At 71.3% G+C, this 912,120-nt stretch carries 836 protein-coding genes, 2 tRNA genes, 3 rRNA genes, 20 pseudogenes and 2 riboswitches (1 of these 863 running past the window's edge); of the genes and pseudogenes, 401 read left to right on the forward strand and 460 right to left on the reverse strand.

From position 1 onward, the window contains the following. Positions 1-116 carry the start of a DinB family protein gene (locus KIS93_RS47060; protein ID WP_080041796.1) on the reverse strand. It extends 388 nt beyond the left edge of the window, so 116 of the gene's 504 nt are visible here — the first part of the coding sequence; the start codon lies at positions 114-116; its stop codon lies off the left edge, out of view. Positions 117-157: 41 nt separating this feature from the next. On the opposite strand from KIS93_RS47060, the gene KIS93_RS47065 reads away from it, so the two are divergent. Both KIS93_RS47065 and KIS93_RS47070 read left to right on the forward strand, forming a co-directional pair. Further along, positions 158-538 (forward strand): hypothetical protein, encoded by a 381-nt coding sequence (locus tag KIS93_RS47065; RefSeq protein WP_155128348.1) that lies wholly within the window; start codon positions 158-160, stop codon positions 536-538. A 79-nt stretch (positions 539-617) separates the two neighbouring features. Continuing rightward, positions 618-1,289 carry a DUF6766 family protein gene (locus KIS93_RS47070; protein WP_080041798.1) on the forward strand — a complete coding sequence of 224 codons (672 nt, stop codon included), beginning with the start codon at positions 618-620 and terminating at the stop codon, positions 1,287-1,289. On the opposite strand, the gene KIS93_RS47075 is transcribed toward KIS93_RS47070, so the two are convergent. Next, positions 1,233-2,144, reverse strand: a complete 912-nt coding sequence (locus KIS93_RS47075) for a 1-aminocyclopropane-1-carboxylate deaminase/D-cysteine desulfhydrase (protein ID WP_080041799.1) — start codon at positions 2,142-2,144, stop codon at positions 1,233-1,235. The two genes, KIS93_RS47070 and KIS93_RS47075, sit on opposite strands and share 57 nt — an antisense overlap. Before the next feature lie 43 nt (positions 2,145-2,187). Here KIS93_RS47075 and galK point away from each other — a divergent pair, with 43 nt between their 5' ends. Continuing rightward, positions 2,188-3,303 (forward strand): galactokinase, encoded by a 1,116-nt coding sequence (gene galK / locus KIS93_RS47080; protein WP_080041800.1) that lies wholly within the window; start codon positions 2,188-2,190, stop codon positions 3,301-3,303. Between the two features lie 5 nt (positions 3,304-3,308). On the opposite strand, the gene KIS93_RS47085 is transcribed toward galK, so the two are convergent. Then, a complete protein-coding gene (locus KIS93_RS47085; protein WP_080041801.1) occupies positions 3,309-4,088 on the reverse strand; it encodes an enoyl-CoA hydratase-related protein in 780 nt (259 codons plus the stop codon). Between the two features lie 47 nt (positions 4,089-4,135). Here KIS93_RS47085 and KIS93_RS47090 point away from each other — a divergent pair, with 47 nt between their 5' ends. Continuing rightward, complete coding sequence (locus KIS93_RS47090; protein WP_080041802.1) at positions 4,136-4,891, forward strand: tyrosine-protein phosphatase; 756 nt, start codon at positions 4,136-4,138, stop codon at positions 4,889-4,891. On the opposite strand, the gene KIS93_RS47095 is transcribed toward KIS93_RS47090, so the two are convergent. The 3 genes from KIS93_RS47095 to KIS93_RS47105 all read right to left on the reverse strand — a co-directional run bounded on the left by KIS93_RS47095 (position 4,863) and on the right by KIS93_RS47105 (position 7,120). Next, complete coding sequence (locus KIS93_RS47095) at positions 4,863-5,993, reverse strand: nitric oxide synthase oxygenase (protein WP_080041803.1); 1,131 nt, start codon at positions 5,991-5,993, stop codon at positions 4,863-4,865. The genes KIS93_RS47090 and KIS93_RS47095 overlap by 29 nt on opposite strands. Before the next feature lie 238 nt (positions 5,994-6,231). Continuing rightward, positions 6,232-6,648, reverse strand: a complete 417-nt coding sequence (locus tag KIS93_RS47100; RefSeq protein ID WP_080041804.1) for a hypothetical protein — start codon at positions 6,646-6,648, stop codon at positions 6,232-6,234. 169 nt (positions 6,649-6,817) lie between these two features. Beyond that, entirely contained in the window at positions 6,818-7,120 is a 303-nt protein-coding gene (locus KIS93_RS47105) for a hypothetical protein (protein ID WP_080041805.1), read from the reverse strand. A gap of 583 nt (positions 7,121-7,703) precedes the next feature. Between KIS93_RS47105 and KIS93_RS47110 the strand changes: the two genes are divergently transcribed. Beyond that, entirely contained in the window at positions 7,704-8,498 is a 795-nt protein-coding gene (locus tag KIS93_RS47110; protein ID WP_155128350.1) for a hypothetical protein, read from the forward strand. 490 nt (positions 8,499-8,988) lie between these two features. Here KIS93_RS47110 and KIS93_RS47115 read toward each other — a convergent pair whose 3' ends face one another. Together KIS93_RS47115 and KIS93_RS47120 are read right to left on the reverse strand one after the other, a co-directional pair. Then, the gene (locus KIS93_RS47115) at positions 8,989-9,705 is read right to left on the reverse strand and encodes a creatininase family protein (protein WP_080041806.1); all 717 of its coding nucleotides are present in this window, start codon (positions 9,703-9,705) and stop codon (positions 8,989-8,991) included. A gap of 28 nt (positions 9,706-9,733) precedes the next feature. After that, entirely contained in the window at positions 9,734-10,927 is a 1,194-nt protein-coding gene (locus tag KIS93_RS47120; protein ID WP_155128352.1) for an NsdA family TPR-like regulatory protein, read from the reverse strand. A 205-nt stretch (positions 10,928-11,132) separates the two neighbouring features. Here KIS93_RS47120 and KIS93_RS47125 point away from each other — a divergent pair, with 205 nt between their 5' ends. From KIS93_RS47125 to KIS93_RS47180, 12 genes are all read left to right on the forward strand, one after another. Beyond that, complete coding sequence (locus KIS93_RS47125) at positions 11,133-11,450, forward strand: hypothetical protein (RefSeq protein WP_080041807.1); 318 nt, start codon at positions 11,133-11,135, stop codon at positions 11,448-11,450. Positions 11,451-11,590: 140 nt separating this feature from the next. Next, positions 11,591-11,734, forward strand: coding sequence for a hypothetical protein (locus KIS93_RS47130; RefSeq protein ID WP_155128354.1), 144 nt, complete (start codon positions 11,591-11,593; stop codon positions 11,732-11,734). Between the two features lie 220 nt (positions 11,735-11,954). After that, the gene (locus tag KIS93_RS47135; RefSeq protein WP_080041808.1) at positions 11,955-12,902 is read left to right on the forward strand and encodes a hypothetical protein; all 948 of its coding nucleotides are present in this window, start codon (positions 11,955-11,957) and stop codon (positions 12,900-12,902) included. Positions 12,903-12,997: 95 nt separating this feature from the next. Then, positions 12,998-13,858 carry an FtsK/SpoIIIE domain-containing protein gene (locus KIS93_RS47140; protein ID WP_080041809.1) on the forward strand — a complete coding sequence of 287 codons (861 nt, stop codon included), beginning with the start codon at positions 12,998-13,000 and terminating at the stop codon, positions 13,856-13,858. A 234-nt stretch (positions 13,859-14,092) separates the two neighbouring features. Next, positions 14,093-14,464, forward strand: coding sequence for a hypothetical protein (locus KIS93_RS47145; RefSeq protein ID WP_080041811.1), 372 nt, complete (start codon positions 14,093-14,095; stop codon positions 14,462-14,464). Positions 14,465-14,558: 94 nt separating this feature from the next. Next, positions 14,559-14,909 (forward strand): RRQRL motif-containing zinc-binding protein, encoded by a 351-nt coding sequence (locus KIS93_RS47150; protein WP_155128356.1) that lies wholly within the window; start codon positions 14,559-14,561, stop codon positions 14,907-14,909. Next, positions 14,906-15,163: a hypothetical protein gene (locus KIS93_RS47155; protein ID WP_080041813.1), complete on the forward strand. Its 258-nt coding sequence runs from the start codon at positions 14,906-14,908 to the stop codon at positions 15,161-15,163. The genes KIS93_RS47150 and KIS93_RS47155 overlap by 4 nt, the downstream gene beginning before the upstream one ends. Beyond that, complete coding sequence (locus tag KIS93_RS47160) at positions 15,160-15,636, forward strand: GIY-YIG nuclease family protein (protein WP_186404836.1); 477 nt, start codon at positions 15,160-15,162, stop codon at positions 15,634-15,636. Before KIS93_RS47155 ends, KIS93_RS47160 begins: the two co-directional genes overlap by 4 nt. Before the next feature lie 13 nt (positions 15,637-15,649). After that, the gene (locus KIS93_RS47165; RefSeq protein ID WP_222107908.1) at positions 15,650-16,201 is read left to right on the forward strand and encodes a hypothetical protein; all 552 of its coding nucleotides are present in this window, start codon (positions 15,650-15,652) and stop codon (positions 16,199-16,201) included. A 3-nt stretch (positions 16,202-16,204) separates the two neighbouring features. Continuing rightward, positions 16,205-17,830 carry a replication initiator gene (locus tag KIS93_RS47170; RefSeq protein ID WP_080041815.1) on the forward strand — a complete coding sequence of 542 codons (1,626 nt, stop codon included), beginning with the start codon at positions 16,205-16,207 and terminating at the stop codon, positions 17,828-17,830. Between the two features lie 32 nt (positions 17,831-17,862). Then, complete coding sequence (locus KIS93_RS47175; protein ID WP_080047114.1) at positions 17,863-18,078, forward strand: helix-turn-helix domain-containing protein; 216 nt, start codon at positions 17,863-17,865, stop codon at positions 18,076-18,078. Continuing rightward, positions 18,075-19,256 (forward strand): tyrosine-type recombinase/integrase, encoded by a 1,182-nt coding sequence (locus KIS93_RS47180; RefSeq protein ID WP_080041816.1) that lies wholly within the window; start codon positions 18,075-18,077, stop codon positions 19,254-19,256. The genes KIS93_RS47175 and KIS93_RS47180 overlap by 4 nt, the downstream gene beginning before the upstream one ends. 91 nt (positions 19,257-19,347) lie before the next feature. On the opposite strand, the gene KIS93_RS47185 is transcribed toward KIS93_RS47180, so the two are convergent. Next, positions 19,348-19,419: transfer RNA gene (locus tag KIS93_RS47185), tRNA-Asn, on the reverse strand. Between the two features lie 128 nt (positions 19,420-19,547). Between KIS93_RS47185 and KIS93_RS47190 the strand changes: the two genes are divergently transcribed. Beyond that, entirely contained in the window at positions 19,548-19,865 is a 318-nt protein-coding gene (locus tag KIS93_RS47190; protein ID WP_080041817.1) for a hypothetical protein, read from the forward strand. A gap of 73 nt (positions 19,866-19,938) precedes the next feature. Here KIS93_RS47190 and KIS93_RS47195 read toward each other — a convergent pair whose 3' ends face one another. From KIS93_RS47195 to KIS93_RS47205, 3 genes are read right to left on the reverse strand one after another with little or no spacing between them, the layout of a single operon-like run. Continuing rightward, positions 19,939-20,442 carry a hypothetical protein gene (locus tag KIS93_RS47195; protein ID WP_246005470.1) on the reverse strand — a complete coding sequence of 168 codons (504 nt, stop codon included), beginning with the start codon at positions 20,440-20,442 and terminating at the stop codon, positions 19,939-19,941. Beyond that, positions 20,439-21,713 (reverse strand): amylo-alpha-1,6-glucosidase, encoded by a 1,275-nt coding sequence (locus tag KIS93_RS47200; protein ID WP_186404837.1) that lies wholly within the window; start codon positions 21,711-21,713, stop codon positions 20,439-20,441. The genes KIS93_RS47195 and KIS93_RS47200 overlap by 4 nt, the downstream gene beginning before the upstream one ends. Before the next feature lie 32 nt (positions 21,714-21,745). After that, entirely contained in the window at positions 21,746-21,904 is a 159-nt protein-coding gene (locus tag KIS93_RS47205; protein ID WP_168009438.1) for a hypothetical protein, read from the reverse strand. Between the two features lie 177 nt (positions 21,905-22,081). Here KIS93_RS47205 and KIS93_RS47210 point away from each other — a divergent pair, with 177 nt between their 5' ends. Genes KIS93_RS47210 through KIS93_RS47240 form a run of 7 tightly spaced genes read left to right on the forward strand, consistent with a single transcriptional unit; the run spans position 22,082 to position 30,318 of the window. After that, the gene (locus KIS93_RS47210) at positions 22,082-23,251 is read left to right on the forward strand and encodes a coiled-coil domain-containing protein (protein WP_080041820.1); all 1,170 of its coding nucleotides are present in this window, start codon (positions 22,082-22,084) and stop codon (positions 23,249-23,251) included. Further along, positions 23,248-25,383 carry a serine/threonine-protein kinase gene (locus KIS93_RS47215; RefSeq protein ID WP_080041821.1) on the forward strand — a complete coding sequence of 712 codons (2,136 nt, stop codon included), beginning with the start codon at positions 23,248-23,250 and terminating at the stop codon, positions 25,381-25,383. The genes KIS93_RS47210 and KIS93_RS47215 overlap by 4 nt, the downstream gene beginning before the upstream one ends. After that, positions 25,374-26,222, forward strand: a complete 849-nt coding sequence (locus KIS93_RS47220; RefSeq protein WP_080041822.1) for a PP2C family protein-serine/threonine phosphatase — start codon at positions 25,374-25,376, stop codon at positions 26,220-26,222. Before KIS93_RS47215 ends, KIS93_RS47220 begins: the two co-directional genes overlap by 10 nt. After that, the gene (locus tag KIS93_RS47225; RefSeq protein ID WP_080041823.1) at positions 26,215-27,501 is read left to right on the forward strand and encodes a vWA domain-containing protein; all 1,287 of its coding nucleotides are present in this window, start codon (positions 26,215-26,217) and stop codon (positions 27,499-27,501) included. Before KIS93_RS47220 ends, KIS93_RS47225 begins: the two co-directional genes overlap by 8 nt. After that, positions 27,501-28,133, forward strand: a complete 633-nt coding sequence (locus KIS93_RS47230; protein WP_080041824.1) for an FHA domain-containing protein — start codon at positions 27,501-27,503, stop codon at positions 28,131-28,133. Before KIS93_RS47225 ends, KIS93_RS47230 begins: the two co-directional genes overlap by 1 nt. Next, positions 28,130-29,515, forward strand: a complete 1,386-nt coding sequence (locus KIS93_RS47235; RefSeq protein WP_080041825.1) for a hypothetical protein — start codon at positions 28,130-28,132, stop codon at positions 29,513-29,515. Before KIS93_RS47230 ends, KIS93_RS47235 begins: the two co-directional genes overlap by 4 nt. Next, complete coding sequence (locus KIS93_RS47240) at positions 29,512-30,318, forward strand: glutamate ABC transporter substrate-binding protein (RefSeq protein WP_080041826.1); 807 nt, start codon at positions 29,512-29,514, stop codon at positions 30,316-30,318. Before KIS93_RS47235 ends, KIS93_RS47240 begins: the two co-directional genes overlap by 4 nt. A 76-nt stretch (positions 30,319-30,394) precedes the next feature. On the opposite strand, the gene rpoD is transcribed toward KIS93_RS47240, so the two are convergent. Together rpoD and dnaG are read right to left on the reverse strand one after the other, a co-directional pair. Further along, positions 30,395-31,498 (reverse strand): RNA polymerase sigma factor RpoD, encoded by a 1,104-nt coding sequence (gene rpoD / locus KIS93_RS47245; protein WP_241563834.1) that lies wholly within the window; start codon positions 31,496-31,498, stop codon positions 30,395-30,397. Positions 31,499-32,033: 535 nt separating this feature from the next. Beyond that, positions 32,034-33,878, reverse strand: a complete 1,845-nt coding sequence (gene dnaG / locus KIS93_RS47250; protein ID WP_080041827.1) for a DNA primase — start codon at positions 33,876-33,878, stop codon at positions 32,034-32,036. Positions 33,879-34,107: 229 nt separating this feature from the next. Here dnaG and KIS93_RS47255 point away from each other — a divergent pair, with 229 nt between their 5' ends. Then, the gene (locus tag KIS93_RS47255; RefSeq protein WP_246005471.1) at positions 34,108-34,953 is read left to right on the forward strand and encodes a M23 family metallopeptidase; all 846 of its coding nucleotides are present in this window, start codon (positions 34,108-34,110) and stop codon (positions 34,951-34,953) included. Here the strand turns inward: KIS93_RS47255 and KIS93_RS47260 are convergent. Beyond that, complete coding sequence (locus KIS93_RS47260; RefSeq protein WP_186404839.1) at positions 34,919-36,076, reverse strand: NAD(P)/FAD-dependent oxidoreductase; 1,158 nt, start codon at positions 36,074-36,076, stop codon at positions 34,919-34,921. The genes KIS93_RS47255 and KIS93_RS47260 overlap by 35 nt on opposite strands. A gap of 168 nt (positions 36,077-36,244) precedes the next feature. Further along, positions 36,245-37,465, reverse strand: a complete 1,221-nt coding sequence (locus tag KIS93_RS47265) for a deoxyguanosinetriphosphate triphosphohydrolase (RefSeq protein ID WP_080041830.1) — start codon at positions 37,463-37,465, stop codon at positions 36,245-36,247. A gap of 80 nt (positions 37,466-37,545) precedes the next feature. Between KIS93_RS47265 and KIS93_RS47270 the strand changes: the two genes are divergently transcribed. Continuing rightward, positions 37,546-39,045 carry a M48 family metallopeptidase gene (locus KIS93_RS47270; RefSeq protein ID WP_080041831.1) on the forward strand — a complete coding sequence of 500 codons (1,500 nt, stop codon included), beginning with the start codon at positions 37,546-37,548 and terminating at the stop codon, positions 39,043-39,045. Positions 39,046-39,110: 65 nt separating this feature from the next. Here KIS93_RS47270 and KIS93_RS47275 read toward each other — a convergent pair whose 3' ends face one another. After that, entirely contained in the window at positions 39,111-39,842 is a 732-nt protein-coding gene (locus KIS93_RS47275) for a phosphotransferase (RefSeq protein WP_080041832.1), read from the reverse strand. Between the two features lie 128 nt (positions 39,843-39,970). Here KIS93_RS47275 and KIS93_RS47280 point away from each other — a divergent pair, with 128 nt between their 5' ends. The 3 genes from KIS93_RS47280 (at position 39,971) to KIS93_RS47290 (ending at position 43,270) form a co-directional block, all read left to right on the forward strand. Further along, positions 39,971-40,450, forward strand: a complete 480-nt coding sequence (locus tag KIS93_RS47280; RefSeq protein ID WP_186404840.1) for a DUF6194 family protein — start codon at positions 39,971-39,973, stop codon at positions 40,448-40,450. A gap of 257 nt (positions 40,451-40,707) precedes the next feature. Beyond that, complete coding sequence (locus tag KIS93_RS47285; RefSeq protein WP_080041833.1) at positions 40,708-41,376, forward strand: protein-L-isoaspartate O-methyltransferase family protein; 669 nt, start codon at positions 40,708-40,710, stop codon at positions 41,374-41,376. 442 nt (positions 41,377-41,818) lie between these two features. Next, entirely contained in the window at positions 41,819-43,270 is a 1,452-nt protein-coding gene (locus KIS93_RS47290) for a DUF4832 domain-containing protein (protein ID WP_080041834.1), read from the forward strand. A gap of 77 nt (positions 43,271-43,347) precedes the next feature. On the opposite strand, the gene KIS93_RS47295 is transcribed toward KIS93_RS47290, so the two are convergent. Beyond that, positions 43,348-43,842 (reverse strand): tautomerase family protein, encoded by a 495-nt coding sequence (locus tag KIS93_RS47295; protein WP_080041835.1) that lies wholly within the window; start codon positions 43,840-43,842, stop codon positions 43,348-43,350. A 93-nt stretch (positions 43,843-43,935) separates the two neighbouring features. On the opposite strand from KIS93_RS47295, the gene KIS93_RS47300 reads away from it, so the two are divergent. Together KIS93_RS47300 and KIS93_RS47305 are read left to right on the forward strand one after the other, a co-directional pair. Then, positions 43,936-44,430, forward strand: coding sequence for a winged helix-turn-helix transcriptional regulator (locus tag KIS93_RS47300; RefSeq protein WP_080041836.1), 495 nt, complete (start codon positions 43,936-43,938; stop codon positions 44,428-44,430). Between the two features lie 84 nt (positions 44,431-44,514). Further along, positions 44,515-45,060, forward strand: a complete 546-nt coding sequence (locus KIS93_RS47305; protein ID WP_080041837.1) for a GNAT family N-acetyltransferase — start codon at positions 44,515-44,517, stop codon at positions 45,058-45,060. Here the strand turns inward: KIS93_RS47305 and atpE (KIS93_RS47310) are convergent. Together atpE (KIS93_RS47310) and KIS93_RS47315 are read right to left on the reverse strand one after the other, a co-directional pair. Next, positions 45,050-45,283 carry an ATP synthase F0 subunit C gene (gene atpE, locus KIS93_RS47310; RefSeq protein WP_080041838.1) on the reverse strand — a complete coding sequence of 78 codons (234 nt, stop codon included), beginning with the start codon at positions 45,281-45,283 and terminating at the stop codon, positions 45,050-45,052. The two genes, KIS93_RS47305 and atpE (KIS93_RS47310), sit on opposite strands and share 11 nt — an antisense overlap. A 304-nt stretch (positions 45,284-45,587) precedes the next feature. After that, on the reverse strand, positions 45,588-46,049 hold the full coding sequence (locus KIS93_RS47315) for a MarR family winged helix-turn-helix transcriptional regulator (RefSeq protein WP_080041839.1): 462 nt from the start codon (positions 46,047-46,049) through the stop codon (positions 45,588-45,590). A 58-nt stretch (positions 46,050-46,107) separates the two neighbouring features. Here KIS93_RS47315 and KIS93_RS47320 point away from each other — a divergent pair, with 58 nt between their 5' ends. From KIS93_RS47320 to KIS93_RS47330, 3 genes are all read left to right on the forward strand, one after another. Then, the gene (locus tag KIS93_RS47320) at positions 46,108-46,884 is read left to right on the forward strand and encodes an alpha/beta fold hydrolase (protein ID WP_080041840.1); all 777 of its coding nucleotides are present in this window, start codon (positions 46,108-46,110) and stop codon (positions 46,882-46,884) included. Positions 46,885-46,938: 54 nt separating this feature from the next. Then, positions 46,939-47,598 (forward strand): hypothetical protein, encoded by a 660-nt coding sequence (locus tag KIS93_RS47325; protein WP_186404841.1) that lies wholly within the window; start codon positions 46,939-46,941, stop codon positions 47,596-47,598. 113 nt (positions 47,599-47,711) lie between these two features. Then, complete coding sequence (locus KIS93_RS47330; RefSeq protein WP_080041841.1) at positions 47,712-48,095, forward strand: VOC family protein; 384 nt, start codon at positions 47,712-47,714, stop codon at positions 48,093-48,095. A 60-nt stretch (positions 48,096-48,155) separates the two neighbouring features. On the opposite strand, the gene KIS93_RS47335 is transcribed toward KIS93_RS47330, so the two are convergent. Continuing rightward, positions 48,156-48,719, reverse strand: a complete 564-nt coding sequence (locus KIS93_RS47335) for a flavoprotein (RefSeq protein WP_155128358.1) — start codon at positions 48,717-48,719, stop codon at positions 48,156-48,158. Between the two features lie 95 nt (positions 48,720-48,814). Next, on the reverse strand, positions 48,815-49,663 hold the full coding sequence (locus KIS93_RS47340; RefSeq protein WP_080041843.1) for an Ig-like domain-containing domain: 849 nt from the start codon (positions 49,661-49,663) through the stop codon (positions 48,815-48,817). A gap of 238 nt (positions 49,664-49,901) precedes the next feature. Here KIS93_RS47340 and KIS93_RS66400 point away from each other — a divergent pair, with 238 nt between their 5' ends. The 5 genes from KIS93_RS66400 to KIS93_RS47355 all read left to right on the forward strand — a co-directional run bounded on the left by KIS93_RS66400 (position 49,902) and on the right by KIS93_RS47355 (position 52,271). After that, entirely contained in the window at positions 49,902-50,588 is a 687-nt protein-coding gene (locus KIS93_RS66400; RefSeq protein ID WP_230465478.1) for a helix-turn-helix domain-containing protein, read from the forward strand. Further along, positions 50,576-51,043 (forward strand): hypothetical protein, encoded by a 468-nt coding sequence (locus KIS93_RS66405; RefSeq protein ID WP_230465479.1) that lies wholly within the window; start codon positions 50,576-50,578, stop codon positions 51,041-51,043. The genes KIS93_RS66400 and KIS93_RS66405 overlap by 13 nt, the downstream gene beginning before the upstream one ends. Before the next feature lie 281 nt (positions 51,044-51,324). Beyond that, a complete protein-coding gene (locus tag KIS93_RS67915; RefSeq protein ID WP_268966886.1) occupies positions 51,325-51,450 on the forward strand; it encodes a hypothetical protein in 126 nt (41 codons plus the stop codon). A 110-nt stretch (positions 51,451-51,560) separates the two neighbouring features. Beyond that, complete coding sequence (locus tag KIS93_RS47350; protein WP_080041844.1) at positions 51,561-51,776, forward strand: DUF397 domain-containing protein; 216 nt, start codon at positions 51,561-51,563, stop codon at positions 51,774-51,776. 78 nt (positions 51,777-51,854) lie between these two features. Continuing rightward, positions 51,855-52,271 carry a hypothetical protein gene (locus KIS93_RS47355; protein WP_080041845.1) on the forward strand — a complete coding sequence of 139 codons (417 nt, stop codon included), beginning with the start codon at positions 51,855-51,857 and terminating at the stop codon, positions 52,269-52,271. A gap of 554 nt (positions 52,272-52,825) precedes the next feature. On the opposite strand, the pseudogene ppdK reads toward KIS93_RS47355, so the two are convergent. Beyond that, a pseudogene (gene ppdK / locus KIS93_RS47360) lies at positions 52,826-55,461 on the reverse strand (pyruvate, phosphate dikinase). Positions 55,462-55,690: 229 nt separating this feature from the next. On the opposite strand from ppdK, the gene KIS93_RS47365 reads away from it, so the two are divergent. Next, positions 55,691-57,055, forward strand: a complete 1,365-nt coding sequence (locus KIS93_RS47365) for a cytochrome b (RefSeq protein ID WP_186404842.1) — start codon at positions 55,691-55,693, stop codon at positions 57,053-57,055. Here the strand turns inward: KIS93_RS47365 and KIS93_RS47370 are convergent. From KIS93_RS47370 to KIS93_RS47405, 9 genes are all read right to left on the reverse strand, one after another. Next, positions 57,009-58,157, reverse strand: a complete 1,149-nt coding sequence (locus KIS93_RS47370; RefSeq protein WP_186404843.1) for a HAMP domain-containing sensor histidine kinase — start codon at positions 58,155-58,157, stop codon at positions 57,009-57,011. The two genes, KIS93_RS47365 and KIS93_RS47370, sit on opposite strands and share 47 nt — an antisense overlap. Further along, on the reverse strand, positions 58,154-58,819 hold the full coding sequence (locus KIS93_RS47375) for a response regulator transcription factor (protein ID WP_080041847.1): 666 nt from the start codon (positions 58,817-58,819) through the stop codon (positions 58,154-58,156). Before KIS93_RS47375 ends, KIS93_RS47370 begins: the two co-directional genes overlap by 4 nt. Positions 58,820-58,829: 10 nt before the next feature. Continuing rightward, positions 58,830-59,438 (reverse strand): S1C family serine protease, encoded by a 609-nt coding sequence (locus tag KIS93_RS47380; protein ID WP_246005472.1) that lies wholly within the window; start codon positions 59,436-59,438, stop codon positions 58,830-58,832. Then, complete coding sequence (locus KIS93_RS47385; protein ID WP_186404844.1) at positions 59,411-59,680, reverse strand: hypothetical protein; 270 nt, start codon at positions 59,678-59,680, stop codon at positions 59,411-59,413. Before KIS93_RS47385 ends, KIS93_RS47380 begins: the two co-directional genes overlap by 28 nt. Then, complete coding sequence (locus KIS93_RS47390; RefSeq protein ID WP_080041848.1) at positions 59,677-60,621, reverse strand: VWA domain-containing protein; 945 nt, start codon at positions 60,619-60,621, stop codon at positions 59,677-59,679. Before KIS93_RS47390 ends, KIS93_RS47385 begins: the two co-directional genes overlap by 4 nt. Next, the gene (locus KIS93_RS47395) at positions 60,618-61,595 is read right to left on the reverse strand and encodes a DUF58 domain-containing protein (RefSeq protein WP_080041849.1); all 978 of its coding nucleotides are present in this window, start codon (positions 61,593-61,595) and stop codon (positions 60,618-60,620) included. Before KIS93_RS47395 ends, KIS93_RS47390 begins: the two co-directional genes overlap by 4 nt. Continuing rightward, positions 61,592-62,605: an AAA family ATPase gene (locus tag KIS93_RS47400; RefSeq protein WP_230465483.1), complete on the reverse strand. Its 1,014-nt coding sequence runs from the start codon at positions 62,603-62,605 to the stop codon at positions 61,592-61,594. Before KIS93_RS47400 ends, KIS93_RS47395 begins: the two co-directional genes overlap by 4 nt. Next, positions 62,602-62,748: a hypothetical protein gene (locus KIS93_RS66410; RefSeq protein WP_230465484.1), complete on the reverse strand. Its 147-nt coding sequence runs from the start codon at positions 62,746-62,748 to the stop codon at positions 62,602-62,604. Before KIS93_RS66410 ends, KIS93_RS47400 begins: the two co-directional genes overlap by 4 nt. A gap of 254 nt (positions 62,749-63,002) precedes the next feature. Continuing rightward, on the reverse strand, positions 63,003-66,113 hold the full coding sequence (locus tag KIS93_RS47405) for a M14 family metallopeptidase (RefSeq protein WP_080041851.1): 3,111 nt from the start codon (positions 66,111-66,113) through the stop codon (positions 63,003-63,005). A gap of 516 nt (positions 66,114-66,629) precedes the next feature. Here KIS93_RS47405 and KIS93_RS47410 point away from each other — a divergent pair. Beyond that, positions 66,630-67,895: an IS110 family RNA-guided transposase gene (locus tag KIS93_RS47410; protein ID WP_222107909.1), complete on the forward strand. Its 1,266-nt coding sequence runs from the start codon at positions 66,630-66,632 to the stop codon at positions 67,893-67,895. A gap of 257 nt (positions 67,896-68,152) precedes the next feature. Here KIS93_RS47410 and KIS93_RS47415 read toward each other — a convergent pair whose 3' ends face one another. Further along, positions 68,153-69,538 (reverse strand): glycine--tRNA ligase, encoded by a 1,386-nt coding sequence (locus KIS93_RS47415; protein ID WP_186404845.1) that lies wholly within the window; start codon positions 69,536-69,538, stop codon positions 68,153-68,155. A 94-nt stretch (positions 69,539-69,632) separates the two neighbouring features. Then, a complete protein-coding gene (locus KIS93_RS47420) occupies positions 69,633-69,920 on the reverse strand; it encodes an antibiotic biosynthesis monooxygenase family protein (protein WP_080041853.1) in 288 nt (95 codons plus the stop codon). Between the two features lie 82 nt (positions 69,921-70,002). Between KIS93_RS47420 and KIS93_RS47425 the strand changes: the two genes are divergently transcribed. Beyond that, positions 70,003-70,359: a DUF6703 family protein gene (locus KIS93_RS47425; RefSeq protein WP_080041854.1), complete on the forward strand. Its 357-nt coding sequence runs from the start codon at positions 70,003-70,005 to the stop codon at positions 70,357-70,359. On the opposite strand, the gene KIS93_RS47430 is transcribed toward KIS93_RS47425, so the two are convergent. From KIS93_RS47430 to sucC, 6 genes are read right to left on the reverse strand one after another with little or no spacing between them, the layout of a single operon-like run. After that, positions 70,356-71,891 (reverse strand): aldehyde dehydrogenase family protein, encoded by a 1,536-nt coding sequence (locus KIS93_RS47430; protein ID WP_080041855.1) that lies wholly within the window; start codon positions 71,889-71,891, stop codon positions 70,356-70,358. The genes KIS93_RS47425 and KIS93_RS47430 overlap by 4 nt on opposite strands. 58 nt (positions 71,892-71,949) lie before the next feature. Next, positions 71,950-73,671, reverse strand: a complete 1,722-nt coding sequence (gene gcl, locus KIS93_RS47435) for a glyoxylate carboligase (protein WP_222107910.1) — start codon at positions 73,669-73,671, stop codon at positions 71,950-71,952. Then, positions 73,668-74,528: a 2-hydroxy-3-oxopropionate reductase gene (locus KIS93_RS47440; protein WP_080041857.1), complete on the reverse strand. Its 861-nt coding sequence runs from the start codon at positions 74,526-74,528 to the stop codon at positions 73,668-73,670. Before KIS93_RS47440 ends, gcl begins: the two co-directional genes overlap by 4 nt. A 28-nt stretch (positions 74,529-74,556) precedes the next feature. Then, a complete protein-coding gene (locus KIS93_RS47445; RefSeq protein WP_080041858.1) occupies positions 74,557-75,336 on the reverse strand; it encodes a hydroxypyruvate isomerase family protein in 780 nt (259 codons plus the stop codon). Further along, entirely contained in the window at positions 75,333-76,217 is an 885-nt protein-coding gene (gene sucD / locus KIS93_RS47450; RefSeq protein ID WP_080041859.1) for a succinate--CoA ligase subunit alpha, read from the reverse strand. Before sucD ends, KIS93_RS47445 begins: the two co-directional genes overlap by 4 nt. After that, positions 76,218-77,351 carry an ADP-forming succinate--CoA ligase subunit beta gene (sucC, locus tag KIS93_RS47455; protein ID WP_080041860.1) on the reverse strand — a complete coding sequence of 378 codons (1,134 nt, stop codon included), beginning with the start codon at positions 77,349-77,351 and terminating at the stop codon, positions 76,218-76,220. A gap of 90 nt (positions 77,352-77,441) precedes the next feature. On the opposite strand from sucC, the gene KIS93_RS47460 reads away from it, so the two are divergent. The 3 genes from KIS93_RS47460 (at position 77,442) to KIS93_RS47470 (ending at position 79,829) form a co-directional block, all read left to right on the forward strand. Beyond that, positions 77,442-78,680 (forward strand): MFS transporter, encoded by a 1,239-nt coding sequence (locus tag KIS93_RS47460; protein ID WP_155128360.1) that lies wholly within the window; start codon positions 77,442-77,444, stop codon positions 78,678-78,680. Between the two features lie 150 nt (positions 78,681-78,830). After that, entirely contained in the window at positions 78,831-79,571 is a 741-nt protein-coding gene (locus KIS93_RS47465; protein WP_080041862.1) for a GntR family transcriptional regulator, read from the forward strand. Between the two features lie 81 nt (positions 79,572-79,652). After that, complete coding sequence (locus KIS93_RS47470) at positions 79,653-79,829, forward strand: hypothetical protein (RefSeq protein WP_155128362.1); 177 nt, start codon at positions 79,653-79,655, stop codon at positions 79,827-79,829. Between the two features lie 122 nt (positions 79,830-79,951). On the opposite strand, the gene KIS93_RS47475 is transcribed toward KIS93_RS47470, so the two are convergent. The 7 genes from KIS93_RS47475 to KIS93_RS47505 form a co-directional block, all read right to left on the reverse strand. Next, positions 79,952-80,926 (reverse strand): TerC family protein, encoded by a 975-nt coding sequence (locus KIS93_RS47475; RefSeq protein WP_080047118.1) that lies wholly within the window; start codon positions 80,924-80,926, stop codon positions 79,952-79,954. A gap of 12 nt (positions 80,927-80,938) precedes the next feature. Further along, positions 80,939-81,439: a hypothetical protein gene (locus KIS93_RS47480; protein ID WP_080041863.1), complete on the reverse strand. Its 501-nt coding sequence runs from the start codon at positions 81,437-81,439 to the stop codon at positions 80,939-80,941. Then, positions 81,439-82,929: an Nramp family divalent metal transporter gene (locus KIS93_RS47485; protein ID WP_230465485.1), complete on the reverse strand. Its 1,491-nt coding sequence runs from the start codon at positions 82,927-82,929 to the stop codon at positions 81,439-81,441. Before KIS93_RS47485 ends, KIS93_RS47480 begins: the two co-directional genes overlap by 1 nt. A 79-nt stretch (positions 82,930-83,008) precedes the next feature. Next, a complete protein-coding gene (locus tag KIS93_RS47490) occupies positions 83,009-85,123 on the reverse strand; it encodes an acetate--CoA ligase family protein (protein ID WP_080041865.1) in 2,115 nt (704 codons plus the stop codon). After that, positions 85,124-86,347 (reverse strand): formyl-CoA transferase, encoded by a 1,224-nt coding sequence (frc, locus tag KIS93_RS47495; protein ID WP_080041866.1) that lies wholly within the window; start codon positions 86,345-86,347, stop codon positions 85,124-85,126. A gap of 13 nt (positions 86,348-86,360) precedes the next feature. Beyond that, positions 86,361-88,034, reverse strand: coding sequence for a thiamine pyrophosphate-binding protein (locus KIS93_RS47500; protein ID WP_080041867.1), 1,674 nt, complete (start codon positions 88,032-88,034; stop codon positions 86,361-86,363). A gap of 86 nt (positions 88,035-88,120) precedes the next feature. Further along, positions 88,121-89,260 carry a molybdopterin molybdotransferase MoeA gene (locus KIS93_RS47505; protein WP_080041868.1) on the reverse strand — a complete coding sequence of 380 codons (1,140 nt, stop codon included), beginning with the start codon at positions 89,258-89,260 and terminating at the stop codon, positions 88,121-88,123. 111 nt (positions 89,261-89,371) lie between these two features. Here KIS93_RS47505 and KIS93_RS47510 point away from each other — a divergent pair, with 111 nt between their 5' ends. The 9 genes and pseudogenes from KIS93_RS47510 (at position 89,372) to KIS93_RS47550 (ending at position 99,206) form a co-directional block, all read left to right on the forward strand. Then, a complete protein-coding gene (locus KIS93_RS47510; protein WP_080041869.1) occupies positions 89,372-90,349 on the forward strand; it encodes a 2-dehydropantoate 2-reductase in 978 nt (325 codons plus the stop codon). 38 nt (positions 90,350-90,387) lie between these two features. Then, positions 90,388-92,289 carry a molybdopterin oxidoreductase family protein gene (locus tag KIS93_RS47515; RefSeq protein ID WP_080041870.1) on the forward strand — a complete coding sequence of 634 codons (1,902 nt, stop codon included), beginning with the start codon at positions 90,388-90,390 and terminating at the stop codon, positions 92,287-92,289. 4 nt (positions 92,290-92,293) lie between these two features. Further along, entirely contained in the window at positions 92,294-94,102 is a 1,809-nt protein-coding gene (locus KIS93_RS47520) for an NAD(P)H-dependent oxidoreductase subunit E (protein WP_080041871.1), read from the forward strand. Next, the gene (locus tag KIS93_RS47525; protein WP_080041872.1) at positions 94,099-94,941 is read left to right on the forward strand and encodes a 2Fe-2S iron-sulfur cluster-binding protein; all 843 of its coding nucleotides are present in this window, start codon (positions 94,099-94,101) and stop codon (positions 94,939-94,941) included. The genes KIS93_RS47520 and KIS93_RS47525 overlap by 4 nt, the downstream gene beginning before the upstream one ends. After that, a pseudogene (fdhD, locus tag KIS93_RS47530) lies at positions 94,934-95,743 on the forward strand (formate dehydrogenase accessory sulfurtransferase FdhD); the annotation flags it as partial. The gene KIS93_RS47525 and the pseudogene fdhD, both read left to right, overlap by 8 nt. 302 nt (positions 95,744-96,045) lie before the next feature. Further along, positions 96,046-97,002 carry a metal ABC transporter substrate-binding protein gene (locus tag KIS93_RS47535; protein ID WP_080041874.1) on the forward strand — a complete coding sequence of 319 codons (957 nt, stop codon included), beginning with the start codon at positions 96,046-96,048 and terminating at the stop codon, positions 97,000-97,002. After that, positions 96,999-97,778 carry a metal ABC transporter ATP-binding protein gene (locus KIS93_RS47540; RefSeq protein WP_080047119.1) on the forward strand — a complete coding sequence of 260 codons (780 nt, stop codon included), beginning with the start codon at positions 96,999-97,001 and terminating at the stop codon, positions 97,776-97,778. The genes KIS93_RS47535 and KIS93_RS47540 overlap by 4 nt, the downstream gene beginning before the upstream one ends. A 166-nt stretch (positions 97,779-97,944) precedes the next feature. Next, positions 97,945-98,817, forward strand: a complete 873-nt coding sequence (locus KIS93_RS47545; protein WP_080047120.1) for a metal ABC transporter permease — start codon at positions 97,945-97,947, stop codon at positions 98,815-98,817. Next, the gene (locus tag KIS93_RS47550; RefSeq protein WP_080041875.1) at positions 98,814-99,206 is read left to right on the forward strand and encodes a Fur family transcriptional regulator; all 393 of its coding nucleotides are present in this window, start codon (positions 98,814-98,816) and stop codon (positions 99,204-99,206) included. The genes KIS93_RS47545 and KIS93_RS47550 overlap by 4 nt, the downstream gene beginning before the upstream one ends. Positions 99,207-99,289: 83 nt before the next feature. Here KIS93_RS47550 and KIS93_RS47555 read toward each other — a convergent pair whose 3' ends face one another. After that, positions 99,290-100,222, reverse strand: a complete 933-nt coding sequence (locus tag KIS93_RS47555) for a DMT family transporter (protein WP_186404846.1) — start codon at positions 100,220-100,222, stop codon at positions 99,290-99,292. Positions 100,223-100,293: 71 nt separating this feature from the next. Between KIS93_RS47555 and KIS93_RS47560 the strand changes: the two genes are divergently transcribed. The 5 genes from KIS93_RS47560 to KIS93_RS47580 all read left to right on the forward strand — a co-directional run bounded on the left by KIS93_RS47560 (position 100,294) and on the right by KIS93_RS47580 (position 104,287). Next, positions 100,294-100,842, forward strand: coding sequence for a CGNR zinc finger domain-containing protein (locus tag KIS93_RS47560; protein ID WP_080041877.1), 549 nt, complete (start codon positions 100,294-100,296; stop codon positions 100,840-100,842). A gap of 242 nt (positions 100,843-101,084) precedes the next feature. Continuing rightward, complete coding sequence (locus KIS93_RS47565) at positions 101,085-102,206, forward strand: helix-turn-helix domain-containing protein (protein ID WP_080041878.1); 1,122 nt, start codon at positions 101,085-101,087, stop codon at positions 102,204-102,206. After that, on the forward strand, positions 102,203-102,736 hold the full coding sequence (locus KIS93_RS47570; protein WP_080041879.1) for a hypothetical protein: 534 nt from the start codon (positions 102,203-102,205) through the stop codon (positions 102,734-102,736). The genes KIS93_RS47565 and KIS93_RS47570 overlap by 4 nt, the downstream gene beginning before the upstream one ends. A gap of 80 nt (positions 102,737-102,816) precedes the next feature. Further along, entirely contained in the window at positions 102,817-103,329 is a 513-nt protein-coding gene (locus KIS93_RS67920) for an NUDIX domain-containing protein (protein WP_155128364.1), read from the forward strand. 709 nt (positions 103,330-104,038) lie between these two features. Further along, positions 104,039-104,287, forward strand: a complete 249-nt coding sequence (locus tag KIS93_RS47580; RefSeq protein ID WP_155128366.1) for a hypothetical protein — start codon at positions 104,039-104,041, stop codon at positions 104,285-104,287. 357 nt (positions 104,288-104,644) lie between these two features. Here KIS93_RS47580 and KIS93_RS47585 read toward each other — a convergent pair whose 3' ends face one another. Both KIS93_RS47585 and KIS93_RS47590 read right to left on the reverse strand, forming a co-directional pair. After that, positions 104,645-106,249, reverse strand: a complete 1,605-nt coding sequence (locus tag KIS93_RS47585; RefSeq protein ID WP_080041881.1) for an ABC transporter permease — start codon at positions 106,247-106,249, stop codon at positions 104,645-104,647. 135 nt (positions 106,250-106,384) lie between these two features. Beyond that, a complete protein-coding gene (locus tag KIS93_RS47590; RefSeq protein WP_080041882.1) occupies positions 106,385-107,470 on the reverse strand; it encodes a saccharopine dehydrogenase family protein in 1,086 nt (361 codons plus the stop codon). Positions 107,471-107,600: 130 nt separating this feature from the next. On the opposite strand from KIS93_RS47590, the gene KIS93_RS47595 reads away from it, so the two are divergent. Continuing rightward, on the forward strand, positions 107,601-108,527 hold the full coding sequence (locus tag KIS93_RS47595; protein ID WP_080041883.1) for an AraC family transcriptional regulator: 927 nt from the start codon (positions 107,601-107,603) through the stop codon (positions 108,525-108,527). A gap of 62 nt (positions 108,528-108,589) precedes the next feature. Then, the gene (locus tag KIS93_RS47600) at positions 108,590-109,372 is read left to right on the forward strand and encodes a bestrophin-like domain (RefSeq protein WP_080041884.1); all 783 of its coding nucleotides are present in this window, start codon (positions 108,590-108,592) and stop codon (positions 109,370-109,372) included. Here the strand turns inward: KIS93_RS47600 and KIS93_RS47605 are convergent. Together KIS93_RS47605 and recO are read right to left on the reverse strand one after the other, a co-directional pair. Beyond that, complete coding sequence (locus tag KIS93_RS47605; RefSeq protein WP_230465486.1) at positions 109,369-110,196, reverse strand: isoprenyl transferase; 828 nt, start codon at positions 110,194-110,196, stop codon at positions 109,369-109,371. The genes KIS93_RS47600 and KIS93_RS47605 overlap by 4 nt on opposite strands. Continuing rightward, positions 110,139-110,873 (reverse strand): DNA repair protein RecO, encoded by a 735-nt coding sequence (recO, locus tag KIS93_RS47610; RefSeq protein WP_080041886.1) that lies wholly within the window; start codon positions 110,871-110,873, stop codon positions 110,139-110,141. The genes KIS93_RS47605 and recO overlap by 58 nt, the downstream gene beginning before the upstream one ends. Before the next feature lie 151 nt (positions 110,874-111,024). Here recO and KIS93_RS67925 point away from each other — a divergent pair, with 151 nt between their 5' ends. The 4 genes from KIS93_RS67925 (at position 111,025) to KIS93_RS47630 (ending at position 115,825) form a co-directional block, all read left to right on the forward strand. Beyond that, positions 111,025-112,566 carry a CDP-alcohol phosphatidyltransferase family protein gene (locus tag KIS93_RS67925; protein ID WP_080041887.1) on the forward strand — a complete coding sequence of 514 codons (1,542 nt, stop codon included), beginning with the start codon at positions 111,025-111,027 and terminating at the stop codon, positions 112,564-112,566. Continuing rightward, positions 112,563-113,285: a DUF5941 domain-containing protein gene (locus KIS93_RS67930; protein WP_080041888.1), complete on the forward strand. Its 723-nt coding sequence runs from the start codon at positions 112,563-112,565 to the stop codon at positions 113,283-113,285. Before KIS93_RS67925 ends, KIS93_RS67930 begins: the two co-directional genes overlap by 4 nt. A 166-nt stretch (positions 113,286-113,451) precedes the next feature. Then, a complete protein-coding gene (locus KIS93_RS47625; RefSeq protein ID WP_080041889.1) occupies positions 113,452-114,834 on the forward strand; it encodes a glycoside hydrolase family 16 protein in 1,383 nt (460 codons plus the stop codon). A gap of 37 nt (positions 114,835-114,871) precedes the next feature. Continuing rightward, positions 114,872-115,825 carry an isopenicillin N synthase family dioxygenase gene (locus KIS93_RS47630; protein WP_080041890.1) on the forward strand — a complete coding sequence of 318 codons (954 nt, stop codon included), beginning with the start codon at positions 114,872-114,874 and terminating at the stop codon, positions 115,823-115,825. Here KIS93_RS47630 and KIS93_RS68505 read toward each other — a convergent pair. Next, a complete protein-coding gene (locus KIS93_RS68505) occupies positions 115,822-118,173 on the reverse strand; it encodes a GH1 family beta-glucosidase (RefSeq protein ID WP_080041891.1) in 2,352 nt (783 codons plus the stop codon). The two genes, KIS93_RS47630 and KIS93_RS68505, sit on opposite strands and share 4 nt — an antisense overlap. 92 nt (positions 118,174-118,265) lie before the next feature. On the opposite strand from KIS93_RS68505, the gene KIS93_RS47640 reads away from it, so the two are divergent. From KIS93_RS47640 to rocD, 3 genes are all read left to right on the forward strand, one after another. Then, positions 118,266-118,751, forward strand: coding sequence for an Lrp/AsnC family transcriptional regulator (locus KIS93_RS47640; protein WP_080041892.1), 486 nt, complete (start codon positions 118,266-118,268; stop codon positions 118,749-118,751). 126 nt (positions 118,752-118,877) lie between these two features. Next, on the forward strand, positions 118,878-119,675 hold the full coding sequence (gene ddaH, locus KIS93_RS47645; RefSeq protein WP_080047122.1) for a dimethylargininase: 798 nt from the start codon (positions 118,878-118,880) through the stop codon (positions 119,673-119,675). A gap of 2 nt (positions 119,676-119,677) precedes the next feature. Further along, entirely contained in the window at positions 119,678-120,892 is a 1,215-nt protein-coding gene (gene rocD / locus KIS93_RS47650; protein ID WP_080041893.1) for an ornithine--oxo-acid transaminase, read from the forward strand. A gap of 120 nt (positions 120,893-121,012) precedes the next feature. On the opposite strand, the gene KIS93_RS47655 is transcribed toward rocD, so the two are convergent. The 4 genes from KIS93_RS47655 to KIS93_RS47670 all read right to left on the reverse strand — a co-directional run bounded on the left by KIS93_RS47655 (position 121,013) and on the right by KIS93_RS47670 (position 125,229). Further along, the gene (locus KIS93_RS47655) at positions 121,013-122,311 is read right to left on the reverse strand and encodes a CU044_5270 family protein (RefSeq protein WP_080041894.1); all 1,299 of its coding nucleotides are present in this window, start codon (positions 122,309-122,311) and stop codon (positions 121,013-121,015) included. Continuing rightward, complete coding sequence (locus KIS93_RS47660) at positions 122,304-122,879, reverse strand: RNA polymerase sigma factor (RefSeq protein ID WP_230465487.1); 576 nt, start codon at positions 122,877-122,879, stop codon at positions 122,304-122,306. The genes KIS93_RS47655 and KIS93_RS47660 overlap by 8 nt, the downstream gene beginning before the upstream one ends. An 80-nt stretch (positions 122,880-122,959) precedes the next feature. Continuing rightward, entirely contained in the window at positions 122,960-123,676 is a 717-nt protein-coding gene (locus KIS93_RS47665) for a class I SAM-dependent methyltransferase (protein WP_080041896.1), read from the reverse strand. Positions 123,677-123,681: 5 nt separating this feature from the next. After that, the gene (locus tag KIS93_RS47670) at positions 123,682-125,229 is read right to left on the reverse strand and encodes an alkaline phosphatase D family protein (RefSeq protein ID WP_186404847.1); all 1,548 of its coding nucleotides are present in this window, start codon (positions 125,227-125,229) and stop codon (positions 123,682-123,684) included. Between the two features lie 216 nt (positions 125,230-125,445). On the opposite strand from KIS93_RS47670, the gene KIS93_RS47675 reads away from it, so the two are divergent. Further along, positions 125,446-126,723, forward strand: coding sequence for a Glu/Leu/Phe/Val family dehydrogenase (locus KIS93_RS47675; RefSeq protein ID WP_080041897.1), 1,278 nt, complete (start codon positions 125,446-125,448; stop codon positions 126,721-126,723). Positions 126,724-126,825: 102 nt separating this feature from the next. Further along, positions 126,826-127,029 (forward strand): hypothetical protein, encoded by a 204-nt coding sequence (locus tag KIS93_RS47680; RefSeq protein ID WP_080041898.1) that lies wholly within the window; start codon positions 126,826-126,828, stop codon positions 127,027-127,029. Positions 127,030-127,077: 48 nt separating this feature from the next. On the opposite strand, the gene KIS93_RS47685 is transcribed toward KIS93_RS47680, so the two are convergent. Further along, positions 127,078-128,073: an MBL fold metallo-hydrolase gene (locus tag KIS93_RS47685; protein ID WP_080041899.1), complete on the reverse strand. Its 996-nt coding sequence runs from the start codon at positions 128,071-128,073 to the stop codon at positions 127,078-127,080. A 67-nt stretch (positions 128,074-128,140) separates the two neighbouring features. Between KIS93_RS47685 and KIS93_RS67935 the strand changes: the two genes are divergently transcribed. Then, a complete protein-coding gene (locus KIS93_RS67935) occupies positions 128,141-128,800 on the forward strand; it encodes a TetR/AcrR family transcriptional regulator (RefSeq protein ID WP_080041900.1) in 660 nt (219 codons plus the stop codon). 107 nt (positions 128,801-128,907) lie between these two features. Here the strand turns inward: KIS93_RS67935 and KIS93_RS47695 are convergent, their stop codons facing one another. Beyond that, positions 128,908-129,354 carry a MarR family winged helix-turn-helix transcriptional regulator gene (locus tag KIS93_RS47695; protein ID WP_168009308.1) on the reverse strand — a complete coding sequence of 149 codons (447 nt, stop codon included), beginning with the start codon at positions 129,352-129,354 and terminating at the stop codon, positions 128,908-128,910. A 47-nt stretch (positions 129,355-129,401) separates the two neighbouring features. Here KIS93_RS47695 and KIS93_RS47700 point away from each other — a divergent pair, with 47 nt between their 5' ends. The 4 genes from KIS93_RS47700 to KIS93_RS47715 are packed head-to-tail and all read left to right on the forward strand — an operon-like array spanning position 129,402 to position 133,785. Continuing rightward, complete coding sequence (locus tag KIS93_RS47700) at positions 129,402-130,481, forward strand: substrate-binding domain-containing protein (RefSeq protein WP_230465490.1); 1,080 nt, start codon at positions 129,402-129,404, stop codon at positions 130,479-130,481. 51 nt (positions 130,482-130,532) lie between these two features. Next, positions 130,533-131,900 (forward strand): APC family permease, encoded by a 1,368-nt coding sequence (locus KIS93_RS47705; RefSeq protein ID WP_080041901.1) that lies wholly within the window; start codon positions 130,533-130,535, stop codon positions 131,898-131,900. After that, positions 131,897-132,904 carry an acetamidase/formamidase family protein gene (locus tag KIS93_RS47710; protein WP_080041902.1) on the forward strand — a complete coding sequence of 336 codons (1,008 nt, stop codon included), beginning with the start codon at positions 131,897-131,899 and terminating at the stop codon, positions 132,902-132,904. The genes KIS93_RS47705 and KIS93_RS47710 overlap by 4 nt, the downstream gene beginning before the upstream one ends. 56 nt (positions 132,905-132,960) lie before the next feature. Then, positions 132,961-133,785, forward strand: a complete 825-nt coding sequence (locus KIS93_RS47715; protein WP_080041903.1) for a trypsin-like serine peptidase — start codon at positions 132,961-132,963, stop codon at positions 133,783-133,785. A gap of 13 nt (positions 133,786-133,798) precedes the next feature. Here KIS93_RS47715 and KIS93_RS47720 read toward each other — a convergent pair whose 3' ends face one another. From KIS93_RS47720 to KIS93_RS47730, 3 genes are read right to left on the reverse strand one after another with little or no spacing between them, the layout of a single operon-like run. Next, positions 133,799-134,689, reverse strand: a complete 891-nt coding sequence (locus tag KIS93_RS47720; RefSeq protein ID WP_080041904.1) for a Gfo/Idh/MocA family protein — start codon at positions 134,687-134,689, stop codon at positions 133,799-133,801. Then, a complete protein-coding gene (locus KIS93_RS47725; RefSeq protein WP_080041905.1) occupies positions 134,686-135,597 on the reverse strand; it encodes an NAD-dependent epimerase/dehydratase family protein in 912 nt (303 codons plus the stop codon). The genes KIS93_RS47720 and KIS93_RS47725 overlap by 4 nt, the downstream gene beginning before the upstream one ends. Before the next feature lie 2 nt (positions 135,598-135,599). Next, entirely contained in the window at positions 135,600-135,953 is a 354-nt protein-coding gene (locus KIS93_RS47730) for a YrdB family protein (protein ID WP_080041906.1), read from the reverse strand. Positions 135,954-136,069: 116 nt separating this feature from the next. Here KIS93_RS47730 and KIS93_RS47735 point away from each other — a divergent pair, with 116 nt between their 5' ends. The 3 genes from KIS93_RS47735 to KIS93_RS47745 are packed head-to-tail and all read left to right on the forward strand — an operon-like array spanning position 136,070 to position 138,000. Next, the gene (locus KIS93_RS47735; protein WP_080041907.1) at positions 136,070-136,762 is read left to right on the forward strand and encodes a TetR/AcrR family transcriptional regulator; all 693 of its coding nucleotides are present in this window, start codon (positions 136,070-136,072) and stop codon (positions 136,760-136,762) included. A 24-nt stretch (positions 136,763-136,786) separates the two neighbouring features. After that, positions 136,787-137,113: a PadR family transcriptional regulator gene (locus KIS93_RS47740; protein WP_080041908.1), complete on the forward strand. Its 327-nt coding sequence runs from the start codon at positions 136,787-136,789 to the stop codon at positions 137,111-137,113. Then, positions 137,110-138,000, forward strand: a complete 891-nt coding sequence (locus KIS93_RS47745) for a hypothetical protein (protein WP_155128368.1) — start codon at positions 137,110-137,112, stop codon at positions 137,998-138,000. Before KIS93_RS47740 ends, KIS93_RS47745 begins: the two co-directional genes overlap by 4 nt. Before the next feature lie 20 nt (positions 138,001-138,020). On the opposite strand, the gene KIS93_RS47750 is transcribed toward KIS93_RS47745, so the two are convergent. The 5 genes from KIS93_RS47750 to KIS93_RS47770 all read right to left on the reverse strand — a co-directional run bounded on the left by KIS93_RS47750 (position 138,021) and on the right by KIS93_RS47770 (position 143,189). Then, positions 138,021-138,620, reverse strand: coding sequence for a TetR/AcrR family transcriptional regulator (locus KIS93_RS47750; protein WP_080047126.1), 600 nt, complete (start codon positions 138,618-138,620; stop codon positions 138,021-138,023). Positions 138,621-138,630: 10 nt separating this feature from the next. Beyond that, on the reverse strand, positions 138,631-140,241 hold the full coding sequence (locus KIS93_RS47755; RefSeq protein ID WP_186404848.1) for a PEP-utilizing enzyme: 1,611 nt from the start codon (positions 140,239-140,241) through the stop codon (positions 138,631-138,633). Beyond that, positions 140,157-140,984, reverse strand: coding sequence for a PEP/pyruvate-binding domain-containing protein (locus KIS93_RS68510; RefSeq protein WP_186404849.1), 828 nt, complete (start codon positions 140,982-140,984; stop codon positions 140,157-140,159). Before KIS93_RS68510 ends, KIS93_RS47755 begins: the two co-directional genes overlap by 85 nt. Then, entirely contained in the window at positions 140,981-142,357 is a 1,377-nt protein-coding gene (locus tag KIS93_RS47765) for an MFS transporter (RefSeq protein ID WP_230465491.1), read from the reverse strand. Before KIS93_RS47765 ends, KIS93_RS68510 begins: the two co-directional genes overlap by 4 nt. A 73-nt stretch (positions 142,358-142,430) precedes the next feature. Continuing rightward, a complete protein-coding gene (locus KIS93_RS47770; RefSeq protein ID WP_155128370.1) occupies positions 142,431-143,189 on the reverse strand; it encodes an AraC family transcriptional regulator in 759 nt (252 codons plus the stop codon). 56 nt (positions 143,190-143,245) lie between these two features. On the opposite strand from KIS93_RS47770, the gene KIS93_RS47775 reads away from it, so the two are divergent. Continuing rightward, complete coding sequence (locus KIS93_RS47775; RefSeq protein ID WP_080041912.1) at positions 143,246-143,818, forward strand: class I SAM-dependent methyltransferase; 573 nt, start codon at positions 143,246-143,248, stop codon at positions 143,816-143,818. 110 nt (positions 143,819-143,928) lie between these two features. On the opposite strand, the gene leuA is transcribed toward KIS93_RS47775, so the two are convergent. Next, complete coding sequence (gene leuA / locus KIS93_RS47780; protein ID WP_080041913.1) at positions 143,929-145,635, reverse strand: 2-isopropylmalate synthase; 1,707 nt, start codon at positions 145,633-145,635, stop codon at positions 143,929-143,931. Positions 145,636-145,838: 203 nt separating this feature from the next. Beyond that, positions 145,839-146,585, reverse strand: coding sequence for a dimethylargininase (gene ddaH, locus KIS93_RS47785; protein ID WP_155128372.1), 747 nt, complete (start codon positions 146,583-146,585; stop codon positions 145,839-145,841). A 38-nt stretch (positions 146,586-146,623) separates the two neighbouring features. Here ddaH (KIS93_RS47785) and KIS93_RS47790 point away from each other — a divergent pair, with 38 nt between their 5' ends. The 7 genes from KIS93_RS47790 to KIS93_RS67940 all read left to right on the forward strand — a co-directional run bounded on the left by KIS93_RS47790 (position 146,624) and on the right by KIS93_RS67940 (position 154,360). Further along, positions 146,624-146,869, forward strand: coding sequence for a DUF2630 family protein (locus KIS93_RS47790; protein WP_080041915.1), 246 nt, complete (start codon positions 146,624-146,626; stop codon positions 146,867-146,869). An 88-nt stretch (positions 146,870-146,957) separates the two neighbouring features. Continuing rightward, the gene (locus tag KIS93_RS47795) at positions 146,958-147,392 is read left to right on the forward strand and encodes a GNAT family N-acetyltransferase (RefSeq protein WP_186404850.1); all 435 of its coding nucleotides are present in this window, start codon (positions 146,958-146,960) and stop codon (positions 147,390-147,392) included. Further along, the gene (locus KIS93_RS47800) at positions 147,377-147,970 is read left to right on the forward strand and encodes a hypothetical protein (RefSeq protein WP_186404851.1); all 594 of its coding nucleotides are present in this window, start codon (positions 147,377-147,379) and stop codon (positions 147,968-147,970) included. The genes KIS93_RS47795 and KIS93_RS47800 overlap by 16 nt, the downstream gene beginning before the upstream one ends. An 11-nt stretch (positions 147,971-147,981) precedes the next feature. Then, positions 147,982-150,858: a glycoside hydrolase family 6 protein gene (locus KIS93_RS47805; RefSeq protein ID WP_080041917.1), complete on the forward strand. Its 2,877-nt coding sequence runs from the start codon at positions 147,982-147,984 to the stop codon at positions 150,856-150,858. 197 nt (positions 150,859-151,055) lie between these two features. Next, the gene (locus KIS93_RS47810) at positions 151,056-152,366 is read left to right on the forward strand and encodes an MFS transporter (RefSeq protein WP_222107912.1); all 1,311 of its coding nucleotides are present in this window, start codon (positions 151,056-151,058) and stop codon (positions 152,364-152,366) included. Between the two features lie 9 nt (positions 152,367-152,375). Further along, positions 152,376-153,041: a response regulator transcription factor gene (locus KIS93_RS47815; RefSeq protein ID WP_080041918.1), complete on the forward strand. Its 666-nt coding sequence runs from the start codon at positions 152,376-152,378 to the stop codon at positions 153,039-153,041. Further along, positions 153,038-154,360, forward strand: a complete 1,323-nt coding sequence (locus KIS93_RS67940) for a sensor histidine kinase (RefSeq protein ID WP_080041919.1) — start codon at positions 153,038-153,040, stop codon at positions 154,358-154,360. Before KIS93_RS47815 ends, KIS93_RS67940 begins: the two co-directional genes overlap by 4 nt. 3 nt (positions 154,361-154,363) lie before the next feature. Here the strand turns inward: KIS93_RS67940 and KIS93_RS47825 are convergent, their stop codons facing one another. Together KIS93_RS47825 and KIS93_RS47830 are read right to left on the reverse strand one after the other, a co-directional pair. Continuing rightward, positions 154,364-155,542: an FAD-dependent monooxygenase gene (locus tag KIS93_RS47825; protein WP_080041920.1), complete on the reverse strand. Its 1,179-nt coding sequence runs from the start codon at positions 155,540-155,542 to the stop codon at positions 154,364-154,366. Continuing rightward, positions 155,539-156,936 carry an MFS transporter gene (locus tag KIS93_RS47830; RefSeq protein WP_080041921.1) on the reverse strand — a complete coding sequence of 466 codons (1,398 nt, stop codon included), beginning with the start codon at positions 156,934-156,936 and terminating at the stop codon, positions 155,539-155,541. The genes KIS93_RS47825 and KIS93_RS47830 overlap by 4 nt, the downstream gene beginning before the upstream one ends. A gap of 102 nt (positions 156,937-157,038) precedes the next feature. On the opposite strand from KIS93_RS47830, the gene KIS93_RS47835 reads away from it, so the two are divergent. The 4 genes from KIS93_RS47835 (at position 157,039) to KIS93_RS47850 (ending at position 160,254) form a co-directional block, all read left to right on the forward strand. Then, positions 157,039-157,674, forward strand: a complete 636-nt coding sequence (locus KIS93_RS47835) for a TetR/AcrR family transcriptional regulator (RefSeq protein WP_080041922.1) — start codon at positions 157,039-157,041, stop codon at positions 157,672-157,674. A 91-nt stretch (positions 157,675-157,765) separates the two neighbouring features. Continuing rightward, positions 157,766-158,245 (forward strand): hypothetical protein, encoded by a 480-nt coding sequence (locus tag KIS93_RS47840; RefSeq protein ID WP_186404852.1) that lies wholly within the window; start codon positions 157,766-157,768, stop codon positions 158,243-158,245. Beyond that, positions 158,242-158,580 (forward strand): hypothetical protein, encoded by a 339-nt coding sequence (locus KIS93_RS47845; RefSeq protein WP_080041924.1) that lies wholly within the window; start codon positions 158,242-158,244, stop codon positions 158,578-158,580. Before KIS93_RS47840 ends, KIS93_RS47845 begins: the two co-directional genes overlap by 4 nt. 36 nt (positions 158,581-158,616) lie before the next feature. Next, entirely contained in the window at positions 158,617-160,254 is a 1,638-nt protein-coding gene (locus KIS93_RS47850) for an ISAzo13 family transposase (protein ID WP_080038912.1), read from the forward strand. An 80-nt stretch (positions 160,255-160,334) separates the two neighbouring features. Here KIS93_RS47850 and KIS93_RS47855 read toward each other — a convergent pair whose 3' ends face one another. Next, positions 160,335-161,243 (reverse strand): TAXI family TRAP transporter solute-binding subunit, encoded by a 909-nt coding sequence (locus KIS93_RS47855; RefSeq protein ID WP_230465492.1) that lies wholly within the window; start codon positions 161,241-161,243, stop codon positions 160,335-160,337. 26 nt (positions 161,244-161,269) lie between these two features. Here KIS93_RS47855 and KIS93_RS47860 point away from each other — a divergent pair, with 26 nt between their 5' ends. Continuing rightward, entirely contained in the window at positions 161,270-161,989 is a 720-nt protein-coding gene (locus KIS93_RS47860; RefSeq protein WP_080041925.1) for a Mut7-C RNAse domain-containing protein, read from the forward strand. Positions 161,990-162,044: 55 nt separating this feature from the next. Here KIS93_RS47860 and urtE read toward each other — a convergent pair whose 3' ends face one another. From urtE to urtA, 5 genes are read right to left on the reverse strand one after another with little or no spacing between them, the layout of a single operon-like run. Then, a complete protein-coding gene (gene urtE / locus KIS93_RS47865) occupies positions 162,045-162,734 on the reverse strand; it encodes an urea ABC transporter ATP-binding subunit UrtE (protein ID WP_080041926.1) in 690 nt (229 codons plus the stop codon). Beyond that, positions 162,712-163,464 (reverse strand): urea ABC transporter ATP-binding protein UrtD, encoded by a 753-nt coding sequence (gene urtD / locus KIS93_RS47870; protein WP_080041927.1) that lies wholly within the window; start codon positions 163,462-163,464, stop codon positions 162,712-162,714. Before urtD ends, urtE begins: the two co-directional genes overlap by 23 nt. Beyond that, complete coding sequence (urtC, locus tag KIS93_RS47875; RefSeq protein ID WP_080041928.1) at positions 163,448-164,470, reverse strand: urea ABC transporter permease subunit UrtC; 1,023 nt, start codon at positions 164,468-164,470, stop codon at positions 163,448-163,450. Before urtC ends, urtD begins: the two co-directional genes overlap by 17 nt. After that, on the reverse strand, positions 164,467-165,315 hold the full coding sequence (gene urtB / locus KIS93_RS47880) for an urea ABC transporter permease subunit UrtB (protein ID WP_080047129.1): 849 nt from the start codon (positions 165,313-165,315) through the stop codon (positions 164,467-164,469). The genes urtC and urtB overlap by 4 nt, the downstream gene beginning before the upstream one ends. After that, positions 165,315-166,523, reverse strand: coding sequence for an urea ABC transporter substrate-binding protein (gene urtA, locus KIS93_RS47885; RefSeq protein ID WP_080041929.1), 1,209 nt, complete (start codon positions 166,521-166,523; stop codon positions 165,315-165,317). Before urtA ends, urtB begins: the two co-directional genes overlap by 1 nt. A gap of 188 nt (positions 166,524-166,711) precedes the next feature. Here urtA and KIS93_RS47890 point away from each other — a divergent pair, with 188 nt between their 5' ends. From KIS93_RS47890 to KIS93_RS47920, 7 genes are read left to right on the forward strand one after another with little or no spacing between them, the layout of a single operon-like run. After that, positions 166,712-167,014, forward strand: coding sequence for an urease subunit gamma (locus KIS93_RS47890; RefSeq protein ID WP_080041930.1), 303 nt, complete (start codon positions 166,712-166,714; stop codon positions 167,012-167,014). Continuing rightward, positions 167,011-167,322 (forward strand): urease subunit beta, encoded by a 312-nt coding sequence (locus KIS93_RS47895; protein WP_080041931.1) that lies wholly within the window; start codon positions 167,011-167,013, stop codon positions 167,320-167,322. The genes KIS93_RS47890 and KIS93_RS47895 overlap by 4 nt, the downstream gene beginning before the upstream one ends. Then, complete coding sequence (gene ureC, locus KIS93_RS47900) at positions 167,315-169,021, forward strand: urease subunit alpha (protein ID WP_281262000.1); 1,707 nt, start codon at positions 167,315-167,317, stop codon at positions 169,019-169,021. The genes KIS93_RS47895 and ureC overlap by 8 nt, the downstream gene beginning before the upstream one ends. Then, positions 169,021-170,256 (forward strand): urease accessory protein UreF, encoded by a 1,236-nt coding sequence (locus KIS93_RS66455; protein WP_230465493.1) that lies wholly within the window; start codon positions 169,021-169,023, stop codon positions 170,254-170,256. The genes ureC and KIS93_RS66455 overlap by 1 nt, the downstream gene beginning before the upstream one ends. A 16-nt stretch (positions 170,257-170,272) precedes the next feature. Then, positions 170,273-170,947 (forward strand): urease accessory protein UreG, encoded by a 675-nt coding sequence (gene ureG / locus KIS93_RS47910; protein WP_080041933.1) that lies wholly within the window; start codon positions 170,273-170,275, stop codon positions 170,945-170,947. Further along, on the forward strand, positions 170,947-171,897 hold the full coding sequence (locus KIS93_RS47915) for an urease accessory protein UreD (RefSeq protein ID WP_230465494.1): 951 nt from the start codon (positions 170,947-170,949) through the stop codon (positions 171,895-171,897). The genes ureG and KIS93_RS47915 overlap by 1 nt, the downstream gene beginning before the upstream one ends. A 53-nt stretch (positions 171,898-171,950) precedes the next feature. Continuing rightward, entirely contained in the window at positions 171,951-172,427 is a 477-nt protein-coding gene (locus KIS93_RS47920; protein ID WP_080041934.1) for a hypothetical protein, read from the forward strand. A 27-nt stretch (positions 172,428-172,454) separates the two neighbouring features. Here the strand turns inward: KIS93_RS47920 and era are convergent, their stop codons facing one another. The 11 genes and pseudogenes from era to KIS93_RS47960 form a co-directional block, all read right to left on the reverse strand. Then, complete coding sequence (gene era / locus KIS93_RS47925) at positions 172,455-173,363, reverse strand: GTPase Era (RefSeq protein ID WP_230465495.1); 909 nt, start codon at positions 173,361-173,363, stop codon at positions 172,455-172,457. Between the two features lie 17 nt (positions 173,364-173,380). Next, a complete protein-coding gene (locus KIS93_RS47930; RefSeq protein ID WP_080041936.1) occupies positions 173,381-173,863 on the reverse strand; it encodes an NUDIX domain-containing protein in 483 nt (160 codons plus the stop codon). Between the two features lie 4 nt (positions 173,864-173,867). Next, the gene (locus KIS93_RS47935) at positions 173,868-174,179 is read right to left on the reverse strand and encodes a cytidine/deoxycytidylate deaminase family protein (RefSeq protein WP_080041937.1); all 312 of its coding nucleotides are present in this window, start codon (positions 174,177-174,179) and stop codon (positions 173,868-173,870) included. 9 nt (positions 174,180-174,188) lie between these two features. After that, positions 174,189-174,821 (reverse strand): hypothetical protein, encoded by a 633-nt coding sequence (locus KIS93_RS47940; protein ID WP_155128374.1) that lies wholly within the window; start codon positions 174,819-174,821, stop codon positions 174,189-174,191. 382 nt (positions 174,822-175,203) lie between these two features. Next, positions 175,204-176,349, reverse strand: coding sequence for a hemolysin family protein (locus KIS93_RS47945; RefSeq protein WP_246005473.1), 1,146 nt, complete (start codon positions 176,347-176,349; stop codon positions 175,204-175,206). Beyond that, on the reverse strand, positions 176,346-176,498 hold the full coding sequence (locus KIS93_RS69570) for a hypothetical protein (RefSeq protein WP_246005474.1): 153 nt from the start codon (positions 176,496-176,498) through the stop codon (positions 176,346-176,348). The genes KIS93_RS47945 and KIS93_RS69570 overlap by 4 nt, the downstream gene beginning before the upstream one ends. Further along, a complete protein-coding gene (ybeY, locus tag KIS93_RS47950; protein WP_080041940.1) occupies positions 176,495-176,971 on the reverse strand; it encodes an rRNA maturation RNase YbeY in 477 nt (158 codons plus the stop codon). Before ybeY ends, KIS93_RS69570 begins: the two co-directional genes overlap by 4 nt. After that, positions 176,968-177,303: pseudogene (locus KIS93_RS66465) on the reverse strand (PhoH family protein); the annotation flags it as partial. The gene ybeY and the pseudogene KIS93_RS66465, both read right to left, overlap by 4 nt. A 258-nt stretch (positions 177,304-177,561) precedes the next feature. Continuing rightward, positions 177,562-178,392, reverse strand: a pseudogene (locus KIS93_RS68515) (LAGLIDADG family homing endonuclease); the annotation flags it as partial. Next, positions 178,375-179,004: pseudogene (locus tag KIS93_RS66475) on the reverse strand (PhoH family protein); the annotation flags it as partial. The pseudogenes KIS93_RS68515 and KIS93_RS66475, both read right to left, overlap by 18 nt. A gap of 232 nt (positions 179,005-179,236) precedes the next feature. Next, positions 179,237-179,581 carry a histidine triad nucleotide-binding protein gene (locus KIS93_RS47960; RefSeq protein WP_080041942.1) on the reverse strand — a complete coding sequence of 115 codons (345 nt, stop codon included), beginning with the start codon at positions 179,579-179,581 and terminating at the stop codon, positions 179,237-179,239. Positions 179,582-179,873: 292 nt separating this feature from the next. On the opposite strand from KIS93_RS47960, the gene KIS93_RS47965 reads away from it, so the two are divergent. Both KIS93_RS47965 and KIS93_RS47970 read left to right on the forward strand, forming a co-directional pair. Next, entirely contained in the window at positions 179,874-180,386 is a 513-nt protein-coding gene (locus KIS93_RS47965) for a SigE family RNA polymerase sigma factor (RefSeq protein WP_080047132.1), read from the forward strand. Then, complete coding sequence (locus KIS93_RS47970) at positions 180,383-181,027, forward strand: hypothetical protein (RefSeq protein ID WP_080041943.1); 645 nt, start codon at positions 180,383-180,385, stop codon at positions 181,025-181,027. Before KIS93_RS47965 ends, KIS93_RS47970 begins: the two co-directional genes overlap by 4 nt. Positions 181,028-181,036: 9 nt before the next feature. Here the strand turns inward: KIS93_RS47970 and KIS93_RS47975 are convergent, their stop codons facing one another. Genes KIS93_RS47975 through hrcA form a run of 3 tightly spaced genes read right to left on the reverse strand, consistent with a single transcriptional unit; the run spans position 181,037 to position 183,920 of the window. After that, positions 181,037-181,762 (reverse strand): 16S rRNA (uracil(1498)-N(3))-methyltransferase, encoded by a 726-nt coding sequence (locus tag KIS93_RS47975; RefSeq protein WP_080041944.1) that lies wholly within the window; start codon positions 181,760-181,762, stop codon positions 181,037-181,039. Next, complete coding sequence (gene dnaJ, locus KIS93_RS47980; protein WP_080041945.1) at positions 181,759-182,898, reverse strand: molecular chaperone DnaJ; 1,140 nt, start codon at positions 182,896-182,898, stop codon at positions 181,759-181,761. The genes KIS93_RS47975 and dnaJ overlap by 4 nt, the downstream gene beginning before the upstream one ends. Before the next feature lie 11 nt (positions 182,899-182,909). After that, positions 182,910-183,920 (reverse strand): heat-inducible transcriptional repressor HrcA, encoded by a 1,011-nt coding sequence (hrcA, locus tag KIS93_RS47985; RefSeq protein ID WP_080041946.1) that lies wholly within the window; start codon positions 183,918-183,920, stop codon positions 182,910-182,912. 480 nt (positions 183,921-184,400) lie between these two features. On the opposite strand from hrcA, the gene KIS93_RS47990 reads away from it, so the two are divergent. From KIS93_RS47990 to KIS93_RS48000, 3 genes are read left to right on the forward strand one after another with little or no spacing between them, the layout of a single operon-like run. Continuing rightward, positions 184,401-184,889: a hypothetical protein gene (locus KIS93_RS47990; RefSeq protein ID WP_230465496.1), complete on the forward strand. Its 489-nt coding sequence runs from the start codon at positions 184,401-184,403 to the stop codon at positions 184,887-184,889. Between the two features lie 17 nt (positions 184,890-184,906). After that, complete coding sequence (locus KIS93_RS47995; RefSeq protein ID WP_080041947.1) at positions 184,907-185,716, forward strand: DUF3097 domain-containing protein; 810 nt, start codon at positions 184,907-184,909, stop codon at positions 185,714-185,716. Further along, entirely contained in the window at positions 185,713-186,429 is a 717-nt protein-coding gene (locus KIS93_RS48000) for a DUF4870 domain-containing protein (protein ID WP_080041948.1), read from the forward strand. Before KIS93_RS47995 ends, KIS93_RS48000 begins: the two co-directional genes overlap by 4 nt. Here KIS93_RS48000 and hemW read toward each other — a convergent pair. After that, a complete protein-coding gene (gene hemW / locus KIS93_RS48005; RefSeq protein ID WP_080047134.1) occupies positions 186,426-187,646 on the reverse strand; it encodes a radical SAM family heme chaperone HemW in 1,221 nt (406 codons plus the stop codon). The genes KIS93_RS48000 and hemW overlap by 4 nt on opposite strands. Before the next feature lie 61 nt (positions 187,647-187,707). Between hemW and KIS93_RS48010 the strand changes: the two genes are divergently transcribed. After that, a complete protein-coding gene (locus tag KIS93_RS48010) occupies positions 187,708-188,946 on the forward strand; it encodes a styrene monooxygenase/indole monooxygenase family protein (protein WP_080041949.1) in 1,239 nt (412 codons plus the stop codon). A gap of 51 nt (positions 188,947-188,997) precedes the next feature. Further along, positions 188,998-190,245, forward strand: coding sequence for a glycoside hydrolase family 18 protein (locus KIS93_RS48015; protein ID WP_080041950.1), 1,248 nt, complete (start codon positions 188,998-189,000; stop codon positions 190,243-190,245). Positions 190,246-190,479: 234 nt separating this feature from the next. On the opposite strand, the gene KIS93_RS48020 is transcribed toward KIS93_RS48015, so the two are convergent. Next, positions 190,480-191,106, reverse strand: coding sequence for an MOSC domain-containing protein (locus KIS93_RS48020; RefSeq protein WP_080041951.1), 627 nt, complete (start codon positions 191,104-191,106; stop codon positions 190,480-190,482). A 135-nt stretch (positions 191,107-191,241) separates the two neighbouring features. Between KIS93_RS48020 and KIS93_RS48025 the strand changes: the two genes are divergently transcribed. The 3 genes from KIS93_RS48025 to KIS93_RS48035 are packed head-to-tail and all read left to right on the forward strand — an operon-like array spanning position 191,242 to position 193,753. Next, positions 191,242-191,730: a hypothetical protein gene (locus tag KIS93_RS48025; RefSeq protein ID WP_155128378.1), complete on the forward strand. Its 489-nt coding sequence runs from the start codon at positions 191,242-191,244 to the stop codon at positions 191,728-191,730. 50 nt (positions 191,731-191,780) lie between these two features. After that, positions 191,781-192,947: a sensor histidine kinase gene (locus tag KIS93_RS48030; RefSeq protein WP_155128380.1), complete on the forward strand. Its 1,167-nt coding sequence runs from the start codon at positions 191,781-191,783 to the stop codon at positions 192,945-192,947. Then, positions 192,944-193,753 (forward strand): response regulator transcription factor, encoded by an 810-nt coding sequence (locus KIS93_RS48035; RefSeq protein ID WP_080041954.1) that lies wholly within the window; start codon positions 192,944-192,946, stop codon positions 193,751-193,753. The genes KIS93_RS48030 and KIS93_RS48035 overlap by 4 nt, the downstream gene beginning before the upstream one ends. Here the strand turns inward: KIS93_RS48035 and KIS93_RS48040 are convergent. Continuing rightward, positions 193,713-194,030, reverse strand: coding sequence for a hypothetical protein (locus tag KIS93_RS48040; RefSeq protein WP_080041955.1), 318 nt, complete (start codon positions 194,028-194,030; stop codon positions 193,713-193,715). The genes KIS93_RS48035 and KIS93_RS48040 overlap by 41 nt on opposite strands. Positions 194,031-194,842: 812 nt before the next feature. Between KIS93_RS48040 and ccmA the strand changes: the two genes are divergently transcribed. Continuing rightward, positions 194,843-195,466: a heme ABC exporter ATP-binding protein CcmA gene (gene ccmA, locus KIS93_RS48045; protein ID WP_080041956.1), complete on the forward strand. Its 624-nt coding sequence runs from the start codon at positions 194,843-194,845 to the stop codon at positions 195,464-195,466. Between the two features lie 193 nt (positions 195,467-195,659). Beyond that, positions 195,660-197,240, forward strand: coding sequence for a DUF6297 family protein (locus tag KIS93_RS48050; protein ID WP_080041958.1), 1,581 nt, complete (start codon positions 195,660-195,662; stop codon positions 197,238-197,240). 20 nt (positions 197,241-197,260) lie between these two features. Here the strand turns inward: KIS93_RS48050 and KIS93_RS48055 are convergent, their stop codons facing one another. Both KIS93_RS48055 and lepA read right to left on the reverse strand, forming a co-directional pair. Beyond that, positions 197,261-197,752, reverse strand: coding sequence for a GNAT family N-acetyltransferase (locus KIS93_RS48055; protein ID WP_080041959.1), 492 nt, complete (start codon positions 197,750-197,752; stop codon positions 197,261-197,263). A 40-nt stretch (positions 197,753-197,792) separates the two neighbouring features. Continuing rightward, positions 197,793-199,664, reverse strand: coding sequence for a translation elongation factor 4 (gene lepA / locus KIS93_RS48060; protein ID WP_080041960.1), 1,872 nt, complete (start codon positions 199,662-199,664; stop codon positions 197,793-197,795). Positions 199,665-199,678: 14 nt separating this feature from the next. On the opposite strand from lepA, the gene KIS93_RS48065 reads away from it, so the two are divergent. The 6 genes from KIS93_RS48065 (at position 199,679) to KIS93_RS48090 (ending at position 208,499) form a co-directional block, all read left to right on the forward strand. Next, complete coding sequence (locus tag KIS93_RS48065) at positions 199,679-200,665, forward strand: glycoside hydrolase family 18 protein (RefSeq protein ID WP_080041961.1); 987 nt, start codon at positions 199,679-199,681, stop codon at positions 200,663-200,665. 109 nt (positions 200,666-200,774) lie between these two features. Further along, positions 200,775-201,047, forward strand: a complete 273-nt coding sequence (rpsT, locus tag KIS93_RS48070; RefSeq protein WP_080041962.1) for a 30S ribosomal protein S20 — start codon at positions 200,775-200,777, stop codon at positions 201,045-201,047. A 220-nt stretch (positions 201,048-201,267) separates the two neighbouring features. Then, entirely contained in the window at positions 201,268-204,324 is a 3,057-nt protein-coding gene (locus tag KIS93_RS48075) for an ABC transporter permease (RefSeq protein ID WP_080041963.1), read from the forward strand. After that, a complete protein-coding gene (locus tag KIS93_RS48080; protein ID WP_080041964.1) occupies positions 204,321-206,897 on the forward strand; it encodes an FtsX-like permease family protein in 2,577 nt (858 codons plus the stop codon). Before KIS93_RS48075 ends, KIS93_RS48080 begins: the two co-directional genes overlap by 4 nt. Next, complete coding sequence (locus KIS93_RS48085) at positions 206,894-207,814, forward strand: ABC transporter ATP-binding protein (protein ID WP_080041965.1); 921 nt, start codon at positions 206,894-206,896, stop codon at positions 207,812-207,814. Before KIS93_RS48080 ends, KIS93_RS48085 begins: the two co-directional genes overlap by 4 nt. Next, positions 207,807-208,499, forward strand: a complete 693-nt coding sequence (locus KIS93_RS48090; RefSeq protein ID WP_080041966.1) for an ABC transporter ATP-binding protein — start codon at positions 207,807-207,809, stop codon at positions 208,497-208,499. The genes KIS93_RS48085 and KIS93_RS48090 overlap by 8 nt, the downstream gene beginning before the upstream one ends. 48 nt (positions 208,500-208,547) lie before the next feature. On the opposite strand, the gene KIS93_RS48095 is transcribed toward KIS93_RS48090, so the two are convergent. Further along, positions 208,548-209,738, reverse strand: a complete 1,191-nt coding sequence (locus KIS93_RS48095) for an MFS transporter (RefSeq protein ID WP_155128386.1) — start codon at positions 209,736-209,738, stop codon at positions 208,548-208,550. A gap of 68 nt (positions 209,739-209,806) precedes the next feature. On the opposite strand from KIS93_RS48095, the gene KIS93_RS48100 reads away from it, so the two are divergent. Continuing rightward, positions 209,807-210,292, forward strand: coding sequence for a MarR family winged helix-turn-helix transcriptional regulator (locus KIS93_RS48100; protein ID WP_080041967.1), 486 nt, complete (start codon positions 209,807-209,809; stop codon positions 210,290-210,292). 3 nt (positions 210,293-210,295) lie between these two features. On the opposite strand, the gene holA is transcribed toward KIS93_RS48100, so the two are convergent. The 13 genes and pseudogenes from holA to KIS93_RS48165 form a co-directional block, all read right to left on the reverse strand. Continuing rightward, positions 210,296-211,267, reverse strand: a complete 972-nt coding sequence (holA, locus tag KIS93_RS48105; protein ID WP_080047135.1) for a DNA polymerase III subunit delta — start codon at positions 211,265-211,267, stop codon at positions 210,296-210,298. A gap of 42 nt (positions 211,268-211,309) precedes the next feature. Beyond that, positions 211,310-211,768 carry an aminoacyl-tRNA deacylase gene (locus KIS93_RS48110; RefSeq protein WP_080041968.1) on the reverse strand — a complete coding sequence of 153 codons (459 nt, stop codon included), beginning with the start codon at positions 211,766-211,768 and terminating at the stop codon, positions 211,310-211,312. A gap of 9 nt (positions 211,769-211,777) precedes the next feature. Then, on the reverse strand, positions 211,778-213,181 hold the full coding sequence (locus KIS93_RS48115) for an amino acid permease (protein WP_080041969.1): 1,404 nt from the start codon (positions 213,179-213,181) through the stop codon (positions 211,778-211,780). Positions 213,182-213,183: 2 nt separating this feature from the next. Continuing rightward, entirely contained in the window at positions 213,184-214,413 is a 1,230-nt protein-coding gene (locus KIS93_RS48120) for an MFS transporter (protein WP_080041970.1), read from the reverse strand. 21 nt (positions 214,414-214,434) lie between these two features. After that, entirely contained in the window at positions 214,435-215,448 is a 1,014-nt protein-coding gene (locus KIS93_RS48125; protein ID WP_080041971.1) for a GNAT family N-acetyltransferase, read from the reverse strand. Between the two features lie 2 nt (positions 215,449-215,450). Continuing rightward, the gene (gene tsrT / locus KIS93_RS48130) at positions 215,451-217,157 is read right to left on the reverse strand and encodes a tryptophan 2-C-methyltransferase (protein ID WP_080041972.1); all 1,707 of its coding nucleotides are present in this window, start codon (positions 217,155-217,157) and stop codon (positions 215,451-215,453) included. 949 nt (positions 217,158-218,106) lie between these two features. After that, positions 218,107-219,321 carry a ComEC/Rec2 family competence protein gene (locus tag KIS93_RS48135; protein ID WP_230466555.1) on the reverse strand — a complete coding sequence of 405 codons (1,215 nt, stop codon included), beginning with the start codon at positions 219,319-219,321 and terminating at the stop codon, positions 218,107-218,109. Positions 219,322-219,942: 621 nt separating this feature from the next. Next, a pseudogene (locus tag KIS93_RS68520) lies at positions 219,943-221,709 on the reverse strand (ComEC/Rec2 family competence protein); the annotation flags it as partial. A 153-nt stretch (positions 221,710-221,862) separates the two neighbouring features. Continuing rightward, positions 221,863-222,330, reverse strand: coding sequence for a ComEA family DNA-binding protein (locus KIS93_RS48145; protein ID WP_155128388.1), 468 nt, complete (start codon positions 222,328-222,330; stop codon positions 221,863-221,865). A gap of 1,371 nt (positions 222,331-223,701) precedes the next feature. After that, positions 223,702-224,775: a DegV family protein gene (locus tag KIS93_RS48150; RefSeq protein ID WP_080041974.1), complete on the reverse strand. Its 1,074-nt coding sequence runs from the start codon at positions 224,773-224,775 to the stop codon at positions 223,702-223,704. A gap of 13 nt (positions 224,776-224,788) precedes the next feature. Continuing rightward, the gene (hutI, locus tag KIS93_RS48155) at positions 224,789-225,997 is read right to left on the reverse strand and encodes an imidazolonepropionase (RefSeq protein ID WP_080041975.1); all 1,209 of its coding nucleotides are present in this window, start codon (positions 225,995-225,997) and stop codon (positions 224,789-224,791) included. A gap of 481 nt (positions 225,998-226,478) precedes the next feature. Next, a complete protein-coding gene (gene hflX / locus KIS93_RS48160; protein ID WP_080041976.1) occupies positions 226,479-227,900 on the reverse strand; it encodes a GTPase HflX in 1,422 nt (473 codons plus the stop codon). A 99-nt stretch (positions 227,901-227,999) separates the two neighbouring features. Beyond that, on the reverse strand, positions 228,000-228,695 hold the full coding sequence (locus KIS93_RS48165) for a DUF4097 family beta strand repeat-containing protein (protein WP_080041977.1): 696 nt from the start codon (positions 228,693-228,695) through the stop codon (positions 228,000-228,002). Between the two features lie 147 nt (positions 228,696-228,842). On the opposite strand from KIS93_RS48165, the gene aceB reads away from it, so the two are divergent. The 5 genes from aceB (at position 228,843) to KIS93_RS48190 (ending at position 234,974) form a co-directional block, all read left to right on the forward strand. Beyond that, the gene (gene aceB / locus KIS93_RS48170; RefSeq protein WP_080041978.1) at positions 228,843-230,420 is read left to right on the forward strand and encodes a malate synthase A; all 1,578 of its coding nucleotides are present in this window, start codon (positions 228,843-228,845) and stop codon (positions 230,418-230,420) included. Between the two features lie 10 nt (positions 230,421-230,430). After that, entirely contained in the window at positions 230,431-231,867 is a 1,437-nt protein-coding gene (locus KIS93_RS48175; RefSeq protein WP_155129906.1) for an FAD-linked oxidase C-terminal domain-containing protein, read from the forward strand. Continuing rightward, on the forward strand, positions 231,864-232,946 hold the full coding sequence (locus tag KIS93_RS48180; protein WP_246005475.1) for an FAD-binding oxidoreductase: 1,083 nt from the start codon (positions 231,864-231,866) through the stop codon (positions 232,944-232,946). The genes KIS93_RS48175 and KIS93_RS48180 overlap by 4 nt, the downstream gene beginning before the upstream one ends. A gap of 88 nt (positions 232,947-233,034) precedes the next feature. Beyond that, positions 233,035-234,237, forward strand: a complete 1,203-nt coding sequence (locus KIS93_RS48185) for a (Fe-S)-binding protein (RefSeq protein ID WP_080041981.1) — start codon at positions 233,035-233,037, stop codon at positions 234,235-234,237. Between the two features lie 2 nt (positions 234,238-234,239). After that, the gene (locus KIS93_RS48190; RefSeq protein WP_230465497.1) at positions 234,240-234,974 is read left to right on the forward strand and encodes an IclR family transcriptional regulator; all 735 of its coding nucleotides are present in this window, start codon (positions 234,240-234,242) and stop codon (positions 234,972-234,974) included. 14 nt (positions 234,975-234,988) lie between these two features. Here KIS93_RS48190 and KIS93_RS48195 read toward each other — a convergent pair whose 3' ends face one another. The 3 genes from KIS93_RS48195 to KIS93_RS48200 are packed head-to-tail and all read right to left on the reverse strand — an operon-like array spanning position 234,989 to position 236,969. Continuing rightward, positions 234,989-235,660, reverse strand: coding sequence for a response regulator (locus KIS93_RS48195; protein ID WP_080041982.1), 672 nt, complete (start codon positions 235,658-235,660; stop codon positions 234,989-234,991). Then, the gene (locus KIS93_RS63915; RefSeq protein WP_222107913.1) at positions 235,657-235,863 is read right to left on the reverse strand and encodes a sensor histidine kinase; all 207 of its coding nucleotides are present in this window, start codon (positions 235,861-235,863) and stop codon (positions 235,657-235,659) included. Before KIS93_RS63915 ends, KIS93_RS48195 begins: the two co-directional genes overlap by 4 nt. Further along, entirely contained in the window at positions 235,860-236,969 is a 1,110-nt protein-coding gene (locus KIS93_RS48200) for a sensor histidine kinase (RefSeq protein WP_222107914.1), read from the reverse strand. Before KIS93_RS48200 ends, KIS93_RS63915 begins: the two co-directional genes overlap by 4 nt. A 172-nt stretch (positions 236,970-237,141) precedes the next feature. On the opposite strand from KIS93_RS48200, the gene KIS93_RS48205 reads away from it, so the two are divergent. From KIS93_RS48205 to KIS93_RS48240, 8 genes are all read left to right on the forward strand, one after another. Continuing rightward, complete coding sequence (locus KIS93_RS48205) at positions 237,142-237,870, forward strand: ABC transporter ATP-binding protein (RefSeq protein WP_080041984.1); 729 nt, start codon at positions 237,142-237,144, stop codon at positions 237,868-237,870. Beyond that, entirely contained in the window at positions 237,867-238,943 is a 1,077-nt protein-coding gene (locus KIS93_RS48210) for an ABC transporter permease subunit (RefSeq protein ID WP_080041985.1), read from the forward strand. Before KIS93_RS48205 ends, KIS93_RS48210 begins: the two co-directional genes overlap by 4 nt. A 46-nt stretch (positions 238,944-238,989) precedes the next feature. Beyond that, complete coding sequence (locus KIS93_RS48215) at positions 238,990-240,306, forward strand: S41 family peptidase (RefSeq protein ID WP_246005476.1); 1,317 nt, start codon at positions 238,990-238,992, stop codon at positions 240,304-240,306. 11 nt (positions 240,307-240,317) lie between these two features. Next, entirely contained in the window at positions 240,318-241,439 is a 1,122-nt protein-coding gene (locus tag KIS93_RS48220) for an alpha/beta hydrolase family protein (protein WP_080041986.1), read from the forward strand. A 15-nt stretch (positions 241,440-241,454) separates the two neighbouring features. Next, positions 241,455-242,195 carry an IclR family transcriptional regulator gene (locus tag KIS93_RS48225; RefSeq protein WP_080041987.1) on the forward strand — a complete coding sequence of 247 codons (741 nt, stop codon included), beginning with the start codon at positions 241,455-241,457 and terminating at the stop codon, positions 242,193-242,195. A 4-nt stretch (positions 242,196-242,199) separates the two neighbouring features. Then, on the forward strand, positions 242,200-242,412 hold the full coding sequence (locus tag KIS93_RS48230) for a DUF2277 domain-containing protein (RefSeq protein WP_080041988.1): 213 nt from the start codon (positions 242,200-242,202) through the stop codon (positions 242,410-242,412). Between the two features lie 63 nt (positions 242,413-242,475). Further along, complete coding sequence (locus tag KIS93_RS48235; protein ID WP_080041989.1) at positions 242,476-244,380, forward strand: hypothetical protein; 1,905 nt, start codon at positions 242,476-242,478, stop codon at positions 244,378-244,380. Between the two features lie 66 nt (positions 244,381-244,446). After that, positions 244,447-245,250 (forward strand): endonuclease/exonuclease/phosphatase family protein, encoded by an 804-nt coding sequence (locus KIS93_RS48240; RefSeq protein WP_186404854.1) that lies wholly within the window; start codon positions 244,447-244,449, stop codon positions 245,248-245,250. Positions 245,251-245,352: 102 nt separating this feature from the next. On the opposite strand, the gene KIS93_RS48245 is transcribed toward KIS93_RS48240, so the two are convergent. Continuing rightward, entirely contained in the window at positions 245,353-245,778 is a 426-nt protein-coding gene (locus KIS93_RS48245) for a hypothetical protein (RefSeq protein WP_080041990.1), read from the reverse strand. A 93-nt stretch (positions 245,779-245,871) separates the two neighbouring features. On the opposite strand from KIS93_RS48245, the gene KIS93_RS48250 reads away from it, so the two are divergent. From KIS93_RS48250 to KIS93_RS48260, 3 genes are all read left to right on the forward strand, one after another. Continuing rightward, complete coding sequence (locus tag KIS93_RS48250) at positions 245,872-246,552, forward strand: response regulator transcription factor (RefSeq protein ID WP_080041991.1); 681 nt, start codon at positions 245,872-245,874, stop codon at positions 246,550-246,552. Beyond that, positions 246,549-247,787, forward strand: coding sequence for a sensor histidine kinase (locus KIS93_RS48255; protein ID WP_080041992.1), 1,239 nt, complete (start codon positions 246,549-246,551; stop codon positions 247,785-247,787). The genes KIS93_RS48250 and KIS93_RS48255 overlap by 4 nt, the downstream gene beginning before the upstream one ends. Before the next feature lie 89 nt (positions 247,788-247,876). Then, positions 247,877-248,251, forward strand: a complete 375-nt coding sequence (locus KIS93_RS48260; RefSeq protein WP_080041993.1) for a PepSY domain-containing protein — start codon at positions 247,877-247,879, stop codon at positions 248,249-248,251. Between the two features lie 71 nt (positions 248,252-248,322). On the opposite strand, the gene KIS93_RS48265 is transcribed toward KIS93_RS48260, so the two are convergent. From KIS93_RS48265 to KIS93_RS48295, 7 genes are all read right to left on the reverse strand, one after another. Next, the gene (locus tag KIS93_RS48265) at positions 248,323-249,060 is read right to left on the reverse strand and encodes an endonuclease/exonuclease/phosphatase family protein (protein ID WP_186404855.1); all 738 of its coding nucleotides are present in this window, start codon (positions 249,058-249,060) and stop codon (positions 248,323-248,325) included. A 137-nt stretch (positions 249,061-249,197) separates the two neighbouring features. Then, complete coding sequence (locus KIS93_RS48270; RefSeq protein WP_080041995.1) at positions 249,198-249,875, reverse strand: HNH endonuclease family protein; 678 nt, start codon at positions 249,873-249,875, stop codon at positions 249,198-249,200. 60 nt (positions 249,876-249,935) lie between these two features. After that, positions 249,936-253,259, reverse strand: a complete 3,324-nt coding sequence (locus KIS93_RS48275; RefSeq protein ID WP_080041996.1) for a 2Fe-2S iron-sulfur cluster-binding protein — start codon at positions 253,257-253,259, stop codon at positions 249,936-249,938. After that, the gene (locus tag KIS93_RS48280; protein ID WP_080041997.1) at positions 253,256-253,498 is read right to left on the reverse strand and encodes a sarcosine oxidase subunit delta; all 243 of its coding nucleotides are present in this window, start codon (positions 253,496-253,498) and stop codon (positions 253,256-253,258) included. Before KIS93_RS48280 ends, KIS93_RS48275 begins: the two co-directional genes overlap by 4 nt. Next, positions 253,498-254,700, reverse strand: coding sequence for a sarcosine oxidase subunit beta family protein (locus KIS93_RS48285; RefSeq protein WP_080041998.1), 1,203 nt, complete (start codon positions 254,698-254,700; stop codon positions 253,498-253,500). Before KIS93_RS48285 ends, KIS93_RS48280 begins: the two co-directional genes overlap by 1 nt. Further along, positions 254,697-257,126 carry a GcvT family protein gene (locus tag KIS93_RS48290; protein WP_080041999.1) on the reverse strand — a complete coding sequence of 810 codons (2,430 nt, stop codon included), beginning with the start codon at positions 257,124-257,126 and terminating at the stop codon, positions 254,697-254,699. Before KIS93_RS48290 ends, KIS93_RS48285 begins: the two co-directional genes overlap by 4 nt. Positions 257,127-257,208: 82 nt before the next feature. Then, positions 257,209-257,826 (reverse strand): GNAT family N-acetyltransferase, encoded by a 618-nt coding sequence (locus KIS93_RS48295; RefSeq protein WP_080042000.1) that lies wholly within the window; start codon positions 257,824-257,826, stop codon positions 257,209-257,211. A 31-nt stretch (positions 257,827-257,857) separates the two neighbouring features. Between KIS93_RS48295 and KIS93_RS48300 the strand changes: the two genes are divergently transcribed. Next, positions 257,858-258,871 (forward strand): helix-turn-helix transcriptional regulator, encoded by a 1,014-nt coding sequence (locus KIS93_RS48300; RefSeq protein WP_230465499.1) that lies wholly within the window; start codon positions 257,858-257,860, stop codon positions 258,869-258,871. Between the two features lie 3 nt (positions 258,872-258,874). On the opposite strand, the gene KIS93_RS48305 is transcribed toward KIS93_RS48300, so the two are convergent. After that, on the reverse strand, positions 258,875-259,441 hold the full coding sequence (locus tag KIS93_RS48305) for a cupin domain-containing protein (protein WP_080042002.1): 567 nt from the start codon (positions 259,439-259,441) through the stop codon (positions 258,875-258,877). Positions 259,442-259,528: 87 nt separating this feature from the next. On the opposite strand from KIS93_RS48305, the gene KIS93_RS48310 reads away from it, so the two are divergent. Then, positions 259,529-260,089 carry a TetR/AcrR family transcriptional regulator gene (locus KIS93_RS48310; protein WP_080042003.1) on the forward strand — a complete coding sequence of 187 codons (561 nt, stop codon included), beginning with the start codon at positions 259,529-259,531 and terminating at the stop codon, positions 260,087-260,089. 69 nt (positions 260,090-260,158) lie between these two features. Here KIS93_RS48310 and KIS93_RS48315 read toward each other — a convergent pair whose 3' ends face one another. The 6 genes from KIS93_RS48315 to KIS93_RS48340 all read right to left on the reverse strand — a co-directional run bounded on the left by KIS93_RS48315 (position 260,159) and on the right by KIS93_RS48340 (position 266,882). Further along, the gene (locus KIS93_RS48315) at positions 260,159-260,917 is read right to left on the reverse strand and encodes an SDR family NAD(P)-dependent oxidoreductase (protein WP_080042004.1); all 759 of its coding nucleotides are present in this window, start codon (positions 260,915-260,917) and stop codon (positions 260,159-260,161) included. A gap of 597 nt (positions 260,918-261,514) precedes the next feature. After that, positions 261,515-263,791 (reverse strand): hypothetical protein, encoded by a 2,277-nt coding sequence (locus KIS93_RS48320; protein ID WP_080042005.1) that lies wholly within the window; start codon positions 263,789-263,791, stop codon positions 261,515-261,517. A gap of 19 nt (positions 263,792-263,810) precedes the next feature. Continuing rightward, a complete protein-coding gene (locus KIS93_RS48325) occupies positions 263,811-264,566 on the reverse strand; it encodes an SCO6745 family protein (protein ID WP_230465500.1) in 756 nt (251 codons plus the stop codon). Between the two features lie 48 nt (positions 264,567-264,614). Further along, positions 264,615-265,427, reverse strand: a complete 813-nt coding sequence (gene dapF, locus KIS93_RS48330; protein WP_080042006.1) for a diaminopimelate epimerase — start codon at positions 265,425-265,427, stop codon at positions 264,615-264,617. A gap of 9 nt (positions 265,428-265,436) precedes the next feature. Further along, positions 265,437-266,345, reverse strand: coding sequence for a tRNA (adenosine(37)-N6)-dimethylallyltransferase MiaA (miaA, locus tag KIS93_RS48335; protein ID WP_080042007.1), 909 nt, complete (start codon positions 266,343-266,345; stop codon positions 265,437-265,439). 12 nt (positions 266,346-266,357) lie between these two features. Beyond that, on the reverse strand, positions 266,358-266,882 hold the full coding sequence (locus tag KIS93_RS48340) for a methylated-DNA--[protein]-cysteine S-methyltransferase (RefSeq protein WP_080042008.1): 525 nt from the start codon (positions 266,880-266,882) through the stop codon (positions 266,358-266,360). 1 nt (position 266,883) lies between these two features. On the opposite strand from KIS93_RS48340, the gene KIS93_RS48345 reads away from it, so the two are divergent. Continuing rightward, a complete protein-coding gene (locus KIS93_RS48345; protein ID WP_080042009.1) occupies positions 266,884-267,801 on the forward strand; it encodes a ribonuclease Z in 918 nt (305 codons plus the stop codon). Here KIS93_RS48345 and KIS93_RS48350 read toward each other — a convergent pair. The 3 genes from KIS93_RS48350 to KIS93_RS48360 form a co-directional block, all read right to left on the reverse strand. After that, positions 267,774-268,427 carry a class III extradiol ring-cleavage dioxygenase family protein gene (locus tag KIS93_RS48350; protein WP_080042010.1) on the reverse strand — a complete coding sequence of 218 codons (654 nt, stop codon included), beginning with the start codon at positions 268,425-268,427 and terminating at the stop codon, positions 267,774-267,776. The two genes, KIS93_RS48345 and KIS93_RS48350, sit on opposite strands and share 28 nt — an antisense overlap. Before the next feature lie 35 nt (positions 268,428-268,462). Next, positions 268,463-269,206 carry an isocitrate lyase/PEP mutase family protein gene (locus KIS93_RS48355; RefSeq protein ID WP_080042011.1) on the reverse strand — a complete coding sequence of 248 codons (744 nt, stop codon included), beginning with the start codon at positions 269,204-269,206 and terminating at the stop codon, positions 268,463-268,465. 75 nt (positions 269,207-269,281) lie between these two features. Continuing rightward, a complete protein-coding gene (locus tag KIS93_RS48360) occupies positions 269,282-269,878 on the reverse strand; it encodes a hypothetical protein (RefSeq protein WP_080042012.1) in 597 nt (198 codons plus the stop codon). 411 nt (positions 269,879-270,289) lie between these two features. On the opposite strand from KIS93_RS48360, the gene KIS93_RS48365 reads away from it, so the two are divergent. Beyond that, on the forward strand, positions 270,290-270,682 hold the full coding sequence (locus tag KIS93_RS48365; protein ID WP_155128390.1) for a hypothetical protein: 393 nt from the start codon (positions 270,290-270,292) through the stop codon (positions 270,680-270,682). 57 nt (positions 270,683-270,739) lie between these two features. Here the strand turns inward: KIS93_RS48365 and miaB are convergent, their stop codons facing one another. Next, positions 270,740-272,236, reverse strand: coding sequence for a tRNA (N6-isopentenyl adenosine(37)-C2)-methylthiotransferase MiaB (miaB, locus tag KIS93_RS48370; protein ID WP_222107915.1), 1,497 nt, complete (start codon positions 272,234-272,236; stop codon positions 270,740-270,742). 137 nt (positions 272,237-272,373) lie between these two features. Between miaB and KIS93_RS48375 the strand changes: the two genes are divergently transcribed. The 6 genes from KIS93_RS48375 (at position 272,374) to KIS93_RS48400 (ending at position 278,519) form a co-directional block, all read left to right on the forward strand. Beyond that, a complete protein-coding gene (locus tag KIS93_RS48375; protein ID WP_080042014.1) occupies positions 272,374-273,129 on the forward strand; it encodes an amino acid ABC transporter ATP-binding protein in 756 nt (251 codons plus the stop codon). A 20-nt stretch (positions 273,130-273,149) separates the two neighbouring features. Continuing rightward, positions 273,150-274,010 carry a glutamate ABC transporter substrate-binding protein gene (locus tag KIS93_RS48380; RefSeq protein WP_080042015.1) on the forward strand — a complete coding sequence of 287 codons (861 nt, stop codon included), beginning with the start codon at positions 273,150-273,152 and terminating at the stop codon, positions 274,008-274,010. A 58-nt stretch (positions 274,011-274,068) separates the two neighbouring features. Beyond that, positions 274,069-274,737: an amino acid ABC transporter permease gene (locus KIS93_RS48385; RefSeq protein WP_080042016.1), complete on the forward strand. Its 669-nt coding sequence runs from the start codon at positions 274,069-274,071 to the stop codon at positions 274,735-274,737. Continuing rightward, on the forward strand, positions 274,734-275,651 hold the full coding sequence (locus KIS93_RS48390) for an amino acid ABC transporter permease (RefSeq protein ID WP_080042017.1): 918 nt from the start codon (positions 274,734-274,736) through the stop codon (positions 275,649-275,651). Before KIS93_RS48385 ends, KIS93_RS48390 begins: the two co-directional genes overlap by 4 nt. Before the next feature lie 97 nt (positions 275,652-275,748). After that, complete coding sequence (locus KIS93_RS48395) at positions 275,749-276,591, forward strand: glutamate ABC transporter substrate-binding protein (RefSeq protein ID WP_080042018.1); 843 nt, start codon at positions 275,749-275,751, stop codon at positions 276,589-276,591. A gap of 149 nt (positions 276,592-276,740) precedes the next feature. Further along, complete coding sequence (locus tag KIS93_RS48400; protein ID WP_230465501.1) at positions 276,741-278,519, forward strand: S9 family peptidase; 1,779 nt, start codon at positions 276,741-276,743, stop codon at positions 278,517-278,519. Positions 278,520-278,532: 13 nt separating this feature from the next. Here the strand turns inward: KIS93_RS48400 and rny are convergent, their stop codons facing one another. After that, complete coding sequence (rny, locus tag KIS93_RS48405) at positions 278,533-280,155, reverse strand: ribonuclease Y (protein WP_080042020.1); 1,623 nt, start codon at positions 280,153-280,155, stop codon at positions 278,533-278,535. Positions 280,156-280,929: 774 nt separating this feature from the next. Between rny and KIS93_RS48410 the strand changes: the two genes are divergently transcribed. Beyond that, entirely contained in the window at positions 280,930-283,380 is a 2,451-nt protein-coding gene (locus KIS93_RS48410; protein WP_155128392.1) for a tetratricopeptide repeat protein, read from the forward strand. 479 nt (positions 283,381-283,859) lie between these two features. Here the strand turns inward: KIS93_RS48410 and recX are convergent, their stop codons facing one another. Next, entirely contained in the window at positions 283,860-284,399 is a 540-nt protein-coding gene (gene recX / locus KIS93_RS48415) for a recombination regulator RecX (protein ID WP_246005492.1), read from the reverse strand. Between the two features lie 150 nt (positions 284,400-284,549). On the opposite strand from recX, the gene KIS93_RS48420 reads away from it, so the two are divergent. Further along, positions 284,550-285,185, forward strand: a complete 636-nt coding sequence (locus KIS93_RS48420; protein ID WP_155128394.1) for a hypothetical protein — start codon at positions 284,550-284,552, stop codon at positions 285,183-285,185. 388 nt (positions 285,186-285,573) lie between these two features. Here the strand turns inward: KIS93_RS48420 and recA are convergent, their stop codons facing one another. Beyond that, on the reverse strand, positions 285,574-286,668 hold the full coding sequence (gene recA / locus KIS93_RS48425; RefSeq protein WP_080042022.1) for a recombinase RecA: 1,095 nt from the start codon (positions 286,666-286,668) through the stop codon (positions 285,574-285,576). Between the two features lie 1,182 nt (positions 286,669-287,850). Between recA and KIS93_RS48430 the strand changes: the two genes are divergently transcribed. Next, the gene (locus tag KIS93_RS48430) at positions 287,851-288,171 is read left to right on the forward strand and encodes a hypothetical protein (protein WP_230465503.1); all 321 of its coding nucleotides are present in this window, start codon (positions 287,851-287,853) and stop codon (positions 288,169-288,171) included. Positions 288,172-288,366: 195 nt separating this feature from the next. On the opposite strand, the gene KIS93_RS48435 is transcribed toward KIS93_RS48430, so the two are convergent. Next, a complete protein-coding gene (locus KIS93_RS48435) occupies positions 288,367-288,561 on the reverse strand; it encodes a DUF3046 domain-containing protein (RefSeq protein ID WP_080042024.1) in 195 nt (64 codons plus the stop codon). A 44-nt stretch (positions 288,562-288,605) separates the two neighbouring features. Between KIS93_RS48435 and KIS93_RS48440 the strand changes: the two genes are divergently transcribed. After that, positions 288,606-288,800: a hypothetical protein gene (locus KIS93_RS48440; RefSeq protein ID WP_155128396.1), complete on the forward strand. Its 195-nt coding sequence runs from the start codon at positions 288,606-288,608 to the stop codon at positions 288,798-288,800. A 177-nt stretch (positions 288,801-288,977) separates the two neighbouring features. Here the strand turns inward: KIS93_RS48440 and KIS93_RS48445 are convergent, their stop codons facing one another. Next, complete coding sequence (locus KIS93_RS48445; protein ID WP_230465504.1) at positions 288,978-289,364, reverse strand: VOC family protein; 387 nt, start codon at positions 289,362-289,364, stop codon at positions 288,978-288,980. Between the two features lie 186 nt (positions 289,365-289,550). Here KIS93_RS48445 and KIS93_RS48450 point away from each other — a divergent pair. From KIS93_RS48450 to KIS93_RS48510, 13 genes and pseudogenes are all read left to right on the forward strand, one after another. After that, positions 289,551-294,218, forward strand: a pseudogene (locus KIS93_RS48450) (ATP-dependent helicase). A 198-nt stretch (positions 294,219-294,416) separates the two neighbouring features. Then, the gene (locus KIS93_RS48455) at positions 294,417-295,025 is read left to right on the forward strand and encodes a TetR/AcrR family transcriptional regulator (RefSeq protein WP_080042026.1); all 609 of its coding nucleotides are present in this window, start codon (positions 294,417-294,419) and stop codon (positions 295,023-295,025) included. Continuing rightward, positions 295,022-295,774: an ABC transporter ATP-binding protein gene (locus tag KIS93_RS48460; protein WP_080042027.1), complete on the forward strand. Its 753-nt coding sequence runs from the start codon at positions 295,022-295,024 to the stop codon at positions 295,772-295,774. The genes KIS93_RS48455 and KIS93_RS48460 overlap by 4 nt, the downstream gene beginning before the upstream one ends. Next, positions 295,765-297,519, forward strand: coding sequence for a hypothetical protein (locus KIS93_RS48465; protein ID WP_155128398.1), 1,755 nt, complete (start codon positions 295,765-295,767; stop codon positions 297,517-297,519). The genes KIS93_RS48460 and KIS93_RS48465 overlap by 10 nt, the downstream gene beginning before the upstream one ends. A 9-nt stretch (positions 297,520-297,528) precedes the next feature. Then, positions 297,529-298,308 (forward strand): hypothetical protein, encoded by a 780-nt coding sequence (locus KIS93_RS48470; RefSeq protein ID WP_080042029.1) that lies wholly within the window; start codon positions 297,529-297,531, stop codon positions 298,306-298,308. A 25-nt stretch (positions 298,309-298,333) separates the two neighbouring features. Continuing rightward, on the forward strand, positions 298,334-299,011 hold the full coding sequence (locus KIS93_RS48475) for a GntR family transcriptional regulator (protein ID WP_080042030.1): 678 nt from the start codon (positions 298,334-298,336) through the stop codon (positions 299,009-299,011). Positions 299,012-299,102: 91 nt separating this feature from the next. Next, positions 299,103-300,719 (forward strand): ABC transporter substrate-binding protein, encoded by a 1,617-nt coding sequence (locus KIS93_RS48480; protein ID WP_186404856.1) that lies wholly within the window; start codon positions 299,103-299,105, stop codon positions 300,717-300,719. Continuing rightward, positions 300,719-301,678: an ABC transporter permease gene (locus KIS93_RS48485; protein ID WP_080042032.1), complete on the forward strand. Its 960-nt coding sequence runs from the start codon at positions 300,719-300,721 to the stop codon at positions 301,676-301,678. The genes KIS93_RS48480 and KIS93_RS48485 overlap by 1 nt, the downstream gene beginning before the upstream one ends. Next, positions 301,671-302,498, forward strand: coding sequence for an ABC transporter permease (locus tag KIS93_RS48490; protein ID WP_155128400.1), 828 nt, complete (start codon positions 301,671-301,673; stop codon positions 302,496-302,498). Before KIS93_RS48485 ends, KIS93_RS48490 begins: the two co-directional genes overlap by 8 nt. Further along, a complete protein-coding gene (locus KIS93_RS68525) occupies positions 302,495-303,460 on the forward strand; it encodes an ABC transporter ATP-binding protein (RefSeq protein ID WP_080042034.1) in 966 nt (321 codons plus the stop codon). Before KIS93_RS48490 ends, KIS93_RS68525 begins: the two co-directional genes overlap by 4 nt. Continuing rightward, entirely contained in the window at positions 303,457-304,419 is a 963-nt protein-coding gene (locus tag KIS93_RS68530) for an ABC transporter ATP-binding protein (protein WP_329607622.1), read from the forward strand. Before KIS93_RS68525 ends, KIS93_RS68530 begins: the two co-directional genes overlap by 4 nt. A gap of 48 nt (positions 304,420-304,467) precedes the next feature. Then, on the forward strand, positions 304,468-306,222 hold the full coding sequence (locus tag KIS93_RS48505; RefSeq protein ID WP_222107950.1) for a gamma-glutamyltransferase family protein: 1,755 nt from the start codon (positions 304,468-304,470) through the stop codon (positions 306,220-306,222). Next, positions 306,219-306,959 (forward strand): sulfite exporter TauE/SafE family protein, encoded by a 741-nt coding sequence (locus tag KIS93_RS48510; protein ID WP_186404857.1) that lies wholly within the window; start codon positions 306,219-306,221, stop codon positions 306,957-306,959. The genes KIS93_RS48505 and KIS93_RS48510 overlap by 4 nt, the downstream gene beginning before the upstream one ends. Here the strand turns inward: KIS93_RS48510 and KIS93_RS48515 are convergent. The 3 genes from KIS93_RS48515 to KIS93_RS48525 all read right to left on the reverse strand — a co-directional run bounded on the left by KIS93_RS48515 (position 306,956) and on the right by KIS93_RS48525 (position 309,928). Continuing rightward, positions 306,956-308,041 (reverse strand): carboxylate-amine ligase, encoded by a 1,086-nt coding sequence (locus KIS93_RS48515; RefSeq protein WP_080042036.1) that lies wholly within the window; start codon positions 308,039-308,041, stop codon positions 306,956-306,958. The genes KIS93_RS48510 and KIS93_RS48515 overlap by 4 nt on opposite strands. Positions 308,042-308,116: 75 nt before the next feature. After that, the gene (locus KIS93_RS48520) at positions 308,117-308,767 is read right to left on the reverse strand and encodes a M15 family metallopeptidase (protein ID WP_080042037.1); all 651 of its coding nucleotides are present in this window, start codon (positions 308,765-308,767) and stop codon (positions 308,117-308,119) included. Positions 308,768-308,779: 12 nt separating this feature from the next. Then, positions 308,780-309,928 (reverse strand): ROK family transcriptional regulator, encoded by a 1,149-nt coding sequence (locus KIS93_RS48525; RefSeq protein WP_080042038.1) that lies wholly within the window; start codon positions 309,926-309,928, stop codon positions 308,780-308,782. A gap of 136 nt (positions 309,929-310,064) precedes the next feature. Between KIS93_RS48525 and KIS93_RS48530 the strand changes: the two genes are divergently transcribed. The 4 genes from KIS93_RS48530 to KIS93_RS48545 all read left to right on the forward strand — a co-directional run bounded on the left by KIS93_RS48530 (position 310,065) and on the right by KIS93_RS48545 (position 314,756). Continuing rightward, entirely contained in the window at positions 310,065-311,387 is a 1,323-nt protein-coding gene (locus KIS93_RS48530; RefSeq protein ID WP_080042039.1) for a sugar ABC transporter substrate-binding protein, read from the forward strand. Between the two features lie 2 nt (positions 311,388-311,389). Continuing rightward, entirely contained in the window at positions 311,390-312,403 is a 1,014-nt protein-coding gene (locus KIS93_RS48535; RefSeq protein ID WP_168021660.1) for a carbohydrate ABC transporter permease, read from the forward strand. Further along, positions 312,400-313,251 carry a carbohydrate ABC transporter permease gene (locus tag KIS93_RS48540; protein WP_080042040.1) on the forward strand — a complete coding sequence of 284 codons (852 nt, stop codon included), beginning with the start codon at positions 312,400-312,402 and terminating at the stop codon, positions 313,249-313,251. The genes KIS93_RS48535 and KIS93_RS48540 overlap by 4 nt, the downstream gene beginning before the upstream one ends. Positions 313,252-313,316: 65 nt before the next feature. Continuing rightward, a complete protein-coding gene (locus KIS93_RS48545) occupies positions 313,317-314,756 on the forward strand; it encodes a glycoside hydrolase family 3 protein (RefSeq protein ID WP_080042041.1) in 1,440 nt (479 codons plus the stop codon). A 589-nt stretch (positions 314,757-315,345) separates the two neighbouring features. Here KIS93_RS48545 and KIS93_RS48550 read toward each other — a convergent pair. Next, a complete protein-coding gene (locus tag KIS93_RS48550) occupies positions 315,346-316,527 on the reverse strand; it encodes an ROK family transcriptional regulator (RefSeq protein WP_080047143.1) in 1,182 nt (393 codons plus the stop codon). Positions 316,528-316,686: 159 nt separating this feature from the next. Here KIS93_RS48550 and KIS93_RS48555 point away from each other — a divergent pair, with 159 nt between their 5' ends. Then, a complete protein-coding gene (locus tag KIS93_RS48555) occupies positions 316,687-317,136 on the forward strand; it encodes an RrF2 family transcriptional regulator (RefSeq protein WP_080042042.1) in 450 nt (149 codons plus the stop codon). A gap of 19 nt (positions 317,137-317,155) precedes the next feature. Here KIS93_RS48555 and KIS93_RS48560 read toward each other — a convergent pair whose 3' ends face one another. Further along, complete coding sequence (locus KIS93_RS48560; RefSeq protein WP_155128402.1) at positions 317,156-319,243, reverse strand: ATP-binding protein; 2,088 nt, start codon at positions 319,241-319,243, stop codon at positions 317,156-317,158. Positions 319,244-319,392: 149 nt separating this feature from the next. Here KIS93_RS48560 and KIS93_RS48565 point away from each other — a divergent pair, with 149 nt between their 5' ends. Then, a complete protein-coding gene (locus KIS93_RS48565) occupies positions 319,393-320,448 on the forward strand; it encodes a PP2C family protein-serine/threonine phosphatase (RefSeq protein WP_080042044.1) in 1,056 nt (351 codons plus the stop codon). Between the two features lie 54 nt (positions 320,449-320,502). Then, on the forward strand, positions 320,503-321,282 hold the full coding sequence (locus KIS93_RS48570) for a DNA-formamidopyrimidine glycosylase family protein (protein ID WP_080042045.1): 780 nt from the start codon (positions 320,503-320,505) through the stop codon (positions 321,280-321,282). Here the strand turns inward: KIS93_RS48570 and KIS93_RS48575 are convergent. From KIS93_RS48575 to KIS93_RS48610, 8 genes and pseudogenes are all read right to left on the reverse strand, one after another. Further along, a complete protein-coding gene (locus KIS93_RS48575; RefSeq protein ID WP_080047144.1) occupies positions 321,279-321,635 on the reverse strand; it encodes a helix-turn-helix domain-containing protein in 357 nt (118 codons plus the stop codon). The two genes, KIS93_RS48570 and KIS93_RS48575, sit on opposite strands and share 4 nt — an antisense overlap. A gap of 286 nt (positions 321,636-321,921) precedes the next feature. Then, on the reverse strand, positions 321,922-322,413 hold the full coding sequence (locus tag KIS93_RS48580) for a CinA family protein (RefSeq protein ID WP_080042046.1): 492 nt from the start codon (positions 322,411-322,413) through the stop codon (positions 321,922-321,924). Between the two features lie 3 nt (positions 322,414-322,416). Beyond that, on the reverse strand, positions 322,417-322,989 hold the full coding sequence (gene pgsA / locus KIS93_RS48585) for a CDP-diacylglycerol--glycerol-3-phosphate 3-phosphatidyltransferase (protein WP_080042047.1): 573 nt from the start codon (positions 322,987-322,989) through the stop codon (positions 322,417-322,419). After that, positions 322,986-324,398 (reverse strand): 30S ribosomal protein S12 methylthiotransferase RimO, encoded by a 1,413-nt coding sequence (gene rimO / locus KIS93_RS48590; RefSeq protein WP_080047145.1) that lies wholly within the window; start codon positions 324,396-324,398, stop codon positions 322,986-322,988. Before rimO ends, pgsA begins: the two co-directional genes overlap by 4 nt. Positions 324,399-324,457: 59 nt before the next feature. Then, positions 324,458-325,219 carry a helix-turn-helix domain-containing protein gene (locus KIS93_RS48595; protein ID WP_080042048.1) on the reverse strand — a complete coding sequence of 254 codons (762 nt, stop codon included), beginning with the start codon at positions 325,217-325,219 and terminating at the stop codon, positions 324,458-324,460. An 83-nt stretch (positions 325,220-325,302) separates the two neighbouring features. After that, positions 325,303-327,669 (reverse strand): DNA translocase FtsK, encoded by a 2,367-nt coding sequence (locus KIS93_RS48600; protein ID WP_418113072.1) that lies wholly within the window; start codon positions 327,667-327,669, stop codon positions 325,303-325,305. A 211-nt stretch (positions 327,670-327,880) separates the two neighbouring features. Then, positions 327,881-328,495 carry a response regulator gene (locus KIS93_RS48605; protein WP_080042050.1) on the reverse strand — a complete coding sequence of 205 codons (615 nt, stop codon included), beginning with the start codon at positions 328,493-328,495 and terminating at the stop codon, positions 327,881-327,883. Beyond that, positions 328,492-332,506, reverse strand: a pseudogene (locus KIS93_RS48610) (HAMP domain-containing protein). The gene KIS93_RS48605 and the pseudogene KIS93_RS48610 overlap by 4 nt, the downstream one beginning before the upstream one ends. A 95-nt stretch (positions 332,507-332,601) precedes the next feature. Here KIS93_RS48610 and KIS93_RS48615 point away from each other — a divergent pair. Further along, the gene (locus KIS93_RS48615) at positions 332,602-335,067 is read left to right on the forward strand and encodes a SpoIIE family protein phosphatase (RefSeq protein ID WP_080042051.1); all 2,466 of its coding nucleotides are present in this window, start codon (positions 332,602-332,604) and stop codon (positions 335,065-335,067) included. Here KIS93_RS48615 and KIS93_RS48620 read toward each other — a convergent pair. The 3 genes from KIS93_RS48620 to KIS93_RS48630 form a co-directional block, all read right to left on the reverse strand. Further along, on the reverse strand, positions 335,060-335,995 hold the full coding sequence (locus KIS93_RS48620; RefSeq protein ID WP_080042052.1) for an aldose epimerase family protein: 936 nt from the start codon (positions 335,993-335,995) through the stop codon (positions 335,060-335,062). The two genes, KIS93_RS48615 and KIS93_RS48620, sit on opposite strands and share 8 nt — an antisense overlap. Continuing rightward, on the reverse strand, positions 335,992-336,954 hold the full coding sequence (locus KIS93_RS48625) for a LacI family DNA-binding transcriptional regulator (protein ID WP_080042053.1): 963 nt from the start codon (positions 336,952-336,954) through the stop codon (positions 335,992-335,994). Before KIS93_RS48625 ends, KIS93_RS48620 begins: the two co-directional genes overlap by 4 nt. A 203-nt stretch (positions 336,955-337,157) precedes the next feature. Next, the gene (locus tag KIS93_RS48630; RefSeq protein ID WP_230465508.1) at positions 337,158-337,952 is read right to left on the reverse strand and encodes an NAD-dependent epimerase/dehydratase family protein; all 795 of its coding nucleotides are present in this window, start codon (positions 337,950-337,952) and stop codon (positions 337,158-337,160) included. A gap of 136 nt (positions 337,953-338,088) precedes the next feature. Between KIS93_RS48630 and KIS93_RS48635 the strand changes: the two genes are divergently transcribed. The 4 genes from KIS93_RS48635 (at position 338,089) to KIS93_RS48650 (ending at position 342,021) form a co-directional block, all read left to right on the forward strand. Further along, on the forward strand, positions 338,089-339,399 hold the full coding sequence (locus KIS93_RS48635; RefSeq protein WP_080042054.1) for a sugar ABC transporter substrate-binding protein: 1,311 nt from the start codon (positions 338,089-338,091) through the stop codon (positions 339,397-339,399). Next, on the forward strand, positions 339,396-340,325 hold the full coding sequence (locus KIS93_RS48640) for a carbohydrate ABC transporter permease (RefSeq protein ID WP_080042055.1): 930 nt from the start codon (positions 339,396-339,398) through the stop codon (positions 340,323-340,325). Before KIS93_RS48635 ends, KIS93_RS48640 begins: the two co-directional genes overlap by 4 nt. Beyond that, the gene (locus tag KIS93_RS48645) at positions 340,322-341,182 is read left to right on the forward strand and encodes a carbohydrate ABC transporter permease (protein WP_080042056.1); all 861 of its coding nucleotides are present in this window, start codon (positions 340,322-340,324) and stop codon (positions 341,180-341,182) included. The genes KIS93_RS48640 and KIS93_RS48645 overlap by 4 nt, the downstream gene beginning before the upstream one ends. A gap of 68 nt (positions 341,183-341,250) precedes the next feature. Continuing rightward, on the forward strand, positions 341,251-342,021 hold the full coding sequence (locus KIS93_RS48650; protein WP_155128404.1) for an IclR family transcriptional regulator: 771 nt from the start codon (positions 341,251-341,253) through the stop codon (positions 342,019-342,021). 237 nt (positions 342,022-342,258) lie between these two features. On the opposite strand, the gene KIS93_RS48655 is transcribed toward KIS93_RS48650, so the two are convergent. After that, positions 342,259-343,092: a helix-turn-helix domain-containing protein gene (locus KIS93_RS48655; protein WP_080042057.1), complete on the reverse strand. Its 834-nt coding sequence runs from the start codon at positions 343,090-343,092 to the stop codon at positions 342,259-342,261. A 116-nt stretch (positions 343,093-343,208) separates the two neighbouring features. Between KIS93_RS48655 and KIS93_RS66490 the strand changes: the two genes are divergently transcribed. Continuing rightward, the gene (locus KIS93_RS66490; protein ID WP_246005477.1) at positions 343,209-343,667 is read left to right on the forward strand and encodes an NADPH-dependent F420 reductase; all 459 of its coding nucleotides are present in this window, start codon (positions 343,209-343,211) and stop codon (positions 343,665-343,667) included. A gap of 152 nt (positions 343,668-343,819) precedes the next feature. Beyond that, positions 343,820-343,951 (forward strand): hypothetical protein, encoded by a 132-nt coding sequence (locus KIS93_RS67950; protein ID WP_281262001.1) that lies wholly within the window; start codon positions 343,820-343,822, stop codon positions 343,949-343,951. A 663-nt stretch (positions 343,952-344,614) separates the two neighbouring features. Here KIS93_RS67950 and KIS93_RS48665 read toward each other — a convergent pair. Beyond that, a complete protein-coding gene (locus tag KIS93_RS48665; RefSeq protein WP_080042059.1) occupies positions 344,615-346,084 on the reverse strand; it encodes an aldehyde dehydrogenase (NADP(+)) in 1,470 nt (489 codons plus the stop codon). Between the two features lie 103 nt (positions 346,085-346,187). Between KIS93_RS48665 and KIS93_RS48670 the strand changes: the two genes are divergently transcribed. After that, positions 346,188-347,444 (forward strand): glucarate dehydratase family protein, encoded by a 1,257-nt coding sequence (locus KIS93_RS48670; RefSeq protein WP_080042060.1) that lies wholly within the window; start codon positions 346,188-346,190, stop codon positions 347,442-347,444. Positions 347,445-348,322: 878 nt separating this feature from the next. Further along, positions 348,323-349,702, forward strand: a complete 1,380-nt coding sequence (locus KIS93_RS48675) for a hypothetical protein (RefSeq protein WP_186404858.1) — start codon at positions 348,323-348,325, stop codon at positions 349,700-349,702. 115 nt (positions 349,703-349,817) lie between these two features. On the opposite strand, the gene KIS93_RS67955 is transcribed toward KIS93_RS48675, so the two are convergent. Further along, the gene (locus tag KIS93_RS67955) at positions 349,818-349,940 is read right to left on the reverse strand and encodes a hypothetical protein (protein WP_268966888.1); all 123 of its coding nucleotides are present in this window, start codon (positions 349,938-349,940) and stop codon (positions 349,818-349,820) included. Between the two features lie 698 nt (positions 349,941-350,638). Between KIS93_RS67955 and KIS93_RS48680 the strand changes: the two genes are divergently transcribed. Further along, on the forward strand, positions 350,639-351,127 hold the full coding sequence (locus KIS93_RS48680; protein ID WP_230465510.1) for a DUF402 domain-containing protein: 489 nt from the start codon (positions 350,639-350,641) through the stop codon (positions 351,125-351,127). A 55-nt stretch (positions 351,128-351,182) separates the two neighbouring features. Here the strand turns inward: KIS93_RS48680 and KIS93_RS48685 are convergent, their stop codons facing one another. Continuing rightward, positions 351,183-351,824: a response regulator gene (locus KIS93_RS48685; RefSeq protein WP_080042064.1), complete on the reverse strand. Its 642-nt coding sequence runs from the start codon at positions 351,822-351,824 to the stop codon at positions 351,183-351,185. Continuing rightward, positions 351,821-354,121, reverse strand: a complete 2,301-nt coding sequence (locus tag KIS93_RS48690) for a sensor histidine kinase (RefSeq protein ID WP_080042065.1) — start codon at positions 354,119-354,121, stop codon at positions 351,821-351,823. The genes KIS93_RS48685 and KIS93_RS48690 overlap by 4 nt, the downstream gene beginning before the upstream one ends. 112 nt (positions 354,122-354,233) lie before the next feature. Between KIS93_RS48690 and KIS93_RS48695 the strand changes: the two are divergent. The 3 genes and pseudogenes from KIS93_RS48695 to KIS93_RS48705 form a co-directional block, all read left to right on the forward strand. After that, positions 354,234-354,883, forward strand: a pseudogene (locus tag KIS93_RS48695) (ABC transporter ATP-binding protein); the annotation flags it as partial. 65 nt (positions 354,884-354,948) lie between these two features. Continuing rightward, positions 354,949-355,713: an ABC-2 transporter permease gene (locus KIS93_RS48700; protein ID WP_186404859.1), complete on the forward strand. Its 765-nt coding sequence runs from the start codon at positions 354,949-354,951 to the stop codon at positions 355,711-355,713. A gap of 376 nt (positions 355,714-356,089) precedes the next feature. Further along, a complete protein-coding gene (locus KIS93_RS48705) occupies positions 356,090-356,866 on the forward strand; it encodes an ABC transporter permease subunit (RefSeq protein ID WP_080042069.1) in 777 nt (258 codons plus the stop codon). 241 nt (positions 356,867-357,107) lie between these two features. On the opposite strand, the gene KIS93_RS48710 is transcribed toward KIS93_RS48705, so the two are convergent. The 5 genes and pseudogenes from KIS93_RS48710 to KIS93_RS48730 form a co-directional block, all read right to left on the reverse strand. Next, positions 357,108-357,272, reverse strand: a complete 165-nt coding sequence (locus KIS93_RS48710) for a hypothetical protein (RefSeq protein WP_155128406.1) — start codon at positions 357,270-357,272, stop codon at positions 357,108-357,110. 102 nt (positions 357,273-357,374) lie between these two features. Next, a pseudogene (locus KIS93_RS48715) lies at positions 357,375-359,059 on the reverse strand (ribonuclease J). Positions 359,060-359,113: 54 nt separating this feature from the next. Continuing rightward, the gene (gene dapA, locus KIS93_RS48720) at positions 359,114-359,989 is read right to left on the reverse strand and encodes a 4-hydroxy-tetrahydrodipicolinate synthase (RefSeq protein ID WP_418113080.1); all 876 of its coding nucleotides are present in this window, start codon (positions 359,987-359,989) and stop codon (positions 359,114-359,116) included. A 234-nt stretch (positions 359,990-360,223) separates the two neighbouring features. Beyond that, the gene (locus KIS93_RS48725; protein ID WP_418115087.1) at positions 360,224-361,552 is read right to left on the reverse strand and encodes an IS256 family transposase; all 1,329 of its coding nucleotides are present in this window, start codon (positions 361,550-361,552) and stop codon (positions 360,224-360,226) included. Positions 361,553-361,991: 439 nt separating this feature from the next. Continuing rightward, the gene (locus KIS93_RS48730) at positions 361,992-362,435 is read right to left on the reverse strand and encodes a GNAT family N-acetyltransferase (RefSeq protein WP_080042072.1); all 444 of its coding nucleotides are present in this window, start codon (positions 362,433-362,435) and stop codon (positions 361,992-361,994) included. A 1,262-nt stretch (positions 362,436-363,697) separates the two neighbouring features. Here KIS93_RS48730 and KIS93_RS48735 point away from each other — a divergent pair. Then, positions 363,698-364,414, forward strand: coding sequence for a GntR family transcriptional regulator (locus KIS93_RS48735; protein ID WP_080042073.1), 717 nt, complete (start codon positions 363,698-363,700; stop codon positions 364,412-364,414). A gap of 499 nt (positions 364,415-364,913) precedes the next feature. Here the strand turns inward: KIS93_RS48735 and KIS93_RS48740 are convergent, their stop codons facing one another. After that, positions 364,914-365,339, reverse strand: coding sequence for an MDR/zinc-dependent alcohol dehydrogenase-like family protein (locus KIS93_RS48740; RefSeq protein WP_080042074.1), 426 nt, complete (start codon positions 365,337-365,339; stop codon positions 364,914-364,916). Between the two features lie 381 nt (positions 365,340-365,720). Here KIS93_RS48740 and KIS93_RS48745 point away from each other — a divergent pair, with 381 nt between their 5' ends. The 3 genes from KIS93_RS48745 (at position 365,721) to KIS93_RS48755 (ending at position 369,767) form a co-directional block, all read left to right on the forward strand. After that, positions 365,721-366,437 carry a JAB domain-containing protein gene (locus KIS93_RS48745; protein WP_246005478.1) on the forward strand — a complete coding sequence of 239 codons (717 nt, stop codon included), beginning with the start codon at positions 365,721-365,723 and terminating at the stop codon, positions 366,435-366,437. Positions 366,438-368,761: 2,324 nt separating this feature from the next. After that, positions 368,762-369,265 carry a GntR family transcriptional regulator gene (locus tag KIS93_RS48750; RefSeq protein ID WP_230465511.1) on the forward strand — a complete coding sequence of 168 codons (504 nt, stop codon included), beginning with the start codon at positions 368,762-368,764 and terminating at the stop codon, positions 369,263-369,265. 25 nt (positions 369,266-369,290) lie between these two features. Beyond that, a complete protein-coding gene (locus KIS93_RS48755) occupies positions 369,291-369,767 on the forward strand; it encodes a GntR family transcriptional regulator (protein ID WP_080042076.1) in 477 nt (158 codons plus the stop codon). 250 nt (positions 369,768-370,017) lie between these two features. Here the strand turns inward: KIS93_RS48755 and KIS93_RS48760 are convergent, their stop codons facing one another. The 4 genes from KIS93_RS48760 to KIS93_RS48770 form a co-directional block, all read right to left on the reverse strand. Next, positions 370,018-370,431: an ASCH domain-containing protein gene (locus KIS93_RS48760; RefSeq protein WP_080047150.1), complete on the reverse strand. Its 414-nt coding sequence runs from the start codon at positions 370,429-370,431 to the stop codon at positions 370,018-370,020. 14 nt (positions 370,432-370,445) lie between these two features. Beyond that, entirely contained in the window at positions 370,446-371,468 is a 1,023-nt protein-coding gene (locus KIS93_RS48765) for a hypothetical protein (RefSeq protein WP_080042077.1), read from the reverse strand. 359 nt (positions 371,469-371,827) lie between these two features. After that, positions 371,828-372,220: a DMT family transporter gene (locus KIS93_RS66495; RefSeq protein ID WP_246005493.1), complete on the reverse strand. Its 393-nt coding sequence runs from the start codon at positions 372,218-372,220 to the stop codon at positions 371,828-371,830. Then, positions 372,121-372,744, reverse strand: a complete 624-nt coding sequence (locus KIS93_RS48770) for an EamA family transporter (RefSeq protein ID WP_246005479.1) — start codon at positions 372,742-372,744, stop codon at positions 372,121-372,123. Before KIS93_RS48770 ends, KIS93_RS66495 begins: the two co-directional genes overlap by 100 nt. Here KIS93_RS48770 and KIS93_RS48775 point away from each other — a divergent pair. The 6 genes from KIS93_RS48775 to KIS93_RS63925 all read left to right on the forward strand — a co-directional run bounded on the left by KIS93_RS48775 (position 372,743) and on the right by KIS93_RS63925 (position 378,092). Beyond that, positions 372,743-374,170, forward strand: coding sequence for an aminotransferase-like domain-containing protein (locus KIS93_RS48775; protein ID WP_080042079.1), 1,428 nt, complete (start codon positions 372,743-372,745; stop codon positions 374,168-374,170). The two genes, KIS93_RS48770 and KIS93_RS48775, sit on opposite strands and share 2 nt — an antisense overlap. A gap of 74 nt (positions 374,171-374,244) precedes the next feature. Further along, the gene (locus tag KIS93_RS48780; protein ID WP_080042080.1) at positions 374,245-374,757 is read left to right on the forward strand and encodes a CGNR zinc finger domain-containing protein; all 513 of its coding nucleotides are present in this window, start codon (positions 374,245-374,247) and stop codon (positions 374,755-374,757) included. A gap of 164 nt (positions 374,758-374,921) precedes the next feature. Further along, the gene (locus KIS93_RS48785; protein ID WP_080042081.1) at positions 374,922-375,410 is read left to right on the forward strand and encodes a GNAT family N-acetyltransferase; all 489 of its coding nucleotides are present in this window, start codon (positions 374,922-374,924) and stop codon (positions 375,408-375,410) included. A gap of 15 nt (positions 375,411-375,425) precedes the next feature. Further along, on the forward strand, positions 375,426-376,301 hold the full coding sequence (locus KIS93_RS48790) for a 1,4-dihydroxy-2-naphthoate polyprenyltransferase (RefSeq protein WP_080042082.1): 876 nt from the start codon (positions 375,426-375,428) through the stop codon (positions 376,299-376,301). A gap of 17 nt (positions 376,302-376,318) precedes the next feature. After that, a complete protein-coding gene (locus KIS93_RS48795; RefSeq protein ID WP_080042083.1) occupies positions 376,319-377,317 on the forward strand; it encodes an adenosine deaminase in 999 nt (332 codons plus the stop codon). Positions 377,318-377,372: 55 nt separating this feature from the next. After that, positions 377,373-378,092 carry a GAF and ANTAR domain-containing protein gene (locus tag KIS93_RS63925; protein WP_222107916.1) on the forward strand — a complete coding sequence of 240 codons (720 nt, stop codon included), beginning with the start codon at positions 377,373-377,375 and terminating at the stop codon, positions 378,090-378,092. Between the two features lie 29 nt (positions 378,093-378,121). Here KIS93_RS63925 and KIS93_RS48805 read toward each other — a convergent pair whose 3' ends face one another. From KIS93_RS48805 to KIS93_RS48830, 6 genes are all read right to left on the reverse strand, one after another. Continuing rightward, complete coding sequence (locus KIS93_RS48805; protein ID WP_080042085.1) at positions 378,122-378,613, reverse strand: GNAT family N-acetyltransferase; 492 nt, start codon at positions 378,611-378,613, stop codon at positions 378,122-378,124. Between the two features lie 153 nt (positions 378,614-378,766). After that, positions 378,767-379,504 (reverse strand): 4-hydroxy-tetrahydrodipicolinate reductase, encoded by a 738-nt coding sequence (gene dapB, locus KIS93_RS48810; protein ID WP_080042086.1) that lies wholly within the window; start codon positions 379,502-379,504, stop codon positions 378,767-378,769. Between the two features lie 10 nt (positions 379,505-379,514). Further along, complete coding sequence (locus KIS93_RS48815; RefSeq protein ID WP_080042087.1) at positions 379,515-380,825, reverse strand: M16 family metallopeptidase; 1,311 nt, start codon at positions 380,823-380,825, stop codon at positions 379,515-379,517. Then, positions 380,822-383,155, reverse strand: coding sequence for a polyribonucleotide nucleotidyltransferase (locus KIS93_RS48820; RefSeq protein ID WP_080042088.1), 2,334 nt, complete (start codon positions 383,153-383,155; stop codon positions 380,822-380,824). Before KIS93_RS48820 ends, KIS93_RS48815 begins: the two co-directional genes overlap by 4 nt. A gap of 298 nt (positions 383,156-383,453) precedes the next feature. Further along, on the reverse strand, positions 383,454-383,723 hold the full coding sequence (gene rpsO / locus KIS93_RS48825; protein WP_020545762.1) for a 30S ribosomal protein S15: 270 nt from the start codon (positions 383,721-383,723) through the stop codon (positions 383,454-383,456). A 157-nt stretch (positions 383,724-383,880) separates the two neighbouring features. Further along, a complete protein-coding gene (locus tag KIS93_RS48830) occupies positions 383,881-384,288 on the reverse strand; it encodes a VOC family protein (protein WP_080042089.1) in 408 nt (135 codons plus the stop codon). 81 nt (positions 384,289-384,369) lie between these two features. Between KIS93_RS48830 and KIS93_RS48835 the strand changes: the two genes are divergently transcribed. Then, complete coding sequence (locus KIS93_RS48835) at positions 384,370-384,984, forward strand: TetR/AcrR family transcriptional regulator (RefSeq protein WP_080042090.1); 615 nt, start codon at positions 384,370-384,372, stop codon at positions 384,982-384,984. Here KIS93_RS48835 and KIS93_RS48840 read toward each other — a convergent pair. After that, positions 384,974-385,900 carry a bifunctional riboflavin kinase/FAD synthetase gene (locus KIS93_RS48840; RefSeq protein ID WP_080042091.1) on the reverse strand — a complete coding sequence of 309 codons (927 nt, stop codon included), beginning with the start codon at positions 385,898-385,900 and terminating at the stop codon, positions 384,974-384,976. The two genes, KIS93_RS48835 and KIS93_RS48840, sit on opposite strands and share 11 nt — an antisense overlap. A 94-nt stretch (positions 385,901-385,994) precedes the next feature. Here KIS93_RS48840 and KIS93_RS48845 point away from each other — a divergent pair, with 94 nt between their 5' ends. Together KIS93_RS48845 and KIS93_RS48850 are read left to right on the forward strand one after the other, a co-directional pair. Next, positions 385,995-387,014: a TRM11 family SAM-dependent methyltransferase gene (locus KIS93_RS48845; RefSeq protein ID WP_080042092.1), complete on the forward strand. Its 1,020-nt coding sequence runs from the start codon at positions 385,995-385,997 to the stop codon at positions 387,012-387,014. A gap of 383 nt (positions 387,015-387,397) precedes the next feature. Continuing rightward, the gene (locus KIS93_RS48850; protein WP_080042093.1) at positions 387,398-387,790 is read left to right on the forward strand and encodes a DUF6223 family protein; all 393 of its coding nucleotides are present in this window, start codon (positions 387,398-387,400) and stop codon (positions 387,788-387,790) included. On the opposite strand, the gene truB is transcribed toward KIS93_RS48850, so the two are convergent. From truB to rimP, 8 genes are all read right to left on the reverse strand, one after another. Next, positions 387,787-388,659 carry a tRNA pseudouridine(55) synthase TruB gene (gene truB / locus KIS93_RS48855; RefSeq protein WP_080042094.1) on the reverse strand — a complete coding sequence of 291 codons (873 nt, stop codon included), beginning with the start codon at positions 388,657-388,659 and terminating at the stop codon, positions 387,787-387,789. The genes KIS93_RS48850 and truB overlap by 4 nt on opposite strands. After that, a complete protein-coding gene (locus KIS93_RS48860) occupies positions 388,660-389,700 on the reverse strand; it encodes a DHH family phosphoesterase (RefSeq protein ID WP_080042095.1) in 1,041 nt (346 codons plus the stop codon). Continuing rightward, positions 389,697-390,155 (reverse strand): 30S ribosome-binding factor RbfA, encoded by a 459-nt coding sequence (rbfA, locus tag KIS93_RS48865; RefSeq protein ID WP_080042096.1) that lies wholly within the window; start codon positions 390,153-390,155, stop codon positions 389,697-389,699. Before rbfA ends, KIS93_RS48860 begins: the two co-directional genes overlap by 4 nt. Positions 390,156-390,194: 39 nt before the next feature. Continuing rightward, entirely contained in the window at positions 390,195-390,491 is a 297-nt protein-coding gene (locus KIS93_RS48870; RefSeq protein ID WP_080042097.1) for a DUF503 domain-containing protein, read from the reverse strand. 117 nt (positions 390,492-390,608) lie between these two features. Next, positions 390,609-393,785 (reverse strand): translation initiation factor IF-2, encoded by a 3,177-nt coding sequence (infB, locus tag KIS93_RS48875; protein ID WP_080042098.1) that lies wholly within the window; start codon positions 393,783-393,785, stop codon positions 390,609-390,611. A gap of 125 nt (positions 393,786-393,910) precedes the next feature. After that, entirely contained in the window at positions 393,911-394,210 is a 300-nt protein-coding gene (locus KIS93_RS48880) for a YlxR family protein (protein ID WP_080042099.1), read from the reverse strand. Then, positions 394,194-395,198, reverse strand: coding sequence for a transcription termination factor NusA (nusA, locus tag KIS93_RS48885; protein ID WP_080042100.1), 1,005 nt, complete (start codon positions 395,196-395,198; stop codon positions 394,194-394,196). Before nusA ends, KIS93_RS48880 begins: the two co-directional genes overlap by 17 nt. Before the next feature lie 12 nt (positions 395,199-395,210). Next, positions 395,211-395,696: a ribosome maturation factor RimP gene (gene rimP / locus KIS93_RS48890; protein ID WP_080042101.1), complete on the reverse strand. Its 486-nt coding sequence runs from the start codon at positions 395,694-395,696 to the stop codon at positions 395,211-395,213. 233 nt (positions 395,697-395,929) lie between these two features. Between rimP and KIS93_RS48895 the strand changes: the two genes are divergently transcribed. Beyond that, positions 395,930-396,391, forward strand: coding sequence for a hypothetical protein (locus KIS93_RS48895; RefSeq protein ID WP_080042102.1), 462 nt, complete (start codon positions 395,930-395,932; stop codon positions 396,389-396,391). A gap of 7 nt (positions 396,392-396,398) precedes the next feature. After that, entirely contained in the window at positions 396,399-396,899 is a 501-nt protein-coding gene (locus KIS93_RS48900) for a ferritin-like domain-containing protein (protein ID WP_080042103.1), read from the forward strand. Between the two features lie 875 nt (positions 396,900-397,774). On the opposite strand, the pseudogene KIS93_RS48905 reads toward KIS93_RS48900, so the two are convergent. Together KIS93_RS48905 and KIS93_RS48910 are read right to left on the reverse strand one after the other, a co-directional pair. Further along, positions 397,775-399,519: pseudogene (locus tag KIS93_RS48905) on the reverse strand (proline--tRNA ligase). A 128-nt stretch (positions 399,520-399,647) separates the two neighbouring features. Then, positions 399,648-400,319 carry a hypothetical protein gene (locus KIS93_RS48910; protein WP_080042105.1) on the reverse strand — a complete coding sequence of 224 codons (672 nt, stop codon included), beginning with the start codon at positions 400,317-400,319 and terminating at the stop codon, positions 399,648-399,650. A 135-nt stretch (positions 400,320-400,454) separates the two neighbouring features. Between KIS93_RS48910 and KIS93_RS48915 the strand changes: the two genes are divergently transcribed. Then, complete coding sequence (locus KIS93_RS48915; protein ID WP_155128408.1) at positions 400,455-401,405, forward strand: acyl-CoA dehydrogenase family protein; 951 nt, start codon at positions 400,455-400,457, stop codon at positions 401,403-401,405. Between the two features lie 389 nt (positions 401,406-401,794). Here KIS93_RS48915 and KIS93_RS48920 read toward each other — a convergent pair whose 3' ends face one another. After that, positions 401,795-402,280 carry a hypothetical protein gene (locus KIS93_RS48920; RefSeq protein WP_080042108.1) on the reverse strand — a complete coding sequence of 162 codons (486 nt, stop codon included), beginning with the start codon at positions 402,278-402,280 and terminating at the stop codon, positions 401,795-401,797. A 94-nt stretch (positions 402,281-402,374) separates the two neighbouring features. Here KIS93_RS48920 and KIS93_RS48925 point away from each other — a divergent pair, with 94 nt between their 5' ends. From KIS93_RS48925 to KIS93_RS48950, 6 genes are read left to right on the forward strand one after another with little or no spacing between them, the layout of a single operon-like run. Then, positions 402,375-403,445: an LLM class flavin-dependent oxidoreductase gene (locus KIS93_RS48925; protein ID WP_080042109.1), complete on the forward strand. Its 1,071-nt coding sequence runs from the start codon at positions 402,375-402,377 to the stop codon at positions 403,443-403,445. Beyond that, positions 403,445-404,506 carry a hypothetical protein gene (locus KIS93_RS48930; RefSeq protein WP_080042110.1) on the forward strand — a complete coding sequence of 354 codons (1,062 nt, stop codon included), beginning with the start codon at positions 403,445-403,447 and terminating at the stop codon, positions 404,504-404,506. Before KIS93_RS48925 ends, KIS93_RS48930 begins: the two co-directional genes overlap by 1 nt. 13 nt (positions 404,507-404,519) lie before the next feature. Further along, positions 404,520-406,058 carry an AMP-binding protein gene (locus tag KIS93_RS48935; RefSeq protein ID WP_230465512.1) on the forward strand — a complete coding sequence of 513 codons (1,539 nt, stop codon included), beginning with the start codon at positions 404,520-404,522 and terminating at the stop codon, positions 406,056-406,058. A gap of 33 nt (positions 406,059-406,091) precedes the next feature. Next, positions 406,092-407,273, forward strand: coding sequence for a class I adenylate-forming enzyme family protein (locus tag KIS93_RS48940; protein WP_080042111.1), 1,182 nt, complete (start codon positions 406,092-406,094; stop codon positions 407,271-407,273). A 9-nt stretch (positions 407,274-407,282) separates the two neighbouring features. Then, positions 407,283-408,584 (forward strand): FAD-dependent oxidoreductase, encoded by a 1,302-nt coding sequence (locus KIS93_RS48945; RefSeq protein WP_230465513.1) that lies wholly within the window; start codon positions 407,283-407,285, stop codon positions 408,582-408,584. After that, the gene (locus tag KIS93_RS48950; RefSeq protein WP_080042112.1) at positions 408,568-409,725 is read left to right on the forward strand and encodes a DUF6986 family protein; all 1,158 of its coding nucleotides are present in this window, start codon (positions 408,568-408,570) and stop codon (positions 409,723-409,725) included. The genes KIS93_RS48945 and KIS93_RS48950 overlap by 17 nt, the downstream gene beginning before the upstream one ends. Positions 409,726-409,732: 7 nt before the next feature. On the opposite strand, the gene KIS93_RS48955 is transcribed toward KIS93_RS48950, so the two are convergent. The 5 genes from KIS93_RS48955 to KIS93_RS67960 all read right to left on the reverse strand — a co-directional run bounded on the left by KIS93_RS48955 (position 409,733) and on the right by KIS93_RS67960 (position 415,450). Further along, on the reverse strand, positions 409,733-410,413 hold the full coding sequence (locus tag KIS93_RS48955; RefSeq protein WP_080042113.1) for a copper homeostasis protein CutC: 681 nt from the start codon (positions 410,411-410,413) through the stop codon (positions 409,733-409,735). 99 nt (positions 410,414-410,512) lie between these two features. Next, positions 410,513-411,730, reverse strand: coding sequence for a S8 family peptidase (locus tag KIS93_RS48960; protein WP_080042114.1), 1,218 nt, complete (start codon positions 411,728-411,730; stop codon positions 410,513-410,515). A gap of 98 nt (positions 411,731-411,828) precedes the next feature. Next, positions 411,829-413,841 carry an NACHT domain-containing protein gene (locus KIS93_RS48965; protein WP_186404860.1) on the reverse strand — a complete coding sequence of 671 codons (2,013 nt, stop codon included), beginning with the start codon at positions 413,839-413,841 and terminating at the stop codon, positions 411,829-411,831. A gap of 243 nt (positions 413,842-414,084) precedes the next feature. Beyond that, positions 414,085-415,290, reverse strand: a complete 1,206-nt coding sequence (locus KIS93_RS48970) for a YcaO-like family protein (protein WP_186404861.1) — start codon at positions 415,288-415,290, stop codon at positions 414,085-414,087. A 37-nt stretch (positions 415,291-415,327) separates the two neighbouring features. Further along, on the reverse strand, positions 415,328-415,450 hold the full coding sequence (locus tag KIS93_RS67960) for a hypothetical protein (protein WP_268966889.1): 123 nt from the start codon (positions 415,448-415,450) through the stop codon (positions 415,328-415,330). A 205-nt stretch (positions 415,451-415,655) separates the two neighbouring features. Here KIS93_RS67960 and KIS93_RS48975 point away from each other — a divergent pair, with 205 nt between their 5' ends. Together KIS93_RS48975 and KIS93_RS48980 are read left to right on the forward strand one after the other, a co-directional pair. Next, positions 415,656-417,710 (forward strand): trypsin-like serine peptidase, encoded by a 2,055-nt coding sequence (locus KIS93_RS48975; RefSeq protein ID WP_230465514.1) that lies wholly within the window; start codon positions 415,656-415,658, stop codon positions 417,708-417,710. Continuing rightward, entirely contained in the window at positions 417,707-418,750 is a 1,044-nt protein-coding gene (locus KIS93_RS48980; RefSeq protein ID WP_222107917.1) for an endonuclease/exonuclease/phosphatase family protein, read from the forward strand. Before KIS93_RS48975 ends, KIS93_RS48980 begins: the two co-directional genes overlap by 4 nt. Here KIS93_RS48980 and KIS93_RS48985 read toward each other — a convergent pair. The 7 genes from KIS93_RS48985 to KIS93_RS49015 form a co-directional block, all read right to left on the reverse strand. Further along, on the reverse strand, positions 418,737-420,464 hold the full coding sequence (locus KIS93_RS48985) for a thiamine pyrophosphate-binding protein (protein WP_080042117.1): 1,728 nt from the start codon (positions 420,462-420,464) through the stop codon (positions 418,737-418,739). The two genes, KIS93_RS48980 and KIS93_RS48985, sit on opposite strands and share 14 nt — an antisense overlap. After that, positions 420,461-421,849, reverse strand: a complete 1,389-nt coding sequence (locus KIS93_RS48990) for a hypothetical protein (protein WP_080042118.1) — start codon at positions 421,847-421,849, stop codon at positions 420,461-420,463. The genes KIS93_RS48985 and KIS93_RS48990 overlap by 4 nt, the downstream gene beginning before the upstream one ends. 13 nt (positions 421,850-421,862) lie before the next feature. Continuing rightward, a complete protein-coding gene (locus KIS93_RS48995; protein ID WP_080042119.1) occupies positions 421,863-424,778 on the reverse strand; it encodes a peroxidase family protein in 2,916 nt (971 codons plus the stop codon). A 210-nt stretch (positions 424,779-424,988) separates the two neighbouring features. Next, positions 424,989-425,591: a GNAT family N-acetyltransferase gene (locus tag KIS93_RS49000; RefSeq protein ID WP_080042120.1), complete on the reverse strand. Its 603-nt coding sequence runs from the start codon at positions 425,589-425,591 to the stop codon at positions 424,989-424,991. 203 nt (positions 425,592-425,794) lie between these two features. Continuing rightward, positions 425,795-426,532: a GntR family transcriptional regulator gene (locus KIS93_RS49005; RefSeq protein WP_080042121.1), complete on the reverse strand. Its 738-nt coding sequence runs from the start codon at positions 426,530-426,532 to the stop codon at positions 425,795-425,797. Between the two features lie 812 nt (positions 426,533-427,344). Then, positions 427,345-427,779, reverse strand: coding sequence for a Zn-ribbon domain-containing OB-fold protein (locus KIS93_RS49010; protein WP_080042122.1), 435 nt, complete (start codon positions 427,777-427,779; stop codon positions 427,345-427,347). Next, on the reverse strand, positions 427,779-428,942 hold the full coding sequence (locus KIS93_RS49015) for a thiolase C-terminal domain-containing protein (RefSeq protein WP_230465515.1): 1,164 nt from the start codon (positions 428,940-428,942) through the stop codon (positions 427,779-427,781). The genes KIS93_RS49010 and KIS93_RS49015 overlap by 1 nt, the downstream gene beginning before the upstream one ends. 140 nt (positions 428,943-429,082) lie before the next feature. Here KIS93_RS49015 and KIS93_RS49020 point away from each other — a divergent pair, with 140 nt between their 5' ends. The 7 genes from KIS93_RS49020 to KIS93_RS49050 all read left to right on the forward strand — a co-directional run bounded on the left by KIS93_RS49020 (position 429,083) and on the right by KIS93_RS49050 (position 435,134). Beyond that, positions 429,083-429,697: a flavin reductase family protein gene (locus KIS93_RS49020; RefSeq protein ID WP_186404862.1), complete on the forward strand. Its 615-nt coding sequence runs from the start codon at positions 429,083-429,085 to the stop codon at positions 429,695-429,697. Beyond that, positions 429,684-430,811 carry an acyl-CoA dehydrogenase family protein gene (locus KIS93_RS49025; RefSeq protein ID WP_080042124.1) on the forward strand — a complete coding sequence of 376 codons (1,128 nt, stop codon included), beginning with the start codon at positions 429,684-429,686 and terminating at the stop codon, positions 430,809-430,811. Before KIS93_RS49020 ends, KIS93_RS49025 begins: the two co-directional genes overlap by 14 nt. A 25-nt stretch (positions 430,812-430,836) precedes the next feature. Next, complete coding sequence (locus KIS93_RS49030) at positions 430,837-431,610, forward strand: SDR family oxidoreductase (RefSeq protein ID WP_080042125.1); 774 nt, start codon at positions 430,837-430,839, stop codon at positions 431,608-431,610. Positions 431,611-431,642: 32 nt separating this feature from the next. Beyond that, positions 431,643-431,972, forward strand: a complete 330-nt coding sequence (locus KIS93_RS49035) for a PadR family transcriptional regulator (protein WP_329607623.1) — start codon at positions 431,643-431,645, stop codon at positions 431,970-431,972. Next, complete coding sequence (locus tag KIS93_RS49040) at positions 431,969-432,982, forward strand: hypothetical protein (RefSeq protein WP_080042127.1); 1,014 nt, start codon at positions 431,969-431,971, stop codon at positions 432,980-432,982. Before KIS93_RS49035 ends, KIS93_RS49040 begins: the two co-directional genes overlap by 4 nt. Positions 432,983-433,046: 64 nt before the next feature. Beyond that, entirely contained in the window at positions 433,047-434,342 is a 1,296-nt protein-coding gene (locus tag KIS93_RS49045; RefSeq protein ID WP_080042128.1) for a DUF2252 domain-containing protein, read from the forward strand. A gap of 45 nt (positions 434,343-434,387) precedes the next feature. Continuing rightward, positions 434,388-435,134 (forward strand): SDR family oxidoreductase, encoded by a 747-nt coding sequence (locus KIS93_RS49050; protein ID WP_080047156.1) that lies wholly within the window; start codon positions 434,388-434,390, stop codon positions 435,132-435,134. A 9-nt stretch (positions 435,135-435,143) separates the two neighbouring features. Here KIS93_RS49050 and KIS93_RS49055 read toward each other — a convergent pair whose 3' ends face one another. The 3 genes from KIS93_RS49055 to KIS93_RS49065 all read right to left on the reverse strand — a co-directional run bounded on the left by KIS93_RS49055 (position 435,144) and on the right by KIS93_RS49065 (position 436,696). Next, a complete protein-coding gene (locus tag KIS93_RS49055) occupies positions 435,144-435,938 on the reverse strand; it encodes an ATP-grasp domain-containing protein (protein ID WP_230465516.1) in 795 nt (264 codons plus the stop codon). A gap of 171 nt (positions 435,939-436,109) precedes the next feature. Next, on the reverse strand, positions 436,110-436,367 hold the full coding sequence (locus KIS93_RS49060; protein ID WP_080042130.1) for a hypothetical protein: 258 nt from the start codon (positions 436,365-436,367) through the stop codon (positions 436,110-436,112). 41 nt (positions 436,368-436,408) lie between these two features. After that, the gene (locus KIS93_RS49065; protein WP_080042131.1) at positions 436,409-436,696 is read right to left on the reverse strand and encodes a hypothetical protein; all 288 of its coding nucleotides are present in this window, start codon (positions 436,694-436,696) and stop codon (positions 436,409-436,411) included. Positions 436,697-436,909: 213 nt separating this feature from the next. On the opposite strand from KIS93_RS49065, the gene KIS93_RS49070 reads away from it, so the two are divergent. Beyond that, a complete protein-coding gene (locus KIS93_RS49070; RefSeq protein WP_080042132.1) occupies positions 436,910-437,563 on the forward strand; it encodes an NIPSNAP family protein in 654 nt (217 codons plus the stop codon). 53 nt (positions 437,564-437,616) lie between these two features. Here the strand turns inward: KIS93_RS49070 and KIS93_RS49075 are convergent, their stop codons facing one another. Continuing rightward, a complete protein-coding gene (locus KIS93_RS49075; protein WP_080042133.1) occupies positions 437,617-438,333 on the reverse strand; it encodes an SDR family oxidoreductase in 717 nt (238 codons plus the stop codon). Positions 438,334-438,370: 37 nt separating this feature from the next. Between KIS93_RS49075 and KIS93_RS49080 the strand changes: the two genes are divergently transcribed. Genes KIS93_RS49080 through KIS93_RS49095 form a run of 4 tightly spaced genes read left to right on the forward strand, consistent with a single transcriptional unit; the run spans position 438,371 to position 441,645 of the window. Then, positions 438,371-439,099, forward strand: coding sequence for an enoyl-CoA hydratase family protein (locus KIS93_RS49080; protein ID WP_080042134.1), 729 nt, complete (start codon positions 438,371-438,373; stop codon positions 439,097-439,099). A gap of 44 nt (positions 439,100-439,143) precedes the next feature. Then, complete coding sequence (locus tag KIS93_RS49085; RefSeq protein ID WP_206068224.1) at positions 439,144-439,905, forward strand: CoA transferase subunit A; 762 nt, start codon at positions 439,144-439,146, stop codon at positions 439,903-439,905. After that, a complete protein-coding gene (locus tag KIS93_RS49090) occupies positions 439,892-440,614 on the forward strand; it encodes a CoA-transferase subunit beta (protein WP_080042136.1) in 723 nt (240 codons plus the stop codon). The genes KIS93_RS49085 and KIS93_RS49090 overlap by 14 nt, the downstream gene beginning before the upstream one ends. Next, the gene (locus tag KIS93_RS49095; protein ID WP_080042137.1) at positions 440,611-441,645 is read left to right on the forward strand and encodes an NAD(P)H-dependent flavin oxidoreductase; all 1,035 of its coding nucleotides are present in this window, start codon (positions 440,611-440,613) and stop codon (positions 441,643-441,645) included. The genes KIS93_RS49090 and KIS93_RS49095 overlap by 4 nt, the downstream gene beginning before the upstream one ends. A 35-nt stretch (positions 441,646-441,680) precedes the next feature. Here KIS93_RS49095 and KIS93_RS49100 read toward each other — a convergent pair whose 3' ends face one another. Genes KIS93_RS49100 through KIS93_RS49115 form a run of 4 tightly spaced genes read right to left on the reverse strand, consistent with a single transcriptional unit; the run spans position 441,681 to position 446,393 of the window. After that, entirely contained in the window at positions 441,681-442,352 is a 672-nt protein-coding gene (locus KIS93_RS49100; protein WP_080042138.1) for a pentapeptide repeat-containing protein, read from the reverse strand. Positions 442,353-442,355: 3 nt separating this feature from the next. Continuing rightward, a complete protein-coding gene (locus tag KIS93_RS49105) occupies positions 442,356-443,834 on the reverse strand; it encodes a glycoside hydrolase family 3 protein (protein WP_080042139.1) in 1,479 nt (492 codons plus the stop codon). 26 nt (positions 443,835-443,860) lie between these two features. Further along, entirely contained in the window at positions 443,861-445,225 is a 1,365-nt protein-coding gene (locus KIS93_RS49110; protein WP_080042140.1) for an alkaline phosphatase D family protein, read from the reverse strand. A 4-nt stretch (positions 445,226-445,229) separates the two neighbouring features. Next, positions 445,230-446,393, reverse strand: coding sequence for an acetyl-CoA C-acetyltransferase (locus KIS93_RS49115; protein ID WP_080042141.1), 1,164 nt, complete (start codon positions 446,391-446,393; stop codon positions 445,230-445,232). Between the two features lie 97 nt (positions 446,394-446,490). On the opposite strand from KIS93_RS49115, the gene KIS93_RS49120 reads away from it, so the two are divergent. Together KIS93_RS49120 and KIS93_RS49125 are read left to right on the forward strand one after the other, a co-directional pair. After that, on the forward strand, positions 446,491-447,159 hold the full coding sequence (locus tag KIS93_RS49120; RefSeq protein WP_080042142.1) for a TetR/AcrR family transcriptional regulator: 669 nt from the start codon (positions 446,491-446,493) through the stop codon (positions 447,157-447,159). Next, entirely contained in the window at positions 447,156-447,836 is a 681-nt protein-coding gene (locus KIS93_RS49125; RefSeq protein ID WP_080042143.1) for a DNA alkylation repair protein, read from the forward strand. The genes KIS93_RS49120 and KIS93_RS49125 overlap by 4 nt, the downstream gene beginning before the upstream one ends. Positions 447,837-447,910: 74 nt before the next feature. On the opposite strand, the gene KIS93_RS49130 is transcribed toward KIS93_RS49125, so the two are convergent. Then, positions 447,911-448,750, reverse strand: coding sequence for a LysR family transcriptional regulator (locus KIS93_RS49130; protein ID WP_080042144.1), 840 nt, complete (start codon positions 448,748-448,750; stop codon positions 447,911-447,913). Between the two features lie 83 nt (positions 448,751-448,833). On the opposite strand from KIS93_RS49130, the pseudogene metE reads away from it, so the two are divergent. Beyond that, a pseudogene (metE, locus tag KIS93_RS49135) lies at positions 448,834-451,096 on the forward strand (5-methyltetrahydropteroyltriglutamate--homocysteine S-methyltransferase). 218 nt (positions 451,097-451,314) lie between these two features. Here the strand turns inward: metE and KIS93_RS49140 are convergent. Continuing rightward, positions 451,315-451,770, reverse strand: coding sequence for a MarR family winged helix-turn-helix transcriptional regulator (locus tag KIS93_RS49140; protein WP_230465517.1), 456 nt, complete (start codon positions 451,768-451,770; stop codon positions 451,315-451,317). 95 nt (positions 451,771-451,865) lie between these two features. Between KIS93_RS49140 and KIS93_RS49145 the strand changes: the two genes are divergently transcribed. Beyond that, positions 451,866-452,312: a nuclear transport factor 2 family protein gene (locus KIS93_RS49145; RefSeq protein ID WP_080042147.1), complete on the forward strand. Its 447-nt coding sequence runs from the start codon at positions 451,866-451,868 to the stop codon at positions 452,310-452,312. A 3-nt stretch (positions 452,313-452,315) separates the two neighbouring features. Here KIS93_RS49145 and KIS93_RS49150 read toward each other — a convergent pair whose 3' ends face one another. The 8 genes from KIS93_RS49150 to KIS93_RS49185 all read right to left on the reverse strand — a co-directional run bounded on the left by KIS93_RS49150 (position 452,316) and on the right by KIS93_RS49185 (position 460,778). After that, the gene (locus tag KIS93_RS49150) at positions 452,316-452,852 is read right to left on the reverse strand and encodes a GNAT family N-acetyltransferase (protein WP_222107918.1); all 537 of its coding nucleotides are present in this window, start codon (positions 452,850-452,852) and stop codon (positions 452,316-452,318) included. 135 nt (positions 452,853-452,987) lie between these two features. Beyond that, a complete protein-coding gene (locus tag KIS93_RS49155) occupies positions 452,988-454,475 on the reverse strand; it encodes an ATP-binding protein (protein ID WP_222107919.1) in 1,488 nt (495 codons plus the stop codon). A gap of 445 nt (positions 454,476-454,920) precedes the next feature. Further along, the gene (locus KIS93_RS49160; protein WP_186404863.1) at positions 454,921-455,826 is read right to left on the reverse strand and encodes a phosphotransferase family protein; all 906 of its coding nucleotides are present in this window, start codon (positions 455,824-455,826) and stop codon (positions 454,921-454,923) included. Positions 455,827-455,917: 91 nt separating this feature from the next. Continuing rightward, a complete protein-coding gene (locus tag KIS93_RS49165) occupies positions 455,918-456,835 on the reverse strand; it encodes a carbohydrate ABC transporter permease (RefSeq protein ID WP_080042151.1) in 918 nt (305 codons plus the stop codon). Then, on the reverse strand, positions 456,835-457,746 hold the full coding sequence (locus KIS93_RS49170; RefSeq protein ID WP_080042152.1) for a carbohydrate ABC transporter permease: 912 nt from the start codon (positions 457,744-457,746) through the stop codon (positions 456,835-456,837). The genes KIS93_RS49165 and KIS93_RS49170 overlap by 1 nt, the downstream gene beginning before the upstream one ends. Next, positions 457,746-459,155 carry an N-acetylglucosamine/diacetylchitobiose ABC transporter substrate-binding protein gene (gene ngcE / locus KIS93_RS49175; protein ID WP_080042153.1) on the reverse strand — a complete coding sequence of 470 codons (1,410 nt, stop codon included), beginning with the start codon at positions 459,153-459,155 and terminating at the stop codon, positions 457,746-457,748. The genes KIS93_RS49170 and ngcE overlap by 1 nt, the downstream gene beginning before the upstream one ends. Positions 459,156-459,174: 19 nt before the next feature. Further along, a complete protein-coding gene (locus KIS93_RS49180) occupies positions 459,175-459,909 on the reverse strand; it encodes a sugar isomerase domain-containing protein (RefSeq protein WP_080042154.1) in 735 nt (244 codons plus the stop codon). Continuing rightward, complete coding sequence (locus KIS93_RS49185) at positions 459,906-460,778, reverse strand: MurR/RpiR family transcriptional regulator (RefSeq protein WP_080047157.1); 873 nt, start codon at positions 460,776-460,778, stop codon at positions 459,906-459,908. The genes KIS93_RS49180 and KIS93_RS49185 overlap by 4 nt, the downstream gene beginning before the upstream one ends. Before the next feature lie 79 nt (positions 460,779-460,857). Here KIS93_RS49185 and KIS93_RS49190 point away from each other — a divergent pair, with 79 nt between their 5' ends. Then, positions 460,858-461,925 carry an N-acetylglucosamine kinase gene (locus KIS93_RS49190; protein ID WP_186404864.1) on the forward strand — a complete coding sequence of 356 codons (1,068 nt, stop codon included), beginning with the start codon at positions 460,858-460,860 and terminating at the stop codon, positions 461,923-461,925. A 223-nt stretch (positions 461,926-462,148) separates the two neighbouring features. Beyond that, complete coding sequence (locus tag KIS93_RS49195) at positions 462,149-462,625, forward strand: GntR family transcriptional regulator (RefSeq protein ID WP_186404865.1); 477 nt, start codon at positions 462,149-462,151, stop codon at positions 462,623-462,625. 15 nt (positions 462,626-462,640) lie between these two features. Here KIS93_RS49195 and KIS93_RS49200 read toward each other — a convergent pair whose 3' ends face one another. The 6 genes from KIS93_RS49200 to KIS93_RS49225 all read right to left on the reverse strand — a co-directional run bounded on the left by KIS93_RS49200 (position 462,641) and on the right by KIS93_RS49225 (position 468,677). Beyond that, positions 462,641-463,459 (reverse strand): carbohydrate ABC transporter permease, encoded by an 819-nt coding sequence (locus tag KIS93_RS49200; protein WP_080042157.1) that lies wholly within the window; start codon positions 463,457-463,459, stop codon positions 462,641-462,643. After that, the gene (locus KIS93_RS49205) at positions 463,456-464,334 is read right to left on the reverse strand and encodes a carbohydrate ABC transporter permease (RefSeq protein ID WP_080042158.1); all 879 of its coding nucleotides are present in this window, start codon (positions 464,332-464,334) and stop codon (positions 463,456-463,458) included. The genes KIS93_RS49200 and KIS93_RS49205 overlap by 4 nt, the downstream gene beginning before the upstream one ends. Then, entirely contained in the window at positions 464,334-465,581 is a 1,248-nt protein-coding gene (locus KIS93_RS49210) for an extracellular solute-binding protein (protein WP_080042159.1), read from the reverse strand. The genes KIS93_RS49205 and KIS93_RS49210 overlap by 1 nt, the downstream gene beginning before the upstream one ends. Before the next feature lie 57 nt (positions 465,582-465,638). After that, entirely contained in the window at positions 465,639-466,991 is a 1,353-nt protein-coding gene (locus KIS93_RS49215; RefSeq protein ID WP_080042160.1) for a cellulose binding domain-containing protein, read from the reverse strand. Positions 466,992-467,073: 82 nt separating this feature from the next. Beyond that, a complete protein-coding gene (locus tag KIS93_RS49220) occupies positions 467,074-467,811 on the reverse strand; it encodes a sugar isomerase domain-containing protein (RefSeq protein WP_080042161.1) in 738 nt (245 codons plus the stop codon). Continuing rightward, on the reverse strand, positions 467,808-468,677 hold the full coding sequence (locus KIS93_RS49225) for a MurR/RpiR family transcriptional regulator (protein WP_230465518.1): 870 nt from the start codon (positions 468,675-468,677) through the stop codon (positions 467,808-467,810). Before KIS93_RS49225 ends, KIS93_RS49220 begins: the two co-directional genes overlap by 4 nt. A 60-nt stretch (positions 468,678-468,737) precedes the next feature. Here KIS93_RS49225 and KIS93_RS49230 point away from each other — a divergent pair, with 60 nt between their 5' ends. After that, the gene (locus KIS93_RS49230; RefSeq protein WP_080047159.1) at positions 468,738-469,745 is read left to right on the forward strand and encodes an N-acetylglucosamine kinase; all 1,008 of its coding nucleotides are present in this window, start codon (positions 468,738-468,740) and stop codon (positions 469,743-469,745) included. Between the two features lie 20 nt (positions 469,746-469,765). Here the strand turns inward: KIS93_RS49230 and KIS93_RS49235 are convergent, their stop codons facing one another. From KIS93_RS49235 to KIS93_RS49250, 4 genes are all read right to left on the reverse strand, one after another. Continuing rightward, complete coding sequence (locus KIS93_RS49235; protein ID WP_080042162.1) at positions 469,766-470,644, reverse strand: hypothetical protein; 879 nt, start codon at positions 470,642-470,644, stop codon at positions 469,766-469,768. Continuing rightward, positions 470,641-471,174 (reverse strand): RNA polymerase sigma factor, encoded by a 534-nt coding sequence (locus KIS93_RS49240; protein WP_080042163.1) that lies wholly within the window; start codon positions 471,172-471,174, stop codon positions 470,641-470,643. The genes KIS93_RS49235 and KIS93_RS49240 overlap by 4 nt, the downstream gene beginning before the upstream one ends. 124 nt (positions 471,175-471,298) lie before the next feature. Beyond that, positions 471,299-472,369 (reverse strand): thiolase C-terminal domain-containing protein, encoded by a 1,071-nt coding sequence (locus KIS93_RS49245; RefSeq protein ID WP_080042164.1) that lies wholly within the window; start codon positions 472,367-472,369, stop codon positions 471,299-471,301. 657 nt (positions 472,370-473,026) lie between these two features. Further along, a complete protein-coding gene (locus tag KIS93_RS49250; protein WP_080047160.1) occupies positions 473,027-473,455 on the reverse strand; it encodes a MarR family transcriptional regulator in 429 nt (142 codons plus the stop codon). 82 nt (positions 473,456-473,537) lie between these two features. On the opposite strand from KIS93_RS49250, the gene KIS93_RS49255 reads away from it, so the two are divergent. The 3 genes from KIS93_RS49255 to KIS93_RS49265 all read left to right on the forward strand — a co-directional run bounded on the left by KIS93_RS49255 (position 473,538) and on the right by KIS93_RS49265 (position 475,961). Next, positions 473,538-474,341: an alpha/beta fold hydrolase gene (locus tag KIS93_RS49255; RefSeq protein ID WP_222107920.1), complete on the forward strand. Its 804-nt coding sequence runs from the start codon at positions 473,538-473,540 to the stop codon at positions 474,339-474,341. A 111-nt stretch (positions 474,342-474,452) separates the two neighbouring features. Then, a complete protein-coding gene (locus tag KIS93_RS49260) occupies positions 474,453-475,301 on the forward strand; it encodes a LysR family transcriptional regulator (protein ID WP_080042165.1) in 849 nt (282 codons plus the stop codon). A gap of 15 nt (positions 475,302-475,316) precedes the next feature. Beyond that, a complete protein-coding gene (locus KIS93_RS49265) occupies positions 475,317-475,961 on the forward strand; it encodes a MerR family transcriptional regulator (protein WP_080042166.1) in 645 nt (214 codons plus the stop codon). Between the two features lie 2 nt (positions 475,962-475,963). On the opposite strand, the gene KIS93_RS49270 is transcribed toward KIS93_RS49265, so the two are convergent. Beyond that, positions 475,964-476,851 carry a hypothetical protein gene (locus KIS93_RS49270; protein WP_080042167.1) on the reverse strand — a complete coding sequence of 296 codons (888 nt, stop codon included), beginning with the start codon at positions 476,849-476,851 and terminating at the stop codon, positions 475,964-475,966. Positions 476,852-476,903: 52 nt separating this feature from the next. Continuing rightward, entirely contained in the window at positions 476,904-477,305 is a 402-nt protein-coding gene (locus tag KIS93_RS49275; protein WP_080042168.1) for a nuclear transport factor 2 family protein, read from the reverse strand. Between the two features lie 53 nt (positions 477,306-477,358). Here KIS93_RS49275 and KIS93_RS49280 point away from each other — a divergent pair, with 53 nt between their 5' ends. Next, the gene (locus tag KIS93_RS49280) at positions 477,359-477,913 is read left to right on the forward strand and encodes a TetR/AcrR family transcriptional regulator (protein WP_080042169.1); all 555 of its coding nucleotides are present in this window, start codon (positions 477,359-477,361) and stop codon (positions 477,911-477,913) included. Then, positions 477,910-478,305, forward strand: a complete 396-nt coding sequence (locus tag KIS93_RS49285) for a TIGR03668 family PPOX class F420-dependent oxidoreductase (RefSeq protein ID WP_080042170.1) — start codon at positions 477,910-477,912, stop codon at positions 478,303-478,305. The genes KIS93_RS49280 and KIS93_RS49285 overlap by 4 nt, the downstream gene beginning before the upstream one ends. Here KIS93_RS49285 and KIS93_RS49290 read toward each other — a convergent pair. After that, positions 478,295-478,969, reverse strand: a complete 675-nt coding sequence (locus KIS93_RS49290) for a ThuA domain-containing protein (protein WP_080042171.1) — start codon at positions 478,967-478,969, stop codon at positions 478,295-478,297. The two genes, KIS93_RS49285 and KIS93_RS49290, sit on opposite strands and share 11 nt — an antisense overlap. Before the next feature lie 93 nt (positions 478,970-479,062). Here KIS93_RS49290 and KIS93_RS49295 point away from each other — a divergent pair, with 93 nt between their 5' ends. Next, positions 479,063-479,920, forward strand: a complete 858-nt coding sequence (locus tag KIS93_RS49295) for an RNA polymerase sigma-70 factor (RefSeq protein ID WP_230466557.1) — start codon at positions 479,063-479,065, stop codon at positions 479,918-479,920. A 20-nt stretch (positions 479,921-479,940) separates the two neighbouring features. Continuing rightward, positions 479,941-480,702: an SDR family NAD(P)-dependent oxidoreductase gene (locus KIS93_RS49300; RefSeq protein WP_080042173.1), complete on the forward strand. Its 762-nt coding sequence runs from the start codon at positions 479,941-479,943 to the stop codon at positions 480,700-480,702. On the opposite strand, the gene KIS93_RS49305 is transcribed toward KIS93_RS49300, so the two are convergent. Then, positions 480,692-481,264: a TetR/AcrR family transcriptional regulator gene (locus KIS93_RS49305; protein ID WP_186404867.1), complete on the reverse strand. Its 573-nt coding sequence runs from the start codon at positions 481,262-481,264 to the stop codon at positions 480,692-480,694. The genes KIS93_RS49300 and KIS93_RS49305 overlap by 11 nt on opposite strands. Before the next feature lie 85 nt (positions 481,265-481,349). Between KIS93_RS49305 and KIS93_RS49310 the strand changes: the two genes are divergently transcribed. The 4 genes from KIS93_RS49310 (at position 481,350) to KIS93_RS49325 (ending at position 487,203) form a co-directional block, all read left to right on the forward strand. Beyond that, entirely contained in the window at positions 481,350-482,999 is a 1,650-nt protein-coding gene (locus KIS93_RS49310; RefSeq protein ID WP_080042175.1) for an NAD(P)/FAD-dependent oxidoreductase, read from the forward strand. Continuing rightward, positions 482,996-484,417, forward strand: a complete 1,422-nt coding sequence (locus KIS93_RS49315) for an ATP-binding protein (RefSeq protein WP_080042176.1) — start codon at positions 482,996-482,998, stop codon at positions 484,415-484,417. The genes KIS93_RS49310 and KIS93_RS49315 overlap by 4 nt, the downstream gene beginning before the upstream one ends. Positions 484,418-484,505: 88 nt before the next feature. Next, the gene (locus KIS93_RS49320) at positions 484,506-486,050 is read left to right on the forward strand and encodes an AbgT family transporter (protein WP_080042177.1); all 1,545 of its coding nucleotides are present in this window, start codon (positions 484,506-484,508) and stop codon (positions 486,048-486,050) included. A gap of 19 nt (positions 486,051-486,069) precedes the next feature. Beyond that, positions 486,070-487,203, forward strand: a complete 1,134-nt coding sequence (locus tag KIS93_RS49325) for a M20 family metallopeptidase (protein ID WP_329607624.1) — start codon at positions 486,070-486,072, stop codon at positions 487,201-487,203. A gap of 101 nt (positions 487,204-487,304) precedes the next feature. Here KIS93_RS49325 and KIS93_RS49330 read toward each other — a convergent pair whose 3' ends face one another. Next, positions 487,305-488,321, reverse strand: a complete 1,017-nt coding sequence (locus tag KIS93_RS49330) for an ROK family transcriptional regulator (RefSeq protein ID WP_222107921.1) — start codon at positions 488,319-488,321, stop codon at positions 487,305-487,307. Positions 488,322-488,393: 72 nt separating this feature from the next. Here KIS93_RS49330 and KIS93_RS49335 point away from each other — a divergent pair, with 72 nt between their 5' ends. Next, positions 488,394-489,575: an MFS transporter gene (locus KIS93_RS49335; RefSeq protein WP_080042179.1), complete on the forward strand. Its 1,182-nt coding sequence runs from the start codon at positions 488,394-488,396 to the stop codon at positions 489,573-489,575. Here KIS93_RS49335 and cpt read toward each other — a convergent pair. Next, positions 489,572-490,105 (reverse strand): chloramphenicol phosphotransferase CPT, encoded by a 534-nt coding sequence (cpt, locus tag KIS93_RS49340; protein ID WP_080042180.1) that lies wholly within the window; start codon positions 490,103-490,105, stop codon positions 489,572-489,574. The two genes, KIS93_RS49335 and cpt, sit on opposite strands and share 4 nt — an antisense overlap. 97 nt (positions 490,106-490,202) lie before the next feature. Between cpt and KIS93_RS49345 the strand changes: the two genes are divergently transcribed. Then, positions 490,203-491,261 (forward strand): LLM class flavin-dependent oxidoreductase, encoded by a 1,059-nt coding sequence (locus KIS93_RS49345; RefSeq protein ID WP_080042181.1) that lies wholly within the window; start codon positions 490,203-490,205, stop codon positions 491,259-491,261. Then, a complete protein-coding gene (locus KIS93_RS49350; RefSeq protein ID WP_080042182.1) occupies positions 491,262-492,746 on the forward strand; it encodes an AMP-binding protein in 1,485 nt (494 codons plus the stop codon). Positions 492,747-493,572: 826 nt separating this feature from the next. Here the strand turns inward: KIS93_RS49350 and KIS93_RS49355 are convergent. After that, positions 493,573-494,166, reverse strand: coding sequence for a TetR/AcrR family transcriptional regulator (locus KIS93_RS49355; protein WP_080042183.1), 594 nt, complete (start codon positions 494,164-494,166; stop codon positions 493,573-493,575). Positions 494,167-494,955: 789 nt separating this feature from the next. On the opposite strand from KIS93_RS49355, the pseudogene KIS93_RS69575 reads away from it, so the two are divergent. Both KIS93_RS69575 and KIS93_RS69580 read left to right on the forward strand, forming a co-directional pair. Next, positions 494,956-495,120, forward strand: a pseudogene (locus KIS93_RS69575) (cytochrome P450); the annotation flags it as partial. Positions 495,121-495,232: 112 nt separating this feature from the next. Then, positions 495,233-495,403: a hypothetical protein gene (locus tag KIS93_RS69580; protein WP_268967021.1), complete on the forward strand. Its 171-nt coding sequence runs from the start codon at positions 495,233-495,235 to the stop codon at positions 495,401-495,403. A 48-nt stretch (positions 495,404-495,451) separates the two neighbouring features. On the opposite strand, the gene KIS93_RS49365 is transcribed toward KIS93_RS69580, so the two are convergent. Next, positions 495,452-496,372, reverse strand: a complete 921-nt coding sequence (locus tag KIS93_RS49365; protein ID WP_186404868.1) for a cyclase family protein — start codon at positions 496,370-496,372, stop codon at positions 495,452-495,454. A gap of 30 nt (positions 496,373-496,402) precedes the next feature. Here KIS93_RS49365 and KIS93_RS49370 point away from each other — a divergent pair, with 30 nt between their 5' ends. Further along, entirely contained in the window at positions 496,403-497,641 is a 1,239-nt protein-coding gene (locus KIS93_RS49370) for a serine hydrolase domain-containing protein (RefSeq protein WP_080042185.1), read from the forward strand. 12 nt (positions 497,642-497,653) lie between these two features. On the opposite strand, the gene KIS93_RS49375 is transcribed toward KIS93_RS49370, so the two are convergent. Together KIS93_RS49375 and KIS93_RS49380 are read right to left on the reverse strand one after the other, a co-directional pair. Beyond that, complete coding sequence (locus KIS93_RS49375; RefSeq protein ID WP_080042186.1) at positions 497,654-498,367, reverse strand: SDR family NAD(P)-dependent oxidoreductase; 714 nt, start codon at positions 498,365-498,367, stop codon at positions 497,654-497,656. After that, positions 498,367-498,960: a cysteine hydrolase family protein gene (locus tag KIS93_RS49380; protein ID WP_155128414.1), complete on the reverse strand. Its 594-nt coding sequence runs from the start codon at positions 498,958-498,960 to the stop codon at positions 498,367-498,369. Before KIS93_RS49380 ends, KIS93_RS49375 begins: the two co-directional genes overlap by 1 nt. A 141-nt stretch (positions 498,961-499,101) precedes the next feature. On the opposite strand from KIS93_RS49380, the gene KIS93_RS49385 reads away from it, so the two are divergent. Then, positions 499,102-500,856, forward strand: coding sequence for a serine/threonine protein kinase (locus KIS93_RS49385; RefSeq protein WP_186404869.1), 1,755 nt, complete (start codon positions 499,102-499,104; stop codon positions 500,854-500,856). Positions 500,857-500,901: 45 nt separating this feature from the next. Here KIS93_RS49385 and KIS93_RS49390 read toward each other — a convergent pair whose 3' ends face one another. After that, on the reverse strand, positions 500,902-501,867 hold the full coding sequence (locus tag KIS93_RS49390) for a helix-turn-helix transcriptional regulator (RefSeq protein WP_080042189.1): 966 nt from the start codon (positions 501,865-501,867) through the stop codon (positions 500,902-500,904). A gap of 52 nt (positions 501,868-501,919) precedes the next feature. On the opposite strand from KIS93_RS49390, the gene KIS93_RS49395 reads away from it, so the two are divergent. The 8 genes from KIS93_RS49395 (at position 501,920) to KIS93_RS49430 (ending at position 511,586) form a co-directional block, all read left to right on the forward strand. Then, a complete protein-coding gene (locus KIS93_RS49395) occupies positions 501,920-503,065 on the forward strand; it encodes an epoxide hydrolase family protein (protein WP_080042190.1) in 1,146 nt (381 codons plus the stop codon). Between the two features lie 300 nt (positions 503,066-503,365). After that, complete coding sequence (locus KIS93_RS49400) at positions 503,366-503,737, forward strand: Zn-ribbon domain-containing OB-fold protein (RefSeq protein ID WP_080042191.1); 372 nt, start codon at positions 503,366-503,368, stop codon at positions 503,735-503,737. Continuing rightward, entirely contained in the window at positions 503,724-504,047 is a 324-nt protein-coding gene (locus KIS93_RS49405; protein WP_418113103.1) for a VOC family protein, read from the forward strand. Before KIS93_RS49400 ends, KIS93_RS49405 begins: the two co-directional genes overlap by 14 nt. Before the next feature lie 45 nt (positions 504,048-504,092). Next, positions 504,093-505,601 carry a class I adenylate-forming enzyme family protein gene (locus KIS93_RS49410; protein WP_080042193.1) on the forward strand — a complete coding sequence of 503 codons (1,509 nt, stop codon included), beginning with the start codon at positions 504,093-504,095 and terminating at the stop codon, positions 505,599-505,601. Next, positions 505,598-507,673: an acetate--CoA ligase family protein gene (locus KIS93_RS49415; RefSeq protein ID WP_080042194.1), complete on the forward strand. Its 2,076-nt coding sequence runs from the start codon at positions 505,598-505,600 to the stop codon at positions 507,671-507,673. Before KIS93_RS49410 ends, KIS93_RS49415 begins: the two co-directional genes overlap by 4 nt. Beyond that, the gene (locus KIS93_RS49420) at positions 507,660-508,409 is read left to right on the forward strand and encodes a glucose 1-dehydrogenase (RefSeq protein WP_080042195.1); all 750 of its coding nucleotides are present in this window, start codon (positions 507,660-507,662) and stop codon (positions 508,407-508,409) included. Before KIS93_RS49415 ends, KIS93_RS49420 begins: the two co-directional genes overlap by 14 nt. A gap of 263 nt (positions 508,410-508,672) precedes the next feature. Continuing rightward, complete coding sequence (locus KIS93_RS49425) at positions 508,673-510,778, forward strand: CHAP domain-containing protein (protein WP_186404870.1); 2,106 nt, start codon at positions 508,673-508,675, stop codon at positions 510,776-510,778. Positions 510,779-510,809: 31 nt separating this feature from the next. After that, positions 510,810-511,586 carry a hypothetical protein gene (locus tag KIS93_RS49430; protein WP_080042197.1) on the forward strand — a complete coding sequence of 259 codons (777 nt, stop codon included), beginning with the start codon at positions 510,810-510,812 and terminating at the stop codon, positions 511,584-511,586. Here the strand turns inward: KIS93_RS49430 and KIS93_RS49435 are convergent. From KIS93_RS49435 to KIS93_RS49445, 3 genes are read right to left on the reverse strand one after another with little or no spacing between them, the layout of a single operon-like run. Next, complete coding sequence (locus tag KIS93_RS49435) at positions 511,570-512,400, reverse strand: TIGR03619 family F420-dependent LLM class oxidoreductase (protein WP_080042198.1); 831 nt, start codon at positions 512,398-512,400, stop codon at positions 511,570-511,572. The two genes, KIS93_RS49430 and KIS93_RS49435, sit on opposite strands and share 17 nt — an antisense overlap. Next, positions 512,397-513,341, reverse strand: coding sequence for an acyl-CoA dehydrogenase family protein (locus KIS93_RS49440; protein ID WP_080042199.1), 945 nt, complete (start codon positions 513,339-513,341; stop codon positions 512,397-512,399). Before KIS93_RS49440 ends, KIS93_RS49435 begins: the two co-directional genes overlap by 4 nt. Next, complete coding sequence (locus tag KIS93_RS49445) at positions 513,338-514,432, reverse strand: acyl-CoA dehydrogenase family protein (RefSeq protein WP_080042200.1); 1,095 nt, start codon at positions 514,430-514,432, stop codon at positions 513,338-513,340. Before KIS93_RS49445 ends, KIS93_RS49440 begins: the two co-directional genes overlap by 4 nt. Positions 514,433-514,484: 52 nt before the next feature. Here KIS93_RS49445 and KIS93_RS49450 point away from each other — a divergent pair, with 52 nt between their 5' ends. After that, on the forward strand, positions 514,485-515,642 hold the full coding sequence (locus KIS93_RS49450; RefSeq protein ID WP_155128416.1) for a helix-turn-helix domain-containing protein: 1,158 nt from the start codon (positions 514,485-514,487) through the stop codon (positions 515,640-515,642). A gap of 6 nt (positions 515,643-515,648) precedes the next feature. Here the strand turns inward: KIS93_RS49450 and KIS93_RS49455 are convergent, their stop codons facing one another. Both KIS93_RS49455 and KIS93_RS49460 read right to left on the reverse strand, forming a co-directional pair. Beyond that, the gene (locus KIS93_RS49455; RefSeq protein WP_080042202.1) at positions 515,649-516,611 is read right to left on the reverse strand and encodes an alpha/beta hydrolase; all 963 of its coding nucleotides are present in this window, start codon (positions 516,609-516,611) and stop codon (positions 515,649-515,651) included. Positions 516,612-516,705: 94 nt separating this feature from the next. Next, on the reverse strand, positions 516,706-517,374 hold the full coding sequence (locus tag KIS93_RS49460) for a type 1 glutamine amidotransferase domain-containing protein (protein ID WP_080042203.1): 669 nt from the start codon (positions 517,372-517,374) through the stop codon (positions 516,706-516,708). A 71-nt stretch (positions 517,375-517,445) separates the two neighbouring features. Here KIS93_RS49460 and KIS93_RS49465 point away from each other — a divergent pair, with 71 nt between their 5' ends. Then, positions 517,446-518,303 carry a LysR family transcriptional regulator gene (locus KIS93_RS49465; RefSeq protein ID WP_080042204.1) on the forward strand — a complete coding sequence of 286 codons (858 nt, stop codon included), beginning with the start codon at positions 517,446-517,448 and terminating at the stop codon, positions 518,301-518,303. Here KIS93_RS49465 and KIS93_RS49470 read toward each other — a convergent pair. Then, entirely contained in the window at positions 518,300-519,097 is a 798-nt protein-coding gene (locus KIS93_RS49470; RefSeq protein ID WP_080042205.1) for a helix-turn-helix transcriptional regulator, read from the reverse strand. The two genes, KIS93_RS49465 and KIS93_RS49470, sit on opposite strands and share 4 nt — an antisense overlap. An 87-nt stretch (positions 519,098-519,184) precedes the next feature. Here KIS93_RS49470 and KIS93_RS49475 point away from each other — a divergent pair, with 87 nt between their 5' ends. Then, a complete protein-coding gene (locus tag KIS93_RS49475) occupies positions 519,185-519,910 on the forward strand; it encodes a dienelactone hydrolase family protein (RefSeq protein WP_080047163.1) in 726 nt (241 codons plus the stop codon). Between the two features lie 38 nt (positions 519,911-519,948). Here the strand turns inward: KIS93_RS49475 and KIS93_RS49480 are convergent, their stop codons facing one another. From KIS93_RS49480 to KIS93_RS49490, 3 genes are read right to left on the reverse strand one after another with little or no spacing between them, the layout of a single operon-like run. Next, positions 519,949-520,689, reverse strand: coding sequence for an ABC transporter ATP-binding protein (locus tag KIS93_RS49480; RefSeq protein ID WP_080042206.1), 741 nt, complete (start codon positions 520,687-520,689; stop codon positions 519,949-519,951). Between the two features lie 2 nt (positions 520,690-520,691). After that, the gene (locus KIS93_RS49485) at positions 520,692-523,283 is read right to left on the reverse strand and encodes an ABC transporter permease subunit (RefSeq protein ID WP_080042207.1); all 2,592 of its coding nucleotides are present in this window, start codon (positions 523,281-523,283) and stop codon (positions 520,692-520,694) included. Next, a complete protein-coding gene (locus KIS93_RS49490; protein ID WP_080042208.1) occupies positions 523,280-524,542 on the reverse strand; it encodes an ABC transporter substrate-binding protein in 1,263 nt (420 codons plus the stop codon). Before KIS93_RS49490 ends, KIS93_RS49485 begins: the two co-directional genes overlap by 4 nt. A 156-nt stretch (positions 524,543-524,698) precedes the next feature. Here KIS93_RS49490 and KIS93_RS49495 point away from each other — a divergent pair, with 156 nt between their 5' ends. The 7 genes from KIS93_RS49495 (at position 524,699) to KIS93_RS49525 (ending at position 529,126) form a co-directional block, all read left to right on the forward strand. Continuing rightward, entirely contained in the window at positions 524,699-525,787 is a 1,089-nt protein-coding gene (locus KIS93_RS49495; protein ID WP_080042209.1) for an alcohol dehydrogenase catalytic domain-containing protein, read from the forward strand. Between the two features lie 57 nt (positions 525,788-525,844). Continuing rightward, positions 525,845-526,744 carry an LLM class flavin-dependent oxidoreductase gene (locus tag KIS93_RS49500; protein ID WP_080042210.1) on the forward strand — a complete coding sequence of 300 codons (900 nt, stop codon included), beginning with the start codon at positions 525,845-525,847 and terminating at the stop codon, positions 526,742-526,744. 31 nt (positions 526,745-526,775) lie between these two features. Beyond that, on the forward strand, positions 526,776-527,267 hold the full coding sequence (locus tag KIS93_RS49505) for a cupin domain-containing protein (RefSeq protein ID WP_080042211.1): 492 nt from the start codon (positions 526,776-526,778) through the stop codon (positions 527,265-527,267). Continuing rightward, entirely contained in the window at positions 527,267-527,908 is a 642-nt protein-coding gene (locus tag KIS93_RS49510; RefSeq protein WP_080042212.1) for an ArsR/SmtB family transcription factor, read from the forward strand. The genes KIS93_RS49505 and KIS93_RS49510 overlap by 1 nt, the downstream gene beginning before the upstream one ends. 48 nt (positions 527,909-527,956) lie before the next feature. After that, positions 527,957-528,280, forward strand: coding sequence for a hypothetical protein (locus KIS93_RS49515; RefSeq protein ID WP_155128418.1), 324 nt, complete (start codon positions 527,957-527,959; stop codon positions 528,278-528,280). A gap of 13 nt (positions 528,281-528,293) precedes the next feature. Continuing rightward, positions 528,294-528,677 carry a hypothetical protein gene (locus KIS93_RS49520; RefSeq protein WP_155128420.1) on the forward strand — a complete coding sequence of 128 codons (384 nt, stop codon included), beginning with the start codon at positions 528,294-528,296 and terminating at the stop codon, positions 528,675-528,677. 68 nt (positions 528,678-528,745) lie between these two features. Further along, on the forward strand, positions 528,746-529,126 hold the full coding sequence (locus tag KIS93_RS49525; RefSeq protein WP_080042215.1) for an effector-associated constant component EACC1: 381 nt from the start codon (positions 528,746-528,748) through the stop codon (positions 529,124-529,126). On the opposite strand, the gene KIS93_RS49530 is transcribed toward KIS93_RS49525, so the two are convergent. Continuing rightward, the gene (locus tag KIS93_RS49530) at positions 529,110-531,335 is read right to left on the reverse strand and encodes an MMPL family transporter (protein ID WP_080042216.1); all 2,226 of its coding nucleotides are present in this window, start codon (positions 531,333-531,335) and stop codon (positions 529,110-529,112) included. The two genes, KIS93_RS49525 and KIS93_RS49530, sit on opposite strands and share 17 nt — an antisense overlap. Before the next feature lie 99 nt (positions 531,336-531,434). Between KIS93_RS49530 and KIS93_RS49535 the strand changes: the two genes are divergently transcribed. After that, a complete protein-coding gene (locus KIS93_RS49535; RefSeq protein WP_080042217.1) occupies positions 531,435-531,962 on the forward strand; it encodes a TetR/AcrR family transcriptional regulator in 528 nt (175 codons plus the stop codon). Positions 531,963-532,037: 75 nt separating this feature from the next. Here KIS93_RS49535 and KIS93_RS49540 read toward each other — a convergent pair whose 3' ends face one another. After that, complete coding sequence (locus KIS93_RS49540) at positions 532,038-533,135, reverse strand: ROK family transcriptional regulator (protein ID WP_080042218.1); 1,098 nt, start codon at positions 533,133-533,135, stop codon at positions 532,038-532,040. 102 nt (positions 533,136-533,237) lie between these two features. Between KIS93_RS49540 and KIS93_RS49545 the strand changes: the two genes are divergently transcribed. The 5 genes from KIS93_RS49545 (at position 533,238) to KIS93_RS49565 (ending at position 539,477) form a co-directional block, all read left to right on the forward strand. Continuing rightward, a complete protein-coding gene (locus tag KIS93_RS49545; RefSeq protein ID WP_080042219.1) occupies positions 533,238-534,470 on the forward strand; it encodes a Gfo/Idh/MocA family protein in 1,233 nt (410 codons plus the stop codon). Next, positions 534,467-535,708, forward strand: coding sequence for an ABC transporter substrate-binding protein (locus tag KIS93_RS49550; protein WP_080042220.1), 1,242 nt, complete (start codon positions 534,467-534,469; stop codon positions 535,706-535,708). The genes KIS93_RS49545 and KIS93_RS49550 overlap by 4 nt, the downstream gene beginning before the upstream one ends. Continuing rightward, positions 535,705-536,628 (forward strand): carbohydrate ABC transporter permease, encoded by a 924-nt coding sequence (locus KIS93_RS49555; RefSeq protein WP_222107922.1) that lies wholly within the window; start codon positions 535,705-535,707, stop codon positions 536,626-536,628. The genes KIS93_RS49550 and KIS93_RS49555 overlap by 4 nt, the downstream gene beginning before the upstream one ends. Beyond that, the gene (locus KIS93_RS49560) at positions 536,618-537,424 is read left to right on the forward strand and encodes a carbohydrate ABC transporter permease (protein WP_222107923.1); all 807 of its coding nucleotides are present in this window, start codon (positions 536,618-536,620) and stop codon (positions 537,422-537,424) included. Before KIS93_RS49555 ends, KIS93_RS49560 begins: the two co-directional genes overlap by 11 nt. A 67-nt stretch (positions 537,425-537,491) precedes the next feature. Then, a complete protein-coding gene (locus tag KIS93_RS49565; protein WP_080042222.1) occupies positions 537,492-539,477 on the forward strand; it encodes a hypothetical protein in 1,986 nt (661 codons plus the stop codon). Here KIS93_RS49565 and KIS93_RS49570 read toward each other — a convergent pair. The 3 genes from KIS93_RS49570 to KIS93_RS49580 form a co-directional block, all read right to left on the reverse strand. Then, entirely contained in the window at positions 539,391-540,485 is a 1,095-nt protein-coding gene (locus KIS93_RS49570) for an NAD-dependent epimerase/dehydratase family protein (protein WP_222107924.1), read from the reverse strand. The two genes, KIS93_RS49565 and KIS93_RS49570, sit on opposite strands and share 87 nt — an antisense overlap. Then, complete coding sequence (locus KIS93_RS49575) at positions 540,482-540,919, reverse strand: MerR family transcriptional regulator (protein ID WP_080047165.1); 438 nt, start codon at positions 540,917-540,919, stop codon at positions 540,482-540,484. Before KIS93_RS49575 ends, KIS93_RS49570 begins: the two co-directional genes overlap by 4 nt. A 429-nt stretch (positions 540,920-541,348) precedes the next feature. Continuing rightward, positions 541,349-542,269 carry an alpha/beta hydrolase gene (locus KIS93_RS49580; protein ID WP_230465519.1) on the reverse strand — a complete coding sequence of 307 codons (921 nt, stop codon included), beginning with the start codon at positions 542,267-542,269 and terminating at the stop codon, positions 541,349-541,351. Between the two features lie 72 nt (positions 542,270-542,341). On the opposite strand from KIS93_RS49580, the gene KIS93_RS49585 reads away from it, so the two are divergent. Further along, positions 542,342-543,412, forward strand: a complete 1,071-nt coding sequence (locus KIS93_RS49585; RefSeq protein WP_080042225.1) for a PucR family transcriptional regulator — start codon at positions 542,342-542,344, stop codon at positions 543,410-543,412. A gap of 28 nt (positions 543,413-543,440) precedes the next feature. Here the strand turns inward: KIS93_RS49585 and KIS93_RS49590 are convergent, their stop codons facing one another. The 9 genes from KIS93_RS49590 to KIS93_RS49630 form a co-directional block, all read right to left on the reverse strand. Next, positions 543,441-544,259 (reverse strand): M55 family metallopeptidase, encoded by an 819-nt coding sequence (locus tag KIS93_RS49590; RefSeq protein ID WP_080042226.1) that lies wholly within the window; start codon positions 544,257-544,259, stop codon positions 543,441-543,443. 36 nt (positions 544,260-544,295) lie between these two features. Then, positions 544,296-545,300 (reverse strand): zinc-dependent alcohol dehydrogenase family protein, encoded by a 1,005-nt coding sequence (locus KIS93_RS49595; protein WP_080042227.1) that lies wholly within the window; start codon positions 545,298-545,300, stop codon positions 544,296-544,298. Between the two features lie 88 nt (positions 545,301-545,388). Continuing rightward, positions 545,389-546,588, reverse strand: coding sequence for an NAD(P)/FAD-dependent oxidoreductase (locus tag KIS93_RS49600; RefSeq protein ID WP_080042228.1), 1,200 nt, complete (start codon positions 546,586-546,588; stop codon positions 545,389-545,391). A 104-nt stretch (positions 546,589-546,692) separates the two neighbouring features. Then, positions 546,693-547,637 (reverse strand): RNA polymerase sigma-70 factor, encoded by a 945-nt coding sequence (locus KIS93_RS49605; RefSeq protein ID WP_080042229.1) that lies wholly within the window; start codon positions 547,635-547,637, stop codon positions 546,693-546,695. A 75-nt stretch (positions 547,638-547,712) separates the two neighbouring features. After that, positions 547,713-547,913 carry a DUF6203 family protein gene (locus KIS93_RS49610; protein WP_080042230.1) on the reverse strand — a complete coding sequence of 67 codons (201 nt, stop codon included), beginning with the start codon at positions 547,911-547,913 and terminating at the stop codon, positions 547,713-547,715. Positions 547,914-547,942: 29 nt separating this feature from the next. Continuing rightward, positions 547,943-550,012, reverse strand: a complete 2,070-nt coding sequence (locus KIS93_RS49615; protein ID WP_080042231.1) for a serine/threonine-protein kinase — start codon at positions 550,010-550,012, stop codon at positions 547,943-547,945. A 106-nt stretch (positions 550,013-550,118) separates the two neighbouring features. Further along, positions 550,119-551,714 carry a serine/threonine-protein kinase gene (locus tag KIS93_RS49620; RefSeq protein WP_080042232.1) on the reverse strand — a complete coding sequence of 532 codons (1,596 nt, stop codon included), beginning with the start codon at positions 551,712-551,714 and terminating at the stop codon, positions 550,119-550,121. A 48-nt stretch (positions 551,715-551,762) separates the two neighbouring features. After that, positions 551,763-553,163 (reverse strand): serine/threonine-protein kinase, encoded by a 1,401-nt coding sequence (locus KIS93_RS67975; protein ID WP_080042233.1) that lies wholly within the window; start codon positions 553,161-553,163, stop codon positions 551,763-551,765. Between the two features lie 30 nt (positions 553,164-553,193). Next, positions 553,194-554,000, reverse strand: a complete 807-nt coding sequence (locus KIS93_RS49630) for a TIGR03619 family F420-dependent LLM class oxidoreductase (RefSeq protein WP_080042234.1) — start codon at positions 553,998-554,000, stop codon at positions 553,194-553,196. 89 nt (positions 554,001-554,089) lie between these two features. Between KIS93_RS49630 and KIS93_RS49635 the strand changes: the two genes are divergently transcribed. Then, positions 554,090-555,337: an LLM class flavin-dependent oxidoreductase gene (locus KIS93_RS49635; protein ID WP_080042235.1), complete on the forward strand. Its 1,248-nt coding sequence runs from the start codon at positions 554,090-554,092 to the stop codon at positions 555,335-555,337. Next, positions 555,334-556,206 carry a TIGR03619 family F420-dependent LLM class oxidoreductase gene (locus KIS93_RS49640; RefSeq protein ID WP_080042236.1) on the forward strand — a complete coding sequence of 291 codons (873 nt, stop codon included), beginning with the start codon at positions 555,334-555,336 and terminating at the stop codon, positions 556,204-556,206. Before KIS93_RS49635 ends, KIS93_RS49640 begins: the two co-directional genes overlap by 4 nt. Here KIS93_RS49640 and KIS93_RS49645 read toward each other — a convergent pair. Together KIS93_RS49645 and KIS93_RS49650 are read right to left on the reverse strand one after the other, a co-directional pair. Beyond that, positions 556,190-556,738 (reverse strand): TetR family transcriptional regulator, encoded by a 549-nt coding sequence (locus tag KIS93_RS49645; protein WP_168015194.1) that lies wholly within the window; start codon positions 556,736-556,738, stop codon positions 556,190-556,192. The two genes, KIS93_RS49640 and KIS93_RS49645, sit on opposite strands and share 17 nt — an antisense overlap. Positions 556,739-556,854: 116 nt before the next feature. Further along, positions 556,855-557,820 (reverse strand): ArsR/SmtB family transcription factor, encoded by a 966-nt coding sequence (locus KIS93_RS49650; protein ID WP_080042238.1) that lies wholly within the window; start codon positions 557,818-557,820, stop codon positions 556,855-556,857. A 93-nt stretch (positions 557,821-557,913) separates the two neighbouring features. Between KIS93_RS49650 and KIS93_RS49655 the strand changes: the two genes are divergently transcribed. The 3 genes from KIS93_RS49655 to KIS93_RS49665 are packed head-to-tail and all read left to right on the forward strand — an operon-like array spanning position 557,914 to position 560,841. Further along, on the forward strand, positions 557,914-558,726 hold the full coding sequence (locus tag KIS93_RS49655) for a HipA family kinase (protein WP_155129927.1): 813 nt from the start codon (positions 557,914-557,916) through the stop codon (positions 558,724-558,726). Next, entirely contained in the window at positions 558,723-559,100 is a 378-nt protein-coding gene (locus tag KIS93_RS49660; protein WP_080042239.1) for a DUF3037 domain-containing protein, read from the forward strand. Before KIS93_RS49655 ends, KIS93_RS49660 begins: the two co-directional genes overlap by 4 nt. 55 nt (positions 559,101-559,155) lie before the next feature. Further along, positions 559,156-560,841 (forward strand): SpoIIE family protein phosphatase, encoded by a 1,686-nt coding sequence (locus KIS93_RS49665; RefSeq protein WP_230465520.1) that lies wholly within the window; start codon positions 559,156-559,158, stop codon positions 560,839-560,841. Between the two features lie 57 nt (positions 560,842-560,898). Here the strand turns inward: KIS93_RS49665 and KIS93_RS49670 are convergent, their stop codons facing one another. The 3 genes from KIS93_RS49670 to KIS93_RS49680 all read right to left on the reverse strand — a co-directional run bounded on the left by KIS93_RS49670 (position 560,899) and on the right by KIS93_RS49680 (position 564,247). Then, positions 560,899-561,723, reverse strand: a complete 825-nt coding sequence (locus tag KIS93_RS49670; protein WP_080042241.1) for an NmrA family NAD(P)-binding protein — start codon at positions 561,721-561,723, stop codon at positions 560,899-560,901. Between the two features lie 2 nt (positions 561,724-561,725). After that, positions 561,726-562,568 (reverse strand): GNAT family N-acetyltransferase, encoded by an 843-nt coding sequence (locus KIS93_RS49675; RefSeq protein WP_080042242.1) that lies wholly within the window; start codon positions 562,566-562,568, stop codon positions 561,726-561,728. Between the two features lie 107 nt (positions 562,569-562,675). After that, positions 562,676-564,247, reverse strand: coding sequence for an alpha/beta hydrolase (locus KIS93_RS49680; protein ID WP_080042243.1), 1,572 nt, complete (start codon positions 564,245-564,247; stop codon positions 562,676-562,678). Between the two features lie 332 nt (positions 564,248-564,579). Between KIS93_RS49680 and KIS93_RS67980 the strand changes: the two genes are divergently transcribed. Then, positions 564,580-566,415, forward strand: coding sequence for a glucuronyl esterase domain-containing protein (locus KIS93_RS67980; RefSeq protein ID WP_268966890.1), 1,836 nt, complete (start codon positions 564,580-564,582; stop codon positions 566,413-566,415). Between the two features lie 554 nt (positions 566,416-566,969). On the opposite strand, the gene ispG is transcribed toward KIS93_RS67980, so the two are convergent. Both ispG and dxr read right to left on the reverse strand, forming a co-directional pair. Next, on the reverse strand, positions 566,970-568,136 hold the full coding sequence (gene ispG, locus KIS93_RS49690) for a flavodoxin-dependent (E)-4-hydroxy-3-methylbut-2-enyl-diphosphate synthase (RefSeq protein ID WP_080042246.1): 1,167 nt from the start codon (positions 568,134-568,136) through the stop codon (positions 566,970-566,972). A gap of 39 nt (positions 568,137-568,175) precedes the next feature. Then, positions 568,176-569,366, reverse strand: a complete 1,191-nt coding sequence (gene dxr / locus KIS93_RS49695; protein WP_080042247.1) for a 1-deoxy-D-xylulose-5-phosphate reductoisomerase — start codon at positions 569,364-569,366, stop codon at positions 568,176-568,178. 389 nt (positions 569,367-569,755) lie between these two features. Between dxr and KIS93_RS49700 the strand changes: the two genes are divergently transcribed. Next, a complete protein-coding gene (locus KIS93_RS49700) occupies positions 569,756-570,850 on the forward strand; it encodes a trypsin-like serine peptidase (protein WP_230465521.1) in 1,095 nt (364 codons plus the stop codon). Between the two features lie 242 nt (positions 570,851-571,092). Here the strand turns inward: KIS93_RS49700 and KIS93_RS49705 are convergent, their stop codons facing one another. Further along, positions 571,093-572,520, reverse strand: a complete 1,428-nt coding sequence (locus tag KIS93_RS49705) for an aldehyde dehydrogenase family protein (protein ID WP_080042248.1) — start codon at positions 572,518-572,520, stop codon at positions 571,093-571,095. Positions 572,521-572,811: 291 nt separating this feature from the next. Between KIS93_RS49705 and KIS93_RS49710 the strand changes: the two genes are divergently transcribed. Then, positions 572,812-573,438, forward strand: coding sequence for a TetR/AcrR family transcriptional regulator (locus KIS93_RS49710; RefSeq protein ID WP_080042249.1), 627 nt, complete (start codon positions 572,812-572,814; stop codon positions 573,436-573,438). On the opposite strand, the gene KIS93_RS49715 is transcribed toward KIS93_RS49710, so the two are convergent. Next, the gene (locus KIS93_RS49715) at positions 573,404-574,951 is read right to left on the reverse strand and encodes a PucR family transcriptional regulator (protein WP_335673936.1); all 1,548 of its coding nucleotides are present in this window, start codon (positions 574,949-574,951) and stop codon (positions 573,404-573,406) included. The genes KIS93_RS49710 and KIS93_RS49715 overlap by 35 nt on opposite strands. A 77-nt stretch (positions 574,952-575,028) precedes the next feature. Between KIS93_RS49715 and gabT the strand changes: the two genes are divergently transcribed. Then, positions 575,029-576,357 carry a 4-aminobutyrate--2-oxoglutarate transaminase gene (gene gabT, locus KIS93_RS49720; RefSeq protein ID WP_080042251.1) on the forward strand — a complete coding sequence of 443 codons (1,329 nt, stop codon included), beginning with the start codon at positions 575,029-575,031 and terminating at the stop codon, positions 576,355-576,357. A gap of 218 nt (positions 576,358-576,575) precedes the next feature. Continuing rightward, a complete protein-coding gene (locus tag KIS93_RS49725; protein ID WP_080042252.1) occupies positions 576,576-576,776 on the forward strand; it encodes a hypothetical protein in 201 nt (66 codons plus the stop codon). Between the two features lie 126 nt (positions 576,777-576,902). Here the strand turns inward: KIS93_RS49725 and KIS93_RS49730 are convergent, their stop codons facing one another. The 3 genes from KIS93_RS49730 to KIS93_RS49740 all read right to left on the reverse strand — a co-directional run bounded on the left by KIS93_RS49730 (position 576,903) and on the right by KIS93_RS49740 (position 580,921). After that, positions 576,903-578,069, reverse strand: a complete 1,167-nt coding sequence (locus KIS93_RS49730; protein WP_186404872.1) for an extracellular solute-binding protein — start codon at positions 578,067-578,069, stop codon at positions 576,903-576,905. A gap of 66 nt (positions 578,070-578,135) precedes the next feature. Beyond that, a complete protein-coding gene (locus KIS93_RS49735; RefSeq protein WP_080042254.1) occupies positions 578,136-579,644 on the reverse strand; it encodes a CoA-acylating methylmalonate-semialdehyde dehydrogenase in 1,509 nt (502 codons plus the stop codon). Continuing rightward, positions 579,641-580,921, reverse strand: a complete 1,281-nt coding sequence (locus KIS93_RS49740; RefSeq protein ID WP_080042255.1) for an aspartate aminotransferase family protein — start codon at positions 580,919-580,921, stop codon at positions 579,641-579,643. Before KIS93_RS49740 ends, KIS93_RS49735 begins: the two co-directional genes overlap by 4 nt. A gap of 139 nt (positions 580,922-581,060) precedes the next feature. Here KIS93_RS49740 and KIS93_RS49745 point away from each other — a divergent pair, with 139 nt between their 5' ends. Continuing rightward, positions 581,061-583,283 (forward strand): NACHT domain-containing protein, encoded by a 2,223-nt coding sequence (locus KIS93_RS49745; RefSeq protein ID WP_080042256.1) that lies wholly within the window; start codon positions 581,061-581,063, stop codon positions 583,281-583,283. Here the strand turns inward: KIS93_RS49745 and KIS93_RS49750 are convergent. Continuing rightward, positions 583,228-584,676: an MFS transporter gene (locus tag KIS93_RS49750; protein ID WP_155128422.1), complete on the reverse strand. Its 1,449-nt coding sequence runs from the start codon at positions 584,674-584,676 to the stop codon at positions 583,228-583,230. The two genes, KIS93_RS49745 and KIS93_RS49750, sit on opposite strands and share 56 nt — an antisense overlap. A gap of 55 nt (positions 584,677-584,731) precedes the next feature. On the opposite strand from KIS93_RS49750, the gene KIS93_RS49755 reads away from it, so the two are divergent. The 4 genes from KIS93_RS49755 (at position 584,732) to KIS93_RS49770 (ending at position 589,150) form a co-directional block, all read left to right on the forward strand. After that, the gene (locus tag KIS93_RS49755; RefSeq protein WP_080042258.1) at positions 584,732-585,433 is read left to right on the forward strand and encodes a TetR/AcrR family transcriptional regulator; all 702 of its coding nucleotides are present in this window, start codon (positions 584,732-584,734) and stop codon (positions 585,431-585,433) included. Between the two features lie 13 nt (positions 585,434-585,446). After that, positions 585,447-587,075, forward strand: coding sequence for an AMP-binding protein (locus KIS93_RS49760; RefSeq protein WP_080042259.1), 1,629 nt, complete (start codon positions 585,447-585,449; stop codon positions 587,073-587,075). A gap of 65 nt (positions 587,076-587,140) precedes the next feature. Then, complete coding sequence (locus KIS93_RS49765) at positions 587,141-588,757, forward strand: PucR family transcriptional regulator (protein WP_080042260.1); 1,617 nt, start codon at positions 587,141-587,143, stop codon at positions 588,755-588,757. Positions 588,758-588,775: 18 nt separating this feature from the next. Continuing rightward, on the forward strand, positions 588,776-589,150 hold the full coding sequence (locus tag KIS93_RS49770) for a cupin domain-containing protein (protein WP_080042261.1): 375 nt from the start codon (positions 588,776-588,778) through the stop codon (positions 589,148-589,150). Between the two features lie 25 nt (positions 589,151-589,175). On the opposite strand, the gene trpS is transcribed toward KIS93_RS49770, so the two are convergent. Next, positions 589,176-590,138 (reverse strand): tryptophan--tRNA ligase, encoded by a 963-nt coding sequence (gene trpS / locus KIS93_RS49775; protein ID WP_155128424.1) that lies wholly within the window; start codon positions 590,136-590,138, stop codon positions 589,176-589,178. Positions 590,139-590,401: 263 nt separating this feature from the next. Between trpS and KIS93_RS49780 the strand changes: the two genes are divergently transcribed. Next, positions 590,402-591,871 carry a phosphodiester glycosidase family protein gene (locus KIS93_RS49780; protein WP_080042263.1) on the forward strand — a complete coding sequence of 490 codons (1,470 nt, stop codon included), beginning with the start codon at positions 590,402-590,404 and terminating at the stop codon, positions 591,869-591,871. An 87-nt stretch (positions 591,872-591,958) separates the two neighbouring features. Here KIS93_RS49780 and fxsT read toward each other — a convergent pair whose 3' ends face one another. The 4 genes from fxsT to KIS93_RS49800 all read right to left on the reverse strand — a co-directional run bounded on the left by fxsT (position 591,959) and on the right by KIS93_RS49800 (position 600,784). Further along, positions 591,959-595,441 carry an FxSxx-COOH system tetratricopeptide repeat protein gene (gene fxsT, locus KIS93_RS49785; RefSeq protein ID WP_186404873.1) on the reverse strand — a complete coding sequence of 1,161 codons (3,483 nt, stop codon included), beginning with the start codon at positions 595,439-595,441 and terminating at the stop codon, positions 591,959-591,961. A gap of 226 nt (positions 595,442-595,667) precedes the next feature. Next, a 5S ribosomal RNA gene (gene rrf / locus KIS93_RS49790) occupies positions 595,668-595,784 on the reverse strand. A gap of 77 nt (positions 595,785-595,861) precedes the next feature. Further along, positions 595,862-598,968: ribosomal RNA gene (locus KIS93_RS49795) — 23S ribosomal RNA — on the reverse strand. A gap of 294 nt (positions 598,969-599,262) precedes the next feature. After that, positions 599,263-600,784: ribosomal RNA gene (locus KIS93_RS49800) — 16S ribosomal RNA — on the reverse strand. The 16S, 23S and 5S rRNA genes sit together here, the layout of an rRNA operon. Positions 600,785-601,272: 488 nt before the next feature. On the opposite strand from KIS93_RS49800, the gene KIS93_RS49805 reads away from it, so the two are divergent. Beyond that, positions 601,273-602,277, forward strand: coding sequence for an AI-2E family transporter (locus KIS93_RS49805; protein ID WP_080047167.1), 1,005 nt, complete (start codon positions 601,273-601,275; stop codon positions 602,275-602,277). A gap of 4 nt (positions 602,278-602,281) precedes the next feature. Here KIS93_RS49805 and KIS93_RS66525 read toward each other — a convergent pair whose 3' ends face one another. From KIS93_RS66525 to KIS93_RS49850, 10 genes are all read right to left on the reverse strand, one after another. Next, on the reverse strand, positions 602,282-602,524 hold the full coding sequence (locus KIS93_RS66525) for a helix-turn-helix domain-containing protein (protein ID WP_246005480.1): 243 nt from the start codon (positions 602,522-602,524) through the stop codon (positions 602,282-602,284). Continuing rightward, on the reverse strand, positions 602,521-603,066 hold the full coding sequence (locus KIS93_RS66530; RefSeq protein WP_246005481.1) for a DUF6597 domain-containing transcriptional factor: 546 nt from the start codon (positions 603,064-603,066) through the stop codon (positions 602,521-602,523). Before KIS93_RS66530 ends, KIS93_RS66525 begins: the two co-directional genes overlap by 4 nt. A 158-nt stretch (positions 603,067-603,224) precedes the next feature. Then, positions 603,225-603,986, reverse strand: coding sequence for a hypothetical protein (locus KIS93_RS49815; protein WP_222107925.1), 762 nt, complete (start codon positions 603,984-603,986; stop codon positions 603,225-603,227). 92 nt (positions 603,987-604,078) lie between these two features. Further along, on the reverse strand, positions 604,079-605,287 hold the full coding sequence (locus tag KIS93_RS49820) for an ABC transporter permease (protein WP_080042268.1): 1,209 nt from the start codon (positions 605,285-605,287) through the stop codon (positions 604,079-604,081). Continuing rightward, positions 605,284-605,946 carry an ABC transporter ATP-binding protein gene (locus KIS93_RS49825; RefSeq protein WP_080047168.1) on the reverse strand — a complete coding sequence of 221 codons (663 nt, stop codon included), beginning with the start codon at positions 605,944-605,946 and terminating at the stop codon, positions 605,284-605,286. Before KIS93_RS49825 ends, KIS93_RS49820 begins: the two co-directional genes overlap by 4 nt. Before the next feature lie 65 nt (positions 605,947-606,011). Beyond that, the gene (locus tag KIS93_RS49830) at positions 606,012-606,911 is read right to left on the reverse strand and encodes a peptidoglycan-binding protein (RefSeq protein ID WP_186404875.1); all 900 of its coding nucleotides are present in this window, start codon (positions 606,909-606,911) and stop codon (positions 606,012-606,014) included. Continuing rightward, positions 606,908-607,069: a hypothetical protein gene (locus KIS93_RS67985; protein WP_186404876.1), complete on the reverse strand. Its 162-nt coding sequence runs from the start codon at positions 607,067-607,069 to the stop codon at positions 606,908-606,910. The genes KIS93_RS49830 and KIS93_RS67985 overlap by 4 nt, the downstream gene beginning before the upstream one ends. After that, positions 607,066-607,599, reverse strand: a complete 534-nt coding sequence (locus KIS93_RS49840; RefSeq protein ID WP_080042270.1) for a hypothetical protein — start codon at positions 607,597-607,599, stop codon at positions 607,066-607,068. The genes KIS93_RS67985 and KIS93_RS49840 overlap by 4 nt, the downstream gene beginning before the upstream one ends. 23 nt (positions 607,600-607,622) lie before the next feature. Beyond that, positions 607,623-609,017, reverse strand: a complete 1,395-nt coding sequence (locus KIS93_RS49845; protein ID WP_080042271.1) for a sensor histidine kinase — start codon at positions 609,015-609,017, stop codon at positions 607,623-607,625. After that, complete coding sequence (locus tag KIS93_RS49850; protein WP_080042272.1) at positions 609,014-609,703, reverse strand: response regulator transcription factor; 690 nt, start codon at positions 609,701-609,703, stop codon at positions 609,014-609,016. Before KIS93_RS49850 ends, KIS93_RS49845 begins: the two co-directional genes overlap by 4 nt. 253 nt (positions 609,704-609,956) lie before the next feature. Between KIS93_RS49850 and erm the strand changes: the two genes are divergently transcribed. Further along, positions 609,957-610,784, forward strand: a complete 828-nt coding sequence (erm, locus tag KIS93_RS49855) for an ErmE/ErmH/ErmO/ErmR family 23S rRNA (adenine(2058)-N(6))-methyltransferase (RefSeq protein ID WP_080042273.1) — start codon at positions 609,957-609,959, stop codon at positions 610,782-610,784. On the opposite strand, the gene KIS93_RS49860 is transcribed toward erm, so the two are convergent. Continuing rightward, positions 610,756-612,147 carry a hypothetical protein gene (locus KIS93_RS49860; RefSeq protein ID WP_080042274.1) on the reverse strand — a complete coding sequence of 464 codons (1,392 nt, stop codon included), beginning with the start codon at positions 612,145-612,147 and terminating at the stop codon, positions 610,756-610,758. The two genes, erm and KIS93_RS49860, sit on opposite strands and share 29 nt — an antisense overlap. Before the next feature lie 126 nt (positions 612,148-612,273). Between KIS93_RS49860 and KIS93_RS49865 the strand changes: the two genes are divergently transcribed. After that, positions 612,274-613,845 (forward strand): molybdopterin-dependent oxidoreductase, encoded by a 1,572-nt coding sequence (locus KIS93_RS49865; RefSeq protein ID WP_080042275.1) that lies wholly within the window; start codon positions 612,274-612,276, stop codon positions 613,843-613,845. Here KIS93_RS49865 and KIS93_RS49870 read toward each other — a convergent pair. From KIS93_RS49870 to KIS93_RS49895, 6 genes are all read right to left on the reverse strand, one after another. Then, positions 613,838-615,628: a chitinase gene (locus tag KIS93_RS49870; RefSeq protein WP_080042276.1), complete on the reverse strand. Its 1,791-nt coding sequence runs from the start codon at positions 615,626-615,628 to the stop codon at positions 613,838-613,840. The genes KIS93_RS49865 and KIS93_RS49870 overlap by 8 nt on opposite strands. After that, entirely contained in the window at positions 615,625-617,259 is a 1,635-nt protein-coding gene (locus tag KIS93_RS49875) for a carbohydrate binding domain-containing protein (RefSeq protein WP_080042277.1), read from the reverse strand. The genes KIS93_RS49870 and KIS93_RS49875 overlap by 4 nt, the downstream gene beginning before the upstream one ends. Before the next feature lie 56 nt (positions 617,260-617,315). Continuing rightward, positions 617,316-618,758: a carbohydrate-binding protein gene (locus tag KIS93_RS49880; protein WP_080042278.1), complete on the reverse strand. Its 1,443-nt coding sequence runs from the start codon at positions 618,756-618,758 to the stop codon at positions 617,316-617,318. Continuing rightward, entirely contained in the window at positions 618,755-620,338 is a 1,584-nt protein-coding gene (locus KIS93_RS49885; protein ID WP_186404877.1) for a chitinase, read from the reverse strand. The genes KIS93_RS49880 and KIS93_RS49885 overlap by 4 nt, the downstream gene beginning before the upstream one ends. Positions 620,339-620,636: 298 nt before the next feature. Beyond that, the gene (locus tag KIS93_RS49890; protein WP_222107926.1) at positions 620,637-622,466 is read right to left on the reverse strand and encodes a M14 family metallopeptidase; all 1,830 of its coding nucleotides are present in this window, start codon (positions 622,464-622,466) and stop codon (positions 620,637-620,639) included. A gap of 89 nt (positions 622,467-622,555) precedes the next feature. Further along, positions 622,556-623,230 carry a nitroreductase family protein gene (locus tag KIS93_RS49895; RefSeq protein ID WP_080042279.1) on the reverse strand — a complete coding sequence of 225 codons (675 nt, stop codon included), beginning with the start codon at positions 623,228-623,230 and terminating at the stop codon, positions 622,556-622,558. A 94-nt stretch (positions 623,231-623,324) separates the two neighbouring features. Here KIS93_RS49895 and KIS93_RS49900 point away from each other — a divergent pair, with 94 nt between their 5' ends. The 4 genes from KIS93_RS49900 to KIS93_RS49915 are packed head-to-tail and all read left to right on the forward strand — an operon-like array spanning position 623,325 to position 627,169. After that, positions 623,325-623,795, forward strand: a complete 471-nt coding sequence (locus KIS93_RS49900) for an Lrp/AsnC family transcriptional regulator (RefSeq protein WP_080042280.1) — start codon at positions 623,325-623,327, stop codon at positions 623,793-623,795. 37 nt (positions 623,796-623,832) lie between these two features. Then, the gene (locus tag KIS93_RS49905; RefSeq protein ID WP_080042281.1) at positions 623,833-624,744 is read left to right on the forward strand and encodes an ATP-binding cassette domain-containing protein; all 912 of its coding nucleotides are present in this window, start codon (positions 623,833-623,835) and stop codon (positions 624,742-624,744) included. Beyond that, positions 624,741-625,607 carry an ABC transporter permease gene (locus KIS93_RS49910; RefSeq protein ID WP_080042282.1) on the forward strand — a complete coding sequence of 289 codons (867 nt, stop codon included), beginning with the start codon at positions 624,741-624,743 and terminating at the stop codon, positions 625,605-625,607. Before KIS93_RS49905 ends, KIS93_RS49910 begins: the two co-directional genes overlap by 4 nt. Continuing rightward, positions 625,604-627,169 (forward strand): CocE/NonD family hydrolase, encoded by a 1,566-nt coding sequence (locus tag KIS93_RS49915; RefSeq protein ID WP_080042283.1) that lies wholly within the window; start codon positions 625,604-625,606, stop codon positions 627,167-627,169. Before KIS93_RS49910 ends, KIS93_RS49915 begins: the two co-directional genes overlap by 4 nt. On the opposite strand, the gene KIS93_RS49920 is transcribed toward KIS93_RS49915, so the two are convergent. Further along, positions 627,142-630,204, reverse strand: a complete 3,063-nt coding sequence (locus KIS93_RS49920; RefSeq protein ID WP_080042284.1) for an AfsR/SARP family transcriptional regulator — start codon at positions 630,202-630,204, stop codon at positions 627,142-627,144. The genes KIS93_RS49915 and KIS93_RS49920 overlap by 28 nt on opposite strands. Positions 630,205-630,265: 61 nt before the next feature. Further along, positions 630,266-631,132 carry a TIGR03619 family F420-dependent LLM class oxidoreductase gene (locus KIS93_RS49925; protein ID WP_155128428.1) on the reverse strand — a complete coding sequence of 289 codons (867 nt, stop codon included), beginning with the start codon at positions 631,130-631,132 and terminating at the stop codon, positions 630,266-630,268. A gap of 91 nt (positions 631,133-631,223) precedes the next feature. Here KIS93_RS49925 and KIS93_RS49930 point away from each other — a divergent pair, with 91 nt between their 5' ends. The 3 genes from KIS93_RS49930 (at position 631,224) to KIS93_RS49940 (ending at position 634,003) form a co-directional block, all read left to right on the forward strand. Further along, positions 631,224-632,420, forward strand: a complete 1,197-nt coding sequence (locus KIS93_RS49930; protein ID WP_080042285.1) for a serine hydrolase domain-containing protein — start codon at positions 631,224-631,226, stop codon at positions 632,418-632,420. Positions 632,421-632,472: 52 nt separating this feature from the next. Continuing rightward, positions 632,473-633,147, forward strand: a complete 675-nt coding sequence (gene leuE / locus KIS93_RS49935) for a leucine efflux protein LeuE (RefSeq protein WP_080042286.1) — start codon at positions 632,473-632,475, stop codon at positions 633,145-633,147. A 214-nt stretch (positions 633,148-633,361) separates the two neighbouring features. Next, the gene (locus KIS93_RS49940) at positions 633,362-634,003 is read left to right on the forward strand and encodes a VC0807 family protein (protein ID WP_080042287.1); all 642 of its coding nucleotides are present in this window, start codon (positions 633,362-633,364) and stop codon (positions 634,001-634,003) included. Here KIS93_RS49940 and KIS93_RS49945 read toward each other — a convergent pair. Beyond that, positions 633,911-634,960, reverse strand: coding sequence for a DUF1700 domain-containing protein (locus KIS93_RS49945; RefSeq protein ID WP_155128430.1), 1,050 nt, complete (start codon positions 634,958-634,960; stop codon positions 633,911-633,913). The genes KIS93_RS49940 and KIS93_RS49945 overlap by 93 nt on opposite strands. Positions 634,961-635,001: 41 nt before the next feature. Beyond that, a complete protein-coding gene (locus KIS93_RS49950; protein ID WP_155128432.1) occupies positions 635,002-636,153 on the reverse strand; it encodes a sensor histidine kinase in 1,152 nt (383 codons plus the stop codon). A gap of 389 nt (positions 636,154-636,542) precedes the next feature. Here KIS93_RS49950 and KIS93_RS49955 point away from each other — a divergent pair, with 389 nt between their 5' ends. The 8 genes from KIS93_RS49955 (at position 636,543) to KIS93_RS49990 (ending at position 646,063) form a co-directional block, all read left to right on the forward strand. After that, positions 636,543-637,160 (forward strand): DedA family protein, encoded by a 618-nt coding sequence (locus tag KIS93_RS49955; protein ID WP_080042291.1) that lies wholly within the window; start codon positions 636,543-636,545, stop codon positions 637,158-637,160. 36 nt (positions 637,161-637,196) lie between these two features. Beyond that, positions 637,197-638,009, forward strand: a complete 813-nt coding sequence (locus KIS93_RS49960; protein WP_206068474.1) for a DMT family transporter — start codon at positions 637,197-637,199, stop codon at positions 638,007-638,009. 55 nt (positions 638,010-638,064) lie between these two features. Next, positions 638,065-639,276 (forward strand): glycosyltransferase, encoded by a 1,212-nt coding sequence (locus KIS93_RS49965; protein ID WP_080047172.1) that lies wholly within the window; start codon positions 638,065-638,067, stop codon positions 639,274-639,276. After that, entirely contained in the window at positions 639,273-639,950 is a 678-nt protein-coding gene (locus tag KIS93_RS49970) for a DUF998 domain-containing protein (RefSeq protein ID WP_080042292.1), read from the forward strand. The genes KIS93_RS49965 and KIS93_RS49970 overlap by 4 nt, the downstream gene beginning before the upstream one ends. 81 nt (positions 639,951-640,031) lie before the next feature. Further along, positions 640,032-640,757 carry a cytochrome P450 family protein gene (locus tag KIS93_RS49975; protein WP_080042293.1) on the forward strand — a complete coding sequence of 242 codons (726 nt, stop codon included), beginning with the start codon at positions 640,032-640,034 and terminating at the stop codon, positions 640,755-640,757. Then, the gene (locus KIS93_RS49980) at positions 640,754-641,503 is read left to right on the forward strand and encodes an isocitrate lyase/PEP mutase family protein (RefSeq protein WP_080042294.1); all 750 of its coding nucleotides are present in this window, start codon (positions 640,754-640,756) and stop codon (positions 641,501-641,503) included. Before KIS93_RS49975 ends, KIS93_RS49980 begins: the two co-directional genes overlap by 4 nt. A gap of 7 nt (positions 641,504-641,510) precedes the next feature. Further along, positions 641,511-644,516: an AfsR/SARP family transcriptional regulator gene (locus KIS93_RS49985; protein ID WP_230465523.1), complete on the forward strand. Its 3,006-nt coding sequence runs from the start codon at positions 641,511-641,513 to the stop codon at positions 644,514-644,516. A gap of 35 nt (positions 644,517-644,551) precedes the next feature. Then, positions 644,552-646,063 carry a DHA2 family efflux MFS transporter permease subunit gene (locus KIS93_RS49990; RefSeq protein WP_080042296.1) on the forward strand — a complete coding sequence of 504 codons (1,512 nt, stop codon included), beginning with the start codon at positions 644,552-644,554 and terminating at the stop codon, positions 646,061-646,063. Positions 646,064-646,328: 265 nt separating this feature from the next. On the opposite strand, the gene KIS93_RS49995 is transcribed toward KIS93_RS49990, so the two are convergent. The 8 genes from KIS93_RS49995 to KIS93_RS50035 form a co-directional block, all read right to left on the reverse strand. Then, positions 646,329-647,300: a serine hydrolase gene (locus KIS93_RS49995; protein ID WP_155128434.1), complete on the reverse strand. Its 972-nt coding sequence runs from the start codon at positions 647,298-647,300 to the stop codon at positions 646,329-646,331. A gap of 210 nt (positions 647,301-647,510) precedes the next feature. Next, positions 647,511-648,368 (reverse strand): alpha/beta hydrolase, encoded by an 858-nt coding sequence (locus tag KIS93_RS50005; RefSeq protein WP_080042298.1) that lies wholly within the window; start codon positions 648,366-648,368, stop codon positions 647,511-647,513. 10 nt (positions 648,369-648,378) lie between these two features. Then, entirely contained in the window at positions 648,379-649,773 is a 1,395-nt protein-coding gene (locus KIS93_RS50010; RefSeq protein ID WP_080042299.1) for an NAD(P)/FAD-dependent oxidoreductase, read from the reverse strand. Positions 649,774-649,931: 158 nt separating this feature from the next. Further along, on the reverse strand, positions 649,932-650,717 hold the full coding sequence (locus tag KIS93_RS50015; protein WP_080042300.1) for an ABC transporter permease: 786 nt from the start codon (positions 650,715-650,717) through the stop codon (positions 649,932-649,934). Further along, on the reverse strand, positions 650,714-651,565 hold the full coding sequence (locus KIS93_RS50020) for an ABC transporter permease (protein ID WP_080042301.1): 852 nt from the start codon (positions 651,563-651,565) through the stop codon (positions 650,714-650,716). Before KIS93_RS50020 ends, KIS93_RS50015 begins: the two co-directional genes overlap by 4 nt. A gap of 3 nt (positions 651,566-651,568) precedes the next feature. Continuing rightward, positions 651,569-652,762, reverse strand: a complete 1,194-nt coding sequence (locus tag KIS93_RS50025) for a polyamine ABC transporter substrate-binding protein (protein WP_155128436.1) — start codon at positions 652,760-652,762, stop codon at positions 651,569-651,571. 30 nt (positions 652,763-652,792) lie between these two features. After that, entirely contained in the window at positions 652,793-653,860 is a 1,068-nt protein-coding gene (locus KIS93_RS50030; protein ID WP_080042303.1) for an ABC transporter ATP-binding protein, read from the reverse strand. A gap of 21 nt (positions 653,861-653,881) precedes the next feature. Then, complete coding sequence (locus KIS93_RS50035; protein ID WP_080047173.1) at positions 653,882-655,315, reverse strand: gamma-aminobutyraldehyde dehydrogenase; 1,434 nt, start codon at positions 655,313-655,315, stop codon at positions 653,882-653,884. A 200-nt stretch (positions 655,316-655,515) separates the two neighbouring features. Between KIS93_RS50035 and KIS93_RS50040 the strand changes: the two genes are divergently transcribed. After that, the gene (locus KIS93_RS50040) at positions 655,516-656,010 is read left to right on the forward strand and encodes an Lrp/AsnC family transcriptional regulator (protein ID WP_080042304.1); all 495 of its coding nucleotides are present in this window, start codon (positions 655,516-655,518) and stop codon (positions 656,008-656,010) included. Here KIS93_RS50040 and KIS93_RS50045 read toward each other — a convergent pair. The 3 genes from KIS93_RS50045 to speB are packed head-to-tail and all read right to left on the reverse strand — an operon-like array spanning position 656,007 to position 659,046. Then, on the reverse strand, positions 656,007-656,612 hold the full coding sequence (locus KIS93_RS50045) for a cyclase family protein (RefSeq protein WP_080042305.1): 606 nt from the start codon (positions 656,610-656,612) through the stop codon (positions 656,007-656,009). The genes KIS93_RS50040 and KIS93_RS50045 overlap by 4 nt on opposite strands. After that, positions 656,612-658,117: a purine-cytosine permease family protein gene (locus KIS93_RS50050; RefSeq protein WP_080042306.1), complete on the reverse strand. Its 1,506-nt coding sequence runs from the start codon at positions 658,115-658,117 to the stop codon at positions 656,612-656,614. Before KIS93_RS50050 ends, KIS93_RS50045 begins: the two co-directional genes overlap by 1 nt. After that, the gene (gene speB, locus KIS93_RS50055) at positions 658,114-659,046 is read right to left on the reverse strand and encodes an agmatinase (RefSeq protein WP_080042307.1); all 933 of its coding nucleotides are present in this window, start codon (positions 659,044-659,046) and stop codon (positions 658,114-658,116) included. Before speB ends, KIS93_RS50050 begins: the two co-directional genes overlap by 4 nt. Before the next feature lie 70 nt (positions 659,047-659,116). Here speB and KIS93_RS50060 point away from each other — a divergent pair, with 70 nt between their 5' ends. Further along, positions 659,117-660,307 (forward strand): PucR family transcriptional regulator ligand-binding domain-containing protein, encoded by a 1,191-nt coding sequence (locus KIS93_RS50060; RefSeq protein ID WP_246005482.1) that lies wholly within the window; start codon positions 659,117-659,119, stop codon positions 660,305-660,307. A gap of 17 nt (positions 660,308-660,324) precedes the next feature. Beyond that, positions 660,325-660,573 (forward strand): helix-turn-helix domain-containing protein, encoded by a 249-nt coding sequence (locus KIS93_RS66540; protein ID WP_246005483.1) that lies wholly within the window; start codon positions 660,325-660,327, stop codon positions 660,571-660,573. Here the strand turns inward: KIS93_RS66540 and KIS93_RS66545 are convergent. The 5 genes from KIS93_RS66545 to KIS93_RS50080 are packed head-to-tail and all read right to left on the reverse strand — an operon-like array spanning position 660,563 to position 666,498. Next, entirely contained in the window at positions 660,563-660,922 is a 360-nt protein-coding gene (locus KIS93_RS66545; protein ID WP_246005484.1) for a hypothetical protein, read from the reverse strand. The two genes, KIS93_RS66540 and KIS93_RS66545, sit on opposite strands and share 11 nt — an antisense overlap. An 11-nt stretch (positions 660,923-660,933) precedes the next feature. After that, positions 660,934-663,294 (reverse strand): glycoside hydrolase family 38 N-terminal domain-containing protein, encoded by a 2,361-nt coding sequence (locus KIS93_RS50065; RefSeq protein WP_246005485.1) that lies wholly within the window; start codon positions 663,292-663,294, stop codon positions 660,934-660,936. After that, positions 663,291-664,370, reverse strand: a complete 1,080-nt coding sequence (locus tag KIS93_RS50070; RefSeq protein ID WP_080042310.1) for a Gfo/Idh/MocA family protein — start codon at positions 664,368-664,370, stop codon at positions 663,291-663,293. Before KIS93_RS50070 ends, KIS93_RS50065 begins: the two co-directional genes overlap by 4 nt. Beyond that, positions 664,367-665,260 carry a TIM barrel protein gene (locus KIS93_RS50075; RefSeq protein ID WP_080042311.1) on the reverse strand — a complete coding sequence of 298 codons (894 nt, stop codon included), beginning with the start codon at positions 665,258-665,260 and terminating at the stop codon, positions 664,367-664,369. Before KIS93_RS50075 ends, KIS93_RS50070 begins: the two co-directional genes overlap by 4 nt. After that, positions 665,251-666,498, reverse strand: coding sequence for a CehA/McbA family metallohydrolase (locus tag KIS93_RS50080; RefSeq protein WP_186404879.1), 1,248 nt, complete (start codon positions 666,496-666,498; stop codon positions 665,251-665,253). The genes KIS93_RS50075 and KIS93_RS50080 overlap by 10 nt, the downstream gene beginning before the upstream one ends. Before the next feature lie 219 nt (positions 666,499-666,717). On the opposite strand from KIS93_RS50080, the gene iolC reads away from it, so the two are divergent. The 6 genes from iolC to KIS93_RS67990 all read left to right on the forward strand — a co-directional run bounded on the left by iolC (position 666,718) and on the right by KIS93_RS67990 (position 672,321). Then, positions 666,718-667,668: a 5-dehydro-2-deoxygluconokinase gene (gene iolC, locus KIS93_RS50085; RefSeq protein ID WP_080042312.1), complete on the forward strand. Its 951-nt coding sequence runs from the start codon at positions 666,718-666,720 to the stop codon at positions 667,666-667,668. Between the two features lie 11 nt (positions 667,669-667,679). After that, positions 667,680-668,594 (forward strand): Cgl0159 family (beta/alpha)8-fold protein, encoded by a 915-nt coding sequence (locus KIS93_RS50090; protein ID WP_080047175.1) that lies wholly within the window; start codon positions 667,680-667,682, stop codon positions 668,592-668,594. Further along, the gene (iolB, locus tag KIS93_RS50095) at positions 668,591-669,433 is read left to right on the forward strand and encodes a 5-deoxy-glucuronate isomerase (protein ID WP_080042313.1); all 843 of its coding nucleotides are present in this window, start codon (positions 668,591-668,593) and stop codon (positions 669,431-669,433) included. Before KIS93_RS50090 ends, iolB begins: the two co-directional genes overlap by 4 nt. Next, positions 669,382-671,277 (forward strand): 3D-(3,5/4)-trihydroxycyclohexane-1,2-dione acylhydrolase (decyclizing), encoded by a 1,896-nt coding sequence (gene iolD, locus KIS93_RS50100; RefSeq protein ID WP_080042314.1) that lies wholly within the window; start codon positions 669,382-669,384, stop codon positions 671,275-671,277. Before iolB ends, iolD begins: the two co-directional genes overlap by 52 nt. A gap of 61 nt (positions 671,278-671,338) precedes the next feature. Next, positions 671,339-672,112: an AI-2E family transporter gene (locus KIS93_RS50105; RefSeq protein ID WP_281262002.1), complete on the forward strand. Its 774-nt coding sequence runs from the start codon at positions 671,339-671,341 to the stop codon at positions 672,110-672,112. Next, on the forward strand, positions 672,073-672,321 hold the full coding sequence (locus KIS93_RS67990; protein ID WP_281262003.1) for an AI-2E family transporter: 249 nt from the start codon (positions 672,073-672,075) through the stop codon (positions 672,319-672,321). The genes KIS93_RS50105 and KIS93_RS67990 overlap by 40 nt, the downstream gene beginning before the upstream one ends. 50 nt (positions 672,322-672,371) lie before the next feature. Here the strand turns inward: KIS93_RS67990 and KIS93_RS50110 are convergent, their stop codons facing one another. After that, positions 672,372-672,965, reverse strand: coding sequence for a PadR family transcriptional regulator (locus tag KIS93_RS50110; protein ID WP_080042315.1), 594 nt, complete (start codon positions 672,963-672,965; stop codon positions 672,372-672,374). A 64-nt stretch (positions 672,966-673,029) separates the two neighbouring features. Here KIS93_RS50110 and KIS93_RS50115 point away from each other — a divergent pair, with 64 nt between their 5' ends. Next, entirely contained in the window at positions 673,030-674,559 is a 1,530-nt protein-coding gene (locus KIS93_RS50115) for an FAD-dependent oxidoreductase (RefSeq protein WP_080042316.1), read from the forward strand. Here the strand turns inward: KIS93_RS50115 and KIS93_RS50120 are convergent. Then, positions 674,548-675,030: a GNAT family N-acetyltransferase gene (locus KIS93_RS50120; RefSeq protein ID WP_186404880.1), complete on the reverse strand. Its 483-nt coding sequence runs from the start codon at positions 675,028-675,030 to the stop codon at positions 674,548-674,550. The genes KIS93_RS50115 and KIS93_RS50120 overlap by 12 nt on opposite strands. A gap of 19 nt (positions 675,031-675,049) precedes the next feature. On the opposite strand from KIS93_RS50120, the gene KIS93_RS50125 reads away from it, so the two are divergent. Then, on the forward strand, positions 675,050-675,706 hold the full coding sequence (locus KIS93_RS50125; protein WP_155128438.1) for an HAD family hydrolase: 657 nt from the start codon (positions 675,050-675,052) through the stop codon (positions 675,704-675,706). Positions 675,707-675,760: 54 nt separating this feature from the next. Here KIS93_RS50125 and KIS93_RS50130 read toward each other — a convergent pair whose 3' ends face one another. Further along, on the reverse strand, positions 675,761-676,285 hold the full coding sequence (locus KIS93_RS50130) for a DivIVA domain-containing protein (protein ID WP_168017403.1): 525 nt from the start codon (positions 676,283-676,285) through the stop codon (positions 675,761-675,763). Positions 676,286-676,401: 116 nt separating this feature from the next. On the opposite strand from KIS93_RS50130, the gene KIS93_RS50135 reads away from it, so the two are divergent. Both KIS93_RS50135 and KIS93_RS50140 read left to right on the forward strand, forming a co-directional pair. Continuing rightward, positions 676,402-677,226 carry an ABC transporter ATP-binding protein gene (locus KIS93_RS50135; protein ID WP_080042318.1) on the forward strand — a complete coding sequence of 275 codons (825 nt, stop codon included), beginning with the start codon at positions 676,402-676,404 and terminating at the stop codon, positions 677,224-677,226. Further along, positions 677,223-677,891, forward strand: a complete 669-nt coding sequence (locus KIS93_RS50140; protein WP_080042319.1) for a hypothetical protein — start codon at positions 677,223-677,225, stop codon at positions 677,889-677,891. Before KIS93_RS50135 ends, KIS93_RS50140 begins: the two co-directional genes overlap by 4 nt. 15 nt (positions 677,892-677,906) lie before the next feature. On the opposite strand, the gene rlmN is transcribed toward KIS93_RS50140, so the two are convergent. Continuing rightward, a complete protein-coding gene (gene rlmN / locus KIS93_RS50145) occupies positions 677,907-679,007 on the reverse strand; it encodes a dual-specificity RNA methyltransferase RlmN (protein ID WP_080042320.1) in 1,101 nt (366 codons plus the stop codon). Positions 679,008-679,131: 124 nt separating this feature from the next. Here rlmN and KIS93_RS50150 point away from each other — a divergent pair, with 124 nt between their 5' ends. Then, positions 679,132-680,148 carry a suppressor of fused domain protein gene (locus tag KIS93_RS50150; protein ID WP_080042321.1) on the forward strand — a complete coding sequence of 339 codons (1,017 nt, stop codon included), beginning with the start codon at positions 679,132-679,134 and terminating at the stop codon, positions 680,146-680,148. Between the two features lie 3 nt (positions 680,149-680,151). Here the strand turns inward: KIS93_RS50150 and KIS93_RS50155 are convergent, their stop codons facing one another. The 6 genes from KIS93_RS50155 to KIS93_RS50180 all read right to left on the reverse strand — a co-directional run bounded on the left by KIS93_RS50155 (position 680,152) and on the right by KIS93_RS50180 (position 686,311). Beyond that, complete coding sequence (locus KIS93_RS50155; protein WP_186404881.1) at positions 680,152-680,991, reverse strand: phosphatidate cytidylyltransferase; 840 nt, start codon at positions 680,989-680,991, stop codon at positions 680,152-680,154. Between the two features lie 103 nt (positions 680,992-681,094). Continuing rightward, a complete protein-coding gene (gene frr / locus KIS93_RS50160) occupies positions 681,095-681,652 on the reverse strand; it encodes a ribosome recycling factor (protein ID WP_080042323.1) in 558 nt (185 codons plus the stop codon). Between the two features lie 43 nt (positions 681,653-681,695). Further along, positions 681,696-682,394, reverse strand: coding sequence for a UMP kinase (gene pyrH / locus KIS93_RS50165; protein WP_206068471.1), 699 nt, complete (start codon positions 682,392-682,394; stop codon positions 681,696-681,698). 161 nt (positions 682,395-682,555) lie between these two features. Then, on the reverse strand, positions 682,556-683,389 hold the full coding sequence (tsf, locus tag KIS93_RS50170; RefSeq protein WP_080042324.1) for a translation elongation factor Ts: 834 nt from the start codon (positions 683,387-683,389) through the stop codon (positions 682,556-682,558). A gap of 992 nt (positions 683,390-684,381) precedes the next feature. Next, a complete protein-coding gene (rpsB, locus tag KIS93_RS50175; protein ID WP_080042325.1) occupies positions 684,382-685,311 on the reverse strand; it encodes a 30S ribosomal protein S2 in 930 nt (309 codons plus the stop codon). Between the two features lie 373 nt (positions 685,312-685,684). Continuing rightward, a complete protein-coding gene (locus KIS93_RS50180) occupies positions 685,685-686,311 on the reverse strand; it encodes an ArsR/SmtB family transcription factor (protein ID WP_080042326.1) in 627 nt (208 codons plus the stop codon). Between the two features lie 69 nt (positions 686,312-686,380). On the opposite strand from KIS93_RS50180, the gene KIS93_RS50185 reads away from it, so the two are divergent. Then, positions 686,381-688,105 carry an MFS transporter gene (locus tag KIS93_RS50185; RefSeq protein ID WP_246005486.1) on the forward strand — a complete coding sequence of 575 codons (1,725 nt, stop codon included), beginning with the start codon at positions 686,381-686,383 and terminating at the stop codon, positions 688,103-688,105. 55 nt (positions 688,106-688,160) lie between these two features. Here the strand turns inward: KIS93_RS50185 and KIS93_RS50190 are convergent, their stop codons facing one another. Beyond that, on the reverse strand, positions 688,161-689,102 hold the full coding sequence (locus KIS93_RS50190) for a hypothetical protein (RefSeq protein WP_080042328.1): 942 nt from the start codon (positions 689,100-689,102) through the stop codon (positions 688,161-688,163). Positions 689,103-689,627: 525 nt separating this feature from the next. Next, on the reverse strand, positions 689,628-689,969 hold the full coding sequence (locus tag KIS93_RS50195) for a hypothetical protein (protein WP_155128440.1): 342 nt from the start codon (positions 689,967-689,969) through the stop codon (positions 689,628-689,630). 188 nt (positions 689,970-690,157) lie between these two features. Here KIS93_RS50195 and KIS93_RS69310 point away from each other — a divergent pair, with 188 nt between their 5' ends. After that, positions 690,158-691,528 (forward strand): M23 family metallopeptidase, encoded by a 1,371-nt coding sequence (locus KIS93_RS69310; RefSeq protein WP_222107927.1) that lies wholly within the window; start codon positions 690,158-690,160, stop codon positions 691,526-691,528. Between the two features lie 844 nt (positions 691,529-692,372). Here the strand turns inward: KIS93_RS69310 and KIS93_RS67995 are convergent. The 18 genes and pseudogenes from KIS93_RS67995 to KIS93_RS50290 all read right to left on the reverse strand — a co-directional run bounded on the left by KIS93_RS67995 (position 692,373) and on the right by KIS93_RS50290 (position 710,921). After that, positions 692,373-693,301 (reverse strand): annotated as a pseudogene (locus KIS93_RS67995) (tyrosine recombinase XerC). A gap of 1,335 nt (positions 693,302-694,636) precedes the next feature. Beyond that, positions 694,637-695,878 (reverse strand): DNA-processing protein DprA, encoded by a 1,242-nt coding sequence (dprA, locus tag KIS93_RS50210; RefSeq protein ID WP_186404882.1) that lies wholly within the window; start codon positions 695,876-695,878, stop codon positions 694,637-694,639. Between the two features lie 643 nt (positions 695,879-696,521). Next, positions 696,522-698,054 (reverse strand): YifB family Mg chelatase-like AAA ATPase, encoded by a 1,533-nt coding sequence (locus KIS93_RS50215; RefSeq protein WP_080042333.1) that lies wholly within the window; start codon positions 698,052-698,054, stop codon positions 696,522-696,524. Then, positions 698,055-698,414 carry a YraN family protein gene (locus KIS93_RS50220; protein WP_080042334.1) on the reverse strand — a complete coding sequence of 120 codons (360 nt, stop codon included), beginning with the start codon at positions 698,412-698,414 and terminating at the stop codon, positions 698,055-698,057. 1,117 nt (positions 698,415-699,531) lie between these two features. Beyond that, positions 699,532-699,855, reverse strand: a complete 324-nt coding sequence (locus KIS93_RS50225; RefSeq protein WP_026215037.1) for a DUF2469 domain-containing protein — start codon at positions 699,853-699,855, stop codon at positions 699,532-699,534. A gap of 39 nt (positions 699,856-699,894) precedes the next feature. After that, entirely contained in the window at positions 699,895-700,563 is a 669-nt protein-coding gene (locus tag KIS93_RS50230; protein WP_080042335.1) for a ribonuclease HII, read from the reverse strand. 52 nt (positions 700,564-700,615) lie between these two features. After that, positions 700,616-701,209: a signal peptidase I gene (gene lepB / locus KIS93_RS50235; RefSeq protein ID WP_080042336.1), complete on the reverse strand. Its 594-nt coding sequence runs from the start codon at positions 701,207-701,209 to the stop codon at positions 700,616-700,618. Next, positions 701,209-702,069, reverse strand: a complete 861-nt coding sequence (gene lepB, locus KIS93_RS50240; RefSeq protein WP_080042337.1) for a signal peptidase I — start codon at positions 702,067-702,069, stop codon at positions 701,209-701,211. Before lepB (KIS93_RS50240) ends, lepB (KIS93_RS50235) begins: the two co-directional genes overlap by 1 nt. 142 nt (positions 702,070-702,211) lie before the next feature. Beyond that, complete coding sequence (gene rplS, locus KIS93_RS50245) at positions 702,212-702,574, reverse strand: 50S ribosomal protein L19 (RefSeq protein ID WP_080042338.1); 363 nt, start codon at positions 702,572-702,574, stop codon at positions 702,212-702,214. Between the two features lie 153 nt (positions 702,575-702,727). Then, on the reverse strand, positions 702,728-703,573 hold the full coding sequence (gene trmD / locus KIS93_RS50250) for a tRNA (guanosine(37)-N1)-methyltransferase TrmD (RefSeq protein WP_080042339.1): 846 nt from the start codon (positions 703,571-703,573) through the stop codon (positions 702,728-702,730). Next, positions 703,573-704,073 carry a ribosome maturation factor RimM gene (gene rimM / locus KIS93_RS50255; RefSeq protein ID WP_080042340.1) on the reverse strand — a complete coding sequence of 167 codons (501 nt, stop codon included), beginning with the start codon at positions 704,071-704,073 and terminating at the stop codon, positions 703,573-703,575. Before rimM ends, trmD begins: the two co-directional genes overlap by 1 nt. Before the next feature lie 69 nt (positions 704,074-704,142). Beyond that, on the reverse strand, positions 704,143-704,388 hold the full coding sequence (locus tag KIS93_RS50260; protein WP_043634919.1) for an RNA-binding protein: 246 nt from the start codon (positions 704,386-704,388) through the stop codon (positions 704,143-704,145). A 1-nt stretch (position 704,389) separates the two neighbouring features. Then, positions 704,390-704,830, reverse strand: a complete 441-nt coding sequence (gene rpsP / locus KIS93_RS50265) for a 30S ribosomal protein S16 (RefSeq protein ID WP_080042341.1) — start codon at positions 704,828-704,830, stop codon at positions 704,390-704,392. 233 nt (positions 704,831-705,063) lie between these two features. Further along, complete coding sequence (gene ffh, locus KIS93_RS50270) at positions 705,064-706,617, reverse strand: signal recognition particle protein (RefSeq protein WP_080042342.1); 1,554 nt, start codon at positions 706,615-706,617, stop codon at positions 705,064-705,066. A gap of 57 nt (positions 706,618-706,674) precedes the next feature. After that, the gene (locus tag KIS93_RS50275; RefSeq protein WP_080042343.1) at positions 706,675-707,262 is read right to left on the reverse strand and encodes a GTP-binding protein; all 588 of its coding nucleotides are present in this window, start codon (positions 707,260-707,262) and stop codon (positions 706,675-706,677) included. Next, a complete protein-coding gene (locus KIS93_RS50280; protein ID WP_080042344.1) occupies positions 707,243-707,638 on the reverse strand; it encodes a DUF742 domain-containing protein in 396 nt (131 codons plus the stop codon). The genes KIS93_RS50275 and KIS93_RS50280 overlap by 20 nt, the downstream gene beginning before the upstream one ends. Positions 707,639-707,643: 5 nt before the next feature. Further along, a complete protein-coding gene (locus KIS93_RS50285; protein ID WP_080042345.1) occupies positions 707,644-708,066 on the reverse strand; it encodes a roadblock/LC7 domain-containing protein in 423 nt (140 codons plus the stop codon). After that, positions 708,063-710,921, reverse strand: a complete 2,859-nt coding sequence (locus KIS93_RS50290) for a sensor histidine kinase (protein WP_155128442.1) — start codon at positions 710,919-710,921, stop codon at positions 708,063-708,065. The genes KIS93_RS50285 and KIS93_RS50290 overlap by 4 nt, the downstream gene beginning before the upstream one ends. A 392-nt stretch (positions 710,922-711,313) precedes the next feature. On the opposite strand from KIS93_RS50290, the gene KIS93_RS50295 reads away from it, so the two are divergent. The 7 genes from KIS93_RS50295 (at position 711,314) to KIS93_RS50325 (ending at position 717,531) form a co-directional block, all read left to right on the forward strand. Beyond that, the gene (locus KIS93_RS50295; protein ID WP_230465526.1) at positions 711,314-712,300 is read left to right on the forward strand and encodes an ABC transporter substrate-binding protein; all 987 of its coding nucleotides are present in this window, start codon (positions 711,314-711,316) and stop codon (positions 712,298-712,300) included. Then, positions 712,300-713,076, forward strand: a complete 777-nt coding sequence (locus tag KIS93_RS50300) for an ABC transporter permease (RefSeq protein ID WP_080042348.1) — start codon at positions 712,300-712,302, stop codon at positions 713,074-713,076. Before KIS93_RS50295 ends, KIS93_RS50300 begins: the two co-directional genes overlap by 1 nt. Next, positions 713,073-713,876: an ABC transporter permease gene (locus tag KIS93_RS50305; RefSeq protein ID WP_080042349.1), complete on the forward strand. Its 804-nt coding sequence runs from the start codon at positions 713,073-713,075 to the stop codon at positions 713,874-713,876. Before KIS93_RS50300 ends, KIS93_RS50305 begins: the two co-directional genes overlap by 4 nt. An 18-nt stretch (positions 713,877-713,894) precedes the next feature. Then, positions 713,895-714,899: a methyltransferase gene (locus KIS93_RS50310; protein WP_080042350.1), complete on the forward strand. Its 1,005-nt coding sequence runs from the start codon at positions 713,895-713,897 to the stop codon at positions 714,897-714,899. A gap of 78 nt (positions 714,900-714,977) precedes the next feature. Continuing rightward, positions 714,978-715,937, forward strand: coding sequence for an ABC transporter substrate-binding protein (locus KIS93_RS50315; RefSeq protein WP_186404883.1), 960 nt, complete (start codon positions 714,978-714,980; stop codon positions 715,935-715,937). Then, positions 715,937-716,743 (forward strand): ABC transporter permease, encoded by an 807-nt coding sequence (locus tag KIS93_RS50320; RefSeq protein WP_080042352.1) that lies wholly within the window; start codon positions 715,937-715,939, stop codon positions 716,741-716,743. Before KIS93_RS50315 ends, KIS93_RS50320 begins: the two co-directional genes overlap by 1 nt. After that, positions 716,740-717,531: an ABC transporter permease gene (locus KIS93_RS50325; protein ID WP_080042353.1), complete on the forward strand. Its 792-nt coding sequence runs from the start codon at positions 716,740-716,742 to the stop codon at positions 717,529-717,531. Before KIS93_RS50320 ends, KIS93_RS50325 begins: the two co-directional genes overlap by 4 nt. Here KIS93_RS50325 and KIS93_RS50330 read toward each other — a convergent pair. The 7 genes from KIS93_RS50330 to KIS93_RS50360 form a co-directional block, all read right to left on the reverse strand. Continuing rightward, a complete protein-coding gene (locus KIS93_RS50330; protein WP_186404884.1) occupies positions 717,528-718,508 on the reverse strand; it encodes a nitrilase-related carbon-nitrogen hydrolase in 981 nt (326 codons plus the stop codon). The genes KIS93_RS50325 and KIS93_RS50330 overlap by 4 nt on opposite strands. Then, the gene (locus KIS93_RS50335) at positions 718,505-718,942 is read right to left on the reverse strand and encodes a DUF3598 domain-containing protein (RefSeq protein WP_168022208.1); all 438 of its coding nucleotides are present in this window, start codon (positions 718,940-718,942) and stop codon (positions 718,505-718,507) included. The genes KIS93_RS50330 and KIS93_RS50335 overlap by 4 nt, the downstream gene beginning before the upstream one ends. Before the next feature lie 5 nt (positions 718,943-718,947). Next, positions 718,948-720,327: an aldehyde dehydrogenase family protein gene (locus KIS93_RS50340; protein ID WP_080042355.1), complete on the reverse strand. Its 1,380-nt coding sequence runs from the start codon at positions 720,325-720,327 to the stop codon at positions 718,948-718,950. Positions 720,328-720,414: 87 nt separating this feature from the next. Beyond that, the gene (locus KIS93_RS50345) at positions 720,415-721,002 is read right to left on the reverse strand and encodes a GTP-binding protein (protein ID WP_080042356.1); all 588 of its coding nucleotides are present in this window, start codon (positions 721,000-721,002) and stop codon (positions 720,415-720,417) included. Next, complete coding sequence (locus KIS93_RS50350; protein ID WP_080042357.1) at positions 720,983-721,402, reverse strand: DUF742 domain-containing protein; 420 nt, start codon at positions 721,400-721,402, stop codon at positions 720,983-720,985. The genes KIS93_RS50345 and KIS93_RS50350 overlap by 20 nt, the downstream gene beginning before the upstream one ends. Then, on the reverse strand, positions 721,402-721,824 hold the full coding sequence (locus KIS93_RS50355) for a roadblock/LC7 domain-containing protein (RefSeq protein ID WP_080042345.1): 423 nt from the start codon (positions 721,822-721,824) through the stop codon (positions 721,402-721,404). Before KIS93_RS50355 ends, KIS93_RS50350 begins: the two co-directional genes overlap by 1 nt. Next, a complete protein-coding gene (locus KIS93_RS50360) occupies positions 721,821-724,622 on the reverse strand; it encodes a sensor histidine kinase (protein WP_186404885.1) in 2,802 nt (933 codons plus the stop codon). Before KIS93_RS50360 ends, KIS93_RS50355 begins: the two co-directional genes overlap by 4 nt. Positions 724,623-725,228: 606 nt before the next feature. Between KIS93_RS50360 and KIS93_RS50365 the strand changes: the two genes are divergently transcribed. The 7 genes from KIS93_RS50365 to KIS93_RS50395 all read left to right on the forward strand — a co-directional run bounded on the left by KIS93_RS50365 (position 725,229) and on the right by KIS93_RS50395 (position 732,728). Beyond that, the gene (locus tag KIS93_RS50365) at positions 725,229-726,230 is read left to right on the forward strand and encodes an ABC transporter substrate-binding protein (protein WP_080042359.1); all 1,002 of its coding nucleotides are present in this window, start codon (positions 725,229-725,231) and stop codon (positions 726,228-726,230) included. After that, positions 726,227-727,039, forward strand: a complete 813-nt coding sequence (locus tag KIS93_RS50370; RefSeq protein ID WP_080042360.1) for an ABC transporter permease — start codon at positions 726,227-726,229, stop codon at positions 727,037-727,039. The genes KIS93_RS50365 and KIS93_RS50370 overlap by 4 nt, the downstream gene beginning before the upstream one ends. A gap of 43 nt (positions 727,040-727,082) precedes the next feature. Continuing rightward, positions 727,083-727,886, forward strand: coding sequence for an ABC transporter permease (locus KIS93_RS50375; RefSeq protein WP_080042361.1), 804 nt, complete (start codon positions 727,083-727,085; stop codon positions 727,884-727,886). Positions 727,887-727,934: 48 nt separating this feature from the next. Then, positions 727,935-729,161 carry a flavin-dependent oxidoreductase gene (locus tag KIS93_RS50380; RefSeq protein ID WP_080042362.1) on the forward strand — a complete coding sequence of 409 codons (1,227 nt, stop codon included), beginning with the start codon at positions 727,935-727,937 and terminating at the stop codon, positions 729,159-729,161. Between the two features lie 160 nt (positions 729,162-729,321). Beyond that, entirely contained in the window at positions 729,322-730,092 is a 771-nt protein-coding gene (locus KIS93_RS50385; protein ID WP_222107928.1) for an ABC transporter ATP-binding protein, read from the forward strand. Positions 730,093-730,135: 43 nt separating this feature from the next. Continuing rightward, entirely contained in the window at positions 730,136-730,981 is an 846-nt protein-coding gene (locus tag KIS93_RS50390; RefSeq protein WP_080042364.1) for a DUF4429 domain-containing protein, read from the forward strand. Between the two features lie 85 nt (positions 730,982-731,066). Beyond that, complete coding sequence (locus KIS93_RS50395; RefSeq protein WP_186404886.1) at positions 731,067-732,728, forward strand: alpha/beta fold hydrolase; 1,662 nt, start codon at positions 731,067-731,069, stop codon at positions 732,726-732,728. A 147-nt stretch (positions 732,729-732,875) separates the two neighbouring features. On the opposite strand, the gene KIS93_RS50400 is transcribed toward KIS93_RS50395, so the two are convergent. Both KIS93_RS50400 and KIS93_RS50405 read right to left on the reverse strand, forming a co-directional pair. Continuing rightward, the gene (locus tag KIS93_RS50400) at positions 732,876-733,511 is read right to left on the reverse strand and encodes an NAD(P)-dependent oxidoreductase (RefSeq protein ID WP_080042366.1); all 636 of its coding nucleotides are present in this window, start codon (positions 733,509-733,511) and stop codon (positions 732,876-732,878) included. Further along, positions 733,508-733,969 carry a DUF6640 family protein gene (locus KIS93_RS50405; RefSeq protein WP_230465527.1) on the reverse strand — a complete coding sequence of 154 codons (462 nt, stop codon included), beginning with the start codon at positions 733,967-733,969 and terminating at the stop codon, positions 733,508-733,510. Before KIS93_RS50405 ends, KIS93_RS50400 begins: the two co-directional genes overlap by 4 nt. A 96-nt stretch (positions 733,970-734,065) precedes the next feature. Here KIS93_RS50405 and KIS93_RS63945 point away from each other — a divergent pair, with 96 nt between their 5' ends. The 4 genes from KIS93_RS63945 to KIS93_RS50425 all read left to right on the forward strand — a co-directional run bounded on the left by KIS93_RS63945 (position 734,066) and on the right by KIS93_RS50425 (position 737,386). Further along, positions 734,066-734,704, forward strand: coding sequence for a TetR/AcrR family transcriptional regulator (locus KIS93_RS63945; protein WP_080042367.1), 639 nt, complete (start codon positions 734,066-734,068; stop codon positions 734,702-734,704). 166 nt (positions 734,705-734,870) lie between these two features. Next, positions 734,871-735,347, forward strand: coding sequence for a helix-turn-helix domain-containing protein (locus tag KIS93_RS50415; protein WP_080042368.1), 477 nt, complete (start codon positions 734,871-734,873; stop codon positions 735,345-735,347). Positions 735,348-735,377: 30 nt separating this feature from the next. After that, positions 735,378-736,040: an alpha/beta fold hydrolase gene (locus KIS93_RS50420; protein ID WP_080042369.1), complete on the forward strand. Its 663-nt coding sequence runs from the start codon at positions 735,378-735,380 to the stop codon at positions 736,038-736,040. A gap of 569 nt (positions 736,041-736,609) precedes the next feature. Continuing rightward, positions 736,610-737,386, forward strand: coding sequence for a MerR family transcriptional regulator (locus KIS93_RS50425; protein ID WP_080042370.1), 777 nt, complete (start codon positions 736,610-736,612; stop codon positions 737,384-737,386). Positions 737,387-737,570: 184 nt separating this feature from the next. On the opposite strand, the gene KIS93_RS50430 is transcribed toward KIS93_RS50425, so the two are convergent. The 8 genes from KIS93_RS50430 to KIS93_RS50465 all read right to left on the reverse strand — a co-directional run bounded on the left by KIS93_RS50430 (position 737,571) and on the right by KIS93_RS50465 (position 748,111). After that, positions 737,571-738,215 carry a DUF4276 family protein gene (locus KIS93_RS50430; RefSeq protein ID WP_080042371.1) on the reverse strand — a complete coding sequence of 215 codons (645 nt, stop codon included), beginning with the start codon at positions 738,213-738,215 and terminating at the stop codon, positions 737,571-737,573. Further along, entirely contained in the window at positions 738,212-739,639 is a 1,428-nt protein-coding gene (locus KIS93_RS50435) for an AAA family ATPase (RefSeq protein ID WP_080042372.1), read from the reverse strand. The genes KIS93_RS50430 and KIS93_RS50435 overlap by 4 nt, the downstream gene beginning before the upstream one ends. Positions 739,640-740,479: 840 nt before the next feature. Next, positions 740,480-741,010 (reverse strand): GTP-binding protein, encoded by a 531-nt coding sequence (locus KIS93_RS50440; protein ID WP_230465528.1) that lies wholly within the window; start codon positions 741,008-741,010, stop codon positions 740,480-740,482. Between the two features lie 28 nt (positions 741,011-741,038). After that, complete coding sequence (locus tag KIS93_RS50445) at positions 741,039-741,446, reverse strand: DUF742 domain-containing protein (RefSeq protein ID WP_225272260.1); 408 nt, start codon at positions 741,444-741,446, stop codon at positions 741,039-741,041. A 21-nt stretch (positions 741,447-741,467) separates the two neighbouring features. After that, on the reverse strand, positions 741,468-741,890 hold the full coding sequence (locus KIS93_RS50450; RefSeq protein WP_020546551.1) for a roadblock/LC7 domain-containing protein: 423 nt from the start codon (positions 741,888-741,890) through the stop codon (positions 741,468-741,470). Further along, positions 741,887-745,222 carry a nitrate- and nitrite sensing domain-containing protein gene (locus KIS93_RS50455; RefSeq protein WP_155128444.1) on the reverse strand — a complete coding sequence of 1,112 codons (3,336 nt, stop codon included), beginning with the start codon at positions 745,220-745,222 and terminating at the stop codon, positions 741,887-741,889. Before KIS93_RS50455 ends, KIS93_RS50450 begins: the two co-directional genes overlap by 4 nt. 176 nt (positions 745,223-745,398) lie before the next feature. Next, a complete protein-coding gene (locus KIS93_RS50460) occupies positions 745,399-746,796 on the reverse strand; it encodes an aminobutyraldehyde dehydrogenase (protein ID WP_080042375.1) in 1,398 nt (465 codons plus the stop codon). Positions 746,797-746,839: 43 nt separating this feature from the next. Then, the gene (locus tag KIS93_RS50465; RefSeq protein WP_080042376.1) at positions 746,840-748,111 is read right to left on the reverse strand and encodes a glycosyltransferase; all 1,272 of its coding nucleotides are present in this window, start codon (positions 748,109-748,111) and stop codon (positions 746,840-746,842) included. 125 nt (positions 748,112-748,236) lie between these two features. Here KIS93_RS50465 and KIS93_RS50470 point away from each other — a divergent pair, with 125 nt between their 5' ends. Then, positions 748,237-748,842: a TetR/AcrR family transcriptional regulator gene (locus tag KIS93_RS50470; RefSeq protein WP_168011486.1), complete on the forward strand. Its 606-nt coding sequence runs from the start codon at positions 748,237-748,239 to the stop codon at positions 748,840-748,842. Here KIS93_RS50470 and KIS93_RS50475 read toward each other — a convergent pair. The 4 genes from KIS93_RS50475 to KIS93_RS50490 are packed head-to-tail and all read right to left on the reverse strand — an operon-like array spanning position 748,836 to position 752,644. After that, positions 748,836-749,885 carry an ABC transporter ATP-binding protein gene (locus KIS93_RS50475; protein WP_080042377.1) on the reverse strand — a complete coding sequence of 350 codons (1,050 nt, stop codon included), beginning with the start codon at positions 749,883-749,885 and terminating at the stop codon, positions 748,836-748,838. The two genes, KIS93_RS50470 and KIS93_RS50475, sit on opposite strands and share 7 nt — an antisense overlap. Further along, on the reverse strand, positions 749,872-750,651 hold the full coding sequence (locus KIS93_RS50480; RefSeq protein ID WP_080042378.1) for an ABC transporter permease: 780 nt from the start codon (positions 750,649-750,651) through the stop codon (positions 749,872-749,874). Before KIS93_RS50480 ends, KIS93_RS50475 begins: the two co-directional genes overlap by 14 nt. Then, on the reverse strand, positions 750,644-751,510 hold the full coding sequence (locus KIS93_RS50485; RefSeq protein ID WP_230465529.1) for an ABC transporter permease: 867 nt from the start codon (positions 751,508-751,510) through the stop codon (positions 750,644-750,646). Before KIS93_RS50485 ends, KIS93_RS50480 begins: the two co-directional genes overlap by 8 nt. Positions 751,511-751,522: 12 nt before the next feature. Further along, on the reverse strand, positions 751,523-752,644 hold the full coding sequence (locus KIS93_RS50490; protein ID WP_080042379.1) for a polyamine ABC transporter substrate-binding protein: 1,122 nt from the start codon (positions 752,642-752,644) through the stop codon (positions 751,523-751,525). 385 nt (positions 752,645-753,029) lie between these two features. On the opposite strand from KIS93_RS50490, the gene KIS93_RS50495 reads away from it, so the two are divergent. Both KIS93_RS50495 and KIS93_RS50500 read left to right on the forward strand, forming a co-directional pair. Further along, on the forward strand, positions 753,030-753,935 hold the full coding sequence (locus KIS93_RS50495) for a hypothetical protein (RefSeq protein WP_080042380.1): 906 nt from the start codon (positions 753,030-753,032) through the stop codon (positions 753,933-753,935). Further along, a complete protein-coding gene (locus KIS93_RS50500) occupies positions 753,932-754,891 on the forward strand; it encodes an SIS domain-containing protein (RefSeq protein ID WP_080042381.1) in 960 nt (319 codons plus the stop codon). Before KIS93_RS50495 ends, KIS93_RS50500 begins: the two co-directional genes overlap by 4 nt. Positions 754,892-754,908: 17 nt before the next feature. Here KIS93_RS50500 and KIS93_RS50505 read toward each other — a convergent pair whose 3' ends face one another. From KIS93_RS50505 to KIS93_RS50520, 4 genes are read right to left on the reverse strand one after another with little or no spacing between them, the layout of a single operon-like run. Further along, on the reverse strand, positions 754,909-755,475 hold the full coding sequence (locus KIS93_RS50505) for a GTP-binding protein (protein WP_080042382.1): 567 nt from the start codon (positions 755,473-755,475) through the stop codon (positions 754,909-754,911). Next, entirely contained in the window at positions 755,456-755,824 is a 369-nt protein-coding gene (locus KIS93_RS50510) for a DUF742 domain-containing protein (RefSeq protein WP_080042383.1), read from the reverse strand. Before KIS93_RS50510 ends, KIS93_RS50505 begins: the two co-directional genes overlap by 20 nt. 14 nt (positions 755,825-755,838) lie before the next feature. Continuing rightward, complete coding sequence (locus tag KIS93_RS50515; protein ID WP_080042384.1) at positions 755,839-756,261, reverse strand: roadblock/LC7 domain-containing protein; 423 nt, start codon at positions 756,259-756,261, stop codon at positions 755,839-755,841. Continuing rightward, positions 756,258-758,918 carry a sensor histidine kinase gene (locus tag KIS93_RS50520; RefSeq protein WP_080047184.1) on the reverse strand — a complete coding sequence of 887 codons (2,661 nt, stop codon included), beginning with the start codon at positions 758,916-758,918 and terminating at the stop codon, positions 756,258-756,260. Before KIS93_RS50520 ends, KIS93_RS50515 begins: the two co-directional genes overlap by 4 nt. A 340-nt stretch (positions 758,919-759,258) precedes the next feature. Here KIS93_RS50520 and KIS93_RS50525 point away from each other — a divergent pair, with 340 nt between their 5' ends. Genes KIS93_RS50525 through betA form a run of 5 tightly spaced genes read left to right on the forward strand, consistent with a single transcriptional unit; the run spans position 759,259 to position 765,755 of the window. After that, entirely contained in the window at positions 759,259-760,299 is a 1,041-nt protein-coding gene (locus tag KIS93_RS50525) for a quaternary amine ABC transporter ATP-binding protein (protein ID WP_230465530.1), read from the forward strand. Then, positions 760,296-762,212 (forward strand): ABC transporter permease, encoded by a 1,917-nt coding sequence (locus KIS93_RS50530; RefSeq protein ID WP_080042386.1) that lies wholly within the window; start codon positions 760,296-760,298, stop codon positions 762,210-762,212. Before KIS93_RS50525 ends, KIS93_RS50530 begins: the two co-directional genes overlap by 4 nt. Next, positions 762,209-763,186: an ABC transporter substrate-binding protein gene (locus KIS93_RS50535; protein ID WP_080042387.1), complete on the forward strand. Its 978-nt coding sequence runs from the start codon at positions 762,209-762,211 to the stop codon at positions 763,184-763,186. Before KIS93_RS50530 ends, KIS93_RS50535 begins: the two co-directional genes overlap by 4 nt. Before the next feature lie 38 nt (positions 763,187-763,224). Continuing rightward, positions 763,225-764,127, forward strand: coding sequence for an ABC transporter substrate-binding protein (locus KIS93_RS50540; RefSeq protein ID WP_246005487.1), 903 nt, complete (start codon positions 763,225-763,227; stop codon positions 764,125-764,127). Beyond that, positions 764,124-765,755: a choline dehydrogenase gene (gene betA, locus KIS93_RS50545; protein WP_155128450.1), complete on the forward strand. Its 1,632-nt coding sequence runs from the start codon at positions 764,124-764,126 to the stop codon at positions 765,753-765,755. The genes KIS93_RS50540 and betA overlap by 4 nt, the downstream gene beginning before the upstream one ends. Before the next feature lie 13 nt (positions 765,756-765,768). Here betA and KIS93_RS50550 read toward each other — a convergent pair whose 3' ends face one another. After that, a complete protein-coding gene (locus KIS93_RS50550; protein WP_080047187.1) occupies positions 765,769-766,539 on the reverse strand; it encodes a TetR/AcrR family transcriptional regulator in 771 nt (256 codons plus the stop codon). Between the two features lie 78 nt (positions 766,540-766,617). On the opposite strand from KIS93_RS50550, the gene KIS93_RS50555 reads away from it, so the two are divergent. Both KIS93_RS50555 and KIS93_RS50560 read left to right on the forward strand, forming a co-directional pair. Beyond that, a complete protein-coding gene (locus tag KIS93_RS50555) occupies positions 766,618-767,556 on the forward strand; it encodes an ATP-binding cassette domain-containing protein (protein WP_080047188.1) in 939 nt (312 codons plus the stop codon). Further along, complete coding sequence (locus tag KIS93_RS50560; RefSeq protein ID WP_080042388.1) at positions 767,553-768,365, forward strand: ABC transporter permease; 813 nt, start codon at positions 767,553-767,555, stop codon at positions 768,363-768,365. The genes KIS93_RS50555 and KIS93_RS50560 overlap by 4 nt, the downstream gene beginning before the upstream one ends. Before the next feature lie 9 nt (positions 768,366-768,374). On the opposite strand, the gene KIS93_RS50565 is transcribed toward KIS93_RS50560, so the two are convergent. Beyond that, the gene (locus tag KIS93_RS50565; RefSeq protein ID WP_186404887.1) at positions 768,375-768,824 is read right to left on the reverse strand and encodes a MarR family winged helix-turn-helix transcriptional regulator; all 450 of its coding nucleotides are present in this window, start codon (positions 768,822-768,824) and stop codon (positions 768,375-768,377) included. 74 nt (positions 768,825-768,898) lie between these two features. On the opposite strand from KIS93_RS50565, the gene KIS93_RS50570 reads away from it, so the two are divergent. Then, positions 768,899-769,699 (forward strand): nitroreductase/quinone reductase family protein, encoded by an 801-nt coding sequence (locus KIS93_RS50570; protein ID WP_080042389.1) that lies wholly within the window; start codon positions 768,899-768,901, stop codon positions 769,697-769,699. 88 nt (positions 769,700-769,787) lie between these two features. On the opposite strand, the gene KIS93_RS50575 is transcribed toward KIS93_RS50570, so the two are convergent. From KIS93_RS50575 to KIS93_RS50605, 7 genes are all read right to left on the reverse strand, one after another. Beyond that, positions 769,788-770,366, reverse strand: coding sequence for a GTP-binding protein (locus KIS93_RS50575; protein WP_230465534.1), 579 nt, complete (start codon positions 770,364-770,366; stop codon positions 769,788-769,790). Continuing rightward, the gene (locus tag KIS93_RS50580; protein WP_080042390.1) at positions 770,347-770,709 is read right to left on the reverse strand and encodes a DUF742 domain-containing protein; all 363 of its coding nucleotides are present in this window, start codon (positions 770,707-770,709) and stop codon (positions 770,347-770,349) included. The genes KIS93_RS50575 and KIS93_RS50580 overlap by 20 nt, the downstream gene beginning before the upstream one ends. A 26-nt stretch (positions 770,710-770,735) precedes the next feature. Next, positions 770,736-771,158 carry a roadblock/LC7 domain-containing protein gene (locus KIS93_RS50585; RefSeq protein WP_043616017.1) on the reverse strand — a complete coding sequence of 141 codons (423 nt, stop codon included), beginning with the start codon at positions 771,156-771,158 and terminating at the stop codon, positions 770,736-770,738. Between the two features lie 21 nt (positions 771,159-771,179). Continuing rightward, positions 771,180-774,023 (reverse strand): sensor histidine kinase, encoded by a 2,844-nt coding sequence (locus KIS93_RS50590; RefSeq protein ID WP_186404888.1) that lies wholly within the window; start codon positions 774,021-774,023, stop codon positions 771,180-771,182. A 252-nt stretch (positions 774,024-774,275) separates the two neighbouring features. Next, positions 774,276-776,501 (reverse strand): [protein-PII] uridylyltransferase, encoded by a 2,226-nt coding sequence (locus KIS93_RS50595; RefSeq protein ID WP_080042392.1) that lies wholly within the window; start codon positions 776,499-776,501, stop codon positions 774,276-774,278. A 100-nt stretch (positions 776,502-776,601) separates the two neighbouring features. Then, complete coding sequence (locus KIS93_RS50600; protein WP_080042393.1) at positions 776,602-776,940, reverse strand: P-II family nitrogen regulator; 339 nt, start codon at positions 776,938-776,940, stop codon at positions 776,602-776,604. Continuing rightward, a complete protein-coding gene (locus tag KIS93_RS50605) occupies positions 776,937-778,289 on the reverse strand; it encodes an ammonium transporter (RefSeq protein ID WP_080042394.1) in 1,353 nt (450 codons plus the stop codon). Before KIS93_RS50605 ends, KIS93_RS50600 begins: the two co-directional genes overlap by 4 nt. Positions 778,290-778,499: 210 nt before the next feature. Here KIS93_RS50605 and KIS93_RS50610 point away from each other — a divergent pair, with 210 nt between their 5' ends. Further along, positions 778,500-779,426 (forward strand): ABC transporter substrate-binding protein, encoded by a 927-nt coding sequence (locus KIS93_RS50610; RefSeq protein ID WP_080042395.1) that lies wholly within the window; start codon positions 778,500-778,502, stop codon positions 779,424-779,426. 122 nt (positions 779,427-779,548) lie between these two features. On the opposite strand, the gene KIS93_RS50615 is transcribed toward KIS93_RS50610, so the two are convergent. Then, positions 779,549-780,310: an MOSC domain-containing protein gene (locus tag KIS93_RS50615; RefSeq protein ID WP_186404889.1), complete on the reverse strand. Its 762-nt coding sequence runs from the start codon at positions 780,308-780,310 to the stop codon at positions 779,549-779,551. Positions 780,311-780,320: 10 nt separating this feature from the next. Next, the gene (locus KIS93_RS50620; protein WP_080042396.1) at positions 780,321-781,124 is read right to left on the reverse strand and encodes an alpha/beta fold hydrolase; all 804 of its coding nucleotides are present in this window, start codon (positions 781,122-781,124) and stop codon (positions 780,321-780,323) included. 78 nt (positions 781,125-781,202) lie between these two features. Here KIS93_RS50620 and KIS93_RS50625 point away from each other — a divergent pair, with 78 nt between their 5' ends. Continuing rightward, the gene (locus KIS93_RS50625; RefSeq protein WP_080042397.1) at positions 781,203-781,772 is read left to right on the forward strand and encodes a TetR/AcrR family transcriptional regulator; all 570 of its coding nucleotides are present in this window, start codon (positions 781,203-781,205) and stop codon (positions 781,770-781,772) included. Between the two features lie 158 nt (positions 781,773-781,930). Here KIS93_RS50625 and KIS93_RS50630 read toward each other — a convergent pair whose 3' ends face one another. From KIS93_RS50630 to KIS93_RS50655, 6 genes and pseudogenes are all read right to left on the reverse strand, one after another. Next, positions 781,931-782,872 carry a sigma-70 family RNA polymerase sigma factor gene (locus tag KIS93_RS50630; RefSeq protein WP_080042398.1) on the reverse strand — a complete coding sequence of 314 codons (942 nt, stop codon included), beginning with the start codon at positions 782,870-782,872 and terminating at the stop codon, positions 781,931-781,933. Between the two features lie 106 nt (positions 782,873-782,978). Beyond that, positions 782,979-784,127, reverse strand: coding sequence for an imidazolonepropionase (gene hutI, locus KIS93_RS50635; RefSeq protein ID WP_080042399.1), 1,149 nt, complete (start codon positions 784,125-784,127; stop codon positions 782,979-782,981). Further along, positions 784,124-785,449, reverse strand: coding sequence for a formimidoylglutamate deiminase (locus KIS93_RS50640; protein WP_080042400.1), 1,326 nt, complete (start codon positions 785,447-785,449; stop codon positions 784,124-784,126). Before KIS93_RS50640 ends, hutI (KIS93_RS50635) begins: the two co-directional genes overlap by 4 nt. After that, the gene (locus KIS93_RS68545; protein WP_335673937.1) at positions 785,440-786,042 is read right to left on the reverse strand and encodes a M20/M25/M40 family metallo-hydrolase; all 603 of its coding nucleotides are present in this window, start codon (positions 786,040-786,042) and stop codon (positions 785,440-785,442) included. The genes KIS93_RS50640 and KIS93_RS68545 overlap by 10 nt, the downstream gene beginning before the upstream one ends. Beyond that, positions 786,021-786,905, reverse strand: a pseudogene (locus tag KIS93_RS66565) (allantoate amidohydrolase); the annotation flags it as partial. The pseudogene KIS93_RS66565 and the gene KIS93_RS68545, both read right to left, overlap by 22 nt. A gap of 33 nt (positions 786,906-786,938) precedes the next feature. Beyond that, positions 786,939-787,625, reverse strand: a complete 687-nt coding sequence (locus KIS93_RS50655) for an SDR family oxidoreductase (RefSeq protein WP_080042402.1) — start codon at positions 787,623-787,625, stop codon at positions 786,939-786,941. A 169-nt stretch (positions 787,626-787,794) separates the two neighbouring features. Here KIS93_RS50655 and KIS93_RS50660 point away from each other — a divergent pair, with 169 nt between their 5' ends. Next, the gene (locus KIS93_RS50660; protein ID WP_222107957.1) at positions 787,795-788,748 is read left to right on the forward strand and encodes an ATP-binding cassette domain-containing protein; all 954 of its coding nucleotides are present in this window, start codon (positions 787,795-787,797) and stop codon (positions 788,746-788,748) included. 72 nt (positions 788,749-788,820) lie between these two features. Next, on the forward strand, positions 788,821-789,570 hold the full coding sequence (locus tag KIS93_RS50665) for an ABC transporter permease (protein ID WP_080042403.1): 750 nt from the start codon (positions 788,821-788,823) through the stop codon (positions 789,568-789,570). Here the strand turns inward: KIS93_RS50665 and KIS93_RS50670 are convergent. The 3 genes from KIS93_RS50670 to KIS93_RS50680 all read right to left on the reverse strand — a co-directional run bounded on the left by KIS93_RS50670 (position 789,550) and on the right by KIS93_RS50680 (position 793,897). Continuing rightward, entirely contained in the window at positions 789,550-790,395 is an 846-nt protein-coding gene (locus tag KIS93_RS50670) for a MurR/RpiR family transcriptional regulator (protein ID WP_080042404.1), read from the reverse strand. The two genes, KIS93_RS50665 and KIS93_RS50670, sit on opposite strands and share 21 nt — an antisense overlap. 46 nt (positions 790,396-790,441) lie before the next feature. After that, positions 790,442-792,091 (reverse strand): urocanate hydratase, encoded by a 1,650-nt coding sequence (gene hutU / locus KIS93_RS50675; RefSeq protein ID WP_080042405.1) that lies wholly within the window; start codon positions 792,089-792,091, stop codon positions 790,442-790,444. Between the two features lie 69 nt (positions 792,092-792,160). Then, positions 792,161-793,897, reverse strand: a complete 1,737-nt coding sequence (locus tag KIS93_RS50680) for an ABC transporter ATP-binding protein (protein ID WP_080042406.1) — start codon at positions 793,895-793,897, stop codon at positions 792,161-792,163. Between the two features lie 204 nt (positions 793,898-794,101). Here KIS93_RS50680 and KIS93_RS50685 point away from each other — a divergent pair, with 204 nt between their 5' ends. From KIS93_RS50685 to KIS93_RS50700, 4 genes are all read left to right on the forward strand, one after another. Beyond that, complete coding sequence (locus KIS93_RS50685) at positions 794,102-795,478, forward strand: DUF4331 domain-containing protein (protein WP_080042407.1); 1,377 nt, start codon at positions 794,102-794,104, stop codon at positions 795,476-795,478. Between the two features lie 154 nt (positions 795,479-795,632). Next, entirely contained in the window at positions 795,633-796,832 is a 1,200-nt protein-coding gene (locus tag KIS93_RS50690; protein ID WP_080042408.1) for a tetratricopeptide repeat protein, read from the forward strand. Then, positions 796,829-798,274, forward strand: coding sequence for a nickel/cobalt transporter (locus tag KIS93_RS50695; RefSeq protein WP_155128452.1), 1,446 nt, complete (start codon positions 796,829-796,831; stop codon positions 798,272-798,274). The genes KIS93_RS50690 and KIS93_RS50695 overlap by 4 nt, the downstream gene beginning before the upstream one ends. An 87-nt stretch (positions 798,275-798,361) precedes the next feature. After that, on the forward strand, positions 798,362-798,832 hold the full coding sequence (locus KIS93_RS50700) for an SRPBCC family protein (RefSeq protein ID WP_080042409.1): 471 nt from the start codon (positions 798,362-798,364) through the stop codon (positions 798,830-798,832). Here the strand turns inward: KIS93_RS50700 and KIS93_RS50705 are convergent. From KIS93_RS50705 to KIS93_RS50720, 4 genes are read right to left on the reverse strand one after another with little or no spacing between them, the layout of a single operon-like run. Beyond that, positions 798,829-799,521 carry a nucleotidyl transferase AbiEii/AbiGii toxin family protein gene (locus KIS93_RS50705; protein ID WP_080042410.1) on the reverse strand — a complete coding sequence of 231 codons (693 nt, stop codon included), beginning with the start codon at positions 799,519-799,521 and terminating at the stop codon, positions 798,829-798,831. The genes KIS93_RS50700 and KIS93_RS50705 overlap by 4 nt on opposite strands. After that, positions 799,521-799,841: a hypothetical protein gene (locus KIS93_RS50710; protein ID WP_080042411.1), complete on the reverse strand. Its 321-nt coding sequence runs from the start codon at positions 799,839-799,841 to the stop codon at positions 799,521-799,523. The genes KIS93_RS50705 and KIS93_RS50710 overlap by 1 nt, the downstream gene beginning before the upstream one ends. Before the next feature lie 3 nt (positions 799,842-799,844). Then, the gene (locus KIS93_RS50715) at positions 799,845-800,597 is read right to left on the reverse strand and encodes a hypothetical protein (RefSeq protein WP_080042412.1); all 753 of its coding nucleotides are present in this window, start codon (positions 800,595-800,597) and stop codon (positions 799,845-799,847) included. 45 nt (positions 800,598-800,642) lie between these two features. Beyond that, the gene (locus tag KIS93_RS50720; protein ID WP_080042413.1) at positions 800,643-801,347 is read right to left on the reverse strand and encodes a FadR/GntR family transcriptional regulator; all 705 of its coding nucleotides are present in this window, start codon (positions 801,345-801,347) and stop codon (positions 800,643-800,645) included. Between the two features lie 124 nt (positions 801,348-801,471). On the opposite strand from KIS93_RS50720, the gene KIS93_RS50725 reads away from it, so the two are divergent. From KIS93_RS50725 to KIS93_RS50755, 7 genes are all read left to right on the forward strand, one after another. After that, positions 801,472-802,842 (forward strand): glutamine synthetase family protein, encoded by a 1,371-nt coding sequence (locus KIS93_RS50725; protein WP_080042414.1) that lies wholly within the window; start codon positions 801,472-801,474, stop codon positions 802,840-802,842. A gap of 42 nt (positions 802,843-802,884) precedes the next feature. After that, a complete protein-coding gene (locus tag KIS93_RS50730) occupies positions 802,885-804,228 on the forward strand; it encodes an aldehyde dehydrogenase family protein (protein WP_080042415.1) in 1,344 nt (447 codons plus the stop codon). Positions 804,229-804,230: 2 nt separating this feature from the next. After that, positions 804,231-804,995, forward strand: a complete 765-nt coding sequence (locus KIS93_RS50735; protein WP_186404890.1) for a 3-oxoacyl-ACP reductase — start codon at positions 804,231-804,233, stop codon at positions 804,993-804,995. A gap of 14 nt (positions 804,996-805,009) precedes the next feature. Further along, complete coding sequence (locus tag KIS93_RS50740) at positions 805,010-805,699, forward strand: gamma-glutamyl-gamma-aminobutyrate hydrolase family protein (protein ID WP_080042417.1); 690 nt, start codon at positions 805,010-805,012, stop codon at positions 805,697-805,699. Positions 805,700-805,772: 73 nt separating this feature from the next. Continuing rightward, positions 805,773-805,870, forward strand: a riboswitch (glycine riboswitch). After that, a riboswitch (glycine riboswitch) is annotated at positions 805,871-805,967 on the forward strand. A 34-nt stretch (positions 805,968-806,001) separates the two neighbouring features. After that, positions 806,002-807,087: a glycine cleavage system aminomethyltransferase GcvT gene (gene gcvT, locus KIS93_RS50745; protein ID WP_080042418.1), complete on the forward strand. Its 1,086-nt coding sequence runs from the start codon at positions 806,002-806,004 to the stop codon at positions 807,085-807,087. Next, entirely contained in the window at positions 807,084-807,473 is a 390-nt protein-coding gene (gcvH, locus tag KIS93_RS50750; protein WP_080042419.1) for a glycine cleavage system protein GcvH, read from the forward strand. The genes gcvT and gcvH overlap by 4 nt, the downstream gene beginning before the upstream one ends. Positions 807,474-807,527: 54 nt before the next feature. Further along, positions 807,528-808,904 carry an L-serine ammonia-lyase gene (locus KIS93_RS50755; RefSeq protein ID WP_080042420.1) on the forward strand — a complete coding sequence of 459 codons (1,377 nt, stop codon included), beginning with the start codon at positions 807,528-807,530 and terminating at the stop codon, positions 808,902-808,904. Between the two features lie 18 nt (positions 808,905-808,922). On the opposite strand, the gene KIS93_RS50760 is transcribed toward KIS93_RS50755, so the two are convergent. Next, complete coding sequence (locus KIS93_RS50760; RefSeq protein ID WP_080042421.1) at positions 808,923-809,417, reverse strand: hypothetical protein; 495 nt, start codon at positions 809,415-809,417, stop codon at positions 808,923-808,925. A 22-nt stretch (positions 809,418-809,439) separates the two neighbouring features. Beyond that, positions 809,440-810,039: a DUF6286 domain-containing protein gene (locus KIS93_RS50765; RefSeq protein WP_080042422.1), complete on the reverse strand. Its 600-nt coding sequence runs from the start codon at positions 810,037-810,039 to the stop codon at positions 809,440-809,442. 137 nt (positions 810,040-810,176) lie between these two features. Here KIS93_RS50765 and KIS93_RS50770 point away from each other — a divergent pair. Continuing rightward, a pseudogene (locus KIS93_RS50770) lies at positions 810,177-811,363 on the forward strand (amino acid deaminase/aldolase). Positions 811,364-811,486: 123 nt separating this feature from the next. On the opposite strand, the gene KIS93_RS50775 reads toward KIS93_RS50770, so the two are convergent. Next, positions 811,487-811,819: a DUF3618 domain-containing protein gene (locus tag KIS93_RS50775; RefSeq protein WP_080042424.1), complete on the reverse strand. Its 333-nt coding sequence runs from the start codon at positions 811,817-811,819 to the stop codon at positions 811,487-811,489. Between the two features lie 150 nt (positions 811,820-811,969). Here KIS93_RS50775 and bcp point away from each other — a divergent pair, with 150 nt between their 5' ends. Beyond that, the gene (gene bcp / locus KIS93_RS50780; RefSeq protein WP_080042425.1) at positions 811,970-812,443 is read left to right on the forward strand and encodes a thioredoxin-dependent thiol peroxidase; all 474 of its coding nucleotides are present in this window, start codon (positions 811,970-811,972) and stop codon (positions 812,441-812,443) included. Between the two features lie 108 nt (positions 812,444-812,551). Then, positions 812,552-812,634: transfer RNA gene (locus tag KIS93_RS50785), tRNA-Leu, on the forward strand. A gap of 60 nt (positions 812,635-812,694) precedes the next feature. On the opposite strand, the pseudogene KIS93_RS66570 reads toward KIS93_RS50785, so the two are convergent. After that, a pseudogene (locus KIS93_RS66570) lies at positions 812,695-812,895 on the reverse strand (HNH endonuclease); the annotation flags it as partial. Between KIS93_RS66570 and KIS93_RS66575 the strand changes: the two are divergent. Then, the gene (locus KIS93_RS66575) at positions 812,867-813,115 is read left to right on the forward strand and encodes a hypothetical protein (RefSeq protein ID WP_230465536.1); all 249 of its coding nucleotides are present in this window, start codon (positions 812,867-812,869) and stop codon (positions 813,113-813,115) included. The pseudogene KIS93_RS66570 and the gene KIS93_RS66575 sit on opposite strands and share 29 nt — an antisense overlap. 607 nt (positions 813,116-813,722) lie before the next feature. On the opposite strand, the gene KIS93_RS50795 is transcribed toward KIS93_RS66575, so the two are convergent. Beyond that, a complete protein-coding gene (locus KIS93_RS50795) occupies positions 813,723-814,220 on the reverse strand; it encodes a hypothetical protein (RefSeq protein WP_080042426.1) in 498 nt (165 codons plus the stop codon). Between the two features lie 191 nt (positions 814,221-814,411). Between KIS93_RS50795 and KIS93_RS50800 the strand changes: the two genes are divergently transcribed. The 4 genes from KIS93_RS50800 (at position 814,412) to KIS93_RS50815 (ending at position 819,598) form a co-directional block, all read left to right on the forward strand. Continuing rightward, positions 814,412-815,557 carry a sensor histidine kinase gene (locus tag KIS93_RS50800; RefSeq protein WP_420895890.1) on the forward strand — a complete coding sequence of 382 codons (1,146 nt, stop codon included), beginning with the start codon at positions 814,412-814,414 and terminating at the stop codon, positions 815,555-815,557. Beyond that, positions 815,558-816,211, forward strand: coding sequence for a response regulator transcription factor (locus KIS93_RS50805; RefSeq protein WP_080042428.1), 654 nt, complete (start codon positions 815,558-815,560; stop codon positions 816,209-816,211). It begins immediately after the preceding gene. A 152-nt stretch (positions 816,212-816,363) separates the two neighbouring features. Further along, positions 816,364-817,116 (forward strand): ABC transporter ATP-binding protein, encoded by a 753-nt coding sequence (locus tag KIS93_RS50810; RefSeq protein ID WP_230465538.1) that lies wholly within the window; start codon positions 816,364-816,366, stop codon positions 817,114-817,116. A 1-nt stretch (position 817,117) separates the two neighbouring features. Next, positions 817,118-819,598, forward strand: a complete 2,481-nt coding sequence (locus KIS93_RS50815; RefSeq protein WP_080042430.1) for an ABC transporter permease — start codon at positions 817,118-817,120, stop codon at positions 819,596-819,598. 197 nt (positions 819,599-819,795) lie between these two features. On the opposite strand, the gene KIS93_RS50820 is transcribed toward KIS93_RS50815, so the two are convergent. The 3 genes from KIS93_RS50820 to KIS93_RS63950 all read right to left on the reverse strand — a co-directional run bounded on the left by KIS93_RS50820 (position 819,796) and on the right by KIS93_RS63950 (position 822,164). After that, positions 819,796-819,990: a hypothetical protein gene (locus KIS93_RS50820; protein WP_186404891.1), complete on the reverse strand. Its 195-nt coding sequence runs from the start codon at positions 819,988-819,990 to the stop codon at positions 819,796-819,798. Positions 819,991-820,060: 70 nt separating this feature from the next. Continuing rightward, complete coding sequence (locus KIS93_RS50825) at positions 820,061-820,957, reverse strand: toxin glutamine deamidase domain-containing protein (protein ID WP_080042432.1); 897 nt, start codon at positions 820,955-820,957, stop codon at positions 820,061-820,063. A 115-nt stretch (positions 820,958-821,072) separates the two neighbouring features. Then, positions 821,073-822,164 carry a molybdopterin-dependent oxidoreductase gene (locus tag KIS93_RS63950; protein ID WP_418113105.1) on the reverse strand — a complete coding sequence of 364 codons (1,092 nt, stop codon included), beginning with the start codon at positions 822,162-822,164 and terminating at the stop codon, positions 821,073-821,075. 669 nt (positions 822,165-822,833) lie between these two features. Between KIS93_RS63950 and KIS93_RS63955 the strand changes: the two genes are divergently transcribed. Next, positions 822,834-823,100 carry a hypothetical protein gene (locus KIS93_RS63955; RefSeq protein ID WP_222107929.1) on the forward strand — a complete coding sequence of 89 codons (267 nt, stop codon included), beginning with the start codon at positions 822,834-822,836 and terminating at the stop codon, positions 823,098-823,100. Between the two features lie 59 nt (positions 823,101-823,159). On the opposite strand, the gene rdgB is transcribed toward KIS93_RS63955, so the two are convergent. Both rdgB and rph read right to left on the reverse strand, forming a co-directional pair. After that, complete coding sequence (gene rdgB / locus KIS93_RS50835; protein ID WP_080042434.1) at positions 823,160-823,750, reverse strand: RdgB/HAM1 family non-canonical purine NTP pyrophosphatase; 591 nt, start codon at positions 823,748-823,750, stop codon at positions 823,160-823,162. Continuing rightward, positions 823,747-824,466 (reverse strand): ribonuclease PH, encoded by a 720-nt coding sequence (gene rph, locus KIS93_RS50840; protein ID WP_080042435.1) that lies wholly within the window; start codon positions 824,464-824,466, stop codon positions 823,747-823,749. The genes rdgB and rph overlap by 4 nt, the downstream gene beginning before the upstream one ends. A gap of 68 nt (positions 824,467-824,534) precedes the next feature. Here rph and KIS93_RS50845 point away from each other — a divergent pair, with 68 nt between their 5' ends. Next, positions 824,535-825,773: an MFS transporter gene (locus KIS93_RS50845; RefSeq protein ID WP_230465540.1), complete on the forward strand. Its 1,239-nt coding sequence runs from the start codon at positions 824,535-824,537 to the stop codon at positions 825,771-825,773. A 7-nt stretch (positions 825,774-825,780) separates the two neighbouring features. Here KIS93_RS50845 and KIS93_RS50850 read toward each other — a convergent pair whose 3' ends face one another. The 3 genes from KIS93_RS50850 to KIS93_RS50860 all read right to left on the reverse strand — a co-directional run bounded on the left by KIS93_RS50850 (position 825,781) and on the right by KIS93_RS50860 (position 828,286). After that, on the reverse strand, positions 825,781-826,533 hold the full coding sequence (locus tag KIS93_RS50850; RefSeq protein ID WP_080042437.1) for an MBL fold metallo-hydrolase: 753 nt from the start codon (positions 826,531-826,533) through the stop codon (positions 825,781-825,783). Next, the gene (gene murI / locus KIS93_RS50855; RefSeq protein ID WP_080042438.1) at positions 826,530-827,354 is read right to left on the reverse strand and encodes a glutamate racemase; all 825 of its coding nucleotides are present in this window, start codon (positions 827,352-827,354) and stop codon (positions 826,530-826,532) included. The genes KIS93_RS50850 and murI overlap by 4 nt, the downstream gene beginning before the upstream one ends. Positions 827,355-827,494: 140 nt before the next feature. After that, positions 827,495-828,286: a thioesterase family protein gene (locus tag KIS93_RS50860; RefSeq protein ID WP_080042439.1), complete on the reverse strand. Its 792-nt coding sequence runs from the start codon at positions 828,284-828,286 to the stop codon at positions 827,495-827,497. 102 nt (positions 828,287-828,388) lie between these two features. Between KIS93_RS50860 and KIS93_RS50865 the strand changes: the two genes are divergently transcribed. Beyond that, entirely contained in the window at positions 828,389-828,715 is a 327-nt protein-coding gene (locus tag KIS93_RS50865) for a hypothetical protein (protein ID WP_155128456.1), read from the forward strand. Between the two features lie 85 nt (positions 828,716-828,800). After that, a complete protein-coding gene (locus tag KIS93_RS50870; RefSeq protein WP_080042441.1) occupies positions 828,801-830,750 on the forward strand; it encodes a DUF3352 domain-containing protein in 1,950 nt (649 codons plus the stop codon). Between the two features lie 57 nt (positions 830,751-830,807). Here the strand turns inward: KIS93_RS50870 and KIS93_RS50875 are convergent, their stop codons facing one another. The 5 genes from KIS93_RS50875 to clpS form a co-directional block, all read right to left on the reverse strand. Then, positions 830,808-831,755 carry a PLP-dependent cysteine synthase family protein gene (locus KIS93_RS50875; RefSeq protein ID WP_080042442.1) on the reverse strand — a complete coding sequence of 316 codons (948 nt, stop codon included), beginning with the start codon at positions 831,753-831,755 and terminating at the stop codon, positions 830,808-830,810. Between the two features lies 1 nt (position 831,756). Then, positions 831,757-832,029 carry a MoaD/ThiS family protein gene (locus tag KIS93_RS50880; RefSeq protein WP_080042443.1) on the reverse strand — a complete coding sequence of 91 codons (273 nt, stop codon included), beginning with the start codon at positions 832,027-832,029 and terminating at the stop codon, positions 831,757-831,759. A gap of 141 nt (positions 832,030-832,170) precedes the next feature. Next, positions 832,171-832,572, reverse strand: coding sequence for a M67 family metallopeptidase (locus KIS93_RS50885; RefSeq protein ID WP_080042444.1), 402 nt, complete (start codon positions 832,570-832,572; stop codon positions 832,171-832,173). Between the two features lie 9 nt (positions 832,573-832,581). Beyond that, complete coding sequence (locus tag KIS93_RS50890) at positions 832,582-833,106, reverse strand: DUF2017 domain-containing protein (RefSeq protein WP_186404893.1); 525 nt, start codon at positions 833,104-833,106, stop codon at positions 832,582-832,584. A gap of 40 nt (positions 833,107-833,146) precedes the next feature. Then, entirely contained in the window at positions 833,147-833,440 is a 294-nt protein-coding gene (gene clpS, locus KIS93_RS50895) for an ATP-dependent Clp protease adapter ClpS (RefSeq protein WP_080042446.1), read from the reverse strand. Between the two features lie 46 nt (positions 833,441-833,486). Between clpS and KIS93_RS50900 the strand changes: the two genes are divergently transcribed. The 3 genes from KIS93_RS50900 (at position 833,487) to KIS93_RS50910 (ending at position 836,103) form a co-directional block, all read left to right on the forward strand. After that, a complete protein-coding gene (locus KIS93_RS50900; protein WP_186404894.1) occupies positions 833,487-834,770 on the forward strand; it encodes a nicotinate phosphoribosyltransferase in 1,284 nt (427 codons plus the stop codon). Between the two features lie 15 nt (positions 834,771-834,785). Beyond that, positions 834,786-835,355, forward strand: coding sequence for a nicotinamidase (locus KIS93_RS50905; RefSeq protein WP_080042448.1), 570 nt, complete (start codon positions 834,786-834,788; stop codon positions 835,353-835,355). 139 nt (positions 835,356-835,494) lie between these two features. Next, a complete protein-coding gene (locus KIS93_RS50910) occupies positions 835,495-836,103 on the forward strand; it encodes a hypothetical protein (protein ID WP_080042449.1) in 609 nt (202 codons plus the stop codon). A gap of 28 nt (positions 836,104-836,131) precedes the next feature. Here KIS93_RS50910 and KIS93_RS50915 read toward each other — a convergent pair whose 3' ends face one another. From KIS93_RS50915 to KIS93_RS50950, 8 genes are all read right to left on the reverse strand, one after another. Further along, entirely contained in the window at positions 836,132-836,509 is a 378-nt protein-coding gene (locus KIS93_RS50915) for an STAS domain-containing protein (RefSeq protein WP_080042450.1), read from the reverse strand. A gap of 183 nt (positions 836,510-836,692) precedes the next feature. Next, positions 836,693-836,917: a hypothetical protein gene (locus KIS93_RS50920; RefSeq protein ID WP_080042451.1), complete on the reverse strand. Its 225-nt coding sequence runs from the start codon at positions 836,915-836,917 to the stop codon at positions 836,693-836,695. Between the two features lie 173 nt (positions 836,918-837,090). Further along, entirely contained in the window at positions 837,091-838,842 is a 1,752-nt protein-coding gene (locus tag KIS93_RS50925; RefSeq protein ID WP_186404895.1) for a DEAD/DEAH box helicase, read from the reverse strand. Positions 838,843-838,966: 124 nt separating this feature from the next. Next, entirely contained in the window at positions 838,967-840,184 is a 1,218-nt protein-coding gene (locus KIS93_RS50930; RefSeq protein ID WP_155128458.1) for a hypothetical protein, read from the reverse strand. A gap of 82 nt (positions 840,185-840,266) precedes the next feature. Continuing rightward, positions 840,267-841,652 (reverse strand): MFS transporter, encoded by a 1,386-nt coding sequence (locus tag KIS93_RS50935; RefSeq protein ID WP_080042453.1) that lies wholly within the window; start codon positions 841,650-841,652, stop codon positions 840,267-840,269. 27 nt (positions 841,653-841,679) lie between these two features. Continuing rightward, the gene (locus tag KIS93_RS50940; RefSeq protein WP_080042454.1) at positions 841,680-842,675 is read right to left on the reverse strand and encodes a zinc metalloprotease; all 996 of its coding nucleotides are present in this window, start codon (positions 842,673-842,675) and stop codon (positions 841,680-841,682) included. A 77-nt stretch (positions 842,676-842,752) separates the two neighbouring features. Continuing rightward, on the reverse strand, positions 842,753-843,010 hold the full coding sequence (locus KIS93_RS50945) for a DUF3039 domain-containing protein (RefSeq protein WP_080042455.1): 258 nt from the start codon (positions 843,008-843,010) through the stop codon (positions 842,753-842,755). A gap of 91 nt (positions 843,011-843,101) precedes the next feature. Next, positions 843,102-844,697 carry a DHA2 family efflux MFS transporter permease subunit gene (locus tag KIS93_RS50950; protein WP_080042456.1) on the reverse strand — a complete coding sequence of 532 codons (1,596 nt, stop codon included), beginning with the start codon at positions 844,695-844,697 and terminating at the stop codon, positions 843,102-843,104. Positions 844,698-844,848: 151 nt separating this feature from the next. Here KIS93_RS50950 and KIS93_RS50955 point away from each other — a divergent pair, with 151 nt between their 5' ends. Further along, positions 844,849-845,466, forward strand: a complete 618-nt coding sequence (locus KIS93_RS50955) for a TetR family transcriptional regulator (protein ID WP_080042457.1) — start codon at positions 844,849-844,851, stop codon at positions 845,464-845,466. A gap of 3 nt (positions 845,467-845,469) precedes the next feature. On the opposite strand, the gene KIS93_RS50960 is transcribed toward KIS93_RS50955, so the two are convergent. Then, positions 845,470-846,048 carry a YqgE/AlgH family protein gene (locus tag KIS93_RS50960; RefSeq protein WP_080042458.1) on the reverse strand — a complete coding sequence of 193 codons (579 nt, stop codon included), beginning with the start codon at positions 846,046-846,048 and terminating at the stop codon, positions 845,470-845,472. Between the two features lie 111 nt (positions 846,049-846,159). Here KIS93_RS50960 and KIS93_RS50965 point away from each other — a divergent pair, with 111 nt between their 5' ends. Next, positions 846,160-846,687, forward strand: a complete 528-nt coding sequence (locus KIS93_RS50965; protein WP_080042459.1) for a hypothetical protein — start codon at positions 846,160-846,162, stop codon at positions 846,685-846,687. Between the two features lie 16 nt (positions 846,688-846,703). Here KIS93_RS50965 and KIS93_RS50970 read toward each other — a convergent pair whose 3' ends face one another. Then, positions 846,704-847,315: a TetR/AcrR family transcriptional regulator gene (locus KIS93_RS50970; protein ID WP_080042460.1), complete on the reverse strand. Its 612-nt coding sequence runs from the start codon at positions 847,313-847,315 to the stop codon at positions 846,704-846,706. Positions 847,316-847,406: 91 nt separating this feature from the next. Between KIS93_RS50970 and KIS93_RS50975 the strand changes: the two genes are divergently transcribed. The 4 genes and pseudogenes from KIS93_RS50975 (at position 847,407) to KIS93_RS50990 (ending at position 851,811) form a co-directional block, all read left to right on the forward strand. After that, positions 847,407-848,153 carry an IclR family transcriptional regulator gene (locus KIS93_RS50975; RefSeq protein WP_155128460.1) on the forward strand — a complete coding sequence of 249 codons (747 nt, stop codon included), beginning with the start codon at positions 847,407-847,409 and terminating at the stop codon, positions 848,151-848,153. A gap of 73 nt (positions 848,154-848,226) precedes the next feature. Beyond that, positions 848,227-849,704 (forward strand): annotated as a pseudogene (gene glpK, locus KIS93_RS50980) (glycerol kinase GlpK). After that, positions 849,701-851,260 carry a glycerol-3-phosphate dehydrogenase/oxidase gene (locus KIS93_RS50985; RefSeq protein WP_206067443.1) on the forward strand — a complete coding sequence of 520 codons (1,560 nt, stop codon included), beginning with the start codon at positions 849,701-849,703 and terminating at the stop codon, positions 851,258-851,260. The pseudogene glpK and the gene KIS93_RS50985 overlap by 4 nt, the downstream one beginning before the upstream one ends. Before the next feature lie 47 nt (positions 851,261-851,307). Further along, entirely contained in the window at positions 851,308-851,811 is a 504-nt protein-coding gene (locus KIS93_RS50990) for a hypothetical protein (RefSeq protein WP_080042463.1), read from the forward strand. 123 nt (positions 851,812-851,934) lie between these two features. Here the strand turns inward: KIS93_RS50990 and KIS93_RS50995 are convergent, their stop codons facing one another. The 4 genes from KIS93_RS50995 to KIS93_RS51010 all read right to left on the reverse strand — a co-directional run bounded on the left by KIS93_RS50995 (position 851,935) and on the right by KIS93_RS51010 (position 855,537). Continuing rightward, positions 851,935-853,344 carry an NAD-dependent malic enzyme gene (locus KIS93_RS50995; RefSeq protein ID WP_080042464.1) on the reverse strand — a complete coding sequence of 470 codons (1,410 nt, stop codon included), beginning with the start codon at positions 853,342-853,344 and terminating at the stop codon, positions 851,935-851,937. Between the two features lie 77 nt (positions 853,345-853,421). Continuing rightward, positions 853,422-854,051: a cytidylate kinase-like family protein gene (locus tag KIS93_RS51000; RefSeq protein ID WP_080042465.1), complete on the reverse strand. Its 630-nt coding sequence runs from the start codon at positions 854,049-854,051 to the stop codon at positions 853,422-853,424. A gap of 9 nt (positions 854,052-854,060) precedes the next feature. Continuing rightward, positions 854,061-855,002: a tetratricopeptide repeat protein gene (locus KIS93_RS51005; protein WP_080042466.1), complete on the reverse strand. Its 942-nt coding sequence runs from the start codon at positions 855,000-855,002 to the stop codon at positions 854,061-854,063. After that, the gene (locus tag KIS93_RS51010; RefSeq protein WP_080042467.1) at positions 854,986-855,537 is read right to left on the reverse strand and encodes a MarR family winged helix-turn-helix transcriptional regulator; all 552 of its coding nucleotides are present in this window, start codon (positions 855,535-855,537) and stop codon (positions 854,986-854,988) included. Before KIS93_RS51010 ends, KIS93_RS51005 begins: the two co-directional genes overlap by 17 nt. Positions 855,538-855,765: 228 nt before the next feature. Here KIS93_RS51010 and KIS93_RS51015 point away from each other — a divergent pair, with 228 nt between their 5' ends. Beyond that, entirely contained in the window at positions 855,766-857,229 is a 1,464-nt protein-coding gene (locus KIS93_RS51015) for a hypothetical protein (protein WP_186404896.1), read from the forward strand. A gap of 76 nt (positions 857,230-857,305) precedes the next feature. Here KIS93_RS51015 and KIS93_RS51020 read toward each other — a convergent pair whose 3' ends face one another. Continuing rightward, positions 857,306-857,521 (reverse strand): hypothetical protein, encoded by a 216-nt coding sequence (locus KIS93_RS51020; protein WP_186404897.1) that lies wholly within the window; start codon positions 857,519-857,521, stop codon positions 857,306-857,308. A gap of 67 nt (positions 857,522-857,588) precedes the next feature. Here KIS93_RS51020 and KIS93_RS51025 point away from each other — a divergent pair, with 67 nt between their 5' ends. Continuing rightward, positions 857,589-858,260, forward strand: coding sequence for a DUF4230 domain-containing protein (locus KIS93_RS51025; protein WP_080042469.1), 672 nt, complete (start codon positions 857,589-857,591; stop codon positions 858,258-858,260). Between the two features lie 153 nt (positions 858,261-858,413). Further along, on the forward strand, positions 858,414-858,566 hold the full coding sequence (locus tag KIS93_RS51030; RefSeq protein WP_168011410.1) for a hypothetical protein: 153 nt from the start codon (positions 858,414-858,416) through the stop codon (positions 858,564-858,566). A gap of 212 nt (positions 858,567-858,778) precedes the next feature. On the opposite strand, the gene KIS93_RS51035 is transcribed toward KIS93_RS51030, so the two are convergent. From KIS93_RS51035 to KIS93_RS51045, 3 genes are all read right to left on the reverse strand, one after another. Next, positions 858,779-859,885, reverse strand: a complete 1,107-nt coding sequence (locus KIS93_RS51035) for a terpene synthase family protein (protein ID WP_080042470.1) — start codon at positions 859,883-859,885, stop codon at positions 858,779-858,781. A gap of 158 nt (positions 859,886-860,043) precedes the next feature. Further along, positions 860,044-861,378 carry a PI-PLC domain-containing protein gene (locus tag KIS93_RS51040; protein WP_230465541.1) on the reverse strand — a complete coding sequence of 445 codons (1,335 nt, stop codon included), beginning with the start codon at positions 861,376-861,378 and terminating at the stop codon, positions 860,044-860,046. 478 nt (positions 861,379-861,856) lie between these two features. After that, on the reverse strand, positions 861,857-862,228 hold the full coding sequence (locus KIS93_RS51045) for a beta/gamma crystallin domain-containing protein (RefSeq protein WP_080042472.1): 372 nt from the start codon (positions 862,226-862,228) through the stop codon (positions 861,857-861,859). Between the two features lie 161 nt (positions 862,229-862,389). Between KIS93_RS51045 and KIS93_RS51050 the strand changes: the two genes are divergently transcribed. Beyond that, positions 862,390-863,235 carry a helix-turn-helix transcriptional regulator gene (locus KIS93_RS51050; protein WP_080042473.1) on the forward strand — a complete coding sequence of 282 codons (846 nt, stop codon included), beginning with the start codon at positions 862,390-862,392 and terminating at the stop codon, positions 863,233-863,235. Between the two features lie 106 nt (positions 863,236-863,341). Here the strand turns inward: KIS93_RS51050 and KIS93_RS51055 are convergent, their stop codons facing one another. Next, positions 863,342-863,905, reverse strand: coding sequence for an NUDIX hydrolase (locus KIS93_RS51055; RefSeq protein WP_080042474.1), 564 nt, complete (start codon positions 863,903-863,905; stop codon positions 863,342-863,344). Between the two features lie 59 nt (positions 863,906-863,964). After that, complete coding sequence (locus KIS93_RS51060) at positions 863,965-864,420, reverse strand: hypothetical protein (protein WP_080042475.1); 456 nt, start codon at positions 864,418-864,420, stop codon at positions 863,965-863,967. A 109-nt stretch (positions 864,421-864,529) separates the two neighbouring features. Here KIS93_RS51060 and KIS93_RS51065 point away from each other — a divergent pair, with 109 nt between their 5' ends. After that, entirely contained in the window at positions 864,530-864,910 is a 381-nt protein-coding gene (locus KIS93_RS51065) for a hypothetical protein (protein ID WP_080042476.1), read from the forward strand. A 30-nt stretch (positions 864,911-864,940) separates the two neighbouring features. Here the strand turns inward: KIS93_RS51065 and KIS93_RS51070 are convergent, their stop codons facing one another. After that, entirely contained in the window at positions 864,941-865,561 is a 621-nt protein-coding gene (locus KIS93_RS51070) for a TetR/AcrR family transcriptional regulator (protein WP_186404898.1), read from the reverse strand. A gap of 134 nt (positions 865,562-865,695) precedes the next feature. On the opposite strand from KIS93_RS51070, the gene KIS93_RS51075 reads away from it, so the two are divergent. Then, positions 865,696-866,070, forward strand: a complete 375-nt coding sequence (locus KIS93_RS51075) for a PNPOx family protein (protein WP_080042478.1) — start codon at positions 865,696-865,698, stop codon at positions 866,068-866,070. A 92-nt stretch (positions 866,071-866,162) separates the two neighbouring features. Here the strand turns inward: KIS93_RS51075 and KIS93_RS51080 are convergent, their stop codons facing one another. Both KIS93_RS51080 and KIS93_RS51085 read right to left on the reverse strand, forming a co-directional pair. Next, positions 866,163-866,519 (reverse strand): ester cyclase, encoded by a 357-nt coding sequence (locus KIS93_RS51080; RefSeq protein ID WP_186404899.1) that lies wholly within the window; start codon positions 866,517-866,519, stop codon positions 866,163-866,165. A 752-nt stretch (positions 866,520-867,271) separates the two neighbouring features. After that, positions 867,272-868,453 carry an acetyl-CoA C-acetyltransferase gene (locus KIS93_RS51085; RefSeq protein ID WP_080042480.1) on the reverse strand — a complete coding sequence of 394 codons (1,182 nt, stop codon included), beginning with the start codon at positions 868,451-868,453 and terminating at the stop codon, positions 867,272-867,274. 86 nt (positions 868,454-868,539) lie between these two features. Between KIS93_RS51085 and mce the strand changes: the two genes are divergently transcribed. The 3 genes from mce to KIS93_RS51100 all read left to right on the forward strand — a co-directional run bounded on the left by mce (position 868,540) and on the right by KIS93_RS51100 (position 871,792). After that, positions 868,540-868,965 carry a methylmalonyl-CoA epimerase gene (gene mce, locus KIS93_RS51090; RefSeq protein ID WP_080042481.1) on the forward strand — a complete coding sequence of 142 codons (426 nt, stop codon included), beginning with the start codon at positions 868,540-868,542 and terminating at the stop codon, positions 868,963-868,965. Between the two features lie 200 nt (positions 868,966-869,165). Next, complete coding sequence (locus tag KIS93_RS51095; RefSeq protein WP_080042482.1) at positions 869,166-870,458, forward strand: DivIVA domain-containing protein; 1,293 nt, start codon at positions 869,166-869,168, stop codon at positions 870,456-870,458. A gap of 137 nt (positions 870,459-870,595) precedes the next feature. Continuing rightward, entirely contained in the window at positions 870,596-871,792 is a 1,197-nt protein-coding gene (locus KIS93_RS51100; protein WP_418113106.1) for an AI-2E family transporter, read from the forward strand. A 1-nt stretch (position 871,793) separates the two neighbouring features. Here the strand turns inward: KIS93_RS51100 and KIS93_RS51105 are convergent, their stop codons facing one another. Beyond that, on the reverse strand, positions 871,794-872,579 hold the full coding sequence (locus tag KIS93_RS51105) for an alpha/beta fold hydrolase (protein ID WP_080047195.1): 786 nt from the start codon (positions 872,577-872,579) through the stop codon (positions 871,794-871,796). 176 nt (positions 872,580-872,755) lie between these two features. Between KIS93_RS51105 and KIS93_RS51110 the strand changes: the two genes are divergently transcribed. Then, complete coding sequence (locus tag KIS93_RS51110; RefSeq protein WP_080042484.1) at positions 872,756-873,229, forward strand: CAP domain-containing protein; 474 nt, start codon at positions 872,756-872,758, stop codon at positions 873,227-873,229. Here the strand turns inward: KIS93_RS51110 and KIS93_RS51115 are convergent, their stop codons facing one another. From KIS93_RS51115 to KIS93_RS51135, 5 genes are all read right to left on the reverse strand, one after another. Continuing rightward, complete coding sequence (locus KIS93_RS51115) at positions 873,230-873,988, reverse strand: SDR family NAD(P)-dependent oxidoreductase (RefSeq protein WP_080042485.1); 759 nt, start codon at positions 873,986-873,988, stop codon at positions 873,230-873,232. Between the two features lie 116 nt (positions 873,989-874,104). Next, positions 874,105-880,338, reverse strand: coding sequence for an RHS repeat domain-containing protein (locus KIS93_RS51120; protein ID WP_080042486.1), 6,234 nt, complete (start codon positions 880,336-880,338; stop codon positions 874,105-874,107). Positions 880,339-880,369: 31 nt separating this feature from the next. Then, on the reverse strand, positions 880,370-883,561 hold the full coding sequence (locus KIS93_RS51125) for a LamG-like jellyroll fold domain-containing protein (RefSeq protein ID WP_230465542.1): 3,192 nt from the start codon (positions 883,559-883,561) through the stop codon (positions 880,370-880,372). A 239-nt stretch (positions 883,562-883,800) separates the two neighbouring features. Continuing rightward, the gene (locus tag KIS93_RS51130) at positions 883,801-884,505 is read right to left on the reverse strand and encodes an alpha/beta hydrolase (protein WP_080042488.1); all 705 of its coding nucleotides are present in this window, start codon (positions 884,503-884,505) and stop codon (positions 883,801-883,803) included. 12 nt (positions 884,506-884,517) lie between these two features. After that, positions 884,518-884,808, reverse strand: coding sequence for an ATP/GTP-binding protein (locus tag KIS93_RS51135; RefSeq protein WP_080042489.1), 291 nt, complete (start codon positions 884,806-884,808; stop codon positions 884,518-884,520). A 92-nt stretch (positions 884,809-884,900) separates the two neighbouring features. Here KIS93_RS51135 and nucS point away from each other — a divergent pair, with 92 nt between their 5' ends. The 5 genes from nucS (at position 884,901) to KIS93_RS51160 (ending at position 889,719) form a co-directional block, all read left to right on the forward strand. Beyond that, positions 884,901-885,563 carry an endonuclease NucS gene (gene nucS / locus KIS93_RS51140; protein ID WP_080042490.1) on the forward strand — a complete coding sequence of 221 codons (663 nt, stop codon included), beginning with the start codon at positions 884,901-884,903 and terminating at the stop codon, positions 885,561-885,563. Between the two features lie 102 nt (positions 885,564-885,665). Next, positions 885,666-886,967, forward strand: coding sequence for a carotenoid oxygenase family protein (locus KIS93_RS51145; RefSeq protein ID WP_080042491.1), 1,302 nt, complete (start codon positions 885,666-885,668; stop codon positions 886,965-886,967). Positions 886,968-886,972: 5 nt separating this feature from the next. After that, the gene (locus KIS93_RS51150; protein ID WP_080042492.1) at positions 886,973-887,521 is read left to right on the forward strand and encodes a GNAT family N-acetyltransferase; all 549 of its coding nucleotides are present in this window, start codon (positions 886,973-886,975) and stop codon (positions 887,519-887,521) included. Positions 887,522-887,559: 38 nt separating this feature from the next. Further along, positions 887,560-889,032, forward strand: a complete 1,473-nt coding sequence (locus tag KIS93_RS51155) for an aldehyde dehydrogenase family protein (RefSeq protein WP_080042493.1) — start codon at positions 887,560-887,562, stop codon at positions 889,030-889,032. Between the two features lie 144 nt (positions 889,033-889,176). Next, positions 889,177-889,719 (forward strand): TetR/AcrR family transcriptional regulator, encoded by a 543-nt coding sequence (locus tag KIS93_RS51160; RefSeq protein ID WP_230465543.1) that lies wholly within the window; start codon positions 889,177-889,179, stop codon positions 889,717-889,719. A 121-nt stretch (positions 889,720-889,840) separates the two neighbouring features. Here the strand turns inward: KIS93_RS51160 and KIS93_RS51165 are convergent, their stop codons facing one another. From KIS93_RS51165 to KIS93_RS51180, 4 genes are all read right to left on the reverse strand, one after another. Further along, positions 889,841-890,158 carry an STAS domain-containing protein gene (locus tag KIS93_RS51165; protein ID WP_080042495.1) on the reverse strand — a complete coding sequence of 106 codons (318 nt, stop codon included), beginning with the start codon at positions 890,156-890,158 and terminating at the stop codon, positions 889,841-889,843. Positions 890,159-890,322: 164 nt separating this feature from the next. After that, positions 890,323-891,492, reverse strand: coding sequence for a sensor histidine kinase (locus tag KIS93_RS51170; RefSeq protein WP_080042496.1), 1,170 nt, complete (start codon positions 891,490-891,492; stop codon positions 890,323-890,325). Further along, positions 891,493-892,602: an ABC transporter permease gene (locus tag KIS93_RS51175; protein WP_080042497.1), complete on the reverse strand. Its 1,110-nt coding sequence runs from the start codon at positions 892,600-892,602 to the stop codon at positions 891,493-891,495. Next, entirely contained in the window at positions 892,599-893,495 is an 897-nt protein-coding gene (locus KIS93_RS51180; protein ID WP_080042498.1) for an ABC transporter ATP-binding protein, read from the reverse strand. The genes KIS93_RS51175 and KIS93_RS51180 overlap by 4 nt, the downstream gene beginning before the upstream one ends. A 159-nt stretch (positions 893,496-893,654) precedes the next feature. Here KIS93_RS51180 and KIS93_RS51185 point away from each other — a divergent pair, with 159 nt between their 5' ends. The 4 genes and pseudogenes from KIS93_RS51185 to KIS93_RS51200 all read left to right on the forward strand — a co-directional run. Next, positions 893,655-894,245: a cob(I)yrinic acid a,c-diamide adenosyltransferase gene (locus KIS93_RS51185; RefSeq protein ID WP_080042499.1), complete on the forward strand. Its 591-nt coding sequence runs from the start codon at positions 893,655-893,657 to the stop codon at positions 894,243-894,245. Between the two features lie 244 nt (positions 894,246-894,489). After that, a pseudogene (locus KIS93_RS51190) lies at positions 894,490-895,104 on the forward strand (IS256 family transposase); the annotation flags it as partial. 181 nt (positions 895,105-895,285) lie between these two features. Further along, positions 895,286-896,764, forward strand: coding sequence for an ISL3 family transposase (locus tag KIS93_RS51195; protein ID WP_230466492.1), 1,479 nt, complete (start codon positions 895,286-895,288; stop codon positions 896,762-896,764). Beyond that, positions 896,725-897,498 (forward strand): annotated as a pseudogene (locus KIS93_RS51200) (IS256 family transposase); the annotation flags it as partial. The gene KIS93_RS51195 and the pseudogene KIS93_RS51200, both read left to right, overlap by 40 nt. Positions 897,499-898,163: 665 nt before the next feature. Here the strand turns inward: KIS93_RS51200 and KIS93_RS51205 are convergent. From KIS93_RS51205 to KIS93_RS51275, 15 genes are all read right to left on the reverse strand, one after another. Further along, positions 898,164-898,544 (reverse strand): DUF2550 domain-containing protein, encoded by a 381-nt coding sequence (locus KIS93_RS51205; protein WP_080042500.1) that lies wholly within the window; start codon positions 898,542-898,544, stop codon positions 898,164-898,166. Between the two features lie 30 nt (positions 898,545-898,574). Beyond that, complete coding sequence (locus KIS93_RS51210) at positions 898,575-898,976, reverse strand: F0F1 ATP synthase subunit epsilon (RefSeq protein WP_080042501.1); 402 nt, start codon at positions 898,974-898,976, stop codon at positions 898,575-898,577. Between the two features lie 69 nt (positions 898,977-899,045). Further along, complete coding sequence (atpD, locus tag KIS93_RS51215) at positions 899,046-900,494, reverse strand: F0F1 ATP synthase subunit beta (RefSeq protein ID WP_080042502.1); 1,449 nt, start codon at positions 900,492-900,494, stop codon at positions 899,046-899,048. A gap of 1 nt (position 900,495) precedes the next feature. Then, positions 900,496-901,398: a F0F1 ATP synthase subunit gamma gene (locus KIS93_RS51220; protein WP_080042503.1), complete on the reverse strand. Its 903-nt coding sequence runs from the start codon at positions 901,396-901,398 to the stop codon at positions 900,496-900,498. 3 nt (positions 901,399-901,401) lie between these two features. After that, positions 901,402-903,051 carry a F0F1 ATP synthase subunit alpha gene (atpA, locus tag KIS93_RS51225; protein WP_080042504.1) on the reverse strand — a complete coding sequence of 550 codons (1,650 nt, stop codon included), beginning with the start codon at positions 903,049-903,051 and terminating at the stop codon, positions 901,402-901,404. A gap of 24 nt (positions 903,052-903,075) precedes the next feature. Further along, positions 903,076-903,885: a F0F1 ATP synthase subunit delta gene (locus tag KIS93_RS51230; protein ID WP_080042505.1), complete on the reverse strand. Its 810-nt coding sequence runs from the start codon at positions 903,883-903,885 to the stop codon at positions 903,076-903,078. Continuing rightward, positions 903,885-904,439, reverse strand: a complete 555-nt coding sequence (locus tag KIS93_RS51235; protein ID WP_080042506.1) for a F0F1 ATP synthase subunit B — start codon at positions 904,437-904,439, stop codon at positions 903,885-903,887. Before KIS93_RS51235 ends, KIS93_RS51230 begins: the two co-directional genes overlap by 1 nt. 34 nt (positions 904,440-904,473) lie before the next feature. Further along, positions 904,474-904,704, reverse strand: coding sequence for an ATP synthase F0 subunit C (gene atpE / locus KIS93_RS51240; RefSeq protein WP_080042507.1), 231 nt, complete (start codon positions 904,702-904,704; stop codon positions 904,474-904,476). Between the two features lie 72 nt (positions 904,705-904,776). Next, on the reverse strand, positions 904,777-905,571 hold the full coding sequence (gene atpB, locus KIS93_RS51245; RefSeq protein WP_080042508.1) for a F0F1 ATP synthase subunit A: 795 nt from the start codon (positions 905,569-905,571) through the stop codon (positions 904,777-904,779). A 67-nt stretch (positions 905,572-905,638) separates the two neighbouring features. Next, the gene (locus tag KIS93_RS51250) at positions 905,639-905,854 is read right to left on the reverse strand and encodes an AtpZ/AtpI family protein (RefSeq protein ID WP_230465544.1); all 216 of its coding nucleotides are present in this window, start codon (positions 905,852-905,854) and stop codon (positions 905,639-905,641) included. 65 nt (positions 905,855-905,919) lie between these two features. Further along, positions 905,920-906,342 (reverse strand): Cg1360 family ATP-synthase-associated protein, encoded by a 423-nt coding sequence (locus KIS93_RS51255; RefSeq protein ID WP_080042509.1) that lies wholly within the window; start codon positions 906,340-906,342, stop codon positions 905,920-905,922. Between the two features lie 130 nt (positions 906,343-906,472). Next, a complete protein-coding gene (locus KIS93_RS51260) occupies positions 906,473-907,765 on the reverse strand; it encodes a glycosyltransferase family 4 protein (RefSeq protein WP_080042510.1) in 1,293 nt (430 codons plus the stop codon). Between the two features lie 57 nt (positions 907,766-907,822). After that, a complete protein-coding gene (locus KIS93_RS51265) occupies positions 907,823-909,088 on the reverse strand; it encodes a serine hydroxymethyltransferase (RefSeq protein WP_080042511.1) in 1,266 nt (421 codons plus the stop codon). Between the two features lie 63 nt (positions 909,089-909,151). Further along, entirely contained in the window at positions 909,152-909,520 is a 369-nt protein-coding gene (locus KIS93_RS51270) for a hypothetical protein (RefSeq protein ID WP_080047197.1), read from the reverse strand. Further along, positions 909,520-912,075: a hypothetical protein gene (locus KIS93_RS51275; RefSeq protein ID WP_186404900.1), complete on the reverse strand. Its 2,556-nt coding sequence runs from the start codon at positions 912,073-912,075 to the stop codon at positions 909,520-909,522. The genes KIS93_RS51270 and KIS93_RS51275 overlap by 1 nt, the downstream gene beginning before the upstream one ends. Between the last annotated feature and the right edge of the window lie 45 nt (positions 912,076-912,120).

Here is a 912,120-nt window from a genome sequence, read left to right on the forward strand (position 1 = left end):
GCGTCCTCGTCGCTCAAGCCTTCGCATTTCGCCACGACGGTGGCGCGCGCGTAGTCGTGGAAGGTGGTCAGCGTGCTGCGCTCGTCCCAGGAGGTGGGGGTGTCGGTTCTCCGCATCGGACCAGCATGCCTGATTCTCCTGTGGGTAGCAGGGGCCCATGAGGATGGCGTTCGTCGTGCTGATGCTGACTCTGACTACTGTCGGTTGCGCCGTGGACACGGCCTCGCCCGCGCGCGCGGCCGAGCGCTTCCACGCCGCGCTCGCCGCGCACCAGGAGGAGGCGGCGTGCGCGATGCTCGCCCGCAAGACCGCCGACAAGCTGCCCGACCCCGGCCAGAGCTGCGCCGACGCGCTGCGCGAGCTGCGGTTCGGACCGGGCGGCCAGGTCACGTCCGTGGCCGTGTGGGGCGAGGACGCCCAGGTACGGCTGGCCGGCGACACGCTCTTCCTGCACCGCTTCACCGACGGCTGGCGGATCAGGGCCGCGGGCTGCGAGCCGATGGGCGACCTGCCGTACGACTGTGAGGTGGACGACTGATGCGGGTGATGTTCACGCTGACCATGCTGGTGATCGTGGTCGGCCTGGCCTGGTTCTTCGCCATGGGGTGGTCGAAACTGTGAGGTGGCTCAAGGAGAACTCGCTGTCACTGGCCTTTCTGATCATGTTCCTGCTGGCGGTGGGCGGGCAGGCCGTGGCCGGGATGATGCAGTTCAACGACCAGCAGGCGGCCGAGGGCTCCGAGCCGGTCTCACTGCTGCAGTACGTGACCTCGTCGTCGTTCGCGGTGGACGTGGCGGAGAACTGGCAGTCGGAGTACCTGCAGTTCTTCCTGTTCATCGTGCTCACCGTCTGGCTCGTGCAGAAGGGCTCGCCCGAGTCGAAGGAGCTGGACAAGGCCGGGGCCGAGTCCGACGAGGACCAGCAGATCGGTCCCTATGCCGACGAGGACTCGCCCGCCTGGGCCAAGGTCAAGGGGATCAGGCTGTGGCTGTTCAGCAACTCGCTCGGGCTGGTGATGGGGGCGATCTTCCTGCTGTCGTGGCTGGCGCAGTCGGTGGCGGGGCAGGCGGCGTACAACGCGGAACGGCTCGGCGACCTGCGGGATCCGGTCTCGTGGGGCGCGTACGTCACCTCGCCCGAGTTCTGGAACCGCAGCCTGCAGAACTGGCAGTCGGAGCTGCTGGCGGTGCTGTCGATGGTGGTGCTGGCGATCTACCTGCGCCAGCGGGGCTCACCCGAGTCGAAGCCCGTCGGCGCGGCCCACTCGTCGACGGGGGTCGAGGGCTGAGTCGTCGGCAGCAGGTGGGACGGGCCGGCCCCGGTCGAGGACCGGCTCTCCGGTCGGCGGGAAGGGCCGGCCGGTGACGACCGCGACGACGCGGGTGCCGGGGGCGAAGGCGCCCCGGCCGGCGAGGTCGAGGATGCCGTGCAGCATCTTCGCCACGTAGATCCGCTCCACGCCGTGCCGGGCGGCGAAGGCGTCGAGTGCGGGGGTCGTCCTGGCGTACCCGCCGAAGTGGTGGTCGAGGTCGATCGACCAGTTGTCCCACGTCCGCCCGTACGCCTCCCGCTGCAGCCTGGCCACCTCCCCCTCCAGGAACCCGGCCCCCTTCAGCACCGCGAACCCGAGCGCCCGCTTCCCCGGGGGCAGCCCCGCGGAGATCCCGGCCAGCGTGCCGCCGGTGCCCACGGGGCAGCAGATGACGTCGTAGTCGTGCCCGATCTCGGCGGGCAGCTCCGCGCAGCCGCGCACGGCCGCCGCGTTGCTGCCGCCCTCGGGCAGGATCACCACGTCGCTCCCCCAGCGCGCCCGCAGCGACGCCTGCACCTCTTCGGTGTGCTTGCGCCGGTAGGTGGAGCGGTCGAGGTAGGTGAGGGTCATGCCGCAGGCCGCCGCGCGGGCGAGCGTGGGGTTGAGCGGCAGGTGCTCCTCGCCCCGGATCACGCCGATCGTCTCGATGCCGTGCCGCGCCCCGGCCTCGGCCACGGCCCTGATGAGGTTGGAGTGGGCGCCGCCGAACGCCAGCACCCGGCGGCCGGCCTGCTCGGGCCCCAGGTTGTACTTGAGCTTGCGCGGCTTGTTGTCGTCGTGCACCAGGAACACCCGGACCTGACCGAGCCGCGGGTCCAGGAGCTCGTCCATGGCGCTAGTCTACGGTCGGGCCTTTGTTGAGGAGTGTTTGGTTATGCGCGTTGTTGAAGCTTTTCGTGCCGCCTATGGCGCGTCCCCGCAGACCGTCTGGCGGGCTCCCGGCAGGGTCAACCTGATCGGCGAGCACACCGACTACAACGACGGCTTCGTCCTGCCGTTCGCGGTGCCGTGGGGCGTCACGGCGGCCCTGACGCCGCGCGACGACGACACGATCCGCCTCCTCTCCCTCCAGTCCGGCTCCGGCGAGCCGGTCACCATCCCCACGCACGCCGACGCCCAGGGCTGGACCCGCTACGTCGTCGGCGTCCTCGACATGCTCGGCGACAAGGTGCGCGGCGCCGACATCGCGATCGACGGCGACGTCCCGCAGGGCGCCGGCCTCAGCTCCAGCGCCGCGCTGGAGGTGGCCGTCGCCTCCGCGCTCAACGACGTGCACGCCCTCGGCATGACGCCGATGGAGCTGGCCCTGCTCAGCCAGAAGGCCGAGAACGACTTCGTCGGCATGCCCTGCGGCATCATGGACCAGGCCGCCTCCGCCCTCTGCGAGGAGGGCAAGGCGCTCTTCCTCGACTGCCGCTCCCTCGGCTCCCGTACGATCCCGCTCGACCTGGCCTCCCACGGCCTGAGCATGCTCATCATCGACACGCAGGTCCACCACGAGCACGCCGGCGGCGAGTACGCCAAGCGCCGCGCCGAGTGCGAGTCCGCGGCCCGCAAGCTCGGCGTCGCCGCGCTGCGCGACGTCACGGACCTGGCCGGCGCGCTCGCCCAGCTCCAGGGCGACGAGCGCAAGCGCGTGGAGCACATCGTGACGGAGAACCACCGCGTCGAAGCCCTCGTCGGCCTGCTGCGCGCGGGCGCCGTCACCGAGATCGGCGCCCTGCTCAACGCCTCCCACCTGTCGCTGCGCGACCTGTACGAGGTCTCCTCGCCCGAGCTCGACCTGGCCGTGGAGGCGAGCATCAGGGGCGGGGCCCGCGGCGCCCGCATGACCGGCGGCGGCTTCGGCGGCTCGGCGATCGCGCTGGTGCCGCTGGAGCGCCTGGAGAGCGTCAAGGAGTCGGTGTCGAACGCCTACGCCGAGCGCGGCTTCAAGGCCCCCCGCTTCCTGCCCGCCACCCCGGCCCAGGGCGCCCACCGCCTCGCCTGAGGACGTCAAGGAAGGGGCGGGAAGTTCGGCGGGCGGCGCTCCAGGAAGCTGGCGACGCCCTCCGCGAAGTCCGGCCGCCCGAAGGAGGCGAGCATCTCCTGCGTGGCGGCCTTGGCGGCCTCCTCCAGCGTGGCGTCCCAGTCGTGCCACACCTGCCGCTTGATGATCGCCATGGACGCCGGCGAGCTGTGGGAGGCCAGCTCGGCGGCGTACTCCTGGGCCTCGCGCAGCAGCGACTCGCCCGGCACCGCCCGGTTGGCCAGCCCCATCTCGTACGCCTCCCGCCCCGTGAACACCCGCCCCGACAGCAGGACGTCCATGGCCCGCTGCTGGCCCATGACGCGCGGCAGCACCCAGGAGAGCCCGTACTCGGCGATCAGCCCGCGGCGCGCGAAGGCGGTGGTCCACTTGGCCTGCTCGGCCGTGAAGACGAGGTCGCAGACGAGCGCGTGCACCATGCCGAGCCCCGCGCAGGCCCCGTTGACGGCGGCGATGATCGGCTTGCCGATGGTCGTGGGGAAGGTGTTGGGCCGCGGGTCGGGCACCTCGTCGTACGAGCCGGTCTGGAGGGCGTTCAGCGTCTTGAAGTCGGCCCCCGAGCAGAAGCCCTTGCCCGCGCCCGTGACCACGACGGCCCGCACTGCGGGGTTCTGCTCGGCCTCGGCCAGCAGGTCGAAGTAGCGCCGCCCCATGGCGCCGGTCCACGCGTTGAGCGTGTCGGGCCGGTTGAAGGTCAGGGTGAGCACGCCCTGGTCGTCGAGCGTCGAGAGTACGAGGTCCACCATGCCCCCAACAGAACCATGTTCTAGGCGGGGAAGGCAAGGATGAGGGCATGGAACGGGACCTGTCCTGGGACGGCTGCCACAACGTGCGCGATCTCGGCGGCCTGCGCGCCGCCGGCGGGAGGCGGACCCGGTGGGGGGCGGTGGTGCGCTCCGACACGCCCGACCGGCTCACCCCCAAGGGCTGGGAGGCGGCGGCGGCCCACGGCGTACGGACCATCGTCGACCTGCGCGACCCCGGCGAGCACCACGCGTTGCCCGGCCTGCGCCCGCCCGGCATGACCGTGGTCAGCGTGCCGCTCGACCGCCGCGGCGGCCCCGACCCGGTCCGCGAGCGGGACGGCGGCACGCCGCTCTACCTGGCCCCGTTCATGGAGAACTGGCCCGACGCCTGCGTGCTGCCGCTGCGCGCCATCGCGCGGGCCCGGCCCGGCGGCGTGCTCGTGCACTGCGTGGCCGGGCGCGACCGCACGGGCCTGGTCGCCATCCTGCTGCTCGCGCTGGCCGGGGTGGCGCCCGAGGACATCGTGGCCGACTACGAGCTGTCGGCGACCCGCCTCAGCCCCTTGTACGCCCTGCTGGGCGAGGCCGACGACGGCCTGCGCGTGCAGGCCCGCATGACGGCCGCCGGGAAGACCACCGCCGAGGTCGTCACGGCGCTCCTGGCGGGGCTCGACGTGGAGGCGTACCTGACGGCGGCCGGCCTGACCCCGGCCGAGCTGACCGCCCTGCGCGACCGCCTCACGGAGCCGGACGACGGCACCCCCGGTGAGCCCTTCAGCGGTGGTGGACGAAGGCCGGGGTGAGCACGCTCGTGTCGTAGTAGCGGTGGAAGACGGGCGTGGCGCTGCCCGACAGCGGCGGCACGATCCACGACCAGTCCGCCGGGCACACCCGCCCCGCCTTCTCCTCCTTCGACAGGTGGGTCAGGAAGCGCCGCGACTCGGTGTGGTGATCCGTCATCGTGACGCCCGCCCGCTCGAACGAGTACAGCACCGCCACGTTCAGCTCCACCAGCGCGTGGTCGCGCCACAGGGTGCGCTCGGTGGAGGTGTCCAGGCCGAGCCGCCGCGCCACCACGGGCAGCTGGTCGTACCGGTCGGCGTCGGCGAGGTTGCGGGCGCCGATCTCGGTGCCCATGTACCAGCCGTTGAAGGGCGCGCAGGGGTAGCAGATGCCGCCGATCTCCAGGCACATGTCCGAGATGGCCGGCACGGCGTGCCAGCGCAGCCCCAGCTCCTCGAACCACCCGTAGTCGGGATGCGCCAGCGGCACCTCCAGCACCGCGTCCCCCGGCACGTGGCACAGGAGCGGGTCGCCGAGGGGCGGCTGGATGATCAGCGGCAGCACGTCGAACCGGCCGCCCCTGCCGCGCCAGCCCAGCGCCCTGGCGGTCTCCGTGAGCGCGACGTTGCGCGGATCCCCCACGACGCCGTCGGAGGTGCGGTAGCCGGCGTACCGGATGAGCTGGTCGTTCAGCAGCCGGGGCCCGCGCCGGGCGGGCAGGTCGGGAGGCAGGACGGTGACGGTGGGCCTGATCTTGCCGTTGCCCGTGGCCTCCCGCAGGTGGGCCACGCACTCGAGGGCGACCCCCTCGGCCGTGCTCACCTGCCTGCGGTCGCGCACCTTCAGCGAGCGCCAGTACAGCCGGCCGATGCACCGGTTGCTGTTGCGCCAGGCCACTCTGGCCCCGAACTCCAGCTCCTCGTACGTGTGCGTGTAGGTTCCGTAGCGGGCCACGTCCCTGGAGACGTCGCGCAGGCGGGCGTTGAGGCCGCGCACGGAGGGGTTCTCGGCGTGGAAGAGCCTGATGAAGCGTTCGGCCTCCCGCAGGTCGGTGGTGCGCTCCAGCACCGCCTGGGCGGCGAGCACGTCGAAGGGGCGAAGGTTCCTGATCCAGGTACGCACGCGGCAACCAGCACTTCTCCGTCGTCGGATCGCCCCGCCGATTCCGGGTCGGCGGCACGTCCTGGTGGCAGCGCCCTCTCCTCGCCGCCGACATGACTTCCCGCGGCTCCGGCCCTTCGGACCGGCGTTCCCATTTTCCGTACCCCGGCCCGCTTTGTCCGCCGATCCGGCAAAAGCGTCACCATCGCGTCACACACGGTCGCGCCCCCGGGGAACCCCGGGGGCGCGGCCATGACTTCTACCTCTCCCAGACGCAGGTGAGGTGGACGACGACCCGGCTGTGATGCCGGTGCTTGCCCGCGAGCTTCCGCTTCACCACCTCGGGAGGCAGCTTGTCGGCCGGGACGCTGATGGACAGCCGGTCCTCCGGCACGACCGCCACACCGTCCTCGACGACGGTCTCCTCAGGCTCGATGTACCTCTCGTCGACCAGCTCGGCCACCTTGGCCCTGGACAGCGTCACGGCCTTGCCGTCGCTCATCCAGCACGTCAGCCTGCGGCCCTGGAACCCGCCCTCGCCGTGCCCCTTCACCACGACGTCGCCGGACCTCCCGTGCACCCGCACCGGCCCGTCGTCGGCCAGCGCCGACCCCGCCATGACCCCGAGCCCGAGCACGGCGGACGTGACGACGACCGCGAGGCGTCGCTTCAACATGGGAACTCCCTCCCCGAGACGATTCGACAGCCCCGAGGGTCGCTCCCCACCCCTGAACCCAACCTGAAGAGCGCCGAAGCCTCCTTCAGGTACGCGCCGTCATGCCGTCAGACGCAACGGGCACCGGCGACGGCGGCCACCAGCAGGGCAGGGGCGCGGCCGATCATGGCTAGAGCGTGTCCACCACCTGATACAGCAGGCCGACGCCGACCGCGATCGCTCCCACGACCAACCCCGCGAATGACCTGCTCCGGTTGGACACGGTGGAGGTCGTGGGCTTTCCGCGCAGCCCAGGCCATGCCAGCAACATCGCGACGCCCCCGGCAGCCACCGTCGTCCAGATCGGCGCTTCCAGGGCCATGACGACCGGGTTGCCGACGAATAGGACCAGACATGCAACGACCAGAGACGGGACACCCAAACGATCCGACCATCGCGTCATGGTGAGCGAGTGTAGATCGCTCACCTCCATGGACGACTTCCTCGCCACCGATCGACTCCTGGCGCCCGGAACGACTCAGGCCCTCCCACCTGTGATCGGTGAGAGGGCCTGAGCGAGAAGCTCCCGCGATAGGACTCGAACCAGGCTCTTGTTGTTCTGGTCGATTCAAAGGGGTTCAGAGGTACTGGTGGTCGATCAACCGAGTCCAGTCGGGTTCAGACTCGTTCACCCGACATGGCTCCCTACTTGGCTCCCCTGTGGCTCTCGCGCCAATCACGGCTGCTGAGTGGGAGGGTCCTTGTCGTTGCTGCTGGATGGCAATGCTGGGGGTTCGTGGCGGTGGCGAACCAGGGCGCTGAAGATCTTCCAAGCCGCGTCCAAAGGGGCAGCGGGATAGCTGCGTAGTGCTGCCTCGGTGTGGGGGTCCCAGTGCCAGGATTGTGGTGGAAGCGGAGGCCGGGCCCTGCTGCCAGCCTGCGAATGGTGTTCCTCCAGTGCTATCAAGCTCCCGCGATGGGGCTCCGAAATCAGACTGGCGAATGAACCTGTCTGAGCTGTTGGCTCGTGCAAGAATCCGACAGGCATGAGAGGGGAGCGGAGGAGGTGGCATGGGATGTTGGATGTGCTGGCTAGCATAGGGGACACGATAAGTGGAGTTGGTGCCATTCTTGCAGTACTGGCAGCACTTTACGTCTCCAATAAAACTCGCCAAGACGTTCAAAGAGATAGAGATATACAGATTCTTCCAGTTCTCGCATTTCAGCCTGGAGGGATACCATTACCGTTGCATGAGCGCAACTTCGGCCATCGAATCGGCGGAATGAATCCGACCTATGTAGAGAGCGCCTTCCAGCGAATACCTGCGGATGCGAAGATTCTTGACCTAGGAAAGAAAAAGGGCGACAATAACGTCACGCAAGGCGATTACGGAGAACTATTCAATTACGGCCACGGTCCCGCATTTGATGTGAGGGTCACGTGGCAAGCTGAGGTGTTAGAAATAAGCACAGACAGTTTCCCCATAACAAAGGAGCAACGCTCTTCCCCGCGATTCGCAGAAGGATCAAATAGATTGCCAAGTGTCTCGCGACACATTCCTCCGGGGGCGAAGGGCCAACTCACAAGACTTCCCACCTTCTATATCCTTGACCTGCAAAGGGTCATTGATTCCATAGAATGTAGAGTCGTTATTCGCTACAAGGACATGCTTGGACGTCCGCTGGAAACTGTCCAGAACGCACGAATTTCGTCATTTCGCAGCGCCGATGAACCTTACTGTATTGTAACGTTCAGCGATGTGATTGGCCTTCCCGAACCACTCAATTCAGGAAGACGACCATCCGCATCCGCTGAAAGAATTTCCTGGATTAACAGACTTTTATCAAAGAGGCAGACAAGTACCGAATAGATCAGCCAGTCGCCTATGCCCCTCCTGGCCTGCCCGTCTGCCGTCGTCCCACCTGCAGAGGTAGCGGGCCAGCCGCGGGGCTGCCCCGCCGCGCGCCCGGTGTCAGTGCCCGTGATGGAGCGTAGGCGGCCCCGCGGCTGGTCTGCTAGGGCTTGCTCTGGAACGGCGGCAGGCGGGCAGGCCCTTTCCAGCCCAGCCCCATACGGCGGCTCGTTTGCGATCTCGGCTGCCCGGAGCCGGAGTGCCCCCGCCGGAGGCATGTTCTAACCCCGGCCCCGTTGCCGGCGACCGGGTGCGCTGATGAACTCGGCCCCGTAACCGGAGTAGTGCGCTTCCTCTTGCGGCCCTGTCCTTCGTCCGCGCCAGCCGACCGGCGTTGTGCGGGTCGGGGCATGGGAGCCCAAGCGGGAGTGCCCCGGCCCGTGCCGCGTCGGCGGCGCGTGCGGCCCGGTCAGGGCCGCTTTAAGTATGTGAAGAAAGTTCTCACATGTCACACGACTATGTCCATGCTCCGGAGGCAGGAACGGAATGCCGTGCCAAGGTGGTCGAGGACGGCTCGGCCTTTCTCGGCGGTAGCCAGCGAGGGGCGGCCGATGACACCCGATTTGGTGTAAGCCTCCATACCGACCGTAAGAAGATCCTTGCGATTATCTGCAAGATGGTCAACCGTGGCGTAACCGTCCAACACCAGCTCAGGATTAGACGCCAGGAGAATGGAAACCTCTAGTTCACCTGCATGCATGTCGTCGTGTGTACTGGTTGCCATGTTGGCCGCAGCTCGTGCCGTCTTCCAGTCGGTGTTCGTCGGGAAAAGAGCCATGCATCGTTCGGAAACGGTAGCTTCTTGGACAATGTTGGAAAGGACGTAATTGCCGCCATGAGCATTGAGCAGCACTAGCTTGTTGATGCCTGATGCTCGCAAGGACTCCTGAATATCAACAACGAGCGCGAAGAGGGTTCTAGCCGAGATGCTTACAGTTCCAGGCCAAGCCTTGTGCTCGTGGGAGCAGGAGATAGTAATTGGTGGCAGATGGCGTACGGGATAGAGCTGAGCGATCTCGCGGGCGATGATCGAAGCGATGGCCGCGTCAGTGGCTAGGGGAAGATATGGGCCGTGTTGTTCGAAGCTGCCAATGGGCAGGATGGCCACTTGCGCATTGCGCTCATGCTCATCCTTGGTTGTCTGAGTTGGCAGCAAATGATTCACAGAGTCTCCTTTTGTGGAGTGGTGTCCCCTACGTGATGCGGTGTGTGAGCTGGGCTAAGTCCTTCATCAAGTCTCGCACGGGAGGAAGTTTGGCGACAGGTGCGAGGCGACCAGCTAGGGCTTCGAGCTGTGTTCGGATACGTGAAGAACCGGTTCTCATCGCGATGGAGAGGGCTTCCGTCCCAGCTTGAAGGGCTCGCTCGATCTCGCCTTGAGCTGCGGCAGCGGTGGCCAGCCGGGCAAGACACAGACCTTTGTCGCGTACTTGGGTCGCTTCGGGCCACTGCGTAAGGCTGTGTTCGAAGACTGACACGGCTGCGTCCGGGTTGCCGAGAAGCACCCATGACATCCCGGCTTCCATCTCGATGTAGGACGGAGTGCAGTAGCGGGCTCTGTCTGGTGCGACCTGGTTCAGCCCGTCAGCGGCATGCTGGATGGCTTGAGCTGTGGCGGATTCGAACTCGCGAGGTTCGGCGAGAAGAGCGTGTGCGTTGGCCAGCTGCCGGAGAGAGACTGCACGAAGCCGTGGTGTCAGGTCGGGTGAGGCGTTGAGCGCGGCGTTGGCCAGACCTAGACCTTGCCCGGGTTGGCCGGCCTCGGTGGCGATGTTGCTTTTCCGCATGAGGACGTAGGCCAAGAGTTGCGGGTCGGCGAGTTCCTGGGCGTAGTCGAGTGCTTGGTTAGTCCAACGCATCGCGCACTCAGGGTCGCCAGAATCCTGGTACAGCCAGCCACAGAATTCGGCGAATTGAGCAGCGATTCTGAGTATCCGATGGCGATCGGCTCCACGTGTTGACTGTACTAGACGGTCTATCAGCGGAAGTTGGGCTTGAACGGTCGGCACCAAGTAGAGCGGGCCAAGAAGGGCGTCTGCGCGAGTGTGCTCAGCCAAGATATTTGTCAGGTAGGTGATCACCTCAGGGGAAGCTGCGCCTGGCAGGGCTGGAGGCAGCGTGGTTGGTGCTGCCATGATGACTTCGGTTTGTGCAGTGAACCCGAGGTCGGTATCCGAAGCGCGGTAGAGCTCGCAGAATATCTGTCGGTAGCTCTCCGGGACGTCTCGACGGTTGTTCTCAAACATGGAGAACAAGGTGCGCAAGCTGGAACGGGACGGGATGTCGATCTCCAGCCTGCGGCCAATCTGCTCGAACCGGACGATGGCTTGCTCCTGAGACCAGCCATGTTGCTTCCGTGCCTGCTTGAGCAAGTTCGGAATACCCATCGCACCTCGCAATGGTCCGGATTACCGTTGTCAACCCAGTGCACCCATGATGCCCCATATTTGCGCTGATCGCGCGGGGTTAACAACTTCCGTTAAGTTATGTTGGGTTTTGTCAGTCTGTCGGATCCTGATCGATAACAGTTCTATGGAGCTCACAGGGAGTTCGCACTACAAGGGGTGCGGCCCTCAATTCGGAGGTGAGCTCGTGAAGCTCCTCATCGACGTCACCGGCAAGTCGTTCATGGTGACGAAGGAAGCGGTCGAGAAGGCCGACCAGAACGGGCGTCAGAAGTCCGAGCGGGAGACCGGCCGACCGATGTGGGTCACGCAGGTCATGGCGCTGGACGAGACGGGCGGCGAGATGATCAACGTCACCACGGCCGGGGAAAGGCCCACGGTGAGCGTTGGTTCCCAGGTCGCCCTGTTCAAGCTGGAGGCTCTGCCTTGGGCGACCAACGGTCGCAACGGCGTGGCCTTCCGCGCGGCTGACATCAAGCCCGCTGGTGCTCCGGCCAGCAAGTAGACCGCACTCCTCATCTGCGCCAAGCAATAACGGCGTGAATGGTGAGCCCATGCAGGTTTTCACCTGCTGTACAAACGCGATCAACTCCAACACGGTCCACCACAACCCTGTATCTCCGATCAACGATCAGGGAGGTCGTCATGGGGATCAACATTGCTGGCAAGGACATCGTTTGTCCCGAGTGTCACCAATGGGACAGCTTCCAGATCACGTTCATGGACTCGCGCGGCGGAGAAGTCACCTGCCTCATCTGCGGTACCGACTTCTACTTCACTCCGAACTAGCCGCGCATCACAGGCTCTGCCCATGGCCTGATCACATCGTCATCCGGAGGGTTTCCACCACCTCTCCGGCCTGATCGCTCAGTCGTCTGAGATCGGCTCTGGCATTCAAGTGAGGGCCGATCTCGACGTCGATCCCTGGGATAACGCAAGCGGGACCGTATCGCCTACCACAACGCACGGCCCCGCTCCCAACCCCCGCCTCGTCAGGAGGAGGAGAGTCATGCCTCAGCGTACCTTCGGGTCGCCCAACAAGAACAGAGGCGGCTACGGCCGTCGTGGTAGCGCCGTCACGATCATTCAGACCAACGTGCACTACAGCTACCTGCGCACAGCAAAGATCACCTTCTATGTGGTGCTGATCGTCGTCGCCCTCGTCACCGCCGTGATCTCGGCGGAGCACCTGCACGGCATCCTCGTCGTGCCGTTCTCCCTCGCCGTCGGTACCGTCATCGGCGGTCTGGTCGCCTGCGTCATCGCAATCTGGCCTGTCCTGCGTGCCATCTGGTGGTGGCTACCAGAGATCACGTTCGTTCTGCTGCTTGTCGGCGGCTGGGCGTACCTGCAAGAGCAGACCAGCCCGATCATCACCGGCGTCATCTACGCCAGCATCATCGCCCCCATCAGCCTGATCCCGGTGCTGCGCCGCAGCACGCTGGCGCTGGCCTGGTGCGTCATCGTCCGGCACCGCCTGCGCGCCTGCTTCATTTCCTTCCTTCCCACTGACCGGCACGGTCACCTACCGTTCATCGGTCTGGCCATCCCCACCCCGGTCGGGGAACGCGTCCGCGTCTGGCTCCGCCCCGGACTGTCGGCAGACGAGATCGAGAAGCAGCTCGGCAAGATCGCCGTAGCCTGCTGGGCCGCCTCCGTCACAGTGACCAAGGCCCGCAAGACCAACGCCGCTTCCATCTACTTGGACATCAAACGGCGTGAAGTCCTTGGCGGCATGGTCGGCTCTCCTCTCACCGAGGACCTACCGACCGCCGAAGTGCCGGCCATCACCCCGCCGGTTGCTGCCGTTCCGGCTCAGCTCGATCTGGCTGACGTGCCGGACATCGACGACACCGACACCACGGAGCGTCCGGCCAAGAAGAACGGCCGATCCCCGGCCGCAGGCGGCACCTTCGCCCCGACGGCCCCGGATAACCCCGACCTCGACTGGGTCTGACGCGCGTCGTCCGCTACCGGGAGAACTCCTGTTCAGCTCTCCCGGTAGCACCTCTCGCATTCGTCTCAGAGACACGTAAGAGGTGTGACGCTGCCATGAATGTGGCGCTTCCCGAACTCCCGGTCACGATCCCGGTAGCGCCGTCCCTGTCCATGTTCGATCCGGTGTTCATCGGAATCGATGAATTCAGCAATCCGGTCTACCTCGACCTGGTGTACCACAACCTCTTGGACGCCGGAGAACCTGGCGGCGGCAAGTCCGTACTGATTCAAAATCTCGTCGGGCACGCCTTCATGTGCCACGACTTCACCCCGGTCCTGCTGGACCCCAAGTGGGTCGAACTGGGGATGTGGATGGACGCCGCTGAAGCGGCTGGAGGCGTGTTCGTCGGCCCCGACATCGACAAGGGCCTACGCGTCCTGCGACGCCTGCAAAAAGTGATGGATCGACGCTACGTCTGGCTGCTGGCCAACGGTCGTCGCAAGTTCCTGCCGCGTGACCACATCAAGGTCATCGGTGTCTTCATCGACGAACTCGCCTACTACACCGCCACCATCGGCACGCCCGAGCAGCAAAAAGAGTTCATCGCTCTGGTACGTGACCTGGTGGCCCGAGGCCGGGCCTGCGCCATGCCGGTCATCGCCGCCACCCAGCGGCCCAGCGTGGACATCATCCCGACGTCGCTGCGCGACCTGTTCGGCTACCGGGCAGCCTTTCGCTGCACCACCCCCAACAGCTCCGACATCATCCTCGGCCACGGCTGGGCCTCGGCCGGATACAACGCCCAGGCCATCAGCCCGGACACCCCGGGCGTGTTCTACCTCATCGCCGAAGGCGGCATCCCGCACCTCGCCAAAGCCGCGTACCTCAGCGACGCGCAGATCCACCAGCTCGTCGAGTACGTCACCTGGATCCGCCGAACCGGCGATCCAGCATCCCTACCCCTGGCTGCCTGAACGGAGAGCCACCATGTCCCACGACCCTGACACGGTCCCGGCCTTGAGTGAGGTGCCCTGGCCCGACCAGCCACCCCACAACCCGGAGGTCCGCGCCGTGTGCTGCCCCGAGTGCGGCAACACGGACTTCATCGAAACGTTCATCTCCACCGACCAGGGCTCTGAGAACGCCCTGCAATGCGACCACTGCGGAGAGGTCGTTTCCGTCTCTCACAACCTCCACCGGAGGCCACGATGATCCGCAAGGCATACCACGCCAACGGCAGTCCCGATCTTCGCAACTGGACAGTCCAATGCGACAACAGCTGCCCCAACACCGTCCCCATCCTCAACGCGACACCGTCCGGCTGGGTCATCGGCAGACGTGAGAACGGCCGGTGTTACTGCCCCGCCTGCGCCTACCTGTTCGCCGCGCGCCTGATCTCCTGGGCCCTGGTCTGCCCGGTCTGCGGCTCCCCGCAACTCACCATCGGCACCGACAGCAACGGCACCGCCGAATTCGCCCTGTGCGACGGAGAATGCCGCACCACCTACCTGGCCGACGACGGCTGGCACTGCACCTGCTGCGGCGACCTGATCATTCCGCCGCCAGACGGCACCAACTGAACACACGCGAGGGCCGGACCAATCCGCCAAGATCCCCGGCCCTCGCCTCAACCCATTCCACTCCTCAGCGATCAAGCAAAGGAGCAGAACCGTCATGCACTCTATCCCCGCTCCGGCTGCACGCATACCGCAGCTCGACCGGTTGAACGCCACCCCCGGTACCCGAGTGCTCTTCTACGACCCCACCGGCAGCCAGCACACGCTCCCCACCTATCCGTGGAAGTGGGCGCCCAAGAACCTCAAGACCCGGCGCCAACTCGCCGCCCTCGGCCTGCGCCCCGGCGGACAAACCCCCGTCGCCCAGATCCTCTGGCGCAACGGCGGACGCGTCGCCTACCTCTACGACGTCACCCGCGCGCTGCCCAAGCGCAAGCCCACCGGCAAGCAGCTGGCCGCGCTCGACAAGGCCATGCGTGCACGTCGCGCCAAGCGGAGCGCATCATGAGTCGCCCGGTCGAAAATCCTGACTACGCCGCCTTCCTCAAGCGCATCATCCGCGCCTACAGCAAGCGCATCGCCGAAGGCGACATCGAAGCCCTCGCGGACTTGTCCGGCATCGTCGCCGAGCTGGACCACGCCATCGCCCAAGCCGTCCTCCAGCTACGTGCGCAGCACGGCTACTCCTGGGCCGACATCGCCCGGCCTCTCGGCATCACCCGTCAAGCCGCCCAACAACGCTGGGGCGGTGACAGCTCATGACCGTCAGCGGAACCGTCTACCTGCTGCACTTCGACCGCCCGTACAAACACGCCCGCCACTACATCGGCTGGACCTCCGGAGAGCTCACCCAGCGACTCCGGCAGCACCGCAACGGCACCGGCGCCCGACTCCTGCAAGTCATCGCCGCCGAAGGCATCGGATTCGCCGTCGCCCGCCTCTGGGACGGCGGACGCAACCTCGAACGCTCTCTCAAGAACCGGGGCGGAGCCTCACGAGCCTGCCCTCTATGCGGAGTGCGGCCGCGCGTCACCGGATGGGAGCCGATGATGCCGGCAGACCTTCCCATGCCGCACGCGAGCACCTTCATGGACGCCACCTGCGCCTGCAACCGCATCATCACCGTCGCCGCAAACCTGCTCACCACAGCCACGTTCACTTGCCGCGACTGCGGTCAACCCGTCGTTCCCCTCACCCAGAACGGCCAAGGAGACCACCATGCCGCAACCGTGTAGCCGCACCGAACGCATGGAAACAGCCATCCAGCTCGTCATCCTGCTCCTCGTCGGCCTCATGGCCGGAGCAGCCTCCTTCACCCACGTCCACGACTGGACCATGGCCAACAGCCCCGAAGGAACCAGCGACTGGTTCGGCTGGGCCAACGCCATCATCTCCGAACTCACCCCCACCGCCTCCGGCCTGGAAGTCCGACGACGCAAGCGCAACGGCCAACCCATCGCCTACCCCATGGCCGTCCTCATCGCCTCGGCCCTGCTGTCCGTCGCAGCACAAATCGCCATCGCCCAACCACACCCCACCGGCTGGCTGATCGCCGCCATACCGGCCCTGGCCTTCCTCGCCCTCACCAAACTCGTGCTCTCACGCACCCCCACCGCTCAGGCGACATCCGAACCAGCCACCGCGCCGGAACCCACCCCGGAAATCCCACCTCAACCTGCGGAAACGTCCCCCGGCAACGAGCACCAGGACGACATGCCCACCAACCGCGACATCCAAGAGCGCACCCCGGCCTTGCCGGTCCTGCAGCTATCCACCCCCGCCTTGGAAGGACAGCACTGACCCATGACCCTCCAGCTCGACACCGCTTCGGCGCTGGCTCTCACCCCCGGAACCGCTTCCCCGGTCCCGGGCGTGGGGGCGAGCACCGAAAGCCTCCCGCACGACCCCTTCCGGCACGAAGTCCGCCAGCACGTCCGCACGGCCCTGGAACGCGCGACGCGTCCCCACTACACCGCTTGGCTCAGCCATATCGAATCAGCTGCAGCCTGCACGCAACCCGTCCGGCTCCACGGCAACCTGGCCACCGTTGACCTCCGTACCGGCGAAATCCTCACTGTCCGGCACACGTCCACGCTGCCGGACGGCGTCGTCTACAAAGCCTGCGGCAACCGACGCCACACCGTCTGCCCTGCCTGCGCCAGCACCTACCAACACGACGCCTACCACCTGATCCGCGCCGGACTGGTCGGAGGCAAGACCGTTCCCGACACCGTCCGCACCCACCCGGCGGTGTTCGCCACCCTCACCGCGCCTTCCTTCGGCTCCGTCCACACCCGCGACGTACGCCACTGCGCCTGCCGCGACAAAACCCGCTGCACCTGTCGCCCCACCCCCTGCCACGCCCGCCGCGACAACCCGACCTGCCCCCACGGAACCCCGCTGGCTTGCTGGCAACGGCACCCCCCGGGCGACGAACAACTCGGCCGGCCTCTCTGCCCCGACTGCTACGACTACGCCCACCACGTCGTCTGGAACCACCACGCCGGAGAACTCTGGCGACGCACCAAGCAACACGCCGAACGACAGCTCAACCAGCTCGCCCGGCGACGCGGCCTGCCCCGCATCCGGCTCGCCCACGGCAAAGCCGCCGAATACCAAGCCCGAGGAGCCGTCCACTTCCACATCCTGCTCCGCCTGGACGGCTACGACCCCGGAATGCCTGAGGTCATCCTCCCGCCTCCGCACGGCATCACCACCGACGACATCATCACCGCCGTTACCCTGGCCGCTACCACGATCACTTACACCACCCCCGCTCACCCCGACCAGCACGGCGGCTGGCACATCACCTGGGGTGAACAACTCGAAGTCCGGCCCATCACCTTGTCCGCCTCCGGAGACGCGCTCGACGACCAAGCCGTAGCCGCCTACCTCGCCAAGTACTCCACCAAGGGCACCGAAGCCACCGGCCACACCTCCCGGCGGCTCACCACCGACACCATCGGCCTGTACGCCAACCCCACCGGCACCCACCCCGAACGACTGATCGCCACCGCATGGAAACTCGGCCACCCTCCCGAATGGAGAGGATTACGCAGGTGGGCGCATATGCTCGGCTTCGGCGGACACTTCCTCACTAAGGCCCGCCGCTACTCCATCACCTTCGGCGCCATCCGCGAAGAACGAGCCGCCTACAGACGCGTACACGCCCTCAACGACCGCCACCCAGGGATAGAGGGACACCCCGGCGCAACGCGATTCCAGCGTCAACCAGACCTTGACACCAAAACCGAGGAAACCACCCTCGTCATCGGATTCCTCACCTACGCAGGCACCGGCTGGCACACGACCGGTGACCAGCTCCTCGCCAACACGGCAGCGGCCCAAGCCCGCGAACGCACCCGAGCAGGACGCGAAGAACTCGCCCACCAACAGGCATGCAGTTCGTCCACACCGCTCGCCGCCTGACCAACCCTCAGAACGCGAACGGAGTCACCACCATGTCCACCTCTGATCAACGCCTCACCGGGACGGCGGTCGTGCCGTTGCTCTACAAGCCCGAGGAGGTCGCCGTCCAGCTTCGGATCAGCCGGACGAAGGTCTACGCCTTGCTTCGGAGCGGAGACCTTCGCTCGGTGAAGATCGACGGCTGCCGTCGCATCCCGGTCGCTGCGCTCTTCGAGTACGTCGCGCACCTCGAAGGACGGGCAGCATGAGCAAGGAGGACCTCGACTACTCGCTCTACTTCGACGCCAGCAAGAACGCCTGGGTCGCCGCCGTGTCTCTCGGTTTCGACGGAGCAGGCCGCCGCGTCCGTCGCAAGGTGTCTGCGGTGTTACCCCGCAAGTGGCAAGATCGCCCGGTCGACGATCAGCGGGCCCAAGCCGTCAAACTGCTGGCGCCCAAGGTCAAGAAGCTTCGCGAGGAAGCCGAGAAAGGCATCAAGACCAAAGCCAACTACCGGGTCAGCGACGCCGTGGAAGACTTCCTCGCCCACGGGCTCAAAGGTCGTAGTCTCGGCACCATCACGCACGCCCGGTCGATGGCAGAGAACCAGATCAAACCGAAGATCGGCAACTACCGGCTCAAGGACCTCCGCGCCGAGCACGTCGATCTCTGGCTCGACGAACTGGCCGAGATCCTCGCCACCAAAACGATCGTCCAGGTGCACAACCTGCTGACTCGCGCCATCCGCATGGCCGAGAAACGCGAACTCGTGGGCCGTAACGTCTCGGCCCTGTGCGAGACCCCACACGGCCAACAGGGACGTCCTAGCACCTCTCTCACGCTCGACCAGGCCGTCATGCTGCTCCGGGCTTGCGAGGGAGAGAAGTTCGGCGCATACGTCATCACGGCGCTTCTCACCGGCATCCGGCCGGAGGAGGCACGCAAGCTCTTGTGGGAGGTTGTAGACCTCAAGGGGAAGCCGCCGTCCATCTCGGTTCTGCGCGCCGATCGGGTCGGTGGAGACACCAAGACCAAGAAGTCGCGTCGTGCGCTCGCCCTGCCGGCCATCGTGGTCGAGGAGCTCAAGCGGCATAAAGTCCGCCAGAACGCTCAACGACTGGCGGCCGGTGAGGCATGGCAGGAACACGGCCTCGTCTTCACCCGCGATGACGGGACCATGCTCGACCCCATGCGGGTCCTGCGCGGTCTGCGGGTGATCACCAAGAAGGCGGGCATCGGGAACCGCTGGAAGGTACGGGAGCTCCGTCACTCCTTCGTCTCGATTCTGAGCGACGGGGACGTCTCGGTGGAACGCATCGCCGATCTCGTCGGGCACTCGACGCCAAACACGACGCAGACCGTCTACCGGCACCAGATCAGACCCGTGATCGTCCACGGCGCGGAAACCATGGATGCCGTGTTCGGGACCGACAAGCCGACTGAGTGATGGCTCCCCTACTGGCTCCCGGAACGACTCAGGCCCTCCCACCTGTTAGCGGTGAGAGGGCCTGAGCTGCCAACCTCTTGCTTGAGAGCAGCTCCCGCGATAGGACTCGAACCTATAACCTGCCGGTTAACAGCCGGCTGCTCTGCCGTTGAGCTACGCGGGATCGAACTCGTTTGCCCACTTCGCCGGGGCTCTTCGGCCCCTTCGCTGTGCGCAGGAATAGATTAGCGCACTCCTGGAGTGCGTGTCGCATCGCGAGCGGGGTAGGCCCGGAGACAGCGGAGGTGCAAAATGCGTTATCGGATGACATTCGCTGTTGGTCTGGCTGTTGGTTACGTGCTCGGCAGCCGGGCCGGACGCGAGCGGTACGAGCAGATCAAGCGGACGGCGCAGCGCGTCGCCGACAACCCCCGGGTGCAGGAAGTGGCCGGGATCGTCGGGGCGCAGGCCTCGAAGGCGGCGGGGATGGCCCGGTCGAAGGTGGGGGGCACGCTGCAGCAGCGGATCCCGTTCCTCAACTCCGACGGGCACCAGCCCGAGACCGGCACCGGCTGGCCCGATGAGGAGGTCGCGGACCAGAAGGCCCGGGAGAGCGGTATCCCCTACTGATCGGCGCACGTACGAGAGCGGCATGGACGTGACCGGCCTCACACCCCCGCACGCACGCCTGGGACCGGTCCGTTCATGCCGCTCGCGGCCGTGGTTCACCTGGTTCAGACGCCCATGCTCCGCCGCACGCCCTCGAGGGCCTGCTCGGCCTGTGCGCGTATCCCGGGTCGGAGGGGTCGAGGCCGTCGTCGAAGACGAGGGTCCAGCCGAGCACTTCGCCGCCGGGCCGGCGCCGGGCGACGAGGCGCACCCCGCCCCTGCCGGGCAGGCTGACGTGCTTGTTGACCACGATCGTGGAGTTGACCCGCTCGCGTACGGTCTCGGGCAGCATGCGCGGCTCGGAGATGCGCTCGAAGTGGCGGGCGCCCGCGGTGGTGAGCACCCGCACCCCCTCCTCGTCCCACGACGCCTTGTCGATCTCCTCGTACGGCACGCGGGTGCCGTCGGACAGGTGGAGGGCGAGGTTGGTGGCCACCACGTGGCCGTCGGCGCTCTGGGCGAAGGTCAGCACCCGCTCCCCCCGCTCGGTGTCGAGGGATTTGCGCACGTCGGCGGGCAGGCGACGGAAGATGCTCATTCCCCTACGTTATCCGCGAGCAGATCCAGGGTGAGCGCCGCGCTCCAGGAGAAGTCCCGGCATCCCCGCCCGCTCCCGTCGAAGGGGTCGAAGCACTCGCGGAACCCGGCCTGGCGGACCAGGCGCAGGGTGCCGTTGGTGAGCTGCTGGCCGAGGTGGTCGAGGGAGTGGACGGCGGCGGCGCGGCGCAGCAGCCAGTTGGTGTTGATCCAGGAGGGGCCGCGCCAGTAGCGGGTGCGGTCGAACTGGGAGGCGCGGATCTCGCAGCTGGGCACGGGATAGCCGGTGGCCCCCATGAACCTGGCCGATTCGAGCAGCTCGACGGCGGCCTGGAGCCGGTCGGCGGGCAGCCCGGGGTCGAGCAGCGGCCCGAACGAGCCGACCGTGCACACGCGGATGAGCCGCCCGGCCCGCAAATCTCTGGCGTAGAAGCAGCCGTCCCACAGGCGGTCGAGCATGGCCTGCCTGAGATGCTCGGCGTGCTCGGCGTGCGGTACGGGGTCGGCGCCGGCCAGGGGCGCCAGCTCGGCCATGGCCTGGCAGGAGGCGAGCCAGATCCCGTTGAACATCGGGTCCTCGATGGCGAACGGGTGCTCGTCGCACAGGTATTCGGGGCTGTAGCCGGCGTCGCGGTAGCGCATGGCGAGCCAGACGTAGCGGTCGTGGTCGCTGTCGGGGTGCCGCTCCTCCAGGTCGACGTTGCGGTAGCCGTACCTGATGACGGGCAGCGCGTCGAGCGGGGCGTCCCAGGCGGGGCTGTCGTCCATGCCCGACTCCCAGGGGTGCACAATCGCGGCGAGCCCGGCGCCGCCGAGGTCGCGGGCGGTGGCGAGGTATTCGTGCTGGGCGGCGAGTGCCGGGTAGGCCTTCCTGACGAACGCGGCGTCGCCGGTGTGCCGGTAGAGCCACCACAGCGCCAGCGCGTGCAGCGGCGGCGCGGTGAGGCCGGAGGTGAGCACGTGCGGCGCGGCGGCGTTCTCCTGGGAGCGCCACACGGACGGCCCCGGGAAGTACGCCTCGCGCGTGTGGAAGACGATGTGCGGCACCATCCCGGTGGCCCACTGGCCCCGCAGCAGGCTGAGCAGCTCGTCGCGGGCCCGGTCCGGCCGGTGCCTGGCCAGGCCGATGACGACGAACGCGGAGTCCCAGCTCCATTGGTGGGGGTAGAGCCCTGGGGCGGGCACGGTGCCGGCGCCCGTCCAGTTGGCTTCGAGCACGGCCAGTGCCTCGCGCCCGAGCGCGGCATCGTCCACCGCGGGCCGTGCTTCCATCACCCAACTATGACTGGGGATCTGTCAGGAAGCTATGTCCTCTTCAGCCACTTCGACAGGAACATGACGCCGAGCACGGCGGCGCCGATGACGAGTGCCCATTTGAGCAGCGTGAGGGCGACGCCCACGAGGGGGCCGAGCAGCATGAGCGCGGCGATGACGGCCGCGACGATCAGAATTATCCGTCCCATGCATGAAACGCTAAGAGATCGTTAAGCGGTTTGCAGGCGAGCCGGGGTTCAATCAGGGACAAGTCAGGGGTCCCCCCGAGCCAAAGGAACTAAAGCCCGCGAACCCGCCGTTGGGCGGGTATAACGGGGGCATCGGGGGGCCTCTTCACGGGGAGCGTGATGAGCCTGGGACCACCAATGAGCAGGGAAGGCGCAGAGCATGCGCTCCGTGCCCGCGCCGACGAGCGTGATCGCATCTCGGGCGACCTGCTCGATCTCGAATCGCACACCACCTACCAGGTGGTCAAGGGGGCGTCCTTACGGGGGGCGACCGAGCGCCGCTGGGCCGCCGCCCAGGAGGCGCTGGGCGCGCTGTGGTCGCTGAACGACGCCTATCGCGCGGTGCTGCGCGAGGCGGAGCAGGTCAGGGCCGAGCGTACGCGGCTGGGCGCCGACCAGCTCGCCCGGCTCACCGAGCTGCTGGGCGGGAAGTCCGTGGTGCTGCGGGCCGCGGCCAAGCCGGTCGAGCAGCGCTCGCTGCTTCCGCAGGCCGAGGAGCGGCTGACATTGGACGAGGCCGTGACGCGGATGGACACCGCCTTCCGCGAGGTCACGGCGGCGCTCACCGACATCGACGATGTGTGGGGCTCGGTGCTGCCCCGTCTCGACGCGGCCGACGCCGACCTGCGCAGGATCGGGGAGCTGGAGCGGGAGCTGGGCGAGCCCGCCGCCCAGGGCGCCGATCACGAGGCCGAGCTGCGGCGGATCCGCGCCTCGGTGGTGGAGGACCCGCTGGGCCCGTCCGTCGAGCCGGATCTCGACCGGGTGGCCCGCCTGCTGGCCGGCCGCCGCGCGGAGGTCGAGCTGGCGCTGGTGGTCAAGGGCGAGTACGCCAGGCGGCGCGAGAACCTGGTGGCCGAGCTCGACCGGGTGCGGGCGGCCGAGAGCGAGGCCAGGCTGGCGCATGGCGCGGTCGTCGTGAAGATCGCCCTGCCGCCGCAGGCGCAGCCGCGCAGCAGGGTGCAGGGGCTGGCTGACGCGCTGGACGCGCTGGACGTCTCCGCCGATTCCTGGGTGCTGCGCGCCAAGCGCCTGGCGGCCCTGGAGGACAGCGCCCGCCAGGCCGCCGAGCAGTCGCTGGCCACGGCGAAGGCCCTGTACGGGCTGGTGGGCCGGCGCGACGAGCTGCGCGGCCGGCTCGGCGCCTGCCAGGTGATGGCGGTGCGCAAGGGGCTGGCCGAGGACCCGGCGGCGGTGGAGCTGTACGAGCGGGCCCGCGTTCTGCTGTGGAGCGCGCCCTGCGACCTGACGAGGGCGGCGGCGGCCGTCGAGACCTACCAGCGCGCGATCTCCGGAGGTAAGCGATGACCCGCTGCGCGCAGCCCGGCTGCACGGGAACGATCGAGGAGGGCTACTGCGACCTGTGCGGCACGGCGGCGTCCTCGCCGCCCGTGCCGGCCGCTGTGTCGGCGCCGGCTCCCTCCGGGCCGGTGGCGACCCAGCCGGTGGGCAGCCGGCCGATGAGCGGCCCGGTGAGCAGCGGCAGGTCGCGGGCCGGCGTGCTGGCGACCGTCGCCGACCTGCCGTCCGTCCCCTACCGGGACCCGGCGACCGCCGTCATGGCGAACCCGGAGGTGCCGGAGGAGAAGCGGTTCTGCGCCAACCCGGCGTGCGCGAAGCCGGTGGGGCGTTCGCGTGACGGGCGTCCCGGGCTGACGGACGGGTTCTGCCCGCACTGCCGCACCCAGTTCTCCTTCACCCCGAAGCTGGACAAGGGCGACCTCGTGGGCGGCCAGTACCGCGTGCTGGGCTGCCTGGCGCACGGCGGGCTCGGCTGGATCTACCTGGCCTCCGACGAGAACCTCGACGGCCGCTGGGTGGTGCTGAAGGGCCTGCTCAACACCATGGACCCGGAGGCGATCGCGGCGGCGGAGGCCGAGCGCAGGTTCCTCACCGAGCTCGACCACCCCAACATCGTCAAGATTCACAACTTCCGGCGCTCGGGCGGCCACGGCTACATCGTCATGGAGTACGTGGGCGGCCAGTCGCTGCACGAGCTGCGCCGCCAGGGCCCGCTGCCGATCCGCGAGGCCCTCATGTACGGCAGGGAGATCCTGCACGCGTTCGCGTACATGCACGAGAACCAGAAGGTCTACTGCGACCTCAAGCCCGCGAACGTGATCAGGGTCGGCAAGCGGCTCAAGCTCATCGACATGGGTGCGACGCAGCCGTTCGGCTCGCCCGTGGGCTCGTCGTGGGGGACGGTCGGCTACCACGCCCCCGAGCTGGACGTGCTGCCGGCGTCGGTGAACACCGACCTCTACACCGTGGCCAGGACGATCGCGGCGCTGTCCATCCCCGGGTGGAGCCCGGCCAAGGGCGGCGTGGCCAATCCGCTGCCGGCGGACTGCGGGCACCCGTCGTTCACCCGGCTGCTGCACCGGGCGGCGGCGGCGAACCCGGCCGACCGGTTCCAGAGCGCCGAGGAGATGGAGGAGCAGCTCGTCGGCGTGCTGCGTGAGGTCAGCGCGCTGGAGGACGGCGTGCCGTACCCGGCGCTGTCGGGGCTGTTCGGGCCGGAGCGGCGGGCGGTCGGGACGGCGCTGGCGGAGTCGGACAGCGAGGTGTTCGGGCCGCTCGACCCGGTGGCGGTGGCGCGGGCGCTGCCGGTGCCGCTGGTGGACCCCGCCGATCCGGCGGCCGGCGCGCTGGCGGGGCTGCTCGGGCGCGAGGGCCAGGAGCTGATCGACCAGCTCGCCGCGATGCCCGCGACGCCCGAGACCAAGCTCATGCGGGTCAGGCTGCTGGCCGAGTCGGGCGCGGCGGGGACGCCGACCGCGCTGGACGAGCTGGACCGGGAGCTGCCCGGCGACTGGCGGGTGACCTGGTACCGCGGGGTGCTGGCGCTGACGACCGGGCGGGCGGAGCAGGCGGCGGAGCGGTTCGACGCGTGCCTGTCGATGCTGCCCGGCGAGACGGCGCCCAAGCTGGCGCTGGCGTTCGCGCTGGAGTGCGCGGGCAAGCCGGCGGCCTCCTGGTACGACCTGGTGTGGCGGACCGACCGCTCCTACGTCAGCGCGGCGTTCGGGCTGGCCAGGTCGGGCCGGATGGGCGTGCTGGACCAGGTGCCGGCCGCGTCGGTCCACCGGGTGGCGGCGCAGGTGGCGCTGGCGGCCTCGGTGGTGCGCCGGCCCGACCTGGGCGGGCTGGGACCGGCCGAGCTGGCCGGCGCGGTCGACCGGGTGTCGAACCTGACCGACCTCGACCCGCGCCGCCGCGACCTGCTCGTGGCGGAGGTGCTGGGCGGGGCGCTGACCTGGCTGGAGAGCAATCCACCGCCCAAGGACGTGCGGCTGGGCGGGGCGCCGTTCACCGAGACGGGGCTGCGCAGGCGGCTGGAGTCCCTCTACCGCAGGCTTGCCGTGGTGGCCGACTCCCGGGCGGAGCGCCACGCGCTCATCGACCGGGCGAACGCCGTACGACCGAGGACGTGGCTGTGACGGGGAGCGCGGGCGGGTGCCCGGTGTGCGAGGCGCCGGTGCTGGCCGGAGACAGCTACTGCGAGGCGTGCGGCCACGCCCTGGGCGCGCCGGCCTGCGCCTCCTGCGGCGCGGCGGCCGTGGACGCGGAGGGGTACTGCGAGCGGTGCGGCGCCCGCCAGCCGACCGGCAGGGACCACGCCGAGATCGTGCTCGACCGTTCGGGCGCCGTGGCGGTGACGGACAGGGGGCTGCGGCGCAGCCGCAACGAGGACGCGGTGGCGCTGCTGGAGACGCCCAACGGCGCGGTCGTGACCGTGGTCTGCGACGGCGTGGGCAGCTCGCCGCGGGCCGACGAGGCGTCCGCCGTGGCCGTCGAGACCGCCTCCGCGGCGCTGGCCAGAGGGGTGCCGCACGAGGAGGCGTTCGAGCTGGCCGGGCGGGCCGTGGCCAAGCTGGCGACCTCGCTGGACGACGCGCCCGCCTGCACCTACATCGCGGCCATGGCGGGCCCGGACGGCGGGGTCACGATCGGCTGGGCCGGCGACACGCGGGCGTACCTGCTGCCGTCGGGCACGCCGCTCACCGAGGACGACGCGGTCGAGACCGGCGAGATCACGGCGTGGCTCGGCGCCGACGCCGACGACGCGGACCCGCACGTCCGCACGCTCCCCCCGGGCACGACGGGCCTGCTGCTGATCTGCAGCGACGGCCTGTGGCGCTACCTGGACGGCTACGACTTCCCCACCAGCGGGACCCCTCTTGAGCTGGCCCGCGAGATGCTGCGCCACGCGCTGAGCAGCGGCGGCCAGGACAACGTGACGATCGCCTTGATCCCCCTAGGAGAAGCGCATGGGTGACCAGCCCGCTTTCACGCTGACCATCGACCAGAACAAGTACCTCCCTCTTGACGGCCGCGAGGTGCACGCCATCCTCACGATCGGCTCGGCCGGGGCGCCGGTCGCCCAGGCCGTGCCCGCCGAGGCGGCCGAGGTGATCATCATTGACACGTCGGGCTCGATGAGCGGCAGCAAGATCCGCGAGGCCCGGCAGGCGGCGGCGACGGCGGTGCGCACGCTGCGCGACGGCGTGCACTTCGCCGTGGTGGCCGGCACCGAGCGGGCCCAGGTGGTCTACCCGGGCGGCCACGCGAACCTGGTCCGGGCCAGCCCCGCGACCAGGGCGGAGGCCGAGCGGGCGATCGGCCGGTTGAGCGCGCACGGCGGCACCGCGATCGGCGAGTGGCTCAAGCTGGCCGGGCACCTGCTGACCGCGCACCCGTCGGCGATCCGGCACGCGATCCTCATGACCGACGGCCAGAACAACGAGCGCCCCGAGGTGTTCGCCTCGGTGCTGGCGGGCTGGAGCGGCAAGTTCGTCTGCGACAGCCTGGGCGTCGGCGACGACTGGGCGCCGGCCGAGCTGCGCAAGGTGGCCGAGGCGATGCTCGGCACGTTCGACTTCGTCCGCGACCAGGGGGATCTGCCGGAGTTCTTCCGCCGGCTCACGCAGACCTCGATGAGCAAGACCGTGGCCGAGCTGTCGCTGCGGGTGTGGGTGCCGCAGACGGCGCGGCTGAAGTTCGTCAAGCAGGTCTCCCCCACGCTGCTCGACCTGACCGGCAAGCGCACCGACGTCAACCCGCTGACCGGCGACTACCCGACGGGCTCGTGGGGCGCGGAGGAGCGCGAGTACCACGTCTGCGTCGAGGTGCCGCCCGGGCAGATCGGGCAGGAGATCAGGGCCGGCTGGGTGAAGCTGGTGCGGCCCGACACCCAGGAGGTCGTGGCCAGCGGCAACGTGCTGGCCCAGTGGACCGACGACCTGGCGCAGTCCACCCGCATCAACCGGAAGGTCGCCCACTACACGGGCCAGGCCGAGCTGCACGAGCTGATCCAGGACGGGCTCAGCCTGCGCGCCCAGGGCGACATCGACACCGCCACCGCGCGCCTGGCCAAGGCGCGCAAGCTCGCCGAGGAGTCGGGCCGGGAGGACACGGCCAGGCTGCTGGAGAAGGTGGTCGAGGTGGACCCGGTCACGGGCACGGCGCGGCTGCGCAGGAACGTGGACAAGGCCGACGAGATCGAGCTGGACACCGGCTCCGTGCGGACGAGCCGGCTGCGTAAGGAAGGAAGCTGATGGCGACCTGCCCGCAGGGGCACCAGTCGGGCGCCGACGACTACTGCGACGTCTGCGGCACGCAGCTGGCCGCGGTCCCCCAGGCTCCCGCGCAGCCTGCCGCGCCCGCGGTGGCGCCCGCCGAGGGGTGCCCCGTCTGCCAGACGCCGCGCGCCGGGCAGTTCTGCGAGGTGTGCGGCCACGACTTCAGCGGCAGCGCCCCCGTGACCGTGGCGCCCGTGACGGGGGCGCGGTGGGAGGCCGTGACCGCCGCCGACCGCACGTACTACGAGAAGGTGATCGCCGAGGGCGGTCCGGACGCGGCCGCGATGGCGTTCCCTCCGTACTGCCCCGAGCGCTCGTTTCCGCTGGCCGGCGAGCAGGTACGCATCGGGCGGCGCAGCCGCGCCAGGAACCTGCAGCCGGAGATCGACCTGACCGGCCCGCCCGAGGACCCGGGCGTCTCGCACCTGCACGCCGTGCTGCTGGCCCAGCCGGACGGCACGTGGATGCTGGTGGACCCGGGCTCGTCGAACGGCACGCAGGTCAACGGCAAGACGCTCAAGCTGAACGTGCCGGTCAGGGTAGGCCCCGGCGACCGGATCCACCTGGGCGCCTGGACCGTCATCACGATCAGGGAGGGCACGCCATGACCATGGTGCGGCCCGCGCCGGGCAACGCCCCGGTGCCGGTCACGGCGGCGCCGGCGCCGGTCCGGCGCAGCGTGCCCGGCAGGATCCGGGTCATCTCCGGCATCACCGCCGCCTCGCTCGTCCTGCTGTTCGCCGCGCTCGCGGTCGGCACCATCAGCGCCCGCGAGGGCCTGCGGGTCATCGGCCGCGACGCGGGCCCGCAGGTGGTCGCGACCGCCGGGCTCTACCTGGCGCTGAGCGACATGGACGCGCAGGTGGCGAACGTGCTCGTGATGGGGACCGCCTACCCCGACCAGCGCCGCGACGCGCTGGCCAGGTACGAGCGGCAGCGGGCCGAGGCCAACAGGACGCTGCTGCAGGCGTTCGAGCTGTCGGGCGACAACCCGGCCGAGCGCAACACCGTGCAGTCAGTGCTCGACGGGCTCGGCCGCTACGAGCAGCTGGCCGGGCGGGCGCTGCTGCTGAACGAGCAGGCCGCGCACCCGCCGGGCCCGCCCCCGGACAACGTGGTGCGCACCTACCGCGAGGCCACCGACCTGATGCGCGTGGTGCTGCTGCCGCAGGCCTACAACCTGACGCTGGAGAGCGGCACGATCGTGCGCGCCACCTACGACTCCCAGGGCGTCCTGGCGCCGCTGGCCCGCGCCGCGGTCGTGCTGGCCGGGCTCGTGGCGCTCGCCTGCCTGGTGTGGCTGCAGGTGTTCCTCGCGCGGCGCTTCCGCCGCGTGTTCGGGCCCGCGCTGCTGGTCGCGACCGTGACGACGGCGGCGGCGCTGCTCTTCGGGACGAGCGCGCTCGGGCGGGACGAGGCGCACCTGCGCACGGCCAAGGTGGCCGGGTTCGACTCGGTGCTGACGCTGGCCAAGGCGCGCGCGATCAGCAACAGCATGCAGGGCGACCAGAGCCGCTACCTGCTGGACAAGGAGCGGGCCGACACCTACCAGCACACGTTCCTCGACCGGTCGCTGTCAGTCATGTACACGGAGGCCGGCAGCCTGCCCGAGTACCACACGGCGGTGGCCGGCCACACGACCGGCTACCTCGGCCTGCTCGGGCCCGAACTGGTCGGCAGGCAGGGCGAAGTGGTGGCCCGCGAGTACCGGCGCTTCCAGGCGGCCGACAAGGCCTTCCGCGACCTCGTCACGAGCGGCAGCACCAACGAGGCGGTCGCCGAGCGGCTGGGGCCGGTCAAGACGGCGTTCGACGCCTACGACCGGGCGCTGACGGAGCTGGCGGGCACGCACCAGAAGGTGTTCGAGCGCTCGATCCGCGGCGGCGAGGGCGCCTTGGACAACCTGTGGCGGCTGCTGCCGTTCGCCATCGGCGCGATCGGCGTGCTGATGGTCGCCGGCGTGTGGCCACGACTGAGGGAGTACCGGTGAAACGGGTGCTGGCGGCGTTGCTGGTCCTGGCCTCCACGGCGGTCGCGGGCTGCGGGCTCAACCGCCCCGAGTCGATCGTGGACAAGGACGAGCTGGTCATCGGGGTGCGGTCCGACCTGCCGTCGGTCGGGTTCCGCAAGCCGGACGGCACGTACGAGGGGTTCGACGTCGACGTGGCCCGCTATCTCGCGGCGCGGCTGGGCAAGAGCGTCTCCTTCCTCGGCGTGCTGGCGGCCGACCGGGAGAAGGTGCTCATGGACGGACGGGCCGACATGGTGGTGGCCACGTTCACGATCGACCAGGAGCGCAAGCGCCGGGTGCTGTTCGCGGGGCCGTACCACATCTCCTACCAGGACATCCTGATCCGGCCCGACGAGAAGATCGCGAACGTGCGCGACCTGGAGGGCCGCCGGATCTGTGAGGTGCAGGGCTCGAACGCGGCCCAGCGGGTCGTGGCCGAGCGGGGGGTGAAGGCGCAGCTCGTGCCGTTCCCCGACTACAACCGGTGCCTGACCGCGCTGAAGGACAAGCAGGTGGACGCGGTCACCACGAACGACGTGATCCTGGCCGGGCTGGCCGCCCGCGACGGGTCGGGGCTGCGGCTGGCCAACGCGCTGTTCAACGAGCAGCGCACGGGCGTCGGCCTGGCCAAGGGCGACGTGCCGGGCTGTGAGGCGGTGAACCGGGCGATCACGGCGATGTACCAGGACGGGACGGCGCAGAAGCTGCTGCGCAAGTGGTTCGGGGCGTCGTGGCTGAAGCGCGGCATCGTGGCGGTGCCCCAGTTCGAGGGCTGCTCGTGACAGGGCTGCTCGTGACAGGGCCGCTCATGACAGCTCGAAGGGGACGGCCCGCGCGGGCCGTCCCCTTGGGCGCAGGTCAGTCCAGGTAGTCCCGCAACATCTGCGCGCGCGTCGGGTGGCGGAGCTTGGCCAGCGTCTTCGACTCGATCTGGCGAATGCGCTCGCGGGTCACGCCGAACTCTCTGCCCACCTCCTCCAGCGTGCGCGGGTGCCCGTCGGCCAGGCCGAAGCGGAGCTGGATGATGCGCTGCTCGCGGTCGGACAGGGTGGCGAGGATGTCGTCGAGCTGGTCCTGCAGCATGATGAAGGCGGCGGCCTCCATGGGCACGACAGCGTCGGCGTCCTCGATGAAGTCTCCGAGGTCGGAGTCCTCCTCACCGATCGGCGACTGCAGCGAGACGGGCTCCTGGGCGATGCGCTGGATCTCCACCACGCGATCGACAGGGAGGTCCATCTCCTTGGCGATCTCCTCGGGGATCGGCTCGCGGCCGAGGTCCTGGTGGAGCTGGCGCTGCACCCTGACGAGCTTGTTGATCGTCTCCACCATGTGAACCGGGATGCGGATCGTCCGCGCCTGGTCGGCGATCGCCCGGGTGATCGCCTGCCTGATCCACCAGGTCGCGTAGGTGGAGAACTTGTAACCCTTCGTGTAGTCGAACTTCTCGACCGCCCGGATGAGCCCGAGGTTGCCCTCCTGGATCAGGTCCAGGAACAGCATGCCGCGGCCCACGTACCGCTTGGCGATCGACACCACGAGCCTGAGGTTGGCTTCGATCAGCCGCTGTTTGGCCCGGGTGCCCTGCCAGACGAGCTCCCTGAACTCCGGGAAGGCCAGACGCGAGACACCGTTGGCCAGCTTGTCCTCCGCGAACAGGCCGGCCTCGATCGACTTGGCGAGCTCCACCTCCTCCTCAGCGGTCAGCAAAGGCACACGGCCGATCTCCCGTAGATAAATACGGACCAGATCGCTGGTCGGCGCCCGCTTGCCTACGTCTTCCTCATCGGCGCGGGTGGATTCCTCGTCGCCCTGGGGCTCGAGGACCTCCACGCCGTTCTCGGCGAGCATGCGCACGACGCGCTCCAGCGCGTCGGACGGCAACTCGGATCGGTCAAGCGCGGCTGCGACGTCATCGACGGTTACGCTCCCGCGCTCCCTTCCCTTCGCGACGAGGTCCGCCACCTGATCTACGGATGGCGGTCCACTTGGCAGCACCGATGCACCCACGGGAGACAGTCTGCAGTATTGGTTCCGTCAAATGGCAGACCCATTTTTGTCACCGAAGGTAAGACGATCGTCTTTGCCGAATTGAGATCGCCAAAAGGTTTAGCCCGAGTTTGATCAGGATAGTAAAGCCAATTACGCGATCTGCATTCACGCGTCCGGCGGCGCCGATGGGCCGGACGCAACTTTCCCGCTGCCCGGAAGCCGTTGTCCGCCCTCTTTGTCACATCGTGGACCGCGCCAAATTCCCTGGTCAACCACCCGGGTATGCCGCTTGCGATCGCTGCAGAACTGTTACCGACCGAGAGTGATCATCGGCCTTGCGAGGCCCGCGGGCGCGGGCGAGCCGCACCGCCCGCGACCTTTCGATCTTGCCTGGGGACGCCGGTGACCGCGCCTCTGGAGCCAGACCCGCCGCTCACCCACGGTCACGACGGGTCACCCGAGCTTTATCCAGGACTTATGCGGACACCATTTGCCGAAATTTCCGGATTCAGCTACCGCCGGCGACCCGGGTACGCAGCACCCGGCGCTGCTGCTCCAGCGCCACCAGCTCCCCGAACAGCTTGTTGTACTCCTGCTGCTGCTCCACCGGATTGAGCCGCTGGATGCGCGACTTGACCTGCGCGATCGCCCGGTCGAGCGGCATCGCCTCGGCGGCGGTCAGGATGTCGCCGGCGTAACGCTCCTCGGCGTGCGCGTCGACCTGGATGGGCTCCACCGCGAAGCGGGTCACCAGCGCCCGCGCGCCCTCCTCGTGGGCGTGCTGCACCAGCAGGTCGACCCACTCACGGCCGCCCGCCCCCGCCTGCGCGACCCCTCCGGCGGCCACGATGACGCGGTGCAGCAGCACGTGGTCGGGCGCGGTGAACGCCTGCGGGTCGAGCGCGTCGAAACGCGGCCCGAGCAGGGCGGGGCGCTGCACGGCCAGCTTGAGCAGCTCGCGCTCCACCCGCACGCTCGGATCGACCGGCGCCGCCTTGGGCGCACGCTGCTGGCGGCCCTGCTGGGCGCCGGCCACCTCGGCGATGCGCTGCATGACGAACCGCTCGTCCATGAAGCCGAGCCACCGGTCGAGGTCGATGGCGTAACGCTTGCGCAGGCCGACGTCCTTGATGCCGGCCACGATCGGCGCCGCCGCGTCGAGCGCGGCGATCTTGCCTTCGTTGCTGCGCAGGTCGTAGCGGGAGATCGTGCTCCTGATCGCGAACTGGAACAGCGGCTCGCGGCTGGCGATCAGGTCGCGCACGGCGGCGTCGCCCTGCTTGATGCGCAGGTCGCACGGGTCGAGCCCGTCGCTCTGCACCGCGACGTAGGTCTGCGTGACGAACTTCTGCTCGTCGGCGAACGCCCGCAGCGCCGCCTTCTGCCCGGCCGCGTCGCCGTCGAAGGTGAAGATCACCTCGCCCCGGAACTCGGCCTGGTCGAGCAGGAAGCGCCGCAGGATCTTGATGTGCTCCTCGCCGAACGAGGTGCCGCACGTGGCCACGGCGGTGGGCACGCCGGCGAGATGGCAGGCCATCACGTCGGTGTATCCCTCGACGATCACCGCCTGCGCGCGCTTGGAGATCTCGCGTTTGGCGAGATCGATCCCGTAGAGCACCTGGCTCTTCTTGTAAAGCGGCGTGTCAGGGGTATTCAGGTATTTCGGCCCGTCATCGGAATCGAGCAGCTTCCGCGCGCCGAAACCGATCACATCGCCCGTCGCATCCCGGATCGGCCAGATCAGCCGCCCGCGGAACCGGTCGATCGGCCCCCGCCGGCCCTCCTTGGCCAGCCCGCCCTTCACCAGCTCGTCGGCGGTGAACCCGCGCCCCATCAGGTGGCGGCTCAGCGCCTCCCACTCGTTGGGCGCGTAGCCCACCCCGAACGTCTCGGCGTCGGCCCGCTCGAACCCGCGCTCCGACAGGAACCGCCGCCCCGGCGCCGCGTCGGGCCCCATGAGCTTGTCGGCGTAGAACTCCGCCGCCGCCCGGTGCGCCTCGATCAGCCGGGCCCGCTCGCCGTGGTCGCGCCGCGGCACGTAGCCGCCCTGCTCGTACTGGAGCTGGATGCCGGCCCGCTGCGCCAGCCGCTCGACCGCCTCGCTGAACGACAGGTGCTCGATCTTCTCGACGAACGTGATCACGTCGCCGCCCTCGGAGCAGCCGAAGCAGAAGTACATGCCGCGCTCGGGCGTGACGTTGAACGACGGCGTCTTCTCGTCGTGGAAGGGGCACAAGCCCTTGAGGTTGCCGCCTCCGGCGTTGCGCAACTGGATGTGCTCGCCGATCACGTCGGCGATGGGGGAGCGCTCGCGTACGAGGGCGATGTCGACATCACGGATCCGGCCAGCCACGCCGGGAAGTCTATTCCGCCCCACCGACGGTTCCGCCCCGCGCGGGGTGTCCTGGAGCGGCGGGGCGGGGAGGTAGGCGAGAGTTACCTCCCGGCTGCTAAAGGGGGAAACCGGTGATGCGGGGTCCCCGGGTCGGCTACAAAGGTAAAGGTTGTCGGTGGAAACGGTGACACGGGTGGAGATCATGCGATCGGGGCTTGTCGGACGATGGGCGGCCGTCACGGGCGCTGTGCTGTTGACCGGTGCCTGCACCCAGGCCACCGGGCTGGCGGGGGTCGGCGCCACGTCGCCCACCACACCGCCGCCGTCGGCCGGCGCCACGCCGGCGGCGACGGCTCCCACGCCGGAGCACATGGCCGCCGAGCAGCCGCCCCAGGGCGGCGAGCCGGTCAAGGTGCCGCCGCCGAAGCTGTCGAAGTACACCTACACCTTCCCGGTGAAGGGATGTAAGACCGAGTACCAGCGCAAGCTGCTCGTGCTGCCCAAGACGACGATCTGGGCGCCGCAGGGCTGCGCGTTCGTGGCGCCCGTCGGCGGCGTCGTGGACGAGGTGAACGTCCAGGACCGGTGGTCGCCGTCCACCGACGCGGGCGCCACCCGCGAGGGGAAGTTCGTCACGATCATCGGCGACGACGGCGTGCGCTACCTCGGCGGGCACCTCGACTCGGTGGCCGACGGCATCAAGCCCGGCACCCGCGTCAAGGGCGGCCAGGTCCTCGGCAAGGTGGGCCGCAGCGGCAACGCCCGCGACGCCGGCCCCAACCTCTACTTCGCGATCTCGTGGAAGACCGGCCCGGCCTTCTGGTGGGTGCGCCGGGGCATGGTCAAGCCGTGGGACTACCTCGACGCCTGGCAGGAGGGCAACCGCACGCTGTCGCCCCGCGAGGAGACGCTGAAGCTGCGCGGCAAGCTGGGCGAGACGCCGCAGTGCACCGTGCAGTGCGGCGGCGCGGTCCGGCAGCAGCAGGATCCGCCGCAGGCCAGCAAGACCCCGCAGCCCCAGAAGAGCCCCAAGAAGGACGACGACGATGTCGTCACCCTCACCCCGACGACAGCTCCTTTGGATGGACGGTGACGCCCGACCTGATGAGCTCCTGGATGTCGTCCACGACGTCCCAGACGTTGACGTTCATGCCGGCGACCACGCGGCGGTCGCGCAGCCAGTAGGCCACGAACTCCAGGCTCTCCGGGTCGCCCCGGTAGACGATCTCGTCGTGGCCCTCGATGTCGCCGGAGAACTCCATGCCCAGCTCGTACTGGTCGGTGTAGAAGTACGGCAGCCGGTCGTGGACGACCTCCTGGCCGAGCATCGACCGCGCGGCGACCGGGCCGCCGTGCAGGGCGTTGGCCCAGTGCTCGACGCGGATGCGGCGGCCGTACACAGGGTGGTGGAACTCCGCGACGTCGCCCGCCGCGTACACGTCGGGGTGCGAGGTGCGCAGCGAGGCGTCGGTGAGGATGCCCTGGCCGACGTCGAGGCCCGCGTCGCGGGCCAGCCCGACCTCCGGCGCGGCGCCGATGCCGACCACGACCAGGTCGGCGCTGAGCCGCTCGCCCGAGCTGAGCCGCACGCCGGTCTCGGTGATCTCCGCGGCGGCGGTGCCGAAGCGCAGCTCCACGCCCTTGCTCGCGTGCAGGCGGGCGAACAGCTCGCCCAGCTCGTGGCCGAGCGCCCGGTTGAGCGCGGTCGGCTCGGGCTCGACGACCGTGACCTGGCAGCCGGCCGTGCGCGCCGCCGCCGCCGTCTCCAGCCCGATCCAGGACGCGCCGACGACCAGCACGTTCGCGCCGCCGGTGAAGCGGCGCTTCAGCGCCTCGCTGTCCTCCACCGTGCGCAGGTAGTACGCGGGCCCCGGCAGCCGCCTGGGCACGGCGCCGGTCGCGATGAGCAGCTTGTCGTACGGCTGGCGCGACCCGTCCCCCAGTCTGACCAGGTGATGAGCCGGCTCGATGCGGGTGACCCTGATGCCGAGCCGGAGATCCACGTCGTTGTCGGCGTACCAGCCGGGCTCGTGGACGAAGATCTCCTCGCGTTCGCTGCTGCCCTGAAGGTATCCCTTCGACAGCGGCGGTCGCTCGTAGGGCCGTTCGGTCTCCGCGCCGATCAGCACGATCTCGCCGTCGAAGCCCTCCTCGCGCAGCGTCTGGGCCGCCTTCGCGCCGGCGAGCCCGGCTCCGACGATCACATATGTGGCCATGGGCGCAGTATGCGCCCGCCGGGGTCGTCGGGAAAGCGGGTTGTGCCGAGCGACCTGGCCCGTTGACGAACTCTTGGTCAGCGGGAGGGCTCGAGTACTCCTGATCAGCGGGACGGCCCGCGGCGCCCGCTCTCGGTCAGCGGGAGAGCCGGCGGTGCCCGCTCTCGGTCAGCGGGAGAGCCGGCGGTGCCAGGCGACCGCCGAGGTGTCGGTGAGCGAGGCGATCTGGTCGATCACCACGCGGACGCGGGCGGCGTCGTTCGCGGCCTCCAGGAACGCCGGGCGGAAGGCGGGCTCCAGCGTGGCCGGCGCGCCCAGCGTGATCAGGGAGGCCAGCTCGGTGATGAGGTCGCGCTGCCTGGCCTGGTTGGCGTGGTGGTCGGCGGTGGTCATCACGTAGTGCGCGGTGACGCCCTTGAGCAGCGCGCACTCCAGCCTCGTCGCGTGCGGCACGACGAGGTCGGCGCGATGGCGGGAGCCGTACACCTCCTTGGTGGCGGCCTGCGCCGAGCGGCAGAAGCGGCCGATGAGGCCGCTGGTGAGCGCCTTGAGCCCGGCCAGGTCCGCCATGGTCGCCTCGAAGCGGCGCGGCCACAGCGGGTCGGCGATCAGCTTGGCGAAGACCTCCTCCAGCTCGTTGAGGTCGGCGCCGGGGGCGTACCAGGTGCGGGTGGTCTCGCACACCTGGGCGCGCTCGACCGGCGACTGCAGCGCCTCGGGGGTGACGTGGCCGGAGTGCAGGGCGTCCTCCAGGTCGTGCACCGAGTAGGCGACGTCGTCGGCCCAGTCCATGATCTGCGCCTCGAAGCTCACCCGCCCCTCCGGCGCGCCCTCCCTGATCCACTCGAACACCGGCAGGTCGTCGTCGTACACCCCGAACTTGGGCGACTTGTCGCGGGTCCACGGGTACTTGATGGAGGCGTCGAGCGCGGCGCGCGTCAGGTTGAGGCCGGCGCTGCGGCCGTCCTCGGTGAGCACCTTGGCCTCCAGGCGGGTGAGCAGGCGCAGGCTCTGCGCGTTGCCCTCGAACCCGCCGCACGAGGCCGACAGCGCGTTGAGCGCCATCTCGCCGTTGTGCCCGAACGGCGGATGCCCCAGGTCGTGGGCCAGGCAGGCGGTCTCCACCAGGTCGGGGTCGACGCCCAGGGTGGCGCCCATCTCCCTGCCCACCTGGGCGCATTCGAGCGAGTGCGTCAGGCGGGTGCGCGGGATGTGCTGGCCGCCGCCCAGGGTCTCACCGGGGCCCACCACCTGCGTCTTCGCGGCCAGCCTGCGCAGGGCGGCGCTGTGCAGCACCCGGGCCCTGTCACGCTCGAACGCGGCGCGTTCCGGATTGCCGGGAAGTTCCGGAACCCAACGCTCCTGGTCATGCTCGTCGTAGTACGGCATCAGTGAAGTGATTTTATCCAGTTTCAGGTCTCCGCTAGTGTCAAGCCTCGCGAGAAACCCTTCCCCGGGAGCCCTCCCCCATGACGACAGCGTTCCGAGCAGTGCTGGCCTTTACCCTGCTCGCCGGCTTCTACGTGCTGGTCGGCCTCTTCCTGGCGGCCGCGGTCTTCTTCGACGTCCTGCTCCTCGTCGACTTCCACGCCAGCACCATCAAGATCGCCATCGTGCTCACCCTGGCGGCCGGCGCGCTCGTCCGCGCGCTCCTCATGGTCAGCCGCCGCCGCGGCGGCGAGCAGCCCGGAGTGCCGGTCGGGCGCGAGCACGAGCCGGTCCTGTGGCAGACGGTCGAGGAGCTCGCCCAGCGCGTACGCACCGCGCCGCCCGACGAGATCCGCCTCGTCGCCGAGGTGAACGCGGCCGTGTCCGAGGACACCCGCTTCCTCGGCCTGAAGGCGACGCGGCGGCGCATGTTCATCGGGCTGCCGCTGCTGCAGACGCTCACCGTGGACGAGATGCGCGCCGTGCTCGGGCACGAGCTCGGCCACTACAGCGGCGCCCACACCCGCCTCGGCGCGCCCGTCTACCGGGGCCGGGTCTCTCTCATCGCCACCGTGCAGGGCCTGCACAACCATCCGTTCATCCAGCGCCTGTTCACCTGGTACGCCAAGCTCTACCTGCGCGTCTCGCAGGCCGTCTCGCGCCGCCAGGAGCTGGAGGCCGACCAGCTCGCCGTGGCCATCGGCGGCCGGCAGGCCATGGCCGGCGCCCTGCGCAAGATCCACACCACCGCCGCCGGCTGGGACCTCTACGTCAGCAACTACCTGTCCCTGACCGGCGCCGGCGGCGCCCGCCCCGCCGCCGTCTTCGGCGGCTTCCACGCCCTCATGAGCGACCCTGAACGCCAGGCGGAGCTGGCCAAGCTGGGCGAGGAGCCCGAGGAGGTCTCCCCCTACGACTCCCACCCCAGCCTGGCCGACCGCCTGGCCGCCATCGAGCACCTGCCAGAGCCGCAGCACGTCCCCGATCCGCGCTCGGCCCTCACCCTGCTCGTCGACCCGAACGTGGCCGTGCAGGCGGTCGAGCAGTCGATGTGGAGCCCCGAGGCGCTGGCGACCCTGCGGCCGGTGTCGTGGGAGGAGCTGATCTCGCACGGCATGTACGCCGGCCGCAACGCCGAGGCCGTGCGCGACCTCGCCGTGGCCGGGCAGCAGGTGATGGGCGCGGCCCGGCCGTACCTGGACGCGGCCTTCGAGGCCATCGCGCGGGGGCGGCAGGCCGAGCTGGAGGCCAAGCTCCTGGAGCAGGGCTGGAACCCCTCCCCCACCTTGCTGGCCGGGGTGCTGGGGCAGGCGCTGGAGGCCGTGCTGATCGAGCTCGGCCAGGCCAAGTGGACGCTGTCGTGGTCGGGGCCGGCGCGGCTGCTGTTCGACGACGGGGAGGAGGTCGCCCTGTCGGAGTACGCGGCCCAGGTCGCGGCCAACCCGGCGGCGGTGGCGGGGCTGCGGCAGTGGCTGGGCGATCACGGCATGCGCCACGACTACGTACCCCTGGAGCAGCCCAGCCCGGCCGCACTGGGTTGAGGCCCGCACTGGGTTGAGGCCCGCACTGAGTCGGGGCCCGCGCCGGGTCGGGGCTCCAGCGATCGTCAGAGGGCGCGTTCCAGGGCTGTGCGGTGCTCGGCGACCCAGGCGTGGGCGGCGCGTACCTGCTCCACCACCCCGGCGGCGCGCAGCCTGACCGCGTGCGGCAGGCCCGCGGCCGCGTCCGCCTCGATGCCGCGCCGGCACCGGTCCTGCCACCACAGGACGCTCTCCACCACTTCGCCGCGATCCGCGAGGCCGTAGCCGTCGCAGATCACCCGCACCCGCCGCGCCGCCTCGGCCGGCTCCGCGCCCGGCGCCAGCCCCGCGTACTGCCAGCAGACGTGCCCCACGTCGTGGACGCGCCGGCCGGGCGCCGCGATGTCCCAGTCGATGAACGCCACCGGCCGCAGCCCGCCGCCGCCGTCGCGGTAGACGGTGTTCTTAGGTGAAAGGTCGTTGTGGCAGACGACCTCGCCGCCCTCGGCGAGCGCGCTGCCCTCGGTCAGGTCGTGGAACTCGCGCACCAGCCCGGCCACCCGCGCCAGGCTCTCGTCGGAGGTGACGCCGTCCGGCTGCCGCTCCTCCCACGCCACGTGCCCGTCCACGTAGCTCAGGATCTCGCGGCCCCGCTCGTCAAGGCCGAGGAAGCGCGGCGCGCCCGCCCAGCCGCGCCGCTCGAACAGGCGCAGCAGCTCGTGCACGTACGCGGCGCGCGGGCCCGGAACGCGGCGGACGGTGTCTCCGGCACGGACGACGGCGTTCACGAAACCGCCGGGAAGAGGGGTCTCTGACATGCGACCAAGCTTGCCCGACCGTCATCCGCTTTGAAGCTTTTCCTGCCAGTACGAGGGTCGTCGCCGCAAAAGCCTCACTGGGCGGTGCAGTGAGACGATTGAGGGGAACGAGTGGAAGGAGCCTCACTGTGACAGAGGACGAGATCATCAAGTTCGTGAGCGGCCTGCCCGGGACGGTCGCGTTCACCGCCGGGCCGGAGATCGGGGCGCCGGAGATGGCGTGGGGGGACACGTTCTTCTACTACGCCCCGGAGGGCCTCGACCGGCCTCCGAGCGACGGCCGCCTGCCGTACGCGACGATCGTCACCAAGGACTACGAGGGGTTCGACACCGCCTCCGACCTCGGCCGACCGGGGGTCTTCCGGCTCAACGTGGCGGTCGGGCGGGTCGCGTTCGAGCGCCTGGTCGGCTACTCGCCCGCCGCGCACGCCGAGCACCACGCCGGCATCGACTACACGGTGCTCGGCCGGATCATCCCGCATCCGCTGTACGCCGCCCAGTCGTGGATCTCGATCCTCAACCCCGAGGACGAGGAGCTTACGCGGGAGATCCTGACGGAGGCGCACGCCCGCGCGGCCCAACGCCACCGCCCGCCGTCCCGCGGCTGATCGCGAGCGCCCGTCTGACGGCTGGTCGCAGGCGTCCGCCCGAGCGGCCATCGGCGGAGATACAAGGATGAGTCGTACGCAGCGGTGCAGACAAGCCCGGCCCCCGTGAAGCAAGGTCGAAACGGGTCAAACCGACCGGGTTTTCTGAACGGCCTTGCCACACTGCGACCCGTGATCGTACGGTCACCCTTAGCATTCGCCCAGCCGAAGGAGGCGCTGTGAGCAGGCACGACGGCGGACCCCAGCGAGGCTCGACAATGCTCCCCCATCTGGCCTGGCGCGTGGAGGCGATGATCGCGGGCATCGCCGCCCGGCGCCCGCCCGCCACCGGCGCCATCGAGCAGGCGCTGCGGAAGGTGCCACGGCACTGGTTCGTGCCCTCCCTGGGGCTGGTGCTCGACGACGACGGCGGCGCCGTCCCGATCGACCGCGACATCGACCCGCCCGCCTGGTGGGACGCCGTCTACTCCGACCGGCCCATCGCCACCCCCCTCGGCACGGGTGCCGCCGCCTCCTACACCTGCGTCACCCCCTCCCCCAGCTCCGCCGTCGACCTGCTCGAACTCCTCGACCTGCGCCCGGGGCACCGCGTGCTGGAGATCGGCACCGGCACCGGCTGGATCACCGCGCTGCTGTGCCGGCTGGCCGGCGAGTCGGGGCGGGTGACGTCCGTCGAGGACAACCCGGAGGTGGCGGAGGTGGCATGCAGGAACCTGGTCGCCGCCGGCGTCCGCCCGTACCTCATCGCCGGCGACAGCACCCTCGGCTGCCCCGAGCGCGGCCCGTACGACCGCGTGCTCGCGCCCCACACCGCGCCCGAGTCGTGGACCGCGCAGGCGGCCCCCGAAGCGGTCATCGTCGGCGGCAACGGCGAGGCCGTGCGCCTGGTGCTGCCGGCGGCCCACATGGACGGCCACCTGAGGTAAGGAACCGCCCCTTTCCGCCACGGCGGCCCCGCGTAGGAGGTTGAAGCGAAAGCTCGCCCACCGGAAGGGGGGCCGGTGCGGAGGGTGAGCGGCGAGGAGTTCGCGGTGCTGCCCGACGGCACTGCACGACCTGGCCCGGCTCCGCTCGGCGGCGCCGTTGGCCGCATTGCACGCCGTCCGGATGGCCGATCAGGCCGGCCTCCTGCTCACTCCCCTGCCTGGGCAGACGCCGGTCCGAGCCTGCCGGCCCTCGACGTGTTCGTCTCCGCCGAGCACTGGCCGCACTCCAGCAGAGGCGTTTGATTACTGTGGAGTCCCTGATTACGGCAAGAGACCATCCTTCCGGGCATGGCAATCACATGCAAGCCCTTGACTTAATTCACATGGACTCCATGATTAGTCGCAAGTCCGACACTCCTCGCCGGCCTTGCCAAGGAGCCCCATGCGCAAGCTCGCACGCTACCTCACCCTCCTCTCCTTCCTCGGCGCGTCGACCCTGGTCGCGCCGTCCGCGGCCCTGGCCGCCATCACCGCCCCCTCGGCCACGAACACGGCCACCACCGTGACGCACCGGAACCCGGCGACCGGCTTCGCCCAGGGCGGCGCGGGCGGCCGCGGCACGGTCACGTACAGCCCCACGACCGCCGACTTCCCGAACCCCGAGCGCGGCCTCTACCACCACACCGGCGACTGCGACAAGAACGACTTCTCCCTCGCCACCCTGCAGAGCTACCGCACCGGCCAGAACATCTCGCTCGTGATGTGCGTGTTCTACCTCGCCGAGTTCAGGACCTCCCCCATCAGCCAGGCGGCGCTCGACCAGTTGCAGCAGCAGCTCGACACCGTCCGCGCGGCGGGGCTGAAGATGATCCTGCGCTTCGCCTACACCACCTCCACCGACGGCGCCGACGCCGCCAAGGACCGCGTGCTGGCCCACCTCGACCAGCTCAAGCCCTACCTGAACGCGAACAAGGACGTCATCTACCTCATGCAGGCGGGCTTCATCGGCGCGTGGGGCGAGTGGTACTACACCCAGAACTTCGGCAACGCCGGCACGGTCACCGCCACCGACTGGGCCAACCGCAAGGCCGTGGTGGACAAGCTGCTCAGCGTCCTGCCCTCGTCCCGGATGGTGCAGCTGCGCACCCCCAAGTTCAAGCGCACGCTGTACGCGACGACGCCGGTCGGCTCCGGCCAGGCGTACGGCGGCTCGGCCGTGGCGCGGCTCGGGCACCACAACGACTGCTTCCTGGCCAGCCCGGACGACTACGGCACGTACGAGAACGCGGCCGTCGAGTACCCCTACCTGGAGGCGGATACCTCGTACGTGGCGATGGGCGGGGAGACCTGTAACCCCAACCCGCCGCGTTCGGACTGCCCGACGGCCAAGGACGAGCTGTCGCGCTTCCACTGGTCGTACCTGAACACCGACTACCACACCGGCGTGCTGGGAAGCTGGAGCGCCGGCGGTTGCCTCGCCGAGATCACCCGCAGCCTCGGCTACCGCCTCGCCCTGCGGAGCGGCACGTACCCGAGCACGGCCGCGCGCGGCGGCGCGCTGCCCGTCACCATCACCCTCAGGAACGACGGCTACGCGGCCCCGTTCAACCCGCGCGGCCTGGAGCTGGTGCTGCGCAACACCTCGACCGGGGCGCTGCACCGCCTTCCGCTCTCGGCCGACCCGCGCAGGTGGGCGGCCGGGGCCACCAGCACGATCAGCCAGACCGTGACGGTGCCCGCGTCCCTGCCCGCCGGCCGTTACGCGCTGCTGCTCGGCCTGCCCGATCCGCTGCTGTCCGCGCGGCCGGAGTACTCGATCAGGCTCGCCAACGAGGGCGTCTGGGAGCCGGCGACCGGCCTCAACGACCTGCGCCACACCGTCACCATCAGCTGAGCCCCGCCCTTCATCGGAAGGAGCCGGGGAGGCCGCCGACGCGCTGGACCCGGCGCCCCTGAGAGCGCCAGGCGGGCTCAGGGGCACCGGGCGTGCTCGGCCCGGCTGGCGGTGATGCGTTCGGCCGCGAGCGCGCCGGCCCGGTCCTCGTCCCCGGTGAGCCGGGCCAGGATCGAGGCCAGCGGCCGGATCTGCCCGTTCCCGCCCCAGTGGCCCTCGGGGATCTCGGTCGGGAACACCCAGACCCTGCCGGGGTCGCGCGGCCAGGCGCCGTTCTCGGCGTCCAGGATCGCCTCGGTGATCTCGGCGACGACGCCCGCGCGCGCCTCCGCGTCGAGCTGCCCTTCGGGCACGGACGGGACGACCTTGTAGCGGGGCGCGCTCGCGGGCGCCCCGCCGACGTACACGGCGGCCGGCCGGTGCAGGAACGCCCACGAGACGGACCTGGTCACCGGGTCGGCGGGGTCGAACCCCTCGTGGCGGATCAGGATCTCGGTGATGCGGTTCATGAGCGCCGCCTCGGCCTCTTGTGAGAGCGCGCCTTCGGGGATGTGGACGTCGAGCATGGGCATGGCCCGTCCTCCTGGATTTAGTTCTTAAACTCAGCGCGACGAACGTACGGAGGCTGAGCGGAAAATGTCAACCCAGGTGGGTACGATCGAGCCGTGCGGACGCAGCGGATCGACCCGGTGAACTGTTCGGTGGCCCGCGCCCTCGCGGTCGTGGGCGAGCGCTGGTCACTGCTGATCGTGCGCGAGGCGCTGGACGGCGCGCGGCGCTTCGGGGAGTTCCGTGCCCGTCTGGGCATCGCGAGCAACCTCCTGTCCACCCGGCTCGACACCCTGGTGGCGGCGGGGGTGCTGCGGCGCGTCCCGTACCAGGAGCCCGGCGACCGGCAGCGCTACGAGTACCACCTCACCGAGCAGGGCCTCGACCTGCGGCCCACGCTGATCGCGCTGCTGGAGTGGGGCGACAAGTACCTCGCCGGGCCGGAGGGGCCGTCGGTCGTCGTCCGCCACCGGCCCGCCGACGACGACGATGACGTCTGTGGAGAGCCGGTCCGGGTCACGCTCGAATGCGCCGGCGGGCACACCCACCTGCCGTCCAGTGCGGTCCACCGCGCTCCCGGCCCGGGCGCCCGCTTCCTGGACAACCCCTGATCACGACAAGCCCCTCGCGGCATCGCCGGGCCGGGCGGTTAAACCCTTTGACCGCGTGCACGGCCCCTCGGGACGATCGGTCCCGTGCACATTGAATTCTCCCGTTTCTCCCCCGACGAGACCGAAGCGCTGGTCGAGTTCCTGACCGGCGAGGAGTGGCCCTTCCACGCGAGCGTCCAGGAGGCGCCGGCGATCCGGCAGCGGGCCGCCGAAGGGCTCTACGACGACGCGGAGAGCCGCACGTTCTGGCTGCTCGCGGACGGGGAGCGGGCCGGGCTGGTACGGCTCCAGGACCTCACCGACGGCACCCCCATGTTCGACCTGCGGATCAGGAAGGCGTGGCGGGGGCGCGGTCTCGGCACGGCGGCCGTCAAGTGGCTCACGTCGTACCTGTTCACGGAATTCCCCGGGATCAGGCGCATCGAGGGCAATACGCGGCAGGACAACCACACGATGCGCGCCGTCTTTCGTAAGTGCGGGTATGTCAAGGAGTCGCATTACCGGGAGGCGTGGCCCGCTCCGGACGGCACGGTGCACGACACGGCGGGATACGCGATTCTGCGCCGCGATTGGGAGTCGGGGACGGTGACGCCGCCCGACTGGAATGACGAGCCCGCCGCTACTGCATGACCCGGAAAAGGAATGGCGCGACCAGGCCGATGAGGGCGAGCGCCTCGGTGAGGACGAAGCCGAGGAGAATGTTCTGCCGGATCAGCGGGTACGCTTCCGGCTGACGGGCGATGGCCTGAACTCCCTGGCCGAAGATGATGCCGACACCGACGCCCGGGCCGATGGCGGCGAGGCCGTAGCCGATGGCGGTGACGTTGCCGGATACCTCAGCGAGAACGGTCACGTGGTTCCCCTTCCGAGTGCCTGGTGATGTGGCGGGTTGTCGCCGTCACGACCATTCCGCCACATTGACCAGGGGCCGCGTAATATCCGATCGGCCGAAAATCGGCACCATCACTTGTCGATCTCGCTAATGGACAGATTGCGCATTATTTGATTGACGTCCGCTCTCTCCGGATGCCGGCGCTTTCTGGAAACGCGTCATTTTGGCACGAGGGACGCGCGGCCGGTGTCCCCGCCTCTTTATCCGCTCTGCGACACCCTTGTTCGGCCTCCTTTTCGCTGTCCGCACGACACGTTTCGGGGTGCTAATCCACGTCGACGTCGTCGAGAAGGTGGAGCAGGCGGGACAGGACGCGCAGGCAGGCGTCGATGTCGGCCTCCGTCAGGTCGCCGCCGATCCGGCGGAGCACCGCCCGCTCGCGGTCGAGCACGGCGCCGATGGCCCGCTCTCCCTCCTCCGTCAACCGGATGAGCGAGGACCGCTTGTGCGCCGGGTTGGGCTCGAAGGTGACCAGCCCGAGCCCGGCCGCGTCGTTCGTCATGCGCTGCACGAACTGCCGGCTCAACGCCTGGGCGCGCCCCATCTGCGGGACGGTCATGGGGCCGTGCTCGCGCAGCAGGTTGAGCACGGCTCGCACGCCGACCGACAGCCCTTCGATGGGGGCGTCCTGCTCCACCTTGCGCTGGGCCCGCCGATACAGCGGCCCGACCAGGTCGAACACCTCGGCGAGCCGGTCGGTCACCGGCCGCGGATCTGGCTCTCTCACCCCTCCATGATGACACCTCGGTTGTCATCCTTGGGTCCGATATGACACCTTGGTTGTCATGAAAGATCTGTTCTGGATCGATCGCGGCACCGGCCGGCCCCTCGTCCTGCTGCACGGCGGCTTCCTCGACCACGGCATGTGGGAGGACCAGATCCGGTTCTTCGCCGCACGCCACCGCGTGATCGCCCCCGACGCGCGCGGCCACGGCCGCTCCGCCAACGGCACCGAGCCCTACCGGCTCACCGACGACCTCGCCACCCTGCTGCGCCACCTCGACACCGGGCCCGCCGTCCTGGTGGGCGTGTCCATGGGCGCGGGCACCGCCGTGGACACCGCGCTGGAGCACCCCGAGCTCGTCAGCGCGCTGGTCGTCAGCGGGGCGGGCAGCAGCGCGCCGCGCTTCGAGGACCCGTGGCTCATCGAGGTCATGGGCCGTTGGCATGCCGCGATGGCCGCCGGCGACCTCGACGCGGCGGTGGAAGCGTACGCGAGGCTCCTGCCCGGCCCGCGCCGCACGCTGGACGACCTCGACCCCCTGCTGGTGAGCCGGATGATGCGGATGGCCAGGAGCACGATGTCCAAGCACTCCGTCGGCGAGCCCGACCTCCTCGTGCCGGTGCCCGGCGCCGCGGAACGCGTCGCCTCGATCGACGTGCCGGTGCTGGCCGTGCACGGGGCCGAGTCGTCACCCGACCACATCGGGTCGGCCGAGCAGCTCGTACGGGCCGTGGCCGGCGGGCGGTCCGTCACGATCGAGGGAGCCGCCGCGTATCCCAACGTGGAGCGGCCCGACGACTACAACAAGGTGCTGGAGGAGTTCCTCGACAGCCTCTGAACCTGTCGCCGTCCGAGACCGGAATGATCGTCCGCGGTCAGTAGGATCTGCCGGATGAAACGGCGCGATTACGACGGACCCGGCGACCTGCGCGCCATGCAGGACCTGACCCGGCGGCTCTGGTCGCCCGACAGTCGCTGGCACATCGGAGACCTGGCCTGGTCCCGTTTCCAGCATGTCGGCAGGGAGCCGGAGTGGCCCACGTCGTTGTGGGAGCACGACGGACAGGTCGTCGCGTGGGCGTGGGCGCAGCGGAACGGCACCCTCGACCTGCGGTTCGACCCGGCCCACCCCGAGCTGGCGGAGGAGATCCTGCGCTGGTTCGACGGCGCGGTCGAGGGCCCGGAGCGCGACGTCACGCTGCTGGAGTCCGAGACGGACCTGGCGCAGGTGCTGCGCCGCCACGGATACCGCGCGCAGGAGTCCGGCGTGTTCTTCACCCACATGCGCCTCGACCTCGACGCCCTCCCCGAGCCCAAGGTCCCCGCCGGTCACACCCTGCGCGCGGTGCGCGGCGAGCAGGACGCCGAGGCGAGGGCGGCGGTGCACCGGGCCGCGTTCTCGCTGCCCGGCCTGCCGCCCTCGCGGGTCACCGGCGAGAGCTACCGCCAGGTCATGCGGGCCTGGCCCTATCGCGCCGACCTCGACTGGCCGCGCGCGCCCGCCCGTCCGAACGCCGGACCTCAGCGCGGGAGCATCACATGCGCAAGCTGATTCTGGGTTTCCACGTCTCGTCCGACGGCAAGAGCGCCGACGCGGACAACGGGCATCCGGGACGTCATGATGAGCAGTCGTCATGCGGCTGCTTCTCCGTGCATGATCGACGCATGGTGTCTGTGGTGCAGAACGTGGCGATCGACTGCGCGAACGCTTATGAGCTCGCCCGCTTCTGGAGCGAGGTGACCGGGTGCCCGATGCACCCCGAGGACCGGCCCGGGGACGAGGAGACGCAGGTCATGCTGTCCGAAGGGCCGGTGCTGTACTTCAACCAGGTGCCGGAACCCAAGACCGGCAAGAACCGGCTCCACCTGTGCCTGCGACCGGAGAGCTCGCGGGAGGAGGAGGTGGAGCGGCTGATCCGGCTGGGGGCGACTCTTGTCGTTGATCGGCGGCGGGAGGATGGGACGGGGTGGGCCGTGCTCGCTGATCCTGAGGGGAACGAGTTCTGCGTGCTGCGCAGCGCGGCCGAACGGGTCGCCACCACACCTTGACCCAGGGGGCGTAGAAGTCCACCTTGGGCGTGCAGCAGTGCGGTCCCTGGCGTGTCGCGCCTACCCCTGCATCCCGCGAGCGGCGTTCGCGAACTCGTCACGGAGCGCAGGCCATGGGAACAGGCTCGTCGGAGACGCGCCGGGCACGGATTTGGGAAGCGGATACCTCTCGGGGTCGAACATGACCCGGACACCCCACGACCGTAAGTCCTGCACGCTGCGCTGGAACGCCGGGTGCCGAGCAAGGATGACGTTCGGGTTCGGCACCGCGATCATCGGCACCTCCAGGCCGAGCCCTTCATTGAGCAGGCCCAGGGCAAGCGTGTCCGAGATCCCCGCCGCCCACTTGTTGATCGTGTTGAAGGTGGCGGGCGCGACCACGAACGCGTCCGCCGGCCACGGCAGTACGTCGGGCTCGGTAGGGCGCTTGTACTCGCTGCGCACGGGGTACCCGGTGAGCTCTTCGAGCTTGGGAACGTCAGCGAACTCGACCCCCTTGGGCGTGAGAATCACACATGCCTCCCACCCGAGGCCCTGCGCCCAGGTGACGAACTCCGGGAGCTGGCCGCAGGGGCGGGCGCCGCAACCAATGACGTAGAGGACGGGGTGGGATCTACTGGTCACGACCGGGTCTTGCCCCAGACCACCCGCCGGTGAACGCCCGGCCCGCTCGCGGGCGCCTCCCTGCCGGCGATCGTCGCTCGCCGGTAGTCAGGCGATCACGCATCCCCTGCTGTGGTGAACGACCAGGTGTAGGGCGTCATGACATTGTCGGAACGGTCCGTGGCGCCGCTCACCTCGACGCGGTAGGTCTTCGAGGGGGCGAGCGGTGAGGCCGGGGTGAACGTCCACGTGGCGGTGTCGCCGGTGGTCGTTCCCTGCACGGTCGCGTTCGAGGGGTCCTTGACCGTGATCCGGACGCCGGATACAGCTTCGTGGAAAATGATGATGACGGCGGTGTCCACCGGCATGTTGGTTTCGCCCTCGGCGGGGTGAGTGCCATTCACCGTAGGTGGGTCGACTTTCGGGCCGCCTGTGGTGAAGGACCAGCTGTGCGGGACGGGCATCACGTTGCCGGCCGCGTCTTCGGCGCCGGAGACTCCTACGGTGTAGCGGGTGTGGGCGGTCAGGGGTTTTTCCGGCAGAAATGAAGCGATGTCCTCATTCTCTTGCCTGGACATCCCGGCGATTGGCTCCCCGCTGGGCCCTTTCAGTGCTACCTGAGCTTCGGTGACCTGCTCGCTGAACACAACCCAGATGTCGGCGTGGGGTGACACGCCCGTCGCGTCCTTGTCCGGCCCCTCCGCGACCACCCTCGGAGGGTCGGTGTCTTCGACGGGTGGATCACCTGGTTCTGGAATGGTTTCGCGTAGGTCGGCGCTGTCCACGATGGACTGGGTGTTGACCGCCGACGTCTGCTCCAGCAACTGTTCCGCCGTGATGCCCTCCGCCGGGAGCATCTCTGGATAGCCGCGGGAACGTTCGGGATCGTTCATGAACGCTTCCCACTCCTCGGCCGTCTGCGGCTCGGGCTCGCCTTCGTAGAAGAACCGCATCCTCTCGGACATGGCGGATCAGCCTAATCGTCAGGGCCGTCCATGCACAGGGTCACAGCCAGACGCTCAGCCAGGCTGAGAAAGTGCCACGGGCGGGCGGGGTGATCAGCGTTCCCTCCCCAGACCCGCACGTACGCGCGTAGCCTCGGCAGTGGTATCGGAACCAGTCAAGGGTAGGCCCATGGCTGCACCTGACGAGAGCACGCGGCGTATCGGACAGCACGTCCGCGCCGCTCGGCTCACTCGCGGCATGTCGTTGGAAGTGCTGGCCGGCCTGGTCGGCCGGAGCCCCGCGTGGCTGTCCCTGATCGAGAACGGCAAGCGGCGGCTGGAGAAGCGCAGCGACATCGCGGCGCTGGCCGAAGCGCTGGACGCGTCAGCCACCGATCTGCTCGGCGGCCCGGCGCCCGCGGTGCCGTTCCAGCGTGGCCGGATCGTGCCGGCGCGGCTGCGCGAAGTCCTGCTCGACGCGTCCCTGATGGACCCGCCCGACATGCCCGTGCGGCCGATCGGCGTCGTCGCGGCGGAGTGGGCGGGTCCGATCCTCGCGGCGCGTCAACAGTCGGACCAGACGACGCTCGCCCGTCTGCTGCCTGCAACGATCGGCGAGCTGCACGTGCACGCCGCCACAGCCGCCGGCGCGGACCAGGAGATCGCTCTGCGTCTCCTCGTCGACGTTGCACGGCGGCCACGTTCTTCCTCCGCCACACCGGCTACATCGACCTGGCGTGGATCGCGGCCGATCGTGCGGACCGGGCCGCCCGTCTCCTCGGTGAGGACGTGTGGATCGGCGCCGCCGCGTTCGCGCAGGCGCACTGCCGCAGCTCCGCCGACCAGTCCCGGGCGCTGCGCACGGCCGCGCGCACCGCGGACATGGTGGAGCCGCACATCGGCAGCGATCGAACCGCCCAGGAGGTGTACGGGATGTTGCGGCTGACCGCGGCGCTCGCCTGCATGATCGCGGGTGACCACGCTGGTGCGGACGCGCACGCCACGGAGGCTCAGCAGCTCGCCGTACGGGTGGGCGACCGCGCCGATGCCTGGCAATGGTTCGGCCGCAGCAATGTCGGCTCCTGGAGGACGCTCCTCGCGGTGGAAGCCGGCGAGCCGGGCCGGGCGCTCGACCACGCCTCGCAGGTGGAGCGCGGCGCGCTGCCGAGCCGTGGCCGCCGCGCCTCTCTGGCGATCGAGAAGAGCCGGGCGCACGCCATGCTGGGCCACATCAAGCAAGCCGCCGCCGAGCTGCGCCAGGCGGAGAAGCTGTCCCCGAACCGCATCTACAACAACCCTCTGGTCCAGGACCTCGTCCTGGACCTCCTCCAACGAGCGCCACACGGCGCGACCGCGCGTGAGATCCGCGGCCTCGCCTGGCGGATGGGCGTGCTCCACTGAGAAGCCTTTACGTTTGTGAAGGCGCCGTCACCGTACGTGACTACTGTCTCGCTGCATGGACGGGACGCGCCGGGCAGAGCGGCTGACAGCACTTCCGGACGCCATCGCCGGGCGCGGGGAACCGACTACCCGGCCTGCATGCCGGCGACGATCCTTCCGGCGCGGCTGCCCGCAGCACCGTGCGCGCCCGCGGACACGACCCCAACGAGGCGGGTCCCGTCGTCCGGGCGACCGGCGACAAACGCAGGAGACAGCGTACGCCGCTCTCCGAGGAGCCGGTGGTGTCGCTTGAACCGGAGCTGAGGGAGGCCGGCGTGGTGGCCACCATCGAGCAGCCGGACGCCGTGACACTCGCGTCCTTGCTGGTCTGGCAGTCGTCCCTGCAACGCGGCGTCGCCGCACCATGAACAACTCTGGTCCGCCGGTTGCCGGTGTCCGCCAGGGATCAAGCCCCCGGGCGCAACCCCGCGCCCGGGCGATGGGCGGCCCCGACCAGGGCCGGACGAAAGGAGATCCCATGCTGGATCTGTACGCGGCGCCACTCGACGGCGCCAGGTTCACCAAGCGGTGCGGCGGCAACCAGCAGAACGAGGACGGCGAGTCCTGCGTCGAGCTCGCCCCCATCCCCGGCGAGGCGGACGCGTTCGCCCTGCGTGACTCGAAGAACCCGGACGCCGGGACCCTCCGGTTCACCGGTGCCGAGCTGCGCGCCGCCGGCATGACCACCCTCTAGCAGAGCCGAGACGGCGGCCCCTGCCTGGGACTAGCAAGCAGGGGCCGCCCCCAGAAACTGTACGGGAGCGCGCTGAACATGCACTGGCACGCCTACACCTGGACGGGCGCCGGAGCCGACCGTGGCAACGAGGCCGAGCGCCGCACCACGTCTCCCGACTTCACCAGCTCGGCACTGCCACCCATGCGGACCGGTGATTGGCTCGCCAAGCCTGCCGCCCGGATCGCAGCGACGGTCGACGACGTGCGGGAGGCGGCCGAGTGGCTGGCCGCCGAGTACGGCAAGATCCGCGCCGCGCTGCGCTCGCCCGAGCGGATCCTCCTGGACGACCGGCTCGCCACCGCCCTTGAACTGCTGTCTGGTGGCGTCGATGTGCAGTGGGGTGAATGGCTCCAGGATGGCCGGTTCTCCAGCATCGCCATGATTTGCTGCCCGAACAAGCACGTCAGCCACCGTTGCCCCGCTGGGCGGCTCGCTCAGGCCGGGGCCCGATGAGCAGGCGCGGCGGGGCCGTGACTGACTGCCCCAGCCTGGTGCGCCGGCATCAGGATGGCGAGCGGCGCCAGTGGCACGTGGATCTGAGTTGGAGGCTCCATGCAGAGCACCGAGGCCAAGTTGCTCGAGGAGTCGCATGAGGTGCCGCTGAAAGGGCTGGGGAGGAGTGGGCGGCCGGCCTTCAGTGGCAGCCGTGTGCTTGCTGGGTTCGGTCGAAGGGCTCGGGATGAGGGTGGATTCCATGGTCTGCGGCCGGGGGTGCGCGAGGGGGCTGGGAAGCCCCCTCGCCCGGGGATCGTGGCGAAGCCGCGATCCCCGATAGGCACAGCCCGAGCCGAAGGCGAGGCCCTTTGGGTCGGGGTGGGCTCCCAACGGCCCACCCGGTAAACGGGATTGGGGTGGGCGCGGTTTGGGAGGACGCCCGAGCCGGAGGCGAGGCCCTTTGGTTCGGGGTGGGCTCCCAACGGCCCACCCGGTAAACGGGATTGGGGTGGGCGCGGTTTGGGAGGACGCCCGAGCCGGAGGCGAGGACCTTTGGGTCGGGGTGGGTGCGGTCAGCGGGTGTCGGAGTCGGTTTCGGTCAGGGCGGCTCGGCCTGCTTCCAGTCTCGCCACCGGGATGCGGAACGGGCTGCAGGAGACGTAGTCGAGGCCCACGTCGTGGCAGAAGTGGACCGAGTCGGGGTCGCCGCCGTGTTCGCCGCAGATGCCCAGGTGCAGGTCCGGGCGGGCTTGGCGGCCTTCTCGGACGGCGATTTCCATGAGGCGGCCGACGCCTTCCCGGTCGAGGGTCTCGAAGGGGGAGACGCCGAAGATGCCGAGGTCGAGGTAGCGGGAGAAGAAGGCGGCTTCGACGTCGTCGCGGGAGAAGCCCCACGCCATCTGGGTGAGGTCGTTGGTGCCGAAGGAGAAGAATTCGGCGGCTTCGGCGATCTGGGCGGCGGTGAGGGCCGCTCGGGGGACTTCGATCATGGTGCCGATGAGGGCGTCGACGCCGGCGTCCGCGAGGATCTTGACGGCTTCCTCGCGTACGGACTCCAGCTCTTGGACGGCGGCGACGAGCGGGATCATGATCTCGGGGCGGGCGCCGGGGACTTCGGCGGCGGCCTGGGCGATGGCGCGGACCTGCATGGCGAACAGGCCGGGGATGATCAGGCCGAGGCGGACGCCGCGCAGGCCGAGCATGGGGTTCTGCTCGTGCAGGCGCTTCACTGCGGTCAGGAGCTTGCGGTCCTTGTCGGTGGCTGCGCCGGTGGCGACCTTGACGGACAGGTCGACGATGTCGGGCAGGAACTCGTGCAGGGGCGGGTCGATGAGGCGGATGGTGACGGGGGCGCCCTGCATGGCCTGGAATATGCCGATGAAGTCGGACTTCTGGAGGGGTTCCAGGGCGTCCAGGGCGGCCTGGCGTTCCTCGTCGGAGGAGGCCAGCACGAGGTCCTCGACGAGCTGGCGGCGCTCGCCCAGGAACATGTGCTCGGTGCGGCACAGCCCGATGCCCTGCGCGCCGAAGCGGCGGGCGCGGGCGGCGTCCTCGGGGGTGTCGGCGTTGGCCCGCACGCCGAGCCGGCGCTTGGCGTCGGCGTGGCGCATGATGCGGTCGACCGCCTTGACGAGGTCGTCCTGCGGCTCGGTGGCGCCTTCGAAGTACTCGACCACGGCCGAGTCGACGACCGGGACCTCGCCGAGGTAGACCTCGCCGCTGGTGCCGTCGATGGAGATGACGTCGCCCTCGGAGACGACGACGCCGCCGGGGCGGTGAAGCGGCGTTCGGCGGTCTGGACGTCGAGGTCCTCGGCACCGCACACGCACGTCTTGCCCATGCCGCGCGCGACCACGGCGGCGTGTGAGGTCTTGCCGCCGCGGCTGGTCAGGATGCCCCTGGCGGCGATCATGCCGGCGAGGTCGTCGGGGTTGGTCTCGCGGCGGACGAGGATGACGTCCTCACCCTGACCGGCCAGCTCGACGGCGCGCTCGGAGGAGAAGACGGCCTTGCCGACGGCGGCGCCCGGCGAGGCGTTCATGCCCTTGGCGATCTTCTTCTTGTCGGCGCCGCCGTCGAAGCGGGGGAACATGAGCTGGGCGAGCTGGTCACCGGTGACGCGGGTGACGGCCTCGTCCATGGTGATGAGGCCCTGGTCGACGAGCTGGGTGGCGATGCAGAAGGCGGCCGCGGCGGTGCGCTTGCCGACGCGGGTCTGCAGCATCCACAGCTTGCCGCGCTCGATGGTGAACTCGATGTCGCACAGGTCCCTGTAGTGGTTCTCCAGGGTCTCCATGATGTCGACGAGCTGGTCGTAGGAGGGCTTGTCGAGGTGTTCGAGGTCCTGCAGCGGGATGGTGTTGCGGATGCCGGCGACGACGTCCTCGCCCTGGGCGTTCTGGAGGTAGTCGCCGTAGATGCCCTGCTGGCCCGAGCCGGGGTCGCGGGTGAAGGCGACGCCGGTGCCGGAGTCGTTGCCGTAGTTGCCGAAGACCATGGCCATGATGTTCACGGCGGTGCCGAGGTCGGCGGGGATGCGCTCCTGGCGGCGGTAGAGGATGGCGCGCGGGGCGTTCCACGAGTCGAAGACGGCCATGACGGCCAGGCGCATCTGCTCGCGCGGGTCGGCGGGGAAGTCCTTGCCGGTCTGGTCGCGCACGATGCCCTTGTACGTCTCCACGAGCTGCTGCAGCTCGCCCGAGTCGAGGTCGGTGTCGTGGCGGCGGCCCTTGAGGTCGTCGAGCGCCCGCTCGAACAGGTCGCCGTCGATGCCGAGCACGGTCTTGCCGAACATCTGGATGAGCCTGCGGTAGGAGTCCCACGCGAAGCGGTCGTTGCCGCCCGACTGCTTGGCCAGGCCGTGCACCGACTCGTCGTTGAGCCCGATGTTGAGGACCGTCTCCATCATGCCCGGCATGGAGAACTTCGCCCCGGAGCGCACGCTCACGAGGAGCGGGTCGTCGGCCTGCCCGAGCTTCCTGCCCATCTTCGCTTCGAGGGCCTCAAGGTGCTCGGCGACCTCCTGGTCGAGCCCGCTCGGTACGGAGCCTTCCGCCAGGTAGTGGCGGCACGCCTCGGTGGTGATCGTGAATCCATGCGGAACGGGCAGCCCGAGATTGGTCATTTCGGCGAGGTTCGCACCCTTACCGCCGAGAAGATCCTTGAGATTCCTGTTGCCCTCGGTGAAGTCGTAAACGTACTTGGCCACCACTGCTCCAATCAACGCCTCTGTCCCGGACTCTACCGGTGAAATTGATGATGAAACTGCACTCCTCTCTCAAGTCAACATTTATGCTGGTCAGGACCCTATGACAGGTCTAATCCAATTATACGACCACCTAACCGAAAATTGGATTAGACCAATTGGTTTACACCAATTCTTGAGAAAGGCGGGCGGGAGGTGCAGAATCGGATCACACCCCCACCAGGAGGCCCCCATGGCCACTCCTACCAAGCCCAAGTGGCGGCCCAGAATCATCGTCGGCTCCGCCAAGGCCGCCGTCGATTCGGCGATCTACCTCGACGACCGGCTGCCGTTCGGCCGCTGGTTGCGGCCCCAGCTCCGCAAGCTGTTCCCCAGCCACTGGTCGTTCCTGCTGGGCGAGCTGGCCCTGTACGCGTTCGTCATGCTGGTGCTCACCGGGACGTTCCTGACGCTGTTCTACAAGCCGAACCCCGACGTGGCCTACGAGTCGGCCGTCGAGCTCAGCCTCCAGGTGCGCGGCGGGCTGCTGGTGCGGCAGCTGCACCACTGGTCGGCGACCGTGTTCGTGCTGGCGATCGTGGCCCATCTGTGCCGGGTCTTCTTCACCGGCGCGTTCCGGCGGCCGCGTGAGCTGACGTGGATGCTGGGCGTGCTGCTGTTCGGGCTGGTGCTGTTCGAGTCGTTCCTGGGGGTCTCGCTGCCGGGCGACCAGCTCGCGCTGGCGGGGCTGCGGCAGGCGCAGGGGGTGCTGCTGTCGGTGCCGCTGGTGGGCACGTACCTGTCGGCGTTCGTGTTCGACGGCGGGTTCCCCGGCCAGGTGATCCCGCGCCTGTTCGCCCTGCACGTGCTGCTGATCCCCGGCATCCTGCTGGCGGTGGTGCCGCTGCACGCCCTCATCCTCACCTGGCGGCAGAAGCACACCGAACGCCGCGCCACGGCCGCCGGCGAGCACCAGGTGAGCGGCGGGCCGTTCTTCCCCTACTTCGCGGTCAAGAACGGCGCCACGGCGCTGTTCACGATCGGGTTCCTCGCGTTGCTGGCCACGTTCGTGCGGGTCAACCCGGTGTGGGAGCACGGCGCGTACCGGCCGGGCGCGCCGCCGCCGTCGGCGCAGCCGTTCTGGTACTTCGGGGTGCTCGACGGGGCGCAGCGGCTGGTGCCCGCGTGGGAGCTCCCCATCGGCGGGTACGTGCTGCAGCCCGGGCTGTGGATCCCCCCGCTGATCCTGCTCGCCTTCTTCGGCGTGCTGTTCCTGTACCCGTTCATCGAGCGCCGCTACAGCGGCGACCGCGACGTGCACCACCTGCTCGACCGGCCGTCGCAGGCCCCGGTGCGCACGGCGCTGGGCGTCGCGGTGATCACGTTCTTCACCACGCTCTGGGCGGGCACGTGGGTGTCGGTGGCGCCGCCCGCGATGCACTCCGCGCCGGGGCTGCCGGCGCCGCCGCCCGCGCCGCCGACGTTGCTCACCGTGCCGCCCGACACGTACGCGCTGGTCGTCGGCGGGTTGCGGGTGGCCGTGTTCGTGCTGCCCGTCGTGGCCTTCCTCCTCACACGGGCGATCTGCCGGAGGCGCTCGGCGGCAGCCACAGCGTGAACGTCGCCCCTTGCCCGAGCCGCGAGCTCACCTCCACGCGCCCCCCGTGCGACTCCACGATCTGCCGGACGATCGCCAGCCCCAGGCCCGTGTGCCGGTCCCGGCGGCTGGCCTCGCCGCGCCAGAAGCGGTCGAACACCCGCGACTGGTCCGCCTCGCGCAGCCCCGGGCCGTCGTCGCGGACGCTCACCCACAACATGCCGTCGCTCCTGCCCGCCCCGACCTCGATCCGGCCGCCGGGCGGCGAGAGGCGTACGGCGTTGGACAGCAGGTTGGACACGGCGCGGCGCAGCGCGTCGGCGTCGCCGGTCATCGCAAGGCCCGCGCCCAGCGTGCGCTCGATGGTCAGGTCGCGGACGGCGGCCGGGGTGGCGTACTCGTCGCACGCCTCCCCCACCACGCGGGCCAGGTCGAGGTCGGCGTCGGCGAACGCGGTGCCCTGCCGCCTGGCGCTGGCCAGCAGGTCCTCCACCAGCCTGGTCATGCGGGTGGTGGCCCGGTCCACGATGGCCACCGCCCGCGCCCGCTCCTCCTCGCTGGCGTCGGGGGCGGCCAGCACCGCGTCCACGTTCGCCCTGATGATGGTCAGCGGGCTGCGCAGCTCGTGCGAGGCGTCGTCGATGAGCTGCCGCTGCGCGCTGAACGCCTCCTCCAGCCGGTCGAGCATCGTGTCGATGGTGTCGGCGAGGTCCTTCAGCTCGTCGCGCGGGCCGCGCAGCCTGATGCGCCGCTTCAGGTCGGTCGCCTGGATCTCCTCCGTCGTACGGGTGATCGAGCGCACCGGTCGCAGCACCCGGCCGGCCAGCACCCAGCCGATGCCGAGGCTCGCCACGTACAGGCAGGCCAGCGTCAGCAGTGAGAAGTCGCGCAGCGTCGCCATCGTGCGCACGTTGACCGCGTTCTCGACCTCCTCCACGAACACCACCTCGCGCTTGCCGAGGTACTGGTCGCCGCTGTAGGTCTTGGCGTACTCGGTGGTGAACGGGCGCTGCTCGGTCGTCTTGGACACGGCGAAGTAGATGCCGCCCAGCACCAGCGCGGCCAGCACGAACAGCAGCCCCGAGTACAGGACCGTGAGCCGGAAGCGGATCGTGTGGATCACGTCGGCTCCTTCAGCCGGTAGCCGCGGCTGATCACGGTCTCGATGAGGCCGTCCTCCTGCAGCTTGCGGCGCAGGTTGCCGACCGTGACGCGGACGGTGCTGGTGAACGGGTCCGCGTGCTCGTCCCAGACGTGCTCCAGCAGCTCCTCGGTCGACACGACGTGGCCGGGGCGGGTCATCAGGTAGTGCAGCACGCCGTACTCCTTGGGGGTGAGCGCCAGCGACCTGCCGTCCAGCGACACCTCCAGCCGCGCGGTGTCGATGCGCAGACCGCCCACCTCCAGCACGGACGTGCCGCCGCCGGTGTCCCTGCGCAGCAGCGCCCGCACCCGGGCCAGCAGCTCGGGGAAGGCGAACGGCTTGACGAGGTAGTCGTCGGCGCCCTCGTCGAGGCCGCGCACCCGGTCGTCCAGCCGGTCGCGGGCCGTCACCATGATGATGCGCACGCCCTTGCCGGCCGCGCGGACCGTCCGGCAGAGCTGGAAGCCGTCGCCGCCCGGCAGGTTCAGGTCGAGCAGCACCAGGTCGTAGGTGTTGACCTGCAGCTTCTCGTGCGCGGAAGGAGCGTCGTAGGCGACGTCCACCGCGTAGCCCGCCCGGACGAGGCCGACGCGCAGCGCGTCGACCAGGTCCTCCTCGTCCTCAACCACCAGCAGTCGCATGTCCTGGACCCTAGTTTCGGATGATGCGTTCCGCGATCGGCGCCGCCCGGTCGATGGGGATGGCGAAGCCGATGCCGATGTTGCCGCCGCCGCGCGAGGCCGCGATCGCGGTGTTGACGCCCACCACCTCGCCGCGGGCGTTCACCAGCGGGCCGCCCGAGTTGCCGGGGTTGATGGAGGCGTCGGTCTGCACGGCCGTGCGGCGGGAGCCGCCCAGCCGCACCTCCCTGTCGAGGGCGCTGACGATGCCCGAGGTGACCGTGCCGGACAGGCCCAGCGGCGAGCCGATGGCCAGCACCTGGTCGCCGACGGACAGCTCGGAGGAGCGGCCGAGCGTCGCCGGGGTGAGCTCGCCCGGGTGGTCCACCTCCAGCACCGCCAGGTCCTCGTCGTCGTCGGCGCCGGCCACGCGGGCGGTCAGCCGGCTGCCGTCGTGCAGGACCACGGTGACCGTGCCGCTGCCGCGGACGACGTGGGCGTTGGTGAGGATGTGGCCGCTGCCGTCCACCACGAATCCGGAGCCGCCCGCGCTGCGCGTCTCCACCGAGACCACGCTGGGCAGCACGCGGGCCGCCGTCGCGCTCAGCCCGGTCAGGCTCGCGGACGGCGCGGGAGCCACCCTCGGCAGGGCGGCGGCGGGGGCCGGCTCGGGCCCTCCGAGGAGCCGGGCCCCACCGCGCCCGCCGTGCCCGCCGCCGCCCCGGTGAGCGCCGCGACGAGCGCGGCGGCCGCCAGGATCCGACCACCCCTGGGCGGCGGCGGCACGGCGGTCTTCGGTACGGCGCCCCCGCCGCCGGCTTGGGTCACGTTGATCGGCGGGGTCAGGAAGGCGGGCCCGCGCGGGGCGCCCAGCCCCCTCACGGCAGCCTCGAGAACCACACCATCGACGTCACCGCCGCGATCAACGCGAGGATCAGCCCCGCCCCCACGAACCACTGCCAGACCTCCTGCCGTTCGGTGCGGTAGCCGACGGACGTGCCGATGTCCTCGTAGACCGCCTGCAACTCGTCGCCGCTGGCCGCCTCGTAGAAGCCGCCGCCCGCCGACTCGGCCAGGTCGCGCAGCGCCGGCCCGTCCACCGGAACGGGGACGTCCCGGCCCGACAGGCTGATGGTGCCGCCGGGCGTGCCGTAGGCGATGGTGGTGACGGGGACGCCCCGCGCGGACGCCTCGGCCGCCGCGGCGCTCACCGTGCGGCCGGTGGTGCTGGAGCCGTCGGACAGCAGCACGATGTGCGCGGGCGGCCGCTCCTCCTCCGCGTCGAGCGCGGCGATGGCCTCCAGCGAGGAGAACACGGCCTCGCCGATGGCCGTGCCCGAGTCCATGCTGAGCCGGTCGAGCGCGGCGAGCACCGCGGGCCGGTCCGTGGTGGGCGGCACGGCGACGGACGCCGCGGACGAGAACGACACGAGCCCCAGGTTGAACCGCTCGGGCAGCCCCTCGACGAACTGCCTGGCCGCCTGCTTGGCCGCCTCGAACCGGTTGGGCGCGACGTCGGTGGCGCCCATGGAGGCCGACACGTCGAACGCCACCATGATCGTCGCCCGTTCCCGTGGCACCCGCACCTCGGCCGTCGGCCGCGCGAAGCCCACCACGAGCAGGGCGAACATGAGCAGCAGCGCCGCCGCGGGCACGTGCCGGCGCCAGCCGGGCCGCCGGGGCGCCACCTTGTCGAGCAGGTCGAGGTTGGTGAAGCGGACGGCGTACGCGGTCCTGCTGCGCACCGCCATGATCACGTAGGTGAGCGCGAGCAGCGCGACGGGAATGAGCAGCAGCAGCCAGACGGGCGCGAGAAGCGTCACGCCACGTCACCTCCTCCCCCTGTCACGGGAGCCCCATGCCCGGGTGCCTGGTGCCCGGGCGCCCGGTGCCCGGGTGCCAGTGCCGCCAGGCGGCGCCGGCGCATGACGTGCTGGACCAGGTCGCGCACCCAGTCCCGGTCCGTACGCAGCCGCAGGTGGCCCGCCCCGGCCCGGCGCAGCGCCCCGGTGATGGCGTCGCGCTGCCCGGCCGCGGCCTCGGCGTAGCGGCGGCGCAGCCGGGCGTTGCCGGTGGCGACCTCGCGCCGCCGTCCCGTCTCCGGGTCGATCAGCGTGAGGATGCCGACGTCCGGCAGCGTCAGCTCGCGCGGGTCCAGCACCTCCACGGCCAGCACCTGGTGCCGGGCGGTGAGCCGGCGCAGCGGCGGCTCCCAGGTCTCCGGGGTGTCGAGGAAGTCCGACACGACCACGACCAGGCCGCGGCGGCGCACCACCCGGCCGAGCTGCTCGGCCGCCACGCCCAGCAGCGGCTCGGCCACCCCCGGCGGGGTGCGCGGCAGCGCGAACGCCGCCTGCAGCAGCGCCATCAGGTGCGGCCGGCCCGTCCTGGCGGGCAGCGTCCTGACGCCGCCGCCGTGCAGCAGGTGGGTGCCGATGCGGTTGCCGGTGCGCTGGGTGAGGAAGCCGACCGCGGCCAGGGCCGCCAGCGCCAGCTCCCGCTTCTCCATCGCCGCCGTTCCGAAATCCATGCTGGCGGTGGCGTCGAGCAGCGCCCAGACCTCCAGCTCCCGGTCCGCGACCAGGTCGCGGACGTGCGGCTCGTTCGTACGGGCGGTGACGTTCCAGTCCATCCGCCGCACGTCGTCGCCCACCCGGTACGGCCGCGACTCCGCCGGCTCGCTCCCCGGACCTGGCACCAGGCCGAGGTGTTCACCCTGGAGCAGTCCATCGAGCCTCCTGGTGATGGTCAGTTCGAGCCTGCGCAGCGCGGGCTCGGCGATCAGGTACGGCTTCATGCCACCTGGTCCTGTCGCCGGCCCTCGTCGTACGGCTGCGCCTCCTGGCTGGGCGCGATGACCGGCAGCGGCACCGCGGCCAGCACCCGGTCGACGATCTGGCGCGGCTGCACCCCGTCGGCCAGCGCGTCGAAGGAGAGCACGAGCCGGTGCGCCATGACGTCGTGCGCCAGGTCCCGTACGTCCTCCGGCAGCACGTAGTCGCGCCCCCGCAGCAGCGCCAGCGCCCGGCCGGCCGCCAGCAGGCCCAGCGTGGCCCTGGGGCTGGCGCCGAACGCCAGCAGCCGCCCGACCTCCGCCACCCCGTACCGCTCGGGGTCGCGGGTGGCGTAGACGAGGCGGACGGCGTACTCGGCGACGGCGTGGTGCACGAAGACCTGCTCGGCCCGCCGCTGCAACGCGACGACCCGCTCGGGGTCGAGGACGGGCGCCGGCGCCGGCGGGTCCACGCTCATGCGGTAGACGATCGCCAGCTCCTCCGACTCGCTGGGATAGCCCACGTCGATCTTCATGAGGAAGCGGTCGCGCTGCGCCTCGGGCAGGTGGTAGACGCCTTCCGACTCGATCGGGTTCTGGGTGGCCAGCACCAGGAACGGCGCGGGCACCTCGTACGTGACGCCGCCGATGCTGACCTGGCGCTCGGCCATGATCTCCAGCAGCGCCGACTGCACCTTCGCGGGCGCCCGGTTGATCTCGTCGGCGAGCAGCAGGTTCACCATGACGGGCCCGAGCTCCACGTCGAACGACTCCGTGGAGGGCCGGTAGATCCTGGTGCCGACGATGTCGGAGGGCACCAGGTCGGGCGTGAACTGGACGCGGGCGAACGTGCCCCCGACGACCGTGGCCGTGGTCTCGGCGGCCAGCGTCTTGGCGATGCCGGGGACGCCTTCGAGCAGGCAGTGGCCCTTGGCGAGCACCGCCACGAGCAGCCGCTCGACCATGTGGTCCTGGCCGACGATCACCCGCTTGACCTCGAACAGGGCCCGCTCCAGCAGTGCGGGGTCGCTCACGGCCGCACGCTCCCGTGGGGGCAGTCGTCCACGACCACGCGCAGCTCCAGAGCGGTCGGCTCGGGGTCGGCGAAGGCGGCGCCGCCGGTCATGAGCAGCGCGCCGGCGGCGAGCAACGTAAGAGCGAAACGTGATGTACGCATGAATCCCTCGTCCCTCGTATCGGCTTGGGACCCATGTCATCAAGAACCCGCGAAAACCCGCGTAACCGCCGCCTTTACACGATTTTTCGGTCGGTTGCCCCCGCACGCAGAAGGGCGGCCACCCCGTACGGAGTGGCCGCCCTCAGCGGTGCTCAGCCGATGCGGTGCTCGGCCGATGTGCGGTGCTCAGCCGATGCGGTGCTCGGCCGATGTGCGGTGCTCAGCCGATGCGGTGCTCAGCTGATGTGCGGTGCTCAGCCGATCAGGTAACGCAACGCCTTGCGCAGGGTCGCGCTCCGCTCGGCCGCGCTGCCGACCTGCTCCAGCCCGAACCCGAGCAGCACCGTGTCCTTCGTGGCCACGCCCGCCGTGGTGTCGGCCTGGTCGCGGACGAAGTCGCCGGCGCCGGTGGGGCTGCCCGCCGGCGGGCCGGGGATGGCCCACGCGCCGAGCCCGGTCTCGAAGCCCTCGGACTCGGTGGCGGTGCCGCCCACGAGCAGGCGGGTGTCGTCCACGAACGCGCCCACCCCGCCGGTGCCGGGGTCGGTCACGTAGCTGATCGACACCTCGACCTGCCGGCCCGCGTACGCGGACAGGTCGAAGGCCACCTGCTGCCAGCCGCCCGAGTTCCCCGTGAACCGGTTCCAGGACCCGCTGGTCCCGGTCCCCGTGCAGGGGTTGCCCGCCGTCAGGTAGTGCAGCAGCCACGGGTGCTCGGCCAGGAGGAACCCGGCCTCGCACTCGGTCGGGACGCCCGTGTCCGTGCGGCCGTTGAGGTCCGGCAGCGTGGTCCAGTCGTCCTGCCCGACGGTGTGGGCCTCGACGATGACGTTGTCATAGCCGGGCTCGGTGTCGTAGGAGAGCTGGAAGGCCAGCTGCGGCTGCTGCGCCGCCGTCACGGAGCCCAGGTTGATCGTCCGGGTCAGCCGCATGTACGAGTCGTCGGCGTGCGGCCCGGCCACGTACCACTGCCCCTCGATCGGGTCGAACGGCCCCGGGGTGCCGAGCTGGTAGTCGGCCGCCGGCGTGCCGGTGAAGCGCGGGAAGTCCGTCCCCATGGGTTGCAGGACGCCGGCCTCGTTCAGCGGGTTGGCCGCCAGCGCGGGGCCGCCGAACGTGCCGTTGGCCCCGGCCAGCGGGCCGGCGCCGGTGAAGCCGCTGGGGTTGGCGCGCGGGATGCGCCCGGCGACGCCCATGTAGTACTGGGTGAAGTCGTCGGCCAGCAGCAGGCACTCGTCGAACAGGCCCTGGACGGTGGTGACCACGCAGTCGGTGTCGGGGGCGCCGTCGAGGCCGTAGTAGATGCCACCGATGATGGTGTCGAGAATGCCGTAGTACGCGGCGGTCTCGCCGGTGTAGACGAGCTTGCCGCCCTCGTTCAGGTAGTCGCGGACGGAGATGGTCAGGTCCTGCTGCGACCGTTTGACGTCGGCGTCGGGCAGGTCGCCGAGCGGCGTCACGGTGACGACGTCCTGCTGGTCCATGGACAGCCGGTTGTCGCCCAGCTCCCACACGACGCCCTTGAAGTGCGACAGCACGCCGAGGTGGTGCGGCACGCCCTGGGCGTCCACGTCCCACGTCTCGGAGCCGTACCCGGCCGCCTTCAGCGCCTGCTGGTAGGTGGCGGTGTACTTGGGCGCGGTCGCGGTGCCGGTCGAGCCGTGGTTGAAGCCGGTGTAGTCCTCGTTGGCCAGCACCAGCACCTTGGCCTTGGAGTTCTTGGCCAGGGTGTAGGTGAAGCGGCTGCTGGACACGGTGCCGGTGCCGGCCTTCCAGCCGGTGAACCAGACCTCCACCTTGTCGCCGGGTTTCGCCCCGCTCACGGTGCCCCGGTACTCGGCGAAGTACAGGTCGTTCTCGCCGCCGTACCGCTCGCCGCCCTTCCACTCGCTCACGGACCTGGTCTGGGTCGGGCCGCCGTTGATGCGGTAGCGCAGCGCCTTGGCGCCCAGCGAGCGGCGCGCGATGACCGCGACCGGCTGCGGGTCGCCGTAGGAGACGCTGAAGGAGTCCGGCCGGAAGTCGGGCACGGTGCGCCCGACGACGGAGACCGGCTTGTCCGGCGTGTGCACGGTCTTGGCGGCGGCCACCGCCAGCGGGACGTTGCGCAGGAACTCGTCCTGGATCAGCGCCTCGCTGTCGGGGAAGGTGAAGCCGAGCCCGCCGGTGCAGTCGTCCAGCGTCCACTCGTCGTTCGGGTCCCGCTGGACCGCGTCCTCACAGGTGGACATCTCGGGCGTGATCGACATGACGCCGCGCAGGTTCGTCATGTGGCCGTCGGTCTCGCCGTTGGTCGTGTAGAGCTCGGCGCCGATGTCCGGGTCGTAGCCCGGTACGGCCGGGTGCGCGTCGTCGCCCAGCATCGCCTCGAAGATCAGGTCGTCCGGGGACGGGGTGGCCTGCTGCCAGCCGATCCCGTACAGGAGCAGCATGGCGGCCGAGTGGTAGTTCAGCAGGTAGCTGAACTTCACCCGCTTGGTCAGGTTGTCGAACGCCACCGTCTCCGGCTCCGACTGCGCGGACGCGCCCCGGTAGGTCTGGCTGGAGAACAGGCTCGACGAGCCCTCGTCGTCGTAACGCCACTTGTAGGCGAAGTTGCGGTTGAGGTCGACGCCGTCGTTGCCGGTGATCTGGCCGTCACCGTCGTTGTCACGCAGGTTCTTGCGCCACAGGCGGTTGTCGGGGGTGAAGGTGTAGTCGTAGCCGTCGGGGTTGGCGACCGGCATGAACCACAGCTCGGTCGTGTTGACGAGCTGCGTCAGCTCCGCGTTGGACCCGTAGCCGTCGAGGTAGTGGTGCAGCAGCCGCCGGATCATCTCGGGGGTGATCCACTCGCGGGCGTGCTGGGCCGCCATGTAGAGCATCGCCGGGCGCCTGCCGTCGGGCAGGCTCCTGGCGTCCTTTGTCACCTTGATCGCGGTGATCGGCGTGCCGTTGAGGCTGTTGCCGATGTTGACGACCTTGGCGATGCCGGGCTTGGCGTTGGCCGCCGCGATGATCTCCTCGCGGATGCCGCCCGCGCCCGCGTACTTCTTGAAGACCCCGTCGCCCTTCTGCGCCAGCTTGGCGGCGCTCGCCCGCTGGGCCTTGAGCGCGACACCCTGCTTGGCGAGCGAGTCGGCCAGCGTCGAGGCGAGGATGACCTCGATCGTCACCTTGCCGTCGGCCCGCTTGACGACCCGCATCTCCTCACGGTCCACGCCGGCGGCCATCAGCTTGGCGAGCTGGTCGGCGGTGAGCTCGCCGGTATAGACGAAGACCCCGTCCTGGCCCGCCGCCGGTTTCGGCTTCGCCGAGGCGGGCGGGATCGCGAAGGAGCCGAGTAAGAGGAGTGTGCTCGCTAACATGATCAACGTGCGCTTCATCGCGCCTCCGAGAAGAAGCCCCCGAATGCCGCTAGGGATGTGCCCGCAATGTCCGTGTTTGCGGGGGTGCTTGTCAATCACCGCGGCCACATCCGGTCAAAGTTCAACCAGGCCGCGATCGGCGACGAATGACCACGCGAACGGCCGGCATTGCGCGCGTCACGGCGAGGTGGCGGTGAGGCGGCGGAGCGTCCCCCTGGAAGGCCGGCGACGCGCGGCGGCGGGTGGGGTGCCGGCGGCTGTGCCGTAAAAGTCTTTCCTAGCGCTGCGCGCTTGCCCTGCTGGGGTGAAAATCGGGGTGTGGTTGCCCGCCGACGTCGATCGTTTCATGGCGCCGCAGGAGCCCGTGTAAAAGTCAGACGCTGGGAGTTCGTGTCAGGGGTCCTGCATTGTTGCCTTGAGCACGCGGGTCAGACTCTCCGCTTCCCCGTGAACTCCCGCGGGCGGCCATCTTGAGGTCGAACCAAAGTGCGCGGGAGGCGAGCGCGGATGGACGAGGTGGAAGAGCACGAGCGGTTGTTCGAGCGGGTGGCGGGCATCGACATCGCCAAGAGCGAGGTCAAAGTCTGTGTACGGGTGCCGGGCAGCAGGGTCGGCTATCGGCGTCAGGAAGTACGTACCTTCCCGGCGGTGACGGCTGAGTTGCTCGCGCTGGGCGACTGGCTGCGGATCGAACAGGTGCAACTGGTGGTGATGGAGGCCACCGGCACGTACTGGAAGCCGGTCTTCTACGCCCTGGAAGACGACTTCGAGTGCTGGCTGCTGAACGCCAAGCAGGTCAAGCACCTGCCCGGTCGGCCCAAGACCGACCGCGAGGATGCCATCTGGCTGGCCAAGGTGGCCGAACGCGGGATGGCCCGGCCCAGCTTCGTGCCGCCCAAGCCGATCCGGCATCTTCGCGACCTGACCCGCTACCGGCGCAGTCTGACGCAGGAGCGCACCCGCGAGAAGCAGCGCGTCCAGGGAGTACTCGAAGACGCCCAGGTCAAGCTCAGCTCGGTGATCAGCGACATCCACGGCGCCTCCGGCCGGGCAATGCTGGAGGCCATGATCGCCGGCCAGCGCAACCCGCGCGAGCTGGCTCAGCTGGCCCGAGGCAGCATGCGCGGCAAGAAGGACGTGCTGATCGAGGCGCTGCGGGGTCATTTCAGCGACCATCACGCCTTCATCTGCCGGATGATGCTGGACAACATCGACCGGCTCTCCGTCCAAATCGACGCGCTCACCCGCCAGATCGAGCAGGCCATCGCCCCCTACCAGCCACAGGTGGAGCAGTTGGACGAGGTCACCGGCATCGGACCGATCGCGGCCCAGGACATCGTCGCCGAGATCGGAGTGGACATGAGCCGCTTCGCCACCGCCAGCCACCTGGTGTCCTGGGCCAGGTTCTGCCCACAGACCACCCAATCCGGAGGCAAGCAACCCCGCGGCGGGGCGACCGGCAAAGGAAATCCCTGGCTGGGCGCCGCCCTCGGCGAGATCGCCAGCAGCGCCCGGCGCACCCCCACCTTCCTCGGCGCCCGCTACCGTCGCCTCGCCCGCCGCCGCGGCGCCAAGAGAGCCCTGGTCGCCACCGCCCACTCGGTACTGATCATCATCTGGCACCTGTTATCCGACCCCGAGGCCCACTACCAGGACCTGGGGCCAGACCACTACGACAGCCGCATCAACACCGACCGGAAGACCCGGCAACTGGCCCGTCACCTCGAGGCACTGACCGGCCAAAAGATCACCATCGAAGACGGCAAGATCACCGCTATCGGCCCCGACTACTCCACCTAAGTCAGCCCCGGCCACAGTCCAAGCCCGATCCCACACCTCGGGCTTCGCTGTCGCCTGCCCCTGACTCACCCGATTTTCGGGTCAGAAGACGGGCCCTGCACCGAGAACGGGCCTGAAAGCGAGAACAGGCCCGCAAGCGACAACAGGCGGCAAGCGACAACGGGCCTGAAAGCGAGAACGAGCCCGAAAGCAACAACAGGCCTGAAAGCGAGAGCGGGCCGCTCCCCGTGAGGAGCGGCCCGCCTGCACAAAACGCGTCAGTCGTTCAGATGCTGGCGCAGGTAGGACTCGACGGCGTCGATGGAGATGCGCTCCTGGGCCATCGTGTCGCGCTCGCGGATCGTCACCGCCTGGTCCTCAAGGGTGTCGAAGTCGACCGTGATGCAGAACGGCGTGCCGATCTCGTCCTGGCGCCGGTAGCGGCGGCCGATCGCGCCCGCGTCGTCGAACTCGACGTTCCACCGGCGGCGCAGCTGCGCGGCCAGGTCGCGGGCCTTCGGCGACAGGTCGGCGTTGCGCGAGAGCGGCAGCACCGCGGCCTTGACCGGGGCGAGCCGGTGGTCGAGCCGCATCACCGTGCGCTTCTCCATGACGCCCTTGGCGTTGGGCGCCTCGTCCTCGGTGTACGCGTCGAGCAGGAACGTCAGCGTGGCCCGGTCGACGCCGGCCGCCGGCTCGATGACGTAGGGGACGTAACGCTCGCCGCTCTCCTGCTCGAAGAAGCTCAGGTCGACGCCCGACGCCTTGGAGTGGGAGGTCAGGTCGAAGTCGGTGCGGTTGGCGATGCCTTCGAGCTCACCCCACTCGGAGCCGGCGAAGTTGAAGCGGTACTCGATGTCGACCGTGCGCTTGGAGTAGTGGGACAGTTTGTCCTTCGGGTGCTCGTACAGGCGCAGGTTGTCCTTGTTGATGCCCAGGTCGGAGTACCAGCGGAAGCGCTCGTCGATCCAGTACTGGTGCCACTCCTCGTCGGTGCCGGGCTTGACGAAGAACTCCATCTCCATCTGCTCGAACTCGCGGGTGCGGAAGATGAAGTTGCCGGGCGTGATCTCGTTGCGGAACGACTTGCCCTGCTGGCCGATGCCGAACGGGATCTTCTTGCGCGCCGACTGCTGCACGTTGAGGTAGTTGATGAAGATGCCCTGCGCGGTCTCGGGCCGCAGGTAGGCCAGGCCCGACTCGTCCTCGACGGGGCCGAGGTAGGTCTTGAGCAGGCCGCTGAACTGCCGGGGCTCGGTGAAGGTGCCCTTGTTGCCGCAGTTGGGGCAGGTGATGTCGGTCAGGCCGCCCTCGGGCGACTTGGCGTTCTTCTCTTCGTACGCCTCGATCAGGTGATCGGCGCGGAAGCGCTTGTGGCAGGAGAGGCATTCGGTCAGCGGGTCGGTGAACGTCTCGACGTGGCCGCTGGCCCGCCAGACCTCGGGCGCCAGGATGACGCAGGAGTCGAGGCCCACCACGTCGTCGCGCGACTGGACCATCGACAGCCACCACTGCCGCTTGACGTTGTTCTTCAGCTCGACGCCCAGTGGACCGTAGTCCCACGACGCGCGCAGTCCGCCGTAGATCTCGCTCGACGGGTAGACGAGCCCGCGGCGCTTGGCGAGGCTGACGATGGTGTCCATGACGTCGGTGCGTCGTGCCATTTTGGTTGGTTCTCTTTCCGGCTGGAGGTCGGCGAGGGAAATTGGTGAGATCCCAGCTTAGGGGACAGGCACCCGCTCTCGCGCGCGAGTAATGCTACGCCTCGTCGCGGGTGTAGACGTCCTCGAACGCACTGGGCTCGTTCAGCATCAGGATCATCAGCGGATACATCACCATCCGGGCGGCCGACAGCGCCCTGCGGTAGAAGCCCGCACCCTCCCATTCCGTGACCAGCGCCCACAGATTGGGCTCGTCGACCGAGCGGGCCAGCCGGCCCCGCTGGTAGCCGGGCTGGCCGGCGAACGTGTCGAGGATGGCGTGGCCCTGCTTGACGAAGTCTTGAGACTGGGACTCTGGAACGGTGTATCGGATCACGGCGAGCACCCGACCAGCCTAAAGGTGCAGGAGGGCCGCCAGGGTGCGGAGCGGCGACAGCGGTACGCCCGATTCCCGTAGGCTCTGGGGCGTGGCCCCTGACAACAAGCGGCCCCAGGGCGGCAGGCAGCCCCAGGGCGAGCAGTTCTTCACGCCGGGCGCGACCGGTCTGCGCAAGGCGGTCGAGCGGCGCAGCGCGGTGCCGATGACGTTCCTGTTCACGCAGGTGCCCCGGTGGGTGGCGCCGGCGTTGCTGGTGATCCTGCTGCTGGTGGGGTTCGCCGTGGCCAATCCGCTGGGGGGCGTGGCGGTGTTGCCGGTGCTCGCCTTCGTGGGGTGGCTGGCCTACCTGTCGTGGCCGTCCCTGGGGGTGGGCGGGAAGGTGTTGCGGGTCGCCATGCTGACCTTTCTGGTGCTGCTGGTGGCGACCCGCTTCGGGGCGTTCTAGGGCAGAAGCGTGTAGCTGGGGAAGTTGCCCGGGAGGCGTTCGCCGTCCTGGCCGGTGGTGGCGGCGCGGACGAGCAGGTCGCCGCCGACGAACGCGCCGCGCCACGACGCGCCGAGCCCGCCGAACAGCTCCTCGCGGTCCCCGCGGGAGCGGGGCCGGTTGTGGCCGACCTTGAAGGCGCGCACCTCGGGGGCGAGGCGGGCGAAGGTCTCCTCCGACTCGCACGACAGCGTGGCCACCAGGGCGCCGTTGCTGGCGTTCATGGCGGCCAGCAGCTCCGCCTCCGTGTCCACCAGGACGATCGTGTCCACGGGGCCGAAGGGCTCCGCGTGGTGGAGGGGGGAGGACGGCGGCGGGTTGAGCAGGGCCGTGGGGGCGAAGTAGGCGGAGGTGTCCTGGCCGGGCAGGAAGTGCCCGGAGTCGAGGGACGCGCGGTGGATCGGCACGCCGCCCCTCGTGATGGCCTCGTCCACCTGGTCGGCCAGTTCCTTGGCCTTGGAGGCGTTGATGAGCGGGCCGAAGTCGAGTGCGGGCAGGGGGTCGTCGGGGTCGGCCACGGCCAGGGGGTGGCCGAAGCGCAGGGAGCCGACGGCCTCCAGGTAGGCGGCCAGGAAGTCGTGGAAGAGGGCGCGCTGCACGACGAAGCGCGGGTAGGCGGTGCAGCGCTGCTTGGCGTAGTCGAAGGAGCCCCGGAGCTGGCGGGCGAGCAGGTCCCAGTCGCCGTACTCCCAGACGCCCCAGCAGTTGAGGCCCTCCTGCTCCAGGACGTGGCGCCGGCCGAGGTCGGCCAGCGAGGTGGCCACCTTCCCTCCGGCGTCCCGGCCGCCGACGAACGACACGCAGCCGAGCGAGCCGGAGCCGACGAGCACCGGCGACAGCTCCGCCCCTCCCCCGCTGACCAGCGTGAACGGCAGCCCTTCCCGGACGGCGAGCGCGCAGGCGAGGGTGAGGCAGCACAGGCCGCCGTCGGTGGGCGTCTTGGCGATGACCGCATTGCCGGCCAGCGCCTGCACGAGCATGGCGTGCATGAGCACGCTCATCGGGTAGTTCCAGCTCGCGATGTTGCTGACCGGCCCTGGCAGCGGCGTGCGGCCGTCCACCATGCGGTCGATCTCGTCGATGTACCAGCGCACGCCGTCCAGGCAGCGGTCCACGTCCGCGCAGGCCGTCTTCCACGGCTTGCCGATCTCCCAGACGAGCAGCAGGGCCAGCAGGTCGCGGTGCGCGGCCATGGCTTCCACGGCCGCGGCCACCATGGCCTTGCGTTCGGCGAGCGGCAGGTGGCGCCAGCGCTGGTGCTCCTCGACCGCGCCGGCCACCGCGCGTCCGGCGCCGGCCCGGTCGAGCCTGGGCAGGCCGGCGATGGCGGTGCCGTCGAGCGGCGAGAATCCGGGCACCGGCCGGCCGTCGCGGTGCCAGATGCCGCCCCAGTGGTTCAGCACGCGGTCGTCGTGGAAGGCTTCAGGGGCCGCGGAACAGCAGCGCTCGTAGGCGTCCTGCCAGGACGTGCCGGGCTTGAGCCGCATGTCCATCCTCCTCAGTCGCATCTAGTCGGACTCGATCAGATCGCGGTCGCATCCGGGTCGGATCTCAGTCGGACCAGTCGGCGGTGATGAGCTCGGGCAGCGGCTCGAACTCCTTGACGGCCTCCAGCGAGGGGCCCATGGCGGCGTTCGCCTCGCGCTCGACCATCACCTCCACGAGCACCGGCAGCCTCTTGCTGGCCGCCTCCGCGCTGGCCCAGGCCAGCGCGTCGCGGATGTCGCCGGGCAGCTCCACCCGCCGCGCCGGGCAGCCGAACGCCTCCATGGCCTTGACATGGTCGATGCCGCCCTCCCCGTAGTGCAGGTCGACGGCGTAGTTCATGCCGTACGGGAGCTCCGCCTGCCTGATCAGCCCCAGGTACTCGTTGTTGATCATGACGATGACGAACGGGACGCGGTACTGGGCGGCGACGGCCACCTCCTCCATCAGGAACTGGAAGGAGTAGTCGCCGACCACGGCCACGACCTGCCGCTCGGGGTGGGCGAGCTTGACCCCCATGGCGGCCGGCACCTCCCAGCCCAGCGGCCCCGCCTGCCCGCAGACGAGGTAGCGGCGCGGCAGGTAGGTGGTCTGGAACTGGCCGGACCAGATCTGGTAGAGCCCGATGGCGGTGACGAACGTGGTGTCGCGCGGGAAGTACTCGTTGATCTCCCGGAACACCCTGGGCGGCTTGATCGGCACGTCGTCGAAGTCGTCGCGGCGGCCCATGGTGCCGCGCAGCTCGGCGACCCGGCGCGGCCATTTGCCGGGCTCCCGCGGCCCGCCGCGGCGGCGGGCCTCGTCGCGCAGCTCGGCCAGCACGGGGCGGGCGTGCCCGAGCACGCCCAGGTCGGGCTCGAAGACCCGGCCGATCTGCAGGGGGTCGATGTCCACGTGCACGAACGTGCGGCCACGCCGGTAGACGTCGAGGTCGCCGGTGTGCCGGTCGCCGAAGCGGGCGCCCACGGCGAGCACCAGGTCGCTCTCCAGGAACGCGGCGTTGCCCCACCGCGTCTGCGTCTGCGTGCCCGCCATCCCGGCGAACAGCGGGTGGTCCTCGGGGAAGGCGCCCTTGCCCATGAGCGTCACCTGCACCGGGACCTGGAGGTGCTCGGCCAGCGCCCGCAGCTCGCCGGTCGCGTCGCCGATGATCACGCCGCCGCCGGCCAGGATGATCGGCCGGCGCGCCTCCTCCAGCAGGTCCATGGCCGCGCGCACGGCCTTGGGCAGCGGCTTCGGCACCTCGACGGGCAGCGGCGCGTCGAGGTCAGGGTCGTAGCGGCAGGAGCCGCGGGCCACGTCGAGCGGCAGGTCGATGAGCACGGGGCCGGGCCGTCCCGAGCGGGCGATCCTGAACGCCTCACGGAACACCCACGGCGCCTGCGCGGGCTCCTTGAGCTGCACCGCCCACTTGGTGACCGGCTTGGCGATCTCCACGATGTCGACCGCCTGGAACGCCTCCTGGTGCAGCTTGGAGGTCACGGCCTGGCCGGTGACGCAGATCATGGGGATCGAGTCGGCCAGCGCGGTGTAGAGGCCGGTGATCATGTTGGTGCCGGCGGGGCCGCTGGTGCCGATGCAGACGCCGACGTTCCCGGTGACCCTGGCCCATCCGTCGGCCGCGTGGGTGCCGCCCTCCTCGTGGCGGACGGTGATGTGCCGGATCGAGCTGTTCCGCAGCGCGGCGTAGAGGGGCAGGATCGCGGCGCCGGGGATGCCGAAGACGGTGTCCACGCCCTCCGACTCCAGCACCTTGACCACGGCCTCCATACAGGGAACCTTGTTCACGCGTTCAGCCTTTCGATCACCTTCAGCAGGGCGGAGTGGTCGAGCGCGCCGTGGCCCTGCGCCCTGGCCGCGGCCACGAGCTGGGCGACCTGCCCGGTGAGCGGCAGGCTGACGCCCGCCTCCCGGGCGGCGGCCAGGGCGATGCCCATGTCCTTGTGGTGCAGGTCGATGCGGAAGCCGGGGGCGAACTCCCGCTTGACCATGGTGTGCCGCTTGAGCTCCAGGATCCGGGAGCCGGCCAGGCCGCCGGCCAGCACGTCCAGGCCCGGCGCCGGGTCCACGCCGGACGCCTCCAGCAGCACGATCGCCTCCGAGACGAGCCCGTAGATGCCGCCGACGACGAGCTGGTTGGCGGCCTTGACGGTCTGGCCCGCGCCGGCCGGGCCGACGTGCACGACGGTGACGCCGAGGCGGTCCAGGACAGGCCTGGCCGCCTCGACGTCCTCCGGCGCGCCGCCGACCATGATCGACAGGGTGCCGTCGATCGCGCCGCGCTCGCCGCCGCTCACGGGGGCGTCCAGGGCCCGTACGCCGACCGCCGCGGCCTGCCGGGCGACCCACCGGGAGGTCTCCGGTTTGATCGTGCTCATGTCGATGTAGAGCAGGTTCGGCTTGCCGTACTCGATGACGAGCGGCGCGACCTCCTCCACCTGCGGCGAGTCGGGCAGCATCGTGATCACGACGTCGGCGCCGGCGACCGCGTCCACGACGCCGGTGGCGGCCTTGCCGCCGAGGGCGGTGAGCTGTTCCAGGCGCTCGGCGCTCACGTCATAACCGGTCACGACATATCCGGCTTTGAGGAGGTTGGCGGCCATCGGGCTGCCCATGATCCCCAAGCCCACGAACCCGATGTTCATCCCTGCCTCCAGCCGGCGAACCCGCCGATCATCCCTGCCTCCAGTCGAACGCGCCCGGCCCCTCGTGCCGGTACTCCAGGCCGACGTGCCCGCGGTAACCCGCCGCCTCCAGGCGCGCGAAGATCTCCTCGTACGGCATCCCGCCGCTCCCCGGCCGCCCCCTGCCGGGATCGTCGGCGATCTGCACGTGCCCGAACCGGCCCGCGTGCCGGTCGATGAGCGCCAGCACGTTCTCGCCCATCCGGTGCAGGTGGTAGAGGTCGGCGAGGAAGGCCACGTTGTCCCGGTCCACCTGGTCGATGAGGTCGAACGCGGCGCCCGCCGAGGTGATCGGGTAGAGCGGGTTCTCGTGGGAGTTGAGCGCCTCGACGACGACGGTCGCGCCGATGGTCCTCGCCGCGTCGGCGGCCCTGCGCAGGTTCGCCACGGCCAGCTCCCTGTCGGTGCCGGGGCCGTTGCCGTACAGGGCGTTCAGCACGGGGCAGCCGAGCTCGCCGGCGAGCTGGACGGCGACGTCGATGTTGGCCTGGAAGCGGGCCGATCCCTCGGGCCGGGCGAGCAGGCCGCGCTCGCCCGCCGCCATGTCGCCGGCGTCGAAGTTGAGGCCGACCAGGCGCACCCCGGCGTCCTCGACGGCCTGGCGCAGCTCCGCGAGCGCCGCGCCGCCGGGGTCGGGCGAGTCGAACGGCCACCACAGCTCCACCGCGTCGAACCCGCACTTGGCCGCCGCGGCCGGCCGCTCCAGCAGCGGCAGGCCGGTGAAGAGGATCGACAGGTTCACGTCGAACCTCAGGGCGCCCGTCCTCATGTCGCCGCCCTCGACAGGACCGAGCGCATCAGGCGGGCGGTCTCGGACGGCGTCCTGCCCACGCGGACGCCGACCGCCTCCAGCGCCTCCTTCTTGGCCTGCGCGGTGCCGGACGAGCCGGACACGATCGCGCCCGCGTGCCCCATCGTCTTGCCTTCCGGCGCGGTGAAGCCCGCCACGTAGGCCACGACCGGTTTGGTGACGTTCGCGGCGATGTAGGCGGCGGCCCGCTCCTCGGCGTCGCCGCCGATCTCGCCGATCATCACGATCGCGTCGGTGCCCGGGTCGTCCTGGAACGCGCGCAGGCAGTCGATGTGCGTCGTGCCGATGACCGGGTCGCCGCCGATCCCGACGGCGGTGGAGAAGCCGAGGTCGCGCAGCTCGTACATGAGCTGGTAGGTCAGCGTGCCCGACTTGGAGACCAGCCCGATGCGGCCCGCGGAGGTGATGTCGGCGGGGATGATGCCGGCCGAGGACTGGCCGGGGCTGATCAGGCCGGGGCAGTTCGGCCCGATGATCCTGGTCCGGCCGTTCGCCAGGGCGCGGAAGCGCACGGCGTCGTGCACCGGCACGCCCTCCGTGATCACCACGCAGAGCGGCACCTCCGCCTGCACGGCCTCCTCCACGGCGGCGGCGGTGAAGCGCGGCGGCACGAAGATCACCGACACGTCGGCGCCCGTCTCCGACACCGCCTCGGCCACCGAGCCGAACACCGGCACCTCGCGCTCACCGAAGTCCACGCAGCGGCCGCCCTTGCCCGGCGTCACCCCGGCCACGATGTCCGTGCCGGCGGCGAGCATGCGGGCCGTGTGGCGGGTGCCCTCCGCACCCGTCATGCCCTGGACGAGTACCCGGCTGTCCTTGGTCAGAAAGATCGCCATCTACGCACCTGCCGCGAGTCTGGCCGCCATCTCGGCGGCGCCGTCCATGGTCGCTACCTGGCGGACCGCCGGGTGGCGGGCGTCGCTCAGGATGCGCCGGCCCACCTCGGCGTTGTTGCCGTCCAGCCGGACGACGATGGGCCTGCGGTGGCCGCGCTCGCCGAGGAGCTCCAGCGCGGTCACGATGCCGTTGGCGACCGCGTCGCAGGCCGTGATGCCGCCGAAGACGTTGACCAGCACCGAGCGCACGTCGGGGTCGGCCAGGATGATCTCCAGCCCGTCGGCCATCACCTGGGCGGAGGCGCCGCCGCCGATGTCGAGGAAGTTCGCCGGGCCGGCGCCGGCTCCCGCCACCACGTCGAGCGTGCTCATCACCAGCCCGGCGCCGTTGCCGATCACGCCCACGGTGCCGTCCAGCTTGACGTAGTTGAGCCCCTTGGCCCGGGCGCGGTCTTCCAAGCTGTCCGTACGCTCGCCGTAGTCGTCCCAGCCGTGGCGGAAGGCGGCGTTGTCGTCGAGGGTGACCTTGCCGTCGAGCGCCACGATCCGCTGGTCGGTGGTGCAGATCAGCGGGTTCACCTCGACGAGCAGGGCGTCCTCCGCGACGAGCACCCGCCACAGTTTCTCCAGCACCGGGGCGGCCTGCTCGGGCAGGCCCGCCTTTGCCGCCAGCAGCTTGGCGGTGTCGGCGTCCACGCCCGTCACGGGGTCGATCGGCAGCTTCACGAGGGCGTCGGGGTCGGTGGCCGCCAGCTCCTCGATCTCCATGCCGCCCTGGCTCGACACCATCGCCAGGAACCCGCCCTCGGCGCGGTCCACCAGGAAGGCCGCGTAGTACTCCTCGAACGGCACGGTCGCGGCCTCCACCAGCACGCGGCGCGCGATGTGCCCCTTGATGTCCATTCCGATGACGCGATCGGCCTCCGCCTCGGCCGCGACCGGCCCCGCCGCCGGTCTGATCCCGCCTGCCTTGCCCCGCCCGCCGGTCTTCACCTGGGCCTTGATGACTACGGGCGCGCCCAGCCCGGCCGCGATCTCGCGGGCCTCGGCCGGTGTGGCCGCGGTCCGGCCCGCCGGAACCGGGATCCCGTGACGCCCGAAGAGCTCCTTTGCCTGGTACTCGTACAGGTCCATTCGAGCCTCCTTTGTAGACGGTATACCGTATGGAGTATCCTTCGTCTAGGGTCTCGACAGGGGTCTGCAGAGCGGGATATTCCATACAGTATGGAGAATGCAGTTAAGGACTGGCGGGGGCGGTCGTACCGTCCCGGGCCCGTCCCCGCCGACCGCACCCGCATGTTCCGGCTGGCCCTGGCCGCCATGGCGGCGATCAGCCCGCTCCAGTACGGCTACGCCGCCCTGCACGCCCGGCAGGCGTCCGGGCTGACCCTGCTCGCCATCTGGATCGCCTGCCAGGCCGCCGGCGCCCTGCCCGCACTCCACCTCGTCCGCCGGCGGCGGCTCGGCGTGCGCGCCTGCCTCGCGGCCGGCGCCGCCCTGAGCGGCCTCGGCCTGCTCGCGGCCGGCCTGACACCCACCGGCGCGCCCGCCCTCATCGGCTACGCCGTGCTCGGCGGACTCGGGGCCGGGCTCGTCTACGGGGTGTGCGGCGAGGTCGTCTCCTCCTGGTACCCGGAGCGCCCGGCCGCCCGCGTCGGCCTCATCACCGGGGCCTTCGGGTACGGCGCGGTGCCCCTGCTGCTCTGGGCCGGCATCGCGCCCGGCACGACCCCGGCCGCCTTCCTCGTCTGCGCCGCGCTGGCCACGGCCGTCATCGCCACCGCCGCCCGGCACCTCCGGCTCCCGCCCGCCCAGTGGTGGCCCGACGACGTGGACCCGCGCACGCACGCCCTTGACGCCGCCCGGCTGCGCACGTCCCCTGAGGCGGTCAAGCAGTTCGGGCTCGCGCAGGCGCTGCGCACACGTACGCTGCCGGCGCTCGCGCTCATGCTGGTGTGCGCAGGGGCGGTGTCGGTGTTCGACGTGATCGCGGTGGCGAGCACGGGCGCGTGGGGCGCGCTGGCCCTGCTGGTGGCGCTGAACGGCGCGGGCCGGTCGGTGGCCATGCGGGCGGCGGACCGGTACGGCCGCCGCCGCGTCCTGGCCGCCGTCTTCAGCGCACTGGCGGCCGGCCAGGTCCTGCTGGCGGTGGCCGTCCAGAGCGCGGTGGGCAGTCCCCTGCTGTGGCTCGGGGCCGTGGCGGCCGGGCTGGGCGGTGGGGCGTTCTACCCGCTGCTCGCCAGCCTCGTCCGCGAGCTGTTCGGCACCGAGCGCGCCACCGAGATCCACGCGGTCGTCTACAGCGCCAAGGCCGTGGCGGGCGGGCTGGCCGTCGCCCTGGCCCTCACCGCGCTGACCGCCCCCGGCGCGGCCCTCCTGGCTGCGGCGGCGCTGGCGGCGCTGCCCGCCCTGGCCACCCCTCGCCTGCGCATCCCCGGCCTGCCGGCCACGATCCCGCTGTGACACCGAGCCCTGCTGTGGCGCCACGCCGTGTAACACGAGCGGTCGTGGCGCGACGCTCTGTGACGAGACTCACGGCCGAACAGAACCCCCAGACGGTATGCTGTAGGCAGTCGACCAAAAACCGTAAGCACCTCTACCTGGAGACGTGACATGTTGCTGTCGGATCAGGCCGGTCAGACGGCGGCCGCACCGAAGATTCCCCGCCCCGCCACGCTCAGGGAGAGTGTGATCGAGGCTATCCAAGAGCTCATCGTCTCCGGCCAGCTCAAGCCCGGTCAGCACCTCGTCGAGAGCGAGCTGGCCGAGCTGCTCGGCGTCTCCAGGCAGCCCGTACGCGAGGCGCTCCAGCAGCTCAGCGGCGAGGGCTGGGTCGACCTCCACCCGGGCCAGGGCGCGTTCGTGCACGTCCCGACCGTGGAGGAGGCCGATCAGCTCCTCGCGGTCCGCACGCTGCTGGAGACGGAGTCGGCCCGGCTCGCCGCGCAGCACGCCGGCGAGGAGGGGGTGAAGCGGTTGCGCGCCCTGTGCGACAGAGGCATCGCCGCGGTGCGGTCCGACGACGTCGAGGGCGCCGTGGCGACCAACTCCGAGCTGCACAGCCTGGTGACGGCCCTGTCGGGCAACAAGGTGCTGGCCGAGCTGGCCGCCCAGGTGGCCAGGCGGGTGCGGTGGTACCACACGCCGGTGGCCCGCCAGCGCGGCATGGCGTCATGGGAGGAGCACCAGGCGCTGATCGACGCCATCGAGGCCGGCGACGAGCGCCGGGCGGCGAAGATCATGCGGGAGCACACCGAGCACACCCGCGCCTCCTACATGGAGCAGCGGGAGAACGAGCCGGTGGAGCCCGCGCCCAAGCCGGTACGCCGGCGCCGGCCCCGTCAGCTCGGTTGACGTGACGTTCACAGGAATCCACATGCTCCGAAACACCTCGGGTAGAGGGTGGGAGCCATACCGATCGGAGGTGTACGACCCATGAAGGCGTTGTTGCGCTTTCTCCTCGGTGATCCCCCGGGCCAGGCGGCCGACGGCGGGGCCATCGGCATCGGCCTGAGCGCGGCGCTCAGGAAGCACTACTCGGCCGACGACGCGGACCGCTACCTGCGCGAGTGGAGCACCCGGCAGGAGCGCGAGGTCCGCGAGCGGCACTGACAGCGAGCAGCACTGACAGAGCGGCACTGAAAAGCTGACCGGCACTGGCAAGCTGAACGGCTGGGGCCGCGGCAGGGGGGCGGCCACCCGTGAGCAGCCACCGGCCCCCGCGCGCGGCCGGATCAGCGATCCGCGGTTTCCGGCTCCTCCACCTTCTTCCTGGCGTCACGAGCCGACTTCATCAGGCTGAGCACCGTGGTGACGGCGAGCGTTCCGAGGATGACCCCGAGGGACACCAGGATCGGGATCTCCGGCGCCCACGAGACCCCGTCGTGGTGCAGGGCCTCCAGGATGAGCTTCACCCCGATGAACGCCAGCACCACCGACAGTCCCTTGCTCAGGTAGACCAGCCGGTCGAGCAGGCCTCCGATGAGGAAGAAGAGCTGCCGCAGCCCCATGAGGGCGAAGGCGTTGGCGGTGAACACGAGGTAGGGCTCCTTGGTGAGCCCGAAGATGGCCGGGATCGAGTCGAGCGCGAACAGCAGGTCGGTGGTCCCGATGGCGACCATCACGATCAGCATCGGGGTGACCATCCGGCGCCCGTGGTGCACGGTGAGCCGGGCGCCGTGGTAGGTGTCGGTCGTCGGCAGCACCCTGCGGACGGTGCGCAGGGCGATGTTCTCGGAGAACTCCGCCTCCTCGTCCTCGTGCCCGATGAGCTTCCACGCGGTATAGACGAGGAAGGCGCCGAACACGTAGAAGAGCCAGTCGAAGCGGGCGACGGCCTCGGCGCCGGCGGCGATGAAGCCGCCGCGCATGACCAGCGCCAGGATGATGCCGATGAGCAGCACCTTCTGGCGGTACTGCCGCGGCACCTGGAACCTGCTCATGATCAGCAGGAAGACGAAGAGGTTGTCCACGCTGAGCGAGTACTCGGTGATCCAGCCGGCGAAGAACTCCCCGCCGTGCGCGGGCCCGGACAGGACGAGCAGGCCGACGCCGAACGCGACGGCCAGGCCGACGTAGAACGAGACCCAGCCGACGCACTCCTTGAAGCTGGGCTCGTGCGGGTTGCGGGCCACGAGCCAGAAGTCGAGCGCGAGCACCACGCAGAAGCCGCCGATGGTGGCGGCCCAGATCCAGAACGGCAGCTCCATCGCCGGAACCATCTATCTGCCCCCCTTTCTGGCGCTCTTGCGGGCGCGCACGATCCGGGCGAAGCGCAGGTACTTCTGGAGCAGCTCGCCGGCGAGCGGGTTGTCCCCGGCCCGGCGCACCAGCCATTGCGGCATGATCCGCTCGTGCATCCACAGGAAGCCGATCGCGAAGCCGAGGGAGATCATCGCCTGGTAGGCCAGGAACGGCCCGGCGCCCTCGGCGAGGCCGCCGGTCGGTACGAGGATCTCCTGCGCCAGCCGCGACACCGGGAAGGCGGCCATCCAGTACAGGCCGATGGGGCCGAAGGTGCCCGGGCGGAAGACGCCGTGGCCGAGCAGCATGCCGTACAGGCCGCCGAACAGGGCCAGCGGCGTGGCCAGGGCCAGCGCCGCCAGGCCCGCCATGCCGGCGGACTGCCCCGCGAGGAGGGTCAGCCCACCGGCCATGGCTCCGGCGACGGCTCCGATCGACGCCCCTGGCAGGGCGAGTTCGAGGCTGTGCCGTCCCGTCATCAGCCCACGACCACGCCGTAGGCGAACAGGCTGTAGAACAGCATCCCCAGGTAGAACACCGCGCCGAAGCCGATGATCAGGTTGGACCACCACCTGGGCCTGATCGGTTTGGGCAGCATGCGGTTGTTCACCAGAAGCAGGGTCACGCAGTACGCGCCCATCGCGAACGTCGACAGGAACGCCAGCGTGTCCAGGATCCCGCTGGGACCGTCGGCGGGGCCGAACAGCAGGATCAGGATGCCGAAGATGATCACGCCCCAGAGGAAGACGGCGTACAGCTTGGACATGCCGAGCTTCTTGGCCCCGGGGATGAAGTTGTAGGTCATGTCCGCCTGGCCGCGGGAGAACGAGTCGAACAGGCCCAGCGTGGCGTTCAGGCCGATCAGCGCGATGAACCCGAGGAACACGACCCCGAGAACCGAGCTGCCCGCCGAGGAGACGGCGTTCGACATCGCGGTCAGCGCCACCTCCCGGTCGTCGCCCTGAATGGCCGTCCGCACCGCCGGGTCGATCCGCACCGCGGCCTGCGCGATCACCGTGAAGGAGATCGTGACCAGCATCGTGATGCCCCAGAAGAGCAGCAGCGCGTCGAAGGTGACCCAGCGCCGCCAGCCCTTCCACTTGGCCATCTCGGCCGGGTCCTCGGTGTCGAACATGAACCCGCGGTTGGGCCGCTCCTCCTCCTCGCCCGCGTGGCGCAGCCCGCGGATCTTCGGCTGGTGCACGCCCATGCCGGCCCCGGAGTCACGCAGGTGCAGCGTGTACCACATCTGCTGCATGCCGGAGGGGCCGGCGAAGGCGCAGGCGCCGACGATGACCGGGAACCAGGCGGCCGACATGGCCTCCGGCGGCAGGTAACCGAAGGAGAACATGCCGCTGATCGTGGTGACCACGTCGCCCCAGGAGCCCACCATGGCGGCGACCACGGCGGTGCCGAGCACGAGCGCCCCGATGAGCAGGGAGAGCACGTTCTCCAGCAGGTTGTAGATCACCTTGGCGAGGGTGAAGACCACGCCGACGAGGATCAACCCGGCGATCGCGGTCACCACCCAGGGGATGCCGGTGATCTCCTCGAACGCCGCCGCGCCCGCCGACAGGTGTCCCGGCCAGATGTAGACGGCGATCGCCACGATGAAGAAGAACCACATCAGCGGCTTGAACACCCGGGCCGCGCCGGAGAAGATGCTCTCCCCCGTGGCCATGGCGTACCGGGCCATCTCCAGCATCACCACGGCCTGGAGGGTGACGCCGATCAGGAACAGCCATCTGATCTCGGGCCCGAACAGCAGCACCAGCCGCGGCCACATGTACGACTCGCCCATGCCCACGCCCAGGGCGACGAGGAACACCGTCGGCCCGAGAATGTGCACCGAGGGAGGCGCGTCGGGGAGCTTCCTGATGGGCATCGGCTCGAGCCGGCCCGCTTTCCATACTCGTTGATCCTCGACCGGCGGCGTGGCCGTCGCCGGTGGTGTGTTCGATGTGTCCACCTACGGACCTCCTGGGGGGTTGTTGCCTTCCTCTGCGCCCCGAATTGCCCCCTCGCCTGGCGCTGCTGTGGCTCGGCTCTTAGCCCAGCAGCCCGGCCGCCCTGGCCCAGCGGTACTTCGCACCGAGGACCGCCACGGGCTTTTCCGTCGTGTACGGGTACGCGACCACGCCGTGCTCGAACAGGTACTCGCTGGCCTCCTCAACCTCGGTGTCGCCGGCCAGTGACGCCACGACCGGCTTGATGTTGCCCTTCGCCCGCTCCTCCGCCACGACGCGCGCGATGAGCTCGGCGAAGACCATCGGCGGCGTCACGATCGTGTGCCAGTAGCCCAGGACCAGCGCGTGGATGCGCTCGTCGGCCAGGCCGAGGCGGACCGTGTTCTCGTAGGTCGAGGGTGGCTCGCCGCCGGTGATGTCGATGGGGTTGCCCGCCGCGCCGAACGGCGGGATGTACGCGCGGAACGCCTGGTCCAGGTCCTCGGGGATGTCCATGAGGGTCAGCCCGGCGTCCACGATGGCGTCGGACAGCAGCACGCCTGAGCCGCCCGCGCCGGTGATGATGACGACGTTCTCGCCCTTGGGCGCCGGCAGGATCGGCAGCGCGCGGGCGTACTCCAGCATGTCGTTGAGTCCGGGGGCGCGCACGACGCCGGCCTGGCGCAGGATGTCGTCGTAGACCTTGTCGTCGCCGGCGAGGGCGCCGGTGTGCGAGCCGGCGGCGCGCGCGCCCATGGCGGTGCGCCCGGCCTTGAGCACGATGACCGGCTTCTCCTTGACCACGCGGCGGGCGGCCTCGACGAAGCCGCGCCCGTCCTTGAGGTCTTCGAGGTGCATGGCGACGGCCTTGGTGTTGTCGTCCTGCTCGAAGAAGGTGAGCAGGTCGTCCTCGTCCACGTCGGCCTTGTTGCCGACGCCGACGATGGCGGAGACGCCCATCTTGGTGGTGCGGCTGAAGCCGAGGATGGCCATGCCGATGCCGCCGCTCTGGGAGGTCAGGGCCACGCTGCCGCGCACGTCGTACGGGGTGCAGAAGGTCGCGCAGAGGTTCTCCGGCGTGTAGTAGTAGCCGTAGATGTTGGGCCCGAGCATGCGCACGCCGTGCCGGCGGGCGATCTCGACGATCTCCTTCTGGCCCTCGACGTTCCCGGTCTCGGCGAACCCGGAGGGGATCATGACGGCGCCGGCGACGCCTTTCTCGCCGACCTCCTCCAGCGCGGGCGCGACGAACTTGGCGGGGATCGCGAAGACGGCCACGTCCACCTCGCCGGGCACGTCCGCGACGCTCTTGTACGCCTTGAGCCCCATGATCTCGTCGGCCTTGGGGTTGATCGGGTAGATCTGCCCCTGGTAGCCGCCGTTGATGAGGTTCTTCATGACCGAGTTGCCGATCTTGCCGGTCTCGGCGGAGGCGCCGATGACGGCGACGGCGCGCGGCTTGAAGATGCGGTTCATCTGCCGCAGGATCTCCTCGCGCGGCAGCCGCTCGATCTCGGCGGGCGGCTCGCCGATGAGGATGCGCACGTCGGCGGCGACGGCGCCGCTGGCGTCGGCGAAGACGGGGTTGAGGTCGACCTCGGTGATCTCGGGGTGGTCGGTGACGAGCCTGCCGACGCGCTCGATCAGCGCCGCCAGCGCCTGCCTGTTCGCGGGCTCGGCCCCACGGGCACCACGCAGAACCTCGGCCGCTCTGATGTCGTCCAGCATCCTGAGCGCATCATCACCCGAAACCGGGGCAAGCCGGAAGGTCACGTCCTTGAGTACTTCGACCAGGACACCGCCGAGGCCGAACGCGATGACCTTGCCGAAGGTCGGGTCGGTGACCGCGCCCACGATGACCTCGTGGCCGCCGCCGACGAGCTGCTGCACCTGGATGCCGTCGATCCTCGCGCCGGGGTTGTGGGCGCGGGCGTTGGCCAGGATCGTCTCGTAGCCGGCCCGTACCTCCTCCTCGGTCTTCAGGCCGACCAGCACGCCGCCGGCGTCGGTCTTGTGCAGGATGTCCGGCGAGACGATCTTCAGGACGACCGGCAGCCCGATCTCCCCCGCCAGCCGCGCCGCCTCGTCGGCCGAGCCGGCCAGGCCCTCGCCCGGGGTGGCGATGCCGTACTCCTGGCACAGCTCCCGCCCCTCCGGAGCGGTCAGTGCGGTGCGCCCCTCGGCGAGCGCTTTCTCGATGACTTCCCTGGCGCCCACTTAGATGACTCCGTTCGTCTTCAGCTCCGCCAGCTCGTCCGCGCTCACGCCGAGCTCGCCGTAGATCTCCTGGTTGTGCTCGCCCAGCAGGGGCGGCGTGCGCACCTCGACCGGCGAGTCCGACAGCTGCAGCGGGCTGCCCACGGTCACGAACTCGCCGCGCGTCGGATGCTCGACCCTGACGACGATGCCCTCCTCGCGCAGGCTCTCGTCCTCCACCAGCTCCTTCGTGGACAGGATCGGCCCGCACGGGATGTTCTCGGCGTTCAGCCGGTCCAGCACCGCCCACTTGTCGTGCTGGATCGTCCACTCCTCGATGAGCTGGAACATCTTGTCCAGCTTCGGCAGCCGCGCCTCCGGCGTCGCCCACTCGGGGTCGTCGGCCAGCTCCGGGCGGCCGATGATGCTCGCGATCGGCTTCCAGCCGACCGGCTGCACGATGACGTAGATGTAGTCGTTCGGGCCGCCGGGGGCGCAGCGCACCGCCCAGCCCGGCTGGCCGCCGCCGCTGGCGTTGCCCGAGCGCGGCACCTCGTCCCCGAACGTCTTGTTCGGGTACTCGCGCAGCGGCCCGTGCGCCAGGCGCTGCTGGTCGCGCAGCTTCACGCGGCACAGGTTCAGCACGGCGTGCTGCATGGCCACCTGCACGCGCTGCCCGCGCCCCGACTGCTCGCGCTGGTAGAGGGCCGCCAGGATGCCGGCCACCGCGTGGATGCCGGTGCCCGAGTCGCCGATCTGCGCGCCCGTCGCCAGCGGCGGGCCCTCCTCGAAGCCCGTCGTGCTCATCGAGCCGCCCATCGCCTGGGCGATCACCTCGTACGCCTTGAACTTCGCGTACCTGCCCGGGCCGAAGCCCTTGATCGAGGCGTAGATGAGGCGCGGGTTCAGCTCCTGGAGCCGCTCCCAGGGGAAGCCCATGCGGTCGACCGCTCCCGGCCCGAAGTTCTCCACCAGGATGTCGGCGCTCTTCACCAGCTCGGTGAAGATCTCCTTGCCGCGCTCGCTCTTCATGTTGAGGGTGATGCTGCGCTTGTTGCAGTTGAGCATCGTGAAGTAGAGGCTGTCGACGTCGGGCAGGTCGCGGAGCTGCTGCCGGGTGATGTCGCCGGTGGGGGCCTCCAGCTTGACCACGTCGGCGCCCAGCCACGCGAGCAGCTGGGTGGCCGACGGGCCGGACTGGACATGGGTCATGTCGAGGACGCGGACACCTTCGAGAGCCTTCATCTCTGCGTTTCCCCTACTTGTACATGGTCTGGTTCATGGTTCCGGGGGCGTACACCTCTGGGTCGACCCAGACGTTGATCAGCGACGGCTTGCCCGACTGGCGGGCCCGCTCCAGCGCGGGGCGGATCTCGGCCGGGTCGCGGACCTCCTCGCCGTAGCCGCCGAGCAGCTTGGCGAACTCGCCGTAGCGGATGTCGCCGAGCGTGTTGCCGACGCGGGCGCGGTCCTGGCCGTACTTGGCGGCCTGGCCGTAGCGGATCTGGTTCATCGAGGAGTTGTTGCCGATGACGCCGATGAACGGCAGGTCGAAGCGGACCATCGTCTCGAAGTCCCAGCCCGTCAGGCTGAAGGCGCCGTCGCCGAACAGGCACAGCACCTCCTTGTCGCGCCGCGCCTGCTTGGCGGCCATCGCGAACGCCATGCCGACGCCGAGCGTGCCGAGCGGGCCCGGGTCCATCCAGTGGCCGGGCGACTTCGGCTGCACGACCTGGCCCGAGAAGGTGACGATGTCGCCGCCGTCGCCGATGTAGATGGTGTCCTCGGTCAGGAACTCGTTGATCTCGTGGACGAGCCGGTAGGGGTCGATGGGCTGGGCGCCGGACAGCTGGCGGGGCAGGCGCTTCTCGTACGCCTGCGTCTCGACGTTGCGCAGCTCCTCCAGCCACTCCTTGCGGCGGGCGGCGCCGTTCTCGATGCGGCCGCTGGCGGCCTGCGCGGCGGCCGACAGGATGAGGCCGGCGTCGCCGACGATGCCGAGGTCGATGTCGCGGTTCTTGCCGACCGTGCGGTAGTCGAGGTCGATCTGGACGACCTTCGCCGTCGGCGACAGGCGCTTGCCGTAACCCATCCGGAAGTCGAACGGCGTGCCGACGATGATGATGAGGTCGGCCTCGGTGAAGGCGTACCTGCGGCTGAGCTGGAAGTGGTGCGGGTCGCCGGGCGGGAGCGTGCCGCGGCCCGAGCCGTTCATGTACGCGGGCACGTTCAGCGACCGGACGAAGTCGATGGCCGCGTCGGTCGCCCGGCACGTCCAGACCTGGCTGCCGAGCAGGATGCACGGCTTCTCGGCGTGCGCGAGCAGGTCGGCCAGCCGCTCGATGGCCTCCGGGTCGCCCTGCTGGCGGGTGGAGGCGCGGTAGTGGCCGGCCTTGGGGATGCGGGCCTTCTCGAGGGGCACCTTCGCGTCGAGCACGTCGCGCGGGATCTCCAGGAACGAGGGCCCGGGCGCGCCGTGGTAGCACTCGCGGAAGGCCATCGACACGATGTCGGCCACCCGCTCCGTGCTGGGCACCGTGGCCGCGAACTTGGTGATCGGGGTCATCATGTCCACGTGCGGCAGGTCCTGCAGCGAGCCCATCTTGTGCTGGCTCAGGGCGCCCTGGCCGCCGATGAGCAACATCGGGCTCTCCGCGCGGAAGGCGTTGGCCACGCCGGTCACCGCGTCGGTCGTGCCCGGGCCCGCCGTGACCACCGCGCAGCCCGGCTTGCCGGTGATGCGCGCGTAGCCGTCGGCGGCGTGCGCGGCCACCTGCTCGTGGCGTACGTCGATGACCTCGATGCCCTCATCGACGCAGCCGTCGTAGATATCGATGATGTGGCCGCCGCAGAGCGTGTAGATCACGTCCACGCCCTCGGCCTTGAGTGCCTTGGCTACGAGATGACCACCGGAGATCGTTTCCGACATCATGCCACCCTTTCCCGGGGACGAAATGCTGTCTTCCGCATACTGCATACCGTATGAACGCAATGGTTACCCCCTCACCACGAGCCTGTCTAGACCCCGGGGGGCAACTCGATCAGTTCGACCTGCTCGCCGGCCCAGCCCGCCGGCACCACCGCGAGCGCGTCGGCCAGCGCCGCTCCCCAGAGCGAGCCCGGCCGGTCGTGCCCCACCGGGACCGCGCCCCGCGCCGACCTCCTGACCGGCACCAGCCGGGTGTCTCTGGGGTGCGTGCGCACCGGCCCGGCCAGGGCGCTGGTCTCCCTGGGGGCGGGCGTGCCGGCCAGCTCGCACAGGACGGGAGCGAGCAGGGTGAGCGCGGCGGCCAGGGCCGCGAACGGGTTGCCCGGCAGGCCCACGAGGAGCCGCCCGCCGGGCAGGCGGGCCAGGAGCTGCGGGTGGCCGGGGCGCACGGCGACGCCGTCCACGAGCACGTCGGCGCCCAGGTCGCCGAGCACGGCCCGCAGGTGGTCGGCGGGCCCCTGGGAGGAGGCGCCGCACACCACCACGACATCGCCTGGCGAGCCCAGCGCGGCGTGCAGTGCTTGCGGGCCGTCCGGCAGCGTGATCACGTCCGTGACGCGCCCGCCGGCCCACCGCACGAGCCCCGGCAGGAACGGCCCGATCGCGTCGCGCACCCGCCCCGGGCCCGGCAGCCCCTCCGTCACCACCTCGTCGCCCGTCACGAGCACCGCCACCTGGGGGCGCGGCCGTACCGGCAGCGTGTCGTGGCCCAGGGCGGCGGCCAGGCCGAGCGCGACCGGCGTCACCACCGCGCCCGCCCCGAGCACGGCCGTGCCCTCGGGGATGTCCTCGCCGCGCCGCCGCATGTGCCGGCCCGGCTCGGCGGCGCCGTCCACCCGCCCGTCGCCGACGGAGGCCAGCTCCCAGGGCAGCACCGACGACGTCCCCTCGGGGACGGGCGCGCCGGTGGCGATCTCCACCGCCTCCCCGGCCCGCAGCGGGCCCGCGTGCGGCGCTCCCCCGGCCAGCACCCGCCCGAGCACCCGCCACGGCCTCGGGCCCGAGACGGCGTAGCCGTCCATCGCCGCGACGTCCACTCCCGGCACCGGCACGAGGGCGCGCAGCGGCGCCGCCAGCCTGCATCCGAGCGCGTCCTGGAGCGGCACCTCTCTGGGCTTCAAGGGGCAGGCGGCCCCGGCCGCCAGGGCCCGCGCGGAGCCCCATGACATCGCTTCCACCACTGGTCCATGCCTCAGAACAGCCACCGGCACACTCCTTGACCCGCGTTTTTCCATACTGTATACGAGATACACGATCCGACGCGAGAACGGGAGCGCAGTATGAAGGTCGCTGTTCTTGGCGCCGGCGCCATCGGCGCGTACGTGGGGGCCGCTCTCCACAGGGCGGGAGTCGAGGTGCACCTCATCGCGAGAGGCGCGCACCTCGAGGCGATTCGCCGCGCCGGTGTGCGGGTGCTCACCCCCAGGGGCGACTTCGTCGCCCATCCCCATGCCACCGACGACCCCACCGAGGTCGGGCCGGTGGACCACGTCTTCCTGGGCCTCAAGGCGAACAGCTACGCCTCCGCGGGCCCCATGATCCGGCCGCTCCTGCACGGGACCACGAGCATCATCGCCGCGCAGAACGGCATCCCGTGGTGGTACTTCCACGGGCTGAAGGGCCCGTACGAGGGCTACCGCATCGAGAGCGTGGACCCGGGCGGAGCGGTGACATCCGCGTTGCCGCTCGACCGCGCGATCGGCTGCGTCGTCTACGCTGCGACTGAGATCGAGGAACCAGGCGTGATCCGCCACCTCGAAGGCACCCGGTTCTCCATCGGCGAGCCCAACGGGGAGCTGACCGAGCGATGCACGTCATTCAGCCGGGCCGCGGTCGAAGGCGGTCTGAAGTGCCCGGTGGAGCGCGACCTCCGCCGGGACGTCTGGATCAAACTCATGGGCAACATCGCCTTCAACCCGATCAGCGCGCTGGCCAGGGCCACGATGGCGGGCATCTGCCGCCACGACGGCGCCAGGGAGCTGGTCGTGGCCATGATGCGGGAGACGGTGGACGTCGCCCGGCGGGTGGGCTGCGACCCGGGCATCTCGATCGAGCGCCGCCTGCGCGGCGCGGAGAAGGCGGGCGAGCACAAGACCTCGACCCTCCAGGACCTGGAGAAGGGCAAGCCGCTGGAGCTCGACGTGCTGCTGGCCGCCGTCGTCGAGCTGGCCGACCTCACCGGCGCCGAGGTGCCGACGCTGAGGGCGATCCACGCGGTGAGCGACCTGCTGAACGAGAACCTTGTTCGTGCGGTCTAGCTCGGAATACCGTAGATTGTATACTGAATGGAGGGATCATGAGCTATGACCGCCTGACCCATCCACTGGTACGCGAGAACGGCGTGCTGCGCAAGGCGTCGTGGGAGGAGGCGCTGGAGGTCGCGGCAGAGGGTTTCCGCCGCAACATAGAACGGCACGGCCCCGACAGCTTCGCGATGCTGTCGTGCGCCCGCTCGACCAACGAGATGAACTACATCGGGCAGAAGTTCACCCGCGTGGTGATCGGCACCAACAACGTGGACTCCTGCAACCGCACGTGCCACGCCCCCAGCGTGGCGGGCCTGTCGGCGGTGTTCGGCAGCGGTGGCGGCACCTCCTCCTACCAGGAGGTCGAGGACACCGACGTGATCGTCATGTGGGGCTCGGCGGCCCGCAACGCCCACCCCATCTTCTTCCAGCACGTGCTCAAGGGCATCCACAACGGCGCCAGGATGTTCGCGGTGGACCCGCGGCGCACCGGCACCGCCCAGTGGGCCGACCTCTGGCTCGGCCTCAACGTCGGCACCGACATCCCCCTCGCCCACGCCGTCGCCCGCGAGATCATCCACGCGGGCCTGCACAACACGGCGTTCATCGAGCGGGCCACGGTCGGCTTCGAGGAGTTCAAGGAGTCGGTCGAGCCGTGGACGCTCACGGCGGCCGAGCAGGTGACCGGGGTGCCCGCGGAGGCCATCCGCGAGCTGGCCCACGCCTACGCCCGCGCCGACCGCGCCCAGTTGTGCTGGACGCTCGGCATCACCGAGCACCACAACGCCACCGACAACGTCCGGGCGCTGATCAACCTGGCCCTGCTGACCGGCCACGTCGGCCGCTACGGCTCCGGCCTGTCGCCGCTGCGCGGCCAGAACAACGTGCAGGGCGGCGGCGACATGGGCGCCATCCCCAACCGCCTGCCCGGCTTCCAGGACATCCTCGACCCGAAGATCCGCGAGCGGTTCGAGGGCGCCTGGGGCCGCCCGATCCAGCCCCGCTACGGCCGCAACCTCACGCAGATGCTGGAGGGCATGGCCGAGGGCGAGGTCACCACCTGCTACATGATCGGCGAGAACCCGGTGCAGTCGGAGGCCGACTCGCTGGCCTGCATCAAGCGGCTGTCCATGCTCGACCACCTCGTCGTGCAGGACATCTTCCTCACCAAGACCGCGCAGATGGCCGACGTGGTGCTGCCGGCCAGCGCCGCCTGGTGCGAGGCCGACGGCACGTTCACCAACAGCGAGCGGCGCGTCCAGCGGGTGCGCAAGGCCCTGGAGCCGCCGGGCGAGGCGCGCGACGACATCTGGATCATGTGCGAGCTGGCCCGCCGCATGGGCCACGACTGGCACTACGACGGCGCCGAGGAGGTCTGGAACGAGCTGCGCTCCCTGTCGCCCCAGCACCACGGCATGACCTACCAGCGGCTGGCCGAGCTGCAGGGCATCCAGTGGCCGTGCCCGTCGGAGGACTCGCTGGAGCCCCCGTACCTGCACGGCAGGCTCTGGGAGAGCGACCCGGTCAAGCGGGGCACGCCGGCGCCGTTCGCGGTGCTGCGGCACTCGCCGCCGGTGGACCTGCTCGACGAGGAGTACCCGCTGCGGCTGACGACCGGACGGCGGCTCGACTCCTACAACACGGGCGTGCAGTCGTCCGGGTTCCCCTCGCCGCTGCGGCGCGGCGAGACGATCGAGATGTGCCCCGAGGACGCCGAGAAGTACGGCGTGGTCGCCGGCGAGGAGGTGCGGATCAGCTCGCGGCGCGGCTCGGTCATCGCACCCGTCTTCATCGACCCCGGCCTGCGGCCCGGGCTGGTGTTCATGACGTTCCACTTCCCCGACGAGGTGGACGTCAACTCGCTGACGATCGAGGCCACCTGCCCGATCGCGGGCACGGCCGAGTTCAAGGCCGCCGCCGTACGTGTCGAGAAGCTCGTGAAGGCCGGGTGAACGGATGGACCTGAGATTCCGCGGCGCCCAGCCGTCAGATGAGGAGCGCGCGGCCGTCGACGACCTGCTCGGGCCGCCCGCCACCGCCTGGGAGGGCGGCTCGCGCACCGACACCGACCTGCGCATGGCCGCCCGCGCCGAAGCCGCCCGCGACCTGCTGCTGCCCGCGCTGCACGCGGTCAACGACCGGATCGGGTGGATCAGCGAGGGGGCGCTGGAGTACATCTGCCGCCGCCTGACCATCCCGCCGGCCGAGGCGTACGGGGTGGCGACGTTCTACTCGTTGTTCTCCATGGAGCCCAGGCCCAGGCGGGTGCTGCACGTGTGCACCGACCTGGCCTGCCAGGCCAAGGGCGCGCAGGCCGTACGGGACCGGGTCGAGCAGCGCTTCGGGCCGGCCGGCCAGGACTGGCACGAGAGCCCCTGCCTGGGCCTGTGTGAGCGGGCCCCCGCCGCGCTCGCCCTGGAGGCGGGGCAGCCGCACCGCGCGGAGGTGTACGCCCCGGCCACCCCCGACACGATCACCACCATCACCGGCGCGGCGCCCGGCACCAACGGGCACGCGCCCAGTGCCAACGTGGCCGGCGAGACCCCCGTCAAGGACGCGGTGCCGCAGGCCGGCCGGCCCGACCTGGTGCTGCTGCGCCGGGTCGGCGTCGTCGACCCGGCCAGCCTCGACGACTACCGGGCGACCGGCGGCTACACCGCGCTGCGCCGCGCGTTCGAGCTCGGCCCCGCCGGGGTGATCCGCGAGGTGCTGGAGTCCGGACTGGTCGGCAGGGGCGGCGCCGCCTTCCCCACCGGCCGCAAGTGGGAGGCCACCGCCCGCCAGCCGGACCACCCGCACTACCTGGTGTGCAACGCCGACGAGAGCGAGCCGGGCACGTTCAAGGACCGGGTCGTGATGGAGGGCGACCCGTACGCGCTGGTGGAGGCCATGACCATCGCCGCGTACGCCACCGGCTGCGCCAAGGGCTACCTCTACATCAGGGGCGAGTACCCGAGAGCGGTCGCGCGGCTGCAGCACGCGATCGCGACCGCCCGCTCCCGCGGCCTGCTCGGCGACGACATCCTCGGCAAGGGGTTGTCGTTCGACATCGAGCTGCGCAGGGGCGCGGGCGCGTACATCTGCGGCGAGGAGACCGCGATCTTCAACTCCATCGAGGGGCGGCGCGGCGAGCCGCGCAGCAAGCCGCCGTTCCCGGTGGAGAAGGGCCTGTTCGGCAAGCCGACCGTGGTCAACAACGTCGAGACGCTGGTCAACGTGCTGCCCATCCTGGAGCGGGGCGCGCAGGCGTACGCGGCGGCCGAGCCCAAGCTGTTCTGCGTCTCGGGCGCGGTCGAGCGGCCCGGCGTGTACGAGCTGACGTTCGGCACGACGCTGCGCGAGCTCCTCGACATGACCGGCACCACCGGCACGACCAGGGCGGTGCTGCTCGGCGGCGCGGCCGGCGCGTTCGTCACCGACCTCGACATCCCGCTCACCTTCCAGGGCACCAGGGACGCCGGCGCGACGCTCGGCTCCGGCGTGGTGCTCGTCATCGACGACACCGTGGACATGAAGCGCATGCTGCTGCGCATCGCGGAGTTCTTCCGCGACGAGTCCTGCGGCCAGTGCGTGCCCTGCCGGGTGGGCACCGTACGGCAGGAGGAGGCCCTGCACCGCCTCTCCCGCCGGGTCGACGACAGTGACCTGGTGCTGTTGCGCGAGGTCGGGCAGACCATGCGCGACGCCTCCATCTGCGGCCTCGGGCAGACCGCCTGGAACGCCGTCGAATCGGCCATCGACCGTCTGGGAGTGTTCAACAGATGATCCCGCTCCAGCCGCCCCGCCGGCTCATCGACGTCGAGATCGACGGCGAGGCTGTACGGGTGCCGGAGGGCTCGACGATCCTCGACGCCTGCCACTCGGCGGGCAAGGACGTCCCGACCCTCTGTTACGGCGACACGCTCACCCCGAAGAACGCCTGCCGGGTCTGCGTCGTGGAGGTGGAGGGCGCCAGGACGCTGGCGCCCGCCTGCTCCAGGAAGGCCGAGCAGGGCATGAAGGTCGGCACCGACACCGAGCGGGCCCGCCAGAGCCGCAAGGTCGTGCTGGAGCTGCTCGGCTCCTCGGTCGACCTGTCCACGACGCCGCGCGCGGCCGAGTGGACCGAGGAGTACGGCGCCGACCCCGCCAGGTTCGGCGACGACGCGGCCACGGTCGAGCAGCCCCCCAAGGTGGACAACGACCTCTACGTGCGCGACTACGCCAAGTGCATCCTGTGCTACAAGTGCGTGGACGCCTGCGGCGAGCAGTGGCAGAACAGCTTCGCCATCTCCGTCGCGGGCCGGGGCTTCGACTCGACGATCTCCACGGAGTTCGACGCGCCGCTCACCGACTCGGCCTGCGTCTACTGCGGCAACTGCGTCGAGGTGTGCCCGACGGGCGCGCTGTCGTTCAAGACCGAGTTCGACATGCGGGCCGAGGGCACCTGGGACGAGTCGAAGCAGACCGAGACCACGACGATCTGCAGTTACTGCGGGGTGGGCTGCAACCTGACCCTGCACGTGCAGGACAACAAGATCGTCAAGGTGACCTCGCCGCACGACAACCCGGTCACGAAGGGCAACCTCTGCGTCAAGGGGCGCTTCGGGTACGGGTATGTCTAGGGTCGCCGTCAAGAAGCGCATCTTGAGGGTGCGGGACACCGCCAGGATGCGGAAGATCGACTCGCTGGCCGCCGAGGAGCCGCTGGAGATCCGGCTCGACGGCACCCCGCTGACCGTCACCATGCGCACGCCGGGCGACGACTTCGACCTGGCGGCCGGGTTCCTGGTCAGCGAGGGGGCCGTGGGCTCGGCCGAGGAGATCTCCACGATCCGCTACTGCGCGGGCGCGACCGTGGAGGGCCAGAACACCTACAACGTCCTTGATGTGCGGCTCGCGCCCGGCGTCACCGCGCCGGAGCCGCGCAACTTCTACACCACCTCCTCGTGCGGCGTCTGCGGCAAGGCGTCGCTGGAGGCGGTGCGCACGGTGGCGCGCTGGTCCGCCGGGGACGACCCGGTCGAGCTGGCGCAGCCGGTCGTCGCCGACCTGCCGGACCGGCTGCGCGCCGCCCAGCGGGTCTTCGACCGGACCGGGGGCCTGCACGCGGCCGGCCTGTTCACGGCCGACGGCGAGCCATTGTGCGTGCGGGAGGACGTGGGCCGCCACAACGCCGTGGACAAGCTGCTCGGCTGGGCGCTGCGCAACGGGCAGCTGCCGCTGCGCGGGACCGTGCTCATGGTCTCGGGGCGGGCCTCGTTCGAGCTGGTGCAGAAGGCGGTCATGGGCGGCGTGCCCGTGCTGGCCGCCGTCTCGGCGCCGTCCTCGCTCGCGGTCGAGCTGGCCGAGGAGCAGGGGCTGACGCTCATCGGGTTCCTGCGCGGGAGCTCGATGAACGTCTACACGGGCGAGCACCGGCTGGTGGAACACCGGCCGGGCGAGCAGCGGCCGGGCGAGCAGCGGCCGGGCGAGCAGCGGCCGGACGAACAGCGGCCGGACGAACAAGGGCTGGGCCCGGAACGGCTGGGCCCGGGACGGCTGGGCACCGAACGGCTGGGCCCCACAGGCGTCACCTCGGGCGCCGGCAACGGCTCTGCCGGCGCACGATCACCGGGGTGATGAACGGGATGCCGTACGGCGCGCCTGGCCCCCAGCCGCCGTCCGGCATCCCTCTCCCCTTGGCCGGATTTTGACAACCATTTTCATTCCGGCGCATACTGATTTCCATGATGTCAGGATTTTCCCGGTCGAGGGCTGTCGGCCTGCTGGCCGCAGCCGCCCTGCTCACCGCCACCGCCGCCTGCGGCTCCGGCTCCGCCGAGACCGCCGCCACCTCCTCCCCCGATGGCGGGAAGGCCGAAGTGGTCGCGGCGTTCTACCCGCTGCAGTGGCTGACCGAGCAGGTCGGGGGATCCGACGCGAGCGTGACCGGCCTGACCGCCCCCGGCGTCGAGCCGCACGACCTGGAGCTGAGCATCCAGCAGGTCACCGAGCTCAAGGACGCCGCGCTCACCGTCTACATCAAGGGCATCCAGCCGGCCGTGGACGACGCCGTCGAGCCGGACACCAGCTTCGACGCCGCCACCGCCGTCACCACGATCCCCGCCGGCGAGCACACGGAGGAGGAGGGGGCGGAGGAAGGCGCGGAGGAGGAGCACGGCCACGAGGAGCTGTCGTACGACCCGCACCTCTGGCTCGACCCCGCCCGCCTGGCCACCGTCGCCACCAAGCTCGGCGAGCGCCTGGCCGCCGCCGACCCCGCGCACGCCCAGGGCTACAAGGACCGCGCCGCGAAGACCGCCGCCACGCTCGGGACCCTCGACCAGGAGTTCACCAAGGGCCTGAGCACCTGCAAGACCCGGACGCTGGTCACCGCGCACGAGGCGTTCGGCTACCTGGCGGACCGGTACAAGCTCAAGCAGGTCGGCATCACGCTCGACCCCGAGACCGAGCCGTCGCCCACCCGCCTGTCGGAGGTCGCCAAGCTGGCCAAGGCCGAGGGCGTCACCACGATCTTCACCGAGTCCCTCGTCAGCCCGAAGGTGGCCGAGGTGCTGGCCGCCCAGGTCGGGGCCAAGACGGCGGTGCTCGACCCGCTGGAGAGCAAGCCCTCCGGGGACTACCTCTCCGCCATGCGCGATAACCTCAAAACCCTACAAACAGCACTGGGGTGTACGGCATGAGCGAAACGGCCTTCGCGATGACCGACGGCCGGGTCTCCTTCGATGGCAAGCCCGTCCTTCGGGGAATCGACCTGACCGTGTGTCCCGGGGAGGTCGTCGCCCTGCTGGGCGCCAACGGCTCCGGCAAATCAACGCTCGTCCGCACGCTGCTCGGCCTCACGCCGCTGACCGGCGGCCGGACCCTCGTGTACGGCACCCCGCCCGCCAGGTTCCGCGACTGGTGGCGCATCGGCTACGTGCCCCAGCGGCTCCAGGTCGGCGGCGGCGTGCCCGCCACCGTCCGCGAGGTCGTCGCCTCGGGCCGCATCGCCCGGCAGAGCCGCCTGCGCCGGACCAGCGCCGCCGACAAGGCCGCCGTCGCCAGCGCCCTGGAGGCCGTCCGGCTGGCCGACCGGGCCGGCGACCCCGTGCAGTCGCTGTCAGGGGGGCAGCAGCAGCGGGTCCTCATCGCCCGGGCGCTGGCCGGGGAGCCCGACACGTACGTGATGGACGAGCCCACCGCCGGCGTCGACGCCGAGACGCAGCAGCTGCTCGCCGACACGCTGGCCGGGCTCGTCGAGGCCGGCAAGACCGTGGTGCTGGTCGCGCACGAGCTCGGCCCGCTGGAGCCGATCATCACGCGCGGCGTGGTCATCCGCGAGGGCCGCATCGCCCACGACGGCCGCCCGCCCCGCCCGGAGGGCGACTGCGCCCGGCCGGGCCACGAGCACCAGCACCCCCACGCGGAAGAGCCCGTCGGTGGGCCGCTCACCGGATGGCAGGGAGAACCACGGTGAGACAGGCGGAACGAGCGGCGAGGCAGGCGGCACGAGCGGTGGGGCAGGCGGCACGAGCGGTGGGGCTGGCGGCACGACCGGCGAGACAGGCGGCACGAGCGGTGGGGCAGGGGGAACCACCGGTCCGGCAGGGGGATCGACCGGTGCGACAGGGGGGACCAAAGTGATCTTCGAACTGCTCCAGGAGCAGCTCTTCCAGCTCGCGCTCGTCGCGGCCCTGCTGGTAGGGCTCTGCGCGCCCGCCGTCGGCACGTTCATCGTGCAGCGGCGGCTGTCGCTGCTCGGCGACGGCATCGGCCACGTGGCGCTGACCGGCGTCGCGCTCGGCTTCCTCACCGGCACCGCACCCGTCCTGACCGCCGTCATCGTCTCCATCGCCGGCGCCGTCGCCATCGAGCTGGTCAGGGCGCGCGGCCGCACCAGCGGTGACGTCGCGCTCGCGCTGCTGTTCTACGGCGGCATCGCCGGCGGCGTCATGCTCATGGGCATCGCGCCCGGCGGCAGCACCGCCAAGCTGAACTCCTACCTGTTCGGCGCCATCGCCAGCGTCACCGTCGAGGACATCTGGATCATCGGCGCGCTCGCCGCCGCCGTGATCGCGGTCGTCCTCATCTTCGGCAGGGAGCTGTTCGTGCTCTGCCAGGACGAGGAGATGGCCAAGGCCAGCGGCCTGCCCGTCCGCTTCCTCAGCCTGCTCATCGCCGTCACCGCCGCCCTCACCGTCGTCATCGCCATGCGGGTCGTCGGCCTGCTGCTCGTCAGCGCGCTCATGGTGATCCCCGTGGCCACCAGCCAGCAGCTCACCCGCGGCTTCCGCACCACGATGGGGCTGGCCATGCTGTTCGGCGTGCTCGCCTCCGTGGGCGGGCTGCTCGCCTCCACCTACTCCGCCAAGGTCCCGCCGGGCGCCGCGATCGTGCTTCTTGCCCTCGCCGGCTTCGTCCTGGCCCTCGGTGTCGGTAAATTCGTACGGCGAGGCCGTACCCAGGAGTCGACATTGAGCGAGCGACCACAGCTGCGCGTCGAGGAGATCGCATGACGACAAGGCGCGATGCCGTGCACGACACCCTCCGCCAGAGCGAAGGTTTCCGTAGCGCGCAGGACGTCTATGCCGAGATGCGCCTGCACGGGGCGAAGATCGGGCTGACCACCGTCTACCGGGCGTTGCAGGCCCTGGCCGACAAGGGCCAGGTCGACGTGCTGCGCACCGACGACGGCGAGTCCGTCTACCGCGCCTGCGCGACCGACACCCACCACCACCATCTGGTGTGCCGCAAGTGCGGCCGCACCGTGGAGGTCGCGGGGCCGGCCGTCGAGCGGTGGGCGGAGGCGGTGGGCAGCGAGCACGGCTTCACCGAGATCACCCACACCGTCGAGGTCTTCGGCACCTGCTCCTCCTGCTCGACGACCCCGGCGCGGGCGAGCTGATTTCACGCCCGGCCCGGGCGAGCCGAGACTCACGCCCGGCCCGGATCGAGCCAAGGGTCATGCTCGGCCCTAGCGAGCCGAGTTCACGCTGGGCCCGAACGGGCTGAGCTCACGCGTCCGTCGTCCGAGGGGACCTTCTCGGCGGAGGCCCGGGCGGGCGGCCTCCGGGACCCGTACAACACCCCCACCACGACCACCGCGCACCCGGCGAGCTGCAGCACCGACGGCCGCTCGCCGAGCACCAGGGTCGAGATCGCCACCGTGGACATCGGCTGCACCAGCAGCAGCAGCGCCGTGAGCGCGGCGGGCTGGCGCGGCAGCGAGTACGTGATCAGCGACCACCCCACCACCTGCGGCCCCAGCGCCAGCAGCACCAGCCACCCGTGCGCCGGCCAGCTCGGCATCAGGTCCGCGCCCCCGAAGACCGGGCTGAGCGCGGCGATGGCGACCGTGGCCACCACCGTCGCGTGCGCGAGCGGCCCCGCCGCCCGGTCGGACCCGCCTTTCAGGAGCAGCAGGTACGCCGCGTACGACAGCGACGTCGCGATCCCGGCCGCCACCCCCAGCATCGGATCGCTCCCATAGGCGGCGCTGTCGAACACCCCGGAGATCAGCACGACTCCCGCGAACACGACCGGCGTCCCCACCATCAGCCGCGTGGACGGCCGCTCCCCGAACAGCGCCCACGCGGCGAACGCCACGATGAACACCTGAAGGTTCCCCAGCACGGTCGCGAGCCCCGCGCCGACGTACGCGATCGCGTGGTGCCAGAACAGCAGGTCCAGCGCGAACACCACGCCCGCCGCCCACGACATCAGCACCGCCCTGCGCGGCAGCGGCCCGAACCTGCGCCGCTCCAGCCAGGCCAGCACCAGCATGGGCGGCACCGCGTACGCGCACCGGAACAACGCCGAGGTCGCCGGCGATACACCTGACAACCGCACGAGAGGGGCGGAGGTGGAGATGATGAGCGCGCCGACGATCGCGATCAGCACGATACGGCGATGTGCACTCATGGAAACCCCCGGAACCCCGAACAGGAGATACGCTGCGACCACGCTAGAAGCCAGCCCGGACAGGAGTCAACATGCCGTTTGGCCATGACATGGTGCATTCTCTGGCCACCGTTGTCGAACTGGTCAACACCTCGCCGTCCACCGGCGGCGAAGAGGGCCTGTCCGGCCTTGCCGAGCTGCAGGCGTTCGTGGAATCCCGCAAGATCAGCGGCGTCAGCACGCTCACGGCCCGCGACCTCGGCCAGGTCCGCATGGTCCGCGAGGCCTTCCACCGCGTCTTCACCGCCCCCGACCAGCCCACCGCCGTCCGCACCCTCAACGCGCTCCTGGCCGAGACCCGCATCACCCCGCGCCTCACCGAGCACGACGGCCACCCGCTGCACGTCCACTACTTCGCCGCCGACGCCACCCTCGCCGAGCACGTGGCCGCCGACTGCGGCGTCGCCCTCGCCCACCTCCTCGTGGAAGGCGAGGCCGAACGCCTGCGCACCTGCTCGGCCCCCGACTGCGACCGCGTCTTCGTCGACGAGTCCCGCAACCGCTCCCGCGTCTACTGCGACAGCCGCACGTGCGGCAACCGCATGCACGTAGCCGCCTACCGCGCCCGCCGCCGCGCCTGACCCCCAGAGCCTCGTAGGGGGTACCCGGGGAAACTGCTCGGCCCTCTCCCAAAGGCGTGCTTCGCACGATAAGAGCTCGGACAGCGCCCTGTGGGGGCACGCCCCCACACCCCCAGCGGTGGCCTGCCGGCCCCCGCACCCCCGGACGCGATCCCGCCGAGAAGACGCCGACCGCGAACCCATCACCACTATCAGACAAGCCCTTCCTTGCGATTTTCGCAATCGGTCCGTAGGCTCTTCCCATGGCCGGGGAAACTGCAGCACGTGTACGTCAGCTGATCGCGGAGAGCGGCCTCACCCAAGCGGAATTCGCCGTCAGAGCCGGCCTCGACGCCCCGAAGATGTCGAAGTCGTTGTCGGGCGTCAGACGATTCACCTCCCTCGACCTGGCCCGGATCGCCGACCTGTGCGGGGTGTCCGTCGACTGGCTGCTGGGTGCCGCCTCGATCACCCCCTCGATCGCCGCACGGACGGCCACCACCCCTCTCTCCTCCGCCGAGGAGGCCATCCGCGAGGCCGAGCGTCTCGCGCGGATCCGCGCCGACCTCGCCTACCTCGGCTACCGCCAGGAGGTCGCACGCCTGGAGCCCGCCCAAGCGGCCGGCTCCGTCCCGGCCCATGACCGCGACCTCGCCGCACGCGCCACGGCTCACGCCGCCGAGAAGGGCATCGAACTGTGGCGGTGCCAGGACCTCGCGAGCGCGGTGGAAGCGGCTTTCGGGGTAGACGTCCGGATCCACCGCCTGCCCGACGGCTTCGACGGGCTGTCCTGGTCCGACGGCGACACCTCGTTGATCGTGGTGGGCACCTCGGAGATTCCCGCCCGGCAGAGGTTCACCATCGCCCACGAGCTCGGCCACCTCCTCGCGAGAGACGACCAGGGCCTCCACCTCGACGTGAACCTCCACGACGCCGAGCACCGCCGCAAGCCCACCGAGAGGCGCGCGAACGCCTTCGCGGCCGAGCTGCTGCTGCCCGCCACGATGCTGCGCGAGAGAGCCGGGCAGCTCACCTGGTCGCTGGAGACCTTCGCACGGCTGGCGTGCGAGCTGTGGGTGTCACCGAGCACCCTCGCCTGGCGGCTGTTCAACCTCCAGCTCATCGACAAGAGCCGATGCGACTCCTTCCGGACCCTGACGACCTGGGATGCCGCCCGCAAGGCGGACGCGGTCGAGGCGCTCGGCGAATGGATCCAGCTCGCCTCCCGTCCACGCATCCCCGCGCCGCTGGTGCGCACGACGTTCCATGCGTACGCCGACGGGAAGACGACGCTCCGGCCGTACGCGAACCTGATCGGCGTCGACACCGACACGCTGCGTGAGGCGATCAGCGGCATGAGAGAGGATCCCCCGCTCCAGCCATGACCTGGTACTGGTTCCCTGACAACACCGTGCTGTGCAACTTCGCCTCGGTGGACAGCCTCTCGCTCCTCCAGCGGATCCTGCGCGAGCGAGGCCGCTGGACGGAAGCGATCGCCTACGAGGCTAGGCGATCTGCCCGCTTCTACCCTGATCTGGACAAGGTGGCGAGCGAAGGATGGCTCGGTGCGCCCATCGAGATCGATGATGAGGCAGAGGCCGAGCACGTCGAGCGGATTCGACGCGTCGTGTTCGGCGGCTCAGCGAGCGAGCCACTGAAACACCTAGGGGAAGCGCAGACCTGCCACATCATCCGCAACTGGGCAGCCTATGCCGGCTCCTACTGGATCACCGATGATCGCGACGCCCTCGAGTACGCGCGTCGCATCGGCATCACCGCCCGCGACACGGCCGATCTCATCAGCGAGGGCATCACCGACGGCTGCTGCACCCGTCATGAGGGGTACCGGCTCCTTCACCTCATGCGGGCGAAGGGCAGGAACCTTCGTATCCCGCCGAACCAGATGCGGCTCTGACCTCTCCCCGCGCGCCTGTGCCCAGGCTTGCGAAGGACGCGTCCCCCGTAACTGTCGGGCCTGATCAGTAGCGTGGCCGCATGCGTGTGGACGGGCCCGACCGGGTCATGTTGCGGGCGGCTCTGCTGGATGCGCGCAGGGCGGAAGCCGAGTTCGACGGCGCGTGCGCCTGGCTGGAGTCGGCCATGAAGGGGCCGATGGATCCGCTCGGAGCCGAGGTGTGGGTGCTGGACGAGAGCTTCCGGGAGGTGTTGCTGGTGCGGCACCGCCGGCGGGGCTGGGTGCCGCCGGGCGGGCGGGTGGAGCCTGGGGAGAGCCCGCGAGAGGCCGCTCGCCGCGAGTTGTACGAGGAGACGGGGGTCCGCGTCGAGTTACTGGACGTTCCGGCGGCGGTGGCGGTGCGGTCCTACGATCCCGGTCTTGGTCTCACGCTCGGCCTGTCCTACGGGGCCGTCGTGCGCCGGTCGGTGCCGTTGGTGGAGGAGTGCGGGCAGCCGGTGGCCTGGGTGCCTCTCTCGCACGACTGGGAGGGGGTGTTTCCGGAGGATCGTGCGCGCATCCGTGAGTACGCGAGGCGGAGGGCGGGAGCGTGACGCGCGCCCGGTACAACCGTAGCGGCGAGGGGGCGCGTAACTCCTCGGCGGGGAACACCTTCTGCTCGGGGAAACGTGCCCGGCAGGCGGGCTCCGCATGGCGGTCGAGCTCGTCGTCGGGCACCTGGGGCGGCCGTGGCCCACAGGGAGACGGCCTGGGCGCCGCCCCCTACCGGCACGGTGGAGTCGAAGATCACCATGCTGATCTCGGGGCGAGATCTCCTCACCGGACTCGCACCACTCACGCAACCTCGCCGAACAGGACCTCCCGCGTCTCTCCGGGCTCATCCTCCCGTGCGGGCCGATCGGGTGCCAAGACCCCGGCCCCCTGCGCCGCGCGGCCCGACGGTTCGGGCGCTAGATCAACTTCTTAGAAAATATGTGCGATTTCATGCCGGACTTTACCGCTCGGACCCGGGCGACTTTCTCTCGCGGGGACACCTATCGGGTACGTCACATTCCGTGGTTATTCGCAGTGATGTCGCCGCGCATTCGGGGCGAGGCGGGCTGAATTGCGCAACAGCTATCAGCGGCCCGTAACGTGCGGGAGGGCGGGCACGGCGGGCCCACGGGGGACCGTGTGCAGGCCGCACCCCCTGCCGCCCCAGGGTCGAGAATCAGAAGAATACTCACATCCGGACAGCGACTTGTTAATGCCTTCTGGAAAGACTTCGTATTCAGCTCTGACGTCGGCGGCTACGATAGGCCCATGAAACGCTATTTTCGACACGAGGCTGAATCCGATTTGGGCGAGGGAATCGCATACCTCGAGTTCGACGGGCAGTGGGTGAGCCGCCAGTTGGAGATTTACGAAGACGGCGTTTTCAGGGGCACCGCGAGCGATTCTCCCGACATGATGACCGACCAGCCGCTGGAGGAGCTGGGGCTCACGGAGGAGCACGAGATCAGCGCGGAGGAGTTCAACGAGGCGTGGCAATCAGCATCTGACCTGACGTGACGGCCCCAGGTCGTGGTTGGTGATGGCCTCAGTCGTGATTGGCGATGGCCTCGCGCCGTCGCTCGTGACGGCGGCTGCTCGCGGCGCATTCACTCGCGACCTGCCGCATGACCTGCCCGAACGGCCCGCCCGAACCACCTGCGCGAACGGCCTGCGCGGACGGCGTGCGCGAACGGCCTGCCGCGCGATTTGCCCCACAGCCTGCCGCGTGACCTGCATACGAGGTGGCGGCAGGCTGGAGGCAGAGATGAGCCGGCTTGGGCTCAGGCGACGACGGCTGCTCGGCGAGCAGCATCCGCGCCATCGACTCAGGCGACGACGGTTGCCCGCCGAACCCGGGCCGCCGCCGGGAAAGGGTCAGGTGCCGAAGTCGCGGTGGCGCAAGGCGAGCAGGCCCGCAGCTGTCAGGAGGGCCGTGATCGCGAGCAGCGCCGTCACCGGGACGAGCGGGAACGCGGTGGCGAGCATGGCGTTGGGGATGTAGTGGAACGGCTCGGCCGGGCTGCCGCCCCACAGCCCGTACAGCGGCCCGACCACCTGGCCGAGGCCGGTGGTCAGGATCCACGCGAGCCACACGATCACCACCGCGGCCCGTGGCAGGAGGCCATACGCCAGCAGGCACACCGCCCCCACGCACCACGCCGCCGGGACGGTGCTCAGCGCGCCCGCCAGGTAGGCCGGGGCGTCGGTGAGCAGGTGGCCGGCGGCCAGGGAGTAGATCACGCCGAAGGCGAGCCCGGCCACGGCCATCAGGGCCGCCGTGCCGAGCGCGGTCACGAGGAGGTGGCCGGACGCCCAGCGCAGGCGGGTCATGGGGGTGGCGTGCAGGGCCTCGGCACGTCCGGACGTCTCCTCCGCCCGTAGCCGGACGATCATGAGGACCGGGTAGAGGGCGACGGCGTAGGCGATGATCAGGATCAGGTACCAGAGGTAACCGGCGACCATCTTCTCGCCCGCGGCGATGCCGAGGAAGTGGGTGATGTTGTCGACGATGATGCTGGGCCGGGAGACCAGGTCGCGGGCGGGCGCGGTCAGCGCGCCCCCGAGCAGGGCGAAGACCGCCACCCCCGCCAGCCATTTGAGCAGGAGCGCGCGGTGCAGCCGCCAGGCCAGGCTGACCGGGCCGCGCAGCCCGGGGGCCGACTCGCGGCCCGGGCGCTCGGGCAGCAGGCCGGAGCCGAGGTCGCGGCGGGCGAGCAGCCGGTACGCGGCCCCGTACAGGATCGCCGACACCAGCACGCAGACCCCCAGCAGCCACCACCGCTCGCTCTGGTACGGCTCCACCAGGTGGACCCAGCCCACCGGCGACAGGTACTTCAGCCACGCCTGCCCGGACACGTCGGCCGCGAAGCGCAGCACGTAGGCGGCGCCGAGGGCGGTCAGGGCGATCACGGTCGCGGCGTGGGCGTTGCGGGAGAGCTGCGCGGCGACGGCCGCGATGCCGCCGAACATCCAGCCGGCGACCGCGATGCCGCCGCCGTAGGTGAGCGAGCCGGCCGGCTCCAGCCCTACCCCGATCAGCGCGGCGGCGGTCAGCGCGCCGCCGATCAGGCTGGTCCCGCCGGCGACCAGCAGCGCGGCCGTCAACGGGGCGGCCCGGCCGATCCGGCCGGCCAGGACCAGCTCGCTCCGGCCCGCGTCCTCCTCCTTGCGGGTGTGGCGGATCACGGACATCAGGGCCGCCAGCGCGCTGGCGAGGTAGAGGAAGCCGCCGCTGCGCCAGGTGGCGAGCACGTCGAGGCGCGGCTCCACGACGCCGCCGCCGATCGCGCGCAGGAACGGGTTGCCGGCGATGACCTTGAGGTAGGTGAGCTTGAGCTCGTACGTGCCCATGTTCCGGTTGATGTAGGCGACCATCACCAGGGACAAGGACACGATCAGCAGGATCCACCAGGGGGCGATGCCTCGTTCGCGGCGCAGGGCGAGGCGGGCGAGGGTGCCGGTGCCGAGGGTGGCGTTCATCGGGCCTCCCGGCACCGGGCGAGCGGTCCGTTCACCGTGACCAGCTCCTGTTCATGGGTATAGCCGACTGTTCTGGTGAACAGGAGGCTATACCCACGTATAGCGCGCGACAAGGCGGGCCTCACCTCCGCACGTTCAGGCCGGGGTCACCTGCCAGGTGACGCCGTGCGAGGTGAGGTGGTCGAGGAAGGACGCCGGGTCGAACGCCTGCGCCGGCGTCACCGCCCCCGCCGGTGCACCGTCCGCGACCAGGCGGCGCGCACCCTCGACGGCGATCACCGCGGTCATCCCGTAGGGGTCGAGCCCCGTCACCCAGCCCCGCGCCCGCTTCCCGCCCGCGCCACCGGAGCCGTCAGCACCGCCTGCACCGCCCGCGCCGTCCGGGCCGGTCGCCTCGGCCAGCATCAGCCAGCGCGAGGCCCGCCTGGCCGCCTCGTCCGGGATCTCGGGGACGCTCGCCACGACGTCGGGCGTCAGCGCCGAGAACATGGCCGCCACCTCGGTCCGGATCGCGCTGCGGACCCGCCCCGCCCGCACGTGCCTCGGGACGGTGACCACGCCGGGCAACGCGAACACGGCGACGGCCACCTGCCCGTCCTCCCCGGGAACGGCGAGGGACGCGCCCTCGTCGAGACCGTCCGGGTGCCAGGTCCCGTCCGTGTACGCCAGCGGCTCCTCCCCGAGCACCGCCGCCATCGACCGCGCGGTCCCCCGCGAGGCGGCCCCGGGCCCCCGCAGGTCCGCCACCAGCACCTCGGCCACGGCGACACCTCCGGACGAGCCGATGGTGCCGGCCCGCTCGGCCACCAGGTGCGCGATCATGTCCCCCGGCCCGCCGTCGTCGGCCAGCCCCGGCACGACCGTGACCCCGGCCCGCACGGCGTCCTCGTGCGCCTCGTCGAGCACCCGGCCGATGTACCGCTGCTCCCCCGAGGTGTCCACGTAGTGCGCTCCGGCGGCGATCGCGGCCCGGATGACCGGCTCCCCCAGCACCGTGAAAGGCCCGGCACAGTTGATCACCACCGGGCAGTCCCGGAACGCCTCCGCCAGCGCGTCCGGCTCGTCGAGCCCGGCCACCCGGATCTCCTCGCCGGCCTCGGCGACGCTCCGCAACCGCGACTCGGACCTCCCGACGAGCACCGGCGTGAACCCGCGCCGCCGCACCTCCGCCACCGTGAGCCGTCCGGTGAACCCGCTGGCTCCATGCACTGCGACCTTCATCGTCTCCTCCTCAACCGCCTTGATCGACGCAGCTCACGCTAGGAGGAGGAGCGGCGGGTGCCCATGTCCGGCGCTCCGCCCGCCATGTCCGATCGTCCAGCAGCACCCCGCCAAGCGATACCGTTCGGACATGGACGTGCTCAGCGACGCCATCTCCGCCATGCGCACAGGGCGGCCGCACGCCTCGCGCACCCGCCTGCACGGCCCCTGGGGCATGCGGTTCCAGCCGCAGCAGGGCGCCGGGTTCCACGTGATCCTGCAAGGCTCGTGCTGGCTGCTGCCCGCCTCAGGGGAGCCGGTGCACCTCGGGGTGGGCGATGTGGTGTTCCTGCCGCGCGAGCTGGGTCACGGCCTCGCGGACGCGGTCACCACGCCGCTGGTGGAGGCCGTCCCCGAGTACGAGGACGGCTCCCCCATCGGCAGCCTGCACCGCGACGGCCCCGGCCCGCTGACGGAGATGTTGTGCGGGGCGTACCGGCTGGACCAGTCGAGGCTCCACCCGCTGCTGACCGAGCTGCCCGACGTCATGCACATCCCGGCCAGCATCGGCCGCCACCCGTCCCTGAGGGGCGCGATCGAGCTGCTCGGACGCGAGCTCCAGTCCATGCAGGACGCGGGGTTCGAGACCGCCACGTCGGCGCTGCTCGACGTCCTGCTCGTATACGTCCTGCGCGCCTGGTACGACAGCCGGCCCGGCGACGAGGCCACCGGCTGGGGCGCGGCGCTGCGGGATCCGGCGGTGACGGCGGCGCTGCGGGCCATCCACCAGCATCCGGCGACACCGTGGACGGTGCAGTCGCTGGCGGCCCGGGCGGGGCTGTCGCGGGCGGCGTTCGCGCAGCGGTTCGCGGGCAAAGTGGGGGCGCCGCCGCTGGCGTACCTGACGTGGTGGCGGATGACGACGGCGGCGCGGCTGCTGCGCGAGACCGACCTGCCGCTGCGGTCGGTGGCGGAGCGGACGGGGTACGCGACGGAGTTCGCGTTCGCCAAGGCGTTCAAGCGGGAGTTCGGCACCGCACCGGGCCGCTACAGAAGCAGCGGCGGCACATCAGGCTGATCACCCCCTGGCGCTCGACTCTCACTGTGCGCGATCATTCACGCACGGAAAGTGAGGTCACCATGCTCATCGCCGCCATCGGCCTGCTCATCGCCGGAACGTTCGCCGCGCTCGCGGCCCTCGCCGCGTACGTCGCCAACCGCCGCATCCCCGCCCAGACCCGCCAGGACTACCGCGACGGCAGCGGGGTGATCACCGGCATCGTCGGCACCCTGTTCGCGGTCAGCATCGGCCTGGTCGTGGTCGCCGCGTGGAACCAGGTCAACACCGCCACCGAGACCAGCGCGACCGAGGCCAGCAACCTGACGGACGTCTACTGGTACTCGCGCACGCTGCCCGCCCCGCAGCGCGTCGCCCTGCAGACGCTCGCCGGTAACTACACCACCACGGTCATCCGCGAGGAGTGGCCTCTCATGGCCGAGGAGCACCGCCTGTCGCCGAGCGCCTGGCGGGCCTCGGAGCAGCTGCGCGCGTTCTTCCAGACCGTCCAGCCGGACGGCAGCGGCCCCTCGGCCCGCTACGGGCAGGCGCTGAGCCGCATGCAGGCCGTCCTGGACGCGCGCCGCTCGCGCGCCCAGATGGCCGACACCGGCGTGCCGCCGCTGCTGTGGGTGGCGCTGGCGACCTGCGGGCTGGTCGCGCTGCTGCCCTCGATCCTGTGCGGCAGCGCCAACCGGAAAGTGCACATCACCATGGCGGCGGCCGTGGGCGGCATGGTGGGGCTGGTGCTGTTCCTGGTCTACCAGCTCGACTTCCCCTTCAGCGGCGGCATCTCGATCACGCCGGCCGCCTTCGAGCAGGCGCTCGACCGCTTCGCCAGCATCCGCGCTCTTGGAGCCGGCTAGACCTGGTTGGGGATCGCCCCGCCGTAGCGCCGGTCGCGCTTGGCGTAGATCTCGCACCCCTCCCACAGGTCCCGCCGGTCGAAGTCGGGCCACAGCCGGTCGAGGAAGACCATCTCGGCGTAGGCGGACTGCCACAGCAGGAAGTTGGAGAAGCGCTGCTCCCCCGACGAGCGCAGGAACAGGTCGACCGGCGGGATCTCGGGCTCGTCGAGGTAGCGGGCGAACGTCTTCTCGTTGACCTTCGACGGCTTGACCCGCCCGGCCGCGATGTCCTCGGCCAGCTTGAGCGCGGCGTCGACGATCTCGGCCTGCCCGCCGTAATTGACACAGAACTGCAAGGTCAGCGTGCGGTTGGACGTCGTCATCTCCTCGGCGGTCTGCAGCTCGGAGATGACGCTCTTCCACAGCCGGCCGGGCCGCCCGGCCCAGCGCACGCGCACGCCCATCGCGTTGAGCTCGTCGCGCCGCCGCCGGATGACGTCGCGGTTGAAGCCCATGAGGAAGCGCACCTCGTCGGGCGAGCGCTTCCAGTTCTCCGTGGAGAACGCGTACGCGCTCAGGTAGGGGATGCCCAGCTCGATGGCGCCCTCGATGACGTCGAACAGCGACGACTCGCCGGCCTTGTGCCCCTCGGTGCGGGGCAGGCCGCGGGCCTTGGCCCAGCGGCCGTTGCCGTCCATGACGATCGCGACGTGCCGGGGCACCAGCTCGCGCGGGATGGGCGGCGGGGTCGCCCCCGACGGGTGGGGGGACGGAGGTCGTACGTTCACGCGGGCTCCCTTTCGACGTGTCGGAGAGAGCGTATTCCGTGTTCGAGGTGCCATTGCAGATATGCGGCGACCAGGCCGCTGCACTCGCTGCGGTGGCGCGACTCGGAGGCGTCGGCGGTGGCCCAGTCGCCGCGCAGCAGCGCCGTCATGAGCCCGATCGTCTCGCCGGCGGGCACGGCCGAGCCGGCCGGCTTGCACGCCCCGCACACCACGCCGCCCGCGACGATGGCGAACGCCCTGATGGCCGGCGCCTGGCACTTGGCGCACGCCTCGAGCGCGGGAGCGTAGCCGGCCACGGCCAGGGAGCGCAGGAAGTAGGCGTCGAGCACCAGCCTGGCCTCGTGGCCGCGGTCGGCGAGCGTGCGCAGCCCGCCCACCAGCAGCAGGAACTGCCGCAGCGCGGGCTCCTTCTCGCCGTGCGTGAGCCGGTCGGCGGTCTCCAGCATGGCGCTGCCGGCGGTGTAGCGGGGGTAGTCGGCGGCCAGCGCCTCCCCGTAGGGCCTGATCGTCTCCGCCTGGGTGACGACGTCGAGCGTGCGGCCGGTGTGCAGCTGCAGGTCGACGTGCGTGAACGGCTCCAGCCTGGCCCCGAAGCGCGACTTCGTGCGGCGCACGCCGCGCGCCACCGCCCGGATCTTGCCCGTGCGCTTGGCCAGGATCGTGACGATGCGGTCGGCCTCACCGAGCTTCTGGGTGCGTAGCACCACGCCTTCGTCACGGTAGAGACTCACTCGCACATCTTACGGCCGACCTGTATACCGGCGGACGGAACGTTACGGGCATGCTCGTGTGACGCGACTTTGCGTCACTCTCACTAGACTTTGACCCCTGTCCCCGCATTACCCGTTGTTCAACCCCCCGCTACCGCCTCGAAAGGGAGTCATGACCCGCGTGGTCCTGCTGGGCGCCTCGCCCGGCCCCGACATCTCTCCGACCGGCCTGAGGCTGGCCGCGCTTTCCGGCAATCCGTCCGTGTCCGAACGGCTGCGCAGCCAGCTCACCTCCATGGATCCGCGCTTCGCCACGATCCCGACGGACGACGTGGCGTCCGCGCTGCGCGCCCTGGCCGACGTCGCCGAGCAAGCAACGGAGAGCCTGTTCATCATCCCTGAGAACTCTGTCGTCCACGACGAGCTGATCTACCAGATCACCAAGTCCAAGCGCGGTGCGCTGGCGCTCGTCGCGAAAGAGCCGCGGGTGGGGGTGACGGAGGACAACGGCCTGGAGGAGAACGGCCCCGAGGACAACGCCGCCGAGGATCGCATCCCCATCGACGAGGCCGAGCCCGAGATCGGCATGAACCGCGTCGAGGGCCTGCCGGTGCGCCTGCGTGTCGGCAAGTCGCGCGTCGTCTCGGTGGGCACCGCCAACCACGCCGTGACCAGGCCGAACGCGGTGGCGCTCGGCCCCCTGCACATCAGCGCGCGCAACGCGCCGCGGCTGGCCGAGACGTGCCGCGAACTGGCGGCGATGGCCGACCGGTTCGGCGCCGACGACGACCTGGTGCAGCTCGTCGTGTTCGGTCTGGTGCGCAACGGCGTGTCGGTCGGCATCAGGGGCCGGCGCGACCTGTTCTACCGCCGGGTCACCACCCAGGAGGAGGTGAACGAGGCCGGCGCCGAGATGGCCGGGATGGACGAAGACCGCTCCCGCCTGAACAACGCCGTCAAGGGCGCCGACGGCTTCTTCACCACGTTCTTCGTCTCCACCTACTCCCGCTACATCGCCCGCTGGGCCGCCCGCCGCGGCCTGACGCCGAACCAGGTGACGCTGATCTCGATCACGCTGGGCGTGGCCGCGGCCGCCTGCTTCGCCACCGGCGAGCGCCCGTGGATGGTGCTGGGCGGCGTGCTGATCTACTTCGCCTTCGTCTTCGACTGCGTCGACGGGCAGGTCGCCCGGTACGCCCGCAAGTTCGGCGTGCTGGGGGCCTGGCTGGATGCGACGTTCGACCGGTTCAAGGAGTACGTCGTCTTCGCGGGCCTGGCCGTCGGCTGGGTGGTCTCCGGCAACGGCGACGAGATCTGGATCCTCGCGCTGGCCGCGTTGAGCCTGCAGTCCGTCCGCCACCTGCTCGACTTCTCCTTCGGCGTCGCCAACCGCCGCAAGCCCCCGGCCCCGCTGCCCACGACCCCGCTCGACGCCCCCGACGACCGCGACCTGCGCCAGAAGCTGACCGCCCGCAAGGTGGAGCGCAGCCAGGGTCTGCGTGGCGTGCTGAAGATGTGGACGAAGGCCGGCAAGTACCGTGTCGTCCACTGGGCGCGTAAGATGATCGTCTTCCCCATCGGCGAGCGCTTCGCGGCCATCGCGATCACCGCCGCCCTCTTCGACGCCCGGATCACCTTCATCACGCTCGTGATCTGGGGCTCCGTCGCCGCCGCCTACACCCTCACCGGACGCCTCATGAGGTCGCTCGTATGATCACCCACCCGCAGGCCATGGCCACCCCCACGCCGGACCCCGACGAGGAGCGCCGCCGCATCCAGACCGCCCGGCTCGTCGCCTACCGCGACGACGGGCCGCTCGCCACCGTCCTGGCCGGCAAGCTCGGCGGCGGTCTGCCGCCCGTGCCCGCCACGCTCGTGGCCCTGCTCGCCGTGGTCGGCGTCACGGTCGCGGGGCTGCTCGACTCCGGCGGCCCCATCCTGCTGCTGCCTGTCGCGATCGTGCTGCTGCTGGTGCTGCCCACGACGCCGCGCGACCACCTGGGCCGCTTCGACTGGCTCACCCCGCCGCTGCTGCGCGCGGCCGAGTTCTTCACCATCATCGCGATCGGCCTGACGGCCGAGGCGCCGAAGTGGCTGCTGTTCGTGCTGGTGTACGTCGTCGGCTACCACACCTACGACACCGTCTACCGCACGCGCCAGAGCATCTGGCCCCCTGCCTGGGTGTTCCGGGCGGGGCTCGGCTGGGAGCTGCGGCTGCTGGTCATCGGGGCCGGGGCGGCGCTGGGCGTGCTGACGCCGGTGCTGGCGGTGCTGACGGCGTACCTGTTCGTGCTGTTCGCGGTGGAGAGCGTGACGAGCTGGGTGCGCCTGGACAAGGCGTCCGCCCAGGCGGGCGCCGACGCCGAGCAGGACCTGGAGGCGTCCCCGGAGGACGCCCTGGAGCAGGCGACGGGGGAGGCCGAGAAGGGCTGAGCCTTCCCCTCCTCGTCATGCGGCGCCGCGCCTTCCGCGCGCGGCGCCGTTCCCTTTTCTCGGGATCTGGAGAGCGCTCTCCCTTCCGCCTGCCTACGTTGACACCCCGTAAAGGCTGTGCTCAGATCTTGGAGAGAGCGCTCTCTAGCACCCCCCAGGAGCGAGCATGACAACACCGAACCGGCGCCGCCTGGCCGCCATGGCCGCCGTCCTCGTGGCACTCAGCGGCCTGCTCATCAAGACGGCGGTCAGCGCCTCGGCCAGCGTGCCGGCCACGCCCTCCGGCTGGTCCCTCGTCTGGTCCGACGACTTCAACGGCTCCGCGAACACGCTGCCCTCGTCCAGCAACTGGATCATCGACACCGGCCACGCCTACCCCGGCGGCCCGGCCAACTGGGGCACCGGCGAGATCCAGAACTACACCTCCAGCACCGCCAACCTCAGCCTCGACGGCTCCGGCAACCTGCGCATCACGCCGCTGCGCAGCTCGTCCGGCGAGTGGACCTCGGCCCGCATCGAGACCAGGCGCGCCGACTTCAAGCCCGCCGACGGGCGCATCCTGCGCATCGAGAGCCGCATCCAGATGCCGAACGTGACCGGGGACGCCGCGCTCGGGTACTGGCCGGCGTTCTGGGCGCTCGGGGCGCCCTACCGGGGCAACTACTGGAACTGGCCGGGCATCGGCGAGTTCGACATCATGGAGAACGTCAACGGCATCAACTCCGTCTGGGGCGTGCTGCACTGCGGCGTCAACCCGGGCGGCCCCTGCAACGAGACCACCGGCCTGGGCGCCAGCCGCGCCTGCCCCGGCTCCACCTGCCAGTCGGCCTACCACACCTACCGCTTCGAGTGGGACCGCAGCGTCAGCCCCAACCAGCTGCGCTGGTACGTGGACGGCCAGCAGTTCCACAGCGTCAGCCAGTCGCAGTTCGACGCCACCACCTGGAGCAACATGACCGGCCACGCCGGCTACTTCCTGCTGCTCAACGTGGCGATCGGCGGCGCGTTCCCCAACGCGCTGGGCGGCTCCACCCCGACCGCCGCCACCGTCCCCGGCCGGCCGATGATGGTCGACTACGTGGCGGTCTGGCAGAGCGGTGGCGGCGGCACCGACCCCACCACCCCGCCGGGCGGCGTGGACGCCCGCTCGACGATCCAGGCCGAGCGCTACCAGGCCCAGTCGGGCACGATCACCGAGACCACCACCGACTCGGGCGGCGGCCAGAACATCGGGGCGATCTCCAACGGCGACTGGCTGCGCTACGACGGCGTGGACTTCGGCTCGACGCCCGCCACCCAGTTCAGGGCCAGGGTGGCGTCCGGGGCGGCGGCCGGGGTGAGCGGGCTCGTGCAGGTCCGCCTCGACAGCCCGACGGCCGCCCCCATCGGCGACTTCGCGCTGGCGAACACGGGCGGCTGGCAGAGCTGGCGCACCGTCCCGGCCAACATCTCGGGCGTGACCGGCACCCACACCGTGTACCTGACCTTCTCCTCCGGCCAGCCGGCCGACTTCGTCAACGTCAACTGGTTCACGTTCGCGACCTCCTGACCGGCACGACCAGGACGTTCCGGGGAACAATGGGGCGATGAGCGAACTGCCGGTGATCGACATCGCCCCGCTGCTCCAGGCGGAGGCGGCGGACCCAGGCAAGCGGGCCGTCGCCGACGCCATCGGCGCCGCCTGCCGGGAGCACGGCTTCTTCTACGTCTCGGGCCACGGCGTGCCGCCCGCGCTCATCGAGCGGCTGGACGCGGCGAGCCGGCGCTTCTTCGCGCTGCCCGAGCCCGTCAAGGACGAGATCTCGATGGCACGCGGCGGCCGGGCCTGGCGGGGCTTCTTCCCCGTCGGCGGCGAGCTGACCTCAGGGCGGCCCGACCTGAAGGAGGGCATCTACTTCGGCGCCGAGCAGCCGCCGGGCGACCTGCCCCTGCACGGGCCGAACCTGTTCCCGGCCCAGGTGCCGGAGCTGCGGGAGGCGGTTCTGGAGTACCTTCCCGCGATGACGCGGGTCGGGCAGGCGGTGATGAGCGGCATCGCGCTGAGCCTGGGGCTGGCGGAGGACTACTTCCGGACGGGATACACGGCCGATCCCACCATCCTTTTCCGGATATTTCACTATCCGCCGGGGCCCGCCGACGACCCCGACACCTGGGGTGTCGGCGAGCACACCGACTACGGGCTGTTGACGCTGCTCCTCCAGGACGGCAACGGCGGCCTCCAGGTCCGTACGGCCACCGGCTGGATCGAGGCGCCCCCGGTGCCGGGCACGTTCGTGTGCAACATCGGCGACATGCTCGACAAGCTCACCGGCGGCCGCTACCGCTCGACCCCGCACCGCGTCCGCAACCGCAGCGGCAACGAGCGCCTCAGCTTCCCGTTCTTCTTCGACCCCGGCTGGGACAGCGAGGTGCCGCCCCTTCCCTACGCCGGAGGGCAGCGGTGGGACGGCCAGGTGGACTTCACCGGCACCTACGGCGAGTACCTGCTGTCGAAGGTGTCCAAGGTCTTCCCGCACCTGTTCGAGCAGCAGCAGCTCTAGGCCGACTCCCGGACGACGAGCCGGGTGGGCAGCACCACGGACGTCGTGTGGCGGCCCTCCAGCCGCGACAGCAGCAGCCGGGCCAGCGCCAGCGCCTGGTCGGCGACCGGGACGCGGACGGTGGTGAGCGCGGGCGTGGTGGCCGAGGCGGCGTCCACGTCGTCGAAGCCGACCACCGCCAGGTCGTCGGGCACCCGCCGGCCCAGCTCGCGGGCCGCCTGGAGGGCGCCGATGGCGAGCTGGTCGGTGGCGGCGAAGACGGCGTCGAGCGACGGCGCCTCGGTGAGCAGCCGCCGGGTGGCGGCGGCGCCCTCCGCGCGGGTGAGGTCGCCGGCCGGGGCCAGGTGCGGGGTCAGGCCCGCGCGCTGCAGCGCCGTCCGGTGCCCGGCCAGCCGGTCCTGGACGGTGACCAGGTCCGTGGGGCCGCAGACCATGCCGATGCGGCGGCGCCCCCGGGCGAGCAGGTGCTCGGTGGCCGCCACGGCGCCGCCGGCGTTGTCCACGTCCACGTACGGGACGAGCGAGGCGATCGGCGGCTTGCCCAGCAGCACGAGCGGCACGCCGGTGCGGGACAGGCGCTCGGCCAGGGTGTCGCCCCGGTCGGGCGGCAGCAGCACGACGCCGTCGGCGAGCCGGGCCTCGACGTGCGCGGCGATGCGGCGGTGGCTCTCGGCGGTGTCGGCGAGCATGAGCGTGATCTGCTTGCCGGCACCCTCCAGGAGGCTGGTGACGTACTGGACGACGGCGGAGGTGAGCGCGTCCGCGCCCTGCCGGGGGACGGACAGGACGAGGGCGACGGCGTTGGTGCGGCGGGTGACGAGGCTGCGGGCGGCCAGGTTGGGCACGTAGCCGAGCTCGTTGACGGCGCGCATCACGGCGGTGCGGACCTCGGGGCTGACCGACGACTCGCCGTTGACGACGCGGGAGACCGTCGCCCTGGACACGCCGGCGCGGGCGGCCACCGTCTCCAGGGTGGGGCGGCGCGGCCGGGTCTCGGCGAGCCCGTTGCGGCGGATGACGTCGCGGTACCACAGGGCGCTGTCCTTCATGCGCCGCCGCTGGGTGGCGAAGTCGACGTGCACGAGGCCGAACTTGCGCTGGTAGCCGTCGGACCATTCGAGATTGTCGAGCAGCGTCCAGACGAGATATCCGCGCACGCGGGCGCCGTCGTCGATGGCGGCGCGCAGGGCACGCAGATGTTCCTCGATGAAGCTGATGCGCTCGACGTCGTGAATGCCGTCGCCGGTCACCACGTCGACGAAATCGGCGCCGTTCTCGGTGACCATCAGATCGAGGCCGGGATATTCGCGGGAAATGCGGCCGAGAAGCAGGGAAAGGCAGTTGGGGACGATCGGCCAGCCCATGGCGGTGACCGCCGTGGGAATGGTGCAGAACAGAATGCCCTCGCTGCCGGGATAGGCGGGGTCGGCGGGCTCGCTGGGCTGCGCCTGGACGACGAGCGGGGTGTAGTAGTTGACGCCGAGCAGGTCGAGCGGCTGCGCGATGGTCTCCAGGTCGCCCTCGCGGACGTGGCCGAGGCCGGCGTGCCGATCGATGACGGGCAGCAGTTCCGCCGGGTACGCGCCGCGCAGCGCCGGCTCCAGGAACTGCCGGTTGGCCAGGGCGTCGATCCGGGCCACGGCCGCCGCGTCCTCCTCCGACAGCTCCCTGCCGAAGTCGCTGACCTGGGCGGGCGTCATGACGGGCGCGATGTTGAGCACGAGGCCGACCTTCTCGGCCCCGGCCGCGCGCAGCGCCTGGACGGCCAGGCCGTGGCCGAGCAGCATGTGGTGGGCGGCGCGGAAGGCGTCGGCGGCCGACTTGCGGCCGGGGGCGTGCACGCCGGAGCCGTAGCCGAGGAAGGCCGCCACCCACGGCTCGTTCAGCGTGAACCAGGTGTCCACCCGGTCGCCGATCCGGTCGTGGACGGCGGCGGCGTACTCGGCGAAGCGCTCGGCGGTGTCGCGGGCCGGCCAGCCGCCGCGATCCTCCAGCGCCTGCGGCAGGTCCCAGTGGTAGAGGGTGGCGTAGGGGGTGATGCCGGCGGCGGTCACCTCGTCGAGCAGCCGGTCGTAGAAGTCGAGGCCGGCCGCGTTCGGCTTGCCGCGCCCTTCCGGGAAGACGCGCGCCCAGCTCACCGAGAACCGGTAGGCGGCCATTCCCAGCTCTTTCATCAGCCGCACGTCGTCGGGATACCGGTGGTAGTGGTCGCACGCCTCCGCCCGGTCCGCGGAAAAGGTGTCCCAAATGGACGGCAGGCGGCCGTCGGCGGCGGTGGCCCCCTCGATCTGGTAAGCCGACGTCGAAACTCCCCACACGAAGTCTTCGGGGAAGCTCGTGATGCTCATGCTGGCGGATGCCTTTCGGTCACGATTGTCGCGCCCAGTCTCCCGCGCGCCACTCGTCGCGCGCCAGCCTGGCCAGGCTGTATACAGAGCGCGTGGAACTGGACCGGCTCGATCGTGACATCATCGCGGCTCTCGTGGACGACGCGCGCCAGACCTATGCCGACATCGGGCAGCAGGTGGGGCTGAGCGCGTCGGCGGTGAAACGGCGGGTCGACCGGCTGCGCGAGACGGGGGCGATCACGGGGTTCAGCGCGCGGGTGTCGCCGCAGGCGCTCGGCTGGACGACCGAGGCCTACGTCGAGCTGTTCTGCCAGGGCAAGACGAAGCCGTCGGACATCGCGCTGGCCGTAGCCAGGTTCCCCGAAGTGGTGGCGGCGGCCACGATCACGGGCGAGGCGGACGCGCTCCTGCACATCAGGGCGACGGACGTGCGGCACGTGGAGCGGGTGATCGAGCGCATCGCGGCGATGGCGTTCGTGGTGCGGACGAAGAGCTCCATCGTGCTGTCGAGGCTCGTCGACACACCGCCGGGCGCGGCCGTGGCGCAGCCGCGCAACGAATCCACCGCTTCGGGCTGAGAGACGCAACAGACCCGCGCGAACACGCAATGTCAACCCCTGGCCTGCGCAAACACCGATTCCTAGGCTGTCCTCATCCCCTGCGATGAGGGGGTTTTCCCTGCTTGAGAGCCGATGGAGTGCTGCATGCCCAAACACTTCCTCATGTGCCGTCCTGAGTACTTCACGGTCGAGTACGCGATCAACCCGTGGATGCATCCCGAGGCCGGCGCGGACCGCGACGTGGCGGTCCGGCAGTGGGAGGGCCTGAAGGCGGCGTACGAGGAGCTCGGCCACGAGGTCAGCCTGATCGACCCGATCGAGGGGCTGCCCGACATGGTCTTCGCCGCGAACGGCGCCCTGGTCGTGGGCGGCCGGGCCTACGGCGCCCGCTTCGCCTACCCGCAGCGCGGCCCCGAGGGCCCCGCCTACCTGCGCTGGTTCGCCGAGCGCGGCTACCCGACGCTGGAGCCGGCGCACGTGAACGAGGGCGAGGGCGACTTCCTCACGCTCGACGACGTCATCCTGGCCGGCACCGGCTTCCGCACGGACGTGGTCGCCCACCAGGAGGCGCAGGAGTACCTGGGCCGCCCGGTGATCTCGCTGACGCTGGTGGACCCGCGCTTCTACCACCTGGACACGGCGCTGTTCCCGCTCGACGGGCGCAACGTCGCCTACTACCCGGACGCGTTCTCGCCGGGCAGCCTCGCGGTGCTGCGCCGCATGTTCCCCGACGCGGTGATCGCGAGCGCGCGCGACGCCGAGGTGCTGGGGCTCAACGCGGTCAGCGACGGCAAGAACGTGGTCATCAACGCCGAAGCGTCCGATCTGCAGTTGGAGCTCAAGCGCCGGGGGTACGAGGTGATCCCGGTCGACCTGTCGGAGCTGCGTAAGGCGGGCGGCGGGCCGAAGTGCTGCACACTGGAGATCAGGGGGGAGAACTGATCATGACCACCAGCGCAGAGCTGATCGAAGTGAGCGAGCGCCGCAGCGCGCACAACTACCATCCACTGCCGGTGGTGATCCACGAGGCGCACGGCGCCTGGGTCACCGACGTCGACGGCAAGCGGTATCTGGACTGCCTGTCCGGCTACTCCTCGCTCAACTTCGGCCACGGCCATCCGAAGATCATCGAAGCGGCGAAGGAGCAGCTCGAACGCCTCACGCTGACCAGCCGCGCCTTCTACCACGACCAGTTCGCGCAGTTCTGCACCGGGCTCGGCGACCTGACGGGCAAGGACATGATCCTGCCCATGAACACCGGCGCCGAGGCCGTCGAGACCGCCATCAAGGTGGCGCGCAAGTGGGGCTACGAGGTCAAGGGCGTCGAGCCCGACCAGGCCACCATCATCGTGATGGAGGGCAACTTCCACGGCCGCACCACCACGATCGTGAGCTTCTCCACCGATCCGGACGCGCACGACAACTTCGGCCCGTACACGCCCGGCTTCCGCGTCGTCCCCTACGCCTCGATCGAGGCGGTGCGGGCGGCCGTCGACGCGAACACGGTGGCGGTGCTGGTCGAGCCGATCCAGGGCGAGGCCGGGGTGCTGGTGCCGCCCGACGGGTACCTGAGCGAGCTGCGGGAGCTGTGCACGTCCGAGGGCATCCTGATGATCGCCGACGAGGTGCAGTCGGGGCTCGGGCGCACGGGGCAGACGTTCGCGTGCGACCACGAAGGGGTCGTGCCCGACATCTACGTGCTGGGCAAGGCGCTGGGCGGCGGGGTCGTCCCGGTCTCGGCCATCGCCGCCGACCGCGACGTGCTCGGGATCATCCACCCGGGGCAGCACGGCTCCACGTTCGGCGGGAACCCGCTGGCCTGCGCGGTCGCGAACGCCGTGATCGAGATCCTCAACACCGGCGAGTTCCAGGCGCGGGCCGCGAAGCTCGGCGAGGTCCTGCACGGGCGCCTGCGCGAGCTGATCGGGCAGGGCGTGCTGGAGGTGCGCGGGCGCGGGCTGTGGGCGGGCGTGGACATCGACCCGTCGATCGGCACGGGGCGGGAGGTGTCGAAGGCGCTGATGAAGCGCGGCGTGCTGGCCAAGGACACGCACGGGTCGACGATCCGGCTGGCGCCGCCGATCGTGGTCTCCGAGGAGGACCTCCTCTGGGCGATCAACCAGCTCGCCGACGCCATCTACGAGCTCAAAACCTCTTAGTTCTACGGCAGAGCCGACCAGGGCCCACCCACCGCACGTGGCTGGGCCCTGTCCAGGGAGACGCTCCTCCGGTTCACGTGGCCGGGCGCCGTAACGGCGCTCACTCGACCATCCGCGTGGTCAACGCGTGGCCACCGGCGAGGGGCCTTCCGTCGGCCGGTCCGCGGCACGCGTCTCGGGCACCGCCGAAGGGGCCGTCTCCTTGGGCACCGGCGACGCGCTCTCGCCCGGCTTGGCCGGCGGCGCGCTCTCCGCAGGCGACGCCACGGGCGAGGCGCTCTCCGTCGGCACGGCGGCCGGCGCGCTTTCCGTCGGCGCGGCCGGCGATGCCACCGGCGCGGCGCTCTCCGTCGGCACGGCGGACGGGGGCATCGGGGCGAGGCTTTCCAAGGGCTGGGGCTGGGTGCAGGTCACGTCGCCCTCCGTGCTCGCCTCCACGTCCGGCAGCCGGTCCACCACCGCGACACCGAGCTGCGCCGTCCACGCCAGCACGCTGCCCTCGGGCGCCTTCGCCTCGGCCGCGTCCACGACCACCTGCCGCTCCCCCATGTAGAGGTAGGTCGCGGGGTCGAAGATGAGCTGGGTGCGCACTCCCCCGTGGTCGAGGCGTTGCAGCGCCGTCCCGGCGCGCCCGGCGGAGTCCTTCACTCCGTCGGCCGTCTCCACCCCGGGGATGCCCTTGATCGCCTCGAACAGCGCCTCCCGCTGCGCCCGGGGCAGGTACGTCTCCAGGAGCAGGTCGCGCCCCTGCCCGAACGCCTCCACGTCCCGGTCGGCGGCCTTGCCCGCCTCCTGCGGGCGGGCGCTGAGCCGGTAGAGCCGCTCGCGCAGGGCGGCGGCGTCGGTGGGCAGGGTGCTGAGGTAGGCGTAGTCGGTGCGGCGCTCGCCGAACTTCTCGGGGCAGGACGGCAGCCCCATGTAGGAGGGGCCGTCCAGCGGCGCCTTCGCCTCCTCGGGCAGCGCCTCGCCAGGCCAGGGCCGGGGTTCGAGGCTCTCGGACATCAGCAGGCCGTTCGCGCTGCCGTCCGTCGACTGCCAGATCTTGCGGTGCGTCCGGTACAGGTACCGCGTCTCCTTGCCGTCGGCGAAGGACTGGGAGGTGTACATCGTCTCGGACTCGACCACGATGAACTGGCCGGGCCGCGGATTCAGCTCGCCCTTCGGCATCTCGACGGCCTGGACGACCGAGGTGGCGGGGCCGCCGGGGCCCTGGTTCGACAGGGCGACGGCGACGCCCCCGACGAGCACGACCGTCACCCCGAACGCGGCGGCGGCCTGCCAGCCCAGCCGCGGCAGGCGAAAGCGGCGCCCGTGCCGCGCCTCCGCCAGCAGCCGCTCACGGGCCCGCGCCCTGGCCTCGGCCCCGTACGGCGGCACGTCCGGGCGTCCCTCTGCGAACTCGCGAATCTCGTCATCCATGCTGGGGCTCCTCTGCGAAGGGGTCGGTGCCGCCGAGCGCCCTGCGTACCTTGACGCGGAGCCGGTGCAGCCTGGACCGGACGGTGCCGACGGGCACGCCGAGGGCGAGCGCCGCCTCCTCATAGGTCAGGTCCGCCCAGGCCAGCAGGAGCAGCAGGTCGCGCTCCGCCGCGCTGAGCCGGGTCAGCGCCCTGGCCAGGCGGGGCTGGAGCTGCTCGGCGGTGACCCGGTCGGCGCTGCGCTCGTCGAACGTGCCGGGGCGCTCGGTGCTCACCCTGGCCATCGCCGCGGTGCGGCGCCGCTCGGCCCTGCGGTGCTGGGCGACGACCTTGGTCGCGATCCCGTAGAGCCAGGGGCGAGCGTCGGGCCAGGCGCCGTCGTAGCGGGCCCGGCCGCGGAAGGCGACCAGGAACACCTCGCCGGTCACGTCGTCGGCCAGCTCGCCGCCGAGGCGGCGCGCCGCGTACCTGTGGATCTCGTCGGCGTGCCGGTCGAACAGCGCCGCGAAGCTCTCGGGGTCGCCGACCGAGCGGCCGATCAGCGTCGCGTCGTCGAGCGTCTCAGGCACATCCTGAACTCCCACCACTTAGCCGGTCCTCTCTTGTGCGGTCACCCTGTTGTTGGCCGCACGTCGGAGGACGGTTCCCATTATTTCGGCAGCCGCCAGACCTGCATCCCCTCGGGAGCCTCGTCCGGCTCGAACCCGGCCGCCTTCAGCTCCGCCGCCAGCACGTCCCCGGCGGGCCAGTGTGCGGTGGAGACCACCTCGTCCTCGCTGATCACCACGCCGCGCTGCCTGATCCGGTAGCGGAAGCGCGAGACGACCCGCTCCCCCTCGGCCGCCACCACCTGCCCGGCCACCTCGTACGTGTGCCTGCCGACCTGGTAGGACCCCATGACGTGGAGCTCGCCCGGCTCGGCGGGCGCCCGGTCGCGCCAGTTGAACAGCAGCCGCCCGCCCGGCGCGAGCTGCCGGCCCAGCACCCGCCACAGCTCGGCCCGCTGGGGGGCGGCGAAGCTCTGCAGCACCGAGATCATCACGACGGCCTCGACCGGCTCGTCCACCTCGGCGTCCAGCGCCCCGCACGGCAGCACGGTCACCCGGCGCAGCAGCGCGGGGTCGGTGGCCAGGCGGGAGACCAGCACCGAGCGCATGCCGAGCGACGGCTCCAGGGCGTAGACCTCGCCGGGGATGGTGCGGGCGATCAGCTCGGTGATCAGGCCGGTGCCGGCGCCGATCTCGGCGACGGCGCCCCGCACGTCCGCGAGCAGCGGGGGCAGCAGCTCGCGGATCGCGGGCACGTGGCCGTCCTCGTGGAAGAGGTCGTAGAAGGGAACGGCCGGTGCGTAGGTGTCCTCGTGCATGCCGATCAGCGTAGGCGGGTGCCGTCGATCGGTTTGACCGCGTCGCCGGTGGAGCCGTACCAGGTGACCTGGTCGGGCAGGTCGAGGGTGGCCAGCGCGTTCTGGAACCAGGGGCCCTTGGTGATCTTCCAGCGGAACGGCGGGCGCGGCACGCCCGCCAGCCGCGCCAGCAGGCTGCCGACCAGCGTGGCGATGGAGAACTGGGTGAACACGTTGGCCCAGCGCAGCATGCGGCTGAGCGGGTTGCGGATGGGCGAGCAGACGATCTGGAAGACCTGGCCCCGGTCGGCCTTGGCCAGGTAGGAGTAGTGCACGTCGCCCGACAGGATCAGCACCGGCTTGCCCAGCCCCATGAGCAGCCGCGCCAGGTCCTCGAACGAGCGGCGGAACGCCGCCCAGTGCTCCAGGTCGATGGCCTGGCGGAACGTCTCGGACCAGCGCCGCACGAGCGGGCCCCACTTGCCGTCGCACAGGGCCTCGTTCCAGTTCTGGACGCCGTGCACGCCCTCGGGCAGCAGGAACGGGATCGACGAGCCGATGATCAGCCGCTCGGCGGGCCGCCGGACCTCCTCCTCCAGCCAGGCCCACTCCCCCGGGTCGAGCATGCGCCGGTCGCCGGGCGTGAGCTGCCTGGCGCAGCGGGTGTCGACCATGATCAGGCGGGCGGTGCCGAGGTCGCGGGAGTAGCTCCAGCGGTTGCTGCTCGGCTCGGCGTCGGCCCGCTCGGCGAACGCGTCGAGCGCCGCCCCGCCGTCGCCGGCCATCAGCTTGGCCAGCAGCTCGTCCTCGGCGCGCTCGGCGGGCGAGAGGTTGCCGAGGTGCTGGTAGACCCAGTACGCCCCGAGCCCCGCGACGACGCGGCGCTGCCACCACGGTGTGCGGGCCATCTGCTCGCGCCAGGGCTGCGAGGTGTTCCAGTCGTCGCGCAGGTCGTGGTCGTCGAAGATCATCGCGGTCGGCACGGTGGACAGCAGCCAGCGGATCTCGGTCTCGGTCCACGCCTGGCGGTAGAGCTCGGCGTACTCCTCGAAGTCGGCGATCTCGCCCTGCGGCTCGGTCGTCCGGCGCGAGCGGATGTAGGCGAGCATGTCGGGTGAGGGGTTGTCGGCGTAGACCTGGTCCCCGAGTAAGACCAGCAGGTCCGGCCACTCCTCCTCGTCCGCCTCCGGCAGGTGCTCGCCGAAGGCGCGCAGGACGTCGTCGCCGTGGCTGCGTACGTGCGCGGCATCGTGCGGCACGCTGGTGCGGCACGATCCGAACGCCAGCCGGCGCACCCCTTCGGGGGGCAGCAGCCGGATCCGGCTCGGCGGGCGACCCGCCATGGGCCAAACCTGCTCCCCGTCGAGCTTCACCGCGTACGACGCGATATCCTGGGACAACTCGACGAGATCCACGATCGCGTAGTGGTGTCCGTGCACGGTGAACGTAGGCGACCGGTAAGACCTGCCATCCGCCTCCACGGTGACCGTGCAGGGCTCGGCGGTCTCCACCCAGATCGAAGCGCTGTCCGAGTCGACGTGTCTCAGCATCGGCCCCACCACCAGTGCGGGCATTCCACTCCTCAATTCGTCGATCCGGCACACTCTCGCTCCGCAAGCCTGCCAGAGTGGCACGGTCCACAGCATCCGATCAGCGGCTTGGATTTCTACCAACAACTAGGCAAGGCCAAACCCCCCGCTCTAGGATGATCGTGACATCAACGCCCAAAAAGGGAAGGCAATGGCGCTTTTCCCGCAAATAGGGCGTCCATACCGGGAGGAACTTCTTCCATGAGCATCATGGTGCCGTCAACGACGCCGGCCCTGATCACCCCGGGCCGCCAGGCCCTCGACTCCGCTCTCCACCAGCTCGACCAGGCCGCCGGCCACCTCGGGCTCGACGACGGGCTCCGCACGATGCTGGCCACGCCGCGCCGCTCGCTGACCGTCTCGGTGCCGGTCCGGCGCGAGGACGGCCGCCTCGACGTCGTCCAGGGCTTCCGCGTCCAGCACAACGTCTCGCGCGGCCCCGCCAAGGGCGGGCTGCGCTTTCATCCCGGCACCGACATCCACGAGGTCACCGCGCTGGCCATGTGGATGACGTGGAAGTGCGCCCTGGTCGGCATCCCGTACGGCGGCGCCAAGGGCGGCGTGGCCATCGACCCGGCCGGGCTCACCACCCGCGAGCTGGAGCGGATGACCCGCCGCTACGTCAACGAGATCCTGCCGCTGATCGGCCCGGAGAAGGACATCCCCGCGCCCGACGTCGGCACCGACGAGCAGACCATGGCCTGGGTCATGGACACCTACAGCGTCAACGCCGGCTACTCCGTGCCCGGAGTGGTCACCGGCAAGCCGATGACGCTCGGCGGCTCGCTCGGCCGCAACGGCGCCACCTCGCGCGGCGTGCAGATCGCGGCCCTGGCCGCGCTCGGCCGCTCGCCCGAGGGCGTCACCGTGGCCGTGCAGGGCTTCGGCAAGGTGGGGGCGCTGGCCGCCCAATACCTGTCCGACGCCGGGTGCAAGGTCGTGGCGGTGTCCGACGTGACGGGCGCCGTGCACCACGCCGGCGGCCTCGACATCGCGCGGCTGCGCGGGCACGCGGCTCAGGCCGGCGGCGTGGCGGGCTTCCCGCAGGCCGACGCGCTGTCCCACGACGACCTGCTGGAGCTCGACGTGGACGTGCTCGTCCCGGCCGCGCTCGAAGGCGTGATCACCGAGGCCAACGCGCCCCGGATCCGCGCCCGCATGATCGTCGAGGGTGCCAACGGCCCCACCACGCCCGAGGCCGACGAGATCCTCGCCGCGAACGGGACGCTCGTGGTGCCGGACATCCTGGCCAACTCGGGCGGGGTGATCGTGTCGTACCTGGAGTGGGTGCAGAACATGCAGGCGTACTCGTGGAGCTCGGGCGAGGTCGAGCTCAAGCTCCGCGACCTCATGCTCGGCGCGTTCTCCGAGGTCACCTCGCTGGCCGCCGAGCGCGGCCTGACGCTGCGGCAGGCGGCGCACGTGATCGGCGTGGGCCGGGTGGCCGAGGCGCACCAGATGCGCGGCCTCTACCCGTGATCCCGCAGAAACTGCTGATCCCGCTGGGTCCGCGACTTTAGTAGCACGGGGCTCGCCCAAGGTTCGATGCCGGGGCGGGCCCCGCGTTGCGATCGTGGAGCCATGAGAGGAATCATCAACGTCGTCGCCGTGATCGCCGTCATCCAGGGGCTCGTCGGGTTCGCCGGGCGGATGTGGTTCGACAGCGAGTGGGGGTTCCTGCACCGGCTGGTGGAGCTGCCGCTGTGGGGGTATCCGGTGGTGGCGGTGGCGGGGCTGGTGGCGCTGGTCCTGGTCGACGCCTCCAAGAAGCGCGAGCAGGGCTGAGGGCGCCCACAAGCGGTGGCGGGCTGAGGGCACCCGGAGGGTGCGGGCTCACCTGGCGCTGTAGAGGCGGTAGGTGGCCAGGATGTTGAGGCGGTGCAGGTCGCGGCAGAGCGCGAGCATGCCCCGCTCGGCCGCCTCCCTCGGCACCTGGTAGCCGCCGAGCGCCGCCGCCAGCCGGGGATCCAGGCGCTCGGCCCACGGGTCGGCGCACGCCGCGTACGTCTCCTCCAGGCTCCGCCCCGCCTCCACGCTCGCCACCACGTCGTCGTGCAGCCGCTCCAGGTAGCCGAGCAGCGTGTCCACGGCCGCCCGGCCGTCGCCCATCGGCCCGTGGCCCGGCACGATCGTCTCCAGCTCCGGCAGGGCCTCGCGCATCCGGCGCAGCGACGCCGCGTACGGCTCGGGGCCGCCCTGGAGCAGCATGTGGGCCGTGCCGGCGTGGCAGAGGAAGTTACCGGTCCACGCCGTGCGCGTGTCGGGGACGTAGACCACGGTGTCGCCCGGCCCGTTGCCCGGGCCGAAGTGGTGCAGCTCCACCACCCGGCCGCCGAGGTCGATCTCCGCGTAGGAGTCGAACACGACATCCGGCCGCCGCCACTCGCCGACCGTGTCGAGCAGCGCCGCGTCGCCGTACATGTTGCCCGACCTGACCTGCTTCTCGTACGCCAGGTCGGTCATGTTCTCCTTGTTCGCCCGCGAGGAGACGATGACGACCTCCTCCGGGAAGGCGGCGTTCCCGAACGTGTGGTCGCCGTGGTAGGTCGTGTTGACCAGGTAGCGCGGGGGCCGGCCAGTGAGCGCGGCGGCCGCCTCCTGGATCTTGACCGAGACCTCGGGCGTGATGCCCGCGTCGATCACCAGGGCCGCCTTCCTGCCCGCCACCACGCCGTTGTTGTCCTTCGGCGGAGGGCTGGCCATCAGCGCGTGGACGCCCTCCGCGAACGTGTGCGGCGCCAGCTCCAGCCCCACCGGCGACAGGTTGGGCCCGCCGTACCCCTCGGGCCGCTCCGCGATCTCCCGCTCCGGAATCCGTGACCTCGACATCAGACTGTCTCCCTTCTCATGCCTCCAAACTAATCGAACGATCGATTATTTTTCAAGAGGTGGTTGGATGTTCTTCGTGAGCACCACCGCACCCCGCCGCCGCCCCGGCCGCCCCGCCAAGGCCGAGGCCGGCGACACCAAGGCCGCACTCCTCGACGCCGCCCTGCGCCTGTTCGCCCGCCAGGGCTACGCCGGCACCTCCATCAGGGCCATCGCCCGGGAGGTCGGGCTGAGCGAGAGCGTCCTGTACGCCCACTTCGACGGCAAACGCGCCCTCTACGACGCCGCCATGGAACTGGCCGGCCCCCAGGCCGCCACCCTCGCCATCGACGACGCCCCCGACGACCCCGCCGCCTTCGTCGAGACGTTCGCCGCCCGCGTCCTGGCCGCCTGGGACGACCCCCGCTCCCGCCAGGTCACCAGCCTCGTCACCCGCGACGGCCTCATGCACGACGAGCTGCTGGACCTCGGCATCGAGGACGCCCTGGCCCACCTGTCGGCCCGCTTCGCGGCCTGGCAGTCAGACGGCCGCATCCGTACGGACCTGGGCAGCCCCGACGACCTCGCCTACGCCCTCCTGGCCCCCATCGCCCACGCCCGCATGCTGTGGCTCCACGCCGAGGCGACGCAGGCCCAGCTGGAGCGCGCCCGCCACCGCATCACCGCCCACGCGGCCCTGTTCGCCCGCACCCTCACCCCACGCCAGGGCGCGCACGGCGGGAGGTGATGCGTGGGTTACGGCGAGCGCAGCGGGTCTCCGACACGCATAACGGCGGCGGCCCGTGGGGGTTGCCGAAAAGCCTGTGACCTGAAAGTTCGTGACCTGAAAAGCCGTCAGAGGCGCAGCTCGGCGTAATCCAGGGCCTCCATCAGGCTCTCCAGATCACGCATGAGGCGCTCGGTGCGTTCCTGGCCGAAAGCCAGGGCGATCACCCCCTGCTGCTCGGCCACCGCCCCATCGACGCGGGCCAGCAGCTCCGCCCCCCGCCCCGACACGAACACCGCCACCCGCCGCCGGTCCCCCTTGGCCGGCCCGCGATACACCAGCGCCCGATCGATCAGCCGATCCACGGCCTTGGTGAGCGTCGGGTGCGGCATCAGCACCGCCTCGGCGAGCTCGCCCATCGAGGCGCCCCGCCCGTCGGCCAGGGCGCGCATGATGCGCCACTGCTCGACCGTCACGTCCTCGCCGGCGAGCACCGCCGCCAGCCCCCGGTTGACGCTGCGCTCCGCACGGCTGAGCAGGTAGGCGAGTGAGGACCCGAGCCCTGAGGTCGTCATGGTGAGGTCCTTTCGTCGGGGAGCTAAGTGGGAGGATACTCGTCGGCGTGGCGGCGACCGTCGATCCTTTCGAAGCGCGGCTCCTCCCTTCCGGCGCGGTCAGGATCGGCCTGATCGTCCCCGTGTCCGGGGTGCTGGGCCTGATGGGCCCGTGTGCGATCAACTGCGCCGCGCTGGCCGCCGAGGAGGTCAACGCGGGGGGCGGCGTGCTGGGCCGCCCGGTGGAGCTGGTGCTGATCGACGGCGGGCGTCCCGCCGGGCAGGTGGCGGCCGAGGTGGCGGGGCTGGTCCGGTCGGGCACGGTGGAGGCGGTGGCGGGCGCGCACGCGAGCGACGTGCGCGTGGAGGTGGTGGCGGCGATCGGGGGGCGGGTGCCGTTCGTGTACGCGCCGCCGTACGAGGGCGGCGGCCGGGCGCCGGGCGTCTACTTTCTGGGCGAGACCCCCGACCGGCAGCTCGCGCCCGGCATCGAGTGGCTGGCGGGCCCGCGCCGGGCACGCCGCTGGTTCCTGCTGGGCAACGACTACATCTGGCCGCGCCTGGTGCACGCCAGCGCCCGCCGGCGGTTGCGGGCGGCGGGCGCCACGGTGGTGGGTGAGCGTTTCGTCCGGTACGGCGAGGCGGTGCGCTGGCTGGGCCGGGTGGCCGACGCCCGTCCTGACGCGATCCTGCTGACCTTGATCGGCAGTGACCTGGTGGCGTTCAACCGGGCGTTCGCGGCGGCGGGGCTGGGCGCGGCCCGGCTGTGCGGGGCTCTGGAGGAGCACGGCCTGCTCGGCATCGGCGGTGACGCGACCGGCGGGCTGTATGCGTCGATGGGCTATTTCCGTGACCTGCCGACCCCGGCGAGCCTGGACTTCGCGCAGCGGTACGCGGCCAGGTTCGGCGACGACGCCCCCATGCTGAACGCGCACGGCCACGGCTGCTACGAGGCGGTGGCGATGCTGGCGGCCCTGTGCGCGCGGGCGGGTTCGATGGCGGTGCCGGAGCTGGACGCGGTGTCCGACGGCACCACGATCACCAGTGCCCGGGGCACGCTCACGCTGGTGGATCGGCAGGTGCGGCAGCCGGTGCACCTGGGCAGGGCCGACGGCCTGGGCTTCTTTCTGGAGAAACCTTTTCAGTAGAAAGCTTTGGCTCTAAGGTGCAGAACGCCCCCCAAGCACGAGGAGCCGTACATGAGCAGCGTCGAGCAGTTCGGCTACCGCCAGGAGCTTCAGCGCTCCCTCGGTTTCGCCGATCTGATGATCTATGGCTTGATCTTCATGGTGCCGATCGCCCCGTTCGGGATCTTCGGCAACGTGTTCGCCGTCTCCCACGGGATGGTCGCGCTGGCCTACCTCATCGGGCTGGTCGCGATGGCGTTCACGGCGCTGTCGTACGCGCAGATGGCCCGCGCGTTCCCGATGGCCGGGTCCGTCTACACCTACGCGGGCCGCGGCATCGCCGCCCCGGTCGGCTTCATCGCCGGCTGGGCGATCCTGCTGGACTACGTGCTGGTGCCCTCGCTGCTGTATCTGGTGGCCAGCACGGCCATGAGCTCGTTCGTCCCGGTGATCCCCGTCTGGGCCTGGCTGGTGATCTTCGTCCTGCTCAACACCGTCGTCAACTACCTGGGCATCCAGATGACGGCCAGGATCACCCGCATCATGCTGGTCGCCGAGCTGGCCGTGCTGGCGATCTTCCTCGTGGTCGGCGGGATCGCCCTCGCCCAGGGCAAGGCGCAGACCGGCGCGCTCACCCCGCTCTTCGAGCCCTCCTCCTTCACCTGGAGCGTGGTGCTCGCCGCGGCGTCGGTGGCGGTGCTGTCGTTCCTCGGCTTCGACGGCATCTCCACCCTCGCCGAGGAGAACCGCGAGGACGCCCGGCGCCTCGGCCGCTCCATGGTCGCCGCGCTCGGTGTCGCGGCCGTGCTGTTCGTGGTGCAGACGTGGGTGGCGGCGCTGCTCGCCCCCAACCGGGCCAAGCTCATCGAGGCAGGCGACGCCGCGGGCAGCGCCTTCTACGACACCGCCGCGTTCGCCGGCGGCCAGTGGCTCTCGGTGCTCACCGCCGTCGCCACCGCCATCGCCTGGGGCTTCGCCAACTCGCTGGTCGCGCAGGCCGCCACCTCCCGCCTGCTGTTCGCGATGGCCCGCGACCGGCAACTGCCGCGCTTCCTCGCCGTCGTGGACCCCAAGCACCGGGTGCCGGTCAACGCCACCTTCGCCGTCGCCGGCATCTCGCTGGTCCTCGGCATCTACATGAGCACCAGGACGAACGGCATCGGCGAGCTGGCCTCGCTGGTCAACTTCGGCGCCATGTTCGCCTTCCTGCTGCTGCACATCGCCGTGGTCGTGCACTACCTGATCAGGCAGCGCAGCCGCAACTTCTGGGCGCACCTGATCGCACCCGTGATCGGCTTCATCGTCCTGGTGGCCGTCGTGATCAACCAGAACGTCGCGGCCCAGTGGGTCGGCGGCATCTGGCTGGCCATCGGCCTGCTCGTCCTCGCCGGCTCCTACCTGCTGGGCCGCCGTCCCATCCTTCCCACGGAGGTCAAATGAACGTCGTCTCCTACCGTCCCAAGCCGGAGGAGCTGAGCTACACCTTCGGCGGCCGGCCGGCCCTCGGCAAGGTGCGTCCCGGCACGATCCTGGAGCTCTACACCGAGGACTGCTTCGGCGGCCGGGTCCAGACGGTGGACGACCTGCCGTCCCAGGTCTGTGAGTTCCCGTATCTGAACCCGGTGACGGGGCCCTTCCACGTCGAGGGCGCCGAGCCCGGCGACACGCTGGCGCTGCACTTCATCTCGATCACCCCGGCCAGGGACTGGGCGGTGTCCACGACGTTCCCGCACTTCGGGGCGCTGACCGGGACGCACACCACGGCGATGCTGCAGCCGCCGCTGGAGGAGCGGGTCTGGCGGTACGACATCGACCTCGACAAGAACGTCGCCGTCTACCACGCCCGCAACAGCGACTTCAGTGTCGCGCTGCCGCTCGACCCCATGCACGGCACGGTCGGCGTGGCCCCCGGCGCCAACGAGGCCCGCATGACGATCACGCCCGACGCGCACGGCGGCAACATGGACACCCCCGAGCTGCGCGCGGGCGTCACCGTGTACCTGGGTGTCAACGTCGAGGGCGGGATGTTCTCGATCGGCGACGGGCACGGGCTGCAGGGGCACGGCGAGGTGTGCGGCACGGCGGTGGAGTCGGCCATGAACACCGTGGTCGCCGTCGAGCTGATCAAGGGTGTCGCCACGCCGTGGCCGCGCCTGGAGGACGACCTGCACCTGATGTCCACCGGGTCGGCCAGGCCGCTGGAGGACGCGTACCGGATCAGCCAGCACGACCTGGTGACGTGGACGTCCGAGCTGACCGGCCTCGACACGCTCGACGCCTACCAGCTCGTCAGCCAGGCCGGCCAGGCGCCGGTCGGGAACGTGTGCGACACCAACTACACGATGGTCGCCAAGCTGCCGAAGGCGTATCTCGGCGGGGCGGCGGACGTCTACGAGTCGGCGCACGCCCGGCTGCGCGCGCTCGGTTCCCAGTACACAAGTTAGGTAAACCCCCATGTCGCAGGTCAGGATGCTGATCATCTTCGGCCTACAGTGACAGGGTGCTCAGGTTGGCCCTGTCTCTCGTCCTGCTCGATCCAGCCGCCGTTGCCGAGGTGTCGCAACGCAACGTCCCCGTTCCGCACGTGCTCACCCCTGACGGCGACCGCCTGGGCTACGCGCCGGTCCCGCGCCCCTACACGGGGGCGCGGCGGCTGACCGGGGTGCTGCTCGGCCGCGATCCGGTCGCGAAGACGGACGTGTTGTGCGGGGGCACGGTGATCGGCTCGCGCAGCCGCAGTCTCGTGCTGACGGCGGCGCACTGCCTCTACCACGACGGGCGGCTGCTCGAGCACCTGGCGTTCCTGCCCGGTTTCGACCGGGGCCGGCCGCCGATGGGGGTCTGGCCGGTCGTCCGTACGTGGGTGCCGGCCAAGTGGCGCACCCGGCCGTACTCGCCGGAGCTGCTGCCGTACGACGTGGGGCTGGTGGGTGTCGCCAGCGGCAAGCGCCCGCTGGAGTCGGTCACCGGGCGGGGGCTGCCGCCGATGGCCACGACCAGGGGCACGGAGCTGCGCGGACTCGAGCTGCTCGGCTATCCGGCGGGGCGGGGGTATCCGGGCACGAAGATGTACCGGTGCGTGGGTGACGCGACCGAAGGGGTGTCCGAGGGGCCGGGGCTGATGATCACGCGCAACTGCCACGCCGCCGCGGGCGGCAGCGGCGGCCCCGCCTTGTACGGCGGGGCGGTGGCGGGCGTCGTGTCGTCGTCCAGCCCGCTGAGCGACGCGAAGGGTTACACGGTGCTGACCCGGCTGGGGGGCAGGCCGTTCCAGCGCATGTTCACCAGGGCCGACCGGGAGATGCGGCTCAAGCCGGCCGGCTGAGCCCCTCAGGTCTTCAGCCGCCCGCCTGGGCGACGATCTCCTCGCAGAGGGCGTGCGAGGCCAGCGCGTCGGTGGCGTCGAGGCGGCGCCCGTCGCGCACGGCGGACAGGAACTCCAGGCAGATCTGCTCGATCCCGCGCTGCCTGGCCACCGGCACCCAGTCGGGCCTCCGCGTCAGGGTCTCGCCGCCCTGGTGGGCGATGACGTCCCCGAGGTTGACCACCCGCCGCTTGGCGCCGTCGCCCATGGCGGCGCAGCTCTCCTCGGAGGCGCCGCTCATCCGGTTCATGACGCCGAGGGCGGTGAACCCGTCGCCGGACAGCTCCAGCACGATGTGCTCGACGAGGCCGTCGCGGACGCGGGTCCTGATCGTGGTGCCGGTGGCCGGCCCGGGCAGCAGGAACCGCAGCGTGTCGGCGACGTGGATGAAGTCCTCGAAGATGGCGCGGCGCGGCACGTCGGGCAGGTTGTGGCGGTGCTTCTCCATGAGGACGAGGTGCCGGGGGTGGGCGGCCAGCTCGGCGTAGCCGGGGGCGTAGCGGCGGTTGAAGCCCACCATGAGGGACCGGTCTTCAGCCTCGGCCAGCCGGACGAGCCGCTCGCACGCGTCCAGCGAGAAGGCGAGCGGCTTGTCGACGTAGACGTGGATGCCGGCGCTGAGCAGCGCCTCGACGATCTCGGGGTGGGCGTCGGTGGCCGCGTGCACGAACGCCGCGCGCACCCCCGCCTTGATCACGTCGTCCACGCTGGTGGAGCGGGCGGCGATGCGGTAGGTGTCGCCGAGCCGATGCAGCCGGGCCTCGTTGCGGGTGCACAGGTGCAGGTCGAGGGCCGGCTGGGCGGCGAGCACGGGCAGGTACGCCTTCTCCGCGATGTCGCCGAGGCCGATCATGGCAATCTTCATCCGTCGAGCGTAGCCTTCAGCGCCGCGTCGACCGGGGTAGGCGCGGCACCGAACGTGCGCTGGAAGGCGGAGGAGTCGAGCACGAACGGCGCGGTGAACTGGTAGCGGACGTGCCGCAGCTCGCCGAGCATGGGCGAGAACAGCCCGGCCGCCCGCACCAGCGGCCACGGCAGCACCCGCAGCCGGGGCTCGGGGCTGCCGGACATGGCGGCCATGCGCGCCGCCATCTGGCGGAAGGTCAGCGGCTCGGCGGTGGGCACGTGCCACGGCCTGCCCCAGGCCCGCTCGTCCGCACCCGCGGTGATCATGGTGTCGGCGACGTCCGGCAGGTACGTCCAGCTGTGCGGGACGTCCGCGGGCCAGGGCGAGACGATCGGCTTGCCCGCCTTGAGCGGCACGATGAAGCGGTGACCGAGGTAGGACTGGTCGCTGGCGCCGGGGCCGTAGTAGTCGGAGCCGCGGATCTCGGTGGCTCTGATCCGGCCGGCCTCGTGCGCGGCCAGCGCGTTGGCCCACATCTGGGCGCGGACCCGGAACTTGGGGTTCGGGGAGGAGAGCGGCAGGTCCTCGGTCATGGGGGCGGTGACGGGCCCGTACGGGTAGAGGTTGCCGAGCATGACGTAGACGGCGCCGCTCGCCTCGGCGGCGGCCAGGAACGAGGCGGCCATCGGCGGCCAGTCGGTGAGCCAGCGGTGGTACTTCGGGTTCACGCAGTTGTAGAGGACGTCGGCGCCTCGGGCGACGTCGGTCAGCCTGGCCCGGTCGGCGACGTCCGCGGCGACCTTGGTCGCGCCGTCCGGGCCGCTGCCGGAGCGGGTGACGACGACGACCTCGTGCCCGTGGGCGATGAGCTTGGCGGCCAGGTGCGCGCCGACCTGGCCGGCACCGACGACGACGTGCTTGCCCATGATCAGACCTCGTTCCAGAAGATGCGGAGAACCGCATTGAGGATAAAGAGTGCGGCGAAGATGATCGCCGGGGTGATCACCCCTGCGGCGTAGAGGGCGAGGGCGCCGCCGCCGAACCAGACGATCTCCAGGGCGGCGCGGGCCAGGCCGGTGAGCGGGAAGGTGGCGTTCGCGCCGCCGCCCGCCCCGAACAGCGCCCACGCCGCGATGAACAGCGCGGGACCGCCGAGCCCGGCCAGCAGCTTGATGCCCCAGTTGGGGCTGACGGTGAAGCCCCAGTAGGCGACGGAGGCCAGCACCCCGAGCTCCAGCAGGAACATGAGGAGCATGTTGGCGTTCTTGGCGAGGGCGAGCATCGGGGGCCTCCGGGTGAGGGGTGTTCCGCTTACGAGAGCAATGCTCTCTCAAAAGAGCGCCGATCGTCAAGAGCAGTGCTCTCGTTTCTTGTCACCGCTCTGGTAATCTGCTGCGCATGACAGCCAGCCGCACCGCCAGAGAACGTGTCAGGGCCGAGCTCACCCGAGAGATCACCGACATCGCCCGCCGGCAGCTCGCCACCGAGGGGGCCGGCGGCCTGTCACTGCGGGCCGTGGCCAGGGAGATGGGCATGGTCTCCTCGGCCATCTACCGCTACTTCCCGAGCCGCGACGACCTGCTCACCACGCTGATCATCGACGGCTACAACGCGCTCGGCGCGGCCGTCGAGCGCGCCGAGGCCGCCGTCCCCCGCGACGACCACCTCGGGCGCTGGCTGGCCGCCTGCCGGGGCGTGCGCGAGTGGGGAGTGGCCCATCCCCACGAGTACGCGCTGATCTACGGCTCCCCCGTCCCCGGCTACCAGGCGCCCCAGGAGACGATCGAGGCCCGCCTGCGCGACGTCGTCGTGCTGGGGCGCCTCATGACCGACGCCTGGCAGGCGGGCGCGGTCCGCACCCCCGAGGAGGAGGCGCCGCCGCAGCTCGAACCGGACATCGCCGGCTTCCGCGAGCTCATGCCCGGCGTGCCCGACCCCGTGATCTGGCGCGCGCTCTCGGCCTGGACGAGTCTGTACGGCTGGGTGAACTTTGAGGTGTTCGGCCAGTTCAACAACACCCTCCACGACCGGGGCGGCGCCTTCGAGCACAGCATGCGGATCGCGGCGGGCACGATCGGGCTTGCTCAGTAAGACTTACTAAGTTTTACTGAATACATGGCTCGTAAGTCTCAGGAGCTCGGCCGCTTCACGGATGTGGCGCTGCTCGTGCTCATCAGCCTCGCCGAGGGGCAGAAACACGGATACCGCATGATCAGCGACATCGAGGAGTTCTCCGGCACGTCGCTGGAGCCCGGCACGCTCTACGGGGCGCTGATGCGGCTGGAGGAGCGCGGCTGGATCGAGCCGGTCGCCTCCGCCGAGCGGCGCAAGCCGTACCGGATCACCGACGGCGGGCGTGCCGCGCTGCGCGAGCAGCTCGCCACGCTGCGCCGGGTGGAGCAGACCGGGGCCCGGCGCAGCCTCGCATGGGGGCCGGCATGATGCGGGCCGTGGCGGGGGCCGTGCTGCGCCTCTACCCGAAGGCGTGGCGGGAGCGCTACGGCGAGGAGGTCGCCGACCTGGTCGCCGCGCGCCCCGTGCGGGCGCGCACCGTGGCCGACCTGGCGATGGGGGCGGCCGACGCGTGGCTGCACCGCCGCCGCATCCCCGGCGCCCGGCCGCTGCGCCTGCCGCTGTGGGCGATCCTCGTCGCCGGCTCCTACGCGCTGTGGCTGCTGTGGGACCCGGCCGTGAGCGAGCCGGCCAGGCTCTCGTTCGCGTCGGCCCACGCCTCCGAGGCCGGCTGGCTGTTCAGGACGGCCACCTCCTGCTTCACCATGGCCGCCGCCATGGCGCTGCTGTCGCCGTGGCAGCTCGGCCTCGCCGTGCGCGCCGCCGGGAAGCGCGCCCCCTACGGGGCGGCGGCCCGCACGACGGGGCGGCGGGTGCTGCTGACGGCGCTCGCCGTGGCCGTCCCGGCCGGGTTCGTCCTGGCCGCCTACCTCGGCTACGTGTTCGACGCCGTGCATCCCGTCACGGCGCTCGGCGGCGCCATGGTGGGCGGCTTCTTCGTCCCGACGCTCATGACGCTGGTCCTGCCGGTGCCGCTGACCGCGTCCGGCTCGCCCGTGCTGGCGGGCGGCGCGCGGGCGGCCGGCAAGTCGCTGGCGGTGGCCGCGATGCTGAACGGGATCGCGTGGCTGGCCGTGGCGGGGCTGATGGCGTTCGGGCTGCGGCACTCCTCACCGTGGTTCGTCACGGCGGTGGCGGCCGGGGCGGTGCTCAGCACCGGGCTGGCGGCGCTGGTGGCGTGGGCCGTGCTCAGGAGCGCCCCGCACGACCCAGCGGCCCTGCCCGACCCCGCCCCTCTCGGCCCGATCCGCCTCTGAGCCCTGACCAGCGCGGGTGGTCAGGCGGTCGCGCGGGGTTTGAGCAGAGGGACGAGTACCTCGTCCACGATCTCGACCACCAGCCGCTCCGGGATCGGCGGCCCCTCGAACAGGAAGTGGTGGCGCAGCAGCGCGTGCCCGGAGTCGAGGCGGCGCGGGGTGACGTCCGCCGGATCCACCTCGCCCCGCTCCACCGCCCGCCGCACGACCTCCTCCATCAGCTTCCTGGCCGTGCCCTGCGAGTTGCGCCGCATGGTGCTCAGCGGCGACTCGCCCCGCAACGCCTCGCCGAGCAGCCCGCGCATCGCCTCACCGGCCGGGCCCGACAGGGCCTGCGCCGTACGGGTGAGCATGGCGACCAGGTCGCCGCGCAGGCTGCCGGTGTCGGGCGAGCTCTCCGGGGTGGGCAACGACTGGTAGACCGCCTCCATCACCAGCTCGATGCGGGTGGGCCAGCGCCGGTAGAGCGACGCCTTGCTGGCCTTGGCGCGCTCGGCGACCCGCTCCATGGTCAGCCCGGCGTAACCGACCTCGGCCAGCTCGTCGAGCGTGGCCTGGTAGATCGCGGCGGAGAGCGCCTCGCCCCGGCGTCGTGGCAGCTTGCGGTGGTCGGTGACCATGGCATGCATTCTAGGAAGCGCCGGTGACCGTGCCGGTATCGCCGTGGACGGTGACGAGCTGCCCGTCCTTCAGGACGGAGGTGCCCGTCCCGGTGCCCATGACGGCCGGGATGCCGTACTCCCTGGCCACGATCGCGGCGTGCGAGGCGGCGCCGCCGGTGTCCACGACCACGGCCGCCGCGTGCTGGAACAGCGGCGTCCACGACGGGTTCGTGTACGGGCAGACGAGCACGTCGCCGGTGGCGAGCCGGCCGAACTCGGCGGGCTTGGTGATCACCTTCACCGGCCCGGTCGCGGTGCCGCCGCCCGCCGGGGTGCCGGTGAGCAGCGCGTCGCCGGTGACGGACGGCGGGAAGATCGCGGCCGGGTCGATGAGCCGCACGCCGGACAGCTCCTCCCGCTTGAGCGCCCGCCTGGCGACGAGCTCCCGCAGCCGCTCGGCGTGCGCCCCGCTCAGTGCGGCCACGTCGTGGATCTCCTCCAGCTCCTCCATCCGCAGGTGGAAGACGTCCTCGGGCGTCGTCAGGACGCCGGCGGCACGCAGGCGGCGGCCCAGCTCCAGCAGCGCCCGGCGCAGGACGGGCTGCGGCATCGTGAAGGAGAAGTGGCTGTCCTCCCTGAACGCGACACCGGCCCGCGCCGCCTCCACCCACCGCGTGACGAGCGCGCGACGGCCCTCCGACCGCAGCCAGGGGTGGGCGAGCAGCCGCTCCAGCGCGTCCCCGCGCGCGGGTCGTTCCTGCTCCGGCGTGCTCCCGGACAGCACCTTCACCAGCCCCAGCACCACCTCGGGGGCATCGCCCCAGGTGGGCGGCGTGACGAGGATCGGGCTGGCGGTCTCCCGATGCCCGTACTCGTCGAGGAACGCCGCCAGCGCCCGCGCGAACTCGGCGGGCGGCGGGTCCGACTCCAGCGCCCCCGTGCGTTTCGCCACCGCGGCCAGCCGCTCCAGGGCCTCGTTGGTGTCCGTGGTCCTGGTGCGCGCCCCGTGCAGCAGGTCGGCGAACAGCTCGCGCCGCCCCAGCAGCCGTACCGCCACCAGGAGCCGCAGCAGCGCCAGCCCGGTGCCGGGCAGGTAGTCCACCCGCAGGTCGGCCACGGGTGCCACCAGGGCGAGCGCCTGCCGGGGCACGCGCAGCAGCTCGCCCCACGGCAGCGCGCCCAGGTCGCGGGAGCGCAGCTCCTCGACCTTCGCCAGGTAGTCGCGGAAGCGCCGGTCCCGCGTCCACTTCGCCGGGTCGTACCGCATCGCCTTGGCCAGCACCAGGAACGGCGCGATGAGCACCTTCGGGGCCGGCTTCGGCGACGGCGGCACGAGCCGGTAGACGACGCCGTCCTCCTCCTGCAAGAAGCCGTCGAACGCGCGCCGCACGCCGAAGCTGCCCAGGACGTTGCGCATCAGCCCCGCCGGGCCGTAGGGGACCCAGGTGGACATGTCGATCGGGTAGGGCCGCTCGGGCAGGTACTCCATCAGGACCGTGGCCAGGCGGCGCCGGAGCGGGTTGAGCCGGCCCACCGGAGGCGGCGGCAGCGCGGTCATGGGGCGGGCCTGGAGCAGGTGGAGCCGCCCGCCCGCGTACGCCCACTCGATGTCCTGCGGCCGCCCGAAGTGCGCGGCCACCTTCCGCCCAGCCGCCCCAGCTCCGCCACCACCGCATCCGGCAACCGCCCGGCCCGCTCCCCGGCCCCGCTCTCATGAATGACGCCGCCGCCGGGAGCGCTGCGGACGACCACCTCCCGGCGCCCGGGGGTGAAGGTGAGGTGGCCGTGCGCGTCCAGCACGTAGTGGTCCGGGGTGACGAGGCCCGAGACGACGGCCTCGCCGAGCCCGCTGCTCGCGTCGATGACGAGCTGGGTGCGGTCGCCGGTGACGGGGTTCGCGGTGAACAGGACGCCCGCGACCTCCGCCTCCACCATGCGCTGCACGACCACCGCGATCCGCACGTCGGCGTCCTCGATGCCCAGCCTGGCCCGGTAGGCGACGGCGCGCTCGGTCCAGAGGGAGTCCCAGCAGCGGCGGACGGCGTCGAGCAGGGCGGGCTCGCCGGTGACGTTGAGGTAGGTGTCCTGCTGGCCGGCGAAGGCGGCGCCCGGCAGGTCCTCGGCGGTGGCGCTCGACCGCACCGCGACGGGCCCGCCGCCGAGCCCGGCGTAGGCGTCGGTGATGGCCTGCCGCAGGTCGGCGGGCAGCTCGGCGCGCACGCCGCGCCCTTGGGCGCCCAGCTCGTACGCGTGCGTGGTGACGACGAACCCGTCAGGCACCGGGAAGCCGCTCCTGACCAGCTCCCCCAGGTTGGCGCCCTTGCCTCCGGCCACCGCCAGGTCGGCGCGCCCGAAGGCGCTCAGCGGTGCGACGAGCTTCACTGGTTCTCCTCGATGTAGGCGGTGGTGCGCAGCGGGCGCGCCGGCAGCGCCAGTGCCAGCAGGAACGCCACGAGCAGCAGCGGCGCCATGGCCGCGAAGATCGGCGGCGCGGCGGCGGCGAACGCGTCGCGCACGCTGTCCGGCAGCTGCGCGGGCGAGGTGCTGGAGATGCCCGACCGCAGCGTGATCAGGGCGCCCACCAGCGCCACCCCGGCCGACGCGCCGATCTGCCGCAGGAACGTCACCGACGAGGTGGCGGTGCCGAGGTCGGCGTACGCCACGGCGTTCTGCGTGGCCAGCACCATGACCTGCATGACCAGCCCGATGCCGAGCCCGGTCAGCAGCAGCGCGGCGACGAGCACGGCCGGCGCGGCCCCGGCCAGCCCCAGCAGCCCGAGCCCGGCCGCCGCGAGGGCGGTGCCCACGATGGGATACGGCTTGTACGTCCCCGTCCTGCTGATGAGCCGGCCGGAGACGACGGTGGTGAGCAGCACGCCGCCCATGAGCGCGGTGACCAGCAGCCCGGCCCGGGTGGCGCTGGTGTGCAGGGCGATCTGCGCGTACGCGGGCAGGTAGGTGACGGTCCCGAACAGCGCGAACCCGATGAGCAGGCTGATCGTCACGGGCACCGCGAACGCCCGGTCCCTGAACAGCCGCAGCGGCAGGATCGGGTCCCGCGCGTACCGGGCGCTGACCAGCCACGCCACGACGCCCGCGGCGGCCAGGACGAGGTAGGCCGGGTTGCCGCTCTCCCCCACCATGACCACCCCGACCACGGCGACGCCGAGCGTGACGGCCCCGGCCACGTCGAGCGGCGCCTTCGTACGGGGCCGCGGCAGCTTGAGCGCGACCGTCAGCAGCACGAGCGCCAGCAGCCCCAGCGGCGGGTAGATGGCGAAGATCCACCGCCAGCCGGCCCGGTCGACGAAGAACCCGCCGACCAGCGGCCCGCCGACGGCGGCCACGATGTACGCGGCCCCGAACAGGCCGAGGTAGCGCCCGCGGTCACGGGGGCTGACGAGCTCCCCGATGATGGCCTGCGACCCGATGACGAGCCCGCCGCCGCCCAGCCCCTGGATGGCGCGGAAGGCGATGAACTGCGGCATCGTCGTGGCCATCGCGCACAGCACGGCCCCGGCCACGAAGATCACGACGGCGGCCTGCATGACGGGTTTGCGGCCGTACCGGTCGCCGAGCTTGCCGTAGACGGGCATGACGACGGTGGCGGCGGCGAGGTAGGCGGTGACGACGGCGGGCATCTGGTCGAGCCCGCCGAGCGCTCCGGCGACGGCGGGCAGCGCGGGCGCCATGATCGTCTGATCGAGGGCGCCGAGCAGCATGGCCAGCACCAATCCGGACAGCACGAGAACCACGGCATCACCAGCCTTAGTGAACGGACCGTTCTCTAAGGAGCATAGGATTCACCGCAGAGAAACGCAACGTTCACTAAACGCGGGAGGTCCGGAAGTACGCGCCGGGAGTGACGCCCGTCTCGCGCCGGAAGGCCGCCACGAACGCGCTGACCCTCTCGTAACCGACGGCTCGCGACACCCGGCTCAGCGGCTGGCCCTCGGCCAGCGCGGGCAGCGCCGCGTTGAGGCGCACCAGCGTGCGCCACCGCCCGAACGGCATCCCCGAGCCGGCCAGGAACAGCCGGGCCAGCGTCCGGCCGGAGGCGCCGACCCGGCGGCCCCACGCGTCGAGCGACAGCGCGCAGCCCGGGTCGGCGAGGAGCGCCCGCGCGACCTCGCGGGCGCGCGGATCCGCCGGCATCGGGGCGTCGAGCGTCGTCACCTCCACCGGCCGCAGCAGGTCCAGGAGCATCGCCTCACCGCGTGCCCGGCGGCCGGCGTCGAGATCCGGGTCGTCCAGGTAGCGGATGAGTTCCGCCAGCAGCCGGGTGACCTCGACCGGCCGCGGCTCCGCCCACCCGCCGGGCACCGCCTCCGGCAGCTCGGCCAGGTAGAGCGAGGTCATCGTGGTGCGGCTCAGGGACAGGACCGCGTGCGGCGTCCCCGCCGGGATCCACAACGCCCGCGTGGGCGGCAGCACCCAGGTCCGCGCGTCCGCCTCGACCGTGAGCGTGCCGCTGGACGCCCACGCGAGCTGGTGCACCGCGTGCGTGTGCCGGGCGAACCGCGTCTTCGGCGCCATCGGGAACGTCCCGATGAGGACCAGCGCGGCGCCGTGTCCTGTTCTCGACATCACGTGGAAGCCTACGGCCTGTCGGACATCCCCGCCCGGTCCCTAACGTTGCCGGCATGAACGACAAACACGCGCAACTGTGCGCCAGCCCCGAGTGGGCGACGTTCCTCCAGGACAACGTGCTGCCGCAGGCCATCGGGCGCGCGGCGCTGGGCAAGGAACTGATCGAGATCGGCCCCGGGCCCGGCGCGGCCACCGAGTGGCTGCACACCAAGGTGGAGCGGCTGGTGGCCGTCGAGGTCGAGGCCGAGGCGGCGGCGCGCCTGGCCGAGCGCTTCGCCGGGACGAACGTCGAGGTCCACCACGGCAACGGCACCGCGCTGGAGTTCGCGGACGAGAGCTTCGACTCGGCGGCGTCGTTCACGATGCTGCACCACGTGCCGACGGCGGCGCTGCAGAACCGGCTCCTCGCGGAGATCCTGCGGGTGCTGCGGCCGGGCGGCGTGCTCGTCGGCGCCGACAGCCTGCCGAGCCACGCGCTGCACGAGTTCCACGAGAACGACGTCTACAACCCGGTGGAGCCGTCCGCGTTCCTGGTGCGCCTGCAGACGCTGGGATACGTCGACATCACGCTCAGCGTCGGCGACGGCCTGACGTTCAGCGCGCACAAGTCCGCCGTCCGTCCCTGAGGCGGCCCGCTCACCGAGACAGGCGGGCCCGAGGCAGCCCGCTCACCGAGACAGGCGGGCCTGAGGCGGCCCGCTCACCGAGACAGGCGGGCCACCTCAGGAACACCGGCTCAGCGCGAGGCGCGGTTGACCGCGGAGATGATGGCCTTCAGCGAGGCCGTCGTGGTGTTGGCGTCGATGCCCACACCCCACAGCACCTTCCCGTTGACCTCGCACTCCAGGTAGGAGGCCGCCTTGGCGTCGGTGCCGGCGCTCATCGCGTGCTCCACGTAGTCGAGCACCCGCACCTGCATGCCGACGCCCGCGATCGCGTCGATGAACGCCGAGATCGGGCCGTTGCCCTTGCCCTCGATCTCGCGGATCTCGCCGTCGAGCCGCACGTCGGCGCTGATGAGATCCTTGTCGTCGACCGTGGACTCGTGCCGGTGCGCCATCAGGCTCAGGCGGCCCCAGCGGTTGGCCGGGTTGGGCAGGTACTCGTCGCGGAAGATCTCGAACATCGCGGCCGGGCTGATCTCGCCGCCCTCGCTGTCGGTGCGCGCCTGCACGACCTTCGAGAACTCGATCTGCAGCCGGCGCGGCAGGTCGAGCTGGTGGTCGGCCTTCATGATGTACGCCACGCCGCCCTTGCCGGACTGGCTGTTGACCCGGATGACCGCCTCGTAGGTGCGGCCGATGTCCTTCGGGTCGATCGGCAGGTACGGGACCGCCCACGTGAACTCGTCGACCGGCACTCCGGCCGCGGCGGCGTCGCGCTCCAGGTGCTCGAAGCCCTTCTTGATGGCGTCCTGGTGGGAGCCGGAGAAGGCGGTGTAGACCAGCTCGCCGCCCCACGGGTGGCGCGGGTGCACGGGCAGCTGGTTGCAGTATTCGGTGACGCGGCGGATCTCGTCGATGTCGCTGAAGTCGATCTCGGGGTCGACGCCCTGGGAGAACAGGTTCATGCCCAGGGTGACCAGGCAGACGTTGCCGGTGCGCTCGCCGTTGCCGAACAGGCAGCCCTCGATGCGGTCGGCGCCGGCCATGTAGCCCAGCTCGGCGGCGGCCACGGCGCTGCCGCGGTCGTTGTGCGGGTGCAGCGACAGGACGATCGAGTCGCGGTGCTTGAGGTTGCGGTGCATCCACTCGATCTGGTCGGCGTAGATGTTGGGGGTGGCCATCTCGACCGTGGCCGGCAGGTTGATGATCACCTTGCGGTCGGGGGTGGGCTGCCACACCTCGTTGACCGCGTCGCACACCTCGACCGCGTACTCCAGCTCGGTGCCGGTGAACGACTCCGGCGAGTACTGGAAGTAGACGTCCACGTCACTGGCGTCGGCGAGCTTCTTGACCAGCTTGGCGCCCTCGACCGCGATGGCGGTGATGCCGTCCTTGTCCTGGCCGAAGACGACGCGGCGCTGCAGGGTGGAGGTCGAGTTGTACAGGTGGACGATCGCCTGCTTGGCCCCCGCCAGAGACTCGAAGGTGCGCTCGATCAGCTCGGGACGGGCCTGCGTCAGCACCTGGATGACGACGTCGTCGGGGACGCGGCCCTCTTCGATGATCTGCCGGATGAAGTCGAAGTCGGTCTGCGAGGCGGCCGGGAAGCCTACCTCGATCTCCTTGTAGCCCATGCGTACCAGCAGCTCGAACATCTGGAGCTTGCGGTGCGAGTCCATCGGGTCGATCAGGGCCTGGTTGCCGTCACGCAGGTCCACCGCGCACCACCGGGGCGCCTTGGTGATCACCTTGTCGGGCCAGGTGCGGTCGGTCAGCCGGATCGGCTCGAACGGCTGATAGCGATGGATCGGCATGCGACTGGGCTGCTGAGCGGTCATGGTGGATGCTCCTCGTCGGTCTCCGGAAAGAAAGCGGCCGACGCGCATGACTCGCTCCGCGGCGAGGGAGCCGGCCTAGAGGCCCCCGCCGCGGCAGCTAAGAAGGAGCCCGCGCAGCATGCCATGCACGCTACCAGACGTCTCGGGATGCACCGCCCACGATCTCAGATTCCGAGACCGGCTCCTTGATCATGAGCACGCCGTCAATCAGCCACCAGGACGCTCAAGCAGGTCACACAACCTTCAAGCTTCTCGTACTCCGAAATATCCACCTTCGTCACGAAAAATCCGCGCTTTTCAAGCATGACGGCGGTCTGCGGCGCCGACGCGGACATCAGCACCCGATCCTCCCCCAGCACCACCACATGCGCCCCCGCCTCCTCCTCCGGCACCAGCATCCCGGGCAGGTCCACGCAGGCCGGATCCCCGATGAGCGTCCCGTCGGGCAGCGCCGTCACCGCCGACTTCAGGTGCAGCACGCCCCGCAGCTCCACGGCCACGATCCGCCGCTCCGGCAGCAGGGCGGTGAGCTGCGCGATGGCCTCGTCGCTGGTGCGGGCCGACCTGCCCACGTACACGGTGGGGCCGACCTGCAGCACGTCGCCGCCGTCGAGCGTGCCGGGCGGCGCGATCCGTACGCACTTCATGCCCAGCTCGTGCACGACCCGCGCGACCGACTCCACCTCCGGCCGCCGCTCCGGCGCCCCCGGCCTGGTCAGCACCGCCAGCCGCCCCGACACCACCATCGTGTCCTCCACGAACGGCGCGTCCGGCAGGTCGTCGGCGCGCGGCACGTACACCGGCCGCCAGCCCGCCCCGGCCAGCGCCTCGACGTACGCGTCGTGCTGGGCGGCGGCCCGCTCGTGGTCCACCGGCCTCCGCTCGATATGTGTGACGATTCCCTCGGAGATGCTCGGACCAGGCTTTCTTACCAGCGCCATACCACCCATAGGGCGTGTTCTATCACGCGGTGATTAGAGTCTTGGGCATGCGGGACGACGAGATTCTCACCAGGATCAGCGCGCTGGTCACCGAGGAGCACGAGCTGCGCGACAGGCTGTCCGCCGGCGAGGTGACCTCCGACCAGGAGCACGCGCGCATCAAGGAGCTGGAGACGGCCCTCGACCAGTGCTGGGACCTGCTCAGGCAGCGCCGGGCCAGGCGCGGCGCGGGCGAGGACCCCGACGGCGCCACCGCCCGCCCGGCCGGCGAGGTGGAGAACTACCGCCAGTAGCACCACCGGCGGTGGAACGACGGAGGAGCGTCGTCGGCGGCGGTAAAACGGCTGGCCGCGGCCGGTGGCGGTGCGCTTGGCTAGAGGCATGCGGATCCAGCCCATCACCATCCCCGACCGGCCTGGCGACCCCTCCGACGACGACCTCGTCGAGGGCCTGCACGCGGCGTACGCGATCGGCTACCACGAGGACGCCGGCCCCGTGATCCCGCTCGCCCGGTTCCGCCGCGACATGGGCGCGCACTCACCCGCCCAGCGGGTCGAAGCGTGCGCCCTCATCGAGGACGGCCAGGTCATCGGCGGCTACTGCCTGGCCTTCCCCCGGCTCGACAACCTCCACACGGCCTGGGTCTTCCCCCTCGTCGTGCACCCCGACCACCGTGGCCGCGGCCTCGGCAGCGCGCTCTTCGAGCACGCCCTCGACCGCGTACGCGCGCACGGCCGTACCCTCCTGCTCACCGAGACCCCGCCACCGGCACCGGCGCCCGCTTCGCCGCCGCGCACGGCATGGACGTGGCCCTGACGGAGGCCCGCCGCACCCTCGACCTGCGCAAGGCCGACTGGCCCGCGCTGGAGCGCATGATCCCCCAGGTCGAGGGCTACACCCTCGAACGCTGGATCGGCCCCACCCCGCCGCACCTGCTGCCCGACCTCGCGACCCTTCTGAACGGCATGAACGACGCCCCCCGCCATGGCGACGTCGAGGAGCAGAACTTCAGCCTCGAACGCCTGCGCGCCCGCGAGGAGAGCATGCCCGACGTGGGCCAGACCTGCTACACCACGATCGCCCGCCGCGACACCGACGGCGCGCCCGCCGCGTACACGCGCCTCTTCCTCGACATCGGCCGCACCGACGGCTGGGCCCAGCAGAGCGACACGGCGGTGCTGCGCGACCACCGCGGCCACCGCCTCGGCCTGCTGCTCAAGCTCACCAACCTGCTCTGGACGCACGAGCACGAGCCCCACGTCGAACGCGTCATCACCTGGAACGCCACCACCAACCGCCACATGCTCGCCATCAACGAAGCCATGGGCTTCGAACTCTTCGACGAATGGAACCAGTGGCGGCTCCCTGTGGAGCCGATGGATCATCCGGGCTAACCTGAGCCTCTATGACCTTGGAGGTCCTGAGAGACGGGGATCCGAGCCAGGTGGGGCCCTACACCCTCCTCGCCCGGCTCGGCGAGGGCGGCATGGGCGTCGTCTACCTGGCCCGCGACCCCGCCGGCACCCGGGTCGCCGTCAAGCTCCTGCACGCCCGCATGGACGCCCACCCCGACTTCCGCCGCCGCTTCGCCCGCGAGGTCGCCGCCGCCAAGCGCGTCGCCCGCTTCTGCACCGCCCCCGTCCTCGACGCCGACGTGGACGGCCGGCTCGCCTACCTGGTCACCGAGTACGTCGAGGGCCCCAGCCTCAAACAGCACGTCACCACATACGGCCCCCTGCGCGGCTCCGCCCTCGACGGCCTCGCCGCCTCCATGGCGATGGCCTTACGCGCCATCCACGGCGCCGGCGTCGTCCACCGCGATCTCAAACCCTCCAACGTCCTCCTCTCCCAGGTCGGCCCCAAGGTCATCGACTTCGGCGTCGCCTGGCTCGCCGACTCCGACCTCAGCAGCACCGTCCTGGGAACCCCCGCCTACATGTCCCCGGAGCAAATCTCCGGCGGCCCGGTCGGCCCGGCGTCGGACATCTTCTCGTGGGGCTGCACTGTCGCCTTCGCCGCCGCCGGCACCCCGCCCTTCGGCTCCGGCACCATCCCCACCCTGCTCCTCCGCATCGTCAACGACCCACCCACGCTGACCGGCCTCCCCGCCCCCCTGCACGACCTGGTCCTCGCCACCCTCCACAAAAACCCCACCGCCCGCCCCACAGCCCAGGCCCTGATGGACCATTTGAGCGTCGGCCCCGCGAGCACCGCGATCGGGACCACGAGCGCGGGCAGGAACCCAAGCGACACAAGCACAGGCGACACAGCGGGCACGCCCGGCACGGACGCAGACGGCACAGCGGGCGCACCCGGCACGGACGCAGGCGGCGAAGCGGGCGCACCCGGCACGGGCCTGAGCAACGGCGAGGGCGCCGGCAACGCAAGCACGACGGGCGCGAGCGCGGCAGGGGCAAGCGACGCGAGCACGGCGGGCGCGGGCGCGCGCATGCCGGGCACGAGCGACGCAACCACGGCGAGCGCAGCCCTACCAGGCGCACGCGACGCGGCGAGGACGCCTGGCGCGAGCCTGAGCGGCGAGGGCGTAGTCAGCAGCCCAGGTGGAAACCTCTGGGGCCCAGGCGGGGCGGGCAGCGCAGGCACGAGCGCCGGTGCGAAGAGCACGGGCCGGGACGACACGGGCGAGAGCGCAGGCAGCCCGGGGCCGGGCAGCGGCGCGCAAGGCGCAGGGACGGGCAGCGGCGCGCAAGGCGCGGTCCCGGGCGGCGCGGGCGAGGGAGGCGATGCGAACGCGCCCTCCGCGAGCGGTCCACGGGGCTCGGGCGGCGGCGGCGCGGACGTGCCCTCCGCGAGCGCCCCTCCCGGCGCCGGTGCGGCGAGAAGTGGCACGGCGGAGCCCGGCGCAACGCGTGCGGCGCCCACTCCACCACACGGCACCAGCCCCGCAGGCGCAGCCGTCAGCAGCGCAGGCCCAAACCCCGGGAGCCCAGGCGGGGCGGGCGTGAGCATGGCGGGCGCGAGTGCGGGCGACGCGGGCGTGGGCGCGGGCATGGCGCGGGCGGGTGGCGGAGGTGCGGGCGACGTGGGTGCGTCCTCCACCACCGCCCCTCCCGGTGCCGGTGCGGCGAGAGGTGGTACGGCGGGGGCGGTGGTCAACCGGCGTAAGGTGCTGACCGCCGCGGCCGCCCTGGTGGTGGCGGTGGCCGGGGTTTCGGTGGCGTTGGCCCTGCGCGGGGACGGGAAGACCACCACGGCCGGCACGTCCACGACCTCACCGACAGCCGCCACGGCCCAACCGACCCCCGAGAACCCCCTGCGGTCAAAGGGCCCGATCACGTTCTACGCCCCCGAGGAGCCGGCCGCCGCCAAGCAGGCGGCCCTGTGGGAGGACGACCGCCCGCGGGATGCCGAGCTGATGCGCAAGCTGGCCCAGGTCCCGCACGCGATCCGCCTGGCCCAGCCGGAGGTCAGGTCGAAGGTGGAGACGACGATCACGGCGGCGGAGCGGGCGGGCGCGGTCCCGGTGTTCCTGGTGAACTACATGCCGGACGCCGAGTGCCGCCCGACCACCACGGACGCGATGCGGACGTACCAGGAGTGGCTGGCCGGCGTGGCCCGCCAGATCGGCTCCGCGAAGGCGGTGGTCATCCTGGAGCCGGGCAGCCTGGTGAAGATGCCGGGCACCGACCAGTGTCCGGGCCTTCAGGGCTCGCCGGAGCAGCGGTACCAGGACCTGCGTCAGGCCGTACAGACGCTGAAGGCGAACCCGCGGACGGCGGTCTATCTGGACGGCAGCCAGGACCACTGGCCGGGTACCGAGATCATGGCCGAGCGCCTGATAAGGGCCGGGGTCGACAGAACGGACGGTTTCTTCCTCAACACGGCCTCCTACCAGAGCACCGCCAACAGCGTCGAGTACGGCAAGGCCCTGTCGGCCTGCATCGCGGTACGCCTGAAGACGGGCGGCACGACCTGCCCGAAGGACGCCACGGTGGACCCGGCGGCCATGCCGCACTTCGTCGTGGACACCAGCCGCAACGGCCAGGGCTCCTGGTCCCCGAAGAGGCACTACGCGGACCCGCAGACGTGGTGCAACCCGCCGGGCCGGGGCGTGGGCGATCGGCCGACGACGGAGACGGGCGAGGAGCTGGTGGACGCGTACCTGTGGATCGCCCGCGCAGGCACGTCGAGCGGAAGGTGCCGGCGCGGTACGGACGGGGAGAAGGACCCGGAGCGCGGCGTGGTGTCGCCGGAGAGCGGCGAGTGGTGGGCGGACCTGGCCCTGGAGCGCGCGAAGAACGCGAACCCGCCGCTCCGCTGAAGCCTGCCCCCAAGCTGGACCTGCCCCTGACCTGAGCCTGCCCCCGAGCTGACTGCCACCCCACTGTTGCGCCGGCGTTAATGCCACGTAAGAAGTCACGTTAAGCGGACGTTAGATATCAGCCCTGCTCCCTTGTCCGGAGCAACCTTCTGGCGTGAGGCTCTGACCAGCGACTACAGCCCCCCAGGAGGTTCTTCGTGAGCAAGGCACGCGTGCCGTGGAAGGCCGTCGTCGGCGGCTCCATCGGCAACATGGTCGAGTGGTACGACTGGTTCGTCTACAGCAGTTTCGCCGTCTACTTCGCGGCCTCGTTCTTCCCTGAGGGCAACGACACGGCGAAGCTGCTGAACACCGCGGCCATCTTCGCGGTCGGCTTCTTCATGCGCCCGCTCGGCGGCTGGCTGCTCGGCCGGTACGCCGACAGGAAGGGCCGCAAGGCGGCGCTCACGCTCACGGTGACGCTCATGTCGGCCAGCGCGCTGCTGATCGCGATCGCGCCTACGTACGAGGCGGTCGGCTACCTCGGCGCGCTGGTGCTGGTGGTGGCGCGCCTGTTGCAGGGCCTGTCGGTGGGCGGCGAGTACGCGGCCAGCGCGACGTACCTGACGGAGGCGACCCCGCGCGGCCGCCGCGGCTTCGCCTCCAGTTTCCAGTACGTCTCGATGACCGCGGGCCAGCTCGTCGGCCTGGGCCTGCAGATCATCCTGCAGAACACGATGTCGAAGGAGGCGCTGAGCTCGTACGGCTGGCGCATCCCGTTCATCGTCGGCGCGGCGGCCGCGGCGGTCGTGTTCTACCTGCGCCGCAACCTGCTGGAGACGGAGGCGTACGACGAGGAGGAGCGCGAGAGCGGCAAGGGCCGCGGCACGATCAGGGCGCTGCTGGGCCACAAGAAGGAGGCGTTGCTGGTCATCGCGCTGACGATGGGCGGCACGGTCGCGTACTACACGTACACGACGTACCTCACCAAGTACCTGTCGAACTCCGCGGGCCTGCCCAAGGAGACCGCCACGCTGGTGAGCTTCTGCGCGTTGTTCATCTTCATGTGCCTGCAGCCGCTGGCGGGCGGCCTGTCGGACCGGATCGGGCGCCGGCCGCTGCTGATCACGTTCGGGATCGGGTCGATGCTGGGGACGGTGCCGCTGATGACGGCGCTGGGCGGGGTCGACGGGTTCGGCGGCGGGCTGGTGCTGTCGCTGATCGGGCTGGTCATCGTGACGGGTTACACGTCGATCAACGCGGTGGTGAAGGCCGAGCTGTTCCCGACGAACGTGCGCGCGCTCGGCGTCGCGCTCCCGTACGCGATCGCGAACGCGCTGTTCGGCGGCACCGCCGAGTACGTGGCGCTGTGGTTCAAGGACAACGGCATCGAGTCCGGTTTCTTCTGGTACGTCTCAGGTTGCGCGGCCATCTCCCTCGTCGTCTACCTGACCATGCGGGAGACGAGGGACGTGGCGCTGTCCCGTACCGAGCAGGTCATGGGGGAATCGGTCGCCACCCGCGTCTAACCTGGCGACATGCGAGTTCTGCTGGTCGAGGACGACGATCGGCTCGCCGCCGCCCTCACGAAGGCTCTTGCCCGGCACGGCCATGAGGTCGTCCGGGCGAGCCTGGCCGTCGACGCTCTCCGCCTGGCGGGGGGCGTCGACTTCGTCCTGCTGGACCTGGGGCTGCCCGACATGGACGGCCTGGAGGCGCTGCGCCGGCTGCGCCGGGTGTCGGCGGTGCCGCTGATCGTGGTGACCGCCCGTACCGAGGAGCGGGAGGTGCTGCGCGGCCTGCGTTCGGGGGCCGACGACTACCTGGTCAAGCCGTTCCGTACGGTCGAGCTGATGGCGCGCATGGAGGCGGTGGTGCGGCGGGGCACGCGCCCGCGCCCGCAGCGCGACGACGTGGTGAACGTCGGGGACGTGCGCATCGACCTGGAGGCGCGGCAGGTCACGGTGGCCGGGGAGGCGGTGACGCTGACGCGGCGGGAGTTCGACCTGCTGGCGATGCTGGCGCGCGAGCCGGGCGTGGTGCGCGGCAGGGAGGAGATCCTCGACGAGATCTGGGGCGACCCGCTGCTGTCGGCGTCGCGCTCGCTGGACGTGCACGTGGCGAACCTGCGCTCGAAGACCGGCCGCCCGGGGCTGGTGGAGACGTTGCGCGGCACGGGATACCGGCTGGGCTCGACGGCGTGAACTCGCGGCTCGTGGTCACGTTCACGACGCTGATCGTGTTCCTGGTGGCGGCGCTGGCGGTGCCGCTGGGCCTGGCCTACGCCTCGCACCGGACGAACCGGCTGCTGCTCGACCGCCGCGCCGACGCGACCCGCTTCGCGGAGCTGGCCGACCAGGCGGCCCGCGACGACGACCACACGGGGCTGATCGCCGAGATCAACCGCTATGCCGAGCTGTACGGGGCCGCCGTCCGCGTCCGTGACCGCGACGGCTCGCTGCGCCTGTCGGCCGGCAGCTTCGAGTCCGACGACCGGGACGCCCTGCGCCTGGCCCTGTCCGGGCGTACGACGGAGGACCTGCCGACGATCAGCCCGTTCGGCCCGGACACGGTGCTGCTGGCCGAGCCGGCCGGCCGGGACGCGCAGATCTCGGGCGTGGTGCTGCTGCAGGCCCCCACCGACCAGGCGCGGCTGGACGTGTCGCTGGTGTGGGGCGCGCTGGCGCTGGGGGCGGTGGTCGCGCTGGCGTACTCGGTGCTGGCGGCCCGGCGGCTGGCCCGCTGGATCCTGCGCCCGGTCACGGAGCTGGACCGCACCACGCAGGCGATCGCGCAGGGCCGGCTGGACGCGCGGGCGCACCCCGGCGTCGGCCCGTCGGAGCTGCGGCGGCTGGAGGAGCGCTTCAACGCGATGGCCGACGCGGTGGCGGGGGCGATGGAGCGGCAGCGGGCGTTCGTCGCCGACGCCTCCCACGAGCTGCGGACGCCGCTCACCGTGCTCGGGCTGCGGCTGGAGAACCTGGAGCCGCATCTGCACGGGGAGGGGACGGCCGAGTTCGAGGAGGCGATGGCGGAGCTGGACCGGCTGGCGCTGCTGGTGGAGGACCTGCTGACGCTGGCGAAGGTGGAGGCGGGCGCGGGCCTGGAGGCCAAGGAGGTCTCGCTGGCGCCGCGCCTGGCGACCTGGCGGGAGGTGTACGCGGCCGCCGGCGTCCGTTTGCTGACGGACATTTCCGAAATATCCACCATCCCGGAGGCCGCGGCCCGGATCGCCGACATCGCCCTCGACAACGCCCAGAAGTTCGTCCCCCAGGGCGGCACGGTCACCGTCACCCTGGACGACGGCGTCCTGCGCGTCACCGACGACGGCCCAGGGCTCAGCGAGGAGGAGCGGGCGGAGGCCCTGGGCCGCTTCTGGCGGTCGGGCGCCCACGCGAACGTGCCGGGCAGCGGCCTCGGCCTGGCCATCGCCGCCGAACTGGCCCGATCGTGCGGCGCCACCCTGAGCCTCCTGCCCGCCTCCCCGCACGGCCTGGTGGTGGAGCTCCGGCTCCCGCCCTGACCGTCAGGCCGCGGGAAGGGTCAGGCTGGAGTGGGCGGGGCGTTCCCGCGCGGCGGCCGGGGTGGTGGCGAGGGTGCGCAGCATGGTGTTGCGGCGCTCCAGGGCCTCGGGCGTGGTGGGGAAGAGGGCGGCGTCGCCGGTGCCGACCTGGGCCTGGTTCTCGGTGACGAAGGGGCGGGTGTCGCGTTCGTAGGCGGCGAAGGCCGCGGCGTGGTCGGGGTGTGCCGCCAGTGAGGCGGCCAGCATGTACGCGCCCACCAGCGCCAGGCTGGAGCCCTGCCCGGTCAGGAACGAGGGCGCGTAGGCCGCGTCACCGACGAGCGCGACCCGGCCGGCCGACCAGCGCGGCATGCGGATCTGGCTGACCACGTCGAAGAACAGGTCGTCGGCGTCCCGCATGGCGGCGAGCATGCCGGGGACCTCCCAGCCGGCGCCGGCGAAGACGCCGGCGACCAGGTCCCGCTGGGCCCGCGGGTCGCGGAAGGCCGAGTGCGGCGGCTGGGGGCGGGCGAAGGTCAGCAGGGCGTGCAGCTCGTCACTGTCGCCGGCGGCGTAGAGTGCGGCGGCCCGGCCCGGGGTGCTCCACAACACGCCCTCATGGGCGAGCCCGAACGTATTGGGCACGGTGAAGCCGGCGAAGCAGTAGCCCAGGTAGTGGTGGAAGGGCTCCTCGGGGCCGAACGCGAGCCGCCGAGTGTGCGAGTGCAGGCCGTCGGCGCCGATCACCAGGTCGAACGTGCGCCGGCCGCCGCCGCGGAAGGCCACGTCCACGCCGTGCTCCGACTGGTGGAGGGTGTCGATGGAGTCCCCGAACAGCAGCTCCACATCGTCCCTGATCCCCGCGTGGAGGGCGGTGGCCAGGTCGCCCCGGCGTACCTCGAGGTCCTGTCCGGCGACGCCGCCGTCCAGGGCGCGCGGGTCGAGGGAGGCCACCTCGATGCCGTCCGCGTCGAGGAAGGTCATCCTGCGCGTGTCGACGTGCGCTGCACGCAGCCGGGGCAGGATCCCCATGCGCCGGACGACCTCCAGCGCGGTGCCGCGGATGTCGATCGGGTAGCCGCCCGTGCGTGGGCTCCCCGACTTCTCGACCAGGGTGACGGCGAAACCGTACCTCTGGAGCCAGAACGCGAGCGCGGGACCGGCGATGCTGGCCCCGGAGATGAGGACGGTGCGGACGTTCATGCCTTGTCTCCTTTTTTCACGATGCGGAACACCACAACGGACAGTGCGGTGACGACGCCGGCCAGGCCGAAGCCGGCGACGAAGCCCCACTCGGCCGGGACGCCGGAGGCGGGCTCGACGGCGGCGGTCAGGATCGCGCCGGTGGCCTGGACGCCCACGGCCGAGCCGATCACGCGGGTGACCAGGACCAGGCTGGTGGCGATGCCGGTGTCGTCCTGATCGACGGCGGCGGTGGTGCTGGAGATCAGCGCCGTGATGCAGACGCCGCCGGCGAGGGCGATCAGCGCCTTGGCGACGACGAGGTGCCAGACCTCGGTGTGCAGGACCGTCAGGCCGAGCAGGGCGGCCGCCATGACGGCGATCCCGATGACGGTCACGGCACGGGTGCCGAACCGCCGCGCCGCGATCCCGCCGATCGGCCCGCTCGCCGCCGCGGCGACGAGGCTGGGCAGCAGGTACTTCCCGATGTCGGTGGCGCCGGCCGCGAAGCCGTACCCGTCGGCGGACGCCGCGAGGAGCTGCGTGACGAGGTACGTCGCCACCGACGTGCCGACGCAGACCGCGAAGGTGATCACGCACGAGCTCCACATGCCGGGCACCGCCAGCATGCGCAGATCGACCATCGGCGCGGCGGCCCGGCGCTCGACGGCCACCCATCGGGTCGCGAGCACGACCACGAGCACCGCGAGGCCGCCGACCAGGAACGGCTGTGAGATGAGGCTGGGCACCATGGCGAGCCAGGCCATGAGCGCGAGCAGCGTGGCGCTCAGCAGGAGCATGCCGGGCCAGTCGATCCTGGCCTCCGCGCGGGCCGGCGGATCGTGCGGCATCAACGCGTTCACCAGCAGCGTCGCCACGACGATGGCGAGCGTCGGCAGCGCGAACATCCAGTGCCGCGACAGCCCCTCCGCGACCGGTCCGGCGATCAGCGTGCCGGCCATGCCGCCGCCCATGAACAGCCCGGTCACCAGGCCGATCGCCACCTGGGACTCGCCCGGCGGGAGGTATTTGCGTACCAGGATGAACGACAGGGGCAGCGCGCCCAGCATCGCGCCCTGCAGCACCTGGCCGACCAGCAGCACCGGCAGGTTCGGCGCCAGCGCGGACAGCAGGCCACCGGCCGCGACCACCGCCATCAGCCGGATCAGCACCCGCTTGGCGCCGTAGCGGTCGCCGAGCTTGCCGGCCACGGGCGCGAACAGGGCGCCCGTGATGAGCAGCGTGATGCTGAGCAGGGCTCCTTGGGCGGGGCTGAGGGCCAGCTCGCGTTGCAGGAGCGGGAGCGCCGGCGTCACCACCGACTCCAGGGCGGCGGTGGCCACGGCCAGCATGCCGAGGGCGAGGACGGCGGGTCTTCCGATGTGGGGCGGGGCGGCTGTCGACGTACGGGACATGGACGTCCTTTCCGGTTTCGGTTTCCGGGAGCGCGTCAACCACACTACACCGTGCAGTGTAGTTCGCTACACCGATGAGTGTAGCTCCGCTAGGATCCGTGCATGCCGACCACGAAGACGCTGCGTGCAGGGTCCGCCCACAAGCGGGCCGCCATCCTGACGGCGGCCCGGGAGCTGTTCCTCACCGACGGCTTCGACCGCACCAGCGTCGACGCGATCGCCGCCCAGGCCGGGGTGTCCAAGCGGACGGTGTACGACTACTTCGGCGACAAGCAGACCCTGCTGCGAGCCGTCCTCGACGCCGTCGGCCAGTCACTGGTCGCCACGATCCGGCGCACCCTCGACGACACCCTCACCGACGTCACCGAGGCCGGGGAGCTGGAGACCGCCCTGGTGGCGTTCGCGATGCGGATCGCCACCGACATGCTCGACTCGGCCGAGTACGCGACGCTGCAACGCCTGGCCCAGACCGAATCCGACCACCTGCCGCACCGCGACGACCAGCTCATCACCTACGCCCCCGACGAAGCCCTCGGCGAACGCCTGGCCGCCCTCGCCCGCGCCGGCCTCCTCGACGCCCCCGACCCCCGCCTCGCCGCCGACCACTTCATCGCCCTGACCTTCGGGGTCGCGCTCAACCGGCTCGGCTCGGCCAACGCGGCCGAGGACGATCGCGTTCGGCCCCTCGTCATCGAAGGGGTACGGGCGTTCCTGCGCGCGTATCGAAGGGAGGCATGAACAGGAGAAAAACCAGGTCCACTGGTCGATGGACCGTACTTCGAAGGCGATCCACTACCTGAAATGAGACTTCCAAGGTACTGTGGATGTCATGTCGACGCCCTTTGAGGACGTGCCCTTCAGTGAGCTGCTTCACCACCCAGCGGCCACCGCTCGGCGCCTTGACACAGTCCGTGCCCTGCGCCTTCGCCGACGGGACGCGAGCGACCTTGCGCTCATCCGCGCCGACCAGCTGGAGCAGGACTCCACCGTGGTCGACTTCACTGCCCGCCTGCTCGCCGGGCTGGTCCGCACCGAGAACGTCGCCGCGCTACGTCAGGCCCTGCCCGATGCTCTACCCTGGTCAGTCTTCCTTCCCGAGGAAGATATCGAGGCGATGCTCGGCGAGCTGGTGAACACGGCCCGGGGAGCTGCCGCGCTGGAGAACCTGGCGCCCATCGCGCTGCTGCTGGCTCAGTGGCGGCACAGTGCCGAGATCTATGCCGACCCGGCCTTGCACGCCATCCTCACCCGCGAGCCCGAGGGCGACCTCGGCCCTGTCCCCGTACCCGAAGGCGAGACGGCCGAGTGAGCCCCAAGCGCGGCGACCGAGCGGCCCCGCCACCGGTCGGTGACGAGTTCGACCTACGCTTCGCCAACGCCGAGGCGGCCAGCGGCTGGGACCACCTCTCCCGCCATGCGACGGGAAACCTCCGCCGCGCCTTCGACAAGATCCGCTCTGCCCCGCGTGCCACCGATGATCCCCAACGTCACCACCGCCTCAAGGGCGCGCTCGGCTTCACGGCTTGGAAGGGGCAGATGCTGGAGCGGTGGCAGTACGAGGTCACCGGCGGCGGCCGCATCTGGTACCTCATCGACGACGCCAATCGCACCGCCTGGATCACCTATGGGCCTGCAGAGAAATAACTCGTAGCATTCCGGGTTCGCGGTCGATGGTCTGGTATGAGCGTGTCGGCGGAGACCGTAGAGATGCTGGCTGCGAAACTTGAGGTGATCTTGCCGCATCTGGACGAGCGGCAACGCCGGCTGCTGCTCGGTGCCGAGGCGCGCGCACTGGGGCACGGCGGGATCCGGGCGGTGGCCCAGGCGGCGAGTGTCCGCGAGGCCACGGTGTCACGGGGCGTGGATGAGCTGGAGGCGGGCGCCGAGCCGTTGGGACGGGTCCGTCGGCCAGGCGGAGGACGGAAGCGACTGGTCGACATCGACCCCCAGTTACGGGCCATGCTGCTGGCGCTGGTGGAGCCGGATGAGCGTGGGGATCCGACCTCGCCGCTGCGCTGGACCACCAAGTCCACCCGCAAGCTGGCCGGTGAGCTCACCGGCCAGGGGCACCGGGTGTCGGCCGACACCGTCGCCGACATCCTGCGCACTGAGGGGTTCAGCCTGCAGGGCAACGCCAAGACGCTGGAGGGCGGCCGGCACCCGGATCGCGATGCGCAGTTCCGCCACCTCAATGAGCAGGTCCGCGCGTATCGCGATGCCGGACAGCCGGTGATCAGCGTGGACACCAAGAAGAAGGAACTGCTCGGGCCGTTCAAGAACGCCGGACGGGAGTGGCGGCCGGCCGGTGAGCCGGTGCTGGTCAACGTCCACGACTTCGCCGAGTCCGCATCCGGGAAGGCGATCCCGTACGGCATCTACGACATCGCGGCCAACACCGGCTGGGTGAACGTCGGCACCGACCACGACACCGCCGCGTTCGCGGTCGCCTCCATCCGCCGCTGGTGGCATGCCCAGGGCAGCGCCGCTTACCCGCAGGCCACCCGGCTGCTGATCACCGCCGATGCCGGCGGCGCGAACGGCTACCGCACCCGCGCTTGGAAGAGCGAACTGGCCGCTCTGGCCGCCGAGACCGGCCTGACCATCACCGTCTGCCACCTGCCGCCCGGAACCTCGAAATGGAACAAGGTGGAGCACCGGCTGTTCGCCCACATCACGATGAACTGGCGCGGCAGACCGCTGACCAGCCACGAAGTGGTGGTCAACAGCATCGCCGCCACCACCACGAGCACCGGATTGCAAGTGCAGGCCGCACTTGACACCGGCGTCTACCCGCTCGGCGCCCGCGTCAGCGACGCCGAGCTGGCCGCCCTGCCCCTGACCCGGCACCTCTTCCACGGCGACTGGAACTACACCCTGCACCCCACCCTGGACACCGACCCCGACGCCACCGGTCACGACCAACCGGCCGAACGGTGGGACCCGCAGGTCCTGTCCGATCCCACCCTGACCGGCATGCCCCGCCCGGAACTGGACCGCCTGACCATCAACCTGCAAGCCCGCGATCAGCAACGCCCGCGAATCAAAGCGGGCCGGCCGCCCACTGTGGCGTTCACCGACCAGGTCCTGCTCACGGTGCTGCACCAGCGGCTGGGCCTTGCCATCGAACCCCTGGCGGTTCTGTTCGGCACCAGCCGGACCACCGCCTACCGCACCACCCGAAGCATCGGCCTACTCCTCGATCAGCACGGCACCCACATCCCACCCGCACCCACCCCGCCTGGGCTGCTGCGCGTCCTGCACGCACGCGTCCTCGCCGAAGACACCAAGGCCGCCAACAAGATCAAACCCGCGTGTTAATAATCTGCAGGTCCTATGCGGGCACCGGGCACCCGAAAGCCACTGACTGACACCTCTTGTCCGTGCCACCGCTGCTGCCTTCAGCCGTACACGGAGCGGTAGTAGCGGGCCGCGCCCGGGTGCAGCGGCACGACGCCGGTGCCGATCGCGTAGCGTTCGTCGAGCCGGCCGCCCGGGGCCGACGGGGCCTGGAGGCGGTCGCGGGCGCTGAACAGGGTCTCGGTGATCGTGTACGCCAGGTCGGCGGGGAGCGAGCCCCGGCACATCAGGTAGCTGGGGGTCCCCACCGTCCGTACGGTTCTGGCGCCCCCGTACGTGCCCGCCGGCACGGACGCGTCCTCGTACACGGGCCCGAACCGCCGCCGCAGCACCGGCACCAGCGTCTCCAGCGACACCAGCCGCACGTCGTCCCGCGCGGCCAGGGCAGGGGTGGGCACGCCGCCGGACCAGAAGAACGCCTCGATGCGGCCGCCGCGCAGCGCCTCGATGGAGGCGTCGAGGTCGAGCCGGGCGACGGTGGGCGGCGTGCCGAGCGAGGCCGCGGCCAGGATGCGCGTCGCGGTCACCGCCGTCCCCGACCCTTCGACGCCGATGGAGACGGCCTTGCCCGCGAGCTGCCGCACGGTGGTGATCGCCGAGTCTTTGGCGACGACCAGATGCACGTAGTTGAGGTACATCCGGGCCAGCGCGGCGACGGGCTGGTGCCGTACGCGTACCGCGTCGTCGGCGGTGTCGGCCAGCGCGAACCCGGCGTCCGCGCGCCCGTCCGTCATCATCGTGAGGTTCTGCACGCTCGCGGCGGTCGGGATCTCCCGCACGCGCATCCCGCCGCGCCGCAGCTCCTGCGCGAGCCGGTCCCCCAGCTCCCGGTACGGCCCGCCGGCCAGCCCCGTCGCCAGCCGCAGCTCGAACGATCCGTCTTCGGACCCCGAGCACCCGGCCACCGCGAGCGCGGCGAGCCCGAGCAGGGTGCGGCGGGATATAGGCATGAATTCACGTTAGCCGGTGGAACAGAATGGACGATGTGACGACCGCACGCCTGCGCATCGCCCCAGAGCTGAGGATGTTCCTGCCCGCGAGCCGCCGCCACGAGTGGCAGGAGGTGACCCCCGACCGCACCTCCACGCTCGGCCATCACGTCGAGTCGGTCGGCGTCCCGCTGACGGAGGTGGGCCCCATGCTGCTCGACGGCCGGGGCGTGCCGCCGTCGTACCAGCTCACGGCGGGCGACGTGGTGGACGTGCACCCGGTCCCCCGCCCCCAGCCGCTCCCCGACGAGCCCCGCTTCCTCCTGGACGTGCACCTCGGCACGCTGGCCCGGCGGTTGCGCCTGCTCGGCATCGACACGGCGTACCACAACGACATGGACGACCCGGCGCTGGTGGTGCAGGCCAACGAGGAGCGGCGCGTGCTCCTCACCCAGGACCGCGGCCTGCTGCGCCGCCGCGCGCTGTGGCTCGGCGCGTACGTGCGCGGCTCCGCCCCGGCCGACCAGCTCCGCGACCTCCTCGAACGCTTCGCCCCGCCCCTGCGCCCGTGGACGCGCTGCACCGCCTGCAACGGCGTGCTCGTGCCCGTCACCAAGGACGAGGTCGAGCCCGTGCTGGAGGACGGGACGCGGCGCAGCTACGACGCCTACGGCCGGTGCGCGTCGTGCGGCCAGGTGTACTGGCACGGCGCGCACAGCGGCCATCTTGAGGAGATCGTGCGGTCGGCGCGGGCCTGGGTGTCGTGACGGTCAGGCCGAGCTCGTCCGGCGTCGGCGCCGAGCCGGCGCAGGACTACGAGCTCTAAACGGCCAGCAGCCGCCGTACCTCCTCCTGTTGGAGATCGTCGGCAACGCCCGTCCGTACGACCCGCCCGCCGTCAAGGATGACGAACGTGTCGGCCAGTCGCAGCGCGATGTCCAGGTACTGCTCCACCAGCAGCACCGCCAGCCCGGCCCCGTGCAACCGCTCGATGGCGGCCTCGATCTCCAGGATGATCGACGGCTGGATGCCTTCCGTGGGCTCGTCGAGGATGAGCATCCGGGGCCGTGTCACCAGCGCCCGCGCCATGGCGAGCTGCTGTTGCTGACCGCCCGACAGGTGCCCGGCGCTCCGCTTCAGAAGCGGCCGGAGGGCGGGGAAGAGGTCGAGGGCCTCGTCGATGACGGAGCGGGGCTGGCCGGCGGCCTCGACGGTCACCAGCAGGTTGCCGAGGACGGACAGTTGCGGGAAGCACTGGTGGCCCTGCGGGACGTAGCCCATGCCGAGCCGTACCCGTTCGTGCGGTTTGAGGCGGGTGACGTCGCGGCCGTCGAAGGTGACGGTGCCCGCCGTGGCGGGGAGCACCCCCATGATGGTGTTGAGCAGCGTGGTCTTGCCGACCCCGTTGCGTCCCATGACGCACACGAGCTGCCCGGGCCCCACCTCCAGTGAGACCCCGAACAGCACCCGCGCCCGCCCGTACCCTGACTCAAGGCCGGTTACCGACAGCATCCTCGGCCTTCCTCCTCCCCAGGTAGACCTCCTGCACGCGGGGGTCGGCGCTGACCTGGTCGATCGAGCCCTCCACGAGCACCTTGCCCTCGTGCAGCACGGTCACCGTCGAGGCGTGCCGCCGCAGGAATTCCATGTCGTGCTCCACCACGATCACCGTGTGGTCGTCGGCGATCTCGGTGAGCAGTTCGCCCGTACGCTCGCGCTCGTCCTTGGACATGCCGGCCACCGGCTCGTCCAGGAGCAGCAGCTTGGGCCGCTGCGCCAGCAGCATGCCGATCTCGAGCCACTGCCGCTGGCCGTGGGAGAGAACGCCCGCTGAACGCTCGGCGAGGTCTTCGAGACCTGTCCTGGTCAGGGCCTGCTCGACGGCTTCGGAGATGCCGCGCCGCCGGCGGGCCAGGGACCACAGGGGTTGTCTGAAGGTGGCGGCCAGGTCGAGGTTCTCGATCACGGTGAGCTCCTCGAACACGACCGATGTCTGGAACGTGCGGCCCACGCCCAGCCGGACGATCTGGTGCTCCTTCCGTCCGACGAGGTCGAGGCCGCCGAAGCGCACGCTGCCCCCGGCGGGCTTCGTCAAACCGGTGATGACGTCGATGAGCGTGGTCTTGCCCGCGCCGTTGGGGCCGATGAGGAAGCGCAGCTCCCCTTCGGGCACGGTCAGGTTCACGCCGTCGAGGGCGCGGAACCCGTCGAAGACGACCTGGACGTCACGTAGTTCGAGCACGGCGCAACCTCCCGACGACGCCCACGATGCCCTTCGGGGCCAGCGTCATGACCAGGATGAACAGGGCCCCTTGCAGGTAGAGCCAGCCGTCGGCGAACTGCTCGCTGAACGCCGTCTTGGCGTACCCCATGACGACCGCCCCGAGCACGGCGCCGGCCAGCGCGTGCCGGCCGCCGACGGCCACGGCGACGACCAGCTCCAGTGACGGGACGACGCCGAGCAGCGCGGGCGAGATGATGCCGACGACGGGCACGAACAGGGCGCCCGCGAGCCCGGCCATGCCCGCCGAGGCGGCGAAGGTGACGGTCTTGACGAGGGCGGGGTCGTAGCCGAGGAAGCGTACCCGGTCCTCGCCGTCGCGGACGGCGACGAGCAGCCGTCCGTACCGGCTGTGCACGAGCTGCCGCGTGGCCAGGTACAGGATCCCCAGCACGGACGCGACCACCAGGTAGAGGCCGCGCTGCGTGGAGTCGTCGGCGAGGTCCTGGCCGAACAGCTCGAAGAAGTTCGTCATGCCGTTGGTGCCGCCGGTCAGGCCCTGCTGGCCGACGAGGAGGATGACCATGGCGGCGGCCAGCGCCTGGGTGAGGATCGCGAAGTACGCCCCGCGTACGCGCTGCCGGAACACCAGCGTGCCGAGCAGCACCGCGAGCAGCACGGGCCCGAGCACGGCCATGCCGACGGCGAAGACCGGGCTGGCGAACGGCGCCCACAGCGCGGGCAGTTTCTCCACCCCGCTCCACACCATGAAGTCGGGCAGCCCGCCCGGCCCGGCCTCGTTCAGCTTGAGGTACATGGCCATGGAGTAGCCGCCGAGCCCGAAGAAGACGCCCTGTCCGAGCGTGAGCATGCCGCCCTGCCCCCAGGCGAGCCCGATCCCGAGCGCGACGATCGCGTAGCACAGGTACTTGGCGAGCAGCCCCAGCCGGAACGGCTCCAGCAGCAGCGGCGCCGCGACGAGCGCGATCACCGCCACGGTCGCGAAGGGCAGATGTCTCTTGATCACGTCAGCACCCTCGACCTCAGCACGAACATGCCCTGCGGCCGCACTTGCAAGAACGCGATGATCACCGCGAAGACGATCACCTTGGCCAGCGACGCGTCGGACCAGAACTCGGCGTAGGAGTTCAGCAGTCCCAGCGCGACGGCCGCGAGCACCGCCCCGCGCAGCTGCCCGAGCCCGCCGGCCACGACGACGAGGAAGGCGTCCACGATGTAGTACGTCCCGAGCGCCGGCCCGACCGGCCCGATGAGCGTCAGCGCCACCCCGGCCACCCCGGCGAGCCCGGAGCCGATGAAGAACGTCAGCATGTCCACCCGCCCGGTGTCGATGCCGCTGGTGGCGGCGAGCTGCCGGTTCTGGACGACGGCCTGCGTCCGCCGCCCCAGCCCGGTCCGCGTGAGGTAGACCCACACGGCCACCACGCCCGCCACCGCGAGCCCCATGATGAACAGCCGGTTGTACGGCAGGATCCCCACCCCGCCGGCCAGCCACGACGGCGCCGGCACCTGCACGTTCGGCGCCCCGAACAGGTCGCGGGCGAGCTGCTGCAGCACGAGGCTGACGCCCCAGGTGAGCAGCAGCGTGTCCAGGGGCCGCCCGTAGAAGTGCCGGATCGCGGCCCGCTCCAGGATCAGCCCCATGACCCCGGCGACGAGGAACGCCACCGGCAGCGCCGGCAGCAGTCCCCCCATCAGGTACGCGGTGTAGGCCCCGGCCATGATGAACTCGCCGTGCGCCATGTTGATCACGCCCATCTGCCCGAACGTGAACGTCAGCCCGAGCGCGATGAGCAGCAGCACCGCCCCGATCGACAGCCCGATGGGCAGCTGGTTGAGGAAGGCCGCCATCACTGCCCCGCCGCCAGGCCGGCCGCCCACGGGTACCCCTTGAGGTACGGGTCCGGCTTGATCGGCTTGCCCGAGTCCCACACCTGCTTGATCAGGCCGTCCGGCTGGATGATGCCGATGCGGGCGGTCTTGTACATGTGCTGGTTCTCGCCGTCGATGATGACCAGCCCTTCGGGACGTTCGAGCGCGATGCCGGGCGCGGCCTTCTTGACGGCCGCGACGTCGGTGCTGCCCGCCTTCTTGACGGCCTCGGCCCACAGGTAGACGGCGTTGTAGCCGGCCTCCATGGGGTCGGAGGTGACCTTGTTCGCGCCGTACTTCGCCTTGTACGCCTTCACGAACGCCTCGTTGGCCGGCGTCTCGGTCGTCTGGTAGTAGTTCCAGGCGACCGGGTGGCCGGCGATGTTGTCCACGCCGATGCCGGTGACCTCCTCCTCGGCGATACTCACCGACAGCACCGGCATGGCCTCGGCCGTCGCTCCGGCGCTCTTGAGCTGCTTGAAGAAGGCCACGTTGGAGTCGCCGTTGAGGGTGTTGAAGACGGCGTCTGGCTTGGCCTGCACGACCTTGTTGACCAACGTCGAGTATTCGGTGTGGCCCAACGGGGTGTACTCCTCGCCGAGGATCTCCATCCCGTTCGCCGCCGCGTACGCCTTGATGATCTTGTTCGCGGTCCGCGGGAAGACGTAGTCGCTGCCCACCAGGAACAACTTCTTCTTCCCCTGCTCCTTCAGGTAGTCGAGCCCGGGGATGATCTGCTGGTTCGTGGTCGCGCCGGTGTAGAAGATGTACGGCGAGCTCTCCAGCCCCTCGTACTGCACCGGATACCACAGCAGCGCCTTGTACCGCTCGAAGACCGGCAGCATCGCCTTCCTGCTGGCCGACGTCCAGCCGCCGAAGACGGTGGCCACCTTGTCCTGCCTGATCAGCTTCGTGGCCTTCTCCGCGAACGTGGGCCAGTCGGAGGCCCCGTCCTCCACCACCGGCACGAGCTTCTTGCCGAGCACACCCCCGGCCTTGTTGATCTCTTCGATGGCGAGCAGCTCCGCGTCGCGCACGGTGACCTCGCTGATCGCCATCGTGCCGCTGAGGGAGTGCAGGAGGCCGACCTTGATCTCGCTTGAGGAGGCGGCGGGTTCGGCGCCGGATCCGCAGGCCGCCAGGGCCAGGGCGAGCAGCGCGGCGACAATCGGACGGGAGATGCGCACAGGAGTTCCTTCCTGCCGACCGGTTCTGCGAGAAAGGTGACTCCGGGACATTTCACTTGAAGATCCCGTTTGTTAATTGGCGATTGCCGGACGTTCACAAAGACACGGGAAATTCATCCGCGCGGCGCGAAACCAACACGACATGCGTACGCAACAGCGCGGAAACGGCCGGTTCCTAAGGTCCGGCCATGCGGCTTACCTCACACGAGCAGGAGCGGCTGCTCATCCACGTCGCCGCCGGTGTGGCGCGCGAGCGGCAGGCCAGGGGCCTGCGACTCAACCACCCAGAGGCTACCGCCATCATCGCCTCGTTCCTCATGGAGGGCGCCAGAGACGGGCGCAGCGTGGCCGACCTGATGGAGGCGGGCCGGTCGGTGCTCGGGCGCGCCGACGTCATGGAGGGCGTGCCGGAGATGCTGGAGAGCGTGCAGATCGAGGCCACGTTCCCCGACGGTACGAAGCTCGTCACCGTCCACAGGCCGATCCCGTGATCCCCGGCGAGTACGCGCACCCGGAAGGCGCCATCGCCCTCAACCCGGGCCGCGACCGCGTCACCGTGCGCGTCGTGAACACGGCCGACCGGCCCGTGCAGGTGGGCTCGCACTACCACTTCGCCGCCGCGAACCCGGGCCTGGAGTTCGACAGGAAGGCCGCCTGGGGGCGGCGGCTCGACGTGCCCGCGGGCACGGCCGTCCGGTTCGAGCCGGGCGTCGAGCGGGACGTGACGCTGGTGCCGCTGGCCGGCGCCCGCGTGGTGCCCGGCCTGCGGCCGGAGTGGGCGGGGCCGCTGGATGGCTGACATTACGCGCGCCCGATATGCCGCACTTTATGGCCCCACGACCGGCGACCGGATTCGCCTGGCCGACACCGACCTGTTCATCGAGGTCGCCGAGGACCGCTCGATGGGCCCCGCCGGAGCCGGCGACGAGGCCGTCTTCGGCGGCGGCAAGGTCATCCGCGAGTCGATGGGCCAGGCCCGCACCACCCGCGCCGACGGCGCCGCCGACCTCGTCATCACCGGCGCTGTGATTCTCGACCACTGGGGCGTGATCAAGGCCGACGTCGCCGTCCGAGACGGCCGCGTCGCCGCCATCGGCAAGGCCGGCAACCCCGACACGATGGACGGCGTGGACATCGTCATCGGCCCGTCCACCGAGATCCTGTCCGGCAACGGCAAGATCCTCACCGCCGGGGCCGTCGACTCGCACGTCCACCTCATCTGCCCGCAACTCCTCGACGAGGCCATCGGGTCCGGTGTCACGACGGTCGTCGGGGGCGGCACCGGGCCCGTCGAGGGCACCAAGGCCACCACCGTCACCGGCACCTGGTACCTCGGCCGCATGCTGGAGTCGCTCGACGCGTACCCGCTGAACTTCGCCCTGCTCGGCAAGGGCAACACGGTCAGCACCGAAGGGCTGCTCGAACAACTCCGCGCCGGGGCGTCCGGCTTCAAGCTACACGAGGACTGGGGCTCCACCCCGGCCGCCATCGACGCCTGCCTCACCGTCGCCGACGCCTCCGGCGTGCAGGTCACCATCCACACCGACACCCTGAACGAGGCCGGCTTCGTCGAGTCCACCCTCAAGGCCATCGGCGACCGGATGATCCACGCGTACCACACGGAAGGGGCCGGCGGCGGGCACGCGCCCGACATCATCCGCGTCGCCGCCCACCCCAACGTCCTGCCCTCCTCCACCAACCCCACCAGGCCGCACACCGTCAACACGCTCGACGAGCACCTCGACATGCTGATGGTCTGCCACCACCTCAACCCGTCGATCCCCGAGGACCTCGCCTTCGCCGAATCCCGCATCAGGCCCACCACCATGGCCGCCGAGGACGTCCTGCACGACATGGGCGCCATCTCCATGATCGGCTCCGACTCGCAGGCCATGGGCCGCATCGGCGAGACCATCATCCGCACCTGGCAGACCGCCCACGTCATGAAGGCCCGCCGCGGCTCCCTCGGCCCCGGCCCCGCCGACAACCTCCGCGCCCGCCGCTACGTCGCCAAATACACCATCTGCCCCGCCATCGCCCACGGCCTCGACGCCGAGGTCGGCTCCGTCGAGCCCGGCAAGCTCGCCGACCTCGTCCTCTGGGACCCGGCCTTCTTCGGCGTCAAACCCGACCTCGTGCTGAAGGGCGGGTGGTGGCGTGGGCGCAGATGGGCGACGCCAACGCCTCCATCCCCACCCCGCAACCCGTCCTGCCCGCCCCATGTTCGGCGCCTCCCCCGTCACCGCCGCCGCCACCTCCCTCCACTTCGTCTCACCCCTCGCTCTGGAGTCAGGGCTCGCCGACCGCCTCTCCGTCCGCCGCCGCCTCGCTCCTGTGGCGGACGTACGACGCCGCGGCAAGTCCTCCATGCCTCTGAACGACGCCCTCCCCCGCATCGACGTCGCCCCCGACACCTTCGAGGTCCGCATCGACGGCACCCTCATCGAGCCCGCCCCGCCACCACCCTGCCCCTCGCCCAGCGCTACTTCCTGTTCTGATGCACCCGTCCCTGCTCCTCCTCACCGACTCCCGCCTCCCCGCCGGCGGCCACGCCCACTCAGGCGGCACGGAACGCGCGATCGCCTCGGGCACGGTCCACGACCTCCCCTCCCTGTCCTCCTTCCTCCGCGGCCGCCTCCATACGGCCGGCACCGTAGCCGCCACCCTGACCGCCACCGCCTGCACCCAGGCGGCGGCACAGGCGGCGGCGCTGCGAAGGGCCGGGCCAGCGACGCCGCATGCGGCAAGCGAAGCGGAGCGCACCCCCTCAACGCCGCCCTCTCCCGCGCCTCTCACCGCGCCGCGTCGGCGGGACGTGGAACGGACGAGCCCGGCGCACCTCCACAACGCCCAGCCCACCGCCACCGCCTGCACCCAGGCAGCAGCGCAGGCGACGGCACAGGCCGCAGCACAGGCGGCGCCGCAGGCGACGGCGCAGGCGACGGCGCAGGCCGCAGCGCAGGCGGCGGCGCTGCGAAGGGCCGGGCCAGCGACGCCGCTTGCGGCAAGCGAAGCGGAGCACACCCCCTCGACGCCGCCCGCTCCCGCGCCTCTCACCGCGCCGCGTCGGCGGGACGTGGAACGGACGAGCCCGGCGCACCTCCACAACGCCCAGCCCACCGCCACCGCCACCGACGCAGCACCCGACAGCCGACCGGCACCCGACAGCCGACCGGCACTCGACACCCAGCCAGCACCTGATACCCAGCTGGCACCCGACACCCACGCCACACCCCCGCACGCCACACCCCTGCACGATGCGGCGCCGCACCCGTGGCTGGTGCTCGATGCCGAGGTGGATGCCAGGACGGCCAGTCCGGCTCAGCGTGACGCGTCCCGTGCCCAGGGCCGGCTGCTCCTTCGCGTCGCCCGCCGCGTGTGGCCGCACCCCGTCCTGGACGACCTCGCCGATCTCATCCCGAGCCCCCATCACCCCGTCGCCCTGGGCGCGGCGGCATACGCGGCGGGCGCCACCCCAGAGGAGGCGGCGCTGGCGGCGGCGTACCACGCGATCACCGGCCCGGCGACAGCGGCCGTGCGGCTGCTCGGCCTGGACCCGGTGGCGGTGCACGCCCTGCTGGCCGACCTCACCCCCGACCTCACCGCCGTGGCCGCCCAAGCCTGCCTGCCCACCTCGGGGGGCTGGGAGTCGCTGCCCGCGTACTCGTCACCGGCCCTCGACCTTCTGGCCGAGCAGCACGCTCAGGCCGAGGTCCGGCTGTTCATCTCATAGAAGGAAGGACCCCGACATGGGAGCCCATCACGACGACCACCACCACGCCCCCGACGGCCGCGGCAGGGCGCTGCGCCTGGGCATCGGCGGCCCCGTGGGCAGTGGCAAGACGGCCCTGGTGGCCGCCCTGTGCCGGACGCTCGGCCCGTCGCTGTCCCTGGGCGTGGTGACGAACGACATCTACACCACCGAGGACGCCGACTTCCTGCGCCGCGCGGGCGTGCTCGACCAGGAGCGCATCCTGGCCGTCGAGACCGGCTGCTGCCCGCACACGGCCATTCGCGACGACATCGCCGCGAACCTCGACGCCGTCGAAACCCTGGAGCACCGCTTCGGCCCCCTGGACCTGGTGATCGTGGAGAGCGGCGGCGACAACCTGACGGCGACGTTCAGCCGGGGGCTGGCGGACCGGCAGATCTTCGTGCTGGACGTGTCGGGCGGCGACAAGGTGCCCCGCAAGGGCGGCCCGGGCGTCACGACGGCGGACCTGCTGGTGGTCAACAAGACCGACCTGGCTCCGATGGTGGGCGCCGACCTGGGCGTGATGGCCCGCGACGCGGCGAAGGTACGTGGCGAGCGCCCGGTCCTGTTCACCTCGATCCGCCAGGAGCCCACGGCCGCCACGGTCGCCGAGTGGGTGTCCGACCAGGTACACGCCTGGTCCCACACCCACGCGTCCCCCGTCTCCTGATGACCACCCGAGCCGAGGCACTGCGGGGGGACGAGCGGCCGCACATGCCGGACCCACCGCCGACGGCAGGACAGGCGGACGTGCCGGCCCCACCACCCGCGGCCGGACAGGCGGACGTGCCGGGCCCACCGCCCGCGGCCGGACAGACGCACGTGCCGGGGGCGGTGGGCCTGGCGGTCGGGCGGCGGGCGATGCGGGCCAGTGCCGCCGTGGCGACCGCGCTCGCCCCGGACGGCCGTACCGTGATCAGCCGTCTGGCCTCGGCGCCTCCGCTGACGTTGCGGCAGACGGGCCCGCACACCGTCCACCTCGTCTCCACGGCGGCGGGCCCGCTCGGCGGCGACCGGCTGGCCCTCCACCTGGACGTCGCCCCTCACACCATGCTGGAGCTGGGCTCGGTGGCGGCCACGCTGGTGCTGCCCGGCGAGGGCCCGTCCGAGCTGCTGGTCACCGCCCGCGTCGGCGCGGGCGCCACGCTCCGCTTCACCCCGGAGCCGACGGTCCTGGCCGCCGGTTGCGACCACCGCCTCCTGGTACGGCTGGCGCTGGAGGCGGACGCGAGCGTCCTGTGGCGCGAGGAGATCGTGTTCGGCCGCCACGGCGAGGCCCCGGGCCGCTGCCACGCCCGCTTCGACGCCACCCGCGACGGACTGCCGCTGCTCAGGCAGGAGTTCACGGTCGGCGACCCGGAGCTGGACGCCTCGCCGGCGGTGTACGGCCCGGCCCGCTGCGTCGGCACCACGTTCCTGACGACGGGGGTGAAAGAGACGGCGCTGGCCGAGGGGGTGGCCGTGCTCCCCCTGGCCGCCCCGGCCACGCTGGTGTCCGCGCTGGCCGCCGACGCCGTCCAGCTCCGTGCCCGCCTGGAGTGGGGCGAGCGCACGGCGATGGCAGGAAGTCCGCCGCACCCGCATCAGAGCGAACTGTCCGGAGCCGCCACGCCGAAGTGACGACTCCGTTGCGTACGGTGGTGAGGCGCCCGTGCCCGGCATACGCTGATCGTGTGGCCGACGACCTCATGCCCACGCCCGCCCGCCCGAGACTCCACCGCGGCTACCCGCTGGCCGTCGCCGCCGCCGGCGCCCTGCTCGTGTTCTGCGCGGTCCTGCCGTGGGCGGGGCTGCAGGCGACGAGCAGCCTCATCGCCGGCGGGGTGGCCAGTGACGTGCGCGGCATCGACGACCCGTTCGGCGTCTACACGTTGATGGCGGGGCTCGCGGCGCTGGGTTGCGGCCTGGTGGGCCTGCTGTCGCCCCGCCCCAGGCTGGCCGCCCTGGCGGTGGTGCCGGGCGGCGTGGCCGTGGTGGTGCTGCTGAAGTTCGTGATCGGGGGCGGCGGTGACCTGCGTGACCGGATCTCGTTCGATCTCGGGGGGTTGTTGTCGATCGAGCCGGTGATCAGGTTCGGCTGGTTCGCCGCGCTGGGGTGCGCGCTGGCCGTCGTCGCCCTGTCGATGCTGACACTGGTGCGGCGCCGCTGACCCCAGCCCCGGACACAACCGCCGACCTCAGTCGTAGAAGCCGAGCCGCCGCAGCTGCTTGGGGTCGCGCTGCCAGTCTTTCGCCACGCTGATGCGCAGGTCGAGGTAGACGCGCGTGCCCAGCAGCGCCTCGATCTGCTTGCGGGCCTTGGTGCCGACCTCGCGCAGCCGCTCGCCCTTGTGCCCGATGACGATCGCCTTCTGGGACGGCCGCTCCACGAACATGTGGGCGTAGATGTCGAGCAGGTCGTCGCGCCCTTCGCGGGGCAGCATCTCGTCGACGACGACGGCGATGGAGTGGGGCAGCTCGTCGCGTACGCCCTCCAGCGCCGCCTCCCTGATCAGCTCGCCGACCAGCACCTGCTCGGGCTCGTCGGTGAGCTGGCCGCCCTCGTAGAGGGGCGGCGACTCGGGCAGGTGCTCGATCAGCACGTCGGCCACGACGTCGAGCTGGTCGCCCGACTGGGCCGACACGGGCACGATCGCGGCGAACTCCGCCACCTGCGACACGGCGAGCAGTTGCTCGGCGACCTGCTCCTTGCTCGCCAGGTCGCACTTGGTCACGACGGCGATGACGGGCGTCTTCTTGATCGCCGACAGCTTGTCGGCGATGAACCGGTCGCCCTTGCCGATGGGCTCGTTGGCGGGCACGCAGAAGCCGATCACGTCGACCTCGGTCAGCGTGGACAGCACGAGGCTGTCGAGCCGCTCACCGAGCAGCGTGCGCGGGCGGTGCAGGCCGGGGGTGTCGACGATGATGAGCTGGGCGTCGGGGCGGTGCACGATGCCTCTGATGACGCGCCTGGTCGTCTGCGGTTTGGACGAGGTGATCGCCACTTTCGTGCCGACCAGGGCGTTCATCAGCGTGGACTTGCCGACGTTCGGCCTCCCCACGAAACAGGCGAATCCGGCGCGATGGTTGTCTGGCGAAGTCACATGTGCATTGTGTCCCATCATCGAGCGTGTTCACGCCACCACGCGAACGCCTGGGGCGCCACGCCGGGTGTCCAGGGCGTCGTGTCGTAGCCGGGCAGCTCGTGCTCGGCCACCCAGCGGAAGTCGTTGATCTCGACCCCGTCGGGCCGGGGCGCGGCGGAGCCGGGGGTCAGGGCGCAGGCGTAGGCGGCGATGACGTAGCCGACCTCGTGCCCGTTCGGGTAGAGCGTGCGGAACTCGGGCCCGCCGTACACGCCGATCAGGCCCCGCACCTCGATGTCGACGGCGAGCTCTTCGCGCAGCTCCCTGACCACGGCGTCCTCGGGCCGCTCGTCGGGGTCGACGCCGCCGCCGGGGGCCGCCCACCGGCCCACGTCGCCGTGCCTGGCCAGCAGCAGCCGGCCCTCGTCGTCGAACACGAACCCCGACACCGAAGGCAGCATGATCAGATCGCCGCCGACCTTCTCCCGCAGTCTCGCCAGGAACGGCGACATCGGCATGTGGTCAGCCTCGCAGGGTGCCGTCGGGGCCGGCCACGAGCAGCTTGCCGGCGCCCAGCTCGGCCGCGACCGCCTCGTCGGCGGGGCTCGGGTCGCCCTCGCTCACCAGCGCGACGGCCTCCAGGGACTGCGCGCCGCTGGAGATCGCCATGGCCACCGCCACCTGCACGGCCGACAGGGTCAGCGCGGACAGGGCGACGTTCGTCGCGGAGTAGGTGCGGCCGGTCTCGTCGCGCACGGCCGCTCCCTCGGCGGAGCCGTTGCGCGCCCTGGCGGCGCGGGCCAGGGTGATGATCTTGCTGTCTTCAGGGTTCACCCAACCAGGTTAGGTGCTGACCATGGAGATCGCCGCCTCGACCACCTTCCTGGTACGGGCGGCGTCCACATCGTTCATCCCCGTGTGCACCACGGATACCAGTGTGTCCCCGACGCGGGACAGGACGACGTCCATCGCGTAGGGGTAGCCGTTCAGCCGTCCCTGCAGCCGTGCCGCGACGGCCTCGTCCCCGGCGTCCCGTACGGGCAGCTCCCGCAGCCGCAGGTCGGTGCCGCTGGAGGTGTGCACGGCGCGGCAGGCGCCCATCGCCTCGGCCAGGGCGCGCAGGTGCCCTTCGGCCTCCTCGTTCGCGTAGCGGGCCAGGCCGACCCCCGCCTGCTCCCCGAGCCCGTCGCCGTGGTAGCTGACGGCCGCCTGCGCGGTCAGCGCCTGCCGGGGCGCCCGCCCGCCGGCCGGTTCCAGCACGGCCCGGCAGTTCCTGTCCGCCTGCCCGAACGGCATCCGCCACGCCTGCTCCGGCCGGACCGTGAACCCGTCGGGCAGCGGCGGCTCCTTGTGCAGCACGTCGCGCAGCTGCGCCATGGCCTGCGCGTCGAGGAAGCTCTCCGCTCCCCCTCCTCCGCATCCCGTGAGGAGGCCCGTCACCAGCACCGAAGCGATGATCCAAGGTTTTCGTTCCATGATCCCCCCTTGGATCGCAGCCTCCCCAACCGACGAATGCGGCAATCCACCGGAGTGACCACCAACACGCAAAAAGGGTGTTCCCATCCGGTTTTCCGGACGAGAACACCCTTTACGCCGATCAGCGTCGCGACCGGCAAGCAGCCGAGACGCTGTCGTCCCCCCAGGGAGACCCCCTCCGGCCGCGAACCCCACCCGGCCTTCGGACGACTCCCTTTGTGACACCCACCGCACTGGATGTCGTGATGTAAGAGTGCCGGGCGCGGCTTGCAGAAGACTTGTAGAACGCTTGCGGCTTCCGCCCACATTCGTCCCGACGCAGGTCAAGGGAGCTTCGCCGCACCCGGAACCGACTCGCGGGCCAGCCGGGCTCAGCCGTGGCTCAATCGCGCTCCGCCACCGCCGGGACGACCTCGTCCTCCGGCGGCGTCACCCGGCGCACCACCACCGTGCTGATGCGGTTGCGCCGCCCCGCCAGCGTCTCCGCCGTCAGCGACAGCCCCGCCACCTCCGCCTGCGACCCCGCGATCGGCACCCGCCCCAGCGCGTGCGCCAGCAGCCCGCCCACGGTCTCGACGTCGTCGACCTCGATCTCGGTGTCGAACAGCTCGCCCAGCTCGTCCACCGGCATCCGGGCCGTCACGCGCAGCCCGCCGTCGGGCACGGCCTCCACCCGGGGCGCCTCCTGGTCGTACTCGTCGGTGATCTCACCGACGATCTCCTCCAGGACGTCCTCGATCGTGACCAGGCCCGCCGTGCCGCCGTACTCGTCGATGACGATCGCGATGTGGATCTGCCGGGCCTGCATCTCCCGCATGAGCTGGTCGATCGGCTTGCTCTCCGGCACGTACGCGGCCGGCCGCATGATCGACTCGACCGTCTCCTTGCCTCCGCCCTCACCCGACTCGTGGATCTTGCGGGCGATGTCCTTGAGGTAGGCGATGCCGACGACGTCGTCCTCGTTCTCCCCCACGACCGGAATGCGCGAGAAGCCGCTGCGCAACGCCAGCGACAGCGCCTGACTGATCGTCTTGCCGCGCTCGATGTAGACCATGTCGGTACGCGGCACCATCACCTCGCGCACCAGCGTGTCACCCAGCTCGAACACCGAGTGGATCATCTCGCGCTCGTCCGGCTCGATCACCCGGCGCTCCTCGGCCAGGTCGACCAGGTCACGCAGCTCGGCCTCCGACGTGAACGGGCCGTCACGGAAGCCCTTGCCGGGCGTGAGCGCGTTGCCGAGCAGGATCAGCAGTTTGGGCAGGGGGCCGAAGATGCGGGTCAGGCCGTACACGATGGGCGCGCTGGCCAGCGCCACCGGCTCCGCGTGCTGGCGCCCCAGCGTGCGCGGCATGACCCCGACCACCACGTAGCTGATCAGGATCATCACGACCGCCGCCCACACGTAGGCCCAGCCCTGATCGTGCATGAGATCGATGAACAGCAACGTCGCGATCACCGTCGCGACCAGCTCGCAGCTGAGCCGCAGCAGCAGGAGCAGATTCAGGTAGCGCGGCGGATCGGTCACGATCGCCTGCAACCGCGCCGCCCCCGCCGGCCCTCGCGCGCGTACTCCTCGGCACGCACCCTGGAGATGCGCGTCAGTGCCGTTTCCGCACTGGCGATCAGGCCACCGATCACGACGAGCGCGATGGCCAACGGCAACCAGGCGTTCACCGCGGGTTGCGCACCTCCTGCCACGACTCGAGGAGCCGGGACTGCAAGCCGAACATCTCCTTGTGCTCCTCCGGCTCGGCGTGATCGTAGCCGAGCAGGTGCAGGATGCCGTGCGTGCACAGCAGCTCCAGCTCGTCGGCCGTGCTGTGCCCGGCCTCCTCCGCCTGCCTGGCCGCCACCTGCGGGCACAGCACGACGTCGCCGAGCAACGCCGGATCGGCCGGCCCCTCCGACTCGCCGCGCGCGCCGCCGCCGGGTCGCAGCTCGTCCATCGGGAACGCCAGCACGTCCGTCGGGCCCGGCTCGCCCATCCACTTCTCGTGCAGCTCCGCCATGGCGTCCTCGTCGACCACGACGATGGACAGCTCGGCGAGCGGGTTGATGCCCATCTCGCCGAGCACGTGAGCGGCCAGGGCGACGATGCTCTCCTCGTCGACCCCCACGCCGGACTCGTTGTTGATCTCGATGCTCATGGCCGCCGCTTCCCCCGCTGCTGAATGGCCTTCGGCTCCTGGGCCTGCTGCGTGGCGTCGTAGCGGCCGTAGGCGTCGACGATCTCGCTGACCAGCTTGTGCCGCACGACGTCGGCGCTGCTCAGCCGGGCGAAGTGGATGTCGGGGATCCCGTCGAGGATCTCCTGCACCACCCGCAGCCCGCTCACGGTGCCGGACGGCAGGTCGACCTGCGTGACGTCACCGGTCACCACGATCTTCGAGTTGAAGCCGAGCCTGGTCAGGAACATCTTCATCTGCTCGGCCGACGAGTTTTGCGCCTCGTCGAGAATGATGAAGGCATCGTTGAGTGTGTTGTGGGTGAGCAGGAAGTCCTCGGTCACGTAGAGCGAGTCCTCCGCCGCCACCTGGATGCACACGCACTCAGCGGTGCCGCGCGGCTCGATCCGGTCCACGTAGCGCATGGGACGACCGCCGCCGTGCTTGCGGTAGACCTCCGCCTTCCGCGACAGGCGGAAGGGCTCGATGCCCTCGGGAAGCCGGATGTCGAGGACGTGCGCGTCGTGGCGGTGATGGACCTCGCGCCCTCCCGCCAGCCCTGGCTTGCGGCCCTTCGCCAGGCGGGTGCGCGAGTAGGCGACGCCTCCGAGGGACTGAACGAGGAAGACGACGTCGTCACGAAGCCGCGCTGAGACGGTGGAGAACTGGATCCGGCAGGTGCGGCCGTCCTGAATGACAGGACCGCCGTCGGCGTCGAGCAGCCCCTGGAGAACCGCGAGCCTGATCTCCGGCGTGTTACGGAGGTAGACCTCCGGAACGAACTTCGTGGACGAGCCACTACCGGACAGGCCCAGCCGCCGCATGACGTCGGTGACCGGATTCGCGATCGTCATGCTGTCGCCGGGCTGTCTCACCCTGTTGAGCACGTAGTCGGGCCCGCTCCTCCACCGCACTTCGATGCCTGGCAGGGCGCCTTCCAGCGCCTCGGCCAGCTCAGGATCGTTGGAGGCGAAGCTCGGAGTCGTCGTGCCGGTGATGCAGCCGTCCCCGAGCAGCAGCCCGAGTGCGTACGCGTCCATGGGGACGTCCCGCTCGGGGAAGCAGACCGGTGCGCTGAGCAACGGCAACTCCCACTTGTGGTGGTGAGCCGTGCGCAGGTCGCCGATCATGTCCTTGGTCTGCAGCACCCGCCACGGCTTGCCCCGGTTGGCGTCATCGCGGGTACGGACGGCCCAGAGGTGGTCCTCGGAGGCGAGCACCGAAGCACCGTCCTGGCTGAAGAGACGATAAATCGTCTTCTCACCTTGCGGGTAGACGCCCAGTACGGGGGTCGGCTCGCCGTTCGACCCGATGACGAGGTCGCCGACTTCGAGCTCCCCGATGGAGCGCCATCCATCAGGAGTTAGAACGCCTGTTCCCATTGGGAGTGCCCTGCCACGCATATATGCGAGCGGCGCCACCTCGATGGTCCCCGCCGCCATGAGCTTGGGGATCGAGTCGGGGTCGACCATGTCGTGCAGCGCGTCGTAGAGGGGCCGCAGGTAGGGGTCGATCTTCTCGTAGAGGGTGCCGGGCAGGAAGCCGAGCCGTTCGCCCGCCTCGACCGCCGGGCGGGTCAGGATGATGCGGTTGACCCGCTTCTCCTGGAGCGCGCGCACGGCCTTGGCCATCGCGAGGTACGTCTTGCCGGTGCCCGCGGGCCCGATGCCGAAGACGATCGTGTGCTTGTCGATCGCGTCGACGTAGCGCTTCTGGTTGACGGTCTTGGGGCGGATGGTGCGGCCGCGCGAGGAGAGGATGTCGAGCGACAGGACCTCGGCGGGGCGGTCGGAGGTCATGCGGAGCATGGCGATGCTGCGCTCGACCGCGTCGGGGGTGAGCTCGCCGCCGCTGCGCAGGACCTCGACGAGCTCTTCGAAGAGCCGCACGACGGTGCCGCTCTCGTCGGGGCTGCCGGTGACGGTGATCTCGTTGCCGCGCACGTGGATGTCGGCCCTGAAGGCGCCCTCGATGACACGCAACAGCTCGTCGCGGGAGCCCAGGAGGCTGACCATCGGGTATTCGTCCGGTATCAGCACCTTCGCTTGAGTCCGCGAGGGAGGTGCCGTGCGTCGGGATTCGTGTAGTTCGGACATGGGCAGGCCAGCGGCCTGATGCCTCCCGGTCTCTTTCGGAGTTCTTCTCCGCCCATGTTATCCGGGAGCAGGCCGATTGCTCTCGCCAATATCACGCACATGCCGCGGGGCGCGTCGCGCGCGCCCCGCCGACGCTCGTGAGCACCGCGGTTTAACCGGGCGGCCAGGTCAGCTCGCGCCCGCCGAGGACGTGGGCGTGCACGTGGAAGACGGTCTGGCCGGCGGCGGCGCCGGTGTTGAAGACGATGCGGTAGCCGCCCTCCGACACCCCGTCGATGACGGCGACCTCGTGGGCGGTCTTCAGCACCTCGTCGGCGAGCCCGTCGTCGGCGGCGGCGAGCGCCGCAGCGTCGGCGTGGTGCGCCTTGGGGATGACGAGCGCGTGCGTGGGCGCCTGCGGGTTGATGTCGCGGAACGCCAGGGTGCGGCCGGTTTCATAAACGATCTCGGCCGGAATCTCCTTGGCGACGATTTTGCAGAAGAGACAATCGCTCACCCGATCACCCTACAGATCCCCTCCCGTTGGCGAGTCCGTTGCGAATCGGTAATCACCTGTGTCGTGCGCAGGAAGATCCACACGGTTAGGGTGAGTGTGCGAGACTTCAGCAGAAAAGACGATTCAGGGTCGGGCGAGCGCCACCTGGCGAGGACACGACTGGGTAATGCACCCTAACGAACCGGGGAAACCTCAAGAACCGGCACCTCAAGAACCGGCAGGGAGTAAACCCTCTGGGAAGGCCGCGCGTCCCACTGATGTGACCACCGAAACCCTTCTGGCCGACAGGTCGATGGGGGCGGTGCCGGTCGGGTGGGATGCCGACATGGCCGTGACCGCGCTGTACAGCGCGCACTTTCGGTCATTGGTGCGTCTCGCTGTGTTGCTGGTGCGCGACATTGCAACAGCCGAGGAAGTCGTGCAGGATGCGTTCGTCGCCATCCATGGTGCCTGGCGTAGGCTGCGTGACCCCGACAAAGCACTCGCCTACCTGCGTCAGTCAGTCGTCAACAGGTCCAGGTCCGTGCTGCGTCACCGCGCGGTCGTCGAGAAGTACGCCCCCAAGGGTCTGCCGGACGCCCCGAGCGCCGAGAACGGCGCGATCGGCGAGCTGGAACGCTCCGCCGTGATCGAGGCGTTACGGGCCCTGCCGACCCGGCAACGAGAAGCACTGGTTCTACGCTACTACGGTGACTTGTCCGAAGCTGAGATCGCTCACGCCATGGGCATCAGCAAGGGCGCGGTCAAGAGCCACACCGCTCGTGGCATGGCCGCCCTGCGATCGGTCCTGGAGAAGATGTCATGACCCACCCCCCCGACGAGTACGGCGATCTCCTGCGCCGTGCGCTCCGCGCGGAGGCGGACGCGGTCGTGCCCTCGCCGGAAGGACTGGAGATCATCCGCGCGCGGATCCAGCGGCGCGGCGTACGTAACCTGTTCTGGTGGCGCGCGGGTGCGGCCGGGGTCGGCGCGGTCCTGGTGGCCGGCGCGATCGTGATGGCGGTGCCCAACCTGCGCTCCCAGATCATCGAGCAGACCGTCACCCCGGCGGGCGTCACCTCGTCCGAGGTGCCGTCCAACTCCTCGACCACGCGCTCGCACCAGCCGCCGGCGAAGGAGCCGCCGCCTCAGCAGTCGCAGCCGGTCGTCGTGGTCCCCGAGTCGTCGGCGCCGCCCTCTCCGAAGCCCACCCGGAAGGCGGGCTCGACCAGCAGGCCGTCGCCTTCGCCCTCCGCCACGCCGACTCCGTCCGACTGTCCTTCGCCGCAGGCCGAGCAGCCCGCCGACTGCCCTGAGGGCTCGCCGTCGCCGACACCGACGGCGGAGGAGACGACGGGGCAGCCTTCGGCGTGCCCGATCGAGGAGTGCCCGCCGCCCGACGAGGTGACGGAGACCCCGACCGAGCTGGCCAGCCCGCTGCTGGACAGCTCCCAGACCACGCCGTAGAGCGGGGTTCTACCAGCGTCCGGTACGGCTGAGCAGCACGGCCGCCGCCGCGACCCCGGCCGTGGAGGTCCGCAGGACCGTCGGCCCGAGCAGCACCGCCGTCGCCTTGGCGGCCCTGAACGCGGCCAGCTCCTCCTCCGACACGCCGCCCTCCGGCCCCACGACCATGACGATGTCGCCGCCGGCGGGCAGCGGCACGCCCGACAGCGGCTCGGCCGCCTCCTCGTGCAGCACGAGGCCGAGGGCCGCCTCCGACAGCAGCCGTTCGACCTGCTTGGTGGTGGCGAGGTCGGCCACCTCGGGCAGGTGGAAGCGGCGGGCCTGCTTGCCCGCCTCGCGGGCGGTGGAGCGCCAGCGGCCCAGCGCCTTGGCGACCTTGTCGCCCTTCCACTGGGTGATGCTGCGCGCGGCGGCCCAGGGGACGATGACGTCGACGCCCGCCTCGGTCATCATCTCGACGGCCAGTTCGCCCCGGTCGCCCTTGGGCAGCCCCTGGACGACGACGAGGCGGGGCCGGGGCGGCTCGACGTCGTAGCGGCGCAGCACGTCGAGGCGGAGGGCGTCCTTGAGCGTCTCGCGCACGACGCACTCGGCCACGGCGCCGGCGCCGTCGGTCAGGTCGACCCGCTCGCCGGGGCGCAGGCGGCGCACGGAGGCCGCGTGCCGCCCTTCCGGCCCGTCGAGCGTCAGCTCAGGGCCGTCGAGGCCCTGAGCGAGGAAGACCGGGACGGTCACCGGCCGTTGAAGGCGTCGCGCAGCCGGGAGAAGAAGCCCTGCTGGCCGGGCGCGAACTTGCCCGGCGGCCGCTCCTCGCCCCGCTGCTTGGCCAGCTCGCGCAGCAGCTCCTCCTGCGCGGCGTCGAGGCGGGTGGGGGTCTCGACGTTGACGTGGATGAGCAGGTCGCCCCTGCCGGACTCGTTGAGCCGCTGCACGCCGCGGCCGTACATGGTGATGACCTGCCCGGACTGCGTGCCCGGGCGGACGTCCACCTCTTCGGCGCCGTCGAGGGTCTCGACGGTGAGGATGGTGCCGAGCGCGGCGGCCGTCATCGGGATCTGGACGGTGCAGTGGAGGTCGTCGCCGCGCCGTTCGAAGATCTCGTGGTTGCGCTCGACGATCTCGAGGAACAGGTCTCCGGGCGGGCCGCCGCCGGGGCCGACCTCGCCCTCGCCGGCGAGCTGGATGTGGGTGCCGTCCTCGACGCCCGCGGGGATGCGGACCTTGATGGTGCGGCGGGTGCGCACGCGGCCGTCGCCGGAGCACTCCTGGCAGGGGTGGCGGATGATCGTGCCGAAGCCGCCGCACTGCGGGCACGGGCGGGAGGTCATGACCTGGCCCAGGAACGACCGGGTCACCTGGGAGATCTCGCCCCGGCCGTTGCACATGTCGCAGGTGTCGGGGTGGGTGCCGGGCGCGGTGCCGGCGCCGTGGCACACCTCGCACAGCACAGCCGTGTCGACGACCAGCTCGCGGGTGGTGCCGAACGCGGTCTCGCGCAGGTCGAGCTCCACCCGGATGGTGGCGTTGCGGCCCCTGCGGGCCCGGGAGCGGGGGCCCCTGCTGCCGGTGGCGGTGCCGAAGAAGGCGTCCATGATGTCGCTGAACGGGAAGCCCGCGCCGAAGCCGCCGGCGCCCGCTCCCGCCCCGGCGCCGCCGAAGGGGTCGCCACCCAGGTCGTACATCTGGCGCTTGTTCGTGTCGGACAGCACCTCGTAGGCCTGCGTGATCTCCTTGAACCGCTCCTGGGTCTCAGGATCGGGGTTCACGTCCGGGTGCAGCTCGCGGGCGAGACGGCGGTAGGCCTTCTTGATCTCATCCTGACTTGCGTCACGGCGCACCCCGAGGGTGGCGTAGTAGTCGCTGTTTGCCACTTATCGACCTCTTATGATGCAGCCAGGATCTGGCTGACGTAGCGTGCCACCGCGCGTACGGCGCCCATCGTCACGGGATAGTCCATCCTGGTCGGCCCCAGCACTCCGAGCCGGGCCAGTTGGTTGTCGCCAGAACCGTATCCGGTCGCGACGACGGATGTCCCCCGCAGGTACGGGTTTTCCGCGCCGATGCGCACGGTGAGCGCGGACGGGGTGTCGGATGTCTCGCCGAGCAGCCGCATGAGGACGACCTGCTCCTCCAGCGCCTCCAGCACGTCACGCAGGCCGGTGGCGAAGTCGGCGCCGGCGAGATTGGCGGCGCCGGCGAACACGATCTTCTCGTCGTGCCGCTCGACCAGGGTCTCCAGCAGCACCGACAGGATCGTCGCCGCCGCGGGCCGGTCTTCCGGGGCCAGCCGCTCGGGCAGGTCGGCGACCAGCTCGGGGACGCTGCTCAGGCCGCAGCCGTCGAGGCAGGCGTTGAGCACGGCGCGCAGGTGCGCGATCCGGGCCTCGTCGACCACCTCGGGCAGCTCGACCACGCGCTGCTCGACGCGGCCGGTGTTGGTGATGAGCACGAACATGATCCGCCGGTCGTTCAGCGGGACCAGCTCGACGTGCCTGACGGTCGACCGGGTGAGTGTCGGGTATTGGACGACCGCCACCTGCCGGGTGAGCTGCGCGAGCAGCCGGACCGTGCGGGTGACCACGTCGTCGAGGTCGACCGCGCCGGCGAGGAACGACTCGATCGCTCTGCGCTCGGCCGCCGACAGCGGTTTGACCTGCGAGAGCCGGTCGACGAACAGGCGGTAGCCCTTGTCCGTCGGGACGCGGCCCGCGCTGGTGTGCGGCTGGGTGATGTAGCCCTCCTCCTCCAGCGCGGCCATGTCGTTCCTGACCGTCGCCGGGGAGACCTTCAGGTTGTGGCGCTCGGCAAGCGCCTTGGAGCCCACCGGTTCGTTGGTGGACACGTAGTCTTCGACAATGGCGCGGAGCACCGCCAGTTTCCGATCGTCGAGCACGTGCTCACCTCCTGCCTCTGTCCATATCAGGAACGCGAGGTCTAGCACTCTGTGTTCCCGAGTGCCAAGTGTACGGCTCTCGCCCACAAGGTGCGATAACACCGCGTCCCACATCCTGCTTCTAGCTTCTTGGAAGCGTCTGGCCTCACACTTGCCCGTATGAGCGACGATTCCCGGCCGCCGTCGTACGGGCCCCCGCCTGGGCAGGGTCCCTACCACGGTCAACCACAGCCTCCCCAGTACGGCCCGCAGCCGGGGTCGCAGCCTGGTTTCGGCCAAGGGCCGCCGCCGCCGTATTGGCAGCCGCCGTCCGGTCCGGCCGCACCGCCGCCGTACGGTGAGGCCACCCGGTTCGGCCCGCCACCTCAGTACGGACAGCACGGCCAACAAGCCCAGTTTCCACCACGAATCAACTCCAAAGCCATAAAACCCAGCCTGTGGTGGCTGGCGGCGGCCTGGGGCGTGTTCGTGGCGTGCTGCGTGGCCGGCGTGCTCCTGTTCGGCGGCAGCGTGGCCGGCGGCGTCGCGAACCTGGCGCCGACCAGGACGTTCGCCTCCGGCGAGACCATCACCGTGCCGGTCGACCCGGCCCAGAAGCCCGGCGTCTACATCGCCAGCGACACGCGGGTCACCTACGACTGCTCCATCACCGGCGGATCCGGCCAGGCCAGGCTCGCCAGGACCACGGGCTCGCAGAAGGTCACGGCGGGCGGCGCCGTCTGGGAGCAGTTCCTCGTCATCAACGCCCCCGCCAAGGGCGACTACCAGCTCACCTGCACCAACCAGGAGCAGGCCGCCGTCCGGTACGGCGTGGGCCGCGACGCCTTCTCCGCCGTGGGCGGCATCACCGGCGGCCTGGCCGCCCTGATCCTCGTCCCCGCCGCCGGGCTGCTCGTGGCCATCGGCGGCACCATCACCGTCCTCGTCCGGCGCAGCGGCGCCCGGAAGCGCCTTGCGGTCGGCGGGTGATTTGCTACGGTCCCCGTGTGTACGAGGGCGATGTACTGGCGGGAAATTGGCGACGGCCGGGCAAGGGCAAGATCCCTAAGGTGCCCGCCGAGCCGGACCTCGTCGTGGAGGACGCCGACAGCGGCTTCTGCGGCGCCGTGGTGGCCTGCGACAAGGAGGCCGTCACTCTTGAGGACCGGTTCGGCAAGCGCCGCCTGTTCCCGCTCGCGCCCGCCGCGTTCCTGCTCGACGGCAAACCCGTGACCTTGGTACGCCCCACGGCCACCCCCTCGGCCGCCCTCCGGCGCAGCGCCTCCGGCTCCATCGCCGTGGAGGGCCTGCGGGCCAGGGTCGCCCGGCAGAGCCGCATCTACGTCGAAGGCGTGCACGACGCCGCCCTCGTCGAGAAGATCTGGGGCCACGACCTGCGCGTCGAAGGGGTCGTGGTCGAGTACCTGGAAGGCGTGGACGACCTGCCCGCCATCGTCGAGGAGTTCGGCCCCGAGCCGGGGCGGCGGCTCGGCGTGCTGGTCGACCACCTGGTGCCCGGCTCCAAGGAGAGCCGGATCGCGGCCGCGATCACCTCGCCCGACGTGCTGGTCGTGGGGCACCCGTTCATCGACATCTGGCAGGCGGTCAAGCCGTCCGTGCTGCGCATCCCCGCCTGGCCCGACGTGCCGCGCGGGGTGCCGTGGAAGGAAGGCGTCATCGCCGCGCTCGGCTGGCGCATGGAGCCCGCGCAGGCCTGGCGGCGGATCCTCGGCGCCGTCTCGACGTACACGGACCTGGAGCCGGAGCTGCTCGGCCGGGTCGAGGAACTGATCGACTTCGTTACGGAGGCACCATGAACCAGGACCCGCCCCAGCCGCCGCCCGACGACGACGCCACGCGCCGCGTCACCCCCGAAGACCTGCCGCCGGGTTACGGCTCCGGCCCTCAGTCGCCGGGCGGCTATGGCGCGCAGCCGCCCTCGTACGGACAGCCCGGGTATGGGCAGCCCGGATACGGACAGACTCCTTACGGGCAGCAACCCGGCTCGGCGCCGAACTTCGGCCAGCAGCCGCCCTCCGGCGGCTACGGACAGCCCGGCGGCTACGGGCAGCCCGGCGGTTACCCTCCTCAGGGCGGCTATCCCCCTCCTGGGGGTTACCCGCCGCCGAACCAGCCACCACCGCCGCCCGGCTACGGGTACGCCCCCGGACGGGGCGAGCCGTACATCCCGGGCAGGTTCGGCCCGCGCCCGGGCACCGACGACACCACGATGGCCATGCTGGCCCACCTCCTGGGCCTGCTCGTCTCGTGGATCGGCCCGCTGATCATCTACCTGATGAAGAAGGACGAGTCCCCCTACGTCAGGGACCAGGCGGCGGAGGCGCTCAACTTCCAGATCACGATGTTCATCGGCTACTTCGTCGCGGGCATCCTGGTGGTGGTCTTCATCGGCATCGCGCTGCTGCCGATCATCTGGATCGTGTCGCTGATCTTCCACATCCAGGCCGCGATGGCCACCAACAAGGGCGAGCGCTACCGCTACCCGTTCTCGATCCGGATGATCACCTAGACGAGCAGGTCCCGGATCAGGGCGTCGGCGAGCAGCCGCCCCCGCAGCGTCAGCACGAGCCGGCCCCGCTTGAACGGCTCCGGCTCCAGCAGCCCGCGGGCCAGCGCGCTGGCCACGGTCGTGCGCGCGCCCGGCGCCACGTCGGCCAGCGGGTAGCCGGAGTCGAGCCGCAGCTCCAGCATGAGCCGCTCGGCGTCGCGGTCGTCCTGACCCAGCACCTCGCGGGCGTGCGCGGGCGAGAGCCCGGCGGCCAGGCGCTGGGCGTAGGCGGCGGGGTGCTTGACGTTCCACCAGCGGGTGCCGCCGACGTGGCTGTGGGCGCCGGGGCCGGCCGCCCACCAGTCGCCGCCCGTCCAATAAAGCAGGTTGTGCCGGCAGCGGGCCGCGTCGGAGACCGCCCAGTTGGACACCTCGTACCAGCGGAAACCGGCCTGCGCCAGCAGCTCGTCGGCGATGAGGTAGCGGTCGGCGGCCACGTCGTCGTCGGGCATGGGCAGCTCGCCGCGCCGGATGCGGGCGGCCAGCCGGGTGCCGTCCTCGACGATCAGCGAGTACGCCGACACGTGGTCGGGCCCGGCCTCGATCGCGGCGGTCAGGGAGGCCCGCCAGTCGTTGTCGCTCTCGCCCGGCGTGCTGTAGATGAGGTCGAGGTTCACGTGCTCGAACCCGGCCTGCCGCGCCTCCCGCACGGCCGCCGCGGCCCGGCCGGGGGTGTGCCGCCGGTCGAGCACCCGCAGCACGTGCTCGCGGGCGCTCTGCATGCCGAAGCTGACCCTGGTGAAGCCGCCGTGACGCAGCTTCTCCAGATAGGAGGGGTCGACGGACTCGGGGTTGGCCTCCGTGGTGACCTCGGCCCCCGGTCTGAGCCCGAACTCGGAGTCGATCGCGGCCAGGATCCTCGCCAGGTCTTCCGGCGGCAGCAGCGTGGGCGTGCCGCCGCCGAAGAACACCGTCTCCACCGGCAGGTCCGCCTCGCCCAGGACGCGGCGCGCCAGGCGCACCTCCTCGACCACGGTGTCGGCGTAGTCGCGGTGCGAGGCGCCGGGCCCCAGCTCGGCGGCGGTGTAGGTGTTGAAGTCGCAGTAGCCGCAGCGCGTCACGCAGAACGGCACGTGCACGTAGAAGCCGAACGGGCGCTCGCCGAGGCCGCGCAGGGCGCTGTCGGGCAGCTCGCCCGAAGGGGGCGCGGGATCGCCGTCAGGCAGGGTGGATGGCACGCCTTCCAGTGTGCCCGGCTCCCGGGAGTGCTCCGATCCCATCTCGCTGAAGGGGAACACCATGGCAGGCATCGGCATCGGCATCGGCATCGGCATCGTCGGGGCGGGCATCTCGGGGCTCACCCTCGCCCTGCGGCTGCAGCAGCTCGGCATCGCGACGACGCTCTACTGCGAGAGCGACGCGGACACGTTACGCGCCAGCCGCCTGCCCGCCACCGTCGTCCGGATGGGGCACACGCGGGAGCGGGAGCTGGGCAGCGGGCACTTCCGCGACCCCGGCTGCCTCATGAGCCGGGCCAGGCTCTCGGTCAAGGGGGATCCGCCGCTGGAGTTCACGGCCGGCGTCGCCGAGCCGTTCCACGCGGTGGACTTCCGGCTGCTGCTGCCCGCGTTCATGGACGACTACGCCGGGCGCGGCGGCGAGCTCGTCGTGGCCGCCAAGCCGCCGGACGCGGCGCAGGTGGACCGCTGGTCGCGGCGGCACGAGCTGATGGTGGTGGCGGCGGGCCGGCGCTCGGTGGCCGAGCTGTTCCCGCGCGACGCCGCGCGCAGCCCATTTGAACGGCCGCAGCGGCTGCTGGCGGCCGGGCTCTACCGGGGCATCGACCTGGAGCCCCTGTTCTCGTACAACATCTCGGGTGGCGCTGGCGAGATCCTGCACATGCCCATGATGACGCGCGCGGGGGTCGTCTCCGCCGTCCTCGTCGAAGCGCTCCCCGGCGGCCCGCTGGAGCCGATCACCCGCACCCCCTGGCAGGAGGTCCCGGCCGCGCTGCGCGCGCTGCTGCGCGAGCACGCGCCGCGGCTGGCCGAGCGGGTGGATGCGGCGGCGTTCGAGCTGCTGGGGCCCGACGACCTGCTGCAGGGCGCGATCACGCCGACGGTACGGCGGCCGGTGGCCGAGCTGCCCAGCGGGCGGATCGCCCTGGCCGTCGGCGACGCCTGGATCGTCAACGACCCGATCACCGGCCAGGGCGCGAACCTGGGCTCCAAGTGCGCGTGGATCGCGGCCGACGCCATCGCGGCGGGCGGCCCGTACGACGCCGCCTTCGCCCACGCCACGGCGGAGCGGATGTGGGAGGCGGCGGCGCCGGTCGTCGACTGGACGAACGCGTTCCTGCGGCCGCCCGCCGAGCACGTCGTGAAGCTGCTCGTGGCCGCCACGACCAGGCAGGACCTCGCCGATCTCGTGCTGACGCTGTTCTCCGACCCGGCGTTCGCGTGGGGGCTGATGTCGAGCCCCGGGGAGATCGCGCGCATCGTTGACGGGGGCGAGCCGCCGCTCTACGATCGCGTCTAATTTATAGGAAAGTTTCCTATAAGACTTTGGTGCGCAGCCCGGGAGCCGCTCGTGAAGAAGAAGATCCTGATCGCACTGTCACTCTTACTCGGCCTCACGGCACTCTCCGTGCCCGCCGAGGCCCGCACCGGCTTCAAACGGGTCGCGTACTTCATCCAATGGGGCGTCTACGGCCGCAACTACCACGTCAAGGACGTCGACGTCACCGGCGCCGCCGCCAAGCTCACCCACCTCAACTACGCGTTCGGGTTCGTCAACGCCGAAGGCGCCTGCTACTCCTCCGACCCGTGGGCCGACTGGCAGCGTCCGGTGCCGGCCGAGCAGAGCGTCGACGGCGTCGCCGACGCCCCCGGGCAGGCACTCAACGGCAACCTCAACCAGCTCCGCAAGCTCAAGGCCAAACACCCCGGGCTCAAGGTGATGATCTCGCTCGGCGGCTGGACCGGCTCCAAGTACTTCTCCGACGCCGTCCTCACCCCCCAATCCCGCGCCGCGCTCGCCGGCTCCTGCATCGACCTGTGGCTGCGCGGCAACCTGCCCGGCCTCGAACCCGGCGCCGGCGCCGGCGTCTTCGACGGCATCGACCTCGACTGGGAGTGGCCCGGCTCCTCCGGCGCCGAAGGCAACGTGATCCGGCCCGAGGACAAGCGCAACTTCACCCTCTTCGTCGCCGAACTGCGCGCCCAGCTGCGCGCCTTCTCCCGCTCCGCGCAGCTCACCGCCTTCCTCCCGGCCGCCGCCGCCAAGATCGACGCCGGCTCCGAGGTACGGGACGTCTTCCGCCAGCTCGACTTCGCCACCGTCCAGGGGTACGACCTGCACGGCACCTGGGAGCCGCAGACCGGCCACAACGGCAACCTCCTCACCGACCGCCGCGACCCCAACCCCGTCCGCTACAGCGTCGACCAGACCGTCCGCGACTACCTCGCCCGCGGCGCCCCCGCCCGCAAGATCGTGGTCGGCGTCCCCGCCTACGGCCAGGGCTGGACCGGCGTCACCGCCGGCGGCGACGGCCTCTACCAGCCCGCCACCGGCCCCGCACCCGGCAAATGGGCCCCCGGCACCGAGGACTACAAGGACCTGATCTCCAAGCCCGGCAAGCGCTACCGCGACCTGCGCAGCGGCGCCATGTGGCTGTACGACGGCAACGAGTTCTGGTCCTACGACGATCCGGCCGTGCTGGTGCAGAAGGCGGCTTACATCCGGCTGAAGGGGCTCGGCGGCTCGATGATGTGGTCCATCGACCAGGACGACGCCAAGGCCTCCCTCACCTCAGCCCTGTACTCCATCCTCCGCTGACCCCCATGAAGGGGCGCGGCCCTCTCTACGACCCCGCGCCCCTTCACACCACCCACCAGCTTCGTCGCGCCACACCGCTCGCGATGAGCAACGCCCGGCCAGCGCTTCAAAACGCCCCGCCACCACGTTGGCAGCGCCACAACGCCCCATGGGCAGCAGCCCGCCATCGCGTAGGCAGCGCCACAACGCCCTCGGCAGCGGCCACGCCACTCGACACCAGGTTGCTCGACGGCCTCAGCCCAGCAGCACTCGCCCGGCCATCTCATCCCATTTCGCGTCATGCCCAGGCACGGTGAGGATGCGGCGCAGGGCGTCCCTGTCGCCGTTGCGGGCGCGGAAGTGGTCGGCCACGCTCACCCCGGCCTCGGGCCGTGAGACGAGCTGCACGTCGTCCCCCACCCCCAGCTCACCGAGCTCCACCACCCGCAGGTACGCCCCCGGCCGCCCCGCCTGCGTGAACCGCTTGACCCAGCCGGGCTCGTCCATCCAGTTGCGGAACACCACGCACGGCGTCCTCGGCCCCGTCACCTCCAGCAGGGCCGTGCCCACCCGCCACCGCTCCCCGATCAGGGCTTCGTTGACGTCGATCCCGGTGGTGGTCAGGTTCTCGCCGAACTGCCCGTGGCGCAGCTCCCTGCCGAGCTCGCGCTCCCACCAGTCGTAGTCCTCCCTGGCGTAGGCGTAGACGGCGGACTTCGGCGAGCCGTGGTTCTTCTCGTCGGCCCGAGCGTCCCCGGTGAGCCCGTTGGCGAGCACCGCGACCCGGTGCGCCACCGCGCGCTTGTCGATCGCCGTCCGCTTGAGGTTCCCCGCCCATTCGGCGTCGACCGGCGTGCCCACGTTCACAGAGAGAATGCGCATAAATAGGACGGTAATGGAGCATTCTTCACCAAGGCGAGCCGATATTGGGACGTTCTCCACCCCAGGGTGGAGATCTGACACCCTCAACCCGCAGACCGATCCGGTACGACCGCCACCTCCCTACGGTCAAATGCCGTGAACACCCTTCAGATCTCCCTGATCTCCCTCCTCGTCGTCGCGTTCGTCATCTACCGCCAGCTCCGCACCCGCCCGGCCGCAGGCGCCGCGACCCTGTACGTCGCCGGCGCCATGGTGCTCGTCGGCCTCGTCACGGGCGGTCTCTTCGACACGGCCCACCTCGCCCTCAGCCTGGCCCTCTTCCTTGTGGAGGCCGGCGCCGCCGTGGCGCTCGGGGTGTGGCGGGCGCGGACCGTACGGGTCTGGCTCGACTCCTCCGGCGTCGCCTGGTCGAAGGCCACGGGCTGGACCATCCTGGCGTGGCTGGCCTCGGCCGCGACCCGCGCCGGGCTGTACTTCGCCGGCACGGCCGTCGGCCTGACCGCCTCCACCAGCAGCGTCCTGCTCTTCCTCGGCCTCACCGTCGGCATCCAGGCGTACCTCGTGGCCCGCAGGGGCCGCGCGCTTTCCAGCACGGGGGCGCGACCGGATACGTTCGTGGGGTGATGCGTGGCCTGTCCCGAGCCGTCCCCTTCGCCCTGCGACTGGGAGTCGTCGTGCTGCTCATCGCATCCCAGCTCCAGGCCACCCCCGCCCCCGGCCTCACCGGCACCCCCCTGGCCGTCACCATCCTGACCATCGCCCTGGCCCTCAGCCTGCTCACCCCCCTCCTCCCCCCACTCCGCAACCCACCCCTTCCTCCCGCCGACTCCGCCCACCACCCCACCGGCCCGACCCCGGAGCCGCATCCGGCTCGCCGGAGCCCGTTGCGGTGGGTGGCCGGGTCGGTGGCGCGGGTGCCGCAACGGGTCATGCTGGTCTCCCTCAGCCTGGCGGTGCTCCTGTCCATCGCCCTCAACACGATCACCCGGACCGGCGTGACGATCGGCGCCCTGCTCATCTGCGTCAGCCTGGCGGTGAGCCGTCTGCCCCTCCGCTTCTCGCTCGCCGTCGGGCTCCTGGCCGTCGCGGGGCTCGTCGTGGCGGGCGAGCTCGCCGGCTCGCCGGTCGACGACGTGCCCCTCGTGCTCAGCGTCTGCCTGATCTTCCTGATCACGTACGCGGCGAAACAGCGCAAGGCCGCCAGGGCCGCCGAGGCGCGGGAGGCCGTACTGGCGGAGAGGGCGAGGATTGCCAGGGAGATCCACGACATCCTCGCCCACTCGCTGTCCGCCCAGCTCGTCCACTTGGAGGGCGCCAAGCTGCTGCTGCGCGCCGACCGTACGGCCGAGGCCCTCGACCGCGTCACCCGCGCCCGCGACCTGGCCAAGTCGGGCCTCGACGAGGCGCGGCGCGCCGTCTCCGCCCTCCGCGAGGACCCGCCCGCCCTTCCGGCCGCCCTGCGCACGCTCGCGGACGACTTCGAGACCACCGCCCACCGGCCCTGCACGCTACGCATCTCCGGCCCCGAGCTCCTTCTCCCGCCGGAGACGGAACTCGCCCTCCTGCGCACCGCCCAGGAAGCCCTCACCAACATCCGCCGCCACGCCCCAGGCAGCCCGGCCCAGGTAACGCTGACCTTCGCCCCCGACCACTGCGACCTGCGCATCACCAACCCCACCTCCGCCGAGCCCGGCACCCCTGGCGGCGGGTACGGCCTCGTGGGCATGCGCGAACGCGCCGAACTCCTCGGCGGCACGCTGACGGCGGGCGAACGGGACGGCGCCTTCCTCGTCCACCTGAGAGTCCCCGTCCCTCGGGAACGCGGGAGGTTGCGCGCATGATCAGGGTCGTCGTGGTGGATGACCAGGCCGTGGTGCGTGAGGGGCTGGTGCTGCTGCTCGGCCTGTTGCCGGGGATCGAGGTGGTCGGATCGGCGGGCGACGGTGAGGCCGCGTTGCGGATCGTCGAGAACGAACGGCCGGACGTCGTGCTGATGGATCTGCGCATGCCGCGCATGGACGGCGTGGAGGCCACCGGCCGCATCCGCGCCGCGTACCCGGACACGCAGGTCGTGGTGCTCACCACGTACTCCGACGACGAGTCGGTCTTCGCGGCTCTGCGGGCGGGTGCTCGCGGGTTTCTCACGAAGGACGCCGACGCCGACGACATCGCCTCGGCCGTGGCCACGGTGATGCGCGGTGACGCCCAGCTCGACCCCACGGTGCAGCGTCGGCTCCTCGACACCATGGCCCCTCCCCCTTCCACGACCTCCACCCCTTCCGCACCGGTAACGCCCCCCACACCGGGCACCGCCACCAATTCACCGCCTCCGCCCACCTCCGACCCGGCCCCTGTCCCTCCCGCCGTGGCCGGAACGCACGCGGCCGTGCCGGACGCGGGCCGAAGCTCCGGTCGGGCGGTGACCGGAGGGACAGGCATGGGGATGCGGGGGTTGACCCCGCGGGAGGTCGAAGTGCTGAGGCTCATTGCCGAAGGGTTGTCGAATGCGGAGATCGCCGGTCGCCTCTACATCACCGAGGCCACCGTCAAGACGCACATCAACAACCTCTTCGCCAAGGCTCAGCTGCGGGACCGCGCCCAGGCCGTCACCTACGCCTATCGTCACGGCCTGGCGCACCCTGGTTGAGCTGGGACTCCTCGTCGAAGCCCGCGAGCTGTAACAGCGTCTCCAACGCCGCCTGCCTGGTCTCCTCCACGGAGGCGCCGCGCTCGCCGAAGCACTCGGCGGCTACGTCGAGCAGGGTCGCCACGACGGCCGCGTCAGGGTAGGGCACGTCCACGAGGACGGTGCCGTCGGCGCCCTCCTCGCGGTCGTCAAGGTGGCGCCTCAGCAACCGCCGGGTCTCCTCCGCCACAGCGACCCCTAGCACCGCGGCCCGCTCGAATCGCTCAGAAGCAATCACGTCACCCTCCAGTCGCACAGGTGTTCGGAATAGAAGGTACGCGGCGGCACCGACAGAATCGCCTACGTCGCCGGGGTTCTGGGCGGGCGAGTGCGCGCCGGGGGTGAGTGGCGAGCATCCGGGGCGGCGGATGTGCGGCCGGGCGGGTGCACGACCGAGTAAGGGGCAGGTGCGCGGCCGAGGTGGGGTGAGCGCGCGGCCCGGTGGGCGGTGAGCATCCGGGGTGGCGGGTGTGCGGGCGGACGGGCGAGTGGGTGCTCGAAGGGGCGGGTGGGCGGTGGGCATCCGAGCCGGCGAGTGCCGGGGCCGGGTCGGGCTGGCTGATGCCGCCAGCCGAGCGGGGGTGCGCACCCACGGTGAGCGGCAAGCGCGCGGGCTGGTGAGCGGGTGGGCCGGTGAGCGGGTGGGCGAGCATCCGGACCGGCGGGTGGCGCCCAGGGTGAGCGGAGAGCATTCCAGGCGGCGAGAGTGCGGCCCGGCAGGCGGGTCGGCGGTGAACATCCGGACGGGTGGGTGCGTGATCGAGGTCGGCGGGTGTGCGGCCGGTCAGGGGGCGAGAGGCGAGCGTGCGGGCTGATGGGCGGATAGGCAGCGATATCCGAACGGGGGTGCGTGGCCGAGATAGGCCGGTGTGCGGGCCGGTCGGGGGTGAGCGGCGCGTGCGGGCTGGTGGGCGGATGCGGCAGCGAGTATCCGAGGTGGGCGAGTGCATGGCCGAGGTAGGCGGGGGTGGTCGGTCAGGGGTGAGCGGGTGGGCGGGTGAGCGGGTGGGTGGGTGCGCGGGTGGGGGGTGGGGTCGCTACGCTCGAACGGTGTACGACTCGATCATCGGTGTGTCTGCCCTGACGGTGGAGCTCGGCGGTAATCCCGTGCTTCGTGATCTGAGCCTGTCTGTGGCGCCCGGGGAGATCGTGGCCGTGGTCGGCCCGAATGGCTCCGGGAAGTCCACCCTGCTGCGTTGTCTGGCCGGGTTGCAGCCGGTCACGGCTGGGGAGGTGCGCGTGTTCGGGCGGGCGCCGGCCGACGATGCCGCGTTCTGGGGGCGGGTGGCGTTGCTGGGTGATGAGCCGGCCTGGTATCCGGGGCTCACTGCTCGTGAGCATCTGGAGCTGATGGGGGCCGTGCACACCAGGGCCAGGATGACGGTGGACGCGGCGCTGGAGTTGTTCGCGCTGGAGGAGCGGGCCGACGCGCCGCCGCTGAACCTGTCCACGGGTCAGCGCCAGCGCCTTTCCCTGGCCGCCACGCTGCTGCGGCCGAGCACGCTGCTGCTCCTCGACGAGCCCGAGCGGGGGCTGGACAAGGGCTTCCGGGCCGAACTCGCCGATCTGCTCACCGAGTACGCCGACGAGGGCGGCACGGTCGTCATGGCCACTCATGATCAGGGCCTGGCCGCCATCGGCCGTCAGATCGCCCCTTCCGGGGTGACGGCATGACCAAAGGTAGCGGCTCGACCGGAGGTGACGGCCCGACCGGAGGTGACGGCCCGACCAAAAGTGGCGGCCCGACCGGAGGTGACGGCCCCACCGGAGGTGACGGCCCGACCGGAGGTGACGGCCCCACCGGAGGTGACGGCCCGACCAAAAGTGGCGGCGCGACCAGGGGTGATGGCATGGCCAGGGTGATGGCATGACCGGTGGTGACGGCGTGACCGGGGCGAGCGGGGGTGATGTCCGGACCCTGCGGGCGTACGTGCGCTCGCGCACCCGCACCCCCGCCAGCCTGATGGACCGCTACGTCTCCGTCTTCTGCCTGCTCATGCTGATCGCCGTGGCCGGCAGGCCCGTGTCCGGGGTGCTCGCGAGCCTGGCGGTGCCGGGTGAGCCGGCGCGTATGGGGGCGGGGGTGGCGTTGCTGGCGCTGGCGCTGGCCGGGTTCCTGGCGGCGGCGCGGGGGGCAGGGCCTGTCCTGCTGCCCGGTGCGGACGCCTCCTGGCTGCTGCTGTCGCCGCTGAACCGGCGGCACGTGCTCGCCCGGTCGGCGCGCCTGCTGCTCGGGGTCGCGGCGGTGGCGGGTCTGCTGCTCGGGATAGGGCTGCTGGCCGTGCTGGGCGCGCCCGACCAGCTCGTGTGGCGGGTGCTGGGCGCGCTGGTCGTGGGGGTGGCCGCGGCGGTGGGCGGGATGGCGCTGGCCGTGCTGGGGCAGGCGTCCGAGTCGTGGCGGGTGTGGCTGACCGGCGGGATGGCCCTGCTGCTCGCGCTGGCCGTGGTGGCGGTGACGGGTCAGCTCCGTGCGGTGCTGGCGGTCGCGGCGAGCGCTCCCCTGCCGACTCTCACCGCCGCCGTGTCCGGCGCCGCCGTGCTGTCCGGCCTGCTGGTACGGCAGGCGTGGGCCACGCTCGACCGGATCCCCACCCGTACGCTCGTGACCTCCTCCACCCGGGCCGGTCATGTGGCGAGCGCGGCCATGTCGCTCGACCCCGGCGCCCTCACCTGGATCGCCGAGGACAACCACTGGCGGGCCAGGAAGCTCGCCTCCCGGCGCTGGCCGTCGCTGCCCGCGCCGTTGTCACTGCCCGCGCCGTTCGCGCTGGCCTGGCAGGACTGGCGGCGGCTGGCCCGCAGGCGCGGCCGGCTGGCGGCGGTGGCGGGGAGCGCCGCGCTGCCGGCGGTGCTGGCGCAGGCGGGCGGTCCGCCGGTGGTGCTCGGGCTGGCCGTGCTCGGGGGTGCGCTGGCGGTGGCGTCGCTGGGCACGTCCGGTGCGCGCAGGGACGCCGACAATCCCGCCCTGGCCAGGCTCATCGGGGTGGGCAGGCGGCAGGCGCTGGCGGCCCGCGCGGCCCTGCCGGCGCTGCTGGCGGGAACGTGGGCGGCCGTCGCGCTGGCCGGTCTGACGCTCGTCTCCGGGGTCGGGGCCGGGGCCGGGGTCGGAGTGTGGGCGAATGGGGCGCCCATCGATCTCATGGTCTCCGGGGGCGCGGCGTGGTGGTGGTTCGGGCCGCTGGCCGCGCCCGCGCTGGCCGCCGGGGCCCTGCGGATGGCCCGGCGCCCTCCCGTCGATCACTCGATGCCCGTCATCGACACGCCGGGCGGGGCCGTGCCGACCGGCCCGCTCTTCTGGGCGGCCACCGGCCCTGACCTGGCCCTCCTCGGCTGCCTGCCCACGGCGGCGGCGCTGGCCTCCCAGCCGACGGCCCTGGCCCCGTTCCTGGTGGCGCAGGCAGTGCTGAGCGTGCTGGTGCTCCTGGGGTTCCTGATGCGGGCCGAGTAAGGAGCCCCAAACGGGGGCGGTCAGGCCACGTACACGTCGCTGGGCACGCCTCCGTACGGGATGGTCCGGTCCTTGCGCATGCCGGCCCGCTCCGCCACCCGGTGTGACGGCAGGTTGACGTCCCTGATGACGGCCACGACGGTGCCCAGCCCCTTGCCCACCCGCAGGGCGGCGCGGGCGAGTTCGACCGCGTACCCGTGCCCCCAAGCGGACGGCCGGAAGCGGTAGTACAGGTTCAGCACCTCGGCCCCGTCCACGACGGCGTGGCGCAGGCCGCCGAAGCCGAGGACGTGCGGGTCGCCGGGCAGGCGGGCGGCCCAGTAGCCGAGGCCGCGTTCGTCCCAGTCGGCCAGCCACAGGTCGAGCATGGCGCGGCTGGACTCCAGGTCGGTGACGGGGCCGCTGGGGTGGTAGACGCTGGTGCGGGGATCGGAGTGGATCTCGTGGACGGCGTCGAGGTCCTCCGGCATCACCCGGGACAGGACCAGACGCGCCGTCTGCACCGTTTCCATACGTTCAGGGTATTCAGGGCGCCCCCGCCCGGAAAGCGGCCTACTTCTTGGTCTTGTCGGCGCTGGAGTCGGTGGACAGCGCGGCGACGAAGGCCTCCTGCGGCACCTCGACCCGGCCGACCATCTTCATCCGCTTCTTGCCTTCCTTCTGCTTCTCCAGCAGCTTCCGCTTGCGGGAGATGTCACCGCCGTAGCATTTGGCCAGGACGTCCTTGCGGATGGCGCGGATGTTCTCGCGGGCGATGACGCGGGCGCCGATGGCGGCCTGGATCGGCACCTCGAACTGCTGCCTGGGGATCAGCTCGCGCAGCTTCTTGGCCATGTCGACGCCGTAGCCGTAGGCCTTGTCCTTGTGGACGATGGCGCTGAAGGCGTCGACCGCCTCGCCCTGCAGCAGGATGTCGACCTTGACGAGGTCGGCCTCCTGCTCGCCGGCCGGCTCGTAGTCGAGCGAGGCGTAGCCGCGGGTGCGCGACTTGAGCTGGTCGAAGAAGTCGAAGATGATCTCGCCGAGCGGCAGCGTGTAGCGGATCTCGACCCGGTCTTCCGACAGGTAGTCCATGCCGAGGAGCTGGCCGCGCCGCCCCTGGCAGATCTCCATGATCGCGCCGATGAACTCGGCGGGGGCGAGGATGGTGGACTTGGTGACCGGCTCGAAGACCTGCGCGATCTTGCCGCCGGTGGGGAACTCGGACGGGTTGGTGACCGTGAGCTCCTTGCCGTCCTCCATGACCACGCGGTAGACGACGTTGGGCGCGGTGGAGATCAGCGACAGGCCGAACTCCCGCTCCAGCCGCTCGCGCACGATCTCCATGTGCAGCAGCCCGAGGAAGCCGACGCGGAAGCCGAACCCGAGCGCTGCCGACGTCTCGGGCTCGTAGACCAGCGCGGCGTCGTTGAGCTGGAGCTTGTCGAGCGCCTCGCGCAGCTCGGGGTACTCGTCGCCGTCGATCGGGTAGAGGCCGGAGAACACCATCGGCTTGGGGTGCTCGTATCCGGCCAGCATCTCCTGGGCGGGCTTGCCGGCCGAGGTGACGGTGTCGCCGACGCGCGACTGGCGCACGTCCTTCACGCCGGTGATGAGGTAGCCCACCTCGCCCACGCCGAGGCCCAGCTCGGCGGGCTTGGGCTCGGGCGAGATGACGCCGATCTCCAGCGTCTCGTGGGTGGCGTTGGTGGACATCATCAGGATGCGCTCGCGCTTGCCGAGGTGCCCGTCGACGACCCGGACGTAGGTGACGACGCCGCGGTAGGTGTCGTAGACCGAGTCGAAGATCAGCGCCCGCGCGGCCGCGTCGGCGACGCCGACCGGGGCGGGCACCGTGGCGACCACGTGGTCGAGCAGCTCGCGCACGCCCTCGCCGGTCTTGCCCGACACCTTGAGCACGTCGGACGGGTCGCAGCCGATCAGCCCGGCCAGCTCCTCGGCGAACTTCTCCGGCTGCGCCGCCGGCAGGTCGATCTTGTTGAGGACGGGGATGATGTGCAGGTCGGCGTTCATGGCCAGGTAGAGGTTGGCCAGCGTCTGCGCCTCGATGCCCTGGGCGGCGTCGACCAGCAGGATCGCGCCCTCACACGCCTGCAGCGAACGGGAGACCTCATAGGTGAAGTCGACGTGCCCGGGGGTGTCGATCATGTTGAGCACGTGGCCGTCCCACGGCAGCCGGACGGCCTGCGACTTGATCGTGATGCCGCGTTCGCGCTCGATGTCCATCCTGTCGAGGTACTGGGCGCGCATGGCGCGTTCTTCGACCACGCCGGTGATCTGCAGCATCCGGTCGGCAAGGGTCGACTTGCCATGGTCGATGTGCGCGATGATGCAGAAGTTGCGGATCAACGCGGGGTCGGTCTGGCCAGGCTGAGTGCGCACCGAAGTCCGTTTCGACAGGGTTGAGGTCAAGCAGTCTTCCATGGTGACATGCCCGGGTGATTGCCCGAACCGTCATCCGCCGCGGCCTGCGCCTGCTCGCGCTTGCCTTGGCCATCGCGGTCGCGCTGGGCGGCCTTCTCGCCGCGGCGCTCCGCATCCAGTTTACCGGTGCGCCGGCAGCCTGGGCGAAGAGCACCGGGAACGACGCCTTATGGCTGGGCCACGCCTGGGTGGACGGCCGCCGCACGGAGCAGGACGTCGAGCGGCTCGCCGTACGGCTGCGCGCCACGGGCATCAAGGACCTGTACGTCCACTCCGGCCCCTTCGAGTGGGACGGCCGCCTAGATCCCGCTAAATATCCCAACGCCGGAAATTTCGTTCAATGGGTGCGAAAGCACTTACCGGGCCTCCGCGTCTCCGCCTGGCTCGGCCAGGCCGTCAAGAACGGCCTCGACCTCGACGACCCCCAAGCCCGCGAGAACGTCCTGGCCGGCGTCGCCGCCATCATGAAGCAGGGCTACGACGGCATCCACTACAACTTCGAGCCCATCGGCGACGGCGACACCGCCTTCCTCGACCTCCTCGACCGGACGAGGCGGCACACGAAGCTCCTGTCCACCTCCACCCCGCAGATCGAGCCGTACCTGGGCATGCGCCTGACCGCCCGGGCGGTCCTGGGTCACGACAAGTACTGGTCCGAGGGATATTTCCGGCAAGTGGTGGCCCGCGTCGACCAGGTGGCGATCATGACGTACGACTCCTTCACCCCGGCACAGTCCCTCTACGGCGGCTACGTCGCCCGCCAGGCCGCCCTCGCCCTCGACCTGGTCCCCGAGTCGAAGGCCCTCTACATCGGCGCCCCGGCCTACCACGACCACGGCATAGCATGGGCGGACGAGGCGGAGAGCGTCGCGATGGCCGCCGAGGGCGCCAGGCTGGCGCTGACGGAGCACGGCCGCCGCGAGCGGTTCGGGCTGGCCCTCTATGTGGACTTCGCGGCCACCGAGGAGGATTGGCGCGAGTACATGACGCGGTGGCGTTGATTTGAGCAGCCGCCTGAGTTATTGGTAACCTGGGCAACTGCGTGTGGCGCGCCCTCTCTCGAGCCCGCGCGCCCCGTCCATCACTTCAGACTTTCACCGAGGCTTCTTCGTGGCGAACATCAAGTCCCAGATCAAGCGCAACAAGCAGAACGAGAAGGCTCGTCTGCGCAACAAGGCAGTCAAGTCCTCGCTGAAGACGGCGGTCCGCAAGTTCCGCGAGGCCGCCGAGCAGGGCGACGTCGAGCAGGCCACCGCGCTGCAGCGGGCTGCCGCCCGTCAGCTCGACAAGGCCGTCAGCAAGGGCGTCATCCACAAGAACCAGGCCGCCAACCGCAAGTCGGCGATCGCCAAGCAGGCCGCCGCGCTGGCCGCCGCCAAGTAATCCGGCGAGCAAGCACGGCCAGGTAAGCACGGCCGGGTAAGCACGGCACTCCGAAACGCCGCGCCTCGCGAACGCGAGGGGCGGCGTTCGCGTTTTCGCACCCATTTGTCACAGTTTCGATATCACACGCCCGTATCGGGTGCGTCACCGTTGTAAAGATCACCTTGCCCCTGCTTCGCCCCCTGCTCGAAGGTGCACTAAACGGGTAAAAGGGGGGCACATGCGGGGGCCGTTGATCGTCAAGAGGGCGTTCAGCGAGCCGCTGCTCCTCCTGGCCGCGCTCGGCTCGATCCTGCTGGCCACCACCACGCTGGTGGCGCTGACCATGTACGCCTCCTCCATCGCCGAGGCCGGTGTCCGCCGCACGATGGAGACCGCCTCCTACAGCCAGACCGTGGCCACCATCAGCTCCCCCGTGACCGCCGAGACGTTCCCCAGGTTCGACCAGGCCGTGCGCGCCGAGCTGACCCGCGCCTACGCCGGCCCGCCCGCCCTGACCACCAGCTTCCGCTCCGACTCCTACGCCATGCCCGGCCAGGAGGGGCGCGAGCGGCCCGACCTGCTCAGGTTCGGCAGCTACGACGGGCTCGACCGGCACGCCAAGCTGGTCGCGGGGGCCTGGCCGAAACCCGGCGACGACCCGGTGGAGGTGGCGATCTCGCTGTCGGCGTCCTCGGCGAGCGGGTTCGAGGTCGGGCAGGAGTTCACCACGCGGGGGCGGCTCGACCCGCGCCCGGTACGCGTCCGCGTGGCCGGCGTCTTCCAGATCGACGACCCGTTCGGCGAGCGCTGGGCGGGCGAGCAACTGCTCAGCCGGGGCGTGGAGCGCGGCGACTTCACCACGTTCGGGCCGCTCATGGTGACCCGCGAGACGTTCCTGGCCCGCTTCGCCACCAGCGTCAACGCGACCTGGACCGCCGTGCCCGACCTGCGCACGCTCACCCCCGAGCGGCTGCGCCCGCTGGCCGGCGCGATCGGGCAGGTCGAGGAGCGGCTGAAGGCGGCCGGCTGCGGGAGCTGCGTGGCCGCCAGCCGCCTGCCGGACCTGCTCACCCAGCTCGGCACCGCCTCCCTGGTGGCGCGCTCGACCATGCTGATCCCGGTGCTGCAACTGCTGCTGCTGGCCGCGTACGCGCTGATGCTCACCGCGCGACTGCTGGCCGACCACCGGCGCATGGAGGTGGCGCTGCTGCGCTCGCGCGGCGCGGGCACGGTGCGACTGGCGGCGCTGGCGGGCGGCGAGGCGCTGCTGGTGGCGCTGCCGTGCGCGGTCGTCGCGCCGTTCCTGGGGCCGCCGCTGCTCGCGCTGGTCAACGCACTGCCCTGGATCAAGGCGTCGGGCGTGCGGCTGGCGCCGGTGGCGGACGCCGGGACGTTCCTCGTCTCGTTCGGGGTGGCGCTGGCCGCGGCCGTGCTGCTGGTGCTGCCCGCGCTGGCGGGGGCGCGGCGCACGTACGTGGAGGAGCAGTCGGCGCGCGGGCGCGGCGGCGGGCGCGGCCTGATCGAGCGGGCGGGCGCGGACCTGGCACTGCTGGTCGTGGCCGGGCTGGCCATCTGGCAGCTCCAGCGCTACGGCGCGCCCGTGACCGCGACGGCGGCCGGCGGGCTGGGCATCGACCCGCTGATCATCTCCGGGCCTGCGCTGGCCCTGCTCACGGGCGGCATGCTGGGGCTGCGGCTGGTGCCGCGCCTGTCGCGGCTGGCCGAGCGGATCACCTCCAGGCGGCCCACGCTCGCCCCCGCGCTGGGGGCGTGGCAGGTGAGCCGGCGGCCGCTCAAGTACGCCGGGCCCGCGCTGCTGCTCACGATGGCGATCGCGATCGGCATCGTCTCCCTGGCCACCGCCGCCACCTGGCGCTCCTCCCAGCTCGACCAGGCGCGCCACCAGGCCGGGGCCGACCTGCGGCTGTCGGGCCCCGCCGACGGCCCCGAGCTGGGCGCGCTCGGGCGCGGCACGGCGTTCACCGCGCTGCCCGGCGTCACGGCCGCCTCGCCCGGCTTCCGCGGGCAGACCGACGTGAGCGGCACGAACGCGATGCTGCTCGCGCTCGACGCGAGCAAGCTCGGCGAGCTGTTCCACCTGCGCTCCGACCTGTCGGAGCAGAGCGTCGGCGAGCTGTCGAAGGCCCTGGCCGGGGAGCGGGCGGCGGGGCTCGCCCTGCCGGGACGGCCGGCCGGGCTCGTCGTGACCGCCGAGGCGAGCACCGAGCTGCCGGCGCGGCTGGTGCTGTCCGACGGGCTCGGCGTCTGGCGGGACGTGCCGCTCGGCCTGCTCAAGAAGGGCACGAACCGGGTCGAGGTGGACCTGCGTGCGCTGGCCGGACGGAGCGGGACGATCACGTACCCGCTGACGTTGCTCGGCCTGGTCGCCAGCGCGCAGGAGGACAGCACCGGGAGCCTGACCGTCACCGCGCTGAGCGCGGACGGTCAGCAGGTCGCGGCGCCCCCGCTCACCATGAGCGTCAGCGGGACCTCGGCGGCCCCCTTCGTCCGGCGGTCCGAGCCGGGCCCGCTGCCCGTCGTGCTCACCTCCGACCTGTCCGCCGCGCTCAAGCTGGGCACCGGCCAGACCGGGCGGGCCTCGATCGACCGCCGGGTCATGACCGTCAAGGTCGTCGGTGTGGTGGAGACGATGCCGACGACCCCGGCCGGGCAGCAGGCCCTGCTCGTCGACTGGCAGACGATGCAGGCGCACGAGCTGGCCGCGGCGCAGCTCCCCCGCCCCGCCACCGAGTGGTGGCTGGCCGCCGGCGACACCGCCCCGGCCGTGGCCGCGCTCGGCGGGCACCCCGAGTGGGACGTCACCGCGCTCGACCAGCGCGCACTGGCCGCCGCCCTGCGCGACGACCCGCTGGCCAGCGGGCTGCAGGGGGCGCTGATGCTGGGGTTCGGCGCGGCGCTGGTGTTCGCGGTGCTCGGGTTCCTGGTGAACGCGGCGGTCGCGGCGCGCGAACGGCTGGCGGAGTTCGCGATCCTGCGGGCGCTCGGCGTCAGCTCCCGGCAGATGCTCGGCATGCTGGCCGTGGAGCAGGCGTTCGTGGTGGGGCTGTCGCTGGTCGCGGGCACGGCGCTGGCGGTCGTCGTCGGCGTGCTGGTCGTGCCGCACATCGTGCTGACCGGGCAGGCCGCGGCCGTCACGCCGGGCGTCGTGCTCGACATCCCGTGGACGGCCACCGGCGTGATGCTGGCGCTGGTGGCGGCGGTGCTGTTCGCGATCGTCGCCGGGCTGGCGCGCCACCTGCGCCGCCAGGGACACGGCCTCCGGGAGGAACAGTGAGGACCTGGCTGCTCGCCCGGGTGCACCTGGGCACGGTGGCCGTGCTCTTCGTGCTGACCCTGAGCGCCTGCGTGCTGGTCGCCGGCCTGCCCAGGGCGGCGCAAAGCTCGTACGACGAGGCGCTGCGCCGCGCGCTGACCGCCGCCCCCGCCGTCCAGGCCGACCTGACCGTGGCCACGCAGTCCTCCGGCCGGCCCGAGGACCTGCGCGAACGCGCCCAGTTCGACTCCCGCGAGCGCCTGTGGCGCGAGATCGTGCCCGCCGGGCTGCGCCCGCTGACGACCGGGGCCGGGCACATGAGCGCCAAGACCGAGCTCACCCCGGTCACCGGCACCAGCGGCAGCATGTACGTCAACCTGGGCTGGCTGTCCGACGCCGACCGGCGCGTCGACTGGGTCCAGGGACGCGCTCCCGGCGCTCCCACGACGACCCGCTACGAGGGCGGCACCATCCCCGTCTTCGAGGTCGGGATCGTCGAGGAGGCCCTGCCCGAGATGGGCCTGCGGCTCGGCCAGACGATCACCCTCGGCGAGAACGACTACGCCGCCGTGAAGATCGTCGGCGCCTTCCGCGCCAAGGACCCCGGCGACCGCTCCTGGTCGCACGACGCCGACGTCCTGCACGTCATCGAGCAGCAGCCGCCCGGCGGCAAGGACCACGTCAAGCACATCACCACGCTCATGTCCGACGCCGGGCTGACGGCGCTCAGCGGTGAGGGACGCAACCTCACCTACCGCTGGGTCCTGCCCCTCGACGCGCGGGCGGCCGACGCGATGGACGTGCCCGGGCTGCGGGCGGCGGTCGTCGAGTTCGAGCGGGTCGTCGGGCTGCAGACCACCGGCAGCCCGTACCGCGTGGAGACCGCGCTGCCCAAGCTGCTCGGCGACTTCCTGGCCGCGCTGTCCACCGCGCAGACCGTCATGTACCTCGTGCTCGGCGGGCTGCTCGCGGTGGCGCTCGGCGTGATCGTGCTGGCCGTGCAGCTCCTCGCCGACAAGCTGGAGCACCCGCTGGGGCTGGCGCGGGCGCGCGGCGGGTCGCTGCGGCAGGTGGCGGGCACCGCGGCGGCACTGGCCGGGCTGGCGGTCGTTCCGGGGGCGCTGGCCGGGTACGCGCTGTCGTACCTCGTGCCCGGCCCCGTGCTGCCGATCGTGCACGCCGGGCCGGTCGTCGTGGTCGTCGTCGCGCTCGCCTACGCCGGGGCGCGCACAGCTCTGACGCACCGCGCGCCCCTGCACGAGCGGCGTGACGACGTGGCCACCGCGCGGCCCTCGGCCCGGCGGGTCACGCTCGAGGTGCTGGTCGTGGTGCTGGCGCTGGCGGGGGCGTACCTGCTGCGGGCCCGCGGGCTGAGCGCGGCGGGCGGGCAGGATCCGTTCCTGCTCGTCGTGCCCGTCGCGCTGACCATCGCGGCGGCGCTGATCACGCTGCGCTGCTACCCGTACCCGCTGCGGCTGCTTGTGCGGCTGGCCGCGCGCGGCCGGGCGGCGGTGCCGTTCCTGGGGCTGACCAGGGCCTCCAGGGCGCGCTCCGGGAGCCTGCTGCCGGTGCTGATCCTGCTGCCCGCGCTGGGCGTGTCCGTGTTCGCGGCCGTGGTGTCCGACGGGATCGCGACCACGCAGCGGACGGCGTCCTGGCAGCAGGTCGGCGCGCCGGTCAGGGTGACGTCGGAGAGCGAGATCCCGGCCGAGGCGATCGAGCGGGTGCGCCGGCTGGCGGGCGTCGAGCGGGTGGTGCCCGCCCAGACGGGGCGGGTGCAGGTCGGGTACGGCGCGGAGCGGGCCGACGCCATCGCCGTGGACGTCACCCAGTGGCGCGACCTCCTCGACGGCGCCCCCGTCGGGCTGCCGCCGCTGTCCGACGGCGCGCTCGTCTCCCCCGAGCTGCGCGGGCGCGGCACGATCGAGATCGGCTGGCAGTCACGCGTGAAGCTGGCCACGCGCGGCGTCATCGAGTCGGTGCCGGGCTTCTACACACACGGCAAGTTCATGGTCGTGCCCATCGGCGTGCAGGTGCGGCCCGCCGTGAACACGCTGCTGATCCAGGGCGACGTCGCGCTCCCCGAGCTGGCGCGCCTGGTCCCGTCGGCCGTCGTCACCTCGCAGGAGAGCGCTCTGCGGGCCATCCAGGACGATCCGCTGACCGCCACCGTGCGCTGGACGCTGGTGATCGTGACGGTCGCGCTGGCCGCGTACGCGCTGATCGCCGTCGTCCTGTCGCTGGTCATCGGGGCCGCCGACCGGGCGCGGGCGGTGTCGTTCCTGCGCACGCTCGGCCTGTCGGAGCGGCAGGCGCAGCGCCTGACCGTGCTGGAGATCCTGCCCATGATCCTCCTCACCGCGCTGGTCGGGCTCGGCCTGGGCCTCGGGCTGCCCGCCGCGCTCGGGCCCGGCGTGGACCTGTCGTCGTACGCGGGCGACCTGCCCGTCGGCGACTACTCGCCCGGCCTGCTCCTGCCCGGCGCGCTGGCGGCCGGGCTGGCCGGCGTCGCCGTGCTCGGCGCGTACGCGCACACCGCCATCAGCCGGCGCCGCAGCCTGGGCGCCGTCCTCCGAGTGGGAGAGCTCCCATGAACCCGACCCTGTCCGAGCTGGAAGCCAAGGCCACCCGGCCGTCCGCCGCGTTCGGCGGCGACGCGCACATCGTGTGCGACAACCTCGTCCGCATCTACAAGACCGAGGGCGTCGAGGTCGTCGCGTTGCAGGGGCTCGACCTGGTGATCGACAAGGGCGAGCTGGTCGCCATCGTCGGCGCGTCGGGGTCGGGCAAGTCGACGCTGCTCAACGTGCTGTCCGGGCTGGACGTGCCGACCGCCGGCGTGGCCCGGGTGGCCGGGATGGACCTGCTGTCGATGAGCGCCAAGGACCGGCTGCGTTACCGGCGCTCCGTCGTCGGGTTCATCTGGCAGCAGACGGCGCGGAACCTGCTGCCGTACCTGACCGCGCGGGAGAACGTCGAACTGCCGATGAAGCTGGCCGGCGCCGCCCGCAAGGGGTGCGCCATGGAGCTGCTGGAGCTGCTCGGCGTCGCCTCCTGCGCCGGCCGCCGGACGCCCGAGATGTCCGGCGGCGAGCAGCAGCGCGTGGCCATCGCCGTCGCCCTGGCCAACTCCCCGCAGCTCATCCTGGCCGACGAGCCGACGGGCGAGCTGGACAGCGAGACGTCGGAGCAGGTGTTCGACGCGCTGCGCACCGCCAACAGGGAGCTGGGGGTGACCGTGGTCATCGTGACGCACGACCCGCTGGTGTCGGAGCAGGTGGACCGGACGGTGGGCATCCGCGACGGGCGGACCAGCAGCGAGACGCTGCGGCGCGAGGGCGCAGAAGGACAGATCATCGCCGAGGAGTACGCCGTGCTCGACCGCGTCGGCCGCCTGCAGCTCCCCCGCGACTTCATGAACGCCCTCCACATGGAACGCCGGGTGCGCCTGGAGCTCGAATCCGACCACATCGGCGTGTGGCCCGCCCGAGAGGAGCCCTCGAATGACTGACGCGCCCCTGGTCGTGGTGGAAGGGCTGCGCAAGGTGTACCGGAGCGGGCCCAAGGAGGTCGTCGCCCTGCGGGACGTGTCGTTCTCCGTCCGGGCCGGCGAGCTGGTCGCGGTCCGCGGCCGGTCCGGCTCGGGGAAGACGACCCTGCTCAACCAGATCGGCGGGCTCGACCGGCCGGACGCCGGGCGGGTGGTGGTGGACGGGCGCGAGATCACGTCCCTGCCGGAGGACGAGCTGCTGGCCGTGCGCCGGGACGTGATCGGGTTCGTGTTCCAGTCGTTCGGGCTGATCCCCGTGCTGTCGGCGGCCGAGAACGTGGGCGTGCCCATGCGGCTGCGGCGCACGCCCGTCGCGGAGCGCGAGGCCCGGGTCCGGATGCTGCTCGCGCTCGTGGGGCTGGAGCAGCACGTCAACCAGCGGCCGTACGAGCTGTCGGGCGGGCAGCGGCAGCGGGTGGCGATCGCCAGGTCCCTGGCCAACCGGCCCCGGCTGCTGGTGGCCGACGAGCCCACGGGGCAGCTCGACTCGCAGACGGGGCGGCAGATCATGGAGCTGCTGCGGGCGGTCGTCCGCAGTGAGGGGGTCACGGCGCTGGTGGCCACGCACGACCCGAGCCTGATGACGCTGGCCGACCGGGTGCTGGAGATCAGCGACGGCGTCGTACGCGAGGCCGCGCTGACCTGACGGGCTCCGGCCCCTGGTCGGGGGCGGCCGGTTGCCAGGCGATCGCGATCAGGTCGGCGGCACGGGCTCCGGCCGCCGGTCGGAGGCCGCCGGTTGCCAGGCGATCGCGACCAGGTTGGCGGCGGCGACCAGCACCGCGCCGGTGACCGCCAGCGCCGCCACCCCGGTCAGCCCGGCCAGCGGCGCCGCCACGGCCAGCCCGAACGGCCGCGACGCGAACGAGATGAGCTGGTCGAACGAGCGCACCCGCCCGAGCGCGCCCTCCGGCACCTCCTCGGCCACCACCGTCTCCCACAGCGGGCTGAGCAGCCCCAGCCCGAACATGGCCACGAAGTACGCCCCCGCCAGCACCGGCACGGGCGCCCCCGCGGCCAGGGCCACCATGGGCAGGAGGTAGGCCGCGGCGCCGGCCTGCACCACGGCCAGCGGGCGCCGGATCGGCAGCCTGGGGGCGGCGAACACGCCCAGCACCATCCCCACGGTCCCGCCCTGCACGATCAGCGTCCAGCCGGCCTCGCCGCCGCCCAGGTGCCGCACCACCATGACGGGGCCGAGGGTCAGGAACAGCCCGGCCACGAAGTGCCAGACGCCGTGGCCGAGCACGGCCGCCAGGAACCAGGGCCGCGTCCTGACCTCCCGCCAGCCTCCCGCGAGGTCTGCCAGGAACGCCCGCCGCGCTCCCGCCCCCTCGCCGGAGGTCCGGACGCCGCCCAGGGTCACGGCGGAGCAGGCGAACAGCACCGCCGTGAGCCCGGCCGCCCATCCGGGGCCGGCGGCCACGGTGACCGTCCCGGCCAGGGCCGGGGCCGCCACGGTGGACAGGCTCGTGGCCACGCCGATGCGCGCGTTCATCCGCAGCCGGTCGGGGGCGGGCACGACCGCGATCACCAGCCGGGGCACCGCCGGGCTGCCGAACGCGATGGCCGCCCCCGCCACGGCCGACAGCAGGGCGAGGTCGAGCAGGCGGTGCACGCCCAGCAGGAGCTCGGCCGCGATGGCCGCCTGCGACAGGCAGCGGGTCAGGTCGGCGGCCAGCGCGAGCCGTTCGGGCCTGACCCGGTCGGCCACCACGCCGCCGACGGGCAGCAGCACCAGCAGCGGGACCAGCTCGCTGGCCAGCACGATCCCCAGCGCGCCGCCGTCGCCGCCGGCCCGGAGCACCGCCAGGGTGAGCGTGGTCGGGATGAGCGCCGTGGCCAGGGCGGACAGGCAGCGCCCCAGCAGAAGCCGTGACATCATGGGCAAAGACGATATTTCGCCAGCGAATGTTTCGTCAACAAAATACTTGCTGGCGTATGATCGCTGCCATGGAGGACTCGGTCGATCGCCATCTGGCCCGCTGGCGCGGCAAGGCGCCCTTCGACGAGCGGGTGGAGGCGATCGTGACGCGGATGCAGTTCCTCGTGAAGCACCTGTCCCACACGAAGGAGGCGGCGCTGGCGGAGGTGGGCATGCAGGACTACGAGTTCGAGACGCTGCACCGCCTCGTGGCGCGCGGCGGGTCTGCGACGCCGTCGGAGCTGGCCGCCGACCTGCTGCTCTCACCCGCCGGGATGACCGGCCGCCTCGACACGCTGGAGCGCACGGGGCTCGTGCGCCGCGTCCGCAGCGCCTCCGACCGCCGCCGGGTGGACGTCGAGCTCACCCCCAAGGGCAAGGACCTCTGGTTCGAGGCGATGACCATCCGGGCCGAGGTGGAGGCCGCCATGGTCAACGCCCTGTCGGCCGCGGATCAGGACGTGCTGGACACCCTGCTCAAGCAGCTCCTGCTGAAGGCGGAAGGCACCCGCTGATCGCTACCGGCCGGTGCGGCTGGCCACGATCACCTGCACCGTGTGCTCCAGCGCGTACGCCGGATCCGCGCCCCCGCCCTTGACCTGCTCATCGGCGCTGGCCACCGCCTGGATCGCGCGCGACAACCCCTCCGGCCCCCACCCGTTGAGCTGCCGCTTGACCCGATCGACCTTCCACGGCGGCATGCCGACATGGCTGGCGAGCTGCCCGCCCCGCAGGTTGCGCGGCGCACTGCCCACCTTGGCGAGCGAGCGCAGCCCGCCGGCCAGCGCACTGACCAGCAGCACCGGCGCGACCCCGGTGCCCAGCGCCCACCTGAGCTGCTCCAGGGCCTCGGCCAGCCGCCCCTCGACGGCGGAGTCGGCGACGTTGAAGCCCGTGACCTCGGCCCGCCCCTTGTGGTAGCGGGCCACCGCCGCCGCGCCGATCGTCTTGTCGTCGGTGTCGAACACGAGCTGGCTGCACGCGGCGGCCAGCTCTCTCAGGTCGTTGCCGACGGCGTCGAGCAGCGCCTGCGCCGCGTCGCCCGAGATGCTCCGCCCGGCCCGCTTGAACTCGCCCTTGATGAAGTCGAGCCGCTCCCCCGCCTTGGTGACCTTGCTGACCGTGACCACCTTGGCGCCGGCCTTCTTCACCCCGTCGACCAGCGCCTTCCCCTTCACCCCGCCCGGGTGCGACAGCACCATCACGGTGTCTTCCGAGGGCTGCTTGGTGTAGGCGACGATCTCGGCGATGACCTCCTTCGACAGGTCTTGGGCCGACCTGATCACCACCACCGAGCGGTCGCCGAACAGCGACGGCGAGGTGAGCTGCGCCAGCTCCCCCGTCGTGACCTTGCTCCCGAACAGGTCGTGCACCTCCGCGCTGGGATCGGCGGCCCGCGCCGCCGCCACGACCCCGCTCACCGCCCGCTCGGCCAGCAACTCCTCGTCGCCGACGACCAGGGTCACAGGTGCTGCATCGGTTCCCGCCATGTCAGGCAGCATGCCATGCGCCACCGACAACGTGGTACTCGATCACTGGCACAGCTCTGCCAGGCGGGGCTTGACGACGTCGATGAGCACGTCCGCGTCGATCTCGATGGTCCGGTCGGGACGCCCGCTGCCGCAGTAGACCGTGCCCATCCCCGGCACGGAGGCGTCGAACACGATCACGACACCGTCGGCGTCGCACACCGGGCTCGCGCCGCCCGGCTGCACGCCCAGCAGCCGCAGCTCCTCGGGCGCGGCCTGGCGGAGCCGGTCGCGGCGCACGCCTGCCGCCCTGGCCAGGCGGGCGTACCCGACCCGCCCGGTCACGGGCAGCGCGGCCAGGACGAAGGTGCCGTCCACCGTACGGAAGACCATGGTCTTCAGCATCATGGGGGTGGGCAGGCCGAGCTTGGTCTCGGCGTCGTGCCGTCCGACGATCGGCACGTGCTCGTGCAGCTTGAAGGGCGCCCCGGACGCCCGGAGCAGATCTTCCGGCGACGTCACCGGGCGATCCTACCGGGCGGGCCCCGCCGCGGCGGGGTCCGGCGACAGCTCCTCGGGCCCCGGCTCCGGGCCGGCCCGCCGGCCGAGCAGGCGGTGGGCGACGGCGGCCACCACGACCAGGAGCAGCAGGGGCGCGCCGAGCCGGGTGGGCGTCGCGAACGTCTCCGTCACGCTCATCGTGGCGAGCACCCCGAGCAGCACGAGGATGGACAGGGCCGATCCGGCGGCGAGCAGGTTCCCCCTCGGTGAGCGGCGCTCCGGGTGGGCGCGCCAGAACGCGAGGTAGGTGGCCAGGATCAGCACCCAGGTGAGCACCGCGCCGCCGAGCGCGAGGCCGACCAGCGCGAGGAACGCCTGCCCCGGGGCGAACGCGGCCAGCAGCGAGGCCAGCACCAGGCCCAGCCCCGAGAAGAGGAGCGCGTTCAGCGGCACGCCCCGGCGGTTGACCCGGGCGAACACCCCCGGCGCGTGCCGGGTCACGGAGAGCTGGTAGAGGGTGCGGCTGGTGAGGTAGACGTTGGTGTTCATGGCCGAGACGGCCGCCACCAGGACCACCGCGTTCATGATGTGCACGGCGGCGGGGATCCCGGCGTACTGGAACAACCGCACGAAGGGGCTGGCCGTGACGGTGCCGCCCGCGTCCGTCCACGGCACGACCGAGATGACGACCGCGGTGGCGAGCACGTAGAACAGCAGCAGCCGCACCACCACGCCGCGCGTGGCCGCGACCACGTCGCGGCGGGCGTCACGCGCCTCGCCCGCGGCGATCGCCATGCTCTCGGTGCCCATGTAACTGAAGAAAACCAGGACCATCGCCAGCCAGATCCCCGGCAGCCCGAACGGGGCGAACCCGCCGTGATCCGTCCAGCCGGACAGGCCGATGGCCGGCGAACCCGGCAGCCCGAAGAAGATCGCCGCGACGCCGAGACCGATGAACAGCAGGATCGCGACCACCTTGATCATCGCGAACCAGTACTCGAACTCGCCGAAGACCCGGACCGTGAGCGCGTTCGCGGCGAGCACCACGATCGCGATCACCGCGACCGGCACCCACAGCGGCAGCTGCGGCCACCACAGCCGCACGTAGATGCCCGCCGCCAGGGCCTCGCTGCCGACGTTGACCACCTGCGCGCCCCAGTACCACCAGCGCTGCACGAAGGCGGGGCCGCGGCCGAGGAACCGGTGGGCCAGCCCGCCGAACCCGTGCACCCCCGGATAGGCCGCGACCATGGTCGACAGCGCGTACGCCAGCGTCAGGGCGACCGCGCCGCCGATGAGGAACGAGACGACGACGGCGGGCCCGGCCGTGGCGATCGCCGCGGCCGAGCCGAGGAACAGCCCGGTCCCGATGGCGCCGCCGATGCCGATCATGCGCATCTGGCGCCGGGACAGGTCGTGCCGCAGCGGATCCATATCTATGACTCCTGCTCTGGAGCGTGTTCTGTGACGGAGAGGCTCAGCCGCCGGCGCCGCAGGGCCGGGGCGAGCGCCATGGCGATGCCCGCGCCGGCGGCGCCGGTGACCAGGCAGGCCGTCCACAACGCGGTGGCACCGTGTTCTTGCAGGACGAAACTGCTGCTCACCGGCCCGGCCAGGCTGGCGGCGCCGTACGCGGCGTTGAAGAAGCCGCTGTAGCGGCCCTGCATGTCGGGCGGGGCGATCTCCGCGACCAGCGCCGGGCCGACGGCGGCCACCGCGATCTCCCCCACCGTCCAGACCAGCACCGTCGCCGCGTACGCGGGCATGGTGGCGGCCAGCCCCGTCAGGCCGAAACCGGCGCCCGTGAGCGCGATGGCGGCGGCGAAGACGGCCAGCGGGGGCAACGCGGTCAGCCGGCGCAGCAGCAACGGCTGCAGCACCACCACGACCACCGGGTTGACGGCCAGCACCAGGCCGTAGGCGGAGGAGTCGAAGCCCTGCCCCGTCATGACGATCGGCAGAGCCACGTAGGCCTGGACCAGCAGGCAGGCGCAGAGGAAGAAGGCGAGAGTGAGGCTGACCAGCAGCCCGTCCGCCATCGTGAACCGCGTCCACGTGGTGCGCCGCGGCCTCGGCAGGTCCGCCGGCACCAGCCGGGCCGCGATGGTCGCGAAGCTGAGACAGGCGACGGCGTTGATGGCGAACAGCAGCCAGAACGACCTCGTCGCCAGCCACCCGCCCGCCACGCCGGCGACCGCCGTGCCCAGGTTGACCGCCCAGTAGAGCAGGCCGAACGCGCGCGAGCGGTCGGCCGGGGCGACGGTGTCGGCGACGAGCGCCGACACCGCCGGCCGGTACAGGTCGACGGCCAGGCCGTACACGCCCACCGCCAGCGCGATGGCGACGACGTGCGTGGCGAACGGGATCAGCAGCATCGTGCCCGCGCTGGCCAGCATGCCCGCGATCAGCATGCGGCGGCGGCCCACCCGGTCGGCGAGCTGCCCGCCGAGGATCGGCGACAGCATCGCCCCGGCGCCGAACGTGGAGATGACCGTGCCGATGAGCACCGGGGACAGCTGCCAGCGGCCGGAGAGGTAGATCGCGAGGAAGGGCTGCACGACGTAGCCGGCCCGGTTGATGAGCGTGCCCGACCAGAGCACCCAGAACAGCCTGGGCAGCTTGCCCACCGGCCCCCGCGCCACCGCGGCCCTCACCACCTTCACCATCGGATCGGCGTCACCGCGATCTCACCACCGCAGTTCGAACGCGTTCGCGGCCCGCCGCTGCGCCATGTTCGCCGCCAGCCGCGCCCCGATCTCCTCGAACCCGGCGCGCAACCGCTGCCGCAGCCGCTCCACCTCACCCGTCTCCCGGTCGCCGACCGGCCCCAGATGGTTCTCCAGCAGGTAGAACGTGTTCGCCCCCATGTCGAGCTTGTTCAGCTCGGCACCCCTGCCGAGGACGAACGTGTCCACGCCCATGTCGGCGCCCCGCCGGAACATCTCGTAGAACCACGCCTTGTACAGGTTCTGGCTGCTCGGCACCACCGCGTGGTCGATGCCCTGGGCGACGAACGACATGGTGCGCCCGCCGTCCTCCACCAGGTTCAGGCCCGCCTGCACCGGCGGGCCGCCCTCCAGCGGGCGGCGCAGGTACAGGTGCAGCCCGGCCCCGAGCGGCGTCCGGAGCATCGCCCTGAGCGCCGGCAGCGACAGGTGGTTGTGCTGGTGACCGTACTTGCGCAGGTTCAGCCGGTGCAGCCGGTCGAACAGCAGCAGGTGCTCCTCCGTGATGTCGGGGAACGAGACGAGCTCCAGGTCGTACCGCTCGGCGGCGCGGCGGGCCGCCCGGCGCAGATCACCGTGCCGGTTCTTGCCGAGCTGGCCGCGCAGGTCCTCGTCGACCCCGTCGCGCACCCGGTAGTCGGCCCCCACGAACCACGGGATCGGCGTGAACCCGGCCGCCCGCAGCGCCCCGGTGTCGTCGGCCGCCTTGACGACCGGGTACAGCACCCAGTCGGTGGCGAGGTCCGCGGCCCGCTCCCGGGCCTCCCGCACGGTGCGGGCGTCCGGCGCGTCCACGTGGGTGGCGTAGAAGTAGCCTGCCGGCACGTACGCCGTCTGCCGGTGCAGCTTCTGGTCGCCCAGACCCGCCTCCCGCACGATCGCCCACCAGTGGATCATCTCGCCGAGCACGACCGCGGGCGCGGCGACGCCGTACATCTGGCAGAACAGGTCGCGGTAGATCGGCGCCGGTCGCATCGTCAGCCCACGACCTCGGCGGTCAGGCCCCGCGCGGCGGCCTCCAGCAGGATCTCGTCCCGCTGCCGCCAGTGCGACCAGAACGCGCCCTTGTACCCCATCTGCACCAGGCAGGTGAGGAACGGATTGTCGGCGTAGTTGTTGTCGTCCTTGGTCAGGCCGGGCGCGGTGGGCAGCATCACCCGCGGGTGGTCCTTCTCGGGGATGTACTTCCACAACATCTCGACCGTACGCAGCCAGCGGCCGTTGGGCAGGCCCATCGTCTCCTTGTCCTCCGGCAGGTCCGGGGAGAAGTAGTACAGCGGCCGCAGCTCGCCGTCCTCGTCGAACATGAACTGGCGCTCGTACTCCACCACGCTCGCGCAGCTCTCGATCGGACGGATCGTGATGGGCCTGGTCGCCGTGTTCGACTGCACGCCAGGAACGGTGCGGACGCCGGCGCTGCGCCGGGCGAACTCGATGCCCAGCGGCGAGTACGGGAACAGCCGGATGCCGAGCGTGAAGCCCACCACAGTGGCGTCGAGGGCGAGCATGGCGTCCACGCACTCGCGCAGCGTCTCCCACGTCTCGCCCGGCATGCCCGCCATGACCTCGACCATCGTCAGCATGCCGTACTTGTTCGCGAGCCGGCACACCTCGCGGGTGTTGTCGAAGGTGTAGTAGCGGGCGCCGCCAGAAGTCACCTTCCAGCCCTTGAGGATGTCCTCACGGACGTGGTCCGGCGCGACGTTCACACCCCGGCAGCCGGCCTGCGCCAGCAGCTCCGCGAACTCCTCGTCGAACGGCGCCGGCTGCGAGTAGATCCACAACCTCAGCCGGTGCAGGGGCGAGGACGCGTCCGCGTTCTTCCTGCGCACGATCTCCCGCAGGATCGCCTTGCTGTTGCCGATGTTGAGGTTGAACTCGCTGTCGGTGGTGTGCAGGTCGAACACGCCCTGCCCGGTCAGCGCCTCCATCTCGTCCACGACCTTCTCCGGCCGCCGCCGCGCGAACCGGTTGCCCTTGGCGTCCGGCTCCACGCAGTGCGTGCAGGCGAACGGGCAGCCGTTCTTCGTGAGGATGTTGCCGAGCCCGCCGCGCTGGTAGTACTTCAGGTTGTCCACCTTCCACGGCTCGCCCGAGCGGCGGGTGTAGGCGGTCTCCCGGTTCGCGAACTCCGCCCGCCCCTCCAGCTCGTGCCGCAACGGCAGCTCCGACACCCACACACCGTCGCCCGGCACCCGCGTCACGCCGTCGCCCGTATTGATGATCAGGCCGGGCACCGTACGCGGCGAAACCCCGCCGGCCAGCGCCTTCGCCAGCCTGGAGATGATGATCTCCCCCGGCCCCTTGACCCCGAAGTCGATGCCGAAGTAGTCGACGAGCGCGAACGGCATCGACGAGAACCCCACCCCACCCGCGATGACCGGCGCGCTCGACACCGCCTTGATGGCCTGGATGATCTCGCGGTGCTCCGGCAGGAACACCCGCTGCTCCTGCGGATAGATGGTGTCGGTATTACGGATCGTGATCCCCACGAGCAACGGCTTGCGATCGGCGAAGAACTCCTCGACCGCGCTCCGCCAGTCGTCCCTCCGGAACGTGAGATCGAGCACCTCCACCCGGAACCCGGCGGCCTCCAGGGAAGTGGTCAGAATATCGAGCGCGTACGGCGTGATCGGCGGGTGCAGCTTATTCGGGTTAACCAGGACGACAAGTTCCTGGGACATTACCTACCCCCATGTGAATGGTCTGCCGCCGAGATCGACATCGCACCAGCGGATCCCGGCAGAACGTATTCGCGCACGGCGAACCCACGGACGAAGATCAGATGCCCGCGGCTGTCTTGCAGCAGCTGAATAAGTTCACTCGGGCAGGCCGACGGCCCCCCGAAGCCGATGGCCAGAGTTACTTACGTGCCCGCCATTTGTCAATACGAATACGGCCTCGCACGAAATAGGGATAACGATCGTCTCCCCAAGAACCTCGATGGACCACTTCCGCCACCACCTCGGCAGGCCACTGAGGCGAGGCCATTTTCGGACACAACGAATCACCGTCGTCGCGAACATGGGATTGACACACTTGGCCGACGAGTTTCCAGGGGACGACAAGGACTTTTATCAGGATCGAACGCGCCGGCACATACGAATTGGGTCCCTGCGAAGCGGCGCTATCCAACAAACGTTACGGAACCCTCACACCCCACGCCCACACGAGACCACTGACCCCATAGCCGAGGAGACCAACGACCTCAGGGCCGCGCCAGACCACCACGCCATGACCGCGCCAAACGACCGCACCAAACCACCACGCCTCACGACCGCGCCTCACGACCGCGCCTCACGACGACCGTGGGAAACCACTACCACCACACACTCCAGGCTGGCCCAAAGCCACCGCCACGACGCCCAGAACACCGGCCGACACGAGACCACCACCGGCCACCCAACACGCCGTGGCCCGGTCGAACCGGCCACCACGACGCCCCAGAAGCCGCCAACCCCCACCGCACCCAACGGCCCGCACGAGACCCGCCAGCCACCCACCCAACGGCCCGCACGAGACCACGCCAGCCACCCACCCAACGGCCTGCACGAAACCACGCCAGCCACCCACCCACCCCACCCCCCACCATGACCCTGCCGAAGTAACCGCCATGACGCCGCCCAGGGCGCCCTACGGTCCGCGTGAGACCACCGCCATCCCTCCTTCTTCCCGTTCGACGACGGCGAGGTCTCCGGACTGGTCCGTTCTGTGGACGGTGAGCCCGAGGCCCCGGAGGAGGGCCAGCGTGGACATGGCCGGATGACCGTAGTCGTTGCCGGCTCCCACACTGATCAACGCCGCCCGCGCACCCAGCGACGCCAGGAAGGCCGGGGACTGCCTGTTCGAGCCGTGGTGCGGTGTCTTGAGGAGGTCGGCCCGTACGGGGAACCGGTGCAGCAACTCGTCCTGAGCCTCCGTCTCCAGATCGCCGCCCAGCAGGATCGACCCGGCACGCCACCGCACGTGCAGGACCACACTCGAATTGTTGATCGTGCTCCCCTCGCTCTGCCCGCTCATCTCCCCCCTGGCGAGATCCGGCGCCAGCACGGTCAGCTCCGACGGCCCGAAACGCCAGCGCGTCCCCGGCGCCACCGTCCACTCGGGAATGTGGTGGCGCGCCAGCGTGGCCCAGACCCGAGCCCCGGACCCCTCATGGATCCGGTGTGGACTGACGACCACCGCTCCGACCCGCCGCCCCCTGAGAACGCCCGGCAGGCCGTCCACGTGATCAGCGTGCGGGTGGGTAAGAACGAGCAACGGTACGTCCTCGACACCGACCCTACGCAGGCACCGATCCATCACGACCGGATCCGGCCCCGCATCGACCACGACCCCCCGCCCCGGCCCCGCGGCCACGACAAGCCCGTCCCCCTGCCCCACATCACACATCACCATCAACCACCCCTTGGGCGGCCAGGGACCAACGACGGGCCGAATCACGAGGACCGCCACCAGCGCGGCAACGACCACCGTCAACGCCACCGCCCGCCAGGCACGACGCCTCAGAACGGGCACCGCCACGACCAAGGTCACCAGCAGCAGCCCGAGCCCCGGCAAACCAGCAGGCCATGGCAGGGTGGCGAAGGGCAACCCCACCGACCACCGACCGACCATGATGATCCACCCGACCGCATACCCAGCCGTGATCACCAGAACCTGCGCGGCATCCGGCCACAGCGGCGCCACCAGCGCGGCACCGAAACCGAGCAGCGTGGCCGGAGCCACCGCCGGAGCGACGAGCAGGTTCGCCACCAGCGCGACGGGGGTGAGCTGCCCCGCCATCAACACCAGAACCGGCGTCACAGCCAACTGCGCCGCCGCCGGCACAGCCACGGCCTCAGCCATCCACCGAGGCAACGGCCGACTAAAGAGCCATCGAACACCGGCCTGCCCCTTACCTGCCCTCATACCCGACACCCCACCTGCCCCCGCATCCGACGTCCCACCTGGCCTCGCGCCGGACGCCCTACCTGGCCTCGCGCCCGACACCCCACCTGGCCTCGCACCCGACACCCCACCTGGCCCGATGCCCGACCGATCACCTGGCCCTTGTCCGGACGCGTCGCCTCGCCCCACACGAGGCACCCCACCTTGCTGCCTAGCCGATACGTCATCTGGCCCCACACGAGGTGCCCCACCCCGCTGCCCAGCCGATACGTCACCTCGCGCGACATCAGGCATCTCATCCCGCCGCACAGCGGACATCTCGTCTCGCCTCGCACCTGCCGTGCCACCTCGCCCTATGCCAGGCGTCCCGCCCCGGTGCAGGGCCGACGCGTCGCCTCGCCTCACGCCGAGCGCATCGCCCTCGTGCACAGCCAATACGTGGCCCCGCTCCGCGCCTGGGGTGCCGCCCGACCCCAAGCCAGGCGTGCCGTCTCGACCTTCGCCCGTTGTGCGCTCATCTTCCGAGCCCTGGGCGCGGGGCGGCTCTTCTGGGGGGCCGTCCTTTTCTGAGGTGCCTGACAGCTTGTCTCGCCAGCGGGGAGCGAGGAGGAGGATGCCGGCGGTGGCCGTGACCGAGAGGGCGAAGCCGTACGAGCGGGCCAGGTCTGGGGCGAACAGGACCAGGAAGAGGACCGTGGCCGACAGGGCCGCGAGGCCGTCCTTCGAGCGACCGGTGCCCATGGCGACGGCGGCGGCCAGGCCCATGAGGAGAGCTCGGAGCACGCTCGGGGACGGGCGGGCGACCACCGTGAACGCGAGCATCGCCACGGCGGCGAAGATCGCCCGCAGGGGAAGGGGGAGGCCGATCAGGCGGGAGAGCGCGAGGGCCGCTCCCGCGACGATCGCCAGGTTGGCTCCCGAGACGGCGTTCAGGTGGCTCAGGCCTGCTTCCTTGAGGTCTGCGGTCACCTGCGGGTCCATGCGCGAGACGTCTCCGACGACCAGGCCCGGGAGGAGGCCGCGCTGGTCGGGAGGGAGCACGTCGGCGGCGGATCGGAGGCCCGCTCTGAGGCTGCCGGCCGCTGTTTGGAGGGTGGAAGGGGGTGTCAGGACTCGGGGCGGGGTTCGGGCAAGCATGGTCGCCGCTTCCAGGGTGCCGGGTGTCGGTGTCGCGAGGCGCCCGGTAACTTCCACGTCCTGGGTCGGCAGGAGCGAGGCCCAGGCGCGGCCGGTGGCGAAGACCGTGATGGGGACGTTGACCGCTTGCCTGGTCGTGGGTGTCTGGATGAGCTTGAGGTCTGCGGAGACTACGTAGCTTTCCTGGGTGAAGCGGGAGTTCCTGTTGGGGCGGCGTTCCGGGTCGCCGGTCAGGGTGATGACGGCGGTGATGGTGGCGTTCTGACCGGCCAGTTCCGCTGCTGGGCTCGATGTCAGGGCATGGATGCGGAGGGCGACTGCGGCCGAGGCGGCGGCTGTGCAGATGAGGGTGGCTATGAGGATGTTGCGCCAGCTTGCGGCCCTCTCCGCGCCGCGCCACCACCTCCTGCGTGCGGTAGTGCCGTGTGCGGTGGCGCTCTGGGCACTGGGTGTCGGGTGGGTTGACGGGGTGGGCGCGGGTGGGCAGAGCGGTTCCTGGGAGCGGGGCCGCCCCATGCGGGCGGGCGGGTACGGCGGCTCCTGGGGTGTGGGTGGGCAAAGCGGCTTCCCCGGGGTGGGTGGGCAAAGCGGATCGACAGAGGTGCAGGGCGGCTTTCCAGGTGTGGGTGGGTAGGGCGGCTTCCCCGGCTCGGGTGGGCAGAGCGGGTCACTGCGCACTGACGGGCACAACGGCTCGGCGGGTGCGGGCGAGCGGGAGGGCCTTCCGGGTGTGGGTGGGCAGAGCGGGGCAGTGCTCAGGGACGGGCAGAGCGGCTCGGCCGGCGCGGGCGAGCAGGGCGGCCTTCTGGGTGTGGGTGGGCAAAGTGGGTCAATGACCCCGGACGGGCGGGGCGAGGCGGGCGGGCTTTCCGGTGTGGACGGGAAGAGCGGCTGAGTGCGTATGGACGAGCTGGGCCGACCGGGGTGCTCAGGGTGTACAGGCGGACCGGGGCGCTCGGGGGGCATGTGTGGGCCAGGGAGCGCAAGGCTGGTTGGTGGGCGGAGGTGCGAGTGGCGTTGGGGTGCGCGTGGCGGTGGTGATGGGAGTGGGGGTGGGGGTGGGGCGGTGAGGGTGACTTTGTGAGCCAAGCTGTGGCTGCGGCGGTGATGGCTGCTGTGGTGGCGATGATCATGCCTGTGAGGGGTGGGCCGGTGAGGCTGATCAGAGCGCTGGCCCAGGCTGCCACAGAGGGGAGGGCGAGGGGCCATGCATGCGTGCGCACGGCAGGAGGGTGGTTGTCGTGCTGAGGGGCGTCGTCATGTTGTGGGGCGAGGGAGAGAGTGTCGCGCTCATGCGTGGGCGCGGTGGGAGGGTGATGTTGGTGAGGAGTGTCGTCGTGTTGGGGAAGGGGGATGGGCATGTCACACCCGGACCTTCGGTTTGATCTCCTCGAATTTTCGGGGGCCGATGCCTGTGACTTCGCGGAGCTGGTCGACTGTGGTGAAGCCGCCTCGGTTGGTGCGGAACTCGGTGATGCGTGCTGCCAGGACCTCCCCTACGCCCGGGAGCTGCTCCAACTGGTCGGTGGTCGCCGTGTTGAGGTCGAGCACCGTTGTGGCGGGGTCGGCGGCAGGGAGGGGCTGTTGAGGCTGCTGGCCAGCGGGGGCGCCCACGACGATTTGCTCGCCGTCGATCAGGCGTCTGGCCAGGTTCAGTGAGCCTGTTGAGGCGGTGCGGGACACTCCTCCTGCGGCTGTGACCGCGTCCGCTACTCGGGAGCCTGTGGGGAGTCGGTAGACGCCTGGGTTGCGGATCTTGCCGGTGACGTGGATGGTGACCGCGGTGGTCGCCGAGGGTGGGGGTTTGGGGGTCGGGGCGATCTGAGTCATGGGGGTGGGGGGCGGCAGGGGCTGGGGTGAGGGCTTTGACTGCCAGAGGAAGAAGGCGGCCACGGCTGTCGCCAGCACGGCCACTGCGAGGAGGACGCGTAGGCCGGGCCTGCCTGGGTCGAGGGCTGCTGGGGCTTGTGAGGCGATGGCCTTGCGTAGCGCCTGGATAGGGGCAGGCAAGGGGGCGGCCGGTAGGGGGTCGTGCGGTGTTGTGGTTGGCCAGTGCTGAGCGGGCGGAGTGTCGCTTCGATGCTGCGCCGCCGCTGATCGCTCGCCCGAGGGCCGGTTGGTGGGCGCATGCTCGTGCGGTGGCCACACGCTGCCTGGATGCTCGTGCGGTGGCCACACGCTGCCCGGATGCTCGTGCGGTGGCCACTCGCTGCTTGGGGGCTCGCTCAGGGGCTGCTCGCCTGAGGGTCGCTTGGTGGGTGAAGGCTCGCGTGGTGACCAGACGCTGTCTGGATGCTCGGCTGAGGGGTGCTCGTGTACTGAGTGCTCGTCCGGTGGCTGCTCGTGAAGCGGGCTCGCGTCCCAGGACTGCTCGCTGGGTGACTGTGGGGTTGAGGGCGGAGGTGCTGTGGGTTGGGGGTGGGGTGGGGGCGGGTCGGTGGTGATGTTGGCGTTGCTGTGGGGGATGACTGCGGCGGCGTTGCGGGGGTGTGGAGTTGGGGCGGGGTCTGTTTGGGACGCTTGTGCCTGGCCTTGCGTCTCCTGGGGCGGGTAGGGGTGCTTTGCCGGGCGTGGCGTGGTGCCCGTGCCCCACGGAGGGCGGCCGATGGTGCGGCGGGGGCGGCGGGCTGGAGCGGTGATCGAACGTAGCCGGGACTCGGCTATGGCGCGCTCTGCCGTGGGGTCGGGGGTTCGCACGGCGACGAAAGTATGCGTGGCCGGGTCATGCAATGGGGCCGAGCGCGGTTCTGTGGATTGTGGGAGGGGGTCGGTGAGGCGCTGTGGAGTGTGGAAGGGAAATCGGTGGGTGGCTGGGGATGGTGGCGCTGGATTCGGTGTGTAGCTGGGATCGTGCGGTCGGATTCCGTGCGTGGCTGGATGGTGGGTGCCGGATGGCTGTGGATGGTGGCGCCACACTGGATGGACCGCTGGGGATGGTAGCGCTCGGTTCGGTGGGCGTGGCTGGGGATCGGAGCGCCGGATTCGGGGAGCGGTCGGCGATCCGGGTGACGGGCTCGATAGGCGGTCGAGGATCCAGGTGACGGGCCCGCTGAACGGTCAGGGATCCAGGCGACAGGCCCGGTGAGCGGTCAGAGATCCAGGCGACGGGCCCGGTGAGCGATCGAGGACCGGAGCGCCGGATTCGGTGAGCGGTCGGGGCGGAGGGGAGAGGTGGTGTGGTGGGTGGGGAGGAGGAGGGTATTAGTGGTTTGCGGAGGTGACGGTTAGGCCGAGCATGCCGGGGCCTACGTGGGCGCCGATCACCGCGCCCACCTCGACCACGCGGAGGTCTCTCAGGCCTGGAATCCGTTTGTGCAGGCGTTCCGCCAGTGCCTCGGCTCTAGAGCTGGCTGCCAGGTGTTGCACCGCTACGTCCACGATTCGCTCTCCTGCGGTCTGGACGGCCAGGTCTTCCAGGCGGGCTATCGCGCGGGACGACGTGCGGACCTTCTCCAAAAGGGCGATGTGGCCGTCGGTCAGGTGCAGCAGGGGCTTGATCATGAGGGCGGAGCCGAAGAGGGAGGCGGCTGTGCCGATGCGGCCGCTGCGGCGGAGGTAGTCGAGGGTGTCCACGTAGAAGAGGGTGCGGGTGTCGCGCATGCTTCTTCTGGCGGCGGCGGCCACTTCCTCCTGGGAGGCGCCTGCCGCGGCGGCGTGGGCGGCGGCCAGGACCGGGTAGCCGAGGCCCATCGCGATCGAGCGGCTGTCGATCACCTCCACCGGGACGGGGGCGGTGCGGGCGGCGGTCAGGGCGGACTCGACGGTGCCTGACAGTTCGGCCGAGAGGTGGATCGAGACGATGGCCGTTGCGCCGGCTGCCGCGAGGTCGGCGTAGCAGGAGGCGAAGCGGGCCGGAGAAGGGCGGGAGGTGGTGGCGGAGATGAGGTCGCCGGTGAAAGAGCCCTCGTCGATGGCGAATGAGCCCCCGTCGATGCTGATGGCTTCCCCGGATCCAGCACCTCCCCCGGGTCCGGACCCTCCCCCGGCTCCGGTCCCTTCCGCGCGATTGGGGGGCGTGGCAGGTGCCGTGGGTGCGAGGGGTCGGGGTTCGGCGGGGGTAGAGGTGGAGGCTGGTTCGGAGGGGTTCGTACCAGAGCGGGCGAAGCTGGAAGGGCCCTGGCTGGGGCTGAGGGCCGAGGTGCGGGCGGGTCGGCCGGAAGCAGGCACAGCCACCCGGGGGGCGTGGGCGATCACCTGTACGGGGACCACGGCCACGCCGGGCACCGTCCCCAAGTAAGCGGTTGAATCCGTAACAACGGCCACCAAAGGCGACATACCCCGAGATTAGCTACTGAACGGGTGTCCCACCCCGCCACACCCGGCGCGGCTTCAGCCCGAAGGACCAGGCGAAGGCGCCCTCGTGGTCGGCGTCCCACTGGACGATGTCGGCCAGGCGGCCGGGGGCGAGCACGCCGCGGTCGGGGGCGCCGAGGACGGTGGCGCCGCCGAGGGTGGCCGCGCGCAGCGCGTCGTTGACGCTCATGCCGAACGCCGACACCGCCATGGCGATGACCAGCGACATCGAGGTGATGCCGCAGTAGCCGGGGTTGTGGTCGCTGCCGAGGGCGATCTGCACGCCGTGCTTGATCATCTGGCGGACCGGCGGGAGGTGGCCGCGCTGGAGGGCCGTGGCGGGGCAGACGACGGCGGGGACGCCGTAGCGGGACATGATCGCGATGTCCTCGTCGGACATGTGGTGCAGGCCGTCGGCCGAGGCGCAGCCGAGCTCGGCGGCGAGCTGGACGGCGCCGCGCCGGCTGTACTGGCCGGCGTGGATGCGCGGCAGCAGGCCGACGTTGCGGCCCGAGGCGAGCACCCAGCGGGACTCCTCGGTGGTGAAGTGCCCCTCGTCGCAGTAGACGTCGACGCTGTCGGCACCGGCGGCGGCCGCGTCGGCGCACCAGGCGCCCACGGCCTCGACGTACTCGCGCTGCCTGCCGAAGTATTCGGGCGGCACGACGTGCGCGGCCAGGAACGTGACGTGCACCCGCGGCATCATCGGCTCCTTCTCCAGCTCGCGCAGGAGCCGCACGTCGGCGAGCTCGCCGTCGCGGGTGAGGTGGTAGCCGGTCTTGGCCTCGACGGTGGTGGTGCCGCTGAGCAGCCAGCCGCGCAGCCGCTCGCGCACGCCGTTGCACAGTGTCCAGGGGTCGGTGCCGCGGGTCACGGTGACGGTGGAGCCCACGCCGCCGCCCGCCGCGGTGATCGAGGCGGAGGTGGAGCCGCCGGTGCGGATGGCCAGCTCGGCGTAGCGGTTGCCGGCGTAGACGGGGTGCGTGTGGGCGTCGATGAGGCCGGGCGTGACGAGGGCGCCGCCGAGGTTTTCGACGTGGTCGACGTCGACGATGTCGTCGACGACACCGGGGACGCTCTGCGGCAGGTCGGGGGCGCGGCCGACCCAGGCGATGCGGTCGTTGTGCACCAGGATGGCGGCGTTGCTGAGGACTTCGTTGCCGGTCCACAGGCGGCCGATGTTGGTGAGGAGTCGGACGGTCACCGCATCACCACCCAGCATGACCCCCCGCACGAGCGCGCAGCCCAGCGCACGGCCTGTGCCGCGCCCACTGAGTCCGCTCCGGGTCCGGACGACATGGGGGGTCTCCTGCTCTTCCGCATCGACTTGTGCGGTGACCGTATCGCCGGACTCATGATCCGGCGATTTCAGTTCAGTTACGTTATTTCACATGTTGGGCTGCTGTACAGGGTTATTCGGAAGAAAGACCATTCATCCCAACCATCACGCAGCCCTGTCCTGTCCCCACGGCTCCCGCTGACGACGTAGACACCCTCGTCCATCATCCGAAACCTAGAACCCAAACCCAAAACCAGACCAACGTTAGGTCTGGCCAATCCTAGCAATCCCAGGGTTCGGGGACCACTGCCGCTTTTGGGGGAGTGTGTACGCTTTCCGGGGACGAAGCCCCACGACGAAGTGGCCCGGCCACGACGGCCAGGCCACTCCGTACAGACAGGACGGGCTAGGAGACCCGCTCCACCGGCTTGCCCACCCGCAGCAGCTCCTGCGACAGGCTGGGCAGCACCCGGGCGTGCAGGATCGTCCCGTCCTCCACGTGGTCCACCGAGAGCACCTCGCCCTCCTTGTGGGCCCGCGAGATCAGGTCGCCCCGCTCGTACGGCACCAGCAGGTGCACCTCGTGGTCGAGCCGCGGCAGCCGCTCCTCGATGAGCTGCATCAGGGCGGGGATGCCCGCGCCCGTGCGGGCCGAGACCACGATGCTGTCGCGCTCGCGCCTGGCGATGCGGTCGAGCACCTCCTGGTCGGCCGCGTCGGCCTTGTTGATCACGACGATCTCGGGGATGTCGGAGGCGCCGTCGATGTCGGCGAACACCTCGCGCACGGCCGCGAGCTGCCCCTCGGGGTCGGGGTGCGAGCCGTCGACCACGTGCAGGATCAGGTCGGCGTCGGCGACCTCCTCCAGCGTGGAGCGGAACGCCTCGACGAGCTGGTGCGGCAGGTGCCGGACGAAGCCGACGGTGTCGGCGATCGTGAACAGCCTGCCCTCCGGCGTGCGCGCGCGGCGCACGGTCGGGTCGAGGGTGGCGAACAGCGCGTCCTCGACCAGCACGCCCGCGCCGGTGACGCGGTTGAGCAGGGAGGACTTGCCGGCGTTGGTGTAGCCGGCGATGGCCACGGCGGGCACCTCGCGGCGCTGGCGCCGGTGGCGCATGGTCTCGCGCGAGGTGGACATGCCGCTGATCTGGCGGCGCAGCTTGGACATGCGCTCGCGGATGCGGCGCCGATCCAGCTCGATCTTGGTCTCACCGGGGCCGCGGCCGCCGATGCCGACGCCGCCCGCGGCGCGTCCGCCGACCTGCCGGGACAGGTTGCCACCCCAGCCGCGCAGGCGCGGCAGCAGGTAGGACAGCTGCGCGAGCTCGACCTGGGCCTTGCCCTCGCGGCTCTTGGCGTGCTGGGCGAAGATGTCGAGGATCAGCGCGGTGCGGTCGATGACCTTGACCTTGACGATGTCTTCGAGCTGGCGGAGCTGGCCGGGGGTCAGCTCACCGTCGCAGATCACGGTGTCGGCGCCGCTGGACTCGACGACGTCGCGCAGCTCGAGGGCCTTGCCCGAGCCGATGTACGTGGCCGGATCGGGCTTCTGGCGACGCTGGATGAGCCCGTCGAGCACCTGGGACCCGGCCGTCTCGGCCAGGAGCTTGAGCTCGAGCAGGGAGTTGTCGGCGTCTTCCGCGGTGCCGGAGGTCCAGACGCCGACGAGGACGACCCGTTCGAGCCGCAGCTGCCGGTACTCGACCTCGGAGACATCTTGGAGTTCGGTGGAGAGGCCCGCCACGCGGCGCAGCGCCTGGCGATCCTCGAGGTCCATGTCGCCGGTCTCGAACGCGTCGAGCTCGGAGTATTCGTGCATACGTGTCATCTCTATTAGGGAACGTCTGGACACCTCAGTGTCTTCCCACGATGGTGGCACGACATCCGCGACGCAATCACCTGGTTATCCAGGTGGCTCCACACTCTGTCAAGCGGGCTTGACGGTGATGTCTCCGGAACCCGCGGTGAGCGTGAGCTTGTGGGCCGACGCGGTGTCCTTCTTGACGGTCACCTCGGCGTCGCCGGAGCCCACGTCGGTCTTCACGTCGTAGGCGCCGTCGGGGACGTTGAGCACGATGTCGCCCGATCCGGTCTTCAGCTCGGCGGCGTCGGGCGCGGAGACGTACGTGAGCTCGATGTTGCCCGAGCCGGCGTCGGCGCGCACCTTCTTGCCCCCGAGCCCGGCGGCGTCCAGGTCGCCGGAGCCGACGTGCGCGTCGATCTCGCCGGTGAGGTCCCTGAGGGTGAGGTTGCCGGAGCCGGCGTCGAGGTCGACGGGGAGCCCCTTGGGGATCTCGATCTTGTAGTCAACGCTGCAGCTGCCCCAGTTCGACGGGCAGCCGTAGGTGACGAACAGCGCCTCGCCCTCGACCTTGTGCTCCGGCTTGGGCTTGTTGGAGTCGCCGCGCCAGTGCAGGGTCTCGGTGACGCGTACGGCGGTGCCGTCGGTCTCGGTGATCACGGCCTCGCCCGCGTTGCTCTTGAGCTGGAGCTTGGTGACCTTGTCCGTCACCTGGTACGAGGTCGACTCCTCGTTGGAGGGGCCGGCGATGTCGGAGAGGCCGCACCCCGTCAGCAGTGCGGCGGCGGCGAGCAGCCCGCCCGCGATCGCGATCGTCTTCATGAGGGCATCCTGGCGCCGGATGGGGTGCGCCCGTATCGGGGATCCCCCGGGGGGAACCCCAACCTTTGACCCCCGGACATCAGGGGAGTAATTTCACTTCCACCATCCAGAACTCGTTTTCCGCAGAATGGAAAAGAAAGAGGTCCCATGGAGATCACCGGCCCGATGCTCGACCGGTTCGACGAGATCCTCACGCCGGAGGCGCTCGATTTCGTGGCGGCTCTCCAGCGGGAGTTCGGCGCCAGGCGGCTGGAGCTGCTGGAGGCCCGCCAGGCGCGCCAGGCGGAGCTGTCGGCGGGCGGCATGCTCGACTTCCTGCCCGAGACCAAGGAGATCAGGGAGGGCGACTGGCAGGTCGCTCCCCCGGCGCCCGGCCTGGAGGACCGCCGCGTCGAGATCACCGGCCCCGTCGACAAGAAGATGACCATCAACGCGCTCAACTCGGGCGCCAAGGTGTGGCTGGCGGACTTCGAGGACGCCAACTCGCCGCTGTGGGAGAACTGCGTGGCCGGCCACCTCAACCTGCGTGACGCGCTCGACCGCACGATCGACTTCGAGACCGGCGGCAAGGCGTACGCGCTCAGGCCCGACGCCGAGCTGGCCACCGTCGTGGTGCGCCCGCGCGGCTGGCACCTGGACGAGAAGCACGCCCAGGTCGACGGGCGCCCCGTCTCTGGCTCGCTGTTCGACTTCGGGCTCTACTTCTTCCACTGCGCGCAGCGGCAGATCGACAAGGGCAAGGGCCCGTACTTCTACCTGCCCAAGATCGAGTCGCACCTGGAGGCGCGGCTCTGGAACGACGTGTTCACCCGGGCCCAGCAGTTGCTCGGCATCCCGCACGGCACGATCAGGGCCACGGTGCTCATCGAGACGTACCCGGCGGCGTTCGAGATGGAGGAGATCCTCTACGAGCTGCGCGAGCACTCGGCGGGCCTGAACGCGGGCCGCTGGGACTACCTGTTCAGCGTGATCAAGAAGTTCCGCACGCGGGGCCGCGAGTTCCTGCTGCCCGAGCGGAACGCGGTGACGATGACGGCCCCGTTCATGCGCGCGTACACCGAGCTGCTGGTGCGCACCTGCCACAAGCGGGGCGCGCACGCCATCGGCGGGATGGCGGCGTTCATCCCCTCGCGCCGGGACCCCGAGGTCAACGCCGTGGCGCTGGAGAAGGTGCGGGCGGACAAGACGCGCGAGTCGGGCGACGGGTTCGACGGGTCGTGGGTGGCGCACCCGGACCTGGTGCCGGTCTGCCGCGAGGTGTTCGACGGCGTGCTCGGCTCGCGGCCCAACCAGCTCGACCGGCTGCGCGAGGACGTCAGCGTCTCGGCCGCCGACCTGCTGGCCGTCTCCGAGACGCCGGGCGACATCACCGAGGCGGGGCTGCGCAACAACGTGGACGTGGCGCTGCGTTACCTGGCCGCCTGGATGGGCGGGCTGGGCGCGGTGGCCATCCACAACCTCATGGAGGACGCCGCCACCGCCGAGATCTCCCGCTCGCAGATCTGGCAGTGGATCCACAACGACATCACGCTCGCCGACACCGGCCACCAGGTGACGAAGGAGCTGGTCGAGCGGATCATCACCGAGGAGCTGGCCAAGATCGCCATGGAGCCCGGCTACGACGAGAAGCTGTTCGGCCAGGCGACCGCGCTGTTCAAGGAAGTGGCGCTGGACGACGACTTCGCCGAGTTCCTGACCCTTCCCGCCTACGCGAGAATGCCGTAAATATCTGATGATGGACACGCTGGTAGCGGCTCTGCGCTCGGTTCTGCCCGCCGATTCGGTCATCACCGATCCGGTGCGGCTGCGTACGTACGAGTGCGACGGCCTCACCTACCACCGGGCGACCCCCGGCGTGGTCGTGCTGCCCGGCACGGCCGAGCAGGTCGCCCAGGTGGTACGGCTGTGCAACGAGCACGGCGTGCCGTTCGTGGCCAGGGGCTCGGGCACCGGCCTGTCGGGGGGCGCGCTCCCGCGCGAGGACGGCGTGCTCATCGTCACCTCCAAGATGCGCGCCGTCCTGGAGATCGACCTGGCGAACCGGCGCGCGGTCGTGGAGCCCGGCGTGACGAACCTGGCCATCACCGAGGCCGTCCGCGACCAGGGCTACTACTACGCCCCCGACCCCTCCAGCCAGCAGGTCTGCTCGATCGGCGGCAACGTCGCGGAGAACTCCGGCGGCGCCCACTGCCTGAAGTACGGCTTCACCGTCAACCATGTGGAGGCGTGCGAGATCGTCACCCCGGACGGCGACCTGGTCACGCTCGACCGCATGGATCCGGGCTACGACCTGCTGGGGGCGTTCATCGGCTCGGAGGGCACGCTGGGCATCGCCACCAAGATCACGGTACGGCTGAGCCGCGCGCCGGAGGCGGTGACGACGGTGCTGGCCGCGTTCGAGAGCATCGAGCAGGGTGGTCAGGCCGTCTCGGCGATCATCGGGGCGGGCATCGTGCCGGCCGCGATCGAGATGATGGACGCGCTGGCCATCGAGGCGGCCGAGGCGGCGGTGGCCTGCTCGTACCCGGAGGGCGCGGGCGCGGTGCTGATCGTGGAGCTGGACGGGCCGGCCGCCGAGGTGGAGCTGCAGTTCGCCCGGTTGCGGCAGATCTGCGCGAACGCGTTCGAGCTGCGCGTGGCGGCGGACGCGGCCGAGCGGGCGGCGATCTGGAAGGGCCGCAAGTCGGCGTTCGCGGCCGTCGGGCGGATCAGCCCGGCCTACATCGTGCAGGACGGCGTGGTGCCGCGCACGTCGCTGCCCGCCGTGCTGGCCGCGATCGACCGGCTGTCGGCGGAGCACGGCATCCGGGTGGCCAACGTGTTCCACGCGGGCGACGGCAACCTGCATCCGCTGGTGCTGTTCGACGACGAGGAGCCGGGGGCGGGCGAGCGGGCCGAGGTGGTGTCGGGCGCGATCCTCGACCTGTGCGTCGAGCACGGCGGCTCGATCACGGGCGAGCACGGGGTGGGCGTGGACAAGGCCCGTTACATGCCGAAGATGTTCAGCGCGGACGACCTCGACACGATGCAGCTCGTCCGGTGCGCGTTCGACCCCCGCGGGCTGGCGAACCCGGGCAAGGTGTTCCCCACCCCGCGCCTGTGCGGCGAGGTGCCGGGCGTGCGCAAGGGCGTGCATCCGCTGGTCGAGTCGGGGAAGGCGGAGCAGTTTTGATCGCGGAGGTCGCGGAGGTCACCGTCCGGGACGCGGTCCCGGAGGACGCGGTGAACGGGGTGCTGCCCCGCTGGGTGGCGCTGCCGGAGACGGTCGAGGAGATCGCCGCCGTGCTGCGCGCCTGCGCCGAGCGGGACCTCGCGGTGGTGCCCGCCGGCGGCGGCACGAAGCTGCACTGGGGCCCGCCGCCCGAGCGGTGCGACGTGCTGCTCGACCTGTGCTGCGTGAACGAGATCCTGGAGCACGCCGCCGGTGACCTGGTGGTGCGCGCGCAGGCCGGGGTGACGATGGACGCGCTGGCGGGCACGCTCGCCGCGAAGGGGCAGGAGCTGGCGCTCGACGTGCCCTTCCCGCAGGACGCCACGGTCGGCGGCACGCTGGCCACCGCGCTGCCGGGGCCGCGCTCCTTCCGCTACGGCACCGCCCGCGACCTGCTCATCGGCATCACGGTGGTGCTGCCCGACGGGACGATCGCCCGCTCCGGCGGCAAGGTCGTCAAGAACGTCGCCGGCTACGACCTGGGCAAGCTCTTCACCGGCTCGTACGGCACGCTCGGCGTCATCGCGGAGGCCACCTTCCGCCTGCACCCGCTGCCCGCCGCCCGCCGCTGGGTCGTCACCGAGCTGGACCGTGCCGAGGCGGCCCCGGTCGCGGCGGCGCTGGCGACCTCGCAGGCCGAGCCGAGCGCGGTCGAGGTCGACTGGCCGGACCCCGGCGGGCCGGTCACGCTGGCGGCGCTGGTGGAGGGCGCGGCGGCCGAGGCCAGGGCCGGGGCGCTGCGCGAGCTGGCCGGCGGCTCCGTCACCGAGGAACGGCCGCCCTGGTGGGGGCTGATCGAGCACGACGAGGTGCTGGCCGAGGCGCGGTTCCTGCCGGCGGGCGCCGGGGCGTCCTCGACGCGGTGGCCTCGACCGGGCTGGCCCTGCGCGGCTCGCTGGCCGCCGGCCGGGTGCTGCTGGAGGCGCGGCGCGACATGGCCGAGGACGAGCTGGCCGCCGCCGTCGCGCGGCTGCGCGAACGAGCGCGGGTGCACGTGCTGGCCGCCCCGTACGACGGGCTCGACCGGTGGGGGCAGGTGAGCGGGCTGCCGCTGATGCGGCGGGTCAAGGAACGGTTCGATCCCGGGCGCAGGATGTCTCCCGGACGGTTCGTGGGAGGCATCTGATCGTGGACCCGAAGCTGATCAACGACTGCGTGCACTGCGGGTTCTGCCTGCCGACGTGCCCCACGTACGCGCTGTGGGGCGAGGAGATGGACTCGCCGCGCGGCCGGATCCACCTGATGAAGCAGCACGTCGAGGGCACCCCGATCACGCCCGAGATGGCCGGGCACTTCGACGCCTGCCTCGGCTGCATGGCGTGCGTGACGGCCTGCCCGTCCGGCGTGCGCTACGACCGGCTGATCGAGCAGACGAGGGTCGAGGTGGAGCGGCAGCACGTGCGCGAGCCGCACGACCGGGCCGTGCGCGGCCTCGTGTTCAGCCTGTTCCCCTACCCCAGGCGGCTGCGGCTGCTGCGGCCGACCATGTGGCTGGCCGAGCGGATGGCGCCGTTCCTCACCCGCGCGAACCCGAGCCTGGGCGCCATGGCCACGCTGGCGCCCCGCGTGCGGCACAGGCAGCGGCTGCCGCGCCTGGTCAGGGCCAGGGGCGAGCGCCGCGCCACCGTGGGGATGCTGCTCGGCTGCGTGCAGCGGGAGTTCTTCCCGCAGGTGAACGCGGCCACCGCGCGGGTGCTGGCGCTGGAGGGCTGCGACGTGGTCGTCCCGCCCGAGCAGGGCTGCTGCGGGGCTCTCAGCGTGCACTCCGGGCGCGACGGGCAGGCCAGGCGGCTGGCGAGCCGGACGATCCGGGCGTTCGAGCGGGCCGGGGTCGACACCGTGGTGGTGAACGCGGCCGGCTGCGGCTCCTCCATGAAGGAGTACGGCGAGCTGCTGGGGCACGAGCCGCCGTTCCGCGTCGTGGACCTGTCGGAATACCTGGCCGAGCTGGGCCCCGTCGCCAAGCGGCACCCGCTGCCGCTCACCGTCGCCTACCACGACGCCTGCCACCTGGCCCACGCCCAGGGGGTGCGGGCGCAGCCGCGCGAGCTGCTGAGCGCGATCCCCGAGCTGGAGCTGCGCGAGATCCCCGAGTCGGCCATCTGCTGCGGGTCCGCGGGCACGTACAACCTGCTCCAGCCCGAGGCCGCCCGCGACCTCGGCGACCGCAAGGCCAGGGCGGTCGGCACGACCGGCGCCGAGCTGCTGGTCTCGGCCAACCCGGGGTGCACGATGCAGATCGCCGCCGCCATGCGGCGCGGCGGCAGCGCGATCAGGGTGGCGCACACCGCCGAGGTGCTGGACGCCTCGCTGCGCGGGGTCACGCTGTGAGCGTGCAGAGCGTGGAACGGGCACTCGACGTGCTCGAAGCGCTGGCCGAGCACGGCGGCGAGGCGGGGCTGTCGGAGATCGCCGCGCGCACCGGGCTGCCGTACGGGACCATCCACCGGCTGCTGCAGACCCTGCTCGCCCGCGGGTACGTACGCCAGGAATCCGACCGCCGCTACGCCCTGGGCGGCGGCCTGGTACGGCTGGGCGGCATCGCGGAGAGCATGGTCGGCACGTGGGCGCAGCCGTACCTGACCCGGATGGTCGAGCTGTCCGGCGAGACGGCGAACCTGGCGGTGCTCGAAGGCGACTTCGTCGTCTACGTGGCGCAGGTGCCGTCGCCGCGCAGGCTGCGGATGTTCGCCGAGGTGGGGCGGCGGGTGCTGCCGCACAGCACGGCGGTGGGCAAGGTGCTGCTGGCCGGGCGGCCGGCCGCCGAGGCGGTCGCGGTGTTCGAGCGCACCGGCATGCCGCGCCGCACCCCCAACACGATCACCGACGTCCACGACATGCTGGCCGAGCTGGGCAAGGTCAAGAGCCGCGGCTACGCGATGGACCTGGGCGAGGAGGAGCTGGGCGTGCACTGCCTGGCCGTGCCCGTGTGGGACGGCGAGCGGGTGGTGGCCGCGATGTCGGTGTCGGGTCCGGCCGAGCGCATCGACGCGCTCGACCGCGACGACCTGGCCGAGCGCATGCGCAAGATCGCGCTCGACTTCGGCGGCGAGCTGGGGCCCGGCTGACGTACGTCCCCGGCTCAGTCGGGGCCGCCCGGCGAGACCAGGCCGGTCTCGTAGGCGACCACCACGGCCTGCACCCGGTCGCGCAGCCCCAGCTTGGCCAGGATGCGGGCGACGTGCGTCTTCACCGTGGCCACGCTGAGCGACAGCCGCTCGGCCAGCTCGGCGTTGCTCAGGCCGGTGGCGAGCAGGCGCAGCACGTCCAGCTCGCGCGGCGTCAGCTCGGCCAGGTCGCGGTGCAGGGCGGGCCGCGCGTCGTCGCGGCGGGCGAACCGCTCGACCAGGCGGCGGGTGATGGTGGGCGCGAGCAGGGCGTCGCCGGAGCGCACCAGGCGCACCGCGGCCACCAGGTGCTCGGGGGTGACGTCCTTCAGCAGGAAGCCGCTGGCGCCCGCGGCGAGCGCCGCGTACACGTAGTGGTCGAGGTCGTAGGTGGTCAGGATCAGCACGCGGGTGTCCTCGGCGCCGCTCCCCAGGATCCGCCGGGTGGCTTCGAGGCCGTCCATGTGCGGCATGCGGATGTCCATGAGCACGACGTCCGGCGTCGTACGCCGGACCGCGGCGACGGCCTCCTCCCCGTCGGCGGCCTCGGCCACGACGTCGATGCCGTCGGCGCTGAGAATCATCCGGAACCCCGTGCGGACCAGCGCCTGGTCGTCGGCGAGGACGGCGCGCAACCGCTCGCTCATGCGCCGCTCCCCGGGATGCGGGCCCTGACCCTGAACCCGCCGTCGGCCGTCGGGCCGGCCTCCAGCGTCCCGCCGTAGACGGCCAGGCGCTCGCGCAGCCCCATCAGCCCCCGGCCGCCGCCCGCGCGGGGCCCGGCGGCGGGGACGCCGCCGGTGTCGGTCACCTCGATCTCCAGCGCGTCGCCGTCGCGGCCGATCGTCACGGACGCGGCGGCCCGGCCGCGTGCTTGATCGTGTTGGTGAGGGCTTCCTGGACGACGCGGTAGGCGGCCAGGTCGATCCCGGGCGGCAGCGGCCCGAGAGGCGGTGCCGTGACGCGTACCGGCACGCCGGCGGCGCGGACCCGCTCCACCAGGGCGTCGAGCCGGTCGAGCCCCGGCTGCGGTTCGAGCCCGTCGGACGGGCCGTCGATCCGCTCGCCGCCGGGGCCGGCGAGCAGGCCCATGACGTGGCGCAGCTCGGCCATCGCGGCCCGGCCGCCGGACTCGATCGCGAGCAGGGCCTGTTTCGACTGCTCCGGCTCCGCGTCCATCACCTTGCGGGCCGCGCCCGCCTGGATCACCATCACGCTCACATTGTGGGTCACCACGTCGTGCAGCTCGGCGGCGATGCGGGAGCGCTCCTCCGCGACCGCCCTGCGCATGGCGTCCTCCTGCTCCTGCCGCAGCTCGGCCAGGCGCCGCCGGCCGGCGGCCAGCCGCCGCCGCCAGGAGCGGACGAGGCCGCCGGCCACCGCGACGCCCAGCAGGACGAGGATCGGCAGCACCCAGCCCGGCAGCGTGGGCGCGACGTCCCCGAACCCGGCGCCCGCGAGCCCGGCCCCGAGCACGAGACCGGCCATCACCAGGAGCCGGTTGCGGCTGTGGACGACGGCCGTGTACGCGGCGATCGCGCAGGCCAGCACGGACACCCAAGTCGCCGCCTCGTGGGTGGCCCGCGCCGCCACCAGCACCACCCAGAACGCGGTCAAGGGATATAAGCGCCGCACCGCCAGCGGCAGCGTCGTCAGCGCCACGAGGAACGCGGACGGCTCCCGGGACGAAACGGGCGGGAGAGGCGGAAGGGGCGGGAAGCGCGGGACGGGCTGGACCGGTCCGGGCAGGGAGAGCCGCGCCGACAGGGTGACCGCGACGACCGTGAGGACGACGGCGATCACCACGTCGGCGGCGAGCGCCACGCGGGACGGCCGCTCCGGCGGCGAGTGGTCCTCGTTCAGCCGGCGGTACAGGTCGAGCACCCGCCGCCGCCACGGCCGTCGTTCCCTGGTCTCCACCGGCTCATTGTCACGCCCGCCCCGATCGTCGCGCATCGGCCGTGATGGCGAGGACGTGACGGTCTGGGGGCGTACATCGCAGGGATGACCCGGCGGCCCGTCGTTCCCGCGCCGTACCCGAATTCGCTTCGGCGGCCGACGCGCGCCGGAGGGGGCGGTGCCTAGGTTCCTTGCACCGACCACCCCTTTTCCGTCAGGAGGACACGGAGTGACCACTGTCTTGCGGGCCCAGGCCCTGGGCAAAAGGTACGGCCGGCGCTGGGCGCTGCGCGAGTGCACCGTCGACGTCCCCGCCGGCCACGTCGTGGGGCTGGTGGGCCCCAACGGGGCCGGCAAGACCACGCTGCTGAAGCTCGCCGCCGGCCGGCTCCGGCCGACGACCGGCGACGTCACCGTGCTCGGCGGCCGGCCAGGGAGCACGCCCGCGCAGCTCGCCAGGGTCGGGTTCGTGGCGCAGGAGACGCCCCTGTACGCGGGCCTGACCGTGGCCGAGCACCTGCGGCTCGGCGCCCGCCTCAACCCCCGCTGGGACGACGGCCTGGCCCGCGCACGCGTCGCCCGCCTCGGGCTCGACCCCGGCCGCCGCGCGGGCCGGCTGTCGGGCGGCCAGCGCGCCCAGCTCGCCCTGACCCTCGGCCTGGCCAAGCGGCCCGATCTGCTGATCCTGGACGAGCCGGTGGCCGCGCTCGACCCGCTGGCCCGCCGGGACTTCGCGCGCGGGCTGGCGCAGGCCGCCGCCGAGCACGAGCTGAGCGTCGTGCTGTCCTCGCACGTGGTCTCCGACCTGGAGAAGGTCTGCGACTACCTGATCGTGCTCGCCGGCTCGCGGGTGCGGCTCGCGGGGCGTACGGAGGAGCTGCTGGCCGCCCACCGGCGGCCCGGCGGGCGGCTCAGCCTGGAGGACCTCGTGCTGACCTACCTGGAGGCCCGGCCATGATCTGGCTGACCTGGCGGCAACTGCGCGGCACGGCGCTGACGACGGCCGCCGCCCTCCTCGTCCTCATCGCCGTGCTGGCCCTGACCGGCCCGGAGCTGGCGTCCCGCTACTCCGCCGGGATCGCCGGCTGCGCCCCGGCCGGGACCTGCGACGACTTCTTCGACCGCTTCTTCGACGAGCACCAGCTCCCGTTCCTGGCCCTCACCCTCGTCGTGCTGCTCCTGCCGGCGCTGGTGGGGCTCTTCTGGGGAGCGCCGCTGATCGCCCGCGAGCTGGAGTCGGGCACCCACCTGCTGGTGTGGAGCCAGAGCGTCACCAGGACCCGGTGGCTGGCGGTCAAGCTCGGGCTCACCGGCCTGGCGGCCATGGCCGCCGCCGGCGCGTGCGGTCTCGCGGTGACCTGGTGGTCCGGCCCGCTGGACAGGTCGGCGGTGCCGGAGCTGGCCCAGATGTCCCCTCTGGTGTTCGGGGCGCGGGGCGTCGCGCCGATGGGGTACGCGGCCTTCGCCTTCGTCCTCGGCGTGACCGCGGGCATGCTGGTGCGCCGCACCCTGCCCGCCATGGCGCTCACGTTAGCCGTCTTCGCCGCGTTCCAGCTCGCCGTGCCGTTCCTGGTCCGGCCCCACCTGATGCCGCCGGTGAGCGCGGCCTTCGAGCTCGGCCCGGCGAACGTGGACAGCGTCCACGTGTCGGGGCCGGGCGGCGGGCCCGTGCAGCTCTTCCTCAGCACGTCGGCCGTGCCCGGGCACGCGGGCGCGTGGGTCCTGTCCAGCGAGCTCCTCGACCCCGCCGGGCGGACGACCTCCGGCGGCGGGGGCGGCGGGCCGTCGTCGACGGTCGAGCGGTTCGTCCCGGTCTCCACCACGTCGGGCCCCTGCGCGCCGTCCCTGGGACGCATGAGCACCGACGCGTGCCTGGCCGAGATCAGCCGGCTCGGCTACCGGCAGCAGGCGACCTACCAGCCCCTGGAGCGCTTCTGGCCGGTGCAGTGGATCGAGACCGGGATCTACGCCGTGCTGAGCCTGGCCCTGGCGGGCTGGTGCTTCCGGCGGATCAGGCGAGGCTGGGCATGACCGGCGCCAGGATCGCGGCCGCCGGGCTCGTCTTCCTCCTGGCGGCGTGCACGGCTCCGGCCCCGCCGCGCGAGCAGGCGGGCACGGCGGCGCCCGCGGTGTGCGCGCCGCCCCAGGGAGCCCCCGGGCGGAGACGCCCACCACGATCGACGTCGTGGAGCAGGCGTACTTCTGCGTCCTCTCTCACCACCACCGCGGCGCCACCATGGACGCCCGGGTGCTGCTGACCGCCGGGTTCGCCGCTCTGACGCGGGAGCTCGGCCGCGAGGGACGCGACCTGCCGGACGCCGTCATGCCGGCGCTGACCGGCGACAGGAAGGCCGACTGGGCCGCGTTCGAGAGCGTCTACCGCAGGCTCGCCGGCCAGCGCGACGAATTGGCCGTGGTCACTCTTGAAGCCATGGTGGCCGCGCTCGGCGACGCCACGTGGACGCACGGCGTCCGGCAGCACCCCGACGCCTACGACGGCGACGGCTACGGCCTGGGCCTGGAGACCAACGCCGGCAGCTCGCCGAGCCGCGCCCTGCCGCCGCTGTTCGTCACCGCCGTGCGGGGCGGCGCGGCGCGGGCCGCCGGGCTGCGGCCCGGTGACGTCATCGAGTCGGTCAACGGCTCGGCGCCCTTCATCGACGGGACGACCGTCGCCCCAGCGATCGCCGCCCTGCGGCCCCAGTACCCGGAGGCACGCCCGGTGCGGCTGCGGCTGCTGCGGCAGAGCACCGGCCGCCGCTGGACCGTGACCCTCCGACCGGGCCTCTACCGGCAGGAACTGGCCGACCTCCAGGTGGTGCGGTCGAAGCTGCTGGACGGCGATCGCGCCTACGTGCGGCTGACCTGGTTCGCCGGCGACTCGGCGGAGCGGATCCTGCGGGCGATCGCCAGGCTGCGCAAGGCGCGGACGCTCGCCGGGATCGTGCTGGACCTGCGCGGCAACGGCGGCGGCAGCCTCACCGAAGCGACCCGGCTGCTGAGCGCGTTCGCCCACGGGAAGGTCACCGGATACCTGTGCGCGGGGGACGACCGCTGCGCGGCCCTGCCCACCGACGACACCGTGCGGCTGGTGGGCCTGCCGCTGACGGTGCTCGTCGACCGGGGGTGCGCGTCGGCGTGCGAGCACTTCGGCGCCGCCGTCAAGGACCTGCGGCTCGGCACGCTGGTCGGCGGCAGGACGGCGGGGGTGGTCTCCGGGCCCGCGGAGTCGTACCTGCTGGGTGACAACACCGTGCTGAGCCTGCCCGACCGCTACCACCTCGGGGCGGGCGGCGAGGTGATCGACGGGATCGGCGTGCCGCCCGACCGGTACGCACCGCTGACCCCGGCCGACGCGGCCGCCGGGCGGGACCCGGCCCTGGCCCCCGAGTGAACGGACCCCTCATGAGACTGATCGTGGCCGTCGTGGCCCTGCTCGCCGCGACCGCCTGCACCGCGCCCGCCGCGCCCAGGGCCGCCGGGTCCGCCACGCCGGCCGGGCCCGCCGTCCTGCCCGCGCCCACCGGCCCCCACCGGGTCGGCACCACCGTCCTGCACCTGAAGGACGCCTCCCGCCCGGATCCCTGGAACCTCGACGCCAAGGTCCGGGAGCTGAAGGTGACCCTCTGGTACCCGACCGGGCAGCGGGACGGGCCGCCGGCGCCGTACATGACGGCCGAGGAGTCCGAGCTGCTCATGAGAGGCAGCAGGATCGCGAGCGCGCCGTACGACACGCTGAGCAGGACGCGGACGAACGCCGTCGCGGACGCCGAGCCCGCCGGGCGGAAGCTTCCCCTGGTGGTGCTCTCGCCCGGGTTCACCAAGCCGGTCAGCACCCTCACCTCACTGGCCGAGGACCTGGCCAGCCGGGGGTACGTCGTCGCCGGGATCGACCACCCGTACGAGAGCTACGCCACGACCCTGGAAGACGGCACCATCGCCGAGTGCCTGGCCTGCGACAGCAACTCCGATCCCGGCTTCGGCGCGGGGCTGGTGCGCAGCCGGGCGGCCGACGTCTCGTTCGTGCTCGACGAGCTGCCGGCGAAGTGGGACGGATCCGGCCGGATCGACCAGTCACGCATCGCGATGGCCGGGCAGTCCATCGGCGGGTCCAGCGCCCTGGCGACCATGATCGAGGACTCCCGGGTGCGGGCCGGGATCGACATGGACGGCACCGCCTACGCCCGCATCCCGCCGGGCGGGTTCTCCCGGCCGTTCATGTTCCTGGGGTCGGCGGAGCACGTCGCCTCCCCCACGTGGGAGCGCGACTGGAAGCTGCTCACCGGCTGGAAGCGCTGGATCGTGCTGTCGGGCGCGGAGCACCAGTCCTTCACCGACACGCCGCTGCTGTCGGACGCCCTCGGCATCCGGTCGGCCTCCGGCGTCCTGCCCGCCCAGCGTGCCGCGGAGCTGACCCGTACCTACGTGGCGGCCTTCCTCGACCTGCACCTCAAGGCGCAGCGGCGGCCCGTCCTGGACGGGCCGGCACCGGGCTTTCCGGAGGCCAGGTTCTGTCCCTGCTCCTGAGTATCCTGTTGCGCTATGAGCAACAGCGCGTCGGTTCAGTCCGTCGATCGGGCCATCGCGATCCTGGAGATCCTGGCCCGCGACGGCGCCACCCGGGTGACGGACCTGGCCGCCGAGCTCGCCGTGCACAAGTCCACGGCGTTCCGGCTGCTGGCGGCCCTGGAGCAGGGCGGGCTGGTGGAGCAGAGCGGCGACCGCGGGCGCTACCGGCTCGGGTTCGGCGTCGTCCGGCTGGCCGGGGCCGCCACCGCGCAGCTCGACCTGTCCCGCGAGAGCCGTCCCGTGTGCCTGCGGCTGGCGGAGGAGATCGGCGAGACCGTCAACATCGCAGTGGGGCGCGGCGGCGACGCGGTCAACGTCAGCCAGGTGCGCGGCCCGGCCGCGATCAGCGGGCACAACTGGGTCGGGCAGCGCACGCCCGCCCACGCCACCTCCAGCGGCAAGGTGCTGCTGGCGTTCGGCGTGCTGCGGCTCGGCCCCGAGCTGGAGCGTTACACGCCGCACACCATCACCACGCCGCACGAGCTGCGCCTCGACGAGATCAGGGAGCGCGGCTGGGCCGCCACGGTCGAGGAGCTGGAGGTGGGGCTGAACGCGGTGGCGGCGCCGATCAGGGGCGCCGACGGGTCGGTGGTGGCCGCCGTCAGCGCCTCCGGGCCCTCCTACCGGCTGACGCCCGACCGGCTGGCGGACGTGGGTGCCGTGCTGGTGGCGGGCGCGCGGGAGATAAGCCAGCGCATCGGATATTACGGTTAGGGCCATGTGTAGAAGCATCAAGACCCTGCGCCCGCCGTACACCGAGAGCGTGACCGAGGAGGACGTGCGGGCCGCGGCCCTGCAGTACGTCAGGAAGATCTCCGGCTTCCGCGCGCCGGCCGCGCACAACGCCGAGGCGTTCGACCGGGCCGTCGAGGCGATCACCAGGGCGTCGGAGGAGCTGCTGGGAGCGCTCGAAGTTCGCGGGAGTCGTTGACAGGGCCTGCCCGCCGGAGAAGTCTCCCCGGTGTAACCCCCAGCGATCCCCCAGGGAGCTGCCATGATCAGCGGGTTGTACCAGGGACAGGACGGCGACTCCAGGCTGGCGCTGCGCGTCGACGTCGACGGGGCCAGGCCGATGGGGCGGGTCAGCGGCGACCTGTTCACCGTCGCGGGGGCGACCACGTCCTACGTCGGCTCGTTCGTGGTCAGCGCTCCCGACGTTCGGGAGGGGCGGATCCAGGGGCGCGGGGAGTTCACGTTCGCCACGCCGGTCCGTGACGTGCGCGTCGACCTCGAGGGGCAGGCGGGCACGGCGGTCGTCGCGGGGCGCACCTACGAGGTGTCGTTCGTCTCGCCGTACTTCCGCAGCGTGCTGCTGGAGCAGGACTCCGTGGTCGGAGCGGTGCCGTTCGTGTCCTACCGGACGGGCTCGCTGCCCGGGCCGACCGGCTCGCCCGCCAGGGAGCTGAGCGTCGTGTCCGCGTACGCGGAGGCCGGCATCGAGCTGACCCTGGCCGAGCCGGGCGTCATCCCCGTGGAGGGATCCGGCGCGGACCTGGCGTGGGACGACGCCGAGCTGCACCACGCGATGACGCGGCACTTCAGCGCGTTCGAGGACGCGGTCGCCTGGCGGGTGTGGCTGCTGGTGGCCAGCAAGCACGTGGGCGGCTACCGGGGCATCATGTTCGACTACAACGACGCGCACCAGCGGCAGGGGTCCGCGGTGTTCTACGACGCGATCAAGGGTGACACGCCGCAGGCGCAGCGGGCGCAGTTACGGACGTACGTGCACGAGCTCGGCCACGCCTTCAACCTGCTCCACTCCTGGCAGAAGAACCTGGCCACCCCGCCGCAGCCGCTCGGCCCCGACGGCGGCTTCGGCGACCTGTCCTGGATGAACTATGTGCAGAACTACCGCCCCGGCGGCGAGCAGGGCTACTGGGCCGCCTTCCCCTTCCAGTTCACGGACGCCGAACTGGTGCACCTGCGCCACGGCTTCTACCGCGACGTCGCCATGGGCGCGAACGCCTTCGGCACCGGCGCCGCCGACATCGCCCCCTTCGAGCAGCCGGTCGAGGACCATTCGGGGCTGCGGCTGGAGCTGCGCGCCAAGGACGCGTACGAGCTGGGCGAGCCCGTCGTCGTGGAGCTGAAGCTGTCGTACGCGGGCCAGCCGCGCACCACGCACGGCCACCTGCACCCCGACACGGAGTTCACCCAGGTCTCGATCACCCAGCCGAGCGGCAAGACCGTGCTCTACCGGCCGATGATGCGGCACTGCGTGGACACCTCACCCGAGATCCGCCTCGACGAGGGCAATCCGGCCATGTACCGCAGCGCGTACATCGGGCACGGCCGCGACGGCCACTACTTCCAGCTTCCCGGCGAGTACCAGGTGCGCGCCCAGTACATCGCCGCCGACGGCTCCCGCATCGTCTCCCCCGCCTGCCCGGTCCGGGTGCGCTTCCCCGTCACGCACGACGACCACCAGGTGGCCGAGCTGATGCTGGGCGAGGACCAGGGCAAGCTGTTCTCGCTGCTCGGCTCCGACTCGCCCTTCCTGCGCTCCGGCAACGAGGCCCTGGACGAGGTCATCGACCGCTACGACCACCACCCGCTGGCCGTCTACGCCCGCCTGGTGAAGGGGCTCAACGCCGAGCGCGAGTTCAAGGAGCTGACGCCGGGCAACCGGCTGCGCATCCGCCCGCCCGACCTCAAGCAGGGCATCGAGCACCTGACGGCCGTCGCCCGCGACGCGAGCATCGACAACATCACCCTCAACCTGGCGATGCGCCGCCTGGCCAGGGCGGAGGCGCGGCAGGGCGACCTGGCGCGGGCGAACGCGGTGATGGACAAGATGGTCGCCACTTTCGAGGCCAAGGGGGTCAATCCCATCGTCATGGGGCAGATCCGGCGGCAGGCGGAGCTGACGAAGTCGGCCCTGAGCGCCGAGGTGTCGTAAGGCGGGGCTGACGCGAGCCGGCGGGTGCCGCGAGGCGGCACGGGCGGCCTCGCTAGATTCTTCCCCGTGCGCATCATCTCTCTCAACGCGTGGGGCGGCGCGATGTTCGACGAGCTCGCCCGCTGGCTCGACACCTGTGACGCCGACGTCCTCTGCCTCCAGGAGGTGACGCGCACGCCCACGGCGAGCGGCTGGACCCGGTTCGACGACGCTGAGCGTTCACTGCCGCAGCGGGCCGACCTCCTCGGCGACGTGCGGGCGCTGCTGCCCCGCCACCACGACCTGTTCGCGGTCAGCGACTCCGGTCCCGTCCAGGATCGCGAAGGCCGCGCGCACCGCCAGGACTTCGGGCTCGCGACCTTCGTCGCCGACGCGCTGCCCGTCGTCGGCCTGCGCTCGGCGTTCGTGCACGGCGCCTACGCCGAGCACGACGGTGAGTGGCCGAGCGACGGGCGGCCGCGCGCCGCGCTGGCCGTCCGCGTGTTCGACCGGGCGGCGCGGCGGTTCGTCACCGTCGTCAACCTGCACGGCCTGCGGGACGCGAGCGGCAAGGCCGACACCCCGGCCCGCCGCGCCCAGGCCGAGCGGCTGGCCGGGCTGGTCACCAGTGTGCGCGAGGCCGGCGACCTGGCCGTGGTGTGCGGCGACTTCAACGTGCTGCCCGGCAGCGAGACGTTCGGGATCCTCGCCGGGGCCGGGCTGACGGACCTCGTCGGCGACGCCGACACCAGGACCTCCCGCTATCCCAAGCCGGTGCGGCACGCGAGCTACCTGCTCGTCTCCGACCCCGCCGCCGTCAAGCACTTCGAGATCATGACGGCGCCCGAGGTGTCCGACCACCGCGCCCTGCTGCTCGACCTGCGCAGCTGACCGTCGACGCGGGAGACCGGCACCATGCCCTGCTGCTCGACCTGCGCGGCTAGCCTCCGACGCGGGAGACCGGCACCCGCGCCTGCTGTTCGACCTGCGGAGCTAGCCTCCCACGCGCGAGACCGGCACACCGCCCGCGCAGGTGATCTTCAGCTCCAGCTCCTCGCCCTCGTTCGGCTCGAACTCGACCTTGGCCTCCCGCGCGGGGCCAGCCTCGACGTCGTCCACCGAGTAGTCCTGCGCCGGGCTCCACGAGCGCAGCGTCACCAGGCCGTCGGCGTCGCAGGAGGCGATCACGGTGCCGCCCGCGCTGCGGATCAGCTTGCCCTGCGCGGCCGGCGACGGCGCGGCGCTCGCCGTCGCGGCGGCGCGGGTGGTGGCCGTGGCGAGCGCCGCCTTGACGTCCTCGCGGCTGAGGACGTGGCTGTCACTCCCGGTCAGGCCGTTGCCGAGCAGGCCGAGCACCGCCACGGCGGCGCCGGTGGCGGCCAGCGCGGTGGCGATCCAGGCCACGACGAGCTTCTTCATCTCCGACAGGTTTCCCCAGGTACGACTAAGGCCAGGTTAAGGCGACGCTAAGGCTGCCCTGGGCATGAGCGATCACCGTCTACGTTTCTGTATATGGCGGACATCCTGCTCATCGAGGACGACGTGACGATCCGTACGGCGCTCAGCCGCGGGCTGCGGGAGCTCGGCCACGCCGTCTCCTCCTCCCCCACGGCGATGGAGGGGCTGCGGCTGGCCGTCCAGGACCGGCCCGACCTGATCGTGCTCGACCTGGGGCTGCCCGACCTCGACGGGGTGGAGCTGCTGCGGATGCTGCGGGCGGTCAGCAAGGTGCCGGTGATCGTCGCCACGGCCCGCGACGGGGACGCCGAGATGGTGCCCGTCCTCGACGCCGGGGCCGACGACTACGTGGTCAAGCCGTACAGCGCGGCGCAGCTCGACGCCCGGGTGCGGGCCGTGCTGCGGCGGGCCGGCGGGGCGGCGCCCGAGGAGCCGCTGAAGGTGGGGGCGCTGCGGGTGGACCCGCGGGCGCGTACGGCGGCGCTCGACGGCGAGCCGCTGGACCTGACGCCGCGCGAGTTCGACGTGCTGCACTACCTCGCGGCCCGGCCGGGCGAGGTCGTCACCAAGCGGGAGCTGCTGACCGAGGTGTGGCAGCTCCCCTACGGCGGCGCCGACAAGACCGTGGACGTGCACCTGTCGTGGCTGCGCAGGAAACTGGGCGAGACGGCCGCCGAGCCGCGTTACCTGCACACGGTGCGCGGGGTGGGCGTGAAGCTGGTCGAGCCGTCGTGAGGCGGTGGCTGGCGCTGCTCGTCGCGGCGACGACCTCGCTGGTGCTGATCGCGCTGCTCGTCCCGATGGCGCTGCTGATCAGGGCGGTGGCCGAGAACGGCGCGATGAGCCGGGCGACCGCCGCGGCCGAGTCCGTGGCGGTCGCGGTCGGCACCCCCGACCTGGGGCTGGCGGTGGAGCAGGTGGCGCGGCCCGTGACGGTGTTCCTGCCGGACGGGCGGACGATCGGGGAGCGGGCCGCCCGCTCCGACGCCGTCCGCCTGGCCGCCACCGGGCGCAGCGTCACCGCCGAGGCCGGCGGGGGCAGGGAGGTGCTGGTCTCGGCGCAGTCGCCCGAGGGCACGGCCGTGATCAGGGTGTTCGTGCCGGACGCCGAGCTGATGCGCGGGGTCAGAGAGGCGTGGCTGGCGCTGGCGCTGCTCGGCGTCGGGCTGGTCGCGCTGGGCATCGTCCTGGCGGACCGGCTGGCGCTGGCCGTGACGCGGCCGGTCGGCGGGCTGGCGCGGGTCTCCCACCGGCTGGCCGGCGGCGACCTGACCGCCAGGGCCGAGCCCGGCGGGCCGCCCGAGGTCCGGGACGTCGCGCTCGCGCTCAACCACCTCGCCGGGCGCATCGACGAGCTGCTGGCGGCCGAACGCGAATCCGTCGCCGACCTGTCGCACCGGCTGCGCACACCCCTGACCGGCCTGCGGCTGGACGCCGAGTCGCTGCGCGACCCCGAGGAGGCGGCCCGCGTCCAGGCCCGCGTGGACGCGCTGGAGCGGGCCGTGAGCGCCGTCATCACCGAGGCGCGGCGGCGCTCGGCCGGGCGCGACTCGTGCGACGCGGCGGCCGTGGTGCGCGAACGGGTCCGGTTCTGGTCCGTGCTGGCCGAGGACCAGGGCCGCGAGGTGACGATCACCGTGCCCGACGCGCCCCTTCCGGTCGCGGTGGGCGCCGAGGAACTCGCCGCGTGCGTGGACGCGCTGCTCGGCAACGTCTTCGCGCACACCCCCGAAGGGGCCGCCATGACGGTACGGCTGGAGCCGCGGCCCTCCGGCGGCCTGCTCGTCGTGGAGGACGCGGGGCCCGGCTTCGAGGCCGCGCTGCTGGAGCGGGGGAACAGCGGGGGCGGCTCGACGGGGCTGGGGCTCGACATCGCGCGACGCACCGCCGAGTCGTCCGGAGGCGGGCTCGCCGTCTCCAGGTCGGCGGAGGGCGGGGCCCGGGTGGAAGTGGCGCTCGGCGCACCCTGACGACCTTCCATGTGGGCCCTGACCGGCCTTCTCGTCGCCTTAACCACCCTTTAGCGCCCGATTACCCCTGTCCGCGATTTCGTAGAACCATGCGAATCACGAAGAAGCTCATCGTTGCCGGAATTGTCTCCATCGCCGCGACCGGCGGCGCGGTCTACGCCACCGCCGCCTACGCCTCCGAGGCGTCCGAGGCGTCCGAGTCCGCCGTCGCCGCCGTCGCCCCCAAGGTCACCGCGGAGCAGGCCATCGGCATCGCCCTCAAGCAGGTGCCGGGCTCCTGGGTCAGCGAGCTCGACTTCGACAGCCGCGGCAAGCAGGCCGACACCTGGGAGCTGGAGCTGACCAAGGGCACCGAGCGGCACGAGGTGGACGTGGACGCGACCTCGGGCAAGGTCACCAAGGCCCAGGTGGACCAGAACGACGACGACCAGAACGACGACGGCGACGACGGTGACGACGACTGACACCTGACGCCTCTTTGATGCCGGCCCGCCGCGCGCGGGCCGGCATTCTCATGTCCGGGCCCCGCGGGCGGTCAGCGCACCATCCGCATGACGATCGGCCGGTGGTCGGACAGCGTGCTGGACAGGACGGAGCCGCTGGTCGTCGTGATGCCGCGGGTGTAGACGTAGTCGATGCGGGCGTCGCCGTGGGTGGGCTTGTTGGCGTACCTGGCGCCGGTGTCGGCACAGCCCGCGCTGACGAACCGCTTGGAGAGCGCGTCCGTCGGCAGCGCGTTGAAGTCTCCGGTGAGGATGACCCCCGTCCTGGTGCCGAAGTAGTCGAGGACCTTCGCGGCCTGCGCCTCGCGGCGGCTGATGGAGGTCTGCGAGAGGCCCGGCGACAGGTGCGTGGTGAACACGCGCACCTGCGCGCCGCCGCCGAGGTCGAGCTTGACGCCGGCCATGGAGCGGTTGACGGGGCAGGTGGCGAAGTCGGTGAGCTTGATCGTCACCCGTTCGACGATCTTGTAGGAGGACAGGATCGCGTTGCCTGCCTTGCCCGGCTGCGGGTCGTCGCACGGGCCGACGTCGTCGCCCGCGCCGAAGTGGGCGTTGTCGGTGATGTCCCAGCCCAGCGCGTCGGCGAGCATGCGCACCTGGTCGGCGTCGGGACGGCGGTGGATCTCCTGCAAGGTGACGACGTTGGCGCCGCTGTCGCGGATCACCTTCGCCATGGCCTCGATGTCGGCGGCCTCGCCGCGGATGTTCCAGTCGAGCACCACGATGTTCGCGGCCCTGGCCTGGGCCACGGCCGGTGCCGCCGTGCCCATGGTCGGCATCGTGATCGTGAGGAGGACTAACGCTGCGGTCGCTTGACTACCTCGGGTCACTCGCATGACTCGTGATCTTACGACGCGCGGAGCGACGATTCCCGCAACGGCGCGTGGAAAGCAGCCACCGCCGGCGGTCAGCAGGACTTCAGGATGTCGTCCATGGCCTGCTTCTCCCCGGACGTCACCCACAGTCCGTACTTCGTCTTCACGTCGATCTGGCGGGCGATGTAGGTGCAGCGGTAGGACTTGCGGGGCGGCAGCCAGGTGGCGGCGTCGGAGTCGCTCTTCTGGCCGTTCAGCGGGCCGTCCACGGCCATGAGGTTCAGCGGGTCGTTCGCGAACTCCTTGCGCTTGGTGGCCGACCACTGCTGGGCGCCCTTCTGCCAGGCGTCCGAGAGCGGGATGACGTGGTCGATCTGGACGGCGGTGCTGGTGTCCTGGCCGCGCTTGAACTTGATGGTCTTGCCGCTGTACGGGTCGTGCAGGGTGCCGGTCAGCACGATGCAGTCGTGCGTGCCGGACTTGAACGTCTCGTCCTCCAGGTCGCGCTTGAGGATGTCGTTGCGGGTGTCGCAGCCGTTGCGGTCCACGTCCGCCCAGGCGGGGCCGAACTTGTCGCGGTCGAACCCGGTCTTCGGGGCGCGGCCCTTGACGGGCAGCTTGTCCAGCTTCTTCTTGGCGTCGGAGATCGCGGCCGGGTCGGCCTTGGCGGCCTTGCCGTCACCGTCCGGCGCCTGCGCCGCTCCGAGCCCGCCGCAACCGGTCAGCATCGCCACCGTGGCCAGACCGGCCATGAACGCCCGCACTCGCACGCCCGCTCCCCAGACTTTTTCGTGTTTTTCGTAAAGTCTAGGTAATGCCCATTTCTGCGGTTATATCGCGTCGATGGCGTCGAGCAGCCACTCTGCGAGGTATCGGGTGAACGATGACCTGACGTAGACGCGGTAGCTGCCGGGGGCGCGGCGCTCCAGGATGACGCCGGTCTTGCCGAGCAGCGTCTGCGCGTGGCCGGGGAAGACGTCCGGGTGCAGGTCGAGGGGGCAGCCGGTGATCAGGACGTCCTCGGCCGCCGGGCCCGACAGCTCCAGGATCGTACGCTGCCCCGACACGTCCACCCACCCAGGACGGGTCTCGACATGTCCGGACACCAGCCACCAGTCCGGCCCCAGCCGCAGCCCCACCCCCGGATCCGCGCCCCGCACCTCCCACATCGGCTCGAACGGCACCTCGCGCAACCGCACCCGCGCCCCGCCCGCCGCCTCGAACCGGGCCGCGAACGCGGCGGCCGGGCTCTCGGCCCGCACCTCGAATGCGTGCCGCGGAGGTGCCCCGGTCAGCGGCTCGCCGTCGCGGCGGGCGTTGCCCGGGTCGTAGAAGACCGGCTCCACGACGGTCACCGGGCACGTCCCGTCCCCCGACACGGCCGTCAGCCGGTCACCGGGCCCGACCCCCTTCGCCAGAGCCAGGCAGAACGTGCGACCGAGCGCGGCACTGCGATAACTGGAGGTCACATGCCCGACCATCGGCACCCTGCCCTCCACGGCGACGAGCCGGGCGCCCGCCTCCACCGGCACCCCGCCCTCAGCGGCGGCGAGTTCGGCGCCCTCCCCCATCGGCACCACGCCATCAGCGGCGACGAGCTGGGCGCCCTCCTCCACCAACCGCGCCGGATCGTCCGGCAGCAGGCCGACCAGGCGCTTGCGGTCGCTCCGCGCCGTGTCCGGGCGGGCGTGCGAGCGCTTGCCCACGTAGTCCGGCTTGCGCCGCGACACGATCCACTCCATGCCGAGGTCCTGCGGGGTGACCGTCCCGTCCGTCTCCTGGCCGACGATCGCGAACCCCTTCTCCGCCCGCAGCACGTGCATGGTCTCCGTCCCGTACGGCACCGCGCCCAGCCCCAGCACCGCCTCCCACAGCGCCCGCCCGTAGGCCCACGGGACGTTCACCTCGTACGCCAGCTCGCCCGAGAAGCTGATCCTGAACACCCTCCCCGGCACGCCCAGCACGTCCGCGGCCACGTACCGCATGAACGCCAGATCCACCGCGCCCGGCGCGACGGCCGCGACCACCCGCCGGGCGCGCGGCCCCGCCACCACCACCGTCGCCCAGTGGTCGGTGACCGACGTGAACGACACCTCCAGGCCCGGCCACTCCGTCTGGTGCCACTCCTCCAGCCAGTCGAGCACCCGGGCGGCGTTGCCGGTGGTCGTGGTCATCAGGTAGTGGTCCTCGGCGAGCCTCGTCGTGGTGCCGTCGTCGAGCACCATGCCGTCCGCGCCGCACATCACGCCGTACCGGCAGGCGCCGACGTTCAGCGTCGAGTACATGTTCGTGTAGATCCGGTCGAGGAACGCGCCGGCGTCCGCACCCCTGATGTCGATCTTGCCGAGGGTGGAGGCGTCCATCGCCGCCACGTCCGTACGGGCCGCGCGGCACTCGCGCAGCACCGCCTCCTCCATCGACTCTCCGTCCTGCGGGAAGTACCAGGGGCGCTTCCACTGGCCGACGTCCTCGAACACCGCACCCCTCGCCACGTGGGAGTCGTGCATCGCGGTCGTCCTGACCGGGTCGGACAGCTCGCCCCGGTCGCGGCCCGCGAGCGTGGCGAACGACACCGGCACGTACGGGGGCCGGAACGTCGTCGTCCCCACCTGGCCGGGCGCGGCGCCCAGGAGAGCGGACATGACGCCCACCACCACCGCCCCCGAGGTCTTCCCCTGGTCGGCGCCGGTGCCGGCGGTGGTGTACCGCTTGACGTGCTCGACCGACCGCATACCGGTACCGGTCGCCCTGGCCAGGTCGGCCACGGTCACGTCGCGATGCAGGTCCGCGAACGCGGGCTCGCCCGACGGGCCGTCCACCACCCACAGGGCGGTCGGCGCCCGCACGGGCCGCTCATCACACTCCGGCACCCGCCCCTCACCACGCGACCCGCCCGCGGCGGCCGGGCGGCTGCGCGCGCGCTCGGCCGCCTCGGCGCCTGCCGCGTAGCCGTCGGCGATGGCGTCGCGGGTGCCGTACAGGCCCCTGCACGCGCCCGCCGAGCGTTCCCGTTGCGCGGACGTGCCCGGGACGAACGCCTGGAGGTGGTCGTCGAAGCGGACCCGCCCCTGCGACTGGCTGAACAGGTGCACGGCCGGGTTCCAGCCGCCCGCCACCGCCAGCAGGTCGGCCTCGATGTGCCGCGAGCCGACCTGGACTCCGGTCAGCACACCCTCCGCGTCGCCGGTCGTGCCGGTGACCACCTGTCCGGTGAGCACGCCGCCGGTCGCCACCAGCTCGGCGAGCAAGCCGTCCTCACCGGTCGACACCAGCTCGGCAAGCAAGCCCTCCCCGCCGGTCGCCACCAGCTCGGCGAGCGCGCCGGGTGGGAGCGCCTCCGGGCGCGGGTCCACGATGGCGGCGATCTCGACCCCGGCCGCCGCCAGGTCGCGGGCGGCCTCGTAGCCGGAGTCCGCGCAGGCGAACACGACGGCCCGGCGCCATGGCGCGACCCCGTACCGGTTGGCGTAGGTGCGGGCGGCGGAGGCGAGCATGACGCCGGGGCGGTCGTTGCCGGGGAAGGCGAGCGAGCGCTCGTGCGCCCCCGTCGCCAGCACCACCTCGCGGGCCCTGATGTGCCACAGCCGCTCGCCCCGCGCCCGCCGTTCCACCGCCACCACGTAGTTGTGGTCGTAGTAGCCGATGGCGGTGGTGCGGGTGAGGACGCGGCCCGGCAGGTCGAGCCGGGCCACCCAGTCGAGGGCGGGGGCGCCGTCGAGGAGCAGGCGGGAGTTCAGCAGGTCGCCGCCGAGCCGGGGCTGCTCGTCCACAAGAATCGTCCGCGCGCCCAACCGTCCCGCCGCCACGGCGGCCGCCAGCCCGGCGGGGCCGCCGCCGACCACGAGCACGTCACAGTGCAGGTATCCCTTGTCGCAGCGGCGGTCGTCGATGGCTTCCGGGTCCACCCTGCCCTTGCCGCGCAGGCTCCATGCCTCCAGCCCGTCGTACAGCTCCACGGTGGTGGCCGCCAGCATGGGGTCGGCGCCGACCCGTACCAGCGCGTTGGGCTCCTCGGGGCCGGCGGTGAAGATGCCGCGCGGCCGGCCCAGCTGCACGCTGCGGCCCACGACGCGCACGTCGTTGCGCAGGAGCGCGGCGGCGAGCGTGTCGCCGGGCTCGCCGCGCAGCTCACGGCCATCGAACGTGAATCTCATTCAGGCTTCCTGACCTCGTGGGTGACCGTGTGCCGCTCGACCGTGAGCCAGGTCCGGCAGCCGTGCGCGTGGAACCAGCGCTCGCGGAACCAGCCCTTGGGGTTGTCGCGCAGGAACACGTAGCCGGCCCACTCGGCGTCGGTGGTCTCGCCCTCCGGGTAGGAGATCCCGGCCTGGCCGCCGTAGTGGAACTCGTTCTCGTCGCGCGGGCCGCAGTGCGGGCAGTCGAGGAGCAGCATCAGTGCGCCACCGCCGCCGCGCCGTGCTCGTCGATGAGCGCCCCGGTGGTGAAGCGCTCCAGCGCGAACGGCTCCGCCAGCGGATGCGACCGCCCGTGGGCGATCGTGTCGGCGTACACCCAGCCGGAGCCCGGGGTGGCCTTGAAGCCGCCGGTGCCCCATCCGGCGTTGATGTAGAGGCCGTCCACGGGGGTGCGGCCGATGATGGGCGAGGCGTCGGGCGAGACGTCCACGATGCCGGCCCAGGTCCGCAGCACCCGTACCCGGCTGAAGATCGGGAACAGCTCCAGCGCCGCGGCCATCTGCGCCTCGATCACGTGCACGTTGCCGCGCTGGCCGTAGGAGTTGTACGCGTCGATGCCCGCCCCCATGACCAGCTCCCCCTTGTGGGCCTGGCTGACGTACACGTGCACGGCGTTCGACATGACCACGCAGTCGAGCACCGGCTCCAGCAGCTCCGACACCAGCGCCTGGAGCGGGTGCGACTGCAGCGGCAGCCGGATGCCGGCCTGGGCGGCGAGCACGGAGGTGTGCCCGGCCGCCGCGAGCGCGACCTTCCCGGCGGCGATGCGGCCCCGCGACGTCTGTACGGCGATGACCCGATTTTTCAGGATCTCGAAGCCCGTGACCTCGCACCCCTGGATCAGGTCCACCCCATAGGCGTCGGCCTGGCGGGCCAACGCCCAGGCCACGTGGTCGTGCTTGGCGATGCCGCCGCGCCGCTGCAACGTGGCCCCCATGACGGGGTAGCGGGCCCGGCCGGACGTGTTGATGATCGGGCAGAACTTCTTGACCTCGTCGGGGTCGAGCCATTCGGCGTCCACGCCGTTGAGCCGGTTGGCGTTCACCCGGCGCCGGCCCTCGCGCACGTCGCCGAGGTTGTGCGCCAGGTTGAGCACCCCGCGCTGGCTGAACTGCAGGTCGTAGTCCAGCTCGGCGCTCAGCCCCTCCCACAGCTTCAGCGAGTGCTCGTAGATGGCGGCGCTCTCGTCCCAGAGGTAGTTGGAGCGGATGATCGTGGTGTTGCGGGCCATGTTCCCGCCGGCCAGCCAGCCGCGTTCGAGGACGGCCACGTTCGTGATGCCGTGGTTCCTGGCCAGGTAGTAGGCGGTGGCCAGGCCGTGCCCGCCGCCGCCGACGATGACGACGTCGTAGGCGGGCCTGGGGTCGGGGTTGCGCCAGAGGAAGTCGGGGTGGGTCAACGCCTGATCTTCTCCATCCCGGGGTCGTACAGCGGCTCGGCGGCGACCTCCGCGGGCACGCGGCGGCCGAAGTAGGAAATGTCGACTTGTGTCCCGGGTTCGGCCAGCTCGGCCGGCAGCCAGGCGTACGCGATGGGGTACTCGACGGTGTGGCCGTAGGCGGCGCTGGTGACGTACCCGACCGTGCGGCCGCCGTGGCTGACCGGCTCCTTGCCCATCACGACCTGGCTGCTGAGCAGCGGCACCAGCCTGCGGGTGACCTCCTCGGCGAGCGCGTCGCGTCCGATGAAGTCCTTGTCGTCCCGCACGGCGAAGCCCAGCCCCGCCTCGTACGGGTTGTGCTCGGTCGTCATGTCGACGCCCCAGAGCCGGTAGCCCTTCTCCAGCCGCAGGCTGTTGAACGCGGCCCGGCCCCCGGCGACGGCCAGCCCCGGCGCCCACAGCGTGTCCCAGAGCTTGAGGCCCATGTCGGCCGTGGTGTAGAGCTCCCAGCCCAGCTCGCCCACGTACGAGACGCGGATCGCGAGCACCGGCACCTGCCCGACATATCCGGACTTGCAGCCGAAGTAGCGGAAGTTCTCGTGCGACAGGTCCATGTCCGTCAGCCCCTGCACCAGCTCCCTGGCCCGCGGCCCCCACACGCCGACGCAGCAGGTCCCCGGCGTCAGGTCGCGCACCCGCACCCCGCCGGGCGCGTGCCTGGTCAGCCAGTCGAGGTCGAGGTTGCCATTCGCGCCGACCTGGAAGACGTCCTCCTCCAGCCGCGCCACCGTGAGGTCGGACCGGATGCCGCCCTTGACGTCCAGCAGCAGCGTGTACGTCACCGAGCCCGGCTTCCTGTCCACGTTGTTCGTGGTCATCCGCTGCAGGAACGCCGCCGAGCCCGGCCCGCTGACCTCGATGCGCTTCAGCGGCGTCATGTCGAACAGCGCCACCCGTTCCCTGGCCGCGAACGACTCGGCGGCGGCGATCGGCGACCAGTAGCGGCGGGCCCAGTCGTCGCGCTGCGCCGCGCCCAGGAACGCCTCGGCCGCCAGTAGCCCGGCGGCGGCACTGCGCCGCAGCAGCAGCTCCTCCAGCAGCGGCGCGTTCGACTCGAACCAGTGCGGCCGCTCCCACCCGGCCGCCTCCAGGAAGAACGCCCCCAGCTCGCGCTGGCGCGGGTGGAACGGACTGGTGCGCATCGGCCGCGGCGACTCCATCGGCTGCAGCGGGTGGATGATGTCGTAGACCTCGACGAAGTTCTGCTTGCCGCGCTCCTCGACGTAGGCGGGCGATAGCTGCGCCCGTTCGAACCGGTTCAGCTCGCACTCGTGCAGATCGACAGCCGAACGCCCGTCCACCAGCACCTCGGCCAGCGCCCGCGCCACCCCGGCCGAGTGTGTCACCCACACGGCCTCCGCCAGCCAGAACCCGTCGAGCTGCGGCGCCTCGCCGATCAGCGGGAAGCCGTCGGGGGTGAAGGAGAAGACGCCGTTGATGCCGTCCTCGTACTTCGACTCGGCCAGCGCGGGCAGCAGCTCCACCGCGTCGCGCCAGGCGGGGTCGAAGTCCTGCTCGGTGAACGCCTGCACCGACGGCATCGTGGTGGATCTGGGGCCGATCTCGTCCTGGGCGACCGGCATGGGGCGGTGGGAGTAGGAGCCGATGCCGAGCCGGTCGCCGTGCTGGCGGAAGTACAGGTCGCGGTCCTGGTGGCGCAGGATCGGGCCCGGCTTCAGCGCGCCGAGCGGCCCCGACTTCGCGTACTGGTGGGCCAGGGGCAGCAGCGGCACGGTCAGCCCGGCCATCCGCCCGATCGACGGCCCCCAGAACCCGGCCGCGCACACCACCACGTCCGCCGGGATCGTCCGGTACTCCCCCGACGCCATCACCGACACGCCGGTGACCCGGCCGCCCCGCTGCTCGACGCCGACCACCGTGTGCCCGGCCAGGAACCGGGCGCCGCGCTCGGTGGCCCGCGCGGCCTGCGCCGCGCCGCACGCCACCGCCGCCGCCAGGCCGTCACTCGGCACGTGGAAGCCGCCGAGCACCTTGTCCTTGTCCAGCAGCGGCCACAGCTCGGCGCACTCGCCGGGGTCGAGCAGCCGCGCCTCGACGCCCCACGACTCGGCCCAGCCGAGCTTGCGGTGCAGGTCGGCCCACCGCTCGGGGGTGGTGGCCACCTCCAGCCCGCCCACCTGGCGGAAGCAGTCGCCGCCCAGAGCCGTGTACTTGGCCACGGTGTAGGCGGCGAACGCGGTCATCGTCTTCGACGGGTTCGTCTGGAAGACCAGGCCGGGCGCGTGGGAGCTGGAGCCTCCGGCGGCGAAGAGCGGGCCCTGGTCCACGACCGTGACGTCCGTCCACCCCCGCTCGGTGAGCTCGTCGGCGAGCGCGCAGCCGACGATCCCCGCTCCCACGATCACCGTACGAGGTCGGCTCATGGCGCCTCCGGTTGTTCCTTAATGCGCAACACGCACCGGACTACGCAACGACCATAAAGTCCAGGACCCGCCGGAACAAGAGCTACCGCACGGGCGAGGTGTCCCGTACGAGATAGGTGACCACCCCCGCGCCCGGTACGGCCAGCTCCTCGAACCCCAGCCGGTCGTAGAACGCCCGCGCCGCCACGTTGCTGGTCAGCATGCTGAGGTGCAGCCCGGTGACGCCCGCCGCGCGCAGCCCGTCCACGAACGCGCCCATCAGCCGGCGCCCCCACCCCTTGCCCTGCCAGTCGGGCAGCAGGTCGATGTGCAGGTGCGCCGGATGCCCGGCCAGCTCCGGCAGGATCATCCGCTCCGGCCGGTAGTGCAGGGCCAGCATGTGATCGTCCGGCGTGACCGGCGGATCGGCGGGCAGCGGCAGGCCCGCCCGCGGGATCCACTCCTCGCGGTACCGCCGCACGAACCGCTCGGTGTCGGCGGTGCCCACGATGTAGCCGACGGCGTTGCCCTCGCCGTCGTCCACCACGTGGGCGTGCTCGGGCTCGAGAATCACGTACGGGGCGGCGAACAGGTCGCCCATCAACCGGTCGGAGGCGTACATCCCGCGGGCGTCGCCACCGGCGTCGGCGGTGCGCACGCAGATGTCGTAGACGGCCTCCAGATCCCGGGGCTGGTACGAACGCACATAAGGGGAGATCATTCGCGACAACGTACCAGTACGCTGAGCTCGCGTGGGAAAGGGAAACATGGGGCAGCAGCGGCGCTTACTCGAAGGGCTCGGCGTCACCGTCGCCGAGGAGACCGCCTACCGCGCCCTGCTGCGGCACGGGCCCGCCACGCTCAGCGAGCTGGCCGCCGAGACCGGCTCGTCCGCCGCCGCGATCCGCCGCATGCTGCCCAGGCTGGAGGACCTCGGCCTCATCTCCCGCGTCGCCGGCCGCCCCCTCCGCCTCGTCGCCACACCCCCGACCATCGCCATCGACATCCTCGTCGCCCGCCGCCAGGAGGAGCTCACCCACAGCCGCGCCGCCGCCGCCCTGCTCGCCACCGAGGTCGCCGACCGCGGCGGCCCCCACCCGGAGGAGGTGCTGGAGGTCGTGACCGGCCGCGACGCCGTCGCCAGGCGCTACCTCCAGCTCGAACGCAACGCCACCCGCGAGATGCTGGTGCTGGTCCATCCGCCGTACGCGGTGGACATCAGCGACGACCGCGAGAACCGCCGCCGCGCCGCCCGCCAGGGCGCCCCCATCACCCGCGGCATCTACAGCCCGCTCGCCTTCGAGCAGCCCGGCATGCTCGCCCACACCCGCCGCGCCATCGCCGACGGCGAGCAGGCCCGCCTCGGCCAGGTGCCGGTCAAGCTCGCCATCGCCGACGCCCGCACCGCCATCCTCCCGCTGGTCTCCGACGAGGACCGCGCCGTCGAAAGCGCCCTGGTCGTCCACCCCTCGGCCCTGCTGGACGCCCTGGTCGGCCTCTTCGAAACGTTGTGGCGCGCCGCCGTCCCCCTCCGCCTCACCCCGGACGGCCTGGAGGAGGACCGCCGCGGCCCGGACGAGGAGGTGCTGGCGCTGCTGGCGGCCGGCATGAAGGACGACGCGATCGCCCGCCAGCTCGGGTTGAGCCCCCGCACGGTCCAGCGCCGCGTCCAGGTGCTGTGCGAACGCCTGGGCGCCCGGACCCGCTTCCACGCCGGCTACCTCGCCGCCCACAACGACCTGCTGGTCACGAAGGGCCAGGAGTGACGGTCACGCCGTCGGCGCCTCGGACGAGGGCCGTTCGCGGTCCGCGCCGATGGCGACACCGACGATCGTGCAGGGCTCGGTGCCGTAGTTGTGCCAGGCGTGCCGGGTGCCGTTCTGGATGAGCACGTCACCGGCCCGCAACACCGTCTGCTCGCCGTCGTCGAGCTCCAGCGTGGCCTCGCCCGAGAGGACCAGGACGTAGTCGAGACTGTCGGTCGTGTGCATCCCCGCGGTGCCGGGCTCGTTCGCGGCCAGCGCGCCCGGCATCTGCCGCTCCAGCTCCTCCAGCGCCGCAGTCGTGTCAAGACCCGGAGGCGGGGCCGGCTCACCCGGCGGAACCGTGTTGATCATGAAGCGCGATCCGTCCCGGGGCGGGTACCACGTCTCGGCGGGACGCGGCGAGCCGTCGTCCGGGAACGTGGGTCGCTCATCACGCCCCCACAGCCGGAAGAACGCGCTCCCGGGCATCAGCTCGGAAGTGATGGGCTCGACGTCACGGTCGTCGACCACGCGGGCCTTGCCCTGGGCGTCGTGCCCGGTGACCACCCGGCGAATCGTCCTGCGCTCCATCCGCCCCCCTTAATACGGTTGCGTATTGATACGCCAGCGTATGTTTCGCTCGTCAGACCGTCAATACGCAGGCGTATCCTGTTGCCCGTGGGAAACGAGTCGACCCGGCTGTCCGCCCAGGACTGGGCGCGGGCCGCGCTGAAAGCCATCGCGCACGGCGGGCTGGCCGCGGTCGCGGTCGAACCCCTGGCCCGGACGCTCGGCGTGACCAAAGGCAGCTTCTACGCGCACTACCGGAACCGGGACGAGCTGATCACGGCAGCACTCACCGAGTGGGTGCGAAGCCACGGCGAGGCCGGCCTCAGCCAGTACGCCGCGATCACCGATCCCGCGCAGCGGTTGCGCGAACTGCTCACCACCGTCGTGCACGCCGTCCAGCCGCTGGCGCCGTCGGTGCACCTGAGCCTGCTCGGCGACCGCAACGACCCCCGAGCCCAGGACGCGGTCCGCCAGGTGAACCAGGCCCGGCTGGACCTCCTGACGCGCACCTACCGCGAGCTCGGCCTGCCCCCGGACCGGGCGGCGTCCCGAGCCCGGGTCGCCTACGCGGCCATCCTCGGGCTGCTGCACCTGGCACAAACCGATCCGGCCGCCCCGCACTCCGCCGTACTCGCCGACGAAGCGACCGCCATCTTCCTGCCGTCATGACGCCATGCGTCCGCCGGAGCAGCGCAACCACCCGTTGAAGGTCAGCGCCCGACCTCACGCCGGGCAGGGCTAAGTGATCAGGATCCCGCCGTCCACCGGCAGCGCCACCCCCGTGATGTACGAGGCCGCGTCGCTCGCCAGGAACACGGCCGCCGCCACCAGCTCCACCGGATCCCCTGCCCGCTTCATGACCACCCGCGACTCGGTCATCCGCTCCAGGTAGCCCGGCTTGTACTGCTCGGTCATCTCCGAGGCGAAGAAGCCGGGCTCCAGGCAGTTGACGCGGATGCCGCGCCGGCCGGTCCACTGCTGGGCCAGGTCGCGGGTCAGGCCCACCACGCCGGCCTTCGAGGCGCTGTAGGCGGCCTGCGGCAGGGCGGCGGTGGTCTCGCCGAGGATGCTGCCGATGTTCACGATCGACGAGCCCGGCCGCATCACGCGGGCACACGCCTGGGCCATCCAGTACGTGCCGTTCAGGTTGATCTCGATGACCCGGCGGAACTCCTCCGGGGTCTCGCGTAACGCGGGCACCGCCGTACCGACGCCGGCGTTGTTGATCAGCACGTCCACCGAGCCCAGCGCCTCGACGGCGGCGGACACGACCGCGTCGCAATCGTCGGGCCGGGACACGTCGGCGGGCACGGCCAGGCACCTGCGGCCGGTCTCCTCGACCAGGCGGCGCGTCTCCTCCAGGCGGTCCTTGCGGCGGGCGCACACCACCACGTCGGCGCCCGCCTCGGCCAGGCCGCGCGCGAACGCCACCCCGAGGCCCGCGGACGCTCCGGTGACGATCGCCACCTTGCCGTCGAGCCGGAACCGCTCCAGCACCCCGCACCTCCCACCGCTCGTTCACTCCCGCCCCACCGTACTTCGGCGAAGGCCCTCCAGGGGACGGGCAGGGTGAGGGCTGAGGCCGCCGCCGCCAACCGAACACCGCATCCCGGCCGCCTCGCGTCGCCGGCACTCCAGCCGCCACGTCGCCGACACTCGGGCCGCCGCGTCGCCGGCGTTCTGGTCGCCGGCACCCGCCCGTCGCCGGCCGGCCACCGCTCCCTCCCGCACCCCCGTACTTCGGCGCGGGTCCTTCTGCGGAGGGGGCAGGGCCGCACATCGACGGTGCCCCCGATCCGACCGACGCAGTCTCGCGAGGGTGTGGCGGGGACGGGCGGGCTGGTGGGAGCCGGCGCGGGCACGGCGGGCGCGGGCTGGGCCGGCACGACCGCCGTCTCGCGCGGCAGGCGCAACGGATGCCGCCTGGCGCGGACGCAAATGCGGGCGCCGGCCTGCGCGCGGGCTGGCACGGGGAGCCGACGCCGACGCGGGCCGACGCTGTCGCGACCCGGCAACGGGCACGGGCCAACGCGGGCGCGGACCCGGGCCGATGCGGGCGGGCGCGGGTGCGGACCCGTGCCCGCCGGAAGCGGGTTAGAGGCCGTACTCCTTGACGATGCGCTCGTGCCGCTCCACCTCGACGTCGATCTCGCGCGCCAGGTCCAGCCACGCCAGCGGATGCACCCACCGCTCGGTGGCGTCGTCGAGCAGGGCGTCGACCTCGGCGGGTGAGACGTCCGGCGGGACGGCGACCCAGCCGAACACGCCGGGCAGCGACTCGCCGGTGGTCGGGTGGGTGACGGTGTAGTTCTCGTCGCTGTAGACCCACATGGGCCAGCCGCGCTCGGCCATGACCTCGGTGAACTCCGCCCAGTCCTCCTCGCTCGGCGCGGCGCCGTCGAAGAAGTAGCTGGTGTAGCCGCCGGGCCGCAGGATGCGGACCGCGGCGAACGGGGGTACGAAGTTCTGCTGCTCCTGCGGGTCGTCGGGGACGGGCTCGAGGAGTTGGGGGTCGAAGACGACGAGGTCGCCGGCGTTGTACTCCATGCCGCGCGGCTGCGGCAGGGCGAGGCGGGCGGTGGCGGGGCCGGTGCGGATGGACAGGACCTGGCGCTGGCCGCCGTCGGGTGCGGGCAGGATGAGCCGGATGAGGCCCATCTCCTCCTCGATCGGCCCTTCGGTGGACTTGATCGGCATGCCGATCTTGGCGGCGCCCTTGCGGACGGTGTCCCAGTCTTCGGCGGAGGTGGCCATGACGATCATGCGCCAGACGTCTTCGTCGGTGAGCTCGTCGAGGACTTCGAGCAGCACTTCGGCGGCGCGGTGGTTGGCGTCGAGCTGCTGGGCGGCGCCGGACAGCAGGCGGCGGGCCTCGATGCCGGCGCCCGCGTGGATGGCGTGCTCGGCGGCGTCGGCGGCCTCCTGCCAGCGCTCGCGGGCGCTGTGCAGCCGGGCCAGCGTGAGGTGCTGGGCGGCGTGCGGCAGCATGGCGGCCATCTGCTCCAGGCGCTCGTCCTGGCGGGCCTCGATGAGCAGCGTGGTGAGGTAGGCGACGTCGTCGGGGTCGGCGGTGGCGATGTCGCCGCTGTCGACGAGCAGCTTCCAGTAGATGTCGGCGCCGGTGGCGGGGTAGCCGAGGAAGCCGAGGGTGGTGGTGTGGCGGCGGGTGGCCTCGATGTCCTCGCCGGACAGGGGGGCCAGCCAGCCGACCCACTTCTCGGGGTCGGCGTTGAAGCCGTCGGCGGCGTCGAACTGGCCGACCCGCTCTTCGACGGGGCCGGGCGCCTCGGGCTCGGCGGTGGCGTCGGCGGTGGCGCGCAGCGCGGTGATGCGCTCGGTCAGGTCGCCGCTGTCGCGCAGCTCGGCGCTGCCGGACTCGGCGAGGTCGGCGAGGAGCCTGGCCTGCCAGACGCCCTGCCTGGCGATGGCCAGCTCGCCGGCGACGAGCGCGAGCTCGACGCGGGCGCGGTAGCCGCCCATCATGCCGAAGTAGTCCATCCACTGGCGCAGGACGCGGCCGAGCTGCCAGGTGTTGGTGATCTGGGCGGAGCCGGCCAGCATGTTGACGGCGCGCGACCACTCGACCCACACGCGCGGGTGCTCGCCCACGACGTCGAGGTCGGGCAGCGCGTCGACGGCCTCGGCGATGCGGCCGAGTGTGGCCAGGATGAGCGCGCGGCGCACGCCGTCGCGGTGCTCCTTGGCGACGGGGTCGTCGGCCTGGAACCCGGCGGCGGCCTGGAGGGCGTCGAGCGCGTCTTCGGCGCGGCCGGCGGCCAGCAGCGCGCGGGCGCTCTCGGCGCCGAGCTCCCAGCTCGCCTCGCGGCCGGCGGTGCGCAGCCGCTCGACGGCGGACTCGGCGTAGGTGACGGCCTCGCCGGGCTTGCCGGCGTCGACGAGGGCCGCGACGTATTGGGTGACGAGGCCGGCGAAGGCGGGCTTCTCCGGGCTGGTGCTCTCGAGGTAGGCCCCGAGCGTCTCCAGGCGGTCGGTGGCGTAGCCGGGGCCGTCGGTGTTGGCCCACACGATGGCCAGCGCCTCGACGGCGGCCGGGACGGCCGGGCACTCACGCACGTCTTCGCGCTGGGCGAACGCGAGAAGCTGCTGCGCGTCGTCGATGGCGACCGCGCCCTGGGCACGGTCGCCGATGCGGCCGATCAGGTGCCAGTAGCGGGCGTAGAACTCGAGCCAGGGCAGCTCAAGGGCCTCGGCCTGCTGCGCGATGGCCGGGGCCATGACGTCGAGCTGCGGATACCGGCCCTCGTAGGCCTGTGCGGGGAGGTCTCCCAGCGCCATGGCGAGGCCAACGTTGCCCGCCTCGGAAAGCTGCTGCTGGGTTTCGCCGACCCAGGCCCAGATGTCCACGTCCATGGGCAGTCAGTCTGCCAGGTCAACGAGCGTGCCCAAAACGCAGAAGCTCGATCAGCTCGTCCGATTCGCTGTCGGTCAGGACCGAAAAGACCGGCGCCATGAGGTCGTCGGTGGTCTCTTCCACGGCCGCGCGCCGCGCGACCACGTCGGGGCCGGGCTCGGCGTAGGGTTCCGGCCAGTTGAAGAACTTCGCGATGGCGGTGCCGGGCGACTGCCCGAACGGGGTGCCGTCGTGCCGCGCGGCGAGGGTGGCCTCCAGGGGGTGCAGCCCGGCCGCGAGCACGGCGTTGGCGTGCAGGCCGCCGCGCAGCTCGCGTACGACGTGCATGAGCTGCACGGCCCTGGCGGGCGGGTCGTCGGGCAGCGGCACGGCCCGCCAGCCCGCGAACAGGGGCGCCCCGACCGGTGAGGCGGCCTCGACGACGGGCTCCAGGAGCTCGGCGATCCTGGCGCAGCCGGGCTGGTCGCCGAGCTTGCGCCGGGCCCAGGCGTGGCAGGCTTCCGCGTACAGCTCGACGGCCCGGTCGACGGGGAGCTTGCGGCCGCCGTTCCAGCTCTCCTCGACGTGTGCGGCGGGGAAGAAGACGGCGACGGCGGTGACGACGCTCGCGTCGCACTCGCCGAGCACGCCGCAGCGGCCCCTGAAGTAGACCTCCCGGGCGCCGAGGCCGTATTCGTCGCAGATGGCCTTGGCCTCCCGGGAGACCATGAATCCGCCGCCGATCTGCCCGATCGGTGCCTTCACCTGTACGGCGGTGGTGCGTGGGTCTGCCATGTCCACCTCTCAGTCCGCGAAGTAGACCCAGCATCCCCTATTAGAACTTCATTCTGCAAGCATCAACTCGCCGCTGGCCACGATCACCGCGGGCCCGGACAGGTAGCTGGTGTCCTCGTCGAGGATGACGGTCAGCGTGCCGCCCAGCACCTCGATCGTCCACGTGCCCGTGGTGTCGCCCGACAGGTGCGCGGCGGCCACGGCCGTCGCCACCGCGCCGGTGCCGCACGAGCGCGTCTCGCCGGAGCCGCGCTCGTAGACGCGCATGACGGCCCGGCTGACGCCCACCGCGTTGAACAGCTCGACGTTGACCCCGGCGGGGAAGACCCCGGTGTCGAAGCCCGGCCCGTGGGTGAGCTCGAGCTGGGCCACGGGATCGCCGATCGAGCAGGCCAGGTGCGGGTTGCCCATGTCGACGTGGATGCCCGGGTACTCGTGCCCGCCCAGCGTCGCCACGCTCTCGCCGTGGACGACCGGCTTGCCCATGTCGACCGTCACGTCACCGTTCGGCTCGATGCGCACCCTGCGCACCCCGCCCCTCGTCGCGATCGCGAACTCGGAGGCGTGCTCCAACCCGGCGTCGAGCAGGTAGCGGGCGAACACCCGCACCCCGTTGCCGCACATCTCGGCCACGCTGCCGTCGGCGTTGCGGTAGTCCATGAACCACTCGGCCTCGCCGGCCTGGTCGCTCACCTCGTGACTGTGCTTCGTGCGCGCCACGCGGAGCACGCCGTCGGCGCCGATGCCTGCTCTCCTGTCACAGATCTTGGCGACGAGCGCGGCCGACACGTCGACCTCGCCCTCCGGATCGGGCAGGATGACAAAATCGTTCTCGGTGCCGTGCCCCTTGAGAAAGCGCATTGCAAAAGTTTATTCGCACGGGTGTCCGGTGATTCGCGCCAGGGACCGCTCAAGCAGGTCGGGGGCGTCGTACGGCAGCCAGCACACCCGCGGGTCCCGGCGGAACCACGACTCCTGCCGCCGGGCGAACCGCCTGGTCAGCCTGACCGTCTCGGCCATGGCCTGCTCCTCGCTCCACTCCCCTTCGAGGAAGCGGATGACCTGCGCGTAGCCGAGCGCCCTGCTCGCCGTGCGCCCCTCGGCCAGCCCCTGCTCCAGCAGCGCGCGCACCTCGTCCACCAGGCCCGCCGCCCACATGCGCTCGACCCGCAGCTCGATCCTGGCGTCCAGCTCGGGCCTGGGCACCTCCAGCCCGATCTGGACGCTCGGGTAGACCGCGTCGTAGGAGGGCATCGTGGCCGAGAACGGGCGGCCCGACAGCTCGATCACCTCCAGCGCCCGCACGATGCGGCGGCCGTTGCTGGGCAGGATCGCCGCGGCGGCGGCCGGGTCGCGCTCGCGCAGCCGCTCGTACAGCGGGGCGGGGCCGCGCTCGGCCAGCTCGCCCTCCAGGCGGGCCCTGATCGCCGGCTCCGTGCCGGGGAACTCCAGCTCGTCGATGGCCGCCCGCACGTACAGGCCGCTGCCGCCGACGAGGACGGGCACGTCGACGGCGTCGATGACCGCCCTGGCCAGCTTCTGGTACTCGGCGACGCTGGCGGTGACCGTCACGTCCCAGACGTCGAGCAGGTGGTGCGGCACCCCGCGCCGCTCCTGCTCCGTCAGCTTGGCCGTGCCGATGTCCATGCCGCGGTAGAGCTGCATGGAGTCGGCGTTGACGCACTCGCCGCCCAGCCGGAGGGCGAGGTCGACGGCGAGATCGGACTTTCCTGCGGCCGTGGGGCCCACGACGGCGATGACTGGCTGCTGCTGACGCACACGACCAGTGTGCTAGAGATCGAGCAGCGTCGGCTGCAGATAGCCCTCATGGGTCAGCAGCCACCGCTTGGTCTCCACACCCGTGCCGCCGCTGAACCCGCCGAGCCCGCTGCCCGCGATCACCCGGTGGCACGGGACGAAGATCGGGATGGGGTTGGAGCCCATGATCGAGCCGATGCCGCGCGCGGGCACGCTGGAGCCGCTGAGCCTGGCCAGCTCGCCGTAGGTGACGGCCTTGCCGTACGGCACCCGGTGCAGGGCCTGGAGCACCCGCAGCCGCGATCCGGACATGAGCCGCCAGTCGATCGGCGTCTCGAACGCCTTCAGCTCGCCGGCGAAATAAGCGTTCAGCTCGGCGACCGCGAAGGCCGTACGATCCGCATCATGAACCTCAGCCAGGCCGAGACGTGGGGCCAGCCCGGCGCGGGACCCCCATCCCGTCGCCACGAGGCCGGTCTCCGTGACGGCCAGCACGAACGTGCCCACAGGCGTGGGCACCTCGGCGAAGGCAACCGTGGCGGGCAGCGTGGTGGTCATCGTGTCCTCACGTGAGCTCGTGGTGCTGGGCACGTCCAGCGCCGTTCCTACCCGACACCGTAACCACAACGGCTACCTCCTGCGCTGGGACGGTCAGGGCTTCCTGTTCGACCCGGGCGAGGGCACGCAGCGGCAGATGGTGCACGCGGGGCTGAGCGCCAACGACGTCCACTGGCTGTGCGTCACCCACTTCCACGGCGACCACTGCCTCGGCGTGCCGGGCGTCGTGCAGCGCATCGCCCGCGACAAGGTGCGCCACCCGGTGCGCGCGGTCTTCCCCGGCTCCGGCGAGACGTACTGGCGGCGGCTGCGCCACGCCGCGGCGTTCGCCGACACGGACGTCATCGCCGAGCATCCCGTCTCCGGCGACCTGGCGGGCGTCGGGCCGCTGATCGCGCGCCGCCTGTCCCACCCGGTCGAGTCGTACGGCTACCGGGTCCAGGAGCCCGCCGGCCGCCGCATGCTGCCCGAGAAGCTGGCCGCGCACGGCATCCGCGGCCCCGAGGTCGGCGAGCTGCAACGCACGGGCTCCGTGCGCGGGGTCACGCTGGAGGAGTGCAGCGTGCCGCGGCCGGGCCAGAGCGTGGCGTTCGTCATGGACACGCGGCTGTGCGACGCCGTCTTCGAGCTGGCCTCCGGGGCGGACCTGCTGGTGATCGAGGCCACGTTCCTGTCCGCCGAGAGCGCGCTGGCCAAGGACTACGGGCACCTGACGGCGTTCGAGGCGGGGCTGGTGGCGGCCGACGCGGGCGTGCGCCGCCTGGTGCTGACGCACTTCTCCGAACGGTACGGGTTCGGCGAGGAGCCGTCCTTCGTCGAGGAGGTGCGCCGCAGCTTCGCAGGAGAGGTCGTGCTGGCCCGCGACCTGATGCGGGTGCCGGTGCCGAAGCGTCAGGCCAGCCACGCCCCGGCGAGGTAGCCGACCCCGTACGGCGCCGCCGCCGCCAGCAGCCGTCCCCGGTAGGCGCGCCCGCCCGCCGCGCCGGCCAGCACCTGCAGCGCCGGCCGCCCGCTCACCCACAGCCGGTCCGCCTCCGCGGCGTCGAGCCCGGCCAGCGCCGCGGCGTCGCCGCCGCCGACCGCCTTCACGATCATCTCGTTGTACGGCCCCGCGGCCTCGTCGTGCTTGCCCGGCGCCCTGGGGCTCAGGCAGGCCGAGCCGTCGGCCATGACCAGCAGCGCCACCCGCTCGCCGCGCCCGCCCAGGCTCTCCCCGAGCGCCAGGCAGCCGGCGGTCGTCGCGTCGAAGGCCACCGCGTGCAGGCTCGCGGGCTCCTCGCCGGACAGGAGCAGGCGGGCGACGGTCAGCGACAGCGGCAGCACGGGCTCCCCCTGCCCCACCGTGCGGTCGAGGCCCCACGGACGCAGGGTGCCGGCCGCGCTCCCCTCGTACGAGCGGGTCGCCTCGGCGCCGCCCACCACGATCAGCGTGTCGGGACGGGCCTCGCGCACCGCGGCGATCGCGGAGCGGCAGGCGGAGCGCAGCTCGGGCATCCCGAGCACGACCAGCGGGGTCGATGGGCAGACGGCGGCGGCGACGAGCACGAGCGCAAGCGTACGGGGCCGCCGGCCCGGGCAGCTCAGTAGGGGCTGCGCCCGTCGCGCACCTTGGCCAGCATGCCCCTGGTGAGCTCCTGGACGGCCTGGTGCAGCCCGCTGCCGAAGCTGATCCTGGCCACGCCGAGCCCGGCCAGCGCGGCCAGGCTCGGCGTCCGCGGCGAGAAGTACACGTTGACCGGCGCCCCCAGCTCGCCCACCAGCGCCCTGATCTCGTCCGCGTCGGCGAGCCCGATGGGGTACACGCAGTCGGCGCCCGCCTCCAGGTAGCGCCGCCCGCGCGCGACGGCCTCCGCCCGGGAGGCGGGGCCGCGCAGGTAGAGGTCGATCCTGGCGTTGATCACGAGCGCGTCGCCGGCGGCGGCGCGCACCTCCGCCAGGAACGCGGCCTGCTCCCCGGGGTCCACCATGTCGCCGCGGCCCGGCAGAGAGTCCTCCAGGTTGCAGCCCGCGGCGCCGGCCTCGGCCAGGCGTTCGACGAGCTCGGCGGGCTTGAGCCCGTAACCGCGCTCGATGTCGGCGGTGACGGGCACGCCCTCGGCGGCCCTGGCCACGCGGGCGACGGCGGTCATCATCTCGGCCACCGGGGTCCGCTCGCCGTCGTCGTAGCCGAGCGCGCGGGCGACGGCGGCGCTGCTGGTGGCCACGGCGGGGAAGCCCGCCTCGCGGACGGCGCGGGCGGAGGCGGCGTCCCAGACGTTGGGCAGGACCAGCGGGGTGCCGGGGACGTGCAGCGCGCGCAGGGCGTTCGCGTCGTCAGTGGTCATGCCCTCGACCCTAGGAGCCGGAAGTGGCCTTCCTGAAGAGCCACTCCCGCCCGTGAACGGCGAGCCACTTCGGGGCTAGCAGCCGCTCTTGGAGCACTGGCCGGCGACCTCGCCGGCAGGGCCGTTGGCGGGGGTGTCGGCGTCGGAGCTGCCGGAGCTGCCGGAGGACTGGGGCGCCTTGGTGGGCGAGGTGGTGGCGGGCTTCTTGCCGGTGCCGTTGTTCACCGGAGAGCCGGTGCCCGTCGATCCCGTGTCGGCGGTGCCGCCGGTGCCGCCGGTGCCGGGGTCGGCGACGTCGCCCATGCTGCCGTCCTCGGGGGGATCGGTGTTGAGGTCGGCGTCCTCGGGGGCGTCGGTGGTGACGTCGCCCATCGTGGCGTCGTCGCCGCCCAGGTCGTCGGTGCCGTCGTCGGTGCCGCCGTCGGTGCCGCCGTCGGCGCTCTGCGTGGCCGCCGGGCGGCCGCCGCCGCTCTGCTGCGCGGCTTCGCCGGAGCCGCCGGCCAGCAGGTAGCCGGCGCCGCCCGCGGCGAGCACGGCGACGAGCGCGGACGCGGCGATGATGAGCGGTTTCTGGTTCGGGGTTTTTCTCTTGCGGCTGTTTCTCGGTGCCTGGCGGGTGTCTCCTGGCCCGGACAGGATCTCCTGACGATCCGGCGCGTTCGGATCATGCATGGGGTACGGCTCCCTGCGGTCGTATCGGGGAAAGCTTCGCCGACTTCGGGGGTGATGGACCACACTAGCCGCAACGACTGAATGCTCGCACACCAATCACAGAGGAATCACGACTTGTCCCCCCTTAGATCCATTTCCCCAGGTAGCCGCCTGCCGATCGGTCCCCTGGCCGGAGCCGTGGGGGTGCTCGCCACGGCCGGTCTCGGAATTTTCCTGGCATTCAGTAACGCGCCGGATGCCACCCCGCAAAGACGCGGCGAATTCGATCAGGAAACCCCGCTTTCCCCAAGATCGAATAAGCCGCTTTCACCACTCTCGGCACCGGAAGTGACACAAACAGCGACGATCGACCGGCACAAGGGAGCCGCTTCTCATGGACCGCTCCATTTCCCGTCCGCCCAGCCTGCCGGCATGACGCTGGGCCCTTTGTCGCCGCCCTGGATCGAGACCGTGCCGCCGTGGACCGCGACGATCTCCCCGCTGCCGATCCTGCCGCCGCTGGAGGACGCCGTCCCGTCGGTGACCTCCGGCCCGCGCGCCGACCGCCCCGCACGCCCTCCCCGAGCCCCCGGGCACCGGGGACGCCGCAGGCGCCCCGTGACCCCTCCTCGCGACCGGCCGCACAGCTCCCCCACGCCGCAGGCCCCGCCGACGACCCGAGAACCGGCACCCGCCCCGCCGACGACCCGAGAACCGGCACCCGCCCCACCACCGCGCGGGCGCGGCCTGCCGAACCCCTGCGCCACGATGCACGACTTCCGCCGCGCCGCCTGCGACCGGATGCTGAGCCGCCTCACCCGCTGACAAACACGACCGCCCTCACCCCGTACCGGGGCGAGGGCGGGCTTCAGCGGCAGGTGGTCAGTGCGCCGAGCAGCCTCCGGTGGCCGCGGGCAGCGGCGCCGGGCGGCCGATCGTGGGCATGCCCAGCAGGACTCCCGGCGCCGGCGAGGACGCGGTGCCCTGGCGGGCCTCCCAGGCGTCGCCCGCGCGGGTGCGGCGCACCCCGAGGACGGCCCCGTCGGCCACCAGGTGGTGCGGCGCCGCGTACGTGACCTCGACCGTCACCATGTCACCGGGACGCGGCGTCTCCGAGCCCACCGCGAAGTGCACGAGCCGGTTGTCGGGGGCGCGGCCGGACAGCCGGTGCGTGGCGTCGTCCTTGCGGCCCTCACCCTCGGCCACCAGCACTTCGAGCGTCCGCCCGACCTGCTTCTTGTTCTCCTCCCACGAGATCTCCTCCTGGAGGGCCACGAGCCGCTCGTAGCGCTCCTGCACGACCTCCTTGGGCACCTGGTCCGGCATGGTGGCCGCCGGGGTGCCGGGGCGGATGGAGTACTGGAAGGTGAAGGCGTTGGCGAAGCGGCTCTGGCGCACGACGTCGAGGGTGGCCTGGAAGTCCTCCTCCGTCTCGCCGGGGAAGCCGACGATGATGTCGGTGGAGATGGCCGCGTCGGGCATCGCCGCGCGGACGCGCTCGATGATGCCGAGGTAACGCTCGGCCCGGTAGGAGCGGCGCATGGCCTTCAGCACCCGGTCGGAGCCCGACTGCAGCGGCATGTGCAGCTGGTGCATCACATTGGGCGTCTCGGCCATGGCGGCGATCACGTCGTCGGTGAAGGCCGCCGGGTGCGGCGAGGTGAAGCGGACCCGCTCGAGGCCGTCGATGTCGCCGCAGGCCCGCAGCAGCTTGCCGAACGCGAGCCGGTCGCCGAACTCGACGCCGTAGGTGTTGACGTTCTGGCCGAGGAGGGTGACCTCCAGCGCCCCCTGCTCCACGAGCGTGCGGACCTCGGCGAGGATGTCGCCGGGCCGCCGGTCCTTCTCCTTGCCGCGCAGGGAGGGGACGATGCAGAACGTGCAGGTGTTGTTGCAGCCGACGGAGATCGACACCCAGGCGGCGTAGGCGGACTCGCGCTTGGTCGGCAGCGTCGAGGGGAAGACCTCGAGCGACTCCTTCAGCTCGACCTGCGCCTCGCCCTCGACGCGGGCCCGCTCCAGCAGCACCGGCAGCGAGCCGATGTTGTGGGTGCCGAACACGACGTCGACCCACGGGGCCTTGCGGACGATCTCGCCCTGGTCCTTCTGCGCCAGGCAGCCGCCGACGGCGATCTGCATGCGCGGGTTGCGCGTCTTGGCCGGGCGGAGGTGGCCGAGGTTGCCGTAGAGGCGGTTGTCGGCGTTCTCCCGCACGGCGCACGTGTTGAACACGACCACGTCGGCCGTCTCGCCGTCGGGGGCGGGCACGTAGCCGGCGTCCTCCAGCAGGCCTGACAGGCGCTCGGAGTCGTGGACGTTCATCTGGCACCCGTATGTGCGCACTTCGTATGTGCGGGCGCCCTCCTGGGTCACAGTCATGGCACGTTCAAGGGTAGTCGTTGTGCGGCTCGCAAAGGCCCGTGTGGATCTAAAAGGCCAGCTTGACGGCATGATGTGATCGGATCGGTACCGCTCGGTTAGTGCACAGCGTTCTAATGCCCTCTACGTTTTACTCCATGACGGAGAACGGCGACGCCACTCCACTGGTCCAGTTGGAGAACGTCAACAAGCACTTCGGGGCGCTGCACGTCCTGAAGAACATCAACTTGACCGTCTCTCGTGGCGAGGTACTGGTCGTCATCGGCCCGTCCGGCGGCGGTAAGAGCACGCTCTGCCGCACGATCAACCGGCTGGAGACGATCAGCGACGGCAAGATCATATTTGACGGCCAGGTGCTGCCCGAGGAGGGCAAGGCGCTGGCCAGGCTGCGTTCCGAAGTCGGCATGGTCTTCCAGTCGTTCAACCTGTTCGCCCACAAGACCATCCGCGAGAACGTCACGCTCGGCCCGGTCAAGGTCCGCGGCGTCGCCAAGGACGCCGCCGACAAGCGGGCGATGGAGCTGCTGGAGCGGGTGGGCATCGCGGCGCAGGCGGACAAGTACCCGGCGCAGCTCTCCGGCGGTCAGCAGCAGCGGGTCGCGATCGCCAGGGCGCTGGCGATGGACCCGAAGATGATCCTGTTCGACGAGCCGACCTCCGCACTGGACCCCGAGATGGTGCAGGAGGTGCTCGACGTGATGGTCGGGCTGGCGCGTGACGGCATGACGATGATGGTCGTCACGCACGAGATGGGGTTCGCCCGCCGCGCCGCCAACCGGGTGGTGTTCATGGCGGACGGGCAGATCGTCGAGGAGAACACCCCCGACGAGTTCTTCACCAACGCGCAGACGGACCGTGCGCGCGACTTCCTTTCGAAGATCCTCACGCACTGAGAGTTATGAGGCAGGTACACATGCACATGCGTCGAACGGGAGCGGTGCTCTCCATCGCGGCGATGGCCGCGGGCCTGGCCGCTTGTGGCGGTGGGGAGCAGACGTACGCCACCGTGGCGGACAAGATCACGGGTGGTGGCACGGTCGTGGTCGGCACCAAGTGGGACCAGCCGAGTCTTGGCCTGAAGATGGGCAACGAGCCCGAGGGCTTCGATGTCGACGTGGCCAAGGCCGTGCTGAAGGAAGTGAACGGCGGCAAGGATGTGAAGATCGAGTGGAAGGAGTCGGCCTCCTCCAACCGTGAGCCGTTCCTCCAGAACGGCACGGTCGACATCGTCTTCGCCACCTACTCCATCACCGAGGAGCGCAAGGGCAAGGTCACCTTCGGTGGCCCGTATGTCATCGCGCACCAGGACGTCATGGTCCGCAAGGACGACACCTCGATCAACTCGCCGCAAGACCTCAAGGGCAAGAAGATCTGCAAGGCGTCCGGCTCCAACTCCTACAAGCGCATCACCGACCCGCCGCCGGACGGTCAGCTCGACATCGACGCCACCACCGTCGACGCGGCCAACTACTCCGAGTGCGTGCAGAAGCTGACGGGCAGCAACCTCGACGCGGTCACCACCGACGACCTGATCCTGGCGGGCTTCGCCAAGCAGGCCGGCGGCAACTTCAAGGTGCTGGGCCAGGGCTTCACGGACGAGAAGTACGGCATCGGCCTGAAGAAGGGCGACAAGAAGACCTGCGAGGCCGTCAACAAGGCGGTCGCGACGCTGTGGAGCAACGGCACGATGAAGACGCTGCTGGACAAGTGGTTCGGCGGCATCCAGGGCCTGAAGCTGTCCGAGACGGCGCCGCCGGCCGAGGGTTGCGCCTGATCACGTCGGTGACGGCGGCCGGTGACCCGGCCGCCGCTCGCCCCTGCGGTGGAGCACGATGGACGAACTAATCAAGTACGCCCCCGACCTCGGCCTCGGATTCCTCGAGAACGTCAAGCTGTCGATCGTCGCCGCGATCGCCTCCTTGATCCTCGGCACGATCCTCGTGGCGATGCGGGTCTCACCCACGCCGGTGCTGCGGGCGGCCGGCACCCTCTACGTCAACGTGGTGCGCAACACGCCGCTCACGCTGGTGCTGGCGTTCTCGGCGCTGGGGTTGAGCGACCAGCTCGGCCTGGTCTTCTCCGAGACGCCGACGACCAACTCGTTCTGGATCGTGTCGATGGGCCTGTCGGTCTACACCGCGGCCTTCGTGTGTGAGGCGCTGCGGGCCGGCGTGAACACGGTGCCGATGGGCCAGGCCGAGGCGGCCAGGGCCATCGGGCTGACGTTCACGCAGTCGCTGACGATGATCATCCTGCCGCAGGCGTTCCGTGCGGTCATCGCGCCGCTGGGCAGCGTGATGATCGCCATGATCAAGAACACCACGGTCGCGACCGCCGGCGGCTTCCTGCTCGAATCCGCGGCGGTCATGAAGATCACCTTCGACACCACCGGCGCGTCGATCCCGATCTTCCTCGGCATCGTCGTCGCGTTCATGGCGCTGACCATGCCGATCGGGTTCTTCACCGGCTGGCTGGCGCGGCGGATGGCGGTGGTCCGATGAGCACCTCCGTCCTGTTCGACGCGCCGGGCCCGCGCGGGCGCATCCGCAACCACACGCTGACGGTGATCAGCGTCATCGCGGTCGGCGCCGTGCTGTACGGCATTTACCGCGGCTTCGACGCCAAGGGCCAGTTCGAGGGCAAGATCTGGCAGCCGTTCCTGCAGTGGGAGACGTGGAACTTCTACATCATCCCCGGCCTGATCGGCACCCTGCGGGCGGCGGCCGTGGCGGCGGTGCTCGCGCTGGCGTTCGGCGCGATCTTCGGCCTGGCCAGGCTCTCCGACCACGCGTGGATCCGGATCCCGGCCGGCGTGGTGGTCGAGGTGTTCAGGGCCATCCCGCTGCTGCTGCTGATCTTCTTCATCTTCTACCTGGCGCCCATGATCGCCGGTGGCGGCGACTACGCCTTCATCGCGGTCGTGCTCGGCCTGACCCTCTACAACGGCTCGGTGCTGGCCGAGGTCGTCAGGGCGGGCGTGCACGCGGTGCCCAGGGGGCAGGCGGAGGCCGCGTACGCGGTGGGCATGCGCAAGAACCAGGTGATGCGGCTGGTGCTGCTGCCCCAGGCCGTCACCGCGATGATGCCCGCGATCGTCAGCCAGCTCGTGGTGCTGCTCAAGGACACCGCGCTCGGCTACATCATCGCCTACGTCGACCTGCTCAACACCGGCTTCAAGATCCTGCCGGCCCGGTTCTTCGGCTCGCTGATCCCGGCGGCCATCGTGATCGGCGTCATCTACCTGGCACTCAACCTGGCGCTGAGCCGCCTGGCCACGTGGCTGGAGGGGCGCAGCAGGCGCAGCCGCAAGACCGCGGCCCGCCCGGTCGCGGCGCCCGGCTCGGCCGAGGTGAGCGTCGGCGCCGGTCAGGGCACCGAGGGCGGCGGTCTGGCGCCCGACAAGCCCCTGGAGTAGTGCTTTCCGGGCGGCGGGCGTCATGCTCGCCGCCCGAGATGTCAAACAAAGCCCCAATCCGCATTTCGGCCCGGGCCGGCGCGGGTATGCGGGCAGCATGCGCAGGGCGGCGCTCGCGGGGGCGGCTGTGACGGTGGGGCTGGCCGCGTGTGGCGGCGGCGGCTCGTACGCCACGGTCGTCGACAAGATCAAGAACACCGGCACGGTCGTCGTCGGCACCAAGTGGGACCAGCCGAGCCTCGGCCTGAAGATCGGGCAGGGCGAGCCGCAGGGCTTCGACGCCGACGTCGCCCGCTACATCGTCCACCACCTCACCGGCGGCGACGTCCGCATCACGTGGCGCGAGTCGCCGTCGTCCACCCGCGAGGCGCTGCTCCAGAACGGCACCGTGGACATGATCGTCGCCTCCTACTCCATCACGGAGTCACGCAAGCCCAAGGTGACGTTCGGCGGCCCGTACGCGATCGTCCCCCAGGACACCATGGTCAGGGCCGACGACACCAGCATCCGCCAGGTGAACGACCTGCGCGGCAAGCGCATCTGCCTGGCCGAGGGCTCCAACTCGTACCGGCGGATCGTGGACCCGCCGCCCGACGGCAAGCTGAACCTGCCGGCCCACCTGGTGCGGGCCGCGAACTACTCCGACTGCGTCCGCAAGCTCGAAAACCGCCAGCTGGACGCGGTCAGCACCGAGAACCTCCTCCTGGCGGGGTTCGCCGAGCAGGAGCCCGGCCGCTTCCGGCTGCTCAACCAGCCGATCACGGACGAAAAATGGGCCGTCGGGCTGAGGAAGGGCGACACCGCCACCTGCGAGGCCGTCAACGCCGCCATCGCCCGCATGTGGCACGACGGCACCACCACCCGGTTGCTGCGCAAATGGTTCGGCAAGACCGATCTCGTGCTGCCCTCCACCCTGCCGCGCCCCGAAGGCTGCCCCTGATCGCGTCCCCGCACCCTGAAGGCTGCCCCTGATCGCCTCCCCGCACCCCTGAAGGTCGTCCCTGATCCGGGGACCGGTCCGCACTCGGAGCGATCTTCCGGCAGGATGCGGGTATGCCTTTCTGGCCCTCCCCCATATCGACCAGAGACGTGGCCGGTTCCAGCGTCCGTCCCGGCTGGCCCGTGGCCATGGGCGGCCGCGTGTGGTGGACCGAGGACCGTCCCGACGAGGGCGGGCGCACCGTGATCGTCCGCCGCGCCGCCGACGGCACCCGCCGCGACCTGCTGCCCGCACCCTGGTGCGCGCGCACCCGCGTGCACGAGTACGGCGGCCGGCCCTACGCCGTGACCCCCGATGGCGACGTGGTCTTCGCCAACCTGAAGGATCAGCGCCTCTACCTCCTGGCCGACGGCGGCGAGCCGCGGCCCCTCACCGACGACGGCTGCCGCTACGCCGACCTGCTCGTGCACGACGGCCAGGTGTGGTGCGTGCGCGAGCACCACGACGAGAACGGCAAGGTCACCAGGGCCGTCGTCGCCATCCCGCTCGACGGCGGTGAGCCGCGCGTGTGGGCCTCCGGCAGCGACTTCTACGCGAGCCCCGCCATCTCCCCCGACGGGCGGCATCTCGCCTATGTCTGCTGGAACCACCCCCGCATGCCCTGGGACGGCACCGAGCTGCGCGTCGTCCCCCTGACCGGCGGCCCCGCCTGGACCGTGCGCGGCGGCCACTCCGAGTCCGTCCTGGCCCCCTCCTGGAAGGACGACTCACGGCTCTACCTCGTCTCCGACGCCTCCGGCTGGTGGAACCTCTACGAGATCGGCCTCCATGGCGACGGCGCGCGGGCGCTGCACCCCGCCGAGGAGGAGTTCACGCTGCCGCCGTGGCAGCTCGGCGGCCGGCCGTACGCGGCGCTCCCCGACGGGCGCCTCGCGGTCCTGCACGGGCGCGGCGACCTGCGGCTCGGGCTGCTCGACCCCGGCTCCGGCACGCTCACCGACCTCGACCTGCCCTACACCGGCTGGAACGCGGCGCTGGCCGCCGACGGCCCGCGCGTCGTCGGCATCGGGTACGCCGCCACGACGCCCCGCTCCGTCGTGGCCGTCGACACCGCGACCGGCCGGCACCAGGAGCTGCGGCCCGACCCGGCGGCCCTGCCCGACCTCGCCTACCTGCCCGTCCCCGAAGCCGTACGCATCGAGGGCGACGTGCACGGCTTCCTCTACCCGCCCCACCCCTCGGCCGTCGACGGCGCGCCCCCGTACGTGATCTTCGTGCACGGCGGCCCGACCGCCCACGCCGACTCCGCGCTCGACCTGGAGAAAGCCTTCCTCACCTCACGCGGCATCGGCGTGCTCGACCTCAACTACGGCGGCTCCACCGGCTACGGCCGGGCCTACCGCGACCGTCTCAAAGGCCAGTGGGGCGTCGTGGACGTCGACGACGCCGTCGCCGCCGCCGAATGGCTCGCCGCGCGCGGCCTGGCCGACCCGCGCCGCATCGCCATCCGCGGCAGCAGCTCCGGCGGCTGGACGGTGATGGCGGCCTGCTGCCGCTCCGACGTGTTCGCCGGCGGCGTGTCCTACTACGGCATCAGCGCGCTCGCCCCGCTCGCCGCCCACACCCACGACTTCGAGTCCCGCTACGTCGAATGGCTGGTCGGGCCGGAGGATCCGCAGGTGTACGCCACGCGGGAGCCGCTCGCGCTCGTCGACCAGGTCAGCTGCCCCATGCTGCTCCTCCAGGGCCTTGACGACCCCGTGGTGCCGCCCGAGCAGTCCTCCGCCTTCGCCGACGCGCTCGCGGAGCGCGGGGTGCCGTGCACGTACCTGGCCTTCGAGGGAGAGTCCCACGGCTTCCGCCGCACGGAGACCCGCGCGGCGGCCCTGGCCGCGGAGCTGGCCTTCTACCAGCAGATCTTCTCGTAGACGCGGTGTCGGGTCAGCGGGCGAACTCCGTCGCCCGCGACTCCCGCACCACCGTGATCCGGATCTGCCCCGGATACGTCAGCTCCTCCTCCACCTGCTTGGCCACGTCGCGGGCGATCACCTGCGCCTGGATGTCGTCGATGGCGTCCGGCTTGACCATGACCCGGATCTCCCGCCCGGCCTGCATGGCGAACACCTTCTCCACGCCGTCGTACGACTGCGCGATCTCCTCCAGCCGCTCCAGCCGCTTGACGTACGCCTCCAGCGACTCGCGCCGCGCGCCCGGGCGGCTGCCGCTGATCGCGTCGGCGGCCTGCGTGAGCACCGCCTCCACGGTACGGACCTCGACCTCGTTGTGGTGCGCCTCGATGGCGTGCACCACGTCCTCCTCCTCGCCGTACCGGCGGGCGATCTCGGCCCCGATCAGCGCGTGGCTGCCCTCGACCTCGTGCGTCAGCGCCTTGCCGATGTCGTGCAGCAGCGCGCAGCGCTTCATCAGCGTCTGGTTCATCTTCAGCTCGGCGGCCATGATGCCGGCGATGTGGGCGGACTCGATGAGGTGCTTGAGCACGTTCTGGCCATAGGAGGTGCGGTAGCGGAGCTGGCCGAGCAGCAGCGTCAGCTCGGGGTGCATGTCGGTGATGCCCAGCTCGACGAGGGCGTCCTCACCGGCGCGCGCGCAAAGATCCTGGACCTCCTGGCGGCTGCGGTCGTGCGCCTCCTCGATGCGCTGCGGGTGGATGCGGCCGTCCAGCACCAGTTTCTCCAACGTCAGCCGCGCCGTCTCCCGCCGGACCGGGTCGAAGCACGACAGCAGCACCGCCTCAGGGGTGTCGTCGATGATCAGGTTCACGCCGGTGGTGGACTCGAACGCGCGGATGTTGCGCCCCTCGCGGCCGATGATGCGGCCCTTCATCTCGTCGCCCGGCAGGTGCAGCACGCTCACGACCGACTCGGCCGTCTGCTCGGCCGCCAGCCGCTGCACGGCCAGCGTCACGATCTTCGTGGCCCGCTTCTCGCCCTCCTTGCGGGCCTCCCCCTCGATCTCCCTGATGATCAGCGCGGCCTCGCGCTTGGCCTGGTTCTCGATCTCCTTGACCAACTCGGCCTTGGCCTGCTCCCCGGTCAGCCCGGCCACCCGCTCCAGGATGAGCCGCCGTTCCTCCTCGACCTGCAGCAGCTCCTCGCGGCGGTCGGCCAGCTCGACCTCGGTCTCGGCCAGCTTCCTGTCACGCTCGGCCTGCCGCCTGGCCTCCTCGTCCAGCCGCTGCTCCCGCTCGGCCAGCCTGGCCTCCCGGCGCTCCAGGTCGGCGCGCAGCTCCTTGAGCTCGGACTTGAGTATCCGGCTCTCCTCCTCGACCTCGCGCCGCATCTGCGCGGCGCTCTCGGCCGCCGCCTCCGACCTGCGCAGGATCTCGTCGGCGTCCGTCTCCGCCTTGCTGCGGATCTCCCGCGCCTCCTCGCGCGCCTGCTCCAGCTCCTCGTGCGCCGCCTCCACCACCTCAGGGCTGGGCTTCCCCTTGCCGGACAGGCCGCCCGAGCCCGAGGTACGCCGTATGACGACGAGAAGCGCCACGATCATCCCGAACGCGAGCACGAGCACCGCCACCATCAGCACCACGACCAGCGGCCCCATGTGTGCCCCGCCCTCCTCGCGTCGTCAAGAACTCATAACGCGGCCACAAAACACGGGAGGGGTCACAGGCGCGCCGCGGAAAGCCCGGTCGGCGTCATCGCCGGGATCGATGTCAAGCCAAGACTGATGGGGCGTCGACCGCCAGAGCCGACACCTCTCCTGCCTCGTTCAATTCGTCCGTCGTTCACCGGTATGGCAATCCGCGCTGCGCGGAGTAACTCCTCACTGCCGTCGAGGTTATGCGTCGAACAGGTCACGAGCAAGCAAACGCGTCCTCAAGCGTGTCTTACGGGCCTGCATCTCCCTGTTCAGACAGGCGTCACCCATTGGCACGGCAATCGACCTTTACAGGGAGGCATTCCGCGGCATGTCGCCCGGGCGCGGTGGCCGTGCACGGTGCACGGCCGTGCCGCGCCCGGCATCTCCGCACCCGGCACCCCCCGCACTCCGGCACCCCGCACGCCGTCACCCCGCACTCCGTCACCCCGCACCTCCACACCCCGCACCTCCACACCCCGCACCTCCACACCCGGCACCTCCGCACCCAGCACCTCCGCATCCGGCATGTCGGCGCTCGGCACCTCCGCGCTCGCCATGTAGCGCCCGGCACCTCCGCACCCCGGCACCTCCGTGCCCGGCATGTCGGGGCTCAGCACCGCCGCGCTCCCCGGCAGTCCGCGGATCGCTCCTGCCACGAGACCCCCGGGTGGTCGATGTGTGACACTCGTCGAAGTCGCTCCCTCACCAGCTCATCCCCCGCGCAGAGAGGCCGAGATGCCGCGCTGGTCCAAGATCGTGATCGCGGCGACGCTGCCGTCGACGGCAGGCGTTCTGGCTTGGTGGATCTGTGTGGCGAACGGGCTGGGGCTGGACACCACGAGCATCGTCGTGGGCCTGGTCGTCCTGCTTCCCGGAACGCCTCTCGCCATCTGGGCCGGACAGGCGGAGCCGGACACCGGCCCGCCGGTGAGCGGATCACGTCCGGCGCCCGCGGTGATCGGCGACGTGCCCCGCGAGCCCAGGGCCTTCCAGCCCCGCGCCCAGTTGAGCGAACGCATTGACCAGCTGCTCTGCACGCCCCGCCCCGCCCCGGTGTGCGCGCTGGTGGGAGGGCGCGGCGTGGGCAAGACCCATCTGGCGGCCGCTCATGCCCGGCGCTGCATCCAGGACGGCATCCCGGTGGCGTGGCTGCACGCCGAGACCGCCGACCACCTGCACGGCTCCCTCGACCAGTTCGCCGCCGACACCGGGTTACGCAGCGACGGCGACGACTTCACGGCAGTGACCCGCAAGGCCAGGGCCTGGCTCCAGGCGCGGCGGGAGCCGTATCTCGTCGTCCTCGACAACGCGACGGACCCTGACCTGCTCGCGCCGCTCCTCCCCGCGCACGGCCAGGCCCGCGTGCTGATCACCACCAACGACCACGCCTTCGAACGGCTCGGTGCCATGGTCCCGGTGGAGCAGTTCACCGAGGCCGAGGCGGTCGGCTATCTGCGTACGCGGGTGAGCGGCGACGACGACGGCTTCCACGCGCTCGCCGAGGAACTGGACCGCCTTCCCCTCGCCCTGGGCATCGCGGCCGCGGCTCTGGTCGGCCCGCCCCGCCTGTCGTGCGCGTCCTACCTGCGGCGGCTGCGTGCCACCCCCATCGAGGTGATCCTCGCCCGGCCGCGCGGCGAACCGTACCCCAACGGGGTGGCACAGGCCATCATGCTGTCGGTCGGGCAGACCAGCCCGGCGGCCGCACACCTGCTCGCCGAGCTGTCCGTGCTGTCGACGTCCGGTGTCGGCATCGAACTGCTCGGGCCGCAGGCGGAAACGGCTCTGGCCGAGCTGGGCGCCCGATCCCTGGTCACCTTCAGCCGCGGCGGCACGACCGTCTTCGTGCACCGCCTCGTCCGGCGCGCGGTCCACGACCAGGCCGCCCGCGACCGCATCCTGCCCACCGTGATCGAGTCGGCCGCACGCCGGTTGTGCGAGGCGGTCGAGGACATCTCCGACCAGGACACCTGGCGCAGATTCCCCCTGATCATGACGGTGGCCGAGCACGGGGCATCCCTGTGGGAGGCGGTCGAGCAGGTCCTTGATGACGAATCCCCATACCCGCGCGCGTCCCCCGGACCGAACCAGCGAACTCCGCCCGGACCAGCCCAGCGCGCAACCCCCGAACCAGCCCAACGAACAACAACCGAACCAGAACTACCTACAGCGGCCGAACCGGCCCAGCCGACAGCAGCCGAACCAGAACCACGTACAACACCCGAACCAGCCCAGCCGACCACAACCGAACCAGAACAGCCGACCACAACCGAACCAGAACAGTGGGCGTCAGCCGAACCAGAACAGTGGGCGTCAGCCGAACCAGAACCACGTACGACACCCGAACCAGAACTGTGGGCGACGGCCGAGCCGGTCCTCAGGGCCCGCCACACCGTGGCCGCACATCTGATCTACCTCAACGATGGAATCCGTGCCCTCCCGGTCGCCGAGGCCGTCGTCAGAGGACGCGAGAGGCTGCTGGGCCCCGACCACCCTGACACTCTCGCCGCCCTGCACACGCTGGCGCACGCCTGGGAGTACGCCGGTCAGCCGATGGAGGCCGCCGTCCTCTATCAGCGCGTCGCGGCGGATCGCTCCAGCCTCCTCGGCGCGGAGCACCCCGACACGTTGTGGTCGCGGGCGTCGGTGGCCTTCTCGTACACGATGGCGGGCAAGGCGGCGCAGGCGGTACCGATGATCGATCAGGTGGTCGCCGACCAGCAGCGGGCACTCTCCCCGAACCACCCCACCCTCCTCGCCGGCCGCTACTTCCAGGCCTACACCCACTGCGAGGCGGGCCTGCCCGAAGGCGGCATCGAGCTGTTCCGTCAGCTGATAGCCGATCGCGAGCAGCTGTTCGAGCACGACGATCCCGACACCTGGGTGGTCAAGGGCCAGCTCGCACGCGCCTACAAGGCGGCGGGCAGGGCCGCGGAAGCCGTCCCGCTGTACGAGCACGTCGCCGAGCAGCAGACGCGCGTGCTGGGCGCCGACCACCCCGACACGCTGATCACGCGGCACGGCCTGGCCGCAGCGTACGAGGCGGTGGGCCGGATCGCGGACGCGGTGAACACCTTCGCCTGGGTCACGTACCGATTCGAGGCCGTCATGGGGCCCGAACAGCTACTCACCAGAACCGCTAGAGCCGACTTGGAGCGCGCCCGCCGATCACTACGGCAGCCGTGACCCTGCCACACCGCACCACGACCACCCGTCCTGCCACACCCCACCGCACTGCCCTGCCCTGCGCACTGCCCTGCCCTGCGCACTGCCCTGCCCTGCGCACTGCCCTGCCCTGCGCACTGCCCTGCCCTGCGCACTGCCCTGCCCTGCGCACTGCCCTGCCCTGCCCACTGCCCTGCCCTGCCCACTGCCCTGCCCTGCCCACTGCCCTGCCCTGCGCACTGCCCTGCCCTGGCGTGCCCTGCCCTGGCGTGCCCGCACCCCTGGCGCCGCTGGTGTGTTCACGGCGGTAGCCGCGCTCACCGTGCAAGACGGGCTCGATCGGGCCCCGTGACAGGGGCTCGGTGACAGTGGAGCCCGTGACAGCGGACTCCGCGACGGCGGGCTCGGTGATGGCGGGGAAGGCGATCTGCGGCCTGATGACCGGCGGGCGTGTGGCCTTGCGGTTGTGGCCTTGCGGTTGTGGCCTTGCGGGAGTCGGTCTAGGAGAAATCCTCCTCCACCTCGATGCCCTCCTGCTCAAGTGCCTCCCTGATGACGCGGAAGGCCAGCCCGGAGGGGTACCCCTTGCGTGCGAGCATGCCGGCCAGCCGGCGAGTACGGGTTTGCGGATCGAGCGAACGGGTGGATGCGAGCTTACGTTCCACCAGCCGCCGGGCCGTCTCTTCTTCCTGGTCGGGGTCCAGCCGCTCCACGGCCTCGTTGACCGTGTCACCGTCCACCCCCCGGCGACGCAGCTCGGCCGCCAGGGCACGCCTGGCCAGTCCGCGGCCGTGGTGCCGGGAGTCGACCCAGGCCGCCGCGAACGCCTCGTCGTTGATCAGCCCCAGCTCGGAGAACCGGCTGAGCACCGCCTCGGCGGCCTCCTCCGGCACGTCCCGCTTGCGCAGGGCCTCGGCGAGCTGGGCGCGGGTCTTGGGCGCCATGGTGAGCAGGCGCAGGCAGATGGCCCGGGCCACCGACTCCGGGTCCGCCTGGGGGCTTGTCGCGGCCGGGCTCTCGGCATCGGGCCCGTCAGGCAGCCAGCCTCGTTGGCGAGCGCCCTTCCGCCCTCCTCGCCGAGAACGCCCCCGCCCCCTGCTCTCGAACCGCCCAGCACTCTCCTCGGCCTGCCCAGCGTTCTCCTCGAACCGCCCAGCGCCCTCCTCGGCCCGCCCGACACGCTCTTCGACTTGTCCGGCGCCGCCGTCAGCTTGCCCGGCGCTGCCGTCAGCCTGCCCGGCGCCGCCGCCGACCCCGTCCGCCGCTTCGCCGTGCCGCCCGGCCTCACCACCGACCCATCTCGCGCCATGGCCGCCCTGCCCCGTCGGCTCGTCACCGAACCACCCGACGCCGCTGCCACGCTGCCCGATCTCATCACCGGCCCGCCCAGCGCCATGGCCGCGCTGTCGGACACCATCGCCGAACCACTCAGCGCCGATGTCGCGTCGCCTGGCCGGCTCGTCGCCAGGCCACTCGAACTCCTCGGCGCTACGCCTGCGGCCGGATCGCTTCTTGGAGCCGCCCGATCGACGCTCCTCACCGGATCGGCGTCTCTCGCTGTCACTCTCATCGGCCGCGAACCAGCTGCTTCCGGCCAGCACCTCAGAGTGCCACTCATCCCCCGGCCGCCTGCTGGAGGAGGTGCCGGCAGCGGTGGAGGTGGTGGGGTCAGCGACCGAATCGTCCTGACCGCCCGGCCCCTCCTGGGTGCCCTGCCTTTTCTGGGCGTTCTCCCTCTCCTGGCCGCCATGGAGGACGTCATTGCTCCAGCCGCTCGGAGGAGCCGACGAGTGACCGCTCTTCGCCTCGCCGTTCCGACCACCTGACGCGTAGTACGGCGGCGCATCGCTCGGGATGGCCGCATCATCGTCTGACGCGTCGGCGTCGCTTGACGCCTCCGCGTCCCCCCACACGTTTGTCCCACTTGACGTGTCGCGCCCCGAACGCCCTTCCGGGGGGCCGGAGTTCGCGCCACCGCTGCCGGATTCCTCCGGAGCGGGGGCCGCGGCCTCCGGTTTCTCCGGGGGCGAGGCGGCGGCTTCGGCGGCGCGCAGGCGGTCGCGTTGCTCGCGCCACTCGGCCACCGACGGCCAGGCGTCCGTGGCTGAGCGGGCCAGGTCGCGGCGGCGGGACGGCGGGGGTCAGGCCAGGAGGCGCCCCGGTCTGGCGGCTGGGGCGCTTGCGGCCGGTCGGTGCTGCTCATGCGGTCAGCGATCAGACGTCACCCGGCTTGGGGGTGGACTTCGAACCGCGGCCCGACGGAGCGGCGGCGGCCGGTGCGGGGGCGGCGGCGGCCTCGGCGGGAGCGTCGAGGCGCGGGCCCACACCCAGCTTGTCCTTGATCTTCTTCTCGATCTCGTTGGCCATGTCGGGGTGGTTCTTCAGGAAGTTGCGGGCGTTCTCCTTGCCCTGGCCGAGCTGGTCGCCCTCGTACGTGTACCAGGCGCCGGACTTGCGGACGAAGCCGTGCTCCACACCCATGTCGATGAGGCCGCCCTCGCGGGAGATGCCCACGCCGTACAGGATGTCGAAGTCGGCGACCCGGAAGGGCGGAGCCATCTTGTTCTTGACGACCTTGACCCTGGTGCGGTTGCCGACCGCCTCCGTGCCGTCCTTGAGAGTCTCGATGCGGCGGATGTCCATACGGACCGACGCGTAGAACTTCAGCGCCTTACCACCCGTCGTGGTCTCGGGGCTGCCGAACATGACGCCGATCTTCTCGCGGAGCTGGTTGATGAAGATGGCGGTGGTGCCGGTGCTGTTGAGAGCGCCGGCGATCTTGCGCAGGGCCTGGGACATGAGACGCGCCTGGAGACCGACGTGGCTGTCGCCCATCTCGCCCTCGATCTCCGCCTTGGGCACCAAGGCCGCAACCGAGTCGATGACGATGATGTCGACGGCGCCCGACCTGATCAGCATGTCGGCGATCTCCAGCGCCTGCTCACCCGTGTCGGGCTGGGAGACCAGCAGGGCGTCGGTGTCGACCCCGAGCTTCTTGGCGTATTCGGGGTCGAGGGCGTGCTCGGCGTCGACGAACGCCGCGATGCCTCCGGCCCGCTGCGCGTTGGCCACGGCGTGCAGGGCGATCGTGGTCTTACCCGACGACTCCGGGCCGTAGATCTCCACGATGCGGCCGCGCGGCAGGCCGCCGATGCCGAGGGCGACGTCAAGGGAGATCGACCCCGTGGGGATCACCTCGATGGGAGCTCGGGCGTCGTCGCCCAGCCTCATGACGGAGCCCTTGCCGAACTGCCGCTCGATCTGAGCGAGCGCGGTCTCGAGGGCCTTCTCGCGGTCGTTGATAGCCATGGGAACTCCCCCTGGAGGGTCGTGGTCCGATCAGTCGAGTGAAAGCTACGGCCTGCCACCGACAATTTCCGCCGTGTCGGGGAAGACGTGGCCACCCGGCTTGTCCATCGTAGCCGAACGGCTGTTCGATCACAGCAGGAACACGCAGGTCGCCCCTTAGAGCATGCACACCCGGCCGCATGCTCGCCCCTGCCACACCTGCTTGCCACACTCGCCGCACTCTGCCACCTGCGCCACGTCTGCGGAGCTGCCGCCCTGCGCCCGGCAGGCCTTGGGACGGGCGTGCCCCGCGTACGGGCATGCCCAGGACGGCGTGCCCTGCGTGCCCCCGGGGGCGGCGTGCGTCTGGGGGCGGGGCATGCCCTGGGCACACATGCCGAGGGGGGCGGGTGCGCCCTGCGCAAGGCGTGCCCGGGGGCGGCGAGTCCCGGGGCCGGGGGCGTGCCCGGACGCCGAGGCGTGCCATGCGGGGCGACGGCGTGCGCTGGGGGCGGCGTGCCCTGCGAGGCGACGGCGTGCGCTGGGAGCGGCGCGCCTTGGGACGGGCGTGCCCGAGGGCGGCGAGTCCGGGGAACGGGGCGTGCCGTGCGTGTGCCCTGCGGGGCGGCGTGCGCTGGGACGGGGCGTGCCCGGGAACGGGGCGGGGCGGGGCGGGCCTGCGGGCCCTGCGTAAGGCGTGCCTGGGGGGCGGGCGCACCCCAGGGGACGAGGCGTCCCCTACGTGCTCCGGCGGGCGGGGCGGCCCCTGGGTGACTGGGATGGGCGTGCCCTGCGTGCCCTAGAGGCAGGCACGGGATGCGGGCGTGCCGTGCCTGCCACGGCGGGCGGCGGCCCTGCGCCACGCGAGCAGCCTGCCACGCGAGCGGCCTGCCACGCGGGCGGCCTGCCCTGGGAGCGGCGTGCACCTGAGGGGGCATGCCCGGGGGTGAGTGTGCCTGAGGACAGGGCGGTCCGGGGCGGCGGGGAGGCCTCGGCGGGCGCGTAGAGGGAGATGGACCCGGCTTGGGCGGGGCGTGCGCGATCGGCCGAGGCGTGCGCGATCGGGCGGGTCAGCGGGCAGGCGGACCAGTGGGCAGGCGGGGCGGCGGGCAGGCGGGGCAGCGGGCAGGGCGGGCGGTGGGGTCGTCGGTACGAGCGTTTCGGGGTGGGTGGGCGGTTGCCTTCTGCGTGTTGTCAGGCTGGGTGAGCTGGGGAGACTCACTCCAGGGCGACAACTGGAGGCGGCACGTGGCGAGCGGCTACACCGGGGAACGACGCGTCCATCTCGAGACACTTGCCGAGCTGCTTCCCTCCCATGGCCTGGTCAGCCGCATGGTCGGAGGCGAGGATCCGGTGTTGTGGGTGTGGCAGCCTCGCACCGGGCGGCACACGGTCATTTTCGCCACCCCGTCGAGCCAGGGGTGGCAGTTTCTGTGGTCGCCGGGCGGGCAGGCGCCGGTCGCGGATCTGGAGCGGACGGTCACGGCGTTGCGGGACGCCCTCGACTCGGGGCAGCCGACCTAATCGGGCCGCGAGCCGACATGGCCGCTGGCCGGACCGCGAGCCGACCTGGCCGCGAACCTGCCTGGCCGGGCCGCGAGCCCGCGCCGGGCCGCGAACCTGCCTGGCCGGGCCGCGAGCCCGCGCCGGGCCGTGAGCCCGCCTGGCCGAGCCGTGAGCCGACCTGGCCGCCAGCCGACTGGGCCGGGTCGTGAACGGCTAGCGCAGCTTCGGGGAGACGTCCTCCACCTGGCAGACCGCCCGCCACACCGTCTTGGCGCTCTCGCCGTCGGCCAGCGCCTGGTCGACGGTGCGGCCCCCGAGGGGGGCCAGGACGTAGTCGCGGGCCCACGACTCCGCGTACGTCTCACCGAAGTGAGCGTTCATCCGTCTCCAGAACTCCGTCAGGCGCATGAAACCAAGTATGGAAGCGCCCGGGGTGTGGGTAGGACATCCGCATGCCAAAGACCCCCAAGTCTTCACCCCCGAAGACAGCCAAGACGAAGGCCAACCGGGCCAAGCGCCGCCGATTACTGCTCGAGCTGCGGCAGGCCGTACGGAAGGAGAAGGTGGAGCGCGCCGAGCGGCACGCGGGCATCAGACAGGAGCCGCGTGCGGGCAAGCCGCGCACGCGCAGGGCGTCACGACGCTGAGCCTGACGTCCAACAAGTCACGACGCTGAGCCGGACGTCCAACAAAAGCTTGAGCCGGACGTTCGACAAAGCTGAGCCGGACGTTCGACAGACGCTGAGGCAGGCGTTGATCGGACGCTGGTCACGGCACGGGTAACAGTGCGGCTGACTGTGCGACTAACAGGGCGGGTGGCATGGTCACAGCACCCGCGCGCCGTACATCTCACCGAGCTGGTCGGCGAGCAGCTCCAGCCGGGCGCCGTCGGGGTCCTTGAAGTAAATGGAGGCGCCGCTCTCTATCTGGTGCGGCACGCCGGCCATCTCCAGCTTCCCGCGCAGCCGCTCCCACGTGGCCGGGTCGACCGAGATCGCGATGTGGTGCAGCCCGCCGAGCACTTCCTGGTACGGCCCGAGGTCGAGGCCGGGGAAGTCGAAGAAGGCGAGCAGGTTGCCGTTGCCGATGTCGAAGAAGAAGTGGCTCGAACCTTTGTAGTCGCGATTCTCGATGATCTCGGTCAGCGGGAACTCCAGGAGTTCCTGGTAGAACTTGATGGTGCGTTCCACGTCGGACGAGATCAACGCCACGTGGTGCAGGCCACGCGCGCTGCTGGATGGTCGGTGCGGTAAAGCGTAGCGCTGTCGTATCTCCGCTCGGCGGGCTTCGATGGCCGCGTAATCGATCGTCACGGTCGCTGTATGTCCGCGAAGACCCCCGCTCAATCACGCGCGTCCGGGCCAAATGCGTTTTCTGTCGGTGGCGGGAGGCACTATGTGCAGGTGAGCTCGCTAGACCAGTTCAGCCAGGTGACCAGGCATTGGTTCGCCGGGGCCTTCCACGCGCCCACGGCCGCTCAGGAGGGGGCGTGGGAGTCGATCTCGCGGGGCGATCATACTCTGGTCGTCGCCCCGACGGGGTCGGGGAAGACGCTGGCGGCGTTCCTGTGGTCGCTCGACCGCCTCGCGGCCGAGCAGACCGAACGGACCGAGCAGACCGAACGGACCCGGCAGGCCCAGCAGACCGAGCGGGCCCGGCAGGCCGGGGCGGAGGAGCGCAAGGGCACGAGGGTCCTGTACGTGTCGCCGCTCAAGGCGCTGGCCGTCGACGTCGAGCGCAACCTGCGCGCTCCCCTGGCCGGCCTGAAGCAGACGGCGCGGCGGCTCGGGCTGCCGGTGCCGGAGATCTCGGTGGCGATCCGCTCGGGCGACACTCCCGCCGAGGATCGCCGGCGGTTCGCGGCCAGGCCGTCCGACATCCTGATCACCACACCCGAGTCGCTGTTCCTGCTGCTCACCAGCCAGGCGCGGGAGGCGCTGCGGGGCGTGGAGACGGTGATCGTGGACGAGGTGCACGCGGTGGCGGGCACCAAGCGCGGCGCTCATCTGGCGCTCAGCCTGGAGCGGCTCGACGCGCTGCTCGACCGGCCGGCGCAGCGGGTGGGGTTGTCGGCGACGGTGCGGCCGGTGAGCGAGGTGGCGGCGTTCCTGGGCGGGGCGCGGCCGGCCACGGTGGTGCAGCCGCCGTCCGACAAGCGGATCGAGGTGGAGGTCGTCGTCCCCGTCGAGGACATGACGGAGATGGAGGGCCCCGCGAAGCAGGGCTCTGAGGAGGAGTTCGCGCCCGAGCCGGGCAACCGGTCGATCTGGCCTCATGTGGAAGACCGGTTGTTCGACCTGATCGAGGCGCACAGCTCCACGATCGTGTTCGCGAACTCGCGGCGGCTGGCCGAGCGGCTCTGCACGCGCCTGAACGAGCTGGCCTACGAACGCGAGCAGGGCACCGAGACGGTCGACCTGTCCCTGTGGGAGACGGGGCCGGCCAGGCCCATGCCCGCGCAGGTGATGGCGCAGGCGGGGGCGAGCAAGGGCGCCGTGACGGAGATCGTGCGCGCCCACCACGGCTCGGTCTCGAAGGAGGAGCGGGCGCAGATCGAGGAGGCGCTCAAGTCGGGCCGCCTGCCCGCCGTGGTCGCCACCTCCAGCCTGGAGCTGGGCATCGACATGGGCGCGGTCGATCTGGTGGCGTGCGTGGAGGCGCCGCCGAGCGTGGCCAGCGGGCTGCAGCGCATCGGACGGGCGGGGCACCAGGTGGGCGCGGTGTCCAAGGGCGTCATCTTCCCGAAGTACCGGGGCGATCTGGTGCAGACGGCCGTGGTGGCGGAGCGGATGAAGAGCGGCCTGATCGAGGAGTTGCGCTACCCGCGTAACCCGCTCGACGTGCTGGCCCAGCAGATCGTGGCGATGACGGCGCTCGACGAGTGGACGGTCGACGAGCTGGAGAGCGTGGTCAAGCGGGCCGCCCCCTACGCCACGCTGCCGCGCAGCGCGCTGGAGGCCACGCTCGACATGCTGGCCGGGCGCTATCCGAGCGAGGAGTTCGCCGAGCTGCGGCCCCGCATCGTGTGGGATCGGGTGACCGGCACGCTCCAGGGGCGTCCTGGCGCGCAGCGGCTGGCGGTGACCAACGGCGGCACGATCCCCGACCGTGGCCTGTTCGGCGTGTTCCTGGTGGGCGAGCGGGCCTCCAGGGTGGGCGAGCTCGACGAGGAGATGGTCTACGAGTCGCGCGTCGGCGACGTGTTCGTGCTGGGCGCGACCTCCTGGCGCATCGAGGACATCACCGCCGACCGGGTGCTCGTCTCGCCCGCGCCGGGACAGCCGGGCAAGCTGCCGTTCTGGCACGGCGACGCGCCGGGGCGGCCGGCCGAGCTGGGCCGGGCGATCGGGCAGTTCCTGCGCGAGCAGGCCAAGGAGGGCTCGACGGAACGGATGCGGGAGGCGGGCCTCGACGAGTACGCCTCGGGCAACCTGCTGGCGTACCTGCGGGAGCAGCGCGAGGCCACCGGCTACGTCCCCGACGACCGCACGCTGCTGGTGGAGCGCTTCCACGACGAGCTCGGCGACTGGCGGGTGGTGATCCACTCCCCGTACGGCGCGCGCGTGCACGCCCCGTGGGCGCTGGCGATCAACCGGCGGCTGCGCGAGCGCTACGGCATCGACGTGCAGGCCGTGCACTCCGACGACGGCATCGTGCTGCGCATCCCCGACACGCTGGCCGAGCCGCCCACCGACGTGGCCGCGTTCGACGCGGAAGAGATCGAGCAGATCGTCACCGAGGAGCTGGGCGGGTCGGCCATGTTCGCCTCCCGGTTCAGGGAGTGCGCGGGCCGGGCGCTGCTGCTGCCGCGCCGCACGCCGGGCCGGCGCAGCCCACTGTGGCAGCAGCGGCAGCGGGCCGCGCACCTGCTGGGCGTGGCCTCGCAGTACGCCTCGTTCCCGATCGTGCTGGAGACGATGCGCGAGTGCCTCCAGGACGTCTTCGACGTTCCCGGCCTGGTGCAGCTCATGCGTGACATCGCCGCGCGCCGGGTGCGGGTGGTGGAGGTGGAGACGTCGCAGGCCTCGCCGTTCGCGGCCTCGCTGCTGTTCCACTACATCGGCGCCTTCATGTACGAAGGTGACGCCCCGCTGGCCGAGCGCCGCGCGCAGGCCCTGGCGCTCGACACCACGCTGCTGGCCGAGCTGCTGGGCCAGGCCGACCTGCGCGAGCTGCTCGACCCCGACGTGATCTCCGACAGCGAGCGCGAGCTGGCCAGGCTCGACCGTCCGCTGCGCGACGTGGAGGACCTCGCCGACCTGCTGCGCTCGCACGGGCCGCTGCTGGCGCCCGACGTGAGCGTGCGCGGCGGCGACCCGGCCTGGCTGGAGGAGCTGGAACGGGCGAGGCGCGCCATCCGGGTGCGCGTCGCGGGCGAGGAGCAGTGGGCGGCCATCGAGGATGCCGCCCGCATGCGTGACGCGCTGGGCGTGCCGCTGCCCGTGGGCATCCCGCACGCGTTCCTGGAGCCGGTGGCCGATCCGCTGGCCGACCTGGTGGCGCGGCACGCCCGGACGCGGGGCCGTTCCACGCGGGCACGGCGGCGGCGCGGTTCGGGCTCGGGGTGGCCGTGGTGACCGACGCGCTGCGGCGGCTGGCGGCCACCGGGCGGGTCGTCAGCGGGGAGTTCCGTCCCGGCGGGCGGGGCGAGGAGTGGTGCGACGCGGGCGTGCTGCGGATGCTGCGCCGCAGGTCGCTGGCCCGGCTGCGCAAGGAGGTGGAGCCGGTCGCCCCCGAGACGCTCGCGTTGTTCCTGCCGGCCTGGCACGGCATCACCGGCTCCGGCGGCACCGACAGAGGGGCCGGTGCGGGCGGCTCCGACAGGGGGGCTGGTGCGGGCGGCTTTGGTACGGACGCGCGCGGCGGCCAGGTCGGGTCGGCGCGGGCGATGGACGCGCTGGTCCGATCGATCGAGCAGCTTCAAGGGGCCGCCGTGCCCGCGTCCGCGCTGGAGACGCTCGTGTTGCCCGCGCGGGTCCCCGGCTACCATCCGGCGCTGCTCGACGAGCTGACCTCGGCGGGCGACGTCATGTGGGTCGGGCAGGGGTCGCTGCCGGGCGGCGACGGCTGGGTGTCGCTCTACTTCGCCGACACCGCGCCGCTGCTGCTGCCCGAGCCGGCCGAGATCACCATGACCCCGGTGCACGAGCGGGTCCTGGAGCTGCTGGGCGGCGGCGGGCGCTGTTCTTCCGGGGCATCTCCGACCAGTTCGGCTCGTCGCTGGACGACGCCACGCTGGTGGCCGCGTTGTGGGACCTCGTGTGGGCGGGCCGGGTGTCGGGCGACACGCTGGCGCCGCTGCGCGCCACGCTCGGCACGGGACGGCCGGCGCACCGGCCGGCGACCACGCGGCGGCGCAGGGCGGTGCTGCCGAGCAGGAGCGGCCCGCCGACCGTGGCCGGGCGGTGGTGGCTGCTGCCCGGGCCCGCCGCCGACGCGACCCAGCGGGCGCACGCGCAGGCGGAGGTCCTGCTGGAGCGGCACGGGGTGGTGACGCGCGGGGCGGTCACCTCCGAACGCCTGCCCGGCGGCTTCACCCCCGTCTACCAGGTGCTGCGGGCCTACGAGGAGAGCGGCCGGTGCCGGAGGGGGTACTTCGTCGAGGGGCTCGGCGGGGCGCAGTTCGCGCTGCCGGGGGCGGTGGACCGGATGCGGGCCATGGCCCCGGGGATCGCGTCGTCCGGGGGCGGTGGCGAGGGGGGCGGGCCGTGGTGCTGGCCGCCGCCGACCCGGCCAGCCCGTACGGCGCCGCGCTGCCCTGGCCGCAGCACCCCGGCGACGTCGGGCACAAGCCGGGCAGGAAGGCCGGCGCGCTGGTCGTCCTCGTGGACGGGCATCTGGTGCTGTACGTCGAGCGCGGCGGCAAGACGCTGCTGTCGTTCACCGACGGCGACCGGCTGCAGCCGGCGGTCGACGCGCTGGCCCTGGCGGTACGCGACGGGGCGCTGGGCAAGCTGACGGTGGAGCGGGCCGACGGCGCCTCCATCGTCGACTCTCCCCTGGCGGCGGCCCTGGAGGCGGCCGGCTTCCACCCGACCCCGCGAGGTCTGCGCCTGCGCGCCTGACCAGCACGAGGCGGCCCGGGTGGGCCTGACCGGCACGTGGCCGCCCGGGTGGGCCTGACCAGCACGAGGCCGCCCGGGTGGGCCTGACCAGCACGAGGCCGCCCGGGCGTCGGGTGCTGCCCCTGCGGGATCGACGTGCGGAAATGCGCCGTACCAGACCACGTCTTCCCCAGGTTTGAATGGCCGTTTAAAATTCTGATGGTGTCGCCAGAAAGCCGAACGTTCATTGAACAGGCACGCCGGGCCCAGATCATCGAGTGCGCCATCGACGTGCTGGCCGAGCACGGCTACGCCCGTACGACCATGGCCAGGATCGCCGAGCAGGCCAGGATCAGCACCGGCGTCATCTCGTACCACTTCGGCGGCAAGAGGCAGCTCATCGAGGCGGTGGTGGCGGAGGTGGCCAAGCTGGCGACGGACATGATGGTCCCTCGCATCCTGGCTCAGCCGAACGCCACGGAGGCCCTGCGCGCGTACCTGGAGAGCAATCTCGAGTTCATGCGCGTGCACCGCAAGCCCCTGCTGGCGCTGGTGGAGATCGTCACGCATGCGACGGGCGACGACGGCGACCCGCACCCGTACGCGCGCCAGGCCGAGGTCGCCATCAGCGACCTGCGCAAGGTCCTGGACTGGGGGCAGCGCTCGGGCGAGTTCCGCGACTTCGACCAGCGCAGCATGGCCATCACGATCCGGGGCGCGATCGACGCGGTGCCCGGCATGCTGCTCAACGACCCCGGCTTCGACCTCGACCTGCTCACCCGTGAGCTGGTCACCACCTTCACTCTCGCGACCAGGAGACAGCCATGACATCGCCGGCCTTAGAGATCAGGGGTCTGACGAAGACCTTCGGCGAGAACACCGCCGTCGACCACGTCGAGCTGAGCGTGCCGCAGGGCTCGTTCTACGGCCTGGTCGGGCAGAACGGCGCGGGCAAGACGACCACGCTGTCCATGGCGGTGGGTCTGCTGCGGCCCGACGCGGGCAGCGCGCGAATCTTCGGGGCGGACGTGTGGGCGGACCCGGCGAAGGCCAAGCAGCTCGTCGGGGTGTTGCCCGACGGGATGGCCATGCCGGAGCGGCTGACGGGGCGGGAGGTGCTGACCTATCTCGGCCTGCTGCGCGGGCTGAGCAAGGAGGTGGTGGCCGAGCGGGCCGAGGAGCTGCTGAGCGTGCTGGAGCTGGACATGGCGGAGAAGACGCTCGTCATCGAGTACTCGACCGGCATGCGCAAGAAGATCGGGCTGGCGACGGCGTTGCTGCACGCGCCGAAGCTGCTGGTGCTGGACGAGCCGTTCGAGGCGGTGGACCCGGTGTCGGCGGCGACGATCAAGCAGATCCTGCGCGGGTTCGTGGCCGGCGGCGGCTCGGTGGTGCTGTCCAGCCACGTGATGGCGCTGGTGGAGCAGCTCTGCGACCACGTCGGGGTGATCGACAAGGGACGGGTGGCGGCGGCCGGCCCGCTGGACGAGGTGCGCGGCCAGGCGACCCTTGAGGACAGGTTCGTCGAGCTGGTGGGCGCCGGCTCCACGGCCGCCAAGGGGCTGTCATGGCTGTAGCGCTGACCATGGCCAGGATGAAGATGTCGATCCTGCGCCACTCGATGAAGGGCCAGCAGGGCGGCACGATGGCCGGCGCGGGCGGGCTCGGGGTGCTGCTGGCGGGCGGCACGATCGTGCTGGCGTTCCTGGGCGGCGACTGGCTGGCGGCCGCGTACACGGTGTGGATGCTGGGCTGGATCATCGGCCCGGTGTTCTCCGGCGGCGGCGACGAGACGTTGCGGCCGGAGTTCTTCTCGCTGCTGGGGCTGCGGCCGCAGCGCATGGCGGCCGGGCTGCTGGTGGCGGCGTTCGTGGGGGTGGCGCCGGCGGTCAGCCTGCTCGCGCTCGGCGGGCTGCTGGTCGTCGGGGTACGCGAGGGCGTCGCGGGGGCGCTCGTGGCGGTGCCGGCGATGGTGTTGCAGCTGGCCGTGTTCGTGCTGCTGTCGAAGGTGACGGTGGCGTTGCTGGGGCTGGCGCTGGGCTCCAGGGCGGGGGCGATCGGCGCCGGGCTGATCAACGGCGTGATCCTCGCCTTCCTGGGGCAGATCTGGGTGTTCATGGTGGCGCTCGGGCAGGGCGGCCAGATTCCGGCGTTCGTCCGGTACCTGCCGTCCGGGTGGGGGCTGCTGGCCGTCCAGGGCCAGTACCTGGCGCTGGCCGCGATGGCGGTGCTGATCGTGCTGCTGCTGGCGGCGTGGGCGGCGCTGCTGGCGCGGCGGGCGGGCCGGAGCCGGCCCTCGACGCGGGGCCGCCGGCCGATGCGGGCGGCCACGCCGCACGGCGCGGTGGTGGCCAAGGAACTGCGGAGCTGGACGCGCGACCTGGTGCGCAACCACCAGCTCGCGTTCGCGTTCACCTACGGGGTGGCCTTCGCGGCGGTGCCGCTGCTGGTGGGCATCTCGCAGCTGGTGCCGCTGGCGGGGCCGATCTTCATCATGATGGCGGCGGCGATGACCTCCAACGCGTACGGCGCCGACGGCACCGCGCACTGGCTGACGCTGATGACGCCGGGCGCCTCCGACGTGCGGGGCCGCCAGCTCGCGTGGCTGACGGCGGTGGGGCCGATCGGGCTGGTGCTGGCGGTCGTCTCGACGGCGGCCGTGGGCGGGCCGTGGCCGCTGGTCATGGCGGCCACGTTCGCGCTGCTCGGCGGGGCGGCCGGCCTGGTGTCGCTGATGTCGGTGATGGCGCTGATCCCGGGCATCGACCCGCGGAACCGGGGCGGCAACCCGCTGCGGACGAGCGAGGACGACGGCTCGGCGACCGGCATGGCGTACCTGATGCTGGTCCTGGTGGCGGTCACGGCGGCGCCGGCCGTGCTGGTGGCGCTGCGTTACGGCTGGTGGGGCGTGCCGGCGGGGCTGCTGACCGGCGTGTTGTGCTGGTGGGGGTTCGGCCTGCTGGCGGAGCGGCGGCTGACGGCCAGGGGGCCGGAGCTGCTGCACCTCATGCGTACGGGGCGGCGGCCCGACAGTGGCAAGCCGGCGTCGGGCGCGTTCGACCTGCCCGGGAACATGTCGCCCACGCAGCGGACGATCGTGCTGATCTGCGGGGCGTTCGGCGCGATCCCGCTGGTGCCGCAGGGCATCATCGCCATGGTCTTCCTGGCGGACGGGCAGCTGCGGCACTCGTGGTTCCTGGCCACGTACATGCCGCCGGCGTTGCGCTGGCCGGTGGCGATCGGGTTCGTCGTGCTCGGCATCGCCATGTACGGCACGGCCCTGGCGTTGTGGTCACGGGCGAAGAAGGCCGCCGCGAGGTAGAACCGTGGTATGCGGCCATGGGCACGATTACGTGCGGACCTCGGCGCCGGCAAGAACCTGGAGATCTACCTGACGGCGGCGATCGCGCTGGTGGTCGGCGTGCTCGGCGTCTTCGACCTCGTGGACACGAAGGTCGTGGGCGCGGCCACGCTGGCCACGCTGGCGCTGGTGGCGGTGAACGCGCTGGGCCCCCGCCACCAGGTGGCCGGCCTTGCGAAGCAGGTCGCCGAGCTGGTGCGGACCGGCATGCCGGGCGAGGACTTCCTGGCCGGCGGCATGAAGAGGTTCGACGAGCGGGTGGCGCACGCGCACGACCTGCGCTTCGCAGGGGTGACGCTCAACCGCACGATGCGCTCCTACGTCAATGACCTGCGCAAGGCGCTGGAGCGGGGCGCGTCGGTCAAGGTGCTGCTGATCGATCCCACGGGGTCCGTGCCTGAGGAGGCCGCGCGGCGCTCCACGATCCCCGACCAGCCCGACGTGTTCGAGCACCGCGCGAGGGCCACGCTGTACCTCCTGCGCGACCTGCCCGCCCGTGAGGGGCTGGAGGTCAGGCTGCTGCCTTTCGCGCCCGCGTTCATGGTCTTCCTGCTGGATCCCGGCGACGACGACGGCCTGGTGCACGTCTCGATGAGCAGCCACCGCTCCCCCGGGCCCGCGCCGGGCTTCACGCTCTCCACCCGCCGCGACCACGTCTGGTGCCCGTACTTCACGGCGGAGTTCGACCGCCTCTGGGAGGTGGCCAGGGACGTTACGGACGCCGACTGGTACCCTGCGCGTCATCCCTAACTTCTTGTATACGATAAATCCCCCTATGACTGATATGACGCTGGGCGGGGCCCATCAGACCTTGCGTGACGAGGTCACCAAGGAGCTGCGCCGCCGCATACTCACCGGCGAGCTCGCCCAGGGTGAACGCCTGGTCGAGGATCGGCTGGCCGCCGCGCTCGGCGTCTCACGCAACCCCGTTCGCGAGTCGATCCGGGTGCTGGCCGCCGAAGGGTTCATCCAGGTCGTCCCGCGTCTGGGCGCGACGGTGGCCCGGCTGTCGGCCGAGGAGGGCGAGGAGCTCTTCGACGTCCGGATGGCCATCGAGGGCCTGGCGGCGCGGCTGGCGGCGCGCAAGCGCTCCCCCGCGACCGCCGACCGGCTGCGCCGGCTGCTGGACCAGGCGCGGGAGGCGGTCGAGGCGGGCCGGCTGGAGGAGGTGGCCGATCTGAACACGGCCTTCCACCTGGCCGTCGGCGAGTCGACGGGGAACTCGTACCTGGCGCTGATGATGAAGCCGATGTTGCAGCGCGCCCAGTGGGTCTTCAGCCAGACGGCGGCCGCGCGCGGCCCCCATTCGTGGACCGAGCACCTGAGCCTGTGCGAGGCGATCGCGGCGGGCGACGAGGACGAGGCGCAGGCCAGAGCGGTCGCGCACGTGGCGGCGGCGCGGCGGTCGTTCCTCCAGGCCGTGGGCCGCAGGACAAAACACCCAAACGATTAGGAAACGCTCAGATAACAACATAGGGTGATGAAACACCGCTGAAATGTGGCATCTTGTATACAGTCTCCTAACACGTTTCAACGGAGGCCCCATGCGACCGTCCCCCAAGGTCGTCGCGGCGCTCGTCACCCTCCCCCTCGCCCTCGCGGCCTGCGGCGGAGGCGGGACGAGCAACACGCCCGCGGCACCGAGTTCCATAGCCGGCGCCTCGGCCGACCACCGGTCGGTCAAGGCGGGCGGCACGCTCAACATCGCGCTCAACGCCGACCCCGACGTTCTCGACCCGAGCATCTCGACCACGCTCGTGGGCCGCGAGGTCTTTGCGAACATGTGCGAGAAGCTCTACGACATCGACGCCTCCTCCACCCTGGTCCCCCAGCTCGCCGCGGCCCTGCCCGAGCCGGCCGACGGCGGCAAGGAAGTGACGATCAAGCTGCGCGAGGGCGTCAAGTTCAACGACGGCACGGCGTTCGACGCCGAGGCGGTCAAGAAGTCGCTGGACCGGCACCGCACCTGGGAGAAGTCCGCGCGGCAGGCCGACCTGGCCGCCGTGTCCAAGGTCGAGGTGGTCGATCCCACGACGGTGAAGCTGACGCTGACGCAACCGTTCACGCCGCTGACCGCGCAGCTCGCCGACCGCGCCGGCATGATCATGTCGCCGAAGGCGCTGGACGCCGAGGGCGACAACTTCGGCGCGAGCCCGGTCTGCGTCGGTCCGTTCAAGTTCGCGAGCCGCACCTCGGGCAGCCAGATCACGCTGGAGAAGTCGGCCGACTACTACGACGCCGCCAAGGTCAAGCTCGACAAGCTCGTATACAAAATCATCGTCGACCCCAACGTGCGCGCCGCGAACCTCAAGTCCGGCGACGTGCAGGTGGCCGACCAGCTCGCCACGAACACCGTCGCGGGCGTGCAGGCCGACCCGAACCTGACCGTCGTGTCCGGCGGCGGCCTCGGCTACTACGGCTTCCAGATCAACATCGGCAACGCCAAGGGTTCCACCGAGAAGCCCGGCCCGATCGACACGCCGCTCGGCAAGAGCCCGCAGCTGCGTGAGGCGTTCGAGCTGTCGCTCGACCGCGACGCGATCAACAAGGCCGTCTACAACGGGCTGCACCAGGTGGACTGCTACCCCGTCCCGGTGGACAGCCCGTACCGGCCGAAGGACCTGACCTGCCCCAAGCGCGACCTGGCCAAGGCCAAGCAGCTCGTGCAGGCCTCCGGCGTGGCCACGCCGATCCCGGTCACCCTCGCCACCCCGAACGACGCCGTCAACCAGCGCCTGGCGCAGGTCATCCAGTCGATGGCCAAGGAGGCGGGCTTCAACGTGAGCGTGCAGACGGCCGAGTTCGTCAGCGTGCTGGAGCAGGGCAAGGCCGGCAAGTTCGACGTGCTGCTGAGCGGCTGGTCGGGCCGCGTGGACCCGGACGGCAACCTCACGAACCTGGTCACCACCCAGGGCAGCAACAACTACGCGGGCATGTCGGACCCCGGCATCGACGACCCGATCAAGCAGGCCGCCGCCGAGACGGACGTCGCCAAGCGGGCCGAGCTGTACGGCAGCGCCATGAAGAAGGCCGCCGAGCTGCGCGGCGTGGTGTACCTGTACCACAACCTGTACTACCTGGGCATGCACAAGACCGTGGCCGGCGTCCAGTACTTCAAGGACGGCCTGCCCCGCTTCGTCACCGCCGGGTTCGCCGCCTGATGCTCTGGTTCATCCTGCGGCGCTGCGGATCGGCCGTGCTCGTGCTGTTCCTGTCCAGCGTCCTGATCTTCCTGGGCATCCGGGCGCTGCCCGGCGACCCGGCCACGGTGATGGCCGGCCAGGAGGCGTCGCCGGCCGCGATCGAGGCCATCCGCAAGGAGTTCGGCCTGGACAAGCCGCTGCCGGCGCAGTACCTGGACTACGTCGGCCAGACGCTGACCGGCAACTTCGGCCGCTCGACCCAGGACCAGCTGCCCGTGGCGGACATCCTGGCCGAGCGGCTGCCGGTGACGCTGGAGCTGTCGCTGCTGGCCATGCTGGTCGCGATCGTCGTCGGCGTGGGGGCGGGCATCGTGGCCGCCGTCCGCCGCGGCAAGCTCGCCGACTACGTGGCCACCGGCTTCGGCCTGGCGGGGCTGTCGATCCCGCACTTCTGGCTGGGCCTGCTCGGCATCCTGCTGTTCGCGGTGACGTGGCGGGTGCTGCCGGCCTCCGGGTACGTGCCGTTCACCGAGGACCCGGCCGGGAACCTGCAGCGCATGATCCTGCCGGCCCTGGTGCTCGGCACGGGCTTCGCGGCGATCCTGATGCGGCAGACCCGCTCGGCCATGCTGGGCGCGCTGTCGGCCGACTACGTCAGGACCGCCAGGTCGAAGGGCCTGTCGGAGGCCAAGGTGGTGGGCGCGCACGCGCTGCGCAACAGCCTGACGACCGTCGTGACGGTGCTCGGCCTGCAGCTCGGCGCGCTGATCAGCGGCGCCGTGGTGACCGAGCAGATCTTCGTCATCCCGGGCTTCGGCAAGCTGACCGTGGACGCGGTGCTGACCAGGAACTATCCCGTCATCCAGGCGGTCGTGCTGGTCACGGTCATCGGGTACGTCGTGGTGAACCTGCTGGTCGACATCGCCTACGCCTTCCTCAACCCCCGGATCAGGCTGTCGGGAGGCACCCGTGACTAGGCACTGGCGGCGTTTCAGGCGGCGGCCGATGCCGATGGCGGGCCTGGTGCTGGTGGTCGCGTTCGTCCTGCTGGCCCTGCTCGGCCCGCTGGTGACGGGCGACCCGGCGGCGCAGGACTACCTGGCCACGCTCGCACCCCCGTCGGGCGCGCACCCGATGGGCACCGACGACCTCGGCCGGGACGCCTTCGCCCGCATCGCGCACGGCGCCCAGGTCTCGCTGCAGGCGGGCGTGCTGTCCACGCTGCTGGCGATGGTGGTCGGCATCCCGATCGGGCTGGTCGCCGGCTTCTACCGGCGCTGGCTGGACCCGATCGTGATGCGGCTGGTGGACGTGACGCTGGCCTTCCCGTTCCTGGTGTTCGCGGTGGGCCTGGCGGCGATCATCGGGCCGTCGCTGAAGGGCGTCGTGCTGGCGCTGGGCTTCTCCCAGCTGCCCGCGATCATCCGGATCACCCGCGGCGAGGTGCTGGCCGTCAGGGAGATGGACTACGTGGCCGCGGCCATCGCCGACGGCGCGGGCGACGGGCACATCATCTTCCGTTACGTGCTGCCGAACTGCGCCAGCCCGCTCATCGTGCAGGCCACGGTGGCGATCCCGGCGGCGATCATCGGTGAGGCGACGCTGTCGTTCCTCGGGCTGGGCGTGCAGCCGCCGACCCCGTCGTGGGGCGTGATGCTGACGACCGCGCAGCAGTACCTGAGCGACGCGCCCTGGCTGGCGATCTGGCCCGGCCTGATGATCGCGCTGGCCACGCTCGGCTTCAACCTGCTCGGCGACGGCCTGCGTGACGTACTGGACCCGAGGAGCCACCGATGAGCCTGCTGGAGATCACCGACCTCAAGGTCGGCTTCGACACCGAGGACGGCCACGTCCAGGCGGTCAGGGACATCTCGCTCACCCTGGACGAGGGCGAGATCCTCGCCCTGTGCGGCGAGTCGGGCTGCGGCAAGTCGGTCACCGCGATGTCGATCCCCCGGCTGCTGCCGCCCGCGACGACGCGGCTGACCGGCTCGATCAGGCTGGACGGCCGCGAGCTGACCACGCTGCCCGAGCCGGAGATGCGGCAGGTGCGCGGCAAGACCGTCTCGGTCGTCTTCCAGGAGCCGATGACCTCGCTGAACCCGTCGTTCACGGTCGGCTACCAGATCACCGAGGTGCTGCGCCGGCACGAGAGGCTGTCGCGGCAGGCCGCGAACCAGCGGGCCGTGGAGCTGCTGGAGCTGGTCGGCATCCCCGCTCCGGTGCGCCGGATGAAGGAGTACCCGCACCAGCTGTCCGGCGGCATGCGGCAGCGGGTCATGATCGCCATCGCGGTGGCCTGCTCGCCGCGCGTGCTGATCGCCGACGAGCCGACGACGGCGCTCGACGTGACGATCCAGGCGGGCGTGCTGGACGTCTTCCGCGACCTGCGCGACCGGCTGGGCACCGCGATCATCCTCATCACGCACGACCTGGGCGTGGTCGCCGACATCGCCGACCGGGCCATGGTCATGTACGCGGGCCGCGCCGTCGAGCAGGCGCCCGTGGCCGAGCTGTTCGCCCGGCCGCGGCACCCGTACACGCTGGGGCTGATGAACGCCCTGCCCTCGGCCGCCGTCAACGGCCGGCTGGCGGAGATCCCCGGCATGGTGCCCTCGCCGCTGTCGGACCCCGACCAGTGCGCCTTCCACGACCGCTGCCGGTTCGCCCAGGACGACTGCCGGGCGTCCAGACCCCCGCTCGAACGCCAGGGCGACGACCACCTGGCGGCCTGCTTCCACCCCGGAGGTCAGTCGTGATCCTGCGGATCGACAACCTGGTCAAGCACTACGGCCCCGTCCGGGCGGTGGACGGCCTGTCGCTGGAGATCGGCGAGGGCGAGGTGCTCGGCCTGGTCGGCGAGTCGGGCAGCGGCAAGTCCACGGTCGGCAAGTGCGTGCTGCGCCTGACCGAGCCGACGGCGGGCACGATCGAGCTGGGCGGCAGGGACATCACACACCTGTCGCGCCGGGCGATGCGCCCGCTGCGCCGCGACGTGCACATGGTCTTCCAGGACCCGTTCTCCTCGCTCAACCCGCGCTTCACGATCGAGCGGATCGTGGCCGAGCCGCTGCTGCGGCACAAGGTCACCGACCGGCGCGAGGTGGCGGGCCGGGTGGCGGCGATGCTGGAGAAGGTCGGGCTGCGGCAGGAGATGCGCAAGCGGTTCCCGCACGAGCTGTCCGGCGGGCAGCGGCAGCGGGTGGGGCTGGCCAGGGCGCTGATCCTGGAGCCCAAGCTGGTCGTGGCGGACGAGCCGGTCTCGGCGCTGGACGTGTCCGTGCAGGCGTCGGTGCTCAACCTGATCACCGACCTGCAGCGGGACATGGGGTTCTCGTGCCTGTTCATCACGCATGACCTGTCGGTCGTGGAGTTCCTGGCCGACCGGATCGCGGTCATGTACCTGGGGAAGATCGTGGAGTCCGGCCCCACGGCCGAGATCTTCGCCGGGCCGCGGCATCCGTACACGCAGGCCCTGCTGTCGGCCGCGCCGGTGGCCGATCCGGCCAGGCAGCGGGAGCGGCGCCGGATCGTGCTCGGCGGCGACGTGCCGAGCCCGATGGACCCGCCGTCCGGCTGCCGCTTCCACACGCGGTGCCCGCTGGCCTACGACGAGTGCCGTACCTCCGAACCTCTGTTGAACGACCCGCGTGGCAGCGGTCACCCCGCCGCGTGCCACCTGGTAACGGCGGACCGCGTCCCCGACGCGGCCAAGTAAGGAGAGATCTTGTTCACCACCAGGCCCGAGCTGTCGGGCGACTTCGGCATGGTCGCCAGCACGCACTGGCTGGCCTCCGCCACCGGCATGGGCGTCCTGGAGCGCGGCGGCAACGCGTTCGACGCGGCGGTGGCCGCCGGGTTCGTGCTGCAGGTCGCGGAGCCGCATCTGAACGGCCCCGGCGGCGAGGTGCCGATCCTGTTGTGGAGCGAGGCCGAGCAGAAGGTGTCGGTGGTGTGCGGGCAGGGCGTGGCGCCCGCCGCGGCCACCATCGAGCGCTTCGCCGGGCTCGGCCTGGACGTCGTGCCCGGCACCGGCCTGCTCGCGGCGACCGTGCCGGGGGCGTTCGGCGGCTGGATGCTCATGCTGGAGCGCTGGGGCACCTGGTCGCTGGCCGACGTGCTGGCCCCGGCGATCCACTACGCCGAGCACGGCGTGCCGGTGCTGGAGCGCATCTCGGGCACGATCGGCTCGGTCGAGGAGCTGTTCCGGCAGGACTGGCCCACGTCGGCGGCCACGTGGCTGCCGGGCGGGAACGTTCCGAAGCCGGGCTCCAAGCTGGCCAACCCGGTGCTGGCCGCCACCTACCGGCGGCTGGTCGCCGAGGCCGAGGCCGCGTCGAGCACCCGCGAGGGCCAGCTCGCCGCCGCCAGGAAGGCGTGGTACGAGGGCTTCGTCGCCGAGGCGATCGCCGAGTTCAGCGCGACGACGGCGTGGCGCGACAGCTCGGGCGAGGTGCACGGCGGCCTGCTCACGGGCGACGACCTGGCCGGCTGGTCGGCGTCGGTGGAGGAGCCGCTGACCTTCGACTACCGCGGCTACACGGTGGCCAAGACGGGGCCGTGGGGCCAGGGGCCGGCGTTCCTGCAGCAGCTCGCCCTGCTCGACGGCTTCGACCTGGACGGGATGGACTTCCTCGGCGCCGACTACCTGCACACGGTGACGGAGGCCGCCAAGCTGGCCTTCGCCGACCGCGAGGCCTGGTACGGCGACACCGACGTGCCCATGGCCGACCTGCTGAGCCCGGCCTACAACGCCGAGCGGCGCACCCTGATCGGCGACCGGGCCAGCCTGGAGCTGCGGCCGGGATCGCCCGGCGGCCGGGCGCCCAGGCTGCCCGTCTTCCCCGACCCTGGCACCGCGAGCGACGCGCCCGGCCTGTCCGGCGCGCGCAAGCCCCAGGGCGTCGGCGAGCCCACGGTCGCCAAGGACGGCATGGTCAAGGGCGACACCTGCCACGTGGACGTCGTGGACCGCTTCGGCAACATGGTGTCGGCCACGCCCAGCGGCGGCTGGCTGCAGAGCTCCCCCACCATCCCGAAGCTGGGCTTCTGCCTGGGCACCCGGGCCCAGATGTTCTGGCTGCAGGAGGGAGTCGCCACCGCGCTGCGGCCCGGCGCGCGCCCGCGTACGACGCTGTCGCCGTCGTTCGCGCTCAGGGACGGCAAGCCGTGGCTGGCGTTCGGCACCCCCGGCGGCGACCAGCAGGACCAGTGGAGCCTGAACTTCTTCCTCGCGCTCGTCCACGGCAAGCTGAACCTCCAGGAGGCCATCGACGCCCCCATGTTCCACTCCGAGCACTTCCCCAGCTCGTTCTTCCCGCGCGGCTCCCGCCCCGGCGTCATGCACGTCGAGGACCGCATCGGGGAAGGCGTGGTGGCGGAGCTGCGCCGGCGCGGGCACGAGGTCGAGGTGCAGGGCCCGTGGTCGCTGGGCCGGCTGAGCGCGGTCGCCCGTGACGGCGCGTTCCTCAAGGCCGCCGCCAACCCGCGTGGCGCCCAGGGCTACGCCGCCGGCCGATGACCGACCTGCTCTTCCTGGTCGGTGCCGGCCTGCTGGCCGGTGTGGTGAACGCCCTGGCGGGCGGGGGGACGCTGATCTCGTTCCCCGCCCTCCTGGCGCTGGGTTACCCGGGCCTGACCGCCACCGTCACGAACGCGGTGGCGCTGTGGCCCGGCTATCTGGGGGGTGTGCTCGGCTACCGGGCCGAGCTGAAAGGGCAGAGGCGCCGGGCCGTCCTGCTGTCGGTCGCGGCGGTGCTGGGGGCCTGCGCGGGCAGCTCGCTGCTGCTGCTCACGCCGGGCAAGCTGTTCGAGTCGATGGTGCCGTGGCTGGTGGCCTTCGCCAGCCTCGCCCTGCTGGCGCAGCCGTGGCTGCGCAAGCTCATCGGCGGCGAGGCCGATGGCCGGACCAGCCGGATGGTGTACGCCGGGGTGTTCCTCGGCGGCTGTTACGGCGCCTACTTCAACGGCGGCATGGGCGTGGTGCTGCTGACCGTGCTCGGCCTGTTCCTGCACGACAACCTGCACCGGGTCAACGCCGTGCGGGCCGTGCTGTCGCTGGTCGTCAGCTCAGTCTCGGTCGTCGCGTTCTCCCTGTTCGGCCCCGTGGAGTGGACGGCCGCGGCGGTGATCGCGCCGGCCAGCCTGGTGGGCGGCTTCCTCGGCACCCGCCTGGCCAAGCTCATGCCCGCCAAGGTGCTGCGGGGCGTGGTCGTCGCGTTCGGCCTGGGGGTGGCCGTCGCGCTCGCCCTGCACTAGGCGACGGTCGCCTCGATGAGGTCGTCCACCACCTCTTCGAGGGCGTTCGCCTTCGCGTACGCGCGCCGCTGCCGCATCGCCCCCGAGCCCGAGCGCAGCAGCCGGTCGAGGCCCTCCTGGATGAACGTCAGGTCGCCGGCCTCGGCCAGCGCCGGGCGTACGTGCTCCAGGAGGCGCCCGGCCAGCACCGCCGCCGGCACGAGCGTGCCGTGCCGGACGTCGAGGCTGTCGCCCTGCAACCCGTCGCGGGCGGCCCGCCAGTAGGCGGCGCGCAGCACCTCGGCCGGAACGGGCAGCCCGCGGTCGCCGCGCGCGACGGCCCCCAGCGCGGTGACGACCAGCGCGCGGATGAGCCCGATCAGGGTGAGGCTGTCGGCCACGTCGAGCGGCACGTCGGCCACCCTGATCTCCACGGTGGGCAGGCGGGGCGACGGCCGGGTGTCCCAGTAGACGGTCTTGGGGTCGAGCAGCACGCCCGACTCGCCCAGCGCCCGCAGGGCCAGCTCGTACGCCCCGTACGACGGGAAGTACGGCGGCGCGCCGGAGACCGGCCACCGGCCCCAGCTGATCACCCTCCAGGAGGCGTAGCCGGTGTCACGGCCCACGAAGAACGGCGAGTTGGCGGCCAGCGCGATGAGCGTCGGCAGCCAGGGCCGCAGGTGGTTGCCCACGTAGACGGCGTGCTCGGGGTCGGGCACGTCGACGTGCACGTGCAGGGCGCAGATGCTGATCTCGTCCTGCAGCGCGCGGTAGAGCGTGCGGCCCTGGTGGTAGCGGACGTCGTCGGTGAGCGGCGGCGGCATGACGTTGCCGAGGACGGGGATGCCGCTGGCGACGACGGCCAGGCCGCACGAGCGGGCCGCGCCCGCCACCTCCTTGCGCGCGGCACGCAGTTGCGAGCCGAGCTCGCTCAGGTCGGCGGAGGGCGGCGTGCGGGCCTCCACCTGGAATCGGGTGATTTCGTGAACCACGTCCAGCATGTCCGTCGCGGCGGCCAGCACCTCGGCCGCCCGGGGAGTCACGTGGCGGGTGCGGGGATCGACGATGAGGTACTCCTCCTCGATCCCGATGAGCGGAACCATGCCCACACCTCGTTGGGGAGTCCAACCCTCCGTAGGGAGTTGTGCCCCTACCTCACCCCCCGGAAAACCCGGTTGTCAGAGGGTGAACTCCACGGGTCCGTAGAGTGCCTCCGGGGCGCGGGTGACCATCGCCCAGTAGCGGTCGCCGTACGACCAGTGCCACCACTCCGTCGGGTAGTTGACCAGGCCGGCGGGCTCCAGGGCGGCGGCGAGCAGCTTGCGGTGGGCGCGGGCGTCGTCGGAGATGTTCGGGGCGGCGGTGTAGCAGGCGCCGTCGCTCTGCTCCGGGTTGTCGTTGACCTCGGTGCCCATGTCGTACTCGGTGCCGTCGGGGGCGCACAGCGTCAGGTCCACGGCGGCGCCGGCGGTGTGCGGGGCCACCTCGACCGGGGAGACGTAACGGCTGGCGGCCACGTACGACTCCTCGGGCGTCAGGCCGGTCAGCGTGGCACGGTACTCGTCGAAGATCCTGCGCTGGGTCGCGACGGGCCGGTAGCCCTCGACGATCAGCAGGTGATAGCCGTCGGGCAACAGGCTCTCCGCGTGCTCCAGGCGCTGGAGCACCCCGGCCCGCAGGTGCGCGTAGGCGCCCTGCTCATCCGCCATGCGCGGGTCCACGCGCAGCCGCCCGCGCACGTCCGCGAGCGGTTCGCCGCTCTCCTGCACCGGGATCGAGGTCACGCGCGGGTCCGAGATCAGCACGACTTCGTTCGGGGACTGCCACATGGGCAAGAATTCTCACACAGTGTCGGAGAAGACCTGCTCCCGGGCCTGTTCCAGCGCGGCCACCAGGGCGCCGCGCAGCACGGGGTTGCCCGCGACCCTGGTGGTGACGACGGTGGGCCGGCTCGGGCACACGCGGGCCACGGCCTCCTGCACCTTCGCCGCCAGGCGCTCGCCACCCGCCCTGCCGATGTCGCCGCTGAGCACGATGAGGCCGGGGTCGAGCACGACGGTGACGGCGGCGGCGCCCAGGGCCAGCCGGGCCGCCACGGCGTCCAGGTACGCCTCGTCGCCGCCGCGTACCAGGTCGGGCACCGTGTGGCCGCTCACGCCGCGCTCGTCGGCCAGCCCGCGCAGGGCGTCGTGCCCCACCAGGCGCTGGAAGGAGCCCGTCTGCGGCCTCGTGACGTCGGACGGCAGCGGCTCGCCCGGGACGGGCAGCCAGCCGATCTCGCCGGCGCCGCCGGTGATGCCCCGGTGCAGCCGGCCGCCGAGCATGACGCCGAGCCCCTGGCCGACGCCGGCCCAGATGACCACGAAGTCGTCGTGGCCGACGGCGGCGCCGTGCCGGTGCTCGGCCAGGGCGACGAGGTTGACGTCGTTCTCGATGGTCACGGAGGCGCCCAGCGTCTCGCGCAGGCTGGCCAGCACGCCGACGTGCCAGGCGGGCAGGTCCACCGAGATGCGCACGTCGCCGGTGGCGGGGTCGACGACGCCTCTCGTACCGATGACGAACGCCCGCAGTTGCGACAGGCTGACGTTGGCGGCGTCGCACGCCCGCTGGACGGCGGCGTGCACCGCCTTGACCGGATCGCGACCGTCGGAGGGATTGACGGTGATCTCGACCACGACCCTGCCTGTGATGTCCGCCACACCCACCGTGAGGCTTTCGGGCAGCACCTCCAGCCCGGCGACGTACGCGCTCGACGGGACCACGGCGTACAGGGCGGCGTGCGGCCCCCTGCCTCCGGCGCGCTCGCCTGCGACCTCCACGAGCCCCCGCTCCTCCAGGCGCGCGAGGAGCTGACCTGCGGTTACCTTGGAGAGCCCGGTCCGCTCACCGAGCTCGGCACGGGTGAGAGGGCCGTTCCCGAGGAGCAGTTCGAGTGCCGCGCGGTCGTTCAGCCGGCGTAGCAACCGGGGGGTTCCCGGGTCTCGGCTCATCGGCGCACCCTTCTCGTCACGATCGGCTAACGAGCGTTTCTTTTAAGAAAGTTTCTTGTTAGTTTACCAGCATCGTTCGGATTTGACGATCAGCCTGGTGCGGACCGTAGGCCGGCACCCGGGAAGGGAGAACCCTGTGAGGATCGCGAAGATCACAGCCACCACGGTCACCGCGGCCGCCCTGGCCCTGGGCCTGGCAGCCTGTGGCTCCGGTGGCTCTGGCGAACAACCCCCCACGTCCTCACCCAGCGGCGCCGCCGCCTCCGGCCCCAAGTACGCGGGCAAGACGCTCAGCGTGTGGCGGCTCGGCGACAGCAACCCGGCCGCGGCCAAGTACATGGAGGAGCTGAACGCCGAGTTCACCAAGCAGACCGGCGCGCAGGTCAAGCTGGAGTGGATCCCGTGGCCGCAGGTCGCGGACAAGTTCGCCGCCGCCGCCACCGGCACCGGCCCGGACGTGACCGAGATCGGCAACGACCAGGTGCCGATGTGGCAGAGCCAGGACGCGCTCACGCCCATCACCGACATCGCCCGCGAGGGCGACCGGGCGCAGATCCCCCAGAACCTCTACGGCTACGAGACCGTGGACAACGAGATCTACGCGGTGCCGTGGGGCGCGGGGGCCCGCGCGGTGCTCTACCGCAAGGACTGGTTCGAAGACCTCAAGATCGAGGTCCCGAAGACCTGGGACGAGCTCGTCGCCGCCGCCAAGAAGATCCAGGCCGAGAAGAAGGGCGTGGACGGCTTCGCCTTCAACGGCGGCTCCGACGCCAACCACCTGCTGGCCGCGTTCGCCTGGTCCGAAGGCGGCGACTACGCCGTCAAGGAAGGCGACAAGTGGGTCGGCAAGCTCACCGAGCCCGGCTTCCAGAAGGGCTTCGCCACCTACACCGGCCTCGTCCAGGACGGCCTGTCCAGCAAGGCGAACCTGACGCTCAACACCGTGGACATCCGCAAGCGCTTCGCCAACGACAAGGTCGCGATGTACCTCACCGCCGCCTGGGACCTGGCCGGCATCGAGGAGGACTCCAAGGGCAAGCTGAAGGGCGACAAGCTCGGCTTCTTCCCGCTGCCCGCCAAGACCGGCGGCGTCGCCGCCTCCTTCTTCGGCGGCAACGACATCGCGCTGTGGGGCACCACCCAGCAGGCCGAGCTGGGCAAGGAGTACATCAAGCTGGCCACCAGCAAGACCTGGGCCGACCGGTACGCCAAGGAAGGCGGCCTGCTGCCCGTCTACCCCGACACCCTCCAGTCGATGAACGAGGACCCGGCGCAGGGCGCGTTCGCCCAGGCCTTCGCCAAGGCCAGGGCCTTCCCCGCCGACCCCAACTGGTCCGAGGCCGACGCCACCAAGGCCGTGCTGCAGAACGCGGCCCGCGCCGTCATCGAGGGCAAGAAGGACGCCAACACCGCCCTCGCCGACGCCAACAAGGAACTCGAAGAGATCCTGAACCAGTAGCGATGGCCAACACCTCAACGGTCGCCCGGGGCGCAGGCTCCTCCCCCGCCCCGGGGCACCGGCGCAACAAGAGCGGCCGGGCCGCGCGCCCCAGCGGGATGCCGAACTGGAGCATCCCGTACCTCCTGCTCGTCCCCGGCCTGCTCGTCATCGCGGGCCTCCTGCTGTACCCGATGTTCCAGCTCGCCGTCATGGCCTTCCAGAAGGTCGGCCTGGCGCAGATCAGGGGCACCAGGCCGGCCGAATGGGTGGGCACGGAGAACTTCCAGAAGATCCTCGACAACGAGATCTTCTGGTCGGCGCTGCGCAACACCGTGGCCTTCGCCGCCGTCGCCGTCAGCCTCACGCTGATCGTCGGCACCGCCGTGGGCGTGCTGCTGAACAAGCTCGGCAAGAAGATGTCGCTGTTCGTGGTCATCGGCTGCATGTTCGCCTGGGCCGTGCCCCCCGTCGCGCAGGGCGTCATCTGGCGCTCCCTCTTCGACGCCGAGTCCGGCATCGTCAACTGGGCGCTCAACCTGCTGCCCGACTGGCTCGCCGCCCCGCCCGCCGGCCAGGAGAGCTGGACCGGCACCCCCTGGCTCAACGACACCATCCCCCTCTACATCGCGCTGACCGTGTGTGTGGTGTGGGCGGGCTTCCCGTTCATCGCGGTCTCGGTGCTGGCCGGCCTCAAGGGCATCCCCGCCGAGCTGTACGAGGCCGCCAAGGTCGACGGCTCCGGCGCGTGGCACACGTTCAGGAAGATCACCCTGCCCATGCTGAAGCCGGTCTTCGCCGTGCTGACGGTCCTGTCGATCATCTGGGACTTCAAGTGCTTCAGCCAGCTGTACGTGCTCATGAACGGCCCCACCAACCGTGACGGCTTCAACCTGTCGATGTACGCCGTCGCCGAGGCCTTCAAACCGCCGCAGAAGCTCGGCACCGGCGCGGCCATCTCCGTCGTGCTGACGATCATCCTGCTGATCATCACCGTCGTGTACGTCAGGCAGATCGTGAAGCAGGAGGAGATGTGACCCCCCTCGCCCGCAAGAGACTCGGCAAGGTCCTCCTGAACGCGGCCGGCGTCCTGGTCTTCCTGTACGCGGTCTTCCCCGTGTACTGGATGATCTCCACCGGCTTCAAGGAGAACGACCAGATCTTCACCACGGACTTCATCCCGTTCCCCACACACTTCACCTTCGACCACTTCGCGCGGGTGCTCACCGAAGGCGTGGCGAACAACTCGATCTGGCTCTACATGCGCAACAGCGCCATCGTGGCGCTCGGCACCGTGCTCATCGGCTCGGCGTTCGCGCTGCTGTCGGCCACCGCCATCGCCCGCTTCCGGTTCAAAGGACGCACGACGTTCCTGATCCTGCTGCTCGTCGTGCAGATGCTGCCGGCCGAGGGCCTGCTCATCCCGCTCTACATGATGGTCAAGCGGGTCGGGCTGGGCGACCAGCTCATCGGCCTCATCATCACCCAGGTCGCGCTGACGCTGCCGTTCGCCGTGTGGATGCTGCGCACGTTCGTCGCCGCCGTGCCCAAGACGCTGGAAGAGGCCGCCTGGATCGACGGGGCCGGGCGCATGACGACCTTCTGGAAGGTGCTCTTCCCGCTGGTCGCGCCCGGGCTCGTGGCCACCAGCATCTTCTCGTTCATCACCGCCTGGAACGACCTCGTCTTCGCCCTGTACCTCATGTCGGGGAGCGAGGGATACACGATGCCCGTCGCCCTGCAGTACTTCTTCGGGCAGAAGGGCGTCGACTGGGGCGCCATCATGGCCGGCTCGACGCTGATGACCGTCCCCGTCGTCATCTTCTTCCTGCTGGTGCAACGCCGCATGGTCGCCGGCCTCACCGCCGGCGCCGTGAAGGGCTGACGACCTCCCGCGTACGGTGCCGCCCGGCACCGTACTCCACCATGCCTTGACAACGATGAGGAGCCATGAGTCAGAGTGATCGGGGGCTGCGCCGACTCGCGGCCGGCACACTGCTCGTCGCCTTCCAGGGCACCACGGCGCCCGACTGGGTGCTGCGCGAGCTGGAGCACGGCCTCGGCGGCGTGACGCTCTTCGGCTTCAACGTGGCCGACCCCGCCCAGGTGCTCCGCCTGACCACCGCGCTGAGGGGAGCCGGTGAGCCCGTCATCTCGCTCGACGAGGAAGGCGGGGACGTGACGCGGCTCGCCTACCACGTCGGCAGCCCGTACCCCGGGAACGCGGCGCTGGGAGCCGTCGACGACGTCGATCTCACCCGCAACGTCTACCGGGCCATCGGCTCCGAGCTGGCCGCCTGCGGCATCAACCTCGACATGGCGCCCAGCGCCGACGTCAACACCGAGGCCGACAACCCCGTCATCGGCACCCGATCCTTCGGCGCCGAGCCCGGCCTGGTCGCCCGGCACACCGTCGCCGCCGTCGAAGGCCTCCAGTCCGTCCGCGTCGCCGCCTGCGTCAAGCACTTCCCCGGCCACGGCGCCACCCGCGTGGACTCCCACCTCGCCGTCCCCGTCGTCGACGTCGGCCTCGACGTCCTGCGGGAACGCGAGCTGGCGCCCTTCCGCGCCGCCATCGGCGCCGGCGCCAAGTCGGTGATGACCGCGCACGTCGCGGTGCCCGCCGTGACGGGCCCCACGCCCGCCACCCTGTCCGGCGCCGCCCTGACCGGGCTCCTCAGGGGCGAGCTCGGCTACGACGGCGTGGTCATCACCGACGCGCTCGACATGCACGCCATCACCAGGAGCGTCGGCCTCGCCGGCGGCGCCGTGCTCACCCTCGCCGCCGGCTCCGACCTGCTGTGCCTCGGCCCGCTGCCCACCTACGACGACGTCCAGGCCATCATCGCCGAGATCGTCACCGCCGTCCGCGAGAACCGCCTGCCCGCCGCCCGCCTGGAGGAGGCCGCCGCCCGCGTCACCGCCCTGCGCGCCTGGGCCGCCACACCACCCCAGGTCACCGCCGAGCCGAACGGCATCGGCCTGCACGCCGCCCGCCGCGCCGTCCGCCTCACCGGCTCCGCCGCCCCCCTCGTCCGGCCCCTCGTCATCGAGGTCGACACCCCGCCGACCATCGCCGTGGGCGACGTGCCGTGGGGCGTCGGCCCCTGGCTCCCGGACGCCGAGATCGTCCGCGTCAAACCCGCCACCGCCGACGCCCCCGCCCTCCTCGCCAAGGCCGCCGGCCGCTCCCTGGTGGTGGTCGTCAAGGACGCCCACCGCCACCACGAAAGCCAGGCCCTGGTCACCGCCCTGGTCTCGGCCCGCCCGGACACGACGGTCATCGAAATGGGCCTGCCGGTGTGGCGCCCGGAGAGCGCCGCCTACATCGCCACGTACGGCGCCGCCCGCGCCAACGCCCAGGCCGCCGTCGAACTCCTCACCGCCTGACACGACGACGCTTGGTTCGGCGCACGTGCGCACCCTCTCCCGCCCAACACCCGCGCACGTGCGCCGCCGCACGCCTCCCGTTTCCAGCGCGCCTTCCGGTGCCAGCGGCGCTGCACCGCCCGGCACGCCGGCACCGCACCGCCACGCGCGCCTCCAGTGCCCGGCGACGCTGCACAGCCGGTGCACCAGCGCTGCGCCGCAACGCGCCCCTTCCCGTTCCCAGCGGCGCTGCGCCGCCACGCGCGGCTTCCCTCGCACGGCGCCACTGCACCGCCCCACGCGTAGCAGCCCTGCGCACCCAGGCGGCGCCCTCCCGTTCCCCCTGAGACCGGGCCGCCAGGCGCGCCGGCGCTGCGCCGCCACGCGCCTTCAGTGCCCGACGACGCTGCACCGCCACGCGCACCTTCCCGTGCCCGGCGACGCTCCACCGCCGGTGCGCCGACGCTGCGCCGCCACGCGCGCCTTCCCGCTCCCGGCGACGCTGTGCCGCGCGGCGCGGCTTCCCGTTCCCAGCGGCACCGCGCCGCCAGGCGCGTGCCTCCCTCCACTTCCCCCAAAAGGACCCCAGCCGGAGTATGGCGGGAGAGTCTCAGGGGGTCAGCAGTTCCTCGCGGGCCTGGTCGAGGGCCGCCAGCACGGCCCCGCGCAGCACGGGGTTCTTGTCCGTGACCGTCGTGGTGACGACCTGCGGCCGGACCGGGCAGATGCGGGCCACCGCCTCCTCCACCCGGGACGCCAGCGCCGCCCCGCCGGCGTGCCCGACCTCCCCGGCCAGCACGACGAGCCCGGGGTCGAGGATGACGCACACCGCCGCGACCCCCAGGGCGAGCCGCCGCGCGACCTCGTCCAGCAGGGCCTCGCCTTCGGCCCCGGCCGCCACGGCGACCTTGACGCATTCGCTGGCGCTCCCGGCGGCGAAGCCGTACCCCTGGGCCAGCTCGGTCACCGCTTCGGCGCTGACGAGCGACTGGAGCCCGCCGGCCAGGGAGGGCAGCCGCCCGGGCAGCGTACGGATGTCTTCGGGCAGCGGCACCCCGGGCACGGGCAGGTAGCCGATCTCGCCGGCGCTGCCGGAGCGGCCGCGGTGCAGCTTGCCGCCGAGGGTGACGGCCAGCCCGAGCCCGCGGCTGGCCCACAGGAGCACGAAGTCGTCGACTCCTTGGGCGGCTCCGTCGGCGCGTTCGGCGATGGCGGCGAGGTTGACGTCGTTCTCGATGGTGACCTGGCGGCGCAGGTCTCCGGCGAGGGCTTGGTGGATGCCTTCGTGCCAGCCGGGCAGGTCGAAGGAGAAGCGGATGTCGCCGCTGCGCGGGTCGACGACGCCGGGGGTGCCGATGACGACGCCGCGCAGCTTGGACAGGCTGATTTTGGCGCTGCGGCACGCTTTGACGATGGCGCCGTGCACGATGGGGACGGGGTCGTCGTGGCCGTCGGGGTCGACGGTGATCTCGGCGATGGTGTTGCCGTGGATGTCGGCGACGGCTGTGGAGATCAGGTCGGGCCCGACTTCGAGTCCGGCGACGTACGCGCTGGAGGGGATGACGGAGTAGAGGGCCGCGTTGGGCCCGCGCCCGCCGGCCTGCGTGCCGACGACTTCGACGAGCCCGCGCTCTTCGAGCCTGGCCAGCGTCTGGGAGGCCGTGACCTTGGACAGACCGGTCAGGTTGCCGATCTGCCCCCGTGTCATGGGGCCGGTCGCCAGCAGCAGCTCCAGCGCGGCCCGGTCGTTGATCTCCCTGAGCAGTCTGGGCACACCAGGGCGTCGCTCCACGCTGAATCCCACCGTCAAATCGAAAAGGTTGTTGGAAGTTTAGCGCTCCGTCTCCTGCCTGGTGTGAACGCCGATTTCGCACCCGACGGAAACGGATCTTGCGCTCATTCTGGCAGGCTTGCGCGTAACCAGTGTTGACCAGGAGGGATAATCGAGAACATGCGCCTATCCGCTCGTGTCGACTACGCCCTCCGAGCCGCCGCTGAACTGGCCGCAGCCGGTGCAGGCCCGACTACTGTGGGCGAGCTCGCCAAGGAGCAGGACATGCCGCCCAAATACCTGGAGAACATTCTGCTGCAGATGCGCCGCGCCGGGCTCGTGCGCGGGCAGCGCGGGCCGGAGGGCGGCTACGTGCTGGCCCGGCCGGCTTCCGACATCTCGCTGGCCGACGTGATCCGCGCCGTGGACGGCCCGCTGGCCAACGTGCGCGGCGAGCGGCCGGAGCACGTCGGCTACCGGGGGCCGGCGGAGTCTCTGCAGCAGGTGTGGATCGCGTTGCGGGCCACTGAGCGGTCGATCCTGGAGGAGGTCACGCTCGAGCAGGTCTCGTCGGGCGCGCTGCCGGAGCGCATCCGCCAGCTCGCCTCCGACCCCGCCGCCTGGGACTGATCCGACCTCACCCAGCACGTCAGCCCGGTACGGGCCCGCCCAGCGCGTACGCGACGCCGGCGTCCAGCTCGGCCTGCCGTCCCACCTGGAAGGCTCGGGTGTAGTCGCGGTCGCCGAGGGCGCCGCGCACCTGCTCCTCGCAGGCCCGCCGGACGGCGACGAGGGCGGGCAGGCCGGCCTGCTGCGTGCCCACGACGTCCCAGATCTGGTGGGCCAGCCCGAGCATGTGGGCGGCCCGCTCCTCCTGCCCCACCGCCATGGCCGCGGGGGCGAGCACGTCGATGGCCAGCGCCATCCCGGTGCTGTCGTTCAGCCGCCACTTGACCTCCAGCGCCGCCTGCGCGTACGCCAGCGCCTTCGACGCCCGCCCGTACGCCAGCTCGGCCTGGGCGCGCAGGACGTCGGCGTAGGCGCGCTGCCAGCGCTCGCCGTTGCGGTCGCAGAGCGTGCGCAGCCGTTCCAGCGCGGCGATGGCCTCGTCGAGCCTGCCGGTGGCGGTGCACGTGAGGCTGTAGGCGTTCAGTGAGAGCAGCGTCGGGCAGAGCAGGACGTCGTGCTCGGCCTCGTCGAGCAGCCCCTGGGCCAGCTCGGCGACGCGCGCGTGGTCGCCCGTGACGACCGCCACGGACATGTGGGCGCTGCGCGCCATGACGGCCGCCTCGACGTCGCCCTGCCGCTCGGCCTGGGCCGAGCACTCGGCCGCCAGCTCCGCCCCGCGCACCGCTTCGCCCTGGAGCAGCATGATGACGCTGCAGGCCCACAACGCCTTGGTACGGGCCGGCGACGGCTGGCGGTCCTGGGCCAGGGCCCGTTCGAGGTAGTGTTGCCCCTCCTTGTGGAAGCCGCAGGGATACCAGAAGAACCACAGGGCGGAGGCCAGCTCCATCGCGATGTGCCCTTCGGGCCGCGCGAGGGCGAACTGCAGGGCCGCGCGCAGGTTGTCGTGCTCGGCGGTCATGCGGTCGTACCAGGCGTACTGGTCGGGCCCCATCCACTGGGCGTCGCCCTCCCTGGCCAGCGCCAGGTAGTAGTCGCGGTGCCGGCGCCGGACGCGTTCGTCCTGGCCGAGGTCCTTCAGCCAGATGGCGCCGAACTCGCGGATGGTGTCGAGCATCCGGTAGCGGTCGCCGGCCCCGGTCGGCTCCCAGATGAGGATCGACTTGTCGGCGAGCGATTCGAGCAGTTGCGGGATCTGCCAGCTCGGCAGCCGGTCGTCGGCGCAGACCTGCTTGACGGCGGCCGGGTCGATGCTGCCGGCGAAGACGGAGGCGCGCGCCCACAGCAGCCGCTCGGCGGGGGTGCAGAGCTGGTGGCTCCAGCCGATCGCGGTGCGCAGGGCCTGGTGCCAGGGCGGGTCGGCGTCGTACACCTGGTGCTCGGTCGTGCCGAGCACGGTGAAGCGGTCGTCCAGCCGCTCGGCCAGCCGGTCGGGGGTCAGCTCGCGCAGCCGGGCGGCGGCCAGCTCGATGGCGAGCGGCAGCCCTTCGAGCCGCCGGCACACCCGCATGAGGGCGCCGCGGTTGCGCTCGTCGATCGCGAAGCCGGGCACCGTGGCGGCGGCGCGGTCGAGGAGCAGCTCCACCGCGTCGCCCTCCTGCCAGTCGTCGCCCTCGGGCACCGGCAGCGGCTCCACGCCGAGGACCCGCTCCTCGGCGCAGCCGAGCGGCCTGCGGCTGGTGGCCAGGACGCGGAGCTTCGGCGCCGCGGCGAGCAGCGTCTTGGCCGCCGCCGCGCACGTCTGGGTGAGGTGCTCGCAGGTGTCGAGCACGAGCAGGAGCTCCCGGTCGGCGAGGTAGTCGGCCAGCACCTCGGTGACCGGCCGGGCGCTCTGGTCGCTCAGCGGCAGCGCCTCGGCGATCGCGTACGGCAACGCGCTGCCCTCCACCAGCGGCGACAGCGCGACCAGCCACACCCCGTCGGCGAACTCCGCCCGCAGCTCGGCGGCGGCCCGCAGGGCGATCCTGGTCTTCCCGACCCCGGCCACGCCGGTGACCGTCACCAGCCGGGACCGGCCCAGCAGCGCCCGGACGCCGTCCACCTCCTCGCGGCGACCGATCAGTCTCGTGCTCTCGCTGGGGAGGTTTCCCTGCCACTGGCTGACTTGCATGATCGTCACCTCACAGGACTCGGCCTGCCCCACAGTTTGCCGGAATCGCTCCCGCACCGTCACTAAAAGTGAGAAGGTGACTACTCGCGATCGCAACCACCCGAGGGGGCGTCATCCCGCGGCAAATCCTCTCCAGGCACCAGCGCCGGTTGCTGCCCGCGCTGCTGGCGACCGAGGTGCTGGTCGCCCTGGCGGACGCCGCGTACGCCACGGTCTCGCTGTCCGGGTTGCTGCTGGCGGGGCCGATGGTCGCGGCCCAGTTGCTGACCGTACGCGGCACCGTCGTGGCCGCCGCCACGTCGCTGGCGCTGGCCCTGGCGCTGCCCGCGCTCGACGAGGGCTCCGACCTGCCACACCACCTCGTGCGGGCGCTGATCGTGGTCACCGGCGGCCTGTGGGCGTACGCGACGGCCCGCACCCACGCCCGACACCGGGCCGAGCTGGCCCGCATGACCCGCATCGCGGAGTGGGCCATGATCCCGGCGCTCCCTCCCGAGCTGGGCGGGGTCAGCCTGGCGGCGCACACCCGTTCGTCGGCCGACGGCGGCCGCATCGGCGGCGACCTGCACGACGCCGTCGCCACGCCGACCGGCCTGCGCCTGATCATCGGCGACGTCAAGGGCCACGGCCTCGACGCCGCGCATCTCAGCGCCACCGTGCTGGCGGCCTTCCGGCGCACCGCGGCCACCGCGCCCGACCTGGCCGCCCTGGCACTCGACCTCGACGCCCGCATCTCCCCCGGCCTCGGGCCGGAGGACTTCGTGACCGTGCTGCTGGCCGAGTTCGTGCCGGGCGGGGTGCTGCTGGTCAACTGCGGTCATCCCGCGCCCGTCCGCGTGGACAGCCGCCTGCGGGCGCTGCACCCGCCCCGCCCGTGCCGCCCGCTCGGCCTGTTCCCCGAGCCGTACGTGTGGCGCGTCCGGCTGCTGCACTCTGACCGCCTGCTCCTCTACACCGACGGCCTGACCGAGGCGCGCAACGGCGAGGGCGCAGGGCTGCCGTTCGACGCGCACCTGCACGAGGCGCTGACGCAGGCGACGCTGGAGGAGTCGCTGCGCGAGGTCCTCGGCCTGCTGCGCCGCCACACGGGCGACGCGGGCACGCCCCAGGGGGATGACCTGACGCTGATCCTGGCCCAGCCCGTCCTGGTGCGGGACGCGCCCACCCCCGCGCCGATCAGGGAGGACCGGCACAGCCTCGACTGACACACCCGGCCGCTTTCTCGAATGCCGGCGGAAACACCCTCTTAAACTGGGTGAATGCCCGAAGGAGACGCCGTTTACCGCACCGCCGCGCGGCTCAGGGGCGCGCTGGACGGTCACATCCTGACCAGGTCGGACTTCCGCGTGCCCCGGTACGCCACGTCCGACCTCACCGGCCGCCGCGTGCTGACCACGCTCTCCCGGGGCAAGCACCTGCTCACGCGGGTGGAGGGCGAGCTGACCGTGCACACGCACCTGCGCATGGAGGGGCGCTGGCAGGTCTCGGCGGCGGGCAGCCGGGTCCCGCCCGGCGACCAGGTGCGGCTGATCCTGGCCAACGAGCGGTGGCAGGCGGTCGGCATCAGGCTCGGGATGGTGGATCTCGTCCGGACGGGGGACGAGGCGCGCCTGGTGGGTCACCTGGGGCCGGATCTGCTCGGCGCGGACTGGGACCCGGATGAGGCCGTGCGAAGGCTACGAGGGGCGCCCGACAGGACCATCGGGGAGGCGCTGCTCGATCAGCGCAACCTGGCGGGGATCGGCACGATCTATCGCGCCGAGACCCTGTTCCTGCGCGGGATCTGGCCGTGGAAGAAGGTCGGGGAGATCGAGGATCTCGAGGGGCTCGTGTCGCTGGCCCAGCGGCTGCTGGACGCGAACAAAGGACATGCGGACACGGTGACGACAGGTGATCGCCGGCCAGGCAACCAGACCTGGGTCTACGGCAGGGCAGGCAGGCCCTGTCGCCGATGCGGCACCCGCATCAGCCGCGGGGAGATGGGGGCGCAGCCACAGGAACGGCTGATCCTGTGGTGTGCGGGCTGCCAGCCGCGTTAGGCAGCCACCATGTCCTTGACTTCGGGGAAGACGGAGTCGGAGATCGACCCGGGAACCGTCTCGCCGAGAGGCAGACGCTCGTGCTCGGGCACGTCGGCAAGCACAGGGGTGGCCTGGAGCTCCGCCAGCGCGAACTGGTCGGACACCTCACGCAACACCTGCGAAAGCGGCACACCGAGCGCGCCGCAGATCGACGCGAGCAGCTCGGACGATGCCTCCTTCTGGCCGCGCTCCACCTCGGACAGGTAGCCGAGTGAGACACGGGCCAGCGTGGACACCTCGCGTAGCGTGCGCCCCTGCCGCACCCGCAGCCGCCTCAGCACGTCTCCGAGCAGCTGACGCAGCAAAATCATCTGTCGCTCCCTCCCCGGCGTGGATGTCTTCACCACGCCCCGCGCGATCGGATCGTGCCGCACTTTGGTCTTCTTAGCTTCGTACATACTCCTCGCCGTCATCATCGGGCGTCGCCGCCCCTGGCCCGCCGCTCGTGGCTCGTTGCGCGACTCATCAGGCCCGCCTGCCGGGCGCTCGGTGCTTGCAGTTGGCTCACGGACCTCACTCACAGCTCCACCGTACCCGTATCCACCGACACCGCGTCAGACCGCGCATCGCATGTTCGCTCGGGACGTAACACGGTAATCACCCGGAATGTTCCCCTATGTTCGCCTTCAGCACACCTGACAGGAGATCGACTGCCTCGTCCACCGTCTCTACCCTGATACGTTCGCGCGACCCTTCCAGTCTCAATTCCCGGGACCAAATCTTCCCGCCAGGCCCGGAAACAGCCACGTGCACCGTGCCCACCGGCTTTCCGTCCTGTGGCTCCGGCCCCGCCACGCCCGTCACGGCCACCCCGTACGTGGCGCCACAGACCCGCGCGACCCCCGCGGCCATCGCGGCGGCCACATCGGCGTGCACGGCCCCCTCGCGCGCAAGCAGGTCCGCCGGCACCCCCAGCAACTCGTGCTTGAGCTCGGTCGCGTAGGAGACGACACCGCCCCGGAACGCCTGGGACGCCCCCGACACCGACGTGATGGTCGCCCCGATGAGCCCGCCCGTGAGCGACTCGGCCACCGCGACCGTCGCCCCCTGGGCCACCAGCATCCTCAACATCCCGGCCGTGTCCGGCATCGATCACTCCCCGCGCGCCTGCCTGGCCACCTGACGCAGCTTCACTGCTCTGACGATGTAGTCGGCCCCCGTGACCACGGTGACCACGACCGCCCCGCCCATCACCACCCACCGGACCGGGCCCGGCACGAAGGGCAGGAGGTAGAGGACGATGGCGGCGATCTGCAGCACGGTCTTGACCTTGCCGCCGTAGCTGGCCGGGATGACCGCGTGCCGCAGCAGCACGAGCCTGAGCACCGTGATGCCGAGCTCTCTGCCCAGGATCACCCCCGTGACCCACCAGGGCAGCTCGCCGAGGATCGACAGGCACACCAGCGCGGCCCCGGTGAGCGCCTTGTCGGCGATCGGGTCGGCGATCTTGCCGAAGTCGGTGATGAGGCCGTAGCGCCTGGCCAGCTCCCCGTCGAGGTGATCGGTGATCGAGGCCACGGCGAAGACCGCCAGCGCGGTCACCCGCCAGCCCGTGCCCGGCAGGAAGAGGCAGACGACGAAGAAGGGGACGAGCGCCAACCGGAGGACCGTGAGGACGTTGGCGATGTTCCACGGGCTTACCACGCGGCGCTCGTCCCTTTTCATGGACCGCCGGCCTTGATGCGCGCGATCAGGTCGACCCCTTCGGCGTCGACCACGTGCGCGCGGACGATCTGACCCTTGACCAGGCCGATGCCCTGCACCGTGACGGAGCCGTCGACCTCGGGCCCCTGGTGCGCCGCACGGCCCTCGTAGCCGCCGTCGCCGAGGTCGTCGTCGATCAGCACGTCGACCTCGGTGCCGATGCGCTCCTCCGCCCGCTGGGCGGTCAGCTCCTCGGCCAGCTCGGTCAGCACGCGCACGCGCTCGTCGATGACCTCCTGGTCGAGCTTGCCGGGCAGCTTGGCCGCCTCGGTGCCGTCCTCGTCGGAGTAGCCGAACACGCCGATGACGTCGAGCCTGGCCTCCTCCAGGAACCCGACCAGCTCGCCGAACTCCTCCTCGGTCTCGCCGGGGAAGCCCACGATGAAGTTGGAGCGCACGCCCGCCTCCGGGGCGCGCTCGCGGATGGTCTCCAGCAGCCCCAGGAAGCGCTCGGGGTCGCCGAAGCGGCGCATCCGGCGCAGCACGGTGCCGCTGGCGTGCTGGAAGGACAGGTCGAAGTAGGGGGCGACGCCCTCGGTGGCGCAGATGACGTCGATCAGGCCCGGGCGCAGCTCGGCGGGCTGCAGGTAGCTGACCCGCACCCGCTCGATGCCCTCGACGGCGGCGAGCTGCGGCAGCAGCTTCTCCAGCGCCCGCAGGTCGCCCAGGTCCTTGCCGTAGGACGTGGAGTTCTCGCTGACCAGGACGAGCTCGCGCACGCCCCGGTGGGCCAGCCAGTCGGCCTCGGCGAGCAGCTCGTCGGGCCGGCGCGAGACGTAGGAGCCGCGGAAGGCCGGGATGGCGCAGAACGTGCAGCGCCGGTCGCAGCCGGAGGCCAGCTTGAGCGAGGCCACCGGGCTCTCGTCGAGCCGTTTGCGCAGCACGCGCGGCCCGCTGGCGGGCGCCAGGCCCTCCGGCAGGTCGCCGTGGCCGGGGATGCTGGCCTTGGGCGCGGCGGCCCGGTCGACCGGCGAGATGGGCAGCAGGGTGCGGCGGTCGCGGGGCGTGTGCGGCTTCAGCGGCCGGTCGGCGAGCACGTCGTCGAGGCGGTCACCGATCTCGGCGTAGTCGTCGAAGGAGATGACCGCGCTGGCCTCGGGCAGGGCCTCGGCGAGCTCGTTGCCATAGCGCTCGGCCATGCAGCCCGCCGCCACCACCTTCACGCCGGTGTCGGCGGCGGCCAGGAGCGTGTCGATGGAATCTTTCTTGGCCGAGTCAATGAAGCCACACGTGTTGACGACGACGACGTCGGGGTCGTCGTCGCCCAGCTGCCAGCCGGCAGCCTCGAGTCGCGCGGCCAGCTCCTCGGAGTCGACCTCGTTGCGTGCGCAGCCCAGAGTGATCAGCGATGCGGTTCGGCGGGATGACATGGTGAACACTACGGTATCGGGAGTTGGCCACCACCCGATGCACGGGCTCCCTCAGGTGACTACCGCGACTGCGGTTTGGGCGGCCCGAACGAGCGCCGCACCACGTCTCCCCGGCCGCCGAGACCCTTCACTTTCTTGCCGTTGACGTGCACCGTCACCGCTCCGGCGTCGCCCAGCAGCACGTTGAGCTTCTCGGGCGCGCGCCACGTGGAGGTCTTGCCCGCCTTGAGCGTGCCCGCGAACAGCTTGTGCCCCTCGGCGTCGTGCAGGCTCACGTACGACGACCGCTTCGCCTTGATACGCACCGTAACGGTGTTCTTGGCCGACGTCTTGGACGGCGTCGGCTTCGGCGTCTCGGTGATGGGCGTGTTCGGCGGGACGCTGGGCCGGGCCGAGGCGGCGCGCACGTCGCCCGTGCGCACCTGGTCGCTGGCGCCGCCCATCACCCGCATCATGCCGAAGACGACCACGATGGCCAGGGCCACGCCGAGCGCCATCGTCCAGTTGGGCCCGCGCCGCTCCGGCAGGTGGATCTTGCGATCGGCCTGGAACACGGCCGAGGCCGGCATGGGCTGCGGCGGCCCGCCGTACTGCTGGTCGTAGAGATGGACCGTGGCCTCCGGATCGAGGCCCACGGCCCTCGACACGGCCCGGACGTGGCCCCTGGCATAGAAGGCGCCCCCGCACTGGCCGTAGTCGTCCTGCTCCATGCAATGGATCATGGCCTCGCGAATTCGGGTGGCCGCGCTCACCTGCGCGACCGTCAGCCCGGCCGTCTGCCTGGCCGCCCGCAGCATGGCCCCGATGCTCTGCTCCTGCACAGCGAACCGCCCCCCACCACACCGACTACTCTTCGTGGTGGTACCTATTCAAGCAGTTATCGCCGTGCAACTGTGCATTGGGGTCATTCGCCACGCAGATCGGCCAGCAAACCCGGCAGATCGTCGGGCTTGACGAGCACCTCCCGCGCCTTCGAGCCCTCGCTCGGGCCCACCACGTTCCGGCTCTCCAGCAGGTCCATCAGCCGCCCCGCCTTGGCGAACCCGACCCGCAGCTTGCGCTGCAGCATCGAGGTCGAGCCGAACTGCGTGGTCACGATCAGCTCGGCCGCCTGGATCAGCAGGTCGAGGTCGTCGCCGATGTCCTCGTCGATCTCCTTCTTGACCGGCGCCGCCGCGACGTCCTCGCGGTACTCGACCTGCATCTGCTCCTTGCAGTGCGCGACGATCTCGGCGATCTCCTTCTCCGAGACGAACGCGTTCTGGATGCGGATCGGCTTGCTCGCCCCCATGGGCAGGAACAACGCGTCACCCTGGCCGACCAGCTTGTCGGCGCCCGGCTGGTCGAGGATGACCCGCGAGTCGGTGAGGCTGGAGACGGCGAAGGCGAGCCTGGACGGCACGTTCGCCTTGATCAGGCCGGTGACGACGTCCACCGACGGCCGCTGCGTGGCGATCACCAGGTGGATGCCCGCCGCGCGGGCGAGCTGCGTGATGCGCACGATCGAGTCTTCGACATCGCGCGGGGCCACCATCATGAGGTCGGCCAGCTCGTCCACGATCACCAGCAGGTACGGGTACGGCTGGTAGACCCGCTCGCTGCCCGGCGGCGGCTGCAGCTTGCCCGCCCGCACGGCCTTGTTGAACTCGTCCACGTGCCGGAACCCCGACGCCGCCAGGTCGTCGTAGCGCCGGTCCATCTCGCCCACGACCCATTCGAGGGCTTCGGCGGCCTTCTTCGGGTTCGTGATGATGGGGGTGATCAGGTGGGGGATGCCCTCGTACACGCTGAGCTCGACCCGCTTGGGGTCGACCAGCACCATGCGCACCTCGTCGGGGGTGGCGCGCATCAGGATGGAGGTGATCAGGCCGTTGACGCAGACCGACTTGCCGGCGCCGGTGGCGCCCGCGATGAGCAGGTGCGGCATCTTGGCGAGGTTCGCGACGATGGTGCGGCCCTCGACGTCCTTGCCCAGGCCGACGATCATCGGGTGGTGGTCGGCCTGCGCCACCTGCGAGCGCAGCACGTCGCCGAGCGCCACGAGGTCCTTGTCGGCGTTCGGGATCTCGACGCCGATCGCGGACTTGCCGGGGATCGGCGACAGGATGCGCACGTCGGCGGACTTGACCGCGTAGGCGATGTTCTTGGTCAGCGCGGTGACCTTCTCCACCTTCACGGCCGGCCCGAGCTCGATCTCGTAGCGGGTCACCGTCGGGCCGCGGGTGAAGCCGATCACCTGCGCGTCGATGCTGAACTGCTCCAGCACGCTGGTCAGCGCGTTCACCACGGTCGTGTTGGCCTTGGTCTGCGGCTTGGGCGCGGTGCCCGGCTTGAGGTACTGCAGGTCGGGCAGGCTGTACGGGCCCGCCTGGGGCGACAGGACGAGCTGCTCGACCTTGCGCGGCGCGGGCGTCGGCTGCGGCGGCTCAGGACGCCTCTCAGCCTCGGGAGCGGGCGTCTCCTCCTCGTCGGTCAGCCCCGGCACGATCTCCGGCGAGTGGTCGGGCTTCTTGTCCTTCTCGGCGATGACCGGCGAGTCGTACGGCTTGACGACGTCCTCGCCCTCCACGGGCTTCTTGGCCCTGGCCCGCTTCCTGGCGGCCGGCTTGGGGGCGGTCTCGGTGTCGGCGTGCCGGACGAACAGCATGTGCCGCAGCTCCGCCAGCCGCTCGGGGATCCGGTGCACCGGCGTGGCGGTGATGACCAGCACCCCGAACCCGGACAGGAGCAGCAGCAGCGGGATCGTCACCCACGGCGGCAGGATGCTCATCGGCGGCGCCGACACGATGAACCCCACCATGCCGCCGGCCTGCGCCACCTTGTCCATGCCCTGGCCCTCACCGGCCGGGTACGGGGTGTCGTTGGCCACGTGGATCACGCCGAGCACGCCCACCATCAGCGCCGCCCACCCGATGACCATGCGCCCGGTGTCGGCGTTCTGGTCGGGGTGGCGCAGGTAGCGCCAGGCCAGCAGCCCGAGCAGCAGCGGCAGCGCCCAGGCCAGCGAGCCGAACACGCCCCGCACGGTCGCGTTGACCACGCCGGCCACCGCGCCCTCGGAGTTGCGCCACGTCATGGCCGCCAGCACGATCGCGCCCGCCAGCACCGTCAGGCCGACCCCGTCGCGCCGGTGCGCGGGATCGAGCTCGCGGGCGTTCTTGCCCAGCGCCCGCGCCGCGCTGCCGATGCCGTTGGCGAACAACATCCACAGCCCGACGATCAGCCTGCCGACCATGGTGAAGACCCAGCTGATCGGGTCGGGGTGGGTCATCGAGGGCTTGCGGCCGGAGGCGGCGCTCTTCGTTCTGGGACGTCCCGCCGACGCGGCCCCGCGCTTGGCAGGGGTCGAACGGGACGAGGTCGACCGCTTCGCCGGCCCCTTCGATGCGCTTTTCGGCGTACGGGTGGCCATGATGCCAAAGGTACGACGGAGACACGGGGGTACGCGCGGAGGCTCGCCGATGTCCTGACCGACGGGAAGGTCATTCCCTGCCGCGTGCCGTCGAGACCGCCTCGAACGCCGTCTGCATGGCCCCCACCCGGTCGGCCAGGTCCTTGACCGCCTCCCGCACCCCCTCGTCGCCCGCCGCGTCGCCGGCCAGCCCTTCGAGGCGCGTCTCGACCGCCTCCAGCCGCCGCGCGAACCCGTCGAGCGCCTCGTTGTCCTGGACGAGCTGGGCGAGCAGCGCCGCCTGCTCCATCAGCACCGCGGTCTTCCTGAACAGCTCCATGAACACCGCCACCTTCGAGCGCAGCACCCACGGGTCGAACGGCTTGGTGAGGTAGTCGACCGCGCCCACCGCGTAGCCGCGGAAGGCCGAGCCGGAGTTCGGCTCGGTGCCGGTCAGGAAGATGATCGGCACGTCGCGGGTCTGGTCGAGCCGCTTGATGTGGGTGGCGGTCTCGAAGCCGTCCATGCCGGGCATGAGCACGTCGAGCAGGACGACCGCGAAGTCGTGGCGCAGCATCAGCTTCATCGCCTCGGGCCCCGACCTGGCCTTGAACAGCAGCTGTTGCAGCGGCCTGAGCACGGCCTCCAGCGCGACCAGGCTCTCCTCGTTGTCGTCGACCAGCAGGATCTTGACCTGTCGGTTCATCCGTCCCCCTCCCGTTCGCCCGCGAGCCACCCTCGCATCACCTCCAGGAGCTGGTCGAGGTCCACGGGTTTGGGCACGTAGTCGGAGGCGCCGCAGGAGATCGTCTTCTCCCGGTCGCCCGGCATCGCCTTGGCGGTGAGCGCGATGATCGGCAGGCCGGCGAACCGCGGCATCTGCCGCACGGCGGCCAGCGTCTCGTAGCCGTCCATCTCGGGCATCATCACGTCCATGAGGACCAGCGCGATGTTCTCCTCCCGCTCCAGCGCCTCGATGCCCTCCCTGCCGTTCTCGGCGTAGACGATCTCCATGCCGAGCCGGCCGAGCACGTGGGTCAGGGCGTAGACGTTGCGGATGTCGTCGTCCACGATGAGCACCCGCCGGCCGGCGAACGCGGCCCCGAGCGGGCCCTGCCTGAGCCGGCTCAGCCGGGAGGAGGACTGCCACGGGTCGTCGGCGTCGGCCTGCCAGGCGGGCGGCGGCATGCGCGGCTCGGCGCTCTCGGACGGCGACTGCTCGGGGCCGCTGGCTGCGCAGCCGGCCGGAACGTACAGGGTGAACGTGCTGCCCTCGCCCGGGGTGCTGACGGCGTGGATCTCGCCGCCGAGCAGGCGGGCGATCTCGCTGCTGATCGACAGGCCGAGGCCGGTGCCGCCGTACTTGCGGCTGGTGGTGCCGTCGGCCTGCTGGAAGGCGCCGAAGATGGCCGGCAGCTTGTCGGCGGCGATGCCGATGCCGGTGTCGCGCACCGCGAAGGCGAGCATCGGCAGGCCGTCGGGGTCGGGTTTGTCCTCGGCGACCGACACCGCCAGGCGCACCTCACCCGAGGCGGTGAACTTGACCGCGTTCGACAGCAGGTTGCGCAGGATCTGCTGGAGCCTGCGCTCGTCGTTGTAGAGCTCGCGCGGGGTGCCGGGGGCGACCTCGATCTCGAACGTGAGCCCCCGGTCGACGGTGAGGGGGCGGAAGGTGGCGTCCACGTAGTCGAGCAGCTTGCTCAGCGGCAGCTTCTCCGGCCGCACGTCCATGCGCCCCGCCTCGATCTTGGACAGGTCGAGGATGTCGTTGATGAGCTGGAGCAGGTCGCTGCCGGCGTTGTGGATCGTGCCGGCGAACTCGACCTCCTGCTCCGACAGGTTCCCCTCCGGGTTGTCGGCCAGCAGGCGGGCCAGGATGAGCAGGCTGTTGAGCGGCGTGCGCAGCTCGTGCGACATGTTCGCCAGGAACTCCGACTTGTAGCGGGACGAGGTGGCCAGCAGGTGGGCCTTCTCCTCCAGCGCCGCGTTGGACCTGCGCAGCTCGGCCTGCTGGCGCTGCAGCTCGTCGGAGCGGCCCTGGAGCTGCTGGGCCAGCCGCTGCGACTCCGACAGCAGCGCCTCGGTGCGGGCGTTGGCGATGATGGTGTTGATGGCGACGCCGATCGTGACCACGAACTGGTCGAAGAAGGCCAGGTGCACGTCACTGAACCGGCTGAACGAGGCCAGCTCGATCACGCCGAGCACGTTGTCCTCGAACACGATGGGCAGCACCACCACGCTCGCCGGCGCGGCCTCCCCCAGCCCCGAGTGCACGGTGATGTAGCCGGGCGGCACGTCCTCCAGCAGGATGCGCTTGCGCTCCAGCGCCGCCTGCCTGATCAGGCCCGGCCCGGGCGCGCCGTGGCCGCGCAGCACGTCGTGGGCGGCGCCGTAGCCGGCGATGTAGGCCAGCGCGCCGTCCACGGACTCGGCGTCGGCCAGGAAGAAGGCGCCGTACTGGGCGCTGACCAGCGGCGTCAGCTCGCGCAGGATCAGGTCGGCGACCTCGACGAGGTTGCGGTGCCCCTGCATGAGGCCCGCGATGCGGGCCAGGTTGCTCTCCAGCCAGTCCTTCGCCCGGGTGGTCTCGCGCAGGTTGGCGACCATGAGGTTGACGTTGTTCTTCAGCTCGGCGACCTCGCCCTTGGCCTCCAGGCTGATCGAGCGGCTGAGGTCGCCCTGGGCGACGGCGCTGGCCACCTCCGCGATGGCGCGGACCTGGGTGGTGAGGTTGCCGGCGAGCTCGTTGACGTTCTTGGTGAGGCGCTCCCACGTGCCGTAGACGCCCTCGACCTCGGCCTGGCCGCCCAGCCTGCCCTCCGAGCCGACCTCGCGGGCCACCCGCGTGACCTCGGAGGAGAACGACGACAGCGTGTCGACCATGGTGTTGATCGTGGTCTTCAGCTCCAGGATCTCGCCGCGCGCGTCCACGTCGATCTTCTTGGACAGGTCGCCGTTGGCCACGGCGGTGGCGACCTGGGCGATGTTGCGGACCTGGCTGGTCAGGTTGGAGGCCATGAAGTTGACGTTGTCGGTGAGGTCCTTCCACACCCCCGACACCCCGCGCACCTGCGCCTGACCGCCCAGCCGGCCCTCCGTGCCCACCTCGCGCGCCACCCGCGTCACCTCGTCGGCGAAGGCGGACAGCTTGTCGACGGTGGTGTTGATGGTGTCCTTGAGCTGCAGGATCTCGCCCCGCGCGTCGACGGTGATCTTCTTCGACAGGTCGCCGTTGGCGATGGCGGTGGTGACCATGGCGATCGAGCGGACCTGGCTGGTCAGGTTCGAGGCCATGAAGTTGACGTTGTCGGTCAGGTCCTTCCACACCCCCGACACCCCCGCACCTGCGCCTGACCCCCCAGCCGCCCCTCCGTGCCCACCTCACGGGCCACCCGCGTCACCTCGTCGGCGAACGCCGACAACTGGCCCACCATCGTGTTGACGGTGTCCTTGAGCTGCAGGATCTCGCCCTTGACGTCCACGCTGATCTTGCGGCTGAGGTCTCCCTGGGCGACGGCGGTGGCGACCTGGGCGATGTCGCGTACCTGCTCGGTGAGGTTGGAGGCCATGAAGTTGACGTTGTCGGTCAGGTCCTTCCACACCCCCGACACCCCCCGCACCTGCGCCTGACCCCCAGCCGGCCCTCCGTGCCCACCTCACGGGCCACCCGCGTAACCTCGTCGGCGAAGGCCGACAGCTGGCCCACCATCGTGTTGATGGTGTCCTTGAGCTGCAGGATCTCGCCCCGCGCGTCCACGGTGATCTTCTTCGACAGGTCGCCGTTGGCCACCGCCGTCGTCACCTGCGCGATCGAGCGGACCTGGGTGGTCAGGTTGGAGGCCATGAAGTTGACGTTGTCGGTGAGGTCCTTCCACGTGCCCAGCACGCCCTTGACCTCGGCCCGGCCGCCGAGCTGGCCCTCGGTGCCGACCTCGCGCGCCACCCTCGTCACCTCGCTGGCGAACGACGAGAGCTGGTCCACCATCGTGTTGACGGTCAGCTTCAGCTCCAGCAGCTCGCCGGTGGCCTCGACCGTCACCTGCCTGGTCAGGTCGCCCCTGGCCACGGCGGTGGTGACCACGGCGATGTCGCGCACCTGCGCGGTCAGCCGGGCGGCCATGGCGTTGACCGCCTCCGTCACGTCGCGCCAGCTGCCCGACATGCCCTGCACCTTGGCCCGGCCGCCGAGCCGCCCCTCGGTGCCGACCTCGCGCGCCACCCTCGTCACCTCGCCGGAGAACAGCGCGAGCTGGTCCACCATCCGGTTGACCGCCTTGCCCATGAGGCGCAGCCCGCCGCGCAGCGGCCGATCGTCCTCCTGGAGGTCCACCCGCTTCGACAGGTCGCCGTCGGCGACCGCGTTGAGCACCCTCGTGGCCTTGGCCGCCGGGATCACGAGCGCGTCGATCAGTGTGTTGACGGCCGCGACGTTGACCGCCCAGCTCCCCGTGCCCGGGCTGGGGCTGAGCCGCTCGTCGAGCCGTCCCCGCCTGGCCACCTCGGTGCGCAGCCGGGTCAGCTCGTTCGACAGGTGCTCGTTGCGATCGACGACCTGGTTGAACGTGATCGCCAGCTCGGCGAGGAAGGGATCGTCGGGCGGGTCGAGCCGGCTGCGGAAGTTGCCGTCGCGCAACCCCTGCAGGGCCACGAGCAGCGGACGCAGCTCCGCGGGGTGGAGCGATCCAGGGGTGTACGGAGGGTCCAACTGCGCGACCATGGCGGCCTTCTTCACAACTGGAGGTATCAACGGCATCAGTCTGCCACTCTGAGAGTGACCGAACTGCCACATCGAGTGATGTTCTAGGACGCAGAGTGGACACGACCAGGGTGTCGAGCACGGCCTTCGACGGCACTCCCCATGCACCGGCGCACGCGCGCAAGTTCGTCCGCCAGGTGCTCGGCGAATGGCGCCTCGGCCATCTCACCGAGGACGCAGTGCTGTTGACCAGCGAACTCGTCACGAACGCCGTGGTGCACGCGGGCACCGGCGTCGAGCTGACCTGCCGCCTGGACGTCGACGCCAGCCCGCCGAAACTCGAGATCGAGGTCGAGGACCACCATCCCACGCGCACCCTGCCGGCCGGCGAGCCCGCCCCGGCGGAGGACGGCACACTGGCCACCTCCGGCCGCGGGCTGGCGCTGGCCGGGATGCTGGCCGACGCCTGGGGCGTCACCTACACCAAGACGAGCAAGCGCGTGTGGATCCGCATTGAGCTCGGCGAGGGCTGCGACATGCAGGACCACGTGTCCTGCCCGCCCTGCCTCGTGCCCGGCCCCGTCGCGCCGCCCCTGGAGACCCTGCACCTCGGCGTGGTGATCTGCGACCTCGACGGGGTGGTCGAGTCGTGGAACCCCGAGGCGGAGGAGCTGCTCGGCTGGCCGCGCGAGCAGGTCGTCGGGCGCTCGCTCAAGGAGCTGGTGGCCTGGCGCGGCCACGGCCCGTACGCGCTGTCGCTGACCGACACGCTCGGCCTGGGCCGCTGGCGGGGCGAGGCCCGGATGCGGCACCGCGACGGCACGCTCGTCCCCGTCTACGTCTCCCAGCTCCGTGCCCGCGGGCACGCCGGCGAGCGCCGGGCGATCTGGATGATCGTCGCCAGCGAGCACCGGTTCGTGCTGACGCCGCCGTCGGCGCCGCTGCGCAGGGAGGCGGGCCGGCGCATCAAGGACCTGCTCGACCGGGACATGCCGTTCACGGAGCTGCTGGCCACGATCGCCCAGATCGTCCAGGTGTCCAGCGGGGGCGACGCCGCGTACGTGCTGCTCGGCACCGAGGACGGCGACCGGTTCGGCGTGGCGGCGGGCGTCGGCGCCACGGCGGGGCTGGTGGGGGTGCTGGCCACCGGCGTGTTCGGCGCCGACAGGAAGTCGCCCACGATGATCGAGGACCTGCTGGCGAGCGACGTCGAGCTGGCCCAGCAGCTGCGGGCCAGGTCCCTGGCGTGCGCGCCGCTGCTCGTCGGCGGCGAGGTGGTCGGCTTCCTCGTGGTCACCGACGGCCGGCCCTGCCGCTTCGACCAGGAGCTGACGGTCAGCCTGCAGCACATCGCCGACCAGGTGGCGGTGACCGTGCAGCGCGAGCGGCTGGCCGAGCAGGAGCGGGCGCACCGGGGGCGGCTGTCGTTCCTGGCCGAGGCGGGCGAGCTGCTCGCGGGCGTGCACGACGAGGAGCTGATCGCGGCGCTGACCGCGCAGCTCGTCGTGCCCAAGATCGCCACCTGGGCGGCCGTCTACCTCACCGACCTGGCCGGCATGACCAGGCTCGCCCACGTCTGGCACAGCGAGGAGCGGCACAACGCCGACCTGCGCAAGTCGCTGCCCTCCATCCCGCGCACGGCGCTGACCGAGGTGAGCTGGCCGGTCGGCCCGGAGAGCGTGCTGGCCTTCCCGCTGCTCACCCAGGGCAGGTCGCACGGCGCGCTGGTGATCGGCCGCGCCGAGCCGACGCTGCCGCTGGAGCTGGCCGACCTGCTGTCGGACCTGTGCCGGCTGGTGGCTCTCAACCTGCACACCGCCATGCTCTACACCCGCCAGGCCACCACCTCGCGGGTGCTGCAGCGCAGCCTGCTGCCCATGCGCGTGGCGCCCATGCCGGGCCTGGAGTCCGCCGTGGTCTACGAGCCGGCCGAGGAGGGCGCCGACGTCGGCGGCGACTTCTACGACCTGTTCACGGTGGCCGACCACTGGTGCTTCGCGCTGGGCGACGTGTGCGGCAGCGGCCCCGAGGCCGCCGCCGTCACGGGCCTGGCCCGCCACGCCGTACGCCTGCTCGCCAAGGAGCACTACACCGTGGCCGACATCTTCGACCGGCTCAACCACGCGCTGCTGGAGGAGGGCGAGGAAGGCAGGTTCCTCAGCCTGCTGTGCGGCGAGCTGACCCCGCTCCCGCAGGGCGGCGCGCTGTGCACGATCGCCTCGGCCGGCCACCCGCCGCCCCTGCTGCTGCGCCCCGACGGCGTGGTCAGGCCCGTGGCCACGCCGCAGCTGCTGCTCGGCATCGAGTCCGGCGCCCGCTTCTACGTGGAGTCGTTCGAGCTGGCGCCGGAGGAGGTGCTGCTGTGCGTCACCGACGGCGTGACCGAGCGGCGCAACGGCGACCGGCTGCTCGACGACGGCGACGGGCTCGCGGAGCTGCTGTCCGGCTGCACGGGGCTGAGCGCCCACGCCGTGGCCGAACGGGTGCGGCACGCGGTCGACACCTTCGCCAAGGAACCGTCGCAGGACGACGTGGCCCTGCTGGTGATCAAGGCCAACGCCGCCCTGCGGAAGGTCAGATGAACCGGTACGTGGTCGTGGAGGTGCGCCGCTCACCGGGGCGCAGCACCGTCGAGGGGAACTGCGGCTGGTTCGGCGAGTCGGGGTAGTGCTGCGTCTCCAGGCACAGCCCCGCGAACGGCCCGTACGGCGTCGCCTCCCCGTCGAGCATGCCGCCGGCGTAGAACTGCACGCCCGGCTCCGTGGTCGTGACCTCCATCGTCAGGCCGCCGGCCGTCACCTTGACCGCGCCGCCGTCCAGCACGAAGCAGTGGTCGTAGGCGCCGTCGTAGCGCTCGCCCACCGCGTGCGGCTCGGTGAAGTCGAACGGCGTGCCCTTGACCGGCGCCGCCTCACCCGTGGGGATCTTGTCGTCGTCCACCGGCAGGTAGTGCTCGGCGTCCATCTGGACGACGTGGTCGAGCACGTCGCCGCCGCCCTTGAGGTTGAAGTAGGAGTGGTTGGTCAGGTTGACCACCGTCGGCGCGTCGCTCTCCATGGCGTAGTCGATGCGCAGGGCGTCGTCGGCCAGCGTGTACGTCACCGAGGCCGTCAGCGTGCCGGGGAAGCCCTGGTCGCCGTCGGGGCTGGTGAGCGTCAGCGTCACCGACGAGTCGCCGCGCTCGGCGATCGTCCAAACCTTGCTGTCGAAGCCCTCCGTGCCGCCGTGCAGGCAGTTGGGGCCGTTGTTGGCCGGCAGGGTGAACTCGACCCCGTCGAGGGTGAAGCGGGCGTTCGCGATGCGGTTGCCGTACCTGCCGACGACGGCGCCGAAGTAGCGGCTGCGGGTGCGGTAGTCGTCGAGCGTGTCCAGCCCGAGCACGACGTTGACCCCGGACACCTCCAGCGTGCGGATGACGGCGCCGTAGGTGAGCACCTCGGCGCGCAGCCGTCCTGACGACAGCTCCACGCTCTCGACCTGCTGGCCCGATGGCAGCGTTCCGAAGATCATGTTTGGGCCCTTCCCGTGGACTCGCGGACAATGAGGGCGGTGTCGAGGGTCACGGTCGCGCCCTCGCCTCCCGACTGCAGCAGCAGATCGACGGCCATCCTGCCAGCTTGCACGGCCGGCATGGCAACCGTGGTCAGCTTGGGCCGGTTGAGCCGGCCCGGCAGGATGTCGTCGAACCCGATCACACTTATCTGGTCCGGTACCCCGATCTCCATCGCCGCCAGCCCCTCGATGAGGCCGAGCGCGACGAGATCGTTGTAGGCGAGCACCGCCGTGGCGCCGCACGCGGCCACCTCGGGCGCCACGGCCAGGCCGCCGGCCTCCGTCGGCTGGTTGGGGCCGAAGAAGACCAGGTCGAGGCCGGCCGCCTCGGCGGCCACGCCCTGCATCTCGTTGCTCGTCCACGAGCCGATCGGCCCCGACACGAGCGCGATGCGGCGATGGCCGAGCCCGGCCAGGTGGTCGAGGGCGAGCCTGGCGCCCTGGGCGACGTTCATGAGCACGGCCGGCATGCCCTTGATGCGCCGGTTGACCACCACGAACGGCACGTCCTCCGCCAGGCGCTCGATCATCTTGTTCGACAGGCGCGGGCTGCACAGCAGGACGCCGTCCACCTGCTTGGTGAGCGTCCTGATCAGCTCCTCCTCCACCCGCGGGTCCTCGTCGGTGTCGGCCACGAACACGTGGTAGTCCCGGCCCCTGGCCTGCGACTGCGCGGCCTTGATCAAGGGCGGGAAGAACGGGTTGGAGATGTCGGCCACGATCAGGCCCATGTTGAACGTGCGCCCGGTCGTCAGTGCCCTGGCCGCGCGGTTGGGCCGGTAGCCGAGGTCGTCGGCGGCGGCCAGCACCCGGCTCCTGGTGGCAGGATTGACCAGGTGCGGCGCGGAGAAGGTACGGGACACGGTCGACACGTGGACGCCGCAGGCGCGCGCCACGTCCTTGATCGTCGCCGCCATGGCCACCTCCCTTGCAAACGGTTGCCAGACTAAACCTTGACCTTTGGGGGTGGTGTCGTCAAGGTTCTTGCAACCGGTTGCTACGCCGTGCCGCCGTTTCCGCAGCGTACGGGCGTCCTCGGGGCGGCCCTCAGCTCGGGGCGGCCCTCAGCTTGGAGCGGCCCTCAGCTTGGAGCGGCCCTCAGCTTGGGACGGGCCTCAGCTCACCATTTCCCGCCCAGTTCGTTGAGCGTGAAGACGCCGCCCGCGCGGTCGTGCAGCGGCTCCGACAGGTCCGGCTCGCCCTGCTCGGCGATGAGCGCGGCGGCGAACGGCTCGGAGGAGTCGCGCGAGACGTACCCGATGGCCTTGGCCTCCTCCAGCGACCACCACCGGCGCGGGCTGTCCGACACGCCCCACACGACGTGGTAGCCGGTGGCGCTCAGCCCGGCTTCCACCAGGCTGGTCAGGTCGTCGGCGGAGATCCAGGTGGCCAGCCCGCGCGTGTCGGCCGGCCCTTCGTTGCAGGTGCCGAGCCTGATCACGGTGATGTTCATGCCGAACCGGTCGTGGTAGAGGCTGCCGAGCGCCTCCATGACGACCTTGCTGACGCCGTAGAAGGTGTCGGGGCGGGGGAAGGCGTAGTCGGGCAGGTCGGAGCCGTCCTCGGGGCGGGTGTGGAAGCCGGCCGCGTGGTGGCTGCCCATGAGCACGAGGTGCCGGACGCCTTCCTTGCGCGCGGCCTCCAGCAACACCTGGGTGCCGTTGATGTTGGCGTGCACGATGTCGTCCCAGGGATGCTCGCGGCTCTGGCCGCCCAGGTGCAGCACCGCGTCCACGCCCTTCATCGCCTCGGCCATGGCGCCGGCGTCGGCCAGGTCGGCCGTCACCCACTCCTCGCCAGGCCCAGGCTCGACCGGGTGGATGTCGGAAAGCCGCAGCGTACGGCCCTCCTGGGCGAGACGCGGGCGCAGCAGCGTCCCGACTTTTCCGGAGGCCCCTGTCATGAGAATGCGCATGCCTCCATGGTGTACACGAATCTGGGCGACTTTCACATACTTGAATATTGACCGTGAGCCACGCCACTGGTTACGTTCGCAGGCACACATCCAAGTCTTCGACTCACGTCCATGTATGTGAACAGGAGGCGGTCTGATGTCACGTCGTCTGCTGGGAGTCGCGATCACCGCGACTCTGGCCGTTGGACTGACAGGCTGCGGTTCCGGTGGATCATCAGGTTCGGACAACACTCTGGAGATCTGGATCAGGCAGGCGCCCGATTCGGACTCCGCCAAGACCGCCAAGAAGCTCGCTGACGCCTTTACCAAGGCCAGCGGCGTGAAAACGAAAGTCGTGGCCCTTTTCGACGACTTCGAGACCAAACTCAACCAGCAGGCGGCGCAGAAACAACTGCCCGACATCGTCATCAACGACACCGCCCAGCTCGGCAACATGCACACCCAGGGCTGGCTGCAGGAAGTCGACAAGGCTTCGCTGAAGGGCGGCGACCAGCTCGCCGAGACCGCGTGGAAGGCCGCCGCGGGCGGCGACGGCAAGTACTATGCCGCCCCGTTCTCCGCCCAGGCGTTCGCGCTGATCGTACGCAAGGACTGGCGCGAGAAGGTCAAGATGGAGCCCCCGACCACCTGGGAGGACCTGCAGAAACTGGCCGTCGCGTTCACCGAGCAGGACCCCGACGGCAACGGGAAGAAGGACACCGCCGGCTTCGTCGCCCCCGCCGGCACCAAGCGCGGCTACGCCTCCTGGTACGCCTCCTCGCTCATCTACGCCAACGGCGGCGACTTCATCAAGGCCACCGGCAACGGCAAGTACGCCGCCACCGTCAACGACCCCAAGACCGTCGAGGCCGTGCAGTACCTCCAGGACCAGTTCTGCAAGACCAAGACCGTCAACCCCGGCGCCGTCAGCAACGACACCACCGTCACGCACGAGGTGTTCGAGAAGGGGCAGGGCGGCATCTACCTGGTCGGCCCGTACGTGCTGGCCCGCTTCGTCAAGAGCATCGGCACCGACAAGATCGAGGTGCTGCCCGTGCCGAAGGGCCCGTCCGGCGGCCCCGGCACCCTCGGCGAGGGCGAGAACGTCTACCTCATGGCCGGCTCCCAGAACAAGGACGCCCAGAAGAAGTTCGCCGAGTTCGCCATCTCGCCCGAGGGCCAGAAGATCGGCATGAACAAGGACGCCAACGGCGCCATCGTCCGTCTGCCCGTGAACACCACGGTCGACATGTCGGCCGAGCGGCAGGACCCGCGCTGGAAGGTGTTCCAGGAGTCGTACGCGCACGCCGTCTACGCCCCGCCCGTGCCCAACTGGGCGCCGATCCGCCAGACCTCCGCCGACACGATCAACGCGGTCTGGGCCGACTGCACCGCCGACGTCAAGACGGCGATGGATGAGCTCAACACCAAGCTCACCCAGGAACTGCAGAGCCAGAAAGCGTCATGACCTCCACCCTCGCCCCGGCGCCCCGCCGGACGGCGACCCCTGGCCACCCACCGCGCTCGGTGCGGTGGCGGGGGCCGCTGATCGCCTGGCTGTTCCTGGCGCCCGCGCTGCTGCTCTTCCTGTACTTCAAGTTCATCCCCATGTTCGTGGGGCTGTGGAAGAGCCTGTTCAAGGTCCAGACGTTCCTCGGTGACGAGTGGGTCGGCCTCCAGAACTACCAGACGATCATCTCCGACTCCGAGTTCGGGGCCGCCATCTGGCACAGCGTCGTCCTGGCCCTGGGCACCACCATCGGCTCCATCGTGCTCGGCCTCGTCCTGGCCCTGCTCATCGAGGGCCCCGCCCGCTACCTGTGGTTCGTCAGGACCGCGGCCTTCCTGCCCGTCGTCACCACCATGGCGGCGGTGGCCGAGGTGTGGCGGATCATGTTCCACCCCGCCGACAGCGGCATGCTCAACATCGTCATCGGCTGGCTCGGCATCGACGCGCAGCCGTGGCTGGCCAGCGAGCACTCGTCGCTGTGGTCGATCATGCTGATGAGCATCTGGCGCGGGACGCCGTACGACATGATGATCTTCCTGGCCGGGCTGGTCGGCGTCGACCGCTCCCTGTACGAGGCCGCCGCCGTGGACGGCGCCTCCACCTGGCGGCGGCTGCGGCACATCACGCTGCCCGCGCTGCGGCCGGTGTTCTGGATCCTGTTCACGCTGGCCGCCATCCGGGGCCTGCGGGTGTTCGTCGAGGTGTACGTGCTCACGAACGGCGGGCCCAACGGGTCGTCCGAGGTGCTGATGACCCTGATCTACAAGCTCGGGTTCCAGAAGAACGAGCTGGGGGTCGCCTCGGCGGGCGGCATCGTGTTGTTCCTGGCCACGCTGGTGCTCACGGTGATCGTGCAGGTGATGCGGAGGAGGCAGGCATCATGAGGTTCGACAGCGCCCTGGGCCTGGAGTCACGCCGCGGCCCAGTGGCGACAACCGGAAAGATCATCATTTATACCCTCATGGTGGTCGTCTTCACCGGCCCGTTGATCGGCCTGCTCATCAGCGCCTTCAACAAGACCCTCGACCCCACCTCCTTCTCCCTCTGGCCGGACGAGTTCACCCTCGAGAACTTCATCCAGGCCAAGGACAAGAACGTCTACCTCTACCTCCTCAACTCCTTCATCGTCGTGGGCTTCGGCCTGCTCCTGCAGATGCTGGTGAGCGTCTTCGCGGCGTACTCGCTGGCCCGCAAGAAGTTCCGTGGCATGACGTTCGTGCTGCTGCTCATGCTCACCACGATGATGCTCCCCGAGGAGATCATCGCGATCCCCCTCTCGCTCGTCCTGTCCGACCTGCCGCTGCTGCACATCAACCTCATCGGCACGTACGCCGGCATGATCCTGCCCGTCGGGGCCTGGGGCTTCTCGATCCTCGTGATGACGGAGTTCATGAAGGAGGTGCCGGTCGAGCTGGAGGAGGCGGCCCGCATCGACGGGGCCGGCGAGCTGCGCATCTTCGCCACCATCATCGTGCCGCTGTGCCGCCCGGCCCTCGGCGTGATCGGCGTCTTCGGCTTCACCATGATCTGGGACCAGTACCTGCTCCCGCTGATCGTCGCGCCGGAGTCGGACATGTGGACGCTGCCCATCGCGCTACGCTCGCTGCGGTCGGACGAGGAGGTCGGCATCGGCGTGCTGCTGGCGGCCTCGCTGCTGGCGCTGCTGCCGTCGATCATCGCGTTCCTGGCGTTCCAGCGGCAGTTCATGCGCGGGCTGACCAGCGGCGCGGTCAAGGGTTAGTCGTCCACGTATCTGGACGGTATCCCATATCCTGGATCTTTGAAGCCGCCGAAGGATTACTAGATGGGATGAGCATGGAGCAGCCCCCGCTGGTCAAGTCCGCGGAGCGGACCGTACGCATCCTGGAGACGCTCGCCGAGTCGCACGACCACCTCACCCTCTCGGAGCTCCAGCAACGGACCGGCTTTCCCCGCAGCAGCCTGCACGCCCTCATGCGCACACTGGTCGAGCTCAACTGGGTGGAGACCGACTCCGCCCGGTCGGCGTTCGGCATCGGGCCGCACGCGTTGCTGACCGGCACCGCGTACCTCGACAAGGACCCCGCGCTCCCCTTCGCCCAGGACTGCCTGGAAGACCTCCGGGACGAGATCGGGCAGACCGTGCACTTCGCCCGCCGCGACGGCGCCCACGTCCTCTACCTGGCCACCAGGGAGTCGCGCGAGGCCGACCACATCATCCCCCGCGTCGGCCGGCGACTGCCCGCCCACGTCACCGCGCTCGGCCAGGTCCTGCTCGCCCAGCTCACCGACGACGAGGTCATCGCCCTGCTGCCCGAGCCGCTGACCCCGCTCACCGACCACACGATCACCGACCTGGCCAAACTGACCGGCGAGCTCGACCAGGTCCGCACCCGGGGATGGTCGTACGAGAGGGAGCAGGGGACGCTGGGGGTGGCGTGCGTGGCCGTCGCCGTCGACTACCGCATCCCCGCCACCGACGCGATCAGCTGCTCCATGCCCGCCGCCCTCGCCCCGGCCGAGGTCGAGCAGATCACCGAAGCGGTCATCAAACACACCAGGAAGCTGGCGGCCACACTTCGGCGGGAAGGGATCCGATAGGCAGAGGTCGTTGACGCGGCTGGACGGCGTCCTCATCCTTCCGTCCGGCCCGGCGGCGCGCCTGCCATGTCCCCTTTTACGAGGCCGCCGCCCACCTTTTGGCTCACCCACGGGGTACCGGCGCCGCTCACTCAGACACCCAGGCGCCTTCCTTCGTGCACGCTGCAGCAGCGTCCCCTCTGACGCTTGCCCCTACGCCTGAGAGCCTCCGCGCCTACGTTCGAGAGCCGTTACCGCCTACACCGGCCAACCAGCGAGCTTCCGCAACGCCTCCTCGGACACGGACCCCGGCTCGGCGGCGAACAGATCCAGCCCGTAACACGACGGCTCTTCAGGAAGCTTGACCAGTTCCCCGTGCAGCGTCAGTTCCCCCACGACCGGGTGATGCAGCACGTACACCCGGGACCTGACCCGAGCGACAGGCTGCTCCGCCCACAAACGAGCGAACTCCGCACTCAGCTCCCGCATGTGATCGATGTGCGCCACCAGCCCGGCATCCCCGCGATACCTCCCCAGCAGAACGCGCAAATGCCCCACATGCTCACGAGCCGCCCCCTCCCAGCCGCCCCGATACAGCTCGCGGAAATACCCTTCGGTGAACAGCAGGTGCGAGAGCGTACGACGACTCTCAGGCAGCGCGGAGAAGTCACCGAATACCTCCACCGCCAGCCGGTTCCACCCGACGATCTGCGTGTGCCGGCCCACGACCAGCGCCGGCGTCATCACGAACGACCGCAGCAGATACTCCACACTCTGCGGCACCATCCCGCTCGCCGCCGCCGCACAAGGCGTCGGCCGCCGCGCGATCCGATGCAGGTAGGCCAGCTCATCACCGTCGAGCCGCAACGCCGCCCCCACAGCGTCCAGGATCTCATTGGAGACGCTGTCCGCTTTGCCCTGCTCCAGCCGCGTGTAATGAGCCACGCTCACCCCCGCGAGCCGCGCCAGCTCCTCCCGCCGCAACCCCGCGACCCGCCGCACCCCACCGTAGTCGTGCATCCCGACATCTTCGGGACGCAGCCGCGCCCGCCGCGACTTGAGGAACTCACGCAACTCGGCCCGCTCATCCACGCGCCAACCCTACGTCCGGGTGATCACCCCGTGAGTACGCATACCAGGGCCCTGGCCGAGCACCCGCAACCCCCACAAGCTTTCCTCAATAATCGTGCGACCGACTTGGATGAACCATGTTCCGAACCCTCGGCCTCATCGGCAGCGGCCTGATCGGCTCTTCCCTCGCCCGTCTCGCTCTCGCAGCCGGCCTCGATGTCGTCCTCAGCAACTCAAGATCCCCGGAAACCCTCGCCGACCTCGTCGCGGACCTGGGCGAACACGCCAGAGCAGCCACCCCCTCTGAAGCAGCACTCGCCGCGGACCTGGTGGTGGCGGCCATCCCCTTCAAGGCCCACCACCATCTCCCCGCCCGAGCCCTGGCCGGCAAGACGGTGCTGGACACGTCGAACTACTACCCCGAGCGAGACGGCCACCTGCCCGCACTCGACACAGGCGACCTGACCTCCAGCGCCCTCCTACAGCGCCACCTCAAAGCTTCGCGCGTGGTGAAGGCGTTCAACACCATCACCCCCCACCAGCTGATCACCCTCGCCCGCCCCGCCGACGCCCCGACCGCAGCGCCCTCCCCATAGCCGGCGACCACCCAGCCGCCAAAGCAGAGGCGGCCGACCTGCTGGACCTCCTCGGCTACGACACGCTGAACATCGGCCCCCTCACCGACAGCTGGCGCATCGAACCGAACACCCCCGCCTACATCCAGCCCTACCTCGGCGACATCCCCGCCATGAACGTGGAGGACTTCCTCCGCTGGACGTTCCAGACCCCCGGCCAGACCATCCCCAGAGCCCAGCTCCACAAGCTCGTCGAAACCGCCGTCCACCTACCGGCAGGCGAAGCCCGACTCCCCCACGACTGACCCTGAATTTCGCGTGGCGCCCTCACCCCTGAGGACGCCATACCCGTAACAGGGATCAACCGCGCAGGCCGCATCCCCCATACCAGGACAATCACCCCAGCCAGGAACAGGACCCGAGCACCCTCACCCAGGCGCCACCGACCCAATGCGCGGCAGCCGATCAAACCACCCCACCACGGCAGCATCCCGCGGCCCCCGCACCACCACCGCGCCATCACGGCATCCCGGGATCCCGCACCACTGCGACATCCCGGGACCACGCACCACCACGGCACACGCGGCCCCGCCCCACCATCACGGCACCCGCGGTCCCGCACCACCACCGCGCCATCACAGGACCCCGGGATCCCGCACCACCAGGGCACACGCGGCCCTGCCCCAGCATCACGGCACCCGCGGTCCCGCACTACCACCGCGCCATCACGGGACCCCGGGATCCCGCACCACTGCAGCATCACGGGACCACGCACCACCACAGCACACGCGGCCCCGCCCCACCACGGCGGCATCCACGGCCCCGCAGCACCACGAGGCCACGGACCACCACGGGACCACGGACCACCACGGCACCCGCGGTCCCGCACCGCCATCACGGCAGCACAGAACCTCCGCACCACCAGACCGGCGAACACCCCAGCCGGGATGAACCCCTCACTCAGTCACTCACACCTGCAACCGACCATCCACCCGCTGCGGAACGGACAGCGGGTTCGAGTCCTTCAGCTCGTCGGGCAGCAGCTCCTCGGGCCAGTCCTGGTACGCGGTCGGCGCCAGCCACCGCCCGATCGCCGTGGCCCCGACGGAGGTGTAGCTGGTCGTGGCGGCAGGCCAGGGCCCGCCGTGGTGCATGGCCCAGCACACGGCCACCCCGGTCGGCCACCCGTTCCAGATGAGTCGTCCGGCCTTCTTGCCCAGCACCTCGGCGACCTCGCCGGCCTCGCCGGGCTCGGTGCCGTGGATGGTGGCCGTCAGCGACCCTTCGAGCTGTTCGAGCACCGGCCGCAGGTCGGAGACGTTCCGGTAGGTCACGACGATCGACGCCGGCCCGAAGCACTCCTCACCGATCTGCGGCAGCTTCGAGGCGAACGTCTCGAGGTCGGCGGTGAACACCTTGGGCGTGACCGCCAGGCTGCCCTCTCCGGGCTTGCCCTCGGCCAGGAGCTGCAACTGTCCCAGCCGCTCGACGCCGCCGAGGTAGCCGTCCCTGATGCGCTCGGCGAGCATGGGGCCGCCGCTGGTGCCTTCGACGGCCTCCACGAGCGCCTTGCGCAGTTCGTCCCCTTCGGGCACGAACATGAGGCCGGGGTTGGTGCAGAACTGCCCGACTCCGAGCGTCAGCGAGGCGGCGAACCCGCCGGCCACCTCCTGCACGGGCGCGGACGGCAGCACGACCACGGGGTTGACGCTGCCGAGCTCGCCGTAGAACGGGATCGGCACCTCCCGCTCGTCGATCAGCTTCTGGATGGCCTTGCCGCCGGCCACGGACCCGGTGAACCCGGCCGCCACGACGCTCGGGTGCTGCACGAGGTCGGCGCCGGCCTGCATGCCCTGGACGAGGCCGAGCAGGTCGGGGTAGGGCAGCGCCTCCCGGACGATCTTCGCCACGCGCTCGGACGTGTTGGGGTGCCCGGGGTGCGCCTTGACGACGACGGGGCAGCCGGCGGCGAGCGCGGAGGCGGTGTCGCCGCCGGCCACGGAGAACGCGAACGGGAAGTTGCTCGCGGCGAACACGGCCACGACGCCCTGGAGGGCGTGCTTCATGCGGCGCACGTCCGGCCTGGGCGGCGTGAGCGAAGGGTCAGCGTGATCGATGATGGCTTCCAGGTAACCGCCGTCCCTGATCACTTCGGCGAAGAGCCTGAACTGGCCCGCCGTGCGCGCGACCTCGCCGCGCAGCCGTACCTCGCCGAGCGCGGTCTCCTGGTCGGCGAGCTGCCACAGCTCGTCCACGTGCGCGCTCAGCGCGTCGGCGACAGCCTCCAGCGCGACGGCCCGCTCGGCGGCCGGGGTCGCCCGCCAGGCCGCCCCGGCGGCGGCCGCGGCAGAGACGATCAAGTCGACCCCGGCGGTGTCGGTCTCGGGCAGGGCGGCGCCCACGGTCTCGCCGGTCCTGGGGTCGTGTCCGTAGATCATCGAATGGCCCTTCGGAGTCTTGACACTTCTTCAATCTGATTCTTACAGTTGCGGCTACTTGTCCACAAATCTGGCTATCGTTCACATATATGGACGGCACGCGATGATCATCAGGCAGATCCACGTCACCCCCGTAGCCTTCCGGGATCCGCCGCTCCTGAACGCCGCCGGAGTCCACGAGCCTTGGGCCCTCCGTACCATTGTCGAGGTCGTCACCGACGAAGGCCTGACCGGGCTGGGTGAGACCTATGGCGATCTCGAACACCTCGGCAAGGTCCGCGAGACCGCGCAGGCCCTGATCGGCCTCGACGTCCACGCCCTGAACACCATGTACGCCCGGATCGCCGCGATCGTCGGCGGCACCGTGCACGACCTGCACGGCCTCACCGGCGCCGCCACCACGGAGAAGAGCATCGACCGCGTCTTCTCCCCCTTCGAGGTGGCTTGCCTGGACATTCGCGGCAAGGCGGCAGGCGTCCCGGTTTCCGACCTCCTGGGCGGCAAGGTCAGGGACGCCGTCCCGTACAGCGCGTACCTGTTCTACAAATGGGCCGGCCACCCGGGCGAGGACCCGGACAGGTTCGGCTCCGCCCTCGACGAAGCCGGCATCGTCGAGCAGGCGCGGCTCCTGATCAACGAGTACGGGTTCCAGTCGATCAAGCTCAAGGGCGGCGTCCACCCGCCGGACCAGGAGATTGCCGCGATCCGCGCCCTGCACGAGGCGTTCCCCGACACCCCGCTCCGCCTCGACCCGAACGCCGCCTGGTCGGTCGCCACCTCGATCCGCGTGGGCAGGGAGCTCGACGGCGTCCTCCAATACCTGGAGGACCCGACGTCCGGCATCGACGGCATGGCCGAGGTGGCGGCCTCCGTCCCCATGCCGCTCGCCACGAACATGTGCGTCGTCACCCCCGAGCACTTCCCGCCTGCGATGGCCTCCCGCGCCATCGGCGTCCTCCTCCTGGACCACCACTACTGGGGCGGCCTCGTACGCTCGTCGCACATCGCCGCCATGTGCGACGCCTTCGGCCTCGGCATGTCGATGCACTCCAACTCCCACCTCGGTATCAGCCTGGCCGCCATGACCCACCTCGGCGCCGCCACCCCGAACCTCACGTTCGCCTGCGACACCCACACCCCCTGGCAGGACGGCCAGGACGTGATCCAGCCCGGCGCCCTCCGCTTCGTGAACGGCGCCGTCCCCGTCCCCACCACCCCCGGCCTGGGCGTGGAACTCGACAGGGACGCGCTGGCGGTGATGAACGAGCAGTACGAGAAGTGCGGGATCAGCTCGCGGGACGACACGTCGTACATGCAACGCTTCGACCCCTCCTTCTCCCCGAAGAAACCCCGCTGGTGAACCCCGGCTCCTCTCCGGGAGAAGCTCCGCTGGCGAACACCGCCCCCTCCCCAAGGGAAACCCCGCTAGCGAACGCTGCCCCCTCCCCGGAACAAGCCCCGCCAGCGAACCTCGACCCCTCCCGGGCGAAACCCCGCTGGCGAACATCGCCTCCTCCCCGAGAGAAACTCCGCTAGCGAACGATGACCCCTTCCCCGGAAGAAGCAGACCGGCGAACACCGGCTCCTCCCGGGAAGAACCCCTTAGCGAACATCGGCACTCCCCCTAGGAAGAAGCCCACCGGCGGATACCGGCTCAAAGCCACGCAACAACCCCCGCCACAAGCCCCTCCCACCGGACCCCACGCTCCCACCTCACCTGCCAACCTCAAGCTCCCACCTCGCCCGAGCGCCGTCCCAACCCACCCGAACGACCAACCCCACCCCGCCGAACCCAAGCTCCACCTCACCCGCAAACCCCAAACTCCCGCCTCGCCCCGGGCGCCGTCCCGACCCCACCTGAAACCAGAGCCCCACCCGCCGAACCGCAAGGCCCCCTTGCTCGCGAACCCGGAGCCCCATTTCGCCCGAGCCCCGACCCCAACCCCGCCGGAACCCGAGCCCACCTCGCCCGAACTTCGCGTCCAACCCCGCCCGAACCCCAAAGCCCCAACCCCGCCCGAACCTCAAGCCCGACCCCGTCGAGCCCCCAAGCCTCACCTCGCATGCCCGCTGACGACAACCGGCCGGAAGACTTACCTCGAACGTCAACATGACAACCCGCTGGCGAATGCCGCAAAGCGAACTAACTCGCTGTGAATGCCAGCGGAGGCGAGCCATCTCGCTCGTAAATGCCCGCCAACTGCCCCACTGATGACCGTCGGCAAGGAGACCCCGTTGATGAACGTCGCCTACCTCTACCCCTGGGACGTGGTCGGAGACCCATCAGCCCCCGGCCGCCTGGCCGACCTCGGCGTGCAAACGGTCGCCCTGGCAGCCATGTATCACTCGACCAGGGCAGCCACGCCGTACCACCCCGCCCACCGCGTCCTCGATGTGCCGTACCCGGCCTTCTACCTCCCGATCCGCCCATCGTCCTGGTCTCGCCTGGTCCCCGCGACCCCCACCTGGACTCCCGCCGACGCCTACCTCCAGGCCAGAGACGCACTGAAGGCGGTCGGCCTCCAGGTACACGCCTGGACCGTCCTCACGCACAACTCGCATCTCGGCTCGGCTCACCCCGACCTGGTCGTACGCAACGCTTTCGGCGACCCGTACCCGTACGCCCTGTGCCCAGCCCACGAGGACGTCATCGAGTACTGCGAGCACCTGGTCCAGGAGATCCTCGAGGTAGCCGAGCCCGACGGCCTGATCCTGGAGGCCTGCGGCCCGATGGGCTTCGGCCACCAATCCGTCCACGAGAAGACATCCGGCGCAGACTGGACCCCCGCGGACATCGACCTACTCTCCCTCTGCTTCTGCACAAGCTGCGCCCCCCTCTACCCAGAACCAACAAGAGCCACAGTCCGCGCCGCCATAGACGCCACCACCCGCACAACCACCACGCCGGCCACTGCACCCGGCAGGCCCGACACCACGCCCCCCACCACCATGAACGACGTCGCAATCGCAACGGATATAAGCGGCACCACGCCCTCGATGCCGCCAGGGGCCTCAACGCCCTCAGCGGCCTCAAGGCCCTCACCGGCCTCAACGCCCTCAGAAGCCCCAATGTCCTCACCGGCCTCGATGCCCTCACTGGCCTCAAACGCTACGGATAGCACCCCCCTCACGGCCGCCATAACCGGCACCAAGCCCGCAACCGCCGAAGACGCTCTCGGCCCTCTCGCCAACGAAGTACGCGCCATCCGCGTAGCCCAGTCGGCAACCCTCCGCCGCCGCCTGATCGCCGTCGCCAGAAGAACGGCCCCCAACGTCCCCATCACCCTCCACGCCAACCCGGACCCCTGGGCAACCGGCGCCTTCGCCCCCCTCCCGGACGGCGAGCCGCAGGCGGACGCCCTGGTGGCCAACTGCTGGGGCGACCCCATCACAGACGCCACCCGCCTAGCCCACTTGAAAAACCTCGCCACCCGTGACCAGCGAATCGGCGCCTACGTGCTAGCCCTCCCACCCCGCCCCGCCGACCCAGAGGTCCTGGCCGACCAGCTGAGGACATACGCCAAGGCCGGCGCAACGGAATTCCACCTCTATCACGCAGGTCTCGCCTCCCCCCACCGCCTGGCCGCCCTCGCAAAGGCCCTCCGCCTCCACGCTTGAGCCCACCTGGACCGGCGACCAGCTCCGCCCGCCTTCCCCCACCACCTAGATGATCGAGTCCAAGCGGGTCTGGCTCCTGTCAGTGGTTCTAGCGGGTCAGTGATCTCTTGATCGGTTAGCCGGTGTCCTCGTTATGCCAGATCGCCGCAACCAGGGCCAGAATCGTGACGAAGATGCGGACAGTGCCGCCGATCGGGGCAAGACCGCCGTATCGTTCGAGATCGAACTGGCCCTTCAAGGTCTAGTTGATCAACTCGATGGTCTGACGCAAACGGCTTGACGAGATGCTCACTGGGCCATTCCACCTCGCAGCTGCGGCCCGAGCACAGGAGCCTGACGACGCCCTCGACCAGTACTTGCGCGAATCCACAACCGCAGTACTGCCGATCGAGGATGATCGTCTGCTCCAGACGCTCGGCCGGCACCCGGGCGCGGTCGCCAGCAGGCTCAGCAACACCTGACGTTCGTCGGCCTTGGCACCGCTCAGCGCGAACAGCAGCGGCAGCCAGTCAGGCCGCGCCTGCCCCGACCGCACCGACGCCCTGCTCCGCCACGCCACGTCACACTCCGGCCATAGGGGTAAGCAGATGGGGAATCACGCCGGTCTGCGGGATGTCATCTCATGGCGTGCTATGGCCGCCTGTTCAGCGCTGTTCGCCCGGGTAAGCCCACAAGAGACTGCTGATTCACTCCTCCGCGAAACCACCACCCCGACGGAACAGCACCCCTGAGGGAACACCATCCCGTTCCCTCGACAGGCCCCCACCTCATCCCCGCGGTATGCCCCACCCCTTTTCCCTCGGCACGACACCATCCCCCATTCCCCCTCCCCATCTGCACCACCGCCGGCGAGCGCTGCCAAACTGAGCGTCCTCTATCACCAACAGCTGCGTGTGACGACCATCAACTACGGAAAGGTCTCTTCATATGACTGATATGCGAATCGTCTACAGGAAGTATGGCGGCGCATTGCATTGGAATCACCCAGCTCGCCTCCTGGGCGAGGACGAGCACGGTGTCTGGACCGAAGTGCCCGGTGGAACGGTGGCCAGGAAGGGCGAAGGTCCGCCTGTCACGTGGGAGACAACCGCGATCATGCTGTTTCCCAGGGACGCCTGGTGGACAGCGTCCTTCAACTCTCCGCCCCACAAAAGCGAACTCTATGTCGACGTCACAACGATCCCGGAATGGAAAGACGGCGAGGTCACCATGCTCGATCTCGACCTGGACGTCATCCGCATGAGAGACGGCCGCCTCATCCTGGACGATGTAGACGAGTTTACAGAACACCAAGTTCTACTGAACTACCCACGCGAGCTGATCACACAAGCAGAAGAAACTGCACACTGGCTACTCGATGCAGTAGGCGAAAGAAAAGGCCCGTTCGGCGGCGCACACTTGGATTGGCTCGCGAAAACTTTCTGAATACAACAGCCACCCTAACACAGAATCAGCCAGAAACCCAATTGAGCTGACGCCATCACGCGGTAGCTGACACCAGCCCGCTCTCGTACGCCACAATAACAAGCTGCGCCCGATCCCGCGCTTCCAGCTTGGCCAGCAGCCGCGTGATGTGTGTTTTCACCGTAGCCAGGCTCAACTGCAGATGCGCAGCGATCTCGCGATTGGACAGCCCCCGCGCGATCAACAACAACACATCTTGCTCCCGCTCCGTGACACCATCCAATCTTTTCGCCCGGGGCAGAACGGGAGTACGCGTAAACTCCTCGATCAATCTACGCGTGACCGTAGGCGCCAGCAGCGCCTCCCCTGCGGCCACCACGCGTACGGCAGCCAGTAGATCGGCAGGCGGAGTATCTTTCAGCAAAAACCCACTGGCCCCTGCCCGGAGCGCATCATAAACATAAGCGTCGAGGTCGAACATCGTCACCACGAGAACCCGAGCAACGTCCTTGATGCGACGAGTGGCCTCGATCCCGTCCATGCCCGGCATGCGCACATCCATGAGCACCACATCCGGCCGCCGCTCCAACACGACGTCAATGGCCTCAGCCCCGGTCGCGGCCTCCCCCACCACCTCCAAATCAGGTTCGGAATCGATCAGCACCTTGAAGCTCCCCCTGAGCAACGCCTGATCGTCAGCGATGACCACCCGAATCACGAAACCTCCTCATAGGGCAACTTCGCGAACACTCGAAACCCTCGCCCCGGCACATTCCCCGCTTCAAACACCCCGCCATACATCATGACCCGCTCACGCATACCGATCAGGCCATGCCCAGGCCCCTCACCCAGCGCCACACGCTGCCCCGCCCCATTACCAGACGTTCGCAACCCCGCCCCATTACCAGACGTTCGCAACCCCGGCCCATCAGCAGATGTTCGCCACCCTGACCCGTCGCCAGACGTTCGCCGCCCTGTCCCATCACCCGGCATTCGCCGGCCTGGCCCATCGCCAGGCGTTCGCCGGCCTGACCCACCAGCGGGCGTACGCCGCCCCGGCCCATCATCGACCACTTCAATCCGTACCTCCTCACCGTCCAGCGCCACGACCACACTGCAGCGAGTCGGCGCAGCATGCTTGACCACATTGGTCAGCGCCTCCTGCACGATGCGATGAACCGCCAACCCCACACCATCAGGCAACCGCCCCCATGCCTCGGCCTCCCCTTCAGACACCATCACACCTGGTCGCGGCACCGCATCCCCCAGCGACCTTCCCCCTTCTCGCAAAGCTTCCGGCCTTCTCTGCGCCGTATCACCTGGCGAAGCCCCAGCGCTCCCCCGCGCCGAATTACTCCGCAAGGCCTCCACGCCGCCCTGCGCCACGCCACCGCGCGCGGCCTCGGTGCTTGCCGGCATTGCGCCACCCGGCAAAGCCACCGCGCCACCCTGCGTCATATCGCCTGGCACAGCCCCCACACCGTCCCGCGCCAGGCCACCGCACAAGGCCCCGGTACTACCCCGCGCCGCACCACCCGGCACAGCCTCCACGCCACTCCGCTCCATGCCACCCCGCGTCATGCCACGCTGCATAGCCGCTGCGCCATCGCGTGACGCGCCGCCGCGCAAGGCCTCGATGCTTCCCTGCGCCGTGCCATCCGGCAAAGCCTCCATACCGCCCTGCACCGTGCCACCTTGCAAGGTCTCCACATCGCCCTGTGTCACGCCACCACACGAAGCCCTGACGCCTCCTCGCACCGTGCCGTCTTGGAGGACCTCCGCCTCCCCCAGCGTCAGCTCGGTTTGCGTGACCTGTGCCTCCAATCCATATGACGCGGCCTCTCCCCGTGCTGCCTCCACTCGCCCTTGTGCCGTCCCCTCTCCCAAGGCTTCGGCCTGCTCCGTCACCGCACCGCCTGAGAAGACCTCGGCCTGCCCCGGCACTGCGCTGCCTGCACAAGTGTCCGCCTGCCCCGTTGCGGTGCCCGGACAAGCGTCCGCCTGCCCCCTTGCGGTGCCTCTTGAAACGGCGTACAGCTGCCCCAGCGCACCATCGCTCGCGGCCTCCATCGGGCCCGTCGCCGGCGCATGGCGGAGAACTTCCGTTTCTTGCCTCGTCGCCGCCTCCTGCGGCACGGACCCAGCCCTGTCCCCATCGCCCGTCTCGATGTGGAGATCGAACTCCACCTCGACTCCCGCCAGTCGAGCCTGCCTGATCAAGCCCTCAAGCCCGGCCAGACCGGGCGTGGGAACCCGGTCGGGTGCCGCAGTCGACCTGAGCACCCCCAGCAGGTGCCGCATCTCGACCAGCGCGCTCCGGCTGGCGGTCTCGATCACTCGCAAGGCGTCGTGCGCCTCCTCGGGCCTGGTGGCCATGACGTGGTTGGCGACCCCGGCCTTGACCGCGATCAGCCCGACGCTGTGCGTGACCACGTCGTGCAGCTCGCGAGCGATCCTCAGCCGCTCTTCCGCCACGGCCTGCGCCGCCAGTCGCTCGGCGTCGCGGGCGGCGTAGGATCTGCGCTCCTGTACGGCCCGGCCGATCGTCCATGCTCCGCCTAACGCGGCGATGCCCAAGAGCGGCTGGTCGAGATGTACGAGCCAGTCTGGGGCTCGGTCGCGGGGCGTGCCTGCCACTGTCACGCTCACGATGGTCATCAAGCTGACCACGGCGATGGCTGACGACGGGACTGCCGCGCCGAGCTTGTCGGACAGCGCGACGATGTACAACGCGTACGCGGGCGCGAGGTACACGAGCCCCGCCGCGCCCATCAGCGCCGCGAAGATGGCGAGCACCAGCGTGAAGCAGAAGACGGGCAGCGGCCAGAACCTGCGCAGCGCCAGCGGCAGCCCCAGCGCGAGAGGAAGGGCGAGTCGCATCCATGGCGCCAGCGCCTCCACATGGACGGTGACGGTGAAGAAGGTGAACGCCGCGCACACGCCCGCCACCGCATCGAGCATGACCAGCTGGCGGCGGCTCATGCGCCTGGCGAAGAAGGGGTGCGTCTCGTTCACGCGTTGAACCGTAGCCGCTGGCGTGGGCTGCGCACGTCAACCCAGGGTCTGACCTTGAAGTTCCAACCGTGGTCCGACGCGGTGCCGCCCCGCCACCCCGCATCCTTACGGCGTGATCGAACTTCACCGCCTCACCAAGCGCTACGGCTCCACACTCGCCGTGGACGACCTCTCCTTCGCGGTCGAGCCGGGCCATGTGACCGGGTTCCTCGGCCCAATGGCGCCGGCAAGTCCACCACGATGCGCCTGATCCTCGGCCTTGACGCGCCTACGTCCGGCCAGGCGCTGGTCAACGGCCACCGCTACACCTCGCTACGCCGGCCGATGCGGGAGGTGGGGGCGCTCCTGGACGCGAGCGCCGTCCACGGCGGCCGCAGCGCCTACAACCACCTGCTCTGCCTGGCCCGCACCAACGGCATCGGTCCTGCTCGCGTCGCCGAGGTGCTCGACCAGGTCGGGCTGGCCGCCGTGGCACGCAGGCGGGTGGGCGGATTCTCCCTCGGCATGAAGCAACGGCTCGGCATCGCGGCGGCGTTGCTCGGCGATCCCGGCATCTTGATGTTCGACGAGCCGGTCAACGGTCTCGACCCCGACGGTGTGCGCTGGATCCGCGATCTCATGCGCTCGCTGGCCGCAGAGGGCCGGACGATCCTGCTCTCCAGCCATCTCATGAGCGAGATGGCTCTCACCGCCGAGCGCATCGTGATCGTCGGCCGGGGCAGGCTCATCGCCGAAGCCACCGTCGCGGAGCTGACCACCCGCTATCCATCCCTCGAAGACGCGTACATGGTCTTGACCGCAGACAGCGTGCAATACGGAGCGGCCCGATGAAGGCGGTCCTCTCCTCAGAATGGCTCAAGCTCCGTTCGGTGACCTCCACCTACCACGCGGTCGGCACGGCGGCGCTGACGGTGGCCCTCGGCATCGCCTGGACGCTCTATGTCTCCGCCCTCGCCGACGAGCGCGGCACGCTCCGTGCAGCCGCCCCCGAACAGGGTTTCCTGCCGCTCGTCCAGATGAGCCTGGCAGTCCTCGGGGTACTGGCGATCACTTCCGAGTACGCCACCGGCATGATCCGCACCAGCCTCGTCACCGTCCCGAACCGCAGCACCTTATTCCTGGCCAAGGCGGCGATCGTCGGCATGACCACTTTCGTGGCCGCGCACGCGATCCTCCTGCTCACCTACGCAACGAGCCGCCAGATCACGAGCGGCCGTCACCTGGGCTTCAACGAGGTCTCCTTCAGCCACGACCTGCCCGTGCTGCTCGCCTCCGGCATGTCGGTGACCGCGCTGGCGCTGGTGGGCCTCGGTCTGGGCGCCGCCGTGCGATCCACAGCGGGCGCCGTCATGTCGGTCGTCACCCTTTTGTTCGTGCTCCCCGGCATCGCCACTTACCTGCCGCCCCCATGGAACACACGTATCTCCACGATTCTCCTGCCGAGCCTCGTCCCCCAAATAGCAGGCCAACGACTTTCCTCCCGCCTGGGAGACGGCTTCCTGGCCCCCTGGGCGGCCCTCGCCGTGCTTCTCGCCTACCCGCTCGTCGCTCTCGCCATCGGCTACTACCAACTCAAGCGGAAAGACGCATGACCGTACGGGCTCCCAGACCTCAAATCCACGCCGGCCCTGGCACCCGCAGTTGCGCCTCTGCCCGATCACTTCTTCACATGGCACCACGATCCCCGGCGAATCGTCCGGGCGACGTCTCCGCGGGCTGCCTCCTCGCTCCTGCTGAACGCGCCCGTCCGCCTCCTGAACCGACCGCTCGAATCTCACCGCACCCCAGCACAGGACCTGCCGCCCAGTGCCGTGCCCAAAGCACACGACCTGCCCCAGTACAGGACTCGCTCAAAGCACACGACCTGCCCCCAGTACAGGACCTGCCCAAGCACAGGACGTGCGACGAAGCTTCTCTCTCCACCACAGATACACAGGCCGCACCCCTCGGCCCGAAAGGACGCCCAGCATGACCGTCCTCACCTCCGAATGGCTGAAGATCCGCTCGGTCCGCTCCACCTACTTGGTACTCGGCCTCAGCCTCAGCACCGTTTTCCTGGGGCTGGCGCTCGCCGCTGCGGCCGCCGGCATGTACGACGCCGCTTCGCCGGAACAACAGGCACGCGCCAAGATCGCAGATTTGGAGGAGGTGTTCACCATCGTCCCTCAGCTCTGCATGGGTGTCCTCGGCACTTTGGTGATCACGTCCGAGTACACGACGGGCATGATCAGAACAAGCCTGGCCCTCGTTCCCCGTCGCTGGCCCGTCGTCGCCGCCAAGTCCGTGGTCGTCGGCGGGCTGGGCCTGCTCGTAGGGGCGGTGACGGTCTTCGGCACCTATTTCGCGGCCCGTGTTGTGCTTGGCGACCGTTTTTCGGGCGCCTACATGAGCGCCTTCAGTGACCGGCTGCCGCTTCTGATCGCATTCAGCTTCACGGTGCCGGTGTTCGCGCTGCTCGGCGTGGGGCTCGGCGCAATTCTGCGATCGGTGCCGGGCACGACCGCCATCATCGTCGGCCTCGTCTACGTGCTACCGATGATCATCGGCAAGATTCCCGAGCCGTGGAGCGAGCGGCTCGGCTCGCTGATGATCGGCGCCCTGCCTCGTGAGATCACCGGCGACACCATCACGACCTCGGTGTACGGCTCGCTCCTGTCGCCACCGGCAGCCGCCGCGGTCATGATCGCCTACGTGGCTGTTCCCCTGTGCCTCGCCATCTGGCTGCTACGCAGAAGGGACGCCTGACGTGCGCCCCTTGGAATCCCCGCAGTCGCATCAGTTGCGCGGCGCCACGCCTCCCTCGCGCACCATGGAGACGTCAGAGCGGCATCACTTGCGTGGTGCCGCGCCTTCCCCCTTCATCGCGGCGCCGCCATCCGCTTGCGACGAAGATCATGCACAGGCACATAACGGTCATCTCGAATGTGTCCGTCACGCCGTCCAAGCTGTACTCGCCAGTGGCCCACGTTGTGGCGGCGACGGCGGCTCACGTCGTAACGGCTTCGAACGCGCTCGCACCGATGGCGGTCTCAGCAGCTACAGCCTGCGCCATGACGGCCCTGGACGCGCCCACGCCATCACCGGCCTGAGCAGCGATGGCTTCCTTCACGTCGGACCAGCCATCATCGAGTGGCACCCGGTCCGCGAGCACGGAAGAAGGACACCGTCCACGGCCCCCGTCGGCGGCCCACAGGCATCGGACAGATCTCCGCAGGTACGGCAGGTCAAGGCACCTGCCGTACCGTCCGGAGGCTCAGACTTCGAGCACCACAGGGATGATCATCGGCCGGCGCCGGTAGGTGTCGCTCACCCAGCGCCCCACCGTTCGGCGGACGACCCGGCGGATCTCCTGCATGTCGACCACGCCGTCCGCGGCCTTCTCCTGGAGAGCCCGTTCGATCTGCGGGATGAACTCGTCGAACTGGGCGGGATCGATGCCCGACCCCCGAGCGTGAATCTCGGGGCCGGCGGTGAGCTTGCCCGTGTTCGAGTCGACCACCACGACCACCGAGATGAAGCCCTCGTCGCCGAGGATCCTACGGTCCTTCAGGGAGGTGTCGGTGATCTCCCCCACCGACGAGCCGTCGACGTAGACGTACCCGGCGTGGACCGCACCGACGATCCGCGCGCGTCCGTCGACCAGGTCCACCACGACGCCGTCCTCGGCGATCACGATGTGGTCTTCGGGCACGCCGGTGAGGGCGGCCAGCTTGGCGTGGGCGCGGAGGTGGCGCCACTCGCCGTGCACGGGCATGAAGTTCGAGGGACGCGTCAGGTTGAGTACGTACAGGAGCTCGCCCGCGGCCGCGTGCCCCGAGACGTGCACCTTGGCGTTGCCCTTGTGTACGACCCGGGCGCCCCACCTGGTCAGGCCGTTGATGACCTTGTTGACCGCGGTTTCGTTGCCCGGCACGAGCGACGACGCCAGCAGGACGGTGTCGCCTTCGGCGATGCGGATCGGGTGATCGCGATTGGCCATCCTCGACAGCGCCGCCATGGGCTCGCCTTGGGAGCCGGTGCAGATGAGCACCACGTCCTCCGGCGGCCACTCCTCGATGTCGCGCGAGTCGACGATCAGCTCCGGCGGGACCTTCAGGTAGCCGAGGTCGCGAGCCACGCCCATGTTCCGCACCATGGACCGGCCTACCAGGGCGACCTTGCGGCCGTGCCGGAAGGCCGCGTCGATGACCTGCTGAATGCGGTGGACGTGCGAGGCGAAGCTGGCCACGATGACCCGCTGCTCGGACGTGCGGATCACCTCGTCGATGACCGGCCCGATCTCCCTTTCGCTGGTGACGAACCCCGGCACCTCGGCGTTGGTGGAGTCGGACATCAGCAGGTCGACGCCCTCGGTGCCGAGCCTGGCGAAGCCGCCGAGGTCGGTGAGCCGGCCGTCGCTCGGAAGCTGGTCCATCCGGAAGTCACCGGTGTGCAGGACTATGCCCGCCGGCGTCCGGATGGCGACGGCCAAGGCGTCGGGGATGCTGTGGTTGACCGCGAGGAACTCGCAGTCGAACGGCCCGAATACGTGCCGTTCGCCCTCGACGACTTCCAGCTTGGTCGGTTGGATCCTGTGCTCAGTGAGCTTGGCCTCTATCAGGGCAAGCGTGAGCTTGGAGCCGATGAGCGGGATATCGCGCCGCTCGCGCAGAAGGTACGGCACCGCCCCGATGTGGTCTTCGTGGGCGTGCGTGAGCACCACGGCTTCGACGTCGTCGAGCCGGTCCCTGATGTATTCGAAGTCAGGCAGGATGAGATCGACACCCGGCTGGTCCGGCTCGGGGAACAACACCCCGCAGTCGACGACCAGCAGGCGACCGTCATATTCGAAGACGGCCATGTTTCTGCCGATTTCCCCCAGCCCGCCCAGCGCGACGATGCGCAGGCCGCCTTCCGGCAGCGGCGGCGGGGCCCAAGCTCAGGATGCGGATGGCTCATGCCTGGCCCCCACGGTCAGATCTTGTTCTCAAAACTCCCGGTTCCTCCCCGTTCCTATGCGTCTGTCAACTTCACCCCGCCGGCTACCAGGCAAGCACGCAGCTCGGCGATTTGCTTCTCTGTGGCGTCCACGAGCGGCAGCCGTACCGGACCGACCGGCATCCCCACCATGCTCAGTGCCGCCTTCGCCATGATCGCGCCGCCGGCACGCAGCATGATCCCGTCCACTACGGGGGCCACCTGGCTGTGTACGGCCAGGGCCCGGGCGACGTCGCCATTCTTGTGGAGGTGGATCATGCGGGCCAGCTCGGCGCCCACCACATGTCCGACCACACTCACGAAGCCGGCCGCTCCGAGCGAGAGCCAGGCCAGGTTGAGCAGGTCGTCACCGGAGTAGAAGGCGAGATCGGTCGCGGCCATCACCTGGCTCGCCCCGAACAGGTCACCCTTGGCGTCCTTCACGGCCACGATGCGATCGTGCTGCGCCAGCCTGAGCAGGGTCTCTGTCTTGATCGGTACGCCACTACGTCCGGGAATGTCGTACAGCATCACCGGCAGGTCGGTTGCGTCGGCAACGGCGGTGAAGTGCTGGTACAGCCCCTCTTGCGGAGGCTTGTTGTAGTAAGGCGTCACCACCAGGAGGCCGTGCGCACCGGCACGCGCCGCCTGCTTCGCCAGCTCGACGCTATGACGGGTGTCATTGGTGCCGGCCCCCGCCACGACGGCGGCACGATCGCCGACCGCTTCGAGGACGGCGCTGACGATGCGCTGCTTCTCCTCGTCCGAGGTGGTGGGCGACTCCCCGGTCGTCCCGTTGACGATCAGTCCGTCATTGCGCTGCTCGTCCACCAGATAGGCGGCAAGACGTCGCACAGCCGCATAATCCACCTCACCGTCGGAGGTGAACGGCGTGACCATCGCGGTCAGCATACGGCCGAAGGGTGCGTCGGTGGTTCCAGTTGGCGATGCCATAGTGCGAACGCTACCTGGATTCGGAAATCCATTGGACGTCGCCACCCCGCTTCGCCTGCCTGGAGCCGCTCGTTGCCCGCCTCCGGATGCCCGGCTGCGTCCTCTCCCCATACCCACCGAAGCCCACACAGATCCGGTGAGGTTGTCACTTCAGGTGTGTAAAGATCTTTGCTGAGTGCTTGATGGCGGTCTTTACCTGATGCGGCCTGGATAGGCGATATCGAGTTCGATGAGTGCCTCGCGCCAGCCGATGGTGCGCTGTCCCTCGATCAGGCGGGCGGTGCTGGGCGAGTTCTTGATCTTTCCGGTCTTCTCCTTGGTCGCGGCGCGTTCGCGGGCGCGTTTGTCCTCGATGTTGATGATGGCCAGCCACAGCAGCTTGACCACGGCGTCGTCGCCGGGGAAGTGCCCGCGGGCCTTGGTGACCTTGCGCAGCTGGTAGTTCAGCGACTCGATGCTGTTGGTGGTGTAGAGCAGCTTACGGACCGCCGGGGAGAAGGCGAAGAACGGGATGAAGCGGTCCCAGGCCGTCTCGAACACCCGGGCCGCCTGCGGATACCGCTCGCCCCAGGTGGAGGCGGTGAAGTCTGCCAGGGCGTCGAACGCGGCCTGCTCGGTGGGCGCGGTGTAGATCTTCTTGAGTTCGGCGGCCAGCGCGGCGCGGTCGCGGCGGGCGACCGGCCGCAGCGCGTTGCGGATCAGGTGCACGACGCAGGCCTGCACGGTGGTGTGCGGGAACGCCGCGTGGATGGCGTCCTCGAAGCCGGTCAGGCCGTCGGTGCAGGCGATGAGGATGTCGCGCACGCCCCGGTTTTTCAGGTCGTTCATCACCGTGGTCCAGAACCGGGCCGATTCGCCGGCGGTGGCGGTATCGAGCGGGGTCTTGGCCAGCCAGATTCCGAGGACGTGCTTGTCGCCGTCGGCGTCGATGCCGACCGCGAGGTAGGCGGGTTTGGCCTGGACGCTGTGGTTGTCGCGGACCTTGACCACGATGGCGTCCAGGAACACCACCGGGTAGACCGCTTCCAGCGGCCGGGCCTGCCAGGCGCGGACCTCCTCCAGCACGGCGTCGGTGATGTTGGAGATGGCCTCGTGACTGAGTTCGACCTCGTAGATCTGGCGCAGGTGGTGCTGGATGTCGCGCACGCTCATGCCGTGCGCGTACAGGCTGATGATCATGTCGTCCAGGCCGCCGGAGATGCGGCCGGCCCGCTTGGGCACCAGCACCGGCTCGAAGGTGCCGGCCCGGTCCCGGGGCACGGCCAGCCGGACCGGCCCGACCCCGGTCTGCACGGTCTTGCCGATCCTGCCGTTGCGGGAGTTGCCCGAGCCGTGGCCGGCCACCTCGTGCTTGCCATAGCCCAGATGCGACGACAGCTCGGCCTCCAGGGCGCGTTCCAGCACCGCCTTGACCAGTTCGCCGAGCATCGAGCCTTCACCGGTCAGCCGCAGCCCGCCCGCGCCGTCGCGTGAGCGTTCCAGCAGCAGGTCCAGCACGTGATCGCCGAGCAGGTCCCGCAACGGCACCTCGCCGTCACGCTGGGGGGATTGTTCCCCGCCATGATGCGCAGCCGCCCCCAGCAGCGCCGATGCATCATCGCGCTGGTCTTGCCCCACCGCGGCCAGCGCGGTTCTTCCCCGTGTCGTGGACATGATCGTGTTCTCCCCCGAGATGGTGAATGATCGTTGCAGACTTTCGTCTACGTTTGGTGATCATTTCCACACCTAGAGTGATACCCCCGATCCGGTCGATGCAGGAGGCGTTGGGTGAGTAAGGGGACGTCTCCGGGCTCAGGATGCCTGGTGTGGCGGAAGCGACGGAATTTGTTGTCGCCAAGGTCACACCGACCACCACGTGCGCGATATAAAGGCTGCCGAGATCCGCCGGGTTACGTCCGCACCGTTGTGCGCGACGGGAAAGCAGTCCTCGGCACCCAGGAGCAGCCCTTGATGCGCCCAGTTACGCCAGTTCGATCTGGTACCGGATGAAGCCGCGGTTCTCGGCGACTTTGTCGTACAGGTGCCGGGCTGTGCTGTTCGACTCGTGGGTGTTCCAGTACACGCGGGAGCAGCCGCGTTCCCGAGCCCAGTCCGTCACTGCGGCGATCAACGCGCGGCCCACGCCCTTGCCTCGCACGTCAGGAGCCGTGAACAGGTCCTGCAGATAACAGACTTCACTATCGGGAGCCGACGTGCTTCCGTGGGTGAGGAAATGCGTGATGCCCACCAGCCGGCCGTCCAGCCTGGCCGCCAAGGCGTGCAGGCGGGTGTCCGCCTGAAACTCCTGCCACGCCCGGTCGTACATCTCGTCCGGCTCGGTGCGCTCGTAAAAGTCGATGTACGCACGGAACAAGCCCTCCCACACGTTCCGGTCGGACGGGAGTAGCTTGCCGATCTCGATCATGTTGTCCCTCTTGGTGGTGCAGCCCGGCGCGGTCCAGGACGCGCGAGGTGGGCGTGTTGGGGTGGCGGATGTTCGATGTCACAACGTAGGGAGAGTCGGCTGGCCGAGGTACGGCCACTCGGCTGCGATACCAGGTGACCACTTGGTGGTTGCCGAGGTGGGGGTCCGCCTTGAGCACAGGCGGTTGTCACAAGAGGGCAAGGACGGCGCGAATCGGGCTCGGCCTTGGGCAGGGGCGGCGCACGAAAAAGCGACGGCTGGAGATCACGGTAGCCGGCTCGAGCTCCGAACTGCACAAAGCCTTGTTGCGGGCGAGGGGATGCGGAAGGAACTGCGGGGACGTGATGCATGCGGGTGACGTGACGGAGCCGTAATAGGCGACGGAGCTTCAGTACGCGACGGAGCCGTGGTACCCGACGAACCTCTCGGACGTTACGAGCCGGTGCGGCGTGCGCGAGCAACGGTGTGCCGAAGCGGCTGGGGCGTGACGGCGTAGTGAAGAGGTCCCGAGCGCTGGGATGGGATCAGCAGTGGGAACGGGCGAGTGCTGGCGGAGCAGTGGTGGCGGCGTGACCAACGATGAAGACGTGACCAGGGGCGGGGCACGTGAGAGTCGACGGGGGCGTGGGGGCGTACCCGACCAGTGAGTGTCATGAGGAAGCAGCAGGACGTACTCACCAAGCGGTCGCGGCATGACGGAGCGGCAGCGCGCTCAAGCGGTGTGGGCATGACGGAGCGGCAGGGCGCACCCGCCGGTGATGGCAGGACGAAGTGACAGGGCGTACCCAAAAGGTGGGCATGAAGAAGCGGCGCAGGCGTGCCGAGGGGGCGGGCGTAAGGAGGAGGGGGCTGGACGGAGCAAGCCGGGGTGGCGGAGCTTGGAGGCGCGGTGGAGCGGCGGGGCGTGAGAGGGTGGAGGCGCGGCGGAGCTTGGCTGGGACGGGCGGGAAAGAGCCGGCGTCTTGCGTGAAAGGCCCTCGGGTTCGTCGTCGGATCCGGTGCCGACCTCGGGGTTCATGACCACCGGATGTGGCGGCTAGCGGCGGCGGACATGGAAGAGGTCGCCGATATGTGCTCGGGGGTACACACATCGACGACCTCTACCGGAGAATCGCGACCTCTTACATCGGCGTTACAAGGTTTCTCCGATAATTTTCCGCCGCCGCAAAGTTGGGGCTCCATCTGTCATCGATGACGGTCGGTTACCTGCCGAATACGGCAACATGGGGCAACGCCTCACACGAACCCCCAGGGATGGACTAGTGGCCACCTCAGATCCGGTCTACCTGCGTGTCGTCGAAGACATCCGGCGACAGATCACCGACGGCACCCTTCCCCCCGGCGCGCCTATCCCCTCGCGCGCGCAGCTGACCCGCAAGTATCAGGTCGGTGAGACCGCCGCCCGTCATGCACTACGCGTGCTCGCGGGCGAGGGCCTCATCATCGGCCGCGTGGGCTCGGGCCATTACGTCAGGGAACGCCCCGACCTAACACCTCTGCACCGATGGCGTTTCCTCGACCACCCTGCCCCGTTCGCCGCCGACCTCCAATCCCAAGGCAGGCGAGTTACATGGGACTGGCACAGCGAGCCCACCGAAGCGGGCCCCGACATCGGCAGACGGCTGCGGCTGCCCGAGTCGGCGACGCTGACCAAGACGAGTTACGTCTTCCGCGGGGACGGCAGGCCGCTCCAGCTCGCCACGTCGTATGAGCTGCGCGAGTTCACCCCTCATACGGAGGAGGAACGGCGCAGCCTGGTCGCGCGCATGTACGCGCACGGCATAAAGATCACCGAAATCGTCGAGAGCGTTCATACCCGCATCCCCCGGCCGGTCGAGAGCGATGCGCTGGACCTGGCGGCGGGGGTTCACGTTCTTCATGTGGAACGTACCCATTGGGCGGGCGACCGCCCGGTCGAGACCAGCGACATCGTGATCCCGGGCGACCGGTTCCGGATCATGTACAGCATGCCTGTTTAGAGCGGGAAGCTCCGGGTGAGCACCATCTTGCCCGGAGCTTCCCGACCCGACGAGTTCGTGCCGTCTCTTCGCGCCTCGGCCGGACGGGCGCAACGCCGAACGTGCGGCCGCGCTCCCCCATATCGACACGACAGGGCCGAGTCTGTGGCGATCAAGGAAGGACGGCCGAGGTCAAGCAAGAAGGTGCCCGTACCGTCGGTGCAACCCTCGCGGGTCGTTCTTGACGCCGGCCACCTCATCAGGCCCGCTCTCGCCGCATCGCGCGATGGGCACGCGAGCGCGGCTCCGCCTCCCCACGAATGACGAAGCCACCCCCGCCGGCCCACCGCCTCACGAATGACGAGGCCGACCTCGCCGGACCGCCTCCATAAGCAGGGACGGTCATCGACGCGACACTGCCTCGTCCCGCATTGCTCAAAGGGTCGGTTCGTCCAGCATCGTGACAACGACCTTGCCGCGACTACGCGCGCGAGCGAAATCCCAATATGTCTAGACACCGTCATCGAATCGACGGCGGCGAGTGCGGGATCGGGCAGAGTGCCGTCGATTGCTCGGGTGGTGATTGGGCCTCTTTGGTGAGCTTCAGCGTGCCTATCACCACGGCGACCGTGGGCTCGGCCCGCTCGAAGGCTGAGGACGCTGGTATGCCGGGCGTGGTGATGAGCAGGCGCTCACCGGGCCGGACGGCTTTGGTCGATGCGAACAGTTCGTCGCTCTTGAGGGAGAGGTTGATGATCACATCAAGGCCTCCCGAGGGGCGGCGCAAGCACTCCTCGATGGTGTCGGCGTCGCGATAGTCGACGATCTCTCCAGCCCAGAGATCTCGGACGTATGCCTCGTACTTGAACAAAGCGGTCGCGACGACGTGGGCGCGTCCGGACAGCAGGAGCACCGCAACGCTGCCGATGCCTCCGCTGACGAGCACCTTCTCCGGACACAAATCGCGCCCTTCCTCGATCAGCGCCAGCCCCGGTCACACCGGTGCCCCAAAGGATGGGAGCGCATTCGGCACTGAGACCGTCCGGCTGTCTTTGAGGAAGTCGCCCGTCGTGAACCCCGCGCCCGCGGTGACGGCGGAAATACCCATGCCTGCCGCGAACGACGGCGGCGCTCCGAACTCCACTGCGAGCCCCGCAGTCCCGGCCCCAGCTCAGCGACCGTGCCGCGGAGTCGGCGCCGGAGGCATACGGAGAGTCCAAGGGATCACGTCTCGAACCGTTCCGGGAGCGAATCGGGGTCGGGGAGTGGGGCGCGGGAGTCGAAAATCGCACGCATACGAACGCGTAAGGGACGAACAGGATTCACCGTGAATGCGCAGGTCAGGGATTGTCGGTGCGGGTTGATACAACGGTTGCGGAGGTTGCCGATGCGAGTCAAAGACCTGTCCGAACGTGACCGGCCGCGCGAACGGCTCATGTCCAGTGGTGCCGCCGCCCTGGCGGATCGGGAGCTGCTGGCCGTGCTGCTCGGCTCGGGGTTTCGTGGGGCGAGCGCCCTCGACCTGGCCACACAGGTGATCGAGGCTTGTGGAGATCTCGACGGCCTCAGCCGTTCCGACCCGCACTGGTTACTCACGATGCGTGGCATCGGCCCGGCCAAGGCCGCGCGCGTGGCTGCGGCCTTCCATCTCGTACGCCGTGCGGAGTCGGGGCCCGAGCCCGAACGCATCACCAGCACGTCAGACCTGGCACATGCGTGTGCCCCGTTGCTCCGCGACCGGAAGCACGAGCGGCTGGTCATGGTGGCGTGCGACACCCGCGGACGCATCCTGAAGCGGGCGGTGCTGACCGAAGGCGGGAGCGATCACACCGTGATGCCCGTCCGCGAGGTGATCACAGAGGTGCTCACCGCGGGCGGGGCGATGTTCGGGCTTGCCCACAACCATCCCGGCGGCTCACTCGACCCCAGCCAGGAAGACCTGGAGGCCACCGCCAGGCTTCTCGAGGCCGCACAGACTGTCGAATTGCGGCTACTCGATCACCTTATTATCGCGGACGAGTCGTGGAGGAGGATTCCCCTGTAAATCCTTTCCACGCCGGACCATGAGTGCAGCATCCCGCAAAAGGCATCATCCCCCTTATAGCGCCGAACAGCAGTTTTCCAAGGGACGACCATGAGAACCTAATGGCGCGGGTAGGCCGAACGGACGTCAGCCGGCCACTACTCGTCATGACGTGGCCCCATGTCTCGTGGACGCAAGGGGCCACGTCCATGGTCTCGCGCAGGTCAGGGCGCGGCCCATGCCCAAGTGAGGGCTGTGGGCAGGCGCGTCGCCCTTGGCCTGCGCGAACGCGGTGCACCGGCAGTGATTGCCCTGTTCGTGGTTTCGCCAGCGATGTCCGGTCCGCATCTAGCGGTGGCGGTGGCTCGAACGGGGCGGTCGGTGCACCTTGTCGCCGGGCGGGGGCGCAACACCCGTCCGGCGACATCGCGTTCACTCCTCCGCAATGGACTTCCCGACAAAAGTCGGAGTCACCGGTCATGAAACACTTCACTGCGCGAGGCTCAGGCGGCAGAATGTTGTGTGCGGCCATCGCGCTCGGCGTCCTCCAGAACTGCGTATTCGGAGGGCCGCGATGGCCGTCACCAATCTTGCCGACTGGCGATCTCTACACTTCGCGTCTATCTCGGCCATTTTGTCCATGCTTGGGTTGTTGAGTTCGCGGCACTATCCTTTGAACGGCATCGGATGTCGGTAAGTCACGTCTTTTTACCCTTACGTTCTGGCGTCTGCAAGGTGTGGCGTTATGCGAGGCTTGCGGCTTGGCCAGGCATGCGCAGGCATGTTTTTCGGCTTCATCATGCTGATCTGCTGCGGCGGGCTCCGTGGGGGCGTCAGACTTAGGTCTGCGGCCACCGCCGTTCTTCTTCGCCATGAATCGTTGCTTTGAAGGGGGATGCGCGGTGGCCGCCCAAGGCGAAGGTGAAGGCGTAGCCTGGTTTTGCCCCGTCGGCCTGGTTTGGCGCCCATGGGCGCACGTCGCCCGAAATGTGGTGCTGCTCGACTATGCCAGGTCATCGACAGCATTTGGATGGGCGACGGGTAAATGGTGACGGCCATCGCGCTTCCCCTTCAAGGGCCAAGTCGAGATCGAAGGGAACGTTCCGCGATGGCCGCAGGAACGATTGTGGCGCTTGAACATGGTGCGGGTATAGGTCATCGGTATCGGGTACTCCGACTTTCGTGGCAATGGCGCATCGGGGGTTCGCGCTACTCGATGCAGCTGGCGACAGAGCGGGCTGGGATGCGGGTTCTGAGGAACTGCTGCGGGGCACAGGGCTGCTGAAGGGGGCGGCTCGGGGGGCGGCAAGTCGGGCAAGGGGGCCGGCTCAGGCAGGGGCCGGCTCAGGCAGGGGCCGGCTCAGGCAGGGGCCGGCTCAGGCAGGAGGCGGCCCAGACGGGGGCAACTCGGGCAGGGCCAGTTGGGTAGGGCCAGTCGGGGGAAGAGCCGCCCAGAAGGACCTGCTCGGCGGCGAGCCTTTCTCGGCCAAGGCCCGCTCGGGGCAGAGCTAAGCGGGCAAGACGCAAGACGGTCACGTCCCGTCGAGTGGTGTAGAACCGTTCGGGCGGGCAGGGCCGGTTCGGTGCAGGTGCGCCATGGAGCGGCGGCATGTCCTGACCTCAGGGGACAGGACTGGTCGAATGCGGGAGGCCCGTTATGCATCAGGCCGCTCCGATGGAGGACCACTCGGGCGCAAGCCCGCTTCGGTACAGGAAGGGGTCAGGGTCCAAGCTCACGCCGGTGCAGGATCGGGTCGGGCACAGGGCTGCTCCGGGGCAGGATCGGTCGGGTCAGGGCCGATCAGGTACAAGCCCGTTCTGGTATAGGGCCGGTCGGGTGCAGGGCCGGTCGGGTGCAGGGCCGGTCGGGTGCAGGGCCGGTCGGGTCCAAGCCTCCTCCGGGCAGGACCGTTGGGGTCAGGAGCCGATCCAAGTGCAAGCCCGTTCTGGTGGATGGCCCGGTCGGGTGCGGGACGGGAGGACGGGCACAGGGATCAGCCCGTGCAGGTGGGTCGGGTGTCTGTGCATGGCCGGCCCGGACGTAAGACATGCCGGGTGCGGGCGAGGGGACGGTGGCGGATCGGCTATGGGCGTGCGGGCGGGCGAGGGTTTGGATGGGCGGGCGTGGGTGGGCGGGCGTGGGTGGGCGGGCATGGGTGGGCTGGCACGGCGGCTCCAGGGCGGGTGGGGTTTGGTTGAAGCCGGGAGCACTTGCGGAAGGCGATGGGATGCGTCTCCGTGATCGCGGGCGGGTGCAGGGGCGGGCTCTCGTCTAGGCCTTATCTCTTCTTGCCTGTATAGACGTTTGCTGTGTGGGCGTGGACGTGTCTGCCTATGATCGAAGCGTGTTGGATCGTGAAAGCCCCAGGTCTCTCTTCGAGCAGGTCGCCGACGTCATTCGCGATCAGATCGTGCGCGGCGAGCTGCGTGCCGGTGATCTCGTGCCCAGTGAGGCGACCCTTCAGCGGACGCACCGGATCAGCCGGACGACAGCCCGGCGGGCGATCGGGGTGCTGCGGAGTCAGGGTTTGGTGCACACGATCACGGCTGAAGGCACCTATGTGGGGCCTCCTGGGACGCCTCGGTCCAGCAGGAGGCTGTTCAAATACCAGAGGGTCGCCGCAGACATCGTCGCGCGTATCATGGGTGGTGAAATCCCTCCGAGAGAGGCCATTCCCGGAGAGAACTCGTTGATGCGACAATATGGTGTCGCGAGGGAGACCGTGCGGCATGCGCTGGCTTATCTCAGGGAGTCGGGGTGGGTGGTCACGGTGGCGTATGGGGGCACATATGTGGTCGACCGTGAAGAATGGCCCATAAATAAGGGATCTTATTTTCCCTTCCGTTGACCTCGCCATTGGATACCCTTAGAACGTGCTGAATCGCGAGGGTGACACCTATCTATATCTCCAGATCAGCGAGGTCCTCAGGTCGCGTATCACCGCCGAACTCTCGCCCGGAGATCCCGTGATCAGCGAGGCGGAGATCCAGCGGGAGTTCAAGGTCGCGCGTACGACGGCGCGGCGGGCGATCCGGGTGCTGCGGAATCAGGGGTTGGTTCATACGCGGCAGGGTGAGGGGACGTTCGTCAACGATCCCACGCTTTCCGGGCCCTCCGGGCGGTTGGCACCGTTCTATCGGCATATCGCCGGGGAAATGCGGGAGCGGATCAAGCGGCGTGAGTTCATGTCACGGCAGCAGATTCCGAGCGAGGTGGAGCTGGTGCGGCAGTATGGCGCGGCGCGTGAGACCGTGCGGCGTGCCATCGCGTTGCTGCGGGAGGAGGGGTGGGTGTACAGCATTCCGCATCGGGGGAGTTATGTCTCGCCTGAGGAGCAGTGGCCGGTTTGAGGAGGAGGAGGAGGGCGATCGTCGCCGTTCTCTTTCCGGGCCTCCGTTCTCTTCCGGCCTCCGTTCTCTTTGCAGGGCTCCGTTCCCTTTCCAGGGCGCCGTCTCTTTCCGGGGCTTGGGTGGGTGATGCCTCCGTGGCACCCGGATGAGGGCCTTTGTAGGAGCGAGAGGATGTCCTGTCCCCATGACCCTCAGATGACGCGCCTCCGCCGGGCTTGGGCGGTGGTGGCGGTCGGGGGGCTGGCGCTGGTCAGGGGGTGGTGGGTGCTGGTGGGACGAGGGTGAACCAGAGGCAGACCACTGTTGTGTCGGCCTTGACCTCGTAGCCGAGGCCCGACCAGTAGCGTCGGTGGGTTTCCTGCCAGTGTTCCGTTGAGGTGAAGCCCTCGCCTTCCGCCTTCGCGAACTCCCAGCTGACCTGTGCGAACGGTGTCAGCTCTACGCGCGTTACGCGGACCTCGCCGACTCGGGCGCCGGTGTCATCCACGAGGACGAGGTGCTCGCCGACGTGCTCGACCTCCTCGCCTTCCGCCTCGTAGTCCAGAGGCAGCAGGCCGGCCGTGGCCGTCTTGGTGCCCGCGAGCACCAGGTCGGTCAGCTCGGTACGGAGTTCGCCGGGGGTGCCGAGTTCGAGGACCCTGAGTCCGTCGATGCGTGGCCACATGCCGGCCATGCTAGTCAGAAGACCGGGATGATCTCCTCCGGGTCGATGAAGTCGACGTGCACCCCTTCCAGGTTCAGCTCGGGGATGGCGGGGAAGGCGATGCCCCAGCGCTCGACGATGGCGCGGATGTGGGCCATCGCCACGCGCCAGTTCTGCGCCTGCTCCTTGCTCGACAGCACGCCGAGGCCCGCCTGTCTGGCGAGGTCCATGAGGACAAGGTGGTTCTTGAGGAAGTACGGCGGCAGTTCCCAGAAGCCTTCCGGCGGCTCCCAGAGGATCATGCTGAGGAAGACGAAACCGGCCCTGAGCTGGCGGGTGATGAGGGCGCGGGTCTCGTCGGTGAGGCCCGGCCATTCGTTCTCCAGAATGGTCATGCAGATCTGCAGGTGGCGCGCCTCGTCGCGGCCGATCCGCTTGAACATCTCGCTGAAGACCGGATGCTTCGTGCCCGACGACATGCCCCTGAACAGCGTCGAGGCGGCCATCTCGCCCATCATGAAGCTGGTGAACAGCACGGGCAGCGAGTATTTGCCGACGGCCGAGGTGTAGCCGTTCCAGTAGCGGCCGCCGTTGTGGTAGAGCCAGCCGATGTTGTTGTGGGCGGCCGATTCGAGGTCGTCGGAAGGGGTCCAGTCGAGCGGGCCGCCCGGCCAGAGCTTGGCGATGGTGCGCTGGCAGCACTCCTCGTGGTTCATCTCGTCGCGGGTGATCGAGAAGAAACACTTCCTGACGGGGTCCTCTTCGTGTTTCTCGAACGCCTGGATGGTCGCGCGGGCGAACACCGCCGGCCCGGAGGCGTCGAAGTTGGCCAGCACCGCGAACCAGTACATGATGCCCAGGCGCTGCTCCCTGGTGAAGTCGGCCGGGTCGAGGCCGTCCCAGGGCAGGTCGGCCGGGTTCCAGAGCTCGCGCTTGGACTTCTCGTAGATGGCGGCGAGTTTCTCCGTCTCCACGTGCCATTCCATCGGGTAGATATTGGGCTGCGGGATCTCCGGCGCGGGCCAGAAACCGCCCTCTGGGATCGTGAGGTCCGCCATGGTTGTGACACCTCCCTCTGCCATCCTGCGGGGCGGCGTCACGGCTTTCAAGTACAAGCGCGGGCGTCACGGGGATGAGTCAAGCCGGGGGCCTACAAGGCATGCGTCAAGTGCGGCTCACTGGTGACGGCTGAGCGCCGGTCTTCGCGGGCTCTCCTCACGTAAAGAGCGCCGGTCTACGCGGTCATGATGGACGGTGCTCTCACATAAAGAGCGCCGATCTTCGCGGGCTCTCCTCGCGTAAAGAGCGCCGGTCTTCGCGGGCATGATGGACGGTGCTCCTCTCGCGTAAAGTGTGCCGGTCTTCGCGGGGCTCTTCTCATGGACGAGCGTGCCCCTGCGATGGCCCAGCCCCGTCCTCACGTACGAGCGCGTTGGGTGATGGCGACGCACACCAGGACCGCCAGCGCCGCCACCACCGTGGAGGCTCCGAACCGCTCCCCCATCAACCCCCACGCCCACACCAGCGTCAGCAGGGGCTGGGTGAGCTGGGTCTGGCCGGCGCGGGCGATGCCGCCCCTGGCCAGGCCGGCGTACCAGGGGATGAAGCCGACGAACATCGAGATCACCGACACGTACGCGAAACCCGCCAGGGACTCGCCCGTGAGGGTGATGGGGGTGGTGGCGGCGAGGGCGGCCGTCACGGGGAGCGTCAGCGGGAGGGAGAGGACGAGGGCGTGGGAGATGACCCGCCAGCCGGGCGTGTGCTTGGCGAGGCGGCCGCCCTCGGTGTAGCCGATCGCCGCCGACAGGAGCGCGCCGAGGAGGAGCAGGTCGGGCCAGGAGGGGCGGCCGTGGTGCTGGATGAGGGTGAACGCGGTGATGGCGGCGGCGCCGGCCGTGCAGCCGGCCCAGAAGAGGGGGCGGGGCGTTCGCCGGCGCGCAGGACGGCGCAGGCGGCGGTGGCGGCCGGGAGGAGGCCGATGACGACGGCGGAGTGGGCGGTGCTGGCGCCCAGGTGGAGGGCCAGGCCGCTGAAGACGGGGAAGCCGACGACGACGCCGAGCACGATGAGCGCGTAGGCGGGCCACTGCGATCGGGGCGGGAGGAGGGCGTGGCCGGCGGCTTTGAGGCAGATGAGGGCGATGGCGCCGGCCACGGCGGCCCGTCCGACGGCGACCAGCCAGGGGTCGAGGCCGCGCATCGCGTACACGGTGGCCGGCATGGAGCCCGAGAACGACAGGACGCCGAGGAACGCCAGCCACGTGCCACGGCCGCCGAGGCTCGGCGGGACCGCTACTCTCCTGGTGACAGTAGCGCTATTCTCAACCTTCATGAACAACGATAGCAGTATCGCCCAGATCGCCGCGATACTGCGCGAAGAGGCCGATCGGCTCGGCCCGGGGGCGCGGCTGCCGTCCAGCCGGGAGATCATGCGCCGCCACAACGTGAGCCCCGTCACCGTCTCCCGGGCCATCGGGCAGCTCGCGGCGGAGGGGCGGGTGGTGTCGAGGCCGGGCAGCGGGGCGTTCGTGGCGCGGCGGGCCGGCGGCGCGGCGCAGGACGCGCCCGACTTGTCCTGGCAGACGGTGGCTCTGGGCGACCGGGTGGTGGACGAGGGGCCCGTGTCGGCACTGCTGGGCGCGGCGCCCGAGGGGGTGGTGCCGCTGACCGGCGGTTACCTGCGGCCGGGGCTGCGCCCGGACAAGCAGCTCGCGGCGGCCGCGGCGCGGGCCGTGCGCCGGCCGGACGCCTGGGCGATGCCGCCGCTGACGGGCCTGCGGGAGCTGCGGCGGTGGTTCGCGACGCAGGCGGGCAGCGACGTGACCGAGGCCGACGCGCTCATCGTGAGCGGCGGGCAGGCGGCGCTCACGCACGCGTTCAGGGCGCTGGCGGCCCCGGGGACGCCCATCCTGGTGGAGACGCCCACGTATCCGGGCGCGTTGTCGGCGGCGAAGGCGGCCGGGCTGCGGGCCACGGCCGTGCCGATGGACCGCGAGGGCGTGCGGCCGGACCTGCTGGCCGAGGCGTTCGCGGTCACGGGGGCGCGGGTGTTCTTCTGCCAGCCCACGCTGCACAACCCCACGGGCGCCACGCTGCCGCCGGAGCGCAGGCGGCAGGTGCTGGAGGTGGCGCGGGCGGCGGGCGCGTTCGTGGTGGAGGACGACTTCGCCCGGTACCTGACCGCGCAGCCGCCCCCGTCCCTGGCCTCCATGGACCGGCACGGCACGGTGGTGCACATCGTCTCGCTGACGAAGATCCTGTCGCCGAGCATGCGGGTGGCGGCGGTCATCGCGCGCGGGCCGGCCGCGCACCGGCTGCGGGCGAGCCAGCTCGTGGAGTCGTTCTTCGTCGCCCGGCCCTTGCAGGAGACGGCGCTGGAGTTCGTGGGGTCGCCGGCGTGGCGGCGGCACCTCGCGGCCGTGCACGCGGAGATCGCGACCCGCCGGGACGCGCTCGCGGCGGCCCTGGCCGAGCTGCTGCCGGAGGCCGAGCCGCACCTGCTGCCCGCGGGTGGCATGCATCTGTGGGTACGCCTGCCCGCCTCCGTGGACGAGACCGCGCTGACCGAGGCCGCCCGGCGGACCGGGGTGCTGATCAGCCCCGGCCGGCTGTACTACGCGGCCGAGCCGCCGGGCCCCAGGATCCGGGTCACACACATGGCCGCCGCGCATCTGACGGAGCTGCGGGAGGGAGTCAGGAGGCTGGCCGAGGCGATGGCGGCGGTCACGGGCCGGGGCGATGGCCGCGCTCACACCTGACGCCGCGGCGGCCGCACTCATCGGTCGAGGAGGTGGCTGAAGCGATGACGATCATCGGACAGTAGAGTGACGGCATGCCGTTCCCCGCGGAGCTCGTACGAGACTTCGTGAACACGTTCGACGTCGAAGCCCAAGCGGACGAGCTGTCCTCCCCGGCCGAGCTGGCCGTGTGGCTGCGCGAGCGCGACCTCGTCGGCCCGCGCGACCGCGCCACCGACGACGACCTCCAGATCGCGCACGCCCTGCGCGAGGGCCTGCGGGCCGCGCTCAGGCAGGAGCGGGCCGACCTGCCGGAGCTGCCGCTGCAGGTCGCGGTCGGAAATCAGGGGCCGGAGCTGGTCCCGGCCGTGCCGGGGGTGCGTGGCGGGCTGGCGCGGATCGCGGCGGCGGCGTTGAGCGCGGACTGGGAGCGGCTGAAGGTGTGCGCGGAGGGAACCTGTCAGTGGGCGTTCATCGACCTGTCGAAGAACCGTTCCCGCTCGTGGTGTTCCATGCGGGTATGCGGCAACCGCACCAAGACACGGGCTTACCGGGCGAGGAAGCGGGGTTCGCGTCGTCTCCAAGGCTCAAACACCGATACGGTGTAACTCGTGCCTTGTGGCATGAACGGCAGGCGAAGGAGCGGGCCGAGATGGCAGACGTAGGCGTCCGGGCGGCCCGGCGCGAGGATGTGCTCCAGGTTGCGAATTGTCAGATCCGCGCCTGGCGCTACGGCTATCGGGATTTCCTGCCCGAGGGCCCACTCGAGCAGATGACTGGCGCGGCGGCCGAGAAGATGTGGCTGCGCCAGTGGGACGAGGCGATCGTCGCCCCGCCCAGCCCCATGCACCGGGTGCTGGTGGCGGTGGAGACCATCCTCGACACCGAGGGTTTTCCCGCCCTCGGCGCGGGCGGCAGCGCCGCCCTGGTCACACCCCGCGGCGGGGAGCGCGTGGTCGGGCTGGTCTCGCACGCGCCCGCCGAGGACCCCGATCTCGACCCCGGGCGGGTGGCCGAGATGCTGACGCTGCTGGTCGACCCCGACTTCGTCCGCCGGGGGCACGGCAGCCGCCTGCTCAACGCCACCGTCGACTACATGCGGGAAGACGGCTTCCGTCAGATCGTCACCTGGGTGTTCGCGGAGAACTACGCGATGCTCGGCTTCCTGGAGTCGGCGGGCTGGGGCGAGGACATGGCGGAGCGCGTCCTCGACATGGGCCGGCCGGTCCGGATGATCAGGCTCACGACCGACATCAGCTAGAGGTAGAACGACAACATGGCAACTCCCGCGCAGTGGATCGCCGGAGCCCGCCCGCGCACGCTGCCCAACGCCGTCGTGCCCGTCATGGTGGGCACCGGCGTGGCGATCGGCGAAGGCGGCTTCGTGTGGTGGCGGGCGGTCCTGGCACTGCTCGTGGCGCTGTCGCTGCAGATCGGCGTCAACTACGCCAACGACTACAGCGACGGCATCCGGGGCACCGACGACCAGCGGGTCGGCCCGATGCGGCTGGTCGGCTCGCGCGCGGCCACGCCGCGCGAGGTGCTGGCGGCGGCGCTGGGCTGCTTCGCGCTGGCCGCTGTGCTCGGCCTGATCCTGGTGCTGGTCACGCGGGCGTGGTGGGTGCTGCTGGTGGGCGCGGCGGCGATCGCGGCCGCGTGGTTCTACACCGGCGGCAAGCATCCGTACGGCTACCGCGGCCTGGGCGAGGTGGCCGTGTTCGTGTTCTTCGGGATCGTGCCCGTGGTCGGCACGGCGTACATGCAGACGGAGCACCTGAGCTGGGCGGCGCTGTTCGCGTCGATCCCGGTGGGGCTGCTGTCGTGCTCCATGCTGGTGGTCAACAACCTGCGTGACGTCGGCACCGACGGCCGCTCGGGCAAGCGCACGCTGGCGGTGCTGCTGGGGGCCGAGCGCACGCGTACGCTGTACGTGGCCTGCCAGGTGGTGCCGTTCGTGGTGGCGCTGGCGATGGTGCCGATCACGCCGTGGGCGGCGCTGGTGCTGCTGGCGGTGCCGCTGGCGATCGGCCCCATCAGGGCGGTGCTGGGCAAGGCCGTGGGGCCGGCGCTGATCGCGGTGCTGCAGCAGACGGGCAAGCTGCAGATGGCGTACGGGGCTCTGTTCGCGGTGGGGCTGGCCATCGTCTTCTGAGCTTCTAAGGTGGGACGGTGAAGGATTTCATCGCCGGGCTGCCGAAGTGCGAGCTGCACCTGCACATCGAGGGCACGCTGGAGCCCGAGCTCAAGTTCGAGCTGGCCGCGCGCAACGGCATCGAGCTGCCGTACGCGGACGTGGCGGAGATGCGGGCCGCCTACACCTTCGACAGCCTGTCCTCGTTCCTGACGATCTACTACGAGGGCATGAAGGTGCTGCGCACCGAGCCCGACTTCTACGACCTGGCCATGGCGTACCTGCGCAAGGCCGCGGAGCAGAACGTCCGTTATGCCGAGATCTTCTTCGACCCGCAGGCGCACACCTCGCGCGGCGTGCCGTTCGACGTGGTGATCAGGGGGCTGCGGCGGGCGCTCATGGACGCGCACGCCCAGCTCGGGGTGCGGGCCCAGCTCATCATGTGCTTCCTGCGCGACTTCCAGGCCGAGTACGCGATGGCGACGCTGCTGGAGTCGTTGCCGTACAAGGAGTGGATCGCGGGGGTGGGGCTCGACTCCGACGAGAGGGGCAACCCGCCGCGCAAGTTCGCGGCCGTCTACGAGCGGGCCCGGCAGGAGGGCTACCTGCTGACCATGCACTGCGACGTCGACCAGGACGACGCGGCCGAGCACATCCGCCAGGCCATCGAGGAGATCGGCGTCGACCGCATCGACCACGGCGTCAACATCCTGGAGGATCAGCGGCTGGTCGAGGTGGTGCTGGCGCGCGGCATGGGGCTGACGTGCTGCCCGATCTCCAACGGCTACGTCACCGACTCGATGAAGGCCGAGGGCATCCGCAAGCTGATGGACCTGGGCGTGCGGGTGACGGTCAACTCCGACGACCCCGCCTACTTCGACGGCTACGTCCAGGAGAACCTCGTCGCCCTGCACGACGCGCTGCAGCTCACGCGCGAGGAGCTGGCGCAGCTCGAGCGCAACGCCTTCGAGATCACCTGGTTGCCCAGGCACCTCAAGGATGCCTATCTGGCCGAGATCGACGCTTACGTCTCGTGACTGCGTCGCGGAGCGGCTAGCCTGGAAGGACTCCAAGCCATCGCGAGGGATCCTGGTGAACCGGCCGAGTCTGCCCACGGACATCGAGGAGTTCGAACGGGCGCTCACTGACTGTGTCACCATCGCCGCGCAGGCGATGCCCGATCGTGCGATGCTCAGCATCGCCCTGTGCGGGGATGACGACTTCCGTACCGTGGCCTGCTCGCACGCGCGGGCCGAGCTGCTCGACGGGCTGCAGCAGGCCACCGGGCAGGGGCCGGTGCTCGACGCGCTCGACACCGGCAAGGCGGTCACGGTCCTCGATCTGGCCGCCGACTCGCGGTGGCCGCGTTTCGTCTCGGGGGCTCCCGAGGTTCGCGGGGTGCACTGCGAGCCGCTGGAGTTCGAGAGCGTGCTGCTGGGTGTGCTGACCGTCTACGCGGGCGACGCCGAGGGGCTGCCGGAGCAGGCGTGGGTGGCCCTGCGGGTCGCGGCCGCGCACGTGCCCGTGCTGTTCCGTACGGCGCTCGACGTGGCCCGGCTGCGGGAGGTGGAGGCGCAGCTCAAGGAGGCGCTGAACACGCGGGCGATCATCGATCAGGCGCTCGGCATCGTCATGGTGCAGCGGCGGTGCACGGCGCGGGAGGCGTTCGACATCCTGCGGCGGGTCTCGCAGGACAGGAACGTCAAGCTGCACCAGCTCGCCGCGTCGATCGTGGAGAAGGTCACCGGCCGGCCGCCGCAGCGCTCCCGCTTCGAGGAGCCGCCGCGGCGCGTCTCCGGCCACCGGCCCTGAAGGCCCCCTGCGCCGCGCTCAGAACGCCGCTAGCGCCCTTTCTCGCGCCACCGGACCATGACGACCCTGGGCGCGACCTCGATGCCCAGCTCGCGCTCCCGGCGTACCAGCTCCCGCAGCTGCGGCCCCCACTCCTGCTCAGGCATGACGGTGAAGCCGTGCCGCTCGTACCAGGGCGCGTTCCACGGCACGTCGCGAAAGGTCGTCAGCGTCACGGCCGGCGCCCCCGCCGCGCCGGCGTGGTCGATCACGGCGGCCATCAGCCGCCCGCCGATCCCCTGCCGCATCCGGTCGGGCCGGACGGCGAGCTGTTCGAGATGCAGGTTACCGTCGACCCAGCCGATCAGCGCGAACCCGTCGGGCGGTGTCCCCTCGACCAGCACCACCCCAGGATCGGACACCTCTTCGATCTGCGTGGTGCCGGGCGGGAAGACGATGCCCACCTGCTCGAAAAGCCCGTCGGCGGCCACCTCGACGGCGGCCAGCCCGGGCAGCTCACTTTTCTCAGCCCATCGCACCATGGCGACACGATCTCATGTTTCGGGCTGATCTCGCCGCTCGTATTAGGGTTGATGATCGTAGGCCCGGCTGTGCGGAGCCGGGACCCTCTCCTCACGACGTGCCCACGCCCGCGCGGGTGTGGGCACGTCGTGTGCGTTGTCACCCAGCACGGGTCACAGGTCGAGCAGCGGTTCCAGGCCGATGGTGAGGCCGGGCAGCTCGCGCACCCGGCGCACGCCGAGCAGCACGCCCGGCGTGAACGCGGCCCTGCTCATCGTGTCGTGCCTGATCGTGAGCGTCTCGCCGTCGCCGCCCAGCAGCACCTCCTGGTGCGCGATGAGCCCCGACAGGCGCACCGCGTGCACGTGGACGCCGCCGACGTCGGCCCCGCGGGCGCCGTCGAGCGCCGTGCTGGTGGCGTCGGGCATCGCGGCGAGCCCGGCCTTGGCGCGGGCCTCGGAGACCAGCTCGGCCGTGCGGCGGGCGGTGCCCGACGGCGCGTCGGCCTTGTTAGGGTGGTGCAGCTCGACGATCTCGACGGACTCGAAGTAGCGGGCGGCCTGCTGCGCGAAGTGCATCATGAGCACCGCCGCGATGCCGAAGTTGGGGGCGATGAGGCAGTGGGTGCCGGGATTGGCCGCCAGCCACCCGCGTACGGCCTCCAGCCGCCCCTCGTCGAAGCCGGTGGTGCCCACGACGGGGTGGATGCCGTGGCCGATCATCCATTCGAGGTTGCCCATGACCACGTCGGGATGGGTGAAGTCGACCACCACCTCGGCGCCCTGGAGCCCCTCGATGGGGTCATCCTTGTCGAGCGCGGCCACCAGCTCCATGTCGGTGGCCGCCTCGACCGCTTTGCACACCTCGACGCCCACGCGCCCTCGGGCGCCGAGCACACCTACCCTGATCACGCGCCCAACTCTAGCGAACGGCGTCGCTGAAGTCCTTGTCGCCGTACGGGCCGATCACGGCGAGCGTGAGCGGCCGGTTGAGGACGTCGCGCGCCACCTCGGAGATCTCGTCGGGCGTGACGGACTCGATGCGCGAGAGCACCTCGTCGACCGACATGAGCTCGTCGTAGACCAGCTCGTTCTTGCCGATGCGGGACATGCGCGAGCCAGTGTCCTCCAGGCCGAGCACGAGCCCGCCGCGCATCTGCCCCTTGCCCCGCATGATCTCGTCGGCGCTGAGGCCCTCCGTCACCACCCTGGACACCTCGTCGCGGCAGATCTTGAGCACGTCGTCGATCTTCGAGGGCAGGCAGCCCACGTAGATGCCGAACTGCCCGGTGTCGGCGTAGGCCGAGGTGTAGCTGTAGGCGGAGTAGGCCAGGCCGCGCTTCTCCCGGATCTCCTGGAAGAGCCTGGACGACATGCCGCCGCCGAGCGCGGCGTTGAGCACGCCGAGCGCGAACCTGCGGTCGTCGGTGCGGGGCAGGCCGGTCGTGCCGAGCACGAGGTTGGCCTGCTCGGTGGGCCGGTCGAGGACCGCGACGCCGGAGCGGGTCTCGGCGCCGGGGCCGCTGGTGCGCGGCGGCGCGAACTCGGCGGGGCCGTTCAGGGCGCCCGCCCGCTCGTACGCCCGCGCGACCAGCTCCACGACCTCCTCGTGCCGCACGTTGCCCGCGACGGACACGACGGTGGCACGGGGCCGGTAGTAGCGGTGGTAGTACTCGGCGATGCGGTCACGCCCGAGGGCGTTGATCGAGTCGACCGTTCCCAGGATGGGCCGGCCGATCGGCGAGTCACCGTAGAGGGCGGCCGCGAACTGCTCGTGCACCACGTCGGACGGGTCGTCGTCGTGCATGGCGATCTCTTCGAGGATCACGCCCCGCTCCGACTCGACGTCCTGCTCGGTGACCAGCGAGCTGGTCACGACGTCGGCGAGCACGTCGACCGCGACCGGCAGGTCCTCGTCGAGGACCCGCGCGTAGTAGCAGGTGTACTCCTTGGCGGTGAAGGCGTTGATCTCACCGCCGATGCCCTCGATCGAGGCGGAGATCTCCATCGCGTCGCGCGTGGGCGTGCCCTTGAACAGCAGGTGCTCAAGGAAATGGGTGGCCCCCATGTGCTCGGGGGCCTCATCACGCGAGCCGATGCCGACCCACATGCCGACCGCGACGCTCCGCACGGTCGGCATGGTCTCGGTCACCACGCGCAGCCCACCCGGGAGGACGGTGCGCCTTACCACCCCGGCTCCGTCCTTGCCGGGGTGCAGCGTGGTCGTCGTCACGAGTTCCGGTCGTCTCCTTCGGAACTGCCGCGGGTGCGCACCCGGGTGCGGGTGCGGCGGGGCCGCTCGGGCTTGTCCTCGGCGGCGGCGGAACCCTCGGCGGGCTGGTCGGGAGCCTCGGCGGGAGCGTCGTCCCCCTTGGCCTCCTTCTCGGCCGCTTCCTTCTCGATGACCTCGACGGGCACCAGCGAGAGCTTGCCGCGGCCGTCGATCTCGGCGATCTCGACCTGGATCTTCTCGCCGACGCTCATGACGTCCTCGACGTTCTCGATGCGCTTGCCGCCGTGCAGCTTGCGGATCTGGGAGACGTGCAGCAGGCCGTCCTTGCCGGGCATGAGCGAGACGAACGCGCCGAAGGCGGCGATCTTGACGACCGTGCCCAGGTAACGCTCGCCCACCTCGGGCATGTGCGGGTTGGCGATGGCGTTGATCGCGGAGCGGGCGGCCTCGGCGGAGGGCCCGTCGGTGGCGCCGATGTAGATCGTGCCGTCGTCCTCGATGGTGATCTCGGCGCCCGTGTCGTCCTGGATCTGGTTGATCATCTTGCCCTTCGGGCCGATGACCTCGCCGATCTTGTCGACCGGGACCTTGATCGTGATGATCCGCGGCGCCGTCGGGTTCATCTCCGCCGGGGAGTCGATGGCCTCCTGCATCACGTCGAGGATCGCCAGGCGGGCGCCCTTGGCCTGCTTGAGCGCGCCGGCCAGCACGCTGGCGGGGATGCCGTCGAGCTTGGTGTCGAGCTGCAGGGCGGTGATGACGTCCTTGGTGCCGGCGACCTTGAAGTCCATGTCGCCCATGGCGTCTTCGGCGCCGAGGATGTCGGTCAGGGTGACGTAGGTGTCGCCCTCGCCGATCAGGCCCATCGCGATGCCCGCGACCATCTCCTTGAGCGGCACACCGGCGTCGAGCAGCGCCATCGTCGAGGCGCAGACCGAGCCCATCGAGGTGGAGCCGTTGGAGCCGAGGGCCTCGGAGACCTGCCGGATCGCATACGGGAACTCCTCGCGCGAGGGCAGCACCGGGATCAGCGCCCGCTCGGCCAGCGCGCCGTGGCCGATCTCGCGCCGCTTCGGCGAGCCGACGCGGCCGGTCTCACCGGTGGAGTAGGGCGGGAAGTTGTAGTTGTGCATGTAGCGCTTGGTCCGCTCGGGGTTGAGCGTGTCGATGACCTGCTCCATGCGCAGCATGTTGAGGGTGGTGATGCCCAGGATCTGGGTCTCGCCGCGCTCGAACAGCGCCGAGCCGTGCACCCGGGGCACCACGTGCACCTCGGCCGACAGGGCGCGGATGTCCTTCGTGCCGCGGCCGTCGATGCGGATGCCCTCGTTGATGACCCGCTCGCGCATGAGCTTCTTCATGACCGAGCGGAACGCGGCGGAGATCTCCTTCTCGCGCCCCTCGAACTCGGGCAGGAGCTTCTCGGCGGCCAGCGCCTTGACCTTCTCCAGCTCGTTCTCGCGCTCCTGCTTGCCGGCGATGGTCAGCGCGGCGGCCAGCTCGGTCTTGATCGCGGCCTCGACGGCGGCGTAGACGTCTTCCTGGTAGTCGAGGAAGACCGGGTACTCGGCCGTCTCCTTGGCCGCGACTCTCGCGATGCGCGACTGCGCCTCGCACAGCACCTTGATGAACGGCTTCGCCGCCTCGAGACCCTGCGCGACCGTCTCCTCGGTGGGAGCGACGGCGCCCTCGGCGACCAGCTTCAGCGTGTCCTTGGTGGACTCGGCCTCGACCATCATGATCGCGACGTCGCCGTCGTCGAGCACGCGGCCCGCCACGACCATGTCGAACGTGGCCCGCTCAAGCTCGGGGTGCGTCGGGAAGGCCACCCACTGGCCGTCGATCAGCGCCACCCGCACGCCGCCGATCGGGCCCGAGAAGGGCAGACCGGCGAGCTGCGTGGACAGCGACGCGGCGTTGATGGCGACCACGTCGTAGAGGTGGTCGGGGTTGAGCGCCATGACGGTCGCCACGACCTGCACCTCGTTGCGCAGGCCCTTGACGAACGACGGGCGCAGCGGCCGGTCGATCAGGCGGCAGGTGAGGATGGCGTCCTCGGAGGGACGGCCCTCACGGCGGAAGAACGAGCCGGGGATGCGCCCGGCCGCGTACATGCGCTCCTCGACGTCCACCGTCAGCGGGAAGAAGTCGAACTGCTCCTTGGGAGTCTTCGACGCGGTGGTCGCCGACAGCACCATCGTGTCGTTGTCGAGATAGGCGACGGCCGAGCCGGCCGCCTGACGCGCGAGCCGACCGGTCTCGAACCGGATCGTGCGCGTGCCGAAAGAGCCGTTGTCTATGACGGCTTCAGCAGTGTGGACACCCTCCACGGGGGACCTCCTTGTGGTCGGTCTCCCGCGCCCTTTTTCTCACCGGCACCCTCGTTAGGTGCAGCGCCGGTCTTCGATCGAAGCGCCCGGTCAAGTGCGTTCTTACCGGAAGCCACTACCGAGGACCGGCCCGCAGGCGTCGCGGGTCGCATGGTGCTGAACGGACGCGGGGGCTGTGTGTCTCGGATCTTCAGTTGTACGTCAGGCGCGGGGGCGTTTCACGCCGCCACGCGTCCGACCGTATGGGGTCCTACCCCATATGAGAAGGGAGCGGCGCGGACGCCGCTCCCTTTTCATGCTATCGGCGCAGACCGAGCCGCTCGATGAGCGTGCGGTAGCGCTGGATGTCGACCTTCTGCAGGTACTTCAGCAGGCGGCGCCGGCGACCCACGAGCAGCAGCAGACCACGACGGCTGTGGTGGTCGTGCTTGTGCGTCTTCAGGTGCTCGGTCAGCTCGCTGATGCGCTTGCTGAGCAGCGCGATCTGCACCTCGGGCGAACCGGTGTCGCCTTCGGCCGTCGCGTACTCACTGATGATGGTCTTCTTGGCAGCGGTGTCGAGGGACACGGCTCTCCTTCGATCTACGGACACGCGCGAATGAGATGGAAGCGCGAACGACCGTGCGTGCCTACAGTCGCCGCGTGAAGGCCTTCATGGGCAGCGCGCAGCGCCACCGCTACAGAGCCGACATGCAAGGTTACCACCTCATGTCCAATGCGCGGACTCACGCCGAAGCGTAGCCGCCCGCGAACTCCTCCGACGGCGCGATGGGCGTGATCACGTCGATCAGCACGCCGTTGGGGTCGGCGACGATGAAGTGGCGCTGCCCGAAATCCTCGTCGCGCAGGCCCAGCTCGGGCACCAGCCCTTCGCCTGCCACCAGTCTGCCCCATTCGGCGTCCACGTCGTCCACCTCGAAGTTGAGCAGCAGCCCGGTGACCGGCCTGCGGTAGGCGGCGGGCAGGGTCGGGTGCGCGTGGTCGAGCAGGGCCAGCTCGTACGGCCCGCGGCGCAGGCTCACGTACCAGTCGGCCTCGAACGTCACCTCAAAGCCGAACAGCCGCACGTAGAAGTCGGTGGATCCGGCGACGTCGGAGGTGCAGATCACCGGATAGAAGCTGCTGAGCCGCATGACGACCTTCCTTTCACATACCGATGGTATGCGAAGGTACGCTAGTTCGCCTACCATCGGTATGTCAAAGGGGGGCGGCGGATGAGCAGGGCCGAGCAGAAGGAACGCACCAGGCAGACGCTCGTGGCCGAGAGCCGGCGGCTGTTCGCGTCCAGGGGCTACACGGGAGTGGGCCTGGCCGAGATCGTGCGCGAGTCCGGGGTCACCAAAGGGGCCCTCTACCACCACTTCGCGGGCGGCAAGACGGCGCTGTTCCGCGCGGTGCTGGAGGAGGTGCAGCAGGAGGTGGCGGCCCGGGTGGTGGCCGCGGCGGAGGCGGCAGGCGACCCGTGGCAGCGGCTCAAGGCCGGGTGCGCGGCGTTCGTCGAGGCCAGCGCGGATCCCGAGGTGCAGCGCATCATGCTCATCGACGGCCCGGCCGTGCTCGGCTGGAGCGAGTGGCGGGCCATCGACGAGGCCACCTCGGCCGCCCACCTGGCGCAGGCGCTGGCCGAGCTGGTGGACGGCGGCGTGATCCCGCCGCAGCCGGTGGCGCCGCTGACCCGGCTGCTGTCAGGCGCGATGAACGAGGCGGCGCTGTGGCTGGCCCGCTCCACCGACCCGGGCGACCTCGCGAACACGCTGGCCGCCCTGTCAACGCTGCTGGAAGGGCTGCGCCGGGGGTCGGCCCATGGGGCAGCCCGGGTCAGCTTGTGAGGCGGCGGGTCGCGTCGACGTCGGCGTGGATCTGGGCGATCAGCGACTCGATCGACTCGAACCGCGTGTTGCCGCGCAGCCGCGCCGCGAACTCCACCGCCACGTGCACCCCGTACAGCTCCAGATCGTCCCGATCCAGCGCGTACGCCTCCACCGTGCGCGGCACCCCCTCGAACGTCGGGTTCGTCCCGACCGAGATGGCCGCCGGCCACCGCTCCCCCGCGTACACGGCGGGCAGATTGGCCACCGCCACGCATTCCAGCCACCCCGCATAGACCCCGTCGGCCGGGATCGCGGTGTACTGCGGCGTCTCGACGTTCGCGGTCGGGAAACCGAGCTGGCGCCCGCGCTGGTAACCGCGCACGACCACGCCCTCCACCCGGTGCGGCCGCCCCAGCAGCTCGCCGGCCCGCGCCACGTCCCCCTCGACCAGCAGCTCCCTGATCAGGGTGGACGACACGCCGTCGAGCAGCGGCACCGACTCCACCTCGAACCCGTACATCTCCCCCAGCGTCCGCAGGGTCTCGACATCGCCCTTGGCGCCCTGCCCGAACGCGAAGTTCTCCCCCACCACCACGACCGCCGCCCGCAGCCGCTCGGCCAGCACGCTGTGCGCGAACTCCTCGGGCGTCGTGCGCGACAACCCCAGCGTGAACTCCACCACGTCCACCTCGTCCACCCCGAGCCCCGCCAGCAGCTCGGCCCGGCGCCGCGCACTCCCCAGCCGGTACGGGTGCGACCCCGGCCGCACGACCTCGTCGGGATGCGGCTCGAACGTCACGGCCACGCTGCGCAGCCCCCGCTCGCGGGCGACGGCCACGGTGCGCTCGACCACCCGCCGGTGCCCGAGGTGGACCCCGTCGTACACGCCGATGGTGACGACAGACCTCTCCGATGCCTCCACGCCAGGCCCCATTCGCTCGTCATTCGCTCGTCCACCGGATGAACCCGTACAAGCCTGCCATGCGCCGCGGCCTGCCCGGCAATCGAGGGCACTATCATCGGGCATCATGCCTCGTTACGCGCTCCTGATCCTGCCTGCCTTCAACCGGGTCTACGGTGAGAGCTCCGTCCGGCTGACCCGCAGCGAGCTGGCCGTCTTCAGCGCCCGCGGCCTTGAGGGCGAGGTTCTGGGCAGCGAGGAGACGCGCATCGGCGGGGTGCCGTACGTGGCGTTCGAGACGGCGCGCCCGCTGAGCGAGCCCGACGTGCGGCTGCTGTCGAACCTGTCGTCCGTGTACGCGGTGTTCGGCCTCGAAGGCGACCTGCTGCGGCCCCTGGAGATGCGCTCGCGCGACCGGCTGAGCAGCGACCTGATCACGATCCAGAAGTACGCGGGCAAGACGAACGAGCACTTCACGAAGCTGCTGCTCAACGTCACCGCGCTGGCCGGCGACAAGGGGCTCGGCGACGGGCTGCAGGTGTTCGACCCGATGTGCGGCCGGGGCACCACGCTCAACCAGGCCCTCATGTACGGCTACGACGCCTACGGCATCGACGTCGACGGCAAGGACTTCGAGGCGTACACCGGCTTCATCAAGACGTGGCTGCGCAACAAGCGGCTCAAGCACACGGCCGAGACCGTGCCGGTGCGCCGCGATCGGGCCCTGGTGGGGCGGCGGCTCAACGTCACGTTCGGGCTGTCGAAGGAGGCCGTGAAGGCCGGTGACGTGCAGCACCTGGCCGTGGTGAACGCCGACACGCTCAAGAGCCGCGAGTTCTTCAAGCCGCGCTCGTTCGACGTGCTGGCCACTGACGCCCCGTACGGCGTCCAGCACGGCAGCAAGGGCGGCGCCGGCCTGTCACGCAGCCCGCTGGAGCTGCTGGGCCGGGCCGTGCCGGTCTGGGCGGAGCTGCTGCGGCCGGGCGGCGCGATGGGCATCGCCTGGAACACCTACGGCGGCAAGAGCGCCGACCTGGCCAGGATCCTCACCGAGGCGGGCCTCGACGTGATGGACTATCCCGACTTCGAGCACTGGGTGGACCAGGCGATCGTGCGCGACATCATCGTGGCCAGGAAGCCCCGCTAAGGCGTGTTCCTTGGATCGGGGGTCGATCTGACCTTCGATCCGGCTTCTCCTCCTGACACGCCGGCGACTGCCGGTGCTGCTGAACCGCATCCGGCTGCCCCGACCGGGCGGTATCGGCCGGGCACGCACCCGGCTGGACAGCCGCATCCGCTACCGGGCCACCACCCGGATCGCCGGCATCATGATCTGGTCACGCGCCCGACCCGATCGGCCTCACCCTGCCTGATCGGGGAAACACGCCGCAGCGGCACCGGCCTACCGCGGGCGCGGTAGATCCGCTACGGCGTGCGCGGCAGGGGGAAGTGCCTCCATCAGTGGGATGACCTGCGGCTGGTCCGGCGGACATAGTTCTTGGCGTCCAGTCGTAGAAGGAGGAGCCCCTCATGTCCGTGCTGTCCATGCTCGCCTCACCGATCTGTACGTCGGCCGCCGAATGCGCGGGCCAGGGCGTCGACAACTTCCTCGGGACCCCTCAGCGGATCTGGGCCAGCGTGGCCGCGCTGGTGTCGCTGGCCGCCGTGGCCGCCGGCTGGCTGGCGCTGCGGCGCTCCAGCCGCGGCATCGGCAACGGCGGGCGGAACGGGGCCGTCGTGGCGCTGGCCGGAGGCCTCATCGGCGCGGTCAACGGCGTGGTGAACCTGGCCGTCGCCGACGGTGGCCTCGGCACCGGCAACGGCGTGTTCGGCGGTGCGGTGGCCCTGGCGCTCGGGCTGGCCGGTACGGCGCTCGGCGGGCTGGTGCTGGCCCGCTCCCGCCGTACTCACCCGAGCGCCTAACCGACGAAGACGGCGAGGGGCTTGGCGACGCGGCCCTGCTCCTCCACCAGTGCCAGCAGCTCGCCCTCCGGCCCGAACACGCCGATCGGCCCCGTGCCGAGCCCCGACGCGGGCAGCCGGCCGCCGTGCCCGATGATCCGGGCCTCCTCGGCCGTGACGTCGCGGCGCGGGAACGCCGCCGCCACCGCCTCGCCGATCGGCAGGATCACGCACTCCTCCGAGAGCTGCTCGATGCTCCTGGCCAGCGACACGTCGTACGGCCCCACCCGGGTGCGCCGCAGCCGCGTCAGGTGGCCGCCGACGCCGAGGGCGGCGCCGAGGTCGCGGGCCAGCGAGCGGATGTAGGTGCCGCTGGAGCAGGTGATGACGGCGTCCACGTCCACGACGTCGCCGCCGGCCCTGATGTCGAGCACGTCGAACTGCCGCACGGTGACGGGCCGGGCCGCCAGCGCGACCTCCTCGCCCGCGCGGGCCTTCTTGTAGGCCCGCTGGCCGTTCACCTTGATGGCGCTGACCTGCGGCGGGACCTGCATGATCGCTCCGGTCAGCGCCGCGACGCCCTTGTGGATCTCGGGTGCGGTGACGTCGGCCGCCGAGGCGGTGGCGACGACCTCGCCCTCGGCGTCGTCGGTGTTGGTGCTCACGCCGAGCCGGATCGTGGCCTCGTACACCTTCTCCGTGAGCGTCAGGTGCCCGAGCAGCCTGGTCGCCTTCTCCACGCCGACCACCAGCACGCCCGTCGCCATCGGGTCGAGCGTGCCGGCGTGCCCCACCCGGCGGGTGCCCGCGATGCGCCGCATCTTGGCCACCACGTCGTGGGAGGTCCACTCGCCCGGCTTGTCGACGATGATCAGACCGCTCTCGGCCATCTAGGAAACCCTCCGCAGCTCGCGCCGGAACTTGGCCATGGTCTCCTCCACGGTGTCGTACGAGGTGTAGCCGGCGGCGTTGTGATGGCCGCCGCCGCCGAGCGCCGCGCACACGGCCGCGACGTCGACGGTGCCCTTGGACCGGGTGGAGACCTGCCAGTCGCCGTGGTCGTCCTCCTTGAGCACGACCGCGACCTCGGCCTCGTCGGCGCGGCGCACGATGTCGATGATGCCTTCGAGCTCGGAGTACGGCAGCCCGTACGCGGCCCGGTCGACGCGGGAGACGTACGTCCAGACGAGCGAGCCCTCCAGCGTCACCCGCTCCAGCGCGTGCGCCAGCACCTTGAGGTAGCCGAACGGCGAGCGGTCCCACAGCTCGCGGGCGATCTCGTCGGTACGCAGCCCGGTGGCGACGAGCCTGGCCGCCATCTGGTGCACGGCGGGCGTGACCGAGGAGTAGCGGAACGACCCGGTGTCGGTGACGAGCCCCGCGTACAGGCAGGTGGCGATGTCGCGGTCGAGCCGCCCGCCGAGCCGGTAGACGAGCTGCTCGGCCAGCATCGCGGTGGCCGCGGCCTTGGCGTCGATGAGGTCGAGCGTGCCGAACCCGGTGTTCGACGGGTGGTGGTCGACGACGATGACCTCGCGTGCCGAGGCCGCGTTGGCGCCCAGGAGGCCCACCCGCTCGAACGTCGAGCAGTCGAAGACGATCATCAGGTCGGGCGCGGCGGGGAACTGCTCCGGCGGCACCAGCATCTCCTGCCCCGGCAGGAAGCCCAGCAGGCGCGGCACCGCGAAGTGCCGGTCGCCGAACGACGCCACCACCCGCTTGCCCATCGAGCGCAGCACGAACGCCACGGCGAGCATCGACCCGAGCGCGTCGCCGTCGGGGTTGACGTGGCAGGCCAGCCCGATCTCGTCGTGCTGGCCGATCAGCCGCAGCGCCCGATCCCACGATGACTCGGGGATCGGGCAGCACTCCATAGGACGCCGCTCCAGGCTGGCCGGGCGGTCGGTCCTGTCGCGCACGTCGGGCGTCACGCCTGGTCTTCCCTGCTCACCTCGAGGTCTTCCTCGTCGTCGGGCTTGCGGTAGGGGTCGGGCTCGCCGGCGTAGGAGGCCTTCTCGGCCTGCCGCGCCACTTCGGCGTCGCGCGCCCGCGCGGCGTTGATCAGATCGTCGAGGTGGCGCGCGTTGTCGGGCAGCGGGTCGTGCTTGAACGTCAGCGTCGGGGCGAACCGCACCCCGGTCTGCTTGCCCACCTCGGAGCGGATGATGCCCTTGGCGCTTTCGAGGGCGGCGGCGCTGTCGGCGCGCTCGGCCTCGGAGCCGAACACCGTGTAGAAGACCGTCGCGTCGCGCAGGTCAGCGGTGACGCGGGTGTCGGTCACGGTGACGAAGCCCAGACGCGGATCCTTGATCCGGCGCTCCAGCATCTCGGCGACGATCTGCTGGATGCGGTCGGCGAGCTTGCGCGCTCGTGCTGCATCCACCATGTTGGCTCCCCCTCACGCACGAACGGGCCGTGCAGTCGTTCAGTCTTCGTCGTTGTAGAGCCGGTGCCGGGCCGACAGCAGCTCGATCTCCGGGCGGAAGGCCACCATGCGCTCGCAGGCGTCCAGCACTTCCTTGCAGTTACCCGCGGAGGCGGAGACCACCGCCACACCGACCTCCGCTCTGCGATGCAGGTCGAGATGGCCGGTCTCAGCCACCGCGATGCTGGGATAACGGCGCTGCAGCTCGGCGATGAGCGGCCGGACGACAGAGCGCTTCTGCTTCAGCGATCTGACGTCGCCGAGCAGGATGTCCAGGGTCAGAGCACCCACATACATCGTTGGCAACCACCGCTTGACCTGGAGTCTGAGCACGACCGGCCCGCTGCGGCGGGAAGCGGGCCAGGGCGTGCGAGAGGCGCCCGGCGGATGTCCCGCCGGGCGCCCGGCCGTGCGTCACACGCGCGGCTTCTCCCGCATCTCGAACGTCTCGATCACGTCGTCGATCCTGATGTCGTTGTAGCCGACACCGATACCGCACTCGAAGCCCTCGCGGACCTCGGTGGCGTCATCCTTGAAGCGACGCAGGGACGAGACGGTCAGGTTGTCCGCGATGACGACGCCGTCGCGGATGAGCCTGGCCTTGCTGTTGCGGACGATCACGCCGGAGCGGACCAGCGAACCGGCGACGTTGCCGATCTTCGGCACCTTGAAGACCTCGCGGACTTCGGCCGTGCCCATCTGGACCTCTTCGAACTCGGGCTTGAGCATGCCCTTGAGCGCCGCCTCGATCTCCTCGATCGCCTGGTAGATGACCGAGTAGTAGCGGATGTCGACGCCCTCGCGCTCGGCGAGGTCGCGCGCCCGGGGCTCAGGCCGGACGTTGAAGCCGATGATGACCGCGTTGTCGTCGGCGACGGCCAGGTTGACGTCGTACTCGGTGATGGCGCCGACCGCGCGGTGCAGGACACGGAGCCTGACCTCGTCGCCGACGTCGATCTTGAGCAGGGCGTCTTCCAGGGCCTCCACCGAGCCGGACACGTCACCCTTGATGATGAGCTTGAGCTCGTCGACGCGGCCCTTCTCGAGGTCGCTGAACAGCTCCTCGAGGGTGCGGCGACGGCTCGACTTCGCCATGTCGGCGCTGCGCTTGCGCGCCGCGCGCTGCTGGGCGATCTGCCGGGCCATCCGGTCGTCGGTGACCACGATGAAGTTGTCACCGGCGCTCGGCACGGCCGTCAGACCCATCACCAGGACCGGACGCGACGGCGTGGCCTCCTCGACCGGCTCGCCGTTGTCGTCGAGCATCGCGCGGACGCGGCCGAAGGCCTCGCCACACACGATCGAGTCGCCGACGCGCAGCGTGCCGCGCTGGACCAGGACGGTCGCGACGGGGCCGCGGCCACGGTCGAGGTGCGCCTCGATCGCGATGCCCTGGGCGTCCATCGTCGGGTTGGCCCGCAGGTCGAGCTCGGCGTCGGCGGTCAGCAGGATGGCCTCGAGGAGGTTGTCGATGCCCGTGCCGTTCTTCGCCGAGATGTCGACGAAGAGGGTCGAGCCGCCGTACTCCTCCGCCACCAGGCCGTACTCGGTGAGCTGGGCACGGACCTTGTTGGGGTCGGCGCCCTCCTTGTCGACCTTGTTGACCGCGACCACGATCGGCACCTCGGCCGCCTGGGCGTGGTTGAGAGCCTCGATCGTCTGCGGCTTCACACCGTCGTCGGCCGCGACCACCAGCACCGCGATGTCGGTGGACTTGGCGCCTCGGGCACGCATGGCGGTGAACGCCTCGTGACCCGGGGTGTCGATGAAGGTGATCTTCCGCTCTTCGCCCTCGTGCTCGGCGGAGACCTGGTAAGCGCCGATGTGCTGGGTGATGCCACCCGCCTCGCGCGCCACCACGTTGGTCTTGCGGATGGCGTCGAGCAGCTTGGTCTTACCGTGGTCGACGTGACCCATGACGGTCACGACCGGCGGGCGCGCGGCCAGGTCGGCCTCGTCGCCCTCGTCCTCGCCGAACTCGATGTCGAAGGCCTCGAGAAGCTCGCGGTCCTCCTCCTCCGGGCTGACGACCTGGATGTCGTAGTCGAGCTCGGCACCCAGGAGCTGCAGCGTCTCCTCGTTGACCGACTGCGTCGCGGTCACCATCTCGCCCAGGTGCAGCATGATCTGCACGAGCGAGGCGGGGTTCGCGCCGATGCGGTCGGCGAAGTCGGACAGCGACGCGCCGCGGGGCAGGCGGATCGTCGCGCCGTTGCCGCGAGCGACCTGCACGCCGCCGATGGCCGGCGCCGACATGTTGTCGAACTCCTGGCGCCTCTGACGCTTGGACTTGCGGCCACGCGCGGGACGGCCGCCGGGACGCCCGAAGGCTCCCGCGGTGCCACCGCCACGGCCACGGCCGCCGCCACCGGGACGACCGCCGAAGCCGCCGCCACCGCCGCCGCCACCGGGACCACCGGTGCCGGTGCGCGCACCGGCGCCGCCGCCACCCGGGCGACCGGCGAAACCGCCGCCGCCACCGGGACGACCGCCGCCACCGCCGGGACGGCCACCGCCGCCACCACCGGGACGACCGCCGCCGCCACCGCCACCCGGGCGGCCACCGCCGCCGGGGCCGGCAGGGCGACCCTGCGGCATCATCATCGGGTTGGGACGCGGGCCCCCAGGACGGGGACCACCGGCGCCGCCACCCGCACCGGGACCCGGACGCGGGCCACCGGGGGGCGGGCCGGGACGCGGGCCCGGAGTGGGCCGGTCACCGGACCGCGACTGCGGCGGACGCGGCATCGCGCCGTCGCGCGGCGGACCGTCACGACGCTCGCGCTGGCCGGGACCGCCACCGCCCTCGCGGTTGCCGCCCGGACGCGGCGGGCGGGCCTGGCCCATGCCGCTCGCGTTGGAAGAGAACGGGTTGTTACCCGGACGCGGGCCACGCGGACCCGGCCGCGGGCCGGGGCCGGGACGCGGACCGCCACCGGCGGGCGCACCCGGACGGGGCGCCTGCGTGGAACCGCCACGGTCGGCACCGCGGTCACCGCGGTCGCCGCCGCGCTCAGCACGGTCGCCGCGCTCACCGCCGCGCTCGCCGCCGGCGGGGCCGGGACGAGGGCCGGGCTTGGGGCCCGGACCGGGACGCGGGCCGGCACCGGCGGGGCCGGGACGCGGACCAGGAGCCGGACGGGCGGGCGCGCCGCTCTCGAACCGCGCCTGCGGGGCACCTGAGGTCTCGCCGCGCGCGGCCTCGGGCTGCTGCTGCGGCTGCTGGTGCGGCATCGGCACCGGCGGACGCGGCGTGCTGCCGCCGCCCGCGGGGCCGGGACGCGGACCGGGCTTGGGGCCCGGACGCGGTGGAGCGGGGACCGGCGCCTGCCCAGCGCCGTTACCGGCCTGGCCTTCGGCCGGCCGGGGCGCAGCCCTTGGCGGCTGCGGCTTGTTGGACGGCTGACCGCCGCCCCTCGAGGAGGCACCCTTGGATACCCCCAGCGCTTCGGTGAGCCTGCGGACCACCGGCGCTTCGATGGTCGAGGACGCCGAACGGACGAACTCTCCCATCTCTTGGAGCTTGGCCATGACGACCTTGCTCTCTACGCCGAACTCCTTAGCGAGCTCGTATACCCGGACCTTCGCCACTGCACTCCCTTACTCGGCCCGGGAGGCTGGCTGTGCCGTCCGGACCGTCGTTACCTTGACGTCTTCATCGCCGCGTGCTCATCAGGCGCTCATAGCAATCTGACTCCGCCCATCAACTCGGCGTCCTACATGACATTTCTTTGGTCTCCCTCCAGATGAGCTCGCACGGGCGAGCTGTCAAGCGGCCCCGGCACGCGGAACGCGCGCGGGAACGCTCGGCGCCGCTCGGCAAGCTCCAGACAGCTCAGGGACGGATGCAGCGACGCACCGCGCCCCGGGAGCCGTCCGCGCAGGTCAGGGACCACCTGGCCCTCGACCTGCACCAGACGGAGCAGCTCGGACTTAGCCTCGCGAGCCCTGCAGCCCACACAGGTGCGCTGTGGGACCGCTTGGCCACCATATTCCAGCTTACCGTGTTGACGCATCTACGGAACCGGCGGCGTCCTCGGCTTGTGTATCGGGCCGGATGTCGATCCGCCATCCTGTGAGTCTCGCGGCGAGCCGGGCGTTCTGTCCCTCTTTGCCGATGGCCAGCGAAAGCTGGTAGTCGGGCACCGTGACCCGCGCGACACGACCTTCGAGATCGAGAACCTCGACGTGGGAAACGCGCGCGGGCGACAGGGCATTCCCGACGAACTCTCCCGGATCTTCCGACCAGTCGATGATGTCGATCTTCTCGCCGTGCAGCTCCGTCATCACGTTGCGGACCCGCGAGCCCATCGGCCCGATGCACGCGCCCTTGGCGTTCACGCCCGGCTTGCGCGACCTGACGGCGATCTTCGTGCGGTGGCCCGCCTCGCGCGCCACCGCCGCGATCTCCACGGTGCCGTCGGCGATCTCCGGCACCTCCAGCGCGAACAGCTTCTTCACCAGCCCCGGATGCGTGCGCGACAGCGTGACCGAGGGGCCCTTGTGCCCCTTCTTCACCTGCACCACGTACGCGCGGATGCGCTCGCCGTGCACGTACTCCTCGCCCGGCACCTGCTCGGGGTGCGGCAGCACCGCCTCGATCTTGCCGAGGTCGACCAGCACCACGCGCGGGTCCTTGCCCTGCTGGATCACGCCCGAGACCAGCTCGCCCTCACGGCTGGCGAACTCGCCGAAGTTGATCTCGTCCTCGGCGTCGCGCAACTGCTGCAGGATGACCTGCTTGGCGGTGGTCGCGGCGATCCTGCTGAAGTTGTTGGGCGTGTCGTCGAACTCCCTGACGACCTCGCCGTCCTCGTCGAGCTCGGCCGCCCAGATCGTGACGTGACCACTGGCCCGGTCGAGCTCCGCCCGCGCCTTCGACGCGGCGCCGTCGGTGCGGAAGTACGCGATCAGCAGCGCGTCCTCGATCGCCTTGACGACCAGGTCGAAGGAGATGTCCTTCTCCCGCTCCAGGCTGCGCAGGACGCTCATGTCGATGTCCACGGCGGCTCCCCCTTAGCCTTCGTCGCCGTCGACGTCGTCGATCCGGCGGAATTCCACCTGAACCCGTCCGCGGGTCAGGTCCTCGTAACCAAGCCTGCGTGGCGCGCCCGACACGTCGAGGTCGACGCCGCTCTCGTCGGCGGCCAGGATGCGGCCCTCCACAACGGAGCCGTCCTTCAGCTCCGCCTTCACCAGCCGCTTGGCCGCACGACGCCAATGACGCGGCTCGGTGAGCGGGCGATCGACGCCCGGAGAGGACACCTCAAGCGTGTAAGCCGCCTGCCCCATCGCGTCGTCGTCGTCGAGCGCCGTGGAGACGGCCTGGCTCACGTCGGCCACGTCGTCGAGGCTCACACCGCCGTCACGATCCACGATCACCCGCAACAGCCGTCTCTTGCCTGCCTGGGTGACCGTGATGTCCTCCAGGTCGAGACCTTCCGCGCTGACCACGGGCTCCAGGAGCTTCATCAGGTGGTCGCGGGGTGATGCGCTGCCCATATCGACCTCCCCTATTGTCATGTCTCAGCCGGGCGGACCTCGCCTCTGGCTCTCCCGCCGTCTGGCCGCTCAGCCAGCGACGACAGTTGACACCCTATCCGTATGAGGGCACGGAGAGAGCGCCACTCGTCACGGTCGAATGGCGGAGCGTCGCCGGACGGCGATCCCGGGCACTGGCCGTACGATGCTACCGAGGCCCCAACGAGGCCGGTGACACCTGGAGGTTCGAGTTCGTGCGCGCGCGTCAGCTCTCCCGCCGGGCCCTGCTGGCGGGCACGGCGGCCGCACTGACCGGCTGCAGCGCCTCCGGGCCGCCGCAGCCGCCCGCCGCGCCGCCGCCCGACTCGCCCGAAGTCGTCCTGCTGAAGGGGATCATCGCGGAGAAGGAACGCACGATCGCCCTCTACTCGGCGCTCGTCGCCGGCGGGGCCGAGAAGCTGGCGCCGTTCCGCGACCGCCATCAGGCCCACCTCGCCGAGCTGCGCAAGCACGTCCCCGCCGGTTCGCCCTCACCCAGCGCTCCGTCCGGCAAGCCCGCCAAGGCGTCGCTGTCGCGGCTGCGGGAGATCGAGCGCAAGGCCGCCGCCGCGCGGCCACGGCAGCTCGCCGGCGTCTCACCCGGGGTCGCCCAGCTCGTCGCCAGCATCGGCGCCTGCGAGGCCGCCCACGCCATCGCCCTTCCGAAGTCCCTATGAGGTCCCTGTGGTCGTTGTAACTTCCGCCCACACAGACGCCGACACCGACGTCGACAAGCTCCGGAAGGCGCTGGCCGCCGAGCACGCGGCGGTGTTCGCGTACGGGCTGCTGGCGGCGCGCACCTCGGGGGCGGTCCGGCAGCGGATGAGCGCCGCCTACGAGTCGCACCGCGCCCAGCGCGACCGGCTCCGCACCCTCATCACCGCCCGGGGCGGGCAGCCCGCCGAACCCGACGCGTCGTACGCGCTGCCGTTCTTCCCCTCCAACGCCGAACTGGCCGTCAAGCTGGCGGTGCAGCTGGAGAACGGGGTGGCGGCGGCGTACCTGGAGCTCGTCGCCGCACAGGACCCCAAGGTCCGGGAGTCGGCGGCCCTGGCCATGCAGGAGGCCGTGACCCGCGCCTACACCTTCCGCCCCGACCCGCCCACCGCCTTCCCAGGCATGCCCGCCACCGCCACCTCCCCGACCGCATCCCCTTCCGGGGGTCCGGCCGGCGCCGGCGGCTGACACCTCTCCGCTACGGGCACAGGCGCGGGCGCGGCCATGGGCACGGGCACGACACGCGCAAGCACCGCGCACCGCCCGCCGACCACACCGCCCCGCGGGCCGCAGCGCTGGTTGACCGCACCGCCGTGAGGGCCGCACGCCCACCGGCCGCACCGCCCCGCAGCCTGTGCCATGCAGGAACCGCGAAAGGCGACGCACGCCAAACCAGAGGCACGCTGGAGCAGGCGGTGCGACGCCGCACCCCGTCGCTGCACCACGCACGCCGCCGCGCCTCAGCACCACCTCACGCACCGCCCGCGAGCCGCACCGCCCCGCGAGCCGCACCGGCCGTGGGCCGCAGCGCCCCTGAGGGCCGCATGCCCACCGGCTGCACCGCCCTGCGGCCTGTGCCATGCAGGAATCGCAAAGGCGACGCACGCCAAACCAGAGGCACGCTGGAGCAGGCGGTGCGACGCCGCACCCCGTCGCCGCACCACGCACGCCGCCGCGCCTCAGCACCACCTCACGCACCGCCCCGCAAGCCGCACCGCCCTGAGGGCCGCACGCCCACCGGCTGCACCGCCCTGCGGCCTGTGCCGCGCAGGCATCGCGGAGGGCGACGCACGCTGGAGCAGGCGCGCGACGCCGCACCACGCACGCCGCCGCGCCTCAGCGCCACCTTCCGCGCCGCTCCGCCTCAGCGCCACCTCACGCACGCCGCGTCCAAGCACGCCCCGCCTGCCCGCAGGTGCGGCACCGGCGCGTGTGCGTGGGGGGCCATCGCCTGCTGAGCCGCCCGCGCAAGCCGTGGCTGGGCGTATGGGTGCCGAGCCGCGCGCACGTGGGTCCGGCAGGCGAGCGCTGGCGGGGTGGGCCCTCCGTAGGGGAGGGCCCGGTCAGGCGTTGACGGCGGCGAGGACGCGGTCGGCGGCCTCGGCGAGGGGGATCTCCTGCTTCTCGCCCGTGACGCGGTCGCGCAGCTCCACGACGCCCTGCGACAGCCCGCGCCCCACGACCACGATGGTGGGCAGGCCGAGCAGTTCGGCGTCCTTGAACTTGACGCCGGGCGAGACCTGCGGCCGGTCGTCCACGAGGACGCGCAGGCCGCGGGACTCCAGCTCGGCCCCCAGCTCAAGGGCGGCCTCGATCTGGTTCTCCTTGCCGGTGCCGACGATGTGGACGTCGGCGGGCGCGACCTCGCGCGGCCACACGAGCCCGAGCGCGTCGTGGGCCTGCTCGGCGATGACGGCCACGGCGCGGGAGACGCCGATGCCGTAGGAGCCCATGGTGACGCGGATGGGCTTGCCGTCGGGGCCGAGCGCGTCGAGGCCGGCGGCGTCGGCGTACTTGCGGCCGAGCTGGAAGATGTGGCCGATCTCGATGCCGCGGTCGATGGACAGCTCGGCGCCGCAGCGGGGGCAGGGGTCGCCGGCGCGTACCTCGGCGGCCTCGATGGTGCCGTCGGGGGTGAAGTCGCGGCCGGCGACGACGTTGGCGGCGTGCTTGCCGGGCTCGTTGGCGCCGGTCACCCAGGAGGTGCCGGTGACGACGCGGGGGTCGACGAGGTAGCGGATGCCGAGCTCGCGCAGGACCTGCGGGCCGATGTAGCCGCGGACGAGGCCGGGGTGCTTGGCGAAGTCGGCGGCCTCGAAGATGGCGGGCTCGCCGGGCGCCAGGGACGCCTCCAGGCGCTTGAAGTCGACCTCGCGGTCGCCGGGCACGCCTATGACCAGCGTCTCGACCTTGTCGGAGCCGGGCGTGCTGACCTTGACGACGACGTTCTTGAGGGTGTCGGCAGCGGTGATGGACAGGCCGTGGTGCTCGTTGACGTACGAGACGAGGGTGTCGATGGTCGGGGTGTCGGGGTGTCGAGCACCTGGAGCGCGGGCAGGTCGTCGTACGACCGCGCGGCGGGGGCGGGCGTGACGACGGCCTCGGCGTTGGCGGCGTAGCCGCAGGAGTGGCAGGCGACGAACGTGTCTTCGCCGGTGGGGGTGGGGGCGAGGAACTCCTCGGACGCGGAGCCGCCCATCGCGCCCGACGTGGCGAACACGATCTTGTAGGTGATGCCGAGGCGGTCGAACGTGCGGATGTAGGTCTCGCGGTGCTGCTCATAGGAGCGCTTGAGGCCGTCGTCGTCGAGGTCGAAGGAGTAGGAGTCCTTCATCAGGAACTCGCGGCCGCGCAGGATGCCGGCCCTGGGCCGCGCCTCGTCGCGGTATTTGGTCTGGATCTGGTAGAGGGTCACCGGATAGTCCTTGTACGAGGAGTATTCGCTCTTGACCATCTCGGTGAAGAGCTCCTCGTGCGTGGGGCCGAGGAGATAGTCGGCGCCCTTACGGTCTTGGAGGCGGAAGAGGGTGTCGCCGTATTCGGTCCAGCGGCCGGTGGCCTCGTAGTATTCGCGGGGCAGCAGGGCGGGGAAGAGCACTTCCTGGCCGCCCATGCGGTTCATTTCCTCGCGAACGATCTTTGTGACGTTCTCCAGGACCATTTTGCCGAGGGGCAGCCAGGAGTAGATTCCGGGCGCGACACGGCGGACGTAGCCGGCGCGGACGAGGAGCTTGTGGCTCGGCACTTCCGCGTCTGCCGGGTCGTCCCGCAGGGTGCGAAGAAACAACGACGACATGCGCAGCAACACGGCTACTCCTTGCTCGAACCCGGATGTGGAGGACTACAGAGCCCTTTCAGAGCTCTCCAGAGGTCTACAGGCTATCGAGTCGGAGGCGCGTCGCGCTCAGGCTTATCCGGGCGATCCCCGGGCGGGCCTCACACGGCCAGGGGGATCCAGCCCGCCACGAACGCGGCCAGGCAGACGGTGAACACGCCCGAGAACACCGCCGACACCGCCAGCGCGCGCACCCGGGCGCGGGCGTTCCTGCGCAGCCCCAGCACCAGCGCCACGGCCGCCAGCCCGACCACCACCGCGGGCCCCGGCCAGAACGACTGCTCGCTGTCGATGAACCCGGGCGTCGCCCGGTCCACCACGTCCGCGATCAGCGCGGCGCCGACCGCGCCCGCGGCGACGTCGCCCCAGCCGTCGTCCCTGCGGGTGGTGTACGCGAGCAGGCCGAGCCCCACGAGCAGGGCGAGCGTCCAGTTGAGCCCGGCGGCGCTGCCGCCGATCACGTCGAAGGCGTCGTCGCCGCGCAGCGCGCCCGCGCCCATCGCGGCGACGAGCGTGGAGACCGCCGCGAGGAACGTCGTCAGCAGTGCCCAGCCGAACCCCGACGCGGTCGCGCCGACGGTCAGGGAGAGGGCGAGATAGGCGTACGGGTCGTAGATCTGGCCGAGCCAGGCGGGGGCGTTTCCGGAAATGAGCATGCCGATCAAGCCGACGGCCAGGCCGCCCAGGAAGGCCGTGATCAAATGGCATTCGATGGCGCGCTGACGCCGGTCGTATTCGGCGAAGTCGGCGTAGTCGATGGTGGTGTTGTTCATGTTCATTTCCCTGGTCAACCCCTCCCCCGGAATCGTTTGGGGATGACCACATCCAGATTATGTGACCCTACAAAAAAGGCAAATTTCGGTCATGTCCGTACTAAAACAAGCAATCGCTTGGTTATGATCTGTCGCGTGGCACTCGCCGATGAACTCCGCGCCGCCGTCCGCGCCTATCTCGCCGGACGTCCGGACGCGTCCTGGCAGGACTTCGCGCGGGACGTCGGGATCGCCGGGCTGCTCGTGCCCGAGAAGCACGGGGGCGCCGGGTGCGGGGCCGCCGAGATGGCGGCCGTCGCCGAGGAGCTGGGCCGCGTCCTGTCACCCCATCCGTTCCTCCAGTCGGCGGTCATGGCCGCCTCGGCGGCCTCCGCGTGCGGGGCCGACGAGCTGCTGGAGGCGCTGGCCGGCGGGACGAGCGCCGCCGTGGTGCTGCCCGGCGACGGGTCGCTCCGGCTCGACGGTGACGTGCTCACCGGGGTGGTGCCGTACGCGATGGACGGGGAGCTGGTGCTCGCCTACGCCGGCGGGGCGCTCGTCGAGGCCGTGCCCACCGCGCGGACGCAGTACGTGACCATGGACGAGAGCCGGCCCCTGCAGCGGCTCCACTTCGACCACGTCCCGGTGCGGCGGCTGGGTGACGGGGCCGCGTGGGAGCGCGTACGGGACCTCGGGATCGCGGCGCTGGCGGCCGAGCAGGTGGGCGGGGCGCAGCGGTGCCTGGACATGGCCGTTTCGCACGCCAAGAGCCGGCACCAGTTCGGCCGGCCGATCGGATCCTTCCAGGCGATCAAACACAAGCTGGCCGACCTGCTGCTGCTCGTCGAATCCGCCCGATCGGCGGCGGGGGCGGCGGCGCGCGACTGGGTGGCGGCGGCCGTGGCGGGGTCGTACTGCACGGAGGCGTACCTGACGGTGGCCGGGGAGAACATCCAGGTGCACGGGGGGATCGGGATCACGTGGGAGCACCCCGCGCACCGGTACTTCAAACGGGCCACCTCGGACGCCCAGCTCTTCGGCCCCCCACACGCCCACCGCGCCCGCCTCGCCCCCTACGTCCTCGCCCCCGCACCGCACTCCGGCTGAGGTCCTTCGGGGGGACGCCGGTGCGCGGGGCGCAGGTGTGAGGGGAGGCGGGGCGTGAAGTCGCAGGCGCGCGTGAAGCGCCAGCACGGGCGAGCGGCCGTGGGTGGGGGCGGAGCAGGCTGAGGCGTCGGCATGGGGCCAGGAGGCGGGGGACTCGAAGGCGAACCGCGAGGCGCAGGCGCACGAGGCAGGGCGCGGGGCAAGGCGCACGAGGGCGCTGGCGTGGGTGGGAGGCCCGGGGCCGCGGATGCGAGGGGCGAGGCGGGGCGTGGAGTCGCAGGTGCACGACGGTAGGGCGCGTGTAAAGCGCCGGCACGGGCGTGAGGCCACGGGCGCGGAGATGAGGCGCAGGCGCGAGGGCGGAGAAGGCAGGCGGGGCCCGGGTGGGGTCAGCCGCCGAGGAGTTCTTCCCAGGGGTGGCGGGTGTTGGTGCGGCGGGTGGTGTCGAGGGCTTCGGCCAGGCGCCAGAAGCCCGGGCGGGCGCGGACGCCGGCCCGGCCCATCGGGTCGATGGCGCGCAGCTCGAAGCGGACGCCCATGACGTCGAGCACGGCCGAGCCGTCGTTGCCGGGCCCGGCCTGGGTGACGAGGGGGCCGTCGTAGTCGGGGTCGCGGACCTGGTCGGCCAGGAGGGCGGCCACTTCCGAGGCGTACGGCCCGTCGCGCCATTCGATGTGCCAGCTGTGGTCGGAGCCGCGCCACCACGTCAGGTCGCGGCAGGATTCGATGAAGTCGGCCTCGGAGGCGAGGGCGGCCATGACGCGGCCGAACGCTTCGTAGCGGCGTGCGCTGGTGAGCGAGAGCTCGTCGCCGGGGTCGGGGGACGACGGGCCGTTCTTCGGCCGCCGCAACGCGTGCTTTCGCTTCACGAGCATCCACTCTGATCGCCGCCGCGCCCTTCCCGCAAGTCTTTGCCGCTGATACGCTCTACCAAGCGAGCGCTTGGTTTCCTACTTCGCCGGAGGCGCGATGACGTCGTCCCTACGGATCAGCCTGGGGTATGAGCTGGAGGTCCGCGGTCGCACCCGCGAGGTCGAGCAGCAGGCGTTCCAGAACGTGATCGACCAGGTCGTCCTCGGCGACCGGCTCGGCTGCGAGGCCGCCTGGTTCGTGGAGCACCACTTCACCAGGGGTTTCTCCCACTCCTCCGCCCCCGATCTGGTCCTGGCCGCCATCTCGCAGCGCACCGAGCGCATCCGCCTGGGGCTCGGGGTGGTGCTGCTGCCGTTCCAGTCCCCGATCCGTACGGCCGAGCGCGTCGCCACGCTCGACATCCTGAGCGGCGGCCGGGTCGAGTTCGGCACGGGCCGGGGCGCGTCGCCGCTGGAGTACCAGGCGTTCCAGCGCCCGTTCGAGAAGTCGCGGCAGATCTGGGAGGACTCGCTGGAGGCCACGCTGGCCATCTGGGAGGCCGACGGGGAGCCGGTCAGCCGCTCGAACGAGTTCTTCGAGATCCCCGACGTGGCCGTCTACCCGCGCCCGGCGCAGCGGCCCCATCCTCCGGTCTGGGTGGCCTCGACCTCGCTGGAGGGTTATCTGGCCGCCGCGAGGCACGGGTACAACCTGCTCGGCATGACGATGCTCAAGGGCATCGACGACGTGGCCGCCGACATCGCGAAGTATCGGGAGTGTCTGGCGGAGCACGGCTTCGACCCGGCCGGCCGGCGGGTCGCGCTGATGATCCCCTGGTACGTGGCCCCCACCCGCGAGGAGGCCGCCGCCACGGCCGCCGACCCCGTGCTGTGGTACATCCGCCGCCAGGTCAACCTCGTCACCCCGCCCGACTACTACGACGCCCGCCACGCCACCCACCGCGTGCTCGGGCAGCTCGCCGCCGGGCTGCCGCCCGAGGAGGCGATGGCCACGCTCCGCGAGCACCTAATGGTGGTCGTGGACGACGTGGAGGGCTCGCGCAAGGCCCTGGCCAGGATCGCCGAGGCGGGCGCGACGGACCTGATCATCCAGGCGCAGGTGGGCGGCCTGGCGCACGAGCGGGTGTGCGCGTCGATCTCGCTGTTCATGAAGGACGTGATGCGCTGATGGCCCGCTGGCTGACCCGTGACGACCTCGGGGCTGCCGCGGGCACCGCGACCGGGCTGCTGCTGGTCTCCCCCGACGTGTCCAGCGTCTTCCCGCTGTCCCCCGCCGACCGTTCGGACGTGGTGGGGCTGACGGGGGCGGCGCTGCGGGAGGCGGGGGTCGGCGAGGACGATCGGGTCGTGGTGGCCCTGGCCGAGCCGGCCGGCGCGTTGTGGGCGGCCGCGGCGGCGGACGTGGCGGGGGCGGCGGCCCGCGTGGGGCCGCGCGGGCGGATGCGGCTGCACCACGCGCTGAGCACGCTCAGGGCCACGACGCTGGTCGCGACCCCGACGGGCGCGATGGACCTGCTGTCCCGCCTGCACCTGGAGTTCCTGCTGGACCCGCTGGACCTCGGGCTCAGGAGCATCGTGCTGACCGGCGAGATCGCCTCCAAGCGCACGCTGGGGCACCTGGCGGCCGAGTTCGGGGCCACGGTGACGGAGGTGCTGGCCAGCCCGTTCAGCGGCGGCGCGCTGGCCTGGCGAAGGGCCGAGGAGGAGCCGCTGCGCCCGCTCGCGGACGGCCTGCTGGGGCTGGCGGCGCTGGACAAGGACGTCCCGGCGACGGGCGACGGGCCGGCCGAGCTGGTCGTCACCCCGTCCGGGCACTCGACGCTCGGTGACGCCGTGCTCAGGACGGGCCTGGTGGCCGCGCCGGCGGCGGCCGGAGCGATCCCGGCGCCCGCGCACACGGTCGGCGAGCACGTGCTCGTCAGGGGCGTGTGGCTGGCGCTGCCGCGCATCGACAGGGCGCTGGCCCGCGTCGACGGCGTGGCCGGGTGGGAGCTGGCGATCAGCCGGCAGGGGACGCTGGACACGGCGGTGCTCACGGTGGCGTTCGCGCGGCGCAGCCTGATCGGCAACCCCATGTGGAAGGCGCGGATCGAGCAGGCGGTGCGGGCGCTGACCCCCGTGTCGGTCGCGGTGGAGATCGCCCAGGACGTCGCCGAGACCCCCTCCCCCGGCGTCGTGAACGACCTGCGCGGCCACCACCTCGGAAGGGACCGGGCGCTCATCACCTGAGAAGGGGCTGCCGATGGGATCGATGCCGGACTGGGGGACGCTCCCCCGCATGCTGCGTGACCAGGCCGAGCGCCATCCCGGCGACGTCGTGGTGGCCGATCCCACCGGCCCGCGGCTCACGCCGGCCGGGCTGCGCGCCTACGCGGCCGGGGTCGCCCGCGGTCTCATGGCGCTCGGGGTGGAGCCCGGTGACCGGGTGGCCCTGTGGGGGGTGAACTCGCCGTACTGGGTGGGGCACGCGTTCGGGATCTGGGACGCGGGCGCGGTGCTCGTGCCGCTGTCGCCGCGCTTCAAGGGGATCGAGGCGGCGCAGCTCCTCGCGAAGACCGGCGCGAAGGTGCTGGTCACCGGCGCGGGCCCGGCCCCGGCGCCCCTTCCCGGGCCGCTGCCCGAGCTGCGGCACGTCGTCACGCCGGACGGCCCCGGGCTGGCCGCGCTCGGCGCGCGGGTCCCTGCCCGCGCGGCCGAGGAGCGGGCGCTCGCCGTCCGTCCGGACGACCTGTGCGAGATCATGTCCACCTCCGGCACCACCGGCACCCCCAAGGGCGTGATGATCGACCACTCGCAGGTGCTGCGCGGCTACTGGGACTGGTCGGAGATCGTCACCCTGGACGAGCACGACCGCTACCCGGTGATCGCGCCGTTCAGCCACGGGTTCGGGCTGAACGCGGGGCTGGTGGCCTGCGTGCTGCGCCGGGCCACGATGATCCCGGTCCCGGTCTTCACCCCGGACGCGCTGATGTCGCTCATCTCCGAGGAGCGGGCCACGGTGCTGGCCGGGCCGCCCACGCTGTTCCACCGGCTGCTGGACGAGCTGGACCGCGATCCCGGGCGCTCCTGGGACGTGTCGTCGCTGCGGGTGGCCATCTGCGGGGCCGCCGCCGTCCCTGCCGCCATGATCACGCGGCTGGTCGAGCGGGTCGGGCTGGAGCGCATGATCAACGCGTACGGGCTCATGGAGGGCACGGTCGTCTCCATGACCAGGGCGGGCGACCCCATCGACGTGATCGCGAACACCACCGGCCGGCCCGTCCCGGGCATCGAGGTGAAGATCGTGGACGACGACGGCAAGGAGGTCGCGCCCGGCGAGCGCGGCGAGATCCTGCAGCGCGGCTACGGCGTGATGCGCGGCTACTGGGGCGAGCCCGAGCGCACGGCCGAGGTGGTCGACGGCGACGGCTGGCTGCACACCGGCGACGTCGGCGTGCTGGACGAGGCGGGCAACCTGGCCATCGTGGACCGCAAGAAGGACCTCTACATCGTCAACGGGTTCAACGTCTCCCCCGCCGAGGTCGAGTCGCTGCTGCTGCGGGAGGGCTCGCTGGCGCAGGCCGCGGTCGTGGGCGTGCCGGACCCGTCGTCCGGCGAGTCGGGCCTGGCGTACGTCGTGCCCCGGCCGGGGGCGGCGGCCGACCCGGAGGCGCTGCTGGCGTGGGCGCGCGCCAACATGTCCGGCTACAAGGTGCCCCGGCGGATCGTCGTGCTCGACGCGCTGCCGACCAACGCCAACGGCAAGGTGGACAAGGTCGCCCTGCGGCAGCACCAGGCGTAGCGTGGGAGGCAGGCCCTTCGCCCAGGAGCCGCCATGCTGCGCCTGCTCGCCGGTGAGGCCGCACGCAGGTTCGGGGGGCGCGCGGCCGTCGTCACCGGCTCCGCCTCGCTGTCCTTCGCCGACCTCGACCGCTTCTCCGACCAGGTCGCCGCCGGGCTCGCCCATCGCGGCACCCGCATCGGCGACGTCGTGGTGCTGGCGCTGCCCGACGGGCCCGAGTTCGTGATCTGCTACCTGGCGGCGGCGAAGATCGGCGCGGTCACGGCGGGCATCGGCGTCGAGCGGCTGGGCCTGCTGACCGGCCTCGACCCGGCGATCGTGATCACCGCGCCGAGCGTGCTGCCGCCGCTGTCCGGGCTGGACGTGGTGACGCTGCCCATCGACCGTGGCCGCCGCTCGCCGCACCTGTACGACCCGGTCCGGCTCACGGGCCTGCGCCGGCCCGAGCCGCCCCCGCCGCCGTTCCCGCCGGATCCCGCCCGGCCGGTCGTGATCACGTTCACGTCGGGCAGGACGGGGCCGCCGAAGGGCGTGGTGTTCGGCAACCGGCAGCTGGAGGCGATCCGCGCGCACGGCGCCGGGCTGCGGTGGGGCACGGGCGACGCCAGGCTGGTGCCGCATCCGCTGGGGCAGCTCGGGTTCGCCACCCGGCTGCCCGTGATCCTGCAGACGGGGCGTACCTGCCACGTCGTGGCCGAGTGGACGCCCGACGCGGTGCTGCGGGTGCTGCGCGAGCACAAGATCGGGGTGTTGCAGGGCACCCCGCACCAGCTCTCCCGCATCCTCGACCTGCGCGAGGAGCTGCCGGAGCTGTCGCTCATCCTGTCCAGCGGCGCCCCCGCCACGCCGGCGCTGATCAGGACGTTGCGCACCAGGTACGGCGTGCCTGTCTGCAACCGCTACATCTGCACGGAAGCCGGTCTGGGGCTCGGCACGCGTCCCGACGACCCGGACGAGGACGCGGAGTTCAGCGTGGGCAGGCCGCGCGGCAGCGTGAACGTCTCGATCAGGGACGCCGAGGGCCGCGCCCTGCCTGCCGGGGATCACGGTGAGGTGCTGCTCCGCTCGGAAGCGGTCATGAGCGGTTACGTTGGCAGGAGCACCGATCATGCGGTGTTCGCCAAGGACGGGTTCATCCGCACCGGCGACCGGGGATACATCGATCACACTGGCCGGTTACATCTGGTGGGACGGGTCACTCGTAAACCGGCGTAGGGAGGCGGCGTGACGTTGCACGTGGCGGTCATCGGGTCGGGCCCTGCCGGGATCTACACGGCCGAGGCACTGGTCAAGCAGTCGTCGGAGCCGGTCGCGGTCGATGTGATCGAGCGACTGCCGACCCCGTACGGGCTGGTCCGGTACGGCGTGGCGCCCGACCACACCTCGATCAAGTCGATCGCGAACTATCTGCGCAAGGTGCTGGAGCTGCCGGAGGTGCGCTTCCTCGGCGGCGTCACGCTCGGCCGGGACGTGTCGGTCGAAGACCTGCTCGGCCTCTACGACGCGGTCGTCTACTGCACGGGCGCGATGGTCGACAGGAGGCTCGGCATCCCCGGGGAGGACCTTCCGGGCAGTGTGGCCGCGACCGACTTCGTCAACTGGTACTGCGGCCACCCCGACGTCGATCCTGGCCGGTTCACGCTCGACACCTCCGAGGTGGCCGTGATCGGGGTCGGGAACGTCGCCGTGGACGTCGTCCGCATGCTGGCCAAGGCCGCCGACGAGCTGCGCTCCACCGACGTGCCGCACGAGGCGCTGCAGCGGCTCGGCGAGAGCGAGGTGAAGGCCATCCACATGGTGGGGCGGCGCGGGCCCGAGCATGCCAAGTTCACCCTCAAGGAGCTGCGCGAGCTGGGCGAGCTGGCCAACGCCGACGTGTGCGTGCGCCCCGACGAGGCCGCCGTCCTCGGCGGCGACTTCCCGCGCCAGGTGCAGGGCAACATCAAGGTCGTGCGGGAGTGGGCGGCCCGCGAGCCGGTCGGCCGGCCGCGCCGCCTCGACGTGCGCTTCTGGCTGCGGCCCGTCGAGATCCTCGGCACGGAGCGGGTCGAGGGGCTGAAGCTCGAACGCACCCGCCTGGCGGAGGACGGCCGCGTGGTCGGCACCGGCCAGTTCGAGACGCTGCCGGTCGGCATGGTGCTGCGCTCGGTCGGCTACCAGAGCGTCCCGCTGCCCGGCGTGCCCTTCTCCGAGAAGACGATGACGGTGCCGAACGAGGCCGGGCGCGTGCGCGACCGCGAGTACGTCGCGGGCTGGCTCAAGCGCGGGCCGACCGGGGTGATCGGCACCAACAAGTCCGACGCGGCGGAGACCGTCCGCACCCTGCTCGCCGACCTCGACGGCGGCGCGCGGGCCGGCTCGGGCGGCATCGACACGCTGCTGGCCGAGCGCGGGGTCCGGCCGGTGAGCTACGACGACTGGCTGGCCATCGAGGCGGCCGAGGCGGAGCTCGCCCGCTCGCTCGACCGCGGCGAACGCGTCAAGCTCGTCGGTCTGGAGGCCATGCTCCGTGCCTTCCGTCCCTGAGCCCTCCGTTCCTGGGGGCTTCGCGGAGACGTACCGGCTGCAGCAGGCCCGCTACCCCGAGCAGGGGCCGGGCTGGCAGCCGGTCCACACCGTGTACGTGCCGGCCGACCGCTTCTCCGCCCGCACGGTCGCCGAGTGGGGCGAGCGGGCGCTGTCGCTGCTCAAGGCGCACCTGGCGGGCCCCGACGAGGTGGCCGAGGTGTTCGACGTGCCGTCCGGGCTGGCCGGCGTGGTGCACGAGATGGTCCTGCGCAAGCTGTCGACCGAGCCGGTGGAGGACCTGCGCGTCGACTTCGAGGACGGCTACGGCGTGCGGCCGGGCCCCGTCGAGGACGGCCACGTGGCGCAGGCCGTCGAGGCGGTCGCCGCGCTGCACGCCGCCGGGGCGCTGCCGCGCCGCTGGGGGCCGCGGGTGAAGTCGTTCGCCGACGGGGACCCGGCGCGGTCGGTGCGCACGCTCCACCTGTTCCTGGCGGGGGTGGTGGAGCGGGTGGGCGAGTTGCCCGGCGGGTTCACGGTGACCTTCCCCAAGGTGCTCATGGAGGGCTATCTCGGGCAGTTCGCGCAGGTGCTGGGCGAGCTGGAGGCGGAGCTCGGGGTCCGGCTGCGGTTCGAGATGCAGGTGGAGGCGCCGCAGACGCTGCCGTTCCTGCGCGGCGACCTGAACGAGTCGCTGGGCGGGCGGCTGGCGGCGGCGCACTTCGGCGTCTTCGACTACACGGCCGCGCTGGGGCTGCCGCCGCACGAGCAGCGGCTCGACCATCCGGCCTGCGACCACGCGCGGCACGTCATGCAGACGGCGTTCGCGGGCACGGGGGTGGAGCTGTCGGACGGGTCGCTGGCCGCCGCGCCCGCCTCCGATCGCGCGGGCGACGTGCACGGGCTGTGGCGGCGGCACGCCGAGCTGGTCCGCCACTCGTTGCGGCACGGCTTCTACCAGGGCTGGGACATGCATCCGTCGCACCTGGTGAGCCGGTTCGCCACCGTCTACGCCTTCCACCTGGCGCGCTACGACTCCTACCGGGAGCGGGTGCTGGCCTGGGAGGAGCGGCGCTCGGCCGGGGGCGGCGTGATGGACGAGCCGGCCACGATCCGCACCCTGGCCGCGGCCCTGCGCCGCGCGGACGCCGCCCTGCCGTGACGCGCGCTCAGTCGCGTTCGACGAGGGCGCGCCACTGGCGGACCAGGCGCCACTCGACCGGGTCCGACCAGCTCGCCCGCACCGCCGAGCCGACGTGGAAGGCGCGGATGCCGTAGTCGAGCAGGGCCGGCACGTGCGCGGGCCGCAGGCCGCCGCCGGCGAGCACGATGGAGCCGTCGCCGGCGTCGGCGCGCGCCTTCAGCACGGGCAGGCCGTCGCCGACGCCGGTGGGCGCGCCGGAGGTGAGCACGGTGGCGAGGTTCGGCAGCAGCCGCACGGCCCGCCAGGCGGCCTGGACGTCGGCGGCGTGGTCCACGGCGCGGTGGAACGTCCACGGCAGCGGCGAGACCGCGTGGATGAGCGCCTCCGTGGCGGTCAGGTCCACCGCCCCCGCACCATCGAGGAAGCCGAAGACGAACCCGGCCGCACCCGCCTGCTTCAGCTCCTTGGCGTCGCGGCTGAGCCGCTCGACGACGTCGGGGTCGGCGGCGAAGCCGGCGTCGCAGCGCAGCATCACCATCTGGGGCAGGGGGCACTCGGCGGCGATGGCGGCGACCGTCTCCGGTGCGGGCGTCAGCCCGTCGGCCGCCATGTCTGCCACGATCTCCAGGCGGTCGGCTCCGCCCTGTTCGGCGGCCACGGCGTCGCGCACGTCGAGCGCGATCACCTCGAGCAGGGATCCGGTCATGCAGGAGAGGTTATATGGCGCTTTGCGCACTTGTGCCAGAGAGTTGACCTCAGCACGCACCCCGGACGGGGAACGACCGGCCCGCGGAACGCCCGGCGATCACGGGGCGCGCACCAGCCCGACGCCCCGGTCGGCCACGTCCACGCCGGAGGCCAGGGGGCTGACCACCGCACCGGCCAGCAGGCGCGCGACGACGGTGGACGCGCTCGCCGGCAGCGGCGACCTCATCACCTCCTCCCACCACAGCGCCGCCACGCCCGCGACGTGCGGCGTGGCCATGCTCGTGCCGCTCAGCGAACGCAGGCCGCCCCCGTTCCGCGCCGAGACCACGCCCACGCCGGGCGCGCTGATCTGCGGGAAGGTGTTGGAGAACGGCGCCACGACCAGCCCGTTGCCCGTGGGCGACTGCGCCAGCGCGCCCACCGCGATGACGCCCTCCGCCGCGGCCGGCAGCGACACGGCGATCTCGAAGTCCGGCCCGTTCTGCCGCTCGCTCTCGTTCCCCGCCGCCGCCACGACCACGGTGCCGGGCCCGACCGCCGAGCGCGCCGCCACCATCCGCATGAGCGCGTCGAAGAGCCGCAGGTTCGCCCGGTACGCCTCCAGCGCCAGCGACGTGGCGAACCTGGGCTGCCGCCCCATGTCGGTCAGCCGCTGCACCATGCCGGGGAAGTCGAACCCCAGGGACATCGAGATCACCTGGGCGCCCTGGTGCAGCGCCCACTCCAGGCCGCGCAGCAGCGCTTCGGTGTCGCCGCTCCCGTCGTCGGCGAGCACCTTGCCGATCAGCGCCCGGGTCACGCCCGGGGCGACGCCGATGCGCGTGCCCTCGACCGCCCGGCCGAAGATCGTGCCCGCGCAGTGCGTGCCGTGCCCCTGCTTGTCGCCCACGCCCGAGCCGCTGAAGTCCTCCTGGATGAGGGTTACCCCGGTGAAGGCGGGGTGGGCGGAGTCGATGCCGGTGTCGAGGACGGCCACGATCGTGTCCGCTCCCGTCCTCGTCGTGACGTCGGCGCCCACGGCCTTGACACCCCACGTCGCCGCGGCGGCGGCCGCTTCGGCCTCCGCCCGCCCGTCGGCCGCGTCCTCGATCGGCTGGACGAGCGTGGTGGGCATGACCGGCGCCACCGCCCGTACCTCCGGATCGCGTGCGACGTCGCGCAGCTCGTGCTTGCTGAGCTCGGCCACCTCCACGTGCGGCTCGCTGCCGGCGGCCGGCGCCTGCGGCGGCACGGGGCCGCCCGCCCGCGCCGACTCCAGCGGACTCGCCGTGCGCACGCCGCTCATGTCGCGCAGCACGCTGTATCTCTCACCCATGGCCTTCTCCTCCCCTCGGTCCTCCGGCCCCCTCGGGAACAGTGCCCTGGCCGGTTCCACCGGCGGCCAAGCCGCGGTGAAATGCCCCCCAACAGGGCTCAGGCGAGCGGTACCGGCTCCCGGTGCCGATGCTTCTTCTCCGCGAGCTGGCGGGCCAGGTGCTCCTGCAGCTCGACGTGCCGGAACTGGTAGTACGGCCCCTCCGTACGCAGCAGGCCGAGGCGGTGCGCGTCGTCCAGGAAGTTCATCGCCCGCAGCGGCAGGCTGCCCCTGGTGGCCAGGCGCGGCACGGTGAGGTTGTAGGCCAGCCAGGCGTGGTGGCGGCCCACCAGCAGCCCGATCAGCACGCCCACCAGGCCGCACGCGAGGCCCACAGGGAAGCTGAGCCCCGTCCCCCACACGACGAACGCCCCGATGACGCCGACCGCGAGCCCGCCGGCGATCCTGATGGCCGTCAGGTTGCGGTCGGCCAGCCAGGTCGAGCGCGGAGAGCGCGCGCTGGCGTCCGTGGCCGGCCGCTCGACCCACTGGACCAGGCTGAGCACGACGACGAACCCGATGCCCGACAGCAGCCCGACCTGTCTCGCGGCCGTCATGCCCATGTGCGGGTCCCGCAGCAGCGTGCCCGTCAGCCACCCGATGACCGCGCCCAGGACGCCGACGAGGATCCCCGCGGGCAGCGCCTTGACCAGGCCGAGGATCATGCCACGCAGATGGAAGTCCGCGTGCCCCGGCGCCTCCCTGAACCAGGAGCCGGTCGTGAGCACGATCAGCAGCATCGACAGCACGCCGAACCCCACGCCGACGACCGGGACGCCGCCCAGGACGGCGCAGACCAGGGCCACCACGGCCCCGACCGCGATGCCGCTGCCCCACCGCACCGGCCAGGTGGAGATGTGGCGGGCCAGGTGCCACCACGCCAGGTCCCGCGTGTCCACCTCGCTCGCGGACAGCTCGCGGCACAGGTACGTCAGCCAGCGGTCCACCTGCTCCGGCGTCCACGCGTGCTGCGGGCGGAAGGGCTGCGCGGGGCCGTCGGCCGGTGGGCGGGCGCTGACCAGGGCGGGGATGAGCTCGTCGCACAGGTGGTCGTGCAGCTCGGCGGCGCTGCCCTTCCCGTACTCCAGCAGCGGCGCCGGATCGGCGCGGGTGGCGATGTAGGTCACGCGGACCAGCCACAGCCCCAGGGACGTCGAGGTCACCTGGGCCAGGGCGGGGGCGGCGCCCGTGCGCAGCGCGTGCAGCACCTGCGACCAGGCGGGACGCGGCACCGGGGGCAGGCACGCCTCCAGGTAGTCGGCCGCGGCGACGGCGTCCATGGGTTGCGGCTCGATGACCGCCGACGCCGTCAGGACGTCGCCGAGCTCGTCGACCGACTCGGCGAACTGCTCCGTGCGGCAGGTGAGGATGAGCTCGTCGTTCTCGCACAGGGAACGGTTCAGCGCGCGCAGCATGTCGGTACGGGCGTGGTCGGGCAACTCGTCCAGGCCGTCGATGACGGGCAGCAGCTCGCCGCGGGCCGCCAGCGCCTCGGGGATGCCGGGGCCGAGCGCCTCCGCGCGCAACGCGGGATAGTCCATCGCCAGGAACGCGGCCAGCCAGTCCTGCAGCCGCGGGTGGACCCGCTCGTCCCAGCGGGCGGCCGAGACGAGCACCGGGACGCGCTCGCCCGGCTCCCGGGTGCGCAGCAGTTCGAGGAGCAGTTGCACGGCCAGGGTCGTCTTCCCGGTGCCCGGCCCGCCCAGGATGACCAGCCGCCGGCAGGGCAGGGCCCGGAACCCGCACGCCATGTCCTTGATGTGCATCGGCAGGCCGGGGAAGGCGACGGCGCCCTTGGCGATGATCCCCGGATGGTCGACGAGCTCGCGCCGTTCCGTGGACCGCCAGGGCAGCGGCATCGGTTCCGGGTCGCCCAGCGAGCGCAGGACCGTCTCCTCGCGCCACTGCTCGGACACCAGGCCGGCGAGAATGTCCTTCGCGGTGTCGATGTCGGCGGAGGTGGGAGCGCGGGCCGGCGCGCGGTGCTCGCGCCACCAGGACAGGAGCTGGCGCACGCCGCTGCCGAGCGTGACCACGCTGGTGACCGTCGCCACGAACGTGGCGAATCCCACCACTAGCCCGTTCTGAGCGGACAAGCGTCCCGAGACGGCGAGAAGTCCGACGCCCATGGCGAGAAGCAGGAGACCCCAGAAGAGCACCCCGACCGCGCGCGACTTCCGGTGCGCATATTGTCCAGACATAATTCCAGTATGTGAAGAATGGCCCCCCAGAAAGGGTCGGCACATGCACGCCTGCGGCAAAACCGGTCCCCGTCGTCCAGTGGAACGCCAAGCGTGCGACAGCGATCCGGAAACTCACCGGACCGCCCGGGACGCCCTCGGCCCGGGAACGACGAGATTTCCGTCGGTAATGAGCATGAAACGCTCCAGGCCCGGCACCATGACGTGCACGGCGACCACGCACCCCGGCACGGCCCGCACCGTCCGCGCGTAGACCCGCAACCCCCGCGCCGCCAGCATCGCGCACACCGCCCGTAGCTGCGCCCCGGGCGCCGCCATCACCGGCCCGCCGTCGGGGAGGGGCACCACGCGCCCCCGGCGCAGCACCTCGGTGAGCTCGAACCGCCCGCAGGCCGCCAGGGCGGGGTAGGCGGCCGGCGCCGCCTGATCGCCGCGTGAGCCCCCTCCTAGCTCCTCGCCCAGGGTGGTCTGGACGAGCTCGGTGAGGGCGCGCCAGGCGGCATGGGCGGGGCTCAGGGAGGTGCCGGTGCCGCGCCGGTGCGGGCGGCCGCAGGCGGGGGCCGTGTACGCCAGCATGCTCGGCGCCCCGAGGTCGGTGGTGATGTCCAGCAGGTGCACCGGGGATCCGGTCAGTTCCGCCGCCACCGCGTACGCCCTGGCGGCGGGCCCCGGCAGCGTCCCGGGGTCGACGAGCCTGGGCCGGAACGGGCGCCCGCACAGGAAGGCCCGGACCAGCAGCAGGGACAGGGCGTCGCGCTCGATCGTCTCGTTGAGTGCGTGCAGCACCGCCTCGGCGGCGGTGACGCCGACGGCCGAGCCGCTGTTGCAGCTGTACCGCATGAGGTGGGTGTAGTCGCTGTCGTCGCCGGCCCGCTCGCGCAGCGGCGCGGCCCCGGCCTCCAGGTACCAGGGCGCGGACAGGAACAGCGGCACGAGAGCGTCGTCCCCGCCGTCGAGGGCGCGGTATCGCCGGCAGGCCATCCGCCGTCCGGGCATGGGGGCCAGCAGCGGGGCGCAGGCGTCCGCGCGCAGCGGACCGGCGGCGAGCGCGGCCGGAGCGGCGGGCTCCACGGCGTCCGGGTCGAAGCAGGCGGGGCCGGTCAGGTGGTGCTCGATGGCCTCGAACAGCGCGCCGAGGCGGGCCTCGTCGAGGGCGCCCTTGCCCATCCCGGACGCGACCGGCGCCGAGCCCGTCCCGTCGAGCAGCCCGCACCACCAGGCGGCCGGATCACGGCCGCCGCCCACGTCCACGAGCCGCGCCCGCAGGCCCAGCGCGGCGAGTGCCGCCACCGAGCGCCGGCCGGCCTCGGCGAGCGGCACCTCCCGCTCCACCGGGCAGCGCGCGCGGCGGGCTGGTCTACCCCTCCTCATCCCCGGCCGCGGCCGTCAGCTCCTCCAGGCGGGCGAGCTCGGCCTCGGTGAGGTGCTGATCGCACCGGTCGAGGGAGGCGACGGAGACGTAGTCGACGACGTTTCCCATGAGGCTCCCCTTTCTCCTCGCTTCTCACGGTAGCCAGGCCGGGCCGGAGGACCAGAAAGGAATGAATAAGCCATTCCCACGATATTTTTAACCACCGAAAAATGCGGCAACAAGCGGTCAATTACCTGCCGGACAACTGGACGGCGACGGAAAGCGACGCACACATTCGAAAGGAGAGGCCTGCTTCGGAAGAGAACGGCTGGCGATGATGGAAATATCGACGGAAGTCGGCGAGAGCAGGGTGCGGCAGACCAGGGCCGCCGCCGAGCGGTACCGCTGGAGCGGCTCCGAACGCGACGAGGCGTGGCGCAGGCGCGAGCGGGGCGAGGCGTTCCCCGACTCCCCGGAGATGCTGGCCGCCCGCACCGCCCGCCTCATCCAGCGCAACGGGCTGCCCGTCGAGGCGGCGCTGGAGGCGACCAGAACTGACGCCCTCGACCAGCCCCAGATGTACGAGCGCATCCTCGGGGTGGCCAAGGACCTGCAGTCGTGGAGCTTCCTGCCCCGAGGCGCGCGGGCCGCGCGGACGGTCGCCCGGATCTGCGTCGCCGAGAACGGCCGCGAGATCCCGATCGGCACCGGTTTCCTGGTCTCGCCCAGGCTGCTGCTCACCAACCATCACGTGCTGCCCGACGCCACGGCGGCGGCTTCGGTGATCGTGGAGTTCGACGCCCAGGTCACCGTGGACAACACTCCTGAGGTCTCGCGGCGGTTCGTCCTGGCTCCCGAGGTGTTCTTCGTGGCCGACAGCGCCCTCGACTTCGCCCTCGTGCTCGTCCGCCCCGACGCCGACGGCCGCCAGGCCGGCGACACGTTCGGCTGGAACCGGCTCAGCGTCCAAACCGGCAAGCTGGTCATCGGCGAGCCGGTCAACATCATCGGGCATCCCAGCGGCCGGCTGAAGGAGATCTCCATCCGGGAGAACCGGCTGGAGGCGCGCCTGGACGAGTTCCTCCACTACCAGACCGACACCGAGCCGGGGAACTCCGGCTCCCCGGTCTACAACGACCAGTGGGAGGTCACGGCCCTGCACCACAGCGGCGTGCCGAGGACGGACGACCAGGGACGCATCCTGCGCCGCGACGGCCAGCCCTGGCGCGAGGGGGACGGTGACGACGCCGTCGACTGGGTCTCCAACGAGGGCGTGCGGATCAGCGTCATCCTCAAGCACCTGGCCGCCCTGCCCCTCGACGAGGCCCGGCGCGCCTGTCTGACGGAGATGGGGCCGGAGTCCGGGCTCGGGGCCGTCACCGTCCCGCCGCCCGCCCCTCCGATGGACGAGCGGCCGGCCGTCGAGCCGGGCCCGCTCGCCACGACCCCGCGCACGGGCCTGCCCGCCGCCCCCGGCGCGTTCGGCGGGTCCAGGCATGTGGTCTTCCTGCACGGCCGCGGCCAGGAGGAGGGCGTCCCCGAGGTGTTGCGCCGGAACTGGGCCGCCGGGCTGAACGGCGGGCTCACCCGGGCGGGGCTGCCCACGATCGAGCCGGCCGACGTCTGCTTCCCCTACTACGCGCACCGGCTGCTCCAGGCCATGCGGCCGGTGGAGGCCCTGCCTCACCCGCCGCACGGGGCCGTCGAGGCGGTGGCGCCGGCTCCCGGCTCCACCCGGCGGCTGTACGAGCAGCTGATCGTCGAGGCGGCGGGGCGGGCCGGCCTGCCGGGGGCGGGCCCGGGCAGCGCCGAAGGGCTGGGCGACTCCGTGCGGCGCGGCCTGAACTGGCTGGCCGACACCACCGACCTCGATCGCCTGTTCATCGCCGCCGTCTTCGCGGACGTCGCCGCCTACCTCGACGACCAGGGGGTGCGCGAGGCCGTCGTGGACTGCGTGCTCGGGGAGATGCCGCAGACCGGCCGGCTGGTGCTGGTCAGCCACAGCCTCGGCACCGTGGTGGCCATGGACCTGCTCACCCGGCTGGACCCGGCGGTGGAGGTGGAGCTGCTCGTCACCGCCGGCAGCCCGCTCGGTCTCGACGGCGTGCACCGGCGCCTGCTCACCGGCGGGCCCCGCCGGCCCGGCCGGGTGACGCGCTGGTTCAACGCCTGGTGCCCCATCGACCCGGTCGCCCTCGGCTGCCCGCTCGGCGACCGCTGGACGGACGGCCCCGAAGAGGTCGCCGTCGCCAACCCGGTGGGCCAGGCCCACGACATCGACGAATATCTCGCCCACCCCGAGGTGGCCCAGCCGATCGGGGCCGCGCTGCACGCGGCGGCTCCGGTGGCGGGCGCCGGGTCGGCGGCGTACGGAGGCGCGACGCCATGACGAATCTCAAGGTAGCGACGGTCAACGGCGAGTGGATGAACGACTGGTTCACCGCCGACGCCGAGACGGCGGCCTTCGTGCCGACGTTCTCCAAGGACGGTGAGCACGGGGTCACCGCGCAGGCCGCCGGCCGCCTGGCGGGGCTGATCTCGGCGCTCGACGCCGACATCGTCGCGCTGGTCGAGGCACCGAGCCGCCCGGCCGAGCTGAAGCTGTTCATCGACGAGTACCTGTCCGAGAACGGCCGCCCGGCCTACGACTTCGTGCTCGGCGACTCCGGCGGGAGCCAGAAGCTCGCCCTGCTGTTCAAACCCGGCCGGGTCGCGCTGTCCCTGACGCCCTCGTCGGAGGCGGGGCCGTTCATCGACCCGTGGCTGGCCGACGTGGACGGTGACGGGACGCTCAACGAGTACGCCTTCACCAGGAACCCGCTGTGCTGCGGGGCCGACGTGGACGGCGGCCGGCTGGGAGTGGTGGTCGCGCACCTGAAGTCCAACTTCATCAACCGGGGGCGCCAGCTGTGGCAGGATCCGGCGCGGCGCCTGGAGTTCGTCCGGGCCGCGCTGCGCAACCGGCGGCGGATCGCCAACGAGGCCATGCGCATCCGCCGGGCCATGGAGCGGCGCCTGGCGACCGAGCCGGAGGCGGCGATCATCGTGCTGGGCGACCTGAACGACGGCCCCGGCCAGGACTACTTCGAGGAGTTCTACCTCGCGCACAACGTCACCGACATCCTGGTCGGCTCGCCGTACCAGCCGGAGCGGCTGTTCGGCCACGCGCAGGCCGACGTCGAGGAGGAGCGGCGCTTCAGCGCCGTGTTCGACGACTTCGTCACCAAGGAGCCGAACCGGCACGTGCTGCTCGATCACATCCTCCTGTCGCCCGCCATGACGCACGGCGGCGCGCCGCTGACGAAGGTGCCGGGGTCGGGGCGCGTCGAGCACGACGCGTGGGCGGCCCAGCTCGACGGCGACGGCTCCGCCCGGGACCGGCGCGCCACCGACCACCGCCCGGTCAGCGTGCTGCTCACTCCCGCCTGACGTCGTCCCGGCCGCGCAGGCGCTCCTCGACGGCCTCCACCAGGCCGGCGATCACCCCGTGCGGCGAGGGGCTGTAGTGCGGGACCGCCCATCGCGTGATCCTGGCGTCGATCACCGTGGGGCGGCCCGAGCCGAGCGCCGAGCGGAAGGCGCTCTCGAACTCCTCGATCGTCTCCACCCGGTGCCCGTCGGCCCCGCAGGCCCGCGCGTAGGCGGCGAAGTCGGGGTTGCGGAACTCCACCAGGCCGCTCTCCCGGTACGCCGCGAGCTGGTAGAGCTTGATCAGCTTGAACTCCTGGTCGTCGAAGATGATCCAGATGACCGGGATGTCGTGCTCGACGGCGGTCATCAGCTCGAAGCCGGACAGCGCGTAGCAGCCGTCGCCGCAGCCGACCACGACCGTCCGGTCCGGGTGGGCGACCTTCACCCCGATCGCGCCGTTGACGTGCCCGGCCATCGGCCCGAACGAGCCGGCCTTGCGGAAGTTCTGGCCCTCCTCGACCTCCACGTAGTAGCCGAGCCACGCCAGGTGGGCGCCCGCGTCGGCCAGGAGGACGGCGCCCGCCGGCAGGAGCCGGCCGATCGCCTGCGCGAGCTCGCCCGGATGGATCCGGCCGGTCAGGTGGGTGATGTGCCTGCTCTCGTAGTCCTTGCCGGTCACGTCGGCGGCCGGTACGTCGCCGACCTTCCGCTCCAGCGCGTCGGCCAGCGCGGCGACCGCCGGGCGCGCGTCGGACAGCAGCGCGTGGTCGGGCGGGTACGCCTTGCGGAACTCGTTCTCGCAGATGTTGACGTGGATGAGCAGCTTGCCGTCGAACAGGTCCTGGCGGTAGCCGAAGGTGGCGTGCTGGTTCAGCGAGTTCCCGACGCACAGGACGACGTCGGCCTCCCTGAACGCCTTCCAGGCGCTCGCGTGCCCGCTGTCGGAGAAGACTCCCAGCGCGAGCGGGTGCGTCTCCGACACGATGCCCTTGCCGTCGAGCGTGGTCAGCAGCGGGATCTGAAACCGTTCGACCAGCCGCTTGATCTGCGGGCCGGCGCCGCTGCGGACGGCGCCGAACCCGGCGAGCACGACGATCCGCCGGCGCCGCGCGAGAGCGTCCGCGAGCACCGACGCGATCTCCTCGACGCGGGCCGGGTCGGGCGGGACGGGCGCGACGTCGAGCCGGACGGGCCGCCTGTTCCGGACCTCGACGCCGCGCTCGGTCAGGTCCAGGGGGACGTGGATGTGCACGGGGCCCGGCCGCCCCTCGAAGGCGCGGTTGACGGCCTCTTCGAGCACGTCGAAGGTGTCCTCGGCGGATTCCAGCAGGAAGGACTTCTTGGTCGTGGCGGCGAACATGGCCCGGGAGTCGGGTGTCCCGCCGAGGCCCGAGGTCTCGTTCAGCGAGCCCCAGCCCTGCCACTTCCTGGGCGCGTAGCCCGAGACCGCCAGGACCGGGTAGGAGTCGGACATCGCCATGGCCAGCCCCGAGAACAGGTTGAACGCGCCGGGCCCGGCCGTGGCGAAGCAGAAGCCCAGCTTCCCGCTGAACATCGCGTATCCGCACGCCATGAACGACGCCGCCTGCTCGTGGCGGGTGATGATCGGCCGGATCCGCCGCGAGTGCTTCAGCGCCAGCATCAGGCCCGCGGCGTTCTCCCCTGCTCCCCCGAAGGCGGCCTCGACGCCGACGTCCTCCAGCCCGGCGACGATGGCCTCGTAGACCTTCACTGACGTGCTCCGTCCCCGTGCCAGCGTGCGTCATGCCGCCGATGGGCGTCGGTCGTCCCGTCGGCGAAGAAACGCTCGTAGTACTCGGTCTCGACGTGATGGGTCTGCAGCCAGATGCCGGGCACGTGGATGGCGTCGGCGTGGGCGGGGAAGCGGCCGTGCGTCTCGTGGATGTAGACGCAGACGTCCCGCGCGCAGTCGATCACCTCCTGCTCGTACGCGCTCGCCTCGGCCAGGTAACGCCGCCCGTAGTCGCCCTTGTAGATGCGGGCGAACGTCGCCTCGTCGGTGTAGATGCCGCCGGGGCCGAACTTGGCCCGTACGACGTGGTCCACGGCCGCCTCCATCGACGGGAAGTTGGGCGGGCAGGCGGCCCTGATGAGCTGCTCCCCGTTCACCCGCAGGCCCACGGGGTGGGAGCGCAGCGTGGCGTACCTGGGCAGCGGCACGTGCCAGCGCAGGACGTCGGCGAGGCGGAAGCGCGGCGTGACGAAGTCGAAGCCGAGCATCCGGCCGTAGGCGCGGGAGAACTTCGGGTCGCCCAGCATGATCTGCGGATGGATGGTGCCGTGGATCCAGGCGCCGAGCCCCATCGCGTCGGCGGTCAGCATCAGGTTCTGCATGAGCAGGTCCGCCTCGATCTGGACGCGCATCGTGCCCATGGCGCCGAGCGGCACCTTGACGTCCGGGTTGAGGAACCCGTTCTTGACCCATTTGGCGACGCCCGCCGGCCGGTAGAGGTTGCGGTCGTCGACGAACGTCGGCCTGGCCCCCTCCGGCTGGGTGAGCAGGAACATCAGGCAGTTGATGTACTGGTGGGAGAGGTCCACCACGGGCAGGAAGATCGTGCTGCCGGGGAGGTTCGACAGGAACCGGTTCGCGTCGAGGTAGGCGGGGAAGTCCCGCCGCCCCTCGGCCACGTCGAGCCGGTGGCTGAGCACCCGCACCTTGGCCTGGCGGGCCCGCTCGATCAGCGCTTCGGCGGTGAAGGGCAGGGCGGCGGCGGGCGGGAGCTTCCTCAGGTAGTACGTGCCGGTGTCGTTGATCATGAAGAAGTGGGTGCCCTGGGCGTTGTCGGGGCTGCCCGCCGTCCGGCCGGCCATCGTGAGGTTGGGCTTGGCCATGATCGGGTCGCCGTCCCGCGGATCCTCGAACGGCCGGTCCGGCATGGTCAGGCCGGAGCAGCCGGTGAGCGCGATGAGCAGCGCCTCCTCCAGCTCCGTCAGCGGCATCGGCGGATGCGGCGACCGGTAGCTCATCGAGCCGGCCGGCACGGACGCGCCGCGGCTGACGCGGTGCGTCCGGCGTTTCCAGATGGTCTCCAGCAGCGGCCGGGCCAGGAGCGCTTCCAGCCCTTCCTGCCTGGTGGCCGGCTTGACGTCCATGATCGGCTCGCTTTCAGTCGGGCGTGGTGCCGGTGTTCGCCTCCGGCCTGGCCGGGCGCCACGGCGCGAAGGCGCTGGTGGTCCTGGGCAGCACCGCCGCCAGCCCGGGGCAGTGCCGCAGGATGACGCTCGTCATGCCGTTGCGGGCGACCCAGTCCATCCCCAGCGGGGTGTAGATCTCGGGACGGAAGTCGACGGTGAGGAAGCGGTCGCTCTGCAACCGGCGGCTGGCCATGAGGATGAAGATGCGGAACGCCGTGTCGCTGAAGCCGAAGCGCTCGGGCGGGTTCTCCGCGAAGAGCCCGACCATCGTGTCGATGTCGTCGACCGAGCGGTAGACGTCCCGCAGCCGCGCCAGGCAGTCGGGGTTGGTGGTGAGGTCCTCGAAGCGGCGCAGGCGGGGCCGGTGCAGGCCGGCGCGGAAGTCGTTGTAGCGCGGCACGGCGCGGCGGCGCGTGCGCACCAGGTCGACCACGGACAGGTCGATGATCTCGCCCTCCCGCTCGAACGCCTGCAGCGCGCGCGGGAAGTTGCGCAGCGTGATCGCTCCGGGATGGGCGATGCCGAGCGAGTACAGCGCGTTGGCCAGGCCGGTGCGGCGCATGACCGGCTCGGTGGCGGCGCCCTGGAGGTCGTGGAAGCCGAGGCTCTCCAGCCGCCGCCCGGTCCGGTGGTCGGCCAGCTCGTAGTCGTCCGGGATCAGCGGGTGCATGCGGTAGACGGTGACGAAGTCCTCGGTGAGCGAGTAGGGCGTGCCGTGGTGGTCGGGCAACGTCCCCGGGATGCCGGTGAGCGCGTGCGCGTCGGCCAGCCACAGCCCGAGATGGGTCAGCCAGCTCTTCGGCGGCCCCTGCCAGTTGGCCTTCAGGCCGATGTCGATCAGCTCGGTGGCGAGGATGGCGGGGGTCCACTCCACGGTGTGGATCTTCGCGATGAGGGCGGAGACCACGAGCCTGGCCGTGTGGTACACGGACTCCTCGTCCATGCCGGGATACTCCTCGCGCAGGGCGCGGCACACGGCGTTGTGCTCGCGGGCGAAGAGCGTGTGCATGACGCTGAGCCCGAGCCACCAGTTGTTGCGGAACCCGGTGATCGGGATGCCGTCGGGCCCCGGCACCAGGTGCCCGTTCTCCAGGCGCAGCGACGCGTCGCCGTCCGGCTCGCGCAGGGACTTCGCGACGCTCTCGTCCCCGCCGTAGACCTCCGAGCCGTCCCACCAGTGGGAGGCCGCGTTGGCCGACAGGATGGGCGGCCCCGTCCCGCCGGCCGGGCGCAGGTCCTCGTTGTCGGCGAAGCGCATCACGCGCTCCGGCGCGCCTCCCGGGGTGTTGGTCCACGTCATGCCGTACGGGAGCGGCACCTCGACGCTGCCGGCCCCGGCCGGGCAGCGCTTGTGGTCCACCCAGTCGTGCACCTGGAACTGGATCCAGGCGGCGGCGATCACGTTGAGCGACCGCGCCGGGATGAAGCTGTCGCGGTGGAGCAGCTCCCTGCTGACGACGACCGGGTTCGGCTCGTCGAACAGGTCCGGCCGGTGGACGGGCCGCAGGTTGCGGCCGAAGGTCGCGCCGAGCGCGCCCATGGCGGGGTCGGACAGGTCGTTGTAGGTGCCGTCGTAGGTGCGCCTGACGAGCAGGCTCTCGTCGAGGGCCGGGGGCACGGGATGGGGCCGGGGCGGCGCCTGCCGCACCTCGGTGTCGAACAGGTTCTCGCGGCGCAGCACCTGCCGGATGGTCGCGACGTTGAGCAGGCCGATCCAGGTCGGCAGCCGGTGCCAGGGGACGAACCGGTTGAGGGCGCCGAACGCGCCGCGCAGCAGGGCGCCCGCGACGACGTTGCGTCTCGGCGTCGGCGTGACGAAGCGGCGCCCCCGGCGATGGGCGCTGCTCGCCTTGTAGGCGGCCTTGCGGGCGCGGTTCAGGTTGCCGAGGGGCCGGAAGGCGTCGGTGGTGTTCCACGGGTCGAAGGCGAGCTGGTCGATGCGGGCCGCGGCGGCGCGGGCGGCCGCGGTGCCGAGGTCCTGGCGCGGGATCGTCAGCGTGGCCACGGGGACGACGGGCACGTCGGCGTCGGGCCAGTCGGCGGCGCCGTTCTCGATGGGCGTGAGCCGGGCGTCCTCGTAACGCTGCACGCACAGCTCGAAGACGATGTCCTGCCTGGCCAGCCGGGCCGCCAGCTCGTGCGAGAGGTGGTCGGCGTCCCAGGGCGGCGGAGCGGGCACCGCCGGCGACACCGCGGCCGGCCTGAGACGGTAGCGGACCGGGCCGGCCTCGCCCCAGAGGATGGCGCTGCGGCTCCAGTACGTCTCCAGGGCGAGGCTGCGTACCTCGCGGCGGGCTCCGGCAAGCACGTTGCGCCGCATGCGGGCGGCGGTGGCCCAGCCCAGGGCCCACGGCAGCCTGACGTACAGCGCCAGGGCCCGGCGCACGGTGGTGTCCGCGCCGGCCATGACCCGCGCGAACACCACGAACTCGCGGGCGTTCGCGGCGTGGGAGACCGGATGGTTGGTCATGAGGAGGTCGTGCGCCTCCCCGTCCCCGGCCTGGATCCGCAGGGCCGCGCCCCTCAGGTCCGGGGCGGGGTCGGGCCGGCGGGCACCGCTCGCGTTCGACAGCCGGATGATGACCGGGTATTCGGCGCCGGGCTGCGCGAACCCGGTGCGCAGCTCCTGAGGCAGGGAGTCATGGAATCTCAGCGTGGCGTTCTCGACCCCCAGGATCGCCTTCGCGTGGAAGGTCCGGTCGATCCCGGACGCGCCGCCGCGCTCCTTGATCTTCAACTGGACGCGCATGAGGTCGTCGGCGAGCCGCTGGAGGATCACCCGCTCCGCCTCGGGCGAACCCCCGACGTAGCGCTCGTACCGCTCGGACGTGGGGCGTTCGCGCGCCGCCGGCCGCTCGCGGACGACACGCTCCTGCTGCTTGGCCATGTGACTTCCCCCGAGAGTGCGGCCACCGCGCTGGGCGGGATCTCCGTGCGCTATTCCCCCGCTCGTCGGGGCGACGCGCCCCTTCCCCCAGCGCTGCCCATTCTTGGGGAAATGGCTATCTTCCCTGATCATTCGCGGCATCGCGGCCCGGCGGCCTTCTCCACGCCACGCGGGCGGCGGGCCCGGCCGGAAGGCCGGGCCCCCACCAGGTCACGCGCTGATCAGCTCGGCGACCGTGAGGTCGCGGAAGACCGTGATCGGCACGTCCTCCGACGGACGCTGGAAGAGCGCCCCCGACGACCGGTGCGGCAGGTCCACCGTGCGTACGTGGCGGAAGCCGCGGTCACGGTAGTAGCCCTGCAGCCGCGGGTTGGCCTTGGCGCAGTCGAGGCGCAGCCAGGGCAGGCCCGCCGAGTAGGCCGACGCGCAGGCCCAGTCGAGCAGCGCGTCCCCGAGGCCGGAGCCCGACCAGGGGCGGGCGACGGCCAGCTTGTGGATGTAGAGCGCCGCCCCCGGGTCGTCGGCGGGGGTCCAGAACTCGGGGTCCGCGTGGTCGTCCAGGGCGATGGTGGCCACCGGCGGGGCCGCCTCGTCCGGGTCGAGGTACCTGAGCTCGTCGTCCAGCAGGAACAGCACCCGCTCCTCGATGAGCGGCTCGATCCGCTCGGGGCCGAAGCCGCCGCGGGGCCATTGCCGCACTCCCTGCGCGTGCAGCCACTCGGCGGTGTCGGCGAGCAGCGTGAGGACGCCGGGAAGGTCCGCGGGTTCCGCTCTGCGGAGGGAGAGCGGGTGAAGCAGGGTGTTTGTGTGCATAGTAGTACCCTTCGTTGCGTTGGGTGTTCGCGCCTGCGCGCAGCGTGATGACGCAATGTCGCGTAGGGGCGAAATGGGGCCTCAACCCGATATATATGGATAAATGGCGATTTAGGGGAGTATGCACGACTCCCCTAGGCCAGCGAGGCGGCTATTTCTCGCTGCGCCCGGCCGGCGGGATCACCCCTTCACCCACGAGCTCGTCAGCGGCGATCGAGCTCGTATCTGATCAGATGTTTGTCGGCTGGCAAAACCGACACGGCGACACGCACAGGCATGTCTGCCCCGTCGTACCCCACTCGCACGTACACCATGACTGGCGTACCGAGCTCGAGTTGGAGGCGTTCGGCCTCCTCCTGGTTGGGCATGCGCGCCCAGATGTCGTCCACGACGCGGACCTGCGCATGGCCCAGCTCTTCCAGCACCCGGTTCGCCCCTCGCGCGATGTCTCCGGGCCTGGCGATCTCGGAGTCGGCAACCAGATCGCGGGGGAAGTAGGAATCGTTGGTGTTGTACGGCTGTCCGTCCACGAAACGCAGACGGCGTCTCACCACCGCCAATTCCCCGTCGGCCAGCTCCAGCCTGCTGGCGATCTCCTCGACGGGAGACACCGTCAGCACCTCGATGTACTGGCTGGGGGCCCGGCCTTCCTGCCCGACGGCGTAGGCGAACGCCTCGCGCAGTTCCCCGCTGGGTTGCGGCTCCAGCTCCCGCTGCGGGTAGATCAGCAGCGGTCTGCGGTCTCTGACCACGGTGCCGCGCCGCGGCGTGCGCGTGACCAGACCCTCATTGACGAGTTCGCCGAGGGCCAGCCGCACCGTGTTCCTGCTCACCCCATGGTCTTCCATGAGCTGCGCCTCGGTCGGCAGCTGCGCCCCGGGGCCGAGGACACCCGAGTAGATGGCTCGTCGCAACTCCGAAGCCACCTGCTGATACAGCACCGACCTTGCCACTTTCACCCCTTTTGTTCCAACAATTTAGACGATCTGGTTCTAGCAGGCCACAACCCCTTGACCGAACCGCCTCCACCGGCCCATCATCCATTCGTTGGTACAAATCCATCTAAAGGCCGGTGAGGGGGTGAAGGCCAGTGTTGCCGGTCCGCACGGGTACGCCATACCTGCCCTGGCATGACCCCCGCGAAGCAACACGTTTACTGCGTTACGCGTTGACTCGCCAGGGGTTCACCCACACCTGCCGGAGCGACGGCGTGCCCGAGCCATCGATGCCCATCGAGCTGACCGTGCGGTGCGACGACGGATCCTTTGTCGGGAACAAGGAGGGTGGCGCCCCCGTCACGCATCGCTTTGATGACCCGGTCGGTGCAGCTCATCGCATCGCCGCACGTCGCCGGCGACCGGAGCCTTCGCGCTCCCCCATCGACTCCGTGTGCGAGTCAACGGCCTAGGACTCCATCCCTCGCCGGAGTCCTGGCGCCGTCGCACGCGGGGCAGGAAGCGCGTCCTGGCGGGTCCCCCACGCCCGCCAGGACGCGCTCTCCTCCGAGGACCGGCCTCGCGCCTCCATCGCTCCCGATGGGGGCTTTTTCTTTGCCTGCCGGCGGATCCCGCGACCTGCCGGTCACGTCCGCCCTCGTCTGCGTACCGCTCACGTCTGCCGCCAAGTCCGCGCCGTCCATCCCGACAACGCCTTCTGCCACACATCATCGACCCTCGGAGGCCGGCCTGGGGGCTGCTTCGTGATGGTGGGACTGGTGGGATTTTCCGGTACCAATCCAATTCCGGGCCCAAGGTCAACGAACGGGAGAATTTTCACCGGACCGGATGGCGATGCGGCTTTCCGGCGCCCAATCCAGAACCGTCAGCTCCTCGTCCACCTGCGTGAACGTGCCGCGCACCCGCTCCCCCGCCTCCGGCTGACGCTCCGCCCGCCAGTTTCCATACACCAGAGCCCCCGGTACGGCCGTCAAACGAACCATTACCACTAGGTATGGATCGCGATGCCCCGGAACGAACGGTTGACGGCTGACGATCCAGCTCTCAACCGTCCCCTCGGGGACCGTCTCGCGCCAGTGCCAGCCCTCTTGGCGGCAGGCGGCACAGAACGCCCGCGGAGGGAAGCGAAGAGTGCCGCAGGCGTCACATTCCTGTACCGCGAACTCGTGCCGGGCGAGCCGATCCCACCAGGCACGGGAGTCACGGTCCGGCTCGGGACGGTAGCCGGGCATCACGCCCTCCTCAGGATCAGGGCGGAGGTGGCGGGCAGGACGTAGCCGGGCTGCGCCGTGGACAGCGCCACCTCGGCGCCCGGCACCTGGCGGTCCCCGGCCTCGCCCCTGAGCTGGGAGACCGCCTCCGCGATGTGGTTGACGCCGTGGACGTAGCCCTCCGACAGGAAGCCGCCGTGCGTGTTGACGGGCAGCGCGCCGTCCAGGGCGGTGGCGCCCGAGGCCACGTACGGGCCGCCCTCACCCTTCGGGCAGAACCCGTAGTCCTCCAGCTGCACGATCACCGAGTAGGTGAAGCAGTCGTACAGCTCGGCCACGTCGATGTCGGCCGGCCCGACCCCGGCCTGCGCGTACAGGCGGGGCGCCAGGGCGGCGGCGGCCGTCACCGTGGGGTCGTCGCACGACAGGTGGGAGGTGCCGCCGCCCCAGGCCGCGGCCGAGACGAGCACCGGGTGGCGGCGCAGCGAGCGGGCCCGCTCGGCCGTGGTGACGACGACGGCGCAGGCCCCGTCGGTCTCCAGGCAGCAGTCCAGGAGGCGGAAGGGCTCGGCGATCCAGCGGCTGGCCAGGTAGTCGTCGAGGGTGATGGGGGTGCGCATGAGGGCGCGCGGGTTCTTGGCGGCGTTGGCGCGCTGGGTGACGGCCAGGGCGCCGAAGTGCTCGGCCGTGGTGCCGTAGCGGAGCATGTGGGCGCGGGCGTACATGGCGAACTGCTGGGGCGGCGCCACGTACCCGTACGGGGCCTGGTACTGCACCTCGGGGCTCGCGGGCAGGCCGCGGCCGGTGCCGCCCATGCGGAACTCCGAGCGCGCGTTGATGGCGCGGTAGCAGACGACGACCTCGGCCAGGCCCGCCGCGACGGCGAGCGCGGCCTGGCCGACGACGGCGTGGGAGACGCTGCCGCCGCCGAACTGGTCGAGGTGCCAGGACAGATCGCTCAGGCCCAGGGCGGGGCCGACGAGGGTGGGCGGGGCCGAGTCGCCGACGCGGTGGGTGGCCAGGCCGTCCACCTCGTCGGGGGTCAGGCCGGCGTCCTCCAGCGCGGCGAGCACGGCGCGGCAGGCCAGGGTCAGGGTGCTGACGCCGGAGTCCTTGGAGAAGGGCGTGTAGCCGACGCCGGCGATGGCGGTCCGGTCGGTGAATTCAAGCAAGCGCTTGGGCACATGCGTCACGGTAGGCAGGCTCTTTCCGGCCTGTCAACGCAGGTCCGGGAGTGCGACTTGACACCTTTTCCGCGTTCCCCCTACCGTCCAAGCAAGCGCTTGGTAAGATGGGCTCATTCGGCGGATCGAGGAGGCGGACCATGAGCACACACGCTGCCCGGCTGATCGCGCCGGACGGCTGCCGCAGCCTTCCGACGCCCCATCAGCGCAGCAGGATTCGCAACGGAGCCACCATGCCGACGGGGCACTCGCAGCACAGCCAGAACGGCCAGCTCGACAGCCGCCGTTTCCGGCAGGTGCTCGGCCGGTTCGCGACCGGCGTGGTGGCGATCACGGCCGTCGACCCCATGGACGGGCAGCCGTGCGGCCTGGCCGCCAACTCCTTCACCTCCGTCTCGCTCGACCCGCCCCTCATCGCGTTCTGCGTGGCCTACACCAGCACGAGCTGGCCCAGGCTGCGCGGCGCCAAGGCCATGACCGTGAACGTGCTGGCCGAGCACCAGCAGGCCGTGTGCGCGCAACTGGCGACCAAGGGCGGCGACAAGTTCGCCGGCCTCGCCTGGACGGTCTCCCCCGGCGGCAACCCCGTGCTCGAAGGCGCGCTGGCCTGGCTCGACTGCGCCGTCGAGGCCGAGCACCCGGCGGGCGACCACCTGATCGTGGTGGCCCGGGTGCTGCAGCTCGACACGTACGCCGAAGGCGGGCCGCTGGTGTTCTTCCGCGGCGGCTACGGAGGCTTTGTTGAGCCTTCGTGAGGAGGCGCGGGCCTGGCTGGAGGAGAGTCTGAGCGGCGAGTTCGCCGGGGCCAGGGGGCTGGGCGGGCCGGGGCGCGAGCACGAGGCGTACGAGCTGCGCCGGGCGTGGGAGCGCCACCTCGGCGCGCACGGCTGGACCTGCCTGGGCTGGCCGCGCCGCTACGGCGGCCGCGCCGCCTCCATCGGCGACCAGGTCGCCTTCCACGAGGAGTACGCCAGGGCCGGCGCCCCCGCCCGCCTCGGCCTCATCGGCGAAGGACTCATCGGCCCGACCATCCTCGACTTCGGCACCGCCGAGCAGAAGGACCGCTTCCTGCCGCCCATCCAGCGTGGCGACGAGCTGTGGTGCCAGGGCTACTCCGAGCCGGAGGCCGGCTCCGACCTGGCCGGCGTCCGCACCAGGGCCCGGCTCGAAGGCGGCGAATGGGTGATCACCGGCCAGAAGGTGTGGACGTCGCTGGCGCAGTGGGCCGACTGGTGCTTCGCCCTGTGCCGCACCGAGGAGGGCTCGCAGCGGCACCGCGGCCTGTCGTACCTGCTCGTGCCCATGCGGCAGCCGGGCGTCGAGGTCCGCCCGATCGTGCAGCTCACCGGGACCTCCGAGTTCAACGAGGTGTTCTTCGACGGCGCCCGCACGGCGGCCGGCAACATCCTCGGCGCGCCCGGCGACGGGTGGCGGGTCGCCATGGCCACGCTCGGGTACGAGCGCGGCGTGTCCACGCTCGGGCAGCAGATCGGATTCAGGCGGGAGCTGGCCGAGGTGATCGCGGCCGCGCGGCGCACGGGCGCGATCGACGACCCGGTGCTGCGCGACCGGCTCGTACGGTCGTGGCTGGAACTGGAGATCATGCGGCTGAACGCGCTGCGCGTGCTGCGCCCCGACCCCGGCCCCGAGGCGTCGATCACCAAGCTGTACTGGTCGGAGTGGCACCGCAGGCTGGGCGAGCTGGCGCAGGCCGTGCAGGGCCGGGCCGGGCTGGTCGCGGGCGACGACGGCACGCTCGGCGAGCTGCAGCGGCTCTACCTGTTCAGCCGGGCCGACACCATCTACGCCGGCTCCAGCGAGATCCAGCGCACCGTCATCGCCGAACGCACCCTCGGTCTCCCCCGCTGATCGGGCCCACTGAACGGAGCCGCCGATGTCACCGCCGTACCCGAAGGCCCACGGGCTGCTCGACGGAAAGGTCACGCTGGTCACGGCCGCCGCCGGGGCGGGCATCGGCTACGCCACGGCCAGGCGGTGCGCCGAGGAGGGCGCCACGGTCGTGCTCTCCGACCGGCACGAGCGCCGCCTGGCCGCCGCCGCGGAGTCGCTGGCCGAGCTCACCGGCGTCAAGCCGCTCGCCGTCCCGTGCGACGTGACCGCGCAGGCGCAGGTGGCCGAGCTGTTCGAGGCGGTCGTGCGGGCGCACGGCCGGCTGGACGTGCTGGTCAACAACGCCGGCCTCGGCGGTACGGCGGAGCTGGCCGGCATGACGGACGAGCAGTGGCACGCCGTCGTCGACGTCACCCTGACCGGCACCATGCGCTGCACCAGGGCGGCGCTGGGGCACATGATCCCGCAGGGCGGCGGCGCCATCGTCAACAACGCCTCCGTGGTCGGCTGGCGGGCCCAGCGGGGCCAGGCGCACTACGCGGCGGCCAAGGCCGGCGTGATGGCGCTGACCAGGTGCGTGGCGATGGAGGCGGCCGAGCACGGGATCCGGGTGAACGCGGTGGCGCCGTCGCTGGCCGTGCATCCGTTCCTGGCGAAGGTGACCAGCGAGGAGCTGCTGGCGGAGCTGGCGGCCAAGGAGGCGTTCGGGCGGTCGGCGGAGCCGTGGGAGGTGGCGAACGTGATCGTCTTCCTGGCCAGCGACTACGCGTCGTACATGACCGGGGAAGTGGTGTCGGTTTCCTCGCAGCACCCCTGACGATATCTTGCGAGACAAGATATCGTGGGCGCATGAATATGACGGAGCCCATGGTCCTGGCGCTGACCGCGCTGGTGGACGAGCCGCGGCACGGCTACGGGATCGTCCAGGAGGTCGATCGGCTGTCCGAAGGGCGCGTCCAGCTCAAGATCGGCACGCTCTACGGGGTGCTCGACCGGCTCTCCGGCGCCGGGCTGGTCGCGCTCGACCGCGAGGAGGCGCAGCAGGGGCGGCTGCGGCGCTACTACCGGCTCACCGACGAGGGCGCCCGCGCGCTCCAGGAGGAGGCCGCCAGGATGGCGGCCACCGCCGCCACCGCCACCGCCCGCCTGCGCACGAGGACGGCCGGAGGCGCCGCGTGAACCACCACGAAGGCATGGGGCTGCTGGAGCGGCGTTACCGGGCGATCCTGCGGCTGCTGCCCGCCTCCTACCGCGCCGAGCGCGAGGAGGAGATGGTGGCCGCGTTCATGGAGATGTCCGGCGAGGTCCCCGACGAGGTGAACCCGCGGCCCCGCTGGGGTGAGATCGCGAGCGTGCTCGCGCTGTCGACGCGGGTGCGGCTGGGCGGGGCCGGCGCCACTCCCGGGCAGGTCGCCCGGGGAGAGGCGGTGCGGCTGGTCGCGCTGCTGGGCATGGGCACGCTGGCCGCCTTCGCGACGGCCGGGCTGATCCGCGTCGCCGGGTACGGGGCCGAGCTGTCCGTGGCGGGGGCGCCGGAGTCGGCCGAGCGGCTGAGCTTCATCGGCGACCTGGCGGCATCCGTCCTGTCGATCCTCGCGTTCGTCACGATCATGCGCGGTCACGTGCGGGCGGCGAAGGCGGCGGCGCTGCTCGGGCTCGTGCCCACGCTGGGCTACGCGGTCCTGCCGCTCGTGCTGGACGGCACGGACCGCTTCGCGCCGCTTCAGGACGTGGCGAACCTGGCGTTCGTGCTGCTGCCGCCGCTCGCGCTGCTGATCGGCTTCCACGGCGGCGTCGCGCCCCGGCGGCGGCCGTGGGCGCTCGCCCTGGCGCCGGTGGCGGCGGGCGCGGCGCTGACGGGGGTGACGATGTTGCTGATCGCGGCGGACGCGACCGAGCCGCTGTGGTACTTCCTGTGGCTCGACCACGGCGCGGCGGTCCCCGTGTGGGCGGCGGCCTCGGTGGTCGTGCTGGCCCGCCGCCGTTCACCGTCGTGGGCGCTGGCGCTGTCGGCCACCGGGCTGGTCCTGCTGGCGACCCGGCTGCCCCTGCTGGACACCCTGCCCGACGCGCTGTGGCCCACGGTCGCCGTCCAGTGCGCGCTGCTGGGCACGCTCGCGGTGGCGACGGGCGGCGCCGGGGTACGGGCGATTTCCCAGGGGCCCACGCCCGCGCCAGTGCGACCCTGACTCGGCCCGGTCAGGGAAAGATCGGGGTAGGCGGCAAGGGGATCGGCGACCTAGTGTCCGGAGCATGGGCACACGCTCCTCCTTCCTGCTCGATGTCCTGATGACGGAGTTCGGCGAGTCGATCAAGCGAGACCCCGCGGCGTTCCGGCGGAAGTTCCGGAAGATGGCGACCTCGCCGTTCGCCTTCTACCGGGGCAGCGCCTGCCTGTTCTACGCGGACATGGCCGGCGCCTTCGCCGACGGTTCCTACCTCGACGGCCCCACCAGCCGGGTCTGGATCCACGGCGACCTGCACGCGGAGAACTTCGGCACGTACATGAACGCCTCCGGCGAGCTGGTCTTCAACGTCAACGACTTCGACGAGGCGTACGTGGGCCCGTACGTCTGGGACCTCAAACGGTTCGCCGCCAGCGTGGCCCTGCTCGGCTACGCCAAGGCGCTGTCGGACGACTCGATCAGCATGCTCGTGACCGACTTCGCCGGGGCGTACCTGGTCGAGCTGTCCGCGATCGCGGCCGGCGGGGACGACGCGATCGGCTCGCTCACCCTCGCCACCACCAGCGGGACGCTGCACCGCGTGCTGCAGCGCGCCCGGCTCAGCACGCGCGTGGCGCTCCTGGACGTGGAGACCGTGATCGAGGACTACGACCGGCGCTTCTCGCTCCTGGAAGGGCGCGAGCCGGTGGACGAGCCGACCAGGCAGGCCGTGCTGGAGGCGTTCGCGGACTACCTGACCACGCTGCCGGTGCCGGGCAGCCCCGTCGAGCACGTGGTCAAGGACGTGGCGCTGCGCAAGGGCGTGGGCATCGGGTCGGCGGGGCTGCCGTCGTACAACCTCCTGCTCGAAGGGCGCTCGCAGGCGCTGGAGAACGACGTGATCCTCTACATGAAGCAGGCGGCGGTGCCGGCGGTGGCGCGGCACGTCACCGACGAGAGGGTGGCCTCCTATTTCCGGCACCAGGGGCACCGCACGGCGGAGTCGCAGCGGGCGCTGCAGGCCTACGCCGATCCCTGGCTGGGGTACACGACGCTGGGCGGGGTGGGGCAGCTCGTGGCGGAGGTGTCGCCGTACTCGGCGGACCTGGACTGGGACGACGTCAACGAGCCGGACGAGCTGCGCTCGATCGTGCAGGACCTGGGGCGGGCGGTGGCCCGCATGCACTCGGTGGCCGACGACGACTCCAGCCACGACCTCGTGGACTTCTCGACGGAAGAGGCCATTGTGGGCGTGATCGGGGACGACCGGGCCGGGTTCGTGGGGATGCTGGTGGACTTCGCCCACCGGTACGGGGCGCAGGCCCGCGACGATCACCAGCGGTTCGTGGACCTGTTCCGCAACGGGCGGCTGCCGGGGGTGTGACCCGCGACTGGCGACCGACCGGTCGGTATGGCATTCTCCCAGAACATGACTCTGTTCTCAGTGGAAGGCAAGACCGTCGTCGTCACGGGCGGGTCGCGCGGCATCGGGCGCATGATCGCCGCCGGGTTCATGGAGGCGGGCGCGAGCGTCTACATCTCCGCCCGCAAGACGGCCGAGGTCGAGAAGACGGCCGCCGAGCTGGGCTGCGTCGCCGTGCCCGCCGACCTGTCCACCCCCGAGGGGGTGGAGCGGCTCGTGTCGGCGGTGGACGGGCCCCTGCACGTGCTGGTGAACAACGCCGGCGCGACCTGGGGCGCCCCCTTGGAGGAGTATCCGGAGCACGCCTTCGACAAGCTCTGGAACATCAACGTCAAGGGCGTCTTCTCCCTGACGCAGAGGTTCCTGCCGCGGCTCAGGCAGGCGGCCAGCGCCGACGACCCGGCCCGGGTGATCAACGTGGGGTCGATCGACGGCATCAAGGTGCCGGCCCTGGAGAGCTACGCGTACTCCTCGACGAAGTCCGCCGTGCACATGCTGACCAGGCACCTGGCCCGGCGCCTGGCCAAGGAGCACATCACGGTCAACGCCATCGCCCCCGGGCCCTTCGACTCGAAGATGATGGCGTTCGCGCTCGACGACCCCGCCACCCGCGAGGTCATCGCCTCCAACGTGCCCCTGGGCCGCATCGGCCGGCCGGAGGACATGGCGGGCGCCGCGATCTACCTGTCGTCGCGGGCGGGGGCGTACCTGACGGGCACGGTCATCCCCGTGGACGGCGGGATCTCCTGCTGACGCCCCTGGTCAGAGCAGCTCGCGCAGCGCCGTCGCGAAGCGGGCCGGCGCCTGCGGGTCGTAGGTCAGGAAGAGGTACGGCTCGGTCAGCTCCAGCTCGATGACCGCGGGCGCGCCGCCGGGCAGCCGGACCAGGTCGATCCTGGCGTAGAGAAGGTCATGGGGTATGGCGGTGAGCACCTTCTCGGCTAGTTCGACCTGGTCCGGGGCTGGGGTGCGGAGCTGGGCCCGCGGGTTGTCGGCCGCCGTCGCCCCGGCGGCCAGCATGGCACTGCGGCGGACGGCGTGGCTGAAGCGGCCGTTGAAGTACAGCAGCGACGTCTCGCCCTCCGCCTCCACCATGTCGAGGTACGGCTGCACCATCGGCGTGCGCCCCGCGGCCTCCAGCTCCTTCGCCAGGCGGGCGGCCTCGGCGCGGTCGGTGGTGCGGGTGGTGTCGCGGGCGCCGCCGGAGACGGACGGCTTGACGACGTACTCGGGCCAGTCGGGCAGGCCCTGCGACGACCAGTGGGTGGGCACGGTCGGCACGCCCAGGTCGCGCAGGTAGGTCTTGTCGGTGTTGGACTCGAGGACCGCGTACGGGTTCAGCAGTTTCGTGACGGACGCCACGCGGCGCGCCCAGGCGAGGAACTCCTCGCGCCTGAGGATGTAGTCCCAGACGGAGCGGACCACCACGGCGTCGTACGCGCTCCAGTCGGCCGACGGGTCGTCCCAGCGCTCGACCCGCCCTTCGATGCCCGCCTCCCGCCAGGCAGCCGGCACCAGGTCGCGTTCGTCGTCCAGCTCGAAATCCGCATATGTCACATAGGCGCAGATAGTCACCCAGCGATCCTAATGTGGCGCGAGCCGGGCCATTTCGGACCCGGCCCGCACCCGTTACGGACGCGGGCAGCCGGCCCCCATCAGCCGGCCGCGCTCAGCGGCCCAGATCTCAGCGGCCCAGATCTCAGCGGGCCGGATCTCAGCGGGCCGGATCTAGTCGTGGACGTCGTCGACGACCGAGTCGCTGCCGTTGGTGGCCGTCACGGTGTTGCCGTTGACGTTGTTGACCCCGGTCGCGCCGGCGCCGTTGACGTTGGCGTTGACGACGTTGCCGAAGTTGTTGCCCGACTGCGAGGAGTCGCGGTTGGAGCTGGAGTTGCCGGCGTTGGTGTCGGCGTACGCGGGGGCCGACAGCAGGGCCACCCCCGCCGCGGCGGCGGCGACGATGCCGGTCATGCTGAGCTTCTTCATGTCGATGTCCTTTCCGAATGCTGTGCTCGGACGTCAGCCGGTCAGTCGAAGACGTACGTCACCGCGATGCCGCCGTTGGCGGCGGTCGTGGCGAAGCCGTTGACGTTGTTGACGTTGGTCGAGTGACCCGCGCCGTGGTTGGTGGCGAGGACGTCACCGAAGGTGTTGCCCGACTGGGACGAGTCGGCGTTGGCACTCCGGTTGGCGGACCAGGTGTCACCGGTCAGGGGACCGGCCCAGTCGTCGTCAGCGTGAGCGGGAACCGCGAGTAGTGCGCCACCGGCCACCGCCGCCAGCACGGCCGAGACGGCGCACACCTTTCTGATCACTTCTGCTCCTTCGCCTGTGGGGAGGCCCTCCGGAGCGGCGCGCGCCGGGCCCAGCGCACCACCCCTCCCTTGGACCTTCCTTGACCCCAAGGGGATCAAGGACAGTGCGAGCATATAACTTGACGTGATCGATTGGTAGCGGAGAGTGTCGGAATATTGTTCGGATGTGACGCTGACACGGGATGTCAGTGACCGGGCCCTACCGTCGGCCGCATGATCTACGAGCTACGGCGTTACACGCTGCTGCCCGGGCGGCGCGACACCCTGATCTCCTTGTTCGAGCGGGAGTTCATCGAGGCGCAGGAGGCCACGGGCATGCGCGTCCCGGGCAGCTTTCGCGAGGTCGAGGAGCGGGACAAGTTCACCTGGCTGCGCGCCTTCCCCGACATGACCTCCAGGAAGGCGTCACTGGAGGCCTTCTACGGCGGGCCCGTGTGGCAGGCGCACCGCGACGCGGCCAACGCCACGATGGCCGACTCCGACGACGTTCTCCTGCTGCGTCCGGCCGGCCCGGAGCCCGCTCCGCGGGACCGTCCGCCGATCGGCGCACCCCTTCCATCGTCACTCTACGTAGTCACCGTCCATCACGTGGACGGAGACGACTTCGCCGAGCTCTTCCGCCGGGAAGCCCTGCCCGTGCTGGAGGGGGCCGGGGTGGCGCCGGTTCTCCTCCTGGAGACCGAGCCCGCGGAGAACACCTTCCCGCGACTGCCGGTGAGGAGTGATGCGCGGGTGTTCGTCTGGCTCGCCCGGTTCGAGACGCCGGAGGAGGAGCGGGAGGTTGACCTGCCCATGCTGGAGCCGCGTTTCACGGCGCCACCCGAGCGGCTGCGGCTGCGCCCGACCGCCCGCTCGGCCATGCGCTGACCTGGGCGCCAGGCCGGGCCCCCTCCGCCGCTGTGCACGCGGGCCTCGGCAGCTCAGACGAGGTGCCGCCAGGCCGGGATCTCGCCGCCGCCGTCCACGCGGACCTCGGCGCCGGTCACGTAGCCGGGCGCGGCCAGCCACAGGCACGCCTGCGCCACGTCGGCGGGCGTGGCCATGCGGCCGGCGGGGATGGCCCGGCCGTCCAGGTCGGAGCGGCCGCCGTAGTGGCCGGCGGCGTCCTCGGTGGCGGCCAGGCCCACGACGACCGTGTTGACCCGCACCCGGGGCGCCCACTCCGCCGCCAGGCAGCGGGCCAGGTGGTGCAGCCCGGCCTTGGCGGCGCCGTACGCGGAGGTGCCCGGCGAGGGCCGGGCGCCGCTGGCGCTGCCGATCATCACGACGGCCCCGCCGGAGTCGGCGAGCAGCGGGTACGCGCGCTGCGCCACCAACAGCGGGGCCGTGAGGTTGAGCTCGATGACGCGGGCGTGCAGGCGCGGCGAGGTGCCGTCCACCGGGGCCGGCGGCGAGCCGCCCGCGTTGTTGACCACCACGTCGAGCCGCCCGAACCCGCCGATCAGCCGGTCCACCTGCTCGGGGTCGCGCACGTCGGCCTGCACGAACCGGTGCGCGGCCCGCTCGGGCCGGCCGCGCGCGCAGACGGTGACCTCGGCGCCGGCCGCCTCGAAGGCGGCCGCGATGCCCGCGCCGATGCCTCTCGTGCCCCCCGTCACCAGGACGGACCTGCCCGTGTAGTCGTAAGTCACGGTCACGGGTGCTACCGTACCAAGCAAGCGTTAGGGAGGTACATTGGGGATCTCGCTGCGGGAAGGCCCGATCGCCGAAGTGATCGTGGACGTGCCACCGGTGAACGCCCTGCCGGTGCGCGGCTGGGAGGAGCTGGCCCGGGCCGTGCGCACGGCCGGGGACGACCCCGCGACCAGGGTGGTCGTGCTGCGGGCCGAAGGGCGCGGCTTCAACGCCGGGGTGGACATCAAGGAGATGCGGGACAGCGAGGGCTTCACCGCCCTCGTCGGCGCCAACCGGGCGTGCTACGCGGCCTTCGCCGCCGTGTACGCGTGCACCGTCCCCGTGATCGCCGCCGTGCACGGCTTCTGCCTGGGCGGCGGCGTCGGCCTGGCGGGCAACGCCGACATCGTGGTGGCCGCCGAGGAGGCGTACTTCGGGCTGCCCGAGGTGGACCGGGGCGCCCTGGGCGCGGCCACGCACCTGGCCCGGCTGGTGCCGCAGCACCTCCTGCGGGCCATGGTCTACACGTGCAGGAACGTCACCGCCGCCGAGCTGCACGCGTTCGGCTCGGTGCTGGAGGTGGTGCCGCGCGACAAGCTGCGCGAGACGGCCGTCCAGGTGGCCGAGCAGATCGCGGCCAAGGACCCGTACGTGATCCGCCGCGCCAAGGAGTCGCTCAACGGCATCGACCCGATCGACGTCAACCGCAGCTACCGCTTCGAGCAGGGCTTCACCTTCGAGCTGAACCTCATGGGCATCGGCGACCGGCACCGGGAGCGCTTCACATGAGCCCCGGAATGAGCCCCGGAATGAGCCCCAGAGTGAGCAAAGTGATGACCGCCGAGCAGGTCGCCGCCTCCGTGGAGAGCGGGATGACGGTCGGGATCGGCGGCTGGGGCTCGCGCCGCAAGCCGATGGCCCTGGTCGAAGCGCTCGTCCGGGCTCCCGCCCGCGACCTGACGATCGTCTCGTACGGCGGGCCCGACGTCGGCCTGCTCTGCGCGGCCGGGAAGGTGCGCCGGGTCGTGGCGCCGTTCGTCACGCTCGACACCATCCCCCTGGAGCCCCACTTCCGGCGGGCCAGGCAGGCGGGCGAGATCGCGTTCACCGAGTACGACGAGGGCATGTTCATGTTCGGGCTGCTGGCCGCCGCGCACCGGCTGCCGTTCCTGCCGACGCGGGCCGGGCTGGGCTCGGACGTGCTGCGGGTCAACCCGGAGCTGCGGACGGTGCGCTCGCCGTACGGGGACGGGGAGGAGCTGGTCGCGGTGCCCGCGCTGACCATGGACGTGGCGCTGGTGCACCTCAACCGGGCCGACGCCCGGGGCAACGCCCAGTACCTGGGGCCTGACCCGTACTTCGACGACCTCTACGCGAAGGCGGCCGGGCGGTGTTACGTCTCGTGCGAGCGGCTGGTGGACCCGGCCGACCTGCTCAAGGAGGGGCCCGTGCAGTCGTTGCTGATCAGCCGGTCGATGGTGGCCGGCGTGGTGGAGGCGCCGGGCGGGGCGGGGTTCACCTCGTGCGAGCCCGACTACGGGCGCGACGAGGCGGCCCAGCGGCGCTACGTGGAGGACGCCCGTGAGCAGGGCTGACGTGTGCGTGGTGGCGTGCGCGGAGGCGTTCAGGGGCGACGGGGAGATCCTGGCGGCCGGGATCGGCGGGGCGATCACGGTGCTGGCGGCGCGGCTGGCCCGGCTGACGTTCGAGCCCGATCTGATCACGCACGACGGCGTGTGCCTGCTCACCGGCGACGTGCCCGCGCTCGGGCAGGCGCCGGAGGTGGTGGAGGGGTGGCTGCCGTTCCGGGAGCACCTGTGGCTGGTGCTGAACGGGCGGCGGCACGTCATGCTGGGCGCGAGCCAGATCGACCGGCACGGCAACACGAACATCTCCTGCATCGGCGACTGGGCGCGGCCGAAGGCGCAGCTCCTGGGGGTGCGCGGCGCGCCGGGGAACACCCGGTGCGATCCGACGAGCTACTGGATCCCCCGGCACTCCCGGCGCACGTTCGTGCCGGAGGTGGACATGGTGAGCGGGCTCGGCACCGATCGGGGGGCGTTCGAGCTGCGGCGGGTGGTGACGGACCTGGCGGTGCTGGACTTCGCCTCGCCCGACGGGGGGATGCGGCTGGTGTCGGTGCATCCCGGGGTGAGCGTGGACGACGTGGTGGCGGCCACCGGCTTCGAGCTGCACGGCGTCTCCGGACAGGTCGCCCGGACACGGGAGCCGACCGGCGAGGAGCTGGCCGTCCTCGACCGCCTCGACCCCGGCCGCCTGCGCGAGCGCGAGGTGGCGGCATGAGGACCGCGCTGACCGCGCTCGTCGGCTGCCGCCACCCGATCGTCCAGACCGGCATGGGGTACGTCGCCGGCGCCCGGCTCGCGGCGGCCACCTCCCGCGCCGGCGGGCTCGGCGTGATCGGCGCGGCCACCATGTCCGTGGCCGAGATGCGGGCCGCCATCCGACGGGTGAAGGAGCGCACCGACGCCCCGTTCGGCGTGAACCTGCGCGCCGACGCCGACGACGCGGCCGAGCGGGTGGAGGTGCTGGTCGCCGAGGGCGTGCGGGTGGCCTCGTTCGCGATGGCGCCCCGCAGGGAGCTGATCGCCCGGCTCAAGGACGCGGGCGTCGTCGTGATGCCGTCGGTCGGGGCGCGGCGGCACGCGGAGAAGGTGGCCGGGTGGGGCGCGGACGCGGTGATCGTGCAGGGCGGCGAGGGCGGCGGGCACACCGGGCCCGTGGCCACCACGCTGCTGCTGCCGCAGGTCGTGGACGCCGTGGACATCCCCGTGGTCGCGGCGGGCGGGTTCTTCGACGGGCGGGGGCTGGTGGCGGCGCTGGCGTACGGGGCCTGCGGGATCGCCATGGGCACCCGCTTCCTGCTGACCAGCGACTCCCCCGTGCCCGACGAGGTGAAGAAGTTCTACCTGGCGGCGCGCGAGACGGTGGTGACCAGGAACGTGGACGGGGTGCCGCACCGGGTGCTGAGCACGCCGTTCGTGGCCTCGCTCGAACGCGCCCGCCTGGTCAGGGCCGTGGTGAACGGGGCGCGGTTCAAGCGGCTGTCGGGCCTGTCGTGGCGCTCGATGCTGCGCGAGGGCCGGCGGATGCGGCAGGCGCGCGGGCTGACCTGGGCGCAGGTGCTCCAGGCGGCGAACACGCCGGTGCTGCTGCGGGCGGCCATGGTGGAGGGGCGGGTGGACCTGGGCGTGATGGCCTCGGGTCAGGTGGTGGGCGTGCTCGACGACCTGCCGTCCTGCCAGGAGCTGATCGAACGGATCATGTCGGAGGCCGGAGCGGCGCTGACCCGGCTCAGCGTCACCGGCCCCTGACTCGCCTGGGCGGCGTCACAGGACCGCGATGCCGCTCACAGGACCGTGATGCCGCGGGCGGCGAGGATGGCGTTGGCCTGTGCCTGGTTGATGACCGCGCCCGCGAACGCGCGCAGCTTGGCGTCGTCGGGCTCCCCCAGGTCGGCCCCGCGCAGGTCGGCCTTGGTGAACTTCGTGCCGAGCAGCCGGGTGCCGCGCAGCCGGCAGTCGCTCAGCGTGGCCTCGGTGAAGTCGCAGCCCGACAGGTCGGCGTCGTCGAAGCGCACGCCCTCGATGTGCTCCTTGCGCAGCGTGCAGCCGCCGAGGTTGGCCAGCGTCAGGTTGGAGCGGCTCAGCTTGAAGCCGGTGCCGCGCGACCCGGTGAGCGCCGCCCCGATCATGCGGCAGCCGGTGAACGAGACGTCGGTCAGCAGCGCGCCCGCGAACTGCGCCGAGGACAGGTCGACGTCGGTGAAGGCGGCGTCGATGAGGTCGGCGTCGTTGAACCTGGTGCGCATCCCGCCGCCGCCGGCGAACACGGCGCCGTCGAGGTCGGCCTTGCGGAAGTCGGTCTGGTCGAGCACGCAGCCTTCGAAGCGGGCCCCCGCCAGCGAGGCGCCCCACAGGTCGGTCTCGGTCAGGTCGCACTCGCGGAACACGTGCGTCTCCCCCGGCGGCAGCCGGTCGCCGAGCGCCTTGCGGGACAGGTCCTCGCCCTCGAAGTTCACGCGCTAGAGCCTACCGGTCAGCACCTCGGCGGCCGCCCGGCCGCAGACCTCGGCCGAGCCGTGCGTGGCGACGTGCACGGCGCCCAGGTCGGAGCGGGCGGGCAGGCCCATCTCCACCACGACGGTGTCGGGGCGGGCGCTGAGCAGGTGCTCCAGGGCCGCGGTCTGCCAGGCGTAGCGGTGCACGTCCCTGACGACCACGACGAGCGGGCGGCCGGCGGCCAGGCCGATGAGGCGCTCCAGCTCCGGCCCCGTGGCCTGGCCCGCCTCCAGGCGGGTGACGTCGGTGCCGGGCAGCAGGCGGGCGAGCGGCGCGCCGACGCCCCACGGGGTGTTCCTGTCGATGGCCAGGTTCATGAGGGGCGCCAGCTCCACCACGTACGGCGCGCCGGTGAGCGGCAGGACGGGCGCGGTGGAGCGGCGGGTGACGCGGATGGCCCGGCGGGCCGCCTCCAGGCCGGCGCGGCCGTCGGCGGGTGCCGGGCTGCCCGAGGAGGCGGCCCACGCGGCCAGCTCGCGGACCCTTCGAGCGGCGTCGGCCAGGCGCTCCTCGGGCAGCAGTCCTTCGGTCACCGCCGCCGCGATCGCGTCGCGGATCCCGGCGGCGGTGGCCTCGTCGGCGTGCTCGCCGCCGACGCAGATGGCGTCGGCGCCGGCGGCGATGGCGCGGGCGGAGGCACCCCCGATCCCGTACGCCCCCGACACCGCGGCCATCTCGATGCCGTCCGTGATGATCAGCCCGTCGAACCCCAGCTCCTCCCGCAGCAGCCCGGTCAGCACCTTGGGGCTGAGCGTGGCGGGCCGCTCGGCGTCGTACGACGGCACGAGGAGGTGCCCGGTCATGACGACCTTGACCCCCTCGTCGATCGCCTCGCGGAAGGGGTGCAGCGCGTCGTCGATGCCGCTCTCGGCGACGACGGGCACGCCGTGGTGGGAGTCCACGGCGGTGTCGCCGTGCCCGGGGAAGTGCTTGGCGCCGGCGGCCACCCCGGCCGACTGGAGGCCGCGGACGAACGCCCGTACGTGCCGGGCGACGAGCGCCGGGTCGGCGCCGAACGCGCGCAGGCCGATGACGGGGTTGTCCGGGTTGGAGTTGACGTCGGCGGAGGGGGCGAAGTCGATCGAGATGCCGGCCCTGGCCAGGTCGCTGCCGAGGCCCCTGGCCAGCGACTCGGTGAGTGCCACGTCGTCCACGACGCCCAGCGCGTACGCGCCGGGCCGGCTGCTGCCGGTCGCCACCTCCAGCCGGGTCACCTCGCCGGACTCCTCGTCGATCCCGACCAGCACCGACGGGTTCTCGGCGCGCAGCGCGGCGGTGAGCTCGGCCACCTGGCCGGGGCCGGCGATGTTGCGCGTGAACAGCACGACGCCGGCCAGCCCGTCGCCGAGCCGGCGGCGCAGCCAGTCGGGCGGGGTGTGGCCGGTGAAGCCGGGAAAGATCACGGCGTCGGCGAGGCGAAGCAGGTCACCGCTCAGGGGCATGACCCGAAATCTAATAGGAAAGTTTCCTATTTGCTAGAGGCATTTTCTGATGTCAGCCCGCTCCCTTTGGTCACGAACTCTCCCACCGTACGCACCGGAGCCCCTGCGCGGTCCACGAAGTCCACCCCTCGGAACGCCACCCGCAACTCCTCCAGGCTCGCCGTGCACGACAGGTAACCGCGCCGGTCGTCGAAGAAGCGCAGGTGCGGATTGGCCGCCAGCACGGCGGGCCCGTCCGTCTCCGGAGGCCGGCTGGTGATCGCGCTGCCCACGAACTCGACGCCCACCGTGGCCGAGCCGGGATCCAGGAAGTCCGCCTTCAGCTCCCCCGCCCAGGCGTTGTGCACGTCCCCGCTGAAGACGACCAGCCCCGGCGCGTGCACCCCCAGGATGCGCGCCCGCTGCGCCGGATGGCCGTCCCAGGAGTCGGCGCGCAGGTTCGGGGCGGGCCCCGGCACGAAACGGCGGGCGAAGAACAGCGGCTGCACCAGCACCCGCCACCGCACGGGGCTGGTGACCAGGCGCGACAGCAGCCACTGCTCCTGCGCGGCCCCGAGCATGGTAACGGCGTCGCGGTGCTGGCGCGCGTCCAGCACCAGGAAGTCCGCGACCGTCCCGTACGTACGCCTGCGATACATCTGCAGGTTCCCGTCCTCGGGCCGCACCCTGATCGGCTGGTTCTCGTAGTACGCCTGGTACGCCGCGCCCCTGCGGCGCAGGAACGCCGCCGACCCGTCCCCCCGGCCCCGGTAGTTGTCGAGCACCTCGTGGTCGTCCCACGTCGGCACCCACGGCGCGGCGGCGTGCGCGGCCTGGAGGTCCGGGTCGGTCTTGTAGCGGGCGTAGCGCTGGCGGTACTCGTGCAGCCGGCTCGCCTCACCCGGCAGCGGCCCGAGCGCGCGCACCACCGTGGCCGACTGGCGCGACTCGTAGATGTAGTCCCCCACGTGCAGGACGACGTCGGGCCGCTCGTCCGCCAGATGCCGGTAGGCGGTGTAGAAGCCGTGCTCGTAACGCTGGCAGTTGGCCACCGCGAACCGCACGGGCCGCGTCGAGGCCGGGTCGTCAGCCGTCCTGGTGCGCCCCACCGCGCTCTGCCGGCCGCCGGCCTTGAACCGGTAGAAGTAGTCGGTGCCCGCCTTCAGCCCGGCGACCCTGACGTGCACGCTGTGCGCCCAGACCGGCAGCGCCTGGGCGGTGCCGTGACGCAGGCCCTGCGTGAACCGCTCGTCCTCGGCGAGCTGCCAGCTCACCTCCACGGACCTGGGGGCCATGCCGCCCGGCCGCCGGGGGTCGGCGCCGAGCGGGTCGACTGCTAATCGCGTCCAGAGCACCACGCCGTCGGGCAGGGGCTCGCCGGAGGCGACGCCGAGGGTGAACGGGTTCGCCATACCTTCATGGTGCGGGAGCCAGGCGCTCGATGATGGTGACGTTCGCCTGTCCTCCGCCCTCGCACATGGTCTGCAGGCCGTACCTGCCGCCGGTGCGCTCCAGCTCGTGCAGCAGCTTGACGGCCAGCACGGCGCCGGTCGCGCCGAGCGGGTGGCCGAGGGCGATGGCGCCGCCGTTCGGGTTGACCCTGGCCGGGTCCGCGCCCGTCTCCTTGATCCAGGCCAGCACCACCGGGGCGAACGCCTCGTTGATCTCGATGGCGTCGAAGTCCCCGATGGACAGGCCGGTCATGCCGAGCGCGTGCACGGTCGCGGGGATCGGGGCCGAGAGCATCATGATCGGGTCGTCGCCGCGTACCGACAGGTGGTGCACGCGGGCGCGCGGAGTCAGGCCGTGCTCGCGGACGGCCCGCGGCGAGGCGATGAGCAGGGCGGCGGCGCCGTCGGAGATCTGGGAGGCCAGGGCGGCGGTCAGCGTGCCGCCGTCGGTGAGCGGCTTGAGCGCGGCCATCCGGGCGCGCGTGGTGTCCCTGCGCGGGCCCTCGTCGGTGGTGACGCCCTCGTACGGGGCGATCTCGCGGCGGAAGTGCCCGGCGTCGATGGCGTGCAGCGCCCTGCGGTGCGACTCGTACGCGTACGCCTCCATCTCCTCGCGCGAGATGCCCCACCGGGCGGCGATCATCTCGGCGCCGGTGAACTGGGAGACCTCCCGCGTGCCGTACCGCTCGGTCCAGCCCTTGGAGCCCGAGAAGGGGCTGTCGTGGCCGAGCGGGCGGCCCGCGAGCATCGCCGCGGAGATGGGGATCATGCTCATGTTCTGCACGCCCCCGGCCACGACCAGGTCGTTCGTGCCCGACAGCACGGCCTGCGCGGCGAAGTGCAGCGCCTGCTGCGAGGAGCCGCACTGGCGGTCGATGGTCACGCCGGGCACCTCCTCCGGCAGCCCGGCGGCCAGCCAGCACGTACGGGCGACGTCCCCCGCCTGCGGGCCGATCGTGTCCACGCAGCCGAAGATCACGTCCTCGACGGCGGAGGGGTCGGCGTCGGCCCGGAACATCAGCTCCTTGAGCACGTGCGCGCCGAGGTCGGCGGGGTGGGCTCCGGCCAGGCCGCCGTTCCTGCGCCCGATGGGGGTGCGGACGGCGCCGACGATGTACGCCTCGCTCATCCTCGCATCGTAGCAAGCGCTTGGTCTACGCAGGAACGCCGCATGAGCTGGGCCGGTTAGGCGAACAAGCGATTGTCTCAGGGCCCATAATGGGAACGTGACCACGCGAAAGAACTCCGGCACGACCACCACCCCGGCGAAGCGCCAGCGTACGACCTCGTCGGGGTCGGCGTCCGAGCGCCGTGACCACCTCGTCAAGCTCGCCGCGGAGCTCTTCGCGCGCAAGGGCTTCCAAGCCACGACAGTACGCGAGATCGCCGACGAGGCAGGAATCCTCTCCGGAAGTCTCTACCACCACTTCGACTCCAAGGAGACGATCGTCGACGAGGTGCTGTCCACCTTCCTCGACGACCTCATCGCGCGCTACCGCGCCGCCCTCGACTCGGGTTCCAACGCCCGCGAGGTGCTGTCGGAGATGGTCCGCATCGGCTTCGGCACGCTCGAGCCGCACCGCGCCGCGATCACCGTCATGCAGAACGACTGGAACTACCTGCGCCAGTTCGAGCGCTTCAACTACCTCGTCAAGGCCGAAGACGAGGTCGAGCAGATCTGGGTGTCGCAGATCAAGGCCGGCCAGGCCGCCGGGCTGTTCAGGTCCGACGTCGACCCCAAGCTCACCTACCGGATGATCCGCGACACCATCTGGGTGGCCGTGCGCTGGTTCCGCCCCGGCGGCCGGCTCAACACCACGGCGCTGGCCGAGCACTACATCACGGTGCTCTTCGACGGCCTCGCGACAGGCGAGCGCACCACCCAAAAGGGATGAGCCTCGGCAAGGCGGTGCGCCTGGCACTGCAGGACGCGGCCGAGCCCGGCAAGGCCGAGGCGATGCGGGCCTACATGAAGTCGTCGATGCCGTTCCTGGGCGTGCAGGCCGTGCCCAGGCGGGCGGCGCTGCGGCGGGTCTTCGCCGAGCACCGGCTCGACAGCGCCCCCGAGTGGCGGCGCGCCGTCCTGACGCTCTGGCGGGAGGCCGAATACCGCGAGGAGCGCTACGCCGCCATCGAGCTGTCCGGCTACCACCTCTACCGCGAGTACCAGACCCTCTACACGGTCCCCATGTACGAGGAGATGATCGTCTCCGGCGCCTGGTGGGACCTCGTCGACGAGCTGGCCACCCACCGCGTCGGCGGGCTGCTGGCCGCCTACCCCGACTCGATGCGCCCGCTCATGCTGGAGTGGGCGCACGACGCCGACCTGTGGAAGCGGCGCACCGCCATCCTGTGCCAGAACCGGTTCAAGTCCCGCACCGACACGGCGCTGCTGTACGCGTGCATCGAGCCGAGCCTGTCCGACAACGACTTCTTCGCCCGCAAGGCCATCGGGTGGGCCTTACGCGAATACGCCAAGGTCAACCCGGGCGAGGTGATCCGCTACGTCAAGGCGAAGGGCATCTCGGGGCTCAGCCGGCGCGAGGCTCTGAAGAACCTGCCGGTCACCTGAGCCGTCGCCCGGCCGCTACCTGAGCCGTCGCCCGGCCGCTACCTGAGCCATCGCCTGGGCTGCCGTGCAGGCCGTCACCTGGTCCACAGGGCGTCCTGGACGGCCTGCACCAGGGCCATCAGCTCCGGGGTGACCCGCTCCCTCGACCACGCCAGCGCGTACGTGATCCGCAGGTCCCCCGCCTCCAGCGGCACGAACCGCACGTCGTCCCGGCGCACGGTCCTGACCAGGAGCTGCGGGATGGGCAGCAGGCCCGCGCCCGCCGCCACCAGGTCGAGCGCGGCGGCGAAGTCGTCGTCGGCCACCAGCCGGGAGCGGCCCGGCAGCCCCGGCCACGGCCGGGTGCCCGGCGTGAGCAGCACGTGGCCGCCCAGCTCGTCCGCCGTCACCTTGGGCCGCGACTCCAGCCGGTGCCCGGCGGGCACCGCCAGATGGTCGACCGTGACGTGGAACCTGGCCGCCGTGACGAACGGCGCCGGCGCCGGCGTGGCCAGGATCGCCGCCGACACCTCGCCGTCCGCGAGCGCCCGCGCCGCCGCGCTCCGCCCGGCCGCGCGCAGCTCCACCCCGATCGCCGGCGAGCGCCCCGCCAGCCGCCGCACGATCCGCGCCGCCAGCGTCCCCACGAGCGGTGGATAAGCCAGGTGAATGGTCGGCCGGGCCAGCCGCGCCGCCTCCACCTCGAACGCCCGCACCGACTCGATCACCTGCTCCGCGTACGCGAGCAGCGCCTTGCCCTCCGCCGTGAGCCGCACCTCGCGGGCCGAACGCTCGAACATCCTGGACCCCGTGGCGCGTTCGAGACGGGTGATGGCCTGGCTCATCGCGGGCTGGGACATCCCCAGGTCGGCGGCGGCGGCCGAGAAGCTGAGCCGTTCCGCGACCTTCGTGAAGCAGTGGATCTCCCTGAGCATAAGCAGCACCAATCCATGGTGCACGACCCGGCGGGCAGTCGGCACGATCGAGCGACCTGATCCAGATCGAGGGAGCTGAAGAGATGTCCACCTTTCCCCCGTCCACCGTGCTGGGCTACCCGCGCATCGGGCCCCGGCGGGAGCTGAAGCGGGCGCTGGAGTCGTACTGGAGCGGGCGCTCCACCCGCGCCGACCTCGACCGGGCCGGCGCCGAGCTGCGGGAGCGGACCTGGCGCCGGCTGGCCGAGCTCGGGCTGCACGGGCTGCCGTCGAACACGTTCTCCCTGTACGACCAGGTGCTCGACACGGCCGTGCTGCTCGGCGCCGTGCCCGAACGCTACCGGGACGCCGCCGACCCCTACTTCGCGATGGCCAGGGGCACCGAAGGGCTCGCGCCGCTGCGGATGACGAAGTGGTTCGACACGAACTACCACTACATCGTGCCCGAGATCGAGCCCGGCACCGTGTTCAAGCTCGACGCGAGCAAGGTGCTGGGCGAGGTGCGGGAGGCGCGGGCGCTGGGCTTCGAGACGCGGCCGGTGATCGTGGGGCCGGTGACGTTCCTGCTGCTCGGGTCGGCGCTGGAGCGCCTTGAGGACGTGCTCGGCTGCTACGAGGAGCTGCTCGTCGCGCTGGCCGCCGAGGGGGTCGCCTGGGTGCAGCTCGACGAGCCCGCCCTCGTCGGCGACCGGGCCCCGGAGGAGCTGGCCGCGGTCCGCACCGCCTACGAGCGGCTGGGGCCGTCCCGTCGCGGCCCGGCCTGTTCGTGGCCTCCTACTTCGGCGAGCTCGGGGAGTCGCTGCCCGTCCTGGCCGGCACGCCGGTCGAGGCCATCGGCCTCGACCTCGTACGCGGCGGCCTGCCCGCCGCCGACCTCACCGGGAAGATCGTGGTCGCGGGCGTCGTGTCGGGACGCGACGTGTGGCGGACCTCCCCCGGGCGGGCTTTGAGCCTGCTGGGTGCACTTCAAGCTGCGCAGGTCGTGGTCAGTACGTCGTGCTCGCTGCTGCACGTGCCCTACACCCTGGCCGACGAGCCGGAGCTGGAGGCGGGGCTGCGGGGGCGGCTGGCGTTCGCGGAGGAGAAGGTGGCCGAGGTCGTCGCCCTGGCCGAGGCTCATGCCCGCGGCGCGGCCCCCGGCACGCCGGCCGGGACGTCCGCAGATGGCCCCGTGTCCGGCGCGCTGCTCTGGGACGACGACGAACCGTCCGTGGAGCTGTCCTGGGACGACGAGCCGTCCGTGGCCCTACTACCGGAGCCGGGGCCGGCGTCGGCCGAGGCCGTGAAGCCCGCTGGGGAGCGTTCCCCGTACCCCGTGCGGGCCGCCGCTCAGGCCGAGCACCTGCGGTTGCCCCCGCTGCCGACCACCACGATCGGCTCGTTCCCGCAGACCGGCGAGCTGCGCGCGGCCCGCGCCGCGGTGGCCGCAGGCACGCTGTCGCAGGCGGACTACGAGCGGCGGGTCGAGACCGAGATCGAGCGGGTGATCCGGCTCCAGGAACGGCTCGGGCTCGACGTGCTCGTCCACGGGGAGCCCGAGCGCAACGACATGGTGCAGTACTTCGCCGAGCACCTCGACGGGTTCGCCGTCACCAGGAACGGCTGGGTGCAGTCGTACGGATCGCGCTGCACCCGGCCGCCGATCCTGCACGGCGACGTGAGCCGTCCCGAGCCGATCACCGTCCGGTGGGCCCGCTACGCCCAGTCGCTCACGTCCCAGCCGGTCAAGGGCATGCTCACCGGGCCCGTCACCATCGTCGCCTGGTCGTTCGTCCGCGACGACCTGCCGCTGCGGGACGTCGTGTTCCAGGTCGCCGACGCCATCAGGCAGGAGGTGCGGGACCTGGAGGCGGCCGGGGTGTCGATCATCCAGGTGGACGAGCCCGCCCTGCGCGAGCTGCTCCCCCTGCGCCGCGCCGACCAGGCCGCCTACCTGGAGTGGGCGGTGGCCGCGTACCGGCGGGCCACGTCCGGAGCCGGCGACCGGACGCAGATCCACACGCACCTGTGCTACTCGGACGCCGACCAGATCCTCGCCGCCATCGACGGCCTCGACGCCGACGTCACCACCATCGAATCCGCCCGCTCGGGGCCCGCATCCTGGGCGCGGTGTCGACGTTCGGACGCGGCCTCGGGCCCGGCGTCTACGACATCCACTCGCCCCGGGTGCCGTCCGCCGAGGAAGTGGAGTCGCTGCTGCGCCGGACCCTTGCGGCGTTGCCGGTGGAGCGGGTGTGGGTGAACCCGGACTGCGGGCTGAAGACGCGCACGTACGAGGAGGTCGAGGCGTCACTGGCGAACGTGGTCACCGCCACCCGCCACCTCCGCACCACACTCGGCGCCTGACCACCTCTCCCTCCGGGTGCCCGCCACACACCGGGCACCCGGCCCGCCTCCCACCATCGCCCGAGAGCCGGAGCCACGCCCCCGCCTCCCACCATCGCCCGGGAGTCGGAGCCACGACCCCGCCTCCCACCTTCGCCCGTGGGCCCCGGGTCGCGGCCGCGCCTCCACCCACGAGCGGCACCGCCACCCCACCTTCATCCGCGCAGGGGAAGGAAGGCTCAGTGCGAGGCGGAGTGGCGGTCGGCGATCCTCGTGAGCAGGGCGATGAGCTGCTCGCGTTCGGCCGAGGACAGAGGCGTGAGCAGCTCGTCCTGCGCCTGGGACAGCAACCGGTCGAGCTCCTTGAGCCACTGGACGCCCGCCGGCGTGACCGTGATGATGTTGCGCCGCCGGTCGCCGGGGTCGGGGTTGCGTTCGACGAACTCGCGCTCGGCCAGCTCGTTCACGGTGGCCACGATGTCACTGCGGTCGATGCCGGTGCGCCGCCCCAGCGCCGCCTGGCTCGCCGGCCCGAACTCCTCCAGCGCCGCCAGCAGCGCGTAGTGGTAGCGGCGCGACCCCGTCTCGGCGAGCGCCTGGTCGACGAGCCGGTTGGCGGACATGGCGACCTGGTTGATCAACCGGCTGGGCAGGACGCGCAGCCGCTGCGGGATCGGGTCCTCGGGTTTCTCCACGCGCCCCACCGTACCAACCCCATTGGCGCAACCAACAATCTCTTTTATCGTTAGTCGAGCGAACATTGGCCCGACCAACGACACGGGAGAGAGTCATGCCCACCACCACCGACGACCGCACGGACGTCACCGCGCTCATCTACCGGCTCTACGCGTGCATGGACGAGGGCCGCTTCACCGACCTGCCCGCCCTCTTCGCGGACGAGATCAGCGTGCGCACCCCCGGCGGCGTCGCCACCGGACGCGACGCCGTCGTGGCCCAGGCCGCCCGCAACCACTCCCCCGAGGAACGCGTCCAGCACTTCGTCCACAACCCTCTGGTGGAGGTGGACGGCGACCACGCCACCGTCCGCGCGGACGTCATCGTCACCTTCACCCCGGACAGCACCCCGCAGAGCGTCCCGGAGCCCCGCTACACCCTGAGCGAACGTTTCCGCTACGAGGCGACCCGCTCCCCCGAAGGCTGGCGCCTGTCGCGCGTCGACGGCACCCCCGTCTGGTCCACCGGCACCAGCCGCCGAGCCGCCGCACCCCCGCGCTGACGCTCAGGCGTACCGCTCGGTGTACTCCTCGACCGTCATCCCGAACAGCACCTCGTCGTCATAGCGGCCGTTGGCGAAGTGGCTCCTGCGCCGGCGCCCCTCCTCCACGAACCCGAGCCGCCGGTGCAGCGCCAGCGACGCCTCGTTCGAGCCGTACACCCAGGCTTCGGCCTTCTGGAAGCGCCGCTCGAAGAACATGTACCGCAGGAGCAGCACGACCGCCTCGCTGGCGTACCCCTTGCGGTGGTGCGGGGTGCCGACGGAGATCCCGTACGCGAAGGTGCCGTGCACCCGGTCCACCTGGTGCGTGTTGAGCGACCCGACCGGCGCGTTGTCGTGCTTGCTCGCGATGACGAGGGAGAACTCGTCGAGGTCCGGCTCCTCCTCGGCGCTCTCGGCCAGCTCCTTCTTCATCCGGGCGACCGACGTCGGCGGGGCCAGCCGCCAGCCGTTCCTGATGGCGTCGGAATCCTCCTCGAAGGCGTGGAACGCCTCCCAGTCCTCGGGCTCCCTGCCACGCAGCCGTACCCGTTCTCCCACCCAAGCGGACGATGTCATGTCAGGCAGCCAAGCAGACCAGGCAAAAGCTCCGCGAACGATTTTCGGCCCGGCCCGGACTGGCCCGGATCGGGCCGGAGCGGTCGCCATCGAGTTCAGGAGACGGATGTGCGTTCGTCAAACCCGCAGGACGGTGACCTGCCGGCCGGACGGCGTGGCCGCCTGCTCGAAACCGCCCCGCTCCTTCCACGGCGGCGCCTCCGGGCGCCGATCGAAGATCACCAGTACGCCGGCCGGCAGAGTGAGCCGGTCCAGGTACCTGTCGAGCTGGGCGAGCCCGTCGGGCATGGGGTCGTTCTCGCCCGCTCGCCAGACTTTCAGCTCCATGGCCTCGCGCTGCACCAGCCGGTCCCCGTCGGGGCCGGTGTAGGGCCAGCGGACCAGCACGTCCAGGCGCTTGGTGCCGGCCGCGTACTCGCGGTCGAGCTGGCCGCCGCCGTTGACGAGGCGGTGCAGGAAGGCCATGAGGATGATCTGGCAGGCGGCCTCGTGGTAGCCCTCCTGCCGGATGAGCACCTCACCGTGCTCGCGCCAGAACACCACGAACTCCTCCAGCAGGCGCGGCAGGTCGAACCGGCCGTCCGGCAGCACGAAGCTGTGCGGATCGGCTCGCACGAACCGCTCCGCGCGATCGCCAAGGATCCGGAACAGCACTTCACGGTAGATCGGGTTGGCGATCTTCAGGTCCCTGGTGCTCCGGATGAGACCCAGGTCGTGGACATAGGAGACGTCGTCGTCGAAGGCGGTGTCCGTGTGCGGCCACGTTCCCGCCATGATCGGGGCGATCACCCGTTCCACCCGCGGCTCACGCAGCCGCGCCGCCAAGGCGTCCAGGTGGGTGGCTCGCGCCCGGATCAACCGTTCCTTGGCCTCTTCCACGTGGTCGCCGGTGATGGAGCCGCTCACTCTCATCTTGGTGATGACCTCACGCGCGAGGGCGTTGACCAGCCACGGCTGTCCCTGCGTCAGCTCGAAGACCCGCTCCACCGCCTCCTTGGTGAACTCCTGGCCGGTCGCCTCGGTGTGCTGGCCGTACAGCTCGGCGATCTCGTCGGCGGTGAAGTCACCCAAGCGCAGCGACTCGGCGACGATGTTGAACGGGCTGGCCGGGTTCGACCCCTCGGAGCCACCGCCCGAGGCGACCTTGTAGTCACGCAGGTCGCGCAGCCCGCACAGCACCACGGACGCAGGGAACGGATAGCCGTTGTGCCGCTTGTTGTGGCCGTCACGAAGCTGGCTGAGGATGCTCACCATGCTGTTGCCCTGAAGAGCGTCGATCTCATCGAGGAACAGCACCACCCGGCGCGGGCAGCGCCGGCACCACTCCCGCAGCGCCGCACCGAACCGGCTACCCGGGGTGACCCGCGGCCAGGAACGCGGCGGTCGCAGCTTCTTCGGCCAGCCCGACAGATCGACCGCCTCTCGAAGGGAGTCCAGCAGAAGCGACTCCACAGCGCCGTAGTCGTCGCCGGCCGCCTTGACACGCTCGCAGGAGACCGTCAGGGCGGCGACGGCACCTTCGGCGGTCAGCTCCGAGGCCAGGGTGTCCAGCACGGTTGTCTTCCCTGTTTGCCTGGGCGCGTGCAGCACGAAGTAGCGATCCATGTCGATGAGCTCCCGTGCCGCGGGGAGCCTCTGCGTGGGCGGCAGCATGTAGTGCTGTTGCGGGCTGCATGGGCCGGTGGTATTAAAATACCTCGCTCGTTGTGGCTGCACGGTCACAGTGTGCCATCGCTGTGGTCTGGTTGTCCGGGAACGAGGAAAGCCCGTCTGCGGTATGCGTGCTCCGGTGTCTCGGCGGCTTCTGGCGGGCGATAGCTGCGCAGGCGCGAGCCTGCGCCTGGGAGGGCGGCTGAGCGGAGCGAAGACCTTCAGGGGTCGGGGCTTGGCCCGACTGGGGGGAGCGGCTGAGCCCTCGCGCGCGAAGCGCCCCCTGCGATGACCTTGCGCGTCGAAGGCGCGCCTGGGAGGGCGCCCTCGCGGAGCGAGGACCGGTCGGGGTGGGCTCCCGACGGCCTGCCATCCCATCGGGCAACGGGTGGGGGCGGGGTTAGTCGGTGAAGGTCCAGGGGAGGTGGGCCAGGGCGGCGTCGGCGTAGTGGCGGGGGCCGGTGCTCAAGCCGTACGCCAGGTCTTCGATCAGGGCGCAGCGGGCGTAGAAGAGGATGCGGGCTCGGTCCTGCTTCGTCACCGGGAACTCGTAGTGGGTCAGGGTGCGGGTGAAGAGGTCGGGGCCGAGGTCGCGGTAGATCAGGGCGAAGTCGTGGGCGGGGTCGGTGATGGCGGCGTCCGTCCAGTCGATGATGCCGGTGATCGTGCCTGTCTGCGGGTCCACCAGGATGTGTTCGGCGCCCAGGTCGTTGTGGCAGAAGCGGAGGGACGGGGGTTCGTCGGGTGGGGCTTCCGACAGGAAGTGCTCCACCAGGCTGCGGTGTTGCTCCGGGACGTGGGGGGCGACGTCCTGGTAGTCGAGGGCGGCGTCCTGGAGGAGCGTCGGGGCGGGGTAGACGTCCAGCGGGGCCAGGTCGCGCATGGTGCCGGGGATGGCTCCGTGGATGGCGCTCAGGAAGGTGCCCAATTGTTCCGCCAGGGGGGCGGGGTCCAGGGTGCCGCCGACCCCATGATGGTGGGGGTGGTCGGGGTCGCCGGGCTGATGGTTGTCGTGCAGGTGGTGGTTGAGGGGGGTGCCGGGGAGTTTGCGGTACGCGATGGTGCCGGTCTCGTCGTCGGCGAAGACCACCTCGGGGACGGGGAGGGGGGACAGCTCCCTGACGGCCGCCAGTCGGGCGACCTCCTGCCGGTTGGCCTGCGGGTCCGCCACTCTGCTCCGTCGTACGAGCAGCTCGTCGTTGACCTCGTACACGAAGTTGTCGAGGCCGTGGCCGAGCCGGTTGACGGTGCGTACCCGGTAGTCGGGCAAGTGGCGGGCCAGCAACGCGCGGATGTCGCCAGTCACATTCCGCACCCTAAGCCGGAGTCGTCCGGCATGCGACCCGTTTGAGCACTCGAGCGGTATGAGCGTGCGACCCGTTTGAGTGCTCTGAGAGCTACTTGAGCGCTCCCGAAGTGAGGCCGGACTGGATCTGGCGTTGGAAGACGGTGTAGACGATCAGCATGGGCAGGATGGCGAGGGTGAGGGCGGCGAACAGGGCGGACCAGTCCTGGTCGTAGCCGGCGGCGGTGGAGATGTCGGCGATGCCCATGGTGAGCACCCATTTGTCGCGTTCCTGGAGGAGGATCAGCGGGAGCTGGTACTGGTTCCATTGGCCCAGGACGTTGAAGATCGTGATGCTGATGATGCCGGGCCTGGCCATGGGCAGCATGATCTGGAAGAACACGCGGGTGTGGGAGGCGCCGTCCACCATGGCGGCCTCTCCCACGGCGGTCGGCAGGGTGCGGAAGAAGGCCGACAGGAAGAAGATGGTGAAGGGCATCGAGTACGCGATGTAGACGAGGACGACCCCGGCGTGCGTGTTCAGGCCGATGTACGGGCCGACCACGGGGATGGTGCCCATGTTCTGGACGACGAAGAACAGCGGGGTCAGCGCCAGGTAGACGGGGAAGGCCAGGCCGGAGACGAACAGCAGGTAGATGGCGCGGTTGCCGCGGAAGGGGTAGCGGGCCAGCACGTACGCCGCCATCGACCCGATGAGCATGGTCCCGAAGGTGCTGAAGGACACGACGATGACGCTGTTGAGCATGTACTGCCCGATGTGCGCCTGCTCCCAGGCCCGGGCGAAGTTGTCCCAGCGCAGCATGGCCGGCAAAGACCAGGCGTCGCCGAAGATCTCGTCCTCGCTCTTGACCGAGGCCAGGAACGTCCACAGGATCGGGACCATCACGAGCAGGGTCCAGATGAGCAGGGCCACGTGCGTGAGCACGCCGAGGGGGCCGAGGCGGCGCTTGCGTTCGTCGCGGGCGATCTTCCGCGAGTTCGCGGCCGTCCACGAGATCATCGTTGTCATCAGTACTCGATTCGTTCGCGCCGGGACAGCCGCAGCGACAGGATCGCGAAGCCGACGGTGAAGAAGAACATCACCACGCCGAGCGCGGAGGCGTAGCCGAAGCGGAAGTGCTCGAAGGCGTTGCGGTAGATCTCGGCGGCCATGACGGTGGTGGAGCGGTCGGGGCCGCCATGTTGGAGGGTCATCACCCAGACGATGGCGAACACGTCGAGGGCGAGGATGCCGAGGTAGACCCAGGCGGTCTGGACGGTGTCCCAGAGCAGCGGCAGCGTGATGCGGAAGAACAGGCTGACGCGGCTGGCGCCGTCGATCTGCGCGGCCTCGAACATGTCCTTGGGGATGGAGGCGAGGCCGGCGGAGAAGAGCACGACGTAGAAGCCGACCGCCTGCCACACCATGACGCCGAGCACCGACCAGAACGCGATGTCGGTGTCGGACAGGAACCCGACGGGGCCGAGCCCGAGCGCCATGAGGGGGCCGTTCAGCATGCCGCTGGCGTCGGGCCGGAACACCTGCTGGAACAGCACCGCCACCACGGCGACGGCCAGCACCTGCGGGAAGAAGAACACGACCCGGTAGAACTTCGAGCCGCGGATGCCGGTCACGCCCTGCGCCCCGCCGACGTTGAGCAGGAAGGCGAAGAACAGGGCGATGACGATCGTGATCAGCGGCAGCAGCACGAGCAGCGCCGCGTTGTGGGTGACGGCCTTCCAGAAGACGGTGTCGTTGAAGAGCCGGACGAAGTTGTCCAGGCCGATGAACCTGGGGGTGGCCGTCACGCCGCGCCAGTCGGTCATGGCGATGTAGAACGCCTGGATGTACGGGGCGATCACGTACACCAGGTAGAGAATCACCGGGGCTGCCAGGAACGAGGTGATGAACAGCCCGCGGCGATACCTGTTGAAGAACATCAGCGCTTGAACTTCTTGATCGAGGAGTCGTTCTTGATCTCGTCGGCCTTCTTCTGGAGACGTTCGAGGTACTTGTCGGCGGTCAGGCCGCCGGACATGAGCTCGCCGGTGGCGGCGACGGCCTCGTCCTTCAGGGGGCCGTACCAGTTGTTCCACCGGTAGTAGACGGCGTTCGCGCCGGCGGCGGCGACCGCCTTGGAGGCGCTGGTGACGCCCGGGGAGATGTCGCGGCCCTCGGTGGCGCCCTTGACGACGGTCAGGGTGCGGACGAGCTCGCTGAAGTCGCCGGCCGCCTTCTTCGACAGCATGGCCCGCAGGTACTCCATGCCGGCCTGCGGGTGGCCGCTCCTGGCGGAGACGATGAAGTTCTCGCCGGGCTGGGTGTGCAGGGCGCCGTACGGGAGCTTGTCGGAGCCGGTGACGTCGGGGATGGGGAACATGCCGTACTCGAAGTCGGCGGGGGTGGTGGTCTTCTGCTCGTTCTCCAGCCAGGAGCCGGAGGGCAGCATGGCCACCTTGTACTTGTTCTGGGCGGTCTGGGTCTGGACGTGGTCGAGGCCGGTGGTGCCCTCCATGAGGTACTTCGCCCCGACCTCGGCCCAGGCCGCGGCGGCGGTCTTCATGGCCTCGGTGGTCCAGGCGCCGTCCTCGAGGTTGTCGATGTTGACCAGCACCTCGTTGCCGCCGATCTTCGCGGCCATGGTGAGCAGCGGCTCGTACAGGTATTGGGGGAACTTGCCGGCGTAGGTGAACGGCGCCATCTTGCCGGACTTCTTGATGGTCTCGCACAGGGCGAGGAACTCGTCCCAGGTCTTGGGGATCTGCCAGTCGTTGTCCCGGAAGACCTTCTGCGAGTACCAGATGCCGTGGATGTAGTTGACGTAGCCGAGGACGCTGAACTTGCCGTCATAGGTGCCGATGTCGATGACGGACTGGTCGATGGTGTCCCTGACCTTGACGTTCGGGTCGTCCCAGCTCGGGGCGTCCAGCAGCGGGGTGAGGTCCTGGAGCTGGCCGTCCTGGGACAGGGCGCCGAAGTCCATGAAGTTGGCGCCGGAGTTGTCGATCACCTCGGGCGGGTTGCCGCCGGCGAAGCGCGGCTGCAGGACCTTGGTGATCTCCTTGGTGGCGTTGTGCTTGATCTCGACGCCGGAGTACTTCGACTTGAACAGCGGCTCGTGGATGTTCTTGGCGTAGTCCTGGCCGAAGCCGCCGTCGAAGATCCAGATCTCGAGTGGTTTGGTGCCGACGCCGAACGGGTTGGCCGCGCTGGTCGCGGCCGGGGCGGCCGAGCTCGTGGCGGCGGGCGGCGCCGCCGGCGTGGCGCACGCGGCGAGCGCGCCCGCGACGGGCACGAGCGCGGCGCCGCGCAGGAGTTCGCGCCTGCTGATATGGGGGGTGTGAGGCATGATGGTTACTCCTGACCTTTCATTTTCCGCGTCTGATGCGCCCTGCGTAGCGGCTCTCCAGGGCTTTGTTGTGCTCATCGCCGCCGGTCACGTTGACCGACAGGTAGACGGGAGGCGTCTCGCCGAGCGCGACGAGCGCGTCCACCGCCTCGGTGACCACGAGTTGCGCGAGCAACGCCGAGGTGATCGTGGAAACCGCACCGTAGCTGCCGCCGCCGGGCAGGTCGAGGATGGCGTCGCCGTACGGCGCGCCGTTGTCGAGCACGACGTCGGCGAGGTCGAGCAGCTTGCCGCCCGACGGGTGGCGGGAGGTCATGCGGGTGCTGTGCGCGACCGAGGTGATCGCGATCAGCGGGTGGCCCTGGTCCTTGACGATCCTGGCCAGCTCGACGACCGCGCCGTTCACGCCGGAGCTGGAGACCAGCACGAACACGTCCTCGGGCGCGACCGGCGCCAGGTCGTAGATCTGCCGCGCGATGGCCGGGTCCCGCTCCAGCTCCGGGGTGAGCACGCTCGGGGGCTGACCGCCGTACAGGACGAGGTCCCTGGGGCTGAGGCGGTTGCTCGGGACGAGCCCGCCCGCGCGGCCGGCGATCTCCATGGCGATGGCCTCGGAGTGGCCGGAGCCGAAAGCGTTTACGACACCGCCCGCCCTGATGGCCGCGACGAACAGCGCCGCCGCGCGGGTGACCGGCTCGGCCTGGCTCTCCGCGACCTGGCGGGCCAGCTCCAGGACCTTGGTTGCGTACGTCATGGGCCCCTCTCCACCCGGTGGCTCTCCACGGCGCTGATCGTCCGCTCGAACGCCTCGTTCGTCCGCTCGTAGGTGCGCTGGGCGACCGCCACGTACACGGCGTCCAGCACGAACAGCTGCGAGTGCACGGCCGCGAGCCCGCCCAGCCTGAACGTGGTCTCCCTGCTCGCGGTGGTCAGGACCAGGTCGGCGAGCTCGGCCAGCGGCGAGCGGGCGAAGGAGGTGACGGCGACGGTGAGCGCGCCGTGGCTGCCGGCCTCGGCCAGCGCCTCCATGACCTCGCGGGTACGGCCCCGGTGGCTGATGCCGATGGCCACGTCGCCCGCCTTCATCAGCGCCGCCTCCGACAGCGCCACGTGCGCGTCGCCGGCGCTCCAGCCGGGGATGCCGATGCGGCGCAGCCGGCCTTCCAGCATGGTCGCGACGTTCCCGCTGGTGGAGACGCCGACGAGCAGGACGCGCGGCGCGGCCACGATGGCGTCGGCCACCTGCGCGACGGCGTCCGGGTCGAGCCCGGCGGCGGTGTCCTGGATGAGCCGGGTGTCGGCGGCGGCCATGACCTCGATGGCGGCGTCGAGCGGGTCGTCGGGGCCGATCTCGTGCCCGACGCCCGCGCCCCAGCCGGCCTGCGCCGCCCGGCCCGTCTCGGTGGCCAGCGCCACGCGCAGCTCCGCGTAGCCGGAGAACCCGAAGGCCCGGCAGAACCTGGTCACGGTGGCGGGCGAGCTGCCGGCCCGCTCGGCCAGGGCGATGATGGTCGACCGGGCGGCCTCGGCGGGGTCTCCGAGAATGACCTCGCCGACCCTGCGCAAAGCCTCCGGCAGGCCGGGTAGTTCCGTTTCGACGCGCGCGAGCGCTCCTGAAGTCACGAATATTCCTTCCGGATACCCGGTCTTCTGGCGAAAATTATTCTTGCTTCTTGGTCGCGTCAACCCCCAGACTCGGACCGTGACGCAATCGCTAGTGGTCGGTGTCGACGCCGGCGCCACCTCCACGCGGGTCGCCGTCCACACGCTGGAGGGCACCCGCGTCGGGTACGCGCGGGCGGGCGCGGGCAACCCGACCGCCCACGGGCTCGGCAAGGCGCTGTCGGCCCTCGACGAGGCTCTGGGGGCCGCGCTCCCGCCCGGCGGCGGGCCGCGCGTGGTCGCGTCGATGGCGGGCGTGGCCGGGTACGCCGACGAGGTCGTGCCCGCGCTGGCCGAGGTGTGGGCCGCGCACGGGATCGAGGGGGCGCCCCGGTTCCAGGGCGACGTGCCGATCGCGTACGCCGCCGGCTCCGCCGAACCCGACGGGTCGCTGCTGCTGTCCGGCACGGGGGCGGCCGCGGCCCGGATCGTGGGGTATGAGCTGGACCTGGTCGCGGACGCCATGGGGTGGCTGCTCGGGGACGCCGGCTCCGGGTTCTGGATCGGGCGCCGGGCGGCCAAGGCGCTGGTCGACGCGCTGGATCGCGGGCTGCCGGTGGCGACCCTGTTCCCCGGCCCGCCGCCGGACGGGACCGCATCGGGCGAGGCCGCGCCGATCAAGCCCGTGGCGGGTGAGGCCGCAGCGATCGAGCCGGGCACGTCGGCCGGGCTCGATGCCGAGGGCCTGCTCTTCCGGCTCGTCGGGCAGCACTTCCTGGGCGCCGAGCGGCCGGCCACGCCGCGTGCCGCCGGTGCCCGCATCGTCCGCCTGGCGCAGGCCGACCACATGCGGCTGGCCGCGCTGTCCTCGCTGGTCAGCGAGGCCGCGGCGGCCGGTGACCCGCTGGCGGTCAAGATCGCGCACGAGGCCGCCGACCGGTTGGTGGCGACGCTGCGGCGGGTGCACGTGTCGGGGCCGGTGGTGCTGGCGGGCAGCGTGCTGACGAGCGCGGGCCCCGTACGGGAGACCGTGCTGGACCTGCTGGCGGGCGAGACGGTGCTGACGGCGCGGGACGCGGCGGGGGCGGCGGCCTGGCTGGCGGCCCGCACCGTCCTCACGGACGCTGAGGCCAGGTCGGCGCACGCGGCCTTCACCGCCGCCACCTGAGCACGCATCCCCGGAACCGCCAGGCCCACGCATCTCCGGAACCGCCGGGCCCACGCATCTCGGGAACCGCCGTCTGAGCAGGCATTTCCGATATGTCCGGCGGCTGCGGCGGCGATCGCAGGCTTGACTGGTCGTCTGTTCTCGTCCGGCCGGAGCGGGCGCTTCGTCTGAAAAGTCGATTCGATTTGAGCGCTCTTGCCCCGCGTTGGCCTATGTTTCTTACGTGCTCGACTACGAAGGGGACACCCACATCTACCTCCAGATCGCCGCCATCCTCAGGGAGCGGGTCGCCGGCCTTCCGGCCGGAGAGCCGATACCGAGCGAGGCCGAGATCCAGGAGGAGTTCGGCGTGGCCAGAACCACCGCCAGGCGGGCGGTGCACGTGCTGCGCGAAGAGGGGCTCATCTACACCGTCCAGGGTGAGGGAGCCTTCGTGGGCCCTTCGACGGGAGCGCCCCGCAAACAGCGGAAGGTGCCGCTGTACCAGCAGATCGCCTCGGATCTCACGGAGCAGATCAAGGCGGGCAAGTACCAGCCGCGGCGGCCCATCCCGGGCGAGACCGCGCTGGTGAAGCAGTACGGCGTGGCGCGCGAGACCGTCCGGCGGGCGATGGCGCTGCTGCGGGAGCGCGGCTGGATCTACACGGTCGCGCAGCGCGGCAGCTACGTCTCCCAGAAGGACTCGTGGCCCGAGAACTGACGCCCGGGGGCGCGGTCAGCCTTTGACCGCGCCCGCCGTCATGCCCGTCCCGACGTGGCGTTGCAGGAACAGGAAGAGCAGCAGCACCGGCAGCGCGAACAGGCTGGCCGCGGCCATGGTCGCGCCCCAGTCGGTGCCGAAGACGTCCCGGAAGGACGACAGCCACACGGGCAGCGTGCGCTTGTCCTGATCCTTGATGATCAGCACGTTGACGAACGCGAACTCGTTCCAGGCGGTGATGAACCCGAACAGCGAGGTGGCCATCAGGCCGGGCGCCAGCAGCGGGAAGACGACGCGGCGGAAGGCCACGACCCGGCTGCACCCGTCCACCTGGGCGGCCTCCTCCAGCTCGGGCGGGATCGCGGCGAGGAAGCCGCGCAGCGTCACGATGGTGAACGGCAGCGTGATCATGAAGTAGACGCCGGTCAGCATGGCCAGCGAGTCCAGCAGGTCCGTGTCGCGGGCGATGATGAAGACCGGCACGAGCAGCGCCTCCCAGGGCGCCATCTGCGCGGCGAAGACCGCCACCACGAACGCGCCGCGCCCCCGCCAGCGCATCCGGGCCACCGCGAAGGCCGCCATCAGCGCCACCACCAGCGCGATCAGCACGGCGCCCGCGGTGACGAGCAGGCTGTTGCGCCAGTAGGTCCAGAACCCCGGGGCGTTCACGGCGGTGACGAAGTGGTCGAGGGTGGGGTGGGCGGGCCAGAACGTCGGGGTGTCCGACTGGATGTCGCGGGTGGGCTTGAAGGCGGTCAGGAACATCCAGTAGACGGGGAAGATCGTGACGATGAGCACCGCGACGGCCGTGGCGTTCAGCGCGAGCCGCTTCATGAGCGCACCATCCGGCGCAGGTTGGCGACCAGGGCGACGGCCAGGAGGAGGACGGTCAGCATGGCGACCGCCGAGCCGAGGTCGTAGCGGTGCAGCACCCGGGCGATCTTGAACGCGTACACCGGCAGGGTGGTCGTGGCGTCGCCGGGGCCGCCCTGGCTGAGCACCCAGATCTGCGGGAAGCACTTGGCCACCCAAATCACCTCCAGCGCGGCCACGAGGGCGAACAGCTGCCTGAGCATGGGGAAGGTGACCCTGCAGAACACTTGCCGGCCGGTGCCGCCGTCGATCCTGGCCGACTCGAACAGCTCCACGGGGATCGTCGTGAGCCCGGCGTACAGGGTGAGCGCGGCGAACGGGACGGACTGCCACACGACGAGGACGACGAGCACGGCGAAGGTGGCCGTGCCGTTCGCGAACCAGGTGTAACCCTGGAAGGAGTCGAAACCGAGCGTGACCAGCAGCCAGTTGACCACGCCCAGCTCCGACTGGAACAACCACTGGAAGACGGTGGTGGCCGCGATGATCGGCATGGCCCAGGCCAGGGCGAGCGCGCTCATCAGCGCCAGCCGCAGCCCGCGCCGCAGCCGCGGCAGCATCAGCGCGACCCCCGTGGCCAGCACGACGATGAGCACCACGTTGATCGCGGTCCAGGCGAGGGTGCGCAGCAGCACCTGCCAGAACTCCTCGCCCGCCAGCAGCTCGGCGTAGTTCTCCAGGCCGGCGAACGCCGCGCCGCCCCTGATCAGCTCTCCCATGCGGAAGTGCTGGAACGAGATGACCGCCGCTTTGAGCAGCGGATAGAGCAGGAGGAAGGCCCCGCCCGCCACCGTGGGCGCGATGAGCAGGTAGGGCCAGGGGGAACGGCCGCGCATCAGGATCCGCTGTTCAGGGTCGAGGTGATCGACTCCGAGACCTTGCGCGCCTCCGCCGCCGGGTCGGCGCCGGTGAGCACGGCCGTCATGTACTGCTTGATGACGGAGGTGGCCTCGACGGCGGCCCAGTTGGGGGTGTTGGGGGTGGCGCGGCCGTTGGCGGCGCCCTTGGCCATGGCGGCGGTGCCCTCCTCGCCCGACAGGACGCCGGCCAGCGAGGTACGGTTCGGCACGAAGCTCATGGCCTTGGCCAGCTCGGTCTGGAACTGCTCCCCCGCCAGGGCCTTGACCAGCTCGTACGCCTCCTCCTGCCGCTTGGAGGCAGCCGGGATGATCAGGTCGGAGCCGCCGGTGAACACGGTGCCCGGCTTGTCGGCCGTCTTGCCCGGGATGGGGAAGAAGCCCATCTTGTCCTTGAGCTTCGCGTCCACCTCCAGGACGCGGGCGGCGATGCCGGGGACGGCGATGATCTGCGCCACCTTGCCCTGGGCGAACACCTCGTGCTGGGGCGGGTTCGCCTCGTCGGCGTCCTTGGGGCCCTTGCCGAGGGCCTGGAGCCGCTTGTAGAAGTCCATGCCGGCCAGGGCCTGCGGGGTGTCGAGGGCGCCCTTCCACTTGCCGCCCTCCTGGACCGCGAGGTCGCCGCCCTCGTCCCAGATGAAGCCGGCCAGGGCGTACCAGGTCTGACCGGTCAGATAGATGCCCTGATTGCCATCTTTATTGAGCTTTTTCGTGATTTCTAGCCATTCGTCGCGGGTCTTCGGCGGCTCCTTGATGCCCGCCTCCGCGAACAGGTCCTTGTTGTAGACCACCACCCGGTTCGCGGCGTACCAGGGGATCCCGTACTGCTTGCCGTCGATGTTCCCCGGCTGGGCCAGGCCCGGCAGCCAGTCCGCGCCCTTCAGCTCGCCCACCTTCGCGGTCAGGTCCGTGACGCCGCCGCTGGCCGAGTACTGGGCGACCTGCGTGTTGCCCACCTCGATCACGTCGGGGGCGTCGGTGCTGGCCAGGGCCGCGGTGACGCGCTCGCCGATGCCGTCCCACGCCTGGATCTGGATGTCGAGGTCGATGCCCCGGTGCGCCGCCTCGTACGCGGTCTCGAACTTCTTCAGCAGCTCCTGCGTGACGCTGCCGTCCATGATCCAGACGGTCAGTTTCGCCGGGCCGCTCGCCTTCGGCTCCTCGGCCGGGGTGCCGCACGCGCTCAGCGCCAGCACGGCCACCAGGGCCAGGATGCGGTGTTTCATGGCGTTCCTCTTCACGGGGGGTGCCGCGCCCGCCACGAGGGCGGGCGCGGGGGTTCGTCACGGGTTGGGGACGGTGTCCTTGAACGCGGTGCCGGCGGCACGCAGCGCGGCGACGCGGGAGAGCACGGTGGCGGGCGCGACGACCTCGTTCTTGCTGTAGTAGAGGTAGTCGGCCTGCTGCCGGTACGTACGGGTCCCGGTCACGCCCTGCAGATCGATGAACCACTGGTTGAACATGATCCACATCGGGGTCTCGGGATAGTAGATGTCACCGTGGTCGGCGAACAGGCGGCCGTCCACGTAGTACTTGATCCGGCCGCCCGAGACCTGGATGACCAGGTCGTGCCAGCCGGCGAAGCTCGCGCGCTCCTCGGTGTGGGTGTTGACGGCCTGCCACGGGTCGGCCTGGTAGGTCTCCCAGCTCGTCGTGTAGAGGATGTTCGACGGCTCGCCCCAGCCGCCGTTCGGCAGGTACTCGAAGTCCAGCTCGCCGTAGTCGGGGTCCAGGTTGTAGCGCAGCGGGGTGATGGTGAAGAACGTCTGCACCACGTGCTCGCCGTCGGGGCCGCTGGTGGGGGCGTCGCTGAAGCGGACGCGGGCCGCGTACGTGCCCTCGTGGAACTTGCGGCTCGCGGTGGACAGCTCGGTCTGGACGGTGCCGGCGGCGGTGCCGTTCGTCGAGGAGTCGAGCGTCAGCAGGCCGCCGGGGAACGAGACGGCCGACGGCGACCAGGTGGCGCCGGGCACGCCGGGGCCGCCCGAGCTGGAGCGGACCGTCCAGCCGCGCTGGGCCAGGCGCGGGTCGCTCGGCCCGGTGTAGGTGAAGTCGTCGAAGAGCTCGCCGGTGCCGCCGGTGGGCGGGTCGGTCGGGTCGGGGTCGGGCTCCGTTCCGGTGGGCTTGCCCCAGGCGAGCGTGCCGTTCACGTAGACGGCGATCCTGTCCCAGTCGGTGTACGACGTGTTCGCGCCGTAGGAGTAGTCGTCGCCCTGCGCGAACGTCTGCCAGTCGGCCCGGTAGAAGCGCAGCTGCATGTCGCTCGTGTTCTGGCCGGGGCCGAGGCTGCCCGAGGTGAAGCCCACCTCCAGGTACTGCTTGCCGCCCTCCTGCGGGGCGAACCGGCCGGTGATCGTGGAGCAGCCCACCACCGCCCAGGAGCAGGCGAAGCGGTACGTCTCCGTGCCCGTGACGTAGTAGCGGATCTTGACCTGGCCGAGCGGGATCGTGGTGGTGCCGTCGTTGAACAGGCGCAGCCAGGGCTCGGCCTGGGCGGTGGTCGCGCCGGGGGCGCTGGTGCGGTACTGGAGGCGGACGGCCTGGGCGGCGGCGGCCGGGGAGGCCACCAGGGTCACCGCGATGAGGAGGGCGGGGAGGGCTAAGGAGACGAGGACTTTTCCGAAATTTCGGGACATGGGTGGGGTTCTCCTTGCGGGTTGTGCGGCCCCCGAGAGTCGTGCATGCCGAAGAGAGCTGGTGGTGCTGTGCTGCGAGGTGTCAGGCGCCGCGGCGGATGCGACCCGCGTACAGGGCCTCCAGGCGCAGGTTGTGCGCGTCTCCCTCGGGGACGTTCGCCGAGAGGTAGACGGGTGGCACTTCGCCGGCTTCGAGCAGGTTGCGTACCGTCTGCGTGACCACGAGCTGGGCCAGCAGCGCGGAGGTGATCGTGGAGACGGCCCCGGTCGCGCCGCCACCGGGCAGCGGCAGGACGGCGTCGCCGTACGGGGCGTGGTTGTCCAGGACGACGTCGGCCAGGTCGGCGAGCTTGCGGCCCGAGGGGTGCCGGGACGCTCCCCCGCTCCGCGAGGTGATCGCGATCAGGTCGTGACCGCGCTCCTTGACGAGGGTGGCGAGCTCGACGACGACGCCGTTCACGCCGGAGTTGGAGATGATGACGAACAGGTCGTGCGGCTGGACGGGGGCCAGGTCGAGCAGGGTGCGGGCGACGGCGGGGTCGCGTTCGAGGTCGTAGCGGTCGAGCTCGGAGCGGGGCGCGTCGCCGTACAGGACGATGTCCCTGAGCGCGAGGCGGTTGGTGGGGACGAGGCCGCCCGCGCGGCCGGCGATCTCCATCGCGATGGCCTCGGAGTGGCCGGAGCCGAACGCCTGGATGACGCCGCCGGCGGTCAGGGCCTTGGTGAACAGGTCGGCGGCGCGGGTGATCTCGGGGTCGTCGGGGATAGTCCGGACGAGGTGGGCGATGTGGTCGGCGAAGTCTCTCGGATTTATCGTCATATATCCCCTTCTGGGAGGCGATGTCCGGCTACTGCGCGGACGGTGACGTCGAAAGCCTGTTTCGTACGTTCGTAGGTCTGTTGCGCGACCGACACGTACACGACGTCGAGCACCAGCAGCTGCGAGTGGATCGCCGCGAACCCCTCCGACCGGAAGCTCGTCGCCCTGCTCGCCGTCGTCAGCACCAGCTCGGCCACCTCCGCCAGCGGCGACCTCGGCTGCGAGGTGACCGCCACGGTGATCGCGCCGTGGCTGCCCGCCTCCGCCAGCACCTCGATGACCTCGCGCGTCCTGCCGCTGTGCGAGATCCCGATCGCCACGTCGCCCTGGCCGAGCAGCGCCGCGTCCGTCAGCGCGCTGTGCGCGTCGGACCTGCTCCACGTCGGCACGCGCATGCGCTGCAGCCGGTACTCCATCTCGCTGGCCACGGCGGCGCTGCTCGACACCCCGAACAGCAGCACCCGCCCCGCCCGCGCCACCGCCTGCGCGACCTTCTCCACCACGGCCAGGTCGAGCTGGTCGCGGGTCTCCTGGATCAGGCGGATGTCGTTGCCGGACACGACGCCGAGCACCCGTTCGAGGCTGTCGTCGGGCAGGATCTCCTGGCCGATGTCGGTCTCCCAGGTCTGCTGAGCGACCCGGCCCGTCTCGGTGGCGATGGCCACGCGCAGCTCCGCGTAGCCGGCGAAGCCGAGGGCGCGGCAGAAGCGGGTGATGGTGGCCGTGGACGTCCCGCTCCGCTCGGCCAGGTCGACGATCGTCAGCCGGGCGGCCTCCGCCGGGGCCTCCAGGATGGCGTCCGCCACCTTGCGCAGGGCCTCGGGCATGTCGTGCTGGTCGGATCTGATGCGGTTGAGGAGTTCCACGCGGTGATAATTATGCTCAAGATGTGGTGCCGTCAAGGCGATTCGGCAATAATTTTTGACATGCGACTCGTGCTCGGAGTGGATGCCGGAGGGACGTCGACGCGGGCGGCGCTGTTCACCCTCGAAGGTGAGGTGGTGCGGCGGGGGCGCGCGGGCGGGGCCAACCCGGGCGCGCTGGGGCCGTCCGTGGCCGCCGCCAACCTGACGTCCGCCGTGCGCGCCGCCCTGTCCGGGGCCACCCCTCCGCAGGTGGAGGCCGTGGTGGTGGGGGTGGCGGGCAGCCCTGCGGCATGCGCGCAGATGGCCGCACAGGTCTTTCGCGACGTGCTGCCCGGCGTTCCCGTCACGTCCGTGGGCGATCTCGTCACGGCCTTCGCCGCCGGTACGCCTCTGCCGTCCGGGAGCGTGCTCATCTCCGGGACGGGGGCCATCGCGGCAAAAATTATCGACCACCGGGCGGTCGCCATCGCCGACGGGTTCGGGTGGCAGCTCGGCGACGAGGGCTCCGCCTTCTGGCTCGGCCGCGCCGCCGCCCGCACCACCATCCGCACCCTCGCCGCACCCGGACTGGGGGGCGGTGGCGAGCTGGTGGCCCTCGTCGTCCGCCACCTCCTGCCCGACGGGCCCGGTCAGGACCCGGTGGCCCGGCTCGCGGCGGCGGTGCACGCCCGGCCGCCGCTCGCCCTTGCCGAGCTGGCCCCGCTGGTCAGCCGGGCGGCCGAGGCGGGCGATCCGGTGGCGGCCAGGATCGTCCGCGAGGCCGCGTCCCGGCTGGTGACGACCTTACGCACGGTCCACGACACGGGGCCGGTGGTACTCGCCGGCAGCGTCCTCACCAGCGCGGGTCCGATGCGCCGAACCGTCACCGAACTCCTGACAACCGGAACCGCCGGCGCAGCGGACGCGGGCGGGGTTGGGACGGGCGGAGTCGGGACGGGCGGGGTCGGGGCGGGCGGGGTGGTGGTGGCGGGCGACCCGGCGGGGGCGGCGGCGTGGCTGGCCGCTCGTGAGAGGCTATCCGCCGCGCAGGCGGAAGCCCTTCATCCGGCCTTCACCGCCACGGCGTGACCCCGTCCGCGCACCGGCCTTCACCCGACCGGAGGCACCCTGTCCCCATAGACCGGGTTCTTCGGCAGGCGCTCCTTGGTGACCAGCAGCCGGACCGTGCCGGCCGCCACCGACTCGGCCTCCCAGACGAACCAGTCGTCCCCGACCCCGGCCGAGCTCTGGCCGGGGCGGATGGAGTAGCCCTCGTAGTTCTCCCCGGGCCTGATGATCTGCAGGACGGTCCGCAGGCCGCGCCGGCGGGCCTCCGACGTCAGCTCCCCCACGGTGCGCCCGCTCACCTTGACGCCCTCCAGCGGCTCGCCCTTGGCGTTGGCGCGGCCGGGCTGGTCGTACGCCTCCCCCGGCCTGGCCAGCCGCCCGAACTTGACCCACGCCTCACCGGCGGCCCCGACGGGCACCCTGATCACCAGGTCGCAGCCGGGCCGCCCCGGCTCGCAGCCGTCGGGCTCCGTAACGGTCGAGACCCGCATGCCCCGCCCCGACCCGCCGAGCTGGAGCAGTTGCCCGGCCCGGCTCGGCGACGCGGGCACGATCTGCACCCGCACGTTCAGCCCCACCGCCGCGAAACCGCGGGTGTACTTCTCGTGCTCGGCGTAGGGGTCCTTGATGCGGGCGACCCATTCGCCGCCTTCCTGCGTGATGTCCAGCTCGGCACTGGCATAGGACACCGTGGCACCTCCCGTTACGTTGACGACGGTCACTCCGGCGGCCAGCACGGTGGCGGCGGCCACGCTCACCAGAAGCCGCCGCGCCCGGCGGCGACGCGGCCCGGGGACGGCCGGCCAGGTTTCCGGGTCCTCGGCGGTGATCGACGCGAACAGTGCCCGCGCCCCCGCCCCGGACACCCGCCCCGACAGATCCTCGTCCCGGACCCGGGCGAGGTTGCTCAGCTCGTTCATATGAACTCCACAGCGAAGCCGTCGGCCGTGATCCCGGCGCTGGACAGAGCCTTGGACAGGCGCTTGCGGGCCCGATGGAGGCGGATGCGCGCGGCGTTGCGCGAGCAGCCCAGGACCCGGGCGATCTCCCCATGGTCCAGCCCCTCCCACACCACCAGCGAGATCAGCTCCCGGTCCCCGTCGGGCAGCTCGCGGAACGCCCGCGCGATCGCGCCCAGTTCCACGCTGTCCTCGGGTGAGCGGGCGTACAGGTCGGCGAGGTCGGCGTCGAGCTCCACGCTCCGGTGCCGGTGCCTGGCCAGGCCGCGCCGGTGGTTGGCCAGCACGTTGCGCGCGACGCCGTACAACCAGAGCCTGGCCTCGCCGCCCGCCGGCAGCGCGTCGAAGCGGCGCCAGGCGATGGCGAACGTCTCGGCGACCACGTCCGCCGCGTCCTCAGGGGAGTCGCAGCGGCGGACGGCGTAGCCGAGTATCTGCTCGTACGTCTGTCTGTAGAGGGCCTCGAACCGGTGCTTCCGGTCGTCATCCACGGGCGGTCCCCATGGTCGGCCTCCTCGGTCTCGGGGTCGGAACACCCCGTACATGTCGCGGCGGCCCCCCGCATTTCACGCTTTTTCGCCGTACGGGCGGGATTTCACCATGCGAAGGCGGCCATCATCGTACGAGCAGGGCCGCGCTCCCGTAGCTGCCGCCGAACCCCGTCACCAGCGCCACCTCGCCACCCGACCGCAGCTCGCGCACGGCCTGCGCCACGTTGTTCAGCCCGTGCACGTACCCCTCGGACAGCAGCCCGCCGTGCGGGTTCACCCACGCGTGGCGGCGCTCCAGCAGGTACGCCCCCAGCTCCCCGCGCGCCACCAGCCCGAAGTCCTCCAGCTGCCTGGGCACCAGCCACGAGTAGGCGTCGTAGGGCAGCGCCACGTCCACGTCGGAGGGCCGCATCCCGGACGCCTCCCACAGCATGGGCGCCACGTACGCCGAGAAGACCGCCGTCACGTCGGGCGCCCGGTCCATGGACGAGCAGCCGGGCCCGCCGCCGCGCACCACGGCCCGCACGCGCGGCCCGTCCAGCACGCCGCTGACCAGCAGCGCGCACGCCCCGTCGGTCTCCTGGCAGCAGTCGACCGTGCGCAGCGGGGTGCAGACGTACGGCCTGGACAGGTAGTCGGCGAGTTCGAGCGGCTCGCGGCGCAGGGCGCGCGGGTTGGTCTTGGCGTTCTGCCTGGACTGGGCGACGACAGCGTACAGGTGCTCGTCCGTGAGCCCGGTGTCGTGCAGGTAGCGGATGGCGGCCAGGGCGAACAGCGGGATCGGACCGGCCAGCCCGTACGTGAAGCGTTCCTGCGGGCCGGTGGAGACCGTGTTCATGCGCCTGCCCGAGCGGCCGTTGAGCGCCCGGTAGACGAGGACGTTGCGGGCCAGGCCGCAGTGGATGAGCATGGCCGCGTCCCCCAGGATGGAGGCCGCCTGGGTGCCGCCGCCCGCGATGTCGTTGTGCCAGCCCAGCCGCTCGATGCCGAGCGCCCGGGCGACCTGGACGACGGGCGCGGAGTCGTTCAGGTGGTAGCTGAGCACGGCGTCCACCTCGCGCGGCGCGATCCCCGCATCCGCACACGCCGCCCGGCCCGCCTCGGTGGCCAGCTCCAGCTCACTCAGGCCGGACTCCCTGCTCAGGGTCGTCATCCCGATCCCGGCCACGGCCGCCCGCCCCGCGAAGGGCTGCATCGGCCCTCCTCCCGCCGTCGCCCCACCCCCGGTCGCCGCCACGCTAACCCGCCCCGGACGCGCGAGGCAAGCGCTTGCTCGGCTCACTACGACCATGCGCTCTCACGGCATCACCACCTCAGCCGACCCCACCGCCCCGCCCGGCATCCGCGCGCCACCTGGACGACAGGGCACGCGACGCGGCAGGGCACGCAGGACGGCGCTGCACACGGACGGCAGAACGCGGCGCGGAACAGCGAGGCGGGCGAGGCGGCAGGCGACGCCGAGGGCGGGCCCAGCCGGGGGTGGCGGGACCGCAGCCGGGCGGCGAGGCGGCGGGTGACCGCGAGCGTGCGGGGCGGCCGGGCGCGAGGTAGCGGAGCGGCGGCCAGAGCGTGCGGCGGGCGGCAGGCGCAAGGGACCGCGGGGCGGCGGGGTGCCGCAGCGCCGAGGGTGGCGACCGCAGCCGGGCGGCGAGGCGGAGGGTGAGCGTGGGCGTGTGGGGTGGCCGGGCGTGAGGTAGTGGAGCGGCGGCCAGAGCGTGCGACGGGCGACAGGGCGCAAGGGACCGCAGGGCGGCGGGGTGCTGCGGCGCCTGAGGCCCGAGCGCATGGGGCGAGTGGAGCGGCGGGGTGCCGAGGCACCTGAGGTGCGGGTGCGTGGGGCAGGTGGAGCTGGTCAGGGGTCCAGGGGGGCCAGGCGGCGGGCCAGGGTGTCGAGTTGGGTGACGATGTCCTTGACCTCGTCGGCCTCCATGCCCATGGCGCGTGCCAGCACCCCGTCCACGGTCGTCTCCCCCGCCAGTCGCTGCCCGCGTTCCGCCACCCCGGGCGCGGGGGCGACCAGGGTGCGGCGGCGGTCGGCGGGGTCGGGTTCGGTGGCCATGATGCCGGCGTCGCGGAGCTTGGCGACGGTGGCCGAGACAAGGCTCTGGGGCAGGCCGGTCCGTTCGGTGATCTCTTTGATCGAGCTGCCGGGGTGGCTGAAGACGTCCACGACCACCGTGCGGGCGCCCCTTGAGAGCTGCCGGAAGTGGGAGGGCGGCAGGGCGTCCTCGCCGAGGCGGATCAGGCGGTGGCCCAGGAGCAGAAGTTCGAGGCCGTTCACGCTCCCCATTGCACCACATTTGTGATACATCTAAAACATGATGCATCAGAAAGCAGATGTAATTCAAGTCCCTGGCGCTACGTTGCGGTACAACATCCGGGGCGCGGGGCCGCTGCTCCTGCTGGTCGCCGGGGGTGACGGGGATGCGGAGGCGAGCGCCGCGCTCGCCGACCGGCTCGCCGGGCGTTACACCGTCCTGACGTACGACCGCCGCGGCCTGTCCGGCAGCGTGATCGACGCTTCGGCGGGGCCGCCGACGATCGGGACGCACGCCGACGACGTGCACCGGCTGCTGGCCGCGGTCACCGACGAGCCCGCGCTGGTCTTCGCCAGCAGCATCGGCGCGATGATCGGTCTGGAGCTCGTCGCCCGGCATCCCGAGCAGGTCCGCCGGCTGGTCGCGCACGAGCCGCCCGCCACCCAGTTCCTGCCCGAGGCCGAGCGCGAGGCGGCGCGGCGCGACCAGCGGGAGGTGGAGGAGGCGTTCCGGGTGGAGGGGGCGTTCGCGGCGCTGCGCAGGTTCCTGGTGGTGGCGGGGATCGATCCGGCCGATCGCGAGGAGGAGGTCGTCCTGACCCCGCCGGGCCCCGATCGGCTGGCGAACCTGACGTTCTTCCTCACGCACGACGCCCCGGCCGTCCGCCGCCACCGCCTCGACGAGGCCGCTCTCAAGGCCGCCGCGCCGCGGATCGTGCCGGCCGTGGGCGCGAGCTCCGGGCCGATCATGCCGTACCGGTGCGCGCTCCGGCTGGCCGCCCGGCTCGGCCTTTCGCCGGTGGAGTTTCCGGGCGGCCATAATGCCGCTCTTTTCCGCCCGAAGGCCTTTTCCGGACGGCTGCGCGAAATCCTCGACGACCCGTCTGACCAGCACGAAAAGGCTATATAGCGGGAATTGCCACTACAGCTGGGTGACTGAACACCTTCACGGAAGCTGCCCCCTCTTGTAATACGGAGGTGCGATCTACCGATTGCCCATCATCATCATCCGAGGTGAGCGATGGATCTACGCTATGTCCGATACGCGATGGCAATCGCGCGAGCCGGCAGCCTGCGCCGGGCCGCCGCCGCGTTGCACATCGCGCAGCCCACGCTGTCGGAGCAGCTCAGGGCGCTGGAGAAGGAGATCGGCGTCGAGCTGTTCAGCCGCTCGTCGAGCGGGGTGACGCTCACCGAGGCCGGCGAGGCGTTCCTGGCCCAGGCGACGGTCGCCGTCGACGCGTTCGAGCGCGCCGTGGCCGCCGCCAGGTGCACGGGCGGGACCGCCCGCCTGGGCGTGGCCGACGGCCTGGCGGACGTGGCCGCGCGGCTGCTGTCCCAGCTGCACACCGGCCGCCTGCGCATGGCTCCCATGGGGACGGCGGAGCAGGTCGTCTCGATCGCGGACGGCGCCCTGCAGGCGGGGCTCGGCTACGCGCCGGGCTCGCTGCCCCGGGGGGTGGGCCGCATGCTCATCCACCGCTTCCCGGTGCGCGCGTTGCTGCACCGGGAGCACCACCTGGCGCAGCACGAGGCGCTGTCGCTGTCGGACCTGGCGGGCGAGCCGCTGATCATGCCGGAGTCCGACGCCGTGGCGGGGGCGCGCCGCTTCCTGGAGGCGTTCGTCCGGCAACGCCTGCACCCCCGCCTGGGCCCGTCGGCGGCCAGCCACGACCTGGTCGTGAGCATGGTCAAGGAGGGCGCCGGATACGCTCTGTGCGTGCGCGAGGGCACGACGGTGCCGGGCACGCTGGCGTTCGTCCCGATCAAGGAGGACGTGCCGCCGCTCGACGTGGTCTTCCTGTGGAACCGGCAGGCGGACGTGCAGGAGCTCGTGAGCGCGGCCCGACACCTCGCCCGCTCTGGATAGCACTATTATCTAACGATGCGGATCTCCGAACTCAGCGCCAAGTCCGGGGTGGCCATCCCCACGATCAAGTACTACCTGCGTGAAGGCATGCTGCACCAGGGCGAGCAGACGGCCGCGACCAGGGCCGAGTACGACGAGACGCACCTGCGCCGGCTCCGCCTGATCCGGGCCCTGCTCGACGTGGGCCGCCTCTCGGTGGCCTCGATCAAGAAGATCGTGGCCGCCGTCGAGGACGAGTCGATGCCCGTCCACCAGATGCTGGGCACCGCCCACTGGGCGCTCAGCCCGGCCGTCGAGCCCGAGCCGGGCGAGGAGTGGCAGGCCGCCCGCGCCGAGGTGGACGCGTTCGTCAAGGACCTGGGTTGGGACGTCCACCCCGACGCGCCGACCCGTGACGAACTGGCGCAGACGCTGATCAGGATGCGCCAGCTCGGCGTGCCGGTGGACCTGGCGCCGTACGTGGAGGTGGTGCGGAAGCTGGTGTCGGAGGTGGAGATGAGGGCCATCCCGTTCGACGGGCCGCGCGACGCCGCCGTGGAGGCGCTGGTGCTCGGCACGGTCCTGTACGGCAGGGCGCTCGACACGCTGCGCCGCATGGCCCAGGAGTCGGAGTCGGCCCGGCGCATGAGCTCCCCGCCCGGCCAGGCGGAAGGCGCCTAGAGTCAGGCCAGGCCGTTCGCGCGCAGGATCCGTACCGCGCTGACCGTGGCGGCGCCGCGCCACTCCAGCGACCCCGCCGGCGAGATCCGCGCGTAGTCCACCGTCCACCCGCCGTCGTCCTGCTGCTCCCCCGCCAGCCGCACGAGGTCGGCCGCGATCACGGAGGGCTCGAACAGATCGCGCACCGGCCGTCCGGGGAACGGCGCGAAGTCGAGGGGCCGCAGCGTCTCGTTCTCGGTGCCGCCCTCGACGGGCACCCGGCCGTCGCCGGGAATGACGGCGCCGAGCCGCTTGAGCAGGTCGGCCGCGCGGGGGTGGGTGTCGTACAGGGCGTCGAGGAAGCGGACGGCGAACAGCAGCACGTACGCGTGCGGCGGCTCCTCCATCGCCTGGATGGCGTCGAGGCAGTAGCGGGTGGCCCGCTCCAGCCACGGGTGGGCGGCCACGGCGGGGTCGTGGGCGCCCACGCGGTGGGCGGCGGCCGCGGTGATGGCGGTGATCTGCAGGGACGAGGTGGCGTGGTCGCCGCCCGCCCACCAGGGGGCGGTGGCGGTGGGCACGGTCAGCGGCAGGGAGAACGGCAGGCCGCCGTCGGGCAGCGTCACCGTCTCCAGCCAGTCGCACAGCGCCGCGGCGTGCGGCGAGGTGACCGCGCCGGCCTCCTCGAACACCTCGAAGGCGTGCAGCGCGGCGCCCGGCTGGCTCTCGGGCGAGCGCAGGTCGGGCTCCAGCCCCCAGCCGTAGCCGCCGTCGGCGTTGCGGTAGCCCTCCAGGGCCGCCAGCGCGCCGGCGGCGTCGCCCGCGCCGGTGAGCAGGTCGTAGCGGCGGCGGTCGAGGAGCCGCCCGTGTCCGGCGAGGAAGCCGGGGATGAGGTCGAGGTTCACGTTCATGACGTCATCGTGCCCAGCCGGCCGCGAACCGGTCTTGCACGTTCCGGACATGTCAGGGGCGCAGGGCCTCCATGAGGGGCAGCGGGTTGATGTAGTCGCGGTAGCTCACGACCTGCCCGTCACGGACGCGCAGGACGGCGACGGGGCGCTGCTCGAACGGCCGGCCGGTGGCCTTGACGGTGCCGCGGGCGACGTATTCGACGATGACGACCTCGGGGTCCAGGGTCTGGTGCAGCTCGACGTCGGCGTACTCGTGGAACTCGATGACCCCGCCGCTGCCGGCCAGGAACGCGGCGAAGGCCCGCTTGCCGCGCAGCTCGCCGGGCACGCCTTCGGGCCGGTACGGCCACTCGACCACGACGTCGGGCGCCATGAGCGCGAGGAAACGCTCGGTGTCTCCGGCCAGGCTCGCCGCCATGACCTCTTCCACCACTTTCGTTGTACGCGTGTTCATTGAATGAGCGTACAACGAAAGGGAGGATTGTTGAACACCCGTACAATGAGAAGGTGACAGAGCCGCCCCGCCGCACCCGCGCCGAGCAGCGCCGCGACACCGAAGCCCGCATCCTGTCCGCCGCCCGCGAGACGTTCGCCGAGCTCGGCTACGAGCGCACGACGATCCGCGCGGTCGCCGCCGCCGCGGGGGTCAGGCCGGGGCTGGTGATGCACTACTTCGGCTCGAAGGAGGAGCTGTTCGCCAGCGCCGCCCACCTGCCCGCCGACGAGCTGCCGCCGGGCGATCCGGCGCAGGCGCTGCTGTCCGCGCTGCGCAGGCGGCTGGAGGGCGCGCCGGTGGCCTCGCTGGCGGTGCTGCGCTCGATGTTCACCCACGACGAGGCGGCCGAGGGGTTCCGCGAGGCGGGCCGCGAGTGGCTGGGCTCGATCGAGCGGGCCATCCCCGCCGGGCAGCCGGAGCTGCGGGCCGCGCTGATCGCCGCGATCATGACGGGGGTCGTGGTCGACCGTTACCTGCTCAAGCACAGCGCGCTGGCCGACGCGCCCGCCGACGACGTCCTGGAGCTGCTGCGGCCCTGCATAGAGAGCCTGGCGGGAGCGCGATGACCAGGTTCGCCGCACAACCAGTGGCGCGGCTGGCCAGGGTCGCCGCCGACGGCACGCCGCGCGTCGTGCCCATCACGTTCGCCCTGCTGAACGGGAAGATCGTGACGGCGGTCGATCACAAGCCCAAGACGACCACCGCCCTCGCGCGCCTGCGCGACCTCAGGGCGAACCCGGCCGTCAGCGTGCTGGCCGACCACTACGACGACGACTGGACGCGCCTGTGGTGGGTGCGCGCCGACGGCCTGGCCACCGTCCTCGCTGATGGCGACGAGCGGGAGCGGGCGCTCGACGCGCTCGTGGCCAAGTACGCGCAGTACCGCGAGCGCCGGCCGGCCGGGCCCGTCATCGTCGTCGAGGTGACCAGGTGGAGCGAATGGTCGGCTACTCCGTGATGGTGACCGGCCGCTTCAGCAGCCACAGCGCCGCCCGCTGCAACACCGTCCGGTGCACCTCGTTGTCGTAGGAGCGCGTGTCGTGCCCGAGCGCGTCGTAGAAGACCCGGCCGCGCCGCACCGGCCGCGCCCACATGAGCGGCTGGCCGTTGGCGGAGGCCAGCGGCTCGACGTCGGGCAGCACGTCGAGGTCGCTGTAGACCTCGTCCACCACGTCGAAGTCGCGCAGCCCGTCGACCACGGGATGCTTGCCGTGCACCCGCACCCCCGTCCAGCCCAGCGGCGGGTGGTGGGACTTCGGCCAGGTCCAGCAGCCGCCGAGGACGCGCGGCCAGCCCTGCCAGTCGTCGAAGCAGATCGACGCCGCGTGCATGCACAGCAGCCCGCCGCCCCGGTCGAGGTGGTCGAGGAGGGTGGTGCGGGCCTGCGAGGGGAGGGTGAAGCGCCACTCGTCGCGCAGGTCGGCGAAGCGGTCCTGGCCCATCTGCCAGCGCAGCGCGTTGACCGTGATGAGCTGGACCTCCGACGGCTCGCTCAGCGCGCCCGCGATGTCCTCCGTGATCTCCGACTCGACCCCGACCTCGGCGAGCACCTCCGCGAGGGCGGCCGAGGTGGCGGCGAAGTCATGGAACAGTCCTCCTGACAGGATCAAGTTTCTCGCCACTCGCCCAGCTCATCACGGACGTCGCCGCTTTTCCACCCGTTCGCCGGCACATCTGGTGCCCCGGTACGCGGGCCCGCACGGGGACGCGGCATGATGCCGGACGTGGACGACTTCGAGGAGCACCGGCCGATGCTGCTCGGCCTGGCCTATCGCCTGCTCGGCAGCATGTGGGACGCCGAGGACGTGGTGCAGGAGGCCTGGCTGCGCTGGCAGGCCACGGACCACGACGAGATCAGGGAGCCGCGGGCGTTCCTGGTCACCGTGGTCTCGCGGCTGGCGCTCGACCAGCTCCGCTCGGCGCGGGTCAAGCGGGAGGCGTACACGGGGCCGTGGCTGCCGGAGCCGGTCGACACGGCGGAGGCGGGGCCGCTGGACACGGCGGAGCTGCGCGACACCGTCTCCTACGCGACCCTGCACATGATGGAGCGGCTCTCGCCGCCGGAGCGGGCGGTGTTCGTGCTGCGGGAGGCGTTCGAGCTGCCGTACGACGAGATCGCCGCGATCGTCGGCGCGTCGGTGGCCAACGCGCGGCAGCTGCACCACCGGGCCTCCGTCCGGCTGGCCGAGGGGCGCGACCGGTTCAGTCCGTCCAGCGAGGAGCACGCGGAGCTGCTGGCGACGTTCATGCGGGCGGCCGGGGGCGGCGACCTGGCGGCGCTCACCGAACTGCTGCACGAGGACGTCGTGTCCTACAACGACGGCGGCGGCAAGGTGCGGGCGGCGCTGCGGCCGGTCATCGGGCGGGACAAGGTCGTCGCGTTCCTGCGCGGCCTGGTGGCCCGCTACGACTTCCGCGGCGTGCGGATGCTGGAGGTCAACGGCCTGCCCGCGGCGATGACCGAGGTGGGCGGGCACCGGCAGCTCGTCATGCTCGACATCCGGGACGGCCGCATCAGCGCGATCTACGGCGTGCTGAACCCCGACAAGCTCGCACACGTGCACGTGGGCTGAGCATCGATAGAGTCGCCCTCATGGATCTCGGCATCTCGGGGAAGGTCGCACTCGTCACCGGAGGCAGCGCGGGCATCGGGCTCGCCGCCGCCAAGAGCCTGGCGCGGGAGGGCTGCGACGTGTGCGTCAGCGCCCGCGACCCGGAGAAGCTCGCGGATGCGGTGGTGGAGCTGCAGGAGTTCGGCAAGGTCGTGCACGCGGTGCTGGCCGACGTGGAGGATCCGGCCGCCGCGCGGCGGCTGGCCGAGGAGACGCGCGACGTGCTCGGGCCGGTCGACATCCTCGTCGCGAACGCGGGCGGGCCGCCGGCCGGCCGCTTCGACGCGGTGGGGCTGGAGGACTGGGAGGTGGCGGTGGAGCGCAACCTGCTCGGCACCGTGCGCCTGATCCACGCCGTGCTGCCGGAGATGCGCTCGCGCGGCTGGGGCCGGATCGTCACGGTGAGCAGCAGGTCGGCGCGGGAGTCGCTGGACAACCTGGCGCTGTCGAACGCCATGCGGCCCGCCGTGGCCGGCGTGGTGCGCACGCTGGCCCGCGAGGTGGGGCGCGACGGCGTGCGCATCAACAACGTCCTGCCGGGGCCCATCGAGACCGATCGGCTGCGCGAGCTGTCGGGCGGCGAGGAGGCGCTGCGCCGGCGCGGCGAGAGCGTGCCGGTGGGCCGCATCGGCCGGCCCGAGGAGGTGGGCGACGTGGTGGCGTTCCTGGCCAGCGAGCGGGCCTCGTTCGTGAACGGCGTCTCGCTGCTGGTCGACGGCGGCGAGAGCCGCGTCATCGCCTGAACAGGGTCTCCACGATCGAGGCCGCCCAGGTGGCGTCGTCGTCGGGCAGATCCACGAAGTGCGTCAGGGTCGCCCGGTGGAAGCAGGCGCCCATCAGCAGGGAGGCGGCGGCGCCCGGGTCGATGCCGGGCGCGATCCGGCCGCCCTGCTGCTCGGCCCGCAGGATCTCGGCCAGCGCCTGGATCGGCAGGTGGGGGCCGAGGTCGTGCTTGGCGAGCATGCTCCTGAACCCGGCCATGAGCGGCGGGTCCCCCAGCACGCCGCCAGCGACGGCGGCGGCCCTGGTGTAGAACTCCAGGGCCTTGCCGGTGAACTCCACCAGGTTGGCGGCCAGGTCGCCCTGCCCGACGGCGAGCCGCAGCCTGGTCAGGGCGGGGGCGAGCGCGGGCATGCGCTCCAGCAGCACGGCGAGGAAGAGCTCCTCCTTGCCGGCGAAGTGCTTGTAGAGCAGCGCCTCGGAGCAGGCGGCCTGCTTCGCGATGCGTTTGGTGGTGGCGCCCGCGATGCCGTACTCGTGAATCGCCTGCTCAGCGGCGTCGATGATGCGGTCGCGTGTGCCCATCCGCCCATGATAAGAGCGCGTGCCTGTCCACACCGGCGTACATGACATCCTCTGAGTAGGAAGAGCGTGAAGAAGGGCGTGGGGCATGGACAAGCCGGTCATCGTGACGGTGGATGATGATCCAGGCGTCTCGCGGGCGGTCGCCCGTGACCTGAGACGCCGTTACGGGCAGGAATACCGCATCGTGCGCGCGGAGACCGCCAGAGACGGCATCGACGCGGTGCGGGAGATGCGGCTGCGGGGCGACGACGTGGCGGCCATCCTGGCCGACTACCGCATGCCGCAGATGAACGGCGTGCAGTTCCTTGAGGCCGCGATGGACATGTATCCGTACGCGCGCCGGGTGTTGCTGACCGCCTATGCCGACACCGACGCGGCGATCCAGGCGATCAACGTCGTCGATCTCGACCATTACCTGCTCAAGCCGTGGGATCCGCCGGAGGAGAAGTTCTACCCGGTGATCGACGGGCAGCTCGACGCCTGGCTGCGCACGGATCGGGTGGAGCGGGCCGAGCTGCGGGTGGTGGGCGACCGGTGGTCGGCGCCGTCGTACCGGGTGCGTGACTTCCTGGCCCGCAACCACGTGCCGTACCAGTGGATGCTGGCCGACGACCCGGAGGGCGCGCAGCTGGTGAAGGCGGCGGGCGAGGGGTGTCACCTGCCGCTGGTGGTGACGGCCGACGGCACCACGCTGGAGTCGCCCGACCAGGCGACGCTCGCGACGGCGGTGGGGCTGTCCACGACGCCGGCCACCGACTTCTACGACCTGATCGTGGTGGGCGGCGGCCCGGCCGGGCTGGGCGCGGCGGTGTACGGCGCCTCCGAGGGGCTGAACACCGTGCTGGTCGAGGCGTACTCGTCGGGCGGGCAGGCGGGCCAGAGCTCCCGGATCGAGAACTACCTGGGCTTCCCCGACGGCGTGTCCGGCCAGCAGCTCGCCGACCGGGCGCGCAGGCAGGCGCTGAAGTTCGGGGCGGAGCTGCTGACCGCGCGCAAGGTGACCAGCCTGGAGCCGCGCGGGCAGGCGCGGGTGGTCGGGTTCAAGGACGGCGGGGAGATCGCGGCGCACGCCGTGATCCTCGCGACCGGCGTCACCTACCGGCGGCTCGAAGCGCCGGGGCTCGACGAGTTCGTGGGGCGGGGCGTCTTCTACGGCGCCGCCCTGACCGAGGCGCCGGCGTGCCGGAACACCGAGGTCTACATCGTCGGCGCGGCCAACTCGGCCGGGCAGGCGGCCGTCTACCTGTCGGGATTCGCGAGCAAGGTCCACTTGTTGGTGAGGAGTGATGGTTTGGAGAGGTCCATGTCTCACTACCTCATCGAGCAGATCGCCGCGATCCCCAACATCGAGGTGCACGTGCAGACGCAGGTCGTCGGCGGCAGCGGCGACGGGCACCTGGAGCGGCTGACGCTGTCCACCAAGGGCGAGGAGCGCACGGTCGACGCGCAGTGGTTGTTCGTGTTCATCGGGGCGCAGCCGTACACCGAGTGGCTGGGCGAGACGATCGAGCGCGACGCGCGCGGGTTCGTGCTGACCGGGCCCGACCTGGTGCAGGGCGGGCGGCGGCCGCGCAACTGGCCGCTGCGGCGCGAGCCGTACTTCCTGGAGACGAACGTGCCGGGGGTGCTGGCGGCGGGCGACGTGCGCGCCGAATCGATCAAGAGGGTGGCCTCCGCCGTCGGAGAGGGCGCGATGGCCGTCGCGCTCGTGCATCGGTACCTGGAGAAGCAATGATCGACATTGACGAGCTGCGCAAACTCTTCCTCTTCGAGCGGCTGTCCGACGAGCAGCTCACCAAGCTGGCGAGCACCGGCCGGGTGCAGAGCTACGCCCAGGACGAGGACATCCTGCGGCAGGGCGAGCCGGCCGAGTGCTTCGCGGTGCTGCTCGAGGGCGAGATGCAGATGATCACCGAGACGGTCAGCGCCGGCACCGTCGCGATGCCCCGCACCTCCCAGCCCGGCGTCTACGGCGGCGCGACCTCGGCCTACCTGGGCGAGCGGGCGCCGCAGACCTACCAGCACACGTTGCGGGCCACCGCCCCGTCACGGGTGTTCATGCTGCCGGCCAAGAAGTTCGCCTACATCGTGGCCGAGTGGTTCCCGATGGCGATGCACCTGCTCGACGGCATGCTGTCCGGCGGGCGCATGCAGCGCGAGATCATCGACCGGCGGCAGCGGCTGAGCGCGCTCGGCACGATCACGGCCGGGCTCACGCACGAGCTGAACAACCCGGCCGCGGCGGCCGTGCGGGCGGTCAGCGAGCTGCGCTCGCTCATCAAGGCCTCGCGCTTCCAGCTCGCCCAGCTCGCCGAGGACGGCATAGCGCCCGACAAACTGCGCGCGCTCATCGAGGCGCAGGAGGCGTGCACCAGCAACCTCGGCAAGCTCGACAAGCGCTCGCCGCTGGAGATCTCCGACGCCGAGGACGAACTGGGCGAGGCGCTGGAGGCCGTGGGCGTCGACGACGCGTGGGACCTGGCGCCGGCGCTGGTGGGCGCCGGGTTCACCAGCGAGTACCTGCAGAAGATCCGCACCAAGGTCGGCGACGAGCACACGCCGAAGGCGCTGCACTGGCTGGCCGAGGCCATCGAGATCTCGCAGATGCTCAACGAGGTGACCGAGGCGACCGAGCGCATCACCACGCTCATCCGCTCGGCCAAGCAGTACTCCCAGATGGACCGCGCGCCGTTCCAGCAGGTGGACGTGCACGAGCTGCTCGACAGCACGGTGGCGATCTTCCGCGGCAAGATCCCGCCGGGCATCACCGTGGTCACCGACTACGACCGCACGCTGCCCGAGATCCCCTGCTACGCGGGCGAGCTCAACCAGGTCTGGACGAACCTCATCCACAACGCCCTCGACGCGATGGACGGCGAGGGCACGCTGACCATCCGCACGGCCCACGACGAGGACGAGGCGATCGTCGAGATCGGCGACACCGGCCACGGCGTCCCCGAGGCGATCAAGGACCGGATCTTCGAGCCGTTCTTCACCACCAAGAGCGTGGGCGAGGGCACGGGTCTCGGCCTCGACATCTCCTACCGCATCGTGGCCGGCCGGCACGGCGGCGAGATCAAGGTGCGCTCGGTGCCGGGCGACACCTGGTTCGAGGTGCGGCTGCCGCTGCGGGAGCCCGCCGCGACGAGTTGATCGCGCATCGTTACGGACGACGACTTGTCAGGACGTCCCCTGACCGCATGTAATGGTTGACCGAAATGCGGGAAGGAGACGTCCCCCCATGAGCACGCCGGAGACCGTGCCGGGTTCGCGTTCGCTGAACGTGCTGCTCAAGGTGCTCGGCGGCATCGAACGCCTGGGCAACAGGCTGCCGCACCCGTTCTGGCTCTTCGTCCTGCTGAGCGCGGTGCTGGCCCTGCTGAGCTGGGGGCTGGCGGCGGCCGGGGTGTCGGCGGTCAACCCGGCCACCGGCAAGACCGTCACCGTCAAGAGCCTCGTGTCCGCCGACGGCGTGCGGATGATGGTCGGCGACGCCATCGAGAACTACACCTCGTTCCCGCCGCTCGGCACGATCCTCGTCGTCATGCTCGGCGTCGCGGTGGCCGAGCGCTCGGGGCTGCTGGCCGCGGTGCTGCGCTCCGGGGTGGCGAAGGTGTCGCCGCGGTGGGTGACGTTCGCGCTGGCGTTCACCGGGATGGTGGCGCACGTGGCCTCCGACGCCGCGTACGTCGTGCTCATCCCGCTCGGCGCGCTGGCGTTCCGCGCGGTGGGGCGCAGCCCGATCCTCGGGATCGTGGTGGCGTTCGTGTCGATCTCGGCGGGCTACGACGCCAGCCCGCTGGTCACGCCGACGGACGCCATCCTGTCCGGGCTGACCACGGCCGCCGCGCACACCATCGATCCGGCGTACCTGGTCACGCCGCTGGCCAACTACTTCTTCTCGCTGGCGTCCTCCCTGGTGCTGGCGGGCACGATCACGCTGGTCACCGAGCGGGTGCTGGCCCGGCGGGTCGAGTCGATGCCCGTCGATCCCGACGCGGAGGAGGACGACCTCGGCTCGCTGACGCTCAGGCCCGAGGAGCGGCGCGGGCTGCGTGCCGCGCTGATCACGCTCGTCGTGTTCGCAGCCGCGCTGACGGCGGCCGTGCTGCCCGCCGGCTCCCCGCTGCGCGGCGAGGACGGCGGCATCGTGCAGTCGCCCCTGCTCACCTCGATCGCGATCTTCCTCGGGCTCGCCTTCCTCGCCGTCGGCTGGGCGTACGGCAGGGCCGCCGGCACCGTCACCGGCAGCGGCGACATCCCGGCCTTCATGGCGCACGGCCTGCGCGAGATGGCGCCGATCCTGGTGCTGTTCTTCGCGATCTCGCAGTTCCTGGCCTCCTTCAAGTGGACCGGCATCGGCGAGATCGTCGCCATCGACGGCGCCGGCCTGCTGAAGTCGGCCGGCGTGAGCGGGCCCGTCGTGTTCCTCGGCATCCTGCTCGTGGTCACCGTCATCAACCTGGTGGTGACCAGCGGCTCGGCCCAGTGGGCGCTGGTCGGGCCGGTGTTCGTGCCGATGCTCATGCTGCTGCACATCCCGCCCGAGCATACCCAGGCGCTCTACCGCATCGCCGACTCGTGCACGAACGCGATCACGCCGATGAGCCCGTACTTCGTGATGGCGCTCGGCTTCCTGCAGCGTTACCGGCGCTCGGCCGGCATCGGCACGCTGGCCTCCATGACGATCCCGCTCGCGCTCGCCCTGCTCGTCGTCTGGACGCTGCTGTTCTTCGCGTTCTGGGGGCTCGGCATCCCGCTCGGCCCCGGAGCGCCCGTCCCCTGACTCCCGTGAAAGGAATCTCGTGTTGATCACCGACTGGGCCCGGCAGGCCCTGCCGGCCATGCTCGACGACCTGAAGGCCGTGGTGGAGCTGGAGACCCACAGCTACGACAAGGCCATGCTGGTCAGGGGGCTGCGCGAGATCCGCGCCCGCACGGTCGGGCACCTCGGCACACCCGACGACGAGATCCTGCACGAGGGCGGCGGGCACGGCGACATCCTGGAGCTCTACTACCGGGGCACCGCGCCCGGCGTCGTGCTCCTGCTCTGCCACTACGACACCGTCTGGCCGACCGGCACGCTGGCGGGCTGGCCGTTCGCGGTGCTGGACGGCAAGGCGACGGGGCCGGGCGTGTTCGACATGAAGACCGGGCTCGTGCAGGCCGTCTGGGCGCTGCGCGGGCTGCGGGAGCTGGGGCTGCCGCACCCCGGCGTGCGGTTCCTGTTCAACGGCGACGAGGAGATCGGCAGCCCGGCCTCGCGCGAGTACATCGAGACCGCCAGCGAGGGCGCGCTGGCGACGCTGGTCTTCGAGGCGTCCATGGACGGAGCGCTGAAGACCGCGCGCAAGGGGGTCGGGCTGTTCAACGTGACCGTGACGGGGGTGGAGGCGCACGCGGGGCTGGATCCGTACGCGGGGGCCAGCGCCGTCCACGCGCTGGCCGAGCTCGTCACCACACTGGCCGGGGCGGGCTCGCGCGAGCGCGGCACCACCGTGAACGTCGGCCTGATCAGCGGCGGCACCGGCCGCAACGTCACGGCGGGCCGCGCCACGTGCGGCGTGGACGTGCGCGTCACCGACCCGGCGGAGATGGGCCGGATCGACGACGTCTTCGCCGCCCTGCGGGTCGCGGACCCGCGCGTCAAGGTCTCCGTCACCGGCGAGTGGAACCGTCCTCCGATGGTCCCGAACCCCGCCTCCCAGCGTCTGTTCAAGGAGGTCCAGGAGGTGGCGGCCGGGTTCGGCTGGCTGGTGGACGAGGCGGCGGTCGGGGGCGCCAGCGACGGCAACTTCGTCTCGGCGCTGGGCCGGCCGGTGCTGGACGGCATGGGCGCGGTGGGCGACGGGGCGCACGCCCGGCACGAGCACGTGGTGATCGAGCACATCCCGGAGCGCACGGCCCTGACGATGGGCCTCATCACCGCCCTGGCCTGAGGGGCTGAGAGCCCTCTCGACCTCTGCGGGCTGAGCGCGCTCTCGACCTCTGAGGGCTGAGCGCGCTCTCAGCCTCGTAGGGGTTGAGAGCGCTCTCACCTTCAGCCGAAGACGCGGTCGCGGGCCTGGTCGAGGGCCGTCAGCACGGCGCCCTGGAGCACCGCGTTGCCCGCCACCGTGCTGGCGCGCACCTCGGTCGGGGCCGGCGCCAGCTCACGTAGGCGGGCGGCCACCTCGGCGGCCAGCCCGTCGCCGCCCGCCTGCCCGGCCTCCCCGCCCAGCACGACGAGACCGGGGTCCAGCAGCGTCACGAACGCGAAGGCACCCTTGGCGATGCGGGCGGCGAACTCGGCGCGGCCGAGCTGCCGCGCCACGCTCTCGGTCACCAGGTTGCAGAACGCGGTGCCGTCCACCTCGAGGAACCCGACCTCGCCGGCGCCGCCGGACACCCCGCGCCGCAACCGGCCGCCGAGCACGACCGCCGCCCCGACACCGTCGCCCACCCACATGAGCACGAAGTCCTCGGCGCCCTGGGCGGCGCCGGTGCGCAGCTCGGCGATGGCGGCCAGGTTCACCTCGTTCTCCAGCGTGAGCGGCACGCCCAGCCGCTCGCCCCAGGCCGCGACCAGGCCGGGCCGCCACCCGGGCACGTCGTTGGCCGTGACCAGCTCGCCGTCGCGCGGCGCCACCAGCCCGGGCGCGCCGACCACGATCGTGTCGATGGCCCGCTCCCCCGCGGCCTCGGTGACGACCTCGGCGACGAGGTCCACGAGATCGCCGCCGACCGGCCGGGTCCGGCGGGCGACCACCTGCCCGGTGATGTCGGCGATCGCCACGGAGATCGTCTCGCGGCGCAGGTCCACCCCCGCCACGTGGGCGCGGCCGGCCACCAGCCCGTAGACGCGCGCGTTCGGCCCCCGCCTGGCCTCTCCGGACTCGCCGGTGACCTCGATCAGCCCGCTCTGCGTGAGCCGCTCGATCAGGTCGGACACGGTCGGCCGGGACAACCCCGTAAGCTCGCGCAGCTGGGGCGCGGTCAGCGGGCCGCGGTCGAGCAGCAGGTCGAGGGCCAGGCGGTCGTTGATCGCGCGGGCCATGGCGGGGGTGGCGGTCTTCATGGCTCCCATAATAATCAGGGTCCCTGCCTAAAACCTGTTTTCATCAGGAAGCCTGCCTGATAGTTTTGCGGCATGAGCCATCATCGTGCGATCGCCCTCGTCTTCGCCGTGCACGGCGCCGTGGCCGGCACCGTGTCCACCCGCATGCCCTGGGTTCAGGAGCACCTCGCCCTCGACCCCGGCACGCTCGGCATGGCGCTGCTGTGCCCGCCGATCGGCGCGTTCATCGGCATGCCCATGGCCGCCCGCGTGGCCCACCGCTTCGGCAGCCGCGCCGCCACCCGCGTGCTCATCGGGTTGTGGTGCGCGATCCTGGTGCTGCCGCCGCTCGCGCCCTCACCCGTCTGGTTCGGGGCCGCGTTGTTACTGTTCGGCTTCGGCGCCGGGATGTCCGACATCACCATGAACGCCCATGCCGTCGTCCTCGAACGGCGGCTCGGCCGTTCGATCATGTCCGGCCTGCACGGCATGTGGGCGGTGGGCAGCCTGGCCGGCGGCGGCGTCGGCACTCTGGCGGCGCAGGCCGGGATCGACGCCAGAATCCACATCGGGCTGGTCGCCGCCGTCCTGCTCACCGTGAGCGCGGCGGCCGGGCGCGGCCTGCTCCGCGACGACCGCTCGGACACGCCGGCCGACGTGCCCGCGCCGCGCCGCTTCGCGCTGCCCTCGCGGGCGATCCTGCCGCTCGGCCTGGTCGGCTTCTGCGCCGTCTTCGCCGAAGGCGCCGGCGCGAACTGGGCCGCCGTCTACCTCACGCACGTCACCGACGCCGGGCCCGGCCTGGCCGCGGCCGGTTACACCGTCCTCATGCTGTGCATGGCCGGGATGCGCCTGGCGGGCGACCGGTTCATCCGGCTGCTCGGGCCCGTGACGGCCGTGCGCGCGGGCGGGCTCGTGGCGGTGCTCGGCGGCGTGCTCGTCGTCACGGCCCGCACGCCCGCGCTCGGCATCGCCGGGTTCGCCCTGCTCGGGCTGGGCCTGGCGGTGGTGATGCCGCTGGTGCTGACGGCAGCGGGCAACGCGGGCAGGACCGCGAGCGAGGGCGTGACGGGGGTGGCCACGATCACGTACCTGTCGGGGATGGTCGCGCCTCCCGTCACGGGCTGGCTGGCGGACGGGCTGTCCTACCCGGCCGCGTTCACCGCGATCACCGGCGTGGTGGTCGTGATGGTGCTGCTCTCCCGCGTCGTACGCCCCTCGGCCGGCCCGTCACCGCAGCCCGTCGCCGAGGGCAGCCTCGTGACCGGGCCCTAGCGGACGTGCGCGGCGACGGCCCCCGCGCACTCCAGGGGATCCTTGCCCGTGGTGTCCACCTCGACGTCGTAGTGCACGCCCTGGTGGACCACCTCGGCCTGCAGCTCGGCCATCCCCTGGGGGCGGTCCTGGCGGGCCACCTCGCGCCGGGCGGCCTCCGCGCTGTCGCACCTGACGCCGACCCACAGGACCTCCAGGCCGGACAGCGCCTTCTGCCAGCCCTGCTGGGACGACGGCCCGCCGAGGAAGACGTCGTCGACGACGACCGGCGCGCCGGCGCGGGCCATCGCGGCGATCCCCTCCCGCCAGGCGTCCTGCAGCCTCATGAAGTCCCGGCCCACGTTCACCTCGCCGCCGTCGGTGATCTCGATGCCGCCGTCCTGGCTCTGCAGGGCGGCGGGCATGGCGTCCACGAGGTCGTCGATGGAGAAGGCGAGCCACGGGCTCGGCAGCACGGCCTGCAGGCTTCTGGCCAACGTCGACTTGCCCGAGCTGGAGCCGCCGTTCAGCACGATCACTTGAGTCGTCACGGCGCCACGTTAGGGGTCGCGAGGGGTGGTGCGAAACCGCATTACGGCTGATACGCTCCCAAGCGAGCGCTTGGTTTAGCTGCTGAGGGGCCGCCATATGAGGTTCTCGACCTTCCACCTCTTCCACCGCTTCGACGGGCAGAGCTTCAAGGACGTCTACGACTACCACCTGGAGCTCATCGAGCTGGCCGAGGAGCTGGGGTTCGACGGGGTGCGGCTGGCCGAGCACCACTTCAGGGACTACGGCGTCGTGCCCAACCTGTTCACCATGCTCGCCCACGCCGCCGCCCGGACCACCAGGCTCCGGCTCGGCACCGGCATCGTCGTGCTGCCCCTGCACAACCCCGTGCACGTCGCCGAGGAGGCCGCGCAGGTGGACGTGCTCTCGGACGGGCGGCTCGACCTGGGGATCGGGCGGGGGTACCAGAGCTTCGAGTTCGAGGGGTTCGGGATCGACCTGGCGGAGGCGCGCGACCGCTTCAACGAGGCGCTGGAGGTGATCGTCGGGCTCTGGACGCAGGAGTCGTACCAGCACGAAGGCAAGTTCTACAAGACCGGCGCCGAGGTGTCGCTCGTGCCCAGGCCGCTGCAGCGGCCCCATCCGCCGCTGCACGTCGCGGCCGTCTCCCCCGAGACGGTGACCATGTACGCCGAGCGCGGCCTGCCCATCCTCGCCGACCCCGCGGCGCCGTTCAGGAAGGTCGTCAAGGCGGCCGAGACGTGGCGGGAGACGGCCGCGCAGGCCGGGCACCCGGCCGGCGCGGACCTCGTGGTGGCCCGCAGCGTGTACGTCGCCCCCACCCTGGAGCAGGCGCGCGAGGACCAGGCACGGTTCGAGGCGTCGTTCGACCGCTCGCGCATCTTCAACGAGCGCAGCGCCCCCATCGACCCGAAGACCGGCAAGGCCGCCCAGGGCTTCGAGTACTACCAGGACCGTTACCTCAAGGGCGGCGCGCTCTCCGCCGACTTCCGCTGGGAACAACTCGAGGTGATCGGCGACCCCGCGCGGGTCATCGAGCAGATCACGCTGCTCAAGGATGCCGGCTTCACCGACCTCCTGTGCGACTTCGGCAGCACCCGCCCGATGCCGCTGGAGGACATGAAGCGGGTCATGCGCTTCTTCGCGACCGAAGTCATGCCGGCCTTTGGAGGCTAGATGATGCACAGCCTGACCCTGTCGGACGTGCTCGCCGACCACGCCCGCAGCCGCCCCCAGGTGACGGCGGTCGTCGACGGGGAACTGCGGCTCACCTACCCCGAGCTGGACGGGCGGGTGATGCGGCTGGCCTCGGCGCTGGACGGGATGGGCGTCTCCCGGGGCGACCGGGTGCTGTGGCTCGGGCAAAACGCGTACGCGGTGCTGGAGCTGCTGCTCGCCTGCTCCAGGCTCGGGGCGATCTTCTGCCCGGCCAACTGGCGGCAGTCGCGGGACGAGCTGCGCTTCGTCCTGACCGACCTCACGCCCGCGGCGGTCTTCTGGGAGCACTCCGAGACCGTCGCGCCGCTGCGTGACGACCGGTGGATCCAGGCGGGCGAGGCTTACGAGCGGCTGCTCGCCGGCGCTCCGGTACGGGAGTTCGCCCCGGTCGCCGACACCGAGCCCACCCTCGCCCTCTACACCGCCGCCTTCGACGGACGCCCCAGTGCCGCCCTGCTCAGCAGCGCCGCGCTCGTCGCGCACGCCACGTCCCTGCTCGTCGTGCGGCAGATGGAGCCCGGCTTCACCTTCCTCAACAACGGGCCGCTCTTCCACGTCGGCACGATGATGTTCTGCCTGGCCACGCTGCAGATCGGCGGCACGAACGTGTTCACGCCCGCCTTCGACCCCGAAGAGGTGTGCCGGCTGGTGGACGCCGAACGGGTGACGCAGGCGTTCCTGTTCGGCGGCATGATCGACGCGGTCGCCAAGGCCAACGCGGGCGGCAAGTACGACCTGTCGTCGCTGCGGTTCGTCGCCCACTCCGCCGAGTGGGACGACATGATCACCGTGGACGACTCGCCGTGGTGCCGGTCCGGGATGGGCGGGTACGGGCAGACCGAGGTGGGCGGGATGCTCACGTTCCTGGGGCTGGCGGAGGGCGGGGCCGGGCTCGCGGGGCGGCCGTCGCCGCTCGCGCAGGTGCGGATCCTGGGGCCGGACGGGGTGGAGGTGCCGGCGGGTGAGACGGGGGAGATCTGCGCCCGCGGCAAGACCCTCTTTTCCGGATATTTCGCCCGACCCGACTTAAATACCCAGAAATCCGCCTACGGCTGGCACCACACCGGCGACCTCGGCCGCCGCGAACCCGACGGCACCATCACCTTCATCGGCCCCAAACTCCGCATGATCAAGTCCGGCGCCGAGAACGTGTACCCGGCGGAGGTGGAGCGCGCACTCAAAACCCACCCCGCCGTCGCCGACGCCGCCGTCATCGGCGTCCCCGACCCCCAATGGCACCAGGCGGTCAAGGCCGTCGTGTCCCTCAAACCCTCGGCCCAGGCGACCGAGGACGAGCTGATCGCGCACGTCAGGGGGTTGCTGGCGTCGTACAAGAAGCCCCGGCACGTGACGTTCGTGGACACGATCCCGAAACGCGGCTTCACCCCCGACTACGACGCCCTGGACGCCGCCCACGGCGGCGGCAACTACCCAGGCTCCTGACTCCGCGAACGGTCGACCACAGCGCGACGACCGCCCCCTCGGCAGCACTCGCCCAAACGCCCACACGACCGACCACCCGCAACGACGCAGCGGCTCGCCCGGCGAGCGGCGCGCGATGAGCAGCGCCCGGTGAGCGGCGCGCACATGGGGCAGCACGCGCTTGGGCAGCGGCCGGGCGAGCGGAGGCACTGAGCGCGTGCGACACGCGCGCGCAGACGCTGGCACGCGGGGGCGCGAGGCGCGAGGGCGCGAGGGTGGGGACGCGAGCCGTTGCATGGCCCGACGGCAGCCTGGTGCAGGCGCACGCCCGGGCGGCACGCACATAGGCAGCGCGCAGAGGCGGGCCGAGCGCGGGCGCGGGGCGCAGGCGCGGGGCGCGGGGGCGGGGGTGCGGGGCGCAGGGCCGGGGCGCGGGCGCAAGCGAGGGGGCGAAGGACGCGAAGCCCGGCGGCAGCGCGGCGCAGGCGTGCCGCGCCAGGCATGCGGCGCCAGGCGTGCCGCGCCAGGCGCGCTGCGGGTCAGGTGTGCGGGCGCGGGCGCAGGCGCGGGGGCGCGGGCCGCAGGCGTGCGGGGCAGGCGCAAGGACACGGAGCCCGGCGGCAGCGCGGCGCAGGCGAGTCGCGCCAGGGCAAGCCGCGCCAGGGCAAGCCGCGCCAGGCGGGCGGCGCCACGCGGGCGGCGCCACGCGGGCGGCGCGCATGTGGGCGGCGCGCGGACGCGGAGCCGAGGGCAGGCATGCGGGCGAGCGCGGGTGCGGGTGGTCGCTGGACGGGCGCGCAGGCGCGGGCGCCGGACGGGCGCGCAGGCGCGCGGGGGCGTCGGTGGGTTAGGGGCGGGGTAGGGGGAGGCCGGCTTCCAGGTGGGCGAGGGCGGCGTCGAGGTGGGCCGGGGCGTCCAGGTCGCGGTTATTCACCCAGTCGGTCCAGACTCCCACCATGACGCCCATGATCGCGCCCGTGACGTTGCGGATGCCCGGGTCGTCGGCGGGGCGGCCCTCGCGGGCGGCGAGGCGTTCGCGGAGGGTGGTGGCGACGCCGGTGACGTTGTCGATGCTGGCCGCCCACAGCTCGGGCACCGTGAGCATGAGCACTTCCCGGTCGAGGCTGTCGGCGCGTTCCTGCGGCGTCTGGGCCTCGATCATGGCGCGCATGGCCATGCGGACGGCGCGTATGGGCGGCACCTCGGGCGGCACCTGGTCGAGGGCTTCCACGAAGGGCGGGAACTGGTCGACGATCACCAGGTCCTCCTTGGTGGCGAAGTAGCGGAAGACGGTGCTGGGCGCGACCTCCGCCGCCTCGGCGATCTGCTCGACCGTGGTGGCCGCGTAGCCCTGCTCGCGGAACAGCCGCAGCGCCTCCTTCTGGATCAGCGCTCTCGTCTTGGCCTTCTTCCGCTCGCGCAGGCCCGGTCGGTCACTCATGTCTCCGCATTCTGGGGGGTCCGGGGGCTCGCGTCCACTTTAGAGGAGAACGCTTTCAAAAGCTATGCAACTATCTTTTGAGAGTCTACTCTCAAAAGCATGCGACTTCCTACGTCACGCGATCCGCGTTGCCCCTTCGACCCGCCCGCCGAGCTGCGCGGCCTGCCGCCGATGAGCCGGCTGGAGTTCGCCGACGGGCACCTGGGCTGGCTGGCCACCACCGCCGAGGCCGCCAGGACGGTGCTCGGCGACCGGAGGTTCAGCGCGCGCCGGGAGCTCAAGCACGCCCCCGTACGGTTCACCACGCCCGGCGAGACGGGCCGGCCCGCGCCCCCGGGGTTCTTCGGCGCCATGGACCCGCCCGAGCACACGCGCTACCGCCGCCTGCTCATCGGCCAGTTCACGGTGCGCCGGATGCGCCTGCTGGAGCCGCGGATCGAGCGCATCGCCGCCGACCACCTCGACGCCATGGCCGCGGCGGGCCCGCCGGTGGACCTGGTGAGCGCCTACGCGTTGCCGATCCCGTCGATGGTCATCTGCGAGCTGCTGGGCGTCCCGTACGAGGATCACGAGTTCTTCCAGGACCGCAGCCTGCGGCTCGTCGCGGCGGGCGGCGACGTGGCGCGGGCGACCGCGGACCTGGCGGCGTACCTGGGCGAGCTGGTGGGGCGCAAGCGGGCCGTGCCGGGCGACGACCTGATCAGCGGGCTGACCGCCGACCTCACGGACGAGGAGCTGGTCAACGTGGCGATGATCCTGCTCGTCGCCGGCCACGAGACCACCGCGAACATGCTGGCACTCGGCGTCTTCGCGCTGCTGGAGACCGGGACGCCGTACGAGGAGGGCGCGGTCGAGGAGCTGCTGCGCTGGTTGTCGATCGTGCAGCTCGGCGCCCCGAGCCGGGCCGCGACGCAGGACGTGGAGGTGGCGGGCACGCTGGTGCGCGCGGGCGAGACGGTCGCGCTGTCGCTGCCCGTCGTCAACCGGGATCCGGCCGTGTTCGAGCGTCCGGACGTGCTCGCCCGCCCGTACGGAGGCCCGCAGGCACCTGTCGTTCGGGCACGGCGTGCACCAGTGCCTCGGCCAGCAGCTCGCCAGGATCGAGCTGCGCATCGGCTACGGCGCGCTGTTCGAGCGCTTCCCCGGGCTGCGGCTGGCCGTCCCGCCGGATCAGGTGCCGCTCAAGCAGGACGGCGCCGTGTACGGGGTCGCCTGCCTGCCCGTGACCTGGGGCTGATCACAGGATGGCGAGCGGGGTGAGCGGGCTGACGGTGCCGCCCTCGATTCAGAGGATGGCGAGCGGGGTGAGCGGGCTGCCGGTGCCGCCCTCGATGCGCAACGGCGCCGCCACGAACACGAACTCCGTCCGCCCCGCCGCCGACAGGGCCGCCGCCAGCTCCTCCAGCAGCAGCATCTCGATCAGGTGGATGCCGTGCCGGTGCAGCAGCAGGAGGTGCAGGTCGTCCTCGATCGGCTCGTCGGCCAGGCCGCGCTCGTTGAGCCCGCCGATGGCGGCGTTGTCCGAGGCGACGGCCGCCACGTCGTGGGCCGCCAGCCACCGCCCCGCCTCCGCTGACAGCCCGGGCTGGCCGGACCAGTACTCCTCGCGCGAGCGTTCCCACACCACCGGCCAGCCCGTACGGACGACCGCCACGTCCCCGGCCCGCGGCACCGCGATCTCCGCCAGCAGCCCGGCGGGGATCCGGTGGCCCGCGGGCAGGTGGTCGAGGCCGAGCCGGCGCGGCACGTCGTACAGCACTCCCCTGGCCACCACCCCGCCCACGTGCTCGATGCCGCATCGCGTCGCCCCGTACGAGCGCACCCTGGCGGCCGGATGGCCGTTGAACAACTCGTCACCCGACCACATGTGGCACAGCGCGTCCATGTGCGTGGTGGTGCCGTGGCCGGTGACGACCAGGGCGTCGTCCGCGACGCGCAGGCCCGCGCCGATCGGCCGGGCGCCGGCCGCGTAGTCGCCGCCGTCCACGGACATGAAGTGCTGCGGCAGCGGCCGGCCCGGCAGGTGCGGCACCGTGCCGGGGGCGGGCGAGGAGGTGGCGCCCCTGATCGGCATGGCCAGGCTCAGCACCTCGCCGGTGACGGCGCTGCGCAGGGCGGCGAGGACGGTGGCCGGGGTGAGGAGGTTCAGGGTGCCGCGCTGATCGTCTGGGCCGAATCGTCCCCAGTTGTTAGGCTCGGTGACCAAGTAAGCGCTCCCTTTCTCTGCGGAGGTCTGATGCACTGCGATCCGCGCTTCTCCCGCGTACGCGAGGTCTTCGAGCGGCATTTCGCCGACGGCGAGGAGCTGGGCGCGGCCTTCGCCGTCTACCTCGACGGCGAGCTGGTCGTGGACCTGTGGGGCGGCGTCGCCGACCGGCACACCGGGCGGCCCTGGGAACGCGACACCCCCGTCTTCGCCTACTCCTGCACCAAGGCGGTCACGGCGGCCGTGCTGCTGCAGCTCGCCGAGCGGGGGCTGGTGGACGTGACGGCGCCGGTCGCCGAGGTGTGGCCCGAGTTCGCGGCGAACGGCAAGGCGGGCATCACCGTCGAGCACGTGCTGACCCACCAGGCCGGGCTGCCGGCGCTGGAGGAGCCGGTGCCGGTGGAGGAGTTCGAGGACCAGCCGGCCATCGCGGCCCGGCTCGCCCGGCAGGCGCCGCTGTGGGAGCCGGGGACGGCGCACGGGTACCACGCGCTGACGTACGGGTTCCTGGTCGGCGAGGTGGTCAGGCGGGTGACGGGCAAGTCGGTGGGCGAGCTGGTGTCGGCCGAGATCGCGGGGCCGCTGGGGCTGGAGCTGTGGGTGGGGGCGCCGGACCCGGTGATCGAGCGTACGGCGCGGCTCACGGCCGGCGAGCGCGGCCGGCTGGTCACCACCGAGACCCCGCCCCCCGGCGCACAGCCGGACGGCGAGATGGCGGACGGTGCGGCGGCGGACGGTGCGGTGGCGGACGGTGCGGCGGCGGGCGGGCCTGAGCGGACCACGGAGGCCGTCGCCGAGATGACCAGGCTGGCGCTCGACCCCGGCAGCCTGATGAACCGGGCGCTCGGCAACCCCGCCATGAACCTCCTCAAGGGCGGCGCGAACAACCCGGTGATCCTGCGCGCGGGCTGGCCGGCGGCCGGGATGGTCACGACCGCACGCGGGCTGGCCGGGTTCTACCGCGCGCTGATCGCCGGCGAGATCCTGCGCCCCGAAACCCTTCAGGACGCGCTGCGGCCCCGGGTGAAGGGCCCCGACCGGACGCTCTATCTCGGCACGTCGTTCGGCCTCGGGTTCATGCGGCCGTCGATGACCTTCATGGTGCGCTCGCCGAGCGCGTTCGGCCATTCGGGGGCGGGCGGCTCCATCGGGGTCGGCGACCCGGAGCGGGGCCTCGCCATCGCGTACGTCATGAACAAGATGGCCAGCGCGATCTCCGGCAACCTGCGCGGGCACCGCCTGCTGCAGGCCGTCTACGACTCGTTGTGAGCGCATGGCCGTTCAGTGCATGGTCACGCCGCCGCTCACCGACAGGGTCTGCCCGGTGATGTACGCGGCGCGTTCCGTGCACAGGTAGGCGACGAGCCCGGCGACGTCGGCGGGCGTGCCGAGGCGGCGCAGCGGGATGGCCCGCGCGATCCGCTCCACCAGGCCCGGCTCCGCGTCGGAGATCCGGCGGAGCATGGGGGTGTCGGTGGGGCCGGGGCAGACGACGTTGGAGGTGACGTTCGCCCGGGCGGCCTCGCGGGCGAGCGTCTTGGCCAGCCCGAACAGCCCGGCCTTCGTCGCCGCGTACGCCCCCTCGCCGCCGGACCCGGCCCTGGCCCCGTCGGAGGAGACGAACACCAGCCGCCCCCACCCCTTGGCCATCATGCCGGGCAGGAGCAGCTTGGTCAGCAGCATCGGGCCGCGCAGGTTGACCTGCCACATCAGGTCCCAGCCAGCGGGGTCGCTCTCGGTGAACGGCTCCACGATCGCCACCCCGGCGTTGTGCACCAGGATGTCCGCCGCGCCCACCTCGTCGGCGAACGCCTGCACGGAGGCCGGCGAGGTCAGGTCCACGTGCAGCGCGGGTTGCCGGGCGTTCGTGAGGTCGACGTCGGCGGTCACGACCTCGGCGCCGAGCGCGGCCAGGTCGGTGGCGATGGCCGTGCCGATCGCGCCCGCGCCTCCGGTGACCACCGCGACGCGCCCGTCCAGGCGCAGCCCGTCCATCATCGTTTCCACGCCTCGACCAGGTCGGCGGTGGTGGCGCGGGTGGCGAGCAGGCTGATCGTGTGTTTCAGTACGGCGCGCGCGTACTCCTCGGGGATGCCGGCGACCGCGTCCGTGACCACGGTGACGCGGTAGCCGAGGTTCACCGCCTCCAGGGCCAGGCCGGGGATGCCGAGGTTGAGCGAGACGCCGGCCGCGACGACGGACGTGACGCCGAGCGAGCGCAGCGTCATGTCGAGCGAGGTGCCGGTGAACGGCGAGAACCCGTGGTGGCGCCGGCTCTCCAGGTCCGTCTCCTCGCGCAGCTCGGGGAGCACGTCGGTGGCGGGCGTGCCGTCCAGCATGTGGTGCGGGTCCTTGAGCAGGGAGACGATGAACGGGCAGTTGGCGGTGTGGGAGCCGGCCCGGTCGGGGCGGAACGCGGCCGTGCAGTGGATCACCGGGTGGCCGGCCTGGCGGGCCGCCTGGAGCAGGCGGATGGCGTTGGGGACGACGTCGTGGCGGGCGCACGCCTCCACCAGGTCCGGAAATTTCGTGAGATGGCCGACCACGCCCCGCTGCATCTCCATGACCAGCACCGCCACGCGCTCCACCGGCGACCTCCACGCTTCTTAGCCGAGCGCTTGCTTGGTATCCGGCACAGCATAACACCCGCTGAAATCCCCCGCCCCGTGACAACCGGAACCCCGGATGAGACCGTCGGAACCAGGACGGCTGCCACATGGGGGTACGACTTGGTCCCTGGTTACCGTGAGGTGCGCCAGCTCGGCGCCGGGCGCACCGGTCGGGTGTTCCTCGCCACCTACCAGCCGACCGGCGCGTACGTGGCGATCAAATACCTGAACGCCACCCTGCGCAGGGACGCCGAGTTCATGGACCGCTTCCGGGCCGACACCCCGCACCTCGTCGAGATCGACGACCCGAACGTGGTCCGCCTGTACGAGTACGTCGAGACCCCCGCCAGGGCCGCCGTGGTCATGGAGCTGGTGGACGGCGTCCCGCTGCGCACGCTGCTGGCCGAGCACGGCCCGATCACCCCCGAGGCGGCGCTGGCCGTGCTCAAGAGCACCCTGCTGGCCCTGGCCGCCGCCCACGAGCGCGGCGTCCCGCACCGGGACGTCACCCCCGGCAACCTCCTCGTCCAGGCCGACGGCGGCACCAAGCTGGGCGACTTCGGCGTCGTCGTGCACGCCGAGGAGCCGGGCGTGCCCGCGGGCACCCCGCCGTACATGGCGCCCGAGCTGTGGACGCTGGGGCGGGCCGGGCCGCCGGCGGACCTGTACGCGGCGGCGTGCGTGCTGTTCGAGGCCGTCCGGGGCCGGCCGCCGTACGTCGTGCCACCCAAGGGCGGCGGGGACAGCTCACCGCGCCCGCTCGACCGGGACGGCGGGGAGGCAGCGTCCGAGGTGCTCGGGTTGCGGCGCAAGCACCTGGAGGAGCCGGTGCCGCTGGAGGTCGTGCCCGACGCCCTGCGCGACCTGCTCAGACGCGGCCTGGCCAAGGACCCGGCCGGCAGGTACGCCTCCGCCCGGCAGTTCGCCGCCGCGCTGGAGCAGGACGCCGCCGCCGGCTACGGCCCCGACTGGGAGAAACGCGGCCGGCGGCACCTGGCGGAGCAGGCCACGCTGCTCGCCCTGCGCTTCCCCCTGGCCAGGACCGACAGCCGCACGTCCCTCACGACCGGCCTTCGCGAGCGGGTGCCCCGCCTGCCGCCCCAGCTCTGGGTGGCGGGCGCGACCGTCGTGGCGGCGCTGCTCGCGATCCTGCTGTCCGGCGGCCACCTCCCGGAAGGCCCCGGCACCATCCTCATGCCGCCTCCCAGAGCCCAGAATGAAACGCGGACCGAGGCCGGCACGGAGACCCGCTCCCCCCAGTCGCCCACGCCCGCCACCCGGGCGCCGAGCCCGCCCGCCACCACCCCTCCGCCCGCCACCGCCGCGCCTCCCCCGCCCACCGCTCAGGGCGGCACCTCCGTGCCGCTCCCCGCCGTCCGCGCCGCCGGCATCTCCGGCTGGAACGGCACCACGGGCTCGATCACCGTCACCGTGGACGGGACGGGGCCCGTGCGGCTGCTGATCGCGTACACCCGGCGGGACGACGACGGCGACGCCGCCAGGACGCTCCGCCGGGAGACCCGCACGCTGCGGGGGCGCACCTCGTACACGAGCGCCGTCGCCTACTCGCCGGGCGAGGTGGCGTGCGGCGAGCGGGCGCACCTCGGCCTCCTGGTGATGACGGAGCCGGCGGCGGCGAACGGGCCTCAGGTGAGCGAGGCCACCCTGAACGGCCCCGCCTGCCCGCCTCCGCCCACCTCCCACTCCCCCGTCCCGACCCCTGAACCCTCCGCCTCGCCGACCACCACCCCCGAGCCGCCCTCCTCGAACGCCCCCATCGCACCCCCACCGACCTCGAACGCCCCGGCCATATGGTCCTCGGACACGCCGGTCGTACAGCTCTCCGGCGGCCCGTCTCTGACGTCGTCGCGTTGACCGGACCTCCTGCCGTCTGCGACGGGGTGACGCCCGGGGGGCGGGTCAGGAGGGCGGAGGGGGCGTGGCGGCGGCGACGAGGCGGGTGCCGAGCGCGCGCACGTGCTCGACGAGCTCGGGCGGCTCGTGCACCGTGAACGGGACGCCGAGCTGCGCCACCCACATGGCCAGATCGTCGAGGGAGTTCGACCCCGTGGTCAGGACGCAGGCGCCGGCACCGGCCGGCTCCACGACCGCGATCGTGGGCGGCATCCGGGCGGCCACGTCGCCCGCCGGCGCCCGCACCGTGAACCGGCCCCGGTAGCGGTACGGGTCGACGGAGATCCGTTCGGTGATGTAGCGGACGAGGTCGCCGCTGGGCGGCTCGCGGGGGGCGAAGCGCGGCCCGTTCGGGGTGCGCAGGCGCAGCCGGTCCACCCGGAACGTGCGCCAGTCGCCGCGGCCGGTGTCCCACGCGACCAGGTACCAGCGGCGGCCCGAGCTGACCAGCCGGTACGGCTCGGCCGTGCGCCGGTCCTCGGTGCCGTCGTGGGCGCGGTAGTCGAAGCGCAGGCTCTCCCTGTCGCGCACGGCGGCGGCGATGGCGGTGAGCGCGGCCGGGTCGACGGCCGTGGCCTGGGCGGTCAGCGGCACCGTGGCCGAGCGCAGGCTGCCGACGCGGTGCCGGAGCCGGGACGGGAGGACCCGTTCCAGCTTGGCGAGGGCGCGGAGCGCGGTCTCCCCGATGCCCGCCACGCCGGAGACGGCGGCGGTGCCCAGCCCGATCGCGACGGCGACGGCCTCGTCGTCGTCGAGCAGCAGCGGCGGCAGCCCGGAGCCGGCGCCGAGGCGGTAGCCGGGCACGCCGGCGGTGGCCTCCACGGTGTAGCCGAGCTCGCGCAGCCGGTCGATGTCGCGGCGGACGGTGCGGGGCGAGACGCCGAGCCGTTCGGCCAGCTCCGTGCCCGGCCAGTCCTTGGGGGTCTGCAGCAGCGACAGCAGGCGCAGCAGCCGTGCCGAGGTCTCCAGCATGGCGTTCATCCTAGGACAGAAACTGACCTAACCGGGTTCTACCGTTGCCTACATGCACGACAACGAGAGCATTCACCCGTACCGGATCGACATCCCGCAGGCGCAGCTGGACGACCTGCACCGGCGGCTCGCGGCGACCCGCTGGCCGGACGAGCTGCCCGGCGTGGGCTGGTCCTACGGGATCCCCGTCGGCTACATGAAGAAGCTGGCCGAGTACTGGCGGACCGGGTTCGACTGGCGGGCCGCCGAGGCGCGGCTCAACGCGTTCCCGCAGTTCACCACCCGCATCGACGGGCAGAACATCCACTTCGTGCACGCCCGCTCGCCCGAGCCCGACGCGCTGCCGCTGATCATCACGCACGGCTGGCCCGGCTCGGTCGCCGAGTTCATGAAGGTCATCGGCCCGCTCACCGACCCGGCGGCGCACGGCGGCGACCCCGCCGACGCCTTCCACGTCGTCGCGCCGTCCATCCCCGGCTTCGGCTTCTCCGGCCCCACCACCGAGACCGGCTGGAACCTGGAGCGGGTCAGCCGCGCCTGGGCGGAGCTCATGGACCGGCTCGGCTACCCGCGCTACGGCGCGCAGGGCGGCGACAGCGGCTCCGTCATCTCGCCGCTGCTCGGCCGCGTCGCGCCGGACAACGTCGTCGGCGTGCACGTCAACGGCATGCTCGGGTTCCCCGGCGGCGACCCGGCCGAGTTCGAGGGGCTGACCCCCGCCGAGCTCGCCCGGCTCGGCCAGTTCCAGGACCAGGACCGGGCCGGGTACGCGATCATGCAGGCGACGCGGCCCCAGACGCTCGCGTTCGGGCTGCACGACTCGCCGGCGGGGCAGCTCGCGTGGATCGCGGAGAAGTTCAAGGAATGGACGGACCCCGCCTGCGACCTGCCCGAGGACGCCGTGGACCTCGACCAGCTGCTCACCGACGTCAGCATCTACTGGTTCACCGAGACCGCCGCCTCGTCCGCCCGGCTCTACAAGGAGGGGCAGCAGAGCTGGGGGGCGAAGGTCGCGTACTCGGCGGTGCCGCACGGGGTCGCCGTGTTCCCCGGGGATGGCGGGGTGCGGCGGATCGCCGAGCGGGAGCATCACGTCACGCACTGGTCGGAGTTCCCGCGCGGCGGGCACTTCGCCGCGATGGAGGCTCCCGACCTGCTCATCGAGGACGTCCGCACCTTCTTCCGCCCCCTCCGGTGACCGCCGCCGACCAGGGCTGAGGTCGTTCCGGGTTGAAGGGGCCGGCGCTCGCGCACGGCGAGGCGGCCGGCCGCGCGGCAGCAGGCGCCCCGCGACACGCGGGCGCGGCGGCCGGCCCGGCAGGCGACCCCGCGCCAGGCGCGGCGTGGCGGGCGGCCGACCGGGTGCGGGCGGCGGGTGGCCGGGGGCGCGGCGTGGCGGGCGCGGGAGGCCGTGCAGTGGCGGTGGCGCGGCGTGGCGGGCGAGTGCGGAGGTGGGTGGGGGTTGTCGGGGTACCAAGCGTGCGCTAGCTTGGCAGCGATGAGCGCTGACACCTCCCCCTACTGGGCCGCCTGCCGGCGTGGCGAGCTGGTCATCCAGCGGTGTACGGCCTGCGACCGCCGCATCCACCTCCCCGAGCCGGCCTGCCCCTGGTGCGGAGGCCGGGAGCTGGTCTTCGAGCCGGCCTCCGGTGACGGCGAGGTGCACACGTACACGATCGTGCACCGCTCCTTCGCCCCCGCCTACCGCGGGCGCGAGCCGTACGTGATGGCCTGGGTGGACCTGCCTGAGGGGGTGCGGGCGTTCGGGCATGTGGTGGGGTGCGCGCCCGATCAGGTGCGGATCGGCCTGCCGGTACGGGTGACGTTCCGGGACGACCTGCCCCATTGGAGGCCGCGTGAAGCTGGGTAACGTGCTGATTCCGGTCGCCGATCTGGATGAGGCGATCGCGTTCTACGGGCTGCCGGTGAAGTTCCGCGACGGTGACCGGTTCGCCGCGCTCGACGGGGGCGGGGTGACGGTGGCGCTGGCCGGCCCGGCCGAGCACGTCACGGACGGGGCCGCGCCGTCGTACAAGGTGGAGGACGTGGAGCGGGCGGTGCGCGAGCTGGCGGCACGCGGTGCCGGGATCGTGCGGGCGCCCGAGGCGGGGCCGCACGAGAGGCGGGCCGTGCTGCGCGACCCCTCAGGGAACGTCTTCGTGCTGTATTCGCCCCTCTGACCGGACCGAACCCCACGCCCCGAGCCCCAAGGGAAGGCAGCCCCCATGGCCAGATCACCCTACGGCAACTACGGCCACGCGATCCTGACCGCCGGAGCGCTGCGTACGCCCGGCCGGGTCGCGCTGACGTACTGCGGCGAGCAGAGCTTCACCTACGACGAGCTGAACAGGAACGTCAACCGCCGCGCCCACGCCCTGCTCGCCGCCGGGATCGCGCCGGGCGCGCGGGTGGCGGCGCTGCTGAACGAGACGTTGCGGGTGGCCGAGGTCTACCTGGCGCAGGCCAAGATCGGGGCGGTCACGGCGGCGCTGAACCCGTACTGGCCGGCCGAGACGCTGCGGGACGTGGTGGCGGCGGCGCGGTGCACGGCGTTCGTGTACGACGCGACGGTGGAGAAGGTGGTCGAGCAGATCAGGCCGTCGCTGCCGGAGGTGACGGCCTGGATCCACGTACGGGACCTGGAGGGCGGCTCCGACGAGGAGCCGCCGCTGGGCGCCTTCCACGACGACCCGCTGGCGCTGTACTTCACGTCGGGGACGACCGGCCTGCCCAAGGCGGTCGTGCACACGCACGCGTCGTCGCTGGCCACGGCGCAGATCTGGCTGGACGTGCCGCGCGGCCCCGACTCGGTGTTCGGGACGGGCGCGATCATCTGGGGCATCGGCTTCCCCGCCATCGCCGGACCCGCGCTCTACGCGGGGATGCGGCTGGTGCTGGAGCAGGACTGGGGGCCGGCGAACTTCCTGCGGGTCGTCCCGCGCGAACGGGTCACGCACGTGTCGCAGATCCCCTCGTTCTACTCGGCGCTGCTGGCCTCGCCCGACCACGAGGGCGTGGACCTGTCGTCCATCGAGGTGATCATGCTGGGTGGTGAGCCGCTGACCGCGACCATGCTGGACCGGATCAAGGCCCGGCTGCCACAGGCCGGCGTGTACTCCTACTACGGGCAGACGGAGGCGCCGTACACCTGCATGGGCCGGGTGGACGACGGCTCCACCCCGCTCGGCTCCTCGGGCCGGGCCCGCACCGGGAACGCGGTGCGCGTCACCGGCCCGCACGGCGAGCCGGTCGTCGACACGGTCGGCGAGATCAACCTGGCGGGGCCGCACCGGATGGCCGAGTACGACGGGCTGCCCGACAGGACGGCCGAGGTGCTGCGCGGCGAGTGGTACGTGGGCGGCGACCTCGGGACCCTCTCCGCCGACGGCGTGCTGCGCGTGCTCGGCCGGCGCGAGGACGCGATCATCAAGGGCGGGATCTGGACCCAGCCCTCCGTGATCGAGGAGGCGGCCTCCGCCCTGGACGGCGTCGCCGAGGCAGGCGCGACCGGGGTGCCCGAGGGGGCGGCGGAGCAGGAGGTGCTGCTGGCCGTGGTGCCCAGGGCCGGGCACACCCTCGACGCCTCCAAGCTGGCCCTGGCCCTGGCGGACCTCCTCCCCGCGCACCAGCGTCCCGACCACATCGTGGTCGCCGAGGAGCTGCCGCACTCGCAGGACGCCTCCGGCGGGCCGGGCAAGCTGCTGCGCAGGAAGCTCCGCGAGCTGCTGCCGTGACCGCCGGCCCGTACGAGCACGAGGTCAAGGCGCTGCTCGCGCAGGCCGGGGTGCCGGTGCCGCGCGGGGTCGTGGTGCGCGGGGATGATTTCGGGGCGGCGCGGGAGCTGGCCGGGCCGCTGGTGCTGAAGGCGTTCGGGCCGGGGCTGACGCACAAGTCCGAGGCCGGGGCGGTCGTGCTGGGGCTGGCGTACGAGGAGCTGCCCGACGCGGCGGCCCGGATGCGGGCCCGGCTGGAGCCCGCCGGGTTCCTGGTCGAGGAGCAGGCCGAGGCCGGGGTCGAGCTGATCGTGGGGCTGGTGCGGGACCCGGCGTTCGGCCCCGTGCTGCTCGCCGGCCTGGGCGGGGTGTGGACGGAGGCGCTGCGCGACACGGCGCTGCTGCTCTGCCCGATCACGGAGCGGGACGCGCGGCGGGCGCTGGCGTCCCTGCGCGGGGCGCCGCTGCTGGACGGGTGGCGCGGCGGGCCGCCCGTGGACGTGGACGCGGTCGTCAAGCTGCTGATGGCGGTGGGCGGGGCCGGGGGGTTGTGGGAACGGCTGGAGCTGGGCGAGTTCGAGCTGAACCCGGTCATCGCGGGCCCGTCGGGCGTGATCGCGGTGGACGCCCGACACCTCCCCGCCGACCGCACGACCAGCTCCCCGACGCGGCCGGTGGAGCGGGCGGGCGGCTTTCTGCGGCTTTTCGAGCCGAAGGCGGTGGCCGTCGTCGGGGCGTCCACGTCGCGGCCGAACTTCGGGAACATGTTCCTCGGCTTCTACCGCGACGCCGGCGTGCCGCTGGTGGCCGTGCACCCCACCGCCACGGAGGTCGCCGGGGTGCCCGCCGTGCCGTCGCTCGCGCACGCGGACGTGGACTACGCCCTGGTCGCCGTGCCCGCCGAGCGGTGCGCCGAGGTGGTGCGGCAGGCGCGGGCGGTGCCGTTCACGCAGGTGATGAGCGGCGGGTTCGGCGAGGCGGGGCGGCCGGACCTGGAGGCGGAGCTGGCCGCGGCGGCGCGGGCGGCGGGGACGCGGCTGCTCGGCCCCAACTGCATGGGCGTGTACTGCCCGAAGGGGCGCCAGACGTTCGTCGGCGGCGGGCTGGGCCCGCCGGGGACGGTGGCGCTGATCTCCCAGAGCGGCGGCCTGGCCGGCGAGGTGATCAAGGTCGGGGAGCGGCGGGGGCTGGCGTTCAGCCGGGTCGTCACCGTCGGGAACGCCGCCGACGTCACCCCCGCCGAGCTGCTGCGCTGGCTGGCGCGCGACGACGAGACGCGGGCGGTCGGGCTGTACCTGGAGGACCCGAGAGACGGCCGGGAGCTGTACGAGGCGCTGCGTGACCTCGGCAAGCCCGTCGTGCTGCTGGTCGGCGGGCGCAGCGGGCAGGGGCAGCGGGCGGCGGCCTCCCACACCGGCGGCATGGTGAGCGACCGGCGCATCTGGGAGGCGGTGGCCGAGCAGACGGGGGCGACGCTGGTGTCCGGGCAGGACGACCTGATCGGGGTCCTGGCCTACTTCCATACGCACGGCTCGCGAGGCCCCGGTGGGGAGCAGGTGCTGGTGGTGGGGCCGAGCGGGGGTGCGAGCGTGCTGGCCGCGGACGCGTTCGACCGGGCCGGGGTGCGGCTCGATCCGCTGCCGGCCGGCCGCCTGGACGCGTTGCGCGCGCTCGGGGTGGTGGCGGCGGGCAACCCGCTGGAGGTGCCGGTGGGGCCGCTGGGCAGGGCCGGGCTGGTGGCCGACGTGATCGACGTGCTCGCGGGTCCACACCAGGACGTGGTGACGGGTCCGCACGGGGGTGTGGCGGCCGGGCCGTACCGAGATGTGGTGGCGCATGTGAACGTGCAGGCGTTCTTCACGTACGGGACCGCCCCCGAGCCCCTGTACGCCTACGCGCGCGCCCTCGCGGACGCCCAGGCCGCGCGCCCGAGCCTGCGGATCACCCTGGTGACCAGGAACGGCGAGTGCGCCCCCGCGGGCGTGGTGGACGAGGTGGACCGGATCGCGGCGGCGGCGGGCATTCCCGTCTACCGCACCATGGAGGCGGCCGCCGTGGCCGTCGCGGCAGGAGGACGCTATGGGGCTGCTTGACGGCAAGGTGGCGCTGATCACGGGCGGGGCGCGGGGCATGGGGGCGGCGCACGTGCGGCTGTTCCTGGAGGAGGGCGCGCGGGTGGTGTTCGGGGACGTGCTGGACGAGGAGGGCAAGGCGCTGGCGGAGGAGACGGGCGCCACGTACCTGCGGCACGACGTGACGAGCCCCGAGGAGTGGGAGCGGGCCGTGGGGACGGCCGTGGAGCAGTACGGCAAGCTGGACGTTCTGGTGAACAACGCCGGGATCCTGAAATTTCGCCGCATTCAGGAAATGTCGCTGGAGGACTTCGACCGGGTGATCGGCGTGAACCTCAAGGGCACCTGGCTGGGCATCAAGGCCGTCATCGAGCCCATGAAGGCGGCCGGGCGCGGCTCGATCGTGAACATCTCCTCCATCGAGGGCTACGTCGGCGCCGAGGGGTTGTCGGCGTACTCGGCGTCGAAGTTCGGCGTCCGGGGGGTCACGAAGTCGGCGGCGCGGGAGCTGGCCAGGTTCAAGATCAGGGTGAACTCGGTGCACCCGGGCGCGATCAACACCGCCATGGCCCTCGACCCGGACATCGCGCGCGAGGTCGACGCGGAGGCGTTCGTGAAGTCGATGGTGATCAAGCGCTTCGCCAAGCCGGTGGAGGTCTCCCATGTGGTGGCGTTCCTGGCCTCGGACCGGGCGAGCTACTGCACGGGCAGCGAGGTCACGGTGGACGGGGGCCTGCTGACCGGCGCAGGATACTGAGACCTCACCTCAAGGTAGATCTTTTAGGGTTAAACCACGTAGCCCCGGACATTTCTGGCAACATCTCTGACCTGCGGTTTCCAACCCGGAAGAGGCCCCACCTCTCCGGGGGACGGTCTTGAGCTGGGGTTACGGCTTGGTAACCTCACTGAGCACGGAAGACGACAGGCCACCGGTTTTGTCACACCAGTCCCGGGTTCCCCTCCTTACCCAGTGCTGCGTGGACAAACCCGGTCTTGCCCGGAAGGTGCCCCCATACTTCCATGACGCCAGAGATCCAGAAGTACATCGAACTGCTCGAGAGCCAGCTCGGGTATGCGGAGAAGTCCGGGTCGTACACCAAGTTCGGCGACTGGTACGGCAAGAACGTCGAGTTCGACGCCGACTACAGCTCCGCGCCGTGGTGCGACATGTACCTCTCGTGGGCCGCGCACAAGCTCGGCTACGAGGACTGGATCGGGCAGTTCGCGTGGACGGTGGCGCACGCGAAGTGGTTCAAGGAGCAGGGGGCGTGGGGCAAGACGCCCAAGCCCGGCGCGTTCGTCTTCTACGACTGGAGCGGCTCCAACGACATCGACAACATCGACCACGTCGGCATCGTGACGAAGGTCGAGGGCGACACGATCCACACCATCGAGGGCAACATCGACGGTGGCGTCGCCAAGCGCAAGGAACGTGACACGAGCAAGGTGGTCGGCTACGGCTACCCCGACCGGGTCAAGGAGCGCCTCGACGCGGCCGCCGCGAAGAAGGCCAGGAAGCAGGCCGGCCAGGATGGCACGATCCAGCTCGGCGAGGAGTCGCTCGCCTCGATGATCCCCCGGGGCGACACCGGGCGTTCCGCCCAGGTCCCCCTCGACGGGGGCCGGATCCAGTCGCAGGACCCCGGCCGGGCGCAGACGCCGTCCACGGGGCAGGTCGAGGGCCAGACCCCGGCCGAGGCCCAGGGCCGCGCGGACCGACAGACCTCCCCCTCCACGCAGACCGGACGCTCCGACTCCACCCTGACCGGCCGCTCCGGCGCCACCTCGGACGCCGCGCCGCAGCAGCAGGCGGCCACCGCGCCCCGCGCCGGCTCGACCTCGGCTCCGCGCCCGGCCGCCACCCAGCAGAGCCCGCAGACCGGCGCCTCCCCCGCGCCCGGCACGGTCAAGAAGGGCAAGCACGCCAAGCCCGCCACGGCCGACACCGAGGCGGCCACCGCCGAGCCGCTCCCGGCCCACGGCGACGCCTCCGCCACCGGCCCGCTGCCCGCCATCAACTCGCCGACGCTGATCGGCTCGGCCCTGGTCGCCGCGCTCGCGCTGCTCGCCGTGGCCAAGACCCGCCGCCTGCGCCTGAGCACGGCCGGCGCGACCGCCGGCAAGCCGGCGCGACCGTCCCGCGCCAAGGGCCGCCGCCGCCGTCGCGGGCCCGCCCCGGTGACCGCCACCGCCAAGACGGCCGTGGAGCTCCAGGAGAGCGCCGACCGCCTGGCCACCGCGGCCGCCCTGCGCTCCCTCACCGCCGCGAACGCCGCTTCGGACGTCCTGGCCTCGGCGACCGCCTCGAACCTCCGTCACGGGGTCCGGGCGGGCGGCGCCCGGCACCGCAAGCTCCCGTTCGAGACCAGGCCGTTCGACCTGTCCACGGACGCGCCCCGCCACCACACCCACGAGCGCCCCACCCACGAGCACCACCCGCACGAGCGCCCGGCCCACGAGCACCCGGCCCACGAGCACCACGGGTCGGAGCACCACGCGGGCGGCCGCCACACCGCCGGGCACCACGAGCCGCGCCGCCGCACCCCCGGCCACCGCCGCCGCCCCGCCTCCGAAGCCGCGTTCACCTTCGAGACCCCGTTCACCTCCGAGGCCGCGTTCACCTCCGAAGCCGCGTTCACCTCCGAGGCCGCGTTCACCCCCGCCTTCGACAGCGAGCCCTACGAGCCGGACCTCGACCTGAGCCGCTTCGCGTTCACCGAGCACACGGGCCCGCTGGAGCGCATCACGTTCACCGACGAGACGGGCCCGGTGGAGGTCGTGCTCGACACGGGCCCGCTGCGGCGCGTCGTGGACACCGGCCCGTTCGAGCGGATCGTCATCCCGGGCGCGAGCAGCGCGTTCGACGCGTTCAGCCCGCCGCGCCGCAGGGGCGGCGGCGACGGCACGACCGCGCCCGACCCCCGCGCCTACCGGGGCAGGCGCAGGCGCGCCGCCATCGCCGCCGCCGAGGAGCACGCCGGGTTCGCGCCCGACCTGCCCCTCAGGGGCCGCCGCCATCGCCGCACGCGTACGGACGACGAGCACCGCCTGGTCGGCGGGGCCGCCACCGCGCCTGACCGGAAGGCGGGGAACTCCGCCCGCACGATCACCGTTGACCCGCTGTAGCGGAAGACCGATACGCGCAGATTGGGGTCACTTGTCGCCAGCCGTCCTCCGTGCCCTCCTCACCGGCGTGGCCGTCCTCCTGGCGGCGGGATGCGGCGCCACCGCGTCCCCGCAGCGGCGACCGGCCGACACCGTCCCCACCCGGACGGCGCAACGGGACCAGAGCACGCAGGACCACGCCGAGATCTGCGTCGAGGACCGGACGCGGGTCAGGACGGAGGACCAGCGCTGCGACGATCGGCAGCGCGGCCACTCCTGGTACTACGTGCCCCTGTCCGCGACGGTCCCCGCGATCGGGCGGAAGGCGGCCTCCGGCCTGCCCTACGCGCCGCCCGGGCGGGCGTACCGGGCGGTGCGGAAGGGCGGCAGCGGGCAGGGCGTGCTCATCGTCGACGACCGGGACCGCGTCGAGATCTGCGTCCAGGTCTCCACCCGCGTCCGCGTGCCGGACGAGCGGTGCGAGGACCTGCTCGACGGCTACGCGTGGTACTACCTGGTGATCGACCGGCGGATCCCGGCCGTGGGCAAGCGCGCCGAGCGCGGTTCGTACCTGCCACCCAGGCAGCTGACGACGTATCGGGCGCGGCGCGACGGCGGCAAGGGCGGCACGGCGGCGATCCGGCCGGAGACGGACGAGCCGCGCCCCACGCCGACGCCCACGGCCACCGCCAAGAAGCCGTCCACCAGGGCGACCGCCCGCCCCACCCCGACGAGGCCGACCACGAGGCCGACGACGAAGCCGACCACGAAGCCGCGCGAGTGCCGCACGGTCAGGAGCGGCGGCAGGGCCACTACGCGCTGCTCGTGAGGCCGTACTCGGCGGCGAAGGCGGCCAGCCCCGCCACCGCGTCCCTGCTGCGCCGCCACGGCCGCACGATCAGCCGCTCCACCCCGAGCGCCGCCCAGCCGGCCACCTCGCCGGGCGAGGCCAGCTCGTACGCGTGCGCCGTCACCGGCACCCCGTCCCCCAGCCGGGCGAGGGCCGCCAGCCGCGGCTTGATCGATTCGAGGGTGTGCGGCATGCTGATCCACCCGTCGCACAGGGTGGCCGCGCGGCGCAGGGCGGCGGCCGACTCTCCGCCCGCGAGCACGGGCAGCCGCCGCTGCACCGGCTTGGGCTCGAAGGCGACCTCGGGAAAGGCGTAGAACCTGCCGGTGTGGGTGACCAGGGGCTCGCTCCAGAGCCGCCGGACCACCTCGATCGCCTCGTCCAGCCGCGCCCCCCTGGTCGCGAACGGCACGCCCGCCGCCTCCCACTCCCCCCGGTACCAGCCCGCGCCGACGCCGCAGACGGCCCGCCCGGAGGAGACGACGTCGAGGGTGGCGAACGCGCGGGCCGAGACAAACGGGTGGCGCAGCGCGAGGAGCTGCACGGCCGTGCCGAGCCGGACGCGGGTGGTGAAGGCGGCCAGCCAGCACAGGTACGCGGGCGCGTCGAACAGCGGCGTCTGCGGCTTGATCCCGGGGTCGGAGGTGCCCGGGTAGACGGCCAGGGACAGGTCCGTGGCGAAGACGAGGTGCTCGGGCAGCCACACCGACTCGAACCCCAGCTCGTCGGCCGCCACCGCCACGTCCTTCCAGGCGGCGGGGTGCAGGAGGCCGAGGGGGACGCCGAACTTCACGGGCGCCTCCCCACGATCGCGACCCGGAGGCGTTCGCGGTGGGCGGCGGTGGTGCTGTACGCCATGGACAGCGACCAGGCGCGTGCCAGCCAGAACCGCAGGTCCAGCTCCTCGGTGTAGCCGATGGCGCCGTGGACCTGCAGCGCGACCCGGGCGGCGAGCGTGGCTGCCTCGCCGGCGGCGGCCTTGGCGGCGCTCGCGTCCCGCTCGGCGGCATCTGTCTCCAGGGTCAGGGCGGCCCGGTACACCAGCGGCGCGGCGAACTCGACGGCCACGGCCACGTCGGCGAGCTGGTGCTTGACGGCCTGGAACGAGCCGATGGGCGCGCCGAACTGGGTGCGTACGCGCGCGTAGGCGACGGCGGTGGACAGCAGCTCCCTGGCGACCCCGACGAGCTGCGCGGCGGTGGCCACCGTGCCCCGCAGCAGCGCCGGGCCCACGGGCGCGGGCAAGGGCTCGGAGCGCGCGTAACGCACCTCGAACAGCGGCCGGGCCGGATCCACGCCGCGCCGGGGCTCCAGGAGCAGGTCGGGTCGGTGGACCACGCGGGCCGCGCCGTCCCTTACCACGATGAGCAGGTCGGCCAGGTCGGCGTCGGCCGCGTACGCCTGCCCCGGCGGCAGCACCCCGACGCACACCGCGCCGGAGGCCAGCTTGGGCACGCCGGCCAGCAGGGACGGCGCCACCACGGCGGTCTCCACGACCGGGCCGGGCAGGCAGGCGCGCCCGGTCTCCTCCAGGGCGGGCAGCACGTCCACGAGCGCGAGCCCGAGCCCGTCGGCCTCCTCGGGCAGCAGCAGCCCGAAGAACCCCAGGCCGGCGAGCTGGTCCCAGGAGGGCCTGCGTGCCGTCCGGAGCGCGGCGGGCGGGCAGTGCGTCCGCAGCACGTCCCGGACGGTCGCGGCCAGTGCGAGCTGGTCGTCGTCGAAGCCGAAGTTCATCGTGGCAACCCCAGGACGCGCTCGGCGACGATATTGCGCTGGATCTCGTTCGTGCCCGCGTAGATGGGCCCGGCCAGCGAGAACAGGAACCCGTCCAGCCAGCCCCCGGCCTGGTCGCCCAGCAGCTCCAGGGCGAGGGCGTGCATGCGCAGGTCCAGCTCGGACCAGAAGATCTTGCCCATGCTGACGGCGGCCCCGATCTCCTCGCCCGCCATGAGCCGGCGCGCCGTCCCGAACGTGTGGAGGCGGTACGCCTCCGCCTCGACCAGGCACCTGGCGGCCCGGTCGGCGAGGGCCGGGTCGGCGTCGCGGGCCAGCTCGGCGAGCCGGGCGGCGGTGGCCAGGAAGCGACCGGGGCTGCGCAGGGTCAGGCCGCGCTCGGAGGAGGTGGTGGCCATCGCGATCCGCCAGCCCTCGCCCGCCTCGCCGAGCACCATCGACTCGGGGGTGAACACGCCGTCGAAGCGCAGCTCGGCGAAGCCCGGCAGCCCGTCGAGCTGCGCGATCGGGCGGACGGCGACGTCGGTCATGGGGAACATGAAGTACGTCAGCCCCTTGTGCCGTGCGCCGGAGGTGCGGAACAGGCCGAACCCGTGGGTGGCGTAGGCGGCCCGCGAGCTCCACGTCTTGTGCCCGTACAGCCGCCAGCCGCCGGGGCAGGGCTCGGCGCGGGAGGTGATGGCGGCCAGGTCGCTGCCCGCCTCGGGCTCCGACCACGCCTGCGCCCACACGTCGTCGCCCCTCGCCATCCGGGGCAGCCAGCGCGCGCGCTGCTCGGGGGTGCCGTGACGCATGAGGGACGGGCCGAGCAGGAAGATGCCGTTCTGGGTGACGCGGGCGGGGCAGCCGGCGGCCCAGTACTCCTCCTCGAAGATCAGCCAGTCGATGAGGGAGGCGCCGCGCCCGCCGTACTCCTCGGGCCAGGAGACGACGGACAGCCGCGCGCCCGCCAGCTCCGCCTCCCAGGCGCGGTGCGCCTCGAAGCCTTCGGGGGTGTCGAGCGAGGGCAGCGGCGGGGGCGCGTGCCTGCTCAGCCAGTCGCGTACCTCGGCTCGGAAGGCGAGCTGCGCCGCGGTGAAGTCGAGATCCACACCGACCAAACTAGCGCACGCTTGGTCGTGTGGCCAGGCTAGTCTGGAGGTCGTGCAGGGACTGCTGCTGCGGCTCTCGACCCTCGACACCGACGCGGAGAGCGCGGTCCGGGTCATCGCCTACTTCGACTCGCTGGTGCGCGACCACGCGAGCGTGCCGGCGCTGCTCAAGGCCACGGCCCGGCTGACGCAGTGCCCGGTCGGCCTGCTCGACGCCGCCACCGGCCGTCGCACCCGCGTCCACGCCGACGGCACGATCGAGACGCGGCCCGTCCCCGCCGGCCGCACCACCGAAACACCGCCCGTCCCCGCGTCCGCGCGCGAGCTGAGCTCCGGGCTCGGGGCCGTCTGGATGGAGCGCGACGGGCCCGCGCACGGGCTCGACGAGATCGTCCTGGAGCGGTACGCGGCGGCGGCCGAGGTCACCCTCGAACGCGCCGCCGCCCTCACCCACGCGGCCCGCGACCCCGCCCTGGTCGAGCTGGTCCTGTCGGCCGAGACCGGCGACACCGAGCGGGCCCGCGCGCTGCGCCTGCTCGGCTTCGACCCGGCCACCCCGCTGCAGGCCCTGGCCATCGCGCTGCCCGACGCGGAGACCGCCGCGGGGCTGCGGGCGATGGGCCACCACGTCCGCGCCGCCACCATCGGCGACACCGAGGCCGTCCTGGTCGTCACCACTCTGAGGCCCGATCCGTCCGCGGCGGCACGGGCCGGCATCCCACCCGAGCCGCCCAGCCCCGCACGGACCGGTATCCCGCCCGAGCCGCCCAGCCCCGCACGGACCGGCATCCCGCCCGAGCTGCTCGCCGGGGCGCGGGTCGGCATCGGGCCCGAGCTGCCCGGCGCGCGGGCCGCCGAGTCGTGGGCCGGCGCCCGCACCGCGCTGCGCTTCACCGGCCCCCACGACCGGGTGATGCGCTGGTCGGAGCTGGGCGCGCTGGCCCTGTTCGCCGACCTGCCGGAGCAGGCGATCGCGGCCCTGCCCGACGTGCGGGCGATGTCCCGGCTGGGCGAGGAGTCGCTGCTCGCGGTGCGCGCCCTGTGCCTGGCCGGCTCGATCCGCGGCGCGGCCCAGGCCGTGCACCTGCACCACAGCTCGCTGGCCGCCCGCATCGCCCGCGCGGAGTCGGTGCTGGGCTTCTCGCTGGGCGACCAGCCGGGCCGGATGCGCGCCCACCTGGCTCTGGCCCTCGTCCGCCTGCTCGCGTAAGAGCGTTCAGATCCCGAACGCTCGCTTGAGCGCCGCCTCGCGGGCCTGCCGCGCCCGCACGCTCAGCGCCGCGTCCGGCACCATGATGTCGAACCCGTGGAAGGCCCCCGGGTACAGGTGGAACTCGGTCGACACCCCGGCCCGCGCCAGTCGCAACGCGTAGTCGAAGCACTCGTCCCTGAACACCTCCAGCTCGCCCACGTCCACGAACGCCGGGGGCAGCCCCGACAGGTCGCCGGCGCGGGCGGGAGCGGCATACGGGGGCACGTCGGAGGTGCCGGCGCGGTCGCCGAGCAGGGCCGACCAGCCGAAGAGGTTGGCCGCCCGGTCCCACACCACGGCCTCGGCGAACTCGTGGCTGGACGGCGTCTCGTTGCGGTCGTCGAGCATCGGGCAGACGAGGAGCTGGAAGGCCACCTCGGGCCCGCCCCGGTCTCTGGCCAGCAGCACCGTGCCGGCGGCCAGCCCGCCGCCGGCGCTGGCCCCGCCCACCGCGACGCGGCTCACGTCGATGCCCAGCTCGGCGGCGTTCTTGACGGTCCAGGCCAGCCCGGCGTAGCAGTCCTCGACGGGGGCGGGGTGCGGGTGCTCGGGGGCGAGCCGGTAGTCCACGGAGACCACGACCAGGCCGAGCCGCTCGACGTAGTCGATCATGGAGTGGTCGTCCATCTCCGGCATGCCCATGATCATGCCGCCGCCGTGGATCCAGTAGAGCGCCGGCCGCCCCTCTCCCCGCTCCTCCGGCTGGTAGATGCGCAGGCGCAGGTCGGGAGCCCCGTCCGGCCCCGGGACCAGGCGGTTCTCGATCGAGATCCGGGTGTCGGGCGGGGGCGCGGCGGCCACCATCGCGTTCATCTGCGCCCGCTGGCCGGGCAGGTCGGCGAAGACGGCCGACAGGTCGCCGGGCGGCATGGGGAACGCCTCGACGCCCGCGCGCAGCTCCGGGTCGAGGTTCGGGTGGACTGCCATGGGGGATTCCCTTCCACGGGGAGGTGGGGCTACTCCTCGATCGTCGATCCCGCTCCCCTGCCGCACAACCGCCATCCGGCGGCGATTACCCGCCTCAGACCCGCCGTTCGGCGAGCAGCTCGACGACCCGCTCGGCCAGGGGGGCGGCGCTGGCCGGGTTCTGGCCGGTGGCCAGGCGGCCGTCCACCACGACCTGCGCCTGCCAGTTGTCGCCGGGCTCGTGCCGCGCGCCCCGCGCGGTCAGCGCGTCGGCCAGCAGGAACGGCACGACGTCCGCCACGCCGCGCAGCTCCTCCTCGGCGTTGGTGAAGGCGGCCACCCGCTTGCCCGCCACCAGGTACGACCCGTTGGAGAGCGTCAGGTTCACCAGCGCCGAGGGCCCGTGGCAGACGGCCGCCACGACGCCGCCCCGCTCGTACACCTCGCGCCCGATCCGCCGCACGTCGGGGTCGTCGGGGAAGTCCCACATGGTGCCGTGGCCGCCGGCGTAGAGGACGGCGTCGTAGCGGGAGCCGTCCACGTCGGCCACGCGGGCGGTGTCGCGCTGCTCGGGCGCGGCGACGAACGCGGCCTGCGCGGGGTCGGCCGGGTCGTAGCCGTCCTGGGGCGGCTCGCCGCCCTTCACGCTGGCCACGTCCACGTCGAAGCCGGCCTTGCGGAAGATCTCCCACGGGTGGGCGGCCTCGGGCACGTAGTATCCGGTCTTCTCCACGCCGCCGAGGTCGTCATGGCTGGTCAGGACTATGAGTACACGCTTCGTCATGCGTTCAGGATGCCTCCGGCGAGCCATCAGCGACAAATAACGAAGCCGTGCCGAGCCATCAGAATAGTGATATGTCGCCACTCTCGCTCGACCTGCTGCGCACCTTCCTCGCCGTCTACCGGACCGGCTCCATCACCGCCGCCGCCCAGACGCTTGGCCTGTCGCAGCCGGCGGTGACCGCGCAGGTCAAGACGCTGGAGGCGACGCTGGACCGGCCGCTGTTCGACCGGCTGGCGCGCGGGGTCGCGCCCACGCCCGCCGCCGACGAGCTGGCCCGCAGGGTCGCGCCGGGCCTCGACGCGCTGGACGAGGTGGTGGCCGCCGAGCTGCCCTCCGGCGAGGCCGTGCACCTGGGCGGGCCCGCCGAGTTCCTGAGCGAGGTGGTCATGCCGATGCTGGCCCCGCTCGTCCGTGACGGGCTGCGGCTGCGCGTCACCCTGGGCCTGTCGGACGACCTGCTCGCCGGCCTCGCGGCGGGGCGGCTGGACCTCGTGCTGTCCACGATCAGGCCCCGGCTGCGCGGGGTGCAGGCCGACCCGGTGTACGACGAGGAGTTCCTGCTGGTCGCCGCCCCCGGTGTGGGGCCGGAGCCGCAGCCGCTGGTCGCCTACGCCGAGGACCTGCCCATCGTGCGCCGCTACTGGCGCAGCGTGTTCGGCCGCCGCCCGTCGATGGCGGCCCAGGTCGTCATGCCCGACCTGCGGGGCGTGCTGAGCGCGGTCCGGGCGGGGATGGGCGTGTCGGTGCTGCCCGCGTACCTGTGCCGCCGGGACCTGGCGGCGGGCACGCTGGTGACGCTGGCCGAGCCGGAGGAGCCGCCGATCAACACCGGCTACCTCGCGGTCCGCTCCGGCGCCCGCACCCGGCCGGCCGTCGCCCGCGTGCGCGACCACCTGGTGCGGGAGCTGCGCGCCGTGCAGTCCTTCTAGGCGCCCCAGGAGGCCAGCAGCCGCAGCGACTCCTCCGAGGCGCCGTCGGCGGGGTGCAGCAGGCTGAGCCGGTGGCCGCCGCCCGGCAGCTCGAACGTCTCGTAACGCAGCGCCAGCTCCCCCACCACCGGGTGCCGGAAGCGTTTGACGCCGTGGGTGCGCTCCTTGACCACCCGCCCGGCCCAGAGCGTGCGGAAGCGCTCGCTGCGTACGGACAGCTCGCCGATCAGCGACACGAGGCGGGGATCGTCGGGATGGCGGCCCGTGGCCAGGCGGAGCTGCCCCACCGTCGCCCGCAGCACCTCGTCGCGGTCGGCGTACAGCTCGATGTCGTGCAGGAAGTTGTAACGGGCCAGGTTCGCGCCCGGGTGGCACAGGCCGGGGAAGAGCGCGTCGGCCAGCCGGTTCCAGGCGAGCACGTCGAGCCGGTGCCCGGTGACGAGCGCCGGCACCTCGGCGCCGGAGATCCGCTCCAGCAGCGCGGTCAGCTCCGGCCGCACCTGGCAGGGCGGCTTGGGCCTGGGCCTCGGGGCGGCCAGGTCGAACAGGTGGGAGCGCTCGGCGTCGGTCAGGCCGAGCGCCCTGGACAGCGACTCCAGCACGGACGCCGACGGCTGCTCGGTGCGGCCCTGTTCGAGGCGGGTGAGGTATTCGACGCTGATGCCCGCCAGCCCGGCCAGCTCCTCCCTGCGCAGCCCGCGCACCCGCCTGCGCGGCCCGCCCGCCAGCCCCACGTCCTGCGGCGCGACCTCGCTCCTGCGTGCCCGCAGGAACGCGCCCAGCTCCCTGTTCATGCCTCCAGTCTGACGGGTGCCGGGCCGCGCGAGCCTGTCCCTCCGCGTACCTGGATAGGGGCATCGCCCATGGGCATGCTGATGGTCATGTGTCATTCCACCGACAGCCGGCCACCCGCACCGCCCGTCCAGGGCGAGGTGGCCGCACACGAGCAGATCGAGCTGACCGCCGCCGACGGCAACCGCTTCCTCGCCTACCGGGCCGAGCCCGCCGAGCCGAACGGGCGCAGCATGGTGATCCTGCCCGACGTGCGCGGCCTGCACCCGTTCTACCGGGATCTGGCGCAGCGCTTCGCCGAGGCGGGGTTCCGTACGATCGCGATCGACTACTTCGGCCGCACGGCCGGGCTGGGCGAGCGCGGCGACGACTTCGACTTCATGACGCACGTCAAGCAGATCACGCTGGAGAACGCGCGGGCCGACGTGGCGGCGGCGGTGCGGGAGCTCGGCGGCCCGGTGTTCACGACCGGTTTCTGCATGGGCGGCGCCCTGTCGTGGTGGCTGGGCGCCGACGGCAACGGCCTGGCGGGCGCCATCGGCTTCTACGGCGCGCTGCGCTTCATCGAGGCGCCGGAGTCGGGGCCGGGCGCGCCGCTGCTCCTGCTGCGGGCGGGCGCCGACACGGCGTCCTCCCCTGAGGAGTTCGCCGCGTACGAGGCCGCGCTCGACAGCGTGGGCACCGAGCACGAGACGCACATCTACGAGGGCGCCCCGCACTCGTTCTTCGACCGCAGCTACGGCGAGTGGGCCGACGCCTGCCAGGACGCCTGGCGCCGCATCCTGTCGTTCACGGAGCGGCACGCCAAGCCCTGAACCGGGCGGCACGCCGAACCATCAACCGGGCGGGACGCTCAGCCCAGATAGGCGGCCCGGACCACCGGGTCCTCCCGGACCTCGGCGGGCGTGCCGGTGGCGATGACCTTGCCGAGGTCCAGCACGACGATGCGGTCGCAGGTGTCCATGACGAAGCCCATGTCGTGCTCGACCAGCAGCACGGTCGTCTCCAGCGCCCTGACGACCTCGCCCAGGCGGGCGCTCTGCCCGGCGTCCAGCCCGGAGGTGGGCTCGTCGAGCAGCAGCAGGCGGGGCCGGTCGGCCAGCGCCCTGGCCAGCTCGACGAGGCGCCGCTGGCCGACGGGCAGCGCGGCGGCGTACGCGTCGCGCAGCGCGGTGAGCCCGCACAGCTCCAGCACCTCGGCCACCCGCTCGCGCCGCTCGCGCTCCAGCCGCCGCCGGGCGGGCCAGCCGACCAGGTCGGCGGCGAGCCCGCCGCCTCCGCCGTGCCAGTCGAGGGCGGCCAGCACGTTCGCGGCGACGGTGAGCCGGCCGAAGACCTGGGTGCGCTGGAACGTGCGGCGCACCCCGGCCCTGGCCCGCCTGACCGCCGGCATGCCGGTCACGTCGTGCCCGTCGAGGAGCACCCGCCCCTCGCCGGGCCTGCGCAGCCCGGACACCACGTCGAAGAGCGTGGTCTTGCCGGCCCCGTTCGGCCCGATCACGCCGCAGACGGCGCCGCGCCCGACCTCGAACGTCACCTCGTCCAGCGCCCTGACCCCGCCGAACGCGACCGACACGCCGTCCACCGCCAGCATGCTCACCGCACCCCCAGGTAGGCGGCGGTCAGCCGCTCGCTGTCCACCTCGTCCCTGGGCCCGGCCCACGTGACCCGGCCCAGCCGCATGAACGCCACCCGGTCGGCGATGGCCAGCGCCTCGGTGGCCTTCTCCTCGACGAGCAGCAGCGCGACCCCGCGCTCGCGCAGCTCGGCGAAGACGTCGAAGATCTGCCGCACCACCATCGGGGCCAGCCCCAGCGACGGCTCGTCGGCGATCAGCACGCGCGGCGGGCGCACGAGCGCGGGGGCGAGCGTGAGGAGCTGCTGCTCGCCGCCGGACAGGGCGCCGGCGAGCACGGTACGCCGCTCGGCGAGGTGCGGCAGGCGCTCGTAGACGGGCGCGGGGTCGGGCAGCCAGGTGCGCAGGTTCTCCTCCACGGTGAGGCCGGGGAAGACGCCCCGGCCCTCGGGTGCGAGCAGGATGCCGGCGCGGGCCCTGCGGTGGGCGGGCCAGGCGGTGACGTCCTGGCCGTCGAGCAGGATCCGGCCGCCGGTGACGGGCAGGTCACCGGCCGCCGCCGCGCACGTGGTGGACTTGCCGGCGCCGTTCGCGCCGAGCAGCGCGACGACCTCGCCGGGGTTGACGCGCAGGTCCACGCCGCGCAGCACGGTCACGTCGTCGTACCCGGCGACGACGCCCTCCATAGCGAACAGCGCGGGCTCGCGCGGCCCGGCCGCCGGCTCCTCCGCGGGCCGGACCGTCCGGCGCCGGCGCAGCTCGGCGAGCTGGGTGAGCACCCCGTCGGGATGCTTGGCCAGGATCATCCCGCCGAGCCCGAACAGGATGGCGCCGACGTGCGCGGAGACGTCCCAGGTGGCGAGCAGCTCGGGCACGGCGACCGCGACGAGCCCACCCAGCACGGCCCCGCCGACGCGCCGCACCCCCTGCAGCACCACCACGGCCAGCCACACGAACCCGGAGAACGCCGGCAGGTCGGTCGCCGTGATCGACCCCTTGGAGATCGCGAACAGCACCCCGCCGAGCCCGGCGATGCCCGACGCCAGCACGAACAGCGTGATCTTCGTGCGGGCGGCCGACAGCCCGGACGTGGTGGCCGCCGCGGGGGCCGACCGCACGGCCAGGATCGCCCGTCCCGACGCCGAGCGTTCCAGGTTCCGTACGAGCAGCGCCACCGCCCCGATCAGCAGGAGCAGCACGACCACCCGCACCCGGGGGTCGGAGGTGTCGGCGAAGCCGAACCCGAGCGCGGGCAGCGGCCAGCCGATCGTCCCGTTGCTGAACGCGTCCACCTGGAACAGCACCTGGTCGGCCAGCAGCGCCAGCGCGAGCGTGGCCAGCGTCAGCACCCGCCCGCCCAGCCGCAGCGCGGGCAGCGCCACCAGCGTTCCCACGGCGGCGGCGGCCAGCACGCCCAGCAGGATCGCCGCGACGAACGGCAGCCCGGACGCGAACGCCCACCCGCAGGTCAGCGCGGCCATGGCGGCGAAGGCGGCCTGCGCCAGGTTCACCATGCCGCCGATCCCGGTCACCACCACGAACGAGCAGAAGATCAGCGCCAGCACGAGCCCGTGCGCGGCGACGCCCACGTAGTACTCGGACCCGGCGAAGGCGAACGCCACCAGCGCCGCCGCCCCCAGGGCCCACGGGAGCCGGCGCCGCCACGGCGGCAGCCCGGCCAGGTGGTCGGGCGGCGGCACGTCCTCGGCCGCGCTGCCCGCCACCCGCTCGCGCGACCTGTTCAGCAGCACGAGCCCGGCGAACAGCAGGATCACCGGCACCGCCGTGCGCAGCCCGGTCACCTCTTCGAGGAAGTCGGTGTAGCCGGCGACCAGGTTCTGCACGACGCCGAGCGCGAGCCCGGCCGCGAACGTCCACGGGATCGAGCGCAGCCGCCCGAACACCGCCGCCGTCGCCGAGGCGAACAGCAGCACCGTGTACGCGGTCGCGTCCAGCCCCAGCACCGGCACGGCCAGCACCCCGGCCAGCCCGGCGAGGCCGGAGCCGAGCATCCAGGCCAGCGCCGAGGTGGCGTCGGCGTCGATGCCGCGCAGCGTGGCCAGCCGCCGCCGGTCCACGGAGGCCCGCATGCGCAGCCCGTACGGGGTGTGCCGGAGGAACGCCCACAGCCCGGCCGCCGCCACCGCCGAGACGCCGAACGTGATGGCCTGGTCGCTGTCCACCCGCACGCCGAGCACGTCGAACGCCTGCGCCGGATGCGGCCCGACGCCGCGCGGCAGCGCGGTCGCGTCCGCCGGGGGCAGCCCGGCCAGGTCCACGACCAGCAGGCCGAGCGCGGGCAGCGCGATCGTGAGCCCGATCGTGGCGACGATCTGCGCGGTCTCCCCCGCCTGGGCGAGCCCCCTGAACATCGCCTTGTGCAGCCCGTAGCCGAGGGCCGGGGCGAAGACCGTCACCGACAGCAGGGCCGCCGGCCACGCGGGCATCCCGGCCTGGCCGAGCTGGTAGAACAGCAGGGCCGTCAGGAAGCCGATGGCGCCGTGGGCGAAGTTGAACACGCCGGTGGCCGCGTACGAGAGCGTCAGGCCCGAGCCCATGATCGCGAAGACCGCGCCGGTGACCAGGCCGCTGAGCACGTAGTCCAGGATCATTTCAGCGGCACGTTGTCGAAGCACTTCATGCTCTTGGCCACCCGGAAGGCGCCGCCCTCCAGCTTGACCAGGGCGCCGCAGCCGTTCGGCTCGCTGTGGTCCTTGGGGAACTCGATGCGGCCGAAGCCGGGGTTCTCGTAGACGTACGAGCCGTTGGCCGTGGCCAGGAACTTCTCCCTGGTCAGGTCCTTGCCGGTCTTGTTCAGGATGTCGAGGAAGATGTCGGCGGCCCAGTAGCCGATGGCCAGGTGCTGGGTGAGCCGGGTGCCGGGGGCGACCCGCTCGACGTCCTGCTTCAGCTTGACGATCTCGGGGGCGGTGGACTCGAACGGCTCGAACATGGGCGCCGCGATGACGCCGTCGAGGGCCTGGGCGCTGGCCTGGTCCTTGAGGATGGCGGCGTCGTAGCTGGTGGCGTCCGTCAGCACGCCCTGGTAGCCGGCCCGCTTGAGCGCCGCGTACAGGCCGACGTTGAACTTGGTGCCGGCGATCACGGAGACGACCACGTCAGGGGGGCCGCCGTCGTCGGAGGTCATGATCTTGTTGACGTAGGGGAGCCAGTCGGGGGGCGGGGCGGCGGCCGGCAGGCCGGAGTTCACGCCGGCCAGCTCGAAGCCGGCGGCGGTGAACGACTGGGAGATGGTGGTGCCGCCGTACTTGCTGCCGCTGGAGTCGGAGGTCTGGACGTAGACGCTCTTGCCCTCGGCGCCGCCGAGCAGGTCGGCCATCTGCCTGCCCCACCACGTCTGCGACCCGGCTCCCTGCTTGGGGGCCAGGCAGCCGTTGTAGCCGAAGCCCGTCCTGGTGCCGCACCACTGGGGGCCGGTCGCCCAGCCGAACCACGGCACGCCCTGCTGCTCCAGGAACGTGGCGCCGCCGAAGTTGGGGGCGTGCACGGGGACGAGGGCGAACACCTGGTCCTTCTGCACGAGCTTCTTGGCCGCCGCGTCGCCCTTGGCGGCGTCTTGGCCGTCGTCCTCGGCGCCGACGAACTCGATCTTCCGCCCGTGCACGCCGCCCTCGGCGTTGGCCCGCTCGAACCTGGCCTTGGCGCCGATCTCGGCGTCCTTGGTGGAGTAGCCGCTGGCGCTGGTCTTGGTGAGCACGCCGCCGATCCTGATCGTCGTGCCGGTGACGCCGGCGGCACCTTGCGCCTGCCCGCCGCCCTGCCCGCCACCCTGCTGCGCCGCGCATCCCGTGGCCGCGCAGCCGGCGGCCAGCACCGCGACCACGAACGCCGCCGACTTCCTCCGCACCATGACGGCCTCCCCGCTCGCCCGGCCCCGCTTGTTTGGCCTAGCGCTCGCTTGGTTTAGCGCGAGCGTAAGTTTCGGCGCGCGGCACGTCAACGGGCGTGATCGGATTTGCCGAACAACCGCTTGTTTGTCAGTAGCGGTCCGGTTAGCGTGAGGCGCATGCTGATGCGCGCCGCCGTGCTCACCGCCTTCCACGCCCCCATGGAGCTGCGCGAGGCCGAGATCGACGATCCGGGCCCCGGCGAGGTCCGGGTGCGGATCAAGGCGTCGGGCGTGTGCGGCTCCGACCTCAAGGCCATCGACGGCAAGAGCCCCGTCGTCAGCAGGCTCCCCTACATCCTCGGCCACGAGAGCGCGGGCGTGGTCGAGTCCGTGGGCGCCGGCGTCACGGCGCTCAAGCCAGGCGACCACGTCATCATCGCCATGAGCGGGCCCTGCGGCCGCTGCCGCCCCTGCGCCGCCGGCCGCTTCCACCTCTGCTCGGGCCCCGCCCGCCTGCCCACGATCATGGGCGGCCTGCCCAGGATCACCCTCGACGGCGAGGAGGTGCGCCGCTTCATCGGCATCGGCTCGTTCGCCGAGTACGCCGTCGTCCCCGAGCTCATGTGCGTGAAAATCGCGAAATCCCTGCCGTTCGACGTCATGTGCCTCCTGGCGTGCGGCGTGATCACCGGCGTCGGCGCGGTGCTGAACGTCGCCCAGGTGCCCGCCGGGGCCACCGTCCTCGTCGTGGGCTGCGGCGGCGTCGGGCTCAACGTCGTGCAGGGCGCGGTGCTGGCGGGCGCCACCACGATCATCGCCGCCGACGTGGCCGAGCAGAAGCTCAAGCAGGCCGAACGCTTCGGCGCCACCCACACCCTGCTCGTCTCGGACCTGCCCCGGCAGGTGAGCGAGCTGGTCAAGGGCGGCGTCGACTACGCCTTCGACGCGACCGGCGCCCCCGGCGTCCTCGCCCAGGCGTTCGCCTCGACCCAGCCCGGCGGCACGACCGTCATGGTCGGCAGCCCGCCCGCCGGCCACCCCATGGAGCTGGACACGGGCCTGCTGTTCGCCTCCCGCCGCCTCATGGGCACCCAGGGCGGCGACGCCGCCCCCCACCGCGACCTGCCCATGCTGGCAGGACAGTACCTGCGGGGCCGCCTCGACCTGGCCGGCCTCATCACGGAACGGCTGCCGCTCGACCGGATCAACGAGGCCGTCACCCACGTCCGCCAGGGCACGGTCGCGCGGACCGTCATCACGTTCTGACAGCGGGACGGCGCGGGACGCTGGACGCGCCGCCGGAGCTGGGTTATGCGGTGATGCATGACAGAAACCACGCACGCCCGCTTCGCCGTCTCCCTCCCCCAGCAGATCCCCGACGGCGACTTCGACCCCGCCGCCTTCCGCGCCTACCTGCGCCGCGCCGAGGAGCTGGGCTTCCACAGCGCCTGGGCCCGCGAGGGCACCCTCAGCCCCGTCCCCACGCTCGGCCCGATCGAGGTCATGACGTACGCCGCCGCCTGCACCGAGCGCCTGCGCCTGGGCTGCGCCGTCTTCGTCAGCGCCCTGCACCAGCCGCTGCACCTGGCCAAGAGCCTCGCCAGCCTCGACCAGCTCAGCGGAGGGCGCCTGGAGGTCGGCGTCGGGCTCGGCTCGCGGGACCTGCTCGCCCCCTTCGGCGTCCCCGCCGAGGGCATCGTGTCGCGCTTCACCGAGGGCATCGAGCTGATGCAGGCGTGCTGGAGCGAGTCGAAGCTCTCCTTCCAGGGGCGGTTCTGGCAGGTCGAGGGCGCCATGGAGCCGAAGGCGTACCAGAAGCCGTACCCGCCGCTGTGGATGGGCGGCCACCAGCCCGCCGCGATCAGGCGCGCGATCCGGTACGGCACCGGCTTCGTCGGCGCGGGCGCGGCCACCACGGCGGCGTTCGCCGAGCAGGTGCGCACGCTGCGGGCCGAGCTGGAGCGGGCCGAGCGCGACCCGGCGAGCTTCAAGGTCGCCAAGCGCGTCTACATCTCGGTGGGCGACCCCCGCCGCGTCGAGACACCCCTGACCCGCATGTACGGCAGCGCCGACATGGCCGTCACCGGCCCGCCCGACGCCTGCGCCCAGGGGCTGGACGAGGTGCTGCGGGCCGGTGCCGACCTCGTGCTGCTGGACCCGATCTCGGACGAGGCCGCCCAGCTCGAACGCCTGGCCGGGGAGGTGCTGCCCGCACTATTCTAAGCTTCTTTCGAATATTGGAGGAGAGCCGCGCATGTCCTACCCCGAGCCCCGTTACCTCGCCGAGCACGGCGAGCACAGCGGCACCTTCGCCCTGGCCGACCGCGCCCCCGACCTGACGATCGGCACCAACACCCAGGTCCACTACCTGGCCACCGGCGGCACCACCAACGGCGCCTACGGCCTCTACCGGTGGGAGATGGGCCCCAAGCCCGGCGGCCCCAGCCCGCACTTCCACCGCACCATGACCGAGTCGTTCTACGTGCTGTCCGGCACGATCAGGCTCTACAACGGCGACAAGTGGGCCGACGGCAGGCCGGGCGACTTCCTGTTCGTGCCCGAGGGCGGCGTGCACGCCTTCCGCAACGAGTCGGGCGAGCCGGCCACGATGCTCATCCTGTTCACCCCGGGGGCCCCGAGGGAGGCGTACTTCGAGGAGCTGGCCGCCATCGCCGAGAGCGGCCGGCAGCTCACCCCCGAGGAGTGGACCGACGTGTACCTGCGCCACGACCAGTACATGGTCTGATGTTCCCCGAGGAGCCGATCTACGCGCAGCTCGCCCGCGTCGGCAAGGCGCTGGCCAGCCCTGTGCGGCTGCGCCTGCTCGACGTGCTCGACCAGCGCGAGCGCACCGTCGAGGAGCTGGCGCGGGCGGCCGGGATCCCGCTCAAGAACACCTCGGCCCAGCTCCAGCAGCTGCGCGCCGCGCGCCTGGTGACCAGCAGGCGTGAGGGCACGCGCGTCTACTACCGGCTGGCCGACGAGCGGGTCTCGCGGTTCCTCGGCGAGCTGCAGGCGTTCGCGGGCGGGCGGCTGGCGGAGCTGCGCGACGCCGTGCGCGCCCGGCTGGGCAGCCTCGAAGGGATCACCGCCGAGGAGCTGGCCGCCCGGCTGGAGGATCCCGGCACGGTCGTGGTGGACGTGCGCCCGCCGGCCGACTACGCCGCCGGCCACGTGCCGGGGGCGATCTCGGTGCCCATGGAGGAGCTGCGGGACCGGCTGGACGAGCTGCCCGCGGGCGCGGAGATCGTGGCGTACTGCGGCGGGCCGTACTGCGTGCTCTCCCCTGAGGCGGTGCGCCTGCTGCGCGCGCACGGCCACGACGCCCGCCCGCTCGACGGCGGCTTCCTCGGCTGGCGGCGCGCCGAAAAACCATTGGCACGTTGAGCGATCGTGCGCTTACCGTGAGCAATGGACCTCACGGAAGGAGGCACGGTGCACATCAGACGAGTCACCACGGCCGGCCTGCTCACGCTCCTGGCGCTGAGCGGCCTGGCCCCCGCCGGCGCCACGCAGGCGCAGGCCAGGCGCCTGTACGACTTCGGCGCCCAGGGCGTGGTCATCTGGAGCGAGCCCCGCGCCGGGTCGGGCCGCAACGGGCTCGGCTACGCCGGCCAGGGCTTCCATTCCGACCGGTCGGAGGAGCACGGGCTCTACCGCTGCGACAACTTCGAGAGCACGCTGTGGCACCACGGCACCAACGCGACCACCGGCATCGTCGGCTGGGTCCCCGCCTGCAACCTCGCCGACCCCGACTGACGGAGGCCCCGCCGTGACCGCCGCAAGGACGCCGCTGACCAGACGCGCCGTGCGCGCCGCAAGGGCGCCGCTGACGAGGGCCGCCGTGACCGCCGCCAGGACTGCGCTCCTCACCGCTCTCGTCCTCACTCTGTCCGCCCCGCTCCCCGCCCGGGCGGCCGGGCTCCCCCCGATCATCGTCCCCACCTACACCTGCGACTCCGTGCGCGGCGACCCGGGCCGCACGGTGCTGTTCGGCAACTGCTCGGCCTCGCTGGGCGCCGTCACCAACGGCGACTTCGCCGGTGAGGCGATCGGCGCCGCCCGCGACGTGTCCCTGCGCATCAAGTGCGTGGACGGCGGCACGGCGGCGGTGCCCGACGAGGTCGCGCTGCAGACCTGCGCGCAGGCCCGCTGAACACCCGTACCGCGGGAGCGCGCCCCGCGGTACATTCCCCATACCCGACAGCCGGAACGGGGGCGCTCATGACCGTCCACCTGCGCATCGAAGGCGACAACGCCGGCGACGAGCTGCGCGACCTGTACGCGTGGCTGGGCGAGGAGCCCGAGCTGCGCGGCCGGGTCCGGATCGTCGAGGCGCCGCCGGAGCCGGGCGCCCTCGGCGCCGCCCCCGACCTCCTCAACCTCCTGCTGGGCGCCGGCGGCGGCCTGGCGACGGCGGCCACGGTGCTGGTCGCCTGGCTGGGCACGCGGCGCGGCGAGGTGAGCGTCAAGGCCAGCCGCGGCGACCGGTCGGTGGAGCTGACCGCCAAGGGTGTCAAGGCCGTCGACGCGGCGGCGGCCAGAGACCTGGCCGAGCAGGTGGTCCGCCTGCTGGAGGAGCCGCCCGCTACACCCCTGCCGTGACGGGCTCCTCCCGCCGCACCGCCGGCGGCTCGTCCTCCTCGTGCCCCTCCACCGACAGGTTGGGCAGGATCCGGTCCAGCCAGCGCGGGCACCACCAGTTGAGCCGCCCCAGCAGCACCATCGTGGCCGGCACCAGGAACCCGCGGATGATCGTCGCGTCCACCGCGATGGCCACCGCGAGCCCCACCCCGAACGTCTTGACCATGGCGTCCGGGTAGGCGATGAACGCCACGAACACCGCCACCATGATCAGCGCGGCCGAGGTGATGACCCGCCCGGTGGAGCCCAGCCCCTCGGCCACGGCCCTGGCGTTGTCGCCGTGCCGCAGGTACGACTGCCGCACCGCCGTCAGCAGGAACACCTCGTAGTCCATCGACAGCCCGAACAGCACCGCGAAGAGCATCAGCGGCACGTAGCTCTCGATCGGCACCGAGAAGAAAATGGTCTGCACGTACGAGGAGTTGACCGGCGGGTCCATGCCGACGAGCCCGCTGCCGAGCCCGATGGAGAACACCATCGCCAGCGCCCCGAACGCCGCGCCGAGCGAGACGAGGTTCATCACCGCCGCCTTGATCGCGACGATCGGCGCGCGGAAGGCCAGCAGCAGGAGCAGCGCGCTGAGCAGCACGACGACGCCGATGACGAGCGGGGTGCGCTCGTTCATGCGGTCGCCGGCGTCGGTCAGGCCGGCGACCTTGCCGCCGACGTGCACCTCGACCCCGGGCAGGGAGATGGCCCGGACGTCCCTGACGACCTGGGCGGAGCGCTGGTCGCTGGGCGCGTACTCGGGGATGGCCTGGAGCAGCACCGAGCGGCCGGAGGTGTTGAGCTTGGGGTCGGCGACGTACTTGACGCCGTCCACGGCCTTCACCTCGCGGACGAGGTCGTCCACGATCGGGGCGTCGGCGTCGGGCACCTTGGCGGGCAGCTCGGCGACCACGATGAGCGGCCCGTTGAAGCCGGGGCCGAAGCCGGTGGCCATGAGCTCGTAGGCGCGCCGCGACTCCGAGCCCTGCGTGCCGTACCCCTCGTCGAGCGGGCCGAGTTGCAGCGCGAGGGCGGGGGCGGCGAGCGCGCCGAGGACGACGACGCTGCCGATCAGGGTGCGCCAGGGGCGGCGGGCCACCCACGCGCCGAGCCCCGCCCAGCCGGAGCCGGCGGCGTGGGAGCCGCCGGCGCCGCGCAGGAGCGGCACCTTCAGCGAGTTGATGCGGTGGCCGAGCAGGCCGAGCAGGGCGGGGACGAGCGTGACGGAGGTGAGCACGGCGGCCACGACGGAGATGCCGGTGACCCAGCCGAGCGTGGCCAGCAGCGGGAAGCCGGCCAGCAGCAGCGCGCTCAACGCGATGATGACGGTGCCGCCGGCGAAGACGACGGCCCCGCCGGAGCTGGCCACGGTGCGGCGTACGGACTCGGCGACCGGCACCCCTTCGGCGAGCAGCCGGCGGTGGCGCGACAGCAGGAACAACGCGTAGTCGATGCCGACGCCGAGCCCGATCATCGTGGCCATGATGCCGGCCTGCTTGGGCATGTCCACGACCCAGCCGAGCAGGCCGATGACGCCGAGGCCGGAGGCGACGCTGACCAGCGCGGCGAAGATGGGGACGGTGGCGGCGACGAGCGTGCCGAACGCGAACACGAGCACCAGCAGCGCGCAGACGATGCCGATGATCTCGCTCGGGCCGGTCTTGATCTCCTTGTCGGCCGGGGTCGAGCTGTCGGCCGGCACCACTTCGAGGCCGGCCTCGCGCGCCGGGTCCGCGGCTTTCGACAGCTCCTGGGTGGTCTGGGCGATCTTGTCGCTGTCGTTGCCCTCCAGGCGGATCGTGATCAGGCCGATCTGCAGGTTGGAGGAGATGCCGCCGGCGCGGAACGGGGTCTCGACCTTGGTGACGTGCGGCATGGTCCGCAGCTCGTCCATGGCCCGCTCCACCGCCCGCTTGCGGGCGTCCTCGATGAGCGGCCCGTCGGCGGAGTAGAGGAGGAGCTGCACGGTGCCGCCGCCGGCGTAACCGGGGCCGAAGCCCTCTTTCATGAGGTCGTGGGCGCGCTGGGCGTCGGTGCCGGGGATGCTGGCGTCGCTGTTCGTGGGGCTGGGGAAGGCGAGGCTGCTCCCCATCAGGGCGCCGGCGGCGATCACCCAGGTGATCAGTACGATCCAACCGTGGCGCGCGCACCAGCCGCCCAGCCGTCCCAGTAACCGCGTCATCGCTCAGCCCCCACTCGACGGCCGTCCTGTACGGTCGTACAGCACTTACGATAAGACGGGAGTTGTCCGGAAGGCTCCCTCCCGCAGGGAAATGAGACGATGACCACATCATCCGACGACACCCGCAGCCGCATCCTCGCCGCCGCCAGGGAGCTGTTCGCCGAGCGCGGCTACGCCGCCACCTCCCTGTCCGACATCGCCGCCGCCGTCGGGCTCACCAAGACCGCGGTCGCCTACCACTTCCATCCGAAGGACCGGCTGGCGCTGGAGCTGCTGTCGCCGGTGGCGGGCGACATGCTGGCGCTGCTCGACGCTCCCTACGCGAGCCGGGCCGCGTTCGTCGAGGCGCTGGTGGAGTTCGCGGTGCGCTACCGGTCGGTGATCCGGCTGTTCATGGAGGACCTGGCCGCCGACGACGCCACGACCGCCCCCGGGTCCGAACGGGACCAGATCGCCACGTTCAGGGACACGATCTACGCCAAGCTCGTCGGCGACGACCCGGGGCCCGAGATCCGGCTCAAGAGCTGGGCGCTGCTCGGCGCGTTGCAGTGGGGGGCGGTCAAGACGGCGGACCTGCCGGAGGAGCAGGTGCGTGACGTGCTGCTGGAGATCGCGAAGGCGTTCTGAAGGCCCGGGATCCCGCGTTCGGCAAGGCCGTTCCAGAGGCCCGGGATCTCGCGTCCGGCGCGGTCGAAAGGCGCTCTAAAGCCCCAGGATCTCGCGTTCGGCGTGGTCGAGCGCGAGGCGCACCGCGCCGATGGCCACCCCCTCGTCCCCGAACGTCGAGGCGACCACCTCCGGCGCGCTCACGCACAGCTCGGCCAGGTGCCGGCGCAGCGGTTCGAGCAGCACGGCGCCGGCGCGCGCGTAGCCCCCGCCGAGCACCAGCAGGTCGGGGTCGATGGCCAGGACGAGGGCCGAGGCGCCGATGGCCAGGTTCTCGGCGTAGCGGTCCACCCGGCGCACCGCGTCGCGGTCTCCCCCCAGCGCCGCCTCGAACACCTCCGCCGCCGAGGCGTCCTTGACCAGCTCGCGGGCCGCATCCTCCCAGCCGACCTGGCGCAGCGTGCCGATCTCGCCCGCCGCCCCGGTGCGCCCGGGATGCAGCCGGCCGCCGATCAGGATGCCGGCGCCCGCGCGGTGGCCGATCAGGACGTACACGACGTCGGCGGCGTGCTGGGCGCTGCCGCGCCAGTGCTCGGCGAGCGCGGCCAGGTTGGCGTCGTTGGCGGCCAGCGCCGTGCAGCCGAACCAGCGGCCGGCCAGCCCCGCGAGGTCCACGCCCGTCCAGCCGGGCAGGGTGATCGACAGTGACACGCGGCCGGTCCTGTCCACGATGCCGGAGGTGCCCGCGGCCACCGTCCAGACCCGCCGGTGCGCCACGCCCGCGCCGTCCACGCAGGCCAGCGCCGTACGCTCGGCGGCCTCCAGCCGCTCGTGGGCCGCGGCGTCGCCCGAGATCTCGGCCCGCTCCCAGGCGATCACCTCGCCGTTGAGGTCGGCCAGGGCCGCCACGATGGCGTCGCCGCCGACCTCCACGCCGACCACGTAGCCGGCGTCCGCCCGGAAGCCGAACCGCCGCGCCGGCCGCCCCATCACGCCCTCGTCGGGCGGCACCTCCCGGACGTAGCCGCGCTCGCCCAGCTCGTCGAGCACCGCCTCGACCGTCTGCCTGGACAGCCCGGTGACGCGCCCGAGCTGGGTCAGGGTGGCCACGCCGGCCCGGCGCAGCGCGCTGAGCGTGACCTTGGTGTTCACCTTGCGCAGCAGCGACGCGTCACCCGGCCGAAGCTCGGTCACTTATGAGACCCTTTCCCATAACTTCCCTATTGACGACTACCAGCCCGGATCCTAGCATCGGCCGACATACGTGAATTGGTTACATAAGTGGAGGCGCTCGGTATGGTGACGCTCGCCGTCGTCGGAGCGGGGTCGCGCGGGACCTCCTACGCCCGCCACGCCATCGCCGCGGGCGGGGCCACGGTGGTCGCCGTGGCCGATCCCCTGGGCAGCCGCCGCGACCGGTTCCCCGGCGCCGTGCCGTACGCGGACTGGCGGGAGCTGGCCGCGCTGCCCCGGCAGGCCGACGCGGTCGTCATCGCCACCCAGGACCGGGACCACGTCGAGCCCGCCGTGCGCTTCGCCGAGCTGGGCTACGACATCCTGCTGGAGAAGCCGATGGCGGTCTCCGAGGACGACTGCCGGGCGATCGTGGCGGCGGCCGAGCGGTCGGGCGTCGTGTTCGCGGTGTGCCACGTGCTGCGCTACACCCCGTACACGCGGGCCTTGAAAACCCTGATCGACGCGGGCCGGATCGGGGAGATCGTCAGCGTCCAGCACCTGGAGCCGGTCGGGTGGTGGCACCACGCCCACTCCTACGTCCGGGGCAACTGGCGGCGGGCCGACGAGTCCACGTTCATGCTGCTCGCCAAGTCCTGCCACGACCTCGACTGGCTCGTGCACCTGACCGGCAGGCAGGTCGCGCGCGTGTCCTCGTTCGGCGGCCTGCACCACTTCCGGCCGGAGAACCGGCCGGCGGGCGCCGCGGACCGCTGCCTGGACTGCTCCGTCGAGCCGGACTGCCCGTACTCGGCCCGGCGCATCTACCTGCCGCTCGCCGGCGAGCACGGCTGGCCGCTGTCGGTGCTCACCGACGACGTCTCCGAGTCGGGGGTGCTGGAGGCGCTGCGCACCGGCCCGTACGGCAGGTGCGTCTACGCCTGCGACAACGACGTGGTCGACCACCAGGTGGTGAACCTGGAGTTCGAGGGCGGCACGACCGCGTCGTTCACCATGACCGGGTTCACGCCCGCGCAGCACCGGCAGACCCGGATCTTCGGCACCCGCGGCTCCATCGACGGCGACGGCGACCGCCTGACCGTCCACGACTTCGTCACCGGCCGCTCCTCCGTCGTCGAGACCCGCCCGGGCGGGGACGGCACGGCCAGGGGCGGGCACGGGGGCGGTGACGAAGCGCTGGTGGAGGCGTTCCTGACGGCGGTGGCCACGCGGGACCGCACGCCGATCCTCTCCTCGCCGGCCGAGAGCCTGCACAGCCACCTCATCGCCTGGGCCGCCGAGCGGTCCCGGCTGACCGGCGAGACCGTTTCTCTGAAAGAAGGAACCCCCCGATGAAAGCCCTGCACGTCACCGCCGCCGCGCTGGCGCTCGGCGCGGGCCTGGCCGCCTGCGGATCGTCGCCGTCGCCTCAAGCGCCGACCCAGGAGCGCGGGCCGATCACGTTCCTCGGCGGCAAGTTCGAGGCCGAGTCGGTGCAGAAGATCGTCGACGCCTGGAACGCCGCCCACCCGCAGGAGAAGGCGAGCGTCGTCCTGCTGCCGGAGAGCGCCGACGAGCAGCGCCGCAAGCTCATCCAGAACGCGCAGACGAAGTCCGACGCCGGTGACGTCATGCTCATCGACGCCGTGTGGACCAGCGAGTTCGCCGCGAACCGGTGGGTGGAGGAACTCAAGCTGGACACCACCGGCTTCCTGCCCACCACCATCGAGACGGCGAAATATCGCGACAAGCTGTACGCGATGCCGGTCTTCACCGGCACCGGCCTGCTCTACTACCGCACCGACCTGGTCAAGCAGCCGCCCAAGACCTGGGCCGAGATGAAGAAGATCTGCGACGAGGTCCTGCCCAAGCAGAAGGGCATGAGCTGCTACGGCGGCCAGTTCGACAAGTACGAGGGCCTGACCGTGAACTTCTCCGAGGCCGTCGCCTCCGCCGGCGGCGAGCTCCTCGACGCCTCCGGGCAGCCCCAGCTCACCAGCGAAGCGGCGAAGCAGGCCGCCCGGTTCCTGGCCGACGCCTTCAAGAGCGGGATGATCCCCAAGGAGGCGATCACGTACAAGGAGGAAGAGGGACGCGTCGCCTTCCAGGAGGGCAAGCTGCTCTTCTACCGCAACTGGGCCTACGGCTACGAGGCCGCGCAGAAGACCGACGGCTCCAGCAAGGTGGCGGGCAAGTTCGACGTCGCCCCGATCCCCGGGCTGAACGGCCCCGGCGCGGGCACCCTCGGCGGCAACAACCTGGCCGTCTCCGCCTTCTCCAAGCACAAGCAGACGGCGCGCGACTTCGTCGCGTTCATGACGAGCGCCGAACAGATCAAGGCGTTCGCGCGGACCAGCTCCATGCCGGTGCCGCGCGCCGCCATCTACGACGACCCCGAGATGATCAAGAAGTACCCGTACCTGCCCGCGCTCAAGGAGGGCATCCTCGCCGCCAAGCCGCGTCCCAAGGCCGTCCGGTACGGCGACGTGACCGCCGCCATCCAGGAGTCCGCGTACGCCATCATCACCGGCGCCAAGCCCGTCGACCAGGGCCTGTCGGAGCTCCAGACCGCGCTCGGGCCCCTGCTCAAGTGAAGGCCCGATCGCCCGGATGGCTGGCCGCCGCCATGCTGTCCCCCACCCTGCTCGTGCTCGCCCTCGTCGTCTTCTACCCGCTGGTCGCCGCCATGCGGGAGTCGTTCTACGAGAGCGGGCAGCGCCTCGACGCCGACGGGTTCGTGGTCGAGGGCGAATGGTTCGCCGGGCTGGCCAACTACGCCGGCGTCGCGCAGCAGCGCTTCATCAACGCCGCCCTCAACACCACCCTGTTCACCGTCGTCACCGTCTCCCTGGAGGTCGTGCTCGGCATGGCCATGGCGCTGGTGATGCGGCGCGCGTTCCGCGGGCGCGCGTTCCTGCGGGCCAGCATCCTCGTCCCGTGGGCCGTGCCGACCGCCGTCGCCGGCCTCATGTGGAAGTGGATCTTCCAGGCGGACGGCGTCGCCAACGCACTGCTCGGCACCCAGATCCTCTGGACCGCCGACGGCCCCTGGGCCAAGCTCGCCGTCATCGTCGCCGACACCTGGAAGACCGCGCCGTTCGTCGGGCTGCTCGTCCTGGCCGGGCTGCAGATCATCCCCGCCGAGGTGTACGAGGCGGCGCGGGTGGACGGCGCCACCCCCTGGCAGACGTTCCGGCGCGTCACGCTGCCGCTGGTCAAGCCCGCGCTGCTGGTGGCCGTGCTGTTCCGGCTCATGGACGCGCTGCGGATCTTCGACCTGCCGTACGTGCTGGTCGGGCCGCGCAAGCAGTCGGTGGAGACGCTGTCCGGGCTCATCTGGGACGAGGCCACCCGCGTCCACTACGGGCCCGCCTCCGCCTACGGGACGGCCCTGTTCGTCTACATCGCGGTGATCGCGTTCGTGTTCGTGAAGCTGCTCGGGGCCGACCTGCTGAGTGACGTCCGGGAACGGCGGCTCAGCGGGCGGCGTGAAGGGAATGCACGTGTGGCGTAGGGCGGGAACGATCGGCATCGCGCTGTACTGCCTCGTGCCGTTCTACTGGATGGTGGTGTCGAGCTTCCGCCGCACCGCCGACATCCACGACACCACACCGCTGCCGAGCCCCTGGTCGCTGGAGAGCTACGAGGCGGTGTTCGCCGCCGACATGGGGTTCGGGCGGTCGCTGCTCAACAGCCTCGTCGTGGCCGGCGTCACCACCGCCGTGACGCTGCTGGTCGGGACGCTGGCCGCGTACGCGCTGGCCCGGCTGTCCTTCCGCGGCAAGAACGTCGTGCTCGCCCTGGTCATCGCCGTGTCGATGTTCCCCGGGGCGCTGCTCATCGTGCCGCTGCTCAAGCTGTTCACCGCGATCGGGTGGATCAACACGTACCAGGCGATGATCGTCCCGTCGATGTCGTTCGCGCTGCCGCTGACGATCTGGAACCTGACGACGTTCTTCCGTCAGCTCCCGTACGAGCTGGAGCAGGCCGCCATGATCGACGGCTGCACCCCGTTCGCCGCCTTCCGGCGGGTCATGCTGCCGCTGGCCGCGCCGGGCGTCTTCACCACGGCGATCCTGGCGTTCATCGCGACCTGGAACGAGTTCATCATCGCGGTCACCATGGTCAACGACCAGGAGCGGCAGACGGCGACCGTACGGATCGCGCAGTTCACCGGGGCGGCCAAGTTCGACACCCCCTTCGGGACGCAGATGGCGGCCGGCGTGCTGGTCACGCTGCCGCTCGTGCTGCTCGTGCTGTTCTTCCAGCGGCGGATCGTGGCGGGGCTGACGGCGGGTGCGCTGAAGTAGCCCCCGCCGGAGGCCCGGCACCGGAATACTGGAGGGTCAGACCGCACCCCAGAGAGGGGGTCCGCGCTTGCGCACGTGGTTCGAGCCCGAGGAGACGGCGCCGTACGCGGCGGCCAAAGCCGTCCTGACCAGGCGCTGCCTCGCCTGGGCCGACGCGCACGGCCGCCCCGCCGACGGCCCGCTGGTCGCCGCCGCCCTCGACGCCCGCCACCACAGCCGCGACGGCCGCCTCGCCTACTGGGACGAGCCGCAGATCCGGCGCTACCTCCTGGCGTGGGTGCCGAAATACGTCGTCACCCCCAGGGACATCCTGGAGATCGCGCCCGAGATCCTGCGCACGTTCCTGCACTACCTCGCCGCCACCGGCCTGCGCGACCCGCGCGGCGCCACGCCCGCGCAGGCCGACGACGCCGTCACCCGCGTCCTGCCCGACTTCCGCAAGGCCCTCGACGACCCTCACCTGCAAGGGCCGGCCACGTTCTGGACGCAGACGGCGCTCGACCACGGCAGCGACCTCGCCGGCCCCGGCGCGCTGCGCGACTTCGAGCTCGACCTCGACGCCGGCCGCATCCGCTACGACCGCGACCTGCTCGGCCGCCTCCTGGAAGCCCGCCACTCCCGCACCGACCTCGACCTTGAGGAGGAGCGCGCCTTCCCCCAGCCGCCCATCGCCCTGCCCGCCCCGGACGACCTCGCCGACGCCGCCGCACGCAGCGTCACCGTGCGCCGCCTCACCACGCTCGCCACCTGGGCGGGCGAGCTGGGCCGCCCCCTCACCCGCTCCGGCCACCTCACGCTCGCCGACGCCCGCGAGCTGTCCGCCCTGCTCGGCACCGGCGAGCAGGAGCTTCAGGTCCGCGGCTCCGCCGACCTGCCCCAGCTCCGCCTCCTGCTGGCCTGGGCCCGGCGGCTCGGCCTGGTCCGCGTCGCCAAGGGCCGCCTCCTCCAGGCGCGCTCCGCCACGCTTGCGCACGACCCGGCCGCGCTGTGGGCCCGCGCCTTCGACGTCCTGCCCGAGCTCGGCGCCGAGATCAGCATGAGCGGCCGGGCCGGGGTCCTCGGCCGCTGCTTCGCCGCCGTCCTGCCCGACCTGCTCGCCACCCTGTACGGCATGGACGACGTGCCCGTGGCCCGACTGGAGGAGACCGTCTGGCCGGCCTGCCAGGAGCACGTGTCCATGGAAACGACGTCCGAGCGGACGAAGGACCTGTGGCGCCGCCGCACCGCCCTCGACCTGGAACGCGCCTTCGACGTCCTGGCCGACCTGGGCGCCGTCGACCTCACCCACGGCCCCGCCGACGACCGCTACACGAGCGACCTCGACGACGGGGCACTGCCTCCGGAGGCGGCCGAACGCCTGCGCGAGCGCCTCGCCTCCCCCGACCTCCTCCTCGCCCGCCTCACGCCCCTCGCCCTGCGCTCCGTCCGCGACCGCCTCCTGCGGGAGGGCCGCGACGCCCCACTGATCGGCGAGCTGGCCACCGCACCCCCGGCGGAGCTCCTCGGCGTCCTCACCCAGCACTACCCGCCCCGCGCGGCCGCCGTCGAGCTGAACGCCTGGCTCTCCCACCCAGGCCAGGACCTCGAAGCGCTGCTGCGGGCCGCCCGCGACTGCCCGTTCCGCACCCGCGCCGCCGCCATGCTCGCCGTGCTCGCGCAGGCCCTGCCCGAGGGCCAGGCCCTCGTCCGCGACCTCCGCCACGACCCCGTCCTCGCCCCCACCGCCCTGACCCTCCTCGTGGACGCGGGCGAGATCGACCCGGCCGCACTGGACCGGCGCGAGCACCTGCTGCTGGGCGCGGAGAACTTCCTCTCCCTCCTGGAGCTCGGCGGCCCCGCGGTGGTCATCGAGCAGCTCCGGTCGATGGCCGGGCACGGCGCCCACGACCTCGCGGCGGCACTGCTCGACTCCGGGCACCACGACCTGGCCGGGCTGGAGGAGCTGCGCGAGCTGGTGGCCAGGCCCTTACGCGCCTCCCGCGACCGGCCCCTGCGCCTCATCCCCGGCACGGGCCGCGGCACCCGCCCCCTCCGCAGAAGACGCCGCCCGTAGCCCCTTTGGAGGGGAACTCACAGCATGGCCTTCGCTGGAGCCGAACTCACAACAGGCCGAGATCACGCAGGCTCTCGGCCGACTCCACGATCGTCGTCTCGGCATCACGCGGACGCCATCCCGTCCCCCGCGCCCGATCGTTGTGGATGACCGGCCGCGGCGGCTCCTCCCCCGGCGCCTCCTCCGTCGGAACGCGCGCCCCAAGGGACCGAGCCGCCGCCGCAGAACCTCCGCCACCTCCAGGAAACTCCACGCGGGCCCGTCACCCACGGCCAGGAACCGCCGGCCCGCCGCTTCGGGCGCCGCCATGACCCGCAGGTGCAGCTCCGCCACGTCCCGGACGTCGACGATCCCGAACCGCTGGCGCGGCACCACGCTCATCACCCCGCCGACCATCGCCTTCACGAGCTGCATCGAGCTGCCCAGCCCGGTCGTCAGCGTCGGCCCCAGGATGAACGTCGGATTCACCACGACCAGCTCGGTGCCGCCGCCCTCACGCCGCATCAGGTCCCAGGCGGCCCGCTCCGCGATCGCCTTGGAGCGCGGGTACGGCGCCAGCCCCGGCGTGTCCGGATCCGTCCAGTCGTCCTCGGTGTACTCGGCGCCCGGCTTCGGCGTGTACCCGACCGCCGCGAAGGACGACGTGAGCACCACGCGCCGGGCCCCGGCGTCGCGGGCGGCACGCAGCACCCGCAGCGTGCCCTCGCGGGCGGGCACGATCAGCTCGTCCGGATCCTCCGGCTGGACGGCCGGGATGGGCGAGGCCACGTGATGCACCTCCGCGCACCCGTCCACCGCGGCCGGCCAGCCGTCGTCGCTCATCAGGTCCGCCGCCACGACCTCCAGCCCCGCGTCATCGGCGCCGCCACGGCGCACCGCCGCCCGCAGATCGCCCTCCCGATCCTTGGAACGCACGGTCGCCCGCACCGGCCTGCCCTCCCGCAGCAACGCGGCGACCAGGTGCGTCCCCAGATACCCCGACCCGCCCGTGACCAGAACCGGCCTCATCCCAACGCCTCCAACGCCGAAACCGCTTCCATGACCCGCCGCCACGCCTCCGCCTCCGCGGCGGCGTCACCTCGATCGCGGGCATCCCACAGCGCCGCCTTCTCCCGCAGGTAGGCCAGCCTCGTCCGCTGCGCCGCGATCTCGGCCTCGACCCGCCGCGCGTGCCGCAACAGCAGGTCCCGCTGCTCGGCCGCCGCCTCCCGGCCGCGCGCCCGGTTCGCCTGGTACGTCCGCATGTCCTCGATGCTCACGCCGACCGCCCGCAGGCACGCCAGAATCTCGACCTCGCTGACGTCCTCCTCCCGGTAACGGCGATGACCACTGCGCTCGTCACGCGGAATCGGACCGATCAGCCCCACGTCCTCGTAGTACCGCAGCGTCGGCTCGCTCAGCCCGCTGCGCCGGGACACGTCCTGAATGGTGAAGGTGCTCACGCACGTCAGAACACCACACTTCAAGCGCTTGAAGTCAAACCCCACCACCACCCGCCCCGCGCCCCCGCCCCTCCACCAGCACACCGCCTTCGGACAGCGCACCACCCCGAACGCCGCAAACCGTCTCCGCCGGCGCAGCGCGGGCGACGACGCAGCGCGGGCGGCCACCCGGAGGCGAAGCGCCACAGCCCGCCGACGCCGCTGCCCGATCGCGCAGCGGCACAGCCGCCCAGCGACGCAGCCCGGGCGGCCACCCGGAGGCGAGGCGCCGCAGCCCAGCGGCGCAGCGCGACCAGCAGCAGCGCAGCGCGAGCGGCAGCGGCAGCGGCAGCGCGAGTGGCAGTGGCAGTGGGGTGGTTCACGGCCGAGGCGGCCCCCGTAGGGCAGCGCCTCGGCGACAGGGCGGGCGGGGGAACGGCGGGGGTGGGGTTACTTGGCGAGGGCGTGGCGGATGGCGGTGGCGAGTTCGGCGATCTGGCGTTGGGAGATCTCCGCCGACACGATCGCCTGCGACCCGTGGAACGTCCCCGGCCACTGGTGCAGCTCGACCGACACCCCCGCCTGGAGCAGGCGCAGGGCGTATTCGATGGCCTCGTCCCTGAGCGGGTCGAACTCGGCGGTGGCGATGTAGGCGGGCGGGAGTCCCGACAGGTCCTCGGCGCGGGCGGGCGCGGCGTAGGGGGTGACGGGCTGGGAGCCCATGTAGTGCCGCCATGCGGTGGCGAACTTGTCGCGCGTCATCCAGGGCGTGTCGGTGAAGTTCCGTGCCGACCAGGTCTGCTGGCGGTCGTCGAGGCCGGGCTGGTGGAGGAGCTGGAAGCAGATCGGCGGGCCCTGCTCGTCGCGGGCGCGCAGCGTCATGGCGGCGGCGAGGTTGGCGCCGGCGCTGTGGCCGCCGACGGCGATGCGGTCGGGGTCGATGCCGAGTTCGGCGGCGTGCTCGCTGACCCAGGTGAGCACGGTGTAGGCGTCGTCGAAGGCGGCGGGGAAGGGGTGTTCGGGTGCGAGGCGGTAGCCGACGGAGATCACGGTGGCGCCGGACAGCTCGGCGGCCCGGCTGGCCCACGGGTGCTCGGTGTCGAGGCTGCCCATGACCCAGCCGCCGCCGTGCATCCAGACGATGGCTCCTTGTGCCTGGAGGGGGCGGTAGACGCGGACCGGCACGTCGGGGTCGCCGGGGATCAGGCGGTCCTCGATCACCATGTCGGGGCTGTCGGCGGCCGGTACCGCACTGGCGAGTGCGGCGAGGCCGTCGCGGGCGGCGGCGGGGTCGCTCAGGTCGGCCGCGGGGAAGAGCGGAATGAAGGCTTCGAGTTCGGGATTCATGTCGCCCATCCTGCTGATCGCCATGTTTCCCATCATCCGCCATCTGTCGGGCGTTCGCCCCGGTTCGCGCGCCGATCGGCGCATATGCTCGTTGTCATGGAGGCGTTGGCGTTACGGCTGTCGCAGCTGGATCAGCTGGCTGAGGGTGCGATCCGGGTCGTCATGTTCTACGACACGCTGATGCGGCGGCGGGTGGACCTGCCGGGGTTGGCCCGCGCTTCGGCGGTGCTGGCGGAGTGTGTGGCCGGCGTCCGGCTGCACGGCACGGGCCAGGTGATCCGCATGGCGCCGGGCGGCACGCGGGCGCTGGACCCGGCGCTGCCGGCGTCCACGGCGACGGCGATCACGCTGGACGACGAGGAGATCGGCACGGCGTGGCTGGAGCGTCCTGGGCCGCCGGGCCCGCTCGACGAGTTGCTGCTCGACCGGCTGGCGATCGCGGCCGCGGCCGTCGTCGAGCGGTACGGCCCGGCCCGTACCACCATGGCAGACCCGGCGCTCGTCGAGCTGGCGATCAGCGCCGAGGCCGACGAGGCGGCGCGGGCGCGGGCGCTGCGGCTGCTGGGTTTCGCGGCGGGGCTGCCCGTGCGGGTCGTCGCCGTCCGCTCGCAGCCACCTCTCGACCAGGCAGGCGCCACACGCTCGCGGCTGCCTCTCGACCAGGTCGGCGCCCTGATCTGCCCGGCCAGGCCGGTGAAGGCGGCGCCGCTCGGCGACACGGGCGTCATCCTGGCCACCACCGTCGACCCGGCCGCGTTCCCGGCGGGCGTGCACGCCGGGATCGGCCCGGCGGGCAGCCCGCACCTGTCGTGGCGGCAGGCCCGCACCGCGCTGCGCTTCACGACCCCGCGCGAGCCCGTCGTCCGTTACGACGACCTGGGCGCGCTGGCCCTGCTGGCGGAGATCCCGCAGGACGTCGCCCAGGACAACGCCGACGTGGCGGCCATCGCCCGCATGGCGGGCAGCCCCGAGGACCTGGAGACGCTGGACGTCTACTGCGCGACCGGCTCCCTGCGCCGCGCCGCCGACCTCCTCCACCTGCACCACAGCAGCGTCGCCCGCCGCCTGGAGCAGATCGGCAGGACGCTCGGCATCGAGCTCACCGAGCCCACCGGCCTGACGAGGATCAGGCTCGCCCTGACGGCGTGGCGGCTCCTCCAGGCGTGACCGTTCGGGTCTTCGGCGAGCCGGCCGCTCAGAGGGCGCCGAGCGTGGCGATGAGCTCGATGACGTCATACGCGGTGGGGAAGTCGGCGGCCTCGTAGCGCAGCGTGCACCCGTCGGCGAGCTCCATCCCCGGTATCAGCAGCACCAGCTCGGTCATCCGGGGCCGGTGCACCCGCACCTCCAGCCGTACCGGACCGTCGAACCGTGGCGCGCGCACGGCGTCGCGCCCGGCGAGCGCGGCGGGGACGGCCTGTTCGATCCTGTCGCAGGCCTCCTCGGGGTGCAGCATGGCCGCCGCGCGGGCGCCCAGCGCGCGCTTGACCACGACCGCGTGCATGCCGGGCACGACCTCGGCGGCTTCCGCCGCCACGGTGTCGTCGCCGCTCACCAGGACGGGCGGGACGCCGGCGTGGGCGGCGAGCGCGGCGTTCAGGCCCAGCTCGCCGAGGGAGCGGCCGTTGCAGCGCACGTCGGAGACGACTCCTCCGGAGACGGTGTGGGCCAGCACCGAGCGGGCCGTGCCCGCCTTGCCGTGGTAGCCGATGAACAGGGCTGCGTCCACGCCGCCGTCCAGCCCGGCCATCATCCCGTACGGCTTGGGCGTGCCGCGCAGCAGCTCGGCGCGCCGGTCCAGCCGCTCGGGCAGGAGGTTGCGGAAGTGGGCGTGCGCCTCGGTGACCAGCACCTGGGCGCGGGGCTCGAAGGCGTGGACGCCGCGGACGGCCGCGTTGGTCTCCGCCGTGAGCAGCGCGCGGTTGCGTTCGTACTCCCCGTGGCCGGGCAGCACGTCGTCGCCGTGGACGACCCCGGCGATCCCTTCCATGTCGACCGAGACGAGCACGCGCATCGCGATCCCACCTCTCCGGAAACCCTGCGCCCCCGCTCAGGCGGGAGCGAGCTCGATGACCACCTTGCCGAACGGCGAGCCTTCGCGGTAGTGCCGGTAGGCCGCGTGCGGGTCGGTGAAGGTGCGGTCGATCACGGGCCGCAGCTCGTGGGCGGCGACGGCGGCGCACAGGCTCTCCAGCTCGGCCCGGTTGCCGACGAAGACGCGGCGCAGCGTGGCCAGGCTGGAGGCGTACGCCTCGTTGGTGATCTCCAGGCGGTCGCTCGTGGCGTCGCGGGTGATGAGGACGGCCACCTCGCCGTAGAGCGCGGCGGCCCGTACGGACTGGTCGATGGTGGCCGGGCCGGCCGTGTCCACGACGAGGTCGGCGCCCTGCCCGCCGGTCAGCTCGCGCACCCGGCGGCCCCAGTCGGGGGTGGCCGGGTAGTCGATCACGTGGTCGGCGCCGAGGGCCTTGAGCCGGTCGGCGTGGTCCATGCGGGAGGTCGTGACGATCACCCGGCAGCCGAGGAGCCGGGCGAGCTGCACGGCGAACAGCGACACCCCGCCCGTGCCGAGCGTCACGACCGTCGCGCCGGGCAGCAGCTTCTGCCCGCCGGTCAGCGAGACCCAGGCGGTCAGCGCCGCGCACGGCAGCGTGGCCGCCTCGGCCCAGCTCAGGTGCTCCGGCACGGCCACCGCCGCCTGCTCGCCGAGCAGCGCGTACTCGGTCAGCATGCCGTCCAGGGTGCAGCCGGGCTGGTCGATCAGCTCGGGGCGGAGGCGGCCGTCGTGCCAGCGCGGCCAGTACGACCCCATCACCCGGTCCCCGACGCCGAACCTCGTCACCCCCGGCCCGGCCGCGACCACCTCTCCGGCGCCGTCGCTCAGCGGGATCACGCCCGGCCGGGCGGGCAGGGGGTAGGTGCCGTCCAGGATGAGCAGGTCGCGCTTGTTGAGCGCGGCCGCGTGCACCCGCACGAGGATCTCCCCCGGGCCCGGCTCCGGCACCGGCTCGTCCTGGAGCGCGATCTCAGGGCGTTCCACTCGATATGTACGCATGCGGCGATCCTCCAGAGGGGCCCGTGTTCCCGGCAATTCCCCCCAGGGAATGAGCAGGGAATGAGCAGGAATGACCGGGGAGCCGGGCCTAGGCCACCGCCTTGACGGCCGGGGCCTGCCGGCGCGTGACGCGGCGGCGCCGGGCCGGCATCCCGTACGTCGGGTTGGTGACGCCCCAGGCGGCGCTCTTGCAGATGAGCTCCTTGTAGACGGCGGCCAGCCGGCCGGTCAGGGCCGCCGGGACGGCGCGGTCGTCGGCGGTGACGTACTGGATCAGGCCCTGCTTGCGGCCCAGCGAGATGCACTGGTTGAAGTAGCCGGGCGCACCGTGCGGCAGCTTCCCGCCGGTCAGCCGGGCCACGATCGCGTCGGCGGCGCGCTGGGCGGTCGGGATGCCCGAGGCGCACGACATCCGCAGCGGCTTGCCGCCCCGGCCCATCGCGAGGGCCGCGTCGCCGATGGCGTACACGTCGGGGTGCGAGACCGAGCGCATGGTCTCGTCGACCACGATCTGGCCGGTGGCGCCGAGCCGCAGGTCCGTCGCCTGCGCGATGGGGTGGACGGCGAAGCCGGTCGTCCACACGGTGACGGCGGCCGGGATCGCCGTGCCGCCGGCGACGGTGATCCGGTCGGGCTCGACGGCGGTCACCTCGGTGCGCTCGTGCACGGTGATGCCGAGGTCGCGGACGACCTTCCGCAGGTGCGCGCGGCCCTTTGGGGCGAGCCAGTCGCCGAGGTCGCCGCGGGCGACGAGGGCGACGTCGAGGTCGGGGCGGGCCTCGGCGATCTCGGTCGCGGCCTCCACGCCGGTGAGCCCGCCGCCGACGACGACCACGGGCTGCCCGGCGCCGAGGCCGGCCAGGCGCTCGCGCAGGCGCAGCGCGCCGGGACGGCCGGCGATCTCGTACGCGTGCTCGGCGGTGCCGGGGACGCCCTGGGTGTTCCAGGCGCTGCCGAGGGCGTAGACGAGCGTGTCGTAGGCGAGCTCGGCGGCCGGGGCGCCGGGCCGGCTCGGGTCGGTCACGGTGACGGTCTTCCGCTCGACGTCCACGCCGGTGACCTTGCCGAGCTTGAGCTCCACCCCCGTGCCCGCGAACATCTCGCTGAACGGCCGGGCCTTGAGGTCCTGGCCGGCCGCGACCTGGTGCATGCGGACCCGCTCGACGAAGTCGGGCTCGGCGTTGACGAGGGTGATGGCGACGTCCTCGGGGTGGAGCCGGCGGGCGAGACGGCCGGCGGCGAACGCACCGGTGTACCCGGCGCCGAGGACGACGATGCGGTGCTGCATTTCCGTGCTCCTGTCTTGCGGGGTGTTGTGCCCTTTGAACCGGGCAGCTCGCCGATTCCTGACAGGATCAGAATGTGAAGCGCGTCACATCTCTCGCATAAGTGTCACAACGCCGTCAGCAGCGGTCCCCCGTGGTCGCCCGCCGCCCACTGCGCGGTCGCGCGGGCCAGCTTGTCGGGGTTGACCTGGTTGCGGAAGGCGGCGATGCCGTCGGCGGTGATCTCCAGGCACATGATGGCGACGACCCGGCCGTCCACCACGCCCACCACGGCGGGCTCGCCGTTGGCGGTCGTGAAGTAGATCTCCGGCCGGCCGCCGACCATGGCCCGCTTGGCCTCCGCGGGCTTGAACAGGCCCCGCAGGAACGTCGCGACCGCGAGCGGCCCCTCGAACGGCTTGACCCGGGCCGGGATCTTCCCGCCGCCGTCGCCGACCGAGATGACGTCGGCGGTGAGCAGGCGTACGAGCGGCTCGGTGCGGCCACTGGTGGCGGCGGCCAGGAACTCCTCGACGATGCGCCGCGCGGTGGCCTCGTCGATCTCGGTGCGGGCCTTGCCGTCGGCCACGTGCTTCTTCGCGCGGTGGAAGAGCTGCTGGCTGGCGGCCTCGGTGATGTCGAGGATCTCGGCGATCTCGCGGTGCGGGTAGTCGAACGCCTCGCGCAGCACGTAGACCGCCCGCTCGTTCGGGGACAGGCGCTCCATGAGGGTGAGGACCGCGTACGAGACCGACTCGCGCTGCTCGGCGGTGTCGGCGGGGCCGAGCATCGGGTCGCCCTCCAGCAGCGGCTCGGGCAGCCAGCGGCCCACGTACGTCTCGCGGCGCGCCCGTGCGGAGGTGAGCTGGTTGAGGCACAGGTTCGTGAGCACCTTGGTCAGCCACGCCTCGGGCACCTCGACGCGATCGAGGTCGGCGGCCTGCCAGCGCAGGAACGTCTCCTGCACCGCGTCCTCGGCCTCCGAGGCCGAGCCGAGCAGGCGGTAGGCGATGGCCTCCAGCCGCGGCTTGAAGGCCACGAACCGGTCGACGTCGTTCACGGTCAAGGACATGGCCCCGATCCTAAGCGGCCCGGTTCGCCCGCGTCCGCGGGGGCTGCCCCGGCGAAAAAGCCCGCGTCCGCGGGCCTACCTTCGTGCGGACGCCCGCGGGCCGCCGCCTCGGGCGGTGCGGGAGCGGTGGCCGACGTGCGCGCTCTCCCGCTCCGCCTCGTACGCGCGCCGGCGGCGCTTGCGGCGGGCCAGGAGCCAGCCGGCGGCCAGGGCGGCCAGGCCGAGCGGGGTGCCGGCCAGGCGGCGGGCCAGCAGGAGCTTGAACAGCTTCTTCATGGGGACGCCTCTGCCCGCGTTCGCCCGGGTCAGTCGCCGGGGACGGACTCGGTGGCGGTCGGGACCGGCGGGCTGTCCTGCGGGTCGGGGCTCGGCGGCGCGGCCACCCCGACCGTGAGGGTGATCTGCGTGCCGGACCCGGCGCAGCCTCCCGGCTGGACGCTCTGCGCGAGGACGGTGCCCACGCGGGCCTCGTCCTCCACCGTCTGCTGCCGCGTCTGTACGGAGAAACCCGCCGCGGCCAGCTCGGCACGGGCGTCCTCACCGGACCGGCCCACGACCGAGGGGACGGGGGCGCCGTTGCGGGCCACGGTGAGCGCGACCGGGGTGCCGCCCTGGACGCGGGCGCCCGCCTTGGGCCGGGTGGCCAGCACCTGCCCGTCCGGCTCCGGGGAGCAGGAGCGGGTGATCGGGCCCACCTTGAGCCCGGCGCCGGTGAGCGCCGCCGCCGCGGCCTTGCGCCGCAGGCCGGTCAGCGCCGGCACGGGCAGGCCGGCCGAGACCTGGAGCGTGACCTTGCTGCCCTGGCTCACGACCGTGCCGGGAGCCGGCCTGCTGGTGAGGACCTGGCCGATCTTCTGGGGGGCGTCGCGTTCGGTGACGGCGCCGACGGCGAGTCCGGCCCGCTTGAGCGCCTTGGCGGCGGCCTGCCGGTCCAGGCCGGCCAGGGGCGGGACGGCCACGGTGGCCGGGCGGACCACGGTGGGCGGGTTGTTCAGCGCCGGCTCCTGGGGGCCGCGGGACTGCTGCGCGGGCGGCTCGCCCGTCGAGGGCTTCTGTGTCGGCGGGGCGGTGGAGGGGGCCTGGGAGGTGAGCGGGGCGTCGCCGGCCTGGGGGGCGGCGGTTTCGGTGTTCCTCCTGGACATCGTGGGGATGATCACGATGAGGAGTACGGCGGCGGTGGCGAGCAGGGCCGCGCAGACCGCGATGGCCGCCCTGGGCCACCCCCGTCCACGCGCCGCGCCGTCCGCCGCCACCGGCCCCTCGGGAGGAGCCGGGCCGGACCCGCTCCGTAAGGGCCCACCGCCCTGCCTCGGCACGGGAACCCCGGTGGTGGCGGGTGCGGCGGTGTCCGGAGGCGGGCGGTAGGCGTCACCCGGCGGGGTGGCGTCCGGGGGGAGGCGGTAGGCGTCGCCCGGTGCGCCGGTCGTCTCCGGCTCGGCCATCGGGGGCCAGGTGGGCGGCGGCTCGTCGCTGGAGCGGTGCGTCTCGGGTGAGCGCTGCTCCGGCACCAGCGGCGGCGGCACCGCCCGCAGGACGTGCGGCGGCGGCGAGCGCAGCACTTCGGGCGGCACGCCCTCGGCCGAGTCCCCCAGCAGCTCGTACAGCAGCTCCCTGCTGCTGGGCCGGTTGCGGGCGTCCTTGTCCAGGCAGGAGGCCACCAGCACGCGCAGCCGCCCGTCGAGCCGCCCCAGCTCGGGCGGGGCGGTCAGGATGCGGTGCAGCACCGGCGCCACGGAGTCCTGGCCGAACGGGGCGGTGGCGTTGGCGGCGAAGCACATCGTCGCGCCCCACGAGAAGACGTCGGCCGCGCCCGTGACCGCCGACGCGGTGATCTGCTCGGGAGCCATGTACGCCGGCGTGCCCACCCCGCGCCCGCTCACCGTGGCCGCCGCGTCCAGCACCTTGGCCAGCCCGAAGTCGATGACGCGCGGCCCGTCGGAGCCGAGCAGCACGTTCTGGGGCTTGAAGTCGCGGTGGACGATGCCCGCCCGGTGGATGGCCGCCAGCGCCGTCGCGGTGCTCACGGCCAGCCGCTCCAGCGCGCCGTCGCGCCGGGGCCCGGTCAGCGCGACCTCCCTGGCCAGCGAGGGGCCGTCGACGTACTCGCTGACGATGTACGGCCGCCCCTGGTCGAACCCGGCGTCGACCACCTGCGCCGTACAGAACCTGGCCACGTGCTTGGCCAGCTCCACCTCCCGCAGGAACGCCGCCCGCTCGTCCCCTACGGGCCCGTGCAGCAGCTTGACCGCGTACGTCTCCCCGCCCCTCGAACCGAGGAACACCGCGCCCTGCCCGCCTTCACCGAGACGCCCGGTGAGGACGTACTCCCCCAGTCGCTGCGGGTCCCCCGTTCTGAGCGGCTGCGCCGTTGGCACGGGCGTCTCCCCTCGCCGCCACTCTTTCTGCTCTCTACTGAAAGCAACGGGCCGCGAACAGTCAACGGTGCTCAGGCCAATCGCCGCCTGAACGTGACACAGCAAGTCAGGACGTACGGGCGACCTTGCCCGAATACGTCACTTCGTCCTTACCGTCGCGGGTGACCTTGATGGCCATCTGGTTCGCGTCGGAGGTGGGGGACATCCGGAGCGTCCCCGGATAGCACTCCTCGCCCCGCACCTGGTCGAGCAGGAAGACGGGGCCGCTGCCCGTCCGTGCGAGGCGGCCCGAGCAGTGCAGGTCGGCGCCCCAGCGCATCGCGCCGCCGTCGTCGCCGGTCAGGCGCAGCTCGACGGGGAAGACGCGGCCGGCGCTGAAGTGCTCGGCGGAGCCCGTCCACGTGCCCGCCAGCCCTTCGGCCGCGCCGCGCGTCCAGAGCAGGAGCCCTCCCGCGGCGGCCGCCACCCCCAACGCCACCACGGCCGCCTGCCAGGGCCGGATCCGCCTGCGCCCGGGTGCCGGGCGGTCGCGGGCCTTCGCCTTGGCGCGGGCCGCGATCAAGGGGGCGGTGATGGCGGGGAAGCTCGTGGTCGGATCGGGATCGGTGATCACGCCGGGCGCGGCCTCGGCCGCCCCCAGACCCACGACGGCGCTCAAGCGCGCGCTGCCGGCCCGGCCCGTTCCACCGGCCCGTTCACGACCGCTCCCGGCCTCCCGCCCGCGGCCAGAGCGGGCATCCCGCTCACGGCCGTCACCGACCTCCCGCTCGGGACCATCACCGGCCTCACGCTCGGGACCATCGCCGGCCTCACGCTCGCGACCGTCACCGGCGTCCGGCTCGCGGCCGGTCCCGCCGACGGCGAGCATCGCCGCCGTGGGCAGCACGTCGCCCACCCCGGCCGCCTCCTGCCCGAGCAGCAGCCGCAGCACCTCCTCGGCGTCCGGCCGCTCCCCCGGCTCGGCGGCCAGGCACGCCTCGACGATCTCCCGCAGCCGCCCGCCCAGCGCCCCGAGGTCGGGCTTGCCGTACAGGACGCGGGCCAGCACCTCCTGGTGCGTGCCCGCCGTGTACGCGTGCCGCCCCGTCGCCGTGTACGCCACCGTCAGCCCCCAGGCCCACATGTCGGCGGCCGGCCCGGCGCTCTCGCCCTTCATCCGCTCGGGCGCCATGTAGGCGGGTGTGCCCACGGGCAGGTGCGTCGTGGTGACGGCGGCGTCCATCAGCCGCGACACCCCGAAGTCGATGACGCGCGGCCCGTCGATGCCGAGCAGCACGTTGCCGGGCTTGAAGTCGCGGTGCACGACCCCGGCCCGGTGGATGGCGCCGAGTGCGGTGGCGGTGCCGATGGCCAGCCGTTCCAGTGAGCCGCCCCGGCGGGGGCCCTCCTCGACGACGAGCTCGCGCAGGGAGGGGCCGTCGACGTACTCGCTGACCAGGTAGGGCCGGTCTCCTTCGAGGTCGGCGTCGAGGAGCTGCGCCGTGCAGAACGCCGCGACCTTCCTGACGGCCTCGACCTCGCCGAGGAAGCGCCGGCGCGCGTCCTGGTCGGCGGACAGGCTGGCGTGCAGCAGCTTGACGGCGACCGGCGCGCCTTGCGGCGATGCGCCCAGATAGACGACGCCTTGGCCGCCCTGACCGAGCCTGCGTGTCAGCCGGTACGCCCCCAACTGCCGTGGGTCATCGGCACGTAGCTCGGACATATCATTCCATTATGCCGCCCGGACCAGGATGCGAGCGGCATACCGAGATCAAGAGCCGCGGGAGACCTTCCCCGCGTACGTGACCTCGTCCTGCCCCTTGCGCGTCACGCTGACGGCGGCCCGGTCGGGGTCGGCGGACGGGACGAAACGCAGCGTTCCCGGGTAGCACGCCTCGCCCTTGACCTGGTCGAGCGTGAACACCAGCGGGTTCCCGCCGGGCTTGAGCCGCCCGGAGCAGTGCAGGTCGGCGCCCCAGCGCATGCTGGACCTGCCCCCGGCCCGCAGGCGCAGCTCCACCGGGAAGACCCGCCCCGCCGTCGGGTGCTCGGCCGACCCCGTCCACGTGCCGTCCAGGCTGGGCGCGGCGTCGCGGGTCACGGACGCGGAAGGCGTACGGGAAGGCGGGGCCACCTGTGGAGGACCGGCCGCCACCGGCTCCCGGCTCGCGGCCCACCACAGCACGCCGCCGGCGACCGCCACGGCCACCCCGACGGCCGCCGCCACCACGACCTGACGCCCCCGCCACCACCGCCGCCGGGCGGGCGTCTCCGTGCGGGCCTCCGCATCGGGGCTCGGACCGGTGTCGTCCTCAGGACCGACGGGAGCAGGGCCGACGGCGGCGAGGGCGCCGGTCGTCAGGACGTCGTCCGCCCCCGGCTCGTGCCCCAGCAACCACCGCAGCACCTCCTCCGCGTCCGGCCGCTCCCGTGGATCATGACGGAGGCACGCCTCCACGACCTCCCGCAGCGGCCCGCCCAGCGTGCCGAGGTCGGGCTTGCCGTACAGGATCCTGGCCAGCACCTCCTGGTAGGTGTCGGCCCGGTACGCGTGCCGCCCCGTCGCGGTGTAGGCGACGGTCAGCCCCCACGCCCACAGGTCGGCCGCGGGCCCGGCGGTCTCTCCCTGCACGCGTTCGGGCGCCAGGTAGGCGGGGGTGCCGAGGGAGACGCCGGTGGTGCTGGCGGCGGCGTCCATGAGCCGGGAGACCCCGAAGTCGATGACGCGCGGCCCATCGATGCCGAGCAGCACGTTGGGGGGCTTGAAGTCGCGGTGCACGACCCCGGCCCGGTGGATGGCGCCGAGGGCGGTGGCGGTGCCGATGGCCAGGCGGTGCAGCGACCCGCCGGAGCGCGGCCCCTTCTCGGTCACGTGCTGGGCGAGCGAGGGGCCTTCGACGTACTCGCTGACCAGGTAGGGGCGGTCGCCGTCGAGGTCGGCGTCGAGGAGCTGGGCGGTGCAGAACGCGGCCACCCGCCGCACGGCGTCCATCTCGCCGAGGAAGCGCCGCCGCACGTCGGGGTCGCCGGAGAGCCGGGCGTGCATGAGCTTGATCGCGACGAGTGACCCCTGCGGCGACTCGCCGAGGTAGACGACCCCCTGGCCGCCCTGCCCAAGCCGGCGCAGGACACGGTAGTTCCCCAGCCGGGAGGGGTCGTCAGCGTGGGGCATAGGGCGTCATTATGACAGCAACCCCAGGCGTCACAGCAGTGCCGCGTACTCGTCCAGCAGGGGCAGCACCACGTCGGCGGGCGCGCTGGGCAGGTTGGCGACGACCTGGGTGATCCCCAGCGAGGCGTAGTAGTCGAGCTTCTCCCTGGTGGGCAGCGTGGCGAACGGGATCACCTCCGCCGCCGGGCGCCCGGCCTTCTCGCACGCCTCCCGCAGCGCCGGCAGCGCCGCCTTGATGCCGCGCCCGCCGATCGGCATCCATCCGTCGGCGTACTCGGCGACGTGCGCGAACAGCTTCGGGCCCGCGGCCCCGCCCAGGTAGACGGGCGGCACCTGGACGGGCTTGGGCCAGGACCAGGAGGGCTCGAAGCCGTCGAAGGAGGCCACCTCGTCGCGCCACAGCGCTTGCATGGCCAGGACGTTGCGCCGGGCCACCTCGCGCCGCTCGCGGTAGGGGACGCCGTGGTTCTCGATCTCCTCCACGTTCCAGCCGAACCCGACGCCGACGACCACGCGCCCGCCGGACAGGTGGTCGAGCGAGGCGATCGCCTTGGCCGTGACGACGGGGTCGCGCTGGGCGGCGAGCAGGATGCCGGTGCCGACGCGCAGGGTGCGGGTGGCCGCCGCCGCGTAGGACAGGGCGACGAGGGGGTCGAGCGTGCGCTTGTACTCCTCGGGCAGCTCCGCCCCGCTGGGGTGCGGGGTGCGGCGGGAGACGGGGATGTGGGTGTGCTCGGGGACGTACAGGGAGTCGAAGCCGCGCTCCTCCAGCGCCCTGGCCAACTCGTGGACGGGCATGGCCAGGTCCGTGGCGAACATCGTGACCCCGAGCCTCATGCGACACTCCCTACGGTGAACCAAGCGATTGCTCGGTTAAGATTTCCAGAGTACCTTGCAGAAGACCATCCCGCGGAAAGAGGTCCCCGGTGAAGTTTTCTATCTTCCTGAATCCGCAAATTCCAGGCTCTGGTTACGCCGCCGAGGAGAACGCCAGGGCCAAGCGGCCCATCGGGCGCGACACGGAGTCGTACCAGAGGTTGCTGCACGAGGTACGGGAGATAGCCGTCCACGCCGACCAGGTCGGGTTCGACGCGCTGATGATGACCGAGCACCACTTCCACTCGGAAGGCATGGAGTTCTCGGTCAACCCGCTGATGTTCCTCACCGACCTCGCCGCCAGGACCGAGCGCATCCTGCTCGCCCCGCTCGGCCTCGTGCTGCCCGCGTGGGACCCGATCAGGGCGGCCGAGGACGTGGCGCTGCTCGACCAGTTCTGCAAGGGCCGGCTGCGGCTCGGCGTGGCCCGCGGCTACCAGAACCGCTGGATGAACGTGCTGGGCCAGCGCTGGCACGCCGCCGCCGCCCGCTCCGACGGCTCGGCGTCCGACACGCGCAACTTCGACGTCTTCGGCGAGGTGCTGAAGATCATGAAGATGGCGTGGACGCAGGAGACGGTCCGCTACAAGTCGGACGTGCTCGACTACCAGGTGCCCTACCCGTACGAGGGCATCGAGGGCTGGCCCGCCCAGGAGTGGACCCGCACGTTCGGCTCCCCCGAGGAGATGGACGAGAACGGCACCATCAAGGCCGTCTCCGTCTGCCCCCGCCCCTACCAGAACCCGCACCCGGAGCTGTGGCAGCCGTTCACGATCTCCGACCGGTCGGTCATCAGGGCCGCCCAGGAGGACATCCTGCCGTGGATGTTCACCCCCAACCCCGACGACCACGCCCAGAAGGCGAAGCTGTACCAGGAGGAGTCGGCCAAGCAGGGCCGCCACTACAAGCTGGGCGAGCACACCGGCATCCTCAAGATCGTCGGCATCGCCGACACCACGGAGGAGGCCATCAACACCTTCGGCCGCAGCATCCCGAAGGACTTCGCCGCCTTCTTCGGCCCCTTCGGCTACCTGGAGGTGCTGCGCAAGAAGGAGGACGAGAAGCACCAGCCGATCTCCCCCGAGAAGGGCGACGCCAGGCGCATGAACGACGTCGAGATGGCGCTGTTCGGCACCCCCGACGACGTCAAGCGCGGCATCCAGCGCATGCTCGACCGCATGCCGGACCTGGAGTGGTTCGGCCTCTACATGCAGGGCCAGCAGGGCGTGCTGCCGCTCGACACGGTCAAGCGCAACCTGGAGCTGTTCGCGACCAAGGTCGCGCCGGAGTTCCGATGAGGTACTGGCTGGGGGCCTCGTTCGTCGACACCGGCCAGTTCGTGGAGCTGGCGCGGGCGGCCGAGCGGTGCGGCTTCGACACGCTGACGCTCTCCGACCACCTCTTCTACGCCGACTTCGCCTCGCCGTACCCGTACTCGTCGTCGGGCCGGCCCCGCTGGGACGCGAGCACGCACTGGCCGGACGTGTGGGTGACGATCGGCGCGATGGCCGCCGTCACCACCACCCTGCGCTTCTCCCCGAACGTCTACATCGCCCCGGCCCGCGACCTGTTCACCGTGGCCAAGCAGGTCTCCACGGCCGCGGTGCTGTCGCACGACCGGGTCACGTTCGGGGTGGGGGTGGGCTGGTGCGAGGAGGAGTTCGTCGGCACCGGACAGGACTTCCACACGCGGGGCCGCCGCCTCAACGCGATGATCCCCGTGCTGCGCGAGCTGTGGGCGGGCGAGACGGTCACCGTCGAGGGCCTGCCGCCGCTGTCGATCTGCCCCACGCCGGAGCGGCCGATCCCGGTCCTGGTGGGCGGCGACAGCGAGGCGGCCCTGCGCCGGGCCGCGCGGCTGGGCGACGGCTGGATCGGCAACCGCATCTACACCGAGGAGCAGTTCGACGACGTCCTCGCCGCCCTGCGCCGCCATCTCGACGCCAACGGCCGGTCGCTCGACGGCTTCGAGGTCATCGCCCCGCTCGCGGTGCTGCCGGACGCCGACACGTACCGGCGCTTCGAGGCCAAGGGCGTGACGGGCACCATGGCCGCCCCGTGGTGGCTGGCCACCGACGAGGAGAAGGCCAGGTACGGCGCCGACTCGCTCGACCTCAAGATCGCCACCATGGAGCGCTTCGCCGAGGAGGTCATCGCGAAGACCTGAGCCCGAGCTCGGCCATGGCGGCCTCGACGAGCGCGGCGGGCATCTCGTCCATGACGCCGACCCGGATCAGGGCCGCCAGCCCGAGGTAGGTCGCGTAGCCGGCCAGCACCCGCCGTTCCGCCTCTTCCGGCGGCTGGCCGGCTGCCTCCAGGCACGCCCGCATGTACGCCAGCCGCCGCTCGCTCACCCGCCGGGCCACCTCCCGCACGAGGGGGTCGTCGGCCTCGCTGATCAGCCGGAACGAGACGGCCGCGTCGTGCCGGTCACCGAAGGCCCGCCCCAGTAGGGCCCGCATGCGCGCCACCGGCTCGCGTACCGTCTCCAGCTCCGCGATGACTTCTTCGGTCGCGGCCTCCCACCGCCGCAGCGCCGCCTCCAGGAGCGCCTGCCGGTTGCGGAAGTGCCAGTAGAAACTGCCCTTGGACACACCCAGCCGTACTGCGACCGGCTCCACGGCGACCGCGGCCGGCCCACCTTCCGCCAACGCCTCCAGCGCCGCCCGCGCCCAGTCGTCCGCGTTCAACCGTCTCACCCGCTCAGCCTTCCATACGAGATCGTATGGAAGGCTCCGCAGCGAGGGCTTCAGTATGTGGGCCGCGTCCGGAGCGCGGCCACCCTTTGCACGTGGGCGCAAAGGGTGGACACGCCCTACCGGCCCGACGACAGTAGGGTGCGCCCCAGCGGGGTCATCACGTGCAGGACGGCCGTGCCGTGGCGGTGCGTCTCGATCAGCCCGGCGTCGCGCAGCACCCGCGTGTGGCGGCTGACGGAGGCGGGCGACGTCGCGGCCCGCTCGGCGAGCTGGGTGGTGGTGGCGCCGCCGTCGATGGCCGCCAGCACCGTCGCGCGGGTCGCGCCGAGCAGCGCGATCAGCGACTCCGTGCGGTTCGACTCCCAGTGGGAGTGCCGGTCGATCGGGTACACCAGCGTGGGCGGCAGGGCCGGGTCCGCCAGTGCCACCGGGACGCGCCGGCAGAAGTACGACGGGATCAGCAGCAGCCCGCGCCCGCCGAGGTGCAGGTCGCGGTCCACGTCGTAGTCGACCTCCAGCAGCGGCGGGCGCCAGCGCATGAGCGGCGCCATCCCGCGCAGCAGCCCGTCGGGGCCGCCCTCGGTCAGGTCGCGCCTGCGGCGGGTCGTCTCGGCCGCGATGGCCGCCTCGATCGTGTCGCGGTAGGGGTCGATGGCGATGGCGTGGTAGGCCCGCAGCGTGGCCGCCAGGTTCATCAGCGTCGCCGTCTCCCCCTCGGCCAGCCGGCGGCCCCAGCCGGGCAGCGGCGACGTGCGGGCCAGCGTGCCCAGCTCGCGGCGCAGCCGGGCGCGCGGCGTGCTCAGGAGCGCCTGCAGACCGGCGTCGAGCCCCTGGAGCCCTTCCACGGGCGTGATGAAGTCGGGGAAGTAGGGGCCGAACGGCGTCAGCGCCGCCACCACCCGCTCGTAGCGGTGCAGCCGGTCGCCCTCGCGCCGCATCTCCGTCAGCCAGGGGCGCAGGGTCGCCGGTGGCGCGGGGTCGGCGAGCCGGTGCCTGGTGAACACCATCTCCCAGAAGGGATCCGCGGTCTCCGCCAGTCGGGTGCGCCGTAAGTCGTCGCCGGTGAAGTGAATCCTGAGCATCGATCCCTCGATCCCCTCATCGGCCCCACTCTACGATGGCCCGCCACCGTCCGACAGGTTCGTCCCGATCAAGGCAGGCGATAGCCTCGTATGGTGCTGGAAAAGATCGCGGCGACCCGCTACGTCACCCCGCTGCGGGAGGGCGGGTCGCTGCCCGGCGTCGTCGAGGCCGACGACCTGGGCACGTACGTCGTGAAGTTCCGCGAGGCCGGCCAGGGCAGGCGGGTGCTCGTCGCCGAGATCATCTGCGCCGAGCTGGGCCGCCACCTCGGCTTCAGGACGCCCGACCTCAAGCTCATCGACCTCGACCCGCAGATCGGCGTCAGAGAGCCCGACTACGAGGTGCAGGAGCTGCTCAAGGCCAGCGCCGGGCTCAACCTCGCGGTCGACTTCCTGCCGGGCGCGCTCGGGTTCGAGCCGCTGGCGTGGGTGGCCGATCCGCTGTTCGCGGCGCGGGTGCTGTGGTTCGACGGGCTCATCCACAACATCGACCGGAGCTGGCGCAACCCCAACCTGCTGGTCTGGCACCGCGACACCTGGCTGATCGACCACGGGGCCGCGCTGTGGTTCCACCACAACTGGCGCACCGCCGACCCGCAGCGGCCGTTCGACGCGAGCGACCACGTGCTCGCGCCGTACGCGGGCGACGTCGGCGCGGCGGGCGCGGAGCTGGCCGGCCGGATCACGCGGGAGCTGCTGGAGGGCGTGACGGCGCTGGTGCCGGACGAGTGGCTGGCCGGCGAGCCGGGCTTCGGCTCCCCCGGCGAGGTGCGTGAGGCGTACGTCGACCATCTGCTGCGGCGGGCGCACGGGCCGCGCGAGTGGCTGAGGTTCGAGCAGCCCAAGGCCCCCAAGGCGGGCCCCGGGTCGGTCGGCGAGTTCTGGCGGGGAGGCGGCGGCCGGTGAGCAGGGACGTCTACGAGTACGCGGTGATCCGCGTGATGCCCAAGGTCGAGCGGGGCGAGCTGATCAACGCGGGCGTGCTGCTCTACTGCCAGCCCCGCGACTACCTGTGCGCCAAGGTCGAGCTGGACCCCGGCCGGCTGCGGGCGCTCGATCCGCAGGCCGACGTCGACGGGGTCCGCCGGGCGCTGAACGCGTACGAGCTGGCCTGCGGGGAAGAGTGCGGGCCGCTGGCGGGAGAGCCGCTCGGCGGCCGGTTCCGCTGGCTGACCGCGCCGCGCAGCACGATCGTGCAGGCGGGCCCGGTGCACGCGGGACTCACCGCTGATCCCGGCACCGAGCTGGCCCGGCTGTTCGATAAGCTTGTCCGAATTTAGCCCCTTGACCAGCGTCGATGCTGGGTAAGAGGTGCGAAAGGGAGGAGGGCCGGTAGTGGGAGATGTGCGGCAATGCTCGAAGCAGCACTGCTGCCGGTTCCGGGACCTCACCCACGCCGGCACGTACGTCGTGGACGACCGCGGCCGGATCATCGACGTCAGCCCCCGAGCCGAGCACCTGCTCCGCCGCAGCGCGGCGGAGCTGCTGGGCCGCGACGCCCACGACGCGCTGCACCGGGGCAGGGGCGGCGAGCCGCTGCCGCGCAGCCTGTGCGACATGCGCCAGCCTCTCCTCGAAGGCGTCACGGCGAGCGGCGAGGACGCGTGGCTGGAGCGCGGCGACGGCTCCCTCATGCAGATCTCGTGGATGGTCACCCCGTGCGGCAGCGAGGCGGACGGCGGCGCGAACGCGCTGGTCATCTTCTACGAGACCGGTTCCTCCGTGTCCGGTGAGTGGGTGCGCGCGCAGGCTCCCACGACCATGACCGAGCTCGACCGGCTGGCGCTGCTCGCGGAGACGACCACGACGCTCACCTCCAGCCTCGACAGCGACGAGACGATCCGCCACCTGGTGCGGCTGGTGGTGCCGCTGCTGGCCGACTGGGTGGTCATCGACCTGCTCACCGAGGAGGGCGAGGTGGTCCGCAACACCGTCGTCCACCACGAGAACGGCGTCCTGACCCACCGGGAAGACCTGGAGCGGCTGATGCCGCCGCTGTCGATGGAGTCCCCGATGCCGCTGTCCCGGGCGCTGCGCGGCGTCACCGCGACGCTCGTCGGCCCGGAGCACTACCAGGGCCCGCCCGACTCGGGCATCGCGGTCGCGCAGCGGGAGCTGTTCGAGGCCACCGGCATCCACTCGGCGTGCATCGCGCCGATCCGCGGCGTGCGCGACGTGGTCGGCGCCATGACGCTCGGCCGCGCGGTGCAGCCCCACCCGTTCTCCACCAACGACCTCCTCCTGGTCGAGGACATCGCCCGCCGCGCCGGGCTGGCCCTCGACAACGCCCGCCTGTACGAGCGGCAGCGCCGGGTGGCCGAGACCATGCAGCGCCACCTGCTGCCCCGGCTGCCGTCCGTGCCCGGCCTGGAGATGGGCGCCTGCTACCTGCCCGCGCCGCGCGCCTCCCAGGTCGGCGGCGACTGGTACGACGCGTTCGTGCTGTCGGGCGAGACGACCGGCCTCGTCATCGGCGACGTCGTCGGCCACGACCTCGACGCCGCCTCCGGCATGGCGCAGGTCTGCAACATGCTGCGCGCCTACGCAGGGGAGCTGGAGGAACCGCCCAGCGCCGTCATGGAGCGGCTCGACCAGGCGGTGGTCCGCATGGCCGAGGCCACGATGGCCACCGCCGTGTTCGCCCGCGCCGAGCGCTCCGGCGACGGGTGGCGGCTGCGCTGGACCAACGCGGGCCACCCGCCGCCACTGCTCATTGAGGAGAACGGGCGCACCCGCTACCTGGAGGAGGCGAGCAGCATGCTCCTCGGCACCGGCTTCGCGCCCGCCAGGAAGGACGCCGTGGTCGAGCTGCCGCCGCGATCCACCCTGCTGTTCTACACCGACGGGCTGATCGAGTCGCCCACCCACTCGCTCGACGACGGCCTCGACCGGCTGCGCGAGGAGGCGGCCGCGCTGACCCGGCACCCGCTCAGCACCTACTGCGACCGCCTGCTCGGCCGCGTCCGCCCCGCCGACAACGACGACGACGTCGCCATGCTGACGTTGCGCGTCCCCGGCTAGCGGTGGGCCCGCTTGGGGCGGGCCCGGTCAGCGGCGGGCCGGTCAGCGGCGGGCCGGTCAGCGGCGGAACGCGTCGGCGTTCGCGCGGGCCCACTCCTCGAACGTGCGCGGCGGGCGCCCCGTGACCCGCTCGACGGTCGGCAGCACCGCCGACTCGTCCAGCTCGCCCCGGGCGAAGAACCCGTAGAACGCCTCCGCGTACGCCTCCGGCATGCCGCCGGCCAGCATCTCGGCCCTGGCCTCTTCGTCGCTCAGCCCCTCGAAGCGCAGCTTCCTGCCCAGCGCCGCCCCCAGGATCTCCACCCGCTCCGCCGGCCGCAGCGCCCGCGGGCCCGTCAGCCCGTACACCTGCCCGTCGTGCCCCTTCTCCAGCAGGGCCGCGGCGGCCACGGCGGCGATGTCGAGCGGGTCGACGGTCGCCACCGCCACGCCCGGCCAGGAGTCGCGGACGACGTCACCGGCCTTGACCTGATCGGCCCAGCGCAGCGTGTTCGACATGAACGTGCGCGGGCGCAGCACCGTCCACGGCACCCCCGACGCGCGGACCAGCGCCTCCGACTCCACGTGATATTTCGAGACCGGGTTGCTCACGTCGGCGGCCTCCGCCGCGCTCGCCGACAGCAGCACCACGTGCTCGACCCCGGCGCGCGCCACGGCCGCCAGCGTCTCGTCCATCCGGTCGTAGCCGGCCAGCAGGAACACCCCGCGCACGCCGGTCAGGGCGCCCGCCACCGACTCCGGATCGTTCAGGTCTCCCAGAGCCGGCTCGGCGGGCAGCTCCACCTCGCGCCGCACCAGCGCGCGTACCGGCTCGCCCGCCGCGGCGAGCGTGCGCACCAGCGCGCCGCCCGCGTTTCCCGTTGCACCCGTGACAAGGATCATGCCTAGAACAATACGGACATGAACGTGTCGATCTCCCGGAACCCCACCTTCCGGTAGACGGCCCGGGCCGCGTGGTTGAAGTCGTTGACGTAGAGCGAGACGACCGGCGCGAAGCAGCTCATCGCCGCCTCCACCACCGCCGCCATCCCCGCCACCGCGTAGCCCCTGCCACGCAGCTCGGGCGCCACCCAGACGCCCTGGATCTGGCAGGCCTGCGGGGTGACGGCCCCCACCTCGGCCTTGAACACCACCCGGCCGTCGTCGATCCGCGCGTACGACCGGCCGATCCTGATCAGCTCGGCCACCCGCGTCCGGTAGAGGGCGCCGCCGTCACCGAGGTTCGGCGAGACGCCGACCTCTTCGGTGAACATCGCCACGCACGCCGGCAGCAGCACGTCGAACTCCTCGGGCCGCACCCGCCGCACCAGCGGGTCGGCCGCCACGTCCGGCTTGCTGGAGGTCGCCATGACGGGCTGCGCCCAGCGGATCGCCCGTGCCCGCCCCCAGTGCGGCTCCAGCCGCTCCCACAGCAGCGAGACGGCATCGACCGGGCCCACGATGGACGAGCAGCGCCGCCCCTGCTTGCGGGCACGGTCGGCGAACGCGTGCACGGCCTCGGGGCCGGCGTTGACCGGCACCATGTTGGCTCCGGCGTAACAGAGTGACACGAGGCCACCGCGCGGTCCGAACCCCCACATCTGCCCACCGAGCCTCGCCGGGTTGAGTCCGACGGCCCGCACCCGAGAGGACACGAAGACATTGGCGACCGGATCGGTGTCCAGGAGGGCGAGGACTTCGTCCCGGTCGTTGTCGTCGAGCACGCGCGACGCCGATGTACGCAGCATCACATGGTCAGACTACGCGAAGGGTTACCGAATCCGGCATCCGGCACTGCCCACGGTAACCCTTTCTTGACGTCAGCCGGATCTCGCGACGTCAGCGGAGGCGTTCCTCAGCCGATGGGCAGCCCCTCCAGCACGCCCAGGATCCCGAGCAGTCCCCCGCCCTTCGGGTCGCCCGACGTCATGTGCGCGGCCGGACGCGGCTCCGGCAGGGCCGGGCAGGTCGTGTCCCGGCGCGGCAGCGTGCCGTCCCGCAGGTACGCGGCCAGGTACCCGTCCAGGCACTTGTTGCCCGCCAGCGACACCCCGTGGTTGCCGCCGCCCTCCAGCACCATGCGGGCGCGCGGGAAGCTCCGCGCCATCTGCAGAGCCCCCTGGTACGGGGTCGCCGCGTCGTGCCGCGACTGCAGCATGAGGAACGGCGGCAGCTTCCGCGACGCGTGCACCTTCACCGGCGTGCCGCCGCGCACCGGCCAGAACGCGCAGGGCGCGTTGAACCAGGCGTTCGGCCAGGTCAGGAACGGCGCCTCGCGGTGCAGGGCCTTCATGTCGGCCCGCCACGTGTCCCACTTTCGCGGCCAGCGGGCGTCGCGGCACTGGACGCCCAGGTAGATGGCGTAGCCGTTCTCGTCGGCCGCGTCGTTCTTGCCGTGCTTGTTGTAGATCTCCACGAGCCCCCTGACGTCGCCCTGCCGCACGTACGAGGACCACGCCTGGGCGAACTGCGGCCACACCTTGTCGCTGTAGCCGGCCACCGTGAAGGTGTCGTCGAGCTCGCTCGGCCCCACGACGCCTCCGGCCGGCTTCGCGCGCAGCCGGTCACGCATCGCGTAGTAGGCGAACGAGGTCTGCTTCTGCGTCGCGCCCAGCTTGTAGGCGTCGTGGTGGCGGGCGGTCCAGGCCAGGAACTGGCGATGCCGGTGCTCGAACGCGCGGTCCTGCTTGAGGTTCGAGTCGTACCAGACGCCGGTGGGATCGACGGAGCTGTCCATCACCAGGCGCTTGACGCGCGTCGGGAAGATGGTGGCGTAGACGGCGCCGAGGTAGGTGCCGTACGAGTAGCCGAGGTAGCTGATCTTCTCCTCGCCGAGGGCGGCGCGGATGGCGTCCATGTCCCGGGCGGAGTTCTCGGTGGTCAGGTGTGGCAGGAACCATGACCAGAGCTGGCCGCAGCGGGAGGCGTACCCGGCGGCGCGGGCGAGCAGCGCCTTCTCCTCGGCCTTGCCGTGCGGCACCGCGTCCGGCCTCGGGGCCTTGTAGTACGTGGCCGGGTCCACGCAGTGCACGGACGGCTGGCTGGCGCCGACGCCCCGGGGGTCGAACCCGACGATGTCGTAGCGTTCGGACACGTCCGCGGGCAGCGACGTGGCCACGTACTCGGTCAGGTCTCGCCCCGACGAGCCCGGCCCGCCCGGGTTGACGAGCAGCGTCCCGAGGTGGTTGGCGTCCCTGGAGACCTTGGCCCTGATCCGGTTGAGCGCGATCTTGATCTGCTGTCCCATGGGCTCGCGGTAGTCGAGCGGCACGCGTACGGTGGCGCACTCCAGAGCCGCCGAGGCCGTCTTGCCCGCCACCTTCGGGCAGGCCCCCCACACCACAGGCGCCTTCCTGCCGGCCACCGCCGTCCCGTCCGCAGTCGCGACCCCGGCGACGAGCATCACCAGCCCGGCGACAACCCCCATAACCCGCTTCACCGAGTCCCCTTCCTTGTCATAGGCCTTGAGATGCTCCCGCGAGCGACGGGGTGGTGACGGTGAGTATGGGGAAATGCTTGCCGTTCCGTGATGCCGCCATGGCCCGGCGCCTTCTTTCAGCTAATTTCCGATACTTTCGTCACCCCCCACCCTCATGACCACAGCACATGGGCACGCCACTCGTTCTTGGGGCCGAAAGTTTCGAGAAATCATTGACATATTTCGAGGGCCTTCTCAGACTGATCGCCAGCACCCCACCTCTCGGAAGGGAGAGCGCCGTGATGATCGGCCGGGCCCCCGCCAGACTCCGCACACTGGCCATGGCGACGACACTCTCGATCGCCGTCTTCGGCGCGACGACCGTCGCGACCACCGGGGCCGCCACAGCGGTGGCAGGAGTGGAGGACGAGGGCGCCGACTGCGCCGTGCCCGCCCTGCCCGACGCGGGCTCCTTACCCACCGTCTCCCGGCTCCCCGACCCCTTCACCAGGCTGAACGGCAGCCGCATCACCGCCAAGGCCGACTGGCGCTGCCGCCGCCAGGAGATCAAGAAGCTGGCGGAGAAATTCGTGTACGGCGAGAAGCCCGCCAAGCCGGCCGGCGTCACCGGCACGGTCTCCCGGACCGGCATCACCGTGAACGTCTCCCACAACGGCCGCAGCGCGAGCTTCTCGGCCGGGGTGGACCTGCCGAGCGGCACCGGCCCGTTCCCCGCCGTGGTCGTCCTGGGCGGGCTCGGCGCCGACACCGCCACCATCAAGGCGGCCGGCGCCGCCGTCATCAGCTACGACCCGCTCGCCGTCGGCCGCGAGGGCACCCCGCGCACCAGCAAGCAGGGCGCCTTCTACAGCATCTACGGCGCCTCCAGCAGCACCGGCATCCTGGCCGCCTGGGCGTGGGGCGTCAGCCGGATCATCGACGTCATCGAGCAGTCGGGCGGCAGTGTCCTGCGCGCCGACGCCACCGGCGTCACCGGCTGCTCCCGCTACGGCAAGGGCGCCTTCGTCGTCGGCGCCTTCGACCAGCGCATCGCCCTGACCATGCCCATCGAGTCCGGCAGCGGCGGCGTGGCCGCCTTCCGCGCCATCCCCGGCGAGAGTGGCGCCCAGCCCCTGAGCAGCGCCTACTCCGAGCAGCCGTGGCTCGGCGACGCGTTCGGCTCCTTCACCGGCAGCCCCGGCCGGCTGCCCGTGGACACCCACGAGGTCGTCGGCATGATCGCCCCGCGCGGCCTGTTCATCATGGACAACCCGCACATCGACTGGCTCGCCGCCCGATCCGCGAGCGTCGCCGCCCTGGGCGGCGCCGAGATCTACAAGGCGCTGGGTGCCGGCGGCAACATCACGTACTGGTCGGACGTCCAGGACGGCACCCACTGCGCCACCCGCCCGGAATGGCGCACCCCCCTCCAGCAGAACATCCAGAAGTTCCTGCTGAACACCGGCTCCTCCACCGGCACGATGCGCATCGCGTCGAGCAAGAGCGGCAACCTCGCCGAGTGGCGCGACTGGACCACCCCCACCCTCACCGACGGCGGCACCGACACCACCGCCCCCACCGCGCCCGGCACCCCCACCGCCTCCGCGACCACCTCCACCAGCACCACCCTGACCTGGACCGCCTCGACGGACGACACCGGCGTGACCGGCTACGACATCCTCCGCGCCCCCGGCACGACGGGCGGCACCTTCACCCAGGCGGGCACGTCGGCCACCACCACGTACACCGACACCGGCCTCACCCCCAACACCGCCTACCGCTACCAGGCCAGAGCCCGGGACGCCGCCGGCAACACCTCCCCCGCCTCCCCCACCGCCCAGATCACCACCCAGCCCGGCCCCTCGACCGGCACCTGCACCGCCATCGGCACCGTCCAGACGCAGTGGCCGACCGGCTACGTCATCCAGCCCCTCACGATCACCAACACCGGCACCTCCCCCATCACGAGCTGGACCGTCACCTTCACCCTCCCCGCCGGCCACACCCTGACCGGCTCCTGGAACGGCACCGTCACCACCAGCGGCCAGACCGTCACCATCAAGAACGTCGCCCACAACGGCACGATCGCGGCCGGCGCCGCCAACAGCACCGCCGGCTTCCAGGTGTCCCGCCCCAACGGCAACACCTCACTCCCGTCCGGCTACACCTGCACCTGACGCCGCACTCCCGGCCCGCCTCCTCGATCAGGTCACACAGCCCCGGGCCCAGCTCATCCCCCACCATGCGCAACGCGAGCTCGGCCCGGGAGGCGAGGACAAGAGGCGGCACCCCGGCGACCAGGTCGGCATGGGCGAGCCGGTCGAGCCGCCGTGCAGGATGATGTCGCGGCTGCGGTAGAGCCCGCGCAGAGAGATCTCGACGCGACGACGCACCCGGCCGAGCACCTGGGCACGCTCGGCGAGCAACGCCCGCAAGCGGGTGACCGCCGCGACATCGCTGCCCCTGCGCCGCGGCGACGACCCGCTCACGCTCGTCGGTATCCCGAGCCTCGGTCAGCAAGGACTCCAGCGCCCTCCAAGCGCCGGCGACGGCGGGAGCGAGGAGGAGGAGGAGGAGGACGGGTCGCGTCCGGGGGAGTGCTCAGCATCTCGCTGCCTCGGGCCGCGTCACGTGCTGCGGGCAGCGGCGCCCCCGGTGGCTCGCCGCCCAGCCCGACGTGGTGGGGCACAAGGGTGTGGGCCCGGGTTCGGGCCCACACCAGCGGGTGCGGCTAGCCGACCGTGACCGTGGGGCCGGTGGACTCGTCGTCGAGGTCGACCTCGACGCCCATCTCCTCCGCCAGCCGCAGCGCCTCTTCGATCAGCGTCTCGACGATCTGCGACTCGGGGACGGTCTTGATGACCTCGCCCTTGACGAAGATCTGGCCCTTGCCGTTGCCGGAGGCGACGCCGAGGTCGGCCTCGCGGGCCTCGCCGGGGCCGTTGACGACGCAGCCCATGACGGCCACGCGCAGCGGCACCTTCATGCCCTCCAGGCCGGCCTGGACCTGGTCGGCGAGGGTGTAGACGTCGACCTGGGCGCGGCCGCAGGACGGGCAGGAGACGATCTCCAGGCCGCGCTCCCTGAGGCCGAGCGACTCCAGGATCTGGGTGCCGACCTTGACCTCCTCGACCGGCGGGGCCGACAGGGAGACGCGGATGGTGTCGCCGATGCCCTCGGCGAGCAGGGCGCCGAAGGCGACGGCGGACTTGATGGTGCCCTGGAAGGCCGGGCCGGCCTCGGTGACGCCGAGGTGGAGCGGGTAGTCGCACTGGGCGGCGAGCTGCCGGTAGGCGTTGATCATCACGACCGGGTCGTTGTGCTTGACCGAGATCTTGATGTCGCGGAAGCCGTGCTCCTCGAACAGGGAGCACTCCCACAGCGCCGACTCGACCAGCGCCTCGGGGGTGGCCTTGCCGTACTTCTCCAGCAGGCGCTTGTCGAGGGAGCCGGCGTTGACGCCGATGCGGATGGGGATGCCGGCGTCGGAGGCGGCGCGGGCGATCTCGCCGACCTTGTCGTCGAACTTCTTGATGTTGCCGGGGTTGACCCGGACGGCGGCGCAGCCCGCGTCGATGGCCGCGAACACGTACTTCGGCTGGAAGTGGATGTCGGCGATCACGGGGATCTGCGACTTCTTGGCGATGATGGGCAGCGCGTCGGCGTCGTCTTGGGACGGCACCGCCACCCGGACGATCTGGCAGCCCGAGGCGGTGAGCTCGGCGATCTGCTGCAAGGTGGCGTTGACGTCGGCGGTGACCGTCGTCGTCATCGACTGCACCGACACGGGGGCGTCGCCGCCCACGGGCACGCTGCCGACCATGATCTGGCGGGAGTGGCGGCGTTGGGCGAGCGGCTTGGGGCGTACCGTCGGGATGCCGAGAGCTACAGAAGTCATTTCAACCCTTACTGTGACGACGCTTTCCAGTTTAGGTAGCTAGCGGGACTGCCCGGCTGTGAGTTCGGCCGCACGGGCGCGAGCCCAGGCGTCGGCCGCCAGCACCTCTTCGACGGAGTCGGCGGGAGTCACCTGGTGCTCCTCGACGACCTTGGCCACGGTGTCGACGATGGCCAGGAACGGCAGCCCGCGCCGCAGGAACGCGTCGAGGCAGACCTCGTTGGCGGCGTTGTAGACGGCGGGTGCGGTGCCGCCCTCGCCGCCCACGTGCCTGGCCAGCGCGACCGCGGGGAACGCCAGGTCGTCGAGCGGCTCGAACGTCCAGGTGTGCGCCTTGGCCCAGTCGATGGGCCGCGCGGCGCCCGGCACGCGCCTGGGGTGGCTGAGCGCGAGGGCGATCGGCAGCCGCATGTCGGGCGGGCTGGCCTGGGCGATGGTGGAGCCGTCGACGTACTCGACCATGGAGTGGATGATCGACTGGGGGTGGACGACGACTTCGATGCGGTCGAAGCCGAGGTCGTAGAGCAGGTGTGCCTCGATCACCTCGAGGCCCTTGTTGACCAGGTTCGCGGAGTTGACCGTGATGTAGGGGCCCATCGACCAGGTGGGGTGGGCCAGGGCCATCTCGGGGGTGACGTCGGCCATCTCCTCGCGTTTCATGCCCCTGAACGGCCCGCCGCTGGCGGTGATCACGAGCTGTTTGACGCTCGACGGGTCGTAGCCCTCGGGCCCGGCGGCCCACAGGCACTGCAGCACCGCCGAGTGCTCGGAGTCGACCGGGAGCAGCTGCCCGGGCCGGGCCAGCCGCTTGACCAGCGGCCCGCCGATGATCAGCGACTCCTTGTTGGCCAGCGCCAGCGATCTGCCCGCCTCCAGGGCGACGAGCGTGGAGGTGAGGCCGAGCGCGCCGGTGATGCCGTTGAGCACCACGTCGCACTGCCACGCGGCCACCTCGGCGACGCCCTCCGGGCCGCCCAGCACCGTGGGCGCGACGCCGTGCGCGGCCAGCGCGTCCTTCAGCGCGGGCACGGCCGTGGCGTCGGCCACCGCCACCGCCTCGGCGCCGAACCGCGCCGCCTGCGCGGCCAGCAGCTCGACCCTGCCGCCCCCCGCCGCGAGCGCGGCGACCCTGAAGCCGCCGGGGTTGGCGGCGATGACGTCGAGGGCCTGGGTGCCGATCGAGCCGGTGGAGCCGAGCACGACGACGGAGCGGAGGGTCTCTTCATGCACGTGTCCATTGTCCCCGCTGTAGGGCGCACTCGGGCACGCGGGACCCGTCGCCGCAAAATTCCCCCACTTTTGTGACGCCCGGGAATGCAGGGAGTTTATGCCGGAATATCGGCATATCGGCATGCGCGTATCTTGAGATATTCGGATATTGCGGCAGCCATCCTCCCGCTCTCACCTGCGGGTTTGGGAGGTTCGTAATGCCGCGAGCACCAGGGGGTGAACGCACTCCACCACAGCGGTCCCGGGCGAGGAGCGAGCGCCGACAGGCCGACCGGTCTCGCCCCCATAATTCAGTGAACGGCTTCAATCAGCACAAACCGCCCACGCACCCCGAGCAATTTACCGAAAGTAGTCACAAGAACACAACTCGTGGTGCACACTCGGGGGCCATGACCTTGAGCACCCCCCTGCTTGCGGCGGCGCCGCTCCTAGCGGGGCTGATCGGCCCGACGCTTCTCGGCGCGGCACCCGGCCGCCAGCAGGCCGACCCACCGGCCGCCGCCCCCGCGCACACGGCGGCCCGGCGGAGTGACATCGTCGAGCATGTCGCCGCCCGTACCGCCGCCGACCACCGGCGCGTGCTCGACTACTGGACGCCCGAGCGCATGGCCAAGGCCCTGCCGATCGGCCTGCTCGGCATCGTCACCGACGTGACCGACGGCGGCGACCTGCTGGGCGGCGTCACGGGCGGCCAGGGCGTGCGCACCGCCCCGAGCCTGACGGGCAAGAAGGCCGACCTGTCGCTGCCGCGCAAGCTCATGGGCTCGCACCACCTGACCGCGGCCAGGCCCGACACCAGCACGATCGGCTCCCGCTGGATCACCGGCGGCGCCGTGGCGCGGACCACGGGCCGGGTGTTCCTGACGGTGGCGGGGGCCGACTTCGTCTGCTCGGCGAGCACGGTGCGCAGCGCCAACAAGGATGTCGTGGTCACCGCCGGCCACTGCGTCAAGGACGGCGCCGGCGAGTGGGCGGCGAACTGGACGTTCGTCCCCGGCTACGGCACCAGCGGCCTGCGCCCGTACGGCCAGTACACGGCCCGCCGCATGTTCGTGGCCGGGCCCTGGTCGCGCAGCGGCGACGACAACTACGACGTCGGCATGGTCGCCCTCGGCACCGCGCACGGCAGGCACGTGGCCGACGTGGTGGGCACGCAGGAGATCGCCTTCAACGGCGGCCGGGGCGGGCAGGCGTTCGGCTTCGGCTATCCCGCCGACCCGCCGTACGACGGGGACCACCTGGTCTACTGCGCCGGCCGCCTGAAGAACGACCCGTACGGCCAGACCCGCGACCAGGGCCTCGGCTGCGACATGACGGCGGGCGCCAGCGGCGGGCCGTGGATGACGGGGTTCGACACGGCCGGCGGCAAGGGCACGATCACGTCGCTGAGCAGCTTCAAGTACAGCGACGACCAGCGCACGATGTACGGCCCGTACTTCGGCGACGCGATCAAGGCCCTCTTCGAGACGGCACAGCGCGCCTGACCGCAGACGGCACAGCGCGCCTGACCGCAGACGGCACAGCGCGCCTGACCGCAGACGGCACAGCGCGCCTGACCGCAGACGGCACAGCGCGCCTGACCGCAGACGGCACAGCGCGCCTGACCGCAGACGGCACAGCGCGCCTGACCGCAGACGGCACAGCGCGCCTGACCGCAGACGGCACAGCGCGCCTGACCGTCAGTGAGCACGGGCGTCCTGAAGACCGCAGGACGCCCGGAGCCGTCTCAGAGCGTCAGCCCGGTCAGCACCATGACCTTCTCGTAGGTGTAGTCCTCCATCGCCGAGCGCAGCCCCTCGCGGCCGATCCCGGAGTCCTTGACCCCGCCGTACGGCATCTGGTCGGCCCGGTACGACGGCACGTCGCCGATGATCACCCCGCCCACCTCCAGCTCCCGGTTGGCGCGGAAGGCGGCGTCGAGCGACCGGGTGAACACGCCGGCCTGCAGCCCGTACTTGGAGTCGTTGACCATCGCGTACGCCTCGTCGATCGAGGCGGCCGGCTGCAGGATCATGACGGGCCCGAACACCTCCTCGCACGCCACCTTGGCGTCGTGCGGGACGTCGGCCAGCACGGTCGGGGCCACGGTGGCGCCCTGGCGGGTGCCGCCGGCCAGCACCTTGGCGCCGGCGTCGACGGCTTCGCGCACCCACTGCTCGACCCGCTCGGCGGCGGCCTCGGAGACCAGCGGGCCGACCTGGGTCTTCTCGTCGGCGGGGTCGCCGGTGACGAGGGCGGACACCGCGGGCAGCAGGCGCTCGACGAACGCGTCGTACACGGGCTGCTCGACGATGACCCGCTGGACGGCGATGCAGCTCTGCCCGGCCTGGTAGTTGGAGTAGAGGGCGATGCGCTGGGCGGCCCAGTCGAGGTCGGCGTCGGCGAGCACGACGGCGGCGGCGTTGCCGCCCAGCTCCAGCGTGACGTGCTTGCGCGGCACCTGGTCGGCGATGGCGTAGCCGACGGGCGCGGAGCCGGTGAACGACACGACCGGCAGCCGCGGGTCGTGGACGAGGGCGGAGGCGCGCTCGTTCTCGATGGGCAGCACCGAGAACATGCCGGCGGGCAGGTCGGTCTCGGCGAGGATCTCGCCGAGCAGCAGTGACGACAGCGGCGTGGCGGGGGCGGGCTTGACGATGACGGGGGCGCCGACGGCGATGGCGGGGGCGACCTTGTGGGCGACCAGGTTCAGCGGGAAGTTGAACGGGGTGATCGCCAGCACGGGCCCCTTGGGGACGCGGGAGACGTAGGCCAGGCGCCCGGCGGCGGCCGGCTCGGTGTCGAGCCGCTGCACGTCGCCGGACCAGCGGCGGGTCTCCTCGGCGGCGAAGCGGAAGGTGGCCACGGCGCGCGCGACCTCGCCGCGGGCCCACACGATGGGCTTGCCGTTCTCGGCGGTGATGAGGTGGGCGATCTCGTCGGCCCGCTCGGCGATCCGGCGCGAGACGTGGGCGAGGGCCTCGGCCCGTACGTGGACGGGCAGCGCGGCGGCCTGCCCCGCGACGGCTGCGGCGGCGGCGACGGCCTCCTCGATCTGCGCGTCGGTCGGCACGGAGTGCCTGCCGACCTCGCGGCCGTCGTGGGGGTTGGTGACGGTGAGCTCGGTGTCCCCGGTCGCGGCGCGGCCGGCCAGCCAGAAGGTACGCACGTCCATGTCACCGACGTTATGCCAAAGCGTGGACCGGGGATTCACACCACGATGCACAAGACTTCCGCGAGGGCTCACCGTTAAGTACAAGCCCCGTTGTATACCCATGATGTAACAGAAGTAGACCCAATTCGGGATGTTTACCATGCGGAGTGGTTTGAGCGATCTCCGCTATGGCTAAGTCACCGGGTGCGGGTCTCCAGCGCGGCGGGCCCCCGATCAGAAAGGCGTGGGCCCCGTGACCGAACAACGTGAGGTCACAAGGACGCAGAGTTCCTTGGCCACCAGGGAGGTCTCATGACCTCGGCGCCTCTGGGGCTGCAGGGCGCCTACCTCATGGGTGAGCGCGCCGGTCACGACGAGCTGCGCTCCCGCCTTCTCGACGTCGCGGTGAACCTGCTGCGCACCGACGGCCCCGAGAGCCTGACCATGCGCCGCATCGCGGCCGAGGCGGGCTGCACGACGACCGTCATCTACACCATGTTCGGCAACAGGGAGGGCTTGGCGGAGGCGCTCTATCTGGAGGGGTTCGAGCGCTTCCGCCGCTTCCTGGAGGCGGTGCCGCAGCGCCGCGACCCGCTGGAGCAGCTGCACGCGCTGGGCCCGGCCTACCGGCAGGCGTGCCTGTCGGAGCCCGGCTACTACAGCCTCATGTTCGAGCGCGCGATCCCCGGCTTCGAGCCCAGCGAGCGCGCCCGGACCCTGGCCCGCGCCGCCCTGAACATCCTCGACCGCGTCATCGCCGACTGCATCTCGGCCGGCTACCTGATCCCGACCCAGCCGCGCAAGATCGCCGACGCGCTGTGGGCGGCCGCCCAGGGGGCGATCTCCCTGGAGCGGGCCGGGCACCTGCGCGACGGGCGCACGTACGAGGCGGTGACCACGGCGGTCATCTGCTGCTACCTCGTCGAGAAGCAGAAGTAGCCGAGCCTCTGGCCACCTCCAGCGCCAGCCACAGCTCCGCGCGCGTGCCCGGGTCGTCGAGGTCGCGGCCGAGCAGCTCGGCGACGCGCCGCATCCGGTAGCGCAGCGTGTGGCGGTGCACGCCGAGCTGCTGTGCCGCCGCGTCCCAGTGTCCGTTGCTGTCGAGGTACGCGCGCAGCGACGCGACCAGGTCGGCCCGGGAGCCGTACGTGGTGATCGGGGCCAGGACGGCGGCGGCGAACGCCTGGGCGGCGGCCGGGTCCAGCAGGCCGAGCAGGCCCTGCCCGCTCAGCTCCCCGAACCTGACGAGCCTCCCCCTGCCGCGGGTGCGGCCCCGTGCCGCGTCCAGGGCGCGGCCGGCCTGGTCGAGGGCGTTGCCCAGGCCGGTCGCGTCGAGGTCGCACGGCAGGCTGGCGCCCACGGGTGCCCGCGCGGCCAGCGCCACCTCCTCGGCCGCGCTCTCGGGCACGAGTGCGACGGCGGCCTCCTCGGCCCGTCCTCCGTACGGGCCGAGCAGCGCGGCGAAGGCGTGCGTGCCGAAGGCGTCGAGGGCCGGCGGGTCCGCGGCGAGCACCACGACCGGTGGCTCGGGCAGGCGCCAGCCCAGCGCGCCCAGGACGGCGCCGGCCGGCTCGCGCTCCCCTGCCAGCAGCAGCTCCAGCACCGCCGTGCGGAGGCGGCGCTCGGCGGCGAGCTGGGCCCGGCCCTGCTCCATGGCCAGCGTGAGGAGGGAGCCGGCGGCGTTGATCACGGTGTGGGTGACGGGGGTGAAGGCGTGCGGGGCGCCGACGGCGAAGAAGCCGCGCGGACGCGCCCCGCCGCCGAGCGGCTGCACCACGACGTGCTCCCCGGGCCCGGAGAGCGCCAGGCTGGCCGGCAGCCGGTCTCCACCGCCGGCGTCAGAAGGGCGGCCGCGGCGGCGTGCGAGCTCGGCCGTGACCAGGGCCGTGTTCGCGCCGGGCGTCGCGTGACGGACCTCGCCGGACTCCTCCAGCAGCGCCGCCCAGCCGCCGACCTCCTTGGCGAGCCGGTCGATGACGGCGTGCACGCCCTCCGGCCGCAGCGCCGCCCGCGTCAGCCGGCCCTGGGCGGCGAAGGCGCGGCTGATCTCGTCGTACTGCTCGGCCGCCAGCAGCTCGCTGACCGCCTTGCCGACCGCGATGAACGGCGTCTCGCGCGGCACCTCGAACAGCGGCAGCCCGGCCGACTCGGCCGCCTCGGCGAGGGCGGCCGGCACCTCCTCGTGGGAGACGCCGACGCCGAACCCGAGCCCGGCCACCCCCCGGTGCACGAGGCGGCCCACGTAGCCGGTGAGGTCGCCCTCCATCCGCAGGCCGGTGGTGAGCAGCAGTTCCCCGCCTTCGAGGTACGGTGTCGGGTCCGAGAGCTCGCTGACCGCGACCCAGCGCACGGCGGCGTCCAGCACCCCGGGGCGCGTGGTGCCGGCGACCGGCCGGAGGTTCATGCGGCGCGCGACGGTCTGGAGCGAAGGCGGCATGAGAAGTTTGTCCATTCCGGCAAAGAGGAGCACTCCCAGTGTGACATATCGACGTATCGGACCTGGCGGGAGGCCGCCGTACCGTCGGAGCCATGAGCATTCCCCAGGAGCGGCGCGTCGTGACCGCGATCCCAGGCCCGAAGTCCCAGGAATTGCTGGCCCGCAAGCAGGCGGCCGTCCCGCCCGGCATCGGCACCACGCTGCCGGTGTTCGTCACCCGCGCCGGCGGCGGCGTGGTGCAGGACGCCGACGGGAACTCGCTCATCGACTTCGGCTCCGGCATCGCCGTGACGAACGTGGGCAACGCCGCCCCCAGGGTCGTCGAGCGCGTCCAGAAGCAGGTGGCCGACTTCACGCACACCTGTTTCATGGTCACGCCGTACGAGTCGTACGTGCAGGTTTGCGAGAAGCTGAACGAGCTGACGCCGGGTGACCACGAGAAGCGCACGTTCCTGGTGAACTCGGGCGCCGAGGCCGTGGAGAACGCCGTCAAGGTCGCCCGGCACGCCACCGGCCGCCAGGGTGTCGTGGTGTTCGACCACGGCTACCACGGCCGCACGCTGCTCACGATGACGCTGACGGCCAAGAACATGCCGTACAAGCAGGGTTTCGGCCCGTTCGCGCCGGAGGTCTACCGGGTGCCGCTGGCCTACCCGTTCCGCTGGCCGACCGGCCCGGAGAACTGCGCGGAGGAGGCCGCCGAGCAGGCCATCGACCTGATCACCAAGCAGATCGGCGCCCAGAACGTGGCCGCCGTGGTGATCGAGCCGATCGCCGGTGAGGGCGGCTTCATCGTGCCGGCCAGGGGGTTCCTGCCGCGGATCGCGGAGTTCTGCCGGGCGAACGGGATCGTGTTCGTGGCCGACGAGGTGCAGACGGGCTTCGCGCGGACGGGGACGCTGTTCGCCTGCGAGGACGAGGGCGTCGTCCCGGACATCATCACCACCGCCAAGGGCATCGCGGGCGGCCTGCCGCTGGCCGCCGTGACGGGCCGCGCGGAGATCATGGACAGGGTGCACGTCGGCGGCCTCGGCGGCACGTACGGCGGCAACCCGCTCGCCTGCGAGGCCGCGCTGGGCGTGCTGGAGACGATCGAGGCGGAGGACCTGGTCGCCAAGGCCCGCCGGATCGGCGAGATCATGCTGCCCCGGCTGGAGGCGCTCAAGGAGCGGTTCGACGTGATCGGCGACGTGCGCGGGCGCGGCGCGATGATCGCGATCGAGCTGGTCGAGCCGGGCACCAAGGAGCCGAACCCGACCGCCGTCCAGGAGGTCGTCAAGCGCTGCCACGCGGAGGGCCTGCTGGTGCTGACGGCCGGCACGTACGGCAACGTGCTGCGCTTCCTGCCGCCGCTCGTGATCCCGGAACACCTGCTGGAGGAGGGTCTGGGGATCCTGGAGAAGGCGATCGCCGAGCTCTAGGCGGCACTAGGTGAAAACCAACCAAACGGGCATCCAGCTTGGGCTGGATGCCCGTTTTTGTGGTGTAAACGGCCCCATCCGGGTAGAGAATTCACCCTGACTTGACGCTCAGCTGGACGCTCACGGCCTCGGTCAGGGTTATAACGGTTGCGACATACGGTGGGGCGATGGCAGCTGGGAGCGTGATGAACTGGGGTCCGACCAGATCGGCGCGGAGTATGTTGACGTTCGACCCTGAGGGCCTGACCTGGGCCCAGCGCGACGGCGACGCCTGCGTCGTCTGCCACAAGAGGTGGCCGCGGCCACGCGTGCGCGTGGGCCGCCTGCCCGACGACTCCGCGGTGCTCGCCTGCGCCGACTGCGCCGAGGCGCTGCTGCCCGAGCCCATGGCCACGGTCGTGGCCTTCCCTTCCCGGTAGACGCCCCCACCCGCCGGCGGACGCGGCGGCGCCCCGGGACCGGGGGGAAGGCCCGGGGCGCCTCTCGACGGCCACGCCCGGCGGGGGGACGGACGGGCCCGTGGCATCAGCTCCGCGCGGACCGGCTCACTTGCGCAACGCGTTCCACCTATCGGCCCAGACGCGATAATCAAGACATTCCCCGTCCTCGGCCCCGCAACCCCCGGGCGGCCGCACGGCGAACTCCACGCGGTCGAGCCGCTTCGGCTCCCCCACCCCGTACGTCTCGCACATCGCCCTGGCCCGCCCCTTGCACGCCTTGGAGTTGGCGGGCGCCATGCCCACCCACGCGGCGGCGTCACGCTGCGCGTTGGCCGCCGTCACCCAGTTGAGCCACCGGTAGGCGCAGGTGGTGTCGGGGACGTGCGCGCCCAGCATCCACGAGTCGACCCAGCCGGTCGCGCGCGGCGCCGGGAAGGTCTTGACCGGGATGCCGGCCTGCTGCAGGAGCAGGCGATAGTACGGGGTGACCTGCGCGTAGTCGAGCGCCCCCGTGGCGAACCCCTTGACCAGGTCGATCGGGTTCTGCCAGTAGACGCGCTCCTTGTTGCGCTCCAGCAGCGCCATCGCCTTGCCGAGCGCGGCCTCGTCCAGCTCGTACGGCTCCTTCGCCGACCCATCGGCCAGGGCCGCGTCCGCGATCGTCAGCGGCGTGTCCTGGAGCGCGGCCCGCGGGGAGGAGAAGACCTGCTCCAGCCCGCCGCCCCTGACCCGGGAGGAGTCGTAGACGAACTCGTGGTAGGCCCACAGGTACGGCACCCCGTACGCCTTGCCCGACACCGTCGTCATGTCGCGGAAGCGCTCGGCGAGGTCCTTGTAGTCGCTGACCTTGGCCGGGTCGATGGGCTGCACCTGCTTGGCCGCGATCAGGTCGGCGGCCAGCACGGGCCCGGCGGTGATCACGTCGTACTGCCGCTGGGTGACCCTGGTGGCCATCTCCTCGGCGGTCTGGACGGCGTCGAGGCGGGCGATGCGGCAGCCCGTCTCCTTCTCGAAGTTGCCCACCCAGTTGACCTTGGGGCTGACGCCGCCGTACTCGGCGTAGCCCCGGTAGGTGAGGATCTGCAGCGTGCCGTCGCTCTGCGTCGCGGTCGGCGTGGGCGTGGGCGTCGGCTTCGGCGTGGCCGAGAGCTTGACCGTGAGGGTGGGCCGGGGCTCGGAGGTCGCCGACGGCGCCGGGCCCGTCACCGCACCGGTGCCGGCCACCAGCGCCGTCGCGGCGAGCGCCAGGGCGAAAGTACGGCGGCGATTCACGTTGTCCCCCCTTGTCCGTCTGCTGGAGCTTACCGGTGTCAGGACGTGGGGGGACGCCGCCCGCGCTCACCCGTTCGTGGGGAAGCCCAGGTTCACGCCGCCGTGGGAGGGGTCGAGCCAGCGGGAGGTGACGACCTTGCCGCGGGTGTAGAAGTGCACGCCCTCGGTGCCGTGCACGTGCGTGTCGCCGAACAGCGAGGACTTCCAGCCGCCGAAGCTGTAGAACGCCATCGGCACCGGGATCGGCACGTTGATGCCCACCATGCCGACCTCGACCTCGTTCTGGAAGCGCCGGGCCGCGCCGCCGTCGTTGGTGAACACGGCGGTGCCGTTGCCGTACGCGCCGCCGTTGATCACCTCCAGGCCCTCCTCATACGAGCGGACCCGCACGATCGACAACACCGGGCCGAAGATCTCCTCCGTGTGCGTGCGCGACCCGACCGGCACGTGGTCGAGCACGGTCGGGCCGAGCCAGAACCCGGGCGTCTCGGCCGCCTTGCCGCCGCCCAGCACCGGCGTCTCGCGGCCGTCCACGACCAGCTTGGCGCCCTCCTCCACGCCGAGGTCCAGGTAGGAGGCCACCTTGTCCCGGTGCGCGGCCGTGACCAGCGGCCCCATCTCCGAGCGGGGGTCATCGCCGGGGCCCACGGTCAGCTTCGCGACCCGCTCGACGATCTTGGCGACGAGCTCGTCACCGATCGGGTCCACGGCCAGCACCACCGAGATCGCCATGCACCGCTCGCCCGCCGAGCCGAACCCGGCCGACACCGCCGAGTCGGCCACCAGGTCCAGGTCCGCGTCCGGCAGCACCAGCATGTGGTTCTTCGCCCCGCCCAGGGCCTGCACCCGCTTGCCGTGCGCGGTGCCGGTCGCGTACACGTAGCTCGCGATGGGGGTGGAGCCGACGAACGAGACCGCGCGCACGTCCGCGTGCTCCAGCAGCCGGTCCACGCTCACCTTGTCGCCCTGCACCACGTTGAACACGCCGTCCGGCAGGCCGGCCTGCTGCCACAGCCGGGCCATCAGCAGCGACGCCGACGGGTCCCGCTCCGACGGCTTGAGCACGAAGGTGTTCCCGCACGCGATCGCCACCGGGAACATCCACATCGGCACCATCGCCGGGAAGTTGAACGGCGTGATCCCGGCCACCACGCCCAGCGGCTGCCGGATCGAATAGGAGTCCACCCGCGTCGAGACGCCCTCGGAGAAGCCGCCCTTGAGCAGGTGCGGGATCCCGCAGGCGAACTCCACCACCTCCAGCCCGCGCGCCACCTCGCCGAGCGCGTCGGAGTGCACCTTGCCGTGCTCGGCCGAGATCAGCGCGGCCAGCTCGTCGCGGTGGGCGTACATGAGCTCGCGGAAGCGGAACAGCACGCCGGCCCGCTTGGTCAGCGACGCGTCCCGCCAGGCCGGGAAGGCGGCGGACGCGGCGGCGACCGCCGCGTCCACGTCGGCCGCCGAGGCCAGCGCGACGTGCCCGCTCACCTCGCCGGTGGCCGGGTTGAAGAGCTCCGCGGCACGGGCGGGATCGCCGTCCGCGAGAGCCCCGTTGATCCAGTGCTGAACGGACTTCACTGCGCTGCCGCCTCTGCGTTGATCGTTTCGAGGGCGGTGACGATGATGCCCAGGCCCTCGGTGGCCTCGTCCACCGTGAGCGTGAGGGGCGGGGCCATGCGGATGGCGGTGCCGTACAGGCCGCCCTTGCCCGCCAGCAGGCCGGCCCGCTTGGTCTCCTCCATGAAGCGCGCGGCCTGCGCCGGGGTCTCCAGCTCGATAGCGAACATCAGGCCCTTGCCGCGCACGTCCTTGACGACGGGCAGCCGCTCGGCGGCGGCCTTGAGCCCGCTGATGATGATCTCCCCGGTACGGGCGGCGTTGGCCTGGAGGTCGTGGTCGAGCACGTAGTCGAGGGTGGCGTTGGCGGCGGCCATGGAGATCGGGTTGCCGCCGAACGTGGACAGGCCCACGGCGTGCGGCGCGTCCATGAGGTCGCCGCGCGCGACGACGCCGCCGACCGCGAAGCCGTTGCCGAGCCCCTTCGCGAACGTGATCATGTCGGGCGTCACGCCGTGGTTCTCGATGCCGAAGAACGCGCTGCCGGTCCGGCCCCAGCCGGTCTGCACCTCGTCCGAGATGAACAGGATGCCCTGCTCGTCCAGCACCTCCTTGTACGCGGCGAACAGCCCGTCGGGGGCCATCGTGAAGCCGCCCACGCCCTGGATCGGCTCGGCGATCAGCGCTGCCACGTCGTTGGAGACGGAGGTGGCCAGCACGTGGCGCAGGTCGTCCACGCACGCCTGGATGTAGTCGGCGTCCGACAGGCCCTTGAACTGCGTCAGGTGCCGGTCGGCGCCGTGCAGGAAGTGCACGTTGAGCGGGGAGAGCGAGTTGTTCTTCCACGACCGGTTGGAGGTGACGCTGATCGCGCCGAAGCTGCGGCCGTGGTAGCTCTGGCGCATGGCCAGCACCTGGTCGCTCTTGCGCGCGTAGGTGGCCAGCAGCAGCGCGGTCTCGTTGGCCTCGGTGCCGGAGTTGGTGAAGAAGACCTTGGCGTCGGGGATGCCGGACAGCCGCGCGATCTTCTCGGCCAGCTCGACCTGGCCGCGCAGCAGGTAGACGGTGCTGGTGTGCACCACGCCGGTGGCGAGCTGGCGCTCGACGGCCTCGCGTACCTCGGGGATGTCGTACCCGATCATGTTGGTCAGGATCCCGGCGAAGAAGTCGAGGTAGCTCTTGCCGTCCGCGTCGATGACGCGGTTGCCCTTGCCGCTGACGATCTCGATGGGGTCGTTGTAGTTGAGGGCCAACCAGTTCGGCATCACTGCCCGGTGGCGCGCGAGAAGCTCCGACATGTTACCGAGTATCCCTTTCCGCGCTCGGAGCCTCCTACCCGCAACCTGTCGGCGCGGAAGCGAGTTGCCTTACATGATGTCACGACGGTTCCTGGTGGAAGACTTCCCATGAGCACGGCGATCACGCCACCATGTCGGCGTGCTTCGCAAACTCCTGGCCGGCGCGGCCATCGCGGTGATCGTCGCCTCGATCGTCCTCGCCTGGCTCTCCCCCGACGGGCTGGAGGCGGCGAGCTGGGTGGCGGCGGTCATCGGCGCGGCGGCGGTCGTCGCGGCGATCGTCGGCTGGGCCCGGCGCCCGCCCGCCCTCGACGTCTCGACGCCCGAGCAGGTGGAGGCCGCCCAGCAGCTCCTGGCCGACCGGGTGCTGCGGCAGTGGGAGGAGGAGGCGAAGGTCCGGGGCCTGTTCACCCCGCACCCGCTGGCGGTGCGGTGGCGGCTGGGCGAGCCCGGCCTCATGGATCACGCCCGGCACATCACGGCCGGCGAGCGGCTGCACTTCGCGGGCGCCGCCGACCAGGTCGGCGAGATGGTGTCGGCCCTGCGCGGGCTGCGCCGCCCGCGCCTGGTCGTGCTGGGCGAGGCGGGCACCGGCAAGACCACCCTGGCCCTGCTCCTGCTGCGCCGCCTGCTGCTCGACCGGGAGCCGGGCGAGCCGGTCCCCGTCCTGCTCACGCTGTCGGGGTGGGAGCGATCCGGCGAGCAGTTCCCCTCGTGGCTGGCCCGCGGCCTGGCCAGGAACTACCCGGAGCTGCGCGCCGAGGAGTTCGGCCCCACGGCGGTGAAGGACCTGGTGGAGGGCGGGCGGGTGCTGCCCGTCCTCGACGGCCTGGACGAGCTGCTCGTGCACGAGCGGAACTCGGTGGTCCGGGCGCTGAACACCACGCTGACCGACCGGGACGGCTTCGTCCTGACCTGCCGCACGGCGGAGTTCCGCGAGACCGTCAAGGAGCACGGCGCCCACGTGCTCAGCGCCGCCGCCGTGATCGAGCCCGAGCAGCTCGGCGCGGGCGAGGTGGCCGGCTACCTCGCCTCGTGCCTGCCGCCCGACCCCGGCGGGAGCTGGCCCGAGCTCCTGCGCAGGCTGAACGACCCCGGCGACGTCCTGCACGGCAGCATCGACACCGCCCTGACGGTCTGGCTGGTGCGCATCGGCTACGTGGACCCCGGCGCGGATCCGGCGCGGCTGCTGGAGCTGCCCGACGCCGAGGCCGTGCGGCTGCACCTGCTGGACCACGCGGTGCCCGCGCTGATCGCCACCGACCCCGCCCCCGGGCCGTTCCGCTCGCGCCGGGCCTGGCCGGCGGAGCGGGTGCGAGGGTGGCTCACGCTGCTCGCCGGGTTCCTGACCTTCTGGGAGAGCCGCGACCTGGCGTGGTGGGAGCTGCGCGACCTGGTGTCGCGCCGCAGGGTCGCGGCCGGGCTCGGGCTGGCGTCCGGCCTGCTGGCCGCGGTGGCGGCCGGTGGCGGCTGGTGGGCCGGTGGCGGTGGCCCCGGCTCGTCCGCCGCCGTGGGCGCCGGTCTGGGGCTCCTGGTGGGCACCGCCAGCGGTGTGATCCTGTCCAGGGAGGGGGCGAGCATCTCGCTGGACGACGCCGGCGACATCCTGGAGTTCGAGGACTTCGACGAGTTCGAGGTCGGCCGGCTGCGCTCCGGCCTGCTCGTCGGCGCCGCGCGCGCCTTCGCGGCCTGGGCGGCGCTGAGCGTGCTGGGCGGTGGCGGGCTGTGGGCGAGCGGCCTGCTGGGCGAGTCGCTGGGCGGGGCGCTGGGCGGGTTCCTGAGTGGGGCGCCGGGCGAGTCGCTGGGTGGCGGCGCGCCGCTCAGCCTGGCCGACGCGGTGGCCTTCGCCTCGGCGTTCAGCCTGCCCATGCTCGTCGCGGTGCCGCTGGCGATGGCGTTCCTGCTCTGGCTCTACCGGGTGAGCGTGCTGCTGCACCCCGTGGCCTCGTACCGGGGGCAGGGGGTGCTCACGCTCGCGCTGGCCGGCCTGTTCGCCGCCGCGTGCGCGATCGCCGGGTGGCTGGGCGCGCTGTTCTTCCTGTCCGGCCTCGGCGGAGCGCCGCACGCGGCGGCGGGCGGCGCGGTCGGCGGGATCGTCGTCACGGTGCTGGCCGCCGCGGTCTTCGCCTTCGCCAACGTCGCCTGGCCCGCCTTCACCGTCGCCTGCGTGCTGCTCGCGCTGTCGCGCCGGCTGCCGCTGCGGCTGATGGCCTTCCTCGACGACATGCACCGCGTCGGCATGCTGCGCCAGACAGGGCGGCGTTACCAGTTCCGGCACGCCGCCCTCCAGGATCGGCTGGCCGACCTCAGACCTGCGCCGGCTCGGGCGCGGCCGGAGCCGGAGTGGGGCGCAGCACCGTGACCGCGAGCAGCGCGGCGGCCACGCAGAAGGCGGCGCCCACCCACGAGCCGAGGTGCATGGCGGAGGTGAACGCCTGGTTGCCGGCCTCGGCGAGGCCGAGCGTGTGCGCGCCGCCGATCGACTCCCTGGCCAGGGCGGGCAGGCCGGCGGGCATCTCGGAGGTGTACCGGGTGGCCAGCACGCTGCCCAGGATGGCGATGCTGAGCGCCATGCCGACCTGCTGGACGGTGTCGTTGAGCGCGGAGCCGACGCCGGCCCGCTCCAGGGGGATCGCCCCCATGAGCGAGGCGTAGGCGGAGGGGCCGGCCAGGCCGCCGCCGATGCCCATGACCACCAGCCCGGTCGCCAGGGGCAGGAAGCCGGTCGTCAGCGCCATGACGGCGAAGCCGCCGGCCATCAGCAGCAGCCCGGCACACACCAGCGCCCGGTTGCTGAGCTTCTTGCCGAGCCCCGCGCCCACGCCGTTGAAGATCGCGGCGGCCACCGCGTACGGCAGCATGGCGAGCCCGGCCTGCATCTCACCGAACCCCAGCACGAACTGCAGGTACTGGGTGAGGATCAGCATCACCGAGCCGGCGCCGAACGACATGAGCAGGATCGAGAACGACGCGCCGCTGAAGTTGCGGTTGGCGAACAGGAAGAGCGGCAGCATCGGCTCGTCCTGGCGGCGCTCCCAGATCACGAACGCCACGAGGGCGACCACGGCCAGCGCGATGACGGGGATGTTCCACTCCCGTTCGATGATCACGTAGACGGCGGCGGTGAGGCCGATGATCGACAGCACCACGCCGACCGGGTCGATCTTCCTGCTCTCGCTGCGCGTCTCGGGCATGAGGACGACGGCGGCGACGACGGCGACCGCCGCGATGGGGATGTTCAGCAGGAAGACCGAGCCCCACCAGTAGTGCTCCAGGAGGAAGCCGCCGACGGTCGGCCCGGAGACGAGGCTGATCAGGGCCACGGCGCTCCAGGCGGCCATCGCCTTGCGCCGCTCCTCCTCGTCGAAGACGGTCATGAGGATCGACAGCGTGGACGGCATGACGAACGCGCCGCCGACGCCCATGAGGCCGCGGGCGGCGATGAGCTGCCACGGCTCGGTGACGAGCACGGCCAGCAGGGACGCGCCGCCGAAGAAGACCAGGCCGATGATCAGGAAGCGGCGGCGGCCGTACCGGTCGGACAGGCTGCCCGAGGTGAGCAGCAGGCCGGCGAAGGCCAGCACGTACGCGTCGATGATCCACTGGATGTCGGACGGCGTCGCCCCCATCTCCTGGTTCAGGGAGGGGATGGCCAGGTTGAGCACGGTGTTGTCGATGCCGAGGACCAGCAGCGCCAGGCACAGGACGCCCAGGATCCACCATCGACGGGGGTCTCGTACGGTGTTCGAGTTCACTCGCACAGCGTACGACATCACTCGAACAGTGTGCGAGTGGATTTATCCTGGACGCATGAGTGGCAAGACGTTCTCCTCGGTGTGGCTGCGCGAGCCCCGCAAGCCCGCCAGTCCGGGTCGCAGCAGGCAGGAGATCGTCAAGGCCGCCGTCGAGCTGCTCGACGAGGAGGGGCTCGACGGCCTGAGCATGCGCAAGCTCGGCGCGAAGCTGAGCGCGGGCGCCACCAGCCTCTACTGGTACGTCGCCAACAAGGACGAGCTGCTGGAGCTGGTCTACGACGAGGTGTGGGGCAAGATGCGGGTGCCCGACCCCGCCGAGGTGGGCTGGCGGGAGGCCGTGCTCGTGCTGGCCCACAGCATGCGCCAGGTGATCCTCGACCATCCGTGGTCGGCCGAGCTGATCGGCCGGCTGCCCGCCCTCGGGCCCAACGCCCTGCACGTCGCCAACGAGATGCGCGCGATGTTCAAGCAGGCCGGGTTCAAGGGGCCCGACACCGACTACGCCATCGCCACGCTGACGGCCTTCATCTTCGGCATGACGATCCCCGAAGTCGCCTGGAACTCCAAGTCGGGCACCCCGGAGCTCGATCCCGAGGAGATGCACGCCGTGCTCGGCCAGATCTTCTCCCGCTATCCCCACATGCGCGAGGGTTACGAGCTGAGCCAGCGGGAGAACCCCCGCGTCGTGCGGGAGGTCGCCTTCGACTTCGGGCTCGTGTCGGTGCTCGACGGTCTTGAGCGGCGGCTGCCGACGTAGCAGGATCCACGGCATGAGCGATTTCCGTGCCGCCCGTGACTTCCTGCTCGGGGCAGACGCCGCCACCGCCCGCCGCGACTTCCGCTGGCCCGAGCTCGGCGCGTTCAACTGGGCGCTCGACTGGTTCGACGGCGTGCTCGCCGCCGAGACCCCCGACGCCGTCGCTCTCAAGATCGTCGGCGAGAGCAGCGCCGCCTACACCTTCGCCGAGCTGTCGGCCCGCTCCGGCCAGGTCGCCAACTGGCTGCACGAGCAGGGCGTGCGGCGGGGCGACCGCGTGCTGCTGATGCTGGGCAACCAGGCCGAGCTGTGGGAGTCGCTGCTGGCCGTGATGAAGCTGGGCGCGGTCGTCATCCCCGCCACCACGCTGCTGACCGGCAAGGACATCGCCGAGCGCATCGAGCGCGGGCGGGTGGCCCACGTGATCGCCAACGCCTCCGACGCGGGCAAGTTCCCCGCCGGCGAGTACACGAAGATCGCCGTGGGCGACGCCTACAACTGGCTGCCGTACCACGACGCCTACCACGCGCACGAGCGCTTCACCCCCGACGGGCCCACCGGCGCGGGCGACCCGCTGCTGCTCTACTTCACCTCCGGCACCACGTCCCAGCCGAAGCTGGTCGAGCACACGCACGCCTCCTACCCGGCCGGGCACCTGTCCACGATGTTCTGGATCGGCCTGCGGCCGGGCGACGTGCACCTCAACGTGTCCTCGCCGGGCTGGGCCAAGCACGCCTGGAGCAACGTGTTCGCCCCGTGGAACGCCGGGGCCACCGTGCTCGTCCACGACTACCGGCGCTTCTCCGCGCCCGCCCTGCTGGAGGTGCTGCGGGACGAGCGGGTGACCACGTTCTGCGCGCCGCCGACCGTGTGGCGGATGCTCATCCAGGAGGACCTGGCCGCGTGGAAGCTGCCCCTGCGCACGGCCGTGGCCGCCGGCGAGCCGCTCAACCCCGAGATCATCGACCAGGTCGCCAAGGCGTGGGGCATCACGATCAGGGACGGCTACGGCCAGACCGAGACGACGGCGCAGATCGGCAACGCCCCCGGCGAGGCGGTCAGGCCCGGCTCGATGGGGCTGCCGCTGCCCGGCTACGACGTGGTGCTGATCGACCCGATCACGGGCGAGCAGGGCAACGACGGGGAGATCTGCCTGCCGCTGGACGACCGCCGCCCCCTCGGCCTCATGTCCGGATATATCGGTGGATCGGCGGAGGCCATGCGGGACGGCTACTACCACACCGGCGACGTCGCCACCCGCGACGAGGACGGCTACATCACCTACGTGGGCCGCACCGACGACGTCTTCAAGGCCTCCGACTACCGCATCTCGCCGTTCGAGCTGGAGAGCGTGCTGATGGAGCACGCGGCCGTCGCCGAGGCCGCCGTGGTGCCGGCGCCCGACCCGGTACGCCTGGCCGTGCCGAAGGCGTACGTCACGCTCGCCCCCGGTTTCGAGCCCGGCGAGGAGACCGCCCGGTCGATCTTCGAGCACTGCCGCAGGGAGCTGGCCCCGTACAAGCGGGTGCGGCGGCTGGAGTTCGACGAGCTGCCCAAGACCATCTCGGGCAAGATCCGCCGCGTCGAGCTGCGCGTTCGCGAACCTCGCAGGGAGTACCGCGAGGAGGACCTCAACCCGTGACGACCTGCGCAAAGTGTAAATTGCCCCATGTCCGTTCTTACAGGCTGATCGGCTAGGCTCTGCCCGTGCTGCCCACCATCGCCGACGTCCTCGCCCTCGACAGCGTGCGCCGGGGCAGCCCGCGCGTCGTCGCGGGCGCCGACCGGCTCGACACGAAGGTGCGGTGGGTGCACGTCGGCGAGATCGCCGACATCGCCCACCTGCTGCGCGGCGGCGAGCTGGTGCTCACCACGGGCGTGGCGCTGCCGGAGGACCCGGAGAAGCTCGCCGACTACATCGGCGAGCTTTCCTCCGTCGGGGCCTCCGGGCTGATCGTGGAGCTGGGCCGCAGGTTCGTCCGCGAGCTGCCGCGGGCCGTGGTCAAGTCGGCCGAGGAGCACGGGTTCCCGGTCGTCGTGCTGACCCGCGAGACCCCGTTCGTGCAGATCACCGAGTCGGTGCACGCGCGGATCATCGACATCCAGCTGGAGGAGCTGCGCGCCTCCGAGCAGCTGCACGAGGTGTTCACGCAGCTCTCCGTCGAGGGCGCCTCGCCGGCCGAGGTGCTGGCGCAGGTGGCGCGGCTGTCGGGCCGCCCGGTGCTGCTGGAGAACCTCGCCCACCAGGTGCTGGCCTGCGAGTCCGCCGGGCGCGACGCCGGGGCCCTGCTGGCCGGGTGGGAGACCCGGTCGCGGGCGGTGGCGCCGGCCGAGCGCACCGCGTACGACCCGGCCTCCGGCTGGCTGGTCACCACGGTCGGCGCGCGCGGCCAGGACTGGGGCCGGCTCATCCTGCTCTGCGACGCCGCGCCGTCGCCCCGCGACCTGGTGCTGGCCGAGCGCGCCGCCACCACGCTCGCGCTGGGCCGCCTGCTGGAGCGCCACCAGGAGTCCCTCGAACGCCAGGCGCACGGCACGATCATCACCGGCATCCTCACCCACGCCTACGCCGACCCCGACGAGGCCGCCGCCCGCGCCCGCGCCGTGGGCGTGCCCCTCACGGGCCGCAAGCTGATCAGCGTCGTCATCCGGCCGACCGAGCACATCGACCAGGCGCTCGACGGGCAGGCGCAGCTCGGGGAGCTGGCCGAGGCCACCGCCGCCGCCTGCCGCGACGCCCGCCTGCCCGCCCTGGTGGGCGCGCTCGACCAGGAGCGGGTGGGCGTGCTGCTGCCGCTCCCGCCGCGCACCCAGGCCGAGCCCGCGCTCACCTCGCTGTCCGAGCGGCTGCGCGTGCTGTGGGGGCCGGGCTCGGCGTTCGTGCTGGCGGCGGGCTCGGTGGTGGAGTCCATCAGAGACGTACGCCGCAGCTTCCTCGAAGCCGAGCAGGTGGCCGACGTGGCGGTCCGGCAGCCCGACGGCCGGCCCTTCTACCGGCTGCCCGACCTGCGCCTGCGCGGCCTGCTCCACCTGCTGCGCGACGACGCGCGGCTGCAGACGTTCGCCGAGCGGGAGCTGGGGCCGCTGCTGGCCCACGACGCGCAGCGGGGCGGCGACCTGACCCGGATCCTGCGGGTCTACCTCGACTCCGGCCGCAACAAGGCCGTCGCGGCGCAGAAGGCCCACCTGTCCAGGCCCGCCTTCTACGACCGGCTGCGCCGCCTCGAACGCATCCTCGACACCGACCTCGACGACGTCGAGTCGTGCCTGTCGCTGCACGTGGCGCTGCTGGCGCTGGAGTCCTTCCGCCGGGAGAGCCGCTGATGTGCTGGAATGGGCGATATGTCTGACGTGCTGGTGCCCGACGTGGCCGACCTCAGCCGCATGCTCGCCACGGCGGGAGCCTTCGCCGTGCCCGTCCACGACGTACGGCTGACGCCCGACGAGCTCGACCCGGCGCAGATCGTCGCGGGCGACCCCGTCACGTCCTCGCTGGAGCTGGGCGGCGGGCGCGGCATCTGGGAGATCACGCCCGGCGTCGTGACCGACGTGGAACGTGACGAGATCTTCGTCGTGCTGTCGGGCCGCGCCACGGTCGCCGTCGAGGGCGGCACCACGGTCGAGCTGGGGCCCGGCGACGTGTGCCTGCTGGCCGAAGGCGCGAAGACCACCTGGATCGTGCACGAGACGCTGCGCAAGGTGTACCAGACCCGCTGACCCCCGGCCCTCGGCCAAGCCCTCTCTAGAAGCCCATCGCCGCCCGCACCTCCTCCAGCGTGCGGACCGCGCGCTCGCGGGCCCGCTCGTTCCCCTCGGCCAGGATCCGCCGGGCGTCGCCCTCCGTCAGCTCGGCCCTGCGCTTCCTGATCGGCCGCAGGAACTCGTTGACCGCCTCCGTCACCACCCGCTTCAGCGTGGCCGCGCCGCCGTCGCCGATCTCCTCGGCCAGCTCGGCCGGCGGCCGGCCCAGGCACAGCCCGGCCAGCGTGAGCAGGTTGGCCACCTCCGGCCTGCGCTCCTCCTCGAAGGTGATCAGCCGCTCCGCGTCGGTGCGGGCCTTGCGGATGAGCAGCGCGGTCTCGTCCTCGGTGGCCGACAGGGCGATCGCGTTGCCACGGCTCTTGCTCATCTTGCCGCCGTCGAGGCCCTTCAGCATCGGCTGCGCGCCCATCATCGCCTCGGGCAGCGGGAACACCTCGCCGTACCGGTCGTTGAAGCGGCGCGCGACCAGCCGCGCCACCTCCAGGTGCGGCAACTGGTCCTTGCCGACGGGCACCAGCGTGCCCTTGCAGAACAGGATGTCGGCCGCCTGGTGCACGGGGTAGGTGAACATCAGGCCGCTCACCGCCGCCTGCGAGCTGTGCGCGATCTCGTCCTTCACCGTCGGGTTGCGGCCCAGCTCGGCCACCGACACCAGGCTCAGGAACGGCAGCAGGAGCTGGTTCAGCTCGGGGATCGCGCTGTGCTGGAAGATCGTCACCTTGGCCGGGTCGATGCCGATCGCGAGGTAGTCGAGCAGCAGCTCCGTGGTGTGCCGCCGGATCTCGCCGGGCAGGTCGCGATCGGTGATCACCTGGTAGTCGGCGATCAGGACGTACATGGGATGGAGGTCCTGCAGCCGGACCCGGTTGGCCAGCGAGCCGAAATAGTGGCCCAGATGCAGGGGCCCGGTGGGACGGTCACCCGTCAGCACCACGTCGTTCATCAGATCTCTCTCCTTCGGGATCATGCCGTCCCGGGAGAGAACCCTGCGCTTCTGGGGGCCGTCTCTGGGACGGCCCGCACATGGGGAACTCAGCGGCCGTCTATCGGCCGCCACCACATGCGGAAGCGAGTCATCATGCTCGTAGGATACCGGCTTTCTGTGTCGATTCCGTAACCTCTTTACTCGTTTGGCGCGTTCGGCTGCCCCGACGACCTTGATCTCGCCAGTATGGTGCGGTCCCTTTTCCGCCCTCTGGAGAGTTCATGTCTCGACGCACCCTCGCCGGCGGCCTGGCCATAGCCGCGGCGCTCACCCTCACCGCACTGCCCGCGACAGCGGAGCAGCAGTCGGTGCGGTTCCCGTCGGCGAAGTTCCCGCTGGGCGCGCGGCCAGTACCGACCAAGACGATGACCACCGTGGCGCAGGGCATCGACCTGTACGACGTGAAAGCCGGCACCTCCACCGACGGCTACACGCTGACCTTCCTCATGCCCAACGGCAAGGACGCGGGCTCGTCCGCGAGCGCCGAGGCCGTGGCCGCGGAGGTCGAGGCGGCCGGTGAGACGCCCAGCGTGCAGGAGGTGGTGCGGCCGGCCGTGGCCGACGCCGCCGCCCAGACCGTCTACATGGTCCGCGCCGGCCTGTGGCCGTTAAAGGACAAGAAGAAGGCCGACGACCGGGCCAAGGAGCTCAAGGACGCCGGCCTGAAGGTCAAGGTCGACTACCTCGGTGACGACGGGCTCAAGACCACCGGCCCGTGGAGCGCCAAGGTCGCCCTGATCGACGTCAGGACCTTCCGCGGCTCGTACGCCGCCTCGCTCGGCACCAGCGTGGCCAAGAAGGAGACCGTCTCGTCGATGGTCAAGGCCCGCAAGGCGCTGCTCGGCGTCAACGGCGGCTTCTTCAACATCCACACCTCTCCGGCGCTGCGCGGCGAGCCCGTCGGCGTGTCCGTCGTCGGCGGCAAGCTGCTCAGCGAGGCCGTGCCCGGCCGCTCCGCCGTCGTGCTCAAGGGCCGCACCGCCAAGATCACCGAGCTGAAGACGACGGTCACGGCGATCTCGCAGGACGGCGAGAAGGTCGAGGTCAACGGCGTCAACCGGGCCGTCACGACGGACGAGCTGCTGCTCTACACCGAGGAGTTCGGCGCCAAGACGCCCGCCGGCGGCGTCGACGCCGTCATCGACGCGAGCAACAAGGTCGTCGCGCTGCGCGCCTCGGGCGCCGCGGTGGCCGCCGGCACGCGGGTGCTGCACGGCAACGGCGTGGCCGCCGACTGGCTCAACGAGCACGCCTGGCAGGGCTGGAAGGTCGAGATCGACACCAAGGTCGTGGACCTGCGCACCAAGCGGGCACTCCAGCTCACCCCTGAGCTGAACGTGATCGGCGGCAGCGTCGGCCTCGTCCGCAACGGCAAGGTCAAGATCACCGCCAAGCAGGACGGCCACGACTCGCTCAACATGATCCTGCGCCGCCACCCGCGCACCCTCCTCGGCACCACCAAGAACGGCAGCCTCATCCTCGCCACCATCGACGGCCGCCAGCCCGGCGTCACCGTCGGCGCGAACTTCGTGGAGGCCGCCCAGTTCATGCGCTGGCTCGGCGCCACGCAGGCGATCAACCTGGACGGCGGCGGCTCGACGGCGATGGTCGCCGGCAACAAGGTGGTCAACCACCCGTCAGACGGCTCCGAGCGCGCCGTCGGCGACGCCCTCCTCGTCCTGCCCCAGTAATCCCGTCCCGGGCGGGGACATCTGCCCCCGCCCGGGACCGCTCATCGGACACCGGGCGAGGACGCCGACACCCCGCCCGGAAACCCCTCACCGGACCCGCTCGCTCCAATACGCGAGCTGCTCCCGCGTGGTGCGGGTCGCGGGATGGTCCGGGCCGAGGACGCGCTCCCTGACGGGCAGCAGGGCCGCGTACTGGTCGCGGGCCGCCGCCGGATCCCCCGCCTGCCCCGTCCAGTACGCCAGGTTCGCCCGGGCGGTCAGCGTGTCCGGATGCTCCGGGCCGGACACCCGCTCCCGGAGCGGCAGCAACGCGATGTACGCGTCCCTGGCCTGCGCCGCGTCCCCCAGCTCGCCGATCCACCGCGCCAGCTCGTGCCGGATCGTCAGCGTGTCGGGATGATCGGGTCCGAGCACCCGCTGCCGTACGGCCAGCAGCCCCGCGTACTGCTCCCTGGCCGCCGCCGCGTCCCCCGCCTGCCCCGTCCAGTACGCCAGGTTGTGCCACGTGATCAGCGTGTCCTGGTGCTCGGGGCCGAGCACGCGCCGCCGGATGCCCAGCAGGTCCGCGCACTGGTCGCGGGCCGCCGCCGCGTCGCCCGCCTGGCCCGTCCAGTAGGCCAGGTTGTGCCGGGTGGTCAGCGTGTCGGGATGCTCGGCGCCGGAGGCGTGCTCGCGGCGGATGAGCAGCTCCGCGTACTGGTCGCGGGCCGACACCGCGTCCCCCAGCTCGCCCGTCCAGCGGGCCAGCTCGTGGCGGGTGATCAGGGTGGCCGGGTGCTGGGGGCCCAGCACCCGCTCCCTGATCGGCAGCAGGGCCGCGTAGTGGTCGCGGGCCGCCGCCGGGTCGCCCGCCTGGCCCGTCCACTGGGCGAGGTTCGCCCTGGCCATCAGGGTGTCGGGGTGGTCGCGGCCCTGGACGCGTTCCCTGATCGGCAGCAGCGCCGCGTACATGTCCCGCGCCGCCGCCGCGTCCCCCAGCTCGCCCGTCCACCGCGCCAGCTCGTGCCTGATCGTCAGCGTGTCGGGATGGTCGGGGCCGGACACGCGTTCCCGCACGACGAGCAGGTCCGCGTACTGCTCCCTGGCCGCCCGCGCGTCGCCCAGCTCGCCCGTCCAGCGGGCCAGCTCGTGCCGGGTGATCAGCGTCGCCGGGTGCTCCGGGCCCTGGACGCGCTCGCGGATCGGCAGCAGCGCCGCGTACTGGTCGCGGGCCGCTTCCGCGTCGCCGGCCTGGCCCGTCCACTGAGCCAGGTTCGCCCGGGCGGTCAGGGTGTCGGGGTGCTCGGGGCCCTGGACGCGTTCCCTGATCGGCACCAGGGCGGCGTACATGTCGCGCGCCGCCGCCGCGTCCCCCAGCTCACCCGTCCAGCGGGCCAGCTCGTGGCGGATGGTCAGCGTGTTCGGGTGCTCGGGTCCCTGCACGCGCTCGCTCACCGGCAGCAGCTCGGCGTACTGGTCCCTGGCCGCCCGCGCGTCGCCCAGCTCGCCCGTCCACCGCGCCAGCTCGTGCCGGAGGGTCAGGGTCGCCGGATGCTCCGCCCCCTGGACGCGCTCGCGGACCGGCAGCAGCTCCGCGTACATGTCCCGCGCCGCCGCCGCGTCCCCCAGCTCGCCCGTCCACCGCGCCAGCTCGTGCCGGGCCGTCAGCGTGGACGGATGCTCGGCCCCCAGCTTCGCCGTCAGCGCGTCGCAGATCTCCTGGCACAACGACTTAGCCGTCCGGTAGTCGCCGCTCGCCCCCAGGTAGTGCGCGGTCTTGTCGATGCCCGGCGAGATCGGGCTCAGCGCCGCGAGGATGTGCGGCAGCAGCAGCGCGTACCGGGGCCAGGACCGGACCCGGTCGGGGTCGTCGGGCAGCACCGACTCCAGGAGCACCGCCGCCGCGTTCCGCCAGCGCTGCTGCTCGTGAGCCGCGAGCTGGTCGAGGGTGACGGCCTGAACGAGGCGGTGCACCGCCACGGTGCCCTCCATCGGCTGCCCGATCAGGCTGTGACCGCGCAGGGCGCCGACGGCCGCGTTGACCGCGATCGGGTCGCGCGGCAGCTCCTGCAACACCGCCACCGCGCTCAGCCACGGCCGCAGCTCCCGCGCCCGCCGCACCCGCGACTCCGGCAGCCGCCCGTACGCCCGCTGCCGCCGCACGTCCTCCGCGAACAGCTCCCGCGCCGTCCGCGTCTCCAGCGGCGACAGCAGCAGATGGTACGGGATGGCCTCGTGCGAGTAGCAGGCCAGCACCCGCAGCAGCGCGATCGCCTCCCGGCTCGTGCCCGCCACGTTCCTGAACGCGAGCTGCCACGTCGTGGTGATCTGCTCCTCATACCCCCACGCCTGCCCCTGCGCCAGCAGCCCCGCCCGGTGATCGTGCAGCAGGTCGAGGTACGCGCCCAGCGCCAGCCCCGTCTCCGCCATGAACGCGCCCGCCTGCTCCAGCGCCAGCGGCAACGCCCCCAGCTCTGCCACCACGGCCGCGGCCGCCTCCGCGTCGTCCTGCCCCGACCGTGCCAGCACCAGCTCCGCCGCCGGCTCCGGCTCCAGCACCGGCAGCTCCAGCCCCTGCTCGGGCGGCCAGCTCCCGGACCGGCTGGTGACCAGCACGTGCCCAGGCCCCGCCGGAGGCAGAAAAGGGCGCAGGGCATCAGCTCCCGGCGCGTTGTCGAAGATCAGCAACCAGGCGTCGGTACGGGCCGCGAGCGCGGCGTGCACCTGGTCGACGGGGTCCGCCGCGTCCACGGTGTCCCGTAAGCCCAGCAGCGCCGCCAGCCGCGCGAACGCCGCCGACAGCACGGCCGGGTCGGCGGCGGGCAACTGCCAGACGAGCTGGTAGTCCCGCAGGTGGCGATGGGCGTACTCCAGCACCAGGCTGGTCTTCCCCACCCCGCCCAGCCCGTGCACGGCCACCACGCCCGGCTGGGCCCTGCTGCCCGTCAGCCGCGCCCGCAGCTCCGCCACCGTCTCGTCCCGCCCGACCAGCCGCGGGGGGCGGGGCAGGAGTTGCACCGGTCGGGTGGGGACGGTGGGGCGGGGCGGCAGCCGCACATCACCCACCACGTCCACGTGCCCGACGTTCACGGCCGTGGCCCGGTCCCCGGTCATCGCCACGCCCGGATTGTCGCCACCCACCTCGATGGAACGTTCCACAACGCCCGGCTTGTGACGCCCGAGTCCCTGCCCAGCAGCCCCCGGGGCCAGGACCCCCGCGCCCGCTACCGCTTCCCTCGCTACCGCCTCGGCTTCCCTCGCTGCCGCTTCCGCACCCGTCTCCGCCGCACCCGCAGCGGCCCTGGCTTCCGCCGCGACCGCTGCCGCATCCGCCGGCGCGCGTCCGGCCGACCGACGGGCCAGGCCGCAGCCGACGAGCGAGCCCTCCTGCCGCGACGACCGCGCATCGAGCCGCCGCCGCACCACGACGAGCGTGACGACCACGAACAACCCGAGCATGCCGAGGCCGACGCTGATGAGACTGTCCTGCTCATCGAGCACCAGTAACAACGACCCGGGCACGCCATACAGGTCCGCCACGAAGTCGACCGCCCCGGCCGCCACCAAAGTGAGCGAAATCGGGGCGAGCATCCAGAGAAGGAGACGCGGACGTCGACGTTTACGCCGTTCCGGCTCGGAGCTCTGGCCTGAAGGGGGAGAAGCCATCACCCATCCAGGGTGACCCGGCCGCCGAAGGGCCGCCACCGGAACTCCGTCATGCCCGGAAAGCGCTTTATGCCACAGGCTGCACAGGGTGCAGGGGGAAAACGAAAAGGGCCCCGACCGGTGCTGGTCGAGGCCCTTTCCTATAAAGATTGTCCGGCGGTGACCTACTCTCCCACACCCTCCCGAGTGCAGTACCATCGGCGCAGGGAAGCTTAACTTCCGGGTTCGGAATGTAACCGGGTGTTTCCTTCCCGCCATAACCGCCGTAACCCTGCGAAACAGCCATTTGCTGTCTCAGAACTGCATAGTGGACGCGAGCAAGACAACTTTGAAAAAGTCTGCTTTGTGGTCAAGTCCTCGGCCTATTAGTACCGGTCAGCTCCACACGTTACCGCGCTTCCACCTCCGGCCTATCAACCCGGTCGTCTACCGGGAGCCTTACCCCCTGTTACAGGGTGGGAGACCTCATCTCAAGGCGAGCTTCCCGCTTAGATGCTTTCAGCGGTTATCCCTTCCGAACGTAGCCAACCAGCCGTGCACCTGGCGGTACAACTGGCACACCAGAGGTTCGTCCGTCCCGGTCCTCTCGTACTAGGGACAGCCCCTTTCAAGTCTCCTACGCGCGCAGCGGATAGGGACCGAACTGTCTCGCGACGTTCTAAACCCAGCTCGCGTACCGCTTTAATGGGCGAACAGCCCAACCCTTGGGACCTACTCCAGCCCCAGGATGCGACGAGCCGACATCGAGGTGCCAAACCATCCCGTCGATATGGACTCTTGGGGAAGATCAGCCTGTTATCCCCGGGGTACCTTTTAGCCGTTGAGCGACACCGCTTCCACACGCCGATGCCGGATCACTAGTCCCAGCTTTCGCTCCTGCTCGACCCGTCAGTCTCACAGTCAAGCTCCCTTGTGCACTTACACTCAACACCTGATTGCCAACCAGGCTGAGGGAACCTTTGGGCGCCTCCGTTACCCTTTAGGAGGCAACCGCCCCAGTTAAACTACCCACCAGACACTGTCCCCGATCCGGATCACGGACCAGAGTTAGACGTTCAAAACGACCAGAGTGGTATTTCACCAATGACTCCACCCGAACTAGCGTCCGAGCTTCCCAGTCTCCCACCTATCCTACACAAGACGCTCCAAACGCCAATGTCAAGCTGTAGTGAAGGTCCCGGGGTCTTTCCGTCCTGCTGCGCGTAACGAGCATCTTTACTCGTAGTGCAATTTCGCCGGGTCTGCGGTTGAGACAGCGGGGAAGTCGTTACGCCATTCGTGCAGGTCGGAACTTACCCGACAAGGAATTTCGCTACCTTAGGATGGTTATAGTTACCACCGCCGTTTACCGGCGCTTAAGTTCTCACCTTCGCCAGCCGAAGCTAGCTAAGCGGTCCCCTTAACGTTCCGGCACCGGGCAGGCGTCAGTCCGTATACATCGTCTTACGACTTCGCACGGACCTGTGTTTTTAGTAAACAGTCGCTTCCCCCTGGCCACTGCGACCCCCACCAGCTCCGAGTGCAAGACTCATCACCAGCAGAGGTCCCCCTTCTCCCGAAGTTACGGGGGCAATTTGCCGAGTTCCTTAACCACAGTTCACCCGATCGCCTTAGTATTCTCTACCTGACCACCTGAGTCGGTTTAGGGTACGGGCCGCCACAACACTCACTAGAGGCTTTTCTCGGCAGCATAGGATCATCCACTTCACCACAATCGGCTCGGCATCACATCTCAGGCACATGGAACGCGGATTTGCCTACGTTCCGCCCTACATGCTTACCCCAGGACAACCATCGCCTGGGTTGGACTACCTTCCTGCGTCACCCCATCGCTTACCTACTACCCAATCAGGCCGAGCGTTCGGTCTAACACCGCCTCCGAAGAGGCAGCTGACTTAAGGACTCTTAGTATCAAGGGGTTCAGTATGGGCGCATTGAAGCGGGTACGGGAATATCAACCCGTTGTCCATCGACTACGCCTGTCGGCCTCGCCTTAGGTCCCGACTTACCCTGGGCGGATTAGCCTGGCCCAGGAACCCTTGGTCATCCGGCGCGAGGGTTTCTCACCCTCGATTCGCTACTCATGCCTGCATTCTCACTCGCACAGCCTCCACAACTAGATCACTCTGCTGCTTCGCCGGCTGCACGACGCTCCCCTACCCATCAACCCCCACAAGGAGGATCAATGCCACGACTTCGGCGGTGTACTTGAGCCCCGCTACATTGTCGGCGCAGAATCACTTGACCAGTGAGCTATTACGCACTCTTTCAAGGGTGGCTGCTTCTAAGCCAACCTCCTGGTTGTCTCTGCGACTCCACATCCTTTCCCACTTAGCACACGCTTAGGGGCCTTAGTCGGTGATCTGGGCTGTTTCCCTCTCGACTACGAACCTTATCGCCCGCAGTCTCACTGCCACGCTCTCACTTACCGGCATTCGGAGTTTGGCTGACGTCAGTAACCTTGTCGGGCCCATCGGCCATCCAGTGCTCTACCTCCGGCAAGAAACACGCAACGCTGCACCTAAATGCATTTCGGGGAGAACCAGCTATCACGGAGTTTGATTGGCCTTTCACCCCTACACACAGATCATCCCCCAGGTTTTCAACCCTGGTGGGTTCGGTCCTCCACCCAGTCTTACCTGAGCTTCAACCTGCCCATGCGTAGATCACCCCGCTTCGGGTCTACAGCATGCGACTCAAACGCCCTCTTCAGACTCGCTTTCGCTACGGCTCCCCCACACGGGTTAACCTCGCCACACACCATAACTCGCAGGCTCATTCTTCAAAAGGCACGCAGTCACATCACACACCAGCAAGCTGATGTAAGCTCCTACGGCTTGTAGGCACACGGTTTCAGGTACTATTTCACGACCCCTCACCGGGGCACTTTTCACCTTTCCCTCACGGTACTCGTGCACTATCGGTCATCAGGGAGTATTTAGGCTTACCAGGTGGTCCTGGCAGATTCACACAGGATTCCTCGAGCCCCGTGCTACTTGGGATCCCCTCCAACAGTCGACAAGGTTTCGCCTACCCGGCTCTCACGGTCTACGGCAGCCCTTCCCAGAGCTTTCAACTACCCCATCGATTTATCACTGTTCGAAGCAGCGGCAGCCACTTCAAGAAGGTCCCACGACCCCGGACATGCAACGCCTGCCGGCTATCACACACGCCCGGTTTAGCCTCATCCGCTTTCGCTCACCACTACTCACGGAATCACTCTTGTTTTCTCTTCCTACGGGTACTGAGATGTTTCACTTCCCCGCGTTACCACCAACCGCCCTATACATTCAGGCGGAGGCAACACCACATGACTGGTGCTAGGTTTCCCCATTCGGACATCCCCGGATCAACGTCTGGTTGGCGACTCCCCGAGGCTTAACGCAGCCTCCCACGTCCTTCATCGGCTCCTGATGCCAAGGCATCCACCGTGTGCCCTAAAAAACTTGGCCACAAAGATGCTCGCGTCCACTATGCAAATCTCAAACAACAAACAGCAACCACATCCAAGCCGCACGCAGCAGCTCTTCAGTGGCCCTGTACTGAGTCAAACAGGCAACCGCCCGTTTCCTCAGGACCCAACAGTGTGTCCAACCAGACCGAACCCCCGAGCGCCCGTTCCCACTCCCCCTTGCGGAGGCGGTACTAGCACGCCGGCAACCCGGCCCGGTTGAGTAGCCAGTGCTCCACTAGTGAGCTGTCACCCCACCACACATTCGGCGGTGATAGGTGAGAGTGCTCCTTAGAAAGGAGGTGATCCAGCCGCACCTTCCGGTACGGCTACCTTGTTACGACTTCGTCCCAATCGCCAGCCCCACCTTCGACCGCTCCCCCCAGCAAGCTGGTTGGGCCACGGGCTTCGGGTGTTGCCGACTTTCGTGACGTGACGGGCGGTGTGTACAAGGCCCGGGAACGTATTCACCGCAGCATTGCTGATCTGCGATTACTAGCGACTCCGACTTCATGGGGTCGAGTTGCAGACCCCAATCCGAACTGAGACCGGCTTTTAGGGATTCGCTCCACCTCACGGTATCGCAACCCTCTGTACCGGCCATTGTAGCATGTTTGCAGCCCAAGACATAAGGGGCATGATGACTTGACGTCATCCCCACCTTCCTCCGAGTTGACCCCGGCAGTCCCCCATGAGTCCCCAACCACCCGAAGGTGTTGCTGGCAACATGGAGCAAGGGTTGCGCTCGTTGCGGGACTTAACCCAACATCTCACGACACGAGCTGACGACAGCCATGCACCACCTGTCACCCAGTCCGAAGAGGGCTCTGTCTCCAGAGCTTTCCGGGTGATGTCAAACCTTGGTAAGGTTCTTCGCGTTGCGTCGAATTAAGCAACATGCTCCGCCGCTTGTGCGGGCCCCCGTCAATTCCTTTGAGTTTTAGCCTTGCGGCCGTACTCCCCAGGCGGGGCGCTTAATGCGTTAGCTCCGGCACGGAACCCGTGGAAGGGTCCCACACCTAGCGCCCAACGTTTACAGCGTGGACTACCAGGGTATCTAATCCTGTTCGCTCCCCACGCTTTCGCTCCTCAGCGTCAGGTAAGGCCCAGCAAGCCGCCTTCGCCACCGGTGTTCCTCCTGATATCTGCGCATTTCACCGCTACACCAGGAATTCCACTTGCCCCTACCTACCTCTAGCCGGCCCGTATCCACCGCAGACCCGCAGTTAAGCTGCGGGCTTTCACGGCAGACGCGACCAGCCACCTACGAGCTCTTTACGCCCAATAATTCCGGACAACGCTTGCGCCCTACGTATTACCGCGGCTGCTGGCACGTAGTTAGCCGGCGCTTCTTCTGCAGGTACACGTCAACTTCGTCCCTGCTGAAAGAGGTTTACAACCCGAAGGCCGTCATCCCCCACGCGGCGTCGCTGCGTCAGGCTTCCGCCCATTGCGCAATATTCCCCACTGCTGCCTCCCGTAGGAGTCTGGGCCGTGTCTCAGTCCCAGTGTGGCCGGTCGCCCTCTCAGGCCGGCTACCCGTCGTCGCCTTGGTAGGCCACTACCCCACCAACAAGCTGATAGGCCGCGAGCCCATCCCCAACCGAAAAAACTTTCCACCACCACCCGATGCCGGAGGCGGTCGTATCCGGTATTAGACCCAGTTTCCCGGGCTTATCCCAGAGTCAGGGGCAGGTTGCTCACGTGTTACTCACCCGTTCGCCGCTCGAGTACCCCGAAGGGCCTTTCCGCTCGACTTGCATGTGTTAAGCACGCCGCCAGCGTTCGTCCTGAGCCAGGATCAAACTCTCCAAACAATGTCTGGATTATTCATCCGTAGCAATTTCATCAAGTATTACTTGACGAGGTGTTGCATGAAAATCATGCACTGGCTTTTAACACACTGTTGAGTTCTCAAGAAACGGACGCGTACTTCTTCACCAGAGCCGCTCTCGCGACCCCCGCTCGGAGGCGTTCATTTCGTCGTTGTGGTCTTAATTCTTCCAGCCGTTCAAGTCTCTGTCAAATTGACCGGACTCGCTCGACCTGCGGGAATTAATCCCTGCCCCCTTTCGGAGACAACCCCTCTAACTTACCAGCCGATCCGAGTGGACGCGCACGCCGCACCGAAGCGACTGGAGTCTGGAGGTGGCCCCCGAGTGGGCCGGCGATCACGCCGTCCCGGTGGGACTGCTGAAGACTATGTACGGCTCCGGGAACCGTCAAATCGATGGTTCGCCCTCCGCGCGGGGGTAGGTACGGGTGCGTGCGAGATCGATCCGTGCCCCGGGCACTCGTCATCCTGGTGGGCATCGCCGCCGCGGTGGTCGTGCTCTTCGGCGTCCGCGAGGTGGCCTCCATCGCCGGCCCCGTCGTGCTCGCGCTCGTGCTCGTCATCGCCGTCTCCCCCATCCGCGGCTGGCTCGACGCGAAGAGCGCCCCGACCTGGCTGCAGGTCGCCGTGCCGTTCCTCCTCGTCGTGCTCGTGCTGCTCGGCATGGTCGGCATCCTCACCATCTCGGCCACCCAGCTCGTCTCGCTGCTGCCCACGTACACCGACCAGTTCGACCAGCTTCTCGCCGACTCCGAGCGGTGGGCGGCCGCGCACGGCATCAGCAACGACGTGCTCAACAAGGGCCTTCAGGCGTTCGACCCCGGGCGGGTGCTGGGGCTGGCGCAGAGCCTGCTCGGCAGTTTGATCGGAATACTGTCCGCGCTTTTTCTCATTGTGGTGTTGCTGCTGGCGATGTCGCTCGACGCGCCGAGGACGTCCCGCATTCTCACCGCCGGCGAAGGCAGCCGGCCGCAACTGGTCACCGCGCTCGCCGTTTTCGCGCACAAGACCCGGCGTTATTTGATCGTCTCGACCGTGTTCGGGCTCATCAACGCGATCCTCGACATGGTCGCGCTGTCGCTGCTGGACGTTCCGCTGCCGCTGCTCTGGGGTGTGCTCGCGCTCATCGCCAACTACATCCCGAACATCGGTTTCGTCATCGGGCTGCTGCCGCCGGCCATGCTGGCGTTGCTGGACGGCGGGGTGCGGACAATGCTGCTCGTCATCGCCGCCTACATCGTCATCAATGTCGTGACGCAGTCGTTCATTCTGCCGAAATTCCTGGGGGACGCCGTCGGGCTCTCCACCACCATGACGTTCATCTCGCTCATTGTCTGGACTTTTGTGCTGGGGCCGCTGGGCGCGATTCTCGCCATTCCGCTGAGCCTGCTGACCCGGGCCGTGCTGATCGACAGTGACCCGAGCGCGAAATGGGTGCAGGCGCTGGTCTCGGGACGGCTTCCGGGCGGCGGGTGAGCGGTCAGAGCAGGCGGCTCATCTGGACGCCGCTGAGGCGCTTGACGTCGTTGGCCAGGTGCGCCTGGTCGGTGTAGCCGGCCGCGACCGCGACCTCCGCCAGGGGGACGCCCGTGCGGGCCAGGCGGAGGGCGCGCTGGAAGCGGACGATGCGCTGGAGGGTCTTGGGCGCGTAGCCGAAGGCGTGCACGCTGCGGCGCTGGAGCTGGCGTTCGCTGTAGCCGAGGTGCCACGCCACCTCGCTCACCGAGCGGCCCTTTCTGAGGGCGGTGGCGATGGCGGGGCGGCCGGGTCGACGGACGCCCGGCCCTCCCGCGTGGCCAGCCGGCTCGCGACCGCCCTTTGGAGGAGCTGGAGCCGGGCTTCGGCCTGGGCCCGCAGCTCGTCGAGTGCCGCCGCTCCGAGAAGGGGGCGGGGCGGCGGGGTGCTCCGCGTCTTTCCCGCTGATGGCACGTCGGGGGCGTCGGCGAGGCGGGTGAGGAGGTCGCGGCCCATGGGCAGGGCGTCGAGGGGGACGCGACGGTCGCGCAGCTCGTGCAGCGGCACGCCGAAGAAGTCGCCGACCGCGCCGGGCCTGAACCGCACCGCCACCAGCGTCTCCCCTGCCTGGAGCGGCGCCGGCATGGGGCCTGTGTCGGGGCCCGCGACGTAGAGGCTCTGCGCGCTCCAGATGAGGTCGACGCACGCGTCGGGCACCACGAGCTGGGTGGTGTCGGCCTCGCTGATCCGGTGCCAGCCGCAGGCGAGCCGGTCGGCGATGGCGGCGCTCGGAGGCCGTTCCACGTACATGCCCCCAACGTACGCGACCGCTCCGACAGAACCGCCGACGTACGCGACCCCGCCGACAGAACCGCGTCAGCCGGGCAGCCGGCCGTAGGCGCGCAGCGTTTTGAGGCGGGCGACGGTGAGGTGGCCGCCCCATTCGTGCTCCACGAGCGGCGTCCACATCAGCCAGTTGCCGCTCCATCCTCCGTCGGGCGACTGGGCGGCCTGCATCGCGTCGAGGCCGGCGTCCAGGACGTCCTGGGTGAACAGGGGCAGGCGGAGCGGCTGCGGCGCGAAGTCCAGGGGAAGTGCACGTGGCCGGAGGCCTTCAGGTCGAAGGTGACGGTGGCGAGGATGGCGTCGCGCAGCCGGGCGAACTCCGACTCCGCGCGCCCCCTGTCGGGCACCCAGTTGAGGAACGTGACCGCCGCGCGCGCCGCGTACGGCTGGAACTCCTTCGCCGCGTAGAGCTTGGACCAGCAGAAGTCGGTGGCGGCGTCGAGCCAGGGGTGGGTGACGGCGTGCTTGTGCAGCAGGCCGGCGACGGAGGCGGTGGGGACGAGGTTGCCGGGCGGGTCGTCCTCGGTTTCCCACCAGGGCGCGCGTACGGTGTCGCGCACCGAGGGCAGCACGAACGGCACGCCCCCGTCCCCCTTGGTGATGGAGGACAGGTACTTGCAGGCGGCGGGCACGAGCGGCGAGTCGAACGCGTCGAGCTCGTCCAGGATCCAGAACGCCACCTCGACCGGCTCCGGCTGGCTGCCGGGGCCGCGCAGGTCGGGTTCGAGGGCGTGGCCGAAGCCGCCGTCCTCGTTCTGGTAGCAGCGCAGCGCGTCGAGCACGCGGGCGCGGGAGCCGCCCCTGAACAGCGCCTCGAAGCGCAGCCTGTCGATGAGCCGTCCGTGGTGGTGCAGGTACTGCTCCGCACGGTCGAGTACGTCCATGACAGCGGTCCTTCCGATGAGGGGATGGCCGGGTTGTAGACCGCGAAGCTATCCCCTTGCCGGAGCCGTTCTCTTGTAACAATCGGACACCCTCAGGGCGCGGCCAGGGCCTCGGTGGGGGACATGCGGGCGGCGCGGACCGCCGGGTAGAAGCCGGCGACGCCGCCGATGACGAGCGTGGCGAGGACGCCGCCCGCCATGGCCCAGACGGGCACGATCGCCGGCCACGCCTGGAGGCTCGCGTACGCGGCGGTGACGCCGATGCCGAGCAGCACCCCGCCGACGCCGCCGATGGCGGACAGCAGCAGCGACTCGGCGAGGAACTGGACGCGGATCTGCCCGCGCGTGGCTCCCAGGGAGCGGCGCAGGCCGATCTCGGCGCGGCGCTCCAGGACGGAGATGACCATGGTGTTGGCCACGCCGACGCCGCCGACGAGCAGGGCGACGCCGCCGAGGCCGAGCAGGAGGGCGTTGAGGGTGGCGTCGGTGGCCTGTTTGGCGGCCAGGACGTCGGAGGGGCGGGAGACCTCGACCTCGTTGGGGTTCTCGGGGTTCGCGGTGGCGCCGAGGACGCCGCGTACCTCGACGACGTGTTCCTCCTGGGCGCGGGCGTAGATGGTGGTCGGGTAGCCGTCGAAGCCGAGCCGTTCCTGGGCGACCGGCCAGCCGACGAGGGCGGCCGTGTCGAGCTCGGGGGCGAGCGGGGCGGGGGCGAGCACGCCGACGACGGTGAACCACTGGCCGCCGAGCCAGACCCGCTGGTCGGGGCCGGCCTGGACGACGCCGAGCCGGTCGGCGGCCTTGGCGCCGAGCACGGTGGCGGGGAAGGCGTGGGTGGCCTCGTTCAGCCAGGTGCCGGCGGTGAGGGTGGCGCCGACGTCGTGGATCAGGTCGAGGCGGGCGGCGGTGACGGAGACGCTGCCGGTCTCGGCCTCGGGGACGTGGTCGTTGCGGTAGACGTGGGCCTGCGTGGTGCCGGTCGCGGTGACGGCGGTGACGGGCGCGATCTGGCCGATCATGCCTTCGGCCTCGGCGGGCAGGTGGGACGACTCGCCGAACAGGGTCTTGCCGGGCGAGACGGTGAGCAGGTTCGTGCCGAGGGCGGCGAGCTGCCGGTTGAGGTTCTCCTGACTGGAGGCGGAGATGCCGACGACGCCGAGCATGGCGGCGATGCCGATGGCGATGCCGAGCGCCGACAGGAAGACGCGCAGGGGCCGGGCGCGCAGGCCGGCGCCGCCGACCCTGACGACGTCGCGGGGCCGCAGGCGGGCGGGGGTGAGCACGGTTTCCGTACGGGTCATGCGCGGGCTCCGTCCAGGACGCGGCCGTCGAGCATCTCGACCTGGCGGGGCAGGGAGGCGGCGATGTCGCGGTCGTGGGTGATGACGACGACGGTGGTGCCGGCCGCGTTCAGCTCGCGCAGCAGCTCCATCACGCCGGCTCCGGAGCGGGAGTCGAGGTTGCCGGTGGGCTCGTCGGCCAGCAGCAGGGCGGGGTCGCCGGCGACGGCGCGGGCGATAGCGACGCGCTGCCGCTCGCCGCCGGACAGCTCGTGCGGGCGGTGGCCGACCCGATGCGCGAGCCCGACGCGGTCCAGCGCCTCGTACGCGCGCAGCCGCCGCTCGCGGAGGGAGGGGCCCGCGTACAGCAGCCCGTCGGCCACGTTGTCCAGGGCCGGCACGCCGGCGGCCAGGTGGAACTGCTGGAAGACGAAGCCGATGACGTTCGCGCGCAGGGCCGAGAGCTGCCGGTCGGTGAGGGCGCCCACGTCGTGCCCGGCGATGCGGACGGTGCCGGTGGTGGGGCGGTCGAGGGTGCCGAGCATGTTGAGCATGGTCGACTTGCCGGAGCCGGACGGGCCGACGATGCCGACGAGCTCGCCGGGCGCGATGCTCAGCGTGACCCCGCGCAGCGCGGCGACGTCGCCGTAGTGCTTGCTGACGTCGTGCAGCTCGGCGATGCACTGCCTGCCGACGTCGTGCGGCCCGGCGATGCACTGCCTGCCGACGTCGTACGGCTCGGCGGTCACTTGGGCACCGCCACGGTGGCGCCTTCGGGGACGCCCTCGACCTCGACCTTGCCGTCGGCGAACATGCCGACCTCGACGGCGGCGTAGCGGGTGGCGGCGCCCTCCACGACCTGCACGCCGTAGCCGCCCTCGGCCAGGGCGAGCAGCGCCCCGACGGGGACGGCCAGGACGTTCTCGCGCTGCTCGGAGACGATGGTGACGTCCACGGGGGCGGCGTCGTACGGCTGTTTCAGCCCGCCGACCGACACCTTCACCTCGACGGTGGTGGTGGTGTCGTTGCCGCTGGTGGTCTCGGTGGCGACCTTGCCCACGCTCTTCACCTTGCCGTTCACGGTGGCGCCGTCGGGCAGCTCGACGGTGGCCTTCATGCCCTTCCTGACGAGGTGCTCGTCGGCGACGTCGAGGTCGACGGTCACCTCGCGGGTGGTGCCGGTGGCGTCGAGGACGGGGCCGCTCGCGGTGTCGCCGAGCGGTTTGCGCAGCTCGGCGACGCGGATGCGGCCGTCGGCCACGACGACGTCGCCCGGTTGCACGGTGCCGGTGACGTCGAGTCCGAGGTCCTCCTGCCAGTCCTCGACCGCCTCCCGGGTGGCCCAGGTGAAGGTGTCGTCGACGTCGAAGCCGTCGTAGCCGAGCTTGTCGAGGTTGCGTTCGAGCAGCTCGACGTCCTTGCCCTCGACGCCGTCGCGCAGCTCGCGGTAGAGCGGCATGGTGCCGTATAGGAGGGGGCGGCGGTCGGCGTCCACGCTGTAGACGGCGTGTCCCCTGGTGATGGTGGAGCCTTCGGCGGGCAGCCAGGTGATGGTGCCCTGGGACTTGGCGGTGACGGTGAAGGTGTCGCCGTAGCCGAGGGTGCCGTCCACGGTCTTGGTGGCGGTGAGCGTGGTGCGGGTCACCTGGGCGGTGGCCGGTGGGGTGCGTCCGGCGGCGGCGGGCCGGCGCCGGCGCCGCCGAAGCCGGTCGCGGCGGCCGCGACGGCGGCGGCGAGCAACGCGGTGCCGGCCGTCCAGGCGAGGGCGCGCAAGGGCCGTCCGGTTCTCCCGGCCGTGGTCACTTCCCTCCTCCGATCTTGGGGAACGTGGCGCGGCACGCCTCGAACGCCTTGGTGAAGGCGGGGTCGTCGCGCTTGATGGAGCCGGCGGCGCCGCCGAAGCTGCCGTCGGGGGCGGGGTCGGGCATGTTGACGCCGTTGTCCCGCATGCACTTGGCGAACTCGCGGAGCTTGTCCAGGTCCTCCGGGGTCAGCTCGTCGCGGTCCTTGATGGGGGCCAGCTCGCGGCAGGCTTCGAGGGCGTCCTTGGTCTTGCCGTCGCCCTTCTTCGCGATGACGGACAGGCCGCCGCTGCCGTCGGGCGCCGGGTCCTCCATGGGGACGCCGTGGTCGCGCATGCACTGGGCGAACTTCCTGCCCCGCTCCTGGGGGTCCGCCGAAGCGGAGGCGGTGGCGGTGGCGGCGGGCGTCGCGCTCGTGCTGGTGGTCGTCACCGAGGCGACGCCGCCGCCACTCTGCTGGGCGCCGCAGCCCGCGGCCAGGCCGGAGAAAAGAGCAGCGAGGAGGGCCGCGGTGAGAACGGTTCTGGTCATGCTCCGAAGCTGCCGGGCGCCGTTCAGAGCGAGCTGGGAGTCACCTCGGAGCCAGGTAGGAGTACGCGGAACGTGGCGCCCTCGCCCGGCGCGGTGTCGAGCTCGACGCGCCCGCCGTGGGCGCGCACGATGGCGGCGACGATGGCCAGGCCGAGCCCGGCGCCGCCGTCGGCCCTGGACCTGCCCTGGCCGACCCGGTAGAGGCGGTCGAACAGGTGCGGCACGTGCTCGGGCGGCACGCCGGGCCCGGTGTCGGCGACCTCCAGCACGGCCAGGCCGCCGGCGCCGCCGACCCTGACGGTGACGGACGCCTCCGGCGGCGTGTGGGCGAGCGCGTTGCCGATGAGGTTGGCGGCGACCTGGCGCAGGCGGGCCTCGTCGCCGACGACCGTGACGGGGGCCAGGCCGCCGTCCAGCCCGGCCAGCCTGACCTGCCGCTCCGGTACGCGGACGCGGGCGTCGCGGATGGTGTCGGCGGCCACCTCCAGCAGGTCGACGGGGTGGCGGTCGAGCGGGCGTTCCTCGTCGAGCTGGGCGAGCGTGAGCAGGTCGTTCACCAGCACGCCCATCCGGGCGGCGGCGTCCTCGATGCGGCGCATGGCCTCGGCGGCGTCGCCGCCCCTGCGGTGCAGCTCGGCGAAGCCGCGCACGGAGGTGAGCGGGGTGCGCAGCTCGTGGGAGGCGTCGGCGAGGAAGCGGCGCATGCGGGCCTCGGAGTCGGTCCTGGCGGCGATCTCGGACTGGAGGCGGTCGAGCATGACGTTCATGGCGGCGGCCAGGCGGCCCGGCTCGGTGTGCGGGTCGTGGGCGGGGACGCGGCGGGCGAAGTCGCCTCGGGCGATGTGCCCGGCCGTGGCCTCCATCCTGGTCAGGGGGCGCAGGCCGAGGCGTACGACGGCGTCGGCGCCGAGCCCGAGCAGGAGCAGCACGGCCGCGCTGACGGCGGCGGCGATGGCGATGGCGGAGGTCTGGGTGGCCTCCAGCTCGGCGAGCGACTGGGCGAAGACCAGGATGTCGCCGTCGGGCAGCTCGGCGGCGCGGATCCGCCACGAGGGGCCGCTGGAGCCGGGCACGGTGACGTTGACGCCGACCTCGATCGGGCCGATGACGGGGTGCGGCTGGTCGTCGTAGGCGGAGCTGCTGGACTGGAGCGAGCCGTCGCGGTTGTAGACCATGATGCGCTGGGCGGCGGCGACCCGCTTGGCGAGCACGTCGTTCAGCGTGATCGGCACCCGGGTGAGCGCCTTGATGGACTTGACGGTGGCGACCTTGCCAAGCTGCTGGAGCTGGCCGTCCACGCGGTCCATGAGGTTGTCACGCAGCAGCGCGATGCCGATGACGTTGGACAGCACGAGGCCGAGCGCGGCCAGGCCGAGCACGGCCGTGACGAGGCGGGCGCGCAGGCTCCAGGCTCTCATCGCGGGGTCCGGAGGGTGTAGCCGACGCCGCGCACGGTGTGGATGAGCTGCGGCTCGTACGTGTCGATCTTCTTGCGCAGGTAGTAGACGTACGACTCGACGATGCTGGAGTCGCCGTCGAAGTCGTAGCGCCAGACGCTGTCGAGGATCTGCGCCTTGCTCACCACCCGGCCGGCGTTGGCGAGGAGGTATTCGAGGAGGTTGAACTCGGTGGGCGACAGGTCGATGCGCACGCCGGCCCGGCGTACCTCGTGGGCGTGCCGATCGAGCTCCAGGTCGGCGTAGCGCAGCACGCCGGTCTCCGGCTCGGGAGCGGTGCCGCTGCGGCTGCGGCGCAGGATGGCGCGGATGCGCAGCACGACCTCCTCCAGGCTGAACGGCTTGGCCACGTAGTCGTCGGCGCCGAGCGTCAGGCCCCGCACGCGGTCCTCGACGCGGTCGCGGGCGGTCAGGAACAGTACGGGGACGCGCTCGCCGAGCCGCCTGGCGACCTCGAACCCGTCGAAGTCCTCCAGCATCACGTCGAGCACGACGATGTCGGGCTTGAACTCGCGGGCGGCCGTGACCGCCTGCGCGCCCGTCTCCGCCGTCCTGACCTCGAAGGAGACCAGACGCAAGGTCTGGGAGAGCAGGGCGCGGATGTTCGGCTCGTCGTCCACGACGAGCACCCTGGCCGGTCGGTCCATGGTCCAAGGATTACCTGAGCCACTTCAAAGCGGGCTCAAAGCTTTTATTCAGTTGCCCGGCCGGTGATCCGCCGCCTAGCGTGACGGGCATGTCATGCATGTTCACCTGCCAGGTCTTCATCCGCATCCGCCACGGCCGGGCTCTGGCCCCGCTGGCGGACGCGTTGACGCACTGACCTGAGCTGAAGCGTCCGCAGGCGCGCCCAGGGCCCTTCGAGACCCGTCCATCTCGAAGACCCGGAAGGGCAGTGCTGTGGCGCAGAATTTCGCGCACGGAAACTATTCACACACCCAGAAGAAGGCCAGGAAAGGCAGCGGCGGCGGTCGCACGCCCACGGATCGGGCGCGGCGCGAGCTGTCGCAGAACTTCCTGGTCGACCGGCATGCCGTCGAGCTGATGATCAAGGCGGCCGCGCCGGAAGGGCTGGTGCTGGAGCCGGGCCCCGGCGAGGGCGCGCTGACTCTGGCGCTGGCCGAGGCGGGCGCGCGGGTGATCGGCTACGAGCTCGATCCGCGGCTGGCCGGGCGGCTGGCCTCGCGCACCCGCGGCGACTCCCGGATCGAGGTGGTCCGGGGCGACTTCACGGCGGCGCGGGCGCCGCGCGAGCCGTTCGCGGTCGTGGGGAACATCCCCTACTCCGTCACCTCGAAGATCGTCGACTGGTGCCTGCGGGCGCCGGGCCTGACCTCGGCGACGCTGCTCACCCAGCGGGAGTACGCCCGCAAGCGCAGCGGCGACTACGGCCGGTGGAGCCTGGTCACGGTGGAGTCGTGGCCGTGGTTCGACTGGCGGCTGGGCGACACGGTCGGCAGGGAGAGCTTCCGGCCGGTGCCGTCCGTCGACTCGGCGATCCTGCGCCTGGAGCGCAGGGCCGAGCCGCTGGTGCCCGGCCGCCGCTCCTACCAGGAGCTGGTGGAGCTGGGCTTCGGCGGGGTCGGCGGCTCGGTGCGGGCCTCGCTGAGGGCCCGCTACGACGGCGTGGACGCCGCGCTCGCGGCGGCCGGGGTGCCCCGCGACGCCGTCGTGGGCCACGTCCACCCCGACCAGTGGGTCACCTTGTGGCGGCGCCTATGCCGGTGACCTGACGGGAGAGCGACGCCTTCGGTGCCGGGGCCGCCGCGATGTGGCGGCCCCACGGCATCGCCAGCAGGAGGATCGGCAGCAGCACGATCGACGCCCGCGACCAGTACGAGTGCTGCAGCCACCAGCCGTTGACGTCGAACTGCGTCATGACGAGGTAGCCGTAGCCGGCCCACACGCAGCAGCCGATGATGGCCGGCCAGGCGAACCGGGTGGGCCGGGCGACCAGGAACGGCATGAACCACAGCAGGTACTGGGCGCCGAGCCGGGGCGTGACGACCATGAAGATGAGCAGGATGGCCGTGGTCATGTCGATCGGATCGGCCCGCCGCCACCAGAGGATGACGAGCACGACGCAGGCGTAGATGAGGTTGGTGCCGAACGAGGCCAGCTCGGGCCGCAGGTCCCAGCTGCCCTCGGTGAACCATGGGGTCCAGCCCCATTCGCCGACGATGGGCCGGATGTCGCGGATGGTGTCGATGACCGCCGGGAGCTGCTTGATCGACGTGCCCGCGAAGATCGGCAGCGTCACGAGGAAGAAGATCGGCACCAGGCCGGTGGTGAACAGGGCGGCGATGCGGGAGCGCAGGTTCGGCAGCAGCAGCAGGAAGCCGGGGATCAGCCAGATCGGCCAGCTCTTCGCGCACAGCGCCAGACCCATGAGCGCGCCCGCCAGCAGGCCGCGCTTAAGGTGCGCGCGGTCGTCGGGGCCGGGCAGCAGCGCCCGGTGCAGCATGCCGCCCCGGCCGATCACCCGGGGGACCGAGGCGCGCACGCCGTACGCGGCCACCCCCGCCCGCACCTTCGCCACCACGTCGGTGACCAGGCCCGGCCGCTCCGGGTCGCCGGGGCCCCGCGCCACCACGAACGCGGCCACGCCGAACACCAGCGCGACGGGCTCCACCTGGCCATGGACGGAGGCGATGAGCACCGCGAGCGGGTTGAGCGCGTACTGCAGGGCGCGCAGCGACGCCTTGGGGCCGCCGGCCAGCTTGGCGACCAGCGGGATGAGCGCGATGTCGGCGACCACGGTGACCAGGCGGCCGGCGTACTCCCACGGGATGCCCAGCCACAGCAGGATGCCGTACACGTACGGGATGGTCGGCAGGAAGTGCCAGCCGCCCTCACTGGCCAGCACCGGGTCCTGGCCGCGCAGCACGGCCTCGCCCGCCGGCTTGAAGCTCTCGACGAAGTCGACCGGCTGCCAGCTGTCGATCGCCGAGGTGTACATGATGAGCAGGCGCACGGCGACGCCGACGAGAATGGCGACGGCGAGCGGCGGGCGCCAGTCACGCCATTGAGCGACAACAGCGAACACGACACCGGCGACGAGGACGATCCCCGTGAGAACTGCGTAATCCATGGCGGCCTCTAGCCTGCCGTAACCGGAGGACTACTGCCACCTGCACGCGCTCGGCTTCCAATTCTTATCCCCGACATGCCGACACGTATCCCGATACGACATCACCGTCTGTGTTGAACTTTTTCCATGGGGGGATCGCAGGTCAACCAGGCACTGGTCAGGCTCTACTTCGAGATGAGAGATGGGCTGCGCGACCCGCTCGCGGCCTGGGCGAAACTCACAGGGAACTCTCAGCTCTACCAGCGCTCCCGGGGCGAGCGGCGGGTGCCGCTGGACGACGCCACGGCCGCCGAGCTGACGGCCGCGGCGATCGCGTACACGGCGGCCTGCCACGGGGCCGAGCACGTGGCGGCGCTGGCCACCTCGCCGCTGGCGCCGCTGGTCGGCGGGCTCGGCGGCGCGGTGCTGACCGAGCATCCGTGCGCGCCCGAGCAGGTGCTCGGGCCCCGCTTCTCGGGGCCGGGCCCCGACGACTGGGCGCGGGCGGCGCACGTGCTGCTGTGGGGGGAGAACAACCGCCTCGTACGCAGCGCGGACACGCCCTGGGTGATCGCCGGGCGGTACAAGGGGCAGAAGGTCGTCGCGATCGGCACGCACCCCACCCGGCTGTCGGACGAGACGCTGGTGGTCCGGCCGGGCACGGACGGCGCGCTGGCCATGGCCATGGGGCACGTGCTGCTCAAGGAGTTCTTCCTCGACCGGACGCCGTTCGCGGCGCACGCCATGGAGCGCACGGACCTGCCGTTCCTGGTGCGGCTGCGCGAGCGGGAGTCGGGGTTCGTGCCGGGCGGGCTGACCGGCGGCGCGTACGGGCGGCTCAGCCTGTACGGCGCCGAGGCCGTGGAGGTGCTGCTGCCGCGCTTCGACGACGGGCCCGGCATCCTGCGGCGCGGCGTGCCGGTGCTGCGCGACGGCGGCGAGCTGGTGACGACCGTGTTCGACCTGCTGCTGGCCGCCTACGGGGTGGCCAGGCCGGGGCTGCCGGGGGTGTGGCCGGGCGGGTACGAGGACCGGGCGCAGCCGTACACGCCGGCCTGGCAGGAGGCGTACACGGGGGTGGCGGCGTCGCGGGCGCTGAAGACGGCGCGGGAGCTGGGGGTGACGGCGGAGAAGACTGGCGGCCGGTGCGTGATCGTGCCGGGACGGCTGGAGACGCCGCACGCCGACACCGCCTACCGGGCGATGCTGGCGCTGCTGGTGCTGACCGGGTGCGGCGGCGGGTGGGCGCAGGCGGGGCACGACGGGGTGCCGCTGGTGCCGTACCTGTGCCTGCACGCGTGCGGCGAGGACCGCTCCGACGTGGGCGCGCTGAGCTGGGCGCTGGCGGAGGGCCTGTTCGCGCGCAGGTCGGCGCGCTCGGTGCTGCTGGAGGCGGTGGCCGCCGGCTGGCCGATGGCGCCGCCGCCGCGCGTGCTGGCGTTGCCCCGGCCGATCTACCCGCTGCCGCCCGGCGTGGACCTGCTCATCGGGCCCGACGAGCACTGCGACCTGTCGCCGCCCGACCCCGAGCTGGTCGCCGAGACGCTGGCCAAGCTGTCGGGCGCGACGGTGCCGGCCGAGCCCGCCGGCCCGGCCGGGGCCGGGCGGATGCGGCTGCTGGTGGACCACGCCTGGATGCACGAGTACGGCGAGGCGCTGCCCACCTACCGCCCGCCCGGCCTGGGCCTGCCGGTCAAGCCCACCCAGCTGGTCAGGTGAGCGCGTTCAGGTAGGCCCGGTGGCTCCGGGAGAACTCCTGCCCGTTGTACCGGTCCCAGTTGATCGACCACGCCATCAGGCCGCGCAGGCCCGGGTAGACCCCGCGGGGCCGGTACGTCCCGCAGTTGCTCCCCTTGGCCAGGCAGTCGAACGCCTTCTGCACCTCCGCGACGCTCGTGAACCCGTTGCCCGCGTTGACCGAGGCGGGCAGCCCGATCGCCACCTGGTCCTGGCGCAGCGGCGGGAACACGTTCGCCGGGTTGCCCATGATCGGGAAGCCCGACAGCAGCATGTCCGTCATGGCCACGTGGAAGTCGTGCCCGCCCATCGTGTGGTACTGGTCGTCGAGGCCCTTGATCGGGCCCGAGTTGTAGTCCTGCACGTGCAGGAGCGTCAGGTCGTCGCGCATCGCGTGGATGACCGGCAGGTAGGAGGCGCTCCTGTTGTCGGCGGCGCCGTTCGGGCCGGGGCCGTAGAACTGGTAGCCGAGCTGCACGAAGAACGTCTCCGGCGCCATGGTCAGCGTGAACTTCGCGCCGTAGCGGCTCTTGAGCGTCTTCAGCGCGGCGATGAGGTTGACGACGACCGGGGTGGTCGGGGCGGCGAGGTTCGTGTCGCCCGGGTTCAGGTACAGGGAGTGGCCCTCGAAGTCGATGTCCAGACCGTCGAGGCCGTACCTGTCGATGATCGCCGAGACGGACTCGACGAACTTGTCGCGGGCCGCCGCCGTGGTGAGCTGGACCTGGCCGTTCTGGCCGCCGATCGAGATCAGCACCTTCTTGCCCTGGGCCTGCTTGGCCCTGATGGCGGCGATGAAGTCCGCCTCGGGCTCGACGTTGGGGCACTCGGCGGCCGGGCACTGGCGGAACCTGATGTCGCCCGAGGTGACGGAGGTGGGCTCGCCGAAGGCGAGGTTGATCACGTCCCACTCGGCCGGCACCTCGCTCATCCGGATATATCCGGACCCGTTGGCGAACGAGGCGTGCAGGTACCCGACCAGCACCCGCTTCGGCAACCCGCCCCCGCTGCCGCCGCCGGTCATGGTGGTGCCGGTGGCCGGGGCGGAGTAGGCGGAGCAGTTGCCGGCGGCGTCGCACGCCCTGACCTTGAACGCGTAGGACGTCTTGGGGCTCAGGCCGGTGGCCGTGAACGACGTTCCGGTGGCCGCCACCGGGGTGCCGTTGTCCCTGGACACCTCATACCGCGTGACGCCGACGTTGTCGGTCGAAGCCGACCAGGTCACGTTCAGGCTGGAAGCCGTCGCGCCACCGACCACGACATTGCCCGGGACGCTCGGCGCCTGCGTGTCCGGGGTACCGCCCGGCCCATCCAGCACCACGTCATCGGCATAGTAGGCACCTTGGCCATACCAACCGTTGACGTAGATGGTGACCGAAGTGGTCGAAGCACCCGTGGTGAAGGAGGTCTTGAGCTGGCTCCACTGGGCTCCCGGTGATCCCCACGTGCTGGCGTTCACGCCCGTGCCGGTCGCGCCGAGGAAGACATAGTTGCCCTGCACCCAGGAGGAGAGCTGGTAGGTCGTGTTCGGCTGGACGGTCACCGACTGCTGGCAGCGGGCCAGGTCGTTGCCCTGCGGCGTGGCCTGGAGGGCGCGGGCTCCCCCGTGCACCGGGGACGACACCGCCTGGGCCGACGAGCAGGTCCAGCCGGTCAGGCCGTCCTCGAAGCCCGGATTTATCGTGATATTGGCGGCGAAGGCGGGGGCGGTGGTCAGCCCGAGGGCGAGCACCACCCCCGACACGACGCCGATCAGGCTCCTCATCCGGTGAACCCCTTGAAGATGTTCGTGAACTCGTAGCTCGACTGCGCGATCCCGCTGCACGTCGGCGACACCCGGCCGTCGGGGCAGCCGCCGTTGTCGCGGGCCGCGGACCAGAAGCCGACGAAGGCGATGTGGTTGGCGTTCGCCCAGGACAGCAGCTTGCGCGCGTCCGCCTGCGTCGTGGTCATGCCGGTGTCGTTCTTGCCGATCATGGGGGTGACGCCGAGCATGCGCCTGAGCTGCTGGTCGGTCTTGCCCGGCCAGACGCCCTTCATCTGGCCCAGCGTGGCCTGCGCGGCGGCGATCATGGCGTCGCCCCAGTTGCCGGTGTAGCCGAAGTTCATCAGCATCGGGTTGACCACCACGTTCAGGCCCTTGGCCGCCGCGTCCTGCAGGATCTGCAGGGAGAACGGGTCCACGCCGTAGTCCTGGCCCTGCACCCGCAGCGTGTAGCTGACGACGGTGCCGCGCTCGCTCTGGAGCTGCTTGAGCGCCGTGTTGACCTTGCCGATGTCGATGCTGGCCTCGACGTCCACGTCGAGGTGGTTGGTGCCGACCGTGTCCAGCACCTTCTTGTACGCGCCGGCCAGCGCGGCGGCGCTGCCGCACACGTGCTCCAGGTACGGCCCCATCGCCCCGCCGCTGGCCACGATCACCTGGCCGCCCTGCGCCTGGAGCGCCTTGACGTCGTTGACGATGCGCGCGTCACCGATGGGGATCGTGCCGCCCCAGGCGGGGTTGCAGCCGGAGCTGTCGCCGAGCGCGAAGGCCAGCGTGTAGTTCTTGACGCCGGTCGCGCTCGCGGCGGCGGCCAGGGACGGGGTGGGCATCGTGATGTCGATGTAGGGGGCGTACCTGATGTCGCCGGTCGGCGGGGTCGTGTCGTCGGTGGTGGTGCCGGTGGCCGGGGCGGAGTAGGCGGAGCAGTTGCCGGCGGCGTCGCAGGCCCTGACCTTGAACGCGTAGGACGTCTTGGGGCTCAGGCCGGTGGCCGTGAACGACGTCCCGGTGGCCGTCGTGGGGGTGCCGTTGTCCCTGGACACCTCATACCGCGTGACGCCGACGTTGTCGGTCGAAGCCGACCAGGTCACGTTCAGGCTGGAAGCGGTCGCACCGCCGACGGTCACGTTGCCCGGAACGGTCGGTGCTTGTGTGTCAGGAGTCCCGCCGGGGCCGTCGAGCACCACGTCGTCGGCGTAATAGGCACCCTGGCCATACCAGCCGTTGACATAGATCGTCACCGAGGTGGTCGAAGCACCCGTGGTGAAGGACGTCTTGAGCTGGCTCCACTGGGCGCCTGGCGATCCCCACGTGCTCGCGTTCACGCCCGTGCCCGTGGCACCTAGGAAGACATAAGCACCTTGGACCCAGGATGAGAGCTGGTAGGTCGTGTTCGGCTGGACGGTCACCGACTGCTGGCAGCGGGCCAGGTCGTTGCCCTGCGGCGTGGCCTGGAGGGCGCGGGCTCCCCCGTGCACCGGGGACGACACCGCCTGGGCCGACGAGCAGGTCCAGCCGGTCAGGCCGTCCTCGAAGCCCGGATTTATCGTGATATTGGCGGCGGAGGCGGGGGTGGCGTGGAAGGCGAGGAGGGCGGCGGCGAGCAGGGCCGCCGGTGCTCGGAGTCTCATGGGTCTCCTCACTGCGGCCCGCCCCCGGGGTACGAGGGGGCGGGCCGCTCAGCGGGTCAGAAGCCCGCGGTGATGCGGGTGAACTCCCAGTCGGGCTGCGCGATGCCGCTGCAGTTCGACACCACGCCGCCGCCGGGGCAGGGGCGGTCGCGGTTGACGGCCCAGTACGCGAGCCTGGTCAGGCCCTTCGACCTGGCCCAGTCGCGGATCTGCGTCCAGGTGCCGGTGGAGGTCATCTCCTGCTGGTCGGACAGGCCGTTCATGCCGGAGATGCCCATGTGCGCGTACGCCTGCGCGTCGGTCCAGCCGAACGCGTTCTTGAGCGCGTTCTTCAGGCCCTCGGAGGCGTTGACGGTGTCCTGGTAGATGTTGGAGCTGCCGAAGTCGAACGGCATGATCGTGTAGTTGTCGATCGGGACGCCGAGGGCCTTCGACTGGTTGATGAGCCGGACGCCGTGGCTGTTGGGGCCGCTGGTCGTGGTGCCGAAGGTGACGACGACCTTGACGTTCGGGTTGTTCTGCTTGACGATCTTGAGGCCGTTCAGGATGCGGTCCTGGACGGTGTAGTTCTCGAACTCGTCGGTGTTCTCGATGTCGAAGTCCACGACGGCGGGGCCGACGGCGTTGATGACCTGCTGCACCGCGTTCGCGAACGCCTGCGGGGTGGAGCAGTTGGGGCCGAGCTTGTTGCCCTGCCAGCCGCCGAAGGAGACCTGGACGCTGCCGCCCTTCGACTTGATCGTGTTGATGGCCTGCTGGTCGGCGCCGCCGGTCAGCGGCCGGTTGCCGTCCCAGGCGGGGGTGCAGCCGCCGCTGGACAGGATGAACGCCATGGTGAACGACTTCACGCCGGTCGCGTCCATGACGGTGCCGGGGTTGGGCGGGTTGCCCCAGCCCATGTAGAGGTAGGGCGCTCCGGCCATCTTCGTCGGGTTCTCCCCGCCTCCGCCGCCCGGCGAGGTGGTCGCGGTGACCGAGTTGCTGGTGCCGGACAGGTTCCCGGCGGCGTCGCGGGCGCGGACGGTGTAGGTGTAGCTGGTGCTCGCGGCGCGGCCGGTGTCGGTGTAGGACGTGCCGGTCACCGTCGTGACGAGGGTGCCGCCGCGGTAGACGTTGTAGCCGGTGACGCCGACGTTGTCGGTGGAGGCGTTCCAGGCCAGGGAGACGCTGCTGGAGGTGACGCCGGTCGAGCGGAGGTTGCCGGGCACCGACGGGGCCGTGGTGTCGTTGCCGCCGCCACCGCCGCCGCCCTGCTTCCACAGGGCGGGCACGTTCGGCGGCTCCCAGCCGGGCTGGGAGGTGTGCGCCTGGATGCAGGTGTAGTCGACGCCGTTGTAGGTGACGACGGCGCCGATGGCGTAGGACGTCCATGGCGCCCAGGCGGCGGCCATCTGCCGCACCGCCGCGTTCGCGGCGGGTGCGCTCGTGGCGAGCCCGGCGCCGGTCAGCGCGAGGGTGACGCCGGCCACCAGTGCGGTGAGTTTGCTACGAAATTTCATGGCATTCCCTGGAGGTGGGGCTTGACGGTCTTGGAGAACGACCAGTTGTTGCTCGCGTCCCAGTTGATGGACCACGTCATCGCGCCCCTGATGTCGGGGTAGGCGCGCGGCGGCACGAAGGTCCCGCAACCGGTGCGCTTGGCCAGGCAGTCGAGTGCCTGGTTGACGAGGGAGGGCGCGACGATGCCGCCGCCCGCCGCGCCCGGCCCCGCGGGCAGGCCCAGCGCCACCTGGTCGGGGCGCAGGCCGTTCTCGAGCTGGATGCAGGCCAGGGCGGTCATGAAGTTGACCGTCCCCTGCGTGTACGCCTGGGCCTGGTCGCAGCCGAGCATGGAGCCGGAGTTGTAGAACTGGGTGTGGACGACCGTGAGGATGTCCTTGATGGACAGGGCGAGCTTGAAGTACTCCATCCCGGTCGACTGCATGTCGATGGTCTGCGGGGCCATCGTGATGATCAGCCCGGAGCCGGCCTTGGCGCGCAGCGAGCGCAGCGCCTGCGCCATGTAGGTGGCGTTGAGGCCGTTCTCCAGGTCGATGTCCACGCCGTCGAAGCCGTAGCTCTGCATCAGCGCGTGCACGGAGTCGGCGAACCTGGTCGCCGCGGCGGCGCTGGCCACCTGCACGCGGCCCGCCTCGCCGCCGACGGACAGGATCACCTTCTTGCCGCGCTGGTGCAGGGCCTGGACGTCGGCCCTGAACTGGGCGTCGGTGTAGCCGCCGACCGCGCCGGCGAGCCCCGGGTCCACGGAGAAGACGACCTCTCCGGCGGTGGACGTGGCCTCGCCGAACGCGACGGCGACGAGGTCGTACTCGTCCGGCACGGCCGAGAGCTTGAGCTCGACGGCGGGGTTGACGAAGTTGTGCCAGTAGCCGGTGAGGAAGTGCCGGGGCAGCGTCCCGTCGCCGCCGGTGCAGCCCGTGGTGGTGGCGGTGGCGTCCTGGCCGGGCGACTCGCCCTGCGCGTTGTACGCCTTGACCGTGTAGGTGTGCGTCTGGCAGGCGGCGAGCCCGCCGATCGTCGCCGTGGTGGCCGTGGTGGTGGCCTTGACGGCGGTGCCTTCGTAGACGCGGTAGCCGGTCACCGTTCCGGTGGCGGCTCCCCAGGTGAGGGTGATGGAGCTGCCGGTCGTGGTGGAGCTGACGGCTCCGGGGGCGCCGGGCACGCCCGGGTTCGTGGTGCCGCCGCCGCAGGAGGCGCCGTTGAGCGTGCAGCCGGTGATGCCGGGGAAGTTGCCGGGGCTGCCGTTGAAGCCGAAGCTCGCGCTCGCGCCGGGCGCGAGGGGGGAGGCCCAGCTCGGGTTGGTGAAGGTGTAGTGCTGGCCGTTCCTGGTCATCACCGCGTCCCAGGCGGAGGGGATGGTGAAGCCGGCGGGCAGGTCGAACTGCACGTTCCAGGACGGGAGTGCGGTGGTGGTGCCGTTGGTGACGGTGACCTTGCCCTCGAAGCCGGAGCCCCAGTCCGACACCTTGACGAAGGTGGCGGTGGCTGCGGCGGCGTGTGCGGGGAGGGCCTGTGCGGGGAGGGCAGGGAGGCCGAGTGCGAGGGTCGCCAGGGTCAGGAGGATCGCGCGTAATCTCACGGGTTCTTCCTTCAGGGGGGTTGTGCGTGCCGTACGGCTTGCGCCGGGGGGTGAGAGCGCAAGCCGTACGGCACGGCCCGCGGAGGTGATGGCACGGGCCGTTGGGGGGTGTCGGCGCGAGTAACCTTGCAGCGGTTGTTAGGTTTTGTCCGATTGATGATTACTTTTAGGAAAGTTTCCTAAGAGTTGTCGCGATCGTAGCTTTGACACCGGACGCTTACAAGACCCAAACACGACCCAAAACACGACTCCGCCGCACGAGGGCCGGAATCCCGTGCGGCGGAGTGATGGGGGACGGCTATGGCTGCTGGGTGATCCTCACGTCGTCGATGCCCGCCTCGACCAGGGAGGCCCCTGAGGCGTCGGCGGCGTCGACGAGGATGCGGACGGTCTGGCCGGCGAACGCGTTCAGGCTCGCCGAGGCCGTGGCCCAGGCGCCGTTGCGGTTGGAGGCCGCGCCGGCCTGGTTGAGCACCGTGGCGGTGGTGTTGCCGACCACGCGCACCCGCAGGTAGTCGGCGCTGGAGGCGTTCGAGCCGTGCGCCAGGTACCACGAGAACGACAGGTTCAGCGCGCCCGTCGCCGGCAGGGTGATCGGCGGTGACTGGATCGAGGTGACGCCGCCGTCGATGTCGTTCGCGCCCGCGGACGAGCCCGCCAGGCGGCCGGTGACCAGGTCGTTCGTGCCGCTGACCGTGGTGCCGAGCTGCTTGGCGCCGCTGGACGTGGTGGCCTCGGGGTCACCGCGCTCCCACTGGCCGAGGGTGGCGGTGTCGGTGGCGGCCGGGTTGACCGTCCAGCCCGTGGCCGTCTCGAACGTGTCGGAGTAGACCGTGATCGGCGGGTTGCCGGTGCCGCAGTACTGGGCCTCCTTGCCGATGATGCGGTAGACGCAGTCGGAGTACTCCAGGAAGCGCAGCACCGCCTCCCTGTTGCGGGTCGTCTGGGGGACGATCTGCTCGTCCGGCGGGTAGAAGCCCGGGTTCGAGCCGGTCGGGTACATCTCGAAGGTGAAGCTGAAGATCTTGTAGACGCCCCACATCCAGTCGTCGATCGTGCCGTCGGTGATGTAGAGGTCGCTGGCCTGCTCGGGCGTGTAGTTGTTGGTGGAGGCCATGTTCTGGCCCAGCGTGGCGTGCGCGTCCCGGTCGTCCTGGGTCAGGCCGGGCGCGGTGTCGTTGAAGGTGTAGCCGTAGGGCCACAGGATCAGCTCGCTGTAGGTGTGCCAGTCGATGTGCGCCTTGATCTGCTGGGTGCCGCCGATCACGCGGCTGCGCACCCAGTTCGCCGCCGCCTTGACCTCGGGCGCCGACTCGGCGCTCGCGCCCCGGTACGTCTCGCTCGACGTCGTCCCGGAGGAGCCGCCGCAGCAGCCCCAGTTGTAGGCCCAGTTGCGGTTGAGGTCGGTGCCGACGGCCGAGGAGCCGGCGTTGGGCTGGCGGTTCTTGCGCCAGGAGCGGTAGCTGCCCGTGGCGATGTCGTACTCGCCGCCGTCCGGGTTGAGGTCCGGCATGATCCAGATCTCCCTGGTGTTCACCAGGTTGGTGATCCGGGAGTCGGTGCCGTAGTTGTCGGTGAGCAGGTGCATGATGTACAGCGCCATCTCGACCGTGAGGTGCTCGCGGGCGTGCTGGTGCGCGGTGAACAGGACCTCGGTCTCGTTCTCGTCCGTGTTCACGTTGTCGCTGATCTTGACCAGGCGCAGGCCCCTGCCCTCGTACGACGTGCCGTAGTCGGGCTGGATCGAGAAGATCGACGGATGGGCCGCGGCCAGGGCGTCGATCTCCGCGTTCATCTCCGCGTAGTTGTGGTACTGCGAGTCCGCCGGCGGGAAGTCAAACGCGTCGACGGACGGGGGTGTCGGGCGCGGCACCTCCGCCACCCGGTAGCCGAGCCGCCTGATCGCCGACACCTCGGCCTCCGTGGCCGTGACCAGGACGGAGTCCGTGGCCACCTCCTCGATCGCGGCTCCCGTGGCCGCCACCGCACTGCGCTGCCGGGCGTCGGCCGGGCCGGACACGCGGTACTGCTTGTTGGGCGGTGGCTCGGCGGTGGCGCCCGCGCCCGTCATGCCGGTCAGGCTGATCAGGCTGAGGGCCGCCAGCAGGATGACTAAACGGTGTTTCACCTCGTCCTCCTCAGGCGCGCCGGATGGGGTTGCTGACTCGCGCCTGAACTGAGAGTGATGAGGAAGGACGACCTAGGAAAGGCCCAAATTTACGGACATGGGATCAGGGCTTCGTCCAGAGGTTTCCTGACCAGATCGGGCACTTCGGCGCCCTCGGCGGCGTACCCGACGGGGAACAGGATGTAGGGCCGCTCATTGGGCGGGCGGTGGCAGATCTCGCTGAGGAAGGCCATCGGGTTCGGCGTGTGCGTGAGCGTGGACAGCCCCATGACGTGCAACGCCGTGATGAACAGGCCGCAGGCGATGCCGACGCTCTCGTTGACGTAGTAGTGCCGGACCTTCTCGCCGCCGGCGCGGAGCCCGTACTTCTCGGCGAAGCACACCACCAGCCACGGCGCCACCTCCAGGTAGCCCTTGTCGGAGCCGGTCTCCAGCGGCTCCAGCGCCGCCCGCCACTCGGGCGGCAGCCGGCCGCCCTCGTAGTTCTGCCGCTCCTCGACCTCGGCCGCCTCGCGCACCCGCCGCCGGGTCTCCGGGTCGCCGATGACCACGAACTTCCACGGCTGCCGGTGCGCCCCCGACGGCGCGGTGTTGGCCGCCCGCACGGCCAGCTCCACGCACCGGTACGGCACCGGCTCCGGGCTGAACTGCCGCACGCTGCGCCGCCGCTCCACCAGCCGGTGGAACTCCTCGCCGCGCCGGACCATCTCCTCGGGCGCGTGGCGCCGCTGGGCGTAGGGGACGAACGGGTGTCGATGCTCCATAGGATCCGAAGTCTCGGCCCGGGTGCCCGATCTGACAACAGCGCCCTCCGCGTGCTGTCAGATCGACAGCCAAAGTCCACTTTTGGAGACGAATATGCCGGCACGCCGCCACGGCCTCGACGACCTCGACCGCGCCGTCCTCCGCCTGATCGCCGAGCGCCCCCGCAGCGGCCTGCTGGAGATCGCCCGGCTGCTCGGGGTCGCGCGGGGCACCGTGCAGGCCAGGCTCGACCGCATGACCGCCGACGGCGTCATCACCGGCTTCGGCCCCGTGCTCTCCCCCGCCGCGCTCGGCCACCCGGTGCAGGCGTACACCACGCTGGAGGTCGAGCAGGCGGCCCGCGAGACCATCTCCACGACCCTGGAGGCCATCCCCGAGCTGCTGGAGGCCCACATCGTGACCGGCCCCGGCGACCTGCTGTGCCGCGTCGCGGCCCGCGACCACGAGCACCTGCGGCAGGTCATCGACCGGATGCTGGCGATCCCCGGCGTGCGGCGCAGCACCACCGTCATCACGCTGTCCACGGTGGTGCCGCACCGTGTGCTGCCGCTGACAGGTCCCTGACAGGCCGATGCCAGGGCGGCCCGGCACCGTACCTGGCATGACGTACGCGATCGAAGCCGAAGGGCTCGCCAAGAGGTACGGCGACAAGGCCGCGCTCGACGGCATCGACCTCCAGGCCAGGACCGGCACCGTGCTCGGCGTCCTCGGCCCGAACGGGGCCGGCAAGACCACCGCCGTCCGCATCCTCGCCACCCTGATCTCCCCCGACGCCGGGCGGGCCCTGGTCGCCGGGCACGACGTGACCCGAGAGCCGGGCAGGATCCGCGAGGTCATCGCCCTGACCGGCCAGTACGCCTCGGTGGACGAGAAGCTGACCGGCGTCCAGAACCTGGTGCTGATCGGCCGCCTGCTCGGCCTGTCCAGGGCGGCGGCCCGCGCCAGGGCCGGGGAGCTGCTGGCCCGCTTCGGCCTGGAGGAGGCGGGCGGCCGGGCGGCCGGCGGCTACTCGGGCGGCATGCGCCGCCGCCTCGACCTGGCCGTGAGCCTGGTCGCCCGGCCGCGCATCCTCTTCCTCGACGAGCCCACCACCGGCCTCGACCCCAACGCGCGCGGCGAGCTGTGGGAGGTCGTCAGGGAGCTGACCGCCGACGGCGTGACCGTGCTGCTGACCACCCAGTACCTGGAGGAGGCCGACCAGCTCGCCGACGACCTGCTCGTCATCGACCGGGGCCGGGTGGCCGCGTCGGGCACGCCCGCCGAGCTCAAGGCGCTGGCGGGCGGGCACCGGCTCGACGTCCGCCCCCTGCACGCCGGGGACCTGCAGAAGGCCGAGGCCATCCTCGGCGTGCGGGCCGCCGACGGGCTGCTGACCCTGCCGGTCCACGACCTGGCGCGGCCGCCCGCCCTGCTGCGGCAGCTCGACGACGCGGGCATCGTGCTCGCCGAGCACGCCCTGCGCCTGCCCTCCCTCGACGACGTCTTCCGCACCCTCACCGGAGATCCCCGATGACCGCCAACCCGACGACCGCTTCCCCGACGGCCGCCTCCCCGACGGCCGCTTCCCCGACGACGGCCAACCCGATGACCGCTTCCCCGATGACCGCCGCCCGGATGACGGCCGCGCTCTCGCAGGGGCTGACGCTCGCCTGGCGCAGCCTCGTCCCGCTGCGGAACAACCCCGGCCAGCTTCTCGGGCTGCTGTTCCAGCCCGTGTTCATGATCGTCATCTTCGTGTACCTGTTCGGCGGGGCGGCCGGGGGCGATCGGGCGGGCGCGGTGGCGTACATGCTGCCCGGCGTGCTCGTCCAGGTCGCGCTGATGGCCACGATCACCACCGGCATGAACCTGGCCACCGACATCGGCAACGGCGTCTTCGACCGGTTCAGGACCCTGCCGATCGCCAGGTCCGCGCCGCTGGTGGGGCGCATCCTGGCCGACCTGCTCACGATGCTCGTCACCATCGCCATGTCGCTGGCCGTCGGGTACGCCGTCGGCTTCCGCGTCACGGCGGGCCCGCTCCCGGCGCTGGCCGGGATCGGCCTGGTGCTGCTCATGACCATGGCGCTGAGCTGGGGCTCGGCCTGGATCGGGCTGGTGGCCAAGTCCGTCACCTCGATGCAGGGCGCGGCCACGGCGGTGCTGCTGCCGCTCACGTTCGGCAGCAGCGCGTTCGTGCCGGCCACGGACATGCCGGGCTGGCTGACCTGGTGGATGGGCGTCAACCCTGTCTCGCACCTGGCCGGCGCCCTGCGCGGCCTCATGGGCGGCGGTCTGGCGGCGGCCGACGTGTGGATCACCCTCGGCTGGTCCGCCGGGCTGCTCGCCCTGTTCTTCCCCCTCGCCCTCCGTGCCTACAACAGGAGAGTCCGATGATCGAGACCACCGAGACCATGACCACCCGCGACGGCGTGCGGCTCGTCGCGACCGTGTGGCGGCCGGCCGGGCCGGGCCCCTTCCCGGTGCTGCTGTCGCGCACCCCCTACGGCCGGGGCCTGACCGGCCCGGGCTACCACCTCGACGTGCCCCGGCTGGTGGCCGCCGGGTACGCGGTCGTGGCGCAGGACGTGCGGGGCAGCGGCGACTCGGACGGCGCGTCCCGGTTCATCGCCGGTGAGGCCGAGGACGGCCACGACGCGGTCCGGTGGGCGGCCACCCGGCCGTGGTCGGACGGGAACGTCGGCATGTTCGGGGACTCGTACCTGGCCATCACCCAGCTCCTCGCCGCCCAGGAGCGGCCCGAGGGCCTGCGCGCGATCGCGCCGCACGTGTGCCCCGGCGGCCTGTACGAGTGCGTCTACCAGCCGGGCGGCATCCCCAACCTGAACATCATGCTGACGATCAGTGCGATCGTGCTGGGCCCGTTGGAGCTCGACCGGCGCATCGCCAGGGGCGCGGCCACGCCGCGGGACAAGCAGGAGTACCTGGCGGCGCTCGCCCGGCTCGACGAGCTGTACGCAAGGCTGCCCCTCGGCGACCAGCCCCTCCTGAAGGACCTCGTCCCCATGTACGCCGAATGGATGGACAACCCGGACCCGCTCGCCCCGCTGTGGCGGGCCGGCGTCGTGGACCACTCCCGCATCGAGGTGCCCGCCCTGGTCAGCACCGGCTGGTACGACTACTTCCGCGACGCCTCGATCGGGCACTACGAGCGGCTGCGCGGCGACTCGCGGCTGGTCGTCGGCCCGTGGACGCACTTCAGCCACGACCGCGACATCTGCGGGCGCGACTACGGGGATCAGGCGAGCCAGGACGCCATCGACTGGACCGCCGTGCACCTCGACTGGTTCGGCCACTGGCTGCGCGGGGAGCCGCTGCGCGACCGGGCCAGGGTGAAGATCTTCGTGATGGGCGACGACGAGTGGCACGAGGAGGCGGACTGGCCGATCGCGCGGGCCCGCCGCGTCCCGTACCACCTGGCCCCGGGCGGCACGCTCACGGAGGAGCCGGCGACCGGCGGCGCCTGGAGCTTCGCCGCCGACCCGGGCGACCCGGTGCCGACGGTGGGCGGCGCGATCATGTCGTTCGACGCCTACGGCCCGCTCGACCAGCGTCCCCTGGACGAGCGCGCCGACGTCCTGCGCTACCGCACGGAGCCGCTCAAGGAGCGCGTGGAGGTCACCGGCGAGGTCGAGCTGGTCGCGCGGGTCAGCTCGACCGCCGCCTCCGCCGACCTGGCCGTCAAGCTGATCGACGTGCACCCGTCGGGACGAGCGGAGCTGCTGACCGACGGCATCACCCGGGTGGACGGGCTCGCCCCCGGCGAGGTGCGCGAGGTGACGGTGCGGCTGGGCGCGATCGCGAACGCGTTCCTGCCCGGCCACCGGATCAGGATCGACGTGGCGGGCTCCAACTTCTCCCGGTTCGGCAGGAACCCGGAGAAGGGCACCACGACCGTGCACGCCCCTTCCTACGCCATGCTGCCCACCATCGCGTAGACCTCCGGCAGGGGCATGGCCGCGCCCTCGGCGAAGCGGGCGCCGAAGCGCTCCTCGCCCAGCGCGGCCCTGGCCGTCCGCACGCCCCGCTCGGTCTCGGGCGAGGTGTCGTGCGGCTGGATCGCCGCGGCGGCCCCGAACAGCACGGCGGCCCGCTCCTGGTCGCCGCCGGCCTGGGCGATCAGCCCGAACCCGGCCAGCGTCCCCGACAGCAGCGGCCGGTCCTGGTTGACCTCGCCCAGCGTCTCCAGGGCCAGGCGGTGCTCGGCCAGCGCCGCCTCCCGATCCCCGCTCCACAGCAGCGCGCGGCCGTAGCCGGCCCTGAGCGAGGCCGCGAACTGCACGATCGGCACCACCTCCGGCAGCAGGCCGAACAGGTCGCGGTAGAGCGCCAGCCCGCGCTCCAGGTCGCCGGTGCGGCAGGCGTGGGCGGCCTCGGCCTGGCCGAGCTGCATCAGGGTGAACGCGCTCGCCTCGTCGTCCACCTCGGCCCGCGCCCTGGCCAGGTCCGCGCCCGCGCCGTCCAGGTCACCGGCCATGGTGCGCAGGTCCGCCAGCCGGATCAGCGTGGAGACGGCCTCGTCGGCGCTGACCCACCGGCTGGTGAGCGACCAGACCTCGGCGACGAGATCGCCGGTCGGGGCGCCACGGGTGGCCCGGGCGGCGGCCAGGCCGAGCAGCGCCTCGGTCAGCCCCCACCGGTCCCCCAGCTTCCTGAACCCGGCGACCGCCCGCTCCAGCCGCTCCTCGTCGTGGTTCCTGGCGCCGATCATGAGGGCGGAGCTGGCCAGCCAGAGGTCGTCGCCGGCCACGTACGCGTCGAGCAGCGCGGCGGCGTGCTCCTCGTGCCCGGCCGCGTACGCCATGACGACCTTGCTCAGCCGGAGCATGGGGTGCACGGGGCCCTCCCGCTCGGCGAGGTCGACCAGGCCCTCGATCCGCTGCCACAGCTCGCGCATGGCGTCCTTGTCGTTGACGATCGAGCCGAACCGGTCGACGCCCCAGGCGAACATGCACGCCGTGTACGCCCCGGCCAGGCCGGGCGGCGGCGTCTCCCCCACCAGGTCCAGCACCTGCCTGGCCCAGACGGCGCTCTCCCGCCGGTAGCCGCACATCCACCAGAACCAGTTCAGCCCCGCGCACAGCCGCAGCGCCAGCTCGGCGTCCCGCTCGTCGACGGCCCAGCGCAGCGCCGCCGCGCAGTCGTCGCGCTCGGCGGACAGCCGCTCGATCCAGCCGATCTGCGCGGCCGTGCGCAGCTCGGGGGTCGCGCGCTCGACCAGGTCGCGCAGGTGGACGGCGTGCCGCCGCCGGTAGGTGCCGGCCTCGCCCGCCTCCTCCAACCGCTCGACGGCGTAGGCGCGGATGGTCTCCAGCATGGAGTAGCGGCCCTCGGGCGATACCTGGACCAGCGACTTGTCGGCCAGGGCGCCCAGCACGGCCGCCGTGCCCCCGCACACCTCCTCCACGGCCTCCAGCGTCGCCCCGCCCGCGAACACGCCCAGCCGCCTGGCCAGCACCCGCTCCTCGTCGTCGAGCAGGTCCCAGCTCCACTCGACAACGGCCCTGAGCGTCTGCTGGCGCGGCAGCGCCGTCCTGCTGCCGCCGGTCAGCAGCCTGAACCGGTCGTCGAGCCGGTCGGCGAGCTGCCGGGGGGTCATGGTGCGCAGGCGTGCCGCCGCCAGCTCGATGGCCAGCGGCATGCCGTCCAGCCGCCTGCACAGCGCCACCACGTCCGCCACATTGCCCTCGTCCAGCGCGAAGGCGGGATTGGCCGCGCCGGCCCGGTCGAGCAGCAGCCGCACCGACGGGAACGCCGCCGCCCGCATGGGGTCGGCGCCCACGGGCGGCGGTTCGAGCGGCGGGACCGGGGCCAGGTGCTCGCCCGGCACGCTCAGCGGCTCGCGGCTGGTGGCCAGCACGCGCAGCCCGGGGCAGCCGGTGAGCAGCCGCTCCGCCAGCCCGGCGGCGGCCTCGACGACGTGCTCGCAGTTGTCCAGCACGAGCAGCGCGCGCCGGCCCGCCAGCGCCTCGACGACCAGGTCCTCGGCGACCAGGTCCTCGGCCACCTGGTGGGTGAGCTGGTCCCCCTCGTGGTAGCGGGGCCGGTCCTCGCGCAGGCCGAGCGCGTCGAGGAGCGCGCCCGCGACGTCCCTGGGCTCGCTGACCGGGGCCAGCTCCACCATCCACGCCCCGTCGAGCCCGTCCATCCGCAGCGCGACCTCGGTGGCCAGCCGCGTCTTCCCGGCGCCGCCCGGGCCGACCAGCGTCACCAGCTCCGCCCGGCCGAGCAGGGCGAGGAGCTGCTCCAGCTCGGCCTCCCTGCCGATGAAGCTGGTGCGCGGCGCTCGCACGTTGCCCTTGTGCCGGACGGGCCTGCGTACCGGGGCGCCCTCCCCCGACACGACCGCGAGATGGGCCGCGCGCAGCTCGGCGCCGGGATCGACGCCCAGCTCGTCGGCGAGCGTGCGGCGGGTGCGCTCGAACAGCTCCAGCGCCTCGGCCTGCCGCCCGGCGGCGGCCAGCGCCCGCATGGCCAGCGCGCACAGGCGCTCGCGCAGCGGGTGCGCGGCCACCTCCGCCGTCAGGTCGACCGGCAGGCCGGCCGCGAGGCGGGTCTCCGCCCGCGTCTCGACGGCGGCCAGCCGCTCCTGCTCCAGCGTGGCGGCCACGTTCGCCAGCCGGGGGACGGCGGTGAGGTCGGCGAGCGCGGGCCCCCGCCACAGGTCGAGGCCGTCCCCCTTGGCGGCCAGGCGGCGGAAGCGCAGCGCGTCCACGTCGTCGTCGGCCACGGCCAGCGCGTACCCGCCGGGCCTGCTCTCGACCACCTCGTACGGCCGCAGCGCCACCCGCAGCCGCCGGACCAGCGTCTGGAGCGCGTTGGGGCCGTTGGCGGGCGGCTCGTCCGGCCAGAGCGCGTCGATCAGCCGCTCGGCGGTGACGGTGTGGCCCGCTTCGAGCGCCAGGAGGGCGAGCAGCGCGCGCAGGCGCAGCCCGCCGACCGCGATCGGCCCGTCGTCCCCTTCGACCTCCATCGGCCCCAGGATGGATATCCGCACATGTCACATCTTGCCGGGTGCGGACCAGTGCGCCGGGTCAGGACGTGCCGAGCTGCGCGATGCGCTCCACCAGGCCGTCCGCGTCGAAGCCGATCGGCTGCCACAGCACGTGGTCGGCGCCCAGCGCCCTGACCCGCGCCAGGTCCTCGGCCACCTGCTCGACCGAGCCGGTCAGCGGGGTGCGCTCGTCCAGCGGGCGGTCGCCGATCACGCCGTTCACCTGGACCACGAGCGGGCCCTGGCCGCCGGCCTTGCGGTAGGTCTCGACGGTCTGCCCGAGCATGTCCCAGTCGAAGACGACCGTGGTCAGCCCCATGCCGAGCGCGGCCACCCGCTCCAGCGCGGCCGGCGCGCCAGCGCCCCCGAGCAGCGTCAGGCCCGTCGGCTTGGGCCCGACGCCCGACTCCGGGATCGAGTAGTAGCGGCCGGAGAAGCGCACCGGGTCGGGGCCCCAGCAGGCGCGCATGGCCTCCACGTGCTCCGCGAAGCCCGCCCCGCGCCGCTTGACCGGCACGCCCGCCGCCTCGAACTCCTGCTTCATCCAGCCCTGCCCGAGCCCGATCCACATCCGGCCGCCGCTGAGCCGGTCGAGCGTGGCCAGCCGCTTGGCCAGCACGACGGGAGGGTGGAACAACGCGTCGATGACGGTGGTGCCCAGCCGGATCGTGCTGGTCTTCGCAGCGAGGTAGGCGAGCGTCTCCAGCGGGTCGTAGACGGAGGCGCTCTCCTCGGGCAGCGGGATGACCTGCTCCAGCCCGAGCATCCACGGCTCGGCGGGCCGGATCAGGCGCTCGTACGTCCATACCGCGCCCAGCCCGGCGCGCTCGGCCGCCTGGGCCACGCGGACGATCTCCTCCGGGCTCGTCTGCGGGCCCGTCACGGGAAGGCCGATTCCGAGATCCATGTCGTGCTCCCTTCTTGTCTGACCTTTTGACCAGGGCAAGGGCGGAAAGTCATCGGTTTACACGCCCGGACTTTCGTGATGCATTCGGGAAATGACCGTGCATGGCAGGTGTGATCCTCCGTTCGCCCAGGTACGCGAGGAGTTCGCGGCGAATCTCGCCCATCGGGGCGAGGTGGGCGCGTCGGTGTGCGTGATCGTCGACGGCGAGGTGGCCGTCGACCTGTGGGGCGGGCAGGCCGCGCCAGACCGCCCCTGGGCGGAGGACACGATCGGGCACGTGTGGTCGTGCACGAAGGGCGCGACGGCGCTGTGCGCCCACGTGCTCGCCTCGCGCGGCGACCTCGACCTCGACGCCCCCGTCATCCGCTACTGGCCCGAGTACGGCGTACGCGGCAAGGGCGGCACGCTCGTCCGGCACCTGCTCGCGCACCAGGCCGGGCTGCCCGCGCTGCGCGAGCCGCCGCCGCCCGGCGCCTTCTACGACGGGAAGCTCATGGCCGGGCGGCTGGCGGAGCAGGAGCCGTACTGGGAGCCGGGCACCCGGCACGGCTACCACGCGCTCACCTTCGGCTATCTCGTGGGCGAGGTGGTGCGCCGGGTGAGCGGGCGCTCGCTCGGCACGTTCTTCCGCGAGGAGGTGGCCGAGCCGCTCGGGCTGGACTTCTGGCTGGGGCTGCCGGAGGAAATGGAGGGCCGGGTCGCGCCGACCGTGCCCGCCGACCCGCCGCAGGCGCCGGCCTCGTTCTACCTCAAGGCGTTCGGCGACCCGGCGTCGGTGCAGGCGGCGGTGCTGGCCCACGAGGGCGGCTACATGGCGGCCGGCGAGTCCGACAGCAGGGCCGCGCACGCGTCCGAGATCGGGGCCGTGGGAGGGATCACCAACGCGCGCGGGCTGGCCGGCATGTACCGGCCGCTGTCGCTCGGCGGCGGCGACCTGGTGAGCAGGGAGCACCTGGCGCTCATGGCGCTGACCGCCTCGGCCGGCACCGACGCGGTGCTGCTCGCGCCCACCCACTTCGCGCTCGGCTTCGTCAAGGCGGTCGACAACCGGCACCTGCCCGCGCCCGACAGCGAGGGCGCGCTGCTGACGGAGACCGCGTTCGGCCACGTGGGGATGGGCGGCTCGATCGGGTTCTGCGATCCGGCGGCGCGGCTGGCGTTCGGCTACACGATGAACAAGCAGGGCGCCGGGCTCGGCGTGAACCCGCGCGGGCAGGCACTGGTGGACGCGGTCTACCGGGCGCTCGGCCACCGGCAGGCGTACGGCGGCATCTGGTACGCGCCCTGACCGCCCGATACCGTGATATGTCACCAGTTCTTCCCCAGGAGCAAGCGGCATCATGTTCTTCGGCATCACGGATTTCTGGGCCTACGTCGTGGGCGCCTTCCTGATCATCCTCCTCCCCGGCCCCAACTCGCTGTACGTCCTGTCCTACGCCGCCCAGCACGGCGTCCGCCAGGGCTACCGGGCGGCGGCGGGCGTCTTCGTCGGCGACACCGTGCTGATGTTCCTCACCGCCGCCGGCGCCGCCTCGCTCCTGCAAGCCAATCCGCTGCTGTTCACGATCGTCAAGTACGCCGGCGCCGGCTATCTCGCGTGGATCGGCTTCCAGATGCTCAGGGGCGCCTGGAAGTCGTGGCGCTCCGCCCGCGCGGCCGGGGCCACCGCTCCGGTGGCCGCACCCGTGGCCGCCGTCAAGGGTGACGGCCGCCCGCGCCCCTTCCGCAAGGCCCTGACGATCAGCCTGCTGAACCCGAAGGCCATCCTGTTCTTCGTCTCGTTCTTCGTGCAGTTCGTGGACCCCGGCTACGCCAACCCCGCGCTGTCGTTCATCATCCTGGGCGCCGTCATCCAGCTCTTCAGCTTCCTCTACCTCACCGGCCTGATCTTCGGCGGAACTTTCCTGGCCGCCCAGTTCCGCCGCCACCGCCGCCTCAGCGCCGGCCTCACGTCCGGCGTCGGGGTCGTCTTCCTGGGGTTCGGCGCGAAACTCGCCACCGCGTCACTCGGATGAAAGACGCATTCAAGCCCCCGCTGTTTTCGTGGACACAGATGGAACGCGTCAAAACAGGCAGTCTCATCACTCCGCCTCGGGTACGGTAAGCCACCGGCGTGCTTCCCGGGACGGCGGTGTCGGACCCACCGGTGACAACGTGCGATCCATCGGTCATGCCTGGTCCCCTGAAGCCCGGGTAGACGCTGATCGTCGGCCTATCTGCGGAGCAGCCTTGAACCATCCACCTGTCACCCTCCCACGCCTCACCGCGCTCGCCCGGCAGGCGGCTCCCCGGCTGCTCGAAGGCGTGGTCGCCCCCCTCGCCGTCTTCTACCTCGCCATGGTGGTGCTCGGCTTCAAATGGGCGCTGGCCCTCACCGTCGCCTGGGTCTACCTGGGCGTGGCCTGGCGGCTCGTCAAGCGGGTCAAGGTGCCCGCCACCATGTACCTGGCGGCGTTCGCGATCACCGTACGGGCGATCGTGGCGTTCTGGACCGGCACCTGGATGTGGTTCTTCATCCAGCCCGAGATGGGCACGATCTGCATCAGCATGGCCTTCCTCGCCTCCGTGCGGCTCAACAGGCCGCTGGTGCAGAAGCTCACGCTCGACTACATCCACCTGCCGTCGGCGGTGCTCAAGCAGGAGCGGGTGCGCCGGTTCTTCGCCAGGATCACGCTGCTGTGGGCGTTCGTGCTGCTGATGAACTCCACGCTGAGCATCTTCCTCGCGGTCTACGAGTCGATCGGCGGCTCGCTCGGCGCGTTCATGATCATGCGGACGTCAGCGGTGGCCGTGATCAGCGGTACGGCGATCACGTTCTCGGTCATCGCCTTCAAGCGGCTCCTGCACCGCATCCACGTGGCCCACGCCTGAGCGCTCGGCCAGCAGGAACGCCCCGCACAACCCCATGACCAGGCCGGTCAGCACGCCGAACAGCTCCACCAGCCCCTCCGGGCCGCCCGCCCCCGCGGAGAGCGGCCCGCCCACCGACGTGATGATCAGCGCGTAGAGGCTCCAGGCGAACAGGGAGCCCGCGCCCAGCCAGGCCGCCACCAGCGGGCGCCAGAACGGGCCCCGGCCCTTGCGCTCCACCATCACGACCAGCGCGGCGGCGCCGGCGATCGCGAGCACCCCCTTCAGGGCGTCCTGCACCGCCCCCACCTGCCCGTCGAAGGCCCACACCAGCCGGACGCCGCCCAGCAGCGTGGCGACCGGCAGCGCGCCCCAGGCCAGGATCCGCTGCAACGGCCGGGTGAGGCTGGGGAACGGCCGGCCGGTGGCCGTGGTGAAGGCGGCCGGCCAGCGGTCGCGGGCGTACAGGGCGAAGGCCGCCATCAGGCCGATGCCCTGCACCATGAAGCCGCCGTAGACCATCAGGTAGATCCACGACTGGATGGGGCCGCCCTCGAAGGCGCCGAGGCCGGACGTCGCGATCACGACCGGCATGCTGACGATCAGCACCGACAGCAGGCCGGTGCCCACCCACAGCGGCAGCAGCACCAGCCAGGCGGGCAGCCGCAGGCCCCAGCGGGCCGCGAACGCCACCGCCAGCAGCAGGCCGACGGCGTCCATGCCGAAGGTCATCGCGTTGAGCCCGACCATGGCCGGGTCGTTCATCAGGCCGGGCTCGCTCACGCCGATCGAGCTGCCGGTCAGCCAGAGGATCTTGAGCGTCAGGTAGGGCAGCATCGCCGCCACCGCCACGATCGCGGCGGCACGCCGGCCGAAGCCAGGCGCGGACCCCGTGCCGCGCATGGCGTCGCCGGACGGACGGTGGGTGCTCGCGGCCACGCCGGGCGGGCGGTGAGTGCGGGGTGCGGGTTGTGTCATGCCTCTGAGCTTCGCGGGCGCGGCGGCCCGCACCCTCCCGCCTACCGGGGATCCGCCTCCCCCTCGCGGGGGAGCGACACGGTCAGCTCGAAGCCGTCGCCCACCGGCCCGGCGCTGAGGGTGCCGCCGGCCAGCCGGACGCGCTCGCGCAGCCCCGTCAGCCCCAGCCCGCCGGAGCGCGCCGTGGGCCGCGAGCGGGGCGGCCCGTTGCGGACGCGGACCCGGTGCGGCGACACCGACACCTCCACGGCCGCCCCGGGCGCGTGCTTGGCGGCGTTCGTCAGCCCCTCCTGCACCACGGCGCGGGCCAGGCCGGGCACCGGCCCCGGGCCGAGGTCGAGGGTGATCGACATGCCGGAGTCGGCGGCCCTGCGTACCAGCTCCGGAACGTCCTCCCCCACCGGGGCCAGCGGCGCCGCGTCGGAGTCCTCGCGCAGCAGCCCGATGATCTGGCGCAGCCGTTCGGTGGCGTCGGCCGCCGCGAGCCGCAGCTCGCCGGCCGCCTTGACCTGCGCGGGCGCGAGGCCGGGCGCCAGCTCCAGCCCCGCCGCCCGGACCGCGATCAGCGCCAGGTCGTGGCCGAGCGAGTCGTGCATCTCGCGCGCGATCCTGGCCCGCTCGCGCAGCCTGGCCTGCGCCTCGGCCGACGTCCTGGCCTGCGCGCGCTGCTGCAGCAGCTTGCGCCGCAGCACCCCGAACAGGTGCGGCACCACATAGGTGCCGAGCACCGCCGTGATCATGGACACCCACAGGGCCAGGTCGCCGCCCCTGGCCAGCACCACCGCCACGCCCACCACCGCGATCAGGCAGAACGCGAGCAACGCCGGCCACACCCTGGCCATCCGCCGCCCGGTCAGGTACGCGTACCAGACGATGAACGGCGACGTCGCCAGCAGCGGCAGGATCTTCACGTTGCGCCGGGGCAGCAGCCAGCTCAGGTCCACCGTCGCGAACCCCTCGCTGAACTGCCACGGCCCCAGCGGCAGCAGCAGCACCAGCGCGGCCAGCGGGTACGGCCGCCCGACCAGCACCGCCGCGGCGGCCAGCCCCCAGCGGGGCACGGTCACCATGCCGAACGCCGCCGGATCCCCGAACGGGTCGGGCCCCATGGCGGCGACGAAGATGGCGAGCACGACGAAGAGCAGCACGTCGTAGACCACCTGGCGGCGGCTCTCCCTGCGAAAACGCGTCACGCCCCGACGGTATCGGCAGCGCCCGGGTGGCCGGCTCCGCCCGAAGTCAGGTGGCACCCCTGACGAAAGTGGGGTAGAGCGCCGTCCCCTGCGAGGGTGGGGCTAGCCCCACCACGAATGCGCCTATCTCCACTCCTGATTCCCGCGCCGCGAACCGGTTTGATCGTAAGTGTCATCCGGAGATCGCAGGTGCGACCCCGACGAAAGTAGGGGTAGTGCGTGCCGATCGTCCGATGTGCCGTGACCTGCGGAGTTTCTACCTTCAAGGGGTATCGGCCCTGACTCGCACTGGGGGAAAGGGCCGCGTTCGACCGGGGGCATCCCCGATGGTCCCGGACGTCACGCGCAGCAAGGCTGTGTGAGTGCCCTAACGATCGGAGTCAACGCTCATGTCGCACGCCATACTCGACCTCGTCGAACAGGTGATGTCCTCGCCGTGGTTGTATCTGGCGCTGTTCGCCCTGGCGATGCTCGACGGGTTCTTCCCCATCGTGCCCGCTGAGACGGCCGTCATCACGGCCGGGGTGTTCGCCGCCACCGGCGACACGAACCTGGCCCTGGTCATGGCGGTGTCCGCGCTCGGCGCGTTCGCCGGCGACCACATCTCCTACCTGATCGGCAACAAGTCGGCGGGCAGGCTGCGCGACAAGAAGGCGTTCGTCTGGGCCCGCAACGCCCTGGCCGAGCGCGGCGGCCTCGTCCTGGTCGTGGCCAGGTACATCCCCGGCGGCCGCACCGCGACCACGCTGACCATGGGCGCCGTGCGGCACCCGCTGCGCTCGTTCACCTTCTTCGACGCGATCGCGGCCGGCTCGTGGGCGGTGTACTCCGGGCTGATCGGCTTCTTCGGCGGGATGGCGTTCGAGAACGACCCCATCAAGGGCCTGCTGCTCGGCCTGGGCATCGCGCTGTCCATCACCGCCGTCGTGGAGATCGTGCGGTGGGTCAGGAAGCGGCGCGCCACCAAGGCTTCCTCTGAACGTCTTCCGGCGGACACGTCCGTTTGACCCTGCCTGGCAACCATCCGTCTGAAAGGAGTGCGCATGACTGTGCTGGCCGCGGTGATCGCCCTGGTCGGTTCGCTGTTCTTCGCGCTCGGGGCCGCGCTGCAGCAGTTCGAGGCCGTCGGTTCCGCCAAGCCGGGGCTGCTCGCCCTGCTCCGGCGGCCGCGCTGGCTCATCGGCGGCGCGTCCATCCTCGCGGGTGGTGGCCTGCACATCGTCGCACTCGGGCTCGGGCCGCTGACCGTCGTCCAGCCCATGGGCGTGGCCAGCCTGCTGTTCGCGCTGCCCATCGCCGCCACGCTGCACGGCCGCAAGCCGTCACGCAAGGAGCTGACGGCGGCGGGGGTCGTGGCGAGCGGGCTGATCGGCCTGGTGCTGCTGGTTCCCGAGTCCGACGGCCCCACCCAGCTCAGCCCGAACGGCGTGCTCACGCTGCTGGGCGTGGCCGGGGTGGCGGCGGTGCTGCTGTGGGCCGGCTCCAAGGCCGTCTCACCCGCGGGCCGGGCCGCGCTGCTCGCGACCAGCTCCGGCGTGCTGTACGGCGCCACCGCCACCCTCATGCGGGTGCTGGTGGACGGCGGCTGGAACTGGTGGTACCTGCTGGCGCTGCCGGTGCCCGCGCTGCTCGCGCTGATGATGCTGCAACGCGCCTACGCCGTCGGGCACTTCGGCGTCTCCTTCGCCTCGCTGCAGATCGCCGACCCGCTGACCGCGGTCGCGTTCGGCGCGCTGCTGCTGGGCGAGCCGCTGCCGACCGGGATCCTGCCGGTCGCGGCGGCCCTGCTGACCGCCGTGGGCACCGTCGCCCTGGCGCGGACCAGCCCGCTGGAGGCCCACAACGACCCCGCTTGACATTCCCCAGGTCACGGCTCTCCCCAAGCCACCCATGAAATCGGAGTTCACCACCATGGCCATGCCCCTGCACAGCGTCCCCGAGCGTGCCACCCTCTCCCCCGCCCCCGACCGGCCGCGCCGCGTCCTCATCTCCTCCGACACCTACCCGCCCGACGTGAACGGCGCCGCCTACTTCACGCACCGCCTGGCCACCGGCCTGGCCGCGCGCGGCAACGAGGTGCACGTCGTCTGCCAGTCGGACCAGGGCCCCGCCAGCGCCGAGGTGTGCGACGGCGTGGTCGTGCACCGGCTGCGCTCCGCGCCGCTGCTGGTCCACCCCACCATGCGCGTCACCGTGCCCACCAGGCTCGACCGGCTCGTCTCCATCATCAAGCCCGACGTCCTGCACACGCAGGGCCACTTCGTGGTCGGCCGGGCCGCCATGGCCGCCGCCCGCCGGGCCGGCGTGCCCATCGTGGCCACCAACCACTTCATGCCCGACAACCTCTTCCAGTTCGCCCACATCCCCGCCCGGCTGCGGGAGAAGGCGGGCCGGCTGGCCTGGCGCGACTTCAGCCGCGTCTTCAACCGCGCCGACCACATCACCACGCCCACCCCGCTGGCCGCCAAGCTGCTCGCCGACCAGGGCTTCGGCCGCGGCGTCGAGCCGGTCTCCTGCGGCATCGACCTGACCAGGTTCCACCCGCACTCCGAGCCCAAGGCGTGGGCGCGCAAGATGTTCGGCCTGCCCGACCGGCCCACCATCCTGTTCGTCGGCCGCCTCGACGAGGAGAAGCGCCTCGACGAGGTGGTCCGCGCCCTGCCGCTCGTGCTCAACGAGACCGACGCCCAGGTCGCGTTCGTCGGCAAGGGCAACCAGCGGGAGGAGCTGGAGCGGCTGGCCAGGCGCATCGGCGTCAGCGAGCGGGTCTTCATGCTCGGCTTCGTGGCCGACGAGAACATGCCGCAGGCCTTCGCCGCCGCCGACGTGTTCGCCATGCCGGGCATCGCCGAGCTGCAGAGCATCGCCACGCTGGAGGCCATGGCCTCCGGGCTGCCCGTCGTGGCCGCCGACGCGATGGCGCTGCCGCACCTCGTCGAGGACAACGGCTACCTCTACCAGCCGGGCGACGTCGTCTCCCTGGCCCGGCACCTGACGAACGTGCTCGCCGACGACGGCCTGCGCGCCCGGCTCGGCAAGGCCAGCAGGGAGCTGGCGCTCACCCACGACGACCAGGCGTCCCTCGCCCGGTTCGAGCGGATCTACGACGAGGTGATGCGATGACACCCAGGCAGAGCGTCTGGAGCACGGTGATCGGCACGCTCGTGTCGGCCGGCGCGCTCGCGTACGCGGACGTGGCGCTGCCCACCCAGGTGCTGCTCAGTGACTACGCGCTGGTGCCCGGCGGGATGCTGCCCGTCCTGATCGGCATGCTGGCGCTGGCGGTGGCCTGCCTCGGCCTGGCGTACGGGCTGACCACCGTCGACCCGGCCCGCACCGCGCCCACCCGGGTGCTGCTCGTGGCCGGTGCGGCCGGGCTCATGATGAGCGCGATCTTCCCGACCGACCCTGGCACCTCGCAGATCGGCAGCGTGTCCGGCGAGATCCACCGCTGGTCGGCGGCCGTCGTGTTCACCTCGCTGCCGGTCGCCGGCTGGATCCTCGCCCGGGGCCGCACGGCCGCGCCCCGCTGGAACGCGGTGCGCGCGATCAGCGTGGCCGCCGGGGTGACGCTCGCCGTCTACCTGGCCGCCCACCCGGCCTCCATCACCTCCTCGCTGGTCAACGGCGGCGCGTACTACGGGATGCTGGAGCGGGGCGTCGTGCTGGCCGAGATGGCGCTGCTCATCGCCATGGCGCTGGCCGCCTTCCCCGGGCGGGCCGCCGCGAAGAGCGAGCCCTCCCGTACCGCACCCACCCAGACCGAGCACGAGCGCCAGGAGCGGCTGGCCGCCTGACACACTTCGCCCGCCTGACACACTTCGCCCGCCTGACACACTTCGACCGCCGCCGAAAGGACCCCGCCCTAGCGTGGCCTCATGCTCATCACCCGTCATGCCGAAGCCGCCGCGGTGCTCGCCGACACCAGGTACGTGCCGCCACCCGTCCGCCAGGACGGCGCCGAAGGGACGCTGGCCTGGCTGCGCGCCCACGTCTCCCGGTTCAGCACCGGCGAGACGCACGCGCGGCGGCGCCACGAGCTGGTCGAGCTGCTGAGCGGGCTGGACCCCGCCGCGCTGCGATCGGCCGCCGCGACCCTGACCAGGGAACGGGGTGGTGACTGGCGGGGCGTGCCGACGGCCGTGCTCGGCGCCGCGCTCGGGGTCGAGGACACCGGCGCCGTGCCCGCCGCCGCGGCCGGCTACCTGTCGGGCGAGGAGAGCCCGCAGGCCGACGCCGCCGTGGCCGAGCTGCTGAAACTGGCCGGCGTGCCCGTGATCACCCTCCTGCTGCAGGCGCACGCCGCCACGGAGGGGCTCATCGAGAACGCGCTCGAACACGCGCATCCCGGTGACGACATCGACGTGCTGCTGGGCGAGACGCTCCGGCAGGACCCGCCGCTCAAGGCCACCCGCAGGCTCGACACGCGCACCGGCGACGAGGTGACGATCGACCTGGTCGCCGTCAACCGCGACCCCGACGCGGTCGACCCCGCGCTCGGCCACGTCCCGCACCTCACCTTCGGCCACGGCGTACGCCCCTGCCCCGCGCCCGAGCACGCGCTCGCCCTGGCCGCGGGCGTCCTGGAAGGACTGACGGCATGAGCTCGAGCTTCCGCGACCTGCACCGGCCCGGCGACCCGCTGCTGCTGCCCAACGCCTGGGACTACGGCTCGGCCGCCTACCTGGCCGCGCACGGCTTCCCCGCGATCGGCACCACCAGCCTCGGCGTGGCAGCCGTGCACGGCAAACCGGACGCGACCGGCGCCACCAAGGCCGAGACGATCGAGCTGGCCGAGGCGATCAGCGGCCTGGGCGTCCTGGTGACGGTGGACATCGAGGGCGGGTTCAGCGACGACCCGGACGAGGTGGGCGAGCTGGTGGCCGGCCTGGCCGCGCTGGGCGTGGCGGGCGTCAACCTGGAGGACGGCCGCCCCGACGGCACGCTGCGGCCCGTCGAGCTGCACCAGCGGATCATCGAGGCCGCCCAGGGCCACGGGGTGTTCGTCAACGCGCGCACCGACACGTACTGGCTGGGTGACGGCACCGGCACCGAGGAGCGGGTGGACGCCTACGGGCACGCCGACGGCATCTTCGTCCCGGGGCTGAGCGACCTTGACGAGATCGCGAAGGTGGCGGCCCGCACGCCGCTGCCCCTCAACGTGCTGCACCAGCCGAACGGCCCCAGCCTGGCCCGGCTGGGTGAGGCCGGGGTGGCCAGGGTGAGCACCGGCTCGCTGCTCTACCGGGCCGCGCTGGGAGCGGCGCTGGGCACGGCGCTCGCCGCCCGCGGCGAGCCCGCCCCGGCGATCCCGACATATGCCGAGATCGCCGACAGGTTGCCGCGATAATCGAGGCATGCGCTTCCAGATCCTCGGGCCCACGAACGTGCTGGACGAGGACGGCGAGCAGGTCCCGGTCGGCGGCCCCCGCGTCCGCGCCCTGCTGACGCTGCTCGCCCTGCACGCCGGCCGCATCGTCGGCGCCGAGCAGCTCGTGGACGGCATGTACGGGCCGCGCCCGCCCGAGGGCGTCGCCAACGCGCTGCAGTCGCAGGTGTCGCGGCTGCGCCGGGCTCTGGGGCGGGACCTGGTGGAGTTCCACCCGGCCGGATACCGGCTGGTCGCCGACCCGCACGACGTGGACGCGCGCCGGTTCGAGCTGCTGACCGCCGAAGGGCGGCAGGCGCTGGCCGGCGGCGACCCGGAACGGGCCGCGATGCTGCTGCGCGAGGCGCTGGAGCTGTGGCGGGGCGCGCCGCTCGCCGACGCCCCGCACGCCGGCGCCGCCGCGGCCGCCCTGGAGGAGCTGCGGCTGGCCGCCACGGAGGACCGCGTGCGGGCGGAGCTCGACCTGGGGCGGCACCGCGAGCTGGTGGCCGAGCTGAGCCAGCTCACCGCCGCCCACCCGCTCCGGGAGCGGCTGCGCGCCCAGCTCATGCGGGCCCTGTACGGCAGCGGGCGGCAGGCCGAGGCGCTGACCGTCTACGAGGAGACGAGGAAGCTGCTGGACGAGGAGCTGGGCATCGAGCCAGGCGCCGACCTGACCGCCGCCCACCTGGCCGTCCTCCGCGCCGACCCCTCCCTCGGCCCCACCTACCCGCCCACCCCCGGCACGGGTTACGCGCCCACCCCCGGCACCGGCCATGCGACCGCCTCCGGCACCACGCACCCTGCCGTACCTTCCCCTGCTTCCGGCCCCGGGGCCGCCTCCGCGCGCAGCCCGTACCGACAGGGCGCGAGCGGGCAGGACGCGAGCGGACAGGGCGGGGGCGGACAGGGCGGGGGCGGGCGGCGGGGCAGGCAGGGGTTGCGGGCGCAGCTCACCAGCTTCGTGGGCCGGGCCGAGGAGCTGGCGCAGGTCGGGGCCAGGCTCCAGGACAGCAGGCTCGTCACGCTGATCGGCCCCGGCGGCGCGGGCAAGACCCGGCTGGCGATCGAGGCGGCCGGGCAGGAGCCGGGCGACGTGTGCTTCGTGCCGCTGGCCCCCGTCTCCGACGGCGACGGCGTGGCGCAGGCGGTGCTGGCCGCGATCGGCGTCCGCGACCCTCTCCTCAACCTGCACGAGCGCCCCGCCCTGGACCCCGCCGCCCGGCTGGTCGCCGCGCTGGCCAGCCGCGAGCTGCTGCTCGTCCTGGACAACTGCGAGCACTTGGTGGCGGCCACCGCCGAGCTGGCCGATCACCTGCTGGCCGCCTGCCCCGACCTGCGGGTGCTGGTGACGGGGCGGGAGGCGCTGGGCATCACGGGCGAGTCGATCCTGCCGGTGGCGCCGCTGCGGCTGCCGCCCGCCGAGACGCCCGACCCTCTGGAGTATCCGGCGGTGCGGCTGTTCGCCGACCGCGCCGCCGCCGTCCGGCCGGGTTTCGCGGTGGACGCGGGCAACGCCGCGCACGTCGTGCGCATCTGCCGGGCTCTCGACGGGCTGCCGCTGGCGATCGAGCTGGCGGCGGCGCGGCTGCGTACCCTGTCGATCGCGGACGTCGCGGCCCGGCTCGACGACCGGTTCAGGCTCCTGGCCCGCGGCAGCCGTACGGCGCTGCCCCGGCACCAGACGCTGCACGCGGTCGTGGCGTGGAGCTGGGACCTGCTGGACGACGACGAGCAGGTGATGGCCAGGCGGCTGAGCGCGTTCGTGGCGGGGGCGCGGCCGGAGGCGGCCGAGCGGGTGTGCGGGCTGCCGGAGGAGGTGCTGTTCTCGCTGGCGGAGAAGTCGCTCGTGGAGTTCGTGGACGGGCGGTTCCGGATGCTGGAGACGATCCGGGCGTTCTGCGCCGAACGGCTGGAGGAGTCGGGCGAAGGGGACACGATCCGCGACGCGCACGCCCGCTACCACCTCGACCTGATGCTGGCGGCCGACCCGCTGCTGCGCACGGCCGCGCAGATGGAGTGGCTGGCCCGGCTCGACGAGGAGAGCGACGACCTCGACGCGGCCGTGCGGTGGGCGACCGAGTCCGGGCAGTTCGAGCTGGGCATGCGGCTGCTGGCTCACAGCGCCTGCTACTGGTGGATGCGCGGCCACCGCGTCTCCAGCGCGAACCTGGCCGCCGCGCTCCTCGCGGCGCTCGGCGAGACCCGCCTGCCCGGCCTTGAGGAGGAGTACGCCATGTGCGTGCTCATCGTGGCGTGGGCCGGAGGCACGGACGAGCTGCTGCGCACCCGGCTGGAGGAGGTGCGGCGGCTGCTGCCGATCGACTACCTGCCGGTGCGGGTGGAGTTCATGATGATGCTGCTGTCGATGTTCACCGGGCCGCCGGCGGACTTCGGGGCGATGGAGCAGTTCTACATGGACGCGGTGGTCGGCCTCTCGCCGTGGAAGGAGGCGCTGGCCAACTGCGGTCACGCGTTCGTCCTGCAGCTGCTCGGCCGGACGGACGAGGCGCTGGACCGCTTCGAGCGCAGCCTTTCCGGGTTCCGGGCCATCGGCGAGCGGTGGGGCATGGTGCTGGTGCTGTCGGGGCTGGGGGCGCTGCGGCAGCTGCAGGGCGACTACCGCAGCGCGCTCGCGCTGGCCGGCGAGGCGCTCACGCTCGCGCGCGAGCTGGGGGCGGTCACGGAGATCGCCGAAGGGCTGTGCCGCCGCGGCGACGCGCGGACCGGCCTCGGCGACCTGGAGGCCGCCCGGGACGACTTCGCCGAGGCGGCCGAGCTGTCGCGGCGCAACGGCTCCATGGAGACCCTGGCCTGGGCCCTGCTCGGGCTCGGCCTGGTGGAGGCGGAACGCGGCGACCACGAGGCGGCCCGCGCCCTGCTCGTCCAGGCCCGCGAGGTCTGCCCCGACAACTGGTTCAGCACCGAGGACACCCGCGCCCGCATCGACGCCGCCATGACCGGGCTGGCCGGTGAGGCGGTCAGCGAGCGGTAGGCCCGCCGTCAGTCGCCCCGAACACAGTGTGCGGCATGAAGAACAAATGGTCCTGCCTGGCCATCGCGTGCCTGGCCACGCTGCTGCTCTCGCTCGACCTCACGGTCCTGCACCTGGCCCTGCCCCGGCTGGTGGCCGACCTCGGCGCGACCTCCACCGAGCTGCTGTGGATCGGCGACATGTACGGCTTCGCCCTGGCCGGCCTGCTCGTCACCATGGGCAACCTCGGCGACCGCATCGGCCGCAAACGCCTGCTCCTCATCGGCGCCGTCGCATTCGGCGCCGCCTCCGCCGTGACCGCGTACGCGCCCACCCCCGAGCTGCTGATCGCGGCCAGGGCGCTGCTGGGCGTCGCCGGCGCCACCATCATGCCCTCCACCCTGTCGATCATCCGCAACGTGTTCACCGAGCCGGCCGAGCGCACCGCGGCCATCGGCATCTGGAGCGGCATGAGCGCGGCCGGCTTCGCCATCGGCCCCGTGGTCGGAGGGCTGCTGCTCGACCACTTCTGGTGGGGCTCGGTCTTCCTCATCAACGTGCCCATCATGGCGCTGGTGCTGGTGGGCGGCATCCTGGTGCTGCCGGAGTCGCGCAACCCGCGCGCGGGCCGGCTCGACCCGGCCAGCGTGGCGCTGTCGTTCACCGGCATCGTCACCGTCATCTACGCGATCAAGGAGGCCGCCCACAAGGGCCCCGGGCACGCGGACGTCGTGATCGCCGGGGTGGCCGGGGTCGTGCTGCTGGCGCTGTTCGTGTGGCGGCAGACCAGGCTCGCCGACCCGCTCATCGACGTGCGGCTCTTCGCCCGCCGGGCCTTCACCGCCTCCGTCCTGACGAACCTCCTCGCCATCTTCGCCATGTCGGCCATGATGCTGATGTTCGCCTGGTACCTGCAGCTCGTGCTCGGCTGGTCCCCGCTCCAGGCCGGGCTCGCCCAGCTCCCCGGCGGGCTCAGCGGCGCCGTGGGCGGCGTGCTGGCCGCCAGGCTCATCCGGCACCTGGGCAGGAACGGCGTGGTCGCGCTCGGCCTCGCCATGAACGCCGGCGCCTTCCTGTACTACGCCACCCTCGACACCGAACTGAACTACTGGGCGCTGCTGCCCGTCCTGATCATCCAGGGCATGGGCACCGGGCTGGCCTTCACCGTCAACAACGACAACGTCCTGGCCACGGCACCACGGCAGCGCGCGGGGGCCGCCGCCGCGGTCTCGGAAACCGCCTTCGAGCTCGGCGGCGCCCTCGGCATCGCCATCCTCGGCACCGTACTGACCAGCGCCTACCGAGCCCACCTGGACCTGCCGCCGGGGGTGGCCGGCGAGGCGGCCCGCGAATCCCTCGCCGGCGCCCTCAACGCCGCCACCACCCTCCCCGCCGACCAGGCCGACCAGCTCGTACGAGCCGCACAGGCGGCCTTCGTCGACGGCATCCACCTCACCTCCCTCGTCACGGCGGCCCTGCTGGCGTTGGTGGCGGCGCTCGCACTGGTGGGACTGCGGGGCGTCCCGAAGGAGATCCCGGAGAACATCCTCACGGGCGCCCCCTCCTGACGACTTCCACACCTGACGGGGCCGATGGGCGAGGCGCGGTGCGGCGCGTGACGAGTGACGCGCCCCGGGCGGTGCCGTCCGCGAGCGAAGGGGGCGCTGCGGCGAGCGGCGGGGCAGCGGCACTCCGGCCGATCCCATCCCGCCAGCGGAGGAACGCCGCGACCAGTGGCAGGCGCGGCACAGGCCAGGCGGCGCGGGCGGGCGATGGGCTGGGGCGGGCGGTGAGCTGCGGTGGGCGGTGGGCGGTGGGCTGGGGTGGGGTGGGTCAGGGGATGGGGTTGGTGGGGCAGGGGCGGGTGGTGGTGGGGGTGAGGTGGTGGAGGCGAGTGCCGATCATGCGGGCGATGCCCTCGATCGTCTGGATGCCTGTGCCCTCCCCCGGTTGCTGGTCCGTCTGGACGGACAGCAGCAGGTCGCGCTCCGGGCCGGCGATGCGGCCGTAGCTGGTCACCGCCCACGTGTTGTGGATGAACGGCCGGGGTGTCCAGCCGTTCTTGAGTGCCACCCGGTCCCCGGGGCGGGCGGCGGCGCTGACGCCCCAGGCCTGGTCCTGCTGGACTCGTTCCATGAGCCCGAGGACCATCCCCCGGTCGGCGGGGGTGAGGCCGCCCTTGCCTCCCCTAATGAGGACCTTGAGGAGGCGGAGGCGGTCGGCGGGGCTGGTGTTGGTGCCGCCCCAGTACTGGCTGGGGCCGGGGGTGGTCTCCGTGAGGCCGATCCTGGCGTAGAAGTCGCTCATGGCGCCGCCGCCCCCGACGCGGGACCAGAGCGCGTCGGCGGCGCTGTTGTCGCTCTCCCTGATCATGCGGGCGGCGAGGTCGCGCTCGCCGGCGTCGAGGCGGGAGTCGCGGCGGGACAGGAGTGCGGCGAGGATGTCGACCTTGGCCCCGCTGGCGGTGATCATGTCGTGCTCGTGCTCGCCGAGCCCGAGCCTGATGCCGGTCACGAGGTCGTGCGCGGCGTAGACGATGCGGCCGGGCCGGCCGCGGACGTACGTGGCGAGGTCGCGTGAGAGGCGCGCCCGGGCGGCGTTTCCCAGGCGCGTGTCACGAAATTTCAGGACGCATCGTGCGACCTTGACCGGCGCCTCCACCACGGCGGGCATTACCGGAGCCTTGCCCGCCCCGCAGCCGCCCAGGAACACGAACACGCCCATGGCCGCGACAGCGATCGCCGACCGCCGTCCAGGCCCCAGGTCCAGGTCCCGCCCCAGCCCGGCCATCCACTTCCCGCGCACGCACCAACCCCCGAGCTCTCATCGGGGGTCGTACGGGAGCATGCCCGGCCCGAACGCCCGGACCATCACCCCAGGCGCATTCCTGGCGAGACCTTCAGCAGGTTCTTGCCGAGTTCGGAGGTGGGTTCGGAGGTGGGTTCGCGGGTGGGGTCCGAGGTGGGTTCGGAGGCGGGTTCCGAGGTGGGTGCCGAGGTCGGCTCGGAGGTCGGTTCAGAGGTGCTCGCCCAGGAAGTCGGCGGTCGCCTCCACGGCCTGCGTGACGTACGGCTCGCGGTCGTAGAGGTCGATGTGCTGCTTGGCGTCCACCCAGACGATCTTCTTCGGCTGGTCGAGCCGCTTGAACACCTCCTCCGCCCCTTCGGGCGCGCAGAACCGGTCGACGACCCCGTGCACGATCAAGGCCGGCTTCGGCGACAGGAAGTCGCTGCCCATCATGTTGTCCATGGTGAGCAGTTCGAGGATGCTCCCCCTGGTCACCTCGTTGGCCCAGTGCGGGGAGGCGCCGCGCTCGCCGCCGTAGTACGCGTACGGCTCGTCCCCGGGCATCGCGGCCTCGCCCCGCTCGGCGACGGCGGGCAGGTACTCGACGGGCCCGCCGAGGTCCTGCCGCTCCAGCACGTCGAGGTGGGGCGCGAGGTCGGCGCCGCGCATCGCGTACGGGTTGTTGTAGGCGCCGGCGATCCCGGCGAACACCTTCACGCGGGGGTCGAAGGCGGCGAACCTGAGCGCGTACCCGGCGCCGAGGCAGATGCCGACGGCTCCGACGCGCTCGCGGTCCACCTCGGGCCGCGCGCGCAGGAAGGACACGGCCGCCCGCAGGTCGTGCAGCTTGCCCTGCGGGTCCTCGTGGCGGCGGGGCCGGCCTTCCGACTCGCCCCAGTTGCGGTGGTCGAAGGCCAGGGTGGCGTAGCCGCGCTCGGCCAGCCGGGCCGCGTACAGGCCGGTGACCTGGTCGCGTACGCCGGTGAACGGCCCCGTGAGGACGAGCCCGGGCCACGGCCCCACGCCGCCCGGGACCCGCAGGTCGCCGGCCAGCGTGAGGCCGTCCGCCATGAATTCCACTCTCATGGGGACCAGGTTACGAGTCGAACCCCAGCCCCATCCGGTCGAGCGCGCGCAACCAGAGGTTGCGCCTGCCCTGGTGCTGGTCGGCCTGCGCGATCGACCAGCGGGTGAACTGGATCACCCCCGAACGCACCGGCTCGGGCGGGAACGGCATCGGCTTCTCCTTCACCATCCGCAGCTCGGTGCGGTCGGTGGGCTTGCCCGACAGCAGGTCGAGCATGACGTTCGCGCCGAACCGGGTGGCGCCGACGCCCATGCCGGTGTAGCCGGCGGCGTAGGCGAGCCGGCCGCCGTGCGCCTGCCCGTAGAAGGCGCTGAACCGGCTGCACGTGTCGATGACGCCGCCCCACCTGTGGGTGAAGCGCACGCCGTCGAGCTGCGGGAAGGTGTCGTAGAAGTGCCGGGCGAGCTTGACGAAGGTCTCGTCGCGCTGGTCGTACTCCGGTTTGACCAGGCCCCCGTTGTAGTAGACGGCGTCGTAGCCGCCCCACAGGATCCGGTTGTCGTCGGTCAGCCGGTAGTAGTGGAACTGGTTGCCGGAGTCGCCCACGCCCTGCCGGTTGCGCCAGCCCACGGTGTCGAGCTGGGCGCCGGTCAGGGGCTCGGTCATCAGCGCGTAGTCGTACACCGGGACCACGAAGTGCTTGAGCCGCCGCAGCAGCGGCGGGAACACTCCGGTGCCCAGCGCCACGTGGCGCGCGCCCACCGCCCCGTACGGCGTGCGCAGGGTGATCGTCGTGCCGTCGTCGGCCAGCGAGCGGACCGGGGTGCGCTCGTGGACGCGGACGCCGAGCCGCAGGCACGCCTCCCGCAGGCCCCACGCCAGCCTGGCCGGGTCGAGCATGGCGCAGCCGCTGCGCTCCCAGAGGCCGCCGAGGTAGGTCGGCGAGTTCACCTCGGCCCGCACCTGCTCCTGGTCGAGCGGCACGTAGTCGAGGCCCAGGTCGGAGATGAGGTCGAGGTGCTCGTTGAGCCCGTCGAGCTGCCAGTCCTCGGTGGCGACGTGCAGCTCGCCGGTGCGTTCGAACGAGCAGTCGATGCCGTGGCGCTCCAGCGTGCGCTCGATCTCGTCGAGGTTCTCGACGCCCATGCGTTCGAGCCGGTCGATCTCCTCGGGCCACCGCTCCAGCCCGTTGGCCAGGCCGTGGGTGAGGGTCGCCATGCAGAACCCGCCGTTGCGGCCGGTGGCCGCCCAGCCGATCCTGCGGCCTTCGAGCAGGACGACGTCGAGTGACGGGTCGCGCTCCTTGGCCATGAGGGCCGTCCACAGCCCTGTGAAGCCGCCGCCGACGACGACCAGGTCGGCGGTGGTGTGTCCGAAGAGCCGCGGCTGCGGCTCGGGTCTGGCCGGGCTGTCCAGCCAGTACGGCTTGCGCTCCGCGTCAGCCAGCGCCTTCAGCGGATCCACAAATCCCACTTCCCTTACGAAAGTCTGAGTCTGAAATTGCGGGACCAAATAGGTGATCACGCGCGGGTTCCCCCCGCCGGAATCCGATCTCGCCTCCCTGTTCTTGGCCACGGTGAAACCCCTCCGCGACCTGCGGAGGGGCGGTCGGAAGAATGCTCTCAGCTACGGCGGCGGGCCGCGACCGCGTTGCCCACGGCGATCAGCACCCCGGCTCCGAACAGCAGCGTACCCATGACGTTGACCTGCGCCGGGATGCCGGTCTTGACCGCGCCGACGATCCACAGCGGGAAGGTCACGGTGGAGCCGTTGACGAAGCTGGTCACGACGTAGTCGTCGATGGACAGGGCGAAGGACAGCATGCCGCCGGCGAGCACGGCCGGCATGATCGACGGCAGCGTCACGAGGCGGAAGGTGGCCCAGGCGCCGGCGCCGAGGTCTCTTGCGGCCTCCTCCAGCGACGGGTCCAGCGTGACGACCCGCGCCCGTACGGTGACGACCACGAACGACAGCGAGAACAGCACGTGCGCGACGATGATCGTGACGGAGTCGCGCGGCACGTTCCCCGAGACGAACAGCGACAGCAGCGAGGCGCCCATGACCAGCTCGGGCGTGGAGATGGCGGCGAAGACGAGGAAGTTCGTGACGCCGCTGCCGCGGAAGCGGTGCCGGCCGAGCGCCAGGCCGAGCATGGTGCCGATGACCACCGTGATCACGGTGCTGGCCACGGCGATCTTCAGCGAGTTGGCCAGCGCCGTGGTGAGGTCGGAGATGTCGAACAGCTCGGCGTACCAGCGCAGGGTGAAGCCCTGCCAGGTGGTGTTGGACTTGCTCCGCTTGTCGTTGAAGCCGAACAGGATCATCACGGCGATCGGCGACGACAGCCAGAGGATGATCAGCCACGTGTAGAGGTGCAGCAGCCGGTCGCCGGCCCGCCCGCCCCTCATCGGGCCGCCGCCTCTAGGACGTTCTCGGTGCCGAGCGCCCGCGCGTAGATGAAGATGCCCACGAGCAACACCGCCATCAGGGTGAACGACAGCGCGGAGGCGGTCGGGTAGTCGAGGTTGGTCAGGTACGCCGTCTGGATGATGTTGCCGATCATCGTGTTCGACGTGCCGCCGAGGATGGCGGCGTTGATCGGGTCGGCCGTGGCGGGCACGAACGTCATCAGCACCCCGGCGAACACCCCGGGCAGCGACAGCGGCAGCACCACCCGGCGGAAGGCCGCCGCCCGGGTCGCGTACAGGTCCTGGGCGGCCTCGACCACGCGCGGGTCCACGCGCTCCAGCGCCACGTAGATGGGCAGGATCATGAACGGCAGGAAGTTGTACGTCAGCCCGCCCACCACCGCGACGGTCGTGGCCAGCACGTGGAAGTCGGCGGGCAGCAGCCCCCAGCCCTTCAGCGTCCCGAACAGGATGCCGTTGTCGGCCAGCAGGAAGTTCCACGAGATCGTGCGCAGCACGAACGAGACGAAGAACGGCAGCAGCAGCAGGAACAGGTACATCGACTTGCGGGCGCCGGCCTTGAAGGCGATGAAGTACGCCACCGGGTAGCCGATGACCAGCATGGCCACGGTGGCCAGCGCGCCGTAGAGCAGCGAGCGGGCGAGCTGGGTGCTGTAGCGGCCGATCGCCTCGGTGTAGTTGGAGAAGCTGAACGTCATGGCGAAGCCGTCGATGGCGTTGCCGGTCTGCAGCGACACCGACGCCATCGCCACCATGGGCACGACCAGGAAGATCGCCAGCCACATCCAGCTCGGCAGCGCCAGCAGGTAGGGGGTGAGCCGCCGCATCGTCTACGCCTGGGTGATCGACTGGAAGATCGGGTTGAACACCTGCTCCTGCTGGGTGGTGAGCTGGGTGTAGTTGCGCAGCTTGGCGTAGTCGGCCTCGGAGGGGAACATGAGCGGGCTGTCCACCATGTCCTCCAGGGCCTTCTTGTCCTCGCCCTTGGCCGTCTTGGCCTTCTCCCGCAGCAGGTCCTGGACGGCGGGGACGGGGGTGACGTACTGGATGTACTCGTCCAGCTCGGCGGCGACGGCCGGCTGGTAGAGGTAGTCCATCAGCATGAGGGCGTCCACGGGGTTGGCGGCGCCCTTGGGGATGAGCATGTTGTCGGTCCAGATGGTGCCGCCCTCGGCGGGCACCACGAACTTGACGGGCTCGCCGGCGAGCTGCCGCTGGAACACGTCGCCGGACCAGGCCATGGTCAGCCAGACGTCGCCCTTCGACACGGCGTCGATATACGACTGATCATAATATTTCCGGACAATTCCGGCGTCGCGCTGGGCCTTCAGCTTCTCGCCGGCCTTGTTCCAGTCCGCCTCGGTCGACTTCTCCGGGTCGATGCCCAGCGCGATCATGCCGAAGTTCGCGATCTCCTGCGCGTCGGCCATCATCCCGACCCGCCCCTTGTACTTCGGGTCGAACAACGACTCGATGCTGGTGATCTCGTCCTTGACGTACTTGGTGTTGTACGCGATGCCGGTCACCCCGGAGGTGTACGGCACGGTGTACTTGTTGCCGGGGTCGTACGAGCGCTCCTTGTACTTCTGCCCGGCGTTGGCGTCGAAGTTCGGCAGCTTGGAGTGGTCGAGCGGCACCGCGTAGCCCAGCTCGATCATGTGCTGGAGCTGGATGCCGTTGGTCATGACGACGATGTCGTAGCCCAGCGACTGCCCGGCCCGCAGCACGGGGTCGGCCTTGCCGAAGAACTCGGCGTTCTCCTGGATGACCTCTTTGTACTCGTACGCGATGCCGGTGTCCTTCTTGAACTTCTCCAGCGGCCCCTTGTCCTCCGGCATGTACTCGGGCCAGTTGGCGAAGACGACCTTGCCGTTCTTCTTCTGCTTGGCCCAGTAGTCGGCCACCGCGTCGGCCTTCGGCGGCGCCGCCTTCTGCCCCTGCACGCCGCAGGCGGCCAGGGCGAGCCCGGCGGCGGAGAAGCCGGCCAGGCGGAAGACGTCACGACGGGTGCGGGGCTGCGTCATTCCACGCATGAGGGGGTTCATGAGGTGCTGTCAACTTCCAATCACGTACGAGTGCTGCGCCTGCCACGACAGCCAGACGGAGTCGCCCCGCTCCGCGGTGGCCGTGGCATCATGCGCGTTCTGCTGGAACACGGTGATCTCGGCCCCGTCAGCGAGACTCACCGCATAGCTGTTATACGTGCCGAGATACACCACTTCGGACACGGTGCCCTTCACGGCGCTCAGCCCCTGCGCGGGCTCGTCCGTGCCGATGGTGATCTTCTCGGGCCGCACGGTGACGGTCACGTCGCCGTCGTGGCCGGGCACCAGCACCCTGCCGCCGCCGACCTTCATCTCGCCGCCGGTCGCGGCGCCGGCGAGCAGGTTGGACGTGCCGATGAAGCCGGCCACGAAGGCCGTGGCGGGCCGCTCGTAGATCTCGCGCGGCCCGGCGAGCTGCTCGACCACGCCGTCGTTCATCACGGCGATGCGGTCGCTCATGGTCAGCGCCTCGCTCTGGTCGTGCGTGACGTACACGAACGTGATGCCGACCTCGCGCTGGATGCGCTTGAGCTCGATCTGCATGGCCTGGCGCAGCTTCAGGTCGAGCGCGCCGAGCGGCTCGTCGAGCAGCAGCGCGCGCGGCTGGTTGACCAGCGCCCTGGCCAGCGCCACCCGCTGCTGCTGGCCGCCGGACAGGGCGCGCGGCATGCGCTTCTCGCGGCCCGTCAGGCCGATGATCTCCAGCATCTCGCCGACCCGGCGCCTGATCTCCGCCTGGGCGACCTTGCGCTGCTTGAGGCCGAACGCCACGTTGTCCCAGACGCTCATGTGCGGGAAGAGCGCGTAGGACTGGAAGACCATGTTGACGTCGCGCTTGTTCGGGGGGACGTCGGTGACGTCCTGGCCGTAGAGCTTCACCACGCCCTTCGTGGGCGCCTCGAAGCCCGCGATCATGCGCATGGTCGTGGTCTTGCCGCACCCGGAGGGCCCGAGGAGGGAGAAGAACTCCCCCTCCCCGATGCCCAGCGTCACGCCCTTGACTGCCTGGACGACCTCGCCATGCGAGTGATACTCCTTGACGACGTCCGCAAGCTCAATCGCACTCAGCCCGGTCATTTCCAGGTTCGTTCCTTGCCGCTATTCGCCGATGTAGTGCATGACGTGCTTGACCCGGGTGTAGTCGTGCAGACCGAACACCGACAGGTCCTTGCCGTACCCCGAGTGCTTGAAGCCGCCGTGCGGCATCTCCGAGACGAACGGGATGTGCGTGTTGACCCAGACCACGCCGAAGTCGAGCCGGTTCGACATGCGCATGGCGCGGCCGTGGTCGGAGGTCCAGACCGAGCCGCTCAGCCCGTACTTCACGTCGTTGGCCTTGGCGAGGGCGTCGGCCTCGTCGGTGAACGTCTGGACGGTGATCACGGGGCCGAAGACCTCGTTCTGCACCATCTCGTCGTCCTGGCGCAGGCCGTCCACGACCGTCGGGGCGAAGAAGTAGCCCTTGTCGCCGACGCGGTGACCGCCGGTGAGGACCTTCGCGTGGGGCGGGACCCGGTCGATGAAGCCCTGCACCCTGGCGAGCTGGTTCTCGTTGTTGAGCGGGCCGTAGAGCGCGTCCTCGTTGTCGAGGTCGCCGGTGACGGTGGCGGCGGCGGCCTCGGTAAGTGCGGCCACGAACTCGTCGTGCACGCTCTCATGCACCAGCACCCGGCAGGCGGCCGTGCAGTCCTGGCCGGCGTTGTAGAGGCCGGCGGTGGCGATGTCGGCGGCGGCCTTGCGCAGGTCCTTGACGTCCTCGAAGACCACGACCGGCGCCTTGCCGCCGAGCTCCAGGTGCACCCGCTTGAGGTCGTCGGCGGCGCTCTTGGCCACCGACATGCCCGCGCCGACCGAGCCGGTGATCGCCACCATGGCGGCGGTCGGGTGGCTGACGACCATCGAGCCGGTCTCGCGGTCGCCGGTGACGACGTTGAAGACGCCCGCGGGCAGCACCTCACCGATGATCTCGGCGAGCTTCAGCGTGGAGACGGGGGTGGTGTCGGACGGCTTGAGCACGATCGTGTTGCCGGCCGCCAGCGCGGGGGCGATCTTCCAGACCGCCATCATCATCGGGTAGTTCCACGGCGTGACCTGGCCGACGACGCCGATCGGCTCGTGCCGGATGACGCTGGTGTGCTCGGCCAGGAACTCGCCGGCCGTCGGGCCCTCCAGCGTGCGGGCGGCGCCGGCGAAGAAGCGGAAGTGGTCGGCGGCGACCGGCGTCTCGTCTTCCGCCATGCGGGCCCGCGGCTTGCCGGTGTTGCGGCACTCGGCCTCGTTGATCTCGTCGGCCCGGGCGTCGATCGCGTCGGCGACCTTGAGCAGCAGGTTCGCCCGCTCACCAGGGGTGGTCCTGCCCCACGACTCGAAAGCGGCGGCCGCGGCGGCGAAGGCGGCGTCGATGTCCTCCTGACCCGAAACGGGGGCCTGGACATAAGCCTCACCCGTGCACGGATCGATAATGTCGGAGAATCGGCCGCTCTTCGCGTCCACGAACCCACCGTTGATGTAGTTCTGCAGGCGGGTGGTCAAGGTGGTGACCTCCTCGGAGGTGGCTGAGATGCCGCGACTCTGACAGAGCAGATGCATCTGGACAAGGGATTTCGTGGTGAAGATATCAAATTGCTACGAATTCGCTTGACAGACCGCGAAGAACTGACAACATGTCGCACCAGGACGGCAACCCGGCGGGAACGCCCCCGTAACGCCGGACCGCTAGGAGGATCCGCTCAATGACGACGCCGCCCCGCGTACGCCGAAACAGCGCAGGCTCCGGCAGCCCGGTGGTGCTCGACGACCTGTCCAAGCAGATCATCGAGCAGCTCCAGGCCGACGGGCGCAAGCCGTACGCGGCGATCGGGAAGGCGGTGGGCCTGTCCGAGGCCGCCGTACGCCAGCGCGTCCAGCGCCTCCAGGACGCCGGCGTCATGCAGATCGTCGCGGTCACCGACCCGCTCACGCTGGGCTTCCCCCGCCAGGCCATGATCGGCGTCAACTGCGAGGGCGACCTGGAGAAGGTGGCCGACGAGCTGGCGAACATCGAGGAGATCGACTACGTCGTGCTCACGGCGGGCTCGTTCGACGTGATCGTCGAGGTGGTCTGCGAGGGTGACGGGCACCTGCTGGAGATCCTCAGCAAAATCCGCGCCATCCCCGCCGTCCGGGCGACCGAGTCGTTCGTCTACCTGAAGCTGCGCAAGCAGACCTACTCCTGGGGCACCCGCTAGCCGACCCGGGCGATCGCCCGGACGGGCGAGCCGTCGCCTCCGGTGATCCGCAGCGGGAACATGGACACCTCGACCGGCCCCGCTCCTATGAGCCGGTCGAGACCGCGCAGATTCTCGGCGATCACGGCGTGCGCGCGCAGCAGGATCTCGTGCGCGGGGAAGTCGTCGGCGGGCGTCGGGTCCACGCTCAGCGCGTCGGTCCCGACCGTCCGCACGCCCCGCTCGACCAGCAGCCGCGCCGCCTCCGCGCTGAGGTACGGATGCCCGTGGCCGCCGAACGGCCAGCCGGTGGCCACCAGCACGATCACGCCCGCGCGCACCTCCTCGAACAGCTCCGGCCCGATCGACCCCTGCCCCCGCGCGTCCACCACGACCGCCGGGCCGTGGAAGCGCTCCAGCGGCAGCTCGTCCAGCGTGGGCAGCGCATCGTCGATGTGGAAGGGCGCGTCCACGTGGGTGCCCGAGTGGGAGCCCAGGTGCAGGCCCAGCACGTTCACGCCGTCGCGGGCCACGGTGAGCGCCGGGCCGAGCGAGACCTCCGGGTCGCCCGGGTAGACGGGCATGCCGGTCTCGATCGGCGCGGACAGGTCGAGCAGCTCCATCACGCCACCGGCTCCACGATGGGCAGCACCGGCGTGTCGGCCGCGCGGACCAGGCGCGGCCCGTCCGGGCCGTAGACCTCGCGTGGCTCGGGGAACAGGCCCAGCAGCACCAGGTAGAGCAGCCCGGCCACGGCCAGGCCGACCGGGAGCGAGATGTCCACCCCGCCGGCCAGGTCACCGAGCGGCCCGACGAACTGGCCCGGCAGGTTGACGAACATCAGCGCCAGCCCGGCCGAGACGAGCCAGGCGCTCAGCCCGCGCCAGTTCCAGCCGTGCGTGAACCAGTAGCGGCCGCCGCGCTGGCGCCGGTTGAACACCTGCAGCGCCTCCGGGTCGTACCAGCCACGCCGCGTCACGTAGCCGAGCATCATGATCACCATCCAGGGTGCCGTACACGTGATGATCAGTGTGGCGAACGTCGAGATGCTCTGCGTGAGGTTCGCCGCGAAACGCCCGATGAAGATGAACACGATCGACAGCGTGCCGATGAACACCGTCGCCTGCACCCGGGAGAAGCGCGGGAAGACGCTGGAGAAGTCCAGGCCGGTGCCGTACAGCGAGGTCGTGCCGGTCGACATGCCGCCGATCAGCGCGATGAGGCACACGGGCACGAAGTACCACCCCGGCGAGACCGCCAGCAGGCCGCCGACGTAGTTGGGGGCGGCCGGGTCCACGTACTCGGCGGCCTTCGCCGCGATGATCGAGGCCGTGGACAGGCCGAAGAAGAACGGCAGGATCGTGGCCGCCTGCGACAGGAACGCCGCCGCCATCACCCGCCGGCGCGGCGTGCTCGCCGGGATGTAGCGGGACCAGTCGCCCAGGAAGGCGCCGAACGAGACCGGGTTCGACAACACGATCAGCGCCGCGCCGATGAACGAGGGCCAGAACAACGCCTCACCCGGCTTGACCGTGCCGGTGTACGACGGGTCGAAGTCGCCCGCGAAGGCGAACACGCCCAGCACGAACAGCAGCGACGCCGCCGCCACCGCGATCTTGTTCACGAACAGCATGAAACGGAAGCCGTACACGCAGACGACGAGCACCAGGACGGCGAAGATCCCGTACGCGATCCCATACGACAGATCGCCGTCCGGCAGCCCCACGAGCCGGTGCGCGCCGCCCACGAGCGCGTCGCCCGACGACCACACCGAGATCGAGAAGAACGCGATCGCGGTCAGCAGCGACAGGAACGAGCCCACGATCCGGCCGTGCACGCCCAGGTGCGCGGAGGAGGAGACGGCGTTGTTGGTGCCGTTCAGCGGCCCGAACAGCGACAGCGGCGCCAGGATCAGCGCCCCCGCCACCAGCCCGAGCACGGTCGCGGCCAGGCCGTGCCAGAACGACAGGCCGAACAGGATGGGGAAGGCGCCGAGCACGCACGTAGCGAACGTGTTGGCGCCGCCGAAGGCGACCCTGAACAGGTCGACGGGGCGGGCGGTGCGGTCGGCGTCGGGGATGCGCTCGACGCCGTACGTCTCGATCTCGGTGATGGAGGTGCCGCTCATGTCTTCTCCTGGAGGGCGAGCAGGCTGACGAGGTCGTATGCCACGTGGGAGGCGGCGATCGAGGTGATCTCCGCGTGGTCGTAGGCCGGGGCCACCTCGACCACGTCGGCCCCGACCAGGTTGAGCCCGGCCAGGCCGCGCAGGATCTCCAGCAGCTCGCGGCTGGTGAGCCCGCCCGCCTCGGGGGTGCCCGTGCCGGGGGCGTGCGCCGGGTCGAGCACGTCGATGTCGACCGACAGGTAGAGAGGACGGTCGCCGACCCGCTGCCGCAGCAGGTCGATCACCTCGTCCAGGCCGCGCCGCAGCACGTCGGCCGCCGTCACGATGCCGAACCCGAGCCGCCGGTCCTCCTCCAGGTCCTTCTTGCCGTAGAGGGAGCCCCTGATGCCGACGTGGCTGAGCGCCTCGGTGTCGAGGATGCCCTCCTCGACCGCCCGCCGGAACGGGGTGCCGTGCGTGTACTCGGCGCCGAAGTAGGTGTCCCACGTGTCGAGGTGCGCGTCGAAGTGCACCAGCGCCACGGGGCCGTGCTTCCTGGCCGCCGAGCGCAGCAGCGGCAGCGCGATCGTGTGGTCGCCGCCGATCGTGACGAGCCTGGCGTCCAGGTCGTCGGCCGCGCCCTCGATGGTCTCGATGGCGGCGCCGATGTCGAACGGGTTGACCGCGATGTCGCCGGCGTCGGCGACCTGCACCCGCTCGAACGGGGACACGTCCAGGCCCGGGTGGTAGGGCCGCAGCAGCCGGGACGCCTCGCGTACCGCCGCCGGGCCGAACCTGGCGCCGGGCCGGTAGGAGACGCCGGTGTCGAAGGGCACGCCCACCACCGCCACGCCGGCCCGCTCCACCTGGTCGAGGCGGGGCAGGCGGGCGAAGGTGGCGGGGCCCGCGAAACGCGGGACCTTGCTGGAGTCGACAGGGCCGAGAGTCATGCGCCTCAGTGTTCGTCATGGCTCTGACCTGCGGCAATTGTGGTCGTCACGAAGTATTACGGTGTGTGTTGTGGCCGAGCACAAACTCACCGTGGAGGATCTCCTCCGCTCCCCCGCCCTCCAGCTCCGCGTGCTCGCCGGCGAGGCCGGGCTGTCCCGCTCGGTCTCGTGGGCGCACGTGAGCGAGCTCGACGACCCGACGCCCTGGCTGCTCGGGGCCGAGGTCATCATGACGACCGGCATCGGCGTGCCCCGTTCGGCCGCCCGGCAGCGGGCCTACCTGGAACGCCTCGACGACGCCGGCGTCTCCGCGCTGGCCCTGTCGGCCCAGCTGCACGTGCCGCCGCTGCACCCCGCCTTCTTCGAGGCCGCCGAGGAGCGCGGCATGCCGGTGCTGGAGGTGCCGCTGGCGGTGCCGTTCATCGCGATCGCGCAGGAGGTCGCGGCGGCGCTCCAGGAGGACGCCAGCCACCGCCTCGGCGCCCAGCTCCAGGTGTTCGGCGCGCTGCGCTGGCTGGCCACCGAAGACCTCGACACCGCCACCCTCTTCAAGCGCCTGGAGCGCCTGTCCGGCTACGACGTCTACCTGTCCACCCCGTCAGGACGCCCCCTCCTGCCCGGCGTCCCCGCTCCCGCGCCGTCCGTCCTGCCCGCCACCTTCGACGCCCCGCCCACCATCCCCGGCGGCTTCGTCCTGCCCGTCTCCGCGCCCGGCGGCCCCGCCGGCTACCTCGTCGCCTTCGAACGCGAGGGCGCCCGCCCCGCCGGCCTCGCCGTCGTCCAGCACATCGCCACGGTCGCCGCCCTCCAGGTCGCGATGGCCAGGCACGAGCGCGAGACCCTGCGCAGGGAAGGCGCGGAAACGCTGGCCGAGCTCCTCCAGGACCTCCTCGACCCGCCCGCCGCGCGCCGCCGCCTGGCCCGCCTCGGCCTGCCCCTGGACACCGACACGGCGCTGATCGTCGTGCGCGGCGCCCCCGACGACGCCCTGCGCCGCGCCCTCGACGACCACCCGCACCTCATGCTGCGCCGCGGCGACGACCACTACCTCCTCGGCCCGCCCTCCCTCGGCCCGGCCGCGGCCGCCGTCCCGGGAGCCGCCGCCGGCATGAGCCGCCCCTTCCCGCCCGGCGAACCCCTGCGCGTGGCCCAGCGCGAGGCCGCCTGGGCCGCCACCCACGCCGCGGAGTCGGGCGGGGGCTCGTCACGTACGGCGACGACACGACCGGCCGCTGGCTCCCCGAGGACCGCGCCACGCTGACCGCGCTGGTCGAGTACGTGCTCGGCAAAGTGATCGCCTACGACGCCGCGCACCGGTCGCACCTGCTGGTCTCCGTACGCACCTGGCTGGAGCACAACCGCCGGATGGGCGAGGCCGCCGCGGCCCTGCACGTCCATCCCAACACGCTCGCCTACCGGTTGCGCCGGTTCAGCGAGCTGAGCGGCAGGGACCTGGACTCCAGCGCGGCCTTCGCCGAGGTCTGGCTGGCCATCCGCGCGGCCCGCCAGCTCGGCCTCAGCACCTGAGCTGCACCGTGGCGATCTCCCAGGCCCCGAGGGGAAGCCTGAGCGTGCCGTCGGTGACCGGGAGGGGGTCGCCGGGGCGGCCGCGCAGGTCGGCGTGGCGGGCCTCGGCGAAGCGCCCGGTGACGATCGCCTCCGTGGCGTCGAGGGTGAGGGCCACGACGCGTAGCTCCTGCCACCCGTCGCGCTCGCGCAGCGAGGTCATCACGACGCCGTCCCCGCTCACCTCCAGCCCCGCCTCGGGCGCGGGCAGGGGCAGGTACGGCTCGCCGAGCCCCGGCACCACGAGCAGGTCGTGGCGGAACGCCTCCGCCTGCGGCACCACCTCGCGCCACGACCCCTGGTACGGCATCAGCGCCAAGCTCACCGTGCGCGGCCCGCGCGACTGGGCGGCGGGGGTGGGCAGCTGGGGCCGGCGGGTTCGGGGCGCAGGGCGTTGCGGTTGCGGGAGAGGTAGCCGGTCGAGCGCAGCAGCGTGAGCGCCAGCTCGCCGTCCGCCAGCTCGTACTCGGTCACGTGCTCCAGCAGCGCCGCCACGCCTCCGGCGGCCACCCACGACGAGGCGGGGAAGGTGGGCAGCGGGGTCTCGCCGCAGCCGCCCTCCGCGGTGAGCCCGCGGGTGACGACGGCGAACTGGCCCTCGGCGTGGGAGCACGTGGCGGGCTGCGGCAGCGGGACGTGCAGGCGTACCCGGTGGTCGGCGCAGCGGTTGTCGAAGTCCACCCGCAGCCGGACGAACGGCTCGCCGGCGCGCAGCTCGACCCGGGTGGTGACGGTGATCTCCTCCATCCTGGTGGCGCGCGTCCCGGCAGGCACCTCGGGGGTGTCGTAGGGGTCCTCGCCGGAGGCCGGCCACAGGTAGGTGCGGCGCACGTCCACCATGGCCGTGAGCGGGCCGGTGCAGATCAGCTCCGCCTCCACCGCGACGGGCTCCGACACGGTCTCGTCGGTGGCGGGCGGCGCGTAGTTGTAGGTGTCGCCGACGTCGCCGCCGTCGACGACGCGGGCCGCGCCGGTGACGGTGGTGCCGTCCTGGCCGACCAGCGTCAGGGTGCCGTCGGGGGCGATGGTGACCCGCAGGAGGCCGTTGTCCAGCACCTGTTCGTCACCGCGCACCGGCAGGGGGGCCGAGTCGCTGCTGAGCCAGCAGGACGGGTCGTGCATGCCGGGCAGGCGCTCGACGCCGTCCTCCTCGGCGTGGACCTGCTCGCGCGGCCCCGGGCGCAGGCTCGTGTGGCCGAGGGGCGGGGCCTGCACCATGGCGGCCACGGTGCGGCGGGGCTGGGCGACGATGCGGACGCGGGTCACGCCGTCGAGGGCGCCGCGCAGGTCGTTGACGTCGAACGCCACCGACGGCTCCCTGGCCACGGTGAACGTCAGCGTGCCGTCCTCGACGGCCAAGCCCGCGACGTGCCGGCCGTACAGCTCGGTGCCGTGGACGAAGGTGAGCGCGGTGGCCGGGTCCATCTCCTCGTCGAGCAGCAGCGTGGGCGCGTACTCGAGGGGCTGCACGGGCACCACCGCGCCCGAGGGGTCCAGCAGGGGGTCGTTGCCGGGCATGTCGACGATGACGACGCCGCGCCGGGCCGCGGGGGTGGGGTTCACGATGAGCACGCCGTCGGACGGCACGGAGCGCGCCAGCCGGGAGGTGACCAGGTCGCGGACGGCCTGGCCGAGGTGCTCGGCCTCGGCGATGCGGGCGGCGACCTGCTGGGCGGTCTCGTCCACGCCGCAGCCGGTCACGGAGTCGTGGCCGCTGGCGTCCACGAGCCGCCACCAGGCCATGTCGAGGAAGCGGCCGGGCCACTCCGAGCCCCACAGCGTGGCCAGCGGCTCGGCGTAGCGCTCGACCATGCGCTCGGCGCGGCTCATGGCCTGCTTGAGGTTGGGGCGGATGGAGATGACGCCGGGCAGGATGTTGGCGCGGGCGTGGGAGCGCAGCTCGCCGTGCACCTGCGGGAGGCCGTCCACCTCCCCATCAGATGTGCCGATATATCCGGACAAGGTGTCCATGCGGGCGCTGATCGTGGCCACCATGTCCGGCAGCCCCCGCACCGGCGCCGAGTGGTCGGTGCCGTACATCGCCAGCAGCGGCCCCTCGGGCCCGTGCCACTCGCGCATCGTGCGCACGAACCCCGCCGCCCGCTCCGCCAGCCCCTCCCCCTCGGAGAACAGGTAGGCCCCGTTGCCGTAGCCGCCCGCCGGCAGGTACTGCGTGCGCACCGCCGTGCCGTCGGGCGCCACCCAGGCGAAGACGTCGGTGGTGACGGCCGACGGGACGCCCCGGTAGACGCAGGCGTGCGTCAGCCCGGCCTTGCGCAGGATCTGCGGCATCTGCGCCGTGTGGCCGAACATGTCGGGCAGGTAGCCGACCGGCATGGCGCCGCCCAACCGGTCCGCCCTGGCCATGCCCAGCTCCAGGTTGCGGATGATGTTCTCGCCGGAGCAGAGGAACTCGTCCAGCAGGATCTGCCACGGCCCCACCGCCAGCCGCCCCGACCTCACCAGCGCCGCCACCCGGTCGCGGTTCTCCGGGCGCACCTCCAGGTAGTCGTCCACGCAGGCGAGCTGCCCGTCGAGGGTGAAGTGGTAGGCGGGCTCGCGCTCCATCGTGTCGAGCACCTCGTCCAGCAGCGCGACCAGCCGGAGCCTGAAGCGCTGGAAGGGCTCGTACCACTCGCGGTCCCAGTGGGTGTGCGGGACGACGACGATCTCCGTGCTCACGCTGCCTCGCCTCCCAGCGGCAGACCACGCAGGACGGCGTAGCGCGCGGCGATGCGCTGCGCCGTGACGATGTCCTCAAGACCCCCGTGCACGTCGGTGAGCGGCGGCTTGCCGGCGTTCACGTAAGCGTGGAAAGCCGCCAGTTGCACCTCGAACGCCTCCGTCACGTCCCGCCAGTGCGTCCGGCTCTCGCCCCCGGACACGACGGTGAGCGTGGTCGGGGCGTTCATCAGGTACGGCGAGGGGAAGACCAGCTCCAGCGAGCCCCCGTCGTGGTGGATGGCCACGGTCTCCCGGTAGGCGGGGTAGTCGTGCAGGTAGTGCCAGCGGATGGAGAAGCGGCCCCGTACCGGCAGCGGGCCGGAGATCTCGATGGAGCCGGGCGGCGGCCCCCACGTCTCGACGTAAGAGATCTCGGCGGGAGAGCCGGTGAAGCGGCGCAGCAGCGACAGGTCGTGGCAGATCGAGCCGAGCGCCACCCCGTACAGGTCGCGCACCTCCCGGGGGGCCCGCTCGCCCAGCGCCCGCGACACCAGCGCGTCCTCGTCCGCCCGCAGCGAGGCGAGCAGGCCGGCGTCCACGTCGGCGGCGCGGGTCAGGTTCGCGAACGCGAGCTGCGACTCGGCGCTCGGATGCAGCACGGTCACCTCGACCGACCTGATCACCTCGGGCCCGCCCAGCTCGGCCAGCAGCTCCTCGGCCCGGCGCACGGCCGGGTCGTACTGCTTCATGTAGGCGACCATCAGCCGCCCCTCCGGCAGCGCCGCCACCTCGGCCCTGGTCAGCGCCAGCGGCTTCTCGCAGAGCACGGCGTACCCGGCGGACAGCGCCTGGCGGACGGTCTCGCCGTGCGAGCCGGACGCCAGCACGACGACGGCCTCGAACCCGCCGCCGGCCAGCATCTCCGCCACCGACGTGTACCGCCGCGCGGCCCCCAGCCGCTCGCCCACGGCGTCGGCGAGCGTGGGTGACAGGTCGCAGACGGCGCTCACCTCGAACAGGTCCCGCCGCCGCGACAGCAGCGGCACGTAGACGGCCTGCGTGACCGCGCCGCAGCCCACAAGAGCGATTCTCAAAGCCCCAAGTCCTTCAGTTTCCGGCGGTTGGCCGCCTGGTCCGCGATGTTCTGGGCGACGGTGCGCCGCCCTGGCAGGGTGTCCTGCTCGATGACGATCCAGCCCGCGTAGCCGATCTCGTCGAGCGTGCGCACCACGGCCGGCAGGTCCAGCTCGCCCTCGCCGAGCGGGGCGAACCCGCCGCGGCCCATCAGCTCGCGCAGGTCCACGCCGTCGTCGAGGGCGCGGGCGAGGACGGCGGTGTCGCCGTCCTTGATGTGCACGTGCCCGACCCGCTCCGACCAGGCGCGCAGCGCGGCGACCGGGTCTCCGCCGGCCAGCAGCAGGTGCCCGGTGTCCAGGCAGAGCTGCACGTCGGTCAGCTCCAGCAGTCGCTCGACGTCGTCGGGCGTCTCGACGTGCGTGCCGAGGTGGTGGTGGAAGGCGGGCTCGAACCCGCGCGCGCGGCACCGCTCGGTCGCGTCCTGGATGCGGGCGGCGAACGCGGGCCATTCGGCGGCCGGCAGCCCTGGAGCGGTCCCGCCGGGCCGCGCGAACCGTTCCGGCGTGCCAGGGCAGGCGATCGTGGGGCGCGGCGGGAGGTCCCCGGCGGGCGCGGCGGCGAACACGTCCAGCGCCGCCGTCAGCGTGGGCAGCGCCTTCTCGTACGCGTCCGCGTCGTGGAAGGGCAGGTCCACCCAGCCGCCACAGAGCAGCAGCCCGGCCCCGCTCAGCCGCTCGCGCAGCTCGGAGCCCGTGCCCAGGTAGCCGATCGGGCCGGAGTCGATGCCCTCGTAGCCGGCCTCGGCCAGCGCGCGGACCATCTCGTCGGGCGTCAGCGGCGGCGGGCCGTCGCTCAGCTCGAACACGCCGAAGCTCACGGGGGCGTTGGCGACTTTCCTCACGCGCATAGGGCGATCACCTCGTTCTCGTAGGTCTCCAGCCGGTGCGGGCCGTCGATGGCCGGCAAGAGGGCGCGCTCGCCGCGGACCACCTGCCGGGTGCCGTCGGGGCGGACGAGCACCAGGCCGTCCGCGTCGAGGGCGATCAGCTCGTCGCCCAGCCTGAGCAGCAGCGGCCCGTCGGGGCCGGTGGACACGGCGGTGCGGCCGGCGCGCACGCCGTCGAGCACCGCGGCGGGGTCCTCGGCCAGCACCCACGTGGTGGGCGTGCCGGGCAGGCCGTCGGAGCCGTGCTGGTGGAAGTCGCTGCCGCCGATCGCGATCACGTCGTCGCGCCAGGCGTCGGCCCAGGCCAGCGGCGCGCCCCAGCGGCGGTCCCACCAGCCGGAGCTCCACACCTCGGCCACGCGGGGCCGCCGGGTGATCGGCAGCAGCCAGGCGCAGTCGGCGCCGAGCGGGTGGTTGACGGAGATCAGGCCGCCCGCCCGCTCGGCGTGCTCCACCCAGGAGTCGGCGGGCTCGCGGAAGTCCACCCAGCCGACCTCGCCGAACACGTTCGCGTGGCCCCGGTCGGTGGTGACCTCCTGGCCGGGGATGAGCGTGATGTCCCGGCCGGCCCCGGCCAGCCAGGGGTGGTGGCTGATCGTGTTGTGGTCGGTGACGGCCAGGAAGTCGAGGCCGCGCCCGCGGGCCAGCTCGGCCAGCTCGGCGACGGTCAGGCTGCCGTCGCTGTGCACGGTGTGGGCGTGGAAGTCGCCCGCGTACCAGCGCAGACCCTCCAGATCCGGGATCGCCCTGCGCGGCGGCCGCTCGCCGCGCGGCGGCTCAGCCGCCTCGACGGGCTCGGGCGGCGGGGTGCGGTGCACGGAGACGTCCAGCGTGTAGTCCAGCCCCTGCGGCGGGATGCGGTGCAGGCGCAGCCACACGTGCCAGGTGCCCGGCTCGGGCTCGCCCGGCAGGTAGCCGGGGGTCGCCCAGGCGGGGCCGATCGTGTACGTGTCGCGCGCCCCGCCCGACCAGCCGCGGAAGCCGCCCGGCCCCGCGCACCCGAGGTCGATGACGCCCTGGGAGCGGTCGTAGGAGAGCCGCACCGTGACGGCCGCGGCGCCCGCGGGCACCTCGAAGGGCACTTCCCGCAGGGATCGTGCCAGCCGGTCGTCGAGGCTCCAGTGTCCGTTCACCGTGCGGCCTCCCTTGCCGGAGTCGGGATCGAGGGAGAGCTTGGTCTTGTACCGCTCTTCGTCCATGTCTTGGGGCGCGTCTTGGGGAATGTACGTTGCCGTGACGTCCTTCCCCTTCGCTGTACCAGCAAAGCCACACCCTTTGGTGAGGAGGCACACAACGCCCAATATGTCATGACATGAAGATGACGTAAAGTCCGTCCGTAACTCCTCAGGGAGTAGACATATGCATGTCATGACAATATGCCTTAGTGTCGTGGGTAAGCTCCATCCCTGGAGGTGCTGTTGTACGACCTGATCACGATCGGCCGCTCCGGCGTCGACGTCTACCCGCTGCAGACCGGTGTCGGCCTGGCCGACGTCGAGACCTTCGGCAAGTTCCTCGGCGGCAGCCCCACCAACGTCGCCGTCGCCGCCGCCCGCCACGGGCTGCGCTCCGCCGTGATCACCGGCGTGGGGGCCGACCCGTTCGGCCAGTACGTGCGCCGCGCCATCCGCGGCTTCGGCGTGGACGACGCCTTCGTCCACACCATCGAGGGCCGGCCCACGCCCGTCACGTTCTGCGAGATCTTCCCTCCCGACCACTTCCCCATCTACTTCTACCGCGGCGAGCACCCGCCCGACCTCCAGCTCACCCCTTCCATGCTCGACCTCGACGCCATCGCGGGAGCCGGGCTGTTCTGGTTCTCGCTGACCGGGCTCAGCCAGGAGCCGAGCGCCGCCGCCCACGCCGCCGCGCTCTCGGCGCGCACGTCGGCGCTCAATCCTGGGCTGACGGTGTTCGACCTCGACTACCGGGCCGTGCTGTGGGAGTCACGCGAGGCCGCCCACGAGGCGGCCCAGCGGATGCTGCCGCGGGCGAACGTGGCCGTGGGCAACCTGGAGGAGGTGGAGACGGCGGTCGGCGTCCGCGACCCCGAGGCCGCCGCACAAGCCCTGCTCGACGCCGGCGTACGGCTGGCGATCGTGAAAATGGGCCCAGAAGGGGTTTTCGCGCGTACCTCCGAGGAGAGCGCCTTGGTGGAGCCCATGGAGGTGAAGGTGGTCAACGGGATCGGCGCGGGAGACGCCTTCGGCGGCGCCCTGTGCCTCGGCCTGCTGCGCGGCTGGCCGCTGGAGCGCACGCTCCGCTTCGCCAACGCCGCGGGCGCCTTCGTGGCCGCCCGCCTGGCCTGCGCCGACGCCATGCCGTCCACCTCCGAGGTGGACGACCTGCTGAACGGGGCGTCGTGTTGAAGGACGTCACACTGACCACCCCCGCTGCCCCTTCGGCGGGCCCGCCCGGTGACTACGGGCGGCTCACCCGCATCCGGGCCACGCAGCCCGAGGAGATCGCGGCGGCCGCGGCCCGCCGGGAGCGCCGCGGCCTGCCCGGCGAGGGCGAGCGGCTGCTGATCATCGCCGCCGACCACCCGGCCCGCGGCGCCCTCGGCGTGCGCGACCGGCCCCTCGCCATGGGCAGCCGCTACGATCTGCTCGACCGGCTGCGGCTGGCGCTGTCCAGGCCGGGCGTCGACGGCATCCTGGCCAGCCCCGACGTCCTGGAGGACCTGCTGCTGCTGGGCGACCTGGAGGGCAAGCTCGCCTTCGGCTCCATGAACAGGGGCGGCCTCCAGGGCTCGGTCTTCGAGGCCGACGACCGCTTCACCGGCTTCGACGCCGCCGCCATCGACGCCATGCGGCTCGACGGCGGCAAGATGCTCTGCCGCATCGACCCGTCCGACCACGCCACCGTGACCACGCTGGAGTCCTGCGCCCGCGCGGTGAGCGAGCTGGCGCGCCGGCGGCTGGTGGCCATGGTCGAGCCGTTCTGGTCGCTGCGCACCGAGTCGGGCGCCCTGCGCAACGACCTGTCGCCCGACGCCGTGATCCGCTCGATCAGCGTCGCCCAGGCGCTCGGCGTGACCTCCGCCTACACCTGGCTGAAGATCCCGGCGGTGGCGGAGATGGAGCGCGTGATGGCCGCCACCACCCTGCCCGCCCTGCTGCTCGGGGGCGACCCCCCCGACATCGACGCCGCCTACGCCGACTGGCACCGCGCCCTGAGCCTGCCGGGCGTGCGCGGCCTGGTCGTCGGGCGCGCCCTGCTCTACCCACCCGACGACGACGTGGCGGCCGCGGTGGACGGCGCCGCCGCACTGGTACGAGAGGCCCGCGCATGACCCATCTTCCGTACGGCAAGACCGCCAGCGGCCCCTGGTCGGTCGAGATCACCCCGTCCCTGGCCGGCTGGACGTACTCGGGGCTGCGCGTCGCGGACCTGACGGACGCCCCGATCTCCTTCGACACGGGCGAGGAGGAGATGATCGTCCTGCCCCTGGCCGGCTCGTGCACGGTCACGCTGCCGGATGACACGTTCGTCCTGACCGGCCGCGCCTCGGTGTTCGACAGCCCCTCCGATTTCGCCTATGTCCCGACCTCCACGCAGGTGACCGTCGAGGGGGCGGGCCGGATCGCGTTCCCCTCGGCCCGGGCCACCCGCGCCCACCCCGCCCGCTACGTCGCCGCCGCCGAGGTCGCGGTCGAGATCAGGGGCGCCGGCCAGGCCAGCCGCCAGGTCAACAACTTCTGCTCCCCCGACGCCTACCAGGGCTGCGACAAGCTCATGGCCGTCGAAGTGCTCACCCCGTCGGGCAACTGGTCCTCCTACCCGCCGCACAAGCACGACACCCCGCACGAGGGCGAGGCCGTGCTGGAGGAGATCTACTACTTCGAGGTGGCCGACCAGGGCATCGGCTACCAGCGCGTCTACTCCTCCGAGCGCGGCCACATCGACACCCTCGCCGAGGTCTCCTCGGGCGACGTGGTGCTCGTCCCCTACGGCTACCACGGCCCCTCCATGGCCGCCCCCGGCTACGACCTGTACTACCTGAACGTCCTGGCGGGCCCGGCCGAGCAACGGTCGATGGCGTTCTGCGACGACCCGCGCCACGCCTGGATCCGCTCCTCATGGGACACCCAGCACCTCGACCCCAGACTGCCGTTCGGGAGGACTTCGTGATTCGTTTGACCGTCGCCCAGGCGGTCGTGCGCTTCCTGGCCCGCCAGTGGAGCGAGCGCGACGGCGTGGAGCGCCGCTTCTTCGGCGGCTGCGTCGGCATCTTCGGCCACGGCAACGTGGCCGGGCTCGGCCAGGCGCTGGCCACCTCCACCGAGGACCTGCCCTACCGGCTGAGCCGCAACGAGCAGGCCATGGTGCACACCACCGCCGCCTACGCCCGCGCCGCCAACCGGCTGGCCACGCTCGCCTGCACCACCTCGATCGGCCCCGGCGCCACGAACATGATCACCGGCGCGGCCGGCGCCACCATCAACCGCCTGCCCGTGCTGCTGCTGCCCGGAGACATCTTCTCCACCCGCGCCGCGAGCCCCGTGCTCCAGGAGCTGGAGGACCAGCGCTCGTACGACATCTCGGTCAACGACTGCTTCAAGCCGGTCTCCCGCTACTGGGACCGGATCAACCGGCCCGAGCAGCTCCCGAGCGCGCTGCTGGCCGCCATGCGGGTGCTCACCGACCCGGCCGAGACCGGCGCGGTGACGCTGGCGCTGCCTCAGGACGTGCAGGCGGAGGCGTTCGACTGGCCGGACGAGCTGTTCGCCCGCCGCGTCTGGCACATCCCCAGGCCGCGCCCCGAGCGGGCGGCCCTGGCCCGCGCCGCCGAGCTGATCAGGTCCGCCGCCCGCCCCATCATCGTGGCCGGCGGCGGCGCGATCTACAGCGAGGCCACGGACACGCTCCGGGCGTTCGCCGAGGCGTGCGGGATCCCGGTGGCCGAGACGCAGGCGGGCAAGGGCGCCCTCCCGTACGGTCACCCGCTCGCGCTCGGCGCGATCGGCGCCACCGGCACCACGGCCGCCAACGCGCTGGCCCGAGAGGCCGACCTGGTGATCGGCGTCGGCACCCGCTACAGCGACTTCACCACCGCCTCCCGCACGATCTTCGCCCCCGACGCGGCCTTCCTGAACCTCAACGTCACCGGCTTCGACGCGGCCAAGCTCTCCGGCCTGCAGCTGGTCGCCGACGCCCGCGAAGGGCTCTCCGACCTGCTCGAAGCGTGCGCGGGTCACCGCACGCCGGACGCCTACCGGCAGCGCGCCGCCGAGCTGACCCGGGAGTGGGACGCCGCCGTGGACGCCGCTTACGCGCTGGAGGGCTCGCCGCTGCCGCAGTCCGCCGTCATCGGGGCGGTCAACGCGGCGGCCGGCGACGACGGCGTCGTGGTGTGCGCGGCCGGCTCCATGCCGGGCGACCTGCACAAGCTGTGGCGGCCCAGCGGCCCCGGCAGCTACCACGTCGAGTACGGCTACTCGTGCATGGGCTACGAGATCGCCGGCGGGCTCGGGGTGAAGCTGGCCGCTCCGGAGCGCGAGGTGTTCGTGCTCGTGGGCGACGGCTCGTACCTGATGATGGCGCAGGAGCTGGTCACGGCCGTCGCCGACGGCGTCAAGCTGGTCGTGGTGCTGGTGGACAACTCCGGGTTCGCCTCGATCGGGCGGCTGTCGGAGAGCGTCGGCGCCGAGCGGCTCGGCACCGCCTACCAGCGCCGCGACGGCGGGCCGCTGCCGGTCGACCTGGCCGCCAACGCCGCCAGCCTCGGCGCCACCGTGCTGCGCCCCGAGTCGGTCGCCGACCTGCGCAAGGCGCTCGACACGGCCCGCTCCGCCGACGCGACCACCGTCATCTACGTCCGCACCGACCGGCTGGCCGACGACGCGCCCTCCTCAGAAGCCTGGTGGGACGTGCCCGTCGCGCAGGTCGCGACGACCAGTGCCACGTACGCGGCGCGGGAGACGTACGAGGCGAACAAGCGCTCGCAGCGGCCCCACCTGACCCCGCCCGGCTGATCAGGGTTGCCCCCGATCGGCCTGGGGAACTCCTCTGACCAGGCACGATCGGGGGGCAGGGATGAGGCCGTGGCGGCTGCTGGGGTGGTTCGCGGTCATCGCGGTGGCCTTCTTCTGCCTCTACCACGTGCGGACGGTGGCCCTGTCGATCGTCATCGGCGTCTTCCTGACCGCGTTGCTGCTGCCCCCGGCCCGCTGGGTGCGCTCGCGCGGCGTCGGGCGGGCGGCGGCCACCGCGATCGTCTTCGCGGGCGCCCTGCTGGTGGCGGGTGCGGTGATCGCGCTGGTGGTGCCACCGACCGTGGCCAGCGTGTCGGAGCTGCGGGCCAGCGTCGGCAAGGTGCTCGACGACCTGCACCACCTGGCCGCCCGGCTCGGCCTGGACGACCGGCAGATGCTCGCGCAGGCCAGAGACTACCTGTCGGGCCAGAGCCGCCAGATCACCACCGGGGCGCTGGCCGGGGTCAAGACGGTCGGCGAGATCGTGGTCGGGGCGGTCCTGGCGATCATCCTGTCGGTGTACTTCGTGCACGGCGGCGACCGCCTCTTCCGCTGGCTCGTCGAGCTCATGCCCGCCTCCAGCAGGGCGCGCGTAACCGAGACCGGTGAGCTGATCTTCTCCGTCGTGGGCCGCTACATCCACGGGGTCGCGATCGTGGGGCTGGTGGACGCGTTCTTCATCGGGATCTCGCTGTGGATCCTCGGCGTGCCCGTGGCGCTGCCGCTGGCCGTGCTGACGTTCGTGGGGCGTTCCTGCCGGTGGTGGGGGCGTTCTTCGCGGGGCTGCTGGCGGCCGTGGTGGCGCTCGTCGCCAAGGGCTGGCTGGTCGCGCTGATCGTGGTGGCGGTGACCGTGGCCGTGCAGCAGATCGAGGGGCACGTGCTGGCGCCCCAGATCTACGGCAAGGCCCTCGACCTGCCGGGCGCGGTGATCCTGGTGGCGATCACGGTGGGCAGCGTGATCGCGGGGATCGCGGGCGCGTTCCTGGCCGCGCCGGTCACCTCGGTCGTCGTCGCCCTCCTCCGCCACCCGCGCTCCACCTGACGGTGCCCTGCCTGAACGCGACCCGCCGGAAAGCGCTCCCTCACCCTGTCTCACTCCAGCGCGGCGGCGGCCTCCTCCAGGCTCTCCCTGCTCCAGGTCAGCCGCCCGCCCCGCAGGTCCTCGACGACCCCGCGCAGCCACCGTGCCTCGGCCTCCGTCACCGCGCGCAGGTACTCGACCTCCAGCATCGCCACGCGCGGCACGCCCGTGTCGGCGAGCTGCTCCTCCAGGGCGGCCAGCGTGCCGGCGACGACCTGCTCGCGCCGCTCCAGCGCCTGCGCCAGCTCGTCGGGCGCGAGCATGAGCGCGTTCGACAGCGCGGCGGGGAACTGCGGGAACTCCTGCCTGGGCACGCTCAGCATCTCATCCAGCCACCTGCGCAGCGTGACCTGCCCGTCGTCGGTGATCTCGTAGACGGTCCGCTCCGGGTACTGCTGGTCGCGCCCCGTCTCGCGGACCCTGATCAGCCCCGCCTCGCCGAGCCGGTCGATGGTGCGGTAGAGCCCCGTCCGCTGACCCACGTTGACCACCTGGTCCTTGCCCCACTGCTTGAGCAGCCGCTGGATGCCGTACGGATGCAGCGGCCGGTACCGCAGGAGGGCCAGGACGGTCAGGGCGAGAGGTGACCCGCGGTCGAGTGGCATGCGTCCATGTTAGCTTCAGCAGAACTAGTTGACTTGTGACTAGTTTCAATGTGACTATCGAGCCATGACGACCACCACACAGACCCCCGTCCTGATCGTCGGCGGCGGCTACGCCGGCCTCGCCTCGGCCCTCTTCCTCGCCCACCAGGGCGTGCGCTGCGTGCTCGTGGACCGCCACCCCGGCGGGTCCATCCTCGGCCGCGCCCGCGGCATCAACCCCCGCACCATGGAGATCTACCGGCCGCTCGGCCTGGAGGCGGCGATCAAGGAGGCCGGCCGCCCCTTCGACGGCGAGTCGGGCGTGGCCCGCTGCACGACGCTCCTGGACGAATGGCACTGGATCTTCGACGCCGACGCGCCCCGCGCACTGCCCCACCTCACCGCCGGCGAGTTCGGGCTGGCCGACCAGAGCACGATGGAGCCGATCCTGGCACGCGCCGCCCGCGAGCGCGGCGCCGAACTGCGCTTCGACACCCAGTGCGAGTCCGTCGACGACGGCCCCGATGGCGTCACCGTCGTCACCCGCGACCGCACCACCGGCGAACGCCGGACGTACCTGGCCCAGTACGTGATCGCCGCCGACGGCTACCGCGGCACCATCAGGCAGCGGTACGGCATCGGCCGCACCGGGCCCGGCGTGCAGCGCAGCTACGTCTCATGCGTCTTCAAGGCCGACCTGTCGGACATCATCACCAGGCGGGCCATGTTCTGGATCCTCGGGGACCCCGTCACCGGCGCGCTCGTCTCCCACGCGCTGCCCCACCACTGGGGCCTCGGCCTGTCCTACGACCCCGCCACCGAGTCCCCCGACGACTTCACCGACGAGCGCTGCGCCGAAACCGCCCGGCGCCTCATCGGCCGCGACGTGCCGATCGACATCGTCGGCAGGGCCGCGTGGGAGGAGGCCGCCTACGTGGCCGACCGGTTCCGCGCCGGCCGCGTCTTCCTCGTCGGCGACGCCGCGCACGTGTGGCCGCCCGCCGGCGGCCTCGGCGCCAACTCCGCCGTCCAGGACGCCCACAACCTGGCCTGGAAGCTGGCCGCCGTGCTCGCCGGCCGCGCCTCGGACGCGCTGCTCGACACGTACGAGGCCGAGCGCCGCCCCGTCGCCCTGGAGCTGGCCGACCTGACCGTACGCAGCCAGGCCGCCCGCTTCGGCCCGAACCCGGGCGAGGACCCGCTGGACGCCGTCCTGTGCGTCCTCGGCCAGCGCTACACCTCCGCCGCCATGATCGGCCCTGGCCCCGGCGCGGTGTTCGGCGACGGGGTCGAGCAGCACGCCCGCCCCGGCACCAGGGCCCCGCACCTCTGGCTCGACCACGACGGCCGGCGCATCGGCGTGCACGACCTGTTCCACGACTCCTTCGTGCTCCTGACCGACAGCGAGCCGTGGGCGAAGGCCGCCGCCGACGTCGAGGGCGTGCGCGCGTACCGGATCGGCGCCGACGTCATCGACGTCGAGCACGCCTGGCGGTCCCGGTACGACGGGGCCGCCGCCGTGCTGGTGCGGCCCGACGGGTACGTGGCCTGGCGCGGCGAAGGCGACCCCGCCGCGCTGGCCGGCGTGCTCGGCCGCGTCCTGCTAAAGCAGTAGCTCCAGCTCCAGCTCGTGCCTGATCGGGATCCCGTCGGACTCGGCCGGGATGCCGGGCTTGATGGCACGCACCCGATCCATGGCGTTCCGGTGCAGGGCCACCAGGTCGAAGCCGTAGCGCTGGTAGAAGCGCAGGGCATGCGTGTTGTCGTTCGTGGTGATCAGCCAGAGCCGCCTCGCGCCCCGCTCGGCCGCGACCGCCCGCACCGCGTCCAGCAGCGCCCTGCCGACCCCCTTGCCCGGCAGCACGGCGTCGAGCGAGGCGATCTCCACCGCGCCGCCGTCCTCCAGGTACGTCACCAGGCCGGCCAGCTCCCCCTCCACCTCGGCGACGAACCCCGGCAGCTTCGCCGCGTCCACCTGCCTGCCGCTCCCCAGCACCATCAGCGTGGTGCCGCCCCAGCTCTCCGTGAGCACACGGGTGACGGCGGGCAGGTCGCCGGGACGGATCTCCCGCACGGAAATGCTCATGACCGCCATTATGAGAGCTATGCGATGGGTCACGTTCGACTGTTTCGGAACTCTGATCGACTGGCGGCACGGCATCCGCACCAGCGCCGAGCTGATCGCCCCCGGGCAGGGGGAGCGGCTGCTGGAGGCGTACAACCGGCATGAACATCTCGTCCAGGCCGAGTCGCCCGCCATGCGCTACCGCGACGTGCTGGCCGAGACGCTGCGCCGGGCGTGCGAGGAGGAGAAGGTGGAGCTGCGCGCCGACGACGCCGCCGTGCTGGCCGAGACGCTGCCGTACTGGCCGGTGTTCCCCGAGGTGGGGGCCGAGCTGTCGGCGCTGCGCGCGGCCGGGTGGCGGCTGGCGCTGCTGACCAACTGCGACCTCGACCTCATCGCCGGGACCCGGCGGCGGCTGCCCGTGCCGTTCGACGCCGTGGTGACGGCCGAGGACGCCGGAGCGTACAAGCCGGCGCACGCGCACTTCGAGCTGTTCAGGAGCTCCTACGAGCCGGAGGTCTGGGTGCACGCGGCCCAGAGCTACTTCCACGACATGGAGCCGGCGCAGCGGCTGGGGGTGCCGCACGTGTGGATCAACCGCCACGACCAGCGGCCCGCCGACGCCTCGATCGTCCCGCACACCCAGCCCGACCTGCGCGGCCTGCTCGCGACGGTCGAGACCGCCGCTTCGGGGTGAGGCGAGCGCTGGAGCGGCGGGCTCTCAGAGCCCGCGCCGACGTGCCGGCGCGGCTCAGAGGGCCCGCTGCTCCAGCACGTCGGCGATGCCCGCCAGGAACGAGTCCACGTCCGCGATCAGATACCCGGCCTTGAACATCACGGTCGAGAACTTCGCCTCCCGCACCTCCTTGGCCGTCACCGGATAGTCGGTCGTGCCGCGCAGCGTGGCCACGATGCGGTCGAGGAAGGCGTCGATCTCGTCCTCGTTGTAGCCGGTGCCCATCCGGCCGGGGCGGAAGGCCACCCGCTCCACTCGCGCCGCCTGCTGCTCGAACCACTGCTCGCGCAGCATCTCGCCGGTGGGCTCGGCCATCGCCAGCCGGATCGGCCGCTTGGCCTGGGCCTCCAGCGCCACCACGAACGCCTCCAGCGCGAAGTCCACCGCGGTCTCCTGGTAACCGCCGCGTTTCGCGCGGAACGTGGCCGTGCGGACCTCGTCGGCGGTGACGGGCTCCAGCAGATGGGGGCCTCTGCCGAGGGTCGACTCGATCCGCCCGATCAGGGCGTCGACTTCGACGGGGTCATAGCCTGAACGCATACCCATGACGCGCGGAAAGCGGTTCAAGCTCACTCCTCTTGAGATCGTGCTGGGGGTCCCTCCATTGTCGGACCTTTATGCCGACCCTGCGACCCGACATATACCGTTAAAGGACCATGCGTCTGACCAACGTCTCCTTCCGTTACCGAAGACGTGATCCTCTCGTCATCGAAGACGCCGACGCCCACCTCGCCCCCGGCGACGTGATCGAGCTGACCGGCGTGAACGGCGCGGGCAAATCCACCCTGCTCCGCCTCCTCGCGGGCCTGGCCAGGCCCACCACGGGCACCATCTCCGAACGCCCGCCGGTGGTCGGCTTCGCTCCCGACCGCTTCCCCGCGAGCCAGCCGTTCACCGTCGCCGCGTACCTGCGGCACATGTCCCGCGTCCGCGGCGGCGCCCGCTGGGAGCCCTGGGCCGAGCGGCTCAACATGAGGCACCTGCTCGCCACCCCGCTCGGCGACCTGTCCAAGGGCAGCGCCCACAAGGTCGGCCTGGCCCAGGCGTTGATGGCCGAGCCGGGGCTGCTGATCCTGGACGAGCCGTTCGCCGGCCTCGACGCCGACACGCGCCAGGCGCTGCCGTCGATCGCGGCCGAGGTGGCGGGACGGGGCGGCATCGTCATCGCCAGCGACCACCAGGGCGGGCTGCGCGGGCTGCCCGGGCTGCGTCACTGGTCCATGGTGGACGGCCGGCTCAAGGAGGGCACCGCCGCCCCCGCCGCGCCGCCCCCTTCGCAGGCCACCGTGGCCGTCACCCTGCCGGCCGAGGAGCTGCCGCGCTTCCTGGCCAGGATGCGCGAGGAAGGCTTCCAGGCCCGCGAGCTCGACACCGCCGAAGAGGCCCGCGAGCTTCCGCCCGCCGCCCAGGGTCGCGAAACCCTCGCCCCTGCCCGCCCTCGCGACACCTCAGCCACCCGGGAAGCCGAGGAGAGCGCATGATCGCCCTGGCCGCCTTCCGCCTGGCCGCCTACGTGCGCTCGCACCGCGTGTTCCAGGCGCTGCTGCTCACCCTCGCCCTGCTGGCCATCGTGCACGGCAGCCGCGCGCCGAGGGGCGCCGAGGCCACCGTGCTCGTGGACGGCGCCGTGCTCCTCGTCCCCGTCCTCGCCTGGGCGGCCAGGAGCCTGCTCGACACCGAGCCCGACCGGCAGCGCGAGATGTCCGCCGTCCAGGTCGGCGGCCGGGGCAAGGAGGTGGTGGCGGGGCTGCTGGCGGCGTTCGCGGCCTGCGCCGTCTTCGCCGCGCTCGGCCTGGTGTGGGCGCTGCTGCTCGGCATCAGCGGCTCGCCGCCGCCCGGCCTGCTGCTCGCCGGCCTGATCCTGTACGCGATCTCTGCCCTGACCGGCACCGCGCTCGGCGCGCTCACCAGCCGCGCCGTCCTGCCGTCACCGGCCGTCTCGATCATGGCCCTGCTGCTCGGCTTCCTGGCGATGCTGCTGCTGAGCGCCACGTCGTTGTACTGGCTCACGGTGCCGCTCATCCCGTGGATGAAGGCGGCCAACTCCGGCGAACTGCTCGGCGCGTTCTCCACGCTGGCCTGGATCTCGCTGGCGTGGTGCCTGATCGGCCTCACGGCGTACGGGTGGCTCCGCCGCCGCTCATGACGGCGGGCCGGCACGTCACTCGGCGGCGGCGAGCTGCCCGCAGGCCCCGTCGATCTCGCGCCCGCGCGTGTCACGCACCGTCACCGGCACGCCGTGGAACTCCAGCCGCCGCACGAACGCCCGCTCGTCCTCCGGCCGCGAGGCCGTCCACTTGGAGCCGGGCGTCGGGTTGAGCGGGATCAGGTTGACGTGCACGAGCTTGTTCTTGACCAGCTTGCCGAGCAGGTCGGCCCGCCATTCCTGGTCGTTGATGTCCTTGATGAGCGCGTACTCGATCGACACCCGCCGCTTGGTCTTCGCCGCGTACGCCCAAGCGGCGTCGAGCACCTCGCTCACCTTCCAGCGCGTGTTGATCGGCACCAGCGTGTCGCGCAGCTCGTCGTCGGGCGCGTGCAGCGACAGCGCCAGCGTGACCGGCAGCCCCTCGTCGGCGAGCTTGCCGATGGCGGGCACCAGCCCCACGGTGGAGACCGTGACGCCGCGCGCGGAGATGCCGAGCCCGTGCGGCGCCGGCTCGACCAGGCGGCGCACCGCCCCGATGACCTGCTTGTAGTTGGCCAGCGGCTCGCCCATGCCCATGAACACGACGTTGCTGACCCGCGCCGGCCCGCCGGGCACCTCGCCGGCCGCCAGCGCGCGGGCGCCGGCCACGACCTGCTCGACGATCTCGGCGGTGGACATGTTCCGGGTCAGGCCGGCCTGGCCTGTGGCGCAGAACGGGCAGTTCATGCCGCATCCGGCCTGCGAGGACACGCACATCGTGACGCGGTCGGGGTAACGCATGAGCACCGACTCGACCAGTGCCCCGTCGAACAGCCGCCACAGCGTCTTGCGGGTGGTGCCGCGGTCGGTGGCCAGCTCCCTGACCGAGGTGAGCAGCGGGGGCAGCAGCGCCGCCAGCTTCTCCCTGGACGCGGCGGGCAGATCGGTCATCGCCTGCACATCGGTGGTGAGGCGTTCGAAGTAGTGGCGGGAGAGCTGGTCGGCGCGGAACGCCTTCTCCCCCAGCTCCGTCACGGCGGCCCGCCGCTCTGCCATCGACAGGTCGGCGAGGTGCCGTGCGGGCTTGGCCCGCCGCGGCGCGACGAAGGTGAGCTGACCTGGAGGCTGGGACACTGTGCTGCCTTTGCTTGGCTTCGAGGGTTGGTGACCAGGGTAATGAACGCTCGGAGCGGAGGTGGCATTCCTGGTCTCACTATGGCTCGCGTCTTGGTCGCCGCCCGATCTACAGTCATCTCGTATGGCGATTTTTCGGTCGGCATCTGGCGAGGGTGGCACCGAGGTCGTGCTCGCCGCCGGCAACCCGTACGGGAGCCGGACGCTCGTGGTCGAGCGGGACGAGGACTCCTCGGTAGCTTACCTGTGCTCGCCCGACGGCACCGTCCACGGGGCCGTGTGGCTGGCCAACCATCGCCCCGCCCCCGCCGTCGTGGACCTGGCCCGCATCAACGCGGGCCTGCCGCCGCTCATGCCGAGGCCCAACACGCTGCACCCCGAGGGGCGGCGGCCGCTCGGGCAGCTCAGCCCGCTGTGGTTCGAGGAGGGCGACGGCGTGGCTCTGTACGAGGACGACGAGCTGCTCGCGGTCATCCCCGGCTGGGCCGACATGAGCAGGGGCATGCCCGGGTACGCGCGCGACGCCGTAGGCGAGTCACCGTTCGCCTGGGCGCTGTCGGAGGCCCTCGAAGGGCTGCGCCCGCGCATCTCGAACGCCAGGTCCTACTGGCGCTGGCGGCACAGCGAGGGGTCGTGGCCGTCGTTCCAGCAGTTCGTGATGGGGCACCTGGACAACGTCCTGGGGCCGGCGGGCCGCTACTGGGACGCCAGCGGCGAGCGGCTGCCGACCGTGGGCATCACGGAGCGGCCGCCGCACGGCGAGCGCGGCTTCACCGTGCTGTCCACGGTGGGCATGAGCTGCCAGCGCATGCCGACGGTGGAGCAGTGGATCGACAAGCCGGGCGCGTACGCGCGGATCGAGCTGGCCGTGGCCACCCGCGACGACCCGAAGGACGCGGCGCTGCTGCTGGTGTGGCTGGCCCAGTACCCGTGGCACTCGGTGACGTGGCTCGGCCACGGGCACACGGCGAAGTGGTATCACGAGCCTTCGACGTTCCCGCTGGGCCCGCAGTACTCAGGTGTCCTGATGCAGGCCAACCCGGCTCACATGCCCGACATGTCAGGCTTCGCGTTCGGCGGCGAGATCGTCCGCTGGCTCTGGCTCTCCCCCGTCACCACGCAGGCCCTTCAGGCACACTGACGTTCAGAAGAACAGGGTCATCAGCAGCCAGACCGGCACCAGCGTCGTCACCAGCGAGTCGAGCCGGTCCATCAGCCCGCCGTGGCCCGGCAGGATCGTCCCCATGTCCTTGATGCCGAGATCCCGCTTGATCATCGACTCGACCAGGTCGCCCACCGTCGCCAGCAGCGCCGCCAGCGCCCCGATCAGCGCCCCCTGCCAGATCTGCCCGTGCAGCAGCCACGACACCAGCCAGGCCCCCACCGCCGTGCACGCGACGACCGACCCGGCCAGCCCCTCCCAGGTCTTCTTCGGGCTGATCACCGTAAGCTGGTGCCGGCCGAACAGCACCCCCGCGATGTACCCGCCGATGTCACTCGCCACAGTCACCGCGATGAAGATCAGCACGCGATGGTTGCCGTCGCCCGGATGCAGCATCAGCGCCACGATCGCGCTCAGCATCGCCGGATAGAACAACGTGAACACCGACGCCGACGCGTCGCGCACGTAGCCGTCCGTCCCGTCACTGAACATCCGCCAGATCAGCAGCACGAACGCGAACACCGCGAACGAGGCCAGCAGCCACTCGGGCCCGCCCCAGTACGCCCCCGCCTGCATCGCGACGAGACCCACCAGCACCGGCACGGCGGGCACCCTGATGTCACGGGTGGCGAAGGCCTTGACCAGCTCCAGCACGCCGACGCCGACGGCGCCCACCACCACGATCAGGAACAACTCCTTGATCGTGTAGACGGTGCCGAGGACGAGCGCGCCCAGGACCACGCCGACCGCGATCGCGGCGGGCAGGTTCCTTCCGGTACGGCTGCCGCCGCTCGAGCTGGTGCCAGCCGTACGTTCTTCCACAGACTTCTCCAAGAGCCACGGCCCCCGCCACCGGGGCGAGGGCCGTAGGTGACCCGCTACCTGCGGCGGACCGCTCCAGGCGACCCGCCCTGCGGCGCGCCGCTCAGACCTCGAGCAGCTCGGCTTCCTTGTGCTTGAGCAGCTCGTCGATCTTCGCGACGTGCTTCTGCGTGAGGTCGTCGAGCTCCTTCTCGGCCCGCCTGACCTCGTCCTCGCCCGCCTCGCCGTCCTTGATCATCTTGTCGAGGGTCTCCTTGGCGGAGCGGCGGATGTTGCGCACCGACACCTTGGCGTGCTCGCCCTTGTTCCTGGCGACCTTGATGTACTCCTTGCGGCGCTCCTCGGACAGCTCCGGGAACGTCACGCGGATCACCTGGCCGTCGTCGGTGGGGTTCACGCCGAGGTCGGAGTCGCGGATGGCCTTGATGATCGCATTCGTCGAGCCCTTGTCGTAGGGCTGGATGGTGACCATGCGCGCCTCGGGCACGTGGAAGGACGCCAACTGCTGGATCGGCGTCGGCGTGCCGTAGTACTCGGCGTTGATCTTGTTGAACATCGAGGGGGTGACGCGGCCCGTACGGATCGTCGCGAAGTCCTCCTTCGCGACCGAAACGGCCTTGTCCATCTTTTCCTCGGCTTCGAGGAGGGTTTCGTCGATCACAGCGGCTCCCTGTCTTCTAGCTGGCGGTGTCGGGCTCGCTCCGTCATTTGCCTGCGGGACTCACCAGCGTGCCGATTTTCTCACCGCGTACCGCTCGCAGGATGTTGCCCTCGCCCATCAGGTCGAAGACCACGATCGGCAGATCGTTGTCCTTGCACAGGCTGATCGCGGTGGCGTCCATGACCGCGAGGTCGCGTAGCAGCACCTCGCCGTAGTCGAGGTGGTCGAACCGGACCGCGTCCGGGTTCTTGCGCGGGTCGGAGTCGTAGATGCCGTCGACCTGCGTGCCCTTGAGCAGCGCCTCCGCGCCGATCTCCAGAGCCCGCTGCGACGCCGCGGTGTCGGTGGAGAAGAACGGCGAGCCGAGCCCCGCGCCGAAGATGACCACGCGGCCCTTCTCCAGGTGCCTGATCGCGCGGCGCGGCAGGAACGGCTCCGCCACCTGCTGCATGGTGATGGCCGTCTGCACCCGCGTCTCCACCCCCCGCCGCTCCAGGAAATCCTGGAGCGCCAGGCAGTTGATCACCGTGCCGAGCATGCCCATGTAGTCGGCCCTGGCCCGGTCGATGCCGCCCTGCGACAGCGTCGCGCCGCGGAACATGTTGCCGCCGCCGACCACGACCGCGACCTGCACGCCCTCCTTGACCGCCTCGGCGATCGAGTCGGCCAGGTGATCGACGATCGTCGGGTCGATGCCCAGCGGCTCGCTCCCGGCGAACGCCTCCCCTGACAGCTTCAGCATGACCCGCTTCCACCGGAGTGGGCTCTGCGGGCTCTGAGCCGGCGGATCTTGAGACGAGGAAGCCGCCGTCCGTGTGGATTCGTGGGCTGACTCCCGGTGGTCCTGCACGGCGGCGGCCTCCTTCATCTCGGTGGATCGTTGAGCTGGCAGCTTGCCTAAGCCTAAGCCTGACCGACCTTGAAGCGGACAAAGGCGAGAACCTCTACGCCGTTCTCCTCGGCGTACTTGCCCACGCTCTTCTTGTTGTCCTTGACGAAGGCCTGCTGCAGCAGCGTGAAGTCCTTGTACCAGCCGTTCACGCGACCCTCGACGATCTTGCCGATGGCGGCCTCGGGCTTGCCCTCCTCGCGGGTCATCTCCTCGAAGAGCTTGCGCTCCTTCTCGACGACCTCGGCGGGAACGGACTCGGCCTTGAGGTACTGCGGCGCCATCGCCGCCGCGTGCTGCGCGATGTCCTTGGCGACCTCGGCGTTCGGCTTGTCGAGCTGCACGAGCACGCCGACGGCCGGCGGCAGCGCCGGGTCCGTCTTGTGCATGTACGCGCCGATGTAGCCGCCCTCCAGCACCGCGAAGCGGCGGATCTCGATCTTCTCACCGAGCGCGGCGTTGGCGGTGTCGAGGTGCTCCTTGACGGTCTTGCCGTCGAAGGAGGACTCCAGCAGCGCCGCCACGTCGGCCGGCTTGGTCGCCAGGACGTGCGTCACGACCTGCTCGGCCAGCTCCTGGAAGCGCTCGCCCTTGGCCACGAAGTCGGTCTCGCAGTTGATCTCGACCAGCGCGGCGGAGGAGTCGCCGTCCTGCTTGAGCGCGACCAGGCCGTTGGAGGCGGTGCGGGACTCGCGCTTGCCGACGTCCTTGGCACCCTTGAGGCGCAGCAGCTCGACGGCGCGGTCGAAGTCGCCCTCCGACTCCTCCAGCGCCTTCTTGCAGTCCATCATGCCGGCAGCGGTGATCTCACGAAGCCGCTTGACGTCGGCCATGTTCACGGAAGCCATTGCTCTTTTTCCTTGTGGGATTTCGTCGTCGTCATCGTGGTCGGGGCGGGAGCCGGGATCCGGCCACCCACCCTGGGTTCGTACGGCGGGCGCCCGCCGTACAGGAGCCTTGTCTTGCTCGGGGCCACGGGCCGGCCCGGCTTCGCCGCTGCTTCGCTCGGCATACTGCCCAGCCTCGCCCCGGCTTACCACCTCAGCTCGGCCCGGCCTGCGCCCGACCTCACCTCAGCTCGGCCGGGTAGACGCCCGGCCTCGCCTCGGCCTGCCACCTCGGCTCGGCCTGGTGTCCACCCGACCTCACCTCGGCTCGCCGCCTCGGCTCGGACCGGCATGCGCCCGACCTCACCTCGGCTCGGCCTCGCCTTCAAGCTTGCAGGCGGACGAGCCCGTCCTGGCCCTCGCTCGGCAGGAGGAGACCCTGACCTGACCGCCACCTCGCCCTGGCCTGGCTTACCGTCCTCGGCCCTGGAGCGGCCCGTCCGACATGCCGTCCAGGCTCAGCCGTTTGCCGAGCCAGAACGCCTACGTTGCCTGGCCGCCGCCACCCCGGACCTCGCAGCCACCAGGTGGTTCGCCGTTGTTCAGCTGTGCGTGCGTCGCCTTGCTCGCCCGTTTGGTGCGCTTACGTGCGTACTCACTTGCCGACATGCCCGCCCGCTGACGTGGTTCGCCCGCTGACGGAGCCCGTCCGCTGACGTGCCCGCTTGCCGACGTGCGTGCCCGCTTGCCTGGCCCGCCCGCTTACGCGCCGACCGACCGTCCGACCGACCGGCTCGCTCGCCGGACCGGCGGAACCGGCCGGCAAGCCCGGCCCCAGCGCGGCGGCCATCACCACCGGCCCGGCCGACCCGGCCGAGCCTCGTGGCGGCGACCGCCGTCAACAACACCCTTCACCATCGCCCCGGGAAACCGCGGATCCGCCGCACCCCGTACTCACCCTTGCGGGAGAGACCGGATCACCAGCGGACCAGCGGCCCCGTACGCGGCGGACGTCAGGCCTGCTGCTCGGTCTCGCCCTCAGCGGCGGCGGCCGGCGCCTCGTCGGCGGCGGCCTCAGCCGGAGCGGCCTCCTCAGCAGCGGGAGCCTCCTCGGCGGCGGCCTCAGGGGCAGCCTCGGGGGCGGCCTCAGCGGCGGCCGGAGCCTCGCCGGTGCCCTGCTCGATGAGCTCGCGCTCCCACTCGGCCAGCGGCTCGGCGGCGGCCGGCTTCTCGTCACCACGGGCGGCGCCGGAGCGAGCCATCAGACCGGCGGCGACACCGTCGGCGACGACCCGGGTCAGCAGGCCGACGGCGCGGATGGCGTCGTCGTTGCCGGGGATCGGGTAGTCGACCTCGTCGGGGTCGCAGTTGGTGTCGAGGATCGCGACGACCGGGATGCCAAGCTTCTTGGCCTCGCTGATCGCGATGTGCTCCTTCTTGGTGTCGACGACCCACACGGCGCTGGGCACGCGGCCCATGTCGCGGATACCGCCGAGCGTGCGCTCAAGCTTGTCCTTCTCGCGGCGGCGCATGAGGAGCTCCTTCTTCGTGAGCCCCGAGCCGGCGACGTTGTCGAAGTCGAGCTCCTCGAGCTCCTTCAGACGCTGAAGCCTCTTGTGCACGGTGGAGAAGTTGGTGAGCATGCCACCCAGCCAGCGCTGGTTGACGTACGGCATGCCGACCCGCGCGGCCTGCTCGGAGATGGCCTCCTGAGCCTGCTTCTTCGTGCCGATGAACAGGATCGTGCCGCCGTGCGCCACGGTCTCCTTCACGAAGTCATAGGCGCGGTCGATGTACGACAGCGACTTCTGCAGGTCGATGATGTAGATGCCGTTGCGCTCGGTGAAGATGAAGCGCTTCATCTTCGGGTTCCAGCGCCGAGTCTGGTGGCCGAAGTGAACGCCGCTTTCGAGCAGCTGTCGCATGGTGACGACGGGGGCCATGTGCTGGTCCTCCAGGTCTTGGCGCCCTGCGGATGGGCGCGGTTCTCGGTTGTGCCGCGGCAGCGCGTTGTCTGCCGCCCTGATGCCCCGAACCCGCTCCCGCCGGGCACATGGCCCGGACCGATGGCGCGGTCCGCAATGGGGCATGCGAAGTCGGCCTGTTGTCACAGGCCATCGAAAAGTCTACCTCCCACACCGCCCCAGGCTGACCGTCCCCGGTCAAACGGACATCCGCCCCTACCCGGGCACCACCATCCGCTCATCCCCCGACCACCCCACCAGCTCGCGGCTCCTACGACCGTTCCCATGAACAGCCATACCCCTCCCGAACACCACGCACAACACCAGTCACCCCCAGATCACCACCAAGCCCTCAATCGGGGACCGGGCGAGCGCCATGATCTTCGGTGGGCAGCCCCGGAACCACCCTCGCCGCCACCGGGAACAGGTTGACCTGCGCCTCCACGAGCCGGGCCCCCTCGGGCGCGTCCCGCTCGCTCCGGTTCCGCGCGACGTACGGCTCCAGCAGCCCCTCGATCTCCCGCGTGAGCCGGCCGAGCTCCTCGGCGGTCACCCGCAGGCGATGCTGGCTGAAGAGCGTCACCTCCCGCCACTCCTCGGGCTCCAGGTCGGACTGGGCCAGAGCCCGGTCCGCCTCCTCGTTCGCACCCTTCCGCAAGGCCGCGATCAGCAGGACCTTGGCCGCCCGTACGTCCGGCTGATCATCCGGACGGACGCCGACGCTCAGCGGTTTGTCCACACCCCGCCACAATCGTTCCCTGCCATCCCCTCGCGGCGGCGCGTCCTCCACGAACCCGTACTTGGCCAGCATCCGCAAGTGATAGCTGGCGGCGCTGGGCGTGATGCCCGCGATCTCCGCCACCTCGGTCGCGGTCGCACTGCCCTCGACCCGGAGCCTGTTGAGGATCATCAGCCTCGCCGGGTGAGCCAGCGCCCGCATCGCTTTGGGATCACTGAGCCCCTCTCTGTCCTGCGTCATGCGCCAAACGTACCCATCCTGAGACCTGAAACATTGCTTTCATAACTGTGAAGGATTACCTTCATAGTTATGAAGCGTTCCCTTCACAACTCCCCAGAGCTCTCACCTGCCACGACCACGCCAGCGCCCGCCTCCACCTCCACTGCGGCACCGACCACCTCCACCTCCGCCTCTGCACCCACCCCCACCTCCACCTCCGCCTCTGCACCCACCCCCACCTCCACCTCGGCGTCCACCTTCGCCTCCGCATCGACCCCCACTTCCCCGTCCACCCCCACTTCCCCGTCCACCCCCGCTTCCCCGTCCACCCCCACTTCCGGCAACACCCCTCCGCCCACGCCCGCACAAGCCGTCCGCCCTTCCGACACCTCAACCCCGAACCAGCCCCCACCCTCCTCCGACACCTCAGCCCCCAACCAGCCCCCACCCTCCTCCGACACCTCAGCCCCCAACGAGCCCCCGCCACCACCCCTCCGCAAACAACGCGACTACCGCCTGCTCTGGACCGCCCGCACCATCTCCGTCACGGGCTCGGAGGTCTCCAAGCTGGCCATCCCGCTGACCGCCGTCACCCTGCTGGCCGCCTCCCCCGCCCAGATGGGCATCCTGACGGCCGCCGCCTCGGTCCCGGTCCTGCTGTTCGGCCTGCAGTCGGGGGCGATCGCCGACCGGCTCACCCGCCACCGCCCCCTGATGATCGCCTGCGAGCTCGTCTCCTGCGCCGCCGCCGCCACGATCCCGATCGCCTGGCTCCTCGGCGTGCTGAACGTCGTCTGGCTGATCGCCGTGGCCCTGGTCATCGGCACGGCCGGAGTGCTGTTCAAGGCCGCGAACTTCCCCCACCTGGCCGCGGTCGTCGACCCGTCCCACCGGACGGAGGCCATGGCCGGCTTCCACGCCTCCTACTCGGTGGCGTCGGTCAGCGGCCCTGGCCTGGCGGGCCTGCTGGTGCAGCTCCTCACGGCTCCCCTGGCCGTGCTGGCCGAGGCGTTCGCGTTCCTGACCTCGGCTCTCCTGCTGCGCAGCATCAGAACGCCGGAGCACAACACCCCTTCGGCGTCCCAGAGCATGTGGCGCGACGTCGTGGAGGGCCTGCGGACCAGCGTCACGCACCCGGTGCTCCGCGCGCTCCTGGGCGCCGGCGTCACGATCAACTTCTTCGCCATGGCGTACACGGCCGTCTACATGCTCTACATGGTCAACACGCTCGCCATCCCGAAGGCGCTGATCGGCGTCCTCATCGCCCTGAGCGGCGCCGGCGGCCTGCTCGGCGCGTGGCTGACGGCCCGCCTGTCCAAGCGTTACGGCGAGAACCGCGTCCTGCTCATCTCGGTGATCTTCTTCCCCATCGAGATCCTCGCGGTCGGCCTGCTGACCGGCCCTCTGTGGTGGAAACTCGCCCTGCTCGCCCTGACCAGCACGATCACGGGCGGCATCGTCGTCGCCTTCGCCACTTGCATGGGCGCGATCACCCTCAGGGAAACGGCCCCTGAGCTACGCGGCCGCGTGAACGCCACCACGACGTTCGCGGTACAGGGCGTCCTGGCCCTGGGCGGCCTGGCCGGCGGCTTCCTCGCCGAATGGCTGGGCCTGCGCCCCGTGATCCTCATCTGCGCCGCAGGCATAGCCCTCAGTACGATCTGGATCTGGACCTCCCCCCTCCGCCCGAACCGCCTCCCCCACGCCCCGAACACCCGGGACACCCGGGACACTTCCGACGCTTCGGCGCCCACCCCGTCGTTCGCCCAGTCCACCTCCCACCTGATCAACTCCAAGCGCCATTCCCAGCCCTGACGCCCACCCCCTACCGACTCACTCGCATCGATACCGGACGGACCGTGAGCCCGCTTCATCGATACCGAGCGATCATGGGCCCATAGCCCTTCCCATAGACAAGACCGACCGCGTAAACCCTCCCTGTCCCGGGCACAGCGCTGGCTGCCGAGACGTCAACCTCCCGCCTGCGATCCACCCCGGCCATCGGCGGAAGCTCGGTCCGACTGCCATCAGGCGCGACCCGAACAGCCCCGCTCAACCCTCCCTCAGCGCCGACATCCCCGTCGACCAGGACAATCCCATCCACCCCATCGGATCCGGCCGCCCCCACATACGCCGAGCCCACCACCCGCGCCCAGGCGGTGCCGTCCCAGTGCAGGGTGACGGTGCTGCTCCTGCTGCCGTCCTCGTAGTCGAACACTCTGCGGGTCCCGATCGCCCACACGTTCCCGGGGGTGTGTGCGACAACCTGGGTGAGCCTGATCGACGGGATGCTGCCATCCGGCCGCCCCTGACTGTTGATCTCCTTGCTAGGCGTGCGATCCTCAGGCACGGGAACGAGCCGCCACGACCGCCCGTCCCAAAGCATGGCCGCCGCCTGCGAGGCGGAATGCCCGCGCGCGAGCGGCCGCCCCGTACCACCGACCGCCCACACCTGATCGGGCGCCACCGCCGAGACCGCCTCCGCCCACGCGGGCAGACGCATGACCGTCCAGCCCCGGCCGTCCCAGTGCGCGGCGCGATCCCCGACCACCAGCCACACGTCATCGGCCGCGAGAGCAGCAGCACCGGCCCGCTCACCGGCGTCGTAATCCATGTCCGGCAGCCCAACGGGGCTCCAGCGCTCACCGTCCCAGTGATGCGCGCTCAGGGCAGCGGTGGCAGCGAAGACCCACGCATCACGCGACCCCGTCGCGACAAGCACCGGAAACCTCTCATCGTCCTTGGAATCCCACGTCATCGGGGGTGCAGGGCGCTCCCGCCAGCGCCGCCCATCAAAGTGCAGAAGCAACATCGGTCCAACCCCTTCATGCGGACTACCCAACGCCCACACGTCCCGAGGACCACTAGCAGCAACCGCCTTCAGCCGAACCCCACGCCGATCCCCCACATACTCAAGCCGCCACCCCCGCCCCTTAGCCGTACGAACCGGAGAGGGCACGGGACCCACCGCCGTAACGCCGGGAGAGGCGACGCTCTTCACGGGCACACTCTGCGGCCCAGCAGCACACCCCGCCCCAAGGACAACAGCAGCACCCAACGCGACTAACCGCTTGCCCCTCCCTTGAACCAGCTGGCGACGTGCCCCCAGTACAGCAATCCCCCGACCTAACTCTCCCTCTATGGAGCACGCACCCCCACCACCGTCCGCACAACCACCAGGGTGACCATCACTTTGCAGCTCACCCGCCACACGCTGGCCCCACACCACTCCGCACGGCCACTCCTCCACAGCCCTGCCACCCTTCATCCACCCCATCCACAGAACGGCGTTCGCCCTCTCCCGCCCCTCATCGCCCCCGCCAAACTCCGACCATGATTACGCCGCCCGCCAGCGCTCGCCCAGCACGCCAACCAACACCTCCATCCCGCAAGCTTCGCCCAACAACCCCGGCACCGCCGCTGGCAACAACCAGCCCCCCGAAAACCGAGCCACCCACGACAACCCACCCACCGAAAGCCCCGCCACCACCATGGGCGCCAACCCACTCGCCCAAAGCCTTGCCGCCATCACAGGCGACAGCTCACCCAACGAAAACCCCGCCACCATCCCGGGCGACAGGCCACCCAGCGATGACCCCGCCACCATCACGAGCGACAACCCGCCCGGCGATAGCCCCGCCATCATCACGGGCGACAACCCGCCCAGCGCCAACCCCACCGCCAATATCCTCATCGACATCCCGCCCACCGGAACCCGAAGCTCCCACCCCACAGCCCCCGTCAAGAGCCCGAAGAAGAGCCACCTCCATCACCTCGAAGCTGCTCATCCTCACAACCCTGATCCTGTCCGCCACCCCGGTTCCCCCAGCCAGGGCCTCTCCCCCAGCCAGGGCCTCTCCCCCAGCCATGGCCTCTCCCTCTGCCTGGCGCTGGCCCCTCGACGGCACCCCCAGGATCCTGCGCCGCTTCACCCCACCACCGGAGCGATGGCTGGCCGGCCATCGCGGCATCGACCTCGCCGCCCCAGCGAACACCCCAGTCATGGCAGCAGGCCCAGGCACGATCCGCTTCGCCGGCCCAGTAGGCGGTAAGGGCGTCGTAACGATCGACCACGAAGGCGGCCTACGCACGACCTACCTCCCGGTCGCCCCCTCAGTACACCGAGGCCAACCCGTCACATCAGGCACCAAACTAGGCGTCCTAGAACCCTCGAACCACCACTGCGAGGAGTCCTGCCTCCACTGGGGCCTCCGCCGCACCACCACCTACCTCAATCCCTTGCAACTCCTTGGCCACGCCCCCACCCGCCTCCTCCCGTTCTGGCCCCCACCGCCCAACACCCTGACCTCAACGCCAGCCCGCACCCCTCCCGCCAGTACCACCCCACCAGCCCCGTACCCTCCGGCCACGACAAACGCCCCCGCCCCCACCACTCAAGAAGCCACCGCAGCCGCAGCCGCAGCCGCACCCCCAGCCAGAGCCACAGCCGCAGCCACAGCCGCAGCCGCAGCCGCAACGACACCCGCAACCGCCCTCGCCCTCGTCGGGCTGACCACGTGCACGCCGGCGAAAAACACTGTCCAATCGGCCATTCACACGCCCGCCACCCCGCCCTCATCGACAGCACTCACCATCACGCCCGCGCTAGCAAAGAAGCCCACGACCACTGCCCACACTGCCTGCGCCACCACTTCATGCTCCATCTCCACCCCCAACCTGAGCCCTCGCCTGAACACCGCCTCCACCTCCAACCACAGCCCTCAGAAAAGCTTCGCCTCCGCCCTCAACCACAGCCCCCAGCAGAGCTCCACCTCCGGCCTTAACCACGCCTCCCGTATGGACACCGCTTCCGCCCTTTACCTCAGCTCCCGACCGAACTCCACCTCTAGCCCCAACCTCAGCCCTCGCCTCGGCCCTAGCTGCAGCCTGATCTCCACCCCGATCTCGACTCCCAAGGGCGACCCTCAGCTCCCACCCGCCCTTCCATGCCCCACCACACCCCCCGCGCCTCTCCCTCTCTGGCAAGTCGCGCTTCAGACGCTGAGACGCAGCACTTCCTCCCAACTCGCCGTAGCCGTGATCGGCCTCTCCGCCCTGATGACAACGCTCCTCCTGATCACCGCTCTGAGCCGCAGCCACCGCAGACGACGCCACGCCCGCCCAACCCCACCCAGCCGTCCAAAAGGCCAACACCGCCGCCACCGACGCCGTCACAAAAGCAGAAGCCATAACCACAACCAGAACCCCCACCCCCCAACCACGCCCATGCCGCGCTAAGCCCCCCTCCCCACTCCACGCCCACGCCGCGCTGAGCCCCCGCTGCCACCAAGCCCCAGTGATCACCAACACCCGCCACAAGCCCCCTGCGGACCCTCACGCCCGCTTCACAGCCCACGCCGCCAACCACCCAGGCTTACGTTCGCAGGCCCAACGCCACCGAGAGAGGACGACGACCCACGCCCGCACGAGAAGCCCCGCTCCTCGGATCGCCACCCGCGCATCACAAGCCCAACATCCGGACACTCAACCCCGCACCACAAGTCCCCGACCCTGCAAACCCTTAGGGGCGTTACGGGCGCACAAGTTCCTCGACCTCGCGACCCCTCAAGGGCACAAGCCCGTGCCCTCGCGAACCCTCACGGGCACACAAGCCCCTACCACCGCGAACCCTCACGGGCACACAAGCCCCTACCACCGCTAACCCTCATGCGCACTACAAGCTCACCACCCGCGAACCGTCACGGGCCGCCAGAAGCCCCGCCTCTCGAACCCGCACGCCCACGTCATAGGCACAAACGCCGCTGGCCGCCCAAGCCAGCCCCACACCCCCTCCCCGAACCCTCCTGGGCACCGAAAGCCCCACCCTCGAACGGCCACGCCCGCACCACACGCCCACGCCACCGACCGCCCGAGCCAGCCTGCATCGCAAGGCTTGCCCGCCAACCACTCACGCCGGCCCATCAAGCAACCTCGCCCGCCACTCCGGTCCCAGGTCAACGCCCCCTCAGCCCGCCACTCCCGTCCCAGCTCAACCCCACCTCAGCCGCCACCCCGAACCCATTCCAACCACCCACCCACCACAGCCCGACAAAACAGGCTTAGAAACAAACTCATGGGCTGATCACGCCCTTGGATGCGCCTGTCGATACGCCGCCCGCAACCGCTCGATCGACACACGCGTGTAAATCTGCGTGGTGTTCAAAGACGCATGCCCGAGAAGCTCCTGAACACTACGAAGATCGGCCCCACCTTCGAGCAGATGCGTCGCCGCGCTGTGCCGTAGCCCATGCGGCCCCATGTCCGGTGCCCCTTCCACCTGGGCCAACCGCGCATGCACGACCCGCCGCACGGTCCCCGCATCGATGCGACCACCCCGTACCCGAGAAAGAGCGCCGGCCCCGACCCAGCCCGCATCCACAGCGGCCTCCCATGAATGCACCACCGATCCAACGCCCGAAGTGCAGGCACCCCGAACGGCACCGAACGTTCCTTACGCCCCTTCCCCAGCACCCTGATGATGTTCCGCTCCCGATCGACGTCATCGACATCGAGCGCGCACAGCTCACTCACCCGCACACCGGTGGCGTACAACAACTCAAGAAGCGCCTGATCCCGCAATTCCTTGGGATCCCCGGTCGCGGGCGCCTCCAGCACGGCCTCCGCCTGCCGCTGGTCAAGCACAGAAGGCAACGTCCGAGGCGACTTGGCGCTACCGAGCAACAATCCCGAGTCGGTCTGCAGCCACCCCCGACGATGGCAGTAAGCGGTGAAGGTACGAGCGCAGGCAGTCCGGCGCGCCAGAGTGGCCCGCGCCTTCCCCGCCGCATGCTGCCCCGCCAGCCACTCCCTCAGCACCCCGATATCCAGCCCTTCAACGTCACCACCGGTGTGATCAAGCAGCGAGTTCACATCGGTCAGGTAAGCCCGCACCGTATGCGGAGAAAGATCACGCTCAAGCCGCAAATACCGCTCGAACTCACGAACAACCTCTTCCCGATCCACACCGATCTCCCTTCCAGCTTCCGCCCCACAACCCCTGCCCAGCAGCATGCCCAAGCGTCACCCACCCAGGCCCACCTCATCGCCTCCCATGCTGCGCCCACAACGAGCACCCGCGCGGCGTCCCCCTCGGGCCCGGTCCTGCAGCATGCGTATGACGGCCGGCGCGCGGCGCGTACTCACCGGTCATGGGGCAGCCGGACACGGTCATCATCTCGGTCTTTGCTGCCGAAAATGCGGATTCGACAGCAAAGTCCAACACCGGTTGAGACACCTGCGATTCGCCCTCCGCTCAGATCCAACTGGCGTCCGACCGCTCGCGTCGGGGCGAGCCGGCCCGCCGGTTGTCGCGGCCGGCACCGCCTGTCCTACCGGCATGCGTAAGGTGGCCGGCGGACCGACAGGCTACGGCGGTAAGCGCAGGTTAAGAGTGGTGACAAGCCGTTGCGATGCAGATCGCATGGATAAACCGCCTATTTGTGGCGGTACACACCGAGGCGGGTGACCGGCCGGTTGTGGTAGTACGCGGCGAGCGGGTCGGCTACCCGATCGTGGCCGTGGGCTGGTGGGTCGGCTACCCGATCGTGGCGGTGGGCTGGTGGGTCGACTGCCCGATCGTGACGTGTGGCCGGGTAGATCCCCTGCCCAGTCATGGCGGCACGGCAGCTTGGATCGGTCGCCTGGTCATGGCGGCATGGCCGGGGTGGGTCGGTCGCCCGTGGCAGTATGCGCCCAGGCGGGCTGACGCGAGGCATCGGGGTATGAGCGTTGAGGCGCTGCCAGGAGAGGCCGACCGTTCAAATCTCGCGGGCGGGGCAGCCTGAAATGGTGACGGCCATCGCTTGATCCTTGGAGGGCTTGTGCAGAACCGAGGAGAGCAGAACGATGGCCGCGGATGACAGTTTGGCCTGGGGCGCGGCTCTACGGGAGCAGAACACGCACCGGTGACCCCTACTTTCTCGCTGGCCGATTCCAGAGGTCGACGATTCGCGTTGAAGCACCGGAGTGGACTCGATCGGCGCCCTGGTGACGGGTTTGTTGCCTTGGTCTTGTTTGGGTCCTGGCAGATGGGGTGCGCCCTGGGCGTCTGGGCGGGTCAGAGGTGGGGCGAGCTTCGCATGTGGTGGCGGCGTTCGCGGGCAAGGCGCGCTGTGCATGTGGGTGACGGCGTTCAGGCCTGAGGCGCCCCGCGCGGGTAAGTGGCGACGTTCAGGCGTGAGACGCGCTGCACGTGCGGGTGGCGACGTTCGCGGGTGAGACGCGCCATGCGTGTGAGTAGGGACGTTCAAGCGTGAGACGCCCGGCGCGGGTAAGTGGCGACGTTCAGACGTGAGACGCGCTGCACGTGCGGGTGGCGACGATCAGGGGGTGGGTTGGTTGGCTTGGTTACTTGTACGCCGCCGCCTTCGGCGGGTCGTCGTACTCGTCTGGGGGTGGGGGGAGGTCGGTGGGGTCGGGTTCGGGGGTGGGGGGTGGTTCCAGGGCGGTGGAGTCGGAGGCCTTGCGGTACGTGGTTGTCTGCTTGCGCAGGCGCCAGCCCTTCGAGGTGCGTTCGATGTAGCCGGCGGCTGCCAGGCCGCCCAGGGCGCTCAGCGTTGTGTCCAGGCCCAGGCCGGCCGCCACCGCGATCGAAGCCGGGCCGGCGCCGCCTCTCGTCGGGACGGCGTCGAGGACTCGCCTGGTCGGCTCGTTGAGCCGGTCTCTGGGGACTGCTGGGGCGCGGAGCTGCGGGGCGAGGTCGTCGCCCAGTGCGCCCACGAGGTCGATCATGTCCTCGGGGGAGGTGATGCAGACGGCCTTGCGTTCGCGGAGCAGTCGGTGGCAGCCGGCGGACATCGCGGAGGTGACGGGGCCCGGGACCGCTCCCAGGTGTCTGTTCAGGGACAGGGCGTGGGTGGCCGTGTTGAGGGCGCCGCTGCGGATCGCGGCTTCCACCACCACCGTGCCCCGGGACAGGGCGGCTATGAGGCGGTTGCGGATGAGGAAGCGGGCCCGCGTGGGATGGACGCCCGGAGGGCACTCGCTGATCAGTACGCCCTTCTCTCTGATCTCGGCGAACAGGGACTCGTGGGCGCTCGGGTAGCTGACGTCCACGCCGCAGGCCAGGACCACGACCGTCGGGGCGTCGGCGGCCAGCGCGCCCTTGTGGGCTGCCCCGTCCACACCGAACGCCCCGCCCGACACGACGATCCAGCCGGACTCGCTGAGACCGACGCCGAACTCGGCCGCGATGTGCGAGCCGTACGAGGTGGCGGCTCTGGCCCCGACCACTGCCACGGATTTGAGGCAGGAGAAGCGGAGGTCCGCGTTGCCGTGGACCCAGAGGCCGAGGGGGCGGCTGCGGCCCAGCTGGTCGAGTTGGGTGGGCCATTCCGGGCTGCCGGGGATGATCAGCCTGGCTCCTGAACGCTGGCCGGCCTCGATGTCGGCCGCGGGGTTGGCGGCTGCCAGGCGGGTGTACCAGGCGTTCAGGGCGGACGTGAGGTTCGGGGGGCGTTCCTGCTGGGCCTGTCTGGCCACGAACTCTGGCGGCAGGGTGCGGGCGCGGATGCACTCCACCGCGTGCGGGGCGCCGTACTGGGCCACGAGGCTGCCCATGAGGGTGTCTCCGACATCGGCGGCTCGCATGAGGGCGGCCCTTGCCTCGGTCTCCTTGTCTCTGTCTCTGGCCGCTTGTGATGCTGCGGGCTGGGTTCGGCTTCCTGCGGCTCTGGGCGCGGAGTCCTGGATCCTTGCCTGTTCATCGGGCGGGCTGGTTACCGGATGGGGACGGCTGGTCGCTGGAGCGGGCGAGCTCGTGCCCGGAGCGGGCGGACGGGTTTCTGGACCGGGCGGGTTAGTGCCCGGAGCGGGCTGATGGGTCCCAGGACGGGGCGAGCTCGTGCCTGGAGCGGGTGGATGGGCCCCTGGACCAGGCGGACAGGTTCCTGGAACAGGGGGATGGATTCGTGGGCCGGGCGGGCTGGCCCTCGGGTCGAGTGGGCTGGTCGCTGGTGCGGCTCCGGAGTCGGGGCCTGCTCTACTCACGGGCATGGGTGTAGGCGTGAGTGTCAGTGCGGGTGAGGACGTGCTCGTGCGTGATGACGAAGTGCCAGGTGCGAGGGGTTCGGAGGGGACGGGGTTGTTGGGTGCTTGATCGGCGTGGGCCATGGTGAGCATGGGGGGTCTGTCGGGTTCTGCGGTTGCGGGAGGAGTGGCAGGCAAGGGGGCCTCCTGATGGCGGGTTTCCGGGGGTTGGGGTGTGGTTATGTCTGCTCCTGGACGGGGGCGGTCACCTCACTCCGAGCCAGAAGCCGAGGGCGGTGTTCGTTTCGTCCTCACCTGGGGTGTCTTTGTCGGCCAGGTCGGCGAGGGTCCAGGCCACTCGTACGACGCGGTCGAGGCCGCGGGCCGTGAGGGTGCCCGCGTCCAGGCAGGCCGTCATGGGGTGCATGGCCTCGTCGGAGGGGCGGTAGTCGGCGTGCAGGACGGAGGACGGCACCTCCGCGTTGGAGCGCCATGGCGTGCCCGCCAGGCGTTTGGCGGCTCGTTCGCGGGCCACCAGGACGCGTTCGGCCACCGTCTTGCTGGTCTCCACGAACTGGCGGTCGGCCAGGAGCTCGCGGCGGGACGAGCGGGCCACGGTGACCTTCATGTCGATGCGGTCGAGCAGCGGGCCGGACAGGCGGCCCAGGTAGCGGCGCCTGATCGTGGGAGAGCATTTGCAGGTCTCCCCCTGATCCTCCGCCTGGGCGCAGGGGCACGGGTTGGCCGCCAGGATGAGCATGAACCTGGCCGGGAACGTGACCGACCCCGCAGACCGCGACACCGTCACCCGGCCGGACTCCAAGGGCTGTCTCAGCGCGTCGAGGACATGCCTTGGGAACTCCGGGGCCTCGTCCATGAACAGAACGCCTCTGTGGGCCAGGGAGACGGCTCCGGGCCGAACGATCGTGCTGCCGCCACCGATGATCGCGGCAGACGTCGCCGTGTGGTGCGGGCTGACGAACGGAGGCCGGCTCATCATCGGCGCGTTCGGCGGCAGGACGCCTGCCACCGAGTGGATGGCGGTGACCTCCAGGGCGTGGTCGAGCTCCAGATCAGGCAGGAGGGTGGGGAGGCGCTCGGCCAGCATGGTCTTGCCGGTGCCCGGAGGGCCGAGCATCCACAGGTTGTGGCCACCGGCGGCGCACACTTCGAGGGCTCGGCGGGCGACCGGCTGGCCGACGACGTCCGCCAGGTCGACATCGGGCGAGACGGTGCTCTTGGGCGGTTCGGCGTACTCCTCCAGCTCGACGCTGGGCGGCTCGTCGCCCTTGCGCAGCCACTCGACGAGCTGGCGCAGGTCCGCGACCGGGATCACCTTCACGTCGGGCACCAGGACCGCCTCGGCGGAGTTCCCGGACGGGACCACGACCGTGACGTCCCCGTGCTTGGCCGCGCCCAGGACGGAGGGGAGCACGCCGCGTACGGCCCTGATGCGGCCGTCGAGGCCGAGCTCCCCCAGGAAGAACGGCTCCGCGATGCGCTCGGCCGGGACCACTCCCGCCGCCCCCAGGATCGCCACCGCTATCGCCAGGTCGAACTGCGAGCCCCGTTTCGGCAGGCTGGCCGGGAAGAGGCTGACGATGATGCGGGCATCGGGCCAGGGATAGTTGCTGTTGACCATCGCTGAGCGGACGCGGTCGCGGGCCTCGCTGAGCGCCGTGTCAGGCAGGCCGATGAGGTGGATGCCGGCCAGGCCGTTGCCCACGTCGGCCTCGACCTCGACGGTGCGGCCCGCGACCCCTACCAGGGCCACGCTGCGCGTACGGGCCACCGCCATTCAGATCGCCCCCCGTACGTGATGGAGGGCGAGGTCTCCGGCGAAGCGCTCCAGCGCGATCACGTCCACGCGCACCGACTCGAACGTGCGGGATTGGCCCGAAAGCCATTTGGCGGCGAGCATGCGCAGCCTGGCCAGCTTGGCGGGGGTCACCGACTCCAGTGCTGTGCCATGGGACCTGCCCGACCTGGTCTTGACCTCTACCACGACGAGGGTGGGGCCTTCCTCGGCGAGGATGTCGATCTCGCCGTGGCGGCAGCGCCAGTTGCGTTCGAGCACCCTCATGCCCTCGGCCTCCAGGTAGGTCGCGGCCGCCTGTTCGCCGCGTTTGCCGAGCTCTTGCTTGCTTTCCTTGGCCATGCGCCACCTCCGTCGGGTTGGTCGGGTCTGGTCTGGGCCCGGGGGTTGGGCGGGGTGCCGGTCCTGGGTCCGTGCATGACCTTCGCGGATGCGGGGTGGTTGCTGAGGGGCCGAACGGGGTTCTGTGGATGAAGGAGAGTGGGGCGGTGAAGGACTGTGGGTGAGCGCGTGCGGGGTGATGAAGGCTGTGGATGAGGAAGTGCAGGCTGATGGAGGGCTGTGGATTATCCGTGACGGCTTCGCTGCGCGCCGTTGGCTCACTGGACGAGATCAGGCTTGTGCTCGGGGTTGGTGGTCGGGTGAGGAGGCTGGCCTTTCAGGCGCAACGGGACGTTGCGCACGCGCGACGGCAAGGGCTGGGGGCGGGCGAACTCCAAGCGTGGGAGCGGCGCAGGCGCGGAAGCGAAAAGCGGCAGGCCCTGGAGCGGGGGCTGGCACGTGAGCGCGAGACGGTTGGCGTGGGAAACGGGAGGGGTGGCGTGGGGAGCGCAGGCGCGAGCGGGAGACGGGCGTGGCAGGGCCCGGTGCACGTCCGTTCAGGCGCAGGAGCGGGTGACGCAGGGACACAGGCACGCGAACGAGGCAGCAGGTGCGGGTGCGCAGGGCCATAGGGCAAGCGCGGGAGGGGCGCAGGCACGAAGGGGCGCGGATGTGGCAGGGCGTAGGGCAGCGAGGGCCCTGGTGTGGGAGCGGGTGCAGGCGCGAAGGGGCTGGGCGTGGCAGGGCGTAGGGCACGCGAGGACCCAAAGCATGGGAGCGGGCGAAACGCCGGTGAGCGCTGGAGGGGTGCTGACGCCAGCCCAAGCGTGAGAGCCGGGCGTGGCCGGGAGAACGAGCAGCAGGCGAAGACGCGAAAGCGGGAGGCAGGTGCGTAACCAGGCGCAGGCGCAAGCGCCTAAGCAGGCGTAGATGCCGAAGCGAGCGCAGGGTGTCGAAGGCAGGCGCAGGCGGGGAGGCAGAGGCAGGTGCGGAGCTAGCCCAGGCACGAAAGCGGAGGGCAGGTGCGGAAGCGGAAGGCAGCACCAAGGAGCCGAAGGGGCGGGAAAAGCGTGGGCGGGGTCAGGCGGGCTCTTTCGCCCCCCGAGCCCGCCCACCCGGCACCCTAAAAAAGCACCCCTTACCCGGAGAAGCCTTCCTTGGGCATCTCGAGGTCTGCCTTGGCCAGTTCCTCCACGTTCACATCCTTGAACGTGACCACCCGCACGTTCTTGACGAACCGCGCCGGCCGATACATGTCCCACACCCAAGCGTCCTGCATCTTCACATCGAAGAAGACGTCGCCGTTCTCGGCGGTGCGGACGTCGAGATCGACCGAGTTGGTCAGATAGAACCGCCGCTCAGTCTCCACCACGTACGTGAACAAACCGACGACATCACGGTATTCGCGGTAAAGCTGCAGCTCCATCTCGGTTTCGTACTTTTCGAGATCCTCTGCGCTCATCGCGGTCCTCCTGTCGTACCGGTCCCCCGGTTCGCCTGCTCAGGCAACCCCGGCCCCCATTTCATTTTCACCCATCTCCCTCGCCACCGTGACGAAGGAGTAGCGGTGATCAGGACATGGCCCGTGCGTCGCGAGCGCGAGCCGGTGTCCTGGTGTGACATACCCCTTGTGTTCGGCGAAGCCGTACTGCGGGTAGCGCTCGTCGAGCGTGACCATCAACCGGTCCCTGGTCACTTTGGCCACGATCGACGCGGCCGCCACGCACGCGGCCACCTGGTCCCCCTTCCACACGGCCAGCGACGGCGCCGGGAGCCCCGGGACGGGGAAGCCGTCCGTCAGGATGTACTCCGGGTCACAGGGCAACTGCGCGACCGCCCGCCGCATTCCCGAGACGTTGGACTTGTGCAGACCTTTGGCGTCGATCTCCCCCGGCGGGATGATCACCAGCCCCACGTGCGCGGCGCGGACGATCTGGTCGTAGAGGCGTTCGCGCACGATCGGGGTCAGCAGTTTGGAGTCGCCGAGGCCGTCGATCTGCTTGCGCAGGACGACGGCGGCGACCACGAGGGGCCCGGCGCACGCGCCGCGACCGGCCTCGTCGACGCCCGCGATGGGGGTGAGGCCGCGGCGGGCCAGCGCCCGCTCATAGGCGTAGAGTCCGGAATCGCGCCGGACGACGCTCGGTCGAGGGCGGAACGCAACTGTCATGACACTGGCAGCGTACGCCCCATTCGCCGCATACCGCGACCGGAAGCGGGCTCTACTTGACCTTGTCGAAAATGTCGGGACGGGAGAAGAGATAGCCCCGCGACAGCGGCCAGTAGCGCAGCACGGCCTTGCCGATCACGTCGTTCTCCGAGATGAAGCCGCCTCCGGGCTCCTCCATGTGGGCCCTGGAGTCGGCCGAGGCGCTGCGGTGGTCGCCCATCAGCCAGAGCTTCCCGGCGGGCACGGTGACGTTGAAGTCATCGCCAGAAGCGAAATCGTCGGGGTAGAGGTAGGACTTCTCGTCGAGCGGCGTGCCGTTGACGGTGATGCGCTTCTGCTTGTCGCAGCACACCACCTTGTCGCCGCCGATGCCGATGACCCGCTTGATCGTGTCCTCGCCGTTCCAGCCCTTGAAGACCACGATGTCGCCGCGCTCGGGCTTGCCCGCGAGCTTGTTGACGAAGACCCGGTCGTTGACGAGCAGGGTGTTCTCCATCGAGACGGACGGGATGTAGAACGACCCGACGACGAACGCCTGGAGCAGCAGCGCGATGCCGACGCCCAGCACGAGCAGCAGTACGGTTTCCCGGAAACCGCCCTTCTTCTTCTCTTTCGCCACGCCCTCCGCCTTCTTGGTGTCGGCCATCAGCGCCTCCTCCGCAGGCGCCGACGGACCAGCACCAAGGGTACGGCCAGGCCGAACCCGGCGGCCAGCGGCACCGGTGTGCCGCCCATCGCGTGCAGCGCCGGCTGCGCGAAGGTGTCGGGGATGTCGATCGTGTCGAAGCGGTTGAACGGCCAGACGATCACGAAGGCCCGCCCGATGACCTGGCCTTCGGGGATCGATCCGCCGCCGGGGTCGCCGGTGTGGGAGCGGGAGTCGAGCGAGACCGAGCGGTGGTCGCCCATGACCCACAGCCGCCCCTGCGGCACCGTGATGTCGAAGAACTCGTCGGACGGCTTGTCGCCGGGGTAGAGGTAGCTCTCCTCGTCGATGGGCGTGCCGTTGACGGTGATGCGTCCTTTGGAGTCGCAGCACTTGACGTGGTCGCCGCCGACGCCGATGACCCGCTTGATGTAGTCCTTCTCGCCGGGGATGATGCCGAACGCGGTGCCGACCCACCGGAAGAAGCCTTCGACCACGTTGGACGGCTCGGCCATCTGGAACTCGCCGTCCCAGGAGTCGACGCCCGAGAAGACCACGACGTCTCCGCGCTCGATGTCGCGGGTGTGGTAGACGAGTTTGTTGACCAGGACCCTGTCGTTGGTGAGCAGGGTGTTCTCCATCGATTCCGACGGAATGTAGAAGGCCTGGACCACAAACGTCTTGATGATCAGGGCCAGCGCCAGGGCTACGACGATGAGAACGGGCAGCTCTTTCCAGAACGACCCCTTCTTCTCCTTTTTTTCGCCCTTGGCCGGCTTCTGAGTCTCTTCGGCGACCACGTCCACCTCGTCCTCGACAGGGCGGCGCGCCGCGCCGTGCTCCTGGCTTTCGCTAGTCATCGCTGACGAGCCTAGATGATGTGTCGGCTCGACAGGCCTCGACCGACGTTACACCGTGCACGAGTCGCTCCACATAAAGGAAACGCCCCTGTAAAGCCGAATGGCCCGCGCGAAGGCGCGGGCCATCGGAAGGATCGCCTGGTTACTTGGCGGCCGTCGTCTCGCGCTTCTCGCGGATGCGGGCGGCCTTGCCGCGCAGGTCGCGCATGTAGTAGAGCTTGGCGCGACGGACGTCGCCGCGGGTCACGAGCACGATCTTCTCGATGACGGGGCTGTGCACCGGGAAGGTGCGCTCGACGCCGACGCCGTAGCTGACCTTGCGGACCGTGAAGGTCTCGCGGGCACCGCTGCCCTGGCGGCGCAGCACGAAGCCCTTGAAGACCTGGATGCGGGAGCGGTTTCCTTCGACGACGCGGACGTGAACCTCGAGGGTGTCACCGGGGCGGAACGCCGGCACGTCGCCGCGCAGGGTCGCCTTCTCGAGCTCCTGGATCTTCGTGTGCATGAGAGTCATTCCTCAAAGTTCGTGGGCGGGCGGAGGTCCGCTCGGCCACGCCCGCGCGGGCGCGGCGACATCAGCGGACGCGCATGCCATCTCTTGGCCCCGGGCGTCGCTTCCCGGGCACGCGGCACCGACCGCATGATGGACGGTGGCGATTCAGTTTGCCATATCTTCCGACTGGAGGCGAAACGCAGGCTCTTCGCTCAGCTTCCCGTCCTGCTCCGGAAGCTCCCCCAGCGACTTCTCGTCCTGCTTCGAGAGCTCTTCGAGCAGCTTCCTGTCGTGCTTGTCGAGCGTCGCGGGGTCGAGCGCGGCGGCCAGCTCGGGCCGGTTGCGTACGGTGCGCCGGATCGCCTCGTCCCGCCGCCACCGGGCGACATTCCCGTGATGTCCGGACAGCAGCACGGCGGGCACCTCGTGCCCCCGCCACACGGGCGGCTTGGTGTAGACGGGCCCCTCGACCAGGTTCCGCATCGAGCCGGGCGCGAACGAGTCGTCGACCGCCGACTGCGCGTTGCCCAGCACGCCGGGCAGCAGCCGCCCGATGGCCTCCACCATGACCAGCACGGCCACCTCGCCGCCGGCCAGCACGTAGTCGCCGATGCTGACCTCGTCCACCCGCATCCGCGTGGCGTACTCCTGCATGACCCGGGAGTCGATGCCTTCGTAGCGGCCGCACGCGAACAGCAGCCACGGCTCCCCGGCCAGCTCCTGCGCGAGCTCCTGGTCGAACGGCCGCCCGCTGGGCGTCGGCACGATCATGCGGGGGGTGCCCCCTTCGGTGACCGCGTCGATGGCCTCGCCCCACACCTCGGGCTTCATGACCATGCCGGGCCCCCCGCCGTAGGGGGTGTCGTCGACGGTCTTGTGCACGTCGTGGGCCCAGTCGCGCAGCTGGTGCAGCCGTACGTCGAGGGTGCCGCGCTCGCGGGCCTTGCCGATGAGTGAGACGTCGAGCGGCGTGAAGTACTCGGGGAAGATCGAGATGATGTCGAGCCGCATCACAGCAGCCCCTCAGGAGGGTCGACGACCAGCCGTCCGGCCTCCACGTCCACCTCGGGCACCAGCGCCCGCACGAACGGGATGAGGGCGTCCTCCTGGCCCTTCCTGCGCACCACGAGCAGGTCCTGGCCGTGGTGCAGCACGTCTTCGACCTCGCCGACGGCCTCGCCCGAGACGGTCTCCACGGCCAGCCCGATGAGCTGGTGGTCGTGGAACTCGTCGGGGTCGTCGGACGGCGTCACCTCGGAGGAGTCGATGACGAGCATGGTGCCGCGCAGCTCCTCGGCGGCGTCGCGGTCGGTGACGCCCTCGAACGTCAGCAGCAACACGCCCTTGTGCCAGCGGCGGCCGGTGACGACGAGCGGCCCCCGGTCTGCGGGGTCGGTGGCGACGGGCGTGCCGACGGCGAAGCGCAGCTCGGGATCGTCGGTGCGCACCTCCACGGTCACGTCACCGCGTACCCCGTGCGGACGGCCTATCCGGCCGACGACCAGCTGCACGTGAAAAACCTCTTTCTACGCAGAGCGCCCCCATCGGAACGAAGCCGATGAGGGCGCGCAAACCTGACGCTAACGGACTGCTTCGTGCAGGTCGAGCAGATCGACCCGTACGTACTTCCCGTCGGCCAGGGCGTTCACGACCGTGCGCAGCGCCTTGGCGGTGCGCCCGCCGCGTCCGATGACCTTGCCCAGGTCCTCGGGGTGCACCCGGACCTCCAGGACGCGCCCGCTGCGAATGCGGCGTGCGCGGACCCGGACATCGTCGGGATGTTCGACGATGCCCTTCACGAGGTGCTCGAGAGCCTCCTCGAGCACGTCAGGCCTCGCCCTCGGACGGGGTCTCGGCGGGGGCCTCGGCCTCGTCCTTCTTCTTGCTCTTGCGCGGCGTGGTGGCGGCCGTGCCGGTGTCGCCACCGGACAGCGCCTCCTTGGCCGCGGCCTCGTAGAGGGCGTGCCGGTCGGCCTTGGGCTCGGCGACCTTCATCGGCTCAGGAGCGGGCTCGCCCTTGAACTTCTGCCAGTCACCGGTGAGCTTGAGCAGCTTGAGCACCGGCTCGGTCGGCTGCGCGCCGACACCCAGCCAGTAAGCCGCACGCTCGGCGTTGACCTCGATGCGCGAAGGGTTCTCCTTCGGGTGGTACAGGCCGATCTCCTCGATCGCCCGGCCGTCACGCTTGGTGCGGCTGTCGGCGACGACGATACGGTACTGAGCGTTGCGGATCATGCCGAGCCGCTTGAGCTTGATCTTGACTGCCACGGGTGTGGTCTCTCCTGCATTCGAGCGTGGGTGAGCGGCATCGCCACCGAGTGGGGCACGACGGGATGACGCTCCAGGGACAAACGTGGCCGGCGGGAGATGAGAGGGCACCCACCTGGTCACGGTGTTCCAACATGCCATTGTGCCAGATCGACGGCACTGCCTACGACCTGTCACCACAGCACACCGCAAAGGTCCGGCAAGGGGTGGCCCGGGACCACCCCGCCGGTGATCTACTTCTGCCCGGGCAGCCGCAGCTTGGACGGATCGAAGCCGGGCGGCAGCTCGATCCCCGGCGGCAGCTTCCCGCCGAGGTTGCCCAGCACGCCGCCCTGCGCGGGCGCGGCGGGCGCGGCGCCGTCGGACGAGCCCGACTTGCCGAGCGCGGCCTTGCGCGGGTCGCCGCTGACGCGCCGCCCCTTCTTGTTCTTCTTCTGCGCCTTGGCGGCCTTGCCCTTGCCGCCGGGCATGCCCGGGATGCCCATGCCGCCGGCCATCCGCTTCATCATCTTCTGGGCGTCGAAGAAGCGGGTGACGAGGTTGCTCACCGCGCTCACCGACACGCCGGAGCCGGCCGCGATGCGGGCCCGCCGCGAGCCGTTGATGATCTTGGGGTCCTGCCGCTCGGCGGGGGTCATCGAGCGGATGATGGCCGCGATCCGGTCGAGGTCGCGGTCGTCGATCGAGTTGATCTGCTCGCGCATCTGCCCCATGCCGGGCATCATGCCGAGCAGGTTTTTGATCGGGCCCATCTTCTGGACCATCATCATCTGCTCGAGGAAGTCGTCGAGCGTGAAGTTCTCGCCCGACGTGAGCTTGCCGGCCATCTTGGCGGCCTGCTCCTCGTCGAACGTCTTCTGGGCCTGCTCGATCAGGGTGAGGATGTCACCCATGTCGAGGATGCGCGAGGCCATCCGGTCGGGGTGGAAGGCGTCGAAGTCTTCCAGCTTCTCGCCGGTGGAGGCGAACATGATGGGCCGGCCGGTGATGTGCCGCACCGACAGGGCCGCGCCGCCGCGGGCGTCGCCGTCGAGCTTGGTCAGCACCACGCCGTCGAAGCCGACGCCCTCCATGAACGCCTGCGCCGTGGTGACGGCGTCCTGGCCGATCATGGCGTCGACCACGAACAGGGTCTCGTCGGGCGAGACCGCGTCGCGGATGTCGGCGGCCTGCCGCATCATCTCCTGGTCGATGCCCAGGCGGCCGGCGGTGTCGATGATGACGATGTCGTGGTTGAGGCGCCTGGCCTCGTCGATCGACCTGCGGGCGACCTCGACCGGGTCGCCCACGCCGCTGCCCGGCTCGGGCGCGAAGACGGCGACCTGGGCGCGCTCGCCCACGACCTGGAGCTGCTGGACGGCGTTGGGGCGCTGCAGGTCCGCGGCGACGAGCATGGGCGCGTGGCCCTGCTCCCGCAGCCACCTGGCCAGCTTGCCCGCCAGGGTCGTCTTGCCCGCGCCCTGGAGGCCGGCCAGCATGATGACGGTCGGCGGCGTCTTGGCGAAGCGGAGCCTGCGGGTCTCGCCGCCGAGGATCCCGATCAGCTCGTCATTGACGATCTTGACGACCTGCTGCGCCGGGTTCAGCGCCTGGGAGACCTCGGAACCGCGGGCGCGCTCCTTGACCTGAGCGACGAACGCCTTGACCACCGGCAGCGCGACATCGGCCTCGAGCAGGGCGATGCGGATCTCACGGGTGGTGGCGTCGATGTCGGCATCGGACAGCCGCCCCTTGGATCGGAGGGAGGAGAAGACCGATGTCAGCCGGTCGGAAAGCGTCTCGAACACGTGGTTGGCCAGTCCTCGAAGCGAATGTACGTCTAAGACTCCAGCCTATCCGCTCCGCTAGCCGCTCCAGCCTGGCACGGCCATCCGGACCGTCAGCGCGTGCTCGACGAGCTGGATCAGCACGTTTTTCACCGAGTCCTTCTTGCGGGCGTCGAGCCGCACCATGGGGATGTGCGGGGACAGCGTGAGCGCGTCGCGCACCTCGGTGTCGCTGTGCGGGTACGAGCCGTCCCAGCCGTTGATGCCCACGACGAACGGCAGCTGCGCCTCTTCGAAGTAGTCGATGGCGGGGAAGCTGTCGGCCAGGCGGCGGGTGTCCACGAGGACGACCGCGCCGATCGCGCCCCGTACGAGGTCGTCCCACATGAACCAGAACCGGTGCTGTCCGGGCGTGCCGAACAGGTACAGGATCAGGTCGCGGTCGAGAGACACGCGGCCGAAGTCCATGGCGACGGTGGTGGTCGACTTCAGCGGTGTCATGCCCAGGTCGTCGATCCCGGCGGAGGCGTCCGTCATGACGGCCTCCGTCGTCAACGGCATGATCTCCGACACCGCGCCGACGAACGTCGTCTTGCCCACCCCGAACCCACCGGCGACGACGATCTTCGTCGAGGTGAGGCCGGGGCTAGAGCCTGCGTAGTCCACTGAGCACCCTTTCCAGCAGGTTGACGTCCGGTCTACCTGCCTCGAGCTGCGGCTGGTGCACCCGAACGAGGCCCTCGGCCGCCATGTCCGCGATCAGAACACGCACCACGCCGAGCGGGATCCGCAGCAGCGCCGACACCTCGGCCACCGATCTGACCTGGAGGCAGAGCTGGCTGATCGCTTTGTACTCGGGCGTGATGTGGGAGAACTCCCGGTGCTCGGCGGTCGCCGAGGACACCAGGGCCTCCATCGCCAGCTTGACCTTGGGCGCGGTCCGCCCGCCGGTGACGGCGTAGGGCCGCACCGGGGAGGCGGGGTCGGAGCTGACGGGCGGGGGTGGGGGCTCCCAGCCGCCGCTGTTCCACGAATTCGTCACTCACATCACCTGGTCTGGCTGGCGCGCAGCTCGGCGCGCACAGCCGGAGTCAGCACCTGACCGGCGCGATCCACCATCAGCGTCATCTGGTACGCCACCAGACCCATGTCACAGTCCGGCGCCGCCAAGACCGCCAGGCAGGAGCCATCGCTGATCGACATGATCAACATCAGGCCGCGCTGCATCTCCACGATCGTCTGATTGACCGCACCACCCTCGAACACCCTCGCGGCGCCCTGCGTCAGGGAGACCAGACCCGACGCGATCGCGGCGAGCTGATCGGCCCGATCGGCCGGAAAACCCGCCGACGCCGCCAGCGGCAACCCGTCGGACGAGACGACCACCGCGTGCGCGACCCCCGGAACGGTACTGACGAAGTCGGTGATTAACCAGTCCACCCCGCGTGCCGCGTGGCTCAGGTCATTCACGCGCCCTCCTCCCTACTGTTATTCCTGGGCCCGGACCCGTACGTCCTGCCCTCGCTGATGTCGTCGCGCGCGGCCCGGAAGCCCTGCTGGAAGCTGGACAGCCGGCTGCGTACACGTTCTGGTGAGACCGCCGGCATGGGTGCGACGCCCTTGGGCGCCGAGACGGTGTCCGCCGAGCCGGGCACCAGGTTGGCCTTGGGCACCCGCTTGGGCAGCCCGGCCGCCGTCGCGCCGTCGCGCACCGGCTCCCGTACGGCCTCCGCCCTGCTCCAGCCCGCGTCGGCGTTGGCGGAGCCCCATGTGGCGTTGGCCTCGGCCGCGTTGTGGTCAAACCAGGCCGACTCCACCGACGCGAAGATCGGCAGGTACTCGTCGCCTGCCGAGGCCGGCTTGACGGCGGGCATCGGGCCGGTCGCGGCCGACTCGGTCTCGGGGAAGCTGTTGAAGGCGTTCTGGGCGGGCAGCGGCTGCTCGGGGCCGCGCAGCCACGGCCGGGTCTCGTCGGGCAGCGCGCCGCGCTGGGGCAGGCCGCTCTCGCGCTGCGGCAGCCCGCTGTCGCCGGTCATGGGGCCGCGGGAGGTCACCCAGACGTCGTTGGAGGAGTCGGCCGACATCCAGCCGCCGGCCTCGGCGGGGAAGGCGGGGCCCGACGCCCACGAGCCGCCGCCCTGCGGGAGCGGCTCCGACGACGGGTACGACGGATAGGACGGGTGCCCGGGGCCGAGCTGGTACGACGTGGCGGGCCACGGACTGGCCGCGGCGGGCTGCGGCGTCTGGAACGCCTCCCGGGGAACGCCACCGCCGGCGGCGGGGGTGGCGGCCGGCGGCGGTTCCTGGGCGCCGAGCAGCGACTCGGGGATGAGGACCATGGCGGTCAGGCCGCCGGAGCCGTGCGGGCGCAGCTGGACGCGGATGCCGTGCCGGTGCGCCAGCCTCGCGACCACGAACAGGCCCATGCGGCGCGAGACGGAGACGTCCACGGTGGGCGCGTCGGTCAGGCGCGCGTTGGCCTGGGCCAGCTCCTCCGCGGTCATGCCGATGCCGGAGTCGCTGATGGAGAGCATGATGCCGCCGCCGTCGATCCGGCTGCCGGAGACGGGGACGCGGGTCTCGCGGGGCGAGAACGACAGGGCGTTCTCGATCAGCTCGGCGAGCAGGTGGATGACGTCGTTGACGGCCTGGCCGGCGATGGAGACGCCTTCCGGCACCTCCAGCACGACCCGTTCGTAGTTCTCGACCTCGGAGAGGGAGGCGCGGGCGACGTCGACGAGCTTGACGGGCTGGCTCCAGCGGCGCGGCGGCTCCTGGCCGGCGAGGACCAGCAGGTTCTCGCTGTTGCGGCGCATGCGGGTGGCGAGGTGGTCGAGCTTGAACAGGTTGCCGAGCCGCTGCTCGTCCTGCTCGCCCTGCTCCAGGCCGTCGATCAGGGTGATCTGCCGCTCCACCAGCGTCTGGCTGCGCCGCGACAGGTTCACGAACATCGCGTTGACGTTGCTGCGGAGCCTCGACTCCTCACCCGCCAGCCGGACCGCCTCGCGGTGCACCTCGTCGAAGGCCCGCGCGACTTCACCGATCTCGTCCCTGGAGTTGATCTCGATGGGCGGGACGCGGAGCTGGTCGGGGTCGACGTCGGTGCTGCGGAGCTGGCGCACCAGGTCGGGCAGGGTGTGACCGGCGATCTTCAGGGCGTCGCCGCGCAGGCGGCGCAGCGGGCGTACCAGCGAGCCGGCCATGAGGGCGGTGATCGCGAGGACCAGGATCAGCAGCGCGATCACGATGCCGATGTTGATGGCGGCGAGCTGCCGGTCGCTGCTGGCGACGTCGGTGCTGCGGGTGGCCACCTGCTCCGACAGCGACTTCTGCACCTGGTGGAGCCGGTCGACGGTCTCGGAGATCGCGTCGAACCAGCTGTCGGTGTCGTTGACGGTCTTGTTGTCGAGCCGGCGCAGCGACTGGCCGTTGTTGTTGAGCAGCACGGCGCGGCTGATGTAGAGCTCGGCCAGGCCGATCTTGCGGCTGGCGACCGTGTTGTCGAAGTTCTGGCGCTGGGCGGCGGTGGCGACCGAGAGGAACGTGTTGCGCTCGCTCTCACGGCGGGAGCGGGCGTCGAGGAAGGCGTTGAACTCCGGCTCCTCGAACCGGCCGCGGACCAGCGCGATCGTCAGCAGCGCGCGCTGCTTGGACGCCTGCTCCTCGGCGCGGGCGACGGCGCGCAGCGCGGCGGCCGTCGAGTTGAGCTGCTCGTCCGTGGAGCCCTGGCCGAGCTCGTCGTACATCTGCAGCATGTCGGCGATGGTCTCGGAGTACTTCTCCACGGTGGGCAGCGGCGGCAGCTCCGAGCCGGTGACCGTCTGGCGCAGCGACGCGAGCTGGGTGAGCCGGACCTCGATGCGGTCGAGGATGCGGTGCCCCAGGTCCGACAGCGACGGCTCGACGCTCTTGGCCAGCTCCTTCGTGCGCGTGACGCTGGCGTCGACGATGCCCTGCTGGCTCTTCAGCTTGTCGTCGTCGCGCCGGCCCTCGGCGACGAACCGGGCGGCCTGGTCGCGCTCCATGCCGAGATCGCGGGCGAGCTCGCCGAGCTGGGCGACCAGCCGTCCCGAGTCGCTGATGAGCTGGTACTGCTGCGCGCTGGAGATCGAGGTGGTGACGCGCAGCGCGCCCAGGATCACGGCCACGATCGTGGGAATGGCGATGAGAGCGATGAGGCGGGTGCGCACACGCCAGTTGCGCAGCGCGAAGGAGCTGCCCGAACGGGGCGGCTGCGGCGGCTGGGGCGGCGCCGCACCGCCCGCAGGCTCTTCCGGAACGTCCGGAGCGCTACCACGACCGGAGCCGGTCGTTGTTGTCCTCACTGGTGGCAACCTCTCGCCATGGCCTGCTTTAGGGGGGTCTCAGCGGCTTCGTCACACGGACGAGTGATCGCAGGCAAGTTCGAGGCCCAATTTGAGCACAAACCTCATAGTTAGGCCAACGTCTCGGCCGTTTTCAACCGTTCCAACTCACACATTGTTCAGGTGGCAAACCCCCGGACACGGAGCGCAACCAAGCCGCCAAACCGGACATTAGGCCAGGAATCACCCTTAATGAGGCTATTTACCTCTATAGCGGTGCACAGTCATATTTTGTTGATAAACCTCATAAACGTGGCATAGTGCTGCCGTTCCGATCTCCCCTCCGGTACGCTTCACGCCCGGCAACCTGTGCCGATCTCCAGAAGACTTCCCCCTGGTAGGAGACTCCCCCCATGACACGCAAACTGCGCTGTCACGCCATTGTTCTCGGCGTCACAGTCGCTCTCACCCTTGCCGGCTGCGGCGGTTCCGGCGACTCCGCGAACACCGCCGCCAACAGCGGCGGCTTGGAGAAAACCAACATCACGGTCGGGGCGCTCCCCATTCCGGACCCGGTGTCGCTCTACATCGCCAACGCCAAGGGCTTCTTCAAGGAGGAGGGCCTGACGGTCACGCCGAAGACCATCACGGGTGGCGCCGCGGCCATTCCCGCGATCGAGAACGGCTCGCTCGACATCTCGCAGACCAACTACGTCTCGACGTTCTTGGCCGTCAGCCAGGGCAAGAAGATCAAGCTGGTCGCGGACATGTACCAGGCCGCCCCGAACACCTTCAACATCATGGTGCCGAAGGACTCGCCGATCAAAACGGTGGCGGACCTCAAGGGCAAGACCGTTCTGGTCAACAACCTCAAGAACATCGCCCAGCTCGCGGTGACCTCGCAGCTCAAGGTGGCCGGCCTCGCCGAGACCGACGTCAAGTTCGTCGAGAAGCCGTTCCCGGAAATGGGCAACACGATCCAGAGCGGCCAGGCCGACGCGGGCTGGATCACCGAGCCGTTCATCACCGCGAACCAGAGCAAGTTCGGCTTCCGCAAGCTGGTCGACACCATGACGGGCCAGACCGCCGACCTGCCCATCGCCGGCTGGATGGCCACCGAGGAGTGGGCGTCGAAGTACCCGAAGACGCTGGCCGCCTTCCAGCGGGCCATCTCCAAGGCTCAGCAGCTCGCCTCCAGCGACCGCAAGGAGATCGAGGCCATGCTGCCGAAGTACACGCAGATCGACGCGAAGACGGCCTCGGTGATCACGCTGGGCGCGTACCCCAGTGAGCTGAACGCCAACCGCCTGCAGAAGGTCGCCGACCTCATGCTCGAGTACGGCTACCTGAAGAACCCGATCGACGTGAAGTCGGTCATCGCGGCCCCCGCCGCAGGCTGATGATCCGTGCACGACTGCTCCGCGGCGCCATCGGCGCCGCGGGCTTCCTCGTTCTCGGGGAGCTGGTCATCCGCTTCGGGATCGGTGACAAGCTCGACTTCCCCGCCCCCTCGGCCATCCTGTACGAGGCCGTGCGCCTGCTCGCCGACCCCGAGTTCCTGGCCGGCGTCGGCACGACCCTGACGAACTGGGTGCTCGGCCTGCTCCTCGCCACCGTCATCGCCGTCCCGGTGGGCGTGCTGCTCGGCGCGCTGACGCCGCTGGAGCGCGCCATCCGGCCGGTGCTGGAGTTCATGCGCCCGATCCCGTCCGTGGCGATCATCCCGCTGGCGATCCTGCTGATCCCGGTGGACGAGCTGATGAAGATCTCGGTCATCGTGTACGCCTCCGTGTGGCCGATCCTCATCAACACCCTGTACGGCATGCACGACGTCGACCCGCTGGCCAAGGAGTCGCTGCGCAGCTTCGGCTTCGGCCCCCTCGCGGTGCTGGCCAGGGTGAGCCTGCCCAGCGCGGCCCCGTTCGTCGCGACGGGGATCAGGATCGCGGCCGGCATCGCGCTGGTCCTGGCCGTCAGCGCCGAGCTGCTGGCCGGCGGCTTCAACGGGATCGGCGTCTTCGTGGCCGTCGCCGGCAGCGGCAACAGGACGGACCTCATGATGGCGGCCACGTTCTGGGCCGGCGTCATCGGCGTGCTCGCGAACGTGCTGCTGATGGCCGGCGAGCGCCGCCTGTTCCACTGGCACCGGATGCGGACGGGGGCGGCGGAGTCGTGAAGACGCTCACCAGGTTCCTGGCGGTCCCGATCGTGCTGGTGGTGTGGGAGCTGGTGACCCGGGCGATCGGGGACACCGATTTCCCGCCGCCCACGACGATCGTCACCCGCATGTACGAGCTGTGGTTCTCCGGCCCGGTGAGCCGGGTGTTCCTCACCGACGACGCGATCGCCAACATCCTGCCCAGCCTCGGCCGCATGTTCGGCGGCTGGATCCTGGCCGCGGTGATCGGGATCGCGGTGGGGATGCTGCTCGGGCGCTCGCGCGCGGCGACCGACTACGTGGACCCGCTGATCGAGTTCGGCCGGGCGCTGCCGCCGCCGCTGCTGATCCCGGTGTTCCTCGTGGTCACGGCCGGGCTGTCGTCCGAGGCCGTGAGCGGGGTGCTGATCACCCAGCTCTCGACGATCGTGTTCGGCGTGATCTGGCCGGTGCTGCTCAACTCCATCGACGGGGTCAGGGCGGTGGATCGCACGTACACGGAGACGGCGCGGGTCTTCAACCTGACGAAGGCGCAGTACGTACGCGTGGTGCTGCTGCCCGCCGCCTCGCCGAAGATCTTCGCCGGGCTGCGGCTGAGCCTGTCGCTGGCCCTGATCATGATGGTGATCAGCGAGCTGCTCGGCGGCAGCGACGGCGTCGGCTACCAGCTCCTCCAGGCGCAGCGCAGCTTCGACGGCGCGGGCGTGTGGGCGGCGATCGCGCTGCTCGGCATCCTCGGCTACGTCGTGAACTCCCTGTTCGTGCTGGCCGAGCGGCGCGTGCTCGTCTGGCACCGGCAGGCCACCCGCAACCCGTGATCTCCTCTGGAAGGACACATGCCGCATTCCGATGACCTCCTGTGGGGAGCCGTAGGAGACATCTCCCGCTTCGCGGCCCTGCTGACCATGGCCGAGCTGGGCCTGGCCGACCACCTCGCGCACGGCCCCCTCAGCAGCGCCGAGCTGGCCGAGCGCGCCGGGGCGCACGCCCCCTCGCTGCGCCGGGTCCTGCGCGAGCTGGCCGGCGTGGGCGTGGTCAAGGTGGCAGGCCCGGACGTGTACGACCTGACCGAGAAGGGCACGGCCCTGCGCTCGGACGTGCCCGACTCGGTCCGCTCCTCGATCCGCATGCTCGGCGAGGAGAGCTTCTGGTACGCCATGGGCATGCTGCCCGCCACCGTGCGCGACGGCGACTCGGCGTTCATGAAGCGCTACGGCCCCCTCTACAACCACCTCGCCAGGAACCCGGACGTCAGCCGGCTGTTCGACGACTACATGACCGCCCGGGCCATCCCCTTCACCGAGGGCCTGGCCAAGCGGTACGACTTCCCCGCCACCGCGACGATGGTGGACGTGGCCGGCGGCAAGGGCCACATCCTGGCCACGGTCCTGCACGCCAACCCGCAGATGCGCGGCATCCTGTTCGACCTCGACCACGTGAGCGGGCACGCCAGGCAGACGCTGGAGGCCGAGGGCCTGACCGGCCGGGCGGAGGTCGTGGCCGGCGACATGTTCGCCGGGGTCCCGGCGGGCGGCGACATCTATTTGCTGGCCAGCGTCCTGCACAACTGGGACGATGACGACGCGGTCAAGATTCTGCGTAACGTCCGCGAGGCGATGAACCCCGACGGGCGCGTCCTCATCCTTGAGGTGGTGCTCCCCGACAGTGAGGAGCCGCACCTCGGCAAGGACATTGACATGCGGATGCTGGCGATCTTCAATGGCGGCACCGAGCGCAGCCGCGAGGAGTACGCCGCCGTGCTCGACCAGGCGGGGCTGGCGCTCAGCGACGTCGTCGAACTCGGCTCAGGCGCCAACCTCATCGAGGCCAGGCGCCGCTGACCTTTCTCCAGCCTCCGCCGGACCACCGGACTCAGAAAGGCAGTCGCGATGCAACTGGCCAGGATCGTAGTCGCGGGCATGGCAGTGGCGCTGGCACTCAGCGCGTGCGGAGGCGGAGGCGGAGGCGGGCAGGGGCAGACGGGCACGGGCGGCACCACGTCCGCCGGGGGGCTGGAGAAGAGCGAGCTCCTGGTCGGCGTGGTGCCGGTCCCGTCCTCGGCGTCGCTGTTCATCGCCGAGAAACGGGGCTTGTTCAAAGAAGAGGGCCTGACGGTCAAGACCGAGATCATCCAGGCGCCGACGGCCGTCATGCCGAAGATCGTCAACGGCAGCATGGACGCGTTCATGACGAGCTACGTCGTGCTCATGACCATCAACGACTCGGGCGCGGCCAAGCTGAAGCTGTTCCAGCACACGATGGGCGGCGCGCCGAACGTCTCCGCCGTGGTCGTGGCCAAGGGCTCGCCGATCAAGACGGTCGCCGACCTCAAGGGCAAGACGGTCGCGGTCAACGTGCTCAAGGCGCTCGGGCAGACCGTGACCAACGCCCACCTCCAGGCCGCCGGGGTCAAGCCGGAAGAGGTCAAGTTCGTCCCCGTGTCGTTCGCCGACCAGCTCGGGGCGCTGTCCACGGGCAAGGTGGACGCGGCGTGGCTGGTGGAGCCGTTCCTCAGCGCGGCCAAGAAGAGCGGCGCCACCCAGATCGTCGACACCACCAGCGGCGTCACCGCGGGCGTGCCGATCGACGGGTGGGGCGTCACCGAGCAGTGGCTGACCAAGTACCCGAAGACGGCCGCGGCCTTCCACCGGGCGCTGGCCAAGGCCCAGCAGATCGCCGGCGCCGACCGTAAGGCCATCGACGAGGTCGTGCCGACGTACACGCAGATCCCCGCCGACACGGCGGCGGCGATGACGCTCGGGACGTTCACGATGGAGCCCGACCGGGCCAGCGTGCAGAAGCTGGCCGACCTCATGTACGGCTACGGCTACCTGAAGAACAAGGTGGACGTGGGCGGGCTCTTCGCGTCGGTCGGCTGATGTTCCGTCGTCGAACCGGGCGCGGCGCCGTCAGCGCCGGGCCCCGGCGGGGCGTGCTCGGCCTCGTCGGGGTGCTGGGGTTTCTGGCCGCCGCCGAGGTGGCCGGGCGGACGGGGCTGATCCCGGACTTCCTGCCGTACGTCTCGCACGTGCTCGCCACGGCGGCCACGCTGCCGCTGGACGCGCAGTTCAGGGCCGACGTGCTGGCCACGCTCGGCCCGTGCCTGGCCGGGCTGGCGATCGCGATCGCCGTCGCCGTCCCGGCGGGGCTGCTGTTCGGGACGGTGCCGTTCATGGAACGCTCGGCGCGGCCGCTGGTGGAGTTCCTGCGGCCGATCCCGTCGGTGGCGCTGATCCCCCTGGCGGTCTTCCTCTTCCCGGAGGGGCACGACGCCAAGACCGCGCTGGTCGTCTACACCTGCTCGTGGCCGCTGCTCATCAACACGATGTACGGCCTGAGCGACGTCGACCCGCTCGCCAAGGAGACGCTGCGCAGCTTCGGCTTCGGCCCCCTCGCGGTGGCGCTGCGGGTGAGCCTGCCGAGCGCGGCGCCGTTCATCGCGACGGGCGTGCGGATCGCGGTGGCGGTCACCCTGATCGTGGCCGTGAGCGTGGAGCTGCTCGCGCCGGGCGGCGGCGGCATCGGGGCGTTCCAGTCGCTGGCGGGCAGCGCCAACCGGCTCGACCGGGTGCTGGCCGCCACAGTGTGGGCGGGTGTGCTCGGGCTGGCGGCGAACCTGCTGTTCACGGCCGGTGAGCGGCGGCTGTTCCGCTGGCATCACGCGCGGACGGGGGCAGGCACGTGAGCGTCCTGCGGCGGGTGGCGTGGTACTGGCTGCTGCCGGTGGCGGTCGCGGCCTGGGAGCTGGTCACGCGGGCGGCCCAGGCCACGTACTTCCCGCCGCCGTCGCAGATTGTGGCGCGGCTGCGCGAGCTGTGGTTCTCCGGGCCGCCGTCGCGGGCGTTCCTCACCGACGAGGCGGTGGCGGACCTGGTGCCGAGCCTGTCCAGGCTGTTCACCGGATGGTCGATCGCGTGCGCGGCCGGGGTGCTGCTCGGGGTCGTGCTCGGGCGCTCGTCCTGGCTGTCGGGGCTGGTGGAGCCGCTGGTGCACTTCGGCCGCTCGGTCCCGCCCGCCGCGCTGCTGCCGGTGTTCCTGGTGCTGTTCAAGGTGGGCACGCCGATGCAGCTCGCGTCCATCGTGTACGGCGTCGTCTGGCCCGTGCTGATCAACAGCATGGACGGCGCCCGCCACGTCGACCGCCAGTACATCGAGACGGGCGCCGTCTACCGGCTGAGCCGGTGGCAGCGGCTGACCAGGATCATCCTGCCGGCCGCGGCCCCGAAGATCTTCGCGGGGCTGCGGCTGAGCGTGTCGCTGGCGCTGATCATGATGGTCATCTCGGAGCTGGTGGGCAGCAGCGAGGGCATCGGGCACCGCATGCTGGAGGCGCAGAGCCAGTTCGACATCCCGGCCATGTGGGCGGGGATCGTGCTGCTGGGGCTGCTGGGCATCGGGCTGAACGCGGCGTTCCTGGGCGTCGAGCGGGCGGTGCTGGGCTGGCACACGAGCGCCCGCACCGGGGACGCCTAGCCGGCGGAGCCGGACAACCGGGCGATGGCGGCCACCTGCCTCGCCCGGAGCTCCGCGCGATCGGGCACCCCTTTCGCGGGGCGTTCGACGTCGTGGCGGGCGTACTCCTCCGCCCACAGGCCGGTCTTGACCCGGCTGAGCAGGTTGGCCAGGCCGGGCCGCAGCCGGGCGCGGCGCAGCGCGGCGAGGTCCAGCTCCGCCGCGGCGACCAGCGTCTCGCCCGGCCCGGCCTGCGCCAGCGCCCGCCCCTCGTGGTCGATCACCTCCGAGCCGCCGTTGGTGGAGTCGCCGGGGATGGGCAGGCCGGTCAGGCCGCCGCTGTTGGCCGACACCACGAAAGCCAGGTTCTCCACGGCGCGGGCGCGGCGGGCCACGGCCTTGGGGGTGAGCGCCGGGGACGACGCCTCCGACGTCGGGTTGCACAGCACCTCGGCGCCACGCAACGCCAGCGCGCGGGCCAGCTCCGGCACGAGGATCTCCTCCGAGGCGACCGCGGCGAGGTTGCCGATCTCGGTGCGGGCCACGGGCAGCACGCCGTCGATGCCGTAGATCTCCAGGTAGCGCTCCCACACGTCGTACGGCGTGGGCGAGAACAGCGAGTGCAGCCTGCGGTAGCGCAGCACGGCCTCACCCGACGGGGCGAGGATCACCGTGGCCTGGAAGAACAGGTCGGGGAAGTGCTCGTCGCGCTCGTAGGCGTTGACGCACAGGAACACGTCGTGGTCGGCGGCGACGGCGCCGAGCGCACGGTACTCGGGGCCGCCGGGGTCGATCGCCGCCCGGTCCCGCCACTCCTCGACGCCCTCCCTCAGCGGAAACCCGGTCAGCACGTACTCGGGCAGCACGACCAGCCGCAGCTCGGGCCCGAGCCACGCCTTCGAGCCGGCCACCCGCTCCCCGATCCGGTCGATCGCGGCCCCGATCCCCGCCCCCACCCGGGTCTCCAGCTGCAGGGCCAGCGCGGTGTACGCGGTCACCCGATCCGCCGCTCGTCGATGAGGGTCCGGCGCACGCACACGCCGTCGCGCAGCCACTGCCACACGCGGCTGCGCGAGTTGCCGTCCTCGCTGAGCACGATCAGCTCGAACAGGCGCAGGTCCTGCCCCTTGTACTGCCAGGTCAGGTAGATGGTGCTGTCGTCCAGCTCCCAGAACTCGCCCTTGAGCCGCTCGGTGTCGAACGCGCACCGGCCGCCCCCGAGGTAGGTGCCGGGGAACTCGTGCACCTCCGAGCGCCCGTCGTCCCACGTGTAGCGGTTGGACTGGTGGTAGACGGCGTCGCCGCGGATCTCGCAGGTCATCCGTACGCGGTGCCGGTCGATCGGCTCCCCGCCGGGGCCGACATGGCGGTACTCGCCCTCCCATTCGCCCTCGTGCCTGGCCAGCAGCGGCATCTCCGCGCGCAGTCCCACGTCGGCTACTCCTTCGTGCTGTGCCACCAGGGGTCGGCGGCGCCGGATCGGTTGATGAGGAAGGCCCTGCGGCGCAGGAACCTGCCCATGGAGGCGGCGCCCATGCGGGAGCCGCCGAGGCCCGAAAGGCGGAAGGCGTTCTTCTCGCCCTCGTGCACGAGCGCGGTCAGCCCGGCGTCGTTGACGCTCACCGCGCCGGCCTGGAGGCGGGCCGCGACGGCGCGGGCCTGCTCCTCATCGGCGGCGAAGACCGCCGCCGACAGGCCGTAGACGGAGTCGTTGGCCAGCGCCACCGCCTCGTCAGGGCCGGACACCGCCATGACCGGCAGCACCGGACCGAACGTCTCCTCCGTCATGACCAGCATGCCGTGATCGACGCCGGACAGCACGGTCGGCCGGCACCAGTGGCCGCCGCCGTGCCGCTCGATGGCGCCGCCGGTGTGCACGGTCGCGCCCTTGGCCACGGCGTCGGCCAGGTGGGCGGCGATCACGTCCTCCTGGCCGGGCTTGATGAGGGGGCCGATCGGGCCGCCCTCGCAGGTCAGGCCCACCTGGGCGGCCTTGGCCACGAGCCGGTCGAGGAAGTCGTCGTGCGCCTCGCGGGCCACGTAGACGCGCTCGATGGACTGGCAGGACTGCCCGGCGTTCGCGGTGCCGCCCCACAGGACGGCCGACGCGGCACGGTCGAGGTCGGCGCCCGCCAGCACGATCGCCGGGTCCTTGCCGCCCAGCTCCAGGAACGCCGGCACGAACGCGCGCGCCGCCGCCGTCGCCACCCGCCGCCCCGTGGCCACGCTGCCGGTGAACACGACCGCGTCCACCAGGTCCACGAGCGCCGCGCCGGTCGCCCCGTCGCCCTCGACGACCCGCAGCGGCAGCTCGTCGGGGACCAGCCGCATCAGCGGCTCGATGAAGCGGGGCGTCACCTCGCTCGGCTTGACCAGCACCGTGCAGCCCGCGGCCAGCGCGGGCACGGCGTCGATGAGGCCGAGCAGGAGCGGCAGGTTCCACGGGGTGATCACCCCCACCAGCTCGTACGGCACCGCGTCCCCCGCCACGACCACCCCCGGCACGGACGCGGGGAACTCGGCGGGCGGGGCGAGCAGCGCGGGCGCCTGGCGTACCCACCGCTCGATCAGCGCGGCCACGAGCCGGCGCTCCAGCAGCGACTCCCCCACCCGGCCGGTGTCGGCCACCAGGGCAGCGAGGAGATCGTCGTCGTCGGCCAGCGCGGCGCCGAACCGGGACAAAACCGCACCCCGATCGGCGTTGCTCCAGGTGGCGGCCCGCGCGCGCAGCCCGGCCGCGGCGGCGGCCAGCCGGTCGGGCGGGATCGGGGCGAGGGCTCTGTCGGGCTGACCGGTGATCGGGTTCCTCACGTTCATGCGTGCGGGCTCCTGCGATGCTCGGCGGGAGCCATTGTGATCATGTGATCGGCCCCGCGTCAACGCACCCCGGGGACTCGCCGCGGATCAGCCGCCCCAGCCGGGCACGGCCATCCGGACCGTCAGCGCGTGCTCGACGAGCTGGATCAGCGCGTTCTTGACCGAGTCCTTCTTGCGGGCGTCGAGCCGCACCATCGGGATGTGCGGCGCCAGCGTCAGGGCGTCGCGCACCTCGGTGTCGCTGTGCGGATACTGTCCGTCCCAGCCGTTGATGCCCACCACGAACGGCAGCTGCGCCTCTTCGAAGTAGTCGATCGCCGGGAAGCTGTCGGCCAGGCGACGCGTGTCGACCAGCACGACCGCGCCGATGGCCCCGCGCACCAGGTCGTCCCACATGAACCAGAACCGGTGCTGCCCGGGCGTGCCGAACAGGTACAGGATCAGGTCGCGGTCGAGGGAGACCCGGCCGAAGTCCATGGCGACGGTGGTGGTCGACTTCAGCGGTGTCATGCCCAGGTCGTCGATCCCGGCGGAGGCGTCCGTCATGACGGCCTCCGTCGTCAACGGCATGATCTCCGACACCGCTCCCACGAACGTCGTCTTGCCCACCCCGAACCCTCCAGCCACCACGATCTTCGTCGAGGTGAGGCCGGGGCTAGAGCCTGCGAAGTCCACTGAGCACCCTTTCGAGCAGATTGACGTCCGGCCTGCCGGCGTCCAGCTGTGGCTGATGCACGCGGACCAGACCTTCGGCGGCCATGTCAGCGATCAGCACGCGGACCACGCCGAGCGGGATCCGTAGCAGGGCCGACACCTCTGCCACGGACCGGACCTGCCGGCACAGTTGACTGATCGCCTGGTACTCCGGCGTGATGTGGGAGAACTCCCGCTGCTCGGCGGTCGCCGAGGACACCAGGGCCTCCATCGCCAGCTTGACCCGCGGCGCCGTCCGTCCACCTGTCACAGCGTACGGGCGGACGGGCGAAGCGGGGTCGGGAGTCAGCTGCGACTGGGGCTGTGGCTGAGGCGGAGGGGCCCAACCGCCGCTGTTCCATCTCGGGTCTGTCACGTACATCACCTGGTCTGGCTGGCGCGCAGCTCGGCGCGCACAGCCGGAGTCAGCACCTGACCGGCGCGGTCCACCATCAGCGTCATCTGGTACGCCACCAGACCCATGTCACAGTCCGGCGCCGCCAGCACCGCCAGGCAGGAGCCATCGCTGATCGACATGATCAACATCAGGCCGCGCTGCATCTCCACGATCGTCTGATTGACCGCACCACCCTCGAACACCCTGGCCGCGCCCTGGGTCAGGGAGACCAGACCCGACGCGATCGCGGCGAGCTGATCGGCCCGATCGGCCGGAAAACCCGCCGACGCCGCCAGCGGCAACCCGTCGGACGAGACGACCACCGCGTGCGCCACGCCCGGGACCGTGCTGACGAAGTCCGTGATCAGCCAGTCGACGCCGCGTGCCGCGTGGCTGAGGTCGTTCATGCGCCCTCCTCTCTCTCACTCTGCTTCGGGCCCGCCGGCGGGAGCGCCCGGCCCTCGCTGATGTCGTCGCGTGCCGCGCGGAAGCCCTGCTGGAAGCTGGACAGCCGGTTGCGCACCCGATCCGGGGAGACCGACGGCAGCGGGATCACGCCCTGCGGGGAGGCCGCGGTGTCCGCCGAGCCGGGCACCAGGTTGGCCTTGGGCACCCGCTTGGGCAGCCCGGCCGCCGTCGCGCCGTCGCGTACCGGTTCCACCACTGCCTCCGCCGCGCTCCAGCCCGCGTCCGCTTTCGAGGAGCCCCAGCTCGCGCCGTTCGTGTCGCGGCCGAACCAGGCGGACTCGACGGCGGCGAAGATCGGCAGGTAGTCGTCGCCGGCGGACGCGGGCGGTGCCGCCGGCATGGGGTCGGTGCCGGGCTCGGGCTCGGAGTCCTGCAAGCCGAAGCCCGGCCGTTGTGGCGGGTTGGTGTCCTGGCTCCAGCCGCCCGGGGGCGGTGCGGGCACGGGCCGCCGGGGCAGGCTCCGGTCGCCGTTCTGGACGGAGCCGCGGGGCGGCGTCCAGATGTCGCCGCTCTGGAAGCCGGTGCGCGGCTCGGCCGGCCACGCGGAGGGGTCGGGCTGCCACGGGTCGGGCTGCCAGGGGCCGCCCCAGTTGCCGCCGCCTTCGGGGTTCGACGGGAACGACGGGTGCCCGGGGCCCATCTGGAACGTGGGCTGCGGCCAGTCGGTGGCCGGCGGGGCGGGATGCGGCCCGGCGTACGGCTCGCCGCCTGATTCCCCTGCCCCCGCTCCCGCTCCCGCTCCCGCGAAGGCCGGTGGCTGGTCGCCGGAGAACGGCGGTGGCTGGTTGCCCGAGAAGGACGGCGGCTGGTTGCCGGAGAACGACGGCATCCCGGCGAAGGCCGGAGCCTGGGAGCCCAGCATGTTCTCCGGGATCAGCACCATCGCGGTCAGGCCGCCGGAACTGTGCGGGCGGAGCTGGACGCGGATGCCGTGCCGGTGCGCCAGCCTGGCCACCACGAACAGGCCCATCCGCCGCGAGACGGACACGTCCACGCTGGGCGCCTCGGTCAGCCGCTCGTTGGACTGGACCAGCTCCTCCTGGGTCATGCCGATGCCGGAGTCGGTGATCGACAGCATCACGCCGCCGCCGTCGATCCGGCTGCCGGACACCGTCACCCTGGTCTCGCGCGGCGAGAACGACAGCGCGTTCTCCACCAGCTCGGCCAGCAGGTGGATGACGTCGTTGACGGCCTGCCCGGCGACCGACACGCCGTCGGGCACCTGGAGCACGACCCGCTCGTAGCTCTCGACCTCCGACAGCGAGGCCCTGGCCACGTCGACGAGCTTGACGGGCTGGCTCCACCGGCGGGGCGGGTCCTGGCCGGCCAGCACGAGCAGGTTCTCGCTGTTGCGGCGCATGCGGGTGGCGAGGTGGTCGAGCTTGAACAGGTTGCCCAGTCGCTGCTCGTCCTGCTCGCCCTGCTCCAGGCCGTCGATCAGGGTGATCTGCCGCTCCACCAGCGTCTGGCTGCGCCGCGACAGGTTCACGAACATCGCGTTGACGTTGGACCGCAGCCGCGACTCCTCACCCGCCAGCCGGACCGCCTCGCGGTGCACCTCGTCGAAGGCCCGCGCGACCTCGCCGATCTCGTCGTGAGTGTCCACGCCTATCGGCACGACGGGGCCGACGCTGCCGTCACCGCTCTCGCGCAGCTGCCGCACGGTCTCCGGCAGGCGCTGCCCGGCGATGTCGAGCGCCTCGCGGCGCAGCCGGCGCAGCGGTCTGATAAGCGAGCGGGCGATGAGCGAGATGATCGCGAGCACCACGATCAGCAGGAGCAGGATGAGGACGCCGGAGATCAGCGCCGAGCGGTTGGCCCCCTCCTCCAGCGCTCGGGCGCGCAGGATGACGGAGGAGGACAGCTCCTTCTCCACGGTCCGCAGCGCGTCGATCTTGCCGGTGCTGACCTCGAACCAGGTGGCCACGTCCCGGTCGGGCCGCACGCCGATGCTCAGCTCCTTGCCCTCGGACGCCTGCGCCATGGCACGCAGCCGGAACAGGTCGGTCTGGTCGACGTCGCGGCCCACGACGGTGTTGCGGTAGAGCTCGAGCTGGTCGAGATTGGCGAGGACGCCGAACAGCGTCTCCTCGCTCTCCTCGCGCGACTTGGCGTCGGTGAGCGCGTCGAGCTCGCCGCTGTCGAAGCCCTTCTTGTCCAGCGCGCTGGCCAGGATGCCGCGCTGCTTGGACGCCTGCTCCTTGGCCCGCGAGATGGCGGACATGGCGCTGGCGCTGTCGGCCACCTGGTCGTCCACCGCGACCTGGCCGACCTGGTCGTGGAACTGCAGCAGCCGCGCGATGATCTGCGAGTACTTCTCGATCATCGGCAGCGGCTGGATCTTGCCCTTGACGGCCGTCTCGCGCAGCGTCGGCACCTCTTCGAGCCGGCGCAGCACCGGGCGCACGGCCTCGGCGTGGGTGTCGGTGAGCGCGAGCGCGCGCTGCTTGGCGCCCTCGATGAGGCTGTTCACCTCGTTGTGGGTGGTGTTGAGCTGCGCCTCGCGGTCCTTCGGCCGGCCCTGGGCGATGTAGAGGGCGGTCTCGTCGCGTTCGAAGGCCAGCTCGTGGGTGACGGCTCCGAGCTGCTCGCTGAGCTCGGCGACCTCTCTGAGGGTCTGGTACGTGTTGGCGTCGCTGAGTGAGGTGACGACGCTCAGCCCGCCCAGGCCCACGGCGACGGCCGTCGGGACGACGATCAGCGCGACGAGGCGCGATCGTACATGCCAGTTGCCCAATCCGAATCTCTTCGATGGCGGATCGGACGGCCGTCGCTTCTGATGGCCGTGCGGCTCGCGGTCAGCGGAAGCTTCAGCGCTCTGCGTTCTCACTTGCCTTCGCAACCTCTCGCCCTTGGGGGGATTTCTCGGGGACATGCGCGGTTTCACGTAGGGCAATTGCGTTCCGTCGAGATAAGCGCCATTTGAGCACACGAGTCGACCATGGCCAACCACTACTAGTGCCTTGATGAGGTGTTTATCCCTAGATGTCCAGAAAATCTGGCGGAATCGGTAAATGGCCTTCTACCAGCGGATATGCGGCAAGGATTGATCGTTCCGCGAGCCCCATCCTGACTCGCAGAAAAGATCGGGTGAACACCACGCCAGTAACCGCGGTCCCGCCAGTCACCTCCTTTCCCAAACCGGACAAACGCCAACTTTCTTACGGTCGTCAAATTTTCACGATATAGCGGCAATCGGACATTGCAACCACAAGTGTTATCTTCGCGATAATGACCACCTATTAGGTGCTACGGTCAATCCCTGTTGTGCGTCAGGCACACAGCCCCCGGGAGCAGAAGCCACCCGGTCCCCCCCTGGCTCCATCTGAAGGGAGTCCCTGACATGAGGCTTGGCCGTTCCGCCAGAGCCGCCATCATCGGGTTCGCTTTGACACTCGGCGCCGTGGCGTGCAGCACGGGCACCGAAACCACCGCCAGCGCCCCGCCCTCCGCCTCCGCCGGCGGCGGCCTGGAGAAGACGAAGCTCAAAGTCGCGACCCTGCCCGCCATCGACAGTGCCGCCATCTACGTCGCCATCGACCAGGGCCTGTTCAAGCAGGAGGGCCTCGACGTGACGCCCGAGGTCGTCCAGGCCGCGCCCGAGGCCATCCCCATGCTGGTGAAGGGCGAGATCGACGCCATGTTCGGCAACTACGTGTCGATGTTCGCCGCCCACGACAAGCAGGCGCTGAAGCTGCGCATCCTGGCCGAGGGCTCTCGCGCAGCCCCCGACTCGCTGAGCATCATGGCCCTGCCCACCTCGCCCATCAAGACGCCCAAGGACCTGGAAGGCAAGACGATCAACGTCAACGTCCTGCACAACTTCCAGGAGCTCGCGCTCACGCAGGTGCTCAAGGCCAACAACGTCGACCCCGCGACCATCAAGTACGTCCAGGTGACGTTCCAGAACATCATGCCCTCGTGGAAGGGCGGCCAGATCGACGCCGCCTACCTCGGCGAGCCCATGGTCACCGCCGCCACCTCCACCATGGGAGCCCGCAAGATCCTCGACCCCGCCTCCGGCCCCGCCGCGGAGTTCCCCATCTCCGGCTACGTCAGCAGCCAGGAGTGGTACGACAAGAACCCGAAGACGGCGGCCGCCTTCCAGCGCGCCATCCACAACGCGGCCAAGCTCATGGAGAACAACCGCGAGGTGGTGGCCAAGGTGCTGCCGAACTTCACCCAGATCGACGCCGCCACCGCGGCCACCGTGACCTTCCCGTACTTCTCCAGCAGCGACAACCCGGTCCGGCTGCAACGGGTCGCCGACTGGATGTGGGAAGCCAAGTGGCTCTCGAAGCAGATTGACGTCAAGTCGCTCATGTCGCCCACCACGTCCGGGTGAGCACTCAGACCCTGCCCCGTCCCCGCCCGGCGGCGTCCTCCCGCTGGTACCGCCGGGCGGCCGGGGCCCTCGCCTTCGCCGCCCTGATCGAGCTGGTCAGCAGGACCGGGCTGGCCGACCGCGAGTTCCTGCCGCCCGCCTCCGAGATCGTCGGCCGGGCCGTCGCGCTGCTGCTCGACCCGGCCTTCCGCGCGCACGCCCTGACCAGCCTGCTCGCGTGGGCGATCGGCTTGTGCGTCGCGGCCCTGCTCGCCGTGCCGCTCGGCCTGCTGCTCGGCAGCGTGCCGGTCATCGACGCGGCCACGCGCTCCGTCGTGGAGTTCCTGCGGCCGATCCCGTCCGTGGCGCTGATCCCGCTGGTCGCGCTCGTGATCGGCACCGGCCTGCAGCACCGGATCACGCTCGTCGTCTACGCCTCGCTGTGGCCCATCCTCTACAACACGATGTACGGCCTGCGCGGCGTCGACCCCCTGGCCAAGGAGTCCCTGCGCGCCTACGGCTTCGGCCCCCTCGCGGTGCTGCTGCGCGTCTCGCTGCCGTCGGCCACGCCGTTCATCACCACCGGCTTCCGGCTGGCCGCCGGCGTGGCGCTCATCCTCACCGTCAGCACGGAGATCGTGGCCGGCCGCGGCGAGGGCATCGGCGTGTTCATCTTCTTCGCCGGCATCGCCGTGCCCGCGCGCATGACCGACATCCTGGCCGGGGTGTTCTGGGTGGGGCTGTTCGGCGTCGCGGTGAACGCGCTGCTGGTGGCCGTGGAACGGCGGGCGTTCCGCTGGCACCACGCCCGGCTCGGGGAGCGGTCATGAGGCCGGCGTTGCGCCGGCACCACGCCGGGCTCGGGGAGCGGTCATGAGGGGGCGCGGCATGCGGGCCGCCGTCTTCCGGACGCTGGTGCTGGTCGTGCTCGTGCTGCTCTGGGAGGCCGCCACCCGGCTCGCGGCCAGCGCGTTCTTCCCGCCGCCCAGCACGATCGTGACCCGCATGCACGCCATGTGGTTCTCCGGCCCGGCCGGCCAGGGGTTCCTCACCGACCTGGCCGTCGCGAACATCCTGCCGAGCCTCGGCCGGATGGCGCTCGGGTTCGCCGGGGGCGCGCTGGCCGGGGTCGTGCTCGGGCTCGCGGTCGGGCTGTCGGCGCGAGCGTACGACTACCTCGACGGCGTGCTGCAGTTCCTGCGCGCCATCCCGCCGCCCGCGCTGGTGACCGTCTTCCTGGTGGTGTTCGGGTTCGGGCTGCGGATGCAGCTCGCGTTCATCATGTTCAGCATCGTGTGGCCGGTGCTGCTCAACACCGCCGACGGGGCCCGCTCCGTCGAGCCGCTGCACCTGGACACGTGCCAGGCGTTCCGGCTGTCGCGCGCCGAGCGGCTGCTGCGGGTCGTGCTGCCCTCCGCGCTGCCCAAGATGTTCGCCGGGCTGCGGCTGGCCCTGTCGCTGTCCCTGATCGTCATGGTCTTCTCCGAGCTGCTGCCCGGCACCACCAACGGCATCGGCTTCCAGCTCACCGACGCGTACGCGACCTTCGACCTGCCCGCCATGTGGGCCGGCATCGTGCTGCTCGGCATCCTGGGCTACCTGCTCAACGAGCTGTTCCTGATCGCCGAGCGCCGCGTGCTCGGCTGGCACCACGCCGCCCAGCAACTCGTCGATTAGAGTCACCCCGGGGACGGCATCGCATCCGGGGGCATGACCATGAGGACGATGATCGTGGGCGGTGGCATCGGGGGGCTCAGCACGGCGCTGAGCCTGCACGCCGCCGGTCTTGACTGCGTGGTGATCGAGGCGGCCCGCACGCTGCGGCCGCTCGGCGTGGGCATCAACGTGCAGCCGCACGCCGTACGCGAGCTGACCGAGCTCGGGCTCGGCCCCGCGCTGGCGGAGCTGGGCGTGGAGACGACGTTCATGTCGGTGGCCGACCGGCACGGCAACATCATCATGGCGCTGCCCCGGGGGCGGTCGGCCGGCTACCGGTGGCCCCAATACAGCGTGCACCGGGGCGAGCTGCAGATGTTGCTCCTCGCGGCGGTCGAGCGGCGTATCGGGCCCGTGCGCACCGGCGTCCGGTTCGAGGGCTTCGAGCAAGACGGCGACGGCGTGCTCGTCACGCTCCGTCAGGACGGGCGGGTGTCGCGGGAACGGGTGGACGTGCTGGTCGGGGCCGACGGCGTGCAGTCGTCCGTACGCGCCCGGCTGCACGACCCGGCCGGCGACCTGCTGCGGTGGGGCGGCATCAGGATGTGGCGCGGGATCGGCGAGAGCGACCAGGTGCTCGACGGGGCCACCGTGCTGGCCGGCGGCTCGAACTCCGCCGCGAAATTCGTCACTTATCACATCTCGGCGCGCAATCCGCGGCTGCTCAATTGGGTGGCCGAGGTAAAGGTGGCCGAGCCGGGCATCGTCGCCGACGCGGATTGGTCGCGCACCGGCAGCCACGCCGATGTCGCCCGGCATTTCGCATCGTGGAAGTACCCGCTCGTCGACATCCCGGCATTACTCGCCGCCACGAAGCGGATACTCGAATACCCGATGGTCGACCGCGACCCGCTGCCCCGCTGGGGCGAGGGCCGCGTCACCCTCCTCGGCGACGCCGCCCACCCCATGTACCCCATCGGCTCCAACGGCGGCTCCCAGGCCGTGCTCGACGCCCGGTTCCTGGCCCGCTGCCTGGCCACCCACGACGACCCGGCGGCGGCGCTGGCCGCGTACGAGGCGGAGCGGCGCCCGCCCACGTCGGCGCTGGTGCTCGCGCACCGCTCGCTGCCCATCGAGAAGACGATCGGCCTGGTCGCCGAGCGGGCGCCCGACGGGTTCCGCCACGTCAGCGACGTGCTCACCGCCGAGGAGCTGGCCGCCATGGAGGCCGCCCAGCGCGGCATCTCCGACGCCGACGTGCGGGCGCTGAACGAAAGGGAGTCGTGGAGTGTTTGAGCCTGTGGCTCCCATGACAGGCCCGATCGTGCGAGAGTAAGATCGCGCCAGATTAGGTTTACCTGACTGACATGTCCAGCATTTACCGCTCCGCTAGAGTCAATTCCGACTCTCAAAGAGTTGCCCGTGCTGACCGCGGTCTCGCCCCCTAGGAATTCCATTGCTCGAGATAGACAACCTTTCCCATGTGTACGGCGGCGGTACTCCCAACGCGCACCACGCCATCGAAGGACTCAACCTGAGCGTCGCCGCGGGCGAGCTGCTCTGCATCGTGGGGCCCTCGGGCTGCGGGAAGTCGACGCTGCTCCGCTCCATCGCCGGCCTCATCCAGCCGACGGGCGGGCAGGTCAGGGTGGAGGGCAACCTCGTCCGCCAGACGCCGGACAACCTCGCCGTGGTCTTCCAGGACTACAGCCGCTCCCTGTTCCCCTGGATGTCGGTCGCCGACAACGTCGCGCTGCCGCTGCGCCGCAAGAACATGGACAAGAAGCAGCGCCGCGAGGCCGCCGCCGAGGCACTGGAATCCGTGGGCCTGGCCGGCGCGGGCCGCAAGTACCCGTTCCAGCTGTCCGGCGGCATGCAGCAGCGGGTCGCGATCGCGCGGGCCCTGGCCTACCGGCCGACGCTGCTGCTCATGGACGAGCCGTTCGGCTCCGTCGACGCGCAGACCAGGGAAGACCTGGAGGACCTCGTCCTCAAGGTGCGCGGCCACCACCAGATGACGATCGTGCTCATCACCCACGACATCGACGAGAGCGTCTACGTCGGCGACCGCGTGGTCGTGCTGTCGAAGGCGCCCGCGCACGTGGTGGGCGACCTGAAGGTGGACCTGCCCGCGCCCCGCGACCAGATCTCCACCCGCGAGCACCCCGACTTCGTGCACCTGCGCGCCGAGGTCGGCCGCCTCGTCCGCGGCCACGCCACCGTGTAACGCCCCTCGCGTACGCTGGGGTGCCCTCGCGTACGCTGGGGTGATGGAGGATGTCTTAGCGGGCCTCGGCTGCACCTGGACCTTCAGGTCGGAGACGCTGACCATCACCCCGGGGCAGCGCGGCACGCCCCGGCTCGTCGCCGCGCTCGGCGAACGCGTCGTCCCCTACGCGGCCCTCGCCGACGTCACGCTCACCCGGGGCCGGCGCCGCACCATGGTGCTGCGCGTGGTGCCCCGTCAGGGCGCCGATCCGGTGCTGACCGCCGCGGCCGGGCAGCTCAAGGCGTCCGCCGACCCGTTCCGGCTGGTCCTGCCCGCCGCCAAGGAGACGCTCGCCGACTACTACGCCGACGAGCTGCGCGCCGCCCTGACCGGACGCGACCCCGCCGACCGCTTCCTCATCGCCGCTCCCCCGGTGCCGCGCGCCTTCAAGGGCTGGGACGGCGCCGCCTCCTTCGACGGCGACGCCGTCACCTTCACCTGGTTCTGGTCCGGGGCCTCCGCCGCCAAGTACGCGGCCGGCGACCAGCGCTACCGCGTCACTGACCTCGACGGCGTCCAGTGGCACGCCCCCGAGGGGGCCAGCGGCTCGCTCCGGCTGAAGCTGCGCGGGCGGCGCATGCCCTCCGACCCCACCAAGGATCCCGCCTCCGTCACCTTCAGCCTCGGCTGGGGAGCCACCCACCACTCGCTGCCGTTCGCCGCCGCCGTCCTGGCCGCCATCCCCTCCCCCGCCGCCCCCGCCCTTCCGCGCCGTCCGCAGGCTTCGGTGGATCGCGGGCTCCAGGTGGCCGAGCTGATCGCCAAGCTGGGCGAGCTGCGGGACGCGGGGGTGCTGTCGGAGGAGGAGTTCCAGGCCAAGAAGGCCGAGCTGCTGTCCCGCATCTGAGCGTGCCGCCCGGTGCTGGGTCGGCCGGATGGACGAGCCGGATCGGCCGTTCGGCCGAATCCCTGTGACGTCGTACGCGAGCAGCATGGTCGACCGTGAACCACGCACTGCTCGCGCTCCTCCTGACACTGCCCCCGGCACCCGCGCCCGCGCCGGCCTCCGCCTTCACGCCCTCGTTGCCCCCGCCCTCACCTCCGCCTCCGCGCCCGCCCTCACTTCTGGCTCCGCGCCCGCCTTCGCGTCCGCACTCACCCGCACCTCCGCGTCCGCCTTCGCGCCCGCCCCCACCCCCACCTCCGCGTCCGCCTCCGCACCCGTCCCCACCCCTACCTCCGCATCCGCCTCCGCGCCCGCCCTCATCCCCACCTCCGCGTCCGCCTTCACACCCCTGCCCATCTCCTGGCGGCCGTGTGGTGAGCGGCAGCAGGCCGAGTGCGGTTCCGTGGAGGTGCCGCTCGACTGGGACGCCCCGGCCGGCCGCACGATCAAGCTGTCCGTGGCGCGCCGCAAGGCCACCGGCGAGCGGATCGGCACGCTGTTCTTCAACCCGGGCGGCCCCGGCGGCCAGGCGGCGATGCTGGTACGCGACTACCCGCAGTACGCGGTCAGCGCCGAGTTGCTGCGCCGGTTCGACGTGGTCGGCATCGACCCGCGCGGGGTGGGCGAGAGCACGCCCGTCACGTGCGACCGCCCGGTCCACGATCCGTCCGTGACCCAGTTCCCGGAGACGAGGCCGGACTACCGTGAGCTGGTCGCGCACAACCGGGCCGTCGGCCTGAGCTGCCTCGCCGCCACCGGCCCGCTGCTGCGCGAGATCGACACCACGAGCGTGGCCCGCGACTTCGACGCCGTCCGAGCCGCCCTGGGCGAGCCGAAGATCAGCTTCCTGGGCAAGTCGTACGGCACCATGCTCGGCACCGAGTACGCCCGGCTGTTCCCCGGCCGGGTCCGCACGATGGCCCTCGACGGCGCGGTGGACCACAGCATGGATTCCAACCGGCTGGTCACCGACGCGGCGGTGGCGGTCGAGGACTCTTTCGCCCAGTTCGTCCGCTGGTGCGCCGGCACTACGGCATGCACGCTCCACGGCCGCGACGTCGCCCGGCTGTGGGACGACCTGCTGCTCAGAGCCGAACGCGAGCCCATCCCCGTCAAGGGCGGCCGCCCACTGACCGGCGAGGAGCTACGTTACGTCACCTACGTCTTCCTCAACCAGCTCCCCGAATACAGCAACGGCCTGGCCAACGCCCTCGTCCAGGCGGAGCAGGGGGACGCCCAGATCCTGGCGTCCATGCGCGCCTCGGCCCTGGACGACGCGGCGAGCACGTCGGCGTACCGGTCGATCCTGTGCCTGGACATCGAGCCCGGCGTCACCGGCTACCGCGACCTGCGCGCCCGGCTCGACCGCGTCAGGCGGCTCGCCCCGCACATGAAGGGCACCTCGGAGTTCTGGGACATGACGGCGGGCTGTCTCGGCTGGCCCATCCGGCCGACGAACCCGCAACGCCCGCTGCACGTTCGTGGCGTCCCGCCGGTGCTCGTGGTCGGCAACACCCACGACCCCGCCACCCCGCTGTCGTGGGCACGCAGCCTGTCGTCACACATCGACGGCTCCGGCCTGCTGGTGAACGACGAGAACGACGGCAACGGGCACAGCGCCTACCTCAGAACGTCCTGCGCCACGTCCCGCATCGACGACTACCTGACCTCGGGCACCCTGCCCCCATCGGGGACAGTCTGCCGCTAGCTGCACCTGACCCGCTGGGTTGCCGGCACGGGTGACCGGTCGCCAACCCGCCACGTCGCCGGCACGGGTGCCCAATCACCGACCCACCATGTCGTCGGCATGCGTGCCCGATCACCGACCTGCCAGGTTGCCAGCACGGGTGCCCGATCACCGGCCGCCGAGCTCGACCATGGCTCTCCACGTAGCCCGATCGTCGAGGTGACCGAGCAGGTAATGTGCGAGGTCAGCGCGCGACAACGCGCGGGCGCGCGGCAGGGGCCCGTCGGCGGATATCCGGTAGGTCCCCGTGAGCGCCCCGTCGGTCAGCCTCGGCGGACGGACGATGGTCCAGTCGAGGCCGCTGTCTCTGACGATGCCCTCCATTCGCGTCATGTCGGCGTACATGTGCCTGTAGAGCGGCCGCACCACGCCTCCGATCAGCAACCGGCGCCCCAGCGACGCGGCCGGGGACAGGGCGAGGGCGGCCGACGTGACGCAGGCCAACCGGCGCACTCCACCGTCCCGCATGGCCGCGATGACCCCGACCATGCCCTGCGAGTAGACCGTAGTGGGCCGCCGATGCGCGCTCCCCAGGCACGACAGCACCGCATCGTGCCCCGCCACCTCCCGCCCCCAGCCGCCGTGGGGCTCCAGCACGTCCCCACGCACGACGGTCAAGCGGTCGCGCCTAGGGATGGCGGCGGGGTCGCGGGCCAGGGCGGTCACGTGGTGCCCGGCGTCGAGCGCCTGCGCGACGAGCTGCGCTCCCGTGCCACCGCTCGCCCCGAGCACGAACAGCTTCACGCGCTCACCCGCTCCCGCCGCGCCGCCGACGCGAGGAGCACCGCGACCGCCAGGACGACGAGCGTGACCAGGGCCATGAACATCTGTCCGTGCAGGCCGAGGACGAACTGCGTCTCGTCCCTGAACTCCGGGTCGTAGGTGGCGGTGCCGGGGAACAGCAGCGCGGGGAACATGCTGGCCCACGGCACCGCCACGATCCCCGCCGCCCACAGCAGCCGGGAGTGCGGGTCCCCCCGCCGCCCGGCCAGCAAGGCGAGGGCGAGCAGGCCGAACGCCAGCGACGTGACGATGTACTGCGCGTCGTGGAACTTCGCGTGCGGTGGCCAGGCCGGATTGAACAGGTGCTCGTGCGCGGTGTCGTACAGGACCAGGTCGAACAGCAGGGCGCCCAGGGCGGTCTCGACCGCCATGAGCGCGATCAGAATCCTGGGCAGCGTCCAGTGCCGTGTCATGCGCATCCCCTCAAATGTAGTGACTACATCACTATAACCACTACATCCATGGAGTGACTACAACGATGTAGCGACCCGCCCCGCACCCCCTACGCTGGGACCATGCACCAGACCTCGCCCCCGACCCGACGCGACCGCAAGAAGCAGCAGACGCGGCAGGCCATCGGCGAAGCGGCGATGCGGCTCTTCCTCGACCGTGGCTTCGACGCCGTCACGATCGCCGACGTCGCTCGCGAGGCCGACGTCGCCGTCCAGACCGTCTTCAACCACTTCCCGACCAAGGAAGACCTGTTCTTCCAGGAACGCGACGCCTACGTGTCCCTGCCGAGCACGGCCGTCCGCACCCGCCGCCACGAGACGGAATCCGTCGCACAGGCCCTGGCCCACGGCTACCTGCGACTGCTCGCCGACTATCACGTGGCCGGCCTGCTCGGGCACGGCGTCGAGTACCAGCGCACCCTGGACGCCAGCCCCGCCCTGCGCGGCAGGGAGCTGGAGCTGCGCCAGGAACGCGAGCACCTGCTCGCCGCCGCCCTGGCCGAGGAGCCGCCGCCACTGGGCGAAGGACTACGCCCGAACCTCATGGCCGCCTTCGCCTCGGCGGTCGACCGCGTTCTGGACACGGAGATCCGCCGCCGCCTCCTCGCCGGCGAACCGGCCGAACAGGTGCAGGCAGCGGTGGAGCCGATGGTCACGGAATTGTTCAGCGTCGCCGAAGCCGCCTGCCGAAATACTTCGTGACTTCACGCCTTCGTGACTTCGTGTTCGCGCCTTCGTGCCTTCGTGACAAGACCGAGCTCTCCCTGATTGCCGTTCAGCAAGGTAAACGTCTCTCCGGAGCTCGAATTAACTTACTCCATGCGAATTCGCCGGATAATGCGTCAGAGGCGCAACTTAATCTCGTCCTATGGTTCGCGTCAGGGCGCATGTGCGGCGCCTCAAGAGCGGCAAGGTCACCCGAGTCAGATCCCACGAGCGACGCACCCCCGGCCCGTCCTCCACCTCGTCCGGCCTGTTCCTGATCGTGCCGGGCGCGCTGGTCTTCTTCGGGCTCGTGTTCATCGGCGTCCAGGCGCTGGGCCATTCCATCCCGGTCGCCTCCGAGACGGAAAAGCCGGCGCACTCGCAAGCCACCGCTCCGGACGCCCTCCCGCCCGGCCCTGAAGGAGTTCTGGCCGGCAAGCTCCGGCAGGCCCGTACGAATATCGGCCTGTCACAAAGCGAGGTGAGCGCGCGAACGGGAATCGCCGAATCGACCATCAACGATTTCGAGCAGGCCCGCGCCGTCCCGAGCGCCGACACCCTGAAGAAGCTGTCCAACGCCTACCAGCTCTCGCTCAACGAATGGTCCGCCCTCGAAATCGCCCGGGCCGAGCTCCGATGAGTTAGCGCGCCGCCGGCGGTCTCCATCATCATGACAACCTTCGCCCTCATCCACGGCGGCGGCGCAAGCGCCTTCGACTGGCACCTTGTCGAAAAGGAGCTGCGCGAGCGCGGACACGACACGGTCGCGATGGATCTCCCCATGTCCGACCCCAAGGCCACCCTCTGGGACTATGCCGACGCGGTCGCCCAGGCAGCCGGCGAGCGCCGCCCGCTGGTGGTGGTCGCCCATTCCTGGAGCGGCTTCGTCGGCCCGCTCGTCTGCGCCCGCACCAACGTCTCGGCGCTCGTCCTCCTCACCGCCATGATCCCAACCCCCGGCGAGACACCGGCCGCCTGGTGGGAGCAGAGCGGCTGGCACTCGCCCGGCATCGAGGACGAGTACGAACTCTACTTCCACGACGTCCCCCGCGACCTGGCCGACCAGGTGCTCAGCCATGACCGCGCACTCAGGGCAGACCTGAACATGGACCTGGCCTGTTCCGAACCCTGGTCCCTGACCGCCTGGCCGGACGTCCCCACCACATACCTGCTCTGCAGCGACGACCGCCTCTTCACACCCGAGTTCGTACGGCAGCACGTGAAGGAACGCCTCGGCCTCGTCCCGGACGAGATGCCCGGAGGACACATGGTGATGTTGTCGCGCCCAGGCGAACTGGCCGACCACCTGCTACGGGCCCTCCCCACCGACTGACACTGGGACGGCCCGGGCGAGCAGACCGACCAGCCGGCACGGGCCCTCCCCTTCTCCACCAGGCAACCCGACGACGACAGGGCCGGGCCAAGCCGACCGACCAGCCAGCACAGGCCCTCCCTTCCCACCAGCCAACACCGACGACGACAGGGCCAGGCAAGCCGGCCAACCAGCCAGCATGGGCCCTCCCCACCAGCCGACCGCGCCAATTACTGCCACTGCCCGCACCAATCCCCCACCGGCCCACATCAATGACTGGCTGGCCTGCGCCGTGCAACGCCACGAGCACGGCGCACCATCCCCGCAGCCGCGCACCATCCCCGCAGCAGCACCATCCCCCAACAGCGCCATCCCCGCATAGCGCCATCCCCGCAGCAGCGACAAAAGCGATGAGAAGCGACAAATGCGCGCTACCCTCACCCCTGTGATCGCCCGAAACCCGCACCCTGAGGTGAGCGCGCAGGCCGGCCGCGGCCGGAGCCCGCTCCCGTGCACGGCCGCCTGTGCCCTGATCAACGCGGTAATGCGCGAGACCGTGCCTGCCCACCATCCGAAGGTGCACTGAGCCGATGGCGGACGGGCTCACGATCGGCCAGGCGGCGGCGTTCGTCGGCGTCACGATCAAGACGGTGCGGCACTATCACCGGCTCGGCCTGGTCAAGGAGCCGGAGCGGGACAGCTCCGGCTACCGGCGTTACCGCTCGGCCGACCTGCTCCGCCTGGCCCAGGCCCGCACGCTGGCGGGAGCGGGCGTGCCGCTGGCGGAGATCGGCGACCTGCTCGACGCCGACCCCGAGCAGTTCGCCGCCACTTTGAACGACGTCCACCGCCGCCTCACCGAGCAGATCGAAGACCTGATCGCCCGCCGCGACACCCTCGACCGGCTCGCCCACGGCGACCGCGCCCTGCTCCCCGACCGGGCCTGCGCCGTCCTCGACCGCCTGACCGCGCTCGGCTTCAGCCCCGACTACGTGGCCACCCAACGCGAGGCCATGGTCCTGGCCAGAGCGCTCATCCCCGCGATCTTCGACAGCTTCCTGACCCAGCTCGAACATTCGCTGGACGATTCCGAGCTCATCGAGCTGATCAAGCGCGGCATCGAAGCACGGTCCTGGGACCCCGACGACCCGAGGATCGAGGAGCTGGCGTCGGCGCTGGCGGACAAGCTGCTGTCCAACCGGGCTGCCCTGGAAATGCCCACCACCCCTGGGAACCAGTCGGACACCGCCGCCCGATACGGCCTGGTCAATCACCATGGGGAGGATCAGGAGCCGTCCATCGCCCGGCTGAACGCGCTGGTCGAGGCACGCCTGCGTGCGGCCGGCATCACCATCCCGTACCAGTGACGTCCCCGCCCGGCACGCAAACCGCTCCCTCCGGTGGCGTCTTGCCGGCGAGGATCAGGTGGCTGCACCCACCACGCCATGGGGCAAGTCATCAAGGAAATCCTGTGCTTCTCTCCGTCCCTGCAAGAGGTATGCGGTCAGGGTGGCGAAAATACGAGGATGCCGGCCATGGCGTGCACCAGCTTCAGCCGCCGAAGGTCAGCACTACTTCTTCGACGCTCTCTAACAGAGCACGCCATCCGTCCAATCTGACGACCTCCCCATTACAGTTCAGCCGGTCAAGCAGCTGCCTCCTATGCTGGGGAAATCGTTTGGCAACACTTTCACGGCGGCGACCGGTCACCTCCGCGGCTTTCAGAATGCACTGACGAAGATACGACTTCGGGTCGGACAGAGCCTCGACCTCGTGCACCTTCGGGAGACCGAGACCGGCCCGGCCACGAGGGTTTCCCGCGACATGTCTGATCGCCTGCTCGTCGAGAAGCAGCCAGGCCTCAGTCATTCGTATGGGAATTACTGGAACGCACGCGTTCGTGTATCCCACGCGCTTGACGGCCTCTCGCACCTCTTGCTGACGAGCCTCCATGCCCGCGTTGTCCGCGTCGCGGTGCACCACGACGACGTCGGGCTGCAGCCCGCCCATGAGCCTGATGCCCGCTTCGACACGCGACGCGACGTCCTTACTGACCTTGCCCAGACGTTCGAAATCCGGCGCGCTCAGCCTCAGCGCGACACCCCTGGCAGCGAAGAGGGACTCGACGATACCGGCAAGAGGCGCATCGGAACTGCCCTCCGCGACAAAGATGCCCGTATATACATCTCCCCTCATATCTCGAAGTCCACCGGCAGCTGGATATGACGGCCCGGAGGTGGCGTAAGGAACTCCACCAGGTCAGCCTCCGAGAAAACCGGACCGTCTGCGGCAGCCCGCCATGAACCCCGGAACGGCAGCAGCGACAGCGACGCTCCGACAGATCCGTCCGATGCCTTCTGTGGTACCAGTGCCGCCAGCAAAAGATCATCCGGGTCGCACAACTGCACCACGCCAGAAGAGTGCGTGTTGACAATGACCTGACGGAACGGATTCTCCATTCCTGGACCCTCCCGAGGGTCTACCGCGAGATCTCGAACGAGCTCAACAATAGCAGGCAGATTCGCCGGGTGGATTCCATTCTCCGGCTCCTCCATACATATCAACCCAGATACCGTCGGGTCCTCCAGCAATACGCATAGCGCCAGAAATCTAAGCGTTCCCTCAGAAAGGGCGCGAGCAGGCAGCCGCAATCCACCCTTTTCCTGCATGAACAGGGTGAAGACCTCGCGAACTGGATCCGGTTCCACAGAAACGCTTTCCACCCCCAGCCCGGCAAGGTCGGCGAGCCGACTTGAGACCCTGGCATAGACAGCCGCGGAATCAGCGTCCAAGCCGTCACGACCACTCTCGTTCGCGATCCGGAAGAGAGCGGCTGCCAGATGCCGCCCATTGGCGGACATCGCGCGGGGAGCCGAAAAATCGTCCGGCGCTCTCAGCGCGGAGGGCTCAAGTGCGAGACGTCTCCAACTCTGCATTTCCCGGCGCGCCGCAAGGATCGTGGGATAGTCGTTCGTGGTGACGGTGCTGAGAACCGTGCGTCCCGCCCTCGCCGCAGCTCGTGGTTGCGGCTTACCGAAGCTTCCGCCATCTCCATGGACGTTGATGACCGTGCCGCTCTCCCGCTCCTCCGTCGAGAGAAAGGCACCGCCACGCCTCTGGCCGGTGACCACCGAGCCACGGAACCGCTTCGCACTGTGCGGAAACTTCAGGTGTTTCGCCGCGTCGCCCCTCGTGATGTGACGCAGCTCCTCACGGGTGAGGACCAGACGCCCGATGCTGCTCTCTCCGCTGGGCGGCGCGTAGCGAATGCTCACCTCATATCGCAGAAAAGTCGTTGTAGCGTCCGCGACCGCTCCCAGATCATCCTCCACCACAGCCGGCACAATCATTTCTGCGGCCAGATGTATCTCGCGGGGATGCTCCCTATAGCCGTCCCAGAACAGATCCCGTGGGTCGCCGCCACGAACACCGGACGCCCCTCTGACCCTCTGGGCAGATTCCATCAATGGCTCGCTCGCCATCGCGGACAGAAACTCTATGGCGTCGAATACGTTCGACTTTCCAATACCGTTCGCCCCCGCTATGCACGTGAAGGGGCCAAACTCCACCTGGACGTCCAGCAAGTTTTTGAAGCCGCGTACTTCCAGGCGTGTCAGCATGACATTAGACTAGCGGCCCCTGTGGGGCCGGCGAAGCACAATAGCGCCACGGCGGGATCGCACTCGGCAGAGGCAACGAGGGGCGCCCATCAGCGAGTCACGTATCGATCAAGAACGCCCGGTCGCCGACGGCTGTCGCTCCTCGCGGCGAAGGTAGCGCCGGCCGACCTCGGTGGCGACGTTGAACTCTGACGAATCTATGCCAATCGCCGACAGAATCGTCAGCTTGAGGGGGTGCAAAAGTCGGACATAAGAAACCTGGCTGCAAGTCCTTGCGCTTCTGGCGCACTGTAAGGCGCTGAGGAGCGTCGTCAGGCGGCACGGCGTGCGTTGCAAGCGCTGTCAGTCGCCACGGGGGTGCGCTGCAAGCGCCGCCAGTCGCCACGGGGGTGCGCTGCAAGCGCCGCCAGTCGCCACGGGGGTGCGCTGCAAGCGCCGTTGGTCGCCACGAGGTGTGCTACCAGGCGCCGTGAGAAAGCGTCCGAGCGGAGCGAGGCCCGATCGGGGTGGGCGCCCACGGGCAAGATCGCCGTGGGCGCGTACGGGCAAGATCGTCCTTGAGGGGCGCCCCTGTCAGGACGTCGTCTCAGCCATGCGGCTTCCTGGGCAACAACCTTGCCAATGCCTCCACGGCAGGGTGGGCAGAAGACGGCCGACCATCTACACGGGCAAGGGGTGGGCACGATGGCGCCGTCAGGCGCGGGGGTTGCGCCGCAAGGCGCCAGGAGAGGGGCGTCCGAGCGGAGCGAGGCCCGATCGGGGCGGGCGTTCACGGGCAACCACCCCATCGGGCAACGGGTGGGTGCCGCCTGTGTGGGAGGCGGCACCCGTGGGGACGGCCTAGACCGGGGTGTGCATGTGGCGGGTCAAGGCGTGTTCCACCAGCGTGATCAGGGTGGACTTGACTGATTCGCGTTGGCGGGCGTCGAGGCGGACGATCGGGATGTGGTCGCCGATCGACAGCGCCTCCCTGATTTCCTCCTCCGCGTGCGCGAAGTGGCCGTCCCAGCCGTTGATGCCGATGACGAACGGCAGCTTCGCCTCTTCGAAGTAGTCGATGGCGGGGAAGCTGTCGGCCAGGCGGCGGGTGTCGACGAGGACGACCGCGCCGATGGCGCCCCGGACGAGGTCGTCCCACATGAACCAGAAGCGGTGCTGTCCGGGGGTGCCGAACAGGTACAGGATCAGGTCACGGTCGAGCGAGACCCGGCCGAAGTCCATGGCCACGGTCGTGGTCGTCTTGTTCGGGGTGAGGGAGACGTCGTCGACGTGCGCCGAGGCGTCCGTCATGACCGCTTCGGTGGTGAGCGGCAGGATCTCCGAGACCGCTCCCACGAACGTCGTCTTGCCCACGCCGAAGCCCCCGGCCACGACGATCTTCGTCGAGGTTAGGCCGGGGCTAGAGCCTGCGAAGTCCACTGAGAACCCTTTCGAGCAAGTTGAGGTCCGGCTTTCCCGCGTCCAGCGCAGGCTGGTGCACGCGGATCAGGCCCTCCGACGCCATGTCGGCGATGAGCACCCGGACCACACCCAGAGGCTGGCGTAAAAGGGCGGAGATCTCGGCGACCGACCGGACGTTCCGGGTCAGGTTAATGATCGCCTGATACTCCGGACTTAGTAGGGAAATGTCTTGGTATTCCGACGTCACGGAGGACACGAGTGCCTCCATGGCGAACTTCATCCGCGGAGCGGTGCGCCCCCCGGTCACGGCATAGGGCCGTACCAGGGAACTCGGCTTCTGCGGACGGGGAGCCGCCGGATGCGGCGGAGTGCTATCACCAGCCCAACCCTGCTGACCTGACACCATTCTTCTCCTGTCACCGCCCCGCTATCGGGGGCGGGCCGCTTGCAGCTCAGCGCGTACGGCCGGAGTCAGTACCTGACCCGCCCGCTCGACCAGCAAGGTCATCTGGTACGCGACCAGACCCATGTCACAGTCGGGAGCAGCCAGGACCGCCAAGCAGGATCCATCACTGATCGACATGATCATCAAGAGCCCACGCTGCATTTCGATAACAGTCTGCGTCACCATACCGCCCTCGAAGACCCGCGCAGCACCCTGGGTCAGGCTGATGACACCGGACGCGACCGCGGCGAGCTGGTCGGCCCGGTCTTTGGGGAAGCCTTCGGAATAGGCCAGCGGCAACCCGTCGGACGACACCACGACCGTGTGGGCGACGCCCGGCACGTTGTTCACGAAGTCCGTGATCAACCAGCTTATGCCGCGCGCTCCCTGGCTCATTTCTCTCATTTGTCCTCCTGCTGATTCTCTTCACCGCGCGTGAACGCCCGGCCTTGCCGGACGCCCTGCTGGAAGCTGGAGAGCCGGCTGCGCAGCCGCTCGGGTGAGATCTGCGGCGCCGGTGACGTGGGCTGAGGCTCGGCGAGGCTGGCCGTGCCGGGCACCAGGTTCGCCTTGGGGACCCGGCGGGGCAGGCCCGACGGCGTGGTGCCGGCCTGCTGCGGCTGCGCGGCCGCCTGCGCGGCCTGGAAGCCGGAGTCCGCGGGCGACGACCAGGAGGGGGCGCTGACGCCCGACTGCCCGGGCTTGCGCTGCGGGAGCGCCGGCTTGCCGCTCGCGGAGGACGCGGCGGACGCGGCCGGTGGCTGCTGCGGCTCGCCGGGCACCGCCGGGTGCACGGCGGTGATCTCGTGCTCGCCCTCGGGCTCGTGGCGCTGCTGCAGGACCTCGGGGTCCGGACGGCGGAACCAGTCGGAGCCGACCGACGAGAAGATCGGCAGGAACTCCTCGCTCTGCTCCTCCAGCGGCGAGTTGCGCACCACGGGGAGCGGGCCGGTCATGTCCTGGGAGGAGTACTCGCCGGGGCCGAACGGGTTGTAGCCGGAGTGACCGTTCTGCTCGAACTGGTCGGCGGGCTTGGGCTCGTCGGCGAACGGGGAGCGGTAGGTGTCGCCGAACTGCGGCCGCTGCCGCTCCTCCGCGTCGAACAGGGACCTGCGGGGCAGCGGGTCGGCGAAGGACGTCCAGCGCTGGTCGTCCTGCTGCGGCTGCGGCGGGGGCGGCTCGGTGGCGAAGGACGGCCAGCGCGGCTCGTCGTCCTGCTGCATGGGCGGCGGCTGCTCGGCGAACGACGGCCACCGGTTCTCGGCGAACGGCGAGGGCTGCTCCGCGGCGGGCGCGGGCGGCTCCTCGGAGAAGGAGGACCAGCGCGGCTCGCCGAAGGCGGCGGGCTGCTGCGGGACGGCGGGCGGCTCCTCGGAGAACGACGGCCAGCGCGGCTCGTCGGCCTTCGGCTGCTGCTGATCGCCGAACGGGTCGCCGAAGCCAGGCTTGTCACCGAAGCCCGGCCGGTCGCCGAAGGAGTCGCCGAAGCCGGACCCCGACGCGGGCGCCGGCTGGTCGCCGAACACCGACGGCTGGTCGCCGAAGGCGGACGGCTGCGGGTCGGGGGTGGCGGGCTGCTCGCCGAACGAGGGCCAGTTGCCCGTGCCGGGCGCCGGCACCGAGCCGGGCCACTGGGTGTCGACGATGTGGCCGGGCATGTCGTCGAACGACGGGTGCGAGCCGTTGCGCGAGGGCGGCTGCTGCTGGAACATGCTCGGGTCGAACGAGGTGAACGCTTCGTACTGGCCGCCCTGCTGCGGCAGGCCCTGCCCGTTGCTGATGAGCATGTCGGGCATGAACACCAGGGCGCTGAGGCCGCCGGTCTCGCGCATGCTGAGCTGGACGCGGATGCCGTGGCGCAGGGCCAGGCGGCCGACCACGAACAGGCCCATGCGGCGGGAGACGGACACGTCGACGACGGGCGGGTTGGCCAGGCGCCAGTTGGCCTCGGCCAGCTCCTCCTGGCTCATGCCGATGCCGAGGTCGTTGATCGTGACCAGGACGCCGCCCTCGGCGGGGGTGCTGGTGACGGTGACCTTGCTCTCGCGCGGGGAGAAGGAGATGGCGTTCTCGATCAGCTCGGCGAGCAGGTGGACGGCGTCGGTGACGGCGGGGCCGACGATGAGGGTGCCGGACGGGATCTGGATCTGGACCCGCTCGTAGTTCTCGACCTCCGACAGCGAGGCGCGGGCGATGTCGACCAGCGGCACCGGCTCGCTCCACTTGCGCGCGGCCTCCTGGCCGGCGAGGACCAGGAGGTTCTCGCTGTTGCGGCGCATGCGGGTGGCCAGGTGGTCGAGGCGGAAGAGGTTCGCGAGCCGCTGCTCGTCCTCTTCGCCCTGCTCCAGACCCTCGATGAGCTGGAGCTGCCGCTCGACCAGTGTCTGGCTGCGGCGGGAGAGGTTGACGAACATCGAGTTGACGTTGGCGCGCAGCTTGGCCTCGTCGCCGGCCAGCCGGATCGCCTCGCGGTGGACCTCGTCGAAGGCCCGGGCCACTTCCCCGATCTCGTCGCGGGTGTTGATGCCGATGGACGGTACTTCGGGGATCTGGGCGCCTTCGCCGGACTCGCGCAGGATGCGGACGGTGTCGGGCAGGCGGCTGGTGGCGACCTGGAGCGCCTCGGCGCGCAGCCGGCGCAGCGGCCGGACCAGCGAGCCGGCCACGCGGGTGGTGATGACCAGGACGAGGAGCAGCAGGACGAGGATGAGCGCGCCGGAGATGATGGCGTCGCGCTGCTCGGTGTTGCTCAGGTCGGTGGCGGTGGTCACGATCTTGCCGGCGAGGTTGCCCTCGACCTTGCGCATGGCGTTGACGGTCACCGTCGTGCTCTCGAACCAGTCGTTGAGGTCGCGGTTCGTGGTGACGTCGAGGTCGGTGATGCGGTTGCTCTGGCGGACCTGGGCCAGGGCGCGCTGGCGCATGGCGTCGGCGAGGTCGACCTGGAGGCCGCGGACGTTCTTGTGGTAGGCGTCGAGGTCGGCCTTGCTCGCCTCGGCCTCGAAGGAGGCCAGGTCGGCCTGCTGCGCGTTCCAGGAGCCGAGGAAGTCGGCCCAGTCGGCGCTGTCGACCCTGCGGTTGGGCTGCAGCAGCGTCACGATGAGGATGATCTGCTGCTTCGAGACCTCCTCCTTCATCCGCTGCAGCGAGCCGAGCGCGGCCACGTCGCCCTGGAGGCCGTCGTCGCTGACGCCGTCGCCCAGGTCGGCCTGGATGCCGGAGAAGATCTCGATCATCGTGCTGTAGGTGCTGATCGAGGCCCGCGCGGGCACGTTGTCGACCATGGAGTCGCGCAGGCTGTCGAGGCCCTCCAGCCAGCGGCGGGTGTCGGAGACACCTTCGCGCACGCGCGCGGAGTGGGAGGCGTCGATGGCGTTGGCCGCGCTGAGCACGGCCTGCTTGGTCTTGTCGGTGGCCTGGCGCTGGGTCTTGAGCTGGACGAAGCGCCCGCCCCTGCGGCGGTCGGCGACGTACCACGCGGTGAGCGTGCGCTCCTTGGCGAGCTCGTGGTTGAGCGCGCCGATGCGCTGCACCAGCTCGGCCACCTGGGTGAGCCGGCGGTACTCGGCACTGGTGCCGATGGCGTCGGCCAGCTGGACGCCGGCGAGCAGCACGCCCACGACCGTGGGGATGAGGATCAGCGCGACCAGCCGGGAGCGCACACGCCAGTTGGCCAGCCGGAACCGTCCGCCTGTGTACTCCCCTGACCTCGTGTGCCTGGGGTCTTTCGTCCTCACTGAGTCTCGCAACCTCTCGCCGGTACGTGCTCGAAGAAAATCAGACACGCGTGGGGCGCATGGGATTCTGTCCGGCTGGGTAATTGGAACACAACCCGTACCAGATCGGCCAACCGAACATATCCCATCACGCGCACCCAAAGGGGCACTTTGGGTGCATATCGCCGTACGTGTTTTCAGGCCGGACGGAACGAGTCCCGCTCTACCGGAGCCGCGTGCTTGATCATCAGGTGTCGCGTCACTGAATACTCCTGCACTGCTTCCTGGCTCATGTCCTTGCCGAACCCGCTGCCCTTCACCCCTCCGTGCGGCGCCTCGCTGGCGATGGGCAGGTGATCATTGATCCAGGTCACACCCACATCGAGCCGATGCGAGACGCGCATCGCCCGCCCCACGTCACGTGACCACACCGACGAGGCCAGGCCATATCTAGTGTCGTTGGCCAGCCGGACCGCTTCGTCCTCTCCATCGAACGGGAGCGCTACCAGAACCGGCCCGAACAGCTCTCCCTGCACGATCTCGCTGGTCTGTGCGACATCCGTCACAAGGGTAGGCGGGTAGAAAAAGCCGGGGCCCCCAATTGGGGAGCCGCCGTGCAGCACCCGCCCGCCGGCCCGCTGCACGAACCCGTGCACCCGCTCCCGGTGCGCCGCGGAGATCAGCGGGCCGATGTCGGTGGCCGGGTCCCAGGGGTCGCCGACCGAGATTTCGGCAAGAGTTGCCCGAAGCGCCTCCACGGCTTCGCCGTAGATCTGCCGGGCGACGTAGACGCGGGTGGCCGCCGTGCAGTCCTGCCCGGTGTTGTACGTCGCCCCCATGGCCACGCCCCTGGCCATCTCCGCCAGGTCCGCGTCCTCGAACACCAGCGCCGGCGCCTTGCCGCCGAGCTCGAGGTGGACCCGCTTGAGCGTGGCCGCCGCGCCGCTCATCACGGCGCGGCCGGTCTCCGTCGAGCCGGTGACGCTGACCATGTCCACGCCGGGGTCGGTGACCAGCGCCTGGCCGGCCTCGGCGTCCCCGGTGATCGCCTGGACGAGGTGGTCGGGCGCGCCCGCCTTGGCGAACAGCTCGGCCAGGCGCAGCGTCGTGCGCGGCGTCTGCGGCGCCGGCTTGATCACCACGGCGTTGCCCGCGGCGACGGCCGGGCCGACCTTCCAGACGGCCATGACGAACGGGAAGTTCCACGGCGCGATCGACCCCACCACCCCGACGGGACGGCGCTGCAGGACCGAGGTGTAGCCGGGGCTGAACACCCCGGCGCCGGTGCCCTCCAGCGAGCGGGCCGCCCCGGCGAAGAAGCGCAGGTTGTCCACGGCGAACGGCAGCTCGCCGTCCCTGAACACCGCGGCCGGCTTGCCGGTCTCCTCCACTTCGAGCCTGGTCAGCTCCTCGGCGTCGGCCTCCACCAGGTCGGCCACGCGCAGCAGCAGCCGCTGGCGCTCGGCGGGCGTGGTCTGCGACCACTCCTCGAACGCGGCGCGGGCGGCCCGTACGGCCGACGCCACACCCTCCACCGGCGTATCCGGAATTTCGGCACACGGGAGGCCGGTGGCGGGGTTGATCAGTTCGCGCATCAGGAAGACTTCATCTCTCAGGGTCGTGCTCAGGACTGCGTGACTACTGGCCGAGCTGCTCGATCAGGTCGGCGGCCTTGCGCAGGCCGTCGCGGCGCCGGATCTCCTCGCCCGCGGCGGCGAGCCGCGCCCGCAGCTCGGTGTCGCCGAGCAGCTTGGCGACCGCCCCCTTCAGCTCCTCGTCGGTGAAGGTGTAGGTCGAGAGCCTGACACCATAGCCGAGTTCATCGACCCTCTGGGCGTTGTCGTACTGGTCCCAGAACAGCGGCAGCAGGATCATCGGCTTGCCGAAGTGCAGCGCCTCGGTGGTCGTGTTGTTGCCGCCATGGGTGATGACCAAGTCACACAATGGGATGATCTTAGTCTGCGGAAGGAACTCCGCGCCCCACATGTTGTCGGCCAGCTTGATCTCCTCGTGCAGCGGGCCCTTGGAGACGATGTACTGGTGCGGGGTCGTGGCCAGCACGTCGATCACCCGCTGCATCAGCTCCACGTCGGAGGAGCCGAGCGAGCCCAGCGAGAAGTAGATCAGGGCCTCGCCGTTGCGCTCGAAGGGCAGTGTGAAGTCCTCGTCGGTCTCGCGCACGGAGGAGTCGAGGCGGTGCCAGGTCGGGCCGAGGGGGCGCCGGTCGGTGTAGTCGAGGATCTCCGGGTAGACGTAGAGGTTCAGGTCGCCCTCGTGGATGAAGTCGAGGTCGGGCAGCGGCTCGGTGCCCTGCTCGACGCACCACTCGTTGAAGGCGGACCAGAGCTCGCGGTGGGTGCGGTCGTACTCGGCGCGGAAGGCGTCCCACTCGGAGCGGTCGTCGGCGGGCAGGCCGGAGAAGACCGGCGGGATGTTCTCGCCGCGCATCTCCAGCGGCTGGCAGGAGACGATGCGGACGAACTTCTTGCCCGCGGTGAGCAGCGCCGGGAAGGTGATCACGTTGTCCTCGATGATCACGTCGGGGTTCACGCGTTCGATGATGGCCTTGAGCTGCGGCTCGCAGTACTTGACGCCGTCGATCAAGCTCTCCCAGATGGGCTTGGTGACGGTCTCCTGCTGCTCCAGGGTGGACTTGCGGTACTCCGGCGCGGTCTCACGGATGAAGTCCTTCCAGAACTGGCCGGGGTCCTGCTCCTGCTCCTCCTCGGCCGGCGGGGCCAGGTCGACCAGGTCCTCCTCGAAGCCGAGCGCTTCGAGCTTGCCCTTCCAGGACGCCTCCGCCGCGAAGACGACGCGGTGGCCGCGGCGGCGCAGGATGTCACCGATGCCGATGGAGTTGTTGGTGGGACCGTAGGCGCTTTCCGGCATGAACAGGAACGTGAGAGACATGGCGACTCCGGGGGAACTCGTCAATTTGAAGAGGAATTCAAAAACTGATCTAGCGTGAAGGTCAACTTAAGGGCACTATGGTCACGGCTAACTGAACAGCAGCCGAACGAGTGAAGGTGGTGAGGGTGGCTCAGCGCAAAAGCCGCGACGATCGGCGGCTCGACCTGATCGAGGCCGCACGCAGGGCCATCATCCGCCATGGCATCGACGGTGTACAGCTCTCGCACGTCGCCGAGGAGGCGGGCCTGACCTCGGGCGCCGTCCTCTACCACTACCCCGACCTCAGCGAGTTGCTCGTCGAGGCGCAGCACGCCGGCATGGAACGTTTCTACGAGCAGCGGCTGCGCCAGCTCGCCACGCTCACCGACCCCGTCGAGAAGCTGGTGGTCACCATCAGGTCGGGGCTGCCGACCGGGCCGCTCGACCCCGACGTGCGGCTGCTGAACGAGCTGGGCGGGGCCGCGGGCCGCAACCGCGTCTACGGCGTGCTGCTCACCTCCCTGTACGACCGGCAGGTGTCGATGTACCAGGCGATCCTCGACACCGGGGCGGCGCTGGGCGTGTTCAGGCTGAGCGCCGACTCGGTGACGATCGCCCGCAACCTGGTGGCCCTGGAGGACGCGTACGGCTACCGCATCACGGCCAGGCACCCCCTGATCGGGCCCGGCGAGGCGGCCGAGCTCATCCTGTCCTATGCCCGCGCGGCCACGGGCAACGACCTGAATCACTGATCGGCCGCCATGATGACGGCGTCCTCGGCGTTCCAGCGCACCTTGACCTTGGCGCCGGGACGCACGGAGGCGGCTCCCTGCACGGCGACGAGCACCGGCTTGGGGTGGCCGGGCACGTCCACGGAGATGTGCGAGACGCCGCCGTAGAAGCTGACGTCGAGCACCTCTCCGGCCAGGCCGCGGGTGGCGCTCGCGTCGGCCAGCTCGATCTTCTCGGGCCGCACCGCGAGCAGCGCGCCCGTGCCGGCCTCCAGCTCCTCCAGCGGGGTGCCGGCCAGCATGCCGAACTTCTCGCTCTTGATCCCGTCGAGGCCGCTGGCCTCGCCGCTGAAGAGGTTGTTGGCGCCGACGAAGTCGGCCACGAACGGCGAGCGCGGGCGCTCGTACAGCGAGATCGGCTCGTCCACCTGGCGCACGGTGCCGCGGTCGAAGACCGCGATGCGGTCGGCCAGCGACATGGCCTCCTCCTGGTCGTGCGTGACGACCACGAACGTGATGCCCACCTCGTGCTGCAGCCGCTTGAGCTCCAGCTGCATGTCGGCGCGGACCTTCTTGTCGAGGGCCGACAGCGGCTCGTCGAGCAGCAGCAGCCGGGGCCGCTTGACGATGGAGCGGGCCAGCGCCACCCGCTGCCGCTGCCCGCCGGAGAGCTGGGCGGGCCGGCGCGCGGCGTGCGCGGACAGCCCGACGGTCTCCAGCACCTCGCCCACGCGCTGCTTGATCTCCTGGCGGGGCAGCTTCTCCCGCTCCAGCCCGTAGGCCACGTTCTTGGCCACGGTCATGTGCGGGAACAGGGCGTAGGACTGGAACATGAGGCTGATCGGCCGCCGGTTCGGCGGCCTGGACAGCAGGTCCTCGCCGTCGAGCGTGACCTTGCCCGCGTCGGGCGTCTCGAACCCGGCGATGATGCGCAGCAGCGTGGTCTTACCGCAGCCGGAGGGGCCGAGCAGGGCGAAGAACTCGCCCTGGCCGATCTCCAGCGAGACGTCGTCGAGCGCGGTGACGTCCCCGAACCTGCGGGAGATCCCGTCAATCTTGAGCACGCGTCTCCCCGATCTTGGTCAGGCGCTGCCCGGCGATCACGGCCGTGAAGCTCACGAGGAGCAGGATCGCGGCCAGCGCGTTGATCTTCGGGGTGACCCCGAATCGGATCATTGAGTAGATGACGATCGGCAGCGTCTGGTCGTTGTTGCCGATTGTGAAGAAGGCGATCACGAACTCGTCCAGCGACAGCGTGAACGCCAGCATCGCCCCCGCCACGATGCCCGGCATGAGCTGCGGCAGGGTGACCTTCATGAACGTCGTCACCGGCCCCGCCCCGAGGTCGCGCGACGCCTCCTCCAGCGAGGTGTCGGTGCCGGTCAGCCGGGTGCGCACGACGGCCGCGACGAACGCCATCGCGAACAGGCCGTGGGCCAGCACCACGGAGTACAGGCCGAGCGTGAGCTGGATCGTCCCGTAGAAGACCAGCAGCCCGATGGCGAGCACCAGGTCGGGCAGCACGGCGGGCATGAGCGCCAGCGCGTCCATGATCTTGGACTTGGTGTACCTGGCCAGGCCGACGGCCATCATCGTGCCGAGCACGGTGGCGATCACGGTGGAACCGGTGGCCACGATGAGCGTGTTGACCAGGCCGTCCCTGATCCGCTCGTCCTCGGCCAGCACGCCGTACCACTTGAGGCTGAAGCCGTCGAAGCTGTAGGCGGACTCGCCGGAGTTGAACGACATGACGACGAGCACGACGATCGGCAGGTACAGGAAGACGAACGTGAGCCAGAACGGCACGTACAGCAGCTTCGGTCTACGCACGGCGCGCCGCCCAGGCCTGCACGATGAGCAGCACGACCAGCACCGCGATGAGCGCCAGCGACAGCGTGGCCCCGAACGGCCAGTCGCGCGCCGACAGGAACTGGTTCCTGATGAGGTTGCCGACCATGATCGACTTGTTGCCGCCCAGCATCTCGGGGATGACGAAGTTGCCGAAGCTCGGCACGAACACGAACAGGCTGCCGGTCAGCACGCCCGGCACCGTCAGCGGCAGCGTCACCTTGCGGAACGTGGTGAACCCCGACGCCCCGAGATTGGCCGACGCCTCGCGGAGCTGCGGGTCGAGCTTCTCGATCGCGGCGTACAGCGGCAGCACCATCAGCGGCAGGTACGAGTACAGCAGCCCCGCCACGATCGTGCCCTGGTTGTAGAGCAGCTCGTACGGCCCCAGCCCCACCTTCGCCAGCGCCGAGTTCACCAGCCCTGGCCCGCTGAGCAGGATCGTCCAGGCGTAGACCCGGATGATGAAGTTCGTCCAGAACGGCAGCACGATCGCCACCAGCGCCAGCGTCTTCCACTTCTTGGGCAGCTGCGCGATCAGGTACGCCGTCGGGTACCCGATGAGCAGCGCGACCAGCGTGGTGATCGCGGCGATCTTCAGCGAGTCGAGCAGCACGCTCAGGTAGAGCGGGTCGAACAGGCGCTCGAAGTTCTCGGTGGTGAACTCGTAGACGACACCGCCGAAGCGCCCCCGCTGGAAGACGGTGTAGCTGAACACCAGTGCCAGCGGCACCAGCATGAGCACGACCAGGTACGCGAGCCCTGGTGACAGGAAAACGAACGCGCCCAGCCAGCGTCCGCGGGGGCGGGACACTGGCTGGGTCTTGACCTCGGACTTCACAGCGGCAAAGGCTCAGCTGGCCGTGACGTCCTGCTGGAGCCGGGTGTACTTGGTCGACGCCTGGCCCAGGTCGATGGCGGCCTCACCGTTGAGCAGCTCGGCCGGCGTGGTGCCGAGGAGCGAGCCCTTGGCGATCTTGACCTGCTCCATGGCGGCCTTGTTCGGCACCTTGTAGTTGATGTTCTCGGCGGCCCAGGAGTGGATCTCGGGGCTGAGGATGTAGTTGATCAGGGCGTGCGCGGCCTCCTTGTTCTTGGAGGACTTCATGATCACCATGGTGTCCACCCAGAGGTCGCTGCCCTCCTTCGGCACCGCGAACTTGATGTTGCCCTTGGGGTCGGTGGTGGGGCACCAGCCGTCCCACGCCTCGGCCATCACGGCCTCACCCGACACCAGCCGGTCACCGAAGGTGGTGTCGTCGTAGCGCAGCAGGTGCGGCTTCTGCGCCATGAGCAGCTCCTTGGCCTTCTCGAGCTCCTCGTCCTTGTCGGTGTTGATCGAGTAGCCGAGCGACTTGAGCGCGGGCAGCGCGAGCCAGCGCTCGGTGGCCAGCATGGTGACCTTCTTGTCGGCCCAGGCCGGGGGCTTCAGCAGATCGTTCCAACTCTTCGGCTCGGACTTCACCAGGTCGCTGCGGTAGCAGATGCCCGTCGTGCCCCAGGTGTAGGGCACGGAGTACTTGTTGCCCTTGTCGTAGGAGAGCTGCGTGGCCTCGGGGTAGAGGTTGGCCAGGTTGGGGATCAGCTCGTGGTGGATCGGCTCCAGCAGGCCCTGCTCGTTGAGCGCCTGGGCGTACTGGCCGGAGACGAACGCCACGTCGATACCGCTGTCACCGGGGGCGGTGAGCTTGGTCATCGCGACCTCGTTGGTGTCGTGCAGCTGGATCTGCACGTTCTTGATCTTGAGCTTCTCCATGGCCTTCTGGGGGAGCTCCTTGGGCGTGTAACCGTCCCAGACCGTGATCTGCAGGGACTGCTGCGACAGGTCCGCGTTGGGCTTGAGCTGGTCGGCCGCCGCCGGCGCCTGGTCAGCTGAGCTTGACGACGACCCACCCCCGCACGCCGCGACGGCAAGCGCGAGTCCGGCCGCCGCCGCGGCGGCCGGGAGACGACGGGTGAACCGGGTACGGGACACGGCCGCTACTCCTTCTGAAATTTGTGCTGTTTGAGGGGTCGCGCGACCTTACCGGACACAGCGGACCAGACCAGGAGTGTTGCAGCAGAAATCAACATGAGCAAGACTTTTGATGACATTGCTACCTGGAAGTTTGGTCCACGTGTTGAATTGGGATTCAATAGCTCGCCGCTTGATCTCTCTCGGTGAGAGGCCCCTCACCGCGCGAGATCGGGGGCTCACCACCGCGCTCCTGGCGCGGTTGGCGGACGAGGTGCCGCCGCCCTTCGCCGTGCGACGCTTCCTCCCGCTGCCCACCTTCTCGCACGGTCCTGGAGATCTCCACACTGGGGCCCCAGGTGAACGGGATTTCGGATCGCACGTCGACCAGACGAACTACTCGGTCGTGGTCGGCGAACGCGTGGTGGTCAAGTGGCTCACCCCGCCGGTCCCCCTTCCGCATCCCACTCCTGACATCTTCGCGCACCTCGTTGATTCAGGATTCAACGACACAGCGCCTCCTTACGCCGCGCTGACCGGGGTGTTGCAGGGCCGCGCGCACCTGCTGGCCCTGATCACCGGCTACCTGCCCGAGGCGCGGGACGGCTGGGAGTGGTGCGTGGACGAGGCGGTGGCCGGCTCGACCGCCTTCGCCGGCGAGCTCGGCCGCCTCACCGCCGACCTCCACCTCGCGCTGTCCACCTTTCCCCGCTCGCAGCAGGACGCCCCGGGCGACGCGGCGGACAGGGCGAATGGAGCGCTGGCGGAGGCGCTGGAGCTGACCGGCGGCGACGACGGCGCCTGGCTGGCCTCGAAGGCGCAGGTCATGCGCCAGGAGCTGGCCGCCTTGCGGAACGGCATCCGGACCCCGCTGATCAGGATCCACGGCGACCTCCACGTGGGCCAGATCCTCCGGTGGCGCGACGGCTACGCCGTCATCGACTTCGACGGCAACCCCACCGTCGCCGGCGCCGACCTCCACCAGCCGGCCGCCAGGGACGTCGCCCAGCTCACCACGAGCCTCGACCACGTGGCCCAGGTGGCGATCAAGCGCAGGTCCACCCCGCCGGACCACGCCACGGCCTGGGCGAGCCGGGCCCGCCAGGCCCTCCTCACCGCGTACCGGGCCCGGCTGGCCGCGCGGAACCGGCCGGACCTGCTGGACGAGAGCCTGATCCGCCCGTTCGAGGTGGAGCAGGAGTGCCGGGAGCTGATCTACGCCGCCCGCCACCTCCCCCGCTGGCGTTACGCCCCCATGGGCGTCCTGCGCACCTGGTACGGGGCAGAAAAGCACAAGGAGAACATCGCGTGAATTCTGAGCTCTACCTCTCCGACCTGGAGTCCAAGCCGGAGCACCTGGCCGCCCTGGCCGACTCCCTGCGCGCCGGGGACCCGTTCGGCGACCTGCCGGGCGGCATCGACCGGGTGCTGTTCCTCGGCATGGGCAGCTCCCGCTACGCCGCCGGCGTCGCGGCGCTGCGCCTGCGCACGGCCGGCGTGAACGCCTACGCCGAGTACGCCTCCACCGCCGCGAGCCTGCCCGGCACCGAGGGCACGCTGGTCGTGCCGATCTCGGCCACCGGCTCCAGCAGGGAGACCCTCGACGCGATCGCCCGGTACGCCGGCGGCCCCTCGTACGTGGCGGCGCTCACCAACCGGCCGGACTCCCCGCTGGCGCAGGCCGCCGACCTGGTGGTGGACCTGCGGGCGGGCGAGGAGCGCGGCGGCGTCGCGTGCCGGTCGTTCCAGCACACCCTGGCCCTCCTCCTCGCCCTGGAGTCCAGGCTGACCGGCCGGGCGAGCGACCTGCCGGCCCTGCTCGACCGGGCCGCGAAGGCGTCGGCGGACCTGCTCGACCGCAGGGACGAGTGGCTGCCGCTGGCGCTGGAGCTGCTCGACGGCCCGCACGGCGTCTACACGATCGCGCCCGCCGAGCGGCTGTCGTCGGCGGAGCAGTCGGCGCTGATGTTCCGGGAGGGCCCGCGCCGCCCGGCCGACGCGTGCGAGAGCGGCGACTGGTCGCACGTGGACGTCTACCTGACCAAGACGCTGGACTACCGGGCGCTGCTGTTCCCCGGCTCCCGCTACGACGAGCAGGCCATGGACTGGGTGCGGCAGCGCGGCTCCACCGTGATCACCGTGGGCCCCGAGGTCCGGGACGCGGCGGCGGCGATCCGCTACGCCGGCGACGACGAGCCGGACGTCGCCCTGCTCACCGAGACCCTGGTCGCGGAGCTGGTGGCCGCCTACTGGTGGTCGGAGCAGTGATCAGGCCGGGGCGGTGATCAGTACGACCGCACGGCCAGCGCGTGCTCGACCAGCGTGATCAGGGTGTTCTTGACAGCCTGGCGGGCCCGCGCGTCCGTGCGGACGATCGGCACGTGGGCCGAGAGCGTCAACGCCTCCCGCACCTCGCTCTCGACGTGCGGGAACTCCCCGTCCCAGCCGTTCAGCCCGATGACGAACGGCAGCCCCGAGTCCTCGAAGTAGTCGACGGCGGGGAAGCTGTCGGCCAGCCGCCGCGAGTCGACCAGCACCACGGCCCCGATGGCGCCACGCACGATGTCGTCCCACATGAACCAGAACCGCTGCTGCCCCGGCGTGCCGAACAGGTAGAGGATCAGGTCCTGGTCGAGCGAGACCCGGCCGAAGTCCATCGCGACGGTCGTGGTGGTCTTGCCGGGGGTGTGGCCGAGGTCGTCGATGCCGTGCGAGGCGTCCGTCATCACCGCCTCGGTGGTCAGCGGCATGATCTCGGAGACCGAGCCCACGAACGTGGTCTTCCCCACGCCGAACCCGCCCGCCACGACGATCTTCGTGGAGGTGAGCCGGCTAGAGCCTGCGAAGTCCACTCAGCACCCTTTCGAGCAGTCCCCTGTCGGGCAGCCCCGCGTCGAGCTGCGGCTGGTACACCTTGACCAGCCCGTCCGCCTCCATGTCGGCGACCAGCACCCGCGCCACGCCGAGCGGGACGCTGAGCAGCGCGGAGATCTCCGCCACGGAGCGCACCTGCCGGCACAGCTCGCTGATCGCGCGGTACTCGCGGGCGTAGGTGGTGCCGAGCTGCGCCGACGTCGCCGACGACACCAGCGCCTCCATCGCCAGGTCCGTACGCGGGGTGGTGCGGCCGCCGGTGACGGCGTACATGCGGACGAGCGAACTGCGCTCCGGCTCCTGCTGCCCGTTGTGCCACGATGCCATGGTTCACTCCCCCTTCACCACGGGCGCGTGGCGGACAGCTCCGCCCGTACGGCAGGTGTGAGCACCTGTCCCGCGCGCTCCACCAGGATCGTCATCTGGTACGCGACCAGGCCCATGTCGCAGTCGGGCGCGGCGAGCACCGCCAGGCAGGACCCGTCGCTGATCGACATCACCAGCAGCAGCCCGCGCTCCATCTCGATCAGGGTCTGGGTGACCCCTCCGCCCTCGAAGACCCGCGCCGCGCCTCCGGTGAGGCTCACCAGGCCGGCCGCGATGGCGGCGAGCTGGTCGGCGCGGTCCTTCGGGAAACCTCTGGAGTAGGCCATGGGCAGCCCGTCGGCGGAGACGACGACGGCGTGCGCCACGCCGGGGACCTCCTCGACGAAGGCGCTGACCAGCCAGTTGACGTCCCTGGCGGCCTGGCTGAGCTCCTTCATGAGTCCTCCTCGAGCTCGGCGCGTCCCTTGCGCATGCCCTGCTGGTAGCTGGCCAGCCTGCTGCGGAGACGATCGGGCGACACCGGAGGCCCGGGGACGGGTGGCGGCGGCTGCGGGCTCGCGGTGCCCGGTACCAGGTTCGCTCGCGGCGTGCGCTTGGGCAAGCCCGAGCTCGTGGTGCCGCTCTGGACCGGCTCCGCCGTCGCGTCCGCGGCCTGCCAGGCCTGGTCCGAGGGGGTGGTCCAGGCGGTGTCGCGGTGGTCGGCGGTGGGGGCGGGCTTGCTGAACCAGCTGCTGCCCTCTTCGATGGAGGCGTAGATGGGCAGGTACTCGTCGCCGGCCGGCGGGGCGGGCGGGGCCGCCGGGGCCAGCGGCTCCGCGGGCGGCAGGTCGGCGGAGCTCGGCCGCGCCGAGCTGAACCAGGAGGACGGCTCGGGCGCGGGCGGCACGGTGTCGAACGACGGGTGCCCAGATGGCGGCCCTCCGGGGGTGGCGAACGACGGGTACCCCGAGGGCTCGTACGAAGGCGGCCCGGATGGCGGCCCGGACGGCGGGCCAGATGGCGGCCCAGCTGGCGGCCCTGACGGCGGGCGGAGCACGGAGCCGGGCCGGGGCACGTCCAGCGGCCCGTCCTGGGGAACGTCCTGGGTCCCGTACGAGCCACCTTGCCGCGGCACCTGCACCCGCGGGTTCGCCCCGGGCACCGCGGTCAGCAGCATCGGCGGGATGAGCACCATCGCGGTGAGCCCGCCGATGTCCTGCCGCCTGAGCTGCACCCGGATGTTGTGCCGCAGCGCCAGCCGCCCGACCACGAACAACCCCATCCGCCGCGACACCGACACGTCCACGACGGGCGGGTTGGCCAGCCGCCAGTTGGCCTCGGCCAGCTCCTCCTGGGCCATGCCGATGCCGTGGTCGGTGACCGACAGCATGAGGCTGCCGCCGTCGATGCGGCTGCTGGAGATGATCACCTTGGTGTCGCGGGAGGAGAACGACACGGCGTTCTCGATCAGCTCGGCGAGCAGGTGCACGACGTCGGTGACGGCCTGCCCGGCGATGGCGACGTCCGACTGCACCTGGATGCTGACCCGGTCGTAGCTCTCGACCTCGCCGAGCGCGGCGCGCACGATGTCCATCAGCTCGACCGGCTCGCTCCACTTGCGTGCCGCCTCCTGGCCGGCGAGGACGAGCAGGTTCTCGCTGTTGCGGCGCATGCGGGTGGCCAGGTGGTCGAGCTTGAACAGGTCGCCGAGGCGGGCGTCGTCGCGCTCGCCCTTCTCCAGCTTCTCGATCAGCGTGAGCTGCCGCTCGACGAGGGTCTGGCTGCGCCTGGAGAGGTTGACGAACATGGCGTTGACGTTGGAGCGCAGCGTGGCCTCGTCGCCGGCCAGCCGGACGGCCTCGCGGTGCACCTCGTCGAAGGCGCGGGCGACCTCGCCCACCTCGTCCTTGGAGAAGATGCCGATGGGCGGCACCTCGGCGGTGACCGCGCCGTCGCGCGACTCCCGCAGGTGCTGGACGAACTCGGGCAGCCGCCGGCCGGCGATCTCCAGGGCCTCGCCGCGCAGGCGGCGCAGCGGCCGTACCAGGGATCTGGCCACGCCGGTGGTGATGAGCAGGACGGCGACGAGCAGCGCGAGCACGGCGCCGGCGGTCAGGAACGCCCGGCCCCGCTCGTCGGCGCTGAGCGCCTCGCTGCGCAGCACGATGCCCTGGGCCTGGCGCTCCTCGACCTTGCGCATGGCGTCGATGACGACGGTGGAGGCGTCGAACCACTCCTTGGCGTCGTCGCGGTGCGCCTGGTCGAGGCCGCGCAGCGGCAGGCCCTTGGTGGCTCTGATCAGCACCAGCTCGCGCAGGAACAGCATGCGGTCGGCGGATCTGCCGTTGACGGTCTCGTCGAAGAAGCGCCGCTCGGCCGCGGTGGCCTCGGCGGCGAAGCCCTTGCGCTCGGTGGCCTCCACGGACTGCTGGCCGAGGAAGCGCTTGAGCTGGTCCTGGTCGAAGGCGCCCTCGACGAGGACGACGGTGACCAGCGCCTGCTGGTAGGACAGGCTCTCCTTGGCGCGGGCCAGGCCGTCGAGCATGCTCGTCTGGCGGAACAGCTCGTCGTCCACGCTGCCCTTGACCAGCTCCTTGTGGACGGAGAGCAGGTCGTTCACGACCGTGGTGTAGAGCTCGACGGCCGGGCCGGGCAGCAGGTTGGCCTCCAGGGCCTGCTTGCGCAGCGAGGTGAGGTCGTCGAGGCGGTTGAGCAGGTTCTCGAGCTGGTCGGCGGTGCGGCCGGTGGACTCGGTCATGAGCTGCCCGGCGATGCCGCGTACGGTCCTGGCGGCCAGGTCGACCTGGTCCATCTGGGAGCGCACCTCGGACAGGCCGTCGGCGGGCCGGTTGCGGGCGATGTACCAGGCGGTCCTGGCGCGTTCCCCGGAGACGAGGTGGGTGAGCCCGCCCAGCTCGGCGGACAGGCGGGCGAACTGGTTCGTCCGCGCGTAGGCGGAGGCCGCGGACGTGGAGGCGAGCACCTGGATGCCGCCCAGCAGCACGGCCGCCGCCGTGGGCACCATGATCAGGGCGACGAGGCGCGCGCGGACACGCCAATTGCGCAGCCGCCAGCGGCTCTCGGCGCCCTGTTTGGCGCCCAGGTCTCTACTCACCGAACGCACCTCGCCCGGAATCGGCATATTTGAGGGATCTGTGTCCTGGGAGAAATCAGCAAGTGCCGGTTATTTGAACACATCACGTGGCCCGTGGCCAAGCGAACATAACGCGACAAATGACGGTTCGCGTGACTCATGAGGATAGAACCTGGCGCTCCATCCCGGAAGCACCCCAGGCGCGAAATAAACCTTTAACACAATAAATGTCCACTTATGGGCGATTAGCGCGTTCCAATCGGGTAACACGGTTGACGCTCCGCGATCTCTTGACAGTCACGGCGTTGAGAATCGCGCCATTGGCGACATATGTTGAGCGACGTCAAACGAGGAGGCGAGTGTGGGAGTTTCTCCCGACAACGCGGCAATCACCGTTGCGGGCCTGTGGAAGATCTTCGGCTCCAAGGCACAGAAAGTGCTGGACAGCGAGGACAGACACCTCGATCCCGCCGCGCTGAGGGAGAAGACCGGCTGCACCGCCGCCGTACGAGACGTGAGCTTCGAGGTACGCCCCGGCGAGGTCTTCGTCGTCATGGGCCTGTCGGGCAGCGGCAAGTCCACCCTCGTCCGCTGCCTGACCAGGCTCATCGAGCCGACCGCCGGCGAGATCAGGATCGGCGGCGAGGACATCCGCGCCGCCTCGCCCGCCCGCCTCCGGGAGATCCGCCGCCACCAGGTCAGCATGGTCTTCCAGCACTTCGGCCTGCTCCCGCACCGCAAGGTCATCGACAACGTGGCGTACGGGCTGGAGATCCAGGGCACCCCCAAGCCGGCCAGGCACGCGCGGGCGGCGGAGATCCTCTCGCTCGTCGGCCTCGACGGCTACGCCGACGCCTACCCCGACCAGCTCTCCGGCGGCATGCAGCAGCGGGTGGGGCTGGCCAGGGCGCTGGCCGTGGAGCCCGAGGTGATGCTGTTCGACGAGCCGTTCAGCGCGCTCGACCCGCTGATCAGGCGCGACATGCAGGCCGAGGTCGTGCGGCTGCACCGCGAGGTCGGCAAGACGATGGTGTTCATCACGCACGACCTGTCCGAGGCGCTCAAGCTGGGCGAGCGCATCGCGATCATGCGGGCCGGCGCGATCGTGCAGCTCGGCACCGCCGAGGAGCTGGTGGGCGCGCCGGCCGACGACTACGTGGCCGACTTCGTCCGCGACGTGCCCAGGAGCCACGTGCTGACCCTGCGCTGGATCTCCCGCGACCCCGAGCCGGGCGAGTCGCTGGACGGCCCCGAGCTGCCGGCCGGCACGCTGATCAAGGACGCGCTCGGCGCCGCCTCCGCCTCGTCCCGGCCGATCAAGGTGGTGGACGGCGGCGAGCTGGTCGGCGTGGTGGACCGGGTGGACCTGCTCGCCTTCCTGTCGGGGCAGGCCGCGGCATGAGCAGCGCGGCGGTGCCGACGCCGTCCCGGCTCGCGGGCCTGCCGCGGTGGGTGGCGCCGGCGGGGGTGGCGGTGCTGTTCGTGGCGGCCTACCTGGTCTTCCGCGGCACGGCGACGCTGCCGCACGACAAGGAGGCGCCGCAGTTCCTGGCCGTCACGGAGCTGCGCGAGTGGATCGACGACCACCGCAACGACAACCCGCTCTTCCTGTACTTCCTCAACTACATCCGGCTCTTCGTGGGCTCGCTCTACGACCTGTTCGAGACCGTCCTGTACGGGCTCGGCTGGCCCGGCATCACCGGGATCATGGGCGCGCTGGCCTGGCTGGCCGGCGGCTGGCGGATCGCGTTGCTGGCGGTCGGCGGGGTCAGCGCGTTCGGCGTGCTGGGCCTGTGGGGGTCGAGCGTGGACACGCTGGCCCTGGTCGCGGTGGCGGTGCTGCTGTCGCTGGCGATCGGGATCCCGGTGGGCGTCTGGGCGGGGCTCTCGGGCCGCGCGCGGCGGGCGATCACTCCGGTGCTGGACGTCATGCAGATCATGCCGACGTTCGCGTACCTGGCGCCGCTCGCCCTGTTCTTCCACATCGGCGCGCCGGCCGGGGCGATCGCGACGATGATCTACTCGATCCCGCCCGCCATCCGCATCACGGCGCTGGCCGTCTCGGAGGTCTCGCCCACGGCGGTCGAGGCGTCCGCCTCGCTGGGCGCCACGCGCCGCCAGACGCTGTTCAAGGTCTACCTGCCGCTGGCCAGGTCCACGATCGCGCTGGCGATCAACCAGACGATCATGATGGCGCTGTCCATGGTCGTCATCGCGAACCTGATCTCGGCGCCCGGGCTAGGCGGCGACATCATCCGCGGCCTGTCCAGGGCCCAGGTCGGCATCATGCTCCCGGCCGGCATCGCCGTCGTGGTCATGGCGGTGGTGCTCGACCGGATGATGATGGCGCTGGCCCGCCGCGACCCGCACGCGAAGCTGCGCCGGACCGACCTCGCCGCCGCGGGCGTGCTCGCGGCGGCCGGCCTGGCGCTCATCCCCGTGCTGCCGAAGGTCTGGCCCGAGAGCCTGACGATCAACATGGTCGCCGAGGTCAACGACGCCGTGCACTGGGCCGAGACCAACTGGTACGCGGTGACCACCTGGATCAAGGACACCACCTCCCACCTCCTGCTCAACCCCCTGGAGTCGCTGCTCACCACGGCCCCGTGGTGGCTGGTCGCGCTGGCCGTGCTGGCCGTCGCCTGGCGGGTCAGCGGCGCCCGCCCCGCGCTGGTCGCGCTGGGCTGCCTGCTGGCCATCGCGCTGCTCGGCGTGTGGGAGCACACCATGCAGACGATGACCACGGTCGCCGTCGCGGTGCTGGTCACGCTCGTCATCGGCCTGCTGCTCGGCGTCGCCGCAGCCCGCTCGCCGCGCTGGTCGGCCGTGCAGCGGCCGCTGCTCGACGCCGCGCAGACCATGCCCGCGTTCGTCTACCTGCTGCCCGCGCTGGCATTGTTCGGGACGACCAGGTTCACCGCCATCTTCGCCTCCGTCATCTACGCGGTGCCGCCGGTGGTGCGCCTGGTCGAGGACGGCATCAAGGCCGTGCCCGCCACCGTCGTCGAGGCCGCCGCCTCCGCCGGCTCCACCCCCGGGCAGCTCCTGTGGAAGGTGCAGCTCCCGATGGCCCGGCAGGCGATCCTGCTGGCGGCCAACCAGGGCATCGTGATGACGCTGGCCATGGTGGTCGTCGGCGGCCTGGTCGGGGCGGGCGCCCTCGGCTACGACGTGGTCACCGGATTCTCCCAGCGCACCGACTTCGGCATGGGCTTCGTCGCCGGCATCGCGACCGTGCTCCTCGGAGTCATGCTCGACCGCATCACGCAGGGCGCCGACAGGCGCCCGTCCCCCCGAAAGAGGAAGTTCACATGAAGATTCGCCTGCTCGCAGGCCTCGTCGTGCTGGGGCTCGCCGCCGTGGGCTGCGGCGGGGCCAAGGTCGACAGCGGCACCACCGGCTCCTCCGCCCCCGCCGCCGGCTCCAGTGCCTCGGCGTCCGGCGCCGGCACCGTGAAGATCGCGATCAACCCCTGGGTGGGGTACGAGGCCAGCGCGAACGTCGTCGCGTACCTGCTGAAGAACGAGCTCGGCTACACCGTGGAGCTGCCCGAGATCAAGGAGCAGCTCGCCTGGGAGGGCTTCGAGACCGGCGACGTGGACGTCATCATCGAGAACTGGGGTCACCCCGACCTGAAGAAGAAGTTCATCGACGAGAAGAAGGTCGCGCAGGTGGCCGGCTCGACCGGCAACAAGGGCGTCATCGGCTGGTACATCCCCAAGTGGATGGCCGACGAGCACCCCGACATCACCGACTACAAGAGCCTCAACAAGTACGCGAGCCTGTTCAAGACCTCCGAGTCGGGCGACAAGGGCCAGCTGCTGTTCGGCGACCCGTCGTACGTCAGCAACGAGGAAGCCCTGATCAAGAACCTCAAGCTGAACTACAAGGTCGTCGTCGGCGGCAGCGAGGCGGCCCTGATCAAGAGTGCCCAGCAGGCGCAGGAGCAGAAGAAGCCGCTGCTGTTCTACTTCTGGGACCCGCACTGGCTGTTCAGCAAGACCGACCTGGTCCGGGTCAACCTGCCCGCCTACACCGAGGGCTGCGACGCCGACCCGAAGAAGGTGGCCTGCGACTACCCGGAGATGGACCTCGACAAGATCGTGAGCACGAAGTTCGCGCAGACCGGCGGCAAGGCGTACGAGCTGGTCAAGAACTTCCACTGGACGAACGAGGACCAGAACGCCGTGGCCGACGACATGACCAACAACGGCATGACCGGTGAGCAGGCCGCCAAGAAGTGGGTGGAGGCCAACACCGCCAAGTGGCAGGCGTGGATCCCGAAGTGATCGCCTCCCGGTCGCGCGCGCTCTGCGGGCTGCTCGTCGTGGCGCTCCTGCTGGGGGGCTGCTCCAGCGGTGAGCCGGAGACCGCGGCGAGCGCCAAGGGGACGGTCAACATCGACATCCACGGCTGGATCGGGTACGAGGCGCAGGCCGCGGTGCTGGCGTACCTGCTGGAGCACGAGCTGGGATACAAGGTCAACAAGCGGACCGCGAAAGAGGACCAGTCCTGGAAGGATTTCGAGACCGGCAAGGTCGATGTGATCGTCGAAAGCTGGGGTCACAACGACTTGAAGAAGGAGTACATCGAAGAGAAGAAGGTGGCGCTGTCGGCCGGGCTCACCGGCAACAAAGGGGTGATCGGGTGGTACGTGCCGGAGTGGATGGCCAAAAAGTACCCCGACATTACGGACTACCGAAACCTCAATAAGTACGCCTCCCTCTTCCGGACCGAAAAAACCGGAAATGCCGGACAGGTGCTCGACGGAGATCCGACATTCGTGACGAATGACGAGGCTCTGGTCAAGAACCTCAAGCTCAATTACCGGGTCGTCTACTCGGGCAGCGAGGCCGCGCTCATCAAGGCCGCCCAGGCCGCGACGAAGAATCGGACACCGCTGCTCATGTATTTCTACGAGCCGCAATGGCTGTTCAGCAAGGTCAAGCTCGTCAAGGTCGCCCTCCCGCCCTACGCCGTGGGCTGCGACGCCGACCCGGCCACCGTCGCCTGCGACTATCCGCCGTACCTGCTGGACAAGATTGTCAGCCGGCGGTTCGCGGAGCGCGGCGGGCAGGCGTACGAGCTGGTGCGCAACTTCACCTGGACCAACGACGACCAGAACGCCGTGGCCGCCGACATGGTCAACGAGAAGCTGAGCGCCGAGGACGCCGCCGAGCGGTGGGTCCAGGAGAACAAGATCGTGTGGAAGGACTGGATCCCCCGTTGAGGTTCGACTACGTCATCGTGGGCGGCGGCTCGGCCGGCTGTGCCCTGGCCAACCGGCTGAGCGCCGACCCCTCGACGTCCGTGCTGGTGCTGGAGGCCGGGCGGCCCGACTACCTGTGGGACGTCTTCATCCACATGCCGGCCGCGCTGATGTTCCCCATCGGCAGCCGCTTCTACGACTGGAAGTACGAGTCCGAGCCCGAGCCGTACATGGACGGGCGGCGCATCTATCACGCCCGCGGCAAGGTGCTGGGCGGCTCCAGCAGCATCAACGGCATGATCTTCCAGCGCGGCAACCCCCTCGACTACGAGCGCTGGGCCGCCGACCCCGGCATGAAGCACTGGGACTACGCGCACTGCCTGCCGTACTTCAAACGCATGGAGAACTGCCTGGCCGACCCCGGCACCGACTTCCGGGGCGGCGCGGGCCCGCTCAAGCTGGAGCGCGGCCCCGCGCGCGGCCCGCTGTTCGAGGCGTTCTTCGAGGCGGTGCAGCAGGCCGGGCACCCGCTGACCGACGACGTCAACGGCTACCGCCAGGAGGGCTTCGCCGCCTTCGACCGCACCATCCACCGGGGCCGCCGCCTCAGCGCCGCCCGCGCCTACCTCCACCCCGTCCGCCGCCGCCCCAACCTGACGGTCAGGACCCGCGCGTTCGTGGAGAAGGTGCTCTTCGAGGGCACCCGCGCGGTGGGCGTGCAGTGCGACGGCAAGCGCGTCGACGCCAAGGAGGTCATCCTCTGCGGCGGCGCCATCAACACCCCGCAACTCCTCCAGCTCTCGGGTGTGGGCCCGCGCGCCCTGCTGGAGCCCCTCGGCATCAAGGTCGTGCACGACCTGCCGGGCGTCGGCGAGAACCTTCAGGACCACCTGGAGGTCTACGTCCAGCACGCCTGCAAGCAGCCCGTCTCGCAGCAGCCCTCCCTCGCCCTGTGGCGCCGCCCCTTCATCGGCGCCGGCTGGCTCTTCCTGCGCCGCGGCCCCGGCGCCACCAACCACTTCGAGGCCGGCGGGTTCATCCGGTCCAACGACGACGTCGCCTACCCGAACCTGATGTTCCACTTCCTGCCGATCGCCGTCCGCTACGACGGCTCCGCCCCCGCCGGCGGGCACGGCTACCAGGTGCACATCGGCCCCATGTACTCCGACGCGCGCGGATCCGTCCGCATCACCTCCGCCGACCCGCGCCGCAAGCCCGCCCTGCGCTTCAACTACCTGTCCACCGAGCAGGACCGCCGCGAATGGGTCGAGGCCATCAGGCACGCCCGCCGCATCCTGTCGCAACCCGCCTGGGCGGACCTCGACGGGGGCGAGCTCTCCCCCGGCCCGTCCGTCCAGACGGACGAGGAGATCCTCGCCTGGGTCGCCAAGGACGGCGAGACCGCACTCCACCCGTCGTGCACCTGCCGCATGGGCACCGACGAGCAGTCCGTGCTGGACCCGGAGACGATGCGCGTGCACGGCGTGGACGGCCTGCGCGTGGTGGACGCCTCGGCCATGCCGTACGTGACGAACGGCAACATCTACGCCCCGGTCATGATGCTCGCCGAGAAAGCCGCCGACCTCATCCTCGGCAACACCCCGCTGCCGCCCGAGCCGGTGGAGTTCTACCGGCACGGGCGGGCGTAGCGCCCCACCGGGGCTACTGGCCGGCCTTGCGGCGGTTGACCAGGGCCTCGATGCCGTCGAGCACGCGTTGCAGCCCGAACTCGAAGGCGTGCTCCGGGCTGTAGGCCGCGTTCAGCGCCTCGCCCGCGGCCTGCCCGACCCGGGCGGCCGTGGGGTAGCGGGTGGTGTCGGCGATCCGGCTGAGGAAGGGGGCGTGCGCGGCCCACCACTGCTCGTCGGTCAGCCCCGTCAGGCTCTCCGCCTGCGCCGCCTCCACCGCGCCCCTGGCCGTGCCGTGCACGAAGCCGGTGATCAGGGTGATGACGGAGTCCATCTCCAGGTCCGACAGGCCGATGCCGTCGACGGCGGCGAGCTCGTAGTCGTACTTGGCGGTGACGTTGGGGCCGAGCACCGGGCGGTTGGCCGCCACCTGGAGCAGCCACGGGTGGCGCAGGTAGAGGGCCCAGTTCTCCCTGGCGATCTGCTCCAGCCGGCCGCGCCAGCCGCCCGGCACGTCGGCGGGCCTGGCGGTCTCGCCGTAGACGGTGTCGAGCATGACGTCGAACAGCTCCGGCTTGCCCGGCACGTACGTGTAGAGCGACATCGTCCCCACGCCCAGCCGCTCGGCCACCCGGCGCATGGACAGCGCCTGCAGCCCTTCGGCGTCGGCCACCTCAATGGCGGCGCGCACGATGCGGTCGACGCTCAGCTCCGGCTTGCCCTTGCGGCTGGTGCGCTCGCTGGTGCGCCAGAGCAGGGCCAGGCTGCGGGCGGGGTCGCCCTTTCCCGAGTACTCAACAGTCACCTTCGTACGGTACACCGTACGGTTGCCGACTTGGATCGTATTGTGTACGGTACGGCGTACGATTCGGAGGGTGACAGCATGACGGCAGTACTCGCGCAAGGACTGCGCAAGACGTACGGCGACCAGGCCGCGCTGGACGGCATCGACCTCGACGTGCCCCGCGGCACCGTCTGCGGCCTGCTCGGCCCCAACGGGGCGGGCAAGACCACGACCGTGCGCATCCTGACCACGCTCCTTCGCGCCACGGGCGGGCGCGCGGAGGTGGCCGGCTTCGACGTGACCACCCAGCCCCGGCAGGTACGCCGCCACATCGGGCTGGTCGGCCAGCACGCGGCGGTCGACGAGCTGCTGACCGGGCGCCAGAACCTGGAGCTGTTCGGCCGCCTCTACCACCTGAGCGCGGCCGAGGCCCGATCGCGGGCGTCGGAGCTGCTGGAGCAGTTCGGGCTGCGGCACGAGGGGCCGGCCAAGGAGTACTCCGGCGGCATGCGCCGCCGGCTCGACCTGGCCGCCGGCATGATCCTCGCGCCGCCCGTGCTCTTCCTCGACGAGCCCACCACCGGCCTCGACCCGCGCAGCCGCGCCGAGATCTGGCGCACGGTGCGCGAGCTGGTCGCGGGCGGCACCACGGTGCTGCTGACCACCCAATACCTGGAGGAGGCCGACCAGCTCGCCGACCGCATCTCCGTGATCGACACCGGCCGGGTCGTCGCCGAGGGCACCCCGGACGAGCTCAAGTCCAAGCTCGGCGGCGACCGGCTCGACCTGGTCGTGCACGACCCCGCGCACCTGGCGCGGGCCGCCGAGATCATCGGCCGGGCGGCGTCCGGGCCCGCGGAGATCGACCGCGACACCCGGCACGTGAGCGCGCCGGTCAGCGAGCGCGTCCAGGCGCTCACCGGCGTCCTGACCGCCCTGGCCGCGGCCGGCATCGAGGTCGAGGACGTCGCGGTGCGCCGCCCGACCCTCGACGAAGTCTTCCTCAACCTCACCGACACCGCCGGAGGCACCCGATGACGACCGCCGTGGAAGGCCCGCTCACCCGCCTGCACCGGCCACTGGCCGACGGCTGGACGGTCGCCCGCCGCGACCTGATCCACTGGGCGAACCAGCCCATGACGGTGGTGTTCGGGATCGCCTTCCCGATCATGATCACCCTGGCCTTCGGCTACCTGTTCGGCGGCGCCGTACGGGTGCCAGAAGGGGCCGACTACTTCGCCTTCCTCATGCCCGGCATGTACGGCATGACGATGCTCTTCGGCCTGAGCGCCACCATGATCGCGGTCACCACCGACGCCTCCAAGGGCGTCACCGACCGCTTCCGCTCCATGCCCATGGCCCCCTCGGCCGTCCTCATCGGGCGGGCCATCGCCGACCTGCTCAACTCCGTCCTCGTCCTGGCCGGCCTGCTCGCCTGCGGCCTCGCCGTCGGCTGGCGCCCCGCCACGCTCTCCGGCGCGCTCGCAGCCGTCGGCCTGCTGCTGCTCCTGCGCTTCGCCCTGCTGTGGGCCGGCATCTACCTGGGCCTGCTCACCAAGGACCCGGGCGGCGTGGTGGCGATCCAAACCCTGGAGTTCCCGATCGGCTTCCTCTCCAACGCCTTCGTCGCCCCCTCCACCATGCCGGGCTGGCTGGGCGCGGTCTCGGAGTGGAACCCGCTGTCGTCCACGGTCGCGGCGACCAGGCAGCTGTTCGGCAACCCGGGGTGGGGCGGGGAGTCGTGGGTGGCCCAGCACGCGATCCTGATGGCCCTGCTGTGGCCGGCCCTCATCACGACCGTCTTCTTCACCCTGTCCGTACGCCTGTACCAGCGCCTGGACCGCTGACCCGGAGACTCACCCCGACAGTGCCTGCTCGTAGGCGAGCAGTGTGTTCACGAACATGCGGCGCTGCTCGGGGGTGAGCGGCTCCAAAGCCTGGCGCCACGCCTTGGCGCCGTAGCCGAGCCATTCGTTGATCGCGTCCTGGTGCCGGTCGGCGATGCTGACGATGGTGCGGCGCCGGTCGGCGTCGTCCTCGCGGCGGGCCAGTACGCCCTTCCTGCTGAGCTCCCCCACCATGAGGCTGACCGTCGCGGGGGCGACCTCCAGCCGGGCGGCGAGCTCGTTGACCGTCATGGCGCCGTCGAACAGCAGGTAGGCCAGCAGTGACAGGTGCCGGGGGGCGAGCGAGAGCTCGCGCAGTTCCTCCGGCACCTTCAGGCGTTTGGCCCGCCCGACCATGCGGGGCATCAGGAGCAGCAGTGTCCTGATGCCGTCGTCCACGCTCAAGCCGTCAGTTGACATCCCGAATACCTTGCTGTCTAAATTAGCTTTGGTTGCAAAGCAAATACATCTGGGTCCATCCAAAGGATAGTGAGTTGACGGACTTCAACCAGCAGGTGATCGAGGAGTTCCGGGCCAACGGCGGCAAGGTGGGCGGCATGTTCGAGGGCGCTCCCCTCGTGCTGCTGACCACCGTGGGCGCGCGGACCGGGCGCAGACGGACGAACCCGGCCGTCTACCTGCGGGACGGCGAACGCATCCTGGTCTTCGCCTCCAACGCGGGCGCCGCCACCCATCCGGCCTGGTACCACAACGTCCTGGCCGAGCCGAGGGTGACGGTCGAGCTGGGGACGGCGACGTTCGCGGCCAGGGCGGTGCCGCTCGATGGGGAGGAACGCGACCGCTTGTACGCCCGCCAGGCCGCCCTCGACCCGGCCTTCGCCGCGTACCAGGAGCAGACCGAACGGGTGATCCCCGTCGTCGCGCTCTACCCTGAGCGGGAGCGGCTGCGGGCGTTCGGGGACGAGCTGGTCAGGATCCACGCCCATCTCAGGGGCGAGCTGGCCAGGCTGCGGGCCGGCGAGGCGGGCGCCGGCGACGACCTGCGTACGCACTGCCTGGCCTTCTGCGAGGCGCTGACCTTCCACCACTCGGGCGAGGACCGGGTGGCGTTCCCGCACCTGGAGCGGCTGTTCCCGGAGCTGAAGGCGGCTCTCGACCGGCTGCGCGAGGAGCACGGCGTGCTCGCCCGGCTGGTCGGGGAGCTGCGCGCGGCCTCCGACCCGGCGACGCTCGACCGCGTCGCGACGGAGATGGAGGCCCACTTCGCCTACGAGGAGGAGCGGCTGGTGCCGGTGCTCAACTCCCTGGAGGAGGTGCCCTGGGCCGTGCGCTAGTGGACGGCCGTGGCGCGCAGGCGTACGAGGAGGTGCCCGGGCCGTACGCAAGCGGACGGCCGTGGCGCGCAGGCGTACGAGAAGTGCTCTAGTGGACGGCCGTGGCGCGCAGGCGTACGACGTGCTCGACCAGCGAGATCAGCGTCGCCTTGACCGACTCGCGGTTGCGGGCGTCGGTGCGCACGATCGGCACCTGCGGCGACAGCGCCAGCGCCTCCCTGACCTCCTCGTCGGAGTGCGGGAACTGCCCGTCCCAGCCGTTCACGCCGATGACGAACGGCAGCTTCGCCTCCTCGAAGTAGTCGATGGCCGGGAAGCTGTCGGCCAGGCGGCGCGTGTCGAGCAGCACCACCGCGCCGATCGCGCCGCGCACCAGGTCGTCCCACATGAACCAGAAGCGGTGCTGGCCGGGCGTGCCGAACAGGTACAGGATCAGGTCGCGGTCGAGCGAGAGCCGGCCGAAGTCCATCGCCACGGTCGTGGTCTGCTTGTTCGGCGTCAGACCGAGGTCGTCGATGCCCGCGGACGCGTCGGTCATGACCGCTTCCGTGGTGAGCGGAAGGATCTCGGACACCGCCCCCACGAACGTCGTCTTCCCGACCCCGAAGCCGCCGGCGACGACGATCTTCGTCGACGTCAGACCGGCGCTAGAGCCTGCGTAGTCCACTGAGCACCCTTTCGAGCATGTTGAGGTCTGGCTGTCCCTGGCTGAGGCGTGGCTGGTGCAGGCGGACGAGCCCTTCGTCGGACATGTCCGCCACGAGCACCCTCGCCACGCCCAGCGGGACGCGGAGCAGGGCCGAGATCTCGGCGACCGACCGGAACGACCTGCACAACTGCATGATGGCCTCCTGCTCGGGGGTGAGCAGGGCCATCTCGTCGTCCGGGATCGACATGGACGAGATCAACGTCTCCATCGCGAGGTGATAACGCGGCTCGGATCTGCCGCCTGTCACCGCGTAAGGACGGAACAGGGGCTCTTCGTCCCCGGTCCCGTCAGCGCCGTACACGGCCCTCTCCCATCAGTTCCATCACATCACCGGGTCCTGGCGGCCTGGAGCTCCGCGCGCAGGGCCGGTGTGAGCGCCTGCCCCGCCCTGTCTACCAGCAACGTCATCTGATACGCCACCAGGCCCATGTCACAATCCGGACCCGCCAGAACCGTCAGCACCGACCCGTCGCTGATCGCCATCACCAGCAGCAGGCCGCGCTGCATCTCCACGACGGTCTGCGTCACCGCGCCGCCCTCGAACACCCTGGACGCACCCACGGTCAGGCTCAGCAGGCCGGCGGAGACCGCGGCGAGCTGGTCGGCCCGGTCCGGAGGGAAGCCCTCCGAGGCGGCCAGGCAGAGCCCGTCCGCCGAGACCACGACGGCATGCGCGACTCCGGGCGTGTTGCGTACGAAGTCGGTGATCAGCCAGTCGAACCTGTGCGCCTCATGGCTAAGGGTTGTCACGCATCCTCCCCGGCGGGACGCTTACTCACTTCGTTCCTCCTGTCCACGTACTTCCTGGCGACCCCGGCGGACACCCTGTTGGAAGCTGGCCATCCTGCTGCGCATCCGGTCGGCTGAGACCGGGGGCGCCGGCGCCTGCCGCTGCGGCTGCTGCGCCGGCGCGGGCTGGCTCGCCGTGCCCGGCACCAGGTTGGCCTTCGGGGTCCGCTTGGGGAGCCCGGCGGCGGTGATGCCGCCGAGGCTGGGCTCGCTGGCTTTGGCCGCCGCCTGCCATCCGGCATCCGCGGCCGTCCGCCACGCTTCCTCCCCAGAGGGTACGGCTTGCGCGGAGCCGGACTCACCACCAGGCCCGTCCGCGCCGGGCCGCTGGGGCCCGCCCTCGCCCGGTGGCCTGCGGAACCAGGCCGACTCCACCGAGGCGAAGATCGGCAGGAACTCCTCCTGCTCCTGGTCGAGCGGCGACACGTCCACCGACGGCGCGGGATCCGGCTGCCGGACGTCGTTCGTCGGGTACGCCGGCGGCGGAGTCTGGAACGCGCCATTACCAGACGGTTGCGAAGGCGCGCTCGGGAACGAAGGGTAGGACCCGGAGTCCTGCGGGAGCGGCCGGCCCCGGTAGGAGCCGCCGTCGGTGTCGGCGGTGAACCCGTTGACGCCTCCGTTGATGCCCGTGGCACCGGGGTCGGAGTTGAACGCCCCGCGCCTGGGCAGGCCGGGCGTGCTGTCGTAGGTCCGCGGCGCGTGCCTGCCGGGGCCGGCGGTGGGGGGACCACTGGCGAAGGAGCCGCTGTCGAAGGGGGACGCGGGCTCCGAGGGCGGTCCGGCGTGCCGCGGGCGGCCGTTCTCGACCGGCGGCGGTCCCTGCCTGGCGGGGCCGCCGTCGAAGGAGTCGAAGCTGCCGAACGAGCGGAACGTCCCGTTCGGGCTGGGCGGCGCGAACGGGCCGGGCTGGCTGGGCACGGTGCCGCCGCCGAACGCGGGCCGCTGCGGCAGCGGCTGCTGCTGCGTCCCGTCGGCGATGAGCGTGGGCGGCAGCAGCACCATGGCGATCAGCCCGGCGCCCTCGCCCTTGCGCAGCTGCACGCGGATGCCGTGGCGCAGCGCCAGGCGGCCGACCACGAACAGGCCCATGCGGCGGGAGACCGACACGTCGACCACGGGCGGCTCGGCCAGGCGGCGGTTGGCCTCGGCCAGCTCCTCCTCGGTCATGCTGATGCCGGTGTCGCTGACCGACAGCAGCGCGCCGCCGCCCTCGATGAGGCTGCTGGTGACGGTGACCTGGGAGTTGTTCGGGGAGAACTGGATGGCGTTCTCGACCAGCTCGGCGACCAGGTGGACGAGGTCGTTGGCGCAGCTCCCGAGCACGGACGTGGCGCGGTGCACCTTCACCTGGACGCGCTCGTACCCCTCGACCTCCGACAGGGCGGCGCGGACGACGTCGACGAGCTTGGCCGGCTGGCTGCGCCGGCGGGTGGCCTCGTGGCCGGCCAGGACCAGGAGGTTCTCGGAGTTGCGGCGCATGCGGGTGGCCAGGTGGTCGAGCTTGAACAGGTCGGCCAGCCGCTTGCCGTCCTCCTCGCCCTTCTCCAGGCCGTCGATCAGCGAGATCTGCCGCTCGACCAGCGTCTGGGTGCGGCGGGAGAGGTTGACGAACATCGAGCTGATGTTGCTGCGCAGCTCGGCCTCCTCGCCCGCGAGGCGGACGGCCTGCCGGTGCACCTGGTCGAAGGCGCGGGCCACTTCGCCGATCTCGTCGTTGCCCTCGACCTCGATGGGCGCGACGTCGCGGACGGTCGTGTCGCCGCTGACGCGCAGCTGGCGCACCACGTCGGGCAGCCGGAAGCCGGCGACCTCCAGCGCCTCGGTGCGCAGCCGGCGCAGCGGGCCGACCATGGAGCGGGCGATGGCGACGGTGAGGAGCAGCACGACGATGAGCAGCGCGACGATCAGGATGCCGGCGATGATCGCGTTGCGGGTCTCGGCGGAGCGCAGCTCCTGGCTGCGCAGGCCGACCCGGCCGGCCAGGTCCTTCTCGATGCCCTGCAGCACCTCGATGGCGGCGGTGTTCTCGTTGAACCAGTCCTCGCGCTCGGCGCGCGCGGAGATGAGGTTGTCGGTGATGCGGGCGCCCGGCTCGCGGCTGCTGACCAGCGTGATCGCGCGGGCCTTGGTGAGCTGGACGTTGACGTACTCCCGCTTGGACGTCAGCGCCTTGGACAGCTCCAGGCCGATCTCGACGCCGGCCTCGGCGCCGACGGAGGCGATGTCGGCCTGCTGGCGGGCGTTGGAGGCGATGAAGTCCTCGACGTCCTTGGCGTCCGTGTTGTTCGGGTTGTACGAGTTCTGGATCAGCTGGACGCGCTGGCGGGACATCTCCTCCTTGGCCGACGCGAGCGCGCTCAGGGCCCGGAACCCACCGATGATCTGGGTGTCGTCGGACAGCAGGGCCAGCTCGTCGTGCAGGTTGAGCAGGGTGTCGGTGAGGAAGTTGTACCGGATGGTCTCGGTCTGGCCCTCGTCCCTGATCTTCTTCAGGCGGCTCAGGTCGTACTTCGCCTGGGCGGCGGCCTTGACCACGCGCGGGCCGTAGGAGTCGTCCATGGTGGCGAGGTCGGCGCTCACGGTCTTGACCAGCGTGTCGACGGCGGCCTGGCGCTGCTTGTAGGCGGCGGCGAGCTGCTTGCGCATCGCGCGGTTGGCGCCGATCCAGCCGCCGGTGTCACGCTCCAGGCCGAGTGCCTGGACGAGGTCGCGGATGTGACCTGCCTGCTCCGTCGCGGTGGCGGTGCGGTCGTAGACGTCGATGCTCTGCACCGACTCCACCACTCGTGTTCCCCCGAGCACGACGGCGGCGATGGTGGGCACCAGGATGAGGGCGGTGAGCCGCCACCTGACGCGCCAGTTCCTCAGCCCCAGACGCGACAGCGGCCGCTTGCCGCGGTCCTGTCGCGCGGCTGGGCCACTGCCCGAATTCCCCGTAGTCACCGCTCCCGCTACCCCTCAATCGTCCCGTTCGCAACGGGTCATAAGCCGTCCACAAGGTATCCGCAGCATCTGACTTAACAGGCATATCGGACACAATTGTTACAAACGTGACCGGTAGTTGTGTGCTGTTGGTTATCGCAGTGCGGCAAGGACTTGATCGCGGACTTGTGCCCTTTGCGCGTCGTCGCTGAGGGGGCGACCAGCGCGGTCCACAACGTAGAAGACGTCCACTGCCTCCGCGCCGAGAGTCTCTACGCGAGCGGCCCTCACGTCAAGACCGCACTCGCCGAACGCCCGCCCGATGCGCCACAGGAGTCCCGGCCTGTCATGGGCCCTGACTTCCACCACAGTGGCGGTCGCGGAGGCGTCGTCGACCAGCGTCACCCGAGGTGGAGCCACGGGTACGCGCGGCGGCCTGACCGAGCGCGTCCGGCGGGCCAGCCGCTGCTCGATGTCAAGACGCCCAGCAAGGACGAGACGGAGGTCGGACTCCAGCGTCGCCGGGTCCGGCGGGGAGCCGTACTCGGGGATGACCGAGAACTCGATCACCGCCGTGGACCCCGCGGAGGCGGACGAGGCGGAGCGCACGACGAGCCGGTGCGCCGACAGCACGCCGGCCGCGCTCCACAGCAGCCCCACCCGGTCGGGGGCGACGACCGTGACCGCGCCGCCGTTGACGCGCACGGCGCCGCCGCCGTGCCGGGCCAGCGCGGCCTGCTCGGCCGAGAGCGTCGGCGGCTTCGGCGGCGGCGAGCCCGCCAGCACCGACCTGACCCGGCGGACGAGGTCGGCCACCAGGCCGGCCTTCCAGGAGTTCCAGGCCGCGGGGCCGGTCGCGTTGCCGTCGGCGACCGCCAGCGCGGCCAGCAGGTCGAGCACCTCGCGGGAGCCGACGGTCGCGGCGACCTTCTCGATCGTGACCGGGTCGTCGAGATCTCTGCGCGTGGCCGTCTCGGGCAGCAGCAGGTGGTGGCGGACGACGGTGGCCAGCGTCTCGACGTCGTGCGGCGGCAGGCCGATCCGGGTCGCGATGTCGCGCACGACGACCTCGCCCGTCGCCGAATGGTCGCCCGGCCAGCCCTTGCCGACGTCGTGCAGCAGCGCTCCGATGAGCAGCAGGTCGGGGCGGGAGACCTCGCGCGTGTGGCTGGCGGCGTTCGCGGCGGCCTCGATCAGGTGGCGGTCGACCGTGAAGCGGTGGATCGGGTTGCGCTGCGGGCGGTGCCGTACGCGCTCCCAGTCAGGAAGCAGCTTGACAAGGATGCCCGCCTGGTCCAGCTCCTCCCACACGGGCACGGCGGCGCGGCCCGCGCCGAGGATCGACACCAGCGCGTCACGGGCCTCCTCCGGCCACGGCACCGGCATCGGAGCCGACTGAGCTGCGAGGACGGACACCGTCGCGGGCGCGAGCGGCAGCCCCGAGTCGGCCGCCGCGGCGGCGGCGCGCAGCACCAGCACCGGGTCCTTGCGCGGGTCGACGCCGCGGGCGAGCACCACCTCGCCGCCGTGCTCGACCACGCCGTCGGCCAGCGGGCGGCGCCCGCGCGGGGCCGGCCCTGACACCAGCCTGTCAACGGTGCGCCAGGTCGCGTCGAAGGCGTGGGAGATCGTGCGGCCGGCCTCGGCGAGCCGGCGCATCAGCGCCTCGGCGTCGAGCAGGCCGAGCAGCCCGGCCACCGCGTCCTGCTCCTGCAGCACCAGCCGGTCGGTGCCGCGGGCGGTGACGACGTGCAGCGCGTGCCGCACGTCGAGGATGAACTCGTACGCCTCCCGCGCCCGCGGGCCGGGCGCCGAGGCGACCCAGGCGGCGGCCACGGCCTGCATCGCCTGGACGTCGCGCAGCCCGCCGCGCCCGTCCTTCAGATCGGGCTCCAGGAGGAAGGCCAGCTCGCCGCTGACCTGGGCCCGCTTGTCGGCTGCCTCGCGCAGCTCGCCGAGCCTGCGCCGGGAGTCGGCGCGCCATTCGGCCAGCACCGCCTCCCTGGCCTTCCTGGTCAGGTCGGGGTCGCCGGCCACGTGCCTGGCCTGGATGAGGCCGAGCACGGCCTTGAGGTCTTGTCTTGCGACCGAGACGGCCTCTTCGACCGTGCGTACGGAGTGGTCGAGGTTGACCGCCGAGTCCCAGATCGGATACCAGATCCGGTCGGCGATCCGCGCCACGTCGGCCCGGCCGTTGTGCAGCAGCACCAGGTCGAGGTCGCTGCCGGGCGCCAGCTCTCCCCTGCCGAGGCTCCCGACGGCCACCAGTGAGACGTGGTCGCCGTCGCTCGCCGTGCGGAAGAGATCCTTGAGCCAGCGATCGGTGTCCGCGGTCCGCTCCTTGCGGGCCGCGGCGTACGAACGGGCCTCTCCCCTCACTGTCGTGCCCCCTTGCCGAGCTCCGCCAGGACGCCGTTGTCCTGGCTTCGCCACGGATCCATGAAGAACCTGTTCACCCGGACACCTTTGGCCGGCCTCATCACAGGGCTTCCGGACCCCTCTCTCCGGTGCGCACCCGGATGACCGTGTCGACAGGAACGGACCAGACCTTGCCGTCGCCGATCTTGCCGGTGTGCGCCGCCTTGACGATGACGTCGATCACGTCCTCGGCGTCATCCTCGTCGGCGAGAACTTCCAGCCGCACCTTCGGCACCAGGTCCACCTGGTACTCGGCGCCGCGGTAGACCTCGGTGTGGCCGCGCTGGCGGCCGTAGCCGCTCGCCTCGCTGACCGTCATGCCCTTGATGCCGAACTGTTCGAGTGCGGCCTTCACGTCATCGAGCTTGAAGGGCTTGATGATCGCCGTGATGAGCCTCATGCGTCCACCTTCTTAGGAGCCGGGGCGGCGGGGCCGTTGGAGGAGCTCACGCCCGAGGCGTAAACGGTGCCGAGGTCGTAGCCGGTCTCGGCGTGGGTGGCGATGTCGACGCCGGTGACCTCGGCCTCCTCGCTGATGCGGAAGCCCATGGTCTTGTCGATGATCTTACCGATCACCCACGACATCACGAAGGAGTAGCCGCCGACCGCGACCGGGCCGAGCACCTGGAGGCCGAGCTGGCTGATCTGCCCGCCCTCGATCAGGATGCCCTTGTTCTGGCCGGGCAGGAACGGGTAGGCCGCGACGAAGCCCAGCGCGACGGCGCCGATGACACCGCCGACCAGGTGCACGCCGACCACGTCGAGGGAGTCGTCGAAGCCCAGCTTGTACTTCAGGCCCACGGCGTAGGCGCAGCCCACGCCGGCGAGCAGGCCGATGACGACGGCCGCCCACGGGTCCACGAAACCACAGGCGGGCGTGATGGCGACCAGGCCGGCCACCGCGCCGGAGGCGACGCCGAGCGTGGTCGCGTGACCGTCGCGCAGCTTCTCCACCACGAGCCAGGCGCCGGCGGCGACGGCCGTGGCGACCTGGGTGTTCATGAACGCCAGACCGGCGGTCTGGTCGGGGGCCAGCTCGGAGCCGGCGTTGAAGCCGAACCAGCCGAACCACAGCAGGCCGGTGCCGAGCAGCACCAGGGTCAGGTTGTGCGGCCGCATGGGCTCCTTGCGCCAGCCCTGGCGCTTGCCGAGGACGAGGGCGAGCGCGAGCGCCGCGGCACCGGCGTTGATGTGCACGACCGTGCCGCCGGCGAAGTCCTCGATGCCGAGCTGCGTCAGCCAGCCGCCGCCCCAGACCCAGTGGGCCACGGGGAAGTAGACGACCGTGGCCCACACCAGGGAGAACAGCACCCAGGCGCCGAACTTGGCCCGGTCGGCGATGGCGCCGCTGATCAGCGCGACGGTGATGACGGCGAACGTGAGCTGGAAGGCGGAGAACACCATCAGCGGGAAGTTGTCGGCGGCGGCGGCCTCGGCCGTCACGTTGCCACCCTCGACGATCAAGCCCTCATAGACAGCGTTGAAGACCCCGCTCAGACCGACGTAGTCGAGCCCTCCGATGATCTGGTTGATACCGCCGCCTTCGCCGGCGGTGTCGAACGCTAGGGAGTAGCCGTAGAGGACCCAGGCGATCGTCACGACGATGATGGCGACGAACGACATCATCATCATGTTGAGAACGCTCTTGGCCCGGGTCATACCCCCGTAGAAGAACGCGAGGCCCGGAGTCATCAGCAGCACCAGGGCGGTGCAGACCAGCATCCAGGCGGTAGTGCCGCTGTCGATCATCGAAGCGACCCTCCTTCTTACATGTGACGTGTGGCCACAGCGTGTTCGCCTGGGGTTTCGTGGCTCGACCAGGCGTGTTTCACATTCGTGAATCTCGCCGCGCGGGTGTTTCGCGTTCGTTTCGGGCTTCTCACAGGGCCGTTTTTGTCGTCGCTAAATCGGACATGCGATACTTAGGCTTGCCTTACCTAAGCGATCAAGGACTACTTCATGCGCCTCCGCCTGGCCATCGCCGCCATGCTCCCCCTGTTGACGCTGACCGCGTGCGGGACCTCGACCACCACCCAGGACGCCGGCCCCACCAGGACCGTCAAGCACGCCATGGGCGAGACCAAGGTGCCCATGACCCCGAAGCGCGTCGTCGTGCTCGACACCGACAAGCTCGACACGATGGTCTCCCTCGGCCTCACCCCCGTCGGCGCGGCCCAGGCCCAGGAGAACCAGACCTGGCCGGAGTACCTCGGCCCCTCCCTGGCGGGCACCAAGCCGGTCGGCACGCTCCAGCAGCTCAACATCGAGGCCATCATGGCGCTCAAGCCCGACCTCATCCTCGGCTCCAAGTTCCGGCAGGCCGCCTTCTACGACAAGCTCTCGAAGATCGCCCCCACCGTGTTCACCGAGAAGGTCGGCATCACCTGGAAGGAGAACTTCCTGCTCGACGCCGAGGCGCTGGGCAAGAAGGACCAGGCGCAGCAGCTCCTGTCCGCCTACGAGATGCGCGCCAAGCAGGTCGGCGCCAAGTTCTCCAAGCTGCAGGTCGGCATCGTGCGTTTCATGCCGACCGAGATCCGCCTGTACGGGCCGGAGTCGTTCAGCGGCATCGTCCTGGGCGACGCGGGCATCCCGCGGCCGCAGGCGCAGCAGCTCGCCGACCAGGAGGACAAGCGCTTCGGCAAGATCAGCCAGGAGAACATCGCCAAGGGCGACGCCGACGCGATCTTCTACACCGCGTACGGCGAGGCGGCGGCCAAGTCGCAGGCCGAGGTCACGGCCGGGCCGCTGTGGAAGAACCTCAAGGCGGTCAAGGCGGAGCACGCCTTCAACGTGGACGACGAGATCTGGATGACCGGAATCGGCGTCACGGCGGCCGGCAAGATCCTCGACGACCTCGACAAGTACCTGACGCCGCTCGTCTGAGCCGCCCTCATGGGCGCCGCTCGTGCGCGCCGCACCGGGGGGCCATCACGGGGGGCCGTCACGGGGGCCCATCACGGTGCGACGTCACGGTGCGGCGTCCCGGTGCGGCGTCCCGGTGCGGCTCAGGCGAGCCGTACCTCGTCGCCCTTTCTGATGACACCGGGCCGCAGGACCCGCGCGTACACCCCCGCGCACGCCTGCGGCCCCACGTCGAACACCGGCACCCGGTTGTGCCTGGCCACGGTGCGCAGCGCGTCGGTGTCGCGCTCCAGCTCCCCGTGCGCCAGCGTCGGCACCGCGCAGCGCGGGCTGGCCACGATGACGTGCAGCACGACGTCCGCGCCGACGTGCAGCTCCCGCCCGGCCCAGTCGTTCTCCACGAACCCGTCGGGCTCGGTGGCGATCACCAGGTTCGGCCGGTAGCGCAGGGCCTCGACGTGCCCGCGCGGGCCGAGCGCGCCGATCCGCTCTACGGTGGAGGTGGTGATCAGGTGGAGCGGCGCGAAGTCGAAGAACGTGCCCTCGGGCGAGCCCGCCCCGATCGTGGTGATGGTGTGCGGCACCTCGGCCTCGATGCCCTCGGCCAGCACCCGCTCCGGCACCGACCGTTCCAGCTCGGCGCCCTCCGGCGGCACGTCGATCACCCGGACCTCGCGTCCGAGCAGCTCGGACAGCGTGGCGTCGTCCGGCACCCGCGCGCCCTCGACGGTCAGCAGCGCGCGCCAGAGCCGGGGGTTCTTGGCGCTGGCGATCTTCCCGGTGGCGACGTCGAGCACGGCGCGCGCCCGGTCCCCGGCGAGCCCCCGCTCGGTCACCGGGCTCTCGTCGACCTCTTCCCCCAGCATGGATTTGACCGGATATCGGCGCAGTGTCTCGACCCGCATGCCGACGATCTTACGTGTGGGCCCAGAACCGCCGCAGGTGAGGCACCAGCTCGGCGGCCCGCTCCTCGGGGAAGAACAGCCGCCCGCCCTCGATCTCCACGATCTCCCTGACGCCCGGGATCGTGTCGCGCAGCCAGCGCGCCCAGCTCACGTCGAAGAACGGGTCGCCCGTGCCCCACACCAGCAGCGTCGGCACGGTGAGCACGGTGAGCTGCGGCTCGATGGCGATCATGTCCTTGGCGTCGATGCCGGCCAGCAGCCGCTCGAACGCCTGCCCGCCGCCCGGCTTGCTCAGGATCGGCCTGATGTAGGCGTCCACCACCGCCTTCGGGTCGTCGATGCGCTCGTAGCCTTCGCCGAGAGCGGTCTGGGCCAGCAGCTCGGGGTGGTCGAGCAGGACCTGGGTGAGGGCGGCCAGCTCTCCCTTGGCGGCCAGCTCGACGGTGGGCTTGAACGCCTCGGGCGGGGTGTTGGTGTGCACGTCGCAGTTGGTCAGGGTGAGCGTGCGCAGGCGTTCGCGGTGCCGTACGGCGAAGATCTGGCACACCGCGCCGCCGGTGTCGTTGCCGACGAGGTCGATCCCGGTGAGGCCGAGGTGCTCGCACAGCTCCTCGACGGCCTCGGCCAGCGCGGGCAGCGACAGGTCGTCGCGCGGGTCGCTGCCGCCGTGCAGCGGCAGGTCGATGGCGATGCAGCGGCGCTCGCCGCGCAGCTCGGCGATGACGTCGCGCCACAGGTGGGAGCCGGTGCCGACGCCGTGCACGAACAGGGCCGGCCGGCCCTGCCCCTCGTCCACGTAATTGATGCCGTCCATGGGTAATCCCCTCGTTTACAAACCGACTGTCGGTCTATGAAATTACCGACCGATAGTCGGTTTGTCTAGAGTGGGTCCATGAACCTCAAGGCGGAGCGCGGCGCGGCCACCCGCGACAAGGTCCTGGCCATCGCCACGCGGCTGTTCGCCGAGCGCGGCTACGACGACACCTCGATCGAGACGGTGCTGCAGGAGTCAGGGCTGAGCAGAGGAGCGCTCTACCACCACTACGCGGGCAAGGAGGCCCTGTTCGAGGCCGTGCTCGAAGCCACGGAGGCGGCCGTGGGCGCGAAGATCGTGCAGGCGGTGCGCGGCGCCGAGAGCCCCGAGGCGGCCCTGCGCATCGGCATCCGCACCTGGATCCGGCTCGCCGGCGACCCGGTCATCCAGCGCATCGTGCTCATCGACGCGCCCGCCGTGCTGGGCTGGGAGCGCTGGCGCGCCCTGGAGGAGCGCTACTCGTTCGGCATGCTGAAGGCCGCGCTCGACGCCACGAAGGCGGTGCCGGCCGCGTACGTGGACCTGCACGCGCACATGCTGCTGGCCGCGATCAACGAGAGCGCGCTGCTGGTGGCGCGGGGCGGCGACCACGCCACCGCGGAGGCCGCCGTCGAGGAGTTCCTGCGCCGCCTCCTCCGCACCGACTGAAACAAGCCGGCTCCTCCGCGCTGACGGAAACAAGCCGGCTCCTCCGGACCGACGGAAACAAGCCGGCTCCTTCGCGCCGACGGAAACAAGACGGGCCGCCGCCGACGTACCACCTCCCCAGGTGCGTCGGCGACGGCCCGTCCGTGAAGATCGGGACGTCAGGCGGCCGCGGTGGCCATCTTCCGCAGGCGGGCCAGCGCGTCACGCTCGATGCGGCGGGCCCGGTCGCGGCCGATGCCGTAGCGCTCCCCCACCTCGGTCAGCGTGTGCTCGCGCCCGTCCACCAGCCCGTAACGCCAGCGCAGCATCTCGCTGGTGGCGCCTTCGAGCCCGGTGAGCCACTGGTCGAGCCGCTCCCGCTCCAGGATGTCGATCGCCTGCTGCTCGGGATCGGCCCACGTCTCGTCGGCGATCATGTCGCCGAGCTCGGTCTCGTCCTCGTCGCCCACCCCGAGCTGGAGCGAGACCGGGTCGGAGGCCCAGCGCCGCAGCTCGCGCACCCGCTCGATCGGGAGGTCGAGGATCTCGGCGAGGTCGTCGTCGGTCGGCTCGGCGTCGAACTCGGCGAGCATGTCGCGCCGCACCCGCATCAGCCGGGTCATCTGCTCACCGGCGTGCGTGGGCAGCCGCACCGGACGGGCCTGCTCGTGGATGGCCCGCCCCACCGACTGCCTGATCCACCACGTGGCGTAGGTGGAGAACTTGTAGCCCCGGCGGTAGTCGAACTTCTCCACCGCACGAACAAGGCCCAGGTTTCCTTCCTGGACCAGGTCGATGAGCGGCATCCCCCGCCCCGAATATTTCCTGGCCACCGCCACCACGAGGCGCAGGTTGGCCTGAATGAACTCCTCCTTGGCCCGCTGGCCCGAGATGGCCAGGCGCTCCAGCTCCTCGTCGGCCGCGTCCCCGATGCGCGGCTCCGAGCCCCCGCTGTCGAGCAGCTGCTCGGCGAAGAGACCCGCCTCGATCCGCTTGGCGAGCTCCACCTCTTCCTCCGCCGTGAGCAGCGGGACCCGGCCGATCTCGGCCAGGTATGTCCCCAGCAGATCGCGATCAGCGACGTGCTGCTCCTGCGTGCGACTCCCCGTAGGCCTTGCCATCCCCAGGCACCTCGTTCCGCAGCTGCGTTCTATACCCGGCCAACGTCCGGCCAGAAGCAAAGATTCCCTCAACAACTACGCCTGCGGGATGGTTCTGGATGTCCTCCTAAAGGAGGAGACCGCCGTGAAACACCTGGTGAACGAGGGGAACGCCGGGCCGGTAGGCCAGGTGGACGTAGGAGGGGGCGTCGAGGACGACGAGGTCCGCGCGAGCTCCGCGCCGCAACCAGCCTACGTCCGTACGGCGCAGCGCGCGGGCCCCGCCGTACGTCGCCGCCCTGATCGCCTCCAGCGGCATCATCCGCATCTCGCGCACGGCCAGCGCCACGCAGAACGCCATGGACGAGGTGAACGAGGAGCCCGGGTTGCAGTCGGTGGCCAGCGCCACGGTCACGCCCGCGTCGATGAGCCGCCGCGCGTCCGGGTACGGCGAGCGGGTGGAGAACTCGGCGCCCGGCAGCAGCGTCGCCACCGTTCCCGACGAGGCGAGCGCGTCCACGTCGGCCGCGCTCAGGTGCGTGCAGTGGTCGGCGGAGGCGGCGCCCAGCTCGCACGCGATGCGCACGCCGGGGCCCTCACCGAGCTGGTTGGCGTGCACGCGCGCCCCCAGCCCGGCCTTCAGCCCGGCCGACAGGATCTCCCGCGTCTGGTCCCCGTCGAACGCGCCGCGCTCGCAGAACACGTCCACCCACTTCGCGTACGGGGCGCACGCCTCCAGCATCTCCCCGGCCACGAGCCGCACGTAGGAGTCGGCGTCGATGTCGGCGGGCACGACGTGCGCCCCCAGGAAGGTGGTCTCGTCGGTGAGCGTGGTGGCGATCTCCAGCGAGCGCCGCTCGTGCTCGACGGTCAGGCCGTAGCCGCTCTTGATCTCCACGGTGGTGGTGCCCTGCGCGCGCATCTCGCGTACCAGGGAGAAGGCGTGCGTGGCCAGCTCGGCCTCGCCGGCCGCGCGGGTGGCGGCGACCGTGGTCCTGATGCCGCCGCCGGTGTACGGCTCGCCGGACATGCGGGCCTCGAACTCCGCCGTCCGGTCGCCGGCGAAGATCAGATGGGCGTGGCTGTCGACGAAGCCCGGGATGACGGCCCGGCCGCCGGCGTCCACGCGCTCGTCGGCGGCCGGAGCCTCGGCGGCGGGGCCCGTCCAGGCGACGAGGCCGTCCTCGATGACGAGCGCGGCGTCAGCGATCTCCTCCCGCTCGGGGTCGCCGGTGTAGAGCAGCCCGATCCGGTCGATCAGCGTGGTGGTGGTCATCTCAGCTCCTCGATCGCCTTCTTCAGCAGGGCGGCGACGTCGCCCAGCACATGCCTGCCCTGCGCGACCACGCGCCGCCCGCCCGACACCACGGAGTGCACGTCGGCCGCCGAAGCCGCGTACACCACGGCCTCCAGCCCGGACGTGCCCGCCGTGCGGACGGAGTCGAGGCGTACCGACACCAGGTCCGCCCAGGCGCCGGGCACGAGCTGGCCCGCGCCCGGGAAGCCGAGCGAGGCGTGGCCCGTGCACGTGGCGGCGGCCAGCAGGTCGGCGGCCGACCAGTGGCCGCGCCTCCTGCTGGCCAGCCGCTCGTTCAGCTCCATGCCCCTGGCCTCCTCGAACAGGTCGATCACCGCGTGGCTGTCGGAGCCCAGCGTGATCTGCGCGCCCCGGTCGGCGGCGGCCCTGGCCGGGCCGATGCCGTCGGCGAGGTCGCGCTCGGTGGTGGGGCACATGCACAGGTATGTGCCCGACTGCCCGAGCAGCTCGACGTCCACGTCGGTCAGGTGGGTAGCGTGCACGGCGGTCGAGCGCGGCCCCAGCGCCCCGCGCTCGTGCAGGAGCTGCACCGGCGTGGCCGCGTACATCTCCACGCACGCCGTGTTCTCCGCCCGCTGCTCGGACACGTGCATGTGCAGCGGCGCCGCGTGCCGGTGGGAGAACTCCGCCACGACCGGCATCTGGTCGGGCGGGACCGCGCGTACGGAATGGATGGCGGCGCCGATCTCCACGTCGGGCTGCCCCTCGTAGGCCGCCGCCAGCAGCTCGGCGCGGGCCGCCCACCGCTCGGAGTCGCCGTCGCTGAAGCGCAGCTGCACCTCCGACAGGGGCACGCCGATGCCGCCCGACAGGTAACAGGTGTCGAGCAGCGCGATGCGCAGCCCCGCGGCGCGGGCCGCGCGGATCAGCGCGTGCCCCATCGCGTTGGGGTCGTCACGGTACGGGCGCCCGCCCTGGTCGTGGTGCAGGTAGTGGAACTCGCCCACGCACGTGACGCCCGCCAGCGCCATCTCGGCGTACACGGCCGTGGCCAGCCGCTCGTAGGAGTGCGGGTCGAGGCGGCCAGCGACCTCGTACATGCGCTCGCGCCAGGTCCAGAAGTCGCCCTCGCCGCGCTGGGTGTGGCCGCGCAGCGCGCGGTGGAAGGCGTGGGAGTGGGCGTTGGCCAGGCCGGGGATCGTCAGCCCCGGCAGGCGCTCGGCCGAGCCCGGCGGGCCCTGCTCGACACGGGTGATCCTGGTGCCGTCGATCTCGACGAGCACGTCGCCCGCGACCCCGTCGGGCAGCCAGGCCTGCTCGCACCAGTAGGTCAGCGACACAGCTCCTCCAGCACGTCCGCGAGTGCCACGACTCCCGCCTCGCAGTCTGCCCGTTCGGCGTGCTCATCGGGGGCGTGGGACACGCCGGTGGGGTTCCTGACGAACAACATCGCGCTCGGGACGCCTGCGGCGGCGAGGATCCCGGCGTCGTGCCCGGCGCCGGTCGGCAGGATCGGCGCGGGCGTGTCGCCCCCGGCCGCCCGGGCGACACGGTCCCTGAGCGCCGCCTCGAACGCGACGACCGGCGTCCACGACTCCTCCCGCACCACCACCCCACCGCTCCCCGCCGCCCGACCCCGCCCATCCGGATCACCGGCGCCCGCCCGTGCGGCGAGTGCCTGCGCGTCGCCCGCATCCGCCGCACGAGCGCGTGCCTGCGCATGGCCGCCAGCCGCCGCACCACCGGGTGCCGCCGCAATGTCCAGGCCCGCCGCCCGAGCGAGTGCCTGCGCAGGGCCTGCACCCCCCGCACGGGCGAGTGCCGCCGCGTCGGTCAGGCCCGCCGGACGGGCGTGTGCCGTCGCGTCGTCCGGGGTCGTCGGCGGGGTGAGGGCCGGCCAGGTGGCGCCGGCGGCTTCGGCGAGCTCGGCCACCAGGGCGCGCACGGCGTGCTCGTCGGGGCCGCGGGCGTCGAGCCAGGCCGAGGCCAGGCCGGGGATGGCGTTGGCGTTGCCGGGCGAGACGCGGACCTTGCCGACCGTGGCCACCACCCCGCGCCGCTCGGCCGCCTCCCGCGCCGCCAGCACCATGCGGGCCAGCGGCAGCATCGGGTCGTCGCGGTCGGCCAGCCTGGTGGTGCCCGCGTGGTCGGCCCGTCCACGGAAGTCGAACCGCCACCGCCCGTGCGGCCAGATCGCGCTCGCCACCCCCACCGGCCGCCCTCGCCGGCCAGCCCGCGGCCCTGCTCCACGTGCAGCTCGACGAACGTGCCGACGCAGGCCAGCGTCTCGTCGTCGCGCCCCAGCGCGTCGGGCCGGCGCCCGGCCCGCTTCAGCACGTCGGCGAGGGTGTCGCCGTCGTCGTCGGTGAGCGCGAGCGCCCGCTCGGGCGCGAGCACGCCGGTGAGCAGCCGCGACCCCACGCACGGCACGCCGAACCTGGCGCCCTCCTCGTCGCTGAAGCAGGCCACGCCCACGGGGACGGCCGGCGTCACGCTCCGCGCGCGCAGCAGGTCGAGCGCGGCGAAGGCGGACACAACGCCGAGCGGGCCGTCGTACGCGCCGCCCTGCCGTACGGAGTCGAGGTGGCTGCCGGTGACGACGCCGGGGCGCTGCGGCGACGGGGTGCCCCACCAGGCCCAGAGGTTGCCGTTGCGGTCCTCGCGCAGGTCGAGCCCGCGCCGCCGGGCCTCGCCCGCGAACCATTCGCGTAGTTCCAGGTCTGCTCGCGACCATGCGTCCCGTACGTAGCCGCCGGTTTCCGGATCTCGTCCCACGTGCGCGAGTTGCTCAAGCATGCAGCCAACTCTAGTGAATGGATCCATTCACTTTTAGTTGACCGGCCCTCCTCTGGGGCGCAGGGTCAGCTCGGTGAGGTGCGCGTCGGGCCCGGCCATGACGGCGGCCAGCACCGCCCTGGCCACGGTTTCCGGTTCGAGGTATTTCTCGGGCTCGAACGCGCCTCCCTCGAAGGCACGTACGCCGCGCTGCATGTCGGTGGCGATCCGGCCGGGGTAGACGGTGGTGACGCGGAGCGCGGGCTCCTCCAGCCGCAGCGCGTCGGCGAACGCCTTGAGCGCGAACTTGCTGGCCGCGTACGACGCCCAGACTGGGTTGGCCCGCTGCCCCGCGCCCGAGTTGACGCACACGACGTGGCCACCGGCCCGCCGCAGCGCGGGCAGCAGCAGCCGGGTCAGCTCGGCGACCGCGATGACGTTGACCTCCATCGTGCGCCGCCACACGTCGGCGCCCTGGTCGGCGATGCGGCCCAGCACGCTGATCCCGGCGCTGTGCACGAGGACGTCGAGCCGTTCGACGCCTTCGACGTCGGCCGCCGAGACCCGGGTCAGCTCCACCGGCCAGGGCCGGGAGCCGGGCAGCTCGGCGGCCAGCGCCGCGAGCGCGACCTCGTCCCGGCCGCCGAGCAGCACGTCGTGGGTGGGGGCCAGCGCCCTGGCGACGGCCGCGCCGACACCTCTGGAGGCGCCTGTGACCAGCGCCTTCGGTCGATCAGTCATAGGAGGAGCTTATTGATCGCGCCGCACCACCCGGAAAAACCCGCCGCACCGCCCAGAAAGCCCGCCGCACCACCCGAAAAAGCAGGAGATATCGGCCGGGTCGCGTGGCAGGATGGCCCGGCTCGACCGGCTGCACCGAAGGCGACCCCCCAGCGACCCAAGGAGCATGATGATCATCGAGGCGCAGGGCCTGCGCAAGACGTTCACCACCAGGAGCAGGAAAGGCACCCAGACCGTCGAGGCCGTGCGCGGCGTGGACCTCGAGGTGAAGAAGGGTGAGATCTTCGGGGTGCTCGGGCCGAACGGCGCGGGCAAGACCACCACGATCAGGATGTTGTCCACGCTGATCGCCCCCGACGCGGGCACGGCCACCGTCGCGGGCCACGACTTGCTGAAGGAGCCCGCCGGCGTGCGGCGCAACCTCGGCTACGTCAGCCAGGCCGGCGGGGTGGAGGACACGACCAGCGCGCGGGCGCAGATCATGATGGCGGCGAGGATCCACGCCGTCCCCGACCCGGGGCGGGCGACCGCCGAGGTGCTGGAGCGCTTCGACCTGACCGAGCTGGCCGACCGGCCCGGCCGTACGCTGTCGGGCGGGCAGAAGCGGCGCGTGGCCATCGCCATCGGGCTCGTGCACAACCCGCCGCTGCTCTTCCTCGACGAGCCCACCACCGGCCTCGACCCGCAGAACCGCGCCAACCTGTGGGAGCGCATCAGGCAGCTGCGCGAGGCGGGCACGAGCGTGCTGCTCAGCACCCACTACCTCGACGAGGCCGACGCCTTGTGCGACCGGCTGATGATCGTGGACCACGGCCTGGTCGTGGCCGAGGGCACCCCGTCCGACCTCAAGCGCGAGGTCTCGGGCGACGTGATCACGCTCAGGGTGGACGAGCCGGAGCGCGCGGCCGAGACGGTCGAGCCGCTGGCCCGCGAGACCCGCGTGGACGACGACCTGCTGCGCGTCTACGTGGACGACGGCGAGCACACGCTGCCCGTCCTGCTGCGCGCGCTGGAGGAGCGGGGGCTCGGCCTCAGCTCCATCGCCCTCGACCGCTCCACACTGGACGATGTCTTCCTGGCCAAGACCGGCCGCACCCTTCGCGACGCGGGAGCCGACGCATGACCCGCCACGCCCTTCGCACTACCGGAGGCGACGCATGACCCGCCACACCCTTCGCACTACCGGAGGCGACGCATGATCCGCCACACCCTCCTGTTCACCGGTTACGAGCTGCGCAAGTCGTTCAGCAACCCCGTCTGGCCGCTGTTCGGGATCATGCAGCCGGTGCTGTACCTGCTGATGTTCGCGCCGCTGCTGAAGACGATGACGCCGGGCGGCACGACGGTGGAGGCGCTGCGCATGTTCACGCCGGCGTCCATGATGATGATCGCCGTGTTCGGGTCGCTGTTCTCCGGCTTCGGCCTGATCGCCGAGCTGCGCAACGGCTCGCTGGAGCGCTACGCCGTCAGCCCCGCCTGGCGGCCGGCCATCGTGCTCGGCCGGGTGGCCAAGGACATGGTGGTGCTGGTCCTCCAGGCGGTGCTCGTGCTCGTCGTGGCCATCGCCATGGGCGTGCGGATCGGGGCCGTGGAGCTGGTGCTGGTGCTGCTGCTCATGGCCGCGACCGGGTTGTTCGCCTCGGGCCTGTCGCAGGGGCTGGCGCTGACCGTGCGGGACGAGAACGGCATGTCGCAGACGCTCAACCTGTTCATGCTGCCGATCATGCTGCTGGCCGGGCTGTTCGTGCCGATCTCGTTCGCGCCCGACTGGATGAAGCTGCTCGCGCCCGCCAACCCGCTCTACCACGCGGTCGAGGCGGGGCGGGCGCTGTTCGACGGGCGGCTGGGGGACGCGTCGATCCCGATCGCGTTCGGCGTGTTCGTCGTGCTGGCGGTGCTCACCACGATGTGGTCGATGCGCTCGCTAAGCAAGATCGCCGGGTAGGCCCCCGGGTAGGAACGTGCCGGTCTCCTCGGTCATCCGCTCGTACTCGTCGAGCCTGGCCTGGGTGCGCAGCGGCGCCGCGTCGGCCATGGCCTCCACCAGGGCCATGGCCAGCGCGAGCGGCGCCGCGTGCGAGTCGAACACGAGCCGGTCGCCCACGGGCGCGTCCAGCACGATCTCGGCGGGGAAGTCGGACTTGTCGGTGATGGCGGCCACCCTGAGGCCCAGCTTCTCGGCGTACTCCAGCCCGTGCAGCGCCTCGGCCGGGTAGCGCGGCAACACGACGGCCACCAGCCACTCGGCCCCGGCCCGCCGGGCCGCGTGCAGCCCGTCGACCAGCTCGGAGCCGCCGTGCGTGAGCAGCCGCACGTCGGGGTGGATGCGCCGGGCATAGTACGCGAACGTGGTGGCCAGCCCGCACGAGACGCGCAGCCCGAGCACCGGCAGCGGCTCGGTGGCGGCCAGCTGCTCGCCCAGCTCCTTGAGCGGGAACGCCGCCAGCCGCTCCCTGACCAGGGCGAGGTTGCGGATCTCGCAGTCGATCGCGCCGCGCAGCAGGTTCTCCTGCGGCGCCTCCACGCCACCGCCGAGCACCAGCGGCCGCAGCGCCTGGCGCAGCTCGGGGTAGCCGCCGAACCCCAGCACCATGGCGAACCTGGTCACGGAGGGCTGGCTGACGCCCGCCCGCTCGGCCAGCTCCACGCTGGACAGGAAGATGGCCTCATCCAGGTGCTCGGTGAGGTAGTGCGCGATCCTGCGTTGTACGGGCGACAGCCTCCGGCCATCCAGGAGCACGTCGAGCCCACCGTGATATCCGTCCGCCACGCCACCTCCAACGCCGCGTACCCGGCATTCTCATCCCGTTGCAGAGTCACGACTCCCGCATCGGAATACGTACACCCTTGTCGTCGGCGACGCGCGCCGCCTCCTCGTAGCCCGCGTCCACGTGCCGCATGACGCCGGTGCCGGGGTCGTTGGTGAGCACGCGGTTGAGCTTCTCGCGGGCCAGGGCCGTGCCGTCGGCCACCGTCACCTGGCCGGCGTGGATGGAACGGCCGATGCCGACGCCGCCGCCGTGGTGGATGGAGACCCAGGCGGCGCCGGAGGCGGTGTTGAGCATGGCGTTGAGCAGCGGCCAGTCGGCGATCGCGTCGGAGCCGTCGGCCATCGACTCGGTCTCGCGGTAGGGGGAGGCGACGGAGCCGCTGTCGAGGTGGTCGCGGCCGATCACGATCGGGGCCTGCAGCTCGCCGGAGGCGACCATGTCGTTGAAGCGCTCGCCGGCGACGTCGCGCTCGCCGTAGCCGAGCCAGCAGATGCGCGCCGGCAGGCCCTGGAAGTGCACCTTCTCCCCTGCCTTGGTGATCCACCTGGCCAGCGCCTCGTTCTCGGGGAACAGCTCCAGGATCGCCCGGTCGGTGGCGGCGATGTCGGCCGGGTCGCCGCTCAGCGCGGCCCACCGGAACGGGCCCTTGCCGGCGCAGAACAGCGGCCTGATGTAGGCGGGCACGAAGCCGGGGAAGTCGAAGGCGCGCGCGTAGCCGGCCAGCTTCGCCTCGCCCCTGATGGAGTTGCCGTAGTCGAACACCTCCGCCCCCGCGTCCTTGAAGCCGACCATGGCCTCAACGTGCCTGGCCATCGACGTGCGGGCGCGCTCGGTGAAGCCGGCCGGGTCCTTGTCGCGCTCGGCCGCCATGTCCTCGAAGGCGACGCCGAGCGGCAGGTACATCAGCGGGTCGTGGGCGGAGGTCTGGTCGGTGACGATGTCGATCTCGGCGCCGCGCGCCAGCAGGTCGGGCACGGCCTCGGCGGCGTTGCCGACCACGCCGATCGACAGCGGCCTGCGGGCGTCGCGGGCCTCGTACGCCAGCCGCAGCGCCTCGTCCAGCGAGGCCGCCTCGACGTCGAGGTAGCGGTGCTCGATGCGGCGGGCGACCGAGCGCGGGTCGCAGTCGACGCAGATGGCCACGCCGCCGTTCATGGTGATGGCCAGGGGCTGGGCGCCGCCCATGCCGCCGAGCCCGGCGGTGAGCGTGATCGTCCCGGCGAGCGTGCCGTTGAAGCGCTTGGCGGCCACGGCGGCGAACGTCTCGTAGGTGCCCTGGAGGATGCCCTGGGTGCCGATGTAGATCCAGGAGCCCGCGGTCATCTGCCCGTACATGGTGAGGCCGGCCGCCTCCAGCCGGCGGAACTCCTCCCACGTCGCCCAGTCGGGCACCAGGTTGGAGTTGGCGATGAGCACCCGGGGCGCCCACTCATGGGTGCGGAAGACGCCCACGGGGCGCCCCGACTGCACCAGCAGCGTCTCGTCGCCCTCCAGCGTGGTCAGCGTCCTGACCAGCGCGTCGAACGACGGCCAGTCGCGCGCCGCCCGGCCCGAGCCGCCGTAGACGACCAGCTGCTCGGGATGCTCGGCCACCTCGGGGTCCAGGTTGTTCTGGAGCATGCGCAGCGCGGCCTCCTGCGGCCAGCCCTTCGCGGTGATCGTGGTGCCTCGCGGGGCGCGGACGGTCCTGCTCATCGGTGGTCCTCTCCGTGAATGAACCCATTCACGGAGAGACTAACCCGGAATGCCGGCCGCGGGGGATGCTCAGCCGCTCACCAGGAACTGGGTGGCCGCCAGCTCCCGGTACAGCTCGTCGCCGCCCACCAGCTCGTCGTGCGTGCCCACGGCCCGCACGCCGCCGCCCTCCATGACCACGATCCGGTCGGCGCCCGTCACCGTGGACAGGCGGTGCGCGATGACCAGCACCGTCGTCTCCCGCGCGACCTCGGCGACGACCTCGCGCAGCCGCAGCTCGTTGACCGCGTCGAGCTGCGAGGTGGCCTCGTCGAGCAGCAGCAGCCTGGGCTTGCGCAGCAGCGCCCTGGCGATCGCCACGCGCTGCCGCTCGCCGCCCGACAGCAGCACGCCCCGGTGCCCGACCGGCGTCTCCAGCCCTTCGGGCAGCCGGGCCACGAGGTCGTCGAGCCGCGTCCGCGCGATCGCCGCGCGCAGCTCCTCCTCCGTGGCGTCCTTGGCGGCGAACAGCAGGTTCTCCCGCAGCGTGCCGGCCAGCACGGGCGCGTCCTGCTCGACGTAGCCGAGCGCGGCGCGCAGCTCGGCCAGCGGCCAGTCGCGGATGTCCCGCCCGTCCACCAGAATGGTGCCGGACTGGTGGTCGTAGAAGCGCTCCAGCAGCCCGAACACCGTGGACTTGCCCGCCCCCGACGGCCCCACCAGCGCGGTCAGGCCGCCCGGCGGCACCTCGAAGCTCACGCCGTCGTGCACCAGGGGCCGGTCGTCGCCGTACCGGAAGACGACGTCCTCGAAGCGCACGCCGGCCGGCCGCCCGTCGCGCGGCGCCGCGACGCTCACCGGCTCGGCCGGCAGCTCCTCGATCTCCTTGATCCGCTTCATCGCGGCCAGCCCCTGCTGGAGCTGCACCCCGCCCTGGACGAGCTGCCCGATCGGCGGCACCAGGTAGAACAGGTACAGCAGGAACGCGATCAGCGACGACACCTCCAGCGTGCCGGAGGCGACCCGCGCGCCGCCCACCGCCAGCACGGCCAGGAACGCGATCTGCACCGCCATCCACGTCGCCACCCCCGCGAGCGACGTCCAGCCGGCGACCTGCAGCCCGCGGTCGCGGGCGCGCGTCGCGGCCTCGGCGACCACGCCGATCTCCCGCTCCTCCGCGCCGCTGGCCTTGACCGTCCGGTACGCCTGCAGCGCCCGGTCCAGCACGGCCCCCATCTCGCCCACGGCCTCCTGGGCGTGCGACTGCGCCCGCTGGATGCGCGGCATGATGAGCGCGACCAGCCCGCCGATCAGCGCCACGATCAGCAGCGTGACCAGCAGCAGCACGCCGTCCATCGCCGCCATCATGACGATCGCGCCGACCAGCATGAACGCGGCGCTGACGGACTCCACGATGCCGTTGGTCAGCACGGCGCGCAGCAGCGTGGTGTCGCCGGTGACGCGGGAGAGCAGGTCGCCGGGCTTGAGCCGGTCGACGTCGGCGACCTTGAGCCGCAACATGCGGTCCACGAGCCGGCGCCGGGCGCCGAGCACGATGCCCTCGCCCGTGCGCTCCATCAGGTAGCTTCCCCCGGCCGAGACCACCGCGCCGACCAGCACCGCCACGGTCAGCCAGATCAGCGGCCCGGCCATCGAGCCGCCCTGGCCGAAGGCGTCCACCACGTACTTGGCCAGCAACGGCATCGACAGGCCCGCCGCGGAGCCGATGAGGCTCAGTAACCCGCCCAGGACCAGGATCTTCCGGTAGGGGCGGACGTAGGCGAGCAACTCCTTGACCACCGCATCCCCTTTCACGATATTGCTCAACTTCTCCTCAACGAACGGGACGCCCCGATCGGCACCCGCATGCCAGGGTCAACCTAAATTGACGACCAAAGTATGTCAACTTTGGTTGACCCTCCTTCTTGAGGAGGAGACCGACATCCGGCGGCGGCCCACGGACGAATAGGGCGTCGAGGAACCCGGCCGGAACCTCGAACGTCACGATCAGCCCTTCCGAAAGGACCGAACATGGAGCTCCGGATCAACCGGCGCGCTCTGGTCGGACTCGGTCTCGCCGTAGCGGTCGCCGCCTCGTCGATGGCCGTGCTCCGCACTGATTCCGGTGTCGCTTCCTCACACCGCGAGGCCCCCGCCATCTCCAACGACCCGCAGCACGACAACACCGACGTGTACGCGTTCGTCAGCCCCGACAAGCCCGACAGCGTGACCTTGATCTCCAACTGGATCCCGTTCGAGGAGCCCAACGGCGGCCCGAACTTCTACCCGTTCGCCGTGAAGTCGCGGCACAACATAAAGATCGACAACGACGGTGACGGCAAGACCGACATCACGTACGAGTGGACGTTCCGCAACGAGGACAAGCGCGGCAACGACACGTTCCTCTACAACAACGGCCCCGTCACCTCGCTCAACGACGAGAACCTGCTCTTCCGCCAGCGCTATACGCTCAAGCGGATCACCCCCGGCGGCTCCAAGACCCTGGTCAGCGACGGCATCGTCGCCCCCAGCAACGTCGGCGCCGCCTCCATGCCCAGCTACGCGACCCTGCGCAACCAGGCCATCAAGAGTCTGCCGGGCGGCGGCAAGACCTACGCGGGCCAGTCGGACGAGGCCTTCTTCCTCGACCTGCGGGCCTTCGACCTGCTCTACGGCGGCGACCTGTCCGAAGTCGGCCAGGACACGCTGAAGGGCTACAACGTCAACACCGTGGCCCTCCAGGTGCCCCAGGCCGACCTCGCGCTCAAGGGCGACCCCAAGCGCAACCCTGTCATCGGCGTCTGCTCCACCACCGACAAGTTCAACGGCAGCTCGTACGTGCAGGTCTCCCGCCTGTGCAACCCGCTGGTGAACGAGCTGGTGGCGGCCGCCGGCATGAAGGACGCCTACAACGCCCTCGACCCGTCGCAGGACGCGGACGTGAAGGCACTGGTCAACCGGGTCACCAACCCCGAGCTGGCCAGGCTCCTCGAGACCTTCTACGGCATCAAGGCGCCCGCGACCCCGCGCAACGACCTGGTGCAGATCTTCCTGACCGGCCTCGCCAAGAACAACGGCCCCATCAAGGCCGACCTCAACGCGCAGTCGCTCAACAAGGACGCCGGCAAGCAGCGCGGCTCCGAGCAGCTGCGGCTGAACATGTCGATCCCGGTCACCAAGGACCCGAACCGGCTCGGCGTCCTCGGCGGCGACCTCCAGGGCTTCCCGAACGGCCGCCGGCTCTCCGACGACGTCGTGGACATCGAGCTGCAGGCCGTGGCCGGCGCCGCCCAGAGCGGCAAGCTCATCCCCGGCCTGACCGACAAGGTGGACGCGAACGACAAGCCCTTCGACAAGACGTTCCCGTACATCCCGCTGCCCAGCAACGTGGCCGTCAACCAGCGATGACCCTTGACCGGCCGGTTCCCTCTCTCCAAGCCGGCCGGTCCTCCCCCGGCGGCAGACCACCCGTCTCCCATCGTCTGCCGCCACACCAGGGCCGGCCGGCCGTGCTCCCCGTCACGGCCGGCCGGCCCCACTCCCAGCTCTGGAGCCTGTGCCCATGCGCGCGTTCGCGATCTTCGCCGGCATCGCCCTCGTCGGGGCGGCACTCTTCACGATCGTCTCCTTCACCTCCGCACCCGCGACCCCGCCGGCGGCCGGGCAGCCGCACCGCGAGACGCTCCAGGAGCGGCTCAGGCGCCTGCCCGGCGACTACCGCGCCTGGGCCGAGCTCGGCCTCCAGTACGTCGACCAGGCCCGCGTCACCGGCGACCCCGCCTACTACACCAAGGCCGAAGGCGCGCTGGCCACCGCCGCCAAGCTCAACGGCCGCGACGACACCGTCCTGACCGGCCAGGCCGCGCTGGCCGCCGGCCGCCACGACTTCGCCGACGCCGTCCGCCTGGCGCGGCGCGCCATCGACGCCAACCCGTACGGGGCCCCCGCCTACGGCATCCTCGCCGACGCCAGAACGCAGCTCGGCGACCTCAAGGGCGCCAAGGAGGCCGTGGACCGGATGCTGGGCCTGCGCCCCGGCGTGGCCGCCTTCGCCCGCGCCTCCTACGCGGCCGAGCTGCGCGGCGACCGGGACGAAGCGCGTAAGTACCTCGAATACGCCCACGCCGACGCCTGGTCGCCGGCCGACCTCGCCTACAGCCGCTACTACCTGGGCGAGCTGGCTTTGCACGCCGGCGACCTGAAGACCGCCTCCGACTGGTACGCCAAGGCCCTGCGCGCCTACCCCGCCTACACGCCCGCCCTCGCCGGCCAGGCCAGGGCCGCCGCGCTCGCCGGCCGCCTCACCGAGGCCCTCGACCTGTACGACACCGTCGTCCAGCGGCTCCCCCTGCCCCAGTACCTCATCGAGCAGGGCGAGACCCGCATCAAGGCCGGGCGGCGGGCCGACTGGACGCTGCTCGAAGTCCAGCGCAAGCTCTTCCAGGCCGCCGGCGTGCGCGACGACCTGACGTGGGCCGAGTTCCTCGCCGACCACGGCGACCCCGCGCAGGCCGTCGTGCACGCCAGGGCCGAGTACGCCCGCAACCCCAACCTCGTCGCCGCCGACGCCCTCGCGTGGGCGCTGTTCAAGGCGGGCAAGCCCGCCCAGGCCCTCCGGTACGCCAAGCAGGCCACCGCCACCGGCTGGCAGAACCCGCTCATCACCTACCACCGCGCCAGGATCGAGCGGGCCCTCGGCCGCTCCGCTCGCGTGGACCCCGACTTCGACCCGACGCTGCCGGCCCTGGCGAGGTTCTCATGAGACTGCTCCCCCTCATCCTGCTCCTCACGCTGGGCACGACGGTCCTGCTCACGGGCCCCGCCCAGGCAGAGACCGCGGTGCACCCGCTGGGGCGCTTCACCGTCAACCACTACAACGGCCTGCGCGTCTCTCCCGGCCGGATCACCAACCACGCCGTCGAGGACCTGGCCGAGCTGCCCACCCTCCAGGCCAAGGCGCAGGTGGACGCCGGCTACGCGGCCCGCCGCTGCGCCGCCCTGGCGCGGGCCCAGCGGCTGGAGGTGTCCGGCCGGGTGGTGCCGTGGCGCGTGCGCACCGCCGCCTTCGCCTACGCCTCCGGCGAGGGGGGCCTGCGGACCAGCCGCCTGTCCTGCGAGCTCGTGGCGGAAGTTCGCGCCTCGGGGGCCGTGAGGTTCACCGACGGGTTCGACCAGGACAGGATCGGCTGGCGGGAGATCACCGCGACCGGCGACGGCGTGCGCCTGACCGGCTCCTCGGTGCCCGCGACGAGCGTCAGCCAGGAGCTGCGCGCCTACCCGCAGGACCTGCTGGCGGACCCGCTCGACCAGCGCGCGGCCACCTTCACGGCCGCCGGGCCCGCCCTGGGCACCCCTTCCACGACAGGCCCGCCCGCTGGGGGAAGCGGGCTCGGGATCGAGGTCGGCGGCCCCGTCGGCGAGGCGCTGTCCGCCCTGGACCGCACGTTCACGGGCCTCATCGGCTCGGACGCGCTGACGCTCCCGCTCGGGCTGCTGGCGGTGGGGCTGGCCGTGGTGCTCGGGGCCGGGCACGCGCTCATCCCCGGGCACGGCAAGACCATCATGGCGGCGTACCTGGCGGGCCGCCGCGGCCGCCCGCGCGACGCCCTGGTGGTGGGCGCGACGGTGACGGCCACGCACACGGCGGGGGTGCTGGTGGTGGGGCTGCTGCTGACGGCGTTCACGGCGCTGGCCGGGGAGTCGGTGCTGGCCTGGCTGGGGGTGGCCAGCGGCGTCCTGATCGCCGCCATCGGCCTGCGCCTCCTCCTCAACCTCCGCCGCCCCTCCCCCCAAGGCCACGGTCACGGTCATGGGCACGGGCACGGGCATGGCCACGGTCACGCGCCCGGCTACGGCCACGGGCATGAGAACGCCGCCCCCGCCCAACGAGCCGGCCTGATCGGCCTCGGGATCGCGGGCGGCCTCGTCCCCAGCCCCTCGGCCCTCATCGTCCTGCTGGGCGCGATCGCCCTCGGCCGCACGTGGTTCGGCGTGGCGCTGGTGACCGCGTACGGGATCGGCATGGCCGCCACCCTCACCGTCACGGGCCTGCTCCTGGTCAAGCTCGTGGACCGCCTGGAGCGCCGCGCCTCGACCGGCCGCCGCCTGGCCGCCCGCCTCTCGGGCCTGGCCCCGCTGGGAACGGCCGCCATGGTCGTCCTCCTGGGCGCGGGCCTGGCCCTCCGCTCGGTGGCCGCCCTCTGACCCGCCCGACCGATGCCTTCCGCTCCCCTGCCTGGTCCATATGCCTGAGAGGACCCCGATACAGAACGGCAAGGGAGCACGCCCACCATGAGCCAGGACACCATGAACGCCACTTTGACCGTCGCCGCGCCCGCCGCGAAGCTGTTCGCGGCACTGGCGGACCCGGCCACGCACGCCTCGATCGACGGCACCGGCTGGGTGCGGGAGCCCGTCGACCGGGCGCCGCTGACCGAGGCGGGGCAGGTCTTCCGGATGAACATGCACCACGCCAACCACCCCGACGGCGACTACCGGACCGCCAACCAGATCCAGGTCTTCGAGCCGCCGCACACCATCGGCTGGCGGACGGGGACGGAGGGCGACGACGGCGAGCTGCGATTCGGCGGCTGGTGGTGGCGGTATGACCTCGTGCCGCTGGACGAGTCGAAGACGGAGGTGACGCTCACCTACGACTGGTCGGCGGTGCCGCAGCCGATCAGGCAGCGCATCCAGTTCCCGCCGTTCGGCCCTGAGCACCTGATCGATTCGCTGCGGCACCTGGCCGACCTGGTCTCCTAGTCGATCTCGGGCACGTCGTCGCCGTCGTAGTCGACGTCACCGTCGTCTGCCCGCCGCAGCTTGATGTCGTCTATCCAGCCCTGCGTGAACCTGCGGATCTCCTTGATCTGCTCCTCGCGCACGCCGTAGGCCTCGAAGTTCTCGTCCGGCATGAGGTCGACGAACTCCAGCCGGGAGAGCAGCTCGTGCACGGAGAAGTACTCGTGGTGCATGGCGGCGAGTTGTTCGAGCGCTCTGTAGGAGTAGTGCGGGGAGACGGCGGCGATGTCGATGATGTCGCGCGCGAGGCTGCGCTCGTGCACGGCGCGCATCTTCAGCCCGACGGCGTCGTCGAGGCCGAGCACCTTCAGCGTTCCGCAGGTGATGGGCCGCTGCTGGAGCGCCTCGCGCAGGAGGTCGAACTCGCAGGTTTCGCCGGTCGCGAGGTCGCGCACCATCAACCTGCCCATCCGGGGCGTGACCTCGATGACCGACGCGTCTAACCCGGCATTTTGGAACGCTCCAATAACGCCCTGGGCGACGTCGGGCAGCGGCATGTCCATGGCGGTGGCGAAGTCGAGATCATTGCTCGGCCGGTCGGTGAAGCCATGCGCTTTGATGGCGTACCCGCCGGCGAGCACCAAGCCGTAGGAGTCGCAGACGGGCAGCACGGCGTGCAGCAGCCGCTCTTGGAAGGGCGGGAACTCCATCAGGCGGCGGTCTCCCGAAGGGGCAGCTTCTTCTCCCACGCGTGCCGGTAGCCCGGCCCGAGCCCTCGGCGTAGCGTCGGCCAGTCGGAGACGAGATGGTCGGGGTTCAGGTAGGCCTCGTAGTCCACGCGACGCCCCGCGGTGATGACCGTGCGGTACATCTCCATCCGGACCATCGGCTTGGCGAGGTCGAACTCGGTGAACCCCGACCAGGCCAGATGGGGCGGCAGGGCCACGACGCCCTCGGCCGGACCGTGAAGATCACCCAACGATTCGGGGACCTTCTCGTCCAGCCCCTCGTACCACGACGGAAGTGCCATGACTCAAGTATGCCGACGACCGCGCCGAGTGGAAGGCAGATCATGACGCCCGGAGAGAAACTCCTGGAAGGCGATCTTCGCCTTGATCACCGGCCGCCGCCACCGCTCCTCGCGGTGGATCGCCTTGGCCATCTTGCGGGGCGACTGCTTGGCGAAGAACCAGTGCGCCCAGGGCGATCCGGGCCGGGCCAGGCGGATGGCGCCCACCAGCAGCATCGGCGGGACGAACAGCCCGGCCATCCCCGTCCAGATCTTGCCTTTGAGCAGGGTGACGACGGCCAGTGCCAGGTTGGCGACGATGAGCGCGGCGGGGTTGACGGGGGTGCCGTAGTTCCAGGTGAGCGGGCGCAGGCCGATGAGGAGCAGGCCGGTGACGGCGACGGCGATGAAGACGGCGTCGACGGAGGTGCGGCCCTCCTCCTCCCAGTACACGTCGTGCAGGTGCAGGATGAGCGCGAACTCGTCGAGGACGAGGGCGGAGCCGACGCCGAAGACGGAGGCGGCGACGGCGGTGCCGACCTGGGAGCCGGGCGAGACGATGAGCGTCACGCCGCCGACTAACATCAGCACGACGCCGAAGACGACGTGGTGGATGTGCATCTCGCCCACGTTGACGTTGCGGAACCAGCCGACCTTCGCCCTGATGAGGCGGACGTTGATGCGGGTGGCGATGAAGGCGGCGATGAGCATGACGAAGTAGCAGAACAGCGGGAGCCGTCCCGTGGCGACGATGCTTTGCTGGAACCAGTTGCCCATGACCCTGGTTTCGATGGTACGAGCCGCGCGGACGTACCCGGCCTCTCAGGACAGGAAGCCACGTAAGAGGGCGGCGGTGCCCTCCAGGTGTTCGGCGACCGCCCGCCGGGCGGCCTCGGGGTCGCCGGCGAGGATGGCGTCGACGATGGCGCGGTGCTGGACGGCGGCGTGGTCGAGGTTGACCTGCAGCATGGGGATGGCGTTGAGCAGGTCGCTGACGCGGGAGCGGGCGTCGGCGCAGGTGGTGGCGAGCAGGGTGGAGCCGGTGAGCTCGGCGATGGACAGGTGGAAGGCGGTGTCGAGGCGGCGGTAGTCGTCGAGGCCGGCCTGGTTGAGCTCGGCGAGCCTGCGGGTGAGCACGTCCCGCTTGTCGTCGGGGAGGCCGGCGGAGGCGAGCACCTGGGCGGCGCCGCACTCGACGGCGAGCCGGAAGGTCAGGGCGTCCGACAGCTCGGCCGTGCCCATCTTGTTGACGGCCTGGCGCAGGTCGCCGGCGTCGGGGGTGGGCGGGACGTAGGTGACGAACGCGCCGCCGTAGCGGCCGCGCCGCACGTCGAGGTAGCCCGCCTCCGACAGGGCGCGGATGGCCTCGCGCAGCGTCACGCGGCTGATGCCGAGCTGGACGGCGAGCTCGCGCTCGGGGGGCAGCTTGTGCCCGGGCGGGACGACGCCCAGCTTGATGGCCTGGAGCAGCCGTTCCACGGTCTCCTCGAAGGCGTTGCCGGCCCTGACCGGGCGCAGCACCGTCATCAAACGCGCCGACTCGTCCAAGGTGTCCTCAGGTCTTGACAAGCGATCCCGCCATGCTGATCAATGGTCTGAGACTAGCCCAATTAACGGGAAAGCGCTTCAGTCCAGATCGGAGCTGCGCAGCGTGGACGATCGAGCGAGCACCGGGTTCCTGTCCGTCGCCGAGCTGCGCGACGAGGTGGCGGCGGGCCGCATCGACACCGTGCTCCTGGCGATCGCCGACATGCAGGGCCGGTTGCAGGGCAAGCGGCTGTCGGCGCGGTACTTCCTCGACGAGGTGCTGCACCACGGCTCCGAGGGCTGCAACTACCTGCTCGCGGTCGACGTCGACATGAACACCGTCCAGGGTTACGAGATGTCGTCCTGGGATCGCGGGTACGGCGACTTCGTGATGAAGCCCGATCTCGGCACGCTGCGCCGGGTGCCCTGGCACGAGGGCACCGCGCTGCTGATGGCCGACCTGGCGTGGGAGGGCGGCGGCGAGGTGACCGCGTCCCCGCGCCAGATCCTGCGCAGGCAGCTCGCCCGCCTGGCCGACCGGGGGCTGGCCGCGTACGTCGGCACGGAGCTGGAGTTCGTGGTCTACGACGACAGTTACGAGGACGCGTGGCGGCGCGCGTACCGCGACCTGACGCCCGCGAACCTCTACAACGTCGACTACTCCCTGCTCGGCACGGCCCGCGTCGAGCCGCTGCTGCGGCGGGTGCGGCGCGAGATGGAGGGGGCGGGCCTGTACGTGGAGTCCGCCAAGGGCGAGTGCAACCTGGGCCAGCACGAGATCGCCTTCCGCTACGACGAGGCGCTGCGCACCTGCGACAACCACGTCATCTACAAGACCGGCGCGAAGGAGATCGCCGCCCAGGAGGGCCGGTCGATCACGTTCATGGCCAAGCCGAACCAGCGTGAGGGCAACTCCTGCCACATTCACATCTCGCTGCGCAGCGTGGAGGGGGACCTGGTGATGGCGGGCGACGGCCCGTTCGGGTTGTCGCCGCTGGGGGCGCGCTTCGTCGCGGGCCAGCTCGCGTGCCTGCGGGAGCTGACCCTCCTGTACGCCCCCAACATCAACTCCTACAAGCGGTACGTGCCCGGCAGTTTCGCCCCCACGGCCGTCAAGTGGGGCGTGGACAACCGGACGTGCGCGCTGCGGCTGGTGGGCCATGGCAGCTCGCTGCGGGTGGAGAACCGGGTGCCGGGCGGCGACGTGAACCCGTACCTGGCGGTGTCGGCGCTGGTCGCGGCCGGTCTGTACGGCATCGACGCGGAGCTGCCGCTGGAGGACCCGTACGAGGGCAACGCCTACGACTCGGGCGCCGAGACCGTGCCGCACACGCTGCGTGACGCGCTGGCGCTGTTCGAGGGGTCGAAGCTGGCCAGGGAGGCGTTCGGCGACGACGTCGTGGCGCACTACGCGAACAACGCGCGGGTGGAGCTGGCCGCTTTCGACGCGGCGGTGACGGATTGGGAGCTGTTCCGTGGTTTCGAGCGGATGTGACGGGAGCTGCTCCGTGGTTTCGAGCGGATGTGACGGGAACGCATGAAGATCGTCAACCCGGCGACGGAGGAAGTGATCGCCGACGTCGAGCTCGCCGACGCGACCGAGGTCGATCGGGCCGTGGAGCGTGCCAGGAGGGCGCAGGCGGCCTGGCGGGAGGTGGCGCCGGGCGAACGGGCGCGGCTGCTGCGCAGGTTCGCCGATCTGGTGGACGAGCACGGCGAGGAGCTGGCGCGCCTGGAGCTGGCCAACGCCGGGCACACCATCGGCAACGCCCGGTGGGAGGCCGGCAACGTCCGCGACGTGCTGCACTTCTACGCGGGCGCGCCCGAGCGCAACCACGGCAAGCAGATCCCGGTGCCCGGCGGCGTGGACGTCACCTTCCAGGAGCCGCTGGGCGTGGTGGGGATCATCGTGCCGTGGAACTTCCCCATGGTGATCATGATGTGGGGCGTGGCTCCGGCCCTGGCGGCGGGTAACACGGTGATCGTGAAGCCGGCCGAGTGGACTCCGCTGACCGCGCTGAGGCTGGCAGAGCTGGCCCTGGCGGCGGGCCTCCCCGAGGGGGTGCTCCAGGTTCTGCCTGGGGTAGGGGAGGTCGCGGGAGCCCGCCTGGTGGAGCATCCCGGCGTCGCCAAGATCGTGTTCACCGGCTCGACCGAGGTGGGCAAGGAGATCGCCGCGAAGGCGGGGCGTCAGGTGAAGCGGCTGACGCTGGAGCTGGGCGGCAAGTCCGCAAATATCGTTTTCGCCGACGCGGATCTCGAAAAAGCGGCCAAAACCGCGCCTTATGCGGTGTTCGACAACGCCGGGCAAGACTGCTGCGCTCGCTCCAGGATCCTCGTCCAGTCCAGCGTGTACGACGCGTTCATGGAGCGCCTGGCCGAGGCCGTCCGCGGCGTCAAGGTCGGCGACCCCCTCGACGAGGCCACCGAGATGGGCCCCCTGATCAGTGCCGAGCACCTCGAACGCGTCCGCGGCTTCGTCGACGGCGCCCCCCACCTCCAGGGCTCCTGCCCCGAGGGCAAGGGCTACTGGTTCCCGCCGACCGTCCTGACCCCCGAGGTCACCGACCGCGCGTTCACCGAGGAGATCTTCGGGCCGGTCGTGTCGGTGGTCAGGTTCGAGGACGAAGCGCAGGCCGTACGGATCGCCAACGACACCCCGTACGGGCTGAGCGGCTCCATCTGGACCCGCGACGTCGGCCGGGCGCTGCGCGTGGCCAGGGCCGTCGAGTCGGGAGCCCTGTCGGTCAACTCCCACTCCTCGGTCCGCTACTGGACCCCGTTCGGCGGCTTCAAGCAGTCCGGCCTCGGCAGGGAGCTCGGCCCTGACGCGCTCGCGGCGTTCACCGAGACCAAGAACGTCTTCATCTCCTGGGAGTGACAGTGCAGCGGTTGCAGGATCGGGTGGCGGTCATCACCGGCGCCGGCAGCGGGATCGGGCTGGCCACGGCCCGCCGCTTCGCCGACGAGGGCGCCAGGGTGGTCTGCGCGGACATCGACGAGGAGGCGGGCGTCAAGGCCGCGGCCGAGGTGGGCGGCCTGTTCGTCAAGGCCGACGTCACCAGCGAGGACGACGTCGTGCGCATGTTCGCGACGGCGCACGACACCTACGGCAGCGTGGACATCGCCTTCAACAACGCCGGCATCTCGCCGCCCGACGACGACTCGATCCTGGAGACCGGCCTCGACGCCTGGCGCCGTGTCCAGGAGGTGAACCTGACCAGCGTCTACCTGTGCTGCAAGCACGCCATCCCGTACATGCGCCGGCAGGGCAAGGGCTCGATCATCAACACCGCGTCGTTCGTGGCCGTCATGGGCTCGGCGACCTCGCAGATCTCCTACACCGCCTCCAAGGGCGGGGTGCTGGCGATGTCGCGGGAGCTGGGCGTGCAGTTCGCCAGGGAGGGCATCCGGGTCAACGCCCTGTGCCCGGGCCCGGTGAACACGCCGCTGCTGCAGGAGCTGTTCGCCAAGGACCCCGAGCGGGCGCAGCGGCGGCTGGTGCACGTTCCGGTGGGCCGCTTCGCCGAGGCGTCGGAGATCGCGGCCGCGGTGGCGTTCCTGGCCAGCGACGACGCCTCGTTCATCACGGCCAGCGAGTTCCTGGTGGACGGCGGCATCTCCGGTGCCTACGTCACGCCGCTCTAGGAGGGAGGACGGTCGTGGGCCCCGTCATCGGCATCACGTCCTACGTCGAGACCGCCTCGTTCACGGTGTGGCAGGACACCCGGGCGGCGCTGCTGCCGTACTCGTACGTGGAGCAGGTGGTGCGGGCGGGCGGTCAGCCGGTGCTGCTGCCGCCGGCCGGCGCGCCGGCCGGGCTGGTCACCCGCCTCGACGGGCTGATCCTGGCCGGGGGCGGTGACATCGATCCGGCGAGGTACGGCGCGGAGCCGCACGAGCGCAGCGGCTACGTCCGGAAATTTCGGGACGAGGCGGAGTTCGCCCTGCTGGCGGCGGCCCTCGACGCCGGGCTGCCGTTCCTGGGCATCTGCCGCGGCCTCCAGGTGCTCAACGTGGCCCTCGGCGGCAGCCTCCACCAGCACCTGCCTGACCTGGTCGGCCACACCGACCACTGCCCGGGGCCGGGCCGCTTCGGGCACCTGCCCGTCACCCCCGTCCCCGGCACCCGGCTGGCCAAGGTGCTGGGCGCGGAGCCTGTGGCGGTCGCGCACTACCACCACCAGGCGGTGGACCGCCTCGCCCCCGGCCTGACGGTCACCGCCACCGCCGCCGACGGCACGATCGAGGCCGTGGAGAGCGCGTCGGGAGCGTTCACCATGGCCGTGCAGTGGCACCCCGAGGCGGCCGAGGAGCACGCTCTGTTCGAGGCGCTCGTCCAGGCGTGCTGACGGCGCCCGATCCCGTACGGCCCAGAACGCGACAACAGCCCCGTAACGGCACTAGGCTGACGGACATCACCGACGAAACCGCGCGGGAGAGTGCCCTGACAGCCGGTCAGGGTCCCTGAAGGAGCAAGCCCTCCCCGCGAACCTCTCAAGGCAAAGGACCGCGCGGACGAGGTGTCCTCTGGAAAGCAGGCCCATGGGGCCTCGCCGAAGGTGAAAGTCCGGCAAAAGTCGGGTGAAGCTCTCAGGCATCGATGACAGAGGGGGAGGATGCTGGCATCCACTCCTGTCCTGAGGTGCGACAAATGTCCCGACCGACACCGCTACGAGACGTTCACGAGAGCCTCGGCGCCACGCTCACCGACTTCGCCGGATGGCTCATGCCGCTGCGGTACGGCAGCGAGTCCGCGGAGCACCGGGCCGTCCGCGAGGCGGCCGGGCTGTTCGACCTCTCCCACATGGGCGAGATCTTCCTGACCGGCCCCCAGGCCGGCGAAGCGCTGGACTACGCGCTGGTCGGGCACCTGTCGGCGCTCGCACCCGGGCGCGCCAGATACACCATGATCGTGAACGAGCGGGGCGGCGTCCTCGACGACCTCATCGTCTACCGGCTCGGTGACGAGGAGTTCATGGTCGTGGCCAACGCCTCGAACTCCGAGAAGGTCGCGCAGGAGCTGCGGGAGCGGGCCAAGCCGTACGAGACGGTCGTGACGGACCGGTCGGCGGAGTACGCGCTCATCGCCGTCCAGGGCCCGCGCTCCCAGGAGATCCTCGCCACGCTCACCGACGCCGACCTCGCCGGGCTCAAGTACTACGCCGGCCTGCCCGGCCAGGTGGACGGCCGGCAGGCGCTCATCGCCCGCACGGGGTACACCGGCGAGGACGGGTTCGAGCTGTTCGTGGCCAACGAGGACGCCGTGCCACTGTGGCACGCGCTCACGGCCGCCGGGGAGCCGTACGGGCTCAAGCCCGCGGGCCTGTCCAGCCGCGACACGCTCAGGCTCGAAGCCGGCATGCCGCTGTACGGCAACGAGCTGAGCGCGCAGCTCACCCCGTTCGACGCGGGGCTGGGCAGGGTGGTGAAATTCGACAAGCCGGGTGACTTCGTCGGCAGGTCTGCGCTCGAGGCGGTCAAGGACGACCAGCCGCGACGCAGGCTCGTCGGCCTGGTCGCGCGGACCCGCCGGGTGCCGCGCCACGGTTACCCGGTCACCAAGGACGGCGCCGTCGTCGGCGAGGTCACCAGCGGTGCGCCTTCCCAGACCCTGGGAAAGCCCATCGCGATGGCCTACGTGGACACCGGCGCCGATTCAGGCCTGGCTGTGGACATCCGGGGCAGCCATGAACCTATGGACCTGGTCGAGCTGCCCTTTTACAGGAGGAACAAGTGAGCAACATCCCTGACGACCTGAGCTACACCAAGGAGCACGAGTGGGTGGCCGGGCTGGAAGACAGCACCACCGTGACGGTCGGCGTCACGGCGTTCGCCGCCGACTCCCTTGGTGACGTCGTCTACGTGCAGCTCCCCGAGGTCGGCGCGAACGTCGAGCAGGGCGACTCCGTCGGCGAGGTGGAGTCGACCAAGTCCGTGAACGAGATCTACTCCCCGGTCGGGGGCGAGATCACCGAGGTGAACCAGGCCGTCGTCGACGACCCCAGCCTCGTGAACAGCGACCCGTACGGCGAGGGCTGGATGTTCAAGGTGCGCGTCGAAGGCGACCCTGAGGACCTGCTCTCGCCCGAGGAGTACACCGCTCTCACCTCAGGCGAGTCCTGATCTGTCCGCCGGGGCCCCGCGCGGGCCCCGGCCTCTCATGAAGGGCGCACATCAATGGCGATCAGCGTCTTCGACCTCTTCAAGATCGGCATCGGCCCGTCGAGCTCGCACACCGGCGGCCCGATGGCCGCCGCGCACAAGTTCGTCCGGGCCCTGCACGAGGACGGCCTGCTGGAGCGGGTCGCCCGCGTCGAGGCCATCCTGTACGGCTCGCTCGGCCTGACCGGCAAGGGCCACGGCAGCGACAAGGCGGTCCTGCTCGGCCTGTCCGGCGAGAAGCCCGAGCTTGTGGACGTCGACACCGTCGACGCCCGCATCGCCGCCATGCGCGAGTCGGGCACCGTCAAGCTGTACGGCACCCACGAGATCCCCTTCGTCGTCGGCGAGCACCTCGTCTTCGAACGCAAGATCACCCTTCCCGAGCACCCGAACGGCATGCGCTTCACCGCCTACGACGCCTCCGGCGAGCGGCTGCGCGAGAAGGTGTACTTCTCCGTCGGCGGCGGCTTCGTGGTGGACGAGAAGGCCACCGGCGCCGGCCGCATCAAGGCCGACGACACCGTGCTGCCCTACCCGTTCACCACCGGCGAGGAGCTGCTCAAGCACTGCTCGAACACCGGCCTGTCGATCTCCGCCCTCATGCTGCAGAACGAGATGGCCTTCGGCCGCAGCGAGGAGGAGATCCGCCAGGGCCTGCTCAACCTGTGGCGGGTCATGTCCGAGTGCGTGCGCCGCGGCATCTCCAGCGAAGGCGTGCTGCCCGGCGGCCTGAAGGTCAAGCGCCGCGCCAACCAGCTCTACCGCCGCCTCCAGACCGAGCCCGCGGAGAAGGACCCGCTGCAGGCCATGGACTGGGTCACGCTGTTCGCCCTGGCCGTCAACGAGGAGAACGCCGCCGGCGGCCGCATCGTCACCGCCCCCACCAACGGCGCCGCCGGCATCATCCCCGCTGTCCTCACCTACTACACCCGCTTCGTCCCGCACGCCGACGACGACGGCGTGGTCCGCTTCCTCCTGACGGCCGGGGCGATCGGCGTGCTGTTCAAGGAGAACGCCTCCATCTCCGGCGCCGAGGTCGGCTGCCAGGGCGAGGTCGGCTCCGCCTGCTCCATGGCCTCCGCCGCCCTCACGGAGGTGCTCGGGGGCACGCCCGAGCAGGTCGAGAACGCCGCCGAGATCGGCATCGAGCACAACCTGGGCCTGACCTGCGACCCGATCGGCGGCCTCGTCCAGATCCCCTGCATCGAACGCAACGCGGTCGCCTCCAACAAGGCCATCACGGCCGCCAGGATCGCGCTGCGCGGCGACGGCCGCCACTACGTGGCCCTGGACAAGGCCATCAAGACGATGCGGGACACGGGGCGGGACATGCTCGACAAGTACAAGGAGACGTCACGGGGCGGGCTCGCGGTCAACGTGATCGAGTGCTGAGGACGCCGCCGGCAGCGCTCAACGCCGTACGTGCAGCCGTACGACCGTGGGGGTTTCGTCGTCGCGGACCTCGCGGCGGATGCGGCCCACGATGTCCTGGTCCAGTTTGCTGACCACCGCGCCCACGTCGGCCGCCGCCGGGCAGGACAGGCCGATGCGCAGGCCGTCCCCGGCGACCCGGACGCCCGTCCTGCTCAGCCCGTCCACGCCCTTGAGCCCGACGAACAGCATGGCCGTGCCCGTGCCGTTGTGGGTGCCGCGGCGGCCCCAGCCGAGGCCGACCAGCAGCCAGCGCAGCGTCATCATGGCGAGGAGCAGCAGGCCGAGCGCCAGGAACCACAACGGCCACGGGTCCTCCGCCAGCGCCTTGTGCGCCGGGGCGGGCAGGAGCTTGGCGGTGGGCGGCAGGCCGAAGAAGCGGTCATGGCCGCGCAGCCACGCGTAGACCCCGGCGCCCAGCAGCGTCGCCCCGACGGCGGCCAGGCCGACGCGGTGGCCTGCGTACTGGCGCATCACCGGATCCTCCAGTAAGACATCAGGCGCCCCTCCTGCGCAGGCGGACCACGACCTCGCCGGTGCCCAGCGTGCCCACGCCGGCCAGGCGGTCGCCCACGGCCGTGCCGACCTGCCTGAGCATCTGGCCGGAGCTTTCGGCGCCGGTCGTGACCGTGACCTCGATGGTGCGGCGGCGCAGGCGTACGCGAGCCTTGTCCACGCCCGCCACCTGCTGCGCCGCCGCGCACAGCGTGCGGCGCAGGCCGGAGCGGGTGATGCCGATGACGATCAGCGGGTCGGACGTCTCCACCGGCACCAGCGTGCAGCGGCCCGGCACGATCGCGAGCAGCAGCATCAGCGTGCCCGCCACCACCGGCAGCAGGGCCACGGAGGCGGTGTCCTGCCAGGTGGTCCGGCCGGCGAGCGCCACCGCCTCGTCCACCGGGACCCAGCCGAGCGGCGCGCCGAGCAGCGCCGACACCACCTCGGCCGCGGTCGCCCCAAGCCCGGCGGTCAGCGTGAGCGCGACCAGGGCTCCCGGGAGGGTGCGGGCCGGCCTGAGCACCCTGCTCGCCCGTCGCAGCCCGGTGTCCCGAGGGGCGACGACGGCGCCGGGCAGTATCTGCTGAAGCGTGGTCATCACAACGACAGACGTACATGGAGGGCGCATGGCCTGAACCGCACCCTCGCCGCCGATTTGCCCGAACATTACGGGGACGGCAGCAAACGCGAACAACCCTCATGTTCTTTTGCCCGTTATGCGGTTACGCTGCCGGTATGGATGACGGCCAGCGCTACGACCGCGCCACAGCGGCCCTCGAACCACCGTTCGCGATCGTCGACCTCGCCGCCCTGCGCGCCAACGCGGCCGACCTCGTCCGCCGGGCCGCCGGCAAGCCCATCAGGGTGGCCAGCAAGTCCGTCCGCAGCCGGCCCCTGCTCGAACGCATCCTGGCCATGGACGGCTTCCGCGGCGTCATGGCGTACACGCTGCCCGAAGCCCTCTGGCTGGCCGCGAACGGCTTCACCGACATCCTCGTCGCCTACCCCACCGCCGACCGGCACGCGCTCGCCGCCCTCGCCGGGGACGCCCGCGCCGCCGGGCGCGTCACCGTCACCATCGACTCGCCCGCCCACCTCGACTATGTCGAGGCCGCCGTCAGCGGCGTGCACCCGCGTGCCGAGCTGCGGCTCTGCCTCGACATCGACGCCGCCTACGTCGCCCTCGGCCGCCGGATCGGCGCGCTGCGCTCCCCCGTCCGCGAGCCGCACGAGGCCGCCGACCTGGCCGCCGCCGTCGCCAAACGGCCGGGCTTCCGGCTGGTGGGGTTGCTGGCGTACGAGGCGCAGATCGCCGGCGTCGGCGACGCCCCGCCCGCGAACGCCGCCCGCGCCCGCCTCATCAGGATCATGCAGACCCTGTCGGCGCGCGAGCTCGTCCTGCGCCGCGGCCGCGTCGTGAACGCCGTGCGCCGGCACGCCGACCTCGAGTTCGTCAACGGCGGCGGCACCGGCTCCGTCGACCTCACCACCCGCGAGAAGGCCGTCACGGAGCTGGCGGCGGGCTCCGGCCTCTTCCATCCGCGGCTGTTCGACTTCTACCGCCGCTTCACCGGGCGCCCGGCCGCGATGTTCGCCCTGCCCGTGGTGCGCCGCCCCGCCCCGGCGCGGTGACCGTGCTCGGCGGCGGCTACATCGCCTCCGGCCCGGCCGGCCCGGCGCGGGCGCCCCAGCCGTACCTGCCGGCCGGCCTGCGTTACGCGCCCGAGGAAGGCGCGGGCGAGGTGCAGACGCCGCTGCTCGGCCCCGCCGCCGACGACCTGCGGATCGGCGACCGCGTGTGGTTCAGACACGCCAAGGCGGGCGAGCTGTGCGAGCACTTCGACGCGCTGCACCTCGTGGACGGCGACACCGTGACCGAGTCGCTCCCGACGTACCGCGGCGAAGGCCGCACGTTCCTCTGACGCACGTCAGCCCTCGGACGCACCATGAGCCCTCCGACGCACCATCAGCCCTCCAATGCACCATCAGCCCTCCGACGCGCCATCAGCCCTCGGACGCACCCTCAGCAGCTGACGCGCATCCCCTTAGAGGCGCTTGCGGCGGCGCCGCCACAGCACGATGGCCGCCCCCACGACCAGCACCGCGCCGACCCCGATGAGCAGCGGCCCCAGCTCGGGCCGCTCCTCCTCCCACACCCGCTCCTGATCGTCGCCGTACTCGACCGGCCGCGGCGTCACCCCGAGCGCGTCACCCACGGACGCCACGAAATGCCCCGCCCTGCTCTTGACGTCGGCCACCGTGCGCTCGGCGACCCGCTTGGGGCTCACCCGGTCGGCAATGGCGTCGACCGTCTGCGCCAACTCCGCGCGGGTCCGCGCGATCCGCCGCTCCAGCTCGTCGGGATCGGTGTCAGCCATGGCTCTCCTTTCGACCGTACGCGTGCGTGCCCCGCACCGCGTGCCGAGCGGGCTCCGTCCGTTCTGGTCCTGATCAGTCTGTCAGGTCGGCGCGCCGTCCGGCACAACGGCCGGGCCGGTAGGTTGGCGGGAAGAACCCAGGAGGGCCCATTGACCGAGACCAGACTCACACCGGGCGACGCCGCGCCCGAGTTCACGCTACCCGCTGCCGACGGCGGCACCATCTCGCTCGACACCTACCGCGGCAAGCGGGTGATCCTCTATTTCTACCCCGCCGCGATGACTCCCGGCTGCACCAAGCAGGCCTGCGACTTCCGCGACAACCTCGCCCAGCTCACCGCCGAGCGTTTCGTCGTCCTCGGCGTGTCGAAGGACAAGCCGGAGAAGCTGGCCAAGTTCGCCGAGCGCGACGCCCTGACCTTCCCGCTGCTGTCCGACCCCGACCTGACCGTCCACCAGGCGTACGGCGCGTACGGCCCGAAGAAGCTGTACGGGAAGGAGATGGTGGGGGTCATCCGCTCGACCTTCGTCATCGACGCCGACGGGAAGGTGGAGCAGGCGCTCTACAACGTGAAGGCCACGGGGCACGTGGCCTCGCTCAAGAAGAAGCTCGGCCTGTCCTGAACACCGCGGGGCCCTCCTTTCCCTGGAGGGCCCTGTTCTCGTCATCACAAACGCCTCCGGCTCGCATATGGAGCGCTAAACTGTGTCCAGCCCGCTGCGGCGGGAGGCGCGGGCGTGGCGAAATGGCATACGCGGCAGGTTTAGGTCCTGTTGGTGGAGACACTGTGGGGGTTCGAGTCCCCCCGCCCGCACCCCTGTGCACCGGCTCGGCCCCGGTTTCGCCCGGCGAATGTCGCGGTTTGCGAGTGACAGTTCGGGCACAGCAGTCGCAGATTGTCCCGGCGATTGTCCAGTGGGTCGCCATTGATGTGGTCGACTTCGAGTGTCAGTGGCTCTCCTTGCCAGATTCCGCCGACTCCGCACTTCGTACAGAGCGGGGGCACGCCGAGCGCGCTCAACGCACGCCGCAGGACCACTCCCGGCGTGCGGCTCGCCCCGGGAGGACGGCGCACGAGGACGGCGGCGGGATCCCTGTGGGGCCTGCTCAGCTCCGCGCTGGTGGGCCGCCGCTCGAAGTGGGCCGGGTCGAGGCCGTGCCGGGCCATCGCGCGCAGGACCCTGCGCCGGTTCTGCTCGGTGACCGGCAGGCCGAGGTGGCGGATCATGGCCGCGACCGACCGTGACGCCTCGGCCGCGGCTCTGAGCTCGGCTTCCTCGATCCGGATGCGCTGATAGCCGCTCGGCGCGGTGATGCCGTACGTGTCGAGCTGCCTGCGGACGCTGTCACGCGACCGCTCGCTCTCCGCCGCCCCGAGGCGCCGCAGGATCTCGCGCATGCTCCGCGCCCCGTCGGCGGCACGAACCAGCGTGTCGCGGTCGAACCGCGGCAAGGGGCTCGGCCGGCGCTCGGCCTGGAGGAAATGCGAGGTGTCGAGGCCGAAAGACTTGATGCGGCGGCTGATATGAGAATGGGCGCCGCCGCTGCGCGATATCCCCAGCCGGTCGAGTACGTCGTTGACGCTCGTGGCGGCCGCCACGGCCGCGGCCAGGACCTCGCGGGTGTATTTTCCCGGCGGCACCCGCCGGAAGTGCGAAGTGTCGATGCCCAGCTCGGCCATCCTGCGCCGGAGTCCGGCCCGGCGACCGCCCGAGTTTCGCAGGCCCAGCAAGGACAGCAGCTCGCTCATCGAGCGTGCCTGCCGCGCGTAGCGGGTGAGCTCTTCCGTACTCGGGCCGGAACGCGCCATGACGTCAGACTAAGGACGCGGTCGGACGCTTTCCTAAGCTTGCGAAGAATGGTTCTCTCAGTGTCCGGGAATCGCCGCCGATCACCGAAATGTCAGCCCGTGTAGACGGGTCCCGGGTCCACGTTCTCCGGCGGATCGCCGGGGTCCATCTCGGCGGGCGGTGGCAGGACGCAGAGCCCGCGGTCGTCGATCTCGTAGCACGGCATCCGCAGCTCAGGCCCCCACTTGCGGTGATGGCCCCACCCCGGAGCCTCCGTCCACGTGTCGTAGCGGCCGTGGTCCTCGCGCAGGTCGTTGAAGGCGGCGACGGTGACGCCGCCGAGGATGCCGCCGACGAGCAGCCCGATCAGGCCGGCGGCCGTGACCTGGGTGCGGCGGCGGCGCAGGAAGTCGCCGAAGGGCGTGGCCGCGCGTTCGCCTGGGGCGGGGATGGGCTGGGTGGGCGGAAGGTAGGTGTAGGGGCGGTCGGCGTGCTCGCCGTACTTGAGTGGACCGGGCTCCTGAAGCTCCTGTGCCGGCTCCGACGGGGTCGGGTCGCGCGGCGCTTCCTCTTCGCCGCGCGACCCGGCGTCGCGATCATGATCCGCCATCACGATCTCCCTTTACTCGCCCCACTGGGGCGCTCCCAGTCATAGAGACTGCCAGATTCACCGTAAGCCCCATGTAAGAGCTGGTCGATGTAAGACCTGGGTCGTACTCTCACTTCCGACTCCAGGCGGACCAATGTCCGGCTCGCGCTACGTATCGTGATGATGTGTTCGGCAGGGTACGGGCGTGGTCCATGCGCCACTCGAAGCTGGCGGGTGTCCTCCGGGTGGCTCCCTTGGGGGTGTTGTGCGCCTTCTTGGCGATTCCGTACGCGTCGGTGACGCCGCCGGAGGGGCACGTCTACCTGCGGGTGGGCGGTTATCTGGCGCTGGCGGCGGCGTTGGTCGTGCCGTTGTGGTGGCGTGACAGGCTGCCGTTGGTCACGTTCGCGGTGGTGTCGCTGATCAGTTTCGGGCAGTGGGTGGCGGACGTCGATCCGCAGCCCGCCAACCTCGCGGTGTTGGTGGCGTTGTGGGGGGTGGCCTGCCAGTGCGCGTTCCGGTGGGCGCTGGCGGCGTGCCTGGTGGCGGAGCTGGGGGTGTTCCTGGCGCTGCTCAACTGGGAGGTGCCGACGTTCGGGATGTTCTTCAGCGGCTCGATCCTGGTGGTGACGGTCTGGGTGACCGGCCTGTACGCGAACACGCGCCGGCGCTATCTGGAGGGCCTGGAGGAGCGCGCGGAGCGGGCGGAGCGCGAGCGCGACCAGCAGGCGCGGATGGCGGCGGCGGCGGAGCGGGCGAGGATCGCCCGTGAGCTGCACGACGTGGTGGCGCACAACGTGAGCGTCATGGTGGTGCAGGCCGACGGCGCCGGTTATGCCCTGGACAGCGATCCGGAGCAGGCCCGCCTGGCGGTCAGGAACATCTCGAAGACCGGCCGGGCGGCGCTGGCGGAGATGCGCCGGCTGGTGGGCGTCCTGCGCGAGAACGAGGGCGGGAGCACCGACTACACGCCGCAGCCGGGGCTGGGGCAGCTGGAGGAGCTGGTCAGGGGCTCGGCGGTGCCGGCGAGCCTGCGGGTCGGCGGCGCGCCGGCGGAGCTGCCGGAGGGCCAGCAGCTCACGGTCTACCGCATCGTCCAGGAGGCGCTGACGAACGCGCTCAAGCACGGCGGCCCCGGCGTCGAGGCCACCGTGGAGATCGACTATCTGGGATCGGAGCTGGTCGTGCGGGTGACCGACAACGGCCGGGGCGCGGCGGCCCCGGCGAGCCCGGGCGGGCACGGCCTGATCGGCATGCGGGAGCGGGTCGGCATGTACGGCGGCGCCGTCTCGGCGCGGCCCCGGCAGGGCGGCGGCTTCGAGGTGCTGGCCAGGCTGCCCATGGCGAAGGCGGCGTAGATGATCCGGGTGATGCTGGTCGACGACCAGGAGCTGTTGCGGGCGGGCTTCCGGATGGTGCTGGGGGCGCAGCCGGACATCGAGGTGGTGGCGGAGGCGGGAGACGGCGTCACGGCGCTGGAGCTGCTGAAGAGCGTCGAGGTGGACGTGGTGCTGATGGACGTCCGTATGCCGGGCATGGACGGCGTCGAGGCCACCCGGCACATCGTGGGGCCGAAGGTGCTCATCCTGACCACGTTCGACCTCGACGAGTACGCGTTCGCGGCGGTGAAGGCGGGCGCGGCCGGGTTCCTGCTGAAGGACGTGCCGCCGGCCGACCTGGTCAACGCGATCAAGGTGGTGCACGCGGGCGACTCCGTCGTGTCGCCGGCCACGCTGCGGCGGATGCTCGACCGCTTCGCCGCGCAGCTCCCGTCGGAGGAGCCGCCGGCGTCGGCGGCCGATCTGACGCCGCGTGAGCGGGAGGTGCTGCTGATGGTGGCGCGGGGCCTGTCCAACATGGAGATCGCGGGCCGGCTGGAGGTGGCGGAGGCGACGGTGAAGACGCATCTGGGGCGGGTGCTGTCCAAGCTGGGGTTGCGGGATCGGGCGCAGGTGGTGGTGTACGCGTACGAGGCCGGGCTGGTGGTCCCGTCACACCGGCCGCAACCCTAGAAAGTCACACCGGCCGCAACCCTGGAAATCGGCCGAAAGTCTGACGCGGGGTCATCTGCCGGCGCACACGAAGTCCCTCCTCAAGGCCCACGGAAAGCGAGATTTCCGCTTCTAGCGTGAGTCGCGGCTGCGAATCACGACAAGGAGTGAAAGTGACGCTCATCGAGACCCGGCGCCAGGCCCCGCCCGCCGTGGTGGCGACCGATCTGACCAAGGTGTACGGCCAGGGGGACGCCGAGGTGCACGCTCTGCGCGCAGTGAACGTGTCCTTCGCCACGGGGGCGTTCACCGCCATCATGGGCCCGTCGGGCTCCGGCAAGTCCACGCTCATGCACTGCCTGGCGGGCCTCGACACGGCCACGTCCGGCACGGTGCACATCGGGGACGTGGAGCTGACCGGCCTGAGTGACCGGCAGCTCACGCTGCTGCGCAGGGAGCGGATCGGGTTCATCTTCCAGGCGTTCAACCTGCTGCCCACGCTCACCGCCGAGCAGAACATCCGCCTGCCCCTCGACATCGCCGCCCGCCAGGCCGATGAGGTGCTGTTCGACCGGGTGATCGAGACGGTGGGGCTGCGGGACCGGCTGGCGCACCGGCCGACGGAGCTGTCCGGCGGGCAGCAGCAGCGGGTGGCGGTGGCCAGGGCGCTCATCAGCAAGCCTCAGGTGATCTTCGCCGATGAGCCGACGGGGAACCTGGACTCGCGCAGCGGCGCCGAGGTCCTGTCGTTCCTGCGGGCCTCGGTGCGCGAGCTGGGCCAGACGATCGTCATGGTGACGCACGACCCGGTGGCGGCCTCGTACGCCGACCGGGTGGTGTTCCTGCGTGACGGCGAGCTGGTCACCGAGCTGGCCGCGCCGACGCCGCAGAGCGTGCTGGACACCCTCGTCCGGCTGGAGGCGTGAGGTGCTGAGGACCGCGCTGGCCGGGCTGCGCGCGCACCGGCTCAGGCTGTTGCTCACATCACTGGCGATCATGCTGGGGGTGGGGTTCATCGCGGGCACGTTCGTGCTGAACGACACCGTGCAGGCCGGTTTCGCCCAGCGGGTCACGGCCGACGCGGGCAAGGTGGGCGTGGCCGTGCTGCCCGCCAAGGCGGAGGGGACGATTCCGCGTGAGGTGCTGGAGCGCGTCCGCGCGCTGCCGGGCGTGACCGACGCCCAGGGCCTGATCAGGGCGAGCGCGCCCGTCCTCGGCAAGGACGGCAAGGCCGCCGGCAACCTGCCCACCACGGCCCTGTCCATCGTCCGGGGCCCGCTCGACCGTACCGACGTCGTCTCCGGCACCGGCCCCGGCACCGACGACGGAGCCGCCGTCCTCGACGAGAACACCGCCAAGGCCCAGGGCTTCAGGATCGGCGACACGATCACGGTGCTCGACCCCGGGCAGGGGCGCCACTCGTTCCGGCTGGTCGGCCTGATCGACACCGGCGTGGACCAGATGCTCGCCTACACCGGCGCGGTCGGCTTCACGCCGGCCGTCGCGCAGCGCATGACGGGCGCGAAGGGGTTCGCGGAGATCGACGTGGCCGGCACGGTCACGAAGCAGGCCGTCGCGGCGGCCACCGGCGGCTCCTACAAGGTCAAGACGGGCGCCGAGCTGGCCGACGACCTGGCGAGGGCCGCCGGTGTCGAGACGAAGATGTTCACGCTGGGGCTGCTGATGTTCGGCGTCGTGGCGATGATGGTGGCCGCGCTGGTCATCTACAACACCTTCAACATCCTCGTCGCGCAGCGCACGCGCGAGATGGCGCTGCTGCGCTGCATCGGGGCGACGCGGGGGCAGGTGTTCGGCTCGATCGTGCTGGAGTCGGCCGCCGTGGGCCTGCTGGCGTCCGTGCTGGGCCTGCTCATCGGGTACGGCCTGGCGGCGCTCACGCTGACCGTGCTCGCCGCGTTCGACGCCCCGCTGCCCACGGACGCGGGGGTCTCGCTCACCCCGGTCACGATCGGGATCGGGCTGGCCGTGGGGCTGGCCGTCACGGTGTGCGCGGCGCTGCTGCCGGCCCGTTCCGCCACCCGCGTGCCGCCGATCGCGGCGCTGCGCAGCCAGCCGGAGGAGCGGACGTTCCGCGCCGGCCTGGTGCGGGCGGGCTTCGCGGCGCTGTTCCTGGTCGCGGGTCTCGGCACGACGGGCGCCGGCGTGTTCGTGCTGGAGCCTGGGGAGGCGTCGCTGTTCGTGGTCATGGCCGGGGGCGCGCTGACCTTCCTGGCGGTGCTCATCCTGGGGCCGGTGCTGGTGCGGCCGCTGAGCGCGGTGGTGGGCTGGGTCCCGAGGCGGCTGTTCGGCGTGCCGGGCCGGCTGGCGGTGGACAACTCCGGACGCAACCCGAGGCGGGCCGCCACCACGACGGTCGCGCTGACGATCGGCGTGACGCTGATGACGCTGATCACGGTGGTCACCGCGTCCACCCGGCTGACGATGACGGTCAAGCTGGACGAGCAGTTCCCCGTGGACTACCTGCTGGCCGGCCAGGAGCGCGACTCCGTCATCCCCAGGTCCGTGGCCGAGGAGCTGCGCGGCCGGCCCGAGCTGGCCTCCGTGGCGCAGATCCGCGAGGTCGAGGCCACGGTGGCGGGCAAGCGCGCCGACGTGGGGACGTACAGCGGCGGGATCGAGCCGTACGTCACCGCCGGCTCCATGAAGGCGTTCGGGGCGGGCCAGGTGGCGCTGGACGACGTGACGGCCGAGCGGCTCGGCGCCCGCCTGGGCGACACGGTGACGATGCGGACCAGGCACGCGGGCACCGTCGCGCTGAAGGTGGTGGCGCTGCTCGACGGGAACCAGTCGTCGCTGCCGCCGGTGACGGTCGCGGAGCAGGCGTTCGAGTCGTACTTCGGCGCGGTGCCCGACTCCCGCGTCATGGTCACCATCGCGGACGGCGTGCCGCCGGAGCGGGCCCGCGCGGTCGTGGACGCCGCCGCCGCGCCGTACCCGACCGTGCAGGTCAGCAGCTCGACGGAGGTACGCGGGCAGTTCGACGAGACCCTCGACATGATGCTCATGATCATTACCGGGTTGCTCGGGCTGGCGATCCTGATCTCGTTGCTCGGCATCGCGAACACGCTCTCGCTCTCCGTCCACGAACGGACCAGGGAGTCCGCCCTGCTGCGGGCCCTCGGGCTCACCCGGCCGCAGCTGCGGCGCATGTTGTCCGTCGAGGCGCTGATCCTCGGGCTCATCGGGGCGCTGGTGGGGGTCGTGCTCGGTGTGGTGTTCGGGTGGGCGGCGATGCGGGCGATGGTGGACGGGGCGCTCTTCACGGCGCCGGTCGCGCAGATCGTGCTGTTCGTGGTGCTGTCGGGGGTGGCGGGCGTGCTCGCGGCGGTGCTGCCCGCCCGGCGGGCCGCGCGGGCCTCGATCGTGGGGTCGCTCGCCACGGGCTGATCCCGGACGAAGATCGTGGGGTCGCTCGCTACGCGGCGATCCCGGACGAACGACCCGAAGCCGAATAAATCCGAAATACCCGGATAGAGGGAACGTGCGGGTCGGGCGTCTTATGGGGGCGGCGCCCGGCCCACCCTCACGGGGGTCAGGCCCCTCCCCCATGCTCCACCCGGGGCCGGCCTTCCCCCGCGCGAACGTCAGCGGGGGGTGCGGCCCGGCCAGAGCTCGGCCACCGTCTCCGGATCCAGCAACGGCCTGGCCACCACCTCACCCGTGAACCGGTCGATCACCACGCACCCGCCCCCCACCGTCTCCGGCAGCCGGGCCGGATCGTCCGGCTCCAGATCGCGCACCCACGCCACGTACCCGCCGTCGAACCCGAACACCCCCACCGGCAGCGACTCCCCGGCGACCGCACCCCGTTGTAGTACTCCTCGGCCAGCGCCCTGGCCTCCTCCAGGTTCATCGCGGCCGCCCCCGGCGATCGAGTATCACGCAGAACACCCCGGTCACCGTCCGGTACGGCGGCTCCACCGACAAGTGGCCCCGCTGGGCGTCGATCCAGATGACCTCGCCCTCGAAGTTGACCGCGTTCCAGGCGTGCGAGCCGCCGCCCGGCCAGCGCACCACGATGACGGCCGCCGCGCCGTGCCCGGCGTCGAGCAGCCGCCGCGCGATCAACGGGTAGGCGTGCCGGCCCTGACCGGCGTACTGCAGGCGGTGCCCGGCCCACTCCTCGATCCTGGCCACGCTCCCCTGCTCGCCGGTCAGCACCGGGCGGCCGATCCGGTCGTACTCGGGCAGCCTCGGCGCGGCCGTCGCGGGCTCGCCGTGCCAGGTGGACAGCACCGCCAGCGCGCAGTCGGCGGCGTTCGACGAACGGAACGGATCGTCCGCGGGCCCGCCGCCGTTGACCAGCCGCACCCACGTGCCGCGCGGATCCGGGAAACGGGCGCCGGGCCGCAACGCCTCGGCGAGGTCCCGCTCCACCTGCGGGTCCGGCTGCGCGAGCCCGCCCGGCACGCCGTACGGACGGCTGTCGGCCAGCCTCGGCGGCCGGCCCGGCCCGTCGAACCAGTCGGGCTCCACGGCGGGAACGACCTCCGGCCCCGAGCCGCCGTCCCACACCAGGCCACCCAGCTCACCCGCGCCCCACCTCCGGCCGCCCTGCCCACCACCCGGCCCATCACTGAGCCCATCACCGGGCCCATCACCAGGCTCACCGGTGGGCCCGTCAACGGGCCGGGCCGGGTCGGCGGCCAGCTCGTAGTCGAGCCACCGCACACCATCGGCCACCACGGGGTTGTACTGCCCATCCTGAAGGGCCCACCGGACACTCGGCTTGCGCTCGCGGAACACGGCCTGCCTCCTGTCATGCTCGACGACCGATCGTAGAGGCGGCACCGTGTCAAGGGGGCGAACTCGGCGGAGAATCTCCAACCCCGCCACCTGCGAAAACACCCCAAATCAGGGCTCAGGCCACCGATACGGTGACCGAGTGCCAGCCGGTCGCCCCGTCGGGCGCTGGCGCCGCCCGCCGGTCCGTCTGGGTACGCCCGGCGGCGTCGGTGGCCCGCACCTCGATCGTGTGCCGGCCAGGAGTGGCGGCCCAGTCGATCGCCCACTGGCGCCACGTGTCCGGGCCGGGCACCTCGGCCAGCCGCGCCTGACGCCACTGCCCGCCGTCCACCCGCACCTCCACCGCGTCCACCCCGGTGTGCTGCGCCCACGCCACCCCGGCGATCGTCGTGTCGCCCGCCTTCAGCGAGCCGCCGTCCTTCGGCACGTCGATGCGCGACTGCGTCTTGATCGGGCCCTTCGCCGACCAGCCGCGCGGCGTCCAGTACGCCTCGTCCCGGTCGAACCTCGTCACCTTGATGTCCACGACCCACTTGGTGGCCGAGACGTACCCGTACAGGCCCGGCACCACCTGCCGCACCGGGAAGCCGTGATCGACGGGCAGCGCCTCACCGTTCATCGCGACCGCGAACAACGCGTCCCGGCCGTCCATCACCACGTCCACCGGAGTACCGCAGGTGAAGCCGTCGGCCGAGGTGGACAGCAGCATGTCCGCGTCCGCCCGCAACCCGGCCCGGCGCAGCACGTCGGCCATCCGCGCGCCCAGCCAGCGGGCGTTACCGATGTACGGGCCGCCCACCTCGTTGGACACGCAGGTCAGCGTCACATCCGCCTCGGTCAGCGGCAGCTTCAGCAGGTCGGCGTACGTGAGCTCGACGGGACGATCCACCATGCCGTGGATGCGCAGCGTCCAGTCGGCCGGATCCACCTGGGGGACGACGAGGGCGGTGTCCACGCGGTAGAAGTCCCTGTTCGGCGTGACGAACGGCGACAGGCCCCCGATCCGCAGGTCCGCACCGGCGGGAACGGCCTTCGCGGGCACCGCCGGCCGGGGCAACGCCACCCCGACCCTTGCCGCGTCCACGGCTTGCCGCCCGCCGAGCTGCCGCCCCAGCACCACCCCCACCCCGGCCACCACCACTCCCCCGGCCACCCCGGTCAGCAACCGCCGCCGATCGAACCCGGCCGCTCCACCCCCTGCCCGCATCACCACCGGCCGCTCAGCCTCCCCCTGCGGGGACGCGCCGTGGACAGCCTGACCGCCGCTCGCCACAGAGCCGTCAGAAGGAGCCACGCGAGCCGCAGCACCCCGAAGCTCATCCTCCCGGAACGGGCCGTCACCGACCGCACGTGCAGCGTCCCGGGACGCAGCGGCACGCGGCCCGGAGGCAGCAGCCTGGGACGCATCCGCGTGCGGCGCATCGGCAGCGGCCTGGGGCGCGTTGGCGCGAGGCGCCGCAGCGCGAGGCCCTCCGTCGCGAGGCGCGCGTGCAACGTCGCGCGGCGCACCGGCGCCGAATGCACCTGCGGCATCCTGAGGCGCAGCGTCATCGGGCGCGGCCGTGCCCGATGCGCCTGCAGCAGCGCGGGACGCATCGGCGCGAGGCGCGGAGGCAGCGGCCTGCGGCGCGTCGGCAGCGGCCTTCGGCGCAGTGGCGTGGGGCGCGGTGGCACTGGGCGCAGCGGCGCCAGGCGCGGTGCGTGTGGCAGAGGTGGTGAGGCCGCGGTGGAGGAGCCGGCGCAGCGCCCAAGCTCCCACCGCCACCCCCACCAGCGTCGGCACCACGTCCAGGGGCGCGGCGTCCGGGCGGGTGAGGACGGCGGTCACGCCGATGGCGCCGATCACGGCGAACCCCGCGTAGCCCCAGGCGGGGCGGTGGCGGGAGAGGGTGCCGAGGAGGGCGGCCAGGGCGGCGAGGACCACGAGGACGCCGCCCAGCAGCACGGCCTTGTCGTTCGAGCCGAACGCCCTGATGGCGAAGTCCTTGACGGGCAAGGGCGTCAGGTCGACGGCCGCGTCGCCGACAGCGACGACGGGGAACGTCGTGGGCCCGATGATCCCGGCGACGAGCTGGGCGACGCCGAGGGCGACGGCTCCGGAGACGAGCCCGACGAGGGCCCCCGCCCACGCGGGGACCGGTGAGTTGCTCTGCACAGGATCGACGGTACGTCCCCCTGGGCCGGGCAATTCTTACGCGGGGGTTACGACGCGAGCAGGTCTCGTACGATAGGCGCCAACGCGCGGAAGGCGCGGCCGCGGTGGCTGATGGCGTCCTTCTCCTCGGGCGTCAGCTCGGCCGTGGTGCGGCTCTCGCCTTCGGGGACGAAGATGGGGTCGTAGCCGAACCCGCCGGACCCGCGTGGCGTGCGGACGAGGCCGCCGGGCAGCGTGCCCTCGACGACCCGGGACTCCCCGGACGGCAGGGCCAGCGCGGCGGCGCAGGCGAAGTACGCGGTGAGCTTGTCGGAGGGCACGTCGGAGACCTGGGCGAGCAGCAGCTCCAGGTTGGCGCGGTCGTCGCCGTGGCGGCCGGCCCAGCGGGCGGAGAAGACGCCGGGCATGCCGTTGAGGACGTCGACGCAGAGCCCGGAGTCGTCGGCCACGGCGGGCAGGCCGGAGCCCTGGGCGACGGCGTGCGCCTTGATCAGCGCGTTCTCCTCGAAGGTGACGCCGGTCTCGGCGATCTCGCCGATGGCAGGGAACTCTTCGAGCCCGACGATGTCGAAGCCGGTGAGGATGCGGCGCAGCTCCGCGATCTTGCCCGCGTTGCAGGTGGCCAGCACGATCTTCATGACTCCAGGGCCTCCTGCTGGATGAGCGTCAGCTCCTCGCAGCCGGCCACGGCGAGGTCGAGGAGCCGGTCGAGCACCGCGCGGTCGAACGGCGCGCCCTCGGCGGTGCCCTGCACCTCGACGAACGTGCCGTCGCCGGTCATGACGACGTTCATGTCGGTCTCGGCGGCGACGTCTTCGGTGTAGCAGAGGTCGAGCATGGGGACGGAGCCGACGACGCCGACGGAGACGGCGGAGACGGAGCCGATCAGCGGGTCGCCGGGGCACATGCGGCGCTCGCGCATCCAGGCGACGGCGTCGGCCAGCGCGACGTAGGCGCCGGTGATGGCGGCCGTGCGGGTGCCGCCGTCGGCCTGCAGCACGTCGCAGTCGAGCAGAATGGAGTTTTCGCCCAACGCTTTGTAATCGACGCAGGCGCGCAGCGAACGGCCGATCAACCGGGAAATCTCGTGGGTGCGCCCGCCGATTTTGCCGCGGACCGATTCCCGATCGTTACGGGTATTGGTCGCGCGGGGCAACATGGCGTATTCGGCCGTGACCCAGCCCTGCCCGCTGCCTCTGCGCCAGCGGGGCACGCTGTCCTGCACGGATGCGGCGCACAGCACGCGGGTGCCACCGAATTCGACCAGCACGGACCCCTCGGCGTGCGCCAGCCAGCGCCTGGTGATGGTGATCGGGCGCAGCTGGTCGGGGTTGCGGCCATCCTGTCGGGACATGCAGATCACCCTATCTCCGGGGCGCGACACTCTTGACCAAATGTGTCCGCCACATGGATCCTTACGCAATGACAACGGGGGTGTTGCGAAACCCTGACTTCCTCCGGTTCCTCAGTTCGCATGTGGCGAACGAACTCGGGGCGAATATCTCACGCGTGGCCCTTCCCCTGGTGGCCGTGCTGGTGTTGCACGCCGGGCCCGCGGAAGTGGGGGTGCTGTCGTCGCTGCAGACGGCGGCGTTCTTGGTGATCGGCCTGCCCACGGGGGTGTGGGTCGACCGGATGCGCAAGCGCCGGGTGATGATGGCGTCCGACCTGGTGAAGTTCGTGGCGCTGGGGAGCATCCCGGTGGCGGCCGCGCTCGACGTGCTGACCATCGAGATCATGTTCGGGGTGGCGGTGGTGGCGGGGGTGTCGCAGGTCTTCAACGACGTCGCCGACCAGACGTACCTGCCGAACCTGGTCAGCACCACGCAGCTCAGCGACGGCAACGCGAAGCTGGAGGTGGTGCGGTCGGGGGCGTTCCTGGCGGGCCCGGGTGTGGGGGGCGCGCTGGTGCAGCTGCTCGGCGCGCCGCGCACGATCGTGGCGACCGCGATCGGCGCGCTGGCGTCGGTGGTGCTGCTGCTGTCGATCAAGGTGCCGGACAAACCGCCCGCCGACGTCGAGCGCGGCCCGCTGTTACGCGGCATCCGCGAGGGCCTGGTGTACGTGTGGCGCGACCGGCTGTTACGTGGCTTCATGGCGTCGTCGGCGATCAACAACCTGTGCGTGAGCGGGGTGCTGGGCCTGTCGGTGCTGTTCCTGGCCGAGACCGTCAAGCTGGCGCCGGGGGCGATCGGCCTGCTGCTCATGTCGGGCGGCATCGGCGGCGTGCTGGGCGGGCTGAGCGGCGCCTGGTTGTCGAGGAGGCTGGGCAGCGCCCGGGCGACGTGGACGGCCATCCTGGTCGGCGCCCCGGCCGGCCTGCTCCTGCCGATGACGCAGGCCGACTGGCGGGTGGCGTGCTTCGCGGCCACGTCCATCATGATCTCGTGGGCCGCGGCCATGTCGAACGTCGGCCAGACCACCTACCGCCAGACCGTCACCCCCGACCACCTGCTGGGCCGGGTCAACGCGTCGGTGCGCTTCGTGACGTGGGGGGTGATGCCGCTGGGCGCGCTGATCGGCGGCCTGGTGGCGCAGCAGATCGGGGTGCGGGAGTCGTTGTGGCTGCTGATGCTCGCGCGGGTGACGGCGTTCGTGCCGCTGGCGTTCTCGCCGCTGCCGCGCGTCCGCGACTTCACCGAGCTGCAGGCCAACACGTGAACGCCCGTCAGGTGAGGTCGTAGACGGCGCCGCTGCGCGCCAGCTCCACCGGCCCCGAGTAGCCGCCGTCCAAGGCTTCTTCCAGGACGGTGGCCTGGTCGTTCCACGGCACGAGGTGGGTCAGCACGAGCTTGCCCACGTCGGCCTTGGCGGCGTGCTCGGCCGCCTGGCGGCCGGTCAGGTGCAGGCCGGGCGGCAGGTCGGGGCCCTCGACGAACGACGCCTCGCACAGCAGCAGGTCGGTGCCGGCGGCCAGCTTGACCAGCTCGTTCGACTCGCCGGTGTCGCCGGAGTAGGCCACGCTCGCGGAGCCGTTGGCGACGCGGAACCCGTAGGCCTCGACGGGGTGGTTGACCAGGCCGGCGGTGAGGGTGAACGGCCCGATCTCGTACGAGCCGGGTGTGAGCGCGACGAAGTCGAACGCGGTCTCCAGCCCCGGCTCCTCGGGCATGCCGTAGGCGGCGGCCAGCCGGGCGGGCGCGCCGGCGGGCGCGTAGACGGGCAGGGCGGGGTACGGCGCCGCGGGCCCGTAGGTGCGGGCCACGTGGTAGCCGCAGATGTCGAGGCAGTGGTCGGCGTGCAGGTGCGATAGGCAGATGGCGTCCACGTCGTACAGGCCGATGTGGCGTTGGAGCGCGCCCAGCGACCCGCTGCCGAGGTCGAGCAGCAGCCTGAACCCGTCGGCTTCGAGAAGGTAGCAGGACGCGGGGCTGTCGGGGCCGGGGTAGCTCCCGGAGCAGCCGACGATGGTCACCTTCATGTGGGCCTCCCGTTATAGGTAGTACCCCCCACTGGTGCGACTTCGACCACATCGATCTCCGGGCCCAGGAAGCGTCGCCCGAGCCGGGCGAAGAGCAGGGAGTCGCCGGTGGCGCGGAAGCGGTGCCGGGGGGTGGCCTCGCTTCCCGCCGCCAGACCGCGGTCGTGCAGGATCCGGTAGACGTCCTTGGCCGTCTCGTCGGCGCTGGAGATCAGCGTCACCCCTTCGCCGGCGACGTAGGAGATGGCGCCGGTGAGCAGCGGGTAGTGGGTGCAGCCGAGGATGAGCGTGTCGCACCCGGCGGCCCTGATGGGCTCCAGGTACTCGCGCACGGCCTCGATGACCTCGTCGCTCATCGTCTCGCCGCGCTCGACGTAGTCGACCAGGCGTGGGGCGGCCACGCCGGTGAGCTGGACGTCGGGCGCCGCCGTGAAGGCGTCGTGGTAGGCCATGGAGTCGATGGTGGCCCTGGTGGCGATCACGCCGACCTTGCCGTTGCGGGTGGCGCGGACGGCGCGCCGGGTGGCCGGCATGATCACTTCGACGACGGGCACGTCGTACCGCTCGCGGGCGTCGCGCAGCACGGCGGAGCTGGCGCTGTTGCACGCGATCACGAGCATCTTGACGTCCTGCTCGACCAGGTGGTCCATGACCTCCAGCGCGTACGCGCGCAGCTGCGCGAGGCTTTTGGGCCCGTACGGCTGGTGGGCCGTGTCGGCCACGTAGGTGATGGATTCGTGAGGGAGCTGGTCGATGATCGCGCGTGCGACCGTCAGGCCGCCGACCCCGCTGTCGAAGATCCCAATACTCGCGTCCGGCACGCTCTAGAGGGTAGGCGACCTGCACGATCAACACTGCGTAAGAATGCTCACACTGTGCCGCGTGTGGCGGAAAATGATGTTGCCTTGCTCACAGCGGACCCGCGGAAGGCACCCGGAACGCGCTCATAAAGCGCGAAATTTCACCCTCTTCCGACCCGGGCGAGCTGGCGCGACTGGGCGACGAGCCGCCCGGTCGAGTCGCGCACCTCCACCTCCTCGTCGAACCAGCCGTCGGCGACCAGCCGGCCGCTGCCGAGCAGCGTCAGCCACCCGGGCGCGGGCAGCGCGCGCAGGTGCCAGGTGAGGTCCACGGTGGGCGCCCAGCCGCGCCCGCCGGCGGAGAACACGACGGGCGGCAGCGCGTCCACGGCCAGCGCCAGCACGTACGGGTCGGGGTCCTGCGGCTCGGCCATCCTGAAGTACGCCCGCGACTCCGGCCGGCCGGTGGGCTCGCCCTTGAGCCAGCCGATCGTGGGCGGGTCGAAGAGCAGGTCCATCTGGGCGTTCAAGGTCATGCCGGACTCGGGCTTCGGGTCGGGCAGCTTGGCGCAGTCCTCGATCGGGGGCATGGCGTGCGCGGGCGCGCCACTGTAGACGGGCTCGACGTCGGCAAGTGTGGCCGTCGTGATCAGCCCCTCGATCTTCGCCACGCCGTCCTGCACCAGCGTCGCCCTGGCGAACGCGGCCGTCCGGCCCGCCTTCAGCGGCTCGATCCTGACCTGCGCGGGCCCGGGGACCGGCGCCTTCAGGAACTGCGCCGTCTGACTCACGGGGTGCTCGAACGGCGAGGCGTCCACCGCCGCGCGCAGGATCACGGCCATGAGGTAGCCGCCGTTGAGCGGGCCGCCGATCGCGTATCCGGGGTCGAGACACACGTCGTAGGTGTTCTCGTCGACCCTGATCGCCTGCGTGGCCTCGTCGAACTTGGTCATCCGCCCTGCCTCATATCTGGAACTATGTTCTAGACACTCTAGAGCATTCTTCCCTCAGCGCGCCTACCTGCGAAAACGTGATTCGGCTGACAACGTTTGATCATGGCAAGTGTCACCGAACTCATCGGACAGTCCGTTTGGGACTCCAACGGGGTGTGGGTCGGTTTCGTGGTGGACATCCGGGTCGTCAGGCACAGGGGCGAGCTCCAGCAGAGCCACACGGTCTACGGCCTGGTCGTCTCCAGCCGCCGCGCCCCGCTCCTGCTCGGCCTCACCCGTGATCGTCAGGGCCGATCGGCCTGGTTCTCCCGCACGCTGGCGCGCCTGGTCTACGCCGGCTGCACGTTCGTGCCCTGGGAGAACGTCACCGACTACGGGGACGGCGAGGTGCACATCGGTGTCCTGAGAAAAGAGCTGAACCGGGTCTAATTCCAACTTCAGCACATTGCAAGCGCTCGTCTAGCAACATCAGCTACTTTCTCTGTGGTCAAAAGTCCACATTGTGAGTTGAGTGATGTCTGCGAACAATCCCCCCTATGGCCAGGATCCTGACCGGACCACGGCGTACAACTGGAACCAGGGGCAGCAGCCGGAGCAGCAGCCGACGGCTCAGTATCCGGGCCCGCCCTACCCGCCGCAGCAGCCGTACCAGCAGCAGCAGTACGGCCAGCCGCAGTACGACGCTCAAGGTCAGGGTGCCTACGGCCAGCAGGCGTCCTACGGCCAGCAGCCCCCCTACGGCCCCCAGCAGGGCCAGCCGCAGTACGGCCAGCAGCAGCCCTCCTACGGCGGCGCGCCCCAGTACGGCGGCCAGCAGCCCCAGCAGGGCTGGCAGCAGGACCAGGGCGGCTGGCAGCAGCAGCAACCGCAGCAGGGCTGGCAGGAGCAGGCCGGCTGGCAACAGCAGCAGCAGGCACACCAGCAGCAGGGCGGCTGGCAGCAGGAGCAGGGCTGGCAGCAGCAGGCCCAGTACGAGCAGGGCGGCTGGCAGCACCAGGGCCCCGAGGGCTTCGGCCAGCCGGAGCCGGCGAAGAAGGGCCGCAAGGGCTGGGTGATCGCCATCGCGGCGGCACTCGCCGTGGTCCTGCTCGGCGGCGGCGCCGTCTGGGCCGTGGGCACCTTCGGCGGCGGCGGCACGCAGCCGAACGACGTGCTGCCCGCGAACTCGATCGCCTACGCCCGCCTCGACCTGGACCCGGCCGCGAACCAGAAGCTGGCGCTGTTCCAGCTCGCCAGGAAGTTCACGGTCACCAAGAACTCCTTCTCCGGCGAGGACCCGCGCAAGGCGCTGTTCGACCTGATCAACGAGCAGGACGCCGACAGCAAGCTCGACTTCGCCAAGGACGTGGACCCGTGGCTGGGCAGCCGGGTCGGCTTCGCCGCCGTCCCCTCCGGCAAGGAGCAGCCCGACTTCGCGGTGGCCGTGCAGGTCAAGGACCAGGAGGCGGCCAAGGCCGGCATCGCCAAGCTCATGGACGGCGACAAGTACGGCCTCGCCTTCCGCGAGGACTACGCGCTGCTCAGCTCGACGCAGGCGCTGGCCGACAAGTACGCCACGACCGAGGGCAGCCTCTCGGACAACGCCGAGTTCAGCGAGGACATGGGCGCGGTCGGCGAGCAGGGCGTGCTGTCGTTCTGGGCCGACATGGGCGGCCTGATGGACCTGGCCAAGAAGACGATCCCGGCCGAGCAGCAGGCGGCGGTCGACCAGGTGAAGGACGCCCGGTTCGCGGGCGCGCTGCGCTTCGACAGCGCCTACGTGGAGCTGGCCGGCATCGTGCGCGGCGCCAAGGGCATGACCCCGCAGGGCGACCTGCCGAAGGCCAACCTCGGCACCCTGCCCGCCTCCACGGCCGGCGCGCTGTCGATCTCGGGCCTCGACCAGGTCGTCACCAAGCAGTGGGCCGAGATCGAGAAGCAGGCCACGGCGGCCGGCAGCACCGAGATCAGCCAGATGCTGCAGCAGGCCAAGACCCAGTTCGGCCTGGAGCTGCCCGGTGACCTGGCCACCGTCTTCGGCAAGAACTTCACGATCGCCGTGGACGGCGAGGGCCTGGACAGCGACCAGATCAAGGGCGGCGTGCGGGTCATGACCGACCCGGCCAAGGCGCAGGCCGTCATCGACAAGGTGCAGGCGGCGCTGACCCAGCAGGGCGCGACGGCCCCGCAGATCGCCAAGGTCTCCGGTGACGGCGTCTTCACGGTGGCGACGACCGACGAGTACGCCAAGAAGCTGGCCGCGGAGGGCACGCTGGGCGACTCGGAGACGTTCCAGACCGCGATCCCCAACGCGGCCGACGTGAACTACGCGCTGTTCGTGGACCTGGACAAGGTGGAGAAGCTCTACCTCGCCTCCATGGACGGCGACGACAAGGCCAACCTCCAGGTGCTGCGCGCGGTGGGACTGAGCGGCACGCAGACCGACACCGAGGCGACGTTCTCGCTGCGGCTGCTGTTCAACTAGACGAGCTACGACGAAAGGGCGGCCGGTCGACGAGGACCGGCCGCCCTTCGCTCGTTCTCAGGCCCAGAGCTGGCCTTCCAGCCGCTCTTCCGCCTCCTCCAGGGTGCCCTCGTAGGCGCCCGTGGACAGGTACTTCCAGCCGCCGTCGGCCACGACGAACACGACGTCGGCCCGCTCGCCCGCCTTGACGGCCTTCCTGGCCACGCCCAGCGCGGCGTGCAGCGCGGCCCCGGTCGAGACGCCGGCGAAGATGCCCTCGGAGGCCAGCAGCTCGCGGGTGCGGCGCAGCGCGTCGGCCGAGCCCACCGAGAAGCGGGTGGTCAGCACCGACTCGTCGTAGAGCTCGGGGATGAACCCCTCGTCGACGTTGCGCAGCCCGTAGACCAGCTCGCCGTACCGCGGCTCGGCCGCCACGATCTGGACGCCGGGCACCCGCTCGCGCAGGAACCGCCCGACCCCCATGAGCGTGCCGGTCGTGCCGAGCCCGGCCACGAAGTGGGTGACCGTGGGCAGGTCGTCGAGGATCTCGGGACCGGTGGTCTCGTAGTGGGCGCGCCAGTTGGCCGGGTTGCCGTACTGGTAGAGCATCACCCAGTCGGGGTGCTCGGCGGCCAGCCCCTTGGCCACCCGCACGGCCTCGTTGGAGCCGCCCGCGGCGGGCGAGGAGATGATCTCCGCGCCCCACATGCGCAGGAGCTGGCGGCGCTCCTCAGAGGTGTTCTCCGGCATCACGCAGATCAGCTTGTAGCCCTTGAGCTTGGCCGACATGGCCAGCGAGATGCCGGTGTTGCCGCTGGTCGGCTCGAGGATCGTGCAGCCCGGCGTGAGCAGGCCGTCCTTCTCCGCCTCCTGGATCATCCAGAGGGCCGGGCGGTCCTTGATCGAGCCGGTCGGGTTGCGGTCTTCCAGCTTGGCCCAGATCCGCACGTCGGCGGAGGGGGACAGCCTCGGCAACCCGACCAGGGGCGTGCGGCCGACCGAGTCGATCAGTGAGTCGAAACGCATGTCACCCGCCGGCGACTGCGGGAAGCACGGTCACCGTGTCGCCGTCGGACACCGGCGTGCCGAGGCCGCCGAGGAAGCGCACGTCCTCGTCGTTGAGGTAGACGTTGACGAAGCGGCGCAGGCTGCCGTCGTCGACGAGGCGCTCCTTGATGCCGGGGTGACGGGACTCAAGGTTGGCGATCAGCTCTTCGAGCGTCGCGCCCTCGGCGTTCACGGCCTTGGCGCCGTCGGTGTAGTTACGCAGGATGGTCGGAATGCGAACCTCGATGGCCATCTCGGTCAGTCTCCTCAGGTCAGGTCGTCGTCCCATCGGCATGCAACACCGATGGCTGGATGCGGATTCCGAGTCAGCGACAGTCGTAGACGACGACAGCAGGAGTGTGGGCGAAGAGGAAGCTCTGCACCGGCCTGACCATCATGGGAGAAACCTTACCTCTTCCTCCGTGACGACACCGTCGAGGATGCGGTAGGAGCGGAACTCCACCTCGTGCTCGTCCCTGGTGGAGACCAGCACGTAGTGGGCGCCGGGCTCGGAGGCGTAGGAGATGTCGGTGCGCGACGGGTACGCCTCGGTGGCCGTGTGGGAGTGGTAGATGACGACCGGCTCCTCGTCGCGGTCGTCCATCTCCCGCCACACCCGGAGCTGCTCCAGCGAGTCGAAGCGGTAGAAGGTGGGGGAACGCTCGGCGTTCTCCATCGGGATGAAGCGCTCGGGCACGCCGTCCTTGCCCGCGATGACGCCGCACGCCTCGTCGGGGTGATCGGCCCGGGCGTGCGCGACGATCTTGTCAACCAGTTCCTGCGAGATCGACAGCATGCCCGGAAGTTACCAGAGCGCCCGGAGCAGGCTGTCCTGGAGGTAGGTCAGCCAGTCGTAGGTCACGTAGGCCGGGTAACGGGGGTCGTCCTCCGACATCACGGCGATCTCGTCGTGCACCTCTTCGGTCACGTCGAGCTTGGTGCCGAGCGTCAGGCGCAGGTCGTTGAGCGCGCGCAGCCACGCCTGCGCCTGCTCGGCCGTCAGCTCGAAGCGGCCCGAGCGGGCGGTCTCGTGCACGGTCTGCGCGTCGGCCCGCTTGCCGTCGCGCAGCGTCGCCTCGGTGTAGCGGCGGAACTCCACCGACTCCTTCTCGTCCTCGTAGGCCGACGGGAACAGCCTGGCCAGCACCGGGTCGGACGGCGCCGTGCCGTCGCCGATGCCGAGGGCCCGCTCCAGCGGGTCGTCGCTGGTGCGCCCCGGCGAGACGATGCCGAGCATCATGGAGACGAGCGAGCGCAGCAGCGAGACCTCCGGGGCCTCGAACTCCGCCACGACGCCGCCGTTCTTCCCCCGCGAGAACCCCGAACTCACCGGTGCCGCCTCACTGACCTGCTCGTAGATCTCATACGACTCACTTGACCGAGTCCGGCTGGACCGTCGCCCACAGGCCGTAGGAGTGGAGAATCTGCACATCCCTTTCCATCTCCTCGCGCGTGCCACTGGACACGACAGCCTTGCCCTTGTGGTGCACGTCCAGCATCAGTTTCTCGGCCTTCTCCCGGGTGTAGCCGAAGACCGTTTGGAAGACATAGGTCACGTAGGACATGAGGTTGACGGGGTCGTTCCAGACGATGGTCACCCATGGCAGATCGGGCCGGACGTCCGATGACGGACGCTCGACGGCGATTGGAGAGGTGCTACCCACATCCCCGAGTCTGCCCTATCTGGGCCGTAGTCTTCGAGTCGTGACAATGACCATGAGCACTGCGTTGCTCACAGATCACTATGAGCTGACGATGCTGCAGGCCGCTCTGCGGAGCGGCGCTGCCCACAGACGGGCGGTCTTCGAGGTGTTCGCCCGCCACCTGCCGGGAGGCCGCCGTTACGGGGTTGTCGCCGGAACGGGACGTGTCCTCGACGAGCTCGAACGCTTCCGTTTCGGTGACGATGAACTCACCTACCTGCGCGAGCGCGGGGTCGTGGACGAGGAGACTCTGGCGTTTCTGGCCGATTACCGCTTCTCCGGGAACATCTACGGCTATCGCGAGGGCGACCTCTATTTCCCCGCCTCCCCGATCATGGTGGTGGAGGGGACGTTCGCCGAGGCCGTGCTGCTGGAGACCGTCACCCTGTCGATCCTCAACCACGACTGCGCGATCGCCTCCGCCGCCTCCCGCATGACCAACGCCGCCTGCGGGCGGCCGCTCATCGAGATGGGCTCGCGCCGCACCCACGAGGCCGCCGCGGTGGCCGCCGCCAGGGCCGCCTACATCGCCGGGTTCGCCTCCACCTCCAACCTGATGGCCGGACGCCTGTACGGGGTGCCCACGGCCGGTACGGCGGCGCACGCGTTCACCCTGCTGCACGACTCGGAGCGGGCCGCGTTCGAGGCCCAGATCGCCTCGCTGGGCCCGGAGACCACGCTGCTGGTCGACACCTACGACGTGCCCGCCGCCGTGCGCACGGCCGTCGAGCTGGCCGGCGACAAGCTCGGCGCGGTCCGCATCGACTCGGGCGACCTGGCCGCCGCGGCACAGGAGGTGCGCGAGCAGCTCGACGCGCTCGGCGCCTTCGACACCCGCATCCTCGTCACCTCCGACCTCGACGAGTACGCCATCGCCGCGCTCGCCGCCGCCCCCGTCGACGGTTACGGCGTCGGCACCTCCCTGGTGACCGGCTCGGGCGTGCCGACGGCGGCCCTTGTCTACAAGCTGGTGGCGCGGGAGACGGCCACGGGCAAGCTGGAGGCGGTGGCCAAGCGCTCGGTGGGCAAGCCGTCGCGCGGGGGCCGCAAGGAGGCGTACCGGCTGCTCGACGAGCACGGCCACGCCGAGACCGAGCTGATCACCACCGGTGACCACTCCCCCGAGGGCGGCATCCCCCTGCTGCACGAGCTGGTGCGCGACGGCGAGGTCGTCGGCCGCGAGCCCCTGACCGCCGCGCGCGAGCGGCACGCCGCCGCCGTCGCCACCCTCCCCCAGGAGGCCCTCCACCTCGGACGCGGGTACGCGGCGATCCCCACCGAATTCGCCTGACGTATCGTGCTGCCTATGAGCACCGCGTTGATCATCGTCGATGTGCAGAACGACTTCTGCGAAGGTGGCAGCCTGGCCGTGGCCGGGGGCTCCGAGGTGGCGGCGGCGATCACACGCCACTTGGCCGATCACGGCTACGACCACGTCGTGGCCAGCCGCGACTACCACATCTCCCCCGGCACCCACTTCTCCGAGCCCCCCGACTACGTCACCACCTGGCCCGCCCACTGCGTGGCCGGCACGCCCGGCGCCGACTTCCATCCGTCGTTCGACGTCTCCGCGGTGGAGGAGGTCTTCAGCAAGGGGGCGTACGAGGCGGCCTACAGCGGCTTCGAGGGCACGTCGGGTGACGGGGTGCCGCTGGCCGACTGGCTCAGGGAGCGCGAGGTGCGCGAGGTCGACGTGGTGGGCATCGCCACCGACCACTGCGTGCGCGCCACCGCCCTCGACGCGGTCAAGCTGGGGCTGGCGGTGCGGGTGCTGCTGGACCTGACCGCCGGTGTGACGCCGGCGACCACGAAGGCGGCGATCGCGGAGCTGCACAAGGCGGGCGTGGTGCTGCGGGGGGCGCCCGCCCTCGGCTGAAAGCCCGCCCGCGAGGGCGATCACGAAACGTATGCGCTGTGCAACGCTGCGGTCATGTGATATCGAAGAGGACGAACCCACTCCGGATTCGGAGTACCACGGAGAGTGACAACTCTTTCATCTCGTGGGAGGTCCCTCGATGCTGCCCATCTCCCTGGGCATGGCATGGCTCCTGCTCGGCCCCCTCTGCCTGTGGCTGCTCGTCAAAGGGAGCAACCCCGAGCGGGCGGGCGCGGTCGCGACGCTGGCCCTGCTGGAGGCGGGGACGATCGCGATGAGCGTGCTCCCGCACCCCGCCGTCCCCGCCACCCGCCCGGCCGCCGCGCACACCCTGCGGGCGCCGCCCGCCCGCTCCGCCGCCCCCAGGCCGCGCTCCGGCTCCACCCCCAAGCAGGCCGGGCCGCACTCCCGCTCCGCCACCCCGATGCCGGGCTCCTGTGACGAGCGCGCGCAGGTGCCCCGGCTCGCCCGCGAGCAGCCCGGCGGGTCGCTCCTGCTGAGCTGGCCGGCCACGCCGCACGAGTGCGACCGCGCCGTGGTGGCCCTGCGCACCCGCGACAGGAAGCTGCTCATCTGGCTGCGGACGACCCGGCACGCCGCACGTCAGCAGACCCGGCCGGGCGTGCTCACGCTGCCCGTCCACGTCAGGAGCGGCACGGCGTCGCTGACGGTCCCGTTACACGGCAAGACCCGCTACACCGCGACCGACGGCCGCAGCGGTCACCGCATCCCGCGATCGGCGGCCTGAAACGACCTGAAACGGCCTGAAGGGAGGGTCAGGGCGGCGCGACGGCCATCCGCAGCGCGTCGTCGAACACGGGGAAGACCTCGAACGCGTGCCGCAACCCGGTGATCGACAACACCCGGGCCATCACCCCCTGCACCCCTCCGAGCAGCAGCCTCGTGCCTCTCGCCTCGCACCGGTGCATGATGTCGATGAGTTCGTTCATCCCCATGGAGTCGCAGAACGAGACTTCGCCGAGATCCAGGATCAGGAACGATTTGGCGGGCAGCTCCCAGATGCGCTGCAGGTGCTCCCTGAGGGTGGGCAGCGCATTGACGTCGAGCTCGCCTTCGAGCCTGATGATGATGGCGTTTCGAGAGAGGCCGGAAGTGACGCTGAGCGTCGACTTTCGGGTGGCCTCAGACGACATGGGCAAAGTCCTTCTGCATATCCGCAAGACAGCCAAGAGTGGTTGTTGCCGCTCCCGTCGAGCTTCTAACAGAAGGCCACTGCTCTGTGGCCAAATGCGCAGAGTCACGCTTCGTGACCATCGGACCGGCGCCCGTCCCGTACCCTTTGACCTGCGAAGACGCGCTTTATCGCGCCTTCGCCGTCATACCGCCCGATAGGTGATCAGGTACGCGAGGGTAAGGACGGCGAGGACCCCGAGCAGGACGCTCGTGCCGCCGATGACCATGATGGCGTGCGACTGGCGGAACACCTTGCGCATCGCGGCCACCGTCAGCCCGATCAACGCGGTCAGGATGACGAGGGACACCTGCCTGGGCTCGAAGGCCGTGAAGATCCCCGCCACGAATGCGAGGGACAGCGCCTGCATTTTCTTCCTTCCTCCCACCGGGCCGCGCCGAATTGCCCCGATTCGACGAATCGGGCGGGCGCGTTTTCACCCGAAGAAAACCGAATGAGCGCCTCTCTACCCTCATTCGGTGAACCCAGGCGAAGCCGGTGCGCAGGAAATCCTTTTCGTTGGCTCCTCTGTAGTCTTCCTGCTCAGCGCCGCTGAGTGGCCCAGCGGCGGATCATCGCGATGCGCTCCTGGATCTGCTCCACGGTGGCCTGCGCGATCGGCGGGCCGCCGCACGCCCGCCGCAGCTCGGAGTGGATCACCCCGTGCGGCTGGCCCGTGCGATGGTTCCACGCGCCGACCAGGCCGTTGAGCTCGCGCCGCAGCTCGGCGATCTGCTCGTGCGGCGCCAGCTCCTGCTTGGGCGCCTCGACCTGCTGCTTGCGCTTGGCCGCCTGCTGCTCCGACTGCCGCTTGCGCAGCAACTGGGCCACCTGGTCGGGCTCCAGCAGGCCCGGCAGGCCGATGAAGTCCTCTTCCTCGGCCGAGCCGATCTCGGCGCCGGTGCCGAACTCGCCGCCGTCGAACAGCACCCGGTCGAACGTGGCCGAGGTCTCCATCGTCTCGAACGGCAGCTCGTCGCCCAGGACGTCGGGGTTGTCCTGCTTGCGGTTGGCCTGCTCCAGCAGCGAGTCGTCGAGGCCGTCCTCGGGAGGCCGCTTGTTGAGCACGTGGTCGCGCTCGACCTCCATCTCGTTGGCCAGGCCCATGAGCGTGGGCACCGAGGGGAGGAAGACCGAGGCGGTCTCGCCGCGCTTGCGCGCCCGCACGAAACGGCCCACGGCCTGGGCGAAGAAGAGCGGGGTCGAGGTGGAGGTGGCGTAGACCCCGACGCACAGGCGCGGGATGTCGACGCCTTCCGAGACCATGCGCACGGCCACCAGCCAGCGGTCTTCCGACGCCGCGAACGCCTTGATCTTCTTCGACGCGCCCGGGTCGTCGGACAGGACCACCGTGGCGCCCTCGCCGGTGATGTTGCGCAGGTGGCGGGCGTAGGCGCGAGCGGTCTCGTGGTCGGTGGCGATGACCAGGCCGCCCGCGTCGGGCACGCCCCTGCGCACCTCGGTCAGCCGCCGGTCGGCGGCCTGCATGACCTGACGGATCCAGTCGCCCTTCGGGTCGAGCGCGGCCCGCCACGCCTGCGAGAGCTGGTCTTTGGTGAGAGGCGTGCCGAGCGTGGCGGCGATCTCGTCGCCGGCCCGCGTACGCCACTTCATCTCGCCGGAGTACGCCAGGAAGATGACCGGCCGCACGACGCCGTCGCCGAGCGCCGGGCCGTAGCCGTAGGAGTAGTCGGCGACGCTGCGCTTGAGGCCTTCGGCGTCCTCCTCGTAGGCCACGAACGGGATCGGGTTGTCGTCGGACCGGAACGGCGTGCCCGTGAGCTGCAGGCGGCGCGTGGCCGGCTCGAACGCCTCGCGGATGCCGTCGCCCCACGACTTGGCGTCGCCCGCGTGGTGGATCTCGTCGAAGATGACCAGGGTCTTGCGGTTTTCCGTGCGCGCCCGGTGCAGGGCCGGATGCATCGCGACCTGCGCGTACGTCACCGCCACCCCCGTGTAGTCGCGGGAGGTGGCGCCCTGGCTGTTCTTGAACTCGGGGTCGATCGCGATGCCCACCCGCCCGGCCGCGTCGGCCCACTGGCGCTTGAGGTGCTCGGTGGGCGTCACGATCGTGACCGCCCTGATCACCCCGTTGGCGAGCAGCTCGCTGGCGATGCGCAGGGCGTAGGTCGTCTTGCCCGCGCCCGGCGTCGCCACGGTGAGGAAGTCACGCGGCTCGCGCCTGAAGTAGAGGTCGAACGCCTCCTGCTGCCAGGCGCGCAGCTTGGGGGCGGTGCCCCACGCGGCCCGGTCGGGATAGGAAGGCGATAGGTGGGACGCGGCGAAGGTGCTCACCGCATCACCTCTGGGGTTCGTGTGCTTCGCTCTCTCACAGTGACCCAAGAGTAATCGGGCCCACCGACAAGACGTGCCGTGAGCCGAGGATTCTGGCCAAGGTCTTCCTCACGTGCTATGCGGCTTATCGGAAGCTCGTCATCACCGCGTCGAGCGCCTGCCTGTGCCGGGTTTCCTCAGGTTGGAGCAGCCCCACGAGCAGCACGGGGCGCGACTCGCGGGTGAGCAGCATCACTCTCAGGTACGCCGGGCGGTTCGTCCCGCCCGCGTATTCCGCTCGTAGCGCACGGGTGTGGCCGCCGGGCAGCCGCCGGTCCTCGACCACCGTCACGCGGTCGCCCCTCAGCAGCAGCCTGGAGTACAGGCCCGCCGCCTCCTCCGTGACCTTCCCGGCGTCCTTCACCGGACCCCGCACCGGCCTGGCCATCACGAGGCCGCCGTGCCCGTCCCGTACGACCGAGGTGAACCCCGTGACCGGCGGCACCGCGCCCGCGCTCCAGCCCTGCGGCAGCGTCGCCGCCACCCCGGCCAGCGCGTCGCTCAGGCTCCCCGTGTCCGCCCGCGGCGCGGTGAGCCGCGACGTCGCCGCCGTCGCGCCGGCCGCCAGCCCCGTACCGGCCAGCAGCGCCGCCAGCACGACCAGCACGCGCTGCCACGGCCCCTCCCCGTGCGGGCCTCCCCTGCGCGCCCCCGGGTCCTTGGGAGAGCCGTGCAGGCGGGCGGACGGCGGGAGACTGTCGTCCGCGCTCCCGCTCCTGATGCGCGGGTTCCACGCGGGCTCCTCGAACGCGGGCGCCGGCTCCTCGATCGCCGGCTCCGCCTCCAGGTCGAGCGGATGCGGCCGCCGCCCCGGGACTCCCCACGCGGGGCCTCCGCGCTCCTGCGCTGGCGGCGCCTCCCAGGCCGGGCCTCCGCGCGCCTGGTCGGGCGGCGCCCCTCGGGCGAGATCTCCGCGCGCCTGCTCCTGCGCGGGCGGCGGCTCCCAGGCGACACCTCCGCGTGCCGGTCCCCGCTCGGGCGACAGTTCCCAAGCCGGGCCTCCGCGGGCCGGTCCCCGCTCGGGCGACGATTCCCAAGCCGGGCCTTCGCGGGCCGGTCCCCGCTCGGGCGGCGAGCCCCGGGTGGGGTCGCCGCGGGACTGGTCCTGTCGCCGCCAGGCCGGGTGGTCGGGCTCCCCCGCGTACGGGCGGCCGCGGCGGCCCCAGGCGGGTGGCGGCTCGGCCGGGCGGTCGGCCGCCGCAGGGCCCTCCTCGCCGGGGGACGCGGGCCCCGTGTCCTCCGGAGGACTGCGGCGGTGCCCGGGCCCCTGCCGAGGGGGCCAGACACGGTGATCACCCTCCATGACACCTCCTTGCCCGCTGTCCTATCACTCCCCGCCACGGCGAACAGGAGAACCGTGATCGCTGGGGCGGGAGTGACGGAATTCAGCGGACGCGGCCGGCGAGCAGGACCGCGCTCAGCGAGATGACCGCCATGAGCCCCGAGATGACGAGGAACCCGGTGGCGATCTGAGCGGAGGAGTGCCCGATCACGTTGACCAGCGCGCCCCCGATGCCGATGGACAGCGCCGAGCCGAGCTGGTCGGTGACGGAGAGGGCGGCCGAGTTCGCGCCCTGCTCGTTGACCGGCGACTGCTTCATGGCCGTGACAGTGATCGTGGTGATGCCGTACCCCATGCCGAAGCCCCCGACGACCCACGCGGGCACGGAGATCCACCCGGTCATGCCGGGCACGACGGCGAGCAGGCAGATCAGGATCGCGACGGTGACGCAGCCCGCGCCGAGCCTGATCCTCTTGTACGCCTCCCCGGCCTGCCTGCTCTGCAGGTACGACCCCGCCGACCAGCCGAGCGCGCCGGTCGTCAGCGCGATGCCCGCCGACGCCGTGTCGAAGCCCTTGACGTGCTGCAGCGCCAGCGGGATGTAGGCGTTCACGCCGAAGAAGGCGGCCGAGAAGAAGCCGCGCATGAGGACGGTGGTGGACAGCCCGCGCCGCAGCCGCAGCGCGCCCGGCGGCATCAGCCGGTACAGGCCGTAGACCAGCAGGGCCAGGCCCGCCACGGTCTCCACGCTCGCCGTGCCGGCCGCGACGTGCAGCCGGTCCACGCCGTGCAGCAGCAGCCCCGCCCCGCCGGCCGTGGCGGTGGCGGCCAGCGTCATCTCGACGGGCCGCGACCGCGGGCCGGTGCCGGGCTGCGCCTCGCCCGCCGAGCCCATGCGCAGCGCCGGGACGAGCATCGCGAGGGCGGGGATCACCAGCGGCACGATGCCGTAGAAGACGTACCGCCAGCCCCACTGCTCGCCGACGAACCCGGCCACCGACGGCCCCACCATCGCGGGCACGACCCAGGCGGCCGAGACGGCGGCGAACGCCTTGGGGCGCACCTCCATGGCGTACACGCGGGCGATCATCACGTACAGCGCCACGATGGAGGCGCCGCCGCCCAGCCCCTGCACGGCCCGCGCCACCAGGAACATCTCGGCCGATCCGGCCGCTCCGGCCAGGCCCATGCCGGCCGCGAACAGCACCACGCCCGCCAGGAACGGCAGCGAGTAGCCGCGCCGGTCCGACCAGAGCCCGGCCACGACGTTCATGAACAGGCTGGCGATGAGGAAGGCGGAGAAGCTCAGCCCGTACAGGTCGAGGGCGTCGAGCTCGGTGGCGATGGCGGGCATGACGACACCGACGGACATGCCCTCGAACGCGATCAGCGTCACCACGAGCAGGATGCCTAAGGTGGCCGTGCGGTACTCGGGGCCGAGGATCCCTGCGGGCTTGTGGGGAGTGTCAAGTGCCTTTGGTGCTGTCACCCCGACATCGTAGACGTGGCGGACATGTCAGGCGGCGGGCGTGCTGCGGTAGGCCGCCCACATCTCGTGCATCCGGTCGGCCTGCCCGACCGTGAACTCCCACATGCACCGGTCGTGGGCGTAGTCCATGTAGTTGTGCGCGGGGTCCCGCCCGCCGTCACCCGGGCAGGTGTCCTTGCCCTGCGGGCAGCCCTCCGTCGGGGCGGCCTCGGGCGCGGTGTCGTCGATGCCGTCGCCGGGCGCCTTGCAGCCGTTCTCGAACGTGTGGAACAGGCCCAGCCAGTGGCCGATCTCGTGCACGCCCGTGAAGCCCTTGTTGTAGTCGCTCATCGCCCCGCCGGGCAGGCTGCGCCAGTCGATCACCACGCCGTCCAGCGCCGGGGCGCCCGCGTACCAGTAGGGGTAGCTGGCGAAACCCAGCATCAGCTCGCTGAGCTGGGCGATGTAGAGGTTGAGGGTGCCGGGGCCGCCCGCGTGCAACGCGCTCTTCATGGCGCGCTCGTGGCCGACCGGGTCGGCGAACCAGGAGGGCTGCTCCTTGACCGAGATGCCTTCCAGGCGGAAGCGCACGCCGGTGTCCACGCCGCCGAACTTGCCGCCGTACGCGGAGTTGAGCGCCTCGATCTGGGCCTGGACCGCGCTGTCGGTGACGCGCCGGGCGGGGCCGGGGGAGATGACGTGGACGCGGGTGGGCACGGTGATCTCGCTCGGCGGCGTCACCCCGCTCAGCCGCTCACCCAGCTCGGCCATCACCATGGCGACGTCCTGCGGCTTCGGCGACCGCGGCCCCGGCCGCCCGCCCCTGCCCTCGGGCGCACGCATGGCCGCGGCCGGCGACGCGTGGAGCGCCGACCCGTGAAGCGCCGACGCGTGGGCCGCCGGCGCGTGCGCGGCCAATGCCCGGGCGGGCGGTGGCGGTGTGGTGGCGCAGCCGGGCGCCTGGGCGGCGGCGGGCCGGAGCGGCGGGACGAACCCGGCCGCGAGCAGGCATGCCAACGAGACGGCGGTCGCGCGCCGGGCCATGTGGTCCCCCACTACGGTAAGAGCTGGTCTGGCTACAGACCGTAACTCGACCCGTACGGATTACCGCACAGCAACACTCACTGCTTGTCGTCGCCCTCGCCGCCACCCGGAGGCAGACCTTCGTAGATCTCCTTGCACTCCGGGCAGACCGGGTACTTCTTCGGGTCGCGGCTGGGCACCCAGACCTTGCCGCAGAGAGCGCGGATCGGCGTGCCGGTCACCATGCTCTCGGTGATCTTGTGCTTGTCCGCGTAGTGGGCGAACCGCTCGTGATCGCCGTCGCCGTGCGACGTGCGCGGAGTGGTCTCCTGCTCAGGGAGGATCTTCGTGCTCACCCCATTGAGTTTATGCCCGCCCGCGACCGGCCCCCGCAACGCCGTACGGCCCCCGCCCTGGGCAGAGCGGAGGCCGTACGAAAAAGGACCGTCAGCCGACGTGGACGGCGGCGCCCTCGGTCTTCCTGCCGGCCCTGACGAAGACCGTCAGGGCGGCGGTGAGCACCGCGATGCAGGTGCTGACCAGGAAGGCGACGTGCATGCCGTCCATGAACGACAGGTGGACGGCCTCGCCGATCTGCTGCGGCAGCCCGGCGGGCGCCTGGCCGAAGGCGGCGGCCTTCTCCAGGAGCGCCAGCTGCGCCGGCGGGATCTCGGCCGCGGCGGGGCCGAGGTGGCCGGGCAGCGTGTCGGAGATCTCGGCGGCCATCACGGCGCCCAGGATCGCGGTGCCGAGCGCGCCGCCGACCTGCATGGCCGACTGCTGCAGGCCGCCGGCGACGCCGCTGAGCTCGACCGGCGCGTTGCCGACGATGATCTCGGTGGCGCCCACGAAGACGGGCGAGAGGCCGAAGGCCAGCAGCACGAACGGGATGCCGCTCTCGATGAACGAGGCGTCGATGCCGAGCCGCGACATGAGGAACATGGCGAGGGCGGTGACCAGCAGGCCGGCCGCCATCGTGATCTTCGGCCCGAACCGGCCGAGCGCCATGCCCGCCAGCGGCGAGGCGACGATCATGCCGGCGCTCATCGGCAGCATGCGCAGGCCGGCCTCCAGCGGGGTCAGCCCGTGCACGCCCTGGAAGAAGAAGCCGAGGAAGAACATCGCGCCGAACATCGCGAACGCGACCATCATCATCAGGAAGGTGCCGATGGAGATGGACGGGTTGGCGAACAGCGACAGCGGCACCAGCGGCTGCCTGGCCCTGCTCTGCCAGAAGATGAAGGCGGCGATGAGCACCACGAACGCGCCGACGAAGGTCAGCGTCGTGCTGTCGCCCCAGCCCCACTCGGGGGCCTTGATGATGGTCCAGACGAGCGAGAACATCGCGCCGGACAGCAGCACCACGCCGAGCCAGTCGATGCGCGCGAACGTCTGCGAGCGGTTCTCCTTGATCAGCAGCACGCCCATGACCAGCGCGATGACGCCGACGGGCGCGTTGATGAAGAAGACCGACTCCCAGCTCACCTTCTCGACCAGCACGCCGCCCACGATCGGGCCGGCGGCGCTGGACAGGCCGATGATGGCGCCCCAGGCGCCCATCGCCTGGTTCAGCTTCTCACCGGGGAAGGCGCCGCGCAGCAGCGCCAGCGCGGCCGGCTGCAGCAGCGCGCCGAACAGGCCCTGCAGCACGCGCAGGCCGATCAGCGCGCCGATCGGCGAGACGCCGGGAATGATGTCGGCCAGCTCGGCGCTGAGCCCGATGCCCACCGAGGACAGGGCGAAGCCCGCCACGCCGATGAGAAAGACCCGCTTGTGCCCGAACAGGTCGCCGAGCTTGCCGGCGGTGATCAGGAAGACCGCGAGCGCGAGCAGGTAACCGCTGGTCACCCACTGCAGGTCGGAAAGTGTCGCCTTCAGGTCGGCCTGGATGACCGGGTTGGCGATGCCGACGACCGTGCCGTCGAGCATCACCATGATCACACCCAGGCTCACCGCCAGCAGGACAAGCCACGGGTTGCCCCCCGTCCCCGGCTTGCCAGGGCCGGACGACGGCGGCGCGTCGACCGCCTTCGTGTCAGCCATGAATCCCCCTCAAGTACCCGTACCGCCCCGCACCGGGGCATAGATCTCGTAAGTCTCAGGTAATCTACTGTCAGTCTGTGACGTGTGACAAACGACTTTTATTAGTCGCCCTATGACTTATGGCACACTGTGACAGAAAGGTTTCGAGGGAGTGACCACAGTGGGTCTTCGGGAACGCAAGAAGGAGAAGACGCGCCTGGCGATCCTCGACGCGGCACTGGACTTGTTCCTCGAACAAGGATACGAGTCGACGACCGTCGAGCAGATAGCGGGGGCCGTCGAGATCTCCCCTCGCACCTTCTTCCGCTACTTCACCGGCAAGGACCACCTGGTCCTGCTCTTCCACGACCACGCGGAAGATCTCATGCTGGAGGCCCTGGCGAGCCGGCCGGCCGACGAGCCGCCGTTCACCTGCCTCATGCAGGCGATGCGCGCCGTCCTGGCCGACCTCCAGGCCGCGACGCCCGAGGACGCCGCGCGCTTCCTGAAGCTGCGGCGGCTGCTGGACGAGCACCCGCGCCTGGTCGGCCTGTCGGTGGCCAGGGGCGCCCGCACCGAGCAGCACCTGGCCGAGGTGATCGCCGCCCGCCGGGGCGTGGACCCCGCCCAGGACCAGCTCACGCACCTGATCGTGGCGTGGGCGATGTCGACGATGCGCGTCGGGTTCGAGTGCCCGCGCCGCGAAGGCACGTTCGAGGAGGTCCAGCACAGGATGGCGGAGAGCATCGCCCTGGCCGAGCGCTCCCTGCGGCCGGGCTGGGACCTGTAACCGCTAGTTCATGGTGGGGTCGTCGGGACAGGTCGCCACGAAGGCCAGCTCGCCGCGCTGGCGCCGCAGCACCTGCCGCCACAGCGAGGTCGGGTCGGCGTGGAAGGTGTCGCCGACCTCGGAGTCCACGACGTACCAGGCGCCCTCGGCGATCTCGCTCTCCAACTGCCCGGACGTCCAGCCCGCGTACCCCGCGAAGATGCGCATCTGCGCGATCTCCCCTTGCAGGATCTCGGGCGGCGCGTCGAGGTCGACCGTGCCGAGCCGGGCCACCGCGTCGGTGCCCGCATGGAGCCGGCGCCACCCCAGAGGCTCCTCCCCGCTGGGCACCGCCGCCAGCGCCAGCGCGCTGTCGGTCTGTACGGGCCCGCCCTCGAAGAGCACGGAGGGCCCGGTCACCAGGGGATCCCACACAGGCAGCACCTGTGTCACCGAGATGTCGCTGGGCCGGTTGAGCACGACGCCCAAAGTGCCGCCGTCGTGGTCGTGTTCGAGAATCAGCACGACGCTACGCCGGAAGTTGGGGTCGTCGAGAAGTGGCGTCGCCACCAGCAACCCGCCGACGTAGATCGCTTCCGCCATACCTCCATCATGAAGTACCTGCGGGGGTGCGCGCTCCCCCAGAGTGTCGATGTTACTTTTCGTGCCCGCTTGGGAACTTTAGGTAGCGGAGATCGCTCGTGGGAGAAACATATGCGTATCAGCATCCGCCTCGTCCTGGCCGCCCTGCCCCTGGGCGCCATCGCGCTGCTCCCCTCCGTCTCCGACGCCCAGACCGGCGACTGGCCCTGGCCGCGGCACGACTCCGGTGACCCGTTCACGATGACCGTCGACGACGTGGGCTGCCGCTCGGGCCGGGTGGCCGTGCGGCTGCACAACCAGACCCGCCAGCTCGCCCGCTTCGACCTCAAGGCCGACGGCACCAGCGTGGCGAGCGGCTCGATCCCGGCCCGCAAGACCGTCGTGCGGCACGTGCCGGTCGGCAAGGGCAGCGGGGCCGAGATCGAGGCGTACTCGGTCAGCGATCACGACCCGGAGACGCTCATCGACTCCAGCCACGTCGAGAACGACTGCCCGTGGGGGCACCGCCGGCACGGGCGCCTGCCGTATACCGGCCCGCCCGCCGACCTCATAGGGAAGCTGGCCACGGCGGGCGGCCTGGTGGTGATGGGCGGGATCCTGTGGTGGTACGGCTCGATCTGGCCCCGATCCGGCATGTGACAGGCCAGCGCTTCCGTCACACGACGAACGCCCCGGCCCGGGCGGCGGCCAGCGTGCGGGTCACGGAGCGCTCGGCGACCACCCGCGTCACCGGCTCCCTCGTGACCACCAGCCGGTAGTAGAGCGGGGCCGAGATGGCCCTGATCACCTCGGCCCCGTCGGTGCCCTCGGGCAGCTCGCCGCGCCGCACGGCCAGGTCCACGACCTTGGCCCACTCCTCGATGCGGCGCGAGTAGAAGGCCCGCAGCGCCGCCGCCGCCTGCTCGTCGCAGGTGGCGGCGGCGATCACGGCCTGGAACGTGGCCCCGAGCCGCCCGTCGTTGACCGCGTCGAGCACGGCCAGCGCGTTGGCCCGCAGGTCCTCCTCGACGCTTCCCGTGTCGGCATGGTCGGAGGACTGGTTGGCCAGCTCGGTCATGAGGTCGGCCACCAGCCCGGTGGTGCTCCCCCAGCGCCGGTAGACGGTGGTCTTGCCGACGCCTGCCCTGGCCGCGACCTGGTCCATGGTCAGGCCGTGGAAGCCGCGCTCGACCAGCTCGTCCTGGGTGGCCTCCAGGACGGCCGCGCGTACTCGGGCTGTGCGGCCCCCGGGCCGCACGGTTCCCGCCGAGCGGGAAGGTTGGTCCATCTAGTCTCCTCGTGCAGGACTCCAGCTTACAGGCACACTTTTCCCGTTAGCAGGGTGTTCGGCATTGCCGAACTGCGTTAGGGTTCCCGGTGTGGGAGAGACGATTCAATCGGTGGAGCGCGCCGCCGCGATCCTACGGCTGCTCGCCTCCGGTCCACGGCAACTCGGGGTGGCCGAGCTGGCCCGCGCCATGGGCCTGCCGAAGGGCACGCTGCACGGCATCCTGCGCACCCTGGTCCACGTGGGTTTCGTCGAGCAGGACGCGGCCACCGGCAAGTACCGCCTCGGCGCCACGCTGCTCCATCTCGGCAGCAGCTACCTCGACGTCAACGAGCTGCGCACCCGCAGCATCAACTGGGCCGACGCGCTGGCCGGCCGCAGCAGGGAGAGCGCCTGGATCGGCACCCTGCACGAGGGCCACGTCCTGGTCATCCACCACGTCTTCCGCCCCGACGACAGCATGCAGACGCTCCAGGTGGGCACGTACCTGCCGACCCACGCCAGCGCCCTGGGCAAGGTGCTGCTCGCCCACGACCCGTACGGCGAGCACGCCCAGCCCCTGGAGCCCCGCACCAAGCACACGATCACCGACCCGGCGGCCCTGGAGGCGGAGCTCGACCAGGTCAGGGCGCGCGGCTGGGCGGCCGAGATGGAGGAGCTGACGGAGGGCGAGGTGGCCATCGCCGCCCCGATCAAGGACCCGCGCGGCATCGTGGTCGGCGCCATCGGCATCCGCGGCGCGGTCGAGCGGCTGGCCACCGACGGCCGGCTGGACATGCAGTTCGTCTCCTACGTACGCGACGCGGCGCGGGCCATCACCCGCGACCTCGCCCGATGACACTTGAACAAGCTCCGACGGACCACATACCATTCGTTCGGCATTGTCGAACCATAAGTCTTGCGAGGAACCAGTGCCTCGACCGCACTACGTCGCAGCCATCGACCAGGGCACCACGTCCAGCCGGTGCATCGTGTTCGACGAGGCCGGCAACATCGTCTCCGTCGCCCAGCGCGAGCACCGCCAGATCTTCCCCAAGCCGGGCTGGGTCGAGCACGACGCCGACGAGATCTGGCAGAACGTCCGGGCCGTCCTCGCCCAGGCCGTCAGCGGCGCCGGCATCGACGACGCGCAGATCGCCGCCCTGGGCATCACCAACCAGCGCGAGACCACCGTCCTGTGGGACCGCGCCACCGGCCGCCCGCCTGCCCCGCCGTCGTGTGGCAGGACACCCGCACCGACGCGCTCACCCGCGCGCTGGCCGAGCACGAGGGGCTGTTCAAGGAGAAGGCCGGGCTGCCGCTGCACACCTACTTCTCCGGGCCCAAGATCCGCTGGCTGCTCGACGCGTACGGGCTGCGGGAGCGGGCCGAGCGCGGCGAGGTGCTGTTCGGCACGATGGACAGCTGGCTGCTGTGGAACCTCACCGGCCGGCACATCACCGACGTCACCAACGCCAGCCGCACGATGCTGATGAACATCCACACCCTGGAGTGGGACGACGAGCTGCTCGCCGCGATGGGCGTGCCGCGCGCGATGCTGCCGGAGATCCGCCCGTCCTCCGAGGTCTACGGCCACACCGAGGCCGGCGTCCCGGTCGCCGCGGCGCTCGGCGACCAGCAGGCGGCGCTGTTCGGGCAGACCTGCTTCGAGCCCGGCGAGGTCAAGAGCACCTACGGCTCCGGCAGCTTCCTGCTGATGAACACCGGCTCCGCGCCGGTCGTCTCCAAGCACGGCCTGCTGACCACCGTCGGCTACCGCATCGGCGACGGGCCCGCCACGTACGCGCTGGAGGGCGCCATCGCCGTCACCGGCTCCCTGGTGCAGTGGCTGCGCGACAACCTCGGCCTCATCTCCAGCGCCGCCGAGATCGAGACGCTGGCCAAGACCGTCGACGACAACGGCGGCTGCTACTTCGTGCCGGCCTTCTCGGGGCTGTTCGCGCCGCACTGGCGCTCCGACGCGCGCGGAGTGATCGCGGGGCTGACCGGGTTCGTCAACAAGGGGCACATCGCGCGGGCCGTCCTGGAGGCCACCGCGTGGCAGACGCGCGAGGTCGTGGACGCCATGAACGCCGACTCCGGGCTCGACCTGACGACGTTGCGGGCCGACGGCGGCATGACCGCCGACAACCTGCTCATGCAGACGCTCGCCGACGTGCTGGCCGTGCCGGTGATCCGGCCGATGGTGGCCGAGACGACCGCGCTCGGCGCCGCGTACGCGGCGGGCCTGGCCACCGGCTACTGGCCCGACCTCGACACGCTGCGCGCCAACTGGCACAAGGCCGCCGAGTGGCGGCCCGCGATCGACGAGGCGGCTCGCGACCGCGAGTACCGCAACTGGAAGAAGGCCGTGGCCCGCACCCTGGGCTGGGTCGAGCAGGAGGGATGACGGCGATGACGACCGCGATCGGCACCGATCGGGCGGAGGTCCGGCAGGAGCTCTCCACCACCACCTATGACCTGCTCGTGATCGGGGGCGGCATCCTCGGCACGTCCGTGACCTGGATGGCCGCCCAGGCGGGGCTGCGGGTGGCGATGGTCGACGCCGGCGACTTCGCCGGGGCCACCTCCAGCGCCTCCTCCAAGCTCGTCCACGGCGGGCTGCGCTACCTGCAGACCGGCAACGTCAAGCTCGTCGCCGAGAACCACCGCGAGCGGCGCGCCCTGGCCGCCGACATCGCGCCGCACCTGGTCAAGCCGCTGACATTCCTGGTGCCGATCTACAAGGGCGGGCCGCACGGGGCCGCCAAGCTGGGCGCGGGCGTGTTCCTGTACTCGGCGCTGTCGGTGTTCGGCGACGGCATGGGCAAGGTGATCACGCCCCACCAGGCGCTGGCCAAGGTCCCGGCCCTGCGGACGGAGGGCCTGCGGGCCGCCGCCGTCTACGGCGACCACCAGATGAACGACAGCCGCGTCGCCGTCATGACCGTGCGCGCCGCCGTGGACGCGGGCGCGACCGTGCTCAACCACGCCGAGGTCGTCGGGCTGCGCAAGACGTCCGGCAGCGTGACCGGCGCCGAGCTGCGCGACCGGCTCGACGGCACCGAGTTCGGCGTGTCCGCCCGGCTCGTGCTCAACGCCACCGGCCCGTGGGTGGACCACCTGCGGCGCATGGAGGACCCGTCCGCCGAGCCGAGCATCCGCCTGTCCAAGGGCGCCCACCTGGTGCTGCGCCGGCACGAGCCGTGGAAGGCGGCGCTGACCACGCCCATCGACAAGTACCGGGTCTCCTTCGCCATCCCGTGGGAGGACCACCTGCTGCTCGGCACCACCGACGAGGCGTACGAGGGCGACCCCGGCCTGGTCAGCCCCACCGAGGCGGACATCGCGCAGATCCTCGACGAGGCCGGCCACTCCGTGCGCGACGAGCAGCTCAGGCGCGAGGACATCACCTACGCCTTCGCCGGCCTGCGCGTGCTGCCCGGCGGCCCCGGCCAGGTCACGGCGGCCAAGCGCGAGACGGTGCTGACCCGCGGCTCGGGCGGCATGCTGTCGGTGGCCGGCGGCAAGTGGACCACCTACCGGCACATCGGCAAGCACGTGCTCGACATCCTCGCCCACCTGCCGGGCCGCCCCCTGGGCGACGACCTCGCCGACATCCTGCCCGCCGTGCCGCTGCCCGGCCTGGCCAGCCCTGACGCGGTCGCCATGCGCCTGTGGACCGACCGCGACCCGGGCACCCGCATGGACCCGCTGGTGGCCAGGCACCTGGCCACGCACTACGGGTCGATCGCGTTCGAGCTGGCCCGGCTCATCAGGGACGACCCCGCGCTCGGCGAGCGCATCCACCCCGACGGGCCCGACATCTGGGCCCAGGCCGTCTTCGCCCGCGACCACGAGTGGGCCGCCACCGTCGACGACGTCGTCCGCCGCCGCACCACGCTCACCGTACGCGGCCTCGACACCCCCGACGTCCGGGCCAGGATCGCCGCGCTGCTGGCCTGACCCGCCCCGGGAGGTGGCCAGGCGCCCCGCCTGGGCAGGGGGCAGGCATGCGCACTCCCATCAACGAAGCCCTGCTGCGGCACTTCAAGGACCTGCGTGACGGCGACCACGGCCACGCCGTCACGCGGGAGGACAAGGAACGCGTGTTCGCCAGGGCCGTCGAGCTCCTCGACCCGGTGGCCCGGCACGCCCTCGACGAGGTCAACGCCGATCTGCTGCTCGGCACCGGCGAGGTGGTCGCCAGCGGCGTCACCCGCTCCCGCGAGGGCGGCCTCAACGCCATGTGGTCGCTGACCTGGCCGCGCCAGCGCGAGAGCGGCGTGCAGCCGATCGCGGTGGTCGCCCACTTCGGCTGCGACTTCCACCACCCGCACCTGCGCGGCAACACGGTCGGCGACTGGCCGCTGAACGTCTTCGACGAGACCGACGCCGCCGGGCAACTGGACACGCTACGCGTGATCGCCGCCGGCGACGCCCACAACCTGGTCTTCCAGGAGAGCTACCGTCTGATGCCCGCCCTCACCGCTTCTGACGCGGCGGGGCGCGGCTGACCACGGAACCCGGCCAGGTGTGCGCCGTGGCGGCGGCCGGCCCCGTGCGGGTCTAGAGGCGTCTTCCTGGAGGCCCTCAGCCCTGGTCGGCGGGTGGGGTGACCTTGGCCGTGCCGTGCAGGATCAGGCTTCTGTGAAGCCGCGCGCCCGGCCGCCGGCCGACTCGCGGACGGCGGCGGCCACCGCGGTGGCCACGTCGGGGTGGAAGACGCTCGGGATGATGTAGTTGGGGCCCAGCTCCTCGGGCGTCACGACGGCGGCCAGCGCGTTCGCGGCGGCCAGCAGCATCTCCTGCGTCACGCCGCTCGCCTGCGCGTCCAGCAGCCCCCGGAACACGCCCGGGAAGGCCAGCACGTTGTTGATCTGGTTGGGGTAGTCGGAGCGGCCCGTCGCGACCACGGCGGCGTGCTCGCGGGCGTCGTCGGGCGAGACCTCCGGCTCCGGGTTGGCCAGGGCGAACACCACCGCGTCGCGGGCCATCGTGGCGATGTCGTCGCCCGTCAGGATGCCCGGCGCCGAGACGCCCACGAACACGTCGGCGTCCTTGACGGCGCCGCGCAGGTCGCCGGAGTAACCCTCGGCGTTGGTGTGGTCGGCGATCCAGCGCAGCGACTCGTCGAGATCGTCGCGGCCCTTGTGGACGGCGCCGAGGTAGTCGCAGACGACGACGTTGCGGGCGCCGGCGGCCAGCAGCAGCCGCAGCACGGCGTTGCCCGCCGCGCCCGCGCCCGCCATGGTGATCTTGACGGCCTCGATGTTCTTGTTGACGACCCGCAGCGCGTTGGTGAGCGCGGCCAGCACGCAGATGGCGGTGCCGTGCTGGTCGTCGTGGAAGACCGGGATGTCGAGCAGCTCGCGCAGCCGCCGCTCCACCTCGAAGCAGCGCGGGGCGCCGATGTCCTCGAGGTTGATGCCGCCGAAGCCGGGCGCGATCACCTGCACGGTGCGGACGATCTCGTCGACGTCTTGGGTGTCGAGGCAGATCGGCCACGCGTCGATGCCGGCGAAGCGTTTGAACAGCGCCGCCTTGCCCTCCATGACCGGCAGCGCCGCCTCAGGCCCGATGTTGCCCAGCCCCAGCACGGCCGAGCCGTCGGTGACCACGGCCACCGTGTTGCGCTTGATGGTCAGGCGCCGCGCGTCTTCCTTGTTGCGGGCGATCGCCATCGACACGCGCGCCACGCCCGGCGTGTAGGCCATGGACAGCTCGTCGCGGTTGCGCAGCGGCACCTTCGACTTCATCTCGATCTTGCCGCCGAGGTGCATGAGGAACGTGCGGTCGGACACCTTGTGGATGACGACGCCCTCGACGGCCTCGAGCTGGTCGACGATGGCCTGGGCGTGGTCGGTGTCACGGGCCGCGCAGGTGACGTCGATGCGGAGCTTCTCGTGCCCCGCGTTGGTGACGTCGAGGGCGGTCACGACGCCCCCGGCCGACTCTACGGCGTGGGTGAGCTGGCTGACGGCCTTGCCGCCGGCCGGCACCTCGAGACGCACGGTGATGGAGTACGACACACTCGGGACGGTCGCCACGTCAATCGCTCCTTCGGGACTGACCAAGAATGCATCCATGTTAGGGGCAGTTGACTGTGGCCTGACTCGGCGCTCGGTCAATCGAGCGCCTCGGCCGCCGTGACGATCAGCTCGACACACGTCGTCACCGGGATCGTGGTGCTGTCGAGAACCAGGTGGTACAGGCACGGATCGGCGGGGTCGGCACGGTAGAAGTGCCGCACGTAGGCGGTGCGGGCGCGGTCGTTGTCCTCGATGACGCGGCGGGCCTCGCGCTCGCTCAGCTCTCCGAACGTGGCCGTCTGGCGGACGCGGCGCGCGAGCGGGGCGTCGAGCCTGACGTGCAGCGCACCCGGATGGTCGGCCAGCACCAGCGCGCCGGCCCGGCCCAGGAACACGCCGCCCTGGCCGCGGGCCGTCTCCTTCAGCATGCGCTCGGTGCGCCGGACGAACTCCTCGGGCGCCAGCGGCATCGCCCCCGGCACGTACATGTCGACGCCGCCGAACGTGACCGTCGGCAGCCGCACCGCCCCCGCGAACAGCCGGCCCAGGCCGTGCTCGGCCCGGTCGTCGTGGGCCAGCGCCTCCTCCAGCGGGCAGCCCAGCTCCTCCGCCACGGCGCTGGGGACGGCCCGGTCGACGAAGGGCACGCCGAGCCGCTCGGCGACGGCCGGGCCGATCTGGCTGCCGGCCGTGCCGTATGTCGCCGATATCGTGACGACCCGCATGGCTCCAGGTTAGAACAGAGCGCTCGCCAACGCTCTGCGCGCTTTGGCCAAAGATGGGTCTTCTGCCGGCAATGCTTCGAAAAGCCCGAGCAGGTGCCGCCTGGCCCGGTCGCGCTCGTCGCCGGAGGTGCGCTTGACCACCGCGATGACCCGCGCGAACGCCTCGTCGACCGAGCCGGACAGCATCTCCAGGTCGGCGGCGAGCAGCTGCGCCTCGATGTCGGACGGGTCTTGCGCGCGCCGCTGCACCTCGGCCGGGTCGGCCTCGGACGTGCGCTTGATCAGGTTGACCCCGGCGAGGCCCATCTTGGCGTCCTCGTTGCCCGGCGCGCGGGCCAGCAGGCGCTGGTAGGCCGCGATCGCCGCGTCGAAGTCGCCCTGGTCGATCGCCTGCTCGGCCGCCACCAGGTCGGGGTCGAGAGGCGGCCCCGCGGGCGCCTCCTGCCCCTCTTCGCCGGCGGCGGGGGGCCGGGCGCCCGGATTGGCCTGGTAGAACTGCTCGACCGCGCCCATCAGCTCGTCGAGCCAGCGGCGCACCTCCTGCTCGGGCAGCACCTGCTGGAAGCCGGTGACGGCCTGCCCCTGGAAGATCGCCAGCACCGTCGGCACCGCCTGCACGCGCAGCGCCTGCGCGATCTGCGGGCTGGCGTCGACGTTGACCTTCGCCAGCACGACCCTGCCGCCGAGGTCGCCGACGACCTTCTCCAGCACCGGGCTGAGCTGGGCGCTGCCCGGCGCCCTGGGCGACCAGAGGTCGAGCACGACGGGCACCGTCATGGACCGGTCGATGACGTCGGTCGTGAACGTCTCCTCGGTCACGTCGACGACCGAGGCCGACGAGGCCGCCTGGGGACCTGCCGCCTCCCGCCGGGCCTGCGCCTCCAGAGCCTGCTTACGCGCGCCCAGGTCCACCGCTCCGTAGAGGGACCCGGGCCTAGAGAAGTCCGCCATGCCCTTCATCTTGCCGCATGGACGGGGCCGCGAAGTCACCCGCCGCCACCCTGAGGGTGCGCAGCTGGTCGAACATGCGGTGGAGTTCGTCCTCGGCGTACATCGTCAGGCCGAACTCGGCGGCCATCAGGTCGGCGGTGGCCCGGCGCACGACGTCGCGGCCCGCCTCGGTGATCTCCGCCAGCACGCCGCGGCCGTCGCGCGGATTGGGCAGCCGCCGGACGAACCCGGACTTCTCCAGCCTGTCCACCGTGTTCGTGACGCTCGTGGGATGAACCATGAGACGCTCCCCGATCTTGGACAGCGGCAGCGCCCCGGTCTTGCTGAAGGTCAACAGGACCAAACCCTCGTACCTGGCGAAGGTCAAGTCGTATGGCTTCAGGAGCGAGTCAAGTTGCGACAGCAGGATCTGGTGCGCTCTCATGATCGAGGTAACGGCTGCCATGGCGGCGGAAGGCCCGAAGTGGGAGCGCCAGCTCTCCGCGGCGCGGTCGATCGGGTCGAACGGCAGGTTGAGCGGCTTCGGCTGCGACACAGCGCTACGGTAGCGCGCCGCTCGTCCCGGTTCGTCTGGTCACTCTCAGCGACAGGCTTCTTTGCTTGACCAAGAATCCGGACATCAATCATCACGCTCAGTTATGGTTCTCCTACGTATGGTGACGCGGATGCCAAGTCCAGCGGCCGTGGGGACGGCCGGGACCACGCATGATCCGCCTCGCCAAGGGGCACGGGGGATGCTTGATGAACTTCAACGGGGAAAAGGGTGCGTGAGCACGCGGGCGTTTCACGAGAGGAGCTGAAGCACAGCGCGGCCGTCACGGTTGCCGTGCTGCTGGCTGTCGGCCTGTTCGCGGCGTGGAACGTCCTGATTCCAGGCGTGGACGCGTGGGAGAACATCGTGGCCGCGGTCATCGGCTCGCTCCGGCTGACCGGGCCGGTGGCGGCGGCCTTCGCCGCCTGGGTGGCGCTGCGCAAACGCCGGGCGTTGCGCGGGCGCTCCCTGACGACGTGGCGGGCGCTCAAGGCGCCGCTGGCGATCGTCATGGTGGTGGTCGGCTCGTTCGGGGCCACGGTGCTGGTGCTCGCCGTCAAGACGGTGCTCACCGACCAGGCCGGCCGGCTGAGCCTGACCGGGCTGACCATGGGCATGGCGGGGCTGGCGCTGTACTCGGTGATCGGCTGGGTGGCCGGCTGGGTGCTGCCGCGCCCGTTCACCCCGCCGCTGGCCGGCCTGGCCTGCTACGGGCTGTTCTCGTGGCTGGCCGACGACCGCGGCTGGGCCGACAAGCTCGCGCCCGGCACCGGCGAGCCGTACGACCTGTTCCAGGGCCTGAACGGGGCCCCGTTCTTCGACCAGACGATCTGGCTGCTCGGCATCACGGCGGCGCTGCTGCTCGGCTGGGCGGCGCTGGTCACCAGGCAGGCCCTGGTGCTGGCGTGCGCGCTGCTGTCGGTGCTGGCCGCCGGCATGGGCGTGTCGCGGGTCCTGGCCCAGCCGAAGCCGGCCGCGGCCGTGGACATCGCCTACGCCTGCCAGGAGTGGCCGATCACGGTGTGCGTGCACCCGGGCATGCGGGCGGGGCTGACCGAGCTGGGGGCCGCGTTCACGCAGATCGCCTCGCGGCTCGCGGGCACTCCCGCCGCGTTCACGCGCGTGGAGCAGCGCCCGCTGGACGACCCGCTCAAGCCGTCGAACGGCCTGGCGCCGGTGCACGTGCCCGACCTGTCCGCGGGGTTCGCGGAGGAGGCCGCCCACGAGTACATCGAGGCGCTGGCCCCCGGTGCGCGAGCGCCGTCGCGGAGGGCTACCGGCAGATCGTCGTCGCCTGGCTGCGCGGCGAGCCGCTGCCCGGCACGCCGCTGCCCGAGCACCACTACGCGACGGCGGCGTTCTCCTCGTGGAGCGAGCACCAGCGCAGGGAGTGGCTGCGCATGTTCTACAGCGACTTCCAGGGCTGCCGGCTGTCGAGCACGCACTTCGGCGGCGGCCCGTCGCACGCGCAGCTCCCGCCGTCGGCCCGGCCGACCCCCGAGACCAGCCACGCCTACCCGGTGTACCCGGGGCCCGCCGGCAGCGTGCCGGCCACCTCCACGCCCGGCGGCTCGGCGCCGGGGAACTCGGCGCCGGGCATGCCGGGCGCCGGCTCCGCGCCCGGCGAGCCGCGCGGCGACTGGACGCAGGAGGCTCCTCCCGCCGACCGGTGGACGCCCGACACGGCGGGTGTGAGCTGGCCGGTGTTCGACACGGGGCAGCCGCAGACGCCCGCGCAGGCCCAGGTGCCCGTGGAGGCCCCCGCTCCCGCTCAGGCCCAGGCTCCCACGCAGGCCGAGCCTCCCGCGGAGGCCCGGATCCCGCCCGGGCAGCGGCGCAGGGGCCCGCGCGGGTGCAGAACGCCGCGCGGGCGCGGGGTCTCGGCAGGTCGCCGGCCCCCGCGCAGCTCCCCGCCGCCCACCGGCCCGTCCTCCCGCAGCGGCACCGGCACCAGCGCGCGGAGCAGGGCCCGCCGGAGAACGCTCACGGACTGGTGGCGAAGATGTCACCAAAGAGCTGGCACTGATGATCGCCCAGCGGGTAGTCATGCTCGCATGACGACTTCGCGAACGGCGTCGCCCGAGGTGACCTCCGGGCGGCGCCGCCGGTGGCGATATCTCGCAGGCTTACTGGTGCTGGTGGTCCTGCTCGTCGTGGGCGGCCGGCTCGTCTGGTCCTGGGTCGACCCGCTCGGCGAGCGGAGCATCGACCGCAGCCAGCCGGTGCTGCTGCAGTCCATCAAGGACCTGAGCCGGTTCGAGGCGGCGACGGGCAGCTTCCAGGTGGTCGTGGACCTGGAGAAGGACGCCAACTTCCTGCCCGACGCGATCAAGGGCACGCGCACGCTGTTCGTCGGGGCGGGCGGGGTGGACGCCTACGTCGACTTCTCGGGCGTGGCGGCGGGCGCCGTGACCGTCTCCGAGGACCGCACGCAGGCGACCGTACGGGTGCCACGCGCCCAGCTGGAGAAGCCGAACATCGACAACAGCCGCTCGTACGTCTTCGCCCAGCAGCGCGGCCTGTTCGACCGGGTGAGCGACTTCCTGTCGGGCTCCCCCACCGACCAGCGGGAGCTCTACCTCCTGGCCGAGAAGAAGATCAGCGAGGCGGCCGTGGCCAGTGACCTGCGCGCCAGGGCCGACGCCAACACCAAGGCCATGCTGTCCGGCCTGCTCAAGTCGCTCGGCTTCACGAAGGTCACGGTGAAGTTCACCGACGAGCCCTAAGCATCCTCACCTGCGCCTTAGATGTCCGGTGCGGCTCCCTAAGTACCTCCCTATCTGCGCTTATGCCGAGAGATAAGGCATCCGCCCGATGTGAGGGAGGGGGCCTTAGGACGAACCTTGAGAGTGCAGGGAACGACACAAGGGAGCAGTCGGATGAACGCCGAACTCGAATACTCGGTCATGCAGTACCACGCGGCCGAGCTGCGCCAGGCCGCCGCCGAACAGCGGCGCGTACGTGAGGCGAGCAAGGCGCGGCCGGCCGAGCGCCGTCACCGCTCGGTCTTCGCCCGCTTCCTCGTCTCATGACCGCCCACAAGCAGCCCGGCCGCATCCTCCCTCGCGGCCGGGCTGAAACGCCCCCTTAGGGGCTTGAGGTGCCCCCGGCCCGAATTCCTGGTCGAGCCGGCGGCGCGACGCCACGAGGCCCCGGTCCCCTTCCTGGTCGGACCGGGGCTTCGCGCATGCCCACCCCCGGAACCGGACGCGTCCCGGCCAGGATCCGCGTATCGGCCACCGACTCAAAGGGGCTGGCGTTGCATGCCTTGATCGCTGGGCGCGGGCGCCGCGCTGGAGTGCCAGGCCGGCGCCTCGATCCGCCAGACCGGGGCGGGCACGGCATCGGGGTCGAGGTAGCGGCTGGAGCGCCGGTGCCAGGCGCACGCCCCCGCCTGCCAGTCCCGCAGCCCCTGGACGTACCGGACCAGCCTGCCGCGCTCCTCCGGATCCAGCCCGCTCCCCTCCACCAGCGCCGGCAGCCCGCTCGCCGCCGCCGCCTCGAACTGCCGCAGCCGGGACGTGCGCAGCTCGTTCACCCGGTCGGCGGCCTCCTGCGCCCCGCACCCGAGGAAGCGCCGCACCACCAGCACCCCGTTGTCGTGCGCCCCCTCGCCGCCGACCTCCCGCCGGTAGGAGTACAGGTCGTTGAGCAGGTGCACCCCGTCGGCGAACGTGTCGCGCAGCACCCTGACCGCCCGCGTGCCGCCGACGTCAGCGGGCAGCTCGGCGCCGCCGACGCGCTCGGCCAGGTCCGCCGCCCAGGACGCGCCCCCTGAGGCCCGGCGCAGGCCGATGAGCTCGATGGGCGTGGGGACGCGCCCGTCCCGGACGTTCTCCAGCTCTCGCAGCCGCCCCCGCATGAGCTCCCGCGTGCGTGCGGCGAACCTGCTCCGCCACCCCGGCGAGGACCGCGCGCAGGTGCGGGACCAGAGGTCTGCGAGCGCGCGCTCGGCCGCGTTCGACGGGCGCGGCGTGCGAGAGGAGCCGGATGACGGGGTGAACAGGCTCAGCCGGTGCAGGTACGCCCGCGCCTTGCGATACGCGCGCGGCCCTCTGAACGCCTGCGCGAAGTGGTCGTCGAACCAGTACGCCCACACGTACCAGTCGGAGGCCAGCTCCAGCTCCTGCGGGGCGGCGTCCGGATGCCCGTACGCCGCCAGCAGCGGGATCGCCATCGCCCCGAACCACGCCTCGTCCCAGACCCCCTGCCCGAGCAGGCCCATCTCCCGGGCCCAGGACGTGGAGTGCGCGTGCGCCGCGTCGGCGTGCGGGCTCAGGCGGGCCGCACCGGGCTGGTAAGGGACGGGGAGCACGAACGCCGCGTGGGCGGTGCCGGGGACAGGGGGCATGCGGGGGACCCTCCGCTCGGGCAGGTGCTTTCGGCGAGAACGGAGACCTCTGGAAGGGACCGCGAGGCTGGAGGAGGGAACGCTCTTCCTGCGACACTTGCGCTTTTTCTGGCTACTGTGACTCCATTATGCACACGAACAGTAACGGAGTGTAACTTTCACTCCACCGCGCCGGACGCCGTGAGGAGATCCCGGTACCAGCCGTCGAACGGCCGGTCGGTCGCCGGATAGCTGGCCAGCGGGTCGGTGGCGTCGCCCGCCGAGTCGAAGCCCCAGGCCCGCGCGAGCTTGCCCGCCTGCCGGGCCGCCGTGACGAACGCCTTCTCGCCCGCCGGCGCCGCGTAGAACAGCGCGCCCTGCTGGAGCTCCGCGCTGTCCCCCTTCTGGAACTCGTCGAAGGCGACCTGCGGATAGCGGACACGCTCCCCCGCGACCCTGTCGGTGTCGACCCGCAGCGTCTGCCCCGGCGTCGGCCCGTCCGCGCCGGTCCACACGCGGACGCGGGACGTGCCGCTGGTCGAGGTGGCCTTGTCGAAGCGGGGGTCGGCGGTCTTGGCGTTGCCGCTCCACGTGACCGCCATGGCGCCCACGTCGAGGACGCCGCTCCACTCCCAGTTCTGGCTGGAGCTCTGGCTGCGGTGGATCTCGCGCAGCCGCGTGCCCGCCGGGTCGGTGAACCTGATCGTCGGCAGGACCCCGTCGTCGTACTTGCGGCTGGCCGACCAGGTGATCTCGCCATTGGCGCTCAGCCGGCCCACCCGGTACCAGAGGGTGGTCGCGCTCTGGGACTGGTGGACCTCGACCAGGTCGCCGTTGTCGTTCAGCGCGACGGCGGGGGTGACGCCGCTGTCGTACCGGCCGTGCCGCAGCCAGGTGACGCGGCCGTCGGAGCCGTACCTGCCGGTCCAGTACCACAGGTCGCCCCCGCCGGACCCGTGCACCTCCACGACCTGCCCGCGCCCGTTGATCGCCACCGCCGGGTCGTGGCCGGTGTCCCGCTTGTACGCGGCCCGCGTCCCGCCGTGCCCGGAGATCACCGCGAGCACGCGCCCGCGCAACGCGTCCACGGACGGCGCGCCCGCCGTCGCCGGGTACTCCTCCGCCCGGTAGAGCCGCGCGCCGAACACGGAGGTCAGCTCGTCGTTGAGCGCGGCCAGGTTGCCGGCGGCGTAGGAGGTGTTGTCGGTCAGATCGTCCTTGAGGTCCAGCGCGACGACGATCGGCGCGGCGTCGGGATGCCGCTCCGACCAGGAGTTGACGACGCCGAGCCAGTCCCGCAGGAGGTTCGAGGCCGGGTTCCCCGCGTGGTCCACCTCGTCGCCCGGGGAGTCGTGGCCGACGGCGTAGTCGCGGGAGGTGGCGTAGCCGTTGTCGTGGATGTCCAGCTCGACGAAGCGGACGCCCTGGTCGAGCTGGGAGGCGATCGAGCTGCGCGCACCGCCGAGGTTGCCCGAGTAGCTGTTGTGCGTGGCGCGGAAGACCGCCGAGGTCAACGGCCCGTCCGCGGTTGTCGTTCTTGCTTCTGCTGTTTCGGCTGTGGCGGCTCTCCCACCGGTCAATAAGGTGGAGGCGGCGGCGATCATTACGGCGGAAACCACTCCGAGGCGAGACACTCCCTGATCTTCATCCAGGCCGCCCCCGCCGACAACACCATCACCCCGAATTCGCGTTCCGGTCGCCCTCATTTCACGGCGGCGCCGCCGATCTCTCGATGGGGCTCATTTCACGGCGGCGCCGCCGATCTCTTGGTGGGGCTCATTTCACGGCGGCGCCGCCGATCTCTTGGTGGGGCTCATTTCACGGCGGCGTTGCTGATTTCTTGAGGCTCCGGCTTACTCTCGCCCGGCTTTCCCGGGGCTGCGCCCCGGGGCCCTGCCGGCCGGAGCGGCGATCGGGCAGGACCGCCGCCCCGATGTCGCCGGCAGTTCAGAGAATCCTGATCCCCTGGATTGCCCTGATATCGCCGGCAGTTCAGAGGATCCTGATCCCCTGGATGCGGACCCCACCGGGATGGTTCGGCCAGGTGAACACGGTCCACTTCGGGATCGGCTGAGCCGGCTGCCACCTTCCGTCCCCGTACCACTGGACGCGGTTGTTGCCGGTCGAGATCCGGGTGACCCACCAGATGTTCAGGGCGTACATGTCCTCTCCGGCGTTGGCGTAGCAGTAGTCGACCGACGAGCTGCCGGTTGCGTGGATCGTGGCGCGCACGAGGTCGGTCCGGTCGCCGCACGCGACCTCATTGATCGCGTACGCCGCCGTCGGGGAGGCGACGGCAAGTGAGGCGGTCACCGCGACGGACGCCAGAGCGGCCAGGCCCGCGCGTTTGGCGGTGCGTTTCATGGACTTCTCCTTTGCAGGTGAGATTCATGCGGTGGAAACACGTGCATCGGTGCTGATTTCCACCCTCGTCGCATCGCCAGGGGACAGAAAGTGCATTGTGCGGCCTATGGACTGTCAGTACCAGGCTGTCTCAGATGTCGCGGCGGCACATACTGGGATATATGGGCGGATCCAGGGAACTAGGCAAGGCGCTACGCGGCTGGCGCGACCGCATCTCTCCCGCCGCGCTAGGAATGCCCGCCAACGGCGTACGGCGGGCCGCCGGATTACGGCGCGAGGAACTGGCGCAGTTGGCCGGCCTGTCGGTGGACTACATCGTCCGCCTGGAACAGGGCCGGGCCACCTCCCCTTCACCGCAGGTGCTGACCTCGCTGGCCCGCGCGCTGCGGTTGTCGGAGGCCGAGCGCGAACATCTCTTTCTCCTCGCGGGCCAGCCGCCACCAGGCCCCGGAAAGGTGCCGACCCACATCCCGCCGAGCGTCAGAAGGCTGCTCGACCAACTCGACGGCACGGCGCTGAACGTGTGCGACGCGAGCTGGAACATCATCCTGTGGAACCCGTTGTGGGCCGCCTTGTGCGGGGACGCGTCCACCTGGAGCAGACGCGAGCGCAACGTCGCCTGGCGGATCTTCGCCGGGGTCAGCCACAGCCCCGAGCAGGCGAGCCGGTTCGAGACGGCCGTCGTCGCCGATCTTCGGGCGGCGACCGCCCGCTACCCCACCGATGCCGGCCTGCGCTCCTTGATCGAGGACTTACGGGCCGCCAGCCCCAACTTCGCACACCTGTGGGACACCGGAGCCGTGGGCGTCCACGAACCCCACACCACGACCATCCACCATCCCGTCGCCGGCCCGCTCACCCTCGACTGCGACATCCTCACCGCCCCCGGCAGCGACCTGCGCATCGTCGCCTTCACCGCCGCCCCCGGCAGCGACGCCGCCGACCGGCTCAAACTCCTCAACATCACCGGCACCAGCGCCATGACCAAAGACAGCACCACGCGATAGCGGCCGGCCGCAGATCACCGAGATCACCGAGAGCGAGCCAGAGCCTCTCTTGATGGGCTCATCTCGTGGCGTCTTGATGGGCTCATCCCATGGCGTCTTGATGGGCTCATCTCATGGCGGCGACCCGTTCCGACAGCCGCGCCGTCTGCAGATCCGCCACTTCACGCCAGGCGAACGCGGCCACCTCCTCCGTCTGCAGCCGCACCCGCCCCAGACCGCTCCCCCAGCACACGAACCGGAAATCGGCATGCAGATGCGCGGGCTCCCCCTTCACGGCGTCGGCCACGATCTCATGCACGTCCACGTCCACAGGGATGTCCAAGTGGTTCGTGTCGTACGGAGGCGAGCGCCGTACCTGATGCCCCGGGATGCCGGTCTCCTCCTCCAGCTCCCGCAGCGCCGCCCCGAACAGGCTGTCGTCCTCGGGCTCAAGATGCCCGCCCGGCAGCAACCACCGGCCGTGCGTCCGGTGGTGGACCATCAGCACCCGCCCCGCGTCGTTCAGCACGGCGGCGCTCACGGTGACGTGCAGCGGCGTCGTCGTACGCGCGGCCAGATCCTGCCCACCGGCCAGCGCCTCGACGAGATGGGCGACCTCGGGGGCGCTGGCGGGGTGGACGTCGAGATAGCGGGCCAGCAGGCCACCGATCTCCTCACGGGTGACAGTCATGCCCCCATGCAAGTGGCCAGGGCACCCCACCGCAATCGACTGCCCGAATCACCCCGCTATCAGGTGTCGTACAACCCGTCCCAGGGTTCGTAGAACCCGATGTTGTTGGGATACAGCTCGGCGTGCTCCTCCCCTTCGAACTCCTCCACGACGAGCCCGAACACCACCCCGTCGAACTCCACCCTGAAAGGCCGCACCGCGATGTCCGCGAACCGCACCCCGTCCAGCTCGCCGAGCCACTTCGCCATCCGCTCCTGGGCGGTGTCCACCGATCGCCGATGATCGTCCTCGGACCCAGTGCACTCGATCTTGGACGCGAGCAGGCGCCCCTCCGCGTCGAAGGTGTGCAGGACGGCGTACCAGCGTTTGTGCTGGAGCCAGTCGTCCGTACGCGTGTAGCCCTGGCGGAACGCGGCCACCACGGAGCCCAGGAACTGCCCGCCCGCCCAGTGGCCGATGGTGCCGGTGTGGTAGTCGGGCTCGTACGACATGGGGATGACTTCGGGGACCGCCATGCGCACGAGCCTAATCGCGTGATCGACTTGAGCGTGAACGGGTCGGGCGGCGGTGCGGTGACGACCCGATCACATTGCATGCTCCCACGTGCGGGGCGATGATGCCCGTATGCGCAAGCGGGTGCTGGTGTGGGGCGGGGCCGTGGTCGCGGCGGCGGCGTTGGCGGCGCTGATCGTCTACTTCGTACGGGTCGGTCTCGACAACGCCGACAAACTGGCCAGCGTCATCGGCCTCTTCGTCGCGATCGCCGGGCTGGCGGTCGCGGTCTACGGTCTCCGCAGCCAGCCCCAGCAGCCGGACGAAGCGGCCAAGCCCGGCACGTCGGCGTCGGCGTCGGCGTCAGGGACGAGGTCGGTGGCGATCGGCGGTGACAATTCGGGCGTCATCTCCACGGGCGACGGCGCCACCAACATCCAGATGCGCGCCGAGGCGTCCGGACAGGGGCGCATCTACCAGGCCGGCGGCGACCAGACGATCAACGAGAAGTGACCACCGCGCCGGTGCGGCCGTGACCAGGGGTCAGGTGGCGGTCCGGCGTGCTTCGAGCGCGTCGAGGATCAGGTCCAGGCCGTAGCCGAACTCGCCGGCGTAGTCGTATCCCGGCCGCATGGCGTGTTCGACGATCATCTCGGTGAGGTACGGCAACTCGTCCGTGGGCAGGGTCTGCAGGATGGTGCCGGACACTTCCGCCACGTCCTGCGGCGTCGTCAGCGGCAGGTTCGCCTCTTGGAGGACGTACCCGCCGATGTAGGCGTCGATGAGCGAGACGGCGTGCGCGGCCATCGGCAGCGTGAACCCCGCCTTCCTGAGCACGCCGAGCACGGCGTCGTGGTGACGCAGCGTCGCCATGCCCGGGTTGCGGCGCGAGTCCAGGAGACCGAGCGCCCAGCTGTGCCGCGCCAGCACCGCACGCGCGGAGTTGGCGCGCGCCCGGATCGCGTCGCGCCAGTCGTCCCATCCGTCGCCGGGCAGCTCGATCGCCGCGAACACCATGTCGACGACGCCGTCGAGGATGGCGTCCTTGTTCGGCACGTGGTGGTAGAGCGACATCGCCTCCACCCCCAGCTCCGCCGCGACCTTGCGCATCGTGATCGCCTCCACGCCCCCGCGGTCCGCGACCCGGATCGCGGCTTCGAGCACGGCGGCCCTGCTGAGCGGTTGTTGCGGCGACGGCGACACTACGGCTCCGGAGCACGAAGGGTTGACAGCCTTACGAGCGTAAGTCAGCCTTACACCTGTAAGCCACCTTACGGGCGTAAGAGAAGGAGCTCGCGATGCCGATGCCGAAATGGTGGGGGCACGTGAACAAGCGGGTGTTCAACCCGCGCGCGATCGCCGGCGGGAAATGGCCGGTGCTCATCCACGTCGGGCGCGTCTTCGGCATGACGTACCACACGCCTCTGGACGCGCATCCGGTCGCGGGCGGGTATCTGTTCGTGCTGGTGTACGGGTCGGGGTCGGACTGGGTGCGGAACGTGATGGCGGCCGAAGGGGCTCGGCTCAGGGCCGGAGGGAAGGAGGTGGAGCTCAGGGCGCCGCGGCTGATCGGGAGGGACGAGGCCTTCGGGGCCATGCCGGAAGGGGTGGCTCGGCCGCCTCGGGTGCTGCGGATCAGTGAGTTTTTGCGGATGGATGTGGTTGGGGGGTGAGGCATCCTCAACCCTCGTGGGACGGCCTACGCGATAAAAGGATCGTTTCCCATAGGAACGATGATGGTTCCGGACCTCGCGAGAGTTGATCGTCAGGCGGTGCTGCGATATGTCCACATTTCGGCCATCCGTCCATCTGCCACCCGCACCAGCCAGATCAGGTCGGTCCCCGGCGCATTGAGGTCTCGTCCTTGACGAACGCTGCCGATGGCTGCGATCCGATCAGCGTCGGCAAGAATGCGTTCAATGTGGAAGTGAAGGTCCGGCTGCGCCGCCCTGATCTGCTCGATCGCACGTTGCACACCTGCCGGGCCTACCACCTCGGGGTGGGCGTGGTCGATCCAGTCCTGGCTAAGGATGTCAGGGGCGGCGGAGACATCGCCGGTGTTCCACATATCGAAATAGCGCTCCACTACCTGCTTGGATGCCGTGGTGACGGCTTCGTTCATCACCGTGGTGCTCCCATCTGGGTCCGCTGTCATATTCGGTCCACCTTATGGCGAACGTGTCCGCGATGATCGTCTGGTTACCCGGCTCGACCGTCCGTGCCGTTCACGCGCCGCTCATCAGGAAACTTGCGGTCTTCGGAGGTGGGCCAAGCCCTGTCCGCATACAGCGTTACGCCGGGGGCGCCGGTGAACGGAGCCTCAGTGCGAAGCGCCATCGGCGAAGCGCACCCCTCGCGAAGCGCCCCAAGCGGAGCTCCCTGTGCGGAGCGCCTCCAGGCGGAGCCCCCGACGCGAAGCGCCCCCTTGCGAAGCGCCTCCAGGCGGAGCCGCCGACGCGAAGCGCCTCCTCGCGGAGCGCCTCCAGGCGGAGCCCCCGACGCGAAGCGCCCCTCGCGGAGCGCCCCAAGCGGAGCCCCCTGCGCGGAGCGCCTCGGGCGTAGCCCTGCTTTCGGGGCGGGCTCCCAACGGCCAACCCGGTAAACGGGATTCGGGCGGGCGAAAGCGCCGAAGGCGCCGTGGGGTTCACCATCCAAGCGCAGCCCCCGACGCGAAGCGCCACCGGCGTAGCCCCGCTTCCGGGGCGGGCTCCCAACGGCCAACCCGGTAAACGGGATTCGGGCGGGCGAAAGCGCCGAAGGCGCCGTGGGGCTCACCACCCAAGCGCAGCCCCCGACGCGAAGCGCCACCGGCGTAGCCCCGCTTTCGGGGCGGGCTCCCAACGGCCAACCCGGTAAACGGGATTGGGGCGGGCGTCAGGGGACGGTGATGAGGAGGGCGTCGCCTTGGCCGCCGCCCCCGCACAGCCCGGCCGCGCCCAGTCCGCCCCCGCGCCGCTTCAGCTCGTGAGCCAGGGTCAAGACGATCCGTGCCCCGGAGGCCCCGATGGGGTGGCCGAGGGCGATGCCGCCGCCGTTGACGTTGACCTTGTCGAGGGGGACGCCGAGTTCTTTGGCGGATTGGAGGACGACGCTGGCGAACGCTTCGTTGATCTCGATGAGGTCGAGGTCGGCGGCGGTGACGCCCTGCTTGGCCATGGCGTGTTTGATGGCGTTGGCGGGCTGGGACTGGAGGGAGGCGTCGGGGCCGGCGACGTTGCCGTGGCGGCCGATCTCGGCGAGCCAGGGCAGGCCGAGTTCTTCGGCCTTGGTCTTGGACATGACGACGACGGCGCAGGCGCCGTCGGAGATCTGGGAGGCGGAGCCGGCGGTGATGGTGCCGTCGGCGGCGAAGGCGGGGCGGAGTTTGGCGAGGGTTTCGACGGTGGTGTCGCCGCGTACGCCTTCGTCTTCCTTGACGATGAGGGGTTCGCCGCGTCGTTGCGGGATTTCGACGGGCACGATCTCGTCTTCGAAGATGCCGTTCTTGGTGGCGGCGGCGGCGAGCTGGTGGGAGCGGGCGGACAGGGCGTCCTGTTCTTCGCGGCCGATGCCGAGGCGGGTGTTGTGGCGTTCGGTGGATTCGCCCATGGCGCACTGGTCGAACGCGCAGAACAGGCCGTCGTGGGCCATGGAGTCGACGACCTGGGAGCTGCCGTATTTGACGCCTTTGCGCAGGCCGGGCAGCAGGTGGGGGGCGTTGGTCATGGATTCCATGCCGCCGGCGACGACGATGTCGAATTCGCCGGCCCTGATGAGCTGGTCGGCCAGGGCGATGGCGTCGAGGCCGGACAGGCACACCTTGTTGACGGTGATGGAGGGGACGGTCATGGGGATGCCGGCGTTGACGGCGGCCTGTCGGGAGGGGATCTGGCCGGCGCCGGCCTGGAGGACCTGGCCCATGATGACGTATTCGACGGCTTCGGGCGCGACTCCGGCGCGTTCGAGGGCGGCCTTGATCGCGATGCCGCCGAGCTCGACGGCCTGGAGGCCGGACAGGGAGCCGAGGAGCTTGCCGATGGGGGTACGAGCTCCGGCGACGATGACGGAACTGGACATGACAACGGCCTCCTGTGCTCGCGCGTCCGGTCTTTTGACACGATACCCACGAGTACGCCGTCGCTCGCCATGGAGGTGGCCCACACATGTTCATGCGGATCGACCACATCGGCATCGCTTGCCGCGACCTGGAGGAGAAGATCGAGCTCTTCTCGTCGTTGTTCGAGCTGGAGGTCGTGGCGAGGGAGATCAACGAGGAGCAGGGCGTCAAGGAGGCGATGCTGCACGTCGCCGACGGCGAGGGTGGGGGCTCCTACATTCAGCTGCTGGAGCCGCTCTCGGAGGACTCCCCTGTGGGAAAATTCATCGCGAAGCGGGGCGAGGGCGTCCATCATGTGGCGTTCGGGGTGCCCGACGTCGAGGGGGCCATGGCCACGATCGGCGGGAAGGGCGTGCGGCTGCTGGACGAGCGGCCCCGTCACGGGTCGATGGGGTCGCGGATCGCGTTCCTGCACCCGAAGGATGTGGGCGGGATGCTGACTGAGCTGGTCGAAGCGGCCAAGCAGCAATAAACCCGCACAAAACGTAAATAAGGTTCATATGTAACTAGTCACGCAGAAAGATGGACGGGGCTTCGCAGGTGGCACCAGCGGAGTACGCTTGACCTTCCACCGGACATGGGGCCTGCCGAGAGGCCAGGCTCCTGGTACGGATGCCCCGAACCCCCCGTCCGGCCCGTGTAGCCGTCTCGACAACCCAGGATCGAGCCTCCATGCAGTCCGACATCGACGCCCAGCTCAACAACTTCTTCGAGGACGCCCCCGCACGCGAGTTCGACGTGGTGCTCCGGGGTTACGACCGGCACCAGGTCCACGATCACCTCAAGCAGCTCGACGGGGAGCTACGTCAGGCCCGCGAGCAGGTTGCCAGCCTCCAGCGCGAGCTGTCCGACTCCCAGCGCCAGCTTCAGGAGCAGGAGCGGCCCACCTATTCCGGCCTCGGCGCCCGCATCGAGCAGCTCCTGCGCCTGGCCGAGGAGCAGGCGACCGAGCTCGTGCAGGCCGCCAGGTCCGAGGCCAACGAGATCAAGGCCGCCGCCAAGGTCGAGGCCGCCGACGTGCGGGCCGCCGCCGAGGCCGAGGCCGCCGAGAAGCGCGCGCAGGCCGCTCGCGAGAGCGACGAGATGCGTACGACCGCCGAGCGCGAGGCCGAGGACATCCGCTCGACCGCGCGCCGCGAGGCCGACGAGCTGACCAACACCACCGAGCGGGAGGCCGCCAAGCTGCGCGCCACCGCCGACCACGAGGTGGCGGAGAAGCGGGCCGACGCCGAGCGGGAGATCGCCAAGCTGCGCACCACGACCGAGCGCGAGGTGGCGCAGCTGCGCGCCTCGACCAAGCGTGAGCGCGACGAGGTGCTGACCACCGCCAAGCGGCAGGCCGACGAGATGCGCGCGCAGGCGCAGCGGGTGCTGGAGGAGTCGGAGGCCAAGCGGGCCCAGGACGAAGCGGAGTTCGAGATCCAGCTCGCCTCCCGCCGCGAGGAGGCCGAGCGCCAGGAGGCCGAGCGCCACGCCACCGCGCAGGCCGCGACGCAGAAGCTGGTCGCCGAGGCCGAGCAGCGCGCCGCCACCGCCGAGTCGCGGGCCACGAAGGCCACGCAGCAGGCCGAGCAGACCCGCCGCGAGGCCGATCTGCACGCCAAGCAGCTCGTCGCGAACGCCCGCAAGAGCGCCGAGACCATCGTGTCCGAGGCCAAGAGCAGCGCCGAGACGATCGTCACCGAGGCGAAGAACGAGGCCGAGCGCACCCGTTCGGCGATGCAGCGCCAGGTCGACGAGCTGACCCGCCAGCGCGACAGCATCACCAGCCACCTGGCCCAGCTCCGGCAGCTCCTCGGCGGCGCCGCCCTGCCGGGCATGGACCCCGAGCCCGCGGTCACCGCGGCTCCGCCGAAGCCCGCGCTCGCCGCGCCCGCGGCCGAGCCGCCCGCTCCGGCCACGACCCCCGCTCCGAAGGTGGAGGTCAAGAAGGCCGACGACGACGCGGAGTGGTGGCAGGAGTAACGCCGGTTGATCGCAGACGGGGCTGAATGACGGCTGGGGAGAGCCTGGCGGCCGCAGGGTCGCTAGGCTCTCTCTTTGCCGTCGGACGTGTACGAAGTGACACGAGTCCGTCATGCTGTGTCGCCGATCCCCCTGGAGTGTCCCCTTTGTCCGCAGACGTCGAGCCGGCGCCCGAGCAGGAAGAAGCCCGCCGCAAGGAGCCCGAGCCTCGGGCCGAGCAGGCCGACGGGCCGCAGGGTGAGCAGGCCGGCAGGCCCCAGGGTGAGCAGGCCGGCAGGCCGCAGGCCGAGCCGTACGGGCTGCCCGGCAAGCCGCTGGCCCGCGGCCCCTTCCTGTTCGGCCTGGTCGGCGGCCTGGGGGTGCTGACGGCGATCGCGCTGGCCCAGATGATCGTGGCCTCGCTGAGCACGATCATCCTGATCGTCGTGGCGATGTTCCTGGCCGTGGGCCTGAACCCGGCCGTGGAGGCCCTGCAGCGGCGCGGCCTGGCCAGGCGGGGCGCGATCTCGATCGTGTTCGCCGGGGTCATCGTGGCGTTCGCGTTGTTCGGCCTCGCGATCGTGCCGCCGGTCAGCAAGCAGCTCACCGAGTTCATCGACGCGGTGCCGGGTTACATCACGGAGCTGAGCAACCATCCGACGCTGCGCCAGCTCGACCAGGACTACCAGATCCTGCCGCAGCTGCGGACGTTCGTGACGAGCACGCTGGGCCCGTCACTGGCGACCGGGATCATGGGCGCGGGGCTGGTGGTGCTGAACGGCGTGTTCACCACGGTGACGCTGCTGGTGCTCATGCTGTACTTCCTCGGCTCGCTGCACACGATCAAGGACTACCTGCTCAAGCTCGTCCCAGCCTCGCGCCGGACGCGGACGCGCGCGATCTCGGAGGAGATCCTTTCCGGCATCGGCGGGTACGTGGCGGGCAACGTGCTCATCTCGGTCATCGCGGGCGTGGTGACGTGGATCTTCCTGTCGATCGCCGGCGTGCAGTACGCCCTCGCGCTCTCCCTGGTGGTGGCGCTGACGGACCTGATCCCGCTGGTGGGCGCGACGATCGGCGCGGTGCTGGTGACGGCGGTGGCGCTGCTCGACTCGTGGCCGGCCGGCATCGCGTGCGCCATCTTCTTCCTGGCCTACCAGCAGGTGGAGAACTACTTCATCTACCCCAGGGTGATGAAGCACTCCGTGAACGTGACGCCGGCGGTGACGGTGATCGCCGCGCTGTTCGGCGGCGCGCTGCTCGGCATCGTCGGCGCCCTGCTGGCCATCCCGGTGGCCGCGGCGATCTCGCTGATCATCCGCGAGCTGGTGCTGCCCAGACAAGATCGCGTCTGAGCTAGCGCCGCATCCCGCCGAACTCCGCCTTCAGGAACTCGATCACGGCCGCGTTGAACGCCTCCGGCTGCTCGACCGCGCTGAGATGCCCGGCCCTGGGGATGATCTCCACCTTGCCGATCGGCGCGGCCTGAGCCATGGCGTCGGCGTCGGCGGCCGGCGTCAGCTCGTCCTCCTCCCCCACGATGATGAGCAGCGGCACCTTGAGCGCGGTCAGCGTCTCGAACGACTCGGACCGGGCGGCCATGGCCCGTTGCGCCCAGGCCACGGCCTTGGGCGGCGCCGACTGCACCAGCCCTTTGACCCGGCCGAACACCATGGCCCGCCGCTCCCTGGTGGTCCGCCCGATGAGCGCCGGCAGCACGTCGCTGACCAGCACGTCGTTGCCGCCGGACAGGACGGCCTGCGCGATGCGTTCCCTGTTGTCGCGCGCCTGGGGCGGGTCGGCGGCGGCCTTGGTGTCGGCCAGGATCACTCCGAGCACGCGGTCGGGGTGCCGCCGGCAGAACGCCATGGTCACGTAGCCGCCCATCGACAGCCCGCCGACGACCGCCCGGTCGATGCCCTCCTCGTCGAGCAGCCTGGCGACGTCGTCGGCCATGAGGTCGAGCGAGGGCTCGTCCTCGCCCAGCCGCGACCCGCCGAAGCCGCGCAGGTCAGGGGTGATGACCCGGCAGACCTTGGCCAGCCCTTCCCGCTGGGCCAGCCACATGGCCGACGAGAGCGGGAACGCGTGAAGCAGGACAACCGGGATCCCGGTCCCGGCAGATCTCGTGTAGAGCTGCACGGACCACACGGTAACCCGGTTCACGGCGACAATCACTCAATGGCCCATGCCGATCGTTCCTGACTGTGCCGACAAAAGCCATACACAACCATTATTCGCCATAAATCTGACATTGCCCGTCGAATAATTCACGCGCACAATCCAGGCAGAGCGACATTCACCCCGAGGTGACAGGCATGACAGGTCCCACAGGTATGGCGGGCACCCGTCCCGCGCTCCCCGACGCCACCAACGCCGACTTCCTCCTCCAGGCGCTGCGCGAGACGAACCTGCGCCGCGAGCGCCACCACGCCCCACCCCTGACCATGGACGCGCTGCTCGTCGACTACGCCAAGACCAGGGCCGCCGCCCACTCGCGGGGACAGGCGGGCGAGGTGCGGGCGGGCACCGGCGAGAGCGTGTTCAGGCACGTGGGGCCCGGCATGGGCGAGGCCGCCGACGCGGTGGCCGCCTGGTACGCCGAGCCGTACGACTGGGACGACCCCCGCCCCTCCGGCTTCAGCAGGCTCCTCTGGAAGGGCTGCAAGGCGATGGGCGCCGCCCGCGTCGCCGGTCAGGGCCGCGACGACGACGAGACGTTCATCGTCTTCGTCTTCGAGCCGCCCGGCGACGTGCCGGGCGAGTTCGGGGAGAACGTGCTGCGCGCCTGATCAGATCGCGGTCGCGCCGCCGTCGACGAACAGCACCTGCCCCGTCATGTACGCCGACGCCGCGCTGGCCAGGAACACGGCCGGCTGCGCCATCTCCGCCACGGTCCCCCACCGCCGCATCGGCACGCTCGCCACCGTCGCGGCGCCCGACGTCTCGTCCTCCCAGAGGTTGCGGTTGAGGTCGGTGGCCGTCCAGCCGGGGCACAGGGCGTTGACCCGCACGCCGGAGCCCGCCCACTCGACGGCCAGCGTCTTGGTCAGGGCCACCAGCCCGGCCTTGGCGGCGGCGTAGGGGGCGAGCAGGGGCGCGCCGAGCGCGGCCACGGACGCCACGTTGATGACGACGCCGTCGCCCCGGCCGAGCAGGTGCGGGGCGACGGCGTGGCAGACGGCCATGGCGGAGTCGAGGTTGAGCCGCATCAGCTTGTCCCAGCCGGACAGCCGCAGGTCCTTGAACTCGACGAGGAAGTTCGACCCGCCGGCGTTGTTGACGACGATGTCGAGGTGCCCGAGCCCGTCGATGGCGGCGGCGACGGCGGAGGCGGCGGCCTCGCGGTCGGTCAGGTCGGCGGGGATGACGACGGCGCGCCGGCCCAGGGCCTCGATCTCCTTGGCCACCTCGGCCAGCGTCTCGGCGGAGCGGGAGACGAGCGCCACGTCGGCGCCGGCCTCGGCGTAGGCGAGCGCGATGCCCCGGCCGATGCCCTTCGACGCCCCGGTGACCAGAGCCTGCTTACCGCCGAGATCGAACGCGCCCACGCCGCCTCCTTCGTAGCCCAGAAACCGAACAAGATTCTATGGACATCTCCCCACGAAGCGCCACCGGCGCGGGACCACGAAGGTCCCGCGCCGGTGGGTCGGACGTGCGGGCAGGCTCAGCCGAGCCCGCCGAGGAGGGTGTCGAAGAAGTCGGCGATGTCGTCGCCGAGCTTCCCGCCCCGCATCCCCAGGTGCGCCACGGCTCCCCGCTTGGTGTTGACCTCCATCTCGATCTTCTCGGGCTTGAAGATCTGCTTCTCGGCCTGTCCGCTGCCGCCGCCCCGCGGCAGGTTCGACGGCGGCCGGCCCTGCGGGTACATCCGGCCGTTGCCGTACACGGTGTACGACTGGGTCGGCTGCACGCTGCCGTCGTTGCGGTAGACCTGGCTCGGCCTCGGACGTGCCGGCTGCCTGGTCGCCTTCGGCGGTGACTGCCGCTGCACCGAGCGGTGGCTGGTCGGCCGGCTCGCGGGGCGCGAGCGCGCCTGCTGGATGCCCCTGGGCAGGTGGCCGTTGCGGCGGTTGTACCGCTGCCTGTTCAGCACCCGCTTCTTGGCCGCCGCCGCCTGGCGGGCCTTCTTCGCGGCCTCCCGGCGGGCGGCCGCCGCCGCGCGGCGCTTGGCGGCCGCCTCGCGGGCCCGGTCCGCCGCCTCGCGCGCCCGTTTCCTGGCCGCGGCCAGCCGCTTGCGCTTGGCCTCGGCCGCGGCCCGCTTCTTGGCCGCCTCCCTGGCCCGCTTCTTGGCCTCTTCCCTGGCCCGCTTCTTGGCCTCCTCCAGGGCCTTCTTCCTGGCGATTTCCCTGGCCCTGCGGATGGCGGCCTGCCGCGCGGCCCGCTGCGCCGCCTTCTTGGCGAGGTAGCGGGCGCCGACCCGGACGCCGATGGCCACCACGACCCACACCCACTGCCCGTCGGGGTCGCTCATGGCGACGGGGCTGTTGTTGGCGTAGGCGTAGGCGTTGAGCTGCTGCGGATCGACGTCGTCGATGATCGGGTCCACCGACAGGAACCGGCCGAGCTTGGGGTCGTACTCGCGGGCGCCCAGGTGGACGAGCCCGGTCGTCGCGTCCTTCGTGCCGCCCACGAACCCGCGCTGCCCCGGCCACCACGGCGGTGGCGACCCGCGGTCCTCGCCGAACGGCGTGGTCCTGCGCACCGCCAGGTCGCCGGTGCCGGCGTTCACCGCGGCCTGCGCGGTGCCCTGGTGGTCACTGGCCAGGAAGAAGACCTGGTTGTCCGGGGTGCGCACCGCGATGGGCTCGTCGTTGATCGTGTAATAGCGGGTCTGCTCGACGGTGTCCTTGGCGTAGTCGAGACGCAGCTCCATGTCGTCGATGTAGAGCGTGGCGTCGGTGGGCGTCTTGCGGATCAGCCGGTCGCCCTCCGCGTCGTAGACGAACGACGTGGTCTTGCCCGCCTCCGTCACCGACTCCAGGTTGCCCTCGGCGTCCCACACCAGGGTCTGGTCCGAGGTGCCGACCTTGCGCCGGGTCGTGTTGCCCGCCGCGTCGTACTCGAACAGGTCCTGCCCCACGCTCTGCAGCGCGTGCGGCTGCTTGCCGCCCGGCTCGGGGTAGGTGTAGTCGCGCACCGTCTGGCCCGCGCTGCCGAACGCGTGCTTCGTCTCCTTGATCCGGTTACCGGTGGAGTCGTAGGCGTAGCTGACCGCGTAAGGCGCCACGCCGCCGATCTTGTCGGACTGCGGGGTGCCGCTCGCGCAGTCGTCCGTGGCCGTCCACGCCGAGGTCAGCCGGCGCAGATGGTCGTAGGTGAAGCACTGCGTGTCCTGGCTCGCCTTGTCAGCGATCTTGGTGATGTTGCCGATGGCGTCATAGGTGTAGTTGACGTCCATGTCGGTCTTGCTGGTGCCCTCGCGGTCCAGCCGCATGCTGGTCAGCCTGCGCGTGGACTCGTCGTGGGTGTAGGTGAGCCAGGTCTTCTTCCCGTTGTCGCCCAGCTCGTACTGCAGGGTCTCGCCGAGCTTGGAGTAGCGGGTCGCGCTCACGTACGCCGACAGGCCGGTGACCTTCGTCGGCTGGTTCAGCTCGTCGTAGGTGTAGACGACCTGCTCCTCCGCCAGCCCGCCGACACCCGGGAAGCTGACCGACTGCACCTGGCCGTCGACCGTGTAGCGGGTGTTGAGCTGGTAGGAGCCGGCCAGCTTGCCCTCCCGCTCCGGGATCGTGACGGTCTCGCGCAGCGGGCGGTAGTCGACGTCGATGTTGTTGATCTCCGCCTTGTACGCCTGCCCGTCCACGTACCGGATGCTGGCGTTCATGTGGCCCTTGGCCAGGGCGTCGTACTTCCACTCGGCCAGCAGCGGCCCGGTCGCGGAGCCCTCGCGCATCTCCGTCTTGCGGCCCAGCGTGTCGTAGCCGTACCAGAGCGTCCGGCCGCGCGAGTCCGTCGTCGTGACGATCTCGTCGGCGTCGTTGTACGTCATCGTCGTGACGCCCTTGTCCGGGTCCTCGGTCTTGATCTCCCGGCCGCGGAAGTCGTAGTGGTGGCGCCACACGTTCCCGGCCGAGTCGGTCACCGTGGACAGGCGCCCGGCGGCGTCGTAGGTGTACTTGGTGGACTCGTACTCGCCGGTCGGGGTCGCCCCCTTGTACTGGCGCAGCTCGATCAGCCGGTCCTCGGCGTCACCGATGCGGGTCGTCGCGGTGCCGCCCGGCGGCGGCGTCACGTGCACCCGGTCGCCCTCGTCCTTGGCGGTGACCCGGTACTTCTCCACGCCCTTCGCCTTGAGCACCTGGGCGTTGACGTCGCCCACGCCGTCGAAGGTGGACACCACCTGGTTCGGCACGTCGGCGTCGGCGACCGCGAGCAGGTCGGTGGACGGCGCGCCGGTGGCGAAGTAGCCGGTGTTCTGCTTGTACTCCTCCCCTTGCGAGTTGTAGAAGGTGTCGGTGATCGTGCGGCCGTCACGCAGGGCCGGGTCCTGCGTCTGGTCGTCCTTCGGCGCGGGCTCCTGCGTCTGGCGCTCGCGCATCAGGCCGTCGTACAGCTCGTGGCTCTCGGTGTAGCCGCCGTCGGCGCGCAGCGTCCTCGTGGTGACGACGCTGGGGCCGTCGGCCCGCATCGTGTAGGAGTACTCGGTGCTGGGCGACTGGCCGCCCGCCTTGCTGCGGTCCGGCTGCCACACCTTGATCAGCCGGCCGACCGCGTCGTACTCCATGTCGGTGCGGCGGTTGTTGGTGTCGAGCTCGGCGACGGGCTCGCCCCACGCCGGCTCCAGGAACGTGCGATCGACGTGGCCGAGCTGGTTCGTCTCCTTGATCTCGGTCGCCAGCGCGCCCGTGGCCGGAGTGTAGGTGGTCACGGACTTGCCGCCGACCGTGTCGGTCTCGCTCGTCTCGCGGCCGTAGACGTCGTACGTGTGCGTGGTGTCGGTGATCGTCGTGCCGTCGGCGCTGACGACCTGCTGCACCGTGGTCACGTCGCCCTTGCTCGGCGCCTGACCGTACGCCTTGCCGTCGTACTGGACCTTCTCGTCGGAGATCACCTCTCCGGCGGCCAGCGTGGAGACGGACGCGGAGCAGGGCGCGGCCACCTTCTGGACGCGGCTGGTGTAGTCGAGCATCCAGCTCGTGTCGTTGCGGGCGTAGGTGTAGCGGGTGCACCGGTCGTCGTCGGTGCTGGCCAGGTCGCCCTTCTCCTCGACCTGGGTGAGCAGGCCCTTGGTGTCGTACGAGCGCTCCTCGCCGGTGCGCCGCCACTTGCCGCCGGGCAACGCGGTGCGGGTCGCCATGGACGCGGCCTCGACCACGTAGGCGGCCTTGGTGACGCCGCCCTGCGTGGACTCGGCGGTCTTGACCGACCACGGCGTCTCGACGGTGGCCTTCAGCAGGGCGCCGCCGTCGCCGTCGTACAGGATCTCCTCGCGCTCGAAGCCGGAGTACTGGTCGAGGTCGTCCACCTTGACGCCCTCGGTGTCCTCCACCTGGACGCTGCGCTTGGTGCCGTCGGCCTGCTTGTCGCCGTGCATGCCGCGGAAGTAGCGGAACTCCGTCAGCGTGCGCTTGGTGTCCTGCCCGTCGCCCTCGCGTACCCGGACCCGGCCGAACCCGCGGAAGTCCGACCACGTGCGGTGCTCGGGCTTGACGAGGATGTTGTCGGCGTAGCGCCAGGCGGCGCCGCCCAGGTACTCGTAGCTGGTGACGACGGCGGGCGAGGCCGCGACGCGGTCCACCTCGACCGTCTGCTCCACCACGTACTTGTGGAACCAGTCGGTGACCTCGCCCTCGTTGGGCGGGGCCCAGCGCTGCGGGAAGCACAGCTTGGTGTTCTTGTCGGCGGCGGGCAGCGCGCCGGCCTGGCACTCCGCGGCCTTGTAGTTGACCCGCAGCTCGCCGCCGGTGCCGTTGTCGACGGCCTGGACCCGCCACTTGACCAGCGGCGCCCGGCCCTCGGTCGCGTCCACCCGGTTGGGCAGCTGCACGCCCTTGAACGTGGTCTTCGGCAGCGTGATCGTGCCGCCCACGTGGCCGGTCTGCTGGATGGAGGCCAGCCACAGGGACGGGCTCAGCCCGTCACCGGTGGCGGGGAACTGGTGGGTCAGCGCCCACGAGTCCACCGCGTAGTACTGCCCGGACGCGTTGAGCACCTGCGTGGTGACCTTGGTCAGCCGCTTGCGGGTGAAGAACGTCGGCGTGAGCCGGTCGGTGCACTTCACGCCGGAGTCGCAGATCTGGTCGAACGGGACGTCCGGCCAGTGGCTGGCGGTCTCCTTCTTCAGCTCGGCCGGCGCGCACGTGACCGTGCCGCTCGGCAGGCAGCGCTCGGCCACCTCGAAGCTCACCCGCGCCGCCGGGTTCTTGGTGAACAGCTCGGTGCTCAGGTAGCCGTAGTCGATGCGGTTGAGGTAGGCGTGCCGGTCGTACACCGTGCCCAGCTCGGGCTTGGAGTTGCGGCCGTAGTAGTTCTTCTCCTGCGTGTACCAGTAGGTGATCGCGTTGCCGTGGGTGTCCACGGCATAGTCGAGGTTCCACCGGTACGCCTGCTGGCACCAGGCGTTGGCCGGGGTGCTGTTGTAGCAGGGCTCGCCGCTGTTGTTGCCGAACACCGGCACCGTCTGCACCGACTTCGTCTCGGCCTTGCCGCTCACCCAGCCGGGCAGCCGGTTCAGGCCGAAGGTGTACTGGGTGCCGTCGGCGCTGGTGACCCGCCAGTACTCGCCGTTGTTGTCCCCGTTCGTGGCGCCGGTCAGCGCCTCGATCCTGGTGCCGTCGTCGCGCTTCGGCCGCCACTGCTTGGTCGTGGCGTCCTTGATCAGCTCGATCGACGAGCCGGCCAGCGACAGCACCGCGTTGTCCTGGTCCCAGCACAGGTCGCCGGTCTTCTTGCCGTCGATCATGCAGGACTTGTAGCGGCGCTCGATGTAGCCGCCGGGGCTGAGCTCGAAGCCCTCGCCCGCCCACGACGCCTGGTTGTTCGTGGCGGCGGTGCGGCCGTCCACGCTCTGCGAGGAGTAGTCGAGCGACAGCTCCGGCTCGTCGCCGCCCAGCGCGGGCGGCGTGCGCAGGTCGTAGTTCCAGGAGAAGTCGCCGGTCTGGGTGCCCACGCTCCAGTCGGACGAGGCCGCCAGCGAGGTGGCCGAGTGGTCACCGGACTGGCCCGAGGGGGCCGCGGCCAGCGCGTACACGGCGCCGGTCTCGACCGCGGCGGTCAGCGTGCCCGCCTTGGGGTCGTTCGTGCTCTTGACCGGCTCCGGCTGCGGGCAGCTCGCCGTCGCGGTGGCCGACTTGAGCGCGCACTCCTGCAGCTTGACCATGCCGAGGCGGGCGCCGTAGTCGCCGCCGTAGGCGTAGCGGAAGCCGGAGTAGTCGATCTTCAGCTCGGTCTTCCTGCCGCCCGCCTTGGCGGCCACCGCCACGCCCTGGCCCGGCGACACCCGCATCGCCAGGCCGAGCCGGTCGGTGTCGAGCAGCTCCACCGACACCGGGTCGCTGCTCTCATCGGCCGCCACCCGCACCGGGAACCCGGCCACGGACTTGGACTTGGCCAGCTCCGCCTTCTGCGGCTTCGGCCAGGTCACACTCGGCGGCGCCTTCCACGCCTGCTTCTGCACCGGGTCGGCCGACGGCGGCTGCACCGGCACGCTCGTGCCCTTGACCGGGGTCTCCTTCTGCACCGCCGGGGCCGAGCGGGGCTCGGCCGCCGCGGGCACGGCGTTGACCAGGGGGAGCACGAGGACCATCGAGAGGGTGGCCGCGAGGCGGCGCGGCCAGGGGGACTCGGGCCTGACCTCCTCCCGGAAGCGGTTCCAGGAGGAGTCAGGAAGGTCGGGTTCGGGGTCGTGAGTGCGGATCCAACGGGATTCGGGCAGGTCTAACTCATCCTGCGGGTCCATCTACCTCTCCCAGCGGAGTGCGGAACGGGATTTACTGGGCAGCTAGCTGGGCGATCTGCTCGGCGCTCAGCACGCCGTCGTACGTGCGGACGTCATCCACGGTCCCCGGCCAGTAGCCGGTGAAGACGCCCGCGGCCTTCGTCCGGCCCAGTTGCAGCGGGCCGGTCGCGTTCCAGGTGCTCAGGTGGGGTGTGACGGTGGTGGCCGACAGCCGGCCGTTGATGTAGACGCGCAGCTCGCCGGCCAGCGCGTCGTACACGCCGGCGACGTGCGTCCACTCCAGCGGGTTCGGGATGGCGTCGGAGCGGGTCCGTACGAGGGCGGCGGTGTCGGTGTCGGCGGCGGACATGCCGAGCGTCCACCTGCCCTGCTCCTTGTCGAAGCCGAGCTGGAACCCGGCGGCCCGCCCGCCGGGCTGCGCCACCGCCGCGGTGTCACGGGCAGGCAGGTAGTCGAGCTGCGTCCAGGCGGCCACGGTGAAGCCGGACCTGGTGTTGACGGCGGGGCCGCTCGTCTGGGCGAAGCCGTTCACGCCGTCCAGCGCGAGCGCCCCGTCCAGCCAGCCGGGCGTCCAGGAGGCGGCTCCGGAGAGCGTCGCGGCGCTCGACCGGCCCGAGGAGTCGGCCGCCGACGTGCCGGACTCCTCGTCCAGCGTCCAGTGGCCCACCAGCGTGGCAGCGCTGTTGACCAGATCGGCGACCTCGTCGGCGAACATCGCGCGGCCGTAGGCGCGCACCTCGTCGACGTCCCCGGTCCAGGGGTCCGAAGCCGCCCCGCCGGCCTTTCCGCGGCCGATCGTCAGGGGGCCTGTGGCGTTCCATGGTGCGGTGACGGTGGCGGTGCCCTCCTGCCTGCCGTTCACGTAGAGCGTGATCTGGCGGGTCGCCGAGTCGTAGACGCCGGCCAGGTGGGTCCACTCGTTCAGGCGCGGCGCGGCGGCCGACAGGGCGCGCACGACGGGCGCGCCGTCGGTGTCCGAGCCGGTCAGGCTCAGCGCCCACCGGTCGTCGGCCTTCGAGTACTGCAGGGCGAACGCGCCCGTCCTGCCGCCCTCCTGGGTGACGGCGGTGGCCGAGGCGGCGTTGCCGGTCAGGCGGGCCCAGGCGGTGACGGTGAAGTTGCGGCTGGTGTCGATGACGGGGCCGCCGGTCTGGGCGTAGGAGCCGGCCAGCTTGAGCGCGGAGCCGGTCTTGCCCGTCGTCCACGTGGCACCGCTGAGCGTGGCCGGGTGCGCGCCGGCGGCGTCGGCGGCCGTGGTGCCCTGGCCCTCGTCCATCGGCCAGTGGCCGCTGGCGGGCTTGCCCGAGTTGACGTTGAAGACGTAGGTCCTGATCGGGCCGAGCTGGCCCGCGCGGTCCTTGCTGCGCACGGACAGCACGTTCGGGCCGTCGTGGCGCGGGGTCAGCGCGATCGTGGCCGTGCCGTCCTGGCCGGGGGCGACCTCCGTCTTCGGCGTGGAGTCCAGGCCCCACAGGTACGCGGCCACGTCGGTGACGCCGTTCGGGCCGAAGGAGAACGTGCCGGGCAGGCCGACGCCGTCGCTCCAGCCGTTCTCGGTGAACTGCGGCGAGGAGACCTCCGGCTCCCTGCCGGGCGCGGTGGCGTCCACGGTGGCCTCGCACCAGGGGCTCCACGCGCTGGTGGCCTTGCCGTCCTCGGCCCGGACCCGCCAGCGGATCAGCGCGCCGTCGGCGTACAGGGTCTGCGGGATCGTGGCGGAGAAGGCGGTGCCGGTGGAGCCGAGCGGGGTGACGTACTCGCCGGTCTTGACGCCCGCGGCGTTGTACCACTCGAAGCGGCCCTTGACCGAGTTGTCGGTGTCCTTCAGCTTGGCCCACAGCTTGGGCGTGGCCGAGCTGATGATCGGGCGACCGTCACCGGAGACGCACGGGCCGCCCGGGTCCGACCACACGTCGGCGGCCACCGGGGTGGACGGCACCGAGTTGTACTCGATGACCAAGCTCGGGTTGTTCTTGAACTTCTTCCACGCGTAGACGTCGGTCTCGCTGGTGGCTCTCAGGCCGATGGTGACGTTGGCCCAGCTCTTGGCGGCGGCGTTGACGACCTGCGGCGTGACGTCGAACTCGACGCCGCCGGGCAGGCAGCTCGCGCCCCAGCCCTTGGCCACGTTCTTGGTGTCGAGCAGCGTCACCCAGGAGGGCTGGTTGTTCCAGGTGGTGGACTTGCTGATGGAGTTGGTGGCCCACGCCTCCACCTTGCGGGCGCTGCACGAGTACGACCACGTCTCGTACGTGCGCAGCGTCGCCTTGATGATCTGCTTGCCGTGGATGGTGGAGCCGGTGTTCATCTGGAAGAACGAGCGGTTCTTCTGAGACTCGACGTGGCCGACCCGGGCGACGTCGCTGGAGTTGAGGTAGTTGGAGTTGGGCCAGTTGCTCCAGACGGCGGTCCACGCGTTGCGGGCGGCCGAGAAGTACGGGTCGAGGTAGACGGGGAACTCGGTCTTCGCGTCCGTCAGCATCTTCCTGTCGGGCTTGAGCCGCAGCTGCCTGCCCTTGAGCTGCACGCCCATGGTGGCCTCGCGGGCCTCGGGCGAGCGGCCCTCCTTGAGCGCCTTCGGGCTCGTGATGCCCTCGGAGTCCCACATCTTCGGGGTGGGGGCGACGAACAGCGTGCCGCCGTTGTCGTCGGTGGCCTCCAGGTTGCCCGCCTGGTCGGCCTCCAGCTTCACGCCCTCGGCCGAGAGCGGGTAGGTCAGCTCGGTCAGGCTCGCGGCGGCGGCCCGCGACTTGACGACGAGCAGGTGCGAGAAGCCGTCCACGTCGGCGGTGACCTGGAGGTCCACGCCGGGCATGACCTCGGCGTACGTGGCGGTGTCGCCGCTCAGCGTGGGCTTGGGCAGCGGGCCGGTCCAGCCGAGCTCCATCGACTTGCCGCCGCGCGAGAGCCGGGCCAGCGGGGCGTCGCCGCCGCCGGAGAACGCGAGCCCGACCGCGGCGGCCACCGGCTCCACCGCGCCGTCGGGGCGCAGGCGCAGCGTGGTGTCCACGGGGACCCACCGGCCTTCCTTGCGCACCCGGATGGGCCGGACGTTCAGCTCCATCTTGAGGGTGCCGTCGGGCTGCGCGAAGACCGTGCGGGTCTCGCTGCGCATCGACTCCACCTCGACCGGTTGCCCGGCGTGACGGGCGGCGGCGACCGCGGCCCGCTCGCTTTCCGGCTGGGCGGCCGCGGGCCGCTCCGGTTCGTCCTGGGCTGCCACTGGTTGTGGGGCCGTCAAAGCTGTGATAGATAACGCCGCCGCGACCAGTCCTTGCACTACCCGCATACGTGCCTCGCCCATGCCGAGCAGGGATTACGCTCGGGACGGAGGCCGCCCGGCGCGTCTCCACGATCTTCGATTGACGATCGGATTCTCACCTCCGCCCCGGCACGCGTCCATAGTTCTGGTCATTCTGCTCAAAGATTTCTTCATGACCGCACTATGAGCGGAAGTTTCCGTCAGACCTCGGTCGGCAGCGGCCAGGCGGCCGGATTGACCCGCTTGACGATCTCGTTCAGCACGATCCGCACGTACGGCTCGCCCACCCACAGGTGCTTGGCGCCCTCGACCCCGATGACCTCCGCCTGCGGCACCCTGGCGAAGCGGGCCCGGGCCTCCTCAGGGCGCAGGTAGTCGTCGAACTCCGGCACCAGCACCGTCAGCGGCCGGCCGAACTCCGCCCAGGCGTCGAGGTCGGCGTCGGTGGCCCTGTGCAGCGGCGGCGACAGCAGGATCGCGCCCTCCACCAGCGGGTCGTGCGCCCACTTCAGCGTCAGCTCGGTGCCGAACGACCAGCCGACCACCCACACGCGGGGCAGGTCGTGGTACTCGGCGTACTCCAGCGCGGCGGCCACGTCGTACCGCTCGCCCTCGCCGCCGTCGAACGCCCCCTGCGAGGTGCCGCGCTCGGAGGAGGTGCCGCGGGTGTTGAAGCGCAGCACGGCCAGGTCGGCCAGCGCGGGCAGCCGGTTGGCGGCCTTCTTGTAGACGTGGCTGTCCATGAACCCGCCGTGGGTGGGCAGCGGGTGCAGCGTCACCAGCGTCGCGACGGGGGGCCGGTCGGCGGGCTGGGCCAGCTCGCCGACCAGGGTCAGGCCGTCGGCCGTGTGCAGCTCGATCGGCTCCCGCTGGGCGGGCAGCACCGTGGCCGCGCGAATCTCCACCGATAGGTCCCTTCAGTAGCGGGTGCGGCCCGGGCCGCGGTCGAGTCTCTTACGCCAGCAGGTCTGGTGCCAGTGGCGGCGCTCCTCGTCGCCCCCCGGCCAGTTCGGCCAGGCCACGAGGTGCGGCTGCCCGCTGCGGATCTCCTGGTCGCAGCCGGGGCACCGGTAGTTCTTCGTGGAGGAGGCGCCGGTGAGCATGCGCACCTTCCACTCCCCGTCGGGCCACTCCTCCACCTTGTCGAGGCCGGTCGGGAAGCCGAAAGGGCGGGAGGACTCCCTCCGGCGGGCGCGGCGAGGGCTCATCGGCGACAGAGCCCGCTCATGCCCGTACCTGCCACACTCACCCTTGGGAACGCCATGCGTCCAGTTTTCCAGAGGCACTAAGGTGGACGGTCATGCGGCTGGTCATCGCGCGATGCAGCGTGGATTACGTTGGACGGCTCACGGCTCACCTGCCGATGGCGCCGAGGCTCGTCCTGATCAAGGCGGACGGCAGCGTGAGCATTCACGCCGACGACCGCGCCTTCAAGCCGCTCAACTGGATGAATCCGCCGTGCAAGCTCAAGGAGGACGGCGAGACCTGGACGGTCACCCACGGCAAGACCGGCGAGAAGCTGGTCCTGACCATGGCGGAGATCCTCCACGACTCCAGTCACGAGCTGGGGGTCGACCCCGGGCTGATCAAGGACGGCGTGGAGGCCCACCTCCAGGAGCTGCTCGCCGAGCACATCACGACGCTGGGCGAGGGCTACTCGCTGATCCGGCGCGAGTACATGACGGCGATCGGCCCCGTCGACATCCTGTGCCGCGACTCCAAGGGCGCGACGGTGGCGGTGGAGATCAAGCGGCGCGGTGAGATCGACGGCGTCGAGCAGCTCACGCGTTACCTGGAGCTGCTCAACCGCGACCCGCTGCTGTCGCCCGTGCGCGGCGTCTTCGCCGCTCAGGAGATCAAGCCGCAGGCCCGGGTGCTGGCCACCGACCGCGGCATCGACTGCGTGACGCTCGACTACGACGCCCTGCGCGGCATCGAGCCGGAGAACCCCACCCTCTTCTAGCCGCCTCCCCTGGGCGAGGCGGCCCTTTCACGCTCCCACATTCCTATATTGACAGGTCGCTGCTGGACGTTTTACGTTCGACCTATCAATATTGGAGGATCGATGGCACAGCCCTACTACCTCAGCGGCAATCTGGCCCCCGTCCCCGACGAGATCGACGCCCACGACCTGGCCGTCACCGGCGAGCTGCCCGCCGAGCTCACCGGCCGCTACTTCCGCAACGGCCCCAACCCCCGCCCCGGCGAGGACCCCGGCCACTGGTTCACCGGCCACGGGATGCTGCACGGCGTGCGCCTGCGCGACGGCCGCGCCGAGTGGTACCGCAACCGGTGGGTGCGCACGAAGAAGTTCACCGACGACGCCCCGTTCGTCGGCGAGGGCGGCGTCGACCTGGCCGCCGTCTCCGCCAACACGCACGTCGTCCGGCACTCCGGCCGCATCCTGGCGCTGGTCGAGAACGGCTTCCCGTACGAGGTGACGCCCGAGCTCGACACCGTCGGCCCGGTCGACTTCGGCGGCCGGCTCACCACCGCGATGACCGCCCACCCCAAGGAGGACCCGGTCACCGGCGAGCTGCACTTCTTCGGCTACGGCTTCTTCCCGCCCTACCTCACCTACCACCGGCTCTCGGCGGCCGGCGAGCTGGTGGAGAGCAGGCGGATCGACGTGCCGGGCTCGACGATGATGCACGACTTCGCCGTCACCGAGCACCACCTCCTCTGGCTCGACCTGCCCATGGTGTTCCGCCTGGAGCGCGGCGGCATGCCGTACGCGTGGGAGGACGACTACGGCGCCAGGATCGGCGTGACGCCCAGGGCGGGCGGCCCGACCCGCTGGTTCGAGGTGGACCCCTGCTACGTCTTCCACGTCGGCAACGCCTGGGAGGACGCTGACGGGCGCATCGTCCTCAACGCGGCCCGGTACACCCGCGACCGCTTCACGGCGCTCTGGGGCCGCATCGGCGGCGCCGAGGACCCCGCCGTGTCCGCCGCCGCGTCGGGGGTCGCGGTGCTGCACCGGTGGACGCTCGATCCGGCCACGGGCGTGGTGAAGGAGGAGGCGCTGGACGACCGCGGCGTGGAGTTCCCGACGTTCAACGAGAGCCTGCTCGGGCGGCGCAGCCGCTACCTCTACACGGTGGCCGACGACGGCGTGGTCAAGTACGACCAGCGCGACGGCGACTCCCAGGTCAGGAAGACCGGGGGCGACACGGGCGAGGCGGTGTTCGTGCCGGCCGAGGGGGCGACCGGCGAGGACGAGGGGTGGCTGCTGTCCGTGGTGACCAGGGGCGACGCCTCGGAGCTGCTGGTCCTGGACGCCCGCGACCTGTCGGACGTGGCCTCGGTGCGGCTGCCGCGCCGCGTGCCGGCCGGCTTCCACGGGTCCTGGCTGGGCGAGGAGTGAGCGGGATGCCGATCAGAGCGGCCCGGTGGGAGCACGAGGCGGAGGCGATCGGCGACGCGCTGGCCAGGGCCTTCCACGACGATCCGGTGATCAGATGGCTCCTGCCCGAGCCCGAGGGCACCGCCGCCATGTTCGTCGCGCTGGCCCGGCACATGCACGCCATCACCGACGTCGCCGGTGACGTCTCCGGGGTGGCGGTGTGGGATCCGCCCGGTCACCGGCCCGACGAGGAAGTCGGCATCCCTGGCCTGGTCGCCGCGATGGGGGACCGGGTCACGTACGGGATGACGCTTGAGGAGACGATGGCCCGCCACCGGCCCGAGCAGCCGCACTGGTACCTGGCGCAGCTCGGCACGGTGCCCGAGCTGCAGGGCACGGGCGTCGGCGGCGCGCTCCTGCGCGCGGGGCCGGCCCGCTGCGACGGGCCCGTCTACCTGGAGAGCAGCAAGGAGTCGAACGTCCCCTTCTACGAGAAGCACGGCTTCCAGGTCACCGAGCGCTTCACGCTGCCCGGCGGGCCGCCGGTCTGGGGGATGTGGCGACCTGCCCTCTGATCCTGGTAAGTGACGCCTTACCGGATTATGGTGACGCCATGACGACGCTGACGTTCGACTCCATCAACCCGGCGACCGGCGAGATCGTCGGCAGTCACCCGAAGCAGACCCCCGACGCCGTGCACGAGGCGGTGGGCCGGGCGGAGGAGGCCGCCGCCTGGTGGGCCGCCCTCGGCCCGGCCGAGCGCCGGCGGCGGCTGCTCGACTACAAGGCGGTCCTCGCCCAGCACCTCAAGGAGCTGACCACGCTCGTCCACCAGGAGACGGGCAAGCCGGTGGGCGACGCCACGCTGGAGCTCGTGCTCACCCTCACGCACCTCGACTGGGCCGCGCGCAACGCCCAGAAGGTGCTCGGCCGCCGCCGCGTGGCCACCGGCATGATCGGCCTCAACCTGGCCGCCACGCTGGAGTACCTGCCCCTCGGCGTCGTCGCCGCCATCGGCCCGTGGAACTATCCGGTCTTCACCCCCATGGGCTCCATCGCGTACGCGCTGGCGGCCGGCAACGCGGTCGTGTTCAAGCCCAGCGAGCTGACCCCGGGCGTCGGCGTGCGGCTGGCCGAGCTCTTCCGCGAGTCGGTGCCCGAGCACCCCGTGTTCCAGACGGTGACGGGGCTGGGCGAGACCGGCGCGGCGCTGGCGGGCGACCCCCGCGTGAAGAAGGTGGCCTTCACCGGCTCCACCGCCACGGCCAAGCGCGTCATGGCCGCCTGCGCCGAGAACCTGACGCCGATCGTGGCCGAGTGCGGCGGCAAGGACGCGTTCATCGTGGACGCCGACGCCGACCTCAAGGCCGCCGCCGACGCCTGCCTGTGGGGCGCGATGGCCAACGCCGGGCAGACGTGCGCCGGCGTCGAGCGGGTCTACGTCGTCGACGCCGTCTATGAAAGTTTCATCCGCGAGCTGTCCGAGCGGGTGACGAAGGTGAAGGCCGGCGAGCACTACGGGCCGATCACCATGCCGGGTCAGGTGGACGTCATCAAGCGGCACATCGACGACGCCACCAAGTCGGGCCGGGTGATCGCCGGCGGGCCCGAGTCGGTGCGGGCGCCGTACGTCGACCCGGTGATCGTCGAGGACGTGCCCGAGGACTCCCCCGCCGTGCGGGAGGAGACGTTCGGCCCGACCATCACCGTGCGCCGCACCCGCGACGCCCAGGAGGCGTTGTCGCTGGCCAACGCGTCGGCGTACGGGCTGGGCGGCACCATCTTCAGCAGGAACGCGCGCCGCGCGACGGAGCTGGCGCGCCTCATGCGCAGCGGGATGACCGCGATCAACTCCGTCATCTCCTTCGCCGGGGTGCCCGCGCTGCCGTTCGGCGGGGTCGGCGATTCGGGGTTCGGCCGGATCCACGGGGCCGACGGCCTGCGCGAGTTCGCCCGGCCCAAGGCCATCGCCCGGCAGCGGTTCGCGATGTCCGGGATGAACCTCACCTCGTTCAATCGAGGGCCCGCGGAGCTTGAGCGACTGGTCAGACTCGTCACGTTCTTGCACGGACGACGTAAAAGATAATCTTCTTACCCTTTCCCTTAACGGATCATCCGTCCATAATTGTGTGCTCTGGGGGCCACGATCATGTTGGACGGGTGGAATGTGAACCGGTCTTACCGGGGAATGTCGGCTGAGCAAAGGCTGGCAGACAGACGCGAGCGGCTGATGACGGCCGCGTACACGCTATACGCGAAGCCGGGTTTCACGGCGACGACCATCGAAAGGCTGTGCTCGGAGGCGCGGATCTCCAACCGCGCCTTCTACGAATGTTTCGGCGGGCGGGAGGAGCTCCTCCAGGCCCTGCACGAGCGCTGCGTCGAGGAAAGCCTGGCGGTCGTCGCCAAGGCGGTGGCGGAGGCCCCCCAGACGCTTGACGGAAGAGTCAAGGCCGGGATTCGCGCCTATATCGAATTCACAACGGCCGACTGGCGGCGGGCACGCATCATGCATGTCGAGGTGCGCAGGTCGGGAGACGTCCTGACACTCTCCCGTCAGCGCGCCGTGTCCTCGTTCGCGAGGTTGGTCGAGGAGGCGTCCGCCGATTTTCCGCTGGGCAGCGACTTGAATCGCCGCCTGGTCGCACTCGGAGTAATTGGGGCGTTACAAGAGTTGCTCATCGAATGGCTGCTCGCCGATGACCAGCCGGACATCGACGAACTCGTGGCGGTCGCCGTCCACATCTTCAACCGCAGCCTCGGCACCGCCTGAACGCGTTATCCACCGGCCATTCATCGGGCGTTTAGCAGAGTCGGCCGGCCGAAAACTACATTTTGTCTAAGCAGGGAAAGAGCGGGTGCCGGCTGATCGTCACCCGCTCCGATATGTCACCTCAGGCCACCGCGGCCGCCGGAGCCTCCACGTGCAGCACCCGATTCAGCCGGGTCACCGCGAGTATCCGCATGATCCTCGGTGGCACCCCCCGAAGAACGAGGCGGCGCTCGACGCTCAGCGCGCGCCGGTGCGCCCCCACGAGCACGCCGAGGCCGGTGGCGTCGATCATCTCCAGCTTGGAGAGATCGAGGATCAGGTCGCCCTCGCCCGCGTCGAGCGCTTTGTGCAGGCGCTCACGCACCGGCGCCGACGTGCCGGCGTCGAGCCGGGCCCCGATCCGTACCACCTGGGCACCCGGATTGCCCCGGACGCGCATGCCACCTCCTTGCTCGCGCACGTACGCACGTACCTACTCCCCTACCCACCAGGCCGGCTCTTCTACATCCCGGGGGACTTTCCCGCATCCCAGGGGGCTTTCCTACGCTCCCGGGGGCTTTCCTCCATGCCGGGCGGGCTCTCCTACACGCCGGGCAGGCTTTCCTACATGCCGGGCAGGGGCAGCGCCACGACGGCGGCGAGCACGAAGTGCCCGTCGGGGGCCGGGCCCGCCCGCAGTTCGCCGCCCACGGCGGCCAGCCGCTCGCCCATGCCCGCCAGGCCGCTGCCCAGGTCGGCCGCCTGCCGGCGGGCCGCCCCGTCGTTGCGCACGCGCAGCTCCGCCTCCCGCTCCGTGAAGCGGATGGTGATCTCGCAGAACGACGCGTCGCTGTGCTTCAGCACGTTCGTCACCGCCTCGCGTACCGCGTAGGCGAACACCGGCGCCACGCCGGCCGGCAGCTCACGGTAGGGCAGGCGCACCTCGCAGCGGACCCCGGCCGCTTCGAGCACACCTTTCACGCTATTCACCTCAGCGGCCAAGTCAAGCTCGCGGTAGCCGCGCACGGCCTGCCGCAGGTCCTTGAGCGCCTTCCTGGTCAGGCCGTTCACCTCGGCCATCTCGGCCTTGGCGGCGGCCGCGTCCACGTCCGACAGGCGCACGGCCAGCTCCGTCTTCACCGCGATCGCCGAGAGCTGGTGGCCCACGAGGTCGTGCAGGTCCCTGGCGAAGCGCAGCCGCTCCTCGGCCAGCGCCAGCTTCGTGTGCGCCTCACGTCCCTGGTGCACCTGCTCCGCCAGCGTCCAGATCCACACCCACAGCCGGTTGGACGGCGGCATCACCGCGCACATCACCCCGAACATCAGCGCGTTGACGAACAGCACCTCCTCGAACGTCAGGTGCAGCCCGACGGTGAACAGGTTGTCCCGCCAGGTCACGGCCGCCGCCGCGACGCTCACCAGCCACGTGCCGGCCGAGATGAGCAGCGAGGTGCGCCGCGGCAGGTTCAGCGTGGCGATGGACAGCCAGGCCATGAGGATGAACCCCCAGGCCGTCAGGTCCGGCCCGCCCACGAGGGCCGCGGTCAGCGCGAGGACCGCCGCCACCACCACCAGCCGGGTGGGGTGACGACGGTCCAGGATCGCCCGGATGATGCGCGGGCACAACCACGTGAACAGGGCCGCGGGGACGACCGCGAGCGCGGTGCGCCACCAGCTCAGCAGCCCCGCGTCGAGCCGGGAAGCGGCGCAGACGACGATGACCAGCCAGGTGGCGGCGATCCCCGAGACCAGGACGTGCCTGGTGTATCGCCGCGCCTGCTCGATCTCGTCCATCTACCGGCTGCGCAACACTTCGCCGAACTTCAGCCTGGCCCCCGTCCGCAGCACGGCCCGCTCGTACACCGTGGAGCCGATCTTCAGCACCACCACCACGGCCAGCGCCATCGCCAGCATGGACAGCCCGACCTGCCACATGGGGACCTCGGTCGCGGCCATGCGCACCGGCATGACCATGGAGGAGAACGGCGGCACGTACGACAGCACCGTGGCCAGCGTGCCCGTGGGCTCGTTGGTGACGTAGAACGACACGAAGTACGTCACCATGATCATCATGGTGAGCGGGGTCAGGACCGTGTTCACCTCCTCCTGGCGGGAGACCAGCGAGGCGAACGCCGCCGACAGCGTGGCGAAGAAGGCGTAACCGAGCACGAACCACACCAGCACCGCGACCACCAGGCCCACCATCCCCGGCGGGAAGTCGGCGGCCAGGCCGGAGACCGACGAAGCGGCCAGGCCGATGACCAGGATCGTGCCCAGGTTGATCAGGCCGACCACGCCCAGCCCGAGGATCTTGCCGCCGAGGAGCTGCCACGGCCGCACGGCGGCCAGCAGGATCTCCACGATCCGGCTACCCTTCTCCTCGACCACCCCCATGGCCACCATCACGATCTGCCCCATGAGCAGCATGAACAGCAGCAGCACGAGCACGGTGGCGATGCCCTGGCGGGCCTCCTGGTACCGGGCGTCGGCGCCCACCGACTGCATCTCCAGCGGCGGGATGGCCACCCCCGCGGCGCCCAGCTTGAACTCCCGGTTGACGCTCTGCAGCAGCACCCCGAGCTCGGTGTTGATCTCCCCGTCGGTGAGCACCCTGGCGTTGTCGACCAGCACCGCGTCCACGTCGCCGGCGAGCACGGCCCGCTTCGCCGCCGCCTCGTCGGCGAACTTGCGCCACTCGAACTCGATGTCCGGGGCGGCGGCGTGCAGCGGCAGCTGCTGCGAGTTGACCAGCCCCAGCTTGTACGAGTCGCCCCCGCCCATGATCTTGGGCAGGAAGGACACCGCCCCGACCAGCAGGGCCGTGACGAGCAGGCCGATCACGAACGCCCTGGTCCTGACCTGCGTGCTGACCTCGCGCCTGGCCACCAGTAGCAAACCGTTCACGCCACGGCCTCCTTGAAGATCTCGGTGAGGGTCGGCTGCTCGACACCGAAGTGCTCGACGTGGCCGGCCTTCATGGCGCGGCGCAGGATCTCCTGGTCGTCGCCCTCATCCGTCAGCAGGACCTGCCGGGAACCGCTCACGCTCACCGTGCCCGGCAGGCCGTCGGCCCAGCCCGGAGCCGGATCGCGGACGACCACGCGCAGCGTGCCGCTCTCGGCCGCACGCAGGTCGGCCACGGTCCCGGAGGCCACCATGCGGCCCGCCGAGACGATGCCCACCGAGTCGCACAGCCGCTCCACCAGTTCGAGCTGATGACTGGAGAAGATCACCGGCACGCCGCCCCTGCACCGCTCCTGCAGCGCCGTGGCCAGCGCGTCCACCGCGATCGGGTCCAGGCCAGAGAACGGCTCGTCGAGGATCAGCACCTCCGGGTCGTGCACCAGCGCCACGGCGAGCTGCACGCGCTGCTGGTTGCCCAGCGACAGCGCCTGCACCGCGTCGCCCCTGCGCTCGGTCAGCCCGAGCCGCTCCAGCAGGTCGTCGGTCGCCTTCTTCGCCGCCGGCGCGCTCAACCCGTGCAGGCGCCCGAAGTACTCGATCTGCTCGGCGACCCGCATCTTCTGGTACAGGCCGCGCTCCTCCGGCATGTACCCGAACCGCTGCCGGTCGTCGTAACCCAGCGGCCTGCCCTGCCAGCTCACCGAGCCGGAGTCCGCCTGCAGCACGCCCATCACGATGCGCATCGTCGTGGTCTTGCCCGCGCCGTTCGCACCCACGAACCCGAACATCTCACCCGGACGCACCGTGAAACTGATCCCATCGAGGGCGACCTTGCCGCCGGGGGCGCCGGGACCGCCCGCGAAACGCTTGCGCAGCTCGCTGATCTCGAGCATCAGGTCATCTCCTTCGTCATGGGTCAATAGTGGCTTCAGTCTGGTTCGCCCAGGTAGTCGCGGAAATCACCGCCCCGATGTGGACCCTGCGGAGGAATCCGATGACATTTGTCACCCCCGCACCGGGACCGCGGCCGGCCGCTTCACTACCCTGAAGCCATGACACGCGCCGACAAAGACAAACCCGTCGTTCTCTCCCACATCTACACCCGTGCGGGCGACGACGGCACCACGGCGCTGGTCGACATGAGCCGCACCACCAAGACCGACCCCCGGCTCGCCGCCTACGCCGACGTCGAGGAAGCCAACGCCCACCTCGGCCTCGCCCTCTCCCACGGCACCTTCCCCACCGCCCTCGCCGACGTCCTCGCCCGCATCCAGAACGAACTCTTCGACGTCGGCGCCGACCTCGCCACCCCCGTCATCCCCAACCCCGAATTCCCACCACTGCGGGTGGAACAGGGCTACATCGACCGCCTCGAAGAGCAGATCGACCGCTTCAACGCCGACCTCAAACCGCTGCGCAGCTTCATCCTCCCCGGCGGCGACCCCGCCACCGCCGCCCTCCACGTGGCCCGCGTCACGGTCCGCCGCGCCGAACGTACGGCGTGGGCGGCCCTGGAGGTACACGAGGACATGAACCCGCTGACGGCCAAATACCTCAACCGCCTCTCGGACCTGCTGTTCGTCGCCTGCCGCGTGGCCCACAACGGCAACGAACCCCTCTGGAAACCCGGCGCCACCCGCTGACCCTCCGGCCCCGGCCCGCCTCTGACCGCGACCTTAGTACGCCGCTTCGGCACGCCACGTGGCTGTAAGGGAACAACACGGTGCTTTTCGGTTTCCGGTTCGATGACGTGGTATGCCCATTCCTGGCGAAGTCCGCGGTCAGCTTGCAGCGCGGTTCGCGGTGTTGCTGCCGCATCTGAACGAGCGTAAAACGGCGGGTCTGTACGGTCACTGGTGTAACTCCTGATCAAGGAGAACGCACCTGATGAGTACTGTGATCCAGGCATCGACGGAGATCGACCTGGAGGACGCCGGCGTGGCCCGCAAGCAGTCCAAGGAGAGCAAGGCCAAGGATTCGGATCGGGAGCTGGTGGCCCAGCTGGTCGACCAGGCCCGCGCCGAGGGCGTGGAACTGGTGGGGGAGAACGGGCTGCTCGGCCGGCTGACCAAGCTGGTGCTGGAGTCCGCGCTGGAAGGCGAGATCACTGACCATCTCGGCTATGACAAGCACGAACGCGGTGCAAGCGAGACAGGCAACAACCGCAACGGCTCCCGCTCCAAGACCGTCATCACCGACGTCGGGCCGGTCGAGATCAGCGTGCCGCGTGATCGGGACGGCAGCTTCGAGCCGAAGATCGTGCGCAAGCGGCAGCGGCGGCTGTCCGGCGTGGATGAGATGGTCATCTCGCTGGCCGCCAAGGGCCTGACCACCGGGGAGATCTCCGCCCATCTGGCCGAGGTGTATGGGGCGCAGGTGTCCAAGCAGACCATCTCCACCATCACCGACAAGGTGCTGGACGGGATGGCCGAGTGGCAAAACCGGCCGCTCGACCCCGTCTACCCGGTCTTGTTTATCGATGCCATCCACGTGAAGCTGCGGGCTCTGTCGCAGATTGCGTGATCCTCGATTCGTCGGTCTTGTTGCGGGTTCCACGAAGGAATAATGATCTTCGTGTCTTGCGCAGTGGATTGACGTTCTGCTCCCGCACCTGACGGTGCTGACCGTGGAGGATGCCAAGCGCGAAGGCGGGATAGTGAGTATTCGTGCTCGGGTAAGCGGGATGCGAGCGGCGTGCACGAGCTGTGGCGGGGTATCGGCTCGGGTTCACGGCAGGTACGTGCGCCGGCTCAAGGACGCCGTGGTGGGTGGTGCCTGCGTGATCATCGAGTTGGTGGTCAGGCGTTTTCGCTGTGTGAGCGTCACGTGTCCGGTGAAGACGTTCGCCGAGCAGGTGCCGGGCCTGACCCGGCCGCATGCGCGCTTCACCGACGCCCTGCAGCAGCTGTTGGCATCGATAGGGATGGAGCTGGCGGGCCGGGCCGGCGTTCGCCTGGCAGCCTCGCTGGGTCTGCAAGTGGGCCGCGACACCCTGCTGCGTCGCGTCAGGGCCTTGCCTGAGCAGCCGATCGGACACGTGCGGGTGCTGGGTGTCGATGACTTCGCCACACGTAAGGGTCACCGCTACGGCACGATCATGGTGGATCTCGAAACCCGCAGGGTCGTGGACATGATCGACGGCAGGGACGGAGACTCTCTGGCAGCGTGGCTGCGTGAGCACTCGTTACCGGAGGTGATCTGCCGAGATCGAGCAGGCGGCTACGCTGACGGGGCACGCCAAGGCGCACCCGACGCAGTGCAAGTGGCAGACCGGTTCCATCTGTGGCAGAACCTCGGCCAGGCCGTGGAGAAGGACGTCGCCACCGTCCGCCACGACCTCGCAGCAGCGCTGGCCGCCGCGGCCGCAGCCACCTGCACCGCCGAACCACCACCCGTGATGCACCACCGCGAGCTCAAAGTCGTCACCCGACTGCGTCGACATCACGCCGCCGTGCATGAGCTGCTGAAACAAGGTCTCAGCAAGGCGGCCATCGGCCGAGAGCTCGGCCTGCACCCCGCAACCGTCCGCAAGCTGGCCAACGCCGCCGAGGTCGACACCGTGATCGCCATGAGTCAAAACCGTGCCAGCATCCTGGACGGATACCACGAACACCTGCACCGCCGCTGGAACGAGGGCATTCGAAACGCTGCCCAGCTCACCCGGGAGATCACCACGTTCGGATACTCCGGCACCGAGCAACAAGTGCAACGCTACCTACGGCGCTTTCGCACCGGTGCCGGTCAGATCGCCATCCCCGCCCCCAGGCCGCCTTCGGGCCGCGACATCACCCGCTGGATCATGTCCAACCCCGACAACCTGAGCTCCGACGATGCCGGTCAGTTGCGAACCCTTCGCAAACGCAGCCGCGCTCTGAACCGGCTGGCCCGGCATGTCCAGGACTTCGCCCTCATGATGACCCAGCTCCACGGCCACCAGCTCGACGCCTGGATCTCCGCGGCCGAAAAGGACTCATTCACCGCGCTCGCTTCCTTCGCCCGCAACCTCCGCCGGGATCTCAATGCTGTCCGCAACGGCCTGACACTGCCTCACAGCTCCGGCCCTGTCGAAGGGCACGTCAATCGCGTCAAGATGCTCAAACGCCAAATGTTCGGCCGCGCGAAACTCGACCTGCTACGCAAACGCACCCTGCGTTCCGCCTAGATCACGCAATCTGCGACAGAGCCAAGCTGCGCGAGGGTCAGGTCGCCAACCGGCCGATCTACGTGGCGCTGGCGGTGACGGTGGATGGCGAGCGCGACATCCTTGGGCTGTGGGCCGGCGACGGCGGCGAGGGCGCCAAGTTCTGGCTGCACGTGCTGACCGAGATCAAGAATCGTGGGGTGGCCGATGCGCTGATGGTGGTATGCGACGGTCTCAAGGGCTTGCCGCAGGCCATCGAGCAGGTCTGGCCCCAGGCGGTCGTCCAGACGTGCGTGGTGCACCTGCTGCGTGCGTCGTTCCGGTATGCCGCCCGCCAGCACTGGGATGCCATCGCCAAGGCGCTCAAGCCGGTCTACACCGCGCCTACGGAGGCCGCTGCGCTGGAGCGCTTCTTGGAGTTCGCCGAGATCTGGGGCGGGAAGTATCCGGCGATCGTGAAGTTGTGGGAGGACGCCTGGGCCGAGTTCGTGCCCTTCCTCAACTTCGACACCGAGATCCGCCGCGTCATCTGCTCGACCAACGCCATCGAGTCGGTCAACGCCCGCATCCGGCGGGCGGTCAAGGCCCGCGGCCACTTCCCCAACGAGCAGGCAGCGCTCAAGTGCGTCTACATGGCGATCATGAGCCTGGACCCGACCGGCAAGGGCCGCAAGCGCTGGATCACCCGCTGGAAAGCCGCGCTGAACGCCTTCGCCATCACCTTCGAAGGCCGCCTGACCCCGACCGCCCGCTAATCAAACAAGATCGAGATACACCACTGACTGGACACACCCCCTCTACGCGCGGCTCCAGGCCGTCGCCACGAACCGCCGTACACGGCGCCGGACTCCGCCGCACACCTCCTCACCGACGCGGCGCATGTCCGGCGCGCGCCGCCAACGCGAGTCCCGCCAGCTCCGCCCACCACCGATGGCCGCCCGTGCCCGCCGCCCAACGTCGCCGCTCAAGGTCGCCGCTCAAGGTCGCCGCTCAGCCGCCGTACACGGCGCCGGACTCCGCCGCACACCTCCTCACCGACGCGGCGCAGGTTGCGCGCCGGCGCGTGACTTGCTCGCTTCGCAACGCAGCCCGCGCACCCGCACCTCACAACGCGGCCCAGCCCGCGCGCGCTTCGCAACGCAGCCCGCATCCTCGCACCTCACAACGCGGCCCAGGCCCGCTCGCACTTCGCCACGCAGCGCGCGCCACTTGCTCGCCTTACGACGCCGCCCGGGCCGCCCGGGCCGCCCGCTCGCTCCGTAAGGCAGCCTGCACCGCCACGACCAGGGACGGGCCACCGTAAGCGCACGCCTCGTGCCCGCCAGGCAGGGCCGCCCGCAAGCGCACGTCCTCACACCCGCGAGGACAGGACCAGCCGCAAGCGCACGTCCGGCACACCAGCCAGGCCAGAGCGCGGAGGCTAGGCGACGTCCAGATAAGCGCTGGGTGGGGCGGATTCCAGCCATGCCAGGAACCCGGTCATCGCGTCGGCGCTCATCGCCAGCGAAACCCCGCGCGTGCTCCCCGTGCAGTCCACCGCGAACAATCCACCGTCGATCTCGCGGCGGGCGGATACGACAAGGCCGCGTCTCGCGATTGCGTGACGCGGCCTGAGTCGGATGCCGAGCAGCGGGATCCAGTGGAGCTCCCCGTCGGCGTAGCGGGCTACCCCGCTCTGCCACCCGCGGTCTCCGACGCGCAGGCGACAGGGGACGCTGCCGCGGGAGCGGGCGAGCGTCACCCCGCGCAGCACGATGAGGGCGGCCAGCAGCACTACGAGAATCACAACCGTCGCCACCATGCCGCCCCCCTGAACGTTTCTTGCTATGTATTAAACCTCTTCGCCCGCCGCGCGCAGCCGGGCCCTGGCACGCTTGGCCTCGATTGCCGCGTCGGCGTCTTCCTGGTTGGCCTCGATCGAGGCCTGAGCCCGGTCGAGTGCGTCGCGCGCAGCCGCGACGTCGACCTCGGAGCCGAGCTCGGCCACTTCGGCGAGGACGGAGACTTCGTCGTCGGCGACGGAGATGAACCCTCCGTGCACCGCCGCCACCAGCTCCGGCTCGCCTTCCCGCTTCACGCGCAGCACGCCGCCCTCGACGAGAACGCCGAGCACAGGTGCGTGTTGCGGCATAATACCGATCTCGCCGTCCACGGTCTTGGCAATCACCATGTCGGCTTCGCCCGACCAGATCTCACGCTCGGGTGAGACAACCCCTACGCGTAGCTTCGCCACTTGTGTAGGTTCCTTTCCGATCAGGTGGTGGTACGGGAGATCAGCCCCGTACCACCACCGTGGGGGCGATTAGCGACGCTCGAGTTCCTTGGCCTTGGCGATGGCCTGCTCGATGCCACCGACCATGAAGAACGCCTGCTCGGGCAGGTGGTCGTACTCACCCGCGCAGAGGCCCTTGAACGAGGCGATGGTCTCGTCGAGCGGCACGGTCTCGCCGGGCTGGCCGGTGAAGGCCTCGGCCGCGTACATCGGGTGCGACAGGAAGCGCTCGATGCGGCGGGCTCGCTGGACGGTGACCTTGTCCTCTTCGGAGAGCTCGTCGATACCGAGGATGGCGATGATGTCCTGGAGCTCGCGGTACTTCTGCAGGATCCGCTTGGTCTCCTGGGCCACCCGGTAGTGCTCCTCGCCGACGATCTGCGGGTCGAGGATGCGGGAGGAGGAGTCGAGCGGGTCCACCGCGGGGTAGATGCCCTTCTCCGAGATCGGCCGCGACAGCACGGTCTGCGCGTCGAGGTGCGCGAACGCGTTGTGCGGGGCCGGGTCGGTGATGTCGTCGGCGGGCACGTAGATCGCCTGCATGGAGGTGATCGAGTGACCGCGCGTCGAGGTGATGCGCTCCTGGAGCACGCCCATCTCGTCGGCCAGCGTGGGCTGGTAACCCACGGCGGACGGCATGCGGCCGAGCAGGGTGGAGACCTCGGAGCCGGCCTGCGTGAAGCGGAAGATGTTGTCGATGAACAGCAGCACGTCCTGCTTCTGCACGTCGCGGAAGTACTCCGCCATCGTCAGCGCCGACAGGGCGACCCGGAGGCGGGTGCCCGGCGGCTCGTCCATCTGGCCGAAGACGAGCGCGGTGTCCTTGAGGACGTCCGCCTCCTCCATCTCCAGCCAGAGGTCGTTGCCCTCACGGGTGCGCTCGCCGACGCCGGCGAAGCACGACGTACCACCGAAGTTGCGGGCGACGCGGCGGATCATCTCCTGGATGAGGACCGTCTTGCCCACGCCGGCGCCGCCGAACAGGCCGATCTTGCCACCCTGCACGTACGGGGTGAGCAGGTCGATGACCTTGATGCCGGTGACGAGCAGCTCGGTGCGGGACTCGAGCTGGTCGAAGGCCGGCGACGGCCGGTGGATGCCCCACCGCTCGGTGATCTTGAGCGAGGAGGTGGGGACGTCGAGGGTCTCGCCGAGCGCGTTCCACACGTGGCCCTTGACGACGTCGCCGACGGGCACCGAGATCGGCGCGCCGGTGTCGGTGACCGCCTGGCCGCGGACCAGGCCGTCGGTGGGCTGCATGGAGATGGCGCGGACGAGGTTGTCGCCCAGGTGCTGGGCGACCTCGAGCGTCAGGGTCTTGGTCTCGCCGCCGAGGGTCACCTCGACCTTGAGCGCGTTATAGATGTCGGGCATCGCCTCGACGGGGAACTCCACGTCGACGACGGCGCCGGTGACACGTGCCACGCGGCCAGTGCCGGCCGCGGGGGTTTCTACAGTTTCAACAGCCTCTGCAGTCATTTCACTCTTTCCCCGCTGCGGCGTCAGCGAGCGCGTTGGCGCCACCGACGATCTCGCTGATTTCCTGGGTGATCTCGGCCTGGCGAGCCTGGTTCATCTGCTGGGTGAGCACCCGCATCAGCTCGTTGGCGTTGTCGGTCGCGGACTTCATCGCGCGCCGCCGCGCGGCCTCCTCGGAGGCCGCGGACTGGAGCAGCGCGGTGAAGATGCGCGACTCCACGTAGCGCGGCAGCAGCGACTCCAGTACGTCTCCGGCGGTCGGCTCGAACTCGAAGTACGGCGGGATCGCGGTGGACTCCGTCGCCTCGGTCTCTTCGACCTCCAGCGGCAGGACCCGCTTGACCACGACGTTCTGGGTGAGCATCGAGACGAACTCGGTCGAGACGATGTGGATCTCGTCGATCCCGTTCTCGTCCTTGAACGAGTCGATGAGCACGCCCGCGATCTCCTTGGCGTCGGCGTAGGCCGGCTTCCGCGAGAATCCGACCCAGCTGCCGCCCATCTCCCGGTTGCGGAAGGTGTGCCAGGTGACACCCTTGCGCCCGGTGACGAACGGCACCACGGTCATCCCGCGGCTCTCCAGCAGCCCGCGCAGGGCCTCGGCCTCGCGCAGCACGTTGGCGTTGAAGCCGCCGCAGAAGCCGCTGTCGCTGGTGACGATGAGGACGCCCGCCTTGGCGGGGTTCTCCTTCGCCACGGTCAGCGGATGGTCGACGCTGGCCGCGTTGCTGACGACGCCGGTGACGGCGCGCGTGATCTCGCGCTCGTACGGCAGCGCCGCCTGCATCCGCTGCTGCGCCCTCACGATCCGTGAAGAGGCGATGAGCTCCTGGGCGCGCGTGATCTTCGCGGTCGACTTGACCGAGTTGATCCGCCGCCGCAGCAGCCTTAGCTGGGCACCCATGTCCTACTTCTCCGCCGCCGGACGGACGACCTTCTTGATCTTCTCCTGGCCGACCTCGTCGGCCCCCAGCGGCGCCACCGGCTCGTCCTTGACCAGCAGCTCACCCGAGGAGGTGGTGAAGCCCTTCTTGAACTCCGTGATGGCGTCCTTCAGAGCGGTCACCGCGTCGTCGGACAGGTCGCGGGTCTCGCGGATGCCGTCGAGGATCCCCTTGTGCGAGGACTGGAGGTAGTCGAGGAACTCCTGCTCGAAGCGGCGGATGTCCTCGACCGGCACCTCGTCGAGCTCGCCGGTGGTGCCGGACCACACCGACACGACCTGCTTCTCGACGGGGAACGGAGAGTACTGGGGCTGCTTGAGCAGCTCGACCAGCCGCTGACCGCGCTCGAGCTGGGCGCGGGAGGCGGCGTCGAGGTCGGAGGCGAACGCGGCGAACGCCTCCAGGTCGCGGTACTGCGACAGCGACAGCTTCAGCGTACCGGCGACCTTGCGCATGGCCTTGACCTGCGCGGAGCCGCCGACTCGGGAGACGGAGATACCGACGTTGATGGCCGGACGGACACCCGCGTTGAACAGGTCCGTCTCCAGGAAGCACTGGCCGTCGGTGATGGAGATGACGTTGGTCGGGATGAACGCCGACACGTCGTTGCCCTTGGTCTCGATGACCGGCAGGCCCGTCATCGAGCCACCGCCCATGTCGTCGGAGAGCTTGGCGCAGCGCTCCAGCAGCCGGGAGTGGAGGTAGAAGACGTCGCCGGGGAAGGCCTCGCGGCCCGGCGGGCGACGCAGCAGCAGGGACACGGCGCGGTAGGCGTCGGCCTGCTTGGTCAGGTCGTCGAAGATGATCAGGACGTGCTTGCCCTGGTACATCCAGTGCTGGCCGATGGCCGAGCCGGTGTAGGGGGCAAGGTACTTGTAGCCGGCCGGGTCGGAGGCGGGGGCGGCGACGATGGTGGTGTACTCCAGCGCGCCTGCCTCCTCGAGGCGGGCCTTCACCTGCGCGATCGTCGAGCCCTTCTGGCCGATGGCGACGTAGACGCAGCGGACCTGCTGCTCGGGGTCGCCGGAGAGCCAGCCCTCGCGCTGGTTGAGGATGGTGTCCACGGCGATGGCCGTCTTGCCCGTGCCACGGTCACCGATGATCAGCTGGCGCTGGCCGCGGCCGATCGGCGTCATGGCGTCGATCGCCTTGATGCCGGTCTGCAGCGGCTGCTTCACCGGCTGCCGCTGAACGACGGTGGGGGCCTGCAGCTCGAGGGCACGCGTGCCCTCGGCCTCGATGGCGCCCTTGCCGTCGAGCGGGTTGCCCAGGGGGTCGACCACGCGGCCGAGGAAGTTGTCGCCGACGGGCACGGACAGGACCTCGCCCGTCCGGCGGACCGTCTGGCCTTCCTCGATGCCGCTGAACTCGCCCAGGATAACGGCACCGATCTCGCGCGTGTCGAGGTTCAGTGCCAGGCCGCGCGTGCCGTTCTCGAACTCGAGCAGCTCGTTCGCCATCGCCGAGGGAAGGCCGGAGACATGGGCGATGCCGTCGCCGGCGTCGACGACGGTCCCGATCTCCTCGCGCGCGGCGCCTTCCGGTTCGTACGCCTGGACGAAGCGCTCAAGCGCGTCCCGGATCTCGTCCGGCCGGATCGTAAGCTCCGCCATCTCTACTCTGTCTCCCTCTATCGCCTAGCCGGCCAACCGGCGGCGGACTTCTTCGATTCGTCCCACAATGGTGGTGTCGATGATCTCGTCGCCGATGCGGACCGAGAACCCACCGAGCACTCGCTTGTCCACCTCGACATTCAGGTGCACGTCACGCCCGTAGGAGGTGCGCAGCCAGGCTGCGAGGCGCTCCTTCTGCGCCGCGGTCAGCTCGACCGCGCTGCGCACCACCGCCACGAGGCGCTGGCGCTGCTGCGCCACGAGATGACCGACCTCTTCCAGGCCGCTTTCCAGGCTACGCCCACGCGGGTGCACCACCAGCTGCGTGATCAGGCGCAGGCTGGACGGGGCGACCTTGCCCTCGAGCAGGTTGCGCAGCAGTTCGCGCTTGCCCTCCTCGGGGGCGGCCGCGTCGGCGAGCGCGCGGCGCAGCTCGGGGTTGGCGGCGACGATGCGGCCGAAGCGGAAGAGCTCGTCCTCCACCTCGTCGAGCCTGTTCTGGCTCTCCGCCTCCGCCGCCGCTGCGACGACGCCGAGCCGTTCGAGCACGTCGGCCAGGTCGCCGGCCCGGGACCACCGGGCCGAGACCGCAGCCTCGGCGGTGGCCAGGGCCGCGGCGCTCACCTTGCCGTCGAGCAGCGAGCGCACGACGCCCGCCTTCTGCTCGGCCGCCCTGGCCGGGTCGGACAGGGCGCGGCGCAGGCCGTGCTCGCGGTCGAGCAGATCCGCGACCGCGAACAGCTCGTCGGAGAGCGCACCGAGGTCGGCACTACCGGCGACCGCGTTGAAGCGCTCTTCGACTCCGGCCAGCGAGGTCCTGCTCAAACCGCGCATCAGCGCACCGCCTGCGCGTTGGAGCTCTCCAGCTCGTCGAGGAACCGGTCCACGATCCGGCTCTGGCGGGCCTCGTCCTCGAGGGACTCGCCGACGATGCGGCCTGCCAGCTCGGTCGACAGGCGACCGATCTCGGTGCGGAGCTGGGCGAAGGCCGCCTGGCGGTCGGCCTCGATCTGCGCGTGCGCGGCCTCGACGAGGCGGCGGGCCTCGGCCTGCGCCTCCTCGCGAAGCTCGGCCTTGATCTGCGCGGCCTGCTCGCGAGCTTCCTCGCGCAGCCTGGCCGCGTCGCGACGGGCCTCTTCGAGCTGCTCGGAGTAGCGCCGCTGCAGGGCCTGAGCCTCCGCCTGGGCCTCCTCCGCCCTCTTGATGCCGCCCTCGATCGCGTCGGTCCGCTCGGCCAGCGTCTTCTGGATACGCGGGACGAGCATCCTGCCGACGACGAAGAAGACGACGAGGAACGCGAAGATACCGACGACGAGCTCGTACGTGTGCGGGAAGAGGGGGTTGAACTCACCCTCCTCCGCCGCGAGGAGCGTAGCTGCCAGTTTCATTGGTGCAGCCTTTCGTCAGGGATTCTTCTGGTCTTTAGAGGTTCGAGAAGAGGAACGGCGCGACCAGACCGATCAGGGCGAGGGCCTCGGTGAGGACGAAGCCGAGGAGCATGTTCTGGCGGATCAGGCCGTACGCCTCCGGCTGACGGGCGATGGCCTGCACGCCCTGGCCGAAGATGATGCCGACGCCGATGCCGGGGCCGATGGCGGCGAGACCGTAACCGATGGCGGTGACGTTGCCGGAGACCTCAGCGAGAACGCTCATTACTGTTATTCCTTTACTGGACGGCCGGTGAAGCGGAGTCTCACCGGTCATGGATATTCCGGTATGTGGTTCTCAGTGTTCTGCGTGCAAGGAGCCACCGATGTACATCGATGCCAGCATCGCGAAGAGGAATGCCTGCAGGAACTGGATGAAGATCTCGAAGCCGGTGAAGATGATCGTCATGACCACACCGACGATGCCGACGGGGGCGCCCAGCGGCGTGAGCTTCTCGAACAGGAACCAGAAGCCGACCATGCTGAAGAACGCGAGCAGCATGTGCCCGGCGAACATGTTGGCGAAGAGTCGTACCGCGTGCGTGAACGGCGCGATGATCATGTTCGAGAGGAACTCGATCGGCGACAGCAGCACGTAGATCGCCTTGGGCAGCCCCGGCGGGAACATCATGTTCTTGAAGTAGCCGCCCAGGCCCTGGTGCTTGATGCCGAGCCAGATCTTGAGCACGTAGATCGAGAGGGCGAGCACCGCCGGGAACGCGATGTGCGAGGCCACCGGGAACTGCACGACGGGGATGACGCCCGCCAGGTTCCAGACGAGGACCAGGAAGAACAGCGTCACCAGCAGGCCCATGAACCGGTCGGCGTCCTTGCCCAGGAACGGGCGGGCGACCTGGTCACGGACGAACATGTAGCCGTACTCGACGACGTTCTGCATGCCCCGGGGCACGAGCTTCGGCTTGGAGAAGGCGGCCCAGGTCAGGCCGATCACCAGGATCGCGCTGAGAACGGCCAGCAGGACCGGCTTGGTGAACCATTCGACCCCCGGAATGAGCGGAGGCAGGTCGAAGAGTTCGTTCGGCGTCGGCGCGGAGAACTCGTCGCCGTGGGCTGGGGCCGTCAGCGTAATCACGCGGCGTTCCCTTCAACGTCGTAGTGGATCACAAGGGTTTCCTCGGCGAAGTTTTCGCTACGTCGGACTAGCGAGAGAACTTCCGGTAGGCCAGATAGCCGGCAAGCATCAGCCCCAGGACGGTGCCTATGGGGAAGAACGCGGACGTGTCGAGCCACCGGTCCAGCAACCAGCCGATCGCGCCATAGACGATCATCCCGGCGAGCAGATAGCTGGGGATCGACCACATGGCATCGGCGAAGTCGCGACCGTCTTCTTCCGGTCGGCGTTCCTGTGCGCTCATCGCGGCCCCGACGATAGCAGGCGAGTAGAGGACTAGTCATATCGGACCCCGTCCATGAACCAGCCTCATGAGTCGCCCTTACCGGGGACCTTGGCTTCGGGGTCGACGTAAAACATCTTGGTCTTGATGAAGCCGCGCACTTCGAAGCCCGTCCAGACGAGCGTGCAGACCACGACCGACCAGGCGAAAGCCTTGGAGTTCCAGGCCGTGGTGTCACCGAAGACGCTGAGCACGATCATGATGGCGACGACCTTGACGAGGTAGCTCAGCATCGCGGCGATCGCCATCATCTGCGGGGAGACGCGGGCGGCATAGGACACCGCTACCACGCTGATGCTGAAGAAAACCCCGACGAGCAAAGCGCCGATGGCGGCGCCGAGCGCTCCCTTGCCCTCAGCCATCAGGAACGCCACGGCCACGGCGACCACTCCAACCAGCGCGGTCGGGATCGCGGCGCCTTTGAGTACGCGCACGTCGTTGGCCTGCATCGGTGCTCCATCAACGAGTTATCAAGCGAGCGTTTGCTACCTCCAGAACCGGTAAGTCTGGAGTCCCTGCTCGTGAAAGATATCACAAGCTCACGGAAGACCGCTTTTACCTGCCGTTTCTAGTTCCCGATCAAGGACGGCTCGGAAAGACGGGAATGACCGGATTGCCCTCGGCCGTCGCGCGCTCGCGGGACGACCCGTCGGCGGGCGGCATCTGCGGTCTTCTGACCTGCGTATCCGGCAGGATCGGCGGCATCGGGCCGGTGGGCGGGCCGTCGTCGTTGTCGGGCTGCTTGTTGCGCGGCGCGGAGTGCGCCCCGCCCCTGCCCCGCCAGCGCGGGGCGGCCATGAGCACCAGCACGGCCAGCGCCAGGACGATGACCACCAGGAACCACAGCACCGGCACGCCCACGCGCGCCAGCAGCACCACGCCGAAGGCGAACAGGAACGCCCACGCGTACATGATCAGCACCGAGCGGCGCTGTGAATGGCCGATGTCGAGCAGCCGGTGATGCAGGTGGCCGCGGTCGGGGGCGAACGGCGACAGCCCCTGCGAGGTGCGGCGCACCACGGCGGTGATGAGGTCGATCAGCGGCAGGACCAGCACCGCCGCCGGCAGCATCAGCGGCAGCAGCACACCCACCTTGTTCACGCTCTCGATGGCGGCCGGGTCGAGCGGCGTCACCGTCACGATCGAGGAGGCGAGCACCAGGCCGATCAGCATCGCCCCCGTGTCACCCATGAAGATCTTGGCCGGGTGGAAGTTGTGCGGCAGGAACCCCAGGCAGGTGCCGATGAGCACGGCCGCGATGGCGGCCGTCGTGGTGATGTTGCCGGCGCTCATGCTCTGCGCCAGGAAGATCGAGTATGCCCACGTGGCCATGGCCGCGATGCACACGATGCCCGCCGCGAGCCCGTCGAGCCCGTCGACGAAGTTGACCGCGTTGATCGTCACCACCACGACCAGGATCGTGATGACCGTGCTGAGCGTGTAGTCGAGGCTGGTCGAGCCGCCCCAGTCTTTCGGCAGCGGGATGTAGAGCAGTCGCAGGTTGAAGGCGACCAGCACCCCCGCCGCCGCGATCTGCCCGCCGAGCTTGATGAAGGCGTCCATGCCCCACCAGTCGTCGAGGAACCCCGTCACCGTGATCAGCCCGCCGGCCACGATCAGGGCCTTGACCACGTCGGCGTCGTAGCCGGCCAGCGCCTCGCCCGTGTGGGTGAGCTGCTGGGCGGTCAGCAGGCCGACGACCAGGCCGCCGTACATCGCCAGGCCGCCCAGCCTGGGCGTCGGCGTGGTGTGCACGTCGCGCTCGCGAACCTCGGGCATGGCGCCGATACGGATGGCGAAGCGGCGCACCAGCGGGACCAGCAGATACGTGACCGCCGCCGAGATGAGCGCCATGAACAGGTATTCGCGCACGAACCTAGTTTCCCGGATGCTCCGGCCAGCTGTGACCGGAAATCGACACAGAACCGCTTAATATTCGCTGAGATATGGACGATGGATGGCGAGAAGAGCCGCAACTCTTTCCCTGACCTCCGCTGAGCTGCCCGGATACCGCACCGCCCGGGTCACGAGCGAGCCGATCTCCTTGAGTTCCTGGGACCCCATCCCCTGAGTGGTCACGCAGGGCGTCCCGACCCGGATCCCCGACGTGACCGCGGGCGGCTCCGGGTCGTACGGGACCGCGTTGCGGTTCAGCGTGATCCCCGCAGCCGCGCACCTGCGCTCCGCCTCCGCCCCCGTGACGCCCAGCCCGCGCAGGTCGATCAGCGCCAGATGCGTGTCCGTCCCGCCGGACACGGCCCGCATCCCCTCCGCCGCCAGCGCGTCCGCCAGCACCCGCGCGTTCGCCACCACCTGCCGCGCGTAACCGGCGAACTCCGGACGCATCGCCTCCCCGAACGCCACCGCCTTCGCCGCCACCACGTGCATCAGCGGCCCGCCCTGCACGAACGGGAACACCGCCCGGTCGATCTTGCCCGCCAGCTCCCCCGTGCACAGGATCGCGCCGCCGCGCGGCCCGCGCAGCGTCTTGTGCGTCGTGAACGTCACGACGTCCGCGTACGGCACCGCCGACGGGATCGCCCCGCCCGCCATCAGCCCCACCGGATGCGCCACGTCGGCCAGCAGCCACGCCCCCACCTCGTCCGCGATCCCGCGGAAGAGCTGATAGTCGATCAGCCTCGGGTACGCCGTCGCGCCGCACACGATGAGCTTCGGCCGGTGCCGCAACGCCAGATCCCGGACCTCGTCGAGGTCGATCAGTTCGGTGTCGCGACGCACCCCGTACGACACGACGTCGAACCATCTTCCCGAGAAGTTCACCTTCGAGCCGTGCGTCAGATGGCCGCCGTGCGGGAGCGCCATCGCCAGCATCGTGTCGCCCGGCTGGAGCAGGGCGGCGTAGGCGGCCAGGTTCGCCGAGGCGCCGGAATGCGGCTGCACGTTGGCGTGCTCGGCCCCGAACAGCGCGCGCGCCCGCTCCACCGCCAGCCGCTCCGCCCGGTCGACGACCTCGCAGCCGCCGTAGTAACGCCGGCCCGGGTAGCCCTCGGCGTACTTGTTGGTGAGGGTGGAGCCCAGCGCGGCCAGCACGGCGGGCGAGGTGAAGTTCTCGCTCGCGATGAGCTGGATCCCGGCGCGAGCCCGGTCGAGCTCGTCGATCAGGATCTGCGCGATCTCGGGATCCCGGCTCCGCAACATTCCGAAGTCCGGACCGTAGTAGGGCTGCGCACCCATTTCTCCACAGTACGCCCTAATGTCCGTTTTTCCCAGAAACCGGAGATTTCCGGAAAATTCATCTCACCAGAAAGGCTGCGGCACATCCGTCGTCCGCACCCACCGCGGCGTGTCCTCCGCCGCGTCACTGATCGCCGTCAGCACCGCATGCCGGTAGAGCGCCAGACTCCTCCGCCACTCCCTGATGTCCTCCACGTACCGCTCCCCCACCGGCGCATCCCACGTCTGCGGGCTCCTGGCCAGCGAATACGCCTTGTCCAGGGCCGTGCTCAACGTCTCCAGCCGCGGCAGCACCTCCTCCCACGCCTCGACCAGCTTGGTGTAGTCGGGGTTGAACCGCCACGGATGCTGCACACCGTCGGGGCCGGTGGGCGCGGGCGGCGGCGCCTCGTTCCGCCCCCTCGCCCTGGGGGCCGGTGGATCGGCATACATCACGTCCCCCTCTCCGACCGCGTTGGCTCGCCTGCCCCCGGCTCTCTTGCCCCCGGCTCTCCTGCCCCCGGCTCGATCGTCCCCGGCTCGATCGTCCCCGGCGGGTCGTCCGGTCCGACGTCCTCCGGCGCCCATTCGCCGTGGCCGTACTCACCTGGGGGGATCTGGACCGAAGGCATGGGCTGGGGCTGGATGTCGCGGTGGTGGTCCATGACCGTTCGCAGGGCGTCGAGAGCCGGTGGGGTCGCATCGCCCGTGACGACCTCACCCCCGCCATCCCCCCACACCCCCGCTTCGGCCGCCACGTTGGCCGTCATGTCGGCCGCCACGTCAGCCGTCGCATCGATCGACAGGCCGGCCGCGGCGCCGGCGGGCAGGTCACCTGCCACACCCACCGTCACATCCGTGAGCGCCCCTGCCTGCACATCCACCACGACTCCTGCGGCCCCGTCCGGCATCGGCCCAGCCGTCACGTCCGTCACCGCGCCCGCCGTCACGTCCACCAGTGCGCCCACGGGCACGTCTGCCACGACGTCCGCCCTTGCGCCCGCTGACACGTCCACCGCGGCTCCTGCGGCCGCATCCGGCGTCACACCTGCCGTTACGCCCGATGCGACGTCCGCCGTCACGCTCGCCGTCACGCCTGCCGTCGTGTCGTGGCCGGGCTCCACGTCGTAGGCGATCGGGAAGTTGTACGCGGCTTCCGCGCCGCTGCCCTGCGACTGCGATGGCGAGCCGGCCCCGTAGCCGTCCGCCGCCACCTGGCCCGGCACCGTCGTAGCGACACCGCCACCCTGCCCAGCCTCACAGCCCTGCCCGGCACTGCTGCCCTGCCCGGCACCGCTGCCCTGCCCGTTCCCCTGCCCGTTCCCCTGCCCGTTGCCCTGTCCATTGCCCTGCCCGGCATCGCTGCCCTGCCCAGCCCCGCCAACGTGCGCGCCCCCGCTGTCCTGGCCGGCCCCGCTGCCCTGGCTTCCCTCTGGGGCGGTGCCTGGCGTGTCGGCGGTGCCGGTGGGGGTCTCGGTGGGGTTGGTCGGCGGGATGGAGACGGGCTCGCCTCGGCCACCGGACCCCTGCTCGGGCCGGTCGCCCGTCGGCCGATCGCCGGTCGACGCGTCGCCGGCCGGCCGGTCACCGGTCGTCGCGTCACCGGTCGTCGCGTCACCAGCCGGCTGGTCGCCTGTCGGCCGGTCGCCCGAGGACTGATCGCCTGTTGCCCGGTCGCCTGCGGGCTGGTCGTCCGCTGGCCTGTCGCCGGTCGGCTGGGCCGGTGTGTTCGTGTCCGAGCCGCACCCGGCATCGCCCGGCGTCGCGGCGCCGCCTGCCGCCCCAGTGCCCGAGCCGTCACCCGGCGCCGACCCCGTACCGGAGCCGCCGTCCGGCGCTGACCCCGTGCCCGAGCCGCCGTCCGGCACCGAGCCCGTACCGGAGCTGCCGTCCGGCGCCGACCCCGTGCCCGAGCTGCCCTCCGGCAGCGACCCCGTGCCCGAGCTGCCGTTCGGTGGCGAGCCGGTGTCGGGGCCGCCGTACGAGGCCGATTCTGTGCCTGTAGTCGGGTTGCTGGCGTCGATCGAGCCCGCAGGGCCGTCGGGGCGGATGTCGCGTTCGGCCCATTCGCCCTTGCCGTACTCGCCGTCCGGGACCTGGACGCCGGGCATGTCCTGAGGGGCGATCTGCCTGTGGTCCTCGATGACCGTTTCGAGGGCGTCGAGGTTCGGGGGGTGGGCGTCGGCGGAGACCACGTCGCTGCCGGCGCCCGCTCCGCCGTTGACATTCGTGGCGTTCGTGTCTGCGCCGTCGGCGGGGAGGTGGGGCATTTCGGCTGGTTGCACCTTGTCCGGGTGTTCCAGCATGTCCTCGATGACCGCCGCCTGGGGGGCGTCCAGCGGGACCTGGAGGACCTTCACCCCGTCGACCACCACGACGCGAGGCTTGGTGGGGTCCTGTACCTCCGCGGCATCCTGGCCGTCGGAAGAGCCCTGGCCGTCCGTGGCGGGTGGGTCCGTGTCCTTGGCGGGCGGGTCGGTGACGCCGCGGTCCGTTTCGCTCCCCTGATCGCGCCTGCTGCCCAGGTCGTCGTCCTTGGGCGTGTCCGCAGGCTGATCCCCGGTCTTCCCATCGGTCCCGGTACGTCCCGCGTCATCACAGGTCTTGCCGTCCGAGCCGGTCTTGCCGTCAGTGTCCGGGTTTCGATCCGAGCCCGTCTTGCCGTCGGAGCCGGTCTTCCCCTCCGAGCCGGTCTTCCCCTCCGAACCTGTCTTACCGTCCGAGCCGGTCTTCCCCTCCGAACCCGTCTTACCGTCGGAGCCGGTCTTCCCGTCCTCGGTGCGGGGATCGTCGAACTGCCCCCGCCCCCCACGCGCATCCTTCGACTCGTCCCCAGCCCCAGCCCTCGGCGGCGGGTCGGCGCGTTTTTCCAGGACGGCGAGGCGCGCGTTGACGTCCTTGACCATCTTGCCCGCCAAGTCCGCCACCTGGACGGGCCGCTGGGCGGCGGTGACGGACAGGCCGGCGCGTTGCAGGGTGGCCCTGACGCGGTCCTCGGCGGTGCGCATCTCGGTGGCCGCGTGTTTCACCTCGGCCAGCAGGTCGCGGACCAG

Source organism: [Actinomadura] parvosata subsp. kistnae, from assembly GCF_900323885.1.
In the GTDB taxonomy this organism is placed as follows: domain Bacteria; phylum Actinomycetota; class Actinomycetes; order Streptosporangiales; family Streptosporangiaceae; genus Nonomuraea; species Nonomuraea composti.

Bases quoted from the DNA above. Each gene is read 5' to 3' on its own strand.
- KIS93_RS50880 (WP_080042443.1), bottom strand. From the start codon at position 832,029: ATGGCCATCGAGGTTCGCATTCCGACCATCCTGCGTAACTACACCGAC.
- KIS93_RS50150 (WP_080042321.1), top strand. From the start codon at position 679,132: ATGGCGATTTTTCGGTCGGCATCTGGCGAGGGTGGCACCGAGGTCGTG.
- KIS93_RS49310 (WP_080042175.1), top strand. From the start codon at position 481,350: ATGGACAAGCCGGTCATCGTGACGGTGGATGATGATCCAGGCGTCTCG.
- KIS93_RS50025 (WP_155128436.1), bottom strand. From the start codon at position 652,762: ATGACGCAGCCCCGCACCCGTCGTGACGTCTTCCGCCTGGCCGGCTTC.
- KIS93_RS47155 (WP_080041813.1), top strand. From the start codon at position 14,906: ATGAGTCGCCCGGTCGAAAATCCTGACTACGCCGCCTTCCTCAAGCGC.
- KIS93_RS47325 (WP_186404841.1), top strand. From the start codon at position 46,939: ATGAAACGGCGCGATTACGACGGACCCGGCGACCTGCGCGCCATGCAG.
- KIS93_RS48120 (WP_080041970.1), bottom strand. From the start codon at position 214,413: ATGGTGAAGGTGGTGAGGGCCGCGGTGGCGCGGGGGCCGGTGGGCAAG.
- rpsB (WP_080042325.1), bottom strand. From the start codon at position 685,311: ATGGCCCCCGTCGTCACCATGCGACAGCTGCTCGAAAGCGGCGTTCAC.
- KIS93_RS51270 (WP_080047197.1), bottom strand. From the start codon at position 909,520: ATGTATGCCGATCCACCGGCCCCCAGGGCGAGGGGGCGGAACGAGGCG.
- KIS93_RS49345 (WP_080042181.1), top strand. From the start codon at position 490,203: ATGAGGTTCTCGACCTTCCACCTCTTCCACCGCTTCGACGGGCAGAGC.
- KIS93_RS47340 (WP_080041843.1), bottom strand. From the start codon at position 49,663: ATGTCCGAGAGGATGCGGTTCTTCTACGAAGGCGAGCCCGAGCCGCAG.
- KIS93_RS50620 (WP_080042396.1), bottom strand. From the start codon at position 781,124: ATGGACGGCATCAATTACGTGGACGAGGGGCAGGGCCGGCCGGCCCTG.
- KIS93_RS47685 (WP_080041899.1), bottom strand. From the start codon at position 128,073: ATGTCGAGGTCACGGATTCCGGAGCGGGAGATCGCGGAGCGGCCCGAG.
- KIS93_RS47145 (WP_080041811.1), top strand. From the start codon at position 14,093: ATGATCCGCAAGGCATACCACGCCAACGGCAGTCCCGATCTTCGCAAC.
- KIS93_RS48545 (WP_080042041.1), top strand. From the start codon at position 313,317: ATGAGTCAGAGTGATCGGGGGCTGCGCCGACTCGCGGCCGGCACACTG.
- KIS93_RS48410 (WP_155128392.1), top strand. From the start codon at position 280,930: ATGCCGCGCTGGTCCAAGATCGTGATCGCGGCGACGCTGCCGTCGACG.
- urtE (WP_080041926.1), bottom strand. From the start codon at position 162,734: ATGCTGTCGGTAACCGGCCTTGAGTCAGGGTACGGGCGGGCGCGGGTG.
- KIS93_RS69310 (WP_222107927.1), top strand. From the start codon at position 690,158: ATGGCCTCTCCCTCTGCCTGGCGCTGGCCCCTCGACGGCACCCCCAGG.
- KIS93_RS49725 (WP_080042252.1), top strand. From the start codon at position 576,576: ATGTTGACGTTCGACCCTGAGGGCCTGACCTGGGCCCAGCGCGACGGC.
- KIS93_RS48835 (WP_080042090.1), top strand. From the start codon at position 384,370: ATGAGCAGGGCCGAGCAGAAGGAACGCACCAGGCAGACGCTCGTGGCC.
- KIS93_RS50965 (WP_080042459.1), top strand. From the start codon at position 846,160: ATGCGTATCAGCATCCGCCTCGTCCTGGCCGCCCTGCCCCTGGGCGCC.
- KIS93_RS50610 (WP_080042395.1), top strand. From the start codon at position 778,500: ATGCGCCTCCGCCTGGCCATCGCCGCCATGCTCCCCCTGTTGACGCTG.
- KIS93_RS48275 (WP_080041996.1), bottom strand. From the start codon at position 253,259: ATGAGATTCACGTTCGATGGCCGTGAGCTGCGCGGCGAGCCCGGCGAC.
- rimP (WP_080042101.1), bottom strand. From the start codon at position 395,696: ATGGGCAGCGCATCACCCCGCGACCACCTGATGAAGCTCCTGGAGCCC.
- KIS93_RS47805 (WP_080041917.1), top strand. From the start codon at position 147,982: ATGACCTTGGAGGTCCTGAGAGACGGGGATCCGAGCCAGGTGGGGCCC.
- KIS93_RS50080 (WP_186404879.1), bottom strand. From the start codon at position 666,498: ATGGACGAAGAGCGGTACAAGACCAAGCTCTCCCTCGATCCCGACTCC.
- KIS93_RS47795 (WP_186404850.1), top strand. From the start codon at position 146,958: ATGCGGATCCAGCCCATCACCATCCCCGACCGGCCTGGCGACCCCTCC.
- KIS93_RS49350 (WP_080042182.1), top strand. From the start codon at position 491,262: ATGATGCACAGCCTGACCCTGTCGGACGTGCTCGCCGACCACGCCCGC.
- KIS93_RS48125 (WP_080041971.1), bottom strand. From the start codon at position 215,448: ATGCGACCGGCGCCGATCTACCGCGACCTGTTCTGCCAGATGTACGGC.
- KIS93_RS66405 (WP_230465479.1), top strand. From the start codon at position 50,576: ATGTTGCGGCTGACCGCGGCGCTCGCCTGCATGATCGCGGGTGACCAC.
- KIS93_RS49815 (WP_222107925.1), bottom strand. From the start codon at position 603,986: ATGGACGTACTCGACCGTGCGGAGCAGTACCTGCACCACCACGGACGG.
- KIS93_RS48480 (WP_186404856.1), top strand. From the start codon at position 299,103: ATGCGACCGTCCCCCAAGGTCGTCGCGGCGCTCGTCACCCTCCCCCTC.
- KIS93_RS47140 (WP_080041809.1), top strand. From the start codon at position 12,998: ATGAATGTGGCGCTTCCCGAACTCCCGGTCACGATCCCGGTAGCGCCG.
- KIS93_RS49170 (WP_080042152.1), bottom strand. From the start codon at position 457,746: ATGTTCTTCAACAGGTATCGCCGCGGGCTGTTCATCACCTCGTTCCTG.
- KIS93_RS50690 (WP_080042408.1), top strand. From the start codon at position 795,633: ATGCGCGCGTTCGCGATCTTCGCCGGCATCGCCCTCGTCGGGGCGGCA.
- KIS93_RS49840 (WP_080042270.1), bottom strand. From the start codon at position 607,599: ATGACCAGAACCGTTCTCACCGCGGCCCTCCTCGCTGCTCTTTTCTCC.
- KIS93_RS48980 (WP_222107917.1), top strand. From the start codon at position 417,707: ATGACGAATCTCAAGGTAGCGACGGTCAACGGCGAGTGGATGAACGAC.
- KIS93_RS48515 (WP_080042036.1), bottom strand. From the start codon at position 308,041: ATGGTTCCGCTCATCGGGATCGAGGAGGAGTACCTCATCGTCGATCCC.
- KIS93_RS47170 (WP_080041815.1), top strand. From the start codon at position 16,205: ATGACCCTCCAGCTCGACACCGCTTCGGCGCTGGCTCTCACCCCCGGA.
- KIS93_RS49710 (WP_080042249.1), top strand. From the start codon at position 572,812: ATGACCTCGGCGCCTCTGGGGCTGCAGGGCGCCTACCTCATGGGTGAG.
- KIS93_RS48365 (WP_155128390.1), top strand. From the start codon at position 270,290: ATGACGCTGGGCCCTTTGTCGCCGCCCTGGATCGAGACCGTGCCGCCG.
- KIS93_RS47465 (WP_080041862.1), top strand. From the start codon at position 78,831: ATGTTGCTGTCGGATCAGGCCGGTCAGACGGCGGCCGCACCGAAGATT.
- KIS93_RS50915 (WP_080042450.1), bottom strand. From the start codon at position 836,509: ATGTCGTCTGAGGCCACCCGAAAGTCGACGCTCAGCGTCACTTCCGGC.
- KIS93_RS47320 (WP_080041840.1), top strand. From the start codon at position 46,108: ATGAAAGATCTGTTCTGGATCGATCGCGGCACCGGCCGGCCCCTCGTC.
- KIS93_RS68505 (WP_080041891.1), bottom strand. From the start codon at position 118,173: ATGAGCATCACGAGCTTCCCCGAAGACTTCGTGTGGGGAGTTTCGACG.
- speB (WP_080042307.1), bottom strand. From the start codon at position 659,046: ATGACTCTCGGCCCTGTCGACTCCAGCAAGGTCCCGCGTTTCGCGGGC.
- trpS (WP_155128424.1), bottom strand. From the start codon at position 590,138: ATGAACGACGTGGTGCTGACGGGTGACCGTCCCACCGGGCCCCTGCAT.
- KIS93_RS49570 (WP_222107924.1), bottom strand. From the start codon at position 540,485: ATGAGGCCGGTTCTGGTCACGGGCGGGTCGGGGTATCTGGGGACGCAC.
- KIS93_RS48870 (WP_080042097.1), bottom strand. From the start codon at position 390,491: ATGTATGTGGGTGCTCTGACCCTGGACATCCTGCTCGGCGACGTCAGA.
- KIS93_RS47135 (WP_080041808.1), top strand. From the start codon at position 11,955: ATGCCTCAGCGTACCTTCGGGTCGCCCAACAAGAACAGAGGCGGCTAC.
- KIS93_RS47130 (WP_155128354.1), top strand. From the start codon at position 11,591: ATGGGGATCAACATTGCTGGCAAGGACATCGTTTGTCCCGAGTGTCAC.
- leuE (WP_080042286.1), top strand. From the start codon at position 632,473: ATGTTCTTCGGCATCACGGATTTCTGGGCCTACGTCGTGGGCGCCTTC.
- KIS93_RS49420 (WP_080042195.1), top strand. From the start codon at position 507,660: ATGGGGCTGCTTGACGGCAAGGTGGCGCTGATCACGGGCGGGGCGCGG.
- KIS93_RS48765 (WP_080042077.1), bottom strand. From the start codon at position 371,468: ATGGCGGACCTCACGATCCCAGAGGGCGGTTTCTGGCCCGCGCCGGAG.
- KIS93_RS49295 (WP_230466557.1), top strand. From the start codon at position 479,063: ATGCCGGACGTGGACGACTTCGAGGAGCACCGGCCGATGCTGCTCGGC.
- KIS93_RS47555 (WP_186404846.1), bottom strand. From the start codon at position 100,222: ATGAGTGCACATCGCCGTATCGTGCTGATCGCGATCGTCGGCGCGCTC.
- KIS93_RS50220 (WP_080042334.1), bottom strand. From the start codon at position 698,414: ATGGCCAAGGAAAGCAAGCAAGAGCTCGGCAAACGCGGCGAACAGGCG.
- KIS93_RS51230 (WP_080042505.1), bottom strand. From the start codon at position 903,885: ATGCGCGGTTTGAGCAGGACCTCGCTGGCCGGAGTCGAAGAGCGCTTC.
- KIS93_RS47295 (WP_080041835.1), bottom strand. From the start codon at position 43,842: ATGCCCATGCTCGACGTCCACATCCCCGAAGGCGCGCTCTCACAAGAG.
- KIS93_RS50030 (WP_080042303.1), bottom strand. From the start codon at position 653,860: ATGACCGGGCTGAGTGCGATTGAGCTTGCGGACGTCGTCAAGGAGTAT.
- KIS93_RS49210 (WP_080042159.1), bottom strand. From the start codon at position 465,581: ATGAAACACCGCATCCTGGCCCTGGTGGCCGTGCTGGCGCTGAGCGCG.
- KIS93_RS50020 (WP_080042301.1), bottom strand. From the start codon at position 651,565: ATGCGGCGGCTCACCCCCTACCTGCTGGCGCTGCCGAGCTGGATGTGG.
- recA (WP_080042022.1), bottom strand. From the start codon at position 286,668: ATGGCTATCAACGACCGCGAGAAGGCCCTCGAGACCGCGCTCGCTCAG.
- KIS93_RS49215 (WP_080042160.1), bottom strand. From the start codon at position 466,991: ATGTCCCGAAATTTCGGAAAAGTCCTCGTCTCCTTAGCCCTCCCCGCC.
- KIS93_RS47540 (WP_080047119.1), top strand. From the start codon at position 96,999: ATGAGCGAAACGGCCTTCGCGATGACCGACGGCCGGGTCTCCTTCGAT.
- KIS93_RS47790 (WP_080041915.1), top strand. From the start codon at position 146,624: ATGCGGGACGACGAGATTCTCACCAGGATCAGCGCGCTGGTCACCGAG.
- KIS93_RS49985 (WP_230465523.1), top strand. From the start codon at position 641,511: ATGCGCTTCCAGATCCTCGGGCCCACGAACGTGCTGGACGAGGACGGC.
- ureG (WP_080041933.1), top strand. From the start codon at position 170,273: ATGGGAGCCCATCACGACGACCACCACCACGCCCCCGACGGCCGCGGC.
- KIS93_RS48555 (WP_080042042.1), top strand. From the start codon at position 316,687: ATGCGCCTATCCGCTCGTGTCGACTACGCCCTCCGAGCCGCCGCTGAA.
- KIS93_RS49235 (WP_080042162.1), bottom strand. From the start codon at position 470,644: ATGAACGAGCTGAGCAACCTCGCCCGGGTCCGGGACGAGGATCTGTCG.
- KIS93_RS67935 (WP_080041900.1), top strand. From the start codon at position 128,141: ATGTTCTTCGTGAGCACCACCGCACCCCGCCGCCGCCCCGGCCGCCCC.
- KIS93_RS67930 (WP_080041888.1), top strand. From the start codon at position 112,563: ATGATCACCCACCCGCAGGCCATGGCCACCCCCACGCCGGACCCCGAC.
- KIS93_RS48580 (WP_080042046.1), bottom strand. From the start codon at position 322,413: ATGCCGGACACGGCCGGGATGTTGAGGATGCTGGTGGCCCAGGGGGCG.
- KIS93_RS51220 (WP_080042503.1), bottom strand. From the start codon at position 901,398: ATGGGTGCCCAGCTAAGGCTGCTGCGGCGGCGGATCAACTCGGTCAAG.
- KIS93_RS49915 (WP_080042283.1), top strand. From the start codon at position 625,604: ATGATCGAGACCACCGAGACCATGACCACCCGCGACGGCGTGCGGCTC.
- KIS93_RS48265 (WP_186404855.1), bottom strand. From the start codon at position 249,060: ATGGGCACGGCGGCACCGGCCGTGGCCCAGGCCAGGGCCGCGAACATC.
- KIS93_RS47160 (WP_186404836.1), top strand. From the start codon at position 15,160: ATGACCGTCAGCGGAACCGTCTACCTGCTGCACTTCGACCGCCCGTAC.
- KIS93_RS50910 (WP_080042449.1), top strand. From the start codon at position 835,495: ATGCTGCCCATCTCCCTGGGCATGGCATGGCTCCTGCTCGGCCCCCTC.
- KIS93_RS49580 (WP_230465519.1), bottom strand. From the start codon at position 542,269: ATGGCGATCAGCAGGATGGGCGACATGAATCCCGAACTCGAAGCCTTC.
- KIS93_RS49085 (WP_206068224.1), top strand. From the start codon at position 439,144: ATGACCGCCGAGCAGGTCGCCGCCTCCGTGGAGAGCGGGATGACGGTC.
- KIS93_RS49820 (WP_080042268.1), bottom strand. From the start codon at position 605,287: ATGACCCGTACGGAAACCGTGCTCACCCCCGCCCGCCTGCGGCCCCGC.
- KIS93_RS47730 (WP_080041906.1), bottom strand. From the start codon at position 135,953: ATGCTCGCCCTCGCCAAGAACGCCAACATGCTCCTCATGTTCCTGCTG.
- KIS93_RS49920 (WP_080042284.1), bottom strand. From the start codon at position 630,204: ATGGAGGTCGAAGGGGACGACGGGCCGATCGCGGTCGGCGGGCTGCGC.
- KIS93_RS49200 (WP_080042157.1), bottom strand. From the start codon at position 463,459: ATGAAGCGGCTCGCGCTGAACGCCACGGCCGTCGCGGTGCTCATCGTC.
- KIS93_RS51075 (WP_080042478.1), top strand. From the start codon at position 865,696: ATGCCGATGCCGAAATGGTGGGGGCACGTGAACAAGCGGGTGTTCAAC.
- KIS93_RS47120 (WP_155128352.1), bottom strand. From the start codon at position 10,927: ATGGGTATTCCGAACTTGCTCAAGCAGGCACGGAAGCAACATGGCTGG.
- KIS93_RS50920 (WP_080042451.1), bottom strand. From the start codon at position 836,917: ATGCAGGCGCTGTCCCTCGCATTCGTGGCGGGGATCTTCACGGCCTTC.
- KIS93_RS48465 (WP_155128398.1), top strand. From the start codon at position 295,765: ATGGCTGTAGCGCTGACCATGGCCAGGATGAAGATGTCGATCCTGCGC.
- KIS93_RS50900 (WP_186404894.1), top strand. From the start codon at position 833,487: ATGACCATGAGCACTGCGTTGCTCACAGATCACTATGAGCTGACGATG.
- KIS93_RS47110 (WP_155128350.1), top strand. From the start codon at position 7,704: ATGTTGGATGTGCTGGCTAGCATAGGGGACACGATAAGTGGAGTTGGT.
- atpD (WP_080042502.1), bottom strand. From the start codon at position 900,494: ATGACTGCAGAGGCTGTTGAAACTGTAGAAACCCCCGCGGCCGGCACT.
- sucD (WP_080041859.1), bottom strand. From the start codon at position 76,217: ATGGCGATCTTTCTGACCAAGGACAGCCGGGTACTCGTCCAGGGCATG.
- KIS93_RS47355 (WP_080041845.1), top strand. From the start codon at position 51,855: ATGCACTGGCACGCCTACACCTGGACGGGCGCCGGAGCCGACCGTGGC.
- KIS93_RS67925 (WP_080041887.1), top strand. From the start codon at position 111,025: ATGACCCGCGTGGTCCTGCTGGGCGCCTCGCCCGGCCCCGACATCTCT.
- KIS93_RS49545 (WP_080042219.1), top strand. From the start codon at position 533,238: ATGGTGACGCTCGCCGTCGTCGGAGCGGGGTCGCGCGGGACCTCCTAC.
- KIS93_RS48605 (WP_080042050.1), bottom strand. From the start codon at position 328,495: ATGAACCGACAGGTCAAGATCCTGCTGGTCGACGACAACGAGGAGAGC.
- KIS93_RS49550 (WP_080042220.1), top strand. From the start codon at position 534,467: ATGAAAGCCCTGCACGTCACCGCCGCCGCGCTGGCGCTCGGCGCGGGC.
- KIS93_RS50435 (WP_080042372.1), bottom strand. From the start codon at position 739,639: ATGCTGACACGCCTGGAAGTACGCGGCTTCAAAAACTTGCTGGACGTC.
- KIS93_RS47840 (WP_186404852.1), top strand. From the start codon at position 157,766: ATGTCGACGCCCTTTGAGGACGTGCCCTTCAGTGAGCTGCTTCACCAC.
- KIS93_RS48770 (WP_246005479.1), bottom strand. From the start codon at position 372,744: ATGAAGGTTGAGAATAGCGCTACTGTCACCAGGAGAGTAGCGGTCCCG.
- leuA (WP_080041913.1), bottom strand. From the start codon at position 145,635: ATGACCGCTCAGCAGCCCAGTCGCATGCCGATCCATCGCTATCAGCCG.
- KIS93_RS51060 (WP_080042475.1), bottom strand. From the start codon at position 864,420: ATGGCGGTCCCCGAAGTCATCCCCATGTCGTACGAGCCCGACTACCAC.
- KIS93_RS48910 (WP_080042105.1), bottom strand. From the start codon at position 400,319: ATGAACAACACCACCATCGACTACGCCGACTTCGCCGAATACGACCGG.
- KIS93_RS47710 (WP_080041902.1), top strand. From the start codon at position 131,897: ATGAACGTCGTCTCCTACCGTCCCAAGCCGGAGGAGCTGAGCTACACC.
- miaB (WP_222107915.1), bottom strand. From the start codon at position 272,236: ATGACTGTGACCCAGGAGGGCGCCCGCACATACGAAGTGCGCACATAC.
- KIS93_RS51205 (WP_080042500.1), bottom strand. From the start codon at position 898,544: ATGGTGGCGACGGTTGTGATTCTCGTAGTGCTGCTGGCCGCCCTCATC.
- KIS93_RS50860 (WP_080042439.1), bottom strand. From the start codon at position 828,286: ATGACCAAGTTCGACGAGGCCACGCAGGCGATCAGGGTCGACGAGAAC.
- KIS93_RS47890 (WP_080041930.1), top strand. From the start codon at position 166,712: ATGCGGCTTACCTCACACGAGCAGGAGCGGCTGCTCATCCACGTCGCC.
- KIS93_RS51255 (WP_080042509.1), bottom strand. From the start codon at position 906,342: ATGCAGGCCAACGACGTGCGCGTACTCAAAGGCGCCGCGATCCCGACC.
- KIS93_RS47505 (WP_080041868.1), bottom strand. From the start codon at position 89,260: ATGTCATGGGGCTCCGCGCGGGCCCTGGCGGCCGGGGCCGCCTGCCCC.
- KIS93_RS49880 (WP_080042278.1), bottom strand. From the start codon at position 618,758: ATGAAATTTCGTAGCAAACTCACCGCACTGGTGGCCGGCGTCACCCTC.
- KIS93_RS50420 (WP_080042369.1), top strand. From the start codon at position 735,378: ATGACAACCTTCGCCCTCATCCACGGCGGCGGCGCAAGCGCCTTCGAC.
- KIS93_RS49585 (WP_080042225.1), top strand. From the start codon at position 542,342: ATGGAGGCGTTGGCGTTACGGCTGTCGCAGCTGGATCAGCTGGCTGAG.
- KIS93_RS50560 (WP_080042388.1), top strand. From the start codon at position 767,553: ATGACGACCGCCGTGGAAGGCCCGCTCACCCGCCTGCACCGGCCACTG.
- KIS93_RS47670 (WP_186404847.1), bottom strand. From the start codon at position 125,229: ATGCCCGCACTGGTGGTGGGGCCGATGCTGAGACACGTCGACTCGGAC.
- KIS93_RS47860 (WP_080041925.1), top strand. From the start codon at position 161,270: ATGGACGATGTGACGACCGCACGCCTGCGCATCGCCCCAGAGCTGAGG.
- KIS93_RS50040 (WP_080042304.1), top strand. From the start codon at position 655,516: ATGACGACGCCGCCCCGCGTACGCCGAAACAGCGCAGGCTCCGGCAGC.
- KIS93_RS47705 (WP_080041901.1), top strand. From the start codon at position 130,533: ATGAGCAGCGTCGAGCAGTTCGGCTACCGCCAGGAGCTTCAGCGCTCC.
- KIS93_RS50885 (WP_080042444.1), bottom strand. From the start codon at position 832,572: ATGCTGTCGATCTCGCAGGAACTGGTTGACAAGATCGTCGCGCACGCC.
- KIS93_RS50185 (WP_246005486.1), top strand. From the start codon at position 686,381: ATGAAGCGTTCCCTTCACAACTCCCCAGAGCTCTCACCTGCCACGACC.
- KIS93_RS50320 (WP_080042352.1), top strand. From the start codon at position 715,937: ATGTTCCGTCGTCGAACCGGGCGCGGCGCCGTCAGCGCCGGGCCCCGG.
- KIS93_RS48360 (WP_080042012.1), bottom strand. From the start codon at position 269,878: ATGCATGATCCGAACGCGCCGGATCGTCAGGAGATCCTGTCCGGGCCA.
- KIS93_RS48790 (WP_080042082.1), top strand. From the start codon at position 375,426: ATGGCAACTCCCGCGCAGTGGATCGCCGGAGCCCGCCCGCGCACGCTG.
- KIS93_RS47695 (WP_168009308.1), bottom strand. From the start codon at position 129,354: ATGACGACCTCAGGGCTCGGGTCCTCACTCGCCTACCTGCTCAGCCGT.
- KIS93_RS51005 (WP_080042466.1), bottom strand. From the start codon at position 855,002: ATGGCGGACTTCTCTAGGCCCGGGTCCCTCTACGGAGCGGTGGACCTG.
- KIS93_RS49320 (WP_080042177.1), top strand. From the start codon at position 484,506: ATGAGCACGCCGGAGACCGTGCCGGGTTCGCGTTCGCTGAACGTGCTG.
- KIS93_RS48535 (WP_168021660.1), top strand. From the start codon at position 311,390: ATGGCCAACACCTCAACGGTCGCCCGGGGCGCAGGCTCCTCCCCCGCC.
- KIS93_RS47675 (WP_080041897.1), top strand. From the start codon at position 125,446: ATGAGCATCATGGTGCCGTCAACGACGCCGGCCCTGATCACCCCGGGC.
- KIS93_RS48035 (WP_080041954.1), top strand. From the start codon at position 192,944: ATGATCAGGGTCGTCGTGGTGGATGACCAGGCCGTGGTGCGTGAGGGG.
- KIS93_RS50695 (WP_155128452.1), top strand. From the start codon at position 796,829: ATGAGACTGCTCCCCCTCATCCTGCTCCTCACGCTGGGCACGACGGTC.
- KIS93_RS49850 (WP_080042272.1), bottom strand. From the start codon at position 609,703: ATGGACCGACCGGCCAGGGTGCTCGTCGTGGACGACGAGCCGAACATC.
- KIS93_RS50625 (WP_080042397.1), top strand. From the start codon at position 781,203: ATGAACCTCAAGGCGGAGCGCGGCGCGGCCACCCGCGACAAGGTCCTG.
- KIS93_RS49270 (WP_080042167.1), bottom strand. From the start codon at position 476,851: ATGAACGTGAACCTCGACCTCATCCCCGGCTTCCTCGCCGGACACGGG.
- KIS93_RS49510 (WP_080042212.1), top strand. From the start codon at position 527,267: ATGTTCCCCGAGGAGCCGATCTACGCGCAGCTCGCCCGCGTCGGCAAG.
- KIS93_RS51235 (WP_080042506.1), bottom strand. From the start codon at position 904,439: ATGAAACTGGCAGCTACGCTCCTCGCGGCGGAGGAGGGTGAGTTCAAC.
- KIS93_RS66545 (WP_246005484.1), bottom strand. From the start codon at position 660,922: ATGCCGTACCAGGGGTCGTGGCGCGAGGTGGTGCCGCAGGCGGAGGCG.
- aceB (WP_080041978.1), top strand. From the start codon at position 228,843: ATGGAGATCACCGGCCCGATGCTCGACCGGTTCGACGAGATCCTCACG.
- KIS93_RS51250 (WP_230465544.1), bottom strand. From the start codon at position 905,854: ATGAGCGCACAGGAACGCCGACCGGAAGAAGACGGTCGCGACTTCGCC.
- KIS93_RS47285 (WP_080041833.1), top strand. From the start codon at position 40,708: ATGCTCCCCCATCTGGCCTGGCGCGTGGAGGCGATGATCGCGGGCATC.
- KIS93_RS47590 (WP_080041882.1), bottom strand. From the start codon at position 107,470: ATGAAGGTCGCAGTGCATGGAGCCAGCGGGTTCACCGGACGGCTCACG.
- KIS93_RS67960 (WP_268966889.1), bottom strand. From the start codon at position 415,450: ATGGGAAACGTCGTCGACTACGTCTCCGTCGCCTCCCTCGACCGGTGC.
- KIS93_RS50375 (WP_080042361.1), top strand. From the start codon at position 727,083: ATGAGGGGGCGCGGCATGCGGGCCGCCGTCTTCCGGACGCTGGTGCTG.
- KIS93_RS49505 (WP_080042211.1), top strand. From the start codon at position 526,776: ATGTCCTACCCCGAGCCCCGTTACCTCGCCGAGCACGGCGAGCACAGC.
- KIS93_RS49770 (WP_080042261.1), top strand. From the start codon at position 588,776: ATGTCTGACGTGCTGGTGCCCGACGTGGCCGACCTCAGCCGCATGCTC.
- KIS93_RS47290 (WP_080041834.1), top strand. From the start codon at position 41,819: ATGCGCAAGCTCGCACGCTACCTCACCCTCCTCTCCTTCCTCGGCGCG.
- KIS93_RS51050 (WP_080042473.1), top strand. From the start codon at position 862,390: ATGGGCGGATCCAGGGAACTAGGCAAGGCGCTACGCGGCTGGCGCGAC.
- KIS93_RS49990 (WP_080042296.1), top strand. From the start codon at position 644,552: ATGAAGAACAAATGGTCCTGCCTGGCCATCGCGTGCCTGGCCACGCTG.
- rimO (WP_080047145.1), bottom strand. From the start codon at position 324,398: ATGTCATCCCGCCGAACCGCATCGCTGATCACTCTGGGCTGCGCACGC.
- ddaH (WP_155128372.1), bottom strand. From the start codon at position 146,585: ATGGGTGGTATGGCGCTGGTAAGAAAGCCTGGTCCGAGCATCTCCGAG.
- KIS93_RS50190 (WP_080042328.1), bottom strand. From the start codon at position 689,102: ATGTTGCTTCTGCACTTTGATGGGCGGCGCTGGCGGGAGCGCCCTGCA.
- KIS93_RS47430 (WP_080041855.1), bottom strand. From the start codon at position 71,891: ATGGACATGCGGCTCAAGCCCGGCACGTCCTGGCAGGACGCCTACGAG.
- ispG (WP_080042246.1), bottom strand. From the start codon at position 568,136: ATGACTTCTGTAGCTCTCGGCATCCCGACGGTACGCCCCAAGCCGCTC.
- KIS93_RS50870 (WP_080042441.1), top strand. From the start codon at position 828,801: ATGTCTGCGAACAATCCCCCCTATGGCCAGGATCCTGACCGGACCACG.
- KIS93_RS50045 (WP_080042305.1), bottom strand. From the start codon at position 656,612: ATGGAGCTGCTCGACCTGTCCGCGCCGATCGAGACCGGCATGCCCGTC.
- KIS93_RS47180 (WP_080041816.1), top strand. From the start codon at position 18,075: ATGAGCAAGGAGGACCTCGACTACTCGCTCTACTTCGACGCCAGCAAG.
- KIS93_RS47855 (WP_230465492.1), bottom strand. From the start codon at position 161,243: ATGCCTATATCCCGCCGCACCCTGCTCGGGCTCGCCGCGCTCGCGGTG.
- KIS93_RS51145 (WP_080042491.1), top strand. From the start codon at position 885,666: ATGGCACAGCCCTACTACCTCAGCGGCAATCTGGCCCCCGTCCCCGAC.
- KIS93_RS50765 (WP_080042422.1), bottom strand. From the start codon at position 810,039: ATGACCACGCTTCAGCAGATACTGCCCGGCGCCGTCGTCGCCCCTCGG.
- KIS93_RS48375 (WP_080042014.1), top strand. From the start codon at position 272,374: ATGACGGAGAACGGCGACGCCACTCCACTGGTCCAGTTGGAGAACGTC.
- KIS93_RS50960 (WP_080042458.1), bottom strand. From the start codon at position 846,048: ATGGCGGAAGCGATCTACGTCGGCGGGTTGCTGGTGGCGACGCCACTT.
- KIS93_RS48435 (WP_080042024.1), bottom strand. From the start codon at position 288,561: ATGCGCCTGACGGAGTTCTGGAGACGGATGAACGCTCACTTCGGTGAG.
- KIS93_RS47720 (WP_080041904.1), bottom strand. From the start codon at position 134,689: ATGAAGATTGCCATGATCGGCCTCGGCGACATCGCGGAGAAGGCGTAC.
- hutU (WP_080042405.1), bottom strand. From the start codon at position 792,091: ATGAGCAGGACCGTCCGCGCCCCGCGAGGCACCACGATCACCGCGAAG.
- KIS93_RS49705 (WP_080042248.1), bottom strand. From the start codon at position 572,520: ATGGACGTGCGTACCTTCTGGCTGGCCGGCCGCGCCGCGACCGGGGAC.
- KIS93_RS49370 (WP_080042185.1), top strand. From the start codon at position 496,403: ATGCACTGCGATCCGCGCTTCTCCCGCGTACGCGAGGTCTTCGAGCGG.
- KIS93_RS48470 (WP_080042029.1), top strand. From the start codon at position 297,529: ATGCGGCCATGGGCACGATTACGTGCGGACCTCGGCGCCGGCAAGAAC.
- KIS93_RS66530 (WP_246005481.1), bottom strand. From the start codon at position 603,066: ATGTACGTGGAACGGCCTCCGAGCGCCGCCATCGCCGACCGGCTCGCC.
- KIS93_RS48260 (WP_080041993.1), top strand. From the start codon at position 247,877: ATGCGAATCACGAAGAAGCTCATCGTTGCCGGAATTGTCTCCATCGCC.
- KIS93_RS48355 (WP_080042011.1), bottom strand. From the start codon at position 269,206: ATGACCACTGACGACGCGAACGCCCTGCGCGCGCTGCACGTCCCCGGC.
- KIS93_RS50230 (WP_080042335.1), bottom strand. From the start codon at position 700,563: ATGACAGTTGCGTTCCGCCCTCGACCGAGCGTCGTCCGGCGCGATTCC.
- lepA (WP_080041960.1), bottom strand. From the start codon at position 199,664: ATGGAAGACTGCTTGACCTCAACCCTGTCGAAACGGACTTCGGTGCGC.
- KIS93_RS49155 (WP_222107919.1), bottom strand. From the start codon at position 454,475: ATGGATCGCTACTTCGTGCTGCACGCGCCCAGGCAAACAGGGAAGACA.
- KIS93_RS48925 (WP_080042109.1), top strand. From the start codon at position 402,375: ATGACGTCGTCCCTACGGATCAGCCTGGGGTATGAGCTGGAGGTCCGC.
- KIS93_RS49455 (WP_080042202.1), bottom strand. From the start codon at position 516,611: ATGGCAGTCCACCCGAACCTCGACCCGGAGCTGCGCGCGGGCGTCGAG.
- KIS93_RS48295 (WP_080042000.1), bottom strand. From the start codon at position 257,826: ATGATCTCCCCTTATGTGCGTTCGTACCAGCCCCGGGATCTGGAGGCC.
- KIS93_RS47195 (WP_246005470.1), bottom strand. From the start codon at position 20,442: ATGAGCATCTTCCGTCGCCTGCCCGCCGACGTGCGCAAATCCCTCGAC.
- KIS93_RS49980 (WP_080042294.1), top strand. From the start codon at position 640,754: ATGAGCTCGAGCTTCCGCGACCTGCACCGGCCCGGCGACCCGCTGCTG.
- KIS93_RS48090 (WP_080041966.1), top strand. From the start codon at position 207,807: ATGACTGACGCGCCCCTGGTCGTGGTGGAAGGGCTGCGCAAGGTGTAC.
- KIS93_RS67920 (WP_155128364.1), top strand. From the start codon at position 102,817: ATGCGTGTGGACGGGCCCGACCGGGTCATGTTGCGGGCGGCTCTGCTG.
- KIS93_RS66410 (WP_230465484.1), bottom strand. From the start codon at position 62,748: ATGCGTACATCACGTTTCGCTCTTACGTTGCTCGCCGCCGGCGCGCTG.
- KIS93_RS49860 (WP_080042274.1), bottom strand. From the start codon at position 612,147: ATGGATTACGCAGTTCTCACGGGGATCGTCCTCGTCGCCGGTGTCGTG.
- gabT (WP_080042251.1), top strand. From the start codon at position 575,029: ATGAGCATTCCCCAGGAGCGGCGCGTCGTGACCGCGATCCCAGGCCCG.
- KIS93_RS47665 (WP_080041896.1), bottom strand. From the start codon at position 123,676: ATGCACGAGGACACCTACGCACCGGCCGTTCCCTTCTACGACCTCTTC.
- KIS93_RS47965 (WP_080047132.1), top strand. From the start codon at position 179,874: ATGGGGGCGGTGCCGGTCGGGTGGGATGCCGACATGGCCGTGACCGCG.
- KIS93_RS48640 (WP_080042055.1), top strand. From the start codon at position 339,396: ATGACCTCCACCCTCGCCCCGGCGCCCCGCCGGACGGCGACCCCTGGC.
- KIS93_RS50700 (WP_080042409.1), top strand. From the start codon at position 798,362: ATGAGCCAGGACACCATGAACGCCACTTTGACCGTCGCCGCGCCCGCC.
- KIS93_RS50180 (WP_080042326.1), bottom strand. From the start codon at position 686,311: ATGACGCAGGACAGAGAGGGGCTCAGTGATCCCAAAGCGATGCGGGCG.
- KIS93_RS47940 (WP_155128374.1), bottom strand. From the start codon at position 174,821: ATGGAACGAAAACCTTGGATCATCGCTTCGGTGCTGGTGACGGGCCTC.
- KIS93_RS47375 (WP_080041847.1), bottom strand. From the start codon at position 58,819: ATGCGACTGCTGGTGGTTGAGGACGAGGAGGACCTGGTCGACGCGCTG.
- tsrT (WP_080041972.1), bottom strand. From the start codon at position 217,157: ATGTCCCAGGAACTTGTCGTCCTGGTTAACCCGAATAAGCTGCACCCG.
- KIS93_RS47150 (WP_155128356.1), top strand. From the start codon at position 14,559: ATGCACTCTATCCCCGCTCCGGCTGCACGCATACCGCAGCTCGACCGG.
- KIS93_RS50115 (WP_080042316.1), top strand. From the start codon at position 673,030: ATGACGACCACCACACAGACCCCCGTCCTGATCGTCGGCGGCGGCTAC.
- KIS93_RS47560 (WP_080041877.1), top strand. From the start codon at position 100,294: ATGCCGTTTGGCCATGACATGGTGCATTCTCTGGCCACCGTTGTCGAA.
- KIS93_RS49610 (WP_080042230.1), bottom strand. From the start codon at position 547,913: ATGAAGAAGCTGTTCAAGCTCCTGCTGGCCCGCCGCCTGGCCGGCACC.
- KIS93_RS49220 (WP_080042161.1), bottom strand. From the start codon at position 467,811: ATGACGATAAATCCGAGAGACTTCGCCGACCACATCGCCCACCTCGTC.
- KIS93_RS49180 (WP_080042154.1), bottom strand. From the start codon at position 459,909: ATGACGTACGCAACCAAGGTCCTGGAGCTGGCCCGCCAGGTCGCGGAG.
- KIS93_RS48135 (WP_230466555.1), bottom strand. From the start codon at position 219,321: ATGGCTGAGGCCGTGGCTGTGCCGGCGGCGGCGCAGTTGGCTGTGACG.
- KIS93_RS47585 (WP_080041881.1), bottom strand. From the start codon at position 106,249: ATGAACGCCACCCTCGGCACCGGCACCCTCGCCCGCCTCGCCCTGCGC.
- KIS93_RS48705 (WP_080042069.1), top strand. From the start codon at position 356,090: ATGACCGTCCTCACCTCCGAATGGCTGAAGATCCGCTCGGTCCGCTCC.
- KIS93_RS50465 (WP_080042376.1), bottom strand. From the start codon at position 748,111: ATGTCTCTCACGTTCCTGTTCATGCCGGAAAGCGCCTACGGTCCCACC.
- KIS93_RS49230 (WP_080047159.1), top strand. From the start codon at position 468,738: ATGCGACTCGTGCTCGGAGTGGATGCCGGAGGGACGTCGACGCGGGCG.
- KIS93_RS50415 (WP_080042368.1), top strand. From the start codon at position 734,871: ATGGTTCGCGTCAGGGCGCATGTGCGGCGCCTCAAGAGCGGCAAGGTC.
- KIS93_RS48325 (WP_230465500.1), bottom strand. From the start codon at position 264,566: ATGGCAGACCCACGCACCACCGCCGTACAGGTGAAGGCACCGATCGGG.
- KIS93_RS49530 (WP_080042216.1), bottom strand. From the start codon at position 531,335: ATGACGCGGTTACTGGGACGGCTGGGCGGCTGGTGCGCGCGCCACGGT.
- KIS93_RS47500 (WP_080041867.1), bottom strand. From the start codon at position 88,034: ATGATGTCGGAAACGATCTCCGGTGGTCATCTCGTAGCCAAGGCACTC.
- KIS93_RS48840 (WP_080042091.1), bottom strand. From the start codon at position 385,900: ATGGGGCCTGGCGTGGAGGCATCGGAGAGGTCTGTCGTCACCATCGGC.
- KIS93_RS48940 (WP_080042111.1), top strand. From the start codon at position 406,092: ATGCTGCGCCTGCTCGCCGGTGAGGCCGCACGCAGGTTCGGGGGGCGC.
- KIS93_RS49500 (WP_080042210.1), top strand. From the start codon at position 525,845: ATGACAGAAACCACGCACGCCCGCTTCGCCGTCTCCCTCCCCCAGCAG.
- KIS93_RS48175 (WP_155129906.1), top strand. From the start codon at position 230,431: ATGGACACGCTGGTAGCGGCTCTGCGCTCGGTTCTGCCCGCCGATTCG.
- truB (WP_080042094.1), bottom strand. From the start codon at position 388,659: ATGGCCGAGAGCGGTCTGATCATCGTCGACAAGCCGGGCGAGTGGACC.
- KIS93_RS48975 (WP_230465514.1), top strand. From the start codon at position 415,656: ATGATGGAAATATCGACGGAAGTCGGCGAGAGCAGGGTGCGGCAGACC.
- KIS93_RS49245 (WP_080042164.1), bottom strand. From the start codon at position 472,369: ATGCAGCCCTTCGCGGGGCGGGCGGCCGTGGCCGGGATCGGGATGACG.
- KIS93_RS49495 (WP_080042209.1), top strand. From the start codon at position 524,699: ATGCTGATGCGCGCCGCCGTGCTCACCGCCTTCCACGCCCCCATGGAG.
- KIS93_RS48680 (WP_230465510.1), top strand. From the start codon at position 350,639: ATGCGAATCGTCTACAGGAAGTATGGCGGCGCATTGCATTGGAATCAC.
- KIS93_RS66400 (WP_230465478.1), top strand. From the start codon at position 49,902: ATGTCGTTGGAAGTGCTGGCCGGCCTGGTCGGCCGGAGCCCCGCGTGG.
- KIS93_RS51110 (WP_080042484.1), top strand. From the start codon at position 872,756: ATGACAGGTCCCACAGGTATGGCGGGCACCCGTCCCGCGCTCCCCGAC.
- KIS93_RS47235 (WP_080041825.1), top strand. From the start codon at position 28,130: ATGACCATGGTGCGGCCCGCGCCGGGCAACGCCCCGGTGCCGGTCACG.
- pgsA (WP_080042047.1), bottom strand. From the start codon at position 322,989: ATGAAAAGGGACGAGCGCCGCGTGGTAAGCCCGTGGAACATCGCCAAC.
- KIS93_RS50615 (WP_186404889.1), bottom strand. From the start codon at position 780,310: ATGCGGGTCGAGACACTGCGCCGATATCCGGTCAAATCCATGCTGGGG.
- KIS93_RS47415 (WP_186404845.1), bottom strand. From the start codon at position 69,538: ATGGCACGACGCACCGACGTCATGGACACCATCGTCAGCCTCGCCAAG.
- KIS93_RS51025 (WP_080042469.1), top strand. From the start codon at position 857,589: ATGACGACTTCGCGAACGGCGTCGCCCGAGGTGACCTCCGGGCGGCGC.
- KIS93_RS50300 (WP_080042348.1), top strand. From the start codon at position 712,300: ATGATCCGTGCACGACTGCTCCGCGGCGCCATCGGCGCCGCGGGCTTC.
- KIS93_RS47550 (WP_080041875.1), top strand. From the start codon at position 98,814: ATGACGACAAGGCGCGATGCCGTGCACGACACCCTCCGCCAGAGCGAA.
- KIS93_RS48195 (WP_080041982.1), bottom strand. From the start codon at position 235,660: ATGAGCGAGCGGTTGCGCGCCGTCCTCGCCGACGACCAGGCGCTGGTC.
- KIS93_RS48455 (WP_080042026.1), top strand. From the start codon at position 294,417: ATGGTGTCGCCAGAAAGCCGAACGTTCATTGAACAGGCACGCCGGGCC.
- KIS93_RS66455 (WP_230465493.1), top strand. From the start codon at position 169,021: ATGCACCCGTCCCTGCTCCTCCTCACCGACTCCCGCCTCCCCGCCGGC.
- KIS93_RS48050 (WP_080041958.1), top strand. From the start codon at position 195,660: ATGACCGGTGGTGACGGCGTGACCGGGGCGAGCGGGGGTGATGTCCGG.
- KIS93_RS63950 (WP_418113105.1), bottom strand. From the start codon at position 822,164: ATGCGGGCAGGGGGTGGAGCGGCCGGGTTCGATCGGCGGCGGTTGCTG.
- KIS93_RS49115 (WP_080042141.1), bottom strand. From the start codon at position 446,393: ATGAGCGAGGCGTACATCGTCGGCGCCGTCCGCACCCCCATCGGGCGC.
- KIS93_RS48165 (WP_080041977.1), bottom strand. From the start codon at position 228,695: ATGAAGACGATCGCGATCGCGGGCGGGCTGCTCGCCGCCGCCGCACTG.
- KIS93_RS49740 (WP_080042255.1), bottom strand. From the start codon at position 580,921: ATGTCGGAGCTTCTCGCGCGCCACCGGGCAGTGATGCCGAACTGGTTG.
- KIS93_RS51030 (WP_168011410.1), top strand. From the start codon at position 858,414: ATGAACGCCGAACTCGAATACTCGGTCATGCAGTACCACGCGGCCGAG.
- KIS93_RS50135 (WP_080042318.1), top strand. From the start codon at position 676,402: ATGCGTCTGACCAACGTCTCCTTCCGTTACCGAAGACGTGATCCTCTC.
- KIS93_RS49035 (WP_329607623.1), top strand. From the start codon at position 431,643: ATGAATATGACGGAGCCCATGGTCCTGGCGCTGACCGCGCTGGTGGAC.
- KIS93_RS49275 (WP_080042168.1), bottom strand. From the start codon at position 477,305: ATGAACACGCGTACAACGAAAGTGGTGGAAGAGGTCATGGCGGCGAGC.
- KIS93_RS49475 (WP_080047163.1), top strand. From the start codon at position 519,185: ATGTGTCATTCCACCGACAGCCGGCCACCCGCACCGCCCGTCCAGGGC.
- KIS93_RS49470 (WP_080042205.1), bottom strand. From the start codon at position 519,097: ATGAACAGGGAGCTGGGCGCGTTCCTGCGGGCACGCAGGAGCGAGGTC.
- KIS93_RS48460 (WP_080042027.1), top strand. From the start codon at position 295,022: ATGACATCGCCGGCCTTAGAGATCAGGGGTCTGACGAAGACCTTCGGC.
- KIS93_RS48055 (WP_080041959.1), bottom strand. From the start codon at position 197,752: ATGGAAACGGTGCAGACGGCGCGTCTGGTCCTGTCCCGGGTGATGCCG.
- KIS93_RS50710 (WP_080042411.1), bottom strand. From the start codon at position 799,841: ATGGCACTTCCGTCGTGGTACGAGGGGCTGGACGAGAAGGTCCCCGAA.
- KIS93_RS50985 (WP_206067443.1), top strand. From the start codon at position 849,701: ATGACGGCGATGACGACCGCGATCGGCACCGATCGGGCGGAGGTCCGG.
- KIS93_RS48955 (WP_080042113.1), bottom strand. From the start codon at position 410,413: ATGACCGGATCCCTGCTCGAGGTGATCGCGCTCGACGTGCGCGACGCC.
- KIS93_RS50755 (WP_080042420.1), top strand. From the start codon at position 807,528: ATGGCGATCAGCGTCTTCGACCTCTTCAAGATCGGCATCGGCCCGTCG.
- KIS93_RS49620 (WP_080042232.1), bottom strand. From the start codon at position 551,714: ATGTCCGAGCTACGTGCCGATGACCCACGGCAGTTGGGGGCGTACCGG.
- KIS93_RS50460 (WP_080042375.1), bottom strand. From the start codon at position 746,796: ATGCGCGAACTGATCAACCCCGCCACCGGCCTCCCGTGTGCCGAAATT.
- KIS93_RS47970 (WP_080041943.1), top strand. From the start codon at position 180,383: ATGACCCACCCCCCCGACGAGTACGGCGATCTCCTGCGCCGTGCGCTC.
- KIS93_RS47535 (WP_080041874.1), top strand. From the start codon at position 96,046: ATGATGTCAGGATTTTCCCGGTCGAGGGCTGTCGGCCTGCTGGCCGCA.
- ddaH (WP_080047122.1), top strand. From the start codon at position 118,878: ATGCCCAAACACTTCCTCATGTGCCGTCCTGAGTACTTCACGGTCGAG.
- KIS93_RS49525 (WP_080042215.1), top strand. From the start codon at position 528,746: ATGACCGTCCACCTGCGCATCGAAGGCGACAACGCCGGCGACGAGCTG.
- sucC (WP_080041860.1), bottom strand. From the start codon at position 77,351: ATGGACCTGTACGAGTACCAGGCAAAGGAGCTCTTCGGGCGTCACGGG.
- KIS93_RS47630 (WP_080041890.1), top strand. From the start codon at position 114,872: ATGAGCGAACTGCCGGTGATCGACATCGCCCCGCTGCTCCAGGCGGAG.
- KIS93_RS48220 (WP_080041986.1), top strand. From the start codon at position 240,318: ATGAGACTGATCGTGGCCGTCGTGGCCCTGCTCGCCGCGACCGCCTGC.
- KIS93_RS48010 (WP_080041949.1), top strand. From the start codon at position 187,708: ATGGCAGGCATCGGCATCGGCATCGGCATCGGCATCGTCGGGGCGGGC.
- KIS93_RS50795 (WP_080042426.1), bottom strand. From the start codon at position 814,220: ATGGCGGATCATGATCGCGACGCCGGGTCGCGCGGCGAAGAGGAAGCG.
- KIS93_RS47165 (WP_222107908.1), top strand. From the start codon at position 15,650: ATGGAAACAGCCATCCAGCTCGTCATCCTGCTCCTCGTCGGCCTCATG.
- KIS93_RS51150 (WP_080042492.1), top strand. From the start codon at position 886,973: ATGCCGATCAGAGCGGCCCGGTGGGAGCACGAGGCGGAGGCGATCGGC.
- KIS93_RS48930 (WP_080042110.1), top strand. From the start codon at position 403,445: ATGGCCCGCTGGCTGACCCGTGACGACCTCGGGGCTGCCGCGGGCACC.
- KIS93_RS50800 (WP_420895890.1), top strand. From the start codon at position 814,412: ATGCGCCACTCGAAGCTGGCGGGTGTCCTCCGGGTGGCTCCCTTGGGG.
- KIS93_RS50530 (WP_080042386.1), top strand. From the start codon at position 760,296: ATGAGCAGCGCGGCGGTGCCGACGCCGTCCCGGCTCGCGGGCCTGCCG.
- KIS93_RS47725 (WP_080041905.1), bottom strand. From the start codon at position 135,597: ATGGGCAAGCACGTCGTCGTCGGTGCCGGCCAGGTCGGCGCGCACCTG.
- KIS93_RS47075 (WP_080041799.1), bottom strand. From the start codon at position 2,144: ATGGACGAGCTCCTGGACCCGCGGCTCGGTCAGGTCCGGGTGTTCCTG.
- KIS93_RS51000 (WP_080042465.1), bottom strand. From the start codon at position 854,051: ATGCGGGTCGTCACGATATCGGCGACATACGGCACGGCCGGCAGCCAG.
- KIS93_RS51180 (WP_080042498.1), bottom strand. From the start codon at position 893,495: ATGCTCGAGATCAGCGAGCTGCGCAAGCGTTTCGCGGGCGGTCCCGGC.
- KIS93_RS48635 (WP_080042054.1), top strand. From the start codon at position 338,089: ATGTCACGTCGTCTGCTGGGAGTCGCGATCACCGCGACTCTGGCCGTT.
- KIS93_RS49260 (WP_080042165.1), top strand. From the start codon at position 474,453: ATGGATCTACGCTATGTCCGATACGCGATGGCAATCGCGCGAGCCGGC.
- KIS93_RS50760 (WP_080042421.1), bottom strand. From the start codon at position 809,417: ATGCGCCAGTACGCAGGCCACCGCGTCGGCCTGGCCGCCGTCGGGGCG.
- KIS93_RS68525 (WP_080042034.1), top strand. From the start codon at position 302,495: ATGAGCCTGCTGGAGATCACCGACCTCAAGGTCGGCTTCGACACCGAG.
- KIS93_RS50005 (WP_080042298.1), bottom strand. From the start codon at position 648,368: ATGAGAGTGGAATTCATGGCGGACGGCCTCACGCTGGCCGGCGACCTG.
- KIS93_RS47625 (WP_080041889.1), top strand. From the start codon at position 113,452: ATGACAACACCGAACCGGCGCCGCCTGGCCGCCATGGCCGCCGTCCTC.
- KIS93_RS49715 (WP_335673936.1), bottom strand. From the start codon at position 574,951: ATGGACAAACTTCTCATGCCGCCTTCGCTCCAGACCGTCGCGCGCCGC.
- KIS93_RS47440 (WP_080041857.1), bottom strand. From the start codon at position 74,528: ATGAACATCGGGTTCGTGGGCTTGGGGATCATGGGCAGCCCGATGGCC.
- KIS93_RS50715 (WP_080042412.1), bottom strand. From the start codon at position 800,597: ATGGGCAACTGGTTCCAGCAAAGCATCGTCGCCACGGGACGGCTCCCG.
- KIS93_RS48645 (WP_080042056.1), top strand. From the start codon at position 340,322: ATGAGGTTCGACAGCGCCCTGGGCCTGGAGTCACGCCGCGGCCCAGTG.
- KIS93_RS49900 (WP_080042280.1), top strand. From the start codon at position 623,325: ATGCCGGCACGCCGCCACGGCCTCGACGACCTCGACCGCGCCGTCCTC.
- KIS93_RS48525 (WP_080042038.1), bottom strand. From the start codon at position 309,928: ATGAGCCGAGACCCGGGAACCCCCCGGTTGCTACGCCGGCTGAACGAC.
- KIS93_RS50110 (WP_080042315.1), bottom strand. From the start codon at position 672,965: ATGCCACTCGACCGCGGGTCACCTCTCGCCCTGACCGTCCTGGCCCTC.
- KIS93_RS51120 (WP_080042486.1), bottom strand. From the start codon at position 880,338: ATGGACCCGCAGGATGAGTTAGACCTGCCCGAATCCCGTTGGATCCGC.
- ngcE (WP_080042153.1), bottom strand. From the start codon at position 459,155: ATGCCTCACACCCCCCATATCAGCAGGCGCGAACTCCTGCGCGGCGCC.
- KIS93_RS50970 (WP_080042460.1), bottom strand. From the start codon at position 847,315: ATGGACCAACCTTCCCGCTCGGCGGGAACCGTGCGGCCCGGGGGCCGC.
- KIS93_RS48845 (WP_080042092.1), top strand. From the start codon at position 385,995: ATGCCTCGTTACGCGCTCCTGATCCTGCCTGCCTTCAACCGGGTCTAC.
- KIS93_RS50125 (WP_155128438.1), top strand. From the start codon at position 675,050: ATGCGATGGGTCACGTTCGACTGTTTCGGAACTCTGATCGACTGGCGG.
- KIS93_RS49960 (WP_206068474.1), top strand. From the start codon at position 637,197: ATGACTGTGCTGGCCGCGGTGATCGCCCTGGTCGGTTCGCTGTTCTTC.
- iolB (WP_080042313.1), top strand. From the start codon at position 668,591: ATGACCCATCTTCCGTACGGCAAGACCGCCAGCGGCCCCTGGTCGGTC.
- KIS93_RS48235 (WP_080041989.1), top strand. From the start codon at position 242,476: ATGATCAGCGGGTTGTACCAGGGACAGGACGGCGACTCCAGGCTGGCG.
- KIS93_RS49955 (WP_080042291.1), top strand. From the start codon at position 636,543: ATGTCGCACGCCATACTCGACCTCGTCGAACAGGTGATGTCCTCGCCG.
- KIS93_RS48995 (WP_080042119.1), bottom strand. From the start codon at position 424,778: ATGGCCAAGCAGCAGGAGCGTGTCGTCCGCGAGCGGCCGGCGGCGCGC.
- KIS93_RS47510 (WP_080041869.1), top strand. From the start codon at position 89,372: ATGAAGGTCGCTGTTCTTGGCGCCGGCGCCATCGGCGCGTACGTGGGG.
- KIS93_RS48675 (WP_186404858.1), top strand. From the start codon at position 348,323: ATGAACGTCGCCTACCTCTACCCCTGGGACGTGGTCGGAGACCCATCA.
- KIS93_RS50015 (WP_080042300.1), bottom strand. From the start codon at position 650,717: ATGAGGGGCGGGCGGGCCGGCGACCGGCTGCTGCACCTCTACACGTGG.
- KIS93_RS50395 (WP_186404886.1), top strand. From the start codon at position 731,067: ATGGTCGACCGTGAACCACGCACTGCTCGCGCTCCTCCTGACACTGCC.
- KIS93_RS48380 (WP_080042015.1), top strand. From the start codon at position 273,150: ATGCACATGCGTCGAACGGGAGCGGTGCTCTCCATCGCGGCGATGGCC.
- KIS93_RS50665 (WP_080042403.1), top strand. From the start codon at position 788,821: ATGATCCGCCACACCCTCCTGTTCACCGGTTACGAGCTGCGCAAGTCG.
- KIS93_RS47830 (WP_080041921.1), bottom strand. From the start codon at position 156,936: ATGTCCCGTACGTCGACAGCCGCCCCGCCCCACATCGGAAGACCCGCC.
- KIS93_RS49650 (WP_080042238.1), bottom strand. From the start codon at position 557,820: ATGCTCAGGATTCACTTCACCGGCGACGACTTACGGCGCACCCGACTG.
- KIS93_RS47525 (WP_080041872.1), top strand. From the start codon at position 94,099: ATGATCCCGCTCCAGCCGCCCCGCCGGCTCATCGACGTCGAGATCGAC.
- KIS93_RS49045 (WP_080042128.1), top strand. From the start codon at position 433,047: ATGGGCACACGCTCCTCCTTCCTGCTCGATGTCCTGATGACGGAGTTC.
- KIS93_RS48225 (WP_080041987.1), top strand. From the start codon at position 241,455: ATGAGCAACAGCGCGTCGGTTCAGTCCGTCGATCGGGCCATCGCGATC.
- KIS93_RS48990 (WP_080042118.1), bottom strand. From the start codon at position 421,849: ATGGACGTCAAGCCGGCCACCAGGCAGGAAGGGCTGGAAGCGCTCCTG.
- KIS93_RS48520 (WP_080042037.1), bottom strand. From the start codon at position 308,767: ATGTGGCAGTCCCCGAACGAAGTCGTGCTGATCTCGGACCCGCGCGTG.
- KIS93_RS49910 (WP_080042282.1), top strand. From the start codon at position 624,741: ATGACCGCCAACCCGACGACCGCTTCCCCGACGGCCGCCTCCCCGACG.
- atpE (WP_080042507.1), bottom strand. From the start codon at position 904,704: ATGAGCGTTCTCGCTGAGGTCTCCGGCAACGTCACCGCCATCGGTTAC.
- KIS93_RS50565 (WP_186404887.1), bottom strand. From the start codon at position 768,824: ATGTCAACTGACGGCTTGAGCGTGGACGACGGCATCAGGACACTGCTG.
- KIS93_RS49205 (WP_080042158.1), bottom strand. From the start codon at position 464,334: ATGCGCGGCCGTTCCCCCTGGCCCTACCTGCTCATCGCGCCCACGGTG.
- KIS93_RS49395 (WP_080042190.1), top strand. From the start codon at position 501,920: ATGCACGACAACGAGAGCATTCACCCGTACCGGATCGACATCCCGCAG.
- KIS93_RS47915 (WP_230465494.1), top strand. From the start codon at position 170,947: ATGACCACCCGAGCCGAGGCACTGCGGGGGGACGAGCGGCCGCACATG.
- KIS93_RS47470 (WP_155128362.1), top strand. From the start codon at position 79,653: ATGAAGGCGTTGTTGCGCTTTCTCCTCGGTGATCCCCCGGGCCAGGCG.
- KIS93_RS50990 (WP_080042463.1), top strand. From the start codon at position 851,308: ATGCGCACTCCCATCAACGAAGCCCTGCTGCGGCACTTCAAGGACCTG.
- holA (WP_080047135.1), bottom strand. From the start codon at position 211,267: ATGGCGGGAACCGATGCAGCACCTGTGACCCTGGTCGTCGGCGACGAG.
- KIS93_RS48075 (WP_080041963.1), top strand. From the start codon at position 201,268: ATGCGGGGGCCGTTGATCGTCAAGAGGGCGTTCAGCGAGCCGCTGCTC.
- KIS93_RS49335 (WP_080042179.1), top strand. From the start codon at position 488,394: ATGAGCCATCATCGTGCGATCGCCCTCGTCTTCGCCGTGCACGGCGCC.
- KIS93_RS47190 (WP_080041817.1), top strand. From the start codon at position 19,548: ATGCGTTATCGGATGACATTCGCTGTTGGTCTGGCTGTTGGTTACGTG.
- rbfA (WP_080042096.1), bottom strand. From the start codon at position 390,155: ATGGTGGATGCAGCACGAGCGCGCAAGCTCGCCGACCGCATCCAGCAG.
- KIS93_RS47260 (WP_186404839.1), bottom strand. From the start codon at position 36,076: ATGGCCACATATGTGATCGTCGGAGCCGGGCTCGCCGGCGCGAAGGCG.
- ureC (WP_281262000.1), top strand. From the start codon at position 167,315: ATGGCTGACATTACGCGCGCCCGATATGCCGCACTTTATGGCCCCACG.
- KIS93_RS49165 (WP_080042151.1), bottom strand. From the start codon at position 456,835: ATGACAACGATGATCTCGTGGACGGCCGCGAACTCGCGGAAGATCGCC.
- KIS93_RS49060 (WP_080042130.1), bottom strand. From the start codon at position 436,367: ATGAAGAAGCTCAGCATGACCGGCATCGTCGCCGCCGCCGCGGCGGGG.
- KIS93_RS49590 (WP_080042226.1), bottom strand. From the start codon at position 544,259: ATGCGCGTGCTCGTCTCGGTCGACATGGAAGGGATCGCCGGGGTCGTC.
- KIS93_RS49600 (WP_080042228.1), bottom strand. From the start codon at position 546,588: ATGCAGCACCGCATCGTCGTCCTCGGCGCCGGGTACACCGGTGCGTTC.
- KIS93_RS47215 (WP_080041821.1), top strand. From the start codon at position 23,248: ATGACCCGCTGCGCGCAGCCCGGCTGCACGGGAACGATCGAGGAGGGC.
- KIS93_RS48145 (WP_155128388.1), bottom strand. From the start codon at position 222,330: ATGACTCAGATCGCCCCGACCCCCAAACCCCCACCCTCGGCGACCACC.
- KIS93_RS49945 (WP_155128430.1), bottom strand. From the start codon at position 634,960: ATGACACAACCCGCACCCCGCACTCACCGCCCGCCCGGCGTGGCCGCG.
- KIS93_RS51195 (WP_230466492.1), top strand. From the start codon at position 895,286: ATGCGAGCGGCGTGCACGAGCTGTGGCGGGGTATCGGCTCGGGTTCAC.
- KIS93_RS49355 (WP_080042183.1), bottom strand. From the start codon at position 494,166: ATGAGTGACCGACCGGGCCTGCGCGAGCGGAAGAAGGCCAAGACGAGA.
- tsf (WP_080042324.1), bottom strand. From the start codon at position 683,389: ATGGCTTCCGTGAACATGGCCGACGTCAAGCGGCTTCGTGAGATCACC.
- KIS93_RS48850 (WP_080042093.1), top strand. From the start codon at position 387,398: ATGTCCGTGCTGTCCATGCTCGCCTCACCGATCTGTACGTCGGCCGCC.
- KIS93_RS49145 (WP_080042147.1), top strand. From the start codon at position 451,866: ATGCCCACCACCACCGACGACCGCACGGACGTCACCGCGCTCATCTAC.
- KIS93_RS47770 (WP_155128370.1), bottom strand. From the start codon at position 143,189: ATGTCGAGAACAGGACACGGCGCCGCGCTGGTCCTCATCGGGACGTTC.
- KIS93_RS51065 (WP_080042476.1), top strand. From the start codon at position 864,530: ATGCGCAAGCGGGTGCTGGTGTGGGGCGGGGCCGTGGTCGCGGCGGCG.
- KIS93_RS49905 (WP_080042281.1), top strand. From the start codon at position 623,833: ATGACGTACGCGATCGAAGCCGAAGGGCTCGCCAAGAGGTACGGCGAC.
- KIS93_RS48600 (WP_418113072.1), bottom strand. From the start codon at position 327,669: ATGACCCACCCCGACCCGATCAGCTGGGTCTTCACCATGGTCGGCAGG.
- KIS93_RS50075 (WP_080042311.1), bottom strand. From the start codon at position 665,260: ATGCGCGTGAGGAAAGTCGCCAACGCCCCCGTGAGCTTCGGCGTGTTC.
- KIS93_RS48960 (WP_080042114.1), bottom strand. From the start codon at position 411,730: ATGGGTGAGAGATACAGCGTGCTGCGCGACATGAGCGGCGTGCGCACG.
- KIS93_RS47680 (WP_080041898.1), top strand. From the start codon at position 126,826: ATGAGAGGAATCATCAACGTCGTCGCCGTGATCGCCGTCATCCAGGGG.
- KIS93_RS48830 (WP_080042089.1), bottom strand. From the start codon at position 384,288: ATGCGGCTCAGCAGCTTCTATCCGGTGATCTGCACCTCCGACGTCGCC.
- KIS93_RS48210 (WP_080041985.1), top strand. From the start codon at position 237,867: ATGATCTGGCTGACCTGGCGGCAACTGCGCGGCACGGCGCTGACGACG.
- KIS93_RS49130 (WP_080042144.1), bottom strand. From the start codon at position 448,750: ATGCTCAGGGAGATCCACTGCTTCACGAAGGTCGCGGAACGGCTCAGC.
- KIS93_RS47655 (WP_080041894.1), bottom strand. From the start codon at position 122,311: ATGGATGACGAGATTCGCGAGTTCGCAGAGGGACGCCCGGACGTGCCG.
- KIS93_RS48385 (WP_080042016.1), top strand. From the start codon at position 274,069: ATGGACGAACTAATCAAGTACGCCCCCGACCTCGGCCTCGGATTCCTC.
- KIS93_RS49605 (WP_080042229.1), bottom strand. From the start codon at position 547,637: ATGTCCTTGACCGTGAACGACGTCGACCGGTTCGTGGCCTTCAAGCCG.
- KIS93_RS48340 (WP_080042008.1), bottom strand. From the start codon at position 266,882: ATGACCACCACGCTGCCCGCCACGGTTGCCTTCGCCGAGGTGCCCACG.
- KIS93_RS48560 (WP_155128402.1), bottom strand. From the start codon at position 319,243: ATGCAAGTCAGCCAGTGGCAGGGAAACCTCCCCAGCGAGAGCACGAGA.
- KIS93_RS63945 (WP_080042367.1), top strand. From the start codon at position 734,066: ATGCACCAGACCTCGCCCCCGACCCGACGCGACCGCAAGAAGCAGCAG.
- KIS93_RS48625 (WP_080042053.1), bottom strand. From the start codon at position 336,954: ATGGCGGCGACGATCAAGGACGTGGCGCGCGCCTGCGGCGTCCACGTG.
- dapA (WP_418113080.1), bottom strand. From the start codon at position 359,989: ATGCTGACCGCGATGGTCACGCCGTTCACCTCCGACGGTGAGGTGGAT.
- KIS93_RS49375 (WP_080042186.1), bottom strand. From the start codon at position 498,367: ATGGACGGGCTGCGCCTGGACGGGCGCGTCGCGGTGGTCACCGGAGGC.
- KIS93_RS47405 (WP_080041851.1), bottom strand. From the start codon at position 66,113: ATGAAGCGCACGTTGATCATGTTAGCGAGCACACTCCTCTTACTCGGC.
- KIS93_RS48320 (WP_080042005.1), bottom strand. From the start codon at position 263,791: ATGGACGTGGACATCTGGGCCTGGGTCGGCGAAACCCAGCAGCAGCTT.
- KIS93_RS47570 (WP_080041879.1), top strand. From the start codon at position 102,203: ATGACCTGGTACTGGTTCCCTGACAACACCGTGCTGTGCAACTTCGCC.
- KIS93_RS47565 (WP_080041878.1), top strand. From the start codon at position 101,085: ATGGCCGGGGAAACTGCAGCACGTGTACGTCAGCTGATCGCGGAGAGC.
- rplS (WP_080042338.1), bottom strand. From the start codon at position 702,574: ATGCACACGAAGATCCAGGAGCTCGAGAAGGCGACCCTGCGCGGCGAC.
- KIS93_RS49640 (WP_080042236.1), top strand. From the start codon at position 555,334: ATGAGGTACTGGCTGGGGGCCTCGTTCGTCGACACCGGCCAGTTCGTG.
- KIS93_RS50315 (WP_186404883.1), top strand. From the start codon at position 714,978: ATGGCAGTGGCGCTGGCACTCAGCGCGTGCGGAGGCGGAGGCGGAGGC.
- KIS93_RS51275 (WP_186404900.1), bottom strand. From the start codon at position 912,075: ATGCGCACCGCCGAGGACCGCGTCAGGGCCACCCTGCAACGCGCCGGC.
- KIS93_RS49020 (WP_186404862.1), top strand. From the start codon at position 429,083: ATGAGCACACACGCTGCCCGGCTGATCGCGCCGGACGGCTGCCGCAGC.
- KIS93_RS49490 (WP_080042208.1), bottom strand. From the start codon at position 524,542: ATGGTGCGGAGGAAGTCGGCGGCGTTCGTGGTCGCGGTGCTGGCCGCC.
- KIS93_RS50875 (WP_080042442.1), bottom strand. From the start codon at position 831,755: ATGCGTTTCGACTCACTGATCGACTCGGTCGGCCGCACGCCCCTGGTC.
- KIS93_RS49000 (WP_080042120.1), bottom strand. From the start codon at position 425,591: ATGCACACAAACACCCTGCTTCACCCGCTCTCCCTCCGCAGAGCGGAA.
- KIS93_RS48440 (WP_155128396.1), top strand. From the start codon at position 288,606: ATGCCAAAGACCCCCAAGTCTTCACCCCCGAAGACAGCCAAGACGAAG.
- KIS93_RS49425 (WP_186404870.1), top strand. From the start codon at position 508,673: ATGACGCCAGAGATCCAGAAGTACATCGAACTGCTCGAGAGCCAGCTC.
- KIS93_RS50775 (WP_080042424.1), bottom strand. From the start codon at position 811,819: ATGGCTGACACCGATCCCGACGAGCTGGAGCGGCGGATCGCGCGGACC.
- KIS93_RS51095 (WP_080042482.1), top strand. From the start codon at position 869,166: ATGCAGTCCGACATCGACGCCCAGCTCAACAACTTCTTCGAGGACGCC.
- KIS93_RS48150 (WP_080041974.1), bottom strand. From the start codon at position 224,775: ATGTCGCCTTTGGTGGCCGTTGTTACGGATTCAACCGCTTACTTGGGG.
- KIS93_RS47600 (WP_080041884.1), top strand. From the start codon at position 108,590: ATGCTCATCGCCGCCATCGGCCTGCTCATCGCCGGAACGTTCGCCGCG.
- KIS93_RS50215 (WP_080042333.1), bottom strand. From the start codon at position 698,054: ATGGCGGTGGCCCGTACGCGCAGCGTGGCCCTGGTAGGGGTCGCGGGC.
- KIS93_RS50430 (WP_080042371.1), bottom strand. From the start codon at position 738,215: ATGAGGGGAGATGTATATACGGGCATCTTTGTCGCGGAGGGCAGTTCC.
- KIS93_RS51265 (WP_080042511.1), bottom strand. From the start codon at position 909,088: ATGGGTGCGCAGCCCTACTACGGTCCGGACTTCGGAATGTTGCGGAGC.
- dprA (WP_186404882.1), bottom strand. From the start codon at position 695,878: ATGCGAGCCGCCGATGTCGGAGACACCCTCATGGGCAGCCTCGTGGCC.
- KIS93_RS47330 (WP_080041841.1), top strand. From the start codon at position 47,712: ATGGTGTCTGTGGTGCAGAACGTGGCGATCGACTGCGCGAACGCTTAT.
- KIS93_RS47605 (WP_230465486.1), bottom strand. From the start codon at position 110,196: ATGGCACCTCGAACACGGAATACGCTCTCTCCGACACGTCGAAAGGGA.
- KIS93_RS50105 (WP_281262002.1), top strand. From the start codon at position 671,339: ATGAGGCCGTGGCGGCTGCTGGGGTGGTTCGCGGTCATCGCGGTGGCC.
- KIS93_RS47175 (WP_080047114.1), top strand. From the start codon at position 17,863: ATGTCCACCTCTGATCAACGCCTCACCGGGACGGCGGTCGTGCCGTTG.
- KIS93_RS49535 (WP_080042217.1), top strand. From the start codon at position 531,435: ATGACCACATCATCCGACGACACCCGCAGCCGCATCCTCGCCGCCGCC.
- KIS93_RS48000 (WP_080041948.1), top strand. From the start codon at position 185,713: ATGAACCAGGACCCGCCCCAGCCGCCGCCCGACGACGACGCCACGCGC.
- KIS93_RS50130 (WP_168017403.1), bottom strand. From the start codon at position 676,285: ATGCGTTCAGGCTATGACCCCGTCGAAGTCGACGCCCTGATCGGGCGG.
- KIS93_RS47270 (WP_080041831.1), top strand. From the start codon at position 37,546: ATGACGACAGCGTTCCGAGCAGTGCTGGCCTTTACCCTGCTCGCCGGC.
- KIS93_RS47090 (WP_080041802.1), top strand. From the start codon at position 4,136: ATGGAACGGGACCTGTCCTGGGACGGCTGCCACAACGTGCGCGATCTC.
- ybeY (WP_080041940.1), bottom strand. From the start codon at position 176,971: ATGAGCATCGAGATCAACAACGAGTCCGGCGTGGGGGTCGACGAGGAG.
- KIS93_RS48805 (WP_080042085.1), bottom strand. From the start codon at position 378,613: ATGGTGCGATGGGCTGAGAAAAGTGAGCTGCCCGGGCTGGCCGCCGTC.
- KIS93_RS47750 (WP_080047126.1), bottom strand. From the start codon at position 138,620: ATGGTCACCGACCACCGCAAGCTGCCACGACGCCGGGGCGAGGCGCTC.
- KIS93_RS50805 (WP_080042428.1), top strand. From the start codon at position 815,558: ATGATCCGGGTGATGCTGGTCGACGACCAGGAGCTGTTGCGGGCGGGC.
- KIS93_RS49755 (WP_080042258.1), top strand. From the start codon at position 584,732: ATGAGTGGCAAGACGTTCTCCTCGGTGTGGCTGCGCGAGCCCCGCAAG.
- KIS93_RS47775 (WP_080041912.1), top strand. From the start codon at position 143,246: ATGAACGACAAACACGCGCAACTGTGCGCCAGCCCCGAGTGGGCGACG.
- KIS93_RS49125 (WP_080042143.1), top strand. From the start codon at position 447,156: ATGAGCCTCGGCAAGGCGGTGCGCCTGGCACTGCAGGACGCGGCCGAG.
- rny (WP_080042020.1), bottom strand. From the start codon at position 280,155: ATGGGGCCGCTGGTCGTGGTGCTGATGGTGGCGGTGCTCGTGCTCGCG.
- KIS93_RS49010 (WP_080042122.1), bottom strand. From the start codon at position 427,779: ATGCCCGGCTACCGTCCCGAGCCGGACCGTGACTCCCGTGCCTGGTGG.
- KIS93_RS50295 (WP_230465526.1), top strand. From the start codon at position 711,314: ATGACACGCAAACTGCGCTGTCACGCCATTGTTCTCGGCGTCACAGTC.
- KIS93_RS47365 (WP_186404842.1), top strand. From the start codon at position 55,691: ATGGCCACTCCTACCAAGCCCAAGTGGCGGCCCAGAATCATCGTCGGC.
- KIS93_RS47480 (WP_080041863.1), bottom strand. From the start codon at position 81,439: ATGACGGGACGGCACAGCCTCGAACTCGCCCTGCCAGGGGCGTCGATC.
- KIS93_RS47815 (WP_080041918.1), top strand. From the start codon at position 152,376: ATGCGAGTTCTGCTGGTCGAGGACGACGATCGGCTCGCCGCCGCCCTC.
- lepB (WP_080042337.1), bottom strand. From the start codon at position 702,069: ATGACTAGCGAAAGCCAGGAGCACGGCGCGGCGCGCCGCCCTGTCGAG.
- KIS93_RS49460 (WP_080042203.1), bottom strand. From the start codon at position 517,374: ATGACGAAGCGTGTACTCATAGTCCTGACCAGCCATGACGACCTCGGC.
- KIS93_RS48880 (WP_080042099.1), bottom strand. From the start codon at position 394,210: ATGCGTCAACACGGTAAGCTGGAATATGGTGGCCAAGCGGTCCCACAG.
- KIS93_RS48920 (WP_080042108.1), bottom strand. From the start codon at position 402,280: ATGCTCGTGAAGCGAAAGCACGCGTTGCGGCGGCCGAAGAACGGCCCG.
- KIS93_RS48760 (WP_080047150.1), bottom strand. From the start codon at position 370,431: ATGTGGCCACGCATCGACGGACTCAGGGTCCTCGAACTCGGCACCCCC.
- KIS93_RS49480 (WP_080042206.1), bottom strand. From the start codon at position 520,689: ATGCTGGCGGTGGACGGCGTGTCGGTCGCGTTCGGCGGGGTCAGGGCG.
- KIS93_RS47065 (WP_155128348.1), top strand. From the start codon at position 158: ATGAGGATGGCGTTCGTCGTGCTGATGCTGACTCTGACTACTGTCGGT.
- KIS93_RS50600 (WP_080042393.1), bottom strand. From the start codon at position 776,940: ATGAGGCTCATCACGGCGATCATCAAGCCCTTCAAGCTCGATGACGTG.
- KIS93_RS67980 (WP_268966890.1), top strand. From the start codon at position 564,580: ATGGCGACGACACTCTCGATCGCCGTCTTCGGCGCGACGACCGTCGCG.
- KIS93_RS50685 (WP_080042407.1), top strand. From the start codon at position 794,102: ATGGAGCTCCGGATCAACCGGCGCGCTCTGGTCGGACTCGGTCTCGCC.
- KIS93_RS50120 (WP_186404880.1), bottom strand. From the start codon at position 675,030: ATGAGCATTTCCGTGCGGGAGATCCGTCCCGGCGACCTGCCCGCCGTC.
- KIS93_RS49410 (WP_080042193.1), top strand. From the start codon at position 504,093: ATGGCCAGATCACCCTACGGCAACTACGGCCACGCGATCCTGACCGCC.
- KIS93_RS51165 (WP_080042495.1), bottom strand. From the start codon at position 890,158: ATGCGCGTCCGGGGCAATCCGGGTGCCCAGGTGGTACGGATCGGGGCC.
- KIS93_RS47445 (WP_080041858.1), bottom strand. From the start codon at position 75,336: ATGAGGACGGGCGCCCTGAGGTTCGACGTGAACCTGTCGATCCTCTTC.
- KIS93_RS48505 (WP_222107950.1), top strand. From the start codon at position 304,468: ATGGTCGCCAGCACGCACTGGCTGGCCTCCGCCACCGGCATGGGCGTC.
- KIS93_RS48250 (WP_080041991.1), top strand. From the start codon at position 245,872: ATGGCGGACATCCTGCTCATCGAGGACGACGTGACGATCCGTACGGCG.
- pyrH (WP_206068471.1), bottom strand. From the start codon at position 682,394: ATGCTGAAGCTGTCAGGGGAGGCGTTCGCCGGGAGCGAGCCGCTGGGC.
- KIS93_RS49330 (WP_222107921.1), bottom strand. From the start codon at position 488,321: ATGAAGACCGCCACCCCCGCCATGGCCCGCGCGATCAACGACCGCCTG.
- KIS93_RS50050 (WP_080042306.1), bottom strand. From the start codon at position 658,117: ATGAGCGGCACCTCCATCACCGAGATCGAGACGTACGGCGTCGAGCGC.
- KIS93_RS51035 (WP_080042470.1), bottom strand. From the start codon at position 859,885: ATGCCCCCTGTCCCCGGCACCGCCCACGCGGCGTTCGTGCTCCCCGTC.
- KIS93_RS47825 (WP_080041920.1), bottom strand. From the start codon at position 155,542: ATGAACGTCCGCACCGTCCTCATCTCCGGGGCCAGCATCGCCGGTCCC.
- KIS93_RS48775 (WP_080042079.1), top strand. From the start codon at position 372,743: ATGAACAACGATAGCAGTATCGCCCAGATCGCCGCGATACTGCGCGAA.
- KIS93_RS49780 (WP_080042263.1), top strand. From the start codon at position 590,402: ATGTCTCGACGCACCCTCGCCGGCGGCCTGGCCATAGCCGCGGCGCTC.
- KIS93_RS49050 (WP_080047156.1), top strand. From the start codon at position 434,388: ATGACTCTGTTCTCAGTGGAAGGCAAGACCGTCGTCGTCACGGGCGGG.
- KIS93_RS47745 (WP_155128368.1), top strand. From the start codon at position 137,110: ATGATGCGGGCCGTGGCGGGGGCCGTGCTGCGCCTCTACCCGAAGGCG.
- KIS93_RS49680 (WP_080042243.1), bottom strand. From the start codon at position 564,247: ATGGGGGTTGTCGCCGGGCTGGTGATGCTCGTCGCCGGGGTCGCGACT.
- KIS93_RS49975 (WP_080042293.1), top strand. From the start codon at position 640,032: ATGCTCATCACCCGTCATGCCGAAGCCGCCGCGGTGCTCGCCGACACC.
- KIS93_RS49965 (WP_080047172.1), top strand. From the start codon at position 638,065: ATGGCCATGCCCCTGCACAGCGTCCCCGAGCGTGCCACCCTCTCCCCC.
- KIS93_RS50380 (WP_080042362.1), top strand. From the start codon at position 727,935: ATGATCGTGGGCGGTGGCATCGGGGGGCTCAGCACGGCGCTGAGCCTG.
- KIS93_RS48570 (WP_080042045.1), top strand. From the start codon at position 320,503: ATGCCCGAAGGAGACGCCGTTTACCGCACCGCCGCGCGGCTCAGGGGC.
- KIS93_RS51170 (WP_080042496.1), bottom strand. From the start codon at position 891,492: ATGGACGAGATCGAGCAGGCGCGGCGATACACCAGGCACGTCCTGGTC.
- KIS93_RS50555 (WP_080047188.1), top strand. From the start codon at position 766,618: ATGACGGCAGTACTCGCGCAAGGACTGCGCAAGACGTACGGCGACCAG.
- KIS93_RS66490 (WP_246005477.1), top strand. From the start codon at position 343,209: ATGTTCCGAACCCTCGGCCTCATCGGCAGCGGCCTGATCGGCTCTTCC.
- KIS93_RS50445 (WP_225272260.1), bottom strand. From the start codon at position 741,446: ATGGTGTCAGGTCAGCAGGGTTGGGCTGGTGATAGCACTCCGCCGCAT.
- rph (WP_080042435.1), bottom strand. From the start codon at position 824,466: ATGTCCCGACAGGATGGCCGCAACCCCGACCAGCTGCGCCCGATCACC.
- KIS93_RS47100 (WP_080041804.1), bottom strand. From the start codon at position 6,648: ATGTTGAAGCGACGCCTCGCGGTCGTCGTCACGTCCGCCGTGCTCGGG.
- hflX (WP_080041976.1), bottom strand. From the start codon at position 227,900: ATGACACGTATGCACGAATACTCCGAGCTCGACGCGTTCGAGACCGGC.
- KIS93_RS48730 (WP_080042072.1), bottom strand. From the start codon at position 362,435: ATGATCGAGATCGGCAAGCTACTCCCGTCCGACCGGAACGTGTGGGAG.
- KIS93_RS48665 (WP_080042059.1), bottom strand. From the start codon at position 346,084: ATGATCTACGGACACGACCCCAGGACCGGCGAGACCGTGGGCGCCGCC.
- KIS93_RS47225 (WP_080041823.1), top strand. From the start codon at position 26,215: ATGGGTGACCAGCCCGCTTTCACGCTGACCATCGACCAGAACAAGTAC.
- KIS93_RS47850 (WP_080038912.1), top strand. From the start codon at position 158,617: ATGAGCGTGTCGGCGGAGACCGTAGAGATGCTGGCTGCGAAACTTGAG.
- KIS93_RS49865 (WP_080042275.1), top strand. From the start codon at position 612,274: ATGGGGGGATCGCAGGTCAACCAGGCACTGGTCAGGCTCTACTTCGAG.
- KIS93_RS48020 (WP_080041951.1), bottom strand. From the start codon at position 191,106: ATGCGCATTCTCTCTGTGAACGTGGGCACGCCGGTCGACGCCGAATGG.
- KIS93_RS48100 (WP_080041967.1), top strand. From the start codon at position 209,807: ATGGAGGACTCGGTCGATCGCCATCTGGCCCGCTGGCGCGGCAAGGCG.
- KIS93_RS51080 (WP_186404899.1), bottom strand. From the start codon at position 866,519: ATGAACGAAGCCGTCACCACGGCATCCAAGCAGGTAGTGGAGCGCTAT.
- dapF (WP_080042006.1), bottom strand. From the start codon at position 265,427: ATGCGCTTTCTCAAGGGGCACGGCACCGAGAACGATTTTGTCATCCTG.
- KIS93_RS67950 (WP_281262001.1), top strand. From the start codon at position 343,820: ATGAACGTGGAGGACTTCCTCCGCTGGACGTTCCAGACCCCCGGCCAG.
- KIS93_RS48230 (WP_080041988.1), top strand. From the start codon at position 242,200: ATGTGTAGAAGCATCAAGACCCTGCGCCCGCCGTACACCGAGAGCGTG.
- KIS93_RS50225 (WP_026215037.1), bottom strand. From the start codon at position 699,855: ATGAGCGCAGAGGATCTCGAAAAGTACGAAACCGAGATGGAGCTGCAG.
- KIS93_RS50340 (WP_080042355.1), bottom strand. From the start codon at position 720,327: ATGAACGTGAGGAACCCGATCACCGGTCAGCCCGACAGAGCCCTCGCC.
- KIS93_RS47580 (WP_155128366.1), top strand. From the start codon at position 104,039: ATGAAACGCTATTTTCGACACGAGGCTGAATCCGATTTGGGCGAGGGA.
- KIS93_RS50355 (WP_080042345.1), bottom strand. From the start codon at position 721,824: ATGAACGACCTCAGCCACGCGGCACGCGGCGTCGACTGGCTGATCACG.
- KIS93_RS49760 (WP_080042259.1), top strand. From the start codon at position 585,447: ATGAGCGATTTCCGTGCCGCCCGTGACTTCCTGCTCGGGGCAGACGCC.
- trmD (WP_080042339.1), bottom strand. From the start codon at position 703,573: ATGCGGCTCGACATCATCTCGATCTTCCCCGAGTACTTCACGCCGCTC.
- KIS93_RS48510 (WP_186404857.1), top strand. From the start codon at position 306,219: ATGACCGACCTGCTCTTCCTGGTCGGTGCCGGCCTGCTGGCCGGTGTG.
- KIS93_RS49390 (WP_080042189.1), bottom strand. From the start codon at position 501,867: ATGCTGGAGACCTCGGCACGGCTGCTGCGCCTGCTGTCGCTGCTGCAG.
- KIS93_RS47275 (WP_080041832.1), bottom strand. From the start codon at position 39,842: ATGTCAGAGACCCCTCTTCCCGGCGGTTTCGTGAACGCCGTCGTCCGT.
- KIS93_RS50630 (WP_080042398.1), bottom strand. From the start codon at position 782,872: ATGGCAAGGCCTACGGGGAGTCGCACGCAGGAGCAGCACGTCGCTGAT.
- KIS93_RS50655 (WP_080042402.1), bottom strand. From the start codon at position 787,625: ATGACTGATCGACCGAAGGCGCTGGTCACAGGCGCCTCCAGAGGTGTC.
- KIS93_RS47835 (WP_080041922.1), top strand. From the start codon at position 157,039: ATGCCGACCACGAAGACGCTGCGTGCAGGGTCCGCCCACAAGCGGGCC.
- KIS93_RS51045 (WP_080042472.1), bottom strand. From the start codon at position 862,228: ATGAAACGCACCGCCAAACGCGCGGGCCTGGCCGCTCTGGCGTCCGTC.
- KIS93_RS48095 (WP_155128386.1), bottom strand. From the start codon at position 209,738: ATGATGTCACGGCTTCTGCTGGGGCGCTGCCTGTCCGCCCTGGCCACG.
- KIS93_RS50365 (WP_080042359.1), top strand. From the start codon at position 725,229: ATGAGGCTTGGCCGTTCCGCCAGAGCCGCCATCATCGGGTTCGCTTTG.
- KIS93_RS48650 (WP_155128404.1), top strand. From the start codon at position 341,251: ATGAGCATGGAGCAGCCCCCGCTGGTCAAGTCCGCGGAGCGGACCGTA.
- KIS93_RS48630 (WP_230465508.1), bottom strand. From the start codon at position 337,952: ATGCGCATTCTCATGACAGGGGCCTCCGGAAAAGTCGGGACGCTGCTG.
- nucS (WP_080042490.1), top strand. From the start codon at position 884,901: ATGCGGCTGGTCATCGCGCGATGCAGCGTGGATTACGTTGGACGGCTC.
- KIS93_RS49595 (WP_080042227.1), bottom strand. From the start codon at position 545,300: ATGCGTACATATCGAGTGGAACGCCCTGAGATCGCGCTCCAGGACGAG.
- KIS93_RS51185 (WP_080042499.1), top strand. From the start codon at position 893,655: ATGACACGCGCCGACAAAGACAAACCCGTCGTTCTCTCCCACATCTAC.
- KIS93_RS51155 (WP_080042493.1), top strand. From the start codon at position 887,560: ATGACGACGCTGACGTTCGACTCCATCAACCCGGCGACCGGCGAGATC.
- KIS93_RS48245 (WP_080041990.1), bottom strand. From the start codon at position 245,778: ATGAAGAAGCTCGTCGTGGCCTGGATCGCCACCGCGCTGGCCGCCACC.
- KIS93_RS51085 (WP_080042480.1), bottom strand. From the start codon at position 868,453: ATGTCCAGTTCCGTCATCGTCGCCGGAGCTCGTACCCCCATCGGCAAG.
- iolD (WP_080042314.1), top strand. From the start codon at position 669,382: ATGGGACACCCAGCACCTCGACCCCAGACTGCCGTTCGGGAGGACTTC.
- KIS93_RS49700 (WP_230465521.1), top strand. From the start codon at position 569,756: ATGACCTTGAGCACCCCCCTGCTTGCGGCGGCGCCGCTCCTAGCGGGG.
- KIS93_RS49485 (WP_080042207.1), bottom strand. From the start codon at position 523,283: ATGATCCTGGACTACGTGCTCAGCGGCCTGGTCACCGGCGCGGTCTTC.
- urtB (WP_080047129.1), bottom strand. From the start codon at position 165,315: ATGGCGGCCTTCCTCAACCAGCTGCCCATCGGGCTGTCGATCGGGGCG.
- KIS93_RS50865 (WP_155128456.1), top strand. From the start codon at position 828,389: ATGGCAAGTGTCACCGAACTCATCGGACAGTCCGTTTGGGACTCCAAC.
- KIS93_RS50930 (WP_155128458.1), bottom strand. From the start codon at position 840,184: ATGGAGGGTGATCACCGTGTCTGGCCCCCTCGGCAGGGGCCCGGGCAC.
- KIS93_RS49300 (WP_080042173.1), top strand. From the start codon at position 479,941: ATGGATCTCGGCATCTCGGGGAAGGTCGCACTCGTCACCGGAGGCAGC.
- KIS93_RS50515 (WP_080042384.1), bottom strand. From the start codon at position 756,261: ATGAAGGAGCTCAGCCAGGCCGCCAGGGACGTCAACTGGCTGGTCAGC.
- KIS93_RS47460 (WP_155128360.1), top strand. From the start codon at position 77,442: ATGGAGAATGCAGTTAAGGACTGGCGGGGGCGGTCGTACCGTCCCGGG.
- KIS93_RS48575 (WP_080047144.1), bottom strand. From the start codon at position 321,635: ATGATTTTGCTGCGTCAGCTGCTCGGAGACGTGCTGAGGCGGCTGCGG.
- KIS93_RS47515 (WP_080041870.1), top strand. From the start codon at position 90,388: ATGAGCTATGACCGCCTGACCCATCCACTGGTACGCGAGAACGGCGTG.
- KIS93_RS48290 (WP_080041999.1), bottom strand. From the start codon at position 257,126: ATGAGCCGACCTCGTACGGTGATCGTGGGAGCGGGGATCGTCGGCTGC.
- mce (WP_080042481.1), top strand. From the start codon at position 868,540: ATGTTCATGCGGATCGACCACATCGGCATCGCTTGCCGCGACCTGGAG.
- KIS93_RS49845 (WP_080042271.1), bottom strand. From the start codon at position 609,017: ATGAGAGCCTGGAGCCTGCGCGCCCGCCTCGTCACGGCCGTGCTCGGC.
- KIS93_RS51055 (WP_080042474.1), bottom strand. From the start codon at position 863,905: ATGACTGTCACCCGTGAGGAGATCGGTGGCCTGCTGGCCCGCTATCTC.
- KIS93_RS49930 (WP_080042285.1), top strand. From the start codon at position 631,224: ATGACCGTGCATGGCAGGTGTGATCCTCCGTTCGCCCAGGTACGCGAG.
- KIS93_RS50350 (WP_080042357.1), bottom strand. From the start codon at position 721,402: ATGTACGTGACAGACCCGAGATGGAACAGCGGCGGTTGGGCCCCTCCG.
- KIS93_RS49870 (WP_080042276.1), bottom strand. From the start codon at position 615,628: ATGAGGAGCCTGATCGGCGTCGTGTCGGGGGTGGTGCTCGCCCTCGGG.
- KIS93_RS47265 (WP_080041830.1), bottom strand. From the start codon at position 37,465: ATGCCGTACTACGACGAGCATGACCAGGAGCGTTGGGTTCCGGAACTT.
- KIS93_RS49305 (WP_186404867.1), bottom strand. From the start codon at position 481,264: ATGGGCACACGCGACCGCATCATCGACGCCGCTGAGCAGGCGATTCAC.
- KIS93_RS50720 (WP_080042413.1), bottom strand. From the start codon at position 801,347: ATGACGGTGCTGCGCCCGGTCAGGGCCGGCAACGCCTTCGAGGAGACC.
- KIS93_RS49030 (WP_080042125.1), top strand. From the start codon at position 430,837: ATGTCACCGCCGTACCCGAAGGCCCACGGGCTGCTCGACGGAAAGGTC.
- lepB (WP_080042336.1), bottom strand. From the start codon at position 701,209: ATGGCCGACACCAAGAAGGCGGAGGGCGTGGCGAAAGAGAAGAAGAAG.
- KIS93_RS48620 (WP_080042052.1), bottom strand. From the start codon at position 335,995: ATGATCTTCGGAACGCTGCCATCGGGCCAGCAGGTCGAGAGCGTGGAG.
- KIS93_RS47740 (WP_080041908.1), top strand. From the start codon at position 136,787: ATGGCTCGTAAGTCTCAGGAGCTCGGCCGCTTCACGGATGTGGCGCTG.
- KIS93_RS48485 (WP_080042032.1), top strand. From the start codon at position 300,719: ATGCTCTGGTTCATCCTGCGGCGCTGCGGATCGGCCGTGCTCGTGCTG.
- hutI (WP_080042399.1), bottom strand. From the start codon at position 784,127: ATGACCACCACCACGCTGATCGACCGGATCGGGCTGCTCTACACCGGC.
- rocD (WP_080041893.1), top strand. From the start codon at position 119,678: ATGACCACCAGCGCAGAGCTGATCGAAGTGAGCGAGCGCCGCAGCGCG.
- KIS93_RS51160 (WP_230465543.1), top strand. From the start codon at position 889,177: ATGACGGCCGCGTACACGCTATACGCGAAGCCGGGTTTCACGGCGACG.
- KIS93_RS48935 (WP_230465512.1), top strand. From the start codon at position 404,520: ATGGGATCGATGCCGGACTGGGGGACGCTCCCCCGCATGCTGCGTGAC.
- KIS93_RS49925 (WP_155128428.1), bottom strand. From the start codon at position 631,132: ATGGATCTCGGAATCGGCCTTCCCGTGACGGGCCCGCAGACGAGCCCG.
- KIS93_RS50510 (WP_080042383.1), bottom strand. From the start codon at position 755,824: ATGGCATCGTGGCACAACGGGCAGCAGGAGCCGGAGCGCAGTTCGCTC.
- KIS93_RS47200 (WP_186404837.1), bottom strand. From the start codon at position 21,713: ATGGAAGCACGGCCCGCGGTGGACGATGCCGCGCTCGGGCGCGAGGCA.
- KIS93_RS49440 (WP_080042199.1), bottom strand. From the start codon at position 513,341: ATGAACTTCGGCTTCGACGACGACCAGCTCGCACTGGCCGCGACCGTC.
- KIS93_RS47520 (WP_080041871.1), top strand. From the start codon at position 92,294: ATGGACCTGAGATTCCGCGGCGCCCAGCCGTCAGATGAGGAGCGCGCG.
- KIS93_RS47210 (WP_080041820.1), top strand. From the start codon at position 22,082: ATGAGCAGGGAAGGCGCAGAGCATGCGCTCCGTGCCCGCGCCGACGAG.
- KIS93_RS47930 (WP_080041936.1), bottom strand. From the start codon at position 173,863: ATGCCGATGTCGCCGTTCCTGGCGAGACTGCGGGAGAAGGTCGGCGGC.
- KIS93_RS47350 (WP_080041844.1), top strand. From the start codon at position 51,561: ATGCTGGATCTGTACGCGGCGCCACTCGACGGCGCCAGGTTCACCAAG.
- frc (WP_080041866.1), bottom strand. From the start codon at position 86,347: ATGAAGGCTCTCGAAGGTGTCCGCGTCCTCGACATGACCCATGTCCAG.
- KIS93_RS50390 (WP_080042364.1), top strand. From the start codon at position 730,136: ATGGAGGATGTCTTAGCGGGCCTCGGCTGCACCTGGACCTTCAGGTCG.
- KIS93_RS67975 (WP_080042233.1), bottom strand. From the start codon at position 553,163: ATGCCCCACGCTGACGACCCCTCCCGGCTGGGGAACTACCGTGTCCTG.
- KIS93_RS47105 (WP_080041805.1), bottom strand. From the start codon at position 7,120: ATGGAGGTGAGCGATCTACACTCGCTCACCATGACGCGATGGTCGGAT.
- KIS93_RS50940 (WP_080042454.1), bottom strand. From the start codon at position 842,675: ATGGCCCGGCGCGCGACCGCCGTCTCGTTGGCATGCCTGCTCGCGGCC.
- KIS93_RS47230 (WP_080041824.1), top strand. From the start codon at position 27,501: ATGGCGACCTGCCCGCAGGGGCACCAGTCGGGCGCCGACGACTACTGC.
- KIS93_RS49875 (WP_080042277.1), bottom strand. From the start codon at position 617,259: ATGAGACTCCGAGCACCGGCGGCCCTGCTCGCCGCCGCCCTCCTCGCC.
- KIS93_RS49895 (WP_080042279.1), bottom strand. From the start codon at position 623,230: ATGGAGCATCGACACCCGTTCGTCCCCTACGCCCAGCGGCGCCACGCG.
- KIS93_RS49070 (WP_080042132.1), top strand. From the start codon at position 436,910: ATGATCTACGAGCTACGGCGTTACACGCTGCTGCCCGGGCGGCGCGAC.
- KIS93_RS50730 (WP_080042415.1), top strand. From the start codon at position 802,885: ATGAAGATCGTCAACCCGGCGACGGAGGAAGTGATCGCCGACGTCGAG.
- KIS93_RS48475 (WP_080042030.1), top strand. From the start codon at position 298,334: ATGACTGATATGACGCTGGGCGGGGCCCATCAGACCTTGCGTGACGAG.
- KIS93_RS50405 (WP_230465527.1), bottom strand. From the start codon at position 733,969: ATGCGCATGACACGGCACTGGACGCTGCCCAGGATTCTGATCGCGCTC.
- KIS93_RS50450 (WP_020546551.1), bottom strand. From the start codon at position 741,890: ATGAGAGAAATGAGCCAGGGAGCGCGCGGCATAAGCTGGTTGATCACG.
- KIS93_RS48280 (WP_080041997.1), bottom strand. From the start codon at position 253,498: ATGCTGCTCCTCGACTGCCCGCACTGCGGCCCGCGCGACGAGAACGAG.
- KIS93_RS50140 (WP_080042319.1), top strand. From the start codon at position 677,223: ATGATCGCCCTGGCCGCCTTCCGCCTGGCCGCCTACGTGCGCTCGCAC.
- KIS93_RS49265 (WP_080042166.1), top strand. From the start codon at position 475,317: ATGCGGATCTCCGAACTCAGCGCCAAGTCCGGGGTGGCCATCCCCACG.
- KIS93_RS49970 (WP_080042292.1), top strand. From the start codon at position 639,273: ATGACACCCAGGCAGAGCGTCTGGAGCACGGTGATCGGCACGCTCGTG.
- fxsT (WP_186404873.1), bottom strand. From the start codon at position 595,441: ATGCTCGCCCCGATTTCGCTCACTTTGGTGGCGGCCGGGGCGGTCGAC.
- KIS93_RS50605 (WP_080042394.1), bottom strand. From the start codon at position 778,289: ATGATCGACAGCGGCACTACCGCCTGGATGCTGGTCTGCACCGCCCTG.
- KIS93_RS47595 (WP_080041883.1), top strand. From the start codon at position 107,601: ATGGACGTGCTCAGCGACGCCATCTCCGCCATGCGCACAGGGCGGCCG.
- KIS93_RS50845 (WP_230465540.1), top strand. From the start codon at position 824,535: ATGACAACGGGGGTGTTGCGAAACCCTGACTTCCTCCGGTTCCTCAGT.
- KIS93_RS51135 (WP_080042489.1), bottom strand. From the start codon at position 884,808: ATGAGCCCTCGCCGCGCCCGCCGGAGGGAGTCCTCCCGCCCTTTCGGC.
- KIS93_RS47475 (WP_080047118.1), bottom strand. From the start codon at position 80,926: ATGGAGCTGCCGTTCTGGATCTGGGCCGCCACCATCGGCGGCTTCTGC.
- KIS93_RS48700 (WP_186404859.1), top strand. From the start codon at position 354,949: ATGAAGGCGGTCCTCTCCTCAGAATGGCTCAAGCTCCGTTCGGTGACC.
- KIS93_RS49105 (WP_080042139.1), bottom strand. From the start codon at position 443,834: ATGCCCCTGAGCGGTGACCTGCTTCGCCTCGCCGACGCCGTGATCTTT.
- KIS93_RS49675 (WP_080042242.1), bottom strand. From the start codon at position 562,568: ATGCTGCGTACATCGGCGTCGCGCGTGCTCGACGACAACGACCGGGAC.
- KIS93_RS48785 (WP_080042081.1), top strand. From the start codon at position 374,922: ATGACTGGCGCGGCGGCCGAGAAGATGTGGCTGCGCCAGTGGGACGAG.
- KIS93_RS50905 (WP_080042448.1), top strand. From the start codon at position 834,786: ATGAGCACCGCGTTGATCATCGTCGATGTGCAGAACGACTTCTGCGAA.
- KIS93_RS50310 (WP_080042350.1), top strand. From the start codon at position 713,895: ATGCCGCATTCCGATGACCTCCTGTGGGGAGCCGTAGGAGACATCTCC.
- KIS93_RS48305 (WP_080042002.1), bottom strand. From the start codon at position 259,441: ATGGAGCGCAGGACGATTCGCCGGGTGGTCACCGGGCACGACGCCCAG.
- KIS93_RS47085 (WP_080041801.1), bottom strand. From the start codon at position 4,088: ATGGTGGACCTCGTACTCTCGACGCTCGACGACCAGGGCGTGCTCACC.
- KIS93_RS48780 (WP_080042080.1), top strand. From the start codon at position 374,245: ATGCCGTTCCCCGCGGAGCTCGTACGAGACTTCGTGAACACGTTCGAC.
- KIS93_RS50950 (WP_080042456.1), bottom strand. From the start codon at position 844,697: ATGGCTGACACGAAGGCGGTCGACGCGCCGCCGTCGTCCGGCCCTGGC.
- KIS93_RS49630 (WP_080042234.1), bottom strand. From the start codon at position 554,000: ATGAGGCTCGGGGTCACGATGTTCGCCACGGACCTGGCCATGCCCGTC.
- KIS93_RS49315 (WP_080042176.1), top strand. From the start codon at position 482,996: ATGATCGACATTGACGAGCTGCGCAAACTCTTCCTCTTCGAGCGGCTG.
- gcvT (WP_080042418.1), top strand. From the start codon at position 806,002: ATGTCCCGACCGACACCGCTACGAGACGTTCACGAGAGCCTCGGCGCC.
- KIS93_RS50535 (WP_080042387.1), top strand. From the start codon at position 762,209: ATGAAGATTCGCCTGCTCGCAGGCCTCGTCGTGCTGGGGCTCGCCGCC.
- KIS93_RS49285 (WP_080042170.1), top strand. From the start codon at position 477,910: ATGACCAGGTTCGCCGCACAACCAGTGGCGCGGCTGGCCAGGGTCGCC.
- galK (WP_080041800.1), top strand. From the start codon at position 2,188: ATGCGCGTTGTTGAAGCTTTTCGTGCCGCCTATGGCGCGTCCCCGCAG.
- KIS93_RS47205 (WP_168009438.1), bottom strand. From the start codon at position 21,904: ATGGGACGGATAATTCTGATCGTCGCGGCCGTCATCGCCGCGCTCATG.
- KIS93_RS49670 (WP_080042241.1), bottom strand. From the start codon at position 561,723: ATGATCCTTGTCACGGGTGCAACGGGAAACGCGGGCGGCGCGCTGGTG.
- KIS93_RS48390 (WP_080042017.1), top strand. From the start codon at position 274,734: ATGAGCACCTCCGTCCTGTTCGACGCGCCGGGCCCGCGCGGGCGCATC.
- KIS93_RS47395 (WP_080041849.1), bottom strand. From the start codon at position 61,595: ATGAAGCCGTACCTGATCGCCGAGCCCGCGCTGCGCAGGCTCGAACTG.
- KIS93_RS48670 (WP_080042060.1), top strand. From the start codon at position 346,188: ATGATCATCAGGCAGATCCACGTCACCCCCGTAGCCTTCCGGGATCCG.
- KIS93_RS48395 (WP_080042018.1), top strand. From the start codon at position 275,749: ATGCGCAGGGCGGCGCTCGCGGGGGCGGCTGTGACGGTGGGGCTGGCC.
- KIS93_RS49400 (WP_080042191.1), top strand. From the start codon at position 503,366: ATGAGCGCTGACACCTCCCCCTACTGGGCCGCCTGCCGGCGTGGCGAG.
- KIS93_RS49110 (WP_080042140.1), bottom strand. From the start codon at position 445,225: ATGGCGAACCCGTTCACCCTCGGCGTCGCCTCCGGCGAGCCCCTGCCC.
- KIS93_RS50425 (WP_080042370.1), top strand. From the start codon at position 736,610: ATGGCGGACGGGCTCACGATCGGCCAGGCGGCGGCGTTCGTCGGCGTC.
- KIS93_RS48115 (WP_080041969.1), bottom strand. From the start codon at position 213,181: ATGGATCCGCTGCGGCACGACCTGTCCCGGCGCCAGATGCGCATGATC.
- atpA (WP_080042504.1), bottom strand. From the start codon at position 903,051: ATGGCGGAGCTTACGATCCGGCCGGACGAGATCCGGGACGCGCTTGAG.
- KIS93_RS49095 (WP_080042137.1), top strand. From the start codon at position 440,611: ATGAGGACCGCGCTGACCGCGCTCGTCGGCTGCCGCCACCCGATCGTC.
- KIS93_RS48200 (WP_222107914.1), bottom strand. From the start codon at position 236,969: ATGCGCGACGATCGGGGCGGGCGTGACAATGAGCCGGTGGAGACCAGG.
- KIS93_RS50850 (WP_080042437.1), bottom strand. From the start codon at position 826,533: ATGAAGGTGACCATCGTCGGCTGCTCCGGGAGCTACCCCGGCCCCGAC.
- KIS93_RS50660 (WP_222107957.1), top strand. From the start codon at position 787,795: ATGATCATCGAGGCGCAGGGCCTGCGCAAGACGTTCACCACCAGGAGC.
- KIS93_RS47800 (WP_186404851.1), top strand. From the start codon at position 147,377: ATGGACGTGGCCCTGACGGAGGCCCGCCGCACCCTCGACCTGCGCAAG.
- rdgB (WP_080042434.1), bottom strand. From the start codon at position 823,750: ATGAAGATCGTGCTGGCCACCTGCAACGCGGGCAAGATCGCGGAGCTG.
- KIS93_RS48085 (WP_080041965.1), top strand. From the start codon at position 206,894: ATGAACCCGACCCTGTCCGAGCTGGAAGCCAAGGCCACCCGGCCGTCC.
- KIS93_RS50705 (WP_080042410.1), bottom strand. From the start codon at position 799,521: ATGGAGTTCCCGCCCTTCCAAGAGCGGCTGCTGCACGCCGTGCTGCCC.
- KIS93_RS49465 (WP_080042204.1), top strand. From the start codon at position 517,446: ATGTCGCCACTCTCGCTCGACCTGCTGCGCACCTTCCTCGCCGTCTAC.
- KIS93_RS47735 (WP_080041907.1), top strand. From the start codon at position 136,070: ATGACAGCCAGCCGCACCGCCAGAGAACGTGTCAGGGCCGAGCTCACC.